Source organism: Streptomyces sp. TLI_185 (assembly GCF_003814765.1).
Classification (GTDB): domain Bacteria; phylum Actinomycetota; class Actinomycetes; order Streptomycetales; family Streptomycetaceae; genus Streptomyces.
This window is the reverse complement of the sequence record NZ_RKRB01000001.1, coordinates 5,364,385-6,275,357: the sequence shown is the minus strand read 5'-3', so window position 1 is coordinate 6,275,357 and position 910,973 is coordinate 5,364,385. Positions and strand designations below refer to the sequence as shown.

General features: G+C 70.2%; 821 protein-coding genes, 7 tRNA genes, 3 rRNA genes, 29 pseudogenes and 4 riboswitches (2 of these 864 only partly in view). Of the genes and pseudogenes, 341 read left to right on the top strand and 519 right to left on the bottom strand.

The annotated features are described in order from the left end of the window. A protein-coding gene (gene trpS / locus EDD92_RS29030) for a tryptophan--tRNA ligase (RefSeq protein ID WP_123967062.1) crosses the window boundary here: on the bottom strand, window positions 1–330 show its 5' portion. 684 nt of this gene lie to the left of the window's left edge; 330 of the gene's 1,014 nt are visible here — the first part of the coding sequence; the start codon lies at window positions 328–330; the stop codon falls past the left edge of the window. 89 nt (window positions 331–419) lie between these two features. Between trpS (EDD92_RS29030) and EDD92_RS29025 the strand changes: the two genes are divergently transcribed. The 3 genes from EDD92_RS29025 to EDD92_RS29015 all read left to right on the top strand — a co-directional run bounded on the left by EDD92_RS29025 (window position 420) and on the right by EDD92_RS29015 (window position 2,811). After that, window positions 420–1,022 (top strand): RNA polymerase sigma factor, encoded by a 603-nt coding sequence (locus EDD92_RS29025; RefSeq protein WP_185124151.1) that lies wholly within the window; start codon window positions 420–422, stop codon window positions 1,020–1,022. Continuing rightward, entirely contained in the window at window positions 1,009–1,971 is a 963-nt protein-coding gene (locus EDD92_RS29020; RefSeq protein WP_123967060.1) for a hypothetical protein, read from the top strand. The genes EDD92_RS29025 and EDD92_RS29020 overlap by 14 nt, the downstream gene beginning before the upstream one ends. Before the next feature lie 201 nt (window positions 1,972–2,172). Next, a complete protein-coding gene (locus EDD92_RS29015) occupies window positions 2,173–2,811 on the top strand; it encodes a hypothetical protein (RefSeq protein ID WP_123967059.1) in 639 nt (212 codons plus the stop codon). Between the two features lie 55 nt (window positions 2,812–2,866). Here EDD92_RS29015 and EDD92_RS29010 read toward each other — a convergent pair whose 3' ends face one another. Next, window positions 2,867–4,318: a glycine hydroxymethyltransferase gene (locus tag EDD92_RS29010; protein WP_123967058.1), complete on the bottom strand. Its 1,452-nt coding sequence runs from the start codon at window positions 4,316–4,318 to the stop codon at window positions 2,867–2,869. 43 nt (window positions 4,319–4,361) lie between these two features. Beyond that, window positions 4,362–4,451: riboswitch (ZMP/ZTP riboswitch) on the bottom strand. A gap of 103 nt (window positions 4,452–4,554) precedes the next feature. Between EDD92_RS29010 and rocD the strand changes: the two genes are divergently transcribed. The 5 genes and pseudogenes from rocD to EDD92_RS28985 all read left to right on the top strand — a co-directional run bounded on the left by rocD (window position 4,555) and on the right by EDD92_RS28985 (window position 9,686). After that, complete coding sequence (gene rocD / locus EDD92_RS29005; RefSeq protein WP_123967057.1) at window positions 4,555–5,760, top strand: ornithine--oxo-acid transaminase; 1,206 nt, start codon at window positions 4,555–4,557, stop codon at window positions 5,758–5,760. A 133-nt stretch (window positions 5,761–5,893) separates the two neighbouring features. Beyond that, window positions 5,894–6,943, top strand: coding sequence for an AraC family transcriptional regulator (locus EDD92_RS29000; protein WP_260326814.1), 1,050 nt, complete (start codon window positions 5,894–5,896; stop codon window positions 6,941–6,943). A 224-nt stretch (window positions 6,944–7,167) separates the two neighbouring features. Beyond that, a complete protein-coding gene (locus EDD92_RS28995) occupies window positions 7,168–8,010 on the top strand; it encodes a hypothetical protein (protein ID WP_123970594.1) in 843 nt (280 codons plus the stop codon). A gap of 259 nt (window positions 8,011–8,269) precedes the next feature. After that, a pseudogene (locus EDD92_RS28990) lies at window positions 8,270–8,836 on the top strand (FAD-dependent monooxygenase); the annotation flags it as partial. Window positions 8,837–8,888: 52 nt separating this feature from the next. Then, on the top strand, window positions 8,889–9,686 hold the full coding sequence (locus EDD92_RS28985; RefSeq protein ID WP_123967056.1) for an aminotransferase class IV: 798 nt from the start codon (window positions 8,889–8,891) through the stop codon (window positions 9,684–9,686). Window positions 9,687–9,736: 50 nt separating this feature from the next. On the opposite strand, the gene EDD92_RS52480 is transcribed toward EDD92_RS28985, so the two are convergent. The 3 genes from EDD92_RS52480 to EDD92_RS28975 all read right to left on the bottom strand — a co-directional run bounded on the left by EDD92_RS52480 (window position 9,737) and on the right by EDD92_RS28975 (window position 11,563). Then, window positions 9,737–9,925 (bottom strand): hypothetical protein, encoded by a 189-nt coding sequence (locus EDD92_RS52480; protein ID WP_399184331.1) that lies wholly within the window; start codon window positions 9,923–9,925, stop codon window positions 9,737–9,739. Window positions 9,926–9,978: 53 nt separating this feature from the next. Beyond that, complete coding sequence (locus tag EDD92_RS52475; RefSeq protein WP_399184329.1) at window positions 9,979–10,113, bottom strand: hypothetical protein; 135 nt, start codon at window positions 10,111–10,113, stop codon at window positions 9,979–9,981. A 61-nt stretch (window positions 10,114–10,174) separates the two neighbouring features. After that, complete coding sequence (locus EDD92_RS28975; protein WP_123967055.1) at window positions 10,175–11,563, bottom strand: PLP-dependent aminotransferase family protein; 1,389 nt, start codon at window positions 11,561–11,563, stop codon at window positions 10,175–10,177. A gap of 47 nt (window positions 11,564–11,610) precedes the next feature. Between EDD92_RS28975 and EDD92_RS28970 the strand changes: the two genes are divergently transcribed. Together EDD92_RS28970 and EDD92_RS28965 are read left to right on the top strand one after the other, a co-directional pair. Beyond that, window positions 11,611–12,108 (top strand): carboxymuconolactone decarboxylase family protein, encoded by a 498-nt coding sequence (locus EDD92_RS28970; protein WP_123967054.1) that lies wholly within the window; start codon window positions 11,611–11,613, stop codon window positions 12,106–12,108. 28 nt (window positions 12,109–12,136) lie between these two features. Further along, window positions 12,137–12,865: an isocitrate lyase/phosphoenolpyruvate mutase family protein gene (locus EDD92_RS28965; RefSeq protein ID WP_123967053.1), complete on the top strand. Its 729-nt coding sequence runs from the start codon at window positions 12,137–12,139 to the stop codon at window positions 12,863–12,865. Here the strand turns inward: EDD92_RS28965 and EDD92_RS28960 are convergent, their stop codons facing one another. From EDD92_RS28960 to EDD92_RS28925, 8 genes are all read right to left on the bottom strand, one after another. Continuing rightward, window positions 12,866–13,831, bottom strand: a complete 966-nt coding sequence (locus tag EDD92_RS28960; protein WP_260326813.1) for an ABC transporter substrate-binding protein — start codon at window positions 13,829–13,831, stop codon at window positions 12,866–12,868. A 1-nt stretch (window position 13,832) separates the two neighbouring features. Then, the gene (locus EDD92_RS28955; RefSeq protein WP_123967052.1) at window positions 13,833–15,776 is read right to left on the bottom strand and encodes a proline/glycine betaine ABC transporter permease; all 1,944 of its coding nucleotides are present in this window, start codon (window positions 15,774–15,776) and stop codon (window positions 13,833–13,835) included. Next, the gene (locus EDD92_RS28950) at window positions 15,776–16,927 is read right to left on the bottom strand and encodes a glycine betaine/L-proline ABC transporter ATP-binding protein (RefSeq protein ID WP_123967051.1); all 1,152 of its coding nucleotides are present in this window, start codon (window positions 16,925–16,927) and stop codon (window positions 15,776–15,778) included. Before EDD92_RS28950 ends, EDD92_RS28955 begins: the two co-directional genes overlap by 1 nt. Then, entirely contained in the window at window positions 16,927–18,456 is a 1,530-nt protein-coding gene (locus EDD92_RS28945; protein ID WP_123967050.1) for a GMC family oxidoreductase, read from the bottom strand. Before EDD92_RS28945 ends, EDD92_RS28950 begins: the two co-directional genes overlap by 1 nt. Window positions 18,457–18,613: 157 nt before the next feature. Then, entirely contained in the window at window positions 18,614–20,143 is a 1,530-nt protein-coding gene (locus tag EDD92_RS28940; protein WP_123967049.1) for an aldehyde dehydrogenase family protein, read from the bottom strand. 181 nt (window positions 20,144–20,324) lie between these two features. Beyond that, complete coding sequence (locus tag EDD92_RS51385) at window positions 20,325–21,380, bottom strand: hypothetical protein (protein WP_260326812.1); 1,056 nt, start codon at window positions 21,378–21,380, stop codon at window positions 20,325–20,327. A gap of 10 nt (window positions 21,381–21,390) precedes the next feature. Further along, entirely contained in the window at window positions 21,391–21,756 is a 366-nt protein-coding gene (locus EDD92_RS28930; protein ID WP_123967048.1) for a hypothetical protein, read from the bottom strand. Beyond that, the gene (locus EDD92_RS28925; protein ID WP_123967047.1) at window positions 21,746–23,530 is read right to left on the bottom strand and encodes a hypothetical protein; all 1,785 of its coding nucleotides are present in this window, start codon (window positions 23,528–23,530) and stop codon (window positions 21,746–21,748) included. Before EDD92_RS28925 ends, EDD92_RS28930 begins: the two co-directional genes overlap by 11 nt. Window positions 23,531–23,670: 140 nt before the next feature. Between EDD92_RS28925 and EDD92_RS28920 the strand changes: the two genes are divergently transcribed. Both EDD92_RS28920 and EDD92_RS28915 read left to right on the top strand, forming a co-directional pair. After that, on the top strand, window positions 23,671–24,591 hold the full coding sequence (locus EDD92_RS28920) for a helix-turn-helix domain-containing GNAT family N-acetyltransferase (protein WP_123967046.1): 921 nt from the start codon (window positions 23,671–23,673) through the stop codon (window positions 24,589–24,591). A gap of 65 nt (window positions 24,592–24,656) precedes the next feature. Continuing rightward, window positions 24,657–25,142 carry a hypothetical protein gene (locus tag EDD92_RS28915; RefSeq protein WP_399184323.1) on the top strand — a complete coding sequence of 162 codons (486 nt, stop codon included), beginning with the start codon at window positions 24,657–24,659 and terminating at the stop codon, window positions 25,140–25,142. A gap of 10 nt (window positions 25,143–25,152) precedes the next feature. On the opposite strand, the gene EDD92_RS28910 is transcribed toward EDD92_RS28915, so the two are convergent. The 6 genes from EDD92_RS28910 to EDD92_RS28885 all read right to left on the bottom strand — a co-directional run bounded on the left by EDD92_RS28910 (window position 25,153) and on the right by EDD92_RS28885 (window position 31,238). After that, window positions 25,153–26,064: a hypothetical protein gene (locus tag EDD92_RS28910; protein WP_123967045.1), complete on the bottom strand. Its 912-nt coding sequence runs from the start codon at window positions 26,062–26,064 to the stop codon at window positions 25,153–25,155. A 132-nt stretch (window positions 26,065–26,196) separates the two neighbouring features. Further along, the gene (locus tag EDD92_RS28905; protein WP_030930180.1) at window positions 26,197–27,186 is read right to left on the bottom strand and encodes a malate dehydrogenase; all 990 of its coding nucleotides are present in this window, start codon (window positions 27,184–27,186) and stop codon (window positions 26,197–26,199) included. A 337-nt stretch (window positions 27,187–27,523) separates the two neighbouring features. Next, on the bottom strand, window positions 27,524–28,750 hold the full coding sequence (locus EDD92_RS28900) for a DUF2690 domain-containing protein (protein WP_260326811.1): 1,227 nt from the start codon (window positions 28,748–28,750) through the stop codon (window positions 27,524–27,526). A 367-nt stretch (window positions 28,751–29,117) separates the two neighbouring features. After that, complete coding sequence (locus EDD92_RS28895) at window positions 29,118–29,573, bottom strand: helix-turn-helix transcriptional regulator (protein WP_123967043.1); 456 nt, start codon at window positions 29,571–29,573, stop codon at window positions 29,118–29,120. Window positions 29,574–29,872: 299 nt separating this feature from the next. Continuing rightward, window positions 29,873–30,394: a DUF3017 domain-containing protein gene (locus EDD92_RS28890; RefSeq protein ID WP_123967042.1), complete on the bottom strand. Its 522-nt coding sequence runs from the start codon at window positions 30,392–30,394 to the stop codon at window positions 29,873–29,875. After that, on the bottom strand, window positions 30,384–31,238 hold the full coding sequence (locus tag EDD92_RS28885) for a bifunctional methylenetetrahydrofolate dehydrogenase/methenyltetrahydrofolate cyclohydrolase (RefSeq protein ID WP_123967041.1): 855 nt from the start codon (window positions 31,236–31,238) through the stop codon (window positions 30,384–30,386). The genes EDD92_RS28890 and EDD92_RS28885 overlap by 11 nt, the downstream gene beginning before the upstream one ends. A 245-nt stretch (window positions 31,239–31,483) precedes the next feature. On the opposite strand from EDD92_RS28885, the gene EDD92_RS28880 reads away from it, so the two are divergent. From EDD92_RS28880 to EDD92_RS28855, 6 genes are all read left to right on the top strand, one after another. Next, window positions 31,484–32,092 (top strand): RDD family protein, encoded by a 609-nt coding sequence (locus EDD92_RS28880; protein ID WP_123967040.1) that lies wholly within the window; start codon window positions 31,484–31,486, stop codon window positions 32,090–32,092. A 69-nt stretch (window positions 32,093–32,161) separates the two neighbouring features. Further along, complete coding sequence (locus EDD92_RS28875) at window positions 32,162–32,692, top strand: hypothetical protein (RefSeq protein ID WP_123967039.1); 531 nt, start codon at window positions 32,162–32,164, stop codon at window positions 32,690–32,692. A 164-nt stretch (window positions 32,693–32,856) separates the two neighbouring features. Further along, window positions 32,857–33,603, top strand: coding sequence for an FHA domain-containing protein (locus EDD92_RS28870; protein WP_123967038.1), 747 nt, complete (start codon window positions 32,857–32,859; stop codon window positions 33,601–33,603). Beyond that, on the top strand, window positions 33,600–35,168 hold the full coding sequence (locus EDD92_RS28865; protein ID WP_123967037.1) for a serine/threonine-protein kinase: 1,569 nt from the start codon (window positions 33,600–33,602) through the stop codon (window positions 35,166–35,168). Before EDD92_RS28870 ends, EDD92_RS28865 begins: the two co-directional genes overlap by 4 nt. Window positions 35,169–35,274: 106 nt before the next feature. Beyond that, on the top strand, window positions 35,275–35,775 hold the full coding sequence (locus EDD92_RS28860) for a hypothetical protein (RefSeq protein ID WP_123967036.1): 501 nt from the start codon (window positions 35,275–35,277) through the stop codon (window positions 35,773–35,775). Window positions 35,776–35,954: 179 nt separating this feature from the next. Further along, window positions 35,955–37,628, top strand: a complete 1,674-nt coding sequence (locus EDD92_RS28855) for a protein kinase domain-containing protein (RefSeq protein ID WP_123967035.1) — start codon at window positions 35,955–35,957, stop codon at window positions 37,626–37,628. 6 nt (window positions 37,629–37,634) lie between these two features. Here the strand turns inward: EDD92_RS28855 and EDD92_RS28850 are convergent, their stop codons facing one another. After that, complete coding sequence (locus EDD92_RS28850) at window positions 37,635–38,360, bottom strand: family 16 glycosylhydrolase (protein ID WP_123967034.1); 726 nt, start codon at window positions 38,358–38,360, stop codon at window positions 37,635–37,637. A gap of 140 nt (window positions 38,361–38,500) precedes the next feature. Beyond that, complete coding sequence (locus EDD92_RS28845) at window positions 38,501–38,998, bottom strand: hypothetical protein (RefSeq protein WP_123967033.1); 498 nt, start codon at window positions 38,996–38,998, stop codon at window positions 38,501–38,503. A gap of 213 nt (window positions 38,999–39,211) precedes the next feature. On the opposite strand from EDD92_RS28845, the gene EDD92_RS28840 reads away from it, so the two are divergent. Beyond that, window positions 39,212–39,637: a hypothetical protein gene (locus EDD92_RS28840; RefSeq protein WP_123967032.1), complete on the top strand. Its 426-nt coding sequence runs from the start codon at window positions 39,212–39,214 to the stop codon at window positions 39,635–39,637. Window positions 39,638–39,780: 143 nt separating this feature from the next. Here the strand turns inward: EDD92_RS28840 and purH are convergent, their stop codons facing one another. Then, the gene (gene purH / locus EDD92_RS28835) at window positions 39,781–41,370 is read right to left on the bottom strand and encodes a bifunctional phosphoribosylaminoimidazolecarboxamide formyltransferase/IMP cyclohydrolase (RefSeq protein ID WP_123967031.1); all 1,590 of its coding nucleotides are present in this window, start codon (window positions 41,368–41,370) and stop codon (window positions 39,781–39,783) included. Continuing rightward, complete coding sequence (gene purN, locus EDD92_RS28830) at window positions 41,367–41,996, bottom strand: phosphoribosylglycinamide formyltransferase (protein WP_123967030.1); 630 nt, start codon at window positions 41,994–41,996, stop codon at window positions 41,367–41,369. Before purN ends, purH begins: the two co-directional genes overlap by 4 nt. Window positions 41,997–42,332: 336 nt before the next feature. On the opposite strand from purN, the gene EDD92_RS28825 reads away from it, so the two are divergent. Beyond that, entirely contained in the window at window positions 42,333–43,100 is a 768-nt protein-coding gene (locus EDD92_RS28825) for a hypothetical protein (RefSeq protein ID WP_123967029.1), read from the top strand. A 31-nt stretch (window positions 43,101–43,131) separates the two neighbouring features. Here EDD92_RS28825 and EDD92_RS28820 read toward each other — a convergent pair whose 3' ends face one another. Further along, a complete protein-coding gene (locus EDD92_RS28820) occupies window positions 43,132–44,913 on the bottom strand; it encodes a DUF6350 family protein (RefSeq protein ID WP_123967028.1) in 1,782 nt (593 codons plus the stop codon). Here EDD92_RS28820 and EDD92_RS28815 point away from each other — a divergent pair. Beyond that, entirely contained in the window at window positions 44,896–45,840 is a 945-nt protein-coding gene (locus tag EDD92_RS28815) for an RNA polymerase sigma factor (RefSeq protein ID WP_399185468.1), read from the top strand. The genes EDD92_RS28820 and EDD92_RS28815 overlap by 18 nt on opposite strands. 139 nt (window positions 45,841–45,979) lie before the next feature. On the opposite strand, the gene sucD is transcribed toward EDD92_RS28815, so the two are convergent. From sucD to EDD92_RS28775, 8 genes are all read right to left on the bottom strand, one after another. Further along, a complete protein-coding gene (gene sucD, locus EDD92_RS28810; protein ID WP_123967027.1) occupies window positions 45,980–46,864 on the bottom strand; it encodes a succinate--CoA ligase subunit alpha in 885 nt (294 codons plus the stop codon). 18 nt (window positions 46,865–46,882) lie between these two features. Beyond that, complete coding sequence (gene sucC / locus EDD92_RS28805; RefSeq protein WP_123967026.1) at window positions 46,883–48,061, bottom strand: ADP-forming succinate--CoA ligase subunit beta; 1,179 nt, start codon at window positions 48,059–48,061, stop codon at window positions 46,883–46,885. Window positions 48,062–48,505: 444 nt separating this feature from the next. Beyond that, window positions 48,506–50,596 (bottom strand): hypothetical protein, encoded by a 2,091-nt coding sequence (locus tag EDD92_RS50000; RefSeq protein WP_185124150.1) that lies wholly within the window; start codon window positions 50,594–50,596, stop codon window positions 48,506–48,508. Window positions 50,597–50,855: 259 nt separating this feature from the next. Then, on the bottom strand, window positions 50,856–51,890 hold the full coding sequence (locus tag EDD92_RS28795) for a hypothetical protein (RefSeq protein WP_123967025.1): 1,035 nt from the start codon (window positions 51,888–51,890) through the stop codon (window positions 50,856–50,858). A 289-nt stretch (window positions 51,891–52,179) separates the two neighbouring features. Continuing rightward, window positions 52,180–53,355 (bottom strand): VWA domain-containing protein, encoded by a 1,176-nt coding sequence (locus EDD92_RS28790; RefSeq protein ID WP_185124149.1) that lies wholly within the window; start codon window positions 53,353–53,355, stop codon window positions 52,180–52,182. Then, window positions 53,352–53,534, bottom strand: a complete 183-nt coding sequence (locus EDD92_RS28785) for a hypothetical protein (protein WP_123967024.1) — start codon at window positions 53,532–53,534, stop codon at window positions 53,352–53,354. The genes EDD92_RS28790 and EDD92_RS28785 overlap by 4 nt, the downstream gene beginning before the upstream one ends. Next, the gene (locus EDD92_RS28780) at window positions 53,531–56,299 is read right to left on the bottom strand and encodes a DUF5682 family protein (RefSeq protein WP_123967023.1); all 2,769 of its coding nucleotides are present in this window, start codon (window positions 56,297–56,299) and stop codon (window positions 53,531–53,533) included. The genes EDD92_RS28785 and EDD92_RS28780 overlap by 4 nt, the downstream gene beginning before the upstream one ends. A gap of 217 nt (window positions 56,300–56,516) precedes the next feature. Continuing rightward, complete coding sequence (locus EDD92_RS28775; RefSeq protein ID WP_123967022.1) at window positions 56,517–57,716, bottom strand: AAA family ATPase; 1,200 nt, start codon at window positions 57,714–57,716, stop codon at window positions 56,517–56,519. Window positions 57,717–57,849: 133 nt separating this feature from the next. On the opposite strand from EDD92_RS28775, the gene EDD92_RS28770 reads away from it, so the two are divergent. Next, complete coding sequence (locus EDD92_RS28770) at window positions 57,850–59,205, top strand: SWIM zinc finger family protein (protein ID WP_123967021.1); 1,356 nt, start codon at window positions 57,850–57,852, stop codon at window positions 59,203–59,205. Window positions 59,206–59,270: 65 nt separating this feature from the next. Beyond that, window positions 59,271–60,890: a DUF5691 domain-containing protein gene (locus EDD92_RS28765; RefSeq protein WP_123967020.1), complete on the top strand. Its 1,620-nt coding sequence runs from the start codon at window positions 59,271–59,273 to the stop codon at window positions 60,888–60,890. A 209-nt stretch (window positions 60,891–61,099) separates the two neighbouring features. Here EDD92_RS28765 and EDD92_RS28760 read toward each other — a convergent pair whose 3' ends face one another. After that, window positions 61,100–61,516, bottom strand: coding sequence for a cobalamin B12-binding domain-containing protein (locus EDD92_RS28760; protein WP_030930230.1), 417 nt, complete (start codon window positions 61,514–61,516; stop codon window positions 61,100–61,102). Window positions 61,517–61,869: 353 nt separating this feature from the next. Here EDD92_RS28760 and EDD92_RS28755 point away from each other — a divergent pair, with 353 nt between their 5' ends. Next, window positions 61,870–62,736 carry a triacylglycerol lipase gene (locus EDD92_RS28755; protein ID WP_123967019.1) on the top strand — a complete coding sequence of 289 codons (867 nt, stop codon included), beginning with the start codon at window positions 61,870–61,872 and terminating at the stop codon, window positions 62,734–62,736. A 312-nt stretch (window positions 62,737–63,048) separates the two neighbouring features. Next, window positions 63,049–64,488, top strand: a complete 1,440-nt coding sequence (locus tag EDD92_RS28750) for a M23 family metallopeptidase (protein WP_123970589.1) — start codon at window positions 63,049–63,051, stop codon at window positions 64,486–64,488. 88 nt (window positions 64,489–64,576) lie between these two features. Here EDD92_RS28750 and pcrA read toward each other — a convergent pair whose 3' ends face one another. Then, on the bottom strand, window positions 64,577–67,063 hold the full coding sequence (gene pcrA / locus EDD92_RS28745; protein ID WP_123967018.1) for a DNA helicase PcrA: 2,487 nt from the start codon (window positions 67,061–67,063) through the stop codon (window positions 64,577–64,579). Between the two features lie 449 nt (window positions 67,064–67,512). Next, window positions 67,513–67,667: riboswitch (cyclic di-AMP (ydaO/yuaA leader) on the top strand. Between the two features lie 8 nt (window positions 67,668–67,675). Here pcrA and EDD92_RS28740 point away from each other — a divergent pair. Both EDD92_RS28740 and EDD92_RS28735 read left to right on the top strand, forming a co-directional pair. Next, window positions 67,676–68,830 carry a C40 family peptidase gene (locus EDD92_RS28740; RefSeq protein ID WP_123967017.1) on the top strand — a complete coding sequence of 385 codons (1,155 nt, stop codon included), beginning with the start codon at window positions 67,676–67,678 and terminating at the stop codon, window positions 68,828–68,830. 99 nt (window positions 68,831–68,929) lie between these two features. Next, on the top strand, window positions 68,930–69,904 hold the full coding sequence (locus EDD92_RS28735) for a tellurite resistance/C4-dicarboxylate transporter family protein (protein WP_123967016.1): 975 nt from the start codon (window positions 68,930–68,932) through the stop codon (window positions 69,902–69,904). Here EDD92_RS28735 and EDD92_RS28730 read toward each other — a convergent pair. Next, window positions 69,882–70,235, bottom strand: coding sequence for a hypothetical protein (locus EDD92_RS28730; protein ID WP_123967015.1), 354 nt, complete (start codon window positions 70,233–70,235; stop codon window positions 69,882–69,884). The two genes, EDD92_RS28735 and EDD92_RS28730, sit on opposite strands and share 23 nt — an antisense overlap. A 413-nt stretch (window positions 70,236–70,648) precedes the next feature. Here EDD92_RS28730 and EDD92_RS28725 point away from each other — a divergent pair, with 413 nt between their 5' ends. Next, complete coding sequence (locus EDD92_RS28725) at window positions 70,649–71,710, top strand: C40 family peptidase (RefSeq protein WP_123967014.1); 1,062 nt, start codon at window positions 70,649–70,651, stop codon at window positions 71,708–71,710. Between the two features lie 16 nt (window positions 71,711–71,726). On the opposite strand, the gene EDD92_RS28720 is transcribed toward EDD92_RS28725, so the two are convergent. After that, complete coding sequence (locus EDD92_RS28720) at window positions 71,727–72,452, bottom strand: response regulator transcription factor (protein WP_099930844.1); 726 nt, start codon at window positions 72,450–72,452, stop codon at window positions 71,727–71,729. Continuing rightward, entirely contained in the window at window positions 72,452–73,741 is a 1,290-nt protein-coding gene (locus tag EDD92_RS28715; protein ID WP_123967013.1) for an ATP-binding protein, read from the bottom strand. Before EDD92_RS28715 ends, EDD92_RS28720 begins: the two co-directional genes overlap by 1 nt. 179 nt (window positions 73,742–73,920) lie before the next feature. Here EDD92_RS28715 and EDD92_RS28710 point away from each other — a divergent pair, with 179 nt between their 5' ends. Together EDD92_RS28710 and EDD92_RS28705 are read left to right on the top strand one after the other, a co-directional pair. Then, the gene (locus EDD92_RS28710; protein WP_123967012.1) at window positions 73,921–75,432 is read left to right on the top strand and encodes a PspC domain-containing protein; all 1,512 of its coding nucleotides are present in this window, start codon (window positions 73,921–73,923) and stop codon (window positions 75,430–75,432) included. Beyond that, on the top strand, window positions 75,419–75,667 hold the full coding sequence (locus tag EDD92_RS28705; protein ID WP_123967011.1) for a hypothetical protein: 249 nt from the start codon (window positions 75,419–75,421) through the stop codon (window positions 75,665–75,667). Before EDD92_RS28710 ends, EDD92_RS28705 begins: the two co-directional genes overlap by 14 nt. A gap of 624 nt (window positions 75,668–76,291) precedes the next feature. Here EDD92_RS28705 and EDD92_RS28700 read toward each other — a convergent pair. Together EDD92_RS28700 and EDD92_RS28695 are read right to left on the bottom strand one after the other, a co-directional pair. Further along, a complete protein-coding gene (locus EDD92_RS28700) occupies window positions 76,292–76,822 on the bottom strand; it encodes a DoxX family protein (protein WP_123967010.1) in 531 nt (176 codons plus the stop codon). Window positions 76,823–77,003: 181 nt separating this feature from the next. Then, window positions 77,004–78,287, bottom strand: coding sequence for a hypothetical protein (locus EDD92_RS28695; RefSeq protein WP_123967009.1), 1,284 nt, complete (start codon window positions 78,285–78,287; stop codon window positions 77,004–77,006). A gap of 187 nt (window positions 78,288–78,474) precedes the next feature. On the opposite strand from EDD92_RS28695, the gene EDD92_RS28690 reads away from it, so the two are divergent. Next, the gene (locus EDD92_RS28690; RefSeq protein WP_123967008.1) at window positions 78,475–79,359 is read left to right on the top strand and encodes a DUF4429 domain-containing protein; all 885 of its coding nucleotides are present in this window, start codon (window positions 78,475–78,477) and stop codon (window positions 79,357–79,359) included. On the opposite strand, the gene EDD92_RS28685 is transcribed toward EDD92_RS28690, so the two are convergent. After that, window positions 79,356–80,165, bottom strand: a complete 810-nt coding sequence (locus tag EDD92_RS28685; protein ID WP_030930277.1) for a class II aldolase/adducin family protein — start codon at window positions 80,163–80,165, stop codon at window positions 79,356–79,358. The genes EDD92_RS28690 and EDD92_RS28685 overlap by 4 nt on opposite strands. 176 nt (window positions 80,166–80,341) lie before the next feature. On the opposite strand from EDD92_RS28685, the gene EDD92_RS28680 reads away from it, so the two are divergent. Beyond that, entirely contained in the window at window positions 80,342–80,815 is a 474-nt protein-coding gene (locus tag EDD92_RS28680) for a pyridoxamine 5'-phosphate oxidase family protein (protein WP_123967007.1), read from the top strand. Between the two features lie 10 nt (window positions 80,816–80,825). Here the strand turns inward: EDD92_RS28680 and guaA are convergent, their stop codons facing one another. Beyond that, window positions 80,826–82,400, bottom strand: coding sequence for a glutamine-hydrolyzing GMP synthase (gene guaA / locus EDD92_RS28675; RefSeq protein WP_123967006.1), 1,575 nt, complete (start codon window positions 82,398–82,400; stop codon window positions 80,826–80,828). A gap of 327 nt (window positions 82,401–82,727) precedes the next feature. Here guaA and EDD92_RS28670 point away from each other — a divergent pair, with 327 nt between their 5' ends. After that, complete coding sequence (locus tag EDD92_RS28670) at window positions 82,728–83,030, top strand: chorismate mutase (protein ID WP_123967005.1); 303 nt, start codon at window positions 82,728–82,730, stop codon at window positions 83,028–83,030. 594 nt (window positions 83,031–83,624) lie between these two features. On the opposite strand, the gene EDD92_RS28665 is transcribed toward EDD92_RS28670, so the two are convergent. Next, window positions 83,625–84,758 carry a hypothetical protein gene (locus EDD92_RS28665; RefSeq protein ID WP_123967004.1) on the bottom strand — a complete coding sequence of 378 codons (1,134 nt, stop codon included), beginning with the start codon at window positions 84,756–84,758 and terminating at the stop codon, window positions 83,625–83,627. A 291-nt stretch (window positions 84,759–85,049) separates the two neighbouring features. Here EDD92_RS28665 and EDD92_RS28660 point away from each other — a divergent pair, with 291 nt between their 5' ends. After that, window positions 85,050–86,027, top strand: a complete 978-nt coding sequence (locus EDD92_RS28660; RefSeq protein WP_123967003.1) for an LPXTG cell wall anchor domain-containing protein — start codon at window positions 85,050–85,052, stop codon at window positions 86,025–86,027. Between the two features lie 71 nt (window positions 86,028–86,098). Here EDD92_RS28660 and EDD92_RS28655 read toward each other — a convergent pair whose 3' ends face one another. The 4 genes from EDD92_RS28655 to EDD92_RS28640 all read right to left on the bottom strand — a co-directional run bounded on the left by EDD92_RS28655 (window position 86,099) and on the right by EDD92_RS28640 (window position 92,359). Then, window positions 86,099–87,877, bottom strand: coding sequence for a GMC family oxidoreductase N-terminal domain-containing protein (locus EDD92_RS28655; RefSeq protein ID WP_123967002.1), 1,779 nt, complete (start codon window positions 87,875–87,877; stop codon window positions 86,099–86,101). Window positions 87,878–87,905: 28 nt separating this feature from the next. Beyond that, a complete protein-coding gene (locus EDD92_RS28650; RefSeq protein WP_123967001.1) occupies window positions 87,906–89,519 on the bottom strand; it encodes a succinic semialdehyde dehydrogenase in 1,614 nt (537 codons plus the stop codon). Between the two features lie 136 nt (window positions 89,520–89,655). Then, the gene (locus EDD92_RS28645; RefSeq protein ID WP_123967000.1) at window positions 89,656–91,407 is read right to left on the bottom strand and encodes a serine/threonine-protein kinase; all 1,752 of its coding nucleotides are present in this window, start codon (window positions 91,405–91,407) and stop codon (window positions 89,656–89,658) included. A gap of 49 nt (window positions 91,408–91,456) precedes the next feature. Continuing rightward, window positions 91,457–92,359, bottom strand: a complete 903-nt coding sequence (locus tag EDD92_RS28640; protein ID WP_123966999.1) for an MBL fold metallo-hydrolase — start codon at window positions 92,357–92,359, stop codon at window positions 91,457–91,459. Between the two features lie 72 nt (window positions 92,360–92,431). On the opposite strand from EDD92_RS28640, the gene EDD92_RS28635 reads away from it, so the two are divergent. After that, window positions 92,432–93,334, top strand: a complete 903-nt coding sequence (locus EDD92_RS28635; protein ID WP_123966998.1) for an AraC family transcriptional regulator — start codon at window positions 92,432–92,434, stop codon at window positions 93,332–93,334. A gap of 7 nt (window positions 93,335–93,341) precedes the next feature. Here EDD92_RS28635 and EDD92_RS28630 read toward each other — a convergent pair whose 3' ends face one another. The 5 genes from EDD92_RS28630 to EDD92_RS28610 all read right to left on the bottom strand — a co-directional run bounded on the left by EDD92_RS28630 (window position 93,342) and on the right by EDD92_RS28610 (window position 103,736). Continuing rightward, on the bottom strand, window positions 93,342–94,910 hold the full coding sequence (locus tag EDD92_RS28630) for a serine/threonine-protein kinase (protein ID WP_123966997.1): 1,569 nt from the start codon (window positions 94,908–94,910) through the stop codon (window positions 93,342–93,344). 99 nt (window positions 94,911–95,009) lie between these two features. Further along, window positions 95,010–96,626, bottom strand: coding sequence for a serine/threonine-protein kinase (locus EDD92_RS28625; RefSeq protein WP_123966996.1), 1,617 nt, complete (start codon window positions 96,624–96,626; stop codon window positions 95,010–95,012). A 72-nt stretch (window positions 96,627–96,698) separates the two neighbouring features. Continuing rightward, window positions 96,699–98,387: a serine/threonine-protein kinase gene (locus EDD92_RS28620; RefSeq protein WP_123966995.1), complete on the bottom strand. Its 1,689-nt coding sequence runs from the start codon at window positions 98,385–98,387 to the stop codon at window positions 96,699–96,701. Window positions 98,388–98,547: 160 nt separating this feature from the next. Next, a complete protein-coding gene (locus EDD92_RS28615) occupies window positions 98,548–101,310 on the bottom strand; it encodes a protein kinase (RefSeq protein ID WP_123966994.1) in 2,763 nt (920 codons plus the stop codon). A 164-nt stretch (window positions 101,311–101,474) separates the two neighbouring features. Continuing rightward, a complete protein-coding gene (locus EDD92_RS28610) occupies window positions 101,475–103,736 on the bottom strand; it encodes a serine/threonine-protein kinase (RefSeq protein ID WP_123970588.1) in 2,262 nt (753 codons plus the stop codon). Between the two features lie 172 nt (window positions 103,737–103,908). On the opposite strand from EDD92_RS28610, the gene EDD92_RS28605 reads away from it, so the two are divergent. Continuing rightward, window positions 103,909–104,952 (top strand): serine hydrolase, encoded by a 1,044-nt coding sequence (locus EDD92_RS28605; RefSeq protein ID WP_123966993.1) that lies wholly within the window; start codon window positions 103,909–103,911, stop codon window positions 104,950–104,952. A gap of 87 nt (window positions 104,953–105,039) precedes the next feature. Here EDD92_RS28605 and EDD92_RS28600 read toward each other — a convergent pair whose 3' ends face one another. Further along, window positions 105,040–106,746 carry a glycerol-3-phosphate dehydrogenase/oxidase gene (locus EDD92_RS28600; RefSeq protein ID WP_123966992.1) on the bottom strand — a complete coding sequence of 569 codons (1,707 nt, stop codon included), beginning with the start codon at window positions 106,744–106,746 and terminating at the stop codon, window positions 105,040–105,042. A 271-nt stretch (window positions 106,747–107,017) separates the two neighbouring features. On the opposite strand from EDD92_RS28600, the gene EDD92_RS28595 reads away from it, so the two are divergent. Together EDD92_RS28595 and EDD92_RS28590 are read left to right on the top strand one after the other, a co-directional pair. Beyond that, window positions 107,018–108,226, top strand: a complete 1,209-nt coding sequence (locus tag EDD92_RS28595) for a nucleotide sugar dehydrogenase (protein WP_123966991.1) — start codon at window positions 107,018–107,020, stop codon at window positions 108,224–108,226. Window positions 108,227–108,351: 125 nt separating this feature from the next. Next, on the top strand, window positions 108,352–108,885 hold the full coding sequence (locus tag EDD92_RS28590) for a hypothetical protein (protein ID WP_123966990.1): 534 nt from the start codon (window positions 108,352–108,354) through the stop codon (window positions 108,883–108,885). A gap of 683 nt (window positions 108,886–109,568) precedes the next feature. On the opposite strand, the gene EDD92_RS28585 is transcribed toward EDD92_RS28590, so the two are convergent. The 4 genes from EDD92_RS28585 to EDD92_RS28570 form a co-directional block, all read right to left on the bottom strand. Next, window positions 109,569–110,693 (bottom strand): GuaB3 family IMP dehydrogenase-related protein, encoded by a 1,125-nt coding sequence (locus EDD92_RS28585; RefSeq protein ID WP_030930340.1) that lies wholly within the window; start codon window positions 110,691–110,693, stop codon window positions 109,569–109,571. Between the two features lie 118 nt (window positions 110,694–110,811). Continuing rightward, window positions 110,812–112,314: an IMP dehydrogenase gene (gene guaB, locus EDD92_RS28580; RefSeq protein ID WP_123966989.1), complete on the bottom strand. Its 1,503-nt coding sequence runs from the start codon at window positions 112,312–112,314 to the stop codon at window positions 110,812–110,814. A gap of 154 nt (window positions 112,315–112,468) precedes the next feature. Continuing rightward, on the bottom strand, window positions 112,469–113,056 hold the full coding sequence (locus EDD92_RS28575) for a sigma-70 family RNA polymerase sigma factor (RefSeq protein WP_030930346.1): 588 nt from the start codon (window positions 113,054–113,056) through the stop codon (window positions 112,469–112,471). A gap of 455 nt (window positions 113,057–113,511) precedes the next feature. Next, window positions 113,512–114,123 carry a response regulator transcription factor gene (locus EDD92_RS28570; RefSeq protein ID WP_003948568.1) on the bottom strand — a complete coding sequence of 204 codons (612 nt, stop codon included), beginning with the start codon at window positions 114,121–114,123 and terminating at the stop codon, window positions 113,512–113,514. 381 nt (window positions 114,124–114,504) lie between these two features. Here EDD92_RS28570 and EDD92_RS28565 point away from each other — a divergent pair, with 381 nt between their 5' ends. Beyond that, a complete protein-coding gene (locus EDD92_RS28565) occupies window positions 114,505–114,831 on the top strand; it encodes a WhiB family transcriptional regulator (protein ID WP_030930349.1) in 327 nt (108 codons plus the stop codon). Between the two features lie 54 nt (window positions 114,832–114,885). Here the strand turns inward: EDD92_RS28565 and EDD92_RS28560 are convergent, their stop codons facing one another. Continuing rightward, the gene (locus EDD92_RS28560) at window positions 114,886–115,785 is read right to left on the bottom strand and encodes a LysR family transcriptional regulator (RefSeq protein ID WP_123966988.1); all 900 of its coding nucleotides are present in this window, start codon (window positions 115,783–115,785) and stop codon (window positions 114,886–114,888) included. 80 nt (window positions 115,786–115,865) lie between these two features. On the opposite strand from EDD92_RS28560, the gene EDD92_RS28555 reads away from it, so the two are divergent. The 3 genes from EDD92_RS28555 (at window position 115,866) to EDD92_RS28545 (ending at window position 118,197) form a co-directional block, all read left to right on the top strand. Next, window positions 115,866–116,534, top strand: coding sequence for an MOSC domain-containing protein (locus tag EDD92_RS28555; protein ID WP_123966987.1), 669 nt, complete (start codon window positions 115,866–115,868; stop codon window positions 116,532–116,534). Window positions 116,535–116,630: 96 nt separating this feature from the next. Further along, window positions 116,631–117,404 (top strand): SDR family oxidoreductase, encoded by a 774-nt coding sequence (locus tag EDD92_RS28550; RefSeq protein WP_123966986.1) that lies wholly within the window; start codon window positions 116,631–116,633, stop codon window positions 117,402–117,404. A gap of 85 nt (window positions 117,405–117,489) precedes the next feature. Beyond that, window positions 117,490–118,197 (top strand): ester cyclase, encoded by a 708-nt coding sequence (locus EDD92_RS28545; protein WP_123966985.1) that lies wholly within the window; start codon window positions 117,490–117,492, stop codon window positions 118,195–118,197. Window positions 118,198–118,260: 63 nt separating this feature from the next. Here the strand turns inward: EDD92_RS28545 and groL are convergent, their stop codons facing one another. The 4 genes and pseudogenes from groL to EDD92_RS28525 all read right to left on the bottom strand — a co-directional run bounded on the left by groL (window position 118,261) and on the right by EDD92_RS28525 (window position 122,482). Further along, the gene (gene groL / locus EDD92_RS28540) at window positions 118,261–119,886 is read right to left on the bottom strand and encodes a chaperonin GroEL (RefSeq protein ID WP_030930361.1); all 1,626 of its coding nucleotides are present in this window, start codon (window positions 119,884–119,886) and stop codon (window positions 118,261–118,263) included. Window positions 119,887–120,015: 129 nt separating this feature from the next. Then, a complete protein-coding gene (gene groES / locus EDD92_RS28535; RefSeq protein ID WP_003998759.1) occupies window positions 120,016–120,324 on the bottom strand; it encodes a co-chaperone GroES in 309 nt (102 codons plus the stop codon). A gap of 375 nt (window positions 120,325–120,699) precedes the next feature. After that, a pseudogene (locus EDD92_RS28530) lies at window positions 120,700–121,553 on the bottom strand (polysaccharide deacetylase family protein). Further along, a complete protein-coding gene (locus EDD92_RS28525) occupies window positions 121,550–122,482 on the bottom strand; it encodes a polysaccharide deacetylase family protein (protein ID WP_123966984.1) in 933 nt (310 codons plus the stop codon). The pseudogene EDD92_RS28530 and the gene EDD92_RS28525 overlap by 4 nt, the downstream one beginning before the upstream one ends. A gap of 89 nt (window positions 122,483–122,571) precedes the next feature. Here EDD92_RS28525 and EDD92_RS28520 point away from each other — a divergent pair, with 89 nt between their 5' ends. Next, on the top strand, window positions 122,572–123,735 hold the full coding sequence (locus EDD92_RS28520; RefSeq protein WP_123966983.1) for a class I SAM-dependent methyltransferase: 1,164 nt from the start codon (window positions 122,572–122,574) through the stop codon (window positions 123,733–123,735). On the opposite strand, the gene EDD92_RS28515 is transcribed toward EDD92_RS28520, so the two are convergent. The 6 genes from EDD92_RS28515 to EDD92_RS28490 form a co-directional block, all read right to left on the bottom strand. Further along, complete coding sequence (locus tag EDD92_RS28515) at window positions 123,736–124,995, bottom strand: RNA polymerase sigma factor (RefSeq protein WP_123966982.1); 1,260 nt, start codon at window positions 124,993–124,995, stop codon at window positions 123,736–123,738. Between the two features lie 47 nt (window positions 124,996–125,042). Next, window positions 125,043–125,399: a YciI family protein gene (locus EDD92_RS28510; protein WP_123966981.1), complete on the bottom strand. Its 357-nt coding sequence runs from the start codon at window positions 125,397–125,399 to the stop codon at window positions 125,043–125,045. 132 nt (window positions 125,400–125,531) lie between these two features. Further along, the gene (locus tag EDD92_RS28505; RefSeq protein WP_123966980.1) at window positions 125,532–126,923 is read right to left on the bottom strand and encodes an FG-GAP-like repeat-containing protein; all 1,392 of its coding nucleotides are present in this window, start codon (window positions 126,921–126,923) and stop codon (window positions 125,532–125,534) included. 83 nt (window positions 126,924–127,006) lie between these two features. Further along, a complete protein-coding gene (locus tag EDD92_RS28500) occupies window positions 127,007–127,975 on the bottom strand; it encodes an LCP family protein (protein ID WP_123970587.1) in 969 nt (322 codons plus the stop codon). A 161-nt stretch (window positions 127,976–128,136) separates the two neighbouring features. Continuing rightward, on the bottom strand, window positions 128,137–129,480 hold the full coding sequence (locus tag EDD92_RS28495; protein WP_123966979.1) for an endo-1,4-beta-xylanase: 1,344 nt from the start codon (window positions 129,478–129,480) through the stop codon (window positions 128,137–128,139). 111 nt (window positions 129,481–129,591) lie between these two features. Then, window positions 129,592–130,653, bottom strand: coding sequence for a LacI family DNA-binding transcriptional regulator (locus tag EDD92_RS28490; protein WP_030930386.1), 1,062 nt, complete (start codon window positions 130,651–130,653; stop codon window positions 129,592–129,594). Between the two features lie 152 nt (window positions 130,654–130,805). Between EDD92_RS28490 and EDD92_RS28485 the strand changes: the two genes are divergently transcribed. Next, window positions 130,806–133,109 carry a glycoside hydrolase family 3 N-terminal domain-containing protein gene (locus EDD92_RS28485; RefSeq protein WP_123966978.1) on the top strand — a complete coding sequence of 768 codons (2,304 nt, stop codon included), beginning with the start codon at window positions 130,806–130,808 and terminating at the stop codon, window positions 133,107–133,109. 38 nt (window positions 133,110–133,147) lie between these two features. After that, entirely contained in the window at window positions 133,148–133,657 is a 510-nt protein-coding gene (locus EDD92_RS28480) for a hypothetical protein (RefSeq protein WP_123966977.1), read from the top strand. 138 nt (window positions 133,658–133,795) lie between these two features. On the opposite strand, the gene EDD92_RS28475 is transcribed toward EDD92_RS28480, so the two are convergent. From EDD92_RS28475 to tsaB, 4 genes are read right to left on the bottom strand one after another with little or no spacing between them, the layout of a single operon-like run. Then, entirely contained in the window at window positions 133,796–134,053 is a 258-nt protein-coding gene (locus EDD92_RS28475; RefSeq protein ID WP_123966976.1) for a hypothetical protein, read from the bottom strand. After that, the gene (tsaD, locus tag EDD92_RS28470) at window positions 134,050–135,153 is read right to left on the bottom strand and encodes a tRNA (adenosine(37)-N6)-threonylcarbamoyltransferase complex transferase subunit TsaD (RefSeq protein ID WP_123966975.1); all 1,104 of its coding nucleotides are present in this window, start codon (window positions 135,151–135,153) and stop codon (window positions 134,050–134,052) included. Before tsaD ends, EDD92_RS28475 begins: the two co-directional genes overlap by 4 nt. Continuing rightward, on the bottom strand, window positions 135,146–135,667 hold the full coding sequence (rimI, locus tag EDD92_RS28465) for a ribosomal protein S18-alanine N-acetyltransferase (protein ID WP_185124447.1): 522 nt from the start codon (window positions 135,665–135,667) through the stop codon (window positions 135,146–135,148). The genes tsaD and rimI overlap by 8 nt, the downstream gene beginning before the upstream one ends. An 8-nt stretch (window positions 135,668–135,675) precedes the next feature. Beyond that, window positions 135,676–136,332: a tRNA (adenosine(37)-N6)-threonylcarbamoyltransferase complex dimerization subunit type 1 TsaB gene (tsaB, locus tag EDD92_RS28460; RefSeq protein ID WP_123966974.1), complete on the bottom strand. Its 657-nt coding sequence runs from the start codon at window positions 136,330–136,332 to the stop codon at window positions 135,676–135,678. Between the two features lie 181 nt (window positions 136,333–136,513). Here tsaB and EDD92_RS28455 point away from each other — a divergent pair, with 181 nt between their 5' ends. Further along, a complete protein-coding gene (locus EDD92_RS28455; RefSeq protein WP_123966973.1) occupies window positions 136,514–137,068 on the top strand; it encodes a hypothetical protein in 555 nt (184 codons plus the stop codon). Between the two features lie 41 nt (window positions 137,069–137,109). On the opposite strand, the gene EDD92_RS49995 is transcribed toward EDD92_RS28455, so the two are convergent. From EDD92_RS49995 to EDD92_RS28435, 5 genes are all read right to left on the bottom strand, one after another. Continuing rightward, window positions 137,110–137,283 (bottom strand): hypothetical protein, encoded by a 174-nt coding sequence (locus EDD92_RS49995; RefSeq protein ID WP_185124147.1) that lies wholly within the window; start codon window positions 137,281–137,283, stop codon window positions 137,110–137,112. 150 nt (window positions 137,284–137,433) lie between these two features. Next, window positions 137,434–138,012, bottom strand: a complete 579-nt coding sequence (gene tsaE / locus EDD92_RS28450) for a tRNA (adenosine(37)-N6)-threonylcarbamoyltransferase complex ATPase subunit type 1 TsaE (protein WP_123966972.1) — start codon at window positions 138,010–138,012, stop codon at window positions 137,434–137,436. Continuing rightward, a complete protein-coding gene (locus tag EDD92_RS28445; RefSeq protein ID WP_123966971.1) occupies window positions 137,978–139,219 on the bottom strand; it encodes an alpha/beta fold hydrolase in 1,242 nt (413 codons plus the stop codon). The genes tsaE and EDD92_RS28445 overlap by 35 nt, the downstream gene beginning before the upstream one ends. 174 nt (window positions 139,220–139,393) lie before the next feature. Further along, the gene (gene alr, locus EDD92_RS28440; RefSeq protein ID WP_123966970.1) at window positions 139,394–140,563 is read right to left on the bottom strand and encodes an alanine racemase; all 1,170 of its coding nucleotides are present in this window, start codon (window positions 140,561–140,563) and stop codon (window positions 139,394–139,396) included. A gap of 61 nt (window positions 140,564–140,624) precedes the next feature. Continuing rightward, window positions 140,625–141,428 carry a L,D-transpeptidase gene (locus EDD92_RS28435; protein WP_123970585.1) on the bottom strand — a complete coding sequence of 268 codons (804 nt, stop codon included), beginning with the start codon at window positions 141,426–141,428 and terminating at the stop codon, window positions 140,625–140,627. A gap of 126 nt (window positions 141,429–141,554) precedes the next feature. On the opposite strand from EDD92_RS28435, the gene EDD92_RS28430 reads away from it, so the two are divergent. Beyond that, complete coding sequence (locus EDD92_RS28430) at window positions 141,555–141,932, top strand: VOC family protein (RefSeq protein WP_123966969.1); 378 nt, start codon at window positions 141,555–141,557, stop codon at window positions 141,930–141,932. Window positions 141,933–141,976: 44 nt separating this feature from the next. Here EDD92_RS28430 and EDD92_RS28425 read toward each other — a convergent pair whose 3' ends face one another. From EDD92_RS28425 to EDD92_RS28405, 5 genes and pseudogenes are all read right to left on the bottom strand, one after another. Next, window positions 141,977–143,449, bottom strand: a complete 1,473-nt coding sequence (locus tag EDD92_RS28425) for an NAD(P)H-hydrate dehydratase (protein WP_123966968.1) — start codon at window positions 143,447–143,449, stop codon at window positions 141,977–141,979. A 16-nt stretch (window positions 143,450–143,465) separates the two neighbouring features. Beyond that, window positions 143,466–143,837 (bottom strand): holo-ACP synthase, encoded by a 372-nt coding sequence (locus EDD92_RS28420; RefSeq protein WP_123966967.1) that lies wholly within the window; start codon window positions 143,835–143,837, stop codon window positions 143,466–143,468. 9 nt (window positions 143,838–143,846) lie between these two features. Beyond that, on the bottom strand, window positions 143,847–144,227 hold the full coding sequence (locus EDD92_RS28415) for a hypothetical protein (protein ID WP_260326803.1): 381 nt from the start codon (window positions 144,225–144,227) through the stop codon (window positions 143,847–143,849). A gap of 82 nt (window positions 144,228–144,309) precedes the next feature. Beyond that, window positions 144,310–145,180 (bottom strand): annotated as a pseudogene (locus tag EDD92_RS52470) (hypothetical protein). 104 nt (window positions 145,181–145,284) lie between these two features. Then, window positions 145,285–145,701, bottom strand: coding sequence for an ATP-binding protein (locus tag EDD92_RS28405; protein ID WP_123966966.1), 417 nt, complete (start codon window positions 145,699–145,701; stop codon window positions 145,285–145,287). A 177-nt stretch (window positions 145,702–145,878) separates the two neighbouring features. Between EDD92_RS28405 and EDD92_RS28400 the strand changes: the two genes are divergently transcribed. Further along, window positions 145,879–146,715 (top strand): helix-turn-helix transcriptional regulator, encoded by an 837-nt coding sequence (locus tag EDD92_RS28400; RefSeq protein ID WP_123966965.1) that lies wholly within the window; start codon window positions 145,879–145,881, stop codon window positions 146,713–146,715. A gap of 8 nt (window positions 146,716–146,723) precedes the next feature. Then, entirely contained in the window at window positions 146,724–146,933 is a 210-nt protein-coding gene (locus tag EDD92_RS28395) for a DUF397 domain-containing protein (RefSeq protein ID WP_123966964.1), read from the top strand. On the opposite strand, the gene glmS is transcribed toward EDD92_RS28395, so the two are convergent. Next, window positions 146,894–148,741, bottom strand: coding sequence for a glutamine--fructose-6-phosphate transaminase (isomerizing) (gene glmS / locus EDD92_RS28390; protein ID WP_123966963.1), 1,848 nt, complete (start codon window positions 148,739–148,741; stop codon window positions 146,894–146,896). The two genes, EDD92_RS28395 and glmS, sit on opposite strands and share 40 nt — an antisense overlap. 296 nt (window positions 148,742–149,037) lie before the next feature. Here glmS and EDD92_RS28385 point away from each other — a divergent pair, with 296 nt between their 5' ends. From EDD92_RS28385 to EDD92_RS28365, 5 genes are all read left to right on the top strand, one after another. Then, the gene (locus EDD92_RS28385) at window positions 149,038–153,972 is read left to right on the top strand and encodes an RICIN domain-containing protein (RefSeq protein ID WP_123966962.1); all 4,935 of its coding nucleotides are present in this window, start codon (window positions 149,038–149,040) and stop codon (window positions 153,970–153,972) included. After that, the gene (locus EDD92_RS28380; RefSeq protein WP_123966961.1) at window positions 153,965–154,354 is read left to right on the top strand and encodes a hypothetical protein; all 390 of its coding nucleotides are present in this window, start codon (window positions 153,965–153,967) and stop codon (window positions 154,352–154,354) included. The genes EDD92_RS28385 and EDD92_RS28380 overlap by 8 nt, the downstream gene beginning before the upstream one ends. Window positions 154,355–154,802: 448 nt before the next feature. Continuing rightward, on the top strand, window positions 154,803–155,750 hold the full coding sequence (locus EDD92_RS28375; RefSeq protein ID WP_260326801.1) for a CbrC family protein: 948 nt from the start codon (window positions 154,803–154,805) through the stop codon (window positions 155,748–155,750). Between the two features lie 103 nt (window positions 155,751–155,853). Continuing rightward, window positions 155,854–156,822, top strand: a complete 969-nt coding sequence (coaA, locus tag EDD92_RS28370) for a type I pantothenate kinase (RefSeq protein WP_185124446.1) — start codon at window positions 155,854–155,856, stop codon at window positions 156,820–156,822. A 73-nt stretch (window positions 156,823–156,895) separates the two neighbouring features. Next, window positions 156,896–157,843, top strand: coding sequence for a DUF389 domain-containing protein (locus EDD92_RS28365; RefSeq protein WP_123966959.1), 948 nt, complete (start codon window positions 156,896–156,898; stop codon window positions 157,841–157,843). Between the two features lie 6 nt (window positions 157,844–157,849). Here the strand turns inward: EDD92_RS28365 and EDD92_RS28360 are convergent, their stop codons facing one another. From EDD92_RS28360 to rplM, 4 genes are all read right to left on the bottom strand, one after another. Next, window positions 157,850–158,383 carry a hypothetical protein gene (locus EDD92_RS28360; RefSeq protein WP_123966958.1) on the bottom strand — a complete coding sequence of 178 codons (534 nt, stop codon included), beginning with the start codon at window positions 158,381–158,383 and terminating at the stop codon, window positions 157,850–157,852. Between the two features lie 118 nt (window positions 158,384–158,501). Beyond that, window positions 158,502–159,860 (bottom strand): phosphoglucosamine mutase, encoded by a 1,359-nt coding sequence (gene glmM, locus EDD92_RS28355; protein WP_123966957.1) that lies wholly within the window; start codon window positions 159,858–159,860, stop codon window positions 158,502–158,504. A gap of 162 nt (window positions 159,861–160,022) precedes the next feature. Then, window positions 160,023–160,544, bottom strand: a complete 522-nt coding sequence (gene rpsI, locus EDD92_RS28350) for a 30S ribosomal protein S9 (RefSeq protein WP_099930786.1) — start codon at window positions 160,542–160,544, stop codon at window positions 160,023–160,025. A gap of 42 nt (window positions 160,545–160,586) precedes the next feature. Continuing rightward, entirely contained in the window at window positions 160,587–161,030 is a 444-nt protein-coding gene (gene rplM / locus EDD92_RS28345) for a 50S ribosomal protein L13 (protein WP_030930458.1), read from the bottom strand. 349 nt (window positions 161,031–161,379) lie between these two features. Here rplM and EDD92_RS28340 point away from each other — a divergent pair, with 349 nt between their 5' ends. After that, window positions 161,380–162,264: a hypothetical protein gene (locus EDD92_RS28340; protein ID WP_123966956.1), complete on the top strand. Its 885-nt coding sequence runs from the start codon at window positions 161,380–161,382 to the stop codon at window positions 162,262–162,264. Here EDD92_RS28340 and truA read toward each other — a convergent pair whose 3' ends face one another. From truA to rpsJ, 31 genes are all read right to left on the bottom strand, one after another. After that, complete coding sequence (gene truA, locus EDD92_RS28335) at window positions 162,265–163,122, bottom strand: tRNA pseudouridine(38-40) synthase TruA (RefSeq protein WP_123966955.1); 858 nt, start codon at window positions 163,120–163,122, stop codon at window positions 162,265–162,267. It lies immediately after the preceding gene. Between the two features lie 144 nt (window positions 163,123–163,266). Further along, entirely contained in the window at window positions 163,267–163,776 is a 510-nt protein-coding gene (gene rplQ, locus EDD92_RS28330; protein ID WP_123966954.1) for a 50S ribosomal protein L17, read from the bottom strand. Between the two features lie 85 nt (window positions 163,777–163,861). After that, complete coding sequence (locus EDD92_RS28325; RefSeq protein WP_003966937.1) at window positions 163,862–164,884, bottom strand: DNA-directed RNA polymerase subunit alpha; 1,023 nt, start codon at window positions 164,882–164,884, stop codon at window positions 163,862–163,864. A 220-nt stretch (window positions 164,885–165,104) separates the two neighbouring features. Beyond that, window positions 165,105–165,509 (bottom strand): 30S ribosomal protein S11, encoded by a 405-nt coding sequence (rpsK, locus tag EDD92_RS28320; RefSeq protein ID WP_003956432.1) that lies wholly within the window; start codon window positions 165,507–165,509, stop codon window positions 165,105–165,107. Window positions 165,510–165,579: 70 nt separating this feature from the next. Continuing rightward, window positions 165,580–165,960, bottom strand: a complete 381-nt coding sequence (rpsM, locus tag EDD92_RS28315) for a 30S ribosomal protein S13 (protein WP_020135802.1) — start codon at window positions 165,958–165,960, stop codon at window positions 165,580–165,582. 197 nt (window positions 165,961–166,157) lie between these two features. Next, on the bottom strand, window positions 166,158–166,271 hold the full coding sequence (gene rpmJ / locus EDD92_RS28310) for a 50S ribosomal protein L36 (protein ID WP_003998809.1): 114 nt from the start codon (window positions 166,269–166,271) through the stop codon (window positions 166,158–166,160). 59 nt (window positions 166,272–166,330) lie between these two features. Next, the gene (gene infA, locus EDD92_RS28305) at window positions 166,331–166,552 is read right to left on the bottom strand and encodes a translation initiation factor IF-1 (protein WP_003948620.1); all 222 of its coding nucleotides are present in this window, start codon (window positions 166,550–166,552) and stop codon (window positions 166,331–166,333) included. A 259-nt stretch (window positions 166,553–166,811) separates the two neighbouring features. Beyond that, window positions 166,812–167,648, bottom strand: a complete 837-nt coding sequence (gene map / locus EDD92_RS28300) for a type I methionyl aminopeptidase (RefSeq protein WP_123966953.1) — start codon at window positions 167,646–167,648, stop codon at window positions 166,812–166,814. A gap of 99 nt (window positions 167,649–167,747) precedes the next feature. Beyond that, complete coding sequence (locus EDD92_RS28295; protein ID WP_030930481.1) at window positions 167,748–168,410, bottom strand: adenylate kinase; 663 nt, start codon at window positions 168,408–168,410, stop codon at window positions 167,748–167,750. After that, a complete protein-coding gene (gene secY / locus EDD92_RS28290; RefSeq protein WP_123966952.1) occupies window positions 168,410–169,723 on the bottom strand; it encodes a preprotein translocase subunit SecY in 1,314 nt (437 codons plus the stop codon). Before secY ends, EDD92_RS28295 begins: the two co-directional genes overlap by 1 nt. A gap of 188 nt (window positions 169,724–169,911) precedes the next feature. Beyond that, a complete protein-coding gene (gene rplO / locus EDD92_RS28285) occupies window positions 169,912–170,367 on the bottom strand; it encodes a 50S ribosomal protein L15 (protein WP_099930780.1) in 456 nt (151 codons plus the stop codon). A gap of 2 nt (window positions 170,368–170,369) precedes the next feature. After that, window positions 170,370–170,552 (bottom strand): 50S ribosomal protein L30, encoded by a 183-nt coding sequence (gene rpmD, locus EDD92_RS28280; RefSeq protein ID WP_005481207.1) that lies wholly within the window; start codon window positions 170,550–170,552, stop codon window positions 170,370–170,372. Further along, window positions 170,552–171,160: a 30S ribosomal protein S5 gene (gene rpsE / locus EDD92_RS28275; RefSeq protein ID WP_030671799.1), complete on the bottom strand. Its 609-nt coding sequence runs from the start codon at window positions 171,158–171,160 to the stop codon at window positions 170,552–170,554. Before rpsE ends, rpmD begins: the two co-directional genes overlap by 1 nt. Window positions 171,161–171,196: 36 nt before the next feature. After that, entirely contained in the window at window positions 171,197–171,580 is a 384-nt protein-coding gene (gene rplR / locus EDD92_RS28270) for a 50S ribosomal protein L18 (protein WP_030930487.1), read from the bottom strand. Window positions 171,581–171,583: 3 nt separating this feature from the next. Then, a complete protein-coding gene (rplF, locus tag EDD92_RS28265; protein WP_115906445.1) occupies window positions 171,584–172,123 on the bottom strand; it encodes a 50S ribosomal protein L6 in 540 nt (179 codons plus the stop codon). Window positions 172,124–172,147: 24 nt separating this feature from the next. After that, complete coding sequence (gene rpsH / locus EDD92_RS28260; RefSeq protein WP_030930492.1) at window positions 172,148–172,546, bottom strand: 30S ribosomal protein S8; 399 nt, start codon at window positions 172,544–172,546, stop codon at window positions 172,148–172,150. A 210-nt stretch (window positions 172,547–172,756) separates the two neighbouring features. After that, the gene (locus EDD92_RS28250; RefSeq protein WP_003948630.1) at window positions 172,757–172,942 is read right to left on the bottom strand and encodes a type Z 30S ribosomal protein S14; all 186 of its coding nucleotides are present in this window, start codon (window positions 172,940–172,942) and stop codon (window positions 172,757–172,759) included. A 5-nt stretch (window positions 172,943–172,947) separates the two neighbouring features. Then, window positions 172,948–173,505, bottom strand: coding sequence for a 50S ribosomal protein L5 (gene rplE / locus EDD92_RS28245; protein WP_007494758.1), 558 nt, complete (start codon window positions 173,503–173,505; stop codon window positions 172,948–172,950). Then, window positions 173,505–173,828 carry a 50S ribosomal protein L24 gene (rplX, locus tag EDD92_RS28240; RefSeq protein ID WP_030930498.1) on the bottom strand — a complete coding sequence of 108 codons (324 nt, stop codon included), beginning with the start codon at window positions 173,826–173,828 and terminating at the stop codon, window positions 173,505–173,507. The genes rplE and rplX overlap by 1 nt, the downstream gene beginning before the upstream one ends. Before the next feature lie 2 nt (window positions 173,829–173,830). Continuing rightward, window positions 173,831–174,199: a 50S ribosomal protein L14 gene (gene rplN / locus EDD92_RS28235; protein ID WP_003998823.1), complete on the bottom strand. Its 369-nt coding sequence runs from the start codon at window positions 174,197–174,199 to the stop codon at window positions 173,831–173,833. A 200-nt stretch (window positions 174,200–174,399) separates the two neighbouring features. Next, window positions 174,400–174,690 carry a 30S ribosomal protein S17 gene (gene rpsQ / locus EDD92_RS28230; RefSeq protein WP_099930779.1) on the bottom strand — a complete coding sequence of 97 codons (291 nt, stop codon included), beginning with the start codon at window positions 174,688–174,690 and terminating at the stop codon, window positions 174,400–174,402. Continuing rightward, a complete protein-coding gene (gene rpmC, locus EDD92_RS28225) occupies window positions 174,690–174,914 on the bottom strand; it encodes a 50S ribosomal protein L29 (RefSeq protein ID WP_030930505.1) in 225 nt (74 codons plus the stop codon). Before rpmC ends, rpsQ begins: the two co-directional genes overlap by 1 nt. Further along, window positions 174,914–175,333 (bottom strand): 50S ribosomal protein L16, encoded by a 420-nt coding sequence (rplP, locus tag EDD92_RS28220; RefSeq protein WP_009327094.1) that lies wholly within the window; start codon window positions 175,331–175,333, stop codon window positions 174,914–174,916. Before rplP ends, rpmC begins: the two co-directional genes overlap by 1 nt. Window positions 175,334–175,338: 5 nt before the next feature. Beyond that, window positions 175,339–176,163: a 30S ribosomal protein S3 gene (gene rpsC / locus EDD92_RS28215; RefSeq protein WP_030930513.1), complete on the bottom strand. Its 825-nt coding sequence runs from the start codon at window positions 176,161–176,163 to the stop codon at window positions 175,339–175,341. Continuing rightward, window positions 176,163–176,510 carry a 50S ribosomal protein L22 gene (gene rplV, locus EDD92_RS28210; protein ID WP_003974262.1) on the bottom strand — a complete coding sequence of 116 codons (348 nt, stop codon included), beginning with the start codon at window positions 176,508–176,510 and terminating at the stop codon, window positions 176,163–176,165. The genes rpsC and rplV overlap by 1 nt, the downstream gene beginning before the upstream one ends. 44 nt (window positions 176,511–176,554) lie before the next feature. Then, entirely contained in the window at window positions 176,555–176,836 is a 282-nt protein-coding gene (rpsS, locus tag EDD92_RS28205; protein WP_030930516.1) for a 30S ribosomal protein S19, read from the bottom strand. 12 nt (window positions 176,837–176,848) lie between these two features. Then, on the bottom strand, window positions 176,849–177,685 hold the full coding sequence (gene rplB / locus EDD92_RS28200; RefSeq protein WP_030930519.1) for a 50S ribosomal protein L2: 837 nt from the start codon (window positions 177,683–177,685) through the stop codon (window positions 176,849–176,851). A 38-nt stretch (window positions 177,686–177,723) separates the two neighbouring features. Next, window positions 177,724–178,143, bottom strand: coding sequence for a 50S ribosomal protein L23 (rplW, locus tag EDD92_RS28195; RefSeq protein ID WP_030930522.1), 420 nt, complete (start codon window positions 178,141–178,143; stop codon window positions 177,724–177,726). Further along, window positions 178,143–178,799, bottom strand: a complete 657-nt coding sequence (rplD, locus tag EDD92_RS28190; RefSeq protein ID WP_123966951.1) for a 50S ribosomal protein L4 — start codon at window positions 178,797–178,799, stop codon at window positions 178,143–178,145. The genes rplW and rplD overlap by 1 nt, the downstream gene beginning before the upstream one ends. A 7-nt stretch (window positions 178,800–178,806) precedes the next feature. Continuing rightward, window positions 178,807–179,451 (bottom strand): 50S ribosomal protein L3, encoded by a 645-nt coding sequence (rplC, locus tag EDD92_RS28185; RefSeq protein ID WP_007384065.1) that lies wholly within the window; start codon window positions 179,449–179,451, stop codon window positions 178,807–178,809. 17 nt (window positions 179,452–179,468) lie between these two features. Then, window positions 179,469–179,777, bottom strand: a complete 309-nt coding sequence (gene rpsJ, locus EDD92_RS28180; RefSeq protein WP_003948644.1) for a 30S ribosomal protein S10 — start codon at window positions 179,775–179,777, stop codon at window positions 179,469–179,471. A gap of 658 nt (window positions 179,778–180,435) precedes the next feature. On the opposite strand from rpsJ, the pseudogene EDD92_RS28175 reads away from it, so the two are divergent. Together EDD92_RS28175 and EDD92_RS28170 are read left to right on the top strand one after the other, a co-directional pair. Next, window positions 180,436–181,518 (top strand): annotated as a pseudogene (locus EDD92_RS28175) (right-handed parallel beta-helix repeat-containing protein); the annotation flags it as partial. A gap of 122 nt (window positions 181,519–181,640) precedes the next feature. Continuing rightward, window positions 181,641–183,008 (top strand): S41 family peptidase, encoded by a 1,368-nt coding sequence (locus EDD92_RS28170; protein WP_123966949.1) that lies wholly within the window; start codon window positions 181,641–181,643, stop codon window positions 183,006–183,008. 146 nt (window positions 183,009–183,154) lie between these two features. Here EDD92_RS28170 and EDD92_RS28165 read toward each other — a convergent pair whose 3' ends face one another. From EDD92_RS28165 to EDD92_RS28140, 6 genes are all read right to left on the bottom strand, one after another. Next, entirely contained in the window at window positions 183,155–184,297 is a 1,143-nt protein-coding gene (locus tag EDD92_RS28165; protein WP_123966948.1) for an acyltransferase, read from the bottom strand. Between the two features lie 277 nt (window positions 184,298–184,574). Beyond that, a complete protein-coding gene (tuf, locus tag EDD92_RS28160) occupies window positions 184,575–185,768 on the bottom strand; it encodes an elongation factor Tu (RefSeq protein WP_030930538.1) in 1,194 nt (397 codons plus the stop codon). A 178-nt stretch (window positions 185,769–185,946) separates the two neighbouring features. Further along, window positions 185,947–188,073 (bottom strand): elongation factor G, encoded by a 2,127-nt coding sequence (gene fusA / locus EDD92_RS28155; protein ID WP_030930540.1) that lies wholly within the window; start codon window positions 188,071–188,073, stop codon window positions 185,947–185,949. Window positions 188,074–188,112: 39 nt separating this feature from the next. After that, window positions 188,113–188,583 (bottom strand): 30S ribosomal protein S7, encoded by a 471-nt coding sequence (gene rpsG, locus EDD92_RS28150; RefSeq protein ID WP_003992340.1) that lies wholly within the window; start codon window positions 188,581–188,583, stop codon window positions 188,113–188,115. Window positions 188,584–188,585: 2 nt separating this feature from the next. After that, window positions 188,586–188,957 carry a 30S ribosomal protein S12 gene (gene rpsL / locus EDD92_RS28145; protein WP_003948652.1) on the bottom strand — a complete coding sequence of 124 codons (372 nt, stop codon included), beginning with the start codon at window positions 188,955–188,957 and terminating at the stop codon, window positions 188,586–188,588. Between the two features lie 341 nt (window positions 188,958–189,298). Then, entirely contained in the window at window positions 189,299–189,835 is a 537-nt protein-coding gene (locus EDD92_RS28140; RefSeq protein WP_399185464.1) for a DUF1707 and DUF4190 domain-containing protein, read from the bottom strand. A gap of 337 nt (window positions 189,836–190,172) precedes the next feature. Between EDD92_RS28140 and EDD92_RS28130 the strand changes: the two genes are divergently transcribed. The 6 genes from EDD92_RS28130 to EDD92_RS28105 all read left to right on the top strand — a co-directional run bounded on the left by EDD92_RS28130 (window position 190,173) and on the right by EDD92_RS28105 (window position 196,579). Further along, entirely contained in the window at window positions 190,173–190,889 is a 717-nt protein-coding gene (locus tag EDD92_RS28130) for a Crp/Fnr family transcriptional regulator (protein ID WP_123966947.1), read from the top strand. A gap of 124 nt (window positions 190,890–191,013) precedes the next feature. Next, window positions 191,014–191,739 carry a hypothetical protein gene (locus tag EDD92_RS28125; protein ID WP_123966946.1) on the top strand — a complete coding sequence of 242 codons (726 nt, stop codon included), beginning with the start codon at window positions 191,014–191,016 and terminating at the stop codon, window positions 191,737–191,739. Then, window positions 191,739–193,895 (top strand): hypothetical protein, encoded by a 2,157-nt coding sequence (locus EDD92_RS28120; RefSeq protein ID WP_123966945.1) that lies wholly within the window; start codon window positions 191,739–191,741, stop codon window positions 193,893–193,895. Before EDD92_RS28125 ends, EDD92_RS28120 begins: the two co-directional genes overlap by 1 nt. A gap of 21 nt (window positions 193,896–193,916) precedes the next feature. Further along, window positions 193,917–195,014, top strand: coding sequence for a hypothetical protein (locus tag EDD92_RS28115; protein WP_260326799.1), 1,098 nt, complete (start codon window positions 193,917–193,919; stop codon window positions 195,012–195,014). Continuing rightward, entirely contained in the window at window positions 195,011–195,529 is a 519-nt protein-coding gene (locus EDD92_RS28110) for a Pycsar system effector family protein (RefSeq protein WP_123966944.1), read from the top strand. The genes EDD92_RS28115 and EDD92_RS28110 overlap by 4 nt, the downstream gene beginning before the upstream one ends. Window positions 195,530–195,574: 45 nt before the next feature. Continuing rightward, window positions 195,575–196,579 carry a M48 family metalloprotease gene (locus EDD92_RS28105; RefSeq protein WP_123966943.1) on the top strand — a complete coding sequence of 335 codons (1,005 nt, stop codon included), beginning with the start codon at window positions 195,575–195,577 and terminating at the stop codon, window positions 196,577–196,579. A 56-nt stretch (window positions 196,580–196,635) separates the two neighbouring features. Here EDD92_RS28105 and EDD92_RS28100 read toward each other — a convergent pair whose 3' ends face one another. The 11 genes from EDD92_RS28100 to EDD92_RS28045 all read right to left on the bottom strand — a co-directional run bounded on the left by EDD92_RS28100 (window position 196,636) and on the right by EDD92_RS28045 (window position 210,884). Beyond that, on the bottom strand, window positions 196,636–200,535 hold the full coding sequence (locus EDD92_RS28100) for a DNA-directed RNA polymerase subunit beta' (protein ID WP_123966942.1): 3,900 nt from the start codon (window positions 200,533–200,535) through the stop codon (window positions 196,636–196,638). Between the two features lie 100 nt (window positions 200,536–200,635). After that, on the bottom strand, window positions 200,636–204,121 hold the full coding sequence (gene rpoB / locus EDD92_RS28095; RefSeq protein ID WP_123966941.1) for a DNA-directed RNA polymerase subunit beta: 3,486 nt from the start codon (window positions 204,119–204,121) through the stop codon (window positions 200,636–200,638). Window positions 204,122–204,712: 591 nt separating this feature from the next. Further along, complete coding sequence (gene rplL, locus EDD92_RS28085; protein ID WP_093499670.1) at window positions 204,713–205,096, bottom strand: 50S ribosomal protein L7/L12; 384 nt, start codon at window positions 205,094–205,096, stop codon at window positions 204,713–204,715. 123 nt (window positions 205,097–205,219) lie between these two features. After that, a complete protein-coding gene (rplJ, locus tag EDD92_RS28080) occupies window positions 205,220–205,750 on the bottom strand; it encodes a 50S ribosomal protein L10 (protein WP_016434607.1) in 531 nt (176 codons plus the stop codon). A gap of 278 nt (window positions 205,751–206,028) precedes the next feature. Then, entirely contained in the window at window positions 206,029–206,886 is an 858-nt protein-coding gene (locus EDD92_RS28075) for a DUF1396 domain-containing protein (RefSeq protein ID WP_123966940.1), read from the bottom strand. A gap of 109 nt (window positions 206,887–206,995) precedes the next feature. Further along, window positions 206,996–207,928, bottom strand: coding sequence for a hypothetical protein (locus tag EDD92_RS28070; protein ID WP_123966939.1), 933 nt, complete (start codon window positions 207,926–207,928; stop codon window positions 206,996–206,998). Window positions 207,929–208,071: 143 nt separating this feature from the next. Next, entirely contained in the window at window positions 208,072–208,797 is a 726-nt protein-coding gene (gene rplA, locus EDD92_RS28065; RefSeq protein WP_030930575.1) for a 50S ribosomal protein L1, read from the bottom strand. Window positions 208,798–208,877: 80 nt separating this feature from the next. After that, window positions 208,878–209,312, bottom strand: coding sequence for a 50S ribosomal protein L11 (gene rplK, locus EDD92_RS28060; protein ID WP_003998857.1), 435 nt, complete (start codon window positions 209,310–209,312; stop codon window positions 208,878–208,880). A 168-nt stretch (window positions 209,313–209,480) separates the two neighbouring features. Beyond that, on the bottom strand, window positions 209,481–210,335 hold the full coding sequence (gene nusG / locus EDD92_RS28055) for a transcription termination/antitermination protein NusG (protein WP_123966938.1): 855 nt from the start codon (window positions 210,333–210,335) through the stop codon (window positions 209,481–209,483). 80 nt (window positions 210,336–210,415) lie between these two features. After that, a complete protein-coding gene (gene secE, locus EDD92_RS28050) occupies window positions 210,416–210,703 on the bottom strand; it encodes a preprotein translocase subunit SecE (RefSeq protein ID WP_030930581.1) in 288 nt (95 codons plus the stop codon). A gap of 108 nt (window positions 210,704–210,811) precedes the next feature. Further along, window positions 210,812–210,884 (bottom strand) — tRNA-Trp (locus EDD92_RS28045). Window positions 210,885–211,167: 283 nt separating this feature from the next. Here EDD92_RS28045 and EDD92_RS28040 point away from each other — a divergent pair. Continuing rightward, window positions 211,168–212,394, top strand: a complete 1,227-nt coding sequence (locus EDD92_RS28040) for a pyridoxal phosphate-dependent aminotransferase (protein ID WP_123966937.1) — start codon at window positions 211,168–211,170, stop codon at window positions 212,392–212,394. A 120-nt stretch (window positions 212,395–212,514) separates the two neighbouring features. Further along, on the top strand, window positions 212,515–213,543 hold the full coding sequence (locus EDD92_RS28035; protein ID WP_123966936.1) for an adenosine deaminase: 1,029 nt from the start codon (window positions 212,515–212,517) through the stop codon (window positions 213,541–213,543). A 1-nt stretch (window position 213,544) separates the two neighbouring features. Here the strand turns inward: EDD92_RS28035 and EDD92_RS28030 are convergent, their stop codons facing one another. Next, window positions 213,545–214,141: a TetR/AcrR family transcriptional regulator gene (locus tag EDD92_RS28030; RefSeq protein ID WP_123966935.1), complete on the bottom strand. Its 597-nt coding sequence runs from the start codon at window positions 214,139–214,141 to the stop codon at window positions 213,545–213,547. A gap of 103 nt (window positions 214,142–214,244) precedes the next feature. Between EDD92_RS28030 and EDD92_RS28025 the strand changes: the two genes are divergently transcribed. Continuing rightward, entirely contained in the window at window positions 214,245–214,877 is a 633-nt protein-coding gene (locus EDD92_RS28025; protein WP_123966934.1) for an NAD(P)-dependent oxidoreductase, read from the top strand. A 41-nt stretch (window positions 214,878–214,918) separates the two neighbouring features. Here EDD92_RS28025 and EDD92_RS28020 read toward each other — a convergent pair whose 3' ends face one another. The 3 genes from EDD92_RS28020 to EDD92_RS28010 form a co-directional block, all read right to left on the bottom strand. Then, a complete protein-coding gene (locus EDD92_RS28020) occupies window positions 214,919–216,019 on the bottom strand; it encodes a UDP-N-acetylmuramate dehydrogenase (RefSeq protein ID WP_260327336.1) in 1,101 nt (366 codons plus the stop codon). A gap of 341 nt (window positions 216,020–216,360) precedes the next feature. Further along, window positions 216,361–217,803 carry a DHA2 family efflux MFS transporter permease subunit gene (locus tag EDD92_RS28015; RefSeq protein ID WP_123966932.1) on the bottom strand — a complete coding sequence of 481 codons (1,443 nt, stop codon included), beginning with the start codon at window positions 217,801–217,803 and terminating at the stop codon, window positions 216,361–216,363. A 122-nt stretch (window positions 217,804–217,925) separates the two neighbouring features. Further along, window positions 217,926–218,495, bottom strand: coding sequence for a TetR/AcrR family transcriptional regulator (locus tag EDD92_RS28010; RefSeq protein WP_185124146.1), 570 nt, complete (start codon window positions 218,493–218,495; stop codon window positions 217,926–217,928). 88 nt (window positions 218,496–218,583) lie between these two features. Here EDD92_RS28010 and EDD92_RS28005 point away from each other — a divergent pair, with 88 nt between their 5' ends. Then, window positions 218,584–219,141 (top strand): hypothetical protein, encoded by a 558-nt coding sequence (locus EDD92_RS28005; protein ID WP_123966930.1) that lies wholly within the window; start codon window positions 218,584–218,586, stop codon window positions 219,139–219,141. Window positions 219,142–219,201: 60 nt separating this feature from the next. Here EDD92_RS28005 and EDD92_RS28000 read toward each other — a convergent pair whose 3' ends face one another. From EDD92_RS28000 to EDD92_RS27980, 5 genes are all read right to left on the bottom strand, one after another. Beyond that, window positions 219,202–219,630: a MaoC family dehydratase gene (locus tag EDD92_RS28000; RefSeq protein ID WP_123970580.1), complete on the bottom strand. Its 429-nt coding sequence runs from the start codon at window positions 219,628–219,630 to the stop codon at window positions 219,202–219,204. Window positions 219,631–219,638: 8 nt separating this feature from the next. Beyond that, window positions 219,639–220,091 (bottom strand): MaoC family dehydratase N-terminal domain-containing protein, encoded by a 453-nt coding sequence (locus tag EDD92_RS27995; RefSeq protein WP_123966929.1) that lies wholly within the window; start codon window positions 220,089–220,091, stop codon window positions 219,639–219,641. 175 nt (window positions 220,092–220,266) lie between these two features. Further along, window positions 220,267–220,431: a 50S ribosomal protein L33 gene (gene rpmG / locus EDD92_RS27990; RefSeq protein ID WP_003948671.1), complete on the bottom strand. Its 165-nt coding sequence runs from the start codon at window positions 220,429–220,431 to the stop codon at window positions 220,267–220,269. 89 nt (window positions 220,432–220,520) lie between these two features. Continuing rightward, window positions 220,521–220,593: transfer RNA gene (locus EDD92_RS27985), tRNA-Met, on the bottom strand. Window positions 220,594–220,639: 46 nt separating this feature from the next. Continuing rightward, window positions 220,640–220,712 (bottom strand) — tRNA-Thr (locus EDD92_RS27980). 267 nt (window positions 220,713–220,979) lie between these two features. Here EDD92_RS27980 and EDD92_RS27975 point away from each other — a divergent pair. The 3 genes from EDD92_RS27975 to EDD92_RS27965 all read left to right on the top strand — a co-directional run bounded on the left by EDD92_RS27975 (window position 220,980) and on the right by EDD92_RS27965 (window position 223,799). Beyond that, window positions 220,980–222,287 (top strand): amidohydrolase family protein, encoded by a 1,308-nt coding sequence (locus EDD92_RS27975; RefSeq protein WP_123966928.1) that lies wholly within the window; start codon window positions 220,980–220,982, stop codon window positions 222,285–222,287. Between the two features lie 451 nt (window positions 222,288–222,738). Continuing rightward, window positions 222,739–223,395 carry an NAD(P)H-binding protein gene (locus EDD92_RS27970; protein ID WP_123966927.1) on the top strand — a complete coding sequence of 219 codons (657 nt, stop codon included), beginning with the start codon at window positions 222,739–222,741 and terminating at the stop codon, window positions 223,393–223,395. Between the two features lie 2 nt (window positions 223,396–223,397). Continuing rightward, a complete protein-coding gene (locus EDD92_RS27965) occupies window positions 223,398–223,799 on the top strand; it encodes a nuclear transport factor 2 family protein (protein WP_260326797.1) in 402 nt (133 codons plus the stop codon). A 132-nt stretch (window positions 223,800–223,931) separates the two neighbouring features. On the opposite strand, the gene EDD92_RS27960 is transcribed toward EDD92_RS27965, so the two are convergent. Beyond that, the gene (locus EDD92_RS27960) at window positions 223,932–224,144 is read right to left on the bottom strand and encodes a hypothetical protein (protein WP_030930637.1); all 213 of its coding nucleotides are present in this window, start codon (window positions 224,142–224,144) and stop codon (window positions 223,932–223,934) included. Window positions 224,145–224,375: 231 nt separating this feature from the next. On the opposite strand from EDD92_RS27960, the gene EDD92_RS27955 reads away from it, so the two are divergent. The 5 genes and pseudogenes from EDD92_RS27955 to EDD92_RS51380 form a co-directional block, all read left to right on the top strand. After that, entirely contained in the window at window positions 224,376–226,835 is a 2,460-nt protein-coding gene (locus tag EDD92_RS27955; RefSeq protein WP_123966926.1) for an MFS transporter, read from the top strand. A 147-nt stretch (window positions 226,836–226,982) separates the two neighbouring features. Beyond that, complete coding sequence (locus EDD92_RS27950) at window positions 226,983–227,519, top strand: hypothetical protein (RefSeq protein WP_123966925.1); 537 nt, start codon at window positions 226,983–226,985, stop codon at window positions 227,517–227,519. A gap of 131 nt (window positions 227,520–227,650) precedes the next feature. Beyond that, a complete protein-coding gene (locus EDD92_RS27945) occupies window positions 227,651–228,073 on the top strand; it encodes a thiol-disulfide oxidoreductase DCC family protein (RefSeq protein WP_260326795.1) in 423 nt (140 codons plus the stop codon). Continuing rightward, window positions 228,070–228,912: a serine hydrolase gene (locus EDD92_RS27940; RefSeq protein ID WP_123966924.1), complete on the top strand. Its 843-nt coding sequence runs from the start codon at window positions 228,070–228,072 to the stop codon at window positions 228,910–228,912. The genes EDD92_RS27945 and EDD92_RS27940 overlap by 4 nt, the downstream gene beginning before the upstream one ends. A 62-nt stretch (window positions 228,913–228,974) precedes the next feature. Further along, a pseudogene (locus EDD92_RS51380) lies at window positions 228,975–229,351 on the top strand (phosphohydrolase); the annotation flags it as partial. On the opposite strand, the pseudogene EDD92_RS51375 reads toward EDD92_RS51380, so the two are convergent. Next, window positions 229,339–229,530 (bottom strand): annotated as a pseudogene (locus EDD92_RS51375) (NUDIX hydrolase); the annotation flags it as partial. The pseudogenes EDD92_RS51380 and EDD92_RS51375 sit on opposite strands and share 13 nt — an antisense overlap. A gap of 663 nt (window positions 229,531–230,193) precedes the next feature. After that, window positions 230,194–230,275: transfer RNA gene (locus EDD92_RS27920), tRNA-Tyr, on the bottom strand. A gap of 234 nt (window positions 230,276–230,509) precedes the next feature. Between EDD92_RS27920 and EDD92_RS27915 the strand changes: the two genes are divergently transcribed. Then, window positions 230,510–230,998, top strand: coding sequence for a YajQ family cyclic di-GMP-binding protein (locus EDD92_RS27915; RefSeq protein ID WP_123966923.1), 489 nt, complete (start codon window positions 230,510–230,512; stop codon window positions 230,996–230,998). Between the two features lie 137 nt (window positions 230,999–231,135). On the opposite strand, the gene EDD92_RS27910 is transcribed toward EDD92_RS27915, so the two are convergent. Further along, complete coding sequence (locus EDD92_RS27910; RefSeq protein WP_030945174.1) at window positions 231,136–231,402, bottom strand: GlsB/YeaQ/YmgE family stress response membrane protein; 267 nt, start codon at window positions 231,400–231,402, stop codon at window positions 231,136–231,138. A 177-nt stretch (window positions 231,403–231,579) separates the two neighbouring features. On the opposite strand from EDD92_RS27910, the pseudogene EDD92_RS27905 reads away from it, so the two are divergent. Then, window positions 231,580–232,887 (top strand): annotated as a pseudogene (locus EDD92_RS27905) (APC family permease). Window positions 232,888–233,071: 184 nt separating this feature from the next. On the opposite strand, the gene EDD92_RS27900 reads toward EDD92_RS27905, so the two are convergent. The 13 genes from EDD92_RS27900 to EDD92_RS27840 all read right to left on the bottom strand — a co-directional run bounded on the left by EDD92_RS27900 (window position 233,072) and on the right by EDD92_RS27840 (window position 245,689). Beyond that, window positions 233,072–233,638: an SMI1/KNR4 family protein gene (locus tag EDD92_RS27900; RefSeq protein WP_123966922.1), complete on the bottom strand. Its 567-nt coding sequence runs from the start codon at window positions 233,636–233,638 to the stop codon at window positions 233,072–233,074. A 119-nt stretch (window positions 233,639–233,757) separates the two neighbouring features. Continuing rightward, entirely contained in the window at window positions 233,758–234,150 is a 393-nt protein-coding gene (locus EDD92_RS27895; protein WP_123966921.1) for a YccF domain-containing protein, read from the bottom strand. After that, the gene (gene htpX, locus EDD92_RS27890) at window positions 234,147–235,010 is read right to left on the bottom strand and encodes a zinc metalloprotease HtpX (RefSeq protein ID WP_123966920.1); all 864 of its coding nucleotides are present in this window, start codon (window positions 235,008–235,010) and stop codon (window positions 234,147–234,149) included. Before htpX ends, EDD92_RS27895 begins: the two co-directional genes overlap by 4 nt. Before the next feature lie 193 nt (window positions 235,011–235,203). Next, window positions 235,204–236,724 carry an NADH-quinone oxidoreductase subunit N gene (locus EDD92_RS27885; protein WP_123966919.1) on the bottom strand — a complete coding sequence of 507 codons (1,521 nt, stop codon included), beginning with the start codon at window positions 236,722–236,724 and terminating at the stop codon, window positions 235,204–235,206. After that, entirely contained in the window at window positions 236,721–238,295 is a 1,575-nt protein-coding gene (locus EDD92_RS27880) for an NADH-quinone oxidoreductase subunit M (protein WP_123966918.1), read from the bottom strand. The genes EDD92_RS27885 and EDD92_RS27880 overlap by 4 nt, the downstream gene beginning before the upstream one ends. 6 nt (window positions 238,296–238,301) lie before the next feature. Then, window positions 238,302–240,296 (bottom strand): NADH-quinone oxidoreductase subunit L, encoded by a 1,995-nt coding sequence (locus EDD92_RS27875; protein ID WP_123966917.1) that lies wholly within the window; start codon window positions 240,294–240,296, stop codon window positions 238,302–238,304. Then, window positions 240,293–240,682, bottom strand: a complete 390-nt coding sequence (gene nuoK / locus EDD92_RS27870; RefSeq protein WP_030945192.1) for an NADH-quinone oxidoreductase subunit NuoK — start codon at window positions 240,680–240,682, stop codon at window positions 240,293–240,295. The genes EDD92_RS27875 and nuoK (EDD92_RS27870) overlap by 4 nt, the downstream gene beginning before the upstream one ends. Further along, entirely contained in the window at window positions 240,682–241,386 is a 705-nt protein-coding gene (locus tag EDD92_RS27865) for an NADH-quinone oxidoreductase subunit J (RefSeq protein WP_123970577.1), read from the bottom strand. Before EDD92_RS27865 ends, nuoK (EDD92_RS27870) begins: the two co-directional genes overlap by 1 nt. Window positions 241,387–241,409: 23 nt before the next feature. Continuing rightward, window positions 241,410–242,021: an NADH-quinone oxidoreductase subunit I gene (locus tag EDD92_RS27860; RefSeq protein ID WP_123966916.1), complete on the bottom strand. Its 612-nt coding sequence runs from the start codon at window positions 242,019–242,021 to the stop codon at window positions 241,410–241,412. Beyond that, the gene (locus EDD92_RS27855; RefSeq protein WP_123966915.1) at window positions 242,021–242,989 is read right to left on the bottom strand and encodes a complex I subunit 1 family protein; all 969 of its coding nucleotides are present in this window, start codon (window positions 242,987–242,989) and stop codon (window positions 242,021–242,023) included. Before EDD92_RS27855 ends, EDD92_RS27860 begins: the two co-directional genes overlap by 1 nt. After that, entirely contained in the window at window positions 242,986–244,638 is a 1,653-nt protein-coding gene (locus tag EDD92_RS27850) for an NADH-quinone oxidoreductase subunit C (protein ID WP_123966914.1), read from the bottom strand. The genes EDD92_RS27855 and EDD92_RS27850 overlap by 4 nt, the downstream gene beginning before the upstream one ends. Beyond that, window positions 244,635–245,291 carry an NADH-quinone oxidoreductase subunit B gene (locus EDD92_RS27845; RefSeq protein WP_123966913.1) on the bottom strand — a complete coding sequence of 219 codons (657 nt, stop codon included), beginning with the start codon at window positions 245,289–245,291 and terminating at the stop codon, window positions 244,635–244,637. Before EDD92_RS27845 ends, EDD92_RS27850 begins: the two co-directional genes overlap by 4 nt. Beyond that, the gene (locus tag EDD92_RS27840) at window positions 245,282–245,689 is read right to left on the bottom strand and encodes an NADH-quinone oxidoreductase subunit A (RefSeq protein WP_123966912.1); all 408 of its coding nucleotides are present in this window, start codon (window positions 245,687–245,689) and stop codon (window positions 245,282–245,284) included. Before EDD92_RS27840 ends, EDD92_RS27845 begins: the two co-directional genes overlap by 10 nt. A 227-nt stretch (window positions 245,690–245,916) precedes the next feature. Here EDD92_RS27840 and EDD92_RS27835 point away from each other — a divergent pair, with 227 nt between their 5' ends. The 5 genes from EDD92_RS27835 to EDD92_RS27815 all read left to right on the top strand — a co-directional run bounded on the left by EDD92_RS27835 (window position 245,917) and on the right by EDD92_RS27815 (window position 252,818). Next, window positions 245,917–247,110: a sensor domain-containing protein gene (locus EDD92_RS27835; protein ID WP_123966911.1), complete on the top strand. Its 1,194-nt coding sequence runs from the start codon at window positions 245,917–245,919 to the stop codon at window positions 247,108–247,110. A gap of 128 nt (window positions 247,111–247,238) precedes the next feature. Continuing rightward, the gene (locus EDD92_RS27830) at window positions 247,239–248,597 is read left to right on the top strand and encodes a sensor histidine kinase (protein ID WP_123966910.1); all 1,359 of its coding nucleotides are present in this window, start codon (window positions 247,239–247,241) and stop codon (window positions 248,595–248,597) included. Between the two features lie 283 nt (window positions 248,598–248,880). After that, the gene (locus tag EDD92_RS27825; RefSeq protein WP_311736815.1) at window positions 248,881–249,540 is read left to right on the top strand and encodes a response regulator transcription factor; all 660 of its coding nucleotides are present in this window, start codon (window positions 248,881–248,883) and stop codon (window positions 249,538–249,540) included. 277 nt (window positions 249,541–249,817) lie between these two features. Further along, window positions 249,818–251,746, top strand: a complete 1,929-nt coding sequence (locus EDD92_RS27820) for a 2-oxoacid:acceptor oxidoreductase subunit alpha (protein ID WP_123966909.1) — start codon at window positions 249,818–249,820, stop codon at window positions 251,744–251,746. Further along, complete coding sequence (locus EDD92_RS27815; protein WP_123966908.1) at window positions 251,739–252,818, top strand: 2-oxoacid:ferredoxin oxidoreductase subunit beta; 1,080 nt, start codon at window positions 251,739–251,741, stop codon at window positions 252,816–252,818. Before EDD92_RS27820 ends, EDD92_RS27815 begins: the two co-directional genes overlap by 8 nt. An 84-nt stretch (window positions 252,819–252,902) precedes the next feature. Here the strand turns inward: EDD92_RS27815 and EDD92_RS27810 are convergent, their stop codons facing one another. The 3 genes from EDD92_RS27810 to EDD92_RS27800 all read right to left on the bottom strand — a co-directional run bounded on the left by EDD92_RS27810 (window position 252,903) and on the right by EDD92_RS27800 (window position 254,509). After that, entirely contained in the window at window positions 252,903–253,160 is a 258-nt protein-coding gene (locus tag EDD92_RS27810; protein WP_030945221.1) for a hypothetical protein, read from the bottom strand. A gap of 159 nt (window positions 253,161–253,319) precedes the next feature. Beyond that, window positions 253,320–253,883: a DUF6082 family protein gene (locus EDD92_RS27805; RefSeq protein WP_123966907.1), complete on the bottom strand. Its 564-nt coding sequence runs from the start codon at window positions 253,881–253,883 to the stop codon at window positions 253,320–253,322. A gap of 284 nt (window positions 253,884–254,167) precedes the next feature. After that, window positions 254,168–254,509, bottom strand: coding sequence for a helix-turn-helix domain-containing protein (locus EDD92_RS27800; RefSeq protein ID WP_123970576.1), 342 nt, complete (start codon window positions 254,507–254,509; stop codon window positions 254,168–254,170). A gap of 179 nt (window positions 254,510–254,688) precedes the next feature. Between EDD92_RS27800 and EDD92_RS27795 the strand changes: the two genes are divergently transcribed. The 4 genes from EDD92_RS27795 to EDD92_RS27780 all read left to right on the top strand — a co-directional run bounded on the left by EDD92_RS27795 (window position 254,689) and on the right by EDD92_RS27780 (window position 258,361). Further along, complete coding sequence (locus tag EDD92_RS27795) at window positions 254,689–255,543, top strand: SDR family oxidoreductase (protein WP_123966906.1); 855 nt, start codon at window positions 254,689–254,691, stop codon at window positions 255,541–255,543. 181 nt (window positions 255,544–255,724) lie between these two features. Next, window positions 255,725–256,672, top strand: a complete 948-nt coding sequence (gene rarD / locus EDD92_RS27790) for an EamA family transporter RarD (RefSeq protein ID WP_123966905.1) — start codon at window positions 255,725–255,727, stop codon at window positions 256,670–256,672. Window positions 256,673–256,802: 130 nt separating this feature from the next. Beyond that, entirely contained in the window at window positions 256,803–257,279 is a 477-nt protein-coding gene (locus EDD92_RS27785) for a VOC family protein (protein ID WP_123966904.1), read from the top strand. A 137-nt stretch (window positions 257,280–257,416) separates the two neighbouring features. Then, window positions 257,417–258,361 (top strand): M28 family metallopeptidase, encoded by a 945-nt coding sequence (locus EDD92_RS27780; RefSeq protein ID WP_123966903.1) that lies wholly within the window; start codon window positions 257,417–257,419, stop codon window positions 258,359–258,361. A 13-nt stretch (window positions 258,362–258,374) separates the two neighbouring features. Here the strand turns inward: EDD92_RS27780 and EDD92_RS27775 are convergent, their stop codons facing one another. Continuing rightward, complete coding sequence (locus tag EDD92_RS27775) at window positions 258,375–259,595, bottom strand: tetratricopeptide repeat protein (protein ID WP_123966902.1); 1,221 nt, start codon at window positions 259,593–259,595, stop codon at window positions 258,375–258,377. Window positions 259,596–259,845: 250 nt separating this feature from the next. On the opposite strand from EDD92_RS27775, the gene EDD92_RS27770 reads away from it, so the two are divergent. Beyond that, a complete protein-coding gene (locus tag EDD92_RS27770; protein ID WP_123966901.1) occupies window positions 259,846–260,355 on the top strand; it encodes a DUF6668 family protein in 510 nt (169 codons plus the stop codon). On the opposite strand, the gene EDD92_RS27765 is transcribed toward EDD92_RS27770, so the two are convergent. From EDD92_RS27765 to EDD92_RS27745, 5 genes are all read right to left on the bottom strand, one after another. Then, window positions 260,345–261,229 (bottom strand): ABC transporter permease, encoded by an 885-nt coding sequence (locus EDD92_RS27765; protein WP_123966900.1) that lies wholly within the window; start codon window positions 261,227–261,229, stop codon window positions 260,345–260,347. The genes EDD92_RS27770 and EDD92_RS27765 overlap by 11 nt on opposite strands. Next, complete coding sequence (locus EDD92_RS27760; RefSeq protein ID WP_123966899.1) at window positions 261,216–262,193, bottom strand: ABC transporter ATP-binding protein; 978 nt, start codon at window positions 262,191–262,193, stop codon at window positions 261,216–261,218. The genes EDD92_RS27765 and EDD92_RS27760 overlap by 14 nt, the downstream gene beginning before the upstream one ends. Before the next feature lie 85 nt (window positions 262,194–262,278). Then, entirely contained in the window at window positions 262,279–263,526 is a 1,248-nt protein-coding gene (locus EDD92_RS27755) for an outer-membrane lipoprotein carrier protein LolA (protein WP_123966898.1), read from the bottom strand. Window positions 263,527–263,780: 254 nt separating this feature from the next. Beyond that, window positions 263,781–264,728 (bottom strand): CHRD domain-containing protein, encoded by a 948-nt coding sequence (locus EDD92_RS27750; RefSeq protein WP_260326788.1) that lies wholly within the window; start codon window positions 264,726–264,728, stop codon window positions 263,781–263,783. 146 nt (window positions 264,729–264,874) lie between these two features. Then, on the bottom strand, window positions 264,875–265,885 hold the full coding sequence (locus EDD92_RS27745; RefSeq protein ID WP_123966896.1) for a polyprenyl synthetase family protein: 1,011 nt from the start codon (window positions 265,883–265,885) through the stop codon (window positions 264,875–264,877). 771 nt (window positions 265,886–266,656) lie between these two features. Beyond that, window positions 266,657–266,831: riboswitch (cyclic di-AMP (ydaO/yuaA leader) on the top strand. Between the two features lie 4 nt (window positions 266,832–266,835). On the opposite strand from EDD92_RS27745, the gene EDD92_RS27740 reads away from it, so the two are divergent. Further along, entirely contained in the window at window positions 266,836–267,318 is a 483-nt protein-coding gene (locus EDD92_RS27740; protein ID WP_030945256.1) for a transglycosylase SLT domain-containing protein, read from the top strand. Between the two features lie 196 nt (window positions 267,319–267,514). Here the strand turns inward: EDD92_RS27740 and EDD92_RS27735 are convergent, their stop codons facing one another. From EDD92_RS27735 to EDD92_RS27725, 3 genes are all read right to left on the bottom strand, one after another. Continuing rightward, on the bottom strand, window positions 267,515–268,381 hold the full coding sequence (locus EDD92_RS27735; RefSeq protein WP_260326787.1) for an HAD family hydrolase: 867 nt from the start codon (window positions 268,379–268,381) through the stop codon (window positions 267,515–267,517). A gap of 135 nt (window positions 268,382–268,516) precedes the next feature. Next, a complete protein-coding gene (locus EDD92_RS27730; protein WP_123970575.1) occupies window positions 268,517–269,752 on the bottom strand; it encodes an FAD-dependent oxidoreductase in 1,236 nt (411 codons plus the stop codon). Window positions 269,753–269,829: 77 nt separating this feature from the next. Then, window positions 269,830–271,077: an ATP-grasp domain-containing protein gene (locus EDD92_RS27725; protein WP_123970574.1), complete on the bottom strand. Its 1,248-nt coding sequence runs from the start codon at window positions 271,075–271,077 to the stop codon at window positions 269,830–269,832. A 263-nt stretch (window positions 271,078–271,340) separates the two neighbouring features. Between EDD92_RS27725 and fahA the strand changes: the two genes are divergently transcribed. The 8 genes from fahA to EDD92_RS27685 all read left to right on the top strand — a co-directional run bounded on the left by fahA (window position 271,341) and on the right by EDD92_RS27685 (window position 280,913). Next, window positions 271,341–272,570 carry a fumarylacetoacetase gene (gene fahA / locus EDD92_RS27720; protein WP_123966895.1) on the top strand — a complete coding sequence of 410 codons (1,230 nt, stop codon included), beginning with the start codon at window positions 271,341–271,343 and terminating at the stop codon, window positions 272,568–272,570. A 211-nt stretch (window positions 272,571–272,781) separates the two neighbouring features. Further along, window positions 272,782–273,723 carry a M56 family metallopeptidase gene (locus EDD92_RS27715; protein WP_123966894.1) on the top strand — a complete coding sequence of 314 codons (942 nt, stop codon included), beginning with the start codon at window positions 272,782–272,784 and terminating at the stop codon, window positions 273,721–273,723. A 307-nt stretch (window positions 273,724–274,030) separates the two neighbouring features. After that, window positions 274,031–274,819, top strand: a complete 789-nt coding sequence (locus EDD92_RS27710) for a GntR family transcriptional regulator (protein WP_123966893.1) — start codon at window positions 274,031–274,033, stop codon at window positions 274,817–274,819. A 61-nt stretch (window positions 274,820–274,880) separates the two neighbouring features. Further along, window positions 274,881–275,108 (top strand): ferredoxin family protein, encoded by a 228-nt coding sequence (locus EDD92_RS27705; RefSeq protein WP_030347217.1) that lies wholly within the window; start codon window positions 274,881–274,883, stop codon window positions 275,106–275,108. Window positions 275,109–275,124: 16 nt separating this feature from the next. Further along, complete coding sequence (locus EDD92_RS27700; RefSeq protein WP_123966892.1) at window positions 275,125–276,468, top strand: ABC transporter substrate-binding protein; 1,344 nt, start codon at window positions 275,125–275,127, stop codon at window positions 276,466–276,468. Further along, on the top strand, window positions 276,465–277,385 hold the full coding sequence (locus EDD92_RS27695) for an ABC transporter permease (protein WP_123966891.1): 921 nt from the start codon (window positions 276,465–276,467) through the stop codon (window positions 277,383–277,385). The genes EDD92_RS27700 and EDD92_RS27695 overlap by 4 nt, the downstream gene beginning before the upstream one ends. Further along, window positions 277,369–278,136, top strand: a complete 768-nt coding sequence (locus tag EDD92_RS27690; RefSeq protein ID WP_123966890.1) for an ABC transporter ATP-binding protein — start codon at window positions 277,369–277,371, stop codon at window positions 278,134–278,136. The genes EDD92_RS27695 and EDD92_RS27690 overlap by 17 nt, the downstream gene beginning before the upstream one ends. A gap of 11 nt (window positions 278,137–278,147) precedes the next feature. Next, the gene (locus EDD92_RS27685) at window positions 278,148–280,913 is read left to right on the top strand and encodes a fumarate reductase/succinate dehydrogenase flavoprotein subunit (protein ID WP_123966889.1); all 2,766 of its coding nucleotides are present in this window, start codon (window positions 278,148–278,150) and stop codon (window positions 280,911–280,913) included. A gap of 13 nt (window positions 280,914–280,926) precedes the next feature. Here EDD92_RS27685 and recQ read toward each other — a convergent pair whose 3' ends face one another. From recQ to EDD92_RS27610, 15 genes are all read right to left on the bottom strand, one after another. Beyond that, window positions 280,927–282,924 (bottom strand): DNA helicase RecQ, encoded by a 1,998-nt coding sequence (gene recQ, locus EDD92_RS27680; RefSeq protein ID WP_123966888.1) that lies wholly within the window; start codon window positions 282,922–282,924, stop codon window positions 280,927–280,929. Between the two features lie 210 nt (window positions 282,925–283,134). Next, complete coding sequence (gene nuoN, locus EDD92_RS27675) at window positions 283,135–284,793, bottom strand: NADH-quinone oxidoreductase subunit NuoN (protein ID WP_123966887.1); 1,659 nt, start codon at window positions 284,791–284,793, stop codon at window positions 283,135–283,137. Further along, window positions 284,790–286,364: an NADH-quinone oxidoreductase subunit M gene (locus tag EDD92_RS27670; RefSeq protein ID WP_123966886.1), complete on the bottom strand. Its 1,575-nt coding sequence runs from the start codon at window positions 286,362–286,364 to the stop codon at window positions 284,790–284,792. Before EDD92_RS27670 ends, nuoN begins: the two co-directional genes overlap by 4 nt. Before the next feature lie 5 nt (window positions 286,365–286,369). Continuing rightward, complete coding sequence (nuoL, locus tag EDD92_RS27665) at window positions 286,370–288,316, bottom strand: NADH-quinone oxidoreductase subunit L (RefSeq protein ID WP_123966885.1); 1,947 nt, start codon at window positions 288,314–288,316, stop codon at window positions 286,370–286,372. A 14-nt stretch (window positions 288,317–288,330) separates the two neighbouring features. Further along, complete coding sequence (gene nuoK / locus EDD92_RS27660) at window positions 288,331–288,630, bottom strand: NADH-quinone oxidoreductase subunit NuoK (RefSeq protein ID WP_020130147.1); 300 nt, start codon at window positions 288,628–288,630, stop codon at window positions 288,331–288,333. Then, entirely contained in the window at window positions 288,627–289,469 is an 843-nt protein-coding gene (locus EDD92_RS27655) for an NADH-quinone oxidoreductase subunit J (RefSeq protein WP_123966884.1), read from the bottom strand. The genes nuoK (EDD92_RS27660) and EDD92_RS27655 overlap by 4 nt, the downstream gene beginning before the upstream one ends. Then, on the bottom strand, window positions 289,466–290,107 hold the full coding sequence (gene nuoI / locus EDD92_RS27650) for an NADH-quinone oxidoreductase subunit NuoI (protein WP_099930706.1): 642 nt from the start codon (window positions 290,105–290,107) through the stop codon (window positions 289,466–289,468). The genes EDD92_RS27655 and nuoI overlap by 4 nt, the downstream gene beginning before the upstream one ends. Next, a complete protein-coding gene (nuoH, locus tag EDD92_RS27645) occupies window positions 290,100–291,464 on the bottom strand; it encodes an NADH-quinone oxidoreductase subunit NuoH (RefSeq protein WP_123966883.1) in 1,365 nt (454 codons plus the stop codon). Before nuoH ends, nuoI begins: the two co-directional genes overlap by 8 nt. After that, entirely contained in the window at window positions 291,461–293,965 is a 2,505-nt protein-coding gene (locus tag EDD92_RS27640; protein ID WP_123966882.1) for an NADH-quinone oxidoreductase subunit G, read from the bottom strand. The genes nuoH and EDD92_RS27640 overlap by 4 nt, the downstream gene beginning before the upstream one ends. Further along, on the bottom strand, window positions 293,962–295,311 hold the full coding sequence (gene nuoF, locus EDD92_RS27635) for an NADH-quinone oxidoreductase subunit NuoF (protein WP_123966881.1): 1,350 nt from the start codon (window positions 295,309–295,311) through the stop codon (window positions 293,962–293,964). The genes EDD92_RS27640 and nuoF overlap by 4 nt, the downstream gene beginning before the upstream one ends. Then, window positions 295,311–296,186 carry an NADH-quinone oxidoreductase subunit NuoE gene (gene nuoE, locus EDD92_RS27630; protein WP_123966880.1) on the bottom strand — a complete coding sequence of 292 codons (876 nt, stop codon included), beginning with the start codon at window positions 296,184–296,186 and terminating at the stop codon, window positions 295,311–295,313. Before nuoE ends, nuoF begins: the two co-directional genes overlap by 1 nt. Continuing rightward, window positions 296,183–297,505: an NADH-quinone oxidoreductase subunit D gene (locus tag EDD92_RS27625; RefSeq protein WP_123966879.1), complete on the bottom strand. Its 1,323-nt coding sequence runs from the start codon at window positions 297,503–297,505 to the stop codon at window positions 296,183–296,185. Before EDD92_RS27625 ends, nuoE begins: the two co-directional genes overlap by 4 nt. Then, window positions 297,502–298,257, bottom strand: coding sequence for an NADH-quinone oxidoreductase subunit C (locus EDD92_RS27620; RefSeq protein WP_030945324.1), 756 nt, complete (start codon window positions 298,255–298,257; stop codon window positions 297,502–297,504). The genes EDD92_RS27625 and EDD92_RS27620 overlap by 4 nt, the downstream gene beginning before the upstream one ends. Continuing rightward, window positions 298,254–298,808: an NADH-quinone oxidoreductase subunit B family protein gene (locus EDD92_RS27615; RefSeq protein WP_003998928.1), complete on the bottom strand. Its 555-nt coding sequence runs from the start codon at window positions 298,806–298,808 to the stop codon at window positions 298,254–298,256. Before EDD92_RS27615 ends, EDD92_RS27620 begins: the two co-directional genes overlap by 4 nt. A gap of 14 nt (window positions 298,809–298,822) precedes the next feature. Continuing rightward, window positions 298,823–299,182 (bottom strand): NADH-quinone oxidoreductase subunit A, encoded by a 360-nt coding sequence (locus EDD92_RS27610; protein ID WP_003992243.1) that lies wholly within the window; start codon window positions 299,180–299,182, stop codon window positions 298,823–298,825. A gap of 766 nt (window positions 299,183–299,948) precedes the next feature. Between EDD92_RS27610 and EDD92_RS27605 the strand changes: the two genes are divergently transcribed. Further along, entirely contained in the window at window positions 299,949–300,743 is a 795-nt protein-coding gene (locus EDD92_RS27605; RefSeq protein WP_123966878.1) for a C40 family peptidase, read from the top strand. Window positions 300,744–300,848: 105 nt separating this feature from the next. Here the strand turns inward: EDD92_RS27605 and EDD92_RS27600 are convergent, their stop codons facing one another. Next, window positions 300,849–302,660, bottom strand: coding sequence for an FAD-dependent oxidoreductase (locus tag EDD92_RS27600; RefSeq protein WP_123966877.1), 1,812 nt, complete (start codon window positions 302,658–302,660; stop codon window positions 300,849–300,851). Window positions 302,661–302,750: 90 nt separating this feature from the next. Here EDD92_RS27600 and def point away from each other — a divergent pair, with 90 nt between their 5' ends. Continuing rightward, on the top strand, window positions 302,751–303,377 hold the full coding sequence (gene def / locus EDD92_RS27595) for a peptide deformylase (RefSeq protein ID WP_123966876.1): 627 nt from the start codon (window positions 302,751–302,753) through the stop codon (window positions 303,375–303,377). A gap of 174 nt (window positions 303,378–303,551) precedes the next feature. Here def and EDD92_RS27590 read toward each other — a convergent pair whose 3' ends face one another. Next, on the bottom strand, window positions 303,552–304,868 hold the full coding sequence (locus EDD92_RS27590) for a geranylgeranyl reductase family protein (RefSeq protein ID WP_123966875.1): 1,317 nt from the start codon (window positions 304,866–304,868) through the stop codon (window positions 303,552–303,554). A 100-nt stretch (window positions 304,869–304,968) separates the two neighbouring features. Here EDD92_RS27590 and EDD92_RS27585 point away from each other — a divergent pair, with 100 nt between their 5' ends. Both EDD92_RS27585 and EDD92_RS27580 read left to right on the top strand, forming a co-directional pair. Beyond that, window positions 304,969–305,493: a GNAT family N-acetyltransferase gene (locus EDD92_RS27585; RefSeq protein ID WP_123966874.1), complete on the top strand. Its 525-nt coding sequence runs from the start codon at window positions 304,969–304,971 to the stop codon at window positions 305,491–305,493. Between the two features lie 116 nt (window positions 305,494–305,609). Then, window positions 305,610–305,912: a PASTA domain-containing protein gene (locus EDD92_RS27580; protein ID WP_311736782.1), complete on the top strand. Its 303-nt coding sequence runs from the start codon at window positions 305,610–305,612 to the stop codon at window positions 305,910–305,912. Window positions 305,913–305,915: 3 nt separating this feature from the next. On the opposite strand, the gene EDD92_RS27575 is transcribed toward EDD92_RS27580, so the two are convergent. Further along, window positions 305,916–306,608 carry a demethylmenaquinone methyltransferase gene (locus tag EDD92_RS27575; RefSeq protein ID WP_123966872.1) on the bottom strand — a complete coding sequence of 231 codons (693 nt, stop codon included), beginning with the start codon at window positions 306,606–306,608 and terminating at the stop codon, window positions 305,916–305,918. Window positions 306,609–306,643: 35 nt separating this feature from the next. Then, window positions 306,644–306,769: pseudogene (locus EDD92_RS27570) on the bottom strand (acyltransferase); the annotation flags it as partial. A 2-nt stretch (window positions 306,770–306,771) separates the two neighbouring features. Between EDD92_RS27570 and EDD92_RS27565 the strand changes: the two are divergent. Then, window positions 306,772–307,639, top strand: a pseudogene (locus EDD92_RS27565) (chitinase). Here EDD92_RS27565 and EDD92_RS27560 read toward each other — a convergent pair. From EDD92_RS27560 to EDD92_RS27545, 4 genes are read right to left on the bottom strand one after another with little or no spacing between them, the layout of a single operon-like run. Beyond that, window positions 307,636–308,082, bottom strand: a complete 447-nt coding sequence (locus EDD92_RS27560; protein WP_123966871.1) for an imidazolonepropionase-like domain-containing protein — start codon at window positions 308,080–308,082, stop codon at window positions 307,636–307,638. The pseudogene EDD92_RS27565 and the gene EDD92_RS27560 sit on opposite strands and share 4 nt — an antisense overlap. A gap of 7 nt (window positions 308,083–308,089) precedes the next feature. Then, the gene (gene mqnC, locus EDD92_RS27555; protein ID WP_123966870.1) at window positions 308,090–309,289 is read right to left on the bottom strand and encodes a cyclic dehypoxanthinyl futalosine synthase; all 1,200 of its coding nucleotides are present in this window, start codon (window positions 309,287–309,289) and stop codon (window positions 308,090–308,092) included. 49 nt (window positions 309,290–309,338) lie between these two features. After that, the gene (locus EDD92_RS27550; protein ID WP_123966869.1) at window positions 309,339–309,965 is read right to left on the bottom strand and encodes a prepilin peptidase; all 627 of its coding nucleotides are present in this window, start codon (window positions 309,963–309,965) and stop codon (window positions 309,339–309,341) included. Window positions 309,966–310,008: 43 nt separating this feature from the next. Beyond that, the gene (locus tag EDD92_RS27545) at window positions 310,009–310,422 is read right to left on the bottom strand and encodes an SsgA family sporulation/cell division regulator (RefSeq protein WP_123966868.1); all 414 of its coding nucleotides are present in this window, start codon (window positions 310,420–310,422) and stop codon (window positions 310,009–310,011) included. 238 nt (window positions 310,423–310,660) lie between these two features. Between EDD92_RS27545 and EDD92_RS27540 the strand changes: the two genes are divergently transcribed. Together EDD92_RS27540 and EDD92_RS27530 are read left to right on the top strand one after the other, a co-directional pair. Then, on the top strand, window positions 310,661–312,628 hold the full coding sequence (locus EDD92_RS27540; protein ID WP_123966867.1) for a sigma-70 family RNA polymerase sigma factor: 1,968 nt from the start codon (window positions 310,661–310,663) through the stop codon (window positions 312,626–312,628). 577 nt (window positions 312,629–313,205) lie between these two features. After that, window positions 313,206–314,276 carry a sugar ABC transporter substrate-binding protein gene (locus EDD92_RS27530; RefSeq protein ID WP_123966866.1) on the top strand — a complete coding sequence of 357 codons (1,071 nt, stop codon included), beginning with the start codon at window positions 313,206–313,208 and terminating at the stop codon, window positions 314,274–314,276. Between the two features lie 48 nt (window positions 314,277–314,324). Here EDD92_RS27530 and EDD92_RS27525 read toward each other — a convergent pair whose 3' ends face one another. Beyond that, window positions 314,325–316,103: a serine/threonine-protein kinase gene (locus tag EDD92_RS27525; RefSeq protein ID WP_123966865.1), complete on the bottom strand. Its 1,779-nt coding sequence runs from the start codon at window positions 316,101–316,103 to the stop codon at window positions 314,325–314,327. 67 nt (window positions 316,104–316,170) lie between these two features. After that, the gene (locus EDD92_RS27520; protein WP_123966864.1) at window positions 316,171–317,019 is read right to left on the bottom strand and encodes a menaquinone biosynthetic enzyme MqnA/MqnD family protein; all 849 of its coding nucleotides are present in this window, start codon (window positions 317,017–317,019) and stop codon (window positions 316,171–316,173) included. A gap of 306 nt (window positions 317,020–317,325) precedes the next feature. On the opposite strand from EDD92_RS27520, the gene EDD92_RS27510 reads away from it, so the two are divergent. After that, window positions 317,326–317,529 (top strand): cold-shock protein, encoded by a 204-nt coding sequence (locus tag EDD92_RS27510; protein WP_003992177.1) that lies wholly within the window; start codon window positions 317,326–317,328, stop codon window positions 317,527–317,529. Between the two features lie 101 nt (window positions 317,530–317,630). Here EDD92_RS27510 and EDD92_RS27505 read toward each other — a convergent pair whose 3' ends face one another. After that, entirely contained in the window at window positions 317,631–318,197 is a 567-nt protein-coding gene (locus EDD92_RS27505) for a helix-turn-helix domain-containing protein (RefSeq protein WP_123966863.1), read from the bottom strand. 65 nt (window positions 318,198–318,262) lie between these two features. Between EDD92_RS27505 and EDD92_RS27500 the strand changes: the two genes are divergently transcribed. From EDD92_RS27500 to EDD92_RS27490, 3 genes are all read left to right on the top strand, one after another. Next, complete coding sequence (locus tag EDD92_RS27500) at window positions 318,263–318,973, top strand: AzlC family ABC transporter permease (RefSeq protein ID WP_123966862.1); 711 nt, start codon at window positions 318,263–318,265, stop codon at window positions 318,971–318,973. Beyond that, window positions 318,970–319,284, top strand: coding sequence for an AzlD domain-containing protein (locus EDD92_RS27495; protein WP_123966861.1), 315 nt, complete (start codon window positions 318,970–318,972; stop codon window positions 319,282–319,284). Before EDD92_RS27500 ends, EDD92_RS27495 begins: the two co-directional genes overlap by 4 nt. A gap of 90 nt (window positions 319,285–319,374) precedes the next feature. After that, a complete protein-coding gene (locus tag EDD92_RS27490; protein ID WP_123966860.1) occupies window positions 319,375–320,076 on the top strand; it encodes a class I SAM-dependent methyltransferase in 702 nt (233 codons plus the stop codon). Here the strand turns inward: EDD92_RS27490 and kstD are convergent. The 3 genes from kstD to EDD92_RS27475 form a co-directional block, all read right to left on the bottom strand. Beyond that, window positions 320,073–321,863: a 3-oxosteroid 1-dehydrogenase gene (gene kstD / locus EDD92_RS27485; protein WP_123966859.1), complete on the bottom strand. Its 1,791-nt coding sequence runs from the start codon at window positions 321,861–321,863 to the stop codon at window positions 320,073–320,075. The genes EDD92_RS27490 and kstD overlap by 4 nt on opposite strands. A gap of 258 nt (window positions 321,864–322,121) precedes the next feature. Beyond that, the gene (locus EDD92_RS27480; RefSeq protein WP_123966858.1) at window positions 322,122–322,421 is read right to left on the bottom strand and encodes a hypothetical protein; all 300 of its coding nucleotides are present in this window, start codon (window positions 322,419–322,421) and stop codon (window positions 322,122–322,124) included. After that, the gene (locus tag EDD92_RS27475; RefSeq protein WP_123966857.1) at window positions 322,418–322,918 is read right to left on the bottom strand and encodes a hypothetical protein; all 501 of its coding nucleotides are present in this window, start codon (window positions 322,916–322,918) and stop codon (window positions 322,418–322,420) included. Before EDD92_RS27475 ends, EDD92_RS27480 begins: the two co-directional genes overlap by 4 nt. A 67-nt stretch (window positions 322,919–322,985) precedes the next feature. On the opposite strand from EDD92_RS27475, the gene EDD92_RS27470 reads away from it, so the two are divergent. Then, entirely contained in the window at window positions 322,986–323,750 is a 765-nt protein-coding gene (locus tag EDD92_RS27470) for a PIG-L deacetylase family protein (protein WP_123966856.1), read from the top strand. Window positions 323,751–323,783: 33 nt separating this feature from the next. Here EDD92_RS27470 and EDD92_RS27465 read toward each other — a convergent pair whose 3' ends face one another. Beyond that, window positions 323,784–325,700, bottom strand: coding sequence for a long-chain fatty acid--CoA ligase (locus EDD92_RS27465; RefSeq protein ID WP_123966855.1), 1,917 nt, complete (start codon window positions 325,698–325,700; stop codon window positions 323,784–323,786). 265 nt (window positions 325,701–325,965) lie between these two features. Further along, window positions 325,966–327,915 (bottom strand): long-chain fatty acid--CoA ligase, encoded by a 1,950-nt coding sequence (locus EDD92_RS27460; RefSeq protein ID WP_123966854.1) that lies wholly within the window; start codon window positions 327,913–327,915, stop codon window positions 325,966–325,968. A 283-nt stretch (window positions 327,916–328,198) separates the two neighbouring features. On the opposite strand from EDD92_RS27460, the gene EDD92_RS27455 reads away from it, so the two are divergent. Beyond that, window positions 328,199–329,053 carry a MaoC/PaaZ C-terminal domain-containing protein gene (locus EDD92_RS27455; RefSeq protein ID WP_185124445.1) on the top strand — a complete coding sequence of 285 codons (855 nt, stop codon included), beginning with the start codon at window positions 328,199–328,201 and terminating at the stop codon, window positions 329,051–329,053. Here the strand turns inward: EDD92_RS27455 and EDD92_RS27450 are convergent. The 7 genes from EDD92_RS27450 to EDD92_RS27420 form a co-directional block, all read right to left on the bottom strand. Then, window positions 329,048–329,698, bottom strand: coding sequence for a TetR/AcrR family transcriptional regulator (locus EDD92_RS27450; protein WP_123966852.1), 651 nt, complete (start codon window positions 329,696–329,698; stop codon window positions 329,048–329,050). The genes EDD92_RS27455 and EDD92_RS27450 overlap by 6 nt on opposite strands. Before the next feature lie 38 nt (window positions 329,699–329,736). Then, window positions 329,737–330,045, bottom strand: a complete 309-nt coding sequence (locus EDD92_RS27445; protein WP_123966851.1) for a DUF4229 domain-containing protein — start codon at window positions 330,043–330,045, stop codon at window positions 329,737–329,739. A 98-nt stretch (window positions 330,046–330,143) separates the two neighbouring features. After that, window positions 330,144–330,668, bottom strand: a complete 525-nt coding sequence (locus EDD92_RS27440; RefSeq protein WP_123966850.1) for a GNAT family N-acetyltransferase — start codon at window positions 330,666–330,668, stop codon at window positions 330,144–330,146. Between the two features lie 16 nt (window positions 330,669–330,684). Then, a complete protein-coding gene (locus tag EDD92_RS27435) occupies window positions 330,685–331,335 on the bottom strand; it encodes a UdgX family uracil-DNA binding protein (protein WP_123966849.1) in 651 nt (216 codons plus the stop codon). 123 nt (window positions 331,336–331,458) lie between these two features. After that, complete coding sequence (gene mqnE / locus EDD92_RS27430) at window positions 331,459–332,622, bottom strand: aminofutalosine synthase MqnE (RefSeq protein ID WP_123966848.1); 1,164 nt, start codon at window positions 332,620–332,622, stop codon at window positions 331,459–331,461. A 68-nt stretch (window positions 332,623–332,690) separates the two neighbouring features. Further along, on the bottom strand, window positions 332,691–333,146 hold the full coding sequence (locus EDD92_RS27425; RefSeq protein WP_030945405.1) for an Lrp/AsnC family transcriptional regulator: 456 nt from the start codon (window positions 333,144–333,146) through the stop codon (window positions 332,691–332,693). Window positions 333,147–333,204: 58 nt separating this feature from the next. Next, a complete protein-coding gene (locus tag EDD92_RS27420; RefSeq protein WP_123966847.1) occupies window positions 333,205–333,888 on the bottom strand; it encodes a UbiX family flavin prenyltransferase in 684 nt (227 codons plus the stop codon). A gap of 92 nt (window positions 333,889–333,980) precedes the next feature. Between EDD92_RS27420 and EDD92_RS27415 the strand changes: the two genes are divergently transcribed. Next, window positions 333,981–334,568 carry a rhomboid family intramembrane serine protease gene (locus tag EDD92_RS27415; protein ID WP_123966846.1) on the top strand — a complete coding sequence of 196 codons (588 nt, stop codon included), beginning with the start codon at window positions 333,981–333,983 and terminating at the stop codon, window positions 334,566–334,568. Here EDD92_RS27415 and EDD92_RS27410 read toward each other — a convergent pair. The 4 genes from EDD92_RS27410 to EDD92_RS27395 are packed head-to-tail and all read right to left on the bottom strand — an operon-like array spanning window position 334,559 to window position 337,904. Further along, the gene (locus EDD92_RS27410; RefSeq protein WP_260326779.1) at window positions 334,559–335,116 is read right to left on the bottom strand and encodes a Uma2 family endonuclease; all 558 of its coding nucleotides are present in this window, start codon (window positions 335,114–335,116) and stop codon (window positions 334,559–334,561) included. The genes EDD92_RS27415 and EDD92_RS27410 overlap by 10 nt on opposite strands. Window positions 335,117–335,130: 14 nt before the next feature. Continuing rightward, entirely contained in the window at window positions 335,131–336,033 is a 903-nt protein-coding gene (mqnP, locus tag EDD92_RS27405) for a menaquinone biosynthesis prenyltransferase MqnP (RefSeq protein WP_123966845.1), read from the bottom strand. Then, the gene (locus EDD92_RS27400) at window positions 336,030–337,484 is read right to left on the bottom strand and encodes a menaquinone biosynthesis decarboxylase (RefSeq protein ID WP_123966844.1); all 1,455 of its coding nucleotides are present in this window, start codon (window positions 337,482–337,484) and stop codon (window positions 336,030–336,032) included. The genes mqnP and EDD92_RS27400 overlap by 4 nt, the downstream gene beginning before the upstream one ends. A 57-nt stretch (window positions 337,485–337,541) precedes the next feature. Then, complete coding sequence (locus EDD92_RS27395) at window positions 337,542–337,904, bottom strand: hypothetical protein (RefSeq protein WP_123966843.1); 363 nt, start codon at window positions 337,902–337,904, stop codon at window positions 337,542–337,544. A 114-nt stretch (window positions 337,905–338,018) separates the two neighbouring features. Between EDD92_RS27395 and EDD92_RS27390 the strand changes: the two genes are divergently transcribed. Beyond that, window positions 338,019–338,432 carry a PLD nuclease N-terminal domain-containing protein gene (locus EDD92_RS27390; RefSeq protein WP_123970572.1) on the top strand — a complete coding sequence of 138 codons (414 nt, stop codon included), beginning with the start codon at window positions 338,019–338,021 and terminating at the stop codon, window positions 338,430–338,432. After that, window positions 338,432–339,325 carry a LysR family transcriptional regulator gene (locus tag EDD92_RS27385; RefSeq protein ID WP_123966842.1) on the top strand — a complete coding sequence of 298 codons (894 nt, stop codon included), beginning with the start codon at window positions 338,432–338,434 and terminating at the stop codon, window positions 339,323–339,325. The genes EDD92_RS27390 and EDD92_RS27385 overlap by 1 nt, the downstream gene beginning before the upstream one ends. Here the strand turns inward: EDD92_RS27385 and EDD92_RS27380 are convergent. After that, window positions 339,213–340,184 (bottom strand): DMT family transporter, encoded by a 972-nt coding sequence (locus EDD92_RS27380; protein WP_123966841.1) that lies wholly within the window; start codon window positions 340,182–340,184, stop codon window positions 339,213–339,215. The genes EDD92_RS27385 and EDD92_RS27380 overlap by 113 nt on opposite strands. A gap of 179 nt (window positions 340,185–340,363) precedes the next feature. Here EDD92_RS27380 and EDD92_RS27375 point away from each other — a divergent pair, with 179 nt between their 5' ends. Then, window positions 340,364–341,776, top strand: a complete 1,413-nt coding sequence (locus EDD92_RS27375) for a cytosine permease (RefSeq protein WP_123966840.1) — start codon at window positions 340,364–340,366, stop codon at window positions 341,774–341,776. Here EDD92_RS27375 and EDD92_RS27370 read toward each other — a convergent pair. Both EDD92_RS27370 and EDD92_RS27365 read right to left on the bottom strand, forming a co-directional pair. After that, window positions 341,749–342,378 carry a hypothetical protein gene (locus EDD92_RS27370; RefSeq protein WP_123966839.1) on the bottom strand — a complete coding sequence of 210 codons (630 nt, stop codon included), beginning with the start codon at window positions 342,376–342,378 and terminating at the stop codon, window positions 341,749–341,751. The genes EDD92_RS27375 and EDD92_RS27370 overlap by 28 nt on opposite strands. 60 nt (window positions 342,379–342,438) lie before the next feature. Continuing rightward, window positions 342,439–342,774, bottom strand: coding sequence for a helix-turn-helix transcriptional regulator (locus tag EDD92_RS27365; protein ID WP_123966838.1), 336 nt, complete (start codon window positions 342,772–342,774; stop codon window positions 342,439–342,441). A 123-nt stretch (window positions 342,775–342,897) separates the two neighbouring features. Here EDD92_RS27365 and EDD92_RS27360 point away from each other — a divergent pair, with 123 nt between their 5' ends. Beyond that, a complete protein-coding gene (locus EDD92_RS27360) occupies window positions 342,898–343,872 on the top strand; it encodes a zinc-binding dehydrogenase (RefSeq protein WP_123966837.1) in 975 nt (324 codons plus the stop codon). 35 nt (window positions 343,873–343,907) lie between these two features. On the opposite strand, the gene EDD92_RS27355 is transcribed toward EDD92_RS27360, so the two are convergent. Beyond that, entirely contained in the window at window positions 343,908–345,737 is a 1,830-nt protein-coding gene (locus tag EDD92_RS27355; protein WP_399184195.1) for a serine/threonine-protein kinase, read from the bottom strand. Window positions 345,738–345,891: 154 nt separating this feature from the next. Here EDD92_RS27355 and EDD92_RS49990 point away from each other — a divergent pair, with 154 nt between their 5' ends. The 3 genes from EDD92_RS49990 (at window position 345,892) to EDD92_RS27350 (ending at window position 347,194) form a co-directional block, all read left to right on the top strand. After that, window positions 345,892–346,047, top strand: a complete 156-nt coding sequence (locus EDD92_RS49990) for a hypothetical protein (protein ID WP_185124144.1) — start codon at window positions 345,892–345,894, stop codon at window positions 346,045–346,047. A 5-nt stretch (window positions 346,048–346,052) separates the two neighbouring features. Then, window positions 346,053–346,202 (top strand): hypothetical protein, encoded by a 150-nt coding sequence (locus EDD92_RS49985; RefSeq protein WP_185124143.1) that lies wholly within the window; start codon window positions 346,053–346,055, stop codon window positions 346,200–346,202. A gap of 92 nt (window positions 346,203–346,294) precedes the next feature. Then, window positions 346,295–347,194 carry a transglutaminase-like domain-containing protein gene (locus EDD92_RS27350; protein WP_123966836.1) on the top strand — a complete coding sequence of 300 codons (900 nt, stop codon included), beginning with the start codon at window positions 346,295–346,297 and terminating at the stop codon, window positions 347,192–347,194. Window positions 347,195–347,266: 72 nt separating this feature from the next. On the opposite strand, the gene EDD92_RS27345 is transcribed toward EDD92_RS27350, so the two are convergent. Then, window positions 347,267–348,559 carry a PucR family transcriptional regulator gene (locus EDD92_RS27345; RefSeq protein ID WP_123966835.1) on the bottom strand — a complete coding sequence of 431 codons (1,293 nt, stop codon included), beginning with the start codon at window positions 348,557–348,559 and terminating at the stop codon, window positions 347,267–347,269. A gap of 105 nt (window positions 348,560–348,664) precedes the next feature. Here EDD92_RS27345 and EDD92_RS27340 point away from each other — a divergent pair, with 105 nt between their 5' ends. Together EDD92_RS27340 and EDD92_RS27335 are read left to right on the top strand one after the other, a co-directional pair. Further along, window positions 348,665–349,132: a nucleoside deaminase gene (locus tag EDD92_RS27340; RefSeq protein WP_185124142.1), complete on the top strand. Its 468-nt coding sequence runs from the start codon at window positions 348,665–348,667 to the stop codon at window positions 349,130–349,132. Next, window positions 349,125–350,099 carry an isopenicillin N synthase family oxygenase gene (locus tag EDD92_RS27335; protein WP_123966834.1) on the top strand — a complete coding sequence of 325 codons (975 nt, stop codon included), beginning with the start codon at window positions 349,125–349,127 and terminating at the stop codon, window positions 350,097–350,099. The genes EDD92_RS27340 and EDD92_RS27335 overlap by 8 nt, the downstream gene beginning before the upstream one ends. Here EDD92_RS27335 and EDD92_RS27330 read toward each other — a convergent pair. The 8 genes from EDD92_RS27330 to hemL all read right to left on the bottom strand — a co-directional run bounded on the left by EDD92_RS27330 (window position 350,086) and on the right by hemL (window position 358,408). Further along, window positions 350,086–350,478 (bottom strand): SRPBCC domain-containing protein, encoded by a 393-nt coding sequence (locus EDD92_RS27330; protein WP_030945454.1) that lies wholly within the window; start codon window positions 350,476–350,478, stop codon window positions 350,086–350,088. The genes EDD92_RS27335 and EDD92_RS27330 overlap by 14 nt on opposite strands. 25 nt (window positions 350,479–350,503) lie before the next feature. After that, on the bottom strand, window positions 350,504–351,607 hold the full coding sequence (gene ccsB / locus EDD92_RS27325; protein ID WP_123966833.1) for a c-type cytochrome biogenesis protein CcsB: 1,104 nt from the start codon (window positions 351,605–351,607) through the stop codon (window positions 350,504–350,506). Next, window positions 351,604–353,385 carry a cytochrome c biogenesis protein ResB gene (locus EDD92_RS27320; RefSeq protein ID WP_123966832.1) on the bottom strand — a complete coding sequence of 594 codons (1,782 nt, stop codon included), beginning with the start codon at window positions 353,383–353,385 and terminating at the stop codon, window positions 351,604–351,606. Before EDD92_RS27320 ends, ccsB begins: the two co-directional genes overlap by 4 nt. 3 nt (window positions 353,386–353,388) lie before the next feature. After that, window positions 353,389–354,162: a cytochrome c biogenesis CcdA family protein gene (locus EDD92_RS27315; protein WP_123966831.1), complete on the bottom strand. Its 774-nt coding sequence runs from the start codon at window positions 354,160–354,162 to the stop codon at window positions 353,389–353,391. A 1-nt stretch (window position 354,163) separates the two neighbouring features. Beyond that, window positions 354,164–354,787, bottom strand: coding sequence for a TlpA disulfide reductase family protein (locus EDD92_RS27310; RefSeq protein ID WP_030945463.1), 624 nt, complete (start codon window positions 354,785–354,787; stop codon window positions 354,164–354,166). 78 nt (window positions 354,788–354,865) lie between these two features. Beyond that, the gene (locus EDD92_RS27305) at window positions 354,866–356,155 is read right to left on the bottom strand and encodes a hypothetical protein (RefSeq protein ID WP_123966830.1); all 1,290 of its coding nucleotides are present in this window, start codon (window positions 356,153–356,155) and stop codon (window positions 354,866–354,868) included. Between the two features lie 226 nt (window positions 356,156–356,381). Next, the gene (locus EDD92_RS27300; RefSeq protein WP_123966829.1) at window positions 356,382–357,080 is read right to left on the bottom strand and encodes a histidine phosphatase family protein; all 699 of its coding nucleotides are present in this window, start codon (window positions 357,078–357,080) and stop codon (window positions 356,382–356,384) included. After that, a complete protein-coding gene (hemL, locus tag EDD92_RS27295) occupies window positions 357,077–358,408 on the bottom strand; it encodes a glutamate-1-semialdehyde 2,1-aminomutase (RefSeq protein WP_123966828.1) in 1,332 nt (443 codons plus the stop codon). The genes EDD92_RS27300 and hemL overlap by 4 nt, the downstream gene beginning before the upstream one ends. 386 nt (window positions 358,409–358,794) lie before the next feature. Between hemL and EDD92_RS27285 the strand changes: the two genes are divergently transcribed. Beyond that, window positions 358,795–359,433: a hypothetical protein gene (locus tag EDD92_RS27285; protein ID WP_180292217.1), complete on the top strand. Its 639-nt coding sequence runs from the start codon at window positions 358,795–358,797 to the stop codon at window positions 359,431–359,433. Window positions 359,434–359,697: 264 nt separating this feature from the next. Here the strand turns inward: EDD92_RS27285 and EDD92_RS27280 are convergent, their stop codons facing one another. After that, a complete protein-coding gene (locus EDD92_RS27280; RefSeq protein WP_260326777.1) occupies window positions 359,698–360,135 on the bottom strand; it encodes a TetR/AcrR family transcriptional regulator in 438 nt (145 codons plus the stop codon). Between the two features lie 165 nt (window positions 360,136–360,300). On the opposite strand from EDD92_RS27280, the gene EDD92_RS27275 reads away from it, so the two are divergent. The 3 genes from EDD92_RS27275 to EDD92_RS27265 all read left to right on the top strand — a co-directional run bounded on the left by EDD92_RS27275 (window position 360,301) and on the right by EDD92_RS27265 (window position 363,066). Then, on the top strand, window positions 360,301–361,002 hold the full coding sequence (locus EDD92_RS27275; protein ID WP_123966827.1) for an SDR family oxidoreductase: 702 nt from the start codon (window positions 360,301–360,303) through the stop codon (window positions 361,000–361,002). Between the two features lie 26 nt (window positions 361,003–361,028). Then, window positions 361,029–361,904, top strand: a complete 876-nt coding sequence (locus EDD92_RS27270) for an alpha/beta fold hydrolase (RefSeq protein WP_123966826.1) — start codon at window positions 361,029–361,031, stop codon at window positions 361,902–361,904. A gap of 64 nt (window positions 361,905–361,968) precedes the next feature. Next, window positions 361,969–363,066, top strand: coding sequence for an NmrA family NAD(P)-binding protein (locus EDD92_RS27265; RefSeq protein WP_123966825.1), 1,098 nt, complete (start codon window positions 361,969–361,971; stop codon window positions 363,064–363,066). Between the two features lie 8 nt (window positions 363,067–363,074). On the opposite strand, the pseudogene EDD92_RS27260 reads toward EDD92_RS27265, so the two are convergent. The 4 genes and pseudogenes from EDD92_RS27260 to EDD92_RS49645 all read right to left on the bottom strand — a co-directional run. Continuing rightward, a pseudogene (locus tag EDD92_RS27260) lies at window positions 363,075–363,218 on the bottom strand (IS5/IS1182 family transposase); the annotation flags it as partial. Window positions 363,219–363,302: 84 nt separating this feature from the next. Then, window positions 363,303–363,971: an HAD family phosphatase gene (locus EDD92_RS27255; protein ID WP_123970569.1), complete on the bottom strand. Its 669-nt coding sequence runs from the start codon at window positions 363,969–363,971 to the stop codon at window positions 363,303–363,305. A gap of 134 nt (window positions 363,972–364,105) precedes the next feature. Then, window positions 364,106–364,984: an alpha/beta fold hydrolase gene (locus EDD92_RS27250; RefSeq protein WP_123966824.1), complete on the bottom strand. Its 879-nt coding sequence runs from the start codon at window positions 364,982–364,984 to the stop codon at window positions 364,106–364,108. A gap of 28 nt (window positions 364,985–365,012) precedes the next feature. Further along, the gene (locus EDD92_RS49645; RefSeq protein ID WP_148096478.1) at window positions 365,013–365,192 is read right to left on the bottom strand and encodes a hypothetical protein; all 180 of its coding nucleotides are present in this window, start codon (window positions 365,190–365,192) and stop codon (window positions 365,013–365,015) included. 81 nt (window positions 365,193–365,273) lie between these two features. On the opposite strand from EDD92_RS49645, the gene EDD92_RS27245 reads away from it, so the two are divergent. The 5 genes and pseudogenes from EDD92_RS27245 (at window position 365,274) to EDD92_RS27225 (ending at window position 370,058) form a co-directional block, all read left to right on the top strand. Beyond that, window positions 365,274–366,773: an MFS transporter gene (locus tag EDD92_RS27245; RefSeq protein WP_123966823.1), complete on the top strand. Its 1,500-nt coding sequence runs from the start codon at window positions 365,274–365,276 to the stop codon at window positions 366,771–366,773. A gap of 241 nt (window positions 366,774–367,014) precedes the next feature. Continuing rightward, window positions 367,015–367,584, top strand: a complete 570-nt coding sequence (locus tag EDD92_RS27240) for a TetR/AcrR family transcriptional regulator (protein WP_123966822.1) — start codon at window positions 367,015–367,017, stop codon at window positions 367,582–367,584. A gap of 190 nt (window positions 367,585–367,774) precedes the next feature. Next, on the top strand, window positions 367,775–368,905 hold the full coding sequence (locus EDD92_RS27235) for a 4Fe-4S binding protein (RefSeq protein ID WP_123966821.1): 1,131 nt from the start codon (window positions 367,775–367,777) through the stop codon (window positions 368,903–368,905). A 53-nt stretch (window positions 368,906–368,958) separates the two neighbouring features. Then, a pseudogene (locus tag EDD92_RS27230) lies at window positions 368,959–369,285 on the top strand (ABC transporter); the annotation flags it as partial. Between the two features lie 203 nt (window positions 369,286–369,488). Beyond that, window positions 369,489–370,058, top strand: coding sequence for a TetR/AcrR family transcriptional regulator (locus EDD92_RS27225; protein ID WP_123966820.1), 570 nt, complete (start codon window positions 369,489–369,491; stop codon window positions 370,056–370,058). A gap of 25 nt (window positions 370,059–370,083) precedes the next feature. On the opposite strand, the gene EDD92_RS27220 is transcribed toward EDD92_RS27225, so the two are convergent. Beyond that, on the bottom strand, window positions 370,084–370,608 hold the full coding sequence (locus EDD92_RS27220) for a TetR/AcrR family transcriptional regulator (protein ID WP_185124141.1): 525 nt from the start codon (window positions 370,606–370,608) through the stop codon (window positions 370,084–370,086). Window positions 370,609–370,701: 93 nt separating this feature from the next. Here EDD92_RS27220 and EDD92_RS27215 point away from each other — a divergent pair, with 93 nt between their 5' ends. The 4 genes and pseudogenes from EDD92_RS27215 to EDD92_RS27200 all read left to right on the top strand — a co-directional run. Next, complete coding sequence (locus EDD92_RS27215) at window positions 370,702–371,517, top strand: oxidoreductase (protein WP_185124140.1); 816 nt, start codon at window positions 370,702–370,704, stop codon at window positions 371,515–371,517. Window positions 371,518–371,655: 138 nt separating this feature from the next. Beyond that, window positions 371,656–371,877 carry a hypothetical protein gene (locus EDD92_RS27210; RefSeq protein WP_123966818.1) on the top strand — a complete coding sequence of 74 codons (222 nt, stop codon included), beginning with the start codon at window positions 371,656–371,658 and terminating at the stop codon, window positions 371,875–371,877. Window positions 371,878–371,986: 109 nt separating this feature from the next. Beyond that, window positions 371,987–372,361 (top strand): VOC family protein, encoded by a 375-nt coding sequence (locus EDD92_RS27205; RefSeq protein WP_123966817.1) that lies wholly within the window; start codon window positions 371,987–371,989, stop codon window positions 372,359–372,361. A gap of 19 nt (window positions 372,362–372,380) precedes the next feature. Beyond that, window positions 372,381–372,931, top strand: a pseudogene (locus EDD92_RS27200) (hypothetical protein); the annotation flags it as partial. Window positions 372,932–373,051: 120 nt separating this feature from the next. On the opposite strand, the gene EDD92_RS27195 reads toward EDD92_RS27200, so the two are convergent. From EDD92_RS27195 to EDD92_RS27160, 8 genes are all read right to left on the bottom strand, one after another. Continuing rightward, complete coding sequence (locus EDD92_RS27195) at window positions 373,052–373,411, bottom strand: hypothetical protein (RefSeq protein ID WP_123966816.1); 360 nt, start codon at window positions 373,409–373,411, stop codon at window positions 373,052–373,054. A gap of 68 nt (window positions 373,412–373,479) precedes the next feature. Continuing rightward, window positions 373,480–374,361: a glycine betaine ABC transporter substrate-binding protein gene (locus tag EDD92_RS27190; protein ID WP_260326775.1), complete on the bottom strand. Its 882-nt coding sequence runs from the start codon at window positions 374,359–374,361 to the stop codon at window positions 373,480–373,482. A gap of 26 nt (window positions 374,362–374,387) precedes the next feature. Next, a complete protein-coding gene (locus EDD92_RS27185; protein ID WP_123966814.1) occupies window positions 374,388–375,032 on the bottom strand; it encodes a hypothetical protein in 645 nt (214 codons plus the stop codon). Next, complete coding sequence (locus EDD92_RS27180; RefSeq protein WP_123966813.1) at window positions 374,969–379,285, bottom strand: helix-turn-helix domain-containing protein; 4,317 nt, start codon at window positions 379,283–379,285, stop codon at window positions 374,969–374,971. Before EDD92_RS27180 ends, EDD92_RS27185 begins: the two co-directional genes overlap by 64 nt. Before the next feature lie 159 nt (window positions 379,286–379,444). Beyond that, window positions 379,445–380,884: an ATP-binding protein gene (locus EDD92_RS27175; RefSeq protein WP_123966812.1), complete on the bottom strand. Its 1,440-nt coding sequence runs from the start codon at window positions 380,882–380,884 to the stop codon at window positions 379,445–379,447. Then, on the bottom strand, window positions 380,884–381,603 hold the full coding sequence (locus tag EDD92_RS27170; RefSeq protein WP_123966811.1) for a response regulator transcription factor: 720 nt from the start codon (window positions 381,601–381,603) through the stop codon (window positions 380,884–380,886). The genes EDD92_RS27175 and EDD92_RS27170 overlap by 1 nt, the downstream gene beginning before the upstream one ends. 116 nt (window positions 381,604–381,719) lie before the next feature. After that, window positions 381,720–382,301, bottom strand: coding sequence for an FMN reductase (locus EDD92_RS27165; RefSeq protein ID WP_123966810.1), 582 nt, complete (start codon window positions 382,299–382,301; stop codon window positions 381,720–381,722). Beyond that, window positions 382,298–383,386 (bottom strand): LLM class flavin-dependent oxidoreductase, encoded by a 1,089-nt coding sequence (locus tag EDD92_RS27160; protein WP_123966809.1) that lies wholly within the window; start codon window positions 383,384–383,386, stop codon window positions 382,298–382,300. The genes EDD92_RS27165 and EDD92_RS27160 overlap by 4 nt, the downstream gene beginning before the upstream one ends. A 105-nt stretch (window positions 383,387–383,491) precedes the next feature. Here EDD92_RS27160 and EDD92_RS27155 point away from each other — a divergent pair, with 105 nt between their 5' ends. Both EDD92_RS27155 and EDD92_RS27150 read left to right on the top strand, forming a co-directional pair. Further along, a complete protein-coding gene (locus tag EDD92_RS27155; RefSeq protein ID WP_123966808.1) occupies window positions 383,492–384,298 on the top strand; it encodes a helix-turn-helix domain-containing protein in 807 nt (268 codons plus the stop codon). A gap of 46 nt (window positions 384,299–384,344) precedes the next feature. Beyond that, complete coding sequence (locus EDD92_RS27150) at window positions 384,345–385,751, top strand: MFS transporter (RefSeq protein ID WP_123966807.1); 1,407 nt, start codon at window positions 384,345–384,347, stop codon at window positions 385,749–385,751. 7 nt (window positions 385,752–385,758) lie between these two features. On the opposite strand, the gene EDD92_RS27145 is transcribed toward EDD92_RS27150, so the two are convergent. Next, window positions 385,759–386,649 (bottom strand): NADP-dependent oxidoreductase, encoded by an 891-nt coding sequence (locus EDD92_RS27145; protein ID WP_123966806.1) that lies wholly within the window; start codon window positions 386,647–386,649, stop codon window positions 385,759–385,761. Window positions 386,650–386,780: 131 nt separating this feature from the next. Here EDD92_RS27145 and EDD92_RS27140 point away from each other — a divergent pair, with 131 nt between their 5' ends. Beyond that, window positions 386,781–387,182, top strand: a complete 402-nt coding sequence (locus EDD92_RS27140) for a helix-turn-helix domain-containing protein (RefSeq protein WP_123966805.1) — start codon at window positions 386,781–386,783, stop codon at window positions 387,180–387,182. A 60-nt stretch (window positions 387,183–387,242) separates the two neighbouring features. On the opposite strand, the gene EDD92_RS27135 is transcribed toward EDD92_RS27140, so the two are convergent. Then, entirely contained in the window at window positions 387,243–387,746 is a 504-nt protein-coding gene (locus EDD92_RS27135; protein ID WP_123966804.1) for a MarR family winged helix-turn-helix transcriptional regulator, read from the bottom strand. Between the two features lie 65 nt (window positions 387,747–387,811). After that, complete coding sequence (locus EDD92_RS27130) at window positions 387,812–388,282, bottom strand: hypothetical protein (protein WP_123966803.1); 471 nt, start codon at window positions 388,280–388,282, stop codon at window positions 387,812–387,814. Window positions 388,283–388,401: 119 nt separating this feature from the next. Here EDD92_RS27130 and EDD92_RS27125 point away from each other — a divergent pair, with 119 nt between their 5' ends. Genes EDD92_RS27125 through EDD92_RS27115 form a run of 4 tightly spaced genes read left to right on the top strand, consistent with a single transcriptional unit; the run spans window position 388,402 to window position 391,012 of the window. After that, window positions 388,402–388,740 carry a YnfA family protein gene (locus EDD92_RS27125; RefSeq protein ID WP_030945548.1) on the top strand — a complete coding sequence of 113 codons (339 nt, stop codon included), beginning with the start codon at window positions 388,402–388,404 and terminating at the stop codon, window positions 388,738–388,740. A 53-nt stretch (window positions 388,741–388,793) separates the two neighbouring features. Then, window positions 388,794–389,567, top strand: coding sequence for an SDR family NAD(P)-dependent oxidoreductase (locus tag EDD92_RS27120; protein WP_123966801.1), 774 nt, complete (start codon window positions 388,794–388,796; stop codon window positions 389,565–389,567). Further along, window positions 389,567–389,719, top strand: a complete 153-nt coding sequence (locus tag EDD92_RS49980) for a hypothetical protein (RefSeq protein WP_185124139.1) — start codon at window positions 389,567–389,569, stop codon at window positions 389,717–389,719. Before EDD92_RS27120 ends, EDD92_RS49980 begins: the two co-directional genes overlap by 1 nt. Before the next feature lie 27 nt (window positions 389,720–389,746). Next, window positions 389,747–391,012 carry a GNAT family N-acetyltransferase gene (locus EDD92_RS27115; RefSeq protein WP_123966799.1) on the top strand — a complete coding sequence of 422 codons (1,266 nt, stop codon included), beginning with the start codon at window positions 389,747–389,749 and terminating at the stop codon, window positions 391,010–391,012. 62 nt (window positions 391,013–391,074) lie between these two features. On the opposite strand, the gene EDD92_RS27110 is transcribed toward EDD92_RS27115, so the two are convergent. Next, the gene (locus EDD92_RS27110; RefSeq protein WP_123966797.1) at window positions 391,075–392,268 is read right to left on the bottom strand and encodes an RtcB family protein; all 1,194 of its coding nucleotides are present in this window, start codon (window positions 392,266–392,268) and stop codon (window positions 391,075–391,077) included. Between the two features lie 217 nt (window positions 392,269–392,485). Here EDD92_RS27110 and EDD92_RS27105 point away from each other — a divergent pair, with 217 nt between their 5' ends. The 3 genes from EDD92_RS27105 to EDD92_RS27095 all read left to right on the top strand — a co-directional run bounded on the left by EDD92_RS27105 (window position 392,486) and on the right by EDD92_RS27095 (window position 395,802). Further along, window positions 392,486–393,337: a DUF3558 domain-containing protein gene (locus EDD92_RS27105; protein WP_123966795.1), complete on the top strand. Its 852-nt coding sequence runs from the start codon at window positions 392,486–392,488 to the stop codon at window positions 393,335–393,337. 135 nt (window positions 393,338–393,472) lie between these two features. Next, a complete protein-coding gene (locus EDD92_RS27100; RefSeq protein ID WP_399184163.1) occupies window positions 393,473–394,366 on the top strand; it encodes a DUF3558 family protein in 894 nt (297 codons plus the stop codon). 167 nt (window positions 394,367–394,533) lie between these two features. Next, window positions 394,534–395,802, top strand: a complete 1,269-nt coding sequence (locus EDD92_RS27095; RefSeq protein WP_123966791.1) for a DUF2637 domain-containing protein — start codon at window positions 394,534–394,536, stop codon at window positions 395,800–395,802. 45 nt (window positions 395,803–395,847) lie between these two features. Here the strand turns inward: EDD92_RS27095 and lysS are convergent, their stop codons facing one another. Beyond that, the gene (gene lysS / locus EDD92_RS27090) at window positions 395,848–397,593 is read right to left on the bottom strand and encodes a lysine--tRNA ligase (protein WP_123966789.1); all 1,746 of its coding nucleotides are present in this window, start codon (window positions 397,591–397,593) and stop codon (window positions 395,848–395,850) included. 220 nt (window positions 397,594–397,813) lie between these two features. Between lysS and argS the strand changes: the two genes are divergently transcribed. Next, window positions 397,814–399,571, top strand: coding sequence for an arginine--tRNA ligase (gene argS, locus EDD92_RS27085; RefSeq protein WP_123966787.1), 1,758 nt, complete (start codon window positions 397,814–397,816; stop codon window positions 399,569–399,571). Between the two features lie 73 nt (window positions 399,572–399,644). On the opposite strand, the gene EDD92_RS27080 is transcribed toward argS, so the two are convergent. Then, the gene (locus EDD92_RS27080; protein WP_123966785.1) at window positions 399,645–400,106 is read right to left on the bottom strand and encodes a peptidoglycan-binding domain-containing protein; all 462 of its coding nucleotides are present in this window, start codon (window positions 400,104–400,106) and stop codon (window positions 399,645–399,647) included. 313 nt (window positions 400,107–400,419) lie between these two features. Here EDD92_RS27080 and EDD92_RS27075 point away from each other — a divergent pair, with 313 nt between their 5' ends. Further along, window positions 400,420–401,205 carry a peptidoglycan-binding protein gene (locus EDD92_RS27075; protein ID WP_123966783.1) on the top strand — a complete coding sequence of 262 codons (786 nt, stop codon included), beginning with the start codon at window positions 400,420–400,422 and terminating at the stop codon, window positions 401,203–401,205. Further along, entirely contained in the window at window positions 401,202–402,050 is an 849-nt protein-coding gene (locus EDD92_RS27070; protein WP_123966781.1) for an XRE family transcriptional regulator, read from the top strand. The genes EDD92_RS27075 and EDD92_RS27070 overlap by 4 nt, the downstream gene beginning before the upstream one ends. A gap of 20 nt (window positions 402,051–402,070) precedes the next feature. Here the strand turns inward: EDD92_RS27070 and EDD92_RS27065 are convergent, their stop codons facing one another. After that, window positions 402,071–402,283, bottom strand: coding sequence for a hypothetical protein (locus EDD92_RS27065; protein WP_123966779.1), 213 nt, complete (start codon window positions 402,281–402,283; stop codon window positions 402,071–402,073). A 209-nt stretch (window positions 402,284–402,492) separates the two neighbouring features. Between EDD92_RS27065 and EDD92_RS27060 the strand changes: the two genes are divergently transcribed. Further along, the gene (locus EDD92_RS27060) at window positions 402,493–404,496 is read left to right on the top strand and encodes a hypothetical protein (protein WP_123966777.1); all 2,004 of its coding nucleotides are present in this window, start codon (window positions 402,493–402,495) and stop codon (window positions 404,494–404,496) included. On the opposite strand, the gene EDD92_RS27055 is transcribed toward EDD92_RS27060, so the two are convergent. Then, window positions 404,482–404,919 carry an ATP-binding protein gene (locus EDD92_RS27055; protein WP_123966775.1) on the bottom strand — a complete coding sequence of 146 codons (438 nt, stop codon included), beginning with the start codon at window positions 404,917–404,919 and terminating at the stop codon, window positions 404,482–404,484. The genes EDD92_RS27060 and EDD92_RS27055 overlap by 15 nt on opposite strands. A 113-nt stretch (window positions 404,920–405,032) precedes the next feature. On the opposite strand from EDD92_RS27055, the gene EDD92_RS27050 reads away from it, so the two are divergent. Then, window positions 405,033–405,860, top strand: coding sequence for a helix-turn-helix transcriptional regulator (locus EDD92_RS27050; protein ID WP_123966773.1), 828 nt, complete (start codon window positions 405,033–405,035; stop codon window positions 405,858–405,860). Next, a complete protein-coding gene (locus tag EDD92_RS27045) occupies window positions 405,857–406,099 on the top strand; it encodes a DUF397 domain-containing protein (protein WP_123966771.1) in 243 nt (80 codons plus the stop codon). Before EDD92_RS27050 ends, EDD92_RS27045 begins: the two co-directional genes overlap by 4 nt. Here the strand turns inward: EDD92_RS27045 and EDD92_RS27040 are convergent. Then, window positions 406,083–406,955, bottom strand: coding sequence for a bifunctional 2-polyprenyl-6-hydroxyphenol methylase/3-demethylubiquinol 3-O-methyltransferase UbiG (locus EDD92_RS27040; protein WP_123966769.1), 873 nt, complete (start codon window positions 406,953–406,955; stop codon window positions 406,083–406,085). The two genes, EDD92_RS27045 and EDD92_RS27040, sit on opposite strands and share 17 nt — an antisense overlap. 73 nt (window positions 406,956–407,028) lie before the next feature. Here EDD92_RS27040 and EDD92_RS27035 point away from each other — a divergent pair, with 73 nt between their 5' ends. Then, on the top strand, window positions 407,029–407,616 hold the full coding sequence (locus EDD92_RS27035; RefSeq protein WP_123966767.1) for a TetR/AcrR family transcriptional regulator: 588 nt from the start codon (window positions 407,029–407,031) through the stop codon (window positions 407,614–407,616). A 43-nt stretch (window positions 407,617–407,659) separates the two neighbouring features. Beyond that, on the top strand, window positions 407,660–408,436 hold the full coding sequence (locus tag EDD92_RS27030; RefSeq protein ID WP_123966765.1) for a DUF4253 domain-containing protein: 777 nt from the start codon (window positions 407,660–407,662) through the stop codon (window positions 408,434–408,436). A gap of 230 nt (window positions 408,437–408,666) precedes the next feature. On the opposite strand, the gene EDD92_RS27025 is transcribed toward EDD92_RS27030, so the two are convergent. From EDD92_RS27025 to hemB, 4 genes and pseudogenes are all read right to left on the bottom strand, one after another. Further along, entirely contained in the window at window positions 408,667–409,869 is a 1,203-nt protein-coding gene (locus EDD92_RS27025; protein WP_123966764.1) for a PLP-dependent aminotransferase family protein, read from the bottom strand. A 101-nt stretch (window positions 409,870–409,970) separates the two neighbouring features. Next, window positions 409,971–410,576, bottom strand: a pseudogene (locus tag EDD92_RS27020) (SAM-dependent methyltransferase); the annotation flags it as partial. Between the two features lie 444 nt (window positions 410,577–411,020). Then, entirely contained in the window at window positions 411,021–411,389 is a 369-nt protein-coding gene (locus tag EDD92_RS27010; RefSeq protein ID WP_123966760.1) for a DUF805 domain-containing protein, read from the bottom strand. A 300-nt stretch (window positions 411,390–411,689) separates the two neighbouring features. Next, window positions 411,690–412,682 (bottom strand): porphobilinogen synthase, encoded by a 993-nt coding sequence (hemB, locus tag EDD92_RS27005; RefSeq protein WP_030945597.1) that lies wholly within the window; start codon window positions 412,680–412,682, stop codon window positions 411,690–411,692. A 188-nt stretch (window positions 412,683–412,870) separates the two neighbouring features. Between hemB and EDD92_RS27000 the strand changes: the two genes are divergently transcribed. Continuing rightward, the gene (locus tag EDD92_RS27000; protein WP_123966758.1) at window positions 412,871–414,274 is read left to right on the top strand and encodes an FAD-binding oxidoreductase; all 1,404 of its coding nucleotides are present in this window, start codon (window positions 412,871–412,873) and stop codon (window positions 414,272–414,274) included. Between the two features lie 100 nt (window positions 414,275–414,374). On the opposite strand, the gene EDD92_RS26995 is transcribed toward EDD92_RS27000, so the two are convergent. The 5 genes from EDD92_RS26995 to EDD92_RS26975 all read right to left on the bottom strand — a co-directional run bounded on the left by EDD92_RS26995 (window position 414,375) and on the right by EDD92_RS26975 (window position 420,118). Further along, the gene (locus EDD92_RS26995; protein ID WP_123966756.1) at window positions 414,375–416,078 is read right to left on the bottom strand and encodes a bifunctional uroporphyrinogen-III C-methyltransferase/uroporphyrinogen-III synthase; all 1,704 of its coding nucleotides are present in this window, start codon (window positions 416,076–416,078) and stop codon (window positions 414,375–414,377) included. Next, complete coding sequence (gene hemC, locus EDD92_RS26990; RefSeq protein ID WP_123966754.1) at window positions 416,075–417,034, bottom strand: hydroxymethylbilane synthase; 960 nt, start codon at window positions 417,032–417,034, stop codon at window positions 416,075–416,077. Before hemC ends, EDD92_RS26995 begins: the two co-directional genes overlap by 4 nt. Beyond that, complete coding sequence (locus EDD92_RS26985; protein WP_123966752.1) at window positions 417,031–418,794, bottom strand: glutamyl-tRNA reductase; 1,764 nt, start codon at window positions 418,792–418,794, stop codon at window positions 417,031–417,033. The genes hemC and EDD92_RS26985 overlap by 4 nt, the downstream gene beginning before the upstream one ends. Continuing rightward, window positions 418,791–419,561 carry a redox-sensing transcriptional repressor Rex gene (locus EDD92_RS26980; RefSeq protein ID WP_123966750.1) on the bottom strand — a complete coding sequence of 257 codons (771 nt, stop codon included), beginning with the start codon at window positions 419,559–419,561 and terminating at the stop codon, window positions 418,791–418,793. Before EDD92_RS26980 ends, EDD92_RS26985 begins: the two co-directional genes overlap by 4 nt. 281 nt (window positions 419,562–419,842) lie before the next feature. Continuing rightward, window positions 419,843–420,118, bottom strand: a complete 276-nt coding sequence (locus tag EDD92_RS26975; RefSeq protein WP_037886024.1) for a glutaredoxin family protein — start codon at window positions 420,116–420,118, stop codon at window positions 419,843–419,845. 161 nt (window positions 420,119–420,279) lie between these two features. On the opposite strand from EDD92_RS26975, the gene EDD92_RS26970 reads away from it, so the two are divergent. From EDD92_RS26970 to EDD92_RS26960, 3 genes are all read left to right on the top strand, one after another. After that, on the top strand, window positions 420,280–421,191 hold the full coding sequence (locus tag EDD92_RS26970) for an HAD family phosphatase (RefSeq protein ID WP_123966748.1): 912 nt from the start codon (window positions 420,280–420,282) through the stop codon (window positions 421,189–421,191). Between the two features lie 2,034 nt (window positions 421,192–423,225). Continuing rightward, entirely contained in the window at window positions 423,226–424,002 is a 777-nt protein-coding gene (locus EDD92_RS26965) for an ECF subfamily RNA polymerase sigma factor, BldN family (RefSeq protein WP_030945620.1), read from the top strand. Window positions 424,003–424,330: 328 nt separating this feature from the next. Then, on the top strand, window positions 424,331–425,554 hold the full coding sequence (locus tag EDD92_RS26960) for a DUF5667 domain-containing protein (protein WP_123966746.1): 1,224 nt from the start codon (window positions 424,331–424,333) through the stop codon (window positions 425,552–425,554). 203 nt (window positions 425,555–425,757) lie between these two features. On the opposite strand, the gene EDD92_RS26955 is transcribed toward EDD92_RS26960, so the two are convergent. From EDD92_RS26955 to EDD92_RS26935, 5 genes are all read right to left on the bottom strand, one after another. Then, a complete protein-coding gene (locus tag EDD92_RS26955) occupies window positions 425,758–426,810 on the bottom strand; it encodes a lysophospholipid acyltransferase family protein (RefSeq protein ID WP_123966744.1) in 1,053 nt (350 codons plus the stop codon). Between the two features lie 14 nt (window positions 426,811–426,824). Then, window positions 426,825–427,886: an NAD-dependent epimerase/dehydratase family protein gene (locus EDD92_RS26950; protein WP_030945629.1), complete on the bottom strand. Its 1,062-nt coding sequence runs from the start codon at window positions 427,884–427,886 to the stop codon at window positions 426,825–426,827. A 280-nt stretch (window positions 427,887–428,166) separates the two neighbouring features. Beyond that, complete coding sequence (locus tag EDD92_RS26945; protein WP_003948845.1) at window positions 428,167–428,265, bottom strand: 30S ribosomal protein bS22; 99 nt, start codon at window positions 428,263–428,265, stop codon at window positions 428,167–428,169. A 154-nt stretch (window positions 428,266–428,419) separates the two neighbouring features. Next, window positions 428,420–428,629: a helix-turn-helix domain-containing protein gene (locus tag EDD92_RS26940; RefSeq protein WP_016437488.1), complete on the bottom strand. Its 210-nt coding sequence runs from the start codon at window positions 428,627–428,629 to the stop codon at window positions 428,420–428,422. A 129-nt stretch (window positions 428,630–428,758) separates the two neighbouring features. Continuing rightward, a complete protein-coding gene (locus tag EDD92_RS26935; protein WP_123966742.1) occupies window positions 428,759–429,574 on the bottom strand; it encodes a phosphatase in 816 nt (271 codons plus the stop codon). A gap of 9 nt (window positions 429,575–429,583) precedes the next feature. Between EDD92_RS26935 and EDD92_RS26930 the strand changes: the two genes are divergently transcribed. After that, a complete protein-coding gene (locus EDD92_RS26930) occupies window positions 429,584–430,225 on the top strand; it encodes a hypothetical protein (RefSeq protein WP_260326771.1) in 642 nt (213 codons plus the stop codon). 34 nt (window positions 430,226–430,259) lie between these two features. Here EDD92_RS26930 and EDD92_RS26925 read toward each other — a convergent pair whose 3' ends face one another. The 7 genes from EDD92_RS26925 to EDD92_RS26895 form a co-directional block, all read right to left on the bottom strand. Continuing rightward, window positions 430,260–431,432 (bottom strand): acetoin utilization protein AcuC, encoded by a 1,173-nt coding sequence (locus EDD92_RS26925; RefSeq protein ID WP_123966741.1) that lies wholly within the window; start codon window positions 431,430–431,432, stop codon window positions 430,260–430,262. After that, window positions 431,383–432,606 carry an MFS transporter gene (locus EDD92_RS26920; RefSeq protein ID WP_123966740.1) on the bottom strand — a complete coding sequence of 408 codons (1,224 nt, stop codon included), beginning with the start codon at window positions 432,604–432,606 and terminating at the stop codon, window positions 431,383–431,385. The genes EDD92_RS26925 and EDD92_RS26920 overlap by 50 nt, the downstream gene beginning before the upstream one ends. 78 nt (window positions 432,607–432,684) lie before the next feature. Beyond that, entirely contained in the window at window positions 432,685–433,413 is a 729-nt protein-coding gene (locus EDD92_RS26915; protein ID WP_123966738.1) for a VC0807 family protein, read from the bottom strand. A gap of 69 nt (window positions 433,414–433,482) precedes the next feature. Further along, on the bottom strand, window positions 433,483–434,127 hold the full coding sequence (locus tag EDD92_RS26910; protein ID WP_123966736.1) for an HAD family phosphatase: 645 nt from the start codon (window positions 434,125–434,127) through the stop codon (window positions 433,483–433,485). 70 nt (window positions 434,128–434,197) lie between these two features. After that, window positions 434,198–434,314, bottom strand: a 5S ribosomal RNA gene (rrf, locus tag EDD92_RS26905). A 95-nt stretch (window positions 434,315–434,409) separates the two neighbouring features. Continuing rightward, a 23S ribosomal RNA gene (locus EDD92_RS26900) occupies window positions 434,410–437,532 on the bottom strand. 315 nt (window positions 437,533–437,847) lie between these two features. Continuing rightward, window positions 437,848–439,373 (bottom strand): 16S ribosomal RNA (locus EDD92_RS26895). Together the 16S, 23S and 5S rRNA genes form the textbook arrangement of a ribosomal RNA operon. A gap of 842 nt (window positions 439,374–440,215) precedes the next feature. Between EDD92_RS26895 and trpS (EDD92_RS26885) the strand changes: the two genes are divergently transcribed. Beyond that, complete coding sequence (gene trpS / locus EDD92_RS26885; RefSeq protein WP_123966734.1) at window positions 440,216–441,253, top strand: tryptophan--tRNA ligase; 1,038 nt, start codon at window positions 440,216–440,218, stop codon at window positions 441,251–441,253. On the opposite strand, the gene EDD92_RS26880 is transcribed toward trpS (EDD92_RS26885), so the two are convergent. Then, window positions 441,181–442,203, bottom strand: a complete 1,023-nt coding sequence (locus EDD92_RS26880) for a GlxA family transcriptional regulator (RefSeq protein ID WP_123966732.1) — start codon at window positions 442,201–442,203, stop codon at window positions 441,181–441,183. The two genes, trpS (EDD92_RS26885) and EDD92_RS26880, sit on opposite strands and share 73 nt — an antisense overlap. A gap of 75 nt (window positions 442,204–442,278) precedes the next feature. Here EDD92_RS26880 and EDD92_RS26875 point away from each other — a divergent pair, with 75 nt between their 5' ends. Next, complete coding sequence (locus EDD92_RS26875; RefSeq protein ID WP_123966730.1) at window positions 442,279–442,866, top strand: cysteine hydrolase family protein; 588 nt, start codon at window positions 442,279–442,281, stop codon at window positions 442,864–442,866. Window positions 442,867–442,882: 16 nt separating this feature from the next. Here EDD92_RS26875 and proC read toward each other — a convergent pair whose 3' ends face one another. From proC to EDD92_RS26860, 3 genes are all read right to left on the bottom strand, one after another. After that, window positions 442,883–443,695, bottom strand: a complete 813-nt coding sequence (gene proC, locus EDD92_RS26870; protein ID WP_099930608.1) for a pyrroline-5-carboxylate reductase — start codon at window positions 443,693–443,695, stop codon at window positions 442,883–442,885. Between the two features lie 301 nt (window positions 443,696–443,996). After that, on the bottom strand, window positions 443,997–444,791 hold the full coding sequence (locus tag EDD92_RS26865; protein ID WP_123966728.1) for an ABC transporter permease: 795 nt from the start codon (window positions 444,789–444,791) through the stop codon (window positions 443,997–443,999). Further along, a complete protein-coding gene (locus EDD92_RS26860; protein WP_123966727.1) occupies window positions 444,788–445,603 on the bottom strand; it encodes an ABC transporter ATP-binding protein in 816 nt (271 codons plus the stop codon). The genes EDD92_RS26865 and EDD92_RS26860 overlap by 4 nt, the downstream gene beginning before the upstream one ends. Before the next feature lie 249 nt (window positions 445,604–445,852). Between EDD92_RS26860 and EDD92_RS26855 the strand changes: the two genes are divergently transcribed. Then, complete coding sequence (locus EDD92_RS26855) at window positions 445,853–447,286, top strand: SulP family inorganic anion transporter (RefSeq protein WP_123966725.1); 1,434 nt, start codon at window positions 445,853–445,855, stop codon at window positions 447,284–447,286. Here EDD92_RS26855 and EDD92_RS26850 read toward each other — a convergent pair. From EDD92_RS26850 to EDD92_RS26835, 4 genes and pseudogenes are all read right to left on the bottom strand, one after another. After that, window positions 447,250–448,020: a class I SAM-dependent methyltransferase gene (locus tag EDD92_RS26850; RefSeq protein WP_123966723.1), complete on the bottom strand. Its 771-nt coding sequence runs from the start codon at window positions 448,018–448,020 to the stop codon at window positions 447,250–447,252. The genes EDD92_RS26855 and EDD92_RS26850 overlap by 37 nt on opposite strands. A 99-nt stretch (window positions 448,021–448,119) precedes the next feature. Beyond that, window positions 448,120–448,623 (bottom strand): EamA/RhaT family transporter, encoded by a 504-nt coding sequence (locus tag EDD92_RS26845; protein WP_123966721.1) that lies wholly within the window; start codon window positions 448,621–448,623, stop codon window positions 448,120–448,122. 44 nt (window positions 448,624–448,667) lie between these two features. Further along, window positions 448,668–448,907: pseudogene (locus EDD92_RS26840) on the bottom strand (SH3 domain-containing protein); the annotation flags it as partial. Window positions 448,908–449,036: 129 nt separating this feature from the next. After that, the gene (locus EDD92_RS26835; RefSeq protein WP_123966719.1) at window positions 449,037–449,354 is read right to left on the bottom strand and encodes an SH3 domain-containing protein; all 318 of its coding nucleotides are present in this window, start codon (window positions 449,352–449,354) and stop codon (window positions 449,037–449,039) included. A 182-nt stretch (window positions 449,355–449,536) separates the two neighbouring features. Here EDD92_RS26835 and EDD92_RS26830 point away from each other — a divergent pair, with 182 nt between their 5' ends. Continuing rightward, window positions 449,537–451,621, top strand: a complete 2,085-nt coding sequence (locus tag EDD92_RS26830; protein WP_123966717.1) for a serine/threonine-protein kinase — start codon at window positions 449,537–449,539, stop codon at window positions 451,619–451,621. Between the two features lie 57 nt (window positions 451,622–451,678). Here EDD92_RS26830 and ilvD read toward each other — a convergent pair whose 3' ends face one another. The 4 genes from ilvD to EDD92_RS26810 all read right to left on the bottom strand — a co-directional run bounded on the left by ilvD (window position 451,679) and on the right by EDD92_RS26810 (window position 456,150). After that, on the bottom strand, window positions 451,679–453,532 hold the full coding sequence (ilvD, locus tag EDD92_RS26825) for a dihydroxy-acid dehydratase (RefSeq protein WP_123966715.1): 1,854 nt from the start codon (window positions 453,530–453,532) through the stop codon (window positions 451,679–451,681). 127 nt (window positions 453,533–453,659) lie between these two features. Next, entirely contained in the window at window positions 453,660–454,274 is a 615-nt protein-coding gene (locus tag EDD92_RS26820; RefSeq protein WP_030942696.1) for a TetR/AcrR family transcriptional regulator, read from the bottom strand. Further along, window positions 454,271–455,092, bottom strand: coding sequence for a sugar phosphate isomerase/epimerase (locus EDD92_RS26815; RefSeq protein ID WP_030942693.1), 822 nt, complete (start codon window positions 455,090–455,092; stop codon window positions 454,271–454,273). The genes EDD92_RS26820 and EDD92_RS26815 overlap by 4 nt, the downstream gene beginning before the upstream one ends. 125 nt (window positions 455,093–455,217) lie before the next feature. After that, entirely contained in the window at window positions 455,218–456,150 is a 933-nt protein-coding gene (locus EDD92_RS26810) for a Ppx/GppA phosphatase family protein (protein ID WP_123966713.1), read from the bottom strand. Between the two features lie 71 nt (window positions 456,151–456,221). Between EDD92_RS26810 and EDD92_RS26805 the strand changes: the two genes are divergently transcribed. Then, window positions 456,222–457,070, top strand: a complete 849-nt coding sequence (locus EDD92_RS26805) for a hypothetical protein (RefSeq protein WP_123966711.1) — start codon at window positions 456,222–456,224, stop codon at window positions 457,068–457,070. A 12-nt stretch (window positions 457,071–457,082) separates the two neighbouring features. Here EDD92_RS26805 and EDD92_RS26800 read toward each other — a convergent pair whose 3' ends face one another. Next, the gene (locus EDD92_RS26800; protein ID WP_123966708.1) at window positions 457,083–458,774 is read right to left on the bottom strand and encodes a BACON domain-containing protein; all 1,692 of its coding nucleotides are present in this window, start codon (window positions 458,772–458,774) and stop codon (window positions 457,083–457,085) included. A 240-nt stretch (window positions 458,775–459,014) separates the two neighbouring features. On the opposite strand from EDD92_RS26800, the gene radA reads away from it, so the two are divergent. The 3 genes from radA to EDD92_RS26785 all read left to right on the top strand — a co-directional run bounded on the left by radA (window position 459,015) and on the right by EDD92_RS26785 (window position 462,219). Beyond that, on the top strand, window positions 459,015–460,424 hold the full coding sequence (radA, locus tag EDD92_RS26795; protein WP_123966707.1) for a DNA repair protein RadA: 1,410 nt from the start codon (window positions 459,015–459,017) through the stop codon (window positions 460,422–460,424). 81 nt (window positions 460,425–460,505) lie between these two features. Continuing rightward, window positions 460,506–461,630 carry a DNA integrity scanning diadenylate cyclase DisA gene (gene disA, locus EDD92_RS26790; protein WP_123966706.1) on the top strand — a complete coding sequence of 375 codons (1,125 nt, stop codon included), beginning with the start codon at window positions 460,506–460,508 and terminating at the stop codon, window positions 461,628–461,630. A gap of 136 nt (window positions 461,631–461,766) precedes the next feature. Continuing rightward, complete coding sequence (locus EDD92_RS26785) at window positions 461,767–462,219, top strand: RICIN domain-containing protein (protein ID WP_123966704.1); 453 nt, start codon at window positions 461,767–461,769, stop codon at window positions 462,217–462,219. A 98-nt stretch (window positions 462,220–462,317) separates the two neighbouring features. Here the strand turns inward: EDD92_RS26785 and EDD92_RS26780 are convergent, their stop codons facing one another. Beyond that, on the bottom strand, window positions 462,318–463,130 hold the full coding sequence (locus EDD92_RS26780) for a hypothetical protein (protein WP_185124138.1): 813 nt from the start codon (window positions 463,128–463,130) through the stop codon (window positions 462,318–462,320). Window positions 463,131–463,280: 150 nt separating this feature from the next. On the opposite strand from EDD92_RS26780, the gene EDD92_RS26775 reads away from it, so the two are divergent. From EDD92_RS26775 to cseC, 5 genes are all read left to right on the top strand, one after another. Next, window positions 463,281–464,228: an A/G-specific adenine glycosylase gene (locus tag EDD92_RS26775; RefSeq protein ID WP_123966702.1), complete on the top strand. Its 948-nt coding sequence runs from the start codon at window positions 463,281–463,283 to the stop codon at window positions 464,226–464,228. Between the two features lie 261 nt (window positions 464,229–464,489). After that, window positions 464,490–465,029 carry a SigE family RNA polymerase sigma factor gene (locus EDD92_RS26770; protein WP_123966700.1) on the top strand — a complete coding sequence of 180 codons (540 nt, stop codon included), beginning with the start codon at window positions 464,490–464,492 and terminating at the stop codon, window positions 465,027–465,029. Further along, the gene (locus EDD92_RS26765; protein ID WP_185124137.1) at window positions 465,017–465,679 is read left to right on the top strand and encodes a hypothetical protein; all 663 of its coding nucleotides are present in this window, start codon (window positions 465,017–465,019) and stop codon (window positions 465,677–465,679) included. The genes EDD92_RS26770 and EDD92_RS26765 overlap by 13 nt, the downstream gene beginning before the upstream one ends. Before the next feature lie 44 nt (window positions 465,680–465,723). Further along, window positions 465,724–466,428, top strand: a complete 705-nt coding sequence (cseB, locus tag EDD92_RS26760) for a two-component system response regulator CseB (RefSeq protein ID WP_123966698.1) — start codon at window positions 465,724–465,726, stop codon at window positions 466,426–466,428. An 11-nt stretch (window positions 466,429–466,439) separates the two neighbouring features. After that, window positions 466,440–467,777, top strand: coding sequence for a two-component system sensor histidine kinase CseC (gene cseC, locus EDD92_RS26755; protein WP_123966696.1), 1,338 nt, complete (start codon window positions 466,440–466,442; stop codon window positions 467,775–467,777). Window positions 467,778–468,133: 356 nt separating this feature from the next. Here cseC and EDD92_RS26750 read toward each other — a convergent pair whose 3' ends face one another. Beyond that, window positions 468,134–469,717 carry an MDR family MFS transporter gene (locus EDD92_RS26750; RefSeq protein WP_123966694.1) on the bottom strand — a complete coding sequence of 528 codons (1,584 nt, stop codon included), beginning with the start codon at window positions 469,715–469,717 and terminating at the stop codon, window positions 468,134–468,136. A 125-nt stretch (window positions 469,718–469,842) separates the two neighbouring features. Between EDD92_RS26750 and EDD92_RS26745 the strand changes: the two genes are divergently transcribed. Next, a complete protein-coding gene (locus tag EDD92_RS26745) occupies window positions 469,843–470,439 on the top strand; it encodes a TetR/AcrR family transcriptional regulator (protein ID WP_123966692.1) in 597 nt (198 codons plus the stop codon). Window positions 470,440–470,453: 14 nt separating this feature from the next. On the opposite strand, the gene EDD92_RS26740 is transcribed toward EDD92_RS26745, so the two are convergent. After that, window positions 470,454–471,137 carry a M23 family metallopeptidase gene (locus EDD92_RS26740; RefSeq protein ID WP_123966690.1) on the bottom strand — a complete coding sequence of 228 codons (684 nt, stop codon included), beginning with the start codon at window positions 471,135–471,137 and terminating at the stop codon, window positions 470,454–470,456. Between the two features lie 449 nt (window positions 471,138–471,586). Between EDD92_RS26740 and EDD92_RS26735 the strand changes: the two genes are divergently transcribed. Beyond that, entirely contained in the window at window positions 471,587–472,186 is a 600-nt protein-coding gene (locus tag EDD92_RS26735) for an HAD family acid phosphatase (protein ID WP_123966688.1), read from the top strand. A 68-nt stretch (window positions 472,187–472,254) separates the two neighbouring features. On the opposite strand, the gene EDD92_RS26730 is transcribed toward EDD92_RS26735, so the two are convergent. Then, window positions 472,255–474,783, bottom strand: a complete 2,529-nt coding sequence (locus EDD92_RS26730; RefSeq protein ID WP_123966686.1) for an ATP-dependent Clp protease ATP-binding subunit — start codon at window positions 474,781–474,783, stop codon at window positions 472,255–472,257. Between the two features lie 430 nt (window positions 474,784–475,213). On the opposite strand from EDD92_RS26730, the gene EDD92_RS26720 reads away from it, so the two are divergent. Beyond that, window positions 475,214–475,825: an SCO3374 family protein gene (locus tag EDD92_RS26720; RefSeq protein WP_123966684.1), complete on the top strand. Its 612-nt coding sequence runs from the start codon at window positions 475,214–475,216 to the stop codon at window positions 475,823–475,825. An 8-nt stretch (window positions 475,826–475,833) separates the two neighbouring features. On the opposite strand, the gene EDD92_RS26715 is transcribed toward EDD92_RS26720, so the two are convergent. The 10 genes from EDD92_RS26715 to EDD92_RS26670 form a co-directional block, all read right to left on the bottom strand. After that, entirely contained in the window at window positions 475,834–476,169 is a 336-nt protein-coding gene (locus EDD92_RS26715) for an Lsr2 family protein (RefSeq protein WP_030942666.1), read from the bottom strand. A gap of 272 nt (window positions 476,170–476,441) precedes the next feature. Continuing rightward, on the bottom strand, window positions 476,442–476,993 hold the full coding sequence (locus tag EDD92_RS26710) for an amino-acid N-acetyltransferase (protein WP_123966682.1): 552 nt from the start codon (window positions 476,991–476,993) through the stop codon (window positions 476,442–476,444). A 9-nt stretch (window positions 476,994–477,002) separates the two neighbouring features. Beyond that, the gene (locus tag EDD92_RS26705; RefSeq protein ID WP_399184122.1) at window positions 477,003–477,410 is read right to left on the bottom strand and encodes a BlaI/MecI/CopY family transcriptional regulator; all 408 of its coding nucleotides are present in this window, start codon (window positions 477,408–477,410) and stop codon (window positions 477,003–477,005) included. A gap of 180 nt (window positions 477,411–477,590) precedes the next feature. Beyond that, window positions 477,591–477,770, bottom strand: a complete 180-nt coding sequence (locus EDD92_RS26700) for a hypothetical protein (protein WP_123966678.1) — start codon at window positions 477,768–477,770, stop codon at window positions 477,591–477,593. Window positions 477,771–477,843: 73 nt separating this feature from the next. Continuing rightward, entirely contained in the window at window positions 477,844–478,503 is a 660-nt protein-coding gene (locus EDD92_RS26695; RefSeq protein WP_123970564.1) for a hypothetical protein, read from the bottom strand. A gap of 129 nt (window positions 478,504–478,632) precedes the next feature. Continuing rightward, window positions 478,633–479,430, bottom strand: coding sequence for a type III pantothenate kinase (locus EDD92_RS26690; RefSeq protein WP_030942637.1), 798 nt, complete (start codon window positions 479,428–479,430; stop codon window positions 478,633–478,635). Between the two features lie 9 nt (window positions 479,431–479,439). After that, window positions 479,440–480,417 carry a carboxylating nicotinate-nucleotide diphosphorylase gene (gene nadC / locus EDD92_RS26685; protein ID WP_123966676.1) on the bottom strand — a complete coding sequence of 326 codons (978 nt, stop codon included), beginning with the start codon at window positions 480,415–480,417 and terminating at the stop codon, window positions 479,440–479,442. A 5-nt stretch (window positions 480,418–480,422) separates the two neighbouring features. Next, complete coding sequence (locus tag EDD92_RS26680) at window positions 480,423–482,144, bottom strand: L-aspartate oxidase (protein WP_123966674.1); 1,722 nt, start codon at window positions 482,142–482,144, stop codon at window positions 480,423–480,425. Further along, entirely contained in the window at window positions 482,141–483,142 is a 1,002-nt protein-coding gene (panC, locus tag EDD92_RS26675) for a pantoate--beta-alanine ligase (protein WP_123966672.1), read from the bottom strand. Before panC ends, EDD92_RS26680 begins: the two co-directional genes overlap by 4 nt. Then, complete coding sequence (locus tag EDD92_RS26670; protein ID WP_123966670.1) at window positions 483,139–484,068, bottom strand: Rossmann-like and DUF2520 domain-containing protein; 930 nt, start codon at window positions 484,066–484,068, stop codon at window positions 483,139–483,141. The genes panC and EDD92_RS26670 overlap by 4 nt, the downstream gene beginning before the upstream one ends. Window positions 484,069–484,253: 185 nt before the next feature. On the opposite strand from EDD92_RS26670, the gene EDD92_RS26665 reads away from it, so the two are divergent. Continuing rightward, complete coding sequence (locus EDD92_RS26665; protein ID WP_185124136.1) at window positions 484,254–485,504, top strand: low specificity L-threonine aldolase; 1,251 nt, start codon at window positions 484,254–484,256, stop codon at window positions 485,502–485,504. On the opposite strand, the gene EDD92_RS26660 is transcribed toward EDD92_RS26665, so the two are convergent. Continuing rightward, window positions 485,494–485,709 carry a hypothetical protein gene (locus tag EDD92_RS26660; RefSeq protein WP_123966668.1) on the bottom strand — a complete coding sequence of 72 codons (216 nt, stop codon included), beginning with the start codon at window positions 485,707–485,709 and terminating at the stop codon, window positions 485,494–485,496. The genes EDD92_RS26665 and EDD92_RS26660 overlap by 11 nt on opposite strands. Before the next feature lie 157 nt (window positions 485,710–485,866). On the opposite strand from EDD92_RS26660, the gene EDD92_RS26650 reads away from it, so the two are divergent. After that, on the top strand, window positions 485,867–486,970 hold the full coding sequence (locus tag EDD92_RS26650; RefSeq protein WP_123966666.1) for a DUF5937 family protein: 1,104 nt from the start codon (window positions 485,867–485,869) through the stop codon (window positions 486,968–486,970). 15 nt (window positions 486,971–486,985) lie between these two features. Here the strand turns inward: EDD92_RS26650 and EDD92_RS26645 are convergent, their stop codons facing one another. Both EDD92_RS26645 and EDD92_RS26640 read right to left on the bottom strand, forming a co-directional pair. Then, entirely contained in the window at window positions 486,986–487,657 is a 672-nt protein-coding gene (locus tag EDD92_RS26645) for a response regulator transcription factor (protein WP_123966664.1), read from the bottom strand. Window positions 487,658–487,772: 115 nt separating this feature from the next. Next, window positions 487,773–488,972, bottom strand: a complete 1,200-nt coding sequence (locus EDD92_RS26640) for a sensor histidine kinase (protein ID WP_030942622.1) — start codon at window positions 488,970–488,972, stop codon at window positions 487,773–487,775. Window positions 488,973–489,090: 118 nt separating this feature from the next. Here EDD92_RS26640 and EDD92_RS26635 point away from each other — a divergent pair, with 118 nt between their 5' ends. After that, complete coding sequence (locus tag EDD92_RS26635; protein ID WP_123966662.1) at window positions 489,091–490,104, top strand: SAM-dependent methyltransferase; 1,014 nt, start codon at window positions 489,091–489,093, stop codon at window positions 490,102–490,104. 40 nt (window positions 490,105–490,144) lie between these two features. On the opposite strand, the gene EDD92_RS26630 is transcribed toward EDD92_RS26635, so the two are convergent. Beyond that, window positions 490,145–491,296: an NADH-quinone oxidoreductase subunit D gene (locus EDD92_RS26630; protein ID WP_123966660.1), complete on the bottom strand. Its 1,152-nt coding sequence runs from the start codon at window positions 491,294–491,296 to the stop codon at window positions 490,145–490,147. A gap of 31 nt (window positions 491,297–491,327) precedes the next feature. Here EDD92_RS26630 and EDD92_RS26625 point away from each other — a divergent pair, with 31 nt between their 5' ends. After that, on the top strand, window positions 491,328–491,840 hold the full coding sequence (locus EDD92_RS26625) for a PH domain-containing protein (protein WP_123966658.1): 513 nt from the start codon (window positions 491,328–491,330) through the stop codon (window positions 491,838–491,840). Next, the gene (locus EDD92_RS26620) at window positions 491,837–493,174 is read left to right on the top strand and encodes a PH domain-containing protein (RefSeq protein ID WP_123966657.1); all 1,338 of its coding nucleotides are present in this window, start codon (window positions 491,837–491,839) and stop codon (window positions 493,172–493,174) included. Before EDD92_RS26625 ends, EDD92_RS26620 begins: the two co-directional genes overlap by 4 nt. A gap of 127 nt (window positions 493,175–493,301) precedes the next feature. On the opposite strand, the gene EDD92_RS26615 is transcribed toward EDD92_RS26620, so the two are convergent. Beyond that, window positions 493,302–494,684: a hypothetical protein gene (locus EDD92_RS26615; protein ID WP_123966655.1), complete on the bottom strand. Its 1,383-nt coding sequence runs from the start codon at window positions 494,682–494,684 to the stop codon at window positions 493,302–493,304. A 135-nt stretch (window positions 494,685–494,819) separates the two neighbouring features. Next, entirely contained in the window at window positions 494,820–495,947 is a 1,128-nt protein-coding gene (locus EDD92_RS26610; RefSeq protein WP_123966653.1) for an esterase family protein, read from the bottom strand. Between the two features lie 224 nt (window positions 495,948–496,171). On the opposite strand from EDD92_RS26610, the gene EDD92_RS26605 reads away from it, so the two are divergent. The 6 genes from EDD92_RS26605 (at window position 496,172) to EDD92_RS26580 (ending at window position 501,260) form a co-directional block, all read left to right on the top strand. After that, on the top strand, window positions 496,172–497,983 hold the full coding sequence (locus EDD92_RS26605) for a phosphatidylglycerol lysyltransferase domain-containing protein (protein WP_123966651.1): 1,812 nt from the start codon (window positions 496,172–496,174) through the stop codon (window positions 497,981–497,983). Window positions 497,984–498,109: 126 nt separating this feature from the next. Continuing rightward, window positions 498,110–498,988, top strand: coding sequence for a dihydropteroate synthase (folP, locus tag EDD92_RS26600; RefSeq protein ID WP_123966649.1), 879 nt, complete (start codon window positions 498,110–498,112; stop codon window positions 498,986–498,988). Then, window positions 498,985–499,488 (top strand): nuclear transport factor 2 family protein, encoded by a 504-nt coding sequence (locus EDD92_RS26595; protein ID WP_123966647.1) that lies wholly within the window; start codon window positions 498,985–498,987, stop codon window positions 499,486–499,488. The genes folP and EDD92_RS26595 overlap by 4 nt, the downstream gene beginning before the upstream one ends. Before the next feature lie 248 nt (window positions 499,489–499,736). Further along, on the top strand, window positions 499,737–500,096 hold the full coding sequence (gene folB, locus EDD92_RS26590; RefSeq protein ID WP_123966645.1) for a dihydroneopterin aldolase: 360 nt from the start codon (window positions 499,737–499,739) through the stop codon (window positions 500,094–500,096). Beyond that, complete coding sequence (gene folK, locus EDD92_RS26585; protein ID WP_123966643.1) at window positions 500,093–500,704, top strand: 2-amino-4-hydroxy-6-hydroxymethyldihydropteridine diphosphokinase; 612 nt, start codon at window positions 500,093–500,095, stop codon at window positions 500,702–500,704. The genes folB and folK overlap by 4 nt, the downstream gene beginning before the upstream one ends. A 70-nt stretch (window positions 500,705–500,774) precedes the next feature. Next, window positions 500,775–501,260: a DUF3180 domain-containing protein gene (locus tag EDD92_RS26580; RefSeq protein ID WP_123966641.1), complete on the top strand. Its 486-nt coding sequence runs from the start codon at window positions 500,775–500,777 to the stop codon at window positions 501,258–501,260. 99 nt (window positions 501,261–501,359) lie between these two features. Here EDD92_RS26580 and folE read toward each other — a convergent pair whose 3' ends face one another. The 6 genes from folE to dacB all read right to left on the bottom strand — a co-directional run bounded on the left by folE (window position 501,360) and on the right by dacB (window position 509,017). After that, entirely contained in the window at window positions 501,360–501,965 is a 606-nt protein-coding gene (folE, locus tag EDD92_RS26575) for a GTP cyclohydrolase I FolE (RefSeq protein WP_123966639.1), read from the bottom strand. A gap of 142 nt (window positions 501,966–502,107) precedes the next feature. Further along, window positions 502,108–504,147, bottom strand: coding sequence for an ATP-dependent zinc metalloprotease FtsH (gene ftsH / locus EDD92_RS26570; protein ID WP_123966638.1), 2,040 nt, complete (start codon window positions 504,145–504,147; stop codon window positions 502,108–502,110). 206 nt (window positions 504,148–504,353) lie between these two features. Beyond that, complete coding sequence (gene hpt, locus EDD92_RS26565; protein ID WP_030942590.1) at window positions 504,354–504,914, bottom strand: hypoxanthine phosphoribosyltransferase; 561 nt, start codon at window positions 504,912–504,914, stop codon at window positions 504,354–504,356. A 53-nt stretch (window positions 504,915–504,967) separates the two neighbouring features. Then, window positions 504,968–506,011, bottom strand: coding sequence for a tRNA lysidine(34) synthetase TilS (tilS, locus tag EDD92_RS26560; RefSeq protein ID WP_123966636.1), 1,044 nt, complete (start codon window positions 506,009–506,011; stop codon window positions 504,968–504,970). A 193-nt stretch (window positions 506,012–506,204) separates the two neighbouring features. Then, the gene (locus EDD92_RS26555; RefSeq protein ID WP_123966633.1) at window positions 506,205–507,329 is read right to left on the bottom strand and encodes a zinc-dependent metalloprotease; all 1,125 of its coding nucleotides are present in this window, start codon (window positions 507,327–507,329) and stop codon (window positions 506,205–506,207) included. A gap of 62 nt (window positions 507,330–507,391) precedes the next feature. Next, on the bottom strand, window positions 507,392–509,017 hold the full coding sequence (gene dacB, locus EDD92_RS26550) for a D-alanyl-D-alanine carboxypeptidase/D-alanyl-D-alanine-endopeptidase (protein ID WP_399184105.1): 1,626 nt from the start codon (window positions 509,015–509,017) through the stop codon (window positions 507,392–507,394). A 79-nt stretch (window positions 509,018–509,096) separates the two neighbouring features. Between dacB and EDD92_RS26545 the strand changes: the two genes are divergently transcribed. Further along, entirely contained in the window at window positions 509,097–509,588 is a 492-nt protein-coding gene (locus EDD92_RS26545; RefSeq protein ID WP_030942583.1) for an inorganic diphosphatase, read from the top strand. A gap of 103 nt (window positions 509,589–509,691) precedes the next feature. Next, entirely contained in the window at window positions 509,692–511,362 is a 1,671-nt protein-coding gene (locus tag EDD92_RS26540; RefSeq protein ID WP_123966631.1) for a threonine/serine exporter ThrE family protein, read from the top strand. Between the two features lie 113 nt (window positions 511,363–511,475). On the opposite strand, the gene EDD92_RS26535 is transcribed toward EDD92_RS26540, so the two are convergent. Continuing rightward, complete coding sequence (locus tag EDD92_RS26535) at window positions 511,476–512,375, bottom strand: DedA family protein (RefSeq protein WP_123966629.1); 900 nt, start codon at window positions 512,373–512,375, stop codon at window positions 511,476–511,478. A gap of 177 nt (window positions 512,376–512,552) precedes the next feature. After that, the gene (locus EDD92_RS26530) at window positions 512,553–513,335 is read right to left on the bottom strand and encodes a MerR family transcriptional regulator (RefSeq protein ID WP_123966627.1); all 783 of its coding nucleotides are present in this window, start codon (window positions 513,333–513,335) and stop codon (window positions 512,553–512,555) included. Window positions 513,336–513,703: 368 nt separating this feature from the next. Between EDD92_RS26530 and EDD92_RS26525 the strand changes: the two genes are divergently transcribed. Continuing rightward, on the top strand, window positions 513,704–515,104 hold the full coding sequence (locus EDD92_RS26525) for a glutamate decarboxylase (RefSeq protein WP_123966625.1): 1,401 nt from the start codon (window positions 513,704–513,706) through the stop codon (window positions 515,102–515,104). A gap of 4 nt (window positions 515,105–515,108) precedes the next feature. On the opposite strand, the gene EDD92_RS26520 is transcribed toward EDD92_RS26525, so the two are convergent. The 6 genes from EDD92_RS26520 to EDD92_RS26495 form a co-directional block, all read right to left on the bottom strand. Beyond that, window positions 515,109–515,870, bottom strand: a complete 762-nt coding sequence (locus tag EDD92_RS26520) for an ABC transporter permease (RefSeq protein ID WP_185124135.1) — start codon at window positions 515,868–515,870, stop codon at window positions 515,109–515,111. Further along, a complete protein-coding gene (locus EDD92_RS26515) occupies window positions 515,867–516,820 on the bottom strand; it encodes an ATP-binding cassette domain-containing protein (RefSeq protein ID WP_123966623.1) in 954 nt (317 codons plus the stop codon). The genes EDD92_RS26520 and EDD92_RS26515 overlap by 4 nt, the downstream gene beginning before the upstream one ends. Window positions 516,821–516,891: 71 nt before the next feature. After that, window positions 516,892–517,533 carry a PadR family transcriptional regulator gene (locus EDD92_RS26510; RefSeq protein ID WP_123966621.1) on the bottom strand — a complete coding sequence of 214 codons (642 nt, stop codon included), beginning with the start codon at window positions 517,531–517,533 and terminating at the stop codon, window positions 516,892–516,894. Window positions 517,534–517,556: 23 nt separating this feature from the next. Next, the gene (locus tag EDD92_RS26505; protein WP_123966620.1) at window positions 517,557–518,096 is read right to left on the bottom strand and encodes a DinB family protein; all 540 of its coding nucleotides are present in this window, start codon (window positions 518,094–518,096) and stop codon (window positions 517,557–517,559) included. 119 nt (window positions 518,097–518,215) lie between these two features. Next, complete coding sequence (locus EDD92_RS26500) at window positions 518,216–519,676, bottom strand: aldehyde dehydrogenase family protein (protein WP_123966619.1); 1,461 nt, start codon at window positions 519,674–519,676, stop codon at window positions 518,216–518,218. Between the two features lie 123 nt (window positions 519,677–519,799). Beyond that, window positions 519,800–520,624: a helix-turn-helix transcriptional regulator gene (locus tag EDD92_RS26495; RefSeq protein ID WP_123970561.1), complete on the bottom strand. Its 825-nt coding sequence runs from the start codon at window positions 520,622–520,624 to the stop codon at window positions 519,800–519,802. A gap of 360 nt (window positions 520,625–520,984) precedes the next feature. Between EDD92_RS26495 and EDD92_RS26490 the strand changes: the two genes are divergently transcribed. Continuing rightward, complete coding sequence (locus tag EDD92_RS26490) at window positions 520,985–521,479, top strand: ATP-binding protein (RefSeq protein ID WP_123966618.1); 495 nt, start codon at window positions 520,985–520,987, stop codon at window positions 521,477–521,479. Between the two features lie 93 nt (window positions 521,480–521,572). On the opposite strand, the gene EDD92_RS26485 is transcribed toward EDD92_RS26490, so the two are convergent. From EDD92_RS26485 to rpmG (EDD92_RS26465), 5 genes are all read right to left on the bottom strand, one after another. Next, on the bottom strand, window positions 521,573–521,791 hold the full coding sequence (locus EDD92_RS26485; protein ID WP_123970560.1) for a DUF397 domain-containing protein: 219 nt from the start codon (window positions 521,789–521,791) through the stop codon (window positions 521,573–521,575). A gap of 388 nt (window positions 521,792–522,179) precedes the next feature. Then, window positions 522,180–522,413: a 30S ribosomal protein S18 gene (gene rpsR, locus EDD92_RS26480; RefSeq protein ID WP_123966617.1), complete on the bottom strand. Its 234-nt coding sequence runs from the start codon at window positions 522,411–522,413 to the stop codon at window positions 522,180–522,182. 5 nt (window positions 522,414–522,418) lie between these two features. Beyond that, window positions 522,419–523,546 (bottom strand): GTP-binding protein, encoded by a 1,128-nt coding sequence (locus tag EDD92_RS26475; protein ID WP_123966615.1) that lies wholly within the window; start codon window positions 523,544–523,546, stop codon window positions 522,419–522,421. Further along, window positions 523,543–523,797: a type B 50S ribosomal protein L31 gene (locus EDD92_RS26470; protein WP_123966613.1), complete on the bottom strand. Its 255-nt coding sequence runs from the start codon at window positions 523,795–523,797 to the stop codon at window positions 523,543–523,545. Before EDD92_RS26470 ends, EDD92_RS26475 begins: the two co-directional genes overlap by 4 nt. Before the next feature lie 9 nt (window positions 523,798–523,806). Next, window positions 523,807–523,971, bottom strand: coding sequence for a 50S ribosomal protein L33 (gene rpmG, locus EDD92_RS26465; RefSeq protein WP_030573688.1), 165 nt, complete (start codon window positions 523,969–523,971; stop codon window positions 523,807–523,809). A 74-nt stretch (window positions 523,972–524,045) separates the two neighbouring features. Here rpmG (EDD92_RS26465) and rpmB point away from each other — a divergent pair, with 74 nt between their 5' ends. From rpmB to EDD92_RS26445, 4 genes are all read left to right on the top strand, one after another. Further along, complete coding sequence (gene rpmB / locus EDD92_RS26460) at window positions 524,046–524,282, top strand: 50S ribosomal protein L28 (RefSeq protein WP_123966611.1); 237 nt, start codon at window positions 524,046–524,048, stop codon at window positions 524,280–524,282. Then, complete coding sequence (gene rpsN / locus EDD92_RS26455; protein ID WP_123966609.1) at window positions 524,282–524,587, top strand: 30S ribosomal protein S14; 306 nt, start codon at window positions 524,282–524,284, stop codon at window positions 524,585–524,587. The genes rpmB and rpsN overlap by 1 nt, the downstream gene beginning before the upstream one ends. Window positions 524,588–524,836: 249 nt before the next feature. Further along, window positions 524,837–525,364, top strand: a complete 528-nt coding sequence (locus EDD92_RS26450; protein WP_123966606.1) for a hypothetical protein — start codon at window positions 524,837–524,839, stop codon at window positions 525,362–525,364. 104 nt (window positions 525,365–525,468) lie between these two features. Continuing rightward, window positions 525,469–525,993 carry a DUF4232 domain-containing protein gene (locus tag EDD92_RS26445; RefSeq protein WP_123966603.1) on the top strand — a complete coding sequence of 175 codons (525 nt, stop codon included), beginning with the start codon at window positions 525,469–525,471 and terminating at the stop codon, window positions 525,991–525,993. 234 nt (window positions 525,994–526,227) lie between these two features. Here EDD92_RS26445 and EDD92_RS26440 read toward each other — a convergent pair whose 3' ends face one another. Together EDD92_RS26440 and EDD92_RS26435 are read right to left on the bottom strand one after the other, a co-directional pair. Continuing rightward, window positions 526,228–527,385 (bottom strand): DUF2786 domain-containing protein, encoded by a 1,158-nt coding sequence (locus tag EDD92_RS26440; RefSeq protein WP_123966601.1) that lies wholly within the window; start codon window positions 527,383–527,385, stop codon window positions 526,228–526,230. 34 nt (window positions 527,386–527,419) lie between these two features. Next, complete coding sequence (locus tag EDD92_RS26435) at window positions 527,420–528,364, bottom strand: S41 family peptidase (protein ID WP_123966599.1); 945 nt, start codon at window positions 528,362–528,364, stop codon at window positions 527,420–527,422. Between the two features lie 111 nt (window positions 528,365–528,475). On the opposite strand from EDD92_RS26435, the gene EDD92_RS26430 reads away from it, so the two are divergent. Genes EDD92_RS26430 through EDD92_RS26420 form a run of 3 tightly spaced genes read left to right on the top strand, consistent with a single transcriptional unit; the run spans window position 528,476 to window position 531,593 of the window. Next, window positions 528,476–529,099: a LysE family translocator gene (locus EDD92_RS26430; RefSeq protein WP_123966597.1), complete on the top strand. Its 624-nt coding sequence runs from the start codon at window positions 528,476–528,478 to the stop codon at window positions 529,097–529,099. Between the two features lie 31 nt (window positions 529,100–529,130). Beyond that, window positions 529,131–529,859 (top strand): Clp protease N-terminal domain-containing protein, encoded by a 729-nt coding sequence (locus EDD92_RS26425; protein WP_123966595.1) that lies wholly within the window; start codon window positions 529,131–529,133, stop codon window positions 529,857–529,859. Window positions 529,860–529,901: 42 nt separating this feature from the next. Then, window positions 529,902–531,593 (top strand): bifunctional 3'-5' exonuclease/DNA polymerase, encoded by a 1,692-nt coding sequence (locus EDD92_RS26420; protein WP_123966593.1) that lies wholly within the window; start codon window positions 529,902–529,904, stop codon window positions 531,591–531,593. Between the two features lie 120 nt (window positions 531,594–531,713). Here the strand turns inward: EDD92_RS26420 and EDD92_RS26415 are convergent, their stop codons facing one another. From EDD92_RS26415 to bldG, 13 genes are all read right to left on the bottom strand, one after another. Then, on the bottom strand, window positions 531,714–534,746 hold the full coding sequence (locus EDD92_RS26415) for an AfsR/SARP family transcriptional regulator (protein WP_123970559.1): 3,033 nt from the start codon (window positions 534,744–534,746) through the stop codon (window positions 531,714–531,716). Between the two features lie 357 nt (window positions 534,747–535,103). Further along, a complete protein-coding gene (locus EDD92_RS26410) occupies window positions 535,104–536,006 on the bottom strand; it encodes a glycosyltransferase family 2 protein (protein ID WP_123966591.1) in 903 nt (300 codons plus the stop codon). Between the two features lie 328 nt (window positions 536,007–536,334). Beyond that, window positions 536,335–536,411, bottom strand: a tRNA-Thr gene (locus EDD92_RS26405). 107 nt (window positions 536,412–536,518) lie between these two features. Further along, on the bottom strand, window positions 536,519–538,102 hold the full coding sequence (locus tag EDD92_RS26400) for an alpha/beta hydrolase (RefSeq protein ID WP_123966589.1): 1,584 nt from the start codon (window positions 538,100–538,102) through the stop codon (window positions 536,519–536,521). Window positions 538,103–538,208: 106 nt separating this feature from the next. Further along, window positions 538,209–539,414 (bottom strand): DNA polymerase III subunit delta', encoded by a 1,206-nt coding sequence (locus EDD92_RS26395; protein ID WP_123966587.1) that lies wholly within the window; start codon window positions 539,412–539,414, stop codon window positions 538,209–538,211. 382 nt (window positions 539,415–539,796) lie between these two features. After that, window positions 539,797–543,009: a dTMP kinase gene (tmk, locus tag EDD92_RS26390; protein WP_123966585.1), complete on the bottom strand. Its 3,213-nt coding sequence runs from the start codon at window positions 543,007–543,009 to the stop codon at window positions 539,797–539,799. A 152-nt stretch (window positions 543,010–543,161) separates the two neighbouring features. Then, window positions 543,162–545,984: a type I DNA topoisomerase gene (gene topA, locus EDD92_RS26385; protein ID WP_123966583.1), complete on the bottom strand. Its 2,823-nt coding sequence runs from the start codon at window positions 545,982–545,984 to the stop codon at window positions 543,162–543,164. A gap of 249 nt (window positions 545,985–546,233) precedes the next feature. Next, window positions 546,234–546,431: a hypothetical protein gene (locus EDD92_RS26380; protein WP_123966581.1), complete on the bottom strand. Its 198-nt coding sequence runs from the start codon at window positions 546,429–546,431 to the stop codon at window positions 546,234–546,236. Window positions 546,432–546,806: 375 nt separating this feature from the next. After that, on the bottom strand, window positions 546,807–548,333 hold the full coding sequence (locus tag EDD92_RS26375) for a class I SAM-dependent methyltransferase (RefSeq protein WP_185124132.1): 1,527 nt from the start codon (window positions 548,331–548,333) through the stop codon (window positions 546,807–546,809). 43 nt (window positions 548,334–548,376) lie between these two features. Then, entirely contained in the window at window positions 548,377–548,967 is a 591-nt protein-coding gene (locus EDD92_RS26370; RefSeq protein ID WP_123966579.1) for a small secreted protein, read from the bottom strand. Window positions 548,968–549,159: 192 nt separating this feature from the next. Next, complete coding sequence (locus tag EDD92_RS26365; protein WP_123966577.1) at window positions 549,160–551,565, bottom strand: sodium-translocating pyrophosphatase; 2,406 nt, start codon at window positions 551,563–551,565, stop codon at window positions 549,160–549,162. A gap of 309 nt (window positions 551,566–551,874) precedes the next feature. Beyond that, the gene (locus tag EDD92_RS26360; RefSeq protein ID WP_123966575.1) at window positions 551,875–552,306 is read right to left on the bottom strand and encodes an ATP-binding protein; all 432 of its coding nucleotides are present in this window, start codon (window positions 552,304–552,306) and stop codon (window positions 551,875–551,877) included. Between the two features lie 119 nt (window positions 552,307–552,425). Beyond that, complete coding sequence (bldG, locus tag EDD92_RS26355) at window positions 552,426–552,767, bottom strand: anti-sigma factor antagonist BldG (protein WP_003975386.1); 342 nt, start codon at window positions 552,765–552,767, stop codon at window positions 552,426–552,428. A 161-nt stretch (window positions 552,768–552,928) separates the two neighbouring features. Here bldG and EDD92_RS26350 point away from each other — a divergent pair, with 161 nt between their 5' ends. Next, window positions 552,929–555,427, top strand: a complete 2,499-nt coding sequence (locus tag EDD92_RS26350) for a DEAD/DEAH box helicase (protein ID WP_260326767.1) — start codon at window positions 552,929–552,931, stop codon at window positions 555,425–555,427. Here EDD92_RS26350 and EDD92_RS26345 read toward each other — a convergent pair. The 7 genes and pseudogenes from EDD92_RS26345 to ssd form a co-directional block, all read right to left on the bottom strand. Further along, a pseudogene (locus tag EDD92_RS26345) lies at window positions 555,354–555,767 on the bottom strand (Rv3654c family TadE-like protein); the annotation flags it as partial. The gene EDD92_RS26350 and the pseudogene EDD92_RS26345 sit on opposite strands and share 74 nt — an antisense overlap. Then, on the bottom strand, window positions 555,764–556,129 hold the full coding sequence (locus EDD92_RS26340; protein WP_123966573.1) for a TadE family type IV pilus minor pilin: 366 nt from the start codon (window positions 556,127–556,129) through the stop codon (window positions 555,764–555,766). The pseudogene EDD92_RS26345 and the gene EDD92_RS26340, both read right to left, overlap by 4 nt. Beyond that, entirely contained in the window at window positions 556,116–556,325 is a 210-nt protein-coding gene (locus EDD92_RS26335; RefSeq protein ID WP_123966571.1) for a DUF4244 domain-containing protein, read from the bottom strand. The genes EDD92_RS26340 and EDD92_RS26335 overlap by 14 nt, the downstream gene beginning before the upstream one ends. A 98-nt stretch (window positions 556,326–556,423) precedes the next feature. Continuing rightward, a complete protein-coding gene (locus tag EDD92_RS26330; protein ID WP_123966569.1) occupies window positions 556,424–557,212 on the bottom strand; it encodes a type II secretion system F family protein in 789 nt (262 codons plus the stop codon). Next, entirely contained in the window at window positions 557,209–558,069 is an 861-nt protein-coding gene (locus EDD92_RS26325) for a type II secretion system F family protein (protein ID WP_123966567.1), read from the bottom strand. Before EDD92_RS26325 ends, EDD92_RS26330 begins: the two co-directional genes overlap by 4 nt. After that, on the bottom strand, window positions 558,062–559,240 hold the full coding sequence (locus EDD92_RS26320; RefSeq protein WP_185124444.1) for a TadA family conjugal transfer-associated ATPase: 1,179 nt from the start codon (window positions 559,238–559,240) through the stop codon (window positions 558,062–558,064). The genes EDD92_RS26325 and EDD92_RS26320 overlap by 8 nt, the downstream gene beginning before the upstream one ends. A 368-nt stretch (window positions 559,241–559,608) precedes the next feature. After that, window positions 559,609–560,712, bottom strand: coding sequence for a septum site-determining protein Ssd (ssd, locus tag EDD92_RS26315; protein WP_123966565.1), 1,104 nt, complete (start codon window positions 560,710–560,712; stop codon window positions 559,609–559,611). Window positions 560,713–561,292: 580 nt separating this feature from the next. Here ssd and EDD92_RS26310 point away from each other — a divergent pair. Then, window positions 561,293–562,138, top strand: a complete 846-nt coding sequence (locus tag EDD92_RS26310; protein WP_123966563.1) for an HAD family phosphatase — start codon at window positions 561,293–561,295, stop codon at window positions 562,136–562,138. A 380-nt stretch (window positions 562,139–562,518) separates the two neighbouring features. On the opposite strand, the gene EDD92_RS26305 is transcribed toward EDD92_RS26310, so the two are convergent. After that, window positions 562,519–563,343 carry an oxidoreductase gene (locus tag EDD92_RS26305; RefSeq protein ID WP_123966561.1) on the bottom strand — a complete coding sequence of 275 codons (825 nt, stop codon included), beginning with the start codon at window positions 563,341–563,343 and terminating at the stop codon, window positions 562,519–562,521. Window positions 563,344–563,444: 101 nt separating this feature from the next. Here EDD92_RS26305 and EDD92_RS26300 point away from each other — a divergent pair, with 101 nt between their 5' ends. After that, entirely contained in the window at window positions 563,445–564,425 is a 981-nt protein-coding gene (locus EDD92_RS26300) for an ATP-binding protein (protein ID WP_123966559.1), read from the top strand. A gap of 3 nt (window positions 564,426–564,428) precedes the next feature. On the opposite strand, the gene EDD92_RS26295 is transcribed toward EDD92_RS26300, so the two are convergent. After that, window positions 564,429–565,700: a hypothetical protein gene (locus tag EDD92_RS26295; protein WP_123966557.1), complete on the bottom strand. Its 1,272-nt coding sequence runs from the start codon at window positions 565,698–565,700 to the stop codon at window positions 564,429–564,431. 335 nt (window positions 565,701–566,035) lie between these two features. Here EDD92_RS26295 and EDD92_RS26290 point away from each other — a divergent pair, with 335 nt between their 5' ends. The 6 genes from EDD92_RS26290 (at window position 566,036) to EDD92_RS51360 (ending at window position 574,200) form a co-directional block, all read left to right on the top strand. After that, on the top strand, window positions 566,036–568,453 hold the full coding sequence (locus EDD92_RS26290) for a SulP family inorganic anion transporter (protein WP_123966555.1): 2,418 nt from the start codon (window positions 566,036–566,038) through the stop codon (window positions 568,451–568,453). A 279-nt stretch (window positions 568,454–568,732) separates the two neighbouring features. Then, the gene (gene acs / locus EDD92_RS26285) at window positions 568,733–570,733 is read left to right on the top strand and encodes an acetate--CoA ligase (protein WP_185124131.1); all 2,001 of its coding nucleotides are present in this window, start codon (window positions 568,733–568,735) and stop codon (window positions 570,731–570,733) included. Window positions 570,734–570,884: 151 nt separating this feature from the next. Beyond that, window positions 570,885–572,321, top strand: coding sequence for a Na+/H+ antiporter NhaA (gene nhaA, locus EDD92_RS26280; RefSeq protein WP_123970555.1), 1,437 nt, complete (start codon window positions 570,885–570,887; stop codon window positions 572,319–572,321). Window positions 572,322–572,361: 40 nt separating this feature from the next. Next, complete coding sequence (locus EDD92_RS26275) at window positions 572,362–572,865, top strand: phage holin family protein (RefSeq protein ID WP_123966551.1); 504 nt, start codon at window positions 572,362–572,364, stop codon at window positions 572,863–572,865. Beyond that, entirely contained in the window at window positions 572,862–573,830 is a 969-nt protein-coding gene (locus EDD92_RS26270) for an alpha/beta fold hydrolase (protein WP_123966549.1), read from the top strand. The genes EDD92_RS26275 and EDD92_RS26270 overlap by 4 nt, the downstream gene beginning before the upstream one ends. A gap of 187 nt (window positions 573,831–574,017) precedes the next feature. Next, window positions 574,018–574,200: a hypothetical protein gene (locus EDD92_RS51360; protein ID WP_078912721.1), complete on the top strand. Its 183-nt coding sequence runs from the start codon at window positions 574,018–574,020 to the stop codon at window positions 574,198–574,200. Between the two features lie 27 nt (window positions 574,201–574,227). Here the strand turns inward: EDD92_RS51360 and EDD92_RS26260 are convergent, their stop codons facing one another. The 3 genes from EDD92_RS26260 to nth all read right to left on the bottom strand — a co-directional run bounded on the left by EDD92_RS26260 (window position 574,228) and on the right by nth (window position 577,445). Further along, window positions 574,228–575,427 carry a MarP family serine protease gene (locus EDD92_RS26260; protein WP_123966547.1) on the bottom strand — a complete coding sequence of 400 codons (1,200 nt, stop codon included), beginning with the start codon at window positions 575,425–575,427 and terminating at the stop codon, window positions 574,228–574,230. Window positions 575,428–575,546: 119 nt separating this feature from the next. After that, window positions 575,547–576,233 carry a CoA pyrophosphatase gene (locus EDD92_RS26255; protein WP_123970554.1) on the bottom strand — a complete coding sequence of 229 codons (687 nt, stop codon included), beginning with the start codon at window positions 576,231–576,233 and terminating at the stop codon, window positions 575,547–575,549. Between the two features lie 204 nt (window positions 576,234–576,437). Then, a complete protein-coding gene (gene nth / locus EDD92_RS26250; RefSeq protein ID WP_260326763.1) occupies window positions 576,438–577,445 on the bottom strand; it encodes an endonuclease III in 1,008 nt (335 codons plus the stop codon). 252 nt (window positions 577,446–577,697) lie between these two features. Here nth and EDD92_RS26245 point away from each other — a divergent pair, with 252 nt between their 5' ends. Both EDD92_RS26245 and EDD92_RS26240 read left to right on the top strand, forming a co-directional pair. After that, window positions 577,698–578,372: a Crp/Fnr family transcriptional regulator gene (locus EDD92_RS26245; RefSeq protein WP_030942386.1), complete on the top strand. Its 675-nt coding sequence runs from the start codon at window positions 577,698–577,700 to the stop codon at window positions 578,370–578,372. Between the two features lie 88 nt (window positions 578,373–578,460). Beyond that, window positions 578,461–579,282: a nucleotidyltransferase domain-containing protein gene (locus tag EDD92_RS26240; protein ID WP_123966543.1), complete on the top strand. Its 822-nt coding sequence runs from the start codon at window positions 578,461–578,463 to the stop codon at window positions 579,280–579,282. A 28-nt stretch (window positions 579,283–579,310) separates the two neighbouring features. On the opposite strand, the gene EDD92_RS26235 is transcribed toward EDD92_RS26240, so the two are convergent. From EDD92_RS26235 to EDD92_RS26220, 4 genes are all read right to left on the bottom strand, one after another. Further along, entirely contained in the window at window positions 579,311–580,141 is an 831-nt protein-coding gene (locus tag EDD92_RS26235) for an MBL fold metallo-hydrolase (protein ID WP_123966541.1), read from the bottom strand. A gap of 175 nt (window positions 580,142–580,316) precedes the next feature. After that, window positions 580,317–581,210, bottom strand: a complete 894-nt coding sequence (locus EDD92_RS26230; protein ID WP_123966539.1) for an NUDIX hydrolase — start codon at window positions 581,208–581,210, stop codon at window positions 580,317–580,319. Between the two features lie 59 nt (window positions 581,211–581,269). Beyond that, window positions 581,270–581,734, bottom strand: a complete 465-nt coding sequence (locus EDD92_RS26225; protein ID WP_030942378.1) for a RidA family protein — start codon at window positions 581,732–581,734, stop codon at window positions 581,270–581,272. Next, window positions 581,731–581,889, bottom strand: coding sequence for a DUF4177 domain-containing protein (locus tag EDD92_RS26220; RefSeq protein WP_003967454.1), 159 nt, complete (start codon window positions 581,887–581,889; stop codon window positions 581,731–581,733). Before EDD92_RS26220 ends, EDD92_RS26225 begins: the two co-directional genes overlap by 4 nt. Before the next feature lie 77 nt (window positions 581,890–581,966). Between EDD92_RS26220 and EDD92_RS26215 the strand changes: the two genes are divergently transcribed. Further along, a complete protein-coding gene (locus EDD92_RS26215) occupies window positions 581,967–582,962 on the top strand; it encodes an ArsA-related P-loop ATPase (protein ID WP_234341696.1) in 996 nt (331 codons plus the stop codon). Between the two features lie 55 nt (window positions 582,963–583,017). Beyond that, window positions 583,018–584,385, top strand: coding sequence for an ArsA family ATPase (locus EDD92_RS26210; protein ID WP_123966537.1), 1,368 nt, complete (start codon window positions 583,018–583,020; stop codon window positions 584,383–584,385). Window positions 584,386–584,399: 14 nt separating this feature from the next. Here EDD92_RS26210 and wblA read toward each other — a convergent pair whose 3' ends face one another. Continuing rightward, window positions 584,400–584,738 (bottom strand): transcriptional regulator WblA, encoded by a 339-nt coding sequence (gene wblA / locus EDD92_RS26205; protein WP_185124443.1) that lies wholly within the window; start codon window positions 584,736–584,738, stop codon window positions 584,400–584,402. 408 nt (window positions 584,739–585,146) lie between these two features. On the opposite strand from wblA, the gene EDD92_RS26195 reads away from it, so the two are divergent. Continuing rightward, complete coding sequence (locus tag EDD92_RS26195) at window positions 585,147–587,417, top strand: transglycosylase domain-containing protein (protein ID WP_123966536.1); 2,271 nt, start codon at window positions 585,147–585,149, stop codon at window positions 587,415–587,417. Between the two features lie 66 nt (window positions 587,418–587,483). On the opposite strand, the gene EDD92_RS26190 is transcribed toward EDD92_RS26195, so the two are convergent. Further along, the gene (locus EDD92_RS26190; protein ID WP_030942369.1) at window positions 587,484–587,951 is read right to left on the bottom strand and encodes a GatB/YqeY domain-containing protein; all 468 of its coding nucleotides are present in this window, start codon (window positions 587,949–587,951) and stop codon (window positions 587,484–587,486) included. A gap of 119 nt (window positions 587,952–588,070) precedes the next feature. Here EDD92_RS26190 and EDD92_RS26185 point away from each other — a divergent pair, with 119 nt between their 5' ends. The 3 genes from EDD92_RS26185 (at window position 588,071) to EDD92_RS26175 (ending at window position 589,953) form a co-directional block, all read left to right on the top strand. Continuing rightward, window positions 588,071–588,997, top strand: a complete 927-nt coding sequence (locus EDD92_RS26185) for a metallophosphoesterase (protein ID WP_123966535.1) — start codon at window positions 588,071–588,073, stop codon at window positions 588,995–588,997. Between the two features lie 54 nt (window positions 588,998–589,051). Further along, window positions 589,052–589,837, top strand: a complete 786-nt coding sequence (locus EDD92_RS26180; protein WP_123966534.1) for a Pr6Pr family membrane protein — start codon at window positions 589,052–589,054, stop codon at window positions 589,835–589,837. Between the two features lie 42 nt (window positions 589,838–589,879). Beyond that, window positions 589,880–589,953 (top strand) — tRNA-Pro (locus EDD92_RS26175). Window positions 589,954–590,228: 275 nt separating this feature from the next. On the opposite strand, the pseudogene EDD92_RS26170 reads toward EDD92_RS26175, so the two are convergent. Then, window positions 590,229–590,629: pseudogene (locus EDD92_RS26170) on the bottom strand (hypothetical protein). Window positions 590,630–590,657: 28 nt separating this feature from the next. Between EDD92_RS26170 and EDD92_RS26165 the strand changes: the two are divergent. The 3 genes from EDD92_RS26165 to EDD92_RS26160 all read left to right on the top strand — a co-directional run bounded on the left by EDD92_RS26165 (window position 590,658) and on the right by EDD92_RS26160 (window position 592,039). Beyond that, window positions 590,658–591,155, top strand: a complete 498-nt coding sequence (locus EDD92_RS26165; protein WP_399184068.1) for an Asp23/Gls24 family envelope stress response protein — start codon at window positions 590,658–590,660, stop codon at window positions 591,153–591,155. Between the two features lie 36 nt (window positions 591,156–591,191). Further along, window positions 591,192–591,317 carry a hypothetical protein gene (locus EDD92_RS51355; protein ID WP_260326762.1) on the top strand — a complete coding sequence of 42 codons (126 nt, stop codon included), beginning with the start codon at window positions 591,192–591,194 and terminating at the stop codon, window positions 591,315–591,317. A 197-nt stretch (window positions 591,318–591,514) separates the two neighbouring features. Then, on the top strand, window positions 591,515–592,039 hold the full coding sequence (locus tag EDD92_RS26160; protein WP_221268130.1) for a DUF5994 family protein: 525 nt from the start codon (window positions 591,515–591,517) through the stop codon (window positions 592,037–592,039). 63 nt (window positions 592,040–592,102) lie between these two features. Here the strand turns inward: EDD92_RS26160 and EDD92_RS26155 are convergent, their stop codons facing one another. Further along, entirely contained in the window at window positions 592,103–592,501 is a 399-nt protein-coding gene (locus tag EDD92_RS26155; protein ID WP_123966532.1) for a DUF5994 family protein, read from the bottom strand. 42 nt (window positions 592,502–592,543) lie between these two features. Continuing rightward, window positions 592,544–593,545, bottom strand: a complete 1,002-nt coding sequence (locus tag EDD92_RS26150) for an acyl-CoA desaturase (RefSeq protein ID WP_123966531.1) — start codon at window positions 593,543–593,545, stop codon at window positions 592,544–592,546. A gap of 19 nt (window positions 593,546–593,564) precedes the next feature. Here EDD92_RS26150 and EDD92_RS52155 point away from each other — a divergent pair, with 19 nt between their 5' ends. The 7 genes and pseudogenes from EDD92_RS52155 to EDD92_RS26115 all read left to right on the top strand — a co-directional run bounded on the left by EDD92_RS52155 (window position 593,565) and on the right by EDD92_RS26115 (window position 597,951). Further along, window positions 593,565–594,050, top strand: coding sequence for a CsbD family protein (locus EDD92_RS52155; RefSeq protein WP_311736814.1), 486 nt, complete (start codon window positions 593,565–593,567; stop codon window positions 594,048–594,050). After that, entirely contained in the window at window positions 594,047–594,394 is a 348-nt protein-coding gene (locus tag EDD92_RS26140; protein WP_123966529.1) for a hypothetical protein, read from the top strand. The genes EDD92_RS52155 and EDD92_RS26140 overlap by 4 nt, the downstream gene beginning before the upstream one ends. Window positions 594,395–594,433: 39 nt before the next feature. Continuing rightward, on the top strand, window positions 594,434–595,144 hold the full coding sequence (locus tag EDD92_RS26135; RefSeq protein ID WP_123966528.1) for a DUF5994 family protein: 711 nt from the start codon (window positions 594,434–594,436) through the stop codon (window positions 595,142–595,144). A gap of 10 nt (window positions 595,145–595,154) precedes the next feature. Next, window positions 595,155–595,424: a hypothetical protein gene (locus EDD92_RS26130; protein ID WP_123966527.1), complete on the top strand. Its 270-nt coding sequence runs from the start codon at window positions 595,155–595,157 to the stop codon at window positions 595,422–595,424. A 158-nt stretch (window positions 595,425–595,582) separates the two neighbouring features. Beyond that, the gene (locus tag EDD92_RS26125) at window positions 595,583–595,894 is read left to right on the top strand and encodes an STAS domain-containing protein (protein WP_123966526.1); all 312 of its coding nucleotides are present in this window, start codon (window positions 595,583–595,585) and stop codon (window positions 595,892–595,894) included. Between the two features lie 133 nt (window positions 595,895–596,027). Next, window positions 596,028–597,031: pseudogene (locus tag EDD92_RS26120) on the top strand (PP2C family protein-serine/threonine phosphatase); the annotation flags it as partial. 353 nt (window positions 597,032–597,384) lie between these two features. After that, window positions 597,385–597,951: a dihydrofolate reductase family protein gene (locus tag EDD92_RS26115; protein ID WP_123966525.1), complete on the top strand. Its 567-nt coding sequence runs from the start codon at window positions 597,385–597,387 to the stop codon at window positions 597,949–597,951. Window positions 597,952–598,456: 505 nt separating this feature from the next. Here EDD92_RS26115 and EDD92_RS26110 read toward each other — a convergent pair. The 8 genes from EDD92_RS26110 to EDD92_RS26075 all read right to left on the bottom strand — a co-directional run bounded on the left by EDD92_RS26110 (window position 598,457) and on the right by EDD92_RS26075 (window position 607,268). Next, the gene (locus EDD92_RS26110; protein ID WP_123966524.1) at window positions 598,457–599,248 is read right to left on the bottom strand and encodes an ABC transporter permease; all 792 of its coding nucleotides are present in this window, start codon (window positions 599,246–599,248) and stop codon (window positions 598,457–598,459) included. After that, complete coding sequence (locus EDD92_RS26105) at window positions 599,245–600,294, bottom strand: ATP-binding cassette domain-containing protein (protein WP_123970551.1); 1,050 nt, start codon at window positions 600,292–600,294, stop codon at window positions 599,245–599,247. Before EDD92_RS26105 ends, EDD92_RS26110 begins: the two co-directional genes overlap by 4 nt. A gap of 83 nt (window positions 600,295–600,377) precedes the next feature. Beyond that, on the bottom strand, window positions 600,378–601,220 hold the full coding sequence (locus EDD92_RS26100) for a DUF4097 family beta strand repeat-containing protein (protein ID WP_123966523.1): 843 nt from the start codon (window positions 601,218–601,220) through the stop codon (window positions 600,378–600,380). 86 nt (window positions 601,221–601,306) lie between these two features. Then, window positions 601,307–601,822 carry a toxin-antitoxin system HicB family antitoxin gene (locus EDD92_RS26095; RefSeq protein ID WP_123966522.1) on the bottom strand — a complete coding sequence of 172 codons (516 nt, stop codon included), beginning with the start codon at window positions 601,820–601,822 and terminating at the stop codon, window positions 601,307–601,309. Window positions 601,823–602,068: 246 nt separating this feature from the next. Next, window positions 602,069–602,464, bottom strand: a complete 396-nt coding sequence (locus EDD92_RS26090; RefSeq protein WP_399185455.1) for an ATP-binding protein — start codon at window positions 602,462–602,464, stop codon at window positions 602,069–602,071. Window positions 602,465–602,775: 311 nt separating this feature from the next. Continuing rightward, the gene (locus EDD92_RS26085; RefSeq protein WP_123966521.1) at window positions 602,776–603,354 is read right to left on the bottom strand and encodes a hypothetical protein; all 579 of its coding nucleotides are present in this window, start codon (window positions 603,352–603,354) and stop codon (window positions 602,776–602,778) included. 29 nt (window positions 603,355–603,383) lie between these two features. Continuing rightward, window positions 603,384–605,228, bottom strand: a complete 1,845-nt coding sequence (locus EDD92_RS26080) for a serine protease (RefSeq protein WP_123966520.1) — start codon at window positions 605,226–605,228, stop codon at window positions 603,384–603,386. Window positions 605,229–605,273: 45 nt separating this feature from the next. Then, on the bottom strand, window positions 605,274–607,268 hold the full coding sequence (locus tag EDD92_RS26075; protein WP_123966519.1) for an Ig-like domain repeat protein: 1,995 nt from the start codon (window positions 607,266–607,268) through the stop codon (window positions 605,274–605,276). A gap of 497 nt (window positions 607,269–607,765) precedes the next feature. Between EDD92_RS26075 and EDD92_RS26070 the strand changes: the two genes are divergently transcribed. Further along, entirely contained in the window at window positions 607,766–611,779 is a 4,014-nt protein-coding gene (locus EDD92_RS26070) for a WD40 repeat domain-containing protein (protein WP_123966518.1), read from the top strand. A gap of 175 nt (window positions 611,780–611,954) precedes the next feature. Here the strand turns inward: EDD92_RS26070 and EDD92_RS26065 are convergent, their stop codons facing one another. The 3 genes from EDD92_RS26065 to EDD92_RS26055 form a co-directional block, all read right to left on the bottom strand. After that, complete coding sequence (locus tag EDD92_RS26065) at window positions 611,955–612,419, bottom strand: hypothetical protein (protein ID WP_260326761.1); 465 nt, start codon at window positions 612,417–612,419, stop codon at window positions 611,955–611,957. 91 nt (window positions 612,420–612,510) lie between these two features. Then, window positions 612,511–613,251 carry a TIGR03943 family putative permease subunit gene (locus EDD92_RS26060; protein ID WP_123966516.1) on the bottom strand — a complete coding sequence of 247 codons (741 nt, stop codon included), beginning with the start codon at window positions 613,249–613,251 and terminating at the stop codon, window positions 612,511–612,513. Beyond that, window positions 613,248–614,198, bottom strand: a complete 951-nt coding sequence (locus EDD92_RS26055; protein ID WP_260327333.1) for a permease — start codon at window positions 614,196–614,198, stop codon at window positions 613,248–613,250. Before EDD92_RS26055 ends, EDD92_RS26060 begins: the two co-directional genes overlap by 4 nt. Before the next feature lie 345 nt (window positions 614,199–614,543). Here EDD92_RS26055 and EDD92_RS26050 point away from each other — a divergent pair, with 345 nt between their 5' ends. Continuing rightward, window positions 614,544–616,412 carry an NAD-binding protein gene (locus tag EDD92_RS26050; protein ID WP_123970549.1) on the top strand — a complete coding sequence of 623 codons (1,869 nt, stop codon included), beginning with the start codon at window positions 614,544–614,546 and terminating at the stop codon, window positions 616,410–616,412. Window positions 616,413–616,542: 130 nt separating this feature from the next. Here EDD92_RS26050 and EDD92_RS26045 read toward each other — a convergent pair whose 3' ends face one another. Continuing rightward, the gene (locus EDD92_RS26045; protein ID WP_123966515.1) at window positions 616,543–618,357 is read right to left on the bottom strand and encodes a prolyl oligopeptidase family serine peptidase; all 1,815 of its coding nucleotides are present in this window, start codon (window positions 618,355–618,357) and stop codon (window positions 616,543–616,545) included. Between the two features lie 114 nt (window positions 618,358–618,471). On the opposite strand from EDD92_RS26045, the gene EDD92_RS26040 reads away from it, so the two are divergent. Both EDD92_RS26040 and EDD92_RS26035 read left to right on the top strand, forming a co-directional pair. After that, window positions 618,472–619,308, top strand: a complete 837-nt coding sequence (locus tag EDD92_RS26040) for a bifunctional 2-polyprenyl-6-hydroxyphenol methylase/3-demethylubiquinol 3-O-methyltransferase UbiG (protein ID WP_123966514.1) — start codon at window positions 618,472–618,474, stop codon at window positions 619,306–619,308. A gap of 53 nt (window positions 619,309–619,361) precedes the next feature. Beyond that, on the top strand, window positions 619,362–620,141 hold the full coding sequence (locus EDD92_RS26035) for an SURF1 family protein (protein ID WP_185124129.1): 780 nt from the start codon (window positions 619,362–619,364) through the stop codon (window positions 620,139–620,141). Window positions 620,142–620,296: 155 nt separating this feature from the next. On the opposite strand, the gene EDD92_RS26030 is transcribed toward EDD92_RS26035, so the two are convergent. From EDD92_RS26030 to EDD92_RS26015, 4 genes are all read right to left on the bottom strand, one after another. Then, window positions 620,297–621,346 carry a hypothetical protein gene (locus EDD92_RS26030; protein WP_123966512.1) on the bottom strand — a complete coding sequence of 350 codons (1,050 nt, stop codon included), beginning with the start codon at window positions 621,344–621,346 and terminating at the stop codon, window positions 620,297–620,299. Between the two features lie 113 nt (window positions 621,347–621,459). Continuing rightward, window positions 621,460–622,065, bottom strand: a complete 606-nt coding sequence (locus EDD92_RS26025; RefSeq protein ID WP_123966511.1) for a SigE family RNA polymerase sigma factor — start codon at window positions 622,063–622,065, stop codon at window positions 621,460–621,462. Window positions 622,066–622,589: 524 nt separating this feature from the next. After that, a complete protein-coding gene (locus EDD92_RS26020; RefSeq protein ID WP_030942280.1) occupies window positions 622,590–623,642 on the bottom strand; it encodes an aspartate-semialdehyde dehydrogenase in 1,053 nt (350 codons plus the stop codon). After that, a complete protein-coding gene (locus tag EDD92_RS26015; RefSeq protein ID WP_030942279.1) occupies window positions 623,639–624,916 on the bottom strand; it encodes an aspartate kinase in 1,278 nt (425 codons plus the stop codon). Before EDD92_RS26015 ends, EDD92_RS26020 begins: the two co-directional genes overlap by 4 nt. 250 nt (window positions 624,917–625,166) lie before the next feature. Here EDD92_RS26015 and EDD92_RS26010 point away from each other — a divergent pair, with 250 nt between their 5' ends. The 4 genes from EDD92_RS26010 (at window position 625,167) to EDD92_RS25995 (ending at window position 629,260) form a co-directional block, all read left to right on the top strand. After that, entirely contained in the window at window positions 625,167–625,904 is a 738-nt protein-coding gene (locus EDD92_RS26010) for a tRNA-dependent cyclodipeptide synthase (protein ID WP_185124128.1), read from the top strand. Next, a complete protein-coding gene (locus EDD92_RS26005; protein ID WP_311736780.1) occupies window positions 625,894–627,096 on the top strand; it encodes a cytochrome P450 in 1,203 nt (400 codons plus the stop codon). The genes EDD92_RS26010 and EDD92_RS26005 overlap by 11 nt, the downstream gene beginning before the upstream one ends. A gap of 68 nt (window positions 627,097–627,164) precedes the next feature. Next, a complete protein-coding gene (locus tag EDD92_RS26000; RefSeq protein ID WP_123966510.1) occupies window positions 627,165–627,854 on the top strand; it encodes a response regulator transcription factor in 690 nt (229 codons plus the stop codon). Next, window positions 627,851–629,260 carry a HAMP domain-containing sensor histidine kinase gene (locus EDD92_RS25995; RefSeq protein ID WP_123966509.1) on the top strand — a complete coding sequence of 470 codons (1,410 nt, stop codon included), beginning with the start codon at window positions 627,851–627,853 and terminating at the stop codon, window positions 629,258–629,260. The genes EDD92_RS26000 and EDD92_RS25995 overlap by 4 nt, the downstream gene beginning before the upstream one ends. Before the next feature lie 17 nt (window positions 629,261–629,277). Here the strand turns inward: EDD92_RS25995 and EDD92_RS25990 are convergent, their stop codons facing one another. Next, the gene (locus EDD92_RS25990) at window positions 629,278–629,781 is read right to left on the bottom strand and encodes an SgcJ/EcaC family oxidoreductase (protein ID WP_123966508.1); all 504 of its coding nucleotides are present in this window, start codon (window positions 629,779–629,781) and stop codon (window positions 629,278–629,280) included. Between the two features lie 145 nt (window positions 629,782–629,926). Between EDD92_RS25990 and EDD92_RS25985 the strand changes: the two genes are divergently transcribed. After that, window positions 629,927–630,652 carry a sulfite exporter TauE/SafE family protein gene (locus tag EDD92_RS25985; RefSeq protein ID WP_260326758.1) on the top strand — a complete coding sequence of 242 codons (726 nt, stop codon included), beginning with the start codon at window positions 629,927–629,929 and terminating at the stop codon, window positions 630,650–630,652. Window positions 630,653–630,670: 18 nt separating this feature from the next. Here the strand turns inward: EDD92_RS25985 and EDD92_RS25980 are convergent, their stop codons facing one another. The 3 genes from EDD92_RS25980 to EDD92_RS25970 all read right to left on the bottom strand — a co-directional run bounded on the left by EDD92_RS25980 (window position 630,671) and on the right by EDD92_RS25970 (window position 632,350). Then, window positions 630,671–631,333 carry a DUF5063 domain-containing protein gene (locus tag EDD92_RS25980; protein WP_123966506.1) on the bottom strand — a complete coding sequence of 221 codons (663 nt, stop codon included), beginning with the start codon at window positions 631,331–631,333 and terminating at the stop codon, window positions 630,671–630,673. After that, on the bottom strand, window positions 631,326–631,925 hold the full coding sequence (gene recR / locus EDD92_RS25975) for a recombination mediator RecR (RefSeq protein WP_099930378.1): 600 nt from the start codon (window positions 631,923–631,925) through the stop codon (window positions 631,326–631,328). Before recR ends, EDD92_RS25980 begins: the two co-directional genes overlap by 8 nt. Window positions 631,926–632,005: 80 nt before the next feature. Next, complete coding sequence (locus tag EDD92_RS25970) at window positions 632,006–632,350, bottom strand: YbaB/EbfC family nucleoid-associated protein (RefSeq protein WP_030942250.1); 345 nt, start codon at window positions 632,348–632,350, stop codon at window positions 632,006–632,008. A gap of 293 nt (window positions 632,351–632,643) precedes the next feature. Between EDD92_RS25970 and EDD92_RS25965 the strand changes: the two genes are divergently transcribed. Both EDD92_RS25965 and EDD92_RS25960 read left to right on the top strand, forming a co-directional pair. Next, a complete protein-coding gene (locus tag EDD92_RS25965; RefSeq protein WP_123966505.1) occupies window positions 632,644–633,393 on the top strand; it encodes an SLATT domain-containing protein in 750 nt (249 codons plus the stop codon). Window positions 633,394–633,723: 330 nt separating this feature from the next. Continuing rightward, window positions 633,724–636,483, top strand: coding sequence for an ABC transporter substrate-binding protein (locus tag EDD92_RS25960; protein ID WP_123966504.1), 2,760 nt, complete (start codon window positions 633,724–633,726; stop codon window positions 636,481–636,483). 23 nt (window positions 636,484–636,506) lie between these two features. Here EDD92_RS25960 and EDD92_RS25955 read toward each other — a convergent pair whose 3' ends face one another. Further along, window positions 636,507–637,907, bottom strand: a complete 1,401-nt coding sequence (locus EDD92_RS25955) for a M20/M25/M40 family metallo-hydrolase (protein ID WP_123966503.1) — start codon at window positions 637,905–637,907, stop codon at window positions 636,507–636,509. Between the two features lie 93 nt (window positions 637,908–638,000). Beyond that, window positions 638,001–639,884 carry a protein kinase domain-containing protein gene (locus EDD92_RS25950; protein WP_123966502.1) on the bottom strand — a complete coding sequence of 628 codons (1,884 nt, stop codon included), beginning with the start codon at window positions 639,882–639,884 and terminating at the stop codon, window positions 638,001–638,003. Between the two features lie 207 nt (window positions 639,885–640,091). Here EDD92_RS25950 and EDD92_RS25945 point away from each other — a divergent pair, with 207 nt between their 5' ends. From EDD92_RS25945 to EDD92_RS25925, 4 genes are all read left to right on the top strand, one after another. After that, a complete protein-coding gene (locus EDD92_RS25945) occupies window positions 640,092–641,447 on the top strand; it encodes an aspartate aminotransferase family protein (protein ID WP_123966501.1) in 1,356 nt (451 codons plus the stop codon). 139 nt (window positions 641,448–641,586) lie between these two features. After that, the gene (locus EDD92_RS25940) at window positions 641,587–642,288 is read left to right on the top strand and encodes a GntR family transcriptional regulator (protein WP_123966500.1); all 702 of its coding nucleotides are present in this window, start codon (window positions 641,587–641,589) and stop codon (window positions 642,286–642,288) included. Further along, window positions 642,285–644,858 (top strand): dolichyl-phosphate beta-glucosyltransferase, encoded by a 2,574-nt coding sequence (locus EDD92_RS51350; RefSeq protein ID WP_260326757.1) that lies wholly within the window; start codon window positions 642,285–642,287, stop codon window positions 644,856–644,858. The genes EDD92_RS25940 and EDD92_RS51350 overlap by 4 nt, the downstream gene beginning before the upstream one ends. Window positions 644,859–644,914: 56 nt before the next feature. Continuing rightward, complete coding sequence (locus tag EDD92_RS25925) at window positions 644,915–645,565, top strand: hypothetical protein (protein WP_123966499.1); 651 nt, start codon at window positions 644,915–644,917, stop codon at window positions 645,563–645,565. A 14-nt stretch (window positions 645,566–645,579) separates the two neighbouring features. Here the strand turns inward: EDD92_RS25925 and EDD92_RS25920 are convergent, their stop codons facing one another. Then, entirely contained in the window at window positions 645,580–646,062 is a 483-nt protein-coding gene (locus EDD92_RS25920; protein ID WP_123970546.1) for a poly-gamma-glutamate biosynthesis protein PgsC/CapC, read from the bottom strand. A gap of 717 nt (window positions 646,063–646,779) precedes the next feature. Between EDD92_RS25920 and EDD92_RS25915 the strand changes: the two genes are divergently transcribed. Further along, the gene (locus EDD92_RS25915) at window positions 646,780–647,730 is read left to right on the top strand and encodes a hypothetical protein (RefSeq protein WP_123966498.1); all 951 of its coding nucleotides are present in this window, start codon (window positions 646,780–646,782) and stop codon (window positions 647,728–647,730) included. A gap of 10 nt (window positions 647,731–647,740) precedes the next feature. Here EDD92_RS25915 and EDD92_RS25910 read toward each other — a convergent pair whose 3' ends face one another. Further along, window positions 647,741–648,031, bottom strand: coding sequence for a hypothetical protein (locus tag EDD92_RS25910; protein ID WP_123966497.1), 291 nt, complete (start codon window positions 648,029–648,031; stop codon window positions 647,741–647,743). 189 nt (window positions 648,032–648,220) lie between these two features. Here EDD92_RS25910 and EDD92_RS25905 point away from each other — a divergent pair, with 189 nt between their 5' ends. Next, on the top strand, window positions 648,221–649,087 hold the full coding sequence (locus EDD92_RS25905) for an NAD(P)H-binding protein (protein WP_123966496.1): 867 nt from the start codon (window positions 648,221–648,223) through the stop codon (window positions 649,085–649,087). A gap of 193 nt (window positions 649,088–649,280) precedes the next feature. On the opposite strand, the gene EDD92_RS25895 is transcribed toward EDD92_RS25905, so the two are convergent. Then, window positions 649,281–651,101, bottom strand: a complete 1,821-nt coding sequence (locus EDD92_RS25895) for a bifunctional UDP-sugar hydrolase/5'-nucleotidase (protein ID WP_123966495.1) — start codon at window positions 651,099–651,101, stop codon at window positions 649,281–649,283. Window positions 651,102–651,318: 217 nt separating this feature from the next. Continuing rightward, a complete protein-coding gene (locus EDD92_RS25890; RefSeq protein ID WP_030942209.1) occupies window positions 651,319–652,602 on the bottom strand; it encodes an adenylosuccinate synthase in 1,284 nt (427 codons plus the stop codon). A 195-nt stretch (window positions 652,603–652,797) separates the two neighbouring features. On the opposite strand from EDD92_RS25890, the gene EDD92_RS25885 reads away from it, so the two are divergent. Beyond that, entirely contained in the window at window positions 652,798–653,637 is an 840-nt protein-coding gene (locus EDD92_RS25885) for a diacylglycerol kinase family protein (RefSeq protein ID WP_123966494.1), read from the top strand. Window positions 653,638–653,699: 62 nt separating this feature from the next. Here EDD92_RS25885 and eutC read toward each other — a convergent pair whose 3' ends face one another. Together eutC and EDD92_RS25875 are read right to left on the bottom strand one after the other, a co-directional pair. Next, complete coding sequence (eutC, locus tag EDD92_RS25880) at window positions 653,700–654,470, bottom strand: ethanolamine ammonia-lyase subunit EutC (protein WP_123966493.1); 771 nt, start codon at window positions 654,468–654,470, stop codon at window positions 653,700–653,702. Beyond that, complete coding sequence (locus EDD92_RS25875; RefSeq protein ID WP_123966492.1) at window positions 654,467–655,849, bottom strand: ethanolamine ammonia-lyase subunit EutB; 1,383 nt, start codon at window positions 655,847–655,849, stop codon at window positions 654,467–654,469. The genes eutC and EDD92_RS25875 overlap by 4 nt, the downstream gene beginning before the upstream one ends. 160 nt (window positions 655,850–656,009) lie before the next feature. Between EDD92_RS25875 and EDD92_RS25870 the strand changes: the two genes are divergently transcribed. Further along, window positions 656,010–657,521, top strand: a complete 1,512-nt coding sequence (locus tag EDD92_RS25870; RefSeq protein ID WP_123966491.1) for an APC family permease — start codon at window positions 656,010–656,012, stop codon at window positions 657,519–657,521. Here the strand turns inward: EDD92_RS25870 and EDD92_RS25865 are convergent, their stop codons facing one another. Then, window positions 657,522–658,019: a GbsR/MarR family transcriptional regulator gene (locus tag EDD92_RS25865; RefSeq protein ID WP_123966490.1), complete on the bottom strand. Its 498-nt coding sequence runs from the start codon at window positions 658,017–658,019 to the stop codon at window positions 657,522–657,524. It lies immediately after the preceding gene. Between the two features lie 83 nt (window positions 658,020–658,102). On the opposite strand from EDD92_RS25865, the gene EDD92_RS25860 reads away from it, so the two are divergent. Together EDD92_RS25860 and EDD92_RS25855 are read left to right on the top strand one after the other, a co-directional pair. Beyond that, window positions 658,103–658,999, top strand: coding sequence for an ABC transporter ATP-binding protein (locus EDD92_RS25860; protein WP_123966489.1), 897 nt, complete (start codon window positions 658,103–658,105; stop codon window positions 658,997–658,999). Then, entirely contained in the window at window positions 658,996–660,594 is a 1,599-nt protein-coding gene (locus EDD92_RS25855; RefSeq protein ID WP_123966488.1) for an ABC transporter permease, read from the top strand. The genes EDD92_RS25860 and EDD92_RS25855 overlap by 4 nt, the downstream gene beginning before the upstream one ends. Window positions 660,595–660,600: 6 nt before the next feature. On the opposite strand, the gene EDD92_RS25850 is transcribed toward EDD92_RS25855, so the two are convergent. The 6 genes and pseudogenes from EDD92_RS25850 to EDD92_RS25825 form a co-directional block, all read right to left on the bottom strand. Then, complete coding sequence (locus EDD92_RS25850; RefSeq protein WP_123966487.1) at window positions 660,601–661,194, bottom strand: Uma2 family endonuclease; 594 nt, start codon at window positions 661,192–661,194, stop codon at window positions 660,601–660,603. Between the two features lie 87 nt (window positions 661,195–661,281). Continuing rightward, window positions 661,282–662,487: a cytochrome P450 gene (locus tag EDD92_RS25845; protein ID WP_123966486.1), complete on the bottom strand. Its 1,206-nt coding sequence runs from the start codon at window positions 662,485–662,487 to the stop codon at window positions 661,282–661,284. 42 nt (window positions 662,488–662,529) lie between these two features. Next, on the bottom strand, window positions 662,530–663,030 hold the full coding sequence (locus EDD92_RS25840) for a GNAT family N-acetyltransferase (protein ID WP_123966485.1): 501 nt from the start codon (window positions 663,028–663,030) through the stop codon (window positions 662,530–662,532). Window positions 663,031–663,129: 99 nt separating this feature from the next. Beyond that, window positions 663,130–664,713, bottom strand: coding sequence for a hypothetical protein (locus EDD92_RS25835; protein ID WP_123966484.1), 1,584 nt, complete (start codon window positions 664,711–664,713; stop codon window positions 663,130–663,132). 77 nt (window positions 664,714–664,790) lie between these two features. After that, entirely contained in the window at window positions 664,791–664,982 is a 192-nt protein-coding gene (locus EDD92_RS25830; protein ID WP_123966483.1) for a DUF397 domain-containing protein, read from the bottom strand. After that, window positions 664,979–665,266 (bottom strand): annotated as a pseudogene (locus EDD92_RS25825) (Scr1 family TA system antitoxin-like transcriptional regulator); the annotation flags it as partial. The pseudogene EDD92_RS25825 and the gene EDD92_RS25830, both read right to left, overlap by 4 nt. A gap of 394 nt (window positions 665,267–665,660) precedes the next feature. Here EDD92_RS25825 and EDD92_RS25820 point away from each other — a divergent pair. Further along, window positions 665,661–666,251 carry a hypothetical protein gene (locus EDD92_RS25820; protein WP_185124127.1) on the top strand — a complete coding sequence of 197 codons (591 nt, stop codon included), beginning with the start codon at window positions 665,661–665,663 and terminating at the stop codon, window positions 666,249–666,251. A gap of 790 nt (window positions 666,252–667,041) precedes the next feature. Here the strand turns inward: EDD92_RS25820 and EDD92_RS25810 are convergent. From EDD92_RS25810 to EDD92_RS25745, 14 genes are all read right to left on the bottom strand, one after another. Beyond that, on the bottom strand, window positions 667,042–667,302 hold the full coding sequence (locus EDD92_RS25810) for a helix-turn-helix transcriptional regulator (protein WP_123966481.1): 261 nt from the start codon (window positions 667,300–667,302) through the stop codon (window positions 667,042–667,044). Then, window positions 667,302–667,898 carry a DUF2975 domain-containing protein gene (locus EDD92_RS25805; protein WP_123966480.1) on the bottom strand — a complete coding sequence of 199 codons (597 nt, stop codon included), beginning with the start codon at window positions 667,896–667,898 and terminating at the stop codon, window positions 667,302–667,304. Before EDD92_RS25805 ends, EDD92_RS25810 begins: the two co-directional genes overlap by 1 nt. A 134-nt stretch (window positions 667,899–668,032) precedes the next feature. Next, entirely contained in the window at window positions 668,033–668,698 is a 666-nt protein-coding gene (locus tag EDD92_RS25800) for a response regulator transcription factor (RefSeq protein WP_030942176.1), read from the bottom strand. Further along, window positions 668,695–670,092, bottom strand: a complete 1,398-nt coding sequence (locus tag EDD92_RS25795) for a histidine kinase (RefSeq protein WP_399184028.1) — start codon at window positions 670,090–670,092, stop codon at window positions 668,695–668,697. The genes EDD92_RS25800 and EDD92_RS25795 overlap by 4 nt, the downstream gene beginning before the upstream one ends. Before the next feature lie 103 nt (window positions 670,093–670,195). Then, window positions 670,196–670,879, bottom strand: a complete 684-nt coding sequence (locus tag EDD92_RS25790) for a response regulator transcription factor (RefSeq protein WP_123966479.1) — start codon at window positions 670,877–670,879, stop codon at window positions 670,196–670,198. Further along, entirely contained in the window at window positions 670,876–672,258 is a 1,383-nt protein-coding gene (locus tag EDD92_RS25785) for a sensor histidine kinase (protein ID WP_260326756.1), read from the bottom strand. The genes EDD92_RS25790 and EDD92_RS25785 overlap by 4 nt, the downstream gene beginning before the upstream one ends. Before the next feature lie 10 nt (window positions 672,259–672,268). Next, complete coding sequence (locus tag EDD92_RS25780; protein WP_123970542.1) at window positions 672,269–673,429, bottom strand: acyltransferase; 1,161 nt, start codon at window positions 673,427–673,429, stop codon at window positions 672,269–672,271. 199 nt (window positions 673,430–673,628) lie between these two features. Then, window positions 673,629–674,627, bottom strand: a complete 999-nt coding sequence (locus EDD92_RS25775) for an alpha/beta hydrolase family protein (protein WP_260326755.1) — start codon at window positions 674,625–674,627, stop codon at window positions 673,629–673,631. 271 nt (window positions 674,628–674,898) lie between these two features. Beyond that, complete coding sequence (locus EDD92_RS25770; RefSeq protein ID WP_123966476.1) at window positions 674,899–675,780, bottom strand: alpha/beta hydrolase; 882 nt, start codon at window positions 675,778–675,780, stop codon at window positions 674,899–674,901. 207 nt (window positions 675,781–675,987) lie between these two features. Then, on the bottom strand, window positions 675,988–677,223 hold the full coding sequence (gene kynU / locus EDD92_RS25765; RefSeq protein WP_123966475.1) for a kynureninase: 1,236 nt from the start codon (window positions 677,221–677,223) through the stop codon (window positions 675,988–675,990). Next, window positions 677,216–678,061 (bottom strand): tryptophan 2,3-dioxygenase family protein, encoded by an 846-nt coding sequence (locus tag EDD92_RS25760; RefSeq protein WP_123966474.1) that lies wholly within the window; start codon window positions 678,059–678,061, stop codon window positions 677,216–677,218. The genes kynU and EDD92_RS25760 overlap by 8 nt, the downstream gene beginning before the upstream one ends. A 161-nt stretch (window positions 678,062–678,222) precedes the next feature. Next, window positions 678,223–679,428, bottom strand: a complete 1,206-nt coding sequence (gene metK, locus EDD92_RS25755) for a methionine adenosyltransferase (RefSeq protein WP_123966473.1) — start codon at window positions 679,426–679,428, stop codon at window positions 678,223–678,225. Window positions 679,429–679,484: 56 nt separating this feature from the next. Beyond that, a complete protein-coding gene (locus EDD92_RS25750; protein ID WP_123966472.1) occupies window positions 679,485–679,853 on the bottom strand; it encodes a hypothetical protein in 369 nt (122 codons plus the stop codon). 50 nt (window positions 679,854–679,903) lie between these two features. Then, window positions 679,904–681,412 (bottom strand): amino acid adenylation domain-containing protein, encoded by a 1,509-nt coding sequence (locus EDD92_RS25745; RefSeq protein ID WP_123966471.1) that lies wholly within the window; start codon window positions 681,410–681,412, stop codon window positions 679,904–679,906. 195 nt (window positions 681,413–681,607) lie between these two features. Between EDD92_RS25745 and EDD92_RS25740 the strand changes: the two genes are divergently transcribed. From EDD92_RS25740 to EDD92_RS49975, 12 genes are all read left to right on the top strand, one after another. Beyond that, window positions 681,608–682,357: an alpha/beta fold hydrolase gene (locus tag EDD92_RS25740; protein ID WP_123966470.1), complete on the top strand. Its 750-nt coding sequence runs from the start codon at window positions 681,608–681,610 to the stop codon at window positions 682,355–682,357. Continuing rightward, a complete protein-coding gene (locus tag EDD92_RS25735; RefSeq protein ID WP_123966469.1) occupies window positions 682,354–683,592 on the top strand; it encodes an MFS transporter in 1,239 nt (412 codons plus the stop codon). Before EDD92_RS25740 ends, EDD92_RS25735 begins: the two co-directional genes overlap by 4 nt. A gap of 33 nt (window positions 683,593–683,625) precedes the next feature. Then, window positions 683,626–684,717, top strand: coding sequence for a thioesterase domain-containing protein (locus EDD92_RS25730; RefSeq protein WP_123966468.1), 1,092 nt, complete (start codon window positions 683,626–683,628; stop codon window positions 684,715–684,717). Next, on the top strand, window positions 684,714–685,205 hold the full coding sequence (locus EDD92_RS25725; RefSeq protein WP_123966467.1) for an SAM-dependent methyltransferase: 492 nt from the start codon (window positions 684,714–684,716) through the stop codon (window positions 685,203–685,205). Before EDD92_RS25730 ends, EDD92_RS25725 begins: the two co-directional genes overlap by 4 nt. A gap of 102 nt (window positions 685,206–685,307) precedes the next feature. Then, window positions 685,308–686,777: a radical SAM protein gene (locus EDD92_RS25720; protein ID WP_123966466.1), complete on the top strand. Its 1,470-nt coding sequence runs from the start codon at window positions 685,308–685,310 to the stop codon at window positions 686,775–686,777. 2 nt (window positions 686,778–686,779) lie between these two features. Next, window positions 686,780–687,823 carry a PLP-dependent transferase gene (locus EDD92_RS25715; RefSeq protein WP_185124126.1) on the top strand — a complete coding sequence of 348 codons (1,044 nt, stop codon included), beginning with the start codon at window positions 686,780–686,782 and terminating at the stop codon, window positions 687,821–687,823. Then, entirely contained in the window at window positions 687,823–688,884 is a 1,062-nt protein-coding gene (locus EDD92_RS25710) for a hypothetical protein (RefSeq protein WP_123966464.1), read from the top strand. The genes EDD92_RS25715 and EDD92_RS25710 overlap by 1 nt, the downstream gene beginning before the upstream one ends. After that, the gene (locus EDD92_RS25705; RefSeq protein ID WP_123966463.1) at window positions 688,874–689,629 is read left to right on the top strand and encodes a trans-aconitate 2-methyltransferase; all 756 of its coding nucleotides are present in this window, start codon (window positions 688,874–688,876) and stop codon (window positions 689,627–689,629) included. The genes EDD92_RS25710 and EDD92_RS25705 overlap by 11 nt, the downstream gene beginning before the upstream one ends. Next, complete coding sequence (locus tag EDD92_RS25700; RefSeq protein WP_123966462.1) at window positions 689,626–690,906, top strand: acetyl-CoA carboxylase biotin carboxylase subunit family protein; 1,281 nt, start codon at window positions 689,626–689,628, stop codon at window positions 690,904–690,906. The genes EDD92_RS25705 and EDD92_RS25700 overlap by 4 nt, the downstream gene beginning before the upstream one ends. A gap of 30 nt (window positions 690,907–690,936) precedes the next feature. Beyond that, window positions 690,937–691,419 (top strand): SAM-dependent methyltransferase, encoded by a 483-nt coding sequence (locus EDD92_RS25695; RefSeq protein ID WP_123966461.1) that lies wholly within the window; start codon window positions 690,937–690,939, stop codon window positions 691,417–691,419. Window positions 691,420–691,443: 24 nt separating this feature from the next. Then, entirely contained in the window at window positions 691,444–692,622 is a 1,179-nt protein-coding gene (locus EDD92_RS25690) for an acetyl-CoA carboxylase biotin carboxylase subunit family protein (RefSeq protein WP_123966460.1), read from the top strand. A gap of 79 nt (window positions 692,623–692,701) precedes the next feature. Beyond that, window positions 692,702–692,854, top strand: coding sequence for a hypothetical protein (locus tag EDD92_RS49975; protein ID WP_185124125.1), 153 nt, complete (start codon window positions 692,702–692,704; stop codon window positions 692,852–692,854). On the opposite strand, the gene EDD92_RS25685 is transcribed toward EDD92_RS49975, so the two are convergent. Both EDD92_RS25685 and EDD92_RS51345 read right to left on the bottom strand, forming a co-directional pair. Beyond that, window positions 692,844–695,900, bottom strand: coding sequence for a BTAD domain-containing putative transcriptional regulator (locus tag EDD92_RS25685; RefSeq protein ID WP_123966459.1), 3,057 nt, complete (start codon window positions 695,898–695,900; stop codon window positions 692,844–692,846). The genes EDD92_RS49975 and EDD92_RS25685 overlap by 11 nt on opposite strands. A 238-nt stretch (window positions 695,901–696,138) precedes the next feature. Then, complete coding sequence (locus EDD92_RS51345; RefSeq protein ID WP_260326754.1) at window positions 696,139–696,606, bottom strand: response regulator transcription factor; 468 nt, start codon at window positions 696,604–696,606, stop codon at window positions 696,139–696,141. Between the two features lie 129 nt (window positions 696,607–696,735). On the opposite strand from EDD92_RS51345, the gene EDD92_RS25675 reads away from it, so the two are divergent. From EDD92_RS25675 to EDD92_RS25650, 6 genes are read left to right on the top strand one after another with little or no spacing between them, the layout of a single operon-like run. Beyond that, window positions 696,736–697,533, top strand: coding sequence for a crotonobetainyl-CoA--carnitine CoA-transferase (locus tag EDD92_RS25675; protein ID WP_123966457.1), 798 nt, complete (start codon window positions 696,736–696,738; stop codon window positions 697,531–697,533). Then, on the top strand, window positions 697,530–698,426 hold the full coding sequence (locus EDD92_RS25670) for a homocysteine S-methyltransferase family protein (RefSeq protein ID WP_123966456.1): 897 nt from the start codon (window positions 697,530–697,532) through the stop codon (window positions 698,424–698,426). The genes EDD92_RS25675 and EDD92_RS25670 overlap by 4 nt, the downstream gene beginning before the upstream one ends. Continuing rightward, window positions 698,423–700,234 carry a radical SAM protein gene (locus EDD92_RS25665; RefSeq protein WP_221268126.1) on the top strand — a complete coding sequence of 604 codons (1,812 nt, stop codon included), beginning with the start codon at window positions 698,423–698,425 and terminating at the stop codon, window positions 700,232–700,234. The genes EDD92_RS25670 and EDD92_RS25665 overlap by 4 nt, the downstream gene beginning before the upstream one ends. Continuing rightward, window positions 700,231–701,328, top strand: coding sequence for a peptidogalycan biosysnthesis protein (locus tag EDD92_RS25660; protein WP_123966455.1), 1,098 nt, complete (start codon window positions 700,231–700,233; stop codon window positions 701,326–701,328). Before EDD92_RS25665 ends, EDD92_RS25660 begins: the two co-directional genes overlap by 4 nt. Before the next feature lie 42 nt (window positions 701,329–701,370). Next, complete coding sequence (locus EDD92_RS25655; protein WP_185124124.1) at window positions 701,371–702,600, top strand: ATP-grasp domain-containing protein; 1,230 nt, start codon at window positions 701,371–701,373, stop codon at window positions 702,598–702,600. Continuing rightward, window positions 702,597–703,889: an MFS transporter gene (locus tag EDD92_RS25650; protein WP_123966453.1), complete on the top strand. Its 1,293-nt coding sequence runs from the start codon at window positions 702,597–702,599 to the stop codon at window positions 703,887–703,889. The genes EDD92_RS25655 and EDD92_RS25650 overlap by 4 nt, the downstream gene beginning before the upstream one ends. Here EDD92_RS25650 and EDD92_RS25645 read toward each other — a convergent pair. From EDD92_RS25645 to EDD92_RS25610, 8 genes are all read right to left on the bottom strand, one after another. Further along, window positions 703,886–704,299: a DUF3151 domain-containing protein gene (locus EDD92_RS25645; protein WP_115906844.1), complete on the bottom strand. Its 414-nt coding sequence runs from the start codon at window positions 704,297–704,299 to the stop codon at window positions 703,886–703,888. The genes EDD92_RS25650 and EDD92_RS25645 overlap by 4 nt on opposite strands. 156 nt (window positions 704,300–704,455) lie before the next feature. Continuing rightward, the gene (locus EDD92_RS25640) at window positions 704,456–705,922 is read right to left on the bottom strand and encodes an MFS transporter (RefSeq protein WP_123966452.1); all 1,467 of its coding nucleotides are present in this window, start codon (window positions 705,920–705,922) and stop codon (window positions 704,456–704,458) included. 106 nt (window positions 705,923–706,028) lie between these two features. Next, window positions 706,029–707,051 carry a class II fructose-bisphosphate aldolase gene (gene fbaA / locus EDD92_RS25635; protein ID WP_123966451.1) on the bottom strand — a complete coding sequence of 341 codons (1,023 nt, stop codon included), beginning with the start codon at window positions 707,049–707,051 and terminating at the stop codon, window positions 706,029–706,031. A 178-nt stretch (window positions 707,052–707,229) separates the two neighbouring features. After that, window positions 707,230–707,781, bottom strand: coding sequence for an orotate phosphoribosyltransferase (pyrE, locus tag EDD92_RS25630; protein WP_123966450.1), 552 nt, complete (start codon window positions 707,779–707,781; stop codon window positions 707,230–707,232). 10 nt (window positions 707,782–707,791) lie between these two features. Continuing rightward, window positions 707,792–708,580: an aldose 1-epimerase gene (locus EDD92_RS25625; protein ID WP_123966449.1), complete on the bottom strand. Its 789-nt coding sequence runs from the start codon at window positions 708,578–708,580 to the stop codon at window positions 707,792–707,794. Between the two features lie 33 nt (window positions 708,581–708,613). Continuing rightward, a complete protein-coding gene (locus tag EDD92_RS25620; RefSeq protein WP_123966448.1) occupies window positions 708,614–709,510 on the bottom strand; it encodes an SRPBCC domain-containing protein in 897 nt (298 codons plus the stop codon). Window positions 709,511–709,591: 81 nt separating this feature from the next. Then, complete coding sequence (locus EDD92_RS25615; RefSeq protein WP_123966447.1) at window positions 709,592–711,226, bottom strand: polyamine aminopropyltransferase; 1,635 nt, start codon at window positions 711,224–711,226, stop codon at window positions 709,592–709,594. 99 nt (window positions 711,227–711,325) lie between these two features. Further along, window positions 711,326–711,862 carry a DUF2617 family protein gene (locus EDD92_RS25610; protein ID WP_123966446.1) on the bottom strand — a complete coding sequence of 179 codons (537 nt, stop codon included), beginning with the start codon at window positions 711,860–711,862 and terminating at the stop codon, window positions 711,326–711,328. 911 nt (window positions 711,863–712,773) lie between these two features. Here EDD92_RS25610 and EDD92_RS25600 point away from each other — a divergent pair. The 3 genes from EDD92_RS25600 to EDD92_RS25590 all read left to right on the top strand — a co-directional run bounded on the left by EDD92_RS25600 (window position 712,774) and on the right by EDD92_RS25590 (window position 715,625). Further along, window positions 712,774–713,115: an ANTAR domain-containing protein gene (locus EDD92_RS25600; protein ID WP_030942130.1), complete on the top strand. Its 342-nt coding sequence runs from the start codon at window positions 712,774–712,776 to the stop codon at window positions 713,113–713,115. A 29-nt stretch (window positions 713,116–713,144) separates the two neighbouring features. After that, entirely contained in the window at window positions 713,145–714,335 is a 1,191-nt protein-coding gene (locus EDD92_RS25595) for a pyridoxal phosphate-dependent aminotransferase (protein WP_123966445.1), read from the top strand. A 99-nt stretch (window positions 714,336–714,434) separates the two neighbouring features. Then, window positions 714,435–715,625: a mannosyltransferase family protein gene (locus tag EDD92_RS25590; RefSeq protein ID WP_399184004.1), complete on the top strand. Its 1,191-nt coding sequence runs from the start codon at window positions 714,435–714,437 to the stop codon at window positions 715,623–715,625. A gap of 31 nt (window positions 715,626–715,656) precedes the next feature. Here the strand turns inward: EDD92_RS25590 and EDD92_RS25585 are convergent, their stop codons facing one another. Further along, window positions 715,657–716,190, bottom strand: a complete 534-nt coding sequence (locus EDD92_RS25585; RefSeq protein ID WP_030942124.1) for a YbjN domain-containing protein — start codon at window positions 716,188–716,190, stop codon at window positions 715,657–715,659. Window positions 716,191–716,502: 312 nt separating this feature from the next. Then, entirely contained in the window at window positions 716,503–719,124 is a 2,622-nt protein-coding gene (gene clpB / locus EDD92_RS25580) for an ATP-dependent chaperone ClpB (protein WP_123966444.1), read from the bottom strand. 129 nt (window positions 719,125–719,253) lie between these two features. On the opposite strand from clpB, the gene EDD92_RS49970 reads away from it, so the two are divergent. After that, window positions 719,254–719,667, top strand: coding sequence for a pyridoxamine 5'-phosphate oxidase family protein (locus tag EDD92_RS49970; RefSeq protein WP_185124123.1), 414 nt, complete (start codon window positions 719,254–719,256; stop codon window positions 719,665–719,667). A gap of 175 nt (window positions 719,668–719,842) precedes the next feature. Here the strand turns inward: EDD92_RS49970 and EDD92_RS25570 are convergent, their stop codons facing one another. Continuing rightward, window positions 719,843–720,178 carry a hypothetical protein gene (locus tag EDD92_RS25570; RefSeq protein WP_016437222.1) on the bottom strand — a complete coding sequence of 112 codons (336 nt, stop codon included), beginning with the start codon at window positions 720,176–720,178 and terminating at the stop codon, window positions 719,843–719,845. 406 nt (window positions 720,179–720,584) lie between these two features. Between EDD92_RS25570 and EDD92_RS25560 the strand changes: the two genes are divergently transcribed. Together EDD92_RS25560 and EDD92_RS25555 are read left to right on the top strand one after the other, a co-directional pair. Beyond that, complete coding sequence (locus tag EDD92_RS25560) at window positions 720,585–721,529, top strand: helix-turn-helix transcriptional regulator (protein WP_260327332.1); 945 nt, start codon at window positions 720,585–720,587, stop codon at window positions 721,527–721,529. A gap of 46 nt (window positions 721,530–721,575) precedes the next feature. After that, window positions 721,576–722,553, top strand: coding sequence for a helix-turn-helix transcriptional regulator (locus EDD92_RS25555; protein ID WP_123966440.1), 978 nt, complete (start codon window positions 721,576–721,578; stop codon window positions 722,551–722,553). Here EDD92_RS25555 and EDD92_RS25550 read toward each other — a convergent pair. Then, window positions 722,516–723,562 carry a LuxR C-terminal-related transcriptional regulator gene (locus tag EDD92_RS25550; RefSeq protein ID WP_123966439.1) on the bottom strand — a complete coding sequence of 349 codons (1,047 nt, stop codon included), beginning with the start codon at window positions 723,560–723,562 and terminating at the stop codon, window positions 722,516–722,518. The two genes, EDD92_RS25555 and EDD92_RS25550, sit on opposite strands and share 38 nt — an antisense overlap. A 264-nt stretch (window positions 723,563–723,826) precedes the next feature. On the opposite strand from EDD92_RS25550, the gene EDD92_RS25545 reads away from it, so the two are divergent. The 3 genes from EDD92_RS25545 to EDD92_RS25535 are packed head-to-tail and all read left to right on the top strand — an operon-like array spanning window position 723,827 to window position 727,156. Further along, complete coding sequence (locus EDD92_RS25545) at window positions 723,827–725,371, top strand: circularly permuted type 2 ATP-grasp protein (protein ID WP_123966438.1); 1,545 nt, start codon at window positions 723,827–723,829, stop codon at window positions 725,369–725,371. Beyond that, window positions 725,368–726,300: an alpha-E domain-containing protein gene (locus EDD92_RS25540; protein ID WP_123966437.1), complete on the top strand. Its 933-nt coding sequence runs from the start codon at window positions 725,368–725,370 to the stop codon at window positions 726,298–726,300. Before EDD92_RS25545 ends, EDD92_RS25540 begins: the two co-directional genes overlap by 4 nt. Window position 726,301: 1 nt before the next feature. Further along, window positions 726,302–727,156 carry a transglutaminase family protein gene (locus EDD92_RS25535; RefSeq protein ID WP_123966436.1) on the top strand — a complete coding sequence of 285 codons (855 nt, stop codon included), beginning with the start codon at window positions 726,302–726,304 and terminating at the stop codon, window positions 727,154–727,156. 66 nt (window positions 727,157–727,222) lie between these two features. On the opposite strand, the gene EDD92_RS25530 is transcribed toward EDD92_RS25535, so the two are convergent. Beyond that, on the bottom strand, window positions 727,223–728,338 hold the full coding sequence (locus EDD92_RS25530; protein WP_123966435.1) for a sugar ABC transporter substrate-binding protein: 1,116 nt from the start codon (window positions 728,336–728,338) through the stop codon (window positions 727,223–727,225). Between the two features lie 295 nt (window positions 728,339–728,633). Between EDD92_RS25530 and EDD92_RS25525 the strand changes: the two genes are divergently transcribed. After that, window positions 728,634–730,292 carry a PA14 domain-containing protein gene (locus EDD92_RS25525; protein ID WP_123966434.1) on the top strand — a complete coding sequence of 553 codons (1,659 nt, stop codon included), beginning with the start codon at window positions 728,634–728,636 and terminating at the stop codon, window positions 730,290–730,292. Between the two features lie 86 nt (window positions 730,293–730,378). Here the strand turns inward: EDD92_RS25525 and EDD92_RS25520 are convergent, their stop codons facing one another. The 5 genes from EDD92_RS25520 to EDD92_RS25500 form a co-directional block, all read right to left on the bottom strand. Continuing rightward, window positions 730,379–730,828 (bottom strand): heat shock protein transcriptional repressor HspR, encoded by a 450-nt coding sequence (locus EDD92_RS25520; RefSeq protein WP_123970539.1) that lies wholly within the window; start codon window positions 730,826–730,828, stop codon window positions 730,379–730,381. Window positions 730,829–730,833: 5 nt separating this feature from the next. Continuing rightward, entirely contained in the window at window positions 730,834–732,012 is a 1,179-nt protein-coding gene (dnaJ, locus tag EDD92_RS25515) for a molecular chaperone DnaJ (RefSeq protein ID WP_123966433.1), read from the bottom strand. A 60-nt stretch (window positions 732,013–732,072) separates the two neighbouring features. Continuing rightward, window positions 732,073–732,726, bottom strand: coding sequence for a nucleotide exchange factor GrpE (grpE, locus tag EDD92_RS25510; protein ID WP_030942099.1), 654 nt, complete (start codon window positions 732,724–732,726; stop codon window positions 732,073–732,075). Then, the gene (dnaK, locus tag EDD92_RS25505) at window positions 732,723–734,567 is read right to left on the bottom strand and encodes a molecular chaperone DnaK (RefSeq protein ID WP_030942097.1); all 1,845 of its coding nucleotides are present in this window, start codon (window positions 734,565–734,567) and stop codon (window positions 732,723–732,725) included. The genes grpE and dnaK overlap by 4 nt, the downstream gene beginning before the upstream one ends. Before the next feature lie 94 nt (window positions 734,568–734,661). Next, a complete protein-coding gene (locus EDD92_RS25500; protein ID WP_123966432.1) occupies window positions 734,662–735,696 on the bottom strand; it encodes an MraY family glycosyltransferase in 1,035 nt (344 codons plus the stop codon). Window positions 735,697–735,914: 218 nt separating this feature from the next. Here EDD92_RS25500 and EDD92_RS25495 point away from each other — a divergent pair, with 218 nt between their 5' ends. Continuing rightward, complete coding sequence (locus tag EDD92_RS25495) at window positions 735,915–738,197, top strand: (Fe-S)-binding protein (RefSeq protein ID WP_123966431.1); 2,283 nt, start codon at window positions 735,915–735,917, stop codon at window positions 738,195–738,197. 61 nt (window positions 738,198–738,258) lie between these two features. On the opposite strand, the gene EDD92_RS25490 is transcribed toward EDD92_RS25495, so the two are convergent. Continuing rightward, window positions 738,259–738,585 carry an antibiotic biosynthesis monooxygenase gene (locus EDD92_RS25490; protein ID WP_123966430.1) on the bottom strand — a complete coding sequence of 109 codons (327 nt, stop codon included), beginning with the start codon at window positions 738,583–738,585 and terminating at the stop codon, window positions 738,259–738,261. A 159-nt stretch (window positions 738,586–738,744) separates the two neighbouring features. On the opposite strand from EDD92_RS25490, the gene EDD92_RS25485 reads away from it, so the two are divergent. From EDD92_RS25485 to EDD92_RS25475, 3 genes are all read left to right on the top strand, one after another. Further along, entirely contained in the window at window positions 738,745–740,043 is a 1,299-nt protein-coding gene (locus EDD92_RS25485) for a VCBS repeat-containing protein (RefSeq protein ID WP_123966429.1), read from the top strand. A 181-nt stretch (window positions 740,044–740,224) separates the two neighbouring features. Continuing rightward, complete coding sequence (locus EDD92_RS25480) at window positions 740,225–741,700, top strand: FG-GAP and VCBS repeat-containing protein (protein WP_123966428.1); 1,476 nt, start codon at window positions 740,225–740,227, stop codon at window positions 741,698–741,700. A 110-nt stretch (window positions 741,701–741,810) separates the two neighbouring features. Beyond that, on the top strand, window positions 741,811–742,797 hold the full coding sequence (locus EDD92_RS25475) for a Yip1 family protein (RefSeq protein ID WP_123966427.1): 987 nt from the start codon (window positions 741,811–741,813) through the stop codon (window positions 742,795–742,797). 85 nt (window positions 742,798–742,882) lie between these two features. Here the strand turns inward: EDD92_RS25475 and EDD92_RS25470 are convergent, their stop codons facing one another. The 3 genes from EDD92_RS25470 to dcd form a co-directional block, all read right to left on the bottom strand. Continuing rightward, window positions 742,883–743,668, bottom strand: a complete 786-nt coding sequence (locus EDD92_RS25470; RefSeq protein ID WP_123966426.1) for a calcium-binding protein — start codon at window positions 743,666–743,668, stop codon at window positions 742,883–742,885. A gap of 93 nt (window positions 743,669–743,761) precedes the next feature. Then, on the bottom strand, window positions 743,762–744,271 hold the full coding sequence (locus tag EDD92_RS25465) for a phosphoribosyltransferase (RefSeq protein WP_123966425.1): 510 nt from the start codon (window positions 744,269–744,271) through the stop codon (window positions 743,762–743,764). A 14-nt stretch (window positions 744,272–744,285) separates the two neighbouring features. Then, the gene (gene dcd, locus EDD92_RS25460) at window positions 744,286–744,861 is read right to left on the bottom strand and encodes a dCTP deaminase (protein ID WP_123966424.1); all 576 of its coding nucleotides are present in this window, start codon (window positions 744,859–744,861) and stop codon (window positions 744,286–744,288) included. Window positions 744,862–745,379: 518 nt separating this feature from the next. Here dcd and EDD92_RS25455 point away from each other — a divergent pair. Beyond that, window positions 745,380–745,453: transfer RNA gene (locus EDD92_RS25455), tRNA-Gly, on the top strand. A 711-nt stretch (window positions 745,454–746,164) separates the two neighbouring features. On the opposite strand, the gene EDD92_RS25450 is transcribed toward EDD92_RS25455, so the two are convergent. Continuing rightward, window positions 746,165–746,539 (bottom strand): helix-turn-helix domain-containing protein, encoded by a 375-nt coding sequence (locus EDD92_RS25450; protein ID WP_123966423.1) that lies wholly within the window; start codon window positions 746,537–746,539, stop codon window positions 746,165–746,167. A gap of 90 nt (window positions 746,540–746,629) precedes the next feature. Here EDD92_RS25450 and EDD92_RS25445 point away from each other — a divergent pair, with 90 nt between their 5' ends. The 3 genes from EDD92_RS25445 to EDD92_RS25435 are packed head-to-tail and all read left to right on the top strand — an operon-like array spanning window position 746,630 to window position 748,038. After that, window positions 746,630–747,442, top strand: coding sequence for an MBL fold metallo-hydrolase (locus tag EDD92_RS25445; RefSeq protein ID WP_123966422.1), 813 nt, complete (start codon window positions 746,630–746,632; stop codon window positions 747,440–747,442). Beyond that, window positions 747,414–747,644 carry a hypothetical protein gene (locus tag EDD92_RS25440; RefSeq protein ID WP_123966421.1) on the top strand — a complete coding sequence of 77 codons (231 nt, stop codon included), beginning with the start codon at window positions 747,414–747,416 and terminating at the stop codon, window positions 747,642–747,644. Before EDD92_RS25445 ends, EDD92_RS25440 begins: the two co-directional genes overlap by 29 nt. Before the next feature lie 43 nt (window positions 747,645–747,687). Further along, the gene (locus tag EDD92_RS25435) at window positions 747,688–748,038 is read left to right on the top strand and encodes a DUF4440 domain-containing protein (RefSeq protein WP_123966420.1); all 351 of its coding nucleotides are present in this window, start codon (window positions 747,688–747,690) and stop codon (window positions 748,036–748,038) included. Window positions 748,039–748,327: 289 nt separating this feature from the next. Here EDD92_RS25435 and EDD92_RS25430 read toward each other — a convergent pair whose 3' ends face one another. After that, window positions 748,328–748,741: an ATP-binding protein gene (locus EDD92_RS25430; protein WP_260326744.1), complete on the bottom strand. Its 414-nt coding sequence runs from the start codon at window positions 748,739–748,741 to the stop codon at window positions 748,328–748,330. Window positions 748,742–748,958: 217 nt separating this feature from the next. Here EDD92_RS25430 and EDD92_RS25425 point away from each other — a divergent pair, with 217 nt between their 5' ends. Both EDD92_RS25425 and EDD92_RS25420 read left to right on the top strand, forming a co-directional pair. Further along, on the top strand, window positions 748,959–750,086 hold the full coding sequence (locus EDD92_RS25425; RefSeq protein ID WP_123966419.1) for a helix-turn-helix transcriptional regulator: 1,128 nt from the start codon (window positions 748,959–748,961) through the stop codon (window positions 750,084–750,086). A gap of 13 nt (window positions 750,087–750,099) precedes the next feature. Beyond that, a complete protein-coding gene (locus EDD92_RS25420) occupies window positions 750,100–750,681 on the top strand; it encodes an HD family hydrolase (protein WP_123966418.1) in 582 nt (193 codons plus the stop codon). Between the two features lie 296 nt (window positions 750,682–750,977). Here EDD92_RS25420 and EDD92_RS25415 read toward each other — a convergent pair whose 3' ends face one another. From EDD92_RS25415 to EDD92_RS52150, 5 genes are all read right to left on the bottom strand, one after another. After that, window positions 750,978–752,168 (bottom strand): PTS fructose transporter subunit IIC, encoded by a 1,191-nt coding sequence (locus EDD92_RS25415; RefSeq protein WP_185124122.1) that lies wholly within the window; start codon window positions 752,166–752,168, stop codon window positions 750,978–750,980. Between the two features lie 301 nt (window positions 752,169–752,469). Next, a complete protein-coding gene (locus EDD92_RS25410) occupies window positions 752,470–753,651 on the bottom strand; it encodes a hypothetical protein (RefSeq protein ID WP_123966416.1) in 1,182 nt (393 codons plus the stop codon). 226 nt (window positions 753,652–753,877) lie between these two features. After that, entirely contained in the window at window positions 753,878–754,273 is a 396-nt protein-coding gene (locus EDD92_RS25405) for a barstar family protein (RefSeq protein ID WP_123966415.1), read from the bottom strand. Window positions 754,274–754,385: 112 nt separating this feature from the next. Further along, window positions 754,386–755,039, bottom strand: coding sequence for a hypothetical protein (locus tag EDD92_RS25400; protein ID WP_123966414.1), 654 nt, complete (start codon window positions 755,037–755,039; stop codon window positions 754,386–754,388). An 822-nt stretch (window positions 755,040–755,861) separates the two neighbouring features. Next, window positions 755,862–758,828 carry a winged helix-turn-helix domain-containing protein gene (locus EDD92_RS52150; RefSeq protein ID WP_311736779.1) on the bottom strand — a complete coding sequence of 989 codons (2,967 nt, stop codon included), beginning with the start codon at window positions 758,826–758,828 and terminating at the stop codon, window positions 755,862–755,864. A 1,596-nt stretch (window positions 758,829–760,424) separates the two neighbouring features. Between EDD92_RS52150 and EDD92_RS25385 the strand changes: the two genes are divergently transcribed. Together EDD92_RS25385 and EDD92_RS25380 are read left to right on the top strand one after the other, a co-directional pair. Further along, window positions 760,425–760,898: a hypothetical protein gene (locus EDD92_RS25385; RefSeq protein WP_030942078.1), complete on the top strand. Its 474-nt coding sequence runs from the start codon at window positions 760,425–760,427 to the stop codon at window positions 760,896–760,898. Then, on the top strand, window positions 760,895–761,353 hold the full coding sequence (locus EDD92_RS25380) for a hypothetical protein (RefSeq protein WP_030942076.1): 459 nt from the start codon (window positions 760,895–760,897) through the stop codon (window positions 761,351–761,353). The genes EDD92_RS25385 and EDD92_RS25380 overlap by 4 nt, the downstream gene beginning before the upstream one ends. A gap of 5 nt (window positions 761,354–761,358) precedes the next feature. Here EDD92_RS25380 and EDD92_RS25375 read toward each other — a convergent pair whose 3' ends face one another. Together EDD92_RS25375 and EDD92_RS25370 are read right to left on the bottom strand one after the other, a co-directional pair. After that, window positions 761,359–762,186 (bottom strand): FHA domain-containing protein, encoded by an 828-nt coding sequence (locus EDD92_RS25375; protein WP_234341683.1) that lies wholly within the window; start codon window positions 762,184–762,186, stop codon window positions 761,359–761,361. Window position 762,187: 1 nt separating this feature from the next. After that, entirely contained in the window at window positions 762,188–764,143 is a 1,956-nt protein-coding gene (locus EDD92_RS25370; protein WP_123966413.1) for a serine/threonine-protein kinase, read from the bottom strand. A gap of 250 nt (window positions 764,144–764,393) precedes the next feature. On the opposite strand from EDD92_RS25370, the gene EDD92_RS51340 reads away from it, so the two are divergent. Both EDD92_RS51340 and EDD92_RS25365 read left to right on the top strand, forming a co-directional pair. Beyond that, window positions 764,394–765,818 (top strand): tol-pal system YbgF family protein, encoded by a 1,425-nt coding sequence (locus tag EDD92_RS51340; RefSeq protein WP_260326743.1) that lies wholly within the window; start codon window positions 764,394–764,396, stop codon window positions 765,816–765,818. Further along, window positions 765,815–767,653: a serine/threonine-protein kinase gene (locus tag EDD92_RS25365; protein ID WP_260326742.1), complete on the top strand. Its 1,839-nt coding sequence runs from the start codon at window positions 765,815–765,817 to the stop codon at window positions 767,651–767,653. Before EDD92_RS51340 ends, EDD92_RS25365 begins: the two co-directional genes overlap by 4 nt. A 29-nt stretch (window positions 767,654–767,682) precedes the next feature. Here EDD92_RS25365 and EDD92_RS25360 read toward each other — a convergent pair whose 3' ends face one another. After that, on the bottom strand, window positions 767,683–768,240 hold the full coding sequence (locus tag EDD92_RS25360) for a hypothetical protein (protein ID WP_123966412.1): 558 nt from the start codon (window positions 768,238–768,240) through the stop codon (window positions 767,683–767,685). 34 nt (window positions 768,241–768,274) lie between these two features. Beyond that, the gene (locus tag EDD92_RS25355; protein ID WP_123966411.1) at window positions 768,275–768,727 is read right to left on the bottom strand and encodes a hypothetical protein; all 453 of its coding nucleotides are present in this window, start codon (window positions 768,725–768,727) and stop codon (window positions 768,275–768,277) included. A gap of 548 nt (window positions 768,728–769,275) precedes the next feature. Between EDD92_RS25355 and EDD92_RS25350 the strand changes: the two genes are divergently transcribed. After that, window positions 769,276–770,796 carry an NCS1 family nucleobase:cation symporter-1 gene (locus tag EDD92_RS25350; RefSeq protein ID WP_123966410.1) on the top strand — a complete coding sequence of 507 codons (1,521 nt, stop codon included), beginning with the start codon at window positions 769,276–769,278 and terminating at the stop codon, window positions 770,794–770,796. 609 nt (window positions 770,797–771,405) lie between these two features. Here EDD92_RS25350 and EDD92_RS25345 read toward each other — a convergent pair. The 4 genes from EDD92_RS25345 to EDD92_RS25330 all read right to left on the bottom strand — a co-directional run bounded on the left by EDD92_RS25345 (window position 771,406) and on the right by EDD92_RS25330 (window position 777,276). After that, window positions 771,406–771,849 carry a PIN domain-containing protein gene (locus tag EDD92_RS25345; RefSeq protein ID WP_123966409.1) on the bottom strand — a complete coding sequence of 148 codons (444 nt, stop codon included), beginning with the start codon at window positions 771,847–771,849 and terminating at the stop codon, window positions 771,406–771,408. Then, window positions 771,846–772,112 (bottom strand): CopG family transcriptional regulator, encoded by a 267-nt coding sequence (locus tag EDD92_RS25340; protein ID WP_123966408.1) that lies wholly within the window; start codon window positions 772,110–772,112, stop codon window positions 771,846–771,848. Before EDD92_RS25340 ends, EDD92_RS25345 begins: the two co-directional genes overlap by 4 nt. 278 nt (window positions 772,113–772,390) lie before the next feature. Then, on the bottom strand, window positions 772,391–773,086 hold the full coding sequence (locus tag EDD92_RS25335; RefSeq protein ID WP_185124121.1) for a hypothetical protein: 696 nt from the start codon (window positions 773,084–773,086) through the stop codon (window positions 772,391–772,393). Between the two features lie 44 nt (window positions 773,087–773,130). After that, window positions 773,131–777,276, bottom strand: a complete 4,146-nt coding sequence (locus EDD92_RS25330) for a CHAT domain-containing protein (RefSeq protein WP_123966406.1) — start codon at window positions 777,274–777,276, stop codon at window positions 773,131–773,133. A 62-nt stretch (window positions 777,277–777,338) separates the two neighbouring features. Here EDD92_RS25330 and EDD92_RS51335 point away from each other — a divergent pair. Further along, window positions 777,339–777,443, top strand: a pseudogene (locus EDD92_RS51335) (VapC toxin family PIN domain ribonuclease); the annotation flags it as partial. Window positions 777,444–777,902: 459 nt separating this feature from the next. Here the strand turns inward: EDD92_RS51335 and EDD92_RS25325 are convergent. The 3 genes from EDD92_RS25325 to EDD92_RS25315 all read right to left on the bottom strand — a co-directional run bounded on the left by EDD92_RS25325 (window position 777,903) and on the right by EDD92_RS25315 (window position 782,838). Continuing rightward, window positions 777,903–779,276 carry a deoxyribodipyrimidine photo-lyase gene (locus EDD92_RS25325; protein ID WP_123966405.1) on the bottom strand — a complete coding sequence of 458 codons (1,374 nt, stop codon included), beginning with the start codon at window positions 779,274–779,276 and terminating at the stop codon, window positions 777,903–777,905. 16 nt (window positions 779,277–779,292) lie between these two features. Beyond that, entirely contained in the window at window positions 779,293–780,804 is a 1,512-nt protein-coding gene (locus EDD92_RS25320) for an SDR family oxidoreductase (RefSeq protein ID WP_123966404.1), read from the bottom strand. 399 nt (window positions 780,805–781,203) lie between these two features. Next, window positions 781,204–782,838 (bottom strand): serine hydrolase, encoded by a 1,635-nt coding sequence (locus EDD92_RS25315; RefSeq protein WP_123966403.1) that lies wholly within the window; start codon window positions 782,836–782,838, stop codon window positions 781,204–781,206. A gap of 561 nt (window positions 782,839–783,399) precedes the next feature. Between EDD92_RS25315 and EDD92_RS49965 the strand changes: the two genes are divergently transcribed. Beyond that, window positions 783,400–783,555: a hypothetical protein gene (locus EDD92_RS49965; RefSeq protein WP_185124120.1), complete on the top strand. Its 156-nt coding sequence runs from the start codon at window positions 783,400–783,402 to the stop codon at window positions 783,553–783,555. An 8-nt stretch (window positions 783,556–783,563) separates the two neighbouring features. Here EDD92_RS49965 and EDD92_RS25310 read toward each other — a convergent pair whose 3' ends face one another. The 10 genes from EDD92_RS25310 to EDD92_RS25265 form a co-directional block, all read right to left on the bottom strand. Then, window positions 783,564–785,174, bottom strand: a complete 1,611-nt coding sequence (locus EDD92_RS25310; protein WP_399183974.1) for a peptide-N4-asparagine amidase — start codon at window positions 785,172–785,174, stop codon at window positions 783,564–783,566. Between the two features lie 888 nt (window positions 785,175–786,062). Beyond that, window positions 786,063–786,443, bottom strand: coding sequence for a VOC family protein (locus tag EDD92_RS25305; RefSeq protein WP_123970535.1), 381 nt, complete (start codon window positions 786,441–786,443; stop codon window positions 786,063–786,065). 5 nt (window positions 786,444–786,448) lie between these two features. Then, window positions 786,449–787,183 carry an L-ribulose-5-phosphate 4-epimerase AraD gene (gene araD / locus EDD92_RS25300; RefSeq protein ID WP_123966401.1) on the bottom strand — a complete coding sequence of 245 codons (735 nt, stop codon included), beginning with the start codon at window positions 787,181–787,183 and terminating at the stop codon, window positions 786,449–786,451. A 14-nt stretch (window positions 787,184–787,197) separates the two neighbouring features. Next, window positions 787,198–788,715 (bottom strand): L-arabinose isomerase, encoded by a 1,518-nt coding sequence (gene araA / locus EDD92_RS25295; protein WP_123966400.1) that lies wholly within the window; start codon window positions 788,713–788,715, stop codon window positions 787,198–787,200. Between the two features lie 21 nt (window positions 788,716–788,736). After that, a complete protein-coding gene (gene araB / locus EDD92_RS25290; RefSeq protein WP_123966399.1) occupies window positions 788,737–790,428 on the bottom strand; it encodes a ribulokinase in 1,692 nt (563 codons plus the stop codon). Window positions 790,429–790,486: 58 nt separating this feature from the next. Then, on the bottom strand, window positions 790,487–792,532 hold the full coding sequence (locus EDD92_RS25285) for an RICIN domain-containing protein (RefSeq protein ID WP_123966398.1): 2,046 nt from the start codon (window positions 792,530–792,532) through the stop codon (window positions 790,487–790,489). Between the two features lie 94 nt (window positions 792,533–792,626). Next, on the bottom strand, window positions 792,627–794,147 hold the full coding sequence (locus EDD92_RS25280; RefSeq protein WP_123966397.1) for an alpha-N-arabinofuranosidase: 1,521 nt from the start codon (window positions 794,145–794,147) through the stop codon (window positions 792,627–792,629). A 57-nt stretch (window positions 794,148–794,204) separates the two neighbouring features. Then, complete coding sequence (locus EDD92_RS25275) at window positions 794,205–795,107, bottom strand: carbohydrate ABC transporter permease (protein WP_260326741.1); 903 nt, start codon at window positions 795,105–795,107, stop codon at window positions 794,205–794,207. Continuing rightward, window positions 795,104–796,087: a carbohydrate ABC transporter permease gene (locus tag EDD92_RS25270; RefSeq protein ID WP_123966396.1), complete on the bottom strand. Its 984-nt coding sequence runs from the start codon at window positions 796,085–796,087 to the stop codon at window positions 795,104–795,106. Before EDD92_RS25270 ends, EDD92_RS25275 begins: the two co-directional genes overlap by 4 nt. A 97-nt stretch (window positions 796,088–796,184) precedes the next feature. After that, a complete protein-coding gene (locus tag EDD92_RS25265) occupies window positions 796,185–797,537 on the bottom strand; it encodes an ABC transporter substrate-binding protein (RefSeq protein WP_123966395.1) in 1,353 nt (450 codons plus the stop codon). A 602-nt stretch (window positions 797,538–798,139) separates the two neighbouring features. Here EDD92_RS25265 and EDD92_RS25260 point away from each other — a divergent pair. The 3 genes and pseudogenes from EDD92_RS25260 to EDD92_RS25250 all read left to right on the top strand — a co-directional run bounded on the left by EDD92_RS25260 (window position 798,140) and on the right by EDD92_RS25250 (window position 800,254). Further along, window positions 798,140–799,183 carry a LacI family DNA-binding transcriptional regulator gene (locus EDD92_RS25260; RefSeq protein ID WP_123966394.1) on the top strand — a complete coding sequence of 348 codons (1,044 nt, stop codon included), beginning with the start codon at window positions 798,140–798,142 and terminating at the stop codon, window positions 799,181–799,183. A 52-nt stretch (window positions 799,184–799,235) separates the two neighbouring features. Then, a pseudogene (locus EDD92_RS51330) lies at window positions 799,236–799,343 on the top strand (VapC toxin family PIN domain ribonuclease); the annotation flags it as partial. 212 nt (window positions 799,344–799,555) lie between these two features. After that, window positions 799,556–800,254, top strand: a complete 699-nt coding sequence (locus EDD92_RS25250; protein ID WP_260326740.1) for a class I SAM-dependent methyltransferase — start codon at window positions 799,556–799,558, stop codon at window positions 800,252–800,254. A 518-nt stretch (window positions 800,255–800,772) separates the two neighbouring features. Here the strand turns inward: EDD92_RS25250 and EDD92_RS25245 are convergent. From EDD92_RS25245 to EDD92_RS25200, 10 genes and pseudogenes are all read right to left on the bottom strand, one after another. Then, on the bottom strand, window positions 800,773–801,645 hold the full coding sequence (locus EDD92_RS25245; protein ID WP_123966393.1) for an alpha/beta fold hydrolase: 873 nt from the start codon (window positions 801,643–801,645) through the stop codon (window positions 800,773–800,775). Window positions 801,646–801,698: 53 nt separating this feature from the next. After that, window positions 801,699–802,409: an ABC transporter ATP-binding protein gene (locus EDD92_RS25240; protein ID WP_123966392.1), complete on the bottom strand. Its 711-nt coding sequence runs from the start codon at window positions 802,407–802,409 to the stop codon at window positions 801,699–801,701. Further along, window positions 802,406–802,945, bottom strand: coding sequence for an ATP-binding cassette domain-containing protein (locus EDD92_RS25235; protein WP_260326739.1), 540 nt, complete (start codon window positions 802,943–802,945; stop codon window positions 802,406–802,408). The genes EDD92_RS25240 and EDD92_RS25235 overlap by 4 nt, the downstream gene beginning before the upstream one ends. A 397-nt stretch (window positions 802,946–803,342) precedes the next feature. Further along, window positions 803,343–803,615: pseudogene (locus tag EDD92_RS25230) on the bottom strand (site-specific integrase); the annotation flags it as partial. Between the two features lie 147 nt (window positions 803,616–803,762). Next, window positions 803,763–804,809 carry a CU044_5270 family protein gene (locus tag EDD92_RS25225; RefSeq protein WP_123966391.1) on the bottom strand — a complete coding sequence of 349 codons (1,047 nt, stop codon included), beginning with the start codon at window positions 804,807–804,809 and terminating at the stop codon, window positions 803,763–803,765. Continuing rightward, window positions 804,806–805,426 (bottom strand): RNA polymerase sigma factor, encoded by a 621-nt coding sequence (locus tag EDD92_RS25220; protein ID WP_123966390.1) that lies wholly within the window; start codon window positions 805,424–805,426, stop codon window positions 804,806–804,808. Before EDD92_RS25220 ends, EDD92_RS25225 begins: the two co-directional genes overlap by 4 nt. Before the next feature lie 385 nt (window positions 805,427–805,811). Then, window positions 805,812–806,615 (bottom strand): class I SAM-dependent methyltransferase, encoded by an 804-nt coding sequence (locus tag EDD92_RS25215; protein WP_123966389.1) that lies wholly within the window; start codon window positions 806,613–806,615, stop codon window positions 805,812–805,814. Window positions 806,616–806,731: 116 nt separating this feature from the next. Beyond that, window positions 806,732–807,703, bottom strand: a complete 972-nt coding sequence (locus EDD92_RS25210) for a transporter (RefSeq protein ID WP_123966388.1) — start codon at window positions 807,701–807,703, stop codon at window positions 806,732–806,734. After that, a complete protein-coding gene (locus EDD92_RS25205) occupies window positions 807,700–808,611 on the bottom strand; it encodes an ATP-binding cassette domain-containing protein (RefSeq protein ID WP_123966387.1) in 912 nt (303 codons plus the stop codon). Before EDD92_RS25205 ends, EDD92_RS25210 begins: the two co-directional genes overlap by 4 nt. Beyond that, on the bottom strand, window positions 808,598–809,074 hold the full coding sequence (locus EDD92_RS25200) for a GntR family transcriptional regulator (protein WP_185124440.1): 477 nt from the start codon (window positions 809,072–809,074) through the stop codon (window positions 808,598–808,600). The genes EDD92_RS25205 and EDD92_RS25200 overlap by 14 nt, the downstream gene beginning before the upstream one ends. Before the next feature lie 70 nt (window positions 809,075–809,144). On the opposite strand from EDD92_RS25200, the gene EDD92_RS25195 reads away from it, so the two are divergent. Next, on the top strand, window positions 809,145–810,776 hold the full coding sequence (locus EDD92_RS25195) for a glycosyltransferase family 39 protein (protein ID WP_123966386.1): 1,632 nt from the start codon (window positions 809,145–809,147) through the stop codon (window positions 810,774–810,776). On the opposite strand, the gene EDD92_RS25190 is transcribed toward EDD92_RS25195, so the two are convergent. After that, on the bottom strand, window positions 810,757–811,047 hold the full coding sequence (locus tag EDD92_RS25190) for a hypothetical protein (RefSeq protein WP_123966385.1): 291 nt from the start codon (window positions 811,045–811,047) through the stop codon (window positions 810,757–810,759). The two genes, EDD92_RS25195 and EDD92_RS25190, sit on opposite strands and share 20 nt — an antisense overlap. A gap of 329 nt (window positions 811,048–811,376) precedes the next feature. Between EDD92_RS25190 and EDD92_RS25185 the strand changes: the two genes are divergently transcribed. Beyond that, entirely contained in the window at window positions 811,377–813,137 is a 1,761-nt protein-coding gene (locus EDD92_RS25185; protein WP_123970532.1) for a S8 family serine peptidase, read from the top strand. A gap of 350 nt (window positions 813,138–813,487) precedes the next feature. Here EDD92_RS25185 and EDD92_RS25180 read toward each other — a convergent pair. After that, window positions 813,488–813,709, bottom strand: a pseudogene (locus tag EDD92_RS25180) (site-specific integrase); the annotation flags it as partial. 279 nt (window positions 813,710–813,988) lie between these two features. Continuing rightward, window positions 813,989–814,897: a serine/threonine-protein kinase gene (locus EDD92_RS25170; RefSeq protein ID WP_123966384.1), complete on the bottom strand. Its 909-nt coding sequence runs from the start codon at window positions 814,895–814,897 to the stop codon at window positions 813,989–813,991. A 96-nt stretch (window positions 814,898–814,993) separates the two neighbouring features. Here EDD92_RS25170 and EDD92_RS25165 point away from each other — a divergent pair, with 96 nt between their 5' ends. From EDD92_RS25165 to EDD92_RS25150, 4 genes are all read left to right on the top strand, one after another. Continuing rightward, complete coding sequence (locus tag EDD92_RS25165; RefSeq protein ID WP_123966383.1) at window positions 814,994–815,539, top strand: RNA polymerase sigma factor; 546 nt, start codon at window positions 814,994–814,996, stop codon at window positions 815,537–815,539. Window positions 815,540–815,618: 79 nt separating this feature from the next. Beyond that, complete coding sequence (locus EDD92_RS25160; RefSeq protein WP_123966382.1) at window positions 815,619–816,365, top strand: hypothetical protein; 747 nt, start codon at window positions 815,619–815,621, stop codon at window positions 816,363–816,365. Between the two features lie 136 nt (window positions 816,366–816,501). Continuing rightward, window positions 816,502–817,200, top strand: coding sequence for a hypothetical protein (locus tag EDD92_RS25155; RefSeq protein WP_123966381.1), 699 nt, complete (start codon window positions 816,502–816,504; stop codon window positions 817,198–817,200). A 235-nt stretch (window positions 817,201–817,435) separates the two neighbouring features. Continuing rightward, the gene (locus tag EDD92_RS25150; RefSeq protein WP_123966380.1) at window positions 817,436–817,711 is read left to right on the top strand and encodes a hypothetical protein; all 276 of its coding nucleotides are present in this window, start codon (window positions 817,436–817,438) and stop codon (window positions 817,709–817,711) included. Between the two features lie 228 nt (window positions 817,712–817,939). Here the strand turns inward: EDD92_RS25150 and EDD92_RS25145 are convergent, their stop codons facing one another. Continuing rightward, window positions 817,940–819,052, bottom strand: a complete 1,113-nt coding sequence (locus EDD92_RS25145) for a trans-acting enoyl reductase family protein (RefSeq protein WP_260326737.1) — start codon at window positions 819,050–819,052, stop codon at window positions 817,940–817,942. A 128-nt stretch (window positions 819,053–819,180) separates the two neighbouring features. Here EDD92_RS25145 and EDD92_RS25140 point away from each other — a divergent pair, with 128 nt between their 5' ends. Further along, window positions 819,181–820,161 carry a helix-turn-helix domain-containing protein gene (locus EDD92_RS25140; protein WP_123966379.1) on the top strand — a complete coding sequence of 327 codons (981 nt, stop codon included), beginning with the start codon at window positions 819,181–819,183 and terminating at the stop codon, window positions 820,159–820,161. 155 nt (window positions 820,162–820,316) lie between these two features. Here EDD92_RS25140 and EDD92_RS25135 read toward each other — a convergent pair. Together EDD92_RS25135 and EDD92_RS25130 are read right to left on the bottom strand one after the other, a co-directional pair. After that, window positions 820,317–820,679 (bottom strand): annotated as a pseudogene (locus EDD92_RS25135) (aquaporin); the annotation flags it as partial. Then, complete coding sequence (locus tag EDD92_RS25130; RefSeq protein WP_123966378.1) at window positions 820,592–820,966, bottom strand: helix-turn-helix transcriptional regulator; 375 nt, start codon at window positions 820,964–820,966, stop codon at window positions 820,592–820,594. The pseudogene EDD92_RS25135 and the gene EDD92_RS25130, both read right to left, overlap by 88 nt. 105 nt (window positions 820,967–821,071) lie before the next feature. Between EDD92_RS25130 and arsM the strand changes: the two genes are divergently transcribed. The 3 genes from arsM (at window position 821,072) to EDD92_RS25115 (ending at window position 825,528) form a co-directional block, all read left to right on the top strand. After that, on the top strand, window positions 821,072–821,869 hold the full coding sequence (gene arsM, locus EDD92_RS25125; RefSeq protein ID WP_123966377.1) for an arsenite methyltransferase: 798 nt from the start codon (window positions 821,072–821,074) through the stop codon (window positions 821,867–821,869). A gap of 186 nt (window positions 821,870–822,055) precedes the next feature. Next, a complete protein-coding gene (locus tag EDD92_RS25120; protein WP_123966376.1) occupies window positions 822,056–822,265 on the top strand; it encodes a hypothetical protein in 210 nt (69 codons plus the stop codon). A gap of 140 nt (window positions 822,266–822,405) precedes the next feature. Next, entirely contained in the window at window positions 822,406–825,528 is a 3,123-nt protein-coding gene (locus EDD92_RS25115; protein ID WP_123966375.1) for an FG-GAP-like repeat-containing protein, read from the top strand. A gap of 151 nt (window positions 825,529–825,679) precedes the next feature. Here EDD92_RS25115 and EDD92_RS25110 read toward each other — a convergent pair whose 3' ends face one another. Together EDD92_RS25110 and EDD92_RS25105 are read right to left on the bottom strand one after the other, a co-directional pair. Continuing rightward, entirely contained in the window at window positions 825,680–826,801 is a 1,122-nt protein-coding gene (locus tag EDD92_RS25110) for a sensor histidine kinase (RefSeq protein ID WP_123966374.1), read from the bottom strand. Then, window positions 826,801–827,466, bottom strand: coding sequence for a response regulator transcription factor (locus EDD92_RS25105; RefSeq protein ID WP_185124439.1), 666 nt, complete (start codon window positions 827,464–827,466; stop codon window positions 826,801–826,803). The genes EDD92_RS25110 and EDD92_RS25105 overlap by 1 nt, the downstream gene beginning before the upstream one ends. 416 nt (window positions 827,467–827,882) lie before the next feature. On the opposite strand from EDD92_RS25105, the gene EDD92_RS25095 reads away from it, so the two are divergent. After that, on the top strand, window positions 827,883–829,133 hold the full coding sequence (locus EDD92_RS25095; RefSeq protein ID WP_185124119.1) for a DUF418 domain-containing protein: 1,251 nt from the start codon (window positions 827,883–827,885) through the stop codon (window positions 829,131–829,133). A gap of 408 nt (window positions 829,134–829,541) precedes the next feature. Here EDD92_RS25095 and EDD92_RS25090 read toward each other — a convergent pair. The 11 genes and pseudogenes from EDD92_RS25090 to EDD92_RS25045 all read right to left on the bottom strand — a co-directional run bounded on the left by EDD92_RS25090 (window position 829,542) and on the right by EDD92_RS25045 (window position 842,466). Next, window positions 829,542–831,372: pseudogene (locus EDD92_RS25090) on the bottom strand (ABC transporter ATP-binding protein). Between the two features lie 85 nt (window positions 831,373–831,457). After that, entirely contained in the window at window positions 831,458–831,679 is a 222-nt protein-coding gene (locus EDD92_RS25085) for a hypothetical protein (protein WP_123966371.1), read from the bottom strand. Between the two features lie 167 nt (window positions 831,680–831,846). Then, the gene (locus EDD92_RS25080; protein ID WP_123966370.1) at window positions 831,847–833,142 is read right to left on the bottom strand and encodes a sodium:proton antiporter; all 1,296 of its coding nucleotides are present in this window, start codon (window positions 833,140–833,142) and stop codon (window positions 831,847–831,849) included. 219 nt (window positions 833,143–833,361) lie between these two features. After that, on the bottom strand, window positions 833,362–834,435 hold the full coding sequence (locus EDD92_RS25075; RefSeq protein WP_260326736.1) for a C40 family peptidase: 1,074 nt from the start codon (window positions 834,433–834,435) through the stop codon (window positions 833,362–833,364). 85 nt (window positions 834,436–834,520) lie between these two features. Then, window positions 834,521–835,003 carry a poly-gamma-glutamate biosynthesis protein PgsC/CapC gene (locus tag EDD92_RS25070; RefSeq protein WP_123966369.1) on the bottom strand — a complete coding sequence of 161 codons (483 nt, stop codon included), beginning with the start codon at window positions 835,001–835,003 and terminating at the stop codon, window positions 834,521–834,523. Next, entirely contained in the window at window positions 835,000–836,274 is a 1,275-nt protein-coding gene (pgsB, locus tag EDD92_RS25065) for a poly-gamma-glutamate synthase PgsB (protein ID WP_123966368.1), read from the bottom strand. Before pgsB ends, EDD92_RS25070 begins: the two co-directional genes overlap by 4 nt. A gap of 6 nt (window positions 836,275–836,280) precedes the next feature. Further along, window positions 836,281–838,521 carry a HAMP domain-containing protein gene (locus EDD92_RS25060; protein WP_123966367.1) on the bottom strand — a complete coding sequence of 747 codons (2,241 nt, stop codon included), beginning with the start codon at window positions 838,519–838,521 and terminating at the stop codon, window positions 836,281–836,283. Between the two features lie 338 nt (window positions 838,522–838,859). Further along, a complete protein-coding gene (locus tag EDD92_RS51325) occupies window positions 838,860–839,561 on the bottom strand; it encodes a hypothetical protein (RefSeq protein WP_260326735.1) in 702 nt (233 codons plus the stop codon). Continuing rightward, window positions 839,537–840,775: a glycosyltransferase family 39 protein gene (locus EDD92_RS51320; protein WP_260326734.1), complete on the bottom strand. Its 1,239-nt coding sequence runs from the start codon at window positions 840,773–840,775 to the stop codon at window positions 839,537–839,539. Before EDD92_RS51320 ends, EDD92_RS51325 begins: the two co-directional genes overlap by 25 nt. A 42-nt stretch (window positions 840,776–840,817) precedes the next feature. After that, window positions 840,818–842,092, bottom strand: a complete 1,275-nt coding sequence (locus EDD92_RS25050) for a DUF418 domain-containing protein (protein ID WP_123966366.1) — start codon at window positions 842,090–842,092, stop codon at window positions 840,818–840,820. A 266-nt stretch (window positions 842,093–842,358) separates the two neighbouring features. After that, the gene (locus EDD92_RS25045) at window positions 842,359–842,466 is read right to left on the bottom strand and encodes a hypothetical protein (protein ID WP_123966365.1); all 108 of its coding nucleotides are present in this window, start codon (window positions 842,464–842,466) and stop codon (window positions 842,359–842,361) included. Window positions 842,467–842,661: 195 nt separating this feature from the next. On the opposite strand from EDD92_RS25045, the gene EDD92_RS25040 reads away from it, so the two are divergent. Both EDD92_RS25040 and EDD92_RS25035 read left to right on the top strand, forming a co-directional pair. Beyond that, window positions 842,662–845,058: a non-reducing end alpha-L-arabinofuranosidase family hydrolase gene (locus tag EDD92_RS25040; RefSeq protein WP_123970530.1), complete on the top strand. Its 2,397-nt coding sequence runs from the start codon at window positions 842,662–842,664 to the stop codon at window positions 845,056–845,058. A 152-nt stretch (window positions 845,059–845,210) separates the two neighbouring features. Beyond that, window positions 845,211–845,786 carry an ester cyclase gene (locus EDD92_RS25035; RefSeq protein WP_123966364.1) on the top strand — a complete coding sequence of 192 codons (576 nt, stop codon included), beginning with the start codon at window positions 845,211–845,213 and terminating at the stop codon, window positions 845,784–845,786. A 318-nt stretch (window positions 845,787–846,104) separates the two neighbouring features. On the opposite strand, the gene EDD92_RS25030 is transcribed toward EDD92_RS25035, so the two are convergent. Next, window positions 846,105–847,520: a non-reducing end alpha-L-arabinofuranosidase family hydrolase gene (locus tag EDD92_RS25030; RefSeq protein ID WP_123966363.1), complete on the bottom strand. Its 1,416-nt coding sequence runs from the start codon at window positions 847,518–847,520 to the stop codon at window positions 846,105–846,107. 362 nt (window positions 847,521–847,882) lie between these two features. On the opposite strand from EDD92_RS25030, the gene EDD92_RS25025 reads away from it, so the two are divergent. The 9 genes and pseudogenes from EDD92_RS25025 to EDD92_RS24985 all read left to right on the top strand — a co-directional run bounded on the left by EDD92_RS25025 (window position 847,883) and on the right by EDD92_RS24985 (window position 856,906). Continuing rightward, window positions 847,883–850,537 carry an RICIN domain-containing protein gene (locus tag EDD92_RS25025; protein ID WP_123966362.1) on the top strand — a complete coding sequence of 885 codons (2,655 nt, stop codon included), beginning with the start codon at window positions 847,883–847,885 and terminating at the stop codon, window positions 850,535–850,537. 482 nt (window positions 850,538–851,019) lie between these two features. Beyond that, on the top strand, window positions 851,020–851,223 hold the full coding sequence (locus EDD92_RS25020; protein ID WP_030939356.1) for a cold-shock protein: 204 nt from the start codon (window positions 851,020–851,022) through the stop codon (window positions 851,221–851,223). Between the two features lie 176 nt (window positions 851,224–851,399). Further along, window positions 851,400–852,875 carry a DEAD/DEAH box helicase gene (locus tag EDD92_RS25015; RefSeq protein ID WP_185124117.1) on the top strand — a complete coding sequence of 492 codons (1,476 nt, stop codon included), beginning with the start codon at window positions 851,400–851,402 and terminating at the stop codon, window positions 852,873–852,875. A gap of 45 nt (window positions 852,876–852,920) precedes the next feature. Further along, window positions 852,921–853,268 carry a CBS domain-containing protein gene (locus EDD92_RS25010; RefSeq protein ID WP_185124116.1) on the top strand — a complete coding sequence of 116 codons (348 nt, stop codon included), beginning with the start codon at window positions 852,921–852,923 and terminating at the stop codon, window positions 853,266–853,268. 44 nt (window positions 853,269–853,312) lie between these two features. After that, window positions 853,313–853,611 (top strand): annotated as a pseudogene (locus EDD92_RS50510) (SCO5918 family protein); the annotation flags it as partial. A gap of 415 nt (window positions 853,612–854,026) precedes the next feature. Beyond that, window positions 854,027–854,377, top strand: a complete 351-nt coding sequence (locus EDD92_RS25000; RefSeq protein WP_123966361.1) for a MerR family transcriptional regulator — start codon at window positions 854,027–854,029, stop codon at window positions 854,375–854,377. Window positions 854,378–854,666: 289 nt separating this feature from the next. Continuing rightward, window positions 854,667–855,086, top strand: a complete 420-nt coding sequence (locus EDD92_RS24995; RefSeq protein ID WP_123966360.1) for an ATP-binding protein — start codon at window positions 854,667–854,669, stop codon at window positions 855,084–855,086. A gap of 56 nt (window positions 855,087–855,142) precedes the next feature. After that, a complete protein-coding gene (locus EDD92_RS24990) occupies window positions 855,143–855,463 on the top strand; it encodes a DUF5994 family protein (RefSeq protein WP_123966359.1) in 321 nt (106 codons plus the stop codon). A gap of 462 nt (window positions 855,464–855,925) precedes the next feature. Then, the gene (locus tag EDD92_RS24985; protein ID WP_123966358.1) at window positions 855,926–856,906 is read left to right on the top strand and encodes a PD40 domain-containing protein; all 981 of its coding nucleotides are present in this window, start codon (window positions 855,926–855,928) and stop codon (window positions 856,904–856,906) included. Here EDD92_RS24985 and EDD92_RS24980 read toward each other — a convergent pair. After that, window positions 856,894–857,490 carry a hypothetical protein gene (locus EDD92_RS24980; protein ID WP_123966357.1) on the bottom strand — a complete coding sequence of 199 codons (597 nt, stop codon included), beginning with the start codon at window positions 857,488–857,490 and terminating at the stop codon, window positions 856,894–856,896. The two genes, EDD92_RS24985 and EDD92_RS24980, sit on opposite strands and share 13 nt — an antisense overlap. Window positions 857,491–857,741: 251 nt before the next feature. Here EDD92_RS24980 and EDD92_RS24975 point away from each other — a divergent pair, with 251 nt between their 5' ends. After that, a complete protein-coding gene (locus EDD92_RS24975) occupies window positions 857,742–858,929 on the top strand; it encodes a macrolide family glycosyltransferase (RefSeq protein ID WP_260326733.1) in 1,188 nt (395 codons plus the stop codon). Window positions 858,930–859,254: 325 nt separating this feature from the next. Further along, the gene (locus tag EDD92_RS24970; protein ID WP_030939338.1) at window positions 859,255–860,439 is read left to right on the top strand and encodes a polyketide synthase; all 1,185 of its coding nucleotides are present in this window, start codon (window positions 859,255–859,257) and stop codon (window positions 860,437–860,439) included. Between the two features lie 189 nt (window positions 860,440–860,628). Here EDD92_RS24970 and EDD92_RS24965 read toward each other — a convergent pair whose 3' ends face one another. The 3 genes from EDD92_RS24965 to EDD92_RS24955 all read right to left on the bottom strand — a co-directional run bounded on the left by EDD92_RS24965 (window position 860,629) and on the right by EDD92_RS24955 (window position 864,687). Continuing rightward, a complete protein-coding gene (locus tag EDD92_RS24965; protein WP_123966356.1) occupies window positions 860,629–862,785 on the bottom strand; it encodes a SpoIIE family protein phosphatase in 2,157 nt (718 codons plus the stop codon). A gap of 109 nt (window positions 862,786–862,894) precedes the next feature. After that, window positions 862,895–863,587 carry an SRPBCC family protein gene (locus tag EDD92_RS24960; RefSeq protein WP_123966355.1) on the bottom strand — a complete coding sequence of 231 codons (693 nt, stop codon included), beginning with the start codon at window positions 863,585–863,587 and terminating at the stop codon, window positions 862,895–862,897. 68 nt (window positions 863,588–863,655) lie between these two features. Next, on the bottom strand, window positions 863,656–864,687 hold the full coding sequence (locus tag EDD92_RS24955; RefSeq protein WP_123966354.1) for a medium chain dehydrogenase/reductase family protein: 1,032 nt from the start codon (window positions 864,685–864,687) through the stop codon (window positions 863,656–863,658). 103 nt (window positions 864,688–864,790) lie between these two features. On the opposite strand from EDD92_RS24955, the gene EDD92_RS24950 reads away from it, so the two are divergent. The 4 genes from EDD92_RS24950 (at window position 864,791) to EDD92_RS24940 (ending at window position 866,968) form a co-directional block, all read left to right on the top strand. Then, window positions 864,791–865,447, top strand: a complete 657-nt coding sequence (locus EDD92_RS24950) for a TetR/AcrR family transcriptional regulator (RefSeq protein WP_123966353.1) — start codon at window positions 864,791–864,793, stop codon at window positions 865,445–865,447. A gap of 276 nt (window positions 865,448–865,723) precedes the next feature. Further along, a complete protein-coding gene (locus tag EDD92_RS49635; protein ID WP_148096476.1) occupies window positions 865,724–865,912 on the top strand; it encodes a hypothetical protein in 189 nt (62 codons plus the stop codon). Between the two features lie 164 nt (window positions 865,913–866,076). Beyond that, the gene (locus tag EDD92_RS24945; RefSeq protein ID WP_123966352.1) at window positions 866,077–866,394 is read left to right on the top strand and encodes a helix-turn-helix transcriptional regulator; all 318 of its coding nucleotides are present in this window, start codon (window positions 866,077–866,079) and stop codon (window positions 866,392–866,394) included. A gap of 79 nt (window positions 866,395–866,473) precedes the next feature. Continuing rightward, on the top strand, window positions 866,474–866,968 hold the full coding sequence (locus EDD92_RS24940; protein ID WP_123966351.1) for a hypothetical protein: 495 nt from the start codon (window positions 866,474–866,476) through the stop codon (window positions 866,966–866,968). Window positions 866,969–866,985: 17 nt separating this feature from the next. Here the strand turns inward: EDD92_RS24940 and EDD92_RS24935 are convergent, their stop codons facing one another. Then, window positions 866,986–867,789, bottom strand: coding sequence for a TrmB family transcriptional regulator (locus EDD92_RS24935; protein ID WP_123966350.1), 804 nt, complete (start codon window positions 867,787–867,789; stop codon window positions 866,986–866,988). Between the two features lie 258 nt (window positions 867,790–868,047). Between EDD92_RS24935 and EDD92_RS24930 the strand changes: the two genes are divergently transcribed. Next, the gene (locus EDD92_RS24930; protein WP_260326731.1) at window positions 868,048–869,295 is read left to right on the top strand and encodes a S8 family serine peptidase; all 1,248 of its coding nucleotides are present in this window, start codon (window positions 868,048–868,050) and stop codon (window positions 869,293–869,295) included. Between the two features lie 102 nt (window positions 869,296–869,397). On the opposite strand, the gene EDD92_RS24925 is transcribed toward EDD92_RS24930, so the two are convergent. After that, complete coding sequence (locus EDD92_RS24925; protein ID WP_123966349.1) at window positions 869,398–870,162, bottom strand: DUF4232 domain-containing protein; 765 nt, start codon at window positions 870,160–870,162, stop codon at window positions 869,398–869,400. 196 nt (window positions 870,163–870,358) lie between these two features. On the opposite strand from EDD92_RS24925, the gene EDD92_RS24920 reads away from it, so the two are divergent. Further along, the gene (locus EDD92_RS24920; RefSeq protein ID WP_260326730.1) at window positions 870,359–871,699 is read left to right on the top strand and encodes a helix-turn-helix transcriptional regulator; all 1,341 of its coding nucleotides are present in this window, start codon (window positions 870,359–870,361) and stop codon (window positions 871,697–871,699) included. A 212-nt stretch (window positions 871,700–871,911) separates the two neighbouring features. After that, window positions 871,912–873,264, top strand: coding sequence for a S8 family serine peptidase (locus EDD92_RS24915; RefSeq protein WP_123966347.1), 1,353 nt, complete (start codon window positions 871,912–871,914; stop codon window positions 873,262–873,264). A gap of 178 nt (window positions 873,265–873,442) precedes the next feature. Here EDD92_RS24915 and EDD92_RS24910 read toward each other — a convergent pair whose 3' ends face one another. Next, on the bottom strand, window positions 873,443–873,829 hold the full coding sequence (locus EDD92_RS24910) for a DUF952 domain-containing protein (RefSeq protein ID WP_123966346.1): 387 nt from the start codon (window positions 873,827–873,829) through the stop codon (window positions 873,443–873,445). Between the two features lie 196 nt (window positions 873,830–874,025). On the opposite strand from EDD92_RS24910, the gene EDD92_RS24905 reads away from it, so the two are divergent. Both EDD92_RS24905 and EDD92_RS24900 read left to right on the top strand, forming a co-directional pair. Further along, on the top strand, window positions 874,026–874,229 hold the full coding sequence (locus EDD92_RS24905; protein ID WP_007383480.1) for a cold-shock protein: 204 nt from the start codon (window positions 874,026–874,028) through the stop codon (window positions 874,227–874,229). Between the two features lie 220 nt (window positions 874,230–874,449). Then, window positions 874,450–875,907 (top strand): DEAD/DEAH box helicase, encoded by a 1,458-nt coding sequence (locus tag EDD92_RS24900; RefSeq protein ID WP_123966345.1) that lies wholly within the window; start codon window positions 874,450–874,452, stop codon window positions 875,905–875,907. A 42-nt stretch (window positions 875,908–875,949) separates the two neighbouring features. Here EDD92_RS24900 and EDD92_RS24895 read toward each other — a convergent pair whose 3' ends face one another. Beyond that, entirely contained in the window at window positions 875,950–877,086 is a 1,137-nt protein-coding gene (locus tag EDD92_RS24895) for a sugar ABC transporter substrate-binding protein (protein ID WP_123966344.1), read from the bottom strand. Between the two features lie 310 nt (window positions 877,087–877,396). Here EDD92_RS24895 and EDD92_RS51315 point away from each other — a divergent pair. Next, a pseudogene (locus EDD92_RS51315) lies at window positions 877,397–877,684 on the top strand (hypothetical protein); the annotation flags it as partial. On the opposite strand, the gene EDD92_RS24885 reads toward EDD92_RS51315, so the two are convergent. Next, window positions 877,594–878,301: a TetR family transcriptional regulator gene (locus EDD92_RS24885; RefSeq protein ID WP_123966343.1), complete on the bottom strand. Its 708-nt coding sequence runs from the start codon at window positions 878,299–878,301 to the stop codon at window positions 877,594–877,596. The pseudogene EDD92_RS51315 and the gene EDD92_RS24885 sit on opposite strands and share 91 nt — an antisense overlap. A gap of 95 nt (window positions 878,302–878,396) precedes the next feature. Between EDD92_RS24885 and EDD92_RS24880 the strand changes: the two genes are divergently transcribed. Next, window positions 878,397–878,888: an SRPBCC domain-containing protein gene (locus tag EDD92_RS24880; RefSeq protein WP_123966342.1), complete on the top strand. Its 492-nt coding sequence runs from the start codon at window positions 878,397–878,399 to the stop codon at window positions 878,886–878,888. 298 nt (window positions 878,889–879,186) lie between these two features. Here the strand turns inward: EDD92_RS24880 and EDD92_RS24875 are convergent, their stop codons facing one another. After that, complete coding sequence (locus EDD92_RS24875) at window positions 879,187–879,417, bottom strand: hypothetical protein (protein ID WP_260326728.1); 231 nt, start codon at window positions 879,415–879,417, stop codon at window positions 879,187–879,189. Window positions 879,418–879,542: 125 nt separating this feature from the next. Here EDD92_RS24875 and EDD92_RS24870 point away from each other — a divergent pair, with 125 nt between their 5' ends. After that, entirely contained in the window at window positions 879,543–879,680 is a 138-nt protein-coding gene (locus EDD92_RS24870; RefSeq protein WP_260326727.1) for a hypothetical protein, read from the top strand. A 127-nt stretch (window positions 879,681–879,807) separates the two neighbouring features. Here the strand turns inward: EDD92_RS24870 and EDD92_RS24865 are convergent, their stop codons facing one another. Beyond that, entirely contained in the window at window positions 879,808–881,154 is a 1,347-nt protein-coding gene (locus tag EDD92_RS24865; protein ID WP_123966340.1) for a hypothetical protein, read from the bottom strand. 213 nt (window positions 881,155–881,367) lie between these two features. On the opposite strand from EDD92_RS24865, the gene EDD92_RS24860 reads away from it, so the two are divergent. Then, window positions 881,368–882,444, top strand: coding sequence for a chitinase (locus EDD92_RS24860; RefSeq protein WP_123966339.1), 1,077 nt, complete (start codon window positions 881,368–881,370; stop codon window positions 882,442–882,444). A 43-nt stretch (window positions 882,445–882,487) separates the two neighbouring features. Here EDD92_RS24860 and EDD92_RS52465 read toward each other — a convergent pair whose 3' ends face one another. Both EDD92_RS52465 and EDD92_RS52460 read right to left on the bottom strand, forming a co-directional pair. Then, on the bottom strand, window positions 882,488–882,778 hold the full coding sequence (locus EDD92_RS52465; RefSeq protein WP_399183932.1) for a sensor histidine kinase: 291 nt from the start codon (window positions 882,776–882,778) through the stop codon (window positions 882,488–882,490). Window positions 882,779–882,855: 77 nt separating this feature from the next. Then, window positions 882,856–883,641, bottom strand: coding sequence for a histidine kinase dimerization/phosphoacceptor domain-containing protein (locus EDD92_RS52460; protein WP_399183929.1), 786 nt, complete (start codon window positions 883,639–883,641; stop codon window positions 882,856–882,858). Between the two features lie 82 nt (window positions 883,642–883,723). Here EDD92_RS52460 and EDD92_RS24850 point away from each other — a divergent pair, with 82 nt between their 5' ends. Further along, a complete protein-coding gene (locus EDD92_RS24850) occupies window positions 883,724–884,092 on the top strand; it encodes a DUF4333 domain-containing protein (protein WP_123966338.1) in 369 nt (122 codons plus the stop codon). Window positions 884,093–884,254: 162 nt separating this feature from the next. Next, entirely contained in the window at window positions 884,255–885,085 is an 831-nt protein-coding gene (locus tag EDD92_RS49960) for a hypothetical protein (protein WP_185124115.1), read from the top strand. Window positions 885,086–885,154: 69 nt separating this feature from the next. Here EDD92_RS49960 and EDD92_RS24835 read toward each other — a convergent pair whose 3' ends face one another. After that, complete coding sequence (locus EDD92_RS24835) at window positions 885,155–885,829, bottom strand: DUF4328 domain-containing protein (RefSeq protein WP_260326726.1); 675 nt, start codon at window positions 885,827–885,829, stop codon at window positions 885,155–885,157. A 61-nt stretch (window positions 885,830–885,890) separates the two neighbouring features. Further along, window positions 885,891–886,160: pseudogene (locus tag EDD92_RS51310) on the bottom strand (TetR/AcrR family transcriptional regulator); the annotation flags it as partial. 2 nt (window positions 886,161–886,162) lie between these two features. Here EDD92_RS51310 and EDD92_RS24825 point away from each other — a divergent pair. Next, window positions 886,163–886,474, top strand: a pseudogene (locus tag EDD92_RS24825) (cytochrome P450); the annotation flags it as partial. A gap of 92 nt (window positions 886,475–886,566) precedes the next feature. After that, the gene (locus EDD92_RS24820; RefSeq protein ID WP_260326725.1) at window positions 886,567–887,763 is read left to right on the top strand and encodes an acyltransferase; all 1,197 of its coding nucleotides are present in this window, start codon (window positions 886,567–886,569) and stop codon (window positions 887,761–887,763) included. Window positions 887,764–887,772: 9 nt separating this feature from the next. On the opposite strand, the gene EDD92_RS24815 is transcribed toward EDD92_RS24820, so the two are convergent. Further along, window positions 887,773–888,447: a nucleotidyl transferase AbiEii/AbiGii toxin family protein gene (locus EDD92_RS24815; RefSeq protein WP_123966335.1), complete on the bottom strand. Its 675-nt coding sequence runs from the start codon at window positions 888,445–888,447 to the stop codon at window positions 887,773–887,775. An 83-nt stretch (window positions 888,448–888,530) separates the two neighbouring features. On the opposite strand from EDD92_RS24815, the gene EDD92_RS24810 reads away from it, so the two are divergent. Beyond that, complete coding sequence (locus EDD92_RS24810) at window positions 888,531–888,941, top strand: hypothetical protein (RefSeq protein ID WP_123966334.1); 411 nt, start codon at window positions 888,531–888,533, stop codon at window positions 888,939–888,941. 42 nt (window positions 888,942–888,983) lie between these two features. Here the strand turns inward: EDD92_RS24810 and EDD92_RS24805 are convergent, their stop codons facing one another. The 4 genes and pseudogenes from EDD92_RS24805 to EDD92_RS51300 form a co-directional block, all read right to left on the bottom strand. Next, window positions 888,984–890,951, bottom strand: a complete 1,968-nt coding sequence (locus tag EDD92_RS24805) for a YncE family protein (protein ID WP_123966333.1) — start codon at window positions 890,949–890,951, stop codon at window positions 888,984–888,986. A 189-nt stretch (window positions 890,952–891,140) separates the two neighbouring features. Continuing rightward, window positions 891,141–891,548 (bottom strand): luciferase family protein, encoded by a 408-nt coding sequence (locus EDD92_RS24800; protein WP_123966332.1) that lies wholly within the window; start codon window positions 891,546–891,548, stop codon window positions 891,141–891,143. An 83-nt stretch (window positions 891,549–891,631) separates the two neighbouring features. Next, window positions 891,632–891,802 carry a GrpB family protein gene (locus EDD92_RS51305; RefSeq protein ID WP_260327330.1) on the bottom strand — a complete coding sequence of 57 codons (171 nt, stop codon included), beginning with the start codon at window positions 891,800–891,802 and terminating at the stop codon, window positions 891,632–891,634. A 97-nt stretch (window positions 891,803–891,899) separates the two neighbouring features. Next, a pseudogene (locus EDD92_RS51300) lies at window positions 891,900–892,052 on the bottom strand (GrpB family protein); the annotation flags it as partial. Window positions 892,053–892,216: 164 nt separating this feature from the next. Between EDD92_RS51300 and EDD92_RS24790 the strand changes: the two are divergent. Continuing rightward, on the top strand, window positions 892,217–892,585 hold the full coding sequence (locus EDD92_RS24790) for a DUF6479 family protein (RefSeq protein ID WP_123966331.1): 369 nt from the start codon (window positions 892,217–892,219) through the stop codon (window positions 892,583–892,585). A gap of 34 nt (window positions 892,586–892,619) precedes the next feature. Here EDD92_RS24790 and EDD92_RS24785 read toward each other — a convergent pair whose 3' ends face one another. Continuing rightward, window positions 892,620–893,303: a DUF6445 family protein gene (locus tag EDD92_RS24785; protein ID WP_123966330.1), complete on the bottom strand. Its 684-nt coding sequence runs from the start codon at window positions 893,301–893,303 to the stop codon at window positions 892,620–892,622. 245 nt (window positions 893,304–893,548) lie between these two features. Here EDD92_RS24785 and EDD92_RS24780 point away from each other — a divergent pair, with 245 nt between their 5' ends. Next, window positions 893,549–894,283, top strand: a complete 735-nt coding sequence (locus EDD92_RS24780; RefSeq protein WP_123966329.1) for a DUF4142 domain-containing protein — start codon at window positions 893,549–893,551, stop codon at window positions 894,281–894,283. A 303-nt stretch (window positions 894,284–894,586) separates the two neighbouring features. Further along, complete coding sequence (locus EDD92_RS24775) at window positions 894,587–895,516, top strand: LAETG motif-containing sortase-dependent surface protein (protein WP_123966328.1); 930 nt, start codon at window positions 894,587–894,589, stop codon at window positions 895,514–895,516. A gap of 73 nt (window positions 895,517–895,589) precedes the next feature. On the opposite strand, the gene EDD92_RS24770 is transcribed toward EDD92_RS24775, so the two are convergent. After that, a complete protein-coding gene (locus EDD92_RS24770) occupies window positions 895,590–895,949 on the bottom strand; it encodes a metalloregulator ArsR/SmtB family transcription factor (RefSeq protein WP_123966327.1) in 360 nt (119 codons plus the stop codon). Between the two features lie 80 nt (window positions 895,950–896,029). After that, window positions 896,030–896,219, top strand: a riboswitch (cobalamin riboswitch). Window positions 896,220–896,246: 27 nt separating this feature from the next. On the opposite strand from EDD92_RS24770, the gene EDD92_RS24765 reads away from it, so the two are divergent. After that, on the top strand, window positions 896,247–897,302 hold the full coding sequence (locus tag EDD92_RS24765) for a HoxN/HupN/NixA family nickel/cobalt transporter (RefSeq protein WP_123966326.1): 1,056 nt from the start codon (window positions 896,247–896,249) through the stop codon (window positions 897,300–897,302). Window positions 897,303–897,446: 144 nt separating this feature from the next. Here the strand turns inward: EDD92_RS24765 and EDD92_RS24760 are convergent, their stop codons facing one another. Both EDD92_RS24760 and thrS read right to left on the bottom strand, forming a co-directional pair. Then, on the bottom strand, window positions 897,447–898,412 hold the full coding sequence (locus tag EDD92_RS24760; RefSeq protein ID WP_123966325.1) for a nucleoside hydrolase: 966 nt from the start codon (window positions 898,410–898,412) through the stop codon (window positions 897,447–897,449). A 60-nt stretch (window positions 898,413–898,472) separates the two neighbouring features. Continuing rightward, window positions 898,473–899,693 (bottom strand): threonine--tRNA ligase, encoded by a 1,221-nt coding sequence (gene thrS, locus EDD92_RS24755; protein WP_123966324.1) that lies wholly within the window; start codon window positions 899,691–899,693, stop codon window positions 898,473–898,475. Between the two features lie 291 nt (window positions 899,694–899,984). Between thrS and EDD92_RS24750 the strand changes: the two genes are divergently transcribed. Next, entirely contained in the window at window positions 899,985–900,794 is an 810-nt protein-coding gene (locus tag EDD92_RS24750; RefSeq protein ID WP_123966323.1) for a hypothetical protein, read from the top strand. A gap of 43 nt (window positions 900,795–900,837) precedes the next feature. On the opposite strand, the gene EDD92_RS24745 is transcribed toward EDD92_RS24750, so the two are convergent. The 5 genes from EDD92_RS24745 to EDD92_RS24725 form a co-directional block, all read right to left on the bottom strand. Continuing rightward, a complete protein-coding gene (locus EDD92_RS24745; RefSeq protein WP_123966322.1) occupies window positions 900,838–901,116 on the bottom strand; it encodes a ribosomal protein L7/L12 in 279 nt (92 codons plus the stop codon). A gap of 33 nt (window positions 901,117–901,149) precedes the next feature. Then, window positions 901,150–901,854 (bottom strand): GAF and ANTAR domain-containing protein, encoded by a 705-nt coding sequence (locus EDD92_RS24740; RefSeq protein WP_311736778.1) that lies wholly within the window; start codon window positions 901,852–901,854, stop codon window positions 901,150–901,152. A 105-nt stretch (window positions 901,855–901,959) separates the two neighbouring features. Further along, window positions 901,960–903,306: a tetratricopeptide repeat protein gene (locus tag EDD92_RS24735; RefSeq protein ID WP_123966320.1), complete on the bottom strand. Its 1,347-nt coding sequence runs from the start codon at window positions 903,304–903,306 to the stop codon at window positions 901,960–901,962. A gap of 276 nt (window positions 903,307–903,582) precedes the next feature. Next, window positions 903,583–904,242, bottom strand: a complete 660-nt coding sequence (locus EDD92_RS24730; protein ID WP_123966319.1) for a hypothetical protein — start codon at window positions 904,240–904,242, stop codon at window positions 903,583–903,585. 127 nt (window positions 904,243–904,369) lie between these two features. Next, on the bottom strand, window positions 904,370–908,131 hold the full coding sequence (locus tag EDD92_RS24725; RefSeq protein WP_123966318.1) for a helix-turn-helix domain-containing protein: 3,762 nt from the start codon (window positions 908,129–908,131) through the stop codon (window positions 904,370–904,372). 209 nt (window positions 908,132–908,340) lie between these two features. Between EDD92_RS24725 and EDD92_RS24720 the strand changes: the two genes are divergently transcribed. From EDD92_RS24720 to EDD92_RS24705, 4 genes are all read left to right on the top strand, one after another. Further along, window positions 908,341–908,559, top strand: coding sequence for a hypothetical protein (locus EDD92_RS24720; RefSeq protein WP_123966317.1), 219 nt, complete (start codon window positions 908,341–908,343; stop codon window positions 908,557–908,559). 78 nt (window positions 908,560–908,637) lie between these two features. Continuing rightward, window positions 908,638–909,414 carry an NPP1 family protein gene (locus tag EDD92_RS24715; protein WP_123966316.1) on the top strand — a complete coding sequence of 259 codons (777 nt, stop codon included), beginning with the start codon at window positions 908,638–908,640 and terminating at the stop codon, window positions 909,412–909,414. Window positions 909,415–909,650: 236 nt separating this feature from the next. Continuing rightward, on the top strand, window positions 909,651–910,886 hold the full coding sequence (locus EDD92_RS24710; protein WP_123966315.1) for an amidohydrolase: 1,236 nt from the start codon (window positions 909,651–909,653) through the stop codon (window positions 910,884–910,886). A 42-nt stretch (window positions 910,887–910,928) separates the two neighbouring features. Then, window positions 910,929–910,973 carry the start of a hypothetical protein gene (locus EDD92_RS24705; protein WP_123966314.1) on the top strand. 180 nt of this gene lie beyond the right edge of the window, so the window shows 45 of its 225 coding nt (coding positions 1–45); it begins with the start codon at window positions 910,929–910,931; its stop codon lies beyond the right edge, outside the window.

Here is a 910,973-nt window from a genome sequence, read left to right as displayed (position 1 = left end):
CATGCGGGAGGCCTCGCCGAAGCCGGTGAGGCAGTTCATGACCCAGGCCAGCTGGGCGTGCTCGGGCACATGGCTCTGGACGAAGAGCGTGCAGCGCTCCGGGTCGAGACCGGCCGCGAGCAGCTGGGCGGCGGCGAGCCTGGTGTTGGCGCGCAGCTCGGCCGGGTCCTGCGGAACGGTGATCGCGTGCAGGTCGACGACCATGTAGAACGCGTCGTGGGACTCCTGCAGGGCCACCCACTGGCGGACGGCGCCGAGGTAGTTGCCGAGGTGGAACGAGCCTGCGGTGGGCTGGATTCCGGAGAGCACGCGGGGTCGGTCAGAGGCCATGTTCACCATTCTCTCAGGTCTGTCGAGCCGATCCGGAACTGGTCGGAAACAGGTGGGAACCGATCCATCTGCTGCGGTGTAACAAGAGTGTGAGAACGCGGGAGGGGGGCCGCATCGTCGATGAGGCCGCGGTGATCGCACGCGTACGCGCCGGGGAGCCGGAGGCGTATGCGGAGCTGGTGCGGGCCCATACGGGCATCGCGCTCAGGGCGGCCGCGGCGCTCGGGGCGGGTGCGGACGCGGAGGACGTGGTGCAGCAGGCCTTCGTCAAGGCGTACTGCGCGCTGGGCAGGTTCCGGGACGGTGCCGCCTTCAAGCCGTGGCTGCTGTCGATCGTCGCCAATGAGACGAGGAACACAGTGCGCACGGCGGCGCGGCAGCGCACGCTCGCCGGCCGGGAGGCGGCTTTCGTGGAGGCGGAGCCGCTGATACCGGAATCGGCGGACCCGGCGGTGGCGACGCTGGAGACGGAGCGCCGTGCGGCGCTGCTGTCCGCCCTGGAGAAGCTGAGCGAGGAGCACCGCCTGGTCGTCACCTACCGCTATCTCCTGGAGATGGACGAGTCCGAGACGGCCCAGGCGCTGGGCTGGCCTCGCGGGACGGTCAAGTCCCGCCTGAACCGCGCTCTGCGCAAGCTGGGCCGACTGCTGCCGGATTTCAGGCCTCGGGAAGGAGGTGATGAGCGTGAGTGAGGGACGGGGTGCGTACGACGGTGAGGGCGGCCGTGGTCCGGGGCCGGGCGGGCGTGACCATGGGAGAGGGCGCGAGGACGGCCCTTCCCGGCTGCCGGAGGAGTTGCGGGCGCTGGGCCGGTCACTGGATGCGCCCGGGAGCGACGGCACCGACGGTTCCCTCGGCGCCGAGACGATGGTCGAGCGAGTACTGGGGCAGATACTGGCCGAGCATGTGCCGGTCCCGGTGGCCGAGCCCCGGGGCGGCCGTGAGCGGCTGCGCGTGGTCCGGCGCTGGACCCGGCTGCGGTGGCGCTCGCTGGCCACCGTCCTGTGCGGTCTGCTGACGGTTCTCGTGCTCACGCCTCCGGTGCGGGCCGCGGTCTTCGACTGGTTCGGCTTCGGCGGGGTGGAGGTGCGGTACGACCCGTCGGCGGTGCCCTCGCCGGGCCTCTCGGTGCCGGGCTGCGGCACTTCGGTGTCGCTCGGACAGGCCGGGCACCGGGCGGGTTTCGAGCCGCTGGTGCCCGACGCGCTCGGCGTGCCGGACACGGTGGCGGTGACGAGCGAGCCGCGCGGGCGGTTCCTGGTGAGCCTGTGCTGGCAGGAGGGCGGGCGCACGGTCCGGCTGGACGAGTTCCGTGCCCGGCTGGATCCCGCCTTCACCAAGACCGTCCGCGAGCCGCCGGAGTGGATCGAGCTCGGCCCGAAGCCCTCGACCGACGGCGTGCAGGAGTACGCCCTGTGGTTTCCCCGCCCGCACCTCCTGAGCTTCTGGCTGGTGGACGCGGACGGGAACCGCTTCACCCGCAGGGAGCGGACCGCCGGGCCGACGCTGCTGTGGACCCACCGCCGGGCCGGAGAGGGCGATGTGACGCTGCGGCTTGAGGGGGTGGCGTCCAGGACGCGTGCCGCGGAGATCGCAAGGTCCCTGGAGAAGCCGGTCGAGAGCAACGATTCCTCGAGATAGTGCGCTGAATTAGGAAATAGTGCACTGAGGCAGGAACCTCGCCGGGGCGAGCGGTGTACCAGAAGTGACACGCGGCTCGCGAGCGGGCCGGACGGGGTTACTGGTTGGGGGGACGGGATGCGCAGATGGAGGGGCAGGCTTCGCGAACCGGCGGCGCTGATAGGGGCGTTCGCATCGGCGGCGGCAATGGCCCTGTGCGGAATGCAGGCGACCCCCGCGGCAGCGGAGACACCCACGCTGACGCAGGGCCGGGACGTCCCGGATCTGGCCCTGGTGATGGTGGGCAGCTCGGGGCGGACGAAGGCGGTGCGCTCCGGCGAGCGGGACTTCACCCGCCTGTGGCAGCTGCTGCTGCCGATGGACTCGGGCACGGAGCGGGTGCCGGAAGCCTGGGAGGAAGGCCGGTATCCGCCGGTTCGGCTCACCGTGATCTGGGGTCTGACGGGGATCGGTGGCTGGCCTCTGACGAACGGGCCTCCGGACGGTGACGTGGCCATCGAACGACAGGACCAGCTGCTGGTGGCGGCGGACGGCACACCGTGGGTGCGCTCGGATCCGGCACCTGAGGTGGAGGACGACGACATCCGCTGGCACCGGGCACCGCGCTCCGTCTTCGACCGGCTGCACCGGCAGGGACTGCTCGGCATGTCCTGGAAGGAGGCCTTCGCTGACGGCGAGGCGTCCGGTGGGCATGCATCCGGCTCCCGGTGGGCGGTGCCGGGGGTGGCCGTGGGCCTGGTGGTCGGCGCCGGAGGCACGCTGCTGATACGCCGCGCGGCGGCCCGGCAGGGTGCCGGACCGCCGCGGGAGGAGCCACGACAGGAGCTCATCGATCTCTGAGCATCACCGATCTCCGAACGTCGTCGATCTTTGAGAACTCAAGAGAGTGCGGGGTTCAGCCCAGGTCGATCTCCGGGTACAGCGGGAAGCCGGCCACGAGGTCGGTGGCGCGGCGCGAGATCTCGTCCGCGATCTTCGGGTCGAGGACGTGCTGGGCCTTGGAAGGGGCGCCCGACTTGGTGGTGCCCGGCTCGGTGGTGGTGAGGACGCGGTCGATGAGGCCCGCGACCTCGTCCATCTCGGCGGTGCCCAGGCCACGTGTGGTCAGCGCGGGGGTGCCGATGCGGATGCCGGAGGTGTACCAGGCGCCGTTGGGGTCGGCGGGGATGGCGTTGCGGTTCGTGACGATGCCCGAGTCGAGCAGGGCCGCCTCGGCCTGGCGGCCGCTGAGTCCGTAGGAGGTGGCCACGTCGATGAGGTTGAGGTGGTTGTCGGTACCGCCGGTGACGAGGGTGGCGCCCCGGCGCATCAGGCCCTCCGCCAGCGCACGCGAGTTGTCGACGATGCGCTGGGCGTAGTCCTGGAAGGAGGGCTGACGCGCCTCGGCGAAGGCGACGGCCTTGGCGGCCATGACGTGCGGGAGCGGGCCACCGAGGACCATCGGGCAGCCTCGGTCGACCTGGTCCTTGAGGGAGTCGTCGCACAGGACCATGCCGCCGCGCGGGCCGCGCAGCGACTTGTGGGTGGTGGTGGTGACGATCTGGGCGTGCGGGACCGGGTCGAAGTCGCCGGTCAGCACCTTGCCCGCGACCAGACCGGCGAAGTGCGCCATGTCCACCATCAGGGTCGCGCCGACCTCGTCGGCGATCTCACGCATGATGCGGAAGTTCACGAGACGGGGGTAGGCGGAGTAGCCGGCGACGATGATCAGCGGCTTGAACGCGCGGGCGGAGACGCGCAGGGCTTCGTAGTCGATGAGGCCGGTGGCGGGGTCGGTGCCGTAGGAGCGCTGGTCGAACATCTTGCCGGAGATGTTCGGGCGGAAGCCGTGGGTGAGGTGACCGCCGGCGTCCAGGGACATGCCGAGCATGCGCTGGTTGCCGAAGGCCTGACGGAGTTCGGCCCAGTCGGCGTCGGTGAGGTCGTTGACCTGGCGGACGCCGGCCTTCTCCAGCGCGGGGACCTCGACGCGCTGGGCGAGGACCGACCAGAAGGCGACGAGGTTGGCGTCGATGCCGGAGTGCGGCTGGACGTAGGCGTGGCGGGCGCCGAAGAGCTCCTTGGCATGCTCGGCGGCGAGGGACTCGACGGTGTCGACGTTGCGGCAGCCGGCGTAGAAGCGGCGGCCGATGGTGCCCTCGGCGTACTTGTCGCTGAACCAGTTGCCCATCGCGAGGAGGGTGGCCGGGGAGGCGTAGTTCTCGGAGGCGATCAGCTTGAGCATCTCGCGCTGGTCGTGGACCTCCTGGCCGATGGCATCGGCGACGCGCGGCTCGACGGCGCGGATCACGTCGAGGGCGGCACGGAAGGCGGTGGACTCGGTGGAGAGGGGCTGCTGCTCTGACATGTCGTCGGCCTCCGGGTGGCGTGGCTCGAAGCGTTCACGGTTCACGGTCGGCCCAGGCGCACGGCACTCGCTCACTCCCAGGCCGCTCCCCGATGGTCGTTCCCATCCCAGCGCGCCAGTCACGGCCCGCACGTCAGCCTACCGGGCGCGCCGGAACGCAGAGGTCCCGCGTCCACCATGCGGGCGAGGATAAGAAGGGGGCACCCTCACAGCATCTGGCACCTTCGGGAGATTCCGTGACCGCTACGGAGACGCTCATCGCCGCCGCCGACGCGCACAGCGCGCACAACTACGACCCCCTGCCCGTGGTCGTCGCCACCGCGGACGGGGCGTGGATGACGGATGTGGAGGGGAGGCGGTATCTGGACCTGCTGGCCGGTTACTCGGCGCTCAACTTCGGCCATCGCAACAGGCGGCTGGTGGAGGCGGCGAAGGCGCAGCTGGAGCGGGTGACGCTGACGTCGAGGGCGTTTCATCACGACCGGTTCGCGGCCTTCTGCTCCGAGCTCGCCGACCTGTGCGGGATGGAGCTGGTGCTGCCGATGAACACCGGCGCGGAAGCGGTCGAGACGGCAGTGAAGACGGCCCGGAAGTGGGGCTACCGGATCAAGGGCGTGCCCGCGGAGATGGCGAAGATCGTGGTCGCGGGCAACAACTTCCACGGCCGGACGACGACCCTCGTCAGCTTCTCCACCGACCCGGAGGCACGGGCGGACTTCGGTCCGTACACGCCGGGCTTCGAGATCGTGCCGTACGGGGACCTGACGGCGATGCGGTCGGCGGTCACGGAGAACACGGTGGCCGTGCTGCTGGAGCCGATCCAGGGCGAGGCGGGGGTACTGGTGCCGCCGACCGGTTATCTGCCGGCGGTGCGCGAGCTGACGCGTGAGCGGAACGTGCTGTTCGTGGCGGACGAGATCCAGTCCGGGCTGGGGCGCACCGGCAAGACCTTCGCGTGCGAGCACGAGGGTGTGGTGCCGGATGTGTATGTGCTCGGCAAGGCGCTGGGCGGCGGGATCGTGCCGGTGTCGGCGGTGGTGTCGTCGGCCGATGTGCTCGGAGTGTTCCGGCCCGGTGAGCACGGTTCGACGTTCGGTGGGAATCCACTGGCCTGTGCGGTGGCGCTGGAGGTGATCGCGATGCTGCGGACGGGCGAGTTCCAGGCGCGGTCCGCGGAGCTGGGGAGTCATCTGCACCGGGAACTGGGGGCGTTGACGGGCACGGGGCGGGTGAAGGCGGTGCGCGGGCGGGGGCTGTGGGCGGGCGTCGACATCGCGCCGCAGTACGGCACGGGGCGGGAGGTGTCCGAGAAGCTGATGGAGCGAGGGGTGCTGGTGAAGGACACGCACGGGCCGACGGTGCGGATCGCACCGCCGTTGGTGATCGGGAAGGAGGACCTGGACTGGGGGCTCGCGCAGTTGCGGGCCGTGCTCGGGATCTGAGCCGCTCGGCGGGGGCCCGGCGTGCTGCCGTGCGGCGTCTGTTTCGGCCTCCGGGACCTTCGGCCCTCGACGCAGGGCCGCGGAGGTCGGGAGACTCGGGCGGTACGGGCGCATAAGACACGTGGCGAGAGGCATGTCCGTCATGGGCGAAGGCGGGTCGGAGACCGTGCCGGCGGGTGCGGGGCGGGGGCTGCTCTTTCAGGGTCGTGACGTCGAGGAGTTGCACACGCTGGTGAGCGAGCGGTTCGCGCCGCACCGGCTGACAGTGCTGGACGACCATCCGGTCGACGGACGGTTCCGGTGTGTGCACGAAGGGGCCGTGGCGCTGTACGAGTTGGGGTACGGGGCGGAGGTCGACGTCACGCCGGGTGAGTTGCCGGAGTTCTACAACATCCATGTGCCGCTTGCCGGGGACGGCGTCGTCACCGCGGACGGGGCCGCCCTGGCGTCCGTGCTCAGCATCGTCAATCCGGGGCAGCGGCTGTCGATGCGGTGGAGCGGGGAGACACTGAATCAGGTGCTGATCATTCCCCGGCAGACCGTCGACCGGGCGCTCGCCGTGCGGCTGGGTGAACTGCCGTCCGTGCCGCTGCACTTCGCGCCGGTGCTGGATGCGCGGGTGGGGGCGGTCCGGGCGTGGTTGCGGGTGGTGCGGGCGTTCGCGGAGTTCGCCGACTCGGAGCTGGCGGTGCGATCGCCGCTGGCGGTGGGGCACTTCGAGCAGTTGCTGGTGGACGGTCTGCTGGACGCACAGCCGCACATGCTCAGCGAGGCGGTGGCGGGGCGCGGGCCCGCGGTGCTGCCCCATGCGGTGCGGCGGGCCGCGGACTTCTGTGCCGAGCATGCCCACGAGCCCATCTCCGTGGCCGACATGGCGGTGGCGGCTCGGGTGAGTCTGCGGAGCCTGCGGGAGGGATTCCGGGCCCATCTGGCCATGACTCCACTGGCGTATCTGTGGCGCGTACGGCTGGATCTGGCCCGGCGCGATCTGCTCGCCATCGCCGACGGGCAAGCGCTGGGGACGGTCACCGATGTGGCACTGCGCTGGGGGTTCGCGCATCTGGGGCGGTTCACCGGCCACTATCGGCAGACGTACGGGGAGACGCCGTCACAGACGTTGCGGGGCACTCGGGCCGTCCGTGGGCCCGGCGCTATCCACAAAACGGTCGCGTTTCCGCCGTAACCGGATAGCCGGTCGAGGGGCGTCGGGGCGATGGTGGAAATCTGCCGCCCGGGTCGTGGACGGTGGTTCGGGGGAGCCGAGCCGGGCGGCAGCAGAGGCAGGGACAACGCCCCTCGCACTATGCACCCTGCGCAGGTGTGTAAAGCCAGAGATCGGTGAGAGCGGACGCCGGGGCATCACCGCTTCCTGCACCTCTCCCCTACAGTCACTTTGTGATCTTTGGGATGGTGTGCGCGCTGGGCGCGGCGGTCTGCTTCGGTACCGCGACGGTATTGCAGGCGGTCGCCGCGCGGTCGGCCGGTACGGGTGGGGGCGGGGAGGCGGCGCTGCTGCTGCGGACCCTGCGGCAGTGGCGGTATCTGGCCGGGCTGGCGCTGGACGGGCTGGGGTTCCTGTTCCAGATCGCCGCCCTGCGGTCGATCCCGATCTACGCGGTCGCTGCGGCGCTCGCGTCCAGCCTGGCGGTGACCGGGGTGGTCGCGGCGCGGCTGCTGCAGGTGCGGCTGAGCGGGACGGAGTGGGGTGCCGTCGGAGTGGTGTGCGCGGGGCTCGCCATGCTGGGGCTGGCGTCGGGGGCCGAGGGGGATCGCGAGGGTTCGACGGCGCTGAAGTACGCGATGCTCGCGATCTCCGTCGTGGTGTTGCTGCTCGGGCTGTTCGGGGGGCGGTGGTCCGGGCGGGGGCGGGCGCTGGTGCTCGGGCTGGGGGCCGGGTTCGGGTTCGGGGTGGTGGAGGTGTCGGTGCGGCTGATCGATTCGCTCGCGCCGTCGGAGCTGCTCACCAACCCGGCGACGTATGCCCTCGTGATCGGCGGGGGCGCTGCCTTTCTGTTGCTGACGTCGGCGTTGCAGCGTGGCTCGGTGACCACCGCCACCGCCGGGCTGGTGATCGGCGAGACGATCGGGCCGGCGGCGGTGGGTGTGGTGTGGCTCGGGGACCGCACCCGGGAGGGGCTCGCCTGGCTTGCTGTGCTGGGGTTCCTGATCGCTGTCGCGGGGGCGCTGGCGCTGGCCCGTTTCGGGGAGGCGCCGGCGACGGACGCCCCGACGACGGAAGCGGCGGCGTGAGCGAATGTCCGGCCGGCTGCTTATTCGCTGGTAAAGCGGATGCGCGGTCATTTCTTTCCGCACGGAATCAAGGCGCCCGAAAGGCCGCCAAAGGGGCACGATCCAGACAGCTCCGGACAGTCGAAAAAGCTTCGTTGAATATTTAACGTGCTGTGGAGTTCTTGCGTACTGGGTGGCGTGACCAGTAATCCCGTCACCGTCACCATGGCCTATCACGTGGTACCGGGCCGCGAGCCCGAGTTCCACTCGTGGGGGTGCCGGCGTCGGCGGTCGCAGTGTGATGCGGGTGCCGTTCACCGGCGGCTTCCAGGTCGACCTGCAGTGCCGGGACGACGACGCGCAGGAGGACTTCGGGACCCGGGAGGCCGTACGGCGGTGGCTGCCGGCGGTCGTGGGCGACGGGTACGCCGAGCGTCTGCTGTGGGTGTCGACGTACCGTTTCCTGCGCATGGTGGCGGCCTCGTTCACCGATCCGCACCGGCGGGTGCTGCTGGTCGGGGAGGCGGCGCATCTGTTCCCGCCGTTCGGGGCCCGGGGCATGAACAGCGGAATCGCTGACGCGGCGGCGGCCGCGGAGGCGATCGCGGAAGGAACGGCCGGGGCGGTCGCCGAGTTCGCCGCGGTGCGGCGCGCGGCGGGCCTGTTCAACAGCACGGCCGCCGGAACGGCACGCGACCATCTGCGGCCGCGGCGCCGGACGATACGGCTGAGGCAGCGCGCGGCGGCGGCGCTTGCGCCGGTCCTGCCCTCCTGTGGATCGTGGCTGGAGCACGCGCCGTACGGTCCCCGGGGCGGGGCGCCGACGGTGGCGGGCGGAAAGTACTGAGCACTTCGGCAGGAGCGGCCGTGGCGGAACCGGCGGCGGGAAAGGTGCGGTCATGACACAACCGGCAGTGGCGGAGGAAGGCCTGTGGGGATGGTCGCCGGCCGCCGGGCTGCGGCCCGTCGAGGAGGCGGGGACCGGTGGGCCGCTGCTCGTCGCGGACTCCTGGCTGGTGCGGGACGGCAGGGTGCGCGGCCTGGACCGGCACCGGGAGCGCTTCGTACGGTCCTGCGGCGAGTGCTCAGGGCCGCCGTCGTACCGGCTGCTGGAGTTCTGGGAGGCCATGACGGACGCGCTGCCGCGCAGCGGCGAGTGGTTCCCGCGGGTCGAACTCACGCCCCGTCATGTGCGGCTGCGGCTGCGGCACGCGCCGCCGCTCGGTGCGGACGTAAGGCTATGGGCGGCGGGTCAGTCCGATCCGCGGACCGTCCCCCGCCGCAAGGGGCCGGACCTGGACACTCTGGCCCGTGTCCGCGGTCGGGCCGCCATGGAGGGCGCGGACGAGGCGGTGCTCGTCGCGCCCTCCGGCGTTGTGCTGGAGGCGGCCACCAGCAGCGTGCTGTGGTGGGAGGACGACACGCTCTGCCTGCCCTCGCCGCAGCTGCCCGTCCTGCCCTCGGTGACGGTCGCCCTCATCCAGGACCGGGCCCGGCGCGAGGGCATCCGCATCGCCCACCGCGAGCGGACGGTCGCCGAGCTGGACGGCCGCGAGGTGTGGCTGGTGAACGCACTGCACGGGATCCGCCCGGTCACGGGCTGGACGGGAGGACCGCTGCAGGCGGCTGAGCCGGTACGCGCGCCGGAATGGCGGGCCTGGCTGGACGACATCATGGAGCCGCTGCCGGAGAAATAGGAAAACAAAAGTCGGGCATCGGCGATGACCGCCGATGCCCGCATTCCGCGTTATTTCTTGGCTGGCCGATAAGTCCCCGGCACCATCCGCGTCGCAATGGCAATGCGGTTGTACGCGTTGATGACGGCCGCCGCCCAGATCAGTGCCGCGATCTGCGCCTCGTCGAAGACCTCCGCGGCCTCGGCGTAGACCGTCTCAGGGACGTGACCGTCGTGCACCAGCGTCACCGCCTCGGTCAACGCCAGTGCGGCGCGTTCCCGTTCGGTGAAGAAGGGGGTCTCCGACCAGGCGTTCAGGGCGTAGACGCGCTGCTCGGTCCCGCCTGGGCCGCGGAAACAGCGGCGGCGTGCAGAGAGCCCATCGCCTTGGAGGCGTCGGGGGTGATTTTCTTCAGGGCCACACGGGATATGGAGTCACTATCACGCATGGGGCGACTCTATCCGCGCGAAGGTATTCAGGAATGGGAAACGGCACGATTATGTCGTGGTTCATTCGGGCAACGCCGCGCACAGCGCGTCCAGCGTGCCCGCCCATGCGCTGTCCGTCGGGGTCCCGTAGCCCACCACCAGTGCGTCGTGCGGCTCGACGGTCGCTTCGGGGTGCCGGTAGCGGTGCAGCCCGTGCACCGCGAGGCCCTGCCAGGCCGCCGCCCGCAGCGTCGCCTGCTCGGTGCCCGGCGGCAGCCGCAGCACCACGTGCAGGCCCGCCGCGATACCCGTGGCACCGACCTGCGGGGCCCTTCGCGCGAGTTCCGCGACGAGCGCGTCCCGGCGGCGGCGGTAGCGCAGCCGGGCGGCGCGCACATGGCGGTCGTACGCGCCGGAGGTGAGGAACTCGGCGAGCGTCAGCTGGTCCAGAGCCCCGCAGGAGTCGATGTGCCCCTTGGCCTTCGCCGCCTCCTGGGCGAGGTCCGGCGGCAGGACCAGCCAGGCCAGTCTGAGGCCGGGGGCGAGGGACTTGCTGGCCGTGCCCGCGTAGACGACGTGGTCCGGGTCCAGGCCCTGGAGGGCGCCGACGGGCTGGCGGTCGTAGCGGAACTCGCCGTCGTAGTCGTCCTCGACGAGCAGGCCGCCGGTGCGGCGTGCCCAGTCGACGGCGGCGGCCCGACGGTCGCGGTGCAGGGTGCCGCCCATCGGGAACTGGTGGGCGGGGGTGAGCAGGACGGCGTCCTCGTCCGTCAACTCCCCCGGGTTCGTGCCCCGTTCGTCGAACGGCAGTGGGACCGTCCGCAGGCCGGCCTGCGCCAGCAGGTCCCAGTGCACGTACAGGCCGTACGACTCCACGGCGACGGTGCCGGCGCCGCGCGCCCGCAGTACCGCGCCGAGAATGCGCAGGCCGTGGGAGATGCCGGCGCACACCAGGATGCGTTCGGGGTCGGTGCGCACGCCCCGGGCGCGGGCGAGGTAGTCGGCGAGGGCGGTGCGCAGTTCGATGCGGCCGCGCGGGTCGCCGTAGTCGAGGGCCTGGTACGGGGCCGCGGTGAGGGCGCGGCGGGCGGCCTTGAGCCACTGGGCGCGGGGGAAGAAGGCCAGGTCGGGGTTGCCGGGGATCAGGTTGTGGGCGGGGCTGCCGATGGCGCGGGGGCGTGGTGCGGGTGCGGCCGGCCGGCTCACCGCCCGGTCGGCCACCCGGGTGCCCGAGCCCTGCCGTGCCGTCAGCCAGCCCTCCGCGACCAGGTCGGCGTATGCGTCGGCGACCGTGTTGCGGGCGATGCCCAGGTCGGCGGCGAGGGTGCGGGAGGAGGGCAGCCGGGTGCCGGGGGCCAGCCGGCCGGTGCGGACGGCCTCGCGCAGGGCGTCGGTCAGGCCCCTGCGGACCCCGGGTCCCGCCGGTTCCAGGTGCAGGTCGACGCCCAAAGTGGCCCAAGGTTTAGCCATGGGAATGGACCATACCTCTGGGCTGCCTCACTTCTAGGGTCGAGGGCATGACGACAGAGGAAGCCACCGCATACGCGCCCGAGCAGCCCGCCCGGCTGCTCTGGGCCCAGCACGCACCCGAGGTCTACAAGGCGATGGTCCGCCTCGACGCGGCCGCCCGGCAGGGCCTCGACCCGAAGCTGCTGGAGCTGGTGAAGATCCGTGCCTCGCAGCTCAACCACTGCGCGTTCTGCCTGGACATGCACACCAAGGACGCGCTCGCGGCCGGTGAGAGCGTCGAGCGGATCGTCCAGCTCGGCGCGTGGGAGGAGTCGAAGCACTTCTACACGGAGAAGGAGCTCGCCGCGCTGGCGCTGACCGAGGCGGTCACCGTGCTGACCGACGGCTTCGTCCCGGACGAGGTCTACGAGCACGCCGCCAAGCACTTCGAGGAGCCCGAGCTGGCGCAGCTGATCGCCGCGATCACGGTGATCAACGCGTGGAACCGGTTCGGTGTGACGTGCCGCATGGCTCCCGGCCACTACGAGGCGGGACAGCACCGGTGAGCCTGATCCTGCCTGGGAGTCACACGTCATGAGCAAGGTGGATGTCTTCCGCGCGCTGCACCGGGGCCGCACCCCGGACGACCCCCTCGTCCTCCCCGGGCCTTGGGACGCGGCGAGCGCCCGGGTGTTCGTGGAGGTCGGCTTCCCCGCGCTCGCGACGCCCAGCGCGGGGATCGCCGCCTCCCTCGGACACGAGGACGGGTCCACGCCGGCCGACGAGATGTTCGCTGCGGTGGCGCGCATCGCACGGGCCGTGGACGTGCCGGTGTCGGCGGATGTCGAGGGCGGGTACGGTCTCGCGCCGAAGGAACTGGTGGAGCGGCTCCTGGAGGCAGGCGTCGTGGGCTGCAACCTCGAGGACTCCAACGGGGGTGTCCTCAAGGATCCGCACGAGCACGCCGAGTGGCTCGCCGAGGTGCGGTACGCGGCGGGCGGCCGGCTCTTCGTCAACGCCCGCGTCGACACGTTCGAGTACGGCGACGGCGACCCGGAACGGGCCATCGAGCGGGCCGCGTTGTACGTCGCCGCGGGCGCCGACTGCATCTATCCGATCGGCGCCCCGACGGACGTACTGCCGCTGCTGCGGTCCGGGATCCAGGGGCCGATCAATGTGCACGGCTCGCTGGACGGCAGCGGCCCCTCGCCCACCGAACTCGGTGAACTCGGGGCCACTCGCATCACGTTCGGGCCGGGACTCCAGCGCTGGGCGGCGCTGGCGCTGCAGGGGATGGCCGGGCAGCTGAGGAAGCGGAAGTGATCAGGACAGCCACGCCTTCCACGTCGACGCGTGGCTGTCCACCCACTTCTTCGCCGCCTGCTCCGGGGTCAGCTTCTGGTCGGCGATCATCAGGGACACCTCGTTCTGGTCCTCGGTCGTCCACTTGAACTTCTTCAGGAGGGCCGCCGCCTTGCCGCCCTTCTTCGCGAAGCCGGCGTTGAGGTACTTCTGCAGCGGGGTGTGCGGGTAGGCGCAGGTGATCTTCGCCGGGTCCGCGTCGCAGCCCTCCTTGTACGGCGGCAGCTTCACCTCGGTCATGGGGACCTTCTTGAACAGCCACTGCGGCGCGTACCAGTACGTCAGGAAGGGCTTCTTCTCCTTGGCGAACTGTTTCATCTGCGTGATCTGCGCGGCCTCCGAGCCGGCGAACACCACCTGGTAGTCCAGCTTCAGGTTCTTCACCAGCGCCTTGTCGTTGGTGACGTAGGACGGTGAGCCGTCCATCAGCTGGCCCTTGCCGCCGCTCTCCGCGGTGCGGAACAGCGACGAGTACTTGTTCAGGTTCTTCCAGTTCGTGATGTCGGGGTGCTGCTTGACCAGGTACGTCGGCACGTACCAGCCGATGTGGCCGGTCACCCCGAGGCCGCCGCCGCGCGCGATGGTCTTCTTGTCGTCGACGTAGCGCTTCTCCTGGTCGGGGTGGCCCCAGTCCTCCAGGATGGCGTCGACGCGGCCCTGGCTGAGCGCGTCCCAGGCGGGGACCTCGTCCACCTGGACGGTGTCGACGCGGTAGCCCAGTTTGTGCTCCAGGAGGTACTGGGCGACGGCCACGTTGGACTGCGCACCCACCCACGACTGGACGGACAGGGTCACGCTCTTGGCACCCTGCGCGTTGGCGAACGGGGACGCCTGCTTGGTCATGTCGGCGGCACCGCAGCCGGTGAGCAGCAGCAGGGAGCCCACCACGGCGGTCGCACCCACCGTCGTACTCATACGACGTCGCATGTCACGCTCCCTTCTTCGCGCGGCGTTCGGTCGGCTGGGTCACCCGGTCGAGCATCAGGCCGAGGCAGACGATCGCGGCGCCCGCCACCAGGCCGGTCGCCAGGTCGCCCTGTGCCAGGCCGAAGACGGTGTCGTAGCCGAGTGCGCCACCGCCGACCAGGCCGCCGATGACGACGACGGCGAGGACGAGGACCACGCCCTGGTTGACGGCGAGCAGCAACGCCGGGCGGGCGAGCGGGAGTTGCACCTGGCGCAGCTGCTGGGCGGGGGTCGCGCCGAGCGAGCGGGCCGACTCCAGGGCGGCCGGGTCGACCTGGCGCAGGCCCTGTGTGGTGATGCGGACGACGGCGGGCAGCGCGTAGACGACTGCGGCCGCCGCGGCGGGCGCGCGGCCCACGCCGAACAGCGCGACCACCGGGATCAGGTACACGAACTGCGGCATCGTCTGGAAGACGTCCAGGACGGGGCGCAGGGCCCGTTCGAAACGGTCGCTGCGGGCCGCCGCGATACCGATGGCGAAGCCCAGGACCAGGGTGACGGCGACGGCCGCCAGCACCTGGGAGAGCGTGTCGAGGGACGGCTGCCACACGCCGAGCACGCCGATCGCGGCCATGGCGAGGACCGCGGTGAGCGCTGTGCGCCAGGTGCCGATCAGCCAGGCCAGAGCGGCGACCACGAGCAGGACCGACCACCAGGGCAGCCCCTGCAGGCCGCTGCGGACCGGGTTCAGCACCCAGGTCGTGAAGTGGCCCGCCCAGTCGGCGGTGCCGCCCACGACGGGCACGCCCGAGTACAGGTGCGCGGTCATCCAGTCGACGGCACGGTTGACCGGCTCGGCGATGTTGAACGTCCAGGAGCCGGGCCAGTCGAGCCGGCCCGCCAGCCGTCCGGCGACCGCGACGGCCACGGCGGCGGCAGCAGCGTAGAGCCACGGCCTCAGGCTTGCGGGCTCCTCGCCGGCCTGCTCGCCCGCGGCGCCCGTCACGCGGTCCAGTACGACGGCGAGCAGGACGATCGGGATGCCGGCCGCGAGCGCAGCGCCCACGTCGACGGAGGCCAGCGCCTGGTAGACGCGGTCACCGAGACCGCCCGCGCCGATGACGGAGGCGATGACGGCCATCGACAGCGCCATCATGATCGTCTGGTTGAGGCCGAGGAGGAGCTCCTTGCGGGCCAGCGGGATCCGCGCGGTCAGCAGGCGCTGGCGCGCGGTGGCACCGAGCGAGTCGACCGCCTCCAGGACCTCCTTGTCGGCACCCTGCAGACCGAGGGCGGTGAGGCGGGCCATCGGCGGGGCGGCGTAGACGACGGTGGCGAGGACGGCGGCGGGCACGCCCATGCCGAACACCAGGACGACGGGCAGCAGATACGCGTAGGCGGGCAGCACCTGCATGGTGTCGAGGACCGGACGCAGCCCGCGGTCGAGACGGTCGGAGAGCCCGGCGGCGAGCCCGAGGACCACTCCGACGACGACCGACACGAGCACGGCGACCACCATGAGCGCGAGCGTCTGCATGGTCGGCACCCACATGCCGAGCAGACCGCAGGCGAGGAACGCTGCCGCTGTGCCCAGGGCGAGCCTGATGCCGGCGACCCGCCAGGCGACGAGGGCTCCAATCGCCGTGACGCCGGCCCAGCCCGCGGCGAGGAGCACCAGGTACACGGCGCGTACGGAGATCACCACCGCGTTGCTGATGTAGCCGAAGAAGTAGAGGAACAGGGGGTTGCTGTCCCGGTTGTCGATGATCCAGTTGCTGGCGCTGGTGAGGGGTTTGGTGAGGTCGACGGTGAGGGCGGCGGGCCAACTGCCGCTTGCCCAGCGGGCGTTGGCGAGGGGGACGAGGATTGCGGCGGCGAGGGCGAGGAAGGTGAGCTTGGCGACGGCTCGGTGCCTCAGGACGCCGGGGAGGGTGACACGAGGGGGCGTTGCAGTGACCGTTGCCATCAGACGGCCTCCGTGGTGGTCGGGGGCGGGGTCGCCGGGCCGCGCTCGGCGGGTGCCGCTTTCTGTGGGACGGGTGCCGCCCCGGCGGGACGACTGCCCGCAGCTGCGGCGGCGGATGGGCCGGCCACGACTCCGAGCAGTGCGTCCGCGTCCACGACTCCCAGGCAGTGGCCGTCCTCCACCACGCAGGCCGCCTGGCCGCTGTCGGCGACGATCTTGATGGCTTCGGCGACGACTTCGTTCGCGGCAATGGCGTGGGGGTGATCCGGCCCCTCGCACTCCCCCGCCCGCATGGCCGTGCGTACGGTCATGACCTGCTCACGGGAGACGTCCCGGACGAACTCGCGGACGTAGTCGTCGGCCGGGCTGCCCACGATCTCCTCGGGGGTACCCAGCTGGACGACCCGGCCGTCACGCATCAGCGCGATGCGGTCGCCGAGCTTCAGCGCCTCGTTCAGGTCGTGGGTGATGAAGACCATCGTGCGGCCCTCCTCGCGGTGCAGGCGGACCACCTCCTCCTGCATGTCCCGCCGGATCAGCGGGTCGAGGGCGCTGAACGGCTCGTCGAAGAGCAGGACCTCGGGGTCGACGGCCAGGGCGCGGGCGAGACCCACGCGCTGCCGCTGACCGCCGGACAGCTGGCTCGGGCGGCGCTGCTCCATGCCGTCCAGGCCGACCTTGGCGACGACCTCCTGGGCGCGTGCACGCCGCTCGGACTTGCTCACGCCCTGGATCTCCAGGCCGTACGCCACGTTGTCGAGGACCGTGCGGTGCGGAAGGAGGCCGAAGTGCTGGAAGACCATGGCGGCGCGGTGGCGGCGCAGTTCGCGCAGCCGGGACTTGTCCATGGCGCGCACGTCCTCGCCGTCGATGGCGATCGTGCCGGCCGTCGGCTCGATCAGCCGGGTCAGACAGCGCACCAGCGTGGACTTGCCGGAGCCGGACAGGCCCATCACCACGAACACCTCCCCCTTGCGCACGTCGAAGGAGACGTCACGCACGGCGGCGGTGCAGCCCGTGCGGGCGCGGAGCTCGGCGGGTTCCAGCGAGGTCAGTCCGGGATCGGCGGGGACGCGGTCGGCCTTCGGGCCGAACACCTTCCACAGTCCCTCGACGGAAAACACCGGCGTATTCGTCTTCGTCGCGGTCATCACGCATCACTTCCGATCAGGTCTACGGCTTTCTCCCCGACCATGAGCACTCCGATCATCGGGTTCACGGCGGTCATGGTCGGGAACACGGAGGCGTCCGCGATACGGATGCCGTCCAGACCGCGGATCCTCAACTGCGGGTCGACGACGGCCAGTTCGTCGTCGCTCGAACCCATACGGCAGGTGCCCGCCGGGTGGTACACGGTGTGCGCGACGCTGCGGGCGTACACGCTCAGCTCCTCGTCGCCCGTGATGTGCGGGCCGGGGGCCACCTCACGCTTGAGCCAGCCGGCCAGCGGCTCGGTCGCGGCGATCTCGCGGGCGATGCGGATGCCGTCGACCAGGGTGCGGCCGTCGTAGTCGTCCTCGTCCGTGAAGTAACGGAAGTCGAGGGCGGGCTTGTCCGACGGGTCGGCGCTGGTGAGGTACAGCCGGCCGCGGCTCTTCGGCTTCGGGATGTTGGGCGTCATCGAGACGCCGTACCTCGGCCGTTCGTAGCCGATCCGCTCCGGGTTGTCCGTGAAGGGCACCTGGTAGAAGTGGAACATCAGGTCCGGGCCCTGGTGTTCGGGGTCGCGCTGGACGAACAACCCGGCGTCGCTGTCCATCGCGGAGTTCTCCGGGAGGGGGCCGTGGGTCTCCCAGACGATCACCGACTCGGGGTGGTCGAGCAGGTTCTCGCCGACGCCCGGCAGGTCGACCGCCACGGGTATGCCGAGCGCCTCCAGGTCCTGCCGGGGACCGATGCCCGAGTGCAGCAGCAGCCGCGGGGAGTCGACGGCACCGGCACAGAGCAGGACCTCGTTCCGCGCCCGTACGAGAATCTCCTCGCCGTCCTTCGTACGGACGTGCACGCCCTCGGCCCGGGTGCCGTTCAGCTCCAGCCGGTACGCCCAGGTCTCCAGGAGGATCGTCAGGTTCTCGCGCTCGTCCATCACAGGGTGCAGATACGCCACCGAAGCCGACGACCGCTTGTTGTTCTCGGGGTGGTAGGCGAGGTCGAAGAAGCCGACTCCCTCGGTGAACGGCGAGCGGTTGAAGCCCTCGATCCGGGGGACACCGACCGCGTGCTGCGCGGCGTCGACGAAGTCGTGTGCGATGTCGTTCCGGTCCTTCTCGTCGACCGGGACGATGTTGTTCAGCAGCCGGGCGTAGTACGCCTCCATCGGCACCGCGCCCCAGCCCTTGGCACCGGCCTCCTCCCACTCGTCCCAGTCGGACGGCAGCGGCTTGAAGGCGATCAGCGTGTTGTGCGAGGAGCAGCCACCGAGCACACGGGCCCGGCTGTGCCGGATGTGCGAGTTGCCGCGGGGCTGCTCGGTGGTGGGGTAGTCGTAGTCCAGCTCGCCGCCAAGAAGGCCCATCCAGCGGCGCAACGTCAGCACGTCCTCACGTCCGACGTCACTGGGCCCGCCCTCGATGACGGCAACGGTGACGTCCGGGTTCTCGGTGAGCCGGGACGCTATGACGGAGCCGGCGGTGCCGCCTCCGATGACGACGTAGTCGTAGATCTGGGTGTTCTCGGACATGGGGGTGGTAACTCCAGGGGGGATCGAACGCGCCCCAAAGGGGCGCGGGGCTGTGTCGATGTGCGGCTCCGCCGCGTGGGCGCGAACAGCCACAACGACGCTGCAGACGACCGACAACCGTCGCGGCACATCCGTAGTCGCACAGTTGACCCAGGTACTAACCGGCGAACCAGCGGACCGCCTTCGGCGCGAGGTTCTGGTAGACGTGCTTCGTCTCGCGGTACTCGGCGAGCCCGGCAGGGCCAAGCTCGCGCCCCGTGCCGCTCTTGCCGAAGCCGCCCCACTCCGCCTGCGGAAGGTAGGGGTGGAAGTCGTTGATCCAAACGGTGCCGTGCCGCAGCCGGCCGGCGACCCTGCGGGCCCGCCCCGCGTCCGCGGTCCACACGGCCCCCGCAAGGCCGTACTCGGTGTCGTTCGCGAGGGCGACGGCCTCGTCCTCGGTGCGGAAGGTCTCCACGGTGAGAACAGGCCCGAAGACCTCTTCGCGCACGACGCGCATCTCGCGATGGCACTGGTCGAGGACGGTCGGCTCGTAGAAGTAGCCGTCCGCGGGGCGTTCCGGCGACGGCTCCGGGCGCTTGCCGCCGGTCCGCAGCACCGCGCCCTCGGCGAGCGCGGAGGCAACGTACGCCTCGACCTTGGCGCGCTGCTGCGCGGAGACGAGGGGGCCGCACTCGACGCCGTCCTCGGTGCCGCGGCCCAGGCGGATCCGGGCGGCCCGGCGGGCGAGCTCGGCGACGAAACGCTCCCGTACGGACTCCTCGACGATGAGGCGGGAGCCGGCCGAGCAGACCTGGCCGCTGTGGATGAAGGCCGCGTTCAGGGCCTGGTCGACGGCGGTGTCGAACCCTTCGTCCGTCGCGCAGGCGTCGGCGAAGACGACGTTGGGGTTCTTGCCGCCGAGTTCCAGGGCGACCTTCTTGACGCTCGGGGCGGCGGCCTGCGCGACCTTGGTGCCGCTGACCAGGCCGCCGGTGAAGGAGACCAGGTCGACGTCGGGGTGCTCGGCGAGTCGGGCGCCGACGGTGTGGCCGGGGCCGGTGACGATGCCCGCGACGCCAGTGGGGAGCCCGGCCTCGGAGAGCAGGTCGATGAGCGCGATGGTGGTGAGCGGGGTGATCTCGCTCGGTTTGATCACGAAGGTGTTGCCCGCCGCGAGAGCCGGGGCGATCTTCCAGCTGGCCTGGAGAAGGGGGTAGTTCCAGGGCGTGATCAGCGCGCAGACGCCGACGGGCTCGTGCACGACGACGCTGTGGATGTCGGGCGAGCCCGCGTCGACGACCCGGCCGGGAGCCTCGCCGGCCACCAGGTCGGCGAAGTAGCGGAAGGCGTCGGCGACGCAGTCGATGTCGACCCGGCCCTCTTCGGCGGTCTTGCCGGCGTCGCGGCTCTCCAGCAGTCCGAGCCGCTCGCGGTCGCGCACGAGGAGGTCGGCGACGCGGCGCAGCAGCGCGGCACGCTCGGCCACGGGGGTGCGGGGCCAGTCGCCGTGGTCGAACGCGCGCCGGGCGGCCGCGACCGCCAGGTCCGTGTCCTTCTCGTCACCCTCCGCAACCAGAGCGAAGCCCTGGCCGTCCGCGGGGTCGATGATCTCGCGCGTGGCACCGGAGAAGGCCTCTCGCCATTCCCCTGCCACGTGGATGGTCGCCTGCGCGTCCAGCCCCTGGGTTTCCGCTCTCTCCGCCATGATCCGTATTGCCTTCCGTTCCTGTTCGGTGCCCCTGAGTGACACATGTGTCCCTCACGAGGACCGTGAGCGCCTGCCCCCCGCCTCCGGTTGCATGCGCAATCCATGGCGGAAAGTGCGCTGCGTCACTGAAAATGCGGGCAAATGGGGCGGAATAGGAGCGGATTGGAACGGAGAGCAGTCAGTCGACCCCCGGATCCGCGTCGCAGGTCGTGTAGGGCGGGCAGAACCAGTCCAACGCCGTGGTGAGGTCGGCGAGCTGGTCGTCGTGGCTGTCGGAGTCGGGGCCGTACGAGGCGATGGCGTAGATGTTGCCGTCCGCCGCGACGAAGCGCTCGTCGTAGACGTGCCAGGTGCCGATGTCGGGCTCGCCCTTGATCGTGTCGGCCTGGTACTCCAGCCGTGAGCCGGTGAACTCGCCGTCGTCGAGCTTCTGCAGATCGAGCTTCTTGAAACCGGCGGGCTTGGGGGTCTGGTCGGACAGATACAGCTTGAAGGAGGCGTCGGGGGACGACTCCTGCACCTGGTACACCTGCAGCCGGTGTTCCCGGTCGGCGCTGCGGTAGTTGACCACGGCCATCCCGTACACCGAGGCGACGCTGCTGCGCGACCACCCCTCGGGTATCGCGATCCGGAACCCCTCCGTGTCGTCCCGCAGCTCGTATCCCGCGGGCGGCGCGGAGGCCGAGGGGGACGGCGATCCCGTGTTGTCGGCGAACGGCGACTGCGACACGTCCGGCGATGCGGAGGCTGTGGAGGACGAGGCGGAACTCGCCGCCACCGGCTTCTTCCCCGCCCCGTCGTCCTTCCCGACCACCAGGGTCAGTACGAGGCTCACGGCGACCCCGACCACGGCGGCACCGACGACCACGGACCAGACGAGCCGCCGGTTGAGCCCTGCGGCGGGGGCGGGGGCGGGGAGCGGCTCGGGGGGCGGCCAGGAGGCACCACTGGACCACTCCGGCACGGTGCCCTCGGCGCCCGGACCGTGCCAGGCGCTGTCCGCACCGCTGCCGGGCCAGACCTGCGCCCCCACGGTGGGAGTCCCGGGCCCCACAGGGGGAGTCTGCGTCCCCACGGTGGGAGTCGAGGCCGGGGGCGCCGGGTAGGCCGGTCCGGTGGCCGGCGTCCCCTCCTCCGGCGGCGTCGGCAGCGTGGGCTCGGCCGCCGGGCTGCCGCCCGTGCCGTCCTCCCAGCGCTGGGTGTCCTCGTTCCAGTACCGCTGTCCCCCGCTCATCGTGTACCTCTCACCGCCCCAGAAGGCCGGCCAGGGCGCCGGCGGAGGAGAGGAAGGTGACCAGTGCCTGGGAGTCGGTGAGCAGTTCCCGCAGACGCTGGCGGCGCGTGGGCCCCGCCTGACCGGTGCTGGTGATCTCGGTCTCCGTGTCGGCGAGCGCCTCGCCCAGCGCGACCGTCTGCTCGGTGCTGTTCACCAGCGCCAGGTCTTCCCGCAACTTCCTTACGGCTGCGAGGAGTTGCCGGGTCGCCTCGTCCGGCTGTGCTCCCGTGCCCTGGTGCACATGGCTCTCGGCGCTTGCGTTGTTGCCGGCGGCGACCGCGTTGCCGTTGCCCGAGATGTCACCGATATGGATGCTCGGCTGTTCACTGGCCATTGCTGTCGGCCCCCTTCTGCGGCGCCGCGCCGCCCGAGAAACTGGAACCCGAGTAGCTGGACGACGAGGCGGCGCTCTGCATGCCCGCCGCGATCGAGTTGTTGCTGCCCGAGATGTTGCCGATGTGGACGTCGCCGTTGCTGATGTTCACGATCTTCTGCATGAACTCCCCGGTCTCGTAACCGGCTTCGGCGAGCGCGGCCCGCACCCCGTTGGCGACACGGTCCTGCACGCTCTTCAGATAGCGCGCCACGTCCATCTCCTGGAAGAGCGAACCGGCCTGCACCGAACCCAGTTCGCGCACCGACAGCGCCGGGCCGTCGGGCAGCGCGCCCGCATAGCCGCCGGTCAGCAGCCGCCACACGTACACCAGGCCGCGGCCGAGCTGGGCGAACGAGCGCCCCGCCGACGCGGGCACCAGGACGACGGCGCCGGCCGCCTTGCCGAGCACGTTGTTGTTCCGGAACCGGTGCGCCGTACGGTCGGCGTCCTTGAAGTCGGTCCGCACCGGCGTCAGCACATGCGGCGCCACCTCCAGCATCAGCATCCGGCCCTGGGTGTGGATGCGCACGAAGACCGTGACGACCAGCTCCTCCTCCCAGCCGCCGACGCGGATGCGCAGGAAGTGCCGTCGCTTCTCGGCGCCCTCCTCGACCGCCCTCGCGCGGTGCTCCTCGAAGGCCTGCGGGGTGTACGGCGCCTGGTCCCGGGTGAGCAGCCCCTCCGCGGGCAGGAACACGCACTCGTCGATCTCCAGCCAGCGCAGCCGGTCGCGGACGCCGGGGCCCGCGTACTCGGCGGGGACGCGGAGCTGTTCGAGCAGCGGGCGGATCCGCTTCAGGACCGTGCCGTTGCTGAGCGGCTGCTGCTTCTCCAGCTTGTCCGGCTTCAGCTCGACGGCCAGCACCCAGGTGTTGTAGGCCGCTCCGGCCCCGCAGAACGGACGCGCCTCGTGGTACATGACCAGCGGCGCGTGCTGCTCGACCCGGATGCGCTGCTTCAGCCGCTGGAAGCGGGCGTTCTCAGCCTGCTCTGCAGGGTCGGAGGCGGCGTCCGGGAAGCGCTGCGGGGAGAGCTCGGCGGCCAGTGCACGGCTGAACTGGTGGCGCTGGGAGTGCACGCACCAGGCGATGAGCGCGAACACGGCGAGCGTGAGCCAGGCCTGCCACGGCTTGATCACGTCGGCGATGTCGCTCGGCGAGAACACCTCGCCGACGCTCGGCGAGTCCGAGTAGCCGTAGCCGTAGTCGGAGCTGTACGAGCCGTAGGAGGGACTGTCGTCCGAACCGCCGCCGAACGCGGCGACGACGATCAGGACCAGCACCACCGCGAAGAACGAACGGCCCCACCAGCGGACGAGGAACGCGGCGACCAGGCGGTACCACGGCGGCTGTTCGCCACGGCCCCTGATCCACGGTGCGAGGGCGAGCAGCACACTCGGCCAGAGGAAGAAGAGGAGCAGGCCTCCGCTGACGGCCGAGCCGACCACCCACAGCCCGATGATCGCCCCGGCCCACAGCAGCTCCTGGCGGCGGGCGCGCAGGGCGTGCGCGAGAACGCGGGCGGCGTCGAAGCCGAGCGAGGGCGCCACGATCCGCTGCTCGTTGAGGTGCAGTTCCTCGATCACGCGGTCGCGGTATCCGGAATCCAGATAGGTGCCCGCGCACAGCAGCCGGGTCGCCTCGCTGGCGTGCGGAGGGGTGGGCGGTGGTGTGGGTGGCGCCCCTGCGGGCGTCGTCGGCTGCGGTTGCTGTGGCACATAAGCGGTGCTCACGCGAACTCCCCCGATGCGTGGAAAGACCGTTGTCAGACGTTCAGTTGACAAACCATCAGCATAGAGGGGCTGGTGGGACGGGCGGAAGCGGAATGCCAAGGGATGGACTCCCCCATATTCTTTGACTAAGGTCAAAGAATATGGAGCCAGGACGTACGGAGCCGGTCTCGACGGAGCAGGTGGCGGCGCTCCGCCGGTTCAACCGCTACTTCACGCGCCGTATCGGTGCGCTGGACGACCACTACCTCGGCCAGGACCGCCCGCTCGGCGAGGCCCGCCTGCTGTTCGAGATCGCCGGGAAACCGGGCGGGGTCTCACTCCGGGAAATCAGGAGCCACCTCGGGCTGGACGCCGGGTATCTGAGCCGCATGGCCAGGGCGCTCGAGACACAGGGCCTGGTCCGGCTCAGCGTCCACCCGGACGACAACCGGCTGCGCATGGTCGAGCCGACGCCCGCCGGACGCGTCGAGGTCAAGGAGCAGAACCGCCGGGCCAACGCGCTCGCGGCAGGCCTGCTGGACACCCTCACCCCCGGGCAGCGCATGCAGCTGATCGAGGCGATGACCACCTCGCAGCGCCTGCTGCGCCTGGCCGCCATCACCGTCGAACTCGTCGACGGCGCCGCCCCGGACGCCCGCGCCTGCCTGGACGCGTACGCCGCCGACATCGACGCACGCTTCCCCGAGGGTTTCGACAAGTCCGACCTGGTGGGGCCGGAGGAGGTGTCCGCTCAGGCGGGCGCGTTCTTCGTCGCGTACGAGGAGGGCCGCCCGGTGGGCTGCGGCGCGCTGCGGCGCCTGGAACCCGGCGTCGGCGAGATCCGGCACGTGTGGGTGCACCCGGAGGCCCGGCGCCTCGGCCTCGCCCGCCGGATCCTCGGCGCACTGGAGGAGGAGGCGGCCGCGCGCGGCTGCACCGTCGTACGCCTGGACACCCACGCGAGCCTCACCGAGGCGCAGGCGATGTACCGGGCGTCCGGCTACACGGAGATCCCCGCCTACGTCGACCACGTCTACGGCGACCACTGGTTCGAGAAGCGTCTACCCGGCCCGGCCGGCTGACCACTGGGCCAGCAACTCCCGCACCGTCCGCCGCAGCCAGGCGGGCGCCGGGTGGGGTCGCGATCGTGCCGCCGATCGTCGGCATGGCGCTCGTCCCGAAGCCGGCGGCGCGCTGGGCGTCACGCCCGCGCCCCGGTCATCGGCGCTGGGCTCGCACTGATCGGGCTCGGCCTGCTCGGCGAGTCCACCGCGGCGCGACCACGCCCTACGCCCTGTACGCCTGCCGGCTTCTCGTCATCTCGGCCGGCGCGGGCCTGTCCATGCCGGCCCTCACCCTCGGCGTCGTCACGTCCCTCCCCGCCCACCAGGCGCGCCTCGGCTCCGGCCCCGGCACCTCGGCCCGCGAGATCGGCGCGGCCCTCGGCGTCGCCGTCACCGGCACGGTCCTGGCCTCCCACCCCGGCTTCACCGACGGCATGGGCCCGGCCCTGCGGACGGTGGGCGTGCTGGTCCTGGCGGCAACGGCGGTGGTCGTGGCCGGCCACCGCGGAAGCGCCGGCCCCTCTCGTACGGCTGCCTCGCCCGCCCCCGCCAAGCAGCCCGTCCCGTGACCGTGAGGGTCTACGAACAGTCGGCCCCCGCGGGGCAGAAGTACCGCACCGCCATCGCCAACGGCCCCCGCACCAGCTCGGGATCGAGTTCCGCGGGCCCACTGGACCGGATCGCGTACAGCGTCCCGTCCACGGCCCGGAACCGATGGTCGATCACCTGCCGAGCACCCTTTTCCTCGTCGTCGTAGCGATACACCAGCTCCGCCCAGGTGTCGCCGCGATCGCGTTCGACGACCCGGTAGCCGGGCTGGGCCGCGAAGCCGTAACCCGGGTCGGTCTCCGCGAGGGTCAGGGACTCGTAGGGAGTGGACTCGGTGACCTCGAAGATCTGCAGCTGGCGGCCGTCGGCGGGGGCGTCGTAGAAGACGACCGGCGCGAGTTTGCCCTGCTTCTCGCGGCGGGTCCAGCCCTGGGGGACGTCGATCCCGTAGCCGACGGGGTCCTGGGTGTGGCGGTAGCCGGCCGAGGGGGACGAGGACGCCAGGAGCGAGGCGGACGCGGTGGGAGTGGGAGTGGGCGTCGGGCTCGGCGGCGGGGTCGTGGTGACCGTGACGCCGGCACTCGTCGCGGGCGCGGCCCCGGTGCCGTGCGCGTGGTCGCGGGTGAGGTACCAGGCGCCTGCTCCGGAGCCCGCGCCGAGGACGAGCGTGGCCGTGAGGACGGCCAGGACACGGCGGGCTCTCCGGCCCGGGTTCGCCGGAGGCGGTGGTGGCGGCCAGGTCGGCGGCAGGACGCCGCCTGTGTGGGTCGGCGCAAAGGCCCAGGGCGGTGGTGCCTGGCCCGCCTGCGTCTCGGCCGACGACCAGGGTGGTGGAGTTGCCGGCTGCTGGGCGGCCCAGGCCGCCTGGCCTCTCTCCTCGCTCGGTTCGCGCTCCGGTCCGGAACCGGAGCGGCCGTCGTCGTAGCCGTACGGACCGCTCATGACACACCACCCCATCGGAACCGGTTCTGACGGTAGCGGCGAAAACGGCCACGGGCCCCGTTCCGGAGAGAACCGGAACGGGGCCCGTGCAGGGTCGTGACAGAACCGTAAAGCCGTGCGGGCCAAGTCGGTTCAGATGAGGCCGAGACCGCGGACCGCCTCGCGCTCCTCCTCGAGCTCCTTCACGGAGGCGTCGATGCGGGCGCGGGAGAACTCGTTGATGTCCAGGCCCTGGACGATCTCGTACTGGCCGTCCTTGGTGGTGACCGGGAAGGAGGAGATCAGGCCCTCCGGGACGCCGTAGGAGCCGTCCGACGGGATGCCCATGGAGGTCCAGTCGCCGTCCGCCGTGCCGTTGACCCACGTGTACACGTGGTCGATGGCGGCGTTGGCGGCCGAGGCGGCCGAGGACGCGCCACGGGCCTCGATGATGGCGGCGCCGCGCTTGGCGACGGTCGGGATGAACTCCTCGGCCAGCCACTTCTCGTCGTTCACGGTCTCGGCGGCGTTCTTGCCGGCGACCGTGGCGTGGAAGATGTCCGGGTACTGGGTGGCGGAGTGGTTGCCCCAGATCGTCAGGCGCTTGATGTCGGCGACCGTCGAGCCCGTCTTCTTCGCGAGCTGGGTCAGCGCGCGGTTGTGGTCGAGGCGGGTCATCGCGGTGAAGCGCTCGGCCGGTACGTCCGGGGCGGCGGCCTGCGCGATGAGCGCGTTGGTGTTGGCCGGGTTGCCGACGACGAGGACCTTGATGTCGTCCGCGGCGTTGTCGTTGATGGCCTTGCCCTGCGGCTTGAAGATGCCGCCGTTGGCGGAGAGCAGGTCACCGCGCTCCATGCCCTTGGTGCGCGGGCGGGCGCCCACGAGGAGGGCGACGTTGGTGCCGTCGAAGGCGACGTTCGGGTCGTCCGTGATGTCGATGCCCTGCAGGAGCGGGAACGCGCAGTCGTCGAGCTCCATGGCGGTGCCCTCGGCGGCCTTCAGCGCGGGCGTGATCTCCAGCAGGCGCAGCTTGACCGGCACGTCCGCGCCGAGCAGCTGGCCGGAGGCGATGCGGAAGAGCAGGGCGTAACCGATCTGGCCGGCCGCGCCGGTGACGGTGACGTTCACGGGAGTGCGGGTCATGGCGTTCTCCGTATGACAGCTGGCGGTGGGCGTCCTTGCCCAGGGGTGCGGACTGCGGACGTACAAATGATCGATCTCTTGGTATCAAGAGATCCACCGGTCAGGCTATCGCGCATCCGGGATCCCGGACGTCCGGGTCCGTGTGGCCCGGCCCACAGAGTGAACCGGCGACTCAACCGGCTCAGAAGAAATGTGGGACGGGAGGAATAGTCGTCCCCATCCCGGGCACGCGAACCGTACCCCCACGGGAGTCCGGCACGGTCGGTCCCCCCACGGCGGCCGCCCCGTCCCCCCTCTCCCGGACGACGGGCGGCCGCCTCCTTCTTCTGCAACGCCGCTACTGCGTGCACCCCTTCTGCCCGGACGCCAGCGTCGCGCACGCCTTCGCCTCGCCCGCGTCCTTCACCGCGACCATCGGGGTGTAGGCGATGTTGTCCCCGGTGGCGGTGATGCTGTCGCTCTCCTTGGCCTTGCCGGCGGTCACCTGGACGGAGTCCCCCTGGGTGGCCTGGGTGATACGACCCCACGCCGCGCCGCAGGTCTTGCTGTACCGCACCTCGACCGTGCTCGTGCCGACGACGGCGGTCTTGGCGGTGGTGACCGAGGCGGCGTCCTTGGTACAGCCCATGGCCTCCGCGTCCTTGCCGGTGCAGGAGGCGCCGCTGCACTTCACCCCGGCCGGCAGGTCGGTGCGGGCGCTGACGGACGGAGAGGGCGAGGCGCCGCCCTCGTTCTTCCTGCCCGAGCCGTTGTCGGTCAGATAGAACACGGCGGCTATCACGACCAGTACGCCGACGAGACCCGCGAGGAACATCGTCAGCTTCCGCCTGCCACCACCGGAGGAGGAACCCCCACCGGTCCGCGGACCCTGCGGCGGCTCACCGACGGGGCTCGGCGTCTCGGGCGTCCAGCCGTGACCGCCGGCCGCCGGCTGCGACGCCGGAGCGGCGGCCCCGGGGGTACGCGCACCGGACGGCGCCGGACCCTTGTACCCGGCCAGCCCCCACGAGTTGGCGCCGGAGGAGCTCTCCGGCGCATCCGCCAAGGGCGATGCGCCGCTCTCCCGCACCGCGGCCGCCGCGTCCCGCACATCCGGGCCCGCCGGCTGCGGTGGCACCGTCGGTGCCACTCCCGCCGGTCCCGCGATGCCCGGCGTCGCCGTCGCGCTGCCGGACCTGCGGGCCGCCGTGGCGCCCTTGCTGCTCGCCTTGCCGCCTGCCTTGGCATTGGCGGGAGGCGCCCCGAACTCACCGAGCGCGGCGCGCGCCTGGGAGATGCGGATGGCCTCCATGGTCATGTCGTGGCGCATCTCCGAACGGCTCCAGGCACGCTCGGCGAGCTCCCACATGGTCGTCAGATGGATCGGGTTGGTACCGGTGACCTCGGCCAGCGCCACGATCGCGCCCTTGGGCGCGAGCAGCCGGCCGTTCAGATACCGCTCCCAGGACGTCTTGCTGTAGCCCGTGCGGTCGGCCACCGACGCGATGCTCAGGCCACTGCGGTCCACGAGCCGGCGCAGCTGGCTCGCGAACTCCCTGACCTGCGGATCGAGTTCGTCCGGCAAGGCCCTCCAACGAGGCATTGCTTCCCCCCTCTTCCCCCCGGTTGGTGCTGGTATTCCTCGCGTTCCCCCGCGCGTGGTGCCCGTTCTGGCTACCCACAGGGATGCGCCCAGTAAGGATCTCAGTTCCCGGGATGGGGGCGCACGGGAGCGTTCGGGGCCGTTCGGCATGCACCGTTGCACGCCCGCCCGGCCGTGGAGCCAGTGTCCCACCGGCGGCCCCCTCCGCCGCCCGGCCGGACCCGCCCACACTAGGGCCCTCGTCGAACAACCCCGTGTCAAATCCGCAAACTTGTCAATACATCGACACCGCAGACACACACGGACAACCTCGCCCGTCACGGGCGTATTCACCCCGCCCAAGGGCAACTCACCCGAGCGCGAGGACACCCACGACGGCGATCACCAGCATGAGGAGCAGAAGCAGTACGGCGTACAGCAGCAGCCGTCCACCCGGGCGGCGACGGGTCTCCTCAGGTGTGTCCCACCAGGGCAGGGTGGGATCGTCCTCGTACTCGCTCGCGCTTTCCTCACCGGCGGGTTTCGCCGGGCGCGGCCAGGCCTGCACCGCCAGTTCCCAGCGCACCCCGAAACGCTCGGCCTCCGTGTCGGCGAGGCCCGCGATCCGGCACAGGGCGGCGACCGCCTGCCGGGGCGGGGGCTGGGTGGCGTTGAGGTAGCGGTGCCAGGAGGACTTGCTGTACGCGGTGCGGGCGCCGAGCGAGACGAGGCTGAGCCCCGTCCGGTCCTTGAGGAGCCGCAACTGCTCCACGAAGTGCCGCACCTCCGGCGGCAGATCGTCAGGCAGCGGCTGCCAGCCGCCCATCGCGCACCTCCAGGTTCTCCCGTTGCGGAACGGTCACCTCCGTGCCACAGCGCACTGACAGGCGTTGAACAGCCCGTTCACCGTGCAGGAAGGTTGATTCCGACGACGGCCCGTCCTTACTCGGGGGAGAGGACGGGCCGCCGCCTCAAACGGTTCCGGGCCGCGCCCCCAAAGGGGCGCGGGGCCCCTCCGCGGCAGCGGCTGATGTCACAGCCAATATGCGGCTCCGCCGCGATGGGGGTCCCCCCGCTCGAGCGAATTCGAGAGTGGGGGAGCGACCAGCCACAACGGCGCCGCAGTCAACTACTGACCGTGAAGTGCAGCGTGTCCTTCAAAAAAGGAATCTGCAGCAACGGATGCGGTTGCACCATCATCGCCAGCATCACGATCGCCAGCCCCAGCACGCCGTACGTGACGATGTCCGTGAAGCGGGAGCGCACGGCGAGCATGCCGACGTCGGGCAGGATCCAGCGCAGCGCGGCGCCGGCCACCAGGGCGATGCCGATCAGCAGGGTGCCGTACCGGAAGACGTCCAGCGCGGTCAGCAGCAGGCCGAGCCCGACCAGGCCGAGGACGGCGAGGATCGGCCACTGCCGGGCGGGGGCGGGGGCGTCGCCGGAGGCTGCCCGGCCGCCGCCCTCGGGACGTGCGGTGTCCTTCGTGAAGAGCGGGAACCGGCGCGTCGTGCGGCGCGGCACGCCCTCGGCGTCGGGCGCGCTGATCGCGTCGCGCACGGTCTCCTCGGCCTGCCGCTCGGGATCCTTGGCCTCGCGCTCGGGCTGCTCCGCCGCACCCTCGGGGTGCTTCGCCTCAGCCGGCACTGCGCTCCGCCGCCTCGACCACGTTGACGAGCAGCTGGGCACGGGTCATCGGGCCGACACCGCCGGGGTTCGGCGAGATCCAGCCGGCGACCTCCGCGACGCCCGGGTGGACGTCGCCCACGATCTTGCCCTCGGCGCTGCGCGAGACACCGACGTCGAGGACGGCGGCGCCCGGCTTGACGTCCTCGGGCCGGATGAGGTGCGCGGAACCGGCGGCCGCGACGATGATGTCCGCGCGCCTGAGGTGCGACGACAGGTCGCGGGTGCCGGTGTGGCACTGGGTCACGGTCGCGTTCTCACTGCGGCGGGTGAGCAGCAGCGGCATCGGGCGGCCGATGGTGACACCGCGGCCGACGACCACGACCTCGGCGCCCTTGATCTCGACGCCGTACCGGCGGAGCAGGGTGAGGACACCGTTCGGAGTGCAGGGCAGCGGGGCCGGCTCGTTCAGGACGAGACGCCCGAGGTTCATCGGGTGGAGGCCGTCGGCGTCCTTGTCCGGGTCCATGAGTTCCAGGATCCGGTTCTCGTCGATGCCCTTGGGCAGCGGCAGCTGGACGATGTAGCCGGTGCACGCCGGGTCCTCGTTCAGCTCCCGGACGACCGCCTCGATCTCCTCCTGCGTCGCCGTGTCCGGCAGCTCGCGCTGGATGGAGGCGATGCCGACCTCGGCGCAGTCGCGGTGCTTCCCGGCGACGTACTTCTGGCTGCCGGGATCGTTCCCGACGAGGATCGTGCCGAGGCCGGGCGTGACGCCCTTCTCCTTCAGCGCCGCCACGCGGGCGGTCAGATCGGACTTGATCGCGGCTGCGGTGGCCTTGCCATCGAGAATCTGGGCGGTCATGCCCCCATCCTCGCGGATGACCGCCCCCCGGTTCCAATCCGGGTGCCGTACCGGTGGTACAGCCATGATCAGCAAGATTGCACTTGCACAACACATGCGAAATGCCACTGGACAAGGCGAGCAGCCGTAAAGAACGATGAACGGCGCAGTATCGCGGTTCGTGTTCGGGGGGCAAACCGCTCACATCGTGTGATTCCTCCGCGCAATCCGCAACGTCCCCATGTGTGCAACGGAGGAATCCCGCCATGAGTTACGGCGACCCGAACAACCCCTACGGCCAGCCGCAGCAGCCGCAGCAGCCCGGTTACGGCTACCCCCAGCAGGGCGCCCAGCAGCCCTACGGCTACCCGCAGCAGCCCCCGCAGGGCGTGCCGCCGCAGCAGCCGGGCTACGGCTACCCGCAGGCGCCGCAGGCCCCGGCCGGCTACGGCTACCCGCAGCAGGCGGGTTACGGCATGCAGCCGCCGTACGCGAACTGGGGTCAGCGTTTCCTCGGCACCCTGGTCGACGGACTCGTTTTCCTGGTCCCCTACATCGTCGTCATCGTCGGCGGGGCCAGCAGGACCTGGGCCGTGGCGATCATCGGTTACCTCGCCCTCATCGGCCTGGCGATCTGGCAGCTGATCAGGGAGGGCCGCACCGGTCAGACGGTCGGCAAGCAGGCACTCGGCATCCGCCTGGTGCGGGAGGTCGACGGGCAGCCCCTGGGCGTCGGCATGGCCTTCGTGCGCCGGCTCGCGCACTTCCTGGACAGCCTCGCCTGCTACCTCGGCTGGCTGTGGCCGGCCTGGGACGCCAAGCGCCAGACGTTCGCCGACAAGATCTGCTCGTCGATCGTGATCCGTACGAACTGACCACTGCCCCACCCCATTTGACGGCGGATCGCCACGAGGCTTTCCCGCCACGACGGAGGAACCCCCCCGATGAGTTACGGCGGCCCGCACAACCCCTACGGCCCGACAGAGAGCGGGCAGCCGGGCTACGGCTACCCCGCGGCTCCCCCGGCGGGGCCCTACGGCGGCGCCCCCGTGATGACGACGATGCCGGGCACCGTGAGCGCGGGCCGGGTGCTGCTGTGGGTCATCGTCCCCCTGAACCTCCTCGGCGTGGGCCTGTTCGCCTTCCTCGCCGGGAAGGTCCAGAGCACGAAGGCCGGCAGCCTCGACGACGAGGCCTCCTTCGAGAAGTTCAAGGAGTACTCGACCGGCGCGCTGTGGGCGATCGTGGTGTTCGCGCTGCTCTGGGCGGTGTTCGCGGCCGTGCTGGCGATGAAGTTCAGCGACGGCGGCAACAAGGTCCGGGTCTCGGCCATGATCTTCGGCATCATCACCGCGATCCTCGGCTTCTACCCGTTCATCGTCGTGGGCCTTCTCCACGCGGTGCTCGGCATCCTGATCGCCGTGTTCGCCGGCAACCCGAACGGAAACGCCTGGTTCAACCGCGTGCGCCAGTGAACCGCCCCGCGCCACTGCTGCTTTTCCCCGGGGAACGGCAAACCTGAGGGCACAGTTCGCGCCAATAAATCGCCAAGGGCCGTGTCTCCCCGTCCGAGGGGGACACGGCCCTGGTGCGTCGCCCTACTCTGACCTGGGTAGCCGGCAGGCACGGGAGACGCACCTTGTACAGCATCATCGTGGTACCTCCGCCGACCACGGAGGACCAGTCCACTCGCACCCAGCTCAAGCTCGCGCCCGGCGAGCGGCTGACGTTCGGGCGCAGCGCCGACTGCGACGTGGAGATCCCCCACAAGGGCGTCTCCCGCAGGGCCGGCGAGATCACCGCGCAGGGCGCCTTCTGGATACTGAGCAACCTCAGCGGGGAGCAGACGTACGTCGTGGAGAACCCGGAGGGCGCCGGCGAGCACATGAAGGTCGGGCCGGGCCGCCTCGACGCCCCCGTCCCCTTCGAGTTCTCGCGGATCGTGCTGCCGGCCGCCGGGGACCTCCTGGCCGTCGAGGTGTGGGCGCCCCGCCACGACTACCTCCACTCCGAGGGCGGTCTCGACGGCGCCACCACCGCCCCCGCCTTCTCCGTCGACCGCACCAAGCGCTACTTCGCGGTCCTCGCGGCCCTGTGCGAACCGCGCCTGCGCGGCGAACCGCACGCCCCCCTGCCCACGGTGGACCAGGTCGTGGACCGCCTCCGCCCGAACTGGCCGGCGGCGTCCCGCACTTCGGTGCAGTGGAACATCGACTATCTGGCGGTGAAGCTGCGCCTGAAGCCGGGCCCGGAGGAGGCGGACACCGGACCGCGCCTCAACGGCAAGAAGGAATCGCTGGTCTCGCTCGCACTCCGCTTCGACCTCGTCCGCGAGGACGACCTGGTGGTCCTGGCCGCCTCCCCGTCCGGCCGGGCGGTCCGGTGACCGAGCCGTACGCCGTGCCGGTGCCCAAGGGGTACCGGGTGGGCGTCTGGGAGGTACGGGACCCGATCGCGACGGGTGCCTTCGGGAGCGTGTACGAGGGCCGCCGCACGGGCGACCCGGCCGGCCCCGGCAGCGGCGAGGAGCTGCCCCGCACGGCCGCCCTGAAGTTCCTGCCGACCGGCACCGGAACCCCCCGCCAACTCGCCCACCTGCGCGAACTCATCGACCGCGAGGTCGAGTTGCACCGCCGGCTGAAGCAGCCGCGCCTGATCCGGATGTACGACACCCTCACGGTCGACGACCCCGGTCGTCCGGCGTTGGACGGCGCCACCGTCCTCGTACTGGAGAAGGCGGAACGCTCCCTGTCGGCTTTGCTGTCCGTCGACCCCCGTCCGGCCGCCGGGCCGGCCCTGCTCGCGCAGATCTGCGAGGGCCTGGCCCAGCTGCACCGCGCGGGCTGGGTGCACGGCGACCTGAAGCCGGCCAACGTCCTGCTGATGAAGGACGGTTCCGCCCGCCTCGCCGACTTCAACATGGCGGCGGAGCTGGAAGGCACGCACGCGTACACCCCCGCCTTCTCCACGCCCGACTACACCCCGCCCGAACTCCTGTGGTCGGAGATCGGCACTCGCGGCCGCCAGATCCGCCCCTCCGCCGACGTCTGGGCCTTCGGTGTCCTGGCACATCTGGTGCTGACCGACTCCTTCCCCCTCCCCGGCGGCACCCCGACCGCCCGACGCGACGCGGCCGCCGCCTACGCCCGCGGCACCGACGAACTGCGCCTGTCGCCCGAACTTCCGGACGCCTGGCGGCAGATCGTCCGGGACTGCCTCTCCCGCACCCACGCCGACCGCGTCGCCACGGACGCCCTGCTGCGCCGGGTCGCGGAGGCGGCAGGCACGGACCGCCCACGCCGGCTCCCCCGCCTCAGACGCCGCTCGACGGTGATCGCAAGCGCGACGGCCGCCACGGTCGCGATCGCGGCACTCGGCTACGGCATCAGCACCTGGGCGGACACGGGCGGCCGCACCCCGGAGGTCAAGAGCACCTCCCCCACGGCGAAGGCCACCCCCGCCACCTACGGCTCCGCCGAACTCCGCACGGACCAGGGCATCCCGGCGGTCTACCGCCCGATGATCGTCGACGCGGCTCACGGCTGCGACCAGGCGGACGTCACACCCGCGCTCATCGCGGCCATGCTCAAGGCGGAGAGCAATTTCGACCCGAAGCTCTCCGACCCCGGCAAGGACGAGTACGGCATCGCCCGCTGGACCCCGAGGCTGCTGCGCTGGTGGATCCGGGCCGACGGCCGGCCGGTGAAATCGATCCCCAAGCCGCCCCTCTCCGTCCCCGACTCGATCGCGGGCCTCGGCCACTACCTCTGCTACATCGAGCCGAACCTGACACCCGGCCTGCCCGGCGACAAGCGGGTACTGATCGCCGCCGCGTACCGGACCTCGTACAAGCGGGTCAACGCCGCACGCGGCATTCCCCCCGAATACCGCGACTACTGCAAGCGGCTCACCCAGTACCTCAAGGAGTACACGCCACCCGGGAGTTGGTGACCCTGAGACTTCCGAGGTACCGGCCGACGGGCGCCGGCGGCACGGTGGTACCACTCCGCCACGGCGGAACGACCACCGGAGTTCATGAGTTCATGGGGGAACCATCGTGAACATCGCCAAGCCCGCCGCACTGCTCCTCGCCGCCACCGCCCTGCTCGCCGGCTCCACGGTCGCGGCGACCGCGGCCGACACCCCGGACGGCACCCGGGTGACCTCGACGCCGGACGGCATCCGCGTCAACAGCCTCCAGCAGACCGCCGACCAGGTGCTCGCCGGCCACCCGAAGGCCCTCAGGTCCACCGCCGACGAGGTCGAGTACGACGGCCTGACCCTCACCCGAGCCCCGCAGGGCAAGCTCGGCACCCAGGACCTGGCCTGCGGCTACGGCCACCTGTGCATGGTCGTCAGGGGCACCAAGTTCGACTTCTACAAGTGCCAGACCTGGACCGTCAGCAACTGGACCGGCGACGGCCCGTTCACCAACAACCAGACGCCCGGCACGGTCGCCAAGTTCTACAACCAGGACGGCAGCGTCCGCTGGACGTCCACGGCGTACCAGGCAGGCACGGCCACATGGGACCCGATCTGGTCCCTGCGCCCCTGCTGACAGGGCGCCAGCCAGCCGCGGTCTCCGGCTCCCTCGGGGGAGGGCCGGAGGCCGCGGCTCTTTTTACGCCGCCCTTGATCCGGTTGCCGCCCCCGTAACCCGGTAGTCTCTCGTCAACCAGCGGTGCCACAGAGCCCGTTGGGATGAACGAGGTCGCGAGAGAACACGTCGGGGGATCCATGTCAGACGCCGCCCTCGCAGAGACGTGTGCGAGGCTCCTGCGGCCGACCGATCCGGTACGTATCGGGCCGTACGTGCCGTTGGGGCTGCTCGGCAGCGGGGGGATGGGCCGGGTCTACCTCGCACGGCACGGCGACGGGACGCCCGGGCTGGCCGCGGTGAAGGTCGTACGGCCCGAGCTCGCCGAAGACGTGCGCTTCCGGCGGCGGTTCGAGCGGGAGGCCACCGTGCACGCGCGCGTGGGCGCGCCGTACACGCCTGAGCTCTTCGGCACCGGCTTCGAGGCCGACAGCGAGTTGCTCTGGATGGCGACTGCGTATCTGCCCGGCCTCAATCTCGCGGACGCCGTACGGGAGTGCGGTGTCCTGGAGCCGTCCGGGGCATGGCGGCTGGTGGCGGACCTCGGCCGGGCACTGGGCGCACTGGCCGCCGTGGGGATCGTGCACCGGGACTTCAAACCGTCGAACGTCCTGCTCACCCAGCAGGGCGCGCACGTGATCGACTTCGGCATCGCGCAGGCCGTGGACGCCAGCGCGATCACGACCACCGGCAGCCGGGTCGGCACCCCGGCCTTCATGTCCCCGGAGTACCTCAGGGACGGCCGCTGCGACACGGCCTCGGACGTGTTCTGCTGCGCGAGCACCGTGGTCCACGCGCTCACCGGACACGCCCCGTTCGGCGACGGCACCGGCATGGACGTCCTGCACCGCGTCGCCTCCGAGGCGCCGAACGCCGAGATCATGGCCGAGGTGGCGGCCGCCGACCCCGCCCTGGCCGCCCTGCTGACCGCCTGCCTCGACAAGGACCCCGCACTACGGCCCGGCCCACAGCACCTCATCGACGCCGCCGCCGCGCAACCCCGGGCCACCTCCTGGCAGGAGCCGCTGGGCAGCCGCCTCCTCGCCCGGCAGCAGGCGTACGACGTGCTCCGCAACAGCCGCCCTGGCGAGCAGGCTCAGCAGACGCCGACCCAGCGGGTCGTGTACCCGGCGGCAGGGCCGGGCTTCGGCCCGCCGGTGACTGAGTCGGCAACGCCGACCGCGCCCGCCCGGCCTCGCAGGAAGCGGTACGCCGCTCTGACCGCCGTACTCGCGGTGTGCGCCGTAGCCCTGACCGCCTTCCTGCTCACCCGCACGTCGTTCTCCGACAACACCACAAGCACCGTCGGCGCAGCCTCCCCCACCGCCACGACCAGCGCGTCCGGCGACGGGCCCTCCTCTCCGTTCAAGAAGCCGAAGGAGAAGGAGAAGGGGAAGGACAAGGAGGAGGGGGCGAAGGACGGGAACCCGATCACCTCCACCGCCCCTTCCGGCAACGGCGCGCAAGGAACCGCTCACACCAGCCCCACTCCCCACCCCACGTCCGGGGCACCCGGCACCCCGACCCCCACCCCCTCGAAGTCGACCCCCGCCCCGGCGAAGCCGCCGTGGCTCACCGAGTGCACCACCTATTCCGGAACCGAACTCACCCAGCTGGGCGACCGCGGCCAACGCGTCGTGCAGGTGCAGTGCATGCTGACCAAGCGGGGCTACAGCGTGGGCAGTTCGGGCGTCGACGGAGACTTCGGCAAGGCCACTGACGCGGCGGTACGGAGCTTCCAGAGCGACAAGGGGCTGGAGGTCGACGGCCAGGTCGGCCCCAACACGTGGTCGGCACTGCGCAGTTCGACCTGAGGAACCCTACGGGTTGTACGGGGTGTAGGTGATCGAGGAGACCTTCAGGTACCTCGCACCGTCTCCTGTGGCCCATGTCGAGTCGTTGGGGTTGCCCGGCCAGTCGCCGCCGACGGCGGTGTTGACGATGAAGCGCATCCCGACACCCGGAGGAGTGGTGTACCACTTGGTGCCGGTGATGGTGCCGTCCACGGCGAAGTCGATGTGATCGGGCCACCAGGTGAACGAGTACCTGTGGTACGCGTTGGTCCAGCCCGCGGAATTCGTCTTCGAGAACTGGGTCTGGGCGTTGCTGGTGTCGTGGGATGTCTGGTAGACGGTGTTCGGGTTCTGGCCGACGATTTCGGCGGCGTCGAACTCGGGCAGCCACGGGTTCAGGTAGGCCGCCCATACGGCAGGCAGGAGGCCCTGGCCGTTGGGCATGTTCGCGGTGAAGCTGTAGGTGCCGTAGCCGTAGAGCGCCTTGGACTCCACGCGGCCCGAGTAGTACGTGCCGCCCGACTTGTAGGTCTTGATGACCAGGGTGTTGCCCTCGTACCAGACGCAGCCGGGGGTGTAGGTCTCCAGCTCGTTGTTGGCGGTCCACCGTCCGCTGATGGTGTTCCACGAGTTGACGGTCTGGGGGGCTCCCCAGGACGCCGCGTGGGCTTGCGGCTGTCCCAGGAGAAGCAGTGACAGCGCCGCCAGGGCGGCAGGTATCAGGCGTCCCGGCCGGAGAAGTACAGCTGACATCGCGGCTCCATTGCTCGGATGACATGGGGCGTGGGAGCGGTCCCACTCCCACGTCAACCGGACTGTAGGAGTCCGTTCAACGTTTGACAAGATGCACGGACAGGATCGCGCCCTGGCTTCTGGAATTGAAGACACCCGGATCACTCCGAGACGACCGGGGATGTCCAGAAGGTCACAGTAGGCCCGTAGGAGCCGTCCTGTTCGTCGCTCACCTCGACGGTGATCTCCCGGTCGGGGTAGCGCGCGGACAGGACGCCCTGCCAGCACTCGCCCAGCGCCGGCGCGAGTTGGGGGAGCTCCTCGCCGAACCGATCGTCGTCTGTCAGGGGGGTGTTGCCGAAAGTCGCCCACAACTCGACATGGTTGACGACGGCTTCGATGCGTTGCCGGTCGTCGCCCAGGTTCGTGAACCAGTCGTCTACAGTCCCCCGGCCGAAGCGCTCCTTGAGGAACACGCCACCGCGGTACTCGACCGTCTCGGGGCAGAAGAGCCACGCCGCGGCCAGGACGAAACGCAGGCCGCCCTCGTAGTCGAGGTAGTTGGCCGGGGAGAGCTCCTCGTCTTTCCATTCGGTGCGCCACCGCCTGAAGAACACCGGCAGCTCCCGCCCGGACCACACCGGTCTCCGCTCCGCCATGCGCACTGCCCTCCCACTCCACACGCTGCCTCCGGCACCCTGGGCGGAGGGCCGGAGGCCGCGGCCCTGTGCTGTCTGGTGTACGGTCCCGATGCCGCGCCCGGGACCGGGGTGCGGGGCCTGTGGACCGGGGGAATCGTGAACCAACAGCGCGTTCCGGCACCGAAGAAGCCGCTGAGCAGGAGAAGCAGGAGCGCTGCCGTGGTGGGGGCCGTGATCGCAGCTCCGTTGCTGATCGCGGCCACGGCCTGCGGATCCGGCCATGCCAACTCGCAGGGCACCTCGACAGCGGCCGCGAAGCCTCCGGCGAGTCACACCGGCCCGGCAGCGACGCCGGCCGCACGCACGTCGCCGCCACCCGGCCCGGCCCGGAAACTCGCCGACCTCGACGGCAACCTCCGCCCCGCCGACCAGTACCAACAGGTCCTCTCCGCACTGGCACCGCGCTGCAAGGAGGACCCCTCACATCTGGCGACCGTCGTCGACACCACGCGGAAAGCCCTCAAGAAGAAGGGCGGGGCCGAGGAGGACGAGTTCGGCATCCTGCAGAAACTCGAGGCCTGGGTGCCCGCCGGGAAACCGCGGGTCAACTGCGCCTCGCAGACGGCGGCCTACGCGGCGCGGCGCGAAGGCAACTAGCTTTTCCACCGCGTTGTCCTGGCGTTGCGGACCTCGCCTCGCTCGGCCGGACGCACAACCCTTGCCGCGAACGGAGAACGCCCCGGCGCCCCGCACAGCTCCGGAGCTGTGCGGGGCGCCGTTGTTCCGCGCCGAATCGCCCGTCAGTGGAAGAAGTGCCGCGTCCCCGTGAAGTACATCGTCACGCCCGCCTTCTTCGCGGCCTCGACCACCAGCTCGTCGCGGACCGAGCCGCCCGGCTGGACGACCGCCTTCACGCCGGCCTCGATGAGGATCTCCAGGCCGTCCGGGAAGGGGAAGAACGCGTCCGAGGCGGCGTACGAGCCCTGGGCACGCTCGGCGCCCGCCCGCTCGACGGCGAGCTTCGCGGAGTCGACGCGGTTGACCTGGCCCATGCCGACGCCGACGGAGGCGCCGTCCTTGGCGAGCAGGATCGCGTTGGACTTGACCGCGCGGCAGGCCTTCCAGGCGAAGGACAGCTCGGCCAGTTCCTCCGCGGACAGCGCCTCGCCGGTCGCGAGGGTCCAGTTGGCCGGGTCGTCGCCGTCCGCCTGGAGGCGGTCCGTCACCTGGAGGAGCGCGCCACCGTCGATGGGCTTGACCTCGGCGGGGTGAGAGGGCGCGGCCGGGGCCTTCAGGACGCGGATGTTCTTCTTCTTGGCGAGGGCCTCAAGGGCGCCGTCCTCGTAGTCCGGCGCGACGATGACCTCGGTGAAGATCTCGGCGACCTGCTCCGCCATCTCCTTCGACACCGGACGGTTGACCGCGATCACACCGCCGAACGCCGACAGCGGGTCACAGGCGTGCGCCTTGCGGTGCGCCTCCGCGACGTCCGAACCGACCGCGATACCGCAGGGGTTGGCGTGCTTGATGATCGCGACGGCCGGCTCGTCGTGGTCGTACGCGGCACGGCGCGCGGCATCCGTGTCCGTGTAGTTGTTGTACGACATCTCCTTGCCGTGCAGCTGCTCGGCCTCCGCGAGACCGGTGCCCGTGCCGTCGACGTAGAGCGCGGCGGGCTGGTGCGGGTTCTCGCCGTAGCGCAGGGTGCTCTTGCGCTCCAGGGCGGCCGCGATGAAGTCGGGGAACTGGCCCGCGGCGGAGCCGCTATCAGCTGCAGCGTCGGCGGGTGCGTAGGCGCTGGCGAACCAGCTCGCCACCGCGATGTCGTACTCGGCCGTGTGCCGGAAGGCCTCCGCGGCGAGCCGCTTGCGGGTGGTGAGGTCGAAGCCGCCGTCCTTGGCCGCGGCCAGGACGTCGGCGTAGCGGGCCGGGCTGGTGACCACGGCGACCGACGGGTGGTTCTTGGCGGCCGCGCGGACCATCGACGGGCCGCCGATGTCGATCTGCTCGACGCACTCGTCGGGGGACGCCCCCGAGGCGACCGTCTCGCGGAACGGGTAGAGGTTGACCACGACGAGGTCGAACGGCTCGACGCCCAGCTCGGCCAGCTGCTCGCGGTGGCTCTCCAGGCGCAGGTCGGCGAGGATGCCCGCATGCACCCTGGGGTGCAGGGTCTTGACCCGGCCGTCCAGGCACTCCGGGAACCCGGTGAGCTCCTCGACCTTGGTGACGGGGACGCCCGCGGCGGCGATGCGGCCGGCGGTGGACCCGGTGGAGACGAGCTCCACGCCCGCCTCGTGCAGGCCGCGCGCGAGGTCCTCGAGGCCCGTCTTGTCGTAGACGCTGACGAGCGCCCGGCGAAGGGGCCGCTTGTTGATGTCGGCGGTCACTGGATAACTACCTTTCGTCCCTCAATGCGATAGCCGTTGCGGGCGAGCCGCCCCACGACATCGACGAGCAGCCTTCGCTCGACTTCCTTGATGCGCTCGTGCAGCGCGCTCTCGTCGTCCTCGTCCCGGACCTCCACCACGCCCTGAGCGATGATCGGTCCGGTGTCGACGCCGTCGTCGACGAAGTGGACGGTGCAGCCGGTGACCCTGGCGCCGTACGCGAGCGCGTCGCGCACACCGTGGGCTCCGGGAAAACTGGGGAGGAGGGCCGGGTGCGTGTTCACGAACCGGCCGCCGAAGCGGGCCAGGAACTCCTTGCCCACGATCTTCATGAACCCGGCGGAGACGACCAGGTCGGGCTCGTAGGAGGCGACGGCCTCGGCGAGCGCCGCGTCCCACTCCTCGCGCGTCTCGTAGTCCTTGACCCTCGTCACGAAGGTCGGCAGCCCGGCGCGCTCGGCCCGGGCGAGCCCCTCGATGCCGGCGCGGTCGGCCCCGACGGCCACGATCTCGGCGCCGTAGGCCTCGACACCGCTCGTCGCGATGGCGTCCAGCAGCGCCTGGAGGTTGGTGCCGGATCCGGAGACCAGCACGACGAGGCGCTTGGCCACGGGCTTGGCGGCCACGGTGGGGCCCTTTCTCGGGGGAGCGTTTCCGTACGGTCGGCCGTATGTACGTTCGTACGAATGCTTCGCGCCCCGAGATACGGGGAAGTCTACGAAGCGGCCGACCGTCAGCAACGATACCGGCACTCCGGGCAGCCCCCACGGGACGGGGGCGCGGCCGGAAGGTAGCGTCTGGGAGAGCCCGGGTCGGGAACGTGGTCGTCGTGCTGTGCGTTTCCGAAGTGGAAGCTCGTGCAAAGACAGCCGTACGAACGCCTGATCAACGCTTGATCAACCGATCAACGCTTGGTCAAAGCATGATCACTGCCGTATCGCCTAGGGGAAGACGCTCACTTGATGCCGGACCGCAGCCTGCGACTCCTCACGCTCCCTCCGCAGTCGGTGGAGGGAGGGGAGCACCGCGGCGTGCTGCTGCGGGAGCGCCCCGCCTCTCCGCCCGACGCGCCCTCGGACCGGAAGACCGGCGACTCCCCCGAGGACGACAACCCCTTCGCCCCGCCTCCGGAGGGCACACCGGACCGCCCATGGCGGCCGCGCCGCCCGGCCGACGGGGAGAACGGCGACGGATCCGGCGATCCCGCTTCCCCGTGGGGCAGCCAGTGGAGCGACCGCCAGCCGGGCCGCTCCCCCGGCGGCTTCGGCGAGCGCCCCGGCAGTCCGCCCCCCAGTCCCGAGGGCGGTCAGGGCGGCAACACCCCGGGATCGGGGATGCGCTGGGACCCGACGGACCCCTCCCAGCGCCGCGCCCGTTACGCCCTCCTGTGCGGTATGTGGGCCTTCTTCTTCGCCCTGTTCAGCTGGCCGTACGTGGCCCTGCTGCTGGGCGCCCTCGCCCTGTACTGGGGCATCAGCGCCCTGCGCGCCAGGACCGGCGCCGCCGAGCCCACCAACGACCCGTCCGGCCGGCCGCAGACGACCGCAGCGGTGACCGGCCTGGTCACCGCCTCCCTGGCGATCGCGCTGGTGGCCGCCACCTTCACCGCGCAGATGGTGTACAGCGATTACTACACCTGCACCAACGACGCCCTCACGAACCAGGCGAAGCAGTCCTGCACCCAGCTGCTGCCCAAGGAACTGCGGGGGCTGCTGGGCACGAACGGCTGACGAACGGCCGTTGCGGCAGCGCGATCGGCGCTCACGGCCCGTCCGGCGCGTCCGGTGCATCCGGCGTGCTGGGCGGGTCGGACGCGTCCTTGAGGGCTGCCCAGCGGGACTCGCGGCTGGCGTCGCCGGGCCATGAGGGCGGCGGCTGGGGCGATGGTTCGGCGGGCAGGAAGTCGTACGGCCCGAACCCCGCCTCCTCCTGGTCGCGGAGCGCGCCGTACGCGTCGTCCTGGTCGTAGGGGGCGGAGGGCGTCGTGGCGTCCGCCGGATTCTGCGCCTCTCCCACAGCCGACTTCTTCCTCCAGAACCGCCCCCTGCCCTTCGCCTTCTCCGCCTTCTTCGGGTTCTCCGGCTGCTCCTGCTTCTCCTGCTTCTCCTGCTTCGAGTCCACGGCCCCCGGCCTCGGCTCGACGATCTTCGCTTTCGGCTCCACGGTCTTCGGCCTCAGATCGAGGGTGGTCGACCCTGGCTGCCCGGCCGCTCCACGTCCCCGGCGCGTCCGGCACCGCCAGGCCCGCACGCCGACCGCCGTCGGAATCGCCGCAACCGCCGTCCATACGAGCGCCGCACCCCCCGTCTCCCACCACACCGGCCCGAACCTGGCAAGCTCCGCGACCCCGAGCCGCCCGCCCGCCATCGTCGCGAGTACGGCCATCGCGGCCCCGCACAGCACCGCCGCCAGCACGGCAGTACCGGCGGTCTGCCGGGCACCGGATGTTCCGGCGCCGGCCGAGGGGGATGCACCGCGCGCCTCCGCCCCGCCCACGAACCACCCCACCGCGAGTCCGGCCGCCACCGGCACCGCTCCCGCGATCCAGTTCGGCCACGCCCCGGTCCCCGCGTCCGGCACCGCGGCCAGCAGCGGAAACGGCGGCAGCAGTGGGGCCGGCGCCGAGGACAGCGGGTCCACCACATGCCCCGTACCCAGCACGAACCCGGGCCCGAGGGCGTACGCCGCCCCCCACACCGCCGCGTTCGGCACCAGCACCAGGCACAGGAACAGCACCGCGAAACGGCCCGACCAGCCCTCCGTCAACTGCAGGAAGGAGTGCCGCGCCACCCCGCCGTGCCACACCAGTGACACGGCCACCAGCGACGCCCCGCCCCCGACGAGCACCGCCGCACCCGCCCCTGCGGCGCGTGCCGCAATACCCAGGCGGGCGTGGGAGCCCGGCCCGCGGACGAAGCTCCGCAGACCGGACGGCAGCAGCTTCAGCACACCGTCGAACGCCCGGCGCGGATGCCCGTAGGCCGTCCACACTCCTGCCCCCGCCATCACCATGACGAGCAACGGCAGACACAGCATGGCCCGCCCCCACGAGGGCCGCAGCTCTCCGCCCGAGGCGTACAGCGCGGCGGCCGCGGCGACGCCGAGGTAGCCGAGGACGACGCCCGCCCAGGCCGTACGGCCGGACAGCAGCGGCCCGTCCTCCTCGCCGCCGTACACCACGTCCCGCGCCGCCCGGTGCACCAGCAGCACCGGCAGCACGAACAGGAGCAGCGGCGTGACACCCACCGGGGCGGGGACGCCGGAGAGCGTGTCGGTACGGAGCAGCTCGGTGCCGTGCGCCAGCAGCCACAGCGCGGCGGCGACATGCAGCGCCCCGCCGGGCCCGCTGTCGGGGTACGGCGAACTGATCCAGAACACCATCACCAGCACGGTGATCGTGCCGAGCCCCAGCCCGGCAGCCACCGCACCGCCCGCCACGCCGGCGCCAAGCCCGGGCGATCGGTCGCGCATCCTGGCCCGGATCCGGGCACGCAGGTACGGCAACGGAGCTCGGCGAGCAGTCGTCTGGATCACGACCGCCATGCTCCCAACGACACGCGCTTTCTCGTCGTAATAGGCAAACCGCCGAAGTGTCGCTCAATATACGTTTATGTACTTTTTCGTACGAAAGGGCGCATCGTGACGCCGATCCCTGCGAGCCCGCAGCCGCTCGAGCTGACGCCCGCTCAGGCCTTCGACGCGCTCTACGCGTTCTGCGCCCCCGCCCTCGTACGGCAGACGTTCCTGCTCACCGGGCGGCGTGAGCTGGCGCGCGAGTCGGTCGAGCGGGCCTTCCAACTCGCCTGGCAGCGCTGGCCCGAGGTGGCCGTCGACCGGGACCCGGCGGGGTGGGTGCGGGCGACGGCGTACGAGTACGCGCTCTCGCCCTGGCACCGGTTCCGCCCGAGCGTGAGGCGCCGCGAGCCGCCGCTCGCCGACCGGCGCGACCGCGAGCTGATGAACGTACTCCTGGAACTCCCGCCCTCGTACCGCCGGGCGCTGCTGCTCTACGACGGTGTCGGCCTCGATCTGCCGGAGACGGCGGCCGAGGCGGAGGCGAGCACTCCGGCGGCGGCCCACCGGCTGCTGCACGCGCGCGAGGCGATCGCCGCGCGCCTGCCGGAGCTTGCCGACCCGACCGCGTTGAACCGCCGCCTGGTCGAACTGGCCTCCACGGAGCGGCAGCCCGCCCCCGGACCACCGACGGTACGCAGGCGTGGCGAACGCAGCGCACGCTTCTGGACGCGCGCCGCCATCGCCTTCACCGCGGCCCTGATCGGCACAACGACCCTGGCCCTCCGAACCGCCCCGACCCACTACGAGCCCCCGGTCCCGCCGGGCGCAGTCGTGCAAGGGGTCCCGCCGCGGGTGGCGCGCGGCGCACTGTCGGCAGCGGAGGCCCAACTCCGCGCAAAACTACGCTCGGAGACGGCACACGGCCCGGAACGGCTAGTGCCCCAGCCGTCCTAGCTGCGGGCAGTCGTGCCGCCTGGGGCGGCTCCCGACCCAAGGAGAGGCGGCACCCGCCTGGCGCGGTCAGCAAAAACGCCGTGGGCCCGCCCCCACCCCGGGGAACGGGCCCACCAACGCTCAGTTAAGAAGCCGCTGTTCAGCCGGCAAGAATCTCCCGCGCCAGCTTCGCCGTCTCGGTAGGCGTCTTGCCGACCTTGACGCCGGCGGCCTCGAGGGCCTCCTTCTTCGCGGCGGCCGTACCGGAGGAGCCGGAGACGATGGCGCCGGCGTGGCCCATGGTCTTGCCCTCGGGCGCGGTGAAGCCCGCGACGTAGCCGACGACCGGCTTCGACACGTTCTCCTTGATGAAGGCCGCGGCCCGCTCCTCGGCGTCGCCGCCGATCTCACCGATCATCACGATCAGGTCGGTGTCGGGGTCGGCCTCGAACGCGGCGAGCGCGTCGATGTGTGTGGTGCCGATGACCGGGTCGCCACCGATGCCGACGGCGGAGGAGAAGCCGATGTCACGCAGCTCGTACATCATCTGGTACGTCAGCGTGCCGGACTTCGAGACCAGGCCGATGCGGCCCGGCTTGGTGATGTCGCCCGGGATGATGCCGGCGTTCGACTGGCCCGGGGTGATGAGACCGGGGCAGTTCGGGCCGATGATCCGGGTCTTGTTGCCCTGCGACACGGCGTACGCGTAGAACGCGGCCGAGTCGTGGACCGCGATGCCCTCGGTGATGACGACCGCGAGCGGGATCTCGGCGTCGATGGCCTCGACCACGGCGGCCTTGGCGAAGGCCGGCGGTACGAAGAGGACGGACACGTTCGCGCCCGTCTTCTCGATCGCCTCGGCGACGGTGCCGAAGACCGGGATCTCCGTGCCGTCGACGTCAACGGTCGTGCCCGCCTTGCGCGGGTTCACGCCACCGACGATGTTCGTGCCGTCGGCGAGCATGAGCTTGGTGTGCTTCATGCCCGTGGAGCCGGTCATGCCCTGGACGATGACCTTGCTGTCCTTGTTGAGGAAGATAGCCATGGCTGTTGTCCTCGTCCCTTACTTCGCAGCCGCGAGCTCGGCGGCCTTGTCGGCCGCGCCGTCCATGGTGTCCACGCGCTGGACCAGCGGGTGGTTGGCGTCGGAGAGGATCTGACGACCCAGCTCGGCGTTGTTGCCGTCCAGACGCACGACCAGCGGCTTGGTGACATCCTCGCCGCGGTCCTCCAGGAGCTTCAGCGCCTGGACGATGCCGTTGGCGACCTCGTCGCACGCGGTGATGCCGCCGAAGACGTTGACGAAGACGGACTTGACGTCCGGGTCGCCGAGGATGATCTCCAGGCCGTTCGCCATGACGGCGGCGGAGGCGCCACCGCCGATGTCGAGGAAGTTGGCGGGCTTGACGCCACCGTGCGCCTCACCGGCGTACGCGACGACGTCCAGGGTGCTCATGACGAGACCCGCGCCGTTGCCGATGATGCCGACCTCGCCGTCGAGCTTGACGTAGTTGAGGTTCTTCTCCTTGGCGGCGGCCTCGAGCGGGTTGGCCGCGTCCTTGTCCTGGAGGGCCTCGTGCTCCGGCTGGCGGAACTCGGCGTTCTCGTCCAGCGAGACCTTGCCGTCCAGGGCGATGACGTCACCGGAGGCGACCTTCGCGAGGGGGTTGACCTCGACCAGGAGGGCGTCCTCCTTGATGAAGGTGTCCCACAGCTTGACGAGGACGTTCACGACCTTGTCGGCGACCTCGGCCGGGAACTTGGCGGCCGCGACGATCTCGCGGGCCTTCTCCTCGGTCACACCCACGTTGGCGTCGATCGGCGTCTTGGCGACGGCCTCGGGGCGGGTCTCCGCCACCTCCTCGATCTCCATGCCGCCCTCGACGGACGCGATGGAGAGGAAGGTGCGGTTGGCACGGTCGAGGAGGAAGGAGACGTAGTACTCCTCCAGGATCTCCGGGGCCGTCTCGGCGATCATCACCTTGTGGACCGTGTGGCCCTTGATGTCCATGCCGAGGATGTCCGTCGCGCGGGCGACGGCCTCGTCCGGGGTGGCGGCGAGCTTCACGCCACCGGCCTTGCCACGGCCGCCGACCTTCACCTGGGCCTTGACGACAGACTTGCCACCGAGACGCTCGGTGGCTGCGCGGGCCGCCTCAGGCGTGTCGATGACTTCACCGGCCAGCACCGGTACATCGTGCTTGGCGAAGAGGTCCCTCGCCTGGTACTCGAACAGGTCCACGCGCTTCCGTCCCTATCAGTGATCTCGCGGTTCGTTGGATGCGTGGGCGTGCCGCGAAGGGCAACGTGACGTCCGCTAGTCACAGGGGAGGCGCACACGGTGTCCGAGCGCGCGGCATGTCCGTCTCGCAGGTTATCGCTGCTTGCGGAGGGCCCCTAAATCGAGGGTCACACCTGAGCGGTGATACCTGTCACATGATGCCGCGCTCACTGGCACGGCGTGCCGGATGTGAGGGACGGGGGCCGTTCGCAGGCCCGTACGGGGGAAGGGCCTCACCGGGCTGGGGTTGACCCGGTGAGGCCCCCTGTACAGCCCCGAAGGGGGCTCGGAGCAGTTGATCCCCACCCCAATGGGGATCACCTGGCTCCACCCGCGGGGTTCGGGCCGGCCGGTCCGACGGCTTTCGGCCGTCCGGGTCCCTCGGTCCGCGGAGTCGGTCGAGCGTCAGACGCCGTACGGACTGCCGTACTGCACGTTCTGCGCGTAGCCCGGCGTGATCGACTCGGTGACGCCCTGGACGCCGGTGACGGCGTGTCCGGCGAGCGGGCCGCCGGTGGACCGGACGGTGTCGGTCAGGTCGCCGGCGAAGGGCGCGACCTGGCCCACGACACCGTGGGCGAAGGGGTCGACATCCCCGACGACGCCGTACGCGAACGGGGTGACATCGCCCGCGACGCCGTACGCGAGCGTCGCCGCGCTGCCGCCGACGCCCTGGGCCACCGGTTCGACGAGGTCGACGACGGGCTGGGCGGCCTCGGTGACCCCCTGCACGAACTGCGGCACCTGCCCGGCGACGCCGTACGCCAGGCCGGTCGCGTGACCGGCCACGCCGTACGCGAGCGGCGCCACGTCGTCGGCGACCCCACCGGCGAACGGCCGGACGTCGCCCGTGACGCCGTAGACCAGCCCGCCCGCGTCCGCCACGGCCTGCCCGGCGACCGGCAGCACACCGTCCACTGCGGTGTGCGCGACCGGCGGCAGCACGGCGCCCGTCGCGTCGTCGGTGACCTGGCCGACCAGGCCGGTGGCGTACGACGGCACGTCCGCGACGACACCACCGACGACCGGAGTCACGCCGTACACGGCACCACCGGCCGCGGACTGCACGTCGGCCACCGCGCCACCGGCGACCGGGGTCACGCCCTGGACCACGCCTCCCGCCACCGGCTGCACGCCCTGCACGGCGCCCGCGGCGACCGGCTGGACGCCCCGCACCGTGTGGGAGACCACCGGCTGCACGCCCTCGACGACGCCGCCCGCGACCGGCTGGACGTCGGCCACCACGCCGTACGCCAGCGCCGTCGCGGCGCCGACCGCGTGACCGGCGGTCTGCCCGGCTCCGGTCACGACGCCGCCGGCGACAGGCAGCACGCCGTGCACCGCGCCGGTGGCCACCGGTGCCACGCCGTCCACCGTGTCGAAGGCGACCGGCAGCACGCCGCTCACGGCGCCGGTGGCCACCGGCGTCACCCCGTCCACGGCGTGGGTGACGGTGGGCGCGACCCCGGCGACGGTCTGCCCGGCGACCGGGACGACACCCGCCACCACCTGGCCCGGGACCGGTGTCACGCGATGCACGGCCGAGGTCGCGACCGGCGGGACCGCTGCCGCGGCCGTCTCCTCGACGATCGGGGTGACCGTGCCGGGGACGCTCTGGACCGTGCCGACGACCTGCTGTGCGGCCCCGCCGACCGTGCCCGTGACATGGCTCGGGACGGCCGCAACGGAGGTCTGGGCGGCGGAGGCGACGGTGCCGGCCTCGCCCTGCGCGAGCGCGACCGCGCCGGCGGCCCGGCCCTGGGCACCGGTCGCCGCAGTCTGCGTGGCGCCGGTGACGCCCCCGGCGGTGCGGCCCGCGCCCGCGACGGTCTGCTGCTTCTTCGTCCGTACGACACCGTCGACGCCCTGCGCCTGGGTGCGGGCCGCCGACTGCACGCCCTGAAGCTTCGTCTGGGCGGCGGCCAGCGCCTGCTCCAACTCCGGCGCAAAGGCGGCGAGGGGGCCGAAGAGATAGTCGACCTCGCCCTGCGGGGAGGAGGTCGTGTCGGTGACGGTGGTGGCGCCCTGGCCGACTGCGGCCTTCGCCTCGGCCTGCGCGGCGCGGGCGGCCTTGGCGCCCTGGATGGCGGCGGCGCCCTTGACCTTGGACGCCTCCTTGTCCGCCTGCGGGGCGGACACCTTGGCGTCGACGTACTTACGGGCCTGCTCGGCGGTGCCGCCGGGCGTCGTCCTCTCGGCGCCGGTGACCGTGGAGGTCGCCTTGGCCGCGGTGGATCCGGCCGTCCCGGTAACGCCGGAGACGGTGTGCTGGACACCGGTGACGACGCCGTCGACCGTGCCGGTGACGGTGTCGGTCAGCGCGCCGAGGGTGCTGCCGGAGTCAACGGTCGCGTCGGTGGCCGGATCGGATGTCGTGTCGGACACGGACAGGGAGGAGGAGGGCAACTCGTCAGCGCTGGCGACGGCGGAACCGAGCGCCCACGCGCCGGTGACACCGGCGGCTATGACGATGGAGCGGCGGATGTTCTTGTTCATGCGTGCGTCAGATCCTTAGATCCGTCGAAGCTCCGCGCTCCTTGATCTCAAGTGAGATCCGGGGAGTTCCGGGGCTTCTTCGAAGGGCTTGGGTTCGAAAGGCTTGGGGACAATTCCGGCGCCGCTTCCGGTCCTGGTCCGGGGAGTCGGGACCAGCGGAGTCGGCGGCTTGCGTCCGGAGAACGAAGGGGTGTCCGGACGGGCGGGCAGACCTGCTCCGCCCCCGCGCGTCAGGTCTGTGGCGGGGGAAGGGCCTGCCCTAGCCGGGGAATACGGGAATGTCCCGGTGCCTGTCCCGGGTACCGGCCGCGGCTGCACGAACGGCGGCGCCGGGCACGAGCCGCGCGAACGGCCGGTGGTTCAGGGCGACGGCGTGCGCGTCGCCGTGTCTCGGCGTGCCGTTGTCGACCGCGGCCCGGTTCGCCGGCACATCGGCCGGGTCGCCGTCGGGGGCCTGCCGCGCCGGGGCGTACCCGGCACCGGCGGCCCGCTGCCCGCCGCCGTGCACGGCGGTGGCGCCGGCCACTGTCACGTCCACGACGAACCGCGGCCCGTACGCCGTACCGCTCGCGCCCGCTCCGGAGCGCCTGTCGTCGACGGCGCCTTCCGTGCCCGGGTGCCCTGCGACAACCGGCTGCGGCGCCTGCGCGACCGGCGCGGGAAGTATCTGGACAGGCGACGAGGGGAAGCCTGGCAGCGAGGGCAGGCCCGGCATCGACGGGGACCCGGGCAGCCCCGGCAGCGAGGGCAACGACGACAACGGCGGTATCTGCGCGGTCACCCTGCCGAGCCCGGCGGTCACGGTCTCCACCAGACCACCGACCGGCTCCACGCCGCGATCACCCACGGAGCGGACGAGCTCACCGGTCAACGGAGTGAGGACCTGACCGGCTGCGCCCGCGGTCGCGGGACCGGGGTCGGGAATCGGGGTGGGCTTGGGATCGGCCGGCGCCGGAACTGGTGCCGGTGCCGGTGCGACGGGAGCCGTCGGCTTGGGCTTGTCCGGAGCGGCCGGCTGGGGTTGACGCTGAGGAGCGGCCGCACTGTTCGTCAGCCGACCGACCGTGACGACCGCATCGCTCGTCAACGACCGGACGCCGTCCGCCGGAGCGGTCGGCACGACCTCGGACGAGGAGGCGGCCGGCGCCCCCTCCGCCGCGTGCGCCTGCTCCCCGCAGAGGAACCCCAGCGCGAACAACCCGCCCACCAGCAGGACCACTTGCAGCGCACGCCGTCCGGCCGCCGTGCGCATCACGCGCAGAGCGGCACCGGGCAAGGCTGCTGGCCAGGTCAAGAGGGGGTGGTCCTCCCGTGCGGCGGAACGAATTTCACGTAACGAGCCGTAACGAGCTACGAGTCGGCGCGACGCGGTGCGGTACGGACGAGGCGGCGCAACGGCGCGCCGCTGATGAGGCGTCGATCCTCGCACGGCCCTCCCGAGGTTGCGCAAGCCCCCTGTTACCGATGGGTAGGCATGTCCGTTTTGCTGGGCGAAGTCGGACGGCGATGCATCGACAAATCGTCAGTGACCGTTTCCTGTCTGCCCGGTCGCGCTGATTCCGGTCATGCCGTGGCGTGTCCGGTCATGCCGTGTCAGGTATGGGCAGCGGTCGCTTCTCGATCGCCGCCGCCATCACCTCGGGGAACAGATCGGGCGTGCACGCGAACGCCGGTGCCCCCAGCGCGGCGAGCGCGGCCGCGTGCTCCCGGTCGTAGGCCGGCGTCCCTTCGTCCGAGAGCGCAAGCAGTGTCACGAACTGCACTCCGGACGCCTTCATCGCGGCGACCCGTTTGAGCATCTCGTTCCGTATCCCTCCCTCGTACAGATCGCTGATGAGCACGACCACCGTCTCCGCGGGCCGGGTGATCTGCGACTGGCAGTAGGCGAGTGCCCGGTTGATGTCCGTACCGCCACCCAACTGCGTGCCGAACAGCACGTCCACCGGGTCGTCGAGCTGGTCGGTGAGGTCCACCACCGCCGTGTCGAAGACGACGAGTCGCGTGTTGAGCGACCGCATGGAGGCGAGCACCGCCCCGAACACGGACGCGTAGACCACGGAGGCCGCCATCGACCCCGACTGGTCGATGCAGAGGACGACGTCCTTCTTCACGGACTGGGACGCCCGGCCATAGCCGATGAGCCGCTCCGGCACGATCGTCCGGTACTCGGGCAGGTAGTGCTTGAGGTTGGCCGCGATGGTGCGGTTCCAGTCGATGTCGTGATGGCGCGGCCGGTTGATCCGGGCGCTGCGGTCGAGGGCGCCGGTGAGAGTGGCCCGGGTGCGGGTGGCGAGCCGCTTCTCGAGGTCCTCGACGACCTTGCGCACGACGGCCCGTGCCGTCTCCTTGGTCGTCTCCGGCATCGCCTTGTTGAGCGAGAGCAGCGTGCCGACAAGGTGGACGTCGGCCTCCACCGCCTCCAGCATCTCCGGCTCCAGCAGCAGCGCGGACAGCCCGAGCCGGTCGATGGCGTCGCGCTGCATGACCTGTACGACGGAGGAGGGGAAGTACGTCCGGATGTCCCCGAGCCAGCGCGCCACCGACGGCGCCGACGCCCCGAGCCCCGCCGACCGGTCCCGCCCCGCCTGCCCTTGCTTGTCGCCCTTCCCGTAGAGCGCGGCCAACGCCCCGTCCATCGCGCTGTCCTGGCCCGACAGAGTGCATCCCGTGCCGTCGGCGGCCTCGCCCCCGAGCACCAGCCGCCAGCGCCGCAGCCGCTCCTGCGCCGGGGCTGCCGGGTCCATCGCCGCGGCCGTCATCGGCACACCCCCGCGCGGGGCCGGTCCCAGAGCGGCATCACGGCGACGGCGACCGCCGGGCGGTCCTTCGCCCCGCCCGCGTGCCTGTTGCGATTCCTGTTGCCGTTCCTGGTCCTGTTCCTGCCGACGGCGACTGCGCCGACGTCCTCCAGGGCCTCCGTCAGTCCGTCCTTCGTCATCCCGCCACCCCCGCAAGGTCGTTGTCGATGTCCTCTTCCACTCCGCCCGGACCGCCCGGTCCGTCCAGCCCCAGCAGCAGCCGGACCACCGGCAGCACGGCGTCCGCGCGTTGGGGGTCGAGTTCGGCCGCGAAGCCCGGTATGCCGGAGCGGGCGGCTGTCACGTTCCCCCGCTCCCCCGGCCCGCGCCGGACCAGCTCGCCCAGCGTCCGGCGCACCCCCGGCTCGTACGCGGAGAACGTCCGCCGCAGCAGAGGCAGTACGTCCGTGAACGCCTCCGGCGGTACCCCGGTCAGCCAGGAGTCGACCAGCCCGAGCAGTCGCTCGTCGTGCACGAGGAGCATTCCGCCGCCGGACCCTCCGCCGACGAAACCCTCGATCCAAGCGGCGGCGTCCCCCGGCGGGGTTCCCGGCGACAGCACGAGGCCCATGAGCCGCGCCGCCTCGTCCTGCCCCAGCTCCCCGTCGTCCAGCAGCAGCCGCACGGCCCGCCCCCGGACCACACCGGGCACGGTGTCCCGGACGGACAGCACGCGCAGAACCGAGTGCCAGCGGCCCCGCAGGTCGCGGTGGTCCGGCGCGGCCGCGTCGCCGAGCAGCCCCACCGCCCCGTGCACCGCGTCCACATGGCGTCGCATCTCCTCGGCGGCGTCCGCGTCCAGGGCCGCGCAGGCCGGCGGCAGGCCGACGAATATCCGCTCGGCAAGGCCCGCGGCGACTCCGGCCAGCGCTTCTGTGTCCGTGCCGCGTACGTCTCCGTACCGGAGGGAGCGGACCAGGGCCGGCAGGGCCTGTGCGAGGTGGCCGACGTCCGTGTCGAGCGCCGCCCGGTCGGCGAGGACCTGCATCACCACCGGTAGCGCTTGGGGGAGTTCGGCCAGCAGGCAGCGCTCGGCGAGTCCGGTGACGTCGGCCAGTGCCTGTGCGGCGACGGCGTCCGCCTCCGCCCTGGCCGTCGCGGCGGCGAGCACCGTCGTGCCCCACACCCCGGCCTCCGCCACCCGCACGGCCAGCTCCGGTTCCCAGCGCAGCCGCCATGTCTCCCGGAACGTGCCCGTGCTGCCCCGCGAAGCCACCGGTTCGCCCCAGGCCACACCCAGCAACCGCAGTCGGTGCAGCAGCCTGCTGCGCCCTGCGTCGGTCTCCTTGCGCAGGTCGAGCTCCAACTCCCGCTCGAGCGCCTCCGGTTTGAGCCGCAGCCGGCGCTGGATCCGGTGCAGGTCCCGCTGCAACGGCACTGCCGGCGCCGCCTGCGGCACCTCCCCCAGCACGTCTCCGACGACCAGCCGGTCGTGCACCAGCGCCAGCGGCACGTCCGAGCCCTCGCACATCACCGCGCGCACGGCATCGGTCGTCTCGCCGAGCCCCGGCAACGGGCGGCCCCGCATCGCGGCGAGCGTCTCCGCCAGCCGCACCGCCTCGATGACATGCGCCGGGGAGACGATCCGGTCCTCGTCCCGCAGCAGCCCGGCCACCTTGGTCATCCACCGCTCGACCGGCCGGTCCGGGGCGGCAAACAGATGCCCGTACCAGCCCGGCGAGTCGATGCCCGCCCCATACCCGCTGAACCGCGACAGCCGCCGGTACGTCCACGGCACCCAGGTCATGTCCGCCTTGACCTTGGGCAGCCCCTTCACCAGCGCCCGGTCGGCGGCGACGGCCGCCTTCTGCCGCAGCGCGGGCACGTGCCATGCCCCGCACACGACGGCCACCGCATCCCCGAACTCCCGCTGCGCAGCCCGCACCTGGAGCCGCATGTACGCCTCCCGCACGAGATCCCGGTCGTGGCCCCCGCTGCCGTACGCCTCCCGCAGCGCCCCCATGGCCTCTTCGAGCACGAGGAACGGCGCGAACGCGTCCCCCTCCCCCACCCCACGGTGCTCGACGACGTCCTCCCACCACCGCTCCGGGTCGTCGTACCCGGCGGCTTCGGCGAGCACGGCCAGCGGGTCGATACGGACGTCGGTCTCCATGGCCGACCTGCCGGCAGCGGGCTGGGAACCGGCACCGGTATCGGCACGCCTGTCCGTGTCGGGACACCTGTCCGTGTCGGCACGCCTGTCGGTCTCGGCACGCCTGTCGGTGTCGGTGTCGGTATTGGCGCTGGATCCAGCTTCGGTCCCCGCCTCGGCGCCGGGTCCGGCCGCAGCGTCGGCTTCGTTCTCGGCACCTGCCCCGGCGCCGGCATCTGGCCCGGCCCCGGTTCCTGCCCCGGCGCCGGCACCGGAGTGGGCTTGTGATCCGGTGCCGGACTCTGCCCCAGCATCAAAGTTGGCCCCGCGCCCGCGCTCGGTACCGTCATCGCCCCCGTCCCCGCGCCCGGCGTCGCCCCCGGCCGCATCGCCCCCGGCCGAATCGGCGTCGTCCCCACGTCCGGCGCCCGGGCCCCCTCCGAATTCGTCCTCCGTGTCCTTGCTCCACGCCAGGGTGTGGGTGGCCGGCAAGTCGATGAAGCGCGCCGGTACTTCGTGCTCCAGGGCCCACCGGATCGCGACCCACTCCGGGGAGAACTCGGCGAGCGGCCAGAAGGCCGAGCGGCCGGGCTCGTCCACGGCGTGGGCGAGGAGGGCGACCGGCGGCCGCATGTCCTCCTCTGCGGCCAGCGGGATCAGTGCGTCGGCCTCGGGCGGTCCTTCGATCAGCACGGCCCGGGGCCGGGCCGCGTCCAGCGCCGCCCTTACCGCTCGTGCCGAGCCGGGTCCGTGATGTCGCACACCGAGCAGCAGCGGCCCGCCACCGGCCGCGCCGCTCCCGCCCCTCGCCATCCCTGTCACACCGTCCCCCTCGTCGTCCTGGTCATCGCGCCCCTCGAATGCAGCAGCCGGGCGCCCTTCAGGCGCCCTCCAGGCCGCTGCCGTTCCCGACGGACACCCCCGTCCTCGGGCACCGTGCACACCGAGCGGCCGGATCCCTGGCCCCCGCCCGATCCCTTGTTCCCGCCGTTCCCGCCGTTCCCGCCCGGGCGGCCCCACCCCAGGTCGGTCACGCGCTCACCTCCCGGCAGGCCCGGTAGAAGTCCTTCCAGCCGTCGCGCTCGCGGACGACCGCTTCCAGGTACTCCTGCCAGATGACGCGGTCGGCCGCCGGGTCGCGGACGACGGCACCGAGGATGCCCGCGGCGACGTCGCCGGCCCGCAGCACGCCGTCGCCGAAGTGGGAGGCCAGGGCGAGTCCACTGGTGACGACGGAGATCGCCTCCGCCGTCGACAGCGTGCCGCTCGGCGACTTGAGCTTCGTACGGCCGTCGGACGTGACCCCGTCGCGCAGCTCGCGGAAGACGGTCACGACCCGGCGGATCTCGTCGACGCCGTCGGGCACGGCCGGCAGGTCGAGCGAGCGGCCGATCTGGTCGACGCGGCGCGAGACGATGTCCACCTCGGCCTCGACGCTCTCCGGCAGTGGCAGCACCACCGTGTTGAAGCGGCGGCGCAGGGCGCTGGAGAGGTCGTTGACCCCGCGGTCCCGGTCGTTGGCCGTGGCGATCAGGTTGAAGCCCCGGACCGCCTGCACCTCCTGCCCCAACTCCGGTATCGGCAGCGTCTTCTCGGAGAGGATCGTGATGAGCGAGTCCTGGACGTCGGCGGGGATACGGGTCAGCTCCTCCACCCGCGCCGTCATCCCCTCCGCCATGGCCCGCATGACGGGGCTGGGCACCAGGGCGGCCCGGCTCGGGCCGTTCGCCAGCAACTGCGCGTAGTTCCAGCCGTAGCGGATCGCCTCCTCCGGCGTGCCCGCCGTACCCTGCACGAGCAGCGTCGAGTCGCCGCTGACCGCCGCGGCCAGGTGCTCGGACACCCAGGTCTTCGCGGTGCCGGGCACGCCGAGCAGGAGCAGGGCGCGGTCGGTTGCGAGCGTGGTGACGGCGACCTCGACGATGCGGCGCGGGCCCACGTACTTCGGTGTGATCACCGTGCCGTCCGGCAGGGTGCCGCCGAGCAGATACGTCGCCACCGCCCACGGCGACAGCTTCCAGCGGGCCGGGCGAGGGCGGTCGTCCTGCGCGGCCAGCACGGCGAGTTCACCGGCGAAGGCGTCCTCGGCGTGTGGCCGCAGCGCCTCCGTACCGGGTGCGGACGCCTGCGCGCTCGCACCCGCGGATGCAGGGGCGGCGGCAGTCGAATTCACGGGCGCGGACCCGTTCTCACTCGGTTCGACGGACTTCGGCTCTACGGACACAGACATGGCTGAGGCCCCCTCCAGCTCGGCCGGTTCGGATCTGGCACCAACCGTGCACCACGCCACTGACAATGCGTTCCGACCTGCGCAAACGCGCTCGCCGGCCCGATTGTCAGTGGCGGGATCTACCTTCGATGTCATGACTCAGCAGGGGGTGCGCTGGAGCGCGGAGCAGGTGCTGGCACTGGCGCCTGACGCCGCGTCACGCAAAGCGGGCAGCAAACTCGGCGCGGCGGGGCCGTGGTCCGAGGCGGGGAGTTCCGACGAGGGGACGGTGTGGGGGCAGTGCAAAGGCAGTGGCAGCAAGCCGTATCAGACGGTCGTGGACATCGCCGATGCCGCTGGCCCCGCGTACAAGTGCAGTTGTCCGAGCCGCAAGTTCCCGTGCAAGCACGCGCTCGGGCTGCTGCTGCTCTGGGCGGGCGGGGACGGTGCGGTGCCGTCGGGGCAGGCGCCGGACTGGGCGGAGCAGTGGATGGAGGGGAGAAGGCAGCGCACCGAGCAGAAGCGGACGGCGGGGGCGTCCGCTTCATCGTCCGGGTCCGGTGATCCGGAGGCCGCGCGGCGCCGGGCGGAGCGCAGGGCCGAGCGGATCACCGCGGGTGCGACCGAGTTGGAGCAGCGCCTGGTGGATCTGCTGCGCGGCGGTCTGGCGAGCGCGGAGCAGTCGGGGTACGGGCTGTGGGAGGAGACGGCGGCCCGCATGGTCGACGCCCAGGCCCCCGGACTGGCCGCGCGCGTGCGGGAGTTGGGGGCGATCCCGTCGTCCGGGCCGGGCTGGCCGGTGCGGCTGCTGGAGGAGTGCGCGCTGCTCCATCTCCTCGACCAGGGCTGGCTGCACCGTGACGGACTGCCGGACGGCCTGGCGGCGACGGTCCGGTCGCGGATCGGCCTGCCCGGCACGGCGGACGGCCCGCCGCTGCGCGACCGCTGGCTGGTCCTCGCCCAGTACGACACGGCGGACGCCCGCCTGACGACCCGCAGGATCTGGTTGCACGGCACGGACTCGGACCGCACCGCACTGCTCCTCTCCTACGGCGCCGCGGGCCGCGCCCCGGAGCTGGCGCTGCCCGTGGGGCTGACCTTGGACGCCGAGGTGTCCGCCTATCCGGGTGCCGGGCAACTGCGGGCGGCCCTGGGCGAGCAGTTCTCACCGCCGGCCCCCTCGGTGACACGACCGCGGGGAGTGACGACGGCCCGGGCGGCCGCCCGTTACGGCGATGCACTGCGGGACGACCCGTGGCTGGACTCCGTCCCGGTCACGCTGGACCGGGTCATACCGATCCCGGACGGCGACTCCTGGCAGCTGGCGGACGCCGACGCGGACGCGGCGCTGCCACTGACTCCCACTGCCCGTACCCGCCCCGGCCTCTGGCGCCTGGTCGCCCTCTCGGGCGGCGCCCCCGTCAAGGTCTTCGGCGAGTGCGGCCACCGCGGCTTCACTCCGCTGACGGCGTGGCCGGAAGGGGCGGGAGAGGCGGTGCAGTTGTGCTGACCCGACAGTCCGGGGACCGTCTTGCAACGCCCACAGGGGACGGGAGCCTCACGGAAAGGAACCGCATGAACAGGACGTCCACGCCGGTGGATGCGCCCGCCTCGGGCACCTGGGAGGAACTCGTCACTGCGGCACTGCTCGGGACGGAGCGGCGCACTCCGCCGGGCGGAGCGCCGGGGCGGGAGGCGCCGGTGGCGCTGCTGGACGCGGCGGCCGCGGAGACCGTTCGGCGGCGGGCCGGGCTGCGGGCGGCACGGGCGGCCGGACGGCCCGAACCGGCTGCCGAGGACCCGCGGCCCGTGCTGCCCCCGGCGGCGGCCCGCAGGCTCGCGCTGCTGCTGGCCGACCGCCCCGGTACGAGCGGCGGCGGTCGCCGGGGCACGGCGCCGGACCTCATGGAGCTGCTGCCGCAGTGGCTCGCGACGGCGAACGCCCGCGGTTTCGCGGCACCGCCTCAGGCGCTGCCCGCGCTGCTGGATGCGGCCCGGGGGCGTACGGATCTGCGGCCGGCGGCGCTGGCGTTCGCAGGGCCGCGCGCCGTGTGGCTCGCCCGGCTGAACCCCGACTGGCGGTTCGCCCTGCGTGCGACGCCGGGCGGGGGCGCCGCCCTGCCGCACCCCGAGGACACGGAGCAGACCCAGCGCCTGTGGGAGGAAGGCCTGTTCGCCGAGCGGGTCGCGCTCCTGTCCGCCATACGCGCCCGCGAACCCGCCGCCGCCCGCGAACTGCTCACCACGACCTGGTCGACGGAGCGGGCCGAGGACCGCCTGATGTTCCTCGACTCGCTGCGCACGGGACTCGGCCCCGAGGACGAGCCCTTCCTGGAACAGGCGCTGGCCGACCGCGGTCGCAACGTGCGGGCGACGGCAGCAGAGTTGCTCTCCGCGCTGCCGGGTTCGGCGCTCGCGGCACGGATGGCCGTCAGAGCCGCGGCGTGCGTGGCCGTTGACCACACGGGCGACTCACCAATGATCATCGTCGAGGCTCCGCACGAGTGCGACGCGAGCATGGAGCGGGACGGTGTGGTGGCCAAGGCTCCGGCAGGACGGGGGGAACGGTCATGGTGGTTCGGCCAGTTGGTGGAGGCCACACCGCTCGGGACGTGGTCCGTGCGGCTGGGTGGGCGTACGCCACGGCAGATCGTGGCACTGCCCGTGACGGACGACTGGCAGAGCGAACTGCACGCGGCCTGGTGCCGGGCCGCCGTGCGGCAGCGGGACCCCGAGTGGGCCCGGGCGCTCCTCGGAACCCCGTCCGCCCCGGAGGCCGGCGGGCCGGGCGCGGTGTCGCTGGCCGAGCGCGCCAAGTTGCTCGGCACGCTGAGCGCCGTCGAACGGGCCGACTGGGTGGCCGGGTTCATCGCGGCACACGGCCTGTCCGAGGCGTTTCAGCTGCTCGGGGTGTGCGCGGTGCCCTGGTCTGCACCGCTCGGCCGGGCGGTGGTGGACGCGCTCAACATCGCGCGGGACGCGGGGAGTTACCCATGGAGCTTCAGCGGAGTGATGGGCCTGGCCGAACGCTGCCTCGACCCCTCCGAAGCGAGCCGCCTCGACGGCCTCCTGGCGATACCCGACGAAACGGAGGACGCGTCACCGGGGGCGGGCGGCTACTGGGCGGAGGCGTTCCAGCGCCTGGTGAGGACCTTGCGGTTGCGTGCGGCGATGGCGGAGGAGCTGGGGGCGTAGGGCCTGTCTGTTCCGGCGATCTCCGGCACCGATTCAGCGCCGGTCAGCGCATTCCAGCCCGGCGTGCTGGTCCCCCCGCTCGAGCGAAGCCGAGAGTGGGGGAGTTTGAGGACGGGGCCGTTCAGGCCGACCGGGCGTCTGGGGGCAGAGCCCCCAGGGCCGGCCACCCCAGCCCATCCGCACCGGCCAACGCCCGCACCGCCGGAGGCCTACGCACCGGCAGGCTGACGGACATTCGCCCGCACCCAGTCCACGATCGACTGCGTCGTGGCCCCCGGCGTGAAGATCTCCGCGACGCCCTGCTCCTTCAGCGGAGCGATGTCCGCCTCGGGGATGATCCCGCCGCCGAAGACCAGGATGTCCTCCGCGTCCCGCTCCTTGAGCAGCTTGATCACCGCGGCGAAGAGCGTGTTGTGGGCCCCGGAGAGGATCGAGAGCCCGATCGCGTCGGCGTCCTCCTGGATCGCGGTGTCGACGATCTGCTCGGGGGTCTGGTGAAGGCCCGTGTAGATGACCTCCATACCCGCGTCGCGCAACGCACGCGCGATCACCTTGGCCCCGCGATCGTGGCCGTCGAGCCCCGGCTTGGCCACCACCACGCGGATCGGACCGGCTGCCACACCCATCACTGCCTCCATGAAGCGACTGCATCCATCCCTACCGACAAGTACTGGAGTACCCGAACCGGCCGGGGAAGTGAACGAACGTTATCGCCAGCATCCCGCAACCGGCAGTTTCGCGGTGAAGACCGAGGGGGAAATCACACGATGGGACACGTTCACCGCGCACCGTTCCGGCGGGAACACGCGCAACGGGAGCCGCAAAGAGGTCGCCGCACCACCGCGCCGCAGGCCGCGCGCCGTGGCGATGCGGCGTGTCGACGATGCCTTGAAGGGCCGTCGACTGCCTTCCTCGCGGCCTCCCACGAGGGCACACGGGGGACAGAGCCGTCCTCCTGCGTGCCGACAGGAGGTCGGCCATGAAGGTCACGAGGGCGGCGCTGCCCTTTCTTCCGCTCTGCCAGCGGCTGTTTCCGAGCAGACTGGCGGGACTCTCGCTGGCCCTGCTGAAGGCGACCGCCCTGGAACTCGCGATCCTCGCGGGACACCTCCTGCTCTATCCCTCCGGCGTCGCGCAGGAACGCCGAGGACCATCGGCCCCGCTGCCGTCGCCGGACGGCGCCGCACAGCTGCCGACCGGAACCAACCCCCCGGTCGTCCTCCTGCACGGCTTCATCGACAACCGCTCCGTCTTCGTGCTGCTGCGCCGCAGCCTCGCCCAGCACGGCAGGCAGCAGGTCGAGTCGCTCAACTACTCGCCGCTGACCTGCGACATCCGCACCGCGGCCGAGCTGCTGAGCCGGCACATAGAGGAGATCTGCGAGCGCACGGGCAGCAGGCAGATCGACATCGTCGGACACAGCCTCGGCGGACTGATAGCGCGGTACTACGTGCAGCGGCTGGGCGGTGACATCCGCGTCCGCACGCTGGTGACGCTCGGCACCCCGCACTCCGGCACCCGGGTGGTACCGCTGGCGAACGCCCACCCGATCGTCCGCCAGATGCGCCCCGGCTCGGAGCTGCTCGAGGAGCTGACCCGGCCCGCACCGGGCTGCCGTACGCACTTCGTGAGTTTCTGGAGCGACCTCGATCACCTGATGGACCCGCTGGAGACCGCCTGTATCGACCACCCGGACCTGATGGTGCAGAACGTACGGGTCAGCGGGATCGGGCATCTCGCCCTGCCCGTGCACCCCGCCGTCGCGACCGGGATACGCCAGGCCCTCGACGCCGAACGAACAGGAGCCGAAGCCGCCGCCCACGTCGGCGGCCTGACAGTGGCCTGACCCCATCCCTTACAGCCCGCAACCGGTACAGCCGCATTCCGTACAGCCTGCTTACAGCCCTGGGACGGCACCCGGACAGCATCCGCACGGCTATGCGACAGCCATTTGGCCTCGAACATTCTTCGAACACAGGGCCAAAGCCGTGCCCGTCGTCCCCCGAAACACGGCCGAATGCCCGTTTCCTGCGCGCACGAAACCTGTTGAAGATTGTCGAGCCCGCATACCGCCGGGTACAGTCACCGCACTGCTCTGGCAGCCCCTGTTGTCGAGGCGAAAGAGAAGTTGGTGAACGACCGTCACCCGTCGGGGACCATGACCACCCCGGCTCCGGCTTCCGACGCCGCCTCGGCGCACTACGCGTCGTACGGCACGCAGGAAGCCCAGTACGGCGACTTCACCACGTACGGCGGCTACGACTCCAACGGTTTTGCGACCGGCAGCCACGCCACCGCGACCTTCGCCGCAGACCCCCTGTTCGGCAGCCTCCCGGGCGAGAGCACGGGTTCGTACGACTCCGGCTGGGGGTCCCCCACGGGCGGCCACCACACCCTGAACTACGACGCGTATGCGGCCCAGCACCACGCCGCCTATGACACCGGCGCGTACGACACGACCGCCTGGACCGCCGACTACCAGCCGCTCTCCGCCATCCCGGCGCAGGCCACGGGGCACGACGTCTCAGGCCAGTGGGACGCGAACGCCTGGCTGCAGCCCGACCATTCGGGCACCCCCGCCGACCAGACCCAGCAGTGGGAATGGGGCACCCAGGCCTTCGACACCGGGGCGTACGACGCCACACAGTGGAACTCCGAGAGCCCCGAGGCCGGCGACACCGCCGCGACCGCCGGGCCCGCCGACGACTACGAGCAGCAGGCCGATCACGGTTCGTACGACGAATCCGCCCCGGACGGCGGCCGGTTGAACGCCACCGGTGAGCTGCCCTCGGCGGCGCCGCTCCTCGACGACCAGGAAGACGTCACGCCGGCTCCGGCGTCGCGCGCGAGCTCCCGCAGCGGGGCCCGTTCCCGCCGTCGCGCGCCCGCCAAGCGGTCCGCGCTGCTGACCATCGCCGTACCCTCGGCGTGTGTGATGGGCGTGGCCGGTATCGCCGCCGCCTCCGTGGGCACCTTCACCGGCGACAAGAACACCTCGACGACCGCGTCGGACGCACATGCGGTGAAACCATCCGCCGCCAACAACAAGCTGGACACCCAGCTCCGGAGTCTCTCCGCCGGCGCCGACGACTTCGCCGACCGGGCCAGCCGTACGCAGGAGCGCATCGATCTCAAGGCCCAGCAGGAGGCCGAGAAGAAGAAGGCGGCGGCGGAGGCGGCCCGCAAGGAGCGGCTGCGCCCGAAGTACGTTCTTCCGGTCGCCCAGAAGGGGCTCAGCGCCTACTTCGGCCAGGCCGGCATCAACTGGATGTCCGTGCACACCGGCATCGACTTCCCGGTCTCGTACGGCACGACGGTGATGGCCGCGACGGACGGCACCGTCCGCACGCAGTGGAACAGCGCGTACGGGAACATGATGATAGTGACCGCGAAGGACGGCACGGAGACGTGGTACTGCCACCTCTCCAGCTATCGCGTCGCCTCCGGTACGACGGTGAAGGCCGGCACGCCGATCGCGTACTCCGGGAATTCCGGCAACTCGACGGGCCCGCACCTGCACTTCGAGGTCCGGCCGGGCGGGGGCTCGGCGATCGACCCGCTGCCGTGGCTGCGCAGCCACGGGCTGGACCCTACGTAGAAGACTGGGGGCTGCGCCCCCAGACCCCCGTTCGGCCTGAACGGCCTCGTCCTCAAGCGCCGGACGGGCTGTTTTACCTCACCGGCAGTTACAGCTTCTCCACCGGTGCATACCGCAGAAGCAGCCGCTTCGGCTTGGCCTCGCCGAAGTCGATCGTCGCCTCGGCGTTGCCGCCCGTGCCCTTCACGGCCACGACCGTGCCGAGTCCGAACTGGTCGTGTGTGACCCGGTCACCGACGGCCAGCGAGACCACCGGCTTCTCGGAGGCGCGGCTCGTGGCGAAACCGGACGCGCCCGAGGCCGACGATCGTGACCGGGAGGACGACAGGGAGGCCGCCACGCCCGACGCCGGTCCGGAGGAGACCGGGGCAGTGGCGCCCGTCCGCTTCCAGTCGACGTGCTGTGCCGGGATCTCCTCCAGGAACCGGGAAGGCGGGTTGTACGAGGGCTGCCCCCACGCGCTGCGCAGCGACGACCGTGTCAGATACAGCCGCTCACGCGCGCGCGTGATGCCGACGTACGCGAGCCGCCGCTCCTCCTCCAGCTCCTTGGTCTGGCCGAGGGCGCGCATGTGCGGGAAGACGCCGTCCTCCATGCCGGTGAGGAAGACCACCGGGAACTCGAGGCCCTTGGCGGTGTGCAGGGTCATCAGGGTGATGACTCCGGAACCGTCCTCCTCCTCGTCCGGGATCTGGTCGGAGTCGGCGACCAGCGCGACCCGCTCCAGGAAGTCGGCGAGGGAGACGGACTCCTCGCCCTCGCCGGACTCCTGCTCGAACTCCAGGGCCACGGCGGCGAGTTCCTGGAGGTTCTCGATTCGGGTCTCGTCCTGCGGGTCGGTGGAGGCCTGCAACTCGGCCAGGTAGCCGGTGCGTTCGAGGATCGCCTCCAGGACGGTCGCCGGGCCCGCGCCGGACTCGGCGATCGTCCGCAGGTCCTCCATCAGCGTGTTGAACCGCTTGACGGCGTTGGCCGAGCGCGCAGCCATGCCGTATGCCTCGTCGACGCGGCGCAGCGCCTGCGGGAAGCTGATCTTCTCCCGCTGGGCGAGGGCGTCGATCATCGCCTCGGCGCGGTCGCCGATGCCGCGCTTGGGGACGTTCAGGATGCGGCGCAGCGGCACCGAGTCCTCGGGGTTGGCCAGCACCCGCAGGTAGGCCAGGACGTCCCGGACCTCCTTGCGCTCGTAGAAGCGGACACCGCCGACGACCTTGTAGGGCAGGCCGACGCGGATGAAGACTTCTTCGAAGACACGGGACTGGGCGTTGGTGCGGTAGAAGACGGCGACGTCTGAGGCCTTCGCCTCGCCGGCGTCCGTGAGACGGTCTATCTCGTCGGCGACGAACTGCGCCTCGTCGTGCTCCGTGTCGGCGACGTAGCCGGTGATGCGCGCGCCCGCGCCCGCGTTCGTCCACAGGTTCTTGGGGCGGCGGGACTCGTTGCGCTCGATGACCGCGTTCGCCGCGCTCAGAATGGTCTGCGTGGAGCGGTAGTTCTGCTCCAGCAGGATCGTCGTCGCGTCCGGGTAGTCCTCCTCGAACTGGAGGATGTTGCGGATCGTCGCACCGCGGAAGGCGTAGATCGACTGGTCCGCGTCACCCACGACGCAGAGCTCGGCGGGCTGCAGGTCGTATTCGTTGGGCGGTACGTCCTCGTCGTGCGCGCCCGTGCCGACGAGCTCGCGCACGAGTGCGTACTGGGCGTGGTTGGTGTCCTGGTACTCGTCGACCAGGACGTGCCGGAAGCGGCGGCGGTAGTGCTCGGCGACGTCCGGGAAGGCGCGCAGCAGATTGACCGTCGTCATGATCAGGTCGTCGAAGTCGAGGGCGTTGGCCTCGCGCAGCCGCGACTGGTACATGGCGTAGGCCTGGGCGAGGGTCTTCTCGAAGCCGTCGGCGGCCTGGGCGGCGAAGTCCTCCTCGTCGATCAGCTCGTTCTTCAGGTTCGAGATCTTGGCGCTGAAGGACTTCGGCGGGTAGCGCTTGGGGTCGAGGTCCAGATCGCGGCAGACCAGGGCCATCAGGCGCTTGCTGTCGGCTGCGTCGTAGATCGAGAAGGAGGAGGTGAAGCCGAGCTTCTTCGACTCCCTCCGCAGGATGCGGACGCACGCGCTGTGGAAGGTCATCACCCACATCGCGTTCGCGCGCGGGCCGACGAGCTGCTCGACGCGCTCCTTCATCTCGCCCGCGGCTTTGTTGGTGAAGGTGATCGCGAGGACCTGGCCCGGATGCACGTTCCGCTCGCCCAGGAGGTAGGCGATGCGGTGGGTGAGCACGCGGGTCTTGCCGGAACCGGCGCCGGCCACGATGAGCAGCGGCGTGCCGGAGTGGACGACGGCCGCGCGCTGGTTCTCGTTCAGCCCGTCCAGGAGCGCGGCCGGGTCGATCGCCGGGCGGGGGGCGCCGTTGCGGTAGTAGGCCTCCCGGTCCGGTGGCACGTCGAACTTCCCGCCGAACAGATCGTCCGGAACCGGCTCCGGTCCGTGATCGTCCTCGGGCGGCGGCGGAGGTTCCTCCTCGTGCCCGCGGGGGGCCTGGAGGTTCGCCAGGAAGCTGTCGTCAAAGAGGCTGCTCATCGCTCTCCGAGTTTAGGGTGCCCCACTGACAGCCCGCCGCCGCCCTGGGAACATCGCCGGAATCCTCGGGCTCCCATGGGCCTCCCCGCCCCTCAGAACCCCTGAATCTTCCAGATCTGGCGGCCAGACCTCTCCTTACCCTCCACGACCGCGGGGTCACGGTCCGCGACCGACCCGGTCGAGGCCCCAGGCGCTTCTTGCCGCCGCGACCGACTGGAGACCATCCGCCGGAAGCGGACGGACGACGCCACTCCGGTCAAAATGCGTACGGGTCACCGCAGATCCTTCCGGATTGACGGCTGCGCGCGACCTCCTGACCGAAGGTCACGAAAATGTATCGGGCATATCGAACATCAACCTTCACAGGGGCCACACGAGTTGGCTACCGTTCCGGCAGGCCGCACGACCCCCACCGGCGAACGTCGCCGGGCCGCGCGGCCTCCGCCGAGTCCGGGGCGCCGCCGCGCATCCGGAGCCGGGGACCCACACCGACCTTGGGGTGAATCGGTCCCACTCCCTCCAGGGGCACGGACCGTAGGGCAACCCTTCCGAACCACCCGCCCGAACCCGACAGCTAACTCGGTAGGCGGAGCATGGAAGGAGTCGCCTCCCTTGGCGTCGCACCGCAAGTCGCGCCCCGCGGGTACGCGCGTAGCAGGCATACGCACCCCCGCCCTCGCCACGGCCGCCCTCACCTCGGTGGCCCTGCTGTCCCAGTCGGCGAACGCCGCCCCCGCCGCCGACGGCAAGCCCAGCCTCGAAGAGGTCGAGAAGAAGGTCGACGACCTCTACCGCCAGGCCGAGTCGGCCACCGAGAAGTACAACGCGGCCAAAGAGAAGACCACGAAGCAGCGCAAGAACGTCGACACCCTCCTCGACGACGTCGCCAAGCGCACGCAGAAGCTCAACGAAGAGCGGGAACAGCTCGGTTCCTTCGCCGCGGCCCAGTACCGGACCGGAGCCGCCGCACCCGACACGGCGACCTTCCTGCTCGCGGACTCCCCGCAGGACTACTTCGACCAGACGCAGCTGATGGGGCGGCTGACCTCCCGCCAGAAGACCGCGGTCGACGACTACTTCACCGAGCAGTCCGCGACGATGAAGAAGCGCCAGGAGGCCTCCAAGAGCCTCGAGACGCTCACCGCGACACAGAGCGACCTGCAGACCGCCAAGTCAACGGTGCAGAAGAAACTCTCCGACGCGCGCGAGCTGCTGTCGAAGCTGACCGCCGAGGAGAAGGCGCGCCTCGCGGCGATCCAGAAGCAGAAGGAGGCGGAGGCCGCACGCAAGGCCGCGGAGCTGGCGAAACAGCAGGCGGCGGAGGAGAAGGCCAAGGAAGAGGCCGCGGCCCAGGACAGCGGCTCCTCCTCGGACTCGGGATCCACCTCCACCAGCGACTCCTCGTACGCCACCAAGGCCGAGAAGGCGCTCGCCTTCGCCCGCGCGCAGATCGGCAAGCCGTACGTCTGGGGCGCCACCGGCCCCGACTCCTACGACTGCTCCGGCCTCACCCAGGCCGCCTGGAAGGCTGCGGGCGTCACCCTCCCGCGCACCACCTACGACCAGGTCAACGCCGGCACCACGGTCTCCCTCGGCGACGCCCAGCCCGGCGACCTGATCTTCTTCTACGACGACATCAGCCACGTCGGCATCTACATCGGCAACGGCATGATGATCCATGCCCCGAAGCCCGGCGCGTACGTCCGCGAGGAGTCGATCTACTACGGCGGCGAATCGATCATCCACAGTGTGGTGCGGCCGGCCTGAGTCACCGGGGAGCAGTGCACGCGCGCGTGCGGGGCAGTTTGTGATGCACGCGCGCGTGGCCCGTCCTGAACCCGCGCCCCACTCCTTAGCATCGGCCTCATGTCCGGCCCTACCTCTCTCCGCCCCTGGTGGGCGCAGCGTTCACCGGCGGCCGGGGCCGCCGTGATGGCGACCGGCACTGTGTCGGTCGGGCTGCACATGACGGCGTACGAGGTGCTGTCGCGGGTCGTCCTGGGCCTGGCCTGTGTCGCCTGGGTGGTGCTTGCGGCGGGCTTCGGCGTCCGTCTGGTGCGGGGTCCGGAGAGGTGGCGGGCGGAGGCGGGGACGCCGGGGGCACTGACCGCCGTGGCGGCGACCGCCGTGCTCGGGACCCGTTTCTCCGCCCTCGGACGGCAGACGCTCGCCGAGGCCCTGCTCGCCCTGGCGGCCGTGCTGTGGCCGCTCCTGCTGGTGCAGGCCGCACGGCGCTGGCGGCGTCCCATGCCGGGCACGGTGTTCCTGTGCTGTGTGGCCACGCAGGGGCTCGCGGTGCTCGGCGCCACGCTCGCCGGGGCCGAGGCGACGGCATGGCTCGCGCACGCGGCGCTCGTGCTGTTCTGGCTCGGGCTCGTCCTCTACGGCTGCGCCCTGGCCCTCTTCGACCTGCGAGAGGTGACCCAAGGGCCGGGCGACCAGTGGGTGGCGGGCGGCGCGCTCGCCCTCTCCGCGCTCGCAGGATCGAAGCTCGTCGCGGCGGACAGCGCGCGCCTGTATCTGTGGAACGACGACGACCGCGGCGTCCTGCGTGCCGTCACCCTGGCGCTGCTCGTGCTCGACCTGGCCTGGTACGCCGTGCTGCTCGTCGCCGAGGCGGTCCGGCCGCTGCACGGCTACGACGTGCGGCGCTGGGCGACCGTTTTCCCGCTGGGGATGACGGCGGCGGCCGTACTGTCCGTCGCCGCCGCCCTCGACGCCCCGCGGCTCAAGGGACCCGGCGAGGTGCTGCTGTGGATCGCGGTGGCGGCGTGGCTGGCCGTCGCCGCGGGAGCCGTCACCGCGGCCCGCGCCGGCATCAGGTCCACAGCACCGCGATGAAGATGTTCGCCGTGGTGAGCAGGCCCACCAGCCCGAACAGGCCCTTGTCGATCTTCTCGTCGTCCCGCTTCACATAGACGAGGCCGAGGATCACGATCAGCAGGGCCAGCTTCACGCCGATCTTGATGTTGTTGACGTGATGGTCGTCGGCCTGGTTGAGGCCGACCAGGATCGCGCCGGTGACCAGCATCGTCAGCGCACCGTGCAGCATCGCCGGGACGAAGCGGGCCTCGCCGCGGCCCATCGCCTTCATCTGCGTGACGAAGCCGCCGAGGAGTGCGGCGATGCCGATGATGTGCAGGCCGACGAAGAGATGGATGAGTACGTCCATGAGGCCGGAGCTTAAACAGAGGCGCATGGGGCGCCGGACACCGCCCCGTCCTTCATAGGCGGACCCTGCATATATGCGGCCCATAGCACTCCGCCAGCCGACCGTCTCCCGGAACCGCCACATCGGTCAGCGCACTGCGTGAAGTCGACGGCGCGAGTCCTGGATCACGGCCGCATACGGTCACCCGGCGATCCGCCGGGGGCACTTCCGCACATCCCGTCACCTAGCCGGCACAGGCAGGTTTAGCGTCCTCCACCAGGTGACCGGCTCCCCACCACCGCCCGGGCCAGGGGCGGCAGCCGGCCACCACCGCCGAGAAGGTCCGGCGGTGGCCCGCTCCCCCTGTGCGGGCCGCCGCCGGACGCGTAAGCCGCCCCGCAGCGAGCGGTCGTACGAAAGGACGGGCAGTCCACGTGGCAGCGCACCGCAGGCCCAGTCGGCGCTCGCTCAACGGCAGTTCGGCCCGGACGGCGTTCACGATCGCCGTGGCGGGCGCGGCGACCGCGACGGGCTTCGACGGGACCGGGCACGCCGAGCCGGACCTGACGCCGACGCAGGTCAAGGCGGAGGTGGACAGGCTGTACCAGGAGGCGGAGGTCGCCACCGAGAAGTACGACGGGGCGAAGGAGCAGGCGGACGCCGCCGAGCGGCGGCTGTCGACACTGCGGGACGAGGCGGCGCGCAAGACGGACAAACTCAACTCGGCGCGGGACGAGCTGGGTTCGATGGCCGCGGCGCAGTACCGGGACGGCGGTCTCGACCCGGCACTGCAACTCGCGCTGTCGGACGACCCCGACCACTATCTCGAGGGGGCCGAGTTCGTCGACCGGGCGGGCACCCGGCAGGCGGCGGCCGTGGCGGGCGTACGGGAACAGCTGCGGGAGATCGAGCAGTTGCGCGGGGCCGCCCGCATCGAGCTGGCCGGGCTCAGGTCGCGGCAGGCGGAGCTGAAGCGGGACGAGAAGACGATCACCGGGAAGCTGGATGCGGCGCGGCGGCTGGTGTCCCGGCTGTCGGCCGCCGAGCGTGCTCGGCTCGGGGACGGCAGCAACCGCGCCTCACGGTCCGCCGAGGGTGGCCGGGGTGGCCTCGTGTCCCTGGGAACGGCAACCGCCGAGGCGTCCGACTCCCGCGCCGCGGCCGCCCTCTCGTATGCGTACTCCAAGCTCGGCAGCCCCTATGTGTGGGGCGCGACCGGCCCGGACGCCTTCGACTGCTCGGGCCTCGTCCAGGCCGCCTACCGCTCCGCGGGCATCTCCCTGCCCCGCACGACCTACGCCCAGATCGACGCCGGGCGCCGGGTCTCCCGCTCCGAACTGGCCCCGGGCGACCTGGTGTTCTTCTACTCCGGCATCAGCCACGTCGGCATCTACGTCGGCAACGGCATGATGATCCACGCCCCGAACCCATCGGCTCCGGTGCGGATCGCGCCGATCGACGAGATGCCGTTCGCGGGCGCCACACGCGTGGTGTGAGCTCGGGCGGAGGCCCTCAGACCAGCCGTCGCGCCGTCGCCCACCGTGTCAGCTCGTGCCGGTTCGACAGCTGCAACTTCCGCAGGACCGCCGAGACATGGGACTCGACCGTCTTCACGGAGATGAACAGCTGCTTGGCGATCTCCTTGTACGCATACCCCCGGGCGATCAGACGCAGCACCTCCCGCTCGCGCTGGGTGAGGCGGTCGAGGTCCTCGTCGACCGGCGGGGCGTCGGTCGAGGCGAACGCGTCGAGGACGAAGCCGGCCAGACGCGGGGAGAAGACGGCGTCGCCTTCCTGCACGCGGAAGATGGAGTTGACGAGGTCCGTGCCAGTGATCGTCTTGGTGACGTAGCCGCGTGCGCCACCCCGGATCACGCCGATCACGTCCTCCGCCGCGTCCGACACGGACAGGGCGAGGAAGCGGACCGGCTGCTCGGCGTCGGCCATCAACGCGGCGCAGCGGCGCAGGACTTCGACGCCGCCGCCGCCCGGCAGGTGGACGTCGAGGAGGACGACCTCGGGTCGGGTCGCGGTGATGACCGTGACCGCCTGGTCGACGTCCGCGGCCTCGCCGACGACCTCGACTCCGGTCTCGTCGGTCCGGCCGATCTCGGCCTGGACGCCCGTACGGAACATACGGTGGTCGTCGACGAGGACCACACGCACGTGCCGCTCGCCCGCGCCACCGCCGGCCTTCGGCTCCACAGACTCCGCGTTCGCCTCGGTCGGATCGCTCATCACGTCTTCTCCGCCCTCTCCATCTCCAGCTCGACCTCCGTGCCGCCGTCCGGCACCGCGCGCAGCCGCGCCGTACCGCCGTGGCGCTCCATGCGGCCGATGATCGATTCTCTGACGCCCATGCGGTCGGCGGGTATCGAGTCCAGGTCGAAGCCGGGGCCGCGGTCCCGGACCGACACGAAGACGGTCTTCCCCTCGACTTCGGCGTAGACCTGTACGGCGCCGCCCTCGCCACCGTACTTGGCGGCGTTCACCATCGCCTCGCGCGCGGCCTGCATCTGCGCGCCGATCCTCTCGTCGAGCGGGCAGTCGCCGACGATGACGACCTCTATGGGGACGCCGTGCTTGTCCTCCACCTCCGCGGCGTTGCGCCGTACCGCGTCGGCCAGGTCGGTGGGTTCGTCGGCCTCGTCCTTGCCGGTGCCCTCGGGCTTGTAGAGCCAGGTGCGCAGGTCGCGCTCCTGGGCGCGGGCGAGGCGGCGCACCTCGTTCGCGTTCTCCGCGTTGCGCTGGATCAGGGTCAGGGTGTGCAGCACGGAGTCGTGGACATGGGCGGCGACCTCGGCGCGCTCCTGCGCGCGGATGCGCATCAGGCGCTCCTCGGAGAGGTCCTGGGTCATACGGACGAGGTAGGGGCCAGCAAGGAGCGTTATCCCGACGAGGACCGCGAGGGCCGCCTGCAGGACGGAGCCGAGGTGGGCGGCGGAGCCCTGGAGCACGAACATGCCGGAGACGCCGGCGGTGACGAGGAGGACACCGCCTGCCGCGCGCAGCAGGGTGAGCGTGCGCCGGCGGCTGCCGACCTCGACCCAGCGGGCCCGGCGGGCGTTGTCCGCCTGGCGCCAGACCAGGGCGACGCCCGCGCCGACGAGGACGGTGGGCCAGAGGTAGGCCTTGGCTCCGCCGCCCACCTTCACATTGCCCACGAAGACCATGGCCACCACGACCATGAGGAGCAGGGCGACGATCTGGCCCTTGTCCGGCTTGCGGGCGACCAGCCTGCGACGGCCGTCCGGCGAGGTTTCGGTACTGACCAGCGAGGGGGGTCTCTGGCCGCCGACGCCACCGACACCGAGCGGCACGAAGAACCAGAACGCGGCATACAGCAGCGCGCCGAGGCCGTCCGCCATGAACAGGCCGACGAACACGAGCCGCACCCAGATGACCGGCAGCCCGAGATGCCCGGCGAGCCCCCGCGCCACGCCACCGAGCCAGCGTCCGTCGCTGCTGCGGTAGAGCTTGCGCGGCGGCCGCGGTTCGACGAGTGGCGCTGCAGCGGCTTCCGGCATGCCATCGATACTCACACGGTCGGAGGACAGGGGCATCAGGGTCGACCCCCGAGACACCCCTGATCTTCGAACTCGGGCCCGGTCGAACGGTTCCCGGGCGCCGGCTCAGGGGCGATATCAGGGTCCGGCCAGGGTCGTACCGACTCCCGTCGGAGCGGCTCGGCCGTCACCATGGACACATGACAGATCACGAGCGCGCCGCGACGGGTCCGGGACCCGGCTCCGGCCCGCGCCCCGCTCCGGGAGCCGGGCCGCAGGATGCCGCGCCCGCCGCGGATGCCGCACCCGCCGCCGGGGCGGGGCCCGGTGCGGGAGCGGCCCCGGGCGTCGGTGCCCCTGCCGACGCGGGCGCCGACTCGCGCGCGCACGGGCGGGCGGGCGCGCAGGAAGAGGGGGTTGCGGGCGCGGAAGCCACCGAGGCTCCCCGCAGGTTCCGCCGCGACCGCCGGTACAAGGTGCTTGCGGGGGTCTGTGCCGGGCTCGGGCGGCAGTGCGACATGGATCCGGTGATCTTCCGGATCACGCTCGCGGTGCTCTCCGCGACCGGCGGCATCGGCCTGCTCTTCTACGGCTTCGCCTGGCTCCTCATCCCGTACGAGGACGAGGAGGAGAACGAGGTCCGCAAGCTGCTCACCGGCCGCGTCGACGGCCAGGCGCTGACCGCGGTGATGTTCGCGCTGGTCGGCTGCGGGGTGTTCCTGTCGCTGCTGAAGAACGGCGGGGTGCTGGCCTTCGCCGTCGTCCTCTCCCTGCTCCTCGCGGGCGCCGGGTACTGGTCGCGGCAGCGCGGCGCCCCCGACCCCGACCCGCTGGCCGCGCAGGCCGTCGCCGACGCCCCGCCGGAGGCCCAGGCACCGCCGGTCCCCGCCGCCTACCCCTCCTGGTGGCGCGACCCCATCGTCAAGGACGGCACGCACGTCGGCGGCACCGGCTATCTGTGGGGCCCCCGGGACTCCCGCGACCGGGACATCGCGGCGGCGGTCAACATCAGCCTCGGCACGTCCTGGACCAACCGCGCGGACATCCGCACACCACGCCCCCCGGCGCCCAGACCGCGCGGCCCCCGCTGGATTGGCGGCTGGGTCTTCCTGCTCGCCCTGCTCGCGGGTGGCCTCGGGACGGGGCTGACCTGGGACGACCACGCGCTCGGCACCAGCCTGCAGACAGGGCTGTCCTGTGCGCTCCTGGTCCTTGGTCTGGGCATCGCGGTCAGCGCGTTCCTGGGGCGTACGGGGGCGGGGTCGGTCTTTCTCGCCATCATCACGGCGGCCCTGCTGGCCGGCTCGGCGGCCCTGCCCAAGGACGTCGGCACGCACTGGATACGCACGACCTGGCAGCCGGCCGCGGTGGCGGACGTGCAGGAGAAGTACGACGTCGGCAGTGGCGTCGGCACCCTGGACCTGAGCCGGCTGCACCCGGCCGGGGGGCAGACGGTGAGCACGAGGGCCGACGTCGGCATGGGCCGGCTGAAGGTGATCGTTCCGAAGGACGTGACCGTGAAGCTGAGCATCGACGTGGGGGTGGGCGACATCCAGCTGCCGGGCGACAAGCCGGGAGACGTGGACGTGGAGCCGGGCAAGCACAAGGAGTTGACCCTGTCACCGGTGTCGGGCGGCAAGAACACCGGCACGCTCGACCTCGAGCTCCAGGTCGGTCTCGGGCAGGCGGAGGTGAGCCGTGCTGCGTCATGAGTTCCAGCCGGGAAGGCTGGTCGCCGGTGTCTTCCTCGCCCTCGGGGGCGCCATCTACGCCGGTGACGCCGGCGGCCTGTGGGAAACCCCATGGTTCGCGGTGATCCCGGTCGTCACGGGCGGCCTCTGCCTGGCCGGTGCGGTGGGAGCACTGACCCGGGGCATACGGCGGCGGCGGGCTGTGGTCTCCGGAAAGGCGACGAGTGAGGCACAGCTGAATGCACCGGGAACCTGACTCGGGCCCCTGGGGTGGCGGCGGCTCCACGCCGGGAACCTGACTCGGGCCCCTGGGGTGGCGGCGGCTCCACGCCGGGAAACATGACCCGGGACAGGGGATGGCGGGGCCTCCCCGCCCGGCGACGTGTCCGGGCACGCGGGCGGGGGCGGCTGCGCGCCGACAGACATGACCAGGGCGCGCGGACGGCACAGCCGCCACGCCCACAGACACGACCAGGGCGAGCGCCGCGCCGACAACACACCAACAGACACCACCCGGACGCGCAGACGGCACAGCCGCCACGCCCACAGACACGACCAGGGCGAGCGCCGCGCCGACAACACACCAACAGACACCACCCGGACGCGCAGACGGCACAGCCGCCACGCCCACAGACACGACCAGGGCGAGCGCCGCGCCGACAACACACCAACAGACACCACCCGGACGCGCAGACGGCGCAAGCGTCAGCCCCAGAGACACGACCAGGGGCGAGGCGGCGTTCGCTGCACGCCGAGAGGCAGTCCGGGCACGCGGCCCGCGCGGTTTCCACGCCCGGCGACGTGACACCGGACTCCGAGGCGGCGCGGGCCCAGGGCGTGCCGGAGGGCTTCGCCACCGGTGGCCCCCGCCGACCAGGAGCTACCGGTAACCTGCCGCCCGTTGCCTGCGCCGGGCGCGGAGTGCGGCGTCCAGGGAGAACGTGGCGGCGCCCGCGAGGACGAGGGGGAGCCAGGCCATCAGGTAGGCGAGGTCGTTGCCGTAGTAGTACGGGTCGGAGGCCCAGCTCACGGTCAGCCACAGGCTGAGGGAGATCAGTGCGCCGCCGAGCGCCGCCAGGCGCGCGAACAGGCCGATCAGGGTGCCGATGCCGACCGCCAACTCACCCAGGGCAATGGCGTAGCCGAAGCCCACGGGGTTCTTCAGCGCCAGGTCGACCATGGCCGGGATGGCGGAGGAGTCGCGGACGTTGCGCATCATCTCGCCGATGGAGCCGGCCCCGGAGTCCTTCATGAACGCGTTGTTGGTGAGCTTGTCCAGCCCGGCGTAGATGAAGGTGACGCCGAGGAAGACGCGGAGCGGAAGGAGGGCGAATCGGGTGGCGGAGTCGCGCCAGCTCCGGTCGCCGTCGAGGTACGGGGTGTGCGTGTCCGTGCGCATGCCGTGAGTCATCGCTGTCGCCTCTCGCCCGCGGTGCCGGGACCCTCACAAGACGATACGTACGTCAAGGACGGTGCGCTCAATGCGTTCGTGCCGATTTCAGCGCTGGTGTCCCGCGTCGAGAGGGGTGCCCCATTCAGTCCGCAAGGATCAGTTCAGTCCGTCAGGATCAGTTCAGTCCGTCAGGATCAGTTCAGTCCGTCACATCAATCGCATACCTATTCGTCTCTACCCCCGCAGCCGTGACTACTTGCACCTCGATCCTCCCGGGTTCCACCTCCGCCGGCACGGGCACGGTCAGGGCCGCGTCCGTCGGGTTGCTGAAGCCGCCGGTCACCGGGACGAGGGGCACATGGACGTTCACCGTGCCGATGCGGACCACCATGCGCGTCAGCCGGTCGGCGCCCTGGGCGCCCGGCGGGACGAAGCCCGCGCCGCGGATCTCGATGTCGTCGCCCGTGCGGATGGGGGCGTCGAGGTCGCCGGCCTCCCGGGCCCGCACCACGGAGAGGATCACCGGGCGGCCGCCCTCCGCGTACTTGCCGGCCACATAGGTCGCCGCCGACACCAGCACCACCACGGCGAGACCCCACGGAAGGTCCGGCAGCTGGTCAGGGCGGCGGGCCAGCCGCACCGCGGCGAACAGGACGGCGACGGTGCTGATCACGACGTACTGGATGTCGGCGAAGGTGCCCCGCCCCGAGTCGTCGGTCAGCAGGTCGGCCGCCCTGGGCCGGTCCGCCCGTACCTTCTGCAGCCGCTGGCCGAGGACCCGCAGCCCCACCACGCGCCGCACCAGCACCGCGATGCCGCACACCACGGCGAGGACCGTGACGACACCGGCGCCGCGGGCGAGCTCGAGACCGGAGATCAGGGCGTCGCGCTCCGCGTGGTCGGAGGCAGCGGCCAGACGGCCGGCCAGGAACAGCACGGCGTAGGCGACGAACAGCACCCAGGCCGCCGCCACCGTGCGGGACGTGGACAGGCGGTTGTCCTCGCCGACGACGGGAGCCAGCACGCCGCCCCGGGCACGGTGGAACCAGGACGCGGCGGTCAGCACACCGCCCACGACCACCGCCGCGAGCAGACCCACCGTGCGTGCCGTCGTCCAGCCCGCCCCGATGGCCGTGAGCGACTGCACCAGCAGCAACAGCACCACCAGCGCCCACACCGCACACACCGTCCGCCGCCACAGCCGGGCCAGCCAGGCCTCGCCCTCGGCGCGGCCGCGTTCGGCGACGAGTTCCGCGGACTGGGTCAGCTCCTCCGAGACCCACTGGCGGGAGGCCGAGGCCGAGTGCGCCACCGCGGCGGGCAGCCCCTTCCCGGCCGCGAAACCGTCGCGCATCAGCAGGAATTCGGCGACCGCGCGCCGGTGTCCCTCGCGCGCCCCGTGCGGACAGTCCCCGCAGGTGCAGCCGCCCCCATGGGCGCCTCCGCCCGCGTCCGCGCCGCCTCTCGCCTCCTGCACCGCCACGCCCGCCGCCCGCCTTCCCCGCAACCCCTACGGCCGGCGGCCCTGTCCGGCAGTCGGCCGCCGCCCCGCAAACACCCGTGTGATGACAGCGAATTGTGCCCTACGCCACCCCACCCCCGTCCGGCAGGTCTGGTCAGCCCGGGGTGAAGTGGGGCCATCGTGTTGACCCGGCTGCGAGAATTTCCCTATGGCCGAGATCATCCAGCGGGACGGGACCTGGGCCTTCGACGGCACCACGGTCAGGATCACGCCGGGCCTCCACCGCTCCGTGCCGCTGTTCCGGCAGACGTACGGGGAGGTCGCGGTGCCCCTCGAAGCCGTGGCGGGCGTGGTCTTCGAACCGGAACGCAAGCGCGGGCGGCTGCGGATACGGCTGCGCGAGGGCGCCGACCCGCTGCTCCAGGCGACCGGCGGGCGGCTGCCGGATCCGGCCGACCCGTACCGGCTGGTGGTGGACGTGGACCGGGCCGGGGTCGCCGAGTACGTCGCCGAGGAGATCCGCCGGGCCCTGCTCCTTGACCAGATCCCCAAGGAGCCGACCAAGGCGTATCTGCTGCCGGGGCCGCCCGTCCCGGTCTCGGTGCGTTCCTCCGACGGGACCGTCTCCTTCGACGGCACCCAGGTGCGTATCGACTGGGCCGACACCTCCGACCGGGTCAAGCGGGCGACCGGACCGCGCATCATCGCCGTCGGCGACCTCGTGCAGGTCGAGTGGCTGCCCAACTCCGGTTACGAGGACGGCTTCCTGCGCTTCGTGACCCGCGAGACGGTGTTCTCGAAACTGCCGCCGGAGAAGGACCCGTACGCACTGGACCTGTGGGGCAGCGCCCGCCGCGACCTGCTCACCGCGCTGGTCGCCACCGCGATCACCGCGCGCCTGCCGCATCCGTCCACACGCGACGGCGGCCAGTACGCAGAGAGACGGCAGCCGACGGCAGCGGTGCCGCCCGCGGCCGACCACCACGACGTACTCCTGCGGCGGCTGCGCGAGTTGGGCGAGCTGCACCGGGAGGGGGTCCTCACGGACGAGGAGTTCGCGATGACCAAGGCGGCCGTACTGCGAGGCTTCTAGCTGAGCAGATCCGGCTCGCTGCGGCTGATGTCCTGCCACAGCGGCTGGTAGTTGATCCATGCCACCAGGTCGCCGCCGAGCTGCTCGCGGGTCGCCACCGCCGCCCTGTGGTCGATGAGGAGGGGGCGTCCGGCGGCCTTGGCGGTCAGCTGCACCTGGGCGGAGCGTTCCATGGACACGAACCACCAGGCCGCCGCGTCCACCGAGTCGCCGACGGTCAGCAGCCCGTGGTTGCGCAGCACGAGCGCCTTGCGGGAGCCGAGCGCGGAGGCGATACGGCGGCCCTCCTCGGCGTCGACGGCGACACCGGTGTAGGCGTCGTAGAGGGCGTGGTCCTCGTAGAAGGCGCAGCTCTCCTGGGTGATGGGGTCCAGGAGGTCGCCGAGCGCGGACAGGGCCCTGCCGTGCACCGAGTGGCAGTGGGCGACGGCCACGACGTCCGGTCGGGCCGCGTGGACCTGGGCGTGGACGGTGAAGGCGGCCTGGTTGACGTGGTAGCGCCCCTCGATCACCTGCCCGTCCGAGTTGGCGAGCACCAGGTCGCTCACGGTGACGTGCTTGAACGGCATCCCGAACGGGTTGACCCAGAAGCAGTCGCTGTACTCGGGGTCACGCGCGGTGATGTGCCCCGAGACGCCGTCCTCGAAGCCGAGCCGCCCGAAGATCCGCAGCGCGCCCGCGAGCCGTTCCTTGCGATGCCGGCGCTCGTCGTCGAGCGAGTCGTGCATCGGCGGCATCGCGAACCGCAGCCGGTCGCTGGGAAGGGCGGGCGGCGGGGTGGGCCCGGTCCCGGGGGTCCCGTGCATGTGTCCTCCAGCACTGGGTTGCTCTACGGGGCGGAAGTTACCGTCGGTCAGCCAATGAGAACAGAGATGTTCTGTAAAGATGACGCGCGCAACCGTTGCGGGGGCGCACGGAGAGCCTTTGACGCCCCCACGAATACCCGCCAGAAGATGTCGGGTATCGGCGTCACACTCGCCGTATGACAGTGAACTGGGCGGCTTTCGTCGCCGCCGAACCGGATCTGGCCCGGACCGTCGAGGACCGCTTCGGGGCCTTCACCCACCACGTTCTCGCCACCCTCCGCAAGGACGGGTCGCCGCGCACGACCGGCCTCGAGGTCCGTTTTCTCGACGGTGAGCTGTGGCTCGGCATGATGCCGGGCTCGCTCAAGGCCCTCGACCTGAACCGCGACCCGCGCTTCGCGCTCCAGGCGAATCCGGGGCCGGGCACCGCCATGGGCGGCGGTGACGTGCGGATCAGCGGGCGGGCGATCGGCGTCGAGGACGGCGAGGCGAAGGCGGCGTACAGCAAAGAGGTGGAACCGCCGGAGCCGTTCCACCTCTTCCGTACCGGGCTGACCGAGGTCGTGAGGACCTACGTGGAGGACGACAAGTACCTGGTCGTCCAGGTCTGGAAGCCCGGTGAACCCCTGCGCACGATCAAGCGCACCTAGGGCCTGGGGCCTACTCCCACTCGATGGTGCCCGGCGGCTTCGACGTCACGTCGAGGACGACGCGGTTGACGTCCGCGACCTCGTTCGTGATCCGTGTCGAGATCTTCGCGAGGACGTCGTACGGCAGGCGCGACCAGTCCGCCGTCATGGCGTCCTCGGAGGAGACCGGGCGCAGCACGATCGGGTGGCCGTAGGTCCGGCCGTCGCCCTGGACGCCGACCGAGCGGACGTCCGCGAGCAGGACCACCGGGCACTGCCAGATGTCGCGGTCGAGGCCGGCCGCGGTCAGTTCCTCGCGGGCGATGGCGTCGGCCTCGCGCAGGAGGTCGAGACGCTCCTTGGTGACCTCGCCGACGATGCGGATGCCGAGGCCCGGGCCCGGGAAGGGCTGGCGCTGGACGATCTCGTCCGGGAGCCCGAGCTCCTGGCCGACCATCCGGACCTCGTCCTTGAAGAGCTTGCGCAGCGGCTCGATCAGCTGGAACTCGAGGTCCTCGGGGAGGCCGCCGACGTTGTGGTGGGACTTGATGTTGGCGGTGCCGGTGCCGCCGCCGGACTCGACCACGTCCGGGTAGAGCGTGCCCTGCACGAGGAACTCCACCGCCGGGCCCGCGTCCGCGATGATCTCCGCCTGGGCCTGCTCGAAGACCCGGATGAACTCGCGGCCGATGATCTTCCGCTTCTCCTCGGGGTCGGAGACCCCGGCGAGCGCCTTGAGGAACCGCTCCTCCGCGTCGACGACCTTCAGCTGCACGCCGGTCGCGGCCACGAAGTCCTTCTCGACCTGCTCGGTCTCGCCCTTGCGCATCAGGCCGTGGTCGACGTACACGCAGGTCAGCTGGGAGCCGATGGCCTTCTGCACGAGGGCGGCGGCCACGGCGGAGTCGACGCCGCCCGACAGACCGCAGATGGCACGCTTGTCGCCGACCTGCTCGCGGATGGCGGCGACCTGCTCCTCGATGACGTTCCCGGTGGTCCAGGAGGGGGTCAGGCCCGCGCCCCGGTACAGGAAGTGCTCCAGCACCTGCTGGCCGTGCGTCGAGTGCATGACCTCGGGGTGGTACTGGACGCCGTACAGCTTCTTCTCGTCGTTCTCGAAGGCGGCGACCGGGACGACGTCCGTGGAGGCCGTGACGGTGAAGCCCTCGGGGGCGGCGGAGCAGGCGTCGCCGTGCGACATCCACACCGACTGCTCGTCCGGCGTGCCCTCGAAGAGGGTCGAGCCGGCCTTGGAGACGTGCAGCGGAGTACGGCCGTACTCGCGGGCGCCGGTGTTGTCGACGGTGCCGCCGAGGGTCGTGGCCATCAGCTGGAAGCCGTAGCACATGCCGAAGACGGGGACGCCGGACTCGAAGATCTCGCGGTCGAGGCGCGGGGCGCCCTCCGCGTAGACCGACGAGGGGCCGCCGGAGAGGATGATCGCCGCGGGGTTCTTGGCGAGCATCTCCGCGACCGGCATGGTGCTCGGCACGATCTCGCTGTAGACCCGGGCCTCGCGGACGCGACGGGCGATGAGCTGGGCGTACTGCGCGCCGAAGTCGACGACCAGGACGGTGTCGGGGGCGGCGGGGTTCGCTGGTGACACGGGTTGCCTTCCGGCGGTGAGCGAGGGGTGTGTGTGAGGCCGAGTCTACCGGGCTCGGCGGGACCGCCCCGGGGCAAAGCCCGTCTCAGGATGCGAACCGGATTGGACGACCCGGGAACGCGCGGCATACTGACCCCATGCTCACGCACCAGACCTTCCTCTTTACCTATGGCAACCGGCCCGCCGGCTGCCATGGTCGTGCTGCTTGAGCTACTGACAAGCGACTTCCCAGGCGCCCCGGGCCGACAAGGCCCGGGGCGCCTGTCGTTTTCCGGGTCCTGCCGCTCCGGGGCACCGCACCCGCCCATCCGACGAGGAGCCCCCGACATGACCGCCACCGCAGCTGAGAAGAACGCCTCGGACAAGACCGGCGCCCGTACCACCGAGGCCGCCGGCGTGATCACCGGTGCGCGGGAGCGCATCGACGCGCTCGACGACCGGATCATCGGTCTGATCCAGGAACGGATGGCTGTCTCCGCCGTCATCCAGGAGGCCCGCATCGCCTCCGGCGGGCGGCGCGTGAACCTGTCCCGCGAGATGGAGGTCCTCGGCCACTACAGCGAGGCCCTCGGCAAGCCCGGTACGTCCCTCGCCATGACGCTGCTCGAACTGTGCCGCGGTCGCATCTGAGTTCGCAGTCCCTTTAACCCGTACGGCGCGTGACCGCCCGGCGAACCCATTCGTTGGTGGTGGTGTCCGTGCCAGCCAGGGGCGGGCCCGAAAGAACCACGCGTGGCTTGCTGGAGTGATGAGACGTACGGGTCGTGCCGGACGTCGTGGGACCTCACTCCAGGGTTGTGGCCGGACGGCAGGGGACAGCAGCCCGGTCACCCAAGAGAACGGTCGGCCCCGGGGACGCCCGGGGCCGACCGGCGGAAAATGCAAAAATGCACAACCCTGGGTCAAACGGTTGCGTACGCCCCGTCCATCCAGCACGATGCGTAGAAAGCCCCCAAGTCCCGCCGCAGACAACTGCATTGCTTGCACTTCCGTACCGTCAGAGGTCGAGACCATCCGTGCGCCCCATATGCGCCGGGGCGGCGACCCAGGGCACACAGGACAAGCGGCGCAACCCCCCGGCGCCGCTCCCAGGCACCGGCGCTGCCCTGACGTCGGTGCTGACGGAGAAGGGCCCCGCGGCCAAGTTCCGCGGGGCCCTTCGCATGTCCGTGCAGCGGATCCCGGAGCCGGAATCGGGCGGATCCAGGAGTGACCGGTCACCGGTCAGACCCTGGACACCGTCCCGCAGCCCCGCGTGGGGTCGCCGTCGATGCCCTTGCTGCGGTCGTACGGGTCCGTCGTCGGGCCCGTGGGAGGGGCGCCGGTCGCGGTGTCCGACGTGAACTCCGGGTGCAGGTAGCCGTCGTGGACGTCACAGGCGGAGTTGCCGACGTCGCGGTCGTAGCGGCGGATGGTGATCTTGCCGGGGGTGACCTTGTAGCGGGCCGGGTCGGACATCTCGATGTCGAGGACTCGGCGCACGATGGTGCGGGTGACCTCCTTCGAGCCGCCGGTGCGGGCGACCGGGTAGACGAAGGTGTAGTCGGCGTGCACGGCGACGGAGGACTGTTCGCCGGCTTTGAAGGTGATGCGGCCGCGGGTCTTGATCACGTCGCCGACGAGTCTGATCTCCGCCGGGTCGAAGCGGCTGAACATGGACAGCGGGTCGTGCTTCTCGTCCGGCTTGCCCAAGGACGTGTTGAGCCGCGTGAGGAGGGCCGTCTGCCGCGGCTCGATCACGCCGAGCGCGGTGGCGGGGCGTTCGCCGCGCAGGGTGGCCGAGTTGAGGTTCGCGTCGACCAGGAGGGTTCTGGTCTGCCGCAGGGCCTGCTCGACCTGGGCCTTGGAGAGCGTGCCGACGGGGGTCGCCTTCGGCAGGACGATGCCTGCCGCGCCGTCGGCCCAGCGCTCGGCCGGGGAGCCGGCGAACGGCCGGGCGAAGGAGGGGGTTTCGGAGTCGGCCGGGGAGGGCGGGGCGGTGGGGGCCGCGGTCTCCGCCGGGAGGGGGGAGGCAGCGGTGGAGGGGCCCTCGTCCTTCGTACCGAAGGGGTCGCCGGGGATGACCGAGGGTTTCACGGCCACGACGGCCACGGCGACGGCGAGGAGGACGCCGAGCACCGGCCAGACGCGGCGGCGCTCGCGGCGGGCCGGTCCGGCGCGCCAGCTCTCCGGGCTCTCGCCGCGCGCGTCCTGCTGCCGCAGCCGCTCGGTGACCATGCGGGCGCGCGCGGAGGGCTCCTTGGGGGCGGAGCCGAGCCCCGCCTCGGCCTCCTTGAGGAACTTGTCCCACACGTCGTCGGGTATGGAAGGCTCCTCGCCGGAACCGGATCTCCGCTCTTCGGAAGGTCTGTCGGCCACGACTCGGACGCCTTTCTGTCAGGGCTCTTCGGGGCTCATCGAGGTACTCGTCGGCGGCTGTCATGTGCATCGCCTGTCGAGCAGCAGAGCGTACGTGACCCGGGCACGTGAAGAATGCGGCCTTCATGAACTGCTGCTCGCTGCGAGTGAGTGACGCAGGCCACATAAGAAATCTGTGAAGGCCGGTACAACCATTCACAGGCTTCACGGATCCAACCAGGCGAACCAAGGGCCACACCCGCGCCCCACACGCGGAGCCCTCCCATTGGACTGGACTCCCCTGAGGTTGTCATGAAGCTTCGTCGTGCCATGGGCGTGGCGGCCGCCACCGCGGTCATCGCTCCCCTCGCGCTGCTGTCCGCGCCCGCCGCCTTCGCGGACGAGACGCCGACCGCGAGCGCCACCGAGACCGTGTCCGAGACGCCCACCGAGACGCCGAGCGACACGGCCCCGGCGACGCCGACGGACACCGGCCTGCCGACCGAAACGGCCACCCCGAGCGCCCCGGCCTCCAGTTCGGCGCCGACCGCGACCGAGTCGGGCAAGCCCACGCCCTCCACGTCGGCCGAGCCGAGCGAGGACCCGTCGCCCTCCGACGGACCGGTCGACGAGTGCAAGGACTCCAAGGTCGACGTCAGCATCACCGGCCTGCCGGGCAAGATCGCGGCGGGCAGCGGCTGGCACAAGTTCTCGCTGAACGTCCTCAACAACTCCGACTCCACGCTGAACGACCTCGACTTCTTCGCGGGGGCCTCGCCCGACAAGAACGGCGAGGACCTGTTCAAGAGCAAGCAGGTCCGGCTCCAGGCGTGGAACCCGGACGACAAGGTCTGGGAGAACCTCGACGAGGGCGGTTACGCGGTCGGTTACGTCGGCTATGCCGACGAGCTGAAGCCCGACTACGAGATCGACATCCCGCTCCGGGTCAACGTCACCTCGTCCGCCCCGGTGGGCGCCGGCTTCTCGCTCGGCGCGACGATCTACGGCGACAGCGACGGCGAGTGCACCGGCTACGGCGACGTCGCCTACAAGTTCCAGATCGTGTCCGGCGGCACGGACACGTCCGGCACCAAGCCGCAGGAAGGCGGCAAGGCTCCGGTCACAGACAAGAAGCCGTCCAGCACCACCCCGGAGGTCACCGGCAGCCTCGCCGCGACCGGTTCGAGCTCCGCCCTGCCGATGGTCAGCCTCGTCGGCGGTGTCGCCGTCGTCGCCGGTGCCGGTGCGGTGTTCGCGGTGCGTCGCCGTCGGGCCGGCGCGAGCGCGTAACAGCAGCTCACTGCAAGAAAGAAGGACCCGCACTCGGAGGGGGGTGCGGGTCCTTCGCCGTGTCTGGGCGCCTACTTCTTCGGCGGCACCGTCGGCATTCCCAGGAACGGCAGCTTCAGTGCGCCGAAGGCGTCCGCCGGGACCGCGGGGGCCTTCGGTTCCACCGGCTTCAGGCGTTCGTACGCCGCTCCCTGCGCCGGACGCGGGTCCTCCTCACCCTTGTTGGGCCAGTACGACATCGCGCGCTCGGCCTGGGCGGTGATCGTGAGGGACGGGTTCACGCCCAGGTTGGCCGAGACCGCTGCGCCGTCCACCACCGAGATGCCGGGGTGGCCGTAGAGGCGGTGGTACGGGTCGATCACGCCGGTCTCGCGCGAGGTGCCGATCGGGCAGCCGCCGAGGAAGTGGGCGGTGAGGGGGGTGCCCATGAGTTCGCCGACGTTCGAGCCCGCGAAGCCGTTGATGTCGGCGGCGATGGCGGCCGCGCCCTCCGAAGCGGCCCTGATCTGCTTGGGGTTGGGGGCGCCGTGGCCCTGGCGGGCGGTGAGCAGGCCCTTGCCGACGCCGTCCGGCTTGAGGTACGTCGTCAGGGAGTTGTCCAGCGACTGCATCACCAGGCCGATGATGGTCTTCTCCGACCAGCGGCGGTTGGAAAGGGAGCGCAGCACGAGGACGGGGTGGCGGGCCGCGTTCGCGAGCCAGCCCAGGACCCTCGACGAGCCTTCCGCGTACGGCACCTGCAGGATGGACAGGCTGCCCATCGAGTTGGAGCCCTTGCCGTAGCGGACCGGCTCGATGTGGGTGTTCTCGTCCGGGTGGATGGACGAGGTGATGGCGACTCCCTTGGTGAAGTCGACCTTCGGTGCGCCGGTCGCCTTGCGGTAGCGGCGGTCGTCCGTCTGCGCGCCGACCAGCGCCTCGGAGTTGGTACGGGTCAGCTCGCCCAACTTGTCCGAGATGTACGGGAGTTGGCCGCCGGACTTCATGCGGTGCAGCAGGGTCTGGGTGCCGTAGGTGCCGGCGGCCAGGACCACCCTGCGGGCCTTGAAGGTGCGGCCCTTGGACTTCTTCTTCTCGTCGGTGGGGAGGGTGGCGACGGCGTAGCCGCCCTGCGAGTCGTCCGTGATCGACACGACCGTCGTCATCGGGTGCACGACCGCGCCCGCCTTCTCGGCGAGGTAGAGGTAGTTCTCGTTGAGGGTGTTCTTCGCGCCGTGGCGGCAGCCGGTCATGCACTCGCCGCACTCGGTGCACGCCTTGCGGGCCGGGCCCGCGCCGCCGAAGTAGGGGTCGTCGACCTGCCCGCCGGACGCCGCCTTCGACTTCCCCTCCGCGTCCTTTCCGTCGCCGAAGAACACGCCGACCGGGGCCATGTGGAAGGTGTCGCCGACGCCCATCCGCTCGGCCGCGGCCTTCAGGTGTACGTCGGACGGGGTCATCGTCGGGTTCAGCCGTACGCCGAGCATGCGCTGGGCCTGGTCGTAGTACGGCTTCAGCTCCTCCTGCCAGTCCGTGATGTCACGCCACTGGGGGTCCTCGAAGAACGGCTTGGGCGGTACGTAGAGGGTGTTGGCGTAGTTGAGGGAGCCGCCGCCGACGCCTGCGCCGGCCAGGACCATGACGTTGCCCAGCAGGTGGATGCGCTGGATGCCGTACATGTGGAGCTTGGGGGCCCAGAGGTAGTTCTTGAGGTCCCAGGAGTTCTTGGGGAGGGACTCCCGGGTGAAGCGGCGGCCGGCCTCCAGGACACCGACGTGGTAACCCTTCTCCGTCAGGCGCAGTGCGGTGACGGAACCGCCGAAGCCCGATCCGACGACGATGACGTCGTAGTCGTAGGTGTCCTGTGACACGTGCTCTCCTCGTTGAGAACGGGTGTTGCTACTTGAAGCGCAGGGCCTTCATCAGCCGGAGGCTGCGGCTCATGAACTGCGCGTACTTCTCGTCGTCCATGCCCAGTGACGGGGCCATCGGGAGCAGGCGCTGCTGGGCGACCGTCTGGGCCTCCGTGTACTTGAGGATGCCCTCGGAGCCGTGGCGGCGACCGAGGCCGGAGTCCTTCATGCCGCCCATCGGGGACTGGACGCTGCCGTAGGCGGGGGCGTAGCCCTCGTTGACGTTCACGGTGCCCGTGCGGAGGCGGGAGGCGACCTCGCGGCCGCGGCTGCCGTTCTTCGTCCAGACCGAGGAGTTCAGGCCGTACGGCGTGGAGTTGGCGTGCTCGATCGCCTCGTCGTCGGTCTTGAAGCGGTAGATCGAGACGACCGGGCCGAAGGTCTCCTCGGTGCAGACCGACATGGGCTCGGTGACTCCGTCGAGGATGGTCGGCTCGAAGAAGTACGGGCCGATGTCCGGGCGGGCGACACCGCCCGCGACGACCTTCGCGCCCTTCGCCACAGCCTCCTCGACATGGCGGGTGACCGTCTCCAGCTGGCGTTCGCCGACCAGGGAGCCCATGTCGGCGCCGTATGCGAGGGAGGTGCCGAGGCGCATGGCCTTGGTGCGGGTGGCGAAGCGCTCCAGGAAGGTGTCCGCGATCGACTCGTGGACGTACAGCCGCTCGATGGAGATGCAGAGTTGGCCGGCGGAGGAGAAGCAGGCGCGGACCGCGCCCGCGGCCGCCTTCTCGATGTCGGCGTCCTCCAGGACCAGCATGGCGTTCTTGCCGCCGAGTTCGAGGGAGACGCCGACCAGGCGGGCGGCGGCACCCTGGGCGACCTCGCGGCCGGTGCGGGTGGAGCCGGTGAAGGAGACGTAGTCGGCGTGCTTGACGATCTCGGGGCCGACGACCGGGCCCTCGCCGAGGACGACCTGGAAGACGTCGGCCGGGAGGCCGGCCTCGATGAGCAGGTCGCGGGCCCACAGGGCGGTCAGGCAGGTCTCCGTGTCCGGCTTCATGACGACCGCGTTGCCCGCCACGAAAGCCGGGAGCGCGTCGCCGACCGAGAGTTCCAGGGGGTAGTTCCACGGGGCGATCTGGCCGACCACACCGCGCGGGTGACGGAGTTCGGTCACCTTCGTCAGCGTCGGCATGGCGCCCGCGTGCCGCTTCGGCTTCAGATAGGCGGCAGCCCTGCGGCCGTAGTGACGGCTCGCGACCGCGACGGCCTGGACCTCCTCGTGAGCGTGCAGCCGGGCCTTGCCGGTCTCCAGCTGGATCAGGTCGAGGACCTCGGCCTGGCGGGCGAGGATCAGGTCGTGGAAGCGGAGGAGGACGGCCGCGCGCTGCCGGACCGGGGTCTGCGCCCAGACCGCCTGTGCCGCGCGGGCCGCCTCATAGGCCTTGGCGACGTCAGCGGGCGTGGACTCGGGCAGGTCGGCCAGCTTCTCGCCGGTGAACGGCGTGTGGTTGGCGGTGCGTCCGGAGCCGACCACGCCCTTGGTGAGCTGGGCGATCAGCTCGGGGGTGACCACGTCGGCGGCGGTACGGGCGCCTTCGGGGGCGGGGGCGAGAGGGTTCGTGCCGGCCTTGGCCTCGGCATGCGCTTCCGTCATGAGGCGCAGGGTATGACGGCGCGGGGCCTTTGGGTACCCGTCGGTAACGCGGCTTCACGGAGTACACACACGCCGCCAGTGCTCACTGGCAAGGTTTGCGCTGATCAGGCGTTGTGCGGGGACGACGGGGAGCGGTTCAGCTTTTTCCGATCACGAGGCGGTCACGTGCGCCCTTGAAGAGCGCGGTGCCCTTCTTCTCGGCCGGTGTCCCCTTGGGCATGTCCACGCGCAGTTCGTACATGCGCCCGTCATCGGTGCGGATCATCAGCTGCATCACCCGGGCCGGGGTGTCGCCCGGGCTGTAGGAGGTGTCGGCCTGGACGGCCTCGTAGCCGTGGAAGGTGGTGCGGGTGTACTGGGTGCGGGCGTCCCCGTTGTAGCTGTTCCAGACGGTGTGCGCCTGCTGCGCCTGGGCCATCGGGGAGCGGGGTGCCCTGTCCCACTGGGTGAGGCGGATGGTGACCTTGCCGTCGGGCCCGTCGTACTCGACGAGGCGGGGCGGGCTCGCGGCGCTGCCTTCCCTGGCGGACTCCCGGTACCGGCTCGGCAGGGCCAGCACGGCGTTCATGCCCTGCTGCCGGTGCACGGTCCAGGCGGTGGCACCGGGACTGGGGGTCGCCTCGCGGGCCGGAGTCTCGGTGAGGGTGCCGGTCTGTTCGGTGACGCCTTTGCTGTCGGACTCGACGAAGTAGGGGGCGCCGAGCCAGGTGCCGCCGACGAGCAGGGCGGCGAGCGCGGCAAGGGAGGTGCGGCGGCGCAGGAGAGCGCGCTTCGGGGCGGGCTCCGGACGGGGGACGCTCGCGGTCGCGGGTTCTGCGGACGGCTCGGGTTCGGACGGCTCGGGTTCGGACGGCTCGGGTGCCGGCCGGGGCCCGGAGGTGGGTGCGGTGTCGGATTCCGGTACGGCCGCGGAGGCCGCCTCCGGCACAGGGGCCGGCGTGTCCGGCACGGGCGTCGCCCCCAGTCGTACGGTTCCCACGTCGTCGGCGAACTCCCGTAGTCCCGTGGTGTCCTGGGCCGCCGCCGCGCCGGTCTCGGCCTGCGGTACCGGCCAGCCCTCCGCGACGGCCTCCAGCACCGCCCCGGTCTCCTTCGCGCCGGGCCGCAGTTCCGGGTCCTTCACCAGCAGCCGGGCGATCAGCGGGCCGAGCGGTCCGGCCTGTTTCGGCTCGGGCGCGTCGGAGGCGATGACCGCGGCGAGCGTGGACTCCACCGTCGTGCGCCGGAACGGGGAGACCCCCTCCACGGCCGCGTACAGCAGCACGCCCAGCGACCACAGGTCGGAGGCGGGACCGGCGCCCCGGCCCGACATCCGCTCGGGTGCGACGAACTCCAGGGAGCCCACGAACTCCCCGCTGACGGTGAGTGATTCCTCTCCCTGGACGTGGGCGATGCCGAAGTCGGTGAGGACGACACGGCCGTGGGCGCCGAGGAGGACGTTGGCGGGCTTGACGTCCCGGTGCACGATGCCGACGGCGTGCGCGGCGTCCAGGGCGCCGAGGACGGCGAGGCCGATACGGGCGGCTTCGCAGGCCTCGACCGGGCCGCGCTGGAGGACTTCGTGGAGGGACTCGCCGCGGATCAACTCCATGACGATCCAGGGCAGTCCGTCCTCCTCGACCACCACGTCATGGATGGAGACGGCGGCCGGGTGGTCGACGCGGGCGGCGGCGCGGGCCTCGCGGTAGAGGCGGTGGGCGGCCCGCCGGTGGTGCTCGTCCTCCGGGTCGCCGGGCAGCCGCGGCTGCTTGACGGCGACGTCCCGCTCCACGAGTTCGTCGTACGCCTGCCAGACGGTGCCCATCCCGCCGGAGCCGATGCGCTCGGTCAGCCGGTAGCGCCCGCCGAGCAGCCGACCTTCGCGCGTCCGTTCGCCGCCTGCACTCATGCCCCATGAGTACCTTGTGGAACGGGGACTTGTCGACGCGGGGCCTGTGTCACGGAGCCCAGCGGGCGAAGGCGAGCGTGTCGCCCCGCCGCCGCACCTCCACGACCCCCGATCCGCCGAAGTGCGCCGGGATCAGCAACTCCCCTTCGTCCACGGCTCGTTCGAGCACCCGGCGGCGACTGGTGGCCGCCTGCCCGGGGTCCAGGCAGAAGCAGCTGCTGCACTCGGGGTGCAGGATCTGGACCGGGCTGTGCAGCAAGTCCCCTGCGAACACGGCCTGTTCACCGCGCGAGGCGACGCGCAGGACGGACGAGCCGGGGGTGTGGCCCGGGGCGGTCTCCAGGGTGAGGTGCTCGTCGATGCGGTGTTCGCCGTCCCACAGCACGGCCTGCCCGGACTGGTGCACGGGCGCGATGCTGTCCTCGTGGATCAGCCGGTCGTCCGGGCGTACGCCGCCGCCGTATCCGCCGTCGGGGCCGAAGTGGTGGTCGTCGGCGGCCGGGAGGAGGTAGTCGGCGTTCGGGAAGGTGGGCACCCAACTGCCGTCCACATCATGGGTGTTCCAGCCGACGTGGTCACCGTGGATGTGAGTGTTGACGACGACGTCGACGTCCTGAGGCCGCACTCCGGCCTGCGCCAGGCGGTCCGGGAAGTCGCCCTGGCGCTGGTGGAAGAGGGCGTTGCCGGGCCGCTCGCGGCCGTTGCCCACCCCGGTGTCGACGAGGACGGTACGGCCGCCGCTGCGGACCACCCAGGTCTGCAGCGCGACCACGGCACGGTCGCTGCCGGGCTCCCAGTGGTCAGGGACGAGCGCATCCCGATTGTTCTGCCACACCTCGGGGCCGACGCCCGGAACGAGGTCCCGGGCCGGGGCGTAGGGCGCCCGCCACTCGACGACCCGGAGCACCTCGACGTCACCGATCATGAAACTCTGCACGTTCTCATCAGCCATGACAGGAACTCTAGAAGCGCCGTGGTGAGCATTCCAATGCCCTTCCGGCTCATTCGGATACGCTTGCGTCTCATGGACGTGGTGAGTGACGCGATCTCCGCCGTACGCATAGGGCAACCCTCCTCGAATCGTCTGCGGGTCGCCGGCACCTGGTGCACGCGGCTCGCCCCGTACGAGGGCGCGGGGTTCCACGTGGTCCTCGCGGGCGGCTGCTGGCTGCTGCCCGACGGGGGCGGCGAGCCGGTGACGCTGGGCGCGGGGGACGTCGTACTGCTGCCGCACGGGGCGGGGCATGTGCTGGCGGACGCACCGGGCGATACGACGCGGGCCGTGCCCTTCGAGGAGATGAGACCGCCGGCGGGGACGCCGGGCGGGCGTGAGGTGGAGTTGCTGTGCGGCAAGTACCGCCTCGACCGCAGCCGGGTGCACCCGCTGCTGGCGGAGCTGCCACAGGTCGTCCATCTGCCGAACCGGGTCGGCTCCCATCCCGAGCTGCGCGCTGCCGTGGACCTGCTGGCCCGCGAGCTCGACGAGCGCCGCCCGGGTTCCTGCCTGGCCCTGCCGAGCCTGCTCGACCTGCTGCTGATCTACATGGTGCGGGCGTGGACGACGGAGGCGGACACGACGGCGGGTGCCTGGCCGGCCGTACTCAGCGACCCGGTGACGACGGCCGCCCTCCGGGCCCTGCACTCGGACCCGGCCGCCCCCTGGACCAACGACCGCCTGGCCGCCGAGGCGGGCGTCTCCCGTGCGACGCTGGCCCGCCGGTTCACCGCCCTGGTCGGCCGCCCGCCCATGGCGTATCTGACCTGGTGGCGGCTGACCCACACGGCCACGCTCTTGCGCGACACCGACGCCCCGCTGGCCTCGGTGGCCCGTTCGGCCGGGTACAGCAGCCCGTACGCCCTGTCGCACGCGTTCAGCAGGGAGTTCGGGGTGACGCCGGGGAGGTATCGCGCGGAGGTGCGGCGCTGACGGCGGGTCAGAGTTTGTCGACGTCGAGATTCGCGATCGCCGCCTGCGCCACCTCGCGTCCGCGCGCGGTGAAGTCACCCCTGCCGGGGTAGCTGACGATCAGTTTGTACAGGTCGCCCGCCGAGGACTTGTAGTAGAAGATCCGCACCTCGCGAGGGAGCGGGTGCTGGCTGTCGTTGGTCTTGTAGGCCACCGTGTTCTCGGCGGACGGTTTGTTCTTGTACGTCGTCAGCCTGGTCTTCGTCGTCGGACCGGCGGGCATGTTGAGCTCGTACGCGCCGCTCGCCTTGAACGTGCCGTTGTCGTCGTACATCTGGGCGGCCGCGGAGTCCTTGATGTTGCCGCCGGTGTCCTCCGACTTCTTCTGGAGGCTCAGGGTGATCCCGATCGCACCGCTCAGGTCGCTGTACGTGACCCAGTGGTTCTTGTCGGTCTTCCGGTCGGGCAGCTGCCGCTCGTAGCCGTCCGGTACCGCCAGCGTCGCGGCCACGTCGCTCTCGTGGTGGGTCTTCCAGCCGTCGGGCAACGGCCCCGCGAAGGGATTCGCGATCACCAGGAACGCCACCAGCGCCGCCGCGAGGACGCCCGTGCCGGCCCCGATCCACGCCTTGCGGCCGAACCGGAACCCCCGGGTGACGATCCGCCCGGGCTGCGTGGGCTGCAAGGGCGCCGCGACCGGCGGGTTCGCGGTCTGTTCCAGCAGCGCCCGGACCTGTGCGGCGTTCGGACGTCTCGCCGGGTCCTTCTGCAGCAGGCCCGTGATCAGCTCGGCCAGCGGTCCCGACGCCGAAGCGGGCGGCGCCGGCGTGGCGTTGAGGACCGACTGGAGGGTGGCCGGCGTGTTGCTGCGGCGAAAGGGGGAGACGCCCTCCGTGGCCGCGTAGAGGACCACGCCGAGGGACCAGAGGTCGGAGGCCGGGCCGGGGCGCTGGCCCAGCACCCGTTCCGGGGCGATGAATTCGGGCGACCCGACGAAGCCTCCCGTGTCCGTCAGGCTCGTCTCGCCCTCGATCTGGGCGATGCCGAAGTCGGTCAGGACGACACGGTCGTGGCGGCCGAGGAGCACGTTGTCCGGTTTCACGTCGCGGTGCAGGATGCCCGCAGCGTGCGCGGCCTCCAGCGCGCCGAGCACCTCCAGGCCGATCCTGGCGGCCTCGCGGGCGTCCAGCGTGCCCTCCTGCAGGGCGCTGCCGAGCGAACGGCCCTGCACCAGCTCCATCACGATCCACGGCCGGCCGTCGACGACCGCCACATCGTGGACACTGACCACGGCCGGGTGGTCGAGACGGGCCGCGGCGCGGGCCTCGCGGCGCATCCGCTCGAAGACGTTGGCGCGTTCACGTTCGGGAAGATGGTCCGGGACGCGGGGCTCCTTGACGGCCACCTCTCGGTCGACGGTCTCGTCCTTGGCTCGCCACACCGTGCCCATGCCACCGTGCCCGAGCTTCGCCAGCAGCCGGTAACGGCCCGCGATGAGCCGACCGGCGCCGGGCTCCGACTGCCGAGGTCTGGGAGGTTGCAGAACAAAACTCGTCGTGTCGTCGGACTCGTGGCCGACTCCCCCACTGCTGCTCATGGACCATCCATATCGCGCCAGACGCTCACGCATCCAGGGTTGGCGCATTCCGGTCACACACCCGTGACGTATCCCCCGAGGAATCCCCGGGCCTGCGCCTCACCCGGCCACGAACGTGTCCACCGCGACGTCGAAGTACTCCTTCGCCTCCCGCACCTTGCCGACCGGCGCCGACACCCACACGTCGTACATCCGGCCGCGCTCCTCCCAGCACAGGTCGTAGGTGTGCCGGGGCCCCTCGGCCGTGCTGAAGCCGTTCCAGGTGAACTCCCAGAGGGCGGCGGGGTGTCCGTGCCGTGTGGTCGAGGTGACCCGGCCGTCGTGGTAGCCGGGGTTGGTGTCGGAGCCCTTGGCGGCGGCGCGCCGCATCACCGCGAGCGGGCCGCCCGGTTCGGGGTCGGTGGCCTTGATACCAAGCCGGAAGGTTTCTCCCGACGACAGGTAGAAGACGCGCTCACCCTGCGGTGTGCGGGTGAAGTCCTCCGGTACGGCGAGGGAGAAGCCGGCCGGGTCCTCGGCGACGCGGTAGCCGGAGGGGGCGGAGGGGAGGGTCGCGGTGACGGGGGGCTTGGGCGGCGTGTGCGAGGGGCTGGGTGTCCTGGAGGGGGGTGACGGCGACGCGCTCACCGAAGTCCGCGGCGCCGAACTCGTCGGCGTACCACCGCCCCCTTCGCCGCCGCGGTTCATGAGCAGCGCCGCCGCCGAGACCCCCGCCCCGGCCATCGCGGCGACCAGCAGTGCGGCCACCAGCACGCCCCGGGTGGAGCGCCTGGTCTCCACCGTGGGCGACGGCGAAGGTGACGGCATGGGCAGCGGCGCGGGCGGGCGGGGCATGTCCCGCTCGGTCGGTGTGTAGCCGGGGGGCAGGGCCGGGGTGCGACCGGTGTCGCGGTAGGCGCGCAGCATCCGCTCGGCCTGCGCCGCGTCCAGCCGGCGGTCGGGATCGCGCTCCAGCAGGCCCAGGACGACGGGCAGGAGCGGCTCGGCCTGTGCGGGCGGCCGTATCTCGTCGAAGACGACCGCATGCAGGATGCCGCCGAGCGAGTCGCGCCGGAACGGGGACTCGCCGCTCAGCACGGTGCACAGCAGCGCGCCCAGCGACCACAGGTCGGACTCGGGGCCGGTCCTGGCCCCGGACATCCGCTCCGGCGCGGTGTACTCGGGCGAGCCGACGAAGGAGCCGGTCTCGGTGAGCGTGGTGGCGCCCGCGACCTGGGCGATGCCGAAGTCGGTGAGGACGACCCGGTCCGTGCCGGACTCCAGCAGGACGTTGGCGGGCTTGATGTCGCGGTGCAACACCCCGGCCTCGTGCGCCGTGCGCAGCGCGCTCAGCAGAGCAGCGCCGATCCGGGCGGCCTCGGCGGGGACGATCGGCCCGCGCTGGGAGATGCGGTCGGCGAGGGAGCCGCCGTCGATCAACTCCATGACGATGTACGGGCGTTCGTCGTGCTCGACGACGTCGTGGACGACGATGATGTGCGGGTGGCGCAACTGGGCCACCGCCCGCGCCTCGCGCAGGGTGCGGTCGCGCTGCCGCCTGCTCTCCTCCACGGAGAGCGTCTCGTCGAGGTCGAGGGGGAGTTCCTTGACCGCCACCTGCCTGCCGAGCAGCTCGTCGGTCGCCCGCCACACCACGCCCATGCCACCGCGCCCGAGTCTCGCCTCAAGCCGGTAACGGCCCGCTATGACACGGACGCCTTCCCCCTCGGTCCCCATGCGCCCCATCATGCCGCACCGGACGGACCTGCTCCGGGGCGGCGACCGGCCAACCCCCGTCCGGCCCAACGGCTACTGGGAGGTGTTCTCCTGCCAGCCCTGCAGGACCCACTTGAACTGCTTGCTCGTCGCGGCCCAGTCGGCCGCGGGCGAGGAGATGTAGATCGCGTACTCGGTGCCGTTCCCGGACATGTACGTCTCCTCGACGGCGCGGCGCGGACCGGGGAAGGGAACCTCCGGCTGCCCCTTCAACGCGGTCCAGGTGTACTCCCAGACGGAGCCGGGCCGGTCACGGTAGATGTTCTCTTCCAGCCGTACGCGGTGATAGTCGGCGAAGCGACGCTCGAGCGTCTGCTCCAGGTTCAGCTGGTGGGAACGGGCGTCCTTGAAGTCCGGTGCGGTGTCCATGGCGATGCGGACGAAGTGCCTGCCGTTGTCGGGCGTGTAGTCGACCTGCCTGAGCTCGCTCGGGACGCCGACGACCTTCCGGCTCCAGCCCTTGGGCAGGTAGACGGTGAAGCCCCAGGGGTCGTGGTACGCCTGCCACGTCGCGGGAACGGTTCCGTTGGCGTTCGGGCTGGGCGAGCGTGTAGGCGTCGGGCTCTGCGTCGTGGAGGTACCGGCTGCGCCGCCCGGCGTTCCCTTGTCCTGCGACTGCAGCGCGACGGCCGCGCCTGCGCCGACGATCGCCGCGAAGGCGATCGCGAGGACGAAGGCGCGCAGGCGGCGGCGCTTCGGCGTGGGGGCGGGGCCGGTGGTCGTCCGGTGCTCCGGGCCCATCCCGGTCGGTCCGATCGACGTCGGCCCGGTCATCGGCGGGTACGGCGTGCCGGAGCCCGTCTGCGGACCCGTGCGGGAGCCGGTGTGCGGCCCGGTGCCGGTGCTCCCGGTCTCGTAGCGGGAGCCCGTGTGCTGTGTCGGCACATACGCCTGCGCCGCGTTCGACCGCCGTCCCTCCGCCGCCTCGGCGAGCATCTGCTCGGCCTCGGCCGCGGACGGCCGTGCGGCGGGCTCCTTGTGCAGCAGCGCGGCCATGACGGGCCCGAGCGGACCGGCGTGCTGCGGATCCGCGGCGTTCTCCTCCACGACCGCCTGCATGGTGGACAACGGCGAGGTGCGGCGGAACGGCGACCTGCCCTCCACCGCCGTGTACAGCGTGGCGCCGAGCGCCCACAGGTCGGAGGCGGGGCCCGGGTCGTGGCCGCGGACCCGCTCGGGGGCGAGGTAGTCGACGGAACCGACGACCTCTCCGGTGCGGGTGATCGTCGTATCGCCCTCGATCTGGGCGATGCCGAAGTCGGTGAGCAGGACGCGGCCGTCGTGGCCGATGAGGACGTTGCCGGGCTTCACGTCGCGATGCAGCACTCCGGCGGCGTGCGCGGCGCGCAGCGCGCGCAGCACCCACAGTCCGATGCGCGCGGCCTCTGCGGGCTCGACGCGCCCCTTCTCCTTGACCGCGTCGGCCAGCGAGTAGCCCTCGACGAGCTCCATCACGATCCACGGGCGGCCGTCGTGTTCGAGCACGTCGTGCACGGTGACCACGGCGGAGTGGTTGATGCGCGCGGCGGCGCGCGCCTCGGCCCGGGTGCGCGCGAGGAGCCGCTCCTGCTCGCTCTCGGACACATAGAGCGCGGCGGTCAACTCCTTGATCGCGACAGCCCGGTGCAGCACCTCGTCGTGTGCTCGCCACACGCGGCCCATGCCGCCGCTGCCGATCGAGTCGGCGAGCCGGTAGCGGCCCGCGACAAGCTGGCCCTGCATCTGATTCACGTTGCCCCGCAATGCTCTTGACAGGGTCAGACTAAGGACCGGTCCGTAAACAGGGAACAACGGGGGTCCCAAGGAGACCGCACTGTGACGGTTGTCGCTCAGGGGCCCGGACAGCAACCGTTTTCGCTTCACGGACCGTTCACAGGTGAGGTCAGCCGGTCACCTGATACGTGGCCGACGCCTGCTCGTACAGCTTCGTCACCTCGTCCCGCTGCGACTCGGGACCGCGCACCTGCACGATGTGGTACCGCCCGTCGATGAGCATCGCGAGGTTGCGCACATACAGGTCGTTCCCGCCGCCGTCGGTCCAGGTGAACTGCCCCTCGGCCATGGCCCGCGTCCCCACCGTGACGGTGCGCAGCCCGGTCGCGGTGGCCCAGCTGGAGCTGCGGTACGGCTGCAACTCGTGCTCCGTGTCCCGCTGGTACGCCATCGGGTCGCTGCCGTAGGTGACCGCGCCGTCGCGTCCCTTCACGACGATGAGCTCGAAGGCGCCGTGCGAGTACACCACCTGGTTCCAGCTGTTCTTTCCGGCCCGCGACCAGCCCTTGGCCACGGCGACCCGGAAGCCCTCGGGGTCCTTGCGCAGCGTGAAACCGTCGGCGACGGCCGGCCCGCTGGTCTGGCTCTCGGTCGCGGTCGCCGAATTCGAGGGGCTGTCCTCGGACTTGGGCGAGGTCTGGTCGGGGCGCGGCTGGCTGCTCGCGCCCTTGTCCGACTGCTCGGGGGCGGGGCTGACCTTCCCCGCACTGCCGGTACGGTCGCTGCCCGCCGCGCCCTTCTCCCCGGCCTTCGGCATGAACAGCACGGCGTACGCGACCGCCGCGGCCAGCAGGAGCAGGATCAGCACAAGCAGGGTGCGGCCGAGGCTGCGCGGCGAACGCGCCTGCTCCTTGGCCCGCTTGTGCCGCCCGTGCGCGCTGGTCGCGGGCAGTCCGGCGCGCCGCCTGCGCACCAGCTCGCCCCGCCGCCGTACGACGGGCAGCCGGCTGGCGTCGGCGGGCGGCGCCGCTATGACGTGCGCGCCGGCGTCGGGCTCGGGCGCGGACCGCACGAGGGATCGCAGCCAGCCCCGGAGCTCCTCGAAGTCCAGCCGCTCGGTGGGGTCCTGACGCAGCAGCGACTCCACGACCGGCCGAAGCGGCCCGCACTCCTCCGCGAAGGCGGGCGGCTCGGCGCACACCATCTGCACCAGCTCGGCCGTCGACTCCTCCGGATACGGCGCATGTCCCTGTACGGCCCTGAAGAGCAGCGCCCCCAGCGCCCACAGATCGGTCGCGGGCCCGATGGGCGCCGCCAGCTGCCAGTTCTCGTGCACGGGCCCGGCCTGCTCCGGCGCCCACCGCTCCGTCACGGGCCCCACCACGGCCATCCGCGCCTGCCGGGCCCGCTCGGCGGCGAGCGGGGTGGCGGGACCGCGCGGGGCGGGGGTGCCGGCCACGAGGTCGTCCCAGCGGCTGGGGGGCGGGGCGCCGGGCGGGAGCGGGGCGGGAGTGTGGGAGCCGGGCGTCGGAACGCCCGTCGGGGGGGCCTTGTCCAGGCGGGGCGCCGGAACGCCGGAGGCCGCGGGAGCACCGGCGCCGGGCGCTGTGCCGGGCTGCGCCCCGTAGGCGCCGCCGCTGCCGTAGGGGCTTCCGCCGGCATGGGAGGCGCCGTCGCCCGGCGGGAGTGCCGTACGGCCGCCCTGGCCCGCGAGACCGGCCGGTTCACTGCCCTCGACGGCCGGTGCCCTGCCGACTCCGCTGCGGGGCGCGGCCCCGTGCCAGGCGCTCGTGCCGTACGGGTCGGCTATCTGCCCCGGCGTCCCAGTGGTGCGCGAGGAGGCCTCGGAAGTGTGTGTCTGTGCTGTGCCGTTGGCCTGCGAGGCGGGGCCGCCCTCGGCCGTGGAACGGGCACCGGGCAGCGCCGCCCGCCCGCTCTGCTGCGCCTCCTGAACCCTGGCCGCGGCCCGGGCGCCCGCCCGGTACGCGGCGATCGCCCCGGCCCGCGCGGCCCGGATGTCCCCGCCGCTCTCCAGGGCCTTGGGCGCGAGCGCACCCGGCGCCCCCGCCCCGTTCGCCGGGTCCGCCCCGGCGCTCGGCAGCCCCCCGGCCGTACGCGCACGGATGGCGGCACGCCGAGCGGCCTCGGGGTCGGCACCCCCGGGACCGCCTTGAGTGCCCTGGAATCCAGGGGCGCCCTGGGCGCTCTGCGCACCCTGGCCGCCCGGCAGACCCGGTCCACCCTGCCCACCCGGCTCACCCGGGGAACCGCCCTCAGGTCCGAACCCGCCGCCACCGTCACCCTCCGGAGCCGGCACCGGGTCGTACCCGCACAGCGCCTCCTCCGCCGCCCCGACCGCGAGCCCGGTGAGCATCACCCGGCCGTCGTCGCAGACCAGCACCGTACGGGCCGTGATGTTCCGGTGCACCCAGCCATGGGCGTGCAGCACACGCAGCGCCATGAGGACGTCGGAGGCCACCTCGGCCGCCCGATACGGCGTGAGCGGCTTCTCGGCGAGCAGCGCCGCGAGCGGTCGCGCCGCCACCAACTCACTGACGATCCACAGCGAACCACCCTCGGCGAACACGTCGAAGACCTGGTCGAGCCGCGGATGGTCGGGGATCTGCGCCGCGGCCTGCGCGGCCTCGACCGCACGCCGTACGGCCGGGTCGGTGGGCCGCCGCACCCCGGTGCGCGCCGCGGACCGCCCGCTCCCCCGCTGCCGCGGGTCACGCGCCGTGAAACCGTCCGGCAGCCCCTCGGCGTCGAGCACCTCCGCCTCGACGACCTCGGGCAACGGCACCTGCCTGACCAGGACTTCCTGACCGCTGTAGGTGTCGAAGGCACGGGTGTCGGTGAGTTCGTACTCGTCGGCGGGTGGCAGCGGCAGGCGGTAGCGGTCGGCAAGAACCCGTCCCGCATAGTCGTCCACGTTGCCTCCCCCGGCCGCCCGGTTGGTCAATTCCGTTCGCCTTGCGCCCCGTTCCGAACCCATACCTGGATGCGTACGGTCCGCAAACACTCACGATACGTGCCGGAGGCAACCCGCAATGAGGGGATGCCAGATCTCACGGCTCAAACACGGGTTCGGTCACATCACGACTTGGGTTCGAACGTCTTCGCGAGGGTCTTCCAGGTGTCCTTACGGAGGTCACTGCCCCAGTTCGCGGCTTTCGCCGTGTACATCAGCGCATATCCGAGATGGTCGTTGACGACGAACCCCCGGTCGATCGTCCGGTACTCCGTCCCGCTCTCCACATAGGTGAACTCCCAGTCGGCCGTGTTCCAGTCGCGGTAGTCCACCTCCTCTATGCGGATCTTCTGGTACTGCGAGCGCGTCATGTAGCGCTCCTGGTTCTTCCAGTCGGCCACCGGGTCGCCCTTGGGCGTGGACGTCCAGGCGACGAGCAGCTTCTGCCCGTCGGGCCCGGTGAACCGGTCCCCGGCGGCACTCGCCCCCTGGTACTTCCACCCCTTGGGCAGACCGATCGAGTACCCCTGGCTCCCCTTGTACGCCGTCTCCACCGCGCTGTCGCCGGACGCCCCGCCGTCTCCCGCACTGCTGCCGCCGGACGCGGTCGGACCGTTGCTGGGAGTGCTGCCGTCCGTCGAGGCCGACGCGGGCTGCGCGTCGCCTCCGTCCGCACGGCTGCCGCCACTCGTGTCCTCCTTGGCGCGGGCACTGGAGGATGCACTGACCGCGGCCTTCCCGCCGCTGTTCTTGCCGCCGTGTGAACTCTTGCCGTGGTCCCCGCCGAACACGAAGGCCAGCACGGTCCCGACCACGGCGAGCACGATCACCACCGCGATGATCACCAGCGTCCGCTTCGGCACCACGTCGGTGAGCGGCGCCCTCGGCACGGGCCGCGGCGGCAGATCCGGCGGCGGCACGACCGGCCACCCCGAACTGCGCCCGCCGGCCTGCGCATTCGCCCCTTGCGCCCCGCTCTCCGGGCCCCCGGAGGCTGCACCTGCCGACGAGCCCGAAGCACCCGCGGAACCCGAACCCGCCGATGAACCGGAACCGGCAGAGGTACCGGAAGGCTCCTTGGCTCCCGAAGCTGCCGACGAAGCCGAGGACTGCACCGCAGCCGACGGCGACGAAGACGGCGACGAGGCCGGCCGTGGAGCCGGAGGCACCGCAGGCATCGGAGTCGTCGGAGCGGGAGGAGCCGCAGGAGCAGGGGGTGCCGGCGGAGCCGAAGAACCGGCCGCACCCGACGCCCCGGCGGACTTGGTGCCCTCGGACCCCGAACCGGCCGTACCGTTCCCCGACTTGGCGCGGGCCGCAGCCGCCGAACCGGCCGCCGCTCCCGCCGCCACGGCGGCCTTCCGCACGGAACGCAGCGCCCCGCGCAGCTTCTCCGCCGCCTCCTCGCCCCGCTTGCCGCCGGAGCCGCCCGAACTCGCCTTGCCCCCGTCGGGCTGCACCGGCAACGGCACGACCCGCGTCGCGTCCATCGGCGGCTCCGGCTCGGCCTCCTTCGGCTCGGGCGCGTGGATCACGCGGTTGAGCATCGCCCGCGCACCCGCGTCGTCGAGCCGCTTGGCGGGATCCTTCGTCAGCAGCCCGTAGATGACGTCCTTCAGCGGCCCCGCGTTCTTCGGCTCCTCCATCGGCTCGGTCATCACCGCGGTGAGGGTGGCGATCGCGGAACCCTTGTCGTACGGCGGCACTCCCTCGACCGCCGCGTACAGCAGTCCGCCGAGCGACCACAGGTCGGCCGCGGGGCCCGGCTTGTGCCCGCGGGCCCGCTCCGGGGAGATGTAGGAGGGCGCGCCGACGAGCATGCCGGTCGAGGTGATGGACGGGTCGCCCTCGACCTGGGCGATACCGAAGTCGGTGAGCACGACCCGGTCGGTGTCGGACTCCAGCAGGACGTTGGACGGCTTCACGTCACGGTGCAGGATGCCCTCGCGGTGCGCCGAGCGCAGCACGTCGAGGATCGCCAGCCCGACCTCGGCCGCACGCCTGGGCTCGAGCAGGCCGTCCTCCCGGATGACCTCGGCGAGCGACTTGCCCTCGACGAGCTCCATGACGATCCACGGCCGGTCGTCCTCTTCGACCACGTCGAAGACCGTCACCGCACTGTTGTTGCGGATCCGCGCGATCGCCTTGGCCTCGCGCAGCGTGCGCGTGATCAGCCGGCGTTTCTCGTCCTCGTCGATGTTCGACGGGAACCGCAGCTCCTTGACGGCGACCGTCCGGCCCAGGGTCTCGTCCTCGGCCCGCCACACCGTGCCCATGCCGCCACGGCCGAGCACCCTCCCCAGCCGGTACCGCCCGGCGAGAAGACGCTCGCTGTTGTCCTGACGAGTCTCCTGACGAGATGTCCCCGCCCGCTCCGCCTCCGACATGCGTCCCCTCATGCAACCCGCCCTGACAGAGCCTCCATTGTCCCTCACCCGACAAGTGCCCGACGCCCAGGGTGCCCGTGGCGCCCTACGAGGAGCCCGTGCAACCGGGACCCCGCCGGACCGAGCGTCTCGCCACCCTGGATGATGGGCCGCGACAAGGGAGGACCTCGCGATGCCACCGCTCCGGACGCTACTGGCCGCGCCCGTGTCGCTCGTGCTCCTCACTCTGTCCCCGACCTCCTCCTCGGCCCCCGCGGCACCGGCCACGGACACGCTCCTGCCCCTGCTGGTCACACAGGGCAGGGCCCCCGCCGCAGCCCTCCTGGCCCGCGAGGACTCCGGCACCCGCTACGCCCACGCCGGCCGGGGCATCGCCCGCACCGACCACTTCCGCGCCGGCAGCATCACGAAGACCTTCATCGCGACGGTCGTCCTGCAGCTCGCGGCGGAGCACCGGCTGTCCCTGTCCGACACCGTCGAGCAGCATCTGCCCGGCCTGGTGCACGGAGCCGGCAACGACGGCCGCGCCATGACCCTGCGCGCCCTGCTCACCCACACCAGCGGCCTGAACGACTTCACCGTGGACACCAGGGGCCTCGTTCCCCTCTCCCCTCGTCAAGCCGTACGCATCGCGCTCACCCGCCCCCCGGCCCAGCCCGGCCGCTACTCCTACTCGAACACCAACTACGTGGTGCTCGGCATGGTCATCCAGCAGGTCACCGGCCACTCGTACGCAACCGAGGCCGATCGCCGCATCATCGCTCCGCTGGGTCTGACGGGCACCTCCTTCCCCGGCTCCCGTACCTCTTTGCCCTCTCCGCACGGCCGCGCCTACGCCACCGACGGAACCGACGTCACCGAGCTCGACCCGCGGGTGGCCGGAGCCGCGGGCGAACTGGTGACCACACTCGCCGACCTGGACCGCTTCTACGCGGCCCTGCTGGGCGGCGAACTGCTGCCCTCGCGCCGGCTGCGCGAGATGCGCGACACCCGCACCGCACACGGCCTGTACGGCATGGGCCTGTTTCCCGAGAAGCTGCCGTGCGGCATCACGGTGTGGGGACACAACGGACGCATCACCGGCAGCTACGTGCGCACCGCAGCCACCGTCGACGGCCGGCGTGTCTTCACCTTCCGCGTGAACACGACGGCGATCGCAGACCCCGGCCTCGAACGGGCCCTGCTCGCTGCCGAGTTCTGCCCTCGCACCCCGTAGAACGGCCGGGTTCCGAACGAAGATCCCGGTTCGCGCCACTCGTTCGGGTGATCGGATCGGTCCTTGAAATGCGCCGCACCGGCCCGACTACAGCGGCACGATGTCCGGCGCCCCCAACCGCGCCGCATCCGCCGTCAGGTCGTCCGGCTGCCGCTGCGACTCCCGCTCGGCCTCCACCCGCTTCTCGTAGTGCTCGATCTCGCGCTCGATCTGGTCCTTGTCCCAGCCGAGCACCGGCGCCATGAGTTCGGCAGCCTCCCGTGCGCTGCGCGTCCCCCGGTCGAAGGTCTCGATGGAGATGCGGGTGCGCCGCGTCAGTACGTCGTCCAGGTGTCGGGCGCCCTCGTGCGAGGCGGCGTACACGATCTCGGCGCGCAGATAGTCGTCGGCGGCGTGCAGCGGCTCCCCGAGCGAGGCGTCGCCGACGACAAGGTCGAGGAGCTCCTCCGCCATCGACCCGTACCGATTCAACAGATGCTCCACACGCACCACATGAAGACCCGTCCGCGCCGCGATCCGCGCCCGCGCGTTCCACAGTGCCCGGTAGCCCTCGGCCCCCAGCAGCGGAACGTCCTCCGTCACGCACTCGGCGACGCGCAGGTCGAGGCCGTGCACCGCCTCGTCCACCGCGTCCTTGGCCATCACGCGGTACGTCGTGTACTTGCCGCCCGCCACCACGACAAGCCCGGGCGCGGGATGTGCCACGGTGTGCTCGCGCGACAGCTTGCTCGTGGCCTCCGACTCGCCGGCCAGCAACGGGCGCAGCCCCGCGTACACGCCCTGCACGTCGTCCCGTGTCAGCGGCACCGCGAGGACCGAGTTCACATGCTCCAGCAGGTAGTCGATGTCGGCGCTGGACGCGGCCGGATGTGCCTTGTCGAGGTCCCAGTCGGTGTCCGTCGTGCCGACGATCCAGTGCCGGCCCCAGGGGATGACGAACAGCACGGACTTCTCGGTGCGCAGGATCAGTCCGGACGAGGAGCTGATGCGGTCCTTCGGTACGACCAGGTGGATGCCCTTGGAGGCCCGGACGTGGAACTGGCCGCGCTCGCCCACCATGGCCTGGGTGTCGTCGGTCCACACCCCGGTCGCGTTGACGATCTGTTTGGCGCGGATCTCGTACTCGCCGCCCGCCTCGACGTCCTGCACGCGCGCGCCGACGACCCGTTCGCCCTCCCGCAGAAAGCCCGTCACGCGCGCGCGGTTGGCGGCCTTCGCGCCGTAGGCCGCCGCCGTGCGCACCAGGGTGGCCACATAACGGGCGTCGTCCATCTGGGCGTCGTAGTACTGCAGGGCCCCGACCAGCGCGTCCTTCTTCAAGGCGGGTGCCACGCGCAGGGCGTGGCGACGGGTCAGGTGACGGTGCGTGGGCAGGCCGCGGCCATGTCCGCGGGCCATCGACATCGCGTCGTAGAGCGCGACGCCCGAACCGGCGTACAGGCGCTCCCAGCCCTTGTGCTGCAGCGGGTAGAGGAACGGCACCGGCTTCACCAGGTGCGGGGCGAGCCGCTCCAGCAGCAGGCCGCGCTCCTTCAGTGCCTCCCGCACGAGGGCGAAGTCGAGCATCTCCAGATAGCGCAGTCCGCCGTGGATCAGCTTGCTGGACCTGCTGGATGTGCCCGACGCCCAGTCACGCGCCTCGACCAGCCCCGTGGACAGACCGCGCGTCACGGCATCCAGGGCGGTGCCCGCCCCGACCACGCCGCCGCCCACGACCAGTACGTCCAGCTCGCGCTCGGCCATTCCCGCCAGTGACTCGGCTCGCTGCGCCGGCCCCAGTGTCGCTGTCCTCACCGCTGCCTCCCGCTATCGGTAGCGTCGGCCGCACCCGTCGGGCGAAGCCCGGTTCCTATCCCCCATGCCCAAATTCTGACCGGCTTGCCCGGCTTCAGCCACCAGTCGCCCCCAGCCTGTGGACAACATTCCCGAGACCTGCGGAAAACACGGACAACCAATCCCGCAAATCGGTCATATTTACTCCTAGTGTGACATTGCGCTTCGCCTGTCCTGTCCACAGGACTTGCGCACCTGCCCCGCTTCGGTTACTGGGAGGACGGCCCACGCCATGCCCGCAGATCTCGCCGTCATCGGACTCGGCCCGTTCGGCCTGCCCCTGGCCCAGGCAGCCGTCGCGGCCGGCATCCCCACACTCGGCTACCGGACCGGGCCCGAGCAGGGCTCTCTCAGCCCCGCCGAACTGCGCCGGATGCTCTCGGGGGGCTTCCGGCACGCCACCAGCCCGGCCGAGCTCGGCCGCGTCCGCACCGCGGTCATCTGCGCGCCGACCCCGCGCGGCGCCGACGGCAAACTCGACCTCGGCCAGGTGGAGGCGGCGGCCCGCGCCCTGGCCGAGCGGCTGCGCCCGCACACCACGGTCATCCTGGAGTCGCCCGTCCCCCCGGGCACCACCGAGGAGTTCCTGTGCCCCCTCCTGGAGGAGGGCTCCGGGCTGCAGGCGGGCCGCGACTTCCACCTCGCCTACTCCCCCAGCCGGGTCGACCCCGGCAACCGCGCCTTCACCCCGGCCAACATCCCCAAGGTGATCGGCGGCCTCACCTCCGCCTGCACCGAGTCCGCCGCAGCGTTCTACGGCCGCCTCACCGACAAGGTGGTACGCGCGCGTGGACTGCGCGAGGCGGAGACCGTGCAGCTGCTGGAGACCAACTTCCGGCACGTCAACATCGCACTCGTCAACGAGATGGCCGTCCTCTGCAACCACCTCGGAGTCGACGTCTGGGACGTCATCCGCTGCGCGGAGACCAAGCCGTTCGGCTTCGAGGCCTTCCGCCCCGGCCCCGGCGTAGGCGGCCACGCCGTCCCCCAGGACCTGACCGGCCACCCGGGCCGCACCCTGCGCATGGTCGAACTGGCCCAGCAGGTCAACAGCCAGATGCCCCGTTACGTCGTCCAGCGCGCCGCGGCCCTCCTCAACGAGCACGGCAAGTCGGCGCGCGGCGCACGCGTGCTGCTCCTCGGCGTCACCTACAAGGCGGATCTCGCCGACCAACAGGGCACCACCGCCCCGGAGATCGCCGTCCGCCTCATGGAACTGGGCGCCTCGATCAGCTACCACGACCCGCACGTCCCGTCGTGGAGCGTCCTGGACCGCCCGGTCCCGCGCGCGGACTCCCTCTACGAGGCCGCGGCCGAGGCCGATCTGACGATCCTTCTCCAGCAGCACCGGACGTACGACCTCCAAGGCCTGTCGGTGAAGGCGCAGTTGCTGCTGGACACGCGCGGAGCCGTTCCGACGGGGGCCGCCCACCGCCTCTGACCGCATATATGGCTGGCCGCCCTGACACCCCCACCTGTTACTCTCCCTCCACTCGTCGCACATGCGTGCGCACATTTTCTTCGCTTCACCATCCGCTCGTTCCATCCCGTGGGGGGATCTCTGTCATGAGCCAGTCAGCTCCAACGCCGCCGCAGCAGCCCCAGCCGGCCGACGGCAACCCGTTCGCCCAGCAGCAGGACGCGGAACCGCAGCCTCCGGCGCCGGGCGTTCCGTACGCGCCTGCTCCCGCTCCGGTGAAGAACAACATCGGCCTCGGTCTGGCGGCAGCCTTCGTCGCCGCCGTGGTCGTCGCCGGTGTCTACGGCGCGATCATCGGCCTGACCAAGCACGAGATCGGCTGGGCGGCGGTCGGCGTCGGCTTCCTGATCGGACTCGCCGCGGGCCGGCTCGGCGGCCGCAACCCGGTCCTGCCGGTCGCGAGCGCGGTTCTGTCCCTGGGCGCCGTCTACCTCGGCCAGCTGGTGGGCGAGGCCATGCTCCTCGCGGACCAGGTGAAGGTCGGTTTCAGCGAGGTCTTCTTCCAGCACCTCAGCGTGGTCCAGGAGGCCTGGAAGGCGGACGCCGACCCGCTGACGTTCGTGTTCTTCGCGATCGCCGCGTATGTGGCGTTCACGGGGGCCAAGAAGGCGGCGGTCTGACGCTGGCGGTGCGCGGCGGAGGGGCGGCGCGTCGGTGGTGAAGGGGGCGCGCGGGTGCGACGGGCTCGGGGGCTGGTGGCATGGGGGGCGCGGCGCGGGTACCTTACGGAGACAGGTGGGGTCGGTCGCAGGTGGCACCGCGGCAGGCTCCTGGATGGTTCACGGAGTGTCCGCCCCTACGCTGCTTGGGGGCGGCCGCTCACCGCTTCACCAACAAGGTGGAGCCCACCGCAGCGGGAACTGCGGCAGGCTCCTGGATGGTTCACGGAGTGTCCGCCCCTAAGTTGCCTGGGGGCGGCCGCTCACCATCCGAAAATCCGCAAGATCCACCTCCTCCGGCACTTCACCATCCACAGACGGCTTCGGTCCCAGCGAGTGGGCTTGCGGTGACGTCCCATGGGCGCCCCCTTCCACGAGGCCGCCCATTGCCCGGTAGACGGTCCGTTGGAAATCGGGCCGGGCCCCGAGGAGCGGGGTCCGGAACCAAATCCTTGGAAGGGGGCGCTCCAGCAACCTGGGGCGCCGACACGGACGTTATCGCCCTCGACCCGGCTGACCAGCCCGTATTCGCCCCGAACGCAACCGCACGCCCCCGCACCACCCCACACGCCCCGCGCAAGCCCAGGCATACGAAGGGGGCCGGTCACCCCACCAGGTGACCGGCCCCCTTCACGCCGTAAGCCCTACCGCTTGTGCTGAGAATCCGCCACCGTGACCTCGACCCGCTGGAACTCCTTGAGCTCGCTGTACCCGGTCGTGGCCATCGCCCGCCGCAGCGCACCGAAGAGGTTCATCGAGCCGTCAGGGGTGTGCGACGGACCCGTCAGCACCTCCTCGATGGTGCCGACCGTGCCCAGGTCGACCTTCTTGCCGCGCGGCAGCTCCTCGTTGACGGCCTCCATGCCCCAGTGATGGCCCTTGCCGGGCGCGTCCGTCGCGCGGGCGAGCGGGGAGCCCATCATCACGGCGTCCGCGCCGCAGGCGATCGCCTTCGGGAGGTCGCCGGACCAGCCCACGCCACCGTCGGCGATCACGTGCACGTACCGGCCGCCCGACTCGTCCATGTAGTCACGGCGGGCCGCCGCCACGTCCGCGACCGCGGTCGCCATCGGGACCTGGATGCCCAGCACATTGCGCGTGGTGTGCGCCGCGCCGCCGCCGAAGCCGACGAGCACGCCCGCCGCGCCCGTGCGCATCAGGTGCAGGGCCGCCGTGTACGTGGCGCAGCCGCCGACGATCACCGGGACGTCGAGCTCGTAGATGAACTGCTTCAGGTTCAGCGGCTCGTGCGAGCCGGAGACGTGCTCCGCGGAGACCGTCGTACCGCGGATGACGAAGATGTCCACGCCCGCGTCCACGACCGCCTTGGAGAACTGCGCCGTGCGCTGCGGGGAGAGCGCGGCGGCGGTGACCACGCCGGAGTCGCGCACCTCCTTCAGGCGCGCGCCGATCAGCTCCTCCTTGATGGGGGCGGCGTAGATCTCCTGGAGCCGGCGCGTGGCCCGGTCCGCGTCGAGGCCGACGATCTCGTCGAGCAGCGGCTGCGGGTCCTCGTACCTCGTCCACAGGCCTTCGAGGTTCAGCACGCCGAGGCCGCCGAGTTCGCCGATGCGGATCGCGGTGGCCGGGGAGACCACGGAGTCCATGGGGGCGGCCAGGAACGGCAGCTCGAAGCGGTAGGCGTCGATCTGCCAGGCGATCGAGACCTCCTTCGGGTCCCGCGTACGGCGGCTGGGGACGACGGCGATGTCGTCGAAGGCGTACGCCCGGCGGCCGCGCTTGCCGCGCCCGATCTCGATCTCAGTCACGTCTGTGGCCTTTCCCTGATGCGTTGCAGCGTCTTCCAGTATCGCCGACGGGTATGACAAGGGCGGCCCCGGTGCTTCCGGGACCGCCCTTGAAGGAGCCTGCTGGCCGCTCGGGTGACTACTTGCGGCTGTAGTTCGGCGCCTCGACCGTCATCTGGATGTCGTGCGGGTGGCTCTCCTTGAGGCCCGCGGAGGTGATCCGAACGAAGCGGCCCTTGGTCTCCATCTCCTCGATGGTGGCGGCGCCCACGTAGCCCATGGTCTGGCGCAGACCGCCGACGAGCTGGTGCAGCACGTTGGCGAGCGGGCCGCGGTAGGGCACCTGGCCCTCGATACCCTCGGGCACGAGCTTGTCGTCGGAGGCGACCTCGCCCTGGAAGTAGCGGTCCTTCGAGTACGACTTCGCCTGGCCGCGGGACTGCATGGCGCCGAGCGAGCCCATGCCGCGGTACGACTTGAACTGCTTGCCGTTGATGAAGAGCAGCTCGCCGGGCGACTCCTCGCAGCCCGCGAGCAGGCTGCCGAGCATCACCGTGTCGGCTCCGGCCGCAAGGGCCTTGCCGATGTCGCCGGAGTACTGCAGGCCGCCGTCACCGATCAGCGGGATGCCCGCCGGGCGGGCCGCGAGGGAGGCCTCGTAGATCGCGGTGACCTGCGGGACGCCGATGCCGGCGACCACGCGGGTCGTACAGATGGAACCGGGGCCGACGCCCACCTTGATGCCGTCGACACCGGCGTCGATGAGGGCCTGGGCGCCGTCACGGGTGGCGACGTTGCCGCCGATCACGTCGACCGAGACGCTCGACTTGATCTTCGACATCCAGCTGAGGGCGTTGCTGTTGTGGCCGTGCGAGGTGTCGACGACCAGGAAGTCCACACCGGCCGCGGCGAGCGCCTGGGCGCGCTCCAGGGCCTCCGGGCTGGCGCCGACGGCGGCACCGACCAGCAGCCGGCCCTCGGCGTCCTTGGCGGCGTTCGGGTACTTCTCGGCCTTGACGAAGTCCTTGACCGTGATGAGGCCCTTGAGGACACCGGCCTCGTCGACCAGCGGAAGCTTCTCGATCTTGTGGCGGCGCAGCAGCTCCATGGCGTCCACACCGGAGATGCCGACCTTGCCGGTGACCAGCGGCATCGGCGTCATGACCTCGCGCACCTGACGGCTGCGGTCGGACTCGAAGGCCATGTCACGGTTGGTGACGATGCCGAGCAGCTTGCCGGCCGGGTCGGTGACGGGGACACCGCTGATGCGGAACTTGGCGCACAGGGCGTCCGCGTCGGCGAGCGTCGCCTCCGGGTGCACCGTGATGGGGTCGGTGACCATGCCGGACTCGGACCGCTTGACCAGGTCGACCTGGTTGACCTGGTCCTCCACGGACAGGTTGCGGTGCAGCACGCCGACGCCGCCGAGGCGGGCCATTGCGATCGCCATCCGAGACTCGGTCACCTTGTCCATCGCCGCGGAGAGCAGCGGGATGTTGACCCGGACGTTGCGGGAGATGCGGGACGAGGTGTCGACCGCGTTGGGGAGCACCTCGGATGCACCCGGCAGCAGCAGCACGTCGTCGTAGGTCAGCCCGAGTGTCGCGAATTTACCGGGCACTCCGTCGACGTTTGCAGTCATGACACCTTCCCCAAATGGCCTTGATCGGTGCGGATGTCCATGCTAACGGGAAGCACGGCTCTCGAATTCCACGGTTCCGCGTGACCCTGGGCTTCGTATGTTCGTACGGAATTGTCGAGAGACCTGTTCAAGGAAGGCGCTTACGGCATTGGGGTCACTGCTCCGCGAGCGCCCTGAGCCGGCTCAGTGCCCGGTGCTGTGCGACCCGCACCGCTCCGGGTGACATTCCCAACATCTGTCCGGTCTCCTCGGCCGTGAGACCCACCGCGATCCGCAGCAGGAGCAGCTCGCGCTGGTTCTCCGGCAGGTTGGCCAGCAGTTTCTTGGCCCATTCGGCATCGCTGCTGAGCAGCGCCCGCTCCTCCGGGCCGAGCGAGTCGTCCGGCCGCTCCGGCATCTCGTCGGACGGGACCGCCGTGGACCCCGGGTGCCGCATCGCCGCCCGCTGCAGGTCCGCGACCTTGTGCGCGGCGATGGCGAAGACGAACGCCTCGAAGGGGCGGCCGGTGTCCTTGTAGCGCGGCAGGGCGAGGAGGACGGCGACGCAGACTTCCTGCGCGAGGTCCTCCACGAAGTGCCGGGCATCACCCGGCAGCCGGGACAGACGGGTGCGGCAGTAGCGCAGCGCCAGGGGGTGGACATGGGCCAGCAGGTCGTGTGTGGCCTGCTCGTCCCCGTCCACGGCGCGGTGGACGAGTGCACCGATCGCCCCTGCGGCACTCGCCGCCTCGTCGTCGCGCATCGGTCCATGGTGCCTTGCGGCCGCGCGGGCCGTGGCACCGTGTCCGATGTTGTGCACCGAAGCGTTATGAGCAGGTGCGCCGGAACTCATCCCTTGCGCCCTCCTCTTCCGCTCGACCGACTCGTCCCCGAGAGACTCCACACCTCAAGGATGCGGCATCCGCGCCGAAACGAGCATCGGGCACCCGGCGGGCCCTTTTGACATGCGGCTCCGAGGGGGTGCAGGTGCGTCCTCGCGCCGGCCGCGGCAGCGGTCGGCATGGCCGCCTGCCGCGCGCTCTCGGCATGCGGGACGAAGGCCCTCGCAGCGGAGCTGCCAGGGCCTTTGGCCGGTGCGGCGAAGAGGGAGCCTGCCGGGCGGCACGAGGGCGCGCCTGAACTTCGGGGTCGTGCCGCCCCACCCACCTTGCGGTGGGCGGGGGTTCCTGAACCCCCGCTGCAACACACCCGACTGGCCTAGCGAACCAGGCCCCAGCGGAAGCCGAGCGCCACGGCGTGCGCCCGGTCCGAGGCGCCGAGCTTCTTGAAGAGCCGCCGGGCGTGCGTCTTGACGGTGTCCTCGGATAGGAACAGCTCACGGCCGATCTCCGCGTTGGAGCGGCCGTGGCTCATGCCCTCCAGGACCTGGATCTCACGCGCGGTGAGCGTGGGCGCTGCGCCCATCTCGGCGGAGCGCAGCCGGCGCGGGGCCAGCCGCCAGGTCGGGTCGGCGAGCGCCTGGGTGACGGTCGCGCGCAACTCCGCGCGCGAGGCGTCCTTGTGCAGATAGCCGCGGGCACCGGCGGCGACCGCGAGGGCCACGCCGTCCAGGTCCTCGGCGACCGTGAGCATGATGATGCGCGCGCCCGGGTCTGCGGACAGCAGCCGGCGCACGGTCTCGACGCCGCCCAGTCCGGGCATGCGTACGTCCATCAGAATCAGGTCCGAACGGTCGGCGCCCCAGCGGCGGAGGACTTCCTCGCCGTTGGCCGCGGTCGTCACGCGCTCGACGCCGGGCACGGTCGCGACCGCGCGGCGGAGCGCCTCTCGGGCAAGCGGGGAGTCGTCGCAGACGAGGACGGATGTCATGGCCGTCCTCCGCAGCTGATGCACGTCACCTTGAGCCTCCAGGCTGGTACGAAATCGTCACCTGTGCGGTCGACCGTCTCGGACGCCTGCCCGAGCACTTGTTGCTTCAACCGCCTCCGCACTCTCAACGATGGTCACTCGAAAGAGTTACGGGGCCGTGTGCCATCTTCGGCACTCTACGTGAGGGCACGGACACGGTGCAGACATGCAGGGCGGACCCTCAACGTTTCATCACAACCCATGCCCCATTTAGCCCTTTTTCTTCCCATCTACTCGCGTTTGAGGCTAGATTCGCAATGAGTCATATTTTCATTTCCTTAGATCGTAGATATACGGTCGTGGGCACCGTATCCGCTCAGAACGGCTACAAGGGGTCACGCAATGGCAGATTTCTCCCGCCTTCCCGGACCGAACGCGGACCTGTGGGACTGGCAGCTCCTGGCCGCCTGCCGCGGGGTGGACAGCTCGCTCTTCTTTCATCCGGAGGGTGAGCGCGGTGCGGCCCGGAGCGCTCGCGAGAACTCGGCCAAGGAGGTCTGTATGAGGTGCCCGGTGCGCGCGCAGTGCGCGGCGCACGCGCTGGCGGTGAGAGAGCCGTACGGCGTGTGGGGCGGCCTGACCGAGGACGAGCGCGAAGAGCTCATGGGACGGGCACGGAACCGGCTGGTGGCTGCGGCGACCGGCGTGGACGGCGGCTCGAACACTTGAAGGAACGTTTCTTCGTCTCCAGGTGATGGGCACGCGTGCGCGTGCCCATCACTTTTACTGGCGGGCGGCTGCCCGCCCGAGTTGCTCCAGGGTCGCCGCGACCGCGGGCACCTGGGCCAGATCGGGCAACGTCAGCGCCACGATCTCCCGCCGCACCGCCGGCTCCAGCGTCAGCACGCACGCGTGCCGCGGCCGTACCGACTCGATGGCGAGCTGCGGCAGCACGGCGACACCGAGGCCCGCGCCGACCAGGCCGACGACGGCCGGATAGTCGTCGGTGGCGAAGTCGATGCGGGGCGTGAACCCCGCGCTCTCGCACACCTCGACCAACTGCCCGCGGCAGCGGGGGCATCCGGCGATCCACGGCTCGCGTGCGAGGTCCCCGATGGCCACGGTCCCGGCCTGCGCGAGCCGGTGCCGCTCGGGCACGAGCCCGACGAGCCGGTCGCTCAGCAACGGTCGTACGACGAGGTCGTCCCACTCCTCCGCGCCCGCCGCGCGTTCGTAGCGGAAGGCCAGCGCCACGTCGCAGTCCCCCTCGCGCAGCAGCTCGACGGAGGCGGGCGGTTCGGCCTCCTCCAGGGAGACCCGGGTGCCGAGGTGCGCGGCGCGCAGGGCCGCGAGGGCGGTGGGTACGAGCGTCGAGCTGCCGCTCGGGAACGAGACGAGCCGTACGCGTCCGGCGCGCAGCCCCGCGATGGCGGCGACCTCCTCCTCCGCCGCCGTGAGCCCGGCCAGGATCCCCGAGGCATGCCGCACCAGCGCCTCACCGGCCTGGGTCAGCCGCATCTCGCGCCCGCCGCGGACGAGCAGCGGCGTGCCGACCGACGCCTCCAGGGCCTTCATCTGCTGGCTGACGGCGGGCTGCGTACAGCCCAGTTCGCGCCCCGCAGCCGAGAAGGAGCCGGTGGAGGCGACGGCGCGCAGAACGCGCAGATGGCGGGCTTCGATCACTGTTCGAGGATAAGTGATCCTTTGGCCGGGCGCCCGATACTGCGTCGACACTTTGAGCCGACGTCACCTACCGTTCGGGCATGAAGCTTCTGTCAGTGAACCTCGGCCGTCCGAAGCCCGTGCCGTACACGGGCCAGCCGGACGGGGTGACCGGCATCGACAAGCAGCCTGTGGACGGGCCGGTGCGGGTGGCCGCGCCCGGCCCCAAGGGGGTCGGCGCGAGCGGGCTGGCCGGGGACGCGGTGTGCGAACTGCGCCACCACGGGGGTGACGACCAGGCGGTGTACGCGGTCGCGCGCGAGGATCTCGACGCCTGGGAGCGCGAGTTGGGGCGCCCGCTGCGCAACGGCTCGTTCGGCGAGAACCTCACCACCGAGGGCCTCGACATATCCGGCGCACTGATCGGCGAGCGCTGGCGGATCGGACCGGAGGTCGTCCTGGAGGTCACCTCCGGCCGGATCCCCTGCCTCACCTTCCAGGGCCACCTGGGTGAGAAGGGGTGGGTGAAGCGGTTCACGCAGAAGGGTGCTCCCGGCGCGTACCTGCGGGTGATCGAGCCCGGCGAGATCCGCTCCGGCGCCCCGGTCGAGATCGTGCACCGCCCGGACCACGACGTGACGGTGGAGCTGCAGTTCCGGGCGGTCACGACGGAGCGGAAACTGCTGCCGCGACTGCTTGCGGCGGGTGAGGCACTGCATCCGGACGGCCGGGAGGCGGCACGTCTGTACCTGCAGAAGCACGGTTCCTGACGTCACGTCAGGTACGCGCTCTTCTCGGATGCTTCACCGGCGTCGGACCCTGTGCAGAGATCGGATTCCCACAGTCCGGGTCACTACCCTTGGGCCATGACAACGGCTCTGATTACGGGATCGACCGCGGGCATCGGCGCCGCGTTCGCGCGGCGGCTGTCGGCCGACGGGCACAACCTGGTGCTCGTCGCCCGCGACACCAAGCGGTTGCAGGAACAGGCGACCGAACTGCACGACCGGCACGGCATCGAGGCGGAGGTGCTCACCGCGGACCTCGCCACGGACGACGGCATCGAAGCCGTGGCCGCCCGCCTGGCCGACCGCAGGAACCCCGTCGACCTGCTGATCAACAACGCCGGATTCGGCAACAAGGGCCGCTTCCTCGACGTGGCGATGGCCGACGAGCTGACGATGCTCAAGGTGCACTGCGAGGCGGTGCTGCGCCTCACGGCGGCGGCGACCGAGGGGATGCGCGAGCGCGGCCGCGGCGGGGTCGTCAACGTCGCGTCCGTGGCCGCCTTCGTACCGCGCGGCACGTACGGCGCCTCCAAGGCATGGGTCGTGCAGTTCACGCAGGGCGCTGCGAAGGACCTTGCGGGCAGCGGGGTGCGGCTGATGGCACTGTGCCCGGGGTTCGTGCGGACCGAGTTCCATCAGCGGGCCGGGATGGGCACGGACAACATCCCCGGGTGGATGTGGCTCGATGCCGACAAGCTGGTGTCGGCGGCGCTGTCCGATCTGGCGCGGGGGAAGTCCCTGTCCGTGCCGGACGCCCGGTACAAGGCGCTCATGGGGATCGTGAAGGTGACGCCCCGGGGGCTGCTCGGCGGGATCACCTCGCGGACCGGGCGGAAGTACGGGCCGCAGTAGCCTCCCGGCGCTCAGGGGGGCGCCGCGCGGTCCCGGTGGGAGAATGGTGCTGTTCAACCGGACCCCGGTGACCGGAGGCAAGACCATGACCTTCGTTCAGATCATCGACTGCAGGACCAGCCGGTTCGACGACATCAACCGGCTGATGGACACGTGGGTCGAACAGACCAAGGGGAAGCGGACGGCGACGCACGCGGTGGTCGGCAAGGACCACTCGGACGCCTCGCACTTCATCGAGATCGTGGAGTTCCCGTCGTACGAGGAGGCGATGCGGAACTCCAACCTGCCCGAGACCGACAAGATCTTCCGCGAGATGGTGGCTCTCTGTGACGAGATGCCGACCTTCACCGACCTGGACGTCGTGCGCGACGAGCAGTTGTACGCGGCGAACGTGCGCCGGTTCTTCGAGACCATCGCCACCAAGGGCGAGCTGCCGCCGCTCGACGACCTCATCGCCGAGAACTACCACGACCACGATCCCGCCAACGAGCAGGACACCATGGGCATGGACGCCTTGCGGCGTGAGATCGGCATGTGGCGCAGCGGGTTCGACTTCACCTTCGCCGTCGAGGACCAGATCTCGCAGGGTGACCGGGTGAGCACCCGGTGGACCTGGCGCGGTACCCAGACCGGTGAGTTCATGGGGCTCCCGGCCACCGGGAAGAACGTCGTCATGACCGGCACGACCCTCTTCCGGTGCAATGAGGAAGGGAAGATCGTCGAGGGCTGGTGGGAGTACGACCGGCTGGGGCTGATGGCGCAACTGGGCGCGCTGGAGGGGATGGAGCAGTAGCAGGACGGCGAAAGGCCCGGCACCCCTGGGGTGCCGGGCCTTCGTACCGACTACTGACCGATGTCAGTGGGCGTGGCCGTGGCCGTGGCCCGCAGCGGCCGGCTCTTCCTCTTCCTTCTTCTCGACGACCAGGGTCTCGGTCGTGAGCAGGAGGGAGGCGATGGAGGCGGCGTTCTCCAGGGCGGAGCGGGTGACCTTGACCGGGTCGATGACGCCGGCCTTGACCAGGTCGCCGTACTCGCCGGTGGCGGCGTTGAAGCCCTGGCCCTTCTCGAGCTCGGCGACCTTGGAGGTGATGACGTAGCCCTCCAGGCCGGCGTTCTCGGCGATCCAGCGCAGCGGCTCGACGACCGCGCGGCGGACGACGGCGACACCGGTGGCCTCGTCGCCGGTCTTGCCGAGGGAGCCCTCGAGCACCTTGGCGGCGTGGACCAGCGCGGAGCCACCACCGGAGACGATGCCCTCCTCGACCGCGGCGCGGGTCGCGGAGATGGCGTCCTCCAAACGGTGCTTCTTCTCCTTCAGCTCCACCTCGGTGGCGGCGCCGACCTTGATCACGCACACGCCGCCGGCCAGCTTCGCGAGGCGCTCCTGGAGCTTCTCGCGGTCCCAGTCGGAGTCCGTGTTCTCGATCTCGGCCTTGATCTGGGCGACGCGGCCCGTGACGTCCTCGGAGTTGCCGGCGCCGTCGACGACCGTGGTGTCGTCCTTGGTGACGGTGACGCGGCGGGCGGAGCCCAGCACGTCCAGGCCGACCTGGTCGAGCTTGAGGCCGACCTCCTCGGAGATGACGGTGGCGCCGGTGAGGATCGCCAGGTCCTGCAGCATCGCCTTGCGGCGGTCGCCGAAGCCGGGGGCCTTCACCGCGACGGCGTTGAAGGTGCCGCGGATCTTGTTGACGACCAGGGTGGACAGGGCCTCGCCCTCGACGTCCTCGGCGATGATCAGCAGCGGCTTGGAGGAGTTGGTCTGGATGACCTTCTCCAGCAGCGGCAGCAGGTCGGCGATCGAGGCGATCTTGCCCTGGTTGATCAGGATGTACGGGTCGTCGAGGACGGCCTCCATACGCTCCTGGTCCGTCACGAAGTACGGGGACAGGTAGCCCTTGTCGAAGGCCATGCCCTCGGTGAAGTCCAGCTCCAGACCGAAGGTGTTGGACTCCTCGACGGTGATGACACCGTCCTTGCCGACCTTGTCCATCGCCTCGGCGATGAGCTCGCCGACCTGCTGGTCCTGCGCGGAGAGCGCGGCCACGGCGGCGATGTCGGACTTCTCGTCGATCGGGCGGGCCGTCGCGAGGAGGTCCTCGGAGATGGCGGCCACCGCCGCGTCGATGCCCTTCTTCAGGGCGGCCGGGGAGGCACCGGCGGCGACGTTCTTCAGGCCCTCGCGCACCAGCGCCTGGGCGAGCACGGTGGCGGTGGTGGTGCCGTCACCCGCGATGTCGTTGGTCTTGGTCGCCACCTCCTTCACCAGCTGCGCGCCGAGGTTCTCGTACGGGTCCTCGACCTCGACCTCACGGGCGATGGTGACGCCGTCGTTGGTGATGGTGGGCGCGCCGAACTTCTTGTCGATGACGACGTTGCGGCCCTTGGGACCGATCGTCACCTTGACCGTGTCGGCCAGCTTGTTGACGCCGCGCTCGAGGGCGCGACGGGCGTCCTCGTCGAACTTCAGGATCTTCGCCATGACAGCGGGAGCCCTCTCGGATGTCTGTGGGTGAAAACGGCACTGCGCCCCGGGCGCCCGGCTTCTTGTTGGTCGCGGGGGCCAGGGGCGCAGCGTCAAGCAATGTGCTTCTCGAGGAAGCGGGGTGAACTACTTCTCGATGATCGCGAGGACGTCGCGAGCCGAGAGGACGAGGTACTCCTCGCCGTTGTACTTCACCTCGGTGCCGCCGTACTTGCTGTACAGCACGATGTCGCCGGTCTTGACGTCGAGCGGCAGGCGCTCGCCGTTCTCGAAGCGGCCCGGGCCCACGGCCAGGACGACGCCCTCCTGGGGCTTCTCCTTGGCGGTGTCCGGGATGACCAGGCCAGAGGCGGTGGTCTGCTCGGCGTCGAGCGGCTGGACCACGATGCGGTCCTCGAGCGGCTTGATGGCAACCTTGGAGCTGGTGGTCGTCACGATCCGACCTCCCCCTTCGGAGATCTCACGGGGTTAACTGTCTGAGGTGGCGACCAGGTGGATCCGTCGTCGCGGGTGCCGGACCTGCCCGTCGCGTAGTTGGCACTCGACTCTGCCGAGTGCCAGACCCGAGACTATGACCGCGATTAGCACTCGGTCAAGCGGAGTGCCAATGCGTGCGGCGCGTCGGCCGGGGGCTCGGGTGAACCGGGGGTTCGGTGGCCGTCCCGGGGGCTGCCGCCCCCAGACCCCCGCTCGGGCCTGAACGGCCTCGTCCTCAAACGCCGGACGGGCTGAGATTGCCCGGCCGGGGCTTTGAAAGTCGCCGGCCCCAGAAGTCAGCCCCCTTGGAAGTCAGCCGTAGTCCTCAGAAGTTCAGACGTAGTCCTCCGGGCGGCCCACCGTCAGGCCGTCCGCCTGCACCCGTCTCAGCAACCGCACCGTGCGCTCCCGCAGGGTCAGGCCCGAGCCCTCGTCCGGGTCGAGCGCCACGATGTCGCCCGGGCGCAGACGGTGGACACCGCGCAGATACGTCAGCTCGCCGCCTCCCGTCATCGACGCGCGCCACAGGACGAGGGCCGAGATGCCGCAGGCGGCTGCCGCCCGGCGGGTGGTGGTGTCGTAGGTGCCGTAGGGCGGGCGGAAGAGGCGGGGGCGGCTGCCGAAGCGGGACCGGAGTTTGTCCTGCTGGCCGCAGATCTCGGCGCGCTGGCCGGCGTAGGGCAGGCCGCGCGGGGCGGGGTGGTCGAGGGTGTGGTTCTGGATGCTCGCGCCGACCGACCGGAGGCGGGCGAAGTGGCCGTACCCGGGTCCGGCCACGCTGTCCGTGAGGAACATGCTGACCGGCAGCCGCAGTTCACCGACCAGGTCCACGAAGCGGGGGTCCTTCTCGGCGCCGTCGTCGTAGGTCAGGAAGACGACCCTGTCGTGGGTACGGATGCGGGAGACGACCGGGGGGGGAGGGCCGAACCCGCCGTACGGGCCCGCGTTGCCCGAGGCGGCTTCGGGGCGGGCAGCGGCGGGGCCGTGAGGCCCCAGCGGCGATGGGGGTCCCCCCGCTCGAGCGAAGCCGAGAGTGGGGGAGGCCGCCGGGGTGTTCCGGCGGGCCTGTGCGGCCGCACGCGCTGGGCCGCCTTCTCGCCCAGCCGTTCGATGGGGTCGACGGACTGGGCGCAGCCGGTGAGGAGCGCGCACGCCAGGACGCCGGCCGCCAGGCCCTTCGGGCTCACAGGTAGTCCTCCAGGCGGGCCACCGCGTATCCCTCGGCCGTGACCCTGTTCAGGAAGCGGCGCATGTCGTCGACCATCGTGCCGTTCCACTCGTCACGGCCGCGGAAGTGGGTGAGCACGATGTCACCGGGGTGCAGGTCCCGGTCGTCCTCGCGGTACTCCCAGTGGTCGACGAAGACCTCCTCGTCCCAGATGGGCGCGTACTTGATGCCGCAGGACTTGGCGGCGCGCAGGGTGTCCTGGTTGTAGTTGCCGAAGGGCGGGCGGAAGAGGGTCGGGCGCCTGCCGAACTGCTTCCTCATGATCGCCTGCATGCCGCAGATCTCGTGCTTCTGCTCCCGGTACGACAGCCCCGGCAGGTAGGGGTGGGTGAGGGTGTGGTTGTTGAGGGTCACGCCCTCGGACTGCATTCGGCGGAAGTAGGCGTAGTCGTCCTTCACCAGGAAGTTGCTGAGGAAGGCGGAGTACGGGATCTTCAGATCGCTCATCATCCGCAGGAACGCCGGGTCCTTCTCGGCGCCGTCGTCGATGGTCAGGAAGACCACCTTCTGCTTGGTGGGGACGGTCGTGAAGACGGGCGGAAGGTTCAGCTCCTCCTGGTCGTCCACTTCGAAGCCCCTGCGGGCCCTGATCTTCGGCTTCTTCGCGGGCGGCGGCGGAGCCGTCAGGGGGACCTTCGCCAGGTCCCAGCGGCGCGCCGCGGCGGCGCGGGCGATGTACGCGCTGCGCAGCTTCGTGGCGTAGGAGTCCAGGGCGCGGGCCGGGGGCGCCTGCAGGGGCTGCTCCTGGCCGGGGGCCGGGCGCACCGGCGGGCCGCCGAACTGTGCACAGCCCGAGGCGATGGCCGCGACGGCGAGCACGGCGATTCCACCGCGGAGCCATGTCACCCCATAAGCGCGATTTTTATCGTTTTGTACTACTGCTCGCATGGTGCCGGATCATCGCAGCCCGCTGCCGGGATCCCCGCCCGCCACGCGGCCGGAGGCGCACCGTCCACCGACTGGCCCACAATGGGCCGGTGAACGACCTCGCTGACCTGCTCACCCCCGAAGGCCGCGCCCTCCTCGACGAGGTGCGCGGCACGGGCCCGGCCGACGAGCTCGCCGTCGCCACCCGGCTGCGCCGCGAACACCCCGCCGAGCTGGTGTCGGCGGCGATCGGGCAGGCACGGCTGCGGCAGCGGGCGGCGGCCAAGTTCGGCGCCGAGGACGCGGAGCGGATGTTCTTCACACCGAACGGGGTGGAGCAGTCGACGCGGGCGAGCGTCGCCACGTACCGGGCCGAGCGACTGAAGGCGCTGGGTGTCACCTCACTTGCCGACCTGTGCTGCGGGATCGGCGGCGATGCCATCGCGCTCGCCCGGGCAGGGATCCGGGTGCTCGCCGTGGACCGGGATCCGGCGACGGCGGCCGTGGCGCGCGCGAACGCCGATGCGCTCGGGCTCGCCGGGCTGATCGAGGTGCGGGAGGCGGACGTCACTGAGGTGGACACGTCCGGCTACGACGCCGTGTTCGTCGACCCGGCCCGGCGGGGCGGGCGCGGCCGCATCTTCGACCCGCAGGCCTACTCGCCACCCCTGTCGTGGGCGGTCGGGGCCGCCCGCAAGGCGTCCCGTGCCGCCGCGCTGAAGGTCGCTCCCGGCATTCCGCACGAGGCCGTGCCCGCCGACGCCGAGGCCGAGTGGATCTCGGACGGCGGGGATGTGAAAGAGGCCGTGCTGTGGTTCGGGACGGAGCCGGGGGCGGTCCGGGCGACGCTGCTGCCGGGGCCGCGCACGCTGCTCGGGAAGGGACTGCCGGACCCGCAGGTCCGGCCCGTCGGACGGTACTTGTACGAGCCCGACGGCGCCGTGATCCGTGCGCATCTGGTCGCCGAGGTGGCCGAGCAGCTGGACGGCGGGCTGATCGACCCCACCATCGCCTACATCACCGCGGACGAACGGCACGTCACCCCGTATGCCGCCGCGTACGAGATCACCGATCAACTCCCCTTCAACGTGAAGAAGTTGAAAGCGCTGCTGCGGGAGCGCGGGGTCGGGACGCTGACCGTGAAGAAGCGGGGGTCGGCGGTGGAGCCGGAGGAGTTGCGGAAGAAGGTGAAACCGCAGGGGCCGGGCTCGGCCACCGTGTTCCTGACCCGGGTGGCGGGAGCGCCGACCATGCTCCTCGGGCACCCCGTCTGATCAGGACGGACCGGCCGCACGGCGCAGCAGCAGCTCCCGCTCCCGCTCGTTGCGCGCGAGCCCGGCCGCCCGTACGAACTCCTCGCGCGCCTCGTCCGTACGCCCCAGCCGTGCCAGCAGGTCGCCGCGCACGCTGGGCAGCAAGTGGTAGTCGCGCAAGGTGGGTTCGGCGGCGAGGGCGTCGACGATCGCCAGCCCCTGCGCCGGTCCTTGCGCCATGGAGACGGCGACGGCGCGGTTGAGTTCGACGACCGGGGACGGGGCGCGGGCGGCGAGCAGGCCGTACAGCGTCGCGATGCTCGTCCAGTCGGTCTCCTCGTAGGTGTACGCGTGCGCGTGGCAGGCGGCGATGGCGGCCTGGAGGGCGTACGGGCCCGGAGCGCCGGTGGAGGTGGCGTCGGCGCGGTGGAGGGCTGTGATGCCGCGGGCGATGAGCATGCGGTTCCAGCGGCGGCGGTTCTGGTCCTTGAGGAGGACGGGTTCGCCGTCCGGGCCGGTGCGGGCGGCCGCGCGGGAGGCCTGGAACTCCAGGAGGGAGGTGAGGGCGTGCACCTCGGGCTCCTTGGGCATCAGCCCGGACAGCACGCGGGCCAGGCGCAGCGCGTCCTCGCAGAGGGCGGGGCGCAGCCAGTCGTCGCCGGCCGTGGCGGCGTAACCCTCGTTGAAGATCAGGTAGATGACGTCCAGGACGGAGCCGAGCCGGGCCTCGCGTTCGGGGCCGTAGGGCACCTCGAAGGCGACGTTTCTGGTGGCGAGGGTCTTCTTGGCGCGGACGATGCGCTGGGCGACCGTGGGTTCCGGGGTGAGGAACGCGCGGGCGATCTCGGCCGTCGTCAGGCCGCCGAGGAGGCGGAGGGTGAGGGCGATGCGGGCCTCGGCGGACAGGACCGGGTGGCAGGCGGTGAAGACCAGGCGCAGCAGGTCGTCGTCGATGTCGTCGGAGTCGGCGGGTTCCTCGGGCGGTGCGGTGGTTTCGAGGGTGCGGCCGATCTCCTGGAGCTTGCGGGCGTAGTTCTCCCGGCGCCGGATCAGGTCCACGGCGCGGCGGCGGGCGGTGGCCATGAGCCAGGCGCCCGGGTTGTCGGGCACGCCGTCGCGCGGCCACTGCTCCAGGGCGGCGACCAGGGCGTCCTGGGCGAGTTCCTCGGCGATGCCGACGTCGCGGACGAGGCGGGCGACGGCGGCGATGATGCGCGGGGACTCGAGACGGAAGACGGTCTCGATGGCGTGGCGGGGGTCGGCGGGGGGCTGTGGGCTCACAGCCCCCCATTCGACACCCGCACCGGCGTACGGCCAAGGAAGGGTGCTCAGCCCTCCGCGATCTCCCGCACCTCGCAGGTGACCGTCCAGTACTCCTCGTGGACCTTCACGAACCGCTTGGTCCACTCCACGGCCTCGTCCATGTCCTTGCACTGGGTGATGGCATAACCGCCGATGACCTCCTTGGACTCCGTGAACGGCCCGTCCGTGACGGTGAGGTCCCCGCCCTCCCAGCGCACCCGCTTGCCCTGGGTCTGCGGGGTCAGCCCGGCCGTGTCGAGCATGACGCCGGCCTTGGTGATCTCCTCGATGAGCTCGCCCATACGCTCCATCAGCTCGGGGCTGGGGCCCTCCGGGGGTGCGGTGGTCTCGTCGATGCGGACGATCGACAGGTAGCGCGGCATGGTGACTCCTCGGTCGCTACGGGGCCGGTCCTTCCGGCCTCTCACCAGTGCGTCGATCGGGAGAGGCCGGGATCGACAGACTCCGCGGATTTCTTCGGAGTTTTTTCCGGAGCGCTGACCTGCCAGGACCTGCTAGGACAGCTCCCAGCCGAACGCCGCCTTCGCGTACGGCGCCCCGACCGTCCGCCCGCCGAAGGTGAACGCCGCGTCCGTCACGATGCCCGTGGGACGCCCCCGCAGGGACCAGACCGCGCCGTCGCCGGCGTTCTCGTGGGGCGCCGCCGCCGCGAGGTCCGCGTAGCCGTTGCCGTTGATGTCGAGGAGGCTGACCGCGCCGCCGAAGTTGTCGCTCGTCTCGACGGCTCCGGGGACGCCCTTGGTGTTCTGGGTGAAGCCCTGGGCGCCCTTGCCGGTCAGACCGCTCCGGCTGCCGTACAGGACGTTGACCATGCCGGCCCCGTCGTTGTAACCGAGTTCCTCGCCGGGCGCGCCCACGGCCACGTCGTCGTAGCCGTCGCCGTTGATGTCACCGACCGCCACCGCGGCGCCGAACTGGTCCACCGTCTCCTTGCCGCCGGGGACGCCGTCGGTGTTCTGGCTGTACGTCTTCCAGGTGGACTGCGGCTTCAGACCGGAGGCCGAGCCGAGGGCCACGGTGACCGTGGAGTAGTTCTCGGCACCCCGGACGACGTCGCCGTAGCCGTCGTGGTTGATGTCGCCGAAGGCCACACCGCCGTCGCCCTCGGGGGCCTTGGCGGAGGTGAAGGCGTCTCCGGAGGCGGCGGCCAGGTAGAACCGGGAGGTGGAGGCGCCCTCGCCGATGTAGTCGGTCAGTGCGAGGTCGTCGCGTCCGTCGTCGTTGACGTCGCCGGCGGCGGTGTCCAGGACGTCGTCGTACTGGAGGTCGGTCGCGCCGAAGGCCCTGGTGGCGGTCGGCTTGCCGGTGCGGGAGATCGGGCCGGTCCAGACGGTGGCCGTGGTGCCCCAGGGGTCGTCGTGCCCGGAGCGGCCCCCGCGGAACAGGACGAGGTCCTGCTTGCCGTCACCGTCGAAGTCGCCGGCCTGGGTGGCCGCTGCGGGCACGGACACCCCGCCGGACAGGCCGCTCTTGCCGCCCCAGACGACAACCGCGTCGCGTACCGAGGAGGCCTCCCCGACGATCAGGTCGGTGCGCCCGTCGCCGTCCAGGTCGCCCTTGGACAGCTGGATGCCGAAGTAGTCGCCCGCCTGGGGGCTGCCCGGAATGCCGCTGGTGGCACGGCTGATGACCGTGCGCCGGTCCTTGGTCAGGCCGTGCGGGCCGCCGTACATGACGACGACGTGGCCCGCCCCCTTCTGGCCGTCGACTGTGGCGGTCGGGGCGCCGATGGCGAGGTCCTTGTAGCCGTCGCCGTTGAAGTCGTCCCGGACGGTCTTCGGGGCGGCGGCCGCGGCGCTGCCCGCCAGCGCGGGGATACAGCCGAGCGCCAGCACACCGGCGATCATCGGCACGGACCAAGCTTTGTACGAACGCGAGATGGACATCTGGAATCCCCCTGGTTACGGCAATGCAGTCACCGCAAGAGACCCCCTGGGGCACCCGATGGTTGTAGTCCCCCGGCTCACTTTCAGCGCAGGGATTCCCACAGCTCGCTCGCCGCCGGTTCCTTCGCCACCACCCGGTTGGGGTCCGAGGGCGCGGTCACCACCGGCATCATCACGGTCTTCACCCGGTCCGCCGACAGGCCCTTCAGGCTCTCGCCGAGGCCGACCAGCTCGCTCAGCGAGTCCAGGCCGGTGTCGGTGGTCAGGCTGCTGGTCACCGCCTCGGCCACCGTGTACAGCCTGGCGGGGTCGGTGAACAGGCTCGTCGAGGAGATCTGTTCCAGCAGGGCCTTCACCAGCTTCTGCTGCAGGCCTATGCGGCCGAGGTCGCTGCCGTCGCCGATGCCGTGCCGGGTGCGGGCGAGGGCCAGTGCCTGCTTGCCGTTCAGGGTGTGGGTGCCCGCCTTCAGGTGGAGGTGGCTGTCGTCGTCCTCGATGTCCTGGTCGGTCGTCACGGTGACACCGCCCAGCGCGTTCACCAGCTTCGCGAAGCCCGAGAAGTCGATCTCCAGGTAGTGGTCCATGCGGACGTTCGTGATCGACTCGACGGTCTTCACTGCGCACACCGCGCCGCCCACCGAGTAGGCGCTGTTGAACATCGCCCGGTACGCCACCGCCGTCGAACCGCCGGACTTCAGCGGGCAGGACGGACGCGTGACGAGCGTGTCGCGCGGGATGCTCACGACGGTCGCCTTCTTCCGGCCCGCGTCGATGTGCACGACCATCGCCGTGTCGGAGCGGGCGCCGGAACTGCTGCCCCCGCCGAGCGCCTTGTTCTCCTTGCCGCTGCGCGAGTCCGAGCCCAGCACCAGGATGTTCAGGGAGCCGGTGGGCAGCGGGGAGGCGGATGCGGACGCCGAGGGCGTGATCACCGCCTTCGCCGGACGGTCGTCGCCGAGCGCCTGGTTGATGTCGACGCTCTTGATGTTGCTGTCGAGATGCCAGTACGCCCAGCCCGCCGCCCCCGCGCCCAGCACCAGCAGGCCCGCCATGGTGAAGCCGGCGATCTTCAGCGCGGTCGACCGCCGGCCCCTGGGTCTGCCCGCGTCACCGCTGCCCTCGTGTCCCGTCACGGACAGGAACGTAAGTCCGAATTATTAGGGGATTGTTAGTGACGACAGCGTGAAACGGTTTTCTTCGGAAATTCTCACGCTCAGCCCAGCGTCACCGTCGGCACCGGATTGCTGCCGCTCCAGGACGCGTTGAACCCGAAGCTCACCGAACCGCCGTCCGGCACCGAGCCGTTGTAGGAGGCGTTGGTGCACGCCACCGCCGCACCCGACTGACTGCAGGCGGCGTTCCAGGCCTGGGTGATCTGCTGGCCCGCGCCGAACGTCCAGTTGGCCTTCCAGGACGGCAGCGAGGCGCCCGAGCAGGCGATCGTCACCTGGCCGGTGAACCCGGTGTTCCACTGGCTGGTCACGCTGTACGTCGCCGTGCAGGCACCCGTGGGCGGCGTGGTCGTCGTACCGCCGAGGGCCTGCGCGATCGCGCGGTACGCCGGTTTCGGCGCGTAGTTCTCGTCGTACGGCGTCGCCGCCCCGTAGCCGGGGAAGGTGCCCGGCACCCAGGAGTCGGAGTCGGTGAAGCCCCAGACGGTGACGCCCGCGCAGCGGGTGACCGCCACGCAGGCGTTCAGCACCGACTTGTAGTCCGCGGCCTGCTGGGCGAGCTTCGTGCTGTCGGCCGGGAGCGCCATGCGCACGTCCAGCTCGGTGATCGACACGTCGACGCCGAGGTCGGCGAAGCGCTGGATGTTCTGCTGCAGGGACGAGGGCACCTGACCGAGGATCAGGTGTGCCTGCAGGCCGACGCCGTCGATCGGGACGCCGCGGCTCCTGAGGTCCTTCACCAGGTTGTACAGGGCGGTCGACTTCGCGTTGACGCCCTCGACGTTGTAGTCGTTGATGTACAGCTTGGCGGCCGGGTCGGCGGCGTGCGCCCAGGTCAGGGCATTCGCGATGTAGTCGGCGCCGAGGCCGTTGTACCAGAGGGTGGGGCGGTAGGTGCCGTCCTCGTTGAAGGGTTCGTTGACCACGTCCCAGGCGGCGATCTTCCCCTTGTAGCGGCCGGCCTCGACGGAGATGTGGTTCTGGAGGAGGCTGCCGAGCTGGGCCGGGGTCCAGCTGCCGTTGGTGAGCCAGCCGGGGTTCTGGTTGTGCCAGACCAGGGTGTGGCCGCGCACCTGCTGGTTGTGGGCCTGCGCGAAGGCGACGATCTGGTCGGCCTCCGCCCAGTTGAAGCTGCCCTGGGTCGGCTCGACCGAGCCCCACTTCATGGCGTTCCCGGGGGTCAGCGAGTTGAACTGTGCCCCTGCGATGTCGCCGTACGTCCCGGTGAGCTTGGAGCCGGTCACCGCCGTGCCGATGACCTTGCCCTTGACGGCGGCGAGGTCGCGCAGCGGGGTGTCGGCGGCGTGCGCCACGGGCGCCGTGAACAGCAGCGCGGCGCCGGTGACGAGCGCCGCAAGGGATGAGCCCGTTCTCAGAGATCTCATCGCGGATGCCTCCGAAAGTTTCGGTCGTGCAACCGATTGGCTTCGGAGGAGTGTGGAGGCGGCCGTACCACCCGTCAATACGTGAACTTCCGGCCACCCAGGACACGTAGGTCACGCCGGTGGCGGTGCCGTGCTGCTGCGCACCACCAGGCTGGTCGCCAGTTCCACCCGGGTCGCCACCGGCGCCTGGTCCTCCCGCCCCAGGTCGAGGACGAGCTTGGCCGCCGCCTCCGCCATCTCCGTCAGCGGCTGCCGTACGGAGGTCAGCGGCGGCCCCACCCAGCGTGCGACGGGCAGATCGTCGAAGCCGACCACGCTCAGGTCCTCGGGGATGCGCAGACCCAGTTCGCGCGCGGCCTCGTACAGGCCGAGCGCCTGGAGGTCGTTGAGGGCGAACACGGCGGTGGGCCGGTCCGGGCGGCGCAGCAGCTCCAGGCCCTGCCGGTAGCCGGCCTCGTGGTGGAAGTCGCCGGTCGCGATCAGCGCCGGGTCGACCGGGAGGCCCGCGGTCTCCAGCGCGGCCCGGTAGCCGTCGACGCGGGCGCGGCTGCACATCATGCGGGAGGGTCCCGTTATGGCGCCGATGCGGGTGTGGCCGAGTTCGATCAGGTGCCGGGTGGCGGCGAGACCACCCTGCCAGTTGGTCGCGCCGATCGACGGGACGTCGACGCCGGGGTCGCCGGCCGGGTCCATCACCACGAACGGGATGGAGCGGCTGGTCAGCAGCGCCCGCTGGGACTCGTCGAGCCCGGACAGCACCAGGATCACGCCGTGCGGGCGGCGGGCGGCGACCTGGTCCGCCCAGGTCCGCCCGGGCGTCAGCCGCCCCGCGCTCTCGCTCAGCACCACGCTCAGGCCTGCGTCCCTGGCCACGTTCTCCACGCCCCGGATGACCTCCATCGCCCAGGCGCTCTCCAGCTCGTGGAAGACCAGGTCGATCAGGGGCGAGCGGCTCGCCTCGGCTCGTCGGCGCCGGTAGCCGTAGGCGCGCAGCAGTTCCTCGACGCGGCTGCGGGTGGCCGGGGCCACGTCCGCGCGGCCGTTGAGGACCTTCGAAACAGTCGGCGCGGACACGCCGGCCTCGCGGGCGATCTCGGCGAGCGTCGCGGTCTGTGCCGACCGGCCTGCCGCCGGGGCTGTCGTCCGCGTTTCAACGGGCTCCGGGGGTGTCATGGCGGCGATCGTATCCCTGCACGACCTCTTGACGAAGCCTCCGGACCCGCCTAGGTTCCCGGAACATTCGACATACATAACGAAACATTCGTCGCCAGACTTTGCCAGCGTTCGTGAGAGGGCCTCACCCACTCGACCAGAGCAGGAGTTTCATGACCACCGCCCCATGGCGTGACCCCGCCCTGCCCGCCGCCGCCCGCGTCGACGACCTCCTCTCCCGGATGACCCTCGAGGAGAAGACCGCCCAGCTGTACGGCGTGTGGGTGGGCGCCGCCACGGACGGCGACGGAGTCGCACCCCTGCAGAGCGAGATGACCGCGGACTACGACTGGGACGAGCTGATCACCCACGGCCTGGGCCAGCTCACCCGCTCCTACGGCACCGCCCCCGTGGACCCGGCGCTGGGCGCGCAGGCACTGGCCCGCGCCCAGCGCCGTATCGCCGAGGCGGGCCGGTTCGGTATCCCGGCCATGGCCCACGAGGAGTGCCTGGCCGGGTTCACCGCCTGGGGCGCCACCGCCTACCCCGTCCCGCTGGCCTGGGGCGCGAGCTTCGATCCGCCGCTGGTCGAGGAGATGGCCCGCGCCATCGGCGGCGACCTGCGCACGGCGGGCGTGCACCAGGGCCTCGCCCCGGTCCTGGACGTCGTACGGGACCCGCGCTGGGGCCGGGTCGAGGAGACGATCGGCGAGGACCCGTACCTGGTGGGCACCATCGGGGCGGCCTATGTGCGCGGACTGGAGTCCGCCGGGATCGTCGCCACGCTCAAGCACTTCGCCGGGTACGCGTCCTCGGCGGGCGCCCGCAATCTCGCGCCCGTCCGGGCCGGTGTCCGCGAGTTCGCGGACGTCACCCTGCCGCCGTTCGAGCTGGCGCTGCGCGAGGGCGGCGCCCGCTCGGTCATGGCGGCGTACACCGACACGGACGGCATCCCGGCCTCCGCGGACCCGTCCCTGCTGACCGAACTCCTGCGGGAGCACTGGGGGTTCACCGGCACGGTGGTCGCCGACTACTTCGGCATCGGGTTCCTGGAGACCCTGCACCGGGTGGCGGGCTCCCCCGCCGAGGCGGCGCACGCGGCGCTGGCGGCCGGCATCGACGTGGAGCTGCCGACGCTCAAGTGCTACGGAAAACCCCTGCTGGAGGCGGTGCGGGCGGGCGCGGTACCGGAGTCACTGGTCGACCGTGCGGCCCGCCGGGTGCTGCTCCAGAAGTGCGAGCTGGGCCTCCTGGACGAGGACTGGGACCCCGAGCCCGCCGCCGTGATCGACCTGGACTCGGCCGCGAACCGGACCCTGGCCCGCCGGCTGGCCGAGGAGTCGGTGGTGCTCCTGGACAACCCGGACGGGGTCCTCCCCCTCCCGCCCGACACCCGTATCGCGGTGGTCGGCCCGCGGGCGGCCGACGCGCTGGCGATGCTCGGCTGCTACTCGTTCCCGTCCCACGTGCTGGCGCACCACCCGGACGTTCCCATGGGCGTGGAGATCCCGACCGTCCTGGAGGCGCTGCGCACCGAACTCCCGGACGCCAAGGTGACGTTCGCGGAGGGCTGCGACACCTCGGACCCGGACCCCTCGGGGATCGCGGAGGCGGTGGCGCGGACCGCGGAGGCGGACGTGTGCGTGGCGGTCCTCGGCGACCGGGCGGGCCTTTTCGGGCGGGGCACCTCGGGCGAGGGCTGCGATGTGACGGACCTCCGACTCCCCGGTGTACAGGGCGACTTGCTGGACGCCCTGGTCGCCACCGGGGTCCCCGTGGTGCTCGTCCTGCTCACCGGTCGTCCGTACGCGCTGGGCCGATGGCACGGACGGCTGGCCGCGGTGGTGCAGGCGTTCTTCCCCGGGGAGGAGGGCGGCCCGGCGGTGGCGGGCGTGCTGTCGGGCCGTGTCAACCCCTCGGGCCGCCTCCCGGTGAGTGTCCCGCGGGACCCCGGCGGCCAGCCGTGGACGTACCTCCAGCCCCCGCTGGGTCTCGCGGGCGAGGTCAGCAACCTCGACCCGACCCCGCTGTACGCCTTCGGCCACGGCCGCTCGTACACGACGTTCGCGTGGGAGTCCGAGTCCGCCGGGGCGGAGATCGGCACGGACGGCTCGTACGACGTCTCGGTCGCGGTCCGCAACACGGGCGACCGGGCCGGCGCCGAGGTCGTCCAGCTCTACCTGCACGACCCGGTGGCCTCGGTGACCCGCCCGGACGTCCGCCTGATCGGCTACCGGCGGCTGGAGCTGGACCCGGGCGAGGCGGCCCGGGTCACCTTCCGCTTCCACGCCGACCTGTCGGCCTTCACGGACCGCTCGGGTGCGAGGGTGGTCGAACCGGGCGCGCTGGAACTACGGTTGGGGGCATCGAGCGCTGAAGTGCGGCACACGGCGAGGGTGCAACTGACCGGGCCTGTACGGGTACTTGGCGCCGATCGACGGTTGTTGTGCGAGACGGAGGTGTCGGGGGCGGACTGACCCCGGGCCTCGGACGCGGGGGACTGATGATCCGGTACGTGCATCACGAGTTGTGGGCGTCGGCGATGATCCTCACCGGCGTCGCCGTCGGCTGGGCGGCGGCGGTCGGAACGGGCCAGAGCCCGCCGGTGCACAGCGGGGCCGTCGACGTGCTGGTGACCTTCGCGCTCGGCTTCCTCGTGCTGTCGACGGTGCTGCGGGCGTCCCGGCTCAAGCGGGTCGGCCAGGTGCGGGAGTTCGAGGCCGCGGCACTGCTGCCGGACTCCGACGGGAGCGGTCAGCGCAGCGCCCTCGCTCCCCGCATGCTCGGCCTGATGCTGCTGCCCGCCCTGTGCGTGTTCGTCCTCAGGGACATCGCCATCGTCGTGGTGCCCCTGATGATGGGTCTTGACTGGCTCGGCAAGGCGGTGGCGGGCGCCGGCTGGGAGCGGATGAAGGGCCGGCACCTGTGGCTGGCCACCGACCCGGCCGGGTCGTCGGTGCTCCGCTGCACCACCGTCAGTCCGACCCCAGGCACTCGAACCGCCACCGGTGCACCGCCCGCATGACCAACTCGCCGTCCGGCTCGGGAAGTTCGGACAGCTCGGCGTCGAGGGCCGCGTCCCACCACGGGATGTGGATGAACGGCCGGCAACTCTGACCGGCCACCGATCCGGACCAGCCCTCGGCGCTCCGCCACACCCGCGTCAGTCCGACCCAAGCGACTCGAACCGCCACCGGTGCACCGCCCGCATGACCAACTCGCCGGCCGGCTCGGGAAGTTCGGGCAGTTCGGCGTCGTGGGCCGCGTCCCACCAGGTGATGACGAGGACGCGGTCCTGTGCGGCCCTGAAGGTCTCCCGGCGCAGCGGTCGCGCCGGGAGTTCCTGCGCCCGCGCCCAGACGAGCAGTTCCTCGCCCCGCCCCTCGGCCGCCCGCGCCTCCCACATCAACGCGACCGTCACGAGTACAGGTTCCCCTTGCTGACCTCGTGCACATGATCGTGGTCATGGTCGTGCTCGTGCCCGGGCACATGCGCCTCCGTCACCGGCAGCGACGAGTCGGCGGACAGGTCCCAGCTCGACGCCGCCCGGTTGCGGGCCACCAGCTCCGCACCGAGCGCCGCCACCATCGCCCCGTTGTCGGTGCACAACTTCGGCCGCGGCACCCGCAGTTCGATCCCGGCCGCCTCGCAGCGGTGCCGGGCCAGCTCGCGCAGCCGGGAGTTGGCGGCCACACCGCCGCCGATCATCAGATGCCCGACGCCCTCGTCCTTGCAGGCCCGTACGGCCTTGCGGGTCAGCACGTCGACGACCGCCTCCTGGAAGGAGGCCGCCACGTCCCGCACCGGCACCTCCTCGCCCGCCGCCCGCTTGGCCTCGATCCAGCGGGCCACGGCCGTCTTAAGCCCGGAGAAGGAGAAGTCGTACGCCGGGTCGCGCGGACCGGTCAGCCCGCGCGGGAACGGGATCGCCGACGGGTCGCCCTCGCGCGCGTACCGGTCGATGACCGGGCCGCCGGGGAAGCCGAGGTTCAGCACCCGCGCGATCTTGTCGAAGGCCTCGCCGGCCGCGTCGTCGATGGTCGCGCCCAGGGGACGTACGTCCGAAGTGATGTCCGTGGACAGCAGCAGCGAGCTGTGCCCGCCGGACACCAGGAGCGCCATCGTCGGCTCTGGCAGTGCGCCGTGCTCCAACTGGTCCACGCAGATGTGGGAGGCGAGGTGGTTGACGCCGTAGAGCGGCTTGCCCAGCGCGTACGCATACGCCTTCGCCGCCGACACGCCGACCAGCAGCGCACCGGCAAGACCCGGACCGGCGGTGACCGCGATGCCGTCCAGGTCCCTCGCGCTCACCCCCGCCTCCTTCAGCGCGCGGTCGATCGTCGGCACCATCGCCTCCAGGTGGGCGCGCGAGGCGACCTCGGGGACGACGCCGCCGAAGCGGGCGTGCTCGTCGACACTGGACGCGACGGCGTCGGCCAGCAGAGTGGTGCCGCGGACGATGCCGACGCCGGTCTCGTCGCAGGAGGTCTCAATCCCCAGGACCAGGGGTTCGTCAGCCATGGATCTCGGTTTCTCGTTCGGAGGTCGGTCCGGCGGCGGAGCCGCTGTCGGATTGCGTGGTCAGACGCATCACCAGGGCGTCCACATTGCCCGGCTGGTAGTAGCCGCGCCTGAAGCCGATGGCCTCGAAGCCGAAGCGCTCGTAGAGCTTCTGGGCGCGGATGTTGTCGATCCGGCACTCCAGCATCACTTCGGCGCACTCGAAGGCGGTGGCGGCCCGCAGCAGCTCGGCGAGGAGCCGTCCGCCGAGCCCGGTGCCCCACTGGTCGCGAGTGACGGCGATGGTCTGGATGTCGGCGAGGTCTCCGGAGGCGGCGAGGCCCGCGTATCCGACCACCCGCCCCTCGCTGTCCTCGGCGACGACATAGCGGCGGGTCGCCTCGGGGCCGCGGGAGTGGGCGAGTTCCGACCAGAACATGCCGCGGGACCAGGCGTCCTCGGGGAAGAGGTCCTTCTCCAGTCCGAGTACGCGGTCGATGTCCCACCAGCGCATCTCGCGCAGTCGAGAGGTCATGGGTTCGGTCACTTGGGGGTGACCACCTTGTAGTTCTTGGGGACCTGGGCGTCCGGGCGGCGCAGGTACAGCGGCCGGGCCTCGGGCAGTTCCTCGCCCTTGGCCAGCCGCTCGGCGGCCAGACTCGCGAGCGCGGCGGCCGACACGTGCTCCGGCTCGTGCACGTTCGGGAAGGTGTCCGGGTACAGCAGCGCGCCCGCACCCACTGCGGGCAGCCCGGCCACCCGGTCGGCGATGTCGGCGGGCCGGTCGACGGCGGGGTCGGTCAGCCGGGTCCGGGAGTCGGCGTAGCGCGCCCAGTAGACCTCCTTGCGCCGGGCGTCGGTCGCCACGACGAAGGGGCCCTTCTCGATGTCGGCCGCGTACGCCAGACCGTCGAGCGTGCACACTCCGTGCACGGGGACACCGAGCGCGAGCCCGAAGGTGTCCGCTGTCATCAGGCCGACGCGCAGCCCGGTGTAGGGGCCGGGCCCGATGCCGACGACGATGCCGGTGACGGCGTCGAGCCTGAGGCCGGCCTCGGCGAGCACTCGGTCGACGGCCGGCAGCAGCAGCTCACCGTGCCGGCGCGCGTCCACCTGGCTCGAGGAGGCGATGACGTCCGAGCCGTCGTGCAGGGCGACGGTCACGGCTGGGGTTGCGGTATCCAGAGCGAGCAAGAGCACGCAAACAGCCTACGGCTCTCGGGGCCCGTGTCGGACGCCCCGTCGTCCGCCCGGACCGCGGTGCAGGCGGGGCGTCCGACACGGCCCCCACCTCGGGCATCGCCGCCCCGGTCAGGCGTGTGCGGGCTGCTACGGTCGCCGAAAAGCACGACGTTCGAGGCGAATGGGGCAGGTGGCGACCGTGGCGAGGAGCAGCTCCGGATTCGTGTTCGGGCTCACCGTGGCCGCCCTGGCCACCGTCGGCCTCCTCGGCTACCGGGCCTCCGTGACCGCACCGGCCGGCTTCGGCAAGCCGCAGGCGAGTGCCTCACCCGCGGCGGCCGTCCCGGGGGCGCCCGGCGCCCAGCACAACCCCGGCCTGCCGCCCGCCGCGTCCGGCGCCGGGGAGCGCGTCGTCTACTCGGTGGGCTTTGACCGGGTCTGGCTGGTCGACGCGCGCAACCGGGTCCTGCGCAGCTTCGCGGTCGCCCCGGGCAACGTCGACCCGGCGCCCGGCGTCTACGGGGTCACCTCCCGCTCGAACTCCGCCATCGGCACCGACGGGACCGCCGTCGAGCACGTCGTGCGTTTCACCAGCGTGGAAGGCATCGCCGTCGGCTTCAGCGCGGCGGTCCGCACCTCGTCGGCGCCGCCCGACCCGGCGGTGCGCACGGGCGGGATCCGCGAGTCCCGCAAGGACGGCGCCGCGCTGTGGGAGTTCGCGACGATCGGCGCGCAGATCGCCGTGATCCCCTGAGACAGCGCCCTGAAGAGGCGCGGGGGCTGTGCCGGCGGAGCTCAGGCGGCTTCCCGGTGCCGGGCCGGTGACCCTGACACCTCGGGGTCCGGCAGCCGCGGCGGGGTCGAGACCGCGTCCGCCGCGGCACACGACGCCAGTAGTTCGCGCATGGACACACCGGCTACGACGGCGTACGGCTTCTGCTGCTGCGCGTTGCTCTCGGTGGCCGGCATGGACGCCTCCTGAGGACCCGGGGGCGGGCGTAGTTAGGTAGACCTAACTACGAACTGGGTACCATGTGACCACGCACAAGACACCGAATGCAATATCTTGCCGACGTCTTGTCGGAACGTTCACGGAATTGTGCGGCGGCCGTGCGGCCATCAGGCGGACAGCACGCTCAGGTCCACCGTCGACCACCGCTCCCCGAGCCCGGTCACGGTCACGTGCCGGACTTCGTCCGTCTCCGGGGGTCCGGGGGTCGCCCCCCGGGAAGACACAGTTCCCACGGCCCGGTGGATGACGACGTGCAGCCGGTCGTCGGTCAGCTCCTCGACCTTGCCCTCACCCCACTCCACCACGATCACCGACTCGGGCAGCGAGACGTCGAGGTCGAGGTCCTCCATCTCGTCGAGCCCCCCGCCCAGGCGGTACGCGTCGACGTGCACGAGCGGCGGACCGTCGCCCAGCGACGGATGCACGCGGGCGATCACGAAGGTCGGCGAGGTGACCGCGCCCCGGACGCCGAGCCCTTCACCCAGCCCGCGGGTGAGCGTCGTCTTGCCCGCGCCGAGCTCCCCGTTGAGCATCACGAGGTCGCCGGCGCGCAGCAGCTTGGCGAGACGGCGACCCAGGTCCCTCATCTGCTCGGGGGCCGTGACGGTGATCTCCACAGAAGGCACGGAGGGGGACACGGAGGCCTCGGTCTCAGCCGGGTTGTGCGGTGCTGCTGGTGCTTCCATAGCCACCCACGGTAGCTCCTGCCGGCACGGCACCCGCGCGGGTGAGCAGGTCGGCCAGCCGGTCGGTGACGACTTCCGGGTGCTCCAGCATCACCAGGTGCCCGGCGTCCGGGACCAGCACCAGTTCGGCGTCCGGCAGCAGGTCGGCGATCGCCTCGCTGTGCTCGCTGGGGGTGACGAGATCGCCGATCCCGGCCAGCACCAGCACCGGCAGGTCCGCGAAGTGCACCAGCGCCTCGGTCTTGTCGTGCTCCGTGAACGCCGGGTAGAACTCGGCGACCACGTCGATCGGCGTGCCCTCGATCATCCGCTCGGCGAACCGCGCGACGGCCGGGTCCACGTCCCGCGAGGCGAACGAGTACCGCTTGATGATCCCGGCGAACAGGTCGGCGGTCGCCCGCCGCCCCTTCTCCACCAGTGCGGCCTGCTGCCCCAGCGCCTTCAGCACCCCGGGGAGCACCCGCCGCACCGCGTTGACGCCCGCGACCGGCAGCCCGAAGTTGACCTCGCCGAGCCGCCCGGACGACGTACCGACGAAGGCGACGGCGACCACCCGGTCACGGATCAGCTCGGGATACTGGTCGGCCAGCGCCATCACGGTCATGCCGCCCATGGAGTGCCCGACGAGCACGATGGGCCCGTCCGGTGCGGCGGCGTCGATGACAGCCTTCAGATCGCGCCCCAGCTGGTCGATGCTGGCCGGCACGCCGTCCTGCACCTGCTGCACGCCCCGCCCGGACCGCCCGTGGCTGCGCTGGTCCCAGTGCACGGTCCGTACGACGCCGCGCAGGGCCGCCCGCTGGAAGTGCCAGGAGTCCTGGCTGAGGCAGTAGCCGTGGCTGAAGACGACGGTGACGGGAGCGGGCGCCTTCCGCCCGAACAGCCGCCGGCGGCGCGGGCCGAGCGCGGGCACGGCGTCGGGGTCGACGTCGTCGACCTCGTAGTACAGCTCGGTGCCGTCGTCGGCCGTCGCCTTGCCGGGCGTGCCGCGCAGCGCCCCGTACGGTCCGGTGGAGTCGAGCGCGAGCCGCGCCTTCTTCCGCATCCCGCGGCCGACGGTGAGCCGCTCTATGGCGACGCCGGCCGCCGCGCCCGCGGCAACCACGCCTATCGCGGCGCCCGCGATGCCGGTCGCCCTGCGCCAGTTCCCGGCCGCCCCCGTGGCGGAGGCGAGTGCTGCGACGGCCTCCGCACTGCTCTCGCTCACGTACCGCTCCTCTTCGCCGGATCACTACTGCTGTTCGCTGGGTCGGGTGATGCAGGTGTTGCTTGCGTTACTCGTGTTGCCTGTTTGATACCGCTGTTGATCGACTGCCCGATGTTGCTCGGCTTACGGCTACTGCATTTCTGCCGGTCCGTGGACTGTCGGGCCTCTGTGCGGCTACCCGCTTTGTTGCTCATTCACGTAGACGCGGGGAACGCGCGTTCCGATCCGCGTGACGATCTCGTACGCGATGGTGCCCGCGGCCTGCGCCCAGTCCTCGGCGGTGGGCTCGCCGCGGTCGCCGGGTCCGAAGAGCACCGCTTCGGTCCCGACCGCGGGCTCGTCCCCGCCGAGATCGACGACGAACTGGTCCATCGCGACCCGACCCGCGACGGTCCGCCACTTGCCGCCGACCAGCACCGGACCGGTCCCGGAGGCGTGCCGCGGAACGCCGTCGGCGTATCCGACGGGCACGAGTCCGAGGGTCGTGGCGCCGGGGGTGACGTAGTGATGCCCGTAACTGACGCCGTGACCCCCCGGAACGTGCTTCACGAGCGCGATGGACGCCGACAGTGTCATCACCGGACGCAGCCCGAAGTCGGCGGGGCTGCCCATCTCGGGGCTCGGCGAGATGCCGTAGAGGGCGATCCCGGTGCGTACGAGGTCGAAGTGGGCCTCGGGAAGGATGAGCGTGGCGGGCGAGTTGGCGATGTGCCGCACCTCGGGGCGCACGCCCCGGCCCTCGGCGTACGCGAGCATCTCGCGGAAGCGGGTGAGCTGGAGGTCGATGGAGGGGTGCCCGGGTTCGTCGGCGCACGCGAAGTGCGACCAGAGCCCGGTGATGCGGACGGTCCCTTCCGTCTCGGCGCGCAGGGCGGCCGCGACCAGCTCCGCCCAGTCCTCCCCCGGCTGACAGCCGTTACGCCCCAGCCCGGTGTCGGCCTTGAGCTGCACGCGCGCGGGAATGCCCGCCGCCCGGGCGGCCGCGGTGACCTCGTCCAGGGCCCACATCCCGCTCACCGACACGTCGATGTCGGCCTCGACGGCCTCCTGCCAGGGCCCGCCCGGCGTCCACAGCCAGCACATGATGCGTCCGGGCAGCCCGGCCGCCCGCAGCGCGAGCGCCTCCTCGGGCGTGGCGGTCCCCAGCCATGCGGCCCCCGCCGCCACGGCGGCCCGGGCGCACGGCACGGCCCCGTGGCCGTACGCGTCGGACTTGACCACGGCCATGAGGGCAGCGCCCGGCGCGAGGGCGCGCAGGGTCCGCACGTTGGCACGCAGGGCGGCCAGGTCGATCTCGGCGCGGGCGCGCAGGGGCGCGGTCGGGGCAGCTGCTGTCTCAGTCATGGCGCACCCAGTGTCTCAGAGGGGTCCGACACCCCCGCGGCACCGGCCCCCGTGCACGCGCCTACTTCCCGGGCCGGTGTCCCCACACATACACACGGTCGCCCTTCTTCAGCACGTGCCACAGCTTTCGGGCGTCCTTCACGCGCAGATTGATGCATCCCCACGAGCCGAGGGTGGTGTAAATGCTGTCGTGCACGCCATGGAAGGCCTGCCCGCCGCTGAAGAACTGGGCATAGGGCATGGGTGCGTCGTAGAGCGTCGACCAGTGTTTCTTGTGCTTCCAGTAGATCTTGTGCCACCCGACCCGGGTGGCATGCCCGACCCGCCCACTGCGCATCGGGACGGGCCCGTAGACCACCTTGCTGCCCTTCTGCACCCAGGTCAGTTGCCGGTCGAGATCGATACACGCGACCCGGTGTTTCCGCTCGGGGCACTTCCCCCGGGCGTTCGGATCCTCTTTCGCGGAAATGAGCTGCATGGTGGCCCAGGTGACGGGCCCGGCGAACCCGATCGCGGCCTTGATCCCGTGCTTCTCCTGAAAATCCCGGATGGCCCGGCAGTCGGCGGCCGACTGCTTCCCGTCCACCTTCAGCTTCAGCCACTTCTCGACCGCCCGCTGATGGGGCCCGGTCCGCCTGCTGCACTTCACCTTCCCTGCGGCGTCCTCGCGCGGCACGACCTCGACGAGGCCCCCGGCCTCGACGGCATCGTCGTCGTCGGCGGGCCGGTGGACCGAGCTCGGCCTCGACGTCGGATGCGCAGGCGCGGGGGAGGCGGAGGCGGCGCCGACGGGGAGGACGGTGACGGCGGCGAGCACCACCCCGACACCTTGGCAGGCGATATGCGCAATATGTCTACTGATCATGCAATCAGAGAAACGTGCAGAGCCGTCAGGCCGGGGGCGGCGCGCGGCGGGTTCACCCTTTCCGACGAGCGCAGCCCGGGCGGTGGCTCGCACCCCGGCCTACCCTGAGAACCGGAGGTGGTGGAGATGCTGGCAGACACACCACTCAACGCCGTCATCCCGGCGACCGACCTCGAAAGAGCCAAGCACTTCTACGGCGACACGCTCGGCCTCAAGCTCATCGACGACCGGCAGGACACCGCGCTCTTCGAGTCCGGCGGTGCCCGGTTCATCCTCTACGCGACACCGAGCGGCGGCCGGGCCGCCCATACCCTGGCCGGCTGGACCGTCGGCGACCTCGACACGGAGATGACGGAACTGCGCGGCCGCGGCGTGACCTTCGAGGAGTACGACCTGCCCGGCCTGAAGACGGTCGACGGCGTGGCGGAGGGCGCAGGCATGCGCGGCGCCTGGTTCAAGGACAGCGAGGGGAACATCCTCAGCGTGGTGCAGGACCTCCGGTAGGGCTCACACCGAGGGACCGGGCCTGGGTTGCGGGCCTGGTCCGGTCAGTCCCGCACGTCCCGCCACGCGCCCGGGATCGCCTCGGCCACGTCATGGGCACCCGCCGGCGCCCCGTCGGCCGCGAACCGCCCGGCCAGTCCGTGCAGGTACGCCGCCGCGCTCCCCGCGTCCAGGGCGGAGAGCCCGGACGCCAGCAGCGACCCGGCGAGCCCCGACAGCACATCCCCACTGCCCGCGGTGGCGAGCCAGGGCGTCCCGGTCGCATTGACCCGTACGACCCCGCCACCCGAATCGGCGACGAGCGTGGTCGACCCCTTGAGCAGCACGGTCGCCCCGTACCGCGAGGCGAGCTCGCGCGCCGAGGCCAGCCGCGCCCCCTCGACCTCCTCGCGCGCCACACCGAGCAGCGCGGCGGCCTCCCCGGCATGCGGGGTCATGAGCGTCGGGGCGCTACGAGCCCGTACGGCATCCCGGTCGGCGAGCCGCAGCCCGTCCGCGTCGATCAGCACGGGCACATCCGCTTCCAGCACTTCGGCCACGGTCGAGGCATCGTCCCCGGCCCCCGGCCCGACGACCCAGGCCTGCACCCGTCCGGCCTTCGCGGGCCCCTGATCCGATACGAGCGTCTCCGGGAACCGCGAGACGACGGCGTCCCCCGCGGGCCCGACATACCGCACGGCTCCCGCGCCACCCCGCAGCGCCCCGGACACGGCGAGGACAGCGGCCCCCGGGTACCGCGCGGACCCGGCGGCGATCCCCACGACCCCCCGCCGGTACTTGTCACTCTCGGCACCCGGCACGGGCAGCAGCCGCGCCACGTCCACGTGCTGCAGGGCCTCCAGCTCCGGCTCGGCGGGCAGTACGTCCCCGAGCCCGATGTCGACGAGCCGTACCGAACCGGCGTACTCCCGCGCGGGATCGATCAGCAGCCCGGGCTTGTGCGTCCCGAACGTGACGGTGAGATCGGCCCGAACGGCGGCACCGCGCACCTCCCCCGTATCGGCGTCGACGCCACTGGGCAGATCCACGGCGACGACGGCGGCACCGGACTCGGCGACAGCGGCGGCCAACTGCGCGGCGTCGGGCCGGAGTCCACCCTTGCCGCCGATCCCCACGATCCCGTCGACGACGAGATCGGCCCGGAGGATCGCCTCTTCTGCAGGGTTGATGCCGGCGGAGGCAGCGGGGCCGGCGGCCGCCCCCGCCTCGACGACACGCCCTCCGGCCCGCAACAGGGCGGCAAGCCCTCCGGCATGGGCCCGCTCGGGCGCGAGCAGCACGGCGGCGACCGCCGCCCCCCGCCGCGCGAGCCGCGCACCGGCATACAACGCATCCCCGCCGTTGTCCCCGCTCCCGACGAGCAGCACGACCCGGCTGGCGTAGACGCGAACGATCAGATCGGCACAAGCGGCGGCGAGCCCGGCGGCGGCGCGCTGCATGAGCGCCCCCTCGGGAAGCCGCGCCATGAGCTCCCGCTCGGCGGTCCTTACCGTCTCCACGCTGTAGGCAGTACGCATGGGGTCGAGTCTGCCCTCAGCCTTCGGCGATCACCACCGCCGACGCCACCCCGGCGTCATGGCTGAGCGACACGTGCCAGGACCGCACGCCGAGTACCGCCGCCCGCGCCGCCACCGTCCCCTGCACCCGCAACCGCGGCTGCCCGCTGTCCTCGACGAAAACCTCGGCATCCGTCCAGAGCAGCCCGGCCGGCGCACCGAGCGCCTTGGCGAGGGCCTCCTTCGCGGCAAAGCGGGCGGCAAGCGAGGCAACACCCCGGCGCTCGCCGCTGGGCAGCAGCAACTCGCTCTCCAGAAACAGCCGTTCGGCCATCCCGGGCGTCCGCTTGAGCGACGCCTCGAACCGCTCGATCTCGGCTACGTCGATACCGACGCCGATGATGCTCATTCGGGCACTCTATTCCGGGGGAGCCTCCGCGCCCTCGCCGAACAGGTCGTCGGCCGTCGTGACCGTAAGGGAGCGGTCGAGCCAGAGGGCGAGAGCGTCGAGGTCGGTGCACGAGGCGATGCGCTCGCGCACATTGGCCGGTACGGCGATGCCTCGTGCTTCCAATGCGGACAGGATCCCTTCCGCCCTGACTGCGGCTCTGCCTTCGGCGTACCCGGCGGCCCACTGCTCGGCGTATCCCGGCGGCCACTTCTCGATCTTGCCCCGCAGATACGCGATCTCCCAGGGAGACAACCCGTCCCGCTTGAGGATCTCCTTGAACCTTTTGTGTAGTTCGGCCGTGGCCTTCTTGGGTGCGAGCCCAAAGGCCATGGCCGCCGCGAGCGACATGGAGATGCCTGAGATTTCCTCTTGCAGCTCCGGGCTCAGAGTCTGCTTATGGTCTTGCAGGTCCGTCAACGCTCACGCCTGTTCAGGACTGGCCCGGAGCCTCCGGGTCCTCTGCGAACAGGTCCTCGGCCGCTGTGGCTGTCAGGGAACGGTCGAACCAGAGGGTGAGGGTGTCGAGGTCAGTGCACGAGATGATGCGCTCCCTGGTGTCCTCGGGAACGGCGATGCCGTGCTTCTCCAGGACACGCAGGATCATCGAGGCCTTGCCTTCCAGGTAGGCGGTTTCGCGGACCGTCCCCCGGCCGGGGAAGTAGCTGACGAACGACATGATGTCCTTCCATTTCTCTCCGGCTGGGGTGTCCCCCAGGTTGATTTCCAGGAAGTCGAAGAAGTACCCGGCCGTCTCGGGGTCCGTTTCCTGGAGTTCTTGGAGGGCGCTGCCGATGGCGTCCAGTATGGCGCCGCACTCGGCGCTGCGGGCGTGTGCCAGGGCTGACAGCGCAGCCAGTGCGAGGTTCTTCGCCGCGGTCCGGGCGTCAGTGATCACCGGCAGGTTGTCCGGGCCGACGACCAAGCGGATACGTCCGCTGAACCGTCCAGCCGCGCGCACCGCAGTCGAAGGGACCGGCCGCCCACTTGGCGGTGGCTCTGTCCTGACAGACCACTAGAAGCAGCACGGGCAAGCTGTACTTCGCCTGGAGGTAGGCGACGTAGTACGCCCAACTCGCCTCCTTGCCGGGAACTTTCTTCGACTGGGACTCGATGGCGAGCAGGAAGTCCTCGCCATCGGACGGCCCGACGCGCAGCACGGTGTCCACACGCCGCTCCAGAGGCCGGGTCTCCGTCACGTCTGTGGTGACGGCGTCCACCGTCGCCTTCTCGGGTAACGGGACATCCAGCACCCCGAACACAGGAGAAAGGATCTCGGGCCGCTCCTGAAAGATCCGATGCATGCCCTCGTGAGTCGATGTGACCATGTGCGCAACCTAGGTGGATCAAGGGATGGATTGTCCGGGCGATCGCGATGCGTTCACCCTTTCGAGGGGCGAGAAAACGTTCACGCGGCCGCGGTCAGTTGGCACCACACGTACTTGCCTCGGTTGCCGTTCCGAGCCTGCGGCTGCCAACCCCACAGGTCAGCGCAGGCCCTGACCAGCGCCAGCCCGCGCCCCTCCTCCAGCTCGTCGGGCCGTTCGAAGCACCCCGGGGGTTCGGGCGGTTCGGGATCGGCATCCCACGCCCCGATCCACAGCGCACCCGCCGACCAGCGCACCCGCAGGGCGACGGGCCCCTTGGTATGGCGTACGGCATTCGAGACCAACTCCGCCGTGAGCAGCTCGGCCACATCGACCAGGCCGATCAGTCCATGCACGGTCAGGATCAGGCGGAGGGTGCGGCGACTGACGGTGACGGCTCTGAGGTCGTTCGGGATGGAGAGGGAGTACTCCCAGGGTTCGGGATCGTTTTCGGGCATGCGTCAACTCCGGTTCGGTGGTGGGGGATTGGCGGCGGTGGCATCGTCGCAACCGGCATGGCGGGACGGAGCGGTGCACTTCCGCAGCGTGTGCGTTGCATCACCGACAGTATGGGGTACACGTAACCCCTAGCAAGCGGGTCGCGTAATCTGCCCCCGAACGAGAAGGAGCAACTGATGGTCCAGAGGCGGGAACCGACTGCGCGTCAGATGCGGCTAGGGGTTGAGCTGCGCAGACTCCGCGAGGCGGCAGGCCTCAACGCCCTCGAAGCGGCAGCGCTGGTTGGGGTGAATCGCGTCAAGATCAGCCAGATCGAAACCGGCGCCGTCGGCGTGAGTGAGCAGCGACTGCGCCGCCTCGCGTCTCACTACGCCTGCACGGACGAAGAGTTCATTGACGCCCTGATCGGGATGGCCACGGACCGGACACGGGGCTGGTGGGAGGAGTACCGAGGCCTGCTGCCCACGTCGTTCCTGGACCTCGCCGAACTGGAGCACTACGCCGCATTCATGCGCGAGGTAGCAATCCTGTACGTTCCGGGCCTGCTGCAGACGGCGGACTACGCCCGCGGCGTTTTCTCCGCTCGGGTACCTGAACTCACCCACGAGGAACTTGAGTTGCGCCTGCGCCACCGAATGCAACGCCAGCAGTTCACCATCCCCTACGAGTTGGTGATCCACGAGTGCGCCCTGCGCATCAGGGTCAGCGACCGAGCCGCCGCCCGCGCTCAACTCACAAAACTCGTGGAACTCTCCGAAACCGACAACATCACCGTGCGCGTCATCCCGTTCGATCTGGACGGTTTCGGCCGAGCAGCCAGCACCATGACGTACGTCGGTGGCCCCCTCCCCAAACTGGACACCGTCGTGCGCGACGTACCCCACGGCTCGGCCTTCATCGACTCCGAAGCACAGCTCGGCGTCTTTCGAACGCGCTTCCGTAAAGTAGAAGCTGTATCACTCGAACCCGAACGTTCACGTGACTTCATCTACCGGCTGGCGAAGGAGCTGTGAGGCATTCCATGGACAACTGGCGGAAGTCTTCCTACTCAGGCCCTGACGACGGCAACGCCTGCGTGGAGATCGCAAACTCCCCCACCCACATAGCCGTCCGCGACTCAAAGACCCCGGCCAGGGCAACCCTCACCTTCCCGGCCGGAGCCTTCTCCGCCTTCCTCGACGGCGTGAAGAACTACTCCACCGTCACCGACTTCGCCAGGTTCCGCGGCTGATCCACCTCATTGCCGCGAGCCGTCGCCAACTCGCACGCGAACACCTGCAACGGCACGGTGGCCACCAGCGGCTGCAGCAACGTCGGCGTCGCAGGGATCCGTACGAGATGGTCGGCGTACGGCACCACCGCGTCGTCCCCCTCCTCCGCGATCACGATCGTCCGCGCCCCTCGCGCCCGGATCTCCTGAATGTTGGACACGATCTTGTCGTGGAGAACGGACCGCCCCCGGGGCGAGGGCACGACCACCACCACCGGCATGTCGTCCTCGATCAACGCGATCGGCCCATGCTTCAACTCCCCGGCGGCAAACCCCTCGGCATGCATGTAAGCGAGCTCCTTCAACTTCAGAGCCCCTTCCAGCGCCACCGGATACCCCACATGCCGCCCCAGGAACAGCACCGTGTCCTTGCCGGCGAGCGACCGCGCAAGCTCCCGTACCGGCTCCATGGTCTCCAGCACCCGCTCGACCTCACCGGAGATCTGCGACAGATCCCGGATGACGGCCCCGATCTCGTCGCCCCACTTGGTGCCCCGCACCTGCCCCAAATACAGGGCTACGAGATAACACGCCACCAACTGCGTCAGGAACGCCTTGGTCGAGGCGACGGCCACCTCCGGCCCCGCATGCGTATACAGCACCGCATCCGATTCCCTCGGAATCGTCGACCCATTGGTGTTGCAGATGGCCAGCACCTTGGAGCCCTGCTCCCGCGCATGCCGTAGCGCCATCAGCGTGTCCATGGTCTCGCCGGACTGGGAGATGGCGATGACGAGAGACCGTGCACCGAGGATCGGATCCCGGTACCGGAACTCACTCGCGAGCTCGACCTCGCAGGGAATCCGCGTCCAGTGCTCGATGGCGTACTTGGCGATGAGCCCCGCATGGAAAGCCGTACCGCAGGCGACGATGACGACCTTGTCGACTTCCCTCAACTCGGCGGCGCTGATGCGCACTTCGTCCAGCGTCAGCGAACCACCGGCGTCGATGCGACCCAGCAACGTATCGGCGACTGCCTTCGGCTGCTCGGCGATCTCCTTGAGCATGAAGTAGTCATAGCCGCCCTTTTCCGCGGCGGAGGCGTCCCAGTCGACGTGGTACGAGCGCACGTCACCCGGAGCCCCGTCGAACCCGGTCACCACCACCCCGTCACGCCGCAACTCGATGACCTGGTCCTGCCCCAGCTCGATCGCCGACCGCGTATGGGCGATGAATGCGGCGACATCCGACGCCAGGAACGCCTCACCCTCCCCCACACCCACCACGAGCGGGGAGTTCCGCCGAGCCCCCACGACCACATCCGGCTCATCGGCATGCACCGCAACCAAGGTGAACGCCCCCTCCAGCCGCCGGCAGACGAGCCGCATGGCCTCCGCCAGATCGGCACAGGACGAGTACTCCTCGGCGAGCAGATGAGCGACCACCTCGGTGTCCGTCTCGGAGGCGAGGTCATGCCCCCGCTCCTCCAACTCGGCCCGCAGCACAGCAAAGTTCTCGATGATCCCGTTGTGAACCACCGCGACCCGCCCCGCATTGTCCAGATGCGGATGCGCATTCGCGTCCGTCGGCCCGCCATGTGTGGCCCACCGCGTGTGCCCGATCCCCGTCGAGCCCGTCGGCAGCGGCCGCTCCACCAGCTCCTTCTCCAGGTTCACCAGCTTCCCGGCCTTCTTCGCTGCTGCCAGCCCGCCATCCGCGAGCACCGCGACGCCCGCCGAGTCGTACCCCCGGTACTCCAGCCGCTTCAGTCCGGCCATCACGACATCGAGCGCCGACTGCGACCCCACGTATCCCACGATTCCGCACATGCCCGGCAGCCTACGATCCGACGGCCCCCGAAACCGCCCTCCGCTTGCCCGGATTCGGAAATTCCCACCGGGGTGCGAAGGCTCACAGCGATCCAGCCGAAGCGAAACCTTGTGCGGTTCCGCGTGTACATGCCTATGCTGTCGCCGCGTATAGCCGGAACCTGACCATTCCGCCTTCACGCGCACCAACCAGCGACCGGGGGGACACCGTCGCTCAGGGGGAGGGGTTGCGTCGCCATGCCGTCATACGCCTTTTCCGGCCGCACCCCCGACTGAACGCAGAAAGGGATGCCACCTTGCACCCCAGACCATGGTTCCGCCTGCCCGGAAAACGAAGATCACAGAAGCTCACCTCCGCAGTCACATCCGTCGCCGCACTGGCCGTTCTGGCGGGTCTGGCCGTCCAGCCCGGCTCGATCCCGCAGAACGCCGCGCCCGTGAGCGACTCGGACCCGTGGTACGAGGACACGGCCGCCGAGCAACTGCGCCAGGACCAGTGCCTGATGAGCGAGGTCCTGCGACTGGGCGGCCCGTCGATGGCCGCGACCGCGCAGGACGGACTGAACCAGCCGGCGGACAAACTCCACGTCCTCGCCAACCGCAACCACTGGGAGCAGACGCCGCTGGCGGGCGCCTACAAGAGCGACCGCGAAGCCGCCGGCAAGCAGTTGGACGACCTCGCTGCCGCCCGGGACGGATGGCAGAAGCCCCTGTCGGGCCTGAACACCCCGGTCGGCTTCACCGAGACGGACTTCCACTGGCCGCCCGGGTCACCGGGCGACGGCAAGCAGACCTTCTACGAGCAGACGGGTCTGACCACCTGGGTCGCCGACCGGTTCTGGAAGAACGACGGCGACTTCTACGAGGACTCGACCCCCAAGGCCGACGCCAAGACCGTCAAGGCCGTCGACGATCTCGGCAACCCGCTGTACGCACAGGACCCGGACCCGCATGGGCCCGACTGGAAGCAGGCGCTCAACGAGCACAACGCGTTCGAGTGGATGCACGGCTTCAGCAACGCCGACATGGGCGCCGACGACGCCCGTATCTTCCTGTCCTCGGGTGGCTTCCCGCGCACCGCCCCGCAGCCGGGCACGCCGGAGTACCGCATCGCAGTCGAGGACATGAAGACCCGCTTCGCCTCGTGCGCGTGGCGTGACCCGCTCGACCCGGACCGGGCTCTCGACGACGTCACGACGACCGCGGCCGGCGAGTGGCAGCAGGAGATCTCCTCGCAGGCCACGCAGCGCAACCAGATCGTCAACGCCAACAAGGACGCCACCAACGCCCTGGCCAAGGGTGCGAAGGCCCTCTCCGACATGCTGGGGCAGTCCTGGGTCGCCGACCACATCACCCGCTGGCAGGACTACTGGTCCCCCGGCGGCATCGGTTACATCGGTGACGCCCCGCTGGTCATCCAGGTGCCGGGCGCTTCCGGCAAGTGCCTCGACGTCCAGGGCGCCGGCAAGACCAACGGCACCCCGGTCCAGGTCTACACCTGCAACGGCGGCAGTGCCCAGAAGTGGCAGCTGTGGGCCTCCTACGACGGTGGCTACACCCTGCGCAACGTCAACTCGGGCAAGTGCCTGGAGGTGCTGAACGGCAACAACGCCGACGGCACGAAGATCCAGATCCGCGACTGCGGCAGCGCCAAGGCCCAGCAGTGGAAGTTCGACGTCCGCTCGGCGGGCGAGCTGCGCAACGCGGCCACCGGCAAGTGCCTGCACCTGCCGACGTTCGACAACAGCAAAGACGCCGTGCTGTCGACCTGCAACGGCTCCTCCGCGCAGAAGTTCCGCCTCGTCCCCGAGGGGCACACCGGCGACGACAGCCTGAGCTACCCGGACAAGGCCCAGTTCACCAAGGCCAAAGCCGGTCTCACGGCCGCCCAGAGCGCCGCGAAGAGCCAGCTGGCCGTACTCAAGGCGCAGCTGACGGCCGGGCAGAAGGCCGCGACCACGTCGGACACCGCGCTGCAGGCGGCGTACGGCATCGCTGATGCGGCCGGTGCTCCGCGGGGTCGTGGTCTGCTGGTCGGTCTGCAGAAGGACCAGGTCACCAAGGGTGCGGCTGCCGCACTTCAGGCGCTGGAGAAGGCCGGTGAGACGGCGGAGGCCGCGACCCGTGCCGCGGCCGGGGACAGCGCGACCATCGCGCAGCGCGCCCTGGCGCAGGCGGCGCAGTCGAAGGCGGAGTTCCGCAAGAAGGCCGCCGAGGCGGCGGAGTTGCAGGCCAAGGCCGCGGCGGACGCGGCCAAGGTGCACCGGGACAACGCCAAGAAGGACAAGGAGACCGCGGAGGCCAAGCTCGCCGTCGCGGTGAAGGCCGAAGGTGCCGCCAAGGCGGCCGCCGCCGACGCGCACGCCAAGCGGCTCGCGACGGAGGCCGAGGAGAAGACGGCCAAGGCGGAGAAGGAGAACGCCGCCGCCAGCCGGGCCGAGGCCGCCGAGCACCGCAGGAACGCCGAGTCCGAGGCGACGAAGGCGAAGGACGCCAAGGACAAGGCCGAGGCCGCCGAGAAGACCGCCGAGAGCAAGCGCGACGACGCGGTCACGGCCAAGGACCACGCCAAGGCGATGCGCGACGACGCGTGGGACGCCGAGCAGAAGGCCGATGCCGCGCGCGCCAAGGCCGACGCCAAGGACGCCTACGCCGACTCCCTGGACTCCGGGGACGCCGCGACCGCCGCCCGCGCCGCCGCCAACGACGCCGACAAGCACGCCGACGACGCCGAGGCCGCGGCCGGCCGCGCCCGTTCGGAGGCCGATGCCGCCACGCAGGCCGCGGCCGACGCGGACGCCGCAGCGACGCGGGCGGAAGCCGCCGCGAAGCGCGCCCGCTCCGACGCGGACGCCGCCCAGGCCGACAAGCTGAAGGCCGACGCGGCCGTCAAGACGGCCACCAGTGCCGCAGCCGACGCCATCAAGGCCTCCCAGGACGCCGCCACCGAGGCCAAGACCGCGGTGAAGCTGGCCGACGAGGCCGAACAGCACGCCAAGGACGCCAAGACCCAGGCCGACGCCGCGAACAAGGAAGCCGGAAACGCGCTCGCCGCCTCCGCCAAGGCAGCCGGGTTCGCGCACGTCACCGCGCAGGCGGCTGTGGACGCGGGCGAAGCGGCCCAGCAGGTCGCCAACCCCGCCAACGACGCGATCCAGCTCGGCTCCCCCTACGTCGACACCGACTCGGCCGCCGGTCTGGTCGTGCTGACGGGTCAGTCATCGAAGACGATCGCGGAACAGCAGCAGTCCGTCGCCGACGCGCACGCCAAGAACGCCGCCGCCGAGGCCGACGCGGCGAAGAACCTCGCCGACCAGGCCAAGGGCGACGCCAAGGAGGCCTACCAGCACGCGGCCAACGCCGCCAAGTACGCCGCCGACGCCCGCACCTACTCCAAGCAAGCCCTCGGCTACGCGGCCGACGCGGCCAAGGCCGCAGCGGCGGCCTCCGCATCCCTGGCCCGCACCATCGAGTACGACAAGCAGGCCACCGAGGACGCGGCAGCCGCCGACAAGGCGGCCGGGAACGCCGAGGGCTACGCCAAGGACGCCCGAGACAGCGCCGACGCCGCCGAACTCGACGCCTCCGCCGCCCGCTCCGCAGCCACCCAGGCCGAACAGGACGCCAAGGACGCCCGAGCCGCCGCCACCCGCGCCGACACCGCCGCAACCGAAGCCGAACAAGCCGCCAAGGACGCCGCCAAATACGCCAAGGAAGCCCAGGACGCGGCCGACAGGACGGAAAGGGCGGAGGCCAACAAAGAGGCGTCCAAGGGGTCCGGTACCGGCATTCCCGGTGTGTTCGCCGTTCCGGACGAGTCCACCGTCCAGATCGTCAGCAGCAAGCAAATCGGTACCTGCCCGGGGATGCCGGATGCGGCCTTCCAAGGCTGCAACGCGACGTACGACCTGGTCGTCACCTACGAGGCCGACTTCTACCTGTGCACCGACGACAAGGCCCAGGCCACGGCCGACGGATGCCCGAAATCGGCGTGGCAGTTCCTCCAGCGGACGACGCTGAAGAACGTCAAGATCGAGGGCTGGTCGCACCACTTCTCCGGCAAGGACATCGTCCGCGCCGGATGGCAGAGCCTCTTCGGCGATGTGCCCGGATCGATCCTGTTCTCCTTCTTCGCCGAAGACCTGATGGACTGCTGGCACGGTAGCAAGACCGCCTGCGCGTGGAGCCTCGCCACGTATGTCCCGGTCGAAGGCCTCCTCGACCCGATCGCGCGTGCCGTCAAGGCTCTGGACGCAGCTGCCAAGACCGGCATCGGCTTCACCGACGCGTGGAAAGCCCTTCGCGCGCTCCATCTGTCCGACGAGGCCATCGCCGGGATCGGTGCCAAGGCGCTCGAGGATCTCGGCAAGGCGCGGAAGTGGTGCACCGGCAACAGCTTCCCCGGCACCACGCGTGTGCTGATGGCCGACGGTACGACCAAGGAGATCAAGGACGTCAGGATCGGCGATGCGGTTCTCGCCACTGATCCTGAAAGCGGCCGCACCGAAACCCACACCGTCTCCCGCACCATCTATACGCCGGACGACACCGACTTCGCCGACATCACGATCGACGTCGGGCATGCGCGGATCACCGCCACGCAGCACCATCCCTTCTGGTCACCCAGCGCCCATCGCTGGATAGACGGAGGCGACCTCCGGCCCGGGCAGACGCTGCGTACCAGCAGTGGTGCGACCGTCACCGTGCTCGGCGTCCACCGCTACCAGCGGCTTCACTCCGCCTACAACCTCACTGTCGACAGCCTCCACACCTACTATGTGCTGGCCGGAACGACGCCGGTTCTGGTGCACAACACAAATGGTTGCCCGACCGGAACCATGGTGCTCGGAATCGGCGACCACTCGGAAGCGCTGGCCAAGGAAATTCAGGGGGGCTACACCTTCAACGGCGACGCATACGCGGAAGTGGTCGGCAGGTCCAACGGGAAGCCGATCGCCCTGTGGATGACCGAGGTGACGAACGTCCTGCGCAACAACGGCAAGGTCGCGGTCAGCCTGAAGGGTTTCGACGGAGATACCCCGGCTGAGCAGTATGCGCTCGCCTACAAGGCCTGGCGCTCGGGCGACTGGGCGGCCACTCAGTGGGAAATGGGCCAGATTGGTCTCCACATACAGATGGAAAACCTCGAGTGGCGCAATATCACCTTCTACAACAAAGAGGGCAAAGTAGTGAGCATACCCGAACCGAACTGGGACGCTCTGAATGGATGAGGTGACGCCGGAGTTCGCCGGTTCCGAGATGTTCCGATCGGACAGGCACTTCAAGGTCTGGCAGTACACCGTCGGTCATCGCAGGCTGCTCCTCCGCAGTAGCCGGGACAGGCCGCCGGACACCCGGATCGAAATCTACTTCGCCAACGTCGATCTCATGCTTCTCCGTCCCGACTACGACGGCTTGGTCATCCGCCGGGCCGACGATGAGGAATGCCGGAAGGTAGGCCTTGATTACGGGGTGGAAGTCAAGCCCGGACGTCTGTTCCTGCTGGGTGGTGACCTGAGGAGCTTCGTCGTCTCGGCGCCTCCACAGTGGCATGAGGACGAGGGCGCGATGGACGATCCATCATGGTTCGGCCCCCTGCGGGGAACGCGCTGAGAACTGGTCGGGAGGCCCCTTCACGAAGGGGCCTCCCGATGCTGTCCGGCCGCTCCTGGTATCCGACGGGCCACCCCGCTCCGGAGGAAGTCATCGCCCTGGCACGCGCTGGCGAAGAAGGTATCGAGAGCTGCACCACGCGGGTCTCCCCGCTTACGTACGACACCTCAACGCCCTCGCCGGCAGCCAGGCCGGCGCGTGCGTCCGCAGGCTCGACTTCCCGACGAACTCTGCCTGTCTAGGAACAGCCGGCCGTGGCAGGTACTACCGGGCGCCCGACGAGGACCAGCAGGAGCTGATCCGCCTCTTCCGGGAAGACGCCCGCGAGGAGACCGACCCCGCGCACACGGCGTTCGCCGCCGGTTTACCGGAGGCCATCGGTCTGGTCGAGAAGGGCAACTGAGCGACGACCACCCGGTCGAAGATCCAGCCAGAGGCAGGGAACCCCGTGAGCTACAGCATGTACGTCTGCCGATTCATCGACGGAGAAGCCGTCCCCATGGACGAGACGGCGATACGGGACGTACTCGGCCCCGTCACAGTCGGCGGCATGCCGGCCTCCGGTCTGCCTGAGTCCTGGGATCTCGAAGCCGAGGACGGAGGTGACTCAGAGGTCTACGGCGACTCCGAGTGGCTCACGTTCACCCGTTTCTCCACCGGCGCGATCCTCGACCGCGTGGCCGAACTCGCCCGCCGCACAGGCGCGGTGATCCTGCTCCTGGACTGCCCGGCGATCCTGCCGAACGAGGCCGACCGGAAACACCTGCCGGAGCCCCTCCGAGTAGATGCGATCGTGGTGCCGCCCGCCGCCCTGACCGGCCAGGCGATCGCGCAGACCATCGCCCCACGGCCGGAAACCCGCCGACGGCCCGTCCTTCCGCACTTCCCGTACCACCCGAACCCGGTGGCCACCGGCTCCGTAACGGCCTCCGACGAGGCATGTGCGTGCTGCAGGCAGGAACGCGGGTGGGTCTACACAGGCCCGGTATACGCCGCCGACGCCCCCGACACCGGTATCTGCCCGTACTGCATCGCATTCGGCACAGCCGACGCGCGCTACGACGCCTCCTTCACGGACACCATCGACGGCGACGTACCCCAGCACGTCATCACGGCCGTCCTGAAGCGCACGCCGGGGTTCCTCGCCTGGCAGTCCCCGACCTGGCTGACCCACTGCGGCGACGGCGCCGCCTTCCTCGGCCACGCCGGGACCAGGGAACTCAAAGCGTTCCCGGACGCGGTCGACGACCTCCGTCGGAGGTGTGCCGAGTGGGGGTGGCCACCCGACCAGGTCGAGGACTTTCTCGGCTCGCTCGACAAGAACGGCCAACCCACCGCATACCTCTTCCGATGCCGGGCCTGCGGCGCCCACCTCGCCTACGCCGACTTCACGTGAACACGCCCCCAAGAGCTTGATCACGGAACAACGTGACCGACCCCACCCCACACCCCCGTTCAAACTCCGTTAACAATGGACTGTGATCTCACCGGTCTCCTCGATGCCCCGGAGCGCCCACCGGCCCAGGCCGGAGGCGACTCCCTATGTCGACCTCACCCGCACGGAGTGGAGCGCGCTGCGTGAGAAGACGCCGCTCCCCCTCACCGCCGAGGAGGTCGAGAAGCTGCGTGGCCTCGGTGACGTCATCGACCTCGACGAGGTGCGGGACATCTACCTGCCGCTGTCCCGGCTCCTCAACCTCTACGTCGGGGCCACCGACGGCCTCAGAGGCGCCCTGAACACCTTCCTCGGCGAGCAGGGCTCCCAGTCCGGCACCCCGTTCGTGATAGGGATCGCCGGATCCGTGGCCTGCGGCAAGTCGACCGTTGCCCGTCTGCTGCAGGCCCTCCTCTCCCGCTGGCCCGAGCACCCGCGCGTGGAGCGGGTGACCACCGACGGCTTCCTGCTGCCGACCAAGGAGCTGCAGGCCCGCGGCCTGATGTCGCGCAAAGGTTTCCCCGAGTCCTACGACCGCAGGGCCCTGACCCGTTTCGTCGCCGACATCAAGGCGGGCAAGGACGAGGTCACCGCCCCCGTCTACTCCCACCTGATCTACGACATCGTCCCGGGCGAGAAGCTCGTCGTCCGCCGCCCCGACATCCTCATCGTCGAGGGCCTGAACGTCCTCCAGCCCGCCCTGCCCGGCAAGGACGGCCGCACCCGCGTCGGTCTCGCCGACTACTTCGACTTCAGCGTGTACGTGGACGCGCACGCCGAGGACGTCGAACGCTGGTATCTCAACCGGTTCAAGAAACTGCGTCAGACGGCCTTCCAGGACCCGCACTCGTACTTCCGCAAGTACACGCAGGTGTCCGAGGAGGAGGCCCTCGAGTACGCCCGCACCCAGTGGCGCACCATCAACAAGCCCAACTTGGTGGAGAACATCGCCCCGACCCGCGGCCGGGCCACCCTGGTCGTCCGCAAGGGCCCGGACCACAAGGTCCAGCGCCTGCGGCTGCGCAAGCTGTAGACCCGCCTGTTGAACCCGCCTGCTAAACCCGCCTGCTAAACCCGCCTGTTAAACCCGCCTGTTAAAAAGGACCATGCTGCATCTGCGCCTGATCACGCCGTCCGACAAGACCGGCGACGTGGTCCGCCTGATCGAGAAGACCGTCGGCACCACGCATCTCGTCGTGCTGCCGGGAGCCGCCCGCAACCCCGTCGGCGACGTCGTGATGTGCGACGTCGCACGTGAGGCGGGCGACGAACTCATCGGCGAGCTCCGGGCGTTGGAGCTCGACCGCACCGGATCCATCGCCGTCGAGAACATCGACCTGTCGCTGTCCAAGCGCGCCGACAAGGCCGAGGCGGAGGCACCCGGCGAAGGCGCGGACGCAGTGCTGTGGGAGCACCTCACCGACGCGACGCACGAGGAGTCCACGCTCTCCATCACCTACGTAGCCTTCATCACGCTCGCCACGATGATCGCGGCCTGCGGTGTCGTCCTCGACAACGCGATCCTGATCGTGGGCGCGATGGCGGTGGGCCCGGAGTTCGGCCCGCTGGCGGGCATCTGTACGGCCATAGTGCAGCGCAGCCCACGCCTCGCCCTGCGCTCGCTGACCGCCCTGCTCGTCGGCTTCGCCGTGGCCATGCTGGTGACGGTCGGCTTCACCTACTTCATGGACGGCGTCGACCTGTTCACCAAGGTCCAGCTGGAAGCCACCCGCCCCAACACCAACTTCATCTACCGCCCCGACGCGTTCTCGTTCGTCGTCGCGGTACTCGCGGGAGCAGCGGGCACCCTCTCCCTCACCTCGGCGAAGTCGGGCGCTCTGGTCGGCGTGGCCATCTCGGTGACCACGGTCCCGGCCGCCGCCAACGCGGCAGTGGCCTTCGCCTACGACGAGTACAGACAGGCCTGGGGCTCCACCGAACAACTCCTGCTGAACCTGCTCGGCATCATCCTCGCCGGCACCCTCACACTCCTGGCCCAGAAATGGCTCTGGGCCAGGCAGCGTGAACGCACGGCCAAGGCGGGCGGCGTCTAGGTGCCTCTAGGTGCGCGATTCGCAGTCCGCGGCGACGCTGTCGCCGGGGTCGGCGAACACCACGTCGGCCGTGCCACCGTCACAGGTCACCGTGTCGACGGCGGGCGCGTCGCCGCTCACACCGATCGTGTCGTTGCCGCTGCCGGTCGCCACGGTGTCGGAGCCCGTACCGGCGTCGACGAGGGTGCGCAACGAAACGCTCGTCCCGTCGAAGCTGTCGTTCAGGTCACCCAGTCCGACAGAGAGCCGGGAGGTGCTGGCGACGCTGCCGCAGTCGACGCTGGTGGCGGACAGCCGAGCACAACCCGGCCCCAGCGCGATACCCGTGGTGTCCGTGAGGATCACACGACCGGTGGAGGTACTGGCGGTGACCTGGTTGGCCGCGCCTGAACGTGCGCTGAGCACCACCATGCCGAAGAGACGGAACGCGGTGGAGCCGGGGGTCTGCGCCGCGGCCGGGGTGGCGAGCGCGGGGACTGCCAGACTGGCGACCAGGGCCGGAACGGCCGCTCGCTTCAGGGTGCTGCTGACTGTCTTCATGGTGCTTTTCTCACTTCCGTCGGGGGCACGCCACACGCAGGCGGCCTCGACGCCAGTGAAACAATCAGTAACCCATTCGGCACATTTTGTTACGACCTTCGAGTGACGCAGGTCGGCTCTAACCCAGCGCCGACTTCACCGCATCCGCCAGCCGCCCGGCCACAGTCCTGGCCTGGTCGATGTCCGCAGCCTCGACCATCACCCGCACCAACGGCTCCGTCCCCGACGGCCGCAGCAACACCCGCCCGGTGGACCCGAGTTCCCGCTCGGCCTCGGCAACGGCAGCCGCCAGCTCCGCAGAGGTCTTCACCCGCGCCCGGTCCACGTCCGGCACATTGATCAGCACCTGCGGCAGCCGCTCCATGACACCCGTGAGGTCCTTGAGCGTACGACCGGTCTCGGCGACCCGGGCCGCCAGCAACAGCCCGGTCAGCGTGCCGTCCCCGGTGGTCGCGTGATCGAGGATGATCACGTGCCCGGACTGCTCGCCGCCGAGCGCGTACCCGTGCTCCTTCATCTCCTCCAGCACATACCGGTCCCCGACCGCCGTCTGGATGAGATGCAGCCCCTCCCGCTCCAGCGCCAGCTTGAAGCCGAGGTTGGACATGACCGTCGCGACAACGGTGTCCTCGCGCAGTACGCCCCGCTCCCGCATCGCGAGCGCCAGCACGGCCAGGATCTGGTCGCCGTCGACCTCCGCGCCGGTGTGGTCCACGGCGAGGCACCGGTCCGCGTCACCGTCGTGCGCGATACCGAGGGCGGCCCCGTGCTCGACGACGGCGGCCTTCAGCAGGTCCAGATGGGTCGATCCGCAGCCGTCGTTGATGTTGAGCCCGTCCGGCTCGGCGCCGATCGTGATGACCTCGGCACCGGCCCGCGAGAACGCCTCCGGCGAGACCCGCGCCGCGGCACCGTGCGCCTCGTCGAGGACGATCTTCAGCCCGTCGAGCCGGTTCGGGAGTACGCCGATCAGATGGGCGACGTACTGGTCGAACCCCTCGTCGTACGACCGCACCCGCCCGACGCCCGCACCGGTCGGCCGCTCCCAGGGCTCCCCGTGCCGGTGCGAGTCGTACACGGCCTCGATCCTGTCCTCCAGCTCGTCGGCGAGCTTGTGGCCGCCGCGGGCGAAGAACTTGACGCCGTTGTCGGGCATGGCGTTGTGGCTGGCGGAGAGCATGACGCCCAGGTCGGCGCCGAGCGCGCCCGTGAGATACGCCACGGCGGGAGTGGGCAGCACGCCGACGCGCAGGACGTCCACACCCGCGCTGGCGAGGCCGGCGACCACGGCGGCCTCCAGGAACTCCCCGGACGCACGCGGGTCCCGTCCGACGACCGCCGTTGCCCGGTGGCCCTCGAAGGTGCCCGCTTCGGCCAGTACGTGCGCCGCGGCCACGGAGAGGCCGAGCGCCATCTCCGCCGTCAGGTCCGCGTTGGCGACGCCGCGCACGCCGTCCGTGCCGAAGAGTCGTCCCACTTGTCCTCCTGAGGAAGCGTCAGTTGTCGCAGGCGTACCGGCAGCCCATCACACAAACCTTCGAGGGTCTTGTGCCGTTATACGCCCCCGACGGTGATAAACGAACGCCCCGACAGCACTGAGGCGTGCCGCCGGGGCGTACGTACGAGCAGGCAGCGAAGCTTAGCGCTTGCTGTACTGCGGGGCCTTGCGGGCCTTCTTCAGACCGGCCTTCTTGCGCTCGACCGCACGGTCGTCGCGCTTGAGGAAGCCGGCCTTCTTGAGCGGGCCGCGGTTGTTGTCGACGTCGGCCTCGTTCAGCGCACGGGCGACACCGAGACGGAGCGCACCGGCCTGACCGGAGACACCGCCACCCGAGATACGGGCGATGACGTCGTAACGGCCCTCGAGCTCGAGCACCTTGAAGGGCTCGTTGACTTCCTGCTGGTGCACCTTGTTCGGGAAGTAGTCCTCGAGGGTGCGACCGTTGATCTTCCACTTGCCGGTGCCCGGGACGATCCGGACGCGGGCGATGGCGTTCTTGCGACGGCCCAGGCCGGCGGCCGGCTGGGGCTCGCCGAAGCGGGACGCGAGGGACTCCGAGGTGTACTCGCCCTCGACGGGGACCTCGGACTCGGTGGTGTAGCTGTCGATGTCGACGAGCTCAGTCTCTTCGACCGGCTGCTCAACGGTGGTCTCGGCCACGATTCTCCTCAGATTCTCTTCAGTCTTAGGGGGTGGCCGGACTTACTGCGCGACCTGGGTGATCTCGAACGGCACCGGCTGCTGGGCAGCGTGCGGGTGCTGGTCGCCCGAGTAGACCTTCAGCTTGGAGAGCATCTGACGGCCCAGGGTGTTCTTGGGGAGCATGCCCTTGACGGCCTTCTCGACGGCCTTCTCGGGGTTGTTCGCGAGGAGGTCGTCGTAGCGGACGGAACGCAGACCACCCGGGTAGCCGGAGTGGCGGTACGCCATCTTCTGGGTCCGCTTGTTGCCGGAGAGGTGCACCTTGTCGGCGTTGATGATGATGACGAAGTCACCGGTGTCGACGTGAGGGGCGTAGATCGGCTTGTGCTTGCCCCGCAGGAGGGACGCGGCAGTGGTGGCGAGACGACCCAGGACAACGTCCTGAGCGTCGATGACGTGCCACTGGCGAGTCACATCGCCGGGCTTGGGGCTGTACGTACGCACTTCGCAGCCTTCTTCTTCAGGGATGGGTGCTGACACTTGGCATCACTGAAGCGATCGTGCAGCTGGGGACGACAAATATGCCGGGGACACTGCCCGTATGCCGCCCACTGGTAACTGCTCCAGGGAACCTAGGTAAGGGCCTCTCGCGTGAGAACGAGCAAGCCAATACACAACGAAGAAGCAGAATACCTGTGCAGCCCCGAACGGGTCAAAACGAGGTCGCCGCGACACCTCGAAGGACGAGCGGAGACCGAGCGGAGACCGAGATGTGCCCCCCTGCCGGAAAGGTCCCCGGCGGCTCCACCGGAGACACACCGGCACCCTCCGCCTCCCGTCTAAGATGCGCCCCATGAGCTATGGGCAGCAGGGGGGACCCCAGTCCCAGTGGGACCCCTGGAAACCGCAATCCCAGCAGCCGTGGACCAGCGGCGGCGACGACGGCCAGACCCCCGACTGGGCAGCGCTCGCCGAAGCCTCCGAGACGCGCAACAAGAAGCGCCGGATGCTGTTCATCGGCGGCGGCGTGGTCGCCACGATCGCGATCGGCACCGCCGTCGCCATGGCCGTCGTATCGGCGAACGGCAACAACGAGGCCTCGGGCGACCCGTCCAACCTGCCCGCCAGCGGCTCCATCCCGAGCAGCAGCGCCTCGGCGCCCTCCTTCGCCCCGACCAGCGCCCCGCCCCCGCTGGACCCGAAGGACTTCATCGCCAGCAAGGCCAAGGACACGGCCCCGCTCAGCGCGCAGAGCCTCTTCCCGTACGCCAAGCTGCCCATGGGCTCCGCCGTGTACAAGAGGGGCGCGACGACCGACACCAAGAACTGCGCCTCGACCGCGCAGGGCACCCTCCCGAAGGTCCTCACCGCCAACGACTGCACCCGCCTCCTGCGCGTCACCTACACCAGGAAGGACGTCGCGGTGACGATCGGCGTCGCCGTCTTCGACACCGAGGCACAGGCGACCAGGGCCAGGACCCAGTCGGACAAGAAGGGTTTCATCAAGGCGCTGGCCGGTGACGGGGTGAAGGCCTTCTGCAACGCCGCCACCTGCCTCACGACAGCCAACTCCTACGGCCGCTACGCCTACTTCGCCACCGCCGGCTTCACCACCGGCAAGGACGTCACCAACCAGTCGACGACGGTGTACTCGGCCGGCAACGACCTGCGGCTGTTCACCTACCGCCAGATCCGCAGCCGCGGCGAGGCCCAGGCGTCGGCAGCGGCGAACCGGTAACTAGCAACACCCGGCCCCGGGCAGCGTCCGCTTGTTCCGCGCCTCCTTGTTGCGCGCGGCGAGCAGCTCGTCGGCCGGGTAGCCGACCTCCTCCAGGGTCAGCCCGTGCGGCCGTACGACATGCACGGCCGAGTCGCGTACGCCGGCCGCGAGCACCTTGCCCGGCCAGTCCGGCCCCCGGTGCCCGTCCCCCACGAACAGCAGCGCCCCGATCAGTGAGCGCACCATGTTGTGGCAGAAGGCGTCGGCCCGCACGGTCGCGGTGATGATCCCGTCGTCCCCGCGCACCAGACTCAGCTGCTGCAGCGTACGAATGGTCGTCGCGCCCTCCCGCTTCTTGCAGTAGGCGGCGAAGTCGTGCTCCCCCAGCAGCCGTTCGGCGGCCTCGTTCATGGCGTCCACGTCGAGCGGCCAGTCGTGCCAGAGGACGTGGTTGCGCAGCAGCGGGTCGACGCCACCGGGGTTGTCGGTCACGCGATACGCGTACCGCCGCCAGACCGCCGAGAACCGGGCGTTGAAGCCTCTGGGAGCCTCCCGGAGGGCCCAGACCCGCACATCCCTCGGCAGCCGCCCCGCAAGCCGCTTGAGCAGCTTGTCGTGGTGCGCACCCCAGACCTCCCGCGGCAGATCGACATGGGCCACCTGCCCCCGCGCATGCACCCCGGCATCGGTCCGCCCGGCCACGGTCAGCTCGTACGTCGTCCCCCCCGACCGCGTCACGGTCCGCAGGGCGTCCTCGATCTCCCCCTGCACGGTCCGCCGCCCCCCGGCCTGCTTGGCCCACCCGGAGAACTCGCTCCCGTCGTAGGAGAGATCGAGACGGACACGAACGTAACCGGGCTCTACTTCGTCACTCACCCAGAGATCCTCTCAAGAACACCAAAGCGGGCCCGCTCCTCGAAAGGAACGGGCCCACTGGCGCGCCCCTTCAGGGGCGCGGGGAACTGCGTGAGCAACCACGACGAAGCCGCAGCCGCCGACGAACAGGACCCGGCAGAACGCTTACGCGTCCTTGGACTCCTCGGCAGCGTCCTCGACCTCGTCGGCCTTGGTCGTGTCGACCTTGGCGTCCTCGACCGGAGCCGCAGCCTCGGCGTCCTTGGCGGCACGCTTCGTCGCCGCCTCGGCCTCACCCGTCGCCTGCTGCGCGACCGTCAGCGCCTCGACCAGCTCGATGACAGCCATGGGCGCGTTGTCGCCACGGCGGTTACCGATCTTGGTGATGCGGGTGTAGCCACCCGGACGGTTCTCGTAGCGCGGGCCGATCTCGGTGAAGAGCGTGTGGACGACGCTCTTGTCCGTGATGACCTGCAGCACCTGACGGCGGTTGTGAAGGTCGCCCTTCTTCGCCTTGGTCACCAGACGCTCGGCGTACGGCCGCAGACGGCGGGCCTTCGCCTCGGTGGTGGTGATACGGCCGTGCTCGAACAGCGACTTCGCGAGGTTCGCGAGGAGCAGCTTCTCGTGCGCGGCGCTGCCGCCCAGACGGGCACCCTTGGTGGGCTTCGGCATTGTTCTTCTCCTGTGTGTCTGCCCCGGCCGTATCAGGTACCGGGGTCAGGAACCCGATGAGCGGATGCTCACCGGCAAGGACCGATCAGTACTGCTCGGTCTCCACGAAACCCGCGTCCGCGTCGTCGTCGGCGCCGAAGGCGTCGGCGGCGGCGGTCGGGTCGAATCCGGGCGGGCTGTCCTTCAGGGCCAGGCCCATGCCGGCCAGCTTCGCCTTGACCTCGTCGATGGACTTCGCACCGAAGTTGCGGATGTCCAGGAGGTCGGCCTCGGAGCGCGCCACGAGCTCACCCACGGAGTGGATGCCCTCACGCTTGAGGCAGTTGTACGACCGAACGGTGAGCTCCAGCTCCTCGATCGGCAGCGCCAGATCAGCGGCAAGGGCGGCGTCCGTCGGGGACGGGCCCATGTCGATGCCCTCGGCGTCGATGTTCAGCTCGCGGGCGAGACCGAACAGCTCGACCAGGGTCTTACCGGCGGAGGCCATGGCGTCACGGGGACGCATCGCCTGCTTGGTCTCGACGTCGACGATCAGCTTGTCGAAGTCGGTGCGCTGCTCGACACGCGTGGCCTCGACCTTGTACGTCACCTTCAGCACGGGGCTGTAGATGGAGTCGACCGGGATACGGCCGATCTCCTGGCCCACCTGCTTGTTCTGCACGGCGGAGACGTAACCGCGGCCGCGCTCGACCGTGAGCTCCATCTCCAGCTTGCCCTTGCCGTTGAGCGTGGCGAGGACCAGGTCGGGGTTGTGCACCTCGACACCGGCCGGGGGCGCGATGTCGGCGGCGGTGACCAGACCCGGGCCCTGCTTGCGCAGGTACATCACGACCGGCTCGTCGTGCTCCGAGGAGACGACCAGCTGCTTGATGTTGAGGATCAGGTCGGTGACGTCCTCCTTGACGCCCGGCACGGTGGTGAACTCGTGCAGAACGCCGTCGATGCGGATGGACGTGACCGCCGCACCCGGGATCGAGGAGAGGAGCGTACGACGCAGGGAGTTGCCGAGGGTGTAGCCGAAGCCCGGCTCCAGCGGCTCGATCACGAACCGGGAGCGGAACTCGTCGACGACCTCTTCGGTCAACGAGGGACGCTGAGCGATCAGCATGTTGCGTTCCTTCTGTCAGGGGCGCCCGCTATTTGACGCCCTGAGGTACTACAAGGGTACGGGCGATACGACCCTTACAGAGCCGTACCGCCCGAAACCACTGCCTGCGAAGGCGACGCGTCAGACGCGACGACGCTTCGGCGGACGGCAGCCGTACTGCGACATGTGGGGGATGACCCCCACACCCCCAGCCGGAAGCCGAGCCGCCGTGAGCCGTGCGTCAGACGCGACGACGCTTCGGCGGACGGCAGCCGTTGTGCGGGGTGGGGGTGACGTCCTGGATGGAGCCGACCTCGAGGCCCGTGGCCTGGAGGGAGCGGATCGCGGTCTCGCGACCGGAGCCCGGGCCCTTCACGAAGACGTCGACCTTGCGCATGCCGTGCTCCTGCGCGCGGCGGGCGGCCGACTCGGCGGCCATCTGCGCGGCGAAGGGGGTGGACTTGCGCGAGCCCTTGAAGCCGACGTGGCCGGCGGAGGCCCAGGAGATCACGTTGCCCGAGGGGTCCGTGATCGAGACGATCGTGTTGTTGAACGTGCTCTTGATGTGCGCGTGGCCGTGAGCGACGTTCTTCTTTTCCTTGCGGCGCACCTTCTTGGCAGCGCCCTGACGACCCTTGGGGGGCATCTACAAACTCCTACGGGGAGGTGGTCGGTCCTACAGCGAAGACCGCTGATGAAGCGTTGTCCGCTGAGGACTACTTCTTGCCCGGCTTCTTCTTGCCGGCGATGGCGCGACGCGGACCCTTGCGGGTACGGGCGTTGGTGCTGGTGCGCTGACCGCGGACGGGCAGACCGCGACGGTGACGGAGACCCTGGTAGCAGCCGATCTCGACCTTGCGGCGGATGTCGGCCTGGATCTCGCGACGGAGGTCACCCTCGGTCTTGATGTTGTTGTCGACGTACTCGCGGATCGCGACGAGCTGCTCTTCGCTCAGGTCACGAACACGGGTGTTCGGGTCGATGCCCGTCTCCGCCAGCGTCTGCTGCGAAAGGGTCCGGCCAATGCCGAACACGTAGGTGAGGGCGACCTCCACGCGCTTTTCGCGCGGGATGTCAACACCGGAAACGCGTGCCACTTCAATGGCTCCTGGTGATCTTCGGAGGTCTTCCGCAGAACCGGTTCCCGGCCGCCGTACGAGGTACGAACCGAGTCCCCGGCCTCCGAACCGGGGGTGTCAAGCGATCGCTCGCTTGGATTCTGCGTATGAACATATTCAGCTCGCGTCGCGCGAATCTCTGCGATATCGATGCAGAGGGATCGGTCGATCGTGCGTCAGCCCTGGCGCTGCTTGTGGCGCGGGTTCTCGCAGATGACCATGACCCGACCGTGACGGCGGATCACCCTGCACTTGTCGCAGATCTTCTTGACGCTCGGCTTGACCTTCATGGGATTGAGGTTCTCCGGGTCAGTGCCACCACCCCGCCGAAGCGGGATGCGGGCAAGATCTACTTGTAGCGGTAGACGATCCGGCCACGCGTCAGGTCGTACGGAGACAGCTCCACCACGACCCGGTCGTCAGGGAGGATGCGGATGTAGTGCATACGCATCTTGCCGCTGATGTGTGCCAGGACCTGGTGGCCGTTCTGGAGCTCGACCTTGAACATGGCGTTCGGAAGAGACTCGACGACAGTGCCCTCGATCTCGATGGCACCTTGCTTCTTGGCCACGCTTCGCCCTTCGAATCGACTACCTTGATCGACTCCGTGCGTTTCCCTTACGGGCGCATGCGGACATGCGGGTACACGAGAGCCGACGAGTCAGTCTACGTCAGCGCACTCCGAAAGACGAATCGAGGAAGGATGCCCCAAGGGGTAGATCATTAAGCGCCGGGCCGGGCAGCGCCCCAAAGGGGCGCGGGGAACTGCGCGAGCGACCCCCACCGACCCACAGGCGCCGAACAACGCACCCGCCCTCCCCGGTGGGCGCTCAGGCCAGCGGATCCGGAGCGGCATCGATACCGTGCTCCGCCAGCTTCGCCCTACCCCCGTCGGGAGACGTAAGCACCAGAGGCCCGGCCTCCGTCAACGCCACCGAGTGCTCCCAGTGGGACGACCACGTGCCGTCGATCGTGATGACGGTCCAGTCGTCGGAGAGAACCTCCGTCTTCGGCGTACCGAGGGACACCATCGGCTCGATCGCCAGGCAGAAGCCGGGGACCAGCTTCGGGCCCTTCCCGCGGCGCTTCTCGACGTAGTTCAGCAGATGCGGATCCATGTGCATCTCGGTGCCGATGCCGTGGCCGCCGTAGTCCTCGATGATCCCGTACTTGCCGCCGCCCGGCTTCGGCTGACGGCGGATGTACGTCTCGATGGCCCTCGACACATCCACCAGCCGGTTGCCCTGCTTCATCGCCGCGATGCCGGCCCACATGGACTCTTCCGTCACCCGCGAGAGCTCGATCAGCTCCGGGGCGTGGCCGGAGCCGACGAAGGCGGTGTACGCCGCGTCGCCGTGCCAGCCGTCGATGATCGCGCCGCAGTCGATGGAGATGATGTCGCCGTCCTTCAGGACGACGTCGTCGGACGGGATGCCGTGGACGACGACCTCGTTGACGGAGGTGCAGATGGTCGCCGGAAAGCCGCCGTAGCCCAGGAAGTTCGGCTTGGCGTCGTGCTCGGCGAGCACCTTGCGCGCTACCTGGTCCAGGTCCTTGGTGGTGGCCCCTGGCACCGCGGCCTCACGCGTGGCCGCGTGGATGGCGGCGACGACCAGCCCCGCCTCACGCATCTTGGCGATCTGCTCGGGGGTCTTGATCTGCACCATGGATGGCCTGCGCTCTCCGTCACTCACGTCAACCGATACCTACACAACAGTACGGCCGTGACGCCCCGTCGGGTGCCACGGCCGTAACTGGGCTGACGGCTACTTGCCGTCGTCCTCGCGCTTGAGGGCTTCCAGCGCCCGCTGCGTCACCTCGCCCACCGGGCCGAGGGACGAGATCGTGACGACCAGGCCCTGCGACTTGTAGTAGTCGATGATCGGCTCGGTCTGCGTGTGGTAGACCTCGAGCCGCGTGCGGACGGTGTCCTCGGAGTCGTCGTCACGCTGGTACAGCTCGCCGCCGCAGACGTCGCAGACGCCCTCCTTCTTGGCGGGGCTGTACGTCACGTGGAACACGTGCGCCGAGTCGTTGCGGCAGATGCGCCGGCCGGCGATCCGCTTGACGACCTCTTCCTCGGGGACCTCGAGGTCGAGTACCGCGTCCAGCTTGATGCCCTCGGTCTTGAGGAGCTCGTCCAGCGCCTCGGCCTGCGAGACATTGCGCGGGAAACCGTCGAGCAGGAAGCCGTTCTCCGCGTCGGCCTGCTCCATGCGGTCCTTGGCCATCGCGATGGTGACCTCGTCGGGGACGAGATTGCCGGCGTCCATGTAGGACTTCGCGAGTTTCCCGAGCTCCGTCTGCTGGCTGATGTTGGCGCGGAACAGGTCGCCCGTGGAGATGTGCGGGACGCGCAGCTTGTCGGCGAGGCGAGTGGCCTGCGTGCCCTTCCCTGCACCCGGCGGCCCGACGAGGACGATTCGCATCAGCGGAGGAACCCTTCGTAATTGCGCTGCTGAAGCTGGCTCTCAATCTGCTTCACCGTTTCGAGGCCAACACCCACGATGATCAGGATGCTGGTACCACCGAACGGGAAGTTCTGGCTTGCCCCGAAGCCAACCAACGCCATCGTCGGTACGAGAGCGATCAGACCCAGATACAGCGAACCCGGCCAGGTGATCCGGTTGAGTACGTAGCTGAGGTACTCAGCGGTCGGTCGGCCAGCCCGGATGCCCGGGATGAAGCCACCATACTTCTTCATGTTGTCGGCGACTTCCTCGGGGTTGAAGGAGATCGCCACGTAGAAGAACGCGAAGAAAACGATCAGCAAGAAGTACGTGGTGACATAAACCGGGTGGTCACCCTTGGTCAGGTTGTTCTGGACCCACGTCTTCCAGCCGGAATTGCCGCCCGAGAACTGAGCGATCAGGCTCGGGATGTAGAGCAGCGACGAGGCGAAGATCACGGGGATGACACCCGCCTGGTTGACCTTCAGCGGGATGTACGTGGACGTACCGCCGTACGACCTGCGTCCGATCATGCGCTTCGCGTACTGCACGGGGATCCGCCGCTGGGCCTGCTCGACGAAGACCACCAGACCGACCATCACCAGACCCACGGCGATCACGGTGCCGAACTCGATCCAGCCGCCGGCGAGCTTGCCCTGCAGCTTGATCGCCCACAGCGCGCTCGGGAAGGTCGCGGCGATCGAGATGAACATCAGGATCGACATGCCGTTGCCGATGCCGCGGTCGGTGATGAGCTCACCGAGCCACATGACGACGCCGGTACCGGCGGTCATGGTGACGACCATGGTGATGGTGGTGAAGATCGACTGGTCCGGAACGATCTGGCTGGCCACCGGGCAGCCGGAGAACAGCGCACCACTGCGGGCGGTGGCGACCAGACCGGTGCCCTGGAGGATGGCCAGCGCCACCGTCAGATACCGGGTGTACTGCGTGATCTTCGCCGTGCCCGCCTGGCCCTCCTTCTTGAGGGCTTCGAGGCGCGGGATCACCACCGTCAGCAGCTGCAGGATGATGCTCGCCGTGATGTACGGCATGATGCCGAGCGCGAAGATCGTGATCTGCAGCAGCGCGCCGCCGCTGAACATGTTGATCAGGCTGAACAGGCCGCGGTTCGAGCTGGCCACATCCATGCACTGCTGGACGTTCTTGTAGTCGACGCCCGGGATCGGGATGTGCGTACCGATCCGGTACACCACGATGATGGCGAGCGTGAAGAGCAGTTTCTTGCGCAGGTCGGGCGTCCTGAACGCCCGGGCGAACGCGGTGAGCACGGTGCCTCCTGCGACCCCCGCGCAACTGCGTCAAGGGTGACGGTCTTGAGGTTCGACGGATACAAAAAAAGAACAGTGCAGGCTACCTTACCGGCGGCACGGCTCCCCTTGGAACGACCGACCGGGGATACCCCATTGTGAGGTATCCCCGGTCGGGACTGCTTACGTCATCGAGACGTCCGAGAAATTCAGACGAGCTCGGTGACGGTGCCGCCGGCGGCGGTGATCTTCTCCTTGGCGGAGCCGGAGACGGCGTCGACCGTCACCTGCAGCGCCACGGCGATCTCGCCCTGGCCGAGGACCTTGACGAGGCTGTTCTTGCGAACGGCACCCTTGGCCACCAGACCCTCGACGGTGACCTCGCCACCCTCGGGGTACAGCGCGGCCAGCTTGTCGAGGTTCACGACCTGGAACTCGGTCTTGAACGGGTTCTTGAAGCCCTTCAGCTTCGGAAGACGCATGTGGAGGGGCATCTGCCCACCCTCGAAGCGCTCCGGAACCTGGTAGCGGGCCTTCGTGCCCTTGGTACCACGACCGGCCGTCTTACCCTTCGACGCCTCACCACGACCCACACGGGTCTTGGCGGTCTTGGCGCCCGGGGCGGGACGGAGGTTGTGGATCTTGAGCGGGTTGTTCTCCGCCATGATCAGTCGACCTCCTCGACCGTCACGAGGTGGCGGACGGTGTGCACCATGCCGCGGAACTCGGGGCGGTCCTCCTTGACGACCTGCGTGTTGATGCCCTTGAGACCAAGGGAGCGCAGGGTGTCACGGTGGTTCTGCTTGCTGCCGATGTACGACTTCGTCTGCGTGATCTTGAGCTGAGCCATTACGCAGCACCAGCCCCGGCACGCGCACGCAGCAGAGCCGCGGGAGCGACGTCCTCGAGGGGCAGACCGCGGCGGGCCGCGATCTCCTCGGGACGCTGCAGGCCCTTCAGGGCCTCCACGGTCGCGTGCACGATGTTGATCGCGTTCGACGAGCCGAGCGACTTCGACAGCACGTCGTGGATACCGGCGCACTCCAGGACGGCACGCACGGGACCACCGGCGATAACACCGGTACCCGGCGAAGCCGGCTTGAGGAGAACGACGCCGGCAGCCTTCTCACCCGTGATCGGGTGCGGGATGGTGCCCTGGATACGGGGGACCTTGAAGAAGTGCTTCTTGGCCTCCTCAACACCCTTGGCGATGGCGGCCGGCACCTCCTTGGCCTTGCCGTAACCGACACCCACGGTGCCGTCACCGTCGCCCACCACGACGAGCGCAGTGAAGCTGAAGCGACGACCACCCTTCACAACCTTGGCGACACGGTTGATCGCGACGACACGCTCAACGTAAGCAGTCTTCTCGGCGGCGGCTGCGCCACCGTCACGACCCTTACGGTCCCGCCGCTCGCCGCCACCGGCACCGCCACCGCGGCGCTGGGGTCCAGCCATTGGATTACCTCTCTCTTTCCGCTAGCTACGAGCGGCTCAGAACTTGAGCCCGGCTTCGCGGGCGGCGTCCGCCAGGGCGGCGATGCGCCCGGCGTACTGGTTGCCACCACGGTCGAACACGACAGCCTCGACACCGGCGGCCTTGGCGCGCTCGGCGACCAGGGCGCCGACCTGCTTGGCCTGCGCGGACTTGTCGCCCTCGCCACCGCGGATCGAGGTGTCCAGGGTGGACGCCGACGCAAGGGTGTGCCCCTTGATGTCGTCGATCACCTGGGCCACGATGTGGCGGTTCGAGCGGGTAACGACCAGACGCGGACGCTCCGCCGTTCCGTTGATGTTCTTACGGATCCGGATGTGGCGGCGCTTGATCGCGGCGCGCTTGTAGGCGTCGCCCTTGAGGATCTTCTGTCCGTATGCCATGGCTTACTTACCCGCCTTTCCGACCTTGCGGCGGATGACTTCGCCCTCGTACTTGACGCCCTTGGCCTTGTACGGGTCGGGCTTGCGCAGCTTGCGGATGTTGGCCGCAACCTCGCCGACCTTCTGCTTGTCGATGCCCTCGACCGAGAACCGGGTGGGGGCCTCCACCTTGAAGGTGATGCCCTCGGGGGCCTCGACGGTGATCGGGTGGCTGTAGCCGAGAGCGAACTCGAGGTTCGAACCCTTGGCGGTCACGCGGTAACCGACACCACTGATCTCGAGCTTCTTCACGTAACCCTGGGTCACGCCGGTGATCATGTTCGCCACCAGCGTGCGGGACAGGCCGTGCAGGGCCTTGCTCTGACGCTCGTCGTTGGGGCGGGTGACGTTCAGAACGCCGTCCTCACCCTTGGCGATCTCGATCGGCGCCACGACGGTGTGGGTCAGCGTGCCCTTGGGGCCCTTGACCGAGACCGTCTGGCCGTCGATGGTGACGTCCACGCCGGCGGGAACCGTGATGGGGAGCTTGCCAATACGCGACATAGCTGTTTCCTCCGTTCCCTTCCGCTACCAGACGTAGGCGAGGACTTCCCCACCCACGCCCTTCTTGCCGGCCTGCTTGTCGGTGAGGAGCCCGTGCGACGTGGAGATGATCGCCACGCCGAGGCCGCCGAGCACCTTCGGCAGGTTGGTGGACTTCGCGTACACCCGGAGACCGGGCTTGGAGATCCGCTTGATGCCCGCGATGGAGCGCTCACGGTTCGGGCCGAACTTCAGCTCGAGAACGAGGTTCTTGCCGACCTCGGCGTCCTCGACCTTCCAGCCCGTGATGAAGCCCTCCTGCTGGAGGATCTCCGCGATGTGCGACTTGATCTTCGATGCCGGCATCGACACGGAGTCGTGGTATGCCGAGTTCGCGTTCCGCAGACGCGTAAGCATGTCTGCGATCGGATCAGTCATGGTCATGAATTGGCCTTCGGCCTCTCTCGCCGGGGTTTCCAGGTGCCCATCCCTCTCCTCGATCCGAGACGAGGCGGGTGCGGTGCGGTGGACCTACGGCGTAGTAAGTCGTACGGGCGTCAGGGCGCCCAACCCTCCTAGCCTAAGCCATGGAGGGGTGGGCCCCTGACCAAACCCTTTGCTTACCGAGAGCTTCAGGTATCCCCAAGTAGGGGATTACCAGGAGCTCTTGGTCACGCCCGGCAGCTCGCCACGGTGAGCCATCTCACGAAGGCACACGCGGCACAGGCCGAACTTGCGGTACACGGAGTGGGGACGGCCGCAGCGCTGGCAGCGCGTGTAGCCACGCACGCCGAACTTGGGCTTGCGAGCAGCCTTCGCGATCAGAGCCTTCTTCGCCATCTCGCTCACGCCTCCTTGAAGGGGAAGCCGAGGTGACGAAGGAGCGCGCGGCCCTCAGCGTCGTTGGTCGCCGTGGTCACCACGGTGATGTCCATACCCCGGACGCGGTCGATCTTGTCCTGGTCGATCTCGTGGAACATGACCTGCTCCGTGAGACCGAAGGTGTAGTTGCCACGGCCGTCGAACTGCTTGGGGGACAGACCACGGAAGTCGCGGATGCGCGGCAGCGCGAGCGACAGGGTGCGGTCCAGGAACTCCCACATGCGGTCGCCACGGAGCGTGACGTGGGCACCGATCGGCTGACCCTCACGCAGCTTGAACTGCGCGATGGACTTGCGGGCCTTGGTGACGGCCGGCTTCTGACCGGTGATCGTGGTGAGGTCGCGGATGGCGCCCTCGATCAGCTTGGAGTCGCGGGCGGCGTCGCCCACACCCATGTTGACCACGATCTTGACGAGGCCGGGGATCTGCATGACGTTCTCGTACTTGAACTCGTCACGCAGCTTGCCCGCGATCTCCTCGCGGTACTTCGTCTTGAGACGCGGAGTGGTGGTGGTAGCCATCAGATGTCCTCACCCGTCCGCTTGGCAACGCGGATCTTGTTGCCCTCGTCGTCGAAGCGGTAACCGACACGCGTGACGACCTTGTTGCCGTCCTTCTCAACGACCAGCTGGACGTTGGAGACGTGGATCGGCGCCTCGGTCGTGACGATGCCGCCGGCCTGCGAACCGCTGGCGGTCGGGCCGGCCTTGGTGTGCTTCTTGACCCGGTTGACACCCTCGACCAGGACGCGCTCCTCGCGCGGGTAAGCGGCAATGACCTTGCCCTGCTTGCCCTTGTCCTTGCCGGTGATGACCTGGACCAGGTCGCCCTTCTTGATCTTCATGCTTACAGCACCTCCGGAGCCAGCGAGATGATCTTCATGAACTTCTTCTCGCGCAGCTCACGCCCGACCGGGCCGAAGATGCGGGTGCCGCGAGGGTCACCGTCGTTCTTCAGAATGACGGCGGCGTTCTCGTCGAAGCGGATGTACGAGCCGTCCGGACGGCGGCGCTCCTTGACGGTGCGAACGATGACCGCCTTGACGACGTCACCCTTCTTCACGTTGCCACCGGGGATCGCGTCCTTGACGGTGGCGACGATGACGTCACCGATGCCCGCGTAGCGGCGACCGGAGCCACCGAGCACACGGATGCAAAGGATCTCCTTCGCACCAGTGTTGTCGGCGACACGCAGTCGCGACTCCTGCTGGATCACGTCTATCTCCTGTTTGTCTGCCGGTTCCCTCCGGGGGATGCACCGGAGAGCCTGGCGGAACCGTCCTGCGAGTAGCTCCCGCAGGAATTACTTACGCCTCTTGAAGCGGCGACCCGCGCCGGGGGCTTCACCGCGGCCAGGCCCGAAGGCCTGGGGGCGGAGCCCCCAGCGAGGGGCAGCGGGGGCGAACCCCCGCCTGATTACTTCGCCTTCTCGAGGATCTCGACGACGCGCCAGCGCTTCGTCGCGGACAGCGGCCGGGTCTCCGCGAGGAGGACACGGTCGCCGACACCCGCGGCGTTCTGCTCGTCGTGCGCCTTGAGCTTGTTCGTACGGCGGATGACCTTGCCGTACAGCGCGTGCTTCACGCGGTCCTCGACAGCGACGACGACGGTCTTGTCCATCTTGTCGCTGACGACGAGACCCTCACGGGTCTTGCGGGCGCCACGTGCCTCGGTCGTCTGCTCTTCAGTCACATTGCTCTCGCTCATCAGGCGTTCTCCACCGTTTCGATGCCCAGCTCACGCTCGCGCATCAGGGTGTAGATCCGCGCGATGTCCTTACGGACCGCCTTCAGGCGGCCGTGGTTCTCGAGCTGACCAGTCGCCGCCTGGAAGCGGAGGTTGAACAGCTCTTCCTTGGACTCGCGGAGCTTCGCCAGAAGCTCCTCGTTGCCCAGCTCGCGCAGCTCGGACGCCTTGGTACCGGCCGACATCACGCTTCACCTGCCTCGCGCTTGACGATCCGGCACTTCATCGGCAGCTTGTGAGCGGCACGAGTGAGGGCCTCACGCGCAATCTTCTCGTTGGGGTACGACAGCTCGAACATCACGCGTCCGGGCTTGACGTTGGCGATCCACCACTCCGGAGAACCCTTACCGGAACCCATGCGGGTCTCGGCAGGCTTCTTGGTGAGGGGACGGTCCGGGTAGATGTTGATCCAGACCTTGCCACCACGCTTGATGTGACGCGTCATGGCGATACGAGCGGCCTCGATCTGACGGTTCGTCACGTACGCCGGGGTGAGCGCCTGGATGCCGTACTCGCCGAACGCAACCTGCGTGCCGCCCTTGGCAGCGCCGGAGCGCTTCGGGTGGTGCTGCTTGCGGTGCTTGACCCTACGGGGGATCAGCATGTCGGTCAGGCCTCCGTTCCGGTGCTCTCAGCCGGAGCGGCGGCGGGGGCCTCGGCCTTGGGGGCCTCGGCGCCGGCAGCCTGCTGCGGCTTGCGACCGCGCCGCTCGCCACCGCGGCCACCACGGGCCGGGCGGTCGGAGCCGCCACCGCGAGCCGGGCGGTTACCCGCACGGGCGGCAGCGTTCTCGGCGCGGACCTCGGCGATGTTCTTGACGTCGCCCTTGTAGATCCAGACCTTCACACCGATGCGGCCGAAGGTCGTCTTGGCCTCGAAGAAGCCGTAGTCCACGTTCGCGCGGAGCGTGTGCAGGGGCACGCGGCCCTCGCGGTAGAACTCCGAGCGGGACATCTCGGCGCCGCCGAGGCGGCCACCGCACTGGATCTTGATGCCCTTGGCGCCGGCCTTCATCGCCGACTGCATGCTCTTGCGCATGGCACGGCGGAAGGAGACGCGGGAGGAGAGCTGCTCGGCAACGGCCTGCGCAACCAGCTGAGCGTCGGTCTCGGGGTTCTTGACCTCGAGGATGTTCAGCTGGACCTGCTTGCCCGTGAGCTTCTCGAGGTCACCGCGGATGCGGTCGGCCTCGGCGCCACGGCGGCCGATGACGATGCCCGGACGAGCGGTGTGGATGTCCACACGCACGCGGTCACGGGTGCGCTCGATCTCAACCTTCGAGATACCGGCGCGCTCCATGCCGGACGTCATCATCCGACGGATGGCGACGTCTTCCTTGACGTAGTCCTTGTACAGCTTGTCGGCGTACCACCGGGACTTGAAGTCCGTGGTGACACCGAGCCGGAACCCATGCGGGTTAACCTTCTGGCCCATTACCGGGTTCCTTCCTTGCTGCTGACGACCACGGTGATGTGGCTGGTCCGCTTGCGGATCCGGTAGGCACGGCCCTGGGCACGCGGACGGAACCGCTTCAGGGTCGGGCCCTCGTCGACGTACGCCTCGGAGATGAAGAGGCTGTCGGCGTCGGTGTGGTCGTAGTTGTGCGCGGCGTTGGCGATGGCGCTGTCGAGCACCTTGCCGACGGGCACGGAGGCTGCCTGCGGAGCGAATCGCAGAACAGCCTGAGCCTCCGTGGCATCCATGCCACGGATAAGGTCCACCACGCGGCGGGCCTTCATGGGCGTAACGCGGATGTACCGCGCCTGGGCCCTGGCTTCCATGGTTGTCCCTCTCAGTTACTTACGTGTCTGAATGCGATCCGCTACTAGCGGCGCTTCGACTTCCGGTCGTCCTTGACGTGGCCCCGGAAGGTGCGCGTCGGCGAGAACTCGCCGAGCTTGTGGCCGACCATCGACTCGGTGACGAACACCGGGATGTGGGTCTTGCCGTTGTGCACCGCGATCGTGTGGCCGAGCATGGCCGGGACGATCATCGAGCGACGGGACCAGGTCTTGATGACGTTCTTGGAACCAGCTTCGTTCTGAGCATCCACCTTCTTGGCGAGGTGCTCGTCGACGAAGGGCCCCTTCTTGAGACTGCGCGGCATCTAAACCCGCTCCTAGCGCTTCTTGTTCGTCTTGCGGCGGCGGACGATGTACTTGTTCGACGCCTTCTTGGGCGAACGAGTACGACCTTCCTTCTGACCCCAGGGGCTGACCGGGTGGCGACCACCGGAGGTCTTGCCCTCACCACCACCGTGCGGGTGGTCAACCGGGTTCATCGCCACACCGCGAACGGTCGGGCGGACGCCCAGCCAGCGCTTGCGGCCGGCCTTGCCCCAGTTGATGTTGCTCTGCTCGGCGTTGCCGACCTCGCCGACCGTGGCGCGGCAGCGCTGGTCGACCAGGCGGATCTCACCGGACGGCATGCGGAGGTGGGCCAGCGAGCCCTCCTTCGCGAGCAGCTGCACGGAGGCACCGGCGGAGCGGGCGAACTTGGCGCCGCCGCCCGGACGAAGCTCCACGGAGTGGATCGTCGTACCGACCGGGATGTTGCGCAGGGCCAGGTTGTTGCCGGGCTTGATGTCGGCGCCGGGGCCGTTCTCGATCCGGTCGCCCTGGGTCAGGCCCTTCGGCGCCAGGATGTAGCGCTTCTCGCCGTCCGCGTAGTGGAGCAGCGCGATGCGCGCGGTGCGGTTGGGGTCGTACTCGATGTGCGCGACCTTCGCCGGCACGCCGTCCTTGTCGTGACGACGGAAGTCGATCACTCGGTAGGCGCGCTTGTGTCCGCCACCCTGGTGGCGAACGGTCACACGACCGGCGTTGTTACGGCCGCCCTTGCTGTGCAGCGGGCGGACCAGCGACTTCTCCGGCGTGGACCGCGTGACCTCGACGAAGTCGGCGACGCTGGAGCCACGACGGCCCGGCGTAGTCGGCTTGTACTTGCGGATTCCCATTTCTCAGTCCTCGTCCGATATCGGACGATCCGACCCGCTTACGCGGTCGGACCGCCGAAGATGTCGATACGGTCGCCCTCGGCGAGGGTCACGATCGCGCGCTTGGTGGCCGCACGCTGGCCGAAGCCGGTGCGGGTCCGCTTGCGCTTGCCGATGCGGTTGATCGTGTTGACCCCGGTGACCTTGACCGAGAAGACCGCCTGGACGGCCTGCTTGATCTGGGTCTTGTTGGCGCTCGGGTCGACGATGAACGTGTACTTGTTCTCGTCGAGAAGCGCGTAGCTCTTCTCGGAGACGACCGGCTTCAGCAGGACGTCACGGGGGTCCGTGTACGACTTGCTCAGCGGAGTCTCGACCGTGTTCTTGCCCTCGGCCTCGTGGCGACGCGCCTTGGCGACGCGCGCGGCCTTGGCGGCCTTCGCAGCCTTGGAGGCAATGCTCGGGTGACGCGTAGCCATCAGGCCTCGCTCCCTTCGGTGTCGTTGGCCTTCGGGCCGGCGACGAAGGACTCGAGAGCGGCCTGGGTGAAGACCACGTCGTCCGAGACGATCACGTCGTACGTGTTCAGCTGGCCCGGCTCCAGGATGTGCACCTGGGGCAGGTTGCGGGCGGACAGCCACGCGGCCTCGTCGGCGCGGTCGACGACCAGGAGCAGGTTCTTGCGCTCCGAGATCTTGCCGAACAGCGTCTTGGCGGCCTTCGTGGACGGGGTCTCGCCCTCGATCACGCCGGAGACGACGTGGATGCGGTTGTGGCGGGCCCGGTCGGTGAGGGCGTGACGCAGAGCGGCAGCCTTCATCTTCTTCGGGGTCCGCTGCGAGTAGTCACGCGGCTGCGGGCCGTGGACGACGCCACCGCCGGCGAACTGGGGCGCGCGGGTAGAGCCCTGGCGCGCACGGCCGGTGCCCTTCTGACGGTAAGGCTTCTTACCGCCACCACGAACCTCGCCGCGGGTCTTGGTCTTGTGCGTGCCCTGACGGGCAGCCGCGTTCTGCGCGACGACGACCTGGTGGATCAGCGGGATGCTGACCTTCTCCACGCCGAAGATCTCCGCGGGGAGCTCGACGCTACCGGTCTTCTCGCCGGCAGGCGAAAGGATGTCAACAGTGCTCATCGGTACCTCAGGCCCCCTTGGCCGCGGTGCGGACCAGGACGAGGCCGCCGTTCGGACCGGGAACCGCGCCCTTGATGAGCAGCAGACCCTTCTCCGCGTCAACGGCGTGGACGGTCAGGTTCTGGGTGGTGACCCGCTCGTTGCCCATACGACCCGCCATGCGGAGGCCCTTGAACACACGGCCCGGGGTGGCGCAGCCACCGATGGAACCGGGAGAGCGGTGCTTGCGCTGGGTGCCGTGTCCGGCGCCGAGGCCCTTGAAGTTGTGACGCTTCATGACACCGGCGAAGCCCTTGCCCTTGCTCTTGCCGGTCACGTCGACCTTGATGCCGGCCTCGAACACCTCGGCGGTGATCTCCTGGCCGAGGGTGTACTCGCTGGCGTCAGCGGTACGGATCTCGACGAGGTGGCGGCGGGGAGTGACGTCGGCCTTGGCGAAGTGGCCCTTGAGGGGCTTGTTCACCTTGCGCGGGTCGATCTCGCCGAACGCGATCTGGACGGACTCGTAGCCGTCGGCGTCGTTCGTACGGACCTGGGTGACGACGTTGGGGCCGGCCTTGACGACGGTGACCGGAACAACACGGTTGTTCTCGTCCCACACCTGCGTCATGCCGAGCTTCTCGCCCAGGATGCCCTTGATCTGCTTAGCCATTCTCAGATCACCGACCCTCAGAGCTTGATCTCGATGTCGACACCGGCCGGGAGGTCGAGTCGCATCAGAGAGTCAACGGTCTTGGGCGTCGGGTCGAGGATGTCGATCAGGCGCTTGTGCGTGCGCATCTCGAAGTGCTCGCGCGAGTCCTTGTACTTGTGCGGCGACTTGATGACGCAGTACACGTTCTTCTCAGTGGGCAGCGGCACCGGGCCCGCGACCGACGCACCAGTGCGAGTCACCGTCTCGACGATCTTCTTCGCCGAGGAGTCGATGACCTCGTGGTCGTAGGCCTTGAGCCGGATGCGGATCTTCTGTCCCGCCATGGCTACTCAGTAGTCCTTTGTCTCTTCACGCTCTGGAACCCGGTCCTCCGTACGCTCCCTCGCCGACCCACGCGGTCGGGCGTGTCGCGCTTCCGCTGACACAGATGTCCCTTGTTCGAACATCCCTTGCCTGGGAAAGAGGTTTACCCGGGTGCCTGGCCAGTGCCGCACTGACACTTCCCGGAAGATTCCCGTACGTCCGCCCCAGTGCTGCCTTACGGCAGTTAGGGCGACGAGTACTGTGGGACTCGCTTCCGGTCCCCCCGGCGGGAGGCGCGCAGCATCAACACTCGACCGAGCAACTCCGACAGTCTGCCATACGGGGCAGGGGCCTGGCCAATCGAGCCGGAGAGAATACCCCCAGGGTGACGCAGGTCAAACCCGCACCCTCGACGCCGCTCGAACGAGCCCCGGACGGCCCCTCGGTCGTGTTCATGTCCGTGAATAAAAATCAAGCACCTAACTATTGACGCGTCCATAGCAAGCGCTTACGTTCCCAATCGGCAGTACGGAAAGCGCTTTCCCTTGCACGGCACCCCTGGTCACGGACGAACCCGGAGGCACCACCATGCAAGTGAGACCCGTCCTCGCGTGTGTCAGCCTGCTGTCCGGCGCGCTCGTCGCGCTGTCCGGCACCCCGGCACACGCCGCGAGCACCACGCAGTACGTGTCCCCGAGCGGCACCGCCGGCGCGGCCGGCACGCAGTCCGCCCCGACGACGCTCGCCACCGCGATCAGCCGCATCGCATCCGGCGGCACCATCTATCTGCGCGGCGGGACGTACAACTACTCGTCGACGATCACGATCCCGGCCGGGAGCAACGGCACTTCGAGCGCCCGCACCACCCTGTCCGCCTACCCGGGCGAGACCCCGGTGCTCAACTTCTCGGCGCAGAGCGAGAGTTCGTCGAACCGTGGGCTCCAGCTGAACGCCAACTACTGGCACGTCCACGGCCTCACGGTCGAACACGCCGGCGACAACGGGATCTACGTCGGCGGCAGCAACAACGTCATCGAGCGCACGGTGACGGCGTACAACCGCGACACCGGTCTGCAGCTGGGCCGGATCTCCTCCAGCACCCCGAGCAGCCAGTGGCCGTCGAACAACCTGATCGTGAGCTCGGAGTCGCACGACAACGAGGACTCCGGCGGCGAGAACGCGGACGGCTTCGCGGCAAAACTGACCACCGGCACCGGAAACGTCTTCCGCTACGACGTGTCCCACAACAACATCGACGACGGCTGGGACCTGTACACCAAGACCGACACGGGCGCGATCGGCCCGGTGACCATCGAGTACTCGCTCTCCTACGGCAACGGAACCCTGACCGACGGCACGCAGAACGCGAACGGCGACCGCAACGGCTACAAGCTGGGCGGCGACGACATCGCCGTCAACCACGTCGTCCGGCACAGCATCGCCTACCGCAACGGCCATCACGGGTTCACGTACAACAGCAACCCCGGCACGATGGCGATCTCGAACAACGTCGGCGTCGACAACGCCGAGCGCAACTTCTCGTTCGACAAGGGAACGTCCGTGTTCCGGACGAACACCTCGTGCCGCTTCGGCGTGAGCGGTCCGAACGACAAGACCGTCGGTGACGCCGACAGCTCCAACCAGTTCTGGACGGGCACGAACGGCTCGCGCTGCTCCTCCTACAGCGGCTCCCTGGGCTGGTCCTTCGCCTCGGACGGCCATCTCGCCGTGACCTTCGGCGGCAAGGTGGTGACGCCGTGACCAGGGGATTCTGATTCCCCTGGGGCTTCCCCCACCCCGATACACCGGCTTGCCGGATGGTCCGGGGGAAGCCGCCCAGGCCACGGTGGTGGCACAGCCTGCAGCCACCGGAGGGACCACTCGTGCGCATCGTCACGGCCACCGCCGTCATCCTGACCCTGGCGGCGGGAGCCGCACCGGCCGCCGTGGCCGACGCCGGCAGAGCCTGCACGGACGGTCTGTGGCGCATGGACGGCTACGGCACCGTCCTCGCCCTCGGGCACGGGGTCTACCAGGAGTACCAGACCACCGCGGTGAGCTGCCTCAAGGGCGACTCCGCACGGCAGACCGGCCCGGGAACGTACACGGCGGACGGCACCGTGCTGACCGTGCGCCTCGGCCGCGATCGCGATCACGCGCAGCTGTCGGCGGACAGTTCCGTGGGCCATCGGCAGCTGCGGCGGATCGCGGCGCTGCCCACGAAGTGCACCGGGCCGACGCCCACGGACCCCCGTACCGCCTTCGACGTCTTCTGGCAGTCCTTCGAGGAGAACTACCCCTTCTTCGCGGCCAAGGGCATCGACTGGCGTTCCGTACGCGACCGCTACCGCCCGCGGATCCACAAGGACACCACCCGCGCGGAGCTCTTCGACGTCTTCAGCCGGATGGTCGCCCCGCTGCACGACGCCCATGTCGCCGTACAGGACGGCGACCGCGTCTTCGCCCAGGGCCGCCCCGGCACCGAGGTGCCCTCGGAGCAGCTGGACGCCAGGGTCAAGAAGTTCATCGTCGAGCGCGATCTCGCTCGGGCACCCTACCGGCGGGACTTCGCCGCCGGCCGCATCACCTACGCCGACCTGCCCGAAGGCGGCCCCGGATACCTGCGCGTCTCCGGCTTCGGCGGGTACACGACCGCCGACCACGGTTCGTACGCCGCCGACCTGGCCGAGCTCGACAAGGCGCTCGACACCGTCCTCACCGCGGAGCGCACCCGGCGCCTGCCGGGCCTGATCATCGACCTGCGCATCAACGGCGGCGGCTCCGACGCCCTCGGCATCCACCTCGCCGAGCGCCTCACCGACCGGCCCTACGTCGCCTACGCCAAGCGCGCCCGCAACGACCCGGCCGACCCGACCCGGCACACCCGGCCCGAGCCGATACCGGTGCTCCCCGCCCACGCGCCCCGCTACACCGGCCCCGTCGCAGTCCTGACCGGCGGCTCCACGGTGAGCGCGGGCGAGACCTTCACCGAGGCCCTCATGGACCGCCCCGGCAGGACGATCCGCATCGGACAACCCACACAGGGCGTCTTCTCCGACGTCATGTCCCGCACGCTCCCGAACGGCATGACCGCCTGGCTCCCCAACGAGGAGTTCCTGACCCGCACGGGCCACACCTTCGACGGCACAGGCATCCCACCCCAGATCACCGAGCCGGTCTTCACCGAGGAGGAGTTCGCCGACAACCGAGACTCGGCTTTCGACCGAGCAGTGAGCGAACTGGATCGCTGAGCAGGGTGCGCAATTTCCGCTGCGGTCCGACAGCCCCCTCAAGGGGCGCGGGGCTGTATCGATTTGCGGCTCCGCCGCGTGGGCGCGACCAGCCACAACGCAGCCGCGGACAAAAGACGACCCATCGCGGCACCAACCGCGGAGCGCTACGCGCCGGCGTGCCTCAACCGCGCAAACGACGTATCCAGCCCCCGCTTCAACACCCGCGCCACAGGCCGCTCCACCACCCGATGCACAAACCAACTCAGCACCAGAAACCCGCCGATCACAAGGGCAACCAGCAACCGCGGATCCATGGTGTCCCGAAGCTGCCCGATCAACGTCGTACCGGCCATGTAGTGGATCAAATACAGCGGATACGTCAGGCTCCCCGCCGTGACCAGCCACTTCCACCGCACGCGATCCGTCGCACCGAGCGCGATCGCGACCATGGCCAGCAGGAACACCGTGTAGATCACCGCGCTCCCCCGCCATCCGGAGACATGCTCGGTGTTGTCGATCCTCAGGCCCAGCTGCCGCTGCCCCATCAGCCACGCCATCCCGAGGATCCCCCACAGCAGCAGGTCCTGGCCGAAGCGGTGCATGAGGTAGAGGGCGAGGCCGGCGATGAAGAACCAGGCGCCCTCCGGGTTGGCGGCCAGCGTCAGCAGGTGGAACTCCGAGACCGGGGCGAGCATGGCGGCCGCGCCCCACACACAGCAGAAGATCACGACCTTGCGGTACGTCAGCCCGGTGGCGACGACGACCATGAAGAGCAGATAGAAGCGCAGTTCCGACCAGAGCGTCCAGTAGACGCGGTCGACGTTGGCCACGCCCGAACCCGACTGCAGCATGGTGAAGTTGAGCAGAATGTCGCGCAGCTTCAGCCGGTCCCAGACCCCCGGCGCCACCACCAGCACGGCCGTGGTGAAGGCGATCCCGAACCAGTACGCCGGGTACAGGCGGATCACCCGGGAGACGAAGAACTCCCGCGGGGTGCGCCCCCAGCAGGACATGCAGATCACGAAGCCACTGATCACGAAGAAGATCTCGACGCCGATCCAGCCGTAGGCGGCGAAGTGGAAGACCGTCGGCATGGTGTCCGAGACCGGCCGGCCCCAGACGGCGTTGCCCGGCTGGTCGACGCGCCAGCTGCCGACGTAGTGGTGCACGGCCACCATCAGGGCGGCGACGAGACGGATGCCGTCGATGGCGTACAGGCGCGGACGCTCGCGTCCAAGTGGGGCCGCCGGACGGCGTACCTGCACCGTCCGCAGCTGCTGCGTCGGCCGGTCGACCATCGTGGACATCAACGACCATCCCTGTTTCTTGCCTGTTCCGACCCCTCACGCTAGGGGGTCACAACCGCCCCACAGTGAGCAGACAAGAACATTCGGGGCACCGGAAACGGGGAGTTGGTCGAACTCTCCACCAGACGTCCCGCAAGGTTCTCCGAGACTTCACCGTGCAACCGTCCCCCTCCCGGCCGCGGGCCAGACGCGGGGCAAGCGAAAGGGCCCGTACGACCGAAGTCGTACGGGCCCCTTCAGGAGCTCGCGCTGGAGCTACCAGGTCAAGTCAACAAGCTTACTTGTTGATCTTGGTGACCTGGCCGGCGCCGACCGTCCGGCCACCCTCACGGATGGCGAACTTCAGGCCCTCTTCCATGGCGATGGGCTGGATGAGCTCGACCTTCATCTCAGTGTTGTCGCCCGGCATGACCATCTCGGTGCCCTCGGGGAGGGTCACGACGCCGGTCACGTCCGTGGTACGGAAGTAGAACTGCGGACGGTAGTTGTTGAAGAACGGCGTGTGGCGGCCACCCTCGTCCTTGGACAGGATGTACGCCTGGGCCTCGAACTCCGTGTGCGGGGTGACCGAGCCCGGCTTGATGATGACCTGGCCGCGCTCGACGTCCTCGCGCTTGATGCCACGGAGGAGCAGACCGACGTTCTCACCGGCCTGGCCCTCGTCGAGCAGCTTGCGGAACATCTCGATGCCGGTGACCGTGGTGGTGGTCTTCTCGGTCTTGATGCCGATGATGTCGACGGTCTCGTTGACCTTCAGGACACCACGCTCGATACGGCCGGTGACGACCGTACCGCGACCGGTGATCGTGAAGACGTCCTCGATCGGCATCAGGAAGGGCTTGTCGACGTCGCGCTCCGGCTCCGGGATCGCGGTGTCGACGGCGGCCATCAGGTCCAGGACCGACTGGCCCCACTCCTTGTCGCCCTCGAGCGCCTTGAGCGCGGAGACCTTGACGACCGGAACGTCGTCGCCCGGGAACTCGTACTCGGAGAGCAGCTCACGGACCTCGAGCTCGACGAGCTCCAGGATCTCCTCGTCGTCCACCATGTCGGCCTTGTTCAGGGCGACGACGATGTACGGAACGCCGACCTGGCGGGCCAGGAGCACGTGCTCCTTGGTCTGCGGCATCGGGCCGTCGGTGGCGGCGACCACGAGGATGGCGCCGTCCATCTGGGCAGCACCGGTGATCATGTTCTTGATGTAGTCCGCGTGACCGGGGCAGTCGACGTGGGCGTAGTGACGCGTCTCGGTCTGGTACTCGACGTGCGCGATCGAGATGGTGATACCGCGCTGGCGCTCCTCGGGAGCCTTGTCGATCTGGTCGAACGCCGAAGCCTCGTTCAGGTCCGGGTACGCGTCGTGCAGCACCTTGGTAATGGCGGCCGTGAGGGTCGTCTTACCGTGGTCGATGTGACCGATGGTGCCGATGTTGACGTGCGGCTTAGTCCGCTCGAACTTCGCCTTCGCCACTGGGGTCCTCCTGTGGAGTGGTTCTGGTACGCCTTACTCATCGGCGCCAGGTGATCTTTGCTGTTAGTGCCCGGGCCCCGGGGCACCCACCGCAGACGGTGACGAATGCGGGTGAATGCCCCGGCAGGCTCCGGAGTCAAGCCTAAGGCGTGTGGACGCAGTGCGTTAACGCAGTGCCTTACTCGCCCTTGGCCTTCGCGATGATCTCCTCGGCGACGTTCCGCGGAACCTCGGCGTAGGAGTCGAACTGCATCGAGTAGCTTGCGCGACCCGACGTCTTGCTGCGGAGGTCTCCGACGTAGCCGAACATCTCCGAGAGGGGCACGAGGCCCTTCACGACGCGGGCACCGGCCCGCTCCTCCATGGCCTGGATCTGACCACGGCGGGAGTTGATGTCGCCGATGACCTCACCCATGTAGTCCTCGGGCGTGGTGACCTCGACGGCCATCATCGGCTCGAGCAGCACGGGGCTGGCCTTGCGCGCGGCCTCCTTGAAGGCCTGCGAACCGGCGATCTTGAAGGCGAGCTCGGAGGAGTCGACCTCGTGGTAGCCACCGTCGATGAGCGTGACGCGGACGCCCGTCATCTCGTAGCCCGCGAGGATGCCGAACTGCATGGCCTCCTGCGCACCGGCGTCCACCGAAGGGATGTACTCCTTCGGGATACGGCCACCGGTGACCTTGTTCACGAACTCGTACGAGGCGTCGCCGCCCTCGATGGGCTCGATCGCGATCTGCACCTTGGCGAACTGACCGGTACCACCGGTCTGCTTCTTGTGGGTGTAGTCCACGCGCTCGACGGCCTTGCGGATCGTCTCGCGGTAGGCGACCTGCGGCTTGCCGACGTTGGCCTCGACCTTGAACTCACGGCGCATACGGTCGACCAGCACCTCGAGGTGCAGCTCGCCCATACCACCGATGATGGTCTGGCCGGTCTCCTCGTCCGAGTGAACCTGGAAGGAGGGGTCCTCCTCCGCGAGACGCTGGATGGCGACACCCAGCTTCTCCTGGTCACCCTTGGACTTGGGCTCGATGGCGACCTGGATGACCGGCGCCGGGAAGTCCATGGACTCCAGGATCACCGGCTGCTTGTCGTCGCACAGCGTCTCACCGGTCGTGGTCTGCTTCAGACCCATGACGGCGATGATGTCGCCCGCGCCCACCGACTCGATCTCCTCACGCTTGTTCGCGTGCATGCGGTAGATCTTGCCGATGCGCTCCTTCTTGCCCTTGACGGAGTTCAGCACGGCGGTGCCGGACTCCAGGCGGCCCGAGTAGACCCGGACGAAGGTGAGCTTGCCGAGGTGCGGGTCGCTCATGATCTTGAACGCCAGCGCCGACAGCGGCTCGTCGTCGGACGGCTTGCGCTTGACGACCGTCTCCGGGTCCTTGACGTCGTGGCCCTCGATGGCCTCGATGTCGACGGGAGAGGGCAGGTAGCGCACGACCGCGTCGAGCAGGGGCTGGACGCCCTTGTTCTTGAACGCGGTGCCGCAGAACACCGGGGTGACCGTGGTGTCCTTCGACTTGCCGGACGCGATGGTGATACGACGGATCGCGGCGTACAGCTGCTCCACGGAAGGCTCCTCGCCCTCCAGGTACAGCTCCATGATCTCTTCGTCGTTCTCGGCGACGGCCTCGATCAGCTTGCCGCGGTACTCCTCGGCAGCCTCGGTGTGCGTGGCCGGGATGTCGACGGTGTCGTACATCTCGCCCTTGGTGGCCTCGGCGGACCAGACCAGGGCCTTCATCGTCACGAGGTCGACGACGCCCTTGAAGTCGGCCTCGGCACCGATCGGCAGCTGCATCACGATCGGCTGAGCGCCAAGGCGGTCAGAGATCATGTCGACGCAGCGGTGGAACTCGGCACCGGTCCGGTCGAGCTTGTTGACGAAGCAGATGCGGGGGACGCCGTAGCGGTCCGCCTGACGCCACACCGTCTCGGACTGGGGCTCAACGCCGGCGACGCCGTCGAACACCGTCACGGCACCGTCGAGCACGCGCAGGGAACGCTCCACCTCGACGGTGAAGTCGACGTGGCCCGGAGTGTCGATGATGTTGATGGTGTGGTCGACGTCTTCCAGCGGCCAGTGACAGGTGGTGGCAGCAGAGGTGATCGTGATGCCACGCTCCTGCTCCTGCTCCATCCAGTCCATGGTGGCAGCGCCGTCGTGGACCTCACCGATCTTGTAAGACACACCGGTGTAGAACAGGATCCGCTCGGTGGTGGTCGTCTTGCCCGCGTCGATGTGGGCCATGATCCCAATGTTGCGGACCTTGGCCAGGTCAAGTGAAGTGGTAGCCATAAGGCTTCAGTCTTCTCTCGGTCTCGATGTGGGTAGCGACTACCAGCGGTAGTGCGCGAAGGCCTTGTTGGACTCGGCCATCTTGTGCGTGTCCTCGCGCTTCTTGACGGCCGCACCGAGGCCGTTCGAAGCGTCGAGAAGCTCGTTGAGCAGACGCTCGGTCATGGTCTTCTCGCGACGGGCGCGGGAGTAACCGACCAGCCAGCGCAGGGCGAGCGTGTTCGCACGACCCGGCTTGACCTCGATCGGGACCTGGTAGGTCGCACCACCGACACGGCGGGACTTGACCTCGAGGGTCGGCTTGATGTTCTCCAGCGCGCGCTTCAGCGTGATGATCGGGTCGTTGCCCGTCTTCTCACGCAGACCCTCCATGGCGCCGTAGACGATGCGCTCGGCGGTGGAGCGCTTGCCGTTCAGCAGCACCTTGTTGATGAGCGACGTGACCAGAGGGGAACCGTAGACCGGGTCGATGATGACCGGGCGCTTCGGGGCGGGGCCCTTACGAGGCATTTCTACTTCTCCTTCTTGGCGCCGTAGCGGGAACGGGCCTGCTTGCGGTTCTTGACACCCTGGGTGTCGAGGGAGCCACGGATGATCTTGTAGCGAACACCCGGCAGGTCCTTCACACGGCCGCCGCGCACGAGCACGATGGAGTGCTCCTGCAGGTTGTGTCCCTCACCCGGAATGTAAGCGGTGACCTCGATCCCGCTGGTCAGACGCACACGCGCGACCTTACGCAGGGCCGAGTTCGGCTTCTTCGGGGTGGTCGTGAACACACGCGTGCAGACGCCACGACGCTGAGGGGAACCCTCGAGTGCGGGCGTCTTGTTCTTCTCGACCTTGTCCTGCCGGCCCTTACGGACCAGCTGCTGGATCGTAGGCACTACTTCTCCGGTTTCTGTGTGCCGAATGGTGAAGCTAACCTGGAACGTCGCCGACCCACGCGGTCGGGTGTGTCGAATCCGGCAGACTCCCGCCGCCAGGCGGAAAGGGCGCAGATTACGGTGGCCAATGACGGCTCGCCATGCGGTTGAAGGCACGCACGAGAGCCAGGGCACACCCCAGGCACAAGGTCTGAGCGTACCTACCTCATACGCTGCGGTCAAAACAAATGGGCCGCGCCCGCATCGCCATGCGAAGCATGTCAAGACCCTACGCCGCACATGATCTTCGAATTCACGTTCCAGGCACCTCCAGGAGCTATGTCACCGCAGCTCACCCCAGGTCACGCGGAGGCCAGGGCCGCCGCGATGAGGATGGTGATGATCAGCGCCCATCCGGCGACCGACAGCCAGCCCAGGACCAGCCCGGTCATGGCGAGGCCCTCGCCGCGCTCGCCGGTGCGCTGCATTTCGCTGCGGGCGGAGTGACCGAGGACGACCGCGGGTATCCCGGTGAGCCCGGCGGTGAAGAACGTGAGGATCCCGCAGACCATGGAGCCGACCGCCTTGCCGTTCGTCGGCGGCGGGACGGGCAGAAAGGTCGCGGGCACGACCGGAGCGGCGTGATTGACCGGCACGGGCCCCTGCGGCAGATCGGCGACCAGAAGGGCCAGCTCCCCCACGGTCCGCGCGGCATAGGCCCGTGCCACCCGCCGGTCGAACTCCCCCTTCTCCAGCCGCCCCTCCGCATACCCCGCCCGGAGCACGTCCACGGCACGCTCACGGTCGGCGTGGGAGGCGAGCATGGACGGGGCGGTGTGCCCCTGCCAGGTCTGCCCGGAGCCCTGGGCCGGCGGCGGGGCGCCCTGCCACGCCTGCATCGGGCCGTGCTGCCCCTGCTGCGGGGCCCGCTGCCAGGGCCGCAGGGGCACGTCATGCCCCGACTGCGGGACATCCTGCGCCCGCTGCGAGTCCCCCTGCCCCGACTGCCAGGGCTGCCACGACGGATTGGACACGAGTACCTCCCCGAACCCCCGAGTCCCTCCATGATGCGCCGAACGGGCACTTTCGGCACAGACTGCGCCGCAGTGCACGCGCCGAGGGGCGGGCGTCGGCCATGACGGCCGGTTGTCGCTGGTTTCCCGCGTCCCTTCTTCAAGTACGTTGGCTGGTTGCAGAGTTCAGGCATCAGCGCAGGTGAACACGGGGGCGGCGGGCATGGCTGGGGGGCGGACACGCGCGTGGGAGGACGACGGTTTCGACGACAGCGTGCCGTTCCTCGCCCGGCTGGACAAAGAGGACCGTCTGGCCTTGCTGGACATCGGCCGCCCGCTGCGCTACCCGGCGCGGAGCGTCATCATGCGCCAGGACGAGCCTTCTGCCCATGTGCTCCTCCTCCTGCACGGCTGGACGAAGGTCACAGCTCTCGCGGCCAACGGGTACGAGGCCCTGCTCGCCCTGCGCGGGCCCGGTGACATCGTCGGGGAGGGCGCAGCCCTCAGCAGGCGTCAGCGTTCCGCGACCGTCACCGCGCTGGAGCCGATCGAGTCGGTCGTCATCGAACAGAATCGATTCACCGCGTTCCTCTCCGGGAATCCCCGGGTGGCACTTCAGCTACTGAGTCTGACCACTGACCGGCAGCGCTCCACCGACCGCCGACGGCTGGAGTGGGCCGCGCTCACGGTGCGCGAACGGCTGGCCGTCCTGCTGCTCGAACTCGTCCGCACACACGGCAGCAGGACCGACGAGGGCATCGAGCTGACCATCGGGCTCAGCCAGCAGGAGTTCGCGGGCTCGGTCGGCTCCTCCCGCGAAGCGGTGGCCAGGCTGCTCAAGGAACTGCGCTCCCGAGAGATCGTCGCCACCAGACGCCGCCGGATCGTCGTCCTCCGGCCCGACGTCCTGCGGCGCATCACCGGCCAGGGCTCCGCCTGACCGGACCGCAGACACCGTTCTGTGCACACGGTCACAGTTCGTCCGTGTCATCGGCCCTCTGACGCGCGCCCCTCCCCCGCCATCGTGCTGAGCAAGGGAAACCGACGCACGAGAGGCAGCCACCATGACCGACCCCGTGTACCGCACCATCCTCCTCTTCGACATCGAGCAGTACGGCTCCCGCGACGACGTGGAACAAGGGTTCCTCCGGCGAGTTCTCTACGACGTCGTGGACAGCACCCTGTCCGATGCCTCCGTCGACGAGACACTCCGGCTGCGCGCCGACCGCGGCGACTCCGTCATGGAGCTCATCGACACCCAGGTCTCTGTCCCGGTGCTGGTGAAGACCCTCCTCACGGAGACCCCGGCCCTGCTGCACAACAAGAACCGGCTGCTCGCCGACAGTGCCCGGATGCGCCTGCGTGTCGTCCTCTCCTCCGGCTACGTGGCCATCGACGAGTTGGACGGCTGGGTCGGCTCGGACCTCAACCACGCCGTACGCCTGCTGAACTCCGACCCTCTGCGTGACGCCCTGAAGGAACGGGAGGACGACAGCGTCCTGTGCGTGTCCGAGGGCATTTACCAGGGCGTGGTCCGGCACGGCCCGCTGGGCGTGCGGCCCGGCGACTTCCACCGCATCACGGTGGAGACAAAGGAGGGCCCGACGGTGGCATGGCTGCACGGGCGGCTGGGCACCGCCGAGTCCCCCGCGGGCGGATCCGCCTCGGCGCCGCCCGCCGCACCGTCCAGCCAGACCCACGTCGGCCGCGACCAGTACGGGGTCAGCGGCGGCACTGTCAACGGCGGCCTGACCTTCGACCTCGGGCGCGCCGAGCAGGGCGAGCGCTGATGAGCCAGGAAGAGGCGTCGGGTGCCGCGGCACCGGACAGCGAGACGGAGCAGGACGGCGAGCAGAAGAAGCAGGAGGAAGCGGCCGAGTCGCAGGAACAGAAGCGGCAGGAGGCCTGGGGTGCACGCCAGGCTCTGATCACGCACGGCCCCTCGTTCGTGCAGCCGCTCGCCGCGCAGTCCGCGACCCGGATCGCCCGCGACCAGATCGGCGTGAGCGGCGGCACCTTCCACGGCAACGTGAACTTCTTCGGCGGCCCGGCCAGGCAGGCCGAGCAGCTGTCCGGGGAGATCCCCCGGGAGAACATCCAGAAGCTGTCGGGCGTCTTCTGCGGCTGCCCGAGCTTCGATGAGGCGCTGCACCGGCTGCGCACGGAAAAAGTGGTCATCCTGTCCGGCGGGCGGGACACAGGCAGGAGCTCCGCCGCCCTGATGCTCCTGGACCGCCTGGGCATGCGGCATATACGCAGCCTGGAGCCTCCCGACTCGGTCTCGGCCCTGCCCGAGCAGTTGGACGGCGCCGCCGGATACCTCCTGCCCAACCTGGCGACCAGCCGAAGCCGCCCACTACGCGACACGCATCTGTTTCAGCTGCGTGAGCGGCTGAACAAGTTGGGCGGTCATCTCGTGATCACGGTTGAACCGTCCGCGACCTTGGACGACGTCCCTTGCATACCGTGGGAACCTCCGTCGCCCGAGGACATGCTGTACTCCCATGTCACACCGCGCACCGGTGAGGACTCGTGGGCAGGCCTGGTCGCTCTCGCTCCGGTGCAGGAGTTCCTTGCCCGGCCACAACAACCGCGCGAGATCGAGGAGTTCGGACAGCGGCTCATCGCATTCCACCGCGGTGAGACGGACGAGGCCAAACTCGCCGAGTACGGCGCGACGGCCGTGGAGACCCAGGTGGCCGGCCGGCTCACGGACGAGAAGCGCCCACTGCGCGACAAGGCGTTCCTGATCTCCCTGGCCGTCTTCGACAAGGCCCCGTACGCGGTGGCCGCCGAGCTCGGCGACGACCTGTACGTACGTCTGCAGAAGACGGCCGATCCCCGTCAGTCGCCCGTGATCCCGGTCTTCGGCAATTCCCGTGAATCCCGGCTTCAGCTCGCCGGCGCCAAGGGCTACGTGGACACGGAGGTCACCGAATGGGGAACCGTCGTAGGCCAGTACTTCGCCGCGTTCCGCGATGAGCGCACAGCCCCGGTCCTGCTGCACGAGGTCTGGGTCCGCCACCCGTCGGCTCGGCCCGCCCTCGCCGAGTGGATCCGTGCACTGGCCGATGACGGTCGTCCCCTGGTACGCACCCGAGCCGCTTCGGCGACCGCACAGCTCGCCGCCGTCGACCTGTCGTCGACCATGGCCCACCTCATCGAGCCATGGGCGGACGACGACTACTTCGGCTCCTGGCTGACGGCGGCCAACGCCCTCACCATGGCCCAGCTGCTGTCGGTGCCGCACGTCTTCCGGATCCTGCACGACTGGTGCACCGGCGAGATCGAGAGCCGCCGCTGGACGGCCGTCCGCGCCTACGGCCTGCTGGGACCCGTGAACCACGAGGAGACGCTGAGCGCTCTCCTGGACGCCATACGCAGGCCGGCTCCCGACGACCGCGACCAGGACGACGAGGACGACGACTCCTCGCAGAGGGAGGAGGCCCGGCAGTTCGCCGAAGCTCTCGAGCTGCTGCTCCTCGCTGTGCGCAAGCCGGTGCTGAGCGCTCTCGTCGACCGTGTCGAGAAGAGGCACCTCGACAACACCGGCCGTGCGGTGCGCGCACACGCCCTGCTCGCCTTTCTCGAGGCCTGCAAGCAGTCGAAGGGCGAGGACAGCGACCGCCCGCCCGTCCTCGACTGGTACGCGCAGGCGACGGCGGACGACGACAAGGCCACCGCCCGGGAGCTGGCCGTGTTCTGGCAGGCGCTGCTGGCGGACCGCGCGCACAACTCCCAGGCCCTCGACGTCCTGCGCGGCTGGGTGCGCAGGGCCGACGGCGACCCGGTGTCCGAAGCCGCCCTCACCTCGCTGCTTCCCGCGCTGGCGACCACACCCGTCAATCACCGCCGTGTCAGTCACATGTTGGGCACGGTCCGCGACTTCGAAGGAACCCTCACGCCGGCTGCGGCGCGGCTGCTGCGGCACCTGGATCCCGTCTGAACCTGCCCGAGGAGGCCGAGCATGCAACCCACTTCCCCACCACCCGAACAGCCGAAATCACCGGAGCAGGCACACCGGGAGTACCCCGGGCAGAAGGAACAGAGCGAACAGCTCGACTGGTTCCGGCAGGACCCCCGGCAATCCGCGGCCCCCCACACCGACTCGGACCCCGTCCACACGGTCTGGCAGCTGTCACGCTTCCGTCTCGGCGGGCGGCGTTTCACGGGCAGCATCGACCACGCTCTGGTCTGCGTGACGCGGAGGGGAGCGTACGAGACCTTCCTGCCGCCCGACCGGCCCACGACCGTGCGGCGTTACATCGCCCTGTACGAGGTCGACACCGACCCCCACTCCTTTCAGCTGAACGTCCCGTTGCCGAGCCTCGTCGACAGCTTCGAGTTCGAAGTGACGGCCGACATCACCTGGCGTGTCGTCCACCCGGCACAGTTTGTCCGCAGCCAGGAGCGTGACGTACCCGGCCTCATCGCCCGAAAGCTGCTGCCACAGATGCGTGAGGCCAGCCGCCGTCATCCCATCGAGGCGAGCGCCGAGGCCGAGCGGGCGGTCTGGGAGGCGGTGACCCATGCCTCCTGGCTCGGCGACGGGCAGGGGCTGAAGGTCACCTGTTCCATCCGCCTGCGCCGCGACGTCGCCGAGCGGTTCCACCAGGCCCGTCTGCGGACGGCCCGTCACGAGGTGGAGGCCGCGTGGCCGGAGCACGAGGCAGCCCGACGTCGGGAGATGTACGAAGCCGAGCGCCGGGCCGAGAAGATCAAGTTCTACGAGGACACCCTGGCCGGAGGCGGAACCGCCGCGCTCGCCCTGCACTTGGCGGCGCACCCTGACGAGACCCGGCTCGTCCTCGATCACCTCCAGGCCGGCCAGAACAAGTTGGTGGACACTCAGATGCGCCTGATCGACCAGGCCCTGGAGAACAAGCAGCTGGAGGACTACCAGCTCGACGGACCCCGCCAGCTCATCGCCGATCGGATGTCGGCCATCCTGCGGACCACGGCCCTCTCCGAGGCAGAGTCGGGCGAGCCGCATCCGGAGTTGCCGCACAAGTCGCCGACGGTCGAGTCCGCTCCGCCTGAGGACGGCCCGGAGCTCCGTAAATGATCCCGAGCGCCACCGCCCCGGACGACCCGCGCATGAGGACGGGAGCCGAGTTGCTCGCCGGTCTCCGTGGCGAGATAGCACGCGCCGACGCCAAGGCCACGGTCCTGGTCGGAGTGCTGAGCATGTCCATCGGCGTACTCGGAGTCCTTCTGCCCGGCCGGAACTGGAGCCCCGGCCGCCTCCCGGCACCGTCCGCGCTGCTGTGGTGGACGGGAACAGCCCTCATGATGACCGCCCTCTTCTCCCTGCTGCTGGCGGTGACGCCCCGTCATGGCGTCGGCCACTGGACGCCCGGCCGACCACTCACCTACTTCGGCGACATACGGCAGGCCGCACGGACCGGTCACCTCGCCAGTGCCCTCACCGAGACCGCGCGGGACCCGGACCTCGGCCTTTTGCTCGCGCTCACCGAGACGAGTCGTATCGCCGCCCGCAAGCACTTCTGGATCCGGACCGGATTGATGGCCTTCGGCTCCGCGGCGGTCTTGCTCCCCGGATCACTGCTCATCGCCTGAACCGACCTGCGTCCCATGCGAGTCCATTCAGACCAAGGGAGAGTCATGTCCATGCCATACGATGGGGAGAAACCGAGGGAAACGTGCTCCTCCCCCGCGGCCCCAGACGACGACCTGCCCCGCCGCCGCGGCCGCATCCACATCACCGCACGCCAGCGCCGTGTGGACGCCACCACTCTGGGCAACCTCGCGCTCCACCTGCCGCACGTGCTCGCAAGCCTGGCCGTCGTCTTCGGAGTGTCGTACGTCGTCAGCGCCCTGACCGGCCTGCCCTGGTGGATCCCCTGTGGGTGCTGGGCGCTGAGCGGTGGCCTCGTCTTCCACCGGCCCTGCGAGCGCCTCATGGCACGGTGGCTGTTCGGCTTGCGCTACCCCCACCCGGAGGAGGACCGAAAGCTCCGGTCCGTCTGGCGCGAGGTCACCGCGCGCGCCGGAGTGGACGGAAACGCGTACCAGCTCTGGGTCGAGGACAGCGACGAGATCAACGCCATGGCTGCCGCAGGTCACATCGTCGGCGTCACCAGCCATTCGCTCGGGTCGCTGTCGACCGCTCAACTCGCCGGCGTCCTCGCACACGAACTGGGCCATCACACGAGGGGACACGCATGGGCCTCGCTGCTGACCTTCTGGTACGCACTGCCGGGCCGGCTGACCTGGCGGCTGCTCCGTCGGCTGGCCTCGCACATCGACCGCCTCTCTGTCGGCGCGGCCGCCCTGGTGATCGGCGTGCTGGGCGCTGCTGTGGTCGCCGTGGCGACCGCGACATACGGCCTGGTGTTCCTGCCGTTCGCCGCTCCCTACCTGGCGGCTGCCGTGTCACGGCGTTCCGAGCTCCGGGCCGACGAACACGCGGCGGGCCTCGGCTTCGGACCGCAGTTGATGACGGTGCTGCGCGAGGAGCACGAGCGGGAACGGTCCGAACGCGTCGCTGCCACAGCGGCGGGACTGCCGTCCGTGAAGGAAGGCGTCATCGCGCGGCTGCTGGCCTCGCATCCCGATGTGCACACCCGGCTGCACCATCTGCAGACCCGCTCGCAGAGCAGGCCCTGAACACACCGAAGGGCGGCCACCCCGACAGGGTGACCGCCCTTCGACTGACTTGCGCCTTACTGGTTGTACGGACCGTAGTCGTAGTCCTCCAGCGGAACGGCCTGGCCGGAGCCCGTGCCGAACGGCGAGTAGTCGATGTCGTCGTAGCCGACGGCCGAGTACATCGCGGCCTTGGCCTCCTCGGTCGGCTCGACCCGGATGTTGCGGTAGCGGGACAGGCCCGTACCGGCCGGGATGAGCTTACCGATGATGACGTTCTCCTTGAGGCCGATCAGGGAGTCGGACTTGGCGTTGATCGCCGCGTCCGTGAGGACCCTGGTCGTCTCCTGGAAGGACGCCGCCGACAGCCACGACTCGGTCGCCAGCGAGGCCTTGGTGATACCCATCAGCTGCGGACGGCCGGAGGCCGGGTGGCCGCCTTCCTGGACCACACGACGGTTCTCGACCTCGAACTTCGAGCGCTCGACCAGCTCGCCGGGCAGCAGCTCGGCGTCGCCGGACTCGATGATCGTCACTCGGCGGAGCATCTGCCGGATGATGATCTCGATGTGCTTGTCGTGGATCGACACACCCTGCGAGTTGTAGACCTTCTGGACCTCGCCGACCAGGTGGACCTGGACGGCACGCTGACCCAGGATGCGCAGCACGTCGTGCGGGTTGGTGGCACCCACGGTGAGCTTCTGGCCCACCTCGACGTGCTCGCCCTCGCTGACCAGGAGTCGGGCACGCTTCGAGATCGGGTACGCCGTCTCGTCGCTGCCGTCGTCCGGGGTGACGACGATCTTCTTGGTCTTCTCGGTCTCCTCGATCCGCACGCGGCCGGAGGCCTCGGAGATCGGGGCGACACCCTTCGGGGTACGGGCCTCGAAGAGCTCGACGACACGCGGCAGACCCTGGGTGATGTCGTCACCGGCCACACCACCGGTGTGGAAGGTACGCATCGTCAGCTGGGTACCGGGCTCACCGATGGACTGGGCGGCGATGATGCCGACCGCCTCACCGATGTCGACCAGCTTGCCGGTGGCCAGCGAGCGGCCGTAGCACATGGCGCAGGTGCCGACCTGGGACTCGCAGGTCAGGATCGAGCGGGTCTTGACCTGCTCGATGCCGTGGTGCACCAACTGGTCGATGAGCACGTCGCCCAGGTCCACGTTGGCCGGCGCGATCACCTTGCCGTCGACGACGACGTCCTCGGCGAGCATGCGGGCGTAGACGCTGGTCTCGACGTCGTCCGCCTTGCGCAGCACACCGTCCGCGCCCCGCTCGGCGATCCGCAGCTTCAGACCGCGCTCGGTGCCGCAGTCCTCCTCGCGGATGATGACGTCCTGGGAGACGTCCACCAGACGACGGGTCAGGTAGCCCGAGTCGGCGGTACGCAGGGCGGTGTCCGCCAGACCCTTACGGGCACCGTGCGTGGAGATGAAGTACTCCAGCACGGACAGACCCTCACGGAACGACGCCTTGATCGGACGCGGGATCGTCTCGTTCTTCGCGTTCGACACCAGACCACGCATACCGGCGATCTGACGCATCTGCATCATGTTGCCTCGTGCACCCGAGTTCACCATCATGAAGATCGGGTTGGTCTTCGGGAAGTTCTCGTTCATCGCCTCGGCGACCTCGTTGGTCGCCTTGGTCCAGATCGCGATGAGCTCCTGCGTGCGCTCGTCCTTGGTGATCAGACCGCGCTCGTACTGCTTCTGGACCTTCTCGTCCTGCGCCTCGTAGCCCTTGACGATCTCCTTCTTCGCCTCGGGAACGACGACGTCGGAGATGGCCACGGTGACGCCGGAACGGGTCGCCCAGTAGAAGCCGGCCGCCTTCAGGTTGTCGAGCGTCGCCGCCACGATGACCTTGGGGTAGCGCTCGGCGAGGTCGTTGACGATCTCGGAGAGCTGCTTCTTGCCGACCTCGTAGTCGACGAACGGGTAGTCCTCGGGCAGCAGCTCGTTGAAGAGCGCGCGGCCCAGGGTCGTCCGCAGGCGGAAGGTGTCACCCTGCTGCCACTCCGGCTCGCCCTCCTCCTGCGCCGGCGGGGTCCAGCCGCGCGGCGGGATGGTGCCCACCGGGAAGCGGATGTCCACGCGCGACTGCAGCGAGAGCTCGCCGGCGTCGAACGCCATGATCGCCTCGGCGACGGACGCGAAGGAGCGCTCCTCGCCCTTGACGTTGCGCATCTCGCCGTCGGTGGTGAGGAAGAACAGACCGAGGACCATGTCCTGGGTCGGCATCGTCACCGGACGGCCGTCGGCGGGCTTGAGGATGTTGTTCGAGGACAGCATCAGGATGCGGGCCTCGGCCTGCGCCTCCGCGGACAGCGGAAGGTGCACGGCCATCTGGTCACCGTCGAAGTCCGCGTTGAACGCGGTGCAGACGAGCGGGTGGATCTGGATGGCCTTGCCCTCGACCAGCTGCGGCTCGAAGGCCTGGATGCCGAGGCGGTGCAGGGTGGGCGCACGGTTCAGCAGAACCGGGTGCTCGGCGATGACCTCTTCGAGGACGTCGTACACGACCGTGCGGCCGCGCTCCACCATGCGCTTGGCGCTCTTGATGTTCTGCGCGTGGTTCAGGTCGACCAGGCGCTTCATCACGAACGGCTTGAAGAGCTCCAGCGCCATCGCCTTCGGCAGACCGCACTGGTGCAGCTTCAGCTGCGGACCGACGACGATCACGGAACGCGCGGAGTAGTCCACACGCTTGCCGAGCAGGTTCTGACGGAATCGACCCTGCTTACCCTTCAGCATGTCGCTGAGGGACTTCAGCGGGCGGTTACCGGGACCGGTGACCGGGCGACCACGACGACCGTTGTCGAACAGCGCGTCGACGGCCTCCTGGAGCATGCGCTTCTCGTTGTTCACGATGATCTCGGGCGCACCGAGGTCGAGAAGGCGCTTCAGTCGGTTGTTCCGGTTGATCACACGGCGGTACAGGTCGTTCAGGTCGGAGGTCGCGAAGCGGCCACCGTCCAGCTGCACCATCGGGCGAAGGTCCGGCGGGATGACCGGGACGCAGTCGAGAACCATGCCCTTGGGGCTGTTGGACGTCTGCAGGAAGGCAGACACGACCTTCAGCCGCTTCAGGGCGCGGGTCTTCTTCTGGCCCTTGCCGGTGCGGATGATCTCGCGGAGACGCTCGGCCTCCTCCTCGAGGTCGAAGGACTCCAGGCGCTTCTGCAGCGCCGCGGCACCCATCGAACCGTCGAAGTACGTGCCGAAGCGGTCGCGCAGCTCGCGGTAGAGCAGCTCGTCGCCCTCGAGGTCCTGGACCTTGAGGTTCTTGAACCGGGTCCACACCTCGTCGAGACGGTCGATCTCGCGCTGCGCACGGTCGCGCAGCTGCTTCATCTCGCGCTCGGCACCTTCGCGCACCTTGCGGCGCACGTCGGCCTTGGCACCCTCGGCCTCGAGCTCGGCCAGGTCGGACTCGAGCTTCTTGGCGCGGGCCTCGAGGTCGGCGTCACGCCGGTTCTCGACCTGCTGCCGCTCGACGGAGACGTGCGCCTCCAGGGAGGGCAGGTCGCGGGTACGGCGCTCCTCGTCGACGTACGTGATCATGTACGCCGCGAAGTAGATGACCTTCTCGAGGTCCTTGGGCGCCAGGTCCAGCAGGTAGCCGAGGCGCGAAGGAACACCCTTGAAGTACCAGATGTGCGTGACGGGAGCGGCCAGTTCGATGTGGCCCATCCGCTCACGGCGCACCTTGGCGCGAGTCACCTCGACGCCGCAGCGCTCACAGATGATGCCCTTGAAGCGGACACGCTTGTACTTGCCGCAGTAGCACTCCCAGTCCCGGGTCGGACCGAAGATCTTCTCGCAGAAGAGTCCGTCCTTTTCGGGCTTGAGCGTGCGGTAGTTGATGGTCTCGGGCTTCTTGACCTCGCCGTGGCTCCACTGACGGATGTCGTCAGCGGTGGCCAGACCGATCCGGAGCTCATCGAAGAAGTTGACGTCGAGCACTATGCGTCAATCCCTCTCAGGGTTGTAAGTCTTGGGGTCTGATACGGGGGTCCAGGGGCCGGCCGGAGGTTCCTCACCAGGGCCTCCGGCCGGACTCCCGTCAGACCTCTTCGACGCTGCTCGGCTCGCGCCGGGACAGGTCGATGCCGAGCTCCTCCGCAGCGCGGAAGACATCCTCGTCGGTGTCACGCATCTCGATGGACATACCGTCGCTGGACAGCACCTCCACGTTCAGGCAGAGCGACTGCATCTCCTTGATGAGCACCTTGAAGGACTCGGGGATGCCGGGCTCGGGGATGTTCTCGCCCTTGACGATGGCCTCGTAGACCTTCACGCGGCCGGTGACGTCGTCGGACTTGATGGTCAGCAGCTCCTGGAGGGCGTAAGCGGCGCCGTAAGCCTCCAGCGCCCACACCTCCATCTCGCCGAACCGCTGGCCACCGAACTGGGCCTTACCACCCAGCGGCTGCTGGGTGATCATCGAGTACGGGCCGGTCGAACGCGCGTGCAGCTTGTCGTCGACCAGGTGGTGCAGCTTCAGGATGTACATGTAGCCGACCGAGATCGGCTCCGGGAACGGCTCACCGCTACGGCCGTCGAACAGCCGCGCCTTGCCGGACGGGAGCACCATGCGCTCGCCGTCGCGGTTCGGGATGGTGTGCTGCAGCAGACCCGCGAGCTCGTCCTCGCGCGCACCGTCGAAGACGGGGGTTGCGACGTTCGTGCCCGGGTCGACCTGGTCGGCGCCGATGGCCTGCAGGCGCTGCGCCCACTCGTCGGCGAGACCGGAGACGTCCCAGCCACGGCTGGCGAGCCAGCCGAGGTGGATCTCAAGCACCTGTCCCGGGTTCATTCGGGACGGCACACCCAGCGGGTTGAGGATGATGTCGACCGGAGTTCCGTCCTCGAGGAACGGCATGTCCTCGATGGGCAGGATCTTCGAGATGACACCCTTGTTGCCGTGCCGGCCGGCGAGCTTGTCACCGTCGGTGATCTTGCGCTTCTGCGCCACGTACACGCGCACCAGCTGGTTCACACCGGGGGGAAGCTCGTCGCCCTCCTCGCGGTCGAAGACGCGGACGCCGATGACCTTGCCGATCTCGCCGTGCGGCACCTTCAGCGAGGTGTCACGGACCTCACGGGCCTTCTCACCGAAGATCGCGCGCAGCAGGCGCTCCTCCGGCGTCAGCTCGGTCTCGCCCTTGGGCGTGACCTTGCCGACGAGGATGTCGCCGGCGACGACCTCGGCACCGATACGGATGATGCCGCGCTCGTCGAGGTCGGCGAGGACCTCCTCGGAGACGTTCGGGATGTCCCGGGTGATCTCCTCGGGGCCGAGCTTGGTGTCACGGGCGTCGACCTCGTGCTCCTCGATGTGGATCGAGGAGAGGACGTCGTCCTGCACGAGGCGCTGCGACAGGATGATCGCGTCCTCGTAGTTGTGACCCTCCCACGGCATGAACGCCACGAGCAGGTTCTTGCCCAGCGCCATCTCGCCGTTCTCGGTGGCCGGACCGTCGGCCAGGACCTGGCCGTCGATGATCCGGTCGCCCTCGTTGACGATGACCTTCTGGTTGACCGAGGTGCCCTGGTTGGAGCGGGCGAACTTGGCCAGGCGGTACGTGATGTACGTGCCGTCGTCGTTGGCGGTGGTGATGTAGTCCGCGGAGACCTCCTGGACCACACCCGCCTTCTCGGCCTTGACCACGTCGCCGGCGTCGACGGCGGAGCGGTACTCCATGCCGGTGCCGACGAGCGGGGACTCGGACTTAATCAGCGGCACGGCCTGACGCATCATGTTCGCGCCCATGAGGGCACGGTTGGCGTCGTCGTGCTCGAGGAACGGGATCATGGCGGTCGCGACCGACACCATCTGGCGCGGCGAGACGTCCATGTAGTCCACGTCGTCACCGGCGACGTAGTCGACCTCACCGCCACGGCGGCGGACGAGGACGCGGTTCTCGGCGAACCGCATGTCGTCGTTGAGCGTGGCGTTGGCCTGCGCGATGACGAAGCGGTCCTCCTCGTCGGCCGTCAGGTAGTCGACCTCGTCGGTGACCTGACCGTCGACGACCTTGCGGTACGGCGTCTCGACGAAGCCGAACGCGTTGACCCGGCCGTACGAGGCGAGCGAACCGATCAGACCGATGTTCGGGCCTTCGGGCGTCTCGATCGGGCACATGCGGCCGTAGTGGGACGGGTGCACGTCACGGACCTCGAAGCCGGCCCGCTCACGGGAGAGACCACCCGGGCCGAGCGCCGACAGACGGCGCTTGTGGGTGAGACCCGACAGCGGGTTGTTCTGGTCCATGAACTGCGACAGCTGGCTGGTGCCGAAGAACTCCTTGATGGAGGCGACGACCGGCCGGATGTTGATCAGGGTCTGCGGCGTGATCGCCTCGACGTCCTGAGTCGTCATGCGCTCACGGACGACGCGCTCCATACGAGCCAGACCCGTACGGACCTGGTTCTGGATGAGCTCGCCGACGCTGCGCAGACGACGGTTGCCGAAGTGGTCGATGTCGTCGGTCTCGACAACGATCGTCTGGCCGTTGTCCGCGGCCGTCTCGGTCTCGCCGGCGTGCAGCTTCACCAGGTACTTGATCGTCGAGATGACGTCCTCGACGGTCAGGATGCCCGCGTCGAGCGGGGCCTCCGCACCCAGCTTCTTGTTGACCTTGTAGCGGCCGACCTTGGCGAGGTCGTAGCGCTTCGGGTTGAAGTACAGGTTCTCCAGAAGCGTCTGCGCGGCCTCGCGGGTCGGGGGCTCGCCCGGACGCAGCTTGCGGTAGATGTCGAGCAGCGCGTCGTCCTGGCCCTGGGTGTGGTCCTTCTCCAGGGTGGCGCGCATGGACTCGTACTCGCCGAACTCCTCGAGGATCTGCTCGGTCGTCCAACCGAGAGCCTTGAGCAGAACGGTCACGGACTGCTTGCGCTTGCGGTCGATGCGGACACCGACCATGTCGCGCTTGTCGATCTCCATCTCCAGCCAGGCACCCCGGGACGGGATGATCTTGGCGGAGAAGATGTCCTTGTCGGACGTCTTGTCGATGGAGGAGTCGAAGTAGACGCCGGGCGAGCGGACCAGCTGCGACACCACGACACGCTCGGTGCCGTTGATGACGAAGGTGCCCTTGTGGGTCATGAGCGGGAAGTCGCCCATGAAGACCGTCTGGGACTTGATCTCGCCGGTCTCGTTGTTGGTGAACTCAGCCGTCACGAAGAGCGGAGCGGCGTACGTGAAGTCGCGCTCCTTGCACTCGTCGATGCTGTTCTTCGGGGGCTCGAAACGGTGGTCGCGGAACGTCAGCGACATCGACCCGGAGAAGTCCTCGATCGGAGAGATCTCCTCGAAGATCTCCTCCAGACCGGACTTGGTGGGGACGTCCTGACCGGACTCGAGAGCCGCCTCGACCCGACTCTGCCAGGCGGTGTTCCCGAGCAGCCAGTCAAAGCTCTCGGTCTGCAGCGCGAGCAGGTTGGGAACCTCGAGGGGCTCCTTGATCTTTGCAAAGGAGATGCGCAGCGGGGCGGTGCTGGCACCGTTGTTCGTATTCGCGGTCGAGGCAGTGCGCGAGGCGGCCAAGAGGGGGTCCTTCCGAGGGCTCGGACTCACTACGCGCGTACCGGTCCCTCTCCCGCACACAGAGACAGGACTCCCCGATTTGGCCGAAAGGCCAGGTCAGGGACTTCTGATCGTCGGTGCTCAAGCGAGGGCATGCCCCTGGTGACGGGCAGGGGACAGCTAACAGGCAGCGCAAAGGGTCAGTGTAGCCACTCGGCACACTGATGTCCAGCCCCGGTTTTCGGAGACCCTCGTTGTTCTCAACACCTGCGGCAAGCCCACGCCCTCAATGCACGTTGATACTGCCCTCTTCGTCGTCGATCCATGCCTCGGATTCGGATCCTTGTGACGACGCGTCCTGAGAATTGCGCGCTGCGTGCGGTTCGTCAAGGCCCCCATGGCCCAAACCACATACCACCTGGGGTGCTTGGAGGCACGACGAAGATCACCATACTCCGCACACCCGACGGTGCAAGGCAGCCACCACCCGACGCTCAGGAACGCCGAAGAGCGACCACCCGGATGGATGATCGCTCTTCAGTGCGTCAGCGTTACAGCCCTCTGTGAGGAGCCGTATCAGCTAGCAAGGGAGTCCTGCGGGACTCCGTGGGGTCACTTGACCTCGACGGAGGCGCCGGCGCCCTTGAGGGACTCGGCGGCCTTCTCGGCGGCGTCCTTGGCGACCTTCTCGAGAACGGGCTTCGGGGCGCCGTCCACGAGGTCCTTGGCCTCCTTCAGACCCAGGGAGGTCAGCTCACGCACGACCTTGATGACCTGGATCTTCTTGTCGCCGGCGCCGGTGAGGATGACGTCGAACTCGTCCTTCTCCTCCTCGACCGGGGCGGCGGCGGCCGGACCGGCCGGGCCCGCGACGGCGACCGCGGCGGCGGCGGTGACGTCGAACTTCTCCTCGAACGCCTTCACGAACTCGGAGAGCTGGATGAGGGTCATGCCCTCGAACTCGGCGAGCAGTTCGTCCTGGGTGAGAGCCACGATGGCTTTCCTTCCACTAATTTCGGCTGGTGCCGGGATGTACATGTCTGGCGGGCGTACGTTCGGCCCGCTACGACCGCTGCCTCAGGCGGACTGCCTCAGGCGGCGATCATGATGCGAGCCGAATTACTCGGCACCGCCCTGCTCGTCCTGCTTGGCACGAAGCGCGTCCACGGTGCGGACGAGCTTCGACGGGAGCGCCTGGAAGACCTGAGCAGCCTGCGTCTGCTTGCCCTTCAGGGCGCCCGCCAGCTTGGCGAGCAGAACCTCGCGGGACTCGAGGTCCGCAAGCTTCTTGATCTCGTCGGCGGACAGCGCCTTGCCGTCAAGGACACCGCCCTTGATGACGAGGTTCGGGTTGTCCTTGGCGAAGTCACGAAGACCCTTCGCCGACTCCACCGGGTCACCGGTGACGAAGGCGACCGCCGTCGGACCGTTGAACAGGTCGTCGAGCGTCGAGATCCCGGCCTCGTTGGCCGCAATCTTGGTCAGCGTGTTCTTCACCACGGCGTACTGGGCGTTCTCACCGAGCGAACGACGCAGCGTCTTGAGCTGCGCCACGGTGAGACCCCGGTACTCGGTCAGCACGGCGGCGTTCGAGCTGCGGAACTGCTCCGTCAGCTCGGCTACCGCGGCAGCCTTGTCGGGCCTTGCCATGAGCGTCGGCCTCCTTCCGGGTGATGACGACCGCTCGGAAGGGGCTTGACAAACGAAACGCCCCGGCGCAGGCGCACGGGGCGTACCTCGACCGGCATTCGCAGCGTCAGCAGCGGACTCCGGGAGCACTTCCACAGTCACCTGCGCGGGTCGTCCGCGGTTCAGCGGATCCTTCGGCCACCGCACCCTCCAGGAGCGCACGGCAACGACCAGCGGTCTTTGGCTTCTCCAGGAGGGTACGTGACCGGATCGCTGTCAAGCAAATCCGGTCCTACGGCTCAGCTCTGGGCGCCCTTCATCATCTCGGCGAGGTCGGCGGTGTCCTTGGCCGGCGGGGCCGTGACCTTCACCGGCTGGTTGATGTCGAGGAAGGTGATCATCAGGTCGAGCGGCCCCTTGTCGGCCTCACCACGCATCCGGAACCGCTTGGTGTGGTCGTCGCCGTCGATCCACGCGTCCATGGTGAACGAGTCGACGCCCAGCTTCTCGTACTGCCCCAGAGCCTTCTCGCGCTGCTCCCGTACGGTCTTGTTCTTGTCCTTGAGCGAGGCCTTGAGGTCCGCGACGGTGACCTTGCCCTCGTAGTGAGTGGTCTTCACGCCGTCGACGGTCTCGGTGCCGACCTTCTTCACGTTCTTGGAGCCGGTGAGGAAGGTGGAGTTGGCAGCCGGGTTCTGGTCGGCCTGGCCGGCGCCCAGCTGGTCCGCGTTCAGCCCCTTGCCGCCGCCGAGCGCGGACATGTCGAGCTTGATCCAGCTCTTGCCGTCCATCTCCTTGGCCATCGCGGCGTTCCCGCCTATGTACATGGCCTTGCCGACGAGGCGGATCTCGACCGGGCCCTTGGTTGCCTGGTTCTGGGCCGTCATTTTCATGCTCATGGCCAGCGGCTTGATGCTCACCGCCGCGTCGGCGGAAATCCGGCCCGCCCCCGGGACCTGGCCCGTCATCCGGTAGTGCGCGGACTTGATGTCCTCGCTGTTCTTCGCCGCCTTGGCGATGGCCGCCGCCGGAGTCATCGCGGGCGACTCGGCGGAGTCGCTCTTCTGACAGCCGACTGCTCCCCCCGCGAGCAGCAGGGCGGCGAGCCCGGCGCCCGTCGCTTTACGGCGCGCTGAAACACGTACGGAAGTCCCCATTGATTCCCCCCATGGAATGCATGGCTGATACACAGTAAGGAGGCGAGCCTAACCTCAGGAGGCTGCAGGAGTCTCCCGTATTCCTCCGGACACCAGCAGCCCGCCCGCCTCAGGAGCTGGTGCCGGACCCGCTCGCGGTGTCGCTGCTGCCCGGCGTCATGCCCTGCTTCTTCAGCAGCTGCCTGAAGTCCTCGGTGTCGCTCGCCGGGGGCTTGGTGGCGGAGACCTTCACGCCGTAGTCGCTGTAGTAGGCGGTCTGGGTGTACTCACCGGCCGACATCCGGCCCTTCTCGACCTTCTTGACCAGGAGGTTCTGGTCGTTGACCCAGATGTCGACGGACTCCGTGCCGACGCCGGCCTGGGTGAGCTGCTTCTTCAGGCCGGCGAGCTGGCTCGCGGTGAGGTTGGAGTTCTTGCGGGCGAGGTCGGCGACGTCCACCGTGCCCGAGTAGTGCGTGGTGTCCACGCCGCGCACCTTCTCGGTGCCGACCTTCTTGACGTCCCCGGAGGCCAGCAGCAGCTTCACCGACTGGTTGGGGGTCGTGTTCTGCATCTGGTCCTTGAGGTACGCCCCGGAGCTGCCACCGAGGTCGGCGAGGTCCGCGTAGCCGTACCGGATCCAGTGCTTGCCGCCCGCCTGCCCGGCGAACTTGTCGCCCATCTTCGCGTAGTAGGCGTCGGACAGATAGCGGGCCTCCATCGACGTGGTGCCGAGCCGGCGCATGGTGTCCGCCATGGTGCCGCCGGTGTACGTGATGGTCAGGGTGCCGGTGAGACCGTCCGCCCAGCCCAGGGTGCCGTCGCCCTTCATGGACATCAGCGGGCCCATGGTGGTCGTCGACTCGACCCTGGCGGAGTCGGCGCCGTCGGTGGACTGCTCGGCGGTGCGCAGGGCCGCTATGGGGCTGAGGTGCGTCGCGCCCTTGCCGGAGGCCCTGTCGCCCTTGCCGGAGGAGTCCGAGGAGCTGCAGGCGGCCACGCCCGACATCGCGGTCACCACTGCGATCGACAGGCTCACCCGGCGTACGGTCGTGCTCTTCATCGGTCCCCCACCCCTGAGCGATTGCTGTGCCCGCACGCTAACGCAGGGCACTGACACCCGTCCGCGGGAAAAGGGACGAGCCCCGCACCAATGGGGTTGCGGGGCTCGTCTGAAAAATCGCCTACGCGCGACTGCCGTCAGGATCAGACGGCGGCCGGGTCTTCCTCGACGAGGAGGTTGCGGGTGCGGTTGGAGTCGACCGGAATGCCGGGGCCGATCGTGGTGCTGATCGCGGCCTTCTTGATGTAGCGACCCTTGGCGGCGGACGGCTTCAGACGGAGGATCTCCTCCAGCGCCGCCGCGTAGTTCTCCACCAGCTTGGTGTCGTCGAAGGACACCTTGCCGATGATGAAGTGCAGGTTCGAGTGCTTGTCGACGCGGAACTCGATCTTGCCGCCCTTGATGTCGTTGACGGCCTTCGCCACGTCCGGGGTCACGGTGCCGGTCTTGGGGTTCGGCATGAGACCACGGGGACCGAGCACACGGCCGAGGCGGCCGACCTTGCCCATGAGGTCCGGGGTGGCGACGACGGCGTCGAAGTCCAGGCGGCCCTTCGAGACCTCGTCGATCAGTTCGTCGGAGCCGACGATGTCGGCGCCCGCGGCCTCCGCGGCCGCAGCACGGTCACCGGTCGCGAAGACCAGGACCCGGGCGGTCTTACCGGTGCCGTGCGGAAGGTTCACGGTGCCACGGACCATCTGGTCGGCCTTGCGCGGGTCGACACCCAGACGGAAGGCGACCTCGACGGTGCCGTCGAACTTGGTCGTGGAGGTCTCCTTGGCGAGACGGACGGCCTCGAGCGGGGCGTAGAGCTTCTCCCGGTCGATCTTGGCGTCCGCAGCGCGGAGAGACTTGCTGCGCTTGCTCACTACTGCTCCTGTGTGTGTCTGAGGAGTCGTGGTCCGGGCCGAGCAGGCCCTGCCACTTCTGCTTCTTGCGGGAGTTGGGCTCAGCCCTCGACCGTGACGCCCATGGAACGCGCGGTACCGGCGATGATCTTCGCGGCGGCGTCCAGGTCGTTGGCGTTGAGGTCGGGGAGCTTGGTCTGGGCGATCTCGCGGACCTGCGCCTCGGTGATCTTGGCGACCTTGGTCTTGTGCGGCTCGCCGGAGCCCTTCTCGATGCCCGCGGCCTTGAGGATCATCTTGGCGGCCGGCGGCGTCTTGGTGATGAAGGTGAAGGAGCGGTCCTCGTAGACCGTGATCTCCACCGGGATCACCCAGCCACGCTGCGACTCGGTCGCGGCGTTGTACGCCTTGCAGAACTCCATGATGTTGACACCGTGCTGACCCAGCGCGGGGCCGACCGGCGGGGCCGGGTTCGCGGCGCCGGCCTGGATCTGGAGCTTGATGAGCCCCGTGACCTTCTTCTTCTTGGGAGGCATTGCTCTCCGGGTCCTTTCGATTGAGGCGTGCCTCCGCCCGGGTCGCGTCCCGGATGAAGGCATACCGCACAACGATAACGGGTATAGATGCGCGGCTAAAAACCGAGCAGGTCAGACCGGCTACGAGAGCCCGCCTGACCTGCGCGGAAGCGGTGCGTCCAGAAGCTGCTAGTTCTTCTGGATCTGGTCGAACGAGAGCTCGACCGGCGTCTCGCGGCCGAAGATCTCCACCAGGCCCTTGACCTTCTTCGAGTCGGGGTTGATCTCGTTGATGGTCGCCTGCAGCGTGGCGAACGGGCCGTCGGTGACGGTGACCGAGTCGCCGACCTCGAAGTCCAGCACCTGGACCTCGACCTTGCGCTGCGGGGCAGGCTTGCCCTCGGCCTCGGCGGCCTCGCGGGCGGCCTTCTCCTCGGCCTCCGGGGCGAGCATCTTGACGATCTCGTCCAGGGTCAGCGGATACGGGTCGTAGGCGTTGCCCACGAAGCCGGTGACGCCGGGAGTGTTGCGGACCACACCCCAGGACTCGTTCGTCAGGTCCATGCGGACGAGGACGTAGCCCGGGAGCTTGTTCTGCTTGATGGTCTTGCGGTCGCCGTTCTTGATCTGGACGACCTCTTCCTGCGGCACCTCGGCCTGGAAGATGTAGTCCTCGACGTTCAGCGAGACGGCGCGCTGCTCCAGGTTGGTCTTCACGCGGTTCTCGTAACCGGCGTAGGTGTGGATGACGTACCACTCGCCGGGCAGGGAGCGCAGCTCCTCGCGGAGGGCCTCGACCGGGTCGACCGGCTCGGACTCCTCCTCCGCGATTTCTTCCTCGGCGGACTCGTCAGCGGCGGACTCGTCAGCGGCGGACTCGTCCTCGTCCACGACCTGCAGGGCGGCCTCCTCGGCCGGCTCCCCCGCCTCGGCCTCGGCAGCCTCGAACTCGTCCTGCTCGTCCGCGCCCTCGACGATGTCGAGCTCGTCATCCACGGACTCGTCCGGCTCGATGGCGTCGTCGTTCAGGTTCGTGTCAGACACGGTGGCTGCTTCTTCCTGGATACATAGGGGTGGAACATGCGAAAGGGGCGCCGGGTACCTCGGCGCCCTTCGCTCTCGGCTCAGCCGAAGACGTACTTGGCCGCGTGGTTGAGCCCATAGTCAATCACGGTCACCAGGGCGATCATGACGGCGACGAAGAAGATCACCACGGTGGTGTACGACGTCAGCTGGTTACGCGTAGGCCAGACGACCTTGCGGAGTTCGGCGACGACCTGGCGGTAGAAGAGGGCAAGCCTCTTGAACGGACCCTTCTTGGCCCGCTTGCCGCCCTTGCGGGCCTTCTTCTTCGACTCCTGCGCCTCATCCTGGGCATCAGGCGTGTCGATGGAGCCCACGGCGTCCGCCATTCGTCCTCACCTGTTCCCGGGTCGTGGCCGTGCCGCGCCCGGTCTGAGCCGCACGGCGTTGCATTGCTGTACGTACATGCGCACACATCCTGGCGAAGGTGTGTGTAGCAGGGCCGGAGGGACTTGAACCCCCAACCGCCGGTTTTGGAGACCGGTGCTCTACCAATTGAGCTACGACCCTTTGTGTGTCCCCCAACGTACCGCATCCGACCGGGTGCTCGGTGTGCACCGTCTGCGGCGCGGCAGCTGATGGCCAACGAGGTGAGAGTGTACGTGGTCCGGAGCGCGTCGTCGAACAGAAAGCGCCCGTAGGGGCCTTGGCGGAGGAAGATCGCCGGAAATCCGATGGAAGATCACCCAGGCCACCGGCTGATTCCGGACAGGTGTTCAGTGGTCGACCCACACATGTTCAGTCTGTGAAACCCGCGTGCCGGGGGCGTTTCCGGTCTGAAACGATGGGCCCCATGAGCGCTGCAACCCCTCCCACCGAGCGCCGGGTCTCCGCCCGAGTCGGCGCGATCTCCGAGTCCGCCACCCTCGCCGTGGACGCCAAGGCCAAGGCCCTCAAGGCCGCCGGGCGTCCGGTGATCGGCTTCGGCGCCGGTGAGCCAGACTTCCCGACCCCGGACTACATCGTCGAGGCCGCCATCGAGGCCTGCAAGAACCCGAAGTACCACCGGTACACCCCGGCCGGCGGTCTGCCCGAGCTGAAGGCCGCGATCGCCGCGAAGACGCTGCGCGACTCCGGCTGGGAGCCCGACGTCTCGCAGATCCTCGTCACCAACGGCGGCAAGCAGGCCATCTACGAGGCCTTCGCGGCGATCCTCGACCCGGGCGACGAGGTCATCGTCCCGGCGCCGTACTGGACGACGTACCCGGAGTCGATCCGTCTGGCCGGCGGTGTCCCGGTGGAGGTCGTCGCGGACGAGACCACGGGTTACCGCGTCTCGGTCGAGCAGCTGGAGGCCGCCCGCACGGAGAAGACCAAGGTCGTCCTGTTCGTGTCGCCGTCCAACCCGACCGGCGCGGTGTACTCCGAGGCCGAGACCGAGGCGATCGGCCGCTGGGCCGTCGAGCACGGCCTGTGGGTGCTGACCGACGAGATCTACGAGCACCTGGTGTACGGCGACGCGGTCTCCGTGTCCCTGCCCGCGCTGCTGCCCGAGCTGCGCGACAAGTGCATCGTGGTCAACGGTGTCGCGAAGACATATGCGATGACGGGCTGGCGCGTGGGCTGGGTCATCGGCCCGAAGGACGTGGTCAAGGCCGCGACCAACCTGCAGTCGCACGCCACGTCGAACGTGTCGAACGTCGCTCAGGTCGCGGCGCTGGCCGCCGTCTCCGGCGATCTTGACGCCGTCGCCAAGATGCGCGAGGCCTTCGACCGCCGCCGCAAGACCATCGTGCGGATGCTCAACGAGATCGACGGCGTGGTCTGCCCCGAGCCCGAGGGCGCCTTCTACGCGTACCCGTCGGTCAAGGGCCTGCTCGGCAAGGAGATCCGCGGCAAGCGCCCGCAGGACTCGGTCGAGCTGGCCGCGCTGATCCTGGAGGAGGCCGAGGTCGCGGTCGTCCCGGGCGAGGCCTTCGGTACGCCGGGCTACCTGCGGCTGTCGTACGCCCTGGGTGACGAGGATCTCGTCGAGGGTGTCAGCCGGATCCAGAAGCTGCTGGCGGAGGCCCAGGACTGACTTCCACGCACGCGTGCGGGCCGTTTCCCTTCGGGGAGGCGGCCCGTTTCTTCGTGCGAGCAAGACCACTAACGGGGAATCCGCTACCGGGACGGCAGTGACGTGCGGCAGGATCCTGGAATGGAGCGTGTACGTGATGTCTCTGAGCTGCCGAAGGCCCATCTCCATCTGCACTTCACCGGGTCGATGCGGCCCACCACCGTGCTGGAGCTGGCCGACAAGTACGGTGTGCGACTGCCCGAAGCCCTGACCGAGGCGCTGACCAGCGGGGAGCCGCCGAGGCTGCGGGCGACGGACGAGCGGGGCTGGTTCCGCTTCCAGCGGCTGTACGACGCCGCGCGCTCGTGCCTCAGGGAGCCCGAGGACATCCAGCGACTGGTGCGGGAGGCCGCCGAGGAGGATCTGAAGGACGGCTCGGGGTGGCTGGAGATCCAGGTCGACCCGACCTCGTACGCGCCTCGTCTGGGTGGTCTGATCCCGGCGCTGGAGGTCATCCTGGACGCGGTGGACACGACGATGCGGGAGACCGGCCTGGGCATGCGGGTCCTGGTCGCCGCGAACCGCATGAAGCATCCTCTGGACGCGCGCACGCTGGCCCGGCTGGCCGTGCGGTACGCCGACCGGGGGGTGGTCGGCTTCGGTCTGTCCAACGACGAACGCCGGGGCATGGCGAGGGACTTCGACCGGGCGTTCGCGATCGCCCGCGAGGGCGGGCTGCTGTCGGCGCCGCACGGCGGCGAGCTGACGGGGCCTTCGTCGGTACGGGACTGTCTCGACGACCTGGACGCGAACCGGATCGGGCACGGGGTGCGGGCCGCGGAGGACCCCCGGCTGCTGAAGCGTCTCGTGGAGCGGGGGGTGACGTGTGAGGTCTGCCCCGCTTCGAACGTGGCCCTGGGCGTGTACGAGAAGCCCGAGGACGTCCCGCTGCGGACGCTGTACGACGCCGGTGTCGCGATGGCCCTGGGCGCCGACGACCCGCTCCTGTTCGGCTCCCGTCTTGCCGCCCAGTACGACATCGCCCGGCGCCACCACGCGTTCACGGACGAGGAGTTGGCGGAACTGGCCCGCCAGTCGGTGCGGGCTTCGGCGGCGCCGGGGGATGTGAAGACGAAGCTGCTGGCCGGGGTGGACGACTGGCTGGCCTAGGTCAGTCGGCGATGCCGGTCAGCAGGGTTCGCGCCAGCCGCTGGGCGAAGTCGTCCACCGGCGGCCGCACCGCCTCTCGTGTCGCGTCATAGGCGAAGGCCCGCTGTGCACAGGCGCCCAGCAGCAGCGACGCGGCTGCGAAGGTGTCCGCGTCGAGACTGACCCGGCCGAGTTCCTGTTCGGCCCGCAGGTACGTGTCCACGCCCTGGATCGGCATGTGCGGGCCCCTTCCCATCTGCCGCATCACGTCGTCGTGCCGCCGCTTGAGCTGGGTCTCGGCATACAGGGACGCGGCGATCGGGAAGCTCTGCTCGTAGAAGAGGGCGGCCTGGCGGGCGATCTCGGTCAGGTTCTCCTCCAGCGTGCTCTGTCCGGGCTCGGCGGCCAGGCTGCGCAGCAACGGCGTCAACTGGGGCAGCCGCTCCGTGAGGACGCAGATGAACAGCTCTTCCTTGCTGGCGAAGTACTTGTAGAGCGCGGCCTCGGAGCAGCCGGCCTCCTTGGCGATCTCCTTGGTGGTGGCGCGGGCCAGCCCGACGGTGAGCATCAGCTCGTGAGCGGCATCGAGGATGCGGACACGGGCCGGCTTCGTTTCCATGTGTCGTCCAATCGGGCTTGACGAGTGGGTGAGTGCTTACTCACTCTAGTAGGAGGAGGGGTGAGTGAGTACTCACCCACCATCTACGAGCATGGGAGCACCCATGAAACTCACCGTTTTCGGCGCCACCGGCGGCATAGGCCGGGAAGTCGTCCGCCAGGCCCTGGACGCTGGGCACGAGGTCACGGCGGTCGTACGGGATCCCGCCCGGCTGTCCGTGACGGGCGACCGCCTGGCGGTGTTCCGGGACGACCTGACCGACCCTGAGGCCGTGCGCCCCGCGGTGGCCGGCCGGGACGTGGTCCTGTCGGGGCTCGGTGCGCGCAGCCGCAAGGAGGCAGGGGTCGCGGCCCGGCTCACGCGCACGGTCTTGGGCGCCATGGAGGCGGAGGGGGTGCGGCGGCTGCTTGTGGTGAGTGCGGCGCCGGTCGGCCCGCCGCCCGAGGAGGACGGGCCGTTCGACCGCACGACGCGCGGCATCGTCTCGGCGCTGCTCAAGGACGTCTACGCCGATCTGAGCGCCATGGAGGCCGAGTTGGCCGGCAGCACCACGGACTGGACGGTCGTACGGCCGCCGCGGCTGCAGAACAAGCCGGTCACGGGCGCCTACCGGACGGTGGTCGGCGGCTTCCCGGCGAAGGGGCGCTTCATCGGGCGCGCGGATGTGGCGCACGCGATGCTGGCCATGGCCGGCGATCCGGGGACGGTGAAGCAGGGGGTGGGCGTGGCGTACTGAGGCGGCCTGTGCGGACCGCCTGCAGTTCCCTGCGCGGGTCCCTAAAGGCTGACCCCGACCGTCACCGGTTCGTTGACCAGCGTGATCCCGAAGGACTCGCGGACTCCGGCGACGACCTCGCGGGCGAGTGCGAGCAGGTCTTCCGTGGTGGCCTCGCCCCGGTTGGTGAGGGCGAGGGTGTGCTTGGTGGAGATGCGGGCGGGGCCCGTGCCGTAGCCCTTGGTGAAGCCCGCCTTGTCGATCAGCCAGGCCGCGGAGGTCTTGGTGTGGCCCTCCCCTGCCGGGTAGGCGGGGGGCTCCACGCCGTCGCCGAGCCGTTCCTGCACGCGCGCGTGGAACGCGGCGAACTGGGCGTCGGTGAGGATCGGGTTGGTGAAGAAGGAACCGGCCGACCAGGTGTCGTGGTCCTCGGGGTCCAGGACCATGCCCTTGCCGGAGCGCAGCTTGAGGACGGTCTCGCGGGCGGCTGCGAGTGGGACGCGGTCGCCGGGCTCTACGCCGAGGGCGCGGGCCGTCTCGGCGTACTTGATGGGGCCGGAGAGGCCGTCGGCGTCCTCGAGTTCGAAGCGGACGCGCAGGACGACGTAGCGCTCGGGGTCGGCCTTGAAGCGGCTGTGGCGGTACGAGAAGGCGCAGTCGGCGTTCGGGACGGTGACCGTTTCGCGGGTGTGGCGGTCGTAGGCGATCACTTCGGTGATGGTCGAGGAGACCTCCTGGCCGTACGCGCCCACGTTCTGGATGGGGGTCGCGCCGGCCGAGCCGGGGATGCCGGCCAGGCACTCGACGCCGGCGAGTCCGGCCTCGACGGTGCGGGCGACGGCGTCGGTCCACACCTCGCCGGCGGCGAGCTCCAGGCATGTGCCGTCAAGGTCGAAGCCCTTGGTGGCGATGACGAGGGCGGTGCCCGCGAAGCCCTTGTCGCCGATGACCAGGTTCGATCCGCCGCCGATCAGCAGGAGCGGGGTGCCGGTGTCGTCGGCCTCGCGGACGGCTGCGATCACCTCGGCGTCGGTGGTGGCGGTGATCAGGCGGGTCGCGGGGCCGCCCAGCCGGAAGGTGGTCAGCGGGGCGAGGGGGGCGTCGTGTCGTTCCTGCACGGGCTCAAGGGTACGAGACGGGTGAGTGGGGGCTCGGGTGTGGATGCCTGCGGCGCCTGTGCGGCTTCGGTGGGGGCGCGGGTAGCGCCTGCGGGTCGGTGGGTGGGGCGGGGCCGCGACGGGGGGTGTCCGTCCTCGGTCGGGCGGTGCTGTTGGTCTTGCAGTACTCGGGGCTGACGCCCGCCGCTGCGGGCGGACACCCCCCGCCACGTCCCCTTCCCGCCGTACGCGACTGCGGGTGCGTACCTCCCTCCGTCGTGCTCGCACAGCTGCGGGCAGTCGTGCCGCTGGGGCGGGGTGAGCGAACCCACCCCCGACCCGGTTCCGCACCCGTACGCATCCAAATGACCCCGCCCTTACGGACGGGGCCATAGGCGTTCCGGGGGTCAGCCTGCGACCGGCTCCAGCGTCGGAGTCGGTTCGTCCGTCGGCGTCGGCGCGGTGGTCTGCGTCGCGCGCTGCCTGGGGATCAGCAGCGCCGCCAAACCGGCCAGCGCGACGACCGCGGAACCGGTCACCAGTGCGGGCTGCAGGCCGTCGACGAAGGTCTGCGCCGACTCGTAGCCGCCCTGCGCCGAGAAGATCGACGACATGATCGCGATGCCGAGCGCGCCGCCCACCTCGCGCAGCGCGTTGTTGGCGCCGGAGGCGACGCCCTGCTCCTTGAGACCGACGCTGGACATCACCAGGTTGGCGGCCGGGGCGAAGTAGAGGCCCATGCCGATGCCGCTGATGATCAGGGCGGGCAGCTGGGCGGCGTAGGAGACGCCGGGCGTCACCACGGAGGCCATCCAGCCGAGGCCGACGGCCTGCAGGAAGAGGCCGGTGGCGACGACGGGGCGGCCGCCGATGCGGTCGGACAGGATGCCGGCGATCGGTGCGGCGATCATCGGCATGCCGGTCCAGGGCAGCATGCGCAGGCCCGCCTCGGTGGGCGAGTAGCCGAGGACGCCCTGCATGAACTGGCTGAGCAGGAAGATCGAGCCGAACATCCCGAGGAACATCAGCAGGCTCGCGGCGTTGATGCCGGCGAAGGCACGGGAGCGGAACAGCCGCATCGGGAGCATGGGGTTCTTGGCGCGCAGGCTGTAGCCGACGAATCCGATGAGCAGTGCGGTTCCGGCGAACAGGCCGGTCAGGACCAGGGGAGCGGTCCAGCCGTCGGCGGGGCCGCGGACCAGGCCGTAGACGATCCCGAAGAGGCCGCCGCTGGCGAGCAGGGTGCCGGGGACGTCGAGCGGGGCGCCGGTGCCGTACGACTCGGCGAGGCGCAGGCGGGCCAGCGGGAGCAGGGCGAGGCCCAGCGGGACGTTCAGCCAGAAGATCCAGTGCCAGGAGACGTGCTCGGTGAGGCTGCCGCCGATCAGCGGGCCGGAGGCCACGGCGAGGCCGTTGACGGCACCCCAGATGCCGTATGCCATCCCGCGCTTGGCGGCGGGCACTGCGGCCGTGAGGAGGGTGAGCGTCAGGGGCATCATGATCGCGGCGCCTACGCCCTGGATCGCGCGGGCGGCGATCAGGGAGTTGATGCCGGTCGCCATGGCCGCGGCCGCGGAGGCGCCGGTGAAGACGGTCAGGCCGACGAGGAAGAGCCGGCGGCGGCCGAACCGGTCACCGAGTGCCGCGCCGAACATCAGGAGGACGGCGAAGGTGAGGGTGTAGGCGCTGACAGTCCATTCCAGGTCGCCCAGGGCTCCGCCCAGGTCCTTTCGGATGGAGGGCAGGGCGGTGGTGACGACGAGGTTGTCGAGGGCCGCCATGAATCCGGCGACGCTGGTGATGACGAGGGCCCAGACGGTTCCCCCGCGACGTGCGGTCTGCTGTGACATCGCTCCCCCAGAGGGTGATCAGTCGCTTCGGTGTCTGTTTGGTTAGTTATTGATGACTAACTTCGGCGGGCATGAAAAGGCGGTTGCGGCGCCTTCCCCGTGGACTGCGTGGAACACGTGGGCTACTTCTCCAGACGGCCTTCCAGCCGCGCCTCTGGATACAGCCCCTCCCAGACTCGATGCTCGGGAGGAAAACCCATGGCCACCAGGCAGTTGATGAGCATCCCGTACGCCATGAACGTCGTCGTCCCGTCGATGTCGGCACCCAGCGGCAGATGGACCGTGTCCCACAGCCGCATCCATCCGTTGCGCACCGCCTCGCCGAGCTCGTGGTCGCCCGCCTGCTCGGCGGCGGCCACGCTGACGTACATCTGCATCTGCATCAGCAGCCGCTCCGGCTGCTCCGCGATGACCTTGGTGTACGCGTTCGCCATGGCGCGCAGGGCCTCTTCGCCCTCCAGCCCCTTGGCGGCCTCCTCGAAGGTGCGGATGGTGTCCTCCATGCACCGCTGCGACACCGCGAGGAAGAGTGCCTTCTTGCCCGGGAAGAGACGGAAGAGATACGGCTGCGAGACGCCGACCCGCTTGGCGATCGCCTCGGTCGACGTGCCGTAGTAGCCGCCGCGGGCGAACTCCGTGGTCGCCGCCCGAATGACGCTCTCGCGCCTCTCTTCTGCGCTCATCCTGGCCATGCGAGTAAGTTAGTACTCAATCACTAACTACGTCAAGAGGTGCGGGCGCCAGGCCTCCCGAGGCCGGCGGACACGGCACAATCGCCTCGTGGATCAGGGAATCGCGGCCCTGTTGGGGGCGACGGTCGGCGTCCTCGGCACCGTGTCCGCCGCGGCCGTCTCCGGGTGGTCGAGCCGTCAGCAGATACGGGCCCAGGCCGGAATCGACCACGCCCAGTGGCGCAGACAGGCCCGGCGCGACGCCTACAGCGCCTTCCTCGCGCCCGCGCACGAGGCGGGCAACGCGCTGAAACAGGCCGCCCGAGCGCTGATCGGTGACGTCGATGTCACTGAGGCGGACCGTCGGCTCCTGGCCGCCCACGACAGCCTGACGGCGGTGCATGCAGCCTGGGCCGCTCTCGCCGTCGAAGGTCCCGAGGCGGTGGAACAGCTGGCCCACGGCGTCAAGACCGGGCTGCACTCGATGCAGACAACGCTGCTCGCGTGGCGCGACTCGGCGGAGAGTTCGTTCGACCACAACGTGAAGTTCGTGGAACGGCACGCGGTCGAGGTGACCAGGGTCTCCGAACGGATCAGCGCCTTCACCGCCGCCGCCCGCGCCGCACTCGACGACACGACACCCGCCTTGGACACCGGTGGCGACTGAGACGTTGCAAGGGGCGCCCCGCAATGAAGAACGCCCCTTACGCCACGCCAGTTGTGCCCCTCAGGCCAGCCGTACGACCGCCCGCGACATCCCCAGCACTTTCTGCCCGGCGCTGGTCGCCGTGAGGTCCACCCGGACCGTGTTGTCGTCGAGCTTGGCGGCCACCTTGGCGCTGACCTCGATGAGGGCGCCCTGGTCGTCGTTCGGGACGACGACGGGCTTGGTGAAACGGACGCCGTACTCGACGACCGCGCCCGGGTCGCCCGTCCAGTCGGTGACCACCCGGATCGCCTCGGCCATGGTGAACATGCCGTGTGCGATGACGTCCGGCAGCCCGACCTCCTTGGCGAACTTCTCGTTCCAGTGGATGGGGTTGAAGTCCCCGGAGGCGCCGGCGTACTGGACGAGCGTGGCGCGGGTCACGGGAAAGGTCCGGGCGGGCAGTTCGGTGCCGACCTCGACGTCGTCGTATGCGATCTTCGCCGTCATGTTCTTGCTCACGCCTCCTCGGCCGCGCGCGCGACGAGCTTCGTCCAGGCGGTCACGACGTGCTCGCCTGCCTCGTCGTGGACCTCGCCGCGAATGTCCAGGATGTCGTTGCCCGCCAGCGACTTGATCGCCTCGATGGTGGAGGTGACGGTGAGGCGGTCGCCGGCGCGCACCGGGCGGACGTACGAGAACCTCTGGTCGCCGTGGACGACCCGGCCGTAGTCCAGGCCGAGCCGGGGATCCTGGACGACCTGTCCGGCCGCCTTGAAGGTGATCGCGAAGACGAAGGTCGGCGGAGCGATGACGTCGGGGTGACCGAGCGCCTTGGCGGCCTCCGGGTCCGTGTACGCGGGGTTGGGGTCCCCCACCGCCTCGGCGAACTCGCGGATCTTCTCCCGGCCCACCTCGTAGGGCTCGGTGGGCGGGTAGCTCCGCCCCACGAAGGACTGGTCGAGCGCCATGGCTCGGCACCTCCTGTGTCTGCCTGCTGACTACTGACTGCTGCTGTCTGCGGATACCCGCCGGGACATGTGCTCCGAGCGCCCTGTAGCCGGCCGGAACCGGCCGGTAACCGGGGCTGAAACGACACGAGGCCGCCCCCCTGTTAGTGGGGGCGGCCTCGCGTACGAGCCTGATTTATCGCGTTTCGCGGTGCGCGGTGTGCGCGTTGCAACGCGGGCAGTGCTTCTTCATCTCAAGTCGGTCCGGGTTGTTACGCCGGTTCTTCTTGGTGATGTAGTTCCGCTCCTTGCACTCCACGCAGGCCAGCGTGATCTTCGGGCGGACGTCGGTGGCAGCCACGTGAGTGCTCCTTGACGAACGGATAGGACGGTTTAACGCATAGAAGAGTAGCCGATCGAAGGACCGACCCCACAATCGGCTACTGTCAGTAGCGGTGACCGGACTTGAACCGGTGACACAGCGATTATGAGCCGCTTGCTCTACCGACTGAGCTACACCGCTGTGATGCGATCCGTTCCCGCCTTGCGACGGGAACCTCACACACCAGAGCCCCAATACGGAATCGAACCGTAGACCTTCTCCTTACCATGGAGACGCTCTGCCGACTGAGCTATTGGGGCGAGCGATGAAGACATTACACGCTCGGCCGCCGTTCACCCAAATCCGTTTCGCGACCCCCGTCCCGGCCTGTTCCACAGGCCGTCCGGGCCCTTGCCGCGGCCCGTTTCCCGGCTCTCCCACGAGCCACTGAGGCCGCTCCGATACGGCGGACCACACCGGTACGACTATTGCGCTCCTCCCCGACGCAGGCGGATCGCCACCCTAGGCTCGACTCACTCTGCGTGATCTTGCGTCCCCCTGCGCAGCCCCCGAGCCCCTGGAGTGCGATGCCCGACAGCCAGCCGCAGCCACCCCACTCGTCGTCCTCCTCGTCGGGCTCGTCCTCCTCATCGGGCTCCTCGGGTTCCCCGGGTTCATCGGGACGGGTGGGCGATCCGGCCGCTCTGCTGCTGTGCGGGGCCCGGCTGACCGACGGACGGACCGTGGACGTACGGCTGAGCGGTGGGCGCATCGAGGCGGTCGGCACGGCCGGAAGCCTGGCTGCCGGCGGAGCGCGGGACTGCGGCATGCGCGTGGATCTCAGCGGCTATCTGCTGCTGCCCGCCCCGGCCGAACCGCACACGCACGGGGACACGGCACTGTCCGCCGAGGACGACGGTCCGGCCTCGTACGAGCCCCAGGACGTCCAGCGCCGGGCCACAGAGGCTGCGCTGTTGCAGCTGGGGCACGGGGCGACCGCGCTGCGGGCACACGTACGCGTGGGCGACGTCCAGGGGCTGGGCGCGCTGGGCGCCGTACTCCAGGCGCGGCGTTCGCTGCGCGGGCTGACGGAACTGACGGCGGTGGCGATGCCGCGCATGCTGACCGGTGTGGCCGGGGCGGACGGGCTGGCGATGCTGCGAGACGCCCTGAAGATGGGCGCTTCCGTGGTGGGCGGTTGTCCGGACCTGGATCCGGATCCGACCGGGTACGTGGAGGCGGTCCTGGAGGTCGCCTCCGAACACGGCTGCCCTGTCGACCTGCACACCGACGCCGCCGATCCGGCCCGCCTCGCCCGCATCGTCGCCATGGCAGGGGGGCTGCGTCCCGGGGTGACGCTCGGACCGTGCGGCGGCCTCGGCCGTCTGCCCGCCGAGACGGCGCGGCGCACCGCCGACCAGCTCGCGGCGGCCGGGGTGACGGTGGTGTGCCTGCCTCAAGGCGGCTGCGGCGGCACCGACCGGCGCGACACGGCTCCGGTACGGCTGCTGCGGGCGGCCGGCGTACGGGTGGCCGCGGGCAGCGGTGCCCTGCGCGACATGTCGAACCCGGTGGGACGCGGGGACCCCTTGGAGGCGGCCTATCTGCTGTCCTCCCGGTACGGGTTGCGGCCCGAGGACTCGTACGACGCGGTGAGTTCCTCGGCGCGGTCGGTCATGGGGTTGCCCGAGGTGCGTGTGGAGGCGGGTTTCCCGGCCGAGTTGCTGGCCCTGCGCGGCGACCGGCTGGCAGGGGCGTTGTCGCTGGCGTACAGCCGCATCGTGGTGCATCGGGGGCGGGTCGTGGCGCGGACGAGCGCGGTACGGGAGTACTGCAACTCGGCCGCGGCGGCGGAGCTGGGGCTGCCTCGGCAGGGGCGAGGTGAGTTGTCGTGAGGGGTGGCAGTGGGAGTGGGGGCAGGGGCGCGCGTTGTGGGGTGCGGGGCGCTGGGGAGTCCCGGTGAGTGTGGTGAGTGTTGGTGAGATTGAGGGGCGTGTTGGGGGCGCGTGTAGGCGTTAGGGGCGGACGGTATGGAGTTGTGCGCGGGGCGCGCACGCTGGGCGTGTGCGCCCGCGATCTCGTCCGCCGTACTTGGCCCCACTCGCGCACCGATGCGGAGCCACGCCGTCGGTTCGGACGACGGAAACGCGTGCGCGTAGAGCCCGCTCCGAGTCCTTGAGCAAGGAGCGAGCGGGCGGCGCGCGCATCGGAGGCGTGCGCTGGGAGCGCATGGTCGGGACGCACGCGCCCAGCGCGCGCCCTCCACCTGTGCGCTTCGCATGCGCACTCTGAGGCGTGGCTCAAGTCGTGCGGCGGACGCGGCCGTCCGGGCGTACGGTCGGAAACATGCGCATTGTCATCGCTGGTGGTCATGGTCAGATCGCGCTGCGGCTGGAGCGGCTGCTCGCTGCGCGCGGAGACGAGGTTGCGGGGATCATCCGTCACGCCGAGCAGGGCAACGACCTGCGGGAGGCCGGTGCCGAACCGGTTCTGCTCGATCTGGAGTCGGCCTCGGTCGAGGAGGTCGCAGCGTATTTGCAGGGCGCCGACGCGGCGGTGTTCGCGGCCGGTGCGGGACCGGGCAGCGGGGCGGCCCGCAAGGACACGGTCGACAAGGGGGCGGCGATCCTGTTCGCGGACGCGGCGGTTCGGGCGGGCGTACGACGACACGTGGTCGTCTCGTCCATGGGTGCCGATCCCGCGCACCAAGGGGACGACATCTTCGACGTGTATCTGCGCGCGAAGGGCGAGGCCGACGCCTATGTGCTGCGGCAGGAGGCCCTGGACGCGACGATTCTGCGCCCCGGGATGCTGACGAACGACGCCGGCACCGGCCTCGTACGACTGGAGGCGCACACGGGCCGCGGCGCCGTTCCCCGCGACGACGTGGCCACCGTACTGGCGGAGTTGGTGGAGACCCCGGCGACGGCCGGACTGACCCTGGAACTGGTCGGCGGATCGGCGCCGGTGTCGGTCGCGGTGAAGTCGGTGGCCGGGAACTGAGGGTGTCCGGCGAGAGGGTTCCGGCCGCACGGGAGGCGCTGCTGCGGCGCATGTACGAGGTCTTCTCGACCGACGAGCGCGACGCCTTCGTACCGCTGTGCCTGGCCCCGGACGTCGACTGGCCGAACGTCCTCGACGGCGTCCGTCTGCACGGCCGCGAGGAGGTACGCGCCTACTGGGCACGGCAGTTCGCGGCCGGGCATCCACTCGTACGGCTGGAGGGGCTGCGGCTCGACGGGGACGGCGAAGGGGTGGTGGCGACCGTTCGGCCCGGGATGCGGGACGCGTCGGGCGACCGGTGGGCGGAGGAGACGGTCGAGCACGTGTACCGGTTCGGCGGGGACGGGCTGGTGACGCGGATGGACGTACGGGAGGGGGCGCGGGGGGCGACGCCGGGGTCGTAGGAGCTGTGGCTGCCGTCTGGGATTGCGTCTGGAAGTCCGCCTGGAAGTCTGTCTGGAGCCCCGGCCTTGAGTCCCGGCTTGAGTCCCAGAGCTCCGGCTTGAGCTCCGTCTGGATTCCTCGTGCAACTCCCCTTAGAACAAGGGCAGTTGGCCGGGTATCTCCGGGACGACGTATCCGTCCAACGACGGCTGGGCCGCGCCGAGTTGTGCCTGGCTGCGGGAGCCGGGGCAGGAGACGAGTACGCCGTTCTCGCGCGCGCCGGGCGGGTCGTGACGGGCGAACCGTCCGGCGACGACGGCGATCTCGCGACGGCATTCGGGGCAGCGTCTGCGGCGAGTGGACATGGGGTCAGTGTGCCCCGGTCGGGGGCGCGTTGTGCGCGGGGCGCACGCCCCGGCCTCCTCGTGGCCCTCGCACGCCGCCGTGTCGCTGATGGACCCCTCGCCACCCCTGCCCACCCCAAGGCCTTCACTGGGTTACCACGAAATCCGACCATGCTTGCTTAAGTCAATCAACCGACTTAGCTTGAGGGTGTCGCGCACACCCGATGCCCCTTGCCCACGGAGGCCCGACCCATGTCCCACGCCCTTCCCCGACCCGCTGACGACGACGGGGTGGTGTCCGCAGCGCCGCGGGCCAATGCCGTCGTAGCGGTCCTGGCCTTCGGCGGGATCGTGGTCTCGCTGATGCAGACCCTGGTGATCCCGATCGTCCCGGAGCTGCCGAAACTCCTGAACGCCCCGGCGTCCGACACCGCGTGGGCCGTCACCGCCACGCTGCTCGCCGCCGCCGTGGCCGTCCCGATGACAGGCCGGCTCGGAGACATGTACGGCAAGCGCCGCATGCTCCTGGTCAGCCTGGTCCTGCTGGTCGCCGGCTCGGTCACCGCCGCGCTCAGCGACTCCCTGGCGCCGATGATCGTCGGGCGGGCGCTGCAGGGCATGGCGGGTGGTGTGATCCCGCTCGGCATCAGCATCATGCGGGACGAGCTGCCCGCCGAACGGCTCGGTTCGGCCACCGCACTGATGAGCGCCTCTCTGGGCGTCGGCGCCGCACTCGGCCTGCCCGCTGCCGCCCTCATCGCGGACAACTTCGACTGGCACGTGCTGTTCTGGAGCTCGGCCGGGATGGGTGCCGCGGCGCTTGTGCTGGTGCTGTTCGTCGTACCCGAGTCCAAGGTCCGGACGGGCGGCCGCTTCGATGTCGTCGGCGGCCTCGGCATGGCGGCCGGTCTGGTCTGTCTGCTGCTCGGCATCTCCAAGGGCGGCGACTGGGGCTGGGGCAGCGGCACCACGCTCGGCCTGTTCGGGGCGGCCGTCGTGGTCCTGCTGCTGTGGGGCTGGTACGAGCTGCGTACCGAGCAGCCACTGGTCGACCTGCGCACCACCGCCCGCCGACAGGTACTGGTCACCAACCTCGCCTCGATCGCCCTCGGCTTCGGCATGTTCGCGATGTCCCTGGTGCTTCCGCAGCTCCTGCAGTTGCCTGAGGCTACCGGCTACGGTCTGGGCAAGTCGCTGCTGACCGCCGGTCTGGTCATGGCCCCCTCCGGCCTGGTGATGATGGCGATCGCCCCCGTCTCGGCCGCCCTCTCCAAGGCCAGGGGCCCGAAGGCCAGCCTGATGCTGGGCTCGCTGATCGTGGCGGCCGGCTACGGCCTGCAGATCCTCCTGATGTCCGAGGTCTGGCAGTTCGTGCTGGTGTCCTGCGTCATCGGTTCCGGTATCGGCTTCACGTACGGAGCCATGCCCGCCCTGATCATGGGCGCGGTACCCCCGTCCCAGTCGGGCGCCGCCAACAGTCTCAACACCTTGATGCGGTCCATCGGTACGTCGACCGCCAGCGCCGTCGCCGGCGTCATCCTGTCGCAGCTGACCACGGACCTCGGCGGGGTCTCCCTTCCTTCGGAGAACGGCTTCAAGACCGTCCTGGCCATCGGCGGCGGCGCGGCGCTGCTCGCCTTCGCCGTCGCGTCCTTCATTCCGCGGCATCGGGCGGTTGCGGCTGGGCGCGACGCCGCGTCCGAGGAGAGGGCTGTCGCCGGAGAGGCGTCCGCTACGGCTCCGTCCGCGGCCGGAGGCGAGAAGGGGGCGCCCGGGCCGGCTGAGGAGGGTGCGCCGGGCCGGTCCGTCGCAGCTGCGGCCGCGGACGCGATCGGGGAGGGTACGCCAGGTCTGTCGGCCGCGCGTTCCGGCGGGGCCTCGTCTGCGTCTGCGGCCTCATCGACTTCCGTCGCGACCGTCGGGCCCGACGGTGCGAGTGGCTCCGCCGGCAGCGGCATCCCGGTGCGCGGTCATGTCCTGGGGGCGGAGCGAGTCCCGGTGGCGGGGGCCGCGGTCACGCTCATCTCGCTCGGCGGAAAGCAGCTGAGCCGGTCGGTCTCGGGGGGCGACGGCTCGTACGGTGTCGACGCGCCCGCCGCCGGTTCGTACGTCCTGATCGCCTCCGCCGACGGCTTCCAGCCGCAGGCCTCGACACTCGTCGTCGCCGACGGGCCGATCTCGTACGACGTCCTGCTGAGCGGCACGAACGGCCTCGCCGGGCTGGTGCGGTCCGCCGACAGCGGGACTCCGGTCGCCGACGCCGTGGTGATCGTGACCGATGTCCGCGGCGAGGTGCTGGCCACCGGACGGACCGACGTGCTGGGCGAGTTCACGGTCACCGACCTGGTGCCGGGGACGGTGACGCTCGCCGTCAACTCCCCCAAGCACCGCCCACTGGCCCTGCCCGTCGAGATCGGCGGCGCGGGCGCCACACGCATCGAGATCGAGCTCCGGCCCGGCGCCCGCGTCCGGGGCACGGTACGCGGAGCGGGCGCCCCACTGAGCGACGCCCGGGTGACCCTGGTGGACGCCGCGGGCAATGTGGTCGCCACGACACGGACCGGGCACGACGGCACGTACGCCTTCTCCGACCTGGACAGCGGCGCCTACACGATCATCGCGACGGGCTATCCGCCGCAGGCGGCAACGGTGACGGTACCGGGCGGCGGCACGGACGACCACGACATCGAACTTGCCCACAGCGGGGAGTAGTTCCGCCCGAACTGCCATCAGGGGCCCGGGCGTCTGCACCCAAGGGTCCACAGCCGTCCCGGCGCCCTTGGCCGAAACCGGCGCATCGGCGCCGGGCGCCAGGCAAGCTCCCGGTGTTACCGGGTCGACCAAGGAGGCCGACAGCACATGGACGAAATACCGCCCCTTCACCCCGCCGAGGACGGTGCCACGGTGGGGCTGTTCTGGGTCTCGTCGGACCGCGTGTACGTGGGAGCCCCAGCGCCGGAACCGGCCCCGAACATGGTGCTCACGGCATTGGGGCCCCGCGTCACCGGTCCGCAGCCACGGGAGTGGACATGGTCCGAGCTCGCCGGCCTGGAGATCACCGAAGTCCCGACCCGCTCCGCTCCGCAACGCTGGGCGACCCACGCGGCGAGCTTCGTCGCAGCAGCTCTGGACGCCTGGGTGCCGAGCAGCCCGACCGAGATGACCGTCTCCGTCATCGCGCCCGACGGCACCCACCGGACGCCGGTCTACTCCAGCGCCGCCGTCGCCTACTCCCCGCGAGAGGTCGCTCTGTCACGCCGGTTGATCAGCGACTTCACCCAGGGCACCGCCACGCCCGTCGTCATGACCGAGTGGTGGGAACAGACCCGACCGACCAAGATCCTCCGGTCACGCGAGCGGGAGGCCGTGCTGGCACTCTGGCTCGCACGCGGCTGACCGGCCCTTCAGGGGCTGACCGGCCCTTCAGGGGCTGACCGGCCCTTCAGGGGCTGACCGGCCCTTCGGGGGCGGTCCATGCCTGCCCCGGACCGGACCTGCCCACGAGCCCTGCGGAGGAGGACAAGCCCGTGCGCACCGACCTCTCGGAAGCCATCGGCGCCGACTCGCCCACGCTCGCCTTCGACGGTGACTGCGGTTTCTGTCAGGCGACCATCACCTGGCTGCAACGCCATGCCAGGCCACGGATGCGGGCCGCGCCATGGCATGCCCTGCCCGACCACATCACCCGGCCGCACCGGGAACGCCTCGACCGGGAGGTCCTCGTCTTCCGCGGGGCCGGTGTGGCCGATTCCGGAGCGAAGGCACTCGGGGCCTACCTCGCGTCGTCACCCCGTTTCCGCTACCGGGCCACGGGACTGCTCCTGCGCGCGCCCGTCATCAGGCAGGGCGCTCGACTCGTCTATCGCCTGGTGGCCGCCAACCGGCACCGCATGCCTACGGGCACGGCGGCATGCGCGCTGCCCCGGACGCACGACGGAAGCCCAACATGATCCGAGTTCCCACCTGCGTGCTCAGCAGCTTCGAGCCGCCCCAGGTACGCAATGGCCACAGCCTGGACCTGTTCGTGCAGATCGGGTCCCTGACCAAGACGCTCACCGCAACCGTCCTGACCGCCTTGGCCGGCCGCGGTGCGCTGAGCCTCGACGACCCGCTGGAGTCGTTCCTGCCCGCGCCCGAGGGCACCGGCATCACCCTGCGCCACCTCGCCGAGCACAGCTCGGGCCTGCCACGGCTGCCCCCCGGAATCGGCGGCCGCGACCCCTACGCCGCCTTCGACGCCCAAGCCCTGGACGCGGTCGTACGGCGCCTGGACACCCTGGTCACGGCTCCCGCGGGCACCACCGACGAATACTCGAACCTCGGATACGCGCTACTGGGCGCGGCCCTCGTCGCGGCCACCCACACCCCGTACGAGGAACTCCTGCACCGGCATGTCCTCGCCCCCCTCGGCGTCACCGACGTCGCCGCCGAACCGCCGTCCGGCAGACGGCTGTGCCGCCGCGGGCTCTTCGGACAACCGGAGCGGCCCTGGACCATGACCGGCGCGATCCTGCCCGCCGGCGGCCTGTGGGCCACGCCCGAAGCCACCGCAGCCCTCGTCACCTCCCTGCTTGTCGACCGCAGACTCGGCGAACCTGCACCGGCCTGGCAGAAAACAGGACGCCTGCTGTGGCACAACGGCGCAACAGGCGGCGCCTCGGTCTTCGCCGGCGCCGCACCGCAGGGCTGGATCCTCGTCCACCGCCTGTCCGGCCGGAGCGCCACGACGGACCGACTGGCCCTGGAAACATTCAGACGTTTCATCGACGCCCGGTCCCAACAGGTGTGAGCCACTCTGGGGCTGTTGCGCAACTCGGGACACCCAGGAGCCTCCATCAGCCCCGGAGCGCAGGCTTTCACCCCCTCGACGGCGCCCGGTACCTCCTTGACGTCGCGGACGCTGAGCCACGAGTCGTGAACCTCGTGGCCCACCACTCCTGCGTCTGGATGGAGGCGGTGGAGGCGGAAGCCCGCGGCCTGCATGCGGAGCTGGAGAGCGAGTTCCCGCGGGAAGCTGCGCACCTCGATGACGCGCTCTGCTACTGCGACATGAACACCACGCCGGACGGCACGCCCACGAACCCCGTCGACCGAGTCAACGAGATCGCCGGACGGTATGGGCCGGACAGCCTGATCGGGAAGTTCATCCGTCGTGCCGAGCCTGAGACCTCGCGTGCACGTCGCGCGTCCTCGACCAGGTCGCCGCCGCGAAGCGTCAGCCGATGTAGGGAGCAGGCCGCGTCCGGTCCTTCGCGTGCGCAATCCGGAGCCGCATCGTGGGGTGGGTGTCCAGCTTGGACAGGTCCGCTGGGTCGACCCAGCGGACCCGCGTCGTCTCGTTGCTCGTCCGTACCTCACCGCCGACCGGGCGCGCGCGGAAACAGATACTGAACCGCTGACGGATCTCGAGGAGTTGCGCGAGCTCCTCAACGCAGGCACCGCCGTACCGGGGTCACTTGCCGGTGCATCGGCGACGGCGGCAACCGGCATCCGGCATCCGGCATCCGGCATCCGGACCCGCTACCCCGCCGCTTCCGCTACCCCCTCGCGCTACCTCCAACAGGCCCCCGACCTGTGCGGTAGCGGCGGTAGCGGAAGTAGCGCCCCTCACAGAAGGGGGCCGCCGAGCCCCAACCCTCGCCAGGTCCGCACGCTGCTGACAGGGGTGCGTGAGCAGCGCCCGCGTGGGCGGCATCTGGAAGCGTTCTTCGGGTGCCTGTACCACGCGACCATGCGTCCGGTCCGAGGCCGCCGGACTGCGCGTGAGCCAGTGCCACCTTCCAGAGACGGGGTGGGGGATGCTCGCCCTGCGGCAAGGGGTGTCCGGGCCGGACGGAGCTGGACCGACGACGGATCGACGCAGCACTTCGGGAGTGGAACGGGCCGGAGTGATCATGCTCTCCCCCGGGAGACACCTGGGGGACACGCACTGATCGACGGTGGGATATGGGCGCTACGAGGTGAGACACATCCGCGCCCCGTCCACAACGAATCAAACAGGAAGCAGGCCAACGAGAGACCCCCTCTGACCAGGCAAGTAACCTGATCAGAGGGGGTCTCGTTTCAACCGTGGCGGCGCCAGGATTCGAACCTGGGAAGGCTGAGCCGGCAGATTTACAGTCTGCTCCCTTTGGCCGCTCGGGCACACCGCCGGGTTTGCTGCCGTTCGAACCGCTTTTCGGCGGTGCTCCCTGGCAACGACGTAAACAATACCCGATGCCGGGGGGTGCTTCGCCACCCGATTGATCTGCACCCGGAGGACCACGGGTGGCTAGGCTTGTCCGAATGCGGCCCGGGACCACGCCGGGCTCGGCGCCCGCCCCCACGTACGCCGATACGCCCCCGTACGCACCCCCATTACGCACCGATACAAGGAGCCACAGGACATGGCCGACTCCAGTTTCGACATCGTCTCGAAGGTCGAGCGGCAGGAGGTCGACAACGCCCTCAACCAGGCCGCCAAGGAGATCTCGCAGCGCTACGACTTCAAGGGCGTGGGTGCCTCGATCTCGTGGTCCGGGGACAAGATCCTCATGGAGGCGAACTCCGAGGACCGGGTCAAGGCCGTCCTCGACGTCTTCCAGTCCAAGCTGATCAAGCGCGGGATCTCACTGAAGGCGCTGGACGCGGGCGAGCCCCAGCTCTCGGGCAAGGAGTACAAGATCTTCGCGACGATCGAGGAGGGCATCTCCCAGGAGAACGCGAAGAAGGTGGCGAAGATCATCCGCGACGAGGGCCCCAAGGGCATCAAGGCGCAGGTCCAGGGCGACGAGCTGCGCGTCAGCTCGAAGAGCCGCGACGACCTGCAGGCCGTGATCGCGCTCCTGAAGGGCAAGGACTTCGACTTCGCGCTGCAGTTCGTGAACTACCGGTGAGCCACTGGTTCACCGCTGCCGGCTGACGGTCGCCGGTCGGTCGTCGTCGGCTGCCAGTACACGAGGAAGGGTGGGCACCTGGCGGGTGCCCACCCTTCTCGCCTGCTGGCTGCGGTCCGGGGCGTGCTGGGTCGTGCTCAGTTGCGCGAGTTGCCGAACAGGATGCGGTAGGCGATCAGGAGGACGAGCGAGCCGCCTATCGCCGCAGCCCATGTCGCGCCGTCGTAGAAGCTCTTGGTGATCGGGTGGTCCAGCCAGCGGGCCGAGATCCAGCCGCCGATGAACGCACCCGCGACGCCGATGAGAGTCGTGCCGATGAAGCCGCCCGGGTCGCGGCCCGGCAGCAGGAACTTGGCGATGGCTCCGGCCAACAGCCCCAGGATGATCCAGCTGATGATGGTCATGCCGTGAACTTGCCCTTCCGCACTGTGCCTGCACTTTCCGGACAGTGAGATTTCGGTCAAGATCCGCTGTGCGCCACGTGCTTGTTGCTGCTCTGTTGTCTTGCTTGTTCCTGCTCTGTTGATGAGCAGGACGTCGCAGCGGCACTCATCGGTTGCAGTGATCAGTAGGGGCGGGACATGGCATCGACCGATTCTGCTTCCGAGCTGCGACGCACGCTGGGCGTGGGCGACGCCGTCGTCATCGGACTCGGCTCGATGGTGGGGCCGGGATCTTCGCCGCCCTGGGACCCGCGGCGCGTGCGGCCGAGTCCGGGCTGTTGCTCGGCCTCGCCGTCGCCGCCGTCGTCGCCTACTGCAACGCCATGGCATCGGCGCGGCTGGCCGCACTGTATCCGGCCTACGGCGGCACGTATGTGTAGGGGCGCGAGCGGCTCGGGCCGTTCTGGGGTTATCTCGCGGGCTGGTCGTTCGTGGTCGGGAAAACCGCCTCCTGCGTGACGACGGCGCTCACCGTGGGGGCGTACGTCTGGCCGGGGCAGGCGCACGCCGTGGCGGTTGCGGCCGTGGTGGCGCTGACCGCGGTGAACTATGGCGGTGTCCAGAAGTCCGCCTGGGTCACCCGGGTGATCGTGGCCGTGGTGGCGCTGACCGCGGTGAACTATGGCGGTGTCCAGAAGTCCGCCTGGGTCACCCGGGTGATCGTGGCCGTGGTGCTGGCTGTCCTCGCTTCCGTCGTGGTCGTGTGCCTGGGGTCCGGGGCGTCCGACGCCGGGCGTCTGGGCGTCGGCACCTCGGGTGGCGTGGGCGGGGTGCTGCAGGCGGCCGGGTTGCTGTTCTTCGCATTCGCCGGGTATGCGCGCATCGCGACCCTCGGCGAGGAGGTACGGGATCCGGCGCGCACCATCCCGCGTGCGATCCCCTTGGCTCTGGGCATCGCGCTGGCGGTTTACGTCTGTGTGGCGGTGGTTGTCCTTTCCGTGCTGGGGGCCGTGGGTCTCGGGCGTGCCGGTGCTCCGCTGGCCGACGCGGTGCGGGCGGCCGGGGTTGGTTCCGGTGGTGCGGATGGGAGCCGCCGCGGCCGCGCTGGGTTCGCTGCTCGCCCTGATCCTGGGAGTCTCGCGGACGACCCTGGCCATGGCCCGCGACCGGCACCTTCCCGGCGCGCTGTCGGCCGTGCATCCGCGCTTCCAGGTGCCGCACCGGGCCGAACTGGCCGTGCGTGCCGTGGTCGCCGCCCTGGCCGCCACGGTGGACGTACGGGGTGCGATCGGTTTCTCCTCCTTCGGTGTGCTGGCGTACTACGCCGTGGCCAACGCCTCGGCCTGGACGCTGAGTTGGGCTCCGACCGCCCGGGCGCTGCCCGCGGTGGGTCTTCTCGGGTGCGTGGTGCTGGCGTTCTCGCTGCCGGCGGTTTCGGTGGGCGCGGGAGTGCTGGCGGGGGGTGGGGGCGCGTACGGCGTACGGCGATGGGTGGGCGGGCGCTAGCGGGGTGGGCCGAACAGCAGTCGGAGCGGTCGGGCACCTGGTCAAGGCTCCCCACCAGGGTGGACATGGCGGTCCGGTGATCAGAGCCCGACGAGCATGTTCTTCCGGCTGTTGTGTCACGAGATCTCCGCAGCCGCCGTACTAGAGGGTCCGCTGCGATGTCGTACGTATGGTGTCGCGGCTGCTAGGACGCTCGTGCTGCCGTGGTGCGTATGCGGAAGTCGGTCCAGGGGGCCATCTCGAGCTCCTCGTTCGTCTCCTCGTACCAGCCCGTGCCGTCTACCCAGGACCTCAGCCAGGTCGTGAGGCTGGGGGCGTCGACGTACCAGGCGTCGTCGGCGCGGTCGGCGTTCGGCTCGAAGAGGAGGACTGGGGCTTCCGGGGTGCAGCAGTCCACGCACGCGTACATCGCGCAGCCCCAGTGGGATATCGGCAGGACGCCTTCGGGCCAGGGCCAGTCGGGGTCCTTGCGGGCGCTCTCGCGATTGGCGAGGTACTGCACTACGGCGGCGGGCTCGCCGGCGGGCGGGCTGTCGAGGAGGGGCAACAGACCGTACTCCGGGCCGAATCCACCGTCTCCTATGCGCAGATAGAGGTCGGTGAGCAGGGAAGGCAGGGGGAAGCCCAGGGTGGTCTCCGCGTGGGCCAGCGTGGACGCGTCGGCGGGCTCCGGGAGGGAAGGCCAGCCCCAGGGACGGGTGTTGCGTGCCTTGGCCAACACCCGTGCCAGCAACTGCTCGTTCTCGGTCATGGGTTCATGATGCAAGGCGCCACTGACAATCGGGCCGACCTGTGGACAACCCTCGGGCTGTGGAAAACCCGGTTACTCGGCTGGGGACGGGCAGGCCGCCCCGCCCTCGTCCCGCTCGGTCAGCGCGTTGCGAACGGCTGGTCCGTGGGCACGATTTCGCGGCCGAGCGGCAGCAGCGAGACCGGGATCAGCTTGAAGTTGGCGATGCCGAACGGGATGCCGATGATCGTGATGCACAGGGCGATGCCGGTGACGATGTGCGTGAGCGCGAGCCACCAGCCCGCGAGGACCAGCCACAGCACGTTGCCGACGCAGGAGGGCGCACCGGCGTCGCGGCGCTCGACCGTCGTGTACCCGAAGGGCCACAGGGCGTAGACACCGATGCGGAACGCCGCGATGCCGAACGGGATGCCGATGATCGTGATGCAGAGGAGGATGCCCGCGGCCAGGTAGCCGAGGAACAACCAGAAGCCGCTCAGGACGAGCCAGATGACGTTCAGGATGGTTTTCACTGGGGGCGACCTGCCATCTTCTCGAGCCGGGCGATGCGCTCCGCCATCGGCGGGTGTGTCGAGAACATCTTGGAGAGTCCCTGACCCGGGCGGAAGGGGTTCGCGATCATCATATGGCTCGCGGTCTCAATGCGCGGCTCGGGCGGCAACGGCAGCTGCTTGGTGCCCGCTTCGAGCTTGCGCAGCGCACTGGCGAGCGCGAGGGGATCGCCGGTCAACTGGGCGCCGGAGGCGTCGGCTTCGTATTCCCTGGAGCGGCTGATGGCCAGCTGAATGAGGGAGGCTGCGAGCGGTCCCAGGATCATGATCATCAGCATGCCGAGGATGCCCGGGCCGTCGTCGTCGTTGGAGCGGCCGACCGGGATCAGCCAGGCGAAGTTGACCAGGAACATGATCACGGAGGCCAGGGCGCCGGCGACCGACGAGATGAGGATGTCGCGGTTGTAGACGTGACTGAGCTCGTGGCCGATGACGCCCCGCAGTTCGCGCTCGTCCAGGATGCGCAGGATGCCCTCCGTACAGCACACGGCGGCGTTGCGCGGGTTGCGGCCCGTCGCGAAGGCGTTCGGTGCCTCCGTCGGGGAGATGTACAGGCGTGGCATGGGCTGGCGGGCCTGGGTGGAGAGGTCACGGACCATGCGGTAGAGGGCGGGGGCCTCGAACTCGCTGACGGGGCGTGCGCGCATCGCGCGTAGCGCCAGCTTGTCGCTGTTCCAGTACGCGTACGCGTTCGTGCCCAATGCGATCACAACGGCGACGACGAGCCCCATGCGGCCGAAGAAGCTGCCGATGACGATGATGAGGGCGGACAGTCCTCCGAGGAGAACTGCGGTCCTTAGCCCGTTGTGCCGGCGGTGCACGGTACGCCCTCCAAGTCGTGCAGCAGGGGAACCCTTTGCTTGCTGATCTCCGGTGCCACTGGTGCCGTCGTGTCACGTCCAGTGGACCCTCCCGTACCGGTCAACGCCAGGCGAGGGCCACTAGTTCCCTTGTGCGTACGGCGGCCTGCATGGGCCGTCCGGGTGACGGCGCCCCTGGGCGGCCGACGTCGGCTCAGAAGAGGGCTGTGCCGGCGAAACGCAGGACCAGCTGGGGTGCTCCGGAGAGGGCGATGCCGAGGACGCCGGTGAGGGTGATCGCCGCCGTGAGAGGCCCGGGGAGGTGGTGCTTGACGGGCTCACCTTCAGGGGAGCGGAACAGCAGTGCCGTCCATTGGAGGTAGTAGAACAGGGCGATGACGACGTTGACGGCCATGACCACGGCGAGCCAGCCGAGTCCCGCGTCGACCGCCGCCGAGAACACGGTGACCTTGGCGAACAGGCCGATGATGCCCGGGGGCAGTCCGGCCAGGCACAGCAGGAAGAAGGCCAGCAGCAGGGCGGCGATCGGATTGCTCGCGTAGAGGCCGCGGTAGTCCGTGAGGCGGTTCGCGGACCTGGTTCGGCCCACCAGTGCGGCCATCGCGAAGGCTCCGAGGTTCACGGCGGCGTACATGAGGGCGTAGGCGACCGTGGAGCCGATCGAGTGCTCGGCGTTGTCGGAGTAGGCGGCCGCGGCGATCGGTACGAGGAGGTAGCCGGCCTGGCCGACCGACGACCAGGCGAGCAGCCGTACGGCGCTGTACGCGCGCGTGGCTTGCTGGCGCAGGGCTCCGACGTTGCCGACCGTCATGGTGAGTGCGGCCAGCACCGCGAGCGCGGGGCCCCAGACGTCGGCGTACGACGGGAACGCGACCACGGTGACGAGGATCAGGCCGGAGAAGCCGACCGCCTTGCCGACGACCGACAAGTAGGCGGCGATGGGCAGGGGCGCCCCTACGTAGGTGTCGGGGACCCAGAAGTGGAAGGGTACGGCGGCGGTCTTGAAGGCGAAGCCGACGAGGGTGAGGACGACGCCGGTCTGGGCGAGCGTGTGGAGCTGTCCGTCGACGTGCTGGATCCGGTCGGCGACCTGGGTGAGGTAGAGGGTGCCGGTGGTGGCGTACACGAAGCTGATGCCCAAGAGGCTGACGGCGGTCGCGGTGACCGACGACAGGAAGAACTTCAGGGCCGCTTCGGAGGACTTCTTGTCGCCGTGCCGGATGCCGACGAGGGCGAAGGCGGGCAGGGAGGCGACCTCCAGGGCGACGATGAGGGTCGCGAGGTCGCGGGAGGCGGGCAGGAGAGCGGCGCCGGCCGCGGAGGAGAGCAGCAGGAACCAGTACTCCCCTTCAGGGAGTTGTCTGTCGGCGTCTTTCAGTGCTGTCACCGACAGGAGGGCGGCGAGGAGGGCTCCGCCGAGGACCAGGAACTGGATGACGAGCGTGAAGCGGTCCGCTGTGTAACTGCACGCGTGTGTGCCGTTCACGCAGAAGGTGCTGCGGTCGCCGTCCAGGAGGGGCAGCAACAGGAGCGCGGAGGCGGCGAGGCCTGTGGCCGAGGCCCAGCCGAGGAGTGGCTTCCTGGCGTCGGCGACGAACAGGTCGGCGACGAGGACGACGAGTCCGACGACCGCCGTGAGGGTGGGCGGCGCAATGGCGAGCCAGTCGACGGACTGGACGAGACTCGCGGCCAGCGGCTGGGCCAGGGAGCTCATCGGGTGCCTCCTGAGAGGAGCTGCTGCACGGCCGGGTCGGTCAGGCCGAGGAGGGCCTTGGGCCACAGGCCGGCGGCGACGGTGAGGGCGACGAGCGGGGTCCAGGCCGCGAACTCGTACGTGTGGACGTCGGCGAGCTGCGGTGCTTCCTGCGGTACGGCGCCCATGCAGACGCGACGGACCACGACCAGCATGTACGCGGCCGTGAGGAGGGTGCCGAAGGCCGCGATCGCCATGAAGGTGAGGAAGGCCGGGCGGCTGAGGTCGCCGGCTGGCCTGAACGCGCCGAACAGGGCCAGCATCTCGCCCCAGAAACCGGCCAGGCCCGGCAGACCTAGCGACGCGACCGCGCCGAAGGCGAGCAGGCCGCCGAGGCGGGGGGCCTTGCCGTAGAGCGCGGCACCGGTCTCCTCGGCGAGGGTGTCGAGATCGGTGGTGCCCGTGCGGTCCTTCAGCGCGCCGACCAGGAAGAAGAGGAGGCCGGTGATGAGACCGTGGGCGATGTTGGCGAACAGGGCGCCGTTCACGCCGGTGGGGGTCATGGTCGCGATGCCGAGCAGGACGAAGCCCATGTGGCCGACGGAGGAGTAGGCGATGAGGCGCTTGAGATCGCCCTTCGCGCCCTGCTTGGCGAGGGCCAGACAGGCCAGGGATCCGTAGATGATCCCGACGACGGCGAAAGCGGCGAGGTAGGGCGCGAAGGTGTGGAGTCCGTCCGGCGCGATCGGAAGGAGGATCCGGACGAACCCGTACGTACCCATCTTCAGCAGGACACCCGCCAGCAGGACCGAACCGACGGTGGGGGCGGCGGTGTGGGCGTCGGGCAGCCAGCTGTGCAGCGGCCACATCGGCGTCTTGACCGCGAGCCCGATCCCGATCGCCAGAACGGCGATGACCTGCACGGATGCGGTCAGCGACCGGCCGTTGTCAGTGGCGAGTGCCACCATGTCGAATGTGCCGGCCTTGATCCCGATCAGGAGCAGGCCGAGCAACATGACAACCGAACCGAGCAGCGTGTAGAGGATGAACCGCCAGGCGGCCTGGGTCCGGCCCTCGCCGCCCCAGCGGGCGATGAGGAAGTACATCGGGATGAGCACCATCTCGAACGCGAGGAAGAACAGCAGCAGATCGAGGACGGCAAAGCTCGCAAGGGTGCCGGACTCGAGGACCAGCAGCAGTGCGACGAAGGCCTTCGGGGTCGGGCCCGCGGGCATTTTGAAGTACGAGTAGAGCGCGCAGAGGAAGGTCAGCAGCGCCGTCAGGACCAGAAGGGGGAGGGAAATGCCGTCGATGCCGAGGTGGATCCGCACGTCGAGTGCGGGGATCCAGCTGATGTCGGTCGTGGCCTGCATCTTCGACGGGTGGTCGTGGTCGAAGCCGAGCGCGAGGACGATCGCGGCGATGAGGACCGCGCCGGTCACGGTCACGCCGTGGCGGAGCACGGCCTGCTCGGGTGACTTCCCCTTCAGTCCGGGCGGGGCGGGCAGGAGAGCGGCGACAGCCCCGAGGAGCGGGCCGACGACGACGAATGCCAGAAGGAACTGCATCACGGACTCGTTGATATCGATCACGCCTGCTCACGCTCCCGTGGCGACGAGGAGGACGGCGACCGCCAGGACGACGGTGCCGGCGAGCAGCGCGCTCACATAGGTCTGCACATTGCCTGTCTGGGCGCGCCGTACGGCGGCACCGAGCAGGCGCGGTAGGGCGCCGGCGCCTCGTACGTAGGTCTCGACGACCTCGCGGTCCAGGAAGCGGACGAGGCTCGCTCCGGCCTGGACCGGGCGGACGAAGAGGGCCGTGTACACGGCGTCGAGGTGGAAGCCGACGGCTGCGTGCCGGTGCAGTGGGCCGAGCAGCAGTCGTCCCGGGTCCGCCGGGTCGGGCGCGTAGGCCACTCCCCCGTAGGCGGGCGTATGACTGGCGATGGCCTCGGCCTCGACGAGTCCGGCGTCGCCCTCGGGGTGGGCTGCGACCGCACCGAGCGGGACGCGGTAGGCGAGGGCGGTGGTGTGCCGCCAGGCCGCATAGGTGACGACGCCGCCGACCAGGGCCACGCCCGTGCCGAGCACGGAAGTGGTGAGTGTTGGGGTGAGGTCACGGCCGTCGAACCAGTCGGGCAGCGAGCGGTAGGCGAGCCCGCCGAGCGCGAGGGAGGGGACGGCGAGCACCCACAGCACCACGGTCATGGTCAGTGGCTGGCGGCCGTGGTCGGGGGCTTCGGCGCCCCGGCCGTGGAAGGCCAGCAGCCACAGGCGCATCGCGTACGCGGCGGTGAGTACGGCGGTGAGCAGGCCGGCGACGAGGGTGATCCAGCCTGCGGCGCCGGGGGCGTGCCCAGTGTGGCCGGTGGCTACGTGCTCGGCCGCGCCGAGGACGGACTCCTTGGAGAAGAAGCCGCTGAAGGGCGGGATCGCGGCGAGCGCGAGAAGCGCCACGGTCATCGTCCAGTAGGCGTCGGGGATGCGTTCGCGCAGGCCCCGCATGCGGGACATGGTGGCCAGCGAGTTTGTGCCGGCGGCGTGGATGATCACGCCGGCCGCGAGGAACAGCAGCGCCTTGAAGGCGCCGTGGGACAGGAGGTGGAAGACGGCAGCTCCGCCGTCGCCGACGGCGAGGGCGCCGGTCATATAGCCGAGCTGGCCGATCGTCGAGTACGCGAGGACGCGCTTGATGTCGTCCTGGGCGAGTGCGGCGAGACCCGAGCCGACCATCGTGACGGCGGCCATGACGGCGAGGACGACCATTGCGGCCCGGGAGGCCTCGAAGACCGGGAGGAGGCGGGCGATGAAGTAGACGCCGGCGGCCACCATCGTCGCGGCGTGGATCAGCGCGGAGACGGGCGTCGGGCCTGCCATCGCGTCGGGGAGCCAGGTGTGCAGCGGGAACTGCGCCGACTTGCCCGCCACCCCCGCCAGGAGCAGCAGGGCGATCAGTGTCGGGTGGTGGAGTCCGCCGCTCGCGACCGTGCCGAGGACCTTGGTGATGCGGAAGGAGCCGGCGTCGGTGGCGAGGGCGAACAGGCCGATGAGGAAGGGGACGTCACCGAGCTTGGTCACCAGGAAGGCCTTGATGGAGGCGGCGCGGGCCTCCGGGGTCTCCCAGTAGTGGCCGACCAGGAAGTACGAGCAGATACCCATGATCTCCCAGCCGACCAGCAGCACGATCAGGTCGCCGGAGTAGACGACGAGCAGCATCGCGGAGGTGAAGAGGGAGACGAGGGCGGCGTACGAGGGGTAGCGCGGGTCGTCGCGCAGGTAGCCCGTCGAGTAGATCTGCACGCAGGTGGCGACGACGCCGACCAGAACGGCGACGAGGGCGGCGAAGCCGTCGATGTGCAGGGCGAGTTCGATGGGGACCGAGCCGGTGGGCGTGAGCTCGGTGGCGGCGTCGATCGCCTGGTCGCCGCCCTGGCGCACGGCGACCAACGCGGCCAGCACGAGGGAGGCAAGAGTCGGCAGAACCGCGAGCGGGCGGACGAAACCGGGGGCCGTGCGGCCCAGGAGCAGGCCGGAGGCGGCACCCAGGAACGGCAGAAGGGGGACGAGGACGGCGAGGGTGGTCGTGGTCACGCGGCGGCCTCAGCCTTCCCGGTCTCTTCCGCCGTGAGGGCGTTGCCGTCGGGGCCGTCGCTCTCGTGGCCCTCGGCGCTGTCGCGAAGTCTGTCGATGTCCGAGGTACCGCGGTTGCGGTACACGGCGAGGACGATCGCCAGGCCGATGCCGATCTCGGCGGCGGCGATGGCGATGGTGAACAGGGTCAGGGCCTGGCCGGAGTGCAGGGTCTCCTGGGCGGCCTTGCTGAGCCAGACGTCGAAGGCGACGAGGTTGAGGTTGACGGCGTTGAGCATCAGCTCGACGGACATCAGGACCAGGATCGCGTTGCGGCGGGCAAGGACGCCGTACAGGCCGGTGCAGAAGAGGAGGGCGGAGAGTACGGCGGGATAGGCGAGGTGCATCAGCGGGCGCCTTCCTGCTCGGCCGGGCTGTTTCCCTCGATCGGGTGATTACGGGAATCAGGGACGGATGGGGAACCACCGGTTGCGGCCCGGGAGTTCACAGGGGGAGAGCTCATCTCCGCCTTCGCCTTGCGGGACAGGACGATCGCGCCGACCAGGGCGGCGAGAAGGAGGACGGAGAGGGCCTCGAAGGGGAGGACCCAGTTCTGGAAGAGGCTCGCTCCGGTGACGGCGGTGGAACCGGCGGCCGGGCCGTCGAGGTCGATCCAGGTCGTGCGGAAGGCGTCGACGACGACCCAGACCAGGGCGGCGGCCGCGGCGACGGCCACGGTGAGCGCGGCCCACCGGTTGCCGGAGTCGGCGTCCGGGGAGCGGCCGATCGGGGCCTTGGTGAGCATCAGACCGAACAGGAGGAGGACGACGACGGAACCCACGTAGATGAGGACCTGCACCCAGGCGATGAACTCGGCGGTGAGCAGGAGGTATTCGACAGCAAGGCCACCAAGGGTGACCACCAGCCACAGGGCGGCGTGCACCAGTTGCCGGGTGGTGACGGTGACCAGGGCTGCGCCGAAGGTGGCCAGGCCGACGAGGAGGAAGGCGATCTCGACACCGGTCGGGGAGAGGAAGCCGTGGGTGCCGGCGGCGGCCGTGGGCGCGTTGACGTGGGCTGCCGTCGCGTGAGCTGCCGTGGCGTGTGCCACCGTCGCGGTGGCTGCGATGAGGGTCACGACACGCCTCCCTCGGGTTCGGTCGGCCGGGCAGGCTCGGCAGGTTCGGTGGGCTCGGCCTGCGCAGCAGCGAGCTTCTCCGCGGTCTTGCGGGCGGCGGCGATCTCCTTGGGCTCCTCCGCGCCGGGGTCGAGGGCGGGCGGGGCCGGGACCGTCCACATCCACTCACGGAGCTTGTCGCGTTCGTGGGTGAGTTCGTGGATGTCGGTCTCGGCGTATTCGAACTCCGGGGACCAGAACAGGGCGTCGAAAGGACAGACCTCGATGCAGATACCGCAGTACATGCACAGGGAGAAGTCGATGGCGAAGCGGTCGAGGACGTTGCGGCTGCGTTCGCGGCCGCCCGGGGTGGCCGCCGGGACCGTCTCCTTGTGGGAGTCGATGTAGATGCACCAGTCCGGGCACTCCCGGGCGCAGAGCATGCAGACCGTGCAGTTCTCCTCGAACAGGCCGATGACGCCGCGGGTGCGGGGCGGCAGGTCCGGCTGGACGTCCGGGTACTGCTCGGTGACGCTCTTCCGCGTCATCGTGCGGAGGGTGACCGCCAGGCCCTTGGCCAGGCCGGAGCCGGGGATGCGGGACCGGGTGGGCGGGAGCCGCTCAGCCATCAGGAGATCACCACCTTGACGATGCCCGTGAGGGCGATCTGAGCGAGGGAGAGGGGAACGAGGAGGGTCCAGGAGAGTTTCTGGAGCTGGTCCTCGCGCAGGCGGGGATAGGTGACGCGGAGCCAGATCACGAGGAAGGCGAGGACGGCCGTCTTCAGCAGGGTCCAGACCCAGCCGAGGCCGTCGGCGCCCCAGGGGCCGTGCCAGCCGCCCAGGAAGAGGACGGTGGTCAGGCCGCACAGGACGATGATTCCGGCGTACTCGGCGAGGAGGAACAGGGCGAAACGCAGGCCGGTGTACTCGGTGTACGCACCGAAGATGATCTCCGAGTCGGCGACGGGCATGTCGAAGGGCGGGCGCTGGAGTTCGGCGAGACCGGCGACGAAGAAGACGATCGCGCCGACGATCTGCCAGGGCAGCCACCACCAGTGGAAGGCGTCCAGGATGCCGGGGAGGGAGACCGTGCCGGCCGCCATCGCGACGGAGGCGGCGGCGAGGAGCATCGGGAGTTCGTAGGCGAGGAGCTGCGCGGCGGTGCGGAGGCCGCCGAGGAGGGAGAACTTGTTGGCGGAGGCCCAGCCGGCCATGAGGGAGCCGAGGACGCCTACGCCCATCACCGCCAGGACGAAGAAGATGCCCGCGTCCAGGACCTGACCGACGGCGCCCTCGCCGGGGCCGATGGGGATGGCGAGCAGGACCAGGAGGTACGGGAGGAGAGCCACGGCGGGGGCGAGCTGGAAGATGCGGCGGTCCGCGCCCGCCGGGACGACGTCTTCCTTCTGCGCGAACTTCACGCCGTCGGCGACGAGTTGGGCCCAGCCGTGGAAGCCGCCGGCGTACATCGGGCCGAGGCGGCCCTGCATGTGGGCCATGACCTTGTGCTCGGTCTGGCCGACGATCAGGGGGAAGGTGAGGAAGACGACGAACACGATCAGGAGTCGCAGGGTGACGTCCAGAGCGTCGGTCACTGCGGGCCTCCTGCAGGGTCTTCGGGGTTCGCGGCCGGATCTTCGGCGGACGGATCTTCGGGGGTGGCGTGGGGGGACTTCTCGGCCGGGGCCTCCTTGGAGGAGGTCGGCCCGGAGGGGCTGTCACCGGGAGGTGTCTCGGCAGGGCCTGAACTCGCGTCGGAGTCGGCGGCAGCCCCAGCCGACGGTTTCGAGGAGGGTTCGGCTTCGACCGGCGGTTCGGCGACCGGCTCGGCAACCGGGCTCGGCTCAGCAGCCGGCTGCCGCTCGGGCACCGGGCTCGGCTCAGCCACCGGCTGCCGCTCCAGCACCGGGCTCGGCTCGCCCTCCGGGGCCGACTTCGAGTCCGCGCTCGGCTTCGTTTCCGGGCTCAGCTTCGTTTCCGCGCTCGGCTTCGTTTCCGCGCTCGGCTTCGTTTCCGGGCTCGGCTTCGTTTCCGGGCTCAGCTTCGTCCCATGCCTCGCTTCGGTCTCCGGGGTCGGCCCGCCCTCCGGGCCCGACTCGCTCTCAGGGCTCGGCTTGCTCTCCGGCTTCGGCTCACTCTCAGGCCTCGGCGCGGTCTCCGGCTCCTCGAAAGCCGGGCGGGCGTGGTGCCACGGGGCGTCCGAACTGCGGGGGGCGGGTGCCGGTCGGGTGGTTGGGCTCTGTGGCGACGGGGTCCGGGGGGACTGCGAGGCCGAGCCTTCGCTCGAGCTGCGTGTGCGTCGCGGCGTTGCCGCACCGGAGACACCCGACTGCCGGTCGGCCGCGGCACCCTCGGCCGGAGTCGACGCCGCCTGGCTCGCCGACCCTTCCGCGGCCGACCGCGCACGACGCGGCGCCGCCGGGGCATCGGCAGGCCCCGCATCCGCTGCCCCAGCGCGGGCACCCTCGCCCTGGCTCGCCGACCCTTCCGCGGCCGACCGCGCACGACGCGGCGCCGCCGCGGCATCGGCAGACGAGACTGGCGCCTCCGCCTGGCTCGCCGAGCCCTCCGCTGCCGAGCGTGCGCGGCGCACCGGGCGGTCGCCTGCGGTCCGCGCCGGGCGGTCGGCGGAGGGGCGGCCTGCGGCTCGGGTGGGGCGGGCCGGGGCAGCGGGGAGCTGGCCCTTCAGGGGGCCCCATTCGTTCGGGTCGGGGACGCCTGGGGGGAGCATCTGGCGGCGCTTGGGGCCGCCGTGGTCGGACTCGCCGGGTTCCTTGGCGCCCGGCCAGGCCTTGGCCACGCGGGAGGCCAGGACGAAGTCCTTGCGGAGGGGGTGGCCTTCGAAGGTTTCCGGGAGGAGGAGGTGGTCCAGGGCAGGGTGGCCCTCGAAGACGACGCCGAACATTTCGTGGGTCTCGCGTTCGTGCCAGGCCGCGCCCGCGTAGACGCCGACGGCGGAGGCCAGCGTCGGCGCCTCGTGCGGGACCGTGGTGCGCAGCAGCAGACGGCGTACGGGAGACAGACGGACGACGTGGGCCGAGACGCGGAAACCCGTGCCCGGTTCGTCGACCGCGCTCAGCCAGTCGAAGTAGGTGCACGACAGCTGGTCGCGGGCCACCTCCAGCGCTGCCGGCCAGGTCGCCGGCGGGACGTCGACCGTCAGGAGCTCGTACGACTCCTCGGCGGTGGCCCCCGTGCCGAAAAGCTCGTCGGCGGGGGCGGGGAGCCAGCCGACCGTGCTCATCGGTCCTCCCCCGAAGGAGACCCCGAAGACGAAGAGGAGTCGGGAGCCGATGGGGATCCGGCAGCCGGTGGCTTCACCAGGCCGCTTTGCAGGGCCGCCGCCGACGGGCGTGCCGGTCCGGTCCCGTACCGCTCCCCCAGCGACTCGCGGGCGATCTTCTCCTGGAGCTTCAGGATCCCCTGGAGGAGGGCCTCGGGGCGGGGCGGGCAGCCGGGCACGTAGACGTCGACCGGGATGATCTGGTCGACGCCCTTGGTCACGGAGTAGGAGTCCCAGTAGGGGCCGCCGCAGTTGCTGCAGGCGCCGAAGGAGATGACGTACTTGGGTTCCGGCATCTGTTCGTACAGGCGCTTCACGGCCGGGGCCATCTTGTCGGTGACCGTGCCGGACACGACCATCAGGTCGGCCTGGCGGGGGCCCGGTGCGAAGGGGATGACGCCGAGGCGGATGAAGTCGTGGCGGGCCATCGACGCGGCGATGAACTCGATCGCGCAGCAGGCGAGGCCGAAGTTGAAGACCCAGAGCGAGTACCGGCGGCCCCAGTTCAGGACCACCTTCATCGGCTCGGGGGCCAGGCGTGCGAGGGCGCCCAGCCGTTTCGGCTCCGGGAGGAGCACGGGCTGACCGTTGGTGTCCGGCGTCGTCACGTCCATGCCAGGACGCCCTTCTTGTATGCGTACAGCAGGCCCACGGCCAGGAAGCCGAGGAAGATGAACATCTCGACCAGCGTGGTCACGCCGTACCCATCTCCAGCAAACACCGTGGCCCAGGGGAAAAGGAAGATCGAGTCGACGGCAAAGATGACGTACAGGAAGGCGTAGACGTAGTAGCGGACCTGAGTGTGGGCCCAGCCCTCGCCCACCGGGTCGACTCCGCACTCGTACGTCAGGAGTTTCTCGGGGGTGGGGACCACGGGCCGCAGCAGTCGGCCGGCCCCGAAGGCGACCGCGACGAAGAGCACGCCGATGACGGCGAGCAGTCCGACGACCGAGTACGACTGGAAGTAGTCCGCCGCGACGACGGTCGGATCGGCGCCGGTCGATTCCCGCACGTCCGTACCCCTCGCTCCCTGCGACCTTGATGAACGCTGCTGTTCGACGATCTGTACGCACGGGAGTCTAGGCCCTGATAAAGACACGGTAAGCAGCCCGTCACCGCTTGAGACGTCCTTGAGATGCGGGGAAGCCGCCGAGGAGCTGCCGGGGTGGGGTTTTCCCCAGGGGACGGGGGCGGCCGACCTCATGGCGCGGGCGCGCGGCGCGCGGCACGCTAGCCCATATGACCGAACGACACGCGCGCCCGATGGGGGCCCCGGAAGGTGACGGCGACCGTCTGCCGCCTGCCCGTTTCGCCTACGACCGGCACACCTGGAAGGAGATCGCGCATCTGCTGGCGAACCTTCCGGTGTCACTGATCGGGTTCACCTACGTCGTGACGGTGCTGTTCACCGGATTCTGGCTGACCGTGACGGTGGTCGGGTTCCCGCTGCTGGCCGCCGGTCTGACGGGTGCGCGGCTGCTGGGCAGGATGGAGCGGGCGCGGGCCAGGAAGCTGCTCGGGGTGCGGGTGGACGAGCCGAGCCGACTGCCCGGACGCGGCGCCGGCTTCCTCCCGTGGCTGTGGATGAGGGTGAAGGACCCGGTGGGCTGGCGCACGGTGCTGTACGACTTCATCCGGCTGCCCTGGGGGATCCTGACCTTCGTCATCACGCTGACCTCGCTGTTCGTGCTGTGGCCGGTGCTGCCGTTCATCGCGCGGGGGCTGGCCAACGCCGACCGGGCGATGGTGCGCGGGCTGCTGTCGCCCTCCGACGAGCTGGAGCGGCGTATCGCGGAGCTGGAGTCGGACCGGGGGGTCGTGGTCGACACGGCCAACGCCGATCTGCGGCGCATCGAACGCGATCTGCACGACGGGGCGCAGGCCCGACTGGTCAATCTGGCGATGGGACTGGGCCTCGCCAAGGAGAAGCTCCTGGAGGACCCCGACACGGCGGCGGAGATGGTCGCGGAGGCGCACGGCGAGGTGAAGCTGGCGCTGCAGGAGCTGCGGGACCTGGCCAGGGGGATCCATCCCGCGGTACTCACGGACCGGGGGCTCGATGCCGCGCTGTCCTCGGTCGCCTCGCGCTGCACGGTGCCCGTGAAGGTGACGGTCGATCTGGCCTCACGGCCGGCCGCGGCCATCGAGGGCATCGCCTATTTCACCGTCTCCGAGCTGCTGCAGAACATCAGCAAGCACAGCGCGGCGAAGACCGCGTCCGTCGAGGTGTGGCGGGCGACGGACCGGCTGCTCATCCAGGTCGAGGACGACGGCCGCGGGGGCGCGCGCCTCGACGGAGGCTCGGGGATGCAGGGGCTCGCCGACCGGCTGGACGCCGTCGACGGACTGTTCGTCATCGACTCGCCGCAGGGCGGGCCGACCGTGGTCACGGCGGAGCTGCCGTGGCGCGACCGCGCTCCCGGTGAGAGGTAGGGAAAACCCCACTTCCAAGACGCCGACGGCCTCCATGGTTCGCGGACCTGCGGCGCAGCAGGGTGGGGGTACGGCGGGACAGCCGCAGCCGGACAGGGCGAACGGGACGAGCAGAACGGACGACGCCGATGGCCACGGAGTACGGACAGCCCTACGGGCACGACAGCGGGCTCGGGTTCACCGAGGGGACGCGGCGCCGGCTGCCGGCCGGGCTGCGGGCTCCCTTCGAGGGGCGCAGCTGGCGCGAGTTCGGCTATGTGCTGCTGAGCCTGCCGATCGGCATCATGCTCTTCGTCTACGCCGTCACGATGGTGTCGCTCGGGGCGGGTCTGCTGGTGACGTTCCTCGGCATTCCGGTGCTGGCGGCAGGGCTGGCCGGCTGCCGCGCCTTCGGGGCACTGGAGCGGGCGCGGGCGCGGGGGCTGCTGGGTCTCGAGGTGGCCGACCCGGAGCCGCTGCGGATGAGGAAGTCCGGCGTGATGGCCTGGATGGGGGCCGTACTGAAGAGCGGCACGTCGTGGCGGACGCTGCTGTACGCGCTGGTGCAGTTCCCGTGGTCGGTGTTCTCGTTCGTGGTCGCGGTGAACTTCTGGGCGTACGGGTGGGGGCTGCTGACGTATCCGCTGTGGTTCTGGCTCTTTCCGATGTACGGCGGTCAGGGCGGGCTTCAGCTGTACGGCGACGGCAGCCACAGCATCTACCTCGACAACCCCTTCGAGATCACTGTCACCGCGCTGGTGGGGCTGCTGTTCACACTGGCCACGCCGTGGATCGTGCGGGCGCTGACGATGGTGGACCGGGTGCTGGTGCACGGGCTGCTCGGGCCGTCGCGGCTGGCGACGCGGGTGGTGGAGCTGGAGTCGGACCGGGGCGTCGTGGTGGATACCGCGGCTGCGGATCTGCGGCGGATCGAGCGGGATCTGCATGACGGGGCGCAGGCCCGGCTGGTGGCGTTGGCCATGGATCTGGGGCTGGCGAAGGAGAAGCTGGCGGAGGATCCGCGGGCGGCGGCGCGGATGGTGGACGAGGCGCACGGTGAGGTGAAGACGGCACTGCAGGAGCTGCGGGATCTGGCGCGCGGGATTCATCCGGCGGTGCTGACGGATCGGGGGCTGGATGCGGCGCTGTCGGCGGTGGCATCGCGGTGCACCGTGCCGGTGCAGGTGGAGGTCGACCTGGCCGAGCGGCCGGCGCCTGCCATCGAGGGGATTGCGTACTTCACGGTGTCGGAGCTGCTGCAGAACATCAGCAAGCATGCGCGGGCCACGTGGGCTGCGGTGGATGTGTGGCGGGTGGAGAACCGGCTGATGGTGCAGGTTGTGGACAACGGGGTGGGTGGGGCGGATGCCTCCGGCGGGTCGGGGCTGGGGGGGCTTGCTGAGCGGTTGGATGCGGTGGACGGGATTCTGGTGGTGGATTCGCCGGTGGGGGGGCCTACTCGGGTGACTGCGGAGTTGCCGTGGCGGGGGGAGCGGGCGCTGGAGTGAGTGCCGGGGCGGTTTCGCCCCCACCGCCCTTACCCGTTCCCATCCCCAGGGGCTCCGCCCCCCCCGACGCCGCCAGGGGACTCCGCCCCCTGGACCCCCGATCGGCCTACGGCCTCGTCCTCAAACGCCGGACGGGCTGAAAGGCAGCGGCCGGAACCCGTCGTGTCGGGTGCGGAATCCCGTTGATTCCCGTTGGTCAGGGGCGGTCGGGTCCGAATGCTGGAATGCTGGACTACTGGCAGACGGAGTCGGGCTGGGGGGCCAGGGGATCGTGGAGGACAGGGTGCGGGTGGTCATCGCCGAGGATTCAGTGCTGCTCAGGGAGGGGCTGACCCGGCTGTTGACAGACCGTGGGCATGACGTGGTCGCCGGGGTGGGTGACGGGGACGCGCTGATCAAGACCATCACCGAGCTGGACGCGCAGGGTGAGCTGCCCGATGTCGTGGTCGCGGATGTGCGGATGCCGCCGACGCACACCGACGAAGGCGTGCGGGCCGCGGTGCAGCTGCGGAAGGCCCATCCGGGGCTCGGTGTGCTCGTGCTGTCGCAGTACGTGGAGGAGCGGTACGCCACAGAACTGCTGGCCGGTTCCAGTCATGGCGTCGGATATCTGCTCAAGGACCGGGTCGCCGAGGTCCGGGAGTTCGTGGATGCCGTGGTGCGGGTGGCCCAGGGGGGTACCGCGCTGGACCCGGAAGTGGTCGCGCAGCTGCTCGGGCGCAGCCGTAAGCAGGATGTGCTGGCCGGACTCACCCCGCGGGAGCGGGAGGTGCTGGGGCTGATGGCCGAGGGGCGTACCAACTCGGCCATCGCGCGGCAGCTGGTGGTGAGCGACGGCGCGGTGGAGAAGCACGTCAGCAACATCTTCCTGAAGCTCGGGCTGTCCCAGAGTGACGGGGATCACCGGCGCGTTCTCGCGGTCCTCACCTATCTGAACTCCTGACGGGCTGACACTGAGTCAGTAATTGCGCGTTCAGTCGTCGATTCACTGTCCGTCCAGGTCCGTCCACCCCTAGAACCGAACCAATCATGCGGAGCGTCTTCAAAGGGAGCGCCGGGGGGCGAGAAATCATGACAAGTCAGGGCGTCGCACCGTCTCAAAACTGTGTCCATGATGCGAATGGCCACAGGAAGGCGACCCTAACGGACGTAGGGTTGATTTTGGGAAGGCCTACGGGCAGGCCGGTCCCAGACAGCCGCCTCGAGGGAGGTCCAGTTCAGTGACCAGCCAGGTCAGCAGGACAGCGGAGCAGGCAGACGGAGCCGTCGTCGGAGAGCAGCGGGGGCCGGGCGGAACAAAGGACGTACGCAGGCTGGACCGGGTGATCATCCGGTTCGCGGGGGACTCCGGTGACGGTATGCAGCTCACCGGTGACCGTTTCACCTCGGAGACCGCGTCCTTCGGGAACGATCTGTCCACTCTTCCGAACTTCCCCGCCGAGATCCGGGCGCCTGCCGGGACCCTGCCGGGTGTGTCGTCCTTTCAGCTGCACTTCGCCGACCACGACATCCTCACCCCGGGCGACGCGCCGAACGTGCTGGTCGCGATGAACCCGGCCGCGCTGAAGGCGAACATCGCCGACGTGCCGCGCGGTGCGGAGATCATCGTCAACACGGACGAGTTCACCAAACGGGCGATGCAGAAGGTCGGGTACGCCGCCTCTCCGCTGGAGGACGGCTCTCTCGACGGGTACAGCCTGCACGAGGTGCCGCTGACCACCCTCACGGTCGAGGCGCTCAAGGAGTTCGACCTGACCCGCAAGGAGGCCGAGCGCAGCAAGAACATGTTCGCGCTGGGCCTGCTGAGCTGGATGTATCACCGGCCGACCGAGGGCACGGAGAAGTTCCTGCGGACCAAGTTCGCCAAGAAGCCCGAGATCGCCGAGGCGAACCTCGCCGCGTTCCGCGCGGGCTGGAACTTCGGCGAGACGACGGAGGACTTCGCGGTCTCCTACGAGATCGCCCCGGCCACGACCGCCTTCCCGACCGGGACGTACCGCAACATCTCCGGCAACCTGGCCCTGGCCTACGGGCTGATCGCCGCCTCGCGCCAGGCGGACCTGCCGCTGTTCCTGGGCTCGTACCCGATCACCCCGGCCTCGGACATCCTGCACGAGCTGAGCCGGCACAAGAACTTCGGTGTACGGACCTTCCAGGCCGAGGACGAGATCGCCGGCATCGGCGCGGCCCTGGGCGCGGCCTTCGGCGGCTCGCTCGGCGTGACGACGACCTCCGGCCCGGGTGTGGCGCTCAAGAGCGAGACCATCGGCCTGGCGGTCTCGTTGGAGCTGCCGCTGCTGGTCATCGACATCCAGCGCGGCGGGCCGTCCACCGGTCTGCCGACCAAGACCGAGCAGGCGGACCTGCTGCAGGCCATGTTCGGGCGCAACGGCGAAGCTCCCGTCCCGGTGATCGCGCCGCGCACCCCGGCCGACTGCTTCGACGCCGCGCTGGAGGCGACCCGGATCGCGCTGACGTACCGCACCCCGGTGATGCTGCTCTCCGACGGCTACCTGGCCAACGGCTCCGAGCCCTGGCGCATCCCCGAACTGGACGAACTCCCGGACCTGACCGTGCAGTTCGCGCAGGGACCGAACCACACCTTGGACGACGGCACCGAGGTCTTCTGGCCGTACAAACGCGACCCGCAGACCCTCGCCCGCCCCTGGGCGGTCCCCGGCACGCCCGGCCTCGAGCACCGTATCGGCGGCATCGAGAAGGAGGACGGGACCGGGAACATCTCGTACGCCCCCGCCAACCACGACTTCATGGTCCGCACCCGTCAGGCCAAGATCGACGGCATCGACGTGCCGGAGCTGGAGGTCGACGACCCGCACGAGGCGCGCACGCTGGTGCTCGGCTGGGGTTCGACCTACGGACCGATCACGGCGGCTGTACGGCGGCTGCGCACGGCCGGGGAGTCCATCGCGCAGGCCCATCTGCGCCACCTCAACCCGTTCCCGCGGAATGTCGGCGCGGTCTTGAAGCGTTACGACAAAGTGGTGATTCCCGAGATGAACCTCGGCCAGCTCGCCACGCTGATCCGGGCGAAGTACCTGGTCGACGCCCACTCGTACAACCAGGTGAACGGCATGCCGTTCAAGGCTGAGCAGCTCGCCACGGCTCTCAAGGAGGCCATCGATGGCTGAGACGTCCACGGAAGGCACGGGCACGATCGAGGCGCTCTCGCTCGTTCCCAAGGCCGAGGCCCGCCAGTCCATGAAGGACTTCAAGTCCGACCAGGAAGTGCGCTGGTGCCCCGGCTGCGGTGACTACGCGATCCTCGCCGCCGTCCAGGGCTTCATGCCCGAGCTGGGCCTGGCCAAGGAGAACATCGTCTTCGTCTCGGGCATCGGCTGCTCGTCGCGCTTCCCGTACTACATGAACACGTACGGCATGCACTCGATCCACGGGCGGGCGCCCGCCATCGCGACCGGGCTCGCCTCCAGCCGTCGGGACCTGTCCGTGTGGGTGGTCACCGGTGACGGAGACGCTCTGTCCATCGGCGGCAACCACCTCATCCACGCGCTGCGCCGCAACGTGAACCTGAAGATCCTGCTGTTCAACAACCGGATCTACGGCCTGACCAAGGGGCAGTACTCGCCGACCTCGGAGGTCGGCAAGATCACCAAGTCGACGCCGATGGGCTCTTTGGACGCGCCCTTCAACCCGGTGTCGCTGGCGATCGGCGCGGAGGCCTCCTTCGTCGCCCGCACCATCGACTCCGACCGCAAGCATCTGACCGAGGTGCTGCGCCAGGCCGCCGCCCACCCGGGAACGGCACTGGTCGAGATCTACCAGAACTGCAACATCTTCAACGACGGCGCCTTCGACGCCCTCAAGGACAAACAACAGGCCGAGGAGGCGGTGATCCGCCTCGAGCACGGGCAGCCGATCCGCTTCGGCAGCGACCTGTCCAAGGGCGTCGTCCGGGATGCGGCCACCGGTGATCTGAAGGTGGTCGAGGTGACGCCGGACAACGAGTCCCGGATTCTGGTCCACGATGCGCACGCCGAGTCGCCGACCACCGCCTTCGCCCTGTCCCGGCTGGCCGACCCCGACACCCTGCACAACACGCCGATCGGTGTGCTGCGGTCCGTGGACCGGCCCGTCTACGACACCCAGATGGCCGACCAGCTCGACGAAGCGATCGAACACAACGGCAAGGGCGACCTGGCCGCTCTGCTGGCCGGCGGCGACACCTGGACGGTCGTCGGCTGACCGATCCGTACATACGGAGGGCCCGGATGCGGCGGTGCGGCATCCGGGCCCTCGCTGTCGCAGGTCAGGGGTCGGAGTCGGATGTCAGGCGTCGGGGATGTCCTTCTTGGCGCGGATGAGGGTCTCTCGGCTGATCACGACAATGCGTTCGTAGTCGGCTCGGGCGGCGTCCTGGGGCAGGTGGGGGTCGAGGGCGGTCGTTGCTTCGGTCCCGATGACGGCGAAGTTTCCGTCACTGAGTTCGAACAGATCGGGGCAGGTCTCCTGGGTGTAGCTGCCTCTTTTACGAGGGGGATCGCCGAGGCGGCGCGCGATCCGGACGGACGTGAACTCGTCGTGCAACTGGGCCGTCCCCTCCCGGGGCTGATAGCCCCGCCTGAGCGGGGCGCAGCCGTTTTCGGCCCACCCCGTAAAACCCGTCGCACTTATTGATGTGCCGTGACACGCACGATTATGCGGCGGCTTCGGCGCCCACTTGGGTCGTCGGGAGCACGCAGTGGCTCATTCATGCGCCGGGGGCTCGGGCACCGACCCCACCACCCACCATTCGTCGGGGTCTTCGGCCAGTTCCTCCAGCATGACGTCGACGACCGAGCCGACCTTCGCGTCCACGGACTCCGCCGGCAGGCTCCGCCGGTGCTCGGCCGTGCGGTCCCAGTACTCGGCGAACACGGAGTTGCGGCACAGCACCCGCAGATGCCCGAGCAGCTGGTCCCAGTCGAGCGCGCCCACCCGATGGGCGAGGACGAGAGCGCCGAACTGCCGGTTGGCGTACATCATCTGACGGCGCTTCAGTTCACTGAGGCCGTCCAGCGTGCTCGACGCGTCGGCGAGGGCGGAGTCGTCGCTGGCCCGGCCCAGCTGGTCGGTGGTGAGGCGGTAGTGCTGGATGAGGTTGGCCCGGTGGATCTCCTCGGTCATCAGTGCGAGCTGTTTCAGCAGCTCCAGCAGCAGTTCCTCCTGGCGCCGCCGGGTGCCGCGGGCGAAGGACACCCGCATCAGTCCCAGCCCTGCCGCCAGCGCAGAACCGATACTTCGCGCGGCCGCGTTCCGCCGTAAAGCCATCTCGAGGAATCCCCCTGGATCAGGTGACCGTGCACCGGCCGACGATGCACGGACGGCGCACGGCAGGGCGTGACATCCCGCCTCCAGCGTGCCCGGTGCCGTCGGGCGGTGCGGAAGGCGGAGAGGGGGCGCATGGAAGGACGTACCGCGCCTGCCCGTCCGCGCCCTGACACTCGTGTGCCCGGCGAGCGCCCGCCGCATGCGTCCGGCAGCTGCCGACGGACGCGTCGGCCCTGCTCAGCTGGGGGCACCTCCCGCTCGAGCGCAGCCGGGAGTGGGGGAGCTCAGCGGTGGCGCTTCGCCGCGTCGTACGCGTCCCGCGCCTGCTGTACGGCATCCATCCGCTGCTCGGTCCACACCGCGAGGGCCCGTACCTGCTGCGCCGCCTCGCGCCCCAGGTCGGTCAGGGAGTAGTCGACCCTCGGCGGGATCACCGGCTTGGCGTCGCGGTGCACCAGCCCGTCGCGCTCCAGGGTCTGCAGCGTCTGGGTGAGCATCTTCTCGCTGACGCGGCCGATGGCCCGGCGCAGTTCACTGAAGCGGTAGGGGCGCTCCAGGAGCTCGATCAGGACCAGCACGCCCCAGCGGCTGGTGAGGTGCTCCAGGACGAGGCGGTAGGGGCACATGGCCTCGCCGGTGTCGTACTTGGCGACCTTGGTGCCCTTGGCGACGAGTTCCGGCTGGACTGCGGTTTCCGGGTTGCTTACTGCCATGCCAGTACCTTACTTCAAAGTGGGTACTTTCAAAGAGTTAGCGCACCTCCTAGGGTTAGTGGCATCCGCACCCCACAAGGAGATCGCAGATCATGAGCATCGTCGTCACCGGATCCACCGGACACCTCGGCCGTCATGTCGTGGAGCAGCTGCTTGAGAAGGTCCCGGCAGAGCAGATCACCGCCGTCGTACGCGACGAGGCGAAGGGCGCCGACTACGCCGCACGCGGCGTGAAGCTCGCGGTCGCCGACTACAACGCGCCGGAGACCTTCGGCAGCCTCTTCTCCGCCGGTGACAAGGTGCTGCTCATCTCCGGCAACGAGTTCGACAAGGGCCGTGTCGGCCAGCACAAGGTGGTCATCGAGGCCGCGAAGGCGGCCGGTGTCGCGCTGCTCGCCTACACCAGCGCCCCCGGCAGCCTGACGGCCGCGCTCGCCGACGACCACCGCGGCACCGAGGAGGCCCTGACCGCCTCCGGCGTGCCGTACGCGCTGCTGCGCAACGGCTGGTACCACGAGAACTACACCGAGAACCTGGCCCCCGTGCTGGAGCACAACGCCGTCGTCGCCGCCGCCGGTGAGGGCCGGGTCTCCTCCGCCTCGCGCGCCGACTACGCGGCCGCCGCCGTCGCCGTGCTGACCGGCGAGGGGCACGAGAACAAGACATACGAGCTGGGCGGCGACGAGGCGTGGAGCTTCGCCGAGTACGCGGCCGAGCTCAGCAAGCAGACCGGCAAGGAGATCGCCTACAGCCCCGTCTCGGTCGAGGCCTTCACCGGGATCCTCACCGGCGCCGGGCTGCCCGGCCCGCTCGCCGCCGTTCTTGCGGGCGTGGACGCCTCCATCGAGAAGGGCGAACTCGTCGTCTCCACCGGCGACCTGTCCCGCCTGGCCGGCCGTCCGACCACGCCGCTCGCCGACGCGATCGCGGTGGCGGTCAAGGGCTGACACCTCCGGGCACCCCGGACGACCTGGACGACAGGCAGCCCGAAGGCCGGACTCCCCTGCCGGCCCCGGGTGCAACACCCCCGCCTGTCATGACCGTATGGCGATACGGACATGACAGGCGGGGGCGCTCGGCGTTACCTTCTGCCTGGCACGCGTGTGCGACGAGGTGAGGAGGGGACCCGTGACCGGGAAGTCGAGGGGCGAGCGGCGCACAGGACTGCTGAACGGCTTCGCCGCCTACGGGATGTGGGGCCTCGTACCCCTCTTCTGGCCCCTGCTGAAGCCCGCCGGCGCCATCGAGATCCTCGCCCACCGGATGGCATGGTCCCTGGTCTTCGTGGGCGCCGCGCTCGTAGTGATGCGGCGCTGGACCTGGGCGGGCGAGCTGCTGCGGCAGCCGCGCAGACTGGGGCTCGTCGCGGTCGCCGCGGCCGTCATCACCGTCAACTGGGGCGTGTACATCTGGTCCGTGAACAGCGGGCATGTCGTCGAGGCCTCGCTCGGGTACTTCATCAACCCGCTGGTCACCATCGCGATGGGCGTGCTGCTCCTGAAGGAGCGGCTGCGGCCCGTGCAGTGGGTGGCGGTCGGGACCGGCTTCGCCGCGGTGGTCGTGCTCACGGTGGGGTACGGGCAGCCGCCGTGGATCTCGCTCACGCTCGCCTTCTCGTTCGCGACGTACGGGCTGGTGAAGAAGAAGGTCGGGCTCGGCGGGATCGAGTCGCTGGCCGCGGAGACCGCGATCCAGTTCCTGCCCGCGGTGGCTTATCTGCTGTGGCTGACCTCGCACGGCTCCTCGACGTTCGCGACGGAAGGGGCGGGGCACGGGGCGTTGCTCGCCGCGACCGGGGTGGTGACCGCGTTGCCCCTGGTCTGTTTCGGGGCGGCGGCCATTCGGGTGCCGTTGTCGACGCTGGGGCTGCTGCAGTATCTGGCGCCGGTGTTTCAGTTTCTGCTCGGGGTTCTGTACTTCCATGAGGCGATGCCGGTGGAGCGGTGGGCCGGGTTTGCATTGGTGTGGGTTGCCTTGTGTCTGCTGACGTGGGACGCGTTTCGCTCTGCGAGCAGGCTTGGCCGTGTTCGCATGCCCAAGGTTGAGGCGGCACCGTCCGCTGCGGTGGACGTCTGACTGGGAGCTCTGCCTCCAGGCCCCCGTATCGGCCTGAACGGCCTCGTCCTCAAACGCCGGACGGGCTGAGATGTGCTGACCTGCGCTGCAAAGGGTCCGGAACTACTGGCTCCTCCGGTACAAGTGGGGCATGACACAGACCTCCGCATCCGGCCCCGCCCCCGTTCACTGGAAGCTCGTCATCGACTGCGCCGACCCGCAGAGCCAGGCCGAGTTCTGGGGCGCCGCGTTGCACTACGAGATCGAGGACAACGATGCGTTCATCCAACGGTTGCTGGAGCTCGGCGCGCTGCCGCGTGAGGCGACCGTCGAGTTCCACGCCCGGCTCGCCTTCCGGGACCTGATTGCAGTGCGGCATCCGGATGATCCGTACGACAAGGAGCGGGGGACCGGTCTCGGGCGGCGGCTGCTGTTCCAGCGGGTGCCGGAGGCGAAGAGCGGGAAGAACCGGCTGCATCTCGATCTGCATCCCGGCGACGGGCTCCGGGACGCAGAGGTCGAGCGGCTGGTGGGGCTGGGGGCGAGTGTGCTGCGGCGGGTGAAGGAGCCCGCCGGGGAGTGGGTGGTGATGGCGGACCCGGAGGGCAACGAGTTCTGCGTGCAGTAGGTCACAGCGCGGAGCCCCAGTGGGCCGGATGTTCCGTTATGCGAACCGGCTGTCCTGATAACGCTCTTGACGCCTGGTTGGTAAAAGATTCACCATCCGGGGATCCAATTCACTCCAAGGAATTCGGAGCCCCCCACATGAGCTTCTCCGTTTCCGGGCGTGCAGTGGCAGCTGTCGGCGTGTCGGCTGTCATGCTCCTGACCGGCGGTTCCATAGCCGGTGCGGCGCCCTCGCCGGCGGCGGCGGCCGCGCCCGACATCTCCGTGGCGAACGTCAAGGCCCACCTCGCCCAGCTGCAGTCCATCGCCACCGCCAACGACGGCAACCGCGCGCACGGCAGCGCCGGTTACAAGGCCTCGCTCGACTATGTGAAGGCCAAGCTGGACGCGGCCGGATTCACCACCACCGTCCAGCAGTTCACATCCTCCGGCCGCACCGGCTACAACCTCGTCGCCGACTGGCCGGGCGGGAACGCCGACCAGGTCGTCATGGCGGGTTCCCACCTGGACAGCGTCAGCAGGGGCCCCGGCATCAACGACAACGGCTCCGGTTCGGCCGCCATTCTGGAGACCGCGCTCGCCGTGTCACGGGCCGGCTACCACCCCGCAAAGCACCTGCGTTTCGCCTGGTGGGGCGCGGAGGAGCTGGGCATCGTGGGCTCCGGCCACTACGTCGACGGCCTCTCCGCCGCACATCGCTCGAAGATCAGCAGCTATCTGAACTTCGACATGATCGGCTCGCCGAACCCCGGTTACTTCGTCTACGACGACGACCCGGCGATCGAGAAGACGTTCAAGGACTACTTCACCGGCCTCGGCATCGCCACCGAGCCCGAGACCGAGGGTGACGGCCGCTCCGACCACGCGCCGTTCAAGGACGCGGGCGTCCCGGTGGGCGGGCTGTTCAGCGGTGCCGACTACGTCAAGACGGCGGCGCAGGCAGCCAAGTGGGGCGGTACGTCGGGGAAGGCCTTCGACGCCTGCTACCACTCGTCCTGCGACACGACGTCCAACATCGACGGCACCGCTCTGGACCGCAACAGCGACGCCATCGCGCATGCGGTGTGGGAGCTGTCGCAGTAGCCGTCCCGGGTCGTCAGCCCGGCGTCTGCCGGGCCGACTTGCGGGCGCGTTCCGTGAGCCGGCCCATGCGGGCGCGGGCCGACTCCAGCCGCTCGATGTCGTCGGCGGCGGGGCCGTCCTCGGCCGTGAGCTCGGCCCACAGGCCGATCAGTTCGCGGCCGAGGTCCAGGCCCTGCTGCGGATCGCGCACGGCACGCCAGGCGGAGGCCGCGCTCTGGATGTTGCCGTAGGCCGCCTCCGCGTCGCGGGTGCGGCGGTGGATCCGGACGAGGTCGAGCGAGAGCCGGAAGGCACGGATCGGGTCGCCCGCCAAGTAGGCGATGTACGCGGTGAGTTCACGCAAGCGGAGCACTTCGGTGTGCTCCGGCCCGAGCGCCGCCGACGCCTCCTCGACCGTGGTCTCGGCCAGCCCGGCCGCCATGTCTGTCCGGCCCGCCTTCACGGCCTCGTTGATCTGCGCCAGCGGCTCCGCGAGGAACGCGGGCGCGGTCGGCGGTTCGTCACCGAGGACGGCTTCGGCCACGGCGTCGAAGCCGCGGGCGGGGGTGGGCTTGGGGTCGGGGTCGAGGGCCGGGTCCGGGGGGACCAGGAGGAGGGGGCCGGTCGCCGGGCGGTTGGGCGCGGGCTCCTTGCGGGGGACGGGTGCGGAATCCTTGACGGGTACGGGTGCGTCCTCGGGTTCTGGGTGGTGCCGCGGGACCGCGTCCATCGGCGGGGGCGGGCCGAACTCGCCGGTCGGGGCCGCCACGGTGCCCGGGGCCCTGTCCTGGGGCGGCTGGGGCAGCGCACGCAGCACGAACGTCGGGGAGGTCTCCCGCGCGGGCTCCGCGGGCGCCCGCAAAACGTGCGTCGGCCTGTCGCCCTGGGGCGGCTGCTCGGACTGCCGCGGCGGGGACGGCGGGCCCTGCGCCGCGGGAGCAGTCATCCCTACGGGTTCCCCGGTGAAACTGCTGGCCCCGTCCGTGTCCACCTGAAGGTGTACGACGCAACCGATCCGCTCGTCGTGGACGGTGGCGAGGACGGGGTGGCCGGTGGCGAGGGCGATGCGGTGGAGATGGTTCAGGACCGTCTGCTGGATCTCCTCGCCGGCGGCCGCGGTGACCGGCACACCGCCGACCCAGGCGCCGACCGCGCCGGCTTCGGGTACGCGAACGTCGATCGGTGCTCCCACGAGGGCCGCCCGGCCCTCGGCGCGCTTCTGTTCCCGCTTCTTCTCGCGGCTGAGTCGAGCCATCGGTTCCCTCACTCGGATGCGTCGGGGAGTCTGCGGACAGCGCGTTCGGGTTCCATGGTGCTCCCTCCCGCCGTCGGGTTTCCGCTCCCCCGGCGTCAAGATCCGTTCGTGCACGTACGGTTGAGTCTCGCCGGTCGCTGCCGGTTCTCCGGTCACCATGGCGTCACAGACTCGTCCCAGCAGCTCGCCCCCGTCGCGTGGTCGGCCTGCGCGGTAAGCACCGGTGGGCATACGAGAGAGCAGAGCGGGCATGCGGACGGACGTGCAGCAGGGACCGGAGATCTGGATCCGCGGCCCGGTCACCGTACCCGAGCCGGGACCGCAGCAGCCCGCCCCGTCCGCCGCCACCGCCCGGCGCTACTCCTGGGTGGGCACGCACGGCGGCGCGGGTGTGTCCACACTTGCCGCCGTCTACGGCGGTCACGACTGCGGCCGTGCCTGGCCCGGCCCCGAGGACCCGCCGTCCGTCCTGCTCGTCGCCCGTACGCATGCATCGGGGCTCGCGGCCGCCCTGCGCACCCTGGAGGTCTTCCGCCTCGGGGAGGCCCCGCCGGGACTCGACCTCGACGCCGTCGTGCTCGTCGCGGACGCGCCGGGGCGGCTGCCGCGGCCCCTCGACCGGCAGGTGCGGCTGATCGAGTCGCTCATCGACGTGTACCGCGTGCCCTGGGTGTCCGACTGGCGCCTCGGTGACCTCGGCGGGTCGCCGCCGCGGGAGACGGTGGCACTGGCCCGCCTCATGGGGGCCGCTAAGCGGTGATGTCCTTCGCCGTGAACCGCGCCCACGCCGCCGAGCCGAACACGGCCGCGTACAGGGCCTGGATCTCGAGGTTCTTCACCAGGTCGTCCCAGTAGACCGGGTCGCGCATCAGGTCGGCGAAGGACAGCCAGTAGTGGGAGAAGAAGTACGGCTGTATCGCGTGGAGTTGGGGTATCTGGTCGAGGATCTGGACGGTGATCAGCAGTCCCACGGTCGTCGCCATCGCTGCGATGCCGCTGCCGGTCAGGGTGGAGACGAACAGGCCGAGTGCCGCGACGCCGATGAGGGACACGGCGACGATCAGGGCGATGAGCAGCGCTCTGCCCAGTCCCTCGGTGAAGCTGATCTGTGTGCCGGAGATGGTCGTCAGATCGCCGAGCGGGAAGAGTATCGCCCCGACGGTGAGCGCCGAGACGGCCACCACGAGGGTGGCGACCAGGCAGAAGGCCATCACGGTCGCGTACTTGGTGAGCAGGAGGCGGGTGCGGCCTGCGGGGGCGACCAGCAGGTAGCGGAGGGTGCCCGAGTTCGCCTCGCCGGCGATCGCGTCGCCCGCGATGACACCGATCGCCATCGGCAGGAAGAACGGGAGCGTCGCGGCCAGCGCGGTGAACACCAGGAACAGACCGTTGTTGGTGATCTGCGAGATGAATGCCGGGCCGCCACCGCCGCCCCGGCCGCCACCGACGGACGAACCGTCGCTCGTCTCGATCTTGACCGCTGCCCCGACCAGGATCGGCACGCCCGCCAGCACGGCAAGGAGCGCGAGGGTGCGCCAGCGCCGGAAGGTGGTGAGCAGTTCGCTGCGCAGAAGCCCGAGGGTCCACAACAGCCGTGGAGTGCGGAGACTGCTCACTGCTTCAGCCTGCGACATCGAAGCCCTCCCCCGTCAGTGCCACGAACGCGTCCTCCAGTGAGGCACGCTCCAGGCCGAACCCCCTCACGCGGACGCCTGCCGTGACCAGCGCGGCGTTCACCTCGGCGAGGTCGCGGTCCGGAGGCTCGGCGGTCACCCGGTCGTCGGTGACGACGACGTCGGCGGCGCCCTGCTCCTTCAGCACGCGGGCCGCGTCGCCGGGGTCGGGCGTGGTCACGACCAGCCGGCCGCGCACCCCCGCGGCCAGGTCGGCCACGGCACCCTGGGTGATCAGACGGCCCTGCGCCATCACCGCGGCATGGGTGCAGACCTGCTCGATCTCGTCCAGGAGGTGGGAGGAGAGGAAGACCGTCGTGCCGTCGGAGGCCAACTCCCTTACCAGGGAACGGATTTCGCGCATCCCCTGCGGGTCGAGCCCGTTGGTCGGCTCGTCGAGCACGAGCAGTCTGCGGGGCTGGAGCAGCGCCGCAGCGAGGCCGAGCCGCTGCTTCATGCCCAGCGAGTACGCCTTCGCCTTCTTGGCGGCCGCCGCGGTCAGGCCCACCCGGTCCAGCGCGGCCGCGACACGGGTACGACGGGTGCGCGGATCGGCGGTCGGGTCGGCGGCGTCGTACCGCAGCAGGTTGTCGCGGCCGGAGAGGAAGCCGTACAGGGCGGGGCCCTCGATGAGGGCGCCGACGTGCGGGAGCACGGTGCGCGAGGCTCGCGGCATGGGCCGCCCGAGCACCCGCGCCGTACCCGAGGTGGGCTCGATCAGGCCCATCAGCATGCGGATGGTGGTGGTCTTGCCCGAGCCGTTCGGACCGAGGAAGCCGAAGACGCTGCCCGTCGGGACGGTCAGATCCAGGCCGTCGACGGCGAGTTGCCCGCCGCGGTAGCGCTTGGTGAGCCCATGGGTGGCGATGACGCTGTCACCCGGCGGCTCGCTCCGCTCCGGCTCCGTGGCGGACTCCTCGTCCATCGGCTCCCTCGATTCGTGCTGGTACGACCTTGCGCGGCGACTACGTACAGTGACTACGTACGGGCGCCGCGCAAGGTTCCCGGGCTTAGCCCGCGTTCGCCGCCTTGACCAATGCGTCCTTGCTCACCGCGCCGACGTAGACCTTGCCGTTGTCGGTGATCAGGGCGTTGATCAGGCGGGTCTTGAAGACCGTGCCCGAGCCGAACTTGCCGGAGACCTTGTCGCCGAGCGAGTCGAGGAAGCCGCCGAGGTTCCCGCCGACCTCGGAGCCGGACGGCATGCCCTTTCCACCGGTGTCGAAGGTGGCGATGGAGTTCCAGCCCTTGCCGATGACGTTCAGACCGTCGAGGCCCTTGGTGAGGTCCTCGTCGGGCTTGCCGGGCTTGCCATGGAACTTGCCGTCCTTGTGGTCGACCTTCGGGCCGCCCTCGAAGTGGCCCTTCGCGTGGTCGCCCTGCTTGTCCTCGGTGACCTTCGCACCCTTGGGCGGGGTGAAGTCGAAGGTCGAGGCGCTCGGCTTGGCGAAGCTGACCCGGGTGAAGCCGGCGTCGATCACGGCGGCGCCGCCGCTCGCCGGGGTCAGCGTGAACTTCAGCGGCAGCCCGGTCTTCGAGTCCACGGCCACGGTGATCTGACCGACCGTCGAACCGGACTGCTTCGGCTTGATGACCAGCCGGTACGCGTCACGGCCCGCGACCTGGGCGGTCCCCTCGACGGTCACCGAGGTGGTGTCGTCGACCGCCTTCAGCGCGTCCTCGGTGAGGTCCTTGGGCGTGGCGGGGACGTCTTCCTTCTGCTGCTTCTCCGCGCCCGCGGGGGCGGTCGAGTGGTAGACCTCGTTCGACTGGCTGTCGTAGCCCCAGACGTCCTTGCCGTTGTGGATGATGCTGTATTCGGCCGCGTTCTCCAGCAGTGACAGCTTCTGCCTGTCCTGGCCGTCGGCCGCGACGCGCAGAGTGTGCGTGCCGGAAACGAGCTCCGTGAGCTTGGAGGTCGGGTCGGCGGACGAGCCGTCGCCCGACCCCGCGGCGCCGGACGTCAGGCTGCTCTCGAGACCGCCCAGGTTCGGCAGCCCCAGGTCCGTGGTGATCTTCACCGTGCCGGACATCTGCTGCACGTCCGACTTGGCGATCTTGTCGATGAGTTGCTGCGCGCTGATCTTCGGCAGGTCGGGGTCGCCGGAGTCGGCGAGTGCGGGGACGAGCCCGATGGTCGCCGCCGCCACCCCCACCACCGCGACCGGGACGACGTACCGCGCGGCCTTGCGCCGACCCGCGCGCAGGTCGTCGGCCTCCCCTGCGGTCGTGCTGTCGTCGGATTCGTACGGTGCCATGTGTGCGCTACCTCCGTGGTCGGCGGCGGCTTGTCCAACTCGCGTGTTTCTGTTGTCCACCCCGAGCCGCCATTCTCACCCGAATCGGTGATCAGTGGTGATTTCCGTGGTTTCCATCTCACCAAATCGGCCAGGAGGAAGCGTCAGCCCCGGGGGGCAACTCCGTATACACCTGGGGTATGACGCGAGAGGGCGGCGCCTCCCCCGACCCGTAGGGGTCGCAGGGGGAAGACGCCGCCCGAGGTGAGCTCCCGTCAGTTCTGCAGGAAGACGTAGTCCGCCCGGTACGGGACTCCTACGATCGCGCCGGGTGTGCAGGAGCCGGCCGGGGCCACTCCGCCCACGGTGTTGAGCCGCAGGATCTCGGTGGTGTTCGCGAGCAGGCCGTGGTGCTTGCCGGACCGGGTGGCCTTGAGGTCGAGCTCGGGGATGTTGCCGTCCCCGTTCGGTGTCTTCGACAGGACGGCGCCGGTCACCGCGCTCCCGTCCGGTGCGACCCACTGCGGCGTACCGGAGTTGGGCGCGACGAAGGAGTGCCGGATGCCGCCGCCGAGCAGGGCGCCGACGTCCCGCTGGGCGAAGGCGTAGCCACCGCCGGCGGCCGGCTTGCACTCGTAGATCTGCCTGCCCTTGATCACGGACGCCTGGAAGTTGTGCAGGGCGTCACGGAAGTCGAAGGCGGCGACGGTGACCTTGTGGAGCTGGCCGCGGACGGCTCCGCCGGGGAACTCGGTGGTGTGCAGGTTGGCGTAGAACGAACCGGGGTCGGACTTGAGAGCGGCGAGCAGGCCGGCGTCCTTGACCTCGACCGTGCCGGTGACGCTGTGCCGCTTGCTGTTCATCAGCAGGTCGGTGAAGTCGACCTTGACGCCGCCGTTGGTGCCCTTGGCGCCCTGGTGGATGTGGAGCATGGTCGGTTTGCCGGTGCCGCGCCAGGTCACGGCGACGGACACCTTGTCGTCCTGCACCTTGATGAACTCGAGAGCGGCGCCGTCCTTGTCGCCGACGGCCGGGCCGCCCGCCACGGGCACCTCGTTGGCCCCCCGCAGACCGGCGGCCAGAAGGGTCCCCCCGGTGTCTCCGGACGCGGTCCCTCCGGCGGCGTGGGCCGGAATCACCGCGGCAGCGATCCCCCCGGCGGCGGCGACCGCGACAGCCGTGACCATCAGGCTCTTACGGCGCTTCGAGAACGTCGCGTTCATTCCCATGATTCTGTTTTCTCCCCGTAGATGGGCCGACACCCCCTGCGTCGGCCTTCTGCGCATGACTACGGAAGCGATCTCACTCTGGACTCAGTCCAGATATGTGACGTACATCACATCACTTGAAGTCCAGGTCGAGCGGATGCTCAGCCGGCTCGGTGCACCACGGCGTCGCACATCTCCATCAGCGCGAGCTTCGCATCGCACTCCCGCAGCGGAGCCAGCGCCGCTCGCGCGTCCTCCGCGTACCGCACCGTGTCCCTGCGCGCCTGCTCCAGCGCAGGGTGCGCCCGCAGCCCCGAGAGGGCCTCGGCGTGCCGCGCGTCGTCGCTCAGGTCGGAGTCCAGCAGCTCACACAGGGCGATGTCCTCGGCAAGACCCAGCCGCGCCGCCCGCTCCCGCAGCCGTAGCACCGGAAGCGTGGGCACTCCCTCACGGAGGTCGGTGCCCGGCGTCTTCCCGGATTCGCGCGATTCGGAGGCGATGTCCAGTACGTCGTCCGCCAGCTGGAAGGCGACCCCCAGCCGCTCGCCGTACTGCGTCAGCACGTCCACGACCGTCTCGTCGGCACCCGACATCATCGCGCCGAAGCGGCACGACACGGCGACCAGCGAACCCGTCTTGCCGCCGAGCACGTCCAGGTAGTGGTCGACCGGGTCCCGTCCGTCCTGCGGACCCGCCGTCTCCAGGATCTGCCCGGTGACCAGGCGCTCGAACGCCTCGGCCTGGACCCGGACCGCCTCGGGCCCGAGGTCGGCCAGGATGTGCGAGGCGCGCGCGAACAGGAAGTCACCGGTGAGCACCGCGACCGAATTGCCCCAGCGGGTGTTGGCGCTGTCCACGCCGCGCCGCACGGCGGCCTCGTCCATCACGTCGTCGTGGTACAGCGTCGCCAGATGGGTCAGCTCCACCACCACGGCCGACGGCACGACCCCCGGCGCATACGGGTCGCCGAACTGGGCGGCGAGCATCACGAGCAGCGGACGGAACCGCTTCCCGCCCGCCCGCACCAGGTGCTGGGCGGCCTCCGTGATGAAGGGCACCTCACTCTTGGTGGCTTCGAGCAAACCTTCCTCGACGGCCGCCAATCCGGCCTGGACATCGGCTTCCAGAGCCTGGTCCCGCACGCTCAGCCCGAACGGCCCGACGACGGTCACGAGGGGTCTCCTGTCTGCTGGTGTCTACTGGCGGTTACACGGTTTGTCGATAGGTCGCTGACATCACTCAAGTCAGCGTATCCGGTCACCTTTCGATCACCGATGCCACCCACCCGTCCAGCCCGGGCGGTATCGGATCACGACCGGTATGTTTTTGATCAACCGATAAGAACGGATATCTATCGACTTGTCTATCGGGGTGTCCGTCGACGCGCCTCTTGGCGTGTCCCTCGGCGCGTCCCTTGGCGTGTCTCTTGGTGCGCCCCTTGGCGTACCCCTCGGCGCGCCCCTCGGATGCTCGTCCCGGTGACCCCCCGCCCGGCCACCGGGATCCACGCGACGAGTCGGCACGTCCGAATACCCCTCCCCCACGAAACGACTCACGAGGACCTCCGGATCCCGGCACGGGGTGCTCGACGGGCGACCGCCATGACAACGACGCGCACCACATGACAGGTTCCGTTTTCGCCCGCCAATGAGGCGACGGGCGGCTCGCTGAACACGAGTTGGGGCCATTGCCCGATTTGCCGTCCTTGCGGATGCCGGTGACTTGACTCACACGGCACGACGGGCGAGCGATGGCCGCACTCTCACTACCTCCCCTCCCCCGTAGGCCAGTTGAGGCTTGGCAACCGCAAAGGATCAAGTGCCCCATAAGCCTCAGACCAAGGTCAATAGGCCCGATCTGTGAACCCGACACTTGTTCAGGGCGTGTGCTCTCGCATACGTTCCCGGCCTGTCGGGTGGACGCCGAATCCTGCCGCCGCCCGCGCACGACCATCGACCAACTCACTCGCACGGCAGGAGCGGGGGAACCAGGTAGGCCGCCGGACCGGGCATCGCCCCGGGCCGGCTAGGGGTGAAGCCGCGTTGCCGTACGGCTGCGCGGCCGGGCATCTCCCCGCCCGAACCCGACAGCTCACCTCGCAGGCGCCGGAGAGGATCCCGCCATGCCTGCAACAGGTCAGCACCGTCGCCCCAGAAACAACCGCCTCGCCCGCAAGCTCGCCGTCACCGGTACGGGCGCCGCTGTTCTCGCCCTCCCGCTCATCGGGGCGACCAGCGCCTCCGCGGCCACCCCGACCGTGGCCAACGTGAAGTCGATGGGCTACGCCGACAATCTCGACGGCTGGATCCGGGGCGCCCTCCAGGTCATGAAGCAGAACGGAATTCCCGGGACGTACAACGGCATTTACCGCAACATCATCCGTGAGTCCTCGGGCGACCCCGCCGCCATCAACAACTGGGACTCGAACGCGGTCGCCGGCACCCCGTCGAAGGGTCTGCTGCAGGTCATCGACCCGACGTTCCTCGCCTACCACGTGCCCGGCACGGCGCTGAACCCCTTCGACCCGATCGCGAACATCACGGCCGCCTGCAAGTACGCGGCCGCGCGGTACGGGTCGATCGACAACGTCTTCGGCGCCTACTAGGCGCTCCGCGGGGAGTGCTGCGACGGGGCCGTTCGTCTTCTGCGGCGCCGGCCTGCCAGGCCGTCGTGGCTGGTCGCTCCCCCACTCTCGACTTCGCTCGAGCGAAGGGACCCCATCGCGGCGGAGCCGCATATGGATGGAGCCCCGCGCCCCTGAAGGGGCGCGGCCGAACCCCAGCGGGCTTCGACCGACCTGCTCAGAGCTCCTCGAGCTGCCCGAGTTCATGGAGCTCATCGAGCGCATCGAGCTCCCCGAACTCGAAGAAGAGTCGCTCGAGGACGACGGCGATGCCGTCGTCCTCGTTCGACAGGGTGATCTCGTCGGCCACCGCCTTGAGTTCGGGGTGGGCGTTGGCCATGGCGACGCCGTGGGCGGCCCAGTCGAACATGGGGATGTCGTTGGGCATGTCGCCGAAGGCGATCGTCTGCTCCGGACCGAGTCCCAGGTGTGCGGCGGCCAGTGCGAGGCCCGTCGCCTTGGTGATACCGCATGGCTGGAGTTCGACGGTCCCCGGCCCCGACATGGTGACGGTGGCCAGCGAACCCACCACCGAGCGCGCCGTCGCCGCCAACTCGTCGTCGGACAGGTCGGGATGGCGCAGCAGCACCTTGCTGATGGGTTCGCACCACAGGTCGTCGCGCCGGTCGACCCGCACGGCCGGCAGCGTCGGATGCGGCATCAGATAGCCCGGTTCGATGAGCGTGAGCCCCTCCACACCGTCCTGGTCGACAGCCGCGTACACCTGCCCCACCTCGGCCTCGATCTTGCCGAGCGCGGTCTCGGCCAGCTCCCGGTCCAGGGTGACGGACCACAGCAGCCGGTCCGCGCCCACGTCGTACACCTGCGCGCCCTGCCCGCACACCGCGAGCCCCCTGCTGCCCAGTTGGTCGAAAAGCGGCCGCACTCTGGGGGCCGGCCGGCCCGTCACGACGAGGTGCCGGGCGCCGGCCCCGGCTGCCCGTGCGAGCGCGGCGAGGGACCGGTCGGAGAGCGTGTCGTCGCCTCGGAGCAGCGTGCCGTCCAGGTCGGTGGCGATGAGTGCATATGCGGTGGGTGCGGCCATGATCAGAGAATACGGACAGGACGCCCCACCGACTCATCGCGAACCGGACGACGGCCGAGTGCACCACCGTCCCTCACTCAACTCCCTTATCCTTGTGGGCTCTTCATCACCAGGCGGAGGCCCTGCGGGCCCGGCCTAGCCATGCGCTGCCGCCAGGTGTTCGGCCAGCCTCGGAGAGGCGAACTCGGTGCCGCACACGAAGCGCATCACCGGGCCGTACGAGGCCGCGGCCGGCAGGCCCGTGAAGTACAGGCCCGGGACCGAGGAGACGTATCCCGCGCCCAGTTTGGGTGTGCCGCGGCTCACCGCCAGACGTGTGCGCAGTTCGTGGCCGAGGAAGTCCATCGCGGCGATGTCCACGCGGTATCCGGTGGCCGCGATGACGTGGTCCGCGGGCAGGTCCTGGATGTGGCCCATGGGGGTCCCCCCGCTCGAGCGAAGCCGAGAGTGGGGGAGGGTGCGGACCGTCAGCTTCGGGCTGCCGTCGGCCGCGTCCGCCCGTACGATCCGCTCGACCTCGCTGACCTGGACCTTCCCCTCGAAACGGTCGCGCAGCCACCAGGCGCCGAGCGGGCCGAGGACGCGGCGCACCAGGTAGTGGCGGGCCTCGGCCGGCAGATGGCGGTAGGGGTGCGGGTAGTAGCTGAGGGCCCACAGGGACCAGGCGCGGCCGAAGGGCGACTCGGGGCGCAGCTTGGGCTGCTTCCACGGCGGTGCACCGAAGGCGACCCTGCCGCGGCCGCGGGAGACCACCCTCACCTGTGCGCCCGCCTCCGCCGCCAGCGCCGCCGTCTCCAGCGCGGACTGGCCGGCGCCGATCACGATCAGCTCCTTGCCGGCGTAGCGCGTCAGGTCGTGCTGCTGAGAGCTGTGGGAGATCGGGCCCGTGGGGGTGGGTCCGTCCGCCGCAGCGGTGGCCAGTTCGGCCGGCAGGTACGCGAGGCCGGACAGACCGGTCGCCACGACGACCGCGCGGGCGGTGAACAACTCGCCGGAGTCCAGCTTCAGTTCGAAGCCTCCGCCCTTGTGCCGGTCCACCGACACCACCCGCACCTGCTCCAGTTCGGGCACCAGCTTCTGCTGGAACCACTCGCCGTAGGCGATGAAGGTCTCGACGGGGATGATGTCCTCGTCCGTCACCAGCCGCCTGATGCCGGCGGCGTCGCAGTAGTCGGCGAGTGTGTGGCCCTGCTGCGGTGCGTGCAGGCTGGAGGCGACGGGGGTCGACTTGAGGAACATTCCGGCGGGCATGTGGTCGCGCCAGCTGACCATGGGCTCACCGAAGACGCGGACCGGCAGTCCACGTGCTCGGAGATGGGCGGCGGTGGACAGGCCGAAGGGTCCGGCGCCGATGACTGCAACCGGTTGAATCGTCACGAAGTCCCTCCCCAGGACGCTTACTTCGTCACTTCGTGTGGTTCGTCTCGGGCGGCTGACCGGTCGGCTAGTCAGCCGCCCGAACTGGTGGTGCTGCCACGGCGGTTGGTCCGCCACAGCTGATACAGGTGCTTCGCGCCCGGCCGCACGAAGCGCGCGAGCATCGTGAGGAACGGCAGCGGGTCGTCACCCGCGAGCCAGGCCAGCTCCGTCCCGCTCGCGCGCGCCGGTGCGTGCGGCGTCGTATAGCCGCTGCGGCGGTAGGCGAGCAGGGCGGGCAGGTCGATGTTCTCCACGATGTACCGGTGGCCGGCCCGCTGTTCCCCCTCCGGGACGGTGCGGCCGGTCAGGTCGAGATGCATGGCGCGGACGACGTCCACCCCCGACTCGTTCTCGAAGAGCCGGAACTGGGCGCCCATGCGTGGGTTGAAGTCGAGGAGTTTGTACTGTCCGTCGCGCCGGTCGAAGCGCAGGTCGAGATCGATGATGCCGGTGAAGCCGATCTGTTTGATGAAACGCGCGGCGATGTCCGCGAGTTCCGGATTGTCGACGACGTATGCGTTGGCCGTCATGCCCGCGTGCGGCGGCCAGGAGCGCACCTTGACACCGGTGAACATGGCGAGCGGGGTCGAGTCCTGGTCGAAGTAGGCGTGCACGATCCAGTCCTCGGCGTCCTCCCTCGGCAGGTACTCCTGGAGGATCACCCCGGGGTGCTCGCCCCAGTCCCGGGCGAGCCTGAGCAGGCCCTCGCGGGTGGCGATCCGCGTCGTGCCGTTCACCGCCGGTCGTTTGCGCCGTACGAACGCCTCACGGTTCTTTGCCACCACCGGGAAGCGGGCCTTCTCGGCGAACGTGACGATGTCGTCGTACGACTGCGGGAAGGCGGCCGTAGGGCTCGGGATGCCGTGTTCCACGCACAGTTCGTGCAGGCCCTGCTTGCTCGCGAGGCGGCGGGGCAAGGCGGGCTCGACCCGCGGGAACAGGAAACGGCCGGAGAGTTCGTCCTGGTGCTCGGCGATCAGGACGGCTGCCTCCTCGTCGGTGGGGACGAGGACGGCGGGACGGCCGATGCGGCGCCCGATACGCAGCAGGCCCTCCACCAGATGGGCGGGGTCCTCCGTGCCGGTGGTCGGCCAGACGAAGGCTTTCTTGAGATAGCGGGAAGAAGCGGCGGGTGTGTAACGGTCCTCCGTGATCGCATACATCGGCACGCCGAGGCGGCCCAGGCTGCGAATCGCACCGACGCCACCGTGGTGCAGCGGGTAGTCGCCGAACTTGACGATCAGGCCGGGCACTTCACGATCGGCCATGAAAGGCACACTGCGCGTGCTGCTGGCCACGGGTCCCCCCACGCGTCCCCCCTACGGACCGGACCCACCCCGTCCGTGTCCCCCAAAGGACGCTAAGCCGGAATTGCCACGTCCGACAAGCCCAATTCGGACATTGCAAACTCTTTAGACACTGCCCAAGACTGGTAATGCAGCCGTAACGTGTGGCGCGGCCACACAGCGGCCATATAACGGTTCGCGCAGGTGGCACACGACAGACGGTTCGCGACACAGTGAGAGTGAGGCAGCACCCCATGCCCCCCTTCGATGTCCCCGAGGGCGATCCCTTCGGTCCGCACAACCTTCCGTACGGCGTCTTCTCCCCCGCCGGCTCGACGGAGCGGACCGTCGGCGTCCGGCTCGGCGATCATGTCCTCGACGCGGGCGCGGCGGCGCAAGCCCTCGGCTCGCCGTACGCCTCCCTGCTCGCACAGCCCTCGCTGAACCCGCTGCTCGCCGCGGGCCGCACCGCCTGGTCGGACGTTCGGCGCGCGCTGACGGCATGGGTGACGGTGCCGGCGCACCAGGAGGCCGTCGGGGCCTTCCTGTATCCGCTGGCGTCGGTGACGCTCCACCTCCCCTTCGAGGTCGCGGACTACGTCGACTTCTACGCCTCCGAGAACCACGCCCGCAACGTCGGCCAGATCTTCCGCCCCGACGCCGCGGACTCGCTGACGCCGAACTGGAAGCACCTCCCGATCGGTTACCACGGGCGGTCCGGCACGGTCGTGGTGTCGGGCACGGACGTCGTACGCCCGTCCGGGCAGCGCAAGGCCCCGGCCGATGCGGCTCCCGTCTTCGGGCCGTCCGTCCGCCTGGACATCGAGGCCGAGGTCGGTTTCGTGGTGGGTGTGCCCTCCGAGCGCGGGCGGCCGGTGGCGCTCGGCGACTTCCGGGAGCACGTCTTCGGGCTGTGCCTGCTCAACGACTGGTCCGCGCGCGACATCCAGGCCTGGGAGTACGTCCCCCTCGGCCCGTTCCTCGGCAAGTCCTTCGCCACGTCGGTGTCGGCGTGGATCACCCCGCTGGACGCACTGGAGGACGCACGGGTGGCGCCGCCGGAGCGGACCCATGCGCTGCTGCCGTATCTGGACGACGCAGCCGACCCGGGCAACGAGCCCGGCGGCTACGACCTGCGGATCTCCGTCGCGATCAACGGCTCTGTGGTGTCCGAGCCCCCCTTCTCCACCATGTACTGGACGGCCGCGCAGCAGCTGGCCCATATGACGGTGAACGGTGCCTCCCTGCGGACCGGCGACCTGTACGGGTCGGGCACGGTCAGCGGCCCGGAGCCAGCGCAGCGCGGGTCGCTGCTCGAGCTGACCTGGAACGGTCGGGATCCGCTGGAACTTCCCGAGGGCAAGCGGACGTTCCTGGAGGACGGCGACGTGGTGACGTTGTCGGCGTGGGCGCCGGGACCGGACGGGACCCGCGTGGCCCTCGGCGACGTGAGCGGCCGGATCGTGGCAAGCGCGGTGGAGTGAGGGGAAGTTGCGGGGCGTGACGGCGGCCGTACGGGGCGTGCGGGTGGTCGTACGAGACGGGCGAGCCGTGCGAGGTGTGTCGTACGGGATGGCCGTCGTCCCCTGACTCCCGCGCCGTTCGCCGTCATACTGGCGGCGGGCGTCTTGTGCGCCGAGCCGCACCACCGCATCGCCCCGCCCCTTCCTCCGACCAGGATCCGGAGACCGTGGCATGACCGTCTGCCTGCTCCTGCTGAGCGTCGTCGCCCTGATGGCCGCAGTGCCGGTTCCGCGTGCGCTGGTGCGGTCGGCGTGGCCCGAGCGGGAGCCCGTGGTCGCACTGTGGGTGTGGCAGTGCCTGGTCGCCACCGTCCTGCTGTGCTGTCTGACGGCGCTCGTGCTGGGCGCGGCCGCCGTCTTCCACACCTTCCGCGACCACGTCTTCGCGCCGGCGCCGCCGGCCGTGACCGCGGCATACGACCTGACGGCCGCCCCCGCCTGGTCCGCGGCCCTCACCCTGCTGCTGGCCTGCGGAGCCGCCTGGACGACGGCGATGCTCGCCCGCGAACTCGTCGAGGCGCGCCGCCACCGCGGACAGACCCGGGCGCACCTGCGCGAACGCGCCCCCGAGCTGCCCGCCGGACTGGAGGAGGCGGCGCGCGGCCCCCTGCTGGTGCTGGAGGACGAGTACCCGGACGCCTGGTGGATGCCCGGCCACCCGCCCCAGCTGGTCGTCACGACGGGCGCCCTGCACCGCCTCACCGACCACCAGCTCGACGCGGTCCTGACGCATGAGCGCGATCATGCGCGGGCGCACCACGACTGGCTGCTGCATCTGTCGAGCGCACTGGCCACCGGCTTTCCCCGCATCCCGCTGTTCGCCCACTTCTGCGAGCAGACCCACCGTCTGGTGGAGCTGGCGGCGGACGACACGGCGTCCCGGCGTTGCGGGCATCTGACCACCGCGCTGGCCCTGATCGAGCTGAACCAGCACCGCGGCGTCCTGTCCTGCGCCTCCAGCCACCGCCTGCTCGGCGAGCGTGTCGACCGCCTCCTGGAGCCGCCGCCGCGTCTGGGGCGCCGGCGCCGGGCGCTGACGACGACGGTGGCGGCGCTGGTGCCGTTGCTGCCGCTGCTGATCGCGTTCGCGCCGGGGTTGACGGCGCTGGGGTGACCCTTGTTCTGGGGGCTGCTTTCTTTGGGACGGACGCTTCGGCCTGAACGGCCTCGTCCTCAAACGCCGGACGGGCTGGAATTCCGCACAGGCTGGAATTGCTGAGCTGGTCTCGTCCCTGCACGCCGGACGGGCTGGAAGTGCCTGAGCCGGCCTCATCCCTGCATGCCGGACAGGCTCGGGCGTCATGGCAGATCTTGGTCTGGAGCAGACGTATCAGCAGGTCAGCGCCCTACCTGACGTACCGACAAGTGGCGCAACACTGCCGCAACACTGCATTCCCTACCAGCTCGCTATGGTTCGACGCATGCCTCCCGCCGACCGCATCCGAGACCACGCCGGCCAGGGCGCGACCACCGTCGCCGCCCACCGTGCGCGGCGTCGGCTGCGGGCCGACCAGGCCAGGCAGCTTGCCGACCTGCTCCGCCACCAGCTCCTGGCCGGTGGCTTCCCGGACGGCACACTCCCGCACGAGACGACCCTCGCCGCGGAGTACCGCGCCACTCGCAACACCGTCCGCCAGGCCCTGGACCTGCTCAGGGCCGAAGGCCTCGTGGAACGGCTCCCCGGCGTGGGCACCGTGGTCGTCGCCGAGAAGTACCCGCACGGGCTCGACCGCCTGATGGGCCTCGCGGAAACCCTCCACGAGCACGGCACGGTCACCAACGAGGTCCGCACCATGGGCCCCGCCCCCGCACCCGCCCCGGTCGCCGAACGCCTCCGCGTCCCCGCCGGCGACGACGTGCTCTACATCGAACGCCTGCGCCGCCTGAACGGCCTCCCCCTCTCCCTCGACCTCACCTACATCCCGCTCGACATCGGCACCGCCCTGCTCGGCGCCGACCTGGAGAACACCGACGTCTTCCGCCTCCTGGAGACGATCACCGGCCAGCGTCTCGGGCACGCCGAGATCACCCTGGAGGCGGTCAACGCGGACACCCACTCCGCCGCCGTACTCGAAGCCCCGCGCGGCGCGGCCGTCCTCATGCTGGAACGGCTCACGCACCTCGCCGACGGCCGCCCGGTCGACCTGGAGTTCATCCGCTTCCGCGGCGACCGCATCACCATGAGCGGTCTGCTGCACCGCTCCCTCTGACCTCTCCCTGACCCTTTCAGAACTGTTTCGACCCTTTCAGACCCGTTTCCTGGAGACAGCCATGCCCTTGGCGCCCCAGCGGGCCGACGTGCCCGTGACCATCGACGAGTCCAAGTGCATCGACGGCTGCACCCTCTGCGTGGACATGTGCCCGCTGGACTCCCTCGCCATCGACGAGAGCAGCGGCAAGGCCTATATGCACGTCGACGAGTGCTGGTACTGCGGCCCGTGCGCAGCCCGCTGTCCCACCGGAGCCGTGACGGTCAACATGCCCTATCTGCTCCGGTGAAAGGCCACGAACTCCCATGAAACACAAAGCAGTTGCCGCCGCCGCTGTTCTTCTCCTCCCGCTGACGGCCTGCGGCGGCAACGCGACGGCCGGAAGCAACGGCTCCACGGTCACCGTGACCGTCGGCTACCAGTCCAAGACCATCAACACGGTCACCGCGGGCACCCTCCTGCGCTCCCTCGGCTACTTCGAGAAGGAGCTCAACTCGCTCGGCGACGGCAAGCACTACAAGGTCGACTGGCAGGACTACGCCACCGGCGCCCCCATCACCGCCGAGATGACCGCCGGGAAGATCGACATCGGCTCGATGGGCGACTTCCCGCTCCTCATCAACGCGGCCCGCGGCAGACAGCTCGGCAGGCCGACCCACCTGGTCTCCGTCACCGGCTACAACCTCCGCGGCGGTCTCAACACGATCGTCACCTCCCCGGATTCGAAGCTGGCCGCCCTCACGGACCTGAAGGGCAAGAAGGTCTCCACGAGCGTCGGCTCCGCCGCCGACGGCACGCTCGTACGAGCCCTGCAGCGCGCCGGCATCGACCCCGACAAGGGCATCCAGAAGCTCAACCACCAGCCCGCGGTCGGCGCTTCCGCCCTGTCGGCGGGCAGCGCGGACGCCCTGTCGCAGTTCGTCGCCTGGCCCGGCCTGCTCACCTTCCAGGGCAAGGCGAGGGCCCTGTACGACGGCGCTCAGCTGAACCTCCCCACCTTCCACGGCGTCACCGCCCGCGAGGACTTCGCCAAGCAGCGGCCCGCCGTTCTGGAGGCCTTCCTCAAGGCCCAGTCCGAGGCCACGGACTACTTGAACGCCCATCCGGTCACCGCCGCCGAGTCGGTCGCCAAGGCCACCGGACTGCCCGCCGAGGTCGTCTACCTCTACAACGGCGCCCACGGCATCTCCGCCTTCGACCCGGCGGTCAAGCCGCAGCTGATCTCCGCGCTGAAGAAGGACGTCTCGGTCCTCAAGTCGGCCAAGCTGACCGGGGACATCGACGTGGACTCCTTCGTCGACGATCGGTACGTGAAGAAGGCCCTCGGCGCGGACTACGCCCAGCGGCTCGCCGCGAAGCCGCCGGCCTCCGCGAGTGAGGTGTGGCCCGAGGGCACCGAGAAGACCGTGTCCTTCAAGTCGCCTGTCCAGCTGCTGAGTTACGTGGGCAAGCACAGGGACGGGATCCGCGCCGCCTACGTACCCGACGCCACCACCGGCACCCTCTGGTTCGCCGACAAGGCGGTCTGGGTGGCCGACGGCAGCCGGCTCCTCCCCTTCGTGGCACCCGCCACAGCCAAGGCGTACGCCGCCACACACGGGGGTGCCCGCGTCATCACGTACGCCGAGGCATTGGGCCGGGCGTCGTGACCCGGCGAACGCCGCAACGGGAGCGCCGGTTCACGCCCCGCCGTCCGCAACGCGCGAGCCGGTTCGCCCTGCGCCTCGCCTCGCTCGCGGCCGCCCTCGGTGCCTGGCAACTGCTGGCCGGCCTGAAGGTCGACCTGTGGCTGCGGTTCTCCCAGTTCCCGACCGTCACCGATGTGGCCCGCACCTTCGCCGACCGGCTGGCCGGCCCCGACTACTGGACGGACCTCACCGACAGCCTCACCCGCATCCTCACCGGCTTCCTCCTCGCCGCCGTGCTCGGCGTGGCGACGGGCGTGCTCGTGGCGCGCTCCCGCCTCGCCGAGGACCTGCTGGGGCCGGTGCTGGAGGTCATCCGCCCGATTCCCGCGATCGCCCTGGTCCCCGTCGCGATCCTGCTCTTCCCCTCCAACGAACAGGGCATCGTCTTCATCACCTGCACCGCCGCCTTCTTCCCCGTCCTGGTCTCCACCCGGCATGCGGTCCGCGCGCTGACCCCGGTGTGGGAGGAGGCGGTCCTCACCATGGGCGGCGGCCGGTGGCGGATCCTCGGCTCGGTCGTCCTGCCGGGCGCGCTGCCCGGCATCTTCGGCGGGCTCTCGGTCGGCATCGGCGTCTCGTGGATCTGCGTCATCTCCGCCGAGATGATCTCCGGCCAGTACGGCGTCGGCTACCGCACCTGGCAGGACTACACCGTCGTCGACTACGCAGGCGTCTTCGTCGGCATGATCACGATCGGCGTGCTCGGCTGGGTCACGTCCACGGCCGTGGAGCTGCTCGGCCGCCGACTGACCCGCTGGCTGCCGCGCACGTCGTACATCCCCGGCGGACGGACTCCGCGTCCGGCGCGCGCTGCCGCTGCCTCCGCACCGTTGAGCCCCACGACCAAGGAGGAGGCGCCCCATGACCAGCTCGTCTGACCTCCGTTCGCCCTCCCGCTCCGGCACGGGACTGACCCTGCGGGACGCCACGCTCGGACGGCCCGGCGCACCCGTGCTCGACGGAGTCGACCTCGACGTGGCCCCCGGCGAGATCCTCACCCTCGTCGGGCCCTCCGGCTGCGGCAAGTCGACCCTGCTGCGCACCCTGGCCGGACTGCTGGCACCCCTCGCCGGAGACGTCAGCCAGGACGGGCACCCGCTGACCGGCCCCGCCGCCGACCGCGCCCTGATCTTCCAGGAGGACGCCCTCCTGCCCTGGCGCACCCTGCGCGCGAACGTCGAACTGCCCCTCGCCGTCAAGGGACTGGCACGTACGGAGCGCCGGCGCCAGGCGGGGGACTGGCTGGAGCGCGTCGGCCTCACCGAGCAGTCCCGGCAGCTGCCCCACCGCGTCTCCGGCGGACAACGCCAGCGCGCCCAGCTGGCCCGCGCGCTCGCGGGAGCGCCCCGCGCCGTCCTCATGGACGAACCCTTCGGCGCCCTCGACGCCCAGACCCGCGCCGGCATGCAGGACCTGCTGGTGGAGGTGCTGCGCGGCACGGGCGCGACGGTCGTCTTCGTCACCCATGACGTGGACGAAGCCCTCTTCCTCGGCGACCGCGTGGCCCTCCTCGGCAACGGCCGGCTGACCGCCGTACGCGATGTGCCGCGCCCGCGCGACCGTACGGCGCACGACGATCCCGCGCGTGTGGCGCTGCGACGCGACGTCCTCACCTCGCTCGGTACCTGAAAGGCCTCCCGGTGACCACCCCCTCCTTGAACACGCCCCTGGAGATCCCCGCCCTCACGGACGCCGAGGAGATCCGCTGCGACGTCCTCGTCGTCGGCGGCGGCACCGCCGGCACCATGGCCGCACTGACCGCTGCCGAGCACGGCGCGAGCGTCCTCCTGCTGGAGAAGGCCCACGTCCGCCACTCCGGTGCGCTCGCCATGGGCATGGACGGCGTCAACAACGCGGTCATCCCCGGCCGCGCGGAGCCCGACGACTACGTCGCCGAGATCACCCGCGCCAACGACGGCATCGTCGACCAGTCCACGGTCCGCCAGACCGCCACCCGCGGCTTCGGCATGGTGCAGCGCCTGGAGTCGTACGGCGTGAAGTTCGAGAAGGACGAGCACGGTGACTACGCGGTCCGCCAGGTGCACCGCTCCGGCTCCTACGTGCTGCCGATGCCGGAGGGCAAGGACGTCAAGAAGGTCCTGTACCGACAGCTGCGGCGACGCGAGATGCGGGAGAAGATCCGCATCGAGAACCGGGTGATGCCGGTGCGCGTGCTCACCGCCGAGAGGCGCGCCGTGGGGGCGGTCGGCTTCAACACGCGCACCGGCGCGTTCGTGGTGGTACGCGCGGGCGCGGTGATCCTCGCGACCGGCGCATGCGGCCGGCTCGGCCTCCCGGCCTCCGGCTATCTCTACGGCACGTACGAGAACCCGACCAATGCCGGTGACGGCTACGCGATGGCGTACCACGCAGGCGCCGAACTCACCGGCATCGAGTGCTTCCAGATCAATCCGCTGATCAAGGACTACAACGGCCCCGCCTGCGCCTACGTCGCCAACCCCTTCGGCGGCTACCAGGTCAACCGGCACGGAGAACGCTTCGTCGACTCCGACTACTGGTCGGGCCAGATGATGGCCGAGTTCGCGGCGGAGGTCGCGAGCGACCGGGGACCTGTCTACCTGAAGCTGAGCCATCTTCCAGAGGAGTCGATCTCCGCGCTGGAGTCGATCCTGCACTCGACGGAGCGGCCGAGCAGGGGGACCTTTCACTCCGGCCGCGGTCACGACTACCGCACCCATGACGTCGAGATGCACATCTCCGAGATCGGGCTGTGCGGCGGCCATTCGGCCTCGGGCGTACGGGTCGACGACCACGCCCGCACGACCGTCCCCCGCCTGTACGCCGCCGGCGACCTGGCCTGCGTGCCGCACAACTACATGATCGGCGCGTTCGTCTTCGGCGACCTGGCGGGCGCGGACGCCTCCCAGTACACGGCGTACGAAGGCGAGTTGCCCGCCGATCAGCTCCGGGACGCGCACGAGCTGATCTACCGCCCGCTGCGCAATCCGGACGGCCCGCCGCAGCCCCAGGTCGAGTACAAACTGCGCCGCTTCGTGAACGACTACGTGGCCCCGCCGAAGTCCGGCGCCCGCCTGTCCCTGGCGCTGGAGGCCTTCGAGCGGATGCACGACGACATCGCGGAGTTGGGTGCACGCACCCCGCACGAACTGATGCGCTGCGCCGAGGTCTCCTTCATCCGCGACTGCGCGGAAATGGCCGCCCGGGCCTCCCTGGCCCGCACGGAGTCGCGCTGGGGGCTGTACCACGACCGCATCGACCACCCCCGGCGCGACGACGCCTCCTGGTTCCACCACCTCGACCTGCACAAGTCCCCCTCCGGTTCGATGGAGTTCACGGCCCGTCCCGTGGCTCCGTACCTGGTTCCCGTCGACGAGTTCACGCCCGTGGGCGGCCCTCCCCGGCACCTGGGCGAGGTCCACGCCGAGGATGTGGCGACCGCCGGGTCTCGGGATGTGGCGCCGGTCGCCACGGGGCCGACCTCCGCACCTGCCGCCGGGCCCGTGGGCCACGGCTCGGGCGAGACCGCCTCGCCCCGGCTCCTGGAGTTGCTGGAGCTGGCCGAGGAGCAGCCGGAACTCGCCGCCATCGAGCCCTACTTGGCCGACCTCGACGCCGCCGTGCGGCGCACCGCGGTCTCGGTCCTCACCGAGACGGTGCCGCCCGGCACCGGGCAGGCCCTGGCCGGCGCCCTCAGCGACCCCGACGGTGACGTGCGTGCGGCCGCCGCGGCCTCGCTGCGCGAGCTGGTCGAGACCCTCCCGCCCGAACCCGACCTGGGTGCCGCCCTCACCGCTGCGGTCGCCGAGGCCGACTCCGTGGTCCGCGCCGCCGCCCTCGACGTACTGCGCGCCCTGCGCCTGGGGAACGTCGGCGTGTTCGCCGGGGCGCTGGACGATCCCGACATCACTGTCCGTATCGAAGCCGTGCGCGCGCTCGTCTCGGTCGACGCGGTCGAACCGCTGTCCGGTGCGGCGGGCGACGCCTCGCGCGAGGTCCGCGTCACCGTGGCCAAGGCACTGGCCGCCGTCAGCGCGGAGGCCCTTGCCGCGAGCGGCCGGGAGCTGCTCACCAGCACCTTGGACCGGCTCACCGAGGACAGCGACCCGCTGGTGCGGGGTGCGGCGCTCGGCGCGCTGGCCACCGTCGGCTGCCCGGCCCCGCTCGCCGCACGTGCGGTGGCCGCGCTGGCCGACCCGGCGTGGCAGGTCCGCGCCGGTGCCGCCACTGCCCTGTCCGCCGCGCCCGCCGAAACGGCTGTGCCCGCCCTCGCCAAGGCGCTCGCCGACCCCAATGCCGATGTGCGCAAGGCTGCGGTGCTCGCCCTGACCCGGCACAACGGCACAGCGGAGGCCCGGGCGGCCCTCGCCACGGTCACGTCGGACCCGGACGCCGACGTCAGGGCGTACGCGGCGCGGGGGCTGTGACGCCTGGCGGCGCCTATATCCAGTCGGGCTCCGGCTCCTCGTCCGGCTCCGGCCAGTCGTCGGTCTTGGCGGCCGGGGCCGGGCCGTCCGCGGTCGGAGCGTCCGCGGAGGGGCTGTCCTCGGTCGTGGTGGCCAGGGAGGACAGCACCTCCAGCACGCCCTCCCCGTACGTCGCCAGCTTCTTCTCACCGACGCCGCTGATGCCGCCGAGCTGTGTCACCGACGTCGGCCAGGCGGTGGCGATCTCCCGGAGGGTGGCGTCGTGGAAGATGACGTACGCCGGGACGCCCTGTTCCCGGGCCTGCTCGGCGCGCCAGGCGCGCAGTGCCTCGAACGCGGGCTGCAGTTCCTCGGGCAGTTCGGCCGCCGCGGCCTTGGCCTTGCGCTCGCCCCTGCCGGAGGAGCCCGATGCCGGGCGCGAGGTCGCCGGCTTCTTCGGTTCCTTGCGCAGCGGTACCTCCCGCTCGCGCCGGAGCACCGACCCGCTTGCCTCGGTCAGCACAAGCGTGCCGTACTCCCCCTCGACCGCGAGCAGCCCCTGCGCCAGCAGCTGCCGTACGACGCCGCGCCATTCGCCCTCGTCGAGCTCCTCGCCGATGCCGAAAACGGAGAGCTGGTCGTGGTCGAACTGGATCACCTTGGCCGTGCGCTTGCCGAGCAGGATGTCGACGATCTGGACGGCGCCGAACTTCTGCCCCCGCTCCCGCTGCAGCCGCACCACCGTCGACAACACCTTCTGGGCGGCGACCGTGCCGTCCCAGGTCTCCGGCGGGACCAGGCAGGTGTCGCAGTTGCCGCAGCCCGCGGGATCGGGGTCCTGGCCGAAGTAGGCGAGCAGCTGGCCGCGTCGGCACTGGGCGGTCTCGCACAGCGCCAGCATCGAGTCCAGGTGGGCGGCGGCCCGGCGCCGGAACGCCTCGTCGCCCTCGCCGGACTGGATCAGTTTGCGCTGCTGTATGACGTCGTTGAGGCCGTACGCCATCCATGCCGTCGACGGCAGGCCGTCCCGGCCGGCGCGGCCCGTCTCCTGGTAGTAGCCCTCGACCGACTTCGGCAGGTCGAGGTGGGCGACGAACCGGACGTCCGGCTTGTCGATGCCCATTCCGAAGGCGATGGTCGCGACCACGACCAGGCCTTCCTCCCGCAGGAACCGGGACTGGTGTGCTGCGCGCGTGCCTGCGTCCAGGCCTGCGTGGTAGGGCACCGCCTCGATGCCGTTGCGGCTCAGGAACTCCGCCGTGGTCTCCACCGACCTGCGTGAGAGGCAGTAGACGATGCCGGCGTCCCCGGTGTGCTCTTCGCGCAGGAAGCCCAGCAGCTGCTTCTTGGGGTCGGCCTTGGACACGATGCGGTACTGGATGTTGGGCCGGTCGAAGCTCGCCACGAAGTGCCGGGCCGTCGGCATGTGCAGCCGCTGGGTGATCTCCTGGTGCGTGGCGTGTGTGGCCGTGGCCGTGAGCGCGATCCGTGGGACGTCGGGCCAGCGCTCGCCGAGGAGGGAGAGGGCGAGATAGTCGGGGCGGAAGTCGTGGCCCCACTGGGACACGCAGTGCGCCTCGTCGATCGCGAAGACGGCGATCTTGCCGCGGGAGAGCAGGTCCAGCGTCGAGTCGAGGCGCAGCCGCTCCGGCGCGAGGTACAGCAGGTCCAGTTCGCCGGCGAGGTATTCGGCCTCGACGACCCTGCGCTCGTCGAAGTCCTGCGTGGAGTTCATGAACCCGGCGCGCACGCCGAGCGCCCGCAGCGCGTCCACCTGGTCCTGCATGAGCGCGATGAGGGGTGAGACCACGATGCCTGTACCTGGTCTGACCAGGGCCGGGATCTGGTAGCACAGCGACTTTCCGCCGCCGGTCGGCATGAGGACCACGGCGTCGCCGCCGGCCACCACATGCTCGATGACCGCTTCCTGCTCGCCGCGGAAGGCCTCGTAGCCGAAGACCCGGTGCAGCGTGGCCAGCGCCTCGCTCTCGGTCACCCCTGGCATCTCGCTGATCCCGCCCATCCCACCCATAGTTCCGTCCCCCGTACGTCGTCCCTCGACCACTGCCTCCACGATAGGGGTCCGCACTGACAGCCAATGAGTTATCCACAGGCCCGGATCGGTGACTCTCCGTGTCAGCCCTGTTCCCCGGAGGTTTCTGCTGGCCTGGCCCTGCACGGCGAAGGGCCCCGGTCCCGAAAAGGGAGCCGGAGCCCTTCTTCCACCCGCCCGGCAGGTGGATCAGCGCACGAACACTCCTGCCTGACTGGCCAGGTCCAGGAAGTACTGCGGCGCCACCCCGAGCACCAGCGTGACCACGACGCCGAGCCCGATCGCGGCCATCGTCAGCGGCGAGGGAACGGCAACCGTCGGGCCTTCGGGCCGCGGCTCGCTGAAGAACATCAGCACGATCACGCGGATGTAGAAGAAGGCCGCGATGGCCGACGAGATCACACCGACCACGACCAGCGGGGCCGCACCGCCCTCCGCCGCCGCCTTGAACACGGCGAACTTCCCGGCGAAGCCGGAGGTCAGCGGAATGCCGGCGAAGGCCAGCAGGAACACCGCGAACACGGCCGCCACCAGGGGTGACCGGCGGCCGAGCCCGGCCCACTTGGACAGATGCGTCGCCTCGCCGCCCGCGTCGCGCACCAGTGTCACCACCGCGAAGGCGCCGATGGTCACGAAGGAGTACGCGCCCAGGTAGAAGAGGACGGAGGAGACGCCGTCCTTCGACGTGGCGATGACACCCGCGAGGATGAATCCGGCGTGTGCGATCGAGGAGTACGCCAGCAGTCGCTTGATGTCGGTCTGTGTGATCGCGACGATCGCTCCGCCGAGCATGGTGACGATCGCGACGGCCCACATGACCGGCCGCCAGTCCCAGCGCAGGCCGGGCAGGACGACGTAGAGCAGCCGGAGCAGCGCACCGAACGCGGCCACCTTCGTCGCCGCTGCCATGAACCCGGTCACCGGGGTCGGTGCGCCCTGGTAGACGTCCGGGGTCCACATGTGGAACGGGACGGCGCCGACCTTGAACAGCAGCCCCATGACGATCATCGCGCCGCCGACGAGCAGCAGCGCGTCGTTGCCCATCGTGTCGGCGAGCGCCGGGTCGACGGTCGTGACCGATCCGTCGACGACATGCGCGATCGTCGCGTACGACACGGAGCCGGCGTAGCCGTAGAGCAGCGCGATGCCGAACAGCGTGAACGCGGAGGCGAAGGCGCCGAGCAGGAAGTACTTGACGGCGGCTTCCTGCGACATGAGCCGCTTGCGGCGGGCCAGGGCGCACAGGAGGTACAGCGGCAGCGAGAAGACTTCCAGGGCCACGAACAGGGTCAGCAGGTCGTTGGCCGACGGGAAGACCAGCATGCCGGCGATCGCGAAGAGCAGCAGCGGGAACACCTCGGTGGTGGTGAACCCGGCCTTCACGGCCGCCTTTTCGCTGTCGCTGCCCGGCACGGACGCGGCCTGCGCGGCGAACGAGTCGACGCGGTTGCCGTGCGCCTCCGGGTCCAGGCGCCGCTCGGCGAAGGTGAACAGGCCGACCAGTCCGGCCAGCAGGATCGTGCCCTGCAGGAACAGGGACGGCCCGTCGACCGCGATGGCGCCCATCGCCGCGATGTGGGCCTTCGTGGTTCCGTACCCGCCGGACGCGAGCGCCACGACCGCCGCGAAGGCGGCGACGAGCGCGACGGCGGACACGAACACCTGGGCGTAGTAACGGGACTTGCGCGGCACGAAGGCCTCGATCAGCACCCCGACGATCGCCGCGCCCACGACGATCAAGGTGGGCGACAATTGCCCGTATTCGATCTTCGGTGCGGGGATCTTCGAGATCGGATCGGCCGCGGTTGCCGCCGTTGTCCACAGGCTGTGGACGGCTGATGCGCTCACTTGGCCACCGCCTCCACCTCAGGCTTGGGGTCCTTCTTGTGTACGTCGGACAAGGTCGACTTCACCGCCGGGTTGACGATGTCGGTGACCGGCTTCGGGTAGACGCCCAGGAAGATCAGCAGCACGATCAGGGGGGCGACGACCACCAGTTCGCGGGCCCTGAGGTCCGGCATCGCGGAGACCTCCTGTTTCACCGGGCCGGTCATCGTCCGCTGGTAGAGGACGAGGGTGTAGAGCGCGGCGAGCACGATGCCGAAGGTGGCGATGATCCCGATGGCCGGGTAGCGCGTGAACGTGCCGACCAGGACCAGGAATTCGCTCACGAACGGGGCGAGTCCGGGCAGCGACAGGGTCGCCAGGCTGCCGACCAGGAAGGTGCCGGCGAGCACCGGGGCGACCTTCTGGACACCGCCGTAATCCGCGATGAGCCGCGAGCCGCGCCGGGAGATCAGGAAGCCGGCGACCAGCATCAACGCGGCCGTCGAGATGCCGTGGTTGACCATGTAGAGCGTCGCTCCGGACTGGCCCTGGCTGGTCATCGCGAAGATGCCCATGATGATGAACCCGAAGTGCGAGATCGACGCGTACGCCACCAGCCGCTTGATGTCCCGCTGCCCGACCGCGAGCAGCGCCCCGTAGACGATGCTGATCAGAGCGAGGACGAGGATGGCGGGCGTCGCCCACTTCGAGGCCTCCGGGAACAGCTGGAGGCAGAAGCGGAGCATCGCGAAGGTGCCCACCTTGTCGACGACCGCGGTAATGAGGACGGCGACCGGGGCGGTGGACTCCTGCATGGCGTTCGGCAGCCAGGTGTGCAGCGGCCACAGCGGCGCCTTCACTGCGAAGGCGAAGAAGAAGCCGAGGAACAGCCAGCGTTCGGTGTTGGTCGCCATGTGCAGCGAGCCGTTGGCGCGGGCCTGCACGATCTCCTGGAGGCTGAAGTTCCCGGCCACCACGTACAGCCCGATCACGGCGGCCAACATGATCAGACCGCCGACCAGGTTGTAGAGGAGGAACTTGACGGCCGCGTACGACCGTTGCGTCGACGCCGCCTCCTCGCCGTGCTCGTGGGCACGGTCCCCGAAGCCGCCGATGAGGAAGTACATCGGGATCAGCATGGCTTCGAAGAAGATGTAGAAGAGGAAGACGTCGGTGGCCTCGAAGGAGATGATCACCATCGCCTCGACGCCGAGGATCAGGGCGAAGAAGCCCTGCGTCGGCCTCCACCGCTTGCTGCCTGTCTCCAGCGGGTCGGCGTCGTGCCAGCCCGCGAGGATGATGAACGGGATCAGCAGGGCGGTCAGCGCGATCAGCGCCACCGCGATGCCGTCCACTCCCAGTTCGTACCTGACGCCGAAGTCCGCGATCCAGGCGTGGGATTCGGTCAGTTGGTAGCGGCCGCCGTCCGGGTCGAAGCGGACCAGGACGGTGATGGCGAGGGCGAGGGTGGCGAGCGAGACGATCAGTGCCAGCCATTTGGCTGCGGTGCGCTGCGCGGCCGGTACGGCGGCCGTGGCGACCGCCCCGATCGCCGGGAGCACCGCCGTCGCTGTCAGCAGAGGAAAGGACATCGGTATCAGACCGCCCTCATCAGCAGGGTCGCGGCGATGAGGACCGCCGCACCGCCGAACATCGAGACCGCGTACGACCGCGCGAAGCCGTTCTGCAGCTTGCGCATGCGCCCGGACAGGCCGCCGACCGAGGCCGCCGTGCCGTTGACAACGCCGTCGACCAGGGTGTGGTCGACGTACACCAGGGAGCGTGTGAGGTGTTCGCCGCCGCGGACCAGGACGACGTGGTTGAAGTCGTCCTGCAGCAGGTCGCGCCGGGCGGCCCGGGTGAGCAGCGATCCGCGCGGGGCGACGGACGGAACCGGGCGGCGACCGTACATGGCGTACGCGATGCCGACGCCGATGAGCAGGCAGACCATCGTCCCGCCGGTGACCGTCGCGGCGCTGAGCGGGGAGTCGCCCTCGCTGTGTCCGGTGACCGGCTCCAGCCAGTGCAGGAAGCGGTCGCCGATGCTGAAGAACGCGCCGCCGAAGACCGAACCGACGGCCAGCACGATCATGGGGATCGTCATGACCTTCGGGGACTCGTGCGGGTGCGGCTCCTCGTGTTCACCGTGGTGCTCGGCGGCGGGCTCCGCGCTCGGCGCCTCCGGGGAGCGGGTGGGCTGGTTGCGCCAGCGCTCCTCACCGAAGAACGTCATCAGCATCACGCGCGTCATGTAGAAGGCGGTGATGGCCGCGCCCAGCAGCGCGCACGTGCCCAGGATCCAGCCCTCGGTGCCGCCCTTCGCGAAGGCAGCCTCGATGATCTTGTCCTTGGAGAAGAAGCCGGACAGACCCGGGAAGCCGATGATCGCGAGGTAGCCGAGGCCGAAGGTGATGAAGGTGACCGGCATGTACTTGCGGAGGCCGCCGTACTTCCTCATGTCGACCTCGTCGTTCATGCCGTGCATGACCGAACCGGCGCCGAGGAAGAGCCCGGCCTTGAAGAAGCCGTGCGTCACCAGGTGCATGATCGCGAAGACGTAGCCGATGGGGCCGAGGCCCGCGGCCAGCACCATGTAGCCGATCTGCGACATGGTCGAGCCGGCCAGCGCCTTCTTGATGTCGTCCTTGGCGCAACCGACGATCGCACCGAACAGGAGCGTGACGGCGCCGACCACGGTGACGACCAGCTGTGCGTCCGGCGCGGCGTTGAAGATGGCTCCGGAGCGGACGATCAGGTAGACGCCCGCGGTCACCATCGTCGCGGCGTGGATGAGGGCCGAGACCGGGGTCGGGCCCTCCATCGCGTCCCCGAGCCAGGACTGCAGCGGCACCTGGGCGGACTTGCCGCAGGCAGCAAGCAGAAGCATCAGGGCGATCGCGGTGAGCTTGCCCTCCGAGGTGTCGCCGACGCTGTTGAAGACCGGCCCGAAGGCGAAGGTCCCGAACGTCGCGAACATCAGCATGATGGCGATGGACAGGCCCATGTCGCCGACGCGGTTGACCAGGAAGGCCTTCTTCGCCGCGGTCGCCGCGCTGGGCTTGTGCTGCCAGAAGCCGATGAGGAGGTAGGACGCGAGGCCGACGCCCTCCCAACCGACGTACAGCAGCAGGTAGTTGTCGGCGAGGACGAGCAGCAGCATCGCCGCGAGGAACAGGTTCAGATAGCCGAAGAAGCGGCGGCGGCGCTCGTCGTGCTCCATGTACCCGACCGAGTACAGGTGGATCAGCGAGCCGACGCCGGTGATCAGCAGGACGAACGTCATCGACAGCTGGTCGAGGCGGAAGGTGACGTCCGCCTGGAAGCTCTCGACCGGGATCCAGGTGTACAGGTGCTGGATCAGGGTCCGGTGTTCGGCGTCCTTGCCGAGCAGGTCGGCGAAGAGGATCACACCGAAGACGAAGGACGTGGTCGACAGCAGCACGCCGATCCAGTGGCCGACGGCATCGAGCCGCCGGCCGCCGCACAGCAGTACGGCCGCTCCGAGCAGTGGCGCCGCCACCAGCAGCGCAATCAGGTTCTCCACGATTCAGCGACCCCTCAGAGCTTCATCAGGCTGGCGTCGTCGACCGAGGCCGAGTGGCGGGAACGGAACAGGGACACGATGATCGCGAGGCCGACCACGACCTCCGCGGCGGCGACGACCATCGTGAAGAAGGCGATGATCTGGCCGTCGAGATTGCCGTGCATCCGGGAGAAGGTGACGAACGCGAGGTTGCAGGCGTTGAGCATGAGCTCGATGCACATGAACACGACGATCGCGTTGCGCCTGATCAGTACGCCGGTGGCGCCGATCGTGAACAACAGGGCGGCGAGATACAGGTAGTTGACCGGGTTCACTTCGACGCCTCCTCGGCCCGCTTGAGGTTCGCCGGATCGATCGCGGTCCGCTCCAGGCGCTCCTCCGCGCGCTGCTCCAGCGCCCGCAGGTCGTTGAGCGCCTCGGCCGACACGTCACGGATCTGGCCGCGTTCACGCAGCGTCTTGCTGACCGTGAGCTCGGACGGGGTGCCGTCGGGCAGCAGGCCCGCAATGTCCACCGCGTTGTGCCGGGCGTACACGCCGGGCGCCGGCAGCGGCGGTACGTACTTGCCTTCCCGGACGCGCTGTTCGGACAGCTCGCGCTGGGTCTTGGCGCGCTCGGTGCGCTCGCGGTGCGTGAGCACCATGGCGCCGACGGCGGCCGTGATCAGCAGGGCGCCGGTGATTTCGAAGGCGAAGACGTACTTGGTGAAGATGAGGGCCGCGAGACCCTCCACATTGCCGTTGGCGTTCGCCTCGCCCAGGCCGTTGAACTCCTTGAGGGAGGCGTTGCCGATCCCGGCGAGGAGCAGGATGCCGAAGCCGAGCCCGCAGAGAAGGGCCAGCCAGCGCTGGCCCTTGATGGTCTCCTTCAGGGAGTCCGCTGCCGTCACGCCGACGAGCATCACCACGAACAGGAACAGCATCATGATCGCGCCGGTGTAGACGACGATCTGCACGATGCCCAGGAAGTAGGCGCCGTTGGCGAGGTAGAAGATCGCCAGGATGATCATGGTGCCGGCGAGCGAGAGCGCGCTGTGCACGGCCCTCTTCATGAAAACGGTGGCCAGGGCGCCGATCACGGCGACGGTGCCGAGGACCCAGAACTGGAAGGCCTCTCCGGTGGAGGTGGAGTAGGCGGCGAGTTGCGCGCTCATCGGCCGATCACCTTCTCCGAGGCGGGCTCGTCCTCACCGAAGGTGGAGGCGGCTTCCTGGACGACCTCGCCCTTGGACAAGGCCACCTGGCGCTCGGTACCGGGCGCGGCCTCGGTGACGAGTCCCCGGTAGTAGTCCTGCTCGTCCATCCCCGGGTAGATGGCGTGCGGGCTGTCGACCATGCCCTCTTCCAGGCCGGCGAGCAGCTGCTCCTTGGTGTAGATGAGGTTGGCGCGGCTGCTGTCGGCGAGCTCGAACTCGTTGGTCATCGTGAGCGCGCGCGTGGGGCACGCCTCGATGCACAGGCCGCACAGGATGCAGCGGGCGTAGTTGATCTGGTAGACGCGCCCGTACCGCTCGCCCGGCGAGTAGCGCTCCTCGTCCGTGTTGTCGGCGCCCTCCACGTAGATGGCGTCGGCGGGGCAGGCCCAGGCGCACAGCTCGCAGCCGACGCACTTCTCCAGGCCGTCCGGATGGCGGTTGAGCTGGTGCCGTCCGTGGAACCGGGGGGCGGTGGTCTTCTGCTGCTCCGGGTACTGCTCGGTCAGCCGCTTCTTGAACATGGCCTTGAAGGTCACGCCGAAGCCTGCGACGGGGTTCATGAAACCGGGCTTGGTCTCCTTGGGCTCCTCAGCCATCGGACGCCTCCTTTCCATCCGAAGATCCGTCACTTGCAGTATCCGACCCGCCACTGACAATCAGCTCTCGCTCGCGGCGCGGACTGCGCCTCGGCACCGGCGGCAACTCCTGTCCCGGCAGTGGCGGTACGGGGAATCCGCCCGCCATCGGGTCGAATCCGGCGGCCTGTTCGGCAGGCTGCTCGGCCTTCCCTGCCCTGTCGCGGAAGATGTCGGCGACGAAGGACAGAAGCAGCAGGGCGAGGACGCCGCCGCCGATGTAGAGGGCGATGTCGGCGAAGTCGTAGTTCTCGTTCCTGAGGGCCCGGACGGTCGCGACCAGCATCAGCCAGACCACGGAGACCGGGATGAGGACCTTCCAGCCGAGCTTCATCAGCTGGTCGTAGCGGACCCGTGGGAGGGTGCCGCGCAGCCAGATGAAGAGGAACAGCAGCAGCTGGACCTTGATCACGAACCAGAGCAGCGGCCACCAGCCGTGGTTGGCACCCTCCCAGAAGGTGCTGATCGGCCAGGGGGCGCGCCATCCGCCGAGGAAGAGCGTGGTAGCCACGGCCGAGACCGTCACCATGTTCACGTACTCGGCGAGCATGAACATCGCGAACTTGATCGACGAGTACTCGGTGTTGAAGCCGCCGACCAGGTCGCCCTCGGACTCCGGCATGTCGAAGGGGGCGCGGTTGGTCTCGCCGACCATCGTGACGATGTAAATGATGAAGGAGACCGGCAGCAGGACGATGTACCAGCGGTCGTGCTGCTGCTCGACGATCGTCGACGTCGACATCGACCCCGAGTAGAGGAACACGGAGGCGAAAGCGGCGCCCATCGCGATCTCGTACGAGATCATCTGCGCGCACGAGCGCAGGCCCCCGAGGAGCGGGTAGGTGGATCCGGAACTCCAACCCGCAAGCACGATGCCGTAGATGCCGACCGAGGCGACCGCGAGGATGTAGAGGATCGCGATCGGCAGGTCGGTCAGCTGCATCGTCGTACGGTGGCCGAAGATCGAGATCTCGTTGCCGGCCGGGCCGAAGGGGATCACCGCGATCGCCATGAAGGCCGGGATGGCCGCGATGATCGGCGCGAGGACGTAGACGACCTTGTCCGCGCGTTTGACGATGACGTCTTCCTTGAGCATCAGCTTGATGCCGTCGGCGAGCGACTGGAGCATGCCCCAGGGGCCGTGCCGGTTGGGGCCGATGCGCAGCTGCATCCAGGCGACGACCTTGCGCTCCCAGACGATGGAGAACAGCACGGTCACCATCAGGAAGGCGAAGCAGAAGACGGCCTTGATGACGACCAGCCACCAGGGGTCGCGGCCGAACATCGAGAGGTCTTCAGCGGCGAGGTACGGGCTCATGCCTCCACCTCCTTGGGGGCCTCGCCGACGAGCGTCGCCGGGCCGATACGGACGAGAGCGCCGGGCAGCGCCCCGGTGTCGGAGGCGACGCCCCCGCCTGCGGAGTTCAGCGGGAGCCAGACCACACGGTCGGGCATCTCCGCGATCCGCAGCGGCATTTCGACCGCTCCGGAGGGGCCGGTCACGACGATGGTGTCGCCGTCCTTGACGCCCGCCTCGGCGGCGGTCGCGGCCGACACGCGCGCGTGGGCGGCGTGCCGGGTTCCGGCGAGTGCTTCGTCGCCCTCCTGGAGGAGTCCCTGGTCGAGCAGCAGCCGGTGCCCGGCCAGTACGGCTTCCCCGGCGGCGGGCCGCGGCAACTGGGCCGCGGTCTCGAGGGGTTCGGTGGCGCGGGGCCCGTCCCAGGGGCCGAGCCGGTCGATCTCCGCGCGCACGGTGCGCAGGTCCGGCAGCCCCAGGTGGACGTCCATGGCGTCGGCCAGCATCTGCAGCACGCGCGCGTCGGTGGGCGCGAGGCGGCGGGTCATCTGGTCCGGCTTGAGCGCGGCCTCGAAGAACCGCACCCGGCCTTCCCAGTTGAGGAAGGTGCCGGCCTTCTCGGCGACCGCGGCGACGGGAAGTACGACGTCGGCGCGCTCGGTGACCTCACTGGGGCGCAGCTCCAGTGACACCACGAAGCCGGCCTCCTGCAGCGCTTCACGCGCGCGTGCCGGGTCCGGCAGGTCGGCGACCTCGACGCCTGCGACCAGCAGTGCCTGCAGCTCGCCGGTCGCGGCGGCCTCCACGATCTGACTGGTGTCGCGGCCGTAGCGGTGCGGGAGTTCGGCGAGGCCCCAGGCCGCGGCGACCTCCTCACGCGCGCGTGGATCGGTGGCCGGGCGTCCGCCCGGCAGCAGCGAGGGCAGCGCGCCCGCCTCGAGGGCACCGCGCTCACCGGCCCGCCGCGGGATCCACACCAGATGGGCGCCGGTCGCGGCGGCGGCCCGTACGGCTGCGGTCAGTCCGCCTGCCACAGCGGCCAGCCGCTCACCGACGACGATCACCGCGCCCTCGGCGCGCAGCGCCTCGGCCGCCTGGGCCCCGCCGTCCTCCAGTCCGACGCCGCTGGCGAGTGCGTCCAGCCACTCGGTCTCGGTGCCCGGGGCGGCCGGCAGCAGGGTGCCGCCGGCCTTCTCGAGACCGCGGGTGGTGTGCGTGGCGAGCGAGAACACCTTCTGTCCGTGCCCCCGCCAGGCCTTGCGCAGCCGCAGGAAGACGCCGGGCGCCTCCTCCTCTGCCTCGAACCCGACCAGAAGAACCGCGGGTGCCTTCTCCAGGGAGGTGTACGTGACGCCCGTACCGTCGAGATCACGTCCGCGACCGGCGATCTTCGCGGCGAGGAAGTCGGCTTCCTCGCCGCCGTGCACGCGGGCGCGGAAGTCGATGTCGTTCGTGTCGAGGGCCACGCGCGCGAACTTGCTGTACGCATAGGCGTCCTCGACGGTGAGGCGGCCGCCGGTCAGGACGCCGGTCCTGCCGCGGGAGGCAAGCAGTCCCTGAGCGGCGATCTGCAGCGCCTCCGGCCAGGAGGCCGGTTCGAGGTCACCCTCCGCGTTCCGTACGAGCGGTGTCTGGAGCCGGTCGCGCTGCTGTGCGTACCGGAACCCGAACCGCCCCTTGTCGCAGATCCACTCCTCGTTGACCTCGGGGTCATTGGCGGCGAGCCGCCGCATGACCTTGCCACGCCGGTGGTCGGTGCGGGTCGCGCAGCCGCCCGAGCAGTGCTCGCACACGCTCGGGGAGGACACCAGGTCGAACGGGCGGGAGCGGAATCGGTACGCCGCCGAGGTGAGCGCGCCGACCGGGCAGATCTGGATGGTGTTGCCGGAGAAGTACGACTCGAAGGGGTCGCCCTCGCCGGTACCGACCTGCTGCAGCGCACCCCGCTCGACCAGCTCGATCATCGGGTCGCCCGCGATCTGGTTGGAGAAGCGCGTGCAGCGGGCGCACAGAACGCACCGCTCACGGTCGAGCAGCACCTGCGTGGAGATCGGCACGGGCTTCTCGTACGTCCGCTTCTTGCCCTCGAAGCGCGACTCGGCCTGCCCGTGGGACATCGCCTGGTTCTGCAGGGGGCACTCGCCGCCCTTGTCGCAGACCGGGCAGTCCAGCGGGTGGTTGATGAGGAGCAGCTCCATCACGCCGTGCTGGGCCTTCTCGGCGACCGGCGAGGTGAGGTGCGTCTTCACCACCATGCCGTCCGTGCACGTGATCGTGCAGGACGCCATCGGCTTGCGCTGACCCTCGACCTCGACGATGCACTGGCGGCAGGCGCCGGCCGGATCGAGCAGGGGATGGTCGCAGAACCGGGGGATCTCGATGCCGAGCTGCTCGGCGGCCCGGATGACCAGGGTGCCCTTGGGCACGCTGATCTCGGCGCCGTCGATCGTCAGCGAGACGAGATCCTCCGGCGGGACCGCCGCCTCTCCCCCGCCTGAGGGAGCGTTGGTGGTCACGGTCATGCGTTCACCTCCGTGCGGGAGTCGGCCCAGACCGTCGACTTGGCCGGGTCGAAGGGGCAGCCGCGGCCCGTGATGTGCTGCTCGTACTCCTCGCGGAAGTACTTGAGCGAGGAGAAGATCGGCGAGGCGGCGCCGTCGCCGAGGGCGCAGAACGACTTGCCGTTGATGTTGTCGGCGATGTCGTTCAGCTTGTCGAGGTCGGACATGACGCCCTTGCCGGCCTCGATGTCGCGCAGCAACTGCACGAGCCAGTACGTCCCTTCGCGGCACGGCGTGCACTTGCCGCAGGACTCGTGGGCGTAGAACTCGGTCCAGCGGGTGACGGCGCGGACGACGCAGGTCGTCTCGTCGAAGCACTGCAGGGCCTTGGTGCCGAGCATCGAGCCGGCGGCGCCCACTCCCTCGTAGTCGAGGGGTACGTCGAGGTGCTCGTCCGTGAACATCGGCGTCGAGGAGCCGCCCGGCGTCCAGAACTTCAGCCGGTGGCCCGGCCGCATGCCGCCGCTCATTTCAAGGAGCTGGCGGAGTGTGATGCCGAGCGGGGCCTCGTACTGGCCGGGGCTGGCGACGTGGCCGCTGAGCGAGTAGAGCGTGAAGCCGGGGGACTTCTCGCTGCCCATCGACCGGAACCATTCCTTGCCCCGGTTCAGAATTGCGGGAACCGACGCGATCGACTCGACGTTGTTCACAACAGTCGGGCACGCATAGAGGCCCGCCACCGCAGGGAAGGGGGGACGGAGCCGCGGTTGACCCCGGCGGCCTTCGAGCGAGTCGAGCAGTGCGGTCTCCTCACCGCAGATGTACGCGCCGGCGCCGGCGTGCACGGTGAGCTGGAGGTTCAGGCCGCTGCCCAGGATGTTCTCGCCGAGGTAGCCGGCCTCGTAGGCCTCGCGCACGGCCTCGTGCAACCGCCGCAATACGGGGACGACTTCACCACGCAGATAGATGAAGGCATGCGAAGACCTGATGGCGTAACACGCGATGACAATGCCCTCGATGAGGCTGTGCGGGTTCGCGAAGAGGAGCGGGATGTCCTTGCATGTCCCGGGCTCCGACTCGTCGGCGTTGACAACTAGATAGTGCGGTTTTCCATCCCCTTGGGGAATGAACTGCCATTTCATTCCCGTCGGGAACCCTGCGCCGCCGCGGCCGCGCAGCCCGGAGTCCTTGACGTACGCGATCAGGTCGTCCGGGGACATCGCGAGCGCCTTGCGGAGCCCCTCGTATCCTTCGTGCCTTTTGTAGACGTCCAGAGTCCAGGACCGGTCCTCGTCCCAGAAGGCCGACAGCACGGGTGCGAGCAGCTTCTCGGGGCTGTTGTTCTTGAGTTCGGGTGCCAAGGTCATCACTCCCCCTCCTCGGCGGCGGGCCCTGCCGGGTGGGCCGGGTCGGAGGCCGACGTGTTCTGCGGCGCATCGTGTGAGCTGAGGTGCTCGGTCGGCGACGGCTCGTGCACTGCCCTGTCCTGCGGCTCGTCCTCGTGCGGGCCGCCGTCCCGCGGATGGACCACGCGCGCGGGTGCGGCCTCTCCCCTTGCCAGGCGAAGGCCCACCAGCGACGCCGGTCCCGCACTGCCGCTCTCCTCGACGGCCCCTGGCCGCTCGTCGGGGAAGCCGGCCAGCATCCGCGCGGTGTCCTTGAAGGTGCACAGGCGCGCCCCGCGCGTGGGTTCGACGTCCCGTCCCGCGCGCAGGTCGTCGACGAGGCGCTTGGCGCTGGCCGGGGTCTGGTTGTCGAAGAACTCCCAGTTGACCATCACCACCGGCGCGAAGTCGCAGGCCGCGTTGCACTCGATGTGCTCCAGGGTGACCTTGCCGTCGTCGGTGGTCTCACCGTTGCCGACGCCGAGGTGCTCCTGGAGCTCCTCGAAGATCGCGTCACCGCCCATCACCGCACACAGGGTGTTGGTGCAGACGCCCACCTGGTAGTCACCGGACGGCTTGCGCCGGTACATGGTGTAGAAGGTGGCGACCGCGGTGACCTCCGCCGTGGTCAGGTGCAGCATGTCCGCGCAGAACTGCATCCCGGTGCGCGTGACATGGCCCTCCTCCGACTGCACGAGATGCAGCAACGGCAGGAGCGCGGACCGGGAGTCCGGGTAGCGGGCGATCACCTCGCGCGCGTCCGTCTCGAGCCGGGCTCGGACGTCGTCCGGGTAGGCGGGCGCGGGCAGTTCGGGCATGCCCAGGCTGACGCCCCGCTCAGAAGAACTGGTGGTCACCGGTCGACGCCTCCCATCACGGGGTCGATGGACGCGACGGCGACGATGACGTCGGCGACCTGGCCGCCCTCGCACATCGCCGCCATGGCCTGCAGGTTGGTGAAGGACGGGTCACGGAAGTGGACTCGGAAGGGGCGGGTGCCGCCGTCGGACACGGCGTGCACTCCGAGTTCGCCCTTGGGTGACTCGACGGCCGCGTACGCCTGTCCCGGCGGCACGCGGAAGCCCTCGGTGACCAGCTTGAAGTGGTGGATCAGGGCCTCCATGGAGGTGCCCATGATCTTCTTGATGTGGTCGAGGGAGTTGCCGAGCCCGTCCGGCCCCAGGGCGAGCTGGGCGGGCCAGGCGATCTTCTTGTCGGCGACCATGACCGGTCCGGGCTGCAGCCGGTCCAGGCACTGCTCGACGATCCTGAGGGACTGGCGCATCTCCTCCAGCCGGATCAGGAAGCGCCCGTAGGAGTCGCAGGTGTCGGCGGTCGGGACGTCGAAGTCGTACGTCTCGTAGTCGCAGTACGGCTGCGTCTTGCGCAGGTCGTGCGGGAGCCCGGTGGAGCGCAGGATCGGGCCGGTGGCTCCGAGGGCCATGCAGCCGGCCAGGTCGAGGTAGCCGACGTCCTGCATACGGGCCTTGAAGATGGGGTTCCCGGTGGCGAGCTTGTCGTACTCCGGGAGGTTCTTCTTCATCTTCTTCACGAACTCGCGGATGTGGTCCACCGCGCCGGGCGGCAGGTCCTGCGCGAGTCCGCCGGGCCGGATGTACGCATGGTTCATGCGCAGGCCCGTGATGAGCTCGTAGATGTCGAGAATCATTTCACGATCACGGAATCCGTAGATCATGATCGTGGTGGCGCCGAGTTCCATACCGCCGGTGGCGATGCACACCAGGTGCGAGGAGAGCCGGTTCAGCTCCATCAGGAGCACCCGGATGATCTTGGCCCGCTCGGTGATCTGGTCCTCGATGCCGAGGAGTTTCTCGACGGCGAGGCAGTAGGCGGTCTCGTTGAAGAAGGACGTGAGGTAGTCCATGCGTGTCACGAACGTGGTGCCCTGCGTCCACGTGCGGAACTCGAGGTTCTTCTCGATGCCCGTGTGGAGGTAGCCGATGCCGCAGCGGGCCTCGGTGACCGTCTCGCCCTCGATCTCCAGGATCAGACGGAGCACTCCATGGGTGGAGGGGTGCTGGGGCCCCATGTTGACGACGATGCGCTCGTCGTCGGCGCGGGCCGCGGACTGGACGACCTCGTCCCAGTCGCCACCGGTGACCGTGTAGACGGTGCCCTCGGTGGTCTCGCGGGCGGATGCTGACTGCGTGCTCACGAGTACGACCTCCGCTGGTCCGGAGCCGGGATCTGGGCGCCCTTGTACTCGACGGGGATGCCGCCGAGGGGGTAGTCCTTGCGCTGCGGATGCCCCTGCCAGTCGTCCGGCATCATGATCCGCGTCAGGGCCGGGTGACCGTCGAAGACGATTCCGAAGAAGTCGTAGGTCTCGCGCTCGTGCCAGTCGTTGGTGGGATAGACGGAGACCAGGGACGGGATCTTCGGGTCGGCGTCGGGGGCGCTGACTTCGAGGCGGATCAGCCGGTTGTGGGTGATCGAGCGCAGGTGGTAGACGGCGTGCAGCTCGCGGCCCTTGTCGTGCGGGTAGTGGACGCCGCTGACGCCGGTACAGAGCTCGAAGCGCAGGGCGGGGTCGTCGCGCAGGGTGCGGGCGACGCGCAGCAGGTGCTCGCGCTCGATGTGGAAGGTGAGCTCGCCGCGGTCGACGACCGTCTTTTCGATCGCGTTGTCCGGGAGGAGTCCCTGCTCCTCCAGGGCGCCTTCCAGTTCGTCGGCGACCTCGTCGAACCATCCGCCGTAGGGGCGGGCCGCCGGTCCCGGGAGGCGGACCGAGCGGACCAGGCCGCCGTAGCCGGAGGTGTCGCCGCCGTTGTTGGCGCCGAACATGCCGCGCTGGACGCGGATCTCCTCACCGCCCTCGCCGCGCTGGCCGGGGAGGTTGGATGCGCCGAGGTCCTTTTCGGGGTTCACCCCGTTCGACGCTCCGTTGGTGCCGTTCGCGTCGCTCACCGCAGCAGCCCCTTCATCTCGATCGTGGGCAGGGCCTTGAGCGCCGCTTCCTCCGCCTCGCGGGCCGCCTCCTCGGCGTTCACGCCGAGCTTGGAGGTCTGGATCTTCTGGTGCAGCTTGAGGATGGCGTCCATCAGCATCTCGGGCCGTGGCGGACAGCCGGGCAGATAGATGTCGACCGGCACGATGTGGTCGACGCCCTGGACGATCGCGTAGTTGTTGAACATGCCGCCCGAGGAGGCGCAGACCCCCATGGAGATCACCCACTTGGGGTTCGGCATCTGGTCGTAGACCTGGCGCAGCACCGGCGCCATCTTCTGGCTCACCCGGCCGGCCACGATCATCAGGTCCGCCTGGCGGGGCGAACCGCGGAAGACCTCCATGCCGAAGCGCGCCAGGTCGTAGCGGCCGGCGCCGGTGGTCATCATTTCGATGGCGCAGCAGGCGAGGCCGAACGTGGCCGGGAAGACGGACGCCTTGCGTACCCAGCCCGCGGCCTGCTCGACGGTGGTCAGCAGGAATCCGCTCGGCAGCTTTTCTTCGAGTCCCATGTGTTAAAGGCCCCTCAGTCCCATTCCAGGCCGCCGCGCCGCCATACGTACGCGTACGCGACGAAGACGGTGAGCACGAAGAGCAGCATCTCCACGAGCCCGAAAATCCCCAGGGCGTCGAAGGTGACGGCCCAGGGGTAGAGGAAGACGATCTCGATGTCGAAGACGATGAAGAGCATCGCCGTCAGGTAGTACTTGATGGGGAAGCGCCCGCCGCCGGCCGGCGTGGGGGTCGGCTCGATTCCGCACTCGTAGGCCTCGAGCTTGGCCCGGTTGTACCGCTTCGGACCGATCAGCGTGGCCATGACCACGGAGAAGATCGCAAAGCCTGCCCCGAGGGCTCCCAGTACGAGGATGGGCGCATACGCGTTCACCGCTCCTCGCTCCTCTCAGTCGGCACTGACTGCTGGCGATGGCATCGGACTCACACCCACCTCATATGCCTCTCCAACCCCGCCCGTCCCGGCGAAGATCGAGAACATGTGAAGCAGGTCACAAGCCCAACTGCCTCGCATCTTATGCCCGCCGCTCTGTGATCTGCGACACGGGGTATTGCACAAGCTTTGTGATCTCCACCACCTGATGAAGGATCATGAAGTCGGATGAGCGGTGATCTTCGTACGCGAAGCGTCCAAGTGATCACCAGAGGTGACATTTTCGCTCGTCGATGCAGCTCGGGAGGGGCGTCTCCATATCAAGAGACTTCCCTTGCATGCAAATTGGTCTTGGACGAGATGTCCTGATAAGGCGTCGCGTTCACACATCAGAGGGAGGGGCGCGATGTGGTGTGGACGCGTGCACGCATTCACGAGCGGAGCCCGGTCGTGACCCGAGCGCAATCCGGTCGTGATCTTCGCGCGAGACGCGCACATTGCCGTGACCGTTGCGTGACCTCCGCCACACCACGAGAGGCGCCTGAGAACGGGGCTTGGCCACCAGTCCCAACCAGTGGTAGGTGCGGGGCAATTCGGGCGTAATCATGAAACGCCGTGATCACGGGCCCGATGGGCCGCGCCCGCAATGTCCGTTACGGCGTCAATAAAGAGCGAGCCACCCGGAATTCGGGCCGTCGGCTGAACAACTGTGGCGCACCACACGTTTCTTGAAGGTATGGAGGAGCCCCTGATACCGGTTGTTCTCATGTCCCACACCGCTCACATACGCAGCCACCGGAAGCCCCGCCGCAACGCGACGACGAGTCTCGCGGTGCGCGCCGGAGTTGCCGGTGGCGTCCTCAGCATGGCTGCCGCGGGCGCGTCGGCCTCGGCGAGCGCCGCCGAGACCACGCAGACCCTGCAACTGCCCACCCTGACGGCCGATCTGGCCACTCAGGTCGCCCAGTCCGCGGACGCCACGCAGCAGGCGGCCGCGAACTACGAGCTGCAGGCCGAGCGTGACGCGGCCGCCGCAAAGGCCGCGAAGCAGGCCAAGGCGGACCTCGCGGAGGCGAAGAAGAAGGCCGAGGCCAAGAAGAAGGCCGAGGCCGCCCGCAAGGCCGCCGCCGAGCAGGCCGCTTCCCGCAGTGCGGAGCGGACCACCCTCGCCGCCACCACGACGAGCACCTCGACGTCCACGGCCACCGGTTCGGCCGCCGCGATCGTCAACTTCGTCAAGGCTCAGGTCGGTAAGGCCTATGTGTCCGGTGCGACCGGTTCGTCCGCTTACGACTGTTCGGGCCTGGTGCAGACCGCCTTCAAGCAGATCGGCATCAGCCTGCCGCGGGTCTCGCAGGACCAGTCGACCGCCGGCACCCCGGTCTCGCTGAGCAACCTGCAGCCGGGCGACATCCTGTACTGGGGCAGCGCGGGCAGCGCGTACCACGTGGCGGTGTACGTCGGCGACGGCATGTTCGTCGGCGCGCAGAACCCGTCGAGCGGTGTCGTCGAGAAGCCGCTCTCCTACGACCCGCCGACCGGAGCGGTGCGGGTGCTCTGACGCACCCCGCAGCACAACACGTGCTGCACGGACGCACGGAAGGGCCGCAGCCGCTCGGGGGCAGCGGCCCCTCCGTCCTTTCCGCCGGGTCCGTCCCGGGCGGCCCTATCCCAGGTCGAAGGTGTTGGGCAGGCCGAGCTTGTAGCGCAGTTCGTCGACCCGCTTCAGGGGCTCCATCTCCGGCGGCCGGTACAGCTCCCAGATCTCACACGGCTCGGCGTCCGAATTGTCCGCGTCGAGGAGGGCGTTGACGGCCCGTCGCGCGGACTCGTTGGCGCCCTCCATCGTCGCCAGGTCGACATCGGTGTGGACGTAGTCGCCGGCGAGGAAGAAGTTCGGGACCTTCGTGCGGGCCGAGGGGCGGTTGTAAAGCGTGCCCGTGGGGTGGATGAGGAGCTGTTCACGGTTCTGCGGGTTGGGGCCGCCGAGGCCCGTCACCGCCGGGTCCATGAACCAGCCGAGGCGGTCCTCGTCCCTGAGGGTCGACTCGCCCGAGTCGTTGAGGCCGTCCTTCAGCTGGGCCCACAGCTCGGCGACGATCTCGTCCTTGGTGCACTCCTTGGCCGTCTTGCCGTACAGGATGCCGGGCTTGTCCCACTCCGAGATGATCGCGGACAGGCAGTCGTGGGCCTGTCCGTCGCCGTAGTCGCGCGAGAAGTCCCTCACGTCCCAGAACTGGGCCTGCCCGATGCCCGTCACCGACCAGGGTGAGTCGAGGCAGTTGATGTGGCCGTGCACGACCGGGGTGGGCGTGCGCAGGTAGAACATCACGCCGGTCATCCAGTCCGCCTGCAGGGCGTCGCAGCGCGCCAGCTGGGGGTCCGCCGCGCGCAGCGCCTTGCCCCACGTCCCCCGGGCGTGCTCGACGGGCATGGCGGAGACGTAGTGGTCGGCGGTGACCGTGCGCTCCTGGCTGCCGTCGCGGGCCGCGACGCGTACGCCGGTCACGCGGCCGCCCTCGTACACGACCTCCCGGACCTGCGTCCCGAGCACGAACTCGACGCCCTGGGAGCGAAGGTGCGTCTCCCAGGGGTCGATCCAGGCCTCGCTGGTGGGGGCGTTGAGGACGCGGTCGATGTCGGCGTCACCGTCCAGGCCGCGACCGAGCAGGCCCCACAGGATCAGGGCCTCGATGATGACGCGGCCGACGGTGCGGGTGGACGCCACCTCCGCGCGCGTGGCGACGAGGTTGCGGGTCTGGCCGATACCGAGGAGAGTCCGGTACTCCTCGCTCATCTCCTCGGCGCGGATGAAGTCCCACCAGGCGGTCTTCTCCCACTGGTCCTCGCGGCGGGCATCGCAGCTGGTGAGGTGGACGAGCAGCCGGTCGGCGAAGTAGGCGGCCTCGTGGGCGGGCAGGCGCGTGCCCAGGTCCAGGGCGGAGAGGATCTGGTCGCGGATCCAGGACGGGGTGATGTCGCCGGGGGCGGGCGGCGTGGTGACGCGGCGCAGGGGGAAGTGCAGGTCCGGGCGGCCCGAGCTGCGGGCGAACAGTTCCTCGGTGGCGCCCCGGAGGTTGTCGCGGACGCCGCCCGCGTTCCCCGCGAAGGGGATGCGGCGCATCGTGTCCGGCAGGTTCCGGTAGAAGCCGGGGAAGAAGCGGAAGCCGTGCTCGCCGGGGAGCGGCGCCCGGCCGCCGGTTCCCGTGCCCGGGACGGGCATCGAGCGGGCCTTGCCGCCGAGGACGTCGTAGTACTCGTAGACGGTGACGGCGTAGCCGCGTTCGGCGAGTTCGTGGGCGGCGCTGAGGCCGGAGACTCCGCCGCCGAGGACGGCGACGCGCTTGCCGGTGGCGGCGGTCGCGCTGCCGACGGGCCATAAGGCGAGGGCGCCGGCTGCTCCCCCGGCGCCGGCGAGGAAGCGTCTGCGGGTGTGGCCGGTGTTCTCCTGCGACTGCTGCGCGTGTTCTGTTGTCATGAACAACGGAGGGTAGGGAGGGGCTCTGCAGGTCGTAACCCCGTTTTCCTGTCACCCACAGCATCCTCACAATCACAAGGAGGCACAGACATGCCACGTGTGTTCGTGCAAGGCAGGCCCGTCGACTCGTATCCGCCGCTCGCGCCCGAGGCCCGGCGCGGCAAGGTGCGGCGCGTGACCGAGGTCGGTGAAGAGGTTCTGCACCGGCCGTGCAGGGACGTGACCGAGTTCGGGCCCGATCTCGCCGCGCTCATCGACGACATGTTCCTGACGATGTACGTCGCCGAAGGGGCCGGGCTCGCGGCGAACCAGGTCGGCGTGGGCCTGCGGCTGTTCGTCTACGACTGCCCGGACGACGAAGGGGCCCGGCACGTCGGGCACGTCGTCAACCCGGTCCTCGACTCTCTCGACCCGGCCGGGCGCCGGCTGCTCGACGAGAGCGAGGGGTGTCTGTCGGTGCCGGGCGCCGTGATGGACGTACCGCGTCCGGACCGGGCCGTGGTGCGCGGGTTCGACAAGGACGGCGAGCCCCTCACCATCGAGGGCACGGGGTACTTCGCGCGCTGCCTGGCGCACGAGACCGACCACTGCAACGGCCAGGTCTACCTGGACCGGCTCTCCAAACGGGAGCGGCAGGACGCGCTCAGGCAGGTGGCGGACCGGCGCGACGAGGTGTTTGCGCGCCGGGCCGCCAACGTGGAAGCCCTCAAGAGCTAAGCGCTCCGTGGGATGGGCGGTGATGTGCCCTGGTTCGTCTGCGGCATCGACGTGGCTGGTCGCGTCCCGCGGCGGAGCCGCTGATGCATACAGAACCGCGCCCCTTCGGGGCGCTGCCGCTGTGTCGACATGCGGCTCCGCCGCGGGGCAGCGGACTTCGCCGGACCTGCTTGGTCAGGCCTTCGGGGCCACCCTGCTCAGCCCGTTGATGATGCGGTCCATCGCGTCGCCGCCGGTCGGGTCCGTCAGGTTCGCCAGCAGCTTCAGGGTGAACTTCATCAGCATGGGGTGGGTCAGGCCGCGCTGGGCCGCGATCTTCATGACCTTCGGGTTGCCGATGAGCTTCACGAAGGCGCGGCCCAGCGTGTAGTAGCCGCCGTAGGTGTCCTTGAGGACACGCGGGTAGCGCTGCAGGGCGAGTTCGCGGCTCGCGGGCGTCGGGCGGGCGTGGGCCTGGACGATGACGTCGGCGGCGATCTGGCCGGACTCCATCGCGTAGGCGATGCCCTCGCCGTTGAAGGGGTTCACCAGGCCGCCGGCGTCGCCGACCAGGAGCAGGCCCTTGGTGTAGTGGGGCTGGCGGTTGAAGGCCATCGGGAGGGCGGCGCCGCGGATCGGCCCGGTCATGTTGTCCGGGGTGTAGCCCCAGTCCTCCGGCATGGAGGCGCACCAGGCCTTCAGGACCTCGCGCCAGTCCAGTTCCTTGAAGGAGTCGGAGGTGTTCAGGACGCCCAGGCCGACGTTGGACGTGCCGTCGCCCATGCCGAAGATCCAGCCGTAGCCGGGCAGGAGACGGTCCTGGGGGCCACGGCGGTCCCAGAGTTCCAGCCAGGACTCCAGGTAGTCGTCGTCGTGGCGGGGCGACTCGAAGTACGTGCGGACCGCGACGCCCATCGGGCGGTCCTCGCGGCGGTGCAGGCCCATCGCCAGCGACAGGCGGGTCGAGTTGCCGTCGGCGGCGACCACGAGCGGGGCGTGGAAGGTGACTTCGCGCTTCTCCTCGCCGAGCTTGGCGTGGACGCCGGTGATACGGCCGGTGCGCTCGTCGACGATCGGCGCGCCGACGTTGCAGCGCTCGAAGAGCCGGGCGCCCGCCTTCTGGGCGTTGCGGGCGAGCTGCTCGTCGAAGTCGTCACGCTTGCGGACGAGGCCGTAGTCCGGGAAGGAGGCGAGATCCGGCCAGTCCAGCTGGAGGCGGACGCCGCCGCCGATGATGCGCAGGCCCTTGTTGCGCAGCCAGCCGGCCTCCTCGGAGACGTCGATGCCCATCGCCACGAGCTGCTTCACGGCGCGCGGGGTCAGGCCGTCGCCGCAGACCTTCTCGCGCGGGAACTCGGTCTTCTCCAGCAGGAGCACGTCGAGGCCGGACTTGGCGAGGTGGTACGCCGTCGTGGAGCCGGCCGGGCCCGCGCCCACGACGATCACATCGGCGGTGTTCTCGGAGAAGGGCTCGGGGGAGGGCTCGGAGTGGGGCTCGGTCACGACGGTCACGGCGGGATCTCCCCAAGTTCGACAAATCTCTGTGCCGAGCGGCACTGGACACAGGCAGTCTATTCAGCAGTATTGATCACCCGGCTGAAGGGCTGCCCTCGTGAACCGAGCTCTCCCCGTAGTACGGCTGCGCGTCCCCACCGACGAGGACGCGGTCGCCTGGCACCGAGCCTTCGACGACCCGGACGTCATGGAGTTCCACGGCGGGAAATCCGCCGACCTCTCCGTCTACGAGGAGCTCACCGCCCGGCAGCGCAGACACGACGCGGAGCTCGGCTTCTGCCTGTGGACCATGGTCGACGAGTCCGGGCAGGTCATGGGCTTCACGGGCGCCCAGCCGTGGCCGCAGCAGTGGGGCCCCATCGGCGAGATCGAGATCGGCTGGCGGCTCGGGCGGGAGTTCTGGGGCAAGGGGTATGCCACCGCGGGCGCGCAGATGACGCTGGAACGGCTCAGGGCGGTGGGCGTGCCGAGCGTAGTGGCGATGGTCAGGCCCGGGAACGAGCGGTCCATCGCAGTCACCCGGCGGCTGGGCATGGAGTCGGCGGAGAGCTTCCCGCACCCTCGGTTCCAGGAGGACGCCCTCTGCTTCCGACTCCGGCTCCAAAAAAATAACGCAGAGTAACCAACTGCTACAGAAAGCCACTTGGCGCTTCCGGTCGGAGCCCCCGTGCGGTTACCCTTCCAGTACCGCTGGGGGTGACATCTGTGCGAATAACACCCAAAACACCCGAGGTACGCGTGCCACGGCTGGTCGGACTGATGGCCATGGACGCGCGCAGGACGGCGGAGGCGACCGGCCTCTTCCTGAATGCGCCGGACCGGCCCGACTTCCACCAGACCGTGGTCGAGTACGTCGTACGGCAGTACCCGCAGCCCAATGCGGAGGTGCCGCGGGACTCCGTGATCTACGTGTGGTTCGACTTCGGCGAGGGAGAGGGCGGCGGAGGCGTGCGCGAGCCGCGCATTCCGAGGCCCCCGACCGGCGGGCTGCAGCGCGAGCTGGACGAGCCGGGTGACCCGTTCGTCGTCAGCTCCGCCTGATCCTCAGCCCTTGAAACCGCGGTGCAGGGCCACGACCCCGCCCGTCAGGTTCCGCCACGCCACCTTCGACCAGCCGGCCTTCTGCAGGTGCTCGGCCAGCGCGGGCTGGTCGGGCCAGGCGCGGATGGACTCGGCGAGGTAGACGTAGGCCTCGGGGTTGGAGGAGACCGCGCGGGCGACCGGCGGCAGGGCGCGCATCAGGTACTCGGTGTAGACCGTGCGGAAGGGCGCCCAGGTCGGGTGCGAGAACTCGCAGATCACCACCCGGCCGCCGGGCTTGGTCACCCGGTGCATCTCGCGCAGGGCCCCGTCGAAGTCCTGCACGTTGCGCAGCCCGAAGGAGATCGTGACGGCGTCGAAGGTGTCGTCCTTGAACGGCAGCTTCGTCGCGTCGCCCGCGGTCAGCGGCAGCCAGGGGTGCTTCTTCTTGCCGACCTGGAGCATGCCGAGGGAGAAGTCGCAGGGGACGACGTACGCACCCGTGCGAGCGAAGGGCAGCGAGGACGTGGCCGTGCCGGCGGCCAGGTCCAGGATCTTCTGCGCGGGCCGGGCGTCGACCGCCCGGGCCACCTCCTTGCGCCACACCCGGTCCTGCCCGAGCGAAAGCACGTCGTTCGTCAGGTCGTACCGTTCCGCCACGTCGTCGAACATCGAGGCGACTTCGTGCGGCTGCTTGTTCAGGGAGGCGCGGGTCACGCCGCCATTCTTGCAGTACGGCCCCTGCCGCCCGCTCAGGGGAGGAGCTTCGGCTTCTTCTCGGCCGCCACGTCCTCCACCCAGCCGCACAACAGGACGAACACCGCGATCAGGACCCAGCCGATGCCGAACATGAACCACTGACTGTCCAGCGGCAGGTACTGTGAGCGCCACGGAGGCCTCCGGCAACGACTCCAGCGGCTCCCCGTCCACGTACAACCTGGCCTTCGTGATCGCGGACGGCAGCAGCTGCACACCCAGTTGGGACGGCGAGAAGGCCCTCTCCGACTCGGCCGTCAAGACCCGTATCTCGCAGCTGAAGCAGGACGACGCCACGGTCCGCGTCTCCTTCGGCGGTGCTTCCGGCAAGGAACTCGCGGCGACCTGCGGCAGCGTGACGAAGCTGGCCGCCGTGTACGGCAGGGCACTGGACGCGGCCGGTTCCCAGCAGGCCGACTTCGACATCGAGGGCGACGAGCTGACCGACTCGGGCTCGGTGGCGAGGCGGTCGGCGGCGATAGCCCTGCTGCAGAAGCAGCGCAGTGATCTGGAGGTCACCTTCACGCTGCCCGTGATGCCGTCCGGGCTCGACTCCGACGGGCTCGCGTTGCTCGAATCGGCGAACAGGTACGACGTGCAGGTCGGCATGGTGAATCTCATGACGATGAACTACGGCGAGTCCTATACCGGCGATTTGGGCGACTACGCGCTCACCTCGGCGAAAGCCGCGCACGACCAGGCACGACCAGTTGGAGATGGTGTTCGGGCTGTCCGAGGCGGGGGCCTGGCAGGGAATGGCGTTGACCTCGATGATCGGGGTGAACGACGTGGAGGGGGAGACGTTCTCCTTGTCCGATGCCGGGCAGGTGCGGGCGTTCGCGGAGGAGAAGGGGGTGGCCTGGGTTTCGATGTGGTCGACGTTCCGGGACGAGCAGTGTGTGGACGACGACTCGGCGAGCGATGACGCCTCGACCGCCTGCAGCGGGGTGAAGCAGAGTCCGGGAGCGTTCGGAAAGGCGTTTGCGGGTTAGCGACGCCTGTGTACGAGGCGCCCCGCGCACACCGTCGCGATGCACGCGCCGGTTTCGTCGAACACGGCGAGGTCGGCGCGGCCGGACTCGACCAGAGCCTCAGGCCGCGCACCGGGCAGGACGAGGACGTCGTTCCGCTCGGCCGCCGCCCGTAGTTCGGGTGAATCGGCGTACCGAGCGAGGATCGCCACGGCACCCGACTTCAGCACGGCATGAATGCGTTCGCGTGGGCTCGGCGCATCGGGAAGCGGACCCTCGTGGAGGCGGCCGGGCTCCAGGACGCCCGGCCAACTCCGCACCCGCGCCTGCGGAAACCGGCCCCGCACCTGAGCCAGCGGCCCCACCGCGGCGATCCGGTTCCCGTCGACCGCCACGGCGCCGTCCTTGAGCGGTTCGGCGTCCCGGGCGGTCCGGACCTCGTCCGCCGCGTGAATCGTCAGCACCGGTACGTCAGTTGGAAGCCAGCAGCTTCAGCTCGGGATGGGCGGTGCCGCCCGCGATCGCCGTGGACGAGATGTGCGACATCACCCGCTCGTCGACGGGGTCGTTCGCCGGGTCGTCGTGGACGACGATGTGCTCGTACGTCGTGGTCCGCTGGGCGGGAACGCGCCCGGCCTTCCTGATCAGGTCGATGATCTCGAGCCGGTTGGAGCGGTGCTTGGCACCGGCCGAGGAGACGACGTTCTCCTCCAGCATGATCGAGCCGAGGTCGTCGGCGCCGTAGTGCAGGGACAGCTGCCCGACCTCCTTGCCGGTGGTCAGCCAGGAGCCCTGGATGTGCTGGACGTTGTCCATGAACAGCCGTGCGATGGCGATCATCCGCAGGTACTCGAAGAGCGTGGCCTGGGTGCGGCCCTTCAGATGGTTGTTCTCGGGCTGGTAGGTGTACGGGATGAAGGCGCGGAAGCCGCCCGTCCGGTCCTGTACGTCACGGATCATCCGCAGGTGCTCGATGCGCTCGGCGTTGGTCTCGCCCGTGCCCATGAGCATGGTGGACGTCGACTCGACACCCAGGCCGTGCGCGGTCTCCATGATCTCCAGCCAGCGCTCGCCGGACTCCTTGAGGGGCGCGATGGCCTTGCGCGGCCGCTCGGGAAGCAGCTCGGCACCGGCGCCCGCGAAGGAGTCGAGGCCGGCGGCGTGAATACGCGAAATGGCCTCCTCCACGCTCACCTTGGAGATCCGGGCCATGTGCTCGACCTCGCTCGCCCCCAGGCTGTGGATGACGAGCTGCGGGAACTCCTTCTTGATGGCGGCGAAGTGCTTCTCGTAGTACTCGACGCCGTAGTCCGGGTGGTGGCCGCCCTGGAACATGATCTGGGTGCCACCGAGCTCGACGGTCTCCGCGCAGCGCCGCAGGATGTCGTCCAGATCCCGCGTCCAGCCCTTCGCCGTGTCCTTGGGAGCGGCGTAGAAGGCACAGAACTTGCATGCGGTGACACACACGTTCGTGTAGTTGATGTTGCGCTCGATGATGTACGTCGCGATGTGCTCGGTGCCGGCGTACTTACGGCGGCGCACGGCGTCGGCGGCGGCACCCAGCGCATGCAGCGGGGCGTCGCGGTAGAGGTCGAGTGCCTCTTCGGGGGTGATCCGACCACCGGCCGCGGCGCGGTCGAGGACGGACTGAAGGTCGGCCTTCTCGGTCACCGGGGCGTCCCTTTCGTCAAGGGGTGTGGACAGACCTGCCCAGCCTACGTCAGGCCGCGTACGCCCCGATCAGCAGCCCGAGGAACGCCCCGCCGAGCAGGAACGGCCCGAACGCGACGGCCGTCTGGCGCCCCGCCCGCCGCAGGGCGACGAGTGCGCCCCCGTACACCGCCCCGAGCAGGAACGCGGCGAGGGTGCCGAGCATGAGCGTCGGCCAGCCGTACCACCCCAGGGCGGCGCCCAGCCCGAGCGCCAGCTTGACGTCGCCGAAGCCCATGCCGCCCGGATCGATGAGGAACAGCACCAGGAGGAAACCGCCGAGCGCGAGGGCACCGTACAGCGACTTCGTCCAGTCACCGGCGTGCTCGGGCAGCAGCGCCACCACGCCGAGCAGCACGAGGACGACGCCTGCGAGCGGCAGCGTCAGAACGTCGGGCAGCCGCTTCACCCTCAGGCCGACGACCGCCAGCAGCACCCCGACGGGCCCGAGCAGCAGCCAGACACCGAGCTCGGGGCGAGTACCGGTGGCGGCGGCGAGGGCGGCACAGACGAGGGCCGTGGCGAGGGCGGGGGCGCCAGGACCGTACGACTGCACGGAGAACCGGCGAGCGGCCCTCGGCAGCAGCGCCCCTGCTGCCGCGCCCCAGAGCGCGGCGACGGCGATCAGCAACTTCATCCGTCCGGGGGGTCGTTGGCCGGCAAAACCGTTGCCCCCAGCCTCACACGGCGCCGAACAGAGAGGCGAGCCCCCGGTCGAGGGCCGGTTCCAGGGGCTCGCCGCCCGGCTCGGTGACCGTGTAGGAGCGGAGCAGGAAGCGGTGGAGCGCGGTGGTTTCGAAGCGGACCGCCGCGATGCCCTGCGGGGCGTGGAGTTCCACGACGGTGTGGGACGGGCCGTGCGGGCGGAGCCGAACCGTGCCGAGACCCGCAGGGGTGCCCAGGCCCTCCTCCAGGAGGCTGCGGGCGAAGGTCCAGGTCACCTCCTCCTCGTCGAGCGAGATCCAGGCCGGGAAGACGAAGTGGACCGCCAGCGGGTCGTCGGAGAGATAGCGGAGGGTTACGGGCACCGCCAGTTCGTCGTGGTCGGGGGTGAGCAGGTGGGCGCCGGTGGGCTGCTCCAGGGCTATGTACACGAGGGGGGCTCCCTTTTCGGGCATGTAGAGCATTTCGAGCATGTCGGGTTCTGCGGCGGCCGGTTGGGCCTGTGCACCTCCTGGAGCACCTCGGGGCCGTGGGCATTACGCCGTAACCGAACAGAACTTCCGTGACGTGCGCCACATCGGCGATACGCCGCAACTTTGATTGAAATTTTTGCCATCTAGGCTTACAAAACCTTCCCCCGCCCTCAGTAGGCAACTGGAGCGTTCCGCCATGTCCGACGGTTCCACTGCAGTGTCCGCACCGGCTTCCGCGTCCCACGCCGCCACGGCCGCGTACGCCCGGATCTATGAGGAACAGCAGCCGCGACTCGTCGCATACGCCCGCTCGCTCACCCGGAACGCCTGGACCGCCGAAGACCTCGTCGCCGAGGCGCACTTCCGGGTGTGGCGGCGGCTGGCCGCGGGGCACGAGATCGACAACGTGCCGGCGTACCTGATGACGACGGTGCGGCACCTCGCGATCGCCGCCGGGAGCGCGGTGCGCGAGACGCCGCGGGATCCGCACGGCGAGGAGCGGGTCGAGACGGACGGCCACCCGCACGCGGACGACCCTGCCGAGCGGGTGTCCTCCGTCGACCTGGTGGTACGGGTCCTCGGGCAGTTGCCCGAGCGGTGGGTGAAGGCGCTGTGGCTGGCCGAGGCGGAGGGGCAGCCGCTGGCCGCGATCGGTCCGCAGCTCGGGACCAAGGAGGGTGCCACGGCTGTGCTGTTGCACCGCGCCCGGGAAGGCATGCGGCAGGCGTTCCTGCGGACGCAGACCGGCGCGCCCGACGACCCCGCGTGCCAGGTGTACTGGGCGCGGATGCCCGCATATGTGCGGGGCGCGGCGACCGCGAAGCAGTCCGAGCGGCTGCTCGGGCATGTGGACGCGTGCGACGACTGCCGGGCACGGCTGGCCGCCCTGATGAGCGCCAACGACCGGCTGCCCGCGCTCGTCGGGCCGGCACTTCTCGTGCTGGCGGTGGGCGGTGCGGGCAAGTTCCTGCTCGCCTTCACCGCCGGATCGGCCGGTGCGGCGACCGCGGCCGGCGGGCACGGCGGGCTGCTGCACGGAGTGCGCCAAGCAGCGGTCGGCGGTTCGAAGACGCAGGTGGCGGCAGCTGCCGGGGCGGTCGTGGCGGGCGCCGCCGCGCTCCTGCTCGTCCTCGGCCCGGCCGACGCCGGCCGGGTCCCGGCCCGGCACACACCGGTGGCCGACGCGCCCGCGGCCAAGGTCCCGGTGGCCGAGGCACCGGTGGGCCCGCCGTCGACGGGCGCGCGGGACGACGTACTGAAGAAGGACGGTACGCCGGCTCGTACGACCGGCGTTCAGGACAGCGAGCAGGCGCGCACGGACGACACCGACAGGACCACGACGTCCGTACCGAAGCCCCGTGATACCGATGAGCCCACGCCGGCTCCGGATGGGAACACGGCCGGGGGTACGACGGACGACACACCGCCGCCCACCAAGACCGCACCGGAGGAGCCGACCGAGCCCGCGCCGAAGGGGACGGATCCGGCTCCCCCGGGAACGGGCGAGACGCCTGAGCAGCCGGAAGCCCCGACCACGCCCTCCGACCCATACCCGAAAGCCCCTCCCACGCCCACCGACCCGTCCCCCGAAGCCCCGGCCCCGAGCGAACAGCCCCCTCAGCCTCCGGCACCTCCGGCACCTCCGGTCAAGGAGACCCCGGAGGAGCCGACCGAGCCCGCGCCCAAGGGGCCGGAGCCGACTCCCCCGGGCACAGGCGGGAAGCCTGAGCAGCCGGAGGCCCCGACCACGCCCACCGACCCGTACCCGAAAGCCCCTCCCACGCCCACCGACCCGTCCCCCGAAGCCCCGGCCCCGAGCGAACAGCCCCCTCAGCCCCCGGCACCTCCGGCACCTCCGGTCAAGGAGACCCCGGAGGAGCCGACCGAGCCCGCCGACGACGACTCCCCCGAGGCTCCGGCAACTCCCTCCGATCACACCCCCGAAGCCGATCCCCCAAGCGCACCCTCGTCCCCGCCCGCGTCGGAGCCCGAGACGCCGGCTCCCGTGGAGCCCGAGCCTGTTGAGGACCCGGCCCCCTCGGCGGACAGCCCCACCGGGACCGAGCCCCCACCCGGCTCCGGGCCCACCGCCCCACCGGTCTCGACACCTCCCGGAGACGACTGCGCGAACCAGCACGGCAGCGGAGAGCAAGGCTCGGAGTAAAAGCGAGTCCTGCGCCAAGTGCGAAGCCCCGGCCGTCGTTTCGCACCGGCGCAGCGCTCCGTCACGGCATACGGCACAGACAGGCCTCCGCATCCCCTGCGCCCGCGCCACACGCGCACTTGCCCGCCCGACCTGGCGGGCGTCCTGGCCCTGGTGGCCGAGGGGCGCGACGCCCTGGCGGACGGCCGGAGGACGGTCCGGTGGGGCGGTGGCTCGGAAGGGCTTCACACGGAGTGTCGGCGGGGGGACCGGCTGAAACCGGCGCCCCCGGTCGCAACCATCGATGTGGTGGAGGGCGCCTTGCCGAGCCGGACCGGGCCATCGGGCGCTGGTCGGCACGCTCGGTCTCGACGGCGCGGACCCGCCGACCGGGTGGGCGCGACGTCTACAGTGGGGACCAGGAGGCCTGAGGAGGCCCGATGAGCAGCGGATTCCACACCGGCTCGCGTACCCCGCGAACCCGCTCTCCGGTGCCACCACAGGTACTGATCTCGCCGCCGACGGCGGCATGCACGGGCTACCGATCCGCCCCCGGGCCTGATCTCCGGCATGAAACCGTCCGCAAGGAGAATCCGCCGTGAAGACCCGATGCCTCAGACATCCCGGCCTCGGCGCCGTCACCGTCCTCGCCGTCACCGCGCTCAGCGCCTGCGGCGGCTCCGGTGCCGACTCGGGGGCCGGCACGAACGGTGCCCCGGTCGTGGGCGTCGACTACCCCCGCTCCGACACCGACTTCTGGACGTCGTACATCAAGTACACCCCGGAGTTCGCCAAGGAGCTCGGTCTGAGGCTGGAGACAACCAACTCGCAGAACGACGTCGGCAATCTCGCCGCCAACGTACAGACGTTCATCATCCACGGGGTGAAGGGCGTGGCGATGGCTCCGCAGAGCACCGGCGCGATCGGGCCCGTCCTCAGGCAGTTGTCCGCCCAGAAGATCCCCGTGGTCACCCTGGACACCCGCCCTGACGCCGGCCACGTCTACATGATCGTCCGCGCCGACAACCGCGCGTACGGCGAGAAGGCCTGCCGGTTCCTCGGTACGAAGCTCGGCGGCGAGGGCAAGGTCGTCGTGCTCGAAGGGGACCTTGCCTCGATCAATGCCCGGGACCGCACCGAGGGGTTCAACGGGTGCATGAAGGAGAACTACCCCAAGATCAAGGTCTTCGGCGAGGCGGCCAACTGGGACGGGGCGGTCGCGGCCCGGAAGCTGCAGACGGATCTCACCGCCAACCCGGACATCAAGGGCGTCTACATGGAGGCCAGCTCCATGCTCTCCGGCACCCTGCAGGTGCTCAGGCAGCAGGGTCTGCTGGTCGGTCCGCAGGACGAAAGGCACGTGTTCGTGGTCTCCAACGACGGCATCCCCAGGGAGCTCAAGGCCATCGCCCAGGGCAAGATCGACGCCACGGTCTCCCAGCCGGCCGACCTCTACGCGAAGTACGCCCTCTCCTACCTGAAGGCGGCGATCGAGGGCAGGACGTTCAAGCCGGGCAGGACCGACCACGCCAGCACGATCATCCAGGTCCGCGGCGGTGTGCTGGAGGACCAGCTCTCCGCCCCGCTGGTGACCGCGGGCGGCGGGACCTACGGCGGGGTTCCCAGTCTCAAGAGCGACGACACGTCCCTCTGGGGCAACAATCGCTGACCTGGGCGGGTCCGCCGCCACCCGCGCGCGCCCGGCGCAACGGCTCGACTACTTGACCTTCGACATCCGAGCCGTGGGCCGCCCCTCCGCCTCACTGTCCGACACGTACTTCAGGTCGTCCCCCACGCGCAGCAACCGCACCGTGTGCGCCACCGGGTTGCACCCCGCGTGGTTGGACTTGGCGCCGACCGACGTCGTGACGAGTTCCTTCTTCGTGACCTTCTTCAGGGTCAGTACGTCGTTGCAGACGCCCCCGAGCTGGTCGGTCTGCCGGACTCGGCCCAGCTCCTCGCCCACGCCGGCCTGATGGACGGTCACCCGGAAGGTGCCCGCGGGCAGGGCGCCGTCGAGGACGAGGCCCTGGCCCTCCCAGGTGCCGAGGTAGCCGGCGGGCACGGCGGTCCCGGTGGGGCTCCCGGTGGGGCTCTCGGCGGCCGTGGAGGCGTCGGTGGGTGAGGCGCTCGAAGTGGCTCCCGGCCCAGGGGAGTAGGCGCCGCTGCCGGAGCCGCCCGCGTCGTTCTCACTGCTGCCCGGCAACAGGTCGAACAGGAACACCGACCCCACCGTCACCGCCGCCAGCGCCCCCGCGACCGCCAGCGCCACCGTGCAGCTCAGCCGCCGCCCGCGCCCGCCGTCCCCCGGCGCGGACGCCGCAGCCACGGACACGGTGAGCCTGCCGGGACGCTGCTCGACGGGAGGCGCGTCCCGCGGCTCGGGCACGGAGGCGGGAGACGCAGGAACGGCAGAGGCAGAAACGGCAGGCGCAGGCGTCGCGGAAACCGAGGGGCCGGAGAAGGGCGCAGCCGCCGGCATCACCGGCGCCGGTCCGAACTCCCCCATCGTCGCCTGCCCGGTCCCTTCCCCGCCGGCCGTCACCGCGTCCCCGACCGAAGGGCTGCTGAACCCCACCCGCCCAGAAGGCGCCTCGTCCCCGGCCTCCAGGTTCAGCAGCTTCACGACGCTGCGGCTCACCTGCTCCACCAGCGTCCCCGGCAGCCACCCGCCCGCCACCATGCGCGCCGCCCCGTCGGGAGCCAGCCGCCGTGCCACCTCACCGGGCGTCGGCCGCTGCTCCGGCTCCTTGACCAGGCACGCCTCCACCACCTCCCGCAACTCACCGCTCAGCGAGCCGAGTTCGGGCTCCTCGTGGACGACCTTGTAGAGCAGGGCCGCGGACGAATCCCCCGGGAACGGCGGCTTCCCGGTCGCCGCATACGCCAGCACCGCACCCAGCGAGAAGACGTCGGCCGCCCCCGTGGCCCCGTTCCCGAGGATCTGCTCGGGCGACATGTAGCCGGGCGAGCCGATGGACACGCCGGTGGACGTCAGGGACGCCGTACCGTCCGTCGCCCGCGCGATGCCGAAGTCGATCAGCAGCGGGCCATCGAGCGTCAGCAGCACATTGGAGGGCTTCACGTCCCGGTGCACCAGACCCAGTTCGTGCACCGCCGCCAGCGCCTCCGCGAGCCCCGCGCCCAGCACCCGTACCGAGTGCTCCGGCAGCGGGCCGCCGTCCTGGACGGCCCCCGCCAGCGAGGGTCCCGCCGCATACGCGGTGGCCACCCAGGGGACGGCCGCCCCGGGGTCCGCGTCGAGCACTGGCGCCGTCCACGCGCCGCCCACCCGCCGCGCGGCCTCCACCTCGCGGCGGAAGCGGGCGCGGAACTCCTCGTCCAGCGCGAAGTGCGGGTGCACGATCTTGACCGCGACCGTGCGGCCCCCGGCGCTGCGTCCCAGGTAGACGCGGCCCATCCCGCCGGAGCCGAGCCGGCCGAGCAGCCGGTAGGGCCCCACGACGGTGGGCTCGTCGGCTCCGAGCGGCTGCATGGCGTCCACCCCTCCCCCGTATCCCCCGTAACGACGAGAAAAGGGTAGTGCGCCGTTCCCGAACTGCTTACGGCTGCAGCAGATCCACCTTCACGTCCGCCGGGAAGCCGGTCGTCGGACCGACCCGCCGGGCGAACTCGGCGACCGCGGCCAGCTGCGGCCCGCCGAAGCGGAAGTCCAGCGTCGTGAAGTACTGCTCCAGGACCCGCTCGTCGAAGGCCTCCCAGCGGGCCGCCTGCTCGGCCACCTTTCCGACCTCCTCCAGGGAGAGGTCGCGGGAGGCGAGGAAGGCCTCGTGGACCTTGCGGGTGATGAACGGCTCGCGCTCCAGATAGTCGCGCCGGGCCGCCCAGACCGCGAAGACGAACGGCAGCCCGGTCCACTCCTTCCAGAGCGTGCCGAGGTCGTGCACCTCGAGGCCGAAGCGCGGCCCGTCGAGCAGGTTCGCCCGCAGCGCCGCGTCCCCGATGAGTACGGCCGCCTCGGCCTCCTGCATCATCAGGCTGAGGTCGGGCGGGCAGGTGTAGTAGTCGGGTTCGACGCCGTAGCGGTCGGCCAGCAGCAGCTGGGCGAGGCGGACGGAGGTGCGCGAGGTCGAGCCGAGCGCCACCCGGGCGCCGTCCAGCTCGTCCAGCGGGACCTGCGAGACGATCACGCAGGACATCACCGGGCCGTCGCATCCGACCGCGATGTCCGGGAAGGCGACCAGGTCGTCCGCGTTCTTGAGGAACTCGACCAGGGTGATGGGCCCGATGTCCAGGTCTCCCTGCACCAGCTGCTCGCTGAGCTTCTCCGGGGAGTCCTTGGTCAGCTCGAAGTCGAGGAGCGTGCCCGTTCTCGCGAGCCCCCAGTACAGGGGCAGGCAGTTCAGGAACTGGATGTGGCCGACGCGCGGCCGGGTGCGAGAATTGTCCACATCGCGAGGCTAGACCCTATGAGGTACGGTGCAGCCTTCAGGGTGGTGCGGAGACGTCACCGGTGTCCCGTCAATCCCATTCCAAGCCTTCAAACGTCCGGGTGACGTGATCTTGCCCTCTATTGCTTTCCGCTGCCCGCGTGCTAGGCTCGCCGCAAGTTGCAGTTTGGTTTCCCTTGCAGTACAGAGCCTGCGGAGCATGTAACCGCAGGCTCTCGTCGTTTTCAGACGTATGCAGTTGTGCAGCACTGTTTTCACACTTGCAGGTTCTGGAGCAGGGCAACCCTTTGGGCCCAAGGAGGGCTTATGGCTACCGGAACCGTGAAGTGGTTCAACGCCGAAAAGGGCTTTGGCTTCATCGCCCAGGAAGGTGGCGGCCCGGACGTCTTCGTCCACTACTCCGCCATCAACGCGAGCGGCTTCCGCTCGCTGGAGGAGAACCAGCAGGTCTCCTTCGACGTGACCCAGGGCCCGAAGGGCCCGCAGGCGGAGAACGTCACCCCCGTCTGATTCGGTCTCGGAGCCTGGTGCTTTGATCCGGAACTGAGAGCAGTACCCAAGGAGCCCCGTGCCGCAAGGCAACGGGGCTCCTGCCTTTTCCAGGACCGCCTTCAGACATGCTGCATGACCAGCACGAACGTCGTCCCGGGCGCCAGCGCCTCATACGAGTGCGGGACATCCCCGCGGTACGTCATGTAGTCCCCGGGCCCGAGTTCCTCGGTCTCCCCCGCCGGCCCGGCCTTCACCCTTCCGGTACTCACGATCAGATGCTCCACCGTGCCCGGGATGTGCGGCTCCGACTCGCGGGCGGATCCCGGCTCCGCGCGCAGGCGGTAGATGTCGCGCCGGGCGCCGGGCGGGCTCGCGGAGAGCAGGGTGGCCCGGTAGTCCGCCCGTTCGGAGGCCACGACGGGCCCCTGGTCCGCCCGGATCACGTGCACGGCAGGGGCGGGCGGCTCCACCAGGGCACTGAACGGCACCCTCAGGGCCACCGCCAGCGCCCACAGCGTCTCCACGCTGGGGTTTCCGCTCCCGCCCTCCAGCTGCGACAACGTCGACTTCGCGATCCCGGCCCGCTTGGCCAGCTCGGAGAGGGAGAGCCCCCCACGGGTGCGTTCGCGCCGCAGCGCGGCCGCGATCCAGTCCAGGGGAAGCCGGGGTGGCAGATCGGACGTCATGTTCGCTCCATCGGTACGACCGTTCGCCTTGACGAACAACGGCGCTTCTGTTCATCCTAAAGAACATGCGTACGGTAGAGCGAACGCCCCGACCGCCCGGCACCTCGGCCCTCACCCGCTCCCGGGATCTGATCCGCGACGCCTCCCTCGTCTGGCTCGCCAGCGGCATCGTCGGTGTCTCCTTCGGCGCCATCGCCGTGGCCGGGGGTCTGCCGGTGTGGGTGCCGGTGGTGATGTCGCTCGTCGTCTACGCGGGCTCCGCCCAGTTCAGCGCGGTCGGCGTCCTGCTGGCCGGGGGCGGCCCGATTGCTGCGGCGGCCACCGGTCTGCTCCTCAACACCCGCACGGCCGCCTACAGCCTCGCGATCGCCGACGCCCTCGGGCCGGGCCGCCTCACCCGCCTCCTCGGCGCGCACCTCGTCACCGACGAGACGGTGGCCTTCGCCCTGGCCCAGGCCGATCCGGTACGGCGGCGTAGGGCGTTCTGGGTCTCGGGGGTCGGCCTGTTCGCCGTCTGGAACGCGGGTGTCCTGGCCGGAGCGCTGGCCGGGGGCGCGCTGGGCGACACGGCGACGTACGGACTGGACGCGGCCTTCCCCGCGGTGCTGGTGGCCCTGGTGCTGCCCACCCTGCGGGCGGACGCCCGGATACGGCGGCGCGCGCTGCTCGGCGCCGCCCTGGCCCTCGCGGTGACGCCGGCCGTCCCGGCGGGGGTGCCGGTGCTGCTGGCGCTGGCGGGCCTGGTCCTGCACGGCCGCAAGAGGGTCTCCGCATGAGCGCCACAGTCGCCATGATCCTGGCCCTGGCGGTCGGGACCTACGCCTTCCGGCTGGTCGGTCCGGTGTTGCACGGGCGCGTGGAACTCCCGGCGCGGGTGCAGGAGTTGCTGTCGGCGGGGGCGATCGTGCTGCTGGCCGCCCTGCTGGCGACGGGTGCACTGACGGAGAACGGGGGCTTTGCGGGGTGGGCGCGGCCGGCCGGGGTGCTGGTCGGGGGTGTGCTGGCGTGGCGGAGGGCTCCCTTTGCGATGGTGGTGCTGGCGGCCGCGGGAACCGCGGCGGCGCTGCGGGCGGCGGGGGTGGGCTGAGCAGGTGCGGCCCAGGAGGAAGAGCGCGAGGGAAGGGCCGAGGAGCTCTGCGCCGGTCGATTGTCAGTGGCGGTCGCTACGGTTTTGACCATGACCGAGACCCGTGACGAGACCCTGAACGGCGACGAGAACTCACCCGAACCCGACTTCCTCACCAGCACCCGGACGTTCTACGACGCCGTGGCCGAGGACTACGCCGCCCGGTTCGAGCGCGAGCTCGCGGACCGGCCGCTGGAGCGGGCGATACTCCAGGTGTTCGCCGAACTCGTGGGCGGCGAGGGGTCGGTGGCCGACCTGGGGTGCGGTCCCGGCCGGACGACGGCCCGTCTCGCCTCGCTCGGTCTGGACGTCTTCGGCCTCGATCTGTCGGAGTCGATGCTGGCGGTCGCCCGCCGGGAGAGCCCGGGGCTGCGTTTCGAGCAGGGCTCGATGCTGGACCTGGACATTCCCGACGGGACGCTGGCCGGGGCGCTCTCCTGGTACTCGTCCATCCACACCCCGGTGGAGCAACTGCCCGCCCTGTTCGCCGAGTTCCACAGAGTGCTCGCGCCCGGCGGCCACCTCCTGCTCGGCTTCCAGGCGGGCGACAAGCACCGCCACTACGACCGCCCCTGGGGCCGCCCGGTCTCGCTGACCTTCCGGCGCCGCCAACCGGAGGACATGGTCCGGCTGCTGGCGGACGCGGGCTTCACGCTCCTCTCGCAGACGGTGCGGGAGCCGCAGGACAGCCTGGAGGAGACGTCCCCGCAGGCCTTCCTCATAGCCCGGAAGCCGGCAGCGGTGGCCTCCTAGAGCGCCCCCGCGATGTCCAGCGCCGCGATGTAGCCGAACGTCATCGCGGGCCCGATCGTCGACCCCGCACCGGCGTAGCTGTGCCCCATCACGGCGGCGCTGGCGTTTCCGGCGGCGTACAGGCCGGGGATCACCGAGCCGTCCGGCCGCAGCACCCGCGCCCGCGCGTCCGTGACCAGGCCGCCCTTCGTCCCGAGATCCCCGGGGACGATACGGAAGGCGTAGTACGGGGGCAGCCACAGGGGTGCGAGGCAGGAGTTGGGGAGGACGGCGGGGTCCGTGTAGTAGTGGTCGTAGGCGCTGTCGCCGCGGTGGAAGTCGCTGTCGGTCCCTTTCAGAGCAAGGGAGTTGAAGCGGTCGACCGTGGCGCGCAGGGCCGCGGCGGGAACGCCGACGGAGGCGGCGAGGGCGTCGAGGGTCCAGGCCTTGTACGCCGCCCCCGAGCGGTACCAGTCGTCGGGGAAGGTGAGGGTGGGGGCGACGTCCTTGAACAGGTACCGGTTGCGGTAGTTCTGGTCGACGATCAGCCAGGCCGGGATGTCCGGGTCGGTGGGGTTGCGGTCGTACATGGTGTGGACGACGTCGCTGTAGGGGCCGGCCTCGTTGACGAAGCGGGAGGCCGCCGCGTTGATGAGGAGGCCGCCGGGGAGCGTGCGTTCGGCCAGGCAGAAGTAGGGCTGGTCGGGAAGCGGGACGGCCGGTCCCCACCAGGCGTCGTCCATGAGGTCGAGTGCGGCGCCCAGTTGTCGTCCGGCCCGGATGCCGTCGCCGGTGTTCTCCTTCGCGCCGACCGTCCACTGCGTGCCGATGGGCCGGCGCTGGTACTGGGCGCGCATGTCAGCGTTGTGCTCGAAGCCGCCGGAGCCGACGACGACGGCACGGCGGGCGCGTACGAGGGCGGGGGCGCCGTCTTTCGTGACCACCGCCCCGGTGACGGCACCGCTCTCGACGAACAGGTCGGTGAGCGGGGTGCCGAGCCGGACGGGGACGCCCGCGTCCAGCAGCCCCTTGCGCAACCCGGCGGCCAGCGACTGCCCCATGGTCAGCGGCGTCTGCCCCAGCAGCGCCGCCTTGGTGCCGCGCGCCAGGCACTCGGCGGCAACGGCGGCGCCCTTGGCGCTCACGGCGGCGAGGGCGAGCCACTTGTAGTCGGCGCTGAACACGACCATGCCGGGAGGGACCTGCATGTACGGCGGATTGAGACGAGCGAGTTCGGCGCCGAGGAGCTTGCCGTCGAACTGGTCGGGCTCGATGGAGCGGCCGCCCGTCAGACCGCCCGGCAGCTCCGGGTAGTAGTCGCTGTACCCCTCCATCCAGCGGAAGCGGAGCGGGCTGTTGGCCATCACGAAGGAGATCATGTCGGGGCCGTGGGCCAGGAAGGCTTTCTGCCGGGCCACGGGTACGTCCGGGCCGACGACCGCGGCGAGGTAGGCGGCGGCCTTGGCGGGGGTGTCCGGGACACCGGCGGCGAGGATCACGGGGTTGTTGGGAACCCAGATGCCGGCACCGGAACGGGCGGCGGATCCGCCGAAGGTGGGGGCCTTTTCGACCACGACGGTGGTCAGCCCCTGCTTGGCCGCCGCGAGCGCGGCGGTCATGCCGGCCGCGCCGGAGCCGATGACGACGACGTCATAGGTGCCGAGGAGGGGGAGGTCGGCGGCGGTGGCCGTGCGGGTGCCGGGTCCTGCGCCGGCGGCCAGGGCGAGACCGGTGGTGCCCGCGGCACCGAGCACCTGCCTCCGGGTGGGTCGTGCTGTTGGTCTCACAGGTTCCGCGCTCGTGGCCATGGCAGGTCGCTCCAACCGGACGAGGGGTGGGGTGAGTTGCGCAGGTGCGGAGGTGCGGAAGTACGGGGTGGGAATGTGGCGCGGGGGTCTTGGGAAGTCAAGGCCGGAGGCAGAAGCGGTACGAGGAATTCCGGCGGTCGGCGACGAATGGGATTTCCGGAACGACCTTGGAACCGCCGGACAGCGAAGGAAATACCCGATCGAAGGAACCGGATCCCTTATTGCCGCTTTTCGTTCAGGACTCGCCGGTCGTCCTCTTCAGGACCCGTCCTGCGCCCGGACCCGGGCCGCGGCCTGGATCGCCTGGACGTAGGGCTCGTCCTCGCGCTGGGTGGCCCGGGAGAGTTCGTCGAAGGGCACGATTGCGCTATGGCCCGGATCCCGGTTGTCCATCCAGGCGGCCCAGGCGTCGTGGACATCGGCTGCGGTGACCTGTTCCCCCTTGGCCCGCATGAGGACGGCGTAGAGAAGGAAGAGACCGTCGGCGTCCGCCGGGGGGCGGGCCTGAGGCGGCAGGAGTTCGCGGATCAGGGCGGCGTCCGCGCGCAGATAACTCACGTGCAGAGTATGCCGATGAACAGACCTGCGTGCAATGCCGCAAATACCCAGGGGACTTTCCGTTCGGTCGCCCCCAACTCGGTGTATCTGGTCCACCACGGCCCGCCAGAATTCCCCGTCAGCATCTCCCACTCCTGACTGAAGGCCTGTAGCGGAAGTCGTGGTTCGACGGCATTGATGATGTCGAATTTCACGCGGTTGAGCACGCGGTAACTGCGCAACTGGAGCCACCAGACGAGGGAGATGGAGATTCCGGCGAGCGTCAGTACGAGCGCGGCCCACCACGGCGCATTCTGGTTTTCCGTGGCGGTGATGCCCAGCGCGCCGAGGAAAGCGGTCTGAACGGAGAGGAAGAATGCGTTCGCAGCACCGCGCCGGGCGGAGACGCGGTCCGACATCTCGACGGCCATCTTGTAGAGGTCGAGCAGTTCCGGTGCGGGGTCGGACGCTTCCGCACGGGCGGGATCCCCGTCTGGGGCAGCCGGTTCGGACGTCACCAACTCCAGATGCCCTGATCGGAGTTGCCTCTAACCTTGATTCTTCACGACGAAGGGTGATGCGGACATGCCCCTCCCCAGCCTCCTGGCCGTCTTCGCGCACCCCGACGACGAGTCGCTGGCGTCCGGTGGTGTGCTCGCCCAGCACGCGGCCTCGGGGGCGCGGACCACGGTCGTCACCGCCACCTGGGCCGAAGGCACCCGGCGGGCCGGCGAGTTGGCCCAGGCGCTGCGCATCCTCGGGGCGGGGGAACCGCGGATGCTCGGGTACGCCGATGCACACGTTCCCGAGTCGGCACCGGGCGCCCCACGCTTCTGCGATGCACCGCTGGACGAGGTGGTGGGGCGGCTGGTCAGGCATGTCCGGGAGTTCCGGCCGGAGATCGTGATCACGCATGACGCGTACGGCAATCTGTCCGGACATCCGGATCACGTGCACGCGCATCGGGTGACGGTGCTTGCCGTGCAAGCGGCGGGTTGGGGGCGGCTGTATCCGGAAACGGGAGCGGCCTGGGAGCCGAGTGCGCTTTACCTGGCCACGCATCCGGAATCCGCAGTACGCGCTCTGGGCCGCGAGGTGCTGCTCCGCCCGGGCCGGGCGATGTACAGCGTGCCCGACGAGTGGGTGTCGGCGGTGGTGGATGTCGGACCGTGGGCGGAACAGAAGCTGGACGCGATCATGGCTCATCGCAGCGAGGTGGTACGGGGGGCGCTGCCGGGCCGCCTCGCCGCGCTCGAGCCGACGGACCGGGCCAGGGTGGTGTCCACCGAGTGGTACGTGCGGCACGGCATCGTGGCCCCGGTGGAGACGCAGTCCGACCTGGCTCCGTAGATACAAAACTGTTTCGTTTCCTCCAGCGGCGGCTCACCGCTCGTACAGCCCCTCCACCTCCGCCGCGAAGTCCCGCATCACCGCTTCCCTGCGGAGCTTCATCGACGGGGTCAGGTGGCCCTCCTCCTCCGTGAAGTCCCGGGGGACGATGACGAAGCGGCGGATGGATTCCGGGCGGGAGACCAGCTTGTTCGCCTCGTCGACCGCACGCTGCAGGATCGCCCTCAACTCGTCGTCCTCGACGAGGAGTTCCGCGGGGACGGGGTGCCGGCCGTTCATCCGGCGCCAGTGGCTGACGCCCTCCATGTCGAGGGTGATGAGTGCGGCGATGTACGGACGGCGGTCGCCGACGACCATGCACTGGGAGATCAGGGGGTGCGAGCGGAGCCAGTTCTCCAGGGGTGCCGGCGCGGTGTTCTTGCCGCCCGCCGTGATCAGGATCTCCTTCTTGCGGCCGGTGATCGTGAGGTAGCCCTCGTCGTCGAGGCGGCCGATGTCGCCCGTCGGGAACCAGCCGTCCGTGGAGGAGGGGATCACTCCGCCGCCCTGCGGGTCCCAGTAGCCACGGAAGACCTGCCCGCCCTGGAGGAGGATCTCGCCGTCGGCCGCGATGCGGACCTTCGTGCCGGGCATGGGCCAGCCGACCGTGCCCAGGCGGGGTTTGAGGGGCGGGGTGACCGTGGCGGCGCCGGTGGACTCGGTGAGGCCGTAGCCCTCGTAGATCTCCATGCCGGCGCCCGCGTAGAAGGCTGCCAGGCGGCGGCCGAGGGGGGAGCCGCCGGAGATGATGTGCCGGATGCGACCGCCCATGGCGTTGCGGATGCGGCGGTAGACGAGCGGGTCGTAGAAGGCGCGGGACGCCTTGAGGGCGGCGCCCGGGCCGGAGCCGGTGCCGGCGTGGCGGGCCTCCATCGCCTCGCCGTAGCGGACGGCCACGCTCGCCGCCCGGTCGAAGGCGGAGACCCGGCCGCCGACCTCCGCCTTGGCGCGGGCGTTGTTGTAGACCTTCTCCAGCATGTACGGGATGCACAGGAGGAAGGTCGGCCGGAACGTGCCCAGGTCGGCCAGGAGGTCGTCCGCCTGCAGGCTCGCGGCGTGGCCCACGCGGACCCGGGCGCGGATGCAGGCGATCGCCACCATGCGGCCGAAGACGTGCGACATGGGCAGGAAGAGGAGCGTGGCCGGGTCTTCCGACTTCGACTTGAAGATGGGGTAGAGGAGTTCGGTCGCGTTGTCGACCTCGGCGAGGAAATTGCCGTGCGTGAGCACACAGCCCTTGGGCCGGCCGGTGGTGCCGGAGGTGTAGATGACCGTGGCGAGCGTGTCGGGGACCAGCATCCCGCGGCGTACGGCGACTTCCTGGTCGGGGACGGGCGCGCCGAGTTCGGCCAGCCGCTCCAGGTGCCCCTTCTCCACGATCCACATGTGCCGCAGGTCGGGCAGGCGGCTGAGCTCCGGGCCGAGGGCCGCCGCCTGACCGGCGGTCTCCGTCACCAGGGCCACCGCGCCGGAGTCCTGGAGGATCCACCGGGTCTGGTAGACGGAGGAGGTGGGATAGATCGGGACGGTCACGAGGCCGGCGGCCCATGCGGCGAAGTCGAGGAGCGTCCACTCGTAGATCGTCCGCGCCATGATGGCGATACGGTCGCCGGCGACCAGCCCTTCCGAGATCAGGCCCTTGGCCAGGGCCAGGACCTGCTCCGCGAACTCCGCCGCCGTCACGTCCGACCAGTCCCCGTCCTCCGTACGGCGGCTGAGGACACGGGCGTCGGGTGCCGCGTCCGCGTTGTCGAACGGCAGGTCGGCGAGCGAGCCATGGGTGGCCGGCGGGACGAGCGGCGGGACCGACGCCTCGCGCACTTCGCCGTCCAGCCTCCGAATCTCGGGCTCCACCAACTGGGGCACGCCGTCGTAGTCGGACGCGGACGGATAGGGCACGGGCACGGACATGGCAGCTCCTGGGGCGTGCAGCTCGGTACCGCTCTGCCTGAGGTACGTGCAGCGCGTACCGGGACGTTCACCAGCGGTGTGCGGCTGGGGTGTTACCGCGGGTTAGAACGGCGATCGTACGGTGTCGGCACGGGGAGTTGGTGCGGGCCCTCCGGGGGTTTTGCGGTGGGGTTGTGCCGTGGTCGGCCGTCTACTGTCTGCCGCGCCATCGTGGTTGCTCGCGCCCACGCGGCGGAGCCGCAAATCGACACAGTCCCGCGCACCTTCAGGGCGCTCCAGCACCGTAGGGGTCGTACAACTCCTCGATCTGCGTTGCGAAATCCTCGGCGATTGCTTCCCGTTTCAGTTTCATCGATGGAGTCAGATGCCCCGCCTCCTCCGTGAAATCGACCGGGAGGATCGTGAAGCGGCGGATCGACTCCGGGCGGGAGACCAGTTTGTTCGCCTCGTTCACCGCGCGCTGCAGGACCTGCCTCAACTCGTCGTCGTCCAGAAGAAGTTGGGCCGGGACCGGGTACTTTCCGCGCATCCGGCGCCAGTGGCTGACGCCCTCCATGTCCAGGGTGATCAGGGCGCCGACGTAGGGCCGGGCGTCGCCGACGACCATGACCTGGGAGATCAAAGGGTGGGCGCGGAGCCAGTTCTCCAGCGGGGCCGGGGCGACGCTCTTGCCGCCCGCCGTGATCAGCAGTTCCTTCTTCCGGCCGGTGATGTAGAGGTAGCCCTCCTCGTCCAGCCGCCCGATGTCGCCGGTGGCCAGCCAGCCGTCGACGGTCGCCGGGACGACACCGCCCGCGTTCGGGTCCCAGTAGCCGCGCAGGACGTGGTCCCCGGCCAGCAGGATCTCGCCGTCGGCGGCGATACGGACCTTCGTACCCGGTATGGGCCAACCCACCGTGCCCAGGCGGGGCTTGAGCGGCGGGGTCACGGTGGACGCGCCCGTCACCTCCGTGAGGCCGTAGCCCTCGTAGATCTCGATGCCCGCCCCGGCGTAGAACGCGGCCAGCCGGCGGCCCAGCGGGGAGCCGCCGCAGATCATGTAGCGGACCCTGCCGCCCATGGCGTTGCGAATACGCCGGTAGACGAGGGGGTCGTAGAAGGTGCGGGCGGCCTTCAGTGCGGCGCTCGGGCCCGGTCCCGTGCCGGAGTGGCGGGCCTCCGTCGCCTCCCCGTACCGGCGGGCCACGCCCGCCGCGCGGTCGAAGGAGGTGACCCGGCCACCGGTCTCGGCCTTCGCGCGCGCCACGTTGAACACCTTCTCCAGCATGTACGGGATGGCGACGAGGCAGGTCGGGCGGAAGCTCGCCAGGTCGGGGAGGAGCTCGTCCGCCTTCAGGCTCGGCGCGTGGCCCAGCCGTACCCGGGCCCGTATGCAGGCGACCGCCACCATGCGGCCGAAGATGTGCGACATGGGGAGGAAGTGCAGGATGGACGCCTCTTCGCTGGTCCGTGAGCGGAACACCGGGTAGAGGAGCTCGATGGCGTTGTCGACCTCGGCGAAGAAGTTGCCGTGGGTGATGGCGCAGCCCTTGGGGCGGCCGGTGGTGCCCGAGGTGTAGACGACGGTGGCGAGCGTGTCGGGGCTCAACATCCCGCGCCGTACGGCCACTTCCTGGTCCGGCACCTGACCGCCCTGCTCCGCCAGCCGCTCCACATGGCCCTTCTCGATGACCCACAGGTGCCGCAGGTCCGGCACCCGGTCGAGTTCCGGGCCGAGGGCCGCCGCCTGGGCGGCGGTCTCCGTGACGAGTGCGACCGCGCCCGAGTCCTGGAGGATCCACCGGCTCTGGAAGGCCGAGGAGGTGGGGTAGATCGGGACGGTGACCAGGCCGGCGGCCCACGCGGCGAAGTCGAGGAGCGTCCACTCGTAGATCGTCCGCGCCATGACGCCGATCCGGTCCCCCGGTACCAACCCCTCGGCGATCAGTCCCTTCGCCACCGCCAGCACCTCGTCGGCGAACCGGGCCGCCGTCACGTCCGCCCACCGGCCCGACTCGGTGCGGCGGCTGAGCACCTTGTCGTCCGGGGCGATGCGTGCGTTGTCGAAGGGCAGGTCGGCGAGCGAGCCGTAGGTCACCGGCGGGACGAAGGGCGGCACGGAGACCTCGCGCACCTCGCCGTCCAGCCGCCGGATCACGGGCTCCACGAGAACCGGCGTGCCGTCGTACGTCGTCGAGTGGACAGCGGCGGGCGCGGACGGCTGCGAGGTGGACACGGGCGACTCCAGACGTTCACCAGAGTTGCCCTGCGGGGGAGTTACCGCAGGTCAGGGGAGGCGATCGTACGGCGCGCCCGTGATGAGCCGGTGTGGGTTCCAAGGTGGTCCGGCGGCGGGGATGCGTCGGGGATGTGCAAGCTCGTCGCTTTTCTGGCCGATAGGGCACCGCCGGACGGTATGGTGAACATTTTTCATCTTCTGCCCCTCCCCCACCTGCCCTTACCTCGGGTAACCTGACTCCGGAGTAAGCACAGCGCCCGTGGGGAGTTTCGGAATGTCGATGTCCGTCGTCCTGCCCGGTACCCCCGCCCTCGTGCCCCTGCTCGCCCGTGGCGCCCTGCTCTCCCCCTTCAAACGCCCGCGCCCGGACGCCGACTTCCCCCGCAGCCGGCTCGTCCTGCCCGGACTGCGCATCGACCTCGCGCGACTCGCGGCGTACGAGCGGGTGTGCGGCTTCGCGACCGGCGACGACGCGCTGCCGGCGACCTATCCGCATGTACTGGGCTTTCCGCTGGCCATGCGGCTGATGAGCGGACGGGGCTTCCCGCTGCCGCTGCTCGGCCTCGTCCACACCTCGATCGAGATCACGCAGCGGCGCGCGCCCGCGGCGACCGGCGAGTACGAACTCGCCGTGTACGTCGGCGGGTTGGAGCCGCACCGACGCGGCACCGAGGCCTCGGTGATCACCGAGATGCGGGCCGACGGGGACGTCGTATGGGAGTCGCGGAGCACCTATCTGGCGCGGCACCGGACGCAGCACCCCGGTGAGACGCCCAGGGACGACCGGGAACAGCTGCCCGCCGTGGCCGAGTGGAGGCTGGCCGCCGACGTCGGGCGGCGGTACGGCGCCGCGTCCGGCGACCGCAACCCCATCCACCTGCACCCGCTCACCGCCCGCCTCTTCGGCTTCCCCCGCGCCATCGCGCACGGCATGTGGACGGTGGCCCGCTGCCTCGCCGCGCACGGGGTGCCCGAACGAGCCCGGGTGGAGGCGCAGTTCAGGGCACCGGTGCTGCTGCCGGGGACGGTGACGTATGCCACCGACGGGGAGCGGTTCGAGCTGCGCGGGAGCGCGGGCCGCATCCATGTGAGCGGAACTGTCGGCGGCCTCGGGGCGGCTGACGCCGCGTCATGACTCCGGGGTGTGCGGCGGCGACCAGGGCCGCCCGTCCATGAGGTTGCCCAGGCCCGCCCAGGCGAAGTTCATCAGGGTGGCCGCCGCCTGGCGGGCCGTGGTGCCGGGGGTGGCGTTGGCCCAGGCGGCGAGGGACTCGGCGGCGCCGACCAGGGCCTCGGCGAGCCCGGCGACCTCCCGCTCGGGGAGGTTCGGATTGCGGTGCGCCTCCCGGGCCGCGACGACGATGAGCTGCGTCACGAACGCGACGATCTCCTCGCGCATCGCGGTCACCTCGGCCGCGAAGGGTTCGCGGGTACGGGCCTGAAGGTGCAGCACCGCCCAGCCGTCCGGGTTCTGCGCGGTGTGCGTGAAGAACGCCCGCAGCCCTTCCCAGAGCTGGCGGTCGGCGGGCAGATCGGGCACGACCCCGGTCCGCACCGCCTCGACGAGCGCCGTCGCCTCCCGGCGGATGCAGGCCGTGAACAGGTCTTCCTTGGAATTCAGATACAGGTACACCAACGGCTTGGACACGCCCGCCAGTTCGGCGATCTCGTCCATCGACGCGGCCATGTACCCACGCTGCCCGAAGGTCCGCACGGCGGCGTCCATCATCTGCTGCTCACGGACCGCCCGCGGCATCCGCTTGGTCTTCACGGCACCCATGGGGCAAGGGTAATTGGGAGCGGGCGCCCTCAACCCCGTCAGGAAGCCTGGGGTGCCTGGCCCTGCGAGCGGCTCGCGTCGTCCGCGTCGTCCTCCTGGGCGGCGTTCGCCGCGAAGCCGGCCTTCATCCGGTCGACCCGCTCGACGACCTTCACGGAGGCACGGTCGCGCTCCTTGCGCAGGACGACGAAGCTGATGGGGGCGGAGACCACCAGCGCCAGCAGGACGAGCCACATGAAGTTGGAGGCGCCGTAGCCGCGCGGGACGATGCCGGAGTAGACGAGGCCCCAGACGACCAAGAAGCAGCCCGCGAAGATCCCGAGGCGCATCAGCGTGTAGCGGAGCATCTCAATCCACTCTTCCGTCAACGGTACGAACATTCCCAAAGGGCACCGTCCAGTGAAGCACGCCCGGGACCCGATCTTGCAGGGGGGTGGGCGGGCTCTCAGCCCAGTGGCAGCAGCATGAAGACGTCGTCGCGGTAGTCGTCCGGGGCGACGCGGATGGCGTCGGGGACCCGCCCGACCTCCTTGTAGCCGCAGGAGCCGTAGAACCGCTCCAGGCCGTTCCCGCCGCGGCAGGTGAGCCGGATCGCGTCGATGCCGTCGAAGCCGCGGGCCGCGTCCTCGGCGGCGGCGAGGAGGTCCCGGCCGTACCCCTTGCCCTGGTGGCGGGGGTGCACCATCACCGTGTACAGCCATACCCAGTGCGTCATCAGCCGGTGGGTGTTGAAGCTGAAGAAGGCGGTCGCCGCGACCGTCGCGGACTCGTCCAGGCCGACCAGCAGCCGGGTCCGCCCCTCCGCCATGGCGACGAAGTGCTTCACGAGCTCCGGCCGTATGTCCTCGGCCGTGACCGGCGGTACGAAGCCGACCGAGCCGCCCGCGTTCGAGACATCGGCCCACAGGTCGAGGATCCCGTCGCGCAGGGCGGGAGTGACGGCGGGGTCGAGAGTGAAAGTAAGGGACACCGGGCCATGGTACGCATTACGACAGTGCCCGCGCCGCCACCTCCAGATCCGAGACGAGGCCCCGGTAGGCCGCCTCCCTGTCGTCCGCCCGCAGCACGGCCGAGGGGTGCACGGTCGGCACGATTCGCTCCCGCCTGCCGTGGATCTCCTCCTCCAGGAGCGTCCCGCGCACCTGCGTGACCCGGAACGAGGAGCCCAGCAGCGCCTTCCCGGCGGTCGCTCCCAGCACCACGATCAGCTCGGGTTCGACCACGGCCAGCTCGGCGGCCAGCCACGGTCCGCACGCCGTCATCTCCCGCAGCGTGGGTGCCTTGTGGATACGGCGCTTGCGCGGTTCGGCCTGCGTGAACTTGAAGTGCTTCACGGCGTTGGTGACGTACGCGTCCGCGGGGTCCAGACCGGCTTCCTGCAGGGCCCGGTCCAGCAGCTTGCCCGCGGGGCCGACGAAGGGCTTTCCCTGGCGGTCCTCCTGGTCGCCGGGCTGCTCACCGACGAGCATCACGCGCGCGTGCGCGTTCCCCGCGCCGAACACCGTTTGGGTGGCGTCCCGGTGCAAGGGGCAGCCACGGCAGTCCGCGGCTGCCCGGCGAAGAGCAGGGAGACCGCCGCGGTCCGGTACGTATGGTTCAGCGGTGTACGCGTCCTCGGGCGCCTTGGTGCTCACCATGCCCGACGAGTACCCGCCGTGAGCCCCCGGACCCATGTCGTCTGCGGGAGAGTGGGGGCTGGTCGCGCCCGCGCGGCGGAGCCGCATATCGATACAGCCCCGCGCCCCTTGAGGGCGCGGCAGTCAGACGCGCATTGGCTGCGGAGTTTCCCGGCGCGCCGGGTCCGGGCCCTCGTACTCCCGAATGATCTCGTACCGAGTATTCCGCTCCACCGGCCGGAACCCGGCGTCCCGGATCAGATCCAGCAGGTCCTCACGGGTCAGCTTGTTCGGCGTGCCGTAGTTGTCGGCGTCGTGCGTGATCTTGTACTCGACGACCGAGCCGTCCATGTCGTCCGCGCCGTGCTGGAGGGCGAGCTGCGCGGTCTGGACGCCGTGCATGACCCAGAAGACCTTGACGTGCGGGACGTTGTCGAACAGCAGCCGGGAGACCGCGAAGGTCTTCAGGGCCTCCGCGCCGGTCGCCATCTGGGTACGCGCCTGGAGCCGGTTGCGTACCTTGCCGTCCTTCATGTCCACGAAGTCGTGCTGGTAGCGCAGCGGGATGAAGACCTGGAAGCCGCCGGTCTCGTCCTGGAGCTCGCGCAGGCGCAGCACGTGGTCGACGCGGTGCCGCGGCTCCTCGATGTGGCCGTACAGCATGGTGCACGGGGTCTTCAGACCCTTCTCGTGCGCCAGGCGGTGGATGCGCGACCAGTCCTCCCAGTGGGTGCGGTGGTCGACGATGTGCTGGCGGACCTCCCAGTCGAAGATCTCCGCGCCGCCGCCGGTGAGGGACTCCAGGCCCGCGTCGATCAGCTCGTCCAGGATCTCGCTCGCGCTCAGCCCGGAGATCGTCTCGAAGTGGTGGATCTCCGTCGCCGTGAACGCCTTCAGGGAGACGTTCGGCAGGGCGGTCTTGAGCTCCCGCAGGGAACGCGGGTAGTAGCGCCACGGCAGGTTCGGGTGCAGGCCGTTGACGATGTGCAGCTCGGTGAGGTTCTCGCCCTCCATCGCCTTGGCGAGCTTCACCGCCTCCTCGATGCGCATCGTGTACGCGTCCTTCTCGCCCGGCTTGCGCTGGAAGGAGCAGTAGGCGCAGGAGGCGGTGCAGACATTGGTCATGTTGAGGTGCCGGTTGACGTTGAAATGAACCACGTCACCGTTCTTGCGCGTGCGCACCTCGTGGGCGAGGCCGCCGAGCCACGCCAGGTCGTCCGACTCGTACAGCGCGATGCCGTCCTCGCGGGTCAGCCGTTCACCGGCCCTGACCTTGTCCTCCAGCTCGCGCTTGAGCCCGACGTCCATGCCCACACCTTTCTCCGACGACACCGACGATGTCTCCGACAACTTCGACGACTTCGACAACCGTACGGCTAGACCTCTTCGGGCAGTTCCCCGACCCGGTTCTCCCACTTCGTGGAGAGCACGATCGTCGTACGGGTGCGGGAGACGCCCTTGGTGCCGCTGAGCCGCCGGATGATCTTCTCCAGGCCGTCCACGTCGTTCGCCCGCACCTTGAGCATGTACGAGTCGTCGCCGGCGATGAACCAGCAGTCCTCGATCTCGCTGAGCTCCTTCATGCGCTGGGCCACGTCCTCGTGGTCGGCGGCGTCGGACAGCGAGATGCCGATGAGGGCGGTGACGCCGAGGCCGAGCGAGGCGGCGTCCACGGTGGCGCGGTACCCGGTGATGACGCCGGCCGCCTCCAGCCGGTTGATGCGGTCGGTGACGCTGGGTCCCGACAGGCCGACGAGGCGCCCCAGCTCCGCGTACGAGGCCCGGCCGTTCTCCCTCAGGGCCTGGATGAGCTGCCTGTCCACCGCGTCCATGCGATTCGATGCCTTCCGCTGAAATATCCCGAGTTGATGAGAGGTACTGCGACGTGCCCTACCGGCCGGCACTCCCACCGCCCAGTTCGCCCGTCCAACGCCGGTACAGACCGTGCTCGACGCCCGCCGCGTCCAGCACCCGCCCGGCGACGAAGTCCACCAGGTCCTGGATGTGGGTGGCGCCCGCGTAGAAGGCGGGCGAGGCGGGCACCACGGTCGCGCCCGCGTCGTCGAGCTTCACCAGGTGCCGCAGGGTCTGACCGTTCAAGGGGGTCTCCCGTACGGCCACGACCAGCGGGCGGCGCTCCTTGAGCGTGACGCTCGCCGCGCGCTGGAGCAGGTCCTTGGACAGCCCGAGGGCGACACCGGCCACGGAGGCGGTGGAGGCGGGCACGATCAGCATGCCCTTGCTCGGATACGAGCCCGAGGACGGCCCGGCGGCCAGGTCCCCGGCGGGCCAGTACCGCACCCTGCCGATGTCCGCCTCGAAGATTCCGGGCTTCCCGTCGGCTCCCCGCCCGAGCCATTCCCGCAGGTCCGCCTGCCAGTGCGCGTCCCGGAACGAGATCCCCGTCTCGTCCAGCAGCGTGAGCCGCGAGGCCCGGCTGACGACCAGGTCCACGCTCTCGCCGGCCTCCAGGAGTGCGCGCAGCACCGACGCGGCATAAGGCGTGCCGGAGGCCCCGGACACCCCTACGATCCAAGGTGTACGCGCCGTCTCTCCTGGCTTGGCTGGGTTCACAACACCGAGCCTATCCGGCCTCGCAGGGTGGGAACCGGTCGAGGGGGCTCGGGCGTTCTCCGGGCGGGGACGAGTGAGCAGTGGGGGTTGCCATGTCGGACAGCGGGCTCGAGTGGTCGCGCGGGGACCGTGCGAAGGCCGCGGCCAAGCTGATGGTGGGCTGGGTCGCGCTGCTGTGGTTGCTGGAAGTGGTCGACGTGGTCAGCGGCCATGCGCTGGACGGGCTGGGCATCACGCCGCGCGAGCCCTCCGAGCTGGTGGATGTCGTGCCCGCCGCGTTCATCCACTTCGGCTTCGCCCATGTGGCCGCAAACAGTGTGCCGCTGCTGGTCATGGGCTTCCTCGTGGCGCTGGGCGGGATACGCCGGTTCGCCGCGCTGTGCCTGGTCGTCATCGTGGCCGACGGACTGGGTGTGTGGCTCGTGGCCCCGGCGCACACCAACACGGCGGGTGCCTCCGGGCTGATCTTCGGCCTCTTCGGCTTCCTGCTGGTCAGCGGCTTCGTGGAGCGCCGGCCGCTGGGCGTCGTGGTCGGTCTGCTGATCGGCGCGATATGGGGCGGCTCGATCCTGCTGGGCCTCTCACCGCTGCAGACGGGCGTCAGCTGGCAGGCCCACTTGATCGGGCTGGCGACGGGCGTGGCGGCGGCGTTCTGGTTCCGGCGGCGCGCTCAGGGCTGAGGGCGGGAACCGGGATCGACAGGGAGACGGTCGGTGGTGAGCTTCAACTTGCCGAGCGGGGAATCGACCGTCAGCGGAGGGCCGTAGGGGACGGTGTCGCGGCCGCGGTAGCTGTCAGAGCCCGGGTTCCACATCGTCACGCAGTGGCCCGCGAGCGGATCGAGGACGACGTAATTGGCGATGCCTCGGGAGGCGTACCAGCGGGGCTTTACTTCGTAGTCGCGGCGGACGCTGCCGCGGGAGACGACCTCTACGACGAGTTCGACGAGATCGGGGAGGTAGGCGCTCTCGTTCCGCTCGGCCTCGGGCGCGGGGATGACGGCGAGGTCGGGGCAGAACTCGTTGTCGTCGTCGAAGAGGACGCCGACACCGCTGATGAGAGCCCACGCCTGGCCGATCTGCCCTTCGAGGCAATTCCACACCTCGTGGATCGTTCTGCCGTGGTGCGGTGTGACCGGGCTCGCCACCACGCTGCCCTCGACGATCTCCACCCGGAAACCGGGCAGTGCCTCCTCTGCGCGGGCCAGCCCGGTGTGCAAGCGGTCCATGGGGCGGACCGTAATCAGACGGTCAGCCCTCGAACCAGAAGATCCAGCAGCGCACACACGAACAGGGCAATCCCGATGAACCCGTTGACGCTGAAGAACGCCCGGTTGAGGCGGGACAGGTCATGGGGGCGGACGATCGAGTGCTCGTAGACGAACGCGCCCGCGACGATCATCAGGCCGACCCAGAAGAAGCCGCCCGCGTCCGTCGTCACCGCGTACCAGACGAGCAGGGACATGGTCAGCGCGTGGCACACGCGTGCGCCCCAGATGGCGGCCGGGATGCCGAAGCGGGCCGGGACGGACATGACGCCGATCTCGCGGTCCGTCTCGATGTCCTGGCAGGCGTAGATCAGATCGAAGCCGCCGATCCAGATGCCGACCGCGAGGCCGAGGATCACCGCGTCCCAGGACCACTCACCGCTGATCGCCAGCCAGCCGCCGACCGGGCCCATCGCCTGGGCGAGACCGAGGATGGCCTGGGGGAAGTTCGTGAAGCGTTTCCCGTACGGGTACACCACCATCGGGATCACCGCGATGGGGGCGAGGGCGAAGCAGAGCGGGTTGAGCAGGGCCGCCGATCCGAGGAAGACGACGACCGCGATCAGCGCGCCGGTCCAGGCGTGCTTCACCGACATCGCGCCGGTGACCAGCTCCCGGTGTGACGTGCGTGGATTCCTGGCGTCGATCTCGCGGTCGATGATCCGGTTCACCGCCATCGCGAAGGTGCGCAGCCCCACCATGCAGATGGTGACCAGGAGCAGCCGCCCCCAGTGGATGTTCCGGTCCCACTGGAACATCGCGGTGAGCGCGGCGATGTAGGCGAAGGGCAGGGCGAAGACCGAGTGCTCGATCATCACCAGGCGGAGGAACGCCTTGGTGCGTCCTGGCTGCGGGATCGCGGCGGAGGCGCTGCTCATGAAAGGCCGTACTCCTTCCAGCGGCGGTCGACCTTCGCCGCCGTCTCCGGGTCGGACAGGACCATTTCGGGCCAGCCGCCGTCGCGCGTGTAGCCCTCCTCGGGCCACTTCTTGGTCGCGTCGATGCCTGCCTTGCCGCCCCAGAACTGCTGGTAGGAGGCGTGGTCGAGGTGGTCGACGGGGCCTTCGACGACGCTGAGGTCGCGGGCGTAGTCCGTGTTGCCGAGCGCGCGCCACGCGACCTCGTGGAGGTCGTGGACGTCGCAGTCGGAGTCCACGACCACGATCAGCTTCGTCAGGGACATCATGTGTGCCCCCCAGATCGCGTGCATCACCTTCTGCGCGTGCTTGGGGTACTTCTTGTCGATCGAGACGATCGCACAGTTGTGGAAGCCGCCCGCCTCCGGCAGGTGGTAGTCCACGATGTCCGGCACGATGATCTTCAGGAGGGGCAGGAAGAAGCGCTCGGTCGCACGACCCAGCGGTCCGTCCTCCGTCGGAGGCCGGCCTACGACGATCGACTGAAGCAGCGGCCGCTTCCGCATCGTCACGCAGTCGATCTTCAGGGCCGGGAAGGGCTCCTGCGGCGTGTAGAACCCGGTGTGGTCGCCGAAGGGCCCCTCGGGGAGCATCTCGCCGGGCTCCAGCCAGCCCTCGATGACGACCTCGGCCTGGGCCGGCACCTGCAGCGGGACGGTCTTGCAGTCGACCATCTCGATCCGCTTGCCGGCGATGAACCCGGCGAAGAGGTACTCGTCGATGTCGCCGGGGAGCGGCGCGGTGGAGGCGTAGGTGACGGCGGGCGGGCACCCGAAGGCGATCGCGACCGGCAGCCGTTCGCCCCGCCTCGCCGCGACCTGGTAGTGGTTCCGGCTGTCCTTGTGGATCTGCCAGTGCATGCCGATGGTGCGCCTGTCGTGGCGCTGCAGCCGGTACAGGCCCAGGTTCCGGATGCCGCTCTCCGGGTCCTTGGTGTGGGTGAGCCCCAGGTTGAAGAAGGACCCGCCGTCCTGCGGCCAGGTGAAGAGGGCCGGCAGCTGGTCCAGGTCCACGTCGTCGCCGGTGAGGACGACCTCCTGCACGGGGGCTTCCTTCACCTTCTTCGGCGGTACGTGCGTCATCGCGCCGAGCTTCCCGAAGGCCTCGCGGACGCCGACGAAGCCGTGCGGCAGCTCGGGCCTGAGCAGCCCGCCGATCTTGTCGCTGATCTCGCCGTACGACTTCAGGCCGAGGGCCTTCAGCAGGCGCCGGTCGGTCCCGAAGACGTTCATCGCGAGGGGAATGGACGAGCCCTTCACGTTCTCGAAGAGCAGCGCAGGCCCACCTGCCTTCTGGACGCGGTCGACGATCTCCCCGACCTCCAGATACGGGTCCACCTCGGCCTTGATGCGCTTGAGGTCACCCTCGCGTTCCAGTGCCCTGAGCAGGGAGCGAAGATCGTCGTAAGCCATGCGTCCCAGTATCGCCGAGCCCCTCGAACCCCCGACGCCCGCCCCGCCCGCCGAGGCTCAGCTCCGAGCCCGCCCCAGGTCGGCTTCGTGCTGCCGCAGTGCCACCGTGGTCGCACCTGTCGCGTACAGCACGCCACCCGCGGCGGCGAGGGGCGTGGCCAGGAGCAGGGCGGCGAGCGGCTGGGGCCAGTCGCGTTCGGTGGCGCAGCGCCTGGTCATCCATGCGCCGTCGGTGTCGGCCTCGCGTTCCGCGACCACGGGCGCGTCGCACTCCACCCCGTTCCCCGTCCTGTACGGCGTGAACATCTGCCAGGCGGCGTACAGCCACAGCACGGTCGCGAGGCCGAGCAGGGCGACGCCCCAGGAGCGACGGTTCCCGGCGCGGCTGATGAATCGGTCCTCGACGGCTGCCGGATGCATGGCCTCTCCCCCGGTTCGGCGCACTGTCGGGCGCCATTTTTCCCACCCGCTACCCTGACCCCGTCACCGGGGCCGCGAGCGCCCCGTCGCCGTCTCGTGGGGGATCGCACCACCATGCTCAGGTATCTGCCGTTCCTGCTGGTGCTGGCGCTGTGGATCTACGCCTTCATCGACTGTCTGAACACTCCCGAGGAGCAGGTGCGTGGGCTGCCCAAGGTGGTCTGGGTCATCATCATCCTGCTGTTCGGGGAGGTGCTGGTCGGACCGATCGCCTGGCTGGTCGCGGGCAAGTACCGCGGGCCCGTCCCGGCCGGCGGCTCCACGCCCTCCGAGTGGCACCGCAACCACCGCGCCGAGTTCGTGGCACCCGACGACAATCCCGAGTTCCTGAAGTCCCTCAAAGAAGAGGCTGCATCTTCTGAAGACGTGAAGGACGAGGCGCTCCTGAAGGACTGGGAGGCCGACCTGCGGCGCCGCGAGGAGGAGCTGCGGCGGCGTGAGCGCGGCGAGGACCCCAAGGCGGACTGATGGAGCTGAGGCTGCTCGTCACCTTCGAGAAGGTCGCGACCGTGCTGAGCTTCACGCAGGCCGCGGCCGAGCTGAAGTACGCGCAGTCCAGCGTGACCAGCCAGGTACGGGCCCTGGAGTCCTCCCTGGGCGCGGAGCTGTTCGACCGGCTCGGCAGCAGGATCCGGCTCACGGAGGCGGGTGAGCGGCTGCTCCCCTACGCCCGGCAGATCATCGAGCTCGCCGAGGAGGCGCGGGCCGCGGTCGCCGGTACCGAGGAGCCCGCCGGTTCGCTGGTGGTCGGGACGATGGAGTCGCTGACCTCGTACCGGCTGCCGCCACTGCTGGAGTTCTTCCACCACCGCTACCCCCGGGTGCGGCTCTCCCTGCGCACCACCATCGGCGACGAGACCCGGCAGGCGCTGCGGCAGGGCACGTACGATCTCGGCTTCCTGATGGAGGAGGCGACCGAGCACCCCGGGCTGGAGAGCGTGGTGCTGTGCGAGGAGCCGCTCGCGCTGGTCGCCGCGCCCCGACACGCCCTCGCGGGGCGGGAGTTCGGCACCACCGATCTCGTACGGCAGTCCCTCCTCGCCACCGAGCCGGGCTGCGCCTACCGGGACTTGTTCGAGCGGGAGCTCACATCGTCCGGTGAGCCGGTCGACTTCATGGAGTTCGGGACGATCGAGGCCACCAAACGGGCGGCGGCGGCCGGCCTCGGGGTCTCCTTGCTGCCCGAGGTGACGGTCGCCGCCGAACTCGCTCAGGGGGCTCTGGTACGGCTGCCGTGGCAGCCGCCGTTCACGCTTCGGACGCAACTGGCGTGGCGGGCCGGGAAGCGGCTTCCGGGGCACGTACGGCTGTTTCTCGAGCAGGCGCGGAAGCTCGTGTCCGAAGAGGCCGGGCAAGCGTGACCTTCAGGCTGGCCAGCACGATCAGCGGGACGCCCAGCGCCTGGACGAGGCCGATGTGGTGGCCGTACACCGCCCAGTCCATGACCATCGCGACCGCCGGGTAGACGAAGGCGAGAACGGCGATCTTCGAGGTCGGCAGCTTGGCGTAGGCGGCGTACATGAGGACGTACATCACGCCGGTGTGGATGAAGCCGAGGCCGACCAGCCAGCCCCAGTCCCAGCCGGTGCCGGACATCGCGCCGAAGTCGGCGAAGGGAAGCAGCAGCGGGATGCCGACGAGAACCTGGACCAGGGCGATGAGGTGCGGGCGGACGCCGGTGATCCGCTTGGTGACCAGGGTGGACAAGCCGTACAGGAGCGCGGCGAGGAGGGCCTGGCCGACGCCCGTCAGATAGGTGCCGCCGCTGGTGAAGTCGGCCGGTGTCACGCCCGAGACCAGGATCAGACCCGCGAAGGCCAGCGCGATCCAGCCGACCTTGGCGGCGGTGAGGCGCTCGCGGAAGAGGAGGGCGCCGAGCAGGACCACGTAGAACGGCTGTGTGTGGTAGACGACCGTGGCGACCGAGATCGACGTGTTCTCGTACGACTCGAAGAGGAACACCCAATTGAAGACGATGAACACGCCGCCCAGGACGGCGAGTCCGAAGGTGCGCGGGGTGAAGCCGTGGTCGCGGAGCCAGCCGCGGGACAGGACGTAGGAACCGAGCGCCAGCGCGCCGAAGACGACGCGGAAGAAAACGACGTTGAAAGGCGAGGCGCCCGACTCGACGACGAAGACGCCGAGGGTGCCGGACAGCACCATCGCGGTCATCAGCTGGGCGACGCCCCTGCTCTCTGCGGACTTGCTCTGCGTGGTCATGTCCTGGACGCTACGAGCGGGCCGGGGTGCCGGTCCACGCGCCAGTGGGGCGTCCTGCCGATGCCCCCATCGGCCCCGGCGATGACCCCAGGTGCCTACAGGATGTACGCCGACGAGGCTCCCGATGCGGACAATGCGCCCCTGTGCCCGGACCGGCCGGAACCGGACACTTACCTCGCATGACGACTGCTCCCGCCGACTCCTCCAACGCCCTCGCCCCCGCATACGGTGACAAGGTCATCGCCGTCGAGACGGCGGGCTCCGAGCCCATCCCCGACGCCGAACGCCATGGCTCGCCGCTCCAGCTGCTGTGGACCTGGGCGTCCCCGAACATCGAGTTCGCGACCGTCTTCATCGGTGTGATCTCGGTGCTGTTCTTCGGCCTGAGCTTCTGGCAGGCCACGGCCGCCATCGTGCTGGGCACCGCACTCGGCGCGGTCACGCAGGGCGTGCTGTCCCTGGACGGGCCGCGGTTCGGAGTGCCGCAGATGGTGATCGGCCGCTTCTCCTTCGGCCACCTCGGCAACATCCTGCCGTCCGCGGCCAACGGTCTGGTGGCGGGCGTGGGCTGGTTCGCGGTGAACAGCGTGAGCGCTGCCTTCGCCCTCAACACGCTGACAGGACTGCGCCCGCTGCCGTCCCTCCTCCTGGTGGTCGTGGCCGAGATCCTGATCGGCTTCATCGGCCACAACTTCGTGCACACCTTCGAGAAGTACGCCTTCCCGGCCCTCGCGGTGATCTTCCTGCTGGCGGGCGTGTGGACGTTCAAGGACGCGGACCTCGGCGGGGGCGGCACCGGCGGCGGCATCGGCGGCTTCCTCCTCGCCTTCAGTGCGGCCTGGGGCTACGCGGCCGGCTGGAACCCGTACGCCACGGACTACTCCCGCTATCTGCCGCGCACCGCGAACAGGTTCAGGACCGTCCTCTACCCGGCCGTCGGCCTGTTCGTGTCGGTCGCCCTCGTGGCGATCATCGGCGCGGCCTCGGCGACCATCGTGGCTCCCAAGGACGCCACCCCGACAGCGGCCTTCACGGGACATCTCCCTGGCTGGCTGGGCGACCTGGTGCTCCTCGCCATCATCCTCGGCGGCATCTCCGCGAACGCCCTCAACATCTACTCGGGCGCGATCTCCATCGCCTCCTTCGGGCTGAAGCTCCCCACCTGGCTGAGCCGCAGCGTGCTGGTCGTGGTGTCGGGTGTCGCCGGTACGGCGGCGGCGTGGGCATCACTGTCGGACGCGGGGTCGGCGTACGAGGCGTTCCTGCTGGTCATCGCGTACTGGGTGGCGCCGTGGCTCGGGGTCGTCCTGGTGGAGCGATGGCTGCAGTCCCGCACGGCCACGGACGAGGAGCGGACGGCCCGTCTGACCGACCGTTCCTTCACCAACTGGCCCGGGCTGGCAGCCCTGTTGATAGGCGTCGCGGTGTCGGTTCCGCTCTTCTCCAACCAGGAGGACTTCGTCGGCTACGTCCCGAAGCACTGGCCGTCCTTCGGCGACATCACGCCGGTGGTGGGGTTCGCGGTGAGCGCGGGTCTGTACGCGGTGCTGCGCCGGGCGAAGGCTCAGTCCGCGTCCAGCAGTTCCGCCTGATCCGCGTACTCGACCCTGATGTACCTGCTGTTGTGTTCGCCGTAGGCCTTCTTGAGGATCGGTTCCGCCGTGTCGGGGTCGTCGACGCCGATGATGACGAAGCCCCGTTCGTCCGCGGCGACTTCGCGCATCTCGAAGGTTCCGTCCCAGCGGCGCATGTCGTCGCCGATCCGGTCGGAGAGGGCGGAGAGGGTCTTTCCGCTGACGTCGGTGTCGTGCAGCCGCACGGTCACGCCCCGGACGGCCGCCCCGCAGACCTCGTCGTCAAAGGCGGCGGAGGGCATGCGCCACACGTCGGCCCAGTGGTGCTCCTCGTCGACGGAGAGGCCGGTGTAGACGTCGGGGTACTTCTTCCGGGCCAGTTCGTCGACGTGTACGACCACCCGCATCAGCGGGGTGTCGTCGTCGCGACCAGGGAGACTGCCGACCGGGCGGGTGCCGACGCAAGTCCGGTCCGTGGCCGCCGACTTGACCCGAACGGGATCCGACCTGAGGCCTCCGCCGCCGTGGCCGGTCTCCAGTGCCTGGACGTACAGGCCCGCGGCCACCACCAGCGCGGCGGTCGCTCCGGCCGATGCGATCCAGGTGCGGTTGCTGCCCATGTCCCCCTCCGTCCCCGTGCGTTGCCGTCAGCACTGTGACGCCGGAGGGGGCGGAGGGGTTCAGTCCGTCGGTTCGTCCCGCAGGACGAGGTCCAGCAGACCCGGGAAGCGGGCCTCGAACTCCGCCCGCCGTAGGCGGTTGACCCGCCGGGGCCCCTCGTCGCGCTGCTCGACCAGCCCCGCGCCCCGCAGCACCACGAAGTGATGGCTGAGCGCGGCCTTGCCGACGGGCACGTCGAAACTTCCGCAGCTGCGCGACCACTCCGCCGAGCCCGCCAGCTCCCTGACGAGGCTGATGCGTACGGGATCGGCGAGCGCGGCGAGGGCGGTCTGGACGGAGACGTCGTCGGGGTGGGTGTGCTCGGGGGCGGCCCGATGACTGGTGCGCTGCGCCACGCGGGGCTCCTTCACGCCTTGCCGAGGTTCACGTCTTGCCAAGTGTTCGATGAAAATCATACACTCACGACTGTTCGCTTTTCATTGAACAGTCGCGGGTCGAACAGTCATGGAGGATGCGGCATGCGTGCGGTGGAGTTCCAGGAGTACGGCGGACCCGAGGTCCTGAAGGTCGTGGAGGCGGAGGTCCCCGAGCCCGGCCCGGGCCAGGTGAGCGTCGACGTGGCGTACACCGGGGTGAACTTCGCCGATCTCAAGGCCCGCAGCGAGGGCTACCGGGTACCGCAGCTGCCCTTCGTGCCCGGACTCGAGGCGTCTGGGCGCGTCCGCGCGCTCGGCGAGGGCGTCACGGGCCTGTCCGTCGGCCAGGAGGTGACGGCGCTGACGGAGGGCGGCGCCTACGCGGATGTGGCGCTGGCGCACGCCTCGACCGTCTTCCCGGTCCCGGCCGGCGTCGGCCTGCGTACGGCGGCGACCCTGCCGACGGTGCTGCCGACGGCGTACGCCCTGGTGCACGCGGTGGGCCGGCTGCAGCCCGGGGAGACGGTGCTCGTGCAGGGCGCGGCGGGCGGTGTCGGCACGGTGGTGGGCCAGCTGGCGAAGGCTGCCGGTGCGGGGGCCGTGTACGGGGTGGTGTCGGGCGCGGCCAAGGCGGCGTACGCGCGCGAGTACGGCTACGACGAGGTGTTCGTAGGCGAGTTCACGGAGGCAGTGCGGGAGGCGACCGGCGGCCGGGGCGTCGACCTCGCGCTCGATCCGGTCGGCGGCGAGACGTTCCGGGGCAGCCTGGCCTCGCTCGCGCTCTTCGGGCGCCTGGTCTCCTTCGGCAACGCGAGCTCGGCACCGGCGTGGAACGTGGGACAGCCGGAGCTCTACCCCTCCGGGGTGTCGGTCGGCGGCTTCTCGATCCTTACGCTGGCGAAGACGGCCCCCGGTGAACTGCGCTCCCTCGCCGAGCGGGCCTTCGCCAAGGCGGTGGACGGCACGGTGTCCCTGCCGGTCACCGCCGAGTTCGGGCTGGAGGAGGCGGCGGAGGCGCACCGGCTGATGGGGACGCGGACCAGCACGGGCAAGCTGCTGCTGCGGGTGGGCGGCTGACCCCCGTCAGATGCCCCCCGTCAGATACCCCCCCATCAGATCTTCGTCCAGCGCTGGGCCTGGTTCCCGGACGTGCAGGTGTCGGTGACCGGCCAGCCGGCGGAGTTCTCGAGGCACTGGCTGTTGGACATGTTCTGCAGGGTGCCGCCGGAGCCCGTGCGCCAGGACTGCGCGGAGTCCGAGCCGCATGCGCTGACCGAGGCGAGGGGGTTCCCGGACGGAACCAGGGTCATGCACTGGCCGGTGAACTCGTTGACCATGCGGTAGGTGCTGCCCGACAGGCTCCTGGTCTTCCAGGAGGCCGCCGGGGTGTCCGTGCAGTCCCCGAAGCGCACTCCGTACGAGCCGGTGGAGTTCTCCACGACCAGGCACTGGCCGTTGGAGGCGTTCTTTATCCGGTAGTAGCCGGAGGATGGGGCGGTGGTGGTCGAAGTCCCGCTGCCCGACGAGCTGTTGGAGCCACCGGAACCGCCCGACCCGCCGGACCCGTCATCCGAACTCGAACTGCCCGAGCCTCTGTCGCCGTCCGAACTCCCCGAGCCGTTCGCCCCGCTCCCTCCCGCGGCCCCGCCCTGGGATCCGTTGCCGCTCCCGCCCTTCCCCGACGCGGACGAGGACTTGCCCGGCGATGCCGAGCCGGACGGGCTCGCGCCCGACACCGACGGCGAGGGGGTGACGGACGCCGAGACCGACACGAACGGCGTGGCACCGCCCCCGGCCTGCGAGCCGGACGGCGTATCGGAGGTGTACGGCAGAAGCCGGATCGCGAGTGTCGCACCGGCCGTGACGACCACGACCGGCACGACGGCGAGAATGATGCGGGTACGACGCCGCCGCTCACGCCGCTCGGGCTTGCCCCCGGCATCCGCCTCCGGAGGCTCCGGCGTTCCCGGCTCGGCGCCCGGCAGCGTCGGCACCGGCACCGGAATCGACAGCTCGTCGGCGTCCGGCACGTTCGCCGCGAAGGCGGCCCGCTCGGACAGCTGCCCGGCGATGGCCTCCGGCCACAGCGGCGGCTCGAACGGCCCGTGTGACGAGGCGAGTTCGAGGAGTTCGGCGGCGGTGGGGCGGTCCTCCGGGTCCTTGGCGAGGCAGGACTCGACGACCTCGGCCAGCTCCGGGTCCAGTGCGCGCAGGGCCTGGAGGTCGGGCTCCTCGTGCACGATGCGGTAGAGCACACCGTGCCCGGACTCGTCGCCGAACGGCGGCTCCCCCGTCGCCGCGTACGCCAGCACCGACCCCAGCGCGAACACGTCGACGGCGCCGGTCAACTGCCGTACGCCGGAGGCCTGTTCGGGCGCCATGTAGGCGGGCGTGCCGACGGCGACACCCGTGCTGGTCAGCTGGCTCTGCTCGGCGGCACGGGCGACGCCGAAGTCGATGAGGGTGAGGCCGTCGAGGGTCAGCATGACGTTGGACGGCTTGACGTCCCGGTGCACCATGTCCAGCGTGTGCACGGCCGCCAGCCCCGAGGCGACGTCGCGCAGCAGGAGCCACAGCGCGTCGACGGGCAGCGGCCCGCCGTTCACCTCGACGGCCTCGCGCAGGGTGAGCCCGGGGACGTACGCGGTGGCGAGCCACGGCGGCCGGGCCGTGCGGTCACTGGCCACCAGCGGTGCGGTGGCCTTGGCGGGCAGTCTGGCGAGGTTGTCCAGCTCCTGTCCGAAGCGGCGCAGGAACGTCGGATCCTCGCCGACGATCGAGGGCAGCACCTGCTTGACGGCGACATACCGCCCGTCGTGCACCCCGAGATAGACCCGTCCCATACCGCCGGCCCCGAGCCTGCCCACCAGCGGAATCATCCCGATCCGCTGCGGATCCTCCGCCTGAAGCGGCTCGGCGCCGCCGTCCCCGTTGGTCGTCACTCCCGCAAAGGTAGCGGCAGAGGCGCCATTTGGATAGTGCCCCTATCCAATTTCACCGGTTCCCGATGAGTCCCAAGCAGCAACGCGGCGAGGCCACAGTCGACCGCCTCCCGGACGCAGCACTGCGCCTGTACGCCGAGTCGGGCGCCTCACGATGAGCACCGTCACCAAGGGCCAGCGGATCAGCCTCTACCACCAGTTCGGCAGCATCGACGGCCTCGTCCTCGCGCTCGGAGCGCTGACTGGCGCGGCTGCTGGGCAAATTGGTCATCGCCGTGCAGGGGGCGGCGACCACCCGCGAAGGCATTGACGCCCTTGCTCGGACAGCAGTCGTTGGACGTCCGGGAGGGCGACCGGGCCTGCGTCGGCACGGAGAACATGCGGGTCGGCTACGTCGAGGTGACCGGCATCCCGGATGCCGACCACATCGACCTCGCGGTGACGGTGTGGCAGCGCGCGGACTAGACAATGCCCGGCGAATTTTGACACGGTGAGCCGCACCGATCCGCATTCGAACACGCGATCGATGACACCGGACATCCGGGAGGCCGTCAGCCATGCCGCTTGCCTTCTACGCCACGCACAGCACGTTCTCAGACCCCGGCGAACTCGCCGACCGGTACGTCGACTTACCCCGCGATCCCACCCGACTCGCGCGTATTTCCCGCGACTTGCTCATCCACCGCGTAGAGGGCGACCTCTTCCACCACACCCACCCGGCCGAGCGCCTGCACAACGACGCCGAGACCCGCTACATCGACGACATCCTGCGCATCCTCGTGGCACGGAACGACGCCCCGCTGCACGTACGGCGCGAGGTCGAGGACCGTTTCGTCGGAACCTGCCGGGACTTCTCGCTGCTGCACTGCTCGTTCCTGCGGCAGGCGGGCATCCCGGCCCGCATCCGCTCCGGCTTCGCCGACTACTTCGGCTCCGACGGCTTCCACTGCGACCACGTGGTCACCGAGTACTGGGACGAGGAGCGCGGCTGGCTGTTCGCGGACGCCCAGCTCGCCGACCCCGCCATCACCGGCAACTGGAACGCGGACTTCGACCCGATGGACGTCCCGCGCGACCGCTTCCTGGTCGCGGGCAAGGCGTGGCAGGCGATCCGCGAGGGCGGTGCGGACCCGAAGACCTTCGGGCTGCATCCGCCGGAGCAAGGCCCGTTCTGGGGCGAGCGGTTCGTGGCCGGCAACATCCGGCTCGACCTCGCGGCCCTGAACAAGGTGGAGACGCTGCTGTGGGACGAGTGGGGAACGGACGAAGGGAAGCCGGGCACGCCCCTGTCGGCAGCGGCCCGTGAGCTCTACGACCGCGCCGCCCTGGTCGCGGGCGACGACGTCCCCTTCGATGCGGCCCGCAAGCTGTTCACCGAGGACGACACCCTGCGCACCCCGAAGACGGTGCTGTGCTCGGCGCCGTACAACGGACCGAGCCAGGTCACCCTGCGCTAGGAGCAGCGCCTCGAAAGGGGCGCGGGGCTGTATCGATTTGCGGCTCCGCCGCGGGGCCGCGACCAGCCACGATCAGGCAGCAGCCGACCGACGGCCCATAGCGGCACCGCCAGCGGAGCGCCCCCGCACAACCCGATGCGCACACACCGCCGCCAGCAACTCCCCCAGTAGATCCGGATCGTCGATCTCAAGGCCCAGCAGGGACTCGATCCGCTCCAGGCGCTGGTAGAGCGACTGGCGGCCGATGTGCAGCAAGGCCGCCGTGCGCGTCGGCGAACACCCGTGCCGCAGGTGCACCTCCAGGGTGCGGACCAGGTCGCTGGGGTGGGCCGCCTCCCAGGCCAGCAGCGGGCCCAGGGTGTGCTGGACCAGCCGGTCGAGGCGGTCGCGGTTGGTGTCGATGCCGCCGCGGGTCAGCTCCCGTTCCAGGGCGAGCGCGCGGGCGGAGGTGACCAACGGGCCCTCGGGGGCGGGCGGTTCGGCGGCCGGCACGGTCAGCGCCAGCTCCAGCGTCGTACGCGCCGCCCGCAGCGTGTCGCTCCAGCGCAGCCAGCCGCTGCCCGCGTCGACGGCGTGCCCGACCGCGACGGTGAGCCCCGCGTCGGCTGCCGTACGGAAGGCCTCCTGGACGGCACGGACCGGGTCACCGGAGCCGAGGCCACCGCCGAAACCCGTGCTGCCGTCGCCGGGCAGCGCCAGCAGTGCCAGCACGTCGCCGGGGAACGGCGCCCGCAGCGCCCGCGCCCCGCCCAGCAGCCGTACCGCCCGGTCCACGGCGCCCACCTCACGCGTGCCGTGCACCGACACCCCGATGAGCCGGGCCCCCGGGCCCGGGTGGAACCCGGCGAGCGCGGACCGTGCCTCGACCTCCGGCTGGTTGAGGGCCGCGCGGTCGGCCAGATCGGCGAGCAGGGCCGCCGTGTGGTCGTCTGCCCAGGGACGTACCACCGACCGCCCGGACAGCCCCCGGGCCACGATGGCGCGGTTCGCCGCCTCCGTGATGCGTACGAAGGGCACGACCCGGTGCAGGGCCAGCAGGGGCAGGCCGAGGCGGCGGGCCTCGTCGACGACCTCGGGGGGCATCTGCGGCAGTGAGCGGCCCACCTCCACCGCCAGCCCGGCGGCGCCCCGCGCGGCCAGCTCGCGGACGTACCTGCGGCGGACCTCCTCGTCGGCGTCGGTGAGGCCGAAACCGTTCGTGAGCAGCAGTTCTCCGCCGTCGAGGAAGTTGGCGCCCTCGTACACCTCGCTGGAGTGGACCCAGCGCACGGGGCGGTCCAGGGCGCCCTCGCCGGCGAGGAGGGCGGGCTCGGAGGCCCGTACGGGATCGAGGTCCAGGACTTCGCGGAGGGTGAGTGCGGCCACGGGCACCTCCAGGGACGGCGCGTGGACAGTTCGTCCGGCGGCGGGATGCCCGGAGAGTACTTTCCGCACGTTGCCCTCGTGTTTCGGCCACAGCAGAGTGAGGACATGGACCTTGTGGACCACATGGATCAAGCGACGGCACGGACCTGGCTCGCCGCCGCCGTCGCGGAGGCGCGCGCCGGGCTCGCGGAGGGCGGCATCCCGATCGGCGCCGCGCTCTACGGCGCCGACGGCACCCTGCTCGGCCGCGGCCACAACCGGCGCGTCCAGGACGACGACCCCTCGATGCACGCGGAGACGGCCGCGTTCCGCGATGCGGGACGGCAGCGCTCGTATCGCGGTACGACGATGGTCACGACCCTCTCGCCGTGCTGGTACTGCTCCGGGCTGGTCCGCCAGTTCGGCATCTCGCGGGTGGTGGTCGGCGAGGCGGCCACCTTCCACGGCGGGCACGACTGGCTGGCGGAGCACGGCGTGCGGATCGTGCTGCTCGACGACGCCGAGTGCATCGGAATGATGCGCGACTTCATCAAGAACCATCCGGCACTGTGGAATGAGGACATCGGTGAGTAACGCCCCTGCCCCGCGTATTCCGACGGTCGATCTGCGGCCGTGGCTCGACGGCGACGAGGACGCCCGCGCCGCCATCGCCCGCACCGTCGACGAGGCCCTGCAGACCGCCGGTTTCCTGCTGGTCACCGGGCACGGCGTGGATCCTGCGCTGCGGACCGCGATCCGGGAGGCGGCTCGTGCGTTCTTCCGGCTTCCCGTCGGGACCAAGCAGCCGTACGCGGCGAAGGTCGGGGGCCGCGGCTGGCTCGGCCCGGGCGCGGAGGCCAACGGCTACTCGGAGGGTACGCAGACCCCGCCGGACCTGAAGGAGTCGCTGACGTTCGCGACGCACGAGCCCTTCGAGGACCCCGTTGTCAACGCGGAGTGGTACGCGCCCAACGTGTGGCCGGAGGAGGTGCCGGAGCTCCGGGCGCTGTGCGAGGAGTACCTGGAGCGGATGGCCGATCTGGAGAAGCAGCTCCTGTCCCTGCTCGGCGAGGCGCTCGGCCTCGAACCGGACTTCTTCTCCCGGCACATGGACCACCCGACGTACGGCTTCAACATCAACTGGTACCCGGGGGTCGAGGTGATCGGGGAGCCGCAGCCGGGCCAGTTCCGCATCGGGCCGCACACCGACTTCGGGACGGTCACGATCCTCGACCGGCAGGCGGGGAAGGGCGGGCTGCAGGTGTACACGGACGAGGGCGGCTGGGAGGACGCGCCCTTCGACCCGGAGGCCTTCACGATCAACATCGGTGATCTGATGGCCCGTTGGACCGGTGACAGGTGGCGGTCGGGGCGGCACCGGGTGCTGCCGCCACCCGCGGACGCGCCCGCCGAGGAACTGATGTCGCTCGTCTACTTCGGCGAGTGCACACCGGGGACGCTGGTGGAGTCCGTACCGGCTCCGGTGGGGCGGGTGGCGTACGAGCCCGTCGACTCGCACCGCTATCTGCGGGAGAAGCTGGACTCGATCACGGTCGGCTGACCAGCTTCTCGAAGCGGGCTCGCCAGGCGGGCTCCGCCGCCTCGGCTCCCCGGTACTCATGGGTGAAGCGGAGGGCCGTGCCTTCTTCGCCGTCCCGCTCCAGGTGGAAACGGATCCGGTCGCCGTCGTCCAGCGTGTACTCGGCGACCCGGTCCACGTCCCATGCGGTGACCCGACCGCTGCCCAGGTCACGCAGGGTGACCGCGCCGCCGAGTCTGGGTTCGAGGACGTCGGCGGTGGTGAACCACTGGGCGAGCCCTTGGGGGGTGGCCACCGCCGGCCAGACGTCCTCCATGCGCCGGGGAACCCGCACCAGGAAGTGGAGCATGTGCGTGTTCCCGTGGCTCTGACTGGTGCCCTGTGCGATGGAACCGCTCATGACACCAGTGTCGGCCGGTTCTGCCTCAGACGCCCGCGTAGGAGTGCTTGCCGGAGACGAAGATGTTGACGCCGTAGTAGTTGAACAGCCAGCAGCCGAAGGCGATCAGCGCCAGGTAGGCGGCCTTGCGGCCCTTCCAGCCGGCGGTGGCGCGGGCGTGCAGGTAGCAGGCGTAGGCGACCCAGGTGATGAACGCCCAGGTCTCCTTGGGGTCCCAGCCCCAGTAGCGGCCCCAGGCCGACTCCGCCCAGATGGCGCCCGCGATGATCGTGAACGTCCACAGCGGGAAGACGGCCGCGTTGATGCGGTAGGAGAACTTGTCCAGGGAGGAGGAGGCGGGCAGCCGCTCCAGGAAGGACGTCGCGAAGCGGCCGGGGGTGCCGCCGTTCTCCAGCTTGGTCTCGTACGAGTCCTTGAAGAGGTAGAGGAGGGTGCCGACGGCGCCCACGTAGAAGACCGCGCCGCACAGGATGGCGGTGGAGACGTGGATGTAGAGCCAGTACGAGTGGAGGGCGGGAACCAACTGGTCACTGGCGGTGTACAAGACAGTGACGGCGATGCCGAGGTCGAGGAGGACCGTGGTGATCAGGAACAGCCCGAGCCAGCGGATGTTCTTCTTCAGCGCTAGCAGCGTGAGGTACACGCCTACGGCGACGGTGGAGAAGGTGATGTTGAACTCGTACATGTTGCCCCACGGCGCCCGCTCCACCGAGGCCGCGCGGGCGACCACACCACCGAGGTGGATGAGAAAGGCGAGCACGGTGAGCGAGATGGCGATACGCCCGTAGAGGTCGCCCTGCTCGTCCCCGCCGTGCGCCCCGGGCCCGTCGGGCACGTCCCGCGCACCGGCCGAGGCCCGTACGACGACCTTGGGCCGCTCGAGTACGGCGGTGCCGCCGGCCTTGTTCACAGTGACGGCGGGGGCCTTGCCCTTGCTCCCCTTCGCCTCCGTGGTGAGCGCTGCGGCCGTGCGGCCGACCCTGCTGCGGCTGCCGAAGAGCCATTCGGCGATGTACGCGAAGAAGGCCAGGGTGTAGACGGCCATCGCGGAGTAGATCAGCGTGTTGCTGATGTTCGCGAGGTGTTCGTTGGTGGCCGTGGCCAACTCGGTTCCGGCGGCGAGAGTCACTTCTCAGCCCCTTCGGCAGGTACGACTTCGGGGTCGGGGGTGGTGGTGTCGTCTTGGTCTGGGGAGCCGGCGTCGGGTTCGGCGTCGGAGTCGGAGTCGGAGTCGTCCGAGTGCTCGTCGGGCTCGGTCGCGCCCGGCGCCTGGTCCCACAGGATCCCGGCGAGGTCGCCGAGTTCCTCCGGCACCTTGGCGGACTCGCTGCGGCCGAGGCCGGCCATCTCCACGACCGTCACACCGTCGGCGCCCTTGACAGCCCGCACCCACACCCGGCGGCGCTGGATGAACAGGGAGCCGGCGAGGCCGAAGATGGCGACGAGTGCGCCTCCGAGTGCCCAGGTGGTGCCGGGCTGCTGGACGACCTGGAAGTTGGCCCACTGCTTGGTGGTCTCGTAGGTGATGGAGCCGGCGCCGTTCGGGAGCTTCATGGTCTGGCCGGGCCTCAGGTTGTCCCTGAGCTGGGCGCCCTTGGAGTCCTTGAACTCCTTCACATGGGTCTTGTCGAGCTGGTACACGCTCTGCGGGATACCGGAGTTGACGCCGAGGTCGCCGTGGTACGGGGTCAGGTTCAGCACCGGGTTGCGCAGCGCGGGGAAAGTGGAGGCCGTCTCGCTGCCGGGGGTGTAGGTCGGCAGGAGGAAGGCCGAGATGCCCAGCTGTTCGCTGACGCCCTTGGCGTTCTTGTAGCCGTCGAGGACCTTGACCACACCGGTGGAGGTGACGTTGGAGTCGAGCGGGAGGAGCGGTACGGCGTCGCGGTAGACGACGTTGCCCTTGCCGTCGCGGACGGTGATGACGGGGGCGTAGCCGTGGGCGGTGAGGTAGATCTTGGCGTCGCCGATCTCCAGCGGCTCGTTGACCTTGACGAGGTCCTTCTTGTCCTTGCCGTAGGCGCCCTGGCTGTAGGTGAGGGCGGCCTGGTAGGTGCGCGGGGTGCCCTTGTTGGGGCCGCTGGCCTCGTAGGTGCCGGTGAACTTGTCCAGGGTGAAGCTGAACGGCACCAGGTCGTCGCTGTTGAAGAGGTTGCCGGACTTGAAGTCGTCGTAGGAGATGAGGGTGTTGGAGAAGCCGTCGCCGTCGCCCTCGACGACGAGCTTGTTGCCCTCGGACTTGAAGAGCTGGCCCCAGGCGAAGGCGATCAGCATGACGATCAGCGCGATGTGGAAGGCGAGGTTGCCGACCTCGCGCAGATAGCCCTTCTCGGCGGCTACGGCGTCACCGGCGAGATGGGCGCGGAAGCGGCGCTTGGTGAGGAGGGCGAGGGCGGCCTCGCGGACCTGCTCGGGTTCGGTCTCGGTGCGCCAGGTGGTGTAGGCGGGCAGCCGGGTCAGGCGCTTGGGGGCGCCCGGCGGGCGGCCGCGCAGCTGACCGATGAACTGCCAGGTACGCGGGATGATGCAGCCGATGAGGGAGACGAACAGCAGGATGTAGATCGCGGAGAACCACACCGAGCTGTAGACGTGGAAGAGGCCGAGCTTGTCGTAGACGGGCGCGAGGAAGCTGTGCGCCTTGCGGAAGTCGGCGACCTTCGTCTCGTCGATGCCGGACTGCGGGATCAGCGAGCCGGGGATCGCACCGAGCGAGAGGAGCAGGAGCAGCAGCAGCGCGACCCGCATGGAGGTCAGCTGCCGCCAGAACCAGCGGGCCCAGCCGATGACACCCAGGCCGGGGAGGCTCGCCAGTTCCTCCCGGGGAGCGGTGGAGAGCTGGGAGCCGGCGGCGCCGAGGTCCGGGTCCTCGGCCCGCTCGGGGGCCGTGTCGGTGCTGGTGGTCTTGCTCATCGATCAGATCCCCACAGTGAAGCCGGCGGACCAGGACTGCATGTCCTGCACGAGGCGGTCCCAGGCGCCGGTCAGCAGGAGCAGACCGGTCACGATCATCATCGTGCCGCCGATCCGCATCACCCAGACATAGTGGCGCTTGATCCAGCCGAAGACGCCGAGCGCCTTGCGGAAGGCGACTGCGGCGAGCACGAACGGTACGCCGAGACCGAGGCAGTAGGCGACGGTCAGCAGGGCCCCGCGGCCCGCGCTGCCCTGCTCCGCGGACAGGGCGATCACGGAGGCGAGGGTCGGGCCGATGCACGGGGTCCAGCCGATACCGAACAGTGCGCCCAGGAGCGGCGCCCCGGCGAGGCCTGCCACGGGCCTCTTGTGGAAGCGGAACTCACGCTGGGTCATCCAAGGCATCAGGCCCATGAAGAAGACACCCATGAGGATCATGAGCACGCCCAGCACCTTCGTGAGGACGCTCTTGTTCTCCTGGAGGGTGTACCCGAAGGAACCGAACAGGGCCCCGCCGGAGACGAACACGGCGGTGAAGCCGAGGACGAAGAGGGAGGCCCCGGCGACCATCCGCCCGCGCCGGGCCTCGGCCAGGTCGGTGCCGGCGACTCCGGTGACGTACGACAGATAGCCGGGTACGAGCGGCAGGACGCACGGGGAGAAGAAGGAGACGAGTCCGCCGAGCAGCGCGATGGGCAGGGCGAGCAGCAGGGCGCCGTGGAGCACCGTGTCGTTGTAGCCCGTCGCTGCGGCGAGCGTGGTGACTGAGGTCACGTCACTTCTCCGCGAGGACCGGGGCGATCATCTTGCGCAGCTTGTCCTCGCTGAGCGCGGCCAGCGAGCGGGCGGCGATCCTGCCCTCCCGGTCGAGGACGAGCGTGGAGGGGACCGCCTGCGGGTTGAGAGTGCCCCTCTTGAAGCGGAGCATCAGCTTGCCCGTGGGGTCGTACAGGCTCTGGTAGGTGATGCCCTGCTGCTTCTCGAAGGCGACCGCGTTCTGGGTGCTGGTGTCGCGGGTGTTGATGCCGACGAACTGGACGCCCTTGGTCTTGAGGTCCTGGTAGACCTTCTCGAAGTTGGGCGCCTCGGCGCGGCAGGGGGCACACCAGGAGCCCCACACGTTCAGGACGACGACCTTGCCCTTGTAGGAGGCGACGTCGAGCTGTCCCCCGTTGACGGTCTTGCCGGACAGGTCGGGCGCCGCGGCCCGTTCCCCCTTCTCGGCGGTGGAGATGCCGTCCTTGCCCATGACGAAGTTGGTGTCACCGCCCCCGCCGGAGGTCCCTCCGGACGAGCAGGCGGACATCAGCAGCGTGGCGACCGCGGCACCGGCGGTGGTCAGGACGGTTCGGCGACGTGCGCGGTTCGAGCGCACGGGGGCGCGGCTGGCGGCACTCATGTGAAAAGTTTCGCATGCCCGTTCCGGGGATCATGCGCACCCCCCTTGCGGGGGGGGGGGGGGGGGGACAACCGCATTTCAGGCAGCCTGTCCGGTGGGTGAGGCAGAGGAGGCCGGGGTCTCCTTGAGGAACGTCTTCCAGCCGCCCGCCGGCTGCTGACCGACGTCGAGGGTGCGCAGCTTGGCGAGCACCTCCGGCTTCTGTACGTCCATCCAGTCGACGAACTGCCGGAAGGAGACGAGGCGTACGTCCGCGCCCTTCTCCTTCTCCTGCGCGATGTGCTTGAACGCCTCCTCGACGGCGTCCATGTAGATGCCGCCGTTCCAGTGCTCGAAGTGGTTGCCTACGAAGAAGGGTGCACGGTTTGTCTCGTATGCCCGCTGGAAGCCTGCTATGTAGGCCTTCGAGGCCTGGGTGCGCCAGGCCGGGTAGTTGGAGGCGGGCGCGTTGGTCGAGTTGACCGACTGGTTGGCGAGCATGTTGTAGTCCATCGACAGGACCTCGAAGCTGCGCCCGGGGAACGGGATCTGCTGCAGCGGCAGGTCCCACAGCCCCTGCTTCTTCTGCGGCCAGACCTGGCGGCCGCCGGGCGAGGAGGCGTCGTAGCGCCAGCCGAGCGACTTGGCGGTGGGCAGCAGGTTGTTCTGGCCGAGCAGACAGGGCGTACGGCCGCCGACGAGCTCCTTCTCGTAGTCGAAGGGCAGGGACGGCATGTCGGACCACCCCGTGTTCGTCCGCCACTCCTTCACGAAGGCCTTGGCCTGCTGGATCTCGCTGCGCCACTGCGCGGGCGTCCAGTTGCCGACGGTGCCGTAGCCGGAGCAGAAGTGGCCGTTGAAGTGGGTGCCTATCTCGTGCCCTTCGAGCCAGGCGCGGCGGACGTTGGTCAGCGTGGCCTTGACGTGCTCGTCGGTGAGGTAGCCGATGTCGGAGGCGCCGCGCCGGTTGTTCGGCGGGTTGTAGAGGCGCTTCTTCGACTCGGGCAGCAGATACAGCCCGGAGAGGAAGAAGGTCATGGACGCCTGGTGCTGCCTGGCGAGGTCGAGGAAGCGCGGGAAGAGCCCGTTGCCGACCTCGCCGGCGCCGTCCCAGGAGAAGATCACGAACTGCGGCGGGGTCTGCCCCGGCTCCAGCGGCTCGGGCTTGGCGGGCTGGTGGGGCTGCTTGCCGGTGAAGGAGGTCGAGCCGTCGCCGATGGGGCGGGCGGGGTGCGAGGGCTTGCCGGATCCGCCGCCCTTGGAACCTGAACCATGGGTCGACCCGTCTGACGGCGTGAGGGTGCCGCAGCCGGAGAGCCCGACGGCGGCCGCGGCGCCCGCGCCGAGACCGAGCATTCCCCTGCGAGTGAGAGCGCTGCGAGTGCGCATTCCAACCCCAATTCGTCATGTCCTGTGGTGGTCACCCATTCAGAGGACATGACGAAGGGGGAGGTTCCTCACGATCACGGTGATCTCGCAACAAATGTCACGAGAGCGTCATGGAACCCAAAAGGGGCTCTCTGCGCGCCCTATAGGGGCGCGAGGAACTGCGTGACAAGCCACGACGGAGCCGCAGACGCTCGACGGCCCGACGCGGCACTTCCCAGCGGAGCGCTCAGGCGCCGAAGGCCTTGGCCTTCCCCTTCACCGGCTTGGCGCCCGCGAGGAGATGGGCGGGGACGAGATCGCGGGCCGGTTCGCTGTAGCCGACGGACACGAGCCTGTCGCCCTGGTAGGTGAAGGACGTCAGCGAGGCCAGGGTGCACTGCCGCTTGCGCGGATCGTGCCACAGCCGCCGCTTCTCGACGTACGACCGCACGATCCAGATGGGCAGCTGGTGACTGACGAGGACGGCCTCGTGCCCCCGTGCCTGGTCCTTGGCGGAGTCCAGCGCCTGCATCATCCGCACGACGATGTCGACGTACGGCTCGCCCCACGACGGCCTGAACGGGTTGACGAGGTGCTTCCAGTTGCCCGGCTTCCTCAGCGCGCCGTCCCCGACCCCGAAGGTCTTGCCCTGGAACACGTTGTCGGCCTCGATGAGCCGCTCGTCGGTGGCCAGGTCGAGCCCGTGCGCCTTGGCGATCGGGGTGGCCGTCTCCTGGGCCCGCTCCAGCGGGGAGGCACAGACGTAGGTGATGTCGCGGGGGGCGAGGTGCTCGGCGACCCGGTCGGCCATCTGCCGCCCCAGCTCGGACAGCCGGTAGCCGGGCAGCCGCCCGTACAGGACCCCGTCCGGGTTGGCGACCTCGCCGTGCCGCATGACGTGGACGACGGTGATGTCGCTGCTCGCCGTGCTGTTGCTGTCGCTCATGCTGCCGTGGCCTCCGCCGCCGCTCGGGCCGCCGCCGGAAGGGCGTCGGCGATGCGCTGTACGGCCTGTTCGTCGTGGGCCGTGGACACGAACCAGGACTCGAAGGACGAGGGTGGCAGATAGACGCCCTGCGCCAGCATCGAGTGGAAGAAGGCGGTGAAGCGGAAGGACTCCTGCTTCTTTGCGTCCTCGTAGTCGCGGACCTCCCGGTCCGTGAAGAAGACGGAGAACATGTTGGAGGCGCTCTGCAGCCGGTGCGCGACGCCTTCCTTGGCCAGGGCCTCGGTGACCAGCGACCGGATCTGCTGGGACACGGCGTCGACCTTGTCGTAGGCGGCGTCGTCGAGCAGGCGCAGCTGGGCGAGGCCGGCCGCGGTGGCGACCGGGTTCCCGGAGAGGGTGCCGGCCTGGTAGACGGGCCCGGCGGGCGCGAGATGCGCCATCACGTCGGCCCGCCCGCCGAAGGCGGCGGCAGGGAACCCGCCCCCCATGACCTTCCCGAAGGTCATGAGGTCGGGCACGACCCCGTCGATCCCGAACCACCCGGCGCGACTGGTCCGAAAACCGGTCATGACCTCATCCGAGATGAAGAGAGCGCCGTTCTTGGAGCACGCGTCCTTGAGCCCCTGGTTGAACCCGGGCCGCGGCGGCACGACACCCATGTTCCCGGGCGAGGCCTCGGTGATCACGCAGGCGATCTCACCGGGGTGCCGGTGGAAGGCCTCGTGCACGGCCTCGAGGTCGTTGTACGGCAGCACGATGGTGTCGCCCGCCTGGGCACCCGTGACGCCGGGCGTGTCGGGAAGGGCGAAGGTGGCCACGCCGCTGCCGGCGGCGGCGAGCAGCGAGTCGACGTGACCGTGGTAACACCCGGCGAACTTGATCACCTTGGTGCGCCGGGTGAACCCGCGGGCGAGCCGGATGGCGCTCATGGTGGCCTCGGTCCCGCTGGACACGAGCCGCACCTGGTCCACGGGCCCGACTCTCTGGACGATCTCCTCCGCGAGCGCGACCTCGCCCTCACCGGGCGTACCGAAGGAGGTACCGCGCGAGACGGCGTCCTGAACGGCGGCGATGACCTCCGGGTGGGAGTGCCCGAGGATCATGGGCCCCCAGGAACACACCAGGTCGACGTACTCCCTCCCATCCGCATCGGTCAGATACGGACCGCTACCGGACACCATGAACCGGGGCGTGCCGCCCACGGCGCGGAACGCTCGCACCGGGGAGTTCACACCACCGGGCGTGACGGCCGAGGCACGGTCGAACAGAGCCTGCGAGACAGGCGCTTCGTATGAATAAGGCAGTGAATTGGGCAGTTCGCTCATGACCTGCGACTTCTCCGACCTTCTCCGACTTCTCGGGCTCCGGTTGCAAGGGACCTCCTCAGGGTAGGCCAGGGTGCACGGGCGGCAGCGGGCGCTGCTGCTGACCCGAGAGACAGCCGCCGCCCGGCACGATCTGCGAAACTGGGACCTGATACACACAGCTCATACGGCCCTGGCGTACGTATAGGTGTACGGACGGATGTACGACCGGGTGCGCGGCCAGGTGGACGACGAGGTGTACGGAGGCTTGTTCAGAGGCTGCGAAGATCCTGCGGACAGGTGTTTCAACGCACGTTTCGGCGGGCGGCCGTGGGGGAGGTCACTGACACGATGATCGGGTTGCGCGGCGGGGGCCACGCGTCCTAGAAAAGCAGTCGGGTGGAGATATGCATCGCGGTGGCGGACTGGGCGAGGGGACTGATGACCTGGGTCCTCGACGTGCCCATCGAGGAAGGCACCGACGCGAGGCGGAGGAAGCTACCGAGGCACGTCAGGGACAGGGTGCACCGAGTGAGCCCGAGCAGATCGACCGGCGGATCGACCGCCGGGGCGACGCGCTCAGGGCGGGGAGCAGGAATGGTGGTCGGGTGGGGGTGACGTACAAGTACTTCGGCGCGCCGGACGGCGCGACCGCGGCCCGTGTCCCGATCTCGATGCGCCCCGAGGAACTCGGCGGCGACGAGCTCGGCATGAACGGCATGTTCACCAAGATCAAGCCGGAGACCATGGCGGCGATGGTGCTGACGGGCATCGAAGGCGTCCCCCTCCACAAGGTCCCGCCCCTGGAACTGGTCGTCCTGCACCCCGACTACGCGGTGGTCAAGCTCCCGATGACGGTCGTCGACCCGCTGCGCGGCATAGGCGAGGAGGCGGTGGGCGCGGCGGCGTTCATCTGGTCGACGGTGCCGGACCGCGGGGGCCCGCGGGATGCGTTCAACGTGTACCAACTGCTGCACGAGTGGCAGGACTTCAGCCATCGGCTGCATGAGGCGGGGCATCAGCCTTATTGCCTTGTCTGGCCCTGAGCTGGGGCTTTCGTTTGGTGCGGGCGGGGCCTTTCGGGTCCCGCCTTTGTCATGTGCCGGGAGGGGCCGTCAGGCGGCCAGGGCACATTGGATTCATCGGCAACAACCTCAGCCGGCTCGCCCGGCACCTCAACAAGGACGGCGAAAGACGTACCACTCCCAGGACGGCACGCTGTGATCACTACGGGACTGTGGGATAGGGGCGCAGGACACCGTCCGGAGTCCACAGGCCCCTGGACGCTCCGGTGATCGCCCGGCAGGGGCTTACGCCTCGGTGTTCCGCTCCCGGTGGCCGACGACGATGAGCGCGCGAACGCGGTTCCAGCGACTCCTCCTCCACGGCACCGGCACCTTGAGCCAGGCGACGGAGATGGCCGCGAGGAATCGGTCGTACCCCTTCGACTCGCGGATGCATCCCGTCCGCTGAGCGGCCTGTACGCACTCCTCGGTGGCCGTGATGACGGTCTCGCAGGGGAGCGTGAGCGGGTTGTCCGGATCCTGCGCCCTGGCCGCGACCATGAGCGGCTCCGGCAGTCCGCTGAGCGCACTGAAGTACTCCTCCGGCGCACCTAGCCACTGCTCCAGCACCTCGTCGGCGTCGCCGAGCCGCACGATCTCTTCCTGGCGCGCCACCAGTTCTACGGAGCGCGTCTGCAGCACGGCCGCCGGCAGCGCCTCCCGGGTGGGGAAGTGCCGGTACACGGTGCCGGCTCCTCGTCGGCCCCGCCGGCTGCAGGTGGCTTGCCGGTCAGCGGCAGCGCGCGCCCATGGAGACCCGGGAGTCATGCCTGCTTGGGCTTGCGCCTGGAAACCGATCGGTTTACCGTTAGCTGAAACCGATCGGTTTACCATTCTGTGGAGGCAGTCATGACCGCATTGAAGGGCGCACACGTCTTCGTCACCGGCGGCAGCCGCGGCATAGGCAAGGCGCTGGTGGAGGAGCTGTACGCGCGTGGTGCCGGGAAGGTCTACGCCACGGCCCGTGATCCGCGCAGCGTGACGCATCCCGACGCCGTCCCGGTGGCGCTGGAGGTCACCGACCCGGCCTCCGTGGCGGCGGCCGCCGCACAGGCACAGGACGTCACGGTGCTGATCAACAACGCCGGCGCCTCGGTCGGCGCGTCCTTCCTCGGCTCCCCGGTCGACGACGTCCGCCGCGAATTCGAGACCAACTTCTACGGCCCGCTGCTTCTCACCCGGGCCTTCGTGCCGGTCATCGAGCGCAACGGCGGCGGCCACCTCCTCAACGTGCACTCCGTGCTCTCCTGGATCGCGCTCGGCGGCTCCTACAGCGCGTCCAAGGCCGCCCTGTGGTCACAGACCAACTCCCTGCGCCTGGAACTTGAGCCGCGCGGCATCACCGTCACCGGACTGCACGTCGGCTACGTCGACACCGACCTGACGACAGGCGTCGACGCCCCCAAGTCCGACCCCCGTGACGTCGCCGCACTCGCCCTCGACGGCATCGAGACCGGCGCGTACGAAGTGCTCGCCGACGACATCTCACGGCAGGTCAAGGCGGGCCTCGCCGGTGAACTGGCCGACCTCTACGCCCAGTTGGCCAAGTAGGCCCCTGCACACGGAGAGACGGCGACATGCCCGCCCAGGACCCGCGTCCCACGATTCACATTCCGGGGACCACCAGCAACACCCTCGCCCCCCGCGCGGGGCGCGGCCGCGAGGGAACGCTGCGCTACCTCAAGGCGGGCACCGGTGCCCCCCTGGTCCTGCTGCACACTCTGCGCACCCAGGCCGAGCACTTCCGCCTGCTCATCCCGCTGAGCGCGGACCACTACACCGTCTACGCCCTCGACCTGCCGGGCATGGGCTACTCCGAGATCGTCCCCGGGGCGTCCTACGACGAGCCGGCGCTGCGCGCGGGCGTCGAACGGCTCCTCACCGAACTCGACCTCCACGACGTGACCTTGCTCGGGGAATCCCTGGGCGGAGTGCTCGCCCTGACCACCGCGGCCGATCTGCCGGAGCGGGTACGGCGCGTCGTCTCGGTGAACCCGTACGACTACCGCGACGGGATCGCCCGTTCCAGCCTCCTCGCCCGCGTGGTGATCGGCGGGATCATCGCTCCGGGGGTGGGCAAGTTGATCGCCGAGCAGGAGCCCAGGCCCGTCCTGCGCAGGATCCTGCGGGGCGGCGTCGGCGACAAGACTGCTTTCCGGGAGGACTACCTGGACGAGCTCCTCCAGTCGGGCAGGCATCCCGGCTTCCCGGCCGTCGCCCGCGCTCTGTACCGGAACATGCCCAGTCTCGTCGCGGCCCGCTCGCGCTACCCCGAGGTCAAAGCCCCCGTCCACCTCGTCTACGGCGAGAACGACTGGTCCCGCCCCTCCGACCGGGAAGCCAACAAGAGATTGCTTCCCGCCGTCGACTTCACGCAGGTGCCGGGAGCGGACCACTTCATCGCACTGGAGAGGCCCGAGGTGGTGGCCGACCTGTTGCACGCGATGGTCTGACCGCGAGCGCCTGTATGCAGCGCGGGCTCTGCGCCACCCTCATTCAACCCTGGAGTAAAAGACCATGCCTTCTCACGACACCTCCACCATCTTCGTCATAGGCGGCACGGGGGCCCAAGGAATACCCATCGTCCGCGCTCTCGTCGCCGACAAGAAGTATTCCGTCCGGGTCCTCACCCGGGATGCCACCTCCGCCCGGGCCCAGGAACTCCTCGCGCTCGGCAACGTCTCCGTCCTCGAAGGGTCATTCGCCGACGAGGACGTGCTGCGCGAGGGTTTTCGCGGCTGTGACGGAGCGTTCATCAACATCGACGGATTCAACACCGGTGAGAAGACCGAGACCTACTGGGCCATCCGCAGTTACGAGATAGCGATCGAAGAGGGAATCAAGTTCTTCGTCTACGGAAACCTCGACTACGCCCTCAAGAAGTCGGGCTACGATTCCCGGTTCCGCACCGGCCACTACGACGGCAAGGGGCGCATGGCCGAATGGGTACTGTTCCAGAACAAGGAGAACAGGGACCGGATGGGAGCGGCGGTCTTCACGTCAGGCCCGTACATCGAGATGGTGATCTCGCCGCTCACCCTTATGACGCCCAGCGTTGAGGACGGTGTCGTCACCTGGCGAGTCCCGCTCGGCGAGGGATCCGTACCGCATGTGGCCCTCGAAGACTGCGGATTCTATGTCCGCTGGCTCTTCGACCATCCGGAGCGGGCCAACGGCATGGACCTCGAAGTCGCCATCGAGCACATGACCTACACCGATATGGCTGCGGCATTCGAGAAGGTCACCGGGCATCCGGCACAGTACATCGACACCGACCTGGACACGTATTGGAACAGTCCGGACCTGAGGGGGATCGCTGATCACCCCGCCGGATACAACGCTGATCCCGACGACAAGAGCACCATGAGCTTCCGAGACAACTTCACGGGCTTCTGGAACGTGTGGAAACACGGAATCATCACGAGGGACTACGCTCTGCTCGACGAAATTCACCCCAACAGGATCAGAAGCGCTGAGGAGTGGTTCCGCCGAGAAGACCGACTGGGCAGGGAACTCGGTAAGGGAAGTCTCTGGGAGCGAGTCCAGCCGGAGAACTGGACCATGGACTCCGCCGTTCTCAAGAGCAGCGCGGATTTCAGGACGGGCACGTTGTAATCGCCGGCCGCCGAGGGCCCGCCGACCACGACGATCAAGCGGGTGTCGGCGTCGATGACGACCTGATGGGCGGTGGAACAGCGGTAGGTTTTGAACGGCTCGGCGATGGAATGGTCGCGGGTGGGCACCAGAGTGCCGTCCGCGATCAGCACGGCGGCCTGGCAGCCGTGATCACACCAGCCACGTCAAGATCGTTTCACTGTGACGAGTGCCCGCCGGACCTGCCAACGGCGCGCTCAGACCGCGGGGTCCCGGTGCGGGCCCGTCGTGAAGGCGAGGATGTCGGGCACCGCCTCGTGCAGACTCGCGAAATGGCGGTGCACGCCGTCCACCGGGACCGGGGCGTTGACTCCCCACACCGTCATGCCGGCCCGCAGCCCGGACTCGACTCCGGATGGTGCGTCCTCAATGACCAGGCATTCCTCCGGCTTGGCGCCAAGTCGTTCGGCGGCCAGCAGGTAGGGAACCGGTGACGGCTTGCCTTCCGCGACTGCGGTTGCATCCACCAGTACGTCCGGAACCGGTAGCCCGGTCCGGGCAAACCGCCCGCGCACCCGGTGCTCGTAGTTCGAAGTCACCAGCGCCCAGCAACCCGAAGGCAGGCCGGGCAGCAACTCGGATGCACCGTCGAAAGCGGCATAGACACCGGACCGGACATCCTCGTCCTCAAGTTCATGCAACGCGGCCAGACACTCCCGCGGGTCTTGCTCCGGGGCCACCGCCGCGAAGGTCTCCATAGGCCGCGTTCGCAGCGCCACTTGGTAGACCGCGACAGGATCGAGTCCGTAGCGCGCCGCCCATGTCTCCCAGACTTGGCGCTGGTTGGCCACCGCGTCGATCAACGTCCCGTCGACATCAAAGAGGACGTACTTCGCGGAACCGGGCTGGGCATGTTCGCTGTTCACGCCGAGATCATGCCATCGGCCCGTCAAGCTGGCCGTTGCGGAACAGCCCTTTGTTCATTTGAAGTAACTGGTTCTGCCTGGTCCCCGTGACGCACTGCAACCGAACGGGGCTGGCCCCGGCACTCTCGCGACGGTCAGGCCGCCGCCGCGTTCAACAGGCCGGCCAGGACGTCGGGCCGTTCCAGAGCGATGAAGTGGCCGGCCTTCGGGACCTGCGTGAAGTCGGCGGCCGGCAGCAGTTGCTTGTTGGCCTCCCGGTCGGAGGGACGGGACCAGTCCTTCTCGCCGTAGACGAAGTGGATGGGCGCCTTGACCTCGGGGTAGCGCGAGCGGGCCGCGATGAGGCTCGGCAGGGCCTGGTACACGGCTCGGGCGACGGTCGGGTAGCCGGGGCGCCTGCCCACCTGGAGGAGTTCGTCCACGTAGTCCGCCTGCAGTGCGCTCTTGTCGCCGAGTCCGCCTTGCAGGATCGCGCGGAGGGCGGGCTTGGGCTCCACACCGGCGATCACCGGGCCCACTCCGGGCATCAGGACGCCGCTGACCACGACGCGGGCGAGGAGGCTGGAGCGGGCGATCCCGCCGCGGAAGTCGTACGCGTTGACCGCGACGACGCGACGGACGCGTTCCGGCAAGTCGGCCGCAGTGGTCAGGGCGAGCACCGCCCCCATCGACTCCCCCACCAACGTCACGTCGTGGAGGTCGAGTTCGGTGAGGAGCCGCTCGACGCCGGCACGCATGGCCGGCTCGTCGTAGGACGCCCCGGGGACGATCTCGGAGTAGCCCATGCCCGGCAGGTCGAGGGCGTAGACGGTGTAGTGGTCCGCGATCAGCGGGACGAGGTGGCGGAAGTGCTCGGCCTGCGTGCGCACGGTGTGCAGCAGGACCAGGGGGGCACCGGTGCCCGCCTTGAGGTAGCGCAGCGTTCCCTCGCGGCCGCGGCCTGCACGGGGGGCGAGGATGTGGCTGGTGGTCCCCGGAATGTGAATCGTGGGGCGTGAGTCCTGGGTGGGCATGTCGCCGTCTCTCTCTGTGTGCAGGGGCCTACTTGGCCAGCTGGGCGTAGAGGCCGACCAGGTCGCCGACGAGGACCATGACGGCCGCCACACAACGAGAAAACCGATCGGTTTCCACTACGGTAAACCGATCGGTTTCCAGGCGCAAGCCCAACACGCAGCCCAACACGCACCCCCGGGCCGCAAGCGCCCCCTCCACTTGCACCATGGAAACCGATCTGTTTACCTAAGCGGAAACAGATCGGTTTCCGACCCGTGGTCGGCCGATGACCAGCAACCAAGGGGAACAGTGAGTACCACCTACGACCGCGGGGCACCCGCCTCCGGGAAAACAGACTCGGGCCGTCGCGGCTCGCACGCCGCGCGCTGGTGGGTGCTTGTCGTGCTGGGCACGGCGCAGCTCATGGTCACGCTCGATGCGACCGTCGTGAACATCGCGCTGCCCGCGGCGCAGCATGACCTCGGTTTCAGCGACGGCAGCCGGCAGTGGGTCATCACGGGGTACGCCCTGGCATTCGGCAGCCTGCTGCTGCTCGGCGGCCGGCTCGGCGACCTGCTCGGCCGACGGACCACCTTCGTGACCGGTCTGATCGGTTTCGCGGGCGCGTCGGTCCTCGGCGGTGCGGCCGACAGCTTCGGCATCCTCGTCACGGCACGTGTGACTCAAGGGCTCTTCGCGGCGCTGCTCGCGCCGGCAGCACTCTCACTGCTCAGCGTGACCTTCACCGACCCGACCGAGAGGCCGAAGGCGTTCGGCATCTTCAGCGCGCTGGCCGGTGCGGGCGGCGCGGTCGGGCTGCTGCTCGGCGGCATGCTCACCGAATGGGCGTCATGGCGCTGGGTGATGTATGTGAACGTCATCTTCGCGGCCGTCGCGCTGGCAGGTGCGGTGCTGCTGCTGGCCAAGCCTGCAGTCACCGAGCGGCCCAAACTCGACATTCCCGGCACCGCCGTGGTGAGCGCGGCGCTGTTCGCCATCGTCTACGGGTTCGCGCACGTCGAGTCCACCAGCTGGACCGACCCGGTCACCCTCACCTCCATGATCGCCGGCGTGGCGCTGCTCGCGGTGTTCGTATGGCTGGAGGCCAGGGTCGCGCATCCGCTGCTGCCGCTGCGACTCGTGCTGGACCGGACCCGCGGTGGTTCGTTCCTGGCAGTGTTCGTCATCGGCATGGGGATGTTCTCGATCTTCCTGTTCCTGACCTATTACCTGGAGGCCAGCATCGGCTACTCGCCGATCAAGACCGGTCTGGCGTTCCTGCCGATGGTCGGGGGCATCGTTGCCGCGTCGACCACGGCGCCTGCCCTGCTGCTGCCCAGGGTCGGCCCCAAGATCGTGGTCAGCGCCGGCTTCCTGGTCGCCGCATCCGGCATGGCCCTGCTGACCCGGCTCGAGCTGGACAGCACCTACGTCGCCCACATCATGCCCGGCATGATCCTGCTGGGTCTCGGCCTCGGAGGGGTGATGACCACCGCGTTCCAGGGTGCGACCGCAGGCGTGCACCACGAGGACACAGGCGTCGCCTCCGCGCTGATCAACACCGGCCAGCAGGTGGGCGGCTCGATCAGCACGGCGCTGCTGACCACTGTTGCCTCATCGGCCGCGACCGACTACGTGTCCTCGCACAAGCCGGGCGCGCTGACCGCGGCGCAGGCCGGGGTCGAGGGCTATACGGCCACCCTGGCGTGGGGCTCCGGGTTCTTCGTGGTCGGTGCGGTGCTCGCAGCGATCCTGATACCGAACACGCCTCTGGCGCCGTCGGAGGGCGAACCCGTGATCGCCCACTGAACCTGAGTCCACCGTGGCGAGCGGTGCCGGGCGCGCCGCACGCGGCAGGGAAGGTGAGCACACCGATCCTGGAGACCGCAACGGCGGTGAGGGCGGCACTCTTCGGCCTCGGGGTGACGTGCCGGCACGCCCCCAAGGGGCTGCACCGCGTCCCCGCGGTAACGGAGCCCGAGACCCGAGAAGACCGAGCGCCGTAAACCGATCGGTTTCCAATGGCTCGGAATCGAGTTAACCTCGCAATATGACCACCGAAGCAAAGGCAAGCTCCCGGGAGCGACTGCTGGAGGCAGCGGCCACGCTCACCTACCGAGACGGCGTCCACATCGGCGTCGACGCGCTGTGCAAGGCGGCGGGAGTGTCGAAGCGCTCCATGTACCAGCTCTTCGAGAGCAAAGGCGAGCTGCTGGCGGCAAGCCTGGAGGAACGCGCCTCCGCCTATGTGACCGCGCTCCTTCCCGCGGCGGACGACAACCGTTCGCCGCGCGAGCGGATCCTGCACGTCTTCGAACAGGCGGAATCAGAGGCGCGCACACCCGACTTCCAGGGCTGCCGGTACCTCGTCGCGCAGATCGAGCTCAAAGACCCGGGCCACCCCGCGAGTCGGGTGGCCCGTCGGGTCAAGGAGAACCTGACAGCCTTCTTCCGCGCCGAGGCCGAACGGGGCGGGGCGAGCGACCCGGACCTGCTGGCCCGACAGCTGATCCTGGTCTTCGACGGCGCCAGCGCCCGCGCGGGCATCAAGGCCGACACACCGACTGGGCTCCTCGCTCCCACCGTGGCCGTCCTGCTCGATGCGGCGGACATGCGCTGACGCATCGCGCCACGAGCGGCTCCGACTCCTGGCGGTCGATCGCCGGCATCTGCGAGGAACTTGATCGACGGTCCGACGGAGAGGCTCGCCGCTTGGGGTTGCGCGTGGAAACCGATCGGTTTACGGTGGTAAAACCGATCGGTTTCTCGCTGTGAGGGCGAGTCTCGAACCCGAATCCCCAGGAGTACGGATGACCGCCGCGCGCAACGCCGAGGGGCAACGGACGACCCCGCCTCCCAGGCTTCCGGCGAAGCTGGCCGCCCACCCCTCCGTACAGGCCGTACTCGCCCGGCGCAGGACCGGTGACGCGGTGAGCCCGCCGGCGGTGATCGACGCGGCCTGGCTGCGCGAGCTGTGCCTGGCGGCCGGCGCGGACGACGCCTCCGCGGTCAGCCTGGACCACCCCGACCTGGCCGGTGAGCGCGAGCACGTACAGTCCGCGCTGCCCGGCACCCGCACACTGATCGCGATGGCGGTCCGCATGAACCGCGACAACTGCCGCTCCCCCGCCCGCAGTGTGGCCAACCAGGAGTTCCACCGGACCGACGAGCAGGCCAACCACGCCGCCCGCACGGTCACCCGGGCGCTGCAGGACGCCGGATACCGTGCGCTCAATCCGTCCGTCGGCTTCCCCCAGGAAATGGACCGCTTCCCCAAGGAGCGGATCTGGGTGGTGGCGCACAAGACGGTCGCGGTGGCCGCCGGGCTCGGCGTGATGGGCCTGCACCGCAACGTCATCCACCCGAGGTTCGGCAGTTTCGTCCTGCTGGTCACCGTCCTGGTGGACGCGGAGGTGAGCGAGTACGGGCGGGAGCTGGACTACAACCCCTGCATCGACTGCAAGTTGTGCGTCGCCGCCTGCCCGGTCGGCGCCATCGCCAAGGACGGCGCCTTCGACGCGCTGGCCTGCACCACGCACAACTACCGCGAGTTCATGAGCGGGTTCACCGACTGGGCGCAGACCGTGGCCGACAGCGAGGACGCCGCCGACTATCGCTCCCGGGTCAGCGATTCCGAGAGCGCCTCCATATGGCAGAGCCTGTCCTCACCCCCCGGCTACAAATCCGGCTACTGCCTCGCCGTCTGCCCCGCCGGCGAGGACGTCCTCGGCCCCTACCTGGACGACCGCAAGACCTTCATGGACACCGTCCTGCGCCCGCTCCAGGACAAGAAGGAAAACCTGTACGTCCTGCCGGGCTCACACGCGCAGGAGTACGCCCGGCGCCGCTTCCCCCACAAGCCCGTCAAGGAAGTCACCGGCGGCTGGCAGCCCCCGGCGAAACGATCCGCGCCCAGCGACCGAGAGACACGTACGTCATGAGTGGCAATCACGCCTTCCGCGTCCTGCGCGCCAAGCCTCTGTGGATCGCCAACGGCGTCCTGGTCATGGCCGGCGCGGTCGGCATCATGGGCATGGACGCCTCCCATCTGCCGCTGCCCACCACCCCCATCGCGGCACTGCCCGCCTTCTACCGCTTCCTCGCCGAGTTCGAGCCCCTGCGGCAGATCACCGGCGGCATCCGCTCGATCCTCTGCTACGACGCCCAGGGCGACGCGGGTCTGACGCGGGGCTGGGTGATGATGGCGGCCGGACTCGCGGCCGCACTGTTCGGCTTCGGCGTACTGGGGTGGTACGACCGCAAGGGGCTGCACCGCATCCCGGCGGAGACGACGCCCGACAAGGCCGCCGTCCCGGCGTAGCGGCAGGTCACCCAGGACGGGGCCATCACTCGGAGTGGCCCCGGTGGGTGCCGCCCCGTGGGGACGAGGAGTGCGCACACCGTCATGGCTCGGCGACGGTCCTTCCCCCGGGCCGTCGCCGAGCCTCTGCCCGGAACCACTGCCCGGAACCAGCTGAAAACCGATCGGTTTTCATTTCGTCCACTTCGGGTTAACCTCGCGGTATGACCACCGAAGTGAAGCTGAGCCCCAGACAACGGTTGCTGGAGGCGGCGGCCACCCTCACCTACCGGGACGGCGTCAACATCGGGGTCGAGGCCCTGTGCAAGGCGGCGGGGGTGTCGAAGCGCTCCATGTACCAGTTGTTCGAGAGCAAGGACGAACTCCTGGCAGCAAGCCTGAAGGAGCGCACCTCCGCCTATGTGGCGACTCTCCTGCCCGCGGCGGACGACGGCCGGTCACCCCGCGAGCGGATCCTGCACGTCTTCGAGCAGGTGGAATCCGAGGCCGGCACCCCCGAGTTCCGCGGCTGCCGGTACCTGGCCGTGCAGGTCGAACTCAAGGACCAGAGCCACCCCGCGAGCCGGGTCGCCCATCAGGTCAAGGCGGACCTGACCGGATTCTTCCGCGCCGAGGCCGAGCAGGGCGGGGCGGGCGATCCCGATCTGCTGGCCCGTCAGCTCAGTCTGGTCTTCGACGGCGCCAGTGCCCGCGCGGGAATCCAGGCCGACAACCTCACCGGGCTCATCGCGCCCACGGTGACCACCCTGCTCGACGCGGCAGGCGTGCGCTGACGCACCACCCGCCCAGAACGCTCCCTCATCTCCCGGCACCCGAGGGAAGCCCGATGGCCGCAAGCGTGTTGCCGAGCATGCCGCACGCGAAGAAGCTCGCGGTCTCGTCGGCATCGGCACCCAGCGACAGGTGCACGGTTTCCCAGATCCTCATCCAGCCGGCCCGGACGACCTCGCCGATCAGGTCATCGCCCTGCGCCTCGGCGGCCGCCACGGTGGCGTATCCCTGCATCTGCATCAGGAGCGTTTCGGGGCGCGTCGAGATCAGCTGCGCGTAAGCGTTCGACATGGCCTGAAGAGCGCGCTCGCCGCCCTCCACTCCGTCGACCGCCCTCTCGAAAGCCAGGCGGGTGTCGTCCGTGCTCCGCACCAGCGCGGCGACGAAGATCGCCCTCTTGTCCGGGAAGAGCCGGAAGAGATACGGCTGCGTGACTCCGACCCGCTGCGCGATCGCCGCCGTGGACGTGCCGTGGTAGCCCGCGCGCGCGAACTCGGCGACCGCCGCGCGGATGACACTCTCACGCCTCTCCTGCGCACCGATCCTGCCCATGTCGCCACATCCCCTGCTTGCACTTGCACGCGTAAACCGATCGGTTTACTGTAGCGGAAACCGATCGGTTTCGAGTGAGCGCGGGAGTCCATGATGACGACAGATCGGCCGGTGGCACTCGTGACGGGTGCGTCGTCCGGCATCGGCAGGGAAACCGCGCTCGCGCTGGTGGCGGCGGGTTTCGACGTCGTCGGAACGGGCCGCGACACCTCGCACGTCACCCCGCTCGACGGTGTGACGTTCCTCGACCTCGACGTGGTCAGCGACACCTCGGTCACCGCCGCGGTCCAGGAGGTGAGCGAGCGGTTCGGGCGGATCGACGTCCTGGTCAACAACGCCGGCGTCGGCTCGATGGGTGCGGCGGAGGAGACCTCCGTCGAGCAGGCCCGGTCCGTCTTCGACATCAACGTCTTCGGGGTCATGCGCATGGTGAACGAGGTCCTGCCCCACATGCGCGCGCAGCGACGCGGGCGCATCATCAACATCTCGTCCGTGCTCGGGTTCCTGCCCCAGCCCTACATGGCCGCCTACGCCGCCTCCAAGCACGCGATCGAGGGCTACACCGAGTCTCTGGACCACGAGATCCGTGACCACGGCGTCCGGGCGCTCATCGTCGAACCCGCCTACACCAGAACCGGTTTCGAGGCCAACAGCGCGAAGCCCGAAACACCCCTGCACGTGTACGCGAAGCAGCGGCAGACCGTCGACCGCGTCATGGCGGAGGCCGTCCGGGGCGGCGACGCCCCCGCCGTCGTCGCCCGGGCGATCGTCACGGCAGCAACCGCCCCGAAGCCGAAGCCGCGTTACACCGCCGGCCCTCTGGCCGGACGCGCACGCATACTGCGCCGCCTCGCTCCCGCCGGGGTCTTCGACAAGCAGATCCGCAAGATGAACCAGCTGGCCGACTGACGCACAGGTGCTGCCCGGGCTTCCCGAACAGCCGTCCGGCCGCTGGTCACCGGCTTCTGGGCCGCCTTCGTCCCCTGGGACACGGGCCGCCTCGACGCACAGGCGCTCGGCGTCTGGGCGCTCGCCCTCGGGGTCGGCGTGCTGAGCGCCCTCGCCGAGGACGACCTGACCCGGACCCGCCCCGCCCTCCTCGCCCTGCCCGCCACCGCGGCCACCGTGGCCGTCGTCCTCGCCCGCCGCGCCGCCCCCGTCGACCGGACCTCGGGCCCTGCCGTCAGCCTCGTCTGCATGGTGGCCGGTCTGGTGGTCGCGGGCGCGGGCGGACGCTTCCTGCTGACGAGGTCCCCGGCTTCCGGGTGAAGTCCGGCAGCGGTCCGGCGTGCCGTCGCGCATGCCCGCCGCGTTGGCGGGTACGTCCGCTTCCGTACGGGGCGCCGCGGAAGCGGCCGGAGAGCGAGAGGTGTCGTAAGTGATTCGAAAGCTGCAGGCGGTCGCGCTGGACTGTGCCGATCCGGTACGGCTCGCGGAGTTCTACGCGGAGCTGCTCGGTGGCCGGGTGGTCACGGACTCGGGGGATACCGGCTGGATCGAGGTGCACGGGTTCGAGGGGACGCCGCTGGCCTGCCAGCGGGTGGACGGCTACCGGCCGCCCGAATGGCCCGGCCAGGAGCGTCCGCAGCAGCTCCACCTGGACTTCGACGTCGACGATCTCGACGCAGAGGAGAAGCGGGCGCTCGCCCTCGGCGCGACCGTCCTGGAGCGGACGGACCAGCTCCACCCGGAGGCCAACTGGCGGGTCTACGCGGACCCGGCCGGCCACCCGTTCTGCCTCTGCCTGCACTGAGCGGCGCGAGGATGTGACAGGCGGACTCGGCGCACTGCTGGACCGCCCCCGGGTGGCCGGCTGTCGGTGGCGACCGTCGGGCTACCGCTGCTGACGGTGCCTCAGATCGGCCTCGTCGGCCTCTCGTTGATCCAGCCGCTGTTCCTGGACCGGTACGTTCTCTTCAGCCTGCTGGGTCCGGCACTGCTGATCGGTACGGTGATCGGCTCGGCGGTACAGGCGGTGAAGCCCCGCCTCCCGAGAGCGTCGACGTGGGTTCTCCCCGCGGTGATCGCCGTGGCGATGGTGACGCTGCTGCCGCAGTCGCCGGCCAAGCGATCCCCGTCCAGCCGGGTGGACGACGTCCTGGCGGTCGCCTCGGACATACGGCGGATCAAGGAGACCGGGGATGCCGTGCTCTTCGTCCCGACGGCGCGCCGAGACACCAAGTCGGTGACCCCGAGCACCTTTTCCGGCCTGCGGGACAGGATGAAGACCTCCGTGCTGAAGAAGTACTTCAAGACCGTGGCCGACCAGCAGGTGCACGGGCGAAGGGTGACGGTGTACGAGCGACTTGCGCCGGCACGCTGAACGACAGGGGCGCATAGCAGTGCGGCCACCGCAAGTGAGCTCGACGCACTGAGGGCGGGACCCTTTCGAGTACCGCCCCCGGCGAGTGTGCGGTTCGGTGCCGTGCCTGCGGTCTGCCGTCTACGACAGACGAAACGTCGTCGTCCGGTCCTCCGTCCTGGGGACGTACTGCTGCTTCCAGGTCCAGCCGGCGCTGCCGGGCTTGTGGTGGAGCTCGACCGAGGAGTTCTGCTTCCACCAGTAGTCCCAACCAGTAGCACAGGTACCCGCGTTGACGGTCCAGATCGGCGAGCCGACCCAGTCGTCGTGCTGGTTGTAGCCCTTGACCCAGAACACCTGCGTCACGCCGGCGTCGTTGCAGACCGTGATCTGTACGGCGGAGACCGACTCGGCGCTGGCCGTCGTCGGGAGGGCAAGACCGCTGAGGACGGCACCTGTGGCGAGTGCCGCCATGGCGAACTTCCTTCTGATGTCACGCATTTCGCTGTCACCGTTCTGTGCGAGTGAAGTACGTACAAGTGACGTACGAGTGAGGTACGTGGAGGGGGTCAGCCGAGCAGGCCTCTGGACCGCAGCCAGGTCCGTGCCGTCGCGGCGGGCGACCGGCCCGCGTCGACGGCGGAGGCGAGCGCGGCCAGTTGGTCCGTGGTGAGTGCCGCGTTGACTCGGGCGAGGGCTTTTCGTGCGGCCAGGCCCGCGTAGGGGGCCTGGATGAGCGGGAAGACGTGCTCGGGCGGGATGACGCCCTCGGGGTCGGTCAGCACGACCAGCCGGTCACGGGTGATGACGGGGTCGGTGCTGCGCAGGGCCAGCACGTCGGCGGTCGCCGAGGTGCCCGCGCCGCTGAGGGTGGCGCCGTACGCCTTCTTCAGGGACGAGGGCGTCGGGGCGTCCGGATCGCCCGAGGCGGAGCCGCCGAGGGTGAGGCGGCGGCCGGCTCCGGCGAGGTCGGCGAGGCTGTGCAGGGCGTGGCGGCGGGCGGTGGCCCGGGTCACCGCGAGGACGACGCCGTGCTCGGCCGCGGCCGGCGGCAGGGCGTCGATCCCCATCGGCAGCGCCATGCTCAGCGTCGCCGGCATGTTCCCGGGCAGCGTGCCGCCGTCCGGGAACGTCCGCAGCAGGGTGCTCTCGTACGCGGGAGCCAGGCCGATCCTGCCCGCCACCACGGCCCTGGCGGTGGCGGCGGGTGACGCGTAGCTCGTGGTTGCCATCCGCACCGGCTGTCCGGCGTCGGTGAGGAGTTCGCGGTAGAGCGCCGCCGTCACCCGGCTCTCCGCCGAGGCGTCGGTGCCGATCACCGTCGGCCCCTGACGGTCCGCGTGGGCGGTGCCGGGTTCGCTCCTGGCGCCCGCCGCGCAGCCGGTCAGGAGGATCAGGAAGCAGACGGCGGCCGCAGCGAGGCGGAGCCGGGGGCGGGTTCCCTCAGTCACGGAGCACCACATGCGGTCGGCCGGTGTCAGTTGCAGTGGGCGGCGCGCTCGCCGGAGGTCATCGGCGCGTCCTTGAAGTTGACGTAGCCCGAGTTGGGGTTGTCCTTGTTGAAGCCGGACGACTGGTAGTTGTTGACGTACCAGATGTAGTGGCCGTAGAAGCGCTTGCCGAAATGGATCTCGTACCAGCCCTTGGCCTGCTGCTTGGCGGTGCCGCGCTCTATCCAGCCCTTGTAGCCGGCCGGGATGTTGACCGTGTTGCTCTCGGTGTCGGTGTGCGAGGCCTCCCAGCTGTGCGAGTACGTGGTGCTGACGCCGACCGTGAACACCTCGAACCACTTGTATTCCGCGCTGATCGAGATGCCGAAGGTGTTGGTGGAGCCGGTGGTGTCCGCCCAGTCGATGCGGTGCTGGTTGGTCTGGCTCGCGCAGTTGTAAGCGGTGCTGCCGACCTGGTGCTTGGGGCCGGTGTACGTCCAGTAGTCCGTCGCGTGGAACTGGCACAGGTCCGCCCAGCTGCAGGCGTCCAGGAGCTCCTTGGTGGTGGGGCTGTCGGCGGCGGAGGCCTGCGGGGCCGCCATCAGCGAGGCGCCCAGGGCCAGGGCCGCTACGGCCCCGCCGGTACGGAGGACGCGCTTGGGGGAGGCGGGCTTGCGGCGAGCGAATGGCATCGGGTTGCTCCGGTGAGTGGGGGGTGGTTTCCGGGCAGCCGACGGGGTTGCCGTCGGCTGCCCGGCGGTGTCACCGACCGGGGGGTGCGGTGCACCGGGTGAACCCCACTCTTCGGGGCGCCGATTTGTTGATCAATGCAGGTCAGAGGCGTAAACAACCCAACGGGGGCCGGAAACCGGACATGTGACCGCCCGTCGCTCTGCGGTGCCCTTCGGGAGACCGGGTCGGCCGAGGCGCCGGTGCCGGACCTGTCGCACACACGCCGGTAGGGCACATCGGGGAGGTAGGTCCGCCATTCGTTGCCGGTCAGGTTCCGGCCGGTGCGTGCGCAGAGCCGGGAGACGACCTGGGTGGCGCCGACGGCGTACCGCTGGACGGGGACGTGCGGGCCGGCGGCATAGACGGAGTCCCCGTGTGCGTCGAAGGCGAGCGAACGGATCTCGTCGCCCGGCGTGTTGAGGCCGGCGCCGAGGGGCTGCCGGGTGGCGGTGTCCCACAGGCGCAGCGCGCCGGAGCGGTACCCCACCGCGAGGGTCCGGCCGTCGGGGCTGAAGGCGAGGGCGGTGACCGGGGAGCCCGGGGTGGGGGCCGGGACGACCGCCTCCCGGTGGCGTTCCGTACGGCCCCGCCAGACGGTGACGCTGCCGAAGGAGCCGCCGGTGGCCAGGTGGACGCCGTCGGGGCTGAGGGCGAGGAGGTCGGCGTTGCCCAGTGGTACGTCGGTCTCCAGGCCGAAGGGCAGGGCGGCGGCCGGCCCGGCGAAACCGGAGGCCAGGACGGAATCAAGGGTTCCGGCGAGAGCCGCGGGCCGGTCGGTTCTAGTGCCCCGCCCGGTGTTCCACACCTCGCCGGTGAGCGATCCGGTGGAGGTCACCCGGGTGAGCAGCACTTTCCGGCCGCCTGGGGTGAGCGCGATCGAGCGGACGGCGGACGCCCCGCCCGGCAGAAGTGCCGCTTGCACACGTTGAGTTGTCGCATCCCATACGACGATCCGGGCCCCGTTGCCGTAGGTGAAGGCCCGGCTGTCGGGGCTGAAGACCATGAGGGGCGCGGCGGCCTCGGTGTGTCCGGGCGCCCCGAGGACGGGCAGCCCGGCGACGACGCGTCCGGTCCGAGTGGAGCGCAGGCGGAAGCGGTAACTGTCGCCGTGCCGTTCGGCGGTGGCCAGCAGGCGCCCGTCCGGGCTGAGCGTCTCGTGGTCCAGGGGCCGGTCGCGCCAGGGGGAGGCGAGGGGCGCCGAGAGGTCGAGGGTGTGGACGGTGCCGCCGGTCAGGTAGCGCAGGGCCGGGGCGCCGGGGTCCCAGGCGAGGGCGGTGACCGGCCCGTCCGCCAGGGGGTGGCGGAACACCGGTGTTCTCGCCCCCGAGACGCGCCAGACCGTGGTCACGTCCTGTCCGGCCACCGCCAGGAACCGCCCGTCCGCGGTGAACGCCAGGTGGGTGGCGCCCGGTTGGGCGAGGTCCGCGAGCTGCCGGCCCGAGGCCGTGTCCCAGACACGTACCCCGTTGTCCGAGACCGCGGCGAGCCGCGTCCCGGCCCGGTCGAGGACGAGCGAGTCGGCGGAGCAGTCCCCCACCGGCCGGTCCTGCCAGGCACCCGGAACAGTACGGTGCCGGACGATGTCCCGCACCAAGAGCGCCCGCTCCCGCCCGCAGACGACCGCCAGCCGCGCATCCGCACTCGGCACCACGACGCCCTCGACTGCTGCCTCCAGCACCACGGGATCATCGGTGAACCCCCGCAACTGCGCCTCCGGCTCGGGACCGTTCACGACATAGCCGCCGACACCGGTACCCGGGTCTGCAGCGGCTTGATATTTGGCGAGCGCTTTCGGCCCGGCAGGAGCTTCCACCTGGGCGGAGTCTCCCCTCCCTACGGACGCTGCCGCCCCGACGAACCCACCCGTACCGGCCGCCCCTTCCGCCCCAACATCAGGCCGCCGACCACCTCCCTCGGCCACACCACCGACCACAGCGCGCTCGACGCGCCCCAAGTCCAGCCCCCAGACCGAGGCTTCCGGCCAAGCAACGTCTTCCCTCCCGACAGACGCCTCCGCCCCGACGAACCCACCCGTACCGACGGACCCTTCCGGCCGGGCAGACCCCTCCGGCCGGGCCGACTTTCCCGGCCCGGCTGCGCCTTCGGACCGGGCGAAGCCTTCCGACCCGGCAGACGCTTCCGACCCGGCAGACGCTTCCGACCCAGCGGAGCCCCCCTCCCCCTCCGGCAGACTCCACAACCGTCGCTCGTCGCCCGCGCCTGCCAGGGCGAGTGTCCGGCCGTCAGGACTGACCGCCGTCACCGGGAGGTTCGGTAGTCGGCCGGACCCGGTGTGGTGGTGGGTGGGCACGTCCCAGGTCGACCAGGTGCCGGCGCCGGCGGTGAGCAGGGTGCGGCCGGAGTCGGTGAGGAAGGTGCGGGTGGTGTCGTTCTGGTCCGGGGCGGTGAAGGTGTCGCGCTCGGGGTCGGTCAGGGCGTCGAAGAGGGCCGCGCGGCTCTCGGGCAGCGGGGCGAGTCGCCAGGCGGCGATGCTGAGCAGGGTGCGGGTGCGGGGGTCGGTCACCCGGTCGCGGTCGGCGAGGCCTGCGGCCTGGCGAGCTGCGGCGAGGGTGCGCTCGGCCTCGGCCACATCGCTCTCGTGCCAGGCGAGGTGACCGGCGATCAGGGCCCCGCCCAGCACACAGGTGAGGGCGACGACGAGTCCTCGTATACGGCGCTGCATACGGGCGGCCGTCCAGCGCTCCATGCGGTGGGCCACGCGGGAGGCACAGAGGAAGGCCCGCTCCCGCGCGGTCAGGTCGTCCTCGTGCCGCTCGCGGGTGAACAGCACGTCGGCCAGGGCGAGATGGACCCCCCGGTACAGGGTGCCGGGGTCGCTGCCGTGCTCCTGCCAGTTGCGGGCGGCCTCCGCGAGATGGCGGTGCATGCGCAGCCGTTCGCGGTTCTCCTCGATCCACTGCTGCAGCCGGGGCCAGCGGGTGATCAGGGCCGCGTGGGCGAGTTCCACGTTCTCCTCGTCCACGGAGATCAGCCGGGCGCGGGAGAGCCGTTCGAGGACGACGGGCACCTCGGGGTCCGGCCATTCGCGCAGATCGGCGCGTCTGACCGGGCGGCGGCTGTCGGGGGTGCCGTCACCGGGGGCGATGAGGGCCAGCAGGAGCCGACGGGCGGTGCCGGCCTGGTCCTCGGAGAGCCCTGCGTACACCTCCTCGGCCGCCGCGGCGATCGCTCCGTGGACGCCGCCGGCCTCCTCGTACGCGGCCAGCGTCAGCACTCCGCTGCGCCGTCTGCGCCAGGTCTCCCGCAGGGCGTGCGAGAGCATCGGGAGCGCGCCGGGCTGGTCGTGGACCTCCTCGACGATACGGGCGGTGAGCTCCCGCTCGACCCTCAGGCCCGCTGCCGTGGCCGGTCGGACGACCGCGTCCCGCAGTTCCTCCCGGGTCATCGGCCCCACCGACAGCGTGGTGTGCCGCAGCGCCTCGGCGAGCCCGGGGTGCTCCACGCACCGGCCGTGAAAGCCGGCCCCGACTGCGACGACCACGCGCAGCCGGCCGTCCGCGTCCTTGGCGGTGAGCAACTGGTCGACGAACCGCCACCGTTCGGCCCGGTCCCGGCAGAGCGTGAAGATCTCCTCGAACTGGTCGACCACGACCACGCGGTGGGGCTCGTCCGGCCCCGGTGCCAGCAGTCGGCCGTGGGTGGCGGCGGGCCGGGCGCCGGGCGTGATCAGCCGCAGCCGAGCGCCGCAGCCCGCTTCGTCCACCACCCGCTCCAGCCGGGGCATGACTCCGGCCCGCAGCAGCGAGGACTTGCCGCTGCCGGACGCGCCGAGCAGCACCGCGAACCGGTGCTCCTTCATCAGCTGTACGGCGTCCTCGGCGAGCGCGTCCCGGCCGAAGAACATCTCCTGGTCGCCCGGTTCGAACCTCGCCAGGCCCTGGTACGGCGACTCCCCCTCCACCGCTCCGCAGGCCGCGACCTCCTCGGCCGCCGCCCGTAATCGGTCCTGCCAGACGTCCGGATCCGCCCCGCAGGCCTGCGCGTACGCGCGCACCACCGCCACCGACGGCAGCCGTTCGCCCGAGGCCGCCCGCGACAGCGCGGCCACCGACACGCGGGCCTGCCCGGACATCGTCCGGTACGACGGGGAACCGGCCCGGGCCCGCAGTGACCGCAGCTCATGCGCGAAGCGCTGCACCGGCCCCGCGTCGGGATCGAGCGGCCTCTCGGGACGTCCCCGCTGCCGGCTCACGGATGCTCCAGCACATGGCTTCTCACGTTCACTGGCAATCGCTTTCCCAACACTCAGGGGACGATCACACGCCGGATCGCGAGTATGTCATGACAGCTTGAGAGTTAAATGGGGTTGAACGGAATGGCCTGTTCCAGTCCCCCGACAGGACAGGCGGCGTCACCCCCCGGCGCCCGCCCCACTCCCCGGCACCCCTCCGACGGTGAACCCGATCACCGCTCCGCCCCCCTCCCGCTGCACCGCGAACGGCGCCCCGCCGTGCGCCATGGCGACCTCCCGCACGATCGACAGGCCCAGCCCGGACCCGGGCAGGGAGCGTGCGTCGGCCGCGCGGTAGAAGCGGTCGAAGATGCGGATCAGGTCACCGTCGGCGATTCCGGGACCGCGGTCGAGGATCTCCACGCGGACCGTGCCCGCGCGAGCGGGCCCGGACACGGCGATCTCGATGGGCCCGGTGCCGTCACGGTCGAACTTGGCCGCGTTCTCGACAAGGTTGGAGATCGCGCGCTGCAGCATCCCGGGCCGGCCGTCGGTTGTCGTGTCGCCGCTCGCCCGGACCGTGATCTGCCGCCCGCTGCGGCGCCGCGCGAGCCCGGCCACGTCCTCCGCGATGTCCGCGAGGTCGACCCGCTGCGGCGGCTCGGTGTCGGACTGCCCGGCCGCCAGGTCCACCAGCTCGTTGACCAGGTCGGTCAGTTCGCGCGCCTCCTGGCCCAGGTCCGCGACCAGCTCGTCACGGGTGGCCGGAGGCAGTTCGTCGATCCGGCGCAGCAGGGAGATGTTCGTACGGAGCGAGGTGAGCGGCGTACGGAGTTCGTGGCCCGCATCCTGGACCAGGCGCCGCTGGTCCTCCTCCGACTGGGCGAGGCGGCCCAGCATGCGGTCGAAGGCGCGGCCGAGGCGGCCCACCTCGTCGTAGCCGGTGACGGGCACCTCGATGCCGAGCCGCCGGGTGCGGGCGACGTCCTCCGCGGCCGAGGTCAGCAGGATCAGACGGCGGGTGATGCGCCGCGCCAGCCACCAGCCGAACAGGCCCGCCGCGATCACCACCGCGCACATCAGGATCAGCGTGCGCTGCTGCAGCGCCCGCAGCAGGTCCTCGGTGTCGCTGAACTCCTGCGCGACCTGCACCGCGCCCCGCCCGTTGCCGAGGGAGACGGTCGCGATGCGGTAGACGTCCGTGTCGACGCCGACGTCCTTGTGCTCCTGCGTCTTCCCCGCGATCTCGTCGGCCGCGATCGCCCGGTCGCGGCCGGTGATCGGCAGCCCCGGACTGCCGGCGTCGACGACCTTGCCGTCCGGCCCCAGCACCTGAACATCCGTACGGGCGGGCCGCACGATGTCGTGCCCCGGCGCCGACACAGAGAAGTCCTCGGGCGTCATCCGGTGCTGGATCACTTCGTCCTGCAGGTCCTGCACGACCTGGTCGAACACGGTCTCCTGGTCCACCCGGACCAGCCGGGCCGCGGCGCTGTACGACAGCACACCGACCAGCACCGTGACGGCAGCGGTGACCGCCGCGAACGACACCGCGAACGTGGTGCGCAGGGAGACCAGCCCAGGCCGCCTTCTCGCCAGCAGCCGCCTGATCCGGCCCACTAGTCTTCCCGCAGCACGTAACCCACACCGCGCACCGTGTGGATCAGCGCGGGTGCGCCCGGCTCGTCGAGCTTGCGGCGCAGATAGCCGACGTACACGGCGAGGTTCTTGGAACCGGGCCCGAAGTCGTAGCCCCAGATGCGGTCGTAGATGGTGGAGTGGTCGAGGACGATTCCGGCGTTCCGCACAAGCAGTTCCAGCAGCTCGAACTCGGTCCGCGTCAGCTCCAGCTCCCGCTCGCCGCGCCAGGCGCGCCGCGCCTGTACGTCCATGCGCAGTCCGGCGGCCTCGATCTGCCGGTCGGAGGCCGCGGGCAGCTCCTTCGGCACGTCGGCCAGGGCGCCGGGGTCCGGGCTGGTCCGCCGCAGCAGCGCGCGCAGCCGCGCGAAGACCTCCTCGACGTCGAACGGCTTGACCACGTAGTCGTCGGCGCCCGCATCCAGGCCCGCGATGCGGTCGGCGGTCTCGACGAGCGCGGTGAGCATGAGGATCGGCGTGCGGTCGCCCTCGGCGCGCAGCACCCGGCAGACCTGCAGTCCGTCGATGCCGGGCATCATGACGTCGAGCAGGAGCACGTCCGGCGGGGTCTTGTGGGCCTGCGCCAGCGCCTCGACGCCGTCGGCGACCGCGGTGACCTGGTAGCCCTCCAGGCTCAGGGCCCGCTCCAGGGCGTGGCGGATGGCGCGGTCGTCTTCGGCGAGCAGCACAGTTGGGGGCACGCCCCCAGTGTGCCAAGGGCCCTGAGTGCCATGACGTGATGAGCAACTCACCCGGGGCCCTTCTTACTGGCCTCTCACCCCGGAGGCGCAACCAAGGCCGCGCCCCTACCGTCTTCTCACCCCGCGGGCCGCAGTGCGGCGAGCTGCTGCTCGAAGGGTACGAATCCGGGTTCCGCGGGCCGGGCGGTGAGCCCGTTCATCAGTCCCGCCAGCTCCCCTGCGGCCCGCTCGATCCGTCCGTCCAGGCCTTGCGCGCCCCAGTCCTCCGAGGCGGCGTAGACGCCCGTCGGGACGACCACGGCCCGCAGGTACGCGAACAGCGGACGCAGCGCGTGCTCCAGCACCAGCGAGTGCCGGGCCGTGCCGCCCGTGGCCGCGATCAGCACTGGCTTGCCCGCCAGGGCCTCCGGCTCGATCACGTCGAAGAAGGACTTGAACAGTCCGCTGTACGACGCCGAGAACACGGGAGTGACGACGATCAGCCCATCCGCCGCCGTGACGGAGTCGATCGCGGCGGACAGTGCCCGCCCGGGGAACCCGTTGGTGAAATTGTGCGCGATCTCGACGGCGAGGTCGCGCAACTCCACGACCTGGACGTCGACCGGGGTCTGCCGGCCCACGGCCGCGGCCAGCCGGTCGCCCAGCAGCCGGGTGGACGACGGGACGCTCAGCCCCGCCGAGACGACGACGAGCTTCATGCGACGGTCTCCTTCCGCGTGGCGGCGAGCAGGGACGCGTGCGTCGGCGCCTCGGGCACGTCCGCGGGACGGCCCGCCGCGAACTCCTTCCGCAGCACCGGCACGACCTCCTCGCCGAGCATGTCGAGCTGCTCCAGCACGCTCTTCAGCGGCAGCCCGGCGTGGTCCACCAGGAACAGCTGGCGCTGGTAGTCACCGGCGTACTCCCGGAAGGACAGGGTCTTCTCGATCACCTGCTGGGGGGAGCCGACGGTGAGCGGCGTCTGGTCCGTGAAGTCCTCCAGGGAGGGCCCGTGGCCGTAGACCGGCGCGTTGTCGAAGTACGGCCGGAACTCCCGCACCGCGTCCTGCGAGTTGTGCCGCATGAACACCTGCCCGCCGAGGCCCACGATCGCCTGCTCGGGGGTGCCGTGCCCGTAGTGCGCATAGCGGGACCGGTACAGCTCGACCATCCGCTTGGTGTGGTCGGCCGGCCAGAAGATGTTGTTGTGGAAGAAGCCGTCGCCGTAGTACGCGGCCTGCTCGGCGATCTCGGGCGAGCGGATCGAGCCGTGCCAGACGAACGGCGGGACACCGTCCAGCGGCCGCGGCGTCGACGTGAAGCCCTGCAGCGGTGTACGGAACTTCCCCTCCCAGTTCACGACGTCCTCGCGCCACAGCCGGCGCAGGAGGGCGTAGTTCTCGATCGCGAGGTTGATGCCCTCGCGGATGTCCTGGCCGAACCACGGATACACCGGTCCGGTGTTGCCGCGGCCCATCATCAGGTCCACCCGGCCGTCGGCCAGGTGCTGGAGCATCGCGAAGTCCTCGGCGATCTTCACCGGGTCGTTGGTGGTGATGAGGGTCGTGGAGGTGGAGAGGATCAGCTTCTCGGTCTGCGCCGCGACGTAGCCGAGCATCGTGGTCGGCGAGGACGGCACGAACGGCGGGTTGTGGTGCTCACCGGTCGCGAAGACGTCGAGGCCGACCTCCTCGGCCTTCAGCGCGATGGCGACCATGGCCTTGATGCGCTCGCGCTCGGTCGGCGTACGCCCGGTGGTCGGGTCCGGCGTGACGTCGCCGACGCTGAAGATCCCGAACTGCATGGTCGCTCAACCTCCAAGTTGTTGACCGTTCAACTATAGCCGCTCAACGGTCGCCCCCGCCCCCTTATTCCGGCGATTGTCAGTGCTCCGTCCTACGATCCCGACATGGCCGCCCCACGCCGTGACACCCGAGGCATAGTCGGCGCAGCGGACTTCCTCGCGCGCGTGGACTTCCGCCGCCCGGACCCCGCCGAGCCGCTGCGCCGCCATGTCGAGCACTACTGGCTGATCGACTGGGACCTGGACGAGCCGTACGTCTCGCACGTGGTCCCGCACCCCGCGGTCCACATCGTCTTCCAGCAGTTCGCGGACCAGGAGCCGTTCGTCGAGGTCACCGGCGTCCAGCAGGGGCTCTTCGCGCAGAAGCTGGAGGGGCGCGGCCGGGTGTGCGGCATCAAGTTCCGGCCCGGCGGCTTCCGCCCCTTCGCGCCCGCGCAGGCGGTGAGCGAGTGGACTGGCCGACGGGTCCGCTCCCCCGAGGCCTTCCCGACCGCGGATCTCGCGGCCGTCCTCACCCCGGCCGACGAGGACGCCCGGATCGCCGCCCTCGACACCTTCCTGCTCTCCCTCTCCCCCCGCCCCGACCCCCAGGCCGACCTGGCGATGACGCTGGTCGAGCGCATCCGCACCGACCGCACGATCCGCCGCGTCGCCGACTTCGCCCGCACCGAGGGGATGTCCGTACGGCTGCTGCAGCGACTGTTCGCCGGGTACGTCGGCGTGGGCCCGAAGTGGGTCATCCTGCGCTACCGCATCCACGAGGCCCTGGAGCACGCGGAGACGGACCGCGAGGTCGACTGGGCGGCCCTGGCGGCCGACCTCGGCTATGCCGACCAGGCCCATCTGGTACGGGACTTCACAGCCACGGTCGGTGTGCCGCCGACCGCCTACGCAGCCAGAATCTCCGGCTGACGAAACCCCCTTGACGCCAGGCGGCTCCCCATGGATATTCATCTGCGTGACGCAGACTCTTCGTAACGCAACAGAAAGACATCCGCTCTCCGCCCGTGCCCGCTGGGCCGTCCTCGCCGTCGTGCTCGCCGCCGACGTCCTCGACCTCCTCGACGCGACGATCACCAACATCGCCGCCCCCACCATCACCCGGGACCTCGGCGGCGGCGCCGGCCTCGTCCAGTGGCTGGGTGCCTCCTACGCCCTCGCACTCGGTGTGCTGCTGGTGCCCGGCGGACGCCTCGGCGACAAGTACGGGCGCCGGCGGCTGTTCCTGACCGGACTCGCCGGGTTCGTCGCCGCCTCGCTGGCCTGCGGGCTCGCCCCGAACCCCACCGCACTCGTCGTCGCCCGGCTCGTCCAGGGCGCCTTCGGGGCGCTCGTCATCCCGCAGGGCTTCGGCATCCTCGGCGCGACCTGGCCGCGCGAGGAGATCGGCAAGGCGTTCAGCCTCTTCGGACCGGTCATGGGCCTGTCCGCGGTCGGCGGCCCGATCCTCGCCGGCTTCCTCGTCGACGCCGACCTCGCGGGCCTCGGCTGGCGCCCCATGTTCCTGATCAACCTGCTCCTCGGCGGCGCCGCCCTGCTCGCCGCCGCCCGGCTCCTCCCCCGCGACACCGGCGACCCGTCCGTCTCCGTGGACGTCACGGGTGCGGCCCTGCTCGGCGGCGCGATGCTCGGCCTGCTCGGCGGCCTCATCGACGGCTCGGCGTCCGGCTGGACCTCCCGCCCGCTCGCCCTGCTCCTCCTCGGCCTCGCGCTGTTCGCCGCCTTCTGCCACCGCCAGCGCACCGCCGCCGAACCCCTGATCCGCCCGACCCTGCTGCGCAACCGCGGCTTCACCTCGGGCCTGGTCCTCGGCGTCCTCGCCTTCGCCGCGGTCGCCGGCCTCCTCTACGTGGTCTCCCTCCACCTCCAGCGCGGCCTCGGCCGCTCCCCCGCCGGCACCGCACTCGGCCTGATCCCGCTCTCCGCGGGCATCGTCGTCGCGTCCATCGCCTGCTACCGGCTGATCCACACCTACGGCCGACGGCTCGTCGTCGCCGGGCTGCTGATGATCCTGGGCGGCTGCGGCTGGCTCGCCCTCCTCCCCGAAGGGTCCGGCTGGACCCTCGTCCCGCCCCTCCTGCTGACCGGCCTCGGCATGGGCACCTGCTTCGGCACGGTCTACGACGTCACCATCGGCGACATCGCCCCCGACGAGGCCGGCAGCGCGAGCGGCTCCCTCAACGCGGTGCAGCAGCTCGCCAACGCGATCGGCGCGGCAGCCGTGACGACCGTGTACTTCAAGGCGGTCGACGGCGGCGAGACCCATGCCCTGCTCGTGAGCCTCGCCGTGGTCGCCGCGGCCGTCACCCTCTGCCTGCCCCTCGTACGGCTGCTGCCGCGCAAGGCCCCCGAGGGGGACCACTAGGCAGGACCTAGGGGACAAGAACCAACCGGCCGCGCACCCCGCCCTCCGCCAGGCGGGCGTGCGCCTTCGCCGCGTCCTCCAGGGCGTACGTCTCGGCCACCCGCAACGTCAGCACCCCCTCGTCCACCAGCCCCGCCAGCTCGGCCAGCCGCGCCCCGTCGGCGCTCACCTCCACCGCACCGGTCCGCACGCCGCGCACGGACGCCGGGGCCGCCTGCGGGATGACGCCGACGTACGCGCCCCCGTCCCGCACCCACTCCAGAGCCGCCTCGCCGAGGATCGCCGCGTCCAGCACGGCGTCGACGCTCCCCGTTCCGACGGCACCGGACGTGAAGTGCGCGGCCCCCAGAGACCGTACGAGCTCCTCGTCGTCCTCCCTGGCCAGCGCGGTCACGGCCACCCCCCGGCGGGCGGCGAGCTGGACGGCGAACCCGCCGACCGCACCCGCAGCCCCCGTCACCAGCAGCGACTGCCCCGGCGTCAACTCCAGCAGGTCCAGGGCCTGTACGGCGGTCAGGGCGTTGAGCGGCAGGGTCGCCGCGTGCACGGCGTCCACCGTGGCCGGCGCCTTGGCGACCGCGTCCGTGTCGACGACGACGTACTCGGCGTGCGTGCCCAGCGGCTGCACCATGCCGTAATCCAGCGCCACCACCTCGTCGCCGACACTCCACGCAGCGGCCACCCCCGTCGCGTCCACCGTCCCGGCGACGTCCCAGCCGAACCCGATCTGCTTGCCCGCGCCCCCGAAGGCACCGGCCCGCACTCCCGCGTCCACCGGGTTCAGCGCGGCCGCCGCGACCCTGATCCGCACCTGCCTGGCCGCCGGCTCGGGCACATCCACGTCCACGACCTCCACGGCCTCGGGCCCGCCGAACGTCCTCACCACTGCAGCACGCATGGTCATTTCTCCCGTAAAGACTCTTCGAATGGTTTCGCTTGGTTTCGCTCTGCGTGCAACAACCCTAGGAAGAGTTACTATCCAGGAGGAAGTAGTTACCTGGAGGTGCCTACCTCACCGGGAGGAGAGCCATGGCGACCATGACCGCGGCCCAGAAGCGCGAACAGGCCCGCGTGGAGTACGACGCGTTCCTCCGCGCCTGCCCCACCAACCAGCTCCTCGACCGCCTCAGCGACAAATGGGTCAGCCTCGTCCTCGCGGCCCTCGCCTCCGGACCCATGCGCTACAGCGACCTCAGCCGCAAGATCGCGGGCGTCAGCCCCAAGATGCTGACGCAGACGCTGCGTTCACTGGAACGCGACGGCATCCTCACCCGCACGGTCACCCCGTCCGTACCGGTCCGCGTCGACTACGAACTCACCGAACTCGGCGGCAGCCTCGCCCAGTTGCTGACCGCGGTGAAGACCTGGGCCGAAACCCACTTCGACGAGGTCCACGAGGCACGCGAACGCTACGACGCCGCCGGGACCTAGGGCCTCTCGTTTGGATCAGCTCGGCGTCACGGGGTCTGGGCGGCATCAAGGCACCGTTCCCTACAGCCGACCTGATCCAAACGACAGGCCCTGGACCTCGCCCGCCCGCAGCCGCGCGACCTGCTGCGCACTGAACTCCACCGTGCGCCGCATGTGCCCGATGACCACGGCGAGTTCGGCGTCGTCCAGCTCCTCGATGAGGGCGGACCAGCCACCGCCCAGCCGGTCCCACATCCGCCCGAACTCGGCGATCCGCTCCGGCACGGTCACCACCAGCACCCGCCGCCGGTCCTCCGCGTCCCGCTCCCGTACGACGTAGCCCGCCTTCTCCAGCCGGTCCACCAGCCGCGTCGCCGACCCGGTCGTCAGCCCCGTCATCTCCGCGATCCGGCCGCTGGTCACCGGCCCGCCCTCCAGCGTCAGCAGGTTCAGACACTGAAGATCGGTGGGGTGCAGCCCCAGATGGTCGGCCACGGCCTGGTTGAAAAGGGCGTACGAGGCCATGTAGCGACGCGAGACACCGTCCAGCTCGTCGAGCAGCCGCTCCCGCACGTTCCCGGCCATGCCCCGCTCCTCTTCGCCCCACTGCGTCTGCGCCGTGCAGAGATCGTACGACGCAGCCTCCTTAGTCAGAAGGAGTACTCGTCCCCGGTAGCGAGCACCAGCACCCGCGCGCGGTCGTTGTGCCGATGGCGGTCGACGGTACCCCCGTTCCATGCCGTGTCGATCTCCACCCGCACCTCGGACGGCGCGCCCCGCAGCCGTACCCGCAACCGGATCTGCCGGGCCACCGCCTTCGCGCCCAGCGCCCCCACCCGGCACAGCATCACCCGCGCCCCCGACCGCACACACCCGGCCGGCAGGCTCTGCCTGTTCACCGGCGCCACCGACCAGCGCAGCCGCACCGTCGCGTCCGGCACGGCGGACGGCCCGTAATTGCGCGGCGTGAGCCGCAGGTCCACACGGCCGCCGACCATGGACACAACACCGTGATACGCAAGATCGGCCTCCGGAGCACCGACGGCACCGCCGGGCAGAGCCGCCGCCAGCACCACCCCCAGCGCGGCAGCCCCGACCACAGGAACCCGCATCCTCCGCATACCGCCACTCCTCACTCCACGCAGTCGTACGGATGTATCCCACGCGGAGCGCGGGGCAGGCGCCGTCCAACAGGTGACAGCACGGCTGCCGACGGCGGCAGACATGCCAAGCTGCGGGCATGCTCGTCGCCCGCTCCGCCGCCCTCTTCGTCGTCGCCGCCCTCTTCGAGATCGGCGGCGCCTGGCTGGTCTGGCAGGGCGTGCGGGAGCACCGCGGCTGGCTGTGGATCACCGGCGGCATCCTCGCCCTCGGCGCCTACGGCTTCGTCGCCACCTTCCAGCCCGACGCCCACTTCGGCCGCATCCTCGCCGCATACGGCGGCATCTTCGTGGCCGGCTCGATCCTGTGGGGCATGGTCGCCGACGGCTACCGCCCCGACCGCTGGGACGTGACGGGCGCGCTGGTGTGCCTGGCCGGCATGGCTCTCATCATGTGGGCGCCGCGGAACGGCGGCTGAGCCTCACCTACGCTGGACGGAGCCGACCGCCGACCGAACACCAGGAGCACCGCATGGCACCCGCACCGTCCGCCGCCTCCCGCATCGCCGTCGTGACGGGTGCGAGCAGCGGAATCGGCGCCGCCACGGCCCGGCAGCTCGCCGCGGCCGGCTACCGGGTCGTCCTCACCGCCCGCCGCAAGGACCGTATCGAGGCACTGGCGGAGGAGATCAACGCGGCGGGCCACCAGGCCACGGCGTACCAGCTGGACGTCACCGACCGCACGGCCGTGGACGAGTTCGCCACCGCCTTCAAGACGATCGGCGTCCTGGTCAACAACGCGGGCGGCGCACTCGGCGCCGACCCGGTCGCCACCGGCGACCCGGCCGACTGGCGCGCGATGTACGAGACGAACGTCATCGGCACTCTGAACGTCACCCAGGCCCTCCTGCCCAAGCTGGTGGCGAGCGGCGACGGCACGGTCGTGATCCTCTCCTCCACCGCGGGCCTCAGCACCTACGAGGGCGGCGCGGGCTATGTCGCCGCCAAGCACGGCGAACACGTCCTCGCCGAGACCCTCCGCCTCGAGATCGTCGGCCAGCCGGTCCGCGTCATCGAGATCGCCCCCGGCATGGTCAAGACCGACGAGTTCGCCCTCACCCGCTTCGGCGGCGACCAGGAGAAGGCCACGAAGGTCTACGAGGGCGTGGCCGAACCCCTCACGGCCGACGACGTCGCGGACACCATCACCTGGGCCGTCACCCGCCCCCACCACGTCAACGTCGACCTCCTGGTCCTGCGCCCGCGCGCCCAGGCGTCGAACACGAAGGTCCACAGGGAGCTGTGATGACACAGGACGCCGAGCGGGAGGCCGAGCAGCAGCGCCTGCGGCTGGAGAAGAAACGCGAGCGCTACGTCTGGTACTACCTCGCGTACTTCCTCTTCGGCATCCACATCGTCGCGTTCGTGATGATCTACGCGGTACTGCACGCGAAGTAGACGTACAGCAACGTAGAGTCACAGCCTGTGGACAGACACATACCTTTCGACGGGCTGCACAACTTCCGTGACCTGGGCGGTTATTCGACCCCCGACGGCCACCGGATCCGCCCCGGCCGCCTGTACCGGGCCGACTCACTGGGCAAGCTGCGGCGGGGCACAGAGGACTGGTCCCACTTCCTCGCCCTCGGCATCCGCACCGTCATCGACCTCCGCCACCCCTGGGAGATCGAGGCCCGCGGCCGCGTCCCGGACCACGCGTCCTTCGCCTACCACAACCTCAGCATCGAGCACCGCCCGTACAACCAGGCGGCCCTCGCCCCCGACATCGATCCGGGCCCGTACCTGGCGGAACGCTACCTGGAGGTGGCGCAGGACGGGGTGAAGGAGATCCGCCGGGCCCTGGAACTGGTGGCGGAGTCGGCGGAATCTGCGACCCCCCTGGTCTTCCACTGCGCCTCGGGCAAGGACCGCACAGGCCAACTGGCAGCGCTGGTCCTGGAATTGCTGGACATCCCGGAAGCCACCCTCATCGAGGACTACAGCCTCACCGAACTGGCCGCCCCGGACATCCTGGCCGCCTGGAAGTCGAACAACGACGGCCGCGAACCGACCTGGCTGGGCTTCGGCCGCGCCCCACACTCGGCGATGCGCACCTTCCTCACCTCGCTGAAGGCCCGCTACGGCTCGACCGAGGCCTACGTCACCCAGGAACTCTCCCTGGACGCAAAGGCCCTGTCGACAACCCTCCGCACAGCCCTCCTGGAACCCCCGCCCACCACCTGGCCGCCCCTGACCTACCGCAAGGCGACCCCACCCGACGCCCCCACCCTCGTCCGCCTCCGCGACACGGCCGCCCTCTCGCAACTGGCCCGGGGAATCGACCAATGGAAGCCGGGCGAAAAGGACGAGACCCACTTCCGCACCCGCATGCGGGAGGGCGAAGTCTGGCTGGCCCACGCAGGCCCCCACCTCGCCGGCGCCTGGGAACTCTGGTGGGACGACCCGGCAGCCTGGGGCCCCCGCCCCGCGGACGCGGGCTACATCCACCGCCTGATGACCACCCCGCACACGGCTCCGCCCGGAACAGGCCGCCGAATGCTGACGGAGGCGGAATCCCGCATCGCCGCCACAGGCCGCCCGTACGCCCGCCTCGACTGCCTGTCCTCCAACCCCCGCCTGCGCACGTACTACGAGTCGGCGGGCTACGAGGTCGTCGGCGAACAGCGGGCAAAGGACGGCGGGTCGGGCAGCCCGTACGCGGTGACGCTGCTGGAGAAACGGCTCCATTGACGCAATGGGGGCCCGAACCGGATGGCTCGGGCCCCCATGGGCGCGCACAGCCTTCAGCCGCGTCAGCCCTTCACACAGACGACCTGCTTCAGCTTCGCCACGACCTCGACCAGGTCCCGCTGCTGATCGATGACCTGATCGATCGGCTTGTAGGCACCCGGGATCTCGTCCACGACACCGGAGTCCTTACGGCACTCCACGCCCCGCGTCTGCTCCTCCAGGTCCTTCGTCGAGAAGCGCCGCTTCGCCGCGTTGCGGCTCATGCGCCGACCGGCGCCGTGCGAGGCCGAGTTGAAGGCCTTCTCGTTGCCGAGGCCCTTCACGATGTACGAGCCCGTGCCCATGGAACCGGGGATGATCCCGTACTCGCCGGAACCCGCGCGGATCGCGCCCTTGCGGGTGACGAGCAGGTCCATGCCCTCGTAGCGCTCTTCGGCAACGTAGTTGTGATGAGCACTGATCTCGGGCTCGAAGGTCGGCTTCGCCTTCCGGAACTCCTTGCGGATCACGTCCTTCAGGAGCGCCATCATCAGGGTGCGGTTGTACTTCGCGTACTCCTGCGCCCAGAAGAGGTCGTTCCGGTAGGCCGCCATCTGCGGGGTGTCCGCCACGAAGACAGCGAGGTCACGGTCGACCAGGCCCTGGTTGTGCGGGAGCTTCTGGGCCACGCCGATGTGGAACTCGGCGAGTTCCTTGCCGATGTTCCGCGATCCCGAGTGCAGCATCAACCAAACGGAACCGGTCGTATCTGTGCATACTTCGACGAAGTGGTTGCCGCTTCCGAGCGTACCCATCTGCTTTTCGGCACGTTCATGACGGAATTTGACCGCTTCGGCGATCCCGTCGAACCGCCCCCAGAAGTCGTCCCACCCGGCCGTACCGAACCCGTGCAGCCGCCCCGGATCGACAGGATCGTCATGCATCCCCCGCCCCACCGGAATAGCCTGCTCGATCTTCGACCGAAGCCGCGAAAGATCCCCCGGCAGATCATTGACGGTCAGCGACGTCTTGACGGCAGACATCCCGCACCCGATGTCCACCCCCACCGCCGCAGGACACACAGCCCCCTGCATGGCGATGACGGATCCGACCGTCGCCCCCTTCCCGTAATGCACGTCCGGCATCACGGCCAGGCCCTTGATCCACGGCAGCGTCGCGACATTGCGGAGCTGCTGCAGGGCCACGTCCTCGACCGTCGTCGGGTCGGTCCACATGCGGATCGGGACCTTCGCGCCCGGCATCTCTACGTACGACATATCGTCCCCATTCCCCCGAAAACATGACAGAAGTCTTAGATCGCAAAACCAGCGCCAAGGTCAATGAAAAAGGACAACGGACCGGCGTCCACGGCAGTGCGTGCGATACACATTGTCTCCAGGGGACGCCCCCGCGCGGCAAGCGATTAACCAGCGGGGACACTGGTAGACCCGGTCCAGCAACGGCCACAGAGCCACCGTCGAGAGGAGCCCGACCGTGCAGCGGAAGGCGTACGTATCCGGCGTCGCCGCGCTCCTCGTGGCGCTGCTGGCAGGCTGCACAGGCGGTTCGGGCGGTGGCGGCGCGACGGATGACGCGAACCCGGGTGAGGCCGGTACGGCGAGTGTCGTGGCGCAGCCGGGGAAGTACCGCACGCTGCCGGGTCCGTGCAGTGCGGTGAGTCATGACACGCTCGACTCGCTGCTGCCCGGCATCAAGCAGATCGCGGACGAGGACCAGCAGGAGAAGGCCTACGAGGGCGACGCCACGCTCGCGTACGACAACGACCGCAAGGCCGGTTGCCGGTGGAAGGTGGACTCGACGACCGCGACCGACCGGCTGCTGGTCGATTTCGAGCGTGTCGTCTCCTATGACAACTCGGTGAGCGACGACACCCAGGCACAGGAGTTGTTCGCGGAGAAGGAGACGGCGGCCGACCTGCCCGAGCCGACGAGTTCGGACAGCGGTTCCGGCTCCGCTTCCACTCCCAGTGCCGGTGCCAGTGAAAGTGCCAGTGCCAGTTCGAGTCCCAGTGCCGATTCCAGTTCCTCGGCCTCGGTCTCCCCTTCCGGCTCCGAGTCCGCCTCCTCGTCCGCGGCCCCGGCCAATCTCCAGCCCCGCACTCTCGACGATCTCGGTGACGAGGCGTTCCTGGACGACGTTCTGAGCGGCTCGGGTTCGACGGCGCGGCAGCGCACGGTGACTGTGGTGTTCCGCACGTCCAACGTCATTGTGACCATCGAGTACGAGGAGCAGCCGGCTGCTGTCGGCGCTGTGCCGGACAGCAAGGAAATGCAGGACAGGGCCCGGAATCTGGCTGCGCAGCTGGCGGACACGCTGGGTGGTTAGGGGTCGTTCGGGTGCCTCGGGCGCCCCTTCGTAAAGCTGAGGAAGCGGAAGCACACAGTTTCCTCACCGCGTACGGTGGCTCCTCGGACCCGATCCGCCGACCTCAGGAACCACAGCGTCATGAGTGAAGGAACCATGCAGCGACCAGCAGAGCGAGACCAGCGCAACGGGCGAGAGAAGCGTGCGAGGCGGTCAGGCCGTCTGCTTGCGGGCGCGGTCGCAGTCCCCGTGATGGTGTTCGCCGCCGGCTGCTCCTCGGACTCCGGCTCCGGTGACGGGGGGAGCAAGGGCGCGAGCGCCGGTGAGACGGCGGCGGCGACGGCGAGCACGGCGCCGACGGTGCAGGCGGCCGCGTACAAGAAGTTGCCGGATTCGTGTGGGGTGTTGTCGAAGAAGACGCTGACCTCGCTCGTGCCGAAGGGTGTCAAGTCCGGCAAGGCGGGCAAGTCCGGCGATACGGCGACGCGGGCGAGCTGCTCGTGGAGCAGTCTGGACAACAACGGCGTGAAGGGCTCGCAGTTCCGCTGGCTCAATGTGTCGTTGCTGCGCTTCGAGTCGGATGCCACGCGTGGTGAGGGCGACCAGTTGGCGCACGCGTACTTCGAGAAGCAGGTGACGGACGCCAAGGCGGCTCAGGGCGCGAAGAACCTGAAGTCGGAGCCGGTCGCCGGGACGGGCGCCGAGGCGACGCTGGTGCGCTACGACCTGAAGAAGAAGGAAGGCTCCTTCAAGCAGCAGACGGTGGTGACGCGCGTCGAGAACGTCGTGATCACGCTCGACTACAACGGTGCGGGCCTGGCCGGTGAGAAGACCCCGAGCGCGGATGCACTGGTGAAGGTCGCGGAGGCGGCGGCCAAGGAGGCCGTGGCCTCGGTGTCGGCGGCGAACGGTGCCGGCGGCACAGGCACGGGCAGTGGTGCGGGCACGGCGAAGCCCTCGCCGTCGAAGTCGGCCTCGAAGTCGGCGTCCCCGTCTCCTTCGAAGTCCGCTTCGGCCTCTCCGTCCTCCTCAGCGTCCAAGAAGAGCTGACTGTCACATCTGGGCTGGGTCTGGACGCCAACTCGCAGCTCAACACCGCTTTTTGACGGAGCCCGGCCCCATTCGGGGACCGGGCTCCACCCGTACCGTTACCTCGTGTGGCGTACACATGTGCCACTCTGTTGCGCGCAACAACACGCAATGGGAGGGGAGTACGGGTGGCCGCGCCACTGCAGCTGACTCGGATGCACCGGATTCTCATCGGCGTGGTCGTGACCGGCGCCGTGATCATCGCCGGCATCGGCTTCGCCGGTTCGTATGCCGCGGTCCGTGAGTTGGCCATCAAGAAGGGTTTCGGGAACTTCTCGTATGTCTTCCCGATAGGCATCGACGCGGGTATCTGTGTCCTGCTGGCCCTGGATCTTCTCCTGACGTGGATCCGCATACCCTTCCCGCTGCTGCGTCAGACGGCTTGGCTGCTGACGGCGGCGACCATCGCGTTCAACGGTGCGGCGGCCTGGCCGGACCCGCTGGGTGTGGGGATGCACGCCGTCATCCCGGTGCTGTTCGTGGTCGCGGTCGAGGCCGCCCGCCACGCCATCGGCCGTATCGCGGACATCACGGCCGACAAGCACATGGAGGGTGTCCGTCTGACGCGGTGGATGCTCTCCCCGATCCCGACGTTCCTTCTGTGGCGACGGATGAAGCTGTGGGAGCTGCGCTCCTACGAGCAGGTCATCAAGCTGGAGCAGGAGCGGCTGGTCTATCAGGCCCGGTTGCATTCACGCTTCGGCCGGGCGTGGCGGCGGAAGGCTCCGGTGGAGGCTCTGATGCCGCTGCGGCTGGCGCGGTACGGGGTTCCGCTGGCGCAGACGGCTCCGTCGGGGCTGGCGGCGGCGGGCATCGAGCCGGTACTGCTGCCGCCGGCGCCGGAGATCGCCCCGCCGGTGGAGAGCCGTGCCGCGGTGGCGGCGCCGGCTCCGCAGCCGGCGGAGCAGCGCGACCATGTTCCTGAGGCGCCCGAGGCGGCTGAGCCGGAGGTGAGCCCGTGGCTGCACGCCCGGCATCCGCAGCAGATCGAGTACCACGGGGGTTACGACCCTGCGTACGACCCGGAGCAGTACGCCCAGTGGTACGCGGAGCAGCAGCAGGCGGAGCAGTACCAGCAGGAGCAGCTCCAGTACGAGGAAGCGCCCGCGCAGGGGCCCTCTCCGGAGGACACCGGCAGCTTCCCGATCCCGGTGAGCCCCGGCCGTACCCGTGAGCTGGGCGAGGGCGGTGGTCCTCCGGAGCCTGACGAGGACGCGTACTACCAGGTCTTCCGGGAGTCGATAAAGGGCGGGAACGGGGCGCCCACGCCCAAGGTGTTCATCGCCGACGTCGAGGCGACGTACGGCATCACGCTCCCCGAGGCCGAGGCCAAGCGCATGGTGAACCGCTTCTCCAACCGTCTCAATGCGGAGATGGCAGAGGAGCACATCGCATGAGAAAGCGCCCGGTGCCCCAGGGCACCGGGCGCTTTGCTCACGGCGTCACTCCCCGAGCAGGGCCCGTACCCGCTCCTGTCCCACGGCGAGCAGCAGCGTGGGCAGTCGCGGACCGGTGTCGCGGCCGACCAGCAGGTGGTACAGCAGGGCGAAGAAGGTCCGCTGGGAGGTCTTGATCTCCGGCGGGAGTTCCTTGGGCGTGGCGTCCGCGGGGAACCCGGCCTGCACCTTGGGCACGCCGTAGACGAGGTGGGTGAGCCCGTCGAGCGACCAGTGGTCGGCGAGGCCGTCGGTCAGCAGCCGCAGGGACTGCTGGGAGGCCTCGTCGAGGGACTTGAGCAGTTCGGCGTCGGGTTCGTCGCGCACGATGGTCCGCTGGTCGGCGGGGACGTGCGTGTTGATCCAGGCCTCGGCCTTGTCGTAGCGGGGGCGGGCCTCGTCGAGCGAGCCGAGCGGGTTGGCGGGGTCCAGTTCGCTCAGGATCCGCAGGGCCTGGTCCTCGTGGCCGGCGGTGATGTCGGCGACGGACGCCAGTGTCCGGTACGGCAGCGGGCGCGGCGTCTTCGGCAGTTCGCCGCCGGCGGTGCGCACGGCGCGCGAGTGGGCCGCCACGTCCGCCGGGAGGGCCGATCCGTCGGTGACCTTGGCGTCGAGCTTGTCCCACTCGTCGTAGAGGCGCTGGATCTCCTGGTCGAAGGCGATCTTGAAGGACTGGTTGGGCCGGCGGCGGGCGTACAGCCAGCGCAGGAGCTGCGGTTCCATGATCTTCAGGGCGTCACCGGGGGTGGGCACGCCGCCTCGCGAGGAGGACATCTTCGCCATGCCGCTGATGCCCACGAAGGCGTACATCGGGCCGATGGGCTGCTTGCCGCCGAAGATGCCGACGATCTGGCCGCCGACCTGGAAGCTCGACCCCGGCGAGGAGTGGTCGACACCGCTCGGCTCGAAGATCACGCCCTCGTAGGCCCAGCGCATGGGCCAGTCGACCTTCCAGACCAGCTTGCCGCGGTTGAACTCGTTGAGCCGGACGGTCTCGGAGAAGCCGCACGCCGTGCAGGCGTACGTCAGCTCGGTCGTGGCGTCGTCGTAGGAGGTGACCGTGGTCAGGTCCTTCTCGCAGTTGCCGCAGTACGGCTTGTACGGGAAGTAGCCGGCGGAGCCGGACGAGCCGTCGTCCTCGCTCGCCGCGCCGGAACCCTCGGCGGCCTCCAGCTCGGCGTCGTCGACCGGCTTCTGGGCTTGCTTCTGCTTGGCCGGGGTCTTCTTGGTGCGGTACTGGTCGAGGATCGCGTCGATGTCGGCGCGGTGCGCGACGGCGTGCAGGATCTGCTCGCGGTACACGCCGGAGGTGTACTGCGCGGTCTGGCTGATCCCGTCGAACTCCACGCCCAGCTCGGCGAGCGACTCGACCATGGCTGCCTTGAAGTGCTCGGCCCAGTTGGGGTACGCGGACCCCTTCGGGGCGGGCACGGACGTCAGCGGCTTGCCGATGTGCTCGGCCCAGGTCTCGTCGACCCCGGCGACACCGGCCGGCACCTTGCGGTAGCGGTCGTAGTCGTCCCAGGAGATGAGGTGGCGGACCTGGTGCCCGCGGCGGCGGATCTCGTCGGCGACGAGGTGCGGGGTCATGACCTCGCGCAGGTTGCCGAGGTGGATCGGGCCGGAGGGGGACAGGCCGGACGCGACGACGACAGGTTTGCCGGGGGCCCGGCGCTCCGACTCCTCGATGACGTCATCCGCGAAACGGGAGACCCAGTCGGCGGTCTCGGTGCTCTGAGCCACGATCGGCACGTCCTTCTTTCTCCGGGGCAGCCAGTACGGTCAAACGGCCGCATCCATAGTTTAGGCGGCGCAGCCGCCGTCCTTGAGGGGCGCGGGACTGTGCCCGATATGCGGCTCCGCCGCGGGGCGCGACCAGCCCCCACCGGCCCGCAGGAAAAAAACCGCTTCACCCCCCATGGGATACTGACCGTGTCTATCTGAAACCCCCGAGGAGAACGGCTCCCACCCCATGGCCCCGGTCAAGTCCCTCAGCGACGCAGTCAACCAGCACCTCACCGACGCCCTCGCCTCCGCCCTCCCGGGAGCCGACGGAGTCGACCCGCTGCTGCGCCGAAGCGACCGGGCGGACTTCCAGGCCAACGGCGTCCTGGCCCTGGCCAAGAAGGCGAAGACGAACCCCCGTGACCTGGCCGCGCAGGTGGTCGCCCAGGTGGCGACCGGCGACGTGATCAAGGACATCGAGGTGTCCGGCCCCGGCTTCCTGAACATCACGATCGCGGACCGGGCGATCACCGGGACGCTCGCGGCGCGTGCCGCCGACGGCGACCGGCTCGGTGTGCCGCTGAAGGAGAACCCGGGCATCACGGTCGTCGACTACGCGCAGCCGAACGTGGCGAAGGAGATGCACGTCGGCCATCTGCGCTCGGCGGTCATCGGCGACGCGCTGCGCGGCATGCTCGACTTCACCGGCGAGCAGACGATCGGCCGGCACCACATCGGCGACTGGGGCACCCAGTTCGGCATGCTCATCCAGTACCTGTTCGAGCACCCCGGCGAGCTGGCCCCGGCGGAGGACGTCGACGGCGAGCAGGCCATGTCGAACCTGAACCGGGTGTACAAGGCGTCGCGTGCGGTCTTCGACTCCGACGAGGAGTTCAAGGAGCGGGCGCGGAAGAGGGTCGTCGCCCTGCAGTCCGGCGACAAGGAGACGCTCGAGCTGTGGCAGCAGTTCGTGGACGAGTCGAAGGTCTACTTCTACTCGGTCTTCGAGAAGCTGGACATGGAGATCCGCGACGACGAGATCGTCGGCGAGTCCGCGTACAACGAAGGCATGCCGGAGACCGTCCGCCTCCTGGAGGAGATGGGCGTCGCGGAGCGTTCCGAGGGCGCGCTCGTCGTCTTCTTCGACGAGATCCGGGGCAAGGACGACAAGCCGGTCCCGCTGATCGTGCAGAAGGCCGACGGCGGCTTCGGCTACGCGGCCTCCGACCTGACCGCGATCCGCAACCGTGTCTTCGACCTGCACGCGACGACACTGCTGTACGTGGTGGACGTACGGCAGTCGCTGCACTTCAAGATGGTCTTCGAGACGGCCCGGCGGGCGGGCTGGCTGAAGGACGGCGTCACCGCGCACAACATGGGCTACGGCACGGTGCTGGGCGCGGACGGCAAGCCGTTCAAGACGCGTGAGGGCGAGACCGTACGGCTCGAGGACCTGCTGGACGAGGCGGTGCAGCGGGCCGCCGAGGTGGTCCGGGAGAAGGCGCAGGACCTCACCGAGGACGAGATCCAGGAGCGGGCTGCGCAGGTGGGCATCGGCGCGGTGAAGTACGCCGACCTGTCCACATCCCCCAACCGGGACTACAAGTTCGACCTGGACCAGATGGTGTCGTTGAACGGCGACACGTCGGTGTACCTGCAGTACGCGTACGCCCGTATCCAGTCGATCCTGCGCAAGGCCGGGGAGACGAAGCCGGCCGCGCACGCGGAGCTGGAACTCGCCCCGGCGGAGCGGGCGCTCGGCCTGCACCTGGACGCGTTCGGTGACACGGTCTTCGAGGCGGCCGCGGAGTACGCGCCGCACAAGCTGGCGGCGTACCTGTACCAGCTGGCGTCGCTGTACACGTCGTTCTACGACAAGTGCCCGGTGCTGAAGGCCGAGACGCCCGCGCAGGTGGAGAACCGTCTGTTCCTGTGCGACGTGACGGCCCGCACCCTGCACCAGGGCATGGCGCTGCTGGGGATCCGGACGCCCGAGCGGCTCTGAGGGCCCGCAGTACGACGCACCGCGGCCCGTCCTCTCCTCTCGGGGAGGGCGGGCCGTCGGCTTCGGCTGCGGCTCAGCAGGGGTACAGGCCCGCGAAGTCGTTGGCGAACCGCTTGAACGCGGCCCGGGTGTTCGGCCCCGGGTCACCGTCGATCTTGTCGGTGTAGCTCCAGCCGAACGCCAGCATGCGCTGCAGCGCCTTGATCGTGTTGGGGCCGGGGTCGCCGTCGATGCTGTCGTTGTAGTCCCAGTACTCGCGGAGCCAGCGCTGCATCGCCTTCCAGCTGTTGGTGCCCAGCTGTCCGTCGATGTTGCCGGTGTAGCTCGCCGGAGTTCCCCTGAGGAAGCACTGGACGTACTTGGCCTGCGTGGTGCTCAGGCCGAGGTTGTTCGTGGCGAGGATGGACGCGGCCTGGGTGCTCGCGGCCGACGCGGATGCGGCGAAGCTGGTGCCCGCGGTGGCCAGGCCGCCGGCGGCGAGCGCGGCCACGGCGGTGGCGCTGATCAAGGTCCTGGCCAAGGCGTTCGATCGCATGCATGTCCCTTTCGGGTCGTGGGTTGTGGTGGCGAGATGAGCGTGCGGGGCGGGTGGGAGAGGCGGCCAGAGTTGCCGCGAAAGTGACGGCGTCGCGGGACGTCCCCCGCGCCGGCCTGCGGGGATGCCGTCCGGCGGGACGGTGCGGCGGGACGGCTGTGGCAGGGGGTGGCCGATTTCTTACTGGCGAGTCAGCTGAGTTTGTGTGCAAATCGTGAATACTGATGCACAATGCGGCGGGGCACGGGGGTCATTGACCACGGCCACTGAACACGGCCGCTGACCACGGCCGGTGAACGCGAGTGGGGAGAACATGTCGCGTTGGAAAGCGCTGCCCACCGAACTGGATCCACGAGTCCGGCAGTTGGCGGTGCGCCTACGCCGGCTGAAGGACCACAGCGGGCTGAGCGTACGTCAGCTGGCGGCGCGGACGGGGTACAGCCCGAAGTCGTGGGAGCGGTATCTGGGCGGCCGTTCGCTGCCGCCGCGGGAGGCCGTGGAGGCGCTGGCCCTGATCGGCGGCGAAGACCCGACCCGGCTGCTCGCACTGCACGAGGTCGCCGCCGACGCCTGGGGGAACCCGCGCGGCGGAACTCCCGTACCGGAGACGGCAGTCATGGAGACCGCCCCACCGGAGGCGGAGATCCTTTCGGCGGAGCCCGGCGGCGGGGGCGCGCGGTCGTTGCGCTTCGCGATCGTGGCGGGGACGGTGGCCCTGGTGCTGGCCGTGTCCTCGGCGGTGCTGGTGACCTGGCGGCTCATGGACCACGGCGGCGGCACCGCGGACGAGACGACGACCACGGTCACCTTGACGGCGGGAACATCGGCGCCCGCGTACAGCTGCCGTCTGAAGCAGGTCGACGGCCGCTGGTACGCGGGCAACAGCCGTACGCGGAACGCCACGGTGGGGTACGGCGACTCCGGTCCGGCGGTGGCCGAGGTGCAGTGTCTGCTGCGCCGGGCGGGTATCTCGCCGGGCGGCATCGACGGCATGTTCGGCCCGCTGACGCAGGGCGCGGTCAAGGCCTTCCAGAAGCAGGCCCGGCTCGACGTGGACGGCGTCGTCGGCCCGCACACCTGGAAGGCCCTGCGGGGATGACCGCGGAGCAGGCCCGACTGGCCGCCGCGCTACGGGAGTTGAGAACCCGCACCGGTCTGAGCCTGGCGGCCCTCGCGGCGAAGACGGCGTTCAGCAAGTCGTCCTGGGAGCGCTACCTCAACGGCAGGACACTGCCGCCGCGCACGGCGGTGCAGGAGCTGTGCCGGCTGGCCGGCGAACCGGACGGCCGGTGCCTGGCGCTGTGGGAGATCGCGGAGTCGGAGTGGAGCGGTCGGGCGGCGGAGGCGGGCCGGGCGGATACGCCGGCGCAGGCGTCGTCGCCGGTCGCGTCCCCGGCCGCGGATCCGGTCCTGCCTCCGCCTGGGGCTCCGACGGAGACTGCGCAGGGCGGTGGCCATCGGGGTGCAGTGACCGTGGCGGTGCTCGCGTCGGTGTGTGCCGTGGCCCTCGGCGGCGTGGCGGTGGCGCTGCTCCTGCTGCCACGCCACAGCGACGAACCCCGCACGGCCGCCGCGACCCCCTCCACTTCCGGGCCGCACTGCCGGGCTTCGTCCTGCGAGGGCAGGAGCCCGATCGACATGTACTGCGCGGCCACACCGGACACCGTCGCCACGCGTCACACGGCCGCCGGGGCCTGGCTGGAAGTCCGCTACAGCAAGGTGTGCGGGACGAGTTGGGCACGGATGTGGGGCACGCGGGTCGGCGACCGTCTTGAGCTGACGGCGGACGGCCGGGCCCGCCGCGCCGAGGTCGAGAACGCCGTCGACGCGGACAATTTCGTCTACACCCCGATGACGGTGACCCGTCCGGGAACCGTGCTCCGTACCTGTTTCCGGCCGGCAGAGGGCGGTAAGGAGGAGTGCTTCGACTCCGTTTCGCGGTGACGGTGAGATCGGGCACCTGCTCAGGCGGGCTCCTGGGGATCCTGCTGCTCCCTCTCACCCCGGCTCGGCCCCGGGCCGTGCGCGGCGCCGAGCCATGCTCCGTACAGGCCGGCGATGGCGACGACGACGATCGCCAGGGACTCGGGCGGAACGCCCATGAGCAGCAGGGTGATCACGGTGAGCAGCGCGGCGACGAACGCCACCAGGTCGAACAGCCTCTGGGGTCGGTGCATGATTCCTCCGCGGTTTGAAGACGCGGAGGGTGGATCCGTCCGCACAAGCAGGCTGCGATACGGCGGAGTTGTCCTCATCCCCTGAAGGGAAAGACGCTGACCGGCGGTCGCACCGCGGTGGACAATGACGGTTGTCCACGGAAAAAGGCCTCGGGGGTTACATGGGCGGGCAGGCCTCGCATGGTGCGGGCGACCCGGCAGGAGCCCGGGTGGGCCGGAAGTTCGGGGCGATCCGCGCCCGTACCCAGGAGTTCGAGGCGCTGGCCCGTTTCCTGCGCGACCGGGTGCGGGAGGCCGATCTGACCATCGGCGACCTGGAGGCGGCGACCGGTCTGAAGAAGTCGGCGATCAGCGAGCGTCTGGCCGGTCTCAAGCTCGACGACGAGGCGTTCGTCGACGCGGTCGTGGTCGCGTGCACCGGAACGCCGGCGCTCATGCCCCGGCGGGAGCGGATGCGGAGGGACGGCCGGCGGCTGCTGGGTATCGCCCGGACCCGTTCCACTGCGGTCCTGGACCTGACCGGCCAGCCCGAACGGGTCAGGAACGTGGCGATGGTCGCGCAGGAACTCGCCCTGACGGCGCAGGCGAAGCTTCTGGACCTCCACGAACAGCTCGACCGCAAGAACGGCGAGGTCGCCGCGCTCGCCCGGGTCCAGCAGGAGTCCCAGCTGGCGCTGCGGGACGCGGACGCGCTCACCTCCGTCCTCTCCACCTGGGTGGTCGTCCTCGCCGACGAGGTCGACCGGCTCAGCCGGGACCGTGAGTTGGCGATGACCGCACGACCGCCGGACCTGGCCGGGCTCGGCCGCGCGGACGCCGAGCTGGCCCGCACGATCGCTCAGCACGGCCGGACCGCCGCGGAACTGGCGAGAGCAGAACACGACAGACGGCTCGCCACGGCCCTGCTCGCGGAGACACTCACCCGTACGCGCCGGTTGCGGGACGAGGTACGGCAGTTGCGTACCGCCGCGCAGCTGCCGCCGGACGCCGGTGCCATGGGCGGGGCGGCGGAGGGCGGGACGGTCTTCCCGGACGGAACGGCGACTGCGCATGCCTTCGGCGACGACATCGACAGGGCACTCGACCGGGCCGAGACGATCGGCCGGGAGATCGCCGACCGTCTGCACCACGCACTCACAGCCCTGGACGAGGGTGCCCAGACGCTGCCGTTGTCCGCCGATTCCGCCACGGACTTCGCGGACAATGGCGTGACCAGCACGGACACCGCGGACAATGCACCCCGTGAGGACGTGCTCTGGTGGGACATGCTGGCTCACGTCCCCACGGACGCGTTCGTGTGGGCCGAAGAAACGGCCACGGCGCTGGTCGGCGAACGTGACGCGCACGCTTCCGATTTCGCCCGCCTGGTGAGGGAACGTCCGGTGCGGGAGATCCTGCTTCTGGCGGACCGCATGCGGGAGAGGCAGTGGGAGGAGGGCGCGGCCCGGCTGCGGGTCAGCCTGACCCTGGCGCTACCGCTGGAGGAACTCACCGCACTGATCCTCGCCCTTCTCGAAGCCGACTCCCTCCTGCGCCGCAACGAACAGGGGGCTCAACTCCTGCGGGCCGCACTGGCACAGCGCCCGGTCGATGACGTACTCGCTCTGCACGACGCCTTGTCCCGCATGGACGATCCGCCACAGGTCGTGCGCGATGCCCTCGCCGCGATCGCCCAACGCCCCTACGCCGATGTCGTCGCCCTGGCACGCAAGCACATCGAGGGCCCGACGGTCCGCCGCGACAGGAGCGCCCTTCTGACGGCCGTCGTCCGGAAGTGGCCGCCCGAGAGGGTGGTGGACCTCGTCATGGAACTGGTGGACATCGACGACGGCGCCATCGTGTGGCAGGTCTTCTTCGCGTTGCCGACTTCCCCGGCCAGACAGACCGAGTTGCTGGTACGTCTCTGGGCCGCCTTGCCGTCGCATGAGTACTTCCACGAAATGCTGCCGGTGACGTATCCGCGGGATGGAGGCGTGCGTCCCCTGGCCGCAACCATCGCGGCCCTGCACGTCGAGTGGCCGCCCCTGCTGGACAGAGCAGCCGATGAGCTGAGGCGCGAGGTCATGCCGCTGATCATCCGTCAGACGCCGGTGGGAGACCTCGACCACCTCAGCAAGCGGCTCTCCGAACGCGGACTGTCCCCCGAGCGGATCTTCGCGCCCTACGCGGACCTCCTCGTCCCCGACTTCGTAGTACCGCTAGCGGACGACTGATCCCGACCCCCGACCGTCCCCCAGGAACTCGCACCACACCGCCTTCCCCAACTCCCGCTCCCGCACCCCCCACCTGTCACTCAACGCCGCCACCAGCAGCAGCCCCCGACCGCTCTCGCCCTCGACATCCGCCGCCTCCACCACGCGCGGCACGCCGGGACCGCTGTCGTGCACCTCCACGCCCAGCACCCGCCCGTCGTGACGCAGGAGCAGCCGCGACAGGCGGCCGGGCGGTACGCCGTGCAGCAGGGCGTTCGTCACCAGTTCGCTCACGCACAGCAGTACGTCGTCGGCGCGGTCCGTCCCGGCGAGCCCCCAGCCGGTGAGCGTCTCGACCGTGAACTGGCGTGCGGCCTGCACGGATCGGCGCTCGCGGCGGAAGAACCGCTCGCGCAGGGAGGGGAGTTGAGTCGTAGCGTTCACAGGACGAGAGTTGCGCAGAGTGACTAGCCTTGATCACTCGGTGAACCCGTACAGATTTTTTGTACGGGTTCACACCCGGTGACGTACGCGTCCCGAGGGGGAGAGAGACCTGCATGAGCGCCAGGAAGCCGCCGCGGCCGAAGAACCTCACGTCCATGAAGATGCTGGGCAAGCAACTCGGCGCGGCCCGCCGCACCGCGGGTCATACCCAAAGCGCCCTCGCCGGACTCGTGAGGGTCGACGAGGAGACCATCGCCTCGATCGAGCAGGGCAGACGGGCCCTGAAACCGGACCTGGCCGCGGCGCTCGACGAGATCCTCCAGACCAAGGGGATGCTGTCGGCGGGCGTGGCCAACCTGCCGGACATCGACCAGTTCCCGATGTGGGCGGAGCTGTACATGGAGCATGAGCGGGAGGCGATCGCGTTGTCCTGGTACGACAACGCGGTCCTCCCGGGTCTCCTCCAGACAGAGCCGTATGTCCGCGCCGTACTGTCCAACCGCGTACCCGCGTACGGCGTGGACGAGATCGAGACGGGTACGGCGGCCCGTCTGCAGCGCCAGGCGATCCTGCACCGCAAGAACCCGCCCACCCTGAGCTTCATCGTGTGGGAGCCGGTGCTGCACATGCGCATCGGCGAGGCGGAGGTGCGGCGGGAACAGCTGCGGCATCTGCGGTCGGTGACTGAACTGCCCTGCGTTTCACTGCAGTTCCTGCCGCTGAGCAGTCCGTATCACGCGGGAATGAACGGCCCCTTCACCCTCCTCGAAACACCGGACCACCAACACCTCGCGTACACCGAATCGCAGCGCGGAAGCCAGTGGGTTTCCGACGCGGATGAGGTGTCCAGGCTGGCGCGCAAGTATGCGATGCTGCGGACACAGGCCCTGACCACTCAGGACTCCAGGGATCTGCTCGACCGCCTGCTAGGAGAGCAATGAGCGCCGAAGCACTTCAGTGGTTCAAGTCGACCTACAGCAGCGACGAAGGCGGCGCCTGCCTCGAAGTCGCCGTCGCCTGGCGCAAGTCGAGCTACAGCGGCGACGAAGGCGGCCAGTGCGTCGAGGTCGCCACCTGCCCCCACACCATCCACATCCGCGACTCCAAGAACCCCGCAGACACCGGCCCCACCCTCCAGGTCACCCCCGCCGCCTGGGCCGCCTTCACCGCCGCGAGGTGACCACCGCCAGCGTCGCGTAGGGCATCGTGACGGTGCCCCCACGCGCGTCGATGGCGGAGCCCACCGCGCTCAGGATCTCGGCGAGTTGGTCGGGCCGGAGGCGGGTGAAGGCGCCCTGCGTGGGCAGGACGTCCAGCCAGGCGTCGCGGGTGTACGTGAACTCCCAGTCGTACCGCCAGAATTCGGGCTCGCCGAACGCGCCGTCCGCCGCCCGGATCGCGTCCGCGGCCTTGGTCAGGAAGACCTGGTAGCCGTCGACCATGGACCGCGTCAGCGCCGCCCGGAAGTCGAACGGCGCGTCGGGCATGACGCGTTCGGCGGCGTCGGCGACCGCTTCCGCGAGGTCGGGCGGGGTCTCGGCGACGTTCCAGAAGGGGACCAGCAGACCGCCGGGCCGCAGCGCCTGGGCCGCCTTGGCCGCGCCCGCGGAGAGGTCGATCCAGTGCCAGGCGGTTCCGGCGGCGACGACGTCGAAGCGCCGCTCCCCCGGCTCCCAGTCCTCGAACTTCGCCACTTCCGTGTCCGTACCGAGCCGTCGCGCCAACGCGGCCATACGTGCGTCGGGTTCGACGCCGTGGACCTTGCAGCCGGCCGCCTGGAACTGCCGGGCGGCGATTCCGGTGCCGCAGCCGACGTCGAGGAGGTCGGGTCCGGGGGCGGCCGCGACGATCCGCTGGATCAGGGCGTCGGGGTAGCGGGGGCGCGCCCGGTCGTACCGCTCGGCGTCCACACCGAAGGACTCGGCGATGTCGCGGCGCTGGTGGGGCTCGTTCGTGGACTGGTTCGCGGGCCGGCTTGCGGGCTGGCTCTCGGCGGCAGACGCCGAGGAGGCCGCTGAAGACGGTAAAGTGGGCATGCGCCCACTATGAGTGGGCGCGCGCCCACTCGTCAATGGGCATGTGCCCACTCATGCCGGGACAGGAGGCGGTATGCCGACAGGTGTGGCCATCCGCGACCCACGCCAACAGCTCTTCGACGCCGCCGAGCGCATCCTGCTGCGCACCGGCCCGAGCGCCCTGACCAGCAGGGCGGTGACGGCGGAGGCGGGCTGTGCGAAGGGGGTTCTGCACCGGCACTTCGCGGACTTCGACGCGTTCCTGGCGGAGCTGGTGCTGGACCGGATCCGCCGGCTGGCGGACCTGGACGGGGCCCTGCATGAGGCCGCCGGGACGGGCACGGTCGCCGGCAACCTCACCGAGGCGCTGACGGACCTGTTCGACGCGGTGGCGATCGCCGTCGTGGGCCTGGTCATCACCCGGGACGAACTCCGCGCCCGGCTGCGCGCGGCCGGCTCCAGCGGCATCCCGCTGATGACGGAGGCGTCGGCGATGCTCACGGGCTATCTCGCCGCCGAGCGCGACCTGGGCCGTATCGCGGCGGACGCGGACGTGGACCTCCTCGCCGCCACCCTGCTGGGCGCCGCACACCTCCTGTTCGCCGACCGGGAGGCGGGGCCGCCGGACGCGGCGGCGGTGCGCAGAACGGTGGCGACGGTCGTCGCGGGGGCCGTGCGGTGACGGCTGCGCGGCATTGTCAGTGGCGGCCCCTACAGTCGATGACATGGCGACTCTTCCCAACCCCCTGCCACGTCTCGCGTCCCTCGGCCTCGACCTCCCGCCGGGCGCGCTGGTCGACGCCACGGACGACGGGCCGTGGCACGAGCCGTTGCTGTGGCTGGCCGACGGGCAGGCGGCGCCCGGTGCCCGGTCCGCGCTCCAGCAGACGGCACCGGCCGCCGGACTGCTCCCGGTGGTCCTCGATGTCGGTGCCGGTCACGGCGGGCCGGAGCAGTGGGAGTTGATGCCGGGCGCGATCTCCTATCCCGGGGATCACGACGCCGAGGAGGTGCTGGAGGAGCTCTGGGCCGAGTGCGCGGAGGACGGCGCCGACTGGCCCGGCCTGGCCGCCGCCCGGCGCAGTGCCGCCGAGGCGGACCCCGAGTCCATCGCTGCCGCCGTCGTGGACTCCCTCCTCGACGGCGGGGGTCCCCTCAAGGACCCCCGCCTCGCTCTCGTCCCCGCCCGCCGCAGCGCCGACACACCCGCGGCGATCGGCTGGACGGGTCCGGCGAACCACGAAGGCGACACCGCGCGGCTGTGCTCCGTACTCCGCTCCTGGGAGGAGCGCTTCGGCATACGCGTCGTGGCGCTCGGCTTCGACCAGCTGACGGTGTCCGTCGCCGCCCCGCCCACCACCCTCGCCGAGGCGGAGGCCGTCGCCGCCGAGCACTTCGCGTTCTGCCCGGACAACCTCCTGCAGGGCGCGGACACCACCCTGGCCGCGTACGCCGAACACCAGCTCCTCAACCAGCCGGCCTGGCACTTCTGGTGGGACTGACAGTCCGCCGCAGGCCACCGCACGCAGACGCCGCGGCCGGTCCGGTGGTGGGCGCACCGGTCTCGGCCGCGGCGTAGGAGCCGGCTTCAGACGACGTGGGCGAGCCCGTGCAGGAGGAAAGCCACACCGGTGAGCAGAGCAGCGACGACCATTCGAGACCTCCGTGTACGAAATGTGATGTTTCTGCCGTTCTCGATAACGTCACATTCCCACCGGCGTTACGGGCCTGATCAAAACAGGGCAAGCCCCTCCCCCAGCCTCCTGAGCCCCTCCCGGATCTCTTCCGGCGTCTGCGTCACAAAGCACAGCCGCAGGGTCGAGCGGTCGGGCTCGCCGGCGTAGAAGGGTGCGCCGGGGACGTAGGCCACGTCGTGCCGCACCACCTGCGGCAGCAGCGCGGTGGTGTCGTACGGCTCGGGGAGGCGGGCCCAGAGGAACATGCCGCCCTCGGGCCGGGCCCAGGTCGAGCCGTCGGGCAGCGCCTCGGCCAGCCCTGCGAGCATGGCGTCCCGCCGCTCGCGGTAGACGCCCGCGACCCGCGCCACATGCGCGTCCAGGTCACGGTCCGCCAAGTACCGTGCCGCCGCCAGCTGGTTGAGGGTCGGGGTGTGCAGGTCGGCGGCCTGCTTGGCGACGACACATGCGCGCCGCAGCTCCCCGGGCGCCCGCAGCCAGCCGAGCCGCAGGCCCGGCGCCATGACCTTGGAGAAGGAGCCGAGCAGCACGGTCCGGTCCGCCGCCTCCTCGTACGAGGCGATCCACGGCACCCGCTCGCCCTCGAAGCGGAGTTCGCCGTAGGGGTCGTCCTCGACGATCCACAGCCCCCGGCGGGCGGCCACGGCTGCGACGGCCGCCCGGCGGTCGGCCGGCATCGTGCGGCCGGTCGGGTTCTGGAACGTCGGCACGGTGTACAGCAGCTTGGGCCGCTCCCGCACCACCAGTTCCTCCAGCGCCTCGGGGTCGACGCCGTCTTCGTCCCCGGGCACGGCCACCACCCGAGCGCCCGCGAACGCGAAGACCTGAAGTGCCGCCAGATAACAGGGACTTTCGACGAGGACGGCGTCCCCGAGCTCCAGCAGCGCCGTGGCCAGCAGGGACAGCGCCTGCTGAGAGCCCGTGGTGACCAGGATGTCGTCGGCGTCCGTGGGCAGCCCGCGGGCCGCCGTCCGTGCGGCGAGCGCGCTCCGCAGCGCCGGTTCGCCCTCCGTCGTGGAGTACTGCAGGGCCTGCGCGGACGCCCCGGCGAGCACCGCCCCGAAGGCCTCCGCGACCCCCTGCGCGTCGAACAGCTCCGGTGCCGGCAGCCCGCCGGCGAAGTTGATCACCTCGGGGCGGGCGGTGACGGCGAGGATGTCCCGTACCGGCGAACCGCCGATCGACCGGGCCCGCGCGGCGAGCGGCGGGACGGGGGCAAAGGCGGGTGCGACGGTCATGGCACGGCTCCTTCGGCTGCGGTGACGGCGGCTCGTGACCGCAGCCTAGGGATGTACGTGCTGTCTACAAGCAGGTTTCCGCGATACGGACGGACCGCTCGTCAGGCCTGCCGGGCAGCCCCTGAGGCCTTGGTGCCGACCGCCGCGTACACGTTGATGTCGGCGTCCGTGACGTCGTTGATGTCGGCGTACCGCACCTTCTCGATGTCGTCGAGCGCCCCCAGGTAGGAGGCGTCCGGCTGCTCCGGGACGGGAGCGGCGTGGTCGGCGCGCCAGTGATGCGCCGGGACCACCCCCGGATCCGCCGGCTCCAGTGCGCTCTCGGTGAAGAAGCGCTCGACCTCGGCCCGGGAGCGCAGCACGAAGGTGAAGCCCCGCGCGGTGCAGGTCCGTTGGACCGCGCGGATGTTCTCGGGATTGAGGTCCTCGGTGAGATGGCTGAGCACGAGCCGGCTGCCGGAGGGCAGCGCGTCGACGAGTTCGCGCACGATGGGGTACGCCTCCTCGTCCTCGACGAAGTGCAGGAGCGCGACGACGCAGAGCGCGACCGGCCGGTCGAAGTCGAGGGTCTTCGCGGCCCGTTCGAGGATCTGTGCCGGGTTCCTGAAGTCGGCGTCGATGTAGTCGGTACGGCCGTCGGGCCCGCTGGTGAGCAGGGCACGCGCGTGTGCCGGCACCACGGGGTCGTTGTCGACGTACACGACCCGACGGCAACACCCTGGCCATCGGCGGCTTTGCCGTTGCCCGCACCGTGATCTCACAGGTCCCGGCCCTCGACGCATCCCGTACCGAGACCTTGGGACGTGACATCCCTGCAGGTCAGAGGCCATCCCCTGGCTTCGACGTCCCGAATCGCCGGCAGACTGTGGCGCGCGGAGGCGATCACCGCTCAGGCTGGAATCCCCCAGACCACCGCCCACGGAAGGCACGTACCACCATGCCCGCCCGAGCCCGTCGCACCCATCTCCTCGCCGCCACCGCCCTGGTACTCGCCGTGTTCACGCTGACGGGATGCAGGGACGGGGAGGGCCTTCAGGACGAGGGCCCGGCAACGAACCAATCCCTGCACGTTCCCGCCGGGCACGCTCCCGCCGAACGGAACGCGAAGAGGCCGCCCGGTCGTGAACCGGGCGGCCTCGATGCTCAGGGGATCAGGCGTGGGCCAGAGCCGCTTCCTTCGGGTTCGGGCCGTACTTGTTCTCGCCCGGCTGGCTGTCGGAGCAGCTGAAGACCAGCAGGGTGATGGGGCCGGCGAGCGGGACGATCCCGAACAGGAGCCACCAGCCGGAGCGGCCGGTGTCGTGCAGACGGCGGACGCCGACGGCCAGGCTGGGCAGCAGGATGCCGACGTAGAAGACGGCGATCACGGCGAAGACGGCCGAGCTCTTGGACGCGACGGCGAGGACCATCAGAACGACGTAGATGATTCCTACGAACAGCGCGAAGTTCCAGTACTCCTTGCGGCGCGCGCGCCCGCTGAACACCGCGTACTTCTTCAGCGCCTCGATGAACCAGCTCACTTGTGTCCCCCAGGGATCGACGTTCGGACCATCCGGAACGGATCAGGCCAGGCGAGAAGGTAAGGACACTGACGAGAACTCGTCAATTCGGTGTGTACACCGCAACGGTTGAGCGCTTTTCGGACAGATCCACCGCGAATCCGCCCCGGACCCGCCGCTGATCACGGAGAACGGCGGGCAAACGCGGGGCGGGAGGCGTCAGTTCTCGGCTCCGAGTTGCTTCCGTTGCCGAACCGAGTGCATTCCGATGCTGGTCGGTGGCCGATTCGAGGCCTGACGTATCCCCATCCGTAGCCCGGATCAGCGCAACTTTTCCGCCACTTCGGTCGCCCAGTACGTGAGGATGTTCTGCGCGCCCGCCCGCTTGATGCCGGTCAGCGTCTCCAGGATCGCCCGGTCGCGGTCGATCCAGCCCTTCTCGGCGGCGGCCTCGATCATCGAGTACTCACCGGAGATCTGGTAGGCGGCGACCGGCACGTCCACCGCGTCCGCGACCCGCGCAAGGATGTCGAGGAACGGCCCCGCCGGCTTCACCATCACCATGTCGGCACCCTCTTCGAGGTCGAGCGCCAACTCCCGCAACGACTCACGCACATTGGCGGGATCCTGCTGGTAGGTCTTCCGGTCGCCCTTCAGGGAGGAGCCGACGGCCTCCCGGAACGGCCCGTAGAACGCGGAGGCGTACTTCACCGTGTAGGCGAGGATCGCGACGTCCTCCCGCCCGATCTGGTCGAGCGCGTCACGGATGACGCCGATCTGCCCGTCCATCATCCCGCTGGGGCCCACCACATGGGCCCCCGCATCGGCCTGGACCTGCGCCATCTCGGCGTACCGCTCGAGCGTGGCGTCGTTGTCGACGCGCCCCTCCGCGTCCAGCACCCCGCAGTGCCCGTGATCGGTCGTCTCGTCGAGACAGAGATCGGACATGACAAGAAGGTCGTCACCGACCTCGGCCCGCACATCACGGATCGCGACCTGCAGAATCCCGTCCGGGTCGGTCCCCGGCGTCCCGAGGGCGTCCTTCTTCTCCTCCTCCGGCACGCCGAACAGCATGATCCCGGAGACCCCGGCGGCCACCGCCTCGGCGGCCGCCTTCTTCAGGCTGTCGCGCGTGTGCTGGACGACGCCGGGCATGGCGGAGATCGGCACGGGCTCGGAGACGCCCTCGCGCACGAACGCCGGGAGGATGAAGTCCGCCGGGTGCAGCCGGGTCTCGGCGACCATGCGCCGCATGACGGGGGTGGTCCGCAGCCGCCGCGGCCGCGTGCCGGGGAAGGATCCGTACTTCGTCATGCCACCTACGCTACGCCCGGCCCACAGGCACCTTTGCCGACGGTATGTCGGGCCTGCGCAGCTGCCCGCCCCTCGCGATGCGCCCCGCACCCCCCGGGTCCATCCTGAAAACACACCAAGGAGCAAGGACCGGGCCCCCGTCCCCTCGCCGCGCACGCCTGCCTGCCTGCGCGAAGGAGGAGGACGAGATGACCGCCACCCACCACACCCCGCATCAGGCCCCGGACCTGTTCGCCCTGTCCGAGATCCACGGCCCCGTCCTGCGCCCCGGCGACGACGCCTACGTGGCCGAGGTCACCGGCTTCAATCTGTCGGCCTTCCACCATCCTGACGTCGTGGTCGGAGCGGCAGACGTCGACGACATCGTGACGGCGATGCGCTGGGCCGCGGCCACCGGAACCCCGGTTGCCGTGCAGGCCACCGGCCACGGCGCGAACTTCCCGATCGACGGCGGCCTGCTCCTGAGCACCACCCGCATGACCGACGTGACGATCGACCCGGCCGAACGCACCGCGACGGTCGCCGCCGGCGCCACGTGGCGCCACGTCCTGGAGGCGGCCGCCCCGTACGGCCTCGCCCCGCTCAACGGGTCGTCCTCGGACGCGGGCGTCGTCGGCTACACCCTGGGCGGCGGTCTGCCCGTCCTCGGCCGGACCTACGGCTACGCGGCCGACCGGGTCCGCTCCGTCCAGGTCGTCACGCCGGACGCAACCCTGCGCACGGTGACCGCCGACACCGAACCGGACCTCTTCTGGGCCCTGCGCGGCGGCAAGGGCAACGTGGGCGTGGTCACCGAACTGACCTTCGAACTGCTCCCGCTGCCCACGGTCCTCGGCGGCGGCATCTACTTCCCGGGCGAACACGCGGAGACGGTCCTGCGCACCTGGGCCGACTGGACGACCACCCTGCCCACCGAGATGTGCAGCGCGTACACGATCCTGCGGCTGCCGCCGATCCCGCAGATCCCCGAGCCCCTGCGCGGCGGCTTCTGGGCCCGCGTCGCCCTGGCCTGGACCGGCGACGCGAAGGAGGGCGAGAGCCTCCTGGCCCCCGTCCGCGCGGCCGCACCCGTCGTCATGGACACGGTGGAGGAAATGCCGTACGCCGCCATGGACCGCATCTACCTGGACCCGCACGACCCGCTCCCCGCCCGCGAGGCCTGCACCCTCCTCAGGGCGCTGCCCCCGGACGCCCAGACGGCCTTCCTGGCGCAGGCGGGCCCGGCCGTCCCGGACCTCCCGCTCCTGCTGATCGAACTGCGCCACATGGGCGGCGAACTCTCCCGCCCGGCCCCCGTCGAGGACGCCATCTGCGCCCGCGACGCCAGCTACCTCCTGGAAACGGTCGGCGTCCTGCCCGACCCACAGGTCGCGGCAGCCGTGGAATCAGCCACGGCCGCCCTCCACACCGCAATGGCCCCGTACGGAACGGGCCACACGATGGTCAACCTCCACGGCCGCCCGGGCGACGAGAAGGACCGGGCACGCGCCTGGACGGACGAGGTCTACACCCGCCTGAGCAAGACGAAGTCGACATACGACCCGGACAACCTGCTCCGCTTCGGCCACACGGTGCTTTCCACGCCTACCTAGCTGCGGGCAGTCGTGCCGCTAGGGGCGGCACCCGTCCCAAAGACAGCGGCACCCCGCAAGCGCGGGCCGGCGACACCCACCCCTCAGCCCCAGCGGCCGGTCACGTCGTACGCCGCCGCCTGGCCCCCGGCCGCCGCTCACTCGGCCGAGTCACGGGATCCCCGGCATCCAGCGCCGCAGCCCGCCTCCGCAACCCGAAGTCCGCAAGCGCCTCAGCCAACTTGTGCACGGACGGCTCCGGAGCCATCACATCCACCCGCAGCCCATGCTCCTCAGCAGTCTTGGCGGTCGCCGGACCGATACACGCGATCACGGTCACGTTGTGCGGCTTCCCGGCAATACCCACCAGGTTCCGCACGGTGGACGACGAGGTGAACAGCACCGCATCGAAGCCACCGCCCTTGATCGCCTCCCGCGTCTCCGCCGGCGGCGGCGAGGCCCGCACGGTCCGATAGGCCGTGACGTCGTCGACCTCCCACCCGAGCTCGATCAGCCCGGCGACAAGCGTCTCCGTGGCAATGTCCGCCCGCGGCAGGAACACCCGGTCGATCGGGTCGAACACCGGGTCGTACGGCGGCCAGTCCTCAAGCAGCCCCGCAGCCGACTGCTCCCCACTCGGCACCAGGTCCGGCTTCACACCGAAAGCCACCAGCGCCTTCGCGGTCTGCTCCCCGACCGCAGCGACCTTGATGCCGGCAAAGGCCCGCGCATCGAGCCCGTACTCCTCGAACTTCTCCCGGACCGCCTTCACCGCGTTGACCGAGGTGAACGCGATCCACTCGTACCGCCCGGTGACGAGCCCCTTCACGGCCCGCTCCATCTGCTGGGGCGTCCGCGGCGGCTCGACCGCGATGGTCGGCACCTCGTGCGGTACGGCCCCGTAGGACCGCAGTTGGTCGGAGAGCGACGCCGCCTGCTCCTTCGTACGCGGCACGAGCACCTTCCAGCCGAACAGCGGCTTGGACTCGAACCACGACAGCCGGTCGCGCTGGGCGGCGGCGGAACGCTCACCGACCACGGCTATCACCGGGCGCCCACCCTCGGGGGAGGGCAGCACCTTGGCCTGCTTCAGCGTCTGGGCGACGGTCCCCAGCGTCGCGGTCCAGGTCCGCTGGCGCGTGGTCGTACCGGCCACCGTCACGGTGATCGGCGTGTCCGGCTTACGGCCGGCCGACACCAGTTCGCCCGCGGCCGCACCCACGGAGTCGAGGGTCGTCGACACGACCACCGTCCCGTCGGAGACGCCCACCTCCGTCCAGCACCGGTCCGAGGCGGTACGAGCGTCCACGAACCGCACGTCCGCACCCTCGGCGTCGCGCAGCGGAACACCGGCGTACGCGGGCACGCCGACGGCCGCGGCGACCCCGGGCACGACCTCGAAAGGCACGCCCGCGGCGGCGCAGGCGAGCATCTCCTCGGCGGCGTACGCGTCGAGTCCGGGGTCACCGGACACCGCACGGACGACCCGCCTGCCGCCCCGCAGGGCCTCCATGACAAGATGTGCGGCATCCCGTACCGCGGGGACCCCAGCGGTTGTTGACGAGCTGTCAACAACCGCGAGCTGAGGTGCGCCCGTGCCCGGAAGCGGGTCCGACGAAGGACCCCCGTCCGTGTGCACTTCGGCGACACCTTGTCTGGCGTGCTGACGTACCACGTCGAGCACGTCGTGCTCGGCGACGAGGACGTCCGCGTTCGCCAGCGCCTCCACGGCGCGCAGAGTCAGCAGTCCCGGATCCCCGGGTCCGGCACCGAGGAAGGTGACGTGCCCGTGTTCAAGGCCGGCGGGAAGGGTGGTGGGGCTCAATGTGCTCGCTCCCCCATCAGACCGGCCGCGCCCTGGGCAAGCATCTCGGCAGCGAGTTCACGGCCGAGCGCCATTGCTTGGTCGTACGTCTCGGGCACGGGACCGGTGGTGGACAGCTGCACCGTGCGGGAGCCGTCGGTGGTACCGACGACGCCCCGCAGGCGCATTTCCTTGACAATCTGCCCGTCGGCCAGGAGGTCGGCCAGCGCGCCCACAGGGGCGCTGCAGCCGGCCTCCAGGGCGGCGAGCAGTGACCGCTCGGCGGTCACGGCGACCCGTGTGAACGGGTCGTCGAGCTCTCCGAGCGCGGCGATCAGCTCCGCGTTGTCCGCGGCACACTCGATCGCCAGTGCCCCCTGGCCGGGGGCGGGCAGAACCGTGTCGACCGACAGGAAGTCGGTCACTTCATCGCTACGGCCTATCCGGTTGAGGCCGGCGGCGGCGAGGACGACGGCGTCCAGCTCACCGTCCCGCACGTACCTGATCCGGGTATCCACGTTCCCCCGTATCGGGACCGTCTCGATGTCCAGCCCGTGGCTGCGCGCATACGCGTTCAGCTGCGCCATGCGACGCGGCGAACCCGTACCGATGCGCGCCCCGCGCGGCAGGTCGGTGAACTTCAGCGCGTCCCGGGCGACGATCACGTCGCGCGGGTCCTCGCGCAGCGGGACGGCGGCGAGCGCCAGCTCCTCGGGCTGCGCGGTGGGCAGGTCCTTGAGCGAATGAACCGCGAAGTCGACCTCACCCCGCAGCAGCGAGTCGCGCAGCGCCGTGACGAACACACCCGTGCCGCCGATCTGCGCGAGGTGCTCGCGGGAGGTGTCGCCGTACGTGGTGATCTCGACGAGCTCGACGGGCCGTCCGGTCACCTGGCTCACGGCGTCCGCCACCTGCCCGGACTGGGCCATGGCGAGTCTGCTTCGCCTCGTCCCCAGTCTCAATGCCTTGCTACTCATGCCGGCCCTCGGTTCTTGCTGTTCTCAGATTCATCGTCGGCGCCCTCGGCCCGGGAGACGGCGGCCACCGCTTCCTGGTCGAGGTCGAACAGGGTCCTCAGGGCATCCGCGTACCCTGCTCCGCCCGGTTCGGCCGCGAGCTGCTTGACTCGTACCGTCGGCGCGTGCAGCAGCTTGTCGACGACGCGCTTGACGGTCTGTGTGATCTCGCTGCGGTGCTTGTCGTCGAGCGCGGGCAGCCGCCCCTCGAGCCGCGCGATCTCACTGGCGACCACATCGGCGGCCATGGTGCGCAGGGCCACGACGGTGGGTGTGATGTGCGCGGCCCTGAGCGCCGCCCCGAAGGCCGCGACCTCGTCCGCGACGATACGGCGGACCTGGTCGACGTCGGCCGCCATCGGAGCGTCCGCGGAGGCCTCGGCAAGCGATTCGATGTCGACGAGCCGCACCCCGGCCAGCCGGTGCACCGCCGCGTCGATGTCGCGTGGCATCGCCAGGTCGAGAAGGAACAGCACGGGCGCGGGACGCGGAGCCTCGACGACCGGCTCGGCCTTACGGCGCTCCGGGATGCGGCCGACGGTGCCGGCGAGGGCGGCCAGCGCGGCGATGGCCTCGGCCTCCTGCGCGGGATCGAGCACGGTGCCCGACGCGGGGCCGGAGGTCTGCGGCCGCGGCGCGTTGTCCACCCAGGCGGCATGCTGCTCAAGATCGGCGGCCGCCATCCCGGCAACAGCCCCCTCACCGAGCACGGAGAAACCGGCGGTGGCCTGCATCGGGGGCAGATCGAGCGGACAGTTCTCATCACCCGCGGAGCCTGCGGGCAGTCGTGCCGCCAGGGCGGCTCCCGACCCACGGAGAGGCGGCACCCCGTCACCGCCGGGCTGCGCACCCGCCCCCTGGCCCGCGCCACCCTCCAGCACCGGCCCACCAACAGCCGCAGCAACCGCCTCAGCCGTCAGCACAAGCCCAGTAGCCCCGGTACAAGACACCACAACATCGGCACGTGTCAGCTCGCCCGACACGGCGTCCATCGGCACCGCGCGAGCCAGCACGTCCTGCGCGGCGCCCTCGTTCAAGATCGCGGCGAGCCGCTCGGCACGCTCACCCGTACGGTTGGCGATCACGATCTCGGCAACCCCGGCCCGCGCAAGCGTCGCGGCGGCCAGCGATGACATCGACCCGGCCCCGATGACCAGCGCCTTCTTCCCACTGGCCCACGCCTGGACGTCCGCCCCGGCGGCCAGCTGCTCCAGCCCGAAGGTGACCAGGGACTGCCCGGCCCGGTCGATCCCGGTCTCGGAGTGCGCACGCTTGCCGACCCGCAGCGCCTGCTGGAACAGATCGTTCAGCAGCCGCCCGGCGCTGTGCAGATCCTGCGCCCTGGCCAGCGAGTCCTTGATCTGCCCAAGGATCTGCCCTTCGCCCACGACCATGGAGTCGAGCCCGCAAGCGACCGAGAACAGATGATGAACAGCCCGGTCCTCGTAATGCACGTACAAATACGGCGTGAGCTCGTCCAGCCCCACCCCGCTGTGCTGCGCGAGCAGCGTGGACAGCTCGGCGACACCGGCGTGGAACTTGTCGACGTCGGCGTACAGCTCGATGCGGTTGCAGGTGGCGAGGACCGCGGCCTCGGTGGCGGGCTCCGCGGCGACCGTGTCCTGCACCAGCTTGACCTGGGCGTCCGCGTTCAGCGCGGCCCGCTCCAGGACGCTGACCGGGGCGCTGCGGTGACTCAGCCCGACGACGAGGAGACTCATGCCGGCATCACGGCGGGTACGTCCCCGTCGGGCCCCTGCTCGGCGGACTCCTTACGGGCAGCGGCGACCGGCCCGGAGCCGTCGGGCCCCGCGGCCTCGGCCTCCTCGCCGGCCTTGCGCTGCTCGTGGAAGGCAAGGATCTGCAACTCGATCGACAGATCCACTTTCCGCACGTCGACGCCGTCCGGGACGGACAGCACGGTCGGCGCGAAGTTCAGAATGGAGCTGACCCCGGCGGCAACGAGCCGGTCGCAGACCTGCTGAGCGGCACCGGCGGGAGTGGCGATGACGCCGATACTCACACCGTTGTCCTCGATGATCTTCTCCAGATCATCGGTGTGCTGCACGGGAATCCCCGCGACGGGCTTTCCCGCCATCGCCGGATCGGCGTCTATGAGAGCCGCGACCCGGAAACCACGGGAGGCGAACCCTCCGTAATTGGCCAGAGCGGCGCCGAGGTTACCGATACCGACGATCACAACCGGCCAGTCCTGGGTGAGCCCCAGCTCACGCGAGATCTGGTAGACGAGATACTCGACGTCGTAGCCGACACCGCGCGTCCCGTACGAACCCAGATACGAGAAGTCCTTGCGCAGCTTGGCGGAGTTGACCCCCGCGGCAGCCGCCAGTTCCTCGGACGAGACCGTGGGTACCGAGCGCTCCGACAGTGCGGTCAGCGCGCGGAGGTACAGCGGAAGCCTGGCGACGGTGGCCTCGGGAATCCCTCGGCTACGGGTCGCCGGTCGGTGAGTTCGGCCAGTTGCCACGGTGCTCCTGCGGGTAGAGCGGGGCTGCAGGCGGTCACATGTACCCAGACCGCCCCGTCGACAGCAGGCTATGTCTTTGTGAACGCGTGCACAAAGATGGTGTCCGATTTGCCCGGCCAACGTGACCGGGGTCACGCGCCCCCGGCGCACTGATGCAGAACCGGCGCACAAGCACCACCGACCCTCTATCCCTGGGGGCAAAACCGCACACTCTCCTCTTACGATCCCCGCCCCCGAGACCAGTCGCCGTCGATCCTAAGCGAGGTTCCGGACGACTTGGACTACTCAGTCAGTGCCTTGCGCAACCGTTGCTCGTCCACGCGCCAGAAGGTGTGCTGCCGACCGTCGACGAGAACCACGGGAATCTGCTCCCAATACTGGTCGTGAAGCTGCTGATCCAGAGAGATGTCCTTCGCCTCCCACTCCACCCCCACCTCCGCGCACACCTTCTCCACCACAAGCTGTGCGTCATCACACAGATGACACCCGGCCTTACGAATGAGAGTGACGCTCCGGCCCTGAACGTCCTGGGCCTTACGTCGGAAGAGGGGACTCATGTCAGCCATTCTCGCGCGAGCGCGCGGCGGCGGCACACCCGCGAAAACGCCAAGGAACGGGTGGATCAGATCAGTTCTTTAACGACACGGTCGCGGAGAGTTCACAGCGTTCAAACCTCTGGCGTCTGGAGGCACCGAACAAACTGGCTATGCTCACGGGCATGGCCGCTCTCGGATGGCTCACTCCCCGTAGGCGCTCCGCCACGGCGCGGAGCGTGTTGGCAGGCGAGGCCTCGGCAGAGGCAGCGCGCAAGTCCTCGCAGGACGTCCCCCCGGAGGAACCGGAGTTCCCGGTGCTCGGCGACGACAAGGCAGCAGCCTTCTTCGACCTCGACAACACCGTGATGCAAGGTGCTGCCCTCTTCCACTTCGGGCGGGGCCTCTACAAGCGCAAGTTCTTCGAGACCCGCGACCTCGCCAAGTTCGCCTGGCAGCAGGCGTGGTTCCGGCTGGCCGGCGTCGAGGACCCGGAACACATGCAGGAGGCCCGCGACTCGGCCCTCTCCATCGTGAAGGGCCACCGCGTCGCGGAACTCCAGTCCATCGGCGAGGAGATCTACGACGAGTACATGGCCGAGCGCATCTGGCCGGGCACCCGCGCGCTCGCCCAGGCACACCTGGACGCGGGCCAGAAGGTTTGGCTCGTCACAGCGGCCCCGGTCGAAATCGCCACGGTGATCGCCCGCCGCCTCGGCCTCACCGGCGCCCTGGGCACGGTGGCCGAGTCCGTCGACGGCGTCTACACCGGCAAACTGGTCGGCGAACCCCTCCACGGCCCCGCAAAGGCGGAAGCAGTCCGCGCCCTCGCCTCCGCCGAAGGCCTCGACCTCTCCCGCTGCGCCGCGTACAGCGACTCCCACAACGACATCCCGATGCTCTCCCTCGTGGGCCATCCGTACGCGATCAACCCCGACACCAAGCTCCGCAAACACGCCCGCAAGCTCGACTGGCGCCTACGCGACTACCGCACCGGCCGCAAGGCAGCCAAGGTGGGCATCCCCGCAGCAGCAGGCGTAGGAGCAGTGGCAGGCGGCACAGCAGCAGCAATCGCCCTCCACAAACGCCGCCGCTGACCGGGCCACCGACGCCCTGCGAGCCGCACGCAAGCCGCCCGGCAGCAAACCCCATGCGCTGCGAGCCGGTCCGAGGGAATCGGCGAACACCCGTACGCCACAAGCCAGTCCGCAGGCCAACACTGGTGAACGCCATGCCGGCCCGCGAACCGACCCCGTGAGCCGCACGCCGGCCCACGAGCGAAGAGCGACGCGCGCGAGCCGCCCCGGCACCAAATAACGCTGCCTGCAAGCAAGTCCGGGCCCACAAGGATCGATCCGCTGTAAGCCGGCCCGGGCCCAAACACCGCGGCGCTGCGCCCCACCGAACGCCACATCCCACCCCTCCGGTGCTCGACGCGCAACCGTCACCTCCAGCCGCCCGCCCAGCGCTCAAGGCCAACCGCGCCACCCCAATTCCCCAACCATGCGCGGCGGCCCAGCCCCTGGGCGGCGCCACTGTTCGTCCACCCGTGAAGGCCCCTCCCTCTGGGCCCGGATACGCATCTACCAGCCCGTCCGGCGTCCAGCCGACGCAGCCGCGGGGCCGCTATGGGCCCTCGACAGAGCGAGCGAGCCGAACCGTCCCGCCCGGGCCCGGCGGATTGCCACCGGCCGGCACACGCCTGCGCCCGGAGCCGGACGCTGCCCGTCGACCGACTGGGCCCGCTCCCCCTTTCACCCGTCCGGCGTTCGAGAACGAGGCCGTTCAGGCCGACCGGGGTCCGTGGCGGAGCCCCGGCGGGACGCAGGGGCTCCGTCCCGCGAAGGTGCCAGGGCAGCAGTGCCACGGGGCCGGGGGCCGGCTCCCGAAGTAGCGCGCAGGGGCGGGAGTTCCGAGGGCGCGGGAACATAGTCCCGCCGGGGCCCAGGGACAAAGCCCCCAGGGGTACAGGGGACGCACTCCCCGCCGGGGCGCAGGGGCGGGAGTTCCGAGGGCGCGGGGACGTAGTCCGCCGGGGCCCAGGGGCAAAGCCCCCAGGGGTACAGGGGACGCACTCCCCGCCGGGGCGCAGGGGCGGGAGTTCCGAGGGCGCGGGAACATAGTCCCGCCGGGGCCCAGGGACAAAGCCCCCAGGGGTACAGGGGACGCACTCCCCGCCGGGGCGCAGGGACGCACTCCCCGCCGGGGCGCAGGGACGCACTCCCCGCCGGGGCGCAGGGACGTAGTCCCGCCGGGGCGCAGGGACGTAGTCCCGCCGGGGCGCAGGGACGTAGTCCCGCCGGGGCGCAGGGACGTAGTCCCGCCGGGGCGCAGGGACGTAGTCCCGCCGGCATCCAGGGGCAAAGCCCCGAGGGGCGCGGGAACGTAGTCCGCCGGGATCCAGGGACAAAGCCCCCAGGGCGCGGGGGCACGTAGCCCCGCCAGGCCCCAGGGGCAAAGCCCCGGCAGGTACAGGGAACGCAGTCCCCGCCAGGCTTCAGGGGCAAAGCCCCGAAGGGCGTCGGGGGACGCCGTCCCCGCCAGGACCCCAGGGACAAAGCCCCCAGGGCGCGGGGGCACGTAGCCCCGCCAGGCCCCAGGGACAAAGCCCCGACAGGTACAGGGGACACAACCCCCGCCAGGCCCCAGAGGCAGAGCCCCGAAGGGTAGAGGGGACACAGCCCCTGCCGGGGGGTTCAGGGGCGGAGCCCCTGGCGGGGTCGAAGGGGCGGAGCCCCTGGGGACGGGACGGGTAGGGGCGGCGGGGGCGAGAAAACATCAACACCCGCACCACTCCTGATCACACCGCAACCAACCCCGCCCCGAACACGCCAATCCCCAGGACCTACCCCCACACCCCCTGTCCAGTCCCATTGGCTGCACACGGCCACAACACGCCCCGTTCCCACTCGAAACCCGACCCGTTCCGATCAACAACCGGTCACGCTACGGCACTTGATAGGCCGCCAATCGGTTACAGAAGCGACGTAATCGATGATTTGAGCAACTGGGTGTAGCAGCGCCTGCACGAAGCGTTATTCTCCTCAGACGCAAACCGGTACCCCTCCGTCGCTACGACGGGTGAAAGGTCCCGCACTGCACGTGATGGAAGCTCTGCCTCTGGGAGTCCCGTGTACCCACACGTCGGGGTTGACGCCTCGGGCCTGGCTACGCTGCGCGCAACGGTCCAAGACCTGTTGCGCGGCTTCGTCCCCACCGCGTACGCCGTCCCCGCCCTTGCCGTAGCCAGCACCCCCGTCGGCCCGTGCTACGCGCTCGCCGACGGCAGCACCGCCGCCGTCGGCAGACGCAGCCGCGCCGCCGGCGCCACCACCACCCGCCGCCCGGCCGCGGACAGCGACAGCGCCCGCATGATGGACCTCGTCGAACGCGCCCAGGCCGGCGAGGCCGACGCCTTCGGCCGCCTCTACGACCAGTACAGCGACACCGTGTACCGGTACATCTACTACCGCGTCGGCGGCAAAGCCACCGCCGAGGACCTCACCAGCGAGACGTTCCTGCGCGCCCTGCGCCGCATCGGCACCTTCACCTGGCAGGGCCGCGACTTCGGCGCCTGGCTCGTCACCATCGCCCGCAACCTCGTGGCCGACCACTTCAAGTCGAGCCGCTTCCGCCTCGAGGTGACGACCGGCGAGATGCTCGACGCCAACGAGGTCGAGCGCTCCCCCGAGGACTCCGTCCTGGAGTCCCTCTCCAACGCCGCCCTGCTCGACGCGGTACGGCGCCTCAACCCCCAGCAGCAGGAGTGCGTGACGCTCCGCTTCCTCCAGGGCCTCTCCGTCGCCGAGACCGCACGCGTGATGGGCAAGAACGAGGGCGCCATCAAGACCCTCCAGTACCGCGCCGTACGCACCCTGGCCCGCCTCCTCCCGGACGACGCCCGCTGACACAACGCACGGAACGCACGGAACACACGGACCACGCGGTCCCCTCGGACTGCCCGGAACGCACCCGTCGCCCACACCGGCCCTGACAGAACACTTCGGTATACGCTCAGTGATGCCAACTAGCTGTCAGTGAAAGTCCGTTGACTTCCCGATCCGATCATCCGTCGTCCGTAACCCAAGTGCCGAGACGCTCGTTGTGCGGGATGCAGGCTCCCTGTGGTCACTCCCTGGCCGTCTCCGATCACTCGATCGTGTGGATGTGGTCAGAGCGTGCAACCCTCAGGACCCCCTGGGGAGTCGACCGTCATCACGAGAGGAGGTGCCGCCAGTGATCGCGAACGTATCGGCACACCGGCGGGCGAACGCCTTCGCCCAGGCCCTGGAGGAGCAGCCGGACCAGGGCACGGCGGCCGAGCAGTCCGACGGACCGGCCACGGCCCCGGCTGCTGCGGAACAGACCGAGCAGGGCCGTCTCTTGGCCCTCGCAGAGTGTCTCGGCGAGCTGCCCAGACCGGAGCTGGACCCCGAGGTCAAGGTCGTCCAACGAGCACAACTGGTGGCCGCGTTCGAGGCCATGGTGCAGGAGGGCGCCGTCGGCGAAGCGGCGGACACTGCGGTACCCGAGCAGCGCTCCCGCGGAGCGCACCGGGCGAGCCCACTGGGCAAACTGCGACCGCGGTCGCGGCTGACCAAGGGCCTGGCCGCGGGCGGGCTCAGCGTCGGCGTCGCGGCGGGCGCCTTCGGCGGAGTCGCCGCCGCCAGCTCCGACGCCCTGCCCGGCGACTCGCTCTACGGACTCAAACGCGGCATCGAGGACTTCAAGCTCAACTACCTGTCCGACGGGGACGACGAGCGCGGAGTGGCCTACCTCGATCAGGCCTCCACCCGGCTGGCCGAGGCGCGTCGCCTGATGGAGCGCGGCCGCGGCGGCGGCCACCTCGATCACGAGTCCGTCGGCGAGATCCGCCGCACCCTGTCGGGCATGACGCGCGACGCGTCCGAGGGCCACCGGCTGCTGCACGAGGCGTATGAGCGGGACCCCGGGTCCCTCGGCCCCATCCAGGCCCTGTCCGCCTTCTCACGCGCGCACCGCGAGGTCTGGGGCGCCCTCCGCCAGAGGCTCCCGGTGCAGCTCGGGGACGTCAGTAGCCAGGTCTCGTCGGTGTTCGCCGCCATAGACGAAGAGGTGGCCCCGCTGCAGTCTCTGCTGCCCCCGTCCTCGGCCCACGGCGGAGGCAACGGCAAGCGCCACGGCTCGGGTGCGGCGTCCAAGGGCACACCCGGCTCCGGCCGGGGATCGGCGGCATCCGGCACCGGCAGCGGTTCCTCCAAGAACAGCCATTCCAGCAGCCCCAGCCAGTCGGCCGGCTCCACCGGCGAGGGCCTGCTCGGAGGCAGCACCGGCGGCCTGCTCGACCCGCCCAAGGACAGCGGCAGCGCCTCCCCGTCGTCCACCAAGTCCCCGTCCACCGAACCGGACGTGACGATCCCGCCACTACTCCCGGGCCTGCTCCCCGGCCTCGGCATCGAAAGCGGCGAAACAAACCAGTAGCCCGTACGGCAACGGGGGCGCCCTTCTCAGGAGGGGCGCCCCCGTCGTCGTACGAAAAACCCTCACAAGAACACAGACCGCCGCTGCACCAGCAACTTGGCTCCTCCTGTCTGCCGCCCTCGCACTGCTGCGCAGGCTTCGCACAGAGCCGGACTCCGTCCAGCGGCTTCACGCCCCCCGGAATCGGGCAGGAGAGCGCCCCGTCAGAAGAACACAGACCGCCGCTGCACCAGCAACTTGTACAGCGTGTGCTGGATCTGCTCCCTCACCTGGTCCGTCAGGTTGAACATCAGCATCGGGTCCTCGGCGGCCTCCGGCGGATAGCCGTCCGTGGGGATCGGCTCGCCGAACTGGATCGTCCACTTCGTCGGCAGCGGCACCGCACCCAGCGGGCCCAGCCACGGAAACGTCGGCGTCAGCGGGAAGTACGGGAAGCCGAGCAGGCGAGCCAGCGTCTTCGCGTTGCCGATCATCGGGTAGATCTCCTCCGCCCCGACGATCGAGCACGGGATGATCGGCGTGCCGTGACGCAGAGCGGTGGAGACGAAGCCGCCGCGGCCGAAGCGCTGGAGCTTGTAGCGCTCGCCGAAGGGCTTGCCGATGCCCTTGAACCCCTCCGGCATGACCCCGACCAGCTCGCCCTGGCCCAGCAGCCGTTCGGCGTCCTCCGCGCAGGCCAGGGTGTGACCGAGCTTGCGGGCCAGTTCGTTGACCACGGGCAGCATGAAGACGAGGTCCGCCGCGAGCAGACGCAGATGGCGGCCCACGGGATGGTTGTCGTGGACGGCGACCTGCATCATCAGGCCGTCCAGCGGGAGCGTCCCGGAGTGGTTGGCGACGATCAGCGCGCCGCCCTCCGACGGGATGTTCTCGATGCCCTTCACCTCGACCCGGAAGTACTTCTCGTACACCGGCCGCAGCAGGGACATCAGTACCTGGTCGGTCAACTCCTCGTCGTAGCCGAAGTCGTCGACCTCGTAGTCGCCGGTGAGGCGGCGGCGCAGGAAGCTCAGGCCGCTCGCGACGCGCCGCTCCAGGCCACCGTCGTTCTGCGGCCGCCGGGGCGACTGTTCCTCATGCGTCACAGGAACATCATCCTGCGTGCGCGCCCTGCTGGGCAGGGGCTGGACGTCGCCGACCAGCGCGGGTTCCGTGGTCTTGCGTCGGCTCCCCGCGCTCCGGCGCCGCGACGGCCGCTGTACGGCGCTCCCGCGGGACCGGTCGTCGTCGAACGGAATGACCTTGGCATCCGCCATCGTTGATGCGCTCCTCAGTTGGCGCTCTGCGTCGGGGGGTGGCCGCTGCCCGGCAGGGGCAGCGCGGCGATCCGGTCGACGGCCCCCGCAAGGGCCTCCGGCGGCAGGAGTCCGGGTCCGTGACTGCGCGCGAAGTCCGCGAACGTCTCCGCGGTCGTGTACTTCGGCTTGAATCCGAGCGTCTCACGCATCTGGTCCGTCGCCACGACCCGGCCGTGGGTCAGCAGCCGGATCTGTTCGGGTGAGAAGTCCGTCATGCCCAGCGTACGTACCAGGGAGCCCGCCCAGGTGACCGCAGGCAGCAGCAGCGGCACCGTGGGCCGGCCGAGCCGCCTGGAGCACTGGGAGAGCAGCAGGACGCCGTCGCCGGCGATGTTGAAGGTGCCGCTGTTGAGGGTGCCCCGCTCCGGCTCGTGCGAGGCGATCCGCAGTACCTCGATCACGTCGTCCTCATGCACGAACTGCAGCCGCGGGTCGTAGCCGAACACGGTCGGCAGGACCGGCAGCGCGAAGTAGGAGGCGAGCGGCGTGTCGGCCGCGGGCCCCAGGATGTTCGCGAACCGCAGCACACAAACGGCCACATCCGGCCGCCGCCGCGCAAAGCCCCGTACGTACCCCTCGACCTCGACGGTGTCCTTGGCGAAGCCGCCGCTGGGCAGCGACTTGGGCGGGGTCGTCTCGGTGAACACCGCGGGATCACGGGGCGCGGACCCGTACACGTTCGTACTCGACTTCACGACGAGCCGCTTCACGGTCGGCGACTTCTGGCAGGCGCCGAGCAGCTGCATCGTGCCGATGACGTTGGTTTCCTTGATCGCGGTCCGGCTGCCGCTGCCGAGCCCGGTCGCGCTCACATCCATGTGTACGACCGTGTCGGCGCCGGTCTCGGCGAGCACGCGCGCGATGGTGGGCTGCCGGATGTCGGCCTGGATGAAATCGGCACCGCCCAGGTGGTGCTCGGGTGGGACCGCGTCCACGGCGACGACCCGGTCCACCTGCGGGTCACGCTGGATCCGTCGTACGAACCGGCCCCCAAGCCTGCGGGCCACTCCGGTCACGAGCACGACCTTGCCCAAGATCTGCGCCTTCCTTCCAGCCCATCCGGTACTCGTAGCCTGCCGCGTTCCCCGTGTTCGGCCAACTTAGCGGGTCGATGTTGCGCTGTGATGACCACCCAATGCACGAAGTGACGACATCCACAGACGTACGAACAGACCAAGCCATGTGAAACACGTGCGTACGCACGGGCCTTGTGCGAGGTCCCGTGCGCTTCTGGGAGCTTCTGTGAACTCCAAACGCGTGTGGCCCCCCACCGGTTGCGGTGGGGGGCCACAGAACACGCTCCTGGAGCGCCGCTTACTTCTTGTTGCGACGCTGAACGCGCGTGCGCTTGAGCAGCTTGCGGTGCTTCTTCTTGGCCATCCGCTTGCGCCGCTTCTTGATAACAGAGCCCACGACTACCCTCGCTCACTTCTCATCACTCGGTGCTGGGCGCCATGGGCCCATACGACCTACAAGGGGCCAGCCTACCCGCCCGAGCGCTGAGGTCGTAATCGAGGGTGCCGGGGGAGATCCAGAAGAGCCCTGAGGATCCCCCCGGGGATCGCCGTCAGGCGGTTTCCACCCCCACGTAGCTCTCGCGGAGGTACTCGTGAACCGCGTTCTCGGGGACGCGGAAGGACCGCCCCACCCTGATCGCGGGCAGATGACCGCTGTGCACCAACCGGTACACGGTCATCTTCGACACTCGCATCACCGAGGCGACCTCCGCCACGGTAAGGAACTGAACCTCGCTCAGAGGCCTCTGCTCAGCAGCCATGACACACCTGAACCTTCCGCACTCGACGGCCACCGGCTTCCCCTTCCGGTGACTCTTCGTCGCTGCGTGCTCACTCCCCAATGTAGGGGCGGGTGATGCGAGTGGGGAAGAGGTGCACCCATCGGCGGCCTACTGTGACAGACACGCTCGATTGAGTACGTAGCGGGTAAGCGGCCGGTAGTAATCAGACCGCACAGCGTCATCAAGTGGAACGACTACGGACACGGAACCCTCGGCCTCTCCCACGAAGAGCGCGGGGTCGTCCGTATCGGCGAGCCCAATGGCCTCGAACCCCAGCTGACCTGCCCCGCAGACCCAGCCGTGGTCTCCGACGACCAGCTCGGGAAGCGGCCCGCCGGCCTCGGCCGCCACAGCCAGCGCGGTACGAACCGGGAGCGGTGAATGCGTGTGCGCGCCGGTCGCACAACCGGGGCGAGGCGTGCCGGGTTCCCGGACCAGCGCGACTCCTTGTACGTAGTCAAGGTTGTACGTGCGTAGACCGAACCGGGTCGTTATGTCGACACAGTGACCATGCGCCGGTGTGAGGACGGTACATCCCGCCGCCGACAGCGCGTCCGCCAAGGCGGCGTAGAAGCCGAGCAGCCGGTGCGGGTGACCGGTGCCGAGGAGTACAGGGGCGCTGCGCTGGGCGGCTGCTGCGAGACGGTCCGCGAAGGCATCCAGAGCGGTCAGAGTCCGCTCCGGATCGATCACGTCATGGCCGGAGACATGCTGCGGATCGGCCGAAACCCCGCACTTGTCGGCCATCAACTCGATCAAATCCCGCTGCCGCCACGTCCATTCGGGATCGAGCCCGATCAGCACGCGGGGGTCGCGGGCGGCGAACAGCCGATAGCTGCGCAGGCTCTCCTCCCGGGAGGTGGCCACGGGCCCCGCGAGACGGGCGGCCAGGAGATGGGCCCGCAGGGCTCCGGTGCTCAACACACATCGATGGTGGCGGACGGGGCTGAGCAGGGGCATACGAACGCGCAAACACCGCACAGTTGGCGTAACGGCTCCCGTGACACTGGTGACAGAACAGGGTCACAACAGCCCACAACTGCCGGTGGGCCTCCCAGGTCTCATCATGCGTGGCCGGCAACGACCAGCCGCCACACGCGCACCGACCAAGTCATCAACGGGGGGAACACCATCAAGCCGATCCGTCGCAAGGCAGCCACCGCCGGCGCCCTCGCCGTCCTCGCCCTGGGCGGCACACTCGCCGCGACCACCCCGGCCTCGGCCGCCACACCCACCGCCTACAACGGCGCCTGCGGCAAGGGCTACGACGTCATCCGGGCCACGCCGATCCACTCGACCTCCCAGTCGGCCATCCCGGCCACCACGTTCGTGACCTTCAACAAGGACGCCGGCAAGGTCTGCGCGGTCACCGTCCGCACCACCCCGGGCGCCCGCGTCTTCATGGAGGTCACGCTCGACACCTGGCCCTACAGCAGCGGACAGGCCAAGGACTACGGCTCCTACACCTCGTACGCGGGCCCGGTCTACAAGGACGCCCCGGACGACGGTCAGTGCCTGACCTGGAGCGGCTCGTACGACATCTACTACGCCTCGGACAACGGCCTGTGCACCTGACCGCCGCGGCGCCCTGCCGACGTGGCCGTACCGGCTACGTCAGCAACCCCCGCAACGGAAACACCGCCCGCCGAGTAGCCAGCACCGCCTGGTCCAACCGGTCCGCAGGGTCGTACCCCGCCTCCCAGGAGGGGTACGACACCGGCCACCGCCCATCAGTCATCCGCGCCGGCGCCAACTGCCGCGTCCGCGCGAACACTTCCTGCCGCCACCCCTCCGGGATCACGGCCTCCGGCGCGATCTCCCGACCCGCCGCGATCCCCACCAGATGCGTCCACGACCGCGGCACGACCTCGACCACCGCATAACCACCACCACCCAGGGCGACCCACTTCCCGCCGGCGTACTCGTGCGCAAGCTCATGGCAGGCGACCTGCACGGCCCGCTGCGCATCCAGCGACACCGCCAGATGCGCCAGCGGATCCTCGAAGTGCGTATCGGCCCCGTGCTGCGTCACCAGCACCTGCGGCCGGAAATCGGCAATCAGTTCCGGTACGACGGCATGGAAGGCCCGCAGCCACCCGGCATCGCCGGTCCCGGCCGGCAGCGCCACATTGACGGCCGCCCCCTCAGCGGAGTCGGCCCCCGTCTCCTCCGGCCACCCGGTCTGCGGAAACAACGTCCGCGGATGCTCGTGCAGCGAGATCGTCAGCACCCGCGGGTCGTCCCAGAAGGCCGCCTGCACACCGTCCCCGTGATGCACGTCCACATCGATGTACGCGACCCGCTCGGCGCCCAGCTCCAGCAGCCGAGCGATCGCCAGCGAGGCGTCGTTGTAGATGCAGAACCCCGAGGCGCTCCCCGGCATCGCATGATGCAGCCCGCCCGCGAAGTTCACCGCGTGCAGCGCGTCCCCTCGCCACACCGCCTCCGCGGCCCCCACCGACTGCCCCGCGATCAGCGCGGACACCTCGTGCATCCCGGCGAAGGCGGGATCGTCCATCGTCCCCAGCCCGTACGCCCCGTTCGCCGCCTCCGGATCCGCCGAAGCCGCCTTCACCGCGTCGACGTAGTCCTCCCGGTGGACGAGCCGCAGGGTCGACTCCCCGGCGGGCTTCGCCGCCACCACCTCGACCTCCTTGTCGAGCCCGAAGGCATCGACAAGGCGCCTGGTCAGGGCGAGCCGGACCGGATCCATCGGATGATCCGGACCGAAGTCATAGCCCGTTACTGCCTCGTCCCACATCAACTGTGCGCGGCCGCTCATGCCCGCCACCGTATCGGTCCGGTTGAGGAGCGAACGACCTGGCGTAGACCATGGTCACCAGCACCAACACCATCGGGACGACCATGGCCCCGCGGTAGCTCCACGCATCCCCCAGCGCACCCACCAGCGGCGAGCCGATCAGAAAGCCGACATAGTTGAACACATTCAGCCGCGCGACGGCCGCATCGGACGCATGCGGGAACAACCGCCCGGCCGCCGCAAAGGTCTGCGGCACCAGCACACACAGCCCCAGCCCCAGCAGCGTGAAGCCGAGCATCCCCACCCACGCCCCCGGCGCGACGGCCACCACCGCGAACCCCAGCGCCGCCACCAGCGCCCCCAGCCGCACGACCGCGACGGCCCCGAACCGCCGTACCCCCAGGTCCCCGAGCGACCGCCCCAGCAGCGTGGTCACCATGTAGACGTTGTACGGCACGGTCGACAGCTGCTCCGAGCTCCCGAGCACGTCCTTCAGATACTTGGCACTCCAGTTGGAGACGGTCGAGTCCCCGATGTACGCGAAGGTCATCACAAGACACAGCGGCAGCAGCAGCTTGAAAACGACGGGCTGCCCCTGCGCCTGCCTCTCCCCCTCCTCCGATACGTCGACGGAGGCACCCGAGTCGACATACCACCGACTTCCGATCAGCGTGGCAGGCAACAGCACCGCGACGACCGGCAGATACGACACCCACAGCGCCAGATGCCAGTGCGCTCCCGCCCAGGCCAGCGAGGCCCCCACGATCCCGCCCAGGCTGAACGCGGCATGGAAACTGAGCATGATGCTGCGCCCGTACGCCCGCTGCAGGCTCACCCCGAGCATGTTCATCGAGGCGTCGAGCCCGCCCACCGCCAGCCCGAAGGCCCCCAGCGCGATCCCCAGCTCAGCCAGGTGCTCCCCCGACCCGACGCCGAGGAGCGCCAGGAGCACCACAGGCTGCAGGCACCGCAGCAGCAGACCGGGCCGTATCCGCTTCACCAGCTGCTCGGTCGTCACACTCCCGACACCGGCCAGGATCGGCACGGCGGCCAGGAAGGCCGGCAGCAGCGCGTCGGAGACCCCGTACCGGTCCTGAATGGCCGGGATACGAGTCACGAGAAGGGCAAAGGTGGCGCCCTGGGCAAGGAAGCTGAACGCCAACGAGGCCCTACCGCGCCGCAGCACATCTGTCATGGCGGCGAGCGTAGGGCCCCGGGCTACCTGTGGGTAGATCAAGCCAAAGATGAATTTCCCTCAGCTTTACTTTCTCTGTCAGGCCGCGACGGCGACGGCGCTCCGAGCAGCCGCTTCCTCGGCTTCCGCCTCGGCGCGGAGCATCTCCTCCATCGGCCCGGCGGCCAGCCCACCGCTGAGGAGGAAGGTCAGCACCATCACACCGGCCATCACGACGCCTCCGAGCCAGACCATGGTGTCCACGGGCACGGTGTACGCCCCCACGACCCGCGCCACGCACTCGGCGAGCAGGGCCACGCCCCAGACCACGGAGAACGTCCGCTCCTTGCGCAGGAAGTCGGCAGAGGCGGCGGCCCGGCCCGACGCCAGCCGCTGCCATGCGGCCTCCTTCTTCGGGTCGCCCTTCACCAGGAACGGCTTCATCCCGGCGGTCATCATCGGCCGGCCGAGAGCCACCGAGACCAGGATGCCGATGCCCACGGTGCTGCTGACCGCACCGTCCTTGGCGAGCATCAGCCGCGGGTCACCGGAGACGAAACTCAGCAGCAGGGAGACCACGTTGACGACGAGGATCAGCCCCGCCAGCCCGTTCGTCCTGCGCTCCTTCACCACGCTCCAGACGGTCCGGACCGCGGGGACGACGCTGCTCCAGGCGAGCGCCGCGAAGGTGCTCATCCCGAAGGCGTCCTTGAACAGGTAGTACGAACCGAGGGGGACCGCCACGTCCACAATCAGCGGGCGGAGGTTGTCGAGCGCGCTGGGAGTCTGGTTGCTGCTCTGGCCCTGGGACACCGTGTTCGTCGTCATGCCCTCAGCTTCCCGCCCGGCACCCGGTCGCCAGTAGAAACGATCGTCCGGAGCTCGGCATGACAAATGTCAGTGCAGCAGCCCTGACAACTCCCCCATACCCGAGAAGAGTTGAGTGGCCCCCGCAAGCCGCTCAGCAGGCGTCATGGCCGTGAACCCGTAGACGTCCATCCCAGCCGCGACAGCCGCCTGCACTCCGAGTGGCGAATCCTCCACAACCACACACCGCCCCGGCGCGACCCCCATCCGCTCGGCCGCGTACAGGAACAGATCGGGCGCCGGCTTCCCCCGCCCCACATCCTGCGAACTGAACACCCGCGACTCGTCGAACCATCGGTCCAGCCCCGTCGTCCAGTGCCCCACCCGAATCCGCTCATGACTCCCGGAGGACGCCACACAGTACGGCACTCCGTCCGCCGCCAGTTCCTCCAGTACGTCGGGGGCCCCGGCCACTGGCTTCAACTCCCGCTCGAACGCGGCGAACACACGCGCGTGGAAGACCTCGTCGAAGTCCACCGGCAGCCGGTGCCCGCTCCGCTCCAGCACGAGCTCATGGATCCGGTGCATGGCGGACCCCATGTAGTCCCGGATGGAGTCCTCGTACGAGGTCGGGTGCCCCAGCTCGGTGAGATAGGCGGCCAGGAGCCGGTTGGAGATCGGCTCGCTGTCCACGAGGACGCCGTCGTTGTCGAAGATGACGAGGTCGTAGCGCATGACACCACCCTAAACGGCCCGGAACGCAGAAAACCCCGCACCAAAATGGTGCGGGGTTTTCTCAAGATTTGTTCGGCGGCGTCCTACTCTCCCACAGGGTCCCCCCTGCAGTACCATCGGCGCTGTAAGGCTTAGCTTCCGGGTTCGGAATGTAACCGGGCGTTTCCCTCACGCTATAACCACCGAAACACTATGAAACTGTCGAACGTCTGCCGCACCACGCCGTGACCGGACGCGGGGCCGTTCGTGGTTTCAGAACCAACACAGTGGACGCGAGCAACTGAGGACAAGCCCTCGGCCTATTAGTACCGGTCACCTCCACACCTTGCGGTGCTTCCAGATCCGGCCTATCAACCCAGTCGTCTACTGGGAGCCTTACCCCATCAAGTGGGTGGGAGTCCTCATCTCGAAGCAGGCTTCCCGCTTAGATGCTTTCAGCGGTTATCCCTCCCGAACGTAGCCAACCAGCCATGCCCTTGGCAGGACAACTGGCACACCAGAGGTTCGTCCGTCCCGGTCCTCTCGTACTAGGGACAGCCCTTCTCAAGACTCCTGCGCGCACAGCGGATAGGGACCGAACTGTCTCACGACGTTCTAAACCCAGCTCGCGTACCGCTTTAATGGGCGAACAGCCCAACCCTTGGGACCGACTCCAGCCCCAGGATGCGACGAGCCGACATCGAGGTGCCAAACCATCCCGTCGATATGGACTCTTGGGGAAGATCAGCCTGTTATCCCCGGGGTACCTTTTATCCGTTGAGCGACGGCGCTTCCACAAGCCACCGCCGGATCACTAGTCCCGACTTTCGTCCCTGCTCGACCCGTCGGTCTCACAGTCAAGCTCCCTTGTGCACTTACACTCAACACCTGATTGCCAACCAGGCTGAGGGAACCTTTGGGCGCCTCCGTTACTCTTTAGGAGGCAACCGCCCCAGTTAAACTACCCATCAGACACTGTCCCTGATCCGGATCACGGACCCAGGTTAGACATCCAGCACGACCAGACTGGTATTTCAACGACGACTCCACCTGAACTGGCGTCCAAGCTTCACAGTCTCCCAGCTATCCTACACAAGCCGAACCGAACACCAATATCAAACTGTAGTAAAGGTCCCGGGGTCTTTCCGTCCTGCTGCGCGAAACGAGCATCTTTACTCGTAGTGCAATTTCACCGGGCCTATGGTTGAGACAGTCGAGAAGTCGTTACGCCATTCGTGCAGGTCGGAACTTACCCGACAAGGAATTTCGCTACCTTAGGATGGTTATAGTTACCACCGCCGTTTACTGGCGCTTAAGTTCTCAGCTTCGCCCCACCGAAATGGAGCTAACCGGTCCCCTTAACGTTCCAGCACCGGGCAGGCGTCAGTCCGTATACATCGCCTTACGGCTTCGCACGGACCTGTGTTTTTAGTAAACAGTCGCTTCTCGCTGGTCTCTGCGGCCACCCCCAGCTCAGGACGTAAAGCCCATCACCAGGTGTGGCCCCCCTTCTCCCGAAGTTACGGGGGCATTTTGCCGAGTTCCTTAACCATAGTTCACCCGAACGCCTCGGTATTCTCTACCTGACCACCTGAGTCGGTTTAGGGTACGGGCCGCCATGAAACTCGCTAGAGGCTTTTCTCGACAGCATAGGATCATCCACTTCACCACAATCGGCTCGGCATCAGGTCTCACCCCATATGAGTGGCGGATTTGCCTACCACTCGGGCTACACCCTTACCCCGGGACAACCACCGCCCGGGCTGGACTACCTTCCTGCGTCACCCCATCACTCACCTACTACAGGTCTGGTCCGTCGGCTCCACCACTCCCCTTTGCCCGAAGGCTCCGGGGCGGCTTCACGGACTTAGCATCGCCTGGTTCGATGTTTGACGCTTCACAGCGGGTACCGGAATATCAACCGGTTATCCATCGACTACGCCTGTCGGCCTCGCCTTAGGTCCCGACTTACCCTGGGCAGATCAGCTTGACCCAGGAACCCTTAGTCAATCGGCGCACACGTTTCTCACGTGTGAATCGCTACTCATGCCTGCATTCTCACTCGTGAACCGTCCACAACTGCCTTCCGGCGCTGCTTCACCCGGCACACGACGCTCCCCTACCCATCACAGCCTCCGTTGGGAGTATTACTGCAATGACACGACTTCGGCGGTACGCTTGAGCCCCGCTACATTGTCGGCGCGGAATCACTAGACCAGTGAGCTATTACGCACTCTTTCAAGGGTGGCTGCTTCTAAGCCAACCTCCTGGTTGTCTGTGCGACTCCACATCCTTTCCCACTTAGCGTACGCTTAGGGGCCTTAGTCGATGCTCTGGGCTGTTTCCCTCTCGACCATGGAGCTTATCCCCCACAGTCTCACTGCCGCGCTCTCACTTACCGGCATTCGGAGTTTGGCTAAGGTCAGTAACCCGGTAGGGCCCATCGCCTATCCAGTGCTCTACCTCCGGCAAGAAACACACGACGCTGCACCTAAATGCATTTCGGGGAGAACCAGCTATCACGGAGTTTGATTGGCCTTTCACCCCTAACCACAGGTCATCCCCCAGGTTTTCAACCCTGGTGGGTTCGGTCCTCCACGAAGTCTTACCTCCGCTTCAACCTGCCCATGGCTAGATCACTCCGCTTCGGGTCTTGAGCGTGCTACTAAAACGCCCTATTCGGACTCGCTTTCGCTACGGCTACCCCACCCGGGTTAACCTCGCAACACACCGCAAACTCGCAGGCTCATTCTTCAAAAGGCACGCAGTCACGAGACACCAAGCAAGCTTGATGTCCGACGCTCCCACGGCTTGTAGGCACACGGTTTCAGGTACTATTTCACTCCGCTCCCGCGGTACTTTTCACCATTCCCTCACGGTACTATCCGCTATCGGTCACCAGGGAATATTTAGGCTTAGCGGGTGGTCCCGCCAGATTCACACGGGATTTCTCGGGCCCCGTGCTACTTGGGTGTCTCTCCAACGAGCCGCTGACGTTTCGACTACGGGGGTCTTACCCTCTACGCCGGACCTTTCGCATGTCCTTCGCCTACATCAACGGTTTCTGACTCGTCCTGTCGCCGGCAGACGACAGAAGAGAGATCCCACAACCCCCACGACGCAACCCCTGCCGGGTCTCACACGTCGTAGGTTTGGCCTCATCCGGTTTCGCTCGCCACTACTCCCGGAATCACGGTTGTTTTCTCTTCCTGCGGGTACTGAGATGTTTCACTTCCCCGCGTTCCCTCCACTTGCCCTATGTGTTCAGGCAAGGGTGACAGCCCATGACGACTGCCGGGTTTCCCCATTCGGACACCCCCGGATCAAAGCCTGGTTGACGACTCCCCGGGGCCTATCGTGGCCTCCCACGTCCTTCATCGGTTCCTGGTGCCAAGGCATCCACCGTGCGCCCTTAAAAACTTGGCCACAGATGCTCGCGTCCACTGTGCAGTTCTCAAACAACGACCAGCCACCCATCACCCCCAACCAAAAGCTGGAGTTCACTGGGACCGGCAACTGAAGGCAGCCTCACGGCCGTGCCCTCAGACACCCAACAACGTGCCCGGCACTCCCGCCACTCGTGATCAGCGTTCCACGCTCCGAAGAGCAGTACTGGCAGCCCGAGATGACTGAAAGTGCCGAATAATCAACGTTCCACCCATGAGCAACCACCGTCGGACGTTTGCCGACGTAATGGCCCTGGACCACCAGGACATGCCCGGCGGCCTAGATGCTCCTTAGAAAGGAGGTGATCCAGCCGCACCTTCCGGTACGGCTACCTTGTTACGACTTCGTCCCAATCGCCAGTCCCACCTTCGACAGCTCCCTCCCACAAGGGGTTGGGCCACCGGCTTCGGGTGTTACCGACTTTCGTGACGTGACGGGCGGTGTGTACAAGGCCCGGGAACGTATTCACCGCAGCACTGCTGATCTGCGATTACTAGCAACTCCGACTTCATGGGGTCGAGTTGCAGACCCCAATCCGAACTGAGACCGGCTTTTTGAGATTCGCTCCACCTCACGGTATCGCAGCTCATTGTACCGGCCATTGTAGCACGTGTGCAGCCCAAGACATAAGGGGCATGATGACTTGACGTCGTCCCCACCTTCCTCCGAGTTGACCCCGGCGGTCTCCCGTGAGTCCCCATCACCCCGAAGGGCATGCTGGCAACACGGGACAAGGGTTGCGCTCGTTGCGGGACTTAACCCAACATCTCACGACACGAGCTGACGACAGCCATGCACCACCTGTACACCGACCACAAGGGGGCACCCATCTCTGGATGTTTCCGGTGTATGTCAAGCCTTGGTAAGGTTCTTCGCGTTGCGTCGAATTAAGCCACATGCTCCGCTGCTTGTGCGGGCCCCCGTCAATTCCTTTGAGTTTTAGCCTTGCGGCCGTACTCCCCAGGCGGGGAACTTAATGCGTTAGCTGCGGCACCGACGACGTGGAATGTCGCCAACACCTAGTTCCCACCGTTTACGGCGTGGACTACCAGGGTATCTAATCCTGTTCGCTCCCCACGCTTTCGCTCCTCAGCGTCAGTAATGGCCCAGAGATCCGCCTTCGCCACCGGTGTTCCTCCTGATATCTGCGCATTTCACCGCTACACCAGGAATTCCGATCTCCCCTACCACACTCTAGCCTGCCCGTATCGAATGCAGACCCGGGGTTAAGCCCCGGGCTTTCACACCCGACGTGACAAGCCGCCTACGAGCTCTTTACGCCCAATAATTCCGGACAACGCTTGCGCCCTACGTATTACCGCGGCTGCTGGCACGTAGTTAGCCGGCGCTTCTTCTGCAGGTACCGTCACTTGCGCTTCTTCCCTGCTGAAAGAGGTTTACAACCCGAAGGCCGTCATCCCTCACGCGGCGTCGCTGCATCAGGCTTTCGCCCATTGTGCAATATTCCCCACTGCTGCCTCCCGTAGGAGTCTGGGCCGTGTCTCAGTCCCAGTGTGGCCGGTCGCCCTCTCAGGCCGGCTACCCGTCGTCGCCTTGGTGAGCCGTTACCTCACCAACAAGCTGATAGGCCGCGGGCTCATCCTTCACCGCCGGAGCTTTACAACCCGGGAGATGCCTCCCAGGCTCATATCCGGTATTAGACCCCGTTTCCAGGGCTTGTCCCAGAGTGAAGGGCAGATTGCCCACGTGTTACTCACCCGTTCGCCACTAATCCACCCCGAAGGGCTTCATCGTTCGACTTGCATGTGTTAAGCACGCCGCCAGCGTTCGTCCTGAGCCAGGATCAAACTCTCCGTGAATGTTTACCCGTAATCGGGTGCACACATCACGAGAGCGGAACAGCCAGGCGGAATAAGCCCGGCCGTTCACAGCGTCCTCGCTGTGTTTTTTCAAAGGAACCTCGCCCCGGCCATGACGGCCGAGAACGGGGTATCAACATATCTGGCGTTGATTTTTGGCACGCTGTTGAGTTCTCAAGGAACGGACGCTTCCTTTGTACTCACCCTCTCGGGCTTTCCTCCGGGCAGTTTCCCTTCGGTCTTGCGTTTCCGACTCTATCAGACCGTTTCCCGATCCGATTTCCTCGGTGCTTTCCAGGTTCCCGCTTTCGCGTTTCCCTTTCCGGCGGTTCCGACTCTATCAGATCCTTTCGGGCCTGACTCCCAGTCAGAGGGGCTGTCCTCCCGGCCGTTGGGCCGTTCCGACGAGTGAGACTTTAGCGGATTCCCGGCCCCCGAGCTAATCGGGGTCCGCGTCCTTTCGAACGTGGATTCCTCATTTCGTAAATACGCATGCCAATAACGCGACGCCAGACAGATCGACTGGCCGTCGAGTAGTGGTTGGTACTTGCGAAGTGGCTGTCCGGGGACCGACCGCAGTCGGCGCTCACGTCGGACAACTCGGAGAACAGTACGTAGCGCGCAGAGGTGTGTCAACTCGCCTCCGGGCAGCACCCGGGAGGCGTACCCTGAGGGCCATGACTACGCGTACGTGCACCCAGCAGTGGTGGGCCGCCTGACGGCGGCCGTACTCACGTATGCGTTCAACGGCCGCCGCCCCGGCGGCCGTTCTCGTTTCTCCCTCCAGAGCTCCTGAGGGCCGGCCGCCGGGACGGCGGTCTCGACCAGGAGGTGGAGAAGAGATGACGCGGGTTTTCAGCGGGGTCAAGCCGACCGGGCACCTGACGCTGGGGAACTACCTGGGAGCCATGCGGCAGTGGGCTGCCGTGGACCAGCACCGGGCGGATGCACTGTTCTGCATCGTCGATCTGCATGCGCTGACCGTGGACCACGATCCGGCGCGGGTGCGCAGACTCAGTCGGCAGGCGGCGACGCTGTTGCTCGCCGCGGGGCTGGATCCGGCGCTGTGCACCGTGTTCGTACAGAGTCATGTCGATGAGCACGCCCGGCTGTCGTACGTCCTCGAGTGTGTGGCGACCGACGGTGAGATGCGGCGGATGATCCAGTACAAGGAGAAAGCTGCTCGCGAGCGCGAGCGGGGCGGGAGTGTGCGGCTGTCCCTGCTGACGTATCCGGTGCTGATGGCGGCGGACATCCTTGTGTACGGGGCGGACGAGGTGCCGGTGGGGGACGACCAGGCGCAGCATGTGGAGCTGACGCGTGATCTTGCGGTGCGGTTCAACCAGCGGTACGGGCATACGTTCGTGGTGCCGAAGGCCACACTTCCTGCGGTCGCGGCGAGGGTCATGAATCTGCAGGAGCCGACGTCGAAGATGGGGAAGTCGGACGACTCCGGGCCGGGGATCGTCTATCTGCTCGACGAGCCGGATGTCGTGCGGAAGAAGATCATGCGGGCCGTCACCGACAGTGGGCGGGAGATCGTGTACGACCGGGAGGAGCGGCCCGGCGTGACGAATCTGCTCGAGATCCTGGCGGCCTGCACGGGTGGGAACCCGGAGGCCTTGAGCGGTGTATATGAGTCGTACGGGTCCTTGAAGAAGGACACCGCAGAGGCCGTGGTCGAGCTCCTCAGGCCCGTACAGGAGAGGCACAGGGTGCTGTGCGCTGATCCTGGCTATGTGGAGGGGGTGCTGCGGGATGGTGCGGAGAGAGCGCGGGCGTTGGCCCGGCCGACCGTGGATGCCGCTTATCGCGCGATCGGGTTGCTGCCGGCTGTTTCGGATACCGGGGCCGGTGTGGTGCTGAACGCAGCGCGGTAGGCGCGCGGGCTGGTGGCGAGGCGCGATGCGAAGTGCTGGCGCATCGTGACCTCGCTGCCGAAGCCGGCGCGGCGGGCTACTTCGGGCATGGGCAGGTCGGTTCGTTCGAGGAGTTTCTGCGCTGCGGCGATGCGCTGGTCGAGGAGCCAGCGGAGCGGGGGCGTGCCGGTCTGTGCGGTGAAGTGGCGGGCGAAGCTTCGTGGGGACATGCCTGCGTGGGCGGCCAGGTCGGCGATGGTGAGCGGTTCGTGGAGGTGGCGCAGGGCGTGCTCGCGTACGGCGGCGAGGGTGTCGGCGTCGCGGTCCGCGCGGGGTGTGGGGCGCTCGATGAACTGTGCCTGGGTGCCCGTGCGGAAGGGGGCGGTGACCATTGAGCGGGCGATGGTGGCTGCGGCTTCGGCGCCGTGGGACTGGCGGACGAGGTGGAGGCAGAGGTCGATGCCGGCCGCGGTGCCGGCTGCGGTCCAGAGGTTGTCGTCCTCGATGAACAGGGCGTCGGGGACGACGGTGACCTGGGGGTGGTGTGCGCGGAGAAGGCTGACGAGGTTCCAGTGAGTGATGGCACGCCGGCCGTCGAGCAGGCCGGCCTGGGCGAGGGTGAAGGCGCCGCCGCACAGGGCCGCGATGGTGGTGCCGCGGGCGTGCGCGCGGCGGAGGGCGTCGAGGACGGGGGTGGGTGCGGGTGTGAGGTGGTCGTCGAGGCCGGGGATCACGATCAGGTCGGCTCGGGGCAGCCAGGCGAGGGTGCGGTCCGGGTGGAGGGTCATGCCTCCGCGCATGAGGATGGGGGTGGTGGTGTCGGTGCCGACTCGGCGTAGGTCGAAGGCGGGGGCGCCGCGGTCGGTGCGGTCGCTGCCCCAGACCTCGGTGATGACGGAGACGTCGAAGGCGCGGATGCCGGGGAAGGCGACGAGGGCGACGCGGTATGTGTCCTCTGCGGCGTTCTCCATGGATGGCAGTAAACCATCGATCGCTGTCTTTTCGCCCTCTGGGGCGGGAGTGCTCCCCGCGGCAGGATCGTGGGCATGGAGATCGCAGAGAACGCAGCGCTGGTGGTTGTGGACGTGCAGAAGGGCTTCGACGAGGCCGACTTCTGGGGGCCGCGGAACAACCCGGAGGCCGATGACAACATCGCTTCGCTCATCGACGTGTGGCAGGCGACGGGGCGGCCGGTCGTCTTCGTACGGCATGACTCGCCGAAGCCCCAGTCCCCGCTGCGGCCGGGGTACGAGGGGAACGAGTTCAAGGAGTACGTGGAGCGGCGGCGTGGGAAGGGGGCCGGCGGGGCTGAGCTGTTCATCACGAAGACCGTGAACTCGGCCTTCTACGGCGCGCCGGATCTGGATGCCTGGCTGAAGGCGGAGGGGATCTCGCAGTTCGTGGTGGCCGGGATCCAGACCAACATGTGCGTGGAGACGACGGCCCGGATGGGCGGGAACCTCGGGTACGACGTGGTGGTCGCGTATGACGCGACGTACACCTTCGCTCTGGAGGGGCCGTTCGGCTGGCGGCGGAGTGCTGACGAGATCGCGCAGGCGTCGGCGGTGTCGCTGCACGGGGGCGGTTTTGCGCGAGTCGTGGCCACGAAGGAGGTGGTGGACGCGGCGGGGTGACCGCCCCCGGCGGCAGTCAGTCCTTCTTGCCGGAGGCGAGTTCGCGGCTGCGGTCGCGGGCGGCTTCGAGGGCGGCGATGAGGGCGGCTCGGACGCCGTGGTTCTCGAGTTCGCGGATGGCGTTGATGGTCGTGCCCGCGGGGGACGTGACGTTCTCGCGGAGCTTGACCGGGTGTTCGCCGCTGTCGCGGAGCATGGTCGCGGCGCCGATCGCGGACTGGACGATCAGGTCGTGGGCCTTGTCGCGGGGGAGGCCGAGCAGGATGCCGGCGTCCGTCATGGCTTCGACCAGGTAGAAGAAGTACGCCGGGCCTGAGCCGGAGAGGGCGGTGCAGGCGTCCTGCTGGGACTCGGGGACGCGGAGTGTCTTGCCGACGGCGCCGAAGATCTCCTCGGCGTGGGCGAGGTGGTCGGCGGTGGCGTGGCTGCCGGCGGAGATGACGGACATGGCCTCGTCGACGAGGGCGGGGGTGTTCGTCATGACGCGGACGACCGGGGTGCCGGTGGCCAGGCGGTCCTCGATGGAGGCGGTCGTGATGCCGGCGGCTCCGCTGATGACCAGGCGGTCGGCGGGGACGTGGGGGGCGAGTTCGTCGAGGAGGGTGCCCATGTCCTGCGGCTTGACCGTGAGGATCAGGGTGTCGGCGGTCTTGGCGGCTTCCGGGTTGGTGACCGGGGTGACGCCGTAGCGGGAGCGGAGTTCTTCGGCTCGCTCCGGGCGGCGGGCGGTGACCAGTAGGTCGGCGGGGGCCCAGCCGCCGCGGATCATTCCGCTGAGCAGGGCTTCGCCGATCTTGCCGGTGCCGAGGACTGCGACTTTCTGGGTCATGGCTGGGGTGCCCTCCGGGGGTGCGTCGTCCGGGGTCCATCGTCGCACCGGGGGTGGGTGGGTGGCTTCGGTGTCCGGTGGGCGGGATGTCGGCGGGTGGGGTGCCGTCGGGGTTTTTCGCCCCCGCCGCCCTTACCCGTTCCCATCCCCAGGGGCGCTGCCCCTTCAACCCGGCCAGGGGCTCTGCCCCTGCACCCCGCCGGGGCAGAGCCCCGGACCCCGGTCGGCCTGAACGGCCTCGTCCTCAAACGCCGGACGGGCTGAAATGTGCGCACCGGCGTTCAGGAGGCGCTGGGGGCAGTCACGCTGTCCTGCGCCTCAGGGTTGCGGCGCCCAGGCCCAGTACCAGTAGGGCGCAGCCCGCCACGATCAAGGCGTCGCGGACGAAGTTGGCGGTCATGTCCGTGTGTTTGAGGACCTCGTTCATGCCGTCCACGGCGTAGGACATGGGGAGGACGTCGGAGATCGCTTCCAGGGCCGGGTGCATGTTGTCGCGAGGGGTGAAGAGGCCGCAGAGGAGGAGCTGGGGGAAGATCACGGCGGGCATGAACTGGACCGCCTGGAATTCGGAGGCCGCGAAGGCCGAGACGAAGAGGCCGAGGGCTGTGCCGAGGAGGGCGTCCAGGAGGGCTACCAGGAGGAGCAGCCAGGGGCTGCCCGTGACGTCCAGGCCCAGGAACCAGACCGCGAGGCCCGTGGCCAGGGCGGACTGGATGATCGCGAGGGTGCCGAAGGCGAGGGCGTAGCCCGCGATCAGGTCGCCCTTGCCCAGCGGCATGGCGAGGAGGCGTTCGAGGGTGCCCGAGGTGCGTTCGCGCAGGGTGGCGATGGACGTGACCAGGAACATCGTGATGAGGGGGAAGATGCCGAGGAGTGATGCCCCGATGTTGTCGAAGGTGCGCGGGCTGCCGTCGAAGACGTAGCGGAGCAGGAACAGCATCACGCAGGGGATGAGGATCATCATCGCGATGGTGCGCGGGTCGTGGCGGAGCTGGCGCAGGACCCGGGCCGCGGTGGCGGCGGTGCGGGAGGCGTTGAGGGCGCCGGTGGGGGTGGGTGTCGTCGCCGTACCGGTCGTGGTCGTCGTCGTGCTCATCGGGTGGTCTCCTTCTCGCGGGCGGCGGTGGCCGCCTCGTCGACCAGGTGCAGGAAGGCCGCCTCGACCGTTTCGGAGCCGGTGCGGGTGCGCAGGGCGTCGGGGGTGTCGTCGGCCAGGATCTCGCCCTCGCGCATCAGCAGGAGGCGGTGGCAGCGCTCGGCCTCGTCCATGACGTGTGAGGAGATGAGGAGGGTTGCACCGCGGTCGGCGGCGATGGAGTGGAAGAGGGTCCACAGGTCGCGGCGGAGGACCGGGTCCAGGCCGACGGTGGGTTCGTCGAGGACGAGGAGTTCGGGGGTGCCCAGCAGGGCGACTGCCAGGGAGACGCGGCTGCGCTGGCCGCCGGAGAGGTTGCCGGCGAGGGCGTCGGCGTGGGAGGTGAGGTCGACGTCGGCGAGGGTTCGGTCGATCTCGTGGTGGCGGTCCGAGGCGGAGCGTCCCGGGGCGAGGATCGCCATGAAGTAGTCGAGGTTCTGGCGGACCGTCAGGTCGTCGTAGACGGAGGGGGCCTGGGTGACGTAGCCGATGCGGGTGCGGAGGGTGGGGTGGCCGGCCGGGCTGCCCAGGACCTCCAGGGTGCCGGTGACCTTGGCCTGGGTGCCGACGATCGCGCGCATGAGGGTCGACTTGCCGCAGCCTGAAGGACCGAGGAGGCCGGTGATCTGGCCGCGCGGAACGGTGAAGTCGAGGCCGCGCAGGACGGTGCGCGGGCCGCGGATCACGGTGAGGCCTTCGGCTCGGACAGCGGGAGCACGGACCTCGGTGGCAGCAGGGGGATCCGCGGAGCGGCCTTCGGAGTAATTCATCATGCGATGAATAATGCTCCGGGGCAGCAGCGTCGTCAAGTGATGTCCGAGGGGTGCGTTCGGCGGCGCAGGCGCGTGGCGGCGCGATCGGAAGTGGAGAGTCCGGTTTGCACGCCTCCGCGTTCACCGACCGGAAACGCGAATTCGGATGCGGAACCAACTCCCGTTCCTGACAATGGATTTCACTTCGCCGTACCCTCCCCCGGTTCGGCGCCCACGCATCTCCCCCTCACCGACGGAGGTGCTGTTGTCATGCGCTGTCGCATACGCAAGGCCGATCTGTTCGCTTCGCTGGTCGTCTTCCTGGTCGCACTGCCGCTGTGTGTGGGCGTGGCCATGGCTTCCGGAGTCCCCGCCGAGCTGGGGCTGGTCACCGGGATCGTCGGCGGGCTGGTCGCCGGGGCGCTGCCCGGCAGCAGCCTGCAGGTGAGCGGGCCGGCGGCGGGACTGACGGTGCTCGTCTACGAGGCCGTCGACACGTACGGCGTCCAGGCACTCGGAGTGCTGGTGTTCGGGGCCGGGCTGCTGCAGCTGGGGCTCGGGGCGCTGCGGCTCGGGCGGTGGTTCCGGGCCGTGTCCGTGGCCGTGGTGCAGGGGATGCTCGCCGGGATCGGGCTGCTCCTGGTCGCCGGGCAGGTGTATGCGATGGGCGATGCGGCCGTGCCGACGAGCGGGCCGGGGAAGATCGCCGGGCTGGTGTGGCTGCCCGGGCGAGTGGACCCGGGGGCGTTGTCAGTGGCGGGTGCCACTATTGCCGTATTGCTGCTGTGGCCGCGTTGGCGCAGGGGGGCGGGGGTGGTGCCTGCGCCGCTGGTCGCGGTGGCGGTGGTGTCGGCGGTGACCGGGGTGTTCGGTCTGGATGTGCGGCGGGTCGAGGTGCAGGGGCTCGTCGATGCGGTTCGGGTGCCGGAGGCGGCGGACTTCGGGCGGCTTACGGAAGTGGGGGTGATCGGAACGGTCGTGGCGTTCGCGTTGATCGCGTCGGCGGAGTCGTTGTTCAGCGCGGCGGCGGTGGACCGGCTGCACCGGGGGCCGCGGACGGACTTCGACCGTGAACTGATGGCGCAGGGCGCGGGGAACGCGGTGTGCGGGGTGCTGGGGGCCCTGCCCATGACGGCGGTGATCGTGCGGAGCGCTGCGAACGTGCAGGCGGGGGCACGGACCAAGGCCTCGCGGGTGCTGCACGGCGTGTGGCTGCTGCTGTTCACGGTCGTCCTGCCCGGGGTGCTCGGGCTGATTCCGGTGGCGGCGCTGGCCGCGTTGCTGGTGCACGCCGGATGCAGGCTCGTGCCGGTGCGGGAGGCGCGGGTGCTGTGGCGTGAGCACCGCGGGGAGGTCGTGGTGCTGGCGGTGACGGCTGGGGCGATCGTACTGGGGAACTTGTTGGAGGGGGTGTTGGTGGGGCTGACGCTGGCCGTGGCGAAGACGGCGTGGGACATCAGCCATGTGCATGTGGAGACCGAGGACCGGGGCGAGGCGGGGATCGTCGTACGGGTGCTGGGGCATGCGACGTTCCTGCGGCTGCCGAAGCTGCTGGACGCGTTGGAGGCGCTGCCGCACGACCGGGAGGTGCGGCTGGAGTTGGGAGGGCTGCGGCATGTGGACCATGCGTGTGCGGCGGCCCTGGAGGGGTGGGCCGCCGTGCGGGGTCATGAGTTCGTGGCCACGAGCAGTTCGACGACGTAGGCCTCCTCGACGAGCCCGTCCGGGAAGGACGCGAGCAGGTGGTCGCGCTCGTCGCCGAGGATGGCCGCCCGGCGTTCCTCGCTCTGCACGAGGAACATCGAGTGGCTGCCGATGTTGGCGAGATGCGTATCGATGGTGACCGGGCGGCTCCAGCGGACCTGACGGCGGGTGAAGTCGAGGCGGCCGGTGGGGTCGGCGAGAGCGTTGGTGGCTCCGTTGCCGGTCCTGTCGATCTCGCGCTTGATGCCGAAGTGGCGCTCCAGGCGGCCGGCTTGGGCAGCCAGCCACGGGACGTCGAGGTCGGTGGTGTTCCACCACAGGGCCAGCGCTCCGCCCGGACGCAGCACGCGCAGGGCCTCCGGGACCGAGCGGGCGGGCTTGGTCCAGTGCCAGGCCTGGGCGTAGGTGAGGAGGTCGGCGGAGGCGGTGGCGAGCGGCAGCTCGTTGCCGTTGCCCCGGACGATCGGGAGGCCGGGGTTGGCGCGGCGGAACTCGACCGCCATGCCGGCCCCGGGCTCCACGGCGACGACGTCCGCGCCGCGGGAGGCCAGGAGCGCGGTCGCGATGCCCGTGCCGGCGCCGATGTCCGCGACGCGGGCGCCCTGGAGAGGGCGGCCGGCCAGGTCCTCGATGGCGTCGAAGAGGGCCGGTGGGTAGGAGGGCCGGTTGGCGGCGTACTGGGCTGCGGCGGCGTTGAAGGAGTGAGCGCGGGTGGGCTGCGAGAAGGCGGTCATGAGGCCATGGTGGCGCGGGGTGGGTGCAGGGGGCAGCGAGTTTTTGGCGAGAAAGCGCGGGGTTCCGAACCGGCAGCGGGGCTGATCCGGAAGCGGGGCTCAGGAGTGGCGGCGCTTCTTCGACGCGTTGCCTGTGCGGCGGGTGGTGCGCTTCTCGTGCTGCTTGAGGGCTGCCTCGTACTCCCCGCGGTGGAGGTTCTCGCCCGGAGCCTCGGTGAGGGAGCGGAAGAAGTACGCGAGGAGGGAGCCGACGAAGCCGATGGCCAGGAGGCCGCGGAGGGAGGCCTGGCGGGCGGGGTCGGGGCGACGGGTGAAGGTGTCCCAGGTGTTGCGGAAGGCGAGGGCGCTGCAGATCGCGAACATGGCGACGACGAGGACGCTCACGAAGGCGCCGGTGGCGGCGAGTTGGAGGCCCTGGTAGGCGAGGCGCAGGACCAGGCAGGCGGCGACTGCGGCGGCGAGCGAGCCGACGGCTGCTCCGATCCGGCGGAGGCCGTACCCGTTGTCGTGGTTCACCCAGGTGGTGCCGAAGAAGCGGAGGGCTTCTGGGCGGGGGCCGACCGGGGAGCCCGCGGAGTCCTGGGTGCCGTTTTCGTCGCTCACGGGACGATTATGGCTCCGGGGTGGGCGCGGGCTCCCTTCGGGGATCAGCCGCAGCGGGGGGCTATGTAGCCGTCGCTGCCGGTGTGGACGTTCGTGTCCGAGACGAACTGGCCGTCGTCGATGTTGTCCCAGATGTTCGACGTGCCGTAGTAGCCGGTGACCGTCGTGCCCGGGGTCTGGCAGTAGATCGGCACCTTCGCGCCCTCGGGCAGAATGCGGACGATGCTGTACTGAGTGCCCGGGCCACTGCGGACGTTGAGCCGGAGGCCCGGCGCAACGTCGTACTAGCGCACGGTGGCCGCGTTCGCGGTGGCCGCCGAGCCCATCACCATGAGCAGGGCACCGGCAGCGCCCGCCAGCAGAACGGATCTACGTCTTCGGGATGTCATCAGAGTCCTCTGCTCTTTGCCCGATCAGGCGCACCGGTCGGCGACGTAGCCGTCGCTGCCGGTGAGTACGTATGCATCCGAGACGTACTGGCCGTTGCTGATGTTGTCCCAGATGTTGCTCGTGCCGTACGGGCCTGTCACCGACGTACCAGGGGTCTGGCAGTAGATCGGCACCTTCGCACCCTCGGGCAGGACGCGCACGATGCCGTAGCTCGTGCCGGGGCCGCTGCGGACGTTGAGTCGCACGCCCGGCGCGACCGAGTAGTAGCGGACCGTCGCGGTGGCCGTCAGGGCCTCGGTCTCCTCGGCGCTCTCTGCCACTTCTACGCGGTCAACAGACATGAAAATCCTCCCCCGTTGGTCCCCATGACTGCCATGGGGACCCATTGATTCCCCTAAAACACGCCATGAAACACATGTGCGCATCTTGCACGCGGAAGCTAGCACGCCGCCTCTGCCTCGTACGAGTCATCGACTAGGCTCCGTGCGTCGCGCGCGCGGACGAACAGCACGGGGGTGGTCCCATGGCGCCACAGCACAACACCGGAGCGGGCGCGGAAGCGGAACTTCCCGAGTACGCCGGTCACTACCGTCTGGAGTCATGCCTCGGATCAGGTGGAATGGGTGTGGTGCACCTGGCCCGCAGCACCTCGGGGATGAAGCTTGCGGTGAAGGTCGTACACGCGGAATTCGCCAAGGATCCCGAGTTCAGGGGACGGTTTCGGCAAGAGGTGGCCGCTGCCCGCCGGGTGAGTGGTGCCTTCACCGCATCCGTTGTCGACGCCGATCCCGAGGCCGAACGGCCCTGGATGGCCACGCTGTTCATTCCTGGGCCGACCCTCTCCGATCACGTGAAGCGGAATGGCCCCATGCCCCCGGCTCAGCTGCGCCGCCTGATGGCCGGACTGGCCGAGGCGCTGCGCGACATTCACCGGGTCGGGGTCGTGCACCGGGATCTGAAGCCGAGCAATGTGCTGCTCGCCGAGGACGGTCCGAAGGTCATCGACTTCGGTATCTCTCGGCCAAAGGACAGCGAACTGCGCACCGAGACGGGGAAGTTGATCGGCACGCCGCCCTTCATGGCGCCCGAGCAGTTCCGCCGACCCCGGGAAGTCGGCCCCGCGGCAGACGTGTTCGCCCTCGGATCCGTTCTGGTGCACGCGGCGACGGGGCGCGGGCCATTCGACTCCGACAGCCCGTACGTCGTCGCCTACCAGGTCGTGCACGACGAGCCGGACCTGACCGGAGTACCGGAGAACCTCGCGCCACTGGTGCTGCGCTGCCTGGCCAAGGAGCCCGAAGACCGACCGACGCCCGACGAGTTGATGCGCGAACTGCGGTCGGTTTCAGCCTCGTACGACACCCAGGCGTTCATACCCGCACAGCGAACCGCCGACGTGCCCGGACCCGCGCCCGAGACACCGGAACGACGACCTGCAGGACGCTCACGCAGGCTGGGCGTCCTGACCGCTGTCGGCGTCGGCCTCCTCTCAGTCGGCGCGCTCGCCTCGATCCCCTTCCTCAACACGGGCAGTCACCACGCAAAGGGCGGGACTGCGCCGCGAGCGTCAACCGCATTCGAAGGGTGGGAGGCGAAGCCCGTTTCCTCGAGCGGGGGCACGCCCCAGTGTTCCCCTGGGGCAGGACAGTTGATCTGCGCCCGATCAGGGCTTGTCTTCGCTCTCGATCCGTCCGACGGCAGCCTGCTGTGGCGACACTCCGTCGCTTCGACGCGCAGAAGCAAGCCGCCAGTCCTCGCAGGTGGTCTCGTGCAGCCTCAACTGGACCAGGGCCCACGGCTCGAAGCGCTCGATCCCGCCTCGGGCAGCGCGAGTTGGCAGCGGAAGATGGCACACAATGCAATCCAGCCTGCCGGCGGGATGCTCCTGCTCACCCGCCCCAACGGCACGGTTGCCGGCGTGGACGGCGCGACGGGCGACACGAAATGGAACAGGCGGATACCGGGCCAGAGCCTGCCGTACTTCGCCTCATTCATCAGTGACGGGCTGGCGTATGCGTCGAGCCCCTCCGCCGACGGGTCGAGCACACGCGTCACCGCCGTCGACCCGGCCACCGGCACCGTGCGCTGGGACGCACGCCTGAGCGGAAACCTGGAGCCCGTCGGCGCCCGCGACGGCTCCGTCTTCTTCCTCTCCACCAACAGGGTCTACGGCGACACGGACGCCGTCGTCCGATACACCCCGGCGTCCAAGTCGTCGCGACGCGTGGCACTCCCCGTGGCCCGCCCCGACGCCCGGGCGACCGTGCGCGGGAACGTCGTCTATGTCCTGGCCGCCGACGGCGCGCTGGACGCCGTTGACGTGGAGGCGCGCAAGCGCCTCTGGCACCTTGAGACGTCGGTGAGCCGAGGCTCGGCACCGGTCGCCGACGGCAACCACGTGTACCTCACGACCGCCGACGGGCGACTGCTCGCAGTCGACGCCGCAGGCGGGCGGCTCGTCGGGCAGACCCCGGCACGACCGGGTGCGAACTCGGGCCAGGTCGTCGGCACAGTGCCCGCACCCGTCCTCGCCGACGACCACGTCTACGCCACCACCCCCGACGGGACCGTCTTCGCCGTGGACGCCCGCGATCCCGCGGCCTGGTAGCACGAGCACGCGAAAGGGGCCGCCCCGAAGGGACGGCCCCTTACCGCACGAACAACGTCAGCCCAGCTTCGAAACGTCCCGCACCGCGCCCTTGTCCGCGCTGGTCGCCATCGCCGCGTAGGCCCGCAGCGCCGCCGACACCTTCCGCTCGCGGTTCTTGGGCGCGTACACGCCGCCCAGGGCCTGCTCGCGGCGGGCGAGCTCGGCGTCGTCGACCAGGAGCTCGATCGTGCGGCCCGGGATGTCGATGCGGATGCGGTCGCCGTCCTCGACGAGCGCGATCGTGCCGCCGGACGCGGCCTCCGGGGACGCGTGGCCGATCGACAGGCCCGAGGTGCCGCCGGAGAAGCGGCCGTCCGTGATCAGGGCGCAGGTCTTGCCGAGGCCGCGGCCCTTGAGGAAGGACGTCGGGTAGAGCATCTCCTGCATGCCCGGGCCGCCCTTGGGGCCCTCGTAGCGGATGACCACGACATCGCCGTCGGTCACCTGCTTGTTGAGGATCTTCTCGACGGCCTCCTCCTGCGACTCGCAGACGACCGCCGGGCCCTCGAAGGTCCAGATCGACTCGTCGACGCCGGCCGTCTTGACCACGCAGCCGTCGACGGCGAGGTTGCCCTTGAGGACCGCGAGGCCGCCGTCCTTCGAGTACGCGTGCTCGGCGGAGCGGATGCAGCCCTCCGCCGCGTCCTCGTCCAGCGCCTCCCAGCGCTCGGACTGGGAGAAGGCCTCGGCGGAGCGGACACAGCCGGGGGCCGCGTGCCACAGTTCCACCGCCTGCGGGGACGGGGAGCCGCCGCGCACGTCCCACGTCTTCAGCCAGTCCGCGAGGGACGGGCTGTGGACCGCGTGCACGTCCTCGTTGAGGAGACCGGCGCGGTGCAGTTCACCCAGCAGTGCCGGGATGCCGCCGGCGCGGTGCACGTCCTCCATGTAGTACGTGCGGTTCTTCGCGACGTTCGGGGCGACCTTCGCGAGGCACGGCACCCGGCGCGAGACCTCGTTGATCTCCTCCAGGCCGAACGGGACACCCGCCTCCTGGGCCGCCGCCAGCAGGTGCAGGATCGTGTTCGTCGAGCCGCCCATCGCGATGTCCAGGGCCATCGCGTTCTCGAAGGCCGCGAAGGTGGCGACGTTGCGCGGCAGGACCGTCTCGTCGTCCTGCTCGTAGTAGCGCCGGGTGATGTCCATGACGGTGCGGGCCGCGTCGACGTACAGCTGCTTACGGGCCGTGTGGGTGGCCAGGACCGAGCCGTTGCCGGGGAGGGAGAGGCCGATGGCCTCGGTCAGGCAGTTCATCGAGTTGGCGGTGAACATGCCGGAGCAGGAGCCGCAGGTCGGACAGGCGTTCTCCTCGATACGGAGGATGTCCTCGTCCGAGATCTTGTCGTTCACGGCGTCCGAGATCGCGTCGACCAGGTCGAGCGTGCGGACCGTGCCGTCGACCAGCGTGGCCCGGCCGGACTCCATCGGGCCGCCGGAGACGAAGACCGTGGGGATGTTCAGGCGCAGGGCCGCGTTCAGCATGCCCGGGGTGATCTTGTCGCAGTTGGAGATGCAGATCAGGGCGTCGGCGCAGTGCGCCTCGACCATGTACTCCACGCTGTCCGCGATCAGGTCGCGGGAGGGCAGGGAGTACAGCATGCCGCCGTGGCCCATTGCGATGCCGTCGTCGACGGCGATCGTGTTGAACTCGCGCGGGATGCCGCCGGCCTCGACGATCGCCTCGCTGACGATCCGGCCGACCGGCTGCAGATGGGTGTGGCCCGGCACGAACTCCGTGAAGGAGTTGGCGACCGCGATGATCGGCTTGCGGCCGATGTCCGCGCCGGGTACACCGGAGGCGCGCATAAGGGCGCGGGCGCCCGCCATGTTGCGGCCGTGGGTGACTGTGCGGGACCTCAGCTCGGGCATCGTCGCTCGCTCCTTCGGAGAGTTCTGACTTAGTCGAGCGTACGCCCGTTGCTCCAAGGGATGGACACTGTGTCCGGAATGCGGGATGCACGTCTCGTTCAGAGGGCGGTGGACCTCGCGTCGGGGGTCAGGGCCCGGTCAGATGCCCCTGCACCACGGGCGCCACCCGCGCGATGATCTGCTCCACGTCCGCCGACACCAGCGGCTCCACCTTGATCACGTACCGCAGCATCGCGCACCCCACCAGCTGCGCGGCCGCCAGCTCGGCGCGCAGCTCCGCGTCCGGCCGGTCCAGCTGGGCAGCGACGCGGCGCAGCAGCTGCGAGGCGACCAGACGGCGGAAGACGGCGGCCGCGGCCTCGTTGTTGACGGCGGAGCGCACGATCGCCAGCAGGGGCGTACGGGTGGTGGGGTTCTCCCAGATGCCGAAGATGAAGCGGGTGAGCCGCTCGCCGACGCCGTCCAGCGGACCTTCGGCGAGCGCCTCCGGCGCGTTCAGCGCGGGCGCGAAGGCGACCTCGATCGCGGCCTCGAAGACCTGCTCCTTGGTGCCGAAGTAGTGGTGCACCAGCGCCGAGTCCACTCCGGCCGCCTTCGCGATGCCCCGTACGGACGTCTTCTCGTACCCGCGCTCGGAGAACTCCTCACGGGCCACGGTCAGGATGCGGTCGCGGGTGTCGGCGGACTCCGTACGGGGACGGCGGCCGCGGCGCCGAGCGGTCGGGTCGGGGGCCTCGGTCACGGTCTGGGCACCCTCACCGCGGAGGCGAGGTGGAGGCGGGTGAAGGCCAGCGCCTCCGCCAGATCGGCCTCGCGTTCGGCGCCGGACATGGCACGGCGGGTGTTGACCTCGATGACGACGTGACCGTCGAAACCGGTCAGGGCGAGACGTTCCAGCAGCTCGGCGCAGGGCTGGTTGCCGCGGCCCGGGACGAGGTGCTCGTCCTTGGCCGATCCCCTGCCGTCGGCGAGGTGGACATGGCCGAGGCGGTCGCCCATGCGGTCGACCATGTGCATCGCGTCGGAGCGGGCCGTCGCGCTGTGGCTGAGGTCGATCGTGAAGTGACGGTAGTCCTCCTTCGTCACGTCCCAGTCGGGGGCGTACGCGAGCATCTCGCGGTCGCGGTAGCGCCAGGGGTACATGTTCTCGACGGCGAACCGCACGTCCGTCTCGTTCGCCATGCGCCAGATCCCGGTGACGAAGTCACGGGCGTACTGGCGCTGCCAGCGGAACGGGGGGTGGACGACGACCGTGGTCGCCCCGAGCTTCTCGGCGGCCGCCTGGGCGCGCTGGAGCTTGGTCCACGGGTCGGTGGACCACACGCGCTGCGTGATGAGCAGGCAGGGGGCGTGCACGGCGAGGATCGGGATGCGGTGGTAGTCGCTGAGTCTGCGCAGCGCCTCGATGTCCTGGCTGACCGGGTCGGTCCACACCATGACCTCGACGCCGTCGTACCCGAGGCGCGCGGCGATCTCGAAGGCCGTCGCCGTGGACTCCGGGTACACGGAGGCCGTGGACAGCGCGACCTTGGCATCCGGGATGCAGACTGGCTCCGCCATGCCGACAGGTTACGGGGTGCGTTTGGTGTTGGGCCGCGCGCCTATTCGCCGTTGTGGCATTCGCCATAGGCGGGTGCGGGTTCCTGGCGGCTTGTCGCGCAGTTCCCCGCGCCCCTTCGGGGGCGCTACACCGACCCCATATGGTCAAGGCGACGCAGGATCACGCCCTCCCTGAGTGCCCACGGGCAGATCTCAAGGCTCTCCACCCCGAACAAGTCCATCGCGCCCTCTGCCACCAGGGCGCCCGCCAGCAGCTGGCCCGCTCGGCCCTCGCTCACACCTGGGAGCTCTGCACGCTGGGCCACCGACATGCCTGCGAGCTGGGGAACCCAGGCCTCCAGGGACTCGCGTTTCAGGTCGCGCTGGACGTAGAGGCCCTCCGTCGACCTCGCCGCACCCGCGATACGAGCGAGCTGCTTGAAGGTCTTGGACGTGGCCACGACGTGATCCGGGGCGCCGAAGCGGGCGAACTCGCCGACCGTGCGGGCGATCTGGGCCCTTACGTGGCGGCGCAGGGCCCTTATGGACTCCGGGTCCGGCGGGTCGCCGGGGAGCCAGGCGGCGGTGAGGCGGCCGGCGCCGAGCGGGAGGGAGACGGCGGCGTCGGGCTCCTCGTCGATGCCGTAGGCGATCTCCAGGGAACCGCCGCCGATGTCGAGGACGAGCAGCTTGCCCGCGGACCAGCCGAACCAGCGGCGGGCGGCGAGGAAGGTGAGCCGGGCCTCCTCCGCGCCGGTGAGGACCTGCAGCTCCACGCCCGTTTCGGCCTGCACGCGCGCGAGGACGTCGTCGGCGTTGCTGGCCTCGCGCACGGCGGAGGTCGCGAAGGGGAGCACGTCCTCGGCGCCCTTGTCCTCGGCGGCCTGCAGGCACTCGCGGACAACGGCGATCAGTTTGTCGATCCCCTCGGGGCCGACCGCTCCGCTCTCGTCGAGCAGTTGGGCAAGGCGCAGTTCCGCCTTGTGCGAATGCGCGGGCAGGGGGCGCGCGCCCGGGTGCGCATCCACCACCAGCAGATGCACCGTGTTCGATCCCACGTCGAGGACACCGAGTCTCATGTACGGAACGCTACTGCCACCTGGGCGGTCCTCCGTATGGGATGGCGCTGTGAGACCCGTACGCTGGTCCTGTGCCAAAGACGAAAAGGGCGAAGAACGACAAGTCCGCCAAGGGTTCTTCTCAGGTGAAGCCAGCGCAGTCGGCGAAGCTGTCGAAGAAGGCCAGGGAAGCGGACGAGAAGGGCCTCGACTTCGCGCGCGCGTGGGTGGAGTTCCCTGATCCGGCGGACGACGAGCAGGTCTTCCGCTGCGATCTGACATGGCTCACCTCTCGCTGGAACTGCATCTTCGGCAGCGGCTGCCAGGGCATCCAGGCGGGCCGCGCGGACGACGGGTGCTGCACGCTGGGCGCCCACTTCTCCGACGAGGACGACGAGAAGCGCGTCGCCGGGCATGTGGCGAGGCTCACGCCCGACATCTGGCAGCACCATGACGAGGGCAGGGAGCACGGCTGGGTGTCTGAGGACGAGGACGGCGACCGCCAGACCCGTCCCTTCCAGGGCTCCTGCATCTTCCAGAACCGGCCCGGGTTCGCGGGCGGCGCGGGGTGCTCGCTGCACATCCTGGCCCTGAAGGAGGGCCGCGAGCCGCTGGAGACCAAGCCGGACGTGTGCTGGCAGCTGCCGGTCCGGCGGACGTACGACTGGATCGACCGGCCCGACGACACCCGGGTTCTGCAGGTGTCGATCGGCGAGTACGACCGCCGGGGCTGGGGCCCGGGCGGCCACGACCTGCACTGGTGGTGCACGTCGGCGACCTCGGCGCACGGCGCGGGCGACCCGGTGTACGTGTCCTACCGGGCGGAGCTGACCGAGCTGATGGGCAAGGCCGGCTACGACCGTCTCGTGGAGCTGTGCGAGCAGCGGCTGGCCTCGCAGCTGCCGCTGCTGGCGCCGCATCCGGCGGACCCGGTCGACTGACCCGGCCTTTGCTCACGAGGACGTAGGGCTCGGGTTCCCGCTGTCGGCGGGCGGTGGTGTCGGACCCTTCGGGTCGGACGGGGCGGAGTCCGTGGGTGTGGGCTCCTGGCCGGGGGACGAGGGCGGGGCGCTCGGGGTGGGGTCCGAGGCGGTCGGGGTCGGTTCCGGGGCGGACGAGGTCGGCGGGGTGCCGGGGCTGCTCGGACCGGGGGCGGTCGGGCTGGGCGCGGTGCCGTAGCCCTCGATGGAGACGACGGCGCCGGACGGTGAGACCGCCACCTGTCCGTGCCACGGGCCGGACGGCTCGCGCAGGTGGTCGACGTACACCTTGATCGTCAACGATTCGCCGGGCGCGAGCGTTCCCGACGACTGACTGAGGTACAGCCAGGCGGCTCCCGTCGATGCGGACCAGTGCACGGGCGCGGGTCCGGTCGCGGTGAGCGTGACGAGCGTCGTGTCGCTGTCGTGGCCGGCCGACACCTGGAGGTGTCCGGCGCTCTTCCCGCTGATGCCGGTGACGCTGATGACCTCCACGGAGATGTCGGGCCGTCTGTGGCCTCTCCCGAAGGGGCCGCCGGGCCGGTTGCTTGCGTTGCCGGCGTTCTCGTATCCGCCGCCGGTGGCCTCGCCGCCGAGGCTGACGGGGCCGTGCGCCTCGCTGGCGGTGGCGGAGCGGCCGTCCGTGGCCTCGGCCGGTGAGCCCCGGTAGGCGGCCCACAGGGCGAACACGGGGGCCGCCACCACGGTGGCGACGACCGTCGTCGTGACGGCACGCGCGCGTAGGCGGTCGCGGCGGGCGGCGCGGTCCTTGGGGTCCATCGGGAAGCCGCGCCGGTCGAACCGGGGAAGAGCGCCGCCACGCGCGCGTGGCTGATGGGTGACCGCCATGTGCAGGGCCGCACGGGGCGCCTCGAGGACGGGCAGCTCGGCGGGGGTGATCATCGCGCCGGGCCAGCGGCCGGGGATCGCCCGCTCGGCGCTGCGGCGACATCGCGGGCAGTCGTCGACGTGCCGGACGAGCTCCTTGCGCAGGGCCGAGCTGAGCACCAGCTGGTTGTCACCGGTGAGCCGGGCGACGTCCGGACAGCCGCCGGTCTCGACGACGGCGAGGGCCGCGCGCGTGCGCTCCACCTCGCAGGCGGCGGAGGCCAGCAGTTCACGCGCGGTGGCGAGGCCCAGGCCCAGTACGGCGGCGACCTCGTGGGCGGCGAGGTGGTGGCGTACGGCGAGCTCGAGCGCCTCGCGCTGCTCCGGGCTGGTGCCGGCGGCCTCCGGCCAGGCCAGCAGGGCGAGTTCGCGGCGGCGCTGCTCCCGGGTCTCGTCGGCGACGGGGGGCTCTGCCGGCCGCTGCTTCTCGGTGCTGTGCCGGCCCGCCGCGTGCGTGCCCTGACGTTTCTGCTTGGCCTCCGCCAGCTTGCGCAGACAGGCCCAGCGGGCCAGCGCGTACAGCCAGGCGCGGCGGTCCCCCGGCACCTGGGGGCCGCGGCGTTTCTCGGCGAGCGCGATGGCCTCACCCAGGGCCGCGGTCGCCGTGTCGTGGTCGCACAGCACGGACAGGCAGTAGGTGAACAGCCCGTCCAGATACGGCTCGTAACGCCCGGGGGGCCGCTGCGCCAGCATGCGCGCAGCGGCACGGTCACGTGCCTCCCGGCGCGCCTGGTCTGCGCCGGTGATGCGGGGCGAGGTCTCCGGGCTGCTGCTCATCCGTGGACCGTAGGCGGCTCGGGATGAACCCTTCTTCCCCCTTGAGCACTTTTAATCCATACGGGTGAAACGATCCCTCAATCGGGGACAGGAACCGCTTGTTCCATGGCTGGTTACCGACGGCGGTGGCCGGTTCGCGGAGTGTCGGATCATGTGCCCGGTCGGCGTGCGGCGGGGAGGGAGGAGCTCGGGGTCGCCGCAGAGACGGCGTTGTCAGTGGGCTCGGTTACGGTTCTCGGCATGGCTGCCCGTACCAAGTCCACCAAGGACCGCCCGTCCTACCGCTGCACGGAGTGCGGCTGGCAGACGGCCAAGTGGCTCGGTCGCTGCCCCGAGTGCCAGGCATGGGGAACGATCGAGGAGTACGGCGCGCCCGCGGTCCGTACGACGGCACCGGGGCGCGTCACCACCTCCGCGGTGCCCATCGGCCAGGTCGACGGGCGCCAGGCCACCGCCCGCTCGACCGGTGTGCCCGAGCTGGACCGGGTGCTCGGGGGCGGGCTCGTGCCCGGTGCGGTGGTGCTGCTGGCGGGCGAGCCCGGGGTCGGCAAGTCGACGCTGCTGCTGGACGTGGCGGCGAAGTCGGCGAGCGACGAGCACCGCACGCTGTATGTCACGGGTGAGGAGTCGGCGAGCCAGGTGCGGCTGCGCGCCGACCGCATCAGGGCCATCGACGACCATCTGTATCTCGCCGCCGAGACCGACCTGGCCGCCGTCCTCGGCCACTTGGACGCGGTGAAGCCGTCGCTCCTCATCCTCGACTCCGTGCAGACCGTGGCCTCCCCGGAGATCGACGGCGCCCCCGGCGGCATGGCGCAGGTGCGCGAGGTGGCAGGCGCGCTCATCCGCGCCTCCAAGGAACGCGGGATGTCCACCCTCCTTGTGGGCCATGTCACCAAGGACGGGGCCATCGCCGGGCCCCGGCTCCTGGAGCACCTCGTGGACGTCGTCCTGAGCTTCGAGGGCGACCGGCACGCGCGCCTCCGGCTGGTCCGCGGCGTCAAGAACCGCTACGGCGCGACGGACGAGGTCGGCTGCTTCGAACTGCACGACGAGGGCATCACGGGCCTCGCCGACCCGAGCGGCCTCTTCCTGACCAGACGTGACGAACCGGTCCCGGGCACCTGTCTGACGGTCACCCTGGAGGGCCGCCGCCCCCTGGTCGCCGAGGTCCAGGCGCTCACCGTCGACTCGCAGATCCCCTCCCCGCGCCGTACGACCTCGGGGCTGGAGACCTCCCGCGTCTCGATGATGCTCGCCGTCCTGGAGCAGCGCGGCCGGATCAGAGCCCTCGGCAAGCGGGACATCTACTCCGCGACGGTCGGCGGGGTGAAGCTCTCCGAGCCCGCCGCCGACCTCGCCGTCGCCCTTGCGCTGGCGTCTGCGGCGAGCGACACCCCGCTGCCGAAGAACCTGGTCGCGATCGGCGAGGTCGGCCTCGCAGGCGAGGTCAGACGGGTCACGGGCGTCCAGCGCCGGCTCTCCGAGGCACACCGCCTGGGCTTCACACACGCGCTCGTTCCGGGCGACCCCGGCAAGATCCCTCCCGGCATGAAGGTCCTGGAAGTCGCCGACATAGGGGACGCTCTGAGAGTCCTTCCACGCTCCCGTCGCCGAGAGGCCCCACGGGACGAGGAGGACCGCCGGTAGACTTTGCCCAGGTCTCGCCCGTCCGTACGAACAGAATGTGCGACACGGGGGCGCCCCAGAACCTGCGACCGGAGGAGTGCAGTGGCAGCCAACGACCGGGCGGCAGCTCCCGGAAAGTCCGGCGGGAGTTCCGGTGCCGATGGCCTGATGCGCGCCTCGCTGAGCGCTGTGGCTCCCGGCACGGGCCTGCGCGACGGGCTCGAGCGGGTACTCCGCGGCAACACCGGCGGTCTCATCGTGCTCGGCTTCGACAGGACCGTCGAAACCATGTGTACCGGCGGTTTCGTGCTGGACGTCGAGTTCACGGCCACACGCCTGCGCGAGCTGTGCAAGCTCGACGGCGGCATCGTGCTCTCCTCCGACCTGTCGAAGATCCTGCGGGCGGGCGTGCAGTTCGTGCCCGACGCGACGATCCCGACCGAGGAGACGGGCACCCGGCACCGCACCGCGGACCGGATCTCCAAGCAGGTCGGCTTCCCGGTCGTCTCCGTCTCGCAGTCGATGCGCCTGATCGCCCTGTACGTCGACGGCCAGCGCCGTGTCCTGGAGGACTCCGCGGCGATCCTGTCCCGCGCCAACCAGGCCCTCGCGACCCTGGAGCGCTACAAGCTCCGCCTGGACGAGGTCGCGGGCACACTGTCGGCGCTGGAGATCGAGGACCTGGTGACGGTCCGCGACGTGTCGGCCGTGGCCCAGCGCCTGGAAATGGTGCGCCGCATCGCCACCGAAATCGCCGAATACGTGGTCGAACTGGGCACCGACGGGCGCCTCCTCGCCCTGCAGCTCGACGAGTTGATCGCGGGCGTGGAGCCCGAGCGCGAGCTGGTCGTCCGGGACTACGTTCCCGAGCCCACGGCCAAGCGCTCCCGCACGGTCGACGAGGCCCTCTACGAGCTGGACGCCCTCACCCACGCCGAGCTCCTCGAACTGCCCACGGTGGCAAGGGCGCTGGGCTACACGGGCTCGCCGGAGGCACTCGACTCGGCGGTCTCGCCCCGCGGCTTCCGCCTCCTTGCCAAGGTGCCGCGCCTCCCGGGCGCCATCATCGACCGTCTCGTGGAGCACTTCGGGGGCCTGCAGAAACTGCTCGCCGCAAGCGTCGACGACCTGCAGACGGTCGACGGCGTGGGCGAGGCCCGAGCCCGAAGCGTTCGGGAAGGTCTGTCGCGGCTGGCCGAGTCCTCCATTCTGGAGCGCTACGTCTGAGTTCCTGGCCAGGTGCCCAACTCCTGTGCACTTCCCCCCGGTTGACCCAAATACCGTTGCGTGGGGTGATCATGCGAGATAGCGTGACGCCGACCATTGTGTTCGATTCTCTATTCGAACTCTCAGGGGGAACTACATGAAGAAGCGCCTCATAGGAACGTTCATTGCGGCGGCGGTTCTCGCCCCAGCGTTGACCCTTGCGGGCTCAGGGCAGGCATTCGCCGCCGGCAACCCGGTCACCTGGAAGAACAACTGGACCGACGGGAACCTGGCGTACAACAACTCCCGCGTCCGTCTGGTTTCCGCCAGTGGCTACTCCACCCACTGGACCGAGTACAGGCAGTCCGACGGCACCTACTTGATGAAGTTCACTGGCAACGGGAAGTGCCTCGACAGCAACAGCGACGGTGACGTGTACCTTCTCGACTGCAACGGTGGCGACTACCAGAAGTGGTACGAGATCCACGAGTCCACCGGCTGGGTCCTCAAGGACAAGGCCACCGGGCTCGTCCTCGACACGGGGGGCACCGGAGTGGTCTACACCGACAGGCGAGGCGCCTCCACGAACTCCGCCCAGCACTGGAGCTGAACCTCAGTTCACACCACAGTGAAGAGACACCCCCGGCCTCGTCGAGACCGGGGGTGTCCCCTTTCCCGACCGTCCTGGACAGCCCGCAGAGGCCCTGCTCAGTCGGCCGACAGCACAAAGGACGCCTGCACCTTCCCGAACCCGGGCGCCGCCGCCTCCACCAGATACGTGCCGGCCCCGGCAGACCCCGCCGCAGGCGTCGCACACTCGGGAGCGCTCGGCTTCCGGTCCCACTTCACGGTGTAGGTGATACTGCTGCGGTTGGGCACCCGGAACACCAGGTTCCCGGAGCCCTGGGGGCAGTCCGCGGAGGACCAGTAGTTGCTGTGGCCGCCCGCCTGGGTGATCGTCAACACCGCGCTCTTCGGCCCGAGATCGATCTTGCAGTCGAAGCCCGAGGTGTTCGCGGCGGTCAGCAGCAGCGTGGGCGTCTGACCGGGGGAATACGTGTTGCGCAGGCTGCGCACGGACAATTTCACGGAGCTCGTCGTGCAGTTGGGGATCGTGGAACTCGCCGGAATCGTGTCGCCCCGGCCGACCCCGATACCGGAGCCGACACCGGCCGTACCGCCGCCGGCGGCCCCGTCGGAGCCCCCGGATCCGGAGTCCGAGCCGGAACCGGACCCCGAACTGCCCCCGGAATCCGACCCGCTGGAGCCCCCGCCGCTCGACTCGTCACGACCGCCCGGCGCTTGGCTGATCGCGGGACCCGAACTCGACGGCCCCGCAGTGATCGTGGGCGCGGGAGTGTTGCCGTTCGCCCCGTCGTCCTTCTTGCCGCCGCCACCGCCCGACAGGACGATCCAAGTGATCAGCAGCGCCAACAAGGCGACCACAGACACGAGTACGACCCTCCGTCGCCAGTAGATGGAGGAGGGGAGCGGCCCGACAGGATTGCGCAGAGATCCCACGGCGCAAACTGTACGAGAGATCGGGCGGTTCCCCGGCCCCACCCGCCGCCGGTTCGTCAACTTTTCCGGATCATCATTCCGGTCCGCACGACGCACCGCGCGCGGGACGGCGGCCCAACCGACCGGGGCCATGGCAGGATCGGAAGCGCCATGACTGCGCCCACGAAGCCCCCGCACAGCAGCCCCGCCGACGGCCCGGCCGACGCCCTTGCCGGCTCCCCTCTCGGCGAGGACCTCCACGCCCCCGTCATCGACTGGTTCGACGAGCACGCCCGCGATCTGCCGTGGCGGCTCCCGGAAGCCGGCCCCTGGGGCGTGATGGTCAGCGAGTTCATGCTGCAGCAGACGCCGGTCAGCCGCGTGCTGCCCGTCTACGAGCAGTGGCTGGCCCGCTGGCCGCGCCCCGCCGACCTGGCCCGGGAGGCGCCCGGCGAGGCGGTCCGCGCCTGGGGCCGGCTCGGCTACCCGCGCCGCGCTCTGCGGCTGCACGGCGCCGCCGTGGCCATAACGGAGCGGCACGGCGGGGACGTACCGACCGACCACGCCCAACTCCTCGCGCTGCCCGGCATCGGCGAGTACACGGCCGCGGCCGTCGCCTCCTTCGCGTACGGGCAGCGCCACGCCGTCCTCGACACCAACGTCCGCCGGGTCTTCGCGCGCGCCGTCACCGGCGTCCAGTACCCGCCGAACGCGACCACCGCCGCCGAACGCAAGCTCGCCCGCGCCCTGTTGCCCGAGGACGAGCGGACCGCCGCGCGGTGGGCGGCCGCCTCCATGGAGCTGGGCGCGCTCGTCTGCACCGCCAAGAACGAGACCTGTCACCGCTGCCCCATCGCCGCGCAGTGCGCCTGGCGGCTCGGGGGCAAGCCCGAGCACGACGGGCCGCCGCGACGCGGGCAGACGTACGCGGGCACGGACCGGCAGGTGCGCGGCAAGCTGCTCGCCGTACTGCGCGAGGCCCACGCGCCCGTGCCGCAGTCGGCTCTCGACCGGGTGTGGCACGAGCCGGTGCAGCGCGCGCGGGCGCTCGACGGGCTCGTCGCGGACGGTCTCGTGGAGCCACTGTCCGGTGGTTTGTATCGGCTGCCGTTGACGTAACCCCTCGTAACGTCACGCCGCATCACACCCCGCCACCCCACCCAATCCCCCCATAACCGAGCGATTCGGTGCACCTGTTTACCCCGTTCCTACGTCCGTTACACAACCGACGGACAGCCGAGTGCTAGCCGAGCGCTGCTCCGGACAGTGCCGTGACAACACCTCCGTAGCTTCATTTGCGTGCCCGGCAGAAGCGGGCTGTTACGGAACAGACCGACGGCGATCAAGCCGGCGGTAACGGGGATCGGGAGGCGGTTCGACATGGCGCAGGGCGAGGTGCTCGAGTTCGAGGAGTATGTCCGCACGCGGCAGGACGCGCTGCTGCGCAGCGCCCGCCGGCTGGTCCCGGACCCGGTGGACGCACAGGACCTGCTCCAGACGGCGCTGGTGCGGACCTACGGCCGCTGGGAGGGCATCGCGGACAAGCGCCTCGCGGACGCCTACCTGCGCCGCGTGATGATCAACACGCGGACCGAGTGGTGGCGGGCCCGGAAACTGGAGGAGGTCCCCACCGAGCAGCTGCCGGACGCCTCGGTCGACGACTCCACCGAGCAGCACGCGGACCGCGCCCTGCTGATGGACATCATGAAGGTGCTGGCCCCCAAGCAGCGCAGCGTCGTGGTGCTGCGACACTGGGAGCAGATGTCGACGGAGGAGACGGCCGCGGCCCTGGGCATGTCGGCCGGAACGGTCAAGAGCACGCTGCACCGGGCGCTCGCCCGGCTCCGTGAGGAGCTGGAGAGCCGCGATCTGGACGCACGCGCGCTGGAGCGTGGGGAGCGGGAGCGTTGCGCGGCCTGACCGGGGCCGGGCCCGAACGGGCCCGAGGCAGTTCACAGGCGGTGATCACGGTGGGGGCCGTGTTCGCCGCCGTCGCCCTTTTCACCACCGCGTGCGGCAAGGGGGGCACGGGTGCCCGGGACGAGGGCCCGGCACACGCATCGGCGATCGAGGGTGCCTTCGCCTCCCCCTCACCCAGCCCGTCCGGGGGCTTTCGGCGGGTGGACGCGGCCTCGCTGATCAAGCAGGACCCGAAGGTCTCCCCGGCGGTGAAACGCGAGCTGCAGCCATGCAGCGGCGACGGCTACCCGGTCAAGGCCACCTACGGCTATCTGACCGGCGAATCGGTCAACGACGTCCTCGTCAATGTCTGGAGCTGCGGTGACGAGGTGGGCATCGGTGTATACGTGTACCGGGACGTCAAGGGCACGTACGAGAATGTGTTCAAGGCGGAGGAGTCGCCGGTCTACGCCGAGATCGACGGCACCGACCTGACCGTGGCCAAGCAGGTGTACGACACGGACGACCCGGTGTCGAACCCGTCCCGGGAGACCGTGACCACGTACAGATGGAAAGCGGGCCGGTTCGCCCAGCACAGCACCCACGAAACCGACTACAGCGAGCTCAGCTCCGGCGACGACGGCACGCCCACGCCCGCGCCGGACCACTGACCCCCCACACACACACGCACACCACGAGGACAGAGAGCAACGGGATGGCAGAGCAGACCCACGTCCTGTTCGTCGAGGACGACGATGTCATCCGTGAGGCCACCCAGCTCGCCCTGGAGCGGGACGGCTTCGCGGTCACCGCCATGCCCGACGGCCTGTCGGGTCTGGAGGCGTTCCGGGCCAACCGCCCCGACATCGCCCTGCTGGACGTGATGGTCCCCGGCCTGGACGGTGTCAGCCTGTGCCGTCGGATCCGGGACGAGTCCACCGTTCCGGTGATCATGCTGTCGGCGCGCGCCGACTCCATCGACGTCGTCCTCGGCCTGGAGGCGGGCGCCGACGATTATGTGACCAAGCCGTTCGACGGGGCCGTGCTGGTCGCGCGGATCCGGGCCGTACTGCGCCGCTTCGGACATGCGGGCGGCAGCGACCGGACCGAGATCGCGGAGGACCCGGTGACCGGTGCCGTGCTCACCTTCGCGGACCTGGAGGTCGACACCGAGGGCATGGAGGTGCGCCGGGCCGGGCAGCCGGTCGCGCTCACCCCGACCGAGATGCGCCTGCTGCTGGAGTTCTCCTCCGCGCCGGGCACCGTACTCTCCCGCGACAAGCTGCTGGAGCGTGTCTGGGACTACGGCTGGGGCGGGGACACCCGGGTCGTCGACGTGCATGTGCAGCGGCTGCGGCAGAAGATCGGCCAGGACCGGATCGAGACGGTCCGCGGCTTCGGCTACAAGCTGAAGGCCTGAGCGTGGCGGTCATGCGGCGGACCCTTCGCTCCCCGGCCCGGCGCATGGAGCGCGCGGGCCTGCACACCGGGCTCAGATGGAAGCTCAGCGCGGCGATCGCGCTGGTGGCCGGCCTGGTGGCGATCACTCTGAGCCTCGTGGTGCACAACGCGGCCCGGGTCTCGATGCTCGACAACGCGCGCGACCTGGCCAATGAGCGCGTCGAGATCGCGCAGCGCAACTACGACCTGAACCGGCGGCCGAACTTCCCCAACATCAAGATCGACGACCCCGACCTGCCGGACGCGATGCGCGACAAGGTCCTGGATGGCCGCAAGGCCAGCGACGTCACCGACCACGGCGGGGTGCCGGACATCTGGGCGGCTGTGCCGACCAAGGACGGACGGGTGCTGTCCCTGCACAGCCATGTGCCGGACCGTTCCACGAATGTGATGAAGGACCTCGACCAGGCGCTCGTCATCGGCTCCGTGGCAGTCGTGGTCTGCGGCAGCGCGCTCGGCGTCATGATCGGCGGGCAGCTGTCCCGGCGGCTGCGCAAGGCGGCGGCCGCCGCGAACCAGGTCGCCAAGGGCGAGACCGACGTCCGGGTGCGGGAGGCCATCGGCGGGGTCATACGGGACGAGACCGACGATCTCGCGCGCGCGGTGGACGCCATGGCGGACGCGCTGCGGCAGCGGCTGGAGGCCGAGCGGCGGGTCACCGCCGACATCGCGCACGAGCTGCGCACGCCGGTGACGGGTCTGCTGACGGCGGCCGAGCTGCTCCCGCCCGGCCGCCCGACCGAGCTGGTCCTGGACCGCGCGAAGGCCATGCGCACCCTCGTCGAGGACGTCCTGGAGGTGGCCCGTCTCGACAGCGCCTCCGAGCGGGCGGAGCTGCAGGACATCGTGCTCGGCGAGTTCGTCGCCCGTCGGGTGGCGGCCAAGGACCCGGCCGTCGAGGTGCGGGTGGTGCACGAGTCGATGCTCACGACCGACCCGCGCCGCCTGGAACGCGTGCTGGTCAACCTGCTCGCCAACGCCGCCCGGCACGGCAAGCCGCCGATCCAGGTCACCGTCGAGGGCCGGGTCATCCGGGTCCGCGACCACGGCCCGGGCTTCCCCTCCGACCTGCTCGCCGACGGCCCGAGCCGCTTCCGCACGGGCAGCGCCGACCGCGCGGGCCACGGCCACGGCCTCGGCCTCACGATCGCCGCCGGGCAGGCACGTGTCCTGGGCGCCCGACTGACCTTCCGCAACGTACGCCCGGCGGGCGCACCGGATCACGTACCGGCGGAGGGCGCGGTGGCAGTGCTGTGGCTCCCGGAGCATGCGCCGACGAACACGGGCAGTTACCCGATGCTGCCGTAGGAGCTTTCGGGGCCGGGTGGTGGCGACCAGCCGCTCCTCCGGTCCGGCCTGACCGGCATCGCTGCCGGGGCGAGGCCCGCGGCGAGCCGCCACGGCATCTTCCACCCCGTCCGGCGTTTGAGGACGAGGCGAGCCACCACGGCTTTCCAGCCCGTCCGGCGTTTGAGGACGAGGCCGTTCAGGCCGATGGGGGGTCCAGGGGGCACAGCCCCCTGGCGGGGTCGAAGGGGCGGAGCCCCTGGGGATGGGACGGGTAGGGGCGGCGGGGGCGTGGAAACACGAAGAAGGCCCCCCAGGCACGAAGAAGGCCCCCCGGGGCGGACACCGACCGGGGGGGCCTTCAGCTCACTCGCGGATCAGACGGCCTCGACGACCGGCGCCTGCGCCACCGCCTCCGCATCGTCACCGGACTTGGACGCAGCCGGCCCCGTCCCCCGCAGCGCAACCTCCTTCACGAAGACCGCAGCAACCAGCGCGCCCACGGCCACCACAGCCCCCAGCAGGAACGCGGAGTGCGTACCCGCGGACACCGCGTGCTGGTACGCGTCCCGCACCTCGACCGGCAGCTTCGCCAGGCTCTTGGCGTCCAGCGCCGCCGACTTCTCGGTGATCTTCGCTCCCAGCCCCCCGGCCCGCTCGGCCATGACGTGCTGGACCCGGTTGTTGAACAGCGCGCCCATGATCGCGACGCCGAAGGACGAGCCGAGCGTACGGAACAGGGTGGTCGAGGAGGACGCGACACCCATGTCCTTCATCTCCACGCTGTTCTGCGCGACCAGCATGGTCACCTGCATCAGGCAGCCCATGCCGAGCCCCACGACCGCCATGAACACACCGGACGTGAACCGCGAGGTGCCGGTGTCCATCGTGGACAGCAGATAGAGCCCGACGCTCATCAGGACGCTGCCGACGACCGGGAAGACCTTGTAGCGGCCGGTGTTGGTGGTCACCCGCCCCGCCACCATCGAGGTGACCAGCATCGCGCCGAGCATCGGCAGCAGCAGCAACCCGGAGTTGGTCGCGGACGCGCCCTGCACGGACTGCTGGTACAGCGGCAGGTACAGCGTCGCACCGAACATCACGAAGCCGGTGATGAAGCCGATGACCGACATCAGCGTGAAGTTGCGGCTGCGGAAGATGTGCAGCGGCACGATCGGCTCCGCGGCCTTCGTCTGCCAGAACACGAACCCGATGAGGGCGGCGACGCCGATCCCGATGAGCTCCATGATCCGCGCGGACGTCCAGGCGTACTCCGTACCGCCCCAGGTGGTGACCAGCACGGTCGAGGTGATGCCGACGGTCAGCAGCGCGACACCGAGGTAGTCGATGCCCGCCTTGGCCCGCTTCTTCGGCAGGTGCAGCACGGCACTGATCAGACCGAGCGACACCACGCCGAGCGGCAGGTTGATGTAGAACGACCAGCGCCAGCCCCAGTTGTCGGTGATGGTGCCGCCGACCAGCGGGCCGCCGATCATCGCGAGCGCCATGACGCCGGCCATCATGCCCTGGTACTTGCCGCGCTCCCGCGGCGGTATCAGGTCACCGATGATCGCCATGACACCGACCATCAGACCACCCGCGCCGAGTCCCTGGATCGCGCGGAAACCGATCAGCTCGCCCATGTTCTGGGCCATGCCGCTGAGCGCGGAGCCGATCAGGAAGATCACGATCGACGTCATGAAGGCGCCCTTGCGCCCGTACATGTCGCCGAGCTTGCCCCAGATCGGGGTGGAGGCGGCGGTCGCGAGCGTGTACGCCGTGACCACCCAGGACAGATGCTCGAGTCCGCCGAGGTCGCCCACGATGGTCGGCATCGCGGTGCCCACGATCATGTTGTCGAGCATCGCGAGCATCATGGTGATCATGAGCGCGAGCAGCACGACCCGTACGCTCTTCGGCTGTTTTTCGGGCTTCGTCTCGACCGTCTGCGTGTCCGCCATCGTCCCCACTCCCCTGGGTATTTCCCCCCGGCCGGCCACTTACTTGCCGCCCGGCTAGTTGACTACACTGGGAAGGTAGACCCGTAACTAGCCGGGCGTCAAGTAAGTTTCTCTGGAGTGCGAGGATGGGCGGCACCATGGACGGCACCAAGCAGCAGCGCCGCGGAGACACCCGCCAGCGCATTCAGGACGTGGCGCTCGAACTCTTCGCCGAGCAGGGCTACGAGAAGACGTCGTTGCGCGAGATCGCCGAGCACCTCGACGTCACCAAGGCGGCGCTCTACTACCACTTCAAGACGAAGGAAGAGATCCTCGTCAGCATCTTCGACGACCTCTCGCAGCCGATCGTGGAACTGATCGAGTGGGGCAGGCGACAGCCGCAGTCGCTGGAGACCAAGCACGAGATCATCCGCCGCTACAGCGACACCCTGGCGGGCGCGACCCCGCTCTTCCGCTTCATGCAGGAGAACCAGGGCACGGTGAAGGAACTGCGCATCGGCGAGACGTTCCGCAACCGCATGATGGGCATGCGCGACATCCTCATCGACCCGGACGCCGAGCTGATCGACCAGGTGCGCTGCGTCAGCGCGCTGTTCACGCTGCATGCCGGGATGTTCGCGCTGAACGACATCGAGGGCGACCCCGAGGACAAGCGCAAGGCGGTCCTGGAGGTCGCCACCGACCTGGTGACGCGGGCGCACCAGGCCTCACACCCGTCCTAGGCGCTCAGCGCGCCTCAGACGGTCACACCCTTGGAGCGCAGGAAGGCGACCGGGTCGACGGCCGACCCGTAGTTCGCCGTCGTACGGATTTCGAAGTGCAGGTGCGGGCCACTGGAGTTACCGGTGTTCCCGGACCGGGCTATGTGCTGGCCGGTGGCGACCACCTGGCCGATCCTGACGTCGATCCGCGACAGATGGGCGTACTGCGAGTAGGTCCCGTTGCCGTGCCTGATCACGATGGCGTTGCCGTACGCGGGCCCGTCACCGGCGCCGTTGCCGCCGGCCTTGACGACGGTGCCGCCGTGCGCGGCGACGACGTCCGTGCCGCTCGCCACCGCGAAGTCCTGCCCGCTGTGGGTGGACTGCCACATGCCGCCGGCCTGGTTGAAGCTCGCGGAGAGGCGGTACTTCTTCACCGGGTGCATCCAGGAGGCGGCCTTCTTCGCGGCAGCAGCCTTGGCGGCCGCCTTCTTGGCAGCGGCCGCATGAGCGGCCTTCTTCGCGCTCGCGGCGGCCTTGGCCTGCGCGGCGGCCTGCGCCTTGACGGCGCTCGCCGCACTGGACGCGGAGGTGGCATCGGCGGCGGCCGCGACCCCTGCGCCCAATACGACCGACATTCCCAGACCGGCGGCCAGGACAGCCGCACGGCTGCGCAGCAGGGACGTACGGGAAGAGCGGGACGTGACACGCGAAGACATGGAAACCTCGGGGAGACGGGGGCAGAGAAAACCACCCGGCGCACAAGCGGCCACCGGATGGACCATCCCTTGGTAACCCGGGGACCCACGAAGCCCAAAACCTGTGATCTACGACGGAAGCTAGTACTTCACCCCAAAACTTCCCTCTCCTTGACACAGCTCCAATAACGGACGAATCAACACGCGACGGCAGAATTACCACTGAGGTTCCAGGAAAGGGACCCTTTTCCACTCCCCTCGGGCGGCCCACTACCTGCGCTAGTACCGGCCGGATGACCTGTGCGTCATGTCACCGCCCAGCAAGATCCACCCGCTCCACGAAACAACCGTCATGTGACGCACATCTCTGGCCACTTACCGCCCAGTAACCCTACGGTTCCCCTCACGCCACCCTCGGCGCCGAACATGCACAAGACAACGGCATACGGACGTGAGAGGACCCCCCACCCATGACAAGCCGACGCCCCTGGGCGCTCCGCGCAGTGGTCACCGCAGTCTCCGCATCTGCCCTCCTGACCCTGGCCACCCCCGCCGACGCGGCGACGAGCACGGCGGACGTCGACTACGCGACCTGGCAGAAGGACTGCCAGACGGTGATGGACCAGGCCCTGCCGTACCTGAAGGAGCGGATCGCCGCGGCCCAGCCGGGCCGGAAGCAGGCGATCGTCTTCGACATCGACAACACCACGCTCGAGACGGACTTCGGCTTCAGCTTCCCGCAGCCGGCCAACAAGCCCGTCCTGAACGTCGCTCAGTACGCCCAGGAGCACGGCGTCTCGCTCTTCTTCGTCACCGCCCGCCCGGGCATCATCTACGCGCCCACCGAGTGGAACCTGGAGCACGACGGCTACGACGTCTCCGGTCTCTACGTCCGCGGCCTGTTCGACCTGTTCAAGGACGTCGCCGCCTACAAGACCGCCCAGCGCGCCGACATCGAGAACAAGGGCTACGACATCATCGCGAACATCGGCAACAGCGCCACCGACCTCTCGGGGGGCCACGCCGACAAGACCTTCAAACTCCCGGACTACAACGGGCAGTTGTCGTAACCGCGGGCAGGCATGACGAAGGGGCCGGTGCTCGAAAGCACCGGCCCCTTCTGGCGTCGCCGTGAGGCTTACGCCTCCTTGCTCAGGTTCGGCCCGGCACCGCCGGCCGCCTGCTCGATCGGCGGGACGTCGGGCAGCGCCGACTTCTCCTCGCCGCGGAAGGTGAAGGTCTGGGTCTCGCCCTCGCCCTCGGTGTCCACGACCACGATGTGACCGGGACGCAGCTCACCGAAGAGGATCTTCTCGGAGAGCGTGTCCTCGATCTCGCGCTGGATGGTGCGGCGCAGCGGCCGCGCACCCAGCACCGGGTCGTAACCCTTCTTCGACAGCAGCTCCTTGGCGGACTGGGAGAGCTCGATGCCCATGTCCCGGTCCTTCAGGCGCTCGTCCACCTTGCTGATCATCAGGTCGACGATCGCGAGGATGTCGGCCTGGGTCAGCTGCGGGAAGACGACCACGTCGTCCACGCGGTTGAGGAACTCGGGGCGGAAGTGCTGCTTGAGCTCGTCCGAGACCTTGTTCTTCATGCGCTCGTAGTTGGACTTGGTGTCACCCTGCGCCGCGAAGCCCAGGTTGAAGCCCTTGGAGATGTCCCGGGTGCCGAGGTTGGTCGTCATGATGATGACCGTGTTCTTGAAGTCCACGACCCGGCCCTGGGAGTCGGTCAGGCGACCGTCCTCCAGGATCTGCAGCAGCGAGTTGAAGATGTCCGGGTGGGCCTTCTCGACCTCGTCGAAGAGGACGACCGAGAACGGCTTGCGGCGGACCTTCTCGGTCAGCTGGCCGCCCTCTTCGTAGCCCACGTATCCGGGCGGGGAACCGAAGAGACGCGACACCGTGTGCTTCTCGCTGAACTCCGACATGTCGAGGGAGATCAGCGCGTCCTCGTCACCGAAGAGGAACTCCGCGAGCGCCTTGGAGAGTTCGGTCTTACCGACACCGGAGGGGCCGGCGAAGATGAACGAACCACCGGGACGCTTCGGGTCCTTGAGGCCCGCGCGCGTACGACGGATCGCCTTCGACAGCGCCTTGACGGCGTCGACCTGGCCGATGACCCGCTTGTGGAGCTCGTCCTCCATGCGCAGCAGACGCGAGGACTCCTCCTCGGTCAGCTTGAAGACCGGGATGCCGGTGGCAGTCGCGAGGACCTCGGCGATCAGCTCGCCGTCGACCTCCGCGACGACGTCCATGTCGCCGGCCTTCCACTCCTTCTCCCGCTTGGCCTTGGCGGCCAGGAGCTGCTTCTCCTTGTCGCGGAGGGAAGCGGCCTTCTCGAAGTCCTGCGAGTCGATCGCGGACTCCTTGTCGCGGCGCACGCCCGCGATCTTCTCGTCGAACTCACGCAGGTCCGGCGGAGCGGTCATCCGGCGGATGCGCATCCGGGAACCGGCCTCGTCGATCAGGTCGATCGCCTTGTCCGGCAGGAAGCGGTCCGAGATGTACCGGTCGGCCAGGGTGGCGGCCTGGACCAGCGCCTCGTCGGTGATGGAGACGCGGTGGTGGGCCTCGTACCGGTCGCGCAGACCCTTGAGGATCTCGATCGTGTGCGGCAGGGACGGCTCCGCGACCTGGATGGGCTGGAAGCGGCGCTCGAGGGCCGCGTCCTTCTCCAGGTGCTTGCGGTACTCGTCCAGCGTGGTCGCACCGATGGTCTGCAGCTCACCGCGGGCCAGCATCGGCTTCAGGATCGAAGCCGCGTCGATGGCACCCTCGGCGGCACCCGCACCGACCAGCGTGTGCAGCTCGTCGATGAACAGGATGATGTCGCCGCGGGTGCGGATCTCCTTGAGGACCTTCTTCAGGCGCTCCTCGAAGTCACCGCGGTAGCGGGAGCCGGCGACCAGCGCGCCGAGGTCCAGGGTGTAGAGGTGCTTGTCCTTGAGGGTCTCGGGCACCTCGCCCTTGACGATGGCCTGGGCGAGGCCCTCGACGACGGCGGTCTTGCCGACACCGGGCTCACCGATCAGGACCGGGTTGTTCTTGGTACGGCGGGACAGCACCTGCATGACCCGCTCGATCTCCTTCTCGCGCCCGATGACCGGGTCGAGCTTGGACTCACGAGCGGCCTGGGTGAGGTTCCGGCCGAACTGGTCGAGGACCAGGGACGTGGAGGGAGTGCCCTCGGCAGGACCGCCACTGGCACCGGCGGTCTCCTTGCCCTGGTAACCGGAGAGCAGCTGGATGACCTGCTGCCGCACCCGGTTGAGATCTGCGCCCAGCTTGACCAGGACCTGGGCGGCGACGCCCTCGCCCTCACGGATCAGGCCGAGCAGGATGTGCTCCGTGCCGATGTAGTTGTGGCCCAGCTGAAGGGCCTCGCGGAGCGACAGCTCCAGGACCTTCTTGGCACGGGGGGTGAAGGGGATGTGCCCGGACGGGGCCTGCTGGCCCTGGCCGATGATCTCCTCCACCTGCTGGCGGACCGCCTCGAGCGAAATCCCGAGGCTCTCAAGGGCCTTGGCGGCGACACCCTCACCCTCGTGGATCAGGCCCAGGAGGATGTGCTCGGTGCCGATGTAGTTGTGGTTGAGCATCCGGGCTTCTTCCTGAGCCAGGACGACAACCCGCCGCGCGCGGTCGGTGAACCTCTCGAACATCGTTAATCGCTCCTCAGAGCGGTCAGGCAGTGGGGGGAACTTCCCCTCCCTGTCCTTCCGCAGCTTAGTCCCGCAAGCGGGGACCGCTCATTCCAACTGCCGACACCGTCGATGGCCTCCTGACCCGTGACGCCGACATCTGCTCCAACCCGATGGTGCGAGACGATGTTCCCGCAGGCCAGGTGGTTACCCTCACCATCAGTACGCCGATGGCGAACGTGAGACCACCTTGCCTGCGTGTCGCCCCCTCCCACTAGGGATGTCTTACCCGCTGGGACTGACACTCCATGCCGCGCGCACCGGTTCACTCCGCTATGGGCGAACAACCTTGCGCCACCCCGCACCCCCGCACGCCCCCTTTTTCGGCACTCTGCGCATCCGCCAGGACACCCAGCGTAACTTGCAAGCTCTTCGGGCGGTTGCCCTTGGCATGGTTGGCAGCCTCTCCACGGTCCCGCTCCCCCGTCGGCCGCTCGATCCGGGCGATCGGGTCAGCCGGTTCTACGAGAACGAACTGGGCTGGGCGACAGTGCCCGCGCGCGCGGGAAGCTCCGGATCTCCGGTACGGCTCCTCGTGGGCGACCGCTTCGACGTCCTGGACGTCCCGGCCGAGGCGGGCCGGGCGGGCCTGCGCCATCTCGCGCCGGCCTCTCCGGTGGCCGCACAGGGGGACCGGATGCGGCTGCTGGTGGCCGCGGGCAGCGCGGAGGAACTGCCGGGGCTGCTGGACTGGCTGGAGTGGGGCGCGCTGACGCTCGATCTGAGGGCGCTCGGCGCAGGCTGCGTCATGGACGCGCCGCTGCCGCCCGGAACGCAGTCGGCCGGTGTACGGCCGGTGGGCCGCTCTGGCGTGCAGGGGGCCGCCGTATGGCTGCGGCCCCCCGAGCCGGGGTGCGCGGTCGAGGCCTCGCTGCCGACGCTGTCGGCTGTGAGGGGCGGTGGGGGCGCCCCCGATCTCGTGCGACTTGTGGACACGGTGGCAACGCAGTGCCACCGGCTGCGGCTGCGGCGCGCATGCGCCCAGCCGTTGGCCCTGCCGTAGACCAGCGATCAGGCGTTGGCCTTCTCGTAGGCCTCGCGGATGGACGCGGGGACGCGGCCGCGGTCGTTGACCTCGTAACCGTTCTCCTTCGCCCACGCGCGGATCTGCGCGGTGTCCTGGCTGCCACCGGAAGCGGCACGGGCCTTTCCGCGTCCGCCCGAAGCGCGGCCTCCGGTACGACGACCACCCTTCACGTAAGGCTCGAGAAGGCCACGGAGCTTGTCCGCATTGGCGGTCGTGAGATCGATCTCGTAAGTCTTGCCGTCCAACGCGAACGTGACGGTCTCGTCCGCCTCGCCGCCGTCGATGTCATCGACAAGAAGGACCTGAACCTTCTGTGCCACCGGATTTCCTTTCATCCATAACTTGAGGGCGGGGGCCTGCGGCGTCCGCCGTTTCGCCGTCCCCTGTTATATGCAGTACTGCAGTACGTCGGAAAGCAAACCGCTTTTGCGGGAAAAACACAAACCCCTTGGAGAGACTGAGCGAGAGACCGAGCGCGAGACCCCGTGCGGGGCCGACTGCCGGGCAGAGAGCCACTCCGTCCGAAAACATACGCGTTTCGGACATAGGGAACCGGGGCAACGGCGGCGGAATAGGTCTCGGTGATCGGCGATCACAGATGCAGAAGCATCCGGCTGTTGCCCAAGGTGTTCGGTTTCACCCGTTCGAGACCCAGGAACTCTGCTACGCCTTCGTCATAGGAACGCAGTAGCTCCGCGTAGACATCGGTGTCGACGGGTGTCTCGCCGATCTCGACGAAGCCGTGCTTGGCGAAGAAGTCCACTTCGAAGGTCAGACAGAAAACGCGACGAACACCCAGCCAGCGCGCGGTGTGCAGCAACTTCTCCAGCACCTGGTGCCCGACACCGGCGCCCTTCAGGCCGGGCTTCACCGCGAGAGTGCGGACTTCCGCGAGGTCTTCCCACATCACGTGCAGCGCGCCGCAGCCGACCACCTCGGCGTTGTCGTCGCGTTCTGCGACCCAGAACTCCTGGATGTCCTCGTAAAGGGTGACCGTCGCTTTGTCGAGCAGGATGCGGCCGCGTACGTACGTGTCAAGGAGACGGCGCACGGCCGGGACATCGCTGGTGCGGGCCCGCCGGACAGTGATGGCTTTAGCGCTGACTTCGGGGCCTTCGGGACCTTCGGGACTCTCTGCTGACATGAGCGGACGCTATCGCCCGTCGTCCTCCTGTGCAGACCCGGGGTTCTCGCCGGCGGTATCGCTGCCGGTATCCGTGGTGGCTTCAGGCGTTTCCGGCCCTTGGACGATGCGTACGGCGTCACTGAGGGCCCCTCGCTGTTCGTCGCTCATCATCCCGAAGAACGCGACGAGAGCGGCTGCGGGGTTGTCGCTCTGCGACCAGGCGTCGTTCATCAGAGCGGCCGCGTAGGCGGCCCTGGTGGAGACCGCCTCATATCGATAGGCCCGGCCTTCCGCCTCGCGGCGTACCCAGCCCTTCTGATGGAGATTGTCCAAAACGGTCATCACCGTGGTGTACGCGATGGACCGTTCCTGCTGAAGGTCTTCCAGGACTTCTCGAACGGTCACCGGGCGGTTCCACTTCCACACCCGCGTCATGACCGCGTCTTCGAGTTCTCCCAATGGGCGAGGCACACCTCAGCACAATAGTGGGAGAACTCCCCATTGGCGCCCCGGACGGGCACTTTCACTGTCATACGGCAACAAAAGGGGCGTACGGCTCGGGGGCGCGGGCGCGCGCGGGAGCCGTACGCCGATGGGGCGCCGTCGGGGAGGGACTCAGCCGTCGGTCCTGGCGGGGCCCTGCCGGACCCCTTCCGCGTGCGCGATGGCGGCGTCGACGGCCGCGTCCTCCTTGGCCTTGTTGGCCCCGCCCTGGGTCTTCACGATCACCCTGATCACGCCGATGAAGAACACGGCCATGACGACCGGGGGCACAAGCGCGGAGACGTAGTCCATGCATCCAGGGTAGCCACGGGGTGGCAGGACGGGCGGGGCGGGGTTGGGCTGGTTCCGGACGGTTCGGGCCCGGTCAGCCGGCGGCGAGGTGCCGGGGCGGGTTGGAGCCGGACGGCGGGGTCGGCTTGCGGCGGGGGAAGACCTCACCCGGGGTGGGGATCGGACGGGCCGGTTTCGGGGCGGCCGGGGCGGGGGCCGGTTTGGGGGCCGCCGGCTTCTCGGCGGGCTTCTTCTCGGGCTTCCTGGCGGGGTCCCGCTCGATGTCCGGCCCGAGGCGCTCACCGGCACCCTTGAGGCCGCCCTGGAGGGCCGTGAGGCGGTTGCGGGCAGCAGGGACGGTCGGGGCTGCCGTGCGGGCCGGATCGCGTGCGAGGCGGGCGCGTACGTCCTGCTCGGCGAGCATCCGGCAGCGGCCCAGCAGCACGGAGGCGGCCGGGTTGCCGCGCAGCGCCCGGAGGGCGGCGAGGTCGTCGGGGTCCGGGCGGTACCCGGCGCCCAGCGCCTCCTCGAGGAGGACGAGGTAGTCGGCGGTGGTTCCGGGCAGGGCGGCGCGGTAGCGCGCGAGGTCGGCCACCAGGAAGGCACGCAGTCTGGCGCCCTCGCGCATCGCCTCGTCGAGCGACTCGGCGAGGCGGAGACAGTCCTGGACGTCCCCGGCAGGAGTGGGGCCTGGCTGAAGGGCGAGGGCGAGGGCGCGGCGGAGCACACGCAGCTCCTCCACGCCGAACGCCATGCCGCCGCGGGATCCGTATGGCGTGGGCATGCGGCGACGATACGCGCTAATCAGACAAATTCGACATATTTCGACATACGGGGTGGGTGTGGCGCGACCGAGCCACCCGGTTGCGCCGCGGGGCACGCCTCACATGCGCGCCACGTTCCGCTCGTACACCAGCCGCAGCCCGACCAGGGTCAGCCACGGCTCGTGCTCGTCGATCACCGACGACTCGCCCAGCACCATCGGTGCCAGCCCGCCGGTCGCGATCACCGTCACGTCGTCGGGGTCCTCCGCCAGCTCCCGCGCCATGCGGCTCACGACCCCGTCGACCTGTCCGGCGAACCCGTAGATGATCCCGGACTGCATCGCCTCGACCGTGTTCTTGCCGATCACGCTCCGCGGCCGGGCCACCTCGATCTTCCGCAGCTGTGCGCCCCGGACGCCGAGCGCCTCGACGGAGATCTCGATACCGGGCGCGATGACGCCGCCGATGTACTCCCCGCGCGCGGAGACGGCGTCGAACGTCGTGGCCGTACCGAAGTCCACGACGATCGCCGGGCCGCCGTACAGCTCGACCGCCGCCACCGCGTTGATGATGCGGTCGGCGCCGACCTCCTTGGGGTTGTCGGTCAGGATCGGCACGCCCGTCTTCACGCCCGGCTCCACCAGCACCGCGGGCACGTCGCCGTAGTACCGGCGCGTCACCTCACGCAGCTCGTGCAGCACGGAGGGCACGGTCGCGCAGATCGCGATCCCGTCGATGCCGTCGCCCAGTTCGTCGCCGAGCAGCGGGTGCATGCCCATCAGGCCCTGCAGCAGCACCGCCAGCTCGTCCGCCGTGCGGCGCGCGTCCGTGGAGATGCGCCAGTGCTCGACGATGTCGTCCCCGTCGAAGAGACCCAGGACGGTGTGTGTGTTCCCTACGTCGATCGTCAGCAGCATGGCCGGTACCTACTCCGCCGCTCGCAGGTCGAGGCCGATGTCGAGGATCGGCGAGGAGTGGGTCAGGGCTCCTACGGCGAGGTAGTCGACGCCGGTGTCGGCGTACGCCTTCGCGTTCTCCAGGGTGAGCCGGCCCGACGCCTCCAGGGCTGCGCGGCCGTGCACGAGGGCCACCGCCTCCTCGCACTCGCCGGGCGTGAAGTTGTCCAGGAGGATCAGGTCGGCGCCGGCGTCCACGACCTCGCGCAGCTGGTGCAGCGTGTCGACCTCGACCTCGATCGGGACCTCCGGGAAGGTCTCCCGTACGGCCTTGAAGGCCTGCGCGACACCGCCCGCGGCGACCACGTGGTTGTCCTTGACCAGGGCCGCGTCCGACAGCGACATGCGGTGGTTGACGCCGCCGCCGCAGCGGACCGCGTACTTCTCCAGGGAGCGCAGCCCAGGCGTCGTCTTGCGGGTGTCACGCACGCGTGCCTTCGTGCCCTCGAGAACGTCCGTCCACGCGCGCGTGGCGGTCGCGATGCCCGACAGACGGCACACCAGGTTGAGCGCGCTGCGCTCGGCGGTGAGCAGGTCACGGGTGCGCGTGGTGACCGACAGGAGCTTCTGCCCGGCCGCCACCCGGTCGCCGTCCTCGACGTGCCGCTCGACCTCGAACTCGTCCGTGCAGACCACCGAGATCACTGCTTCGGCGACCCTGAGGCCCGCCACGACGCCCGCCTCGCGCGCGGTGAAGTCGGCGGTGGCGACGGCCTCCTCGGGGATGGTCGCGACGGTCGTCACGTCCACACCGTGGTCCAGGTCCTCCTGGATGGCGACATTGGCGATGTCCTCGACCTCCACGGGGTCGAGTCCGGCGTCGGACAGGAGCTGCGCGAGCGCGGGGTCGAGCCCGCACTCCAGGTACTCCGCGTCGGCGTCCGCGCCGCAGGCACAGCCGTCGCCGCAGCCTCCGGTCGAGGCGAGGGGAAGGTCGGGGGTGCTCACTTCTGTCACTGCTCCTGGGGACGGTGCTGCTGCCGGGTCGGGGGGAAGTCTGGGGTGTCCGTGGTGTGTACGGCCAGCGTCCGGTCGGGATTGAGCCGTACGACGATGTGGCGCCGCCACGCGGTGTCGTCGCGCTCGGCGCGGTCCTCGCGCCAGTGGCAGCCGCGGGTCTCCTCGCGCAGCAGGGCGGCGGTGACCAGGACGCGGGCCACGCACAGGAGGTTGGTGGCCTCCCAGGTGTCGACGCCGGGCTCGGACGTCTTGCCGTTCTCGTCGAGGGAGTCGCGGGCCTCGGTGTGCAGCTGCTGGAGCTGCTCGGCGGCCTTGGCGAGGGAGTCGCCGGAGCGCAGGACGCCCGCTCCGTGCGTCATGATCCGCTGGATCGCGAAACGGTCCTCGGGGGCGAGGAGCGGGTGCGCGGGCACCTCGGGGTGCTCGACCGGTTCGGGCACGCGCGCGTGGAGGCCGTTCTCCGCGTGCGCGGCGACGATGTCCTCCGCGATGCGCTCGGCGTAGACGAGGCCTTCGAGGAGCGAGTTGGAGGCGAGGCGGTTGGCGCCGTGCACGCCGGTGCACGCGACCTCTCCGCACGCGTACAGGCCGGGGACGGTCGTGCGGCCCTGGGAGTCCGTGCGGACGCCGCCGGAGGCGTAGTGGGCCGCCGGGGCGATCGGGATGGGATCGGTGACCGGGTCGATGCCGTGGGCGCGGCAGGCGGCGAGGATGGTCGGGAAGCGCTGCTCCCACATGTCGGCGCCGAAGTGCCGGGCGTCCAGGAACATGTGCCCGGCGTCCTGCTCCTGCATCCGGCGCATGATGCCCTTGGCGACGATGTCCCGGGGGGCGAGCTCGGCCAGTTCGTGCTGCCCCAGCATGAAACGCACGCCGTCGGCGTCGACCAGGTGCGCGCCCTCGCCCCGCACGGCCTCGGAGACCAGCGGCTGCTGGCCCTCCGCGTCGGCACCCAGGAACAACACGGTCGGGTGGAACTGCACGAACTCCAGGTCGGAGACCTCCGCGCCCGCACGCAGGGCGAGCGCCACGCCGTCGCCGGTGGACACCGAGGGGTTGGTGGTCGCGGAGAACACCTGGCCCATGCCGCCGGTCGCGAGGACGACCGCGGGGGCGTGCACGGCGCCCACGCCGTCGTGCTGGCCCTCGCCCATGACGTGCAGGCTCACGCCCGCCGTGCGGCCGTCGGGGTCCGTCAGCAGGTCCAGCACGAGCGCGTTCTCGATCATGCGCACACCACGCGCGCGTGCCGCCTCGACCAGCGCCCGGGAAATCTCCGCGCCGGTCGCGTCGCCGCCGGCGTGCGCGATGCGCCGGCGGTGGTGGCCGCCCTCACGGGTGAGCTGCAGGTCGCCCTCTTCGGACTCGTCGAAGTGCGCGCCGGTCGCGATGAGGCGGCGCACGGCGTCCGGGCCCTCGGTGACGAGGATGCGTACGGCGGCCTCGTCGCACAGGCCCGCGCCCGCCACCAGGGTGTCGTCCAGGTGCTGTTCGGGGGTGTCGCCCTCGCCGAGGGCGGCGGCGATGCCGCCCTGTGCCCAGCGGGTGGAGCCGTCGTCGAGGCGGGCCTTGGTGACCACGACCGTCCTCAGGCCGGCGGCCTCGCAGCGCAGGGCGGCGGTGAGGCCGGCGACGCCGGAGCCGACGACCACCACGTCCGCGGCGATGGACCACCCGGGGGCGGGCGCGTGCAGTCGTATGCCTGTGCTGGTCACGAGGCGGCTCCGGAGGTTCCGAATAGGAGTGGGATGTTGTCGATCAGACGGGTCGTCCCGACCCGGGCGGCGACGGCGAGAACGGCCTCGCCGGTGAAGTCGTCGTCGATCTCGGTGAAGTCGGACGGGTCGACGAGGGCCAGGTAGTCCAGTTCGAGCGGCGGCGACAGCCGCGCTGCGTCGTCGAGGATCAGCCGGGCGGCCGCGCGGACGGCCGTCGGGGCGCCCGGGAGTGCCTTCGCGACGGCGTGCGCGTCGGCGGCCGCGCGGGACTCCCCTATGGCGCTGAGCGCCTCGGCACGCGCGTGCGTGGCGGGCACTTCGCGGGCCCGCGCGCGCAGCGCCTCCTGGGCCGCGTGCCGGTCGCTGCCCGCGAACAGCGCGCGGGAGAGGCTGAGCGCCGTGCGCCGCTGTTCGGGCGAGAGGTAGCGGTTGCGGCTGGAGAGGGCGAGGCCGTCCTCCTCGCGCACGGTGGGCACGCCGACGATCTCCACGCCGAAGTTCAGGTCCCGCACCATGCGGCGGATCAGGGCGAGCTGCTGGGCGTCCTTCTGGCCGTACAGGGCGAGGTCGGGGCGGGTGAGGTGCAGCAGCTTGGCGACGACGGTGAGCATGCCGTCGAAGTGGCCGGGGCGCGAGGCGCCCTCCAGACGCGCCCCCATGGGGCCCGCGGTGATGCGGACCTGGGGTTCGCCGCCGGGGTAGACCTCGTCCACGGAGGGCGCGAACACGGCGTCCGCGCCGGACAGTCCGGCGAGCTTGAGGTCGGCGTCCAGGGTGCGCGGGTAGCGGTCGAGGTCCTCGCCCGCGCCGAACTGCAGGGGGTTCACGAAGACGGTGACGACGACCTCGCCGTCCGGCCCGGCGAGCTCGCGCGCGGTGCGGATCAGCGTGGCGTGGCCCTCGTGCAGGGCGCCCATGGTCATCACCACGGCGCGGCGGCCGGTACGCGTGCGTGCGTGCAGTTCGTCGGCGGTGCGCAGCAGGGTGGTGGTCATCGGGCGTCTCCCTCGGCGCCGTTGGTCCCGGTGGCGAGTACCCCGAGGAGGTCCTCGGCGAGCTCCGGCTTCAGCAGCCCGTGGGCGAGCGCGCGGTCGGCGGTCGCGCGGGCCATCGCCAGATAGCCGGCGACGGTCTGCGGGGCGTGCTTGCGCAGCTCCGCGACGTGCGCGGCGACCGTACCGGCGTCCCCGCGCGCGACAGGGCCGGTCAGGGCCGCGTCGCCGGAGCGCAGGGCGTTGTCGAGGGCGGCGCCGAGCAGCGGGCCGAGCATCCGGTCCGGGGCCGCGACGCCCGCCTCGCGCAGCAGCTCCATGGCCTGGGCGACCAGCGTGACCAGGTGGTTCGCGCCGAGCGCGAGCGCCGCGTGGTACAGCGGGCGCATCTCCTCGGCGATCCATTCCGGTTCGCCGCCCATCTCGATCACGAGAGCCTCGGCGGCCAGCCGGAGCTCCTCGGGCGCCGTGACCCCGAAGGAGCACCCGGCGAGGCGCTGGACGTCCACATGCGTGCCCGTGAAGGTCATCGCCGGATGCAGGGCCAGCGGCAGCGCACCCGCGCGCAGGGCGGGATCCAGGACCTTGGCGCCGTACCGCCCGGAGGTGTGCACGAGCAGCTGCCCCGGCCGTACGGCACCGGTCTCGGCGAGCCCCTCCACCAGGCCGGGCAGCGTGTCGTCCGGGACGGTCAGCAGGACCAGGTCGGCGCGCTCCAGGACCTCGGCGGGCGGCACCAGCGGCACGTCGGGGAGCATCTCCGCCGCGCGCCTCCTGGAGGCGTCGGAGACTCCGGAGACGGCCACCGGACGGTGCCCGGCGAGCTGGAGGGACGCGGCCAGCGCGGGGCCCACACGACCGGCGCCGACGACGCCTACGGTGAGCCGCGCGGGGCGGTCCCTGGGGTCTGGCTGTTGGCTTGTACTCACGCGACGGCGGCCTTCCCGTTCCAGTCCGCTCCGGGTACCGGACGATTTCTCGTCATGTTAACGCGATCGGTTCGAAGGGCGTCCGGTTGTCCACAGGCTGTGGGTTACGCCACGGCGCCGGCTCAGGGGAAAGCCTGTGGAAATCCGAGTGCTCGCCCGGACCCGCGCCAGGCATGATCCAAGGCATGAGCGATGCGGCGCAGCAGGTCGAGCGGCACTCCGACCCGACACCGGACGAAGACCAGATATCAGACGAAGAGCGGCGCAAGCGGCGCCGTAAGCGACGCATCGGCGCACACCGGAGCGCGGAGCGCGTCCTCGCACGCCCCGGTTTCCTCGGCACGCTCCGGGAGCGCCTGGCGCTGCTGGACGGCGCGCAGGATCTGTACGACCTGGACGAGCCGGCGGACATCTACGGCAACGGCGTCGTCGAGACCCTGGAGGAGAAGGTCGCCGGGCTGCTCGGCAAGGAGGCCGCCGCGTTCTTCCCGACGGGCACGATGGCCCAGCAGGTGGCGCTGCGCTGCTGGGCGGGCCGCACCGGCAACCCCACCGTCGCCCTGCACGCGCTGTCCCACCCCGAGGTGCACGAGCGGAACGCGTTCAGCCAGGTCAGCGGGCTGCGCCCGGTCCGGGTGACGAGCGCGCCCAAACTGCCGACCGCCGACGAGGTACGCGACTTCGAGGAGCCCTTCGGGGCGCTGATGCTCGAACTGCCCCTCAGGGACGCCGGTTTCGTGCTGCCGTCCTGGGAGGAACTCACCGAGGTCGTGGCGGCCGCCCGCGAAAGGGACGCCGTCGTGCACTTCGACGGCGCACGCCTGTGGGAGTCCACGGTCCACTTCGGCCGCCCCCTGGACGAGATCGCGGATCTCGCGGACAGCGTCTATGTGTCCTTCTACAAGTCCCTCGACGGCTTCGGCGGCGCCGCGCTGGCAGGCCCGAAGACCCTCGTCGACGAGGCGAAGACCTGGCGGCACCGGTACGGCGGCCAGATCTTCCAGCAGTTCCCGACGGTGCTGTCGGCCCTCGCCGGGCTGGAGCGCGAGCTGCCCCGGCTGCCCGAGTACGTGGCCCACGCGCGCGTGGTGGCCGATGCGCTGCGCGAGGGCTTCGCGGCGGCCGGGGTGCCCTGGATGCGCGTCCACCCCGAGGTGCCGCACACCAACGAGTTCCAGGTCTGGCTGCCGTACGACCCCGATGTCCTCGCGGAGGCCGCCGTCCGGCACGCAGAGGAGACGGGCACGCTCCTGTTCGCCGATGCCTGGGACCGGAAGGGCCCGGGTCTGGCCGTCACCGAGGTGAACGTCCGGGCCGCGGGCCTGGAGTGGACGGCCGACGACGTGAAGACGGCGGTCACCGAGTTCGTGTCGCGGCTCACCGAGGAGGGCGGCAAGGCGGAAGCGGTCCGTACGGAGGGGGCGGTCAGCAAGTAGAGCGCCGCCGCAGATGCAGCCACCGGCCCAGGGTCTGCCGTATCCGCCCGTGGGCCGGACGCCCGGAGACGACCGCACGGAGCTGCCGGTGGTCGCGCACCTCGCGTACGACCTGCCAGTCGTCGGCGCCGGGCGCGGGCGGGTCCGGCTGGCCCAGCTTCCGGGCCCGGTAGGTGTCGAGGAGGTACTGCTGCGTGATGCTCATGGCTGTTCGCCTTCTCGGGACGTGGAGACAGGGATTCGTGGGCTCCGCGGCTGCCCCGGTGCTCCAGGCTGCGCGGCTTCGGCCGCGAAGTCGCGTCGATTGACGGCCGCCGTCAATCGGCGCCGGCGTTGTCAGTGGCGGGGTGCACCATGAGGTCATGAGCGTGCACATCGACATCGCGGGGCTGCGGCCGGAGAGGGTCGCCGTCGTCCCCTCACCCCTGGCCGAGCTCGGCATGGCGCTGCACGCGCTGTCCGAGCCGGGCCACCATCCCGGCCTGCAGGGCTGGGTGACGGGAGTGAGGGCCCGGCTCGACTCCCATCTCGCCGACCGGATGTGCGAGGCCGACTTCCTTTGGCGGACGACGTTCTCGGACCTGTTCCTGCCGTACGCGGGCATCCCGGGCGGCGCGGCACTCCCCGGGGCCACGCTCGCCGAGGAGCTGGACCTGCTGGACAAGCTGACGGACGAGCAGTTCGTGGACGCGGCCCTGGAGTTCAGCTGCGCGATGCCATACGGCGACGGGCCGAGCCCCCTCGTCGACGCCGGGCTGCGCCGACGCGCCCTCGAGCTGGCCGCCGCGCGGGGGCCGGGGCAGGTGCGGTTCAGCGAGCTGCTGCTGACCGATCCGCCCAGGATCCGGGGCTGGCTGCGCCAGTTCCTCCAGGACTGCGACGAGGCGTTCTTCGCGGAGGCCTGGTCCCGGCTGCGCCACCAGCTCACGGCGGACGCCCGCCACAAGACCGACCTCCTGCGCCGCAAGGGCCTGGCGGAGGCGCTGGCCGCCGTGTCCCCGGTGGTCACGCTGGACGAGGCGGCCGAACGGATCACGGTCGACAAACTGAGCGTCGGCCGTACGGCCACGCAGGACGGCGGCCTCCTCCTCGTACCGACCAGCTTCGGCTGGCCCCACCTGTCCGTCCTGTACCGGCACGGCTGGCAGCCGGTGCTGCACTACCCGGCCGGCTCCCCCGAACTCGCCGCTCCGCCCTCCGTCGAGCAGCTGGCTCTGCGCATGACGGCCCTGTCCCACCCCGTCCGGATGCGCATCTGCCGCTACCTGGCCCGCAGCGCCTACACCACGAGCGAGCTGGCGCAGACGCAGGGCATGACGGCCCCGGAGATATCCCGGCACCTGAGCGTCCTGAAGAAGGCGGGCCTGGTCACCACGCGCCGCCGTGGCCGGTACGTCCAGCACCAGCTGGACATAGCGGTGGTGGCCCGGCTCGGCAGCGACTTCCTGGAAGGGATACTCCGCTAGGACCCGTACGGCCCGTCAGCCGTGCCCGCCCGCGCGCACCAGACCCGTCTCGTACGCCAGGACCACCACCTGCACCCGGTCCCGGAGCCCCAACTTGGTCAGGATGCGGCCCACATGGGTCTTCACGGTCGCCTCGGAGAGCACCAGCCGGGCCGCGATCTCGCCGTTGGACAGGCCCTGCGCGACCAGGATCATGACTTCGCGCTCGCGTTCGGTGAGCCGCTCCAGCTCCTTGTGCTGGGGCTCCTTCCCGACGCTCGGCAGCATCGGCGCGAACCGGTCGAGCAGACGGCGCGTGGTCGACGGGGCGACGACCGCGTCGCCGCTGTGCACGGCACGGATGGCGGCGAGGAGTTCGCCGGGCGGCACGTCCTTGAGCATGAAGCCGGAGGCGCCCGCCTTCAGCCCTGAGAAGGCGTACTCGTCGAGGTCGAAGGTGGTCAGGATCAGCACCTTCGGCGGCTCGGGCTCCGAGCAGATGCGGCGGGTGGTCTCCACGCCGTCGAGCTTCGGCATGCGGACGTCCATGAGCACCACGTCGACGGCGGTCGAGCGCAGCACCTGGAGGGCCTCGACGCCGTCCCCCGCCTCCGCGACGACCTCCATGTCCGGCTGGGCGGCGAGCACCATCCGGAACCCGGTGCGCAGCAGCACCTGGTCGTCGACGAGCATCACGCGGATCGTCATCGGGACCTCTTCCGTTCTCTTCCGTTGCGGCGGTTTCCGTATGCGGGGGGTTGCTGTCCGCGGGGTTTGCTGTCCGCGGATCGTTACAGGTGTCAACACGGGACGTACGTAGGCGTCAGTGTGCGGGTTTCAGCGGGAGCAGCGCACTGATCCGGAATCCGCCGCCGGGGCGCGGCCCCGCGTCCAGGGTGCCGCCGACCATACCGACCCGTTCGCGCATGCCGATCAGGCCGTGGCCCTGTCCGTCGGCGCCGCCCTCCTCGTACAGCTCGTGCGGGGCGCCCTTGCCGTCGTCCTCGACGAGCAGGCCGAGGCCGTCGTCGAAGTAGACCAGCCGCACGCTGGCGCCCGCGTTCGGCCCGCCGTGCTTGCGCGTGTTGGTCAGCGCCTCCTGCACGATGCGGTACGCGGTGAGCTCGACGCCGCTGGGCAGCGGGCGCGGGGTGCCCTCGACCTTGAAGTCGACGGGCAGGCCGGAGGTGCGGCACTGCTCGATCAGCTCGTCGATCTGGTCGACGTCGGGCTGCGGAACGTACTCGCCGACCTCCTGGTGCTCGCCGGTGCGCAGCACGCCGAGCAGGCGGCGCATCTCGGCGAGGGCCTGGCGGCCGGTGGAGGAGATGGTCTCCAGGGCCTTCTTGGCCTGGTCGGGGGCGGCGTCCAGGACATAGGCGGCGCCGTCGGCCTGCACCACCATCACCGACACGTTGTGCGCGACGACGTCGTGCAACTCGCGGGCGATCCGGGCGCGTTCGGCCGCGACCGCGACCTTGGACTGCGCCTCCCGCTCCTTCTCCAGCCGGGCCGCGCGCTCCTCCAACTGTGCGAAGTAGGCGCGGCGGGTGCGGATGGAGTCCCCGAGCACCCAGGCGAGCGCGAAAGGCACGGTCAGGAAGACCGCCTTCGCGGCATTGCCCAGCGCGCTCCCGTCCAGCGGCCAGCGCATCTGCGCCATCGGCGCCGCACACAGCCCCACGGCCAGCGCGAGCCAGGAGGCCCATCGAGGAGATGTCGCGGCCACTGTGTAGACGATCACCAGCATGGCGAAGTCGGCGGCCATCGTCTGGACGTTCAGCACCAGCTGCGCCACGCCGAGCCCGATCGTCAGCAGCAGCATCTTCTCCGGCATGCGCCGGCGCAGCGCGATCACCAGACACAGCAGAAACGCGATCGGAACGATCAGCGCCGGAGAGTCGGTGCCCCGGACCGCCGAACTGGCGGTTCCGCTCAGCAGCGAGATCCCGAACAGGAAGACGGCCCAGAAGGTGTCGACCCCTGTCGGGTGTCTGCGGAGGAAGTCATAGAGGCGCTGCACGTAACCCAGCGTAGGGAAGCCAGATGCGTGCAGGGGTCAACCGGAGGACCGATCCGCGCCCGGCGCACATACTCCCCAAGGTGGAGGCTCCCCTCTCCTGCGCGCTTAGCCTGTCCCGGTGGCGGAAGAGACATCGGGCCGGTGGCAGGGCTGGCGGGCGGCGGCCGAAGCCGCGCTGTACGGGCCGGGCGGCTTCTATCGCAGGCCGGAGGGTCCGGCCGGACACTTCCGTACGTCCGTGCACGCGTCCCCCCTGTTCGCCGAGGCCGTGGCCCGGCTGCTGTGCCGGGTCGACGAGGCTCTGGACCGGCCCGGCGCGCTGGCCTTCGTCGACATGGCGGCGGGCCGGGGCGAGCTGGTCGGCGGCGTGCTGACCGCACTGCCCGCCGAGGTCGCGGCACGCACGCGTGCGTACGCCGTCGAGATCGCCGGCCGCCCGGCGGGCCTCGACGACCGGATCGAGTGGCTCACCGAACCGCCCCAGCAGGTCACCGGGCTGCTGTTCGCCAACGAGTGGCTGGACAACGTGCCGCTGGACGTCGCCGAGGTGGACTCGGCGGGCGTACCGCGGCGGGTGCTCGTCCGGCAGGACGGGACCGAACGGCTCGGGGAGCCGGTCGGCGGAGCGGAAGCGGAGTGGCTCGCCCGGTGGTGGCCGCTGCCGGCCGAGGAGGGGCTGCGGGCCGAGATCGGACTCCCCCGGGACGAGGCCTGGGCGGCCGCGGTCTCCTCGCTCGCCCGGGGGCTCGCGGTCGCCGTCGACTACGCGCACACCCTGGATGCGCGCCCCCCGTTCGGCACCCTCACCGGCTTCCGCGCCGGGCGCGAGACGGCGCCCGTGCCGGACGGGTCGTGCGACATCACGGCGCATGTCGCACTGGACGCGTGCGCGGCGCACGGGACGGCGCGGGCACTCTCCGGCGCGCGCCTTCTGCCGCAGCGCGATGCCTTGCGCGCCCTGGGCATCGCAGGCGACCGCCCCCCGCTTTCACTCGCGTCCACCCAGCCCGCCGCATACGTACGAGCCCTCGCGAGCGCCGGTGAAGCCGCCGAACTCACCGCACCGGGCGGCCTCGGCGACTTCGGCTGGCTGCTGCAGCCGGTGGGAATTCCGGACGCACTCCTCGGCTGACCGCGCCCGCCCCGGTTTCTCGGCCCGGCTTCCCGGCCCGCTACTTGTCGATGTCCCCGACCACGAAGAACAGCGACCCCAGGATCGCCACCATGTCGGCGACCAGCGTTCCCGGCAGGAGTTCCACGAGCGCCTGGATGTTGTTGTACGAGGCCGAGCGCAGCTTCAGCCGGTAGGGGGTCTTCTCGCCCTTGCTGACGAGGTAGTAGCCGTTGATGCCGAGCGGGTTCTCGGTCCACGCGTACGTGTGGCCCTCGGGCGCCTTCAGGACCTTGGGGAGCCGCTGGTTGATCGGTCCCGGCGGCAGCTCGGCGAGCCGGTCGAGGCAGGCGTCGGCGAGGTCGAGGGCGACGTGGGTCTGCTCCAGGAGCACCTCGAAGCGGGCGAGACAGTCGCCCTCCTGCCGGGTGACGACCTTCAGGGTGTCCTGCAGCTCGCTGTACGCGAGATACGGCTCGTCGCGGCGCAGGTCGAAGTCGACGCCCGAGGCGCGCGCGATCGGCCCGCTCACGCCGTAGGCGTGCACGGTCTCGGCCGCCAGCGCGCCCACGCCCCGCGTGCGCCCCCGGAAGATCTCGTTGCCGAGCACCAGGTCGTCGTACACGTCCATGCGTGAGCGCACGGCGGCGACGGCGGCACGCGCGCGTGCGGCCCAGCCCGCCGGCAGGTCCTCCTTGAGGCCGCCGACGCGGTTGAACATGTAGTGCATACGGCCGCCGGAGACCTCCTCCATGACGTTCTGGAGGACCTCGCGCTCCCGGAAGGCGTAGAAGACCGGGGTGATGCCGCCGAGCTCCAGCGGGTACGAGCCCAGGAACATCAGGTGGTTGAGCACCCGGTTGAGCTCGGCGAGCAGCGTGCGCGTCCACACCGCGCGCGTGGGCACCTCCATGCCGAGCATGCGCTCCACCGCGAGGACCACACCGAGCTCGTTGGAGAAGGCCGACAGCCAGTCGTGGCGGTTGGCGAGCATGATGATCTGGCGGTAGTCGCGCGCCTCGAAGAGCTTCTCGGCGCCGCGGTGCATGTACCCGATGACCGGCTCGGCGTGCATGATGCGCTCGCCGTCCAGCACCAGGCGCAGCCGCAGCACGCCGTGCGTGGACGGGTGCTGCGGCCCGATGTTGAGCACCATGTCGGTGCTCTCCGCGGCGCCGCCGATACCGACCATGGTCTCCGTCGTAGGAGTCATGGACCCAGTCTCTCCTACGTACGCTGGCCGTATGGAGACGGGGAGCACGCAGAGCACGGGGACGACGGGGGACGAGTCGGCGGAGCCGGTGTGGATCGGGCTGCCGCCCGGTCTGCTGCGGATGCGCCGGCTGCTGCTGGTGGTGTGGCTGGGGCTGCTGGCCCTCGCCCTGGGCCTGCTGCTCGGGCTGCTCGCCGGGCCCGTCTGGGCGGCCCTCGCACTGCTGCCGCTCGCGCTGGCGGCCTGGGGCTGGGGGCTGCTCGGCCGCAACTGGCGCTCCTGGCGGTACGCCGAGCGGGCCGACGACCTGCTGATCAGCCGGGGTGTGCTGTGGCGTGAGGAGACCGTCGTGCCGTACGGGCGGATGCAGCTGGTCGAGGTGACCTCGGGGCCCGTCGAGCGGCACTTCGGGCTCGCCAGCGTGCAGCTGCACACGGCGGCCGCGGCGACCGACGCGACCATCCCGGGCCTCGACCCGGCCGAGGCGGAGCGGCTGCGCGACCGCCTCACCGAGCTCGGCGAGGCCCGATCGGCGGGTCTGTGACCACGCCGGGCGTCGACGACGCCGTAGCCGCGAAGGAACCCGTCACCGAGCGGCGGCTGCACCCCGTGACGCCCCTGAGGCGGGCCTGGGCACCGGTGGCCGTGGTCATCGGGTGGGCCGTGCACGATCCCGACCAGGCGCAGCAGCAGCTGACCAGGCTGACGACCACCACCCTCCTGGCAGCGCTCGCCGTCCTGGTCCCGGCCGCCTCCCTGTACGGCTTTTTGACCTGGTGGTTCACGCACTTCGCGGTGACCGAGACCGAGCTGCGGATACGGACCGGCCTGCTGTTCCGGCGCACCGCGCACATCCGGCTGGAACGCATCCAGGCCGTCGACATCACCCAGCCGCTCCTCGCGCGCGTGGCGGGCGTCGCCAAGCTCAAACTCGACGTCGTCGGGACGGACAAGAAGGACGAGCTCTCCTTCCTGGGGGAGCGCGAGGCGCGTGCGCTCCGCGCCGAACTGCTCGCACGCGCCGCCGGGTTCGCGCCCGAGACGGCGCACGAAGTCGGCGAGGCGCCGGTGCGCGAGCTGTTGCGCACGCCGCCGCGCGACCTCGCGATCTCCGTCCTGCTGACCGGCGCCACCTGGTGCTCCCTGGCGGCCGCGCTCGTCGTCCCGCCGGTGCTCTGGCTGGCCACCCACAGCGTGTGGACGGTCCTCGCGACCGGCGTGCCGCTGCTGGGCGCGGCGGGCGCGAGCAGCGCGGGGCGGTTCGTCGGCGAGTACGACTGGACGGTGGGCGAGTCACCGGACGGGCTGCGCATCGACCACGGACTCCTCGACCGCACGCACGAGACGGTGCCGCCCGGCCGGGTGCAGACCGTGCGGATCGTGGAGCCGCTGCTGTGGCGGCGGCTCGGCTGGGTGCGGGTGGAGCTGGATGTGGCCGGTTCGTCCAACTCCGTGCTGGTGCCGGTCGCTCCGCGGGCGGTCGCCGAGTCGGTCGTCGCGCGCGTGCTGCCCGGGGTGACCGTGCCGCCGGCCGAGGAGCTGTCACGGCCGCCTCGGCGGGCCGGGCGGTGTGTGCCGATGTGGTGGCGCGGCCAGGGAATCGCCGTCACCGACACGGTGTTCGCGGCCCGGCACGGCCTGCTGCGCCGGAGCCTGGCGCTCGTGCCGCACGCGAAGGTGCAGAGCGTGCGGCTGGTTCAGGGGCCCTGGAAGCGGCTGTGGCGGCTCGCCGACGTACATGTGGACACGGGAGCCGACAAGACCGTGACGGCCCGGCTGAGGGACGCCCAGGAGGCGGCGGAGCTGCTGCGGGGGCAGGCCGAGCGGTCACGGACAGGGCGGCGGGACGCGCTGCCGGACCGGTGGATGGCGCCGTAGGGCGATGACCCGGCGGCGCCGCGAAAGCTGAGGCCGGGAATCCAAAAGCCCGGGAAGCGAGGATCCCGGGCAAACGAGAGCCCCGGGCCGTCAGAAACCGCCCGGGGCCGTCAGGTGACCGAAGGTCTCAGGAAACCGCGCTCCGCAGCCCCTGCACGTCGATCTGCTCGGTCTCGTCGTGGGCCGTCAGGTCGATGACCTGGCCGACACCGGAGGCCGGCGCGTCGGCAGGCTTGAACTCCGCCTCGGCCTCGGCCTTGTGGACGGCGAGCGCCTCCTGGCCGACCACATCGGCGAGGTCCTCGTTCTGCACGGCCTCCAGGGCGTCCTGCGCCCCCTCCTCCTTCGTACCGAAGAAGTCGAATCCGCCCTCGACCGTCGGACGCCGCACAGGGGCGGCCGGTACGACGGCCACCGCGGTCGGTGCGACGAAGTGACCGGCGGGCTGCTGCACGGGCTGGGCGGCCGGGACGTGCCCGGCCGAAGTGGTGGCGGCCGCGCGCTCATGCCCGTCGACCGCCTGGGGCTGCCCCTGCGACTCATCCTCCTGGGCCGCGGCCTCGGCCTCACCGGTGGCGACCTCGGTCGCGGTGGCGGCGGGCTCGGCGGCGCCGGGCTCGGTCGGGGCCGCCTGAGCTGCCGCCGGGTCCGAACCGGCCTTCACCGTCACCGGCTCGCCCTTCGGGGAGACGTCCTTTGAAGGCTCGTCACCCTTGGGGGAGCCGCCGCCCTTCGGGAAGTCGTCGTCCTCGGGGTCGGTGTCGTCCTCGGCCTCGGCGCTCGCGGCGTCCTGCGAGTCCGCCTCACCGTCCGGGCCGCCGTCGTCCTTCGGAGAACCGTCACCGTCCTCGTCGAACTTCGTCAGCGCCGCCTTCGCCCGCAAGAACAGCTTGGAACCCTCCGGGGAGAAGATCGCCGGCGCCGCCGGCTCGTCGGCCATGCCCTCGGAGACGTCCGCCGAGGCAGCCACAGCCTCGGTCTCCTCCACCAGGGGCTCCGTCTCCGCAGCCGCCGCACCGGCCACCGGGACGGGTGGCAGCGCGCGGGCCGGTGCCCCGGCCTCGATCTCGAGCAGGCGGCGGCCCTCCAGGGCGCTCGCACGCTCGGTCTCGGCGGTGGCGTACCGCCGCAGCAGCGCCGCGTGTTCGTTGCGCAGTCCCGCCAGTTCGGCGCGCTTCGCGCGCAGCCGCTGCTCCAGCTTGGCGCGCAGCTCGCGCGATTCCTCGAGGTCGGTCTCCAGCTCGGCGACCCGCTCCTCGTGCCGCCACTCGTCGCTCGCACGCGCGCGCGTGAGGTCGGCGACCTGCTTGCCGGCCTGGGTGTCCCAACGGCGCATGACGGCCGCACCGACGACCGCCGTCGCCGCGGCGGCCGCGGCTATCACACGGAGCACGGCCTGTTGTGAGAACACCCACGGACCGAAGGCGCAGACGAAAGAGACGCCTGCGATCGCCGACGGTGGCAGCAGTCTGTGCAAGGGCGGGGAATGGCGGTGACGTCCACGTGGCATGGCCAGAAACTTACCGCGCGTAGGCGAGTGTTGGCGCCCCGCCCCGCAAAAACACAGCCATACCGAAACGTTCACAGGGCATCAGGAATAGGCCTTTGCCTAATTCAGCAAGATCATCACCTGTGGGAACCCTGGTCACCGGTCGCTCAGCCGCCCGCTGATCCACTGCAGCGTCGCGGGAATCTCCCGCCTCCACGTGTTGAAGTTGTGGCCGCCGCTGTCAAGGATGATCGACGAGATCCGCGTCAGGTTCGTGGCCCGCACACCCTCTATGAACTTCAGTGTCGCCTTGTAGTTGGATTCCCCGATCTTGCTGCTGGTGACGAGCAGTGAAGTGTCCGGGGAAGGCAGGTGCTTGATGCACCACCACAGGTCCGCGCGGTTGCGCAGCCCCTTGTCACCGTGGAAGAGATCGCCCGTGGTGGGGTCGACCGGCGCCTTGTAGTACGGCGACAGACCCGCCCCTGCGGCATACACCCGGGGGTGGTGCATGGCGAGCTTCAGCGCACAGTAGCCGCCCGTGGAATCGCCGATGATGCCCCAGCTGCCCGGCTTTTTGCCCACCCGGTAGTGCGCGAGTACGGCATCGGGGAGGTCCTTGGCGAAGAACGTCTCCGTCTTCGGACCGCCCGGGATGTCCACGCATTCCGTGTCCCGCGGCGGCGCCACCGTCGGCCGCAGCATCACCAGGATCATCGGCTGCATACGGCCGTTCTTCGCAAGGCCCTGGGCCGTACTCGGATAGTGCAGTTTGTCCACGAGCGCCTGTGCGGTGCCCGGATATCCCGTGAGGACGACGGCGGCGGGGAACGTACGCGTGCGGTACTGCGGCTGGAAGTACTCCGGCGGCAGATACACATACGCGGGTGTGGCGATGTTCGTCGTACGGCCGACGATGTCGACCTTCTGTATCTGGCCGCCGACCTGCGGCTGGAAACCGGCGGCTCCACGCACGCGTGCCGTGTCGATCACCTGCAGCGGGCCGCCGGAGCCGCCGAGCGCCGTGTGGTTCACGACCACACCCTGGGCCTTCTCCTGGCCGAACAGGTCCGCCCAGCTGGCGTAGAACCCGAAGGCCTGGTTGGCGGCGAGGCCGACCGACAGGAAGAGGGCCAGCTGCGTGCCGAACAGCAGCCCGACGCGTCCGCTGACGGCCCGCCAGTTGCGCCGTGCCAGGCGCGGCCACAGCCACACCGTGCCCACGAACAGCAGTACGGCGAACATCACTGCCAGCAGCAGCACTTTGTTGCTAGTAAGACCCATGACCTGCTTCCTGCCTGCGGTTTCCACCCGGATCCCGCATACCTTCGCGAGAGCTTGTCCGGGACTTTCCTCGGCCTTTGGACCGGCTTTGAGGAGAGGTTGGAACCTTGCTCCCCGAGACACCGTCCTAGAGGGCGCAATGTCGCCGGATGCCCGAATCGGGCCCGGATCCAAGGTCTCTCGCAGAACTACGGGATGCGATGTCTGTCAGGACAGATGAGGAAATGTCGGGTGGGGTTCCCACTCGATCACACAGCGCGCGGCGCGTATTCCGTGGTCCGCGCCCCGAGGCCGTCCCCGTCCTCGTCGCCAGAGCCTGCGCACTGGTGGGCGTTCTGGACATCGCCGCGGGCGTCTTCCCGCGCTTCAGGCACAGCCGTATGCACACGATCGCCGAGGTGCTGCCCGGTTCGTTCGGCCCGTTCGCGGCCGCGCTCTCGCTCAGCGCCGGCATCCTGCTGCTGCTGCTCGCACACGGCCTGAGGCGCGGCAAACGCCGGGCGTGGCGCGCCGCGGTGGCGCTGCTGCCGGCGGGCGCGGTGGCGCAGTTCACATACCGGCACTCCATCATCGGAGTGATCATCTCGCTGGCGCTGCTCGCACCGCTGCTGCGACACCGTGATCAGTTCCGGGCGCTGCCCGATCCGCGAAGCAGGTGGCGTGCGCTCGCGAACTTCGTCCTCATGGGCGCCGGTTCCCTCGCTCTGGGGCTGGTCATCGTCAGCGCCCACCCGAAGACGCTCGTCGGCGACCCGAGCCTGGCCGATCGCATCACCCATGTCCTCTACGGCCTGTTCGGCTTCGAGGGCCCGGTCGACTACCAGGGCAACACCTCCTGGACCGTCGGCTTCTCACTGGGCGCGCTCGGCCTGCTGACGGCGGTCACCACGATCTACCTCGCCTTCCGGCCCGAACACCCGGCCGCGCGCCTGACGGAGGAGGACGAGACCCAGCTGCGTGCCCTGCTGGAGAAGCACGGCCGCCGCGACTCCCTCGGCCACTTCGCGCTGCGCCGCGACAAGGCGGTCGTCTTCTCGCCCAGCGGCAAGGCGGCGGTGACGTACCGGGTCGTGTCCGGCGTGATGCTCGCCAGCGGCGACCCCATCGGGGACGTCGAGGCCTGGCCGGGCGCCATCGAGCGCTTCATGGACGAGGCACGTGCGCACTCCTGGACTCCGGCCGTCATGGGCTGCTCGGAGACGGGCGGCGAGGTGTGGACCCGGGAGACCGGCCTCGACGCCCTGGAACTGGGCGACGAGGCGGTGGTGGACGTAGCGGATTTCTCCCTCGCCGGCCGCGCGATGCGGAACGTGCGCCAGATGGTCAAGCGCATCGAACGCGCCGGTTACGAAACCCGGGTACGACGTGTACGTGACCTCGGCGAGGCCGAGCTGGAGCGGATCCGCAACGCCGCCGAGGACTGGCGCGGCACCGACACCGAGCGCGGGTTCTCCATGGCGCTGGGCCGCATCGGCGACGCCGCCGACGGCGACTGCCTGATCGCCACCGCCCACAAGGCGGACGAACAGCCCGGCGAGTACGGCGACCTGAAGGCGATCCTGCACTTCGTCCCCTGGGGCACCGACGGCGCCTCACTCGACCTGATGCGCCGCGACCGTTCGGCCGACCCCGGCATGAACGAACTGCTCATCGTCGCGGCCCTCCAGGCGGCACCGAAACTCGGCATCACGCGCGTGTCGCTCAACTTCGCGATGTTCCGCTCGGCACTCGCGCGTGGCGAGAAGATCGGCGCGGGCCCGGTGCTGCGCGCCTGGCGCGGGCTGCTGGTCTTCCTCTCCCGCTGGTTCCAGATCGAGTCCCTGTACAAGTTCAACGCGAAGTTCCAGCCCCGCTGGGAACCCCGCTTCGTCGTCTACCGGGCATCGGCCGACCTGCCGCGCATCGGCTTCGCCGCCATGCAGGCGGAGGGCTTCGTCAACCTCGCCCTGCCGCTGCCGCGCTTCCTGCGCCGCCGCAGGACCGCCCCGCGCGTGTGCACGCACGCCGTCGCGGAGCGCGACGTACGCGCGGCATGACCGCCTGACCGGGACACCGGACGCCGGACACTGTGAAAGGCAGGCCCGGACGGAAACTCCCCTGACAGGGGGCTTCCGTCCGGGCCGTGGCGTCTCCCGGCCACGGCCGGGGCCTACGCTGAACGTATGAGCAAGCAGAGCGGACGCGGGCGCGTCGCGGGCCTTCCGGAGTGGGACCGCTGCGCGGTCATGGGGGTGGTGAACGTCACGCCCGACTCCTTCTCCGACGGCGGCCGCTTCTTCGACACCACCAACGCCGTCAAACACGGCCTCGACCTGGTCGCCGAGGGCGCGGACCTGGTCGACGTCGGCGGCGAGTCCACCCGGCCGGGCGCCACCCGCGTCGACGAGGCCGAGGAGCTCAAGCGCGTCATCCCCGTCGTCCGCGGCCTCGCCTCCGAAGGCGTCACCGTCTCAGTCGACACCATGCGCGCCTCCGTGGCCGAACGGGCCCTCGCCGCCGGCGCCGCCCTCGTCAACGACGTCAGCGGCGGCCTCGCCGACCCGGCGATGATCCCGGTGGTGGCAGCCGCCGGCGCCCCCTTCGTCGTCATGCACTGGCGCGGCTTCCTGGAGGGCGGCAACGTCAAGGGCGTGTACGAGGACGTCGTCACCGAAGTCGCCGACGAACTGCACACACGCGTGGAGGCCGTCCTGGCCGGCGGCGTCGCCCCCGACCGCATCGTCGTCGACCCCGGCCTCGGCTTCTCCAAGGACGCCGAGCACGACCTGGTCCTGCTCGCCCATCTGGACCGGCTGCTCGGCCTCGGCCACCCCCTGCTCGTCGCCGCCTCCCGCAAGCGGTTCCTCGGCCGCGTCCTGGCCGGACCGGAGACGGCGCCCCCGCCCGCGCGCGAGCGCGACGCCGCCACGGCCGCAGTCTCCGCGCTCGCCGCGCACGCCGGCGCATGGGCGGTGCGCGTGCACGAGGTGCGCGCTACGGCGGACGCCGTACGGGTCGCGCGCGCCGTGGAGGGCGCGCGTGCTGCCGAAGGAGCCCGGTGAGCGCCCCCCACACCGACGTCGAGCAGGTCGAAGCCGCCAACACCGCCTTCTACGAGGCCATGGAGCGCGGCGACTTCGAGGACCTGTCCGCGCTCTGGCTCGCCCCGTCCGATCTGGGGGTCGACGAGGAGTACCACGACCCCGCCGACACCGGTGTGATCTCGTGCGTGCACCCCGGCTGGCCGGCGCTCACCGGCCGCGGCGAGGTCCTGAGGTCGTATGCGCTGATCATGGCGAACACCGACTACATCCAGTTCTTCCTGACCGACGTGCATGTCTCCGTCACGGGCGACACCGCCCTGGTGACCTGCACCGAGAACATCCTCAGCGGCGGCCCCGCCCCCAAGGGCAGCGAGGAGCTCGGGCCGCTCGTCGGCCAGCTGGTGGTCGCCACCAACGTGTTCCACCGCACCCCGGCAGGCTGGAAACTCTGGTCCCACCACGCCTCACCCGTGATGACCGAAAACGACGAGGACGAGGACGACGACACACCCTCCTGAGTGGGTAGGCGCCCCCTTGAGGACCAAGGTGTGGTTGGAATCACGGGGCCCTGGGTAGGGGCGGCTACCAACCCGTGAGCCGCCGGGTTCCCCAGGGGAAACACGCGATGAACCCTCCTGGTCCCGGCACGGGCCACGCCCCCGTGGCCCGGTCCTGTCAGTGCCCGCAGGTAGATTCGTTCGAGGCCGGTGTGCCGCCCGCACGCGGCAGTGACCGGCCGTCACCGACGATTGCAGGAGTGATTCGCGTGGATCGTGTCGCGCTGCGCGGCCTCAAGGCCCGCGGGCACCACGGGGTGTTCCCCAAGGAGCGCGAGGAGGGCCAGACCTTCATCGTGGACCTCGTCCTCGGCCTGGACACCCGCCCGGCCGCCGCCGACGACGACCTGACGAAGACAGTGCACTACGGCATCGTGGCGGAGGAGGTCGTGGCCGTCGTCGAGGGCGAACCGGTCAACCTCATCGAGACGCTCGCCGAGCGCATCGCCCAGACCTGTCTGAAGCACGACGGGGTCCAGGAAGTCGAGGTCTGCGTCCACAAACCGGACGCGCCGATCACGGTCCCCTTCGACGACGTGACCGTCACCATCACCCGGAGCCGAGTATGACCGCGTCCTTCGCCACGGGTCCGAGCGACCCGACCGTACAGCCTGTACCCGCCTCCGTCGTGGCGCAGGTGGACGCCGCCGACACGACGCTCCACAACCCGAAACGGGCGGTGATCTCCCTCGGCGCGAACCTGGGCAACCGCCTGGAGACCCTCCAGGGCGCCATCGACGCCCTGGAGGACACCCCGGGCGTCCGCATCAAGGCCGTCTCTCCTGTGTACGAGACGGAGCCGTGGGGCGTCGAGCCCGGCAGCCAGCCCTCGTACTTCAACGCGGTCGTCGTCCTGAAGACCACCCTGCCGCCGTCCTCGCTGCTGGAGCGGGCGCACGCGGTCGAGGAGGCCTTCCACCGGGTACGGGACGAGCGCTGGGGCGCGCGCACTCTCGACGTCGACATCGTGGCGTACGCGGACGTCATCGACGACGACCCGCACCTCACGCTGCCCCACCCGCGCGCCCACGAGCGCGCCTTCGTCCTCGCCCCCTGGCACGACATGGAACCGGAGGCGCAGCTGCCGGGCCGCGGCGCGGTCGCCACTCTCCTCGACGCCGTCACCCGCGAGGGCGTGACACCGCGCAAGGACCTGGAACTCCACCTGCCCGAGTAGTCGTTAAGGTCAGGACGGCAAGGTCGGGACGACCACGGTCCGCAGGGCCCGGGGGAGCTGAAGGGACACCGTGAGAGAGCTGCGCATCAGGGTGCTGGTCGGCGTTTTCGTCGTGGCCGGAATCCTGTCCTGGGCGGGCGCCCGCCTCTGGAACTCGATCGGGACCCTCCCGAGCGTCCCGCTCGCCGCCCCCATCGTCCTCGCCCTGATCGCGGTGGTCCTGCTGGCCACGGCGCTCTCCCTGCGCGGCCGCTTCAAGGCCCAGCGCGAGCGCCGCCCCGAGGCCAAGGGCGTCGACCCGCTGATGGCGGCCCGCGCGGTCGTCTTCGGCCAGGCCAGCGCCCTGGTCGCCGCCCTCGTCGCCGGCATGTACGGCGGCACGGGCGTCTTCCTGCTGGAGCTCCTCGACATCCCCGCCCGCCGCGACCAGGCCATCTACGCCGGCTTCTCGGTCGTGGCGGGCATCGCGGTCATAGCGGCGGCCATCTTCCTGGAGCGCGTGTGCAGGCTCCCGGAGGACGACGAGAACAACAACGGGGCGGCGACGGCGGCCTGAGTTCGCTCAGGGGTCGAGGCAGTAGCTGCAGAGAGTGAAGGGCTTGGCTCCCTCAGCCCTGCGCAGGCAGGCGTCCCGCACTTCCACCAGTGGTACCGGTTATCGCGCCATGATCAGGCTCATTGCCTCATTGCGGGTGGCAGGATCGCGCAACTGACCACGCACGGCCGACGTTATGGTCTTCGCCCCGGGCTTCCGGACACCTCTCATCGACATGCACATGTGCTCACACTCGACAACGACGATGACCCCGCGCGGCTCCAGGATCTTCATCAGCGAGTCGGCGATCTGCGTGGTGAGTCGTTCCTGCACTTGGGGCCGACGAGCGTAGACGTCCACGAGCCGGGCCAATTTCGAGAGGCCCGTGATCTTACCGTCGATGGACGGGATATATCCAACATGGGCAACTCCGACGAATGGCACGAGATGATGTTCACAGCTGCTGAGGACTTCGATGTCCTTTACGAGCACCATCTCGTCGTGCCCCAGGTCGAACGTCGTCGTCAGCACGTCCTCGGGCTTCTGCCACAGACCCGCGAAGATCTCCCGGTACGCCCGCGCCACCCGCGCCGGTGTCTCCCTCAGACCCTCCCGGTCCGGGTCCTCGCCGACCGCGATCAGCAGTTCGCGTACGGCGTTCTCGGCGCGCTTCTCGTCGAACTCGCCGATCGAGCCCTCGCCGTTCAGCGTCACGGGGTCGGTCATGTGGTGCCTCGTTCCTGTGCGGGTCACGCGTGTGGGCCACGCGCCTCATCTGCGACATGGCTGAAATGCCGCGCCCCCCAGGCTAGAACCTGGGGGGCGCGGCATTCATTCCGGGCCGACGTGGCCGCCGGGAGAGCGGTGGTCAGCTCTCCGGGCGGTCCTCCGGGGCCGTCTCGATCGCCGGGGCGGATTCCGTCGCCGTCGACTTGGCGGTGCTGATCGCCGGGGTCGCGCCGTTGGCGCCGTTCGTCAGTGCGAGCTCCTTCGGGGAGAGCACCGGCGGGCGGGTGGACGGCGTGCGGCGGGAGGATCCGGTCCAGGCGGGCCTGGCCGGGCGCTTGACGATGGCGGAGAAGATCTCGGCGATCTCCTCCTTGCCCAGCGTCTCCTTCTCCAGCAGCTGCAGGACGAGGTTGTCGAGGACGTCGCGGTTCTCGACCAGGATCTCCCAGGCCTCGTTGTGCGCGTTCTCGATGAGCTTCTTGACTTCCTCGTCCACCAGAGCGGCGACCTCTTCCGAGTAGTCGCGCTGGTGAGCCATCTCACGTCCGAGGAACGGTTCGGTGTTGTCGCCGCCGAACTTGATGGCGCCGAGCCGCTCGGTCATGCCGTACTGCGTGACCATCGCGCGGGCCGTGGCGGTGGCCTTCTCGATGTCGTTCGCGGCGCCCGTGGTCGGGTCATGGAAGACCAGTTCCTCGGCCGCCCGGCCGCCCAGCATGTAGGCCAGCTGGTCGAGCATCTCGTTGCGGGTGGTCGAGTACTTGTCCTCGTCCGGCAGGACCATCGTGTAGCCCAGAGCACGGCCTCTCGAGAGGATCGTGATCTTGTGGACCGGGTCGGAGTTCGGGGAGGCCGCCGCGACCAGGGCGTGACCGCCCTCGTGGTACGCGGTGATCTTCTTCTCCTTGTCCGACATGATCCGGGTCCGCTTCTGCGGGCCCGCGACCACGCGGTCGATCGCCTCGTCCAGCATGGAGTTGTCGATCAGCTTCTTGTCGCTGCGGGCGGTGAGCAGCGCGGCCTCGTTGAGGACGTTGCTCAAATCGGCGCCGGTGAAGCCCGGCGTACGGCGGGCGACGGCCGCGAGGTCGACGTCCGGAGCGACCGGCTTGCCCTTCTGGTGGACCTTGAGGATCTCCAGGCGGCCCTGCAGGTCCGGCGGGTCGACCGCGATCTGGCGGTCGAAGCGCCCGGGACGCAGCAGCGCCGGGTCGAGGATGTCCGGGCGGTTCGTCGCAGCGATGAGAATCACACCGCCCTTGACGTCGAAGCCGTCCATCTCGACGAGCAGCTGGTTCAGCGTCTGCTCGCGCTCGTCGTGACCGCCGCCGAGGCCGGCGCCGCGGTGGCGGCCGACCGCGTCGATCTCGTCGACGAAGACGATCGCCGGGGCGTTCGCCTTGGCCTGCTCGAACAGGTCACGGACCCGGGAGGCACCGACACCGACGAACATCTCGACGAAGTCGGAACCGGAGATCGAGTAGAAGGGGACCCCGGCCTCGCCGGCCACGGCACGCGCGAGGAGCGTCTTGCCGGTACCGGGACGGCCGTAGAGCAGCACGCCCTTGGGGATCTTGGCGCCGACGGCCTGGAACTTCGCCGGCTCCTGCAGGAACTCCTTGATCTCGTGGAGCTCCTCGACGGCCTCGTCACAGCCCGCGACGTCCGAGAACGTCGTCTTGGGGGTGTCCTTGGTGATGAGCTTGGCCTTGGACTTGCCGAAGTTCATGACCCGGGAGCCGCCGCCCTGCATCTGATTCATCAGGAACAGGAAGACGACCACGATCAGGACGAAGGGGAGCAGGGAGAGCAGGATGCCCAGGAAGGGGTTCTGCTTGGACGGCGAAACTGTGTAGCCGTCCGGGATCTGCTTGTCCTGGTACTTGGTCTGCAGCGTGTTGGCGAGGTTGACGCCCTGGTCGCCGATGTAGCTCGCCTGGATCTTCGAGCTGCCCTCGACCTTTACGCCGTCCTTGAGCTGGACCTTGACGGTCTGCTCGTCGCCGGTGGTCAGCTTGGCTGATTCGACCTTGTTGTCATTGATCGCTGCCACGACCTGGCCGGTGTCTACCGTCTTGTAGCCGCCGGACGAGCCGACGACCTGCATCAACACGACCACGGCAAGGACGGCCAGCACGATCCACATGACCGGCCCACGGAAGTATCGCTTCACGTCCATCCATACGGAGCGGTGTCGCCCCGTCCCTCCTGCCATAGTGAGTTTGATAAGACAGTTCTTCTGACGGTACCCCAGCATTGTGGCCCGAAGCCGCATGGAGCCGCTCGGACGGCTGTCGTTCCCGTCTCTGCATGCTCCAACGGCGCGAAACCCGCTGGGGTTCCCGATCGTCCTACAAAGACGGCTCTGTTGGCCCCAGGGCCGCCTCAGCCGCCGTAGACGTGGGGCGCGAGCGTACCGACGAACGGGAGGTTGCGGTACTTCTCGGCGTAGTCGAGGCCGTAGCCCACGACGAACTCGTTCGGGATGTCGAAGCCGACCCACTCGACGTCGATGGCGACCTTGGCGGCGTCCGGCTTGCGCAGCAGGGTGCACACCTTGAGCGACTCCGGCTCGCGCGAACCCAGGTTGGACAGCAGCCAGGACAGCGTCAGGCCGGAGTCGATGATGTCCTCGACGATGAGGACGTGCTTGCCCTTGATGTCGGTGTCGAGGTCCTTGAGGATCCGCACCACGCCGGAGGACTGGGTGCCCGCGCCGTACGACGACACGGCCATCCAGTCCATGGTGACGGGGGTGGACAGCGCCCGGGCGAGGTCGGCCATGACCATCACCGCGCCCTTGAGGACGCCGACGATGAGCAGGTCCTTGCCCGCGTACTCCGCGTCGATCTTCGCGGCCAGCTCCACCAGCTTCGCGTCGATCTCTTCCTTGGTGATGAGCACCTGCTTGAGGTCGGTGCCCATGTCTTTCGCGTCCACCCGCATCACTTTCGGTCGTCCCACCGGCCGCCCATCACCCCCCAAAGGGGGCCAAGGTTTCAGCCTTGCCGAATCACCAGTCTGCCACCCTGGCGCTGGGCGACGACTTTGCCCGGGAGATTGATGGCTCCCTGGCCGCGCCAGCCGGTGATCAGCCGGTCGACTTCCTCGATGTGGCGGGCGAACAGCGAACCGGCGGGGGCCCCGGCCTCGATGGCCGCGCGGCGCAGGACACGGCGGCGCACGGCGGGCGGCAGGGCGTAGAGCTTGGCGCACTCCAGGAGACCCGTTGCGTCGCGTACGGAGGCCTCGGCCTGGCCGGCCCAGGCGTCGAGGGCGTCGGCGTCGTCGCGGGAGAGCTGGGCGGTGCGGGCGAGGGCCTCGACGACGCCCTTGCCGAGCGCCTTCTCCAGGGCGGGCAGGCCCTCGTGGCGCAGCCGGGAGCGGGTGTACGCGGGGTCCGCGTTGTGGGGGTCGTCCCAGACGGGGAGCGACTGGACCATGCAGGCCTTGCGGGCGGTCTGCCGGTCGAGCTGGAGGAAGGGGCGGCGGTAACGGCCGTCGGCCCCCGAGACCGCGGCCATTCCGGACAGGGAGCGGATGCCCGAGCCGCGGGCGAGGCCGAGCAGGACGGTTTCGGCCTGGTCGTCGCGGGTGTGGCCGAGGAGGATCGCGGCGGCGCCGTGGCGGACGGCCGCGCCGTCGAGTGCGGCGTACCGGGCGTCGCGGGCGGCGGCTTCGGGTCCCCCTTCGCGGCCCACGGTCACGGCGACGGAATCCACCGGGTCGAGCCCCAGTTCGCGCAGCCGCAGGGCGACTTCGTCGGCGCGTAGGTCGGAGCCGGGCTGCAGCCCGTGGTCGACGGTGATGCCGCCGGCCCGGATGCCGAGTTTGGGGGCTTCGAAGGCGAGGGCCGAGGCGAGGGCCATGGAGTCGGCGCCGCCTGAGCACGCCACGAGCACGAGCGGCGACGAGGGGCGCCTGTGCGGGGCCTGTTCCGAGAGCACGGGGGTCTCGGAGGTGGTCCGGTGGTCGTTGAGGATGTCGTGGAGGACGTGGCGGACCGCCAGGCGTATCGCCGCGACCGCAGGATGGGGACCCATGTCCGGTTCCCTTCATGAAGTTTTCGGGGGGTGAGCCCGGGGTTCGGTCACTCAGAGTGTGTAGATGGTGACAGAACCGGGCCGTTCCCCGAGCATCGCACGCCTACCCATGGCTCACGGTCCCTCGGACGGGTGATTGGAGGGGCGTTCGCCTGCCGTCGGCCGGATTCGTTTCACGACCTTCCCACGGGGTTCACGACTCACTCTTGCGGTGCACCCGCGCGACCCAGTCCGCCGGTTTGGCGATCTCCGCCTTGGTGGGCAGGGTGTTGGGGGACGTCCACACACGGTTGAAGCCGTCCATGCCGACCTGGTCCACGACGGCTCGCACGAAGCGTTCGCCGTCGCGGTACTGCCTGAGTTTGGCATCCAGACCCAGCAGCTTGCGCAGGGCCATGTCCAGTCGGGAGGCGCCCTTCGCGCGGCGCTGCTGGAACTTCTCGCGGATCTCGGAGACGGACGGCACGACGGCCGGACCCACCCCGTCCATCACGAAGTCGGCGTGGCCCTCCAGGAGCGACATCACGGCGGTGAGGCGGCCGAGGATCTCCCGCTGCGCCGGGGTCTGCACGATCTCGACGAAGGACCGCCCGCCGTCGTCCTCCTCGCCCTCGGGGCGCCCGCCGGCAAGCGACTGGGCGGCCTCCCGGATGCGCTCCAGCACAGTCATGGGGTCGACGTCGGTCTCCCCCAAGAAAGACTGGATTTCGCCCTCGAGGTGGTCGCGCAGCCAGGGCACCGCGCTGAACTGGGTGCGGTGCGTCTCCTCGTGCAGGCAGACCCAGAGGCGGAAGTCGTGGGGCTGTACGTCGAGTTCGCGCTCCACGTGCACGATGTTCGGGGCGACGAGCAGAAGCCGGCCGCCGCCGTTCTCGCCCGATGGAAGTTCACGGGTGGCCGGGGCGAAGGTCTCGTACTGGCCCAGCACGCGGGAGGCCAGGAACGACAGCAGCATGCCCAGCTCGACGCCGGTGACCTTGCCACCGACGGCGCCGAGGACCGCGCCGCCCGGGGTGTTGCCGCGCCGCTCCTGCATCTTCTCCAGCAGCGGTTTGAGGATCTCCCGGAAGCCTGCGACGTTCGCCCGGACCCAGCCGGGGCGGTCGACGACCAGGATCGGGGTGTCGTGGGTCTCCTCCGTGCCCATACGGGTGAAGCCCCGGACGTGTTCCTCCGAGGCCTTGGCATGCCGGCGCAGTTCCGCGACGACGGCCCGGGCCTCGTCACGGCTCACGTCGGGGCCCGGCCGCACGAGCCGGGTCGCGGTCGCCACCGCGAGATTCCAGTCGACCATCTCGGCACCACCGATGCTCGTCATGCGTCAACGGTACGTGAGCGTTCCCACTTGGGGCAGGCCGCGGAGGTCGACTGCAGCTTGCGTCAGGTGCAGCCGCAGGCCGCCAACGCGGTAGCCGTGCGGTCCAACGCGGACTGCGCCTCCAGGGGGTTCGTCGTGTTCGAGGCCAGGAAAGCGAACGCCAGTAGGCGGCCGTCCTGGTCCACGACCGTGCCGGCCAGGGTGTTCACGCCCGTCAGGGTGCCTGTTTTCGCTCGTACGACTCCTGCCGCGCCGCCCGTGTAGCGGCTGGTCAGGGTGCCGGTGAAGCCGGCCACCGGAAGGCCCGTCAGGACCGGGCGGAGTTCGGGGTGGGCGGGGTCGCCGGCCTTCACCAGCAGGGCGGTGAGCAGGTCGGCCGTGAGCCTGTCGTCCCGGTCGAGGCCGCTGCCGTCGTGGAACTGGGCGCCCTTGAGAGGGAGTTCGAGCTTCTTGAGTGCACCGGCGATCGCGGACGCACCCCCGTCGAAGCTCGCTCGCTGTCCCGTCGCTGCGGCCGTCTGGCGGGCCAGGGCCTCCGCGATGTCGTTGTCGCTGTTGGTCAGCATGCGCTCGACCAGGGACGAGACCGGGGGCGAGGACACGGCGGCGAGGTTCTCGGCGCGGGTCGTCGCCTTGGACGGGCCGGGCGAGGTGGTCCTGATGCCGTGGGCCTCCAGGAACGAGCCGAACGTGCGGGCCGCGTCCGCCGCCGGGTCCGTCACGCGCTCGACGGGGCCGCTGGTCGAGTCGTCCGTGCGGCCCTCGTCGGCCATCAGGGCGCTCACGGGCGCGAGGTTGCCGTTGACGCCGATGGGGTGCAGGTCGGGCCCGGTGTAAAGGGTGGTGTCGTAGGAGAGCGTGACCTGCTTGATGCCGCGCTTCTTGAGGGCGGCCGCCGTCCTGTCGGCCAGGTCCCGCAGGCTCGCCCAGCCCTCGGCGTCCTTGTGCGCCGTCAGGGTCGGGTCGCCGCCGCCGACCAGGACGAGTTCCTTGGTGTCGGGCTCCAGGGCCGCGCGGGTGGTCAGGCGGTGGTCGGCGCCCAGCGTCGACAGCGCGGCGACCGCGGTGGCGATCTTCGTGACGGATGCGGGAGTGAGGGCGGTGTCGGCGCCGGTGCCGTAGAGGCGCCTGCCGGTGGCGACGTCGACGACCGCGGCGGTGTGGGTGCCGAGGGCCGCGTCCTCCAGCAGGGGGCCCAGGAGGCCGGAGAGGGCCGTGCCGGTCGGGGCCGACTTCACGGTGCTCGTGGCGCCGCCCAGGCCGGTCAGGACGGATGCGGCACTGGGGGCGGGGCGTGGACCCCCGGCCGTTGCATCGCCCGAATCGGACGTATCGGGATTACGTCCGTGATCTGCGCCACCCGTACGGTCCAGGGCGGCTGCACGGTCCGTCTCGGCCGTACGCTGACCGGTGGAGTCCCAGGGGCCGGCGGCGGTCGCCACGGCGACGGCCAGCGTCACACCGGCGGTGGCGGCGCCCGCGGTGTACTGCCAGGTCCTGACGGTCTTCGGCCATCTGATGCGGGTGGGCCGTACCCGTGTGAGCTGCGGTTTCGCAGCTGCCGCGGCTCGTTCGAGCTTCGGGCGCACGGCCTGGGCGGCCCGTGCCAGACGCGGTCGGACGGCGTTCGCGGCCCGCACCATATGCGGCCTCGCGGCCCGCCAAGGCCTCAGCTCTGGCACGACCACCAGCCCCTTTCGCGATCACACACCTGCGTGAGGGACACTTAACCACCAGAACTATGTGCTGATCATGGAGGAGCCACCGGTGGAGTTCGACGTCACGATCGAGATCCCGAAGGGTTCGCGGAACAAGTACGAGGTGGACCACGAGACCGGTCGGATCCGCCTGGACCGTCGACTCTTCACCTCGACCGCCTACCCGACCGACTACGGCTTCGTCGAGAACACTCTCGGCGAGGACGGCGACCCGCTGGACGCGCTGGTCATCCTGGACGAGCCGACCTTCCCGGGCTGTCTGATCAAGTGCCGTGCGATCGGCATGTTCCGGATGACGGACGAGGCCGGCGGCGACGACAAGCTGCTGTGCGTGCCGGCGACGGACCCGCGCGTCGAGCACCTGCGCGACATCCACCACGTCTCCGAGTTCGACCGTCTGGAGATCCAGCACTTCTTCGAGGTCTACAAGGACCTGGAGCCCGGCAAGTCCGTCGAGGGCGCCAACTGGGTGGGCCGGGTCGACGCCGAGATCGAGATCGAGCGGTCGTACAAGCGCTTCAAGGAGTCCGGCGGCCACTGAGCCCCGAGCGACCGACGGGCCGTACGCATACGCGTGCGGCCCGTTCGTGTTTCTGTGCGCATACTGGCCTAGCTGCACGCGTCGTACAGGGAGCGTTACTCAAGTGACGGAGGCGGAGGACCGCAAGCCGCGGTCGGACGAGGCCAGGGGCACGTTCGACCCAGAGATCACCTCGGAGTTCGCCATTCCGGCGGGGTTCGCCGCCCCCAGAGTCGTCGTCGAGCCGGAGACCACGTCCGAGTTCGCCGTCCCCGACGGGCTGGACATTCCACAGGCACCCAATGCCGAGCCCGAGGGTTCGGCGTTCAGCACGCCGAGCACCTACAGCGCCCAGCACGCCCCGGCCGCGTTCACACCGGCGACCGGCATACCCGTGGTCAGCCTCACCAAGGACCTGCCCTGGCAGGACCGGATGCGCACGATGCTTCGGATGCCGGTGGCCGAGCGGCCCGCTCCGGAGCCGGGACCGAAGGCGGAGGAGGGCGGTCCGGCCGTCCCGCGCGTCCTCGACCTGACCCTGCGTATCGGCGAGTTGCTGCTGGCGGGCGGTGAGGGCGCGGAGGACGTGGAGGCCGCGATGTTCGCGGTCTGCCGGTCCTACGGCCTCGACCGCTGCGAGCCGAACGTCACCTTCACCCTGCTGTCGATCTCGTACCAGCCGTCCCTGGTCGACGACCCGGTGACGGCGTCGCGCACGGTGCGCCGCCGGGCCACCGACTACACGCGGCTGGCGGCCGTGTTCCAGCTGGTGGACGACCTCAGCGACCCGGAGAGCCACATCTCCCTGGAGGAGGCCTACCGGCGGCTCGCCGAGATCCGCCGCAACCGGCACCCGTACCCGGGGTGGGTGCTGACCGGGGCGAGCGGGCTGCTCGCCGGGGCGGCCTCCGTGCTCGTCGGCGGTGATGTGATCGTCTTCATCGCGGCCATGCTCGGCGCGATGCTCGGCGACCGGCTGGCCTGGCTGTGCGCGGGGCGCGGGCTGCCGGAGTTCTACCAGTTCACGGTCGCCGCGATGCCTCCGGCGGCCATCGGGGTCGCGCTCACCGCCGCGCATGTCGACGTCAAGGCGTCCGCGGTCATCACCGGTGGGCTGTTCGCGCTGCTGCCGGGGCGGGCGCTGGTGGCGGGCGTGCAGGACGGGCTGACCGGGTTCTACATCACCGCGTCGGCGCGGCTGCTGGAGGTCATGTACCTGTTCGTCGGCATCGTCGTGGGTGTGCTGGTGGTGCTGTACTTCGGGGTGAACCTGGACGCCAAGCTCAACCCCGACGCGGCTGTGCACATCGCCGAACGGCCCGGGTGGCAGATCGGCGCGTCGATGCTTCTGTCGCTGACGTTCGCCGTGCTGTTGCAGCAGGAGCGGGCCACCGTGCTGTGGGTGACGTTGAACGGCGGGGTCGCGTGGTCGGTGTACGGCGCGCTGCACTATCCCGGCGAGTTGTCGCCGGTTGCCTCCACGGCCGTGGCGGCCGGGCTGGTGGGGCTGTTCGGGCAGTTGCTGTCGCGGTACCGGTTCGCTTCCGCGTTGCCGTACACGACGGCGGCGATCGGGCCGCTGCTGCCGGGGTCCTCGACGTACTTCGGGTTGCTGTCGATCGCCCAGAACAACGTCGACAAGGGGCTCGTGTCGCTGGCCACGGCTGCGTCCTTGGCCATGGCCATTGCCATCGGGGTCAATCTGGGGTCGGAGATCTCGCGGTTGTTCCTGCGGGTTCCCGGCGGGGCTTCGGCGGAGGGGCGGCGGGCCGCGAAGCGGACTCGTGGATTCTGAGCGCCGACGAGCTCGGTGCGTTCTGTTGGACGGTGACTTCAGGTTGTTTGTGGCTTGTCGCGCCCACGCGGCGGAGCCGCATATCGATACAGCCCGCGCCCCTATAGCGCGCTTCAGTACCCCTGGTTGTAGGGGTACTGCTGGTTCTGCTGGTCGCCGTACTGGTTCTGCTGGTCGCCGTACTGGCCCTGCTGGTACGGCGGCTGCTGCTGTGGGTACTGCTGGGCGTACTGCTGGTCCGGGTAGTACGGCTGCTGCTGTTGCGGCTGCTGCTGGTACTGCTGGTGGTAGCCCTGGTCGTCGGTCGGGGGGATGCGGCGGAGCTGGGTCGTCGCGTCGTCCATGACGGGCGGCTGCTGGTGCTGGGGCGCGGCGGGTGCCTCGGGGGTCTTCTTCGCCTTGGAGCGGGCGCGCAGGAACTCGATGATGATCGGGATCACCGAGACGAAGACGATCAGGATGAGGATCGCTTCGATGTTCTTGTGGACGAAGTCGATCTTGCCGAGCCAGGAGCCGAGCAGGGTGACGCCGGCGCCCCAGAGGACGCCGCCGATGACGTTGAAGACCACGAACGAGCGGTACTTCATGCCGCTGACGCCCGCGATGATCGGCGTGAACGTGCGCACGACGGGCACGAAACGGGCCAGGACCAGTGACTTCGGGCCGTACTTCTCGAAGAACTCGTGGGCCTTGACCACGTTCTCCTGCTTGAAGAGGCGGGAGTCGGGGCGGTTGAAGAGCGACGGGCCGACCTTCTTGCCGAACATGTAGCCCGCCTGGTCGCCCAGGACCGCGGCAACGCAGATCAGGGCGATGGCGGCCCAGAGCGGGAAGTTCAGCTGGTTGGTCGTGATCAGCAGGCCGGCGGTGAAGAGCAGCGAGTCGCCCGGCAGGAAGAAGCCGATGAGCAGGCCCGACTCCGCGAAGACGACGAGGAGCAGGCCCCAGATGCCGAACGTGTCGAGGAGGTAGTTCGGATCCAGCCAGCTCGGGCCGAGGGCAAGCGTCGTCACGGTTCCGGGCTCCTGAGGGGGTGGAGGAAGGTACGGCGTCCTTGTACGGGCGCCCAAAGCTATCAACGCAAGGCGTCCGCCCCAGGTTCCACCGGTGTCTCCAGGATGCACTGTGCGCCCGCCGGCACAAAGCTGTGAGGTCTCCTGGCCCGGGAGCGGTCCCCCGGGCCAGGAGGGCTACGAGGTGTGCCGGGACGCGTTCGCCTCGATCGCATCCCTGAGGTGTTCGGCGAGGCCCGGGCGCATGGCGTCGTAGAACGCCTTGAAGCGCTCGTCGGAGACGTACATCTCCCCGAAGCACCGGTGCATCTCGTACGGAACCTCGAAGAAGTACCTGCTGATGTGCTGCCGGTGTTCCTCTGCCAGGTCCATGGCGGCCTCGCCGGTGGGCTGCTCCCCGGCTGCCACCACGTCGGCGTACCGTCGGCCCCAGTCGTCGACCTCGGCCTGTATGCGCTTCCAGTCCTCCTTGGTGTAGGTGGCGGCGCGGCGTTGCGACTCTGCGTACGCCTCGGTGCCACCCCAGCGCTGTTCCGCCTCCTCGGCGTACTGCTCGGGGTCCTTGTCCCCGAACACCTCGAACCGCTCCTCGGGGGTGAGGTTGATGCCCATCTTGCGTGCCTCCATGGCGTGCTCCACGGCCGCCGCCATCTTCTGCAGCTTCTCGATCCGGGCGGTCAGCAGCTCGTGCTGGCGGCGCAGGTGCGCGCGCGGGTCCGCGGCCGGGTCGTCGAGCAGGGCAGCGACCTCGTCGAGCGGGAAGCCGAGCTCCCGGTAGAACAGGATCTGCTGCAGCCGGTCGAGGTCGGCCTCGCTGTAGCGCCGGTGGCCCGCGTGGCTGCGCTCGCTCGGGGCGAGCAGGCCGATGTCGTCGTAGTGGTGCAGCGTGCGCACCGTGACGCCGGCGAAGCCCGCGACCTGTCCCACGGAGTAGCCGTCCTGTCCTGCCGAGTGGCTCACTTCGTCCGCTCCCTTCTCGGTACGCACTCCACGGTGGGCCCTCACGTGACGTGAGGTGCAAGCCGGATTCCTGGGCGGACCCCTCCGGATGTTTCGTCCGTTATGCCCGCTTATGGTGGGCCTGTGGCTCATGACACCGCGCATCGGGCGCCTGCCGCCCCGGCCGCTCCCGCGCGCGCCCCCCATAGATCCTCCCCGCTCTCGTCGTGGGCCCGAGCGCGGGCTTTGCTTGCTGTTCGTCCTCTTACCGGCCGTTCACCCGGCGCCCGGTGTCGCCGCGGGCGTCCTGGGCATTCCGGAGGCGACCGCGCGGTGGTGGAACTCCAGTCCGCCGGCACCCGTTCTCGAGATGACACGAGGAGACGTCCATGCCGCTCCACAAAGGTTCCGAGAAGCCCGACGAGCGCCCGGTTTCGGTCAACCCCTTCCTCGGAGAGGCCAATCCGGTCGGCGGCATGACCGAGGCGCCACCCAGGCACCGGCTCCCGGACGGCCCCCTGCCGCCGATGACGGCGTACCAGCTGGTGCACGACGAGCTGATGCTGGACGGCAACTCACGGCTGAATCTCGCCACGTTCGTCACCACCTGGATGGAGCCGCAGGCCGGCGTCCTGATGGCGGAGTGCCGGGACAAGAACATGATCGACAAGGACGAGTACCCGCGCACCGCCGAGCTGGAGCGGCGCTGTGTGGCGATGCTCGCCGACCTGTGGAACGCGCCGGATCCCTCGGCGGCGGTGGGCTGTTCGACGACCGGTTCGAGCGAGGCGTGCATGCTCGCCGGGATGGCGCTGAAGCGGCGCTGGAGCAAGCGGAACCCCGCCCCGGGCGCCCGCCCCAATCTCGTCATGGGCGTCAACGTCCAGGTTTGCTGGGACAAGTTCTGCAACTTCTGGGAGGTGGAGGCGCGCCAGGTCCCCATGGAGGGCGACCGTTTCCACCTCGATCCGGAGGCCGCGGCCGCCCTCTGCGACGAGAACACCATCGGGGTCGTCGGCATCCTCGGTTCCACCTTCGACGGCTCGTACGAGCCCATCGCCGACCTGTGCGCGGCACTCGACGCCCTCCAGGAGCGCACGGGCCTGGACATCCCGGTCCACGTCGACGGCGCGTCCGGCGGCATGGTCGCACCCTTCCTCGACGAGGACCTGGTGTGGGACTTCCGCCTCCCGCGCGTGGCGTCCATCAACACCTCGGGGCACAAGTACGGGCTGGTCTACCCGGGCGTCGGCTGGGCGCTGTGGCGCGACAAGGAGGCGCTGCCGGAGGAGCTCGTCTTCCGGGTCAACTACCTGGGGGGCGACATGCCGACCTTCGCCCTCAACTTCTCGCGGCCCGGCGCACAGGTGGTCGCGCAGTACTACACGTTCCTGCGGCTGGGCCGGGAGGGTTACCGGGCCGTGCAGCAGACCACCCGTGACGTGGCCACGGGCATCGCCGAACGGGTGGCGGCGCTCGGCGACTTCCGGCTCCTGACCAGGGGCGACGAGCTACCCGTGTTCGCCTTCACCACCGCGCCGGGCATGGAGTCGTACGACGTCTTCGACGTGTCCCGGCGGATGCGCGAGAGCGGCTGGCTGCTGCCCGCGTACACCTTCCCGCCGAACCGGGAGGACCTGTCCGTGCTGCGGGTGGTGTGCCGCAACGGCTTCTCGTCCGACCTCGCCGACCTGTTCGTGGAGGACCTGACCCGCATCCTTCCGGAACTGCGCCGCCAGCCGCACCCCTGGACCCGGGACAAGGATGCGGCCACCGGCTTCCATCACTAGCCCACTAGCTGCTCAGGCGCGCGAACCTCCGCACCGCCAGCGGGAAGAACACCGCGAGCAGACCCAACGGCCATACGACGGCCGCCCACACGTGCCCCGGCTCCCCGCCGGGGCCGCCGAGCAGGTCCCGTACGGCCGTCGCGGTCTGGGACATCGGGTTCCACTCGACGGCCGTGCCCAGCCAGCCGGGCATGGACTTCGGAGTGGCAAGGGCGTTGGACAGGAAGCCCACCGGCCAGACCAGGATCTGCACGGCCTGCACCAGCTCCGGCTTCCCTGCGACCATCGCCAGATGGATGCCGATCCACAGCATGGCGAAGCGGAGCAGCAGCAACAGGCCTACGGCGCCAAGGAATTCCGCCGGGGATCCGTGCACACGCCAGCCGAGCGCGTACCCGACGCCGATCAGGATCGCCAGTCCCAGCGCCGACTGGAGCATGTCGGCAGCCGAACGGCCCACCAGGACCGCACCGTTGGCCATCGGCAGCGAGCGGAAGCGGTCGATCACGCCCTTCTCGAGATCCTGAGTGACGGCGAGCATCGTGCCCTCCAGGCCGAAGGCCATGGTGAGCGCGAGCATGCCGGGCACCAGGTAGTCGCGGTACTGGCCGGTCACCCCCCGGCCGCCGCCGATCAGGTAGGCGAACATCAGCAGCAGCATCACCGGGAAGACCAGCCCGACGAGGAGGCGGCCCGGCTGCCGTGCCCAGTGGGCGAGTTCGCGGCGGGTCATGGTCCAGGAGTCGGTCAGGGCGTAGGCGCTCACGCCGCCTCCTTCACCCGCTGGTCGCCGGTGAGGTGCAGGAACACCTCGTCCAGCGTCGGGCGACGCAGGGCGATGTCCTCCGCCTCGACGCCGGCCTCCTCCAGGGCGCGTACGACACCGGAGAGGGCCGCCATGCGGTCCGTCACCGGGGCGCTGAGCAGGCGGCGGTCGGTGTCGACCGAGATCTCGGCCTTCGGGACGGGCAGCAGGGCGACCGCTGCGCCCAGTTGGCCAGCGTCGCGCAGGACGACGTCGATGCGGTCGCCGCCCGTCTGCGCCTTGAGCTCGTCCGCCGTGCCGTCGGCGATCACCCGGCCGGCCTCGACGACCGAGATGCGGTCGGCGAGCTGGTCGGCCTCCTCCAGGTACTGGGTGGTGAGCAGGACCGTCGTACCGCCGCCGACCAGGGAGCGGACCGCGGCCCACACCTCGGCGCGGCCCCGGGGGTCGAGGCCGGTCGTCGGCTCGTCCAGGAACAGCACCTCCGGGTCCCGGACCAGGGCAGCCGCCAGGTCCAGGCGCCGTCGCATACCGCCGCTGTAGGCGCGCACCGGCTTGCGGCCCGCGTCGGCGAGGGCGAAGCGCTCCAGGAGTTCACCGGCACGCACGCGCGCGTGGCGGGCGCCCAGGTGGTACAGACGGCCGAACATCTCCAGGTTCTGGCGGCCGCCCAGCTCCTCGTCGAGAGCCGCGTGCTGGCCGAGCAGGCCGATGCGCAGGCGCACGGCCCGGGCCTCGGTCACGACGTCGTGCCCGGCCACCTCGATCCGGCCCGCATCGGGCCGCAGCAGGGTGGACAGGATTCGGACCAGGGTCGTCTTGCCCGCGCCGTTCGGGCCCAGGACTCCGTGCACGGTGCCGCGGGCGACCGTGAGGCCGAGCCCGTCCAGTGCATGTTTGTCGCCGTACTTCTTGCGTGCCCCGTCGACGGTGATCGCCGCGTCAGCCACTGCAACTCCCCTCTAGTCAAACTTGACTACCTATCGAAAGTAACGCCACCAATCTCATTGGTCAAACTTGATTAGCGGTCATCCTCCGGATGCCGCTCCCCCGTCGCGTACGGGTTCTCCTCACCCTCGACGAGGACTCCGACGAACGGCGCGCCCTCGCCCGCGAACGTGTACGCCCCGCTCTCGATCCGCCCGATCAGCCCCTGGGTCCACTCGGCCTCGGCGTCGGCCGTGTGGACCCAGAGGTTCATGATCTCGCCGATGTGGCCGAGCTGTTCGGGGCCGTCCTCCGGGATGTAGTGCTCGGTGACGGCCCCCCGCCACTCCTCGATCCGCCGGATCCGCTCCTTGAGGAGCGCTGCCGCCTCGGCGCGCGTCAGGTCGACGATGAAGCCGATGGCCGCCGACTTCACGTCCATCTTCTGGTCGTACGAGGTCAGCGCCTCGCGCAGCAGCCGGAAGTACTCCTCGGTGCCCCGGTCGGTGATCTCGTACTCCGTGCGCGGCGGGCCGCCGGCCGTGGACGGCGCAATCTCGTGCGCGTGCAGCAGCCCTTGCTTCGCCATCTGTTTGAGCGCGTGGTAGATCGAGCCGGGCTTGGCGTTGGACCACTCGTGCGCGCCCCAGTACTCCAGGTCGTTGCGCACCTGGTAGCCGTGGGCCCGCCCGTGCTGGCGGACCGCGCCGAGCACGAGGAGACGGATCGCGGACATGCCGCCCAGCTTATTGTCAAGGCTCAGCCCGCTTGCTCCAGGGCGACCAGTTCGAACGCCGTCTTTCCGTCCAGGGATTCGCGGATGATGTCGGCGTGACCCGCGTGCCGGGCCGTCTCGCGGATCAGGTGCAGACACAGCCAGCGCACCGAGACGCGGCCCTCCGGCGGGAACCAGGGGTCGTTCGGGAGCGGGAAGGTGTCGTCGAGGCTCGGCACCGAGCGGATGTACGCCTCCGTCTCGGCGGCGACCTTCTCCCAGTAGGCGAGCTGGGACTCGACGGTCTCACCGTCGACGAGCTGGAAGGTCTCGTGCCAGTTGGTCTCGTCCCGCTTGATGGCCGGCGGCTCCTGCTTGGCGCGGGCGATCCAGCCCTGCTCGACCTCGACGACGTGCTTGAGCAGACCGGAGAGGGACAGCTCGCTGGCGCTGGGCCTGCTCGCGGCCTGCTCCTCGGTCAGTCCGAGCAGCGCGCGCCGGATGCCGCCGCGCTGTTCCTCGATGAACGAGAGCAGTGCTCCGCGCTCGTCTCCCTGAGCCTCTGCGGGAACGTGAGTGACCATGACCGCCGCCTTTCGCCGGTGGCAGGGAGTCCGTCCCCCTGCCTGACACCGACGAAGCTACGGGCCATTGAGGTCAGATTCTGTCCTCAATGGCCCGCTGCGATGACGCACTCAGGAAGTCAGAAGGGGAACCCGCTCCGCCCGTGCTGCACCGAGATCCACTTCAGCGTGGTGAAGGAGTCGATCGTCGTCTCGCCGTTCAGGCGGCCGACGCCGGAGCTCTTCTCGCCGCCGAAGGGGACGAGGGGCTCGTCGTGGACGGTGCCGTCGTTCACATGGAACATGCCGGTGTCGATCTGCTTGGCGAAGGAGACACCCCGCTCGATGTCGCCCGTGTGGACGGCGCCGCTCAGGCCGTACGGCGTGTCGTTGACGAGGCGTACGGCCTCCTCCTCGCCGTCGAAGGGGATGAGGAAGGCGACCGGGCCGAAGACCTCCTGCCGCAGCAGGGCCGAGTCGGCGGGGACGCCGGTGAGGACGGAGGGCTCGACGAGGTTGTCGGTGGTCGTGCCGTGCACCAGGGCGGTCGCGCCCTCGGCGATGGCCTGCTCGACGGTGGCCGAAAGGGAGTCCGCCTGCGAGGAGTTGATCACCGGGCCGATGACCGTCTGTGGGTCGCTCGGGTCGCCGACCTTCAGGGTCTTCACCTTGGCGACGAACTTCTCCGTGAACTCGTCGGCGATCGTACGGTCCACCAGCACCCGGTTCGCGGCCATGCAGACCTGGCCCTGGTGGACGTAGCGGCTGAAGACCGCCGCGTCGACCGCGTAGTCGATGTCGGCGTCGTCGAGGACCACGATCGCGCTGTTGCCGCCGAGTTCGAGGACCGAGCGCTTGAAGTGCGAGGCGCAGACGGTGGCCACATGGCGGCCGACCTTGTCGGAACCGGTGAAGGAGATGACCTTGGGGACCGGGTGCTCGATGAAGGCGTCGCCGATCTCCGCGATGTCCGTGATGACGACGTTGAGCAGACCGCCGGGCAGCCCGGCGTCCTCGAAGATCTTCGCGACCAGGGAGCCGCCGGTGATCGGGGTGTTCTGGTGCGGCTTCAGCACCACGCCGTTGCCGAGCGCGAGGGCCGGGGCGACCGACTTGATCGACAGCAGGAAGGGGAAGTTGAAGGGGCTGATGACGCCCACGACGCCGACCGGGACGCGGTAGAGGCGGTTCTCCTTGCCGTCCACCGGCGAGGGGAGGATCTTGCCCTCGGGGCGCAGGGCCCACTGGATGGACTCGCGCAGGAACTCCTTGGCAAGGTGCAGCTCGAAGCCGGCCTTCAGACGGGTGCCGCCGAGCTCGGCGATGATCACCTCGGTGATCTCCTGCTCGCGTTCCTCGATCAGTCCGAGGGCCTTCTCCAGGATCGCCCGGCGCGCGTACGGGTTGGTCGCGGCCCACTGCTTCTGGGCGCGAGCCGCCGCCTGGTACGCCTCGTCGACCTCGTCGACCGTGGCTATGGTGATCGACGCCAGCTTCTCGCCGTCGTACGGGTTGAAGTCGATGATGTCCCAGGAGCCGGTGCCCGGGCGCCACTCACCGTCGATGTACTGCTGGGCCAGGTCGGTGAAGTAGGACGACATGTGATCCCCAAATCACTAGCAGACACACGATCGATGTCACGGTCTGATCACGCGTCATCGTACTGGCGTCTCAAGTGAGTTGGGGACTGTGAGCGAACTTATGGGGAGAACCCTCGGAGAGCCTCAGGAGAGCTGAAGGAGACCCCGTAGGAGATCGCGGCTTTCGTCCGGTCCGGGGCTGTCCTGCTGGAGTTCCTTGAGCGCCCTCTCGTACTGGACGACGTCCTCGTGCTTGTCCAGGTAGAGCGCGCTGGTGAGCTGCTCCAGATAGACGACGTCCGACAGGTCGGACTCCGCGAAGCTGAGGATCGTGAACGCGCCGCTCTCGCCGGAGTGGCCGCCGAAGCTGAACGGCATGATCTGCAGCCGTACGTTGGGGCGTTCGGACACCTCGATCAGATGCTGGAGCTGGCCCCGCATCACCTCGCGGTCGCCGTACGGGCGGCGCAGCGCGGCCTCGTCCAGGACGATGTGGAAGTCGGGGCCGCCCGCGGAGGCGAGGTGCTTCTGCCGCTCCAGACGCAGCGCCACACGCTTGTCGATGTCGGCCTTGCTGGCGCCCTTCATGCCGCGCCGTACGACTGCACGTGCATACGCCTCGGTCTGCAGCAGGCCGTGCACGAACTGCACCTCGTACGCCCGGATCAGGTGCGCCGCGCCCTCCAGGCCCACATAGGTGGGGAACCAGGTCGGCAGTACGTCCGAGTAACTGTGCCACCAGCCCGCCACGTTGGCCTCCCGGGCGAGGGAGAGCAGCGAGGTGCGCTCCTGCTCGTCCGTGATGCCGTACAGCGTCAACAGGTCTTCCACATCACGCGTCTTGAAGCTCACCCGGCCCAGCTCCATCCGGCTGATCTTCGACTCGGACGCGCGGATCGAGTAGCCCGCCGCCTCGCGAGTGATGCCGCGCGCCTCGCGCAGCCGCCTGAGTTGCGAGCCGAGCAGCATGCGCCGCACCACCGATCCGGGCTCTCCCACGCTCACGTTCGCCAGCCTCCCCAACGCCTTCAGGGGCCGAAGTCTGCCACTAAATCACTCCGAGCAGTACTCGTCCGATTACAGAGAAGGAAAGAACCCAAAGATTCTGCACAGGAAGAGGGAAGGAGTTGGCAAGCAGCGGGAGAGAAGATGGCGGAAAAAATGGCCAACAAGCGGTACGGGAGGGTCCAATTCGGTCGCGTGCACGTGCATCTGCACCTTGCATCTGCACCGCGCATCCAAGACCATGGTCTCGCGCAACCGCTGCATCGCAACGCAACGACCGCGAATTCCTCGGGAGTGCCTCGCATGGGGACGAATGGATCGACCATGCTCGAGCCGTTACGGCAGGGCCTTCCGCCGCTGGACCCCGCGGCCGTGTCCAACGCCGCCTCCTGCGCTCTGCCCGCCCGCTACGAAGCGGTGCGCGAGGCAAGGCTGTTCACCCGCAGAACGCTCGACCAGTGGGACATAGGCGACCGTTTCGACGACGTCTGTCTGGTCGTCTCCGAGCTGGTCACCAACTCGCTGCGGCACGGCCTGCCGGCCGGCACCCTGTGCACCGCCGAGCAGAGCCCGCCCGTGCGGCTGCACCTGATGCGCTGGACGGCGCGGCTGGTGTGCGCGGTGCGCGACCCGAGCCACGCGACCCCGGCCCCGCGCGAGGCGGACGACTTCTCGGCGGAGTCGGGCCGCGGCCTGTTCCTGGTCGACTCCTTCGCCGACAGCTGGGGCTGGCACCCGATGGCGGGCACGCTCGGCGGCAAGGTCGTCTGGGCACTGTTCCAGCTGCCGCACGCGCCCCAGCCGCTGCCCTCCGAATAGCGCACCCCGGCGCCGTATGACGCCGGGGTTCTACGCGCGTTACTGCACGTAAGACACCGATTGCCCCGAGTTGCACCCGGGGTTGAACGGGTGTCAGCCCGCTATCAGGTGGTCGAACTCGCCGTCCTTGATGCCCAGGAGCATCGCCTCGATCTCCGCGCGCGTGTAGACGAGCGCCGGACCGTCGGGGAAGCGCGAGTTGCGCACGGCAACCTCCCCGCCGGGCAGGCGGGCGAACTCCACGCAGGAGCCCTGCGAGTTGCTGTGCCGGCTCTTCTGCCAGGCCACACCGTCCAACTCCGTGGCCGCCATGCCGTTGTACACGTCGTGGTCCACAGGTCGCTCCCGGTGGTGCGGTGGCTTTGGGGCCAGTGATGCAGTGGTCAACTGGTCCGGATCATAGCCGTGTTCACGTGCGGATGCATGAGCAGATGCACGTGCACGCGGGGTGGTTCTGTGGTTACAGCTGTGACGTACGGGGTGTGGCATCCGTTCCAGCGCATGCCCCGGAGCCCACATGACATGCGCCGGAGCCAAAACCCTCGTGCACTAGGGAGAGACGCGTATCGCGGCCTTCTTGTTCCATCTTCAAGTGCTCGACCGGCGTCATTCAGCCGTCCGGCGTGTGAGGACGAGGCCGTTCAGGCCGATCGGGGGTCCAGGGGGCAGAGCCCCCTGGGGACGGTGCCGTGGCGAAGCGTCAGCGGCCGACGTACGGCAACAGTGCCATCTCCCGGGCGTTCTTGATCGCGCGGGCGAGCAGTCGCTGCTGCTGGGCCGTCACTCGAGTGACCCGGCGGCTGCGGATCTTGCCGCGGTCGGAGATGAACTTCCGCAGCAGGTCGGTGTCCTTGTAGTCGATGTACGTGATTCCGGCCGTGTCCAGCGGGTTGGGGCGGGACTTGGCGGGGTTGCGGTCGGGCTTGCGGGCCATGCGGGTCAGACCTCCAGGAGGGTGTCGAAGGCGGGCGGCAGCCGCTTCCAGGCGGCGCGCCCGGCGGCGTATTCGGCGTCGGTCAACAGGCAGGACTCCAGCAGGCCTTCGAGTCCGTCGCGGTCGAGGCCGGGTGAGGTGAAGACGAGGTGCTGGCAGCAGTCGCCGTGCTCGGGATGCCAGTCCAGCGCGGCGGCGGCGCGGCGCACGGGCGGGACCATGTCCCAGGCGGCATCGGGGAGCGAGGCCAGCCACGGCCCCACGCTCTCCACGCACAGGGCCCCGCCCGCCGCGTCCCAGTGGAGCAGCGTGTCCGGCTTGTCGGCGAGCCAGAACCGGCCCCGGCTGCGCGCGGCGGCGCAGGTCAGATCCTCCAGGGCCGCATACAGCCGCTCTGGGTGGAAGGGGCGGCTGCGGTGCCAGACGAGGGTGGAGACGCCGTGCGCGTCGGCCTCGGCGGGGAGGAGGGCACAGGCCGGGTGCTGGGCGGCGGCCGCCGCCTCGACGTCGAAGCCTGCGAAGGCGGCCACCGCCAGGTCACCGGGGCCGATGACGACCTGACGGGCCGTCGGGTGGAGCTGGGCAAGCAGCTCACGGTCCTCCTCGTCGGCCTCCTCGGATTCGGTGACGGCAAGAATCGGGGCGTACTCCAGCTGGCGGGCGAAGGTGTCCGCGACCGTCCGCTGGTCCGTGGCCGCCGCTGCGAGGCCGCCGTCGGCGAGGTCGTCGCCGTTGCCGAGGTAGGGCAGGACGAGCGCCGGGTCCAGGGCGGTGATCACGCCGGTGACGGTCAGGCCTCCGGCCACGACCACCTCGGCCATGGCCTTGGGCTCGACGGAGTCCCACAGCTCGACGACGGCGAGGCGGGTGTCCCCCGAGTCCGCGAGCCGGCGCAGCTCGGGGACGAGGTCCTCCCTGAGCGCACAGCACGCGCAATCGTTGACCAGGGGCGCCTCACCGGCCGACACGAGGCCGCTCGCGTCGCGGATCGTCCGTACGACCGTGCCCGCCGCGGCCGTGGCGAGGTCGTGATGGAGTACGACGCTGCCGGGGACGTCGGCCAGCAGTCGGGCGACGGCCGCCTTGCGGGCGTCGGCGTGCAGCCCGCCGACGATCACCACCGACAGGCTCACGCTCGGCCCCGCTTCCCGAACCGGCGCTCGAAGCGCTCCACACGGCCGGCGGTGTCCAGGACACGGGCGGTGCCGGTGTAGAAGGGGTGGCTGACGTTCGAGATCTCGACGTCCACGACGGGGTAGGTGTGGCCGTCCTCCCACTCGATCGTCCTGTCGCTGCTCATCGTGGAGCGGGTGAGGAAGGCGTGGTTCGCGGCACGGTCGCGGAAGACGACGGGACCGTAGGCCGGGTGGATTCCGTTGCGCATGGCGTTGGTTCAGCGCTCCTCTCGGAAGTCGACGTGGCGGCCGGCGACCGGGTCGTACTTGCGCAGGGTCATGCGGTCGGGGTCGTTGCGGCGGTTCTTGCGGGTCACGTAGGTGTAGCCGGTCCCCGCGGTGGAGCGGAGTTTGATGACCGGCCGGAGTTCGTTGCGAGCCATGGTGGTACCTTACTGAAAATGAATTCCATTAGCGACATCGCTTCGGCGCTCACTTCAGGAGAGGTACGTCACCCATGTCCGCGCACTGCATGCTGACCGGGGCACAGCCCGGCTTCGGCAACCGCATCTCCCGTTCCCACCGGCGGACCTCCCGCCGTTTCGACCCCAACATCCAGAGCAAGCGGTACTGGCTGCCGAGCGAGGGCCGGTACGTACGGCTGCGACTGAGCACGAAGGGGATCAAGACGGTCGACGCGATCGGCGTCGAGACGGCCGTAGCGCGGATCCGTGCTCGGGGGGTGCGGGTCTGATGGCGAAGAAGAGCAAGATCGCGAAGAACGAGCAGCGGCAGGAGATCGTCGCCCGGTACGCCGAGCGGCGCGCCGAGCTCAAGGAGATCATCCGGCGGCCGTCGTCGACGGAGGAGGAACGACTCGCCGCCCAGCGGGAGTTGCGACGCCAGCCGCGCGACGCCAGCGCGACACGCGTACGCAACCGGGACCAGGTGGACGGGCGGCCGCGGGGGTACTTCCGGGCGTTCGGGCTGTCACGGGTCTCATTGCGGGGGCAGGCGCATGCCGGGTACCTGCCGGGGGTGCGCAAGTCGTCCTGGTGAGCGCGGGTGGGTCCGGGGGTCCGGGGAACGCGGGTGGGCTCGGGAAGCACGAGTGGGCCCGAGGAACACGGGTGGGCCCGGGAAGCACGAGTGGGCCCGAGGAACACGGGTGGGCCCGGTGAATCTCACAGCCGCTCCTCATGGGCCGGACGGCCGTCCCTGGTAGCTTGCTGCGGGCGTTCGGGCCGTACGGCCCGGCCCACCCGCCATGCCTTGCCCCTGCTCGTTGCTACTGCTTGGGAGCTACCAGTGACTTCGGCGACCTTCACGCGTCCGGCCCGCACGGTGTCGCGCCGGCAGCTGCGGATCGCGGCCGCCGCCGCGGGGCTGGCGGGTGCGCTCGTGCTCACCGCGTGCAGCAGCGGCGGCGACTCCAAGGACGACTCCTCGGCCGGCCCTTCCTCCTCCGCTGCCTCCACCGCGGACACGGGCGGCGGCACCAGCGGGACGACGAGCGCGTCCGACACTCTGCAGGGCAGCTGGCTCGCCACGACCGGCGGCAAGGCCGTCGCCCTGGTGATCAACGGCAAGCAGGCCGGGCTCTTCTCGACCGGTGGGTCCGTGTGCAGCGGGACCGCGGGCAAGGAGGCCGGGATGCAGATGATCCACCTCACCTGCACCAAGGGCGGCAAGGAGCGGGCGACGGGGATGGTCGACTCCGTGTCCAAGAACTCGCTGAAGATCACCTGGTCGGGCACCGTGGGCAAGGAGACGTACACCAAGACGGAGGGCGGGACCCTGCCGTCGGGGCTGCCGACGGCGAACCTCGGTCAGTAGTCCGGCAGGGCGGGCAACCGCTGCAGGGGATCGTGCGTGATGATCCATGCACGCGATCACCGGCATCGCGCCGCCGAGCACCAGCAGAGCACCAGAGGATCCACATGCGCGCCACCCCGATCACCGTCGCCGCTCTCGCTGCGGCGCTCCTGCTGACCGCCTGCGACAGCAGCGGCGGTGACAGCAGCTCCACCGACAAGAACAAGGCCGGCGGCGCCTGCACGCTCGACGCCGTCGGCGTGCAGGTAGCGGCGAGCGCCGCACCGTCCGCCGGGGACTCCGGCAACGTCACCGTCACGCTCACCAACCGCGGCTCCAAGTGCACCCTGAACGGCTTCCCGGGTGTCGACCTCTACGCGGGCAACGTCTCGAGCACCGTCCTCGCCACCAAGGCCGCGAAGGCCCAGAAACTGACCCTCACCAAGGACGCGTCGACCTCCTTCACGATCACGTACGTCCGGGGCGAGGCGGGCGGCAAGAAGAGCCTCCCGGTGAAGACGGTGAAGTTCACCCTGCCCGGCTCCACCGCCGACCACAGCTTCAAGTGGTCGTACGGCGACGTCGCCCTCAAGGGCGACGCGAACGAACCGAACGCCTCGGTGACGCCCTTCCAGCAGGCCGGGGACTGAGCCCAGCAGACCGGGGACTGAGCGCTCCGACCGGTGGTGCCGATCTGCGGCTCCGCCGCGGACCGCGGGGCGATGATGCTCCGTCGGCCGTCTGCGGCACCATCGCGGTCGGCCGTTCCCCCACCGCGGCGGAGCCACACACCGACCGGCCCCGCGCGCCTTGGGGGCGCTGCCGAGCCGGAGCGGAGTTCGCCCGGCCTGCTCAGGGCCGCCAGGCCCTGACGTCTGGGCACCTCACGGGAGCCGCGGCCGGGCACCCACCTGGGCGCGGTCCGCTGCCTGCGCGCCCTCCGTCCACCCCGCCGCGTCACTCACCCCGCGCAGGCGGGTCGTGGTCGTCTCGGGGAACATGTGGTCCGTGTGGGCCGTGACCGCGACCTCGCGGGAGGCCAGTACCGGGAGCAGGTCGTCGGTCACCTGCGTCTCGGCGGCCGCCGCGAGGCGGGTGCCTATGCGGTGGGCGTAGGCCGCGAGGAAGGACTGCCGGAAGGTCTTGGTGCGCTTGCGGCCGCCGGCCCGCTGGGCGGTCTCCGCCTTCGTCATCGCCGTCGTGGCCTGTACGAGGAGCGAGGTGTAGAGGAGCTCGACGGCCTCCAGGTCGGCTTCGAAGCCGACGACGGTGGAGAAGCCCAACGGCTCGTTCCACACGGCCCGGCAGTGGTTCGCGGTGGCGACCGCGTCCAGCAGCACCGCCTTGGCCTGCTCGTACGGTGCCTCGACGCCGATCCGGCAGGCGCCGGGGGCGTCGGGGGACGGCGCCCGGGCCGCGAGCAGTGCCTCGTCGATGCTGTGCCGGGCCATCAGCTCCTGCGCCTTGGCGGACAGCGCCTCCGCCTCGTCCGGGAACCCGGTCGCCTCCGCCTTGGCGAGCAGCGCGCGGATGCGGGTGAGCATGCGGGACTCGGAGGTCGGGCCGGCTCCGGGGGCGGAACCGGGCCGCCGCGTGGGCTCGTCGAGCGGTTCGAGGGCCGGCAGGCGCAGCAGCAGGCGGTACAGCTCCAGGAGGGCGGTCGCGTGCGAGAAGCGGTCGGTGCGGGGTGGGGTGCCGGTGGCCCCGGCGGTTTCGGCCGCTTCGGCGGTGAGCTCCTCCAGCTGCGCGGTCCAGCGGGGGCCGCGCGGCCCGTCGTACGGGGTCTGCGCCCGGATCAGCGCCGATGCCAGGCCTACGTGTACGTCGTCCAGCTCGCGGCGCACGATCCGGACCACGTCGGCGGGCTGCCAGCCACGCCGCCAGGCCGTCGCCACGAACTCCCGGCCGCGGCGGGCGAGTTCGGCGTCCGCCGCCGGGTCTGCGGCCAGCAGGGAGGCGCCCGTGTCGAGGGCGGCATCGGTCTCGGCGTACAGGGCGGCCTGGAAGGCGCGTTCGACGGTGCTGGACGGAGTGCTGGTCACTCGTCGATCGTGCCACGCGGCACTGACAGCCGGGTCAGCCGTCGATCAGGGCCACGGCTCGGTCGAGGGCGTCCGAGGCCGGGCACGTGATGTCGGGGAGGACGCCGGTGCCTTCCCAGTTGGTGCCGGAGACCGGGTTGACGGCACGGGCGACCGGGATGGTGGCCTCCAGGTTCGGGTGGACCGTCCAGCCCTCCCGCGGGTGGGCGCCACCGCGGGTGCTCTCCCCCACGACGGTCGCGCGGCCCAGCTGCTGGAGGTCGTAGGCCAGTTCCTCCGCGGCGGAGAAGGTGTGGGGCCCGGCGAGGACGTAGACCGGCTTGGTGCCGCCGAAGCGGGCGCCGGGCACGTGCGGCAGGGTCCAGGACTGGTCGTGCCGGTCGCCCACGCGCGCGTACATGGTGTTGAGGTGGGTGCGCTCGTCCAGGAGGTAGCTGCAGACGAAGGCGACGGTGTCCGGGTCGCCGCCGCCGTTGCCCCGCAGGTCCAGGACGAGCGCTTCGGCTCGCGCGACCAGGGTGAGCGCCGCGGCGAGCGGCTCGGCCGACCAGGACAGCGGGAAGAGGAAGGGGGCCAGTTCGAGGAGGGCGGTGCCGCCCGAGAGCAACTCGACACGGGGCACGCCGCCCAGGGAGGTGTCGAACTTGCGGCGCATCGCGGCTTCCGCAGCCTCGCCCTGGCCCTGCGGCACCTGCTCGGGGTGGTACTTGAGGCGCAGGTGCAGATCGCCGTTGACGGACTGCAGATCCGCGGTGACCAGGCCGCTCAGCTCCTCTGCGCTCTCCACGTCGTACGCCCCCTCCGCGAGGCGCCGGCGCAGCAGCAGGGCCAGTTGCTCGGCGGCCTCCGGGAAGACGTAGTGCTCGGTGAGGAGCCGGGCCGTCTCGTCGACGACCGCGGGAACGTCCTTGACGGGGGCGGGTGTTGAGGCAGGGGCAGGGGCCGTGGAGGAGCTCGTCGTCAGCGTGGTCGTGGTCATGGCAGATGAGTCAATCACCCTCCCCGTGCGCCCCACATGGAGTTTTCCCGGACTCGTCTCACCCACCGAAATTCGCTCGCTCCTCTCCGCTGCCGGTTCAAGCATGGCCGGATGGTGGACATGTCTTCGTCCGCGGCATTCCTCGTCGCCGCCTTCGCGCTCTGCATCACTCCCGGCCCCGACATGATGTTCATCGTGGCGATGGGCGGACGGGGCGGGCCCAGGACCGGAGTGCTGGCCGCGTGCGGCGTGGCCTGCGCGATGTTCGTGCACACGGTCGCCGCGGCGCTCGGTCTGTCGGCGCTGTTCCTGGCCCTGCCGACGCTGTATCACCTGTTGCGCTGGGCGGGTGCGGCCTATCTGCTCTACCTCGCGGTCAGGGCCTTCCGGGACCGGGCGGTGCCGGTCGAGGACGGTGCGGCGGCGGGGCCCGGGCGGCGACGGGCCTTCTGGCAGGGGGCAGTCACCAATCTGCTCAACCCCAAGGTGATCCTCTTCAACGTCGCCTTCCTGCCGCAGTTCGTGGACCCCGGGCTGGGGCACGTGCGCGAACAGTTCCTGGTCTTCGGGCTGACGATCACGGTCATGGGGTTGGGCGTGGACGGCTCGATCGGACTGCTCTCCGGAAAGCTCTCCTCGTTGCTGCGCCGGAGCCGGCGGGTGGCGCGCGGGCTGAACATCTTCAGCGGGACGGTGTTCACGGCATTGGCCGTTCGACTGTCAACCCAAGGTTGACGTTACCCTGCTGTCAACCTACGGTTGACACATGACGACGAACCCGAGCATCACGTCATCCGTACGTCTCGACGACCTGATCGCGGCGATCAAGCGGGTCCACGCCGCGCCCCTCGACCAGCTCCAGGACGCGGTGATCGCTGCCGATCACCTCGGCGAAGTGGCGGACCACCTGATCGGCCACTTCGTCGACCAGGCCCGGCGTTCCGGAGCGTCCTGGACGGACATCGGCCAGAGCATGGGGGTCACCCGGCAGGCCGCGCAGAAGCGGTTCGTGCCGAAGGAATCGGCCGGCCTCGACCCGAGCCAGGGCTTCAGCCGGTACACCCTGCGTGCTCGCAACGTGGTGATGGCGGCCCACAACGCCGCCAAGGACGCGCGCAACTCCGAGGTCCTCCCCGCACACCTGGTCCTCGGCCTGCCGGTCGAACCGGAGGGCCTCGCAGCCAAGGCGATCGTCGCGCAAGGCATCACTCTCGACGCCGTGCGGCAGGCGGCGACCGCCGCGCTGCCGCCCGCCGCCGAGGAGGTCCCAGAGCTCGTCCCGTACGCCTCGGACGCCAAGAAGGTCCTGGAACTCACCTTCCGCGAGGCCCTGCGCCTGGGCCACAACTACATCGGCACCGAGCACATCCTGCTCGCGCTCCTGGAGTTCGAGCACGGCACCGGCCTGCTGGCGGATCTCGGCATCGAGAGGAAACCCGTGGAGGCCGACATCGCCAAGGCGCTGGAGGGCCATCCGAAGCTCCGGGGCAAGTAGAGCCGGAGGCCGTTGTCAGACCCTCCTGCCACACTCGCAACCATGACCGACCGCTGGGCGCTCGCTCCGGCCGAGGACGGTGGCGTGGAGATCGCCCCCCTCGGTCCGGACGGGCTGCTCGCCGGACCGGTCCTGTGGGAGCCCGACCTCGCGACGGCCGTGCGGGGACGGCCGGAGGTCGTGCGGTGGGTGTGGCGTTCCACGGCCGAGGTGTATCCGCGTCTGCTCGCCACGGGGGTGCGAGTGGAGCGGTGCTACGACATCGAGGACGCCGAAACCCTCCTGCTGGGCCACGAGGGGCGGTACGGCGAGCCCCGCTCGGCGGCCGCCGCTCTGGCCCGGCTCCGCGGCGGCCCCGTACCGCCCGACCCGCCCCTGCGCTCCGCCGAACCCGGCGCGCAGTCCCCGCTCTTCGAACCGCAGACCGTCCCTGTGCCGCTGCCCGACCTCGCCGAGGTGTACGCCGAGCAGCAGCGCCGGCACGACGCCACCGCGCACCCCGACCGGATGCGGCTGCTGACCGCGGCCGAGTCGGCGGGGATGCTGGTGGCCGCCGAGATGAACCGCGCCGGGCTGCCCTGGAGCGCCGAGGTGCACCGCCGGGTGCTGCACGAACTGCTCGGCGAGCGCTATGCGGGCGGTGGCGAGCCCCGCCGCCTCGCCGAACTCGCGGACGAGGTGTCCGCCGCCTTCGGGCGCCGAGTCCGGCCCGATCTGCCCGCGGACGTCATCAAGGCGTTCGCGCAGGCCGGGATCAAGGTGAAGTCGACCCGGCGCTGGGAGATCGAGTCCGTCGACCACCCGGCGGTGAAGCCGCTGGTCGAGTACAAGAAGCTGTATCGCATCTGGGTCGCCCACGGCTGGTCCTGGCTGCAGGACTGGGTGCGGGACGGGCGGTTCAGGCCCGAGTTCCTCGCGGGCGGGACCGTCACCGGCAGATGGGTCACCCATGGCGGCGGCGCCCTCCAGATCCCCAAGGTCATCCGGCGCGCGGTGATCGCCGACCCCGGCTGGCGGCTGGTCGTCGCGGACGCCGACCAGATGGAGCCGCGCGTGCTGGCCGCCATCTCCCGCGACCCGGGGCTGATGGAGGTGGCCGGGCGCGAGAGCGACCTCTACCAGTCCGTCTCCGACCGGGCCTTCTCCGGCGACCGCGCCCAGGCCAAGCTCGCCGTCCTCGGCGCGGTCTACGGCCAGACCTCCGGCGACGGCCTGAAGAACCTCGCCGCGCTCAGACGCCGCTTCCCCAAGGCGGTCGCGTACGTCGACGACGCGGCGCGCGCTGGCGAGGAGGGGCGGCTCGTGCGGACCTGGCTGGGGCGGACCTGTCCGCCGGCGGCCGGGGTGGGCGAGGACGCGACGGAGGAGGCGGGCATCCCCCAGGACGAACCGGCCGAGACTCCCGCCGGGACCGAGTGGGTGCCCGGTTACGCCTCCACCAACACCCGCGCCCGCGGCCGCTTCGCCCGCAACTTCGTCGTCCAGGGCAGCGCCGCCGACTGGGCCCTGCTGGTGCTCGCCGCACTGCGGCAGACCTGCGCGGACATGGCGGCCGAGCTGGTCTTCTTCCAGCACGACGAGGTGATCGTGCACTGTCCCGAGCGGGAGGCGGAAGCGGTGGTGACGGCGATCCGGGAGGCGGCGGAGCTGGCGGGGCGGCTGACGTTCGGGGAGACCCCTGTGCGGTTCCCGTTCACTACGGCGGTGGTGGAGTGTTATGCGGATGCGAAGTGAGCGGTGACCGGTGCTGGGGGGAGGGGGGTTTCGCTTGCCCGCGCTGGGCGGGGTGCCGCTCTCTGTGGGTCGGGAGCCGCCCTAGGCGGCACGATTGCCCGCAGGCTAGGGCGGTAATGATCACCGGGCGCCGGCCTCGGCCAGCAGTTCCCTCAGCTCTGCCACCAATGCCTTCTCGTCCGTTCCGTCCAGGGCGTCGAGTGCCGCGCGCCACTGTTCGTACGCCTGCTCCGTGCTCCCGCGCTCCCGCAGCAGAAGCCCGTGCTGGTGGCGGGCGAGACCGCCCGTGTAGCGGTCGGCGCGGGCATCCGCGCGGCGGAGCAGTTCGGCACACTCGGCGCCGGCCCGTTCCGTACGGCCGAGCAGGCGCAGTGCCCGCACCAGCCCGAGCCGGGTCTGGGACTCGCCGTGCCAGTCGCCGTGGCCGCCGAGAATGCGCAGGCTCTCCTCGAAGTGGGGTACGGCGGCAGCCGGTTCGCCCAGGGTGAGGTGGGCGTAGCCGATGTTGCAGTGCGCGGAGTGCTGCACGATCACGGCGCCGATCTCGTCGCCGATGGCGAGCGACCGCCGGTGCTGATCGATCGCGGCCCGCGGGTCGGTGTGCTCGTAGAGGTTGCCGAGGTGGCTGTGGGTCACGGCCTCGCCGTGCGGGTCGTTCAACTGCCGTGAGAACTCCAGGCTCTGGCGCAGGGCCCGGCCGGACTCCTCGTAGCGGCCGAGGCCTTCGAGCAGCAGGCCGCGGTTGTTGAGGCAGCGGCGCATCCAGGAGACGCGGTCGAGCCGGCGCCAGATCGTCAGTGCCCGGTCGTTGAGGGCGAGGGCCTCGCTCTGCCGCCCGGTCAGGAAGTGCAGCGCGGCGAGGTCGCCCAGCGCGTACGCCTCGGCGGACTCGTCACCGAGCCGCCGGGCCACGCGCAGGGCGGCCCCGCCGAGCACCTCCATCTCGGCGACGCGGCCACTGCGCAGCACGTACGGGAAGAAGAGGCGGATCAGCGTAGAGATGCGGGCGGCCCTGAGGGCCTGTACGTCGGCGTCGGCACCGGCGTCCTCGGCGTACCGCTCGACCAGCGTGACGATGTTCACCAGCTCCGTGTCGCCCCAGGCGAAGGCCTGTCCGGCGGATTCGAAGGTGGGAAGGGCGGCGACGTGTGCCGCGTGGTCCGGCGGCTGGGCCGCGGTCGGGCGGCGGCGGTCGTCCTGGTCGAGGCCCGGTTCGACGATCGCGGTGAGGGCGCGCTCGGCGACGGCGGCGTACCAGGGCAGGGCGGCATCCACGTCACTGGCGCCCGCGGCCAGTTCGCGGGCGAAGTCGCGGACCAGGTCGTGCGGGGCGTATCGGCCGTACGCCGTCTCCTCCAGGAGGGCCACGTCGACGAGCCGGTCCAGCGCGGCCTCGGTGCGGCGCTCGTCGGTGCCGACCAGGTGGGCGAGGAGCGGGGCGCCGTACGCGGGCAGGTCGAGCGCGCCGATCCCGCGCAGCACGCGGGCGGCGTCCCGGTCGGCCTCGCGCTCCGAGGCGGCGAGCGCGTCGTGGGCGACGGCCAGGGACCGGCGGACGCTCAGGTCGTCGTACTCCAGGTGGTGCAACCTGCCTTCCGTTGCGGCGAGTTGACCGGCCAGCACCTCGGGGGTGAGTGCTCGGCGCGCGGCGAGGCGGGCGGCGACGATGCGCAGCGCGAGCGGAAGGCGGCCGGTGAGTTCGACGAGGGGATGGGCCGCGTCCAGGGTGTCGCGGCCGGAGACCGCCCGCAGCAGCTCGGCGCTCTCCTCGCCGCTCAGAGGGGTGAGCGGGAAGCGGCGGGCCCCGTCCAGGGCGGTCAGCGGCGAACGGCTGGTGACGATCACGGCGCACCCGGCGCCTGCCGGCAGCAGCGGCCGTACCTGAGCGGCGTGCGCGGCGTCGTCCAGGAGGAGAAGGGTGCGGGTCGGGGCCAGCAAGGAGCGCAGCAACGCGGCGGCCGCATCCGGGTGTTCGGGGATGCGACGGGGCTCGGTACCCAGGTCCCGGAGCAGGGCGCTGAGGGCCTGGGCGGACGTGAGAGGGGTCATGCCGGGGGTGGCGCCGTGCAGGTTGATGTACAGCTGGCCGTCGGGGAAACGTTCCCTCAGGGTGTGAGCGACCTGCAGGGCGAGGGCGCTCTTGCCCACGCCGGCCATGCCGCTGATGACAGCAACAGCAGGGGTCCGACCGGGCTCGAGGACGGTGCGGAGGTCGTCTAGAGCGGGGGTGCGGCCGGTGAAGTGGGCGGGCGGAGGAGGCAGTTGGGCGGGCCGGGGCGGCTGCGGGAGGGCGGGCGCGGAGGCGTCCGTGCCGCCGGACGCGGTCTCGTCCTCGCGCGGGGCGCCGGGGCTCCCAGTGGCGGCGAGCACCTCGACGTGCGCCTCCTGCATCGCCGGGCCCGGTTCCACACCCAGTTCCTCCACCAGGCGGGCGCGCAGGTCCCGGTGGACGGCCAGGGCCTCGGCCTGGCGGCCGGTGCGGTGCAGGGCGAGCATCAGCTGACGGTGGTACGCCTCCCGGAGCGGATACTCGGCGGCCAGTGCGGACAACTCCGGTACGAGGCCGTCCAGTCGGGCACCGTCGACGGCCAGCTCGGCGTCGTAACGCCACTCCAGAAGCAGCAGCCGCGCCTCCTTCAGGCGCTGGACGAAGGCGTATCCGCCCAGCTCGGCGGGGAGCCCGTTCAGAGGGGTGCCGCGCCACAGGGCGAGCGCGGACGTGCACTCGCGCACCACCCGCTCCCAGTTGCGGGCGGCGTACGCACCGCGTGCCGTGGCGAGATGACGCTCGAAGACATGCACGTCCAGTTCGCCCTGTTCGACGCGCAGCACGTAACCGGGCGGCACCGCACGCAGCCGCTCGGGGTCGTCGAGCAGCCTGCGCAGCCGGGCCACATGGTTGTGCAGCGAGGCCTGCGCGGACGCGGGCGGCGCCCCGCCCCACAGCGCGTCCTTGAGCGACTCGACGGAGACGACACGGCCGGCTTCGAGGAGCAGAGCGGCGAGCAGGGTGCGGACCTTGGGGCTGCCGATGGCTTTGACGTCGGCAGCGCCGGAGGCATCCGTGCCGTCGCCGAAGTCGCCCGCCTCGCCGTGGACGTCGTAGAGAACAGGCGGCCCCAGCAGTCCGAACCGCAGCTGGCCCCGCCTCACGCCGCCCACTGCCTTCCCGCATCCTTGGCGGATTTCCGCCCTCGTCACGGCGGTTTCCCGCCACCTGTGCCACGGCGGTCGCCGCGGGAATCCCTTACGGCTGCGGCCGCCCGGCGATGCCGGCCGACGGCTTCGCGCCAGTCGGCCGAGGCCGGAACGGAGAACCGTTGGCCACATGTTAGCGATCCGTTGGTGCCACCTGATGTGATCACTTCATCGGATCTGGCCCGGGGGTGCGCGCGTAGAACGCGCAACTCGGGGGAGTGACGCCGCCGTGGCCGGATCCGTGGGACGTCAGAGGGTCCCGGTCGGCGGAGGTGAACGCCCGGGACCCTCGTCCCCTCCACCCGTTTCTCTTCAGATGACGGGCGGCCGCCCCAGCCGCGAGAGGCGCCACACGGTCCGCCACCGCATCGGCCGCCGCTCGCCCGCCGGTTCCCTGAGTCCCTCCACGAACCCGCCGAACCAGGCGCGCAGTCCGGCCCGCGAACGGGTCCGTACGAGCGTGAGCAGCGTCCAGATCCCCAGGTGTACGGGGATGAGCGGCAACGGCAGTCGGCGGCGGACGAGCCACACCCGGTTCCGGGCGTTCACCCGGTAGTAGATGGCGTGCCGGGCCGGCGAGGTCTTCGGGTGCCGGAGCAGCAGTTCGGGTGCGTACAGGATCCGCCAGCCGGCGTCGGCGGCCCGCCAGGCCAGGTCGGTCTCCTCGTGGGCGAAGAAGAACTCGGCGGGCCAGTCGCCGATCTCGTCCAGCATGGCGGTCCGCAAGCCGTGGCCGCCGCCGAGGAACCCGGTGACGTAACCGCCCCGCATCGGGTCGGAGGCGCCGACCCGGGGTACGTGCCGCTGCTGTGTCTCGCCGTGCTCGTCGGCGATACGGAAGCCCACGATGCCGAGCTTCGGGTCGGCCGCGAACAGGTCCCGCACCCGTCGCAGCACGTCGGCGTCGACGAGCAGCCCGTCGTCGTCCAGCTCCACCACGACGTCGATGTCCCCGAACTCCCGCAGCCGCGCCAGCGCCTGGTTCCGGCCGCCCGGGCAGCCGAGGTTCTCGTCGAGTTCCAGGAGGGTGACCTCGCCGGGCAACGACAGCCGTTCCGCGAAGTCGGGCAGCGGGCAGCCGTTGCCGACGATCACGATCCGCGCGGGCGCGAGGTCCTGCTTGGCCACGGACTCCAGCAGTGCGTCGACCTCGGCGGGCCTGTTTCCCATGGTCACCACGGCGACGGCGATCCTCGGCGCCTCGCTGTCCCGCATGCGCTTCACCCCATCCGGCCGCCGGAAACCCTCGGCCGCGATGCTAGCCGTTCACAGTGAGTACATGCTGAGTACGCCATCTCGTATGCCAAGTCTTGGGACGCCGAGCCGCCCGTCTCACCCGTCGGGCCCTGGTGGACCCCGCGTTGCACGTGCCCGGCATCTGCTCCGTGGGGGAGATCTGCGCGCCGGTGCAGTTGGTGACCACCCAGGTGCCCGTGCTCACCGCGAGGGTGGCGGTCCGGTCGACCGGAGCTCCCATCCGCGCACAAGAAAGACCCTCCACGATCTCCGTGAAGGGTCTTCAGGGCCCTGAGCTGGGCTTCGATGGAGCCGCCTTCGGGATTCGAACCCGAGACCTACGCATTACGAGTGCGTTGCTCTGGCCATCTGAGCTAAGGCGGCGCGCTGTCCGCACTATGGTGCGATCAGCAACGTCGGTAAGTCTACACAGTTTCGACGGGTGCTCCGTACCAGCCCCGGGTGGTGGCTCCGCGGGGCTGGTCGCAGGGCTATGAGCAGCGCTTTCCCTGGGTCGGAGGGGTTCCGCGGAGCAGGTATGCGTCGATCGTGGAGTCGATGCAGGTGCTGCCGCGGCCGAAGGCGGTGTGACCGTCGCCCTCGTAGGTGAGGAGGCGGGCCGAGGTGAGCTGGCGGGACAGGGACTGGGCCCAGCGGTACGGGGTCGCCGGGTCGCGGGTGGTGCCGACCACGACGATCGGGGCCGCGCCCTTCGCCTTGATGCGGTGCGGGGCGCCGGTGGGCTGCACCGGCCAGTACGCGCAGTTCAGGGAGGCCCAGGCGAGGCCCCTGCCGAAGACCGGCGAGGCCTTCTCGAAGGACGGGAGCGCCTTCTCCACCTGTTCGGGGCCGGCGAAGGCACCGGGGAGGTCCAGGCAGTTCACGGCGGCGTTGGCGGACATCAGGTTCGCGTAGCGGCCCTTGGCGTCGCGCTCGTAGTAGCTGTCGGAGAGGACGAGCAGGCCCGCGCCGTCCTTCTCCTTCATGGCCGAGGTCAGCGCCTCGCGCAGCTGTGCCCACGTGCCCTGGTCGTACATCGCCGCGATCACGCCGGTGATGGCGAGGGCCTCGCCGAGCTTGCGGCCGTCGGCGTCGCCGGTGGGGATGGGTTGCGCGTCCAGTTCCTTGAAGAAGGCGCTGAGGTTGTCGCCGACCTGGGCGGGCGTGGTGCCCTTGCGGCCGAGCGGGCAGTCGGGCTGCTGCACGCAGTCCTTCGCGAAGGACTGGAACGCCGTCTCGAATCCCGCGGTCTGGTCCAGGTTCAGTCGGCGGCTGCTCAGCGAGGGGTCCATCGCGCCGTCCAGCACCAGCCGGCCCACCCGGTCCGGGAAGAGTCCGGCGTACGTCGCCCCGAGGAACGTCCCGTACGACGCCCCCACATACGTCAGCTTCGAGTCCCCCAGCACCGCCCGCAGGATGTCCATGTCGCGGGCCGCCTCGACAGTGGAGACGTGCCGCAGCAGCTCCGCCGAGTGCTTCCCGCAGCTCTCCGCGAACTTCTGGTACGCGTCGACCAGTTCGGCCGTCTCCTCGGGGCTGTCCGGCGTGGTGTCCGTCTGTGTGTACGTGTCCATCTGCCGGCCGTCGAGGCATTCGACGGGCTCGCTGCGGGCGACGCCGCGCGGATCGACGGCGACCATGTCGTAGCGAGCACGGACCTCGGCCGGGTAGCCGACACCGGCGTACTGCTGCAGGTACCCGATCGCCGAGCCGCCCGGCCCGCCCGGGTTCACCAGCAGGGAACCGAGCGGCTTGCCCTTGCCGGTGGCCTTCTTGCGGGCGACAGCGAGCCGTACGTCCCCGGCGTCCGGCCTGACGTAGTCGAGAGGTGCCTTCATCGTGGCGCACTCGAAGCCCGCGGCACCGCAGGTGCGCCAGCTCAGCTTCTGCCCGTAGTAGGGCGAGAGAGAGGACGGTGTCGACCGCGGCAGCGCTGCCAGCACCGCATCCGCCGCAGTGCCGCCGGTGCTCGCGGTGCCTCCGGAGGAGCAGGCGGAGACGAGCAGTGCGGCCGCGGCGAGGAGGGTGGCTGCGGTTCTGGGACGGCAGGGACGGGAGCTGCGCCTGATGTACATCACGCGAGCGTAACTCTGTGCAGCCATTCAGATGCGTTCCGTGCACACCGTGGCTCGTACGAATTACCTCGTCAACTTCCCGTTGATCACCGGCCTTCGCGCGGGGTCAGCCCGCTCTGAGGGCCATCGTCATCGCCTCCACCGCCAGCAGCGGAGCCACATTGCGGTCGAGGGCCTCCCGGCAGGCGGCGATCGCCTCGATGCGGCGGAGGGTGGACTCGGGGGAGGCGGCGCGGGCGAGGCGCTCCAGCGTGTCCTCGGCGTCCGCGTTGGCGAGGGCCACGCGGGTGCCGAGCTGGAGGGCCAGGACGTCGCGGTAGAAGCCGGTGAGGTCGGTCAGGGCGAGGTCGAGGCTGTCGCGCTGCGTACGCGTTCTGCGCCGCTTCTGCTTGTCCTCCAGGTCCTTCATCACACCCGCCGTGCCGCGCGGCATCCGGCCGCCCTGGCCTGCGCCCATCGCCGTTTTCAGCTCCTCGGTCTCCTTGCCGTCCCGCTCCTCGGCGAGCTGCTTGGCGTCCTCGGCGGCCGCGTCCACGAGCTCCTGGGCAGCCTTGAGGCAGCCTCCGACGTCCTCGACGCGCAGCGGCAGCTTCAGGACGGCGGCGCGGCGCTCGCGGGCGGCCGGGTCGGTGGCCAGGCGGCGGGCCCGGTCCACGTGCCCCTGCGTGGCGCGGGCCGCCGCCGCGGCCACGGGCGGTTCGATGCCCTCCCGCCGTACGAGCATGTCGGCGACGGCGTCCACCGAAGGCGTGAGCAGGTTCAGGTGCCGGCAGCGGGAGCGGATGGTGGGCAGGACGTCCTCGATGGAGGGGGCGCACAACAGCCAGACCGTACGCGGGGCGGGCTCCTCCACGGCTTTCAGGACGGCGTTGGCGGACTTCTCGTTCAGCCGCTCGGCGTCCTCGACGAGGATGACCTGCCAGCGGCCGTTGGCCGGTGAGGTGAACGACTTGCGGACGGTGTCACGCATGTCGTCGGCGAGGATCTGCGTGCCCACGGCGGCCACGGTGGTGACGTCCGCGTGCGTGCCGACGAGGGCGGTGTGACATCCGTCGCAGAACCCGCAGCCCGGGACCCCGCCGAGCGCACGGTCGGGGCTGATGCACTGCAGCGCGGCGGCGAACGCCCGCGCCGCCTGGTTCCGCCCCGCCCCCGGCGGCCCCGTGAACAGCCAGGCGTGCGTCATCTTCGACGCCTCGGGCGGCGGCGTGCCGGCGGTGGCCGCGGTGACCAGCGCATCGGCGTCCCGGGCGGCGGCGCCGAGCTGCTCGGCCACCTTCTCCTGGCCGACGAGGTCGTCCCAGACGGTCATGCGCTCAACCCGCCCTTTCGTCACGTTTCACGTTGCGGGATCCATTGTGCGGGGCGGCACTGACAACGGCGGACGAGCGACCGCTGCCATCCCGGCCAGGAAGACCGGTCCGGCAGCTCCACGCCCTGGCACGACCGCACTGAGCAACAACTCAGCCGGTCAGTCAGTCGCATACCACCGACCGCCACACCCCCGCGCGCACGCCCGGCCGGCGGGCCAGACCCACGCCTCTGCGACGGCACCGAACCGCAAACCAGCCGGCCCACTACCAACCACCGGCACACCCCGGCACCGAGGCGGGGCGGGGCCGGCCCACCCTGCGGCCGCGCCGGGCAACGGGCCGGCGCCGCCCTCATCCCGGGCCGCGAGGTCCGCTCCGGCCTCAGCCCCGCCGTCCCCGGCCGCGCCTTCCGCGGCCCGCGCCGTCGTCGTGCTCGTCCTCGCGCGGGCCGAGCAGTTCGTCCGCCAGCGTCGGCAGGTCGTCCAGCGGTGTCTCCTCGGCCCAGTCCGAGCGCCCCCGTCGCCGGGGCTCGCCCTCGGCGTCGATCTGGGGCATCTCCCGCGTACGGTCCTCGGCACCGTCCGGCCGTGCGCCCGCGCGCTCGTCCCGGAACAGCCCCGGCGGCACTCGATGCGCAGGGTCCTCGCCCCGCACGGGAGGCAGCAGAGCGGTCTCCTCCTCCGCGCCGGACGGCACCGGCGGCAGCACAGCCGTCTCGTCGGCCGCTCCCGGCACGACCGGCGGCAGCACGGCCGTCTCGTCCGTCGCCCCCGCGGGAGCCGGCGGCTGCGGCAGCTTCGCCGTCACCTCGGACTCGGACTCGCCGCTCCGCGCCCCGTCCGGCTTCTCCTCCCGCACCGGCCGCAGCACCGCGGTCTCCTCCGCCGGGCCGCCCGACGCGTTCGTCGGTGTCACCACCGGCGTCGGCACCGTGGACGCCTCCGGCGGCACCGCGGGTGCCGCAGGCCGCCTGGGGCCCGCCTCCGCGGCGGCTGCGGCCTGCTCGGCGAGCCGCCTGGCCTCCTCGGCCCGCAGCAGCGCCTCCTCGGCCTTGCGCTGCTTCTCCAGGCGTCGCGCCTCGGCCTCGGCGTGCAGCCGCGCCTCTTCCTCTGCCTGCTTGCGCCGCCGGTCCTCCTCGGCCTTGCGGCGGGCCTCCTCCTCGGCGCGGGCCTTCTCCTCGGCGAGGAGACGTGCCTGCTCCTCCTCGGCACGGCGGCGCGCCTCCTCGGCGCGCTGCCGGGCCTCCTCCGCCTGCCGTTCGGCCTCGCGGCGCTGCGCCTCCTCCAGCTCGCGCCGCTTGCGCTCCTCCTCCTCGGCGCGCAGCCGCTCGAGCTGTTCCTGGCGCTCGCGCTCCAGCCGCTCCTCCTCGGCCTTGCGCGCGGCCTCCTCCTCGGCCTTGCGGCGGGCCTCTTCCTCGGCCTTCTTCCGCGCCTCTTCCTGGGCCTTCACCTCGGCCTCGGACAGCGGCAGCATCTGGTCGAGCCGGTGCCGTACGACGGTGGTGACGGCCTCGGGCTCCTGGCCCGCGTCCACCACCAGGTACCGCCCGGGGTCGGCCGCGGCCAGCGTGAGGAAACCGGACCGCACGCGCGCGTGGAACTCGGCCGGCTCCGACTCCAGCCGGTCCGGCGCCTCCGTGAACCGCTCGCGCGCGATGTCCGGCGAGACGTCGAGGAGCACGGTCAGATGCGGTACGAGTCCGTTCGTCGCCCAGCGGTTGATGCGGGCGATCTCGGTCGGGGACAGGTCACGGCCCGCCCCCTGGTAGGCCACCGAGGAGTCGATGTAGCGGTCGGAGATGACCACCGCGCCGCGCTCCAGCGCGGGCCGGACCACGGTGTCCACGTGTTCCGCACGGTCCGCCGCGTACAGCAGTGCCTCCGCCCGGTGGGACAGCCCCGCACTGGACACGTCCAGCAGGATCGACCGCAGCCGCTTGCCCACCGGCGTCGCCCCCGGCTCGCGGGTCAGCACGACCTCGTGGCCCTTGCCGCGGATCCACTCGGCGAGGGCCTCGGCCTGCGTGGACTTGCCCGCGCCGTCACCGCCCTCCAGGGCGATGAAGAAACCGGCGTCCGTGGGCGTCTGCACCGGGTCGTCGCCGCCCAGCAGCGCGTCCCGCAGGTCGTGCCGCAGCGGCACGCCCGACCGGTCGTCGACCTTGGCCAGCACCAGCGCGGCCACCGGCAGCAGCAGCGCCCCGACCAGCATCAGCGTGAACGCGGCGCCGCCGTGTGCGAACACGAACTTGCCGTTCTCCAGCCGGTGCGGCCCGATCCCCGCGGCCACCACGGGCGCGACCACCGCGCCGAGCGCCACACACACGCGTACCACCGCGTGCAGGTGCTCCGTCGTACGCGCCCGCCGGTAGTCCTCGGCCTCCTGGTCGAGCAGCGTGTGCCCGGTGTTGGCGGCCACGCCCGCGCCGATACCGGCCAGCGCGACGATCAGCATGACCGTGGTGACGTCCGGGACGAGCCCGGCGGCCAGCAGTGCGACGCCGGTGAAGGCGATCGCCAGCGCGAGCAGCCGGCGCCGCGACAGGGTCGGCAGCACGGAAGACGCCGTACGGATGCCGACGACGACACCGCCCGTCAGCGCGAGCACCAGCAGCCCGTACGTCACCGGGCCGCCGCCCAGATCCTTGGCGTGCAGCACGCAGACGGCGACGGCCGCGGAGATCGCACCGGCGACGGCGGCGGCCGAGAGCACCAGCAGCGGGATGGCGCCCGTGCGGCCCTTGTCCACGCCCGTGCCCGTCTTGGGGCGTCGCAGCCCCTCGAGCGGCGAACGCGCGCGCGGGGTGCGTGTGTCGGGCAGCTCCAGGAAGGTCACCACGGACAGGGACGCGGCGAACAGCCCGGCCGCCACATACGAGGCGAGGGCCGCCTGGTGCTGGTCGAACCAGGCGAGACCGGTGCCGAGGAGGTTGTTGAGCAGGCCCGCGACGACGAGCGCGGCAGCCGCCAGCGGGATCGCCACGAAACTCGTACGCAGCGACAGGCGGCGCAGGGCGTCCATGTGGTCCGGCAGCGGTCGTACCGTCGCGCCCTCCGGGGGCGGGGCCGGCAGCAGGGCGGGCGCCGCGCTCTCGCGGCAGACCGTCCAGAAGCGCTCGGCGACTCCGGTGACGAAAGCCGTGACCAGCAGCACGGCGAGCGCGTTGTCGGGCGTCCAGTCGATCCACAGCGGCGCGACGATCAGCGCGGCGACCCGGACGCCGTCGGCACCGACCATGGTCCAGCGGCGGTCGAGCGGGCCCTCCTGAGAGGTGAGCGAGGTCAGCGGTCCGAGCAGGACGGCTCCGAAGAGCAGCGTCGCCAGGATGCGTACGCCGAAAACGGTCGCCACTGCGAACGCCACGCCCCGGTACCCACCGCCGAACGAGCCCTCGGCGATCGCCGTCTGGAGGGCGAGGAGGACCAGCACGAGGAGGGCGAGGGTGTCGCCGACTCCGCCCACGAGCTGTGCGCTCCACAGCCGTCGCAACTGCGGTCGGCGCAGCAGGGCGCGGACGGCACGCTCGCGGGAGTCCGCGACAAGGGCGTCGTCGGGGGCCGGCTGGTGGGCCGTTGGCTGCTCGGCACGCGTCATGCATTCAGCCTATCGGGACCGACTGACAGCCCGGGGCGCGCGTGCGGACGTGCGCACGCCCCGACACCAAAGCGATATCGGGGCGTTCGTTTTGCGAAGCGTCCGTGGAGGAAGCTGCCTCGGCTCAGTCGTTCTGACTCGGTGGTCCCGACTCAGTCGTCCGACGCCGTCTTCGAAGCCGTCGCCTTCTTGGCGGCGGTCGTCTTGGCGGCCGTCTTCTTCGCAGCCGTCGTCGTCTTCTTCGCAGCCGTCTTCTTGGCGGCCGTCGCCTTCTTGGCCGGGGCCTTCTTCGCAGGCGCCTTCTTCGCCGTCTTCTTGGCGGGCGCCTTCGCCCGCTTCTCGGCGAGCAGTTCGAAGCCGCGCTCCGGGGTGATCTCCTCGACGCTGTCGCCGGAGCGCAGGGTCGCGTTGGTCTCCCCGTCGGTGACGTACGGCCCGAAGCGGCCGTCCTTGACCACGACCGGCTTCTCGCTGACCGGGTCGGTGCCCAGCTCCTTCAGCGGCGGCTTGGCGGCCGCGCGGCCACGCTGCTTGGGCTGCGAGTAGATCTGCAGCGCCTCTTCGAGCGTGATCGTGAAGAGCTGCTCCTCGGACTGCAGCGAACGCGAGTCCGTGCCCTTCTTCAGGTACGGCCCGTAGCGCCCGTTCTGCGCGGTGATCTCCTGGCCCTCGGCATCGGTGCCGACGACCCGCGGCAGCGACATCAGCTTGAGCGCGTCCTCGAGCGTCACCGTGTCCAGCGACATCGACTTGAACAGCGAGGCCGTACGCGGCTTCACGGCGTTCTTGCCGGTCTTCGGGGTGCCCTCGGGGAGCACCTCGGTGACGTACGGGCCGTAGCGGCCGTCCCGGGCGATGATCTGGTGGCCCGTCTGCGGGTCGGCACCGAGCTCGAAGTCGCCGCTCGGCTTGGCGAGCAGCTCCTCCGCAAACTCGACGCTCAGCTCGTCCGGGGCCAGGTCCTCGGGCACGTCGGCGCGCTGGTGGCCCTCTGCGTCCTTCTCGCCGCGCTCGATGTACGGGCCGTAGCGCCCGACGCGCAGCACGATGCCGTCGCCCACCGGGAACGACGACACCTCGCGCGCGTCGATCGCGCCCAGGTCGGTCACCAGCTCCTTGAGGCCGCCGAGGTGGTCCCCGTCGCCGTTGCCCGCCTCGGCCGCGTTGCCGTTGTCCGTGCCCTCGCCGAAGTAGAACCGCTTCAGCCACGGCACGGACTGCGCCTCGCCGCGGGCGATGCGGTCGAGGTCGTCCTCCATCTTGGCGGTGAAGTCGTAGTCGACGAGCCGCCCGAAGTGCTTCTCCAGGAGGTTGACCACTGCGAAGGACAGGAAGGACGGGACGAGTGCCGTGCCCTTCTTGAAGACATAGCCGCGGTCGAGGATCGTGCCGATGATCGACGCGTACGTCGACGGGCGGCCGATCTCGCGCTCTTCGAGCTCCTTGACCAGGCTGGCCTCGGTGTAACGGGCCGGGGGCTTGGTGGCATGCCCGTCGACCGTGATCTCCTCGGCGCTGAGCCGGTCGCCCTCGGCGACCTGCGGCAGCCGGCGCTCGCGGTCGTCCAGCTCTGCGTTCGGGTCGTCGGCGCCCTCGACGTAGGCCTTCAGGAAGCCGTGGAAGGTGATCGTCTTGCCGGACGCGCTGAACTCGACGTCACGGCCGTCGGCAGCCGCGCCACCGATCTTCACGGTGACAGAGTTGCCGGTCGCGTCCTTCATCTGGGAGGCGACGGTCCGCTTCCAGATCAACTCGTAGAGCTTGAACTGGTCGCCGGTCAGTCCGGTCTCCGCTGGCGTGCGGAAACGATCACCCGAGGGCCGGATCGCCTCGTGCGCCTCCTGCGCGTTCTTGACCTTGCCGGCGTACGTCCGCGGGGCCGACGGCAGGTAGTCGGCGCCGTACAGCTGCGTGACCTGCGCACGGGCGGCGGCCACGGCGGTGTCGCTCAGCGTCGTGGAGTCCGTACGCATGTAGGTGATGTAGCCGTTCTCGTACAGCTTCTGCGCGACCTGCATGGTGGCCTTCGCGCCGAAGCCGAGCTTGCGGCTCGCCTCCTGCTGCAGCGTCGTCGTACGGAACGGGGCGTACGGCGAGCGGCGGTACGGCTTGGACTCGACCGACCGCACCGAGAACTGCGTGTTCTCCAGGGCGGCGGCGAGGGCGCGGGCGTTCGCCTCGTCGAGGTGGAGGGTGTTCGCGCTCTTGAGTTGTCCCAGGGAGTCGAAGTCGCGGCCCTGCGCGACCCGCCTGCCGTCGACGGTCTGCAGGCGGGCGACCAGCGACGACGGGTCCGACGAATCCCCCGCGCGGCCGGTCGCGAAGGTGCCCGTCAGGTCCCAGTACTCGGCAGAACGAAACGCGATGCGCTCGCGTTCCCGCTCCACCACAAGTCGTGTCGCGACGGACTGGACGCGGCCGGCCGACAGCCGGGGCATGACCTTCTTCCACAGGACCGGCGAGACCTCGTAGCCGTAGAGACGGTCGAGGATGCGGCGGGTCTCCTGGGCGTCGACCATGCGCTTGTTGAGGTCGCGCGGGTTGGCGACGGCCTCGCGGATCGCGTCCTTGGTGATCTCGTGGAACACCATGCGCTTGACGGGGACCTTGGGCTTCAGCACCTCCAGGAGGTGCCACGCGATGGCCTCGCCCTCGCGGTCCTCATCGGTGGCGAGGAAGAGCTCGTCGGAGTCGGCGAGCAGGTCCTTGAGCTTCTTGACCTGGGCCCTCTTGTCGGCGTTGACCACATAGACCGGCTGGAAGTCGTGTTCGACGTCCACACCGAGTCGGCGGACCTCGCCGGTGTACTTCTCCGGCACCTCCGCGGCGCCGTTGGGAAGGTCGCGGATGTGCCCGACGCTCGCCTCGACGATGTAGCCGGGGCCGAGGTAGCCCTTGATCGTCTTCGCCTTGGCAGGCGACTCGACGATGACGAGTCGGCGGCCGCCGTGTGCGGTCTCGCTGGTCGGGGACAACTTCGCTCTTCTCTCCGGTCGACGCTGGGGCCTCCCCGGGGGTTTCTCGGTCCCGGGGGCGGGTCGTGGTGACGCTGCGGAGTGTGACGGTACATCCCGCCCCCGTGTCAAACGGGAAAAGCCCGCAACGGCCACTCGAACGGTAACCCGACTACCGCCATTCCTGCCGCCCGGAGTACCCACCGGTCTTTTCGAGCCTGTCCGGAGGATCACCTCTCAATTAACCAAGCCGCAGCTCCGGGGCGGCTTTCAGACCCGGGTCAGGCACCATGTTCCGAAGGCCAGCATGATCACCGAGGCAAGGCTGGCGAGGGTCGCCGATGCGACGGGGTTCACACCGTGGGCGACCGGCTTGCGGTGCCGTACCCGGGCCACCGTCCATGCCAGCAGCGCCCCTCCGAACAGGGCGAACACCACTCCCGCGAAGATCGCCGGTCCGCTCTCCATGGCCTTCCGTGCCCCATTTCTCCCGTTCGCGAGTGCCCAGCCCGGCGAGACTGACACGCGTGGGCGGCGCACAGGCGAACCCGGGGTGAACGCCGGGCCGACGGACCGGGAGACTCACCCGGAACCGGGACCCCGTCCGGCCCTCACCCATGGCCCCAGCCGTTCCCCTCCGCCACCCAGCCGTGCACGGTGCGCTCGGGCCACGGCGCCAAGGTCGACTCGAATTAGTTGCTGCCCAGCTTGTTCCCGCACAACTCGTTCGCTTTGCCGATGACCTTCTCGCAGCTCAATTTGCCGGGGGCACGAACCGCCGCTGTGACAGACCTGCAAATCCGTGCCCGCGTCCCGAAAACGGCCCCCTTGGGCGCCCGGCCCCTACGCCGGCTCGAGGAATCCCTGCTCCACCAGCAGTCTGATCTGCGCCGGCGTACGGTCGCGCAGCAACACCGGGTCCTCGCCGACCAGTTGGGCGATCGCGTCCAGGATGCGGCCCGCGCTCAGTGAACCGTCGCAGACGCCCGCGAAGCCCGCGCCCACCGTGTCCACCTTGGTGGCCCGGCGCATGCCGCGGTGCTGGCGCAGCACGACGTGCTCCGGGTCCTCGGCGCCGGGCAGTCCGACCTGCTCCTGGACGACCTCGGAGACGAGCCTGAAGTGCCCTTCCAGCAGGGCCGCGTCGTCATGCGCACGCAGATAGTCGAGACGGTCGAAGTGCGCCCGTACCGTGTCGCCGAGAGGCTGCTCGACCGGGTGCGGCCACTCCTCCACGATGATCGAGGGCACGGCAGCAGTCGTCCTGCGCAGGGTGATCCAGCCGAACCCGACGGCCTTCACCTTGCGCGCCTCGAACTCGTCCAGCCAGGCGTCGTAGCGCGCCTGGTACTCGGCCGGGTCGCCCCGGTGGTCACCGGCATCCCTGAGCCACAGCTCCGCGTACTGCGTGACGTCCTGGACCTCGCGCTGCACGATCCACGCGTCGCAGCCGCGCGGCACCCACGACCTGATCCTGTCCTGCCAGTCCTCCCCTTCGACGTGCTGCCAGTTGGCGAGGAACTGCGCGAACCCGCCCTCGTTCAGCCGCTCCCCCGCCCCTTGAACGATCGAGCGGCACAGATCGTCCCCGCCCATCCCGCCGTCCCGGTACGTCAGCCGCGCACCGGGCGAGATCACGAAGGGCGGGTTCGACACGATCAGGTCGTACGTCTCGTCGTCGCGCACCGGCTCGAACAGCGAGCCCTCGCGCAGATCGGCCGCGGGGGCGCCGGACAGCGCCAGCGTGAGCGCGGTGATGTGCAGCGCGCGCGGGTTGAGATCGGTCGCCGTCACGCGCGTGGCGTGCTGCGCGGCGTGCAGCGCCTGGATGCCGGAGCCGGTGCCGAGGTCCAGGGCCGCGGAGACGGGCGTACGGACGGTGATGCCCGCAAGGGTCGTGGACGCGCCACCGACGCCGAGGACGACCCCTTCGTCACGGCTGCCGATCCCGCCCGCTCCGCCGACCGCACACCCCAGGTCCGACACGATGAACCAGTCCTCGCCGCCGGGCCCGCCGTACGGCCGTACATCCACCGTCGCGGCCACCTCGTCCCCGCCGATACGCGCCAGCCAGCCGCTCTCCAGGCACTCCTCGACCGGCAGAACGTCGGCCACGCGCGCGTGCGGCACGGGTTGCTGCAGCAGGAACAGCCGTACGAGCACCTCCAGCGGCGTGTCCCCGCGCGTCGCCCGCAGCGCGGGCACGGTCTCGCTGCGCGCCAGCGCCGCGTACGCGGGGGCGCCGAGCAACTCGAGCAGCCCGTCGGCGGTGAAGGACGCCCCGAGGAGGGCGTCCCGCAGCCGGGCGGCGACGTCGGAACGGCCGGGAGCAGGGACAGCGGGCAGGGCGGGCAGACCTGAGGTACTCACGCCCCCATTGTGGCGGGGCCGAGGGGTCGGCTGCAGCTCCGGCTCAGCTCGCCGCCGGCGAGGGGGCGGTGGACGCGCTCTTGCAGCTGGCCTGCTTGGCCATCGCCTTGCCGACGTCGCCCGCCTCGAGGTTCTTGAGGGCGTCGTTGCCGCTCGTGCTCAGCTGGTCCAGCGAGGTCGCGATGCCCTTGAGGCCGTCGGCGAACTTGGCCTGGTCCTTGACGTCGAGCGCGTCGACCTTCTTCTGCAGCGCGGCGTACGACGCGGCGATGTCGTCGAGCTCCTTGACCGCGTCCGTCTGCTTCTTCGCACCGTTGTCGACATCGGGCGCCCCGGCCTTCTGGACCGCGTCGCCGATCGCCTTGTAGGCGTTCGACATGTCCTGGAAGGCCTGGGCGTCGGTCTTCCGGACGGCGTCCGGCGTGCTGTTGTCCGAGGTCTGCTTCTGGATCGCGGCGTTGGCGGCCTCGATCTTCTTGGCCTGCGGCTGCACCGCGTCGCAGACCTGCTTGGCCCAGGCATCCAGCTTGTCATTGCCCTTGTCGCTGGTGCAGCCGGACAGCGCCAGTACCAGTACCGCACCGCCGGACAGTGCGGCCGCGAGCTTCTTGTTCACCGGATTGGTCCCTTCCATGGCTCTCGGCCCCGGAACATACACGCCGGGCGGGTGAAAGCCGCATGCCGAACGACGACTATGACACCTTTTGTGACTAATTACACCAGGCGAGAGAAGGCTCACGGTGAGGGTGTGAAAACACGAGGCGGGCGGGCGACGCGTCAACACGCGCCGCCCGCCCGCCTCTTGAGCCGGACCTCGTGGGGCCGCCTACGAAACCACCGCAGGATCGGCCGACTTGGCCACCCGCTCGGCGCCGCCCTCGTCACCCACGGCGATCCCGCGCCGCTTGGAGACGTACACCGCTCCGACGATGACGATCAGGGCGAGGACCGCGATCGCGATCCGTACCCCGATGTTCTTGTCGTCGCCGTAACTGAACTTGATCACCGCGGGTGCGATGAGCAGCGACACGAGGTTCATCACCTTGAGCAGCGGGTTGATCGCGGGACCCGCGGTGTCCTTGAAGGGGTCGCCGACGGTGTCGCCGATCACCGTCGCGGCATGGGCCTCGCTGCCCTTGCCGCCATGGTGGCCGTCCTCGACGAGCTTCTTGGCGTTGTCCCAGGCCCCGCCGGAGTTGGCGAGGAACACCGCCATCAGCGTGCCCGCGCCGATCGCACCGGCGAGGAACGCGCCGAGGGCGCCGACCCCGAGCGTGAACCCGATGAAGATGGGCGCCAGCACGGCGAGCAGACCGGGCGTGGTGAGTTCTCGCAGCGCGTCCTTGGTGCAGATGTCGACGACGCGCCCGTACTCCGGCTTCTCGGTGTAGTCCATGATGCCGGGGTGCTCGCGGAACTGCCGCCGCACCTCGTAGACCACGGAACCCGCCGACCGCGACACCGCGTTGATCGCCAGCCCCGAGAAGAGGAAGACGACCGCCGCGCCCGCGATGAGGCCGACGAGGTTGTTGGGCTGCGAGATGTCCATCATCAGGCTCATCGGGGCGCCCGCTCCGGCGAGCTTCTCGCCGACGTCCTGCGCGCCGGTCGTGATCGCGTCACGGTACGACCCGAAGAGCGCCGATGCCGCGAGGACCGCGGTGGCGATGGCGATGCCCTTGGTGATGGCCTTGGTGGTGTTGCCGACCGCGTCCAGGTTGGTGAGCACCTGGGCGCCCGCGCCCGTGACGTCGCCGGACATCTCGGCGATGCCCTGCGCGTTGTCGGAGACGGGCCCGAAGGTGTCCATCGCGACGATCACGCCGACGGTGGTGAGCAGGCCGGTACCGGCCAGCGCTACAGCGAACAGCGCGAGCATGATCGACGTACCGCCGAGCAGGAACGCCCCGTACACGCCGAGGCCGATCAGCAGGGCGGTGTAGACGGCCGATTCCAGACCCACCGAGATACCGGCGAGGACGACGGTGGCCGGGCCGGTCAGCGAGGTCTTGCCGATGTCCATGACAGGGCGACGGTTGGTCTCGGTGAAGTAGCCGGTCAACTGCTGGATCACAGCGGCCAGCACGATGCCGATCGCCACCGCGACGACCGCGAGGATCCGCGGATCGCCGTCCTTGGCCTTGATGGCGGCATCGGTGACGCCGTCGAGGTCCGAGTACTTGGACGGGAGATAGATGAAGACAGCCGCCGCCACCAGCACGAGCGAGATCGCCGCGGAGATGAAGAAGCCCCGGTTGATCGCGGTCATGCCACTGCGGTCGGCCCGGCGCGGGGCGACCGCGAAGATGCCGATCATGGCGGTGACGACACCGATCGCGGGCACGATCAGCGGGAAGGCCAGTCCGGAGTCGCCGAAGGCCACCTTGCCGAGGATCAGCGCGGCGACCAGGGTCACGGCGTACGACTCGAACAGGTCGGCCGCCATGCCCGCGCAGTCGCCGACGTTGTCGCCCACGTTGTCGGCGATGGTCGCGGCATTGCGCGGGTCGTCCTCCGGAATGCCCTGCTCGACCTTGCCGACCAGGTCGGCGCCGACGTCGGCGGCCTTGGTGAAGATGCCGCCGCCGACACGCATGAACATGGCGATCAGGGCGGCCCCGAGGCCGAAGCCTTCGAGCACTTTCGGCGCGTCGGCCGCGTACACCAGCACCACGCAGGAGGCGCCCAGCAGACCGAGCCCCACCGTGAACATGCCGACGACGCCGCCCGTACGGAAAGCGATCTTCATGGCTTTGTGCGAGACGGCGGTGAGATCCTTTTCCGGCTCACCCTCCGCCGGGGTCGCTTCCCGGGCCGCCGCGGCGACACGGACATTGCTGCGCACGGCGAGCCACATGCCGATATAGCCGGTGGCTGCCGAGAACGCCGCACCGATCAGAAAGAAGATCGATCGTCCGGCGCGCTGATTCCAGTCGTCCGCGGGCAACAGCATGAGCAGGAAGAACACGACCACGGCGAATACGCCGAGCGTGCGCAGCTGCCTGGCCAGATAGGCGTTCGCACCTTCCTGAATCGCCGTCGCGATCTTCTTCATACTGTCTGTGCCCTCGCCCGCCGCGAGCACCTGGCGTACCAGGATGCCTGCGACCACGAGCGCGGCCAGCGCGACGACTCCGATGATCATCACGATGATCCGGTTGTCGTCCGTCAGTACCGCGGCTGCGAGGGTTGTGGGGTGGTCAAACTGATGAGGGGTAGAAAGCCCCGCCATTCGTCCTCCTTGACGCCTGTGCTGAGCTCAAGATGTGGACGGATTCTAGGTACCCGCACCTGATCAAAACAGAGCACGGTAAACGGAATTAGCCTTCACATGCTCTTCAGCAAATGATCGACGTCACGCCACAGAACCCGAAAGAGGTAATGCCTCAAAGGCATTGACGCCTGCATTGACGCTTGATCGAATTATCGCGTGATCAGTCACGCATATGATCGTGAATTCCTTCACTAATTCCCGGGAGCGGCCGGAAAAGCACCAAGGGCCCTGCTGAGCAGGGCCCTTGGGACGTCGTACGAAGGTGAGTCAGGTGAGCACCGCGGTGGGTGGCGTGGTCGGCCAGGTCATGCGGATCAGCCCGCCGTGCGCGCCGGCGGTGACCTCCACGTCGTCAACGAGGCCGCTGATGACCGCGAGGCCCATCTCGTCCTCCTCGGTCTCCACGTCCTCACCGGCCGAGCCAGGCGCCCCGTCTCCGGCGGACGAGCGCGGTGCCTCGTCGCCGACCTCGATGGAGAACTGTTTCTCCTCCTCGACCAGCTGCACCTTCACCGGCGAGGTGATCCCGGCGCTCTGGTGCAGTCCGACGGCACGGCTGCAGGCCTCGCCGACGGCGAGTCTGACCTCGTCGAGGACGGCCTCGTCCACTCCGGCCCTGCGCGCCACCGCTGCCGCCACCAGTCGGGCGGTCCTGACGTGCTCGGGCAGCGCGCTGAAGCGGAGTTCAACGGTGGCCATGCATCCCCCTCGGAACTTCGGGCGTGCTGTCGGGGGACCGGGCTGCCGAAAGCCCGGACCCCCTGCATTGAACTTCTTCCGCCTGGGGAGCGGTCCTTTCCCGCTCCGTGGGGCGGTGGTCAGTCGGTGGCCGCCACCGCTTCCTCGACCGAGGTGTGGATCGGGAACACCTTGGTGAGGCCGGTGATGCGGAAGATCTTCAGAATGCGCTCCTGGTTGCAGACCAGGCGCAGCGAGCCCTCATGGGCACGCACCCGCTTCAGGCCGCCGACCAGCACGCCGAGCCCGGTGGAGTCGAGGAAGTCCACGCCCTCCATGTCGACGACGAGGTGGAAACTCCCGTCGTTCACCAGCTCGACCAGCTGCTCACGCAGCTTGGGCGCGGTATATACGTCGATTTCGCCACCGACCTCGACGACCGTACGATCGCCGACGGTACGGGTCGACAGGGACAGGTCCACGGATCCTCCAGCACCTTGCTACTCGAGCGGTCGCCCCTCGGGACACCTCGGCAGAGCCCCCGGAACGGTTCGCCAGCCGCGATGGCATTCAATCACTTACGGCAGGCGTGCACGACGCCTTGGTCCCATTGTCCGTCACGCCAGTGACACACTCGGTGCCGATGGCCAAGAATCACCGATCCGATCGATCCCCGACGGAGCCCGCTTCCCGGCTCGCACCGGGCACGATCCTGGGCCGGCTCGCCTCCGGGCCGAGCCGGGCTTCGCGCATCACTCATACGGAGCACTTGCCCCCGCGCGAGGGTCGCCATGCCGTCTGGCCTGACCGGATTCGCCCGGAGGTCATCGCCGCGGTGCAGGCGTGCGGCATCGAGGACCCCTGGGCCCACCAGGCACGGGCCGCCGAGCACGCGCTGGACGGCGACTCGGTGGTCGTCGCCACGGGCACGGCGTCCGGCAAGTCCCTGGCGTATCTGGTCCCGGTGCTCTCGACGCTCCTGGACGGCTCCGAGGCCCCGAACGGCCGCGGGACCACCGCCCTCTATCTGGCTCCCACGAAGGCTCTTGCGGCGGACCAGTGCCGATCCGTGAAGGAACTTTCACAACCTCTCGGAAATGCCGTACGTCCTGCGGTGTACGACGGGGACACGCCCTTCGAGGAACGCGAATGGGTCCGCCAGTACGCGAACTACGTCCTGACCAACCCGGACATGCTGCACCGCGGCATACTGCCGTCCCACCCCCGCTGGTCCTCCTTCCTGAAGTCGCTGAAGTACGTCGTCATCGACGAGTGCCACACCTACCGCGGTGTCTTCGGCTCACACGTCGCCCAGGTGCTGCGCCGCCTGCGCCGTCTGTGCGCCCGCTACGGGGCCTCCCCGGTCTTCCTGCTGGCCTCCGCGACCGCCGCGGAGCCCTCGGTCGCCGCCCGCCGCCTGACCGGCCTCCCGGTGGTCGAGGTGGCCGACGACGCCTCACCGCGCGGTGAACTGGTGTTCGCCCTCTGGGAGCCCCCGCTCACCGAGCTGCAGGGCGAGAAGGGTGCCCCCGTCCGCCGTACCGCCACCGCCGAGACGGCGGACCTGCTGACCGACCTCGCCGTGCAGGGGGTCCGGTCGGTCGCCTTCGTGCGGTCCCGGCGCGGCGCCGAGCTGATCTCGGTGATCGCCCAGGAGCGCCTCGCCGAGGTCGACCGCTCCCTCGCCCGGCGTGTCGCGGCGTACCGCGGCGGCTATCTCCCCGAGGAGCGCCGCGCCCTCGAACAGGCCCTGCACTCCGGCGAACTCCTCGGTCTCGCCGCGACCACCGCGCTCGAACTCGGCATCGACGTCTCGGGGCTGGACGCCGTGGTGATCGCCGGCTATCCGGGCACCCGCGCCTCCCTGTGGCAGCAGGCGGGCCGCGCGGGCCGTTCCGGGCAGGGCGCCCTGGCGGTCCTGGTCGCCCGCGACGACCCGCTGGACACCTTCCTCGTCCACCACCCCGAGGCCCTGTTCGACCAGCCCGTGGAGTCCACGGTCCTCGATCCCGACAACCCGTACGTCCTGGCCCCGCACCTGTGCGCGGCCGCCGCTGAACTGCCGCTCACCGACGAGGACTTCGAACTCTTCGGCCCCGCCTGCGAGGAACTCCTGCCGCAGTTGGAGGCCGCAAAGCTGCTCCGTCGCCGTACGAAGGCCTGGCACTGGACGCGCCGGGAACGGGCCGCCGACCTCACCGACATCCGCGGCGAGGGCGGCCGACCGGTCCAGGTCGTCGAGTCCGGTACGGGCCGCCTGCTCGGCACGGTCGACGCGGGCGCCGCCCACACGACCGTCCACGAGGGCGCGGTCCACCTCCACCAGGGCCGTACGTATCTCGTACGCTCCCTGGACCTGGAGGACTCGGTGGCCCTGGTCACGGAGGCGAGCCCCTCGTACTCGACGGTCGCCCGCGACACGACGTCCATCACCGTCCTGGAGACGGACACCGAGATTCCCTGGGGCGACGGACGCCTTTGCTACGGCTCCGTCGAGGTCACCAACCAAGTGGTCTCCTTCCTGCGTCGACGGCTCATCACCGGTGAAGTGCTCGGCGAGACGAAACTCGACCTCCCTCCCCGTACGCTGCGCACGCGCGCCGTGTGGTGGACGGTCACCGAGGACCAGCTGGACGAGGCCCGGATCAACCCCGAGATCCTCGGCGGCGCCCTGCACGCCGCCGAGCACGCGTCGATCGGCATGCTGCCCCTCTTCGCGACCTGCGACCGCTGGGACATCGGCGGAGTCTCCGTCCCGCTGCACCCCGACACCCTCCTCCCCACGGTCTTCGTCTACGACGGCCACCCGGGCGGCGCGGGATTCGCTGAGCGCGCCTTCCACACCGCCCGCGCCTGGCTCACCGCCACCCGCCAGGCCATCGCCTCCTGCGAGTGCGAAGCCGGCTGCCCGTCCTGCATCCAGTCCCCCAAGTGCGGCAACGGCAACGATCCGCTGCACAAGAGGGGGGCGGTGCGGTTGCTCACGGTGCTTTTGCGGGGGGCGCCACAGGAGAAGGCAGAGCCTGTCGCGGGGGTGCCGGAGGGGCAGGCCGAGACTGGGCCGGGGGCGCCGGAGGAGCAGGCCGGGGCAGAGCCTGGCCCGGGAGCTCCGGCGACCCCGCAGGTCCCGCCCGTGCCCTGACCTCCGCCGCGAACGGCCCCCGCCCCGACGCCGCAGTCACGTCCGAGACCTCGCCGACGATCACGCACCGCACCAGCCGCGTGCCCTGCGCCCGCGCGACCCGGCCGGCCCGGGCGCAGGCCGCCGCGGTGTCGTCCGCCCAGTGGTCCGCCGCCGCGAGCGCCGCGAGGTCCGCACCGCCCGCCGCACGGTGCCGGACCACGACGGCCTGCCCCAGGGCGAGCACAACCCCGAACACCACGCACAGCACGGTGATCGCACCGACGCTCCAGACGGTGGCGGAACCGCGGTCCCCGCCCTGGAGGACGGCCCACCGGCGTCCGGAGAAGCCGCCGGTCACGGCCCCACCCCCACGGTCTCCTCCACCGCGGCCACGGCCTCCTCCCGTACGTCGAAGGGCAGACCGCGCAGCATCGGCGGCCTGGCCACCACGACCACGCGGACCTGGTCCCCCTCCCGGTCGACCGTGACCCTCGCGCCCCGAGGGGCAGCCTCACGGGCCACCTGGACGACCTTGTCACCCGGGTCCTGGCGGGCCGCCGCACGGGCCCCGGTCCGCGCCGCGTCCACGCACTGGATCTGCGCGGCCACGACCAGCAGCGCCCACACCAGGGCCATCGCGAACATCACCAGCACGGGCAGCACCATGGCCGACTCCGCCGTCACGAACCCCCTGTCCCCGCCCTGCTCACATCTGCGCATCGAGCGCCCGCTTCACGATGTCCTGCAGCTCCGCGCTGACCTGCCCGCTCGTCACCACCTTGTAGAGGACCACCGCGAACGCCACCGCCGCCACGATCCCCATCGCGTACTCCGAGGTGACCATCCCCGCGTCCCTGCGCGCCGCACGCGCCCTGCACACCAGGGCACGCAGCCGCGCCCGTACCGCCTTGCACATCTCAACCCCCGTGAGGTTCAGTCCTGTTGACCATTCACTGCTCGATTGACCATTCACTGCTCGATGTCGGCGTCATGGCGCCGTCCGCCCAGTCCCCGTCATCCACCACCCCCTCCCAGCACCCCACCCGCGAGCCCGATCACCACGGGCAGCACGCCGACCGTGATGAAGGCGGGCAGGAAGCACAGGCCCACCGGTGCGGTGACCATGACGGCAGCCCGCCGGGCGCGTGCCGTCGCGGTGCGGGACCGGTCGGCGCGGACGTCCGCCGCGAGCCGTGCGACCGGTGTGGCGGCGGGGAGTCCGGACACGCCGGCCCGTTCCAGCAGCCTGGCAAGGGCTCCGGCGCCCGGCAGCTCGGCCAGCCGCCGCCAGGCTTCGGCCGGTTCGCCGCCGAGCCGCACCTCGGCCGCACCCCGCGCCAACGCGTCCCCGACGGGACCGCCCAGGGCCTCGCCCACGGCCTGCGCCGCGACCACAGGGCCGGCACCGGCGGCGATGCAGGCGGCCACCAGATCCGCCGAGAGCGGGAGTTGACGGGCCGCCTCCCCCGGGTCGTACGCCTCCGGGGCGCTCCCGGCCGCCTGCCGGCCACGCCATCGCCACAGCGCGCCCGCGACGGCCAGCCCCACCGCGACTCCGGCGAGGCCGCCGACCAGTACCCATCCGGCGCACCCCACCCCCGCCGCGGGCAGCCACCGCCACGTCACATCCCGTACCTCGAAGCGCGGCCGGCCCTGCATCGCCTCGACATCGGCCACCAGCCCGGCCAGCCGCCTTCGCACTCTCCGCTCACGCCGTACGGTCTCCAGCCGGCGCAGCAGCCACCCGAGGACGAGCAGCATCCCCACGGCCGCCCCCAGCCTGTGGACAACTTCCGTGCTCATGCCGCCTCCGCTCGCCGCACGATCCGCATCGCCCACCACATCCCGAGGCCTTCCAGCAGACCGCCGACCAGCAGGCAGCCGAGCCCGGCCCCGGTGTGCAGCAGCACGTGCAGGGGGTCGGCCCCGAGGGCGGTCCCCAGGGCGAGGCCCAGAGCCGGCAGCCCCGCGAGCATCACCGCCGTGGACTTCGCCCCTGCCAACTGGGCGCGCAGATCGGCGCGCTGGTCCCGCTCGGCCCGCAGCGCCCCTTCGAGCCGGTCGAGGCCGGCGGCGAGGCCCGCGCCCTGGTCCACGGCCACCCGCCAGCACGCGGCGAGGCCCAGCAGTCCCTCGGCGCCCGGTTGCCGTGCCGCCGCCGCGAGCGCGTCCGGGACGTCACCGCCGAACCGTGCCGCCGCCAGCACCGCCGCCTGCGCGCCCCCGAGCCCGCCGGAGTCCCGCGCGGCCCGCGGCAGGGCGTCTCCCGGCTGCCGCCCGGCCCGCACCTCCCCGGCGAGCGCCCCGCACAGCGCGATCACCGCGTCCCCGCGGCGCTCCCGGGCCCGTCGGGCCTCCCCTGCCAGCCGCATGCGCCGCAGCAACGGCACCCCGGCCGCCCCCGCGACGACCGGCAGCACCGACGCACCCAGCACCGCCAGCACCACTCCGACGGCCAGCGCCCACCACTCGGGCCGCAGCCGCCCGCGGATCCGCCGCAGCCCTCCGGCGACCTCCCGCCAATACGGCGGCCCGGTGCTCACCGCCCCGCCGCCCGCGAGCAACAGCTGCGCCCGCCGCGCCCCGGAGTGCCACCCGCCCATCAGCAGGGCCGCCGCACCGACGCACAGCACGCCCGCCCCCATCGCCGTCTCACCCATGACGTCCCCCTTCGAAGGACTCGCCGGACTCGCTGTGGAGCAGCTCCCGCAGCAGCTCCCACCCGCGCTCGTGCTCGAACGCCTTCGCGCCCCACCGCAGCGCCGGCACTGTCCGCACCAGCCCCGACGGATCCCGCTCCAGTACGTGCACCTCGGCGATCCGCCGCCGCCCGGTCCGGTCCCGCACGAGATGCAGGACCACCGACAGCGCCGCCGCCAACTGGCTGTGCAGCGCGGCCCGGTCGAGCCCGGCCGCCGTACCGAGCGCCTCCAGCCGGGCCGGTACTCCGGAGGCGGCATTCGCGTGGACGGTGCCGCAGCCGCCCTCGTGGCCGGTGTTCAACGCGGCCAGCAGATGCACCACTTCGGGCCCGCGCACCTCGCCCACGACCAGCCGGTCCGGCCGCATCCGCAGCGCCTGCCGCACCAGGTCCTGGAGCGTGACGAGGCCCGCGCCCTCCTGGTTGGCGGGTCTGGTCTCCAGCCGCACGACGTGCGGATGGTCCGGCCGCAGCTCCGCCGAGTCCTCGGCGAGCACGATCCGCTCGCCGCGTCCGACCAGTCCCAGCAGCGCGCTCAGCAAAGTCGTCTTGCCGCTGCCCGTCCCGCCGCTGACGAGGAAGGACAGCCGTGCCTCGAGCAGCGCCCGCAGCACACGGTCGCCGCCCGGCGGCACCGTGCCCGCCGCGACCAGCTCGTCGAGCGTGAACGCCCGGGGCCGTACGACGCGCAGCGACAGACAGGTGCAGCCCACCGCCACCGGTGGCAGCACCGCATGCAGCCGCGTCCCGTCGGGCAGCCGGGCATCGGCCCATGGCCGCGCGTCGTCGAGCCGCCGCCCGGCCACCGCGGCCAGGCGCTGCGCGAGACGTCGTACCGCGGCCGCGTCCGGGAAGGACACCGAGGTCAGCTCCAGTCCGCCGCCCCGGTCGACCCAGACCCGGTCCGGGGCGGACACCAGCACGTCGGTCACCGCCGGATCGGCGAGCAGCGGTTCGAGCGGCCCGCTGCCGACCAGTTCGGACCGCAACTTCTCGGCCGCGCCGAGGACTTCGGCGTCCCCCAGGACCCGCCCCTGCTCCCGCAGGGCCTGCGCCACGCGCGCGGGTGTCGGCTCGGCCCCGCTCTCGACCAGCCACTGCCGTACGCCGTCCAGCAGCCCGGCGGGCATCTCCGGAGCGGCGGCCGCGGAGGCCGAATCGCCGCGCGGCCGCCATCGCCCCGCCGAGCCGGGGTGCGGCACATCAACCGGACCCGGCACATCGGCCAGCCGCCCAGCGATCTCCGAGGACACACGCGGCCCGGCCCACGACGGCACCCGCGGCCCGTCGCCCCGCCGCCGTTGCCCCGCCGAGCCGGGGTTCGGCACATCAACCGGACCCGGCACATCACCCAGCAACTCAGCCCTCTCGGAGGACACACGCGGCCCGGCCCACGACGGCACCCGCCGCCCGTCGCCCCGCCGCCACACCGCTCTGGAGGCTCCCCGCGCCGAAGCGACCACCGAGCCGCCCGTCCCTTCGCCTCCCGCATACCGGCTCATGCGCTCCCCGCCTCCGTCAGCGCCCGCTCCCAGAACTCCTTGCAGAAGCGCGCCAGGGGCCCGCGGCCGTCCGCGGCGGGCGGCGTCCTGCCCTCCCCCGGGCGCAGCAGCCCCGACTCCACGGGCAGCTCGCCGGCCAGGGGCAGGCCGAGCAGCCGGGCCACCTCGCGGTCGTCCAGTCCGGGCGCGTACGGCCCTCGTACCGCGACCCGCAGGTCCCGCAGGACCATGCCGACGGCGGACGCCACCCGCCCGGCCGCGGCGACGGCGCGCAGTTCGCCGGGGGCGACCAGGAGGCCGAGATCGAGCTGGGCGAGCGCCTCGGCCACCCCGTCGTCGATGCGGCGCGGCAGGTCGACGACGACGGTGCCGCCCCGCCGTCTGGCCGCGGCCAGCACCGCCCGGACGGCCTGGGCCGGGACGGCGATGCGGTCGCCGCGATCCCAGCTGAGCACCCGCAGGGAGTGGAGTTGGGGCAGCGACTCCTCCAGGGCGCCGCCGCCGACTCGGCCACGGGAGGCGGCGAAGGCGGGCCAGCGCAGTCCCTCGGCGCTCTCGCCGCCGAGCAGCACGTCGAGTCCGCCGCCCAGTGGATCGGCGTCCACGAGCAGGGTGCGCAGCCCCTCGCGTGCGGAGGTGACGGCGAGGGCGCACGCGAGCGTGGAGGCCCCGGCGCCGCCGCGGCCCCCGATGACGCCGACGGTGAGGGCGGGCCGGCCCACCCCCTCGGCAACATCGGCGATGCGGTCGACCAGCCACTGTTCGCCGTCCGGAAGCACCAGGACGTGGTCGGCGCCGATCTCGACGGCCCGGCGCCAGACCCCGGAGTCGTCCTGGTCGCGGCCGACCAGCACCACTCCTCGTCTGCGGGCGGCCCCGCGCAGCCGCCGCGCGGCGTCGTCGCCGACCAGGACGAGCGGTGCTGCCTCCCAGCCGCCCGCCCGCTCCGGCACCGAGTGGTGGACCTCGGGTGTCGCTCCTGCCGCGGCGCACAGGCGCAGCAGGTCGTCGAGCAGTTCGACGTCCTCCGTGACGATCAGTGGTCCGGCCTGCCGCCCCGAGGCGGCGGGCGGCGGTTCATGTGTGACGGCTCCGGCCACGGTCTCCGTCCCCCTTCGCTGCATCTCTCGCGCAGCCCCTGCGGCCCCGCGATTCCCAAACGTGTGAAGAACCGGCAAGCGGTCTCCATATGAGCGGCCGATACGAACCGGCCAAACCCGCCCGACAAACCGGAACCGGTCTTGAACTCGGCGCGAGCGGGACGCGTTTGAATCACGGTGCAGCGATCCCGGAAATCCTGCGGATCATGGTCGATAACTGTGGACAAGTCGGTGGTTGTGAATAACCTCGTCACCCATACCGGTGACCCCTGCACCAACCCGTGCGCGACTTCCACAGAGCAGCCTGACGGCTACACACAGTGACGGATCATGAGCATGCAGAAGAGGCGGCCGCAGCCGCCTCAGGACGGCCGCACAGCCGCGCCAGGAAGTGAAGGAAGTCGGAAAACCCGTCCGGACATGCGACGACCCCCACCGGGGGGGAGAGTGGGGGTCGTCTCCACGGCCGACTCGGGGGGGAGGAGCCGGACCGGGTTAGCACGGTCGCGAACGATCCGTGACTTCCATGGTGTACCCGAGACCCTTCTCAGGCAAACCCACGCGCCCCACCTTACGCCGAATGGGCTGCCCCTATGCTCGGGGCGTGGAAAACCACTCCTTGCCCCGCACAGCGGCCTTCTTTGACCTGGACAAGACGGTCATTGCGAAGTCGAGCACGCTCACGTTCAGCAAGTCGTTCTACCAAGGCGGCCTGATCAACCGCAGGGCCGCCTTGCGCACCGCATATGCCCAGTTCGTCTTCCTCGTCGGCGGCATGGACCACGACCAGATGGAGCGGACACGCGAGTACCTGTCCTCGCTCGTCCGCGGCTGGAACGTCCAGCAGGTCAAGGAGATCGTCGCCGAGACCCTGCACGACCTGATCGACCCGATCATCTACGACGAGGCCGCCTCCCTCATCGAGGAGCACCACACCGCCGGCCGCGACGTCGTCATCGTGTCGACGTCGGGTGCGGAGGTGGTGGAGCCGATCGGCGAGCTGCTCGGCGCGGACCGGGTGGTGGCGACGCGCATGGTCGTGGGCGAGGACGGCTGCTACACCGGCGAGGTGGAGTACTACGCGTACGGCCCGACGAAGGCCGAGGCGATCAAGGAACTGGCCCAGTCCGAGGGGTACGACCTGGACCGCTGCTACGCCTACAGCGACTCCGCGACCGACCTTCCGATGCTGCGGGAGGTCGGCCTTCCGCACGCCGTCAACCCGGACCGCGCGCTGCGCCGCGAGGCACTCGCGCGCGGGTGGCCGATTCTCGATTTCCACCGGCCGGTCCGGCTCAAGCAGCGGATCCCGGCATTCTCCGTGCCGCCCCGTCCGGCCCTCGTCGCGGCCGCGGCAATAGGAGCCGCGGCCGCCACCGCGGGTCTTGTCTGGTACGCCAGCCGGCGCCGGGCCGCGCTCCTGTGACCTGCCGATTCACCGGCACCAAGATCCCCGTTCGACATTCCGGCGCCCGTTTACAGCCTATTTGAGACCAAAAGTAAAGAAGTACAGCCGGGGGTTCCGCTTGCTTCGGACCTGGAGTACAAAGGGGTTAACGGCCCGCGAGACCAAGGACATCCGAAAGGATCACCTTAATAACGCATTTGGCCCACGGACCGAAGCATGAACATCGGGCACCCACGCGACGTCGACCCGTCGATTACGGGCCAGCCACACCAGGTGACGGGCAAAGTTCCCGGCCTGATGGGCAACATATCGAGGACGCCTGGTAACTCGGTGAGCATGCCAGCGGCGGTACGAATCCTCGTACCGCCGCAACCCTTTTCCGGAGCCCGCGCAGCTTCCTACGCCGCCCCGCGCTGCAGTGCCTCGCACACGGCCGTCGACTCGCGCGCACCCAGCTCGACCGCCCTGCCGCAATGGGCGATCCAGGCCGCCATGCCGTCCGGCGTACCGGAGACGTACCCCTCCAGCGCCGCCAGATAGGCCGCTCGCCCCAGCTCGGCGTGGCCGACCTCGGCCGGGCAGACGGACTTCGGGTCGAGGCCGCTGCCCACCAGGACGATGCGCTCGGCGGTGCGCGCGACCAGGCCGTTTTGGGACGTGAAGGGGCGCAGCGCGAGGAGTTCGCCGTGGACGACAGCGGCCGTCACCAGAGCGGGCGCGGAGCTGCCGGTGATGATCAGCTCCGCGAGGCCCTCCAGCCGGCCGTGCACCTCGTCGGCGCCCGGCAGCGGCAGCTCGATCAGCGGCTCGTCGACCGGCTCGCCCGCCAGCCGCGGCCGTCCGACCTCGTCCCCGTTGGTGGCGGCGGCCACCAGGTGCAGCCGAGCGAGCACCCGCAAAGGCGACTGCCGCCAGACGGACAGCAGTTGGCCCGCCTCCGCGGTCAGCCTGAGGGCCGCGCCCATCACGCGCGCGTCGCCGTCACCGCTGAAGTCGGTGCGCCGGCGCACCTCCTCGAGGGCCCAGTCGGCGCCGGACAGCGCCGCGGAACCGCGGGCACCGCGCAGCGCCGCCTCGGAGGTGATCTCGTTGCTGCGGCGCCGCATGACCCGGTGCCCGTAGACCCGGTCCACGGCCTTGCGCACGGATTCCACGGACTCGGCCACCCCGGGCAGCGAGCCCAGGGCCGCAAGCGGATCGGCGTTCGCGCCTGTCGTACTCATGAGTACGACACTAGCCACCCCAGGGGCGCGCCCCACGATTGAGTGGTCTTCTTCACGCCCGTCTGCCACATACAGCGATCACCCCACTACCCTTCGTGAACATGAAAATTGCTTTCGTCGGGAAGGGCGGCAGCGGCAAGACGACCCTGTCCTCCCTGTTCATCCGTCATCTCGCGGCCAGCGGAGCACCGGTCGTCGCCGTGGACGCGGACATCAACCAGCACCTGGGCGCCGCGCTGGGCCTCGACGAGGCGGAGGCCGCCGCACTGCCGGCGATGGGCGAGAGGCTGCCGCTGATCAAGGACCATCTGCGCGGCTCCAACCCGCGCATCACCTCCGCCGAGACGATGATCAAGACCACACCGCCCGGCGAGGGCTCGCGGCTGCTGCGGGTGTGCGAGGACAATCCGGTCTACGAGGCCTGTGCCCGGCCGGTGGAACTCGACGGCGGCACCGTCCGTTTGATGGTCACCGGCCCCTTCACCGACGCCGACCTGGGGGTCGCCTGCTACCACTCCAAGACGGGAGCGGTGGAGCTGTGCCTGAACCACCTGGTGGACGGGCAGGGCGAGTACGTCGTGGTGGACATGACGGCGGGCTCGGACTCCTTCGCCTCCGGCATGTTCACCCGCTTCGACATCACGTTCCTCGTCGCCGAGCCGACCCGGAAGGGGGTCTCCGTCTATCGCCAGTACAAGGAGTACGCCCGCGACTACGGCGTCGTCCTGAAGGTCGTCGGCAACAAGGTCCAGGGGCAGGACGACCTCGACTTCCTCCGCGCCGAGGTCGGGGACGACCTGCTGATGACCGTCGGGCACTCGGACTGGGTGCGCGCCATGGAGAAGGGCCGACCGCCCCGGTTCGAGCTCCTGGAGGACGCCAACCGCCGCGCCCTGCGCGCCCTCCAGGTCGCCGCGGACGCGACGTACGAGCTGCGCGACTGGGAGCGCTACACGCGGCAGATGGTGCACTTCCACCTGAAGAACGCGGCCACGTGGGGCGATGCCCGCACCGGGGCCGACCTGGCCGCGCAGGTCGACCCCGGGTTCGTGCTCGGTGAGGGTGTCGTCGCCTCCGCCTGACGGCTACTGCTTCGCGGCCGGTGCTCCCGGTACGCCCTTCGGGGCCGGGGCGGGGTGGCCCGACAGGAAGGCCGCCCAGCCCTGCTCGGGGGCCTGGCCGACCTTCAGGGTGCGCAGCTTCGCCAGGGTCTGCGGGTCCTGGGCGTCCAGCCAGTCGGCCAGCTGGTGGAAGGACACACAGCGCACGTCGGGCTTGTTGCAGACGCTCTCGACGACCTCGTCGACGGCCCGCATGTAGGTGCCGCCGTTCCAGGACTCGAAGTGGTTGCCGATGACCAGGGGCGCGCGGTTGCCCTCGTAGGCGCGGCGGAAGCCCTTGAGCAGGCCGTCGCGCATCTGGTCGCCCCAGTGGTCGAACTTGTCGGGGTCGCCCTGGGTCTGCGTGCCGGACTGGTTGACCATGAAGTTGTAGTCCATGGTGAGCTGCTCGTAGGAGTGCCCGGGGAAGGGCACGAGCTGCATCGACAGGTCCCACAGCCCTTCCCTCTTCTTCGGCCAGACCTGGTCGTTGACCCCGCTGGTGTCGTAGCGGAAGCCCAGCCGACTCGCGGCCTTCACGAAGTTCTTCTGGCCTTCCAGACAGGGCGTGCGCGCGCCGATGAGCTCCTTGTCGTAGTCGAAGGGAAGCGGGGCCGCCTTCTCCATGCCGGAGTTGGTCTTCCAGCTCTTCACGAACTTCTTGGCCTGGGCGATCTCGCTCATCCACTGCGCGACCGACCACTCGCCGACACCGCCGTTCCTCCCGCAGAAGTGGCCGTTGAAGTGGGTGCCGATCTCGTTGCCCTCCAGCCACGCCAGGCGCAGCTGCTTCACGGTGTCGGCGATGCCCTGCTCGTCGTTGAAGCCGATGTCCGAGCTGCCCGGCGAGTGCTCCGGGGGCTTGTAGAGGTCGCGTTTCTCCTCCGGCAGCATGTACACGCCGCTGAGGAAGTACGTCATGGTCGCGTGGTTGGCCTTGGAGAGCTTGCGGAAGTGGGAGAACAGCTTCTGGCTGTCCTCGCCCGCGCCGTCCCAGGAGAAGACGACGAACTGCGGGGGCTTCTGGCCGGGCCGCAGACGCTCGGGTCTGGGCAGGTGGGGCTGGGCTCCGGTGTACGCGGTGGAGCCGTCACCGATCAGACGGACCGCGCTCCCCTGCACATGGGCCGGACGGGCCTTCTGCGGACCGAGAGCACCCGCCTTGGAACCGTTGGAGCCGATCGCACAGCCGGCGACCGACGCGGCACAGGACGCGGTGATCACGACGCCCACGGCGATCCTCTGGGTGGCGGTCATGTTCCGCTCACCTTCTTCCTTCTCTCAGGCCAACGCCGATGAGGGCGTTTTCTGGTGATGCGCCGGGCCAGCCCGACAGCGCCGCCAAGGTCGCACGGGGCCGAGAAGGAATTAGTACGACAAGCCGATGAAATGACCGCTTCACTCATTAGAGTGAGCGATTACCCCATTTGCCAGGAAAGTCTATGCCTGGCCTTTACTCTGAATTACGATCCATTTACCGAGCGTTGATTCATCCCGCCGCTGCACGCCGTGACCCACGGCCGCGACCGACCCCCGCCCATCGGCGGGGACGACCTGATCCGCGACCGCGCTGCCCGGAGGAGACGGGAAACATGTCAGCCTGCGCCCCCACCCGCGCCACCGACCCGAGCCGGCCCCAGCCCGACCACCAACCCCACAGCCCACCGCCGAACCCCCGCCGTCGCTTCCATGTCGTCGGCGCCGACCTGTCGGCCGCAGTCGCGGTCTTCCTGATCGCCCTCCCGCTGTCCCTGGGCATCGCTCTCGCCACCGGCGCCCCGCTCCAGGCCGGCCTGGTGGCCGCCGGGGTCGGCGGGCTCGTCGCCGGCCGGATCGGCGGCTGTCCGCTGCAGGTCAGCGGCCCCGCCGCGGGACTCACGGTCGTCACCGCCGACCTCATCCACCGCTACGGCTGGCGTACGACCTGCGCCGTCACGGTCCTCGCCGGCCTCGCCCAACTGGGCCTCGGCTGCCTGCGCGTGGCCCGCACCGCGCTCGCCGTCAGCCCCGCCATCGTGCACGGCATGCTCGCCGGAATCGGCGTCACCATCGCCGTCGCCCAGCTGCACATCGTCCTAGGCGGCACCCCGCAGAGCTCTGTCCTCGCCAACCTGCGGGCCCTGCCCGCCCAGCTGGCCAACCTGCACCCCGTCGCCGTGACCGTCAGCCTGCTGACCCTGACCCTGCTGCTGCTCTGGCCGCGGATCCCCGGCCGGACGGGACGCCTGCTGCGCAGGATCCCGGCCGCGCTCGTCGCCGTGGCCGGCGCCACCGCGGCCGCCTCGCTCTCGGGATTCGCAGTGCCCAAGGTCGACCTGCCCTCCTGGAGCAGCCACGCCCTCGCCGGTCTGCCCGAGGGCCCGGCGCTCGGCCTGACCGCGGCCGTGCTGACCACCACGCTGGTGTGCAGCGTGCAGTCCCTGCTCGGCGCGGTCGCCGTGGACAAACTGGTGGCCGCGAGACCCGGCCTGACCGCCCGCGTCGGACGCGCCGACCTGGACCGCGAACTGCTCGGGCAGGGCGCCGCCAACATCGTCTCCGGCACGCTCGGCGGACTGCCGGTCGCCGGTGTCGCCGTGAGAAGTTCGGCGAATGTGAACGCGGGCGCGGTGAGCCGGAACTCCACGATGCTGCACGGCGTTCTCGTAGTGATCGCCGCACTGCTGATGGTCCCGCTGCTGGAGCTCATCCCGCTCGCCTCGCTCGCCGCCCTGGTGATGGCCGTCGGCATCCAGATGGTGTCCCTGCACCACATCCGCACGGTGACCCGCCACCGAGAAGTGCTGGTGTACGCCGTCACCACACTCGGCGTGGTGGTCTTCGGCGTCCTGGAGGGCGTGACCCTCGGGATCGCCGTGGCCGTCGCCGTCGCCATGCACCGCCTCGCCCGCACCCGCATCACGCACGAAGAGAAGGAAGGAGTCCATCACGTACACGTCCGAGGGCAGTTGACGTTCCTCGCGGTGCCGCGGCTCAGCCGTGCTCTGCATCTCGTACCCCAAGGCGCCCCCGCCGTCGTGGAGTTGGACGGGTCGTTCATGGACCACGCGGCGTACGAGTCACTGCAGGACTGGCAGAACACACACACCGCACAGGGCGGCTCCGCCGAGGTGACCGGCCGCCGGACCGGTATCCGGCCCCTCACCGAACCCACCCTGCTCAACGAGGAGCACGGCGAGTCCTCCGTCGGCTGCCGCTGCCGTCCCTGGACGCCGTGGCGCAACCATCAGTGCGAGCACCCGCAGTCCGCGCCGGACACCGACCCCCTCGGTGCGCCTGGCGGGCCGACTGAACCGAGTGGGCCCAGTGGACCCGACGGCCCCCGCGGGCCCAGCGGCCGCAGCGGGCACCAACTGGCGCGCGGCATCAGCGCGTTCCAGCGCAACACCGCACCCCTCGTGCGCAGTGAGCTGGCCCGGCTGGCCCGGGAGGGGCAGCGGCCGTCCCAGCTCTTCCTCACCTGCGCCGACTCTCGGCTCGTCACGTCGATGATCACCTCCAGTGGTCCGGGCGATCTGTTCGTGGTGCGCAACGTGGGGAACCTGGTGCCGCTGCCCGGCGACGAGAGCGGCGACGACTCGGTGGCGGCCGCGATCGAGTACGCGGTGGACGTGCTGCAGGTGCGGTCCATCACGGTGTGTGGACACTCCGGGTGCGGGGCCATGCAGGCGCTGCTCGACGCCGAGCCCGGCGGCGCCCGGACGCCGCTGAAGCGGTGGCTGCGGCACGGGCTGCCGAGCCTGGAGCGCATGGCCGACAAAAGCCGGTCGTGGGCCCGGCTCGCGGGCCGGGCACCGGCCGACGCGGTCGAGCAGCTCTGTCTGACCAATGTGGTCCAGCAGTTGGAGCACCTGCGCGCCCACGAGTCGGTGGGGCGGGCCCTGCGGGACGGAGCGCTGGAGTTGCACGGGATGTACTTCCACGTGGGCGAGGCACAGGCGTATCTGCTCACGGGGACGGGCGGGGACGAGGTGTTCGACCACGTGGAGGCGGCAGAACGGTCCGCCTGACCGGCAGCGGCCCGCCACGGGTGTGCGGCTCCGCCTGGTGCGGGTCGCGCACCCGTGGCGTGTCCGGCACCGGCTGCCCCGACACTCCCGGGCCACGAAAGATATGACCGTCTCCGCGCGGCTCGGGTGCATTGGGACGTGAGAGGCGTTACAAGTGCTGAACTCCGCCCCGTCGGCGTCCGTGGGTACGGATGACTCCGGGCACCGCAGCACACCACTCACAGGTCTAAACCAATTTCCGGTCGGCCCTTGTCATCGGCACCCCGGGTCTGATGAGCTGTGGCCTGGGACACAACGGACACCCTGGGAAAGGGAGATGTCGTGAGCAACGAAAGCCTGGCCAACCTCTTGAAGGAGGAGCGACGCTTCGCGCCGCCGGCTGACCTGGCCGCGGGCGCCAACGTCACGGCAGAGGCGTACGAACAGGCCAAGGCTGACAGGCTCGGCTTCTGGGCCGAGCAGGCCCGGCGGCTGACCTGGGCCAAGGAACCGACCGAGACGCTGGACTGGTCGAACCCGCCGTTCGCCAAGTGGTTCAAGGACGGCGAGCTCAACGTCGCGTACAACTGCGTGGACCGGCATGTCGAGGCGGGGAACGGCGACCGTGTCGCCATCCACTTCGAGGGCGAGCCCGGCGACAGCCGTGCCCTCACCTATGCCGAGCTCAAGGACGAGGTGAGCAAGGCCGCCAACGCGCTGCTGGAGCTCGGTGTCCAGGCGGGCGACCGGGTCGCCGTCTACATGCCGATGATCCCGGAGACGGCGATCGCGATGCTGGCCTGCGCCCGGATCGGTGCTGCACACTCCGTCGTCTTCGGCGGTTTCTCCGCCGACGCCCTCGCCACGCGCATCCAGGACGCCGACGCCAAGGTCGTCATCACCTCCGACGGCGGCTACCGGCGCGGCAAGCCCTCCGCGCTCAAGCCGGCCGTCGACGAGGCGATCGGCAAGGTGGACAACGTCGACCACGTGCTGGTGGTCCGCCGTACCGGCCAGGAGGTCGCCTGGACCGAGGGCCGGGACGTGTGGTGGCACGAGATCGTCGAGCGGCAGTCGGCCGAGCACACCCCGGAGGCGTTCGACGCCGAGCACCCGCTGTTCATCCTGTACACCTCCGGCACGACGGGTAAGCCGAAGGGCATCCTGCACACCTCCGGCGGCTACCTCACCCAGACCGCGTACACCCACCACGCCGTCTTCGACCTCAAGCCGGAGACCGACGTCTACTGGTGCACGGCCGACGTCGGCTGGGTCACCGGGCACTCGTACATCGTCTACGGGCCGCTGGCCAACGGCGCGACCCAGGTCATGTACGAGGGCACGCCGGACACCCCGCACCAGGGCCGGTTCTGGGAGATCGTGCAGAAGTACGGGGTGACGATCCTGTACACGGCGCCGACGGCGATCCGTACGTTCATGAAGTGGGGCGACGACATCCCCGCGAAGTTCGACCTCTCCTCCCTCCGCGTCCTCGGCTCGGTCGGTGAGCCGATCAACCCCGAGGCCTGGATCTGGTACCGCAAGCACATCGGCGCCGACCGGACGCCGATCGTGGACACCTGGTGGCAGACCGAGACCGGCGCGATGATGATCTCGCCGCTGCCGGGCGTCACGGCGACCAAGCCGGGCTCCGCGCAGACGCCGCTGCCCGGTATCTCCGCGACCGTCGTGGACGACGAGGCGAACGAGGTGCCCGACGGCGGCGGTGGCTACCTGGTGCTCACCGAGCCGTGGCCGTCCATGCTGCGCACCATCTGGGGCGACGACCAGCGCTTCCTCGACACGTACTGGTCGCGGTTCGAGGGCAAGTACTTCGCCGGTGACGGGGCGAAGAAGGACGACGACGGCGACATCTGGCTGCTGGGCCGCGTGGACGACGTCATGCTGGTCTCCGGGCACAACATCTCCACCACCGAGGTCGAGTCCGCGCTCGTCTCCCACCCGTCGGTCGCCGAGGCGGCCGTCGTCGGCGCGGCGGACGAGACGACGGGTCAGGCGATCGTCGCCTTCGTGATCCTGCGCGGCACGGCGAACGCCGAGGACGAGGGCCTCGTCGCCGATCTGCGCAACCACGTGGGCGCCACCCTCGGTCCGATCGCCAAGCCGAAGCGGATCCTGCCGGTGGCGGAACTGCCGAAGACCCGCTCCGGCAAGATCATGCGGCGTCTGCTGCGGGACGTCGCGGAGAACCGCCAGCTCGGCGATGTGACGACGCTGACGGACTCGACGGTGATGGACCTCATCCAGGCGAAGCTCCCGGCGGCGCCCAGCGAGGACTGAGGTTTCCCCAGCTCCCAGGGGGCGCCCGGCGTGGAAACGCGCCGGGCGCCCCTTTTAGGTAAACTAAGCAAAACTGTGTGACCCTCAAGGTGTGCCGGGAAGTCTGGTCGGCAAGCAGCACTTCCCTGCCCACCGACCGGAGGTCTCCCTCGTGACCGCGCCCCGCACCACCGCCCCCCGCAAGGTTCTCGGCCGTCTGTCCCTGCCCGAGCGCACCTTCGTCGCGGATGCGCTGCGCACCGAGACCGTCGGCGGCGTACTGCTGCTCATGGCCGCGATCACGGCGCTGATCTGGGCGAACATACCCGCGCTGCACGACGGCTACGAGAGCGTCAGCCACTTCCACTTCGGCCCCGAGGCCCTCGGCCTGCATCTGTCGGTCGTGCACTGGGCCGCCGACGGGCTGCTCGCGGTGTTCTTCTTCGTTGCCGGCATCGAGCTCAAGCGCGAGCTGGTCGCCGGTGATCTCCGGGACCCCAGGGCAGCCGTGCTGCCGGTCGTCGCGGCCCTGTGCGGGATGGCCGTACCGGCGCTCGTCTACACCCTCACCAGCCTGAGCGGCGGCGGCTCGCTCCAGGGCTGGGCGGTCCCCACCGCCACCGACATCGCGTTCGCGCTGGCGGTGCTCGCCGTCATCGGTACGTCGCTGCCGAGCGCCCTGCGGGCCTTCCTGCTCACCCTCGCGGTCGTGGACGACCTCTTCGCGATCCTGATCATCGCGGTCTTCTTCACGAACACCATCAATTTCGCCGCGCTGGGCGGCGCGGTCGTGGGCCTCGCCGTCTTCTGGCTGCTGCTGAGGAAGGGCGTACGCGGGTGGTACGTGTACGTCCCGCTCGCGCTCGTCATCTGGGCACTGATGTACAACAGCGGCCTCCACGCGACGATCGCGGGCGTGGCGATGGGCCTGATGCTGCGCTGCCACCGCCACGAGGGCGAGGCGCACTCCCCGGGCGAGCGCATCGAGCATCTCGTGCGGCCCCTGTCGGCGGGCCTCGCGGTCCCCCTCTTCGCTCTGTTCAGCGCCGGTGTCACGATCTCGGGCGGCGCGCTCGGCGACGTGTTCACCAAGCCGGAGACACTGGGCGTGGTCCTCGGGCTCGTCGTCGGCAAGGCGCTCGGGATCTTCGGCGGTACGTGGCTGACGGCCCGTTTCACCCGGGCCTCGCTCAGCGACGACCTCGCCTGGGCCGACGTGTTCGCGGTGGCGACGCTGGCCGGCATCGGCTTCACCGTGTCGCTGCTGATCGGCGAACTCGCCTTCGACGGGGACGCCGTACTGACCGACGAGGTCAAGGCCGCCGTGCTGACGGGCTCCCTCATCGCGGCGGCCCTGGCGACGGTGCTGCTGAAGATCCGGAACGTCAAGTACCGCAGGCTGTGCGAGGCCGAGGAGCGCGACGAGGACCTCGACGGCATCCCGGACATCTACGAGGAGGACGACCCGGCGTACCACCTGCGAATGGCCGCGATCTACGAGAACAAGGCCGCCGAGCACCGCCGGACCGCCGAACGCAAGGCCGCCGAACGACGCGCGCTTGCCGAAGTACCGGGCGGGGCAGGCGACGAGGACGACCGTCCGGCATGATCTGACGAGACGGTACAAAAAGAGAGTGAGGGAGACCGCGATGAGCGCACCCGACGGCAGCCCGGTCGGCGCCGAACGCAGCATCGGCCAGTTGTTCGCCTCCGCGACGACCGAGATGTCGGCGCTGGTGCATGACGAGATCGCGCTGGCCAAAGCGCAGCTCAAGCAGGACGTCAAGCGCGGTGCGACGAGCGGCGGCGCGTTCACCGCGGCCGGCGCGGTCCTGGTGTTCTCCCTGCCGATGCTCAACTTCGCGCTGGCGTACGGCATCCGGACCTGGAGCGACTGGAACCTCGCGATCTGCTTCCTGCTGTCCTTCGCGGCGAATGTGCTGGTCGCGGTCGCCCTCGCGCTGATCGGCACGGTCTTCGCGAAGAAGGCGAAGAAGAGCAAGGGCCCGCAGAAGGTCGCGGCGTCGATGAAGGAGACCGCAGGGGTCCTGCAGAAGGCCAAGCCGCACCCGCGGCCGGAGCTGCCTCAGACCCCGGCGCTCGAGGACCGGGCCCCCGCGGCCATCGAGGCTGTGGCACGCTCGTCCTCATGACGGGCTCCTCCACCCCTGCGGGGCAATCACCTTCGGCGCAACCCACCTCGGTCGTACGACCGGACGCCCTGCCCGACGGGACCAAGGTGACCCACCGGGACGTGGCCGCCAACGGCGCCCGTTTCCACATCGCCGAGGCCGGTGACGGGCCGCTGGTGCTGCTGCTGCACGGCTTCCCGCAGTTCTGGTGGACGTGGCGGCACCAGCTGGCCGCTCTTTCTGAGGCGGGCTTCCGGGCCGTCGCCATGGACCTGCGCGGTGTCGGCGGCAGCGACCGCACTCCGCGCGGCTACGACCCCGCGAACCTCGCCCTCGACATCACCGGTGTGATCCGCTCGCTGGGCGAGCCGGACGCCGCGCTGGTCGGCCACGACCTGGGCGGATATCTGGCGTGGACGGCGGCCGTGATGCGCCCCAAGCTGGTCCGGCGGCTCGCGGTCGCCTCGATGCCGCATCCCCGGCGCTGGCGCTCGGCGATGCTCTCGGACGTCAAGCAGACCCGCGCGGGCTCCTACATCTGGGGGTTCCAGCGCCCCTGGATCCCGGAGCGGCAGCTCACCGCGGACGACGGCGCGCTCGTCGCCGAGCTGATCCGCGAGTGGTCCGGGCCGAACCTGCCGGACGACGAGGCGGTGCAGACGTACCGCCGGGCGATGTGCATCCCGTCGACGGCGCACTGCTCGGTCGAGCCCTACCGCTGGATGGTCCGCTCCATGGCCCGTCCGGACGGGATCCAGTTCAACCGCCGTATGAAGCGCCCCCTGAGGGTGCCGACCCTCCATCTGCACGGCTCACTCGACCCGGTGATGCGCACGCGCAGTGCGGCCGGATCCGGCGAGTACGTCGAAGCGCCGTACCGCTGGCGGCTGTTCGACGGGCTGGGGCACTTCCCGCACGAGGAGGATCCGGTCGCCTTCTCAACCGAGTTGGTCAACTGGCTCAAGGATCCCGAACCGGACCGGTAGACGCGCACTTTCTGTGCAGAACCGGCCAATTGACCGAAAGACCCCGAGCCCGATCGGTGACCGAGCCGATGCGCCCGGTATCCGGATCTGAACATGTGTCCTACGAACAGCCAATTGCCCGGCGCATAGGCCAATTGGGCGCCCAGGGGGCGGTTATCGACCTTGGGGCGGGGGCAGACGTCGGGGTATGGGCTGGACGCACGACTACAGTGACGCAGCACGCAATCGCCGCTCGGCCAGTGGCCTGAGCTCCCACCAGCGAGGCGGTGCACCGCAGATGGCGGGCACGGACCTCAGGGTGGGCATTCCGCGCATTCTGCGCCGCCGGGCCCGCTGGGTCTCGGTACGCCTGCGCCATCCCCGGGGCTGACCCGCCCCACTCTCCCGGAACGGCGGCTCACAGCGCGCAGCTGTCGCTGTCCACCTGCTGGTTCGCGGTACGCCCCTTGGTGATGTCCTCCTGGATCTCGTCCGCGGTGAGGGCGTACCCCGTGTCGGCGTCGTCGAGGGACTTCGCGAACACCACGCCGTACACATGACCGTTGGGCGTGAGCAGCGGACCGCCGGAATTGCCCTGGCGGACCGTCGTGTACAGCGAGTAGACGTCCCGGCGGACGGTACCGCGGTGGTAGATGTCCGGGCCGTTGGCCGGGAGGCGGCCACGCACGCGTGCGGCACGGACGTCGTACGACCCGTTCTCCGGGAAGCCCGCGATGATCGCGTCGTCGCCGCTGCGGGCGTCCGTGGGCGTGAACTTCAGGGCGGGCGCCTTGAGATCGGGTACGTCGAGTACGGCGATGTCGCGGTGCCAGTCGTAGAGGACGACCGTCGCGTCGTACTTCCTGCCCTCGCCGCCTATCTGGACGGTGGGTTCGTCGACGCCTCCGACCACGTGCGCGTTGGTCATGACGCGGCGGTCGCCGAAGACGAAGCCGCTGCCTTCCAGGACCTTGCCGCAGCTCTGCGCGGTGCCCATGACCTTGACGATGGAGCGCTTCGCGCGCGTGACCACGGGGCTGTTCGCGAGGGCCGGGTCGGGGGGACGGACGTCGTTGATCGGCTCGTTCGAGAACGGGCTGAAGACCTGCGGGAAGCCGTTCTGCGCGAGAACCGAGGAGAAGTCCGCGAACCAGGTGTCGGCCTGGTCGGGCAGGGCCCGGGCGACACCGAGGAGCACCTTGGAGCCGCGGACCTCCTTGCCGAGGGTCGGCAGGGTCGTGCCGGCCAGCGCCGAGCCGATCAGCCAGGCCACGAGGAGCATCGCCACGACGTTGACGAGGGCGCCGCCGGTCGCATCCAGGGCGCGGGCCGGGGACCAGGTGATGTAGCGGCGCAGCTTGTTGCCGAGATGGGTGGTCAGAGCCTGGCCGACGGAGGCGCAGACGATGACGACGACCACCGCGACGACTGCGGCCGTCGTGCTCACCTCGGCGTTGTCGGTCAGTGCGTCCCAGATGACGGGCAGGACGTAGACGGCGACGAGACCGCCGCCCAGGAAGCCGATCACCGACAGGATGCCGACGACGAACCCCTGGCGGTAGCCCACGATCGCGAACCACACGGCGGCGACCAGCAACAGGATGTCCAGCACGTTCACCGGTTCGAGCCTCGCCTCATCACTCTGCGGTCACCTCAGGTCGGCCGGGGGCCGGCCCGCCGCGCAGCAGCGACCGAGCACGATCTCCCCCGGGAAGACACAGCACGGCAGACACCCTGTCATGACCGCCAGTCGAGCGGGACCTGCTTCTCCCGGTCCCAGGGCCGCTCCCAGCCCGCGTAGTGGAACAGACGGTCGATGATTCCGGCCGTGAAGCCCCAGACCAGGGCCGATTCGACCAGAAATGCCGGACCTCGGTGGCCGCTGGGGTGGACGGTGGTGGCCCGGTTGTCCGGATCCGTGAGATCCGCCACGGGGACGGTGAACACCCGGGCCGTCTCGTTCGGATCGACGACCCCGACCGGGCTCGGCTCACGCCACCAGCCCATCACGGGGGTCACCACGAAGCCGCTGACCGGGATGTACAGCCTGGGCAACACGCCGAAGAGCTGCACGCCGGAGGGGTCGAGCCCGGTCTCCTCCTCGGCCTCGCGGAGAGCGGCCCGCAGCGGCCCGTCGGCCTTCGGGTCGCCGTCCTCGGGGTCGAGGGCGCCGCCGGGGAAGGACGGCTGCCCGGCGTGCGACCTGAGCGAACTCGCCCGCTCCATCAGCAGCAGCTCGGGGCCGCGCTCGCCCTCGCCGAACAGGATCAGTACGGCGGACTGCCGCCCCGCCCCGTCCTCCGGTGGCAGGAAGCGGCTCAACTGCAGCGGCTGCACCGTCTCCACGGCCCGGACCACCGGGTCCAGCCACTCGGGCAGCCCCTCCTTGCTGAGCACGACCGGTCCACCCTGCGTGTTACTCAGATTTGCCTCGCAATGTCCCCGCCGGTCACGCTGTCCGGCCTGCTTTTCTGCTGGGGGTCCGGGGGTCGCCCCCCGGGAAAATGCAGCGCTCGCCTTACTCGCGCGCGTCATCGCCACCCCCGTCCTGCCGAGTCCAACGCCCCGAAGGCCCGAGATCGTTCCTGAGCCCGCCCCGTCCGGTCCGGGACTCTGCCGTGCCGCCCGTCATCCGGCCCCCAGCGGCGGCGCCGGCTTGCCGCCCGCGTCCAGGTACGACTGCGGGGGCTTGAGGCGCTGGCCGGGGAAGCCGCCCTTCTCGTACTTGAGCAGCTTCTTCGCCTTCTCCGGGTCCGTCTCGCCCTCGCCGTACGCCGGACAGAGCGGAGCGATGGGGCAGGCGCCGCAGGCGGGCTTGCGAGCGTGGCAGATGCGGCGGCCGTGGAAGATCACGTGGTGCGAGAGCATCGTCCAGTCGCTCTTGGGGAAGAGCCCGCCGACGGCGGCCTCGATCTTGTCCGGGTCGGTCTCCTCCGTCCACTGCCAGCGCCGCACCAGCCGCTGGAAGTGCGTGTCCACGGTGATGCCGGGCCGTCCGAAGGCGTTCCCGAGCACGACGAAGGCGGTCTTGCGGCCCACACCGGGCAGCTTGACCAGGTCCTCGAGGCGACCGGGGACCTCCCCGCCGAACTGCTCCACCAGCGCCTTCGACAGCCCCATGACCGACTTGGTCTTGGCCCGGAAGAAGCCGGTCGGGCGGAGGATCTCCTCGACCTCCTCGGGGTTCGCGGCGGCCAGGTCCTCCGGGGTCGGGTACTTGGCGAACAGCCCGGGGGTCGTCTGGTTGACCCTGAGGTCGGTGGTCTGGGCGGACAGGACGGTGGCGACCACGAGCTGGAAGGGGTTCTCGAAGTCCAGCTCCGGGTGGGCGTACGGATACACCTCGGCGAGCTCGCGGTCGATACGGCGGGCACGGCGGACCAGGGCGGTGCGCGACTCGTTCTTCGGCGGCTTGGCGACCGACTTCGCTGGAGGGGCGCCCTCGACCGCGGCGGACGCCTTCTTGGGCGCGACGGCGGCTTTCTTGACGGCCTCGGTCTTTTTCACAGCGGCCTTTTTCACCGCGGTCTTCTTCGCGGCAGCCTTCTTCACCGGAGCGCTTTTCGTCGCTTTTGCCGGTTTCTTTCCGCCACCGGAGTTCTGTTCGCCCACAGCGGAATCACGACGTACAACCACCCGCCCAGCCCCCTTGGCCTGTGCTCTCACCGGCGATTTGGACACCCGGCCAGCCTAAAGCCCGGCACTGACATCCGCCCCGGACCCGGGAGATCGGCCCCCAATTGGACCCCTGCCGCTTACCTCGGGACAGGTGTGCGGCATCCTTGTGACAGATCACACTGTTTGGACCGTCCGGCAATACGGGGAACACGGTCCCCTGGTACCAAGGGGGAGCAAGATCCCCTGAGCAGGTCGACAAGGAGAGAACTCGTGGACGACGTTCTGCGGCGGAACCCGCTCTTCGCGGCGCTCGACGACGAGCAGGCCGCGGAGCTCCGCGCCTCCATGAGCGAGGTGACCCTCGCGCGCGGCGACGCGCTCTTCCACGAGGGCGACCCCGGTGACCGGCTTTACGTCGTCACCGAGGGCAAGGTGAAGCTCCACCGCACCTCCCCCGACGGCCGCGAGAACATGCTCGCCGTCGTCGGCCCCAGCGAGCTGATCGGCGAACTGTCGCTCTTCGACCCGGGCCCGCGCACCGCCACGGCCACCGCCCTGACCGAGGTCAAGATGCTCGGTCTCGGCCACGGCGATCTGCAGCCCTGGCTGAGCGCCCGCCCCGAGGTGGCCGGCGCCCTGCTGCGCGCCGTCGCCCGTCGGCTGCGCAAGACCAACGACGCGATGTCCGACCTGGTCTTCTCCGACGTCCCCGGCCGCGTCGCCCGCGCCCTGCTGGACCTCTCGCGCCGCTTCGGCGTGCAGTCCGAGGAGGGCATCCACGTCGTCCACGACCTGACGCAGGAGGAGCTGGCCCAGCTGGTCGGCGCCTCGCGCGAGACGGTCAACAAGGCGCTTGCCGACTTCGCGCAGCGCGGGTGGCTCCGCCTCGAGGCGCGGGCGGTCATCCTGCTGGACGTGGAGCGGCTCGCCAAGCGCTCGCGGTGACCGTCCCAGGGGGCTGCCGCCCCCAGACCCCCGCTCCGGCCTGAAGGGCCTCGTCCTCGAACGCCGGACGAGCTGGTGCAGTGACCCCATGTCCGAAAACGCGACCTCCAGAGGCCTCGACGCCCAGGGCTGCATCGAACGCGAGGGCTCTCTCGCGCGCGTACCGTACGCCTTCCGACCCGTCGTCGCCGTCGCGCGCGACCGGCTGCTCGAGGTGTTCGGGGCACGGCTGGACAGTGCGTACCTCTACGGGTCGATTCCGCGTGGCAACGCGCGCGTGGGGCGCAGTGATCTGGATCTGCTGGTCGCGCTGCGGGAGGAGCCCACGGACGCGGACCGGGAGGCCACCCGGGCGCTCGGTGAGGCCGTCGACAAGGAGTTCCCGCAGATCGACGGGGTCGGCACGCTGCTGTACAGCCGGGCGCGGCTGCTGAGCGAGCTGGAGACGTACGACCTGGGGTGGTTCGTCGCCTGTCTGTGCACGCCGCTGCTCGGTGAGGACCTCGCCGAGTACCTGCCGCGCTACCGCCCCGACTCCCTGCTCGCCCGCGAGACCAACGGGGATCTGGCCCTGCTGCTGCCCCGGTGGCGGCAGCGCATCGCGGCCGCCGAGGACACCGACGGCGCCCGGCGTCCCCTCGTGCGGTTCATGTCCCGGCATCTCGTCCGCACCGCGTTCACATTGGTCATGCCCCGCTGGAACGGCTGGACCAGCGACCTTGCGGAGATGGCCGAGGCCTTCGGCACGTACTACCCGGAGCGGGCCGAGCAGCTGCGGGCGGCGGCCGCCCTCGGGTACGAGCCCCATGGCGATCCCGCCGTACTGCGCTCGTACGTCGACGACCTCGGTCCCTGGCTCGCCGAGGAGTACGCGCGCGTGCACGGCATCAAGGCGCCGCGCCCGGACTAGGGGCCTGTCGTGATCCAAACGAGAGGCCCTAGATGAGCCCGTGCTCCTCCAGGTAGTCCAGCTGTGCCCGCACCGACAGCTCCGCCGCCGGCCACAGGGACCGGTCCACGTCCGCGTACACGTGCGCGACGACCTCGGGCGGCGTGCGGTAGCCGTCCTCGACCGCCGTCTCGACCTGGGCGAGGCGGTGGGCGCGGTGGGCCAGGTAGAACTCGACGGCTCCCTGGGCGTCCTCCAGGACGGGGCCATGGCCCGGCAGCACCGTGTGGACGCCGTCGTCGACCGTCAGCGACCGCAGCCGCCGTAGCGAGTCCAGATAGTCGCCCAGGCGGCCGTCGGGGTGCGCAACGACCGTCGTGCCGCGGCCCAGGACGGTGTCGCCCGTCAGGACCGCCTGATCGGCCGGGAGATGGAAGCAGAGGGAGTCCGAGGTGTGACCCGGGGTCGGCACGACCCTCAGCTCCAGACCGCCGACCGTGACGACGTCCCCGGCGGCGAGCCCCTCGTCGCCCAGCCGCAGCGCCGGGTCCAGGGCCCGCACCTTCGTGCCGGTCAGCCCGGCGAAGCGGGCAGAGCCCTCCGCGTGGTCCGGGTGGCCATGGGTCAGCAGGGTGAGCGCGATGCGCTTGCCGGCCTTCTCGGCCGTGTCCACGACGGTGCGCAGGTGGCCTTCGTCCAGGGGGCCGGGGTCGACGACGACGGCCAGGTCGGAGTCGGGCTCGGAGACGATCCAGGTGTTCGTGCCGTCGAGGGTCATCGCCGATGCGTTGGGCGCCAGGACGTTGACGGCCCGGGCGGTGGCGGGGCCGGTGAGAACCCCGCCCCGCGGCTGGCCGGGAAGGGCTGCTGCGTCGGTCATGCGGTGTTCTCTTCCGTCGGCGTCGTCGGGCGGTCGAGTCGTCGGTCGGAGGCCGGCGCAGCGCTCCGCAGCGCCCGACATGCCGCTAGCGCGGCGTTTCCGCGCCGCGGTGCGAGGGGCACACGAGAGATCGCGCCCCCGCCTCGCGACCGGCCCGGAAGGTCTGCTGCGTCCGTCATGCGGAGGCTCCACCAGTAGGGAGGTCGGTCGGACGATCGGTCGGGATGTGCTTCGTGAACTCGTCGTGGCCGGGCCAGAACAGCTCGATCTCGCCGTCCTTCAGCCGGGCCTGTGCGAGGACGGGCGTGAGGTCTCGGCCAGGGGCCGCGGCGAGCGCGTCGGCGGCCGTGGCACAGGAGGCCAGCTGGCGCAGGGTCGCGATGGTGGGCGGCATCATCGTCAGCTCGCCCTTGTCGTACGAGGCTGCCGCGTCCCCGGGGCGGATCCACACCGTGCGGTCGGCCTCCGTGGAGGCGTTGCGGGTGCGCTGACCGGGCGGGAGGGCGGCCACGAAGAACCAGGTGTCATAGCGCCGGGATTCGAACTCCGGGGTGATCCAGCGGGTCCAGACGCCGAGGAGGTCCGAACGCAGGACCAGACCGCGGCGGTCCAGGAACTCCGCAAAGGAGTACGCACGGGCGGCCACGGCCGCACGGTCGGCCTCCCAGTCCTCGCCCGTGGTGTCACCGACCACGGAGTCCGCGGACGGTCCGGCGAGCAGGACGCCCGCCTCCTCGTACGTCTCGCGTACGGCCGCACAGACGATCGCCTGGGCCGACCTCTCGTCGACGCCGAGCCGCTCGGCCCACCACGCGCGCGTGGGCCCGGCCCAGCGGACGTGGTGCTCGTCGTCGCGGGGGTCGACGCCGCCACCCGGATATGCGTACGCGCCTCCGGCGAAGGCCATGGAGGCGCGTCTGCGCAGCATGTGCACGGCGGGGCCGCGGTCGGTGTCCTTCAGGAGCATGACGGTGGCCGCGCGCTTCGGAACGACCGGGGTGAGCGTGCCGTCCGCGAGTCCGCGGATGCGTTCCGGCCAGTCCTCGGGAAACCACTGCCCATTCGCCATGGGCGGAGGCTATCCCGTGGTGCGCGAATGTTCGAGAGGTCCCCGAGGTCAGAGCGCCGCTACGGGACGAGCTCGACCTGGATCTCGACCTCGACCGGTGCGTCCAGCGGCAGCACCGCCACACCGACCGCGCTGCGCGCGTGCACACCCTTGTCGCCGAGCACCTCGCCGAGCAGTTCACTGGCACCGTTCACCACGCCGGGCTGGCCGGTGAAGTCCGAGGCCGAGGCGACGAAGCCCACGACCTTCACCACGCGCGCGATGCGGTCCAGGTCGCCGGTGACGGACTTCACGGCGGCCAGGGCGTTCAGCGCGCAGGTGCGGGCGAGCTCCTTGGCCTCCTCGGGCGTGACCTCCGCGCCGACCTTGCCGGTGACGGGCAGCTTGCCCTCCACCATCGGGAGCTGTCCGGCCGTGTACACGTAGGAGCCGGACTGCACGGCCGGCTGGTACGCGGCCAGCGGCGGCACGACCTCGGGCAGGGTCAGGCCGAGCTCGGCCAGCTTCGCCTCCACGGCGCTCATGCCTTCTCCCGCTTCAGGTAGGCCACCAGCTGCTCGGGGTTGTTCGGCCCGGGCACGACCTGGACGAGCTCCCAGCCGTCCTCGCCCCAGGTGTCCAGAATCTGCTTCGTTGCGTGGACGAGCAGTGGCACAGTCGCGTATTCCCACTTGGTCATGTGGCCGACTTTAGCCGCTGCCCGCCCACCGCCTCCCGTCGCGTTGTCCACAGGCTGTCGCGTGGTTGGCGCACGGACTGGTTAGGCTCGAAGGCGTGAGCAGGCTCCAGGTCGTCAGCGGCAAGGGCGGGACCGGAAAGACGACGGTCGCCGCCGCCCTCGCGTTGGCCCTCGCGACCGAGGGGAAGCGGACGCTTCTCGTCGAGGTCGAGGGGCGCCAGGGCATCGCGCAGCTCTTCGAGACGGAAGCGCTGCCCTACGAGGAGCGGAAGATCGCCGTCGCTCCAGGGGGCGGGGAGGTGTACGCCCTCGCCATCGACCCCGAACTGGCCCTTCTGGACTATCTCCAGATGTTCTACAAGCTGGGGGGCGCAGGCAGAGCCCTGAAGAAGCTCGGCGCGATCGACTTCGCCACCACCATCGCGCCGGGTCTCAGGGACGTGCTCCTGACCGGCAAGGCGTGCGAGGCGGTACGGCGCAAGGACAAGGCCGGGCGGTTCGCGTACGACTACGTCGTCATGGACGCGCCGCCCACCGGCCGCATCACGCGCTTCCTGAACGTGAACGACGAGGTGGCGGGCCTCGCCAAGATCGGCCCGATACACAATCAGGCGCAGGCCGTGATGCGGGTGCTGAAGTCGCCGGAGACGGCCGTGCACCTGGTGACGCTGCTGGAGGAGATGCCCGTCCAGGAGACCGCGGACGGGATCGCCGAACTGCGCGCCGCGAAGCTGCCGGTGGGCCGGATCATCGTGAACATGGTGCGGCCCGAGGTGTTGGACGCGGAGGATCTGGAACTCGTACGCAGCGTGCCGCGTTCTTCTGTTGCCAGGTCGCTGTCGTCGGCGGGACTCGGCGGCGCGCGCCGCGGTGGGAACGCGGAGAAGCTGGTGGACCCGCTGCTGCAGCAGGCCGACGAGTACGCCGAGCGGTACGCGCTGGAGCACGAACAGCGGGCGGTGCTGGCCGAGCAGGGCCTGCCGCTGCACGAACTGCCGCTGCTCGCCGAGGGCATGGACCTGGCGGGGCTGTACGAACTGGCCACCGAGCTGCGGGAGCAGGGCCTGTCATGAGCCGGGGCACACGGAGCACGAGTCGTCAGCAGCAGAAGCAGAAGCAGGGGATGTCATGAGTCCGGAGCCGGCCCACACACAGGAGACCGCCCGTCACCACCTGACCCCCGCGCGTGTGCTCGACGTCGACCCGCTGCTCGACGACCCGAACACGCGGATCGTGGTGTGCTGCGGTTCGGGCGGGGTGGGAAAGACCACCACCGCGGCGGCCCTCGGCCTCAGGGCCGCCGAGCGCGGTCGCAAGGTCGTCGTCCTGACCATCGACCCGGCCCGCCGGCTCGCCCAGTCCATGGGCATCGACTCGCTCGACAACACCCCGCGCCGGGTGAAGGGCGTCGACGGCGACGGCGAACTGCACGCCATGATGCTCGACATGAAGCGCACCTTCGACGAGATCGTCGAGGCGCACGCGGACGGCGAGCGGGCCGCCGTGATCCTGAACAACCCCTTCTACCAGTCCCTCTCTGCGGGCTTCGCGGGCACGCAGGAGTACATGGCGATGGAGAAGCTCGGGCAGCTGCGCGCCAGGGACGAGTGGGACCTGATCGTCGTCGACACCCCGCCGTCCCGCTCGGCGCTCGACTTCCTGGACGCGCCCAAGCGGCTCGGCTCGTTCCTGGACGGCCGGCTGATCCGGCTGCTCACCGCCCCGGCCAAGCTCGGCGGGCGGGCGGGCATGAAGTTCCTGAACGTCGGGATGTCGATGATGACCGGCACCCTCGGCAAGCTGTTGGGCGGTCAACTCCTCAAGGACGTCCAGACGTTCGTGGCCGCGATGGACACGACCTTCGGCGGGTTCCGCACGCGCGCGGATGCGACGTACCGGCTGCTGCAGGCACCCGGGACGGCGTTCCTCGTGGTGGCGGCCCCGGAGCGGGACGCGCTGCGGGAGGCCGCGTACTTCGTGGAGCGGCTGGCCGCCGAGGACATGCCGCTGGCCGGTCTGGTGCTCAACCGGGTCCACGGCAGCGGCGCCGCCCGGCTGTCGGCCGAGCGTGCGCTCGCCGCCGCGGAAAATCTTGTGGAGCCCCGCATTGTCGATCAGGACGGCGGGAAAGCTGGACTTCGTAACTCTCCCGACACGTACGGCAGTTCAGGCTCCCCCGCTTCCGAATCCCCTGCTGACGGGTCCGCAGAGCCTCCCGCGTCCGAGAACCACTCCCCCGGTCCGGATCAGGAGGACGAGGGCGCCCAGGGCGTAGAGCGGCTCACCGCAGGTCTGCTCCGGTTGCACGCCGAACGTATGCAACTGCTCTCCCGCGAGCAGCGCACGCGTGACCGCTTCACCGCGCTCCACCCCGAGGTGGCGGTGGCCGAAGTGGCCGCGCTGCCCGGCGATGTGCACGACCTCGCAGGGCTCAGGGACATCGGGGACCGGCTCGCGGCCAACCGGCCGGAGCTGCCCGAGGCTGCCGTCGACTGAGCCGAGGGGTGCCCTCAGCTCACCGCCGCGTAGTTCTCGTACACCTCGTCGTCGTCGAGCGGCAGGATCCCCACGCCGCGTTCGTACTCCAGACGAGCCGTCTCAAGAAGCCGGCGCCAGGAGGTGACGGTGGGTCGCCTGCGCAGCAGTGCGCGACGCTCCCGCTCCGTCATGCCTCCCCACACGCCGAACTCGACGCGGTTGTCGAGCGCATCAGCCAGACATTCCGTGCGCACCGGACATCCGGTGCACACTGCCTTGGCCCTGTTCTGCGCTGCTCCCTGAACGAACAGTTCATCCGGATCGGTAGTGCGGCAGGCGGCCTGCGCACTCCAGTCGGTTACCCAGCCCATACCGGCGCCGTCCTCTCCCGAATCGAGGCTCCCCCACGGCGGCAGCGGCATATTCACCGCCGCCAGTTGAGGACGTTACGGAAGGTGGGCACAGCGCAACACCCCCTTCGGGCCCAATCTTGAATGGCCCGAACGGACTATGCGTAAGCGGCAGATCACCCGGGGGAGTGAGCTGGTGACATACGTGACCTTCCCGGCAAAACGGGACAGTTCAGTTGAGTCACAACGGACGCCAGGTGACACACAAGGCGGATTCGGACACGTCCCCATCAAAAAAGTTGGGGAACCTCCGGAACGATTCGGGGTCGCCGGACGTATTGATACGTGGCCCTGCTGCTGTGACAGTTGAGAGCAGCTTAGGCCAAGGCATATACGTGTGTCCGGCGAATGAGAACGTAGGCTGCCCTCATGCCAAAGAAGCGCTCGGGCGGTGGCCTGTCCCCCACGCAGCAGGCCGCCAAGTTCCTCGGTGTCAGTGTGCTCGCGGGGGCCGTCCTGGCCGGTATCGCGCTGCCTGCCTTCGGCGCGCTGGGACTTGCGGCCAAGGGCTCGGTGGAGAGCTTCGACGATCTCCCCGCCAACCTCAAGACGCCGCCCCTGAGCCAGCGCACCACGATCCTCGACGCCGACGGCGGCCAGATCGCCACGGTCTACTCGCGCGACCGCACGGTGGTCGGCCTCAAGGACATCTCGCCGTACATGCAGAAGGCGATCGTCGCGATCGAGGACTCGCGCTACTACCAGCACGGCGCGGTCGACCTGAAGGGCATCCTGCGCGCGCTGAACAAGAACGTGCAGAGCAGCGGGGTGGCCCAGGGCGCCTCCACGCTCACGCAGCAGCTCGTGAAGAACGTCGCCATCGAGGAGGCCGGCGACGACCCGACGAAGGTCGCGCAGGCCACGCAGCAGACACTCGGCCGCAAGATAAGGGAGCTGAAGTACGCGATCCAGCTCGAGGAGGAGCTCGGCAAGAAGAAGATCCTCGAGAACTACCTGAACATCACGTTCTTCGGCGAGCAGGCCTACGGCGTCGAGGCCGCCTCCCAGCGCTACTTCTCCAAGCACGCCAAGGACCTGAACGTCCAGGAGTCGGCGCTCCTCGCGGGCATCGTCCAGTCGCCCAGCCGGTACGACCCGGTCAACGACTCGACGGAGGCCACCAGGCGCCGCAACGTCGTCCTGCAGCGCATGGCCGACATGGGCGACATCTCGCAGGCGGAGGCCGACAAGGCCAAGAAGACGCCGCTGGGCCTCAACCCCAGCCAGCCGAAGAACGGCTGCATCACCGCGGTCAAGGGCGCCGGCTTCTTCTGCGACTACGTGCGCGAGGTGTTCCTCACCAACCCGATGTTCGGCAAGACCAAGCAGGCCCGGGCGAAGGTCTGGAACCAGGGCGGTCTGACGATCCGTACGACGCTCGACCCGCAGGCCCAGTCCTCGGTCCAGGCGTCCATCAAGGAGCACGTCTACAAGACCGACGACGTGGCCACCGCCGCCACCATCGTCGAGCCCGGCACCGGCAAGATCCTCGCGATGGGCCAGTCCCGTCCGTACGGCTTCGGCAAGCACGAGACGCAGATCGACCTGTCGGTGAACTCGGACATGGGCGGCGGCGCGGGCTACCAGCCCGGTTCGACGTTCAAGCCGATCGTGGCCGCGGCCGCCATAGAGCGCGGCACGCCGGCGACGCAGACGTACTCCTCGCCGTACGAGATGGACTACCCGGCCCCGGTCTCGGCCTGTGACGGCAGGACCTGGGACGAGAAGGGCGTCAAGCTCACCAACGAGAACCCCGAGGAGCGCGGCCCGTACTCGATGAAGGAGGCGACCGCCAAGTCGGTCAACACCTACTATGTGCAGCTGATCAGCGACATCGGCATCTGCCCGGTGACGACGATGGCGCAGAAGATGGGCGTCGAGCGGGCCGACGGCAAGAAGATCCAGCAGGCCCCGTCCATCGCGCTCGGCACCCAGGAGATGTCCCCGCTGACGATGGCGAACGCGTACGCCACCTTCGCCTCGCGCGGCATGTACTGCACGCCGGTCGCCATCTCGTCCATCACCCAGACCGTCGCCAGCCAGAAGAAGTCCCTCGCGGTGCCGAAGACGACCTGCACGCGCGCGATGTCGGAGAAGACCGCCGACACCGTGACCACCCTCCTCAAGGGCGTGGTCGAGGACGGTACGGGCCAGGAGGCGGGCCTCGACAACCGCCCGAGCGCCGGCAAGACCGGTACGACGGACAACCGGTACGCGGCCTGGTTCGTGGGCTACACGCCGAACATGGCGGGCGCGGTCTGGGTCGGCGACCCGGCCCACAAGCGCCAGATGAAGGACATCAGCATCGGCGGCGTCTGGAACGACAAGGTCTACGGCGGCAAGGTCCCCGGCCCGATCTGGCGCGACATGATGACCGGTGCCCTGGACGGCAAGCCGGTGCAGGAGTTCAACCTCGTCAACATCCCCGACGGCAACAAGGGCAAGGGGAAGGGCCACGACGACGGGAACAACGGTGACAACGGCGGCACCACCGACGGCGGCCTCATCGGCGGGCTGACCGGCGGCGCCACGGACGGAGGCACGGACGGAGGCACCTTCCCGACGCCCACCTTCTCCTTCCCGGACAACCTGTTCCAGGGCACGAGCAACGGGAACGGGAACGGGGGACGGCGCGGCTGACGCGGAGGCCCGGGCCATGACGGCCCGGGCCTGAAACGCGTTTCTCGTCGGCGCGTCCCGCGCCGCTCAGCCCGCGAGCAGCTTCTTCACCGCAGCGGCGACCCGGCCGCCCTCGGCCAGGCCCGCGACCTTCGGGTTCACGATCTTCATGACGGCGCCCATGGCACGCGGGCCCTCGGCGCCGGCGGCCTTGGCCTCCTCGACGGCCGCGGCGACGATCCCGTCCAGCTCCTCGTCGCTGAGCTGCTTGGGCAGGTACTCGGCGAGCACCTCGCCCTCCGCCTTCTCCCGCTCGGCGCTCTCGGCCCGGCCACCCTGCGCGAAGGCATCGGCCGCCTCCCGGCGCTTCTTCGCCTCCTTGGTGATCACCTTGAGCACCTCGTCGTCGGAGAGCTCGCGCTTCTCCTTGCCCGCGACCTCCTCCTTGGTGATCGCGGTGAGCGTCAGCCGGAGCGTCGAGGAGCGGAGCTCGTTGCGCTCCTTGATCGCGGCGTTGAGGTCTTCCTGCAGCTTCGACTTGAGCGTGGTGGTCATGGATTTGATTGTCGCAGGTGTGGAACGTCCGACGCCCGTTCATTTAGAGGGCGGTGAGACCCGGGCCACCAAGGGGCAGCGCGGTTCTAGAGGTCTTACGCGTCTGACACGATGGACGTATGCGCGCTCGATACGGAGTACCTCTGGGGATCGCGGCGGCCGGTGCCGCCGGTGTGGTGTACGCGGCGGGATTCGAGGCCCGCTCCTTCCGGCTGCGACGGGTGACGGTCCCCGTCCTGCCCGCCGGCATGCGTCCCCTGCGTGTCCTCCAGGTCTCCGACATCCACATGGTCGGCGGCCAGCGCAAGAAGCAGCGCTGGCTGCGCTCCCTGGCCGGCCTGCGCCCCGACCTCGTGATCAACACGGGAGACAACCTGTCCGACCTGGAGGGCGTTCCCGAGGTTCTGGACGCCCTCGGCCCCCTGATGGACTTCCCTGGGGCGTACGTCTTCGGCTCCAACGACTACTACGGCCCGAGGCCCCGCAACCCCGCCCGCTACCTGCTGGAGAAGGTCCAGGGCCGCCACGGCCTGAACGGCAACCCTCCGGTGGTCGGCGCGATCCACAACCCGTGGGAGGACCTGCGGGACGGCTTCGACGCGGCGGGCTGGCTGAATCTCACGAACACCCGCGGCACGCTGAAGATCGAGGGCGTCACCCTGGAGCTGACGGGCCTGGACGACCCGCACATCAAGCGCGACCGCTACCCGCAGGTGTCCGGCGGCCCGTCGGCCACCGCGGACTTCTCGATGGGCGTCGTACACGCCCCCTACCTGCGGGTACTGGACTCCTTCACGGCGGACGACTACCCCCTGATCCTGGCCGGCCACACCCACGGCGGCCAGCTCTGCATCCCCTTCTACGGGGCCCTGGTCACCAACTGCGACCTGGACCCGGCGCGGGTGAAGGGCCTGTCCAGGCACACGGCGGAAGGCCGTACGTCATATCTGCACGTCTCGGCGGGCTGCGGCACCAACCGCTACACACCGGTACGGTTCGCGTGCCCGCCGGAGGCGACGCTGCTGACGCTGGTGGCCAGGGCGTAACCCGGTCGCCTCACCCACATCGCCCCATATGCCCCCTTTGCCTAGCTTGGGGGCATGACCGCTCCCATACCCAGGGACATACCGGACCTCCCGGCACTGCCCGGTGGGACCGTACTGGCGCCCTCCTACGTCCCCGCCTCCGCGGTGCTGGCCCCCGTGCACCGCCCCCTCGCCGCCGTGTACCGCCTGCTGGTGGCCCTGGCGGCAGCGGCAGGCGTGGCGATCGACCTGTTCCTAGGCAGCCCGGTCCACGTCCTGAGCTACTTCGCGATCCAGAGCAACATCCTGCTGGCCCTGGTCTTCGTGCTCGCAGCGCGCCGCGCCTGGACGGCCCGCCGCCCGCTCCCCTCCGCCCTGACCGGTGCGACGCTGCTGTACATCACCATCACCGGCCTGGTGTACCACCTGCTCCTGAGGGGCTCCTCGCCCCCGTTCTCCATGACGGGCGGCACCACACCACCGGCCGACTGGCAGTGGATCAGCAACCAGATCCTGCATACGGCCGTCCCCGTCGCCGCACTGCTGGACTGGCTCTTCCTGACGGCCCGCGGCCACCTCCACCTCCGCCAGGCGCCGACGTGGCTGCTCTACCCCCTGGCATACCTGGCGTTCTCCCTCGTCCGGGGCGAACTGATCCTCCCCGGCACACCGGGCCGCTACCTCTACCCGTTCCTGGACGCCGGCCTGCACAGCTACAAGAGCGTCCTCGGCAACGCCCTCCTCCTCGGCCTCGCCTTCTACGGCCTCGCCGTCCTCATGGTCGCCCTCGACCACATCCGCCCGAACCCCGTCCGCCACCGCGCGAAAACCGGATTTCGTCTCCAGCCACCAGTGGGCTAAAGTAAACGACGTCGCCGCGACAAGCAGGACATGCGACGACATCGGGGTGTAGCGCAGCTTGGCAGCGCGCTTCGTTCGGGACGAAGAGGTCGTGGGTTCAAATCCCGCCACCCCGACGCTGATCAGAGGGCCAATCGCATGATCGCGATTGGCCCTCTGTCGTGTCCGGGGCCAAACAAGGGGCCAACCGACGTTGCTTCTGCCGCAGCGCCCCACCTAAACCATCTACAGACGCTACGACGCCCTACCTCCTCTGCTCCGCGATCGCAGTCCACAGCGTCATGGCCAGATGCCGGTGCAGGAGGCTCGTTCAACCCGCGCGACGAGCCTTGTCGACGGCCTTCACCGGATGGGCGTCGACAAGACCAGGGCTGCCGGGGGTGCCTGCTGCTTACGACCGCTGATCGGTGGCCCGGGGGGCGGATGCCGGACGTTCGGCGGGCCGTGGTGCGGTCATGTCGAGTGGGAGCAGAGCGTCGTGGTCGGGGGTGCCGGGTTCGGCGGTGTAGACGCCGATGCGCTGGCCGGGGGTGCCTTCCACGTGCAGGGACTGGGATGTGAGGGTGAGTGTGCCGACCTGCGGGTGCTGGAAGATCTTCTGTGCGGGCTTGCTTCCGGTGACCTCTATCGTTCCCACAGGCCGGCGAAGTCGGGGCTCTTGAGGAGGAGTTCGCCGACGAGGTTGGTGAGGTCGAGGGCGTCCGGGGCGGTGCCGGCAACGGCGCGCAGGCGGGCGACGCAGGCGGTGATCTGCCGGTCCCAGTCGGGGAAGAGATCGCGGGCTGGGGGCACGACAGGCCGCCTGTTGCGGCGGAACGTGGTGACCGAAGATGACGGATACCGGACTGCCGAACCGGCCGGAGACCCTCACGCGGGATCATTGGGCGAGCGCGGCGGGAAGAGTGCGGGGGCGCCGCACCGAAGCGATCCGGAGTCGCGTGGCCGTACAACGATCGCCGACGGTGTGGTGGCGAAGATCGCCGGGATGGCCGCCCGGGATGTGCCGGGCGTCCATTCGATGGGCGGTGGGTTCGCCCGTGGCATGGGGGCCATGCGTGAACGGATGCCCGGTGCAGGCGGGAAGTCCGTCACCAGCGGAGTGAAGGTCGAGGTCGGCGATGTACAGACCGCTGTGGACCTGGAGATCGTCGTCGAATACGGCGTCTCCATCATCGAGGCCGCGGGCGACGTCAGAGAGAACGTGATCGCTGCCATCGAGCGGATGACCGGTCTGGAAGTTGTCGAAGTCAACAACGCAGTCGGAGATGTACATCTGTTCGACGAGGACGAGGGGCAACCAGAGCGGCGGCTCGAATAATCGCTTGCCGGAGCCACGGCGAGCAAGGAGCGCGCGATGGATATGGCCGCGGTTGGCCTGATCACCGGGATGGCGCCGGGTTCCGCCGGACGGTTCGCCGACGGTGACGGGGAACTCGGTGACCGCTTCCACACCCGCGAGCACGGTAACCGGCGACGGTGAGACCAGCCGCTCCTCGGAGGACGACCGCCGACGGAAGTGAGCCGACCTCCAGGAGCGGTCCGTTCGGCCTCTTCGGGGAGTAGCGTGAATTCATCGGGAGCACTTCGCACACCGGCTCCGATGCCGGTTTCGTTCCCGGTGAGCAATCGACACCGGGCAACTGCCCTCGCGCAGAGGTCCGGAGACGGGTTCGCGCAATGTCCGCGACCACCTCTCATCCCCCGCTGCGGGCCGTTCCCTTCAGGTCTCCGACCGCGCGACTCGCCCTGAAAGCCGTGAGTCCTTCACCAGGGCACGTCGAGTTGGACGGTGCCTGGTGGCCTCGGTCACGTGACCTGCCACAGGAACTCTCCGCTCTGGCGGACGTGCTGGATCCACTGTGGGGACGGATCACCCATATCGCCGTCAACCCCCGCCACTGGCCGAGCCTCCCGCGCAAGATCTTCGTCAACGGCCATGTGGTGAAGGCCGGTTGGTTCACGTCGGAGCAGGATCCGCACAAGATCCTGCTTCTGTCCTATACGGCAGGCCGCTGGGACCTCTTGGTGATACCCCCGGAGACCAGCGCTCCCTCGGCCGCCCGGCTGATGGCCGCCGCGGTCGCGAACACCGGCCCGCCGATGACCGCGACCGCCCTCGTGACGGCGGAACAGGCCGGCGGGACCACCTCCTCGTACGAGGCCACCAGCGGCCGGCCCGGCCGAGTGGTGGTGGGGGTGTGACGGTCGTCGTCGCCCTGGCCGTCGGTGCCTGATGATTCGCCGGGCAGTCCGTGGGGGGGCGGATCACACGTGACCACCTGCCGCGGCCGCCATGAGCGGTTCCGCTGTTTCCTCGGTCGCATCCGGAGGCACGACCAGCAGGTCCCAGCGCCCCCGGCCGGGGGCGAGCAGGACGATCGTGTGCGGGGCGGATGCCGCCACGGTCCTGCGCAGGCGTACGACCTGGTTGAAGACGAGCATCCGGCCGGGCACCGAAGACCACGTCGCGCCGTTGACGGTGACGCTGGTGATGTGACCCCACGCGCGCGGCAACCCGGCAAGCAGCCGGGGGAGTTCGGAGAGCAGGTCGTACGAACGGGGCCACCACGCTCCGTCGATGGGTCGGGGCATGCCGCTGCCGGATGCGAGACGCAACCGGAGGACGGGGTGGGAGGGAAGGGGGGACTGCAGTGCGGTGGTCATGAAGGCTCCTGCCAACTGCCGTAAGCGATTGGGGGGTTGACCTCAGGCGCGACGGCCCGCGACCCGCTGCGCCGTCGGCCAGCGCACGTCGTACACCCAGCCGAGGCGTTCAAGGAGGCGGATGACGGCGGCTGACGGGTCGATCTGACCGCGGTCGACGCCGTGCCGGGCGCTGGTGGGGTCGGCGTGGTGGAGGTTGTGCCAGCTCTCGCCGAACGAGAGCAGGGCGAGGGGCCACAGATTGGTGGCCCGGTCGTGGCGCCGGGTGCGGAACGGGCGCTCACCGATCATGTGGCAGAGGGAGTTCACGCTCCAGGTGACGTGGTGGAGCAGCGCGATACGTACAAGTCCCGCCCACAGCAGGGCGGTTACGCCGTACAGCCAGGTACCTCCGATGGCCCAGCCCACCCCGAACGGCAGGGCGAGCGTGAGGACGCACAGCGCCGGGAAGGCGCGGTCGACAGCGCGGATGTCGCGGTCGGCGAGCAGGTCGGGGGCGTAACGCTCCGGCGGCGTGTGGTCGTTGCGGAACAGCCAGCCGACGTGCGCGTGCAGCAGTCCGCGCAACTGGCCGCGCAGATGCGTGCCGTAGCGGTACGGGGAGTGCGGATCGCCGGGCCGGTCGGTGAAGGCGTGATGGCGGCGGTGGGTGGCGACCCAGCCGATGACATCGCCCTGGAAACTCATCGAACCGGCGACCGCGAGCGCGATCCGCACGGGACGGACGGCCCGGTAACCGCCGTGGGTGAGGCCGCGGTGGAAGCCGACCGTGACGCCGAGACCCGTGATCGTGTAGAGGACGAGCGCGAGCACGATGTCGGCGGGATGGATGAGACTCCCCCACAGCAGCCAGCCGGCGAGACCGATCGCCACGAACGGCAGGACGACGATCACCGCCGTCACCGCAACGTACAGACGCTCACCGCCGCTACGCGCGGGCACCGGACTGTCCGGTGGGAAGGGGGACGTCCCGTCGTAGCCCTGGGACGGCGGGGCGGGGTCCGACGGTGTGACCGTCGTGTCCGTGGTCGGACTGAGTGGCATACGTGGCTCCTCGGCCTGGATGCGGATGGCACGGCCGGGGTCACGGGCTGCCCATGTGAGGGGAGTCGCGAGGACGGGCCGGTTCGGACACCGGCATACGAAGAGCCCTCGCTTCCTCCACCGTACTCCCGCACGCTCCGGGAAGAGGCGGGCTGGATCGCGTGGCCACCGCGTTGACACGGACCATTGCCGGACGTTGACTGGCAGCACGGTGCAGGGCCATGCCACCCCGGAACACACGGTGAAGCATTCCGCCTTCCCGCCTCGCCCAGACCCCGCAGGAACTCACCTACCGGACACCAGCGAGGCCGGCATGACTGTTTCACGGTCCATCAGGAACCAGGCGCAGACGATGAAGGGAAGGATCACGGAAGAGCTCGGTCGGGTCACCCACGACAGGCGACTGCAACGCCGAGGCAGGATCGACCGGGTCTCCGGAAGCCTGAAACAGGCGGTCGAGAAGACCAAGGACGCCTTCAGGCGGAACGGGAGCGGCCCCCGATGATGTACGACCAGAGGCGCGCCCAGCAGTCCGCGGGCCACACCCCGGGCCCGGCCGGGCGCCGCAGCCCGGGCCCGGAGCCGCTGCTCTCGTCGATCGAACGGGACAAGGTCGTCCGGCGCCTCCGGCACGCCCTCAACACCTTCGCCGACACCCCGCGCGAGGCGCTGGATGAGGCCGAGAGCGCCTTCGGCGAAGCCGTCGAGCAGCTCGTGAACGCCCTCGCGGAACGGCGGCGTCTGCTGCGCGCCGGCTGGCAGGACCAGGACCCCGAGACGCAGTCCGACGAACTCCGGCACGCGCTGAGGCAGTACCGGGAGATCACCCAACGACTGCTCCAGCTCTAGGCGGCCACTACTCCGCGCTGCTTCGAAGCGCGGAGTAGTGTGGACAGTACCGAGAGCATTTCGCACACCGGCTTCCATGCCGGGTCGTTCTCGGCGAAAGATGAAACCCGGGCCGCCGCAGAAGCGGCCCGGAGACGGGTCCGCATCATGTCGGCGACCTTGCTTCCACCCCTGCCGCACCCCGAGCCCGTCGCAGCCCCGGCCGCGCGTCTCACCCTCAAGACCGACGGCACCTCCCGCGGACTCCTGGACGGTGCCTGGTGGCCCCGCTCCCGGGATCTGCTGAGCGAACTGCCCGCACTGACCGACGTGTTGGACCCCCTGTGGGGCCGCATCACCCGCATCGCCGTCAACCCGAAGCACTGGCCGGTCATCCCGCCCAAGGTTCCCGTGCACGGCCACATCGTCAAGGTCGGCTGGTTCACCCCGGAAATCGACCCGCACAAGCTGCTGCTGCTCTCCTACGGCACCGGCCGCTGGGACCTGCTGATCATCCCGCCCGAGACCGGGGCGGAGTCGGCGGCCCGGCTGATGGCTGCCGCGTCCGACTACGACGGCCCGCCACTGACCGCGAGCGCGCTCATCGCCGCGGACGAGGCCCGGCACGGCGTCTTGGCGACCGACGAGCCACTGGACCCGGACGAGGCATGGGAGTACGAGGGCGGCGCCTCCGCGGTGTCAGTGTCAGCGGCCGTTCCGCAACAGGCCGGTCCCCCCGGCCGGGCCAGCCGCCTGATCATGGGTATGTGAGGTGGCCGCCATGAACGCCTTCCTGACGGCCGCCGCCTTCATGGTCCTCATCGCAGCGGCGGCGTACATGATCCACCGGCTCAACATCCAGCACGCCGACAGAGTCGCCGTGCACCAGTACAGCGCCCGCCTGCCCGGCAGCCGCGGCCGCGGCACGCCGCAGCCCCCGGTGGAACCGGACCGGTTCGAGTCGCCGACCACCGGCGAACGGCGGGACCACCGCGACGGGGGCCGCGGCCGCTTCCCGCCGCGCCGCCGCCGTACTACTCACCACAGGTGACCAGCCGGTTTCCCCCACCGGCCGCGCGTACGGACCGTCGACTCGGCCCGTGGCGACGCGTGTGCCCGAGCGCGTGCACCCGGGCCATGGACCGCGCGAGGAGCGGCCGGGACCCATGAACCGAGGCATCCGAACCGAGGCATCCGAACCGAGGCGTCATGACTCTTCCACAGCTGAACGTCTTCCGGCACGACCGGGACAGTCGGGCGCTGATCACCCTGGCCGGTGAGATCGACCCGGCCACCGCGCCCCAGGTGCGCGCCGCTCTGGAGCGGTGCCTGCATGACGGCATCACCACCATCGACGTGGATCTGACCACCGTCGGCCGCTGCGACAACAGCGGTCTGCGCGTCTTCCTCGACGCATCGCGGCACGCAGCCGGGAGCCACGCGTCCCTGCGGCTGCACCACCCGTCCCCGCAGACCGCGCGGCTCCTCGCAGACACCGGCTCCGATCTTCTGCTGCTGTGACGGCTGTGGGAGAGACGTGGTGCACAGCGGTACGGAGAGCCACCTTTTCTGATCATGTGTGACATGCCGTTCTCCGCGGTGAGCACGGACACGGTCGCCGATGCTTTGACGACGCCGGTGCGGGGGTGCGGTTGTGACGGAAGGCGAGCGCCGACCTGACAAGGTCATGCCGGACCGGTCGGAAGGGTTCGGTGAGCGGCTGCTGGGGGTGCTCCTGGACCGGGCACATGAGATGCCGCCGCAGCTGATCGCCCCGCTGATCGCGGAAGAGGTGGCCAGGGTCGGCGGCTGATGGTCGGCGAGCCCGAGCCGATCGACGACTCTCCCGCCGGTACGGCCTTTCTGCAAGCGACCACTGTCGAGGTGCCGGGGGCCGACGGCGTCCGGATGTATCTGCCGTTGCTGGACGGCAGCGACCAGGTGGGCGTGATGGCCCTCACCCTGGACACCGTCGATGACAACGACCGGCGGCTGCTGCGCATACTCGCCGGCCTGGTCGCCGACATGCTGGTCACCAAGCACAGCTACACCGATCAGTTCTTCCGCGCCCGGCGCCGTGAACCGATGAGCGTGGCCGCGGAGATCCACTGGTCCCTGCTGCCACCGCTGGCGATGGCCGTACCGCAGATCGCGGTGGCCGGAATCCTGGAGCCCGCCTACGACGTGGCGGGAGACAGCTTCGACTACGCCCTCAACGAGGACATCCTGCACGTGGCCATGGTCGATGCGATGGGCCACGGCCTGGACGCAGCCACGATGGCGACCGTCGCCGTCGGGGCCTACCGGCACGCCAGACGTGCCGACATCGGTCTGTCCGAGATCTACGCGTTCATGGACCGGGCCATCGCCGAGCAGTTCGGGCCCGACCCCTTCGTCACCGCCCAGATGATGCGTCTGAACATCGCGACGGGCCACCTGCAATGGGTCAACGCGGGCCACCCCGCACCGCTGCTGATCCACGACCACCGGGTCGTCCGGCAACTGGCAGGCCCTACCACCCTGCCCGTCGGCTTCGGCGGTGAAGAGCCTCGGATCAGCGGGCAGATGCTCCAACGCGGCGACCGGGTGCTGTGCTTCACCGACAGCCTGATCGAAGAACACGAAGCCGGCGAAGAACAACTCATCCACTGGGTCAACCTGCGCTGCGCCCCATCGCAGCCGCGACGGCCGAGGACGACGACGCCCGGTACGGGTTCACTGCCGAGTCGCCCGTCACCGACGGGAGGGGTACGTCGAGGAGCCGCTGACCCTCCGGGACTTCGAGGCTGTCTGGGCCGATGCCCGGCAACGCCTCACGGCAGGCGACGCCTGACGTACCGGCCGACAGTGTCAGAGCGGAACAGCAAGGAGCCGGAGCGCCACGGCCGCACGCAAACTTGCTCACGCAATGCGAACACGAGGACTGCCTGCGGGCCCGGATCGCGCACCGATGAGTTTCCCGCGCCGCGCCGGTCTGTAGGCCGGAGACCGACTCACGGAAGGCCGGTGCCATGCGGAAACTGATCTACGCCATGAACCTGAGCCTGGACGGCTACATCGCCGCGGCCGGCGACGACATCGGCTGGAGCGGGCCGCCGAGCGACGAGCTGTTCCAGTGGTGGCTCGACCAGGAGCGGGCGAGCAGCCTGTCGCTGTACGGGCGCAAGCTGTGGGAGACGATGAGCTCCTACTGGCCGACCGGCGACCAGCAGCCCGACGCCACCCCGGCGGAGATCGAGTTCGCGCGGAACTGGCGGAGCACGCCGAAGGTGGTGTTCTCCTCGACGATCGACAAGGTCGACTGGAACACCCGCCTGGTCACCGGCGACGCGGTCGCCGAGATCACCCGACTCAAGGCCGAGGACGGCGGCCCGATGAGCATCGGCGGCGCAACGCTCGCCGGGGCAGCCGTGCGGGCCGGGCTGATCGACGAGTACGTGCTGGCCACCTACCCGGTCCTGGTGGGCGGCGGCACGCCGTTCTTCACCACGCTGGACAGCTGGGTGAACGTGAACCTGGTGGAGACGCGGACGTTCCCCGGCGGCGTGGTGCTGACCAGATACGAGACGAAGCGCTGAGCGGGGGCCATCTGCGGCGGGTGATGACTGGAGGGAACGGTACAAGTACGTCGAGCGCCGGAATGGGTACCGCTGGCATTCCCTTACCGGTTCCGCTGCGCGGACGCCGGCTGCCCGACGCATGACGTGGCTCTGAAGGACCGGGAGGCCGGGGCGTCGTACCGCAAGCTCCCGCGCAAGTACGGCGAGCGCGCTGTGCAGGAGAGGTTGCGGGGGACTTCGTACGACCGGATCTTCTCGCGCTGCCGTGCCGTTCACTTCTTCGTCGGCAACATCGCTGCTCGTCCCGGGACCTTCATGCTGCTGGCGCTCTTCTACCCGAAGCCGAGCGTCGGGTCGAATACGTCCAGGACAGCCTGTTCGGGGACTGACTTCGGCGCTCGGCACAGCCCGTTTCGGCCGAGAACGCTGTGGGCGGCGCACGCCGACGGAGTGTCGGGTACGCCGCCCTGGGGGGACGAGCTACGGGCCGCGGCCCTCAAGCTGCCGGCCAATCCTTCTCCCGCTACTTCGGGTCGCGGTTGAACAGCGACTTGGACCAGACGTAGCCGAGCACCGCCAGCCCCGCGCACCAGGCGACGGTCAGCCATCCGTTGTTGCCGATCTCGGTGCCGAGCAGCAGCCCGCGCAGGGTCTCGATGGCGGGCGTGAACGGCTGGTACTCGGCGATCGGCTGGAACCACCCCGGCATCGCCTCGACCGGGACGAAGGCGCTGGAGATGAGCGGGAGGAAGACCAGCGGCAGCGCGTTGTTGCTGGCCGCCTCGGCGTTCGGGCTGACCATGCCCATCCCGATCGCGATCCAGGTGAACGCCAGGGCGAACAGCGTGAGCAACCCCAACGCCCCGATCCACTCCAGGACGGTGGCATCCGTCGAACGGAAGCCGATGGCCACACCGACGGCACCGACGAGAACCACGCTGATGACCGCCTGCAGCACGCTGCCGATGACGTGTCCGATGAGCACCGACCCGCGGTGGATGGCCATGGTGCGGAAGCGGGCGATGATGCCTTCGGTCATGTCGTTCGAGACGGACACCGCGGTACCGACCAGGGTGCCGCCGATGGTCATCAGCAGGATGCCCGGGACGAGATACGCGATGTACTCCGAACGATCGGCGCCGCCGCCCCCGATGCCCGCGCTCATCACGTCGCCGAAGACGTAGACGAACAACAGCAGCAGGACGATCGGGGTGAGGAGCAGGTTCAGGGTGAGTGACGGGTAGCGGCGAGCGTGCAGGAGGTTGCGGCGCAGCATCGTGGACGAGTCGCGCACGGCGAGAGTCAGGAAGCTCATCGGGCAGTCTCCTCGGGCTGTTTCGGCTGGTTCGGCTGGTTCGGCTGGTTCGGCTGGTTCGGCTGGTTCGGCTGGTTCGGCTGGTTGGAGATGTCGGCGCCGCCGGTGAGGGCGAAGAAGACGTCGTCGAGGTCGGGGGTGTGCACGGTCAGCTCGTCCGCCTCGATGCCGGCCGAGTCCAGCCAGTCGAGGATGGAGCGCAGCTCGCGCTGGCTGCCGTCGCTGGGGATCTGCAGTGCGAGCGCCTCGTCGTCCTGGGCCGCCTCGCGCAGGGCGCGGCCGGCAGCCTCGTACGCTTGCGGGTTCTCGAAGCGGAGCCGTACGTGGCCGCCGGGGACGATCCGCTTGAGCTCCTCGGCGGTGCCCTCGGCGGCGATCCTGCCGTCGTGGAGCACGGCGATGCGGTCGGCGAGTTCGTCGGCCTCCTCCAGGTACTGGGTGGTGAGGAAGACGGTGACGCCGCCCGTGACCAGCTCACGGATGATCTGCCACATGTTGTGCCGGGAGCGCGGGTCGAGACCGGTGGTCGGCTCGTCGAGGAAGATGATCCGCGGGTCGCCGACCAGGGTCATGGCGATGTCGAGGCGGCGCTTCATGCCGCCGGAGTAGGTGGAGGCGGGCTTATTCGCGGACTCCACGAGGTCGAAGCGCTCCAGGAGTTCGGCGGCGATGCGCCGCCCCTCCCTCTTGGAGAGGTGGTGCAGGTCCGCCATGAGGAGCATGTTCTCCTCGCCGGTGATCAGACCGTCGACGGCGGAGAACTGGCCGGTGACACCGATCGCGGCACGCACCGCCTGCGCATCGGTGGCGAGCTCGTGGCCCGCGACCTGGGCCTGCCCACCGTCGGCGGTGATGAGGGTGGACAGGATCTTGACGGCGGTGGTCTTGCCGGCGCCGTTGGGGCCGAGCAGCGCGAACACGGACCCGGCTGGGATCCGCAGATCGATGCCGTCCAGGACCGTCTTGTCGCCGTACGACTTGCGCAGACCGACGGTGGAGATGGCGGCGGGCGGCTGCGGACCGCCGGCTCGACTGGACGTGGGCATGACAGATGAAGCCATGGGGCCCTCCGTTAGAAGGCTGAAGTGGTGGTGGGCAGGGGCCGGTCGAGGAGGTGCGGAGGTGGCGGTCAGGCCCGGGCGCGGCGGATGTCGATGTTGCCGTACTTGGTGCGGGCACGGATCTTGACGGTGTCCTCGGTCTGTTCGGGGGCCTCGGACGCGGTGAGCGCGTTGCGTACCTGGCCGGAGTTCGAGCTGACGTCGAGCCAGGCGGCGGTGCCCTCGCGGACACCGATGTCGATGGCGCCGTAATTGGTCTCCAGCTGGACGGTGCCGCAGGCCACATCGTCCACACGCAGGGTGCCCTGGGCGGTGGTGGCGGTGACCGAGTCCTCGGCGCGCCGGATCTCGATGTCGCCGTTGGCGCCGCTCACCCGCAGCTCGCCGGTCACGGCGCCGACCGTCGTCGTGCCGTGCGAGTTCTTCAGGACGGCGGGGCCGTCGATGACACCGACGCGCAGGCTGCCGGAGCTGGTGGTGATCTCGGCCATGCCCTCGACCCGGTCGACGGTGATCGAGCCGTGCGACGCGGTCAGCTGCAGCGGGCCGGTGGTGTCGAAACGGACGTCGCCGGACGAGGTCTTCACACGGACCTCGCCGAGCCGGCCCTCACCGAGCACCTGGGCCCAGGCGCCGGTCATGTCGATGCACGAGTCCGTGGGCAGTTCGACCGTGACGTCGACGGTGCCGGTGCGGCCGAACAGATTGGCCTTCGGTGTCCTGACGGTCAGAAGGCCGCTCACGTATCCGACCTCGGTCTGCTCGGCCGACCGCACGTCCAGGTCCTTCTTCGGGTCGCGGGGCCGCACCTCGACGACGGTGTCGACGCGGTCGCTCGCGGTGAACTGGATGGAACCGGCCTCCACACGCGCCGTGACGGCGATCGCTTCGGAGGTGTCGAAAGAAGGCATGGCTGTCCCGTCCTCTTGAGTCTTTGGGGCGTCCCCGCTGGTGGGACGTGGTGTGGGTGAAGTGGCGCGGTGCGGGCGGAGCGCGGCTAACGCACCCAGCCCGTGAAGCTCTGTCCGATGGCCTGACTCTTCTCCGTCGTACGCGGCCGGGTGCCGCCGTCGACCGCGGCTGACACGGCACGCACCAGCCAGGCGTTGACCGACAGCCCCTCGCGGCTCGCGGCCTCCTCGGCGCGCGCCTTGAGGTGGGCCGGCAGACGCAGGTTGATCCGTGCCGTGCCGCCTTCGTCGCCCTCGGCCGGGGCTGGGCTCCTGAACGCTTCGACGGGCGCCGGCTCCGCGGGGGCGCCGCCGAAGGTGGGCGGCGCTGTCACCACGAAGTCGGGGTCGAGCCCGCGCAGCCGTACGTCGACCGAGCCGGGGGCGAGTTCGCGAGTGATCTCGTCCATCGCGGCGGAGAGCACGTTGAGCATGGTCAGACGGGTCGCCGACTCCAGGGGAGCGGTGAGCCGCTCGGCCAGCTCGCGGGCTTCGTCGCCGCCGGCTTCGGCGGCCACCGCGAGTTCGCGGCGGAGGGTGTCGACATACGGCGTGAGGTCCATGGCGCCATGATGGCATCATGATGGCGCCACACGCAACCCTCGATGGCGCCCAGCACGACTCAGGCCGAGGGAAAGTCGCCTTGACCTGCGGAAACACGAAAAGGGCGGACCTCGTCATTTTGGCGCCACAGGAAGCCATCTACTTCGGCGAGTGCTAGATGGCGCCGGGTGGCACTGCATGGCACTGCATGGCCCCAAGTGGCGCCATGCAGTGCCAAGGCAGGCGAAGGCTGGGGTCCTGAGGTCTCACCCGTCAGGTGGTGGCCGCGGCCGGCAGGTCCGGATCCGGATGACGCTGCGGTGCCGTCGGCACGCTGAGCACCATCGTGAGCCGCCGCCGGGCGGGTCCTCCGCACTCAGGGTGGCACCCATGGCCTCGGCGAAGCCGCACGTGCGACCGCCAGGCCGAGGCCGACGCCTGCGCCGCGGGGCGCGTCGCCGTACCGCTGGAACGGCTCGAAGAATGCGGTCCTTGTCCTCGTCGGGGACGCCTGGCCCGCGGTCCACCACACGCACCTCGACGCGTTCCGCGATGGCACTGGCCGAGACAAGGACCTTCTCGTGCGACGGGCTGTACTTGACGGCGTTCTCAACGACGTTGGCGACTGCCCGCTCCAACAGCCCCCGGTCGACGTGGACCATGGGCAGGGTCTCGGCTTCCAGGACCCGGCGGCCGGGCCGCATGACGGCGGGTGCGCAAAGCTGCCGACGGGCCGGGGCACTGTAGTACGCCGCTTCCTGCGCATCGGCGGCGGATGCGCTCGGCGCGTCGCACCTCGGGCATAGCCCGAGGCCGAGCAGCCGGCCGAGAGGACGCCCGCAGCCCGGGCGGCAAGCAGGAGCTGGGTTCTGCGACGCACAGACGGCATCGCAACTCCAGTTGCCGGACCAGGGGATGGGCGCAGACAGCGCATAAGCGAGAACCCGCAACCTACGGCGTGACCGTTATGCGATCAACCGCTTGCAACTCCCTGACGTTCCGCCCGACGGATGATCGTCCTGCTGCGTCGGCGCCTGGCGACGGCGAACCCCGCGAGTGCCAGTACGGCGGCGGCGCCGCCGGTGGCTGCCGCCGTGGTGGGGTTCATCGCGGATGATCCGGACGCCTGGGGGCAGTACGAGCCGCCCCCGGCGACGGTGATGGTCGTATGCGTCTGCTTGGCGGTGAGTACGGGGCCTTTGTGGTGGGCAGCGAGGTCGACGGGGTAGCTGCCCGGCTCGATGCCGCAGCGGAGCCTCCCTTCGCCCTGGCCGAAGCTGTTCTTCTGCAGGGTCACCTTGACCGGGTGTCCGAAGGCCGGGGAGGTCACGGTGAAGCTGCCGTTCTCGTCGACGGCCAAGGACGTCAGGTCGACTCCTGAGGTGACCTCGACGGGCGCGCCCGGCCTCAGCGGCCCGTCGGGGGTGCTGTCACCGGCCGTGGGGGCGAGGCTGACGGCGAGGCCCGGGTCATCGGCTGCGTGAGCGCCCGGGGCGACTGCGAGACCGAGGGCGGCTGCGGTGCAGAGGATGCCGGCTACGCGCAGGTACATCGTCGGTACCTCGCCTTCCTGAAAGGTGATCAGCCCGCCTTCGGCGGGACGAGCATGTGTTCGCGGCCGAGGGTCGTCGTGGTGTCGGTGTAGAGGGTGGTCTCGCCGTCGGACCAGCGCACGAGGAGGTCGTCGGGGCCGCCGGGTGTGTAGGCGCCGGCAGTCAAGACAGCGGCTTGGGTCCACAGTTTGTTAGAGGACCTCAGCCTGATATCCGTTCCCACGCCGGAGGCGGAGGAGTCGCGGTAGAGGGTCAGTCCGCCGTCGGACCAGCGCACGACGAGGTCCCAGTCGGCGCCTCCGGTGAAGTTTCCGGCGGCGAGGAGGGTGGCGTGGCGCCAGGTGCCGTTGGGCGGCTGCAGCCTGTGCTGGTGGAGGAATCCGCGGCCGTCGACGTCGGTGAAGAGGGTGACCCTGCCGTCGGCCCAGCGGACCATGAGGTCGTCGATCGACTGGTTGGCGCTGTAGCGTCCGGCGGTGATCTGGACGGCGCCCTTCCAGGTGCTGCCGGGCTTGGCCATCCGGGTTTCCCCGGCGAAGCCGCCGTTGCCGTCTCCGGTGTACAGGGTGACTTCGCCGTCCGACCAGACCACCATGAGGTCGGAGGCGTTGTCGCTGTTGAAGTCTCCGCCCGCGATGGTCCTGGCGTGGGTCCAGGTCGAGGACTTCGCGATCCGGTGTTCGCCGGAGAAACCGCCGCTGCCGTCTCCGGTGTAGAGGGTGACTTCGCCGTCCCCCCAGACGACGATCATGTCGGTCCTGCCGTCGCCGGTGTAGTCGCCGGAGGCGGTCTTCATGGCGCGCTGCCACAGGCCCCCGCCGGTGGGGTACATGCTGTAGCCGCGCGGGTACTGGGGCGGAGTGGTGTTGTTCTGCGCGGCATCGTAGATCTCGAGGGCCCGTCGGTCGTAGGTGGTGGCGAACGAGATGCGGTCGCTGTTGTTCTCCAGGCCGCCGCCGTAGTAGCCACCGAGGTTGCCGATGACGGTTCCGCTGCCGGTCCGCTTGTTCAGGCCGGTGATCCAGGGACTGCCGGAGGTGCCTCCGTAGAACCCGCCGCAGTCCATGCGCATCTGGTGATAGCCGGGCAACTGGCGGGTGTTGACGCCGGCGCACACGAAGGGCCGGTTCTTCGGATTGTGGCTGCCGGGGTAGCCGATGACGGTGACGTTCTGCTTGTACCGTCCGTTCACCTGGCCCAGTTTGAGCGCCGCACCGACGGCCTTCTGCACGCTCTGCCCTCGCCCGTTGGCGGCGACCCGGGCGAAGGCGTAGTCGAAGTCGGAGTAGGCGTCGCGGGTGGGGTGGCCTCCGGCCTGGTACCAGCGTGCGTCGCGGATCCACCGCTGCACCGCGAACCGGCCGTAGGGGGTGGGGTTGTGCGCGCTGCCGTCGTAGCGGGGCACGAACATGCCCTTCGAGCCGCCGGAGCAGTGTGCGGCGGTGAGGACGACGTTGCCCTGCGGGCTGTCGACGACGCTCGCGGAACAGAAACGTCCCGCCAGCTGGTCGGTGGCCGGGTCTCTCACGTAGTGGAAGAACGTCCCGACCGTGGGGACACCGGCGAAGTAGACGCCGTTCTTCGGCGCGGCCGCCCGCTTCACGAGGGATTCGGCTCTCCCGTCGGCCGGGGCCTCGCCGCGGGGGCTGTCCGGGGTGGCCCGGGCCATCCGTTCGGGGGTCCAGAACTTCTCGGCCTCCGCACTCGTCCATGCTCTTCCCCGGCCCGCGTCGTGCGCGGCCGACACGGTCGGCACCGTCCTGGTGGCGGCGTCGGGGCGTGCGGAGGCGGGAGACGCCGCCGCGAGGACGAGCGCGGAGGCCGCTATCGCGGCACAGGCTCCGAACGCGTCACGAAGGGTGGGTATTCGCACGGTTTCCTTGTCTGTGAGCACACGTGTGGCGAGAAGCGCCCGGTCTCAGCTCGTGAAGATGAAGTACTTCCACGTGCCGTAGGTCGTCGAGTTCACGTTGTCGCCCGACGTCGTGTCGATGTAGGACGAGCGGATGCGGAAGCGGACGCCCGTCGGCGGGGTGCCGGTGAGTTCGAGCGTGTCCCGGCCGCCCGAGCCGAGCACGAGGTACTCGCTGTGCGTGCCGCGCCAGGCGCCGTCGTAGTAACCCTGGACCTCGACCCTGTACTTGCGGTTCGGGTACGGCGTCATCGTCGTGTCGAAGACGGGGTCCTTGGACTTGTGGAAGTAGCGGTACGTCTGGTTCCACGCCGTCCGGGTCGTGTAGTAGCCGCTGAGTGCGGTCGAGACCCTGACCCGTGCGCCCACCGTGCTCGTGACCGTCGCGGGCGCATAGCGGGTGTCGCCCGTGAACTTGGCCGTGAGCCTGGTGTCGCGGGTCAGGTAGACGCTCGCGGACAGGTTTCCGGAGGCATCGACCGTGCCGGACTTGATCAGCTTGTTGGGCTTGTCGCCGCCGTACGGGTCGGCGTAGATCTCGACGGTCCGGTTCCTGTACGTCGCTCCCAGGTGCGCCGTGAACTTCACCTGGGTGTTGTACGCATACACCTTGCCGTTGTTGTCCAGGGTCAGGGCGGTCGTCGTCTTCGTGACGTTCACCGTGCCGGTGGCGGTGGCGCTCGCGTGGTACTCGTCGCCCGCGTAGCCGACCGTGTACACGACCTGGCCGCCGGCCGGCGGGGTGTCGGCGAAGGAGTACGAGCCGTCGGCGCCGACCGTCGCCGTGCCGAGCAGCTTGCCGGACGGGGACTCGGCGTCCGTGCGGCGGACGGAGACCGTGGTGCCGGACGGGAAGGCCGCGTTCGAGGTCAGCTTGCCCGTGACGGACAGGGCCTTGGCGCGCGGCGCGGTGGCCGGGGCGCTCGCCGTGAGGGTGGTGTCCGCCTTGGCCGGGTTGTCGAGGACGCGCAGCGAGTAGACGTCCGAGGCGTTGTACGACACCGCGAACAGTTTGCTCGCGTCCGGCGCCCAGGCCAGGCCCGAGGCCGCGAGGGTGTCGCCGCCGCTGCCGCCACCGGTGTTCGGGAAGTCGTACTGCCGTACCGGCGCGGAGATGCCCGGCCGGAAGATGTGGACGTCCGGGTCGTACGAGGAGTCGGTGCCCGCGGCGACCGCGCCGTCCGGGGCGATGTCGACCGCGTTCGGGTAGGCGTTGCTGGTGTAGCTGCCGTCGTCGGAGAGGTCCGAGAGCTTGAAGACCTGCTGCTTGTACGGGGAGCCGCTGGCCGTGACGACGTCCTTGCCGTCGGGGGTGACGGCGAGGTCGCTGAGGTCGCTGCTGCTGCCCGGGTCCCAGGCGTACGCGGTGCGGGTCGCCGAGCCCGAGGACACGTCGAACACGGCGAGCTCGTTCGGGCTCTGCCCGGAGGTGCCCGCGACGACGGTGTCCGGGGCGCCCGTCGAGGAGCCGAGGATCGGGGCGTCGTTCCAGGTCTTGGTGGTGTCCTGGTGGAGTGTGACCACCGGGTCGCTGCCGCTCAGGTCGAGCGAGCCGAAGTTTCCGCTGCCGTTTCCGCGGTAGCCGAACCAGAGCTTGCCGCCGGCGAGCGCCGGGTATTCGGGCTGGGTGCCGGCGCCCGTCGGGTAGCGGTGGGCCTCGGTGGCGGTCGCGGTGTCGATGGCGACGATCGCGTCGGCGTCCTCGGCGGCCGCGTACAGGGTGCCGGAGTCGGCGGAGAGCTCCAGGCCGCGGACGCCGGGAAGCGATTCGACCGTGCCGACGACGGTGCCGCTGTAGTCGGTCGCGACGACCTTCCCGCTCTTCGGGTCGCTGATGAAGACCCGCTGGTGGACGCCGTCCACGACGACGTCGCCGGTCGAGGTGACCGGCAGGACGGTGCTGGAGTCGGCCAGGGCGGGCGCGGCCGACGTGACCGCGAGCGCCGTCGAGCCGAAGAGGACCGCGAGTGCGGTCGCGGCCGTGAGAGTGCGTGTGCGCACGGTGGTTTCGAACCCCCCGGAACGAAAAAGAGCCCCTGCTGAACCGGGGACGTGAGCGGAGCGTAGGTCACGCCGGTGACAGCAGATGCAAAGGAGGGTCAACGGTGATCAAAAAGTCCCCGCGGGATCAACCCCGCAGCGACTCGACCCCACAGTGATCAAAAGCACTCCGCGCCGTTCGGCTCCGGTCCCTCCCCTCGTGGGGACCGGTGTCGAACGGCGCGGATCTCGGAGGCTCAGGCGATGGGTCCGGCGCCGCCGTCCCATGGCTCCCGCGGAAGTCGGCTGAGAAGGTTCGGCGCAGTGGACTGTCTTCCTGAGCGCTGAGCTGATGGCCAGCGCGGACGGTGCCCGACGGGCTCGCCCTTGCATCGTGATCCTGCCAGCTGTGGCTTCCCGTGAGGAGATTCCGGTGCCGGTCCGGAGGCTTACATCGCAGGTCAGCCGTATAAAGTGAGTTTTCCGGTCCGGATGTCCGAGCGCGGGGGGAGTAAGGGGTGGAGGCCTTGGGTTCCGACTCAGGGGCACGTACTGCCTTCGCGGAGCGGCTCGCTCTGCTGTACAAGGAGGCGGGCAACCCTCCTCTCGCCCGGGTGGCCGAGGCGGTCGTGCAGCTTCAGCGGGTGGACGAGCGCGGGCGCCCCGTACGGGTCTCCGCCCAGCGCATCAGCGACTGGCGGCGGGCCAAGAACGTGCCGGCCCAGTTCGCCGCACTCGCCGCGGTGCTGCACGTCCTGGTACCTCAGGCCCGGCGCGCGCGGCCCACGCCGGTCTCCGCCGGTCTGTACGACATGGGTCAGTGGCAGCGGCTGTGGGAGCGTGCGCTGGCCGACCCGGCCGGTGACCGTCCCGCGGCGGCCGGCGAAGCGGACGCTCGGCCTCCGGTCGAGGATCCGGCCGTCCCCAGTGTGTGTCCGTACCGGGGGCTGGCCTCCTACCGGCAGCAGGACGCCCGGTGGTTCTTCGGCCGGGAGCGCAGCACCAACGCCCTCGTCGACCAGCTGCACACGGCGGAGAAGACCGGTGGTCTTGTCATGCTCGTCGGTGCCTCGGGGGCGGGGAAGTCGTCCCTGCTCAACGCCGGGCTGGTGCCCGCCGCGCAGAACGGCGCACTCGGCGACGACGACAGCCGGCCGAGGGCGGTCGTCCAGCTCGTGCCGGGTGCCGATCCCGTCGGCGAGCTGACCCGGTGCATCCCCGAGCTGGCAGCCGTCATGTCCAAGGCGGACGGCTCCGCGGCAACGGAACCCGGCACTCCCGCGTTCGCGCACGCCGTCCGGAGTGCCGTCGCCGAATGGGCCCGGCGCGAGGCGCCCTCCGGCGAGCGGCCGGTCCTCATCGTGGACCAGTTCGAGGAGGCCTTCACCCTCTGCGCCGACGAGGCGAGCAGGCACGCGTTCGTCCAGGTCCTGCACGCCGCGTGCTCGGCCGCCGGACCGGACGACCCGGCCGTCCTGCTCGTGGTCCTCGGTATCCGCGCCGACTTCTACGAGCAGTGCCTGGGCTACCCCGAACTGGCCGACGCGCTGCAGCACCGGCACATGGTCCTCGGGCCGCTGAGCACGGCCGAGCTGCGCGAGGCGGTGACCGGGCCGGCCAAGGCCGTGGGCCTCGAGCTCGAACCGGGTCTCGCGGAGCTGATCGTCCGGGAGGTGAGCGCCGACGGGCCCCGCGGGGCGCACGACGCCGGGGTGCTGCCGCTGCTCTCGCACGCGCTGCTCGCCACCTGGCAGCGGCGGAAGGCGGGGCGGCTGACGCTGGCCGGTTACCGGGCCGCGGGCGGGATCCAGGGCGCGGTGGCCGCGACCGCCGAACGCGCCTGGTCGAGCCTCGACCCGCCGGCGCGTACGGCCGCGCGGCTGCTGCTGCTGCGGCTGGTCCGGCTGAACGAGGACACCCAGGCCACCCGCCGGCGCGGGACCCGGCGTCAGCTGGCGGAGGAGTCGACGGATCCCGGCAAGACGGAGGAGTCGCTGGAGGCGCTGGTCCGCGCCCGGCTGGTGACGCTCGACGCGGAGACCGTGGAGATCACCCACGAGGCGCTGCTGACCGCATGGCCGCGGCTGCGCGACTGGATCGACGAGGGCCGCAACGACCATCTGCTGCGCCAGCAGCTGGAGGAGGACGGCCGGGCCTGGGAGGGCTCGGACCGCGACTCCTCGCTGCTGTATCGGGGTTCGCGGCTGGCCCAGGCCCGCACCTGGGCGAAGTCCGCCGGCGACACCTTCCTGACCCGCAGCGCGGTGGAGTTCCTGGCCGCTTCGGTAAGGCTGCGCAAGCGCACCCTCGTGATGCGGCGCGGCGCGGTGTCCGCGCTGGTCGTCATGTCGATCCTGGCCGTCGGTGCGGCGGTCCTCGCCTGGCAGCAGCGCAACGACGCGGTGTTCGAGCAGGTGGTCGCCGAGGCCGACCGAGTCCAGTACACCGACCCCTCGCTCTCCGCCCAGCTGGACCTGGTCGCGCATGATCTGCGGCCGGACGACGCGGGCACCAACAACCGGCTGGTCTCGATCGTGAACGCGCCGCTGGCCACGCCGCTGCTCGGCCACACCGGCGCCGTCTACCTCACCTCGTTCAGCCCGGACGGCAAGCTCCTGGCCACCGCCAGCTACGACCGCACGGTCCGGCTGTGGGACGTCAGCGACCGCTCGCACCCGAAACCATTGGGCAAGCCGCTCACCGGTCACACCAGCTGGGTGAGCACCGCGCTCTTCAGCCCGGACGGCCACACCCTCGCCTCCGCCGGCGACGACGGCACCGTCCGGCTGTGGGACGTCCGGGATCCCGCGCACCCCAAGCCGCTCGGCACGCCCCTGACCGGCCACACCGGCACCATCTATCTGCTCGCCTTCAGCCCGGACGGCCGCACGCTCGCCGCTGTCGGCGAGGACCACACCGTACGGCTGTGGGACATGACCGACCCGGGCCGGCCGAAGCCGCTCGGTGCCCTGACCGGGCACTCCGCCGCCGTGCGGTCCGTGGCCTTCAGCCCCGACGGCCGGCTGCTGGCAGCAGGCGGCGACGACAACACGATCATGTTGTGGGACATGTCCGATCCGCACCGTCCGAAGCGGGTCGACAGGGTGCTGAAGGGCCACTCGGACACCGTGCACTCGGTGGCGTTCAGCCCGGACGGCCACACCCTGGCCAGCGGCAGCGCCGACGACACCATCCGGCTCTGGGACGTCACCGACCCGCTCCACGCCGCCGAGCTCGGCGCGCCGCTCACCGGCCACACCGGTCCCGTGTGGTCCGTGGCCTTCAGCCCGAAGGGCGGCATGCTCGCGGCAGGCAGCGCGGACAGCACGGCGAGTCTGTGGAACGTCAGCGACCCGGCTTCCCCCTCCCAGGTCGGCGAGCCGCTCGCGGGCAGCAGCGGCGAGATGTACGCCGTGGGCTTCAGCCCCGACGGCCGCACCCTCGCCACCGGCAGCGGCGACAGCAAGGTCCGCCTGTGGTCGGTGCCGACCTCGGACATGGTCGGCGCCTTCGGGGCCTTCCGCCCGGACGGGCAGGTGCTCGCCATGGCCGCGCGCGACGGGCGGATCCGGCTGTGGAACGTGAAGGTTCCCGGCCGGCCCGTGGCCATGGGCAAACCGTTCATGCCCGCGGACGGCGGCCAGCGCCAGCTGGCCTTCTCCCCCGACGGCCACACGCTCGCCGTGATGAGCGGCCGCCAGAAGCTGTACCTGTGGAACGTCACCGACCCGAGCCGGCCGGTCGCCTACGGGGCGCCCCTCCCCATGCGGACCCGCTTCACGGGCACCGACGCGCTGGCCTTCAGCCCGGACGGACGCATCCTGGCGAGCCCCTACGACGACCGCACCATCCAGCTGTGGAACGTCGCCGACCCGTCCCGTGCCGTCAGGTTCGGCGCACTGCTCACCGGTCACAAGGGCTACATCAACAGCCTCGTCTTCAGCCCGGACGGCCATACCCTCGCCAGTGGCAGCGCGGACGCCACCATCCGGTTCTGGAACGTCACCGACCCTCGCCGTGTCTCCCCCCTCGGCACACCGCTCACCGGGCACGGCGGACCGGTCAACGTCCTCGTCTACAGTCCCGACGGCCGCACGCTGGCCAGCGGCAGCGACGACGACACGGTCCGGCTGTGGAACGTCACCGACCCCCGCGAGGCGACCGATGTCGGCAGCCCCCTGACCGGTCACACCGAAGCGGTCGTGTCGCTCACCCTCAGCCAGGACGGCCGCACCCTGGCCAGCGGCGGCAACGACAACACCGTCCGCCTCTGGAACGTGGCCGACCCCTCCGGGGCCGCCCCCATCGGGCAGTCCATGAGCCCCAACGCCAAGACCGGCAACTTCCTGGCGTTCAGCCCCAGGAGCCATCTGCTGGGGGTGTCGAGCGGCGCCGACACCGTACGGCTGTGGAACCTGGACACGGACGACGCGATCCGGCACATCTGCTCGACCACACGGGGCGTTCTGACACCGGAGAAATGGCACGAATATCTGCCACGGCTCTCGTACAAGCCTCCGTGCGGTCAATAGTCCGAGCTGGTGGAAGCCCTGGTGACAGCCCCTGGTCAACGGGGCCGACCCAGTGATCCCGGCCACATCCCCGCGGCGCGGCGGAACAGCCGACTCCCGTCGGGCCCGCGGCCTTGTTACGCTTGGCCACAGCCCGATCGCTGGTGCATCCCCCGTCGCCAGCGGTCGGGCATTCTCATGCCCTTCCGGCGGTCAGCCACTGGGCGACCTTGCGCACCGTGGTCTCGTCGAGTTGCTCGACGAGGGCCTGTACGGCTGCATGGTCGTCCGGTGCGAGGTCGTAGAGCCCTGCCTTGCTCAGCCCGGCCAGGAGCACCTGCTGCCGCCGGCCGCTCATCCGCTCCGTCAGCGTGCTCGGCTCGTCGGGGCCGGCGGATGGCGGCTCGGGCGTCGCGGCGTTCGCGGTCGACACGTCGAAGCGCTGCCACGCACCGTCCTTCGGACCCCACAGGCTGACCACGAAGTCGCCGCCGCGTGCCCGCACCGTGTGGGCCATCTCGCCGAGCGCGTACTCCACCGGAGCACGGTGCGGGGACTGCGCACACACCTCCCAGGAGGCCGAGGAGGGCCGGTGGACCTGCGCGACCCAACGGGGAGCCCCGGTCGGCTGCGGACTGGCGGGACGTGTCGTCGTCTCCACTGCACTCACCCCTTCGTTCACCCGTTTCCCTCACCTGCGTTCAGGCTGTACAGCAGGGGACGGTAACTGACGGACCGTCAGATATCCAGGGTCAGTTGTTCCAGGACTCGTCGTACGGGTCCTTCGGCGTCGGCACCGGGGTCGCCGCCGTCACCCGGAGGTACGGGATCGGGCCGTTGTTGACGGGGTCCTTGGTCTGCTTGGCGGTGTAAGTACCGGTCACCTGCAGCCACTTGTCCGGTTGCAGGACCGGCGGGATCGTGCCGGTCAGGGCGATCTTCACCGGCTGGGCGTCCGCGGCACAGCAGTTGAGGGCCATCCGGACCAGGTACGGGCTGCCACTGCGGTCCAGCGCGACGAACCCGGTGACCTTGATCTGGCGGCCGTCGATGGACCGGCCGTGGTCGTAGACCGCGCGGCTCGCGTAGTCGACCACGGTGAGGTCGAGCGGGCCGCTCGCAGGCAGCCGGTCGTAGCCGTACGGCTGCTGCAGGGCCGTACCGGTGCGCATGGCGCTGTAGGAGCCGAGGGCCGGCGGGGCGACCAGGATGAGGGCGAGGAGAGGGAGCACGAGGAGCCAGGAGACGCGGGGTTCGCGGTGGACATGACCGTCGCCGTGATCGTGGCCGTGACCGTCGCCCCGGTTTTCCTTCCGCCCCCGCCACTCGTACCAGACCGTCGCCAGCGCCGCCGCGATCAGAACCCCGCCGGACAACAGCAGCAGCGGCTGCAGTCCCGCCTTGACGTACCGCAGGTACAGGTTGGTGAAGCCCGCGTGCAGCAGGGCCGCACCCGTGAGGAACAGGACCGCCGCCTGCGCCTGCCGGTTCACAGCAGCACCGCCCCGGTCAGGACCGCACCCGCGATCGCGAGGGCGAAGGTGGCGGGGGCGAAGCGCAGGGCGAAGCCCCGGCCGAACGTGCCCGCCTGCATCGCGAACAGCTTGAGGTCGATCATGGGGCCCACGACCAGGAACGCCAGCTTGGCCGTGAGCGAGAACTGGGTCAGCGACGCCGCCACGAACGCGTCCGCCTCCGAGCAGATGGACAGCAGGACGGCGAGGATCGCCAGGGCCAGGATCGCGACCAGCGGGTTGGCCGCCGCCGTGCGCAGCCAGCTCGCCGGGGCCACCGCCTTGAGCGTCGCGGCCGCCATCGCGCCGATGACCAGGAAGCCGCCCGCGTGCATCACGTCGTGCCGGACCGAACCCCAGAAGGCGGCCCCCTTGCTCTGGCCCTCGTAGTGCGGGCGCTCCGGCGGGCGCAGCCAGTCGGTGCGGCCGATACGTTGCCACAGCCAGCCCATCACGCACGCCACCAGCAGGCTGCCGACGAAACGGGCGAGGACCATTTCCGGGTTGCGGGGGAAGGCGACCGCGGTCGCCGTCAGCACGATCGGGTTGATCGCCGGGGCGGAGAGGAGGAAGGCGAGGGCCGCGGCCGGGGTGACGCCCCGGCGCACCAGCGCGCCTGCCACCGGCACCGACGCGCACTCGCAGCCCGGCAGCACCGCGCCCGCCAGCCCGGCGACCGGGACCGCCAGCACGGGCCGCTTCGGCAGCGCCCGGGCGAAGAACGACGCGGGTACGAACACCGCGATCGCCGCGGACAGCAGCACCCCCAGGACGAGGAAGGGCAGCGCCTGCACGAGCACGGCCACGAACACCGTCATCCAGCTCTGCATGACGGGTGCGGAGAGTGCCCCGCGGATGGGGCCCTGCAGCAGCACCAGGAGAAGCAGGAGCATGGTCAGGACGAGGGGGGACTTCGACTCGGACAGTTTCGGATCGGACGGATTCGGGTCGGACGGATTCCGGTCGGACTGTTCCGGGTCGGACTGTTCCGGGTCGGGTGACCTGGTAGCGGGAAGGCCGGCCACCGGCTCATGGCTGTCCGCCCCCGTGGGGGCTGCTTTGGTGATGGCCACGGGTGTGGTACCTCCGGTGGTGCGTAAGGGCGCTGGTTTCCCTCCCCATCCATACGGCGGGGAAGGGGCGTTCGTTCAGTGACCGTTCGGTGACTGCGTTCGGTTGCTGCTGGAACCACCTCTCCCGGTGAGGCACTCTTCTCACTCGTGGGGAGCGTTCCGAATCAAGGTGTGGCGAGTGGTGAGGTGTCGGCGCACATGGTGGTGTGCGGCGACGACGGACTGGCGCATCGGCTGGCCGCCGAACTGCGGGGGGTGTACAGCGAACAGGTCACGCTCGTGGTGCCGCCCGCCGACCGCGGGGTGCGACCTCCGGTGGTCGGGCGCGCGCGGGCGACGACGGCGGCGCTCTTCGACCGCATGGTGAACGCGGCCGTCAGCCGGGCGAACGGCACCACCGCCGAACCCGTCACAAACGCCCAGGTCGTAGAAGCCGCCGAGGCGACCGAGGAGGTGCTCGGCGCGGCGGGCGTGGAGCGGGCCGCCGCCCTGGCGCTCGTGTACGACGACGACGAGACCAACATCCGCGCCGCCCTCACCGCCCGCCGGCTCAATCCCCGGCTGCGGCTCGTCCTCAGGCTCTACAACCGTCGGCTCGGCCAGCACATCGAGGAACTCCTCGACCAGGCCGCCGCGTTGGCGACCGGCGACGGCGCCTCCGCCGGCAGCGACACCTCCACCACCGTGCTCTCCGACGCCGACACGGCCGCGCCCGCGCTGGCCGCCACCGCCGTCGCCGGCACCAGCAAGGTCGTACAGACCGACGGGCTGCTGCTGCGGGCAGTGGAACGGACGCCGCTCGTCGGGCAGTTGGCCCGGCCGGGGCTGGCCACGCTGGCACTGCTGTCCGCGGACGGTGCCGACAGCGGCGCCGAGCAGGGGCCGGAGCTGCTGCCCGACGCGGCGGCGGTCCGCGCCGCGACCGGCCGCGGCACCGTCGTACTGGAGCAGGTGTCCTACGCCGGACCCCAACTGCCCCCGGCACGCGGGGCCGTGGCGCTCTCCTCGCTGTTCTCCCGGCGGCTTCGGTGGTCGCTGGCGGGTATGGTCGGGTGCGTGGTCGCGCTCGCGGTGGCGTTGTGGCTGGTGACGGGGATGAATCCGCTGAGCGCGTTCTATCTGACGCTGCTCGATCTCTTCGCCATCGACAACCCGGCCATCGGGGAGTCCATCGGGCGGCAGATCCTCCAACTCCTCTCCGGGCTCACGGGGTTGCTGCTGCTGCCGGTCCTGCTGGCCGCGGTGCTGGAGGCGCTGGGCACCTTCCGGACCGCGGGCGCGCTGCGGAAGCCGCCGCGGGGGCTGGGCGGGCATGTGGTCCTCCTCGGGCTCGGCAAGATCGGTACGCGGGTGCTGACCAGGCTGCGGGAACTGCACATCCCCGTGGTGTGCGTCGAGTCCGACCCCGATGCCCGGGGGCTGGCCACGGCGCGGCGGTTGCGGGTTCCTGTGGTGCTCGGGGACGTCACCCAGGAAGGCGTTCTGGAGGCCGCCAAGATCCACCGTGCGCATGCGCTGCTCGCGGTGACCAGCGCGGACACGACGAATCTCGAGGCCGCGCTGTACGCGCGGTCCGTGCGGCCCGATCTGCGGGTCGTACTGCGGCTGTACGACGACGACTTCGCGACCGCCGTGTACCGGACGCTGCGGGCTGCTCATCCGCGTGCGTCCACGCGGAGCCGCAGTGTGTCCCATCTGGCGGCGCCCGCCTTTGCCGGGGCGATGATGGGGCGGCAGATTCTGGGGGCGATTCCGGTGGAGCGGCGGGTGTTGCTGTTCGCCGCGATGAATGTGGCCGGGCATCCGCAGCTGGAGGGGAAGACCGTTGCGGAGGCGTTCCGGGCGGGGGCTTGGCGGGTGTTGGCGCTGGATACGGGGGCTGGGGGTGGCCGCGGGGAGGAGCCGGCGGCGGAGGAGGCGTACGAGGACGTACGGGGGCCGGGGCTGGTGTGGGATCTGCCGGACGGGCGGGTTCTGAAGGGGTCGGACCGGGTGGTGCTGGCGGCTACTCGGCGGGGGTTGGCGGAGCTGCTGGGGCGGCGGCCCCGTGAGCGGGCCGGGGCTTGAGCAGCACCCGACGCCGGGGCTGGGGCGGGGGTGGGTTCGCTTACCGGCGCTTGCCGGGTGCCGCCTTTCTTTGGGTCGGGAGCCGCCCCAGGCGGCACGAATGCCCGCAGGCTGCGGAGGCCGCTCGCAGTTACGCCAAGTACCGCTGCGCGAACTCCAGTTCCAGCCGGACCTGCTTGATTCTCTCGTCCACCACCAACGAACCGTGCCCCGCGTCATAGCGGTACACCTCGTGGGTGACGCCGCGGGCTTCGAGGCGTTTGACGTAGTTCTCGATCTGGCGGATGGGGCAGCGGGGGTCGTTGACGCCGGCCGAGATGTAGACCGGGGATCTGACCTGGTCGACGTAGGTCAGGGGGGACGAGGCCTCGAAGCGTTCGGGGACCTCCTCGGGGGTGCCGCCGAGGAGGGTGCGGTCCATGGCCTTCAGGGCCTCCATCTCGTCGTGGTACGCCGTGACGTAGTCGGCGACCGGGACCGCCGCGATGCCAAGCGTCCAGGCGCCCGGCTGGGTGCCGAGGCCGAGGAGGGTGAGGTAGCCGCCCCAGGAGCCGCCGGTGAGGACGAGGCGGTCGGGGTCCGCCAGGCCGGAGTTCACCGCCCAGGCGCGGACCGCCTCGATGTCCTCCAGTTCGATGAGGCCGACGCGGTGTTTGAGGGCGTCGGTCCAGGCGCGTCCGTAGCCGGTGGAGCCGCGGTAGTTGACGCGGATCACCGCGTACCCGTGGTCGACCCAGGCCGCCGGACCCGCCGCGAAGGCGTCGCTGTCGTGCCAGGTGGGGCCGCCGTGGATGTCGAACACGGTGGGCAAGGGGCCGGTGGCGCCCGCCGGCTTCTGGACCAGGGCGTGGATACGGCCGCCGGGGCCGTCCACCCACACGTCCTCCACCGGCACCGAACCCGGGGATTTCATGCCGGGCGGGTCGAGGACCACCCCGCCCGTGGTCGAGCGGACCGCCGACGGCTCGGCGGCCGAGGACCAGAGGTACTCCACGCTGCCGTCGGGGCGGGCCGTCGCGCCGGAGACCGTGCCGGGCGGGGTGGGGATCTCCGTCAGGGCGCGGCTCGCCAGGTCGTACCGGAACAGCTCGCTGCGGGCCTCGAAGCTGTGCACGATGAGCAGGCCGGTGCCGTCCGGGTACCACTCGGCGCTGACGTCGCCGGGCAGCTCCAGGGCCAGGTCGGTCTCCTCGCCGGTCGCCACGTCCCAGACCAGGGGCTCCCAGCGACCGCGGCGCTGGTGGCCGATGAGCAGCCGGGTGTCGCCCTCGACGGGGGCGAAGCCCAGAACCTCCAGGCCCAGCTCGTCCGTGCCTCCCTTGGTGTCGTCCAGTTCGGCGACCGCCGTGCCGTCGGGGCGCAGGACGCGCAGCGCGGAGTGCATGGCGTCGCCGTGCTCCGTGTGCTCGATGGCGATCAGCGAACCGTCGTGGGAGAGGTCGCCGACGCCCGCCGACTCGCGGTGGCGGTAGATCTCCACCGGGTCCTCGCCGACGCGTGCGAGATGGATCGTCGTACCGTCCTCGTCCGTGGAGCGGCCGACGATCGCCGTGCGGCCGTCCCGGGCGAGGGCCAGGCCCGCCGGGTAGGAGGCCTCCAGGCCGGGCGCCGCGAGCTCGTCCTCGCCGCCGTCGAAGGGCTGCCTGCGCCAGACGCCGAACTCGTCGCCGTCCTTGTCGTCGAACCACCAGACCCAGGCGCCGTCGGGGGTGAGCAGGCCCTCCGTCGTGCCGTTCGGCCGGTCCGTGACCTGGCGCTGTCCGCCCGTCGCCCGGTCCCAGGCGTACAGCTCGTACGTCCCCGTCGCGTTCGACACGAACAGGGAGCGGTCCGGTGCGTCCTCCGCCCAGTCGGGCAGCGACACCCGCGGCGCCCTGAAGCGCTTCTCCCAGTCCGGCATGTCCTCGTTCCGCTCCGGCGCGGCCGACCCGTTGCTCTCACTCATGGCCCCATAGTGCCTGCCCCCACAGACAATTCGCTGGCGGGGCCCCCAGCCTGTGGATAACTTCTACCGCGCATTTACCGAACGCACGTCCAAGCAGGTCAGGAAGCTCGACTCATGTCCTCTCCCAGCCCCTCCCCCGCCCCGGCCGACTGGCGCGAGACCAACCGCGCCAACTGGGACGAGAGGGTCCCGCTGCACACCGCCGGCGACTACTACGACCTGGACGGCTTCCGGGCCGGCAAGGATCCCCTGCGCCCCTTCGAGCTGGCCGAGGTCGGCGACGTGACCGGCAAGTCGCTGCTGCACCTGCAGTGCCACATCGGCACGGACACCCTGGCCTGGGCCCGGCACGGCGCCGCCCGCGTCGTCGGCCTGGACTTCTCCGAACCGGCCGTCGCGGCCGCCCGCGATCTCGCCGCCGGCCTCGGCCTCGGACCCGAGCGGGCTCAGTTCGTCACCTCCGACGTGTACGACGCGGCCTCCGCACTGCCGGAGCCCTCGTACGACATCGTCTACACCGGCACCGGCGCGCTGTGCTGGCTGCCCGACATCCGGCGCTGGGCCGAGACCGCCGCCGGACTCGTGGCGCCCGGCGGGTTCCTCTATCTCGCCGAGTTCCATCCGCTGACCGACGTCCTCGACGACGAGACCGGCTCGCGGGTCGTGCGGGACTACTTCGACCGCGAGCCGCAGGTCTACGACTTCCCCGGCACGTACGCGGCGGAGAGCACCGCCACCGTCCACAACCGGACCGTGGAGTGGACGCACCCGCTCGGCGAGGTCGTCTCCGCGCTCGCCGCGGCGGGGCTGCGCATCGAGTTCCTACACGAGCACGACGTCTCGCTGTTCCGGCGGTTCGAGGCCTTCGAGCAGCGGGACGGCTACTTCCGTCTTCCGGCGGACCGGCCGCGCATTCCGCTGATGTACTCGCTGAGGGCCGCCAAGGCCTGATGGTCCGAACCCCGCGGCCGAGCCCTGCGCGGCCGCCCCGTACCGTTGAAGGCGTGTACCGGTTTCTGCTGACGCCCCGTTGGTGGGGGATCAACGTCTTCGTGCTGCTCGCCATCCCCTTCTGCATCTTCATGGGATCGTGGCAGCTGAGCCGGTTCGAGGACCGGGTGCAGGCCCACCGGGACGCGACCGAGCAGGTCACGACGGACCGGCACGAGGCGGCCCGGCCGCTGCGGCAGCTGCTGCCCGTGGACAAGGCGACCTCCGGCAGACAGGCCACCGCGACCGGGCGGTACGGCAAGCAGCTGCTCGTCCCGGACCGGCAGCTCGACGGCAAGCGCGGTTTCTACGTCCTGACGCTGCTGCGTACCGACGGCGGCAAGGCGCTGCCCGTGGTGCGGGGCTGGCTGCCGGGTGCCGCCGACGCGGCGAAGGCGCCCGCGGCGCCGACCGGTGAGGTCACCGTCACCGGTGCGCTGCAGGCGTCCGAGACGCCGGGGGACAACGGGGTGAGCGCCCAGGGCGGCCTGCCGTCCGGGCAGACCGCGGCGATCAGCTCGGCGTCGCTGGTGAATCTGGTGCCGTACGACGTGTACGACGCGTGGGTGACGCTGGACAAGGCCGATGCCGGGATGACTGCAGTGCCGGCGACGGCGCCCGCGGACTCCGGGCTGGACCTCAAGGCGTTCCAGAACCTCGGCTACACCGGCGAGTGGTTCGTCTTCGCCGGGTTCGTGGTCTTCATGTGGTTCCGGCTGCTGCGGCGTGAGGCCGAGTTTGCGCGGGATGCGGCGATGGGGCTGGTGGCGGAGGAAGAGAGCGTTGCCGTCTGACCTGGTTTCGGCTGCACCGGCGCTGCGGCTTGGGGTGTCACTTGCCCGCGGTTGCGGGGTGCCGCCTTTCTTCGGGTCGGGAGCCGCCCTAGGCGGCACGATTGCCCGCAGGCTACGGCAGGCCCCGGCCTCGCAGGCTGGGCAAGGCTGAGGCGCTATGCCCCGGCCAGCACCCCGGTGTAGATGACCTGCCCCGCGCACGCGTTGGACACCGTCGCCGAGACCGTCGGGGAGCCGGCCTCAGTCGTGTGGGACACGATCACGCTGCCGTCCGCCGTGCCGTCCGCCGTCATCATCTGGGTGGTGACACCGCTGTCCGTGCCGGTGGAGGTGGCGCCGGACGAGCTGCCGGCGTCGGGGGTCGGGGTCGGGCTGGGGGTGGAGCCGCCGTCGGTGGAGCCGCCGGGGGTGCCGCCCGTGGTCGGGCAGGTCTCCGAGGGGATCCAGGCGAACTTCACCTCGTAGGCCGCGCCCGGTTGCAGCTGCAGCCGGGTGATCTCGGTCGAAGGGGCGGGCAGACCGGCCGCCGCGTCCCCGGACACATGGCGTGCCGTGGAGATCTTGGTGGCGTCCGCGGCGCCCTGCGCGAGCGTGCTCACGGTGCCCATGCCGCCCACGGTGCAGGCGGAGGTGGAGATGTTGACGACGCGGAAGGTGCCGTAGACCGCGCCCCCGGCGTCGGGGGCGGCGACGGAGTCGGTGGGCGAGCCGAGCTGGTCGGCCGTGCACACGGGGGCACTGGCGGCGCTGGTGGCCGAGGGGTCGGTGCCGGCGCTGCTGCCCGTGCCCGTACCGGTGCCCTTGCCCTTGCCGTCGCCCTTCGAGTCGCCCTTGCCCTTGCCCGGGGACTTGCCCGGGTTGCCGCCGGCAGTGCTCTCACTGCCGTCCGCGTTTTTTCCCTGGCTCGCCCCGCCCTGGGCCTGAGAGGCCTGGCCGGCCACGGACGGGTTGACGTCGGAGCCGGTGGCGTTGGAGACGTGCACGAGGGCCGGGACGGCGGTGCCGATGAACAGCGCGGCGGCCGCCATGCCGACGACGGCCTGCCGCTTGCGGGCCCGTCGTGCGGGTACGGCCCGCCGCAGGTGGTCCAGCGTGCCGTCGCGCGGTTCGACCGTCTGCACCGCCTGGTGCAGCATCCTGCGCAGAGCCAGCTCGTCCGAGTCGAACCCGTCCTCGGGGCTCTGGTCGTCGGGGCCGTGGTTCACAGTTCCGTTCCCAGCGTGCGATTGCCTGTGCTCTTGCATTTGTGTTGCCGTCGGCTCGTGCCATGCGAAGGGCTCATGGCGGTCATGGGAATCACGTCCCTCGCCGTCCTTGTTCATGCCGGTGCCTCCATCGCGAGACGGAGGGCCGCGATGCCGCGGGAGCCGTACGCCTTCACCGAGCCCAGCGATATCCCGAGCGTCTCGGCGACCTGCGCCTCGGTCATGTCCGCGAAGTAGCGCAGCACAAGGACCTCGCGCTGGCGGCGCTGCAGGCCCTTCATCGCCTTGATCAGGGAGTCGCGCTCCAGCTGGTCGTACGCACCCTCCTCGGCGCTCGCCATGTCGGGCATCGGCTTGGACAGGAGCTTGAGGCCCAGGATGCGGCGGCGCAAGGCGGAGCGGGAGAGATTGACGACCGTCTGACGCAGGTAGGCGAGCGTCTTCTCGGGGTCGCGGACCCGTTTGCGTGCCGAGTGCACGCGGATGAAGGCCTCCTGGACGACGTCCTCGCAGGAGGCGGTGTCGTCGAGCAGGAGGGCGGCGAGACCCAGCAGCGAGCGGTAGTGCGCGCGGTAGGTCTCGGTGAGGTGGTCGACGGTCGTACCGGCCGCCGCTGTGTCCTCGGCGTAGTCGGCGCCGTCACGCTGATTCGGTATGCGGGCGGGCCGCGCTGCGGGCATGGGCGCGATCACCGGCATGCCGCCGGGCGCGCCGGGCATGCGGGGTCGGAGCGACGGGCGGGGCGGCCGTAGAGCCGTACCGCGGGTCGCCGCTTGGAAGTCGAGAACCTCTGCCACGCCAGTTGGACACGTTCACCCCCATCAGGGTTGTACGTGCCGGGCGTCACTTTTGCGTCATGTGCCGCAGCCGGCCGTCTGGTGTCAGGCAGCGCAACTGACCGTGCGTCAAACGCCCTCATGCCTACCCGCTCTTCCCCTATGTCACGAATGTCCGAGGCGTCCCCACGCCTCGCCACGCATCCCCGCACCCCCGAAGGGCGTTCACAAAGACGCTCCCCGCCCTTCGCGCGGTTGCGGAGAGCGGGGAGGGAAATCTTCGAATGCCCAAGGGGTCCGGGGCAAGTGGTACGGACCTTCGCCCGGCCACGTGCCGCCCACAGATCCTACAAAGCAAACAGGCCGCAGCCAGGGCTTTTCCGGCAGTAACCCCTTGCTTCGGGATGTGTTGCACGTAACACGGCACGTCATGGGAGCGCGACCATCGTCACGCCCCGTCACACGGACTACCGGAACTCGGTCGCCACCAGCTCCGCGATCTGTGCGGTGTTGAGGGCCGCGCCCTTGCGGAGATTGTCACCGCAAACGAAGAGTTCGAGCGCCGTGGGGTCGTCGAGCGCGCGCCGGACCCGGCCCACCCAGGTCGGGTCGGTGCCCACGACGTCGGCGGGTGTGGGGAACTCGCCGGCGGCCGGGTCGTCGAAGAGGACGACTCCGGGGGCGGTGGCGAGGATCTCCCGGGCCCCGTCGACGGTGACCTCGCCCTGGAAGCGGGCGTGGACGGTGAGGGAGTGCGTGGTGACCACCGGTACCCGTACGCAGGTCACGGCGACCGGCAGCCGGGGCAGGCCGAGGATCTTGCGGGACTCGTCCCGCACCTTCATCTCCTCCGAGGACCAGCCGTCCTCGCGCAGGGATCCGGCCCACGGTACGACGTTCAGTGCGACCGGCTCCGGGAACGGCCCGGTGTTGTCACCGACGGCCCGCCGCACATCACCGGGGCTGGTCCCCAGCTCCGTACCGGCGACGAGGGACAGCTGCTGCCGCAGGGTCTCCACCCCGGCACGCCCCGCCCCGCTGACCGCCTGGTACGAGGAGACCACCAGCTCACGCAGCCCGAACTCGGCGTGCAGCGCGCCCAGGGCCACGATCATGGAGAGGGTCGTGCAGTTGGGGTTGGCGATGATCCCGCGGGGCCGGCGGCGGGCGCAGTGCGGATTGACCTCCGGGACCACCAGCGGCACCTCCGGGTCCATCCGGAAGGCGCCCGAGTTGTCCACCACCACCGCGCCCTTGGCGGCGGCGATCGGCGCCCAGTGCGCGGACACCTCGTCGGGTACGTCGAACATGGCGACGTCGACCCCGTCGAAGGCCTCCTCGGTCAGGGCGACCACCTCGACCTCCTGACCGCGCACGGCCAGCTTGCGGCCGGCCGAGCGCGGTGAGGCGATCAGACGGATCTCGCCCCAGATGTCCGCGTGCTGGGACAGGATCTGGAGCATGACCGTGCCGACGGCTCCGGTCGCACCCACGACCGCGAGCGTCGGTCGTACGGTCATCGCCCGGTGCCCCCGTAGACGACCGCCTCGGCAGTGTCGGAGTCGAGGCCGAAGGCGGAGTGGACGGCGCGCACGGCCTCCGGCACGTCGTCGGCGCGGGTGACGACCGAGATACGGATCTCGGAGGTCGAGATCAGCTCGATGTTCACGCCGGCGTCGGACAGCGCCTCGAAGAAGGACGCCGTGACACCCGGGTTGGTCTTCATGCCGGCGCCGACGAGGGAGATCTTGCCGATCTGGTCGTCGTAGCGCAGCGAGTCGAACCCGATGGCCGTCTTCGCCCGCTCCAGGGCGTCGATGGCCTTGCGGCCCTCGGTCTTGGGGAGGGTGAAGGAGATGTCCGTCAGCCCGGTGGAGGCGGCGGACACGTTCTGCACGACCATGTCGATGTTGATCTCGGCGTCGGCGATGGCGCGGAAGATCGAGGCGGCCTCGCCGGGCTTGTCCGGGACGCCGACGACCGTGACCTTGGCCTCCGAGGTGTCGTGCGCGACACCGGAGATGATGGCCTGCTCCACCTTCTTGTCCCCTTGCTCGATCGGCTCACTGCTGACCCAGGTGCCCTGCAGTCCGCTGAAGCTGGACCGGACGTGGATCGGGATGTTGTAGCGGCGGGCGTACTCCACACAGCGGTGGAGCAGCACCTTGGAGCCGGAGGCGGCGAGCTCCAGCATGTCCTCGAAGGCGATCCAGTCGATCTTCTTCGCCTTCTTCACCACGCGCGGGTCGGCGGTGAACACGCCGTCGACGTCGGTGTAGATCTCGCACACCTCGGCGTCGAGTGCGGCGGCCAGCGCGACGGCCGTCGTGTCGGAACCACCGCGGCCGAGCGTGGTGATGTCCTTCTTGTCCTGACTGACGCCCTGGAAGCCGGCGACGATGGCGATGTTGCCCTCGTTCACCGAGTCACGGATACGGCCGGGCGTGACGTCGATGATCCGGGCTTTGTTGTGGACGGAGTCGGTGATGACGCCTGCCTGGCTGCCGGTGAAGCTCTGGGCCTCGTGACCCAGGTTTTTGATCGCCATGGCCAGCAGTGCCATGGAGATCCGCTCTCCGGCGGTCAGCAGCATGTCGAACTCACGCCCGGCCGGCATCGGAGATACCTGCTCGGCGAGATCGATCAGCTCGTCCGTCGTGTCGCCCATCGCGGAAACGACGACGACCACCTGGTGGCCGTTCTTCTTCGCTTCCACGATTCGCTTGGCGACGCGCTTGATGCCCTCGGCATCGGCTACGGAGGAGCCTCCGTACTTCTGCACGACAAGGCCCACGTGCGCTCCTCGCTCGTCCCGTAAGTGTCGGCTCATTTTACCGAGCGCCCGAATCCGACCTGGGGGAAACCACATGGTGAGACCCGGCGCTCCAGCCCAGCCCCTGCCCACCTGGCACATGAACAGTCCGCAAAGTGGGCCAGGTCACCCGTTGACGCTCTGAGTAGCCGACCGATAACTTCGCGTCGTCGTCGCCACACCAGGAGCACAAGGCTCCATCGGGACTAGCGACGCGAAGGATTCTCCTTCCTTGACGACTGCGACCGTTTCCGAGATCCAGCACGTCACACCGGCCGACCTCTTCCTGGTCCGCCCCTTCACCCCTCACTGCGAGGTCATCCGCACCGCCGCCGACCACGCCGTCATCGGCGTCTCCCCCGGCAACAGCTACTTCTCCGCACAGCGCATACACGACCTGGCCCGCTGGGGCCTCGCGCTCTTCGAGCGCGTGGACTTCGTCTACACCGACCTGCACGTGGCCGAGATGTACGAGGCCTCCGGCTATACGGCCGACGACGCGCGCCGCAAGGCGGTGAAGAACCTGCGGGGCGTGCGCGCCAAGGTCCTCGCCGCCGTGGAGGCCGCCGAGCCCGAGGGCACCCGCCTCAGGGCCCACGCCATGTCCGAGCTGCGCGACAACCCGGCGTACCGGCAGATCCACGAGGACCTGCGCGCCCGGCTCTCCTGCGACGACGAGTTCCGCACGACCTGCGAGAAACTCGTCGACTCCTTCCTGTCGACCAAGGCGACGAAGGCTCAGGAGGTGACCGCACGCCAGCGGGCCGTGTGCATGGAGTACGTCACGGCGGAGGCGCCCCTCTTCCTCGACACCCCCGCGATCCTGGGCGTCCCTTCCTCCCTCAACTGCTACCACCAGCTCCTGCCGATGGCCGAGCTGCTCTACTCGCCCGGCGCGGGGCTGCGTGCCTCCCGCAACCAGGGCCACGCCATCGTCACGCCGGCCGAGGGAGCCACCGATGCCCGCTGAGACCATGCCCACTGACGAACTCATCGACTTCCCGTTCTCCTGGCGCGGCGACCAACTCCCCGCCGAGGTCGAGGAGTTGCGGGAGTCGACGCCGGTGCGGCGGGTGCGCACCATCGCGGGTGACGAGGCCTGGCTGGTGTCCTCGTACGAGCTGTGCAAGCAGGTCCTCGAGGACCCGCGGTTCAGCCTGAAGGACACCTCTGCCCCGGGCGTCCCCCGCCAGTACGCGCTGACGATCCCGCCCGAGGTCGTCAACAACATGGGGAACATCACCGGCGCCGGACTGCGCAAGGCCGTACTCAAGGCGCTCAATCCGAAGAGCCCCGGGCTGGTGGAGTGGCTTCGGTCGTACGCCGGTGAGCTGGTCGACCGCCTGGTGCGCGAGGGCGCTCCCGTGGACCTGCGGGGCGGCTTCGCCGATCCGTACTCGGCGGGCATGCACTGCCGCATCCTCGGCATCCCGAACGCGGACGCACCCGGGCTGATGCGGAGCCTGGACATCGCGTTCATGAACTCGGCCTGCCCCGTCACGGGGGCCCGGCTCAACTGGGACCGCGACATCGCGTACATGACGGAGCGGCTGGACGACCCGGCGACCACGGGTCTGATGGCCGAGCTCGCCGCCCTGCGCACCGACCCCGACTACGCCCACCTCACCGACGAGATGCTCGCGACGGTCGGCGTGACGATGTTCGGCGCGGGCGTGATCTCGACGTCCGGATTCCTCACCATGGCCCTGGTGTCGCTGATCCAGCATCCCGAGCTGCAGGAGGAGCTGGTCGCGGACCCCGGGAAGATCCCCGCGGCCGTGGACGAACTGCTCCGCATCAACCTCTCCATCGGCGACGGGCTGCCGCGGCTGGCCACCGAGGACGTACTCCTCGGGGACGTGCAGGTGGCGGCCGGCGAACTGGTCCTCGTTCTCGTCGAGGGCGCGAACTTCGACCCGTCCGCCTTCCCCGACCCGCACACCGTCGACCTGACCCGCGCCAACAGCACGGCCCACCTCTCCTTCGGCGGCGGCAACCACTACTGCCCCGCCACCGCCCTCGGCCGCAAACACGCCGAGGTAGCACTTCAGACGCTGCTGGAGCGGATGCCCCGGCTGCGCCTCGCGGTGCCGATCGAGCAGCTGGTGTGGCGGACCGGGTTCATGAAGCGGATCCCGGAACGGCTCCCCGTGATGTGGTAGCCGTCTTCCTCCGTCCATGAGGGCTCGGTGACCGGCCGTCTTTAAAGTTCAACCATTATGGTTCGCCTGTGCGCGTACTGCTGGTGGAAGACGACGAACCGGTCGCCGAGTCACTCAGGCGAGGACTGCTGCGTTACGGCTTCGAGGTGGCCTGGGTCACCACGGGCGGCGCGGCACTCAGCCATGAGGACGCCTACGACGTCGTACTCCTCGATCTCGGGCTGCCCGACACCGACGGGCTCGACGTCTGCAGGGCGCTGCGCGAGCGCGGTGACGTGCCGATCATCGTGATCAGTGCGCGCAGCGACGAGACGGACCGGGTGGTGGGCCTGGAGCTCGGCGCGGACGACTATGTGTCCAAGCCGTTCGGGGTCCGGGAGGTCATCGCCCGGATAAGGGCGGTCATGCGACGGGTGCAGGCCCGTACGCCGGAGGAGGCCGCGGGCGGTCCGGACCGGTACGGGTCCCGGCTGACGATCGACCGCAAGGCGGCCCGGGTGCACGTGGACGGCGAGGAGGTCGCCCTCGCGCCCAAGGAGTACGACCTGCTGGCCTTCCTCACCGAGGAGCCGGGCGCGCTGATGTCCCGGGAACAGATCATGGAAGCGGTCTGGGACGCGAACTGGTTCGGGCCGACCAAGACGCTCGACGTCCATGTGGCGGCGCTGCGGCGGAAGTTCACGGGGATCATCACCATCGAGGCGGTGCGCGGGGTGGGCTTCCGGCTGGAGATCGTCAAGGACGCCGGGGCGTCATGAACCGGCAGCTCATCCGCAGTTACATCCTGCTCGTCGCCGTCGCCATCCTGCTGTTCACCGTGCCGGTGGCCTTCACGCTCACCAAGCAGCTGCGGGACGACACCGAGGCGTCCGTCAAGCGCGAGGCGACCACCATGGCGCTGCTGCTGCGCAACGGCGATGCGGCGTCGTGCCGGGCGCTGACCACGATGGCCTCGGCGTACACCGAGGAGAACAAGAAGGACCAGGTCCAGGTCACGCCCACCGACCGGTGCGCGCCGGACGCAGCCCGCCCCACGGGGGACGCGGCCCTGACCAGAGCCCTGGAGAAGGGCGAGTCGACCACCGACTGGGGTTCGGACTTCATCTGGGGCCGCAACCTGCTGATCACCGTCCCCGCGAAGAAGGACGGCCGGGCCGTCGGCGCCGTACGGATCGTGTACTCGACCTCCCACCTCACCCACAGGCTGTGGACGATCTGGGGCTTCCGGGCGGGTCTCGCGGTGGCGGTGCTCGGGGTTGCGGCGCTGATCGGCGCGGTCGCGGCCCGTCGGATCACCGCTCCGTTGCGCGAACTCAACGACATGGCCAGCAAGTTCAGCGACGGCGACCTGACCGCCCGCTCCCCGGTGACGGGCCCGCCGGAGACCCAGACCCTCGCCCGCACCCTGAACCAGGGCGCCGAGCGCCTGGACACGCTGGTCGCCTCGCAGCGGATCTTCGTGGCGGACGCCTCGCACCAACTCCGTACGCCCCTCACGGCCTTGCGTCTGTCGCTGGACAACATCGCGGACGGGGTGGACGACGAGTTCGTACGGGAGGACGTGGAGCAGGCGACCGCCGAGGTGGTCCGGATGAGCCGGCTGGTCAACGGCCTGCTGGTGCTCGCGCGGGCCGAGGCGAAGGTGACGGCCGCGGAGCCGCTGTCCCTCGGGGAGATCGTGGCCGAACGTCTGTCGGTGTGGAGACCGGCCGCCGACGAGCGCGGAGTCACCATCGCGCTCAGGGGGAGTGGTGTCGACGGCCGGCCGTCTGTGCTGGCCAGTCCCGGTCATCTGGACCAGGTGCTGGACAACGTGCTCTCGAATGCGCTGGAGGTCTCGCCGGACGGTTCCACGATCACCGTCCAGGTCGAACCGAAGGGCGAGGAAGTGGTGCTCTCCGTCCTCGACCAGGGCCCCGGCATGACCGACGCGGAGAAGTCGCGCGCCTTCGACCGCTTCTGGCGCGGCCAGGGCCTGACCGGGCGCTCCGGTTCGGGCCTCGGCCTCGCCGTCGTCAAGCAGCTGGTGAGCGACGACGGCGGGACCGTGGTCCTGCGGGACGCTCCCCCAGTCTCGACTTCGCTCGACCGGGGGCACCCCCATGGGGGCGGGCTGTGCGTGGAGATCCGCCTACGGGCACCCGCACAGCGGACCGGCGGCTGAGATCGTTTCGGCTGTCATCACTTCTTCTCGGGCATCGCCGAGGAGTGGTGGTTCATGATCTTCCACTTGCCGTCGATCTTCTCGTACGTGTACGTGTAGCGGGCCTCGACGACTCGCTTCTTGCCGGTGTCGTGATCGGTGAGCGTGAATTCGTAGACGCCGGTGTCGATCGCGGAGTTGTCGTCGAGGACGTTGACGATCGTCTTGATCTTCTTGCCGACCGGCTTGTTCTCCAGGAAGTGGTCGAAGTAGTCGACGATCCCGGCGCGGTCGGTACGCACCTCGTTGGAGACGGTGGGCAACAGGACCGCGTTCTTCGCGTACAGGTCCGCGACCTTCTCCGAGTCACCGGTCTGCAGCGCCTTGTTCCAGGTGTCGAACAGGCCGACGATCTGCGTCGAGGTGGGCTTGGTGGCGCTCTTGTGCCCGGCGGTGGCAGCGACGGTACCGATCGTGCCGAGGGCGACGACGGCCGTGGCGGTGACGATGGCTGCGCGCTTGGTTATGGAACGACGGGTCATCGCTGTCTCCAGTTTCGGTGCGGTTCCGGGGCTTTCGCCTCCCTGCTGGGGAAGTGACTCCAGACTCGCTTTTCACTGGTTAGGGCCCGTGCAGGCGTCGTACAGCGCAGATCCAATACGTATCCAACTCACGCGGAGTGACCACTTGACCACGACGGACATACTGCTGGCGGGCATCGTGCTGCTCGGCTCCTGCGTGCAGTGGCTGACCGGTATGGGGTTCGCGCTGGTTGCCGTGCCCGCGCTCGTGCTGTTGCTCGGGCCGGCCGAGGGTGTCGTGCTGGCCAACTGCGCGGCGGGGGCCATCAGCGTCGTGGGGCTGGCCGGCGGCTGGCGGCGGGTGCGGCCGGGCGCGATGGTGCCGCTGTGCGTGGCGGCCGCGTGCACGGTGCCGGCGGGGGCCTGGCTGACCCGTCAACTCCCCGAGCCCGCACTCCTGTTGGTGATGGGCGGGCTGGTGACGGTCGCCGTACTGCTGGTCATGCGCGGCGCCCGCGTGCCCGCCCTGCGCGGCACGAAGGGGGCCGTCGCGGCGGGCGCGGTGGGCGGTTTCATGAACTCGGCCGCGGGGGTGGGCGGCCCGCCCATCTCCCTTTACGCCGTCAACGCGGGCTGGACGGTACGGGAGTTCGTGCCGAACGCGCAGTTCTACGGGGTGATCGTGAACGCGTTCTCGGTGGTGGCGAACGGGGTGCCGGAGCTGAGCGGAGGGCGGTGGGGGTGGGTCGTCGCCGCCATGGTGGTGGGGGCGCTGATCGGCAGGAGGCTCGCCGAACGGACACCGGAGAAGCGGGCCCGCCTGCTGGTGCTGTCGCTGGCTCTGACAGGCGGGGTCACCGCGGTGGTGAAGGGGCTGTGGGGGCTGCCGTAAGCCTGCTGCCCCCGCCGCCTACTTGCCGGGCCCCATCCCCAGCGGCCCGCCGATCTCCTCCGCCATGACCTTCCCGGCCTCGAACTCCAGCGTCTCGTCGCCCATCGGGGTCTGGTCCGTGTCCAGGCCGTCCAGTTCTTCCAGGGGCTGGTTCAGGCGGACGTGGGCCACCACCGACTGGAGGGCGCGCAGGGTCGCCGAGGCCGTCGAGCCCCAGTTGGAGAAGTAGGAGAACTGCCACCACCACAGGGCCTCCGTGGTGCGGCCCGCGCGGTAGTGGGCCATGCCGTGGCGGAGGTCGGTGATGACGTCGGTCAGGTCGTCGGAGATACGGGCCGGGACCGGGGCCTTGCGCGGCTCGTAGGGGTCGAAGACTTCGGAGTACACGTCGATCGGGTCCAGGAGGCGGGCAAGGTTCTCGCGGAGTTCGTCCACGTCGACGTCCGGGCCCGTGTCGGGCTCGTAGCGCTCGTCGGGGACGATGTCCTCGTGCGCGCCGAGGCGGCCGCCGGCCAGGAGGATCTGGGAGACCTCCAGGAGGAGGAAGGGCACGGCGGAGTCGGGCTCGTCGCCCTTCGCGACCTCCGTCACCGCCACCAGGAAGCTCTCCACCTGGTCGGCGATCTGCACCGCGAAGTCGTCCGGGTCCTGCGTCGCGTCATGCAGCGTGGCGTCAGACATCTAGGAGTCGTCTCCCCTCGAAGGCGCGGCCGAGGGTCACCTCGTCCGCGTATTCCAGGTCTCCGCCCACCGGGAGGCCGCTGGCCAGGCGGGTGACCTTGAGGCCCATGGGCTTGATCATGCGGGCGAGGTACGTCGCTGTGGCCTCGCCCTCCAGGTTCGGGTCCGTGGCCAGGATCAGCTCCGTGACCGTCCCGTCGGCCAACCGCGCGAGAAGTTCCCGTATACGGAGGTCGTCGGGGCCCACGCCCTCGATGGGGCTGATGGCTCCGCCCAGGACGTGGTAACGGCCGCGGAACTCGCGGGTCCGCTCGATCGCGACCACGTCCTTCGGCTCCTCCACCACACAGATGACGGAGGGGTCGCGGCGGCTGTCGCGGCAGATGTTGCACAGCTCTTCCTGTGCGACGTTGCCGCAGGTCGCGCAGAAGCGGACCTTCGCCTTGACCTCCATCAGGGCCTGCGCGAGCCGCCGTACGTCCGTCGGTTCCGCCTGCAGGATGTGGAAGGCGATCCGCTGGGCGCTCTTGGGACCGACGCCGGGCAGCCGCCCCAGCTCGTCGATGAGGTCCTGCACCACGCCTTCGTACACGGACTGCCGTCCTTCCCGGGGTTCCTTACAAGTACGTACGGTAGTTGGCGGACGCCTCTCTTAGAAAGGCAGGCCGGGTCTCAGAACGGCAGGCCCGGGATACCGCTGCCGCCGCCGAGGCCCTGGGCCAGCGGGCCCAGCTTCTGCTGCTGGAGGTTCTGGGCGTTCTCGTTGGCCGCCTGGACCGCCGCGACGATCAGGTCCGCGAGGGTCTCGGTGTCCTCGGGGTCCACCGCCTTCGGGTCGATCTTCAGCGCGCGCAGCTCGCCGGAGCCGGTGACGGTGGCCTTCACCAGGCCGCCGCCCGCCTGCCCGTCGACCTCCGTCTGCGCCAGCTCCTCCTGCGCCCGCTGCAGGTCCTGCTGCATCTTCTGGGCCTGCTGGAGCAGCTGCTGCATATTGGGCTGGCCACCACCGGGAATCACGATCAGCTCCTGGTTTCGTACGGCTGTATGGGCGAGGTTTTCCCGCCTGGCACGAGCCTACGTGGTCCAGGCAGCCATCGCCCCAGCACTCTTTCGAGTGAGGTGTTGCCGAGTCCTATACCTGATCAAGACCCCCTTCCGGGCGGAATAGAGGTGAATTCAGGGGCTGAGCCACCCATTGGGCGGTAGGAAGGGTCGGGCACATCAGGATCAGGTGTCACGCAACGTGTTCGGTCGTGGTCAGCCTCGTGATCAGTCTCGTGATCAGCGTCGTGATCAGTAGGGAGTGCCGTGTGGGTCAGCCGGAGATGCAGCCCGAGGGGCCGGCTCAGGACGGGCGGGGCGAGGGTGCGGCCGGGCTGCGGCCGGGCGATCTGATCGGGCGGTCGTTCCCGCTCGGGGACTGGGGCGAGCCGGCCGAGCGGCTGCACGAGCTGTACCTGTGGGTGGAGCGCGGGGCGCTGCAGACGGCGGCCTGGTATCTCGCGGACCGGGTGTGGAAGCGGCGGGGTGCGCGGGCGCTGCGCGCGGGGGCCGCACTGGGGGCCGTGGCCGGGGCCGCGCTGCCGCTGCTGGATCTGACCGGGGTGATCGCGGGGATGGCCGCCTGGGGGTATCTGGCACTGCTGTTCGCGGTGGCGTGCGTGGCCGTGGACCGGTTCTTCGGTGTGACGTCGGGCTGGATAAGGGACGTGGCGACCGCGCAGGCCGTGCAGCGGCGGCTGCAGGTGCTGCAGTTCGACTGGGCCTCGGAGAGTGTGCGGGAGGTGCTGGGCCCCGCGGAGGGGACGGCGAGCGAGGCCGCCGAGCGGTGTCTGGCGGTGCTGCGGCGGTTCTCGGAGGACGTGACGGAGCTGGTGCGCACGGAGACGGCCGACTGGATGGTGGAGTTCCGGACCGGTTCCGCGCCGATGGGGATCCAGTCCGCCTCGGCCGGGTCCGGGCGGCAGGAGATGAGCAGTGCACAGGGGCGCTTCCAGCTGCCGCCGGCGGCGGGCTCACGGCCGAACATGCCGCGTCAGCGGCCGCCCGAGCCGCGGTGAAAGGCACTCCGCCGGCAGTGCCGAGTTGCGGCTCCGCCGCGCAGCCGCGACAGGCCGTCAATCGTCTGCGGCGCCGTCGTGTCTGGTCGCTCCCCCATCTCTCGGCCTCGCTCGAGCGGGGGGACCCCCATCGCGGCGGAGCCGCATATCGATACAGCCTCGCGCCCGTGACGGGGCGCTGCCGAAACGGTCGGGAATTGTCAGCGAACCGAGGATACTTGAAGCGCTTTCCCCGATCTGCCGCACAGCCCCCGTTCGGCCCACTAGTTTACTCAACTCGACTGTGGGCAATGTGATTTGACCTGTGCCGTCGACGGGGGGAGATCTGTGATGGCGGTACCCCGCAATGCACCGAGCGGCTTCCCCGACGACGAGGGGGCCGACGACTTCGTCCGGGAGTTCCGTCAGGTGGTGGCACCCGCGGAGCGCGAATCGCTGGCGTACACACCGCCGTTGGTGATCCTGGACGTCCAGGGCGAGGACGCCGAGTACGACGCCCGGGTGCGGCGGGTGCTCGGGGAGCTGGAGAGCGCCCTGCGCGGGAGGCGGGACGAGAAGCTGGTGCCCTACGCCCTCCCGACGGCGGCCGAGGACTCCGACCTGCTCAGCGGCGCCGCGGCCCGGGGGCTGACCTTCGGCCTGCCCAAGAACATGAAGCCGGATCGTTTCCCCGGCTTCTGGCCGCTGTGGGACTGCGTCTCGTACATACGGAGCCATGCCGGGGACGGCAGGGCTCCCGGCGCGAACGTCCTGCGCGACTACGCCCACGAGCAGCTGCGCGCACACCAGCGCCAGCGCCGCGAGGGGCGGCTGCAGGTCTTCCTGTGGGCACTCGGCGGCAGCGACTCGCCTCCGGTCGGCGGCATCCTCGGCTGGCTGGTGGGTTCCCTGTGGCACGGCCTCACGCGCACCTTTCCGCGCTGGCGCTGGGAGTGCCGCAAGACCCGCAGAATGGTCCGTTCCTGGCGGCCGCTGGGCCAGGGCCGGCAGCGGTGGCTGGGCGACGTCCTCGGCATGACCGGCGGCACCGAGACCGTCTTCGCGGTGATGGACGAGGTGGCGGACCGGCAGATGCCCCGGCTCCGGCTGGACCTCGACCACGAACGGCACCAGGAGTCCCTGCTCGCCCTCGAGCACCTGCTGACGCGCGCCCTGCTGGAGGACCTGAAGAGACCCGCCGTCGGCAGAGTGCTGCCCGTACGACGCCGCAGAACCGCCCGGCCCGTCCTGCTGGTCCCCCTCCCCCGCCCGGGGAAGCCCGGCGCCCAGGCCGTGGAGCGCTTTCTGCGCGCCTTCCATCAGGAGCGGGCCAACACCGCGGGGGCTCCCGGCCCCCTGGTCATCGCGGTCGGCCGGCCCTCGGCGCAGTTGCAGAGGGATCTGGGCGGCCCGCAGGAGAGCAGCCTCCGGCAGGCGGGGCGGCTGATCCAGCCGCAGGAGCGCACGAACCCCGGTCCGCCGGTTCTGGTGCGTCTGCAGGACGAGCCGTTCACCCGCGACGGGCTGTACATCCGCCCGAGTTCCCCGACCTCGTTCCGCCTCAGCGGGAACGCGGTGACGGCGGGCGTGACGGGCACCACCGTGGCCGTGGCCGTCATCCTGGTCGGCCTGGGGCCGATGGAGCTCGTCGGGCCCCCGTCCTCCGACACCTGCGTCGGCGGGAACCTGGCCGCGGGCGGCACCAAGTACGCGCAGCCCGTCACCCTGGACCCCAAGCGGTGGTACGACGAGACGCGCGCCGAGATCGGGCAGCAGAACAAGGTGGCGGAACGATTCGCCGCCCAGGGGCGCACGGTCCGTACCGTCGTCGCCTTCGGCTCGGGCGTCCCGTCCGCCGACCGGGAGACCCTCTTCGACGGGACCATTCCCGAGCTGCGCGGCATCGCGATGTGGCAGCGGGACCTGAACGCGCAGGCGGCCTCCGACGACTCGCTCGTGCCGCTGCGCGTCGACGTGCGCTCCACCGGCAAGGGTTTCGTCAACGCCGAGGCGGCGGCCCGTACGCTCGTCGACCAGATCAAGAAGGGCGCGTTCGGCAAGGACGGCAAGGACTACGAGAAGGTCATCGGCGTCCTCGGGTACGCTCAGAGCAAGACGTGGACGCAGAACGCTCTGAAGATCCTCGACGAGGTCGAGCTCCCCGTGGTCGGCACGACCGCCACCGCGGACGAGATGCTGGTCAGCCCGAACTACTGGCCCTTCACCCCGCTCAACAGCACCGAGGCGCAGATCGCGGCGGACTTCGCGGACAAGTTCCCCGTCGTGGCGCGCACCGGGTCCGGCGGCTGCGAGCGCGCACAGCACGCCGTGGTGATCCAGAGCTCGGCGGATCTGTACAGCAGCAGCCTCGCGGCGAAGTTCCAGAAGGACTTCTCCGGCTCCAGTGAGCTGGTCAACTTCTCGCAGGAGGGCGACTTCACGGGCGCCCCCGCAGGTACGCCGAAGATCACGAGGCCGACCGATCTCGCCGACACGGTCTGCAGTGCGCTCGGCTCCAACGAGTCGACGGTCGTCTACTGGTCGGCGCGCGCCCGTGACTTCACGGCCTTCGTCGACGCCCTGGACACCCAGGGGACGTGCACGCACAGCGACGTGACCGTGCTGGGCGGCAACGAGCTGACCAACGTGGCGCTGACCGGCGCGTTCAACGACAAGAAATGGCTCAGGCTGTACTACTCCGCGCACCGGCTGCCCGCGAACGACCCCCGCGCGGACGACAAGACGAAGCAGTTCGCAGCGGAGTACGACGCGTTCGTGCCCGGGCCCACGAAGGACGACCCGTGGCGCGACGACGGGCACTCGGCGGTCGCGTACGACGCCTTCCACGTGCTGTCGAAGGCCGCCGACATGGCGCGCTCCGACAAGGGCGACGTCGCTCCGAACGCCATGCTCACCGCGCTGCGCGGCGGCGTCGTCTTCGGCGGGGCGACCGGCTATGTGTCGTACCCGCAGGGAGGCGGCATGCCGCCGACCGACAAGACGCTGGTGCTGCTGCGCCAGTCGGGCAGCGGCCCGCTCGTCGCGGAGGCCTGCGGTGCCTACCGGCAGGGCGAGAAGAGCCAGAACCAGGGCTCTCCCTGCGCGCAGTGACCGTACGGGAGTGAGCCGGGCGGTCAGGACTGCGGGGCGGGGAACGCCACCGGGCTTCTGTTGCCCGCCCGGTTCACCGCCCGTACGCCGAAGAACACGTTGTCCTTCGACAGGTCCACCTCGTACGCGGTGACGTACCCGGCGGGGATCACATGCGTCCACTCCGGTGCCGTCGTCTCGCGCCACACGATCTCGTAGCCCGCCAGGTCGGGTTCCGTGCCCCGCGTCCACACCAGCCGGGTGGAGTTGGTCAGGGAAGAGGTCACGATCTTCGCTCCGCGGGGCGTGCCCGGGGCCTGGGCGAGGGTCCACAGAGCGGCCGCATTGACCCGGGCGACCCGCTCGACGAAGTCGAAGTCGCAGAACTCCGGCAGGTCGCCGTACTGCTTGCCGGTCTCGTCGACGCGGACGTCCTGGTGCTGGTGGGCGAAGTCCTCGGCCGGTTCGGTGAAGCGGGCGGCCGGGTAGGCGCGTTCGAGGAAGGGGATGTGGTCGCCGCCGCGGAGGTAGCGGTCGCGGCGGTACACGACACGGAGTTGCATGCCGGTCGCGTCGTTGTCGGCGACGTCCCGCACGAAGCGGGCGAGCTGGCGGGAAGGGGAGTCGTTCTCGCCGCCCACCGACCTGCGAATCGCGGCCTGCTCCGGGGTCTCCGAGCTCGGGACGCCCTCCGCGAACAGCCGGATCGTGTACGGGTCCTTCGTGCCGTCGTCCGCCGTCGAGCTGCCGACGATGTCGTTGGTGAACATCCCCTGCACGTCCGTGCCGGCCGCCTTCAGCTGCTGGGCCAGATACGTCGATCCGTACAGGCCCTGCTCCTCCCCCGCCACCGCCGCGAACACGATCGTCGAGGCGGGCCGCCTCTTCGCCATCACCCGCGCCAGCTCCAGTACGACGGCCACCCCGGACGCGTCGTCGTCCGCGCCGGGCGCGTCGGAGGTGGCGTTCATGACGTCCGTGACCCGGGAATCGTAGTGCCCGGAGACGACGTACACGCGCTCGGGCGTGACCGAGCCGCGCAGGGTCGCCAGCACGTTGGTGATCTTCGTGGCGGTGGGGATGCGGGACGCCGGTTCCTGGACGTACGACTGGAGTTCGGCCGTCATCCGGCCCCCGGAGGCGGCGGCGCAGGAGCGCAGCTCGGCGAGGAGCCAGTCACGGGCGGCGCCGATGCCGCGGTCCGGGTCGTCCTGGGCGGAGAGGGTGTGGCGGGTGCCGAAGGAGACGAGTCTGCGGACGGCGGCCTCGATGCGGGCGGCGTCCAACTCACGCAGCAGCGAGCGGAGTTCGCGGCTCGGGGGCTGTGCGGTGACGGGCGGGCGGTGGCCCTGTGCGGCCGCTTCGGCCGGGCCCGCCGCCGCGAGCGCTGCCGCGCCCGCCGCCGACGCGGTCAGGACCGTTCTCCTGGTGGGGCTGGGACGCATGTGTCCTCCCGGGGCAGCCGATGCCGACACTCCCGCTCATCGTCATGGACACGCCACTACGACACAAGGGCGCCCGTCAGCCCCTCACGCGCGTCACTGCCTGGTGTACTTCAGCTTCTCGCCGTTGCTGGTGTTCTCGCGCTGCAGGCTGCCGTCCGACAGCAGGCTGATCTCGGTGGCGTCGCCCGGCTTGCAGTAGCCGGAGTCGCCGGACGTCACGGTGGACGGGCCGATCTCCAGGGGGCCGTCGCTGCCCGGTGCCGCGGTCAGATCGGCCTGGAACACGCAGTGATAGGTGCCGTTGCTGGTGGGGCCGTCGGCGACGAGGGAGAGGACCGCGTCGCCCACCTTGCCCTGCTGGATGGTGAGTTCGCGGGTGTTCTCGCCGTCGGCGTTGGTGATGGTGGCCGTCCAGGTGCCCAGATAGCCGGTGGGGACCACACCGTTCGAGGGTGCGGAGGTGGTGGGCTGCGCGGTCGTCGGGGTCGTCCCGCTCGGCTCGGGCTTCGAGGGTGCACCGGTGGTCGGGGCCGGGCTCGGCTTGTTGTCGGCCTTGTCGCCGCTGCCGTTCATGAGGGCGTAGACCGAGCCGCCGGCGCCGAGCGCGACGATCAGGGCGACGGCGATCAGCGCCACGGTGGAACGGCCGCTCCGGCGGGGCGGTTCCTGCGGGGCGTGCGGGACCGGGCCGGTGTAGGACGGGCCGTAGGGCGGGGTGGAGCCGAGGCCACCGTAGCCGCCGGGTTGTTGGGGGTAGCCGTAGGCGCCGGGCTGCTGCGGCGGGTAGCCGTAGGCGGGCTGCTGGGGGTGCTGCTGCGGATAGCCGTAGGCCGGGGGTGTCTGCGCGGGGGCGGGCGGGGGTGTCGGTGCGGCCTGGCCCGCGACCATCGTGGGCAGGTGGTTCAGCGGGGCGCCGCTGCCCGGCTGCCCGGGCGGGGGCGGTCCGGCGGGTGTGCCCGGTTCCGGTGCGGAGTCGTCGGCGGCGGAGGCGTGCTCGGGCGGGGCCTCGGGAGCCGCCTTCTGCAGCGAAGGTCCGCCGGGCACCGCCGCACCCTCCTCGGGGTCTTCCGCGTCCAGCAACTGCACGGCGTGACGGCCCAGTTGGGCGACGAGTGCGCTCGGTAGCCAGGGGTCGCGCGAGCGTCCGCCGAGCACGATGTCCTCGGCCCCCGTGCGCTCCAGCACCGCCTCCAGCGTCGGCCGCGCGCCCGGGTCCTTCTTCAGGCAGTCCCGTACGAGGTCGGCGATGCCCTCGGGCACCCCCTCCAGGTCGGGTTCCTCCTGGGCGATGCGGAACATCAGGGCGTGCACACCGCTGTTGGCGCTGCCGAACGGGAGGTGGCCGGTGGCGGCGTAGGCCAGCACGGAGCCCAGGCAGAAGACGTCGCACGCGGGCGTGATCCGGTCGCCGCGCACCTGCTCGGGGGCCATGAAGCCGGGCGACCCGACGAGAGCGCCGGTCCGCGTCAGCCCGCCGTCCGTGACGGTCTCCAGCGCCCGCGCGATCCCGAAGTCGATGACCCGCGGCCCGTCGATGGTGACGAGCACATTGGACGGCTTCAGATCGCGGTGGATGATCCCGGCGGCATGGATGTCCTGCAGCGCGTGCGCGAGCCCGGCCGCGAGGATGCCCACCGAGCGCTCGGGCAGCGCCCCGTGGTCGCGCCCCACGACCTGCTGCAGGCTGGGCCCGGCGACGTACCCGGTGGCCACCCACGGCACCGCGGCCTCGGTGTCGGCGTCGAGCACGGGCGCCGTCCAGTGCCCGCCGACCTGCCGCGCGGACTGCACCTCCTGCCGGAACCGCGCCCGGAACTCCTCCTGCGCGGCCAGCTCCTCCCGCACCAGCTTCACGGCGACCGTACGGCCCCGGTCCGAACGGGCGAGATACACATGCCCCATGCCCCCGGCGCCGAGCCGGGCCAGCAGCCGGTACGCCCCGATGCGCTGCGGGTCCCCCGCTGCGAGCTTCTCCATGGCTGCGCCGCCTTCCCCCCGTAGGTGCAACAGACCGAGAATAGTGCGGTCGCCGGGGTAGTCGCCGTGAGCGGTGTCTACGGTTCCGTAACGCCGCGGCCGTCACCCCCGCCGAGCCGCGGGCCCGACAACCTGTCGCGGAAACCCCCACATGCCAGACAGGAAGCCGATACCGAACAGGCACCGCGGGCTCCTACGCTCGCCGCCATGACCCCTCAGCCAAACCCCCAGGCCGGCGCCGCCGTGAAGGCCGCGGACCGTGCTCATGTGTTCCACTCCTGGTCCGCGCAGGAGCTCATCGACCCGCTCGCCGTCGCCGGTGCGGAGGGGGCGTACTTCTGGGACTACGACGGCAAGCGGTACCTGGACTTCACCAGTGGGCTCGTCTACACCAACATCGGCTACCAGCACCCGAAGGTCGTCGCCGCGATACAGGAGCAGGCCGCACACCTGACGACGTTCGCGCCCGCCTTCGCCATCGAGGCCCGTTCGGAGGCGGCCCGGCTGATCGCCGAGCGGACCCCGGGCGACCTGGACAAGATCTTCTTCACCAACGGCGGCGCGGACGCCGTGGAACACGCCGTACGGATGGCGCGGCTGCACACCGGGCGGCCGAAGGTCCTGTCCGCCTACCGCTCCTACCACGGCGGCACCCAGCAGGCGATCAACCTCACCGGGGACCCGCGCCGTTGGGCCTCCGACGGTGCGGCCGCCGGAGTCGTGCACTTCTGGGCGCCGTACCTCTACCGCTCGCGCTTCTACGCCGAGACCGAGGAGCAGGAGTGCGCGCGGGCGCTGGAGCACCTGGAGACCACGATCGCCTTCGAGGGGCCGGCCACCGTCGCCGCGATCATCCTGGAGACCATTCCCGGCACCGCCGGGATCATGGTGCCGCCGCCCGGCTACCTCGCCGGTGTGCGGGAGATCTGCGACAAGTACGGCATCGTCTTCGTCCTGGACGAGGTCATGGCCGGGTTCGGGCGGACCGGCAAGTGGTTCGCGGCCGACCTGTTCGGTGTCGTACCCGACCTCATGACCTTCGCCAAGGGCGTGAACAGCGGCTATGTGCCCCTCGGCGGGGTCGCCATCTCCGGCGCGATCGCGGAGACCTTCGGGAAGCGGGCCTACCCGGGCGGTCTGACCTATTCCGGGCACCCGCTGGCCTGCGCCGCCGCCGTCGCGACGATCAACGTCATGGCGGAGGAGGGTGTGGTCGAGAACGCCGGGCACCTGGGCGAGACCGTCCTCGGTCCGGCGCTGCGCGAGCTCGCCGAGCGGCACCCGAGCGTCGGCGAGGTGCGGGGTGTCGGCATGTTCTGGGCGCTGGACCTGGTGAAGAACAAGGAGACGCGCGAGCCGCTGGTGCCGTACAACGCGGCCGGTGAGGCGAACGCGGCGATGGCCGCCTTCGGCGCCGCCGCGAAGAAGCACGGCATCTGGCCCTTCATCAACATGAACCGCACCCACGTCGTGCCGCCCTGCAACGTGAGCGAGGCCGAGCTGAAGGAGGGCCTCGTGGCGCTGGACGCGGCACTGTCCGTGGCGGACGAGTACACAAAGTAGCGGCTCGCGACCGCTGAGAAACCGCCTCGAACGGCCACTGCTACGCGGGTAAACAGCCGGAGGTCGAACGCGTAAGGTGGCGTGCTCGTAGATAGGTATACGTGCACGCCACCCGACGCGACGAGGAGACGCCCGACCCATGCCCGGCAGCAGCGGCAACGGCTCCGTGACCCGCAGCACCCTGCGGCAGCAGATCGCCGACGCGCTTCGCGACGAGGTTCTCGCGGGGCGGCTCCAGCCGGGTCAGGAGTTCACGGTGAAGGAGATCGCCGAGCAGTACGGGGTCTCCGCGACGCCCGTGCGCGAGGCGCTCGTCGACCTGTCCGCGCAGGGACTCCTCGACGCCGACCAGCACCGCGGCTTCCACGTCCACGAGTACTCGGTCGCCGACTACCGCGGCATCGTCGAGGCCCGCAGCCTGGTCACCGACGGCATGTTCATCGCCCTGGACAAGGACCAGGACCGTTTCCCGCCGCACGACGAGACCCGTGCCGTCGCCGCCCTCGCCGGGGTCCGGCGCCGCGGCGAGGAGGCGCAGCGGGCCTCGCTGGCCGGCGACCTCACCGTGCTGATCGGCTACGACCTGCGCTTCTGGCACGAGCTCGGCACCCTCTTCGGCAACCCCTATCTGGCCGACTTCCTGCACCGGCTGCGCGTCCAGTCCTGGGTGTGCGCGGTGCAGCATCTGCGCCGGCTGTCCGATCTGCGCGGGGCCCTGTGGTGCGGCCACACCGACCTGGTCGACGCCCTGGCCAAACGCGACACCAGGACGGCGCGCGCGATCATCGCCTCGTACAACGAACACTCGCTGGCCCTCATCGAGCGGCTGGCTGACGAATGACGAAGCCGTCCAGGAGCAGACCTGCCTGGGCCGTGGACCTCACCGTCGTCATCCCCGCCTTCAACGAGGAACAGCGCCTCGGCCCCACCCTCGACGCCGTCATCCGCTATCTGCGCGAGAACGAGGGCCGGTGGGGCGAGTGGGAGGTCGTCGTCGCCGACGACGGGTCGACGGACACCACGCGGGACGTCGTCACGGGCCTGAAGGAGCCCCGCGTCCAGCTCGTCACCAGCGCTCGTCACCACGGCAAGGGCAACGCCCTGCGTCTGGGCGTCGCCGCCTCCCGCGGGCGGCGCGTACTGGTCACGGACGCCGATCTCGCGGCCCCGATCGAGGAGCTGGAGCAGCTCGACAAGGCGCTCGGCGAGGGGAACGCGGCGGCGATCGGCTCCCGCTCCGTGCCCGGCGCGACGATCGGGAACCGTCAGCACCCGCTGCGCGAACTGCTGGGCCGCGCAGGGAACTTACTCATACGCCGCACCACCGTGCCCGGCATACGGGACACCCAGTGCGGCTTCAAGCTCTTCGACGGCGAAAAGGCCCGCGAGGCCTTCGCCGCCTCCCGGATCAACGGCTGGGGAATCGACGTCGAGGTCCTGCGGCACTTCCACCGTGCCGACTGGCAGGTCGCCGAGGTCCCCATCCGCTGGTCCCACCAGCCCGGCTCGAAACTGCGCCACCTCGACTACGTCCGGGTCCTCGCCGAACTGACCCGGCTGCGTGCCCGGTCCCTGCGCCCCGCGGACGTCTTCGCCGTCACCCTCTTCCTCCTCATGTCGATGGCCCTGTATTCGGGCCGCCTGTTCGACCCGGACCACCGCTACCTCCCCGACTCCCTCCAGGACCAGAACCAGTGGGAGTGGTTCTTCGACGTCACTGCCCACAACCTCGCCCACCTGCACAACCCCCTCTTCTCCGACCTGCAGGGCTTCCCCGACGGCGTGAACCTCATGGCCAACACGGTCATGCTCGGCCTCACCGTGCCGTTCACCCCGCTCACCCTCCTGGCGGGGCCGGCGGTCTCCCTCAGCGTCGTGATGACGCTGGGCCTCGCCGTGACCGCGGCCGCGTGGTACTGGCTGATCGTTCGACGCGTTGTACGGCGGCGGTCCGCTGCGTTCGTCGGCGCCTCGCTGGCCGCGTTCGCGCCGCCGATGGTCAGCCATGCGAACGCGCACCCCAACTTCGTGGTGCTGTTCATGATTCCGTTGATCATCGATCGGGCCCTGCGGCTTTGCTCCGCAGGTAGTGCCGGGATTGGTCGTCGGTCGACTGACGGGCCGTCGTGGCTGGTCGCGCCCCGCGGCGGAGCCGCTGATCGATACAGCCCCGCGCCCCTTCAGAGCGCTGCCGAACCGCAGCCGACATCACCAGGCCCCAGAGTCGTCCGGGACGGGGTTGTTCTCGGGCTGATGGCGGCGTACCAGGTCTTCCTCGGGGAGGAACCCCTGCTGCTCGCGGCCATCGGCATGGTCCTGTTCGCGGGTGCCTACGGCCTCGTGTGCAGGGACGTGGCCCGAGCCGCCTGGAGGCCGCTGCTCAAGGGGCTGGCGATCGCCGCCGCGGTCTGTCTGCCGCTCGTCGCGTACCCGCTGTTCTGGCAGTTCGCCGGACCGCAGAGCTACGCGCACATGCCGCACAGCAACAACTCGGGCAACAGCCCCCTCGCCCTGCTCTCCTTCGCCGAACGCTCCCTGGTCGCGGGCAGCGCCCAGCGCGCGAACGCCCTCTCGCCCAACCCCACCGAGCAGAACGCCTTCTACGGCTGGCCGCTGGTCCTCCTCGCCTTCGCGATCGTCGTACGGCTGTGGGAGCAGGCCCTGGTGAAGGCGCTGGCGGTGACGGCGGTCGGCGCGGCGCTGCTCTCGCTCGGCCCCGAGTTCCGCATCCCGATGACGGACAAGGTCTACCCGGGGCCGTGGGCGCTCCTCGCCAAGCTGCCGCTGTTCGAGTCGGTCATCGAGGGCCGGGTCGCGATGATCTGCGCCCCGGTGCTCGGCATGCTGCTCGCCGTGGCGCTGGACCGGCTGACGGCGACCCGCACCCCGGGCACCCAGTACCTCGGCCTGCTCGGCGTCTGCCTGGCCCTGCTCCCGCTGGTCCCGGCCCCGCTGAAGACGGCCGAACGCCCCGCGACACCCGCCTTCTTCACCGACGGGGCGTGGCAGCCGTACGTCCGAGGGGGCGAGTCCCTCGTCACGGTGCCGCTGCCCGACGCCGGCGACGCGGAGGCGCTGCACTGGCAGCAGCAGGCCGGCCTCGGCTTCAGGCTCCCCGGCGGCTACTTCAACGGCCCCTACGGCAGCGACCGCACCGGCATCTACGGCGCCTCCCCCCGCTACACCTCCGACCTGCTGCGTGACGTCGGCGACACGGGCGTGGTCCCGAAGCTCGATGCGACCTGGCGGGCACAGGCCCGGCTCGACTTCGCCTACTGGAGGGCAGGAGCCCTGGTCGTGGCGCCCGGGCCGCACGACGAGCCACTGCGCAGGGCCGTCACCGAACTTGTGGGCCGGGACGGGAAGTGGGTGGCCGGGGTATGGGTATGGGACCTGCACGATGGGAGCTGACCTGAGGCGACACCGATTACCCTGCCTTGACCGACTTGCCGTGTGAGGAGCCTTCTTTGGCCTGTGACCTGTGGCTGGTACCGCTCGTCGACGTGTTGTGCCACACCCCCGACAATCCGTTCGCCGAGGAACTCGCGCAGTACAACAACGTGCTGACCGCCGCCGGGCTGCCTCCGGTGCCGGTGTACCAGTACATGCCCGGCCTGTCCGGGGAGGTCGCCCCGGTGGCCGGCTTCGACTACGACGCGCTGCACTTCCTGCGCCGTGTCTACCTGCTCCAGGTGTGCGGGCTGCCGGTGACGCCGGTCGACGAACTGGGCGGCGACTACGAGCAGTTGCTGGAGATGTTCGAGGCGACGGCCCAGCAGTCGCACCTCGTCTGGCACTACGACCACGCGGGCGCCTACGTCCCCGTGGACTTCCCCCAGCCCCTGTCGAACGACGAGCTCCTCGCCGGCGGCGGCCCGCTGGGCTCTGCCCAGGCCCTGCTGCGTGAACTGGAGTACGTCGCCCCGTCGATCGGGATAGATCCGGCCAACCCTCCGACGCCACCGGAACCACCGCGCGCCCCCACGGAGCTGGAGGAGCCCGCCGTCCCCGCGCCGTACGACCCCAGTCCCTTCGCCCGCGAACGCCATGTGTGGCTCGGCCTGCACGCGGCGGCGACACGGAGCCTGGCCCAGGGGTCGATGATCGTCTTCAGCTGACGCTCAGAGGCTCGTCAGACGCTGGGCAGCTCGACCAGCAGGGCGCCCGTGGCCAGCACGATGTACGCGCAGACCGTGACCGATGTGGTCGCCAGCAGCGTGGCGCGCGGCGGCTGACGCACCAGCTGGTAGGCGATCAGGCCGGGCACGATGTAGCCGAGCGTCTGGTGGCTGAAGAGGTACGGGAACTGGTGCTGGAGGGCGAGACACAGCGCCCCCTGGATCAGCACACCGCACATCACCGCGGCCGCGAACAGCCGCTTGCCGTAAAGGATCACCAGACGCTGCAGCACCCGTGTGCAGCCGTACGTCACCGCGCTCACCCCGAGCACCATCACGAACAGCCGCAAGTCCCAGAACAGGGTCAGCGCCAGCCAGCCGGGGGTGATCATGCCGCCGGGCGAGAGGTGCGAGGTGAGGTAGCAGATCAGCGAGAAGAACAGGCCGAGTCCGATGCCGATCGCGGCCATGCCGGGGCTGAGGTCGGCGGGGATCACAGGTCGTTGCCTTCGTTGTATACGTATCCGGAATCGGTGCTGCGTGTGCGCTGAGCGGAGAGGGTGAGGCAGGTCGGCGGTGAGCGCGTCGGGGTCGCGGTCCTCGCCGCCGAGGTCGACGACGCGTCCGCCCCGGTCGGCGCGGATGCCGTCGCGGGCGCTCTTGGTGGGGTGGCCGACGCCACTTGCCGCAGCCGGACGCAAGGGAGGCCGGCACGGCGTCCGGGGACTTCCGCCCGCCCCGCTCCAGCAGCGAAACGGCGTCGTGCAGATCCGCCGAACTCTGCTCCGGGGAGGCGCCCGGAGAACGGGCGGAATCGACGGCGAAATCGCCCTGTGAATCGACGATCGCGCCTGAAACCGCCTGGCCGTCGGATTTCCCGACTGCGAACGAGGCACGTAGGGAAACAGAAACCAGCAAGAACAGCAGAACCGCTACGGGAGGCCGGAGACCGCCGAGCAACGGCAGGTCCACACGCCTTCGCCGCAGCAGGCGCCGACGACGGGCTGGCCCGCCTGACTGCCTGCATGGAATCACTCCTGAGCGGGGGACCAGAAGGGCAGGTGAATTTCCCGGACCGAAAGGCCCGGGTAAGCGCCCTGCAAGACGAAGGAAAGAGCGGACAGGTTCATCAACGCGAGCAAATCAATGCCCGGTTGCCACTGTGATCGACCCCACGCCATTCACAGCCAACCAGGGTCTAGGCTCGGCGCATCATGCAATTCGCGAGCGAGTTCCAGCCACGCCGCCGCGCCCTCCTGATCGCCCTCGCCGCGGTGGGCACGGCGGCCGCCGTGCCGACGACGTACGCCCTTCTCACCCCGGACTCCCCCGCCCCCGGCCCGAGGCTCCGCCTCACCGACGAACTCCGTGAGTACGTCGACCACTTCCCCCGCAACGGCGGCTACCGCACCCCCACCAGCAGCGAACGCACGGCCGTGGCCGAGTCCGTGACGGGCACCCTTCGAGGCAGTCGCTCCCTCGCCGCGCAGCACCTGCTCCGGCAGATCGACTACCGCCTGATGAGGCATCAACTGGCGGACTCCGGCCGCGAGGTGGCCGAGATCGCCGAGCCGGCCGAGCACGGGGTGGGGACAGGCCGCGGCTGGGGCAGGGTCTACGTGGACCTCAGCACCCCGGTCCGCTGGAGCGTTCAGATCCCGCATCCGCGCTCCGACCTGCACACCGAGCTGATCGGCGCCGACCTGTTCGCCCGGGTGCCCGGCGGCGTGCTCGTCCTCGCCGGTGCACCCCGCGACGCCGCCCCGGGCCGCACGGCCGACATGGCCCATCGCAGCCGTACGGTCTTCAACGCGGTGTGCGAAGCGCTGGTCACCCGGCGTGTCCCGGCCCTCCAGGTGCACGGATTCGCCGATGCCAGCTCCCCGGGCCACGACGTGGTGCTCTCGACGGGTCCCGCCGACCGCACACCCACGGCCCGCGCGGCGGCCGACCGGATCGAGGCGCAGGGCTTCACGGTCTGCCGGGCCTGGTCCGGCGACTGCGGCGGGCTGGAGGGCAGGACGAACGTCCAGGCCGGTACGGCCGCCGACCTGGGCGTCGACTTCCTGCACGTGGAGAACAGCTACAGCCTCCGCTCCACCCCGGCGGCCCGCTCCCGTCTGGTCACGGCGCTCGCCGAGGTCGCGCGGGGCTGGTCGGCCTGATCACACGTGATCAGTGCACCTGGGAGATGCCCTTCTCGACGTCTTCGAGGTTCATCAACGGGGTGTAATCGACCCTGGCCCCCAGGTTGAGGAAGAACGGCTCGCTGATGACCGGCATCTGGGAGACGTCCTGCAGGTCGAAGACCAGGAAGGCGGTGCGTTCGCCCTCGTCGGCGGTGAAGTAGGCCGCTTCGGGCTTGATCTGCTCCACCGACGACTGGATCAGCTTCCCGAGGGTGCCGTTCCGGATGGCCTCGTTCGACCTCTCCGTGTCGAAGTGCGCCCTGAGCAGTACACGCATGACTCTCACCTTCTTCTGGTCGGCGCAGACACGTGTACACCTCCACCGTATGCCCGACTTGTACACCATGCCCTGTCATGCCTCGTGGGTGCTCCCTGCTCCCCAGGAAGCAGAACAGCTGCCTCCCCGCGTGCGACGCGGCGGGCGGCCGGTGCGCGCAGGCTGGGGTCACGACGAGAGGAGACGGTGATGATCCTGGTGACCGGGGCGACCGGGCACGTGGGCGGCGAGCTGGTACGACGGCTGACGGCCGCCGGCCACCCGGTACGGGCGATGACCCGCCGCCCGGCCGAGGCAGAGCTCCCGGCCGACGCCGAGGCGGTGTACGGCGACGCGGACGACCCGGCGAGCCTGGACGCCGCGTTCGCGGGCGCGGAGGGCGCCTTCCTGATGTCGGCGCAGGGCGTCGGCACGGCCCCCGGCCCGACCCACGACCTCGCGCTCGCCGAGGCGGCGGCAAGGGCGGGGGTGCGACGCCTCGTGAAGCTGTCCGTCCTGGACGCGGGCGCGGGCTCGGACGTGATCGCCCGCTGGCACGCCGAGGCGGAGGCCGCCGTGACGGACCCGTCCCGCGCCTGGGCGTGGACCCTGCTGCGCCCCGGCCGCTTCATGTCGAACGCCCTGCAGTGGGCGGGGCAGTTGCGCGCGGGCGACGAAGTGGCCGTCCCCTTCGCGGACCGCCCGGCGGCGAGCATCGACCCGGCGGACCTGGCGGAGGTGGCAGCACTGGCTCTCACCCCGGCCTCGACCGACGAACACGCCGGTAAGGCCTACGAGTTGAGCGGCCCGCAGTCCCTGACCCCGAGGCAGGAACTGGCCATCCTGGGCGAGACCCTGGGCCGCGACCTGCACGTCCGCCCGGTCCCGGACGAGGCGGCCCGCGCGGGAATGACCGAGTACGGATTCCCGCCCGAGGTCGTCGACGCGATCATGCAGCGGACGCTGGAGAGCGACCGTGGCGCGGAGGTCCTCCCGACGGTGGAGAAGGTCCTGGGCCGCCCGGCGCGGACGTTCGCTAAGTGGGCGGGGGCGCACGCGGGGGCGTTTTCGGGCTGACGTGGTTGAGGGGCGCCCGCCGAACGGGCGCCCCTCCTCCACGGGCTCAACACTGCTTCAGTCGCCGACGACAACCCGGACAGCCCGGTACTGGAAGCCGTCCTGCTCAGCGGCTTCCCATTCGAGGGTCACCTTCTCCCCCGCCGCGAGAGACCGGAATCCCTCCATCTCCACGGCGGAGAAGTGGGCAGGGCTACGAGAACACCGCCGTCCCGTCCTGTGTCAGCTTCCAGTTGGTGACCGCGAAGTCCTTCGGGTCCAACGCACCCTTGGCCGTCACGTAGTCGATCATCAGCTGGCGGATCTCGTTGGTCGAGCTGTACGCGGTGTCGGCGGTGGCGATGTGCGGGTAGCCGGAGCCGCCGTTCGCGCGGTAGTTGTTGACCGCGACGACGAAGACCTGGTCGTCGGCGACCGCCTTGCCGTTGTACGTGAGGTTCTTGATCCGCGAACCCTCCGCCTGCGCGATGTCGATGTCGTACGAGACGCCGGCGGCCGTGTCGTACATGTAGTCCCAGAAGTTGTTGGCGTTGGTCAGCGTCGCGGTGTCGACCTTCGTGCCCGACGGGACCTGGTGGTAGTACTTCGCCGCGAACTCCAGGTAGTCCTTGAGCTGGGCGCCCGTGAGCTTCTTGCCGTAGAGCGTGTTGTCGTAGATGTAGAGCCCGGCGATGTCCTTGATGGTCACGCTCCCGGCCGGGATGTCGGCGGTGCGGCTGAACGGCGCGGCGACCGAGATCAGGGGCAGCGCGGCGTCGCTCGTCGACAGCCCCGCCTTCACCGACTGCATCTGGACCTGGTGGATGAAGTCCATGATCGGGACGTCCTTCCAGCAGGACTCCGCCGCCGGGAGGTCCTGAGTGCAGGTGCCCACGGCCGTGTTGACGTACTTGACGACGAGGTCGTGGTCGGCCTTCAGCAGCCGGGTGATCTCCGGGTCCTCCTCGACGCCCTTCGGGTCGAGGGTCTGGGCCGCCTTCTTCGTCACCTTCCACTGACCGTGGTGCAGTTCGAGCTCGAAGTCGAAGACGGTGAGGCGGTAGCCCCAGCAGTACGGCTCGGAGAGGAGGACGTCCTCGCCGGTCTCCTCGTTCTTGACGGTGTAGGAGGAGACCTCCTTGTGCGTGTGGCCGACCAGGATCGCGTCGATGCCGGGGACCTGCTCGGCCACCAGGTTGGAGGCGTTCTCGACGTACGGGAGCGCGTCGCCCCAGGAGGTCGACCCGTCGAGGCCGGAGTGGTCCGTCAGGAAGACGACGTCACACCCCAGCGCACGCAGCCGCGGCACGTACTTCTTCGCCTGCTCGACCAGGCCCGGGAAGACCATCTTTCCGCTGACGTTGTCCTTGTCCCACAGCGCGATACCGGGGTTGGTCAGGCCGAGGATGCCGACCTTGATGTCGGGGGCGCCGGGCACGCAGATGCGCTTCACGGTGTACGGGTGGAAGGCCGGCCGCAGGGTCTTCGCGTCGAGGGCGTTCGCGCCGAGCAGCGGGAAGTGGCACTGCTTCTCGAACTTGCGCAGCGTCTCGATGCCGTAGTTGAACTCGTGGTTGCCGAGGGCGGCGGCGTCGTAGCGCATGTGGTTCATGGCGACGGCCATGGGGTGCTTGGGCCCCTTCTTGCCGTCCTTGCCGGTGATCGGGTCGACCCGGGCGAAGTAGTACGCGAGGGAGGTCCCCTGGATGATGTCGCCGGCGTCGACGAGCAGGACGTGCTCCTCGCCCTTGGCCGCGCGCTGCTGCTTGATGAGGGTGGCGACACGGGCGACACCGACGGAGTTGCCGGCCTTGTCGCTGTAGGCGGCGTCCTTGTAGTAGTCCCAGTCGAAGACGTGGCTGTGCAGGTCGGTGGTGCCCAGGATGGAGAACGACCAGGTCTTGGGGTGCTTCCCCGGCTTCCGGTCGGCGGCTTCGGCGGTGCCGGTGCCGACCGCTCCCGCGGCGGCCACTGCCGCACCGGTGACGGCCGACTTCTTCACGAACTCCCGGCGGTTCAGCGGATTGACGGGCATATGGGGTCTCCTGGGCTGGGGTGACTCGGGCTACGGAGGAGTCGTGCGGGGACTACACGGTGACTACACGCGTAGATCGTGGTCGCCCTTTGCCCCGGCGGAAACCAGGAAAAGACCATGTCCAGGTCAAGGATGGGCATGACATGACAACGCCCCCGGCCGGCCGAAGCCGCACCGGGGGCGTTGAACAGTCGGTCGAGCAACCCTGCGGGAAACGCTAGATGAACGAGTTGATCTCGATCGTCTCGTCCCGGCCGGGGCCGACGCCGATCGCGGAGATCGGCGCGCCCGACATCTCCTCGAGCGCCTTGACGTAGTTCTGCGCGTTCTTCGGCAGGTCGGAGAAGGACTTCGCCTTGGTGATGTCCTCGGACCAGCCGGGCAGGGTCTCGTAGACCGGCTTCGCGTGGTGGAAGTCCGACTGCGAGTACGGGAGCTCCTCGACGCGCCTGCCGTCGATCTCGTACGCCACGCAGACCGGGATCTCCTCCCAGCCCGTCAGGACGTCGAGCTTGGTGAGGAAGAAGTCGGTCAGGCCGTTCACCCGGGTCGCGTAGCGGGCGATGACGGCGTCGAACCAGCCGCAACGCCGGTCACGGCCGGTCGTCACGCCCCGCTCGCCGCCGATGCGGCGCAGCGCCTCGCCGTCCTCGTCGAACAGCTCGGTCGGGAAGGGACCCGAACCGACGCGGGTCGTGTACGCCTTCAGGATGCCGATGACCCGGCTGATCTTCGTGGGGCCGACACCGGCGCCGGTGCAGGCGCCGCCCGCGGTGGGGTTGCTGGAGGTCACGAAGGGATACGTGCCGTGGTCGATGTCGAGCAGCGTGCCCTGGCCGCCCTCGAACAGGACCACCTTGTCCTGCTCCAGCGCCTGGTTGAGGACGAGGACCGTGTCGGCGACGTACGGCGCGAGCTTGTCGGCGTAGCCCAGCAGCTCCTCGACCACCTGGTCGATGGCGATCGCTCGGCGGTTGTAGAGCTTGGTGAGGATCTGGTTCTTGACGTCGAGAGCCGCCTCCACCTTCTGGGTGAGGATGGACTCGTCGTAGAGATCCTGTACACGAATACCGACGCGGTTGATCTTGTCCGCGTAGGTCGGGCCGATGCCGCGCCCGGTGGTCCCGATCTTCCGCTTCCCGAGGAAGCGCTCGGTCACCTTGTCCACCGTCACGTTGTACGGCGTGATGATGTGAGCGTTACCGCTGATCAGGAGCTTGGACGTGTCGACGCCGCGCTCGTTCAGCCCGTTCAGCTCGGAGAACAGGACCGACGGGTCGACGACGACACCGTTGCCGATGACCGGGGTGCACCCCGGGGACAGGATTCCGGAAGGGAGCAGGTGGAGGGCGTACTTCTGATCGCCCACGACTACCGTGTGGCCGGCGTTGTTGCCGCCCTGGTAGCGCACCACATAGTCGACGGATCCGCCTAGCAGGTCCGTCGCCTTTCCCTTGCCTTCGTCACCCCACTGAGCACCGAGCAGCACAAGTGCGGGCACGCGCGTACACCCCTTCCGGGCGGGGCATGTCCAAGGTCAGGGGCGTACGCGTAAGGTTCACCGCCGCGTGCACCGCGGCCGTCGTTGGCCGCAAACCGTCGGACCGGATGCCCCGGAATAGACGAAGCCCCTGGCGCAATAGCGCAAGGGGCTCTTGCACAAAGATGCTACCCGAGGAAGCGAGGCAGGACCGAGGTGGTGACTTCCGCGACTTCCGATCAGCTGTTGGTGGTCATCGATCCGGTCGCCCGGCGGACGGACGGGGAGTCGGTACGCATCGCAAAAGACGTGCTCAGCGCGGGTGCGCACACAAAGGTGTGTCTGCCGGACAGCCCGGAGGAGTTCGCCCGGGCACTGGCCCGGCGGGGGTCGAGACGGCCGGTGGTCGTGGGCGACGACCGCGCCCTGGTCCGCGCGGTGTCCCTTTTGCACCGGCAGCGGGAGCTGGCCGGATGTGCACTGTCGGTGGTGCCGGTGGGCAGTCTGCTGTCCGTGGCACGTTCCCTGGGGGTGCCCACCGGGGCGGTGGCGGCGGCGCGGGCGGTCCTCGACGGGGCCGAGCGGCGCCTGGACCTGCTGGTGGACGACAGCGACGGGGTGGTGCTGGGCGCGCTCCGCATCCCGCCGGTATCTGCCCAGGGGCACGAGCGGTCGCCGTCACTGGAGGCGGGCCGCCCCTGGCTGCGCACCGCCCAGTCCCTCGTACGCACCCTGGTCCCCGCCCGCGAGACCACGGTCCCGGCACCCCGGCCCGCCCGGCTGCGCGTGGAGGTCGACGGCGTGACCCTGCTGGACCTGGACCAGCCGGTGGAGGCGGTGTCGGTGACGGCGGGTGACTCCGGGCTGGCCGAGGTCGAGGTACGGCCGCTGTCGGTGGGCGCGGAGGCCTCCCCGGTACGGGCCCAGGGCCGGACCGTGAGCGTCTCCGGTGCGGACTTCCGGTACCGGGCCGATGCGGGCGTGTGGGGGCCGGTACGGAGGCGGACGTGGACGGTACGGGAGGGGGCGCTGGGGCTGGTGCTGCCCGGGGCGTGAACCGGAAAACCAGGGGCGGCCCGAGGAGGGGCCCGGTTACGCCGCCCGGCACCAGCCACCACTCAGAGTAGCCGACCGATCACATCAAGCTGATCGTTTTCGTCCTTGAGCTCCACCCCCGTCCGCCCCAGCTCCCGCCCCCTCCCCATCAACCCCGCCAGCTTCCCCGCCGCCACCTCGTACGTCAGTCCCAGCGGCGGCCTGATGTTGCTCAGGCAGTTCCTGTCCGCGTCCGTGGTCACGCCCGGCACCGGCCGGTACGTCAGATACGCCCCCAACGAGTCCGCCGCCGACATCCCCGGCCGTTCCCCGACCAGGACGACCACCATCGCCACACCCATCGCGGACGCGATGTCGTCACCGAGAGCCACCCGCGCCTGTTCCGCCAGCACCACCGGTGCCACGCTCCACCCCGGCAGCCGCGCCACCGTCTCCCGCACCACCGCCGCCGCGTGCTCGTGCACCGCCCGGCTGGACAGCCCGTCCGCAACGACGAACACGACATCCCACTCGCCGCCGGGGAGATGCGCGCGGTCCGTCGCATCCAACCGCCGCCCCAGGTCGGGCCGTTGCAGATACGTCAGCCGGTCACGCGCCGCACTGCGCACCCGTACCGTCGGCATCCCGCCCAGCCCCGCCGCGACCACCTCCGGCGCGAACGGCGAGTGCACCGCGTCCCGCGCCGCCGCGTGCGCGGTCTGGAGTTCAAGGCGGTGGCGGGTCGGCAGCGCCGAGCCCGCGCGGCCCAGCCCGATACGGGCCTGGGTATGCCTGCGCATCGCCGCCCACAGGGGCAGGTCGCCGGCAGGTACTGCTACTTGATCGGCCGTCATGCCACCAGTTCCCTTCCGATCGCCGTCAGCGGATGGGACGTCACCTCGCGGATCCCGCCCCGCTCGTCCAGCAGCCCGCTCGACTCCAGCCAGGCCTCGAACTCCGGTGCCGGGCGCAGGCCGAGGACCTCGCGGAGGTACAGCGCGTCGTGGTACGAGGCCGACTGGTAATTCAGCATGATGTCGTCGCCGCCCGGCGTGCAGATCACGAAGGACGCGCCCGCGACGCCGAGCATCGTCAGCATGGTCGCGACGTCGTCGTCATCGGCGTCCGCGTGGTTCGTGTAGCAGATGTCCAGGCCCATCGGCAGGCCGAGCAGCTTGCCGCAGAAGTGGTCCTCCAGGGCCGCCCGGAGGATCTGGCGGCCGTCGTACAGGTACTCCGGGCCGATGAAGCCCACCACCGTGTTCACCAGCAGCGGGTCGTAGCGGCGCGCCACCGCGTACGCCCGCGCCTCCACCGTCTGCTGGTCCACCCCGTGGTGCGCGTCCGCCGACAGGGCGCTGCCCTGGCCGGTCTCGAAGTACATGACGTTGCGGCCGACCGTCCCCCGGTCCAGCGCGAGCGCCGCCTCGTACGCCTCGTCGAGCAGGCCCAGCGTCATGCCGAAGGACGCGTTCGCCGCCTGCGTGCCCGCGATGGACTGGAAGACCAGGTCCACCGGTGCGCCCCGTTCCATCAGGTCCACGCTCGTCGTGACATGGCACAGGACGCAGGACTGGGTGGGGATCGCGTACCGGCCGATCACTCCGTCCAGCAGCTCCAGCAGCTCCCGTACCGCCTTCGGGCTGTCCGTCGCCGGGTTGATGCCGATCACCGCGTCGCCGGAACCCAGCAGCAGTCCGTCGAGCAGCGCCGCCGCCACTCCCGCGGGGTCGTCGGTCGGATGGTTCGGCTGCAGCCGCGTCGCGAGCCGCCCCGGCAGCCCGATCGTCGAGCGGAAGGCGGTGACCACCCGCACCTTCCGGGCCACGGCCACCAGATCCGCGTTCCCCATCAGCTTGGACACCGCGGCGACCATCTCCGGCGTCAGCCCGGGGGCCAGCGCCGTCAGGGCCTGACCGTCCGCCGCCAGCAGCCACTCCCGCAGCTCTCCGACCGTCAGCCCGGCCACCGGCGCGAAGGCAGCGGCGTCATGCGTGTCGAGGATCAGCCGGGTCACGTCGTCGGTCTCGTAAGGGATCACCGGCTCGGTCAGGAAGGTCGCCAGCGGCACCTCTGCGAGGGCCCAGCGCGCGGCCACCCGTTCCCTGGCACTGCCGGCGGCGAGTCCGGCGAGACGGTCACCGGAGCGCTCGGGACTCGCGGCGGCGAGCAGGCGCGCGAGGGAGTCGAAGCGGTGGCGCTCGCCGCCGAGAGTGGCCGTGTATGTGCTCATGACGGCGACCGTACGAGGGGCGTGTTGCCGCCAGATTTCTAAAGGTCTGGTTGACAAACATTTAACGCCCGGACACCCTTGACCGACTCATTCGGGCTACAGAGTTCCGGTCCAGTGCACCAACGGATCACCACGGATCACCAGGAGAGGGGCCACCCCGATGGCAGTGGACGAGGGCGTCGCCCCGGCGGCGAAGACGGACGGCGACGGCACGGTTCACCGGCTGAAGCCCAACGCGGTCGGCCTGCTCGGCGTGGTCTTCATGGCCGTCGCGACCGCCGCCCCGATCACGGCGATGACGGGCAACGTGCCCTTCATGGTGTCGTCCGGCAATGGCATCGGCGCCCCGGCGAGCTATCTCGTCGCAATGGTCGTCCTGGCAATCTTTTCCATCGGCTTCACCTCGATGGCGAAGCACATCACGTCGACGGGCGCCTTCTACGGCTTCATCTCCTACGGCCTCGGACGCACCGCGGGCCTGGCGTCGGGCCTCCTCGCGACCTTCGCGTACGCCGTGTTCGAGCCCGCGCTGATCGGCATCTTCTCGACCTTCGCCACCGGAACCCTCAAGGACCAGACGGGACTCGACATCCCGTGGTGGGCCTTCGCACTGCTGATGCTCGCCGTCAACGCGACGGGCACCTGGTTCGGCGTCTCGGTCGCCGAGAAGCTCCTGGTGGTCCTGCTCGGCACCGAGGTGACGGTCCTCGCGGCGATGGCGATCTCGGTCGCCCTGCACGGCGGCGGCCCGCACGGCTTCACCTTCGGCCCGGTCAACCCCGTCAACGCCTTCAAGGGCACGTCCGCCGGCCTCGGCCTCTTCTTCGCCTTCTGGTCCTGGGTCGGCTTCGAGTCGACGGCGATGTACGGCGAGGAGTCCCGCGACCCGAAGAAGATCATCCCCAAGGCCACGATGATCTCGGTCCTCGGCGTCGGCGTCTTCTACGTCTTCGTCTCCTGGATGGCCATCATCGGCAACGGCGAGACCGAGGCCGTCAAGGTCGCCTCGTCGGCGAACCCCCTTGCCCTGTTCTTCAACCCCACCGAGCACTACGTCGGCCACTGGGCGGTCGACCTCATGCAGTGGCTGATGATCACCGGCTCGCTCGCCTGCGGCATGGCCTTCCACAACTGCGCCGCCCGCTACATGTACGCGCTGGGCCGCGAGGGCGTCCTCCCCTCCCTGAAGAACACCATCGGCCGCACCCACCCCCGGCACGGCTCCCCGCACATCGCGGGCCTGGTGCAGACGGTGGTCAGCGCCGTACTGATCCTCGCGTTCTGGGCCACGAGCAAGGACCCGGCGAACGCCCTCTACGTCCTGCTCGCCATCCTCGGCACGATGGCGATCCTGATCGTGCAGGCGGTGTGCTCCTTCGCGGTCCTCGTCTACTTCCGCAAGAACCACCCCGAGAGCCGGCACTGGTTCAAGACGTTCACCGCCCCGCTCGTCGGCGGCATCGCGATGCTCGCCGTGGTGCTGCTCCTGGTGTCCAACATGAGCGTCGCGGCCGGCTCGGAGTCCGGCTCGCTGCTGCTGAAGGCGACGCCGTGGCTGGTGGCCCTGGTCGCGGCGACGGGCATCGGGTACGCGCAGTACCTCAAGCGCCGGTCGCCCGAGCGGTACGCGCTGCTGGGGCGGACGGTGCTGGAGGAGACCAAGGAGCGGTAACTACCGGTCCCCGAAGGTCCGTTGGCGGTGCACCCGCCACCGCTCCATCATGGCCGAGACCTCGCCCTCGACGAACTCGAAGAAGGCGAGCGTCTCGGCCATGCGGCGTCCGGCGGGCGTCTCGGCCCCCAGGCTGTTCACGCCGTCGCGCAGGGCGACCTCCCACCGCTTGATGACGGCCTCGCGGTTGGTGAGGGCCTCGTACCACTGGTCGCCGTGCACCCGGTAGCGCTCCCGGCGCGAACCGGGCTCCCGCTCGCGCGAGACCATGTGTGTCATGGTCAGATAGCGCACCGCGCCGGAGACCGCCGCCGGGCTGATCTGCAGTTGCTCCCCCAGCTCGGCCGAGGTCATCGAGGCCTCGTCAGAGGCGAGCAGTGCGGCGAAGACGCGGGCGGGCATGCGCTGCATCCCGGCCTCGACGAGCTGCGCCGCGAAACTCTCCACGAACTTCGAGACCGCTTCCGGGTCCCGCCCCACCGCCTTCGACTCCGCCATGGTCACCAGCCTAACCGGGCTTCATAGGCTTTATACGCTTCCTTACCTTCACAAATTTCTGAAAGAAGCGTACGTTCTGAAGCATGACGAAGGCAATCAGCATCTCGGGCCTCCACAAGTCGTTCGGCCGCACGCACGCCCTGGCCGGCCTCGACCTGGACGTCGAGACCGGCGAGGTGCACGGCTTCCTCGGCCCGAACGGCGCGGGCAAGTCCACCACCATCCGCGTCCTGCTCGGCCTGCTGCGCGCCGACTCCGGTGCCGCGCAGGTGCTGGGCCGCGACCCGTGGCAGGACGCGGTGGAGGTGCACCGCCGGATCGCGTACGTCCCCGGGGACGTGACCCTGTGGCGGAACCTGTCCGGCGGCGAGGTCATCGACCTGTACGGCCGTCTGCGCGGCGGCCTCGATGCCGGGCGCCGGGCCGAGCTGATCGAACGCTTCGAGCTGGACCCCACCAAGAAGGGCCGTACGTACTCGAAGGGCAACCGCCAGAAGGTCGCCCTGGTGGCCGCCTTCGCATCCGACGTCGACCTGCTGATCCTGGACGAGCCGACGTCCGGCCTGGACCCGCTGATGGAGGAGGTCTTCCAGCGCTGCGTGGAGGAGGAGCGGGACCGGGGCCGGACGATCCTGCTCTCGTCCCACATCCTCAGCGAGGTCGAGGAGCTGTGCGACCGCGTGAGCATCATCCGCAGGGGCCGGACGGTGGAGAGCGGTTCGCTGGCCGACCTGCGCCATCTGACGCGGACGAGCGTGACGGCCGAACTCGCCGGTCCGCCCAACGGGTTGGCGCACCTGCCCGGCGTCCACGACCTCGACGTACAGGGGAGGCGGGTGCGGCTGCAGGTCGACACGGACAAGCTGGACGCCGTGCTGCGCTCGCTGAGCGAGTCGGGCGTACGGTCGCTGACCTCGACCCCGCCCACGCTGGAGGAGCTGTTCCTGCGCCACTACGAGGACGAGGTGGCGGCCCGATGACCACGCTCGCCGCGGCACCGAGGTCGAGCCGCCAACTCGCCGGTACAGCAACCTTGTTGCGCTTCGCACTCCGCCGCGACCGGCTGATGATCCCGGTCTGGCTCGGCGTGAACGCACTCATGGTCCTCTCGATGCCGAACACCCTCAAGAACCTCTACGGCACCCCGGCCGAACGCGCCGACCTGATCCACCAGGTGGCGGCCAACGCCTCCTTCCGCGCACTGATCGGTCCCGTCTTCGACACCTCCGTCGGCGCGCTGACGGCCTGGCGCGTCGGTGTGTACGCGGGTGCGCTGGCCGCCGCGATGAGCCTGATGATCGTCGTACGGCACACCAGGGACGAGGAGGAGAGCGGGCGGCACGAACTGGTGGCGTCCGGGATGGTGGGCCGCCGGGCCTCCCTCACGGCGGCTCTGCTGGCGGCGGGAGTCGCGAATGCCGTACTGGCGCTGCTGGTTGCGGCCGGACTGGCGAGCCAGGGGGCGTCCGGTGCCGTGGCCTTCGGCCTCGGACTCGCGGCCGTCGGCATGGTCTTCGCGACGATGGCGGCGATCGTCGCCCAGCTGACGGAGAGCGCGCGGCTGGCCCGCGGGCTGACCGCGGGCGTCCTGGGTGCCGCCTTCGTTCTGCGCGCGGCAGGCGACGCGGCGACGGACGACGGCTCCTCGGCCCTGACCTGGCTCTCCCCACTCGGCTGGCTGGAGAACCTGCGCCCGTACGCCGACGAACGCTGGTGGGTGCTGCTGCTGTTCGCGGCGGCGGTGGCGCTCCAGGCCGGGGTGGCCTACGAGTTGGCGGGACGCAGGGATGTCGGCATGAGTTTCCTGCCGACGCGGCCCGGACCGGCGTCCGGCCGCCTGGGCACGGCGGGTGCGCTGGCCTGGCGGCTGCAACGGGGCAGCGTCTTCGGCTGGTCGATCGCCTTCTTCGTCGTGGGCGTCGTCTACGGCGGCCTGACGGACGGCGTGACGGACCTGGTCGGCGACAACGAGAACGCCCGGAAGATCTTCGAGCGGATGGGCGGACAGAGCGCTCTGACAGACGCCTTCCTGGCCTCGATGGTCGGCATGATGGGCCTGATCGCGGCCCTCTACGTGGTCGGTTCGGTGCTGCGGCTGAACGGCGAGGAGACGTCCGGCCGCGCGGAACCGGTCCTGGCGAACGCGGTGGGGCGGCTGCGGTGGGCCTGCGGCCACTTGACGGTCGCGTTCGGCGGGGCGGTGCTGATCATGCTGCTCGCCGGGCTGGGCTTCATCGTCGGCTACGGCAAGGAGGCCGGGCCGATCCTGGGGGCGTGCCTGGTCCAGCTCCCGGCGATCTGGGTGATCGGCGGGCTGGCGGTGCTGCTGTACGGGGTGGTGCCGCGGGCGGCGATGGCGGCGTGGGGTGTCGCCGGGGCGGTGCTGCTGATCGGCTGGGTGGGCCCGGCTCTGGATGCTCCGCAGGCGCTTCTGGATCTGTCACCGTTCGGGCATCTGCCGAAGCTGCCGGGTGGGGGGATGGAGTGGCGATCGGTGCTGGTCCTGCTGGGGCTGGCGGTGGTGCTGGTAGCCGGGGGACTGGCAGGGTTGCGGCGGCGGGACTTGACCACGTGACCGGGATCAGTCGACGTACTGCTTGAGCTCCTCGGTGTCCAGCTCGATGCCGACGGGGTCGGGGAGGGTCACCTTGCCACCGAGCCTGACCACGTGGATGTCTCGGTAGCCGTCCTCCAGATCCGGATCGCTATGAACCAGAATGGACAGGTTGTCCCGGTCAATCACCAGATAGACCGGGAAGCCCGCCTCGGCGTACGCCCGAGGCTTCTCGACCCGGTCACGCTTGTGGGTGTCCGAGTCGTACGACGTGATCTCGACTGCCATCAGCACGCCGCGGGGATCGGCCCACTCCCCCTGGCCCACGAAGTGATCGACAGGGGCGAGCACTCCATCCGGCCGGGCCCGGCCCTTGCGGTACGCCTCCACCTTGAGCCCTTGCAGAGGGTTGAGGTCCGACTCGGGCCGAGCACGCATGCACTGACGGATCAGCCACATGGTGATCGTGTTGTGGTTGCCGTTCGTCACTTTCTTGAGCCCGATCCGTCCGTCGATGAACTCGAACCTGACGGTCTCGTCCTCCCTCTCGGCGAACTCGGCGATCCGCTCGAACATGTCCACCGACAACTGAGACGACGCACGCTCTGCCATAACCGTCATGGTGCCTCCCTTCGCAGGCAGGCACCAGCTTGACGAGCCGCTCACGACCATCGCCCGGAATCGGTCGGTGATCAGCCGAACGGGTGATCACTCCACCTCGACGCCCAGCCCCTCCAACCCCCGGATCACAAAGTTGGGCTTCCGCTTCGGCTCCGCCGCCAGGCTGAGCGTCGGGGCCTTCTCCAGGAGGGCCGTCATGGAGGCGGCCAGTTCGATCCGGGCCAGCGGGGCCCCGATGCAGTAGTGGATGCCGGCGCTGAACGAAATGTGCGGGTTGTCCTTGCGGGTGAGGTCGAGCTGCTCGGGGTTCGGGAAAACCCCCGGGTCGTGGTTGGCGGAGCCGAAGAGCATGGCGATCTCGGCACCGCGCGGGATGACTGTCCCGTCGATCTCGATCTCGTCCAGCACCCAGCGCTCGAAGAGCTGAAGCGGGGTGTCGTAGCGCATGAGCTCTTCTACGGCGGTGGGGACGAGGGAGTGGTCGGCGCGCAGGGCGGCGAGCTGGTCGGGGTTGCGGAACAGGGCGTACCAGCCGTTGACCGTGGCGTTCACGGTCGCCTCATGACCGGCGTTGAGCAGCAGAACGCAGGTCGAGATCATCTCCTGCTCGGTGAGGCGGTCACCCTCGTCGTGGGCGGCGATGAGCCCGGAGATGAGATCGTCGCCGGGCTCCTTGCGCCGCTCGGCGATCAGCTCGCGCAGGTACTCGGAGAACTCGACCGAGGCCTGTACGGCCTTGCGAGCCGTGTCCTCCGAGGGGTTCAGCTCGTACATCCCGCAGATGTCGGCCGACCAGGGGCGGAGAGGGCCGCGATCGGCCTCGGGGATCCCCAGCATCTCGGCGATGACGGCGACGGGGAGCGGCTCGGCGACCTCGCTGAGCAGGTCGCCGCCGCCGTTCTCGACGAGCCGGTCCACCAGCTCCCCGGCGAGGTTGCCGACGTACGGCCCCAGCCGCTCGACCGTCCGCGGTGTGAACGCCTTCGACACCAGCCGCCGGATCCGGGTGTGGTCCGGCGGCTCCAGGTCCAGCATCCCGTGGTCGTTGAGGGTGTGGAACGGCTCGTGTTCGGCAGGTGGTGCGGTCCGCCCGAAGTCCTCGTGCGTGAACCGGTGCTGGTACGTCCGCCCGAGCCGCCGGTCGCGCAGCAGCGCGGAGACGTCGGCGTGGTGCGGGACGAGCCACTGGTTCGTGGGCTCGTAGTAGTGCACGCGGCCCCGGGCGCGGAGGTCGGCGTAGGCGGGGTAGGGGTCGGCGAGGAACGCCGGGTCCCACGGGTCGAAGGCGGTCATGGACGGACGCTAACCCGGTATCCACCCGCCTGACCAGGGATGTCAGTACTCCGGCACGAGGTGGCGCTGGTACCAGGTCCCCGGATTGCCGCCGACCTGGGCCGGGTCGGCCGGGCCGACCGGAACGAACCCGGCCTTGGTCAGCACCTTCTGGGACGCCACATTCTGGTGGGCGGTGGCCGCCCGCAGGGTGCGCAGCCCGTACCGGTCCGCCGCCAGCCGGCACAGCTCCAGCACGGTCGCGGTCGCCACGCCCCGTCCGGCGACATGCTGCGCGACCCGATAGCCGAGCTCTGCACTGTGGTCTTCGATATCGACCAGATTGAACCGGCCGAGCACCGAACCGTCCTCCGCGACGAGCACGTGGAAGGCGCAGATGCCGGCCTCCTGCTCGGCCAGCAAGGCGTCGTACCGCTCCGTGAACTGCTCGAAGTAGTCGTCGCCGCGGTCGGTGATCGAGGCGGCGAAGTAGGCGCGGTTCGCCAGCTCGAAGGCCAGGACCGCCGGGGCATGACCGGCATGCAGCCGTTTCAGCTCGGGCACTTGCCCGACCCTACTCAGGTGGTACGCCGAGGCCACCAGGTTTCCACCGGTGGCCCACGACGGCCCCGTGCGACGACACCAACGTCCTGGCCGCGGGCCTCAGCCGACGGCGTACGCCCGGTACACCGTCTCCACCGAGCGGTCCCCGGCGGAGTCGGTCACCTCGGAGCGCAGGGCGACAGCGCCGGAGGCGGGGTTGTGGACGGACGCCTGCCAGGCCGAGCCGACGTGCTTGACGGTCGCCGCCTGCCAGGTCCTGCCGCCGTCGGCGGACGACCAGACCCGGACGGACTTGACGGTCACGTTGGTGAACTTCACGTCCGGACCCTGGGAGCCGCGCCCGGCACTCACGTCGACGGTCGTGGTGCTGTTGGCTGCGGCCTGGTTGTGGCTGTTCAGCCCGGTGGGCAGGAAGCGGGTCAGGAACACGGGGGCGACGATCGCCCGGGCCGGATCGGCCACCTTGAAGTGCCAGTCGAGGGTGGCGCGAGACGACAGCATGCCGGCGGGGAAGGTGATGCCCGGACGGTAGCGGTGGGCGTCGACGGTCAGGCGGTACCACCCGGCCGAGCGGATGCCGGCGGAGAACTCGGCGTCGCCGCCGCCCCAGTTGGTCAGGGTCTTCTTCTTGACGATGATGCTTCCCTTGGACAGGACCACCGTCTCCTTCGTCGGGTCGGCGCCGTTGACGCCGACGTCCGGGTCGCCGATCAGGGCATCCGGAATGAAGGTGACGGACTTCCGTCCGAGCAACGGCAGATAGTGCATCGGACTCCACACGGCCCGCCCGAAGGACTGGGTGAAACTCTGCCCCGCCTTCAGCGTCCTGAGCTTCGGGAAACCGCCGCCGACGTCGTCGCCGTTGCCCGCCATGATGTCGTCACGCGGCTGCCAGGTCCCGGGAGTCACGTGGACGGTGGCGCTGTACGGCGCGTTGTCGTCGCGGACCGTGGCCATCAGGTCGGTCGTGCAGTCGTCGGTCTTCGGCTGTGCCTGGAGCGCGGTGTCGTTCTGACGGGCCATCTGTGTACCGCTGCGTACCGAGAAACGCATCGTCGCCAGCTTCGACCGCTTGAACGACCCACCGGGCGCGGCCGGGATGCCCGTGGTGTTCTTCGCGGCGACGTAGCTGTCGTTCCCGGACCACTGCGCCAGATACCCGAACTGCAGCAGCCTGGACGAGTTCGGGATGGCGTAGAGGGCCCCCTCGTCGTTCCAGCCGCCCACGCTGAAGGCGGAGGGCATGTTGCTGACGGTGGCGGCGCACACCTGCGCGGAGATCTTCGGCGGTTCGGTCACATCGGCGGGCGTGTCGAGCGACACCTTGACGGCCTTGCCCTTGCGCGCGTCGAGCGTCACCGACTTGCTGCCCGAGACCTGTACGACCTGTGCGCCGATGGTGTCGGTGCCCACACCGTCGGTGGCGCTCTCAGAGATGTCGGTCATCGCGATGTAGCGTCCCGCCGGCAGGCTGATCCGCTTGCCGGACGTCACGCTGTACGTCTGCCCGGACGGCACGGCGACGACGTTGACCGTCGTGGAGACCTTGGCGCCGTGCCGCCCCAGCGTGGTGACGGCCAGCGAGGCCGACGCAGCATGCGCGGAAGCGGTGAGCGCACCGGAAGCGACCAGCGGCACCAGCGCGGCCACACCGACGAAGCCGAGCGATCTCCGTCGCACCATCATCCTCAAGTCCCCCTCCAACCCCCGAAGTCGGCCAATCGTAGCCGTGACACGGACATGGCAGACGGGGCGAGGAACTACGCCTGGTCAAGCTGTGACAAAGACTTCAGATGGTCGATGAGGGCGGTGAAGGCGACGGGAGGGAAGGAGAGGGTGGCGCGGGCCGGGGCCTTGGAGTCGCGGATGGCTATGCGGGTGGGGAGTTCCGCCATCTCGACGCAGGTGTCACCCTGGCCTCCACCGGAGTACGTCGACTTCCGCCAATTCATGACGATTCCTTCGCCAGTCGGTGGATGAAGTCGCGTGACGCAATGAGGTCCAACGACGCTGCCTGCATCCTAAGGAAAAGTGTTCGAAGCTGGTTCAGCTGAAGTTCCGCATCGATGAACGCGACTCCGGTGGGAGCATCGCGAAGACCGGTGTCCAGCTGCGGAACCGGCCCGCACGCGTACATCATCGAGATCCCGGCGCCCCCAAATCCGTCCTGATCGAAGGGGATGACGCGTATCCTCGCGTGCTGCTGCTCAATCTGGTCGAGGATCTGCCGGAGTTGAGGCACGGACGCCCACCCCGCGCTCACCGTCACCTACGTCTACGACGCTCCTCCTCCCGAGCCCGGCCTGATCCGTATCGCTCTCGTGTCACCCGTACGTTTCGCCGGCGGCGGCGCCGACTTCTGACTCGACGAGCGCAACCCTCTCCCTCAGCCCGGCGTGACCACCATGCCCGCACGCCGCCCTGTCGCCCCAGAGATGTCCATATGTCGGATAAAGAAAGCAAGTTTAGATACTGGGGAAGAAATGCACAATGACAAGCCACCCACCAGGAGTTACCTCAAATCAAGCTCAGATTGCACAACCCTTCCTTGACCTCAAGTGTCTGTGACGCATATCTTTGCAGTCACAAATCACCCAATTGACCAGCGGGTGAAGACAAGACGGGGAAACATGAACCGCATATCGAAGACTGCCGTGCTCGCAAGTGTCGTGATTCTGCCCATGACCGGGGCCGGGACGGCTTCTGCTGCACAGGCATCCACGCCGAAAGCTTCGACCGCGTCGACTTCCATCCCAGACGGCTTCTTCAGGCCCGGCTCCAACACTGTGGTGAAGCGAACAGCCTCCGCCGCGCCGATCCCGGCAGCTCCCGGGGTATCCACCCTCGCAAGCAGCGGCTACTCGATTAAGAATGTCGACGGCCCGAACGAGGTCTGCGGCACCACCAAGCTGCAGAAGACCAGCGGAGCCGGCAAGACAACCCTCGTGATGACAGTTTCGAAATCTGTTTCTGCAGAACTGAGCAGCGAAGTTTCGGTTGACGCCGAGGTGGTCTCCGGAAAGCTTGGTTTCAAGGTGACGGGTACCACCACCGTTGAAGATCAGACGCGATACGAAGTGCCCAAGGGGAAGTACGGGTACATCGAGGCGTACCCCCTGTACGACATGTACACCTTCAACGTCTACTATGAGGGCAAGAATAAGGGGGCCAGCTGGGCAATGAGGCCGGTCGGTGTGTGCTTCAACCAGTGGACCGATTAGACGAACGTCCCGAGATCAGGGAGAACACCGATGATGCGGACGAGTCGATGTCTCATCGCCGGCATCGCACTGGGATTGCTCTCCTCGGCTTGTACGGCAGCGGATACGGGGACCGCCGATCCATCCAGTTCCCCGGCAACCGCCGCACTGCTGAAACTCCCGACCGTCGGCGTGGCTGGTGACCCTTTCGCCGAACTGGACGTCACCTCTCACGAGCCCAGCCGAAGAGTGATCGGCGAGGTGCACACAGGCAGCGAGAGGCTCGTTTTGTATACCGAGGGGAAAAAGTGCGGACTTGTCGCCTTCCCTTCGGATGCACACCAGAAACCCTCGTTGCAGCTTCTCGCGTCATGGCCGAAGGAAGGCAATGAAGGAAGTTCACGCCTGCCATTCGGCCCCTACATGAGGACGTCCGGATACGGGTCGGGGCACGCCCCGCCGTGGGCGGAACTTTGGTGCAGCAGAAGCGCCCTCGTCGTCAATTATTCGCCTTCCGGTGCTATCGACAAGATAGGGCACAAAGGCTCGGTTTCCGTATCTCATTCCCCCGGCGGCAAGTCGGTATCCATCGTGGCAGGCGAGGCAGACCGCAGAGAGAAGATCCTTTCAGCAGTAGCCTCCCCCTGACGAAATATGCGGGATCCGGAACGATCGGGCCCGGGGACGTGACGAACGCTCTCGGGCCCCTTCGCTTGAGCATTCGGTGAGGCAGTGTCATTTGCACACGCGCAAGAGGGAGCACCGGTACGGTGCCCAGCTGCCGGAGACCGGCCCCGCCTCCCGAGGAGCTTCATGCCCCACGCGCCCCGGAGCTCCCGGGACGCCGGTCGGAGTCGTGGTAGCTCAACAAGTCACCGGGCTGGCATCCCAGTTCCCGGCAGATCGCGGCCAGGGTGGAGAAGCGGATCGCCTTGGCGCGGTCGTTCTTCAGAACGGAGAGGTTGACCACCGTGACGCCGACCCGCGCCGCCAGTTCGGCCAGGGTCATGCCGCGTTCCGCTAGCAGTCGGTCGAGGTGAACCTTGATGTGGTGGTCGTCCTCCGGTGGCATCAGACGAGCCCCTCGGTGTCCTCACGCAGCCTCGTGCCCTGCCGGAAGACCTCCGCCAGCGCGGCGACGAGCAAGCCCAGCAGAAGGGGCGCGGCCGACACGGTGTAGGCGAAAGGCATCGCGGGGCTGACGGCCGTACCGCTGATCAGGAGGTGAGTGGTGATCGCGTCCACTGCAGGGCCGAGTACGCCCGCGGCCACGATCGCCGCCGCGATGACCTGCAGCCGCCGGGCGTTCTCCGGCACGAAGACGTCGCTTGCGCGCAGCGTACGGGCCATGCGGAGCAGGAGAGCGAGGACCAGGATCAGCAACGCGCCGTAGAAGAGGTCGGGCAGTGCCAGCAGTATCCGCTGCTGGACATTGGGATGGGTCAGGGCGAGCTCCGCCCGGTGAGTGCCACGAAGCGTCACCGGTCCGCTCGGCACAGAGGCCGGCAGCCGTGTGACGGCTTCGATCGTCACGTCACGCGCCCTGCTGGAGTCGATGGCTCCGGTCACCCCGAGGAGCGGCAGAAGCACCCCGAAAAGTCCCGCCAGCGCCAACGCCAGCCCGAGGACGACCTCCAGCAGACGACCACCGCCACGCCTGGCCTGCAACGACCCACGCTCATGATTCCCCCTTCAGGACAAGCCGCGACCATATCGTTTATCGATACTATCGATAAACGATATGGTCGGCAATCCTGGAGCAGCGCGCAGTCGCCGTTCCGATGCCGGCCGCGATGCCCTGCCTAACCCGGCGTCACCAACCGCGCCTCATAAGCGAACACGGCCGCCTGTGTCCGGTCCCGTAGCCCCAGCTTCACCAGGATCCTGCTGACGTGGGTCTTGATCGTCGACTCGGCGACCACCAGCTGTTCGGCGATCTCCGCGTTGGACAGGCCCTGGGCGATGAGGACCAGGACCTCCGTTTCGCGTTCGGTGAGGTCGCCGTAGGCCTGGTGGGCGGAGTGCATGGCGCGGGGGGACTCGGAGAGTTTGGAGAACTCCGTGATCAGGCGCTTCGTCACCGAGGGGGCGAGCAGGGCCTCGCCGGAGGCCACCACCCTTACGCCGTCGGCGAGTTGGCGGGCCGAGGCGTCCTTCAGGAGGAAGCCCGAGGCTCCTGCGCGCAGGGCCTGGTAGACGTACTCGTCGAGGTCGAAGGTGGTGAGGACGAGGACTTTCGCCGTGCTGTTCGCCGCGACGATCTCCCTCGTCGCCTCGATGCCGTTCAGTTCCGGCATGCGGATGTCCATCAGGACCACGTCGGGGGACAGTTCGCGAACGCGGTCCACGGCTTCGCGGCCGTTCACCGCCTCGCCCACGACCTCGATGTCCGGCATCGCGTTGAGCAGGACCGAGAAGCCCTCGCGCACCATCATCTGGTCGTCCGCGATCAGGACGCGGATGGTCATGCCTCTCCTTCGGTCACTGCGGCAGCGACCGGCAGGAAGACGGTCACTTCGTAGCCTCCCTCGTCCGTCCGGGCCGCTGTCATCTCGCCGTTCAGCATGGTGACGCGCTCCCGCATGCCGGTGATGCCGTGGCCGGCGCCGGGGGACGGCTTGACCAGGGACGGCTCGGGCGGCGGGCCGTTCACTATGCGCAGCCCCAGGCCGCCGAGGACGTACGAGACCTCCACCGTGGCAGCCGCGCCCGGTGCATGGCGCAGGGTGTTGCTCAGCGCCTCCTGCACTATGCGGTACGCCGACAGCTCTACGCCCTGCGGGAGTTCCCGTACCGCTCCGGTCTGCGTCTTGTCGACGTTCAGGCCCGTCTCGCGCACGTTGGCCAGGAGTCCGTCCAGGTCGGCGAGGGTGGGCTGCGGCGCGTCCGGGGCCTCGTAGTCCTCGGCGCGGACCACGCCCAGCACGCGGCGCAGTTCGGTGAGCGCCGCCACCGCGTTCTCCCGGATCGTGGCGAACGCCTTCTCCAGTTCCGGGGGCGGGTTCTCGACCCGGTAGGGGGCTGCCTCCGCCTGGATGGCGACCACCGACATGTGGTGGGCGACCACGTCGTGCAACTCGCGGGCGATCGTCGTGCGCTCCTCCAGCAGGGTGCGCCGGGAACGCTCGTGCGCGGTCACCGTCTGCTGGGCGGTCACCTCCTGGCGCGCCTCGCGGCGGATGTGCCTGAGGGAGACGGCGAGGAGGAACATGGCGGAGACGAACAGCAGCTCCATGGTGTCCGAGCCGTACGGGCTGTAGTGGTTGTAGCGGCTGGGGAAGAGCTCCGCCCCGGCGCCGTACACCCCCGTCAGGACCCACATCCACGCTGCCGTGCGCGGCCTCGTGCGGATGGCCACGATCGTGAGCACCATCAGGTGGCAGGCGAAGCTGCCGGGCAGCCACGGCCATTCGCTGCTCCAGTCACCGCCGACTGCGGCGGCGACGGGTGTCGCGATCATCGACAGCCAGAACGCGCCGACCGGCCGGACCATGGTCAGCAGGACCGGGGCCAGGGCAAGCAGGCCCAGGACCATGTTGGTGGCCGCGCCGGTGACGCTGCTGTTCGACGCGATCAGCATCGCGAAGAGGCCGGCAGCCGTGATCAGGGCGTGCGGGGCCCAGATCGCGTACTCCCGCATCCGCCCCAGCCGCCGGGCGAGCGGGCCGTCGGCGCTCGCGCGCGGCAGCGGGCGGTAGGCGAAGGCGTCGTGGAACAGGTCCTGCCGCAGTCCGCGCAGGGCGTCCGCCGCCGCCCGGGCCTCCGGGCTGCGCGGCTTGTACGGCTCGAACGCGCTGTCCGGCGGCTCCATGTGTCTGGTGGGCTCCGGCGGTATCGGCTGCGTGTGGGGCGTCTCGGTCACGTAAAGAAGGTAGGCCGCGGCGGGGGTCGCGGTCGTCACCAGTGAGAAGGGTCCTTCGGCCTCCCCCTCAGGTACTACGGGTACGGGCCGCGGGACGGACGGGTCAGTAGCCGGACGGGCGTACCAGTCCCGACTCGTACGCGAACACCGCCGCCTGGGTGCGGTCCCTGAGACCCAGCTTCACCAGGATGCGGCCCACGTGGGTCTTCACTGTCTGCTCGGCGACGACCAGGCGCTGGGCGATCTCCGCGTTGGACAGGCCCTGCGCGATCAGTGCGAGGACCTCCGTCTCCCGCTCGGTCAGGTCGCCGACGCGTTCCTTCAGCGGGGCGCGGGGCTTGTCGTCGAGGCGGGAGAACTGGGCGATCAGCCGCCGGGTGATGCCGGGCGCGAGCAGCGCGTCACCGGCCGCCACCACCCGGACTGCTTCCGCCAGTTGGTCCACCGACGCGTCCTTGAGGAGGAACCCGGACGCCCCCGCGCGCAGCGCCTCGTAGACGTACTCGTCGAGGTCGAAGGTGGTGAGCACCAGCACCCTGATGTGCGGTGTCGCGTCGGTGATGCGGCGGGTGGCCTCGATGCCGCCGAGCTCGGGCATGCGGATGTCCATGAGGACGACGTCCGGGGCGAGTTCGGCGACCTTGGCGACGGCGTCCAGGCCGTCGACCGCCTGGCCGACCACCTCGATGTCCGGCTTGGTGTTGAGCAGCACGGTGAAGCCCTGCCGGACCATCTGCTGGTCGTCGGCGATCACTACCCGGATGGGGCTGTTGCTGCTGCTCGTCATGCGGTGTCGTCCTTCGGGTCGGTGGCGGGGTCGGGGGCATCGGGCCGGTCCGCGCCGTCGGCACGCGGGTCGACCGGCAGGAAGGCGGAGACCTGGTAGCCGCCGTTCGGCCGGGGGTGTGCGGTCAGGTCGCCGCCGAGCATCGCCGCCCGTTCCCGCATACCCAGCAGACCGTGCCCCGTGCCCGGCGAGGACGGGGCCTCGTGCAGCGGACGCGAGTTGACGACCTCCACGCGCAGTCCGAAGGGGACGTAGGCGACTTCGACGCTCGCGTTCGCGCCGGGTGCGTGGCGCAGCACGTTGCTGAGAGCCTCCTGCACGATCCGGTACGCCGACAGTTCCACGCCCGACGGCAGCGGGCGCCGCTCCCCCGTGGTCCGCGTGGTCACGGCCAGACCGGCCGCCCGGGTGTTCTCGACGAGCGCATCGAGCCGGTCCAGGGTGGGCTGCGGGCTGTGCGGGTCGTTGCCGCCGTCGGCCGGTGCGTCCGTGCCGGGGTCCTCCGAGCGCAGCACGCCCAGCACCCGGCGCAGTTCGGTCAGTGCCTCCAGCGCGTTGTGCCGTATGCCCTCGAGGTTCTCCCTGAGCTCGTCGGGCGGGTTCTCGACGAGGTGCGGGGCAACCTGGGCCTGGATGGAGATGACGGACATGTGGTGGGCGACCACGTCGTGCAGTTCGCGCGCGATGCGGTTGCGCTCCTCCAGGAGGGTGCGCCGGGCCCGCTCCTCGGCGGTGAGCGTGGTCAGCCGTCCGACCTCCGCGCGTGCCTCGCGGCGGCTGCGCAGCGCGATGCCGAGCAGGACGGCGACGGCGGACAGGGCGATCGCGAGCGGGCCCGTCGACTGCTGCGGGCCGGCGGACTGCGGGTGCGGCGCCTCCCACACGCCCTGCAGGACCAGGGTGGCGAGCACCGTCAGGACCAGCGCCTCCACGGACACGCGGGTACGCACGCGCAGGGCGAGCAGCAGCAGCACCAGCAGCTGGGCGATGATCCCGGCCCCCGTCCAGGGCCAGGTGAAGTCGTGCGCCGCGCCGCCGGTCAGGCTGAAGTGCACCACAACGGCCCCCACGACGGAGCCCGTTGTCGACAGCCACCAGGCCGGGATCGGCCGCCACAGCGCCAGCGCCACCGCGCCGCCCTGCGCGAGTCCGATCAGGAAGCCGTAGCCGAAGCCGAGATGTCCGTTGTCCGTGAGCTGCGCTACACCGCCGAACGTGATCCCGAACGCGGCAACACACAGCACGCCGTGCGGGACCCGCCGCAGCCGCCCGAAGGCGGGCAACGGGTCCGCGCGGGCCGTCCACAGGTCGTCGCGGAGCACGCGCAGCCAGCGCAGGACGCGGCCGCCGAACGCCCGCTGGATCCCCGTTTCCGTCACGCGGCCAACCCTAGGCACGATGGGCGATCCTCGCTGCCGTCCCGTCCGGGCCGCGGTGCCGGCGGACCACCCGGGAGGGGCCGGTGCTTCTGCCGCGCGGGCCCCGGCGTTCGTAGGAGTGGAAGGCCGTCCAGCAGACCGTGAGCGCGAGGGCGAACACGGGGAGCCAGGCCAGGCGGAACGCCACCCAGCCGAGGCCGTCGGGGGAGGTGTGCAGGCCTGGCAGACGGCCCGCGGTGAGGGCGGTGGCCGTGGTCGCCATCATGGCCGTCTGGTGCCAGAGGAAGATCGTCATCGCGGAGAGGTTCACGAAGGCCACCGCCGCCCAGGCCAGGGGGCGCCGCATCGTGCGGCGCAGCCGGTCGCGCAGGAGCAGGGCCAGGCCGCACTGGGCCAGGCCGAAGGTGACCGCGGCCAGCGTCGGCGGGTTGAGGTTCGAGATCGTCTGCCCCGGGACGCCGACCATCGAGGCCGGGTAGCCCGCGAAGGCGACCAGCAGAACCGTCGCCGCCGCACCTCCTGCGAGCAGGATCCAGCCCGCGCGGGCGCGTTCCAGTTCGCCGCGGGTCCAGGCCGCGCCCAGGGTGTACGGCACCAGCCAGCCCGCTGCCAGGTTCACCCAGCCGAGGCTCTGCGGGGCGCCGAGGCCGAAACGGAGAAGGTCCACATGGAGGACGACGGCCAGCGCCCACAGGGGGTTGAGCCGGGTGAGGAGCGGGGTCGCCGCGGTCAGCGCCGCGAAGACCAGCAGGAACCAGAGGGGGGAGAGGGCGAGTTTGACCAGCGTGTGGATCGTGTCGGGTTCCGCGCCGGAGAGGAACAGGGCCGTCGCGGCGATCGTCCACAGGACCAGTACCGCGGCCACCGGCTTGAACAGCCGCGACAGACGGTCGGTCAGCCACTGCCGGTACGGCGTGCCCTTGGCCCGGGCCGCCGTGTGGCTACGGGTCGCCACGTGGCCGCCCACCAGGAAGAACACCGCCAGGGTCTGAAAGGCCCAGGAGATCGGGGCCAGCCAGGGCATGTGCTGGAGGGGGCTCGAGGCGTGCAGGGAGCCGCCGTCCGCCACCAGGGCCGTGACCAGCCAGTGGCCGAGGACCACACCGAGGATCGCGAAGGCACGCAGGGCGTCCACGGCGCGGTCGCGGTCGGTGGGGGTGGCGGTGTCGATGCGGCCGGCGAACCGCCGTAAGGCACTGTGCCGTGCGGCGCCTTGTCCTGCGGCGCCCTGCGCTAGGGCGCTTTCTCGTACGGCGCCCTGTCCTACGGTGCTCTCGCGTACGGCGCCCTGTCCTACGGTGCTCTCGCGTACGGCGCTCTCTCGTACGGCGCGGTGTCGTATGCCGTCCCACGCGTGGCGCACGCTCGACTCACGCACGGGTCACCTCCTTTGTGTCGCCCAGGACGATGCGGGTGAGGTTGGCCAGGGAGACCGAGCCCGGCCTGAAGTAGTCGCTGTGGCCGCCGGGGCCCGCCGCGAAGACGCGGGCGCCGAAGGCCGGGGACACGGGGTCCGTGCCGAAGCCGACGGTCCAGCTGAACAGGTCCGCCCTCACGTGCGGTACCTCCTCGATCCAGTCGTCGGCGCCGCGGGCCGCCCAGACGCGGGCCCTGGTGTGCAGGGCCGCCGCTGTGTCCGCGCCGGTGCCGGGGCTGCCGACGAAGGCGATGTCCTGCACGTCCAGGCCGGGGGCGGCGCGGGCGCAGACGACCGTGCCGTAGGAGTGGCAGAGGAGGGAGATGTCCGCCTTGCGGCCTGCTATGTGGCGTAGTCCCGCGATGAACTCGCGCAGGTGCGGGGCCGCTTCGTCGGCGCGGTCCGTGGTGAGGACCGCGGTGCTGACCGTGCCGGGGGTTCTGTAGCCGAGCCAGGCGACTACGGCGGTGCGGGTGCCCTTCCGGGCCTGCCGGAGCAGGCGGTTGTGCAGAGCGACTGCTGTTGCGCGGAAGCGGTCGTAGGTGTCGAGGGAAGTGTCCGAGCCCGGGATCAGGACGGCGATGCGGGTGGCGTGGGTGAGGTCGCCGAAGACCTCTGTGGCCTGGCCCTCGCCGCGGCCGTCGAAGGTGAGGAATCGGCGGGTGGGGGAGGCCATGGAGTGGTCCGCTGCGGCGCGTTTGCGGTCGCCGTGGGCTGCGGCCATGCGGGACGCCTGGGCGGCGTTGGTGCGGTTGGCTCTGTAGGCCGCGTCGAGGGTGGTTGCGGTGAGGGGGGCGAGGGTTGCGGGGGGCGGGGCGGGGATCTGCGGGCGGGCTGCGCCCGAGAGCGGGGTGACCACGGCGGCGGTGATGAGGGCTGCGAGGGTGGCTCGTCGCCAGTTGTGGGTGCGGCGGCGCTTGGGCTCGGGTGGGGGCGTTTCGCTTGCCCCCACTTGCGGGGTGCCGCCTTTCTTTGGGTCGGGAGCCGCCCTGGGCGGCACGAATGCCCGCAGGCTGCGGCGGTTTGCCGGCGCCCCGGACGGTGCAACCACCTGCAGGATCCGCAGAGTTGTTTTGATCCCCATGGCCGTCTCCCCCTCCAGTTCGCCCGGTCATCGGGCTTGTCTGGATGGGAAGTTACGGATCGTGATCTGTCGTCCGCGTCACGCCAGGGAGCTGTCCTGGGTCGTAGCTCTCAGGTACTACGGGTATGAAGGGGGCGGGTCACCAGGCCAGTTGGGCGATTTCCTCCGCCACCACCGCGCAGGCGTCCGCCGCCGGGTCGATCAGGGGGAAGTGGCCGACGTCCTCCAGGAGCGTGAGGCCCACGACCTCGCCGGCCTTCGCTGCCGCGTCGGCGTACGACTCGGCGACCGCCTCCGGGACGGTGACGTCCGTGCGGCCCTGGACCAGGGTGGTCGCGATGCCCGTCGGCAGCAGGAGCGACGGGTCGGCGTACGGGCGACGTTCGGCGAACTTCTCGTCGCCGCCCAGCAGTTGACGCGAAGCGCCCCCGCACACGTCCAGTTTGTCGGCGACCTCGAAGTCGGCGATCGGGGCCAGGGCGACGACACCGCGCAGCGGTGCGGGACGGTCGATGCGCCAGGGGGCGTCGGCGGGCAGCAGATGGCGGGCCGCCGCCCACAGGGCGAGGTGGCCGCCGGCCGAGTGCCCGGTGATCACCATGCGGCGCGGGTCGGCCTGCGGAAGGGCCTCGCGTACGAGGGCGGGCAGCGCGTCCAGCGCGGCCGCGACGTCGTCGAAGGTCTCCGGCCAGCGGCCCGCGACGGCGCTGCCGCCCTGAGCCGGGATCGCACTCCCCCGCCGGTACTCGACACTGGCGACCGCGAAACCCCGCCGGGCCAGGAAGCCCGCGAACGGCGAGATGTGCCGGCGGTCGTACGGTGCCCGCCACGCGCCGCCGTGCAGCACGACGACCAGCGGGGCGAGGGCGCCGGGCGCCGGCTCGGTGCGCGGGAGGTAGAAGTCGATCAGCTGATCGGGGTGGTCACCGTACGCGGCGGTGAAGTCGGGATCGACCACCGGGTGCGAGAACGCCGACTCCTCTTCGGCGGCGGCCCGGGCAGCTGCGGCGTCGTCCGGCATGCTCCAACCTCTCAGCGACATAACGGCATTGACGTGTGGCGGACCAGGGAGGGAAACCGGCCGTTGGCGGGGACGGTATCAGGCCGGTGACGTGCGCCGACACGGGGATGTCACGCTCGGTGAGGGGAAACGGTTCTGTAGCCCCCGGGTCGGGCAGTTCCGCGGCCACCGAAGCCACCGCGGACTGCCCGGCACAAGCCCCCCGGGCTATCCGGCGAGATCGCCGAGCGTCTCCGCCAGCACCCGGGCCGCCCGCTCCACGTCCCCGAACCCGACGTACAGCGGCGTGAACCCGAACCGCAGGACGTCCGGGTGCCGGAAGTCCCCGACCACCCCCCGCTCGATCAGCCGCTTCATCACGTCCCCGGCGTCGTCGCAGCGCAGCGCCACCTGGCTGCCGCGCTGCTCATGGGCGAGGGGGGTCAGCGACTCCACGCGCCCCTGGGGGACGTACGCCGACACGCACTCCAGGAAGAAGTCCGTCAGCGCCAGGGACTTGGTGCGCACCGCCTCGATCGAGACGCCGTCCCAGACCTCGAGTGCCGCCTCCAGGGCGAGCATGGAGAGGATGTCCGGCGTGCCGACCCGGCCGCGCAGAGCGCCGGACGCCGGTTCGTACGCGTCCCGCATCCCGAAGGGCTCCGCGTGGGAGTTCCAGCCGGGCAGGGGGGAGTCGAAGCGGTCCTGGAGGTCCTGGCGGACGTACAGGTACGCCGGTGAACCGGGGCCGCCGTTCAGGTACTTGTAGGTGCAGCCGACCGCCAGGTCGACGCCGTGCTCGTCCAGCCCCACCGGCAGCGCGCCCGCGCTGTGGCACAGGTCCCAGACCGCCACGGCGCCCGCCGCGTGCACGGCGGCGGTCAGCGAGGGCAGGTCGTGCAGGCGGCCCGTGCGGTAGTCGACATGGTTCAGCAGGACGGCGGCCGTACGAGCGGACAGCGCACCCGGCACCTCCGCCGGAGTGACCGGTCGCAGGGTGCACCCCGTCATGCGGGCCGCCGACCCGGCGATGTAGCCGTCGGTGGGGAAGGTCGTCGCGTCCACGAGGATCTCGTCCCGCGTCTCGTCCCCGGGCTTGGAGACCAGCCGTACCGCGCCCACAAGTGCCTTGAAGACATTGACACTTGTCGAGTCGCCCACGACTATCTGCCCGGCCGCCGCCCCGACCAGCGGAGCGATCCGGTCGCCGATCCGCTCGGGCGCCGTCCACCAGCCGCTCTCGTCCCAGGAACGTATGCGGAGCGCACCCCACTGCCTGCGTACGACGTCGTCCACCCGCCCCGGGACCGCCGTCGGCAGGGCGCCGAGCGAGTTCCCGTCCAAGTAGACGCCCGCGGCGTCAGCCGCATGATCAGACACAGTATCGAGGACGAACTGCTTGCGCGTCCCGGCCAGTTCGTCGGCGGCGTCCAGTTCCGCTGCCCTTACCGTCAGCTCAGACATGGGACCTCGCCGTCCACAGCTCGGGGAACACGTTCTTCTGCGCGCGCTTCTCCAGCCAGGCGACGCCCGCCGAGCCGCCCGTGCCGGGCTTGGAGCCCATCGCGCGGCGGGTGGCGACCAGGTGGTCGTTGCGCCATCGCCACACCAGCTCGGCGACGTCGGTCAGCGCCTCGCCGAGCCGGGCGAGTTCGGCGTTCTCGTCGCCCGCGTAGATCGCGGTCCAGGCGGCCTCGACGGCGTCCGACGGCTCGTAGCGCCGTGAGACGTCGCGGCGCAGCACGGAGGCGGGGATCGCGCAGCCGCGCCGCGCCATCAGCCGCAGCACCTCGTCGTAGAGGCTCGGCTCGGCGAGTGCCTTCTCCAGTTCGGCGTGGACGCGGGGTGCGCCGCGGTGCGGGACCAGCATGGACGCGGACTTCTCACCGAGCAGGAACTCCATCCGGCGGTACATCGCCGACTGGAAGCCGGAGCCCTCGCCCAGTGCGCTCCGGTAGGAGTTGAACTGGGCCGGGGTCAGCTGGCCGAGCGGCTTCCAGGAGGCGTTCAGCGCCTCCAGCTCCCGTACGGAACGCTTCAGCGCGGCGACCGCGGTGGGCACGTCGTCGGAGCGCAGGGCGTGCGCCGCGGTCTCCCACTCGTGGACGATCACCGTGAACCACAGCTCCATCACCTGGGTCGTGACCAGGAAGACCATCTCTCCGGGGTCGTCGGAGAGGGTGTGCTGGAGGTGGGTGAGCACGTCCGCCTTGACGTAGTCCTCGTACGGCGTCGTGCCTGCGAAGTCGAGATGCGGAGTCTCGGGCTCCGAAGCCTCGTGGGGCTGAGCCTGGTGGGACATCGCTGTCTCCTGTTGTTGCTCCGGGTAGCGGTCCGCCCCTGCCGTTACCGACACGGGGGCCCCGGTCCCCGCCGGGCATCTTCTTCGATGGTCCGCCCGGAACGCAAGGCCCGCCTGGTCACACGGGCGGGCCGGTACGGGAGACGACGCGCCGCCGGTCCTCAGGCGGCCCCGGCCGCCGCCCGGAGCCGTTCGGCGCGGTCGGTGCGCTCCCAGGTGAAGTCGGGCAGCTCCCGTCCGAAGTGGCCGTACGCGGCGGTCTGGGCGTAGATCGGGCGGAGCAGGTCGAGATCGCGGATGATCGCGGCGGGGCGGAGGTCGAAGACACCGGTCACCGCGGACTGGATCCGTGCGACGGGCACGGTCTCGGTGCCGAACGTCTCGACGAACAGGCCGACCGGCTCGGCCTTGCCGATGGCGTACGCCACCTGCACCTCGGCCCGGCGGGCCAGACCGGCCGCCACGATGGTCTTCGCCACCCAGCGCATCGCGTACGCGGCGCTGCGGTCGACCTTGGAGGGGTCCTTGCCGGAGAAGGCGCCGCCGCCGTGGCGGGCCATGCCGCCGTACGTGTCGATGATGATCTTCCGGCCGGTGAGGCCGGCGTCACCCATCGGGCCGCCGGTCTCGAAGCGTCCGGTCGGGTTGACCAGCAGCCGGTAGCCCTCGGTGTCGATGCCGAGCGAGGCCAGCTCGGGCTCCACCACGCATTCGTGGATGTCCGGCACCAGGGTCGAGTCGGTGTCGGTGCCTGCCGCGTGCTGCGCGGACACGACGACGGTGTCCAGGCGGACCGGCCGGTCGCCGTCGTACTCGACGGTGACCTGGGTCTTGCCGTCGGGCCGCAGGTAGGGAAGCGTCCCGTCCCTGCGCACCTCGGCGAGCCGACGGGCCAGCCGGTGCGCCAGCGTGATCGGCAGCGGCATGAGTTCGGGCGTCTCGTCGCAGGCGTAGCCGAACATCAGCCCCTGGTCGCCGGCGCCCTGCCGGTCCAGCTCGTCCGGCTCGCCGTCGCTGTGGGCCGTGCGTGACTCGTAGGCGCTGTCCACACCCCGGGCGATGTCCGGTGACTGTGCGCCGATGGACACGGACACGCCGCAGGAGGCGCCGTCGAAGCCCTTGAGCGAGCTGTCGTAGCCGATCTGGAGGATCTTGCTGCGCACCAGTGCGGGGATCGGGGCGTACGCGGTGGTCGTCACCTCTCCCGCGACATGCACCAGACCCGTGGTGACGAGGGTCTCCACAGCGACCCGGGACGACGGGTCCTCCTTGAGCAGGGCGTCGAGAATGGTGTCGCTGATCTGGTCGGCGATCTTGTCGGGGTGGCCTTCGGTCACGGACTCCGAAGTGAACAGGCGGCGGGACACGGATCTCCTCGGTGGTGGTGGGGCGACGGGTGGACGGCCTCTGCTGCGACCGGTTCTCAGGCGTCTGCCGTCCAGACGTCCCCCCGGACCAGCAGCTCGCCCGGTATGGCCCGGCGTACGGCCAGATAGACCTCGGCGGCCGGTACGCCCAGCAGGGTGCTCAGCTCGTCGCGCAGGAGCAGCAGCAGGCGCCCCACGGTCTCCCGGTCATAGCTCGCCTTGCAGGTGACGAACCCGATGGGGGCGTACGGGCCCGACGGGCGCCGCCACTCCGGGCGGTGCACCGCGTCGGCGTCGAGCCGCTGCCAGATCACCCAGCAGTGTTCCGGCTGGATGCCGAGCAGTCCGGTGACCGCCTTGGCGAGCCGGTCCAGAGCGGGGCTGCCGGGGCTGGCATCGGGCGACATGAGGGTGATGACGGGCATGGGGGCAGGGCCTTCCTCGGGACGGTTTCCGGTCGGCGGAAGCGAGCGGTTCAGCCCGCGAGCAGGGTCAGCAGCTCGGTGCGGTCGACCTTGCCGTTGTCGGTGACCGGGAGGCGGTCCACGCAGTGGACGACGTCGGGTACGGCGTGGGCGGGCAGCAGCCGGCCCAGGGAGCGTCGCAGCGCGGCGGGGGGCTCGGCGGTGTCGTCGGACGACGTGTAGAAGAGCGCAAGCCGGTCGTAGGTGCCCAGCTCGCCGGGGACGGGCACGGCCACGCAGTGGGTGACGCCGGGCAGCCGTGCCGCGTGCGTCTCGATCTCCTCGGGTTCGATGCGGTAACCGCGGATCTTGATCTGGCGGTCGGTGCGTCCGGTGAAGTGGAGGACGCCGTCGGGGTCGCGGAAGCCTCGGTCGCCGGTCCGGTACAGGCGCAGGGGTGCGCCTTCGGGCCGGCCGTGCGGGAAGCGTGCGGCGGTCAGGGCCGGATCGCCGAGGTATTCGCGCGCCAGGCCGGCGCCACTGACGCACAGCTCGCCGACGGCACCGGGCGGACACGCCCCGCCGTCCTCGTCCAGGACGTGCACCACGGTGCCGGGAACCTCGCGGCCGACAGGGACGCCGTACGGCCGGTCGCAGTCCCGTTCCTCGATGGGGTGGACGGTGGCGAACACGCAGCTCTCGACCGGGCCGTAGCCGTTGAACAGCCGGATCCCGGGGTGCTGTGCGAGGAAGTCGCGGACATGGCCGCCGGAGAGCTTCTCGCCGCCGGTGTAGAGGCGGTCCAGGCCCTTGAAGCAGTCCGGGTCGATCTCGGTGAAGAGGTTGAAGAGGGAGGCGGTCAGCCAGGCGGTGTTCACCCCGCAGGTGTCGATCGCCCGGCGCAGCGTGTCCGGGAGGAGGTAGTCCTCCCGGGCCGTGACACAGGTGCCACCGGTCGTGAGCGTCCCCCACAGTTCGAGGGAGAAGGCGTCCCAGGCTGCGGGAGCCGCCTGCAACATGACGGTGCCCGGGCCGAAGGCGAGCGGCCCGCCCGGGGCGAACAGGCGGGTGGTGGCCGCGTGAGGTGACACGACGCCCTTGGGGGTACCGCTGGTGCCGGAGGTGAAGAAGACCGCCGCGGGTGCGTCGGCCGGTCCGTCGTAGGGACTGAACGCCCCTTCGTCCGGGCCCGGTTGCAGCACCGGCAGGTCCGCAGGAGGCCGCCACACCGGGTGTTGTCCGGACCACTCCTCCTGGTCGGTCACCAGCACGGGAGCCGCCAGCTGTGCCAGGACGCCGTCGATCCGCTCCCGCGGCCACCGGGGGTCCAGAGCCGCGTACCCGGCACCGCACTTGAGCACCGCGAGCAGCGCGACGTACAGGCGGGCGGAGCGCGGCAGGAGTACGGGAATCAGCGTGCCCTCTCCCGCGCCGGACGACGCCAGCTGCCGTGCCCAGTCGTCCGCCGCCGCGTCCAGCGCCGCATAGTCGAGGCGCAGGTCACCGTCCACCACCGCGAGGTCCCCGGGCGCCGTCCGGGCCCGGTGCGCGACGGCCCGGTGTATGAGCTCGACTCCCATGGAAGGCCCTCCAGTTCTGCCGGCGGAAAGAAGACCGGGCCACTGAAATCGCAGCAGCCTTCAGCAGATATACGGTCCCCTCATACCTGGTGTCACGTACCCGATTCCGGGGACGGGGGCCGACGTTGACTTTGCGGGCGTGGGGTCGTGAATCTTACTGGGGTCGCGGCCGCCATTTCTCGAAGGGGTTTGTCGATGAGGGCCTTCTCACCGGAACCACGCATTCTTCCCAGGCCGCTTCTGGCCGGGCACGGCAGCGGCATCGAACTGCTGGACCACGACGCCGTTCCCGGGCTGCCCGGGGGCGGCGGAGCGCCGGGAAGCATGCTCCTGCTGCACGGATTCGGCGGGGACAAGGCGCAGTTGCGGCCGGTCGGCGACGCGCTGTGCCCGCAGGGTTCGGTGGCCGTCTACCCGTCCCTGCGCGCCCACGGCGCAAGCCACCGGCCCGCCTGGGGCTACTCGGTGCTCGACTTCGCCGCCGACCTGCACCGCTTCGGCGACGCCCTGCCGGGTGACCTGCACCTGGTCGGCTACTCCTACGGAGGGCTGGTGGCGGCCGTCTCCGCGGTCACCTGGGGTGCCTCGCGGGTCCGCAGCCTGGTGGTCGTCGACCAGTCCTTCGACGCCCACCCCGACCTGCACGTCGCGGACGAGTGGGCCGAGGGCAGTCTGCTGCGCTGGACCTACGACTTCGGGCACCTTCCGGACCTGCTGGAGCGGCTCGGAATTCCCGTGCTGGTGCTGGCCGCGGCGGGCAGCCGCAACATCCTGGCCGACGAACAGGAACGCCTGTCCCGGCGTGACAGCGCATCCCTCCGGCTGGAAATCATTCACGGCTCGCACGCCGACTGCTATCGCAATACCGGCGAGATCACCTCCGCAATGCGCGTTTTCTACCGGGACCACTTCTCCGCCGTCCGCAAGGAGCAGGAAAACTCATGAAAGCCTCCTTCATCGAGGAGGGGCCCGCGCGCACCCTGGTGCTGGGGCAGCTCGCCAACTCCCTCGGAAACGGCGTCTTCCTGACGTGCTCCGCCCTCTATTTCGTGCGGATCGCGGGTTTCTCACCGGCCCAGCTGGGCCTCGGTCTCAGCATCGCCGGAATCGCGGGCCTCATCGCCGGAGTTCCCTTCGGCCACCTCGCGGACCGGAAGGGCCCGCGCGGCACCTCGGCGGCGCTGCTGGCGCTGGCCGGCCTCGCCACCGCCGCCTACCTCACGACCGACTCGTACCCCCTGTTCGTCGTCATCGCCTTCCTGTACGCGCTGTTCGAGCGCGGCGCGCACGCAGCGCGGCAGGCGCTGATCGCTGCGGTGCTGAGCGGCGAGAATCTCGTGCGGGTCCGCGCCAAGGTCCGCGTGGTCACCAACGTCGGCGTGTCGGCAGGAGCGGCGCTGGGCGGTCTGGCCCTGCTGTGGGACAGCAGGGCGGCCTACCAGATCGTGTTCGCCGGGAACGCGTTGAGCTTCGTCGTGTGCGGTCTGCTGTTCCTGCGGCTGCCCGCCGTGCCGCCCTCGCCCGAACGTCCGCCGGGTGAGCCGCGGCTCGCGGTGCTGCGCGACACCCCGTACGCGGTGCTCGCCCTGATCAACATGGTGATGCTGCTGCACATCCCGATCCTGGAGGTGATCCTCCCGCTCTGGATCGCGCTGCACACCCACGCACCGCACTCGCTCACCGCCGCCCTGCTGCTGTTCAACACCCTCGCCGTGGTCGCCCTCCAGGTGCCCGTCACCAAGAAGATCGACGCCCTGGAACCGGCCGTGCGCGCCTTCCGGGTGGCGGGCGTGGTCCTGCTCGCCTGCTGCGCGGCCTTCGCCCTGTCGGCGGGGCGTGGTGCGGTGGTGGCGACGGCGGTGCTGGTGGCCGCCGCGGCGCTGCATGTCTACGGCGAGATGGTGCAGTCGGCGGGCTCCTGGCTGATCGGCTACGAACTCGCCCCCGCCGACAAACAGGGCCAGTACCAGGGCCTGTTCAACACCGGAATCGCCGCCGTCCAGATGTTCGGCCCGCTCTCGCTGACCCTGCTCCTCATCGACTGGGGAACCCCCGGCTGGCTGCTGCTCGGCGCGGTGTTCCTGGTGGGCGGGCTGTCGATGGCACCGGCCGTTCGCTGGGCGCAGCGCCGCCAGAGCAGCGCGGAAGCGGCCGATCCCGCTCCGCTCACCGCCGGCTGAGAGCGGTTCGCAAGGCCCGTACAACACCACCTGATGGGGGAAAAGATGGCCAACCGGGAATCCGTCCTGCCGTCGAGCGGCGTCGGCCGCGACGGTGTGGAGCTCCAACTGTGCGACGTATGGCGGAGATTGCTGGGACGTGACGACGTCGGCATCCACGACGACTTCTTCTCGCTGGGCGGCCACTCGCTGCTCGCCATCAAGCTCACCGTGGAGGTGCGCAGGCTCTTCCAGGTCGATCTCACCGCCGCCGACCTGCTGTCCGCGGCCACCGTCGCGGAGCTCGCCGAGATCGTCCGTCGCGGCACGGCGGACCGCCAGGGCCAGTTGGTGCGGATCCAGGCCGGTTCGGGCGCCAGCCCCGTCTACGCCCTGCCTCCGGTGTCCGGGACCGTGCTGCTGTACCCGCCCATCGCCCGCGCCATGGGCCTCGACCAGCCGTTCTGGGCCGTGCAGTCGATCGGACTGCTGCCGGGCGAGGAGCCCCTCACCTCGCTGGAGGAGATCTCCGAGGCCTTCATCGAGCAGCTGCGCACGGTCCACCCCGAGGGCGCCGAGTGGAATCTGATCGGCTACTCCATGGGCGGCCTGCTGGCCTACGAGACCGCCCGCCGGCTCCGGGAACGCGGCGAGCGCGTCGGGCTCGTCGGGCTGCTCGACACCCGAATCACCGTCGAACCCAGCGGTGACCCGGACTTCGCCCTGCGGGCCCTGCTCTGGCGCGGACTCAAGCTGGAGCTGGACATCGACTGGCTGCGCTCCCTCGACCCGCAGACCCGGGCGGCCGAACTGGTCGAACGGGCCGTGGCCGCGGGCACGATGCCCGCCGACTTCGACGCCGACCGGCTGCGCCGCATGGTCGACATGTACCAGTTCAACCTCGACGCCCTCGCGGCGTACCGCGTGGGCCCCTACGACGGCACGGTCACCGTCTTCCGGGTGACGGACCGGTCCATGGAGGGCGGCACCCTGCCCGACGACCTGGGCTGGGGCGAGTTCGCGAGCCGGGCCGTGGTCTGCGATGTGCCCGGCGACCACTTCACGATGGTCGAACCGGGCCAGGTCGAGACCCTGGGCCGGCGGCTGCGGGAGCAGCTCGGACTCGTCGCCGGCGCGGCCTCATGAGCGCGCAGGACGCGACCACGCCCACGTACGGCTTCCGGCCGATCGGTGTCGTCCGCTCGCCCCGCACCGTCCCCCGGCACGACCACTGGGGCGGAGTCACCTCGGTCATCGAGCTGGACCCCACCGTGCTCGAGCCCGGGGCCGTGACCGGTCTGGAACAGTTCTCGCACCTCGAAGTGGTCTTCCACTTCCATCTCGTCCCCGAGTCCGACGTGGTCACCGCGGCGGTCCACCCCAGGGGTCGCACGGACCTGCCGCGCCTCGGCATCCTCGCCCAGCGGCTCAAGGAACGCCCCAACCGGCTGGGCGTCTCCCGCTGCGAACTGGTCCGCGTCGACGGCCTCACCCTGCACGTGCGCGCCCTCGACGCACTGGAGGGCACCCCGGTCCTCGACATCAAGCCGTACCAGCGGCTCTTCCAGCCGGACCCGGAGACCGTACGCGAACCCGCGTGGCTCCACGAGGCGATGTCCGCCTACTACCTCTGACGCTTCCGGCATCCCCTTCCCACATCCGACGCTTTGACCTCTTCCCCGCCGCCCGGCCACAAGCCGGCACGGGGGCACCGTCCACAGCCAAGGAGACCCACCATGTCCGTCCTCACCAACGGCAGCGGCACCCCGGTCGACCTCGAGCTCAACCTCGGCCGCCTCCTCGACCGCAACCCCCAGCTGCAGATCCCCCGCGACGAATACAACATCAACGTCACCTCGAACGAGGGCGACCGGCTCGGCAGCGACGAACTCGCCGCCGAGTACGCCGCGTTCCCGGGCGCGGGCCACCCGGCGCACCTGTACTTCCACCTCCCGCTGTGCAACTACATCTGTCATTTCTGCAACTACGTGAAACGGCTGGTGCCGCGCGGCAAGGAGGACGGCGCGCTGCGCCTGTGGTCCGACCTGCTGATCGAGGAGTCCCGCCGCTACCTGGACCGCTTCGACTGGATACCCAGGGCCCGCATCGAGTCCTTCTACATAGGCGGTGGCACCGCGGCCCTGCTGCTCAACAGCCCCGAATACGTCGAGCCGCTGGTGCGGCATGTGCGGGAGAACTACGCGCTGTCGGAGAACATCGAGTTCAACATCGAGGGCAACCCCGAGAACTTCCAGCGCCACCACCTGGAGACCGCACGGGAGTTGGGCTTCAACCGGTTCAGCCTCGGTGTGCAGTCGCTGCAGGACGAGGTCAACGACTTCACCAAGCGCCGCCACTCCTCGGCCCAGTCCGTCGAGGCGGTCGAGAACCTGCTGGCGACGGGCTGCCCGTTCAACGTCGACATGATGTTCGGCCTGCCGTACCAGACCCCCGAGTCGGTCCGCCGCGACATGCAGATCCTCACCGGTCTCGGGGTTCCGACGATCACCATCTACCGGCTGCGCAACGCGGACCGCGAGGAGATGGGCATCGGCAACCGGGCGGTCTGGAACAACCCCGCCGTCCGTGAACGCCTCATCTCCGAGGGCCGCTTCCCGGACCTGGACTCGACGTACGCGATGCGGCAGGAGGCCGTCGAGGTCCTCCTGGAAGCGGGGTACTACCCGAGCCCCTGCGGCTGGTGGAGCCGCCCGGACACGTACGACGGCGGGAACATCCCGCAGACGTCGAAGAACAAGTGGGAGCACTACAACACCATGATCGCGTACGGTCCCGGGGCCTACGGCTGGCTGACCGGTGACCAGGAGGAGTTCCTCCAGACGCACAACATCACCGACATCAGCAAGTACGTCTCCTTCATGCAGAACGACGAGGGCCTGCCGCTCAACTTCGGCCGGCGCCTGTCCGGCCACAAGGCCATCGGCACCGCCCTCGGCTTCAACTTCAAGGCGAATCAGCCGATCGTCCTCGACCGCTACAAGCAGCGTTTCGGCGCCGACCTGCTCACGATGGAGCCCTTCGCCTCCGCGTTCGCGGAGCTGCTGGAGCGCGGACTGGTCGAGACGGTGAACGACGGCACCGCGATCAAGCCGACCCTGGACGGCGAGGCGCTGCACGAGGAGATCATCTTCCACTACTTCCACCAGCGCATCGGTCTCTCCGACGCGCCGGTGTGCAGGCGGTGACGGTGCGACAGACGCCCACGCCCGCCCCCGCGTCGCCGGCCCTTGGGCCGGCCCGCCGGGTCGAGGACGCCTTCGCCGCCCTGCACGGCGCCGACGGCGCGCTGCTGGTGCCCGGCGTCGTGACCGCCACGACGGCCACGCTGCTCGCCCTGACCAACCCGGGCGGCCACATCATCGCCTCCGACCAGACCGCCGACCCGCTGCGCGGCGTCCTCACCCAGGAGCTCGCCGGCCTCGGCCGCACGGTGACCTTCGTCGACTGCACGGACGCCGACGCGGTCGTCGCCGCCGTGGAGCCCGCGACCCAGGTCGTCCACACGCCGTCCCTCAGCGACCCGCTGATGAAGCCGGCGCCGCTCAACGAGATCGCCATCCACGCCCAGATGAACGACCTACTGCTGGTCGTGGACAACACCGCGCTCTCGCCCGCCGAGCTGCGCCCGTTGGATGCCGGCGCCGTCGTCGTCATCGAGGACACGACGCCCTATCTCGACGGCTGGTCGGAGGTGGGTGCCGCCCTGGTCACCGGCCTGGACCGCTGTCTGCCGAGGATCGCCGAGCAGTGCGCGCGGCTCGGCGGCGAGGTCGACGCATGGGCCGCGCACCTGCTGGAACGTTCCCTGTCCACGCTCCAACTGCGGCTGACTGCCCAGCGGGACGCCGCCGAGCGGGTCGCCGGGGCGCTGCGCGCGCATCCCGCCGTACGGAAGGTGCACCGGCCGTCGTTCGACGAGTCGCCGTGGGCCCTGGAGACCCATCGGGGCTTCGGCGGACTGCTGTCCTTCGAGGTCGCGGAGGAGATCCGCGACCTGTCCGGGGTACTGGCCGCATGCGGCCCGAAGGCCGACGGCACACCGCTCGCCAGCACGGCCCGGCTCCCGGCCCACACCACCCACGCCCACCTGAGCGAGCGGGTCCGCCGGGAGGCGGGCGTCTCCCGCCGACTGGTCCGGCTCGCGGTGGGCCTCGACGACACCGACGCGCTGATACGACGACTGCGGCGGGCCCTCGATACGGCCCTCAAGCAGCACGAGGGAGGCGAATGATGCTGAACGGCGTCGATCTGCGCGCCAGACGGACCCTGGCCGAGCAGATCCGCGAGGACTCGTGGGAGGCACAGCTGTCCATCGGCGTGGCGGCGCAGCCCGCGGCGGCCGACCGCTGCCGGGTGCGCACCGAGCCGATGCGGCTCGGGTCCACCCGGGTCGCCCGTGCCTTCGGCATCGACCAGCGCTGCGGATCCGGCACGGGCGACTGCCTCGACCCGGTCGGCTCGCTGCTGGTGGCACTGGGCGCGTCCGTCGCGGACAGCGTGGTCACCGAGCTGACCGGCGAGGGATGCAGCCCGGCACTGCTGGAGGTGCTGCCCCGCGTGGAGTTCGCCGCGGACGGTGCGGCACGGCTCTCGTACGAGATACGGCTCGACGGCGACCTGTCGCCCGGGCAGGCGCGGCGTGCGCTCGCCGCGGCCCGCGAGCGGGGCAGTGCCCACCGCACCCTTCAGGAGCCGAACGACATCAGGGCCGTGGTGCAGACCGCCCAGGACGTGCACCTGACCAGCCGTCCCGTGCCACCGGGCACCGGGGCCTTCGTGCCCGAACGGCGGCGCGCGGCACGGGTGACGTGGGAGGTGGGCACCCATGTCCTCGCCGAGGTCGACGGTGTGCGGGCCGAGTCCGACCAGCCCAAGCAGCTGTTCGGGGGCGACCTCGCGCCGAGCGCCCAGGAGTACTTCCTGGCCGCGCTGGCCGCGGAGGCGCTCGGCTTCGCCGCCCCGGAGGGGACCGCCACCGCCCCGGACGCTCCTGCCGCCTCGGTCCACGCGTCCGGCCGCATCGACCTGCGCGGCCCGTACTCCGCCGAGGACGCCCCCGCCGGTCTCTGCAACATCCTCGTTCAGCTGCTGCCCGCCGACCCGTCCGTGGGCGGCGACGCCGACCCCGTGGGGGCCGTGCGCCGCTGGCTCGCCGAAGGTGACGCCTTGCGGCTGGTCAGGGACGCCCACCCCGTCGACGTCACCCTGGTGCTCGACGGCACCCCGGTCCCCGTACCGCACACCGAGAACGACCGCACGCACGACACGAAGGAGCCCCGCCGTGCCCCGTGAATGGGACGCCAAGACATACGACTCGCTTCCCCTGCCGCACCAGCAGTGGGGCAAGCGCACCCTCGGCCGGCTCAGCCTCAAGGGCGGTGAGACCGTCCTCGACGCCGGCTGCGGCACCGGACGGGACACGGCCGCGCTGCTCGACCTGGTGCCGGACGGCCGAGTGATCGGGATCGACGGGTCCAGCCGGATGCTGGAGCAGCTCCGGGTGAAGCTGGCCGACCGCCTCGACCGGGTGGAGGTCGTGAACGCCGACCTCACCAAGCCGCTGCCGATCACCGGCCAGGTCGACGCGATCACCAGCGTGGCCACGTTCCACTGGATCACCGACCACGCCGCCCTCTTCGACAACCTGGCCCAGTACCTGCGGCCGGGCGGCCAGTTCGTCGCCGAGTGCGGCGGCCGGGGCAATGTCGCGCTGATCAACGCCGCCGTGGAGGAGGTGCTGGGCGCCACCGACGAGAAGCAGAAGGTCTGGTACTTCGCCGGTGTCGAGGAGACCACCGAGCGGCTGCGGAACGCCGGGTTCACCGACATCGAGGTCAGCCTGCTGCCCGACCCGGCGCGGCTGGAACCCGGTGAGCAGCTGTGGAGCTACCTGGCCACCGTGGTCCTCGGCTCCCACCTGGACCGCCTCCCCGAGGCGGACCACGAGGACTTCGTCCGCTCGGTCGCGGCGCGCCTGCCCGAGCCGGTCGTCGACTACGTCCGGCTGAACATCACCGCCCGGCGCGCCCGGCCGTGACGCTCCCCACGCTCCTGGTCGTCCACGACCAGGGCTCCGCCGGCCCCCTGCGCGTCCTTTCGTCGGCCAGGGGGCTCGGCCGGGTCGTCTTCCTCTGCGAGCCCCGACACCCGGCGGTGGCGGCCGAGTTGGGCCAGGTCGCGGGGCACGCCGAGGTCGTGGACATCACCGGGCTCGACGACGCGGAGGTGTGCCGGCTCGCCGCGGGGCTGTCTCCCGACGGCATCGTGACCTTCAGCGAGCACCGGCTGCGGCTCACCGCCGCGGTGGCCGCCCACTGCGGACTGCGGTTCCACTCGCCCGAGGTGACGGACGCCCTCACGGACAAGTTCCGTCAGCGACAGGCCCTGGCCGGCGTGCAGGACACCGCGTGCGTGCTGCTCCGCCACCCCGACGACTGCGCCGGCGCACTCGCCCGCGTGGGCACTCCCGCGGTGCTCAAGCCGCGCCACGGCGCGGGCAGCGTCGACACCTGCCTGGTCGGCTCGCCCGCCGAATGCCGGGACAGGCTGGCGGAGTTCACCGAGGACACTCCCGGGGACTTCGTCCTGGAGGAGTACCTGCCGGGCGACCCCGGGCTCACGCCCCCGGGGTGGGGCGACTACGTCTCCGTCGAGTCCCTGGTGGTCGACGGCGAGCCCCGCACCGTCACGGTCACCGGCAAGCCGCCGCTGGCCCCGCCGTTCCGGGAGACGGGACACATCCTGCCCGCGCCGGTACCGGCGGCCCTGGCGGCGGACGTCGTGGAGCTCGAACAACGGGCGCTGCGGGCCCTGGGCATCCGGCACGGTGTCACCCACACCGAGGTCAAACTCACCGCCGACGGGCCGCGGATCATCGAGGTCAACGGGCGGCTCGGCGGCAACGTCGCCGAGATCACGCAACGCCGCATGGGCTACGACATGGTGGGGGCGGCGCTGCGACTGGCTCTGGGCCTGCCCGTCACCGCGCCGGAGCCGCTGCGGCCGGGACGGGAAGCCGGTCCGGTGGCTTTCCAGTACATGCTGATCCCGCCCGCGGACCCGGTGTCCCCGGGGCCGCTCTCGCTCATCGAGTCGTTGGCGGACCTGCCCGGCGTCGACCTGGTAGACGTCCGCGCACCGGACTCCCACCACGCCGGCTGGCGCCGGGGCACGCTCGGCGCGATCGGTGTGATCTACGGAACCGCCGGGAGTCACACCCAACTCGCCGAGCTCTTGCGGCAGTTGCAGACACGCGCGGAGCTCTATTGGTACGGAGCAACTTCTGCCCCTGCAGTACGCTCGGGCGCCGCGTGACACAGAACCCTTTGACGAAAGGCACGGCAGATGTCTGAGAAGAGCACCTCGCCCGAGGTGGTCTCCGTCCCGGTGGGCCGGGTGGTCGGCGGACGCGAGGAGGTCCGTGACGACGACTGGGGGAAGGTCGAGGCCGTCATCCGCCTGGACGGCGACCAGTTCGACGCGGACGCGCTGGCGGGCCTGGACGGCTTCTCCCACCTGGAGATCGTCTACCACTTCGACCGCGTGCCCGTGGCGAAGATCGAGACCGGTGCCCGCCATCCACGCGGCAACACCGACTGGCCGATGGTCGGCATCTTCGCGCAGCGCGGCAAGAACCGCCCCAACCGCCTCGGCGTCTCCCGCTGCCGCCTGGTGCGTACCGACGGACTCGACCTGCACGTCCAGGGCCTCGACGCCGTCGACGGCACCCCCGTCCTCGACATCAAGCCCTACATGAGCGAGTTCGGCCCCCAGGGCACCACCACCCAGCCCGCATGGGCCACCGACATCATGCGCCACTACTACTGACACGTCCGACGCCCAAGGAGCCCCGTGTCCCGCCACCCGCTCACCTCGGAGTCCGTGCCGGAGAACCCGCACCGGATCCTCCTGCTGTGTCCGGACGCCCGCCTACGGGAGGCGGCGGCCGGCACGGGGTTCGACGCCTGGTCGGTGGAGGGACTCGGGGACACCCCGCGGTCCGCCGGGCGCACGGTGGCCGTGGATCTGGACGACGCGGACGCGCTGCACTCCGCCCTGGTGCGGACCGCTCACGCGCACGGGATCGGGCACATCCTGTACCTGGGCGAGGCGGAGGTGCTCCACCGGGCCGCCGAGCGGGCCCTGCACGCGGTGGCGCCGGAGCGGGCGGAGCCACTGCGCAGGCTGGGTGATCCGGCGCTCATGCGGCGGATGCTCAACCAGAGCAGGGTGTCCGTGGTCAGGGCCGAGCCGGCCACGACCGCTCAGGCGGTCCGCGCGCTGGTCGAGGACTTCCCGCTGCCGGTGGCCGTCAAGGCGGGTCCCGCCTCGCGGACCGCGGTCATCCGCAGCAAGGAGGAGCTCGACCGCTGGCTGGCCGGTGCTCCTGCCGGACCCCATCTCGTCGAGGAGCTGCTGACCGGGCCGCGGATCAGCGTGGACACCCTCACCTGCGAGGGCATGCACGAGGTGACCGGCATGACCGCCCGGCAGGACGCCGGTGCGGTCCTGCTGCATCCGGCGGCCCTGTCCGAGGCGGACCGGGCCGGGATCCGCGCCGCGGTGCGGGCCCTGCTCGATCTGGCGGGGCTCCAGTCCGGGCCCGCCCACACCGAGGTGGTCGTCACCGAGAACGGGCCACGGATCGCCGCCTCGAAGGCGCGGCTCGGCGCACAGCCCATCCGGCGCCTGGTGCGGGCGTCGACCGGCCGCGCCCCGGAGGAGGACGTCCTGTCGGCGCTCGCCGGGTCACCGCGGCGCCACCCGGCCCCCGGGCGCCCCGCGGCCCTCGCCCGCCTGCCGCTGTGCCACCCCGGACCGGACCTGGCAGCGCTTCTGACCGGCATCGTAGGGATGCGGCACGTCGACGACGTCCGGGTGGTGGCGGCCGACGCGGACACACCCGAACACGTCCAGGTCATCGTCCACGGCGCAACGCACCAGGAGCTGGACGAGCGGCTCGCCACCGTGCGGCGGCGCTGGGCGGACCGGGTCAGCACCGGCGCGGCCACCGGGCCGGGACGGCGGTAACGAGACGGGACCGGTACGGGAAGGGCCGCGTCGAGCATGGCGACCACACCACAGGCAGCACCGGTCACGAAGGAGAACCATGCGCAGCATGCTGGCCACCCTCATCGGCGTCCTCTCGGCGACGGCCCTGGTCCTCGGCGTGGGCGCGGCACTCGGCCCGTCCGCCGACACCGCGCACAGCGCTCACCACATCGTCGCGGACAACCAGGGACCCACGGTGATCACGCCCTGAGACGGTCCTCGACCAGCGGCACAGGACACCCCATCGCGTCGAACAGCTCCGCCGCCGCCGCACGGTACTCCAGGGCCAGGGCGGTGTCGCCGAGTGTCTCGGCCGCGTCGGCCATTCCGTTCAGCGCCCGCGCCTGCTCCGCTCGGTAGCTGATGGCGGTGGCGAGCTCGTGGGCGTGGGCGTGCAGGGAGAGGGCCTTCTCGTACTCGCCGCGGCGCCGGCAGAACTCGCCGATGAGGTTCTCGACCTTCGCCTGCCGCGTCGGGCTGCCGCTCACCCGCGCGAGCTCCAGCGCCCGACGGGCGAAGCCGGCCGCCGGCGCCGGCCGCCCCATACACTCGGCGACCCACGCGGACAGCGCCAGCGCCAGCGCGACGTCCCCCGGCGGGCTGGAGGAGTCGCACAGGGCGCGCGCCTGTTCCAGGCGCTGATGGGCGTCCTCGTACTGGCCGAGTCCGATGTGCGCGAAGGCCAGATCGGTCAGCGCCATCACATGGTTGTCGCGGTAGTCGAAGCCCCGGTGGAGTTCGAGGGCCTGCCGCGCCGCCGTGGCAGCCTCCTCGCATCTGCCCCACTGGGCGTACAGGGTGCTGAGGTTGGTGAGGGTCTCGGCCTCGGCGCGCGGGATGTCCAGCTCCCGTTCCAGGGTGATCGCGCGCTCCAGGTGCACCAGCGCCTCCGGGTGCCGCCCGAGCACCGTCAGCAGCAGGCCGATGGTGGACTCGCCGTGTGCCTCGGTGTGCTGGTCGCGCAGCCGGACGGCGACGTCCCGGGCCTCCGTGGCCACCACGAGGCCCTCGTCGAAGTGCCCCAGCTTCCAGCACGCGACACCGAGATTGGACAGGCTGACACCGAGCAGGGCCACGTCTCCCAGCCGCCGCGCGGCCTCGACGGCGATCCGGCCGACGTCCCTGAACTCCTTGAACTGGCCGCGGGCGTTGAGCCGGAAGACGACGTTGCGGGTCAGGCACACCGTGTGGCGGTCGAGGCCGCGGCGGTGAGCGAGGGAAATGGCGGCGACCAGGTTCGCGTGCTCACGGCCGAACCAGCCGTCGGCGTCCGCCGCGTCCGTGAACACGGGCTGGTCGCCTCGGTAGGCGGGTATCCCCGTGGAGCGGCGCCGACGGCCGCTGAAGAGCAGCTCGCACGCCGTCTCGGTGGTCGTGAGGTAGTAGTCCAGGAGGCGCAGCACGGCCTCGATGTCGTCCTGCGCGCTGTCCGGACCGCACTGGCTCTGCGCGAAGTTGTGCACCAGGTCATGGAAGCGGTACAGGCCGATGGCGGGCTGCTGCAACAGGTGCACGTCCAGCAGCCGTTCCAGGACCAGCTCCGCGTCGCGCCGGCCCGTGCCGAGGAGAGCGGCGGCGGCGTACACGTCGATGTCGGCCCCCGGGCGCAGGCCCAGGATGCGGAAGGCGACGCGGTGCTCCTCGTCCATGATCTGGTACGACAGCCGAAGCGACGCCGCAACGCTGCGTTCCCCCGCGCTCAGCTCCTCCAGCCGGCGGGTCTCGTCCCGCAGCCGGTCGACCAGGTACTCCACCGTCCACCGGGGCCGGTTGCGCAGCCGCGCGGCGACGATGCGCAGGGCCAGCGGGAGGCGGCCGCACAGGCGGACCAGTTCGGCCGTCGCGGCCGGCTCCGCCACCACCCGCGCAGCGCCGAGGACCTCCTCGATCAGCAGCATGCTGTCCTCGTGGGACATCGGGCCGATGGAGAACCACTCGGCGCCGTCGAGGTCGACGAGCCGCGCCCGGCTCGTGACCAGGACCAGACAGCCGTGCGAGGCGGGCAGCAGGGGCAGGACCTGGCCGACGTCCAGGGCGTTGTCGACCAGCAGCAGCAGTCGGCGCTGGGCGAGGGTGGAGCGCCACAGCGCGGTACGGCCCTGGAGGTCGTCGGGTATGCGGTCGCCCGGTGTGCCGACCGCCCTGAGCAGGGCGTCCAGTGCGGTGGCCGGAGAGACCGGGGACTCGCCGGGGGTGAAGCCGCGCAGATCCAGGTGGAGTTGACCATCGGGGAAGTCCGCGGCCACCTGGTGGGCCGCGCGGACGGCGAGCGTGGTCTTGCCGCTGCCGCCCATTCCGTCGATCGCGACGATACGGCTGTGCCGCCCGCCCTGTTCCCCGCCGCCCTTGATGCAGTCGACCAGGGCGTCCAGCTCCTGCTTCCGGCCGGTGAAGTCGGACAGGTCGTACGGCAGGGTGCAGGGCGGCTCGGCCCGGCCGGGTGCGGGCGCCCCGGGAGCGGCCGGGGCCGACGGCAACCGGAGTCCGGGGGCGGCCAGTTCGGGGGCCTCGCGCAGGATCGCGGCGTGCAGCTCGCCGAGCCGCGGCCCGGGGTCGACGCCGAGCTCCTCCAGGAGCAGCTCCCGTACCTTCTGGTACTCCTCCAGGGCCTCCGCCTGCCGGCCCGTGCGGTACAGAGCCAGCATCAGATGGCCGCGCAGGGTCTCGCGCAGGGGTTTCTGGGCGATGAGATCACGCAGGTCACCGATGAGTCCGGCGGCCTCGCCGAGCCCGAGACGCAGTTCGAAGAGCTGCTCGGCGGCGGCCAGCCGGCGCTCGTCGAGCGTGGTGCCGGCGGCCTGGATCACGGCGCTTCCCGTGTCCGCCATGACGGGGCCGCGCCACAGCGCCAGCGCCCGGCTCAGCTCCTCCACCGCCTCGCGGGGGCTGCCTGCGGAGGCGGCCCGGCCGGCGTCGCGGAGGTGGCCGGCGAACTCGGTCAGGTCCAGTTCCCCTTCGGCCGGCACGGCCCGGTAGCCCGGTCCGTCGGTGACGATCACCTGGTCGCCGCGCGGAAGGCGCCGGCGGAGATCCGCGACGGCCTTGCGTATCTGGTGCGGGGCGGTGGCCGGCGGATCGTCGTCCCACGCCGCCTGTACCAGGCGCCCCACCGGGACCACTCTGCCCGGTTCGAGCAGCAGGGTCGTCAGAACCCGTTCCTGGATCGCTCCGCCCAGCCGCAGCCTGGTGGTTCCGGACCACGCTTCAAGCGGTCCGAGGATGTTGAACCGTAGTGCTGCTTCTCCCCGTTCGGACATGGATGCTCCGCCCCCCGTCATCCAGAAGGCCCAGGTAGGGGCCTTTCAGCAGGCCCGGATAGGGCCTCGCCTCGGGATCATAAGAGGTTTGCGGGGCAGAGGGTACGGCGAAATTCACAGTTCCCGGTGCCAGGTGCTGCATTTTCCCGGGGGATAACCCCCGGACCCCCAGCAGAGAAGCAGCTCGGCGGGGACGACCGGAGTGAACATCTCGAGGCAAAACTCAGTAAACGTTCGTTCAAAGTGGCGCCAGACCGAGAGCGATTCGCGTGAGTTCGGCCTTGTTTCCCACGCTGAACTTCGATCGCACCCGCTTCACGTAGGTGTCGACGGTGTGGTGGCTGATCCCGATGCGGCGCGCCACCTGCCCGTGGGTCATCCCCAGTGCGATGAAGCGCAGCACTTCCTGCTCCCGCGGGGACAACGTGGCGGCTCCCGCGCGCTCCCCCGCGGCCTCGGACACCGACCGCAGCACCTCCTCCGCGGTCGCGTCCGCCCGTACGACCACCACCCCGGACTCCGGCGTCCCCGGCATCCCGTCCGCCAGGCTCTCCCCGACGACCAGTACGTCGAAGGTGCTCCGGTCCCCGGCCGCCGGCAGCCCCTCGGTCGACGTGAACACCACCTCGCAGGACGACTGGGTGCTCAGCAGGTGCGCCAAGCCCATGAGCACCAACGGCCGCCGCTCACATATCGCTGTTCGCATGCAGCAACGGTCCCGCCACGCCTTCCCGATTCGATACCGGTGCGCTCCCGGCCCCGTCATGTCCCCGGAAACGGTGTCCCCGGATCCTGCGGCATGCCCCGGCGGGCGGCCGCAACAACCATGGACGCCATGGTCGTTGATGTTCGCGAGGTCTCCCGGCAGTACCTTCGCCGCACCGGTCTGGAACACGAGTGGGTCGGTTCTCCCTTCCGGGCAGCCGGCGTCCCTGAAGACCTGGTGCGGAAAATAGCGCGGCGTTTCCATGAGCAACCCAGCCGCCCCAACGATCCCGACGCCCGCGGCCAGTACCTGCAGATGGCACACGAGGCCCGGGCCCAGCTCGCCTGCATGACCGGCATGGGGCTGACAGTGCGCTTCTTCCGGAAGTCCGGACAGCCCTACACCGCGTCCCGCGAGCTGTGCCGCGCCATGGACGCGGGCGAGGACCTGTATGTGTTCCCCACGGAGCACGGACACGGTCCGGAGGGCTACGAGGACCCGGACAACCCGCTCCTCGCCCCGTCCGGCGTCGACATCGACGGAACGCCCGCCCTCCACAACGACGTCCTGCGCGCCACGCACGACTACTTCGGGCACTACCTGATGCGCGCCCCGTTCGATCTGCGCGGTGAACTCTCCGTGGCGTATGCGCATCTGAGGATGTTCTCGCCCGGTATCCACCGAGCGGTGCTGAACGAGTTCGTCGGGCAGATCGCCTGGTTCTACAACGGCCCGCACCTCACCAGACCCGACGGCTCGGTTCCGCGCCGCGGCGACGACGACTGGACGGCTCCCGGGCAGCGCCCATTCGCCGACCAGAAGATCAACCTGATGCCGGCCGAATGGGTCGAGGAATTCCTCGCCTGGGGCAGCGCCGGAAAAACGCGGGACACCGGAAAAACGGAGAAATTCAGGGAGACGGTATGACCTCGCGCCCCAGGATTCTCGACGGCGGCACGGCCACCGGTCTGCAGGCGGCCGGGATCCCCATGCTCGAACCGTGGCTCACCAGCGCGCCCCTGCGCACCGCCGCCGGGGCGGACGCGCTGGTGGAGGTGCACGCGGAGTTCCTGCGCAGCGGCAGCGACGTCGTCACCGCCAACACCTTCCGCACGAACTCCCGGGCCCTGTCCCGCATGGGCGTGGCCGAGGCGGACCACCGCGACTACGTGCACCGGGCCGTGACCTGTGCGGTACGTGCCCGGGAGGCCGCCGGCACCCCGCACGCCCTGGTTGCCGCCTCGGTCGCCCCCGTCGAGGACTGCTACACCCCGGCCCTGACCCCGGACGAGGGCTCCCTGCGCCGCGAACACCGATGGCTGGCCGGCGTCCTCGCCGAGACGGAGACCGACCTCGTCCTCGTGGAGACGCAGTGCACCCGCCGCGAGGCCGTGATCGCGGTCGAGGCCGCGGTACGGCGCGGGCTGACGGCATGGGTGAGCTTCGTGGTCACGAACGAGATCACGCTCCCCGACGGTGACGCGCTCGACGAGGCGGCGCGGGCCTGCGCCGACGCCGGAGCCGCTGCCGTGGCCGTCAACTGCCTGCCCCCTGCCGCCGTCCCCCGCGCCCTGCAGCGGCTGTCCGGCCTCGGCGTCCCGGTCGGCGTCTACCCCAACCTGGAGGACCGCGCGGCGCTCGCCCCGTGGGAGCACAGCGCCCACACGCTGCCGCCGGCCCTGTCGCCCACAGTCTTCGCCGACCTGGCGCACGGCTGGGCCGCCCGGTTCGCGCCGGCCTTCGTCGGCGGCTGCTGCGGAACGGCCCCGGCGCACATCAGCGCCCTGTCGGACAAGTGGAAGGAAGAGGCGGCGGCGTGACGGAGCATCAGATACGAGCCACGTTCGGATCCGCCCTTCTGCACATCGGCAGCCGCGACCCGGACCCCGCCCTGCAGGCGCGCCGCCGGCAGATCCGGGCGGAAGCGGAGCGCACAGGATCCGAAGCCACCGGGGCGGTGCGCGCCTTCGGCGTGCTGGCGATTCTCGCGCCGGTGATCACCGACGAGGACAACGACGTCGCCTATCCCGGCGATCCCATGGCCCTCTACTCGGCGCTGAGTTACCCCATGGTCCGCGCGACGGCCTCGTTCACCGACCCCTTCGGGCCCACCGACGTCTACAACGACCTGTGTCCGCTCTGGCCCGGCCTCCCCGGCAAGAAGGAGCGCCCCGACGTCTCCCGCCGGCTCGAGACCGAGGTGCGGACCACCGACGACACCGTCTTCGACCCCAGGACCTGGACCCCGCGGACCCGCGCCGACCTCGTCGGCCTGCTGCGCCGGCGCACCCCCTCCGTCGTCCTGATCAGCGCTGTCTCCCCGGCGCACCGCTACGCCCTGGAGATCGCCGCCCTGGTCAAGGAGGAATGCCCCACCGCCCTGGTGGTGCTGGGCGGCCGGCACGCGGACGAGACGGTCCGCCGCGTGGAGCCGGCACAGGTGCACCTCGCGCCCAGCGCCACCGGCACCGCCTGCCCGGTCGACGTCCTCGTCAGCGGCGACGGCGGCCCCCTGCTCGACCTCACCCTGCGGGCCGTCGCCCGCGCCATGGACCTGACCACCCGCGTGGCCGTCGCCGGCACGGTCGCCGCCGAGCTGGAGCGGATGGCGGGCGAGGGCGGGCAGGAGTTCGGACGCGGCAGCATCCTCGTCCGCGACGGTGCCGGGTGGACCGCGTTCGCGGTGGACGGCCCGCCCGTTCCCGCGGAGCGGAACCCTTCGCCGTACGCCCCGTTCCTGATCCGTTCCCGCTTCCCGATCTTCACCCGGGACGACGGCACGGTGGCCCGGTGCGCCCATGTCCTGGTCTCGGGCACCTGCCCGATGCGGTGCACCTTCTGCTCGGAGTCCGCCCTGCTGGGCCAGGTGCGGCGCCCGGTGCCCGGCGACACCGCCATGACGGTGGAGCGGCTGCGGGAGTACGTCGAGTACGACGCCGAGGCCGCCTTCTTCGACGACTCGATCTTCTGGTCCGGCTCCTGGCCCCGTATCCGGCAGTTCTGCGCCGAGCTGGCCGAGGCGCGGCAGATCGACCGCGGTCTCGCCGACCTGCAGTGGGGCGCCCAGCTCACCGTCGACGTGCTCACCGGCCCGCGGCCCGAGATCGTGCACGCGGGCCTGACCGCGATGCGCCAGGCGGGCTGCAACTACGTCTACGTGGGCATCGAGAGCATGTCCGAGCAGGTCATGCGGCACGTCCACAAGAACGTCCGGCGCACCACGCCGTGGAAGGAGCGGGTGCGCCGGGCACTGGGGCTGCTGCGCGAGAACGGGATCCGGGTGGGCAGTTCCGTCCTCTTCGGGCTCGACGGCGAGAACGAGGACACCATCGGCGAGACCATCGAGGAGGTGGGCCGGCTCATCGACGACGGCTACCTCATGCTCGCCAGCCCCAACATCCTCACCTACCATCCGGGCACGGAGATCACCCGCCGGCACGGTATGGAGGACCAACTCGACTACGGTTCCCAGGGAGTTGAGGTACCCCCGCCGTACTCCTTCTTCGAGGAGGCGTATCCGGGTGTCGTCTCCCGGCTGCTGACGGAGGACCACATCTGGCGCATCCACCGGGAGTCCAGGGTGCGGTGGGGGCAGGTGCGCAACGGAGTGGAAGCGGTGGCGATGTGACGGTCACGGAATACGCGACGGCGGACGAGCTGCCCGGCACGTACTGGACTGCCGACCCGGCGGACCCCAGGTCCGCACTGGCCTGGCTCACCGCCAACCGCTGGCCCGAGGACGGCGTGCGGTTCCTGGAGATACCCGGCGCGGGCGCCGCCTGCGCGGTGCGCACCCAGGACGACCACTCCGGCTTCCCCCGGATGAACTGCACCGACGTGGCCGCCGGCACGGGCCGCGACGTGGCGCAGCCCGAGGAGGACATCGAGGAGGCCAGGACCGAAGGGCTGCGCCAGCTGAACGTCTGCGCCCTCGGGTACGGACAGTCCGTCTTTCCCGCGCGCGACGCGAAGTTCGACGCGGACACGCTGCTGACCGACCTCGAGGCGTACGCGCACACGCAGGGGCGACTGCTCACCTTCCTGCACCTCGACGAGGACGCCCCCGTCGTTCCGTTTCTGCGGGAGCGCGGCTGGAGCGTGGGCGTCACCGACCGCTACTTCCACATCGTGGACGTCGGGCCGGACGAGACCGCCTATCTCGCGGGCTTCTCGGCGCACCGCCGGCGCCGACTGCGGCGGGAGCTGGCATCCCTGGAGGAGGCCGGTGCGAGCGCCGAGATCCACCGGGGCGACGAGGTGACCGCCCTGATCCAGCAGGAGGTCGCGCGGCTGGAGGCGTGCTCGGACGACAAGCACGGCATCCCGGGCGACCGGGCCCGGCTGCTGCGCATGAACGAGCGCCTGAGGCACGCCTTCGGCCCCCGCTACTGCGTGGCACTCGTACGGGACCGGCACGGTACGGCCGTCGCCAGTGCCACGGCGCTCCTCGGCACCCGCGACGTGCTGCCGCGCATGGTCGGACTCGGCCCAGGGAGCAAGGAGATCGGGGCGTACTTCCATGTCGCCTACCACCTGATGGCGCGGCTGGCCCGGGACAGCGGAGGCCGCGGTGTGCTGCTCAGCACGGGCACCGCGACGGCCAAGCTGCACCGGGGCGCCACGGCGAGGCCGCTGCTGAGCGCCGTACCGCCCGCCGCCCGGGCGCACACCGCCCTGCTGCGCCGCACCGACGCGGCGTTCGCCGCCCGAGAAGCCAGCTGAACCAACGTGCCTGCTGAACCACCCGTGAAGGAGCAGAGTGCCTTGAACGCACGCCCCACCGTCCTGATCATCGGCATCGGCCCCCTGCGAGAACGCTTCTTCGCGGCGGCGGAACGCAGAGGGGTCGACACGATCCTGGTGGACGAGACCGCCTACTCCCGCTACGACCGGCTGGCCACCGAGAACCACGCCTGGCGCCTGACGGATCATCAGGATCCGGGCCCGGACCTGGACCGACTCAAGTCGTTCGCGGGCAAGGTGGACGGCGTCCTCGCGTTCAACGACTGGGGCACCCGCATCGCGGCCCGCCTGGCGAAGGAGTGGGGACTGCCCGGTGCCGGAGCGGCCGTGGCCGACGAGCTCGCCCACAAGGCCGACGTACGGCGCCGGCTCGCCGGTACCGGTGCCGAACTGCCCTTCGTGCTCACCGCCGACCCTGCCGAGGCCGAGGCGCTGCTGCGTTCGGCTCCCTCCGGCGAGGTCATCGTCAAGCCCGTCGACGGTGCGGCGAGCCTCGGCATCCGACGCGTGGCCGACCCCGCCGCACTTCCCGCCGCCCTGTCGGCCGTGATGGCCACCACCGGACAGCCGCAGGCACTGGTCGAGCACTTCGTACCGGGTCCGGAGCTCTCCCTGGAGGCCGTTGTCTCGGCGGGGAGCACCCTGTTCGTCGGGGTCACCGAGAAGACCTGCACCGCGCCGCCGTTCTTCGTCGAGACACGCCATGTGATCGACCCCGCCGTACAGCGCGACCTGAGCCCGTCCGCCACCCGCTTCGTGGACAGCGTGGCGAAGGCCCTGGACATCGACAACGCCGTGCTCCATCTGGAGGCCAAGCGCGACGGGGACCGCTGGCACCTCATCGAGATCGCCTTCCGCCCCGCCGGCGGCCTCATCAGCGACGTGCTGCTGCGCGCCACCGGAGTCGACCTGTACGACGCCGCCCTGTCGCTCGCGCTCGGCGAGGAAGACCCCGTTCGCACCCGGCCCGGTGCCGCCCCTCAGGTGGCGGCGGTGGCGTTCGTGGCGGGTACCGGCACCGTCGCGGACGCCCCCACGATGGCGGGGGTCCGCGAGGGCCTGCCACTCGTCACACACGCGGAGCGACTGCTGCCGCCCGGGTCGGCCCTCGCGAGCGTGGACGCCAACTGGTGGCGGGCCGGCTATGTCCTGGGCAGTGGCCCCGACCGCGCCGAGACCCTGGCGCAGCTGGCTGAGGCGGACTCCCGGCTGCTCGGCCTCCTCGGACTGACCAGGGTGCCCGAGGCGTGAGCCGGACGACGAGCCGGCCGGTGGGCGGGGTGGACGGACCGCTGCCCCGCCTGTTCGTGTCGGCGATGATCGTCGACGCGGTCGGCTCGGGGATGTTCATGCCCTTCGCGCTGCTGTACTTCGTGCGGGTGCAGGACCTCGGCGTCGCGTCCGTCGGCACCACGCTCACCGTGGTGAACCTGGCGCTCATCGTGTCGGGCGCGGCCCTGGGGCGCCTGGTGCAGTCGGTGGGGCACCTGCGCTCGCTCATCCTGGTCAACGCCGTGCGCGCCCCGTTGTTCGTCCTGTACACGGTGACCCTGCCCGCCCCGGCGGCCGTGGCCGCGCTGGCCCTGTCCGCCGTACTCGACAAAGCGGCGTGGGTGTCGCTCGGCGCCACGATCGCCCGCCTCGCCCGGGGGCCGGCGGCGCGCCGCGCGTTCGGCACGGTGGGCTGGGCCCGCAACGTCGGCCTGTGCCTGGGTTCTCTCGTAGGCGGCCTGCTGGCCTCGGCGCACAGCTCGACCGGCCTGCGGGTGATCGCGCTGGTCGACGCGGCGAGCTTCGCCGTCACCGCCGTCGTACTGCTGCGGCTGCGGGGACAGGGGGCCGCACAGTCCGCTGTCGGCTCCTTTGGCCCGGGGTCCGGCGCCCCCACGGCCGGAACGCTTCAGGTGCTGCGCCTGCCGGGCTTCGCGCTGCTGACCGGCGCCAAGACCTGCTTCACGGTGTGCGCCACGCTGGTCTCCACGTTCACCGGTCTCTACCTGGTCGACGGCGCCCGGCTGGGCGGCTGGGTGGCCGGCACCGTACTGGCTCTGAACGGTGCCCTCGTCGTGCTGTTCCAGCAGTCGCTGGTGAAACGGACGTCGGACCGCGCCGCACCGCGCATGATGGCCGTGGGCGGCGCCCTGTACACGGCCGCCGGGGTGGGGTTTGCGCTGGTCACCCGGCTGCGGGACACGGCCGTGCCGACGGCCGCCGTCGCTCTGGCGCTCGCCTCGATGGCGGTGTACACCTTCGGCGAGATCGTGATCGCCCCGACCAGCGACGGACACGCGGCCGAGCTCGCACCCCCCGGCCTTGAAGCCCCCTGCATGGCGGTGTACCAGGCGTCCTGGTCCATCGCCTCCGTGGCCGTCCCGGCCGCGGGAGCCCTGCTGCTGCTCGCCTCCGCCACCACCCTGTGGACCGTGTTCGCGGGCGTGGCTCTTCTGGGCGCACTGCTCAGCGCGGCACTCGGCCGCGCGGCGCAAGGCCCGCCCGATCACACCGGGCGGGCCCGAGAGGCAACTGCAGCGGACGGCTAGCCCAGGGTCTGGGCCGCCGTCGGCGAGGAGTCCTTCAGGAACTGGGTGCAGCGCTCGTACTCCTCCTGCTCGCCGATGGATCCGGCGGCACGGGCGAGGGCGTGCAGGGCGCGCAGGAAGCCGCGGTTCGGCTCGTGCTCCCAGGGCACCGGGCCGTGGCCCTTCCAGCCGCTGCGGCGCAGGGCGTCCAGGCCGCGGTGGTAGCCCGTGCGGGCGTAGGCGTACGACTCCACGACGCTGCCCCGCTCGAACGCCTCGTCGGCCAGCTGGGCCCAGGCCAGCGAGGACGTCGGGTACTTGGCGGCGACGTCCGCGGGCGCGGTGCCGTTCGCCAGCAGCTCGCGGGGCGCGGGGTCGTCGGGGAGGTGGGTCGGGGGCGGTCCCCCGAGGAGGTTTTCGTGAATCGACATGTGAACCAGTGTCGCCCCTGCTGGGAGCTGCCGCCCCCAGACCCCTGCTTCGGCCTGAACGGCCTCGTCCTCGAACTCCTTCACTCTCGGCTTCGCTCGAGCGGGGGGACCCCCACGACGGGCTGATTGCAGCCGACCGGGGCTGAAAGGCCTCGGTCACGCGATCCGCTTCTGCGCCCGCGTCCCCTCCAGCGGCGGCGCCGTGATCGCCCCGTGCGTGCGGCACTCCGGGCGGCGGCAGCCGGGGGGCAGCGGTCGTACGGTCGCGAAGGCGACGACCGCGCCGACCACCAGGACGCCCGCGCACAGCAGCATCGCCCGGTGGAAGGCGTCGTCGAAGGCGCTCGGGGAGAGGTACGCGTCCGGGCCCATCCCGGCGAGCAGCGGCAGTGCGGCCACCGCGATCAGGCCGGCAGCGCGGGCCGCCGCGTTGTTGATGCCGCTGGCCAGGCCCGCCCGCGCGGTGTCCACGGAGGCGAGGACGGTGGCCGTCAGCGGTGCCACCAGCGTGACCATGCCGGCGCCGAGGACCAGTACGGCGGGCAGGACGTCGAGCACGTACGAGGCGCCCGGGCCGACCCTCAGCATCAGCAGCATCCCGGCCGCGCACAGGAGCGGCCCGACCGTGAGCGGGATGCGCGGCCCGATGCGGTCGGCGAGGGCGCCCGAGCGGGCGGAGAACAGCAGCATCAGGACGGTCGTCGGGAGGAGGGCCGTACCGGCGGCGAGGGGGGACCAGCCCACGGCGACCTGGAGCTGGACGGCGGTGAGGAAGAAGAAGCCGCCGAAGGCCGCGTAGACGCAGAGCGTGACCAGGTTGACCGCCGTGAACTCGCGGGACTTGAAGATGTCCAGCGGCATCATCGGGTCCGGGCGCCGCTTCTCGACCTGGACGAAGGCCACTCCCGACGCCAGCCCGGCCACCGCGGTGACGGCGACCACCAGCGAGCCCTGGCGGGCCTCGATCAGGGCGTACGTCACCAGCGCGAGCGCCAGTGCTCCGAGGACCGCGCCGAGCACGTCGAAGCGGCCGTGCGCGCGGCCGTCGGCGGACTCGGGGACGTGGCGCACGGCGATGGGGGCGCACAGCAGCGCCAGCGGGACGTTGAGCAGGAAGACCCAGCGCCAGCCGGGGCCGTCCACCAGCCAGCCACCCAGGAACGGGCCGACGGCCGCACCGATGCCTCCGAAACCGGACCACAGGCCCACGGCCCGGCCCCGGTCGTCCGGGTGGAAGGACGCCTGGATCAGCGCGAGAGAACCGGGTGTGAGGAGCGCGCCGCCGACCCCCTGCAGGGCCCGGGCGGCGACGAGCACACCGGCGGTGGGCGCCAGGCCGCACAGCAGGGACGCCGACGCGAACCACACCACCCCGATGACGAAGATCTTGCGGCGGCCGTAGTGGTCGCCGAGGGAGCCGCCGAGGAGGATCAGTCCGGCCAGCGTGAGCATGTACGCGTTGACCGTCCATTGGAGGGCGGCGAGGTTCGCGTCCAGGTCGCGGCCGATGCGCGGCAGGGCGACGTTGACGACGGTCGAGTCGAGCATGGCCATGCTGGAGCCGAGCACGGTGGTCAGCAGGATCCACTTGCCCTGCGGGGAGGCGATCCGGACGTCGGGCATGCCCCCAGGTATACAGCGAGCCCGGTGCCGTAGCACCGGGCTCGCCAAAGACCGCGGGTCGGTTGCTCGGTCGCCGAAGGCCGATGACTCGATCCCCGCAGGCCGGTTACTTGATCTTCGTGCCGGCCGAGCGCAGGTTCTGCGTGGCCTCGACGACGCGGGCGGCCATGCTCGCCTCGGCCAGCTTGCCCCAGGTACGCGGGTCGTAGGTCTTCTTGGAGCCGACCTCGCCGTCGACCTTCAGGACGCCGTCGTAGTTGCGGAACATGTGGTCGGCGACGGGACGCGTGAAGGCGTACTGCGTGTCCGTGTCGATGTTCATCTTGACCACGCCGTTCTCCAGCGCGGTGCGGATCTCCTCCTCCGTGGAGCCGGAGCCGCCGTGGAAGACGAAGTCGAACGGGGACTGCTTGCCGAACTTGGCGGCCACGCCGTCGTTCAGCTCCTTCAGCAGGTCGGGGCGGAGCACGACGTTGCCCGGCTTGTACACGCCGTGCACGTTGCCGAAGGACGCGGCGAGCAGGTAGCGGCCCTTCTCGCCCAGGCCGAGCGCCTCGGCCGTACGGATGGCGTCGTCGACCGTCGTGTACAGGGAGTCGTTGATCTCGTGCGAGACGCCGTCCTCCTCGCCGCCGGTCGGGGTGATCTCGACCTCGAGGATGATCTTCGCGGCGCGGGCACGCTCCAGGAGCTCCTGGGCGATGGACAGGTTGTCGGCGAGGGTCTCCGCCGAGCCGTCCCACATGTGCGACTGGAAGAGCGGGTTGCCGCCGGCCTTCACACGCTCCTCGGAGACCGTGAGCAGCGGACGTACGTACCCGTCGAGCTTGTCCTTGGGGCAGTGGTCCGTGTGCAGGGCGACCGTGACCGGGTACTTCTCGGCCACGATGTGCGCGAACTCGGCGAGGGCGACCGCGCCGGTCACCATCTCCTTGCTGTACTGACCGCCCAGGAACTCGGCGCCACCCGTCGAGATCTGGATGATGCCGTCGCTCTCCGCCTCAGCGAAACCGCGCAGGGCCGCGTGCAGGGTCTGGGTCGAGGTCACGTTGATCGCCGGGTAGGCGAACTTGCCTGCCTTCGCCCGGTCCAGCATCTCGTTGTAGACCTCGGGAGTTGCGATGGGCATCTGTCCGCTCCTTGGTATGTGCGGGTTGGCGTGCTGCGTACTACGGCCCTGACCTAGACCTTGGGGGCTGACGTCGTCGTCGGCCCCATCTTTCCAGACTTGGCCTGATGCTTTGCCCGCCGTGTCCGGCTTGTGGACAACGCGGTCGAGGTACCCGCCAGTAGCTCGGCCGGGGGCGTCAGTCGAGGCCCAGGTCGTCCTTGGAGTAGGCGAAGAGGTACGGCACTCCCGCGCCCTCCTGGATCTTCTCGGCGGCGCCGGTGGCACGGTCCACGATGGTCGCGACGGCGACGACCTCGGCGCCCGCCTCGCGCACCGCCTCGACGGCGGTCAGCGGGGAGCCGCCGGTGGTGGAGGTGTCCTCGACGACCAGCACCCGGCGGCCCGCGATGTCCGGTCCCTCGACGCGGCGCTGCAGCCCGTGCGCCTTGGCCGCCTTGCGCACGACGAAGGCGTCGACGCGCTTCCCGCGGGCGGCGGCGGCGTGCAGGATGGCCGCCGCGACCGGGTCGGCGCCCATGGTCAGACCGCCCACCGCGTCGAAGTCGAGGTCGGCGGTCAGGTCCAGGAGCACCTGCCCGACCAGCGGGGCGGCCTCACCGTCAAGGGTGATGCGGCGCAGGTCGACGTAGTAGTCGGCCTCCAGGCCCGAGGAGAGGGTCACCTTGCCGTGCACCACGGCCTTGTCCTTGATCTGCTGCAGCAGCTCGCCACGTACGTCCGTCGTCATGTCTGTCAGCTTAAAGGCGCCGCCAGGTCCAGGTGGTCGAGGCCTCGAGCGGCTCCAGCGGGGTGACCAGGCGAGGAAGGGTGTTCAGGCCGTTGGGCGGGCCGGTCTGGGGTTCCACGCACACGGCCTCCTTCTGCTCGTCGTAGACGACGACCCACTCCTCGCGGCTGGCGACCTTCAGTTCCAGCTGGCCGGGCCAGGTGAGGGTGACGTCGACGCCGCCGGGCATGCCGAAGCAGTCGTCCCAGGGGCCGGGGCGGGGGTCGACGCGGTTGCCGGTGGGCAGGTGGTCGTCACCGCGCTCCTCCTGCCAGGCGGGGGTGAAGTCGAGCTGTACGTCCTCGCCTCCGAGGTTCCGGTTGAACCAGGGGTGCCAGCCGATCTGGGCCGGGAAGGACGAGTCGATCGTCTCCACGGACATCGTCAGGGTCAGGGCGTCCGGCGTGAGCGCGAACTGCTGTGTGACGCGGCCGGCGTAGGGCCAGGGCTCGACCAGGTCGTACGTGAGGACGGCCTCGTCGGCGTTCACGCGCGCGGGGTGCCAGGCGCCGTCGCGGACGGTGCCGTGGATGGCGTGCGGCGGGGAGTTGAGCGGCAGCTGTTGGACGGTGGCGCCGTCCCGGAACCGGCCGTCGCGGATCCGCCCGCACCAGGGGACCATCGGGAAGCACCCGAACCGCTCGCCCTGGCGGAGCAGTTCGATGCCGCCGACGCGCAGTCCTCCCACCCGGCCGCCGTTGCCCGGCTGCACCGTCACCTCCGCGTCGCCCGCGGTCAGCGTGATGTCTTCGTTACTCACGGGACGACCCTACTGGGGCGATCAAGACCGCCGTCAGTGGCGCCTGCGCAGCAGCCGGCCCACGACGATCGCCGACGCGACCACGAGGGCCGCCGCCGGGGCCGCCCAGCGCAGCGGGGAGCCGGCCGAGACGGTCTGCGGGGCGGGGACCGGGGCGTAGCGGCCGCGGGGCGGGGCGTGGTCGACCTCCTCCGCGCTGCGGCCGATCATCGTGCGGCGGGCGTGGGCCGCTTCGGCGGGGGGTGCGCCCTCGACCACGTCGTCCGTGTCGTCCCTGTCGTCTGTGCCGTCCGTGTCCTCGGCGAGCGGGTCGAGGGACGGCGGGGGGACCTCGGTGTCGTGGACCGAGGTGGGCTCGGCGGCGGGGGCGGGCGCGTCGTCGGCGTCCGGGGTCGTTTCGAAGTCGCTGGTCGCCTTGGGCTCGAACTCCTGGGTGACGAGGGGTTCGGGCTCCTCGGCCTCCTCGGGTTCTTGAAGTGCCTCGGGCTGCTCCTGGGCGCCCTCGGCCTCCGCGCCCGCGGCCAGCTGCTCCGCGAAACGGTTCAGCAGGCGGGTCGCGGCCGACGCGACCTGTTCGGCCGGCAGTTCGGTGAGGCGGCCGTCCGCGGAGGCCGTGCCCTCGAAGGTCAGTCGGGAGCCGCCGTCGGCGTCCTCCACGCGGAGGGTGAGGGCGAGCTTCACCGAACCGGTGCCGCGGGTCTCGGTGGCGTCGCCCTCGGCGGCGTACGAACCGTCGTCCTGCGGGGTGACACGGACGGTGCCGCGATAGGTGACGGAGTGGCTGCCGACGCGCATTTTCAGCCGTCCGGTGACGGGCTGGGCGCCCGCGTCCTGCTGGAGCCCGGGAACCGCCCGGGCCACCTGCGCGGGGTCGGCGAGGGCGTCCCTCAGCCGCCGGGCCACAACCGGAACGAACACCTCATGCTCCATGTCGGCCGAGCCTACCGTTCCTGCCGAGATCAACCAGGGTTGTTGGTCGACTCTCGAGTGCCCGGCCTCGTCCCCGCTCGCTCAGTACCGGGGGTGCACCAGTGTCGACGGCGGCAGGTCCGTGATCCGGGTGCGGATCGCCGCCCGGGCATCCACCGCGAGGGACGCCGGGGCCAGGGTCCGCGGTGGCGGGGCATACGGGTCGAGACCGAGGGGCGGGGCCGTACGGGCCGAGGCCAGGACGAACCCCCAGTCGCGTGCGGCGCGGGAGCCGTCGGCCGTGCGGTCGGGGCCCGCGGCGAAGCCGGAGTCGCGGCCGCCCACCCGGTAGGGGGCGGTGTGCAGGCCGGCGGCGTGCAGGGTCGCGACGACCGTCCAGAACACCCGCGGGCGGGTGGCGAACGGCCCGGCGTGCACCACCAGGCGGCCACCGGGCGCGAGGGCGCGCCGGGCGAGGCCGTAGAACTCCTGGGAGTACAGCTTGGTGCTGGCCGTGATGCCCGGGTCGGGGAGGTCGGAGATCACCACGTCGTACGTCGAGGTGGGCGCCGTGCGCAGCCAGCGGAAGGCGTCGGCGGTCGTCACGCGCACGCGTGGGTCGTCGTAGGCGTGGCGGTTCAGCCTCGACAGCGCCGGGTCGCGGCGCGCCAACCGGACGATTCCCGCGTCGAGTTCGACGACGTCCACCCGCTGCACGCCCGTGTGGCGCAGCACTTCACGGGCGGCCAGGCCGTCGCCGCCGCCGAGGATCAGCACGCGCGCGTGCGGACCGTTCATCGCGGGGTGCACCAGGGCTTCGTGGTACCGGAGTTCGTCGCTGCCGACCCGGAGGCGGCCGTCGAGGTAGAGGTCGAGGGGGCGGCCGTCGGTGCCGCCGGTGAGGACGACCTCCTGGGTGCCGGTCTGCAGCGCCACGCGCACGTCGTGGCCGTACACCGCGTGCCGGGCCGCCTGCTCGAAGTCGTCGACCAGGACGGCGGCCGCCGCGAGGAGGCCGAGCACGGCGAGGTTGGCGATCAGCAGCAGCCAGCGGGCGCGGCGGGTGAGGTCGCGGCGGAACAGGCCGAGGACGAGGGTGCCGCCCGCCACCGCGTTGACCGCGCCGGTGATCAGCGCGCCGGTCAACTGGCCGAGCAGGGGCAGCAGCAGGAACGGGAAGGCGAGACCGCCGACCAGCGCGCCGACGTAGTCCGCGGCGAACAGGTCGGCCACCGCACCGCCCGCGTCCTGCCGCCGGATGCGCTGGATCAGCTCCATGAGGAGAGGAACCTCGGCGCCGATCAGCAGACCGATGGTGAGGGAGAAGGCGACCAGCAGCCAACGCGGGCCGCTCGCCCACAGGCCGCCCCAGTCGCCGGTCCACGCGAACACCGCGTACAGGGCCATCGCGCTGCAGCCGCCGACCAGCGCGAGTGTCGCCTCGATCGCGCCGAACGCGGCCGCGGCACGCCAGCGCAGGCGCTTCGCCGCGAGCGAGCCGATGCCCATGGCGAACACCATGACCGACAGGACGACCGAGGCCTGGGTGACCGAGTCGCCGATCAAGTACGAGGCCAGGGCGACGAGTTCGAGCTCGTACACGAGCCCGCAGGCCGCACAGACGAAGACGCATGCGAGCACGAGGAACCGTCCGGTGCTCGGCTGGACGGGCAGCCGCGCCGGGCCCGCCCAGGGGGGCGGGGAGCCGGGTGGTGCCGGCGCGTGCGGTTCGATCACGACTGCGACGTTACGTCACTGCAACTTCACGCTTCGTCACCCACACGTGTGGAACTGCGGCCAGTTCATAAACCGCGTGTTTGAGATCGCGTGTTCGGGTCAGGCGCCCAGCGGACTGACCTGCGGAGCGGGAACCCGCGCTCCCACCCGCGTCCGCGTCGCCACCAACTGCCCGTCCTGCGGGTATGCGTGCCAGGTCCGCCAGTGGACCTGACCCTCGTGCCACTGGGCCAGCAGCGCGGTGAAGGCGTGCGGGCTGCCGGGGAAGACACCCGCCAGGCCGTGCGGATGGTCGGAGACCAGCGCGAGCAACTCCTGTGCGCGCCCCGCGAACGAGCCCGGTGACAGGAACTCCACCCGGGCCGCGAACTCGTACTCCCAGTCGCCCATCCGCTTGGCGACGCCCAGCGGCAGCGGTGTGCTGCTGCCCGGCATGCACGCCACCGTCTCCGAACAACTGCCCCGCTGTTCCTCCAGGAGCACCTGGTGGGACGCGCCGAGGAGTCTCAACTGCAGCTTGGCCCCGGCCAGTTCGAGGTCGAGCGTCGCCAGGGCGGGAAGCGGCTCACGCCCGAGGGCCCAGGCGAGGTCGGCCGCGCGTGTATCGGTGTATGAGGTGTTCAGGGTCGTGAGCATGGGTCGGCTCTCCGCTGGCACACAAAGAAAGAAGGAAGGAGGAAGGTGTGGGGGTCTGGCACACCCGGGCGACGCCGAGGGATCGGCCCGGACGGCCCGGTTGGCCCAGTCGGGAAATCAAGGAGGTCAGGAAGGTCTCAGCAGGACGTCCGAGGGCCGCACCGGCGTTTTAGAGGGAATCATGAACGGTGGCGCCGTCACAGCGTTTTTACCCAACTTCGTGGGGTTTCCATCCCTCAGAGGGCTCCACTGCTCAACTGTTCAACCACGGCGTACGCCACGGCGGCCGAGGCGTACGCCGGAGCGTACGAGCACCCGCCGGGACATGGCCTCCGGCGGGTGCTCGACGGGCGTGACAGGCGGATATGCGATTCCCCCTTGATGAGCTCAGCTGCCCCGTGTCAGCTGCCTCCTCCACCGCATCCACCACCGCCGCCACAGGACGACCCGCCCCCGCAGGACGATCCGCCACCACAGGAGGAGTGACCGCCACCGCAGGAGTGGTGCCCCCCGGAGTGATGACCTCCGGAGTGGTGCCCGCCCGACGAGCCACCGTCTCCGGCCCACCAACTGCTGCTCCCACTGCTGCTGTCGCCGCGGTACGAGCCACTCCGGCTCCCCCCGCCGAACGACTTCGCCCCGCCCTTGCCCGCTGCCTTCACGACGATCGCCACGAACGCGATCACGACCGCCACCACGATGAAGCCGGTAACCATGGCGCCACCGTCCTTTCGTTTCCCCCGAAGCAGCCCCCCGTGGGTGCCTCGCTTCTTGCGTGAACGGGGGATGCCCGGGCTTCTCGACGGTCAAAGCAGAGTTGAGGAACTTCAGAGCATGCGTGTACGAGGTCCTTCCGGGGGCACCAGCACATCAGAGCCCAGTCCCCGCCCTGAATAAGTGGTGAGCCCGCCATGGCTTTCTTTGCGGTCTCCCGATCGCAGCCCCTGAAGTTCCTGTCCGCCACCGATCTGGCCGTGGAGAACGAGCGCCTCGAAGAGGAGTGCGCCCAGCTGGAGCAGGCGGTCAGTTCGCACGCCGTCGTCGACCAGGCCATCGGCGCCGTCGTCGTCCTCGGACGGATAGCGCCGGAGGAAGCCTGGCGAGTCCTGCGCGACGTGTCGCAGCGCACCAACACGAAGCTGCGCGTCGTCGCCGAACATGTCATGGCGTTCACCCAGGGTGCCGAGCTGCCGCAGCCCGAGCGGATCGAACTGCAGCGGGCGATCGCCCGGTACAGGTCGTGGAAACGGTGAGTTGAGGAACTCCGCAGCGTGGGCGCAGGATGACCGGCATGACCTCCAGCACCCGCCCCCTCCTCAACCGCCGCCTCGCCGAGTTCGGGACGACGATCTTCGCCGAGATGTCGGCCCTGGCCGTGCAGACCGGCGCCATCAACCTGGGCCAGGGCTTCCCCGACACGGACGGCCCCGAGGAGGTCCGCGAGGCCGCCGTACGCGCCCTGCGCGACGGGCGCGGCAACCAGTACCCGCCGGGCCCCGGCATCCCCGAACTGCGCACCGCGATCGCCGCACACCAGGAACGCCGCTACGGCCTGTCGTACGACCCCGACACCGAGGTCCTGGTCACCGCCGGCGCCACGGAGGCCATCGCCGCCGCCCTCCTCGCCCTGCTGGAGCCCGGCGACGAGGTGATCGCCCTGGAGCCGTACTACGACTCGTACGCGGCCTGCATCGCCATGGCGGGCGGCACCAGGGTGCCGGTCACCCTGCGGCCGCACGAGGGCAGCTTCCGGCTCGACCTCGACGAGCTGCGCGCCGCCGTCACCGACCGGACCCGGCTCCTGCTCATCAACACCCCGCACAACCCCACCGGCACGGTCCTCACCCGTGAGGAGCTCACTACGATCGCCGAGCTGGCCGTCGAACGCGATCTGCTCGTCGTCACGGACGAGGTCTACGAGCACCTGGTCTTCGACGAGGCCGAGCACCTGCCGCTCGCGACTTTCCCGGGCATGCGGGAGCGCACGGTCACCATCGGCTCGGCCGGCAAGACCTTCTCCTTCACCGGCTGGAAGGTGGGCTGGGTGACGGCCGCCCCGGGACTGGTCTCGGCGGTCCGCTCCGCGAAGCAGTTCCTGACGTACGTCTCCTCCGGCCCCTTCCAGTACGCCGTCGCCGAGGCGCTGGCGCTCCCCGACAGCTACTTCACCGCCTTCCGCGAGGACATGCTGGCCAAGCGGGACCTGCTGGCAGCGGGCCTGGCGGACGCGGGCTTCGAGGTCTTCAGGACCGCGGGCACATACTTCATCACCACGGACATCCGCCCCCTCGGCGAGAGCGACGGCTTCGCCTTCTGTCGCGCCCTCCCGCAGCGCGCCGGGGTCGTCGCCATCCCGAACGCCGTGTTCTACGACCACCGGGAGGCGGGCGCCCCGTTCGTACGGTTCGCGTTCTGCAAGCAGACGGCGGTACTGGAGGAGGCGGCGAAGCGGCTCAAGGCACTGGCGGGCTGATCCGGGTCCTGTCACGCCGCCACGCCGAGCACCGCGAGACCGTACCCGGCCGGACGCCCAGCGCTCGCGCACGCCCCGTTCACCCTGCAATGTGCCGGTGTGACCCACGCCAGCACCCTCACTCGTTCCGCCGTCGCGGAGCCTGCCGCCCAGGGGCGTGTCCATGCGACCCGGGTGGCGGCCATGGCCACCGCGCTCGGTCTGTTCCTCACCGTCCGGCTGCTCGGTGTCGCCACGCTCGCCCTGGTGGCGAGGGCGACGACCGGGCGGGACGCACTCGGGCTGCTCGGGCGGTCCTGGGACTCCGTCTGGTACCTGGGGATCGCCTCCCACGGGTACGGCCGCATCCAGCACCCCCACACGGGTGTCATGTTCAGCGACATGGCGTTCTTCCCGCTCTACCCGGCGCTGGTACGGGCGGTGAGAGCCGTGAGCCCGCTGGGCTCAGGCGCGTCCGGACTGGTGGTGTCCTGGGCCGCGGCCGCCGTCGCCGCCTGCGGGATCTACGCGGTCGGCGCCCGGCTGCACGGACGGGCCGTCGCGTTCACGCTGGTGCTGCTGTGGGCGCTGCTCCCGCACTCCGTCGTGCTGTCCATGGCGTACACCGAGCCCCTGCTGACCGCGTTCGCCGCCTGGTCGCTGTACGCGGTGCTCACCGGGCGCTGGCTGTGGGCGGGCTCGCTGGCGGCGCTTGCGGGGCTGGCCCGGCCCAACGGGTTCGCGGTCGCCGCGGCGGTGCTCGCGGCGGCCGCCTGCGAGGTGTGGCGGCGACGCGGGAAGGTTTCCCACAGGCTGTGGACGGGCGCCGCGCTCGCACCGGCCGGGTGGGCGGCGTACGTCCTGTGGGTCGGGCACCGCGAGGGCAATCTCCTCGGCGGGTACTTCGCGGTGCAGCGCCGGTGGGGGTCCCGGTTCGACTTCGGGCAGGGCTCGCTCCAGTTCGTACGGCACCTGCTGCTGCACGGGGACCGGTTCATCTTCCCGATGACCATGGTGATCGTGGCGGCGGGCGTGGTGCTGTACGCCCTCCTCCTCGCCGACCGCGCCCCGCTCCCGCTCCTCGTCCACAGCGGCGTACTGCTGCTGATCGTCCTCGGCGGCTCCGGCTTCTTCGAGTCGAAGCCCCGTTTCCTGCTCCCCGCCTTCCCGCTCCTGCTGCCCCTCGCCCAGGCCCTCGTGCGTACGGCGAGAGCCCGGCCCTGGCACGCGACCGTGGTGGTCGGTGCCCTGGCCGGGCTCTCGTTCGTTTACGGGGCGTATCTGATCGTGCTCGCCAACATGCCTCTGTAGGGCCGTGGCGCCATGGAAGCGGGCGGGAGGACTACTCCTCGTCGTCCCCGGGCTTCTCGTCCGCCTCGTTGATCTCCTCTTCGAGGCCGAGCTGCTCGACGAGCCACTTGTCGAACTCGATGGCGGCCCGCACCCAGCTGACCGTGGAGGACACGAAGTGCTCCAGGGCGACGCCGGTGCCGATCAGCATCTGTGCCTCGCCGATGAGACGGACGGTGCCGTCGTCGTGGGTGTGGCTGTAGACCTTGGGCCACAGGGTCCGCCGGTTCCAGTCGTCGATGGACTCCAGCAGCTGGGGCTTCTCGTCGATCTGGTGCGGCCGGTCGTAGAACGTCCGCACCGAGAAGACCTGCTGGTCGCCCTCACCACGGAACATGAAGTACGTACGGAACTGCTCCCACGGCGCCGCGAGGTCACCCTCGTCGTCGACGACGTACTTGAGCTCCATCTGGTCGAGGAGCTGCTTCACGAGGTCCTGATCCGGGACGACGGGGCCCGCCGGTCCTTGGGGCTGCGGCTCGGGCTGGCCCCCGAAGTTCGGAATCGAGGACGGGTCGATGCTCACCGTGTTTTTCCCTTCGTACGGATACCGCCATCCTCCCCCATGCGGGGAGGGGGGTGGCAACCCCGGGCGGTCCTGTCAGCCCGTGGCTGACACGATCCGGTGTACCGGGAACGCTCCTGCGGATACCCGGCCGGTGCGATGATCCTTCCGTGCGTCTACCGAGAGCGCTGCGTTGGCTGCTGTGGACCCTGTGGCTGGGGTGCCTGGTGTTCGCCGTCTGGTTCTTTGTCACCGTGTACCTCGCCATGACCGACGTATGACGTGCGGCGGGCCCGCCACGGAGGGTGGCGGGCCCGTGCGGCACGTGACCGGTCACAGGGTCTTGCCCGTGGCAGGCCCCACGATCAGCCCCTCCCCGAACGCGTCCACCCGGACCGTGTCGCCGTCCTTGACCTCGCCGGAGAGGATCTCCTTGGCGAGGCGGTCGCCGATGGCGGTCTGGACGAGGCGGCGCAGGGGGCGGGCGCCGTAGGCCGGGTCCATGCCCTCGTCGGCGAGCCAGGCCAGGGCCTCGTCGGTGACCTCCAGGGTGAGGCGGCGCTCCGCGAGGCGCTTGGCGAGCCGGTCGATCTGGAGGCGGGCGATGCGGCTCAGCTCGTCCTTGGACAGGGCCGAGAAGACGACCAGGTCGTCGAGGCGGTTGAGGAACTCCGGCTTGAAGGAGGTGCGGACGACCTCCAGGACCTGTTCCTTCTTCTCCTCCTCGCCGGTCAGCGGGTCGACCAGGAACTGGCTTCCCAGGTTGGAGGTCAGGACCAGGATCGTGTTGCGGAAGTCGACGGTGCGGCCCTGGCCGTCCGTCAGGCGGCCGTCGTCCAGCACCTGGAGCAGGACGTCGAAGACCTCGGGGTGGGCCTTCTCGACCTCGTCCAGCAGGACCACTGAGTACGGGCGGCGGCGGATCGCCTCGGTCAGCTGGCCGCCCTCCTCGTAGCCGATGTAGCCGGGCGGGGCGCCGACCAGGCGGGCCACGCTGTGCTTCTCGCCGTACTCCGACATGTCGATGCGGACCATGGCCCGCTCGTCGTCGAAGAGGAAGTCGGCGAGGGCCTTGGCGAGTTCGGTCTTGCCGACGCCCGTCGGGCCCAGGAAGAGGAAGGAGCCGGTCGGGCGGTCCGGGTCGGCGATGCCTGCGCGGGTGCGGCGGACGGCGTCCGAGACGGCCTGCACGGCCTCCTGCTGGCCGATCAGGCGGCGGCCCAACTCCTCCTCCATGCGCAGGAGTTTCTGCGTCTCACCCTCCAGGAGGCGGCCCGCCGGGATGCCTGTCCAGGCGGCGACGACGTCCGCGATGTCGTCGGAGCCGACCTCGTCCTTGACCATGGTGTCCTTGGCGCCCCCGCCAGAGGCGGAAGATGTCAACGCCTCCTCGGCTTCGGAAGCGGCCTCCAAGTCCCTTTCCAGGGTGGGGATCTCGCCGTAGAGGAGCTTCGAGGCGGTGTCGAAGTCGCCGTCGCGCTGGGCTCGTTCGGCCTGTCCGCGCAACTCGTCGAGCTTCTCCTTCAGTTCGCCGACGCGGTTGAGGGACTGCTTCTCCTTCTCCCAGCGGGCCGTCAGGCCGCGCAGTTCCTCCTCCTTGTCGGCGAGGTCGCGGCGCAGCCGCTCCAGGCGCTCGCGGGAGGCCGGGTCGGTCTCCTTCTCGAGGGCGAGCTCCTCCATCTTCAACCGGTCCACGGCGCGCTGGAGTTCGTCGATCTCGACGGGGGACGAGTCGATCTCCATGCGGAGGCGGGAGGCCGCCTCGTCGACGAGGTCGATGGCCTTGTCGGGCAGGAAGCGGGAGGTGATGTAGCGGTCGGAGAGGGAGGCGGCGGCGACGAGTGCGCTGTCGGCGATCTGGACCTTGTGGTGGGCCTCGTAACGCCCCTTGAGTCCCCGCAGGATCGCGATCGTGTCCTCGACCGTCGGCTCGGCGACCAGTACCTGCTGGAAGCGGCGCTCCAGGGCGGGGTCCTTCTCGATCCGCTCGCGGTACTCGTCGAGGGTCGTCGCGCCGACCATGCGCAGTTCGCCGCGGGCGAGCATCGGCTTCAGCATGTTGCCGGCGTCCATGGCGGAGTCGCCGCCGGCGCCCGCGCCCACGACGGTGTGCAGTTCGTCGATGAAGGTGATGATCTGGCCGTCGGAGTCCTTGATCTCGGCGAGGACGGTCTTGAGCCGCTCCTCGAACTCGCCGCGGTACTTCGCGCCCGCGACCATCGCGCCGAGGTCGAGGGCGACCAGCCGCTTGTCCTTGAGGGACTCCGGTACGTCGCCCTTGACGATCCGCTGGGCGAGTCCCTCGACGACGGCGGTCTTGCCGACGCCGGGCTCACCGATGAGGACCGGGTTGTTCTTGGTGCGGCGGGACAGCACCTGCACGACGCGGCGGATCTCCTGGTCGCGGCCGATGACCGGGTCGAGCCGGCCCTCGCGCGCCGCGGCCGTGAAGTCCGTGCCGAACTTCTCCAGGGCCTTGTATTGGCCCTCCGGGTCGGCTGTGGTCACCCGTCGTCCTCCCCTCGCCTGCTGGAAGGCCTCCTGCAGCTTCTTCGCGCCGGCCCCCTGCCCGGACAGTACGTCACCGGCGGCGCCGCCCTTCGCGGCGATGCCGATGAGCAGGTGCTCGGTGGAGAGGTACTCGTCGCCGAGGTCCCTGGCGCGCTCGGCGGCGTCCGCGATCACGGCGAGCAGTTCGCGGTTGGCCTGCGGGGGCGCGACGGTGGAGCCGGTCACGCTGGGCAGCCCGGCGAGGATCTTCTCCGCGCCGGCGCGTACGGCCGCCTGGTCGGCGTCGACGGCGGCCAGCAGGTCGGTGATGTTCTCGTTGTCCTGGCCCTGGAGCAGGGCCAGCAGCAGATGGGCCGGGGTGAGGTCGGCGTGCCCGTCGGTCAGGGCCCGCTGTTCGGCCGCCCTGAGGGCGTCCCGGCTCCGGTTGGTCAGCTCGGCGTCCACTGTCGCGTTCTCCTCCTGATGTCAGCCGTCCGCCACAAGTCCACTACTGACTCAGTCAGCGTACACAAAGTTGAGTCTATTCCACTCAAGGAGGCGGTCGGGAGAGTCCGGGGGCTAAGTTCCGGAGCCATGGCGACCTATTCGCAGGACCCCGGCGCCCCTGACGCCGCGTACCTCGACTTCTGGCGGGAACGGCACCTGTGCACGCTGACGACCCCGCGCCCGGACGGCAGCCCGCACGTGGTGCCCGTCGGGGTCACCTACGATCCCGGCGCCGGCCTGGCCCGGGTGATCACGAACAGGACGAGCGCGAAGGTGCTGAACGTGCTGGCCGCCGGCGACGGGGGCGCCCGGGTCGCGGTGTGCCAGGTGGACGGCCGGCGCTGGGCGACGCTGGAGGGCCGGGCCGTCGTACGGACCGATCCGGAGCGGGTCGCGGAGGCGGTGCGCCGGTACGCCGAGCGCTACCGGCGGACGCCCGGGCCGAACCCGTCACGTGTGGTGATCGAGATCGAGCTGACACGGGCGATGGGCCTCGTATGACGGCCGTGACGGCCATGGCGGCGGGGACGGGTTTCAGTCAGTGCCGGACGACGGCCGAACATGCCGATACCCGGAAATGTCCCGCAAAACTGCAGCGGCGTCACCGTGTTCAGGTCACGGTGACGCCGCTGCGGGGGGAAGTACCTGAGCGATCTGTTACGACGGGGGAATCGCGTCAGGCACTGCGGGGGGTGGCTGAGATGGTCCGAACATCGGGGGTTTCCGGTTCCACCAGCCGGTGGTCTCGTTGGTCAAGATTCACAAAGATCATTCCGTACCGAATGGCACATCGCACTGGCTGCGGCGCCCCCCGAGGCCGCCGCAGACACCGGTACGCCCGTACGTCCTCGTCCTCGTCGCGCGTGACGACGACCGGCTCACCGAAGACGGTCACCATCAGCGAGTCACCGGAGTGGGGGATCGCGGTGACAAGGTCGATGAAGTGCCAGCCGGAGCGGTAGGCCGTGGCCATTTCGCGGCGGAAGGAGCGGTCGTCGGGTGGAGTGGTCATGACCCGGCGACCCACGTGCTGTCACTGGGGGCGACCCATGTGCTGTCACCCGGAACATCGGACGCCTTTACCAGCCACGTACTGTCGCCGGCACCGGCGGCAGACACGGCCGTCGTCTGCCAGGTGCTGTCCTGCGCGGTATCGCCGTTCGCCCCCGAGAGGCCGCCCAGCGCTCCGAAGGCCAGGGCAGCGGAGAAGGCGGCGACTAGCGCCGAGCGAAGCATTCTCTTATGCATAGTCGGCTTCGTCCTCATTTGAAGGTCACCTCTCCCCCGTCCGAATACGACGATGGCCCATTCCGGCACGTCATGGCCACACAAACGATGCATCATGTTCCTGCACGTTCAGGACCCTGGGGGGTGGAGATTTGGCGATAAATGAGACTAAGCGGACACATCCTCATGGACTGACGGACCTGTGCGAGGACGGCCGACGCCTTTACGGGAGCGCTCTCCGGACGGGACGCATAGCCCGTACGGATGTGGAGCCCGCGCCCTGCTTGATGGAGTTCGCCCTCCTTCATCCCGATCCCGACGACCCGAACTGGCTGCGCCCGGTCCCCCCCTCGGTCGCGCTCGCCCAGCGGCTCAACCCGATCGAGAACGAGATCACCCAGCGCAGGCGGCTGTCCATCGAACTCGCAGACGCATTCGAGCCGTTCATGACGCTCAGCGCCCAGTCGACGGCGGCCACGCACTCGATCACCGTCCTCGAGGGCCTAGACCGGATCAACGCGGCGCTCGATCTGGCCACGGCCCAGTGCCGGACCGAGATGCTCACCGTCCAGCCGAGCCGCCGCCGGCTCGAGCACACCCTCGCCCAGGGGCTGAACCGCGACCGGCCGTTGATCGAACGCGGCTGCCGCATCCGGACGCTCTACCAGCACCCGGCCCGCTACAGCCCGGAGACATTGGCCTACGTGGCCCAGTTCACCGACGGCAAGGTGGAGTACCGGACGATCGACGAACTGGTCGAGCGGCTGATCATCTGCGACGAGACCGTGGCCTTCATCCCGACGCGCGACGACGGTGAGATCGCTCTCGAACTGCGGCACCCGGGACTCGTCCGCTATCTGATCAAGGTCTTCGAGTTCATGTGGGCCCGTGCGGTCCCGCTGAGCGCCGGCGCCCCCTACGAGACCGCCCCCGACGGCATCACCGAGATCCAGCACTCCATCGCCAAGCTCCTCGTCGAGGGCCATGTCGACGAGGCGATCGCCCGGCGTCTGGGCATGAACGTCCGCACCTGCCGCGCCCACATAGCCAAGCTGGCGACGGCTCTGGGCAGCGGCAGCCGGGCCCAACTCGGCTTTCTCATCGCACAGTCGGGGATCTTGAAGCAGGAGCCCTGACAGCCGGTCGGGACGTTCGGAAGAAGTCGGAGGAAGAGGGTCACTCGTGACGACGCAGGCGCACCGGCACGGCCCGGAGGAGCTGTGCGAAGCGGGCCTGGAGCTGTACGGCCGCGCCCTGCGGGAGGGGCACGTGAGCAGCGCGGACGCCGAGGCGGCCCCCTGCCTCGTCGACTTCGGTCTGCTGTACCCCGCCGTCACCGCCCCCGGCCGCCTGGAGCCCGTCGCCCCGGCTCTCGCCCTGCACCGGCTGCTGCGCACGTCGGCGGACCGTATCGCCGGCGAGCGGCTGCGCGAGCAGCGGCTCGCCGAGATGTTCGAGCCGCTCATGCACGTCGGCGGGCAGCTCACGGCAGTGACGGACCAGCCGGGCATCGCCGTCATCAGCGGACTCGACCGGATCAACGAGGCCATCGCCGCGGCCATGGCGGAGGCGAACCGCGAACTGCTCGCCATCCAGCCCTACGACGGCCGCAGTCCCGCCGACCGCCTGGCCAGAAGCCTGGACCGCGACCAGGGCCTGCTCGACCGCGGAGGCCGCATCCGCACGCTCTACCAGCACACCCAGCGCCACTCCCCCGCCGTGACGGCCCGCTACGAGCAGCTGGACGGCGACGCCGAGGCACGCACCCTCGACCAGATCACCGAGCGGCTCATCGTGATCGACCGCACGGTGGCCTTCATCCCGGCGAACGCGGACCGCACGCTCGCCCTCGAAGTCCGCCACCCGGTCCTGATCGACTACTTCGCCGTCATCTTCGACCGCCTCTGGCATCTGGCCACCCCCATGCACCCCCAGGCCGCCACCCGGGCCGACCCCGGCGGCATCACCACCCGCCAACGCACCATCGCCGCCCTCCTGGTGGAGGGCCACACCGACGCCGTGATCGCCGACCGCCTCGGCATGAACGTCCGCACCGCCCGCGTCCACATCGCCAAACTGGCGGCCACGCTGGGCAGCGAGAGCCGGGCGCAGCTCGGCTATCTCATCGGACGGTCGGGGATTCTTGACCGGGAAGAGTGACCGACGGAGTGACGTCCGCCGGGTGGCGGGGCCCGTCGAGGCCCACCTGGGCGATACGGACGCCGAGTTGGGTCCGGCTGGCCGCGCCGAGGGTCTCGGAGAGCCGCGCGATATGGGCACGGCAGGTGCGCACGCTTATGCCGAGCCGCTCCGCGATCACCGCGTCCTGGTGGCCCTCCGCAAGGAGCGCCGCGATGGACTGCTCACGGTGCGAGATGCCCTCGATGCCGGTGTCGGGCAGCGGCGCGGTCAGCGGGATCGCCAGGCGCCACAGCCGTTCGAAGACGGTGACCAGGTACTCGACCAGCGCCGGGTGGCGCAGCTCCAGCGCCAGGGTGCGGTCCGCGTTCGCCGGGATGAACGCCACCGTGCGATCGAAGAGGATCAGCCGGTCGATCACCTCGTCGAGCGTGCGGGCCTCGACGGAACCGCCCATCAGCTCCAGGTAGTTGAGCAGCCCCTGACCGTGCCGGGCCACATGCGTGTACAGGTCGCGCATCCGTACGCCCCGCCCGCGCAGCGCCAGCGCCCTGTGCAGCCCCTCGGTCAGCTCGTGCTCCGGGCGGATGCCGCCGGGCTGGACGGTGAGGACCTCCGTGGTGCACGCCTCCGTCGCCTGGTCCATGGCGGCCTGGATGCGGGCGAGTCCGTCGAGGACACGGATCGCGGCGCCCTCCGCAACGCCCGGGCCCGCCTGCGTGGCGGGGCCGAGGCCCGAGTACCGCTCGACGGCGGCGACCGCCGCGCCCACCCGCCGCTGGCTCGCGCTGACCTCGTCGTAGACCCCGCGCAGCAGTCTGGTCATGACCTCCTGCGGGGACGTCGGGACCAGCCAGTCCATGTCGTCGGGGTCCGGGTGCAGCAGGGCCAGCTCCAGCAGGCACGGCACCGGTTCGGCGTCCCTGCGGGCCACCCGGCCCCGCCGTACGGCCCGGGAGTACACGCGGTCCCCGGCGTCGCACAGTCGGTCGGCACCGTGTGGATGCTCATCCGTCCCGTGCCCGGCCATCGCCCATCCCACCCCCGGTTCCACCGTCTGTCGCAGCGCAACTATGCGCGGCCCGGACCAGCTCCGCAACACGGCTCGGCCCGAACCGAGCACCCGAAACCACCCGTACATACGGCTGTTTCCGGCCCTCCGCGGTCCTTCCTGCAACAAGCTGACGGCAGTTCGCGGCAACCGCGCGTTGCCCTGCAGAAACCGCTGTCTCACGCAAGCTGCAGGAAATACGTCAGTGATCACCCCGTTACACACCCCACTTAACGTCAGGCCATGGCGGACATATTTGACGCATACGCGTTGGCCGACGCGTGGGACGAAATGTTTGAGCGGCCGGGTGAGGTCAGAACCGCCTACGAGCCGGTACTGGCAGCGCTCCAGCCCATCGAGCCGAGCGAACTGAGATTCCGGGCCGACCAGATGGCCCGCGCCTTCACGGACCGTGGCGTGACCTACGCCTTCGCGGGCGAGGAGCGGCCCTGGCCGCTCGACCTGGTGCCCCGCATCCTCGACGCCCTCGAATGGGATCTCATACAACGCGGGGTGAGCCAGCGAGTCAGAGCCCTGGAGGCCTACCTCGCCGACGCCTACGGACACGCCCGCGCCTTCGAGGACGGCGTCGTGCCCTGGCGGCTGCTGCTCAACTCCCCGCACTTCCACCGGGCGGCCCAGGGCGTCGAGCCACCGGGCGGTGTCCGCATCCACGTCGCGGGCATCGACCTCGTACGCGACGAGGCCGGGGACTTCCGGGTGCTGGAGGACAACGTACGGGTGCCCAGCGGGGTCAGTTACGTCATCGAGAACCGCCGGGCCATGACCCGGATCTTCCCGTCGCTCTTCGCCGAGCAGCACGTCCTGCCCGTCGACGGCTACTGTCACCGGCTGCTCGCCGCGCTGCGTGCCGCCGCCCCCGACGGTGTGCAGGATCCGCGGGTCGTCGTCCTCACGCCGGGCCCCAACAATGCCGCCTACTTCGAACATGCCCTGCTCGCCCGGCTGATGGGCGTGCAGCTGGTCGAGGGGCACGATCTGGTCTGCCGGGGCAACCGCGTCTGGATGCGCACCACGCGCGGCGAGGTGCCCGTCCATGTCGTATACCGGCGCCTGGACGACGACTTCCTCGACCCGCTCCACTTCCGGCCCGACTCGGTGATCGGCTGCCCCGGCATCATGGGCGCCGCCATGGCGGGCAACGTCACACTCGCGAACGCCGTGGGCAACGGGATCGCCGACGACAAGCTGCTCTACACCTACGTCCCGGACCTGATCCGCTACTACCTCTCCGAAGAACCGATCCTCCCCAATGTCGAGTCCTACCGGCCCGACGAGCCAGGGCAGTTGGAGGCGGTCCTCGACCAGATCGACCAGCTGGTCATCAAGCCGGTCGACGGCGCCGGAGGGCAGGGAATCGTGATCGGCCCGAAGGCCGACAAGGACACTCTCGAACGCACTCGCAAAGCAGTGACCGCGGACCCGCGCGGCTTCATCGCCCAGCGGCCCGTCGCCCTGTCCACCTCCCCCACCCTCGCGGGCGAGCGCATGGCACCCCGCCACATCGACCTCAGGCCGTTCGCCGTGAACGACGGCAACGATGTCTGGGTGCTGCCTGGCGGGCTGACCCGCGTCGCCCTCCAGGAGGGCAACCTGATCGTCAACTCCAGCCAGGGCGGCGGCTCCAAGGACACCTGGGTGCTCGCGGAGGGCCCCGCCGAACAGCCGGCGCCCGAACCGGCCGGCGCGCTCCCCTCCGTCGCCCCGCGCCGGCTCGGACCCGACGGCACCCGTGCCGTCGTACAGGAAGGGGCCCAACAGCAGTGAACGACGTGATCCTGTCCCGGATAGCCGAGGCCCTGACCTGGACCGGCCGCTACGTCGAGCGCGCCGACGCCACGGGCCGCATCCTCGACGCGTATCTGCACCGTCTGCTGGAGGACCCCTGGCGCGACGAGGACGTCGCCTGCCGGTCGCTGTACGCGATCCTCGGCATGGACGCGGGCGGCGCACGGGTGGACATGCAGCAGGTCCTGGACCAGCTCGCCTTCGACGCCCGCTCGACGGGCTCCATCGAGGGGGCGCTGGGCGCCGCCCGGCTGAACGCGCGCAGCGCCCGTGAGGCCATCTCCTCCGAGATGTGGGAGTGCCTCAACTCCACCTGGCACGCGCTGGCCGACCAGCGGCTGGCGGCCCGCCGTACCGGCCCGTACGCCTATCTGGAGCTGGTGCGCCGCCGGGCCGCGCTCTTCTTCGGGCTCGCCGACTCGACCATGAGCCGGGACGACAGCTGGCGTTTCGTGGTGCTGGGGCGCAGCCTGGAGCGGGTGGACATGACCGTACGGCTGCTGTCCGTGCGCGTGCTGGACGCCGTGCACGCGCCCGACTGGCCGACGCTGCTGAGCGCTTCGGGCGCCGACGAGGCCTACGCGCGCGTGTACGGCGGTTTCGGCGACACCCCGCGAGTGGCCGAATTCCTGCTCCTGGACCGGAACTTCCCGCGCTCGGCCCTGCACGCACTGACCACGGCGGAAGAGTGCCTCACCGCTCTCGGCCGCCCCCGCCAGGACCCTGCGCGCCGCCCCATCGGACGGCTCCGCACCCGTCTCGAGTATCTGGACACGCACGCTCTGGAGAACCAACTGCCCGCGCTGCTGGGCGACCTGCAGCATGCCTGCATGGCCTCCGCGGACGCGGTGGCCGAGCGGTTCTTCCCGTACCAGGGGCCCATCGAGTGGGCCCAGGAAGGAGCGTGAGATGACCGCCGAACGCGTACGCCGCCTCCGTATCAAGCACACCACCCGGGTCTCCTACGCCCAGCCCGCGGCCTCCTCGCACAACGAGGTCCGCATGACCCCGCTGACGCTGCCGGGCCAGACCACCCTGGACGCGCGGGTCACCGTCAACCCCACCGCCCCCACCTGGTCGTACTGGGACTACTGGGGCACCCAGGTCACCGGCTTCGACCTGATGGACCCGCACGGCGACCTCACCATCACGGCCTCCAGCCTGGTCGAGACGTCCCCGCCGGAGGCGCTCCCGCCCGCGCCCACCTGGGCCGAGGTCGCCGAACGCACCGCGAACTCCCGCCTGTTGGAGTTCGCGAGCCCGACCGGCCGTACGACGGTCCCGGCGAAGCTGGTGAAGAAGGCGCGGAAGGCGGCGGCCGGTCTCGACCCGCACGAGACGGCGGTCGCGGTCTCGGAGCTGGTCGCCGACCGGGTGTCGTATCTGCCGGGCGCCACCAGCGTGAACACCTCGCCCGCGGAGGCCTGGGAGCAGGGCGCGGGCGTCTGCCAGGACATCACCCACCTCACCGTCGCGCTGCTGCGGGGCGTGGGCCTGCCGGCCCGTTACGTCTCGGGTTACCTCCACCCGGAGCGCGAGGCCGAACTCCACCGGCCCGTCGCCGGGCAGAGCCACGCCTGGATCGAGTACTGGGCGGGCGACTGGTGCGGCTACGACCCCACCAACCGCACCCGCGCCGACGAGTCCCACGTCGTGGTGGCCCGCGGCCGCGACTACGACGACGTCACCCCGCACAAGGGCATCTACCGGGGAGTGGCGGGCGGTCCGCCGGACGTGTCGGTGGTGTTCACACGGGTGGGGTGAACCGAACCGAAGGCGTAGGGCCGGGGCGCAGCCGCCCCGGCCCTTTCAGGTGCCGCCCGCCTGCGCCTACTTGAGGCCGATCGCCGAGCACTCCGAGGCGAACTTCGACGTGCAGATCTGGGAGACCTTGTAGATGCCGTCCGCGACGACCGTCGACTTGATGTTCTTCCTCGTCAGCGCGGTCACGGTGACGAGCTGCGCGGGGATGCCCTTGTCGGTGGGGCTGTCGACGGTGTCCTGGGTGAGGGCGTCGAACTCGATCTCCTTGCCCTGCACCTTGGCCACCGCCATCTGGGCGGCCGCCGCCGCCTCCTGCGGGTACGACTTGTACACGCTCATGTACTGCTCGCCCGAGACGATCCGCTGCACGGCCGCAAGTTCCGCGTCCTGGCCGGTGAGCGGCGGCAGCTTCGTCACGCCGGCGTCCTCCAGGGCCTTGACGATGCCGCCTGCCATGCCGTCGTTGGCGGAGTAGACACCGACGATGTTCTTCTTGCCGATCGCGTCGATGGCCGCCTTCATGTTGGCCTCGGCGTTCTTCGGGTCCCAGTCCTTGGTGTCGTACGACTTGGCGATCGTCACCTTGCCGTTGAGCTCGGACAGCGCGCCCGCCTTGAACTGCTTGGCGTTCGGGTCGGTGGGCGAGCCGTTCATCATGACGATCTTGTCGGAGGTGTCGACCTCGCTGCCCAGCGCCTCCAGCAGGGTGCGGCCCTGGACCTCGCCGACGAGTTCGTTGTCGAAGGAGATGTACGCGTCGATCGGGCCCTCGGCCAGCCGGTCGTAGGCGATGACCGGGATACCGGCGTCCTTCGCCTTCTGCACCTCACTGGCGATGGCGTGCGAGTCCACGGCGTCCAGCAGGATGATGTCGACCTTGTCGTCGATCATCTTCTGCATCTGGGCCGCCTGCTTGGCCGCGTTCTGGTCGGCGTTCTGGTAGTCGACCTTGCCCTGCTGCTTGGTGAGCGAGGCGACCTGCTTCTTGATGATGGGGTAGTCGAAGTCCTCGTACCGGGTGTTGGCCGTCTCCGGCAGCAGCAGCCCGATGGTGACGTCGTTGCCCTTCGTGGGGCTCGCCGAGCTGCTGTCCCCCGACACGTTCAGCACGCCGCAGGCGGAGAGCGACAGAGTCATCGTGGACGCTGCCACGGCGATGGCGGTACGACGCGTGGAACGCATGGAGGAGCTCACTTCTGGTGTCTTACGGACGCGGGCGCAACTTGCGACCCAGGTGACTGAAAAGCCAACGCGGAGCGGCCCCCAGGCGTCAAGCGCAACTACTTAACGAGTGCGCAACGCAACACTCCGCCGACCATGTAAAGACATGACGGAAACGTCTCCAAAGGTCCTTTACGGACTCTCCATGCAACGGCAGGCAATCGGCAGGCAAAGATCCGTACAACCAACCCGATTCCTCACGAGTCGTGATCACGGCAGCTTGCATCAGCCGTTCCCATCCCGACCAGAGGACCGAATGAACCCAGCCAGATCCACGACCGCCGCGGCCACGACCGCCGTCGTGCTCGCCACCGCGGCCGGTCTGCTCTCCGCGACGGCCGCCCCGGCCGCCGCCGCGACCACCTGCACCTCGCCCGTGTTCAAGCGCCAGTTCTTCGCGAACACGTCGTTCTCCGGCACCCCGAAGAAGACGGACTGCGACGCTGCGATCGACCAGAACTGGGGCACCTCGGCCCCCGCCTCCGGCCTCCCGAGGGACAACTTCGGCGTCCGCTGGACGGTGACGAGGGACTTCGGCTCGGGCGGCCCCTTCGCCCTGCCGGTCGCGACCCAGGACGGCGTCCGCGTCTACCTGGACGGCGTGCGCAAGGTCGACCTCTGGAAGAACGTGTCCACGACGGTGAAGAAGACCGTCAACGTCACGATCCCCTCCGGCAAGCACACCTTCCGCATCGACTACGTCAACTGGACGGGCACGGCGAACGTCTCCTTCGCCTACAAGCCCCGCACCTCCGCCGACGTCGACAAGGTCAAACCCCTTGCCCCGACGGGGATTTCGGTCACGTACGACCCCGCGACCGGCAAGGCGAAGCCGGCCTGGGCGAAGAACAAGGAGATGGACCTCGCGGGCTACCGCGTCTACCGGCGGCTCAAGGGCACGTCGTTCGGCGCTACGCCGCTTGCGACGACGACCTCGACGTCGTACACCGACACGAGCCTGCCGGTGACCGGCGACACGTACTACTACGAGGTGCGTGCCTACGACAAGGCGGGCAACGCCTCGGCGGGTTCGGCCGACCAGGGCGTGACGACCGCCGACCGGACGGCGCCCGGGCAGGTCACCGGCCTCACGGCGAAGGGCACCACGGCGGGCAACACGGTTGCGTGGGAGCCCTCTTCGGCGGCGGACGTGCACCACTACGAGGTGTGGGGCGCGCCGGAGGGGCAGCAGGATCCGGACGGGCCCGAGACCGTGTTCGGGACGTCCTTCACGGACGTCACCGCCGGGACGGGTACGGCCTACACGTACACGGTGCACGCGGTCGACGGCGCCGGGAACGTCTCCCCGGTCTCCGCAACGGTGACGGCCACGCGCCCCGAGCCCAGCGGCACGCCCGCCCCGAGCGGGCTGACCAGCGTCCTCTACGACGACAGGACCGAGATCCACTGGGTGCTCCCCGAGGACGCCCCCCAGTACCGGGTCTACCGCCGCACCGACGGCGGCTGGACGGCCATCGGCAATCTGCAGGGCGGCTGGTGGGAGGACCGCCTCGCCCCGGCGGGCAAGGCGTCCTACTACGTCGTCGCCGTGGAGGCCGGTACGGGCGCCGAGTCGGCGCCCTCCGCGGAGATCACCGTCGACCGGCTCGCCCGGGCCACCCCGTTCGGCCCGGCCGCACCGCAGCTGACGCTGGACTTCGCCGGGATTCCGGCGCGCTCCCCCATCAAGGTCACGGCCAAGCCCGGCGCCGGTGACGAGGGGCGGGTGCTGAAGGGCTACTCCTGGGAGATCAGCGGCGCCTGCGGCGACAGCGGCACCCAGCTGTCCACGACCGGCTCCATCTCCTGGACACCGCCCTACAACGGGCCGTGCACGGCCACCGTGTACGCCGTGGACCCCTACGGGCGGCAGAGCGAGCAGAGCTCCTCGCTGGAGTTCTTCGTCGGCCGCTGACACCGGTCACCGACACACGCCGGCATACGGAAGGGGCCCGGAGGTTCAACCTCCGGGCCCCTTCGACTGCTTGACGCGCCGGCCACTCAGTCGGACTGCTGCCGCTTGGGCCGCCACACCACCAGCGCGCTGGTCTGCTGCACCTCCTGGTACGGGACCAGATCGCGGCGGTACGACGCATGCACCGCCGCCTCGCGCTGCTGCATCGCCGCTGCCGCGCCCTCGACCGCCGTCTGGAGTTCGGCGACGCGCTGCTGGAGCGCGGCGACCTGGTTCTCCAGTTCGATGATCCGCTTGATGCCCGCCAGGTTGATGCCCTCGTCCTGCGACAACTGCTGGACGGTGCGCAGCAGTTCGATGTCGCGGGCCGAGTAGCGCCGGCCCCGGCCGGGGGTGCGGTCGGGCGAGACCAGGCCGAGGCGGTCGTACTGGCGCAGGGTCTGCGGGTGCAGGCCGGAGAGCTGGGCCGCCACCGAGATGACGTAGACCGGGGTTTCCTCGGTCAGCTCGTACGGGTTGCGTCGACGGCCGTCCATCTCTGTCATGCTCCCTTCGCGGCCTGGAACAGCTCCGCCCGCGGGTCCTCGCCCGCGGTCGCCTCGCGATACGCCTCGAGTGCGTCACGAGCCTTCCCCGTCAGGTCCGCCGGGACACTCACCTCGACGGTGACCAGGAGGTCGCCGCGGGTGCCGTCCTTGCGGACCGCGCCCTTGCCGCGGGCGCGCATGGTGCGGCCGTTGGGTGTGCCGGGGGGCAGCTTCAGGGTGACGGGCGGGCCGCCCAGGGTGGGGACCCTGACCTCGCCGCCGAGCGCCGCCTCCGCGAACGTCACGGGGACGGTGACGGTGAGGTTGTCGCCCTTGCGGCCGAACACGGGGTGCGCGTCGACATGCACCGTGACGTACAGGTCGCCCGCCGGGCCGCCCCGCTCGCCCGGTGCGCCCTTGCCGCGCAGCCGGATGCGCTGGCCGTCCGACACCCCGGCCGGGATGCGGACCTGCATGGTGCGCGAGGACTTGGCGCGGCCGCTGCCCTTGCAGACCTCGCAGGGGTTCTCCGCGATCAGGCCGCGGCCCTTGCAGTCCGGGCAGGGGTCGGTGAGCGAGAAGCCGCCGCCGGAACCCCGCGCGACCTGGCCGGTGCCGACGCACGTCGGGCACACCCGCGGGTTGCCGTTCGCGTCGCCGGTGCCCGAGCAGGCCTTGCAGGGTGCCTGCGAGGACATGCGCAGCGGGACCGTCGCCCCCTCGATCGCCTCGGTGAAGCTGAGGCTGACCTCGGTGTCGATGTCCTGGCCGCGCCTGGGCTGCACCCGGGTGGTGCCGGAGCTGCCCCGGTTGAACAGGCCCCCGAAGACGTCACCGATTCCGCCGCCGAAGCCTCCGGAACCCCCGCCGCCCTGGGCGCCGCCTCCGAAGAGGTCGCCCAGGTCGAAGTTGAAGGAGCCGCCTGCGCCGCCTGGCCCGGGGCGGAAGCCGCCGTTGCCGAAGAGGGCGCGGGCCTCGTCGTACTCCTTGCGCTTCTTGGGGTCGCCGAGTATGTCGTTCGCCTCGGAGATCTCCTTGAAGCGCTCCTCGGCCTTGGCGTTGCCCTTGTTGGCGTCCGGGTGGTTCTCGCGGGCGAGCTTCCGGTACGCCTTCTTGATCTCGGCCTCGGTGGCGTCCTTGGGGACGCCGAGGACCTTGTAGTAGTCCTTCTCGATGAAGTCCTTGGTGCTCATCCCCGACGCCCCTCCTCTCTCATCGATGCAGCGGTCGGTACTGCTGCGACCGGTTCAAGCTCAGCCCTCGTCCGGGCCACCGCTCTCCTTGTCGTCGGCCGTCTCCGCCTCGTCGGCCTTGACGGTCTGCGCCCCCGGCTGGGGTTCGGCGACGGCCACCCGCGCGGGGCGGATGGTGCGCTCGCCGAAGCGATACCCGGGCTGCAGAATCGCCACGCACGTCGTCTCGGTGACGTCCGGCGCGTACGAGTGCATCAGGGCCTCGTGGATCGTCGGGTCGAAGGGCTCGCCCTCCTTGCCGAACTGCTGCAGTCCCATCTTCGCCGCAACGGTCTCCAGCGACTCCGCGACGGACTTGAATCCGCCGACGAGTTCGCCGTGGTCCCGCGCGCGGCCGATGTCGTCGAGCACGGGCAGGAGCTCGGTCAGGAGGTTCGCGATGGCGATCTCCTTGACCGTGATCCGGTCCCGCTCCACACGGCGGCGGTAGTTCTGGAACTCGGCCTGGAGCCGCTGGAGGTCCGCGGTGCGCTCTTCGAGCGCCTTGCGCACCTGGTCCAGCTGGGCCGTCAGGCCTGCGATCTGTGCTGCGTCCCCGGCCGGGGCCGCCCCCTCCCCCGAGGAGGGGGAGGCGGCCTGCGGCTCGGCGTCTTCGGGGGTGGCGCCGGAGGGGACGTCGGGCTTCTCGTCGAAGCCCGGGGTCTCCTCCGTCACGCGGCACCGTCCTTGCGCTCGTCGTCCACGATCTCGGCGTCCACGACGTCGTCGTCGGCCTTCGGGGCCTCGGCGCCCGCGGCGCCGCCGGCGGCGGCCTGCGAGGACTGGGCGTCGGCGTACATGGCCTGGCCCAGCTTCTGCGAGACGGCCGCGACCTTCTCGGTGGCGGTGCGGATCTCGGCGGTGTCCTCGCCCTTGAGCGCGGTCTTCAGCTCCTCGACGGACGCCTCGACCTCGGTCTTGATCTCGCCCGGGACCTTGTCCTCGTTGTCCTTGAGGAACTTCTCCGTCTGGTAGACGAGCTGCTCGCCCTGGTTGCGGGTCTCGGCGGCCTCGCGGCGGGCGTGGTCCTCCTCCGCGTACTTCTCGGCCTCCTGACGCATCCGGTCGACCTCGTCCTTCGGCAGCGAGGAGCCGCCGGTGACGGTCATCTTCTGCTCCTTGCCCGTGCCCAGGTCCTTCGCGGTCACGTGCATGATGCCGTTGGCGTCGATGTCGAAGGCGACCTCGATCTGCGGGACACCGCGCGGGGCCGGCGGCAGACCGGTCAGCTCGAACATCCCGAGCTTCTTGTTGTACGCCGCGATCTCGCGCTCGCCCTGGTAGACCTGGATCTGCACGGACGGCTGGTTGTCCTCGGCGGTGGTGAAGATCTCGGACCGCTTGGTCGGGATCGTCGTGTTCCGCTCGATGAGCTTCGTCATGATGCCGCCCTTGGTCTCGATGCCGAGGGACAGCGGGGTCACGTCGAGGAGCAGGACGTCCTTGACCTCACCCTTGAGGACACCGGCCTGCAGGGCGGCGCCGATGGCGACGACCTCGTCCGGGTTGACGCCCTTGTTGGCGTCCTTGCCGCCCGTCAGCTCGCGGACGAGCTCGGCGACGGCGGGCATACGGGTGGAACCGCCGACGAGGACGACGTGGTCGATCTCGTTGATGGAGATGCCGGCGTCCTTGATGACGTTGTGGAACGGCGTCTTGCAGCGCTCCAGCAGGTCGGCCGTCAGCTGCTGGAACTGAGCCCGGGTGAGCTTCTCGTCCAGGTGCAGCGGGCCCTCGGCGGACGCGGTGATGTACGGCAGGTTGATCGAGGTCTCGGTGGACGAGGACAGCTCGATCTTGGCCTTCTCGGCAGCCTCACGCAGACGCTGCAGGGCCATCTTGTCCTTGCCCAGGTCCACGCCGTGACCGCCGGCGAACTGCTTGACCAGGTAGTCGACGATGCGCTGGTCCCAGTCGTCACCACCGAGGTGGTTGTCGCCGTTGGTGGCCTTCACCTCGACGACGCCGTCACCGATCTCCAGCAGGGACACGTCGAAGGTGCCGCCACCGAGGTCGAAGACGAGGATCGTCTGGTCGTCCTTGTCGAGGCCGTACGCGAGCGCGGCCGCGGTCGGCTCGTTGACGATACGAAGGACGTTCAGACCGGCGATCTCGCCGGCCTCCTTCGTCGCCTGACGCTCGGAGTCGTTGAAGTAGGCCGGGACGGTGATGACCGCGTCGGTCACCTTCTCGCCCAGGTAGGCCTCGGCGTCCCGCTTGAGCTTCTGCAGGATGAACGCGGAGATCTGCTGCGGGTTGAAGGGCTTCCCGTCGAGCTCGATCTTCCAGTCCGTGCCCATGTGGCGCTTCACGGAACGGATGGTCCGGTCCACGTTCGTGACCGCCTGGCGCTTGGCGACCTCGCCGACGAGCACCTCACCGTTCTTCGCGAAGGCGACGACGGACGGCGTGGTCCTGGCACCCTCGGCGTTGGTGATGACGGTGGGCTCGCCGCCCTCCAGAACGCTGACGACGGAGTTAGTCGTGCCCAGGTCGATGCCGACCGCACGTGCCATGGTGAATTCCTCCAGCTGACTTGAGTGGAACGGACTCAAGTGTGCACGACGCCCGCCGATGGGTCAACAGACCTGAGTCGGACCGACTCAACTCTTATCCGTTCCTTACACGCAACTGGCCGCTGACCTGCGTCGATTGTGTGGGCACGGACCGCCGGAGGCCGTACACAGGCACCCGAAGGAGCATGAGGACGACGACGAGTGCCACCGCCCCCACCCAGTACACGCCGGACAAAGCGGTCCACCCGATATGCATGAGCACCCCGACGAACACCGCGGCGAAGGCCCCGATTCCGGGCAGCACGGTCGCCCCCTGCGGGGTGAGCCCCAACCGCCGCAGCCGGTGGGCGACATGGTCCGGCCCGCCGCGCAGCAACGGCCGCCCGGCCAGCCGCCGCGACAGGACCACGAGGAGTACGTCGGCGCTCGCCAGGGCGGTGAGCGAGAACAGCACTCCCGCACTGGGGGCGAGCCCGTAGCCCGCCCGGGTGAACACCGCCGACGCGGCGAGCACGAACCCCGTGAACAGCGACCCGCACGCGCCGAGCCCCACGCGCGCGGGCGGCCAGTTGTGCATCAGGAACCCAGTCAGCGCGGCGGCCAGCACGCTCAGCAGCACCGCGAGCCCGTCCATCAGCTCGGCCGCCGCGCAGGCCCCCACCCCGAAGGCGGTGAGGACACCCACGGTGCCCGCGAGGGCGTCCGCATGGTCGAGCGCCTTGAACCCGATGGCGACGAAGACGATCCACCCGACGGCGAGCAGCCCGGCCGGCACCCCGGTCTCCTCGTACGGCACGACACTGGCCGCCGCTACGGCCGTACCGGCGACGAGGACCCGCACCTTGACCCGCCCCACGTCCGCGACGAGCCCGAGCGCCGCGACGGCACCACCGGCGACGAGCAGCCGCCCCACCCAGGCCCCGAGGGGTGCGACGCCGGTCCGGTCCATGGCCACCGCCACGCCACAGGTGGCGAGCACCACGGCCGCACCCCCGAGCAGCGGCACAGGCCGCTGCCGCTGCCGTCTCCGCTCGACGATCCCTAGGCGCAGCGCGGGCACCCGCAGCAGTGCGGTGAGCACGGCGGCGAGCAGCAGGGCGGTGGTGGCGGCGGCGATCCCGTATAGCACGGGTCTAAGTTAGGCGCAAATGTACCAATTTGGCGTGAATAACACGATCGCATCGTCGCAGGCCTGGTCGCGGACCTGTCGCGGACCCTTAAGGCAACCCTCAGCGACGCAGATCACCGCACGCCCGGTTACAGTGCGACGGATGATGGGGGTAGTCTCAATCGGACTACATAAGTTACCGCTTAGTAATGACCCTCGCAGTCCCGAGGAGCCCCCAAATGCAACTCGCCGCGATCATCGTGTCGCTGGTGCTGACCGTGGTCGGCGTTGCGCTGCTCGCACGCGCCATCGGTCAGTTCGTCCGGTACTTCAAACTGGGCCAGCCGGTGCCTGCCGGCACCCGGACCGACAACCCGTACGCGCGCAGCGTGACCCTTGTCAGGGAGTTCCTCGGCCACACGCGGATGAACCGCTGGGGCATCGTGGGCTTCGCCCACTGGTTCGTGGCAGTCGGCTTCCTGACCCTGCCGCCGACCCTGGCGCAGGCCTTCGGCCAGCTCTTCCAGGCCGACTGGACGCTGCCGGTCGTCGGCGACTGGCTGCCGCTGGAGATGTACACCGAGTTCATCGGTGTGATGACGGTCCTCGGCATCGTCGTACTCATCGCGATCCGCCTGTCGAACCTGCCCTCGCGCCCCGGCCGCAAGTCCCGCTTCGCGGGCTCGAAGTCGGGTCAGGCGTACTTCGTCGAGTACGTCATCCTCACCATCGGCCTCGCGATCTACGTGCTGCGCGGCCTGGAGGGCGCGATCCACCACGTGGACGGCTACGACGCCTCGTACTTCGCGTCGTACCCGCTGGTCCTGGCCTTCAAGGGCCTGAGCGTGAGCGCGCTGCAGAACCTGGTGTACCTGGTCGCGATGATCAAGATCAGCACCTCGTTCATCTGGATGATCGTGGTCTCGCTGAACACCAACATGGGTGTGGCCTGGCACCGCTTCCTGGCCTTCCCGAACATCTGGTTCAAGCGCAACGCCGACGGCTCCACGGCCCTGGGCGCCCTGCAGCCGATGACCTCGGGCGGCAAGCCGATCGACTTCACCGATCCCGGTGACGACGACGTCTTCGGCGTCTCCCAGGTCGAGCAGTTCTCCTGGAAGGGCCTCCTCGACTTCTCCACCTGCACCGAGTGCGGCCGCTGCCAGTCGCAGTGCCCCGCCTGGAACACGGGCAAGCCCCTGTCCCCCAAGCTCCTGATCATGTCCCTGCGGGACCACGCCCACGCCAAGGCCCCGTACCTGCTGGCCGGCGGCGGCAAGACGATGGAGGGTGAGGAGAAGGCGTCCGAGGAGCAGCTGAAGGACGTCCCCGCCGCGGCTCTCGCCGAGGCCGAGCGCCCGCTGATCGGCACCGCGGAAGAGAACGGCGTCATCGACCCGGACGTCCTGTGGTCCTGCACCACCTGCGGCGCCTGCGTCGAGCAGTGCCCGGTCGACATCGAGCACATCGACCACATCGTCGACATGCGCCGCTACCAGGTCATGATCGAGTCCGCGTTCCCGTCCGAGGCGGGCACGATGCTCAAGAACCTGGAGAAGAAGGGCAACCCCTGGGGCCTGGCCAAGAAGCAGCGCCTGGAGTGGCTCAAGGAGGTCGAGTTCGAGGTCCCGGTCGTCGGCCAGGACATCGAGGACCTCACCGAGGTCGAGTACCTGTACTGGGTCGGCTGCGCGGGCTCCCTGGAGGACCGCGCCAAGAAGACCACGAAGGCCTTCGCGGAACTCCTCCACATCGCGGGCGTCAAGTTCGCGATCATGGGCGGCGACGAGAAGTGCACCGGTGACTCCGCCCGCCGCCTCGGCAACGAGCCCCTGTTCCAGGAGCTCGGCATGGAGAACGTCATGGCACTGAACATGGCGTTCGGCGAGGAGCTCGACGACGACGGCAAGGTCGTCCCGGAGTCCGCCAAGCCCAAGTCGGCGAAGAAGATCGTCGCCACCTGCCCGCACTGCCTCAACACGATCGGCAACGAGTACCCGCAGCTCGGCGGCGACTACGAGGTCATCCACCACACCCAGCTGCTGCAGCACCTGGTCGACGAGGGCAAGCTGGTCCCGGTCACCCCGGTCGAGGGCATCATCACGTACCACGACCCGTGCTACCTGGGCCGCCACAACAAGATCTACACGCCGCCGCGCGAGATCATCGCCAACGTCCCGGGCCTGCGCAACGAGGAGATGCACCGCCACAAGGAGCGCGGCTTCTGCTGCGGCGCCGGTGGTGCGCGGATGTGGATGGAGGAGCGGATCGGCAAGCGCATCAACAACGAGCGTGTTGATGAGGCTCTGTCCTTGAACCCGGACATCATCTCGACGGCCTGCCCGTTCTGCCTGGTCATGCTCACGGACTCCGTGAACGGCAAGAAGAACGACGGCAAGGCCAAGGAGTCCGTCCAGGTGGTGGACGTGGCCCAGCTGCTCCTCGAGTCCGTCAAGACGCCGGTCGACCCGGCGGGCGACGAGGAGACGGAGACCGCGCCGGAGCCGGAGCCGGTGAAGTAGTCCGTACAGACACGACGGCGCCCCCTGCCTCCTACGAGGCAGGGGGCGCCGTCGTCTTTGTCTACTCGCCCTTCGGGCCCGCAGACTGCACGACGTCGAAGGACCACAGGGTCGAGCCGGAGGCCGCCGGCTTCGGGCGCTCGGCGCCCTCGCCGCCGCCCTGGTGGGCGGACTTCATCGGCCCCTCCATCCAGGCCTGGAACGACTCCTCGTCCCGCCAGCGCGTGTACACGAGGTACTGGTCGGTCCCCTCGACCGGCCGCAGCAGCTCGAACCACTCGAAGCCGTCCGAGTTCTCCACGGCGTGGGCCCGCGAGGCGAACCGCTTCTCCAGGACCTCCCGCTGCTCAGCTGGGACGGTCAGCACATTGATCTTGACTACGCTCATGAAGCCATCCTGACGCAACCGCAGCCGCAGTCGTGCGCAGGGTCGGAGCGTCCGGCCGGCCGATCCCGGGACTGTCACCCCACCTCGAACACGTGCATCATTGCCCAGGCGTTGTCGACGGTGCTGACGAGGTGGACGGTGCGCGTGCGAAGAGGCGGAATGTGTACGGCGGCCCTCTGCGGCAGCCTTCTGCTCGCCGCCTGCGGCCCCGGTGGGGACGCCGGAGCCGCCCGCCCCACCCCCGTCCGGGTCGCGGACGCCCCGGCCGAGCTGCCGATACCCCGCGGCAAGGGCAGCAGGACCCCCGACGACTTCAACGGCGACGGCCACCGCGACCTCGTCCTCGACGCGCTCGTGAAGGCGCAGAGCCATGCCGACGACGCGGGCATAGGCGTCGTCTACGGCAGCGCGCACGGACTCACCCCGGGGGCACGGCAGTTGCTCAGCCCCGCCAGGTACGCGACCCGGACGAAAGGCCAACTCCCCGCGGTCTTCGACGCGGAGGCGAGCTGCGACCTCGACAAGGACGGCTTCACCGACCTGATCGTCTCGACCGATCCGCCCTACGACGGCCAGGGCCGGCCCCCGGTCCCCCTGCAGGTCCTCTTCGGCTCACCCGGCGGCCTGACCCGTGCCGTCCAACTTGCCGTCCCCGCCGTCGCCCGCTTCGGCAACGACTGGCCCGACCAGCCGGTGTGCGGCGACTTCGACGGCGACGGCGCTCAGGACCTGGTCCTGCACGCGTCCAGGGAGCAACTGAGCTATCTGCGCGGCCCGTTCAGCCTCCGCCACGCTCGAATGCCCTCGCGCGGGGGCACCCCCATGGCCACACCCCGCGCGGCCGGCGCCCCCGTCCCCTCGCCGGGCGAGGTCCCCACGGGCCCGGCGGCCGACGTCAACCGCGACGGCTACGACGACCTGGTGGTCCGTACGGCGGAGGGCGAGAGCAGGGCGTCCGTCGTCCTCGGCGGCCCCGCCGGCCCCACCCGCACCGGCGCCGTCCTGCCCGAGGGCATCGACGTCGCCCTCGGCCGCTTCGGCAAGGGCGCCGCCCTCGACGCGGCCGTCGGCACTCTGGACGGAACGTCCCTGCGCTACGACCTCCCGACCGCCACCCGCGCCACCCTCCGCTCCCCCGGCTCCCTGCTCGACGCCGCCGACTTCGACGGCGACGGCCTGAGCGAACTCGTCGCCGGCGGGTCGGGGCTGCGGGTGTTCCGAGGTCGTACGACGGGCTTGTCGAAGGCGGACATGGTGACCGTGAAGCCACCTGCCCGGGGCACCACCCGGGTACTGGCCGTCGGCGACTTCGACGGGGACGGGCGGGCGGACCTCGCCGTGCGGACGTACCGCGGCGAGACGCAGGACACCGTCGCCGTCTATCCCGGCATGAAGAAAGGGCTGCTGGGCGCGGAGCCGGCGGTCACCTTCTCCAGCTCGGAGTTCCTGGCCGACTGACCCGGGAAACGACCTCAGGAATTACTGAAATCACGTACAACCCTTACGCCCCATCGCGGGTCTCCTGATCGCCGCCCGATCGTGAACGCGAGGACAACTCCCGGCGAACACGATTCGGCGCGCACCCCATTTGACTGGGATGCCCGCCAGGCATCCCCGCATGCCGCAGGAGAAAACCCGCATGCACAAGCCTCTGCGACTCGCCCTCGCGACGGCCACCGCCGTCGCTCTGACGGGCGGTCTGCTCACGTTCTCGGCCGTGAACGCGACGGCCGCGGACTCCACACATGTCCCGCAGGCCGACTTCAACGGCGACGGGACCGGCGACGTCGCCTTCTCGGCCGCCGGCGCCTACGTCAGCGGCCACAAGACCGCCGGCCAGGTGGTCGTCCTCTACGGCACCGCCACCGGCGTCTCCTCCGCCAAGCGCTCCACGATCAGCCAGGACACCACGGGCAACCCCGGCACCGCCGAGACCGGCGACGCCTTCGGCTCGGAGACCGCGTACGCCGACTTCAACGGCGACGGCTACGACGACCTCGCGGTCGGCTCCCCCGGCGAGGACATCGGCAGCGACACCGACGGCGGCGGCCTCGTGATCCTGTGGGGCTCGGCCTCGGGCATCACCGGCAAGGGCACCGGCATCGCCGACCCGGCACCCTCCAGCCACGACCTCTGGGGCAAGAACCTCGCCGCCGGCGACTTCGACGGCGACGGCAAGGCCGACCTGGCCGTCGGCAGCTCCGCCTCCACCCTTTATGTCTTCAAGGGCGGCTTCAACTCCTCCGGCACCGCGGGCGGCCGCTACACCATCAAGCCGCCCATCCAGTCGGGCGGCGACGCGGGCGGCGCGCTCAACCTCACCGCCGGTGACGTCAACGGCGACAAGCGCACGGACCTGGTCGTCGACGGCTACGAGACCCAGACCGACTACGGCTGGAACCGGAACTACTACATCCCCGGCACCGCGAGCGGCCTGAGCGTCGCCTCCGCCCAGGCCCTCAAGCCCGGTGTGATCACCGCGATCGGCGACATCAACGCCGACGGCTACGGCGACATCGTCAGCGGCGCCTACTGGGACACCACCACCGGCGACGGCACGACGATCCCGGACTCCGGCAAGGGCGGCAAGGTCTGGGTCACCTACGGCTCCGCGGGCGGTCCCGGCAACTCCACCGGCATCACCCAGGACACCGGCAACGTCCCGGGAGGCGCCGAGAACAAGGACTGGTTCGGCTCCGAGCTCGACCTGGGCGACATCAACGGCGACGGCTTCCTCGACCTCGCGATCGGTGTCGCAGGCGAGGACCTCGGCAGCGCCGCCAACACCGGCGCGGTCACGGTCCTCTATGGCACCTCGACCGGCCTGAACACCACCACCGGAGCCCAGGGCTTCGCCCAGAGCACCCCTGGCGTGCCCGGCAGCGACGAGGCCGACGACGAGTTCGGCCTCGACGTCAAGCTCGACGACGTCACCGGCGACGGCAAGGCCGACCTGCTCGTGGGCTCGTACGAGAACGACGGCAACGGCGCGGTCACCTACCTGCCCTCCGACGGAACCGTGATCACCACCACCGGCTCGCGCGTGATCTCGCCGAGCACCTCGGGCGTCTCGACGACCGGAACGCCGGCCTTCGGCGCCAACTTCGCCGACTGACCCACCCCGTACCGGAGCCGGGCCCTCACCCTCGGGCCCGGCTCCTCCCTGCGCTGCGTGGCCGGTGCCGCAGTGCTTCCCTAGGGGTTCCTTTACCGTCCCCTTAAGGGATGTCACAGCTCGGCAGCAAAGCCGGGCCCGAACCGCCGGGCCCGCCACGTCACTCTCCGGGACCAGGTACGTTCGAAGACGTGGCTGGATTCAGGATCGGACGCGGCGCCCGGAACAACGGCGCTCCGCAAGCGCGACCGCAACAACCCCCGTACGGACAGCAGGCGCCGCAGGGCCGCCCGTCGTACGGCCAACCCCCGGCGCCGCAGCCCCACCCCGGGCAGCAGCAGTACGGGAACGGCGGCGGCCAGTGGCCGCAGGGCAACGGCGGCGGGTACGGCGAGCCGGAGTACTTCGGCGACGGCAGCGGCTACGCACCGCAGGGCAACCCGGACCCGTACGCGGCCAACAACCCGGGCCACACCCAGGCGTTCACGGTCGGCGAGGACCCGTACAACCAGGGCGGCACCTACCGCGCGGGCTCGGCCCCGGCGGCCCCCGCAGGCCCCCGCCTGCACTGGAAGGACCTGCTGAGGGGCATCGTCTTCTCCCCCACCCAGACCTTCCTCCAGATGCGGGACTACACGATGTGGGGCCCGGCCCTCATCGTGACGTTCCTCTACGGCCTTCTCGCGGTCTTCGGCTTCGACGGGGCACGCTCGGACGCGATCAACGCCACCCTGGCGAACGCGGTGCCCATCGTCCTGACGACGGCCGTCGCACTGGTCCTCTCGTCCTTCATCCTGGGCGTGGTCACCCACACCCTGGCCCGCCAGCTCGGCGGCGACGGCGCCTGGCAGCCCACGGTCGGCCTCTCCATGCTGATCATGTCCCTGACGGACGCGCCCCGCCTGGTCTTCGCCATGTTCTTCGGCGGCGACGCGACCTTCGTCCAGGCCCTGGGCTGGGCGACCTGGGTGGCCGCAGGCGCCCTCCTGACGCTCATGGTCAGCCGCTCCCACGACCTCCCCTGGCCGAAGGCCCTGGGCGCCTCGGCGATCCAGCTGATCGCCCTGCTGTCGATCGTGAAGCTCGGCACGTTCTGACAGGACCTGGCGCGGCACACCTGGTACGACGACACAAAGGGCTCCCGGCGCACTGCCGGGAGCCCTTTCCGCTCTCAGTACGTGGCTACCGGACGTCCACGAAGTCGCCGGCCGCGTTGACCGCCGGGGTCGTCGTCGTGCCCGCGAAGCTGTAGCGGAAGTAGCCGTCGGTGGAGGCGGTGACAGTCGTCCTGAGACCGCCCGTCGAGTTGGTCCTGATCGTCTTCACCGTCGTGTAGGTGGTGCTGCCCTTCTTGCGGAACTGCAGCTTCACCGGCTGGTTCGCGTAGCCGTGGTACAGGTTGTCCTCCCAGTTGGCCCGGGAGAGCTTGCCGGTGACCGTGATGGTCTTCCCCTTCTTCACCGGCTCCGGCGAGGCGTTGACCGTCAGCTTCGAGGCGCGCTGCACCTTGAACGTGGTGGCCGCGTCCCGGTGGATGTAGTTGAAGTCATTCGCGGAGACCAGCGTGCCGAGGTTCCAGGTGGCCGCCGCGTTGTTGTCTACGAAGCCGGTCGCCGCCTGCGGATCGAACGTCAGCGACCCCGTGCAGGTCGACGTGGTGTCGCTCACCTTGACGCAGGTGATGTCGCCGTCGTCGTACCAGATCTGCGCGAAGTTCGGCCTCGGGCCCTGGGCGTGGATGTACGTGGTCTCCTTGATGCCCGAATCGTCGGACGCGGTCACGGACACCTTGGCGGTCACCACCTTGGTGGTACCGACCACGACCGGCTTGCCGCCGTTGACGACGACCTTGTCGATCGTGATGTTGCCCGAGCCGCCGTCATCCGCCTGGGCGGCGGTGGCACCGACTGCCCCGGCAACCAGCGCGAGACTGGTCCCGAGCAGGGCAAGGCGCGCAGTTGTGCGCATGAACTGTCCCCCCACTGAATCTTTGATCGGTCAGAGGGAGCGTACGGCCTTGGCCAAGGCTCTACCGCACGGTTTGTTTCAACAACTCCACGCTCAGAGCGCTTCCTTGTTCTCCTTGGCCGCCTCTCCCGACCTGTGCACCGGAGGAAGGACACTCCACGGGAAGTTGATCCAGTCGTCGGTCCGCTTCCACACGTACTCGCACTTCACCAGCGACTGCGACTTCTCGTAGACGACGGCGGACCGGACCTCGGCGACGGTGTCGAGACAGAAGTCGCGTACGAGCTTCAGCGTCTTCCCCGTGTCGGCGACGTCGTCGGTGATGAGCACCTTCTTGTCGGAGAAGTCGATGGCGTTGGGAACGGGCGCGAGCATGACGGGCATCTCGAGGGTGGTGCCCACCCCCGTATAGAACTCCACATTCACCAGGTGGAGGTTCTTGCAGTCGAGGGCGTAGGCGAGCCCGCCTGCGACGAACACACCCCCGCGCGCGATGCTGAGCACGATGTCCGGCTCGTAGCCGTCGTCGGCGATGGCCTGCGCGAGCTCGCGCACGGCGTGCCCGAAGGCCTCGTAGGTCAGGTTCTCCCGCACACCACTCACGCCACCCACTCCACTCACACCTGGGTCCGGTGGAAGTTGAGGTACGACCGGGAGGCGGTGGGACCGCGCTGCCCCTGGTACCGGGAGCCGTAGCGCTCGCTCCCGTAGGGGAACTCGGCGGGCGAGCTCAGCCGGAACATGCACAGCTGGCCGATCTTCATGCCCGGCCACAGCTTGATCGGCAGGGTGGCGAGGTTGGAGAGCTCGAGCGTCACATGCCCGGAGAAGCCGGGGTCGATGAACCCGGCGGTGGAGTGGGTGACCAGCCCGAGCCGCCCGAGCGAGCTCTTCCCCTCGAGCCGCGAGGCGAGATCGTCGGGGAGCGTGATGACCTCGTACGTACTGGCGAGGACGAACTCTCCGGGATGCAGAATGAACGGCTCGTCACCCTCGGGCTCCACGAGCCGCGTGAGATCGGCCTGCTCGACGGAGGGATCGATGTGCGGGTAGCGGTGATTCTCGAACACCCGGAAGAACCGGTCCAGCCGCACGTCGACACTCGAGGGCTGCACCATGGATTTGTCGTAGGGATCGATCACCACCCGCCCGGCGTCGATCTCGGCCCGGATGTCCTTGTCTGAGAGAAGCACGCCCTGAGGATACGCAAGGCGCGCGGACCGGCCACAATCGAGCCGCCCACGCGCCCGCTACTGCTCCGTCCGTGCCCTGCCCTGTCCCTAATGCTTCTCAAGGCTGACCGGCACCACACTGCGGAGCCGGGCACACCGTGGACACCGGACGAGCCGGCCGGGGCCGAGCCGCTCGGCCTGCTGCATCGGGAACGAAGCGGTGCTGAACACGTGCCCATCGGCACAACGGACGACGGTGCGCTCCATCAAGTCCAAGAGTCCCTTCCCCAAGAGCCGCGTCTGGCTACTGCCCACCTGACGACAAATGCCACATTACGGGATCAAAGGAACGACTCTCCAGGGGGCTCTCCGACCTCCCCCGGACCCTCACCCACCCCTCCACCGTACGCCCCAACTCCGGCCCCCCGCAGCCTCATCGCCCCCCGAAACGCAAGCGGGCCCCATGGCTTCAGCGCCGGGGGCCGGGGATGAGGTAAGGTGACGATGCGTTCGGACACCGACTCCGGTCGGCGTCTTACGCGGGTGTAGTTTAATGGTAGAACATCAGCTTCCCAAGCTGAGAGCGCGAGTTCGATTCTCGTCACCCGCTCCATTATGAAACCCCAGGTCAGCGGCCTGGGGTTTGTTTGTTGTCTAGACCAATTTGGGTGCGGCGTGCCCTCTGCGTGCCCTAAGTCGAGCTCAACGGGGCACCTCAGGAGCGTTCGGCGGCCACTTTGAGTGACTCGACTCTCAGGCATCTCAAATGGCGAGGCGCATTTTGAGTGACCTGCGTCACTACTCAGGGCTGCGCCTGCGAAGTCGCTTACGCAACGCCACACTTCACGGCAGCTATGTGCAGGCCACGGCGCGCGATGCCCTGCCCGAAGCCAAGGTGGCCGTTCCCGGCTCACCGTATGAGCCCACCGCCCTGTTCGGTAGCCACGTTTGCAGCGATGCTCGTCGGGCTTCTGATGTCACTGCTGGCAGGAGACCGCGCTGGGCGGCGCTCGGCTTCGACATCTCCGTGCTCGCCGAGTTCGAGACTCTGGTAGGGCAGTTGGCCCCGACGCACCTGTGCGGGATGGGTGAACCCTTGTCCCCCGCACTGGGTGGCCCTCCCCGAAGCGGCCCTTCACATGGGGAGCGAGAACAGCCGTACGGATCGTTGAGCTCGGTGCCGAGGGCGTGCCTCAGAAGCCGTTGTGCATCTACCGTCAGCGACAGCGAGTCGCGCCCTGAGCTTTGCATGCAGTTCATGCTGGTCAGGGCGCTCGCTCATACGGCAGAAGCACGGTGACGTGTGCACTTCGAGCCTGCCTTTTCAGGGCTTCGGGTGGGTGGTGTGGGTGTGTCGGTGGTGGGCGTAGTCGCTGGTGTGCTGTTCGGCCCAGTTCTGCAGGTGTTGCAGTGCGGCGGTGGCGCCGCGGGCGAGGTCGGTCAGGGCGTACTGCACCGTCGGTGGGCGGCTGGTGTGCACGGTGCGGGTGATCAGGCCGCCGTCTTCGAGGTCGCGCAGGGTCTGCGCGAGCATCTTGTCGCTGACGCCGCCGGCACTCCGGCGCAGCTCGGACCAGCGTTGCGGGCCGTCCATGAGATCCACTAGGACCAGGGCGGCCCACCGGGCGGTGACCAGGTCGAACAGCTGCCTGCCGGGGCAGGCGGGATCGCGGACGTTGCCTCGCGTGCTTTCCTGCACGTGCTCACCTCACCTGAAGGTATGTACTTCCCAGGAGAAAGTAACGCGGTCAGAGTGAGTGAGCCAACCCCTGATCGTCAAGGAGTACCTGTGGTAACCGACGTTGCCGTGACCCGCGCCGCGAACACCGTGACGGTGCTCGGCGGTCCCACCGCGCTGATCCGCCTGGCCGGCTGGACGCTGCTGACCGACCCGACCTTCGACGCCGCCGGCACGGAGTACCAGGACGGCCCGGTCCTGGTGCGCAAGACCGCCGACCCGGCGCTGAAGCCTGCACAACTGCCCGCTCTCGACGCCGTCGTGGTCAGCCACACCGGGCATCTGGACAACCTCGACACCGCCGGGCGTATGGTGGCCTCCGGTGCCTCGAACGTGTTCACTACCGTCGTCGGCGCCACCGATCTCGGGGGCGCGGCCGTCGGCCTGGAGCCCTGGCAGACCCGGACCCTGTCGAAGCCGGGCCGCACGCCGCTGAACATCACCGCGGTTCCCGCCCGCCACGGGCCCGTCGGCACCGAGGACCTCACCGGTCCGGTCACCGGCTTCCTCCTGCACACCGACGACGGCTCGGCACCGAGCGTGTACGTCTCCGGTGACACCGTCGACCTGGACGCGATGAGTGCGCTGGCCGGCCGGTACCACATCGACGTGGCGCTGCTGCATCTGGGCGCGGCCGGCTTCGAGGCGTTCGGTGACGTACGGCTGTCGCTGACCGCGGTCCAGGCCGTCGAGGCCCGCCGCCTGCTCGGCGACCCCCTGGTGGTTGCTGTGCACGCCGAGGGCTGGGCGCACTACACCGAAGACCGCGGCCACGTCCAGCAGGTCTTCGACGCCGCTGGCGTCCCGCTGCATTGGCCCGCCCCGGGCGATCCCCTTGCACTGCCGGACCCGCACACCCGCTGACACCTCACCCAGTGCCGCCGTCGGCGCATCGGCCCGTTCCTTCTACGCCGCCGGAGAAGCGGGGGCGGCTGCGGTCACCGCACTGTACGAGGGCCTCGCCACCGTGCCGGACGACACCATCAGCGCGCACAACAGCGCCCAGCAGCTTCTGGGGCTGACGCCGCACACCACCGGTCAATGGCTTGCGTGGATCGGCCTGTAGCCGGCCCGCCCATCCGCAACGAAGGAAAGAAAGGGAAAAGCAGATGACACCGGAAGTCGTGCACGAGCGCTTCGCCCAGTACCTCAAGGACCAGGACCTCGACGGACTGGGTTCCCTGTTCGACGAACACGCCATGTTCGTACCGGGACCGGGACAGCAGCCGGTCTACGGCAGGGAAAGCATCAAGGAAGCGCTGAAGCCCTACCTCGCCTCGCCCAGCACCATGGAGGTGGTGGCCACGTCGGTCCATCAGAACGGCGACCTGGCGATGGTCCAGCCGTCCTGGCGGATCACGAGCGAGAGCGGCACCGTGGAAGGAAAGGCGGTCGAGGTGATGAGGAGGACGACCGAGGGGGACTGGGTCTACATCATCGACAACCCCTACGGCGTCTGATTCTCGTCATCCCGGCATCACCGTCGGGCGACGCAACCTCGTCAGGGCAGCGGCGGCCACATCGACGTTCTCGATGCGGCCGCCGCTTTCCGGCGTCGGTGACACGGGCATGATCCGCTGTGGTCCGGGCGCAGTTGGCTGGGGAGGGTGAGCAGGTCTTCGACGTGGCGTTGGGCGGTGAAAGCTCCGCTGCCAGCGGTGAACAGGCCGATGCCGGCGAAGTCCACGCGGGCACCGGCTGCATCTGCGCCCGGGACGCTGGGCAGGAGCCGTAAAGAGACAAGCGCGATCAGCATGAGGCCGGCACCCGCAGCTCTGCCCAGATGCGTTTCCCGCCACGTACCAGCTCGCTGCCCCAGGCGTGGGCAAGGGCTTCGACAAGGAGCAACCCGCGGCCGTGCTCGTCGTTCGGTGACGGTGTGCCCGGGGTGGGTCTGGTGCGGGACGTGTCCGTCACGACGATCCGGGCGGACTCCTTGCCCACCCGGGTGATCGAGGCGCCGACCGTGGCGGCGTCAGTGTGCTCCACCGCGTTGGCCACCAACTCGGTGACGACCTGCGCGGCGACGTCCACCAGCTGAGGCAGGCCCCAGGTCTGAAGCACCAGCGCTATGTCCCGACGTGCCTGAGTGACGGACTCCAGCCTCGCCGCATACCGCTCCTGGTAGCGCTGTGGTCCCACCGTTGCAGCCGTCATGGTCATCGTCGCGTCCCTTGGAGGTGCTCGCGTTCGGGGTAGCCCAACCACCGGCCGTCGGGGCGTTGTCGCTTGAGGAGTATTGGCTCGGGGGCATCCGCAACGAAACCCACAGTGACAGCCTCCCTACTAGGCTCGTTCGGTGGTGCATACGACGGTAGAGAGCCGTGATCACACCTAGAAGTGACCGCAAGTACAGGTGGTTTGCTGCGGACACACGGGAATGGGGCTGTTCATGCAGTCGAGTTCGCGACAAACCCTGACCGGCAGTCAGGGATCAGGCGGGCGCCCGCGCACGGGCGTCATCTCCGGCTACGTCTTCCGGGTCATCCGAGAGCAGCAGGGACGCACCCAGGAGGACATAGCCGAGCAGCTGCGCGTGTCTGCGGACACGATCGCGGGCTGGGAATCGGGCCGCCGCCCGCTGACCGCTGTACCGGTCGGGCAGATGCTCGTACACCGTCATCGGCTGATGCACATGGGCACCGCCCCGGCGCTCCTGCAAGCCCTCGACCGCGCACTGGAGGCGGACGTCCTCCTCGCGAGCGCTCTCGACGACCAGGCCGACGTCGCGGCAAGCCCGCTCGGGGCCTGGGTGATGCAGCGTGACCTCGTCGAGGTCCTCGCATGGCCCCTCAACCACGTGCCGCCCCAGCCCGTCCGCGACCTGCCCGCCCCACCCCGCAAGCGCCGAGGCCCCGCGCCGGCCGGGCCGGAGCTGTCGGCCGCAGACCGCGCGCGATTCTTCACACAGATGCGGCGCACCGCGGAACAGGCCCGGAGCGAAGACCAGTTCCTGCTCCGCCGCCAGGCCCTCTACCTCTCCGGGTACGACGACCAGGACGACGCCTCCGCATGGCTCGCTCACCAGCAGGCGAAAGAACGCCCTGGCGGTTGGCTTACGGGCTGGCTCAACTCCCGCTCTGTTGCCGCGGTCTCGGCCCGGCAAGGGGACCGGGACCGCATGAGTCACTTCATCGACGTCGCCCTCATCGACGACGACGCCGGCGAGGCCGCGAACCTGAACTACTGGGCCTACTGGATCGGCGAGACGGCCCACCTGGAGCTGAGCGACGACTTCATCGCCGCCCGCACCCCTGGACCGTGGCCCGGCGACAAACTCCTCGCCCACCTCGCGCACGGCCTCGCCCCGCATCACGGCTACGTCGACCTCAATATCCACTCCGTCTGGTCTCTGCTCCAGGTACGGCCCAACCTGCTGCGATCCGGAGCAGCAGGACGCGCCCTGCGCGACAGGCTGCCCGTGATGTTGGATAGCCGGGAGCTGTCGGCGCGCGGGCGCCGGGAGCTGGAGAGCATCCGGTACGCGATCCGCCTCGCCGAGGCGTGAGAGGAGTCCGACGGTGGCTGAAGACCTGTCCGCGGTGGCGCGCTTCCTGTACGAGGCGGGCACGCTGAAGCAGACCAAGCGCACCGGCTGGTGGATGGCCGGAGTACGCGACCCCGAGTCGGTGGCGGAACACTCATGGCGCACCGCTCTCCTCGCGACGATCATCGCGAAACTGGAAGGCGCCGACCCCGCACAAGCCGCGTTCCTCGCGGTATGGCACGACTCGCAGGAAACCCGTACCGGGGACGTGAACTACCTGGGCAGGAAGTACGCCCCGCAGGCGGACCCGCGGGCGGTCACTGAGGACCAGGTCGTGGGCATGCCCGAGGTCCTCGCCACCGCGGTACGCGAGCTGGTCGCGGAGTACGAGGCGAAGGAGTCCCCGGAGGCCCTCTGCGCCAGGGACGCCGACAAGCTGGAATGCATGATCCAGGGCATCGAGTACAAGGCCCAGGGCTACGAGAACGCGCAGCGCTGGATCGACAACAGCCGCCGCCGACTCACCACGAAGTCCGCCAACGAGCTCGCCGACGCGGTGCTTGCGACCGAGTCTCTGGACTGGCTGCGCGCAGCCCTTGGGGAGACGCAGAGCTGATCTCGCATCAGCATGATGTTCGCGATGCCCGGCCTGTGGGCCGGTGCAGCGCATCGACTCCCACCGGTGCGGTGTTATTCCATCGAGTCACGCATGGCGAGTGGGTCCCTGGACGCCGGTGATCGGTGCGAAAGCGGTCGCGGCGACCACGAAGCGCGGGTCCAGCGTCGCCCACAGGCCCTCCAACAGCGCGTCCGTGTCCTGGGCGTCAGTGCTCGGCCGGTGGCCAGGACCGCACCCGCTGGGAGCGGTCCCGACCCGATGCGGCGCGTTCCCCCGCGGGGCGGGCGCCGCGGTCAGGCTCGGCCGGCCGCTACGGCCTTCTTGGGGGTGCCGGTGGCGACGCGGGCGGTGCTCGCGGCCGGTGCCGTGCGGCGCAGGCTCTTGAGGACGAGCACGAGGCCAGTGGTCACGAAGACGCCGAAGGCGACGGCGGCCACGAAGACCAAGGGATTGCCGAGGTGTCCGGCTGCGAAGACACCGCCGTACGGGACGGTCAGGGAACTGCCGAACGTCATGGTCACGGCACCGGCGACGGCGCCGCCCGCCGTCGAGGCCGGAATCACCCGCAGGGGGTCGGCCACCGCGAAGGGGATGGCGCCCTCGGGGACGAAGGCCGCGCCGAACAGCCAGGCGGTCTTGCCATAGGTTCGCTCGGCGGGAGTGAACAGCGAGCCGCGGACCACAGTGGCCAGGGACAGGGCCAGGGGCGGGACCATGCCGGCCGCCACCACCGTGGCCATGATCGTGAAGTTGAGGCTGTTCGGCGCGGTCTCCAGGCCCGTGGCGGCGAAGCCGATGGCGGCCTTGCTGATCGTTCCGCCGATGTCGGAGGAGACCATCAGGCCCAGGACCAGACCGCACACGATGCTGCTTCCCCAGGTCAGAGGGGGCAGCTCATGGCTCAGCCAATCCGACAGCGAGGTGATCTGCGGTCCGACGAATGCGTAGACCACGGCCGTGGTGACCACCGTGGACACCAGCGGGCCGATCACCATGGTGGTCATGGCGTGCAGCCGCGGCGGAACGGTGATCCGCTGGAGCAGCATGGTGACGGAACCGGCGATCAGGCCGGCGATCAGTCCGCCGAGGAAGCCGCATCTGTAGTCCATGGCCGCCATGCCGCCGAGGAGTCCGGGGGCCAGTGCCGGCAGCCCGGCCATGCCGTAGGCGACATACCCGGCGACGACCAGTGCGAAGATGCCCACCGCGGTGGCACCGGTCTGCAGCAGCAGTGCGGCCCAGGTGTCGGGCTGGGTCCAGGAGCCGTCGTTCAGTTGGGTGGACATCGTCGCGGTGATGTCAGGGCCGCTGATGGCGAAGGCGAGGACGGTCAGCAGACCACCGACTGCGGCGAGGGGGGCCAGGTAGGGCGTGCTGGAGGCCAGCCATCCGCCGATTCTGATGCCGATATGGCCGCTGCGGTCGGACCCGTGGTCCATCGGGGCTGCCGACAGGGCGGTGGTCCGGTTGTCTGAGTGGTTCATGGTCGCGAGCTCCGGTTGTGGGTGGCGCCTGTGGTCGGCGGTCTGAGACGTCAACGCGGCCCGGTGAGGGGGCCGGTGGGTGGGGGAGGGCGATCGCTTCGGCTGCGGGGCGCGAGGGGTCGGCATGGCACGGCGTCGCTCGTGGAGGCGGGTGCGAGCCCGGGTGCCGCCCTCGATGGGCGGCACCCGGACCTACGGCGTGCGCGCCGCCGGTCACGAAGCACGGGGCCGGCGAGGCTGATGTGCTACGTCAGGAGGAGCTGGCGGTGCTCTCATGCCTTCTCGACGCCTTCTCGACGCCTCAGGAATCGCCCTTCACGATTTCGGCATTCGCGCTGTTGAGGATCGAATTCACCCTGACGTTCAACATGCGATCCTGGCCGTGGTAGTTCCAGACAGCACCGCGGTGCATGCCCCCGATGATCGCGTCGTCTCCTCGGTACCCCGGTTCGAAGACGGGCGCACCCGAGTCACCCGGCGCCGTGAATTTCCCGCATCCGCAGCCGTTGTTGCCGCCTCGGTCTATGAGGAACTGGTCAGCCGGGTCGACGCAGTACGTGGCACCGTGCCATATATAGCAGGACCCGTAGGTGGAGTACGAGACCGGATGGCCGCAGTGGTTGTAGGTCGACGCCCCGCTCACGCAGAACTGCCGTCCCCAGTAGAACCAGTTGCTGTAGTCGCTGACCCAGAGGGTGCTGTCGCTTTCCTTGTAGCCGCCGGCGAAGATGCGGCCGGTGTAGTTGGCGCCCGTCATGGCTTCGGTGTCAAGCCATTGGTGGACCGAAGTCACGTTACCGAGATACTTCCCGTCCCCGGTCATGATCTTGTCGTTCCAATAGAAGCAATGCGCCGCCGTGACCATGCGCTTTTGCCCGTCGGGCTTGTGCCTGATGGCGAAACCGGCTGTACAGTCGTGGCTGTTGCGAGAGCCCTCCTTTTTGATCGCGCCTCCGCCGTAGAACGGGTTGTAGTCGTTGAAGCGCGTGTTTTCTGGCGTGAAACGGCCGGGCTGCACTTCGATCGCGTCCGGCTTCAGCACTTCCAGTGAGGGCGCGGCGGACTTGGGGCCCTCAAGGTTGACGACCACCTTGTCCTTCTCGCCGTCATAGGTGTAGCCGACGCCGTACTTGCGCGCGTCCTTGTTCCACTTGCCCGCCTTGATCGTCTTGAAGACCTTGTCCACCTCGGCCTTCGTGACCTTGCTGATCTTGACGGTGACCTGCAGGCCGGTCGGAAGCTCCTTCTTGACCTCCGCCTTCTCGGCGGCTGATGTCCCGGCCGGAAGCATCAGTATCGGATGGCCCTGCTCGGGGTCCCCGAAGACACCGAGCGCCTTGTGTGATCTGGCCACCCTGTCCAGTTGCTGGAGCTGTGCCTGGCTCGGCTGCCGCGCGGGCTCCGCGGAGGAGGCGGTGGATGTCGCCGAGGATGCGGGTATCGCCAGTGGTGCCACGACGGCGACGGCAGCCGTGATCAGCACCCCTGTGAGGCGCTTCGTTCGCGTTCTGGATCTCACTTTTCCCTCTTTCACGCAGGGTGAGCCGGCAGCCGGATTCGCCGGGCCGGCTCACAGGGGGGAGATGTAGATTTCCGAATGACCTTTGGGCGGTCGTTTCCGACCTCCCGGGCGCCGGTAACCAGAGGCGGCCGGGGCGAGCCGGTCTTGCGGAACCGTCCGGAGGGCAGGGCGCAGGCGGTGCTCGGTCTTATGGCATCGTCGGCGGGGTGAAGCCTGCCGCCGTCATGCGCCGGGCCAGCTGACCCAGGTCGCAGGCGGAGTCGTCCAGGAGCAGCAGGCCGAAGTCGCTGCCGGCCAGGATGTCCAGGAGGATGCCAAGCTGCCTCGCGTCCTCGTCCTCCAGGAGCAGGGCGGCGTTGCGGAGCACGATCGTCACGGGTTCGGACCCGTCTGCCATGGTGCGCAGACAGTCCTCGAACGCGTTCCAGTTGTGGCCGAACCAGTCCGGGAAGCCGAGCACGCCGGCCCACTCGGCGAACAGGCCGATGGTGGTGCGGCAGCGGGTGCCGAGGATCTCCTTGGCCGACGCGGGGACCGTCTCCGACGCGGACAGGGGGCGGATGCTGTGCGTGATGGTCTGCATGTCGTTCTTCCAGGGGGTGGGAGCGCGGGCGTGCCCGCCGGGGTCTGCCCGGCGGGCACGCCCGAGGACTAGCAGCGGCCGGGGTACCGGAGGTTCCTGGCGGCCCTGTGGCCTACCACCAGAACTTGCCGAGGTAGATGAAGCTGTTGTAGTGGTCGTATGAGACCCACGTGTCGCCGCTGCTGATCGCACGCACGAACCGGTCCGAGCCCGTCCTCTCACCGAACTGGGGCCGGTGGTCGAAGGGGTGCGCGACGTACTCCTGGAACGTTCCCGCGTAGTTCCGAGACGACGGGCCCGCGCCGCCGCTGTTCATGAAGTCCCGGAGAGAGTTGCCGTTGTCCCAGTACCGGCCGCCCGTCTCGACCCACTCCTGGTGACGGACACCGAACTGGTCGGTCCACTGGTTGGTCAGGAAAGAGTCGTCACGGTCGCCGACGTTGTGCCAGTCCGGGAAGTGGAGGCCCTGCCAGAGCTTCAGGGTCTTGTCCTGCGTCTTTCCCTGAGTCAGCCTTCCGGGGTGGTCCGCGTCGCCCGAGACCTTCGCCTTGCCCTTGCCGGACCCGGGCGCCGAGCAGGTGCCCGCCCCGCCGTTGGGGGGGCACTGGGGGGCGTCGGCGGCGTGCGCGGTGGCGGACAGGCCGAGTCCGCCGACGGTGATGCTGAGCAGCAGGGCCGGGATCGCGGCCTTGCGGGCGTGGGCCCGCAGCCGGGACGACAGGGAGCGCTTCGCGCTCGGGGTCTCAAGTGCCTCGGTCGAGGACATGGTGGTCTCCTTGGGATGGTGTCGGATTCCGGCCGGGGCGGGTGTTCCGCGGCCGAGCCCAAGAAGACCGGCCGTATGTCTCGGTGGTCCGGCAACGGTTCGGCGACCGCATCACAGGTGGTCGTCGGGCGATTGACGTACGGCTGTTACAGAAGCGTCCGCGCCGCGGCCGAAGCGGTGCGTGGTGGCACGTGGACTCTGGTCCGCACCGACTGACGTTCCGTCACATGTCGCAGCCCTTCAGGCGAACCCCGCGCCGGAGCTGTCGACGGAACACGGCAGCGCCGCGACATCGAGCTGACCGAGCGGATCAACGAGGCCCTGTCATCTCCGCGCTGGTCGCCCTCGCTCTGGACACCGCCCCGTAGCCGGCAGCGGGTGGAGCGCCCCGGCCACCACCGCGTCCAGTCCGCTGAGGCGACGCGAACGGCAGGTCGCCGCGCCGGTGGCCGAGGGCATGGCCAACCGGCAGATCACCGCGCCCAGTTGGTGCCGTCGCCGCGTACGGTCGGCGGCCACATGGGCAGCATCATGACCAAGCTCGGCTGCAGCCGCCGTGCCCAGGTCGCGACGTGGTGGTGGGTACCTGGTTCGCCACCCAGGTCTCATGCCTCAGGGCACGCGCGTGGTGAGCGGCGCGGTGGGAGTGCACTCTCGGGGGTTCTCCCCAACAGCCAGGCGGCCCGGCGCTCGGCAACCGGGCCCGGACCGCCCTTCACCGCCGCCGACCAGCCCTCCAGAACTCGCGCCGAGCTCGACCGGCAGCCGGGGGTCCGGCCGCGGCGAGGGCGACCTTCGCGCCGTTCGTGGGCAGGTGTCCCCTCAGGCCACGCGGAGCTTGTAGCCGAAGCCGCGTACCGTCTCGATCCGGTCCCGGCCGATCTTGGCGCGCAGCCGCTGCACATGGACGTCCACCACCCGGTTGTCGCCGGACCAGGCGTAGTCCCACACCCGCTCCAGGAGCAGGTCCCGGGTGAGGACCGTGCCGGGCGAAGCGGCGAACTCCCGCAGCAGCTTCAGCTCGGTCGTGGTCAGGTGGACGGGTTCCCCGTCCCTGCGCACCTCAAGTGACACGGGGCAGTACACCAAGTCTCCGAACCGGACCGCACGGGTGTCGGACGGCCGATCCGCGGGGACGGTTCTGCGCAGCAGGGCGCGGACGCGGGCGACCAGGACCGTGCCGTCGACCGGCCTGGCCAGGCAGTCGTCGGCTCCCGCCTCCAGGCACGTCACCACGTCCGCCGGGTCGTCGCCGTCCGCGATCAGCATGATGGGCACCGCGGACTCCTCGCGGATCCGCCCGGCCAGGCTCATCCCGTCCAGGCCGGGCAGCCGGCCCGCGAGCACGGCCACATCCGGAGTCTGCTGACGGAACAGGGTGAGCCCCATCACGCCGTCGGCGGCGCCACGCACCCGGTGGCCGCTCGCCTCCAGGATGCGCCGCGCGCTCTCCCTGGCGGTCGGGTCGCCGTCGACCAGCAGTACGTCGCCTACGCGGGGTCCCGCGTCGGTTGACGCAGGCTCGGTGTCCGCGGCGGCAGGCGCGTGTCGGCGGCGCACAGAGCTCGGCGCAGTCTCCCTGACGTCGATGTCACCGTCGGCGTCGATGTCGGCGCCCGTACCGGGATCGCCCTGGGTGCCGATATCGCTTTCGGCACCGAGCTCACCGTCGGCGTCGGTGCCACCGTCGTATGCGGTGCCGGTGTCGTGCGTCGTGTCCCTGCCGCAATCGGGCCCGGCACCGGAAACCGTGTCGACGGCGAGAGCGAAGTCGACGGCCTGTGCGCGGGTGCGGTGTGTGCCGCCTTCGGCGAACGCCTGCCGGTACGACGCCTCGCCCAGCGCAGCGATCGCGGCTTGCTCGCAGCGGGCGTGCCACTCGGCCATCTGTGGTCCGAACGCGCAGATCGAGCTCCCGGCGTCGTGCCACAGGGCATCCGCCAGACCGAGCAGCCGGGCGGCCCGCTCGTGAGCGCCGCAGGCGGCGGTGGCCCAGGCGAGCAGTTCCAGCATCCTCCCGACCATCGCGTAGTCGTTGAAGCCACGCATGCCTTCCAGTGCGGACCTGACCAGGGTCTCGGTCGTCTCGCGGTCACCACGGGCCCAGGCGTCGTGGCCCAGGGCCATCAGCACCAGGGCCCGGCCCCAGCGATCCCCGCTCGCCCGGGCGGCGGCGGTGAACCCCGCACCGGTCTGTGCGGCCCGAGGGTCACCGAAATGCGCCTGGCTAAAGGCCAGCGCGAGCCGCCAGGATGCCGCCTCGCACTCGTCACCCAGCGCTGTCATGGCGGCCAGGGCCTCCTCGTACCGGCAGATGCTGTCCCTGGGCCGCCCCTGGTTCTGCGCGGACACCCCGCGCAGGCCCGACGCCTGGATCCGCACCCACTGGTCGCCCAACTGCTCGCCCAGCGCCTCGGCCTCGTCCAGCCAGCGGTCGGCCGTCGCCAGGTCGCCCTGCGTCTGCGCCACCCAGACGGCGACCAGCAGCGCGCGGGCGCGCTCCGGGCTGGGCTCGGGCGCCGCGGCGAGCACCCGCTCGAACTGGCGGCGCCCCTCACTGAGGAACCCGCCCGCGCACCAGTGCCAGCGCAGGGCGGCGACCAGCGCCAGCCGGGACCGCGGGTCACCCTCGTAGTCGAGGGCGGCCAGCAGATTGGGGTGCTCCACACGCAGCCCGGCCAGGTTCTCCACCTGGCCGGGGCCGTACCAGTTCCGGTCGATGCGGCGGGCGAGGGCGAGGTAGAAGTCGCGGTGGCGTCGGCGCAGTGCGTCCTGCTCGCCGGAGTCCGCAAGCCGCTCCCTGCCGTACTCCCGGATGCTCGCCAGCAGCCGGTAACGCCGTCGGCCACTCGCCTCGCAGGTCAGGACGACCGACTGGGCGACCAGCCGGTCCAGGAGGTCCAGCACCTCGGCCTCGGCGATCCCCTCCCCACAGCAGACATCCTCGGCGGCCTCCAGGCTGAACCCGCCGGCGAAGACGGTCAGGCGGTTCCACAGCAGCCGCTCGGCCGGGGTGCACAGCTCGTAGCTCCAGTCGATCATCCCGCGCAGCGTGCGCTGATGGGCCGGTGCCGTCCGGCTGCCGCCGGTGAGCAGGGCGAAGCGGTTCTCCAGGCGGTCCGTCAGCTGGCCGACGGTCAGCGTGCGCAGCCGGGAGGCGGCCAGCTCGATCGCCAGCGGCAGACAGTCCAGATCGGCGCACAGACGCGCGATCTCGGCGTGGCCGGCCTCGCCTCCGTGGAATCGCTCCCACAACGCAGCGGCCCGGTCCTGCAGCAGTTCCACCGCCTCCTCCTGCGCGAGCGGCGCGAGGGCGAAGACGTGCTCACCCGTGACACCCAGGGTGTGCCGGCTCGTGGCGAGGATGCACAGCCCGGGAGCAGCCGACAGAAGGGTTCCGGCCAGTGCGGCGCACGCGTCGACCAGGTGCTCGCAGTTGTCCAGCACCAGCAGCGCGCGCCGCCCGGCCAGATAACCCGCGAGCTGGTCCAGGACGGGCAGCGCCCCGAGGTCGGGCACCCGCAGCGCGCCCGCCGCTGTGGCTGCCACCGCCGACGGGTCGGTCACCGGGGCCAGGTCCACCAGCCACACCCCGTCCGCGAACTCCTCCCGGGACGCGGCGGCCACCTCCAGCGCCAGCCGGGTCTTGCCCACACCGCCCATGCCCGTGAGCGTCACCAACCGCCGTGTGTCCAGAAGGCTGCGGATCTCAGCGGTCTCCTGCCGCCTGCCCACAAAACTCGTGATGGCGGCGGGCAGATTCCCGCACTCTGCGATCACCTTGGGCATGCTCTCCCCGTCTCCCCGTACCATGATCGAAAATTTCCTGGAATTCTTGCCGAGCTCTTACGGTCGACCTCGTGGTCGGATCGCGGTCGGCCGTAGTGAAGGACTTGGGCTGCTCAGGATTTACGAGGCGGGTTTCTCCTGCGTGAACAAGCAGGGGCCCGCCGCAAGCCGAATGCGGCGCCCACCCCCACGTTGACCTGCACCGACAAAGACGGTGACAGACTTGCGTGGCCCATCTCACAAACTCGACGCATAGGGCGTTGTCGCCTTACAACCAGTCACAGAGCCGTCACACGATCCGTCGGCCTTTGATCGAAGAACCGAGCCCTCCCTCGAAATCACCCGACTCAATTGTCAAGCAGCCGAGAATTGATTGGCGACATGAATCGTGCCAGTGATCAATCGCCTGGCCCTGTTCGGGCCGTGGGCCGACAGGACGAGCGCCCCGTCGGCCCGGCGTTGGGACTCCGGCCTGGTGCAGGCGCGGTCCGGTCAAGGAGGCTCCGCCATCCTGGTTCCTGTTGGTCCTGGCTCATGCGGTGCGGACAACGTCCATGCGCTGTGTAGACGAGCAGACCGCTCGCGGCGGGACATGTGCTGCCGCAACGCCGCATCACGGCACACCTCAGCAATGTCCGCCCCCACATGCCAGTCCGGGGCTACAGGCCAGACCAAGGGTCCCCTTGGAGCTCCGTGCCCACAGCGTGCCCTGAAGAGCGGAAAACCACGGTCAACAGCGGTGCGAACCAACCCGCCCGACCACCCAGGGAGATGACGTCTGCCCAGGTCAGACACGTAGCGCCCACCCAAGCGCCGTCGCTTCCCAAGCTGAGAGCGCGAGTTCGATTCTCGTCACCCGCTCCAGATTGAAACCCCAGGTCAGCGACCTGGGGTTTATGCATTGCTCAAGGCTCCCCAGCAGATTCTGCCCCTTCGAGCACGCAGAGGTCGGGCATGCGAAGGGCACGAGCGCTTGGCGGATGCCATGCAGGCGCCACTGACGGTTTCCACATCGCGCCGCTGGCCTGGGATTTCGTGGGACGCACCGGAAGCGTTCACGGACCTGAGTCCTCAGCCTGCTGTTCCCACGCCTGGCTTCAGAAGAGCTTTGAATCGACGGTGGTTACCGCCGCTGAGGGTCTGCGGTCTCCCGTGACCGGATGATCCGGCAGACGACCTGTTCGGCCACCTCCCGGCAGTGCCACGGCGGCCGTGTCCGGGGGGTGGCGCCGGCCCAGTAGTGAGCCGTGACCCGTGCCGGCCGGAGCGGCAGCGATCAAGGCCGCTGGTGATGTCATGCCGTTGGTCAGCCTGGCACGGGACAACGGCCAGGTGTTCGCAGAACGTCCCCATCCGCAATCCGTCGGGCGACAATCCGCCTCAGGCCACGTCACGGACACATGCGCGGGTCCACGCTTCCCCCTCACGAGCACCTCGGAAGGAAGGCATTTCCGCAGGTCAAAGCCATGGAGCACGTCCAGGTGCCGTCGCTTCCCAAGCGGGGAGTGCGAGTTTGCTGTCGGGAGGGGCCACCGGGACCCCTCCCGACGCTGTGCCGGTAGGCATTGCCCGACACACTCGTGAAGGGGGAAGTGCATGGTGCGAGCACGCTCGGGGGCGTTCCCGGCCGACATGGTCCTGGTCGCCGTACTGGTGTCGGCGTGTGGCGCGGCGGCGCCGCAGACGCCGCGGAAGGAGTTGTTCCAGGAGTACGTCCGATCGACCCACCTGCAGAACGACTGGTCGGGCGGCGAGGGCGGGAAGAGTGCGGATCGGATCGCGAACTTCGGCTCTCGCGGCATGCCGACCGACCTGCTGTTCTCCCTACTGTTCGCCCGGCAACGCGATGCCGACGCCGACAGCTCCCCGAGCGGAGCGGCCCGCCAGGCGGTCACGGCGCTCGTCGGCTTCCGCGGCAGAACCCACTCAGGTGGCCTGGACGACTTTCGCCATCACCACGACCTGCTCGGTTCGGACGACGTGATCCTCACGCGGGCCGACATCACCTCCGTATCGAGTGGAGGAAAGGTCGTCGTGGCCCACCGGCGTACAGGGGAGGTACGCCCGTGACCGGCTCGCCGAACGAACCGGGTGCGGCGGAACCCCTGCCCGAGGAGCCCCAGGAGCCCCAGGAGTTCGAGGAGGAAGAGCTGGAGGTGGACGCCCGCAGGCCCCGGGTGATCACCGTGGCGTTCTGGCTGTTGATCACGTCCGCGGTGTTCTGGGTGCCGGTGAGCGGGAGCAGCGCTCCGGGCGACCTGCCGGGGGCCAGTGCGATCCTCGGCGTCTACATCTGGTCCGCCGCACGCATCCGTCGCGGCCGGTGGACAGCCAGGATCCTCGGTACGGCCGCTGCCGTCTGGCTCGTCGTTGGACAGGGGTCCCGGGCGCCGGGCTTCATTGAGTCCCCCTACGGGTGGGAGTTCGCCGTGATGGACCTGATGGCGGTGGTCCTGACCAGCCTGGGTGTGCCCCTGCTCTACGGTCGCGAAGGCAACACGTACTTCCGCCGGCGGCCATGGTGACGGCGTCAGGCGGAGTCGATCAGTGCCAGGTCCATCGGTACGAGCGTGGTCGACGCCAGCAGGGCCCGGATCAGGTGGTCGTTGAGCGCGTTGCCCACCGGCTCGCCGAGCTCCTCGCGGGTCAGCCAGGGCACCCCGTCGCGGGAGAGCTTGGTGCGCACGCCGTTGACCAGGTGCTCGACGCGCTTGTCCGTCCAGCCGGCACCGGGCTGCACCTCGGCGAGTTCGGCGGCGGTCTGCCGCCAGGTCAGCGGCTGTGGCCGGGGTTCGTGCAGCAGGTAGCGCCGGCCGAGGACGACGAGGGCGAGCTTCTCCTGTTCGGTGAGCGTCCACACCCGGGGCGGGCGGGTGACGTCCTCGTGCCGCGGCTGCGGCCGGTCGCCCTCGGGGCCGGTGACGAAGACCTCCAGCAGGTGCTCGCGCCCGTGGGAGCCGCCGACGAACAGCGGGGTGTAGCCGGTGTCGAGCGGCAGTGGCTCCTCATCCCGGAACAGCAGCCGGGCCCCCGCACAACGGATCGGCAGCCGCCCGGAGTTGCTCACCCACCAGCGGCCGTCCCGGTGCGTGAGCGTGCCCTGGTGGCGGCTGACCTGCGGGTCGTCCTCCCCGAGGCAGACATGCACCTCGGGGCGGTTGCGGCCGAACAGGACCTCGCGGCCCTCCCCCGGCCCCAACGTCATACCGCCGGTCAGCGCGAGCGCGAAGACGGTGCCGGGCAGCGGTGCGGACGCGCCACGGGCGAGGCTCCCATGGGTGGCGGGCAGGAGCCGGCCGCCCGGGGCGGGCATGGCCCGCTCTCCGGGCCGACTCCGTGCCGTTTCCCCATCGGTCATGTCACCGCTCCTGCGCTCGCTTCGCGATGTTCTGTACGGCGGCGGTCGCGAACTCCGCGGCGGAGTCGCACAGTTCGGCGGTCGACCGCGGCGCGTACACGGTCAGCTGGAGCAGCTCGACGGTGCGGTCGCCGACGGAGTCCGTGTACGTACGGTGCGGTGTCCGTACGGTGCAGCTGTCGTCCTCGGCCTCGTCCGCCACGTAATAGCTCCGCGTCCCGGCGACGTCCACCGCCGTTCCGTCGTCGGAGTCCAGCGAGTTGTCCCGGCTGAACTGGATCTCGACCTCGCGTGTGCCGTCGTCGCTGGACCAGTCGCAACTCCAGGAACCGAAGCCGCGGTCCCGGTTGTCCGCGTCGACGCCGGGCAGCCGCTTGAGCGCGGTGGCGTCGAGCAGGGTGCAGGTGTCCAACCGGGCCAGGGAGTTCGCGGGCGGCGGCGACGAACGCCGGGGCACCGGGCCGTCGGCCAGCACGCCGACCACGTGGTCGGTGGCGGCGTCGGCCAGCTGGCACGGGTCGGGCGCCGCTTCGCCCAGTTGCTTCCCGATGACGCGGATCTGCTTGCCGTCGGTGGTCAGGACGGCCCGCTCGCAGGCCCTCCCGTCCCGTTTGAGGGTCACGACCGTGAGGCCGCCGACGAGGTGGGTGGATGCGATGTCTTCGAAGTCGTCCCGGTCCGAGTCGAGGTTGACCTGGACGTCCGCGTTGTCGTCACCGCTGTTGTTGCGCACCAGGACGTCGCAGCGGTCGAACTCCCCGTAGTCCGGGTCGAGTACGGTGTCGCCGAAGCGGCTCAGCGAGGCGGCGTCGAGCAGCCCGCAGGGGTCCGCCGTACGCTCGTCGCCGATGGCACCGGCCGGCAACGTGGCCGAGGGTTTCGCGTCGGTCGTACCCGTACGGCCGCCCTCGTCTCCCTCGTTCTTCGAGGCCCACGGGCCGAAGACGACCAGCCCGGCCGTGATCGCGCCCGCCGCGGCCAGCGCCACCGCCGTGATGACCAACCGGCGTCGGCGCAGGGGCTGTTGCGGCTGCGGCCCGAAGGGCGTGGAGTCCTGCGCCCGGCGGACGAGTCGCCGTAGCCGGAGGGTTGGGGACGTCAGGTCCCGCACACGGCTGTCGTGCAACAGCTCCGCTATGTGCGGGGGTGGTGGCGCGGCGCGCGTCAGCAGCCTCTGCGCCCTGGCGGCGTCGGGCCGGCGCCGGGGCTCCACCTCCAGCAGGGCGGTGAGCGGCCCCGCCAGCGGGCCGACCCGGTGCGCGGGCTCGATGTGTCCCTCGACGGCCCGGGCCAGGTAGGCCGCGGGGTGTTCGACCTCGCCGTACGGCGACCGGCCCTCGACCGCCATGAACAGGGAGGCGCCCAGGGAGAACACGTCGGACTTCTCGCCCGCGGGCAGCCCCTTGGCCAACTCCGGGGCCAGATACGGTGGTTTGCCGGGCACACTGCTCGTCCCGCTCTGTGTGACGTCGCTCCACAGCGCCCGCGAGATCCCGAAGTCGGTCAGTCTCGCGACGCCTTCGTCGGTGACGAGGATGTTCTCCGGCGTCACATCGCCGTGCACCACGCCCTCGTGGTGGGACTTCGCAAGCGCGGCCGCGATCTGGCAGCCGATCGAGCAGGCGGCCTCGGGCGTGAGCGGACCGCTCTCCGTCAGGATCTGTGCGAGGCTGCGCGAGGGGACGTACTCCATGATGATCCAGCAGGTGGCGCCCTCGTCGACGAAGTCGAAGACGCCCACGATGTTCGGGTGGTGCAGCCGCCCGGCGTTGCGCGCCTCGCCCATGAGCCGTCGCGTGGCCCGATCGTCGTCCAGGCGTGCGCACTTGACCGCGACCCGCCGTTCGAGCCGCTCGTCCCAGGCCAGCCAGACGACGCCCATCCCGCCTCTGCCGATGGGCTCCTGCAAGAGGTACCGGCCGGCGATCTTGTCCCCGGCCTCCGGTGTCACGAGCACCGCCCCGCCCCTCGCCTCACCGCCGATGGTCCTGCCAGACGACGGAGTGTACTCAGCCCGCACCTGGCTGTGATCTCTTTCACCGGACTTCGCGCGGACCCGTCCAGAACCCCCACAGCGCGGCCGGTTCACGGTCGCCCAGAACCCCCACAGCGCGGCCGGTCCGCGGTCGCCCGGGACCCCTCCCGGGAACGGCGCCGCACCATGCGGGCACCGGACCTGTTCGTGATCGAGACCGGGGGAGATCAGGATGAGCGACCCGACGTACGCCCTGCCCACCATGCCGAGTTCCGCCCCCGAGGACCCCCGGGCACCCGACCCGGTGGCCGCCGCCCTGGGCAATGCCTCGCTCCTCGGCGTCGGCTATCTGATGCTGCGGCGACGCCGGCTCGCCCTCGCCGCCGTGGCCGGCAGCGCCGTACTCGTCTTCATGCTCGTCACGACCGCCTCGCGGTCGTACGAGGTGGCCGTGCTGGTGTGGTGGGCGGCCGTGGTCGTCCACGGGTGGTTCCTGGCGCGCGGAGGCGGCGGCCGAGGCACGGCGCGCAGACAGCGCCTGGTCGCGCTCGGCATCACGCTGCCGGTGCTGCTGGTGGTGGGGCTGTTGCGCTTCGACGCGTTCAGGATCGGTCGCAGCGTCACCGAGGCGCGCGAAAGCGGCGACTGCGCACGGGTGTCGACGGCCCAGGACAGGGTGTGGTTCGGGCACCGCGTCGCCGACGCCCCGCTCACCGCCCGCGGTGACGAGGCCGTAGCGGCGTGCGACCGGCTGCGGACGGCCCGGGCCGAGCTGAGCAGGGCGCTGACCGGGGACACCGAGGCCCTGGCGGACGGCTTCGGCACCCTCGCCTCGGTGCTGGCAAAGGGCGGCAACGAGAAGACGGTCGAAGCGACCTTGAACGGATTCCTCGGCAGGCTGCCCGCCAAGGACCCCTGCGACACCGCCGCCGTCACCGACTGGCTCCGCGACCGGGGGCGGAGCCACGACGTACTGGACCGGGCCGCCGACACGGCCGCGCTGACCGCGCCCGCGGCGCTCGTCGGATGCGGTGACGACCTCCTGGCGGACGACCGTTGGGAGGAGGCGCGCACGTACTACGAGCGGCTGCTCGACCGGTATCCCGGCAGCGGCCTCGCGGACCGGGCCCGGAAGGGAGCCAGGAAGGCCACCCTGAGCGCCGAGTTGGCGAACGTCAGCAACCTGCTCTCCGCAGAGACCGGCACCCAGCCCGAGTACTGCGCCGCCCCGGCGAAGTACAGCGGCGCCAAGCCCATGGGCAAAGGCACCAACCCCGCGCTGTTCTACGCCTCCGACGAGAACGGCACCGCTTCCGGCTACCCGAAGCAGTTCCCCGGCTCCTGGAAGGCGCACGATGCCGCCGACGCGGTGCTGGTGGTCTGCATGGGCGAGGACACCTTCGGGGATTCCGTCGAGACCTGCCCGTACCGGAGCGAGTCCTCCGGCGCCGTCGGGTACGTGAGCTTCCACAAGATCGAGATCCCGGTGAAGGTCTACGAGCTGCGCACCGGAAGGCTGGTCGCCGACCGCAAGATCCAGATCAGCGGTACGAGCTGCCCCTCGACCATCTTCACCGCGGAGAACACGGTCTCGATGTACGTCGACCCGTCCACGTCCGATGTGCGCTCCGCCTTCCGCCCGCTGGTCGTCCGGTGAGCGGCGGCGCGGACCGTGGCTTCGGCGGGGTCATCGCCGGGCGGTACCGGCTCCGGGAGCGGCTGGGTTCCGGCGGTGGCGGACACGTGTGGCTGGCCGAGGACGAGGACCTCCAGGTCCGGGTCGCGGTCAAGGAGATCGCCGTTCCGTACGAGTCGGACGGACCCGGCGACGACCCCGTCCACCGCGGGCGCAGGGAGGCGCTGAAGGCGGCGCAGCTGCGCGAGCACCCGAACGTGATCACGGTGTACGACGTGGTGGAGGACGACGACCGCCCGTGGATCGTGATGGAGTACCTGCCCGGCACCCGGGATCTGCGGGCCGTGGTGGAGGACCGCGGGCCGCTGCCGAGCGAGGAGGTGGCCCGGATCGGGGTGGCCACCCTCGACGCGCTGTCCGCCGGGCACCGGCTCGGCATCATCCACCGGGACGTGAAGCCCTCCAACGTCCTGTTGGCGCCGGACCCGTCCGGAGCCGCCGATCGACGGGTCCTGCTCACGGACTACGGCATCTCGCTGTGGCCCCGGGAAACCCGGGTCACCCGGAGCGGCATGGTCGTGGGCACCCCGGGCTACCTGGCGCCGGAACGACTGTCCGGCGGCGAAGCGACGGAAGCGACCGACCTGTTCTCGCTCGGTGCCACTCTCTACTTCGCCGTCGAGGGCGCCTCCCCCTTCGAGCGGGACACGCTCGACGCCTCCCTCATGGCGGCGCTGACCGCGGAACCCGCCGTACCGCAGCGGGCGAGCGACCCGCTGAGCCGCGTGATCATGGGGCTGCTGGCCAAGGATCCGGCGGAGCGTACGCGGGTGGAGCGAGCGCGTGAGCTGCTCGCGGAGGCCGGGGGAACCGGGACCCCTCGTACGCCGCTGCCCGCGCTTCCCGGAACCGCCCGGGAGAGGACCGGATCCGGCGCCGATCCCGCCGCCGCGACCGGCTCCGGGAGCACCTCGGCCGCCGCTCGCGGGTCGCTCGGCCGGCGAACGTCCTTACTGCTGACGCTCGTTGCCGTGCTGGTGGGGGCCGGCGGATTCGCGCTGGGCGCCGCCACGCACCCGGCGGAGAAGGCCGGGGTGAAGGGGCCGGAGGTCGGTACGAAGGTGGCCGCGAGCCCTTCCCCGACCGTGACCCGAAACGCGTACCCGTACGGCCGGCAGGCGGGGCTGCGCGAGGAGCTCACACCGGGACAGTGCGTCGACGCCGACGGGAAGGACGGGAAGTTCAAGGAGCTGCCCAAGGTGAAGGTCGTCGACTGCTACGACGACAATCCCGACGGCCAGGTCATCACGACCGTCGCAGCCGACGGCACGCGGGCGGCGCGGGACGAGTGCACCCGGCGCACCGCCAGGCTGCGGGCGACCATGGCGGACCCGGTGCTGTACGTCCTCACGCCCGGGCCCGGGCAGAGCGAACCGCCGCCCTCGGCCTGCCTGCTCTTGCTGAGGAACGCCACCGCGGGCGGCCCGCTCGGCGACTTCCGCAAGTTCGGCAACGAGGTGTACGTCACACAGCTGGGTCCGGGTGACTGCGTCGACACGCGGAAGGACGAGGACGACACGTACACCAAGACCTTGGTGAACTGCGACGGACCGCACGACCAGCAAATGGTGGGCTGGACCCGGGCCTCGGGCGACGGCTCGGCGGACAGTGTCGACGCGGGAGACCTCTGCGACGAGAAGTACGGCGTCAACTGGGCCCGTGGCCAGGGACACGACATGTGGGGCTGGTACTCCTCGGACGAGGAGTGGGACGCCGGGTTCCGGTGGGTGCTGTGCGGCGTGGGCCGGGAGGACGGGAAGAAACTCCCCGGCGGAACGCTGAAGTCGGCGTACTGACTACCAGCAGGATCACCGGCGCCATATTGCTACCCGACGTCCTTCACCGAGGTCGGCCCCAATTGCTTGGCACTGGCGTACTCCGGCATCGTCATTGGCTTGTCGAACAGGAAGAACGACTGGTTCGTGCCGACCGTGAATTCCATGTACACGCCCGTCGTGGCATCGAAACCGTAGTAGGCGTTGCAGGTGGAACCCGACGAATACGTGCCGTCCATGCCGGGCTGCGCGAGGACTGCGACGCCGTTGGAGGAGGACTCCACCCTCTCCGTCGGAGTGAGCATCTTGCAGCGCGGCACCGGCAGGCCCTTCATGATGAAGTACCCGTACTCGCCCTTGGCGTTCTGGATGTAGACGTATGAGAGTTTGCCCCGCTTCCCCCACGTCCTGATCCACTGGTTGATCGCTTCGCGGGTCGGCGAGTACTCCATGCGGCCCGCCGGCTGCTGGGCCACGAGACGGTCGTAGTTGTCCTGCTTGGCCTTGTTCTCCTTGTCCTGGCCGGAGTCGCCGGTGCAGGACGTCAGGGCAAGGCCCACAACGAGCGCGACAACGGTGGCCAGGGCCATGCGTGCGAACTTCTTCATGCGGTGCTGCCCTCTTCCCGGGATGAGATGGGGATCAGTTGGTGCACGTCGTGCGCTCGGCTCCGGCATCCAGCCGGTACGGCAGATCCTTGTCGCGGAAGGGTGCGCGGTGCTCCTGGGCGGCCTTCGCGTTGTAGGTGTTGACCGACTCGATCCGCGTGGCCTTCAGCGCGGTGATCGACTGGTCGATCTGCGTCAGGCGAGTCTCCGAAGCGACCTCCCGCTCCTCCCGGAGCCCCTGGATCGTCCCTTCGGCGTTCTGCACGGCCGCGCACAGATCGAAGAACTCCTCGTACGTGGTCTGCCGGAACTCGCCCGAGCCGCCGGTGTTCTCGCGCTTGTCCGCCGCACCGCGGAACGGGGCGGTGATCCACTCCGCGCCGCCGAAGGCGAGCACCCCGATCACGTACAACACCGCCAGGCCGATGACCCCGCTGACGGCCCAGGCCGCCAACCGTGCACCCTCGCGTACCTGCCCCATGGTCATACCCCTTCACAGGTATCTCCGGCACACACCGCATCTGTGATGACGACCGGGCTTGCGCGTACCGAGGCTAGGAGGAGCGTCCGGGACCGGTCCCACGCGCTTGCAGGCCCTCCCTGCTCATCGGGTTCCCGATCACCCACCGGTCGGGGCACCTCGCCGCCGGGCCGGTGCGGTCGCCGTGCGACCGCCGTGCGACCGCCGACGGCACAACTCCGTTGTCGTTTAAAGGGACTTGGCTCCGCTGCCATTGCATGCGATCGATGTCGTCACCCGAAGTGGGCGGCACGAGCAGGCGCCGCGCATCACGCCTCGGGCCCGTGTCACCGACAGCTCCGCGGGAGTCCGTCCCGCCTGTGATCACGCCCCTCGTCCAACCGCTCCACAGGCACTGATCAACCGGCGACTCGATCCGGAAATGGAAGAAGTTTTCCGTTGACGAGTCTGCTACACGTCCGACATGCCGGTGCAACATCCGGGCCGTTAGCTGCCGCATCAACCGTCCGGCGCGACGCCGGTAGGGGATGGGGCACAGCAAGAAGGAGCAGGACATGACGGCCACGGACAGCGCGGACGCGGACAGAACCGCCACCCCGCCCGGGTACTCCCCCCGTCTCTACAACGCGGACCTCGCCCCCGCCACCGAACGCAAGTGGGGCGCCTTCAGCATCTTCAACGTCTGGACCTCGGACGTGCACAGTCTGTACGGCTACTTCCTGGCCGCCAGCCTGTTCCTCGTCGCGGGCAACACCCTCAAGTTCCTCATCGGCATCGGTGTGGGCTCGCTGATCATCTACTGGATGATGACCCTCATCGGCAAGGCGGGCGTCAAGACCGGTGTCCCCTACCCGGTCCTCGCCCGCGCCTCGTTCGGTACCTTCGGCGCCAACGTCCCGGCTCTCGTACGGGCCGTGGTCGCCACCTTCTGGTACGGCGCCCAGACCAGCGCCGCCGCCGGCGCCATCGTGGCCTTCCTCGTCCGCTACGACGGACCCAAGCATCTGCACGAGACCAGCCGGCTCTTCGACCACAGCGGCCTCGAAGTGCTGTGCTACCTCGGCGTCTGGGCCGCCCAACTGCTCATCATCAGCAAGGGGATGGAAACGGTCCGCCGTTTCCAGGACTTCGCCGGCCCGGCGGTGTGGCTGATGATGCTGATCCTCGCGATCGCGCTGTCCGTGAAGGCCGGGGCGCTGTCCTTCTCCGTCGACATGCCGAGCGGCGACCTTGCCGCACTCGCCAAGAGCGCCACCGGGCTCGACGTCAGCCCGGGCTCACTCGCCGCGATCGCGGCGATAGCCGCCACCTGGGTGACCTACTTCGCCGCCCTGTTCCTCAACTTCGGTGACTTCGCACGCTTCACCCCGGACACGAAGGCCCTGAAGAAGGGCAACATCTGGGGCCTGCCCGTCAACCTGATCCTCTTCTCCCTCGTCGCCGCGATCACCACGGCCGCCGCCAGCAAGGTGTACGGCGAGGTCATCCTGGAACCGGCCAAGATCTCCGCCAAGTTCGACAGCGCGTTCCTCGTCCTGCTCGCCGCCCTGACCTTCGCGGTGGCGACCCTCGGCATCAACGTCGTCGCCAACTTCGTCAGTCCCGCCTTCGACTTCGCCAACGTGGCCCCGAAGTACGTGACCTTCCGGCGGGGCGGCCTCATCGCCGCCGTCATCGCGCTGCTGCTCTACCCGCTCCACCCCTGGGACAACGCCCCCAGCTTCGTCAACGCCATCGGCTCGACGATGGGCCCCATCTTCGGTGTGATCGTCGTCGACTACTACCTCATCCGGAAGACACAGCTGAACGTGCCCGCTCTGTACGACGAAGGCGGGGAGTTCCGCTTCCAGGGCGGCTGGAACGTACGGGCGTTCGCCGCCGGGGTGGTGGGCGCCGTCTTCTCCAGCATCCTCCCCGTCTACGGACCGTCCGGATACGGGGCGACGCTGGGTCCGTACTCCTGGTTCATCGGAGTCGTCGTGGCCGGGGTGCTCTACTTCGCGTTCAGCGGAGGCAAGAGCCCCCTCACAGCGAGGACGGGGGCAACGGAAGCGCCGGAGGCGACCAAGGCATAGCAGTCAGCTTCTTCCAGCAACCCGAGTAGGGCGCCCGACCTGGGGTGATGCCGGTCAGGCGCCCTTTTCCCCGCCGCCGCCCCGGCTCGGCCACTGCCCGAGCCGGGTGGGGAGACCGGGCTCCTCCAGGGCCCGGTCCCAGATTCGCCAGAGAGGCTGTGCGCTCGCGAAGGCTGCCCGAACCGGATATCCGTACCAGCCGAGCCAAGCGCAGAGCCCGTTCCCGCACGCACTCTGCCCGCCGTTCCTCAAAGCCGTGCCCACAGCGTGCCCATAAGAGCGGACAACCATGGTCAACAGCGGCGCGGCCATGCCCGGGCAACGTCGCCAGCACAACGAATCCGTGCAGGTCAGCAGCCCTGCAGCCGCGCAAGCGCCGTCGCTTCCCAAGCTGAGAGCGCGAGTTCGATTCTCGTCACCCGCTCTTTTTGAAGCCCCAGGTCAGCAGCCTGGGGCTTGTTTTGTCGAGGACTGTTGCTGCGCTTGCGGGCACCTCTGGACCCCCGAGATCGGGCACGCAGAGACACGTGCGCCTTGAGCCCCCAGCCCGCGCGGGCCGTGCACAAGCCCCCTTGTGGGAGCGGGCACTTGACCGCCAAGGATCCTCCGTCAGAGCGGGAGGTCGTCGGGGAGTACCCGGAACGCCTTGTGGCGGCCCAAGGGGCGTACGGCCCGGAAGTCCCGTCGGTCGAGGGTGAGAATCGCGTCCGTGTCGTAGTCGGCGGCAAGCGCCACGTTCACCGCGTCGGCGAGGTCGAGGTCCAGCGCGCGGTAGCGGACACGGACGGACTGGGCTGCGCCCAGGTGGTCCTCCGTGACCTCCGGCATGACGACACGCCCCCGGCTCATCCAGCGCCGCAGGTCGTCGACCGCGCTGAGGGCGGCCTCCCTGCCGAGCTCACGCGTCGCCACGTGATCCAGTTCCGCCAGCAGGAGCGGCGACATGACCAGCAGGCCCGCCGCCATGATCGCCTCGTTCGCCGCCCGGTGTTCCGGATGAGCCGAGTCCAGGGCCGCCAGAAGGCCGGACGTATCGGCGATGACAATGATCACGCGGCGGATCCGGAACCCGAGCCGGCCTCACGCTGGACGGCCTCGGCGACCGCGTCGCGCACCTCCGACTGGGACAGCGTGTGCCCCGGCCCCTCGAAGGTGCGCGAGAACAGCGGCTCGTCCCACACCCGGTTCGCCATGGCCGCGAGGTGGATGCCCTGGCGGATGATCTCGGCCTCGCTTATCCCCCGGCGCTTGGCGGCCTCCTTGATGATCGCCAGGTCCTCTGGGTCCGCGTAGACGTTCGTGCGCTTCATGGACATGTACCAAGAGTAGTCCATGTACTAGATTGATGTATTCGAGCCTTTCGCTACGTCTCATTGCCCGGTGCCACCGAGCTGCCCTTACAGCGGCTCCGCCTGTCGGGCCGGCCCTGATCGCTGAATCCGTTCTCGATCAGGCCGTTCGCCGCGTGGAAGCCTGGCGAGGGTCGCGCATCGTCCTCAGCTTCACCGGCGCGGATGCAGCGTAGAAACCCCAGGTCAGTGGCCTGGGCTTCGTTGTTGTCCGATCCAAGTCCGTGCACTGATCACGCTCTGCCTCAGACGCCGCTCGTACGCGAGGCAGCCCCCGCGTCTCCATTCAGGGGGTCGGTCCGGCGGCGCAGATCGATGGTTCGCAATGTGGCGGGGAGATCTGCCCGGTAGGGGATCAAACCGAAGCGGTGGTGCTTGATGGTGGCTGCCACCGTCATGTGAGCCTGGACGGGTACGTCGGCGGTGGCCTTGACGATCAGGGTGAAGGTCTCATCACCGATCAGGGCGTGACGGCTGGTGGCTTTGATGCGCCATTCCGGGTCACTGTCCCTTTCACCCATTCCGATGACGAAGAATTCCTCCCGGCCTTGGCCGCGGGTGACTTCGAGTGTGGATTCAACGATCGCGAGTTTGGCGGTCAGTCCAACGGTTGTGGCCCGCTCCATTGGGTGGGAGCGCTTCTTGGGAGAGATCGACCAGGCGATCGGCTGTCGGTCCGCGGGCTGCCCGGGAGACTCCAGAAGGACGCCGACGGCAGCGTCGGCGAAAGGATCGCCATTTGCCGGCGGGCGGAAGGCGCACGTGACGCTGAGGAGGAAGTAGTCGCTGTGCGACGACTCCGCGGCCAGGAAGCCGAGCCATTCCGCCTCGCCTGCCGCTGCCTCCTCCGCCGTCAGGGGGTGGACGACGGCGGTACTGAGCGACACCCGCCCCTCGATGCGCTGCTGCGGGGCAGGTGACTGCAGCCGGGGCACCTCCACCAGGTCGATCTCGTGGAGCGGGGTCGGGGGCAGTTCCAGGTGGGTCACGATGCAGCTCCGTCGTTCGTGTCCGAATGGCGCCAGTCGCCGATGAAGCAGAACGAGCCCCAGTCCCGGAAGGCCGGGTGGCGGGCGCGGACGGCCGACTGCGCGGCGCGGAAAGCAGCCCGCCGATCTGGTGTCTGCGCGAGTCGCTCGTAAAGCGTCCCGAAGAACTCCGTGGCCACCTGCGGGTGGACCGGCCACAGGCATCCGATGACGGCCGATGCACCGGCCGCCAGGAACGCTGCGGGCAGGCCGCGCAGGTTGTCATTGACGTCGAACCGGCCCAGCGCGGATTCGCATGAACTCATCGTGACGAGTTCGACGCCTCGCAGGTCGGCCTGGAGGATGTCGTGGGCAAAGACGCGACCGTCGTGGTCTGCGTCCGGCGACAGGAACAGGCACTGGTACCACGAGGCCCACTCGTTGTGTGCCCCGTGCGCGGCCACGTGGACGTACCGTGCGTCGGCGAGTTCGCTGAGCAGTCGCCGCGGTGTCGCCGCGGCTCCCAGCACCGCGTGACCGCCCATCGCCGCCGCGACCTGGGCGGCGTGTGTCTCCAGGGCGTTTTGCACGAGCAGCCCGTGCCGGGCACCCCCGGCCGCGGATGCGAAGGCCACGAGCCCATGCCCGGACGGACGGTGGAGGCCGGGTGCCTGGGTACGGAGGAAGCCCAGGCCCGGCACTTGGGTGACGGTCCAGTCCTCGGCAAGGGGGCGGCCGTTGACCTCTAGGAGGTGGTAGGGGAGGTAGTGCAGCGGGCCGTTGGGCCATATGCAGAGGTGCCTCTTTCCCTGGGCCCACCAGCTGTCCAGCGAAGCAGTGAAGGCTGCCAGGTAAGAGACGCTGTCGTCCCTGAGTTGCCCTTGTGCGTCACGGCTGAGCGGCCGATGCAGCGGGTCCGCGACGACGGCCTGCCGCAGGGCAGCCACGTGAAAGGCCACCGGGTGGGCGGAGAGAGTGTGCCCCGCACGCATGAAGCGAATGAGCCCGGCTTCGAAGTTCGGCAGCAACACGGTGTGGTGCTCCATGTCGTCGCGGGTCACCGCCAGACCGGACAGCGAGGTCACCGGCGCCTCGGAGTTGTCCTGGTGGGTGTGGCCGAGATACAGCGACAGCAGCACCGTGTCTTCGGTCAGGAGCGCCTGCAACTCGTCGGGGAACATCATCGGCATACGGTCCATGCGGCCGGAGGCGAGAAGCTCCTGACTGATCCACCGGTCCGCCGCACGCTGCATATTGCGGTGCTCCGTCTCGGCGCCGACTCCGAGCTCGGACTCACCGGCGCCCACGTAGAAGAGCATCGCCTGGTCGGGGCCCGGCAGTTCGGGCTCGCTCAGCGGTCCCGACAGCTGCGACTCGTCCGCCCTGACGCGGGCCAGCAGCCGCGAGAGTGGCGCGGAGGGGGTGAACGGGCCGGGCCGTCCGGTGATGACCGTGAAGTCGACTCCCTTGGCGGCCTGGTGAAGCACCATCATCAGGCCGTACGAGATAGTGGGGCCGCTCAGTTTGAGGATCAGCTGTTGGTACAGATCCCGGAGCTTCCAGCCGACGACCTCGTCGATGCCACCCCGCAACCACACGGCGGCGGGGATCAACGCCGCCACGGCCTCGCCGGCGCTGCTCTCGTCGGCTGACAGAACACTGCGCAGCGCGGCATCGAGGCTGTTCAGCGCCATGTCGATCTGACCGCACACGGCGTAGGCGGCAGTTGCGTCGGCGAAGTGACCTGCGGCGAGGGCATGCTGTCCTGTCGCCGACGTGCGCAGTCCCATGTCGTACGAGAGCGTGCCGTCGAGGTAGTCGAGTGCCTGACGGTAACGGCCGCACAGCTCCGGAGCCAGCTCCCGTGCCTCGGCGATGAGAGCGCGGCCGACGTGTTCCTCGTCGCTCCCCCGGGCGTGCGCCGCGAGGTGGATAAAGGTCGCCGCGCGCTGCTCGGGAGTCCAGCCGTCTCGGTCCGCGATGGTGCGAAATTGTCCCGCGGCATTCTCCGCTCGCATCGGCCACGGGGAGCAGCGCAGGCGGCTGTCCGCCAGACAGTGCACTTCACTGTCCCAGCGGCGCCGACGGTAGGAGTCTCCGGGCAGGTCCGGCAGTTCGCGGTCGGCGGCCTCGATCAGCTGGAGCTCCAGGTCGGGCCGGCGGGCCTCCTCGGCGAGCGTGAGCGCCTCGGTGAAGACGCTGGCGGCCTCCCGCGTCCCCTGCCGGTCCCGGATGGCGGCCAGCGGCAGGGGCAGCATGTCCTGAACGTCGCCGGGCAGCGAGAGCTCACCCAGTGAGCACAGGACTCTCAGCAGGTACAGATGGGTGAGGGGATCCTCGACGGGATCGAGCACGTCGAACGCCTCACGGGCAGCCGCCCGTATCTCCTCGTCGTGCGACTCCTGCGTGAGACCGGCGACCACGGACAGGGCCTCGGCCAGCGCTTTGAGGACACGCCCCCGCCGGTGCCCGTGCGACAGTGCGGCGGCCTCGCGCAGATACGGGACCGCCTCCTCGGCGGCGACCAGGGGAGGAGGCATCTCCGCGGTTTCCGGTGCGACGGAATCGTCCGGATGGATCGAGCGGTGCCGAGCCTGACGGTCGCGCCACAGATCGTGGGCCGACTCGAAGGTCAGTCCCGCCATGTTCCCCAGGTACGGACTGACACGCAGCAGTCCCGCGGCGAACAGTGTCTCCGAGAGTTCGGCGACGTCCTCGGCGCGGTCGCCGTCGCGCAGCACGGCGATCTGTTCGTCCGCCACCGCACAGGCACGGCGGAAGAGCAGCCCGTCGGCCACCTCGATCAGCGCGAGCCGTCCTGCCTCGACGTAGGCATCGGCCGCCGACCACCAGGGCGTTCCCGGTCTGGCGGCCCAACGGGGGCGCGCAGCCTCCAGCGCGAGCGTCAGCGTCGGCACCGCGTCGCGCGGTCGGCCGACCCCTACAAGTCGTAGACCCCCCAACACCACGGACACCACGGCAGCCTCCGAGAGCACGAGGGACGGATCCCTCACCCGGCGTATGGCCTCGCTCTCGGTCAGCACTCTTGCCGAGAGCTGCCCGGCGAGAGCGCCCAGGGTCCGGGCCTGACGCCGGACCTCGGGATCGTCCCTGTGGGGCACCGGGCCGTCCTCGGCCACGGCAGGTGCGTCGGGCTGGACAGCCCCACCTGCTCTTCTGGCCCGGGAAGTCCACTCGAGAAGGAGTCCCATGACTCTGCTCAAGTCGGTCAGGTGCGCCTCGCGATGGGCGCCCTTCGTCAGGTCGGCGGCCTGACGCAGCCACCCGGCCGCTTCGCGGAGCAGGGCTACGACGTCGTCCTCTTCCCCGGCTGCCGCTCCCACTGCCTCCCCGCGACGGGCGAGAGCCGAACCGAGTCCGGCTGCCGCACGCGCGTACGCCGAGGTGTCCCCGGCAGCGTCCACGAGAGCATCCCGACAGGCCCTCTCGGCCTGAGCGAGATCCTCGGTGTCCCCTGCGAACTCGAAGCGTCGCAGGAGGGCATCGGCGAAGGATGTTCGGCGGCTCACCCGCCGCAGGGCCGACGATTCCGGGAGAGCGGCCACCCTGGCCAACAGCTCCACCGCAGCATCTGCGTCGGCGCTCCGTTCCACCGCAGGACGGTCGGGAAGAGCCGCGCGATGTCGGAGCGCGAGGCCGTGGAGGGTGTCCCGGTATGCATTGTCACCGCTGTCCGCCACGGTCCTGATCAGACTGATGGCCTGATCGAGGGCAGCGACGTCACCCGTCTCCTCGGCATCCATGACCAGATCTGCCGCATGTTCCAGCGGGTCGCTCCACGGGTCGTACCCGGTCTCATCAGCGAACCGTGGCCACAGCTCACGCGGCACGCGCCGGTGATCGACCAGGTAGAGCAGGCCGAACACACCGATGGCTGTCTCGAGGTCCTTAGCGGCAAGGGAGTCGTTCCTGCGTGCGACGGAGCGGGCCCAATAGAACGCGGCAATGGTGTGCAGGACATCCGGGTCGGCCTCTTCGGGGCGCCGGTCGACCGAGGCGAAGAGATCCACCGCAAGAGCCAAGGCATCGTCGTCGAGCACACGTTGCGGCTCTACGCCGTTGCCGAACTCCCGTATGCGGGCAGCCAGTTCACCGAGCCGCGTGTCCTCCACGAATCCCCCGTCCCCCGTCGGAGCACTCATGGTAATGAGGACGACACTGGCGGCCCCGGTCGAACTGTCGATCCGCACAGGGGCCACACAACCAGTTGCGGGGACCGACACTCCTCCACCGCGACCGGGACTTCGAATGCATCGCCGCCGTCACCGGCCAGGCGCATCAGCGGTACAGGCCAGAAGTCGTCGAGTGAGAACAGGCACCACCACGAGCCCCTGCACACACGCGAACACCCTCACCGACGCGCGCCGATGAGCCCGAACGACCGCAACGCCGGTTTCATGCGCCTGCTCCAGCCACCGACTCTGTGCAGCCTGCGCCCATTGCGTGCCCGTATGTGCAGCCGCAATGTCACTTCAGGAGCTGGCCCCCGTGCGAAGCAGCCCATGGGCATTGCACCGTCAGCAAGCGCCGGCCTCCCCCCTTCCGAGATTCCGTGCCCTCCGCGTGCCCGTAAGGACGGAAAACCACGGTCAACAGCGGTGCGATCCGGCCTACACGGCCACTCCAGGAACTCGGCATCTGCGCTGGTCAGAGCCATGGAACACGTCCAAGCGCCGTCGCTTCCCAAGCTGAGAGCGCGAGTTCGATTCTCGTCACCCGCTCCATGATGAAACCCCAGGTCAGTGGCCTGGGGTTTGTTTCTGTCCGGTCAGCCGGCTCTTCGCCGCTCCCTGAATCTCGTGGCGGCCGCCTCCAGGTCCACGATCGGGGCCGGGTAGTCCACGCCCGCACGGGCCGCTTCGTCGAGATGCGCGAGACGGTGGACCGTCCTGGCGTCGAGGTGCCTCAGTTCCGGGAGCCAGCGGCGTACGTACTCCCCTGCGGGGTCGAAACGGCGTGCGTGGACGAGGGGGTCGAGCAGCCGGTTCGGGCGGGTGTCCGTGCCGGTTCCGGCGGCCCACTGCCAGTTGAGCTGGTTGTTCGCGACGTCTCCGTCGACCAGCAGGTCCAGGAAGTGGCGGGCACCCACCCGCCAGTCCACATAGAGCGTCTTGGTCAGGAAGCTCGCCGCGAGCATGCGGACCCGGTTCGGCATCCAGCCCTCGTGGCGCAGCTGCCGCATGCCCGCGTCGACTACGGGATAGCCCGTACGGCCCTCCTGCCACGCCTCGACCTCCCTCGGGGCGCGGCGCCAACGGTCGTGCCGGGAACGGTAGTCGTGGCCGGCGGCTTCAGGGCGGGCCGCCAGGACCTGGTGGTGGAAGTCCCGCCAGGCGAGCTGGCGGACGAAGGCGTGCGACCCGGCGTTGTCCTGGGCGCGGGCCCGGTGCAGCAGTTCGGTGGGGGACAGACAACCGAAGTGCACATACGGCGAGAGCCGCGAGGTCGCGTCGGCGGCCAGGTCGTCGTGCCGCTCGTCGTAGGCGGAGAGCGGGCCGGACAGCCATGACCGCAGCCTGCGGCGCGCCTCGGATTCCCCTCCGGCGGGCAGACCGGGCGACGGGGAGCCCACCGCGAGGGACTCGGCGCGGGGCAGGTCTGCCGAGCGCACGTCGGATACCCGTACGGTGTCCGGCGCCCGCAGGACGCCCCGCACGGAGAAGGTCTCCCAGCGGCGGAAGTACGGCGTGAAGACCGCGAAGTGGTCCTTGCCACCGCCCGAGGGCGTCAGGGCCCCCGCCGGTACGGCCGTCAACGAGGTGTCGTGCACGCGCAGTTCGCGCCGGTCGCCCGCCAGCGCCACGCGCAGCCGGTCCTCGCGCCGTACCGCGTAACGGCTCACCCCGCCCGCGATGTGCACCACGGCTGCCCCGGTCTCCGTCGCCACCCGGCAGGTCTCCTCGACCACGTCGCCGACGCGCACCACCAGGCGGCCGCCCCGCTGCCGCAGGGCCGCGTCGAGGTCGGCCAGGCTGTCGGCCAGGAACGCCGCCCGGTTGGGCACGGCGAAACCGGTACGGCGGATGCCGGTGTCGACGACGAAGAGCGGGACCACGCGTTCCGCGTCCCTCAGAGCAGCCCGCAGGACCGGGTTGTCGTGCACTCGCAGATCCGCGGTGAACAGGGCGACCGAGACGCGCACGGTTCCTCGATCCCCTTCAGCGGGTACGGGCCGGTTCAGGGGCGGCCGATTCGGCCGCAGCCGCGATATTGCGGGCCATGCCGCCGAAGACCGCCGCGTGGAACGGGGCCACGCCCCACCAGTAGGCGTGCCCGGCCAGGCCGTGCGGATGGAACAGGGCCCGCTGCCGGTACACCGCGCACCCCTGTGGATCCGGGTCGACGGTCATCTCCAGCCAGGCCAGGCCCGGCAGCCGCATCTCCGCGCGCAGCCGAAGCAGCCGGCCCGGCTCGATCTCCTCCACTCGCCAGAAGTCCAGGCTGTCGCCGACCCGCAGCCGGATCGCGTCGCGGCGGCCCCGGCGCAGGCCGACACCGCCCACCAGGGTGTCCAGCCAGCCGCGCAGGGACCAGGCCAGCGGCGAGGAGTACCAGCCGTTCTCGCCGCCGATCGCCTCCACCACCCGCCACAGAGCCTGCGGCGACGCCGCGACCGTACGCTCGCGGTAATCCGTGTAGAGGCTGCCGCCCGCCCAGTCGGGGTCGGTCGGCAGCGGGTCGCTGGGGGCGCGGGCAGTCGACGCCGAGGACCACCTGGTGGCCACGTCCGCGTCCTGCACGCGCCGCAGGGCCAGCCGGATCGCCCGCTCGAGGGTGACCAGCCCCTCCGGCGGGTCCGGCACGTACCGGACGACGTCCCGCTCGGCGCAGACCACCTCGTGTTTCAGTGACTCGACCAAGGGGCGCGCGAGAGCGCCCGGCACCGGGGTGACCAGACCGACCCAGAGGCTGGACAACCGGGGGGTGAGCAGCGGAACGGGCAGGATGACCCGCTTCGGCAGCTCCGCGATGGCGGCGTACTGCCGCATCATCTCCTGATACGTGACGACATCCGGCCCGCCGATGTCGAAGGCCCGGTTCACGTCGTACGGCAGCCGCGCGCACCCCACGAGGAGGCGCAGCACGTCGCGGACGGCGATCGGCTGGATGCGGGTGCGCACCCAGCTCGGGGTCACCATTACGGGGAGCCGCTCGGTCAGGTACCGCAGCATCTCGAAGGACGCCGAACCCGAACCGATGATCACGGCGGCCCGCAGTACGGCGGTCGGCACGCCCGAGGCCAGGAGGATGCGGCCCACTTCGGCGCGGGACCGCAGATGGGGTGACAGTGCGTTCTCGGGTACTCCGGAGGGGCTCAGCCCGCCGAGGTAGACGATCCGCCGGATTCCGGCAGCACGCGCCTGCTCACCGAAGATCCTGGCCGCGCGCCGGTCGGTCTCCTCGAAACCCCGCCCGGTGTTCAGCGCGTGCACCAGGTAGTACGCGACGTCCGTTCCCTCCATGGCCGCACGCACAGATGCCTCGTCCATCACGTCCCCGCGCACGACCTCCGCCTGCCCTGCCCACGGATGGTCCCGCAGCTTGCCGGGTGAGCGGGCCAGGCAGCGCACCGAGTACCCGGCCGCCAGCAGCTCCGGCACCAGCCTGCCGCCCAGGTAACCGGTGGCGCCGGTGACCAGACAGCGCAGCGGCCGGTCGTCGTCGGTCATGCCGGTCGCACGTATGCCGGTCGAGTGCACTTTGTCCGGCGACGGGCGGCGGACCGGGCCGCAAGAAACGTCATGGCTCTCATGTCTTCCCGGGACGTGCCCCTCCGAGGGGCTCTGTCGCTGTTCCCTGAGGCCATGCTTGGGGCCGAGGGCGAGCACCGCAACCTCGCAGTAGCGACGAACACTCCGGACCTGCCCGAGGGACGATGCGGTCCGGAGGGCGCAGGCGTCGCGTTCGCGTATGGCCCGGCTGGTGCCGGCGTCCGTGCCCACAGCGTGCCCGCAAGAAGGTCTGCGGCCTGGGGTTAGTTTGTTGTCCAGATCATGCTGGAGCGGATGCAGGCGACGCTCGGCAACGCGACCTCCTGCGCCGTGTCCGGCCGGCCCTGCCCGCGGGCCCTAGTCGTTCCTCGTGAAGGTGCCGAGACCGGACGTGTCGAGGTGCTCGACCCGGACCTTGTCGGCGCGTCCGCCGGGTCCGACGGTGAAGGTCACGCCGGACAGGCCGACGGCCATTTCGCCGGTGGTGCGGTAGCTGAAGGTGTCACCGTCGTAGTGGCTCAAGGAGAACCGTTGCTTCCTGGGCCCAAGTTGCATGGTGAGTTCGTTCCCCTGGACGCTGACGGTCATCGGGCCGTAGTAATCATTGGAGTACGTTCCGGTGTAGGCGCTGTTCGCCTTGGCGGGTGCGGGCGAGGCCGGAGGCTTGCTGTAGTCGACCGGCGACTGTTCCCCATGCAGGGACTGCTTGAAGATCGGCCCGAGGAACGTCAGCCAGTCGACGGTCGGCCCGCCCGTCGACGCGGTGTCGAGGAACGTGGAGGCGATCGCCTCGGGCACGCCGATGGGCTCGCCGTTGGTCAGGACGACGATGCCGAGCTTCTCCGAGGGCAACAACGCGACGTTGGTGGCCGCCCCCAGCGCGAAGCCCCCGGAGTGGCCGAGCTTCAGCCTGCCCTGGTCGTCGTAGCTCACGTTCCAGCCGAGCCCGTAGAACCCGGACCTGCCCGCGGGCGCGTGCGGCGGCTCGGAGACCATGCGCGGCAGGTGGGTCTGCTCCAGCGCCTCGGCGTCGACGACTTGCCGCCCCTCAAATTTGCCGTTGCCCAGTTGCAGGCGCAGCCACTTCGTCATGTCCCGGGCCGTGGAGCTGGCCCCGCCCGCCGGGCTCTGGGCGTCCGGGTCGCGCACATGCTCGGCACGCCAGGTGTCCCCGGTCTTCACATGCAAGGCGGCCTTGTTGCCCGCTTTCTCGTAGTCGGCGAAGGAAGAGCTGGTGGAGCCCATGCCGAGCGGCCTGTACAGCTTCTCGTCGGACAGCTTCTCCCAGCTGGTCCCCGCTGCTCGCGCGGTGGCGACGCCGGCTTCGGTCAGCCCGAAGTTGGTGTACGCGTAGTGGGCACGGAAGGGGGCCGACGGTTCGTAACGAAGGTGGTCCAGGATGTACGAGCGGTCGTAACCGAGGTCCTCCAGGACGTCTCCGGCGTGGTCGGGCAGTCCGCTGCGATGCGAGAACAGGTCGGCCAGCGTGACATGGCGGGTGACCCATGGGTCCTTCAGCTTGAAGCCGGGGTTGTGGTCGACCACCGGGTCGTCCCAGCCGACGGTCTTCTCGCCCACGACCGCGGCGACCACGGTGGACGCAATGGGCTTGGAGACCGAGGCGAGCTGGAAGACGGTGTCCGCTCCGACCCGGTCCTTCGTACCTGCCTTCCGCAGGCCGAACCCCTTCAGATACAGCACCTTGTCGTTGTGCACCACGCCCACGGCGACTCCGGGCACACCGGTGCGGCGCATGGCATCCCGTACGACGTCGTCCAGCTTGCTCACCGCGCTCTCGACCTCGGCCCGGGTGAGCTGTGGCGGTGGCTGGGCGGGTGGGACGGTGGGCAGCGGCGAGGTCGCGACGGCCGCACGCCCGGCGACGGTGGTGTCGGCATCGGACCCGGTACAGCCGACGGCCAGTACCGCTACCAGGCCGAGTGCAGCGGCGGAGCGAACGGGGCGGGGGCATGCATTGTCGAGTCGGGACATGTCCTCAATGGAAGTCCCGCCCCCGGCACCTGTCGCGCCTTGGCGGGCCGTTCGGGGGGTCAGGCACAACGCCGTCACGCTCGCCTGTTCAGGCCGAAGGCTGAGTCCCTGTGCACGGTGTCGTGCCCATAGCGTGCCCAAGAGAGCGGACAACTACGGTCAACAGCGGTGGGATCCGACACCACTTTCATCCCAGAGAGAAGACATCTGCGCAGGTCAGAGCCATAGAGACCACCCAAGCGCCGTCGCTTCCCAAGCTGAGAGCGCGAGTTCGATTCTCGTCACCCGCTCCATGATGAACCCCCAGGTCAGAGACCCGGGGGTTCTTTGTTGTCCAGGCCGATGGGCGGGGACCGCAATTTCTGCGGTGAGCCGGAGTTGGTCGGTCGGCCGGTGGGCCGGGGCGTCCGTGCAAGCACCCCCTCACCCTCGCCATGGCCGGCGTCTCCCACTGGGCCGGAGGAACGGCAAGCACTGGCTTGGCCGAACTGCTCGTCGACGATGAGGAGTTGATGACGAGTTGCGGCACGTCCGGCAACGGGCGGTGACCAGGCGAACACGATGGTCTCCCGCCATGAGTCCATCGGCCGGCTCACCGTCTCGTCGGCCGTCCCCTCGGAGGGGGACGGCCGTCCGATCTCGGCGACAAGGCTCCGCCGCGATGCCGTGGTGCGGAGCTTCGCGGCAGCGGTGGAGCGACTGCGCGCCAAGGGCTGAGTCCGGGGTCAGCAGCCGCGCACGTCCTTCGTCAGCACCCCTTGCTCCGTCGCGAGCGTGTGGTCGTAGCACGCGCCGGGAGCCCGGAGCCGGTAGCGCTCGCTGGTCGTGGCCACCGCGTGCCGGTCCTCGCGGGCGACGCCGAGGGTGAAGGTGGCGTCTCCCTGGTAGGTGTCGTCGATGCGGGTGGCGCCGAGGTGCGCCCGGTCGGCGACGGACATGATCACGCGCAGGCGGTTGGCGCTGTCGATGGTGGCGCGGCCGTCGAGCGTGTAGGTGCGGCCGGTGCGGGAGACGTGCCCGTTGGTGGTCACGGTCTGGTCGTCGGTCCACGTGCCGGTCTGGTCGTCGGTGTTCTCGTCCGGCGTCCACTGGTGGTCGATCGCGCTCGTGACTGTCCGCTCCACCGTCGTCGTGACCCGGCCGTGGGAGGTGTCCAGGTAGCCGGTGACATTCAACCGGTCCTTGCCGGCGGTCACCAGGTGGCGCAGCGAACCGTCGGTGTAGGTGTTGCTCACCGCCGGATCCGCCTTCCTGTACGACGTCACGGCGCCCGTCACCACCGACTTGTGTGCGTCCTGCCACACCAGGATGTTCGTCGGCGCGCTCCACCCCGTCTGGCCGCTCGGCACCCCGACCACCGACACGTCGACCTTGTGCGCTCTGCCGTCGTTGAGCAGGCCGGCGAACGGAGTCAGGTCGAACTCCAGCGGCCGTACGTCGAAGGCGTGTGGGGCGGGGATCACCGACCACAGATAGGGCGACCAGCCCCCGGTCCACACGTTCGGATACGGCGAGGCGATTCCGGCGACCTTCCCGTCGATGCTCACCTGCACCTCGCGGTACGGGCCGTCGTCCCCGCCCTGGCAGGAGTACGACGCGGACGGCGTGACCACCGAGTACCAGAACTCCTCACAGCCGCCGCCCGAACCGGTGGCGTACACCTCGGCGAGAATCCGCGTGGAGTTGCGTGGAGTGGTCAGCGAGGCGCCGGTCGTCACGCTGTCGCCGTCGCTGAGGGGGATGACCCGGTCGGGGGCGGAGGGTGTGCGGCCGGGCCCGGGGGCGTAGAAGGTGAGGGTCACCTTGACGTCGAGCACGCCGGTGTAGGTGTCGTTGACAACGTTGCCTATGAGCATGTCGACCGACTGTGCGCTGCTCAGCGTCTTCTCGTACTCGGTCACGTCCTTCTCGACGGACCAGTTGATCCCGTCCTGCGAGGGCTCAGGCGTCGATGTACGGAAGACCTGTACGCCTCCGATGTCCAGATAACCGAGCCGGTCGTATTGCCGTCCCTTCACGCTCCCGTCCATCCGCAGGACGACCTTGGACCAGCGGCCGGGGGTGCCGCAGCCGGTGGGCGGCGTGTAGGTGCCGGTGTAGGGGGTGAAGTCCTTGAACTGCGCCTGGGCGATCGTGACCGAACACGACTTGGTGTGCGGCGTCGAGATGGCCGGGGCGGCGGTCACCGGGTCGTGGTAGTCGGTCCCGAACTCCGCCGGTACCGTGTCCGCGGCGGCTGTTCCCAGGGACAGGCCGAGTGCGGCAAGCGCGCCGGTCAGCACGGTGGCCGTCCGTCTCGGACGGATCAGGGATCTCATGGGTTTCCTGTGTCGCATACGGCGCAGTGAACAGGCATGTGTCAGCCCCGGCCAAGAGGAGATGGAAAGGTGTTGACCAATTCCTGTCCGTTCACCGACCGAGCAGCCACACACCCGTAACTCAGTCACCGGGGAAGCCCGGCTCCCGAGGGTCACACGACTACGAGAACCCGAAAACCGCTGATGCCGAGCCGCGCGTCAACGCGGATGCCGGCGCGTGCCCGCTGTCCGAGGAGGAGCGTGTGGCTGTCGCGGTCATGGAAGGCCCGCCGTACCTCCAGCACGGATCTTCGACCTGATCATCTCGTCCTGTTCCCGAACCTGCGCCAAACAGCCGATGGCCGTCCGGACGCACCGCACCACACCGAAGCGGCACTCACGACACCGCTCTACGGCCCCGACGATGCCGCCGAGCGACGCGACACCGAGGCCGTGCCCAATCCGTGCCCAATCCGTGCCCGTAAGAGCGGGCGACTACGGTCAACAGTGGTGTGACCGGACCCGCGCCATCGGCCGAGAGGACGGCATACCCGCAGGTCAGCCACCATGCCGCCCCTCAAGCGCCGTCGCTTCCCAAGCTGAGAGCGCGAGTTCGATTCTCGTCACCCGCTCCGTGATCAAGGCCCAGGTCAGCGACCTGGGTCCTCTGTTGTCCGAGCCAGTCGTCAGCGTCTGCTGTGGTGGCGAAGGTCTCCGGGGCAGGGCGCATGCCGCAGCTCGGGCAAGGCCACCTCAGTGGCCGGGCCGGCTGTCGACGCTCTCAAGCAGGCCCTTGCGGCCGACTGGGGAGAGCCGCCCCTCGTCCCCGCCCCCCTGAACCACGATCCCCTCGACGATCTCGGCCAACCCGGGGGTAACGGGCCGGCCGCCCGAGACCGCTCGAAGATTCGTCTATTCGTCTATTCGTCATGGCCAGACGTGGGCCTGTGCCCGGAACGTGTCGGGGTCGCTCTCCACAGGTAGTACGCACAGCAGATGACCGCCAGGCACTCGTAGCACGCAGCACTCCTGCCACTGTGAAATCTGCTCGGCGCCCAGGGCGATCAGGCGCGCGGTTTCCGATTCGACGTTGTCGGTCTCGATGTCGAGGTGGATACGGGGTGCGTCGTCAACCGCCTGGACTGCGGTGATCAGCCCTGGCAGGGCCTGGTGGAGCGTGGTGAACTGCGGTGCCGGTGGAAACGGTTGGGCAGTCACACCGAGCGCTGCCGACCAGAAGTCCGCTGCCCGGGCGGCGTCGGCTTCGGGTGTGTCGATCAGGACGGCGTATACGCGGCTTCTGTGCATCGCCGTCACCGGGGCGTCGGGGCCGCCGGGGTCGTCGGATTGCCGTAGTAGGCGTCGGGGCCGTGCTTGCGGGTGTAGTGGCGCTCCAGGAGGTGACGGGGTGGCGGAGTCGTCGGTGAGAGGGACATGGTGTGGAGGGCGATGTCGGCGACGGCCTCGCAGATGATCGCGTGTTCCAGGGACTTGCGGGCGGTGGCCCCCCAGGTGAAGGGGCCGTGGCCCGCGACGAGGGCGGCGGGGACCTCGACGGCCCGCTGGTCGTCGCCGTCGAGGAGGTCCACGATGACGTGACCGGTGTTGTACTCGTAGTCCTTCGCGCACTCCTCCTCGGTGAGGTCGCGGGTGACCGGCACGGGGCCGTTGAAGGTGTCGGCGTGGGTGGTGCCGAGGACGGGGATGTCGCGGCGGGCCTGGGCGAAGGCGACGGCGTGGGTGGAGTGGGTGTGGGTCACGCCGCCGACGGACGGGAACGCCAGGTACAGGCAGCGGTGGGTCTCGGTGTCGGTGGAGGGGCGCAGGTCGCCCTTGACCACCGCGCCGTCGGACAGGCGGACCGTCACCAGGTCGTCGATGGTCAGGGCCTCGTAGGGAACCCCGGAAGGCTTGATGACGAACACGCCCGCCTCGCGGTCGACCCCGCTGACGTTTCCCCAGGTCAGGGTCGCCAGGCCGACCTGAGGGATGGCAAGGTTCGCCCCCAGTACCTCTTGGCGCAGGCCCTCCCGGACAACTGCGGTCATCGTGGTCTCCTTCGTCACAGGGCCTGGGCGAGGCGGTGGTAGGCGGCGTTCCAGCGGATTTCCTTGCCGAACTGCTCGGTGGTGGTGTTCTCGTCGATCGTGAGCAGTTCGACGCCGGTCATGGCGGCGTAGTCGGTCAGGGTCTCGACGTCGACCGCCGAGCTGAGCACGGTGTGGTGCGGGGCGCCGGCGAGCAGCCAGCTCTCCGCCGATTCCGCCAGGGACGGACGTGGCTTCCATACGGCGCGGGCGACCGGCAGGCGGCGCAGGGGTTCGCTCGGGGCGACGACGTCGACGGCGTTGGCCGTGAGGCGGAAGCGGTCGCCGAGGTCGGAGAGGCCGACGACCACGGCGGGCCCCTCGGAGGCGTTGAAGACCAGGCGGACCGGGTCCTCGCGGCCGCCGATGGACAGGGGGTGGATCTCGCAGCGGGGGCGGTCGGCGGCCACCGAGGGGCAGACCTCCAGCATGTGGGCGCCCAGGACGCGCGGGGTGCCGGGGCCGAGGTGGTAGGTGTAGTCCTCCATGAAGGTGGTGCCGCCGGGCACTCCCGCGCCCATGACTTTCATCGTGCGCAGCAGCGCGGAGGTCTTCCAGTCGCCCTCGCCGCCGAAGCCGTAGCCGTCGGCCATCAGGCGCTGGACGGCGATGCCGGGGAGCTGGCGCAGGCCGCCGAGGTCCTCGAAGTTGGTGGTGAAGGCGGTGAAGCCGCCCTCGGTGAGGAAGGCGCGCAGGCCGAGTTCGAGACGGGCGGCGTACAGCAGCGAGTCGTGGCGGATGCCGCCGGGGCGCAGGGCCGGGACGACGTCGTACGACTCGACGTACTCGTCGGCGAGTTCGGCGGCCGCCTTGTCCTCGACGTCGTCGACCACGGCGACCAGGTCGTTGACGGCATAGGTGTTGACGGAGAAGCCGAACCGCAGCTGGGCCTCCACCTTGTCGCCCTCGGTGACCGCGACGTCGCGCATGTTGTCGCCGAAGCGGGCGAGCCGCAGCGTGCGCGAGGTATGGCGGCCGGCGGCGGCCCGGGCCCAGGCGGCGATGCGCCGGATCACCCTCGGGTCGGTCGCGTGACCGGCGACGATCTTGCGGTCGACGCCGACGCGGGACTCGATGTGCCCGAACTCCCGGTCGCCGTGAGCGGCCTGGTTGAGGTTCATGAAGTCCATGTCGATGCTCGGCCAGGGCAGCGACAGGTTGTACTGGGTGTGCAGGTGCAGCAACGGCCGGTCCAGGGCGCTGAGTCCGGCGATCCACATCTTCGCCGGGGAGAAGGTGTGCATCCACACGATCACGCCGACGCAGGTGTCGGAGGCGCTCGCCTCCTGGCACATCCGGCGGATCGACTCGGCGTCGGTGAGGACCGGCTTCCACACGATCCTGACCGGGACCTTCCCGGGGCGGCCGAGGGTCTCGGAGATGCTGCGGGACTGGTCGGCGACCTGGCGCAGCACGTCGTCGCCGTACAGGCCCTGGCTTCCGGTGAGGAACCAGATCTCCTGGCTGTCGTAGGGCCTTTCGGAAGTGGTCATGAGGGTTCCCTTCACAGTGGGTCAGGCGGAGGCTTCGGCGCGGATGCGGCGCAGGCGGTGCATGACGTCGTTGGTGCCGCGGCCGAAGTAGTCGTGCAGCAGGCGGTACTCGGAGTAGAGGCGCTCGTAGGCCGCCGCGCGCTGCGGGTCCGGCAGGTAGACCCGGCGGTGCACCTTGCCCATGGCGTGGGCGGCGGCGCGGATGTCGGGGTAGGCGCCGGCGGCGACGGCGGCGTGCATCGCGGCGCCGAGGGCCGGGCCCTGGGTGGAGCCGATGATGCTCAGGGGGCGGCGGGTGACGTCGGCGTAGATCTGCATGAGGAGGGCGTTCTTCGTCAGGCCACCCGCGATGATCAGTTCCGTCACCGGTACGGCGGCGGACTCGAAGGCGTCGATGATGGTGCGGGTGCCGAAGGCGGTGGCCTCCAGCAGGGCGCGGTAGATGTCCTCGGGGCGGGTGGAGAGCGTCTGGCCGATGAGCAGGCCGCTGAGGTCGTGGTCGACCAGGACCGAGCGGTTGCCGCTGTGCCAGTCGAGGGCGAGGAGGCCGTGTTCGCCGACCTTCTGTCCGGCCGCGAGGGCGGTCAGGTACTCGTGCGGGGTCTGGCCGGCCGCGGCGGCGCGCTCCGCGTACTCGGCGGGCAGGCCCGTGCGTACGAACCAGCCGAAGATGTCGCCGACGCCGCTCTGCCCGGCCTCGTAGCCACAGAGCCCGGGGAGGATGCCGCCGTCCACGACCCCGCACATGCCGGGCACGGCACCCTGCTGGTCGGAGCTCATCACATGGCAGGTGGAGGTGCCCATGATGGCGACCATCTGGCCGGGTTCCACGGCGACCGCCGCCGGGGCGGTGACATGGGCGTCGACGTTGCCGACGCAGACGGTGATGCCCACCGGCAGCCCGGTCCAGGCGGCCGCCTCGGCGGTCAACACCCCGGCAGGATCGCCGAGTTGACCGATGGGATGGTCCAGCTTGTCGGTCACGAAGTCGGCGAAGTCCGTGTTCAGGGCGGCGAGATAGTCCCGGGAGGGGTAAGTGCCGTCCTGGTACTGGCCCTTGTAACCGGCTGTGCAGGCGTTGCGGACGTACGTGCCGCACAGCCGCCACACGATCCAGTCGGCCGCCTCCAGCCACCGCTCGGTGCGCCGGTAGATCTCGGGGTCCTCCTCCAGGACCTGGAGCGCCTTGGCGAACTCCCACTCCGAGGAGACCTTCCCGCCGTACCGCTCAAGCCACGGCTCCTTCATCTCGGCGGCCAGCGCGTTGATCCGGTCGGCCTGGCCCTGGGCTGCGTGGTGGCGCCACAGCTTGACGTAGGCGTGCGGGCGGTTCTCCAGGCCGGGGAGTTCGCACAGCGGCGTGCCGTCGGCGAGGACCGGCAGGACCGTGCAGGCGGTGAAGTCGGTGCCGATGCCGATGACTTGCTCCGGCCGTACTCCGGCGCGGGCGAGGGCCTCTGGTACGGCGTTGCGGAGCACGTCGACGTAGTCCGATGGCACCTGCAGGGCCCAGTCGGGGGGCAGCCGGGTGCCGTCGGGCAGGCTCCGGTCGAGGACGGCGTGGGCGTAGACGTGCTCCGCCGACGCCAGTTCCGCGCCGTCGCCGACCCGCACCACCACGGCACGGCCGGACAGGGTGCCGAAGTCGACGCCCACGACACAGGGTTCTTCAGACACGGGGGCCACCCACCTCTCGTTCGGTATGACAGTCATGGTTCGGGATACTGGACAGAAGGGTGGGGGCCCGGCCGTGACCGAGCCCCCTGGCGGGTCAGTTGACCCGTACGACCTGCCACAGTTCGTCATCGGCGCCGTTGTCCGCCGACTGGACGATCAGTGCGCCGTTGGCCGTGGAGGCCGAGGCGACGTCCGCGACCAGGCCGCTCGCGGAGTTGACGAGCTTGAAGTAGCCGCCTCCCGCGTCCGTGAGCGTCCACTTCTGGGAGCTCGCGCCCGACGACGAGTTCTGGACGACGGCCGCCCCCGACGAAGTCGAGCCGTTGTTGTCGAGGAACAGACCGCTGGTGACGTTCTTCACGGTCCACGCCCCGCCGCTGGCCGACTGGAACGTCCACAGCTGGCAGTTGTTGGCGGTGTTCACCCACTGGCCTGCCTGCTTGCCCACCGTGGTGGAGGCGCCGGGGATCTCCAGGAACTTGCCGCTGTTCTTGTTGACCAGCCGGTACTGGCCGGTGGACAGGGTGGGCAGGGCCGTCTGGGTGAGGTTCCAGCGCTGGCAGGCGCAGCCGGTGTCGGACCACTGCCCGGCGGCGGTGCCGACGGTGGTGGAGGCGCTGGGGATCTCCAGGTACTTGCCACTGTTGCGGTTGGTTGCGGTGAAGCCGCCCGCCGGGTTCGGGGCGACGGCCCACTCGTGGTCGAGGGTGCCGTTGTCGTCCCACTGCAGGACCTTGGCGCCGTTGGCGGTGGAGGCGTTCTGCACGCCCAGGAGCTTGCCGCTGGCCACGTTGAAGATCTTGAAGTAGCCCGACGGCTGCTGGACGAACTTCCACTGCTGGTCGGTGGCGTTGTCGGCGTTCTGCTGGGTGGCGAAGGTGCCGTTGGTGGTGGTGCCGCCCACGATGGTCAGCATCAGGTGGCTGTTGGCGTTGGACATGGTGTAGGTGGCGCCGTCGGAGATGCCGCCGCCCAGGTCGATCGTGCCGTAGGTGACCGGGTTCTCAACGGTGTTGCTGACCACGCCCGCGCTGAAGATTTCCAGGCTGTGGCCGTCGGCGAGGGGTACCATGCCGCGGCTGTAGCCGCGGGGGACGGTGGAGGCGATGCGCATCCAGGCGCCCGCCGCGCCGTTCTGCGTGTTCAGGAAGAGGTCGGTGGTGCTCTGGGCGCTGACCGCCAGGGTGCCGTTGGGACCGCCGGTGGGAAGCCAGATGATGTACGGCGCACTGGTGGGCACGTACCCGTCGGTGGACCTCAGGACGGTGCCGGTGACGGAGCCGAACGCCTCGGGGTCGGAGGAGATCTTGTAGTAGACCGCGAAGTTGGCTTCGGATGCGCCCCCGTACTCGTACGTCATCACGTAGTTGCCGTTGGGCAATTGCGTGACGACCGGCATGCCGGGGCGGTTGGTGTAGGTCGGCATGGCCACGTCGTCCACGGTGGAGGACCAGGTGATGCCGTCGGTGGTGGTCTGGTGGACGATCTTCTGGGCGTGGTTGGGGTCACGCTGGTCGGAGTAGTACACGATCAGCTTGGAGCCGGACACCATCAGGAACGGCTCCCATACCGGGGTCTGGCCGTTGGTGACGTCGGCCCTGCCGCCCTGGGCGATGGAGCTGACGTACGACCAGCTGACGCCGTGGTCGGTGCTCGCGTACAGGTCCAGCTCGGTCGAGGAGAGATCGTTCGGGATGGAGTTGCCGGCGGCGAGGATCGTGCCGGCCGGGAAGGTGCCGATCTGCGTGGGCAGTTCGTACAGGAACGGCTGGTAGCGGTTGCCGAAGCCGTTGTGGGTGTCGCTGATGCTGGAGATCTGGCTCCAGCTGTTGCCGTTGTCCGTGCTGCGATAGATCGGGAAGACGGGGGTGCCCGAGCTGTACTGCTCGAACGTGGCGAGCAGGGTGCCGTTGGACGATCCACTGTTCTGCAGGCGGATGGCGCGCGGGTAGAGCGAGCCGGGCGACGGGGCGTTCGACGGCGGGGTGTACATCGTCTGCGAGGCGCGCGAGATCGCGTGCGCCGGGCCGGCGGCGGGCAGGACGAGGGCGACGGCGGCTGCGAGCAGGGCCAGCAGCAGGGTGATCGCCTGGGTGCGGGGCAGGGCGCGGAGTCTGGCGCCTTCCCTGGTGGTGGACATGGGCGGCTCCCAAGGAATGTCCGGGAAGAGGGGATGGTGCTGGCCCCGCCGCTCTCCGGGAGAACGAGGAGCGGCGGGTGTCCGAGGGGGTGGGTCAGGCAGCGCGGCGCAGCCGGATGACGTTCCAGGAGACCGGCGGCAGGCTCGCGGTCAGGCGGCCGTCGGCGACGGGACCGGTGTCGGCGGCGTACGGGCGTACCCGGTCGGGGTCGTCCTGGGTGTTGGCGGCGCGGATGTCGGGGTCGCTCAGCACCGAGTGCTCGACCGGTATGTAACCGGGGAACGCCCGCAGGTCGAGGGCGAGTTCGACGTTCTCGCTCTGGTGCCGGTTGACGGCGAAGACGGTGAGCTCGTCGGCGCCGTCCGCCTCCGCGAGGTGCGTGGCCACGGCATCGACGACGGAGACCTCGCCGAAACGTTCCGTCTCATACGTCGGCGCCAGCGGCTCCACCCGCAGGACCGTGCCGCGCGCATGGCGGGCCGCCTGGGCGAAGGGGTGGAAGGTGGTCTGCCGCCAGCTCGGGCCGCCCGCCTCGCTGCGGATCGGGGCGATCACATTGACGAGCTGGGCGAGGCAGGCGGCGGTGACCCGGTCGCTGTGCCGCAGCAGGCTGATCAGCAGTCCGCCGACGACGACCGCGTCCGCGACGTTGTACTCGTCCTCGATCACGCGTGGGGCGACGGCCCACTCGGTGGGCTTCTCCTGCGCCTCGAAACGGGTGTTGTACCAGACGTTCCACTCGTCGAAGGAGAGGTTGATCCGCTTCTTGCGGCGCAGCTTGGCCCGGATGTGGTCGGCGGTGGCGACCACCGAGTCGACGAAGTGGTCCATGTCGACTCCGGAGGCCAGGAAGCTGCCGAGGTCGCCGTCGAGCTCTTCGTAGTAGGCGTGGCAGGAGATGTAGTCGACCTGGTCGTACGCCTCCTCCAGGACGGTGGCCTCCCAGGCGCCGAAGGTCGGCATGGAGGAGCTGGAGCTGCCGCAGGCGACCAGTTCCAGCTTCGGGTCGATCATGCGCATGGCCCGGGCGGCCTCGGCGGCGATGCGGCCGTACTCCTGGGCGGTCTTGTGGCCGGTCTGCCAGGGGCCGTCCATCTCGTTGCCCAGGCACCACATGCGGATGCCGAAGGGGTCGGGGGCGCCGTTCTTGATGCGCTGGTCGGACCAGGCGGTGCCGCCCGGGTGGTTGCAGTACTCCAACAGGTCCAGGGCCTCGGCGACGCCCCGGGTGCCGAGGTTGAGGGCCATGATCGGCTCGACGCCGGCCTTCTGGGCCCAGCGGTGGAACTCGTGCAGGCCAAACGCGTTGGTCTCGGTGCTGTGCCAGGCGAGGTCGAGGCGGGTGGGGCGGTCGGCGACCGGGCCGACGCTGTCCTCCCAGCGGAAGCCGGAGACGAAGTTGCCGCCGGGATAGCGCACGGCGGTCACGCCCAGCTCGCGCACCAGGTCCAGGACGTCGCGGCGCAGGCCGTCCTCGTCGGCGAGCGGATGGCCGGGCTCGTAGATGCCGGTGTAGACGCAGCGGCCCATGTGCTCGACGAACGAGCCGAAGGTACGGGGACTCACGTCGGCGACGCGGAAGGCGGGGTCGACGGTCAGGGAGGCGTGCAGCATGAAGGTCGCTCCGGGAGGTGCGCAAGAAGAAGAGGAAGAACGGGCGGGCCCGTCAGGTCACTTGAGGCTTCCGACGGTCAACCCGCCGCGCCAGTACCGCTGGAGGAGCAGGAAGGTGACGATCAGCGGCAGGATCGCCACCAGGGAACCCGCGATGACCAGGGTGAACAGCGCGTTTGCGCCGGACTGGATCATCGCCCCCTCGTACCAGGACTGCAGGCCGACGGTGAGCGGGAACAGCCTGTCGTTGTTGAGCATGACCAGCGGCAGGAAGAAGTTGTTCCAGGTGCCGACCATGGAGAACAGCAGCACGGTGACGAGCGCCGGCTTCAGGGTCGGCAGCGCCACCGACCACAGCACGCGCAGCTCACCGGCCCCGTCCATGCGGGCCGCCTCCAGCAGCTCGTCCGGCAGGGACTCCTGGACGTAGACCCGTACGAGGTAGACGCCGAAGGGGTTGAGCAGCTGGGGCAGGATGACCGCCCACATGGTGTTGGTCAGGGCCACCTTGCTCAGCAGCAGATAGGTGGGGATGGCCAGCGCGGTGGCGGGCACCATGATGGCGCCGAGGAGGCTGGAGAAGAGCAGGTTCCGGCCGGGGAAGCGGTACTTGGCGAAGGCGTAGCCCGCGAGAGTCGCCACGGCGGTGGCCCCGACGCCGCTGACACCGGCGTAGATCGCGGTGTTGCCCATCCAGCGCAGGTACTCGCCGTCGTTGTACGTGAACAGCTGCTGGAGGTTGGTGAAGAAGGAGCCCGGCGAGTGGAACCAGAGGGCGGCGGTGGAGAACAGCGCATCGTTGCCCTTGGTGGCGGCGACGACCAGCCACCAGAACGGCAGCAGGAAGTACAGGATCATCGCCACCATCACCACGTTGACGGTGACGCGTCCGCGCGCGGCGGACGGGCGACGGCCGGTGGCCGGGGCGGCGGTGACGGCGGTTGCGGCGACGGTGGTCACTTCAGTCCGCTCCTCTTGCGCGTGGCGAACAGGAAGATGTAGGAGCCGATGAAGACCACCGCTCCGAGGGAGAAGGAGATGGCGGCGGAGTAGTTGAACTCCGAGTACTGGAACGCCAGGTTGTAGGCGTACAGGTTCGGCGTGTAGTCCGGCGTGATCACCGAGGAGGCGGTCTTCTCCAGGACCCGCGGCTCGGTGAAGAACTGCAGGGTGCCGATGAGGGTGAACATCAGGGTGAGCACCAGCGCCGATGAGATCATCGGGACCTTGATGCGCAGGGCCGTCTGGAGCTGGCCGGCGCCGTCGAGCTTCGCCGCCTCGTAGACCTCGCGGGGCAGCCCTTGCAGGGCGGCGTACAGGACGATCATGTTGTAGCCGGTCCACTGCCAGGTCACGATGTTGCCGAGCGAGGTCAGCATCAGACCGTGCGACAGCAGGTCGACCTTGCCGAGGCCGAGCGAGTGGCTGATCGAGTTCACCGGGCCGAAGGTCGGGCTGTACAGGAAGCCCCACATCAGCGCGCCGATCACCGCGGGTACGGCGTACGGCATGAACAGGGTCATCCGGAACACCTTGGCGAGCCTGCTGGTCACCTCGTCGATGATCAGCGCCCCGAGCAGGGCGAAGCCGAGCATCACCGGGATCTGGACCACACCGAAGACGACGACTCTGCGCACGCCGGACAGGAACTGCGGGTCGGTGAAGGTCTGCTGGTAGTTGGCGAACCAGCTGAAGTGGTCGCCGCCGACCAGGGTGGAGGTGCGCAGGCTCAGCCAGAAGGCGTAGCACAGCGGGGCCACCAGGAAGGCCAGGAAGAGCAGGAGGAACGGGCTGACCAGCAGCAGGCTCATGCCCTTGTGCCGGGTGGGGGCGGAGGGCCCGCCGGGGCGCCGGCCCGCCACGGGAGTGCGAAGTCCCCTCGCGGGGACGGCACTTGGCGGTGCCGTCGCGGTGGATCCCTGCTGTCGGAGCAGGCTCATCACTTCTCCTTGCGCGTGGTGCGGGCCCCCGCCGGCGGCGGAGCTGTCGGGCGCGGGCGCGCCGGCGGGGGCGGTGGGGAGTCGGGACTCGGGCCGGTTACCTGCTGACCTTGAATCCCTGCTTGCTCGCGTAGGAGGTCACCTGCTGCTGGACGTTGTCGTTGACGGACGACCAGGCGTTCTGGCCCTGGAGGGCCTTGCCCACCTCACTGGTGTCGGTGTTGTAGGCGTAGTCCTGGAACGGGCTCCAGTCGAAGGAGCTGATGCCGTTCGCGGCGGGCACGAACACCGAGTTGATCTGCTGGCCGCCGAAGAAGTCGTACTTCTTGGACTTGAAGTACGCCCCGTTGAGGATCGGGTTGGACAGCGGGAAGAGGTAGGCCTGGTCGATGCCGATCTTCCAGGCCGCCTGGGAGGTGCCGAACAGCTCCCGGGCGACCTCGGTGGCCTCCTTGGGGTGCTTGGTCTGCGAGGTCACCGAGAAGCTCGAACCGCCCCAGTCGCCCTGGGCGTTGTCGCCGGCCGTCCACTGCGGCAGCGGGGCGACGCGCCACTTGCCGGAGGTCTTCGCGGCGACGCTGGAGAGGTAGCCCGGGCCCCATCCGGCCGCGATGTAGGTGGCGTACTTGCCGCTGCTCAGGCCGTTGTAGAAGTCCGTGGTGGCGTACGACTGGGTGTCGACCAGCTTGTTCTTGACCAGGTCGCCCCAGTAGCCGTACACCTTCTTGGCGTTGTCGTCGTTCAGCTTCACCCCGATGTTCGGCAGCTTGCTCGCCGAGTACGTGTAGGGGCGGGAACCGGCCTGCCACATCAGGCCCTGGCGCCAGCCGGCGGCCGTCTCGTCGCTGCCGAAGTCGGTCATGTAGGCGCTGGGGTCGGCCTTGTGCAGCTTGGCCGCCTCCTCCTTGTACTCCGCCCAGGTGGTCGGCACCTTGAGGTGGTACTTCTTGAAGAGGTCGGCCCGGTACATCATCGCCATCGGGCCGCCGTCGACCGGGATGGCGTAGACGTGGTCGCCGTCGGAGGACTGGTTCCAGGCCCAGGACACGTACTTGTCCTTGTCCGCGGTCGCCCCGTACTTGCCCATGTCGAGCAGGCCCTTGGTGAGCTGGATGGTCGGCAGCTCCTGGAACTCCAGCATGACGACGTCCGGGGCGCCCTGGCCGGCCTTCAGCGCGGTCTTCAGCTTGGTGTACTCGTCCTGGCCGACGCCGGCCTGCACCCAGTCGACCTGGACGTCCTTGTGGGTCTTGTTGAACTGGGCCACGACCTGCTTGAACTGCGGGTACCAGGCCCACACCTTGATGTGCACGGGGCCGCTCTGCGCGCCGCCGGCGCTGCCGCCCCCGCCGCCGCAGGCCGCGAGGAGCACGCCGGCGAGGGCGGCGGAGGTCGCCGCGACCGTGGTCCGGCGGAGGGAACGGAGCCGGGGCTTTCTGCTGGACGACATGAGCGATCTCCTGGGTGTGGTGCCCGAGGGCAGGACGGAGTACGGGGGGTGCAGGGAGGTGCGCCGGGCATACCGAGGACCGGCGTCAAGAAGGTGAAGACGGTGAACGGGGCGAGGGCGTGCGGGTACGCCGGCCCGGGTGAAGGGCGGGCGCTTCGGGCGCGAAGCGCTCAGGGGGTTGCCCGTCTACGGATGCCGGCGGGCGGACGTCGGTCGACGCGGGAGGGTGGGCGTGCGTGACGTCGGTGAGGGGGGAGAGACGGCTCGGTGATCAGCGCGGCGGGCGCGCCGGGCAACGGCTCAGACCGCGGTGAGTAAAGGGGTGATGCCTGTCGGGACGGGTGCGGCTCCCGGCCCGTGAGAGGTTGCTGGTCCCACTGCGGCTCCTACTGTTCATCCCCGTGATCGCTCTCGGGAATCCGGTCCGTGGCGCGGCGAGGTCACGGTCCCTGGGAACTTGATCCGCCGGATCAAGCCCTTCTGCTACGCTCTGCAGCGCTGCAAAAGTGTTAACCGAGAAGTTGCCGCGCTGCAAGAGGCACAGGGGACCTCTTGGAGGAAAATTTCAGCGCTGAAACCGACATCCGGGATGAAGGTGGCATATGGCAAAGGGCGTCACACTCCGCGACGTCGCGGAGCTCGCCGGCGTCTCCAGCCGGACCGTGTCCAACGTGGTCAACGGCTACGCGCCCGTCGCCGAGGCCACCCGCCTTCGGGTTCAGCAGGCCGTGGACAAGCTCGGCTACCGGCCCAACGTCCTGGCCCGCAACCTCGCCGCAGGCCGCTCGGGCCAGATCGCGGTGGTGGTGCCGTACCTGGACACCCCGTACTTCGCCGAACTGCTGCAGGGCATCATCCGTGCGGCCCGCGTCCAGGGCTACAACGTCCTGATCGACCAGACGGACGGCGACGCCGAGCACGAGAAGCTGTTCCTCAGCCGCGGCTCCCAGCACCTGCTCTTCGACGGCGTCATCTTCAGCCCCCTCGGCCTTGCCCAGTCCGACCTGACCGAACGCGACCCGAGCCTGCCGCTCGTCGTGCTCGGGGAGCGGGTGAGCGACGGCGGTTTCGACCACGTCGGCATCGACGACGTAGCCGCCTCCCTGGAGGCGACCGAGCATCTGCTCGGCCTCGGCCGGCGCCACGTCGCCGCGATCGGCGACCAGCCCTACCGCACCGGTGAAGCGGCCCAACTGCGCACCCGGGGCTACCGGTTGGCCCACGAGCGGGCCGGTCTGCCCGTCCGCGAGGAACTCGTCGTCTCCACCCCACGCTTCAACCGCGCCGACGGCGCGGCGGCCATGGCCCACCTGCTCGACCTGGAGGAACCGCCCGACGCGGTCTTCTGCTACAGCGACCTGGTCGCCCTGGGTGCTCTGCACACCCTGGCCTCCCGCGGACTGCGCGTCCCCGAGGACGTCGCCGTCGTCGGTTACGACGACATCGAGGACGGCCGCTACTCCAATCCGTCCGTCACCACGGTCTCCCCGGACAAGAAGGTGATCGCGGAGACGGCGGTGGAACGGCTGCTGAAGCGGATCGGCAGCTCAACTCCCGTGCCGGGCATGGAGATACGGGCGCCGCACCGGCTGATTCCACGAGCCAGCACCATCGGGCGACAGGCGGCGGCTACTGACCGATCGTGAGCATGCGAGCGGGTGTGGAGGCCGGTACTCACGGACTGTGAGCATCCGGGCGGCCGAGCTGCAGGGGCTGACTCTTCTGCACCGGGACCGGGACTCCGAGTGCATCGCCGCGGTCACCGGACAAGCGCTCCAGTGGTACGGCCCAGCCGCCGGGAAATGAGCCGGGCCGCGTTTGCTGTTCCGAGGAGCTGTGCCGGAGGGCGTGTGCTCGCGCGAAGGCGCCCCGAGCCTGACATCCCCACCAACCGAGCCAAGCTCAGAGCCCGTTCGTGCAAGGGGACGGCGTCCAGGGAGATGGTGTACGGGTTCGACCTGATCCGGGGGTTTGCTCCGGCGTCGGGATGAGGCCCGCATAGATGAACGGCCACGGTCGTGCGCTGCTTCCGCGACGGCGGCGGCGTGCCGTACTCCGCCTATCCACGGTTGCAGGCCCTGCAGGCCGAGGAGACCGCCCGGGTCTACGATCTGGCGCTCGTGGACACGATCGTGCCGCTGGTGCCCGGACTCGAGGAACGGTTGCGCGCCGGGATCCACGTCCTCGACGTGGGCACCGGCCAGGGGCGTGCCCCTCTCGTGCTGGCCCGGGCCTTCCCCGCCACCCGGTTCCACGGCCTGGACCAGTCGGAAGCCGGCATCGAGGCTGCGCGCGCCGAGGTGGCCCGCGCCGGGCTGGCCAACCTGCGCTACACGCTTGCCGACTCGACGGAGATCGCCGGCGAGTACGACCTCATCACGGCCTTCGACGTGATCCACGACCTGGCGCGTCCGGCCGAAACACTGGCGGCGATCGCAAGGGCCCTCCGTGAGGGAGGCACGTTCCTGATGGGTGATATCGCCGCGTCCAGCAGGCTGGAGGCGAATGTCGGACATCCCTTCGGGCCTGCGCTCTACAGCTTCTCCGTCTTCTACTGCATGACGACCTCGCTCAGCACAGGCGGAGCCGGCCTGGGCACCGCGTGGGGGCAGGAGACGGCAGTGCGGATGCTGAAGGAGGCCGGTTTCGAGAACATCGACATCAAGTCCGTGGAGGGCGATCCGATCAACGCCTACTACATCGCGACCAAAGGCTGAGGACTGGTTGTGCGGCGCGGGTGCGGACGGCGGGTGGCCCCGCGGGGCCCGGACCGTTTCGCCGACCCCGGCGGCAGCGTGGCCGCCTCGGTGCAGGCCCTTGCCCTTGCGGTCATCATGCTTGCCCTTGTGGTCCTCTTCGCCACCGTGCTCCTGCACGGGCGATGCAGTGGTCGGAGCGGTTGAGGGAGGGCAGACAGAGGAATGGCTGTGGGCGTCCGGCCGGTTGGGGCGAATGTGGTGCTTGCCGGGGCGGGCGCATGGGGTGATGAAGGGGTGTCGTCGTCGGAGTTCAACGTGGCCCCGAGGGCTGCCGCAGAGGCGACAAGGGCGAGACCACCGTCACGGCCCCCTCGTACTCGAAGACGACCATGGAGTGTGCCTTGCCGGTGAGCGGGTCGCGTGCCCAGATCCCGGCCACGACACAGGCGACGAGTCGCGACGGCGTTGCGCTCGCTGAGCAAGGAGCCTGTGGCGCAGGGTTGAGGCCCGTTGTGGGCGCTCTGGCAAAGTCATGCTCACGGCAGCACCGCCTCGTTTTCGATGTGCGCGAGTATCCGCTCCAGCCAGGCCAGCAGGTCGCCCTCGACTTCGGTGCGGTTGGTCTCGTTGAACAGTTCGTGTCGCGCTTCGGGGTAGATGCGGTAGGTGATGTCGGTGAGGCCGGCCTGTCGGTAGCGGTCGACGAGCAGGTCACTCAGCGCGAGCCCGGCGTTGAGCGGGTCCCGGTCTCCGACCAGGACGTAGACAGGCAGGTGTGCTGGGATGCCCCGGGGCTGCGCGAGTGCTGCCGAGGCGGCGGCGACCTGCCGCATTCCCTCGGCGTCGAGGCTGGAGCCGCAGAGCGGGTCCGCGAGGTAGGCGTCGACGGCCTCGGGGTCACGGCTGAGCCAGTCGAACGGCGTCCGAGCCGGCTCGAAGCCTTTGTTGAGGGCGACGAGCGGGTCCCCGGTGTCGACCGCCTGGTTGGCGAGCATCGCGTCGACCGCGGTGGTGCCGGCCAGAGCCAGGGCGTCGATGAGGTGGGAGTGGTGCAGTGCGTACTGCTGCGCGGCGAAGGAGCCGAGGCTGTGACCGAGCAGCGTCAGGGGAAGACCGGGGTGCCGCTCCCGGATGGTCCCGGAGAGTGTCACCAGATCGCCTACGAGGCTGTTCCAGCCGTCCTCGCCGAGATGGCCGGGTGCGGCATGCCTGCTGAGCCCGTGTCCCCGGTGGTCGTTGGCGTATACGGCGAAGCCCTGGGCCGTCAGCGCCTGGGCGAGCGCGGCGTAGCGGCCGGCGTGTTCGCCCATGCCGTGCGCGATCTGCACCACACCGCGCGGCGGGTCGGCGGGCTGCCACACGTGCACGTGGATGCGTACGCCGTCCTTGCCGCTGTCGAAAGTGAACATGATTCTCCTGGGAAAGGGTGAGTGGAGGGGCGTGGTCCGTGCCGGTGGGGCGGTCAGGCGCTTTCGCCCAGGTAGCCGGCCACGATCCGGGACCGGTCCGCTCTCAGTTCCCGGGCTGTGGCCTGCACGGCGAGTTCGCCGTGAGAGAGGACGCAGCCTCGGTCGGCGGCTTCCAGGGCGAGGCCGACGTGCTGCTCGACGAGCAGGACCCCGCAGCCGGAATCGTCGGCGAAGCGCCGGACGACGGGCAGCAGTTCTTCGACGATCACCGGGGCGAGGCCGAGACTGAGTTCGTCGAGCAGCAGCAGCTTGGGACGACGGGCCAGGGCCCGTCCCAGAGCGAGCATCTGCTGTTCTCCGCCGGACAGGAGTCCGGCCTTGCGGTCCCGCAGGCGGGTCAGGACCGGGAAGTAGGCGTACGCCGCCTGCTCGTCGAGCCGTTCTCCCCGGTGTCCCAGCCGCAGGTGTTCCGCCACGGTCAGTCCGGAGAAGATGCCCCTGCCTTCCGGGACATGGGCGATGCCCCGTCGCGCGCGGGCCGCCGCCGGCACCTGGTCGAGAGGTGTTCCGGTGAAGGCGATGGTCCCGGCGGAGGGACGCAGCAGCCCGGAGACGGCCTTGAGCGTGGTGGTCTTGCCGGCTCCGTTGGCGCCCAGCAGGGCGACGACCTCGCCCGCGCCGACGGTGATGTCGAGGTTGCGGACGACGGGGGCTCCGTCGTAGCCGGCCGTGAGTCCGGCCACTTCCAGGACGGGTGTGCTCATGATGTCTCCGGTGCGCTGCTGGGGACCCGGGGCCGGCCGGTGGTGAGGGAGGAAGGGGTGCCGCCGTCCGGTACGGGTGCGTCGGCGGGCTGGACGGCGGACGCCCCGAGGTAGGCGGTGATGACGGCGGGGTCGTCGCGGACCCGGCTCGGGGATCCCGCCGCGATCACCTTGCCGAACTCCAGGACGACCAGGTGGTCGCAGATGCCCATCACCAGGCCCATGTCGTGGTCGATGAGGAGCAGTGCCGTACCGGCGTCGGCGACGGCGCGCAGGCGGCGGCCGAGTTCGGTGCTCTCTGCGGTGTCCAGGCCGGCGGCGGGCTCGTCGAGGCAGATGATGCGGGGGCGGGCGGCCAGGGCCCGGGCCACGCCGACGAGTTTGCGCTGTCCCTGGGACAACTCGGCCGGGGATGCGTCGGCGAGATCCTGCAGGCCCAGAGTGGTGAGGGCATCGGCGACGGCGGAGGGCGGCGGTGTGCGGCGGCCGAAGGTCTCGCCGAACACCCTGACCCAGCTCGGGTGTTCCGCCGTCACCGGCCAGGAGCTCCAGTGGTACGGGTCCGAAGCCGGCAAAATGAACCAGATGCAGGCGAGCCGCCTCGCCGGATGACTCTGCACTCGCGAAGCGCTCCCCGAGCCGGGCATGCGAGCCGGCCGAGCCGAGAGCGGAGCCCGTTCACTCCGGCGCTCGGCCCGCCGCGCTTCAGAGCCGTGCCCACAGCGTGCCCGTAAGAGCGGACAACCACAGTCAACAGCGGTGCGAACCAGTTCTCGCAAGGCGGCCGATACGCCACATAAGCGCAGGTCAACGATCACATGGCCTTCCAAGCGCCGTCGCTTGCCAAGCTGAGAGCGCGAGTTCGATTCTCGTCACCCGCTCCACGACTAAGGCCCAGGTCAGAGACCCGGGCCTTTTTGCTGTCCGTGGTGCTCAGCGGTCGCGTGCCAGATTCGTGCCAGATGCTTGATCGTCGGGTTCGACTGTCTCCTCTTCTGGCACGGCCGCAGCTACCTGGCGTGCCTTGCGTACGGCCGCGTCCAGACCGGCTGCAACTTCCTGCTGTCGGTCGTCGTCGGAGTGCCGATGGATCAGTGCGGCCTTCTCACAGGACTGCCCGGCATGGACCATGGTGTCCTTGAGCGTGGCACCGGAGCGCGTGGCGATGGTGTGCCCCGTGTGCCGGAGATCGTAGAACCGGAAGCCCATCGAGCGGGCCCGGCCCTGGCCGGCCAGGTGATCGACGAGGTCGGCCACAACTGCACTGGTCCCGGGGGGGGGTGAGCACCTCTCCGGAAACTCGCAAGCACCCCCGGCGGTGACCGCACCGCGGGGGGTGCCCGCTCGTGCGGGTCAGCTGTCGGTCTTGGCCGGTGTCTTGCCGTGCTGGTCGACGACCGTGCGCTGCATGATGGCGCTGGTCCCGAACAGGGTGTCGGAAGTGACCCCCTTGGCCTCGTCCCGGGTGATGTACGAGCGCGAGCCGAGGAACGCGAGGGTGTTCTTGTCGAAGATCCATTCGTCACGCGTGGCGGAGGAGGCGTCTTCCCGTGTGACTCCGATGCCGTGACGGCCCGCGGCGTCGACGGCATCGGGGATCTCTCGCACGCCGGGGAGCTTCGCGGCCGCCTTGTAGAAGGCGGAGGCGTTCGCGGGCGGCATGATCGTCTCGCCCACCAACTCGCCGATCTTGGAGAACACCGCCTGCTCCTTCGACTCGCCGTCGTCCACCCTGGTCTGGTCGTAGAGCAGTTCGAGCAGCGCGTCGGGGTCGGTGGGAAGCGAGGCCAGCCACTTGTAGGTGGGGTGGTCGATGCCCGCCCGGACGGCGTCGGAGGAGTCGATGGGAAGCGTCTGACCGGGCATCACGGCGCCTTTGCCGGATTCCCGGATCCACCCGGTCCTGGTGACGGGGCCGGAGTCCTGGGACATCCAGACCTCCCGCTCGTGCAGGGCACCGAGCCGCACGGGACCGCCGAGGGTGCCCTCGTTCGAGCGGGTCAGGCTCTCGACGTACACGAACTGCCCGTCCTTCACCGGCGTCGCATCGGTTGCCATGGCCGCGACGGCGATCCGGTTGAGGGTGGCGGAGGCACTGTTGGCCTGGCCGGCCCGGGTCACCGGGACGGAGGTGTCGTCACGGCCGGAGAGTGTGACGAGCAGCGCCCCGGCCAGTGCCATCGACGCGAGGGGCAACAGCACGACTCCGCGCGTCAGCCGACGGCGTGGTGTCGGGCGAGCCTGAGTGGCGGGGGTGCGGTCGTGGTCGATGTGCTGCATCAGTACGTCCTTGTAGTGGAGGTGTCTGCTCGGCGGGAGGTCCCATTCGGCCGGAGCCGACAGCAACTCCTCGGCCTCACGCCCGGAGGAAGCGGCGTAGGGCGGATTGCTGTTGTTCATCCGGTTTCCTCCTGCAGAAACATGGCCGCGAACGCGGTCTCACTCTCCTTCTCTCCGCGAGGGCCCCGCGGTTCCGCCCTGGTGCGGTCGAGTTCATCGGAGCTGATCCGGGCGAGCCGCGCCCGGGCGCGCGACAGCCGCGACCTCACGGTGCCGACCGGGACGCCGAGCGCCTCGGCGGCCTGCTGGTAGTCCAGCCCGGCCGAGACGCACAGGGCGAACACCTCCCGGTCCTGGCGGCGCAGGCGGCCCAGCGCCTCGTGCACCACCGCGAGCCGGCGGGCGTCGTCGATCCGGCCTGCCGTCTCGTCCGCGAAGTCCTCGACGGGTCGGGGCGCCGGGCTGCGCGCCAGGAAGACGAGCCGACGGCGCAGCCCACGGTTCGCGTTGTGCGCCTTGTGCGTGGCGATACCGAGCAGCCACGGCTTGAGTGAACCACCCTCCGGCTCCACCTTGTCCCGGGTACGCCAGGCGGCGAGGAAGGTCTCGGACATGGCTTCCTCTGCCTCCGACCAGTTGCCGGTCAGGCGCAGGGCATGGTTGTAGACCGCCCGCGCGTATGCGTCGTACAGGTCGGCGAACGCCGCACGGTCCCCCGCCCGTATGCGAGCACGCATCGACTCCGATGGTTCTGTTTGCCTCACACCCGTTACTCTCCGCAGCTCCGGCGGGGTTCCTGTGGCCTCCGCCACACCAGGACTGCCTGGACCGGGCAGCAGACGACAGGCACTGTCTCGGCGCGGCCCGGTCCGCCGTCCATGCCGTCGAGCGGCAGGTGATCGACGCGGTCCCGCGGCGGCGCCTGGCCGCCCTCCTCGCCGGCCTCGGCCGCACGACGACGGCGCTCGGCGGACAGTCCGGGAAGAACGATGCGAGGTCGAGTCCCGGTATGCCGCGATCCAGGACGCTGCCCCGAGCCGCTGCGGAAAGGGCCGCGGAAGCGCGCCTTCGAGCGCGGCGCGAAGCCGCACCCGCACCCGCACCCGCACGCCGACGGGCCGGCTACGCGGCGGCCAGGGGTGAACGGCTGACGCGTATCTTCGACTGGCCGTGCGGGCGCTCCTCCCAGTCCTCCATGAAGCGTGCCTGCAGTCCGTGCTTGCGCGCCAGGGCCAGGAGGGTCTCGGTGCGGTAGTAGAAGTCCTCACGCAGCACCTGGTGTTCAGTGCCCTCGGTGCGGTCGAAGGTGAAGTCGAAGAACCCGGTGTCGCTCAGCACGCGACCGACGTGCGCGAGGCATTCGTCGATGACCTCCAGCGGCGAGTGGGAGAAGACGCTGTGCGCGTGGACGACGTCGAAATGATTGCCGGGCAGGAAGTCCAGCGTGAGGTCGCCGGTGATGGTCAGGTGCGGCAGCTTGTCCTGGAGGTGGCGCTCGCTGAGGGTCTTCTTGGCGGCCATCAGAATGTCGGGCGAGATGTCGATGCCGTAGTAGTTGCCGACGTCGAGGTGGTCGATGAAGCGCCAGCCGCCGCGCAGGTTGCCGCAGCCGATGTCGAGCATGCGGTGTTCGGGGCGCAGTCCGTGCTCGACGAGGTAGTCGAACTGCATCTGCCCGAGCGCCAGCCAGCGGTCGTGGGTCCGGCTGCCGACCGCGGCCTCCGGGTTGCGGCGGGTGTCCGAGGCCATCACGGCCCGGTAGTAGCCGACATGGTCGCGGTGTTTCAGGCTGAGCCAGGCGTCCCGGCCGGCCCGGCCGAGGTACGGGACGACGCGGCCGGGGCGGCGCAGCGCGTAGCCGATCTTGTGGGTGAGGGCGGCGCGGTTGCTGCGCAGCTTCTTGGGTGACTTGGCGTCGGCGGGCATGGCGAAGCGACCTCCGTGCGAAACGGGTCCCGCAGTTGGGGACCGATGGCTGGGTGACAAGCGGGCCCCTGAGAAGGGGGCCCGCTGGTGGGAGCAGGTGCGGTGGTGTGGCCCGGTCAGACGCGGCGGCGCAGGAGCAGCACGGTGACGGCCGTGAGCAGGAGGGCGAGACCGCCGAGGAGGGCGGTGTCGGTCCACTGGAAGGTCCAGTAGTCGCCGGCCGGATTGGCCTCGTAGAAGCGGGCGACGTACCCGTGCCGGCTCATGCACTCCCGAAGCTCGGCACTGGAGGGGAAGGGGCACTTGAGCACGTCGGCACGGTTGCCGGAGGCAGTGACGAGGCCGTAGTTGCCGGTGGACCACTTCTCGCCCATGGGCGGCTTGGGGATGCTGCCGGCGCTGGTGTAGGTGTGCGGCGGGACCAGCAGGCGCGTCCGGTGCGTCCACTCCAGCAGGAGCGTCACCGCCCCGGTCACCAGGAGGGTCAGACCCATCGCGGCCAGGACCCGGCGGGCCAGCAGCCCCAGCAGCGTGCCGGCCGCCAGGCCGAACAGGGCGGCGGCCACGACGCGCGGGCCGGAGCCGCTCAGGGCTGTGTTCTCGTACCAGAACACGCCGTAGCTCCGGTTTGCGGCCGGTCGCCACCACCACGCGAACACCACGGCGAGCACGCCGGAGAGGACCGCCGTGGTCACCGCGGCGAGCGCCAGCCGGGAGCCGAACCACTGGCCCCGGCTCACGCCCTGGGCGAGGACCATGCGGTGCGTGCCCAACTCCCGGTCACGGCCCAGCAAGGGGGCGCCCCAGAAGACACCGATGACGACGGGCAGGACGATGTTCAGCGCGCCGAGGATTCTCAGGGGCTCGACGTCCAGCAGCAGGGGCAGACCGGTGTCGGACCGCGTGCACGACAGCGGCCCGGGATCGCAGTGGTCGAACAGCCCGCTGCGCAGGGCGTCCAGCATTCCCGAACGGGAGTAAGCGGCGATGGCCGCGGCGGCCGTCAGTACGACGGCGCCGATGCCGACCAGCACCCGCTGCTGACGCCACGCGAGCCAGAAGGAGCCGTTCCAGAGGGAGCCTTTCACGCCGCCGCCTCCGTCCGCTCGGAGTCGGCCGGACGCACCTCGTCGCCGGCCTGGAGGTAGCCGCCCAGGATGTCCTCCAGTCTGGGCCGCTCGACGTGCCACTCACCGCGCAGGGGTCCGCGCTGTCGTATCAGGGCCGTCATCTGCCGGCCGCCGACCCGGCGGTGTACGACGGTGTGCGGTCCGGTCAGGGCGTCGTCCTGGTCGGTGTGTCCGGTCACCACGGCGTGGTTCTCGCGCAGGGCGTCGGAGTCCTCACTCAGCTCGATGCTGCCGTTGCGCAGCACCAGCACCCAGTCACAGGTCTGCTCCAGTTCGGGCAGGACGTGCGAGGACAGCACGATGCTCGTGCCGCGCTCGGCGACCTCGGCCATCAGCGTCGCCGTGATCTCGCCTCGGGCCACCGGGTCGAGGTCGGCCATCGGCTCGTCGAGCAGCAGCAGTTCGGGCCGCTTGCCGAGTGCCAGGGCGAGCGCGACGCGGGTGTGGTGTCCGGGGGACAGTTCGCCGACGCGGGCGGCAAGCGGGATGCCGCCCTCACGGACGATCTGCTCGGCGGCGGCCCGGTCCCATCTGGAGTTCAGTTTCTCGCCCATCCGCAGGGTGTCCGCCACGGTGAAGCGGGGGTAGAGCGGCTTGTCCTGGGTGAGCAGGGAGACCCGGGCACGCGCCTCGCGGGTTCCCGGTACGGCGTCCAGTACGCGCAGTTCCCCCACGTCGGCGTGGAGCAGGCCACCGGCCAGGTGCAGCAGGGTGCTCTTGCCGGCGCCGTTGCGTCCGACGAGTGCGGTGATACGGCCGCCCGGCACGGTGAACCCGCAGTCCCGCAGGGCCCAGCCGCCCCGCGCCCGGTACCGGAAACCGAGTCCCGTGGCGCGCAGCGCGGCCGGCGCGTCAGGCCCGGTCACGTGTCCTCCTCTTTCCGCTCCCGGTCTCCCGGGGAGCGCTGGTGTTGCTCGATTTGCTCGGGTCGCTCGGACTGCCGTCCTGCTCGCCGCCTTCGCCGTCCAGGACGGCCGTCACCAGGGCGAAGATGTCGGCCCGTTCGAGACCCGCGGACCGGGCGCGTGCCGTCCAGTCGGCGAGTTCCGCGCGCAGGGGCGAGTCGGCCTCCGCGCCGGGCCGGGCGAGCGACCGTGTCACGAAGGTGCCCAGCCCGCGGCGCAGTTCGACCAGGCCGGCCCGCTCCATGTCGCGGTAGGCCCGCAGCACGGTGTTGGGGTTGATGGCGGTCGCCGCCACCACCTCCTTGGCCGTGGGCAGCTTGTCCCCGATCTTCAACGTGCCCATCCGCAGCGCCCGTTCCGTCTGCTCCACGATCTGCACATAGGCCGGTACGCCGCTACCCCGGTCGATCCGGTACTCGAGCACGTCACCTTCCACCTGCTTCAGTGTGCTTCCATTAATGAATTAGCACAAGCATGGTGGAGGCGTCGCACGGATGTCAATCAGAAGCAGCACCCGAGCGGCCCTCGTCGTCGCCGTCGCGCTGACCCTCGCCGCAGTGGCCCAGCAACTCCTGCTGATCGCCGGCCTGGGCGGCCTGCTGCCCGGCCGGCAGCCGTGGCCCTTCCTGCTGGGCGCGGCCCCCGCCTGGTGGCTCGCGCGCCCCCGGTGGCGGCGGGCGGACCCACCCCGGTGGCTGATACGGGCGATACGCGGGCTGCGCCGCATACCCGGCAGCGCGTACCTGATGGCCGTGCTGGCGCTGACGGCCGCCATCTGGGCCACGCTCCAGGACCACGAGCCGTACATGGCGCACGAGGAGGCCGTGTACGCCAACAAGGCCCGCTCCTGGGCCGACGGCACCCCCGACGCCGGCTGGGGCAGCTACCGTCCCCCCGGCCTCCCGGCGCTGGGACGCGTGGCGCTCGCCGTCCACGACGACGTGGGCAGCCTGCGCGCGGTGGCCCTGCTGCTCACCCTCTTCACCCTGACCACCACCTACCTCGTCACGGCCCGCTGGACCACGCCCCGCCGCGCGGTAGTGGTCGTCCTTCTGCTGCTCTCCGGCCTCGGATTCCTGCGCCGTGTCCCGGAGTTCCTCAACGACATCGGCGCCACCGGCCTGTTGCTGATCGTCGTCCTCCTCGTCACACGCGCCCAGGAGGTACGGCGCTCGTACGCCCTGCCCGTCGCGGCTGCCGTGGCAGTGGGCGCCTTCTACCTGCGCTACGGCAGCGTGGGCAACCTCCTGGCGATATCCCTGGCCGCCCTGTTCGCGTACGGCCCGCGCGCCTGGCTCGCCCAGGGCCGCCGCCTCGCCACCGCGCTGGCCGTCCTCACCCTCGGCCTGCTGCCGCACTTCGTGCACGCCACGCTGGTCACCGGATCACCGCTGGGCCTGATTCTCTCGGCCGGTTCCCAGGCCAACCGCGCATACGTGGGCGACGGACTCGTCTACTACCTCGCGATCTTCCCCTATCGCCTGGCCGGAGACCTCGGAGCGGTGGTGATGACCGGCGGGCTTCTTCTGGCGGTACGGGCCCTGCGCGGGCAGGACCGCGGGGCGCACGCCGCCCGCCGTGTGTTCCTGGGCTCGACGTCCGTCCTCGTGTTCGTGGTCCTCGGCCTGGTGACCGACGGAGAACCGCGGTTCGTCTACCTCGCGGTCGTCCTGCTCACCGTCCTGGGGGTCGAAGCCCTGGCGGAACTGACCGGCCGCCGGAACAGGGGCCTGCTCACCGCCGTCGCCGGACTGGCCGGTCTGACCACCGTCGGCACAGCCCAAGTGGTGGCCCACGGAGCGATGCCGGGCCCCGACGGCCTCAGCCGCTCCACCGTCCCGGTCGCCGAGCGGCTCGCGACGGACGGCCCGTGCCTCCTGGTCACCGGGTACGAACCGGAGATGGGCTGGTATTCGGGCTGTGACGCGGTCACCTACGCCCAGTACCGCCGCACGCCCCCGCCTCCGGGAACCCGGGTGACGCTGGTCCTCTTCGAACGCGGCCGCCTGCAACCGGACGACACCACCCTGGCCCGCCTCGTCGGTGATCGCGACACCACCGTGCGGACCATCCCCACGGACGGCGCGCTGGGCACGGCGACCGCGGTCACGCTGACTTCGGTGTGACGGGGATCGTGGCCCCGGTCGGCGCCACCACGACCGCGCTCATCTCCACGGGGACGGACAGGCCCGGCAACCGGAAGGAACGGCAAGGCGGATTCGCCGGTGACCGTCCCGTACCGACCCGCCTTGCCGGGTCGACGGAGCCCGCCGGCAGAGCGGGCAGTTGCTTCGCCGCCGGTGCGGTGCGTCGGCTCGACTCGTCGGCGACGACTTCGGCCGCGTCCAGACGGCGTCCCCCAGTCCGCGCCTGGAGGTCCGTGGCCTGCCCCCTCATCCATCTAGCCGACACAGGGCTTGAACGAAAAGTCCGTTTCAGCAGCTCAGAGCGTACGGCGAGAAGGCCCCTGAAACGCGTACGCCAGGTTGGGGGACGCCGGACGTTTGCTCCGCGGCTCGACCGGCTCGAGAGCGCAGCACGTCTCTTTTCAGCCATGCCTCCATAACGTCCCTGCACGGAAAGGTACTTCCGTACAGGATCATGCACCTGTCATCTTGCATCCACCACTCGTTTCGTACGGCCCGGCCGGTGCCCTCAACACGGCCGGGCCGTCTCCGGAGGACGCATTGATACCCCACATATCCAGCCGCCCCAGACGCACGCTGGTGCTGGCGGCCACGCTCGGCGCCGCCCTCGCGTTCGGCGCCCCGGGCGCCCTCGCGGGCACGCTCCCCGTCGTCCCTTCCACCGCACCGGCCGCCAAGGCCCACGCTCCGGCCGCCGTGCCGGCATCCCAGAGTGCGACCTGGGTGGCCGGGACGCGTGCCTACCTCGTGATCACCGCCCCCGGTGACAGTTCGGCGGTCCGCTCGGCGATCACGGCCAACGGCGGCACCGTCTTCTCGAACTTCGACGCCATCGGCGTGATCGTCGCCCACTCGGCGTCCAGCGGATTCGCCGCCACCATGCGCGGCGTCGCCGGCGTGCAACAGGTCGGCGCCACGCGTACCTCGGACGTCCCGGCCGACGCCTACAACCCGGCGCTCCCGGCCAATCCGGCCCAGGCCTCGACCCCGGCCGGAGAACCGGTCCGGGCCGACATGAGCCAGATCAAGGCCGACCAGGCCTGGGCCGTGAACCCAGGCTCCGCCTCCGTCACGGTCGGCATCCTGGACACCGGTGTGGACGACCAGCACCAGGACCTGGCGCCCAACTTCGACGCGGCCGACTCGGTCTCCTGCGCCTACGGCAAGCCCGACACCCGTGCCGGCGCGTGGCGGGACGTCGACACTCACGGCACCCACGTAGCGGGCACCATCGCCGCGGCCAAGAACGGGAAGGGCGTCGTCGGCGTGGCACCCGGGGTGAAGATCGCCGCGGTCCGGGTCGCCGAGCCGGGCAACTCCTTCTTCTTCGCCGAGAACACCATCTGCGGCTTCGTCTGGGCCGGTGACCACGGCTTCAAGGTCACCAACAACAGCTATTACACGGACCCGTGGCAGTTCAACTGCCCGGACAACATCGACCAGGCCGCCATCATCGAGGGCGTCAAGCGCGCCCAGGAGTACGCCGAGGGCAAGGGCTCCCTCCAGATCGCCGCCGCGGGCAACGAGAACTACGACCTCGCCCACAAGACCACCGACTCCGCGAGCCCGAACGACTCGACGCCGGTCACCCGCACCATCACCAACGCCTGCCTCGACATCCCGACCGAGCTGCCGGGCGTGGTCACGGTCGCGGCCAACGGCACCGGCGTCACCAAGGCCTCGTTCTCCAACTACGGTCAGGGCGTCATCGACGTCACGGCGCCGGGCAGCAACGTGTACTCCACCGTCCCCGGCGGCGGCTACGGCAGCAAGAGCGGCACCTCGATGGCCACCCCGCACGTGGTCGGCGTGGCGGCACTCATCGCCAGCGCCAACCCGGGCATCACCCCGGCGCAGCTCCGCGCCAAGCTGGCCGAGCAGGCCAACGACATCGCCTGCCCCTCGGACAGCCGCTGCACGGGCACGACAGCCAACAACTCGTTCTTCGGCGAAGGACAGGTCGACGCCCTCAAGGCCGTCGGGACCACCCCGCCGCCCGGCAAGTACTTCGAGAACCTCGCGGACTTCGCCATCAACGACAACGCAACCGTGGAGAGCCCGATCGCCGTCACCGGTGTGACCGGCAACGCCCCGGCCACCCTCAAGGTGGCTGTGGACATCAAGCACACCTACATCGGTGACCTGAAGGTCGACCTGGTGGCGCCGGACGGCACTGTCTACACGCTGCACAACCACTCCGGCGGCAGCGCCGACAACATCGCACAGACCTACACCGTGAACGCCTCCTCGGAGGTCGCGAACGGCACCTGGAAGCTGCGCGTCAACGACAACGCCGCCTCCGACACAGGCAAGATCGACGCCTGGAACCTGACCTTCTAGCGCAGGGCCCGGCAACCCCCGCTCACAGCACGCACAGCACCGGCGACAGCTCTCCGCCCGTGGCCGCGGACAAGGCGGGCTGCGGTCTGTTCGGCCAGGGCTGCGAACTGCTGGGCGGCAGAGGGCATATGGGCCCCGGCGGGGGTGTAGGCCGCGGTCGGGGCCACCATGCCGGAGGCGTCCAGGAAGGCCGCGGACGGCCTGGAGCCGGTGTCCAGCTCACCGTGCGCCTCCCTGACGATCTGCAGGGCTGTGTCCGCGCTGACCGTACGGGCAGCGTGGACACAGCCCCGAGGAGTGCCGGCCGGCTCGAGCGGCGGGCCACCGTCCCGGACCGGACCGCGCATGCGGTCGAGGCCAGCTGCACCTTCCTGCTGTCGGTCGTCGTCGGAGTGCTGATGGATCAGCGCGGCTTCCTCAGAGGACTGGCCGGCGCGGACCATCATGTCCTTGAGCGTGGCTCCCGATCGGGTGGACAGAGTGTGCCCGGTGTGGCGAAGGTCGTGGAACCGGAAGCCCTCGGGCATCCCGACGACCTCTCGCGCCCCCCGCCACGTCCGCCCGAAGGTGCTGGGTGACCGGCATACAGTGTCTGACGTGATCACCGGACTGGAGCGGCAGGGCCTGGTCGCCTCGGCGGCAGCCCTACGAACGCTTTCAATCACGCCCTGACCGCCGTTCCCAACCCCCGCAAGCCGGCGGACGCGCAGGCCCACGGTACGCATGCGGCGTCACGCTGCTCCAAAGCTCATAGAGCTCGGCTTCACTGAGATCGTCATCCACCTTCGGATTCGCCGGGTCCTCGGAGTCACACGGCACGCTCCTGTGAACCGAGCGGTCGCGATCCGAGTTCAGCGGGCCAACCAGGTCAGCGCCGTTGTCACCAGGAACACGGCAACCGCCGCGAGCCAGACCGCGAGGGGTGTCGGTCTTGAGGACCTGGCCGGCACCGGCTCCTCTCCCTCTTGGGACAACAGCGCATCCGCGAACGCCTGCGCGGTTGGCGGTCGGCTCTCGGGTTCCACGGACAGCGCGGCACGAAGAAGAGTGTCGATGCCGTTCGGAGCCCCCAGCTCTCTGGGAAGCGTCGGCGGCGATGGCGGCGGTGCCTGCGCTGTCGCAAGGGTTGTGCGACCGCCCGGACCGAACGGCTTGCGCCCGGTCAACAGCTCGTAGGCGACGACCCCGAGGGCGTATACGTCGGCCCGGCCATCGAATCCGCCGGTCTGGAGGGCCTGTTCGGGCGCCATGTACGCGGGAGTGCCCGTGGTCACGGTCAGCCCCGACGCGTCGGCCAGTTGCTTCGCGCTGCCGAGGTCCGCGACGAGTACGGCAGTGGATGTGCGGCCGATGTCGAGCAGGAGGTTCGACGGCTTGATGTCACGGTGGACGACGCCTGCGTCATGGAGCACCTGGACGGCGTATGCGGCCTCGGCCGCCAGATGGAGTGCCTCCGCGGGCCCGCAGTGCCCGACCTTCTCGGCCAGCGTGCCGCCTCGGACGTAGTCCATGACGAAGTAGGGGCGGTCGTCCTGGACACCGACGTCGTGAACGCGTACGACACGTGGGCTGGAGATCCTTCGGAGCAGCCTCGCCTCCGCCAGGAACCGTTGTCGCACATCGGCGTTCGACGCCCAGTTGTCGGCCAGCACCTTGACCGCTACGTCCGTGTCGAGTTCCGGATCGTATGCTCTCCAGACGGTCGCGAACGAACCGGCTCCCAGTCTGTCCTCAAGGAGGTAACGACCTAGCTTCCGCATGCGGCGACATTTTGCCCGAGGCGATGGGGCCGGGAACCGCGGGGCGGTCAGGTGGAGTCCAAGTCCACGGTCGTACGTGAACGGGGGAGCAGCAGGATGATCGACGAGGATGAGCTGACACAGCTCGTGGCGTCCGCCCAGGCAGGTGACCGGGCGTCCCTGGACCGCCTTCTCGTCAGGCTTCGCCCCACGGTCATGCGCCGCTGCTCCAGGTTCCTTCCGCACCACGCCGACGCCGAAGAGGCCGCGCAGGACGCTCTGCTGTCCATCAGCACCCATCTGCACGAGTACAGCGGGCGAGGCTCGTTCCTCGGGTGGGTGACGGTGATCGCCTCGAACGCCGCCAGGTCCACCTATCGCTCGATGCGCCGACGCGCGGAGGACAGCCATGCGGTCCTTCCCGAGGGTGCCGACCCTCGGACCACGAGCGTCATCGCGGGGACCCGCCTGGATCTGATGGACTCGCTGGCCGCGCTCGAGGAGCGGCATCCTGCCCTGGTGGAATCCTTCGTGCTGCGCGATCTGGGAGACCTGACCTATGTTCAGGTCGCTGAGATCACCGACGCTCCCCTGGGCACGGTCAAGGACCGTATCCATCAGGCTCGTCGCTTCATGCGGGACCGCCTCGGCGGTGCCTGCTGAGGCATCCCGGCTCTCCATGTCGACCCGCGTCGACCCGCGTCGACCCGCATCAGCCGAGCGAGAGCCGGGAGGGGCTGTCGTGCGAACTCGGACGATCGCCGTCATCCTGACGGCAGCCATCGGACTCGGCCTGTTGACGGGCCGGTTCGTCCTTCCCGGTCGCTCCGCTCCGGCCGGCCCGTCGCCGACGCCGGGCGCTGCGGCGGCCTCGCCTGGTGCCCGCTCTTCGGCACCGAAGCCCGCGAGCGGCCCCGTGACGAACCGGCACCTGTTGACGGGCGCCGAGTTCAGGAAGGCCGGGGTCTCCCAGCGCATCCATGTACGGGATCGTGTCGGAGACGGCAACTACGCCAACGCGGTCTGCACCGGCGAGAAGACACTCGGCCAGACCCTGGGGTCGTACGACGCGCACTTCCGTGATCTGGTGACGCTCAAGGACAGCGGCAACAACGATTCCGGCACGCCGGCGAACATCGACCACGAGGTCGCCCGCGAAGTCGCCGGCGACGCCGGAAGCCGGGCGCTGGCCCGGAACTACGCACAGCGCCTGCTGCTGGAGGAAGTGCCGTGCCAGAGCGAAGTGCCCACCCACTGGGTCTACGGGCCGACGCACACGATCGATGTCGCGGCGGACATCACCGCGAGTTGGATGGGAATGTACGACGGTGACCTGAACAGCACAGGGACCGCGCCACGGGGCAAGGAGCCGTGCGGCGGCATCGCCGTACTCCAGAACGGCTCTCACTACGGGGTCCTGGAGGTCGACACCTGCCTGGGCACGGCTGCGATGACACGGATCGTCCGTGCGGCCGTGACGCGGCTCTGAGACCGTCCGAGCCCACCTGTAGAAGTGAGGTGGATCACATCAATCGCCGCGGATTTCCATCCAACATCTCGCGGACCCGCGGCATCTCCCTGGTGTACGACGACGCGAACCGCGTCGCCACCAGACAGGAGATGAGATGTTCGACCACCAAGCAGCCGGCAAGAGGTTCTCGCGTCGCGGTCGTACCGCGGGAGCGGCTGCCTGTGCCGGCGCTGCCCTGATCGCGATCGTCATCGGTACTCATCCCGCTGCCGCCGGCACGGAGACCAGTACTGCGAACCGGTCGACGACCGCGCTCACCGCCACCGCTGCCGAGCCCGGCCTCGGCTCCGGCAACCTGATGCAGAGTGAGGACTTCTTCCAGCAGGGCCTGGCCCCGGTCGGCGCGACCGTGGGCCTGAGCGGGAAGCGAGCTCTCTCGGCATGCTCCGGCGAGGAGACGATGCGCACACTGACCAAGGGGAAGGCCGTCGCCTACGCCGACGTGGCCTGGGCCTTCGGCACCAAGGGCACCTCGCTGACCGAGTCCGTCGCCGACGGCTCCACCGGCACGTCGGCGGCCTCGTACGAGGAGCAGCTCAACAAGCTGGTGCGCGGCTGCCAGAATGAGCCGGCGGGTCACTGGTACTACGGCAAGGCGCATGCGATCACCGTCAGAGCCGGCGAGGGCAGTTGGTACCCGGCCTACAGTGGCAACCGCAAGGTCGCCGGCGGTGTCGCGGTGATCCGAAGCGGTCACAGGGTCGGCCTGGTCGAACTCTCCGGTCAGCCCAGCGACGACTCCGGCTATATGGAAGGCATCGCCGCCGCTGCCATCAACCGGCTGGCCGACTGATCTCCCTGCGCCGCGGCGCAGGTCCTGTGTTGTCCCGTCGTCCGCGCCACACCGAGGAAAGGTCGGCGTAGGCCCGATGGCGGGACATCTCACGTGACCCGATCGGCAGACGATCACATCCCGACGAGTCCGGGCCTGTTCACTTGCGACGGCTCTCCCCGTCGATCTACGCGTCAACGAGCTCCGAGCCAGGAGAAGGCTGCCTGGGCCGGGCACTCGGCCACATCACGGCGTCGTGCCCGTAGCCGACTCCGATTCCTCCTCTGTCGGCGAGTTCCCGGGCCTGAGGACGAGCCCCTGGCTCACCGATCCGACCGCCGACCGGCAGGGCCTGGCCCTGCTGTGGGACAGCGCAGCCTCCGCCGCATGCTCCCTGCCGGCGCTCGCGGCGAAGGCGTTCGGGCACGCGCCTTCCGATCGCTGGGCATTCGAGCTGGACGAAGCACCGCAGCCGAAGCCAGGCGATTCCCTCGGGCTCCCGCAGGAGCTCAGCCTCCTGCTCCACGCCTGAGACGCCGTACTCCGCGTACTCCTGCAAAGACACTCTCCCGGCGAACGCCGGCTTCCAGCGCTTCGGCGGTAGCCGACCGCCAAGAGGGGCTTCCCGCGCTCCCGGGTCGAAGGCGTGCCCATGGCGTGCACGTAAGACCGGTCAAGTACGGTCAACAGCGGGGTCCGTGATCACGATCATCACGCGGCAGTTCCGTAGCCCGCCTCGCGGCGGCCCGCGACGCGGGCCTCAGCCGTGGACGGCGCACGCCCCGCCCTCTCTTTGATTCGTCGGCCGCGGCGCGCACTCCGACGGTCGGCACGCTGTCTGCTGCTGAAGCAGCTCGAATGAGATGTGCGGGGACAGGGCACGGAGGAAGTCGGGAGCGTCGAAGATCTCGCCGGCGGAGGCGACACCGACCGTGCGGGTCTGGCCGGTGAGGATGCGGTGGACCGCCTCCACCACGAGCGGTGCGCTGACGGCGTAGATGTCCCGGCCGCTTGCCACAGCGCGCCGTTCGGTGCCGCCGGAGCGTACGACGACGTCAACGAGGAAAGTCTGGTCGGACCGCCCGTTCTCATCGGCTGCGGTCGGCGCCGGTGTGTCCGGGGCCGAGAGGTCCCTGGCCGCTTCGGTCGCCATGTGGGTGCGGACCTCGGGGATCGAGAGATGGCTGGGGATGGTGACCACGTCGGCCATCGTGAACTCCCCGACGACCTCCCGCATGCCCATCGGGTCGGGGAAGGGCCACTTCAGGAGCGCCGGCGCGTCGTCGTGGTACTCCAGCCGCCCGTCCGTGTAGCGAACACGCCGGCCGCCTCGACGCTCGCCGGAGACCGCACCGGCGGTGCGCGTCCCGGGGGTCGGGTGCCAACTGCTCAGTCCGTACGCGATGCTCGCCTCGTCGGCCGCCGTCCAGTCCCCCATCGCGGCGGTGGCCAGCAGGTCGCCGAGGCCGCCGTAGAAGGCCATCGCGGGGACGATCACCGCTCCCGCCGCACGGGCGCGGTCCGCGAAGTGCGTGAACGTGTCGAGGTTGGCCTCGATCTCGGCCGCCACATCGACGTACGGGATCCCGGCGCGCAGCGCCGCCTCGATCACGGGGGCGGCAGTCATGGCGAAGGGCCCGGCACAGTTGATCACAGCGTCCGCACCCTCCAGGGCGCGGTCGAGCGAGGCAGGGTCGTCGACCGACGCCGGCCGGACCTCGAGTCCGGGGGCGGATGCCGCCATCGCCCGCAGCTTGCCGGCGTCGCGGCCGGAGAGAACCGGGACGAATCCGCGTTCCCGCAGCCGTGCCACCACAAAGCGTCCGGTGTGTCCGTACGCACCGAACACCGTCACCGTCTGTCCCGCTCCCATGGGCTCTCCCCCGTGCTCGAATGATCTGCCTGATCTGCTTGATCTGGTTGATCCGCTACGAACATCCTGGCCAGGTCGGTCGCCTCGGCGTGAGTGTCCGGAACGACGTGCCCCGTACACTTTCGGACATGGGTACTGTCGTCGCGCTGGCCGTCACCAAGGGGATGCTGCACTTCGAACTGTCCATGGCGTACGAGGTGTTCGCCTCCCCTCCGGTCGGGGTGACCGTCCCCTGGTACGACGTCGAGGTCTGCGGGTCGGACGCCGTGCGGCTCGGCCGGTTCCGGCTGGAGCCCGACCAGGGGCTCGACCGGCTCCGGCATGCCGACACCGTGATCGTCCCCGGCTGGGCGGACACCGACGAGGACCCGCCCGCCGATCTCGTCGGCGCGGTGCGTGCGGCCCACGAGGCAGGTGCGCGCGTGGCCTCCCTGTGCACGGGCGCCTTCGTGCTGGCCGCCGCCGGCCTGCTGGACGGCAGGCGCGCGACCACGCACTGGGCGCATACCGCGGCCCTGGCCGCCCTGTATCCGCGGGTGGAGGTCGACCCGGACGTGCTCTACGTGGACAACGGCAGCGTGCTCACCTCTGCCGGCAAGGCCGCCGCGATGGACCTGTGCCTCCACCTCGTCCGCCTCGACCACGGTTCGTCCGTCGCCAACGCCGTCGCCCGCCGCCTGGTGGTGCCGCCGCATCGGGCGGGCGGACAGGCGCAGTTCGTAGCCGCTCCGGTGCCCGCCCGTGACGACCACCCGCTCGCCGCGCTGTTTCCCTGGGCGATCGAACGCCTCGACCAGCCGCTCACCGTGGAGGACCTGGCACGCCAGGCACGGATGAGCTCGCGCCATCTGGGCCGCCACTTCAGGGCCGTGACCGGCACCACTCCGCTGCAATGGCTGCTGACACAACGGATCCGCCGCGCCCAGGAGTTGCTGGAGACCACCGACGACGTTGTCGACGCCATCGCGACAGCCACCGGCATGGGCACCGCCACGACGCTGCGCCGACACTTCAACCGCACGGTCGGTGTGCCTCCGGACACCTACCGCCGAACCTTCCGCTCACGGCCCCGGCCCGACTCGAATGACGACCGACAATGCCAAGGCTGACGGTGCCGCGGCCAGGGGACACCCTGTGACCGGCTGCCACGACGATGACCGGCACCTCGCAGGCGCCTGCGCAAAGATGGACTGACGTACACGTAGTGACTGTCATGCACGGGGCGCACGCCGAGGTCGGTGAGCAGGTCCCGGACGCGGCCCTACGCGGCCACGTCCCGCGCCTTGAGCCCATCGTCCGCGCGACGATCGGTCAGCCAGGCGGCGAGCGTGACGACAGGGTTGAAGTGGGCCCCGGAGACAGGCCCGAGCAGCACGATGAGCACGCCCAGGCCGAACACGGTGGCCAGCGAGTTGGCGAGCAGTTGGACGCCGGCGTCCCGGGACAGTCCGGTGGCCTGGATACCGGAGCCGACCACGACCGCCACCAGCGCTGCCGAACCGACGGCCTCGGCCAGGGCACGGCGCCCCAGCGAGGCGCTCACGCGAGCGCCTCGGCCGCGGTCGGGGCCTTCAGGAACACGGCGAGCCGGTCCAGGGTGCCGGGCAGCAACCAGTAGTACACCCATGTGCCGCGCCGCTCGCAGTCGATGAGACCGGCCTGGCGCAGAAGCTTGAGGTGGTGGGAGATCGTCGGCTGGGAGAGATCGAAGGCCGGGGTCAGCTCGCAGACGCAGGTCTCGCCGCCCTCCCCACGCGAGGCGATCATCGACAGCAGGCGCAGCCGGACCGGATCGCCCAGGGCCTTGAAGACCTTGGCCAGTTCGGCCGCCCGCTCGTCGTCGAGTGGTGCCGTGGACGCTCCGGCGCAGCAGTCGGCGTCCTGGCCGATCACCTCAAGCTCTTGTTTCGACATGCCTCTATGTTGACGTTTGTCGATCCAAGGCGCAAGGTTGCATCAACGAACTTCAATACAGGCCGTTCCGGGCACCGTCGTGCCCCGTCACCCAGGAGTGAAGTGATGAACGAGCAGTCCACCGACCTGCGCGAAACCGTCCGCCGGCGCTACGCCGCCGCAGCCGTGAAGGTCGCCGAGGGCGGCACCGCCTGTTGCGGACCTCAGCCGGTCGAGGTCGACGAGAACTTCGGCTCCACGCTGTACGCCGCCGACGAGCGCAGCGTCCTGCCCGCCGAAGCGGTCGCCGCCTCCCGCGGCTGCGGCAACCCGACCGCCGTGGCGGAACTGCGCGAGGGCGAGTACGTCCTCGACCTCGGCTCCGGCGGCGGCATCGACGTCCTGCTCTCCGCCCGCCGCGTCGGCCCGACCGGCAAGGCGTACGGGCTCGACATGACCGACGAGATGCTCGCCCTGGCTCTGACCAACGCCGAGAAGGCGGGCGCGACCAACGTGGAGTTCCTCAAGGGCACCATCGAGGCGATCCCGCTCCCCGCGCACACCATCGACGTCGTCATCTCCAACTGCGTGATCAACCTGTCCGTCGACAAGCGCGCCGTCTTCACCGAGGCCTACCGCGTCCTCAAGCCAGGCGGCCGTATCGGCGTCTCCGACGTCGTCGCCGATGACGAGCTCACACCAGAGGCACGTGCCGAGCGCGGCGACTACGTCGGCTGCATCGCCGGCGCGCTCTCCTTCACCGAATACAGGCAGGGACTGGAGGCCGCCGGCTTCACTGAAGTCGAGATCACCCCGACCCACCCGGTCGCTGACGGCATGCACTCCGCCATCGTGCGCGCGGTCAAGCCCGCAGGCGCCCGCGAGCCGGCCAACTCCTCCGCCGGGGCAGACGCATCGAATTGATCCGCCGAGGGCATGGCGCCGACTTTGCAGGACAGGGCTCGGTGCCCGGGCTTCGGCTGGAGGACCGCGGCAAGGGCGGCGAGCACCAACACTGCGGCACGGGCGGCGACGAGTGTCCTACTGTCACTCCGCGCGGCACTCGCCGGCGCCGTGATCGCGTGAGCCATGCAGAGTAGGAAAACGAAGATGCAGAATCCGTTCAGGGACGGCGGTCCGCTCGACATCGCCATGGGACTGCTGGGTCTGCTGCTCTCGATCGCTCTGTTGTGGATGGGCATACGGATGGCCCAGAACGGGCGCGCGTGGTGGTGGCCGCTGACGGCAGGCGTGATGGTCGTCCTCAACCTGCACGGCCTGCACCGGCGCCGCCCGTCGAAACGCCAGAGCCGTCCGTAGGCACGGCACGCAATCCGGGCCTGGCAACCCCGGGCTGGAACCCTGTACTGATCCACCCGTCACACCACCCCTTGGTAAGAGTCGGGTAAGATCCGGCCACTTGTGCGAGGGCGGGGGCCCTCGTAGGGAGGGAACTCAACGTGGGCAGACACGCCCTGAGACGGGGCGGGCCTGCCGCCGTCGTCTCCTCGCTCGTGGTGGCCGTCGTGGCCGCGTCCGTCGTCGTCCTGTCGGAAGGGGGCGGCTCCGCGCAAGCGGCCGAGGCCGACACCACCGCGATCACGCTGGTGGACCCCAGCTCCACCACACCACGCACCGACCGCCCGTACGTCGCGGGCGACAGCGGCTTCCTGCACCGGCAGACCGGCAAGCCCGGAATGCTGTGGACCGACTACGCGACGGGCCGGACCGTCACCGTCGAGAAGGCCGACGGCAGCGTCTACACCCCGTCCTCGACCTGCTACTACGTGGACTCCGAGTGCCGTACGGCCTGGTACGGGTCGGACAGCGACCTGATCGCCCTGCCGTCGTCGTCGACGTCGTCCTCGTACCTCACTCTCTGGGACCCGGCCACGGCCACGACCCAGAGCCTGAGCTGGGCCGGCTCCACCACCCACGGCTACTACCGGGCCCTGGCCGGAGACACGGTCGTCACCACGTACTCCCTGATCGACAAGGTCGACGGCGTCTGGCGCCCCCGCAAGGTGACCGGTGACGCGACGAGCGTGGGAAGCGAAGACGTCCTCGCCGCGGACTCCTCGGGTGTGCTCGTGGCGAACGGCACCTACGGCTCGCTCCACTACATCGACATCGAGTCGGCCGTGAGCACCAAGGCCTTCGCGGGCGCCACCACCAACTCGACGTTCCTGATGAGCGCGGACCGCGTCGGCTGGTACAACAACGGCACCGCCGAGCTGCACCTGAAGTCCCGTACCGATCTCACCGCCGCCGAGCAGGTCGTCACCCTGCCTGCCAACCCGGGCGCGCTCGACGGCGACCCGGTCCTGGTCGGCGACTGGCTGCTGCTGCCGCTGTCCTCCAGCGACCTCGGCTCGAAACTGCTCGCGGTCAACGTCAACGACCCCTCGGTCCAGCAGACCGTGCTGGCGAGCGCCGGCGCGTACACGCTGGCGACCGGTGACCGAAGCGCGCTCGTCTCCGGCGGCACCGACGCCACCGACTGGTGGGTGCAGCGGGTGAGCCAGGCCGAGGACGGCACGCTGCGGCTGGAGAAGGTGCTCGAGTCCCCGGCGGTGGAGAACGCCAAGACGGGCATCGCGCTCAGCCGCGGCAGCCTGCGCGTCGCCGAGGACGACCCGACGGCCACCGCGGACACCACGTCCGTACGTACCCTCACCACCGACGGCTCCGCCACGCTCACGGCGTCCGAGGCCACGGCGAGCGGATCGATCTACGCCGCCCTCTGCCCGTACGAGGGCACCACGTGCTCGGCGCTGTGGGGGAACCTCGACGCCCACGACGTCTACCTCGACGCGGGCGGCGGCACCGACGAGGGCGAAGGCCTCGGCGACGACCGGCTGAAGGAAATCGGCGGCCACTATCTGGACTTCGGCAGCCGGGGCGGCCACATCGTCGACGTATCCGACGACTACGCCGTCTTCGACTCCGGCGGCAGCGCCCCGGCGCAGTACGTCGGCGAGTTCGGCCAGGGCGAGAAGCTGAAGCGGTCCGTGCGCGCCGCCGCCCTGAACGGCTCCACCCTCTGGAGCGCCACCACCACCGCCGGAACGCTCACCTCGTACAGCATCCCGCTGGCGAAGACGCTCACCACGGTGACCGTCCCGGGCCTGGCCTGCGTGCCGAGCGAACTCCAGGCGGCGGGACGCTGGGTGTACTGGGCCTGCGGGACGGACTCGGCGGGCGTGTACGACACCAAGTCCGGTACGTCGACGGCGGTCACCCCCGGCGACGTGCTGCTCGGTGACGGCTTCACCGTCCGCCACGACCATGGCGCGGGCACGCTGGTCCTCACCGAGGCGGCCACCGGCACCACCCGCACGATCGCCTCCGACCTGGCCGACAAGGGCCTTGCCGTGGACCGCCGTTACCGCTGGACGGTCGACGAGTACACCGGTCTGGTCGCCTGGTTCGACGACTACGAGCGCACCCACGTCACCACCACGGGCATCGCCCCGTCCGCCGTGACGGCCTTCGAGACCTCGGTCGGCGACTTCGTGTCCACGGGGGTGTCCTTCGACGGCACCTGGGTGCTGTCCCGCCCGGTCACCTCCTGGTCGCTCACCTTCACCTCGGTCCAGAGCGGCGCGAACGGCAAGGTCACCCGCACGATCACCGGCGGCTCGACCCCGGCCCGGGTGAGCGCGACCTGGAACGGCAGGACGGCGAGCGGCGGTTACTTCCCCAACGGGCACTACACCTGGACCCTGAAGGCGACCGGCCTCGGCACCGCCACTCCGAACACGGTGACCAGCGGCAAGGGCTTCCTGCAGCGCGGAGCCGCGGTGCGCCGCGACTTCGTCAGCCCCGACGGCCCGGACGGCCGCGGTGACCTGCTCACCCTGAACTCCTCGGGCGGACTGACCTTCCACAGCGGCACGGGGACGGGCAGGTTCGGCGACAAGTACACGGGCACCGGCTGGCCCACGACCGTCACGGCGATCCCCTTCGGCGACCTCAGCGGCGACCGCTGCAACGACGTCCTCGTCCGCTACAGCAGCGGCGCGCTGCGGCTGTACAAGCCGGGCTGCGGGGCGGCGGTCAAGCCGTCCACGTCGTACACGACCCTCGGGACCAGCGGCTGGACGCAGTACAACGCGCTCACCTCGCCCGGCGACGTGAGCGGTGACGGGCGGCCGGACCTGATCGCGAGGAACTCGTCCACCGGGGCGGTCTACCTCTACAAGGGGACCAGCGACGGCAAGCTCGCCTCCCGCGTCAAGCTCTACGACAACTGGAAGGGCTACAAGAAGATCGTCGGCACCGGTGACATCACCGGCGACGGCAAGGCCGACCTCCTGGCCCAGGACACGTCCAACAACCTCTACCGCTACGACGGCAGGGGCGACGGCACGTTCGCGGCCCGCGTCAAGGTGTTCTCGAACTGGGGCGGCTCGTACAACGTGGTCGTCGGGGTCGGCGACATCACGGACGACGGCAGGCCGGACCTGGTCTCCCGCGACACCGGTGGCAACGTGTGGCGCAACAGCGGGGACGGAAAGGGCTCGTTCGGTCCGCGGGCGCAGATCGCGAGCGGATGGAGCGGCTACAAGGCCCTTTCGTAGGCGGTGAGTTCGGACCCACCAAAGGCGCCCGGCAGCTTGATGCCACCGGGCGCCTTTGCACTTCCCGCGTTGTGCCGGCGCACAGTTGCTGCTCCGGGATGCCGGGGCTCCTGGGCGGATGGATGCATGACCGGCTTCGGGCAGGCTGTGCTCAGGCGGGCCGGGTGGGGGCCCGTAGTTCGGTCTTGTATCCGCCCTGGGGGGTGGGTTCGGCGGTGAAGGTGCCGTCGAGCAGTTCGGCGCGTTCTCTCAGGCCGATCAGGCCGTGCCGGGCGCTGGGCAGGGCGACGGAGGGGCGGGAGGGGGCGGTGTTGGTGACGGTGACGCCGAAGTGCTGCGTGTCGTGCCACAGGCGCACCTCGGCGCGGGCGCCGGGAGCGTGCTTGCGTACGTTCGTGAGGGCTTCCTGGACCGTGCGGTAGACGGTGCGCTGGGCGGTTGTGCTGATGCCGGCCGGGAGCCCGCCGGTCAGGGTGGTCTCGATGCCGCTGTTGGCGATCAGCTGCTGGAGGTCGGCGAGGGTGGGCTGGGGGGTGAGTTCGGTTTCCTTGCCACCGGAGGCGCGCAGCAGGGTGACCATGTGGCGGAGTTCGTCGAGGGTGTTCACGCTCAGGGTGCGGATGGTGCGGGCGGCGTCGCGGGCGTCGGGGTCCTTGGCGGCGACCTGCAGGGCTCCGGCCTGTACGGCGATGAGGCTGACCTGGTGGGAGACGACGTCGTGCATCTCGCGGGCCAGTTGGGCGCGTTCGCGGGCGAGGACGGTCTGGGCGTACAGGGCGCGTTCGTGTTCGCGGGCCTGTTCGACCTCGACGAGCTGTCGGGCCACGTCGTGTCCGGCCTGCACGAGCTGGCCGAACAGGATCGGGGCGAAGGCCGTGGCCAGCGTGTAGACGAACTGGATGAACGTCCAGGTCTGGTCGCCGGAGAGCGCGTCGGACAGGGGCCAGGCGAGGGTGCTCGCCGCCGCGTTCAGCAGGGCGCAGCCGGCCAGCAGCGGGCGGTTGCGGGTGCTCGTGGCCAGTGTGTACAGGGTGGCGATCGGCGCGACTGCCACGTCCATGAACAGGGTCATGGGCAGGGTCAGCAGGAAGACCGTCAGGGGAAAGCGCCTGCGCAGGAGCAGTCCGGCGCAGCCGACGGCGGCGCAGGCCCACATGAACCGTGTCGCCTCGCCGTAGAGGTTGATCCAGGCGTCGAGTGCGGCGAGCACGACGAGGCCCGCGTCGACGGCCCAGGGCGGCACCCGCCGCCACAGGGCCTGACCCGTGCTCATCATCCGTTGCTCCGTGCCGGGTCGGCGCCGTCGTCGCTGAGCAGTCCGGCCCGCTCCGCGAGGAGCGCCGCCTGGACGCGGCTGGAGACCCGGAGCTTGGTCAGGATCGAGCTGACGTGGTCCTTGACGGTGCCCGCGCTCAGATGGATGCGGGTGCCGATGTCGGCGTTGGACAGTCCTTCCGCGATCAGGACGAGGACGTCACGTTCGCGGTCGCTGAGCAGATGCACGCGCGCCACGTCCGCGTCCTGGGGCGCTCCCGCCCCCGGATGGCTGCGCAGCAGAGCCCGCGAGGCCTTCGGGGACAGCACCACCCCGCCCGCGGCCAGGGTGCGTACGAGGTGGGCGAGTTGTTCGGGCTCGGTGTCCTTGAGCAGGAAGCCCGCGGCTCCCGAGCGCAGCGCGGTCACGATGTACTCGTCGGTGTCGAAGGTGGTCAGCATGGCCACCGGCGGCGGCTCGGGCAGCGTCTGGATCTCCCCCAGGACGGTCAGGCCGTCCACGTCCGGCATGCGGATGTCGAGGAGCACGACGTCCGGCTGCTCGCGCCGGATCACGTCGGCGGCCTGCGCTCCTTCCGCGGTCGCCACGACCTGGATGCCGTCGGAGGCGTTCAGGATCAGCTCGAACCCGGACCGCACCAGCGCCTCGTCGTCCACCACCACTACCCGGATCACCGGCGTTCCGCCTCACACTCGTCTGCTCTGTCCAGCTTCTGGGCGCCCCGTACACCCCGGCGTCGGGGCGTCCACGTTCTCGTACGGTGATCGCCTGCTGCCGACAGTACGTCCGCCGAGGTGCGCGACGGTGCGGCCCCTGTGGACACCCGCCACCCGGCAGGCCGGTTCCAGCCGTTCGGGGGGGATTGGTCCGTGGGCCCGCCCGAGCCGGACGCGTCGCTCGGGCCGGTGGTCGTGGTGGCCAACGCCTTCATCGAACAGGGCAGTTGGCCGTCCGGGCCCGCCGACCGGCCGGCGCGGCGCTGCTCCGCCGGTCGGCGGGGCGGTCCCGGACCGTCGGCGGGGGTGCCACCGAAGCCTGCCGGATGGTGCGCCTCCTGACGGCACCCAACGATTTTCGTATGACACAGATACAGCCGCCACAGGAGACACCGGCTCCGCAGGAGAACTCGCCTCCACAGCCCCGAACCCCGCCCGAGTCCGCCGGGCAGGCCCTGGGCGGTCCCTCGATGGGACGCCTGGTCGGGGTGGACCTGGCCCGCGCGCTGGCGGTGTTCGGCATGTACATCGTGCACATCGGCCCCCCGCTGTCGGCCACACACGGGGTCGCCAGCTGGATCCGCTACATCGCGGACGGCCACTCGTCGGTCCTGTTCGCCACCCTCGCCGGGTTCTCGCTGATGCTGATCGCGGGCCGGTTCGAGCCGAAGACCGGACTGGCCGGGCGGCAGGCGAAGGCCCGGATCGCGATCCGCGCCGTGATCCTGCTGGCGCTGGGCACCGCGATGGCGATGGAGTACGGGGGCGTGATCATCCTCGGCTTCTACGGCGTCTACTTCCTCCTCGCCCTGCCCCTGGTGAGGCTGAGCGCGGGGACCCTCGCGATGATCGCGGCGGGGCTCGCGCTCGTCACGCCGCAGCTGGCGTACGTCCTGACGACGCACCTGAGCGATTCCGTCCAGCAGAGCGTCAACGCCTACGACCCGCTCCGCCACCTCAGCGAGGTGGGGGTGCTCGATCTGCTGCTCACCGGTTTCTACCCGGCGCTCACGTGGATGCCGTTCGTGATCGCCGGCATGGCGCTGGGGCGCATGGACCTGTCGGCGGCTGCCGTCCAGCGGCGCCTGGCGGCGCTCGGCGCCGGCCTCGTCGTGGGGGCCTACGGCCTGTCCCTGCTGCTGGCGGGCAAGAACGCGTTGAGGAGCACGGCGGAGGACATGTCGTCGTCCGGTGGCTCCGGGGCGGCGTCCATGGGCAGCGGGTCCGGCGAGCCCCAGCGGGCGCTCTCGGAACTGTTGACCGCCGGGCCGCACACCGGCACCACGTTCGACATCATCGGCAGCGTCGGAGTCGCGATCCTCGTGATCGTGGGCGCGACGGTGCTGATGGACCGCCTGCCGCGACTGCGCCGCCTGGCGAAACCGGTCATCGCCGTGGGCACCATGTCCCTGACGGCCTACGTCGGCCACTTCCTCGCACAGTCCGTGCTGTCCACGCCCGCCGGGACCGGCACCCAGCAGTCATGGGTACCGCTGCTCATGTACGTCCTCGGAGCGATCGTGTTCGCCGCGATCTGGTCCCGCTTCTTCCGCCGCGGCCCCCTGGAGTACCTGCTCAACACCGCCACCAAGCCCGCCAAGTACGTCCGGTGAGGTCCGGCCGGGGTGGCTCGGCTTCGTGCCCCATCCCGGCCTGAACGGTCTGCCCGGCCCGCAAGGGGATCACCCTTGCGGGCTTCAGTGCTCGGTGGACTCGTCCGGGCTGCGGGGGGTGTCGGCGAACCGAACCTCGAGGAACCGGCCGTGGCTGTACAGCACGGCGAAGGTGCCGGGGCGGCCACGCTGGTGAAGCCGTCGGACTGGACGGGAGAGCGAACCGCCTGGTGACGCAGGCGCTGTCCTCAGCCTCACGCGTCTGTGGCGCGCCGGTATCCGGCGGATGTCCGACGCCGCCCCGCCGCCCCGCCGCCTGGTCCGGCTGCCCCCGACGCACGGCGGGGGCAGCCGGTGGCCGACGACCGACGGCCGACGGCACCGGCGAGCCCATGGATCAGGTCCGTCTCACTCGCCGGAGCGTCCCGCCGAGGTCAGCAGCTGCGTCGCCGCGAGCTGCGCGTACAGCTCGTCCATGGCCACCAGCTCCTCATGGGTGCCGACCGCGCGGACCCTGCCCGCGTCCATGACGACGATGCGGTCGGCGTCCGTGACGGTCGACAGGCGGTGGGCCACCACCAGCACGGTCGTCTCGCGTGCGGCCTCTGCGATGACGTCACGCAGTGCCAGCTCGTTGACGGCGTCAAGCTGCGAGGTCGCCTCGTCCAGGAGCAGCAGCCGGGGCCTGCGCAGCAGCGCGCGGGCGATCGCGATGCTCCCCCACCTTCGGCGGGGGGATCCCCAGGCGCTCGCCGCCGGACAGTTTCGAGCCGCGGTGCCCGACCGGGGTGTCCAGGCCGTGCGGGAGACGCTCGACGAGGGCGTCGAGCCTGGTCCGGGCGAGGACCTCGCGAATGTCGTCGTCGGTCGCACCGGGCGCGGCGAAGACCAGGTTCTCCCGCAGCGTGCCGGCCAGCACCGGCGCGTCCTGCTCGACGTACCCGATGACGGACCGCAGCTCGGACAGCGGCCACTCGGTCACGTCCTTGCCGTCGACGAGGACGCGGCCGCCGGTCGCTTCGTAGAACCGCTCGACGAGCGCGAAGAGCGTCGACTTGCCCGCGCCCGAGGGGCCGACGAAGGCCGTCATCCCGCCGCCCGGCACCTCGAAGTCCACCCGCTGGTGGATGTCCGGCAGCCCGGGTGCGTACCGGAAGGACACCTCCTCGAAGCGGACCGACGCCGGACGCAGCCGTACCGCTTCCGTCTCCGTGGGCCGCACCGGCCGGTGCCGGTCCTGGGGCTCCGTCGCCAGGCCGTCCACCTGTGCGATACGGGCGATCGCGGCCGCGCCCTCCTGGTAGTGGGAGGCGGCTTCGACCAGCTTGTACACCGGCTCCATCAGGTAGAAGAGGTACAGCAGGAACGCGATGAGCGTGGAGACCGGGATCTCCCCGGACGCCACCCGCGCCCCGCCGACGGCGAGGACCGCGAGGAACGCCAGCTCGACGGCGAGGTTGTCCGCCGACCCCAGCACGGCCTCCCACTTCGCGCTGCGCACGCCGTGACGCCACGCCCTGCGGGCCGCCGCCTCCACACGAGCGGCCTCCCGCCCCTCGGCGCCGGACGCCTTCACCGTACGGAACGCACCGAAAACCCGCTCCAGACCCGTGGACATCTCCCCGACAGCCGCCTGCGAACGCTCGGTGGCCTGCCCGATCTTCGGCATCACCAGCGCGGCACCCACACCGACGACCGCGACCACGCCGAGCGTGACGCCCAGCAGGACGGCATCGAGGAACGCCATCACCACGACCGCCGCGACCAGCGTCACCGCCCCGGTCGCCGCGGAGACCACCGCCTGGGTGCTGACCGCCCGCAGCAGCGTGGTGTCGGAGGTCACCCGGGACATCAGATCCCCCGGCTGCATCCGGTCCACCTCCGCGAGGCGCAGCCGCAGCAACCGGCCGATGAGGCCGCGGCGGGCGGCGAGCACCACCGACTCCGCCGTCCGTTCCAGCACATAGGCACCGAACGCCTCGGCCACCGTGCTCAGCAGCACCAGCACGGTCAGCATCAGCAGGACGGTGCCGATCGTGCCCCCGGACGAGAGCCAGTCGACCAGCGTCTTCGTGGCCAGCGGCTGCAGCAGCCCCCCGGCGGCCCCGGCCAGCGCACACAGCAGACCGAGCGCGACGGCCCACCGGTGCGGACGGACGTACCCGTACAGCGCCTTGAGCGTCTCGCGGGCGCTCAGGGACTCGGCACCCGTCGTCTTCGGGGCGGATGCGGTGTTCACAGGATTCCTTTCCCACGTGGTCGGCCGCGCGCCGCGGCAGCGGCTGCGGGCACCAGCCCGCGCCTGCCACGGCTCGCTCGCCGGCTCAGTGGACCAGCGAGGCCGCCCGCGTGGCGAAGAGGTGCACCCCTGCCTCGTAGAACTCAGGACGGAGTACGAACAGGACACCGGCGCCTGCCACCAGCGTCAGGCCGAGAAGTTCCAGCAACCCGCCCCTGCCAGGTGTGACGTCACGGCCCGGCACGTCGGTGTCGGCCGATGCCCCGAGGGCACTCTCGCGCTCCTTGTTGCGAACATGCTGTGTCATGCCTCCAGCCTGGACGCCCGGCCGCGCTCCCCACATCCGGCGACTGTCGGGTCCGCCCCCGCCAAGTGGCTGGAGAAGACCGGCCTGGGGTAGTAGCCGTCGGCGCCGCGGGGCGGATGCACCGCAAGCACGGCAGCACCGCGAGACACGCAGCACCGCCGGGCACATCAACTCCGTCCGGCGACGACCGGCGACTCCGGCTCGTCGGTCCCCGGGGAGCCGGGGCCGCCGGCGGCCGACGAGGGCGGCCCGGTCAGGGACCGGGCGATGACCATGGAGCCGCCGCCGTGGAGCAGAACGCTGCCGAGCACCGTCAGGGTCATGGCGTACAGGGCGGTGTCGGCGTACAGCCCGTCCGGCAGCGCGTTGAACGCGAGCAGGCCGAACACGATGGAGGTGGTGCCGCGTGGTCCGAGCGCGCCGACCATGAGCCGCTCTCGCCAGGTGAACGTCGAGCCGAGGAAGGAGAGCATGATCGGAAGGATGCGTACGACGGTGAGCGCGGCGACGCAGAGCACGACGGTGGGCCACTGGACGCCGTCCTCCATGGCGAGCACCACGGCGTTGCCGAAGAAGAACCACATGCACATCGTCATCATCGAGTTGGTGTCCTCGATGAGCTGGAAGTCCGAGGCGTGCGGAGCCGAAACGCCCCGTCGGCGGACCGGCGCCTGCCTGACATAGCGGAAGGCGATGCCGCACACGAACGAGGCCACGAAGCCGTTGCCGTCCATCGCCACGGTCACGGTGTAGGCAAGCAGCGGTGTGACCAGCACGACGATCCGCCGGGACTGCTCCGTCATCCACTCCGCGCGGTCGGCCCTGTTGATCAGCCACGCCACCAGCGCCCCGAGCACGAAGCCGACCACGAGGGCCTTCAGCGCGAACGGCACGGCCGTGCCGAGGGCCTGCATGGGGGTTCGGGTGACGGAGTTGGTGCCGACGAGGATCAGTGCGAACAGGAAGAGGGGCGACACGATGCCGTCGTTGTAGCCGCTCTCCACGTTGAGCACGCTGCGCACCCTCGCCGGGATACGCCGGTCGCGGACCAGCGTCTCGGCCGGGGCGAAGTCGGTCGGTACGACGATGCACGCGATGAGCAGCAGCAGCGCCACCGGCAGCCCGGGCAGCAGCAGCGTCCCCAGCAGCACCATCGTGATCAGGCTCAGCGGCAGGGCCACCAGCAGTGCCCGCGCGGCGGAGCCCGGGTCGTTGCCGAACAGTCGCCCGCCCGGCAACTCGGTGGCGTCGACGAACAGGAGGACCGCCAGGATGACCTCGGCCACATGCTGAGCCACCTCGGAGTTCAACGTGGCGGCGATGTGGCTGTGCGTGAACACCCCGGTGACGACTCCCGCGAGCACCAGCACCAGCGGAGCCCGCACATGCCGTTGTTCCAGCCTCCCGGCGACCAGCGACCAGCCGGCCACCACCGTGGTGATCACAATCAGGACAGAGATCATTTGAATCCGCTTCAGAACTCGGAACAGGCCGGCGGCCGCTCCACCAGGACCTGCACAAGGGCGTCGACCCGCGTGAGCACGGGCAGATGGTGCAACGTAGCCCTTCTCATCCCAGCGCACCGTTCACCGACGATCACTCCGCCGATCAGCGGGATCCGCCCCGCCGAGAGGCTGGAACCCACCATCCTGAAGGGGGCCGACCGGCAGACGTAGAACCTGCTAGAGGCGTCGGGCCCCGCGCAGCCCTTGGGCGTAGTAGCCGTCGCCGTCGAGCCGTGAGGTGCCTCCCTTGTCGCCCATGGTGGGGCCGCCCGCGTTCTTCCGGCTGGAGATGAAGCGCGGGTGGTCGGCGGTGTCCAGGCCGAGGTAGATGCCGATGTGGCCGATCCGTTTGCCGGGCAGCTCCCGTGTTCTGAAGAAGACCAGGTCGCCGGGCTGGAGCTGCTGGATGACGGCGGGGCGGCGGTCGGTGAGGGGGATCACGGGTACGCCCGACTGCGCGTGGGCGATCGCGTCGGGGGACCGCTGCAGCCCGCCGCCCGCCGCGCTGTCCCTGCTGTTCAGCGGGAACCCCGAGCGGTATCCGTACACCAGCCGGACATATCCGGAGCTGTCGACGGAGCGCGCGCGGTCCTTCTCGGGGCGGCGGGTGACCGTGTCGGGGAAGGTCCAGGGGATGCCCAGGTAGTCGTAGAAGTCCGAACCCGTGCGCCGCTTCGGCTTCCCTTGCCCGGTACGCCCCAAGTCGCCGGTGGTGTCGGGTGTGTAGCGGGCGGCACCGCTGTAGGTGACTCCCGCTGCCGTCTTCCGGGCCGGGGCACCGGCGATGTAGTCGAAGGCCGTGGCGAGGATGTCGGGGTCGCGGCTGCCGAGCCGGGAGCTGAGCCAGGTCCTGAACCAGCCGCTCTGCTCCGCGCCGCGGGCCCATGCCTTGGGCAGCAGCCGCACCCAGCTCCTGGTGACGACCTTGGCATCCGTGGTACGCGGCTCCGCGAAGGTCCTGCTGGGCCCTGTCAGTACGGCCGTACGGGCGCCGTCGGTGAACGCGGCGACGATGGTGCCGTGCCGGTCGCGGGCGACCGTGCGGGCGGGGTTGCCGATCCGCTCGAAGCGCAGCCCGCCGCTGCCGGCCCGGATTCCGGCACCCGGAGCTGCCTGTGCTGTTCTTGCCGGCAGGGGTGAGGCCTCCGGATGGCCGGTGCGGTGCCTGAGCTGGAGGGTCAGCACGCAGCTCGCCGCGAGCAGGACGGCCGTCACCACGAACAGGGCCGTGTTCCTGGACAGAGAGAACATACGCATTCCGGGCAGGGGGCGTTTCACTGGTCAACTCCGATGGGCGGGAAGGAGAGATGGCGCCGCAGGTCGGGGAGGGGGCGGCTCATGTCGTGGGCAGGGCGCCCAGCAGCAGCCCGGACACCAGAATCACGTACGCGGCGAAAGTGACCGCGCAGGTGGAGAGGACCGTCGCCGCCTTGGGCTGCCTCTCCAACTGGTAGGCGATGAGACCGGGGACGATGAACCCGAGGGCCTGATGGGCGAACAGCAGGGGGAACTGCTGCTGGAGCAACAGGGAGAGCCCGGCCTGGAGCAGGACACCGATGAGCACGACCGCGGCGAACAGCCTCTTGCCGTAGAGGATGACGAAGCGCTGCAGCACCTTGGTGAGCAGGTAGGTCAGGGCTGCCACGGCCGCGACCATGGCGGCGCGCCGCAGATCACCGACGAGGGTGAGGGCGAGCCAGCCGGGTGTGATCATGCCGCCCGGTGAGAGGTTCGTGGTCAGGTAGCACAGGAGGGAGAAGACCAGACCGAGTGCGATGCCGATGGCGGCGATCTGCGGGGTGACTACTGCGGGGATCAACGGGGTGCTCCATGGGAGGAGTTGTGGTGGGCGCCGGGCGATGTGGGGGCGTCGCCCGGGTCGGCGGGGTCGGCAGGGTCGGCGTCGGGGTGTTCGGGCGCGAGTGCCGTGAGCCGGTCCAGGAAGAGTTCGCCCTGACCGTGGATGTTGCCGATGGCGACGAGCGAGGAGTCCGGCCCCAGATGGGCCAGCAGATCCGTGGTGAGCCGGTCGGGGTCGCGGCGGTCGCCGCCGAGATCGACGACGTTCCCGGTCCAGTGGGCGGGTATGGCGTCGGCGGCCGACTTGGTGGGGTGGCCGATGAGGAAGACCGTCTCCGGGTCGAGCTGCGGGATGAGCGCGCCCATCTGCCCGTTGCGCTCCACTCGGTCGGGACGGCAGTTGATGACGACGTGCAACGGGCGGTGGATCGCGCCCAGTTCGAGCAGCTGCTCGATGTTCATCAGCGTTGACTCGGGGTCGTTGGCGGCGAAGACGTTCGCGAAGCGCAGCCGCTTCCCGTCGGGGGTGCGGTACCGCTCGACGGACAGCACACCCGGGTCCGGTGGCGCCTCGTACATTCCCTTCAGCGCGGTCGCCCGGTCGACGCCGAGCAGTTCGGCGACCGCGAGTGCGATGGCGACGTTCTCCTTGAAGGTGAACCAGCTGAAGCCGCGCAGTTCCTCGTCGGTGACGGTGTCCGGGTCGGCGTAGACCAGCTTGCAGTTCCGGGCGTCGGCCTCCTCCTGGAGGATGTGGAAGCGCTCCTTCTCCGCGGTGACGCAGACGCCGCCTTCCGGCAGGGACCGGCACAGCGAGCGGGCCACGTCGTCCAACGTCGGTCCCATCTCTTCGAGATGGTCCTCGCGGACGTTGCACAGCACGCCGATGGTGGAGCGGATCAGCTTGGTCTGGTTGATCTCCTGGAGGGCAGGCATGACGGCCATGCACTCCATGACCAGGACGTCGGGCCGGTAGGCGGCGGCCCGCCGGACGATGCCGATCTGCTCCACGACGTTGGCGATGCCGAACTTGCGGTAGACCGGCTCCTCGGTGGCGTCGGGGTGGATGAACCGGGCCGCGGTGCCCGTGGTCTTGGCGACGGTCAGCAGGCCGCTGCCGCGCAGCCCGCCCGCGCACAGCCGGGTGATGGATGACTTGCCACGAATGCCGTTGACCAGCACGCGGGTGGGTATCGCGGCGAGTTTCGCGTCATGGCGGCGCTGTTCGACGATGCCTGCGACGAGCAGGCCGGCGCAGCACGTCGCGAGGACGCAGTACAGGAAGAGCACGGCGGGTCAGCTCCTGGGACCGGGGCCGGAAGGGGAAGTGGAGGAGGTGGGTGCGCTGTCCGGGGAACCGGGCGCGGGCGGTGCGCTGGTGCGGGGGAGTCGCTGTCTGATCAGTTCGAGGCTGCGGGCGACGGATCCCACCTCGTCGTGGTAGCGCGGGTAGAGCACCGTTGTGCGGTCACCTGCCGCCAACGTCTCGGCGCCCTGGGCGACTTCACGCAGCGGACGTACGACGACGAGGTACAACCAGCCGAGGCAGAGGGCGCCCGTGCTCACCCCCAGCAGCCCGACGAGCATGATCCGCCGCTGTGCCTCGTACTCGGGCAGGCCGATCCAGAACACCGGCCGGATCGAGGCGACCTTCCAGCCGAGTGCGCTCGCGACACCCCGCTTGGCGCTGAACGGCGCCACTGCGGCGACCGCCGGATCCCTCCAGCCGAGCAGCAGCTCGGCGGAGCCCTTGGTCGTGCGGACGGCCTTCATCTGGGCCCGCAGCCGGCCGTCGGAGACCCGCCCGAAGGCCACGAACCCCTTGTTGGACGCGATGACCCGGTGCGCGGAGTCCACCAGCCACACCGAGCCGAGGCCGGGCCGGCTGAGGATGCCGGTCAGGTACTGGACCTTGAACTCGCCCACGACATAGCGGCGTCCGGATCCCGCCGTCGCACCCTTGACCGGCTGCGCGGCCACGGCGGCGACCACCGGTTCCGTGCCGGAGGTGTTCGTCTGCCTGACCCCGGTCCTGATGCGGGCCTTCTTCGGGGTACGGGGTTCATCGCCGGCGCGGACGAGGATCCTGCCGGTGCCGTCCGCGACGTACAGGGACCGGTATCGGCCGTGCTGCTCCAGGGATCTGTCGAGGACCCTGCGCGCCTCCTCCGACCGGGATGCGTCGATCACGGTGGCGAGACGGGCGAGATCGGCGTATCCGTCGTTGATCCCCCTGCGCATGCGATCCGCCGTCGTCTCGGTGCGCTGCCGCTGGTCGTCGGAGATCACCCGCGGTACGACCGCGGACGCGCGCGGCAGGGTGCTGCCGAGCGTCAGCAGCATCGACGCGGGCCAGGCCAGCAGAGCGAACGCGCACACCACGAGGACGGCGCGCAGTCCGAGCCGGCGCCGGCCCTTGCCGGTCCCGCGCGGAACACGCCCCTTGGCCGGTGGCTGAGCGACCGTCTCCTGCGACGGCCCGCCCCTGCCTCGGAGTTGACGGCGCAGTGCCTCCAGCGCGGCGCCGACCCGGGCGGGTTCCCCGAAGCGGGGCACGCGGACCGGAGCCGTGAGGTCACCCGAGCCGAGCCTGTGCGCTTCGCGACGCAACCGCAGCAGCGGCCGCTGCACCACCAGGTGGAGGGCGGCGGTGACCCCGGCCGCGAGGGCCAGGAGCACGGCCGCGGCGAGGAGAGCGAGACGAAGGTCGCCGGTGCCGGTCCCATGACGCTCGGTTCGTACCGTCGTGACGACCGTCAGTCCGAGTCCGCTGCTCGGACTCTCCTTCGCGGCAGTTCCTCGGGCGACTGCGGCGTATCCGACGGCGTTGCGGGTGTCGCCGTCCGCTGCCCTGACGAGGCTGCCGCTCGGACCGTCGAAGCCGCCGGCAGCGGCGGTGTCCGACGGCCCCTTGCCCTGCGCCTCACGGGCGGCGGTGCCGGCCAGCGCCTTGGCCCGGTCGGTGCCGGATCCCGGCCCGGCCGAGGTGAGAGTGGCCCCGTCCCGGTCCACGACGTTGAGCGTGTGATTCCTGCCGACGGAGATGCCCGGCGGCTTCAGGCTCTGGGAGGCGACGAGCAACTCCTGCCTGCCGCCTTGCGACAGCGTCGCGAAGGTCAGCAGCCGGGTGACGCCCGAGTCGTCCCGCACCAGTCTCGGCGGCGGGTTCGCCGGCAGTCCACGGAGGTTCACCTTCCCGAGCGGCACGGCCTCGCCGTGCGAGGCGAGCAGCCGACCGGTGGCCACGTCGACGACGGCTGTGCCGCGCCACTTGTGGTAGGCCCGGTCGAGGCGGGTCAGCATTCCGTCCGCCGGTACGGACGTGGCGCCACCGAAGTCCGCGGCCGCCGCCCGCAGATCGGTGACGCTCTGGTCGACGGCGCCCTGCAGCGCGACCGCCCCGTCCTCGGCGATGTGCTGCTGGGAGCTGAGGACGGCCTCGGGAACGCCCCGTTCGGCATCGCTCCCGACGGCGAACACCGTCAGACCCGCGACGAGCGCCAACAGAACCGGCAGGGCCGCCAGTGGCGGCCGCACACCTCCTAACACCGCCATGTCCGCCCGACGCCGAGCCAGGCGTTGCGTGGATATCGGGGGTCGAGTGGTGGTCAAGAAGAATCCTTTCCAGAAAAGAAGTTCTCGACCTGTCTGACGACGGGAATACTGCGCCGGTTTATCGGGGAGGTGTGACGGTACTCACTGAAAGCAATTACAGAAACCGTCCGACCTGCCCCTTTACCACACCTGCGCGTATGGTTAATTTAGACTTCGCGAAATGCTAACTATCGCGATGGAACAACCCGGGGGGAGAAAAGAATTACCCGCGAGGATTATTTTGCATTTCTTCTGCCTTGCCCATCCCGCAGTCGGCTGTTTCACCCCCGCCGATCGGCGGGGGTGCGGCAGTCGTAAAGGCCGAAGTTGCCCCTGGTGCGCCAGCCGTAGGCCCCGGAGCGGATGCGCTTGCAGTGGGACTTCACCCAGGTCGTGGCGGGGGTGGTGGGCCGCAGGTGGGTGAGCAGCACGTAGCGGAGTTGGTGAGTGGCGATCAGGTTGCCGAGCTCCGGGGCGCTGGGGAAGGGGGTCTTCCCGGTGAACCCGCCCATGACGAGCAGGGGTTGGGCCTGAGCGCGCAGCAGACGTTCCGCGGGGTAGGCGGCCTGAGTGGCGAGCAGGTACTTCTCGCCTCTGCGGTGCGTGATGAGGTAGTCCAGCAGGGCGATGTCGCGGGCGCTGGGCCGGTCGAGCCCGGCCCGGCGGAGAGCGGACGGGTCGTAGAGAGCCCTGTGGTGGAACTCGCCGACCGGACCCGCCGTCGGCGACGTGGCGGCGCCCGCGTAGCGCGGGTCGAGGGTCGAGACGGCCCAGCCGGCGGGTACGAGCAAAGTGGCCGCGATTCCGGCGGCCAGAGAGCCGCGGATCAGCTCCTGGGAGGCGCGTGACCCGCTGGACCACAGGCCGAGCGTCCCGCACACCGCGAAGATCACGGCGAACACCAGCAGCCGTGAGACGAACCACGTCGGCCGGTCCAGTACGAACGCCCAGGCCACCGTCAGCACGATCGCCGACGCAGCCACAGTCGTCTCCGGCCGCCGGACTCGTACGCGGACCGGAAGAGCGCGAGCCCGCCTCCGGCCAGCGCGGCTATCGCCGGTGCGAGCACGGCCGTGTAGTAGGCGTGGTTGCCGTTGGAGACGCTGAACACCACGGCATGGAGGGCGAGCCAACCACCCCAGAGGAGGAAACCCGCGCGCAGCGGGTCGGTCCGCGGCTCGCGGGCGCGCCAGACCAGGGCCGTTACGGCGGCGAGCACGGCGAGCGGCAGGAACCAGGCGATCTGCGGGCCGACGGTGTGGTTGACGAGCATCCCCCAGCCGGTGTTTCCGGTCATACGGCTGGCGGCGGTGGCCGGGACGGCGCCGAACGCGGTGGCGTCGTCGCTGAAGCGGCTCAGGCCGTTGTAGCCGAAGACCAGGCTGAAGGGGTTGTTGTTCGACGTGGCGTCGACATACGGGCGGTTGGCTGCGGGAGTCACCCACGCGATCAGCGCCCACGAGCAGGAGACGGCCAGCGTGACCGCACCGCTCAGCAGGAGGCGCAGAGCCCTCTGCAACGGCGGGTTGGGCGCGGCGAGTTGATACACCACGGCGAAGACCGGCAGGACGAGCCAGGCCTGCAGCATCTTCGTCTGGAAGGCGAGCCCGACCCAGACGCCACACATGATCAAAGGGAGCAGCCGCCCGGTCCGTGCCGCCTTCTGCAGGGCGCCGGCGGCTGCCACCAGCAGCAGAGCGAGGGCAGTGTCCGGGATGGTGGCTCTGTTCAGTGCCACGGTGACCGGAGTGAAGGTGAGCGTCAGCGCGGCGATCAGCGCGGCGAACGGCCCGGCCCAGGCCCGTACGATCCGGTGCAGCAGCCATACGGTGAGCACGCCCTCGATCACATGGGGCAGCGCGGCCGCCCACGTGTGCGGTCCGAAGATCCATACGGAGAGGGCATCGGGCCAGAAGGCGCCGGGCACCTTGTCGAGGGTGATCGAACCGCTGGTGTCGAGACCGCCGAAGAAGAAGGCCCGCCAACTGGTGGCCATCGACCGTATCGCCGCGCTGTAGTAGGGGTGGATCGCGGCGTGCCCCATGCCCCAGGCGTACAGCAGTGCGGCGACGCCCAGCACCGCGGCCAGCGCCGGGCGTTCCCAGCGCGCCGGAGCTTCCGGCCGGTCGGCGCGGCGGTGCGATTCCCGGCGCAGGCCGTGGCAGCCGGTGCTCAGGGCGGTGAGGATGGCGGCCATGGCGAAGGTCCTTGGAGTCAGGGTTGAGGCGGAACGGCAGGCTCAGCGGACGGAACGCGCCAGTCTGGTGGCGCCGTTGAGCAGGTACTCCAGCGGTCCGCGGCGGAAGAAGCGGGACCAGACCGCCGCGAACACGGTGGCCCCGACGATGAAGCAGAGCAGCAGCGCGGCGGAGGCGGACTGCGGCGGGGTGGCCGCTTCGCCTGGCAGGGCGAGGATCACCAGGATGTGGCCCACGTAGAGGGTCAGGGACATGGTGCCGACGGCGATGATCGGAGTTGCCGACCGGCGCAGCCACGACAGTCGGTCCAGGGCCACCGTCAGGCACAGGAGCACGGTGATCGCGATCCCCAGGCTGCCGATGAGGTCGAACGTGGAACCGCTGTGCGGCTCGGCTGCCAGTAGCCCCCATGCGTCCGGGCCCCACAGCCCACCACCGACCGGCGCGTCGAAGGAGCCCGATGCCATGCCGGGGTCCTTCATGGCACCGGGGTCCTTCATGGCAGGCATCCCGGCCATGAGCTTCTGAGCGCCGCCGGTCAGCCGGAGCACCAGCCACGAGACGCCGTATCCGAACGCGATCAGCGCGGGACCCACCACGGCCAGCCGCCGCTGCACCGCACGGGAGCTCAGGTCGAGTCGGCCCAACGTCATGCCGGTGACCACGAACGTCATCCAGGTGATCGCCGGGTAGAGGCCGGTGAGCAGGAGATCGAGCACGCCCACGCCGGAGATGCGCGCGATCGGGTCGTACGAGTCGATGCTGTGCACGATCGACTCGGTGAGCAGCGCCCGGATCACATACGCCACCTGCGGTGTGACGACCGCGAGCGTCACCGCGGTGATCGCGAGCGTCCTGGCCCGCAGCCGCAGCAGGGGCAAGGCCAACAGGAAGTACAACGCGTAGAAGTTGAGGATCCCGGCGCCGCCGAAATTGGTCATCGCCAACGCGCTGCCCACCACCAGCAGGATCACGGCCCGGATCACGATCCGGGCCTTCGCCTGCCGGCCGGCCAGTCCGGACTTCGGCTCGAAGCGGCCCGCGATCAGCATCAGCGAGAACCCGGCGAGGGTGGCGAACAGCGCCGACGCCCGGCCGCTCGCCAGCTCCAGGAACCAGTCGCCAACGCCGCCGCCCGGCGTGGGTGCGGGACCGACATGCACGGCGAACATTCCGAACACGGCCAGTGCACGGGCGAGGTCCACCCCGACCAGCCGCGCCATCGGCGCGGGGCGTTCCGTCGCCGTGGCGGACCCGGGTGAGGGTGAGGGTGAGGGCCGACGAGGCGTCTTCTCGGCGCTTTCGATCTCGGTCACCGGGACAACCTTGCCGAGGCGGGGAGCAGTCGACCATCCGCCGGGCTTCGGGAGGTGCCCCGCCGGTCGGCCGACCGGCCCCCTCCGATTGGCGGGGGCCGGTCTCGGCCGTACACGAACGACTGTGGCCGCCGACCTGGACGCCGGGATGGGGCCCGTCGGCACCGGCAACGACGGTTGCGGACGCCGACGGCCCGGGGCACACGCCACGGGCGGGTGGCGGTGCTGCCGGGCCGTCAGCCGTCAGCCGTCGGTGCGAAGGGGGTTCAGCTGCCGTGCGAAGCCCTGCTGCGGCGTCGGCGAAGCACCGGCAATGAGCCGGCAGCGATGGCCAGCAGGCCACCGAGCGCACTGTAGGTGACAGTGCTGCCCATCCCGGTCGAAGCCAGGTTCTCTCAGATCCCGCCGTGGACCCTGGTGCCCCCGTCCTTTCCGATCACGGCAACCTTTGTGTGCGTGGCGGCGACTGACAGGCAACCGGGTCCCAGGCCGAGGCACCCCTACGCCAGAAAGACAAGCCGTTGCCAGATCAGAACCGCCCTCATCGCCGCCGTCCGGCGACCCGCCGCCTGCTGGCCGCCGCCGTGGTTCTCGCCGCCGCGGGTGCTGCCGTACCGCTGGTCGCCAAGGCCGCCCTCACGCCGAACGCCGGCACACCGACCGTGGCCGCCGACGCGGCGGCCGGCAGCGGCCGCTACTTCGGCACGGCGGTGGCCTCGGGCAAGCTCGGCGACTCGACGTACTCCGCGATTCTCGACCGGGAATTCAAAATGATCACCCCGGAGAACGAGATGAAGTGGGACGCCATCGAGCCCTCCCGCGGCAACTTCAACTTCGGGCCCGCCGACCGGATCGTCAGCCACGCCACCGCGCACGGCCAGCGCCTGCGCGGCCACACCCTGGTGTGGCACTCGCAGCTGCCCGGCTGGGTCAGCTCCCTCACGGACGCGAACACGCTGCGCAGTGTGATGAACAATCACATCACGCAGGAGATGAGCCACTACAAGGGCAAGATCTACGCCTGGGACGTGGTCAACGAGGCGTTCGCCGACGGCGGCAGTGGCCAGCACCGCAGCTCCGTGTTCCAGAACGTGCTCGGCAACGGCTTCATCGAGGAGGCGTTCCGCACCGCCCGCAACGTCGACCCCTCGGCCAAGCTCTGCTACAACGACTACAACATCGAGAACTGGACCGACGCCAAGACCCAGGGCGTCTACAAGATGGTCAAGGACTTCAAGTCCCGCGGCGTGCCCATCGACTGCGTCGGCTTCCAGAGCCACTTCGGCACCGGCGGACCGCCCGCCAGCTTCCAGACCACGCTGTCCAACTTCGCCGCGCTCGGCGTGGACGTGCAGATCACCGAGCTCGACATCGCCCAGGCGTCACCGACCGCGTACGCCAACGCCGTCAAGGCCTGCGTGAACGTCGCTCGGTGCACGGGCATCACCGTGTGGGGCATCCGCGACAGCGACTCCTGGCGCACCGGTGAGAACCCGCTGCTGTTCGACGCGGGCGGCAACAAGAAGCCCGCGTACGACGCGGTGCTCACCGCCCTGGGCGGCAGCAGCAGCGGCGGCGGAAGCAGCAGCACGCAGGCCGGGGACATCACCTCCGGCACCGTCTACACGCTCTCCAACGCGGCCGCCGGACGCGTTCTCGACCAGCCCGCCGGACAGAACGCCAACGGCACCCCGCTCCAGGTGTGGGACGCCAGCGGTGCCTCCAACCAGCAGTGGCGGGCCGGCCGGAACAGCGACGGCACCTACACGCTGACCAACGTCGCCAGCGGCCGGGTACTGGACGAACCGGGCAACCAGACGGCCAACGGGACCAGAATGACGGTCTGGGACTCCAACGGCGGCGCCAACCAGCACTGGCGGGCCCGCCAGAACAGTGACGGCTCCTACACGCTGACCAACGTCGCCAGCGGCCGGGCGCTGGAGCTCCCCGGCGGTCGGACCGCCAACGGCACTCCCGTCCAGATCTGGGACTCGGGCAGCGGCGCCAACCAGCACTGGAACCTCAAGCCGACCGCGGCGCCGAAGAGCGACACCTGTGCTCTTCCGTCGACGTACCGGTGGAGTTCGACAGGTCCGCTGGCGCAGCCGGCGAACGGATGGACCTCGCTGAAGGACTTCACGACCGTGACGTACAACGGCAAGCACCTGGTCTACGGGTCGAACTACTCGGGATCGGGGTACCGCTCGATGGCGTTCGCCCCCTTCACGAACTGGTCGGACATGGCGACGGCCACCCAGACCGGGATGAGCTCGTCCGCGGTGGCGCCCACGCTGTTCTACTTCGCGCCCAAGAAGATCTGGGTGCTGGCGTCCCAGTGGAGTGGCGGCTGGCCCTTCAACTACCGCACGTCGAGCGACCCCACCAACCCCAACGGCTGGTCCGCACCGCAGCCGCTGTTCACCGGCAGCATCCCGGGCGCCGCCCCGATCGACCAGACCCTGATCGCCGACGACCAGAACATGTACCTGTTCTTCGCCGGTGACAACGGCAAGATCTACCGGGCGAGCATGCCGATCGGGAACTTCCCGGGCAGCTTCGGCTCGTCGTACACCACGGTCATGAGCGACACGGAGAAGAACCTGTTCGAGGCACCGCAGGTCTACAAGGTCCAGGGCCAGAACAAGTACCTCATGATCGTCGAGGCGCGGGGGGCGAACGAGCAGCGCTACTTCCGCTCCTTCACCGCCTCCAGCCTGAACGGTTCCTGGACCCCGCAGGCGGCCACCGAAAGCAACCCCTTCGCCGGCAAGGCCAACGCCAATGCCACCTGGACCAACGACATCAGCCACGGTGACCTGGTCCGCAACAACCCCGACCAGACCATGACCATCGACCCCTGCAACCTGCAGTTCCTCTACCAGGGCAAGTCCCCCAGCGCCCCCGGGGACACCACCCCCTACGACAAACTGCCGTACCGGCCGGGCGTCCTCACCCTGCAGCACTGACCCGACCAAGGAGTGGAGGCCCGGCGGAACCTGCTCCGCCGGGCCTCCACCTGGAGCGGAATCACTGCCTCACTTGCCGTAGTACGCGCGGCGGATCGAGATCGTCCCGGATCGTGCGGCACGCGGGGTGTCGACCGGGGTGCACCTTCCGGATGGTCCGAGCCGGCCGGTCGGCGGGGGTGGCGATCGTGCTGCGCCTGTACTCGGAGGGGTTCAACAAGAACAGGACCGGCGTGGTGCAGGAGCTCGTCGGCGCCGGCTACGTGCAGCACGACAAGTCGGTGCCCGGCGGAGTCGACGGGCAGATCAAGGAGTTCAACGGTCTCAGGGCGAAGATCCCCGGTGCGGTGGCAACCGTCAAGCACGTGGCCGCCGACGGTGACCTGGTGGTCGTGCACTGGCAGGCGTCGGCCACCGCGGCGAACGAGGCGACCGGCGAAGCCAGGGTCGACCTGTACCGGGTCGGCAACGGCAAGCTGGTCGAGCACTGGGGCATCACGCAGACCGTGCCGGCGAAGACGGCCAGTGGAAACTCGTTGTTCAGCGACGTGTACCGGTACCCGAAGAGGGCGCCGGTCCTGTCCGAGGAACAGGAGGAGAAGAACCGGAAGTTCGCGGTCGACGCGTACCGCAGGCTTTCCGACGGTGACGCGACCGTGATCGACAAGCTTGGGATCCGCGGTACTACCAGCACAACCCGGCGATCGGCAACGGAACGGCTCCGCTGAAGCAGTTCCTGCAGCAGGGCACCAGGACGCCACCCCCTCGACCGGCAGCGCCCCTGAGGGAGGCACCCCGGCCGCCGGGGGCGGCGGAACGCGCTTCGGCGAGACCCTCGCCGACGAGGACCTGGTGTGGGTCTTCAGCTCCGACCACGTCGTCGTGGACCTCTTCCGCGTCGTCGACGGGAAGATCATCGAGCACTGGGACGTCGCCGGCGACGGGCAGTAGCCCGGCCCGAAGGGCCGCACGGCAAGCACCGACGGAACCCCGGCCGGCGTACGGCCGGGGCTCCGTCGAGGCAGTGAGTGCCGTGGATCAGACGGTCAGCGCTGCAGGGTGAGCAGGCCCGGCCGGTACGGCAGTTTCGCGTAGTCGGGGTTGGTGGCGTTGGGGTCCCTGCCCTGGTAGAGGAACTGCAGGTTGCAGGGGTCGACGGTCATGGTCTGGTCAGGGTTGTTGCGGACCAGGTCACCGTGGCTGATGTCGTTGGTCCAGGTGGCACCGCTGTTGGCCTTGCCCGCGAAGGGGCTGCTCTCGCTGCCGGCCTGCACGGTCCACGGGCCGTTCAGGCTGGAGGCGGTGAACGAGCGGAAGTAGCGCCCGCCCGCACCCTTTGCCTCGACGATCATGAGGTACTGGTTCTGACCCTGGACCTTGTAGACCTCCGGTGCCTCGAAGAGCTTGTCCTCCGTGTCGCTCATGACCGTCGTGTACGACGAGCCGAAGCTGCCCGGGAAGTTCCCGATCGGCAGGGTCGACTTGAAGATGCTGCCCCCGTCATTGGCGAAGAACAGGTACATGTTCTGGTCGTCGCCGATGATGGTCGGGTCGATCGGGCCGCCTACGGGGAGGCTGCCGGTGAACAGCGGCTGCGCCGCGGACCAGCTGTTGGGGTTGGTGGGGTCGCTGGACGTGCGGTAGACGAAGGGCCAGGCGGTACCCCACCCATTTGAGATCAGCACCCAGATGTTCTTGGGCGCGAAGTAGAACAGTTTGGGCGCCACCGCACCCTGGCTCATGGCGGTCTGGGGGGCCGAGCCCATGTCCGACCAGTTCGTGAAGGGGCTGAAGCCCATCGAGTGCCAGTTTCCGTCGGAGTACGTCGCGTAGACCAGGTGCTTGCCGTTGTACGTGGTGGTGGTGAAGTCCTTCAGCGAGTACCACCCGTTGGCCGGCTGCGCCAGCGGACCGGTCGAGCTCCACCGGTACGTCGACGGAAGAGCACACGAGTTGGTCGTGCCGGACAGGCCGGTCCACTTCTGGTTGCCCGCGCCGGTGCAGTTCCACAGCTGCACCGCCGTTCCGTTGGCCGTGCCGGCGCCCGAGACGTCCAGGCACAGCCCGGACTCCACGCCGACGACCGTGCCGTCGGCGTTGACCCGCCACTGCTGGTTCGCACCGCCGTTGCAGGACCAGATCTCCACCTTGGTCCCGGCCGTGGTGGCGTGGCCCGGGACGTCCAGGCACTTGCTGCCGTACACGGTCAGCTGGTTGCTGTCCGTCAGCGTCCACTGCTGGTTGCTCGCGCCGTTGCAGTCCCAGATCTGCAGGAACGTGCCGTCGCTCTGGCCGGCGCCCGGCACATCGAGACACCGGCCGGAACCGACACCGCGCAGTGTGCCGGTGGTGGCCGCCTGAGCCGGGACGGCGACGAGCAGCGCCGCCAACGAGACCAGGACCGCAACCGCGGCAGCAAACACCGCAGATATCCGTCTGCGGTGGGAACTACGTCTGCCCATGGGGACCTCATCATCTTTGAGTAGGTGGTGCTGGTGGGCCCCGTCGGAGGCTGTGCGACTACCGGTGCGGTGCGGCCCTGATGTTCGTTCGATATGCCGAATGCGGGTCGGAGTATCGAGCAAGCTGGATGATGAGAGAACCGGCGAACGGCGTCAATACTTCTCACAGGATTCGCGACCCGGAACATTCGCTGGGCCTGCATGCGGCACGGGAGTGAGGCACTACCAGGTGCCTGAAAAAAATGTCCGGCTCGGCGGCAACCCTGTGCGGGGCCTGTGGCGACAAGGGAGCGGATCCGGCCAGTTCCGGTGCCCGGATTCGCTTTTCCTCTGGTGAACGGCCTGCAAGGAGAACACCCTTCATGACACCCCCCACGAACGGCGGGCGCCGCGGGCGTCACCGCCGTCGCTGGACCGCGACCGGTCTGGTGCTCGGCGTGCCCGCCGTCCTCGTGCCGTATCTCCTCTACGCACAGGAGGACTCACAGGCCGCGACGGTCGACGACACGGCCTACTACCGGCTGGTCTCCGTGCGCAGCGGCAAGGTGCTGGACGTCAACGGCTTCTCCACCGCCGACGGCACCCGTATCCAGCAGTGGACCGACCAGAACACCGCAAACCAGCAGTGGAGGCTGAAGCCCACCGGGGACGGCTACTACGAGCTGGTGAACCGCAACAGCGGCAAAGTGCTGGGCATAGCGGGCAGTTCGACCGCCCAGGGGGCTGCCGCCGAGCAGCAGACCGACAGCTCCTCCAGCTCTCAGGAGTGGAAGATCAGCGAGGTGAGCGGTTCCGACGCCGTCACCTTCACCTCCCGCAAGAGCCGTCAGGTCCTGGACGTGTCCGGAGGCTCCACGGCCCAGGGCGCGGCAGTCGTCCAGTATCCGAGCAGGGGCAGCACCAACCAGCAGTGGAAGCTGGTGAAGACGGCCGAGACCCGGACCGACGGGGCCGGCACGGCACAGACCACGGCCGCCGCCGGACCGTATGTGTGGAAGAACGCCCAGGTGGTGGGCGGCGGTTACGTCACCGGGCTGGTGTTCAACCCGCGCGAGAAGGGCCTGCTGTACGCGCGTACCGACATGGGCGGCGCCTACCGCTGGGACACCGGGGCCGAGCAGTGGATCCCGCTGACCGACTGGATCGGCGAGAAGGACTGGAACCTGCTGGGCATCGATTCGCTGGCCACCGACCCCGTCGACCCGAACCGGCTCTACCTCGGGGCGGGTACCTACACCAACGAGTGGGCGGGCAACGGCGCGATCCTGCGCTCCACCGACCGGGGCCGCACCTTCAAGCGCACCGCTCTGCCCTTCAAGCTGGGCGGCAACGAGGACGGCCGCGGGGCGGGCGAACGGCTCGTGGTCGACCCCGCGCACCACGGCACCCTGCTGCTGGGCACCCGCAAGAACGGCCTGTGGCGCAGCACCGACTACGGCGTGACATGGAGCCAGGTCTCCTCGTTCCCCGTCAAGGACGGGGCGAGCAGCGGCGCGGGCATCTCCTTCGTGACGTACGGCCCGGCGGGCAGCAAAACGATCTACGTCGGTGTCGCCGACAGGTCCACCTCCCTGTACCGCTCCACCGACGGCGGCAGCACCTGGCAGGCCGTCTCCGGGCAGCCCACCGGCCAGATGCCCCAGCACGGCGTGGTCTCCGGCGACGGCTCGCTGTACCTGACGTACACCAACGCCCTCGGACCCAACGGCGTGACGGGGGGTTCGGTGTGGAAGTACACGCCGGCCGGCGGGGCGTGGAAGAACGTCTCCCCCTCCCAGGGCGGTTACGGGTTCTCCGGTCTGGCCGTCGACCCGCAGAAGCCGTCCACGGTGATGGTCACCACCCTCGACCGCTGGTATCCCCAGGACGAGCTCTACCGGACCACCGACGGCGGTACGACCTGGAAGGCACTGGCCGACAAGTCCGTGCGGAACGCCTCCGCCGCTCCTTACGTCGGTACCGGCATCGGGCACTGGATGACCGCCCTGGCCATCGATCCCTTCAACTCCGGTCACGTGCTGTACGGCACCGGCAACGGCATCTGGACCAGCAAGGACGCGAACGTCGCCGACAGCGGCGGCACCAGCCACTGGACGGCGGGGGCCCGGGGGCTGGAGGAGACCGCTCTGGCGGACGCGATCGCGCCTCCCGGCGGCGCCACCGTCATCACCTCCATGGGCGATCAAGGCGGTTTCCGGTACGGCGACTCCCTGGCCAAGGTGCCCGCCGGGCGTCTGAAGAACCCGCTGATGAGCAGCAGCACCGACATCGATTTCGCCCAGTCCAAGCCCTCGGTGATGGTCCGCGTCGGCCGGGGCGGCACGCAGGACGGCGCCTACTCCACCGACGGCGGCGGCAGCTGGAACGGCTTCAAGGCAGAGCCGGTGCCCGGCGGCAACATGGGCCATGTCGCGCTCGCGGCGGACGGCTCCACCATCGTCTGGACCGAGGACGGTCAGGTCCCCTACCGCTCGACCGACATGGGGGCGAGCTGGTCGAGGGTCGGCGGCCTGGGCGCCGGCGCCGAGGTCGTCGCCGACCGCTCCTCGGCCAGGACCTTCTACTCCCTGTCCGGCGGCACGCTCTACGCCAGCACCGACGGCGGCGCGACCTTCACCGCCCGCGCCGGCAACCTGTCCTCCGGCCGGCTCACCGCCGTCCCCGGCGTCGCCGGTGACCTGTGGATCTCCGGCGGTGACAAGGGGCTGCTGCACTCCACCGACGGCGGCCGCACCTTCACCACGCTCAGGTCGGTGCAGTCCGCCTCCGCCCTCGGCTTCGGCAAGGCCAAGCCGGGCACCGGCTACCAGGCCCTGTACCTGATCGGCACCGTCAAGAACGTCACCGGGGTCTTCCGCTCCACCGACAAGGGCGCCACCTGGCTCCGCGTCAACGACGACGCCCACCAGTGGGGCGCCATCGGCAGCCTCGGCATCATCACCGGCGACCCCGACACCTTCGGCCGCGTCTACATCGGCACCAACGGACGCGGCCTCCAGTACGGCGACCCGTCCTGACCCCATGCCGAAGCGGGGCCGCAGGCACGACGACCTGCGGCCCCGCCACGGAGAGGGAACCGCTCCCCGCAAAGAACCGCGGCCGACAGCGGCGCCGAGGGCGCATGTGACATCCATCGCCGTCGCGGGGTCTCGGGCGCGGCCCCCCTTGTCTTATCCGCTGACGAGGACGGCGGCGGGGACATGCCCATCGCAGGAGGTCATGGCGCTGTGGCTGGAGGCGGCCGGTCGGAACACCGCGCCCACGGGCAGCAATATCTGTTTCCGCGACATGAGAATTAGGTGCGGCGCACGGCGAGTATTCCTCAAAACGCAACCGGATTGAATTTACCAACCGCGCAGAGCCGATCGCGCCATGCTACTGTCGATCCCAGTTGCAGGTGTGGTTGCCAGAAGGTTCATTTCCGACGGGTTAATCATCACGGCGACACGGAATCCGCACAGGGCGGATTCCCTGACTCCGTCTCCGAAGGAGAAATAAAATGGCTACTGGCACCGTGAAGTGGTTCAACGCGGAAAAGGGCTTCGGCTTCATCGAGCAGGACGGCGGCGGCCCCGACGTCTTCGCCCACTACTCGAACATCGCCGCCCAGGGCTTCCGCGAGCTGCAGGAAGGCCAGAAGGTGTCGTTCGACATCGCGCAGGGACAGAAGGGCCCGACGGCCGAGAACATCGTTCCCGCCTGACACCGGCACCAACGCGCATACTTCGCAGCTGGGGCCCGCACCTTGGGGTGCGGGCCCCAGCTCGCTGCATTTCGGGGCGCGGCCCACATCACTCTTGGCTCGTTCTCGAGATTCTCTGCGCCTCTCATTTGCTGCGGGAATTCCTTGGCACGTGCCGCCTCAAGGAAGGTTCCCGCATGAATCGCGCACACAAGACCCGCACATATGACCGATCCGGAGGCGGCGCTGTCAACCGCTCCGGTGTCCAGCGCCGCTCCAAGGGTTACGGAAATCGACGGACCGTACCGATCGATTTCGCGCCGCCGAAGACGATCACGCCCGCGCTGCCTGCCGTCGAGTCGTTCGCCGAACTCGCCATGCCGGCGCGGTTGCTCGCCGCTCTCGGCCACGAAGGCGTGACCGTGCCGTTCCCGATCCAGGCGGCGACCCTGCCGAACTCCCTGGCCGGTCGTGACGTACTCGGCCGTGGCCGCACCGGTTCGGGCAAGACCCTCGCCTTCGGACTCGCCGTGCTCGCCCGTACCGCGGGGCGGCGCGCCGAGCCGCGGCAGCCGCTCGCCCTCGTGCTCGTCCCCACCCGCGAGCTGGCCCAGCAGGTCACCGACGCACTCACTCCGTACGCCCGCGCGGTGAGTCTGCGGCTGGCCACCGTGGTCGGCGGGATGTCCATCGGCAGGCAGGCGGGTGCACTGCGCGCCGGGGCCGAGGTGGTCGTCGCGACACCCGGACGGCTCAAGGACCTCATCGACCGGGGCGACTGCCGCCTCGACGACGTCGCAATCACGGTCCTCGACGAGGCCGACCAGATGACCGACATGGGCTTCATGCCCCAGGTCACCGCGCTGCTCGACCAGGTGCGTCCCGGCGGGCAGCGGATGCTCTTCTCGGCCACTCTGGACCGCAACGTCGACGTGCTGGTCCGCCGCTACCTGACCGACCCGGTGGTCCACTCCGTCGACCCCTCGGCGGGCGCGGTCAGCACGATGGAGCACCACGTACTCCATGTGCACGACGCCGACAAGCACCGCACGATCACCGAGATCGCGGCGCGCGACGGCCGAGTGATCATGTTCCTGGACACCAAGCACGCGGTGGACCGGCTGACCCGCCACCTGCTGAGCAGCGGTGTCCGCGCCGCGGCCCTGCACGGGGGCAAGTCCCAGCCGCAGCGAACGCGGACGCTCACCCAGTTCAAGAGCGGCCACGTGACGGTACTCGTGGCGACCAACGTCGCGGCGCGCGGGATCCACGTCGACGACCTCGACCTGGTCGTCAACGTGGATCCGCCCAGTGACCACAAGGACTATCTGCACCGCGGCGGTCGTACCGCGCGCGCCGGCGAGTCCGGCAGCGTCGTCACCCTCGTGACTCCCGACCAGCGTCGCGGTATGAGCCGGCTGATGGCTTCCGCAGGCATCACTCCCCGGATCGCCCAGGTGCGTTCGGGCGAGGCGGAGCTCAGCCGCATCACGGGTGCCCAGGCCCCTTCCGGTGTACCGGTCGTCATCACAGCGCCGAGCGTGGAAGGTCCCCGCGGCGCCTCGTCCCGGGGACGTCGGGGGCACCGGGGCCAGGCCGGACAGGGCCGGCCCGCCGGTGAAGCGGCGCGCCGCAGCGCGAAGCGTCGCACCCGGTTCGCCCCGGCCGCCTAGAGCCACTGTGATCACCAGCCCACCCCCTTACGGTAGGAGGCACCCATGACGCCTGCTCGGACCCAGCACCGTGCAGCGGATCGCTCCCCCAAGACCGTGGCCCACGACAGGGACGCGTCCGGACCTCGGGTCCGTGACGACATGACGGTCGAGGTGGCTCTGTCCCTCATGGCCGGCGCCCGTGTCGATCACCTCGTCCTCTGCGACGGGGACGACCAGAGCACTGGCCTGATCACCCTGGCCGTGCTCGCCGTTCTCCGCGACAGCCCCACCTACACGGACCGGATCCGTCTACGGGACGTCCTCGTCGGCCCCTTCACCTCGGCCGGCGCCCGGCCCTGCGCCGTCGGTGAGCGCGACCGGACCCCGGGTGCCCTCGCCCTCGCCCACTGACCTGCCTCGCCCGGCCGGCCCCTCCTGCTTCTCTGCGAGCCGTCATGCGCTGTGTCATCGCCCGGTACCCGTTCGAGCTGATTAAGAGCGGGGTGCCGGCCTCGATGAGGGCGTCACGCCCGAGCTCGTCACGGGTGAGTCCGTGACAGTCGGCCGCCGCCGCTACCCGGTCGGACAAGTAGGCCAGGTCGTCACCCGTCAGGATGGCCGGGACTTCACCAGCGGCGAAGTCGTCCGGGCCATGACCCGCCTCGGCTTCACCTGCCACGACCGACCCGAGACCGCTCCGGTGAGTGTCCCCACTCCGCTCCGGACCGCGTCGCCGCTGCTCGGGGGCGCCGCCTCACCGTCGTGTCCCGGGTCCACCGTTGTCGCAGCATGCAGGATGCCTGTTGCCTGCGAATACAAAAACCTACTCTTGTCAGAGTAGACATTTGGATCCTGCCACGGTTGGTCTTTTTCTCGTTGAGACGGTCAAACCAGACCCGGCAGACACGAACTGGCGGGTAGCAGTACCTGAAGTCCGCAGTACCGCGGTACCCGTTCCCGCTCTCGGTCCGGGTACCGCAAGAACCCGGAATGGAAGGTGGTCCCCGGTCACGCAGCTGCGATACCCGCACCCCTCCCCTTGCCGGGCCGGGTAGCGGAAACAGCCGGTCGGCACAGCATGCGGGCCGACAGATGGTGTTCAATTCCCTTCGGGGCCCTGGTGCCGTACGGCACCAGGGCCCCTCGATGCGTTGGCACTACGAGGTGACATGGCAGCAGATACCCCACTCAGCGGTCGTCTTGATGACGACGACTACCCGGCGTACACCATGGGCCGGGCCGCCGAAATGCTCGGCACCACCCCTGGCTTCCTCCGAGCCATCGGTGAGGCTCGTCTGATCACTCCACTGCGCTCGGAGGGCGGACACCGCCGGTACTCCCGCTACCAACTGCGGATCGCCGCTCGCGCCCGCGAACTCGTGGACAGGGGAACCCCGATCGAGGCGGCTTGCCGCATCGTCATCCTCGAGGACCAGCTTGAGGAAGCTCAGCGCATCAATGCCGAGTACCGCCGTGCCGCAGACGAGGCGTCCGACGGTCCCGGTGCCGGTTCGAGCTGATCACGCGGGCGCGGGCGGTCGACGTACATCTTCCTGCGCCGTGCAATCGGCGTGCCCGTAGAGGCCGAGAACCACGGTCCACGGCGGTGCGATCCGGCCGCGCCGCCCGTCGTGGCATACGGCGCGAACTCCCTTCTCCGGTAGCTGTGTTGGACCCGGCCGCCGCCTGACCGGCCGCGGCACAGCCCACCCATCGCCGGCACCGCCGGGTTGCCGATCAGCCACCGCGGGCATCACCCGAATACGGGGCCGGGCGCACCGGACGTCCCAGGAGGGGAGTTGAGCACTCATGCGTGCCCAGAAGGGTGCCGCAGAGCAAACCGCACGCGCCGAGTACCTGCTGCCGTGCACCCTCGTCTCGGCCGCTCGGGCCCGCAGACTGACGTCCGCCTTTCTCACCCGTCCGCGTTCCCGCATCGCCGCAGTCGGGGCCGAGCAGGTGGCCGACGCCACGCTCATCGCGTCCGAGCTGGTCGCCAACGCGGTGCGGCACGGGCACACCGGCTGCCGGCTGCGGCTGCAGGTGGGCGCGGGCCACGTGACCGTGGAGGTGCACGACGACGCGCCGGGACGACCCCGCACGCGTCCCGGGCAGGCCGAGGACGAGAGCGGACGGGGGCTGGCCATCGTGCGGGCACTCACCGAGCGTTTCGACGTCGCGGTGCCGATGACCGGCGGAAAGACGGTCCGAGCGGTGCTGGCCATCTGAAACGGCACGCGGAGTACGGTCGACGGGTGAGTCCTAGGATCCCGCCCACAGGACCGATGACCGCCATGAACGAGCCCGCGGCGCGGCCGGCCGACAGGCTCCTGCCGGACTCCGTCCGCCAGCCCGTGAAACCGGGCACCGCGCTGCTGCGTCCGACCACCTCGCACACCCGGGCGGGACTGCTCGACGGCGCATGGTGGCCGAGGTCCCGCAATGCCGGTTCCGAACCTCCCGAACTGATCGAGGCGCTGGCGGAACACCTCGGCGCGGTCGAGCGGGTCGGTCCGGACGCGACCGCCTGGGACGACGCTCCCACGGGCCTGACTTGGTCCCAAGTCCCTTGCTGGAGCGGGCACTTGACCGCCGGGCCTGCGTAAGAGCGGGAAGTCGCGGGGGGCCCGGAACGCCGTGCGGCGGCCCGGCGGGCGTAGGACCGGAAGTGTCGTCGGTCGAGGGCGCGTCCGAGTCCAGGGCCGCCCGTAGGGCGGACGTATCGGCGTCGGACAATGATCACGCGGCCGCTCCGCAACCCGCGCCGGTCTCACGGCGGACGGCCTCGGCGAGTGTGTCGCGGACCTCCGGCTGGGACAGCGTGTGTCCCGGCCCTCGAAGGTGCGTGAGGACAGCCCGCCCGGTGCACGGCGATCGGACCGCTTCTCATTCGACCCGTTATTGCACAGTTGTGACGGCGAACGCACAGCTCCGTCATGCGCCGTGGGAAGACTCCTTGTGATCGCGAAGGGCGGCAAGCCGAGCGGACCGGACCGGGTCCCGGGGACGGCGGGCGGTTCCCGCGAGACTCTCGTCGCAGCGTCATTCACATCCCTGGGGGAACCTCGATGTCCGCTCGTAACCGTCGGAGCACCGCAGCCGTCGTCACGGCAGGTGTCGCCGCACTGCTCGCCCTGAGCGGCGCTGCAGCCACCGCGATGGCCGCTCCGTCCTCCGGCCGCGACGCCAAGGGCAGCGCCGCGATGGTCGCCGCAGCCTCGTCCGCCCACGCGCTCGGCGTGCCCAGGGGCCTCACCATCAGCGACGGCACCCGTCACGTCTGGGTCAACGGCAGGTCGATCGACTTCGGCACCGTCGTCCGTGACCTCGCCTGGAACCCCGGCGGCACCAAGGCCGCCTTCATCGACGGCCACGGCAACCTGGACGTCTCCGACCCCGACGGCAGCCACCGAGTGACCGTCGCCGCCAACCCGGGCAACCAGACCTGGTCCCACCCCACGTGGCAGGTCACCGCGGCCGACAGGCCGAACGGCATCCCCGCGAAGAACAACATCATCTTCTCCGCCAAGATCCACGGCAGCACCGTCCTGGAGCGCGTCAAGGCCACCGGCGACCACGTCAAGCCCGCCAAGATCAGCCTGTACAGCGACGACCCGGAGGCAGGCGCGCTGCCGCAGAAGAACAACACCTGGCCGAACGTCGGCGGCCCCTACGGCACCTCCGTCTACGAGAACACCCACACCGGCGAGGTCTACATCCGGGACGACTACCTGCGTCAGCAGGGCGGTGCGCTGACCAAGGGTTCCGAGCCCGCGCTCTCCCCCGACGTGGAGGAGGTCGTCTTCGTGCGCTCCGTCGGCGGGCACGACCACCTCTTCGTCGACGACCTGAGCGCCGGCACCAACGCCGTCAAGGACATCACCCCGCACGCCACCACCGACTACACCGAGCCCACCTGGTCGCCGAACGGCAGGACCATCGCCTTCCGGAGCCCGAACGGCACGTACACCGTCACCAGGACGGCCCACGGCTTCGGCAGGCCCGTCAAGGTCACCCGGCACACCGGCCTGCCGGCCTACCGCGGCTGACCCGGCTGACCCCCGCCCAACCGGCCACCGGAGCGGGCGAGTTCGGCCCGCAGCTCCTCCAGGTGCTGGTCGGCCGTGTCATGCGGCAGGTACTCGACCACATCGAGAAAGCGGAACAGGACCTGGGCCGAGGTGACGGCGAACTCGTAGTCGGCGAACCCCACCACGGCACCCAGCTCACCACGAACGGCACCCCGGACGACATGCGCGGTCATGTCGTCCGGGTTTTCCGCTGTCAGCCCACGCCGCGCGTTCGGGCGCGCCAGATACGGGCAGACCATCGAGGCGTAGAGCATGCACGCACGGTGCCCCGGAGCTTCCAGGGTCGCCGCCATGTTGCGGTACGGCCGCCCGGCAGCGAGCGCCTCGCGGATCGCCGAGCTCTCCGCGGCGCCGACCACCCGCCACACCGGCCCCTTGGGGATCAGGGTGTTGCACACGGAACACAGACGCCGACGCGCGCACTCGGCGCTGCGGCCGTAGTCGGTGAGCGCGAACTGGGGCTCGTCGCCCTCCCACGGGGTGATGGCGGGTACCGGATAGCCACGGCTGTCACGAGGTCTGTCCGCGACGCTCGCCGGCATGGGAACGGAATCGAATCGCACACCTCATGTTCAACCACACGACCGTCCCGGCGCGACGGTTGTCAGGCATGCCCCAGCCCGGTGTCCGCCGCGCCCGTTCGATTCTCGCCGGCCGCTCCATGGAGAAGGGTCCGTCAGCGCCGAGCCGCCGCAACCCGGCCCAGCACCTGGGAAGTCCCGGGACGGCGTTGCCCAGGAGGGCTTCTCGGCGTTGCTGTGTCGTAGCGACCTCTATCCAAGGAAGTCCTGACATGCCCCGTTCTGCTCATATCGCCATGGTCGGCACGCCTCTGGCCGGGCATGTGCTGCCCAGTCTGGAGATCATCCGTGAGCTTGTGGCGCGCGGTCATCGCGTGACGTATGCCAACGCCGGCCCCCTCGCCGAACTGGTCGCCTCCACCGGCGCCGAGCCGATCAGTGTCACCTCCACTCTTCCGGCCGCCGGCCACGACTGGCCGCGGGCTCCCATCGCATCCGCCTCCCGCTTCCTCGACGAGGCGATGGCCGTGCTGCCACAGCTGCACGCCGTGTACGACGACGATCCCGCCGATCTCTACCTCTACGACGTCGGCGCGTACGCGGGCCGCGCACTGGCCGAGGCGCAGGGCCGCGGCCTCGTGCAGCTCGCGGCGGCGCATGTGGCCTGGGAGGGCGCCCAGGAGGAGATCAGCGCGGCATACGCCCAACTGCCCGGAGGCCCCGCATACCGAGCGCGGTTCGCTGCCTGGCTGGCCCGGTGCGGGGCGGTGACCACGAACGTGGAGGAGTTCGCCGGCCACCCGAAGCGGGTGCTGGCCATGATCCCGCGCACCATGCAGCCGTATGCGGAACGGGTCGACGCCGAGGCGGCGACGTTCGTCGGCCCGTGCTTCGGCGCCGGCCGGGAGCAGGAGGGCTGGACGCGGCCGGCCGGCGCGAAGAAGGTGCTGCTGGTCTCGCTGGCCGGGTCGGCGCACCACGGACCGCAGGAGGTCTACCACCAGTGTGTGGCCGCGTTCACGGATCTCCCGGGATGGCATGTGGTGCTGCAGACGGGCAGTGCCGGCGATCTGACCGAGCGGATTCCCCGTAACTTCGAAGTACGGCCGTGGGCTTCGCCGTTGGCCATTCTCGAGCAGGCTGACGTGTGGGTGACGCACACCGGGATGGACAGCAGCAGCCAGGGGCTGTACACCGGCGTGCCGATGATCGCGGTACCGAACGGCCCCGACCAGTGCTTCCACGCCGACCGGCTCGTCGAGCTGGGCGTCGCCCGCCGGATCGACGCCGCGGACGTCACGGCGGCGACGCTGCGTACCGCCCTGATGGAACTCATCGGCGATCCGCAGGTCGCCGCGCGCTCGGCATGGCTGTGGTCCGAGGTCCGCGCCGAGGGCGGCACCCGCCGGGCCGCGGATCTGATCGAGGAGCAGTTGGCCGGGGACAGGGTGGGCTGTTGACGCGGAGCGTGTGCATCAAGGGGGCAACTCGCCGCAGGGGCATACGAGTTGAAGCCCCGCGCAGGCCCCGCTCGGTCGTGGTCTGCACCGGCGTTGCCCGTTCGCGTTCCTGATGAGCGTGTGTGCGGTGTCACGTGCATCCAGAACCATCCGAGTTGTCCAGATCACAGCGTAAATGCCCATTTGGCGTCCATCCTCGAAACGGCCACGGAAGCCCGAAGTAGAACGCACCGCCATCGACTTGGACAGACCGTTCCGAAGTGTCCTACGACACAGCGGTCGTGGCGTTCTACCTCGTTCCACCCCCCGTCGAAAGGTGCCCATCATGGCCGCTTACCTGTGCCCGCCTGCCGTGATACACGGCGAGCACACCGTGCAGACCAGCCAGATCGTGGCGGAGGTGCGCGATCGCCACCCGGACGCGGCGTGGGCTCCGAGGATCGACGGCATCGCGGCCAGTACGGGCATCGAAAGCCGCGGCTGGATGCTGCCGTTGGAGGCCGCCGTCGCGCCCGGCAACGGGAGCGGCCTGCCTGCTGCCGGCGTCGGGCCGGCCCGAGAGGCGCTGGCCGGCGACGGGTTCACCGAACAGGACGTGGACCGCGTGATCGCCGCCCTCGAGTCGATACCCGCGCCGCAGACCGTCCAGGAGCGCACCGCGCCCGCCTGGGCGGCGGTGCAGTCCTGCGGGGAGCGTGCGGCGCGGGGGGCGCTGCAGATCGCCGGGCTGGACACCACGGACGTCGACTGCCTGATCACCAGTCACTCCACCACCCCTGCGCTGCCGGGGCTGGACGTCGCCCTGGCCAACAAGCTCCCGCTCCGGGACGACGTGCTGCTGCTGCCCGCCACGCAGTGGGCCTGCATAGCCGGGACCCGCTCCCTGGCGCTGGCGGCGGATCTCGTGGCCGCGGACCCGGACCGGGTGGTCCTGGTCGTGATCGCGGAGGCACTGAGCACGACGTACCAGCCCGCGGACGACACCCTGGAGTCCCTGATCGTCCGGTTGCTGTTCGCTGACACCGCGGTCGCCGCGGTGGTCACGGGCCGCCCCAGGCCCGAGTCGGCGCTGCGGCTGGACGCCGCCTGGAACCACACCCTGCCCGGCACCCAGGACCTGCACCGCCTGGAGACACGGGAGGACGGCACCCACTTCGTGATGGACCGGCGCGGGCCGCGCGCCGTGCAGGAGACGGTCACCGCGATGTGGGAGTGGCTGCGCCTCCGCTACCAGGACGACCCCGACTCCTGGCACCCCGACGTGCTGCTCGCGCACCCCGGCGGGACACGAGTGCTGGAGTACATGGAGCAGACGATGCCCGACGGGTGGCCGTCGGGGCTGCTGGACTACAGCCGGGACAGCTACACCAGCGGCAACCGCGGAGGCGCCGCCGTGTTCGACATCATGCGGAGGGCGTACGACGCCGGGCAGGAACCGGGCAGTCGTGCCGTCCTGTACGCGGCGGCCCCCGGCCTCACGGCCACCGCCCTGGAAGGCGAGTGGCTGTAACCCGCACCAGCGGCCGCCCGCCGGGCCCACCCCCACGGCCTGCCCGGCGGATCACCTCGGCGTGGCGGGGTCCGGCACGCACTCCTCCACTCCCGGATTCGCTCGGGCGGGGCCCCTGACCGGGCTCGGGGCAGCCGAGAAGCGCCGTTCCCCACAGCCGACCTGATCCGCCGGACAGGCCTGGCCGCGTCACCTCGCGACCGACGCCCAGACCACCTTGCCGGTGTCCGTCCAGCGCACCCCCCACCGGGTGGTGAGTCCGTGCACGACGTACAGGCCGCGGCCACCGTCGTCGAGGGGCCCGCCCCGGCCCAGCCGCGGCCTGCCGTTGCCGGTGTCGCCCACCTCGCACAGCAGCCCGTGACCGGTCCTGATCAGCCGTACGGTGAGGGGTCCTTCGGAGAAGCGGACCGCGTTGGCGACCAGTTCGTCGACCACCAGCAGCACGCTGTCCCGGGTGTTGTCCCTGATGCGCCACTGCCCCAGCAGCGCGGAGACCAGCGTGCGGGCCCGGGCGGCCGCGTCGCCGCGGGCGGGCAGCCGCCAGGTCGCGGTGTCCCCCTTGCGGTAGCCGATCATGCGCGCGAGCAGCAGGGTCACGTCGTCGCGCCGGTGCGCGGGCGCCAGCACCGAGACCAGGCGCCGCGCGGCCTGCTGCAGGGAATCCCAGGGGTGCACCGTGGACACGGCGTCCGCCAGCCTGCCGATGCCCTCGTCGATCGACAGGGCGGGATCCTCCACCAGACCGTCGGTGTAGAGGGCGAGCAGCGAGCCCGGAGGCGCGGCGAACGCGTACACCCCGTACGGCTCCCGCAGAGCGAACTCGGCGCCCAGCCCGGGGTGGGGGCGAACGGCGACCGGGGCGGCGGGCCCGCCCGGGGGCATCAGGACCGGGGGGAGGTGGCCGGCGCTGGCCAGCGCCACGCGGTGGCTGACCGGGTCGTAGACGGCGATGCAGCAGGTCGACCCGAGGGCGCTGTAACCGGCCGCCAGCCCGGACTCCGCGTCGTCCAGCAGCGACACGGTCTCGTCCAGGTGCTCCAGCACCTCGTCGGGCGCCAGCCCCGCGGACAGCAGGGCGCGGGCCTCCATGCTCAGCTGCCCCATGGTCGCCGCGGCTCCCAGGCCGTGTCCGACGACGTCACCGACCACCAGCGCGGTACGGCCGTCCGGCAGCGGAAAGCTGTTCACCCAGTCACCGCCGACGCCCGCGCTGTCGGGGGTGGCGGGCTGGTAGACGCTGGCCGTCTCGATGGTCTCGCCGCCGGACCGGGGCAGCAGTCGGCGCTGCAACGCCAGCACCTGCGTGTGCTCGCGCTGATGCTGACGGGCCAGGTCGACGTGGTGAGAGGTCCTGGCCACCAGTTCCTGCAGGTCGAACAGCTCGCTGTCCTCGAAGGGGCGGTCCGCCCGCCGCCAGACCTCCGCCACCCCCAGAACGACGGGCGGTGCGCCGTCCAGGACGAGCGGTACGCACGCCACAGCCACCGCCTGGTCGCCGGGCACCAGGGCACGTACCAGCCGCGGACTGCCGAGGACCCGCTCGATCGCCTCACGGTCGGGTATGACGAGGGCCTGCGCGGGGTCGTCACGCCGTATCGCCTGGGACAGCAGGCGACTCGCATCGCCGGGAAGATCGTCGCCCGGAGTCACATAGCCGTCGGGCCACGCCCGGTCCGGCACCAGGGCCGCCCGCCGCAGCCGGATGCGCTCCTGCGGCTGCCCCGTGACCACCTCGCCCGTCCACACGGCGAAGTCGAGGTCGATGGCGGTCACGTCTCCCCAGGCCAGCAGGGACTCCGCCAGCGACTGCGCGGTCTCGCCGATGTCCAGCGAGGTGCCGATCGCGGTCTCCGCGGCGTACAGGTGCAGCCTCCTGGCCATGGCGATCAGGGAGACGGTCAGTCCCTCCTGAGGCGCCGCGGCGGCCAGGATGCTCATCGAGACCACCAGCTCCGACCCGTCGCCGCGGCGCAGGCGCTGGACCCGGGCGACGTGCGGCTCACCGGTCTCGAGGACCTGCCGCAACCGCCGGGTGACCGTCGGTACGTCCCAGGGAGGCAGAAGGTCGACGAAAGGTTTCCCGGTCACGGCCTCCACCCCCGCGAAGACGGGGGCGGCCAGATTGCAGCGGGTGATTCTCAGATCCCGGTCCAGGCTGACCGCGCCGAGGATCTGCTCCGGACGGCCGGGGGCCGTATCGGCGTCCGCGCCTTGACGGGCGGCACTGTCGTCCTGCTCATCGCCGGAACCGGCGGCTGCCGCTCCCTTGCCTGGCATGTACCGCCCCAAAGCGCCGCTGACCATGTCGAACGGCGACCCAGACGAAGGGGAGGTGGAGTCCATGCGGCTCTCTCAGCTCGCTCGCCGGCCCCGGCACAGCGCCGGGGTCGTACCAGAACCCGGGCGACAGCGCCCCGAGATTCCTGACCGCACAGCTCATTCAATAACACCCTCAGCGCTGGGGCTCGTCGTGGGCTTCGGCGGTGGTCTTCAGGTCGTGCAGCCACGCTTCGAGACCCGCGCCGAGGGCCGCGGTCGCGGTGGGCACGTCTGCTTCGACCTGGGGGCCGGTCCAGGTCTCCTCGGTGTGGACGTGCACGCCGCCTTGGACCTTCTGGAAGGTCCACAGGTGGACACCCTCGTCGATGCGCAGCCCCGCACCGATTGCGGGCCCGCTCCACAGGACGCAGCGGTGGCGCCGGAGTTCCTGGACGGTCGAGGTGATGGTGAGTGTGGTGGCCGGGGTGGTGGGGGTGGCAGGCGCGGGGGTGGTCCACCGGAACTGCGAACCCGTCTCCAGGCGGCCGGGGTCGAGACGTTCGGCGGTGGTGACAGGGGGCTGCCAGGACGGCCAGCGTTCGACGTCGGTCTGCAGCTTCCAGACCGTGGCCAGCGGCGCCTTGATCACGATGTCGGACTCGTAGCGGATGAGGGCGGCGGCATCGACGCCTCGCCCGCCGCACCCGGACGTACTGCCGTGAGGGGCGGCTGCCTGTGCGGGCGGGACGGTGGCCGCGAGAACGCCGGCCACGGCGAGCGAGACCGTGAGCGCGGCCGTGACGACGGGGTGCCGGCGCCGGAGGGCTCGCGCGTGCAGGGGGCGGGCATGCCGACCGTGTGAGGGCGACGGGCCGGTGCTGAACATGGTGTTCCTCTCGTTTGGTCGTGGTGATCGGAGGGTCGTGGTGATCGGACCGGGTCACCGGGTGCTTGCTACGGGGTCAGGACGACCTTTCCGGCGGCGGTGCCCGACTCGGCCAGCCGCAGGGCGTCGGCGACGCGGGTGAGCGGCAGTTGCGCGGCGATCTGGGCTGTGACCTCACCGCGCCGGAGGGCGGCGAAGACCTGGGTGAGGTCGGTGCGCAGGCGGGCGCGGAAGCGGTTCCTGGCCAGGGCCCGGCCGGCCCAGACGTTGAAGAAGTACGCGCGGCGGCGGTTGGGCAGGGCGTTCCACAGCCATACCCGGCCGAGCAGCTTGAGGACGGGCCACTGCTTGGAGCCCTCGTCGTCCCGGGTCGAGGCACTGCCGTACGAGACGAGCGTGCCGCCGGGGGCGAGGAGACGCCAGGAGTCGACGATGCCGCGGCCGCCGACGTGGTCGAAGACGGCGTCCACGCCCTGGGGGGCGAGTTCACGGATCCGTGCGGCGACGTCGTCGGTGCGGTAGTCGACGGGGGTGACTCCCCGCTCCCGCAGGGCGTCGTGGTGGCGCGCGGACGCCGTGCCGATCACCTGCGCGCCCGCGGCCTGGGCGAGCTGGACCAGGACCGATCCGACGCCACCGTTCGCGCCGTGCACCACGACGGTGTGCCCCGCACGGACGCGGGCCTTGCGGTGCAGCATCTGCCAGGCGGTGATGCCGTTGACGACGAGGGTCTCCGCCTCGGCCGCACCGATCCCGTCGGGCACGGGCACCACGTCCGCCGCGTCGACGAGCACGTGACTGGCCCAGCCACCGGTCTTGAGCAGCGCGGCGACCCGGGTGCCGACCAGGCCCTCCGCCACGCCCTCGCCGGTCGCCAGCACCGTCCCCACGAGGTCGTAGCCGGGCACGAACGGGAAGGGCGGCTGGTCGTAGTAGCGGCCACGCCGCATCTGCTGCTCGGCGAAGGAGACACCGGTCGCCTCCATCCGGATCACGACCTGGCCCGGGCCCGCGGCGGGTACGGCTCCATGCCGGATCTGAAGTCCTTCGGGCTCGACCTTGCCCGGCAGAACGACCTCGACCAGTTCTTCGGCGTTCATGGCGACCTCCACAGAGTCGGTGGGTTAATCGGCTTCGCGTTCGTTAGAAGTTATAACCGCACAGGTTCGAGAGTGTCAATAACTTCAGTGATAACCTCTAACTATGGTGAACTCGGAAGCGAAGACCCCGCGCGAGCGCTACCGCGCCCAGGTGCGTACGGAGATCAAGCAACGTGCGTGGGAACAGATCGCCACGGCGGGTGCGTCCGCTCTCTCCCTCAACGCGATCGCCAAGCAGATGGGCATGAGCGGACCCGCGCTGTACCGGTACTTCGGCGGCCGCGACGAGCTGATCACCGAGCTCGTCAGGGACGCGTACCGAAGCCTCGCCGACACCTTCCGCGCGGCCTCGGCGGCCGGTGCCGATGTGACCGCGCTGGCGCACGCCCTGCGGGGGTGGGCCCTGGAGGACCCCCAGCGTTACTTCCTCATCTACGGCACGCCCGTCCCCGGCTACCGGGCGCCCGACGACACCACCGCGATCTCGTCCGAGATCATGGCGACCCTGCTGGACGCCTGTGCCGCGCTGCCCCTGGAGGGACCGGCGTCACCGTTCGACGCGCACCTCGAAGACCACCGGGACTGGGCGGACAGCCATCCCGCCCCGCCCGCGGCCCTGCACCGGGCCCTGACCTTCTGGACCCGGCTGCACGGCGTCCTGTCCCTGGAACTCGCCGGTCACTTCACCGGTATGGGAATCGACCCCGCGCAGCTCTTCGCCGCCGAACTGGACGACCTGACGACTGCGCCGGCGAACTGACCTTGTTGCGCGCCAGGCTGCCGGAGGTGTCGCGCGAGACGATGTCCGCCTTGCCGCCGCCGGTGAGGTCGCCGACGCCGACGTTGCAGGAAGAGCCCCGCCGAGGCCGCCGAACGGGACCGGCGTCACGGAGGAGGGCCGGCCCGGGTCCGGCATGCCCACCGCTGAGCGCGCCCGCGTGCCGCTGTCGGTGAAGTCGCGGCGGGCGGCGCCGTCGGACACGTTCACGGTCTTGGACACGGTCAGCGGCGCTCCGACGCACTGCTCTCGCCCGCGTTGTCCGTCACCTCGGACTCGACGGCGGAGAGCGGCTGGGTGGGCGACCCCGCCGGGAACCGTTCGGATCCGCTGATCCGCGTCGGCGTAGGCCACGGGCCCGCCGGGCCCGCCGAACTTGTCCACGGCTGCGCGGTGGACGTCACGCGCGGCCGTCACCTGTGGCGTACGGGCACCCGAGGCCGGTGAGGAAAAAATCTCTCCGGTTTCGCGTAATCGCTGCCGTCCCACCGAAGTCTCCCTGGACGAAACCCCGACCGGGTCCGGACCCACAGGAGGCACACGTCCATGCACGCCACACACAGCGCCGGCATCGCCTGGCGCGCAGGCATCCCGGCGGGGAGGCGCACCTCGTGAGCACCCACCGACTGGACGTCCCCCAACTCCACCGCCGTCTCGATGCACGACGCCGGGAACTCGGCCTGACCTGGCGCGGTGTCGCACGGCAGACACAGCTCGCACCGGCCACGTTCAGCCGGATCATCAACGGCCGTTCACTCGAAGCCGACGCGCTCGTCACCCTCTTGGTCTGGCTCGACCTCGACACCGGCATCGCGGCCTTGATCGAACCCGGCAACAAACCGCTCCGCTGCCCGGACTGCGGACGGGTCCTCCAGCCGAAGCGCGACGGCAGCATGCGCGCCCACCCCTGCAAGGAAGCCGCCGGCTGACCGCAGTTCGCGTCCTGCTCACCGCAGGCGCCACTGCCCCCGCCCGCCCGTCCCCCGCGAACCTCACCGGAGCAAGGCCATGATCCCGATCCTGCTCATCGTCAGCGTGCTGTGCCTGTCCGGCTACTCCATCGTCTACAGCATGAGCCCTCCCGACCGCGCCACCGTGGCCGGCACCCGCGCTCAGGACGATGCCGCGTTTCTCGCCGCGGAATGCCGCCGCTTCGACGAGCTCGTCGCGGATCTCGACCTCCGGAGCCCGGGAAGTGACCGGGTCCGGCACGACTTGACCGACCGTCACAGCGTCAACACGATCACCAGCGACGCTCTCGACGCCCTGTATGCCGAACGTGACCTGCTGCGCGAGCAGCTCGACACTGCCGTCCGGCCGAACCTCGACGCTCTCCTCGACGCCTACGCCCACCGAGGCGCGGCCATCCAGCAGGCCCTCCGCCTGGCCGACACCGTCATCGACGCCCCGTCCGTCGACTCCGCCGGACAGCGGGCCGTGCAGGACTTCGCCCACAAGCTCCGGACCGCTCTCCTGTCCGCCGCGCCGAAGAACGGCACCTGAACACCCCGGACAAGCGATCACGGCCCGGGCTCAGCGTCCTTCCACACCGTGTGGAAGGCCAGCCGCAGGCAGGCCGCGAGGGCCGGGTGTTCGATGAAGAGGGTGGTGGTGGAGCCGGCGCCGGCCACCGGGTCGGGCATGTCGCACAGGACGAGGGAGGCGTCGGCTATGACGAGTTTCAGCGGCAGTTCGGGGGCGAAGCGGGCCTCCTCCCCCGCGGCCGCGAAACGCCGTACGTGCTCCACCGTCTCGGAGTCCTCCAGGGCGTCGTCGAGGTAGATCGCCCGGACGGTGCCGCCGGAGTGGTGCAGCCGGCGGACCACCGCGATGCCCTCGGTGTTGTCCGCGGGGACGACGAACGGCGGTTTGCAGAAGGTGAGAAGTTCGTGCTGTGCCTGCCGCTGGATGTCGGCGAAGCGCTCGGCGATCGCCTTCGGGTCGCGCAGGATCTCGATGTAGTCCAGCGGATCGGTGTGCTCCCGCCCCTGGGACCAGAGCGGCTGCAGGATCCCGGCGAGCCCCTGCGAGACCCGCTCCAGGCGGTCCACGGACTCGCGCTGCAGTGCCATCAGCCGGGCGAGGGCCAGCTCGGGTGTGACGGCGGAGTACGTGGCCACGCGGCCGGGGTGAGAGGTGGCCAACTGCCGCCGCACCAGGGCGTCCAGCACGTCGTAGACGCGTTGGCGCGGCACGTCGGCCTCCCGGGCGACCTCGGCGGCCGTGTAGGAACCCCGCCTGACGAGTGCCAGGTAGACCCGTGCCTCGTACCGGGCCAGGCCCAGTGACATCAGGTCGTTGATGGTTCCGTCTTCAAGCTCCATGGCTGCACAAGGTACCTGTCGGCGCTGGGGAGTTGGGGACAAGGTTTTACCAACTCGCGCTGTTCTCTTCGGCAAACTGTCAATAACCTCATCAGCAGCCACCACTGACCGGGGTGGCAACCAACAGAATGCCCGGAACACGGCTCCACTCGGCCACCCCCAACGGAAACCGCTTGTCATGCACGTGACATCAGCCATGGCATCAGCGCTTCCGGCCGCCGACACGGAGCCACCCATCCCCCCACGGAGGGCAGTTCATTGAGTTCTCACCGCAGAAGGAACCTGATACGCCGCGGCGCGCCCGCACTGCTGTCGGCAGCGGCTCTGATCACCGGCGGTCTGGCCGTCGCCTCGCAGTCGTCGGCCTTCGCGAACACGACCACCGCGGAGCCCGCGGCCACCACGGTGCACACGCACCGGCTCTGTTCGCAGCCGAGCAAGCCCGGCTACATGGCGTGCCAGGCGGAGGTCCGCACCGACCTCAAGTCGCAGAAGTCCCTCGGCCGCCAGGACACCCCCAAGGGCTTCGGACCGGCCGACCTGCAGGCCGCCTACAACCTGCCCAAGGACGGCGGCAAGGACGCCACGGTCGCGATCGTCGACGCGAACGACGACCCGAACGCCGAGAAGGACCTGGCGGCCTACCGCTCCCAGTACGGCCTGCCGGAGTGCAGCACCGGCAACGGCTGCTTCAAGAAGATCGACCAGGACGGCGGCACGAACTACCCGGCGCCGGACGCCGGTTGGGCCGGTGAGATCTCCCTCGACGTCGACATGGTCAGCGCGGCCTGCCCGCAGTGCAAGATCCTCCTCGTCGAGGCCAAGTCCGCCAGCATGGACGACCTCGGCGCGGCCGTGAACCAGGCCGTCAAGCAGGGCGCCAAGTACGTCTCCAACAGCTACGGCGGCAGCGAGGAGGCCGCGGACACCACCTCGGACGACCAGTACTTCAAGCACCCCGGCGTCGCCATCACCGTCAGCTCCGGCGACAGCGGCTACGGCACCGAGTATCCGGCCGCCTCTCAGTACGTCACCGCCGTCGGGGGCACCTCGCTCAAGAAGGACAGCAGCACCCGCGGCTGGTCCGAGTCCGTCTGGGGCACGTCCGCCGGAGGCGACGGAGCGGGCTCGGGCTGCTCGAAGTTCGACGCCAAGCCGTCCTGGCAGAAGGACAGCGGCTGCGACAAGCGCGCCGTCGCCGACGTCGCAGCCGTCGCCGACCCGGCCACCGGACTCGCCGTCTACGACACCTACCAGGCCAGCGGCTGGAACGTGTACGGCGGCACCAGCGCCTCCGCGCCGTTCATCGCAGGCGTGTACGCCCTCGCGGGCACTCCCGGCAATGACGTTCCGGCGGCGTACCCCTACGCCCACCCGGACAAGCTGAACGACGTCACCGACGGCGCCAACGGGTCCTGCAGCGACTACCTGTGCAAGGCGGGCAAGGGGTACGACGGCCCGACGGGCCTCGGTACCCCGAACGGTGTCGCGGCCTTCACCAAGTAGCTCCACCACGTAGCTCCACCGAGTAACTCCGTCAGTGGACACGCGAACGAGGGCCCGGGTCGGTGACCCGGGCCCTCTTGCCGTCATGTCGCCGTCTTGGCGTCACCAGTTGACGGCGTCGTCCATCGACTGCTGCCAGTAGGTGACCTTCAGCGAGTTGTCGACGTACACGCCCTTCGCGGGCAGCGACGGGTGCGCGGCCGAGCCCACGCTCCCGCTCATGGAGCGACCCTGGAAGTAGACGGCCAGGGACTTCGCGATGTAGCCGTTCCCGCCGCTGCCGTCGGTGGCGGACAGGTTCACGGAGGCGTAGCCGGACTCGCCCGGCTGGAGGGTGACGACCGCCTGCGGCTTCGAGTCCTCGATGACCGGGGGTACGGACTGGGCCTCCTCGCCGAAGCGGGCGGCCGGGTATCCGTAGAGGTAGCAGGTCCTGCTGCCCGTGTTGGTCACGGTGAGCAGCATGTGGTTCACGGGGCGGTTCAGCGGGGCCGCGACCGTCTTGGTGTTGGACCCCTCGCAGGTGACCGGCCGCCCGGAGGAGCCCGGCGCCTTCGACGGGGAGGTGTGCGTGGCGGACCCCGGTGTGGCGGTGGCGGGCTTGGCGCCCGAGGAGCCCGAGGAACCCGAAGAGGATCCCGCGGAGGAAGAGGCGGCGCCCGCGGAGGAGTTGGAGCCGGAGCCGGACGAGGAACCGCCGGAAGAAGAGGCGCCGGCAGAGGAGGTCGCGGTCCTGGTGGCGGCCGCGGAGGCGCCCTCGTCGCGGGTGCCGGTTGCGTCGTTGCACGCGGTCAGGGAGAGCGCGCCGAGAACCACGGTCGCTGCGGCGCCGACGAAACGGATGCGGGAGGTGCGGAAGTTGAACATGTGACTGTGCCCCTTCGGTGTTCGGTGGCGGTGGTGATTGGATGACCGAAGCTTGTGAGGCGATCCGTCCCAACCGCCACGCATGGCGGGCAGTTGGGGACGCCGGAACGCCGAAACGCGCTCTGACCAGGGGGAATGCAGTGCTCCTGGAACGCGCGACTGGAACACGGGGGAATACGGAGGGGTGGGGAAACGGGTGTCGGAGGCGAGCGAGGCCGCGGAGACCGAGGCGTTCGCGCGGCAGTTGCGCGAGCTCAAGGACCGCTCCGGGCTCAGCTACGGGGCGCTGGCCAAGCGGCTGCACATGAGTACGTCGACCCTGCACCGCTACTGCAACGGCACCGCGGTGCCGGTCGAGTACGCGCCGGTGGAGCGCCTCGCCAGGGTCTGCCGGGCGACGCCGCAGGAGCTGGTGGAGCTGCACCGGCGCTGGATCCTGGCGGACGCCACGCGAGGACGCAGGACCGAACAGACGGAAGCCGCCGAGACGGTGGATCCCGGCCCGGCGGCACCGCACGGGCGCGAGGGGAACGAGAGCGAGCCCGGGCGCGAGGGCGGGGGCGAGGCAGAGGGCAGGATCGACGACGGTGAGCCGGTCGTCGTCGACGCACCGCGCGAGCTCACACCGACCGGCCGTCCACATCGCCGCCGTACCGCCCTGATCGCCTCCGTCGCCGTGGCCGCCGTACTGGGAGCCGTGGCGCTCACCGTGCATCCGGGCTTCGGCGGTGGGAACGACACAGCGGACGGGCAGAAGGTCGGTGCCGGTGCCGACGTCACGACCAGCGGCGCTGCGGACACCGGGAAGCCTTCGGCCACCCCGCCCCCGAGCGCGAAGGGACACCAGCCGTCCGGGCCGGCCACCGCCTCCGCCACCGAGTCCGGAGCGGCCGGGTCCGGCAAGGGCCCGGCCCGGTCCACCGGCGGCTCCGCCACCGGCGCCGTCCCGCTCACCGTCGGCACCCGGCCCTACGTCTACGACAACCCGTGCAGCCAGCACTTCCTCGTCGACAGTGAACCCGCGCAGGTCGGCCCGCCGGCGAGCGAGCAGGACGCCCCGCGCTGGGCCGCCGCGTACGGGGCGGTGTCCTCGGACGCTCAGGAGGTGGCCCTCACGGTGCAGGGCACCGGCGCGGAGACCGTCGTACTGGAGGCGCTGCACGTGCGCGTCCTCAGCAAAGGCGCGCCACTCGCCTGGAACGACTACTCGATGGGCGTCGGCTGCGGCGGTGGCGTCGAGACCAAGTCGTTCGACGTCGACCTCGACAACGGCAGTCCCACGGTCACCGTCAAGGGCGGCCAGCGCGACTTCCCGTACAAGGTCAGCGAGTCCGACCCGGAGGTCTTCTACGTCGTCGCCCACACCAAGGCCCACGACGTCCGCTGGGACCTCACCCTGGACTGGTCCAGCGGCAGCCGCCGCGGCACCGTCCGCATCGACAACTCCGGCACCGCGTTCCGCACCAGCGCCGACGCGGGCCGCCCGGGCTACGACTACCCGCTGGGCGGCAGCGAGTGGATCAAACGGGAGAGCTGACCGCCAATCGGCAGAGTTGAAGCCCAATCAGGAAAGTTGCCGGTCAATCGGGAGGTAAAGGGTTCGGCATCGTCGCTTCAACGGTCTTGAACTGTGCATGACTCGTTCGATGGGATGCGCGAAGACCACTTCGGGATCACCTCGTGAGACCGAGTCCTTCGCGAACCCGTTTCGCGAATCCACTTCGTGAGACTCCGAATCCAGGGGGATTCATGCACATAGCCCGTATCGGGCTGGGCGCCGCGGCTGCCACGTCCGTCGCCGCCCTCGCGGTCACCGCACTGGGGACCGCCGCGCCCGCCGCCGTACCGCACACCCTGGCGGTACCGGCCGTCGCCGGGCACACCCTGGTCCACGGTGTGAGCAGCCCGCTGACCAGCGAGCAGTGCCAGACCAAGTGGCACATCAACTGCTACACCCCGCTCCAGTACCGCAAGGCGTACGACCTCAACGCCCTCTACCGCAAGGGCATCACGGGCAAGGGCCGCACGATCGTCATCGTCGACTCGTACGGTTCCCCGACCGTCCAGCACGACCTCGACGTCTACAGCCACCAGTTCGGTCTGCCCAGCACCAAGGTGAAGGTGGTCAAGTGGGGGCACGTCCCCGCCTTCGACCCCAAGAACTCCGACATGACCGGCTGGGCGGGCGAGACCACCCTGGACGTCGAGATGGCCCACGCGGTGGCCCCCGACGCCAAGATCGTCGTGGTGGAGACGGCGGTCTCCGAGACCGAGGGCACCACCGGTCTGCCGGAGATGATGGACGCCGAGAAGTACCTGATCGACCACAACGTCGGCGACGTCATCAGCCAGAGCTTCGGCGCCACGGAGAACACCTTCCCCGGCTTCAGCAGGGGCGACTTCTCCAGCATCAAGAAGCTGCGGTACGCCTTCCAGGACGCCGACCGCAAGAAGGTGACCGTGCTGGCGGCCTCCGGTGACGGCGGCGCGACCGACCTCAAGGCGGACGGGAAGACGTACTACAAGAAGCGCGTCAACTCCTGGCCCTCCTCGGACCCGCTGGTCACCTCGATCGGCGGCACCCAGCTGCACCTGAACGACAAGGGCGACCGCGTCAAGCCGGACAGCGTCTACAACGACTACGGCTCCGGCGGCGGCGGCCAGTCCCACGTGTTCACCCGCCCGTCCTTCCAGAACGGCGTGAAGAGCAAGGTCGGCACCCGCCGCGGCACCCCGGACGTCTCGATGGCCGCCGCGGTCAACGGCGGCGCCTGGGTCTACTCCAGCTACGACCCGACCGCCGTGGGCTGGGACGTCAGCGGCGGCACCAGCGAGGCCACCCCGCTCTTCTCGGGCATCGTCGCCCTCGCCGACCAGGCGGCCGGCCACCGGGTGGGCAACATCCAGAAGGCCCTGTACGACCTCTACGCCCACAACGCCAGGGCCAACGGCATCGTCGACGTCAACGACGGCACGAACAACTCCTACCAGGGCGTGACCGGCTACAAGGCGGTCAACGGCTACGACCTCGCCACCGGCGTGGGCACCGTGGACGCCCTCAAGTTCGTCCCGGCCCTCGCGAAGGCGAGCCACCGGGGCTGACGCTCCTGCAGCACACTGATGCACCACGCCGACGGCCCGGGTCCCGCACCCGGGCCGTCCGCGTCGGATGACCTCGGTCCGCAGAGACCGGCCGAGCTCCTGCACATCAGCGTCGTGATCCTCACACCCTTGCTCGGGTGGTTCCCCTCGCCGTGGGGCGGTCCGTCAGCCGTCAGCGTCAGCCGTCAGCCGGCGTCCGCCCGCCCGGCACGTCCTCCAGGCCCGTCGGCCGCCCCTCGTCGTCCCACCGGACCACCAGGACGCGCTCCACCGCCTCGCGGTCGAGGGGTCCGAACACGTGCGGGAACAGGGTGCCCTCGGCGACTCCCGGCGGCGGCGCGGGATCCGCCGCCTCCCATACGCACTTCGCGGTCAGCCGTGCCTCGTCGAGCAGCAGCGCGAGCAGCGGGCGGGGAGCGCTGCCGTAGAACGCGTCGACGACTTTGAGCGTGGTCGCCTCGTCGGGGGAGCAGTGGACGAAACCGTCCTCGACCAGGGATGCTGGGGCGTAGGGCCGGTCGGGACTGGCGTTCCACTCGGCGCTCGACACGACGTGATAGATCATGGCCCGGTTATACCCCAGCGTCGCGCCTCGACCTGTGCTACCGTGATAAAAGTGGCAGTTTTGGTTACCAGAGGCTTTTGAGTGCTCTTCGACCTTCCGTCGACGAGCGCTCTTTTTTGTTCCGAGGGTAAATCGTTGCTGCGACGCCGGGACCGCAAGGTGCGGACCCGGGCACTGCCCTCAAGGGAGATTCAATATGGCATCTGGCACCGTGAAGTGGTTCAACGCGGAAAAGGGCTTCGGCTTCATCGAGCAGGACGGTGGCGGCGCCGACGTGTTCGCCCACTACTCGAACATCGCCACCTCCGGCTTCCGCGAGCTTCAGGAGGGCCAGAAGGTGACCTTCGACGTGACGCAGGGCCAGAAGGGCCCGCAGGCCGAGAACATCGTTCCCGCCTGACGCTGACGCGTACGCACTACGTGGCTGGGGCCCGCACTCTTTGGGTGCGGGCCCCGGCTCGTTGCGTTTTTCCGCACGCCGCCTGGCTCTCCGCCGCATCCTTCACTCCGAATTCTTCATCCGTTTCCTTCGGTTTCTTCGGCTCCTTCTTGCGAATCCTCATGCGGTCCGTCCGCCGGGAGGCATTCCTCGATACGTGCCGCATCGAGGAGGTTCCCGCATGAACCGCACAGCTCGCACGAGCACGCGCACGAACGCTCGCGCCAACAAGAGACCCGCCCGTCCCCGTACGGGTCGGGGTCGCCCCGCCGCGTCCGGCGGTGAGTTCGCACTGCCCGTCACCGTCACCCCGGCGCTGCCGCCCGTCGAGGACTTCTCCGAACTCGACATGCCGGCGCGGCTGTTGGCGACGCTCGGCGCCGAAGGCGTCACCGCGCCGTTCCCGATCCAGGCCGCGACGCTGCCGAACTCTCTCGCAGGCCGGGACGTGCTGGGCCGCGGCCGCACCGGCTCGGGCAAGACGCTCGCCTTCGGCCTCGCCCTGCTGGCCAGGACCGCAGGGCAGCAGGCCGAGCCCCGGCAGCCGCTGGCCCTCGTCCTCGTCCCCACCAGGGAGCTCGCCCAGCAGGTCACCGACGCGCTCACGCCGTACGCCCGCGCGCTGCGGCTGCGACTCGCCACCGTGGTCGGCGGGCTGTCGATCGGCCGCCAGGCGGGCGCACTGCGCTCCGGGGCCGAGGTCGTGGTGGCGACGCCCGGCCGGCTCAAGGACCTCATAGACCGTGGCGACTGCCGCCTCGACCGGGTCGCGATCACGGTCCTGGACGAGGCCGACCAGATGGCCGACATGGGCTTCATGCCGCAGGTGACCGCCCTGCTCGACCAGGTCCGCCCGGGCGGTCAGCGGCTGCTGTTCTCGGCGACGCTGGACCGCAACGTGGACCGTCTCGTCCGCACGTATCTCCACGACCCCGTCGTCCACTCCGTGGACCCGTCCGCGGGCGCCGTCACCACGATGGACCACCACGTGCTGCACGTGGAGGACGAGGACAAGCACGCCACCACGACCGAGATCGCCGCCCGCGACGGGCGGGTGATCATGTTCCTGGACACCAAGCACGCGGCCGACCGGCTCGCCAAGAAGCTGCTGGCCGTCGGCGTGCGCGCGGCGGCACTGCACGGCGGCAAGTCGCAGAACCAACGCACCCGGACCCTGGCCCAGTTCAAGGACGGCCAGGTCAGCGTGCTGGTGGCCACCAACGTGGCGGCGCGCGGCATCCACGTCGACAACCTCGACCTCGTCGTCAACGTCGACCCGCCCGGCGACCACAAGGACTATCTGCACCGTGGCGGCCGTACCGCACGCGCCGGCGAGTCCGGCACCGTCGTCACGCTGGTCCTGCCCCACCAGCGCCGCGAGGTGTCCCGTCTGATGGCCGACGCCGGGATCACCCCGCGAACCACCCGGGTCCGTTCGGGCGAGGCCGAACTGAGCCGTATCACCGGCGCCCAGACTCCGTCGGGCGTGCCCGTCGTCCTTACTCCGCCGGCCGCGGAGAGCCGCCCGGCGCGTACGGGGGGTCCCGCCCCGCGCGCACGGCGCGGCCGCCCCGCCCAGCAGGGCCGCCGCCGCGCCCCGGCCAAGGGCGCAGGCGGCGCCAAGGGGAACGGCCGCTGAGACCGGCGCCCGGGACGCTCCGGCGTCCCGGGCGGTGCGTCGCTACTTCAGCCCGATGGCGGCACAGTCCGCCGCGTACTTCGCGGTGCAGATGTCCTTGACGGTGTAGACGCCGTCCTTGATCACCGTTGACTTGATGTTGTTCTTGGTGAGGGCGACCACGGGGACCAGCATCGCCGGTATCGCCTTCTGGGTCGGGCTGTCGACCGAGTCCTGGGTCAGCGCGTCGAACTCGAGGCTCTTGCCCTGCACCTTGTCCACCGCCATTTGCGCGGCGTTGGTCGCCTCCAGCAGGAACGACTTGTACACGGTCATCGTCTGCTCCCCCGCGACGATCCGCTGCACCGCGTCCAGGTTGGCGTCCTGCCCGGTGACCAGCGGCATCTTGGTGGCGCCCGCCGACTTCAGCGCGTCGATGACGGCGCCTGCCATGCCGTCGTTCGCCGAGTAGACCGCGGCTATGTTGCCGAGCCCGACGGACTGGATGGCCTTCGTCATGTTCGCCTTGGCGACCGAGGGCAGCCACTTGTCGGTGTCGTACGACTTGACGATGTTCACCCGGCCCTTCAGCTCGCTGAGCGCACCCTCCTTGAAGCGGGCCGTGTTCGGGTCGCCGGGGTCGCCGTTCATCATGACGACCTTGCTGGAGGCGGCCTTCTCGCCGAGCGCGTCGGTGATGGCGCGGCCCTGCACCTCGCCGACGAGCTCGTTGTCGTGCGAGACATACGCGTCGATCGGCCCCTGGGCGAGCCGGTCGTACGCGATGACCGGTATCCCGGCGTCCTTGGCCTTCTGCACATCCGGCGCGATGGCCTTGGAGTCCACCGCATCCACCAGAATGACGTCGACCTTGGCGTCGATCATGTCCGCGAACTGCGAGCTCTGTTTGCCCACGCTCGCACCTGCGTTGGCGTAACGGACCTTGCCCTTGCCGTGCGTAAGGGACGCGACGCGCTCCTTGATCAGGGGATAGTCGAACTTCTCGAACCGCGCCGTGTCCTTGTCGGGCAGCAACAGCCCCACCGTCATGTCGTCGCCCTTCTTCGGGCTCGCGGAACTGCTGCTCCCACTGACGCTGTCGATGACACCGCACGAGGAGAGGAGGAGGGCCGAGGCGGAGGCGAGAACGGGGACGACGGCGAATCGACGCACGCCGGTTCTGCGGGGGGTGTGAACCATCACTTGCAGGGTGCCTTCCGGGCAGTGGAGGAGCGGACCACCGGGTGAAGCAGAAGCCAACGGGGCCGTGGAGACCACGTCAAGACATCCGGTTGTCATCCCTTCAACTTCATACGGAATCTCCTCATGAGGGTGGGGGATTCGGCCAGGCCTCGGGCCTCAGTCCTCACGCAGGCCCACCACGACTACACGCGCCTGACAAGGGCACTGAGCGAGATCGACAAGGCACTTGGCGATGAGGACGCATGAGGGGCCCCGAGCGCCACCGAGCCCCGACGGGAAACGGAACTGACGACACCCTGCCGGGCCCGAAAACGACCTGGCGGGCGCGGGCCGGCAGCCCGTGGCCAAGCAGTTGCTCTTCCTCGGCTCGGTCAAGGGGCTGGAGAACTCGGCGTTCGACAACCACGACCTGGCCGCCTTGCAGAAGCACCGCGCCGCGATCACCGACGAGCCGGTACCGCTGGTGGCGGTGTCCCGGAACGGGGTCAACTGTGACCAGGCATGTCAGCAGGTCGGAGCGGCGCTTTCGAATGAGGCCAGGCCGGTGTCGATGAGCTTGGCTGCACGGCGGACGTCGGCGGTCACTGCCTCGTGAATCTGAGTCGCCGTTCGGGCGCCGTCCAGATGTTTCCCAAGGCTTTGGAACTGGATGGACCACAGTCCGAGCAGGGCAGTTGCTGCGATCTGCGGTTCCGGGTCGTCTCGGCTGCTGCGGGTGCGCTGGGCCAGCGTCTCGGCTGCTGCGGTGACGAGCCGGTCGGTCATGTCCCGGTGGTAGGCCCTCAGTGAGGGCGTGGACCTGATCAGTGCCCCGAAGCGCCTGATCATGGCGGCGGCCTGGTGGGGGTCGTCCTGCGCGGCGATCCAGGAGGTCATGGCCTGCAACTCATCGGAGAGGATCCGCAGCGCCGCTTCGACCGCGGAGTGGTCTGTGTCGGCCAGGCCGGTGCGCAGGGCGGCCATCGTGGCCTCGCCCTGGTCCAGGATGAGCGATTCCTTGGTGGGGAAGTAGTTGAAGACCGTCTTCTCCGAGACTCCGCATGCCTGGGCGATCTCCGATACGCGGACGGCATCGAAGCCGTGTTCCAGGAACATCTCGGTCGCGGTATCGGACAGGCGTTGCCGCAACCGGCGCTTCTTCTGCTCCCGCAGCCCTTCGGCCTCGGGCTCCGCGGTCTGCGGGCGCCATGCCGTCCAGTCCACCGTGCTCATGACGACAGAGTAGTACAGCGGCAGAATATTTACTGCTACTATAAATTTTCAGTGACTGTATGTTCCATCCCTTGTTCGACTGCTTCGGGAGCCCCATGAGCGCCATCCACATCGTCCGCGATTACCCGCACTCCCCCACCAAGGTCTGGCACGCCGTCACCGACCCCCGGCTCATACCGTTATGGACAGCCACCGGGGCCGGGGCACGCCCGGAAGGATTCACCACCGCCGTCGGCGCCCGGTTCCAGTTCATTGCCAAGCCGAAGCCCGGCTGGAGCGGCATCGTCGACTGCGTCGTACTGGAGGCGGACAAGCCCCGGCTGCTGCGCTACTCGTGGACCGACCACGGCGGCAGCGAGACCACCGAGGTTGCCTACCGCATCGAACCTCATGGCACAGGGACGCGCTTCACCTACGACCACACGGGCTTCACGGGTGCAGGCGGGCTCCTGATGACCCAGATCCTGGGTCACGTCCGGCGGAAGATGCTGCGCGTCGGCCTGTCCGCCGTGCTGAACGATCTGGACGAGCACGGCAAACTCCGTCCCGGAAGCACCCTCAAACCCAAGACATGGCTCTCTCATTGAGCCCGTCACCAGGTGAGGACGAGGGCCGGAAATACGGCGGCTGAGGCTCGGCCTGCTGTCGGACCCGCCCCGGAAGAACTGCCGGACCGTCGCTGAATCCTCAGGGCAGTTGGCCGGAGGTATGAAGCACGTCAAACAGCATCTGGTCCACTGCCGAGACCCGCGCACGCGTGACGGGCGGGTGCTGGTGACGCGGAACCCAGGCCACCTTCTCCGGAACGACCTCGTTCTTCCCCATCCCCGGACCTCCCCATCCCCGGACCCTAGTGACTGCGATCAGGGCGGTCGAGGCCAGCCGCTACCCCTGGACGGGAAGATCCGGATGGCCGGCCAGAAAGATCATGTAGGTGATCGACGCTGTTGCCCCCAGGAGGGACAACACGGCACCCACTACGGCCCGCGGCCTGCTCGTTCGCCCCGACTTCGATGCGCGGTACTCGACGCAGGCCCGCACGAGGCCCACGACGGCCAGGGGCAGCGCGAGGAAGCAGACCAGTATCCAGAGCGGGCAAAAGAACCAGAACGCCACGGACGCTCCGCCGAACCAGACCGCGAGCTCTGCCCTCTCTCGTGTTTCGTCCGATGCCCCCACAGATGTCATGGACTGATCCAAGCAGAACGCTTGTTGGGGCCCGCATCGGTCATGAGGTCGACGTGGCGGTGATCGGCATCGCCGACGGCGGCAAACCTCCGCTCCTGGCCATCGGGGAGGCCAAGTGGAACGACACCATGGGCATGGCCCACATCGACCGCCTCCGGCATGTCCGCGGCCTTGTCAGCCAGGCCGGCTGAGGGCCGTCTCATCGACCTGGCGGCCCTCTACAACCAGGAGTGAACCGGCGGCGCCTACCGGCAGAGCGGTACGGCAGCCGCCACCGGACCTGGGAGGCCAGGCGCAGGCTCGCCACCCTCACCGCCATCACTCCGAAGGATTCACAACCACCTTCGCCACGTTGTTCTTGCTGTTCGGGTCGAAGCTCGCGCCCGTGTCCGAGTGCGGATGCACGACAACCCGGCCCGTCGCATCCGGGACCACCCGGTCGATGTGGAGCTGGAACGGGAAGCTGACCTTCAGGTCCGGCTTGGCCCACAGCGGCAGGGTGCACGCGTAGTGGCCGATGGACGGGTCGTCGCCGGGCGTCGAAGCCGGGTGGCAGGTGTCCGGTGCGGACGTGGCCGTCGTGCCCTCCGGGAGGTAGTAGTCGATCACGGCGACCGGGTCGCCGGAGGCGACGTTGCCGACCCAGGCCGGGCCGCGGTTGACGAAGCGGAAGCCGGCGGTGACCGTGGCACCCGCCGCGCCGCTCACCTCGGTGCCGCGTACGGCGAAGTCGGCGGTGTTGTCGGCGTTGATGTGCCACGAGCGGCCGTTGTCGGAGGTGTCGAGGTCACCCGCGTCGCCGGCGGGCTCGACCTCGTAGTCGAAGCGCTCGTACAGGGCGTGGTCGGTGACGGTGAGTTGTAGCGGCTGCGGGAGTTCCACCGTGGCGCCGGGTGCGATGTCCATGTCGAAGGCGCAGGTCACGTAGGTCATGGGCGTGTGCTCGCCGTTGCCGTCCGGGCCGGAGTATGTGCATTGGGGGTAGCGGGTGGTGACGTCCAGGCCGTACGTCGCCCACATCTTCACCGTGAAGCCGTGGGCGGTCTCGTTGCCGGTGTTGGTGACGGAGAACGGCACGGTGAGGCTGGTGCCCGGCTCGATGTCGGAGACGTCCTGGGGGGTGGTGAGACCCAGGTCCGGGCCGGAGCCCACGGTGACGAACGTTTCCGCGGCGCCCTCCGGGGCGGTGAGCGTGCCGTCCGGTCCCCCGGTTGCCGTGGCGGCGTACTCGATCGCACCCTGCGCTCCCACGGCCGCGCCGGCGGCGGCCCGCACCTTCAGCTGCACCTGCGCGCTGTAGCGGGTCGGTACGTCCCCCGTGTCGCACACGGCGACCGTGCCCGCGTCGTTCGGGGTGCAGTTGGCGGGCCAGGACACGTCCGCCACTTGGGTGAGGCCGGAGACGTCGACGGTCAAACGGCCGTCGGTGACTGTGAAGTTGCTGTTGTCGTGGTACAGGCCGAGCGCCAGCGAGCGGTACTGCGCCGAGCCTCCGTCCGGAGCGACGGTGACCGACTGCTCGTACGGCGCCTGGATCCACAGCTGATCGCTCTGCGCCTCGTCGGCGAAGGCGGCCCCGCTCCCGAGGCCGGCGACGACCAACGCTCCCACGGCTCCGGCACAGGCCCCTCGGCGCAGCGCACGCCCGACGGAGACAGAACTCATGACATCCCCCAGTGGGACAGAAGAGACCCCGGCGCAGTGAGCAGTGCCGGTCGGGAGTTGGACGGGCTGCCGGGACAGAAGGTTGTAGGGCCCCAGAAGGGTCAGGTAACTGTAAAGAACCTTGACAGACAATTGGTCTAGTCCAACTATGGTCGTCTGTTCGCCCCCACCCCCCTTCATCTCCGCCTCTCCGCCATCCCCCTGGGAGCGTCAATGAGACGACCGCGTCGTGCTCTTCGTTCGTTGCTGTCCTGCATCACCGTGACCGGCCTGTCGGCCGGTCTCGTCGCGCTCGGGGGAGGTGGGGCGTTCGGAGCGGATGCCGCGCCCTCGCGGCCCGCGGCGCCCCTTCCCGCTCATCTCGCCGCGCCGTACTTCGAGGCGTGGACCGGGGAGAGCCCGGCCACGCTCGCCGCCGAGTCGGGGAACAAGTACCTCACCATGGCCTTCCTGCAGACGGACGCGGCCGGTTCGTGCACCGCCTACTGGAACGGCGACACCAGCCAGCCCATCTCCAAGTCCGCCGCGTCTTCCTTCGGCGCCGACATCGCGGCCATCCAGGCCCGCGGCGGCAACGTCATCCCGTCCTTCGGCGGCTACGGCGCCGACACGACCGGCACCGAACTCGCCGACAGCTGCACCAGCGTCGACGCCATCGCCAAGGTCTACGAGAGCCTGGTGACGACGTACGGGATCTCGCGGATCGATCTCGACATCGAGGCCGACTCCATCAACAACACCGCGGGGATCGACCGCCGCAACAAGGCCATCGCCCAGGTGCAGCGGTGGGCCGAACGCACCGGGCGGCGCGTGCAGTTCTCGTACACCCTGCCCACGACCACCACCGGGCTCGCGCCGAACGGCGTGGCCCTCCTCAAGAACGCCGTCGACAACCACGCGCGCGTGGACGTCGTCAACATCATGACGTTCGACTACTGGGACGGCGCCACCCATGACATGGCCGCCGACACCGAGACCGCCGGTGACGGGCTCGTCGGCCAACTCGCCTCCCTGTATCCGAAGAAGAGCCGTGCGCAGCTCTGGCGCATGGTCGGCGTCACCGAGATGCCCGGCATCGACGACTTCGGTCCACAGGAGACCTTCACCACCCAGGACGCGGTGAAGGTCGAGCAGTGGGCCGAGGCCAAGGGCATCAACACCCTTTCCTTCTGGGCTCTTCAGCGGGACAACGGCGGATGTGTGGGCACCTCCGGCTCCAACTCCTGCTCCGGAATCGCCCAGGACACCTGGTACTTCAGCCACGCCTTCGAGCGGTTCACGCGCTGGTAGGCCCTGTCGGCAGGGGACTCAGCAGGGAACTCATCAGGGGAACTCAGCACGGGAATCGCGCCCGGACCTCCCACCCGCGCCCGGCTCCCGCCCTGGGTCCCGTGCGGAGTTCCCCGCCCAGTGCGGTGACGCGTTCGCGCAGGCCCACGAGACCGAAGCCGCTGAAGTGGGCTGCGGCGGGGAGCCGGGTGCCGCCGCGGCCGTCGTCCGACACCGTCACCGAGAGCCCGGAGCCGTCGTGTTCCAGGACGACGGTGACCTCCGTGGCGTCGGCCGCGTGGCGCCGTACGTTCGTCAGGGCCTCCTGGACGACGCGGAAGGCCGCCGCCTGCACCTCGTGCGGGAGGTCGTCGGAGGCGGCGGGGTCGCGGTGCAGGGTGACCTTCTGGCCCGGGCTCGCGAAACCGGCCGTCAGTCGGCGATGCCCGCCAGGTCGCCGACCGGGCGGCGGTCGGCCTCCTCGCCACCGTCGCGCAGGACGCCCACCGTGCGGCGCATGGAGGCGAGCGCCTCCGTGGCGGCGCGCTCGATGCCGGCGAGGACGGGGTCCAGTTCCCGCGGCCGGGAGTCCGCAATCATGCGGGCCATCTGGGTCTGCACGAGGATGCCGGTGACGTGATGGGCGACGAAGTCGTGCAGGTCGGCGGCGATCGCCACCCGCTCCTCGCGGCGGGTGTCGGCGACGGCGACCGTACGGCGGTAGTCGAGCGCGCGCAGATACGCCGCAAGGCCGCCGACCAGGCCGATCAGGAACAGGCCGACCAGGACGTAGCCCTGTGCCTCGTCGGCCGACCACAGCGTCCGGAAGTACCTGAGCGGCGTCAGGAGCAGGGCGCCCGCGTCCAGCGCCGCGCACGCGATGGCCCAGCGCGGCGGGCAGTGCCGTACGGCGACGAACAGCAGACACAGCAGTACGGCGAGTTCGCCGGGGCCGAAGGGTGCGTCCCCGTGTCGTAGGAAGGAAGCCGCCGTATAGAGCAGGGAGACGAGCGCCGGTACGGCGGTGCGGAGCTGCGGGGTGAGCCGGGCGGGGCGGCGCGCGGCCGGCCACAGTACGGCGGTCAGGCCGATCGCCAGGACTACGGCCGGACGCCACAAGGGGTAGCCCACGTCACCCGCGATCAGCAGATCAACGGCCGACAGCGCGAGCAGCGCGCCGACGACGGCGCCTCGGGCGACGCCACGCAACCAGGCCACCCGTCCGACAGCTGCACCATGCGGATCACGGTATGCGCCCGTGCGGCCGATTCGGGCTGTTCGCGGCTGATACGTTCCGCTCATGCCGGACAGCAGGTTCCTCGTCGGCGTCGTGGGCGGCGCGGCCTTCGTGCTTCTCGTCGGCGGTCTCGGCACGCGTCTGATCGCCCGCACCGAGTCGACGACCGGGCTCGACCGGTACGACGCGGTCGTGGTGGACGGCCACAAGACGCTCGCACCGAACATCGTCGCCGGGCGCACGCAGAGCCTGTACCACCCGCTCCCCTGGGTCGGTGTGAAGGTCGAGGTGTCCTGCCCGACCGGTCTGAAGGCGGTCGCCGGCGCCACCATCACCTGCACCGGCCGCAAGAACGACGGCAGCACCATCGACATCCCGGTGACTGTGATCAGTGCCACGGACTCGCGCATCACCTGGAAGTTCCGGCGCTGACCTGGTCGTTCGACCGCCGAGTGCATGGTGTGCAGAGAATCCGCGCAGGAGAAGCACACAGACCTCACACAGTCTTTCGAAACCCTCGTTACCGTTGCAGCCCGTTCGAACTCCCATGCATCTCCGGTGCATCTCCCATGCGAAGGGTCAGGAAGACAGCGGATGGACTACTGCTCCTCATGCCGCCGGCACCTCAACGGCGCCCTGGTGTGCCCCGGTTGCGGTGCCTACGCCCCCGACATCGCACCGGTGACCTCCCACGGCCGCACCACACCGGCCCCCGCCGCGACGGCGATGTGGCCGGAGATGGACGAGCCGCCGGGCTCCGAGGCCTACGGTGAGGCCGAGGCCGCGATACCCCTGTCGGAGGGGCGTGCCGCCCGGCGCAGGCAGCGGGCCCGCTGGAAGAAGAACCAGCGCAAGGCCGTGGTCGCGACCGCTGTGGCACTCGTCGGCGGCGGCATGACCCTCGCCTCGATGGACCGCGACTCCGGCCACCGCGCCGAGGCGTCGACGGCAACGGACCTCTCCAGCATGGGCTCCGAGGACGGGGCCGCGGACCAGAACGTCCAGCTCCCGCCGGCCGGCACGGGCAAGCACCGCAAGCCCGACGCCACGTCCGACCGCTCCGCCGCGTCCGGCAAGGTTCAGCAGCGTTCCGGAGCCACCGCGTCCCACACCGATTCGGCGCGGACGCAGCCGTACACCCCCGCCGCGCACTCGACGCCGGCGACGAAGCCCGCACAGCAGGGTTCCGTGGCCACCGTGCACACCCCCTCCGTCGACACCACGCCCGTCACCGGCGGCACGACGACGACCCAGACGCCCTCCGCGACGCCCACGGACAGCACGGGTTCGGGAACGTCGAACACGTCCGGATCCTCCGGAACGTCGGGGTCCTCCAGCACCTCGGGAACGTCCCAGTCGGACAACACGTCGACGGCGACCTCCCCGTCGGGGATCTGCGTCCTCGGTCTGCTGTGCGTCAGCTGACCTGACCTTCACGCTCACCTTGACCCTGGCCGGCCTTGCCCGCCAGGGTCAACTGGGCTTGTTCCACGGTCAGTTCAGGTGCCGCTCTTGTACGGCGGTGACGGCGCGGACGACGAAGATGCCCGCCACGGCCGCGCCGACGACCGCCGCGTCGGACGCCAGGAGCTGCCACACGTCCGTGTAGGCACGGGCGATGAGCTCGTCGGTGGAGTCGCCGTACATGAGGCCCACTCCGCTGAGCATGCCGATCAGCCACAGGCCCCACCACACGTTCAGGGAGCGGGGCAGCCGCTCGCCGGGGGCGCTGGCGCGGTAGGCGTCCGCGATGATGCCGCGCGGGAACCACAGGTTGACGACGGGCACCACCCAGCCGAAGTAGACCCACAGGCCGGAGTAGCGCGGCCTGGTCCCGGACAGATCGCGCGCGTTGTCCCGGACACGGCCCGTCCACACCACGAACGCGATCGCGCAGAACGCCGCCGCGGCGCCCGACACCGTGCTGACGAGGTGGTACGAGTCCTCCAGCGAGGTCAGCGGACGGTGCACCCCGCCGCCCTGGTCCGGCGGCCCGGAGGCCGGCTCCCCCGCCATCGAGAGCCGGATCTGCCACACGGCCCGAGCCGCCCATCCGAGACCGGCGAGGGCAAGGGCAACCATGGTGACGAGGGCTGCCGCACGGACCGGTTGCAGGGCGGGGACGTCGGGGCCGGGAGCAGCAGTGGGGGGTGCTATGTGGTCGTTCACCGGGGCATCCTCGCCGACGAGGGGCGACGACCGCCACATCGACATGCCTGGCGACGGGCCTTCACTCGTCCTTCACCTGCCGCGCGGGCGCACGATGCGGCCCCAACTCCCGTAGTACGTCGGCGAGCTGCGCGGACGTGAGCGCGTCGTTCGGGAGGGACTTCGGCGCCGGGCGCAGGCCGTCGAGGAGCAGGGCGAGGGGGCGGCGCCAGGTGTCCGGTGCGGTGGCGGCGGTCAGGGCCGGGACGGCGCGGCCCAGCGCGGCCGGCTCGAACAGGACGTCCTCCGTGGTGACATCCGAGCGGATCGCGCCCTCCTCGCGCCCGCGGGTCGGCGGGCACCCACATCGCGGCCGGCGAAACCGTCCAGGTCTCCCTCGCCGCAGCCTCCCGCGACCCGCGCCACTTCCCCGACCCCGACCACTTCGACCTCACCCGCCAGCCACAGGGCCACCTGGGCTTCGGCCACGGCCTGCACCACTGCCTCGGCGCCCCACTGGCCCGAGCGGAGGCTGCCATCGCCCTGCGGCTGCTCATACGGGAGCGCCGGGAGATGACCTTCGCCACCGACCCGGCGCGACTGAGGTGGCGGAGTGGCACGCTGCTGCGGGAACCGGCCGAACTACCGGTTCACTTCGGCCGATGAGAGGCAGCTGAACCTCGTGGCTCCATGCGACGTACGAGTCGCTGTGTGGCGCCGTCCCGGGCCGCAGAAAAGATCACCGACATGGTTGCCACGTGCTTCGACACGGCACCGAGAGGAAGGGCCGAACAATTTTATTGGAATCGAGCCGTCCCGACAGCAGTAATCCTGATGTGGCCGTCCTGGTACGGCCGTTGGACGGTACGGGGGAAGTAAACGCAGGCAGTCATGTGCCGGGGCTTGACGGGCTCCGCGGTCTGGCTGCGCTGTACGTGGTTCTGTTTCACTGCTGGCTGCTTGCCTTTCCGGGGTTTCCCAGGAATTCGGGTCCGTCCTGGCTGGGCTGGCTGATGTACGGACGTCTCGCCGTCGTCTTCTTTCTCGTACTGTCCGGTTTCTCGCTGGCCCTCTCGCCCGCGCGCAACAGCTGGCGTCAAGGCGGCGTTGCCCGGTTTCTGCGGCGGCGTGCCTGGCGCATCCTTCCGCCGTACTGGGCGGCGCTCGTACTGAGCGTGGCAGTCGCCCATTTCGTGGTGCGGGCCTCCCATCATGGGCCACCGAATTACAGAACGGTCGTCGTGTACGGCCTGGTGCTCCAGGACATGTTCCCGGCCCGCACGCCGAACGGTGCGTTCTGGTCGATCGCCGTGGAGGCGGAGCTCTATCTCCTCTTCCCGCTGCTGCTGCTTGTCCGGCGGCGGCTGGGGGCGGCCGTCCTGGTCACCGGTGTGACACTGCTGGTGGTCGCACGCGGCCTGCTGGCGGGAAACGCGTCTCCGGTCGAAGGCGACAACTGGCTGGCCCCGAATCTCGCGCCCGTGTTCGTCGCCGGTCTGACAGCCGCGGGGGTCATTGTTGCGCGGGAGAGGGTCCGGCGGATGCCCTGGCACTGGCTCGCCGCTCTGGCGATGGTTCCGGTCCTGTCACTCATCGCCGTCAAGGGATCGGCCTGGACGGTGCATCACTACTTCTGGGTGGATCTCGCCGTCGCCCCCGCCATGGCGATGTTCCTTGCGGCGATCGCCACCGGGCGCCCGGTCTTTCTGCTGCGACTCCTTGCCACCCGGCCCCTGCGCAGCCTCGGCAACTTCTCGTACAGCCTCTATCTCATCCATCTGCCGATCGTCATGGTCGTGGTGCGGAAAATTGCCCCGGATTACGTATCGGCGGGGCTGCCCACGTTCTGTTTCACGGTGGTTGTGGGGCTGCCGGCTTCGGTTCTGTCGGCATGGCTGTTCGCGGAGATCTTTGAGATGCCCTTCAAACGGAAACGGAACTGGCGGGCCGCGTGACCTCGCGGCTCACTCGTCCTCCGGCGGCTCCCCTTCCAGGAGCCGTTCCGCGATGTCGTCGGCCCATACCTGGGCCCACTGGCGGAGTTCCGCGATCGCCCCCGCGTCGAGTCCGTAGGCGGCGAACTCGCTGTCGTCCATCAGGTCGGCGCCGGACAGACGCGCCTGAAGGTCGGTGAGGTCGAAGGTGTCCCGGGCGTGGCGGCGGCCGAGTTCTTCGAGTTCTGGGTGGGTCCAGCGGTCCGCGGCGGCTCGGACGTCGACGAGGTCTCGGGGGAGGCCGCGGTCGGCCAGGGCCCAGACCCTGGTACCGACGACGTCCTCGAGGGAGAGGGCCGGGCCGTACTCGGTCTGCACCGGCGGCCGCCACATGACCTCCTTGAGAACATCCACTTCGCACTCGTCGCCGCTGTCCGGGTCGGTGACGATCAGCTGGGCGGAGAGAGGATCCGTCTCCACCACCCTTACCTGCCAGCCGCGATCCTCCAGCCCTGTCCGCACGGTGGCACCGATCTGCTCCATGCCCTCGGGGTTCTCGGTGGCGACGTCGAGGTCCCGGCTGAGGTGCTCGACCAGGCCGTGCGCCTGCGCGGCGCAGTCGCCCGTGAGGACGAGCGGGTAGGCACTGCCCACGGCAAGCACGTCGGTCAGGATGCGACGCTGCAGGTCGGTCAGTGCGGCCATGTCCGGATTATTGCTCGTGGGAGCCGAGCTCAGGCGCGATCAACAGCCGGACCGGGCAGCGTGTTGTCGCTAGGGTGATCCCCATGCGATGGGGGGATCGTCCGATATGGGTCCGGTGCGTGGCGGGGGCGTACGTCATCGGCTTCCTGGAAGGGGCCGGAGCGCACGCGTACTTCCTGGCGACGGGCGGGCTGCATACCTACGGCTACGCGCCGATGCCCGTCCAGCTGCTGTTCCACGCGCTGTTGCTGCTGGATCCGCTCGTAGCCCTGCTGATCGTCCGGGCCCGCCCGAGTGGCGCGCTGCTCGCTGCCGCGGTCATGCTGCTGGATCTGGCCGGCAACTGGGACGGCACATGGCACGCCGTCCTGGCGGATCCGGCGGCTTATCTGCGTCCCGCCGGGCTGTTGCCCATCACCGTGTTCGGCATTTTCGTCGTGTTCAGCGCGCTTCCGCTGCGTCGAGGACTGGCGAACGCCAGAAGCGCCGGGTGATGGCGATCGCCACCGGCCCGACGCTCCTCACGCATCCATCGGCTAGTTGGAGAAGTACAGGTACTTCCAGTCGCTGTATGTATTCGAGTTGACGTTGTCGCCCGACGAGTTGTTGATGTACGCCGCTCGGACGCGGGCCTTGATGCCGGACTCGCCCGGGGCGCCCAGGCTCACCGCGGACTTGCCGTTCGAGGCGAGGGCGAAGTACTGGGGGCTGCCGTCGGTCGCGTACCACTTGCCGTTGTAGTAGACCTCGAGCTCGAGGCGCTGCTTGCGGCCCGGGTAGTACGTCATGGTCGTCGTGACGACCGGCGAGGTGTTCTTGTGGAACCAGTAGTACGTGTGCGAGCCGATCGCGGCCTTCTTGTAGTTCTTGGTGACGGCCGTGGAGACCTTCACCCTGGCGTAGCCCGTGGACTTGACCGTCTTGGGTGCGTAACGGGCGTCGCCCTTGAAGACCGCCGTGACGTCGGTGTCGCGGGTCATGTCGACGGTCGCGGAGATGTTGCCGCTGGAGTCGACCGTGCCGGTCTTCAGCAGCTTGTTGGGCTTGTCGCCGCCGTAGGGGTTGGCCCAGATCTCCACCGTGCGGTTCTTGTACGTCGTACCGAGGTGGGCGGTGAACTTCACGTCGGCGCCGTACGAGTACACCTTGCCGTTGTTGTTCAGGCTCAGCGTGGTCGCGGTGCGGGAGACCGCGACCTTGTCGCTCGCGCTGACCGCCGAGTGGTCGGTGTCGCCCGCGTAGGTCGCCTTGTAGGTGACCGTGCCGCCGGCCGGCGGGGTGTCGTTGAAGGAGTACGTGCCGTCCGCCTTGACCGTGACGGCGGGCAGCGCCTTGCCGTTCGGGGAGTCCAGGTCGGTCCGGGTGACCTGCAGCTGCACACCGGCCGGCAACGCGACCGACGCCGAGATCCTGCCGGTGACGGTGAGCAGCTTGGCGCGGGTCGCCGTCGAGGGGGCGTTGAGCGTGAGGGTGGGGTTGTTCAGCGTCGGGCCGCTGAGCACCTTGAGGTTGTAGCCGCCGCTCTCGACGCCCGTGCCCACCAGCGCGAAGACCTTGGTGAGGTCCGGGGCCCAGGTGAGGGCGGCCGTGCGGGAGGTGCCGAGGTCGTACGTGTGCAGCGGCAGCGTGGCGCCCGGCTTGTACGTGAGGACCTTGCCGCCGTTGACCTGGGCGAGCACGCCGTTCGGGGCGACGTCGGCGAACTGGCCGTCCGGGTAGGAGCCGGCCGCCTTGAACTTGCCGTCCGCGTAGGCGTCCCGGTCCTTGCCGTTGACCAGCACCTGCGTGCCGCCCGGGACCAGGTCGATGTCCCCGATGCCGTTGTTCAGCGTGTAGTCGCCGTTGTGGTAGGCGACCAGTGCGGGCTTGCCGCTCGACACGTCGAGCACGGCCATCGAGTCCGTGGACAGGCCGGTCTCGCCGACGGCGAGGATGCCCGGCTGGCTCGGGTCGGTGTCCAGCAGGCCCTGGCCCCAGATGCCGGACCCGGTGCCCTCGGTCGGGAACTGCGTCAGCGTCACCGGGTCGGTGCCGCTCGCCGGGTCCACCGTCGGGTCGACCGAGCCGAGGTCGCCGTCCCACTGGTCGCCGTACGTGAACCACACCTTGCCGCCGCTGAAGGCGACGTGGCGCGGGCCGTAGCTGGTGGAGACCGTGTAGCGGGTCCTGACGTCGAGGGTGGCCGCGTCGATGGCCCAGATCTCGTGGATCTGCGGAGCGGCCGCATAGACCGTGGCCCCGTCGTCCGACACCGCGAGGTCGCTGACCCCGGTCACGCCGCCCACCGAACCGAGGACGGCACCGGAGTAGTCGGTGACCGCGACGGTCCCGGCGGAGCTGTCGCCGAGGAACACCCGCTTCAGGGGGCCGTCCGCGACGATGCCGCCGGGCGAGGTGACATGGGCCGTTGCCGCCGAGGCGGTGCCCGCCGCGACGACGCTCAGCGCCGCCGAGCTGAAGAGGACCGCAAGCGCTGTCGCGGTCGAGATGCTGCGCGTACGCACAGTGTTGAAACCCCCACAGGAAAACCCGGTGTGTGACCGGGGAGATGAGTGCGCCGCGCAGCACCCGGACATGACCGCTCTACGGCGGTGACGCGCGGGGCGCGGCTGCCGGGAGCAGCGTATGACATGTCTGTGACAGTTGTGGAGGGGGTTTCCGGTGTGTGGACTTCCGGTGCAGGCGCCCTGCTCTCAGCTCTCTTCGGCGCCGTCGGTGTCGTCGGTGTCGTCGCGCGGCAGCACCGTCACCCGGTGAAAGTTGCACACGGCCGGCGCCGGGAGCCCCTGGTGGGCGGAGTGGGCCTTCAGGGCGACGCTGACCAGGCTGAGCAGCAGGTCGACGTCGGCGTCGCAGTCGAGATGGACCGTGACCCAGCGGGAGCCCGGCACCAGACGGATGGCGGTCGACTCCGCGAAGTCGTAGTGGAGCCGCTGGATCGCGCGGGTGGTGAGGTGCAGGTCCACGTCCCGGTCGGAGTGGAAGTGCACGATCTCGTCGCGTACGGAACGCAGTGCGCGGCCCGTGCCGCAGCCGGCCTCGCACGGGCTGAGGTCGGGCCACGCGGCCAGCTGGTCCATGGCTCTCTGGGCCGGTGTCATGCGCCCATGGTGCGGCGCTCACCGCACGGACACCAGGGCTTGAGCGATCCGTAACCCGCGGGAGACCTACCTCACTTCGGCCCCTATTCCCACCCGGGTTCCGGCGGCAGGCCGCGTTCCGCTCGGGCCCGGTCGGTCAGCTCCTGCACGAGCGCCGTCTTCGCGCGTGAGTAGTCCCGGGCCGGGGTGCCGGCTGCCACGAGGGCCCGTTTGAGTCCGGCGTAGCGGGCCGCCTCCTCGGGGTGGGCGCGCAGGTGGTCCCGCAGGATGCGCTGGTTGCGGTGGGCCGCGGCTGTCCTGCGTCACCACGTGCAGGATGTGGCTGCGGACGCCGGCGTCGCCGCGGACGTACAGGAACCGGTCGGTCATTCCGTTGTCGTGGGGGCGGAAGCCGAGGGCGGCGAGCACCGGCTCGTGGGGGCCGACGTCGGCCAGGGCCGGTACGGCGACCATGAGGTCGATGACGGGTTTGGCCACGAGGCCCGGGACGGCGGTGGAGCCCATGTGTTCCAGCGCGACGAACAGCCCGGGCTGACGCCCTGCGGGGCAGTCCGGGTCGTAGTCGACCACGCGCACCGTCTGCACCTTATGCGCAACCCTGGGAGCGCCTCTGACCTGCGGAAATACCGAACACTCCGCAATCGCTCCCTTTCGGCGATAATTGGGGCATGAGTACTGCGACGTTTGTTGTTGCGGCCACGTCGAGTGAGGTACTCAACGTGATCGCCGCCTTTGTCGGTGGCCTGATCATCGCTGGTGCACTGATCTGGGCCGTGCAGTTCGGCATGAAGGTCCGGGACCGCGAACTGCCGCGGCCCAACCCGGACGAACAGCCCCATCTCCCCGACGGCGGACCCGTCTGGGAGATGCGCGAGATGCGGGAACCCGACGAGGTTCCGCACGCGGAGGGCAAGGAACGGCTCATGCCCTACGAGCTCCACCCATCCGGAACGAAGACAGGGAAGGACCAGCACCGCCGGCGCTGGCTGCCCGGCTCCAGCGGCTCCTTCGGCAGCGGTGGCGTGGGGCACATCTGAGGCCCCGCACCAGCTCCGGAGCCGCGCACCCCCTCTACGCCATCCAGAAGAACACCGCCGTCATGCGCTTCTCCTCCAGCGTCCTGCCAGAGTAGCCCGTCGCGCTGTGGACCAGGTTGGCGTTGTAGAGCAGCAGGCGGTTGTACTTGTGCGGGACCCGCACGTCCTCCTCGAAGTGGTCCCCCGGGACGAACCGCGTACCGAGGGCCTCGACGAGGTTGTTGTGCGGGGCCTGCACGACGTTGCCGCCGAGTCGGCCACCGGGCAGGGACTGGCGGTAGAAGGCGGTTCCGCAGTCCTTGCCGACGCCGGGGTTGAGGTACAGCACCGCCGCATAGCGGCACAGCGCACGGGAGTCGGTGTGCGGGCGCGGCTCGCTCTCGCCCTCGCCGACGACCTGGATGCAGTTGTGGTTGAGGGTGCCGCCGCCCGGGGCTTGCTGCACCCACAGTTCCTTCGCGCCGGTCGACTTCTTCACCAGGCGCTCGACGCGGGCGAGTTCGGCGGGCTCAAGGCCCGGCATGGTGCGCAGACCCGGCCAGGTCTCCGAGGTGTACGGGTATCCCTCGACCCAGTCGTCCTTGGCGAGACAGCGCTCTCGTACGGCGTCCACGTCGGGCAGGACGTCGTCGATGACCCAGTAGTCGCGGCCCTTGGTGGGCTTGCGGTAGGGGAGGACGGGAAGGGCGGCTGGGGCTTTCCGGGGCTGTGGGGGCATGGGGCGAATTTAGGTCCGGTGTTTGCCTTGTCTCTCCCGTGGAATGGTCAACATTCCGTCAACCGGCCGGGGATCACGAGCCGTTACCTGCCTCACACCCGCAGGTTTTTACCAAACCAAAAGGTTCCGCGCCGGAACCTCATCCGTACTCCCCTCCGTCGACCCCCCCGCCGTCCGCCGGCGGGACCCCCGACCGGACAGGAGGCACGGTGCGCTTTTCGCGGAATGCGACGGGAACTCTCTTCGTGGGCGGGGCTCTCAGCCTGACCCTGGCCGCGCTCGCCTATCCCGCGATGCTCGGAGTCAACACCGTGTCGAGCTCAGGGGACCGCGTCATCGCGCAGACCCAGTGGGGGCCGCTGACGGAGTCCGACCGGGACTTCGTGGTCAAGGTGCGCGCGGCCGGGCTGTGGGAGTACCCCGTGGGCCAGATGGGCCTGAAGAAGGGGCAGAGCAAGGCGGTGATCACCGCGAGCAAGCACCTCATCGACGGGCACGCCGCACTGGACGCCAGCTGCCGCAAGATCAGCACGATGCTGAACATCACGATCCCCAACGTGGCCAGCCCCCAGCAGGTCGGCTTCGTCAACACGCTCGCCGCGGACCAGGGCAAGCAGTTCGACACGGACTTCGCCAACATCCTGCGTGTGACGCACGGTTCGATCTTCAACACGATCGCGAAGATCCGCTCGACGACCAAGAACACCGTGGTGCGGGCCCTGGCCGACCAGGCCAACGCGACGGTCCTGGACCACATCACGGTCATGGAGCAGACCGGTCTGGTCAACTTCGACCAGGTCCTCTTCCAGCAGACGACCCCGCCGAAACTGCCCTCCAGTGACCTGACGCCGCCGCCGCCGGCCGCGGGCCAGCCGGAGATCGTCCTCACCCCGCCGGTGGACAGCACCACCCAGCCGCCGGTCCTGCCGGGCGAGGCCTCGACCGGCCAGAACGCCGCCCCGAGCCCGACCGTGAGGTGAGATCCGGGCGGCTCCGCGGTAGTGGAACCGTCTGTTGCATCTGTGGCGAAATTGTAATAGACGATTGAACCACCCGTCGGTTACCGCAGGTTGACAGCGTTCCGCCAGGAGATCCACGATGTGATCGCACTGTGGCGCATGTGACCAATGGGCCCGGTGTTCCTCAGACCATTCACCCCCGGTGCGGCCGGGCGCGGCCTGCTGCCCTGCGCCGCCGCGCCGGGAACTGCACACGCCAAGATGGGGATCTGCATGTCCATAGCCAGACGCTGGGGGTCCAGGGGGCCCGCGGCGGAGCCGTTGATGTCACAGCCCCCGGGAAAACGCAGTACCGCGCGACGCCTCCTGGGAACGGGCGCCGTGTCGCTCGCCCTGTGCGCCGCCACCGTCGCCGCGGCCTCGGGCGCCTGGGCCACCGGTACACCCGGCGGTGACGGCTGGAAGCACGCCGACGGCTACCAGCCGGGGACCGGTGCCGGCACCAAGACGGAGACGGACCGCTGCCAGTTCTCGCTGGACGGCACCAGCTTCTTCGACTCGGTCAAGGTCGACGACCAGACCCTGAAGCCCACCGACGACGGCAAGATCCACGTCAAGGTCCGTACCGCGGGCGATGCCACGACCTGCACGGCCTCCCTGGCCTCCTACCTCGCCCACGGCCCGTCCTTCGCCACCTCCGGCGAGCAGGTCTTCGTCGACTTCGACTCGGTGACGGTCAAGCAGGGCCAGACCGACTCCCTCGACATCGCGGTGCCGGACGCGGGCTGCTTCGCGCAGGTCGACCTCTACCGGGGCGCCGTGAAGTTCGACGGCAGACTGGACGCCAAGGACGGCTTCGAGCACGGCGATCTGCCCAAGGGCCCCGACCACCCGGTCATCAAGGACAAGCTGATCGCGTCCTGGAACGGCGGCACGAAGGACTGCACGAGCACCGAGTCGCAGCCGCCGTCCACCCCGCCGGCCTCGACCCCGGCGTCCGGGCAGCCCTCGACCCCGGCCGAGGAGAGCCCCACCCCGACCCCGAGCGCCTCCGAACCGACGCCGGGCGGGTCCGACACCCCGGTCGCCTCCGCGTCGACGACCGTCCCCGCGGTCTCACCGAGCGGCGGGGACCTGGCTCAGACCGGCGGCGGCAGCAACTCCGGCATCATCGCCGGCGGCGCCGCGGCCCTCCTGGCCGCCGGCGGTGCGATCGTCGTCGTGACGAAGCGCCGCCGCGGGTCCCACTCCTGATCCACTCCCGAGATACGAACGCCCCGGAGACCCCCGCTCCGGGGCGTTCGTCATGCCGAGGGGGTCACGCGACTCAGCTCCCGTCCGCCCCACAGTGCTTGAGCAGCAGCCGTACGTCCTCGTCGACGACCCGGTAACGCACGACCCGCCCCTCCTTCTCCCCGGCCACGACCCCGGCGGCCCGCAGCAGCCGCAACGCCTGGGAGACGGCAGGGTCGTTCATGCCGGTCGCGATCGCCAGGTCGGACACGGCCAGCGGGCCGGTGCGGTGCAGGGCGAGCAGCAGGGCGAGCCGCTTGGGGTCGGCGAGCAGGGAGAAGCGGCCGGCCCAGGTGCGGACGTGCTCGGCGTCGCCGATGGCCTCGATGGCCTCGCACACCCGGTGGCCGTCGATCGTGCGGCGGTCTGCGCGGTCGGCCGGGACGAGATGCATACGGCCATCCTCGCAGGCACCCCTATGTGATCTTCAATACCTGCGCAGGTATGCAGCTATGCAGGGGAGTGCCCACGGCCCTACGGTGGGCGGGCCGTGGTGTTCGGGAAGTCGGTGCCATGCCGACGCGGCCCTCGCCACTGTGATCGGGGAGTTAGTCGCCCATGTCCCGCAAAGGACAGCCACTGGCCGCAGCAACGCGGCCGGGAAGGCGGGTGGCGGACGCATGACCCGTAAGCCAGGAGACCGGCCACGGCATCTCACGAAGTGATCCACGAGGTGCTGGAGCGTGACCGCATGACCCTGCCCGGGACATCCCTGCCCGAGCCGAGGACCGCCTCCTTCCGCTGGCGGCGCGAGGACACCGTGAAGACGGCGGGGCTGATGGCCGTGATCGCCGCCCTGCACGTCGTCGCCTTCGGCATCCTCTTCCTCCTGGTCGTGCCCGGGCACTACGAGGTCGGCAACAAGGCCTTCGGACTCGGCCTCGGCATCACCGCCTACACCCTGGGCATGCGGCACGCCTTCGACGCCGACCACATCGCCGCGATCGACAACACCACCCGCAAGCTGATGGCCGACGGCAAGCGGCCGGTGTCGGTGGGGTTCTGGTTCGCGCTCGGGCACTCCAGCGTGGTGGTCGTACTGGCGGCGATGATCGCGGGCGGCACCCAGCTCGCCGACAAGGTCATGAACGAGCACTCCCGCACCCACCAGGTGCTCGGATTCATGGGTACGACGATCTCGGCCACGTTCCTCTATCTCGTCGCCGCGCTCAACCTGGTCGCCCTCGTCGGCATCCTGCGCGTCTTCCGGGCGATGCGGGCGGGGACGTACGACGAGAAGGAGCTCGAACAGCATCTGAACGCGCGGGGGTTCATGAACCGGATCCTCGGCCGCCTGACCAGGTCCATCTCCCGCCCCGGCCAGATGTTCCCGCTCGGCTTCCTCTTCGGCCTGGGCTTCGACACGGCGACCGAGGTCACGCTGATGGTGATGGCGGGCTCCGGCGCGGCGGCCGGGCTGCCCTGGTACGCGATCCTGTGCCTTCCGCTGCTCTTCGCGGCCGGCATGAGCCTGTTCGACACGCTGGACGGCACCTTCATGAACTTCGCCTACCAGTGGGCCTTCTCGAACCCGGTGCGCAAGGTGTTCTACAACCTCACCATCACCGGACTGTCCATCGCCGTCGCCTTCTTCATCGCCACGATGGAACTCTTCGGCCTCGACCTGGCCAACGTCGGCTACATCATCGTCGGCCTGTTCGTGGTCGTGTGGGTGGCGGCGGTGTCGTACTGGAAGGCGGCGAAGGTGGAGCAGCGGTGGGCGGCTTCGGCCGCCGAGGCGGACTAAGCAGGCCTGGCGAAGTCCGCTCCGGTTCGGCCGCGCCCCAAAGGGGCGCGGGGCTGGGTCGACATGCGGCTTCGCCGCGGGGCGCGACCAGCGAAGGCGCCGCAGACGACACGACAGACGGCCCATCGTGCCCTCAGCGGAGCGCTAACGCTCCACGGTCTCCAAGTACAGCTTCACGAACCGGTCCACGTCCACGTCCAACGCCACGTCCACCAGCGGCTGTTGCCGCACACCCTCGTGGATCTCGGACTCCCCGGGGCGCGGGCGGCGGTCGACGACCGTCTGGCCGCGGGTCGGGCCGGGGGCGAGGGAGACCTCGACGGGGAGCAGGCCGGTGGTGATGCCGGCCGGGTCGACGACCGCGCAGACCGCGCCCGCGTCACCGAGGCCGCCGGCCTCCTCCGCCTCGGGGGCCTCGCCCTGGTGCGCCGGACGGTGGGCGAGGAGTTCCCCGGCCAGCCGGGTGCCGGGCTCGGTGCTCGCGCGCAGCCGGTGCACATCGGCGCTGGGGACGACGACCTGAGTGAAGACGTCCAGGCCGTACATCGTGATCGGCACGCCGGCGGTGAGCAGGACGGCGGCCGCCTCCGGGTCGTGCCAGACATTGAACTCGGCGACCGCCGTGGCGTTCCCGGTGGCCACCGCGCCGCCCATGAACACGATCCGCTCGATGTTGCGGGTGACTTCGGGGTGGGTGCGCAGCAGCAGGGCGATGTTGGTCAGGGGCGCGGTGGGGACGAGGGTGACCGGGCGCGGGGAGGCGAGGATCTCGCGGCGCAGCAGGGTGACCGCGTCCACCTCGGCGGGGGTGCGGGCGGGCGCGGGCAGGCCGAGGTCGCCCATGCCGTCGGAGCCGTGCACATGCCGCGCCGAGCGCGCCGGCTCGATCAGCGGGCGCTCGGCTCCCCGGCCGACGGGGATGTCGGGGGCGCCGGCCTGCTCCAGCACGGTGAGGGTGTTGCGGACGACGCCGTCCACGTCCGTGTTCCCGGCGACGCAGGTGACCGCGCGCAGGTCGATCCCCGGGTGGCGTACGGCGAACAGCAGGGCCAGGGCGTCGTCGACACCCGTGTCGCAGTCGATGATCACCGGGATGGGCTGACCGGTCACGGCCGGGCTCCTCTCACTACGACGACACAGGTCTTCACGGCACGGGCTACGACAGCGACCTTACGCAGCCGCCCACAGTTCGGCGCCACGGGTGTCGACGCACGCCCCGATCCGCTCCAGCAGCCGTTCCACCGGTACGGCCCCCGGACGCCGCCCGTCCCGCAGCCGTACGGCCGCCAGGTCGCCTTCGGCCTCCCGTTCGCCGATCACCGCCTGGTACGGCACCAGGCGCGCCGCCCGGATGCGGGCACCGAGGCTGCCCTGCTCGGGCCCGGCGAACTCGGCGCGCAGCCCGCGTGCCACGGCTCGTCGTACGACGTCGTGCGCCTGCTGCTCCTGGGCCCGGGACACCGGCAGCACCACGAGCTGGACGGGTGCGACCCAGGCGGGGAAGGCCCCGCCGTGCTCCTCGATCATCTGCGCCACCGCCCGCTCCACGCTGCCGATGATGCTCCGGTGGACCATGACCGGCCGGTGTTTCGCCCCGTCGGCGCCGATGTAGTGCAGATCGAAGCGTTCGGGCTGGTGGAAGTCGATCTGGATGGTGGAGAGGGTGGCCTCCCGGCCGGCGGAGTCGACGACCTGGACGTCGATCTTGGGCCCGTAGAAGGCGGCCTCGCCCGCCGCCGCCTCGTACTCGACACCGGCGCCCGCCAGCACCTCCTCCAGCAGCCCGGTGGCCCGTTTCCACAGCGCCGGGTCGGCGACGTACTTGCCGCCCTCCCCCGGCAGGGACAGCCGGTGCCGGGAGGCGCGGATGCCGAGGTCGGCGTAGGCGCGGCCGATCAGTTCGAGGGCTCCCCGCGCCTCCTCCACCGCCTGCTCCAGGGTGCAGAAGATATGGGCGTCGTTGAGCTGGATGGACCGTACGCGGGTCAGCCCGCCGAGCACCCCGGACATCTCGGATCGGTACATGCCGCCCAACTCCGCGATACGGAGCGGCAGTTCGCGGTAGCTGTGGGACCGGGACCGGTAGATGAGGGCGTGATGGGGGCAGAGGCTGGGCCGCAGGACGACCTGTTCGCCGCCCAGCTCCATCGGCGGGAACATGTCGTCGCTGTAGTGGGACCAGTGCCCCGAGATCTCGTACAGCTCGCGCTTGCCGAGGACGGGCGAGTACACGTGCCGGTAGCCGGCCGCGCGTTCCTGGTCGCGGATGTACTCCTCCAGGGCGTGCCGCACGATCGCGCCGTCGGGCAGCCAGTACGGCAGCCCCGCGCCCATCAGCGGATCGGTGTCGAACAGCTCCAGCTCACGGCCGAGCCGGCGGTGGTCGTACATGGTCTCTCTCCTCGCGACGGGGGAGGGCGAGCGACCCACGACGAAGCCCCGGGGCGCTCGCCCCGGGGCTTCGGACATCCAGTCCATGGATCAGCGCGCCGGGACACTCTCCGGCGTCGTCGTGAGGAACGACTGGGCGCGCTGCATGGGAGGACGGTAACGCGGGGGCGGGGACGGGGCCACGGGTTTTCGCGCGGACCGTAACCCGGACGGCCCGGCGCGCTGGTGGGGTGTCGTGCGCGGTGGTCCCTTGGAGACGTAACCGATCTTGAGGTGGCCAGGAGGCGTCCGATGACCCGCACCCCGACCCGAGTCCTCGTCGTCGCCGCGATGTCCGCGGGGGCTCTGGTGAGCGTGAGTGCGTGCGGCCTCATCGTGGGCGTGGGCCCGGAGCCGGACGCGGGGCCGAAGGAGCAGACGCCCGCGGCCTCGCACAGCGCCGCGCACAGTGCGAAGCCGTCCGCCACGGCCCCCGCCGCGTCCCCGCCCCTCACCGAGGCGCAGGCTCAGGCCGCACTGCTGACCCAGGCGGACCTGGGCGCGCCGTGGGCGCCCACGCAGGGGGCCGCGACCTGGCGGGACGGGGTGCTCAAGGCACATGCGGACATGCCCGAGTGCCGCAAGCTCCTCGACGCGCTGTACACGGACGACCTGTTCGGTGCGGACGCCACCGGGACCCGGGTCGTGACCGGGCTCGACGACGCCATGGACCAGGCGCAGCTGCGGTACCAGGTGCTGTCGTTGCGGCCCGCCGACGTGGACCGGACGCTGACCTGGATGAAGACCCTGCCGAAGAGCTGCGCCAGGTTCACGGCGGTGACCGGGCGCGGCGCCCTCCAGAACGTCCGGGTCGACGAGACCGTACTGCCGGTGGTCGGAGACGACCGGCAGGGGCTGCGGGTCACGTTCACCGGCGCGACGGCGACCGGCGAACAGACCCTGCTCACCCTCGACGTCGCCGTGGTCCGCGTCGGCGAGGACACGATCGCCCTCACCCACGGCGGCCCGGGGGACGTGTCCGCCGACGCCACGAAGGCCTTCGTGCAGGTGGGTGCGCAGCGGCTGGCCGACATCAGGAAGCAGCCGCGGCTCCGCGTCTGACCGAGGTCCACCCGATGACCAGTGCCCAACCGGTGACCGAGGCCTAAGCGAGCTTCTCCACGGCCTCCTTGGCCTCCTTCAGGCCCGCCCCGGTCGCCTCCCGGTACACCTTGATCGCCTGGATCTTCTTGCCGTCCCGCACCAGTGCGTTCACCTCGTCCGACCACGGTTCGGGCTCGGTGAGATCCAAGTGGCCGAGGATCAGGTCGAGTTTGTGCTCGATCCGGGCCACCCGTCTGTCCGTGCGGGAGATCCGGTTCTCGATGCTGCCGATACCGAAGAGCACCAGCAGGACGAGCAGGGAGAAACCCAGTATGTCCATGCCGTGATCATAGGGATCCGGTCCCACGGTCGCTCAGTCGTCGCCCAGCCTCTCCCGGTGCGAGACCACGTCGTGCGCCACCTCGAGGGCGGTGCGGCCCTGCGCGAAGGCGCGGGCGCGCAGCCGGGTCGACGCCTCGTCGGTGTCGACCCCGAGCTGCGCCATGACCATGCCGATGGCCTGGTAGACCTCGTCGTGTTCGGTGGCCAGACCGCCCAGCCAGGCCTCCTCGCCGGCGCCGCCCTCCTCCCGCGGCAGGGTCGTGAGGGCCAGCGTCATGACGGCGGCCAGCAGCTGTGCACGGCGCAGCTCGTCCTCGGTCAGTTCGCCCCGGGTGTCGCGGTAGAGGTCGAGGGTGCCCACCGTCAGGCCGTCGTCGCTGCCCAGCGGCATCGAGTACACGGCCTGGACGCCCACGGCCGTCGCCTGCCGGGCGAACAGCGGCCAGCGGTGCATGTCCCGGCCGGCGGACAGGTCGCAGGCCAGCACCGGGGCGCCGGCCCGGTAGGCGTTCAGCCACGGGCCGTCGCCGAGAGTGGTCTGGAGCTCCGCGAGATACGAGGCCATGGAGTTGCTCGCGGCGAGCCGGAGGGACATTCCGCTGCTGCGCAGCGACACACTCGCGCCGACGACCGGCAGCAGCTTCACCGCCGCCGCACACAACCGGGCAGGTGTCTCCCCGGGCCGGGCATCGCGCACCACCTCGGCGATCACGTCGATGGCCCTTACTGCGTCCACGGCCATCGCCTCCTCCGATCGCAGCGTGGCCTGCATCCGGGGACGCTGCCCGACTACCCCTGCCCAGGGGGGCGAAACGCCGTCCGTTGCCATCCCCGGGACCGGTCACAGAGGAGGCTGTGCGGGTGCGGGACCGAGGGTGGTGGTGCCGGGGGCCGTACGGTGGCCGAGCCCCGTGCGGTACGCGTCCAGGGCCGCCTCCACCCGGCCGGTACGGCGCAGCAGATCGCCGAGCAGCCGGCACAGGTCGGCCAGGTCACCGGCCGCGCCCGCCCTCTCCAGCATGCTCAGGGCACGGACGTAGTGCTCCTCGGCGGCCTCCGTGTCGCCGGCGTCCTCGGCGATGATGCCGAGCAGCCGGTGGGCCGCGGCGGAGTGCAGGGCGCCGCGTTCGGGGCCGAGAGCGTCGCTGAGCACGTCGTGCAGGAGGGCCGCGGCCTCGTCGGACTTGCCGCGCCGGTGCAGTACGTCGGCGAGCTCGACGGCGACCTGGCTGCTGTAGAGGGCGGCACGCCCCGCGGAGAGCATGTCGAGGGCCTGCCTCAACTCGGCCTCCGCGCGGTCGAATTCGCCGTTCTGGGCACACACATACCCGCGCATCCAATGGCAGTTGGCGAGTTCGGTGCGGATCTGGAGGGTGCGGTACAGCTCGGCTGCCTTGGCGAGGGAGGCGTCGGCCTCGGCGATGCGGCCCTCGGCGAGCAGGGTGCGGGCCACCGAGCGGTGCATACGGGCGACGAGCGCGGGGTCCCCGGACTGCGGGGCGAGGGTGAGCGCGAACTCGGCGGCCTGGGCGGCGCGGGCCTGGGCGCCCATGTCCATGTAGGGGCCGATGACGCTGGCGTAGAGGAGGAGCAGCGCATCCGGGTCGTGCAGTCCGCTGCGGTTCAGCTCGTCGAGGGCGGACTCCAGCAGATAGACGGCGTAGCGGAGTTCACCGGCCAGATAGTGGGAGACGGCCCGCCCGCGCAGGGCGGGTACGCGGGCCGGCAGCGGTACGTCGGCGAGTGCGCGCTCGGAGCGCTCGAAGTACTCCCGGGCGGCCGCCAGCTCTCCGGTGTCCAGGGCGCACTCGCCGAGCCCCAGCAGGGCGATCGCCTGGACGTCGACCAGTTCGTGGCTCTCGGCCTCGGCGAGCAGCGCGGCGTACTGCTCCGCCGCCTGCTCGGCCTCGCCGCCGGCGAGCGTGCGCTGCGCCTCGGTCAGTCTGAGGCGCAGGTCGGTGGCGAGGCGGGCCGGACGTCCGGTGACCAGCTCCTCGTAGGCGATCCCGAGGCGTTCGGCGATGTGCCGCAGCGCCTCCTCGGAGGGGCGGACCCGGCCGGCCTCCAGCGTGGAGATGTAGGCGGGGGTGTAGGCGGGCTCAGCCAACTGGCGTTGGGTGAGCCCGCGCTCGGACCGCAACTGCTGGACTCTGCGACCTATGGTCATCGGATCGTCACGGTCCGACACGACAACTCCCCCTGAACCTCTTGCCGTTGGCCCCCGTCGCCCCCTACGTTAAGCGGCGTCTTAAGCGCGTTTAATACAACACTGTTGAGACGCTGTTGAGAGGTTGCCGTGCTCCGACACATCTCCGAGCGTTACGCCCGAGGGTTCGGCGCAGCCCTCGTCGCAGTGGCCGCCCTGGTCCTGGCGGCCAACGCGGGCCCAGCCAAGGCGGCCGACGCGCGGCCGGCCGGCCAGGTACAGCAGGTTCACCACGGGGGCTAGGCCCTGGCCCGGTGGTCAGCAGTTCCAGGTCGCCCAGTACCAGTTGCCCTTCAGCTCGCCGTTTGAGAGGAAGACCGGGGTCTGGACGTCGATGCCCGGGAGGCCGCCGTTGTTGCCGTAGTACCAGATGTAGTGGCCGTGGTTGCGACTGCCGTAGTGGACCTCCAGCCAGCCCTGGGAGTGGTGGACGTACGGCGCGAACCACCAGGCGCCCCGCTGGCCGGCCGGGATGGTCGAGGTGTGGGTCTCGGTCGCGGTGTGGGCACTGCCCACCTTCCAGGTCTCCGTCTGCGAATCGCTGGCCTTCATTCCGGCCTCGAACGTGTTTTCGAAGCCGGTGGACACCTCCACGGACGTCGACTGCTCGAAGGCGTACTCGGTGCTCGTGGTGTTGGTGTCGGTACGGGTGAGGGTCACGGGCTGGTTGCTGGCGCAGTTGCTGATCACGTTGGAGGCCTGGCGCCGCTTGCCGAGTTCGGTGAAGGCGTCCTGCTCGTGGTACTGGCACGAATCGGCATTGTTGTTGTTGCAGTCCCAGATCACGTCCGGCGCGTCGTCACCCCAGCCGGGGGTGGTATTGGCGCTGGCCGTCCCCGCGGAGAAGGGGATCACCAGGAGAGCGAGGGCGGGGGCGAGGGCGGCCAGCTTTCCGCGGCCGGGCTTCTGGAGCTTCATGTGGGGGTTCTCCCGTCGAGGCTGTGTGGGGTGCAGCGACGGGATGATGATCTGGGCTGCAGAATTGTTCAGGCACCCCTTTCATCAGGGGAATCAAACCAAACAATCGCCGCTCGATCACCGGGTGTCACTCCCCGCACACCTTCCGGTACGCCACGCCCGGCAGATACGTCCGCCACTGGGCCCGGGTCAGGCCGTTCCCTCCCGTCCGCGCGCACACCGTCGCCACCGCCCGCGCCGGGTCGATGGGGTACCGCTGCAGCGGGACGTGGGCACTGCCCGCGTACACCGTGCCGCCGTCGGCGCTGAAGGCGACAGTGTCGATCTGCTCGCCGGACGTCGTCAGGGGGGAGCCCAGCGGCTGCTGGGTGGCGAGGTCCCACAGCTGGAGGCTGCCCGCCTCGCCGCCGACCGCGAGCGTGGTGCCGTCGCGGCTGATCGCGAGGGCGGTGACCGCCTCCGAGGTGTCGCCGAAGACCGCGTCGCCGATGTTCTCGGGGAGGGCGGCGAAGACGCTGGGCAGGATCCCCGACTGCTGTCGCACCTTCCCGTCCCACAGCCCCACCCGGCCGGTCTGGTCGCCCGCGGCCAGCATCGAGCCGTCCCCGGCGAAGGCGAGAGCGCCGATGCCCTCGCCCTGGACCAGGTCCCGGCCCGTGACCCGGCCGGCCGGCAGGGCGGCGACCCGGTTGTCGCCGGCCAGGGCGCTGCCGTCGCCGTTGACGGCGAGGCGGAGGCTGGACAGGGACTTGAGAACGGCCCTCCGGCGGTGGTGCACCAGGTCCCAGATCTCGTTGGTGGTGGTGCCGACGCCGGCTGTGCGGGCGGTGTAGAGCGTGCGGGCGTCCCGGCCCAGGGCGATGACCACCACCGAACCGGCCGATGTCCGGGTCGCGAGGTCGAGCGTCGTACGGACCCGGTGCCCGGTGACGTCCCAGAGCGTGAGGCGCTGTGCGGAGGTGTCGCTGCTGGGGGCCGCGGCGGTGTACGCCAGCGTCCTGCTGTCGGAGGAGAAGGCCAGCAGAGCGAACGTGTACGCGGGGACCACCGGGGAGGAGGGATCGCGGGAGACGGGGAGGCGCAGCTCGGGCAGGGTGTGCAGCAGCCGGCCGTCGGCGGTGTCGCGGAGCCGGACGGTGTAGTGGTCGCCGGTGGCTTCGGCGGTCGCGAGCGTGCGGCCGTCGGGGCTGAGCAGCACGTTGTCCTGCGCGGTGTCCTGCCAGTCGGTGGTGACGGCGGCCGGGATCCACAGCGAGTGCACGGTGCCGCCCTCCAGATAGCGCAGCACGGAATGCTTGTCGTCCCAGGCCAGAGAGCCGTACAGGTGCTGGTTGTGCAGGAAGTGCCGGTAGAGCGGGGCGTCTGCCTCCGGCCGCCACACCCTGACCTCCTGGCCGTCGACGGTCGCCAGGAGCCTGCCGTCCTTGCTGAAGGCGAGGGACCTCACCCCGGTATCCGTAAGGTCGGCCTGCTGCTTCCCGGACCTCACGTCCCAGACGCGGACCCCTGTCGAGGTCACCGCGGCGAGCCGCTGCCCGCCGACCCCGCCCAGGACCAGGTTCGACCGGTCCGCACCGCAGGCTCCGCTCTCCTTCTCCCAGTGCCCGTGCACGATGCGCCCGCTGCTCAGGTCCCGTACCTGCGGTGCCCTGCCGCCGACGGGGCAGACCGCGAGCAGCCGGCCGTCGGCGCTCACCGCGACGACGTTGTAGCTCGCCGCCTGCGTCCGGTAGCGCAGGCTGCCGTCCGCGACCGAGCGCACCTGGACCGCGGAGTCGTTCAGGTTGGTGACGACATAACTGCCGCCGGTGAAGTCGACGAGCACGTTCCCCGCCAGCCGGTCGGCGCGCCATCGCCCGGTGGCCGTGTCCCACAGCCGTACCCCGTGGTCCACGGGGACCGCCAGCAGCCGTCCGTCGGGGCTCGCCGCCTGCACCTTGCCGTCCACGGGCAGCCGTCCGGAGGCGATGCGCCGGTGATGTGCCACGTCCCAGGTGCGCCAGGTGCGGCCGTCGACGCTGAGCAGCGTACGGCCGAAGTCCGTCAGGTGGCGCACCGGCCCGTCGCCCGTCGCCGGGTCGCTGAAGGTGTCCGCCTCCTGCTGCCCGAGCGCGCCCAGCAGCGCCCCGCGGGTCTCCGGCAGGCGGGCCATGCGCCAGGCGGCGACGCCGAGCAGCTGGGCGGTGTGCGGGTCGGTCGTGCGCAGACCGTCCGACACGGAGGCGATCCGGCGGGCCGCGTCCTCGGTGCTGCGGCGCTCGTTGTCCCGGCTCTGTGTCCACGCGGACAGGCCGGCGACCAGGGCGATGGCGAGGACGGCCGAGAGCACGCCGACCGCGGTGCGGGCCCGGCGCGTGGAGCGGACGGCGGCCCGGCGTTCCGCGTCGCGGGCCGCGAACGCGGCGGTCAGGAACTCCCGCTCCGTCGCGGTCAGCGAGGGCTCCTGCGCGGGATCCGGGAAGTGCTCCTCGGCCCGGTCGAGCCGGCTGCCCCGGTACAGGGCGCCGGGGTCGCGGTCGTGCTCCAGCCAGGTACGGGCGTCCTCGGTCAGCGCCCGGTGCCTCAGCAGCCGCTCGCGGTCCTGCTCGATCCAGCCCTGCAGCCGCGGCCAGCAGGTGATCAGTGCCTCATGGGCGAGGTGGACGCCCTCCTCGTCGGCGGTCAGCAGCCGCGCCCGGGCCAGCCGCTCCACCACCACCGGCACATCGGGGTCGGCCCATTCGTCCAGTTCGGAGCGGGTGAGGGGGCGGCGGGTGTCGGCGGTGCCGCGGCCCGGCTCGATCATGCGCAGCAGCAGGTGGCGGGCCGTGCCCCGCTGCGGTGCGGTGAGCTGCCCGTACACCTCCTCGGCGCTCGCCGCGATCGCGCCGCGGACCCCGCCGGCCGCCTCGTACGCGGCCAGTGTCAGCATCCGGCCCTTGCGCCGGCGCCAGGTCTCCAGCAGGGCGTGCGAGAGCATCGGCAGGCCGCCGGGCTGGTCGAGGACCTCCTCGACGATCTTCGCGGTCAGTTCCCGTTCCACCAGGTGCCCGACCGCCTGCGCCGGTCCGACCACCGCGTCCCGCAGCTCGTCGGCGGTCATCGGGCCGACCAGGAGTCCGGCGCCGGACAGGGCGTCCGCCAGGTCGCGGTGCTCGGCGCAGCGGGCGTAGAAGTCGGCCCGTACGGCGATGAGGACCTTCAGCCTGCGGTCCGGGTCGCGGGAGGCGAGCAGCAGGTCGAGGAAGCGGGCGCGCTCGGTGCGGTCCCTGCAGAGGGTGAAGACCTCCTCGAACTGGTCGACCACCACCCAGCTCTCGGGGTCGCCCTCGGCGGGCGTGAGCAGATGGCCGTAGGTCTGCGCGGGCCGGTCCCCGGGAGTGAGGACGCGCAGCACCGCCGGCCGGCCGCGGCTCGCGATCTCGTCCCTGAGCCGCGGAATGAGACCGGCCCTGAGCAGCGACGACTTTCCGCTGCCCGAGGCGCCGAACAGCACCGCGAACCGGTGCTCGCACACCAGCCGGTTCAGCTCCTCGACCAGCCGCTCCCGGCCGAAGAAGAGCTGCCGGTCGTCCGGCTCGAACCGGGTGAGACCCCGGTACGGCGGCGGCACCTCCTCGTCCTCCTCCTCGCGCGCCGTCCCCGCCGCCTCGGCCTCCGCTTGCTTCCAGCGGGCCTCCCACTCCTCGGGATCAGCCCCGCACGCGCACGCGTACCCGCGGACGACGGCGAGCGACGGCAAGCGCTCTCCGGCCGCGGCCTGCGACAGCGTCGTCGCGGAGAACCCGGCGGTCCGGGCCATCGCCCGGTACGAGGGGCTGTCCGCGGCCCTGCGCAGCTCGCGCAGTTGATGCGCGAGGCGTTGTACGGGACCGGCCTCGGGATCCACGGGTCGTTCGGGTCGGCCCACAGCGCGCTCCCCTCTGTACCACTGCTCTGTACCACTGGCGGCTTTCGTACGGCTTTCGTACGCGCGTGGAGGGACGACAACCTAACGTCCGGACAAATAACGCGGAACCGCTTCACTGCAATTGATCGCTGTGACAAAAGCGACGTGCCAATCAACGTTCCGGTTGCGAACCTCGGTCGTGACGCCACAACCGAGGAGAACAGCACCCTGTGTACGGCAGCATCCTTCGCCATCTCGGCTTGTCGGCGTTCGTCTCGTCGGCCCTGGTCGCAGTGATCGCGGTGTCCGCGCTGTCCTCACCACCCGCCGCCGCCCCCGTCGTGCAGATTCGCCCTGAACGTGCCGCTCCGCCGACTGCCACCCCCTGCCCGGCGTTGATCAGTTCGGTGAAAATCCGTCTCGCGTTTGACGGAAAGCCCTTCCATTGAACTCTCAACTTGCCAGTCTTCGTTCCAGCCCTCCGGATGTCATGTCCGGAACGAGTGGACCGTCGACTGGAGCCCCCCATGCCCCGAGCAGTCAGCAGCGCCAGGCCCCACCGCCTCGCCAGGGCCGCCGCCGTCGCCGGCAGCGCCGCCGTGCTCGTCCTCGCCCTGCCGGGCAGCGCCTTTGCCGGTGTGCTGCAGAACCTGCCCGAGAACGCGACCTCGTTCGAGAAGAACTTCGAGCCGGTCTACGACTACGACACGGACAGCTGCTACCCGGCCGCCGCGATCGACCCGAGCGGCAACCTCAACGGCGGTCTGAAGCCGACCGGCCCGATCACCGGCGAGTGCCGCTCCGGCCACCTCGGCCACGCCGACACCTACTCGCGGTCCAAGTGCAACAACGGCTGGTGCGGGATCATCTACGCCAGCTACTTCGAGAAGGACGAGGCCTCCCCGGGCATAGGCCACCGCCACGACTGGGAGTGCATGGTCGTCTGGGTCCAGGACGGCGCATCCACCCCGGCGTATCTGTCCGCCTCCGCGCACGGCGGCTTCAGCACCCACCCGATCGCCGACGTCCCGATGAGCGGGCAGCGCGTCGAGGCCGTCTACCACAAGGACGGTGCGTCCACCCACGCCTTCCGCTTCGCCAAGTGGGGCGAGACGCCCGAGAACGACACCGGTGCCTGGCACCAGGAGAACCTGCTCAGCTGGTCCAACCTGGCCACCGGCCTGCGGGACAAGCTGAACGCCTCCGACTGGGGCAGCGCGAACTTCCCGCTCCAGGACTCCAAGTTCGCCGACCACCTGAACAAGGCCAAGCCGAGCGGCATCGCCTTCGACCCGTACGCCTGACCGGCGGGAGGCGGTTCCGCGGAACTGGTCGCCGCGGAATTGATTGCCCCCATGAACCGGGGTGCCGATCAACCCTCCGCCTGCCAGTCTCTTCACCGGGACCCCCCAACCGCGGCCGCCGACGCACACTCCCCCCTTCGCGTCGGCGGCCGCTTCGCGTGCGCCGAGGGTTGACCGACCCGGCCAAGCCGATTGATTCGCCGACCTGTACCTCGTGCGCCGCCTACGCTGCCTCCATGCCGTCTCCCGCCGCCCGCACCGCGCTGGACCTCACCGCCGGTCTCCCGGTCGCAGACCTGGAGGACCTCTACCGGGACCTGCACCGCCACCCCGAGCTGTCGCTCCAGGAGCACCGCACGGCCGGCAAGCTGGCCGAGCGGCTCACCAAGGCGGGTTACGAGACCGCCGAGGGCATCGGCGGCACCGGCGTCGCAGGCGTCCTCCGCAACGGCGAGGGCCCGACGGTCCTGCTGCGCGCCGACATGGACGCGCTGCCGGTGCACGAGGAGACGGGCCTGCCGTACGCCTCCTCCACACCCGGCGTGATGCACGCCTGCGGGCACGACCTGCATGTGACCTGGCTGGCGGGCGCGGCCGCGGCGCTGGCCGCCGGACGCGACACCTGGTCCGGCACCCTGCTGGTGGTGGGCCAGCCCGCCGAGGAGACCGGCCAGGGCGCGCAGGGGATGATCACGGACGGCCTCTACGAGCGCTTCCCACGCCCGGACGTACTGCTCGGCCAGCATGCGGCACCCGGACCCGTCGGCTTCTACGCCCACTCACCCGGCCTGATCATGTCGGCGTCGACGGACATCGACATCGTCCTGCACGGCCGCGGCGGACACGGCTCCCGTCCCGAGACGACCGTCGACCCCGTCGTCACGGCCGCCTACCTCGTCACCCGCCTCCAGACGGTCGTCTCCCGGGAGATCGCCGCCCGCGAGTCCGCCGTGCTGACCGTCGGCCGGATCGAGGCGGGCACCCGGCACAACATCATCCCGTCCGAGGCGCGCATCGCCCTCAACCTGCGCACCCAGTCCGACGAGGTGCGCGAGCGGATGATCGCGGCGATCCGGCGCATCGCGGCGGGCGAGGCCCTGGCCGCCGGCTGTCCGCGGGAGCCGGAGGTCACGGTCGGCGCGACCTTCCCGGTGACCACGAACGACGCCGACACCGACCGCCGGATCGCCGCGGTGCACGAGGAGGTGCTCGGGGCCGGGACGGTGCTGGACTTCGGTCCGGTGATGGGCAGCGAGGACTTCCCGCACCTGGCGCACGGCGGGATCCCGTACTCCTACTGGTTCGTCACGACCACCCCGGCCGACGTGTGGGACGCGGCGCCCGGCACCGATCTGATGGAGAAGTTCCTGGCGGTACCGAGCAACCACAGCCCGCACTTCGCGCCGGATCCGTCGACGGTCACGCCGGGCGTACGGACGCTGGTGTCGGGCGCGCTCGCGTATCTCACGTAGCTCGCGCATCTCACGTAGTGATCGCGCTCCTACACTCACCGCGTGAACAACTACAAGTGCACCTACTGCGGCACCGTCGGCCTGGTG

Coding starts and splice junctions, on each gene's coding strand:
- EDD92_RS25600 (WP_030942130.1), top strand. CDS start 712,774: ATGGCTTTCTTTGCGGTCTCCCGATCGCAGCCCCTGAAGTTCCTGTCC.
- rpsQ (WP_099930779.1), bottom strand. CDS start 174,690: ATGAGCGAGAGCAATGTGACTGAAGAGCAGACGACCGAGGCACGTGGC.
- EDD92_RS27215 (WP_185124140.1), top strand. CDS start 370,702: ATGACGACAGATCGGCCGGTGGCACTCGTGACGGGTGCGTCGTCCGGC.
- EDD92_RS26985 (WP_123966752.1), bottom strand. CDS start 418,794: ATGAGTCTCCTCGTCGTCGGGCTGAGTCACCGCAGCGCCCCGGTCAGC.
- tsaE (WP_123966972.1), bottom strand. CDS start 138,012: ATGGAAGCACCAGCAGCACCGCACAACCCGGCTGAGACCGAGGCCTCC.
- EDD92_RS25620 (WP_123966448.1), bottom strand. CDS start 709,510: ATGGAGCATGAGGTGTTCGTTCCGGTTGTGGCCCGGCGGCTGAGGGAC.
- EDD92_RS25435 (WP_123966420.1), top strand. CDS start 747,688: ATGACACCGGAAGTCGTGCACGAGCGCTTCGCCCAGTACCTCAAGGAC.
- EDD92_RS28110 (WP_123966944.1), top strand. CDS start 195,011: ATGATCCCGAGCGCCACCGCCCCGGACGACCCGCGCATGAGGACGGGA.
- EDD92_RS25995 (WP_123966509.1), top strand. CDS start 627,851: ATGAACCGGCAGCTCATCCGCAGTTACATCCTGCTCGTCGCCGTCGCC.
- EDD92_RS26815 (WP_030942693.1), bottom strand. CDS start 455,092: ATGGCGGAGCCAGTCTGCATCCCGGATGCCAAGGTCGCGCTGTCCACG.
- EDD92_RS27390 (WP_123970572.1), top strand. CDS start 338,019: ATGCTCAGGTATCTGCCGTTCCTGCTGGTGCTGGCGCTGTGGATCTAC.
- nuoI (WP_099930706.1), bottom strand. CDS start 290,107: ATGGCTGAGGAGCCCAAGGAGACCAAGCCCGGTTTCATGAACCCCGTC.
- EDD92_RS26425 (WP_123966595.1), top strand. CDS start 529,131: ATGACGACGAACCCGAGCATCACGTCATCCGTACGTCTCGACGACCTG.
- EDD92_RS28690 (WP_123967008.1), top strand. CDS start 78,475: ATGGCCGAGATCATCCAGCGGGACGGGACCTGGGCCTTCGACGGCACC.
- EDD92_RS26340 (WP_123966573.1), bottom strand. CDS start 556,129: ATGCGCAGATGTGAGCAGGGCGGGGACAGGGGGTTCGTGACGGCGGAG.
- nuoF (WP_123966881.1), bottom strand. CDS start 295,311: ATGACCTTGGCACCCGAACTCAAGAACAACAGCCCCGAGAAGCTGCTC.
- EDD92_RS26910 (WP_123966736.1), bottom strand. CDS start 434,127: ATGCGCTACGACCTCGTCATCTTCGACAACGACGGCGTCCTCGTGGAC.
- EDD92_RS28505 (WP_123966980.1), bottom strand. CDS start 126,923: ATGTCCATCTCGCGTTCGTACAAAGCTTGGTCCGTGCCGATGATCGCC.
- EDD92_RS26975 (WP_037886024.1), bottom strand. CDS start 420,118: ATGAGTCCCCTCTTCCGACGTAAGGCCCAGGACGTTCAGGGCCGGAGC.
- EDD92_RS26730 (WP_123966686.1), bottom strand. CDS start 474,783: ATGTTCGAGAGGTTCACCGACCGCGCGCGGCGGGTTGTCGTCCTGGCT.
- EDD92_RS27340 (WP_185124142.1), top strand. CDS start 348,665: ATGGACCTTGTGGACCACATGGATCAAGCGACGGCACGGACCTGGCTC.
- EDD92_RS27155 (WP_123966808.1), top strand. CDS start 383,492: ATGGCCGCCCCACGCCGTGACACCCGAGGCATAGTCGGCGCAGCGGAC.
- rplJ (WP_016434607.1), bottom strand. CDS start 205,750: ATGGCAAGGCCCGACAAGGCTGCCGCGGTAGCCGAGCTGACGGAGCAG.
- EDD92_RS27755 (WP_123966898.1), bottom strand. CDS start 263,526: ATGGCACCGTACGAATCCGACGACAGCACGACCGCAGGGGAGGCCGAC.
- EDD92_RS26305 (WP_123966561.1), bottom strand. CDS start 563,343: ATGAGTACGACAGGCGCGAACGCCGATCCGCTTGCGGCCCTGGGCTCG.
- hpt (WP_030942590.1), bottom strand. CDS start 504,914: ATGCGGGTGGACGCGAAAGACATGGGCACCGACCTCAAGCAGGTGCTC.
- EDD92_RS27250 (WP_123966824.1), bottom strand. CDS start 364,984: ATGCCCACCCAGGACTCACGCCCCACGATTCACATTCCGGGGACCACC.
- radA (WP_123966707.1), top strand. CDS start 459,015: ATGGCTGCCCGTACCAAGTCCACCAAGGACCGCCCGTCCTACCGCTGC.
- EDD92_RS24785 (WP_123966330.1), bottom strand. CDS start 893,303: ATGCCCCCACAGCCCCGGAAAGCCCCAGCCGCCCTTCCCGTCCTCCCC.
- EDD92_RS24885 (WP_123966343.1), bottom strand. CDS start 878,301: ATGAGCACGGTGGACTGGACGGCATGGCGCCCGCAGACCGCGGAGCCC.
- EDD92_RS25020 (WP_030939356.1), top strand. CDS start 851,020: ATGGCTACTGGCACCGTGAAGTGGTTCAACGCGGAAAAGGGCTTCGGC.
- EDD92_RS28070 (WP_123966939.1), bottom strand. CDS start 207,928: ATGAAGAGCACGACCGTACGCCGGGTGAGCCTGTCGATCGCAGTGGTG.
- EDD92_RS26180 (WP_123966534.1), top strand. CDS start 589,052: ATGACCGCTCCCATACCCAGGGACATACCGGACCTCCCGGCACTGCCC.
- EDD92_RS27760 (WP_123966899.1), bottom strand. CDS start 262,193: ATGGACGAGGAGTCCGCCACGGAGCCGGAGCGGAGCGAGCCGCCGGGT.
- EDD92_RS26505 (WP_123966620.1), bottom strand. CDS start 518,096: ATGGTCACTCACGTTCCCGCAGAGGCTCAGGGAGACGAGCGCGGAGCA.
- EDD92_RS28130 (WP_123966947.1), top strand. CDS start 190,173: ATGGCTGGGGGGCGGACACGCGCGTGGGAGGACGACGGTTTCGACGAC.
- EDD92_RS24925 (WP_123966349.1), bottom strand. CDS start 870,162: ATGTTCAACTTCCGCACCTCCCGCATCCGTTTCGTCGGCGCCGCAGCG.
- EDD92_RS25265 (WP_123966395.1), bottom strand. CDS start 797,537: ATGTCGTCCAGCAGAAAGCCCCGGCTCCGTTCCCTCCGCCGGACCACG.
- EDD92_RS27815 (WP_123966908.1), top strand. CDS start 251,739: ATGGCTGAGACGTCCACGGAAGGCACGGGCACGATCGAGGCGCTCTCG.
- fahA (WP_123966895.1), top strand. CDS start 271,341: ATGCCCCCCTTCGATGTCCCCGAGGGCGATCCCTTCGGTCCGCACAAC.
- EDD92_RS25480 (WP_123966428.1), top strand. CDS start 740,225: ATGCACAAGCCTCTGCGACTCGCCCTCGCGACGGCCACCGCCGTCGCT.
- EDD92_RS25430 (WP_260326744.1), bottom strand. CDS start 748,741: ATGACCATGACGGCTGCAACGGTGGGACCACAGCGCTACCAGGAGCGG.
- EDD92_RS24860 (WP_123966339.1), top strand. CDS start 881,368: ATGAGACGACCGCGTCGTGCTCTTCGTTCGTTGCTGTCCTGCATCACC.
- EDD92_RS28495 (WP_123966979.1), bottom strand. CDS start 129,480: ATGAGATCTCTGAGAACGGGCTCATCCCTTGCGGCGCTCGTCACCGGC.
- EDD92_RS24950 (WP_123966353.1), top strand. CDS start 864,791: ATGGTGAACTCGGAAGCGAAGACCCCGCGCGAGCGCTACCGCGCCCAG.
- EDD92_RS25730 (WP_123966468.1), top strand. CDS start 683,626: ATGGGGGAAAAGATGGCCAACCGGGAATCCGTCCTGCCGTCGAGCGGC.
- EDD92_RS27110 (WP_123966797.1), bottom strand. CDS start 392,268: ATGTCGTACGTAGAGATGCCGGGCGCGAAGGTCCCGATCCGCATGTGG.
- rpsH (WP_030930492.1), bottom strand. CDS start 172,546: ATGACCATGACTGATCCGATCGCAGACATGCTTACGCGTCTGCGGAAC.
- EDD92_RS27165 (WP_123966810.1), bottom strand. CDS start 382,301: ATGAAGCTCGTCGTCGTCTCGGCGGGGCTGAGCGTCCCGTCGTCCACC.
- rpmJ (WP_003998809.1), bottom strand. CDS start 166,271: ATGAAGGTCAAGCCGAGCGTCAAGAAGATCTGCGACAAGTGCAGGGTG.
- EDD92_RS25810 (WP_123966481.1), bottom strand. CDS start 667,302: ATGCCACCGGAGGACGACCACCACATCAAGGTTCACCTCGACCGACTG.
- EDD92_RS28605 (WP_123966993.1), top strand. CDS start 103,909: ATGCCACCGCTCCGGACGCTACTGGCCGCGCCCGTGTCGCTCGTGCTC.
- EDD92_RS25530 (WP_123966435.1), bottom strand. CDS start 728,338: ATGCGTTCCACGCGTCGTACCGCCATCGCCGTGGCAGCGTCCACGATG.
- rpsR (WP_123966617.1), bottom strand. CDS start 522,413: ATGGCCCGCAAGCCCGACCGCAACCCCGCCAAGTCCCGCCCCAACCCG.
- EDD92_RS26095 (WP_123966522.1), bottom strand. CDS start 601,822: ATGGACCTCACGCCGTATGTCGACACCCTCCGCCGCGAACTCGCGGTG.
- EDD92_RS26190 (WP_030942369.1), bottom strand. CDS start 587,951: ATGACCACCACGCTCAAGTCGAAGCTGCAGGAAGACCTCAACGCCGCG.
- EDD92_RS27670 (WP_123966886.1), bottom strand. CDS start 286,364: ATGTCCTTTCCTCTGCTGACAGCGACGGCGGTGCTCCCGGCGATCGGG.
- EDD92_RS26270 (WP_123966549.1), top strand. CDS start 572,862: ATGACGGGCTCCTCCACCCCTGCGGGGCAATCACCTTCGGCGCAACCC.
- EDD92_RS28115 (WP_260326799.1), top strand. CDS start 193,917: ATGCAACCCACTTCCCCACCACCCGAACAGCCGAAATCACCGGAGCAG.
- EDD92_RS25710 (WP_123966464.1), top strand. CDS start 687,823: ATGCTGAACGGCGTCGATCTGCGCGCCAGACGGACCCTGGCCGAGCAG.
- rpmG (WP_030573688.1), bottom strand. CDS start 523,971: ATGGCTCGCAACGAACTCCGGCCGGTCATCAAACTCCGCTCCACCGCG.
- EDD92_RS25155 (WP_123966381.1), top strand. CDS start 816,502: ATGTTCGACCACCAAGCAGCCGGCAAGAGGTTCTCGCGTCGCGGTCGT.
- EDD92_RS25245 (WP_123966393.1), bottom strand. CDS start 801,645: ATGTTCACTTTCGACAGCGGCAAGGACGGCGTACGCATCCACGTGCAC.
- EDD92_RS27510 (WP_003992177.1), top strand. CDS start 317,326: ATGGCTACCGGAACCGTGAAGTGGTTCAACGCCGAAAAGGGCTTTGGC.
- kynU (WP_123966475.1), bottom strand. CDS start 677,223: ATGTCTGAGCTGACGGTAAGGGCAGCGGAACTGGACGCCGCCGACGAA.
- EDD92_RS28750 (WP_123970589.1), top strand. CDS start 63,049: ATGACCACCCCGGCTCCGGCTTCCGACGCCGCCTCGGCGCACTACGCG.
- fusA (WP_030930540.1), bottom strand. CDS start 188,073: ATGGCTACCACTTCACTTGACCTGGCCAAGGTCCGCAACATTGGGATC.
- EDD92_RS49975 (WP_185124125.1), top strand. CDS start 692,702: ATGCGCAGCATGCTGGCCACCCTCATCGGCGTCCTCTCGGCGACGGCC.
- rpmD (WP_005481207.1), bottom strand. CDS start 170,552: ATGGCTCAGCTCAAGATCACGCAGACGAAGTCGTACATCGGCAGCAAG.
- EDD92_RS28760 (WP_030930230.1), bottom strand. CDS start 61,516: ATGGGTGTGGCAGCCGGTCCGATCCGCGTGGTGGTGGCCAAGCCGGGG.
- EDD92_RS26350 (WP_260326767.1), top strand. CDS start 552,929: ATGGCCAAGAATCACCGATCCGATCGATCCCCGACGGAGCCCGCTTCC.
- EDD92_RS26500 (WP_123966619.1), bottom strand. CDS start 519,676: ATGTCGTCCTACTTCACCGACCTGGCCCAGCAGTACATCGACGGTGAG.
- EDD92_RS25760 (WP_123966474.1), bottom strand. CDS start 678,061: ATGTCCCACCAGGCTCAGCCCCACGAGGCTTCGGAGCCCGAGACTCCG.
- EDD92_RS27320 (WP_123966832.1), bottom strand. CDS start 353,385: ATGAGCAAGACCACCAGCACCGACACGGCCCCCGAGCGGGCCGAGGAC.
- folP (WP_123966649.1), top strand. CDS start 498,110: ATGAGCAAGCAGAGCGGACGCGGGCGCGTCGCGGGCCTTCCGGAGTGG.
- EDD92_RS25740 (WP_123966470.1), top strand. CDS start 681,608: ATGAGGGCCTTCTCACCGGAACCACGCATTCTTCCCAGGCCGCTTCTG.
- EDD92_RS24880 (WP_123966342.1), top strand. CDS start 878,397: ATGAGCGCCATCCACATCGTCCGCGATTACCCGCACTCCCCCACCAAG.
- EDD92_RS26320 (WP_185124444.1), bottom strand. CDS start 559,240: ATGCCCGCCGGGCTGCTGGACGGCGTACGGCAGTGGCTGGTCGAGAGC.
- EDD92_RS25525 (WP_123966434.1), top strand. CDS start 728,634: ATGAACCCAGCCAGATCCACGACCGCCGCGGCCACGACCGCCGTCGTG.
- rplW (WP_030930522.1), bottom strand. CDS start 178,143: ATGGCTACGCGTCACCCGAGCATTGCCTCCAAGGCTGCGAAGGCCGCC.
- EDD92_RS28250 (WP_003948630.1), bottom strand. CDS start 172,942: ATGGCGAAGAAGGCTCTGATCGCGAAGGCTGCTCGCAAGCCCAAGTTC.
- EDD92_RS28700 (WP_123967010.1), bottom strand. CDS start 76,822: ATGACTCACGGCATGCGCACGGACACGCACACCCCGTACCTCGACGGC.
- EDD92_RS25640 (WP_123966452.1), bottom strand. CDS start 705,922: ATGCCCGACGTCCGGATCGCCTCCCCGCAGGGCAAGTGGATCCTGCTG.
- EDD92_RS26605 (WP_123966651.1), top strand. CDS start 496,172: ATGTCGGGTGGGGTTCCCACTCGATCACACAGCGCGCGGCGCGTATTC.
- EDD92_RS28955 (WP_123967052.1), bottom strand. CDS start 15,776: ATGGCAACGGTCACTGCAACGCCCCCTCGTGTCACCCTCCCCGGCGTC.
- rimI (WP_185124447.1), bottom strand. CDS start 135,667: ATGACCTCTCGACTGCGCGAGATGCGCTGGTGGGACATCGACCGCGTA.
- EDD92_RS27495 (WP_123966861.1), top strand. CDS start 318,970: ATGAGCGCCACAGTCGCCATGATCCTGGCCCTGGCGGTCGGGACCTAC.
- EDD92_RS24745 (WP_123966322.1), bottom strand. CDS start 901,116: ATGGACATACTGGGTTTCTCCCTGCTCGTCCTGCTGGTGCTCTTCGGT.
- EDD92_RS25790 (WP_123966479.1), bottom strand. CDS start 670,879: ATGACGAGCAGCAGCAACAGCCCCATCCGGGTAGTGATCGCCGACGAC.
- EDD92_RS28715 (WP_123967013.1), bottom strand. CDS start 73,741: ATGCCGGAAGCCGCTGCAGCGCCACTCGTCGAACCGCGGCCGCCGCGC.
- EDD92_RS27470 (WP_123966856.1), top strand. CDS start 322,986: ATGCCCCTCCCCAGCCTCCTGGCCGTCTTCGCGCACCCCGACGACGAG.
- EDD92_RS27385 (WP_123966842.1), top strand. CDS start 338,432: ATGGAGCTGAGGCTGCTCGTCACCTTCGAGAAGGTCGCGACCGTGCTG.
- EDD92_RS26335 (WP_123966571.1), bottom strand. CDS start 556,325: ATGTGCAAGGCGGTACGGGCGCGGCTGCGTGCCCTGGTGTGCAGGGCG.
- EDD92_RS26020 (WP_030942280.1), bottom strand. CDS start 623,642: ATGACCGTACGACCGACGCTCGCGGTCGTGGGTGCGACCGGAGCCGTC.
- EDD92_RS25860 (WP_123966489.1), top strand. CDS start 658,103: ATGACGAAGGCAATCAGCATCTCGGGCCTCCACAAGTCGTTCGGCCGC.
- EDD92_RS27445 (WP_123966851.1), bottom strand. CDS start 330,045: ATGCTCCGCTACACGCTGATGCGCCTCGGGATCTTCGCGGGCTGCTTC.
- EDD92_RS24980 (WP_123966357.1), bottom strand. CDS start 857,490: ATGCCGGCGAGCGTCGCGGACAGACCTCGTGACAGCCGTGGCTATCCG.
- EDD92_RS27130 (WP_123966803.1), bottom strand. CDS start 388,282: ATGCGGAGGATGCGGGTTCCTGTGGTCGGGGCTGCCGCGCTGGGGGTG.
- EDD92_RS25375 (WP_234341683.1), bottom strand. CDS start 762,186: ATGACCGATGGGGAAACGGCACGGAGTCGGCCCGGAGAGCGGGCCATG.
- EDD92_RS26650 (WP_123966666.1), top strand. CDS start 485,867: ATGAGCGTGCACATCGACATCGCGGGGCTGCGGCCGGAGAGGGTCGCC.
- EDD92_RS26835 (WP_123966719.1), bottom strand. CDS start 449,354: ATGTCTGTTGACCGCGTAGAAGTGGCAGAGAGCGCCGAGGAGACCGAG.
- EDD92_RS25945 (WP_123966501.1), top strand. CDS start 640,092: ATGACCCCTCAGCCAAACCCCCAGGCCGGCGCCGCCGTGAAGGCCGCG.
- EDD92_RS28125 (WP_123966946.1), top strand. CDS start 191,014: ATGACCGACCCCGTGTACCGCACCATCCTCCTCTTCGACATCGAGCAG.
- EDD92_RS28965 (WP_123967053.1), top strand. CDS start 12,137: ATGAGCAAGGTGGATGTCTTCCGCGCGCTGCACCGGGGCCGCACCCCG.
- EDD92_RS24960 (WP_123966355.1), bottom strand. CDS start 863,587: ATGTTCAGCACCGGCCCGTCGCCCTCACACGGTCGGCATGCCCGCCCC.
- tmk (WP_123966585.1), bottom strand. CDS start 543,009: ATGACGCGTGCCGAGCAGCCAACGGCCCACCAGCCGGCCCCCGACGAC.
- EDD92_RS26775 (WP_123966702.1), top strand. CDS start 463,281: ATGACTGCGCCCACGAAGCCCCCGCACAGCAGCCCCGCCGACGGCCCG.
- EDD92_RS27690 (WP_123966890.1), top strand. CDS start 277,369: ATGACCAGCTCGTCTGACCTCCGTTCGCCCTCCCGCTCCGGCACGGGA.
- EDD92_RS26735 (WP_123966688.1), top strand. CDS start 471,587: ATGACAAGCCGACGCCCCTGGGCGCTCCGCGCAGTGGTCACCGCAGTC.
- araA (WP_123966400.1), bottom strand. CDS start 788,715: ATGACCACTTCCGAAAGGCCCTACGACAGCCAGGAGATCTGGTTCCTC.
- rpsS (WP_030930516.1), bottom strand. CDS start 176,836: ATGCCGCGCAGTCTCAAGAAGGGGCCCTTCGTCGACGAGCACCTCGCC.
- EDD92_RS25495 (WP_123966431.1), top strand. CDS start 735,915: ATGCAACTCGCCGCGATCATCGTGTCGCTGGTGCTGACCGTGGTCGGC.
- EDD92_RS28030 (WP_123966935.1), bottom strand. CDS start 214,141: ATGGAAACGAAGCCGGCCCGTGTCCGCATCCTCGATGCCGCTCACGAG.
- EDD92_RS24770 (WP_123966327.1), bottom strand. CDS start 895,949: ATGCATCTCGTCCCGGCCGACCGCGCAGACCGCCGCACGATCGACGGC.
- EDD92_RS25320 (WP_123966404.1), bottom strand. CDS start 780,804: ATGACCGACGACGACCGGCCGCTGCGCTGTCTGGTCACCGGCGCCACC.
- rpsN (WP_123966609.1), top strand. CDS start 524,282: ATGGCGAAGAAGAGCAAGATCGCGAAGAACGAGCAGCGGCAGGAGATC.
- EDD92_RS25405 (WP_123966415.1), bottom strand. CDS start 754,273: ATGCAGACCATCACGCACAGCATCCGCCCCCTGTCCGCGTCGGAGACG.
- EDD92_RS26740 (WP_123966690.1), bottom strand. CDS start 471,137: ATGTCTTCGCGTGTCACGTCCCGCTCTTCCCGTACGTCCCTGCTGCGC.
- EDD92_RS26490 (WP_123966618.1), top strand. CDS start 520,985: ATGCTCGAGCCGTTACGGCAGGGCCTTCCGCCGCTGGACCCCGCGGCC.
- EDD92_RS28555 (WP_123966987.1), top strand. CDS start 115,866: ATGAAGCTTCTGTCAGTGAACCTCGGCCGTCCGAAGCCCGTGCCGTAC.
- EDD92_RS26360 (WP_123966575.1), bottom strand. CDS start 552,306: ATGGCCACCGTTGAACTCCGCTTCAGCGCGCTGCCCGAGCACGTCAGG.
- EDD92_RS26495 (WP_123970561.1), bottom strand. CDS start 520,624: ATGCTGCTCGGCTCGCAACTCAGGCGGCTGCGCGAGGCGCGCGGCATC.
- EDD92_RS27035 (WP_123966767.1), top strand. CDS start 407,029: ATGCCGACAGGTGTGGCCATCCGCGACCCACGCCAACAGCTCTTCGAC.
- EDD92_RS25120 (WP_123966376.1), top strand. CDS start 822,056: ATGCAGAATCCGTTCAGGGACGGCGGTCCGCTCGACATCGCCATGGGA.
- rplE (WP_007494758.1), bottom strand. CDS start 173,505: ATGGCTACCACCACCACTCCGCGTCTCAAGACGAAGTACCGCGAGGAG.
- rplQ (WP_123966954.1), bottom strand. CDS start 163,776: ATGCCGAAGCCCACCAAGGGTGCCCGTCTGGGCGGCAGCGCCGCGCAC.
- EDD92_RS25225 (WP_123966391.1), bottom strand. CDS start 804,809: ATGAACAACAGCAATCCGCCCTACGCCGCTTCCTCCGGGCGTGAGGCC.
- EDD92_RS27145 (WP_123966806.1), bottom strand. CDS start 386,649: ATGCGTGCTGCAGTGGTGAGGACGTTCGGCGGGCCCGAGGCCGTGGAG.
- rpmC (WP_030930505.1), bottom strand. CDS start 174,914: ATGTCGGCCGGTACCAAGGCGTCCGAGCTGCGCGAGCTGGGCAACGAG.
- EDD92_RS26915 (WP_123966738.1), bottom strand. CDS start 433,413: ATGACGACGAACACGGTGTCCCAGGGCCAGAGCAGCAACCAGACTCCC.
- EDD92_RS26665 (WP_185124136.1), top strand. CDS start 484,254: ATGAGCGATGCGGCGCAGCAGGTCGAGCGGCACTCCGACCCGACACCG.
- EDD92_RS26850 (WP_123966723.1), bottom strand. CDS start 448,020: ATGACCGCCTTCTCGCAGCCCACCCGCGCTCACTCCTTCAACGCCGCC.
- EDD92_RS26290 (WP_123966555.1), top strand. CDS start 566,036: ATGTCAGCCTGCGCCCCCACCCGCGCCACCGACCCGAGCCGGCCCCAG.
- EDD92_RS25080 (WP_123966370.1), bottom strand. CDS start 833,142: ATGATCTCTGTCCTGATTGTGATCACCACGGTGGTGGCCGGCTGGTCG.
- EDD92_RS25095 (WP_185124119.1), top strand. CDS start 827,883: ATGACACAGATACAGCCGCCACAGGAGACACCGGCTCCGCAGGAGAAC.
- EDD92_RS26380 (WP_123966581.1), bottom strand. CDS start 546,431: ATGGAGAGCGGACCGGCGATCTTCGCGGGAGTGGTGTTCGCCCTGTTC.
- EDD92_RS27310 (WP_030945463.1), bottom strand. CDS start 354,787: ATGAGTGCCGCCAGCCGCGCCCCCGTGCGCTCGAACCGCGCACGTCGC.
- EDD92_RS28120 (WP_123966945.1), top strand. CDS start 191,739: ATGAGCCAGGAAGAGGCGTCGGGTGCCGCGGCACCGGACAGCGAGACG.
- EDD92_RS24900 (WP_123966345.1), top strand. CDS start 874,450: ATGAACCGCACAGCTCGCACGAGCACGCGCACGAACGCTCGCGCCAAC.
- EDD92_RS26185 (WP_123966535.1), top strand. CDS start 588,071: ATGCGCGCTCGATACGGAGTACCTCTGGGGATCGCGGCGGCCGGTGCC.
- EDD92_RS27700 (WP_123966892.1), top strand. CDS start 275,125: ATGAAACACAAAGCAGTTGCCGCCGCCGCTGTTCTTCTCCTCCCGCTG.
- EDD92_RS26130 (WP_123966527.1), top strand. CDS start 595,155: ATGAACGCCTTCCTGACGGCCGCCGCCTTCATGGTCCTCATCGCAGCG.
- EDD92_RS25360 (WP_123966412.1), bottom strand. CDS start 768,240: ATGAAGAAGTTCGCACGCATGGCCCTGGCCACCGTTGTCGCGCTCGTT.
- EDD92_RS26330 (WP_123966569.1), bottom strand. CDS start 557,212: ATGAGCACGGAAGTTGTCCACAGGCTGGGGGCGGCCGTGGGGATGCTG.
- EDD92_RS26925 (WP_123966741.1), bottom strand. CDS start 431,432: ATGAGCGGCCGCGCACAGTTGATGTGGGACGAGGCAGTAACGGGCTAT.
- EDD92_RS28425 (WP_123966968.1), bottom strand. CDS start 143,449: ATGCGTACTGCCTACAGCGTGGAGACGGTAAGGACCGCCGAGCGGGAG.
- rplX (WP_030930498.1), bottom strand. CDS start 173,828: ATGAAGATCAAGAAGGGCGACCTGGTCCAGGTCATCACCGGCAAGGAC.
- EDD92_RS26445 (WP_123966603.1), top strand. CDS start 525,469: ATGCGCGCCACCCCGATCACCGTCGCCGCTCTCGCTGCGGCGCTCCTG.
- EDD92_RS25340 (WP_123966408.1), bottom strand. CDS start 772,112: ATGTCCATGAAGCGCACGAACGTCTACGCGGACCCAGAGGACCTGGCG.
- arsM (WP_123966377.1), top strand. CDS start 821,072: ATGAACGAGCAGTCCACCGACCTGCGCGAAACCGTCCGCCGGCGCTAC.
- EDD92_RS26710 (WP_123966682.1), bottom strand. CDS start 476,993: ATGTCAGCAGAGAGTCCCGAAGGTCCCGAAGGCCCCGAAGTCAGCGCT.
- EDD92_RS25820 (WP_185124127.1), top strand. CDS start 665,661: ATGAACCGCATATCGAAGACTGCCGTGCTCGCAAGTGTCGTGATTCTG.
- EDD92_RS26210 (WP_123966537.1), top strand. CDS start 583,018: ATGAGTCCGGAGCCGGCCCACACACAGGAGACCGCCCGTCACCACCTG.
- EDD92_RS27950 (WP_123966925.1), top strand. CDS start 226,983: ATGGACGAAATACCGCCCCTTCACCCCGCCGAGGACGGTGCCACGGTG.
- panC (WP_123966672.1), bottom strand. CDS start 483,142: ATGACCACCACCCTGCTGCGCACCGCCGACGAACTGCACGCACGCACG.
- folE (WP_123966639.1), bottom strand. CDS start 501,965: ATGACCGACCCCGTGACGCTGAACGGCGAGGGCTCGATCGGCGAGTTC.
- EDD92_RS26700 (WP_123966678.1), bottom strand. CDS start 477,770: ATGGACTACGTCTCCGCGCTTGTGCCCCCGGTCGTCATGGCCGTGTTC.
- EDD92_RS24810 (WP_123966334.1), top strand. CDS start 888,531: ATGCGATGGGGGGATCGTCCGATATGGGTCCGGTGCGTGGCGGGGGCG.
- EDD92_RS27075 (WP_123966783.1), top strand. CDS start 400,420: ATGTCGCGTTGGAAAGCGCTGCCCACCGAACTGGATCCACGAGTCCGG.
- EDD92_RS28040 (WP_123966937.1), top strand. CDS start 211,168: ATGAGCGCTGCAACCCCTCCCACCGAGCGCCGGGTCTCCGCCCGAGTC.
- EDD92_RS27940 (WP_123966924.1), top strand. CDS start 228,070: ATGATCCGAGTTCCCACCTGCGTGCTCAGCAGCTTCGAGCCGCCCCAG.
- pcrA (WP_123967018.1), bottom strand. CDS start 67,063: ATGAGCAGCCTCTTTGACGACAGCTTCCTGGCGAACCTCCAGGCCCCC.
- EDD92_RS24715 (WP_123966316.1), top strand. CDS start 908,638: ATGCCCCGAGCAGTCAGCAGCGCCAGGCCCCACCGCCTCGCCAGGGCC.
- EDD92_RS28960 (WP_260326813.1), bottom strand. CDS start 13,831: ATGCGACGTCGTATGAGTACGACGGTGGGTGCGACCGCCGTGGTGGGC.
- proC (WP_099930608.1), bottom strand. CDS start 443,695: ATGACCCAGAAAGTCGCAGTCCTCGGCACCGGCAAGATCGGCGAAGCC.
- EDD92_RS28295 (WP_030930481.1), bottom strand. CDS start 168,410: ATGCGAATCGTCCTCGTCGGGCCGCCGGGTGCAGGGAAGGGCACGCAG.
- EDD92_RS28780 (WP_123967023.1), bottom strand. CDS start 56,299: ATGGCGAGGGGCGGGAGCGGCGCGGCCGGTGGCGGGCCGCTGCTGCTC.
- EDD92_RS27705 (WP_030347217.1), top strand. CDS start 274,881: ATGCCCTTGGCGCCCCAGCGGGCCGACGTGCCCGTGACCATCGACGAG.
- EDD92_RS26920 (WP_123966740.1), bottom strand. CDS start 432,606: ATGACAGATGTGCTGCGGCGCGGTAGGGCCTCGTTGGCGTTCAGCTTC.
- EDD92_RS27525 (WP_123966865.1), bottom strand. CDS start 316,103: ATGCAGCCGCTCGGAGCCGACGAGCCCACCGTCGTGGGGCCCTACCGG.
- EDD92_RS25475 (WP_123966427.1), top strand. CDS start 741,811: ATGTCACAGCTCGGCAGCAAAGCCGGGCCCGAACCGCCGGGCCCGCCA.
- EDD92_RS27775 (WP_123966902.1), bottom strand. CDS start 259,595: ATGGCTCGACTCAGCCGCGAGAAGAAGCGGGAACAGAAGCGCGCCGAG.
- EDD92_RS29000 (WP_260326814.1), top strand. CDS start 5,894: ATGTCCGTCATGGGCGAAGGCGGGTCGGAGACCGTGCCGGCGGGTGCG.
- EDD92_RS26115 (WP_123966525.1), top strand. CDS start 597,385: ATGCGGAAACTGATCTACGCCATGAACCTGAGCCTGGACGGCTACATC.
- dnaJ (WP_123966433.1), bottom strand. CDS start 732,012: ATGAGCACCAAGGACTTCATCGAGAAGGACTACTACAAGGTCCTCGGC.
- EDD92_RS27050 (WP_123966773.1), top strand. CDS start 405,033: ATGAGCGCCAGGAAGCCGCCGCGGCCGAAGAACCTCACGTCCATGAAG.
- EDD92_RS27375 (WP_123966840.1), top strand. CDS start 340,364: ATGACGACTGCTCCCGCCGACTCCTCCAACGCCCTCGCCCCCGCATAC.
- EDD92_RS26660 (WP_123966668.1), bottom strand. CDS start 485,709: ATGAGCATCACGCAGCAGTACCTCCTCGACACCTACCGGGCCCGGAAG.
- EDD92_RS28435 (WP_123970585.1), bottom strand. CDS start 141,428: ATGATCAGTAGACATATTGCGCATATCGCCTGCCAAGGTGTCGGGGTG.
- EDD92_RS28970 (WP_123967054.1), top strand. CDS start 11,611: ATGACGACAGAGGAAGCCACCGCATACGCGCCCGAGCAGCCCGCCCGG.
- EDD92_RS26800 (WP_123966708.1), bottom strand. CDS start 458,774: ATGAGCAGCAGCCCGGAGACCTCGCCCCGCATCACCGGCGCAGACCAG.
- EDD92_RS28405 (WP_123966966.1), bottom strand. CDS start 145,701: ATGCCCGAAAACGATCCCGAACCCTGGGAGTACTCCCTCTCCATCCCG.
- EDD92_RS28765 (WP_123967020.1), top strand. CDS start 59,271: ATGAACAGGACGTCCACGCCGGTGGATGCGCCCGCCTCGGGCACCTGG.
- rpsC (WP_030930513.1), bottom strand. CDS start 176,163: ATGGGCCAGAAGGTTAACCCGCATGGGTTCCGGCTCGGTGTCACCACG.
- EDD92_RS25980 (WP_123966506.1), bottom strand. CDS start 631,333: ATGTCTGACGCCACGCTGCATGACGCGACGCAGGACCCGGACGACTTC.
- EDD92_RS26810 (WP_123966713.1), bottom strand. CDS start 456,150: ATGAGACTCGGTGTCCTCGACGTGGGATCGAACACGGTGCATCTGCTG.
- EDD92_RS28735 (WP_123967016.1), top strand. CDS start 68,930: ATGTCCGGCCCTACCTCTCTCCGCCCCTGGTGGGCGCAGCGTTCACCG.
- EDD92_RS27160 (WP_123966809.1), bottom strand. CDS start 383,386: ATGCAGTTCGGGATCTTCAGCGTCGGCGACGTCACGCCGGACCCGACC.
- EDD92_RS24790 (WP_123966331.1), top strand. CDS start 892,217: ATGAGTACTGCGACGTTTGTTGTTGCGGCCACGTCGAGTGAGGTACTC.
- EDD92_RS26195 (WP_123966536.1), top strand. CDS start 585,147: ATGCCAAAGAAGCGCTCGGGCGGTGGCCTGTCCCCCACGCAGCAGGCC.
- EDD92_RS25835 (WP_123966484.1), bottom strand. CDS start 664,713: ATGGTGCGACGGAGATCGCTCGGCTTCGTCGGTGTGGCCGCGCTGGTG.
- cseB (WP_123966698.1), top strand. CDS start 465,724: ATGGCAGAGCAGACCCACGTCCTGTTCGTCGAGGACGACGATGTCATC.
- EDD92_RS28430 (WP_123966969.1), top strand. CDS start 141,555: ATGCTGGCAGACACACCACTCAACGCCGTCATCCCGGCGACCGACCTC.
- recQ (WP_123966888.1), bottom strand. CDS start 282,924: ATGGGTGGGATGGGCGGGATCAGCGAGATGCCAGGGGTGACCGAGAGC.
- EDD92_RS27360 (WP_123966837.1), top strand. CDS start 342,898: ATGCGTGCGGTGGAGTTCCAGGAGTACGGCGGACCCGAGGTCCTGAAG.
- EDD92_RS26105 (WP_123970551.1), bottom strand. CDS start 600,294: ATGCCCACGTCCAGTCGAGCCGGCGGTCCGCAGCCGCCCGCCGCCATC.
- EDD92_RS26160 (WP_221268130.1), top strand. CDS start 591,515: ATGTCCGCGACCACCTCTCATCCCCCGCTGCGGGCCGTTCCCTTCAGG.
- EDD92_RS27040 (WP_123966769.1), bottom strand. CDS start 406,955: ATGCCCACTTTACCGTCTTCAGCGGCCTCCTCGGCGTCTGCCGCCGAG.
- EDD92_RS25140 (WP_123966379.1), top strand. CDS start 819,181: ATGGGTACTGTCGTCGCGCTGGCCGTCACCAAGGGGATGCTGCACTTC.
- EDD92_RS26125 (WP_123966526.1), top strand. CDS start 595,583: ATGACTCTTCCACAGCTGAACGTCTTCCGGCACGACCGGGACAGTCGG.
- EDD92_RS25045 (WP_123966365.1), bottom strand. CDS start 842,466: ATGGGCAGCACTGTCACCTACAGTGCGCTCGGTGGCCTGCTGGCCATC.
- EDD92_RS24975 (WP_260326733.1), top strand. CDS start 857,742: ATGCCCCGTTCTGCTCATATCGCCATGGTCGGCACGCCTCTGGCCGGG.
- EDD92_RS26240 (WP_123966543.1), top strand. CDS start 578,461: ATGTCCGAAAACGCGACCTCCAGAGGCCTCGACGCCCAGGGCTGCATC.
- EDD92_RS25770 (WP_123966476.1), bottom strand. CDS start 675,780: ATGCCGGACGACGCCGCAGCTGCCCGGGCCGCCGCCGAAGAGGAGTCG.
- EDD92_RS25940 (WP_123966500.1), top strand. CDS start 641,587: ATGCCCGGCAGCAGCGGCAACGGCTCCGTGACCCGCAGCACCCTGCGG.
- EDD92_RS25285 (WP_123966398.1), bottom strand. CDS start 792,532: ATGTCCACCACCAGGGAAGGCGCCAGACTCCGCGCCCTGCCCCGCACC.
- EDD92_RS27655 (WP_123966884.1), bottom strand. CDS start 289,469: ATGAGCGCGCAACTCGCCGCCTACTCCACCTCCACCGGAGAGGCCTTC.
- EDD92_RS28545 (WP_123966985.1), top strand. CDS start 117,490: ATGACCTTCGTTCAGATCATCGACTGCAGGACCAGCCGGTTCGACGAC.
- EDD92_RS25595 (WP_123966445.1), top strand. CDS start 713,145: ATGACCGGCATGACCTCCAGCACCCGCCCCCTCCTCAACCGCCGCCTC.
- EDD92_RS28610 (WP_123970588.1), bottom strand. CDS start 103,736: ATGTCGGAGGCGGAGCGGGCGGGGACATCTCGTCAGGAGACTCGTCAG.
- EDD92_RS25735 (WP_123966469.1), top strand. CDS start 682,354: ATGAAAGCCTCCTTCATCGAGGAGGGGCCCGCGCGCACCCTGGTGCTG.
- EDD92_RS27780 (WP_123966903.1), top strand. CDS start 257,417: ATGAGCTTCTCCGTTTCCGGGCGTGCAGTGGCAGCTGTCGGCGTGTCG.
- EDD92_RS26860 (WP_123966727.1), bottom strand. CDS start 445,603: ATGATGAATTACTCCGAAGGCCGCTCCGCGGATCCCCCTGCTGCCACC.
- EDD92_RS52475 (WP_399184329.1), bottom strand. CDS start 10,113: ATGCGTGATAGTGACTCCATATCCCGTGTGGCCCTGAAGAAAATCACC.
- EDD92_RS26470 (WP_123966613.1), bottom strand. CDS start 523,797: ATGCGCAACGGAATCCACCCGGCCTACGGTCCCGTCGTCTTCCGCGAC.
- EDD92_RS27065 (WP_123966779.1), bottom strand. CDS start 402,283: ATGCACCGACCCCAGAGGCTGTTCGACCTGGTGGCGTTCGTCGCCGCG.
- EDD92_RS27285 (WP_180292217.1), top strand. CDS start 358,795: ATGCATCGCGGTGGCGGACTGGGCGAGGGGACTGATGACCTGGGTCCT.
- EDD92_RS27830 (WP_123966910.1), top strand. CDS start 247,239: ATGGCCACGGAGTACGGACAGCCCTACGGGCACGACAGCGGGCTCGGG.
- EDD92_RS26855 (WP_123966725.1), top strand. CDS start 445,853: ATGCGCTGTCGCATACGCAAGGCCGATCTGTTCGCTTCGCTGGTCGTC.
- EDD92_RS26510 (WP_123966621.1), bottom strand. CDS start 517,533: ATGTCCGCGATCCGTCTCCTCGTGCTCGGCGCGGTCCGCCAGCACGGG.
- EDD92_RS25535 (WP_123966436.1), top strand. CDS start 726,302: ATGACCGCCGAACGCGTACGCCGCCTCCGTATCAAGCACACCACCCGG.
- EDD92_RS25025 (WP_123966362.1), top strand. CDS start 847,883: ATGACACCCCCCACGAACGGCGGGCGCCGCGGGCGTCACCGCCGTCGC.
- EDD92_RS28730 (WP_123967015.1), bottom strand. CDS start 70,235: ATGGACGTACTCATCCATCTCTTCGTCGGCCTGCACATCATCGGCATC.
- EDD92_RS25800 (WP_030942176.1), bottom strand. CDS start 668,698: ATGACCATCCGCGTCCTGATCGCGGACGACCAGATGATGGTGCGCGAG.
- EDD92_RS27860 (WP_123966916.1), bottom strand. CDS start 242,021: ATGGCTGAGCGGCTCCCGCCCACCCGGTCCCGCATCCCCGGCTCCGGC.
- EDD92_RS24965 (WP_123966356.1), bottom strand. CDS start 862,785: ATGGACTCCACCTCCCCTTCGTCTGGGTCGCCGTTCGACATGGTCAGC.
- EDD92_RS27000 (WP_123966758.1), top strand. CDS start 412,871: ATGACCGCCACCCACCACACCCCGCATCAGGCCCCGGACCTGTTCGCC.
- EDD92_RS26970 (WP_123966748.1), top strand. CDS start 420,280: ATGGCCGCTCTCGGATGGCTCACTCCCCGTAGGCGCTCCGCCACGGCG.
- rplR (WP_030930487.1), bottom strand. CDS start 171,580: ATGGCATACGGACAGAAGATCCTCAAGGGCGACGCCTACAAGCGCGCC.
- EDD92_RS26310 (WP_123966563.1), top strand. CDS start 561,293: ATGGGCTGCCCCTATGCTCGGGGCGTGGAAAACCACTCCTTGCCCCGC.
- EDD92_RS25130 (WP_123966378.1), bottom strand. CDS start 820,966: ATGTCGAAACAAGAGCTTGAGGTGATCGGCCAGGACGCCGACTGCTGC.
- EDD92_RS27235 (WP_123966821.1), top strand. CDS start 367,775: ATGACCGCCGCGCGCAACGCCGAGGGGCAACGGACGACCCCGCCTCCC.
- EDD92_RS28845 (WP_123967033.1), bottom strand. CDS start 38,998: ATGGCGGAGCGGAGACCGGTGTGGTCCGGGCGGGAGCTGCCGGTGTTC.
- EDD92_RS28930 (WP_123967048.1), bottom strand. CDS start 21,756: ATGGCCAGTGAACAGCCGAGCATCCATATCGGTGACATCTCGGGCAAC.
- tsaD (WP_123966975.1), bottom strand. CDS start 135,153: ATGGCTGACGAACCCCTGGTCCTGGGGATTGAGACCTCCTGCGACGAG.
- EDD92_RS27970 (WP_123966927.1), top strand. CDS start 222,739: ATGCGCATTGTCATCGCTGGTGGTCATGGTCAGATCGCGCTGCGGCTG.
- wblA (WP_185124443.1), bottom strand. CDS start 584,738: ATGGGCTGGGTAACCGACTGGAGTGCGCAGGCCGCCTGCCGCACTACC.
- EDD92_RS25400 (WP_123966414.1), bottom strand. CDS start 755,039: ATGTCCTCGACCGAGGCACTTGAGACCCCGAGCGCGAAGCGCTCCCTG.
- rplB (WP_030930519.1), bottom strand. CDS start 177,685: ATGGGAATCCGCAAGTACAAGCCGACTACGCCGGGCCGTCGTGGCTCC.
- EDD92_RS25870 (WP_123966491.1), top strand. CDS start 656,010: ATGGCAGTGGACGAGGGCGTCGCCCCGGCGGCGAAGACGGACGGCGAC.
- EDD92_RS27450 (WP_123966852.1), bottom strand. CDS start 329,698: ATGGGTGCCGTGAAGACCAAGCGGATGCCGCGGGCGGTCCGTGAGCAG.
- EDD92_RS25875 (WP_123966492.1), bottom strand. CDS start 655,849: ATGAGCACATACACGGCCACTCTCGGCGGCGAGCGCCACCGCTTCGAC.
- EDD92_RS27220 (WP_185124141.1), bottom strand. CDS start 370,608: ATGGGCAGGATCGGTGCGCAGGAGAGGCGTGAGAGTGTCATCCGCGCG.
- EDD92_RS28850 (WP_123967034.1), bottom strand. CDS start 38,360: ATGTCAGCTGTACTTCTCCGGCCGGGACGCCTGATACCTGCCGCCCTG.
- EDD92_RS28590 (WP_123966990.1), top strand. CDS start 108,352: ATGAGCCAGTCAGCTCCAACGCCGCCGCAGCAGCCCCAGCCGGCCGAC.
- EDD92_RS27735 (WP_260326787.1), bottom strand. CDS start 268,381: ATGGCCGCACCCACCGCATATGCACTCATCGCCACCGACCTGGACGGC.
- EDD92_RS29020 (WP_123967060.1), top strand. CDS start 1,009: ATGAGCGTGAGTGAGGGACGGGGTGCGTACGACGGTGAGGGCGGCCGT.
- ilvD (WP_123966715.1), bottom strand. CDS start 453,532: ATGCCCGAGCTGAGGTCCCGCACAGTCACCCACGGCCGCAACATGGCG.
- EDD92_RS25310 (WP_399183974.1), bottom strand. CDS start 785,174: ATGCGACACAGGAAACCCATGAGATCCCTGATCCGTCCGAGACGGACG.
- EDD92_RS27030 (WP_123966765.1), top strand. CDS start 407,660: ATGGCGACTCTTCCCAACCCCCTGCCACGTCTCGCGTCCCTCGGCCTC.
- EDD92_RS49970 (WP_185124123.1), top strand. CDS start 719,254: ATGGCGACCTATTCGCAGGACCCCGGCGCCCCTGACGCCGCGTACCTC.
- EDD92_RS26485 (WP_123970560.1), bottom strand. CDS start 521,791: ATGGCGGCCACGGAGTTGGACGGTGTGGCCTGGCAGAAGAGCCGGCAC.
- EDD92_RS49960 (WP_185124115.1), top strand. CDS start 884,255: ATGGACTACTGCTCCTCATGCCGCCGGCACCTCAACGGCGCCCTGGTG.
- EDD92_RS28680 (WP_123967007.1), top strand. CDS start 80,342: ATGACAGTGAACTGGGCGGCTTTCGTCGCCGCCGAACCGGATCTGGCC.
- EDD92_RS28500 (WP_123970587.1), bottom strand. CDS start 127,975: ATGGCGGGCCTGCTGGTGCTGGGCGCGGGGGCGGCGGGCTGGGCGTAC.
- EDD92_RS24730 (WP_123966319.1), bottom strand. CDS start 904,242: ATGAAGCTCCAGAAGCCCGGCCGCGGAAAGCTGGCCGCCCTCGCCCCC.
- EDD92_RS25685 (WP_123966459.1), bottom strand. CDS start 695,900: ATGTCCGAACGGGGAGAAGCAGCACTACGGTTCAACATCCTCGGACCG.
- EDD92_RS27370 (WP_123966839.1), bottom strand. CDS start 342,378: ATGGGCAGCAACCGCACCTGGATCGCATCGGCCGGAGCGACCGCCGCG.
- EDD92_RS28365 (WP_123966959.1), top strand. CDS start 156,896: ATGCTGCATCTGCGCCTGATCACGCCGTCCGACAAGACCGGCGACGTG.
- EDD92_RS27955 (WP_123966926.1), top strand. CDS start 224,376: ATGTCCCACGCCCTTCCCCGACCCGCTGACGACGACGGGGTGGTGTCC.
- EDD92_RS28010 (WP_185124146.1), bottom strand. CDS start 218,495: ATGGCCAGGATGAGCGCAGAAGAGAGGCGCGAGAGCGTCATTCGGGCG.
- EDD92_RS27995 (WP_123966929.1), bottom strand. CDS start 220,091: ATGGCGCTCGACCAGTCCTTCGTGGGGCGGAGCTACCCGCCCACCGAG.
- EDD92_RS27960 (WP_030930637.1), bottom strand. CDS start 224,144: ATGTCCACTCGCCGCAGACGCTGCCCCGAATGCCGTCGCGAGATCGCC.
- EDD92_RS28380 (WP_123966961.1), top strand. CDS start 153,965: ATGGATGAGGTGACGCCGGAGTTCGCCGGTTCCGAGATGTTCCGATCG.
- EDD92_RS27550 (WP_123966869.1), bottom strand. CDS start 309,965: ATGAAGTTGCTGATCGCCGTCGCCGCGCTCTGGGGCGCGGCAGCAGGG.
- hemC (WP_123966754.1), bottom strand. CDS start 417,034: ATGAGTAGCAAGGCATTGAGACTGGGGACGAGGCGAAGCAGACTCGCC.
- EDD92_RS49980 (WP_185124139.1), top strand. CDS start 389,567: ATGACACAGGACGCCGAGCGGGAGGCCGAGCAGCAGCGCCTGCGGCTG.
- EDD92_RS28920 (WP_123967046.1), top strand. CDS start 23,671: ATGGAGCCAGGACGTACGGAGCCGGTCTCGACGGAGCAGGTGGCGGCG.
- EDD92_RS28525 (WP_123966984.1), bottom strand. CDS start 122,482: ATGCGAGCAGTAGTACAAAACGATAAAAATCGCGCTTATGGGGTGACA.
- EDD92_RS28975 (WP_123967055.1), bottom strand. CDS start 11,563: ATGGCTAAACCTTGGGCCACTTTGGGCGTCGACCTGCACCTGGAACCG.
- EDD92_RS28670 (WP_123967005.1), top strand. CDS start 82,728: ATGACCGCCACCGCAGCTGAGAAGAACGCCTCGGACAAGACCGGCGCC.
- EDD92_RS27080 (WP_123966785.1), bottom strand. CDS start 400,106: ATGCGATCGAACGCCTTGGCCAGGACCTTGATCAGCGCCACCGCCGTG.
- EDD92_RS28940 (WP_123967049.1), bottom strand. CDS start 20,143: ATGGCGGAGAGAGCGGAAACCCAGGGGCTGGACGCGCAGGCGACCATC.
- EDD92_RS26410 (WP_123966591.1), bottom strand. CDS start 536,006: ATGCGGGACAGCGAGGCGCCGAGGATCGCCGTCGCCGTGGTGACCATG.
- EDD92_RS27305 (WP_123966830.1), bottom strand. CDS start 356,155: ATGCGCACTCGCAGCGCTCTCACTCGCAGGGGAATGCTCGGTCTCGGC.
- EDD92_RS28855 (WP_123967035.1), top strand. CDS start 35,955: ATGTCAGACGCCGCCCTCGCAGAGACGTGTGCGAGGCTCCTGCGGCCG.
- EDD92_RS28775 (WP_123967022.1), bottom strand. CDS start 57,716: ATGTCTGTGTCCGTAGAGCCGAAGTCCGTCGAACCGAGTGAGAACGGG.
- EDD92_RS26630 (WP_123966660.1), bottom strand. CDS start 491,296: ATGACTCCTACGACGGAGACCATGGTCGGTATCGGCGGCGCCGCGGAG.
- EDD92_RS26955 (WP_123966744.1), bottom strand. CDS start 426,810: ATGGCGGATGCCAAGGTCATTCCGTTCGACGACGACCGGTCCCGCGGG.
- cseC (WP_123966696.1), top strand. CDS start 466,440: ATGCGGCGGACCCTTCGCTCCCCGGCCCGGCGCATGGAGCGCGCGGGC.
- EDD92_RS26395 (WP_123966587.1), bottom strand. CDS start 539,414: ATGACCGTCTGGGACGACCTCGTCGGCCAGGAGAAGGTGGCCGAGCAG.
- EDD92_RS27605 (WP_123966878.1), top strand. CDS start 299,949: ATGTCCCACACCGCTCACATACGCAGCCACCGGAAGCCCCGCCGCAAC.
- fbaA (WP_123966451.1), bottom strand. CDS start 707,051: ATGCCCATCGCAACTCCCGAGGTCTACAACGAGATGCTGGACCGGGCG.
- EDD92_RS28620 (WP_123966995.1), bottom strand. CDS start 98,387: ATGCAGGGCCAGCTTGTCGCGGGCCGCTACCGGCTCGCCGACTCGATC.
- EDD92_RS28985 (WP_123967056.1), top strand. CDS start 8,889: ATGACACAACCGGCAGTGGCGGAGGAAGGCCTGTGGGGATGGTCGCCG.
- EDD92_RS26155 (WP_123966532.1), bottom strand. CDS start 592,501: ATGACCACCGCACTGCAGTCCCCCCTTCCCTCCCACCCCGTCCTCCGG.
- EDD92_RS24915 (WP_123966347.1), top strand. CDS start 871,912: ATGCACATAGCCCGTATCGGGCTGGGCGCCGCGGCTGCCACGTCCGTC.
- EDD92_RS50000 (WP_185124150.1), bottom strand. CDS start 50,596: ATGAACAAGAACATCCGCCGCTCCATCGTCATAGCCGCCGGTGTCACC.
- EDD92_RS25280 (WP_123966397.1), bottom strand. CDS start 794,147: ATGCTGCACGCCTCCCTGACCGTCGACCCCGCCTTCCGCGTCGCCGAC.
- EDD92_RS24750 (WP_123966323.1), top strand. CDS start 899,985: ATGACCCGCACCCCGACCCGAGTCCTCGTCGTCGCCGCGATGTCCGCG.
- EDD92_RS28820 (WP_123967028.1), bottom strand. CDS start 44,913: ATGGCGGTCGTGATCCAGACGACTGCTCGCCGAGCTCCGTTGCCGTAC.
- EDD92_RS28995 (WP_123970594.1), top strand. CDS start 7,168: ATGGTGTGCGCGCTGGGCGCGGCGGTCTGCTTCGGTACCGCGACGGTA.
- rpmB (WP_123966611.1), top strand. CDS start 524,046: ATGTCCGCGCACTGCATGCTGACCGGGGCACAGCCCGGCTTCGGCAAC.
- EDD92_RS26555 (WP_123966633.1), bottom strand. CDS start 507,329: ATGACGAGCATCGGTGGTGCCGAGATGGTCGACTGGAATCTCGCGGTG.
- EDD92_RS25855 (WP_123966488.1), top strand. CDS start 658,996: ATGACCACGCTCGCCGCGGCACCGAGGTCGAGCCGCCAACTCGCCGGT.
- EDD92_RS28105 (WP_123966943.1), top strand. CDS start 195,575: ATGTCCATGCCATACGATGGGGAGAAACCGAGGGAAACGTGCTCCTCC.
- groL (WP_030930361.1), bottom strand. CDS start 119,886: ATGGCGAAGATCCTGAAGTTCGACGAGGACGCCCGTCGCGCCCTCGAG.
- EDD92_RS26875 (WP_123966730.1), top strand. CDS start 442,279: ATGGAGATCGCAGAGAACGCAGCGCTGGTGGTTGTGGACGTGCAGAAG.
- EDD92_RS25675 (WP_123966457.1), top strand. CDS start 696,736: ATGGTCGTTGATGTTCGCGAGGTCTCCCGGCAGTACCTTCGCCGCACC.
- rplP (WP_009327094.1), bottom strand. CDS start 175,333: ATGCTGATCCCCCGTAGGGTCAAGCACCGCAAGCAGCACCACCCGAAG.
- EDD92_RS28035 (WP_123966936.1), top strand. CDS start 212,515: ATGGAGCGTGTACGTGATGTCTCTGAGCTGCCGAAGGCCCATCTCCAT.
- EDD92_RS28015 (WP_123966932.1), bottom strand. CDS start 217,803: ATGTCACAGCAGACCGCACGTCGCGGGGGAACCGTCTGGGCCCTCGTC.
- EDD92_RS28720 (WP_099930844.1), bottom strand. CDS start 72,452: ATGAGCGATCCGACCGAGGCGAACGCGGAGTCTGTGGAGCCGAAGGCC.
- EDD92_RS26005 (WP_311736780.1), top strand. CDS start 625,894: ATGCCCGCTGAGACCATGCCCACTGACGAACTCATCGACTTCCCGTTC.
- EDD92_RS25470 (WP_123966426.1), bottom strand. CDS start 743,668: ATGCGCACAACTGCGCGCCTTGCCCTGCTCGGGACCAGTCTCGCGCTG.
- araB (WP_123966399.1), bottom strand. CDS start 790,428: ATGACTGTCATACCGAACGAGAGGTGGGTGGCCCCCGTGTCTGAAGAA.
- EDD92_RS27225 (WP_123966820.1), top strand. CDS start 369,489: ATGACCACCGAAGTGAAGCTGAGCCCCAGACAACGGTTGCTGGAGGCG.
- EDD92_RS26150 (WP_123966531.1), bottom strand. CDS start 593,545: ATGCCACTCAGTCCGACCACGGACACGACGGTCACACCGTCGGACCCC.
- EDD92_RS25350 (WP_123966410.1), top strand. CDS start 769,276: ATGACGGCCACGGACAGCGCGGACGCGGACAGAACCGCCACCCCGCCC.
- hemB (WP_030945597.1), bottom strand. CDS start 412,682: ATGACGAAGTACGGATCCTTCCCCGGCACGCGGCCGCGGCGGCTGCGG.
- EDD92_RS26400 (WP_123966589.1), bottom strand. CDS start 538,102: ATGTACATCAGGCGCAGCTCCCGTCCCTGCCGTCCCAGAACCGCAGCC.
- EDD92_RS28635 (WP_123966998.1), top strand. CDS start 92,432: ATGGACGTGGTGAGTGACGCGATCTCCGCCGTACGCATAGGGCAACCC.
- EDD92_RS28025 (WP_123966934.1), top strand. CDS start 214,245: ATGAAACTCACCGTTTTCGGCGCCACCGGCGGCATAGGCCGGGAAGTC.
- EDD92_RS24815 (WP_123966335.1), bottom strand. CDS start 888,447: ATGGCCGCACTGACCGACCTGCAGCGTCGCATCCTGACCGACGTGCTT.
- EDD92_RS26610 (WP_123966653.1), bottom strand. CDS start 495,947: ATGGGTCTTACTAGCAACAAAGTGCTGCTGCTGGCAGTGATGTTCGCC.
- EDD92_RS27415 (WP_123966846.1), top strand. CDS start 333,981: ATGTCGGACAGCGGGCTCGAGTGGTCGCGCGGGGACCGTGCGAAGGCC.
- EDD92_RS28785 (WP_123967024.1), bottom strand. CDS start 53,534: ATGACGAAGGACGGACTGACGGAGGCCCTGGAGGACGTCGGCGCAGTC.
- hemL (WP_123966828.1), bottom strand. CDS start 358,408: ATGAGCGAACTGCCCAATTCACTGCCTTATTCATACGAAGCGCCTGTC.
- EDD92_RS49965 (WP_185124120.1), top strand. CDS start 783,400: ATGGTCTCCCGCCATGAGTCCATCGGCCGGCTCACCGTCTCGTCGGCC.
- EDD92_RS25905 (WP_123966496.1), top strand. CDS start 648,221: ATGATCCTGGTGACCGGGGCGACCGGGCACGTGGGCGGCGAGCTGGTA.
- nuoH (WP_123966883.1), bottom strand. CDS start 291,464: ATGAGCCCGTACCTCGCCGCTGAAGACCTCTCGATGTTCGGCCGCGAC.
- EDD92_RS27785 (WP_123966904.1), top strand. CDS start 256,803: ATGACACAGACCTCCGCATCCGGCCCCGCCCCCGTTCACTGGAAGCTC.
- EDD92_RS25990 (WP_123966508.1), bottom strand. CDS start 629,781: ATGACCCGTCGTTCCATAACCAAGCGCGCAGCCATCGTCACCGCCACG.
- EDD92_RS29010 (WP_123967058.1), bottom strand. CDS start 4,318: ATGTCAGAGCAGCAGCCCCTCTCCACCGAGTCCACCGCCTTCCGTGCC.
- EDD92_RS28000 (WP_123970580.1), bottom strand. CDS start 219,630: ATGACGGCGAAGATCGCATACGACGACGTCGAGGTCGGCACCGAACTG.
- EDD92_RS27710 (WP_123966893.1), top strand. CDS start 274,031: ATGCCTCCCGCCGACCGCATCCGAGACCACGCCGGCCAGGGCGCGACC.
- EDD92_RS25490 (WP_123966430.1), bottom strand. CDS start 738,585: ATGAGCGTAGTCAAGATCAATGTGCTGACCGTCCCAGCTGAGCAGCGG.
- EDD92_RS51385 (WP_260326812.1), bottom strand. CDS start 21,380: ATGAGCGGGGGACAGCGGTACTGGAACGAGGACACCCAGCGCTGGGAG.
- EDD92_RS25385 (WP_030942078.1), top strand. CDS start 760,425: ATGGTGCGAGCACGCTCGGGGGCGTTCCCGGCCGACATGGTCCTGGTC.
- EDD92_RS25145 (WP_260326737.1), bottom strand. CDS start 819,052: ATGGGAGCGGGACAGACGGTGACGGTGTTCGGTGCGTACGGACACACC.
- EDD92_RS27490 (WP_123966860.1), top strand. CDS start 319,375: ATGACCGAGACCCGTGACGAGACCCTGAACGGCGACGAGAACTCACCC.
- EDD92_RS28880 (WP_123967040.1), top strand. CDS start 31,484: ATGAGTTACGGCGACCCGAACAACCCCTACGGCCAGCCGCAGCAGCCG.
- EDD92_RS52150 (WP_311736779.1), bottom strand. CDS start 758,828: ATGCCCAAGGTGATCGCAGAGTGCGGGAATCTGCCCGCCGCCATCACG.
- EDD92_RS27140 (WP_123966805.1), top strand. CDS start 386,781: ATGGCGACCATGACCGCGGCCCAGAAGCGCGAACAGGCCCGCGTGGAG.
- EDD92_RS25850 (WP_123966487.1), bottom strand. CDS start 661,194: ATGACGGTTATGGCAGAGCGTGCGTCGTCTCAGTTGTCGGTGGACATG.
- EDD92_RS26830 (WP_123966717.1), top strand. CDS start 449,537: ATGGCGCCACAGCACAACACCGGAGCGGGCGCGGAAGCGGAACTTCCC.
- EDD92_RS25670 (WP_123966456.1), top strand. CDS start 697,530: ATGACCTCGCGCCCCAGGATTCTCGACGGCGGCACGGCCACCGGTCTG.
- EDD92_RS28790 (WP_185124149.1), bottom strand. CDS start 53,355: ATGACGGCCGCGGCGATGGACCCGGCAGCCCCGGCGCAGGAGCGGCTG.
- EDD92_RS26090 (WP_399185455.1), bottom strand. CDS start 602,464: ATGGTCCACGTCGACCGGGGGCTGTTGGAGCGGGCAGTCGCCAACGTC.
- rplK (WP_003998857.1), bottom strand. CDS start 209,312: ATGCCTCCCAAGAAGAAGAAGGTCACGGGGCTCATCAAGCTCCAGATC.
- EDD92_RS25610 (WP_123966446.1), bottom strand. CDS start 711,862: ATGCTCACGACCCTGAACACCTCATACACCGATACACGCGCGGCCGAC.
- EDD92_RS27885 (WP_123966919.1), bottom strand. CDS start 236,724: ATGAGCTCCCTGGCCCAGCCGCTGGCCGCGAGTCTCGTCCAGTCCGTC.
- EDD92_RS25845 (WP_123966486.1), bottom strand. CDS start 662,487: ATGACCGCCTTCGACCCGTGGGACCCGGCGTTCCTCGCCGACCCCTAC.
- EDD92_RS51320 (WP_260326734.1), bottom strand. CDS start 840,775: ATGGCCGCCATCCTCACCGCCCTGAGCACCGGCTGCCACGGCCTGCGC.
- tilS (WP_123966636.1), bottom strand. CDS start 506,011: ATGGGTCCCCATCCTGCGGTCGCGGCGATACGCCTGGCGGTCCGCCAC.
- rplO (WP_099930780.1), bottom strand. CDS start 170,367: ATGGCGGAGAACAACCCGCTCAAGATCCACAACCTCCGTCCCGCCCCG.
- EDD92_RS27135 (WP_123966804.1), bottom strand. CDS start 387,746: ATGGCCGGGAACGTGCGGGAGCGGCTGCTCGACGAGCTGGACGGTGTC.
- rpsK (WP_003956432.1), bottom strand. CDS start 165,509: ATGCCCCCCAAGGGTCGTCAGGGCGCTGCCAAGAAGGTGCGCCGCAAG.
- nuoK (WP_030945192.1), bottom strand. CDS start 240,682: ATGCACCTCGCCTATCCCGCCGTACTCTCCGCCCTCCTCTTCTGCACC.
- EDD92_RS25315 (WP_123966403.1), bottom strand. CDS start 782,838: ATGTCCCGACTCGACAATGCATGCCCCCGCCCCGTTCGCTCCGCCGCT.
- EDD92_RS28885 (WP_123967041.1), bottom strand. CDS start 31,238: ATGACCGCCCAGATTCTCGATGGCAAGGCCACCGCAGCCGCGATCAAG.
- EDD92_RS27070 (WP_123966781.1), top strand. CDS start 401,202: ATGACCGCGGAGCAGGCCCGACTGGCCGCCGCGCTACGGGAGTTGAGA.
- EDD92_RS28490 (WP_030930386.1), bottom strand. CDS start 130,653: ATGACACCCCCGGAGCCCGTTGAAACGCGGACGACAGCCCCGGCGGCA.
- EDD92_RS27900 (WP_123966922.1), bottom strand. CDS start 233,638: ATGACCGAGAACGAGCAGTTGCTGGCACGGGTGTTGGCCAAGGCACGC.
- rpsG (WP_003992340.1), bottom strand. CDS start 188,583: ATGCCTCGTAAGGGCCCCGCCCCGAAGCGCCCGGTCATCATCGACCCG.
- EDD92_RS28640 (WP_123966999.1), bottom strand. CDS start 92,359: ATGGCTGATGAGAACGTGCAGAGTTTCATGATCGGTGACGTCGAGGTG.
- EDD92_RS27740 (WP_030945256.1), top strand. CDS start 266,836: ATGCCTGCAACAGGTCAGCACCGTCGCCCCAGAAACAACCGCCTCGCC.
- EDD92_RS25110 (WP_123966374.1), bottom strand. CDS start 826,801: ATGAGCACGGGTCAGGCCCTGTGGCGGCGGGTGCCGCCCTGGGCCGTC.
- EDD92_RS25010 (WP_185124116.1), top strand. CDS start 852,921: ATGACGCCTGCTCGGACCCAGCACCGTGCAGCGGATCGCTCCCCCAAG.
- EDD92_RS26940 (WP_016437488.1), bottom strand. CDS start 428,629: ATGGCTGCTGAGCAGAGGCCTCTGAGCGAGGTTCAGTTCCTTACCGTG.
- EDD92_RS26695 (WP_123970564.1), bottom strand. CDS start 478,503: ATGGCGTTCGGCGTGGAGGAGCTGCGTGTGCTCCGCCGCGCCCTCGCC.
- EDD92_RS26365 (WP_123966577.1), bottom strand. CDS start 551,565: ATGGCGGGGCTTTCTACCCCTCATCAGTTTGACCACCCCACAACCCTC.
- EDD92_RS27350 (WP_123966836.1), top strand. CDS start 346,295: ATGCCGCTTGCCTTCTACGCCACGCACAGCACGTTCTCAGACCCCGGC.
- EDD92_RS25960 (WP_123966504.1), top strand. CDS start 633,724: ATGGCGGTACCCCGCAATGCACCGAGCGGCTTCCCCGACGACGAGGGG.
- EDD92_RS26770 (WP_123966700.1), top strand. CDS start 464,490: ATGGCGCAGGGCGAGGTGCTCGAGTTCGAGGAGTATGTCCGCACGCGG.
- EDD92_RS28400 (WP_123966965.1), top strand. CDS start 145,879: ATGGTCCAGAGGCGGGAACCGACTGCGCGTCAGATGCGGCTAGGGGTT.
- EDD92_RS25695 (WP_123966461.1), top strand. CDS start 690,937: ATGTCTGAGAAGAGCACCTCGCCCGAGGTGGTCTCCGTCCCGGTGGGC.
- EDD92_RS24710 (WP_123966315.1), top strand. CDS start 909,651: ATGCCGTCTCCCGCCGCCCGCACCGCGCTGGACCTCACCGCCGGTCTC.
- EDD92_RS28325 (WP_003966937.1), bottom strand. CDS start 164,884: ATGCTGATCGCTCAGCGTCCCTCGTTGACCGAAGAGGTCGTCGACGAG.
- EDD92_RS28905 (WP_030930180.1), bottom strand. CDS start 27,186: ATGACCCGCACTCCCGTGAACGTCACCGTCACCGGCGCGGCCGGCCAG.
- EDD92_RS25190 (WP_123966385.1), bottom strand. CDS start 811,047: ATGAGGGGGCAGGCCACGGACCTCCAGGCGCGGACTGGGGGACGCCGT.
- EDD92_RS25645 (WP_115906844.1), bottom strand. CDS start 704,299: ATGTCGATTCACGAAAACCTCCTCGGGGGACCGCCCCCGACCCACCTC.
- EDD92_RS27455 (WP_185124445.1), top strand. CDS start 328,199: ATGTCCGTCGTCCTGCCCGGTACCCCCGCCCTCGTGCCCCTGCTCGCC.
- EDD92_RS51340 (WP_260326743.1), top strand. CDS start 764,394: ATGAGCGACCCGACGTACGCCCTGCCCACCATGCCGAGTTCCGCCCCC.
- EDD92_RS26745 (WP_123966692.1), top strand. CDS start 469,843: ATGGGCGGCACCATGGACGGCACCAAGCAGCAGCGCCGCGGAGACACC.
- EDD92_RS24895 (WP_123966344.1), bottom strand. CDS start 877,086: ATGGTTCACACCCCCCGCAGAACCGGCGTGCGTCGATTCGCCGTCGTC.
- EDD92_RS25570 (WP_016437222.1), bottom strand. CDS start 720,178: ATGACCACTCCACCCGACGACCGCTCCTTCCGCCGCGAAATGGCCACG.
- EDD92_RS28825 (WP_123967029.1), top strand. CDS start 42,333: ATGCCGGACCGCAGCCTGCGACTCCTCACGCTCCCTCCGCAGTCGGTG.
- EDD92_RS27300 (WP_123966829.1), bottom strand. CDS start 357,080: ATGAGCGACAGCAACAGCACGGCGAGCAGCGACATCACCGTCGTCCAC.
- rplD (WP_123966951.1), bottom strand. CDS start 178,799: ATGAGCACTGTTGACATCCTTTCGCCTGCCGGCGAGAAGACCGGTAGC.
- EDD92_RS25910 (WP_123966497.1), bottom strand. CDS start 648,031: ATGCGTGTACTGCTCAGGGCGCACTTCGACACGGAGAGGTCGAACGAG.
- EDD92_RS25215 (WP_123966389.1), bottom strand. CDS start 806,615: ATGCCCGCCGACGCCAAGTCACCCAAGAAGCTGCGCAGCAACCGCGCC.
- EDD92_RS28395 (WP_123966964.1), top strand. CDS start 146,724: ATGGACAACTGGCGGAAGTCTTCCTACTCAGGCCCTGACGACGGCAAC.
- EDD92_RS27805 (WP_123966907.1), bottom strand. CDS start 253,883: ATGGCTTTACGGCGGAACGCGGCCGCGCGAAGTATCGGTTCTGCGCTG.
- EDD92_RS28340 (WP_123966956.1), top strand. CDS start 161,380: ATGAGCTATGGGCAGCAGGGGGGACCCCAGTCCCAGTGGGACCCCTGG.
- EDD92_RS25545 (WP_123966438.1), top strand. CDS start 723,827: ATGGCGGACATATTTGACGCATACGCGTTGGCCGACGCGTGGGACGAA.
- EDD92_RS25720 (WP_123966466.1), top strand. CDS start 685,308: ATGTCCGTCCTCACCAACGGCAGCGGCACCCCGGTCGACCTCGAGCTC.
- EDD92_RS25425 (WP_123966419.1), top strand. CDS start 748,959: ATGGGGCTGTTCATGCAGTCGAGTTCGCGACAAACCCTGACCGGCAGT.
- EDD92_RS27915 (WP_123966923.1), top strand. CDS start 230,510: ATGGCCGACTCCAGTTTCGACATCGTCTCGAAGGTCGAGCGGCAGGAG.
- EDD92_RS27845 (WP_123966913.1), bottom strand. CDS start 245,291: ATGGACGTGACGACGCCGGACACCAACGGTCAGCCCGTGCTCCTCCCG.
- EDD92_RS25305 (WP_123970535.1), bottom strand. CDS start 786,443: ATGCACAGAAGCCGCGTATACGCCGTCCTGATCGACACACCCGAAGCC.
- EDD92_RS28660 (WP_123967003.1), top strand. CDS start 85,050: ATGAAGCTTCGTCGTGCCATGGGCGTGGCGGCCGCCACCGCGGTCATC.
- EDD92_RS25520 (WP_123970539.1), bottom strand. CDS start 730,828: ATGGACGGCCGTCGACGCAACCCGTACGAGCTGACCGAGGAAACCCCG.
- EDD92_RS26420 (WP_123966593.1), top strand. CDS start 529,902: ATGACCGACCGCTGGGCGCTCGCTCCGGCCGAGGACGGTGGCGTGGAG.
- EDD92_RS27270 (WP_123966826.1), top strand. CDS start 361,029: ATGCCCGCCCAGGACCCGCGTCCCACGATTCACATTCCGGGGACCACC.
- EDD92_RS25000 (WP_123966361.1), top strand. CDS start 854,027: ATGGCAGCAGATACCCCACTCAGCGGTCGTCTTGATGACGACGACTAC.
- EDD92_RS28650 (WP_123967001.1), bottom strand. CDS start 89,519: ATGACGGAAGCGCATGCCGAGGCCAAGGCCGGCACGAACCCTCTCGCC.
- EDD92_RS25195 (WP_123966386.1), top strand. CDS start 809,145: ATGTCAATCAGAAGCAGCACCCGAGCGGCCCTCGTCGTCGCCGTCGCG.
- EDD92_RS24765 (WP_123966326.1), top strand. CDS start 896,247: ATGACCCTGCCCGGGACATCCCTGCCCGAGCCGAGGACCGCCTCCTTC.
- EDD92_RS27600 (WP_123966877.1), bottom strand. CDS start 302,660: ATGACAACAGAACACGCGCAGCAGTCGCAGGAGAACACCGGCCACACC.
- EDD92_RS25260 (WP_123966394.1), top strand. CDS start 798,140: ATGGCAAAGGGCGTCACACTCCGCGACGTCGCGGAGCTCGCCGGCGTC.
- EDD92_RS25865 (WP_123966490.1), bottom strand. CDS start 658,019: ATGGCGGAGTCGAAGGCGGTGGGGCGGGACCCGGAAGCGGTCTCGAAG.
- EDD92_RS49645 (WP_148096478.1), bottom strand. CDS start 365,192: ATGGTGCAAGTGGAGGGGGCGCTTGCGGCCCGGGGGTGCGTGTTGGGC.
- EDD92_RS25830 (WP_123966483.1), bottom strand. CDS start 664,982: ATGAATTGGCGGAAGTCGACGTACTCCGGTGGAGGCCAGGGTGACACC.
- EDD92_RS27100 (WP_399184163.1), top strand. CDS start 393,473: ATGCAGCGACCAGCAGAGCGAGACCAGCGCAACGGGCGAGAGAAGCGT.
- EDD92_RS26110 (WP_123966524.1), bottom strand. CDS start 599,248: ATGAGCTTCCTGACTCTCGCCGTGCGCGACTCGTCCACGATGCTGCGC.
- eutC (WP_123966493.1), bottom strand. CDS start 654,470: ATGACGGCCGATCAAGTAGCAGTACCTGCCGGCGACCTGCCCCTGTGG.
- EDD92_RS27640 (WP_123966882.1), bottom strand. CDS start 293,965: ATGACCGTGACCACCAACGCTCCCTCAGGCGGGGGAGAGGCGGCGGTC.
- EDD92_RS24850 (WP_123966338.1), top strand. CDS start 883,724: ATGCCGGACAGCAGGTTCCTCGTCGGCGTCGTGGGCGGCGCGGCCTTC.
- EDD92_RS25170 (WP_123966384.1), bottom strand. CDS start 814,897: ATGCGGAAGCTAGGTCGTTACCTCCTTGAGGACAGACTGGGAGCCGGT.
- EDD92_RS26045 (WP_123966515.1), bottom strand. CDS start 618,357: ATGAGTGAGAGCAACGGGTCGGCCGCGCCGGAGCGGAACGAGGACATG.
- EDD92_RS28415 (WP_260326803.1), bottom strand. CDS start 144,227: ATGTCGCTCGCGGCGGCCATGGCCTTTGGGCTCGCACCCAAGAAGGCC.
- EDD92_RS27125 (WP_030945548.1), top strand. CDS start 388,402: ATGCTCGTCGCCCGCTCCGCCGCCCTCTTCGTCGTCGCCGCCCTCTTC.
- EDD92_RS28360 (WP_123966958.1), bottom strand. CDS start 158,383: ATGAAGACAGTCAGCAGCACCCTGAAGCGAGCGGCCGTTCCGGCCCTG.
- EDD92_RS28165 (WP_123966948.1), bottom strand. CDS start 184,297: ATGTCCACGATGGTCGACCGGCCGACGCAGCAGCTGCGGACGGTGCAG.
- EDD92_RS25165 (WP_123966383.1), top strand. CDS start 814,994: ATGATCGACGAGGATGAGCTGACACAGCTCGTGGCGTCCGCCCAGGCA.
- EDD92_RS26300 (WP_123966559.1), top strand. CDS start 563,445: ATGAAAATTGCTTTCGTCGGGAAGGGCGGCAGCGGCAAGACGACCCTG.
- EDD92_RS26085 (WP_123966521.1), bottom strand. CDS start 603,354: ATGTACCTGCGCGTAGCCGGCATCCTCTGCACCGCAGCCGCCCTCGGT.
- EDD92_RS26615 (WP_123966655.1), bottom strand. CDS start 494,684: ATGCCACGTGGACGTCACCGCCATTCCCCGCCCTTGCACAGACTGCTG.
- def (WP_123966876.1), top strand. CDS start 302,751: ATGCCACGTGTGTTCGTGCAAGGCAGGCCCGTCGACTCGTATCCGCCG.
- EDD92_RS51355 (WP_260326762.1), top strand. CDS start 591,192: ATGGATATGGCCGCGGTTGGCCTGATCACCGGGATGGCGCCGGGTTCC.
- rplC (WP_007384065.1), bottom strand. CDS start 179,451: ATGGCTAAGCAGATCAAGGGCATCCTGGGCGAGAAGCTCGGCATGACG.
- EDD92_RS24905 (WP_007383480.1), top strand. CDS start 874,026: ATGGCATCTGGCACCGTGAAGTGGTTCAACGCGGAAAAGGGCTTCGGC.
- EDD92_RS51345 (WP_260326754.1), bottom strand. CDS start 696,606: ATGCGAACAGCGATATGTGAGCGGCGGCCGTTGGTGCTCATGGGCTTG.
- EDD92_RS27750 (WP_260326788.1), bottom strand. CDS start 264,728: ATGAACGCGACGTTCTCGAAGCGCCGTAAGAGCCTGATGGTCACGGCT.
- EDD92_RS24970 (WP_030939338.1), top strand. CDS start 859,255: ATGGCCGCTTACCTGTGCCCGCCTGCCGTGATACACGGCGAGCACACC.
- EDD92_RS26525 (WP_123966625.1), top strand. CDS start 513,704: ATGCCGCTCCACAAAGGTTCCGAGAAGCCCGACGAGCGCCCGGTTTCG.
- EDD92_RS27795 (WP_123966906.1), top strand. CDS start 254,689: ATGAGCATCGTCGTCACCGGATCCACCGGACACCTCGGCCGTCATGTC.
- EDD92_RS27975 (WP_123966928.1), top strand. CDS start 220,980: ATGCCCGACAGCCAGCCGCAGCCACCCCACTCGTCGTCCTCCTCGTCG.
- EDD92_RS49990 (WP_185124144.1), top strand. CDS start 345,892: ATGAGCACCGTCACCAAGGGCCAGCGGATCAGCCTCTACCACCAGTTC.
- EDD92_RS28630 (WP_123966997.1), bottom strand. CDS start 94,910: ATGAGCAGCAGTGGGGGAGTCGGCCACGAGTCCGACGACACGACGAGT.
- EDD92_RS28685 (WP_030930277.1), bottom strand. CDS start 80,165: ATGCACGGGACCCCCGGGACCGGGCCCACCCCGCCGCCCGCCCTTCCC.
- EDD92_RS24865 (WP_123966340.1), bottom strand. CDS start 881,154: ATGAGTTCTGTCTCCGTCGGGCGTGCGCTGCGCCGAGGGGCCTGTGCC.
- EDD92_RS26720 (WP_123966684.1), top strand. CDS start 475,214: ATGGTTGGCAGCCTCTCCACGGTCCCGCTCCCCCGTCGGCCGCTCGAT.
- EDD92_RS27715 (WP_123966894.1), top strand. CDS start 272,782: ATGACCGTCTGCCTGCTCCTGCTGAGCGTCGTCGCCCTGATGGCCGCA.
- rplV (WP_003974262.1), bottom strand. CDS start 176,510: ATGGAAGCCAGGGCCCAGGCGCGGTACATCCGCGTTACGCCCATGAAG.
- EDD92_RS29015 (WP_123967059.1), top strand. CDS start 2,173: ATGCAGGCGACCCCCGCGGCAGCGGAGACACCCACGCTGACGCAGGGC.
- EDD92_RS51350 (WP_260326757.1), top strand. CDS start 642,285: ATGACGAAGCCGTCCAGGAGCAGACCTGCCTGGGCCGTGGACCTCACC.
- EDD92_RS25725 (WP_123966467.1), top strand. CDS start 684,714: ATGAGCGCGCAGGACGCGACCACGCCCACGTACGGCTTCCGGCCGATC.
- EDD92_RS26705 (WP_399184122.1), bottom strand. CDS start 477,410: ATGACGCGGGTGTGGAAGTGGAACCGCCCGGTGACCGTTCGAGAAGTC.
- mqnP (WP_123966845.1), bottom strand. CDS start 336,033: ATGAGCAGCGCCTCCGCCGCGATCCCGCAGCCAGGACGCACCAAGGCG.
- EDD92_RS25750 (WP_123966472.1), bottom strand. CDS start 679,853: ATGCCCGTCATCACCCTCATGTCGCCCGATGCCAGCCCCGGCAGCCCC.
- EDD92_RS25270 (WP_123966396.1), bottom strand. CDS start 796,087: ATGAGCCTGCTCCGACAGCAGGGATCCACCGCGACGGCACCGCCAAGT.
- EDD92_RS28140 (WP_399185464.1), bottom strand. CDS start 189,835: ATGCAGGCGTGGCAGGGCGCCCCGCCGCCGGCCCAGGGCTCCGGGCAG.
- EDD92_RS28645 (WP_123967000.1), bottom strand. CDS start 91,407: ATGAGTGCAGGCGGCGAACGGACGCGCGAAGGTCGGCTGCTCGGCGGG.
- EDD92_RS26430 (WP_123966597.1), top strand. CDS start 528,476: ATGGTGGACATGTCTTCGTCCGCGGCATTCCTCGTCGCCGCCTTCGCG.
- EDD92_RS28075 (WP_123966940.1), bottom strand. CDS start 206,886: ATGGGGACTTCCGTACGTGTTTCAGCGCGCCGTAAAGCGACGGGCGCC.
- EDD92_RS27045 (WP_123966771.1), top strand. CDS start 405,857: ATGAGCGCCGAAGCACTTCAGTGGTTCAAGTCGACCTACAGCAGCGAC.
- EDD92_RS28510 (WP_123966981.1), bottom strand. CDS start 125,399: ATGCCGCGCTACCTGTCGATCGTCCGCATCGACGAGACCACCGCACCC.
- EDD92_RS27835 (WP_123966911.1), top strand. CDS start 245,917: ATGACCGAACGACACGCGCGCCCGATGGGGGCCCCGGAAGGTGACGGC.
- EDD92_RS26295 (WP_123966557.1), bottom strand. CDS start 565,700: ATGACCGCCACCCAGAGGATCGCCGTGGGCGTCGTGATCACCGCGTCC.
- EDD92_RS26050 (WP_123970549.1), top strand. CDS start 614,544: ATGGTGGTGTGCGGCGACGACGGACTGGCGCATCGGCTGGCCGCCGAA.
- EDD92_RS26100 (WP_123966523.1), bottom strand. CDS start 601,220: ATGCCTTCTTTCGACACCTCCGAAGCGATCGCCGTCACGGCGCGTGTG.
- mqnE (WP_123966848.1), bottom strand. CDS start 332,622: ATGGACGTCGGGCTCAAGCGCGAGCTGGAGGACAAGGTCAGGGCCGGT.
- EDD92_RS25075 (WP_260326736.1), bottom strand. CDS start 834,435: ATGTTCTCTCTGTCCAGGAACACGGCCCTGTTCGTGGTGACGGCCGTC.
- EDD92_RS27910 (WP_030945174.1), bottom strand. CDS start 231,402: ATGACCATCATCAGCTGGATCATCCTGGGGCTGTTGGCCGGAGCCATC.
- EDD92_RS26230 (WP_123966539.1), bottom strand. CDS start 581,210: ATGGCGAATGGGCAGTGGTTTCCCGAGGACTGGCCGGAACGCATCCGC.
- EDD92_RS28595 (WP_123966991.1), top strand. CDS start 107,018: ATGCCCGCAGATCTCGCCGTCATCGGACTCGGCCCGTTCGGCCTGCCC.
- EDD92_RS25355 (WP_123966411.1), bottom strand. CDS start 768,727: ATGACCATGGGGCAGGTACGCGAGGGTGCACGGTTGGCGGCCTGGGCC.
- EDD92_RS28755 (WP_123967019.1), top strand. CDS start 61,870: ATGAAGGTCACGAGGGCGGCGCTGCCCTTTCTTCCGCTCTGCCAGCGG.
- EDD92_RS27850 (WP_123966914.1), bottom strand. CDS start 244,638: ATGAGCACGGTCGGCTGGCTCCCCGCCCCCGCCGACGAGCTTTTCGGC.
- EDD92_RS24800 (WP_123966332.1), bottom strand. CDS start 891,548: ATGACACCGGCCCAGAGAGCCATGGACCAGCTGGCCGCGTGGCCCGAC.
- EDD92_RS26750 (WP_123966694.1), bottom strand. CDS start 469,717: ATGGCGGACACGCAGACGGTCGAGACGAAGCCCGAAAAACAGCCGAAG.
- glmS (WP_123966963.1), bottom strand. CDS start 148,741: ATGTGCGGAATCGTGGGATACGTGGGGTCGCAGTCGGCGCTCGATGTC.
- trpS (WP_123966734.1), top strand. CDS start 440,216: ATGACGCGGGTTTTCAGCGGGGTCAAGCCGACCGGGCACCTGACGCTG.
- EDD92_RS28565 (WP_030930349.1), top strand. CDS start 114,505: ATGGCAGATTTCTCCCGCCTTCCCGGACCGAACGCGGACCTGTGGGAC.
- EDD92_RS25950 (WP_123966502.1), bottom strand. CDS start 639,884: ATGGAGAAGCTCGCAGCGGGGGACCCGCAGCGCATCGGGGCGTACCGG.
- thrS (WP_123966324.1), bottom strand. CDS start 899,693: ATGTACGACCACCGCCGGCTCGGCCGTGAGCTGGAGCTGTTCGACACC.
- EDD92_RS27800 (WP_123970576.1), bottom strand. CDS start 254,509: ATGTGCCCCTACCGCCTCGTCCTGGAGCACCTCACCAGCCGCTGGGGC.
- EDD92_RS25220 (WP_123966390.1), bottom strand. CDS start 805,426: ATGCGTGCTCGCATACGGGCGGGGGACCGTGCGGCGTTCGCCGACCTG.
- EDD92_RS27195 (WP_123966816.1), bottom strand. CDS start 373,411: ATGCGTGACATCAGAAGGAAGTTCGCCATGGCGGCACTCGCCACAGGT.
- map (WP_123966953.1), bottom strand. CDS start 167,648: ATGGTGCAGATCAAGACCCCCGAGCAGATCGCCAAGATGCGTGAGGCG.
- EDD92_RS25015 (WP_185124117.1), top strand. CDS start 851,400: ATGAATCGCGCACACAAGACCCGCACATATGACCGATCCGGAGGCGGC.
- EDD92_RS28895 (WP_123967043.1), bottom strand. CDS start 29,573: ATGGGCGGCTGGCAGCCGCTGCCTGACGATCTGCCGCCGGAGGTGCGG.
- EDD92_RS26040 (WP_123966514.1), top strand. CDS start 618,472: ATGTCCTCTCCCAGCCCCTCCCCCGCCCCGGCCGACTGGCGCGAGACC.
- alr (WP_123966970.1), bottom strand. CDS start 140,563: ATGACTGAGACAGCAGCTGCCCCGACCGCGCCCCTGCGCGCCCGCGCC.
- EDD92_RS25035 (WP_123966364.1), top strand. CDS start 845,211: ATGGTCCGAGCCGGCCGGTCGGCGGGGGTGGCGATCGTGCTGCGCCTG.
- kstD (WP_123966859.1), bottom strand. CDS start 321,863: ATGGCCACGAGCGCGGAACCTGTGAGACCAACAGCACGACCCACCCGG.
- EDD92_RS26690 (WP_030942637.1), bottom strand. CDS start 479,430: ATGCTGCTGACGATCGACGTAGGGAACACACACACCGTCCTGGGTCTC.
- EDD92_RS28950 (WP_123967051.1), bottom strand. CDS start 16,927: ATGACCGCGACGAAGACGAATACGCCGGTGTTTTCCGTCGAGGGACTG.
- EDD92_RS24955 (WP_123966354.1), bottom strand. CDS start 864,687: ATGAACGCCGAAGAACTGGTCGAGGTCGTTCTGCCGGGCAAGGTCGAG.
- EDD92_RS25955 (WP_123966503.1), bottom strand. CDS start 637,907: ATGCGTCCCAGCCCCACCAGGAGAACGGTCCTGACCGCGTCGGCGGCG.
- EDD92_RS26025 (WP_123966511.1), bottom strand. CDS start 622,065: ATGCCCGGCGCGCCCGGCGGCATGCCGGTGATCGCGCCCATGCCCGCA.
- EDD92_RS25415 (WP_185124122.1), bottom strand. CDS start 752,168: ATGAACCACTCAGACAACCGGACCACCGCCCTGTCGGCAGCCCCGATG.
- EDD92_RS49995 (WP_185124147.1), bottom strand. CDS start 137,283: ATGCCGGCCACCGAGAGCAACGCGCAGCAGCAGAAGCCGTACGCCGTC.
- araD (WP_123966401.1), bottom strand. CDS start 787,183: ATGACCGCAGTTGTCCGGGAGGGCCTGCGCCAAGAGGTACTGGGGGCG.
- rplF (WP_115906445.1), bottom strand. CDS start 172,123: ATGTCGCGTATTGGCAAGCTCCCCATCACGGTTCCCGCCGGCGTGGAC.
- EDD92_RS28710 (WP_123967012.1), top strand. CDS start 73,921: ATGACAGATCACGAGCGCGCCGCGACGGGTCCGGGACCCGGCTCCGGC.
- EDD92_RS26140 (WP_123966529.1), top strand. CDS start 594,047: ATGATGTACGACCAGAGGCGCGCCCAGCAGTCCGCGGGCCACACCCCG.
- EDD92_RS27770 (WP_123966901.1), top strand. CDS start 259,846: ATGCGGACGGACGTGCAGCAGGGACCGGAGATCTGGATCCGCGGCCCG.
- EDD92_RS27380 (WP_123966841.1), bottom strand. CDS start 340,184: ATGACCACGCAGAGCAAGTCCGCAGAGAGCAGGGGCGTCGCCCAGCTG.
- EDD92_RS27025 (WP_123966764.1), bottom strand. CDS start 409,869: ATGACCGTCGCACCCGCCTTTGCCCCCGTCCCGCCGCTCGCCGCGCGG.
- secE (WP_030930581.1), bottom strand. CDS start 210,703: ATGGCGGACGCCGTGGGCTCCATCGACACGCCTGATGCCCAGGATGAG.
- EDD92_RS52155 (WP_311736814.1), top strand. CDS start 593,565: ATGCGGATGGCACGGCCGGGGTCACGGGCTGCCCATGTGAGGGGAGTC.
- EDD92_RS24985 (WP_123966358.1), top strand. CDS start 855,926: ATGTCCGCTCGTAACCGTCGGAGCACCGCAGCCGTCGTCACGGCAGGT.
- EDD92_RS28875 (WP_123967039.1), top strand. CDS start 32,162: ATGAGTTACGGCGGCCCGCACAACCCCTACGGCCCGACAGAGAGCGGG.
- EDD92_RS26865 (WP_123966728.1), bottom strand. CDS start 444,791: ATGAGCACGACGACGACCACGACCGGTACGGCGACGACACCCACCCCC.
- EDD92_RS28625 (WP_123966996.1), bottom strand. CDS start 96,626: ATGGGGACCGAGGGGGAAGGCGTCCGTGTCATAGCGGGCCGTTACCGG.
- EDD92_RS24775 (WP_123966328.1), top strand. CDS start 894,587: ATGTCACAGCCCCCGGGAAAACGCAGTACCGCGCGACGCCTCCTGGGA.
- EDD92_RS27615 (WP_003998928.1), bottom strand. CDS start 298,808: ATGGGACTCGAAGAAAAGCTGCCGAGCGGATTCCTGCTGACCACCGTC.
- EDD92_RS27425 (WP_030945405.1), bottom strand. CDS start 333,146: ATGGACGCGGTGGACAGGCAGCTCATCCAGGCCCTGAGGGAGAACGGC.
- EDD92_RS28485 (WP_123966978.1), top strand. CDS start 130,806: ATGACCACCGCCCCATGGCGTGACCCCGCCCTGCCCGCCGCCGCCCGC.
- EDD92_RS27185 (WP_123966814.1), bottom strand. CDS start 375,032: ATGCCATTCGCTCGCCGCAAGCCCGCCTCCCCCAAGCGCGTCCTCCGT.
- EDD92_RS27505 (WP_123966863.1), bottom strand. CDS start 318,197: ATGACGTCCGATCTGCCACCCCGGCTTCCCCTGGACTGGATCGCGGCC.
- EDD92_RS26785 (WP_123966704.1), top strand. CDS start 461,767: ATGAAGAAGCGCCTCATAGGAACGTTCATTGCGGCGGCGGTTCTCGCC.
- EDD92_RS26625 (WP_123966658.1), top strand. CDS start 491,328: ATGGAGACGGGGAGCACGCAGAGCACGGGGACGACGGGGGACGAGTCG.
- EDD92_RS24940 (WP_123966351.1), top strand. CDS start 866,474: ATGATCCCGATCCTGCTCATCGTCAGCGTGCTGTGCCTGTCCGGCTAC.
- EDD92_RS25895 (WP_123966495.1), bottom strand. CDS start 651,101: ATGCCCGTCAATCCGCTGAACCGCCGGGAGTTCGTGAAGAAGTCGGCC.
- EDD92_RS27400 (WP_123966844.1), bottom strand. CDS start 337,484: ATGGCTTACGACGATCTTCGCTCCCTGCTCAGGGCACTGGAACGCGAG.
- EDD92_RS25550 (WP_123966439.1), bottom strand. CDS start 723,562: ATGGCCGGGCACGGGACGGATGAGCATCCACACGGTGCCGACCGACTG.
- EDD92_RS25085 (WP_123966371.1), bottom strand. CDS start 831,679: ATGACACAGCATGTTCGCAACAAGGAGCGCGAGAGTGCCCTCGGGGCA.
- EDD92_RS25915 (WP_123966498.1), top strand. CDS start 646,780: ATGCAATTCGCGAGCGAGTTCCAGCCACGCCGCCGCGCCCTCCTGATC.
- EDD92_RS26220 (WP_003967454.1), bottom strand. CDS start 581,889: ATGACCAAGTGGGAATACGCGACTGTGCCACTGCTCGTCCACGCAACG.
- EDD92_RS27465 (WP_123966855.1), bottom strand. CDS start 325,700: ATGTCCGTGCCCGTGCCCTATCCGTCCGCGTCCGACTACGACGGCGTG.
- EDD92_RS27120 (WP_123966801.1), top strand. CDS start 388,794: ATGGCACCCGCACCGTCCGCCGCCTCCCGCATCGCCGTCGTGACGGGT.
- EDD92_RS26370 (WP_123966579.1), bottom strand. CDS start 548,967: ATGGAAGGGACCAATCCGGTGAACAAGAAGCTCGCGGCCGCACTGTCC.
- EDD92_RS27500 (WP_123966862.1), top strand. CDS start 318,263: ATGCGTACGGTAGAGCGAACGCCCCGACCGCCCGGCACCTCGGCCCTC.
- EDD92_RS26235 (WP_123966541.1), bottom strand. CDS start 580,141: ATGACCGACGCAGCAGCCCTTCCCGGCCAGCCGCGGGGCGGGGTTCTC.
- EDD92_RS26435 (WP_123966599.1), bottom strand. CDS start 528,364: ATGACCACGACCACGCTGACGACGAGCTCCTCCACGGCCCCTGCCCCT.
- pyrE (WP_123966450.1), bottom strand. CDS start 707,781: ATGACGACGGACGTACGTGGCGAGCTGCTGCAGCAGATCAAGGACAAG.
- EDD92_RS28550 (WP_123966986.1), top strand. CDS start 116,631: ATGACAACGGCTCTGATTACGGGATCGACCGCGGGCATCGGCGCCGCG.
- EDD92_RS28910 (WP_123967045.1), bottom strand. CDS start 26,064: ATGAGCGGTCCGTACGGCTACGACGACGGCCGCTCCGGTTCCGGACCG.
- EDD92_RS28575 (WP_030930346.1), bottom strand. CDS start 113,056: ATGCGCGACGACGAGGCGGCGAGTGCCGCAGGGGCGATCGGTGCACTC.
- EDD92_RS25030 (WP_123966363.1), bottom strand. CDS start 847,520: ATGGGCAGACGTAGTTCCCACCGCAGACGGATATCTGCGGTGTTTGCT.
- EDD92_RS24910 (WP_123966346.1), bottom strand. CDS start 873,829: ATGATCTATCACGTCGTGTCGAGCGCCGAGTGGAACGCCAGTCCCGAC.
- EDD92_RS27240 (WP_123966822.1), top strand. CDS start 367,015: ATGACCACCGAAGCAAAGGCAAGCTCCCGGGAGCGACTGCTGGAGGCA.
- EDD92_RS26645 (WP_123966664.1), bottom strand. CDS start 487,657: ATGACGATCCGCGTGATGCTCGTCGACGACCAGGTGCTGCTGCGCACC.
- EDD92_RS27765 (WP_123966900.1), bottom strand. CDS start 261,229: ATGTCGCAGGCTGAAGCAGTGAGCAGTCTCCGCACTCCACGGCTGTTG.
- EDD92_RS25330 (WP_123966406.1), bottom strand. CDS start 777,276: ATGAGTGCTCCGACGGGGGACGGGGGATTCGTGGAGGACACGCGGCTC.
- EDD92_RS24995 (WP_123966360.1), top strand. CDS start 854,667: ATGCGTGCCCAGAAGGGTGCCGCAGAGCAAACCGCACGCGCCGAGTAC.
- EDD92_RS27395 (WP_123966843.1), bottom strand. CDS start 337,904: ATGCATCCGGCAGCCGTCGAGGACCGATTCATCAGCCGCGCCGGGAAC.
- ftsH (WP_123966638.1), bottom strand. CDS start 504,147: ATGGACGTGAAGCGATACTTCCGTGGGCCGGTCATGTGGATCGTGCTG.
- EDD92_RS28570 (WP_003948568.1), bottom strand. CDS start 114,123: ATGACATCCGTCCTCGTCTGCGACGACTCCCCGCTTGCCCGAGAGGCG.
- EDD92_RS26225 (WP_030942378.1), bottom strand. CDS start 581,734: ATGAGCGCCGTGGAGGCGAAGCTGGCCGAGCTCGGCCTGACCCTGCCC.
- folK (WP_123966643.1), top strand. CDS start 500,093: ATGACCGCGTCCTTCGCCACGGGTCCGAGCGACCCGACCGTACAGCCT.
- EDD92_RS26275 (WP_123966551.1), top strand. CDS start 572,362: ATGAGCGCACCCGACGGCAGCCCGGTCGGCGCCGAACGCAGCATCGGC.
- coaA (WP_185124446.1), top strand. CDS start 155,854: ATGCCCCGGAGCGCCCACCGGCCCAGGCCGGAGGCGACTCCCTATGTC.
- EDD92_RS27410 (WP_260326779.1), bottom strand. CDS start 335,116: ATGGACCGCTTGCACACCGGGCTGGCCCGCGCAGAGGAGGCACTGCCC.
- EDD92_RS25485 (WP_123966429.1), top strand. CDS start 738,745: ATGTGTACGGCGGCCCTCTGCGGCAGCCTTCTGCTCGCCGCCTGCGGC.
- EDD92_RS25240 (WP_123966392.1), bottom strand. CDS start 802,409: ATGAGCACACCCGTCCTGGAAGTGGCCGGACTCACGGCCGGCTACGAC.
- EDD92_RS26325 (WP_123966567.1), bottom strand. CDS start 558,069: ATGGGTGAGACGGCGATGGGGGCGGGCGTGCTGTGCGTCGGTGCGGCG.
- rpsE (WP_030671799.1), bottom strand. CDS start 171,160: ATGGCTGGACCCCAGCGCCGCGGTGGCGGTGCCGGTGGCGGCGAGCGG.
- EDD92_RS25745 (WP_123966471.1), bottom strand. CDS start 681,412: ATGGGAGTCGAGCTCATACACCGGGCCGTCGCGCACCGGGCCCGGACG.
- EDD92_RS26880 (WP_123966732.1), bottom strand. CDS start 442,203: ATGGAGAACGCCGCAGAGGACACATACCGCGTCGCCCTCGTCGCCTTC.
- EDD92_RS24990 (WP_123966359.1), top strand. CDS start 855,143: ATGACCGCCATGAACGAGCCCGCGGCGCGGCCGGCCGACAGGCTCCTG.
- EDD92_RS24935 (WP_123966350.1), bottom strand. CDS start 867,789: ATGGAGCTTGAAGACGGAACCATCAACGACCTGATGTCACTGGGCCTG.
- dnaK (WP_030942097.1), bottom strand. CDS start 734,567: ATGGCACGTGCGGTCGGCATCGACCTGGGCACGACTAACTCCGTCGTC.
- EDD92_RS28945 (WP_123967050.1), bottom strand. CDS start 18,456: ATGTCCGAGAACACCCAGATCTACGACTACGTCGTCATCGGAGGCGGC.
- guaB (WP_123966989.1), bottom strand. CDS start 112,314: ATGACTGCAAACGTCGACGGAGTGCCCGGTAAATTCGCGACACTCGGG.
- EDD92_RS28770 (WP_123967021.1), top strand. CDS start 57,850: ATGACTCAGCAGGGGGTGCGCTGGAGCGCGGAGCAGGTGCTGGCACTG.
- EDD92_RS27275 (WP_123966827.1), top strand. CDS start 360,301: ATGACCGCATTGAAGGGCGCACACGTCTTCGTCACCGGCGGCAGCCGC.
- EDD92_RS27540 (WP_123966867.1), top strand. CDS start 310,661: ATGTCCGACGGTTCCACTGCAGTGTCCGCACCGGCTTCCGCGTCCCAC.
- EDD92_RS28420 (WP_123966967.1), bottom strand. CDS start 143,837: ATGAGCATCATCGGCGTCGGTATCGACGTAGCCGAGATCGAGCGGTTC.
- rpsJ (WP_003948644.1), bottom strand. CDS start 179,777: ATGGCGGGACAGAAGATCCGCATCCGGCTCAAGGCCTACGACCACGAG.
- sucD (WP_123967027.1), bottom strand. CDS start 46,864: ATGGCTATCTTCCTCAACAAGGACAGCAAGGTCATCGTCCAGGGCATG.
- argS (WP_123966787.1), top strand. CDS start 397,814: ATGGCCCCGGTCAAGTCCCTCAGCGACGCAGTCAACCAGCACCTCACC.
- EDD92_RS27330 (WP_030945454.1), bottom strand. CDS start 350,478: ATGAGCGGTTCCATCGCACAGGGCACCAGTCAGAGCCACGGGAACACG.
- EDD92_RS27435 (WP_123966849.1), bottom strand. CDS start 331,335: ATGGTGAGCACCAAGGCGCCCGAGGACGCGTACACCGCTGAACCATAC.
- EDD92_RS51360 (WP_078912721.1), top strand. CDS start 574,018: ATGGGCTGGACGCACGACTACAGTGACGCAGCACGCAATCGCCGCTCG.
- EDD92_RS27265 (WP_123966825.1), top strand. CDS start 361,969: ATGCCTTCTCACGACACCTCCACCATCTTCGTCATAGGCGGCACGGGG.